General features: G+C 74.0%; 849 protein-coding genes, 11 tRNA genes, 1 other RNA gene, 11 pseudogenes and 1 riboswitch (2 of these 873 cut by a window edge). Of the genes and pseudogenes, 479 read left to right on the forward strand and 393 right to left on the reverse strand.

Annotated elements, in window-relative coordinates; translation table 11 throughout:
• The 6 genes from ACWIX3_RS07125 to ACWIX3_RS07150 form a co-directional block, all read left to right on the forward strand.
• A protein-coding gene (locus tag ACWIX3_RS07125; protein WP_448611379.1) for a sodium-translocating pyrophosphatase crosses the window boundary here: on the forward strand, positions 1-483 show its 3' end. It extends 1,779 nt beyond the left edge of the window; 483 of the gene's 2,262 nt are visible here — the last part of the coding sequence; its start codon lies beyond the left edge, outside the window; the stop codon is at positions 481-483.
• 171 nt (positions 484-654) lie between these two features.
• Positions 655-972: a hypothetical protein gene (locus ACWIX3_RS07130; RefSeq protein ID WP_448611380.1), complete on the forward strand. Its 318-nt coding sequence runs from the start codon at positions 655-657 to the stop codon at positions 970-972.
• Positions 969-2,513, forward strand: coding sequence for an alpha/beta hydrolase (locus ACWIX3_RS07135; protein WP_448611381.1), 1,545 nt, complete (start codon positions 969-971; stop codon positions 2,511-2,513). The genes ACWIX3_RS07130 and ACWIX3_RS07135 overlap by 4 nt, the downstream gene beginning before the upstream one ends.
• Before the next feature lie 194 nt (positions 2,514-2,707).
• Positions 2,708-5,596: a type I DNA topoisomerase gene (topA, locus tag ACWIX3_RS07140; RefSeq protein ID WP_448611382.1), complete on the forward strand. Its 2,889-nt coding sequence runs from the start codon at positions 2,708-2,710 to the stop codon at positions 5,594-5,596.
• An 8-nt stretch (positions 5,597-5,604) separates the two neighbouring features.
• Positions 5,605-6,369 (forward strand): class I SAM-dependent methyltransferase, encoded by a 765-nt coding sequence (locus ACWIX3_RS07145; RefSeq protein ID WP_448611383.1) that lies wholly within the window; start codon positions 5,605-5,607, stop codon positions 6,367-6,369.
• A gap of 161 nt (positions 6,370-6,530) precedes the next feature.
• Positions 6,531-7,289 (forward strand): hypothetical protein, encoded by a 759-nt coding sequence (locus tag ACWIX3_RS07150; protein WP_448611384.1) that lies wholly within the window; start codon positions 6,531-6,533, stop codon positions 7,287-7,289.
• Positions 7,290-7,293: 4 nt separating this feature from the next.
• Here ACWIX3_RS07150 and ACWIX3_RS07155 read toward each other — a convergent pair whose 3' ends face one another.
• Complete coding sequence (locus ACWIX3_RS07155) at positions 7,294-8,082, reverse strand: trans-aconitate 2-methyltransferase (RefSeq protein ID WP_448611385.1); 789 nt, start codon at positions 8,080-8,082, stop codon at positions 7,294-7,296.
• A gap of 94 nt (positions 8,083-8,176) precedes the next feature.
• Between ACWIX3_RS07155 and tmk the strand changes: the two genes are divergently transcribed.
• From tmk to ACWIX3_RS07170, 3 genes are all read left to right on the forward strand, one after another.
• A complete protein-coding gene (tmk, locus tag ACWIX3_RS07160) occupies positions 8,177-8,854 on the forward strand; it encodes a dTMP kinase (RefSeq protein WP_448611386.1) in 678 nt (225 codons plus the stop codon).
• Positions 8,851-10,011 (forward strand): DNA polymerase III subunit delta', encoded by a 1,161-nt coding sequence (locus tag ACWIX3_RS07165; protein ID WP_448611387.1) that lies wholly within the window; start codon positions 8,851-8,853, stop codon positions 10,009-10,011. Before tmk ends, ACWIX3_RS07165 begins: the two co-directional genes overlap by 4 nt.
• A 57-nt stretch (positions 10,012-10,068) precedes the next feature.
• A tRNA-Thr gene (locus tag ACWIX3_RS07170) sits at positions 10,069-10,144 on the forward strand.
• A 59-nt stretch (positions 10,145-10,203) separates the two neighbouring features.
• Here ACWIX3_RS07170 and ACWIX3_RS07175 read toward each other — a convergent pair.
• Positions 10,204-10,647 carry an ArsI/CadI family heavy metal resistance metalloenzyme gene (locus ACWIX3_RS07175; RefSeq protein ID WP_448611388.1) on the reverse strand — a complete coding sequence of 148 codons (444 nt, stop codon included), beginning with the start codon at positions 10,645-10,647 and terminating at the stop codon, positions 10,204-10,206.
• A gap of 98 nt (positions 10,648-10,745) precedes the next feature.
• Between ACWIX3_RS07175 and ACWIX3_RS07180 the strand changes: the two genes are divergently transcribed.
• Together ACWIX3_RS07180 and ACWIX3_RS07185 are read left to right on the forward strand one after the other, a co-directional pair.
• A complete protein-coding gene (locus ACWIX3_RS07180; RefSeq protein ID WP_448611389.1) occupies positions 10,746-11,099 on the forward strand; it encodes an Rv2640c family ArsR-like transcriptional regulator in 354 nt (117 codons plus the stop codon).
• A gap of 46 nt (positions 11,100-11,145) precedes the next feature.
• The gene (locus ACWIX3_RS07185) at positions 11,146-11,556 is read left to right on the forward strand and encodes an arsenate reductase ArsC (RefSeq protein ID WP_448611390.1); all 411 of its coding nucleotides are present in this window, start codon (positions 11,146-11,148) and stop codon (positions 11,554-11,556) included.
• A gap of 177 nt (positions 11,557-11,733) precedes the next feature.
• On the opposite strand, the gene ACWIX3_RS07190 is transcribed toward ACWIX3_RS07185, so the two are convergent.
• Positions 11,734-12,228, reverse strand: coding sequence for an inorganic diphosphatase (locus ACWIX3_RS07190; RefSeq protein WP_448611391.1), 495 nt, complete (start codon positions 12,226-12,228; stop codon positions 11,734-11,736).
• A gap of 55 nt (positions 12,229-12,283) precedes the next feature.
• On the opposite strand from ACWIX3_RS07190, the gene dacB reads away from it, so the two are divergent.
• From dacB to ACWIX3_RS07235, 9 genes are all read left to right on the forward strand, one after another.
• Positions 12,284-13,702: a D-alanyl-D-alanine carboxypeptidase/D-alanyl-D-alanine endopeptidase gene (gene dacB, locus ACWIX3_RS07195; RefSeq protein ID WP_448611392.1), complete on the forward strand. Its 1,419-nt coding sequence runs from the start codon at positions 12,284-12,286 to the stop codon at positions 13,700-13,702.
• A gap of 88 nt (positions 13,703-13,790) precedes the next feature.
• Complete coding sequence (locus tag ACWIX3_RS07200) at positions 13,791-14,876, forward strand: zinc-dependent metalloprotease (protein WP_448611393.1); 1,086 nt, start codon at positions 13,791-13,793, stop codon at positions 14,874-14,876.
• A gap of 19 nt (positions 14,877-14,895) precedes the next feature.
• On the forward strand, positions 14,896-16,521 hold the full coding sequence (hpt, locus tag ACWIX3_RS07205) for a hypoxanthine phosphoribosyltransferase (protein WP_448611394.1): 1,626 nt from the start codon (positions 14,896-14,898) through the stop codon (positions 16,519-16,521).
• A 356-nt stretch (positions 16,522-16,877) separates the two neighbouring features.
• A complete protein-coding gene (ftsH, locus tag ACWIX3_RS07210; protein WP_448611395.1) occupies positions 16,878-18,866 on the forward strand; it encodes an ATP-dependent zinc metalloprotease FtsH in 1,989 nt (662 codons plus the stop codon).
• On the forward strand, positions 18,863-19,480 hold the full coding sequence (gene folE / locus ACWIX3_RS07215; RefSeq protein WP_448611396.1) for a GTP cyclohydrolase I FolE: 618 nt from the start codon (positions 18,863-18,865) through the stop codon (positions 19,478-19,480). The genes ftsH and folE overlap by 4 nt, the downstream gene beginning before the upstream one ends.
• Positions 19,477-20,337, forward strand: a complete 861-nt coding sequence (gene folP / locus ACWIX3_RS07220; protein WP_448611397.1) for a dihydropteroate synthase — start codon at positions 19,477-19,479, stop codon at positions 20,335-20,337. The genes folE and folP overlap by 4 nt, the downstream gene beginning before the upstream one ends.
• Entirely contained in the window at positions 20,330-20,704 is a 375-nt protein-coding gene (gene folB / locus ACWIX3_RS07225; RefSeq protein ID WP_448611398.1) for a dihydroneopterin aldolase, read from the forward strand. Before folP ends, folB begins: the two co-directional genes overlap by 8 nt.
• Before the next feature lie 13 nt (positions 20,705-20,717).
• A complete protein-coding gene (gene folK / locus ACWIX3_RS07230; protein WP_448611399.1) occupies positions 20,718-21,224 on the forward strand; it encodes a 2-amino-4-hydroxy-6-hydroxymethyldihydropteridine diphosphokinase in 507 nt (168 codons plus the stop codon).
• Between the two features lie 73 nt (positions 21,225-21,297).
• Positions 21,298-21,804, forward strand: a complete 507-nt coding sequence (locus tag ACWIX3_RS07235; protein WP_448611400.1) for a DUF3180 domain-containing protein — start codon at positions 21,298-21,300, stop codon at positions 21,802-21,804.
• Positions 21,805-21,871: 67 nt separating this feature from the next.
• On the opposite strand, the gene ACWIX3_RS07240 is transcribed toward ACWIX3_RS07235, so the two are convergent.
• Complete coding sequence (locus ACWIX3_RS07240; RefSeq protein WP_448611401.1) at positions 21,872-23,044, reverse strand: ABC transporter ATP-binding protein; 1,173 nt, start codon at positions 23,042-23,044, stop codon at positions 21,872-21,874.
• A gap of 3 nt (positions 23,045-23,047) precedes the next feature.
• On the opposite strand from ACWIX3_RS07240, the gene ACWIX3_RS07245 reads away from it, so the two are divergent.
• The 4 genes from ACWIX3_RS07245 to ACWIX3_RS07260 all read left to right on the forward strand — a co-directional run bounded on the left by ACWIX3_RS07245 (position 23,048) and on the right by ACWIX3_RS07260 (position 27,154).
• Entirely contained in the window at positions 23,048-23,770 is a 723-nt protein-coding gene (locus ACWIX3_RS07245; RefSeq protein WP_448611402.1) for an ABC transporter permease, read from the forward strand.
• Positions 23,771-23,843: 73 nt separating this feature from the next.
• Complete coding sequence (locus ACWIX3_RS07250; protein ID WP_448611403.1) at positions 23,844-24,575, forward strand: ABC transporter permease; 732 nt, start codon at positions 23,844-23,846, stop codon at positions 24,573-24,575.
• Between the two features lie 193 nt (positions 24,576-24,768).
• A complete protein-coding gene (locus tag ACWIX3_RS07255; RefSeq protein WP_448611404.1) occupies positions 24,769-25,776 on the forward strand; it encodes a glycine betaine ABC transporter substrate-binding protein in 1,008 nt (335 codons plus the stop codon).
• 109 nt (positions 25,777-25,885) lie between these two features.
• Positions 25,886-27,154: a hypothetical protein gene (locus ACWIX3_RS07260; protein ID WP_448611405.1), complete on the forward strand. Its 1,269-nt coding sequence runs from the start codon at positions 25,886-25,888 to the stop codon at positions 27,152-27,154.
• Between the two features lie 56 nt (positions 27,155-27,210).
• Here the strand turns inward: ACWIX3_RS07260 and ACWIX3_RS07265 are convergent, their stop codons facing one another.
• Positions 27,211-27,963 (reverse strand): SDR family oxidoreductase, encoded by a 753-nt coding sequence (locus tag ACWIX3_RS07265; protein WP_448611406.1) that lies wholly within the window; start codon positions 27,961-27,963, stop codon positions 27,211-27,213.
• Between the two features lie 363 nt (positions 27,964-28,326).
• Between ACWIX3_RS07265 and ACWIX3_RS07270 the strand changes: the two genes are divergently transcribed.
• From ACWIX3_RS07270 to ACWIX3_RS07320, 11 genes are all read left to right on the forward strand, one after another.
• Positions 28,327-29,286 (forward strand): Rossmann-like and DUF2520 domain-containing protein, encoded by a 960-nt coding sequence (locus tag ACWIX3_RS07270; RefSeq protein WP_448611407.1) that lies wholly within the window; start codon positions 28,327-28,329, stop codon positions 29,284-29,286.
• A 67-nt stretch (positions 29,287-29,353) separates the two neighbouring features.
• The gene (gene panC / locus ACWIX3_RS07275; RefSeq protein WP_448611408.1) at positions 29,354-30,226 is read left to right on the forward strand and encodes a pantoate--beta-alanine ligase; all 873 of its coding nucleotides are present in this window, start codon (positions 29,354-29,356) and stop codon (positions 30,224-30,226) included.
• Positions 30,223-30,648 (forward strand): aspartate 1-decarboxylase, encoded by a 426-nt coding sequence (panD, locus tag ACWIX3_RS07280; protein ID WP_448611409.1) that lies wholly within the window; start codon positions 30,223-30,225, stop codon positions 30,646-30,648. Before panC ends, panD begins: the two co-directional genes overlap by 4 nt.
• Positions 30,649-30,668: 20 nt before the next feature.
• The gene (locus ACWIX3_RS07285) at positions 30,669-32,345 is read left to right on the forward strand and encodes an L-aspartate oxidase (RefSeq protein ID WP_448611410.1); all 1,677 of its coding nucleotides are present in this window, start codon (positions 30,669-30,671) and stop codon (positions 32,343-32,345) included.
• Positions 32,342-33,298 (forward strand): carboxylating nicotinate-nucleotide diphosphorylase, encoded by a 957-nt coding sequence (gene nadC, locus ACWIX3_RS07290; RefSeq protein WP_448611411.1) that lies wholly within the window; start codon positions 32,342-32,344, stop codon positions 33,296-33,298. Before ACWIX3_RS07285 ends, nadC begins: the two co-directional genes overlap by 4 nt.
• A gap of 3 nt (positions 33,299-33,301) precedes the next feature.
• Positions 33,302-34,108, forward strand: coding sequence for a type III pantothenate kinase (locus ACWIX3_RS07295; protein ID WP_448611412.1), 807 nt, complete (start codon positions 33,302-33,304; stop codon positions 34,106-34,108).
• Between the two features lie 11 nt (positions 34,109-34,119).
• Positions 34,120-35,625, forward strand: a complete 1,506-nt coding sequence (gene lysS, locus ACWIX3_RS07300; RefSeq protein WP_448611413.1) for a lysine--tRNA ligase — start codon at positions 34,120-34,122, stop codon at positions 35,623-35,625.
• A gap of 146 nt (positions 35,626-35,771) precedes the next feature.
• Positions 35,772-36,125, forward strand: coding sequence for a histone-like nucleoid-structuring protein Lsr2 (locus ACWIX3_RS07305; protein WP_072917115.1), 354 nt, complete (start codon positions 35,772-35,774; stop codon positions 36,123-36,125).
• Positions 36,126-36,365: 240 nt separating this feature from the next.
• The gene (locus tag ACWIX3_RS07310; protein ID WP_448611414.1) at positions 36,366-36,689 is read left to right on the forward strand and encodes a hypothetical protein; all 324 of its coding nucleotides are present in this window, start codon (positions 36,366-36,368) and stop codon (positions 36,687-36,689) included.
• Positions 36,686-36,967 (forward strand): hypothetical protein, encoded by a 282-nt coding sequence (locus ACWIX3_RS07315; protein WP_448611415.1) that lies wholly within the window; start codon positions 36,686-36,688, stop codon positions 36,965-36,967. Before ACWIX3_RS07310 ends, ACWIX3_RS07315 begins: the two co-directional genes overlap by 4 nt.
• A 314-nt stretch (positions 36,968-37,281) precedes the next feature.
• Positions 37,282-39,810 carry an ATP-dependent Clp protease ATP-binding subunit gene (locus ACWIX3_RS07320; protein ID WP_448611416.1) on the forward strand — a complete coding sequence of 843 codons (2,529 nt, stop codon included), beginning with the start codon at positions 37,282-37,284 and terminating at the stop codon, positions 39,808-39,810.
• 234 nt (positions 39,811-40,044) lie between these two features.
• Here the strand turns inward: ACWIX3_RS07320 and ACWIX3_RS07325 are convergent, their stop codons facing one another.
• Positions 40,045-40,944, reverse strand: a complete 900-nt coding sequence (locus ACWIX3_RS07325; RefSeq protein ID WP_448611417.1) for an A/G-specific adenine glycosylase — start codon at positions 40,942-40,944, stop codon at positions 40,045-40,047.
• Between the two features lie 78 nt (positions 40,945-41,022).
• Here ACWIX3_RS07325 and ACWIX3_RS07330 point away from each other — a divergent pair, with 78 nt between their 5' ends.
• Positions 41,023-41,712, forward strand: a complete 690-nt coding sequence (locus tag ACWIX3_RS07330) for a MucR family transcriptional regulator (protein ID WP_448611418.1) — start codon at positions 41,023-41,025, stop codon at positions 41,710-41,712.
• A gap of 58 nt (positions 41,713-41,770) precedes the next feature.
• On the opposite strand, the gene disA is transcribed toward ACWIX3_RS07330, so the two are convergent.
• The 3 genes from disA to ACWIX3_RS07345 all read right to left on the reverse strand — a co-directional run bounded on the left by disA (position 41,771) and on the right by ACWIX3_RS07345 (position 45,154).
• Entirely contained in the window at positions 41,771-42,856 is a 1,086-nt protein-coding gene (gene disA / locus ACWIX3_RS07335; protein ID WP_448611419.1) for a DNA integrity scanning diadenylate cyclase DisA, read from the reverse strand.
• 113 nt (positions 42,857-42,969) lie between these two features.
• Positions 42,970-44,334 carry a DNA repair protein RadA gene (radA, locus tag ACWIX3_RS07340; protein WP_448611420.1) on the reverse strand — a complete coding sequence of 455 codons (1,365 nt, stop codon included), beginning with the start codon at positions 44,332-44,334 and terminating at the stop codon, positions 42,970-42,972.
• Positions 44,335-44,401: 67 nt separating this feature from the next.
• The gene (locus ACWIX3_RS07345) at positions 44,402-45,154 is read right to left on the reverse strand and encodes a hypothetical protein (protein WP_448611421.1); all 753 of its coding nucleotides are present in this window, start codon (positions 45,152-45,154) and stop codon (positions 44,402-44,404) included.
• A 100-nt stretch (positions 45,155-45,254) separates the two neighbouring features.
• Here ACWIX3_RS07345 and ACWIX3_RS07350 point away from each other — a divergent pair, with 100 nt between their 5' ends.
• Positions 45,255-46,841 (forward strand): cryptochrome/photolyase family protein, encoded by a 1,587-nt coding sequence (locus ACWIX3_RS07350; RefSeq protein WP_448611422.1) that lies wholly within the window; start codon positions 45,255-45,257, stop codon positions 46,839-46,841.
• A 94-nt stretch (positions 46,842-46,935) separates the two neighbouring features.
• Positions 46,936-47,133 (forward strand): hypothetical protein, encoded by a 198-nt coding sequence (locus ACWIX3_RS07355; RefSeq protein WP_448611423.1) that lies wholly within the window; start codon positions 46,936-46,938, stop codon positions 47,131-47,133.
• A 273-nt stretch (positions 47,134-47,406) separates the two neighbouring features.
• Here ACWIX3_RS07355 and ACWIX3_RS07360 read toward each other — a convergent pair whose 3' ends face one another.
• Complete coding sequence (locus tag ACWIX3_RS07360; RefSeq protein WP_448611424.1) at positions 47,407-48,255, reverse strand: UbiA family prenyltransferase; 849 nt, start codon at positions 48,253-48,255, stop codon at positions 47,407-47,409.
• Between the two features lie 131 nt (positions 48,256-48,386).
• On the opposite strand from ACWIX3_RS07360, the gene ACWIX3_RS07365 reads away from it, so the two are divergent.
• The 6 genes from ACWIX3_RS07365 to ACWIX3_RS07390 all read left to right on the forward strand — a co-directional run bounded on the left by ACWIX3_RS07365 (position 48,387) and on the right by ACWIX3_RS07390 (position 53,020).
• Positions 48,387-48,869: a CarD family transcriptional regulator gene (locus ACWIX3_RS07365; RefSeq protein WP_012946870.1), complete on the forward strand. Its 483-nt coding sequence runs from the start codon at positions 48,387-48,389 to the stop codon at positions 48,867-48,869.
• A 42-nt stretch (positions 48,870-48,911) separates the two neighbouring features.
• Positions 48,912-49,574, forward strand: a complete 663-nt coding sequence (gene ispD / locus ACWIX3_RS07370) for a 2-C-methyl-D-erythritol 4-phosphate cytidylyltransferase (RefSeq protein ID WP_448611425.1) — start codon at positions 48,912-48,914, stop codon at positions 49,572-49,574.
• Positions 49,571-50,068 (forward strand): 2-C-methyl-D-erythritol 2,4-cyclodiphosphate synthase, encoded by a 498-nt coding sequence (gene ispF, locus ACWIX3_RS07375; RefSeq protein ID WP_448611426.1) that lies wholly within the window; start codon positions 49,571-49,573, stop codon positions 50,066-50,068. Before ispD ends, ispF begins: the two co-directional genes overlap by 4 nt.
• Before the next feature lie 57 nt (positions 50,069-50,125).
• Positions 50,126-51,529, forward strand: coding sequence for a cysteine--tRNA ligase (gene cysS / locus ACWIX3_RS07380; protein WP_448611427.1), 1,404 nt, complete (start codon positions 50,126-50,128; stop codon positions 51,527-51,529).
• Positions 51,529-52,536, forward strand: coding sequence for a 23S rRNA (guanosine(2251)-2'-O)-methyltransferase RlmB (rlmB, locus tag ACWIX3_RS07385; protein WP_448611428.1), 1,008 nt, complete (start codon positions 51,529-51,531; stop codon positions 52,534-52,536). The genes cysS and rlmB overlap by 1 nt, the downstream gene beginning before the upstream one ends.
• 124 nt (positions 52,537-52,660) lie before the next feature.
• Positions 52,661-53,020 (forward strand): hypothetical protein, encoded by a 360-nt coding sequence (locus tag ACWIX3_RS07390; protein ID WP_448611429.1) that lies wholly within the window; start codon positions 52,661-52,663, stop codon positions 53,018-53,020.
• Positions 53,021-53,071: 51 nt separating this feature from the next.
• Here the strand turns inward: ACWIX3_RS07390 and ACWIX3_RS07395 are convergent, their stop codons facing one another.
• The 4 genes from ACWIX3_RS07395 to ACWIX3_RS07410 all read right to left on the reverse strand — a co-directional run bounded on the left by ACWIX3_RS07395 (position 53,072) and on the right by ACWIX3_RS07410 (position 57,574).
• Positions 53,072-54,352, reverse strand: coding sequence for a DUF445 domain-containing protein (locus tag ACWIX3_RS07395; protein ID WP_448611430.1), 1,281 nt, complete (start codon positions 54,350-54,352; stop codon positions 53,072-53,074).
• A 78-nt stretch (positions 54,353-54,430) separates the two neighbouring features.
• Positions 54,431-55,735: a trypsin-like peptidase domain-containing protein gene (locus ACWIX3_RS07400; RefSeq protein WP_448611431.1), complete on the reverse strand. Its 1,305-nt coding sequence runs from the start codon at positions 55,733-55,735 to the stop codon at positions 54,431-54,433.
• A 106-nt stretch (positions 55,736-55,841) separates the two neighbouring features.
• Positions 55,842-56,618, reverse strand: a complete 777-nt coding sequence (locus ACWIX3_RS07405) for an ABC transporter permease (protein WP_448611432.1) — start codon at positions 56,616-56,618, stop codon at positions 55,842-55,844.
• 50 nt (positions 56,619-56,668) lie between these two features.
• Entirely contained in the window at positions 56,669-57,574 is a 906-nt protein-coding gene (locus tag ACWIX3_RS07410; RefSeq protein ID WP_448612446.1) for a universal stress protein, read from the reverse strand.
• Positions 57,575-57,764: 190 nt separating this feature from the next.
• Here ACWIX3_RS07410 and ACWIX3_RS07415 point away from each other — a divergent pair, with 190 nt between their 5' ends.
• Positions 57,765-58,388 carry a hypothetical protein gene (locus ACWIX3_RS07415; RefSeq protein WP_448611433.1) on the forward strand — a complete coding sequence of 208 codons (624 nt, stop codon included), beginning with the start codon at positions 57,765-57,767 and terminating at the stop codon, positions 58,386-58,388.
• Positions 58,389-58,434: 46 nt separating this feature from the next.
• A pseudogene (locus ACWIX3_RS07420) lies at positions 58,435-58,665 on the forward strand (hypothetical protein); the annotation flags it as partial.
• On the opposite strand, the pseudogene ACWIX3_RS07425 reads toward ACWIX3_RS07420, so the two are convergent.
• Positions 58,640-58,792, reverse strand: a pseudogene (locus ACWIX3_RS07425) (AzlD domain-containing protein); the annotation flags it as partial. The pseudogenes ACWIX3_RS07420 and ACWIX3_RS07425 overlap by 26 nt on opposite strands.
• Before the next feature lie 29 nt (positions 58,793-58,821).
• On the opposite strand from ACWIX3_RS07425, the gene ACWIX3_RS07430 reads away from it, so the two are divergent.
• A tRNA-Thr gene (locus tag ACWIX3_RS07430) sits at positions 58,822-58,894 on the forward strand.
• Between the two features lie 66 nt (positions 58,895-58,960).
• On the opposite strand, the gene ACWIX3_RS07435 is transcribed toward ACWIX3_RS07430, so the two are convergent.
• On the reverse strand, positions 58,961-60,301 hold the full coding sequence (locus tag ACWIX3_RS07435; RefSeq protein WP_448611434.1) for a sensor histidine kinase: 1,341 nt from the start codon (positions 60,299-60,301) through the stop codon (positions 58,961-58,963).
• A 137-nt stretch (positions 60,302-60,438) separates the two neighbouring features.
• Between ACWIX3_RS07435 and ACWIX3_RS07440 the strand changes: the two genes are divergently transcribed.
• Positions 60,439-61,149 (forward strand): response regulator transcription factor, encoded by a 711-nt coding sequence (locus tag ACWIX3_RS07440; protein ID WP_448611435.1) that lies wholly within the window; start codon positions 60,439-60,441, stop codon positions 61,147-61,149.
• Here ACWIX3_RS07440 and ACWIX3_RS07445 read toward each other — a convergent pair.
• Positions 61,113-61,544 carry a hypothetical protein gene (locus ACWIX3_RS07445; protein WP_448611436.1) on the reverse strand — a complete coding sequence of 144 codons (432 nt, stop codon included), beginning with the start codon at positions 61,542-61,544 and terminating at the stop codon, positions 61,113-61,115. The two genes, ACWIX3_RS07440 and ACWIX3_RS07445, sit on opposite strands and share 37 nt — an antisense overlap.
• A gap of 195 nt (positions 61,545-61,739) precedes the next feature.
• Here ACWIX3_RS07445 and ACWIX3_RS07450 point away from each other — a divergent pair, with 195 nt between their 5' ends.
• Positions 61,740-61,949 (forward strand): dodecin, encoded by a 210-nt coding sequence (locus ACWIX3_RS07450; protein ID WP_448611437.1) that lies wholly within the window; start codon positions 61,740-61,742, stop codon positions 61,947-61,949.
• A gap of 108 nt (positions 61,950-62,057) precedes the next feature.
• Here the strand turns inward: ACWIX3_RS07450 and ACWIX3_RS07455 are convergent, their stop codons facing one another.
• A complete protein-coding gene (locus ACWIX3_RS07455; protein ID WP_448611438.1) occupies positions 62,058-62,468 on the reverse strand; it encodes a DUF5313 family protein in 411 nt (136 codons plus the stop codon).
• A gap of 91 nt (positions 62,469-62,559) precedes the next feature.
• Here ACWIX3_RS07455 and ACWIX3_RS07460 point away from each other — a divergent pair, with 91 nt between their 5' ends.
• From ACWIX3_RS07460 to ACWIX3_RS07485, 6 genes are all read left to right on the forward strand, one after another.
• Positions 62,560-62,991 (forward strand): CBS domain-containing protein, encoded by a 432-nt coding sequence (locus ACWIX3_RS07460; protein WP_448611439.1) that lies wholly within the window; start codon positions 62,560-62,562, stop codon positions 62,989-62,991.
• A gap of 59 nt (positions 62,992-63,050) precedes the next feature.
• Complete coding sequence (rarD, locus tag ACWIX3_RS07465) at positions 63,051-63,968, forward strand: EamA family transporter RarD (RefSeq protein ID WP_448611440.1); 918 nt, start codon at positions 63,051-63,053, stop codon at positions 63,966-63,968.
• Between the two features lie 74 nt (positions 63,969-64,042).
• Entirely contained in the window at positions 64,043-64,411 is a 369-nt protein-coding gene (locus tag ACWIX3_RS07470) for a DUF3263 domain-containing protein (RefSeq protein ID WP_448611441.1), read from the forward strand.
• Between the two features lie 695 nt (positions 64,412-65,106).
• Complete coding sequence (locus ACWIX3_RS07475; protein WP_448611442.1) at positions 65,107-66,318, forward strand: LytR C-terminal domain-containing protein; 1,212 nt, start codon at positions 65,107-65,109, stop codon at positions 66,316-66,318.
• Between the two features lie 86 nt (positions 66,319-66,404).
• Positions 66,405-69,293 (forward strand): alpha/beta fold hydrolase, encoded by a 2,889-nt coding sequence (locus ACWIX3_RS07480; RefSeq protein ID WP_448611443.1) that lies wholly within the window; start codon positions 66,405-66,407, stop codon positions 69,291-69,293.
• Positions 69,290-70,165, forward strand: coding sequence for an ABC transporter permease (locus ACWIX3_RS07485; RefSeq protein WP_448611444.1), 876 nt, complete (start codon positions 69,290-69,292; stop codon positions 70,163-70,165). Before ACWIX3_RS07480 ends, ACWIX3_RS07485 begins: the two co-directional genes overlap by 4 nt.
• A gap of 45 nt (positions 70,166-70,210) precedes the next feature.
• Here ACWIX3_RS07485 and ACWIX3_RS07490 read toward each other — a convergent pair whose 3' ends face one another.
• Positions 70,211-70,882 (reverse strand): RibD family protein, encoded by a 672-nt coding sequence (locus tag ACWIX3_RS07490; protein ID WP_448611445.1) that lies wholly within the window; start codon positions 70,880-70,882, stop codon positions 70,211-70,213.
• 12 nt (positions 70,883-70,894) lie between these two features.
• Positions 70,895-71,716 (reverse strand): HAD family hydrolase, encoded by an 822-nt coding sequence (locus ACWIX3_RS07495; RefSeq protein ID WP_448611446.1) that lies wholly within the window; start codon positions 71,714-71,716, stop codon positions 70,895-70,897.
• A gap of 60 nt (positions 71,717-71,776) precedes the next feature.
• Positions 71,777-71,906, forward strand: a riboswitch (SAM riboswitch).
• A gap of 12 nt (positions 71,907-71,918) precedes the next feature.
• Here ACWIX3_RS07495 and thrC point away from each other — a divergent pair.
• The 4 genes from thrC (at position 71,919) to groL (ending at position 76,602) form a co-directional block, all read left to right on the forward strand.
• A complete protein-coding gene (gene thrC, locus ACWIX3_RS07500) occupies positions 71,919-73,220 on the forward strand; it encodes a threonine synthase (RefSeq protein WP_448611447.1) in 1,302 nt (433 codons plus the stop codon).
• Between the two features lie 208 nt (positions 73,221-73,428).
• Positions 73,429-73,629, forward strand: coding sequence for a cold-shock protein (locus ACWIX3_RS07505; protein ID WP_091109274.1), 201 nt, complete (start codon positions 73,429-73,431; stop codon positions 73,627-73,629).
• 235 nt (positions 73,630-73,864) lie between these two features.
• Complete coding sequence (locus ACWIX3_RS07510) at positions 73,865-74,758, forward strand: SDR family NAD(P)-dependent oxidoreductase (RefSeq protein WP_448611448.1); 894 nt, start codon at positions 73,865-73,867, stop codon at positions 74,756-74,758.
• A gap of 215 nt (positions 74,759-74,973) precedes the next feature.
• On the forward strand, positions 74,974-76,602 hold the full coding sequence (gene groL, locus ACWIX3_RS07515) for a chaperonin GroEL (RefSeq protein ID WP_448611449.1): 1,629 nt from the start codon (positions 74,974-74,976) through the stop codon (positions 76,600-76,602).
• A gap of 150 nt (positions 76,603-76,752) precedes the next feature.
• On the opposite strand, the gene ACWIX3_RS07520 is transcribed toward groL, so the two are convergent.
• The 3 genes from ACWIX3_RS07520 to ACWIX3_RS07530 all read right to left on the reverse strand — a co-directional run bounded on the left by ACWIX3_RS07520 (position 76,753) and on the right by ACWIX3_RS07530 (position 80,427).
• Entirely contained in the window at positions 76,753-77,127 is a 375-nt protein-coding gene (locus ACWIX3_RS07520; RefSeq protein ID WP_448611450.1) for a VOC family protein, read from the reverse strand.
• Positions 77,120-78,529 (reverse strand): glucose-6-phosphate dehydrogenase, encoded by a 1,410-nt coding sequence (locus ACWIX3_RS07525; RefSeq protein WP_448611451.1) that lies wholly within the window; start codon positions 78,527-78,529, stop codon positions 77,120-77,122. The genes ACWIX3_RS07520 and ACWIX3_RS07525 overlap by 8 nt, the downstream gene beginning before the upstream one ends.
• A gap of 134 nt (positions 78,530-78,663) precedes the next feature.
• Entirely contained in the window at positions 78,664-80,427 is a 1,764-nt protein-coding gene (locus ACWIX3_RS07530) for a fibronectin type III domain-containing protein (RefSeq protein ID WP_448611452.1), read from the reverse strand.
• A 312-nt stretch (positions 80,428-80,739) separates the two neighbouring features.
• On the opposite strand from ACWIX3_RS07530, the gene ACWIX3_RS07535 reads away from it, so the two are divergent.
• A complete protein-coding gene (locus ACWIX3_RS07535; protein WP_448611453.1) occupies positions 80,740-81,579 on the forward strand; it encodes a DUF72 domain-containing protein in 840 nt (279 codons plus the stop codon).
• 4 nt (positions 81,580-81,583) lie between these two features.
• On the opposite strand, the gene ACWIX3_RS07540 is transcribed toward ACWIX3_RS07535, so the two are convergent.
• Together ACWIX3_RS07540 and ACWIX3_RS07545 are read right to left on the reverse strand one after the other, a co-directional pair.
• Positions 81,584-82,429 carry a hypothetical protein gene (locus tag ACWIX3_RS07540; protein ID WP_448611454.1) on the reverse strand — a complete coding sequence of 282 codons (846 nt, stop codon included), beginning with the start codon at positions 82,427-82,429 and terminating at the stop codon, positions 81,584-81,586.
• Between the two features lie 103 nt (positions 82,430-82,532).
• On the reverse strand, positions 82,533-83,531 hold the full coding sequence (locus tag ACWIX3_RS07545) for a Gfo/Idh/MocA family protein (RefSeq protein ID WP_448611455.1): 999 nt from the start codon (positions 83,529-83,531) through the stop codon (positions 82,533-82,535).
• 35 nt (positions 83,532-83,566) lie between these two features.
• On the opposite strand from ACWIX3_RS07545, the gene ACWIX3_RS07550 reads away from it, so the two are divergent.
• Positions 83,567-83,845 (forward strand): DUF4031 domain-containing protein, encoded by a 279-nt coding sequence (locus tag ACWIX3_RS07550; RefSeq protein WP_448611456.1) that lies wholly within the window; start codon positions 83,567-83,569, stop codon positions 83,843-83,845.
• On the opposite strand, the gene ACWIX3_RS07555 is transcribed toward ACWIX3_RS07550, so the two are convergent.
• On the reverse strand, positions 83,814-84,443 hold the full coding sequence (locus ACWIX3_RS07555) for an HD domain-containing protein (RefSeq protein ID WP_448611457.1): 630 nt from the start codon (positions 84,441-84,443) through the stop codon (positions 83,814-83,816). The genes ACWIX3_RS07550 and ACWIX3_RS07555 overlap by 32 nt on opposite strands.
• Entirely contained in the window at positions 84,440-85,711 is a 1,272-nt protein-coding gene (locus ACWIX3_RS07560; RefSeq protein WP_448611458.1) for an ArgE/DapE family deacylase, read from the reverse strand. The genes ACWIX3_RS07555 and ACWIX3_RS07560 overlap by 4 nt, the downstream gene beginning before the upstream one ends.
• 303 nt (positions 85,712-86,014) lie before the next feature.
• Here ACWIX3_RS07560 and ACWIX3_RS07565 point away from each other — a divergent pair, with 303 nt between their 5' ends.
• From ACWIX3_RS07565 to ACWIX3_RS07575, 3 genes are all read left to right on the forward strand, one after another.
• A complete protein-coding gene (locus ACWIX3_RS07565; RefSeq protein WP_448611459.1) occupies positions 86,015-87,319 on the forward strand; it encodes an MFS transporter in 1,305 nt (434 codons plus the stop codon).
• 120 nt (positions 87,320-87,439) lie between these two features.
• Positions 87,440-87,571 carry a hypothetical protein gene (locus tag ACWIX3_RS07570; RefSeq protein ID WP_448611460.1) on the forward strand — a complete coding sequence of 44 codons (132 nt, stop codon included), beginning with the start codon at positions 87,440-87,442 and terminating at the stop codon, positions 87,569-87,571.
• A 107-nt stretch (positions 87,572-87,678) separates the two neighbouring features.
• Positions 87,679-90,633, forward strand: coding sequence for a helix-turn-helix transcriptional regulator (locus ACWIX3_RS07575; protein WP_448611461.1), 2,955 nt, complete (start codon positions 87,679-87,681; stop codon positions 90,631-90,633).
• A 174-nt stretch (positions 90,634-90,807) separates the two neighbouring features.
• On the opposite strand, the gene ACWIX3_RS07580 is transcribed toward ACWIX3_RS07575, so the two are convergent.
• On the reverse strand, positions 90,808-92,616 hold the full coding sequence (locus ACWIX3_RS07580; protein ID WP_448611462.1) for a DEAD/DEAH box helicase: 1,809 nt from the start codon (positions 92,614-92,616) through the stop codon (positions 90,808-90,810).
• Between the two features lie 367 nt (positions 92,617-92,983).
• On the opposite strand from ACWIX3_RS07580, the gene ACWIX3_RS07585 reads away from it, so the two are divergent.
• Positions 92,984-94,183 carry an aminotransferase-like domain-containing protein gene (locus tag ACWIX3_RS07585; protein ID WP_448611463.1) on the forward strand — a complete coding sequence of 400 codons (1,200 nt, stop codon included), beginning with the start codon at positions 92,984-92,986 and terminating at the stop codon, positions 94,181-94,183.
• Between the two features lie 46 nt (positions 94,184-94,229).
• Here ACWIX3_RS07585 and ACWIX3_RS07590 read toward each other — a convergent pair whose 3' ends face one another.
• Both ACWIX3_RS07590 and ACWIX3_RS07595 read right to left on the reverse strand, forming a co-directional pair.
• Complete coding sequence (locus tag ACWIX3_RS07590) at positions 94,230-95,078, reverse strand: CPBP family intramembrane glutamic endopeptidase (RefSeq protein ID WP_448611464.1); 849 nt, start codon at positions 95,076-95,078, stop codon at positions 94,230-94,232.
• Between the two features lies 1 nt (position 95,079).
• Positions 95,080-95,394 (reverse strand): hypothetical protein, encoded by a 315-nt coding sequence (locus ACWIX3_RS07595; protein WP_448611465.1) that lies wholly within the window; start codon positions 95,392-95,394, stop codon positions 95,080-95,082.
• A gap of 103 nt (positions 95,395-95,497) precedes the next feature.
• On the opposite strand from ACWIX3_RS07595, the gene ACWIX3_RS07600 reads away from it, so the two are divergent.
• The 3 genes from ACWIX3_RS07600 to ACWIX3_RS07610 all read left to right on the forward strand — a co-directional run bounded on the left by ACWIX3_RS07600 (position 95,498) and on the right by ACWIX3_RS07610 (position 98,616).
• Positions 95,498-97,759 (forward strand): ATP-binding protein, encoded by a 2,262-nt coding sequence (locus ACWIX3_RS07600; RefSeq protein WP_448611466.1) that lies wholly within the window; start codon positions 95,498-95,500, stop codon positions 97,757-97,759.
• A 93-nt stretch (positions 97,760-97,852) separates the two neighbouring features.
• Entirely contained in the window at positions 97,853-98,281 is a 429-nt protein-coding gene (locus tag ACWIX3_RS07605; RefSeq protein ID WP_448611467.1) for a hypothetical protein, read from the forward strand.
• The gene (locus ACWIX3_RS07610) at positions 98,278-98,616 is read left to right on the forward strand and encodes a winged helix-turn-helix domain-containing protein (protein ID WP_448611468.1); all 339 of its coding nucleotides are present in this window, start codon (positions 98,278-98,280) and stop codon (positions 98,614-98,616) included. The genes ACWIX3_RS07605 and ACWIX3_RS07610 overlap by 4 nt, the downstream gene beginning before the upstream one ends.
• A 78-nt stretch (positions 98,617-98,694) precedes the next feature.
• Here the strand turns inward: ACWIX3_RS07610 and ACWIX3_RS07615 are convergent, their stop codons facing one another.
• Both ACWIX3_RS07615 and ACWIX3_RS07620 read right to left on the reverse strand, forming a co-directional pair.
• On the reverse strand, positions 98,695-100,380 hold the full coding sequence (locus ACWIX3_RS07615) for a DNA repair helicase XPB (protein WP_448611469.1): 1,686 nt from the start codon (positions 100,378-100,380) through the stop codon (positions 98,695-98,697).
• Positions 100,381-100,473: 93 nt separating this feature from the next.
• Positions 100,474-102,726: a helicase-associated domain-containing protein gene (locus tag ACWIX3_RS07620; RefSeq protein ID WP_448611470.1), complete on the reverse strand. Its 2,253-nt coding sequence runs from the start codon at positions 102,724-102,726 to the stop codon at positions 100,474-100,476.
• Positions 102,727-102,770: 44 nt separating this feature from the next.
• On the opposite strand from ACWIX3_RS07620, the gene ACWIX3_RS07625 reads away from it, so the two are divergent.
• The 3 genes from ACWIX3_RS07625 to ACWIX3_RS07635 all read left to right on the forward strand — a co-directional run bounded on the left by ACWIX3_RS07625 (position 102,771) and on the right by ACWIX3_RS07635 (position 105,297).
• Positions 102,771-103,307, forward strand: coding sequence for a hypothetical protein (locus tag ACWIX3_RS07625; protein WP_448611471.1), 537 nt, complete (start codon positions 102,771-102,773; stop codon positions 103,305-103,307).
• A gap of 116 nt (positions 103,308-103,423) precedes the next feature.
• Positions 103,424-103,639, forward strand: coding sequence for a hypothetical protein (locus tag ACWIX3_RS07630; protein ID WP_448611472.1), 216 nt, complete (start codon positions 103,424-103,426; stop codon positions 103,637-103,639).
• 2 nt (positions 103,640-103,641) lie between these two features.
• Positions 103,642-105,297, forward strand: coding sequence for an AMP-binding protein (locus ACWIX3_RS07635; RefSeq protein ID WP_448611473.1), 1,656 nt, complete (start codon positions 103,642-103,644; stop codon positions 105,295-105,297).
• Positions 105,298-105,351: 54 nt separating this feature from the next.
• Here ACWIX3_RS07635 and ACWIX3_RS07640 read toward each other — a convergent pair whose 3' ends face one another.
• Positions 105,352-106,125 (reverse strand): endonuclease/exonuclease/phosphatase family protein, encoded by a 774-nt coding sequence (locus ACWIX3_RS07640; protein ID WP_448611474.1) that lies wholly within the window; start codon positions 106,123-106,125, stop codon positions 105,352-105,354.
• Positions 106,126-106,201: 76 nt separating this feature from the next.
• Between ACWIX3_RS07640 and ACWIX3_RS07645 the strand changes: the two genes are divergently transcribed.
• Positions 106,202-106,771: a hypothetical protein gene (locus ACWIX3_RS07645; protein ID WP_448611475.1), complete on the forward strand. Its 570-nt coding sequence runs from the start codon at positions 106,202-106,204 to the stop codon at positions 106,769-106,771.
• On the opposite strand, the gene ACWIX3_RS07650 is transcribed toward ACWIX3_RS07645, so the two are convergent.
• Complete coding sequence (locus ACWIX3_RS07650) at positions 106,758-107,153, reverse strand: DUF202 domain-containing protein (protein WP_448611476.1); 396 nt, start codon at positions 107,151-107,153, stop codon at positions 106,758-106,760. The genes ACWIX3_RS07645 and ACWIX3_RS07650 overlap by 14 nt on opposite strands.
• On the reverse strand, positions 107,150-107,509 hold the full coding sequence (locus ACWIX3_RS07655) for a YidH family protein (protein ID WP_448611477.1): 360 nt from the start codon (positions 107,507-107,509) through the stop codon (positions 107,150-107,152). The genes ACWIX3_RS07650 and ACWIX3_RS07655 overlap by 4 nt, the downstream gene beginning before the upstream one ends.
• 150 nt (positions 107,510-107,659) lie before the next feature.
• On the opposite strand from ACWIX3_RS07655, the gene ACWIX3_RS07660 reads away from it, so the two are divergent.
• Positions 107,660-108,055 carry a cold-shock protein gene (locus tag ACWIX3_RS07660; protein WP_448611478.1) on the forward strand — a complete coding sequence of 132 codons (396 nt, stop codon included), beginning with the start codon at positions 107,660-107,662 and terminating at the stop codon, positions 108,053-108,055.
• A 152-nt stretch (positions 108,056-108,207) separates the two neighbouring features.
• On the opposite strand, the gene ACWIX3_RS07665 is transcribed toward ACWIX3_RS07660, so the two are convergent.
• Together ACWIX3_RS07665 and ACWIX3_RS07670 are read right to left on the reverse strand one after the other, a co-directional pair.
• Complete coding sequence (locus ACWIX3_RS07665; RefSeq protein WP_448611479.1) at positions 108,208-108,693, reverse strand: DUF2771 family protein; 486 nt, start codon at positions 108,691-108,693, stop codon at positions 108,208-108,210.
• Positions 108,690-110,270 carry an MFS transporter gene (locus ACWIX3_RS07670; RefSeq protein WP_448611480.1) on the reverse strand — a complete coding sequence of 527 codons (1,581 nt, stop codon included), beginning with the start codon at positions 110,268-110,270 and terminating at the stop codon, positions 108,690-108,692. Before ACWIX3_RS07670 ends, ACWIX3_RS07665 begins: the two co-directional genes overlap by 4 nt.
• 88 nt (positions 110,271-110,358) lie before the next feature.
• Here ACWIX3_RS07670 and ACWIX3_RS07675 point away from each other — a divergent pair, with 88 nt between their 5' ends.
• Positions 110,359-111,156: a DUF3027 domain-containing protein gene (locus ACWIX3_RS07675; RefSeq protein ID WP_448611481.1), complete on the forward strand. Its 798-nt coding sequence runs from the start codon at positions 110,359-110,361 to the stop codon at positions 111,154-111,156.
• A gap of 258 nt (positions 111,157-111,414) precedes the next feature.
• Here ACWIX3_RS07675 and ACWIX3_RS07680 read toward each other — a convergent pair whose 3' ends face one another.
• Positions 111,415-111,636 carry a DUF2530 domain-containing protein gene (locus tag ACWIX3_RS07680; protein WP_448611482.1) on the reverse strand — a complete coding sequence of 74 codons (222 nt, stop codon included), beginning with the start codon at positions 111,634-111,636 and terminating at the stop codon, positions 111,415-111,417.
• A gap of 150 nt (positions 111,637-111,786) precedes the next feature.
• Between ACWIX3_RS07680 and ACWIX3_RS07685 the strand changes: the two genes are divergently transcribed.
• From ACWIX3_RS07685 to thpR, 5 genes are all read left to right on the forward strand, one after another.
• Positions 111,787-113,310, forward strand: a complete 1,524-nt coding sequence (locus ACWIX3_RS07685) for an NCS2 family permease (protein ID WP_448611483.1) — start codon at positions 111,787-111,789, stop codon at positions 113,308-113,310.
• Between the two features lie 86 nt (positions 113,311-113,396).
• Positions 113,397-113,831, forward strand: a complete 435-nt coding sequence (locus ACWIX3_RS07690) for a MarR family winged helix-turn-helix transcriptional regulator (RefSeq protein ID WP_448611484.1) — start codon at positions 113,397-113,399, stop codon at positions 113,829-113,831.
• A complete protein-coding gene (locus ACWIX3_RS07695) occupies positions 113,828-115,183 on the forward strand; it encodes an MFS transporter (protein WP_448611485.1) in 1,356 nt (451 codons plus the stop codon). Before ACWIX3_RS07690 ends, ACWIX3_RS07695 begins: the two co-directional genes overlap by 4 nt.
• Before the next feature lie 58 nt (positions 115,184-115,241).
• The gene (locus tag ACWIX3_RS07700; protein WP_448611486.1) at positions 115,242-115,640 is read left to right on the forward strand and encodes a hypothetical protein; all 399 of its coding nucleotides are present in this window, start codon (positions 115,242-115,244) and stop codon (positions 115,638-115,640) included.
• A gap of 20 nt (positions 115,641-115,660) precedes the next feature.
• Positions 115,661-116,203 carry an RNA 2',3'-cyclic phosphodiesterase gene (gene thpR / locus ACWIX3_RS07705; protein WP_448612447.1) on the forward strand — a complete coding sequence of 181 codons (543 nt, stop codon included), beginning with the start codon at positions 115,661-115,663 and terminating at the stop codon, positions 116,201-116,203.
• 79 nt (positions 116,204-116,282) lie between these two features.
• On the opposite strand, the gene ACWIX3_RS07710 is transcribed toward thpR, so the two are convergent.
• Entirely contained in the window at positions 116,283-118,121 is a 1,839-nt protein-coding gene (locus ACWIX3_RS07710; RefSeq protein ID WP_448611487.1) for a peroxidase family protein, read from the reverse strand.
• Between the two features lie 188 nt (positions 118,122-118,309).
• Positions 118,310-119,278, reverse strand: coding sequence for an aldo/keto reductase (locus ACWIX3_RS07715; protein ID WP_448611488.1), 969 nt, complete (start codon positions 119,276-119,278; stop codon positions 118,310-118,312).
• A gap of 28 nt (positions 119,279-119,306) precedes the next feature.
• On the opposite strand from ACWIX3_RS07715, the gene ACWIX3_RS07720 reads away from it, so the two are divergent.
• The gene (locus ACWIX3_RS07720; RefSeq protein ID WP_448611489.1) at positions 119,307-120,119 is read left to right on the forward strand and encodes a thioesterase family protein; all 813 of its coding nucleotides are present in this window, start codon (positions 119,307-119,309) and stop codon (positions 120,117-120,119) included.
• Positions 120,120-120,188: 69 nt separating this feature from the next.
• Here ACWIX3_RS07720 and ACWIX3_RS07725 read toward each other — a convergent pair whose 3' ends face one another.
• Positions 120,189-121,139 (reverse strand): NAD(P)/FAD-dependent oxidoreductase, encoded by a 951-nt coding sequence (locus ACWIX3_RS07725; protein WP_448611490.1) that lies wholly within the window; start codon positions 121,137-121,139, stop codon positions 120,189-120,191.
• A gap of 65 nt (positions 121,140-121,204) precedes the next feature.
• Here ACWIX3_RS07725 and ACWIX3_RS07730 point away from each other — a divergent pair, with 65 nt between their 5' ends.
• Positions 121,205-122,014, forward strand: coding sequence for a TrmH family RNA methyltransferase (locus ACWIX3_RS07730; protein WP_448611491.1), 810 nt, complete (start codon positions 121,205-121,207; stop codon positions 122,012-122,014).
• Between the two features lie 85 nt (positions 122,015-122,099).
• Here the strand turns inward: ACWIX3_RS07730 and ACWIX3_RS07735 are convergent, their stop codons facing one another.
• From ACWIX3_RS07735 to ACWIX3_RS07755, 5 genes are all read right to left on the reverse strand, one after another.
• Positions 122,100-122,573 carry a general stress protein gene (locus ACWIX3_RS07735; RefSeq protein ID WP_448611492.1) on the reverse strand — a complete coding sequence of 158 codons (474 nt, stop codon included), beginning with the start codon at positions 122,571-122,573 and terminating at the stop codon, positions 122,100-122,102.
• A 130-nt stretch (positions 122,574-122,703) separates the two neighbouring features.
• Positions 122,704-123,642: a septation protein SepH gene (gene sepH, locus ACWIX3_RS07740; RefSeq protein ID WP_448611493.1), complete on the reverse strand. Its 939-nt coding sequence runs from the start codon at positions 123,640-123,642 to the stop codon at positions 122,704-122,706.
• A 229-nt stretch (positions 123,643-123,871) separates the two neighbouring features.
• Positions 123,872-125,323 (reverse strand): family 14 glycosylhydrolase, encoded by a 1,452-nt coding sequence (locus tag ACWIX3_RS07745; protein ID WP_448611494.1) that lies wholly within the window; start codon positions 125,321-125,323, stop codon positions 123,872-123,874.
• A 186-nt stretch (positions 125,324-125,509) separates the two neighbouring features.
• Entirely contained in the window at positions 125,510-126,622 is a 1,113-nt protein-coding gene (gene serC / locus ACWIX3_RS07750; RefSeq protein ID WP_448611495.1) for a phosphoserine transaminase, read from the reverse strand.
• Between the two features lie 93 nt (positions 126,623-126,715).
• On the reverse strand, positions 126,716-127,840 hold the full coding sequence (locus ACWIX3_RS07755; protein WP_448611496.1) for a citrate synthase 2: 1,125 nt from the start codon (positions 127,838-127,840) through the stop codon (positions 126,716-126,718).
• Between the two features lie 217 nt (positions 127,841-128,057).
• Between ACWIX3_RS07755 and pdxH the strand changes: the two genes are divergently transcribed.
• Positions 128,058-128,714: a pyridoxamine 5'-phosphate oxidase gene (gene pdxH / locus ACWIX3_RS07760; RefSeq protein ID WP_448611497.1), complete on the forward strand. Its 657-nt coding sequence runs from the start codon at positions 128,058-128,060 to the stop codon at positions 128,712-128,714.
• On the forward strand, positions 128,711-130,042 hold the full coding sequence (locus ACWIX3_RS07765; RefSeq protein WP_448611498.1) for an MFS transporter: 1,332 nt from the start codon (positions 128,711-128,713) through the stop codon (positions 130,040-130,042). Before pdxH ends, ACWIX3_RS07765 begins: the two co-directional genes overlap by 4 nt.
• A gap of 24 nt (positions 130,043-130,066) precedes the next feature.
• Here the strand turns inward: ACWIX3_RS07765 and ACWIX3_RS07770 are convergent, their stop codons facing one another.
• Complete coding sequence (locus ACWIX3_RS07770) at positions 130,067-130,510, reverse strand: organic hydroperoxide resistance protein (RefSeq protein ID WP_448611499.1); 444 nt, start codon at positions 130,508-130,510, stop codon at positions 130,067-130,069.
• Between the two features lie 99 nt (positions 130,511-130,609).
• Positions 130,610-131,296, reverse strand: a complete 687-nt coding sequence (locus ACWIX3_RS07775) for a UdgX family uracil-DNA binding protein (protein WP_448611500.1) — start codon at positions 131,294-131,296, stop codon at positions 130,610-130,612.
• A 78-nt stretch (positions 131,297-131,374) separates the two neighbouring features.
• Here ACWIX3_RS07775 and ACWIX3_RS07780 point away from each other — a divergent pair, with 78 nt between their 5' ends.
• The 5 genes from ACWIX3_RS07780 to ACWIX3_RS07800 all read left to right on the forward strand — a co-directional run bounded on the left by ACWIX3_RS07780 (position 131,375) and on the right by ACWIX3_RS07800 (position 136,109).
• Positions 131,375-131,500, forward strand: a complete 126-nt coding sequence (locus tag ACWIX3_RS07780; protein WP_448611501.1) for a hypothetical protein — start codon at positions 131,375-131,377, stop codon at positions 131,498-131,500.
• A gap of 68 nt (positions 131,501-131,568) precedes the next feature.
• On the forward strand, positions 131,569-132,480 hold the full coding sequence (locus tag ACWIX3_RS07785) for an ABC transporter ATP-binding protein (protein WP_448611502.1): 912 nt from the start codon (positions 131,569-131,571) through the stop codon (positions 132,478-132,480).
• Complete coding sequence (locus ACWIX3_RS07790) at positions 132,480-133,667, forward strand: ABC transporter permease (protein WP_448611503.1); 1,188 nt, start codon at positions 132,480-132,482, stop codon at positions 133,665-133,667. Before ACWIX3_RS07785 ends, ACWIX3_RS07790 begins: the two co-directional genes overlap by 1 nt.
• Before the next feature lie 443 nt (positions 133,668-134,110).
• Complete coding sequence (locus ACWIX3_RS07795) at positions 134,111-135,091, forward strand: TIGR03557 family F420-dependent LLM class oxidoreductase (protein ID WP_448611504.1); 981 nt, start codon at positions 134,111-134,113, stop codon at positions 135,089-135,091.
• A gap of 160 nt (positions 135,092-135,251) precedes the next feature.
• On the forward strand, positions 135,252-136,109 hold the full coding sequence (locus tag ACWIX3_RS07800) for a tetratricopeptide repeat protein (protein WP_448611505.1): 858 nt from the start codon (positions 135,252-135,254) through the stop codon (positions 136,107-136,109).
• A gap of 97 nt (positions 136,110-136,206) precedes the next feature.
• Here the strand turns inward: ACWIX3_RS07800 and ACWIX3_RS07805 are convergent, their stop codons facing one another.
• Positions 136,207-137,142 carry an SMP-30/gluconolactonase/LRE family protein gene (locus tag ACWIX3_RS07805; RefSeq protein ID WP_448611506.1) on the reverse strand — a complete coding sequence of 312 codons (936 nt, stop codon included), beginning with the start codon at positions 137,140-137,142 and terminating at the stop codon, positions 136,207-136,209.
• A 247-nt stretch (positions 137,143-137,389) separates the two neighbouring features.
• Between ACWIX3_RS07805 and ppc the strand changes: the two genes are divergently transcribed.
• Both ppc and ACWIX3_RS07815 read left to right on the forward strand, forming a co-directional pair.
• The gene (gene ppc, locus ACWIX3_RS07810; RefSeq protein ID WP_448611507.1) at positions 137,390-140,200 is read left to right on the forward strand and encodes a phosphoenolpyruvate carboxylase; all 2,811 of its coding nucleotides are present in this window, start codon (positions 137,390-137,392) and stop codon (positions 140,198-140,200) included.
• Positions 140,193-141,302, forward strand: a complete 1,110-nt coding sequence (locus ACWIX3_RS07815) for an inositol monophosphatase family protein (protein WP_448611508.1) — start codon at positions 140,193-140,195, stop codon at positions 141,300-141,302. Before ppc ends, ACWIX3_RS07815 begins: the two co-directional genes overlap by 8 nt.
• 3 nt (positions 141,303-141,305) lie before the next feature.
• On the opposite strand, the gene ACWIX3_RS07820 is transcribed toward ACWIX3_RS07815, so the two are convergent.
• The 9 genes from ACWIX3_RS07820 to ACWIX3_RS07860 form a co-directional block, all read right to left on the reverse strand.
• The gene (locus ACWIX3_RS07820) at positions 141,306-141,647 is read right to left on the reverse strand and encodes a VOC family protein (protein WP_448611509.1); all 342 of its coding nucleotides are present in this window, start codon (positions 141,645-141,647) and stop codon (positions 141,306-141,308) included.
• Between the two features lie 36 nt (positions 141,648-141,683).
• Positions 141,684-143,093 (reverse strand): FAD-dependent oxidoreductase, encoded by a 1,410-nt coding sequence (locus ACWIX3_RS07825; RefSeq protein ID WP_448611510.1) that lies wholly within the window; start codon positions 143,091-143,093, stop codon positions 141,684-141,686.
• A gap of 275 nt (positions 143,094-143,368) precedes the next feature.
• Positions 143,369-144,193, reverse strand: coding sequence for a hypothetical protein (locus tag ACWIX3_RS07830; protein ID WP_448611511.1), 825 nt, complete (start codon positions 144,191-144,193; stop codon positions 143,369-143,371).
• A gap of 39 nt (positions 144,194-144,232) precedes the next feature.
• The gene (locus ACWIX3_RS07835) at positions 144,233-145,042 is read right to left on the reverse strand and encodes an Fpg/Nei family DNA glycosylase (RefSeq protein WP_448611512.1); all 810 of its coding nucleotides are present in this window, start codon (positions 145,040-145,042) and stop codon (positions 144,233-144,235) included.
• Positions 145,043-145,142: 100 nt separating this feature from the next.
• Positions 145,143-146,507 carry a cryptochrome/photolyase family protein gene (locus ACWIX3_RS07840; protein ID WP_448611513.1) on the reverse strand — a complete coding sequence of 455 codons (1,365 nt, stop codon included), beginning with the start codon at positions 146,505-146,507 and terminating at the stop codon, positions 145,143-145,145.
• Between the two features lie 54 nt (positions 146,508-146,561).
• A complete protein-coding gene (locus tag ACWIX3_RS07845) occupies positions 146,562-146,933 on the reverse strand; it encodes a GNAT family N-acetyltransferase (RefSeq protein WP_448611514.1) in 372 nt (123 codons plus the stop codon).
• A 106-nt stretch (positions 146,934-147,039) separates the two neighbouring features.
• Complete coding sequence (locus ACWIX3_RS07850; RefSeq protein ID WP_448611515.1) at positions 147,040-147,336, reverse strand: hypothetical protein; 297 nt, start codon at positions 147,334-147,336, stop codon at positions 147,040-147,042.
• A gap of 52 nt (positions 147,337-147,388) precedes the next feature.
• Positions 147,389-147,595: a hypothetical protein gene (locus tag ACWIX3_RS07855; protein ID WP_448611516.1), complete on the reverse strand. Its 207-nt coding sequence runs from the start codon at positions 147,593-147,595 to the stop codon at positions 147,389-147,391.
• A complete protein-coding gene (locus ACWIX3_RS07860; protein WP_448611517.1) occupies positions 147,582-148,607 on the reverse strand; it encodes a CGNR zinc finger domain-containing protein in 1,026 nt (341 codons plus the stop codon). The genes ACWIX3_RS07855 and ACWIX3_RS07860 overlap by 14 nt, the downstream gene beginning before the upstream one ends.
• A 461-nt stretch (positions 148,608-149,068) precedes the next feature.
• Here ACWIX3_RS07860 and ACWIX3_RS07865 point away from each other — a divergent pair, with 461 nt between their 5' ends.
• Together ACWIX3_RS07865 and ACWIX3_RS07870 are read left to right on the forward strand one after the other, a co-directional pair.
• Positions 149,069-149,566: a family 43 glycosylhydrolase gene (locus ACWIX3_RS07865; protein ID WP_448611518.1), complete on the forward strand. Its 498-nt coding sequence runs from the start codon at positions 149,069-149,071 to the stop codon at positions 149,564-149,566.
• Positions 149,452-150,024 carry a family 43 glycosylhydrolase gene (locus ACWIX3_RS07870; RefSeq protein ID WP_448611519.1) on the forward strand — a complete coding sequence of 191 codons (573 nt, stop codon included), beginning with the start codon at positions 149,452-149,454 and terminating at the stop codon, positions 150,022-150,024. The genes ACWIX3_RS07865 and ACWIX3_RS07870 overlap by 115 nt, the downstream gene beginning before the upstream one ends.
• A 602-nt stretch (positions 150,025-150,626) precedes the next feature.
• On the opposite strand, the gene ACWIX3_RS07875 is transcribed toward ACWIX3_RS07870, so the two are convergent.
• From ACWIX3_RS07875 to ACWIX3_RS07885, 3 genes are read right to left on the reverse strand one after another with little or no spacing between them, the layout of a single operon-like run.
• A complete protein-coding gene (locus ACWIX3_RS07875; protein ID WP_448611520.1) occupies positions 150,627-151,262 on the reverse strand; it encodes a methyltransferase family protein in 636 nt (211 codons plus the stop codon).
• Entirely contained in the window at positions 151,259-152,035 is a 777-nt protein-coding gene (locus ACWIX3_RS07880) for a cation transporter (protein WP_448611521.1), read from the reverse strand. Before ACWIX3_RS07880 ends, ACWIX3_RS07875 begins: the two co-directional genes overlap by 4 nt.
• Positions 152,035-152,385, reverse strand: coding sequence for an ArsR/SmtB family transcription factor (locus ACWIX3_RS07885; protein WP_448611522.1), 351 nt, complete (start codon positions 152,383-152,385; stop codon positions 152,035-152,037). Before ACWIX3_RS07885 ends, ACWIX3_RS07880 begins: the two co-directional genes overlap by 1 nt.
• A 292-nt stretch (positions 152,386-152,677) precedes the next feature.
• Between ACWIX3_RS07885 and ACWIX3_RS07890 the strand changes: the two genes are divergently transcribed.
• Together ACWIX3_RS07890 and ACWIX3_RS07895 are read left to right on the forward strand one after the other, a co-directional pair.
• Positions 152,678-153,070: a hypothetical protein gene (locus tag ACWIX3_RS07890; protein ID WP_448611523.1), complete on the forward strand. Its 393-nt coding sequence runs from the start codon at positions 152,678-152,680 to the stop codon at positions 153,068-153,070.
• Entirely contained in the window at positions 153,067-153,537 is a 471-nt protein-coding gene (locus tag ACWIX3_RS07895; protein ID WP_448611524.1) for a MerR family transcriptional regulator, read from the forward strand. Before ACWIX3_RS07890 ends, ACWIX3_RS07895 begins: the two co-directional genes overlap by 4 nt.
• Before the next feature lie 1,054 nt (positions 153,538-154,591).
• Here ACWIX3_RS07895 and ACWIX3_RS07900 read toward each other — a convergent pair.
• Together ACWIX3_RS07900 and ACWIX3_RS07905 are read right to left on the reverse strand one after the other, a co-directional pair.
• Positions 154,592-156,022: a M28 family peptidase gene (locus ACWIX3_RS07900; protein ID WP_448611525.1), complete on the reverse strand. Its 1,431-nt coding sequence runs from the start codon at positions 156,020-156,022 to the stop codon at positions 154,592-154,594.
• A 336-nt stretch (positions 156,023-156,358) separates the two neighbouring features.
• Positions 156,359-156,542 (reverse strand): annotated as a pseudogene (locus tag ACWIX3_RS07905) (IS5/IS1182 family transposase); the annotation flags it as partial.
• Positions 156,543-158,650: 2,108 nt separating this feature from the next.
• On the opposite strand from ACWIX3_RS07905, the gene ACWIX3_RS07910 reads away from it, so the two are divergent.
• The 5 genes and pseudogenes from ACWIX3_RS07910 (at position 158,651) to ACWIX3_RS07930 (ending at position 168,564) form a co-directional block, all read left to right on the forward strand.
• Positions 158,651-161,959, forward strand: a complete 3,309-nt coding sequence (locus ACWIX3_RS07910) for an nSTAND1 domain-containing NTPase (RefSeq protein ID WP_448611526.1) — start codon at positions 158,651-158,653, stop codon at positions 161,957-161,959.
• A gap of 130 nt (positions 161,960-162,089) precedes the next feature.
• A pseudogene (locus ACWIX3_RS07915) lies at positions 162,090-162,884 on the forward strand (IS5 family transposase).
• 263 nt (positions 162,885-163,147) lie between these two features.
• Positions 163,148-166,777, forward strand: coding sequence for a MobF family relaxase (gene mobF / locus ACWIX3_RS07920; RefSeq protein ID WP_448612448.1), 3,630 nt, complete (start codon positions 163,148-163,150; stop codon positions 166,775-166,777).
• A 364-nt stretch (positions 166,778-167,141) separates the two neighbouring features.
• Positions 167,142-167,302 (forward strand): annotated as a pseudogene (locus ACWIX3_RS07925) (helix-turn-helix domain-containing protein); the annotation flags it as partial.
• Positions 167,303-167,652: 350 nt separating this feature from the next.
• The gene (locus ACWIX3_RS07930; protein ID WP_448611527.1) at positions 167,653-168,564 is read left to right on the forward strand and encodes a tyrosine-type recombinase/integrase; all 912 of its coding nucleotides are present in this window, start codon (positions 167,653-167,655) and stop codon (positions 168,562-168,564) included.
• 22 nt (positions 168,565-168,586) lie between these two features.
• Here ACWIX3_RS07930 and ACWIX3_RS07935 read toward each other — a convergent pair.
• Positions 168,587-168,659, reverse strand: a tRNA-Arg gene (locus ACWIX3_RS07935).
• Positions 168,660-168,755: 96 nt separating this feature from the next.
• Between ACWIX3_RS07935 and ACWIX3_RS07940 the strand changes: the two genes are divergently transcribed.
• The gene (locus tag ACWIX3_RS07940) at positions 168,756-169,136 is read left to right on the forward strand and encodes a hypothetical protein (RefSeq protein WP_448611528.1); all 381 of its coding nucleotides are present in this window, start codon (positions 168,756-168,758) and stop codon (positions 169,134-169,136) included.
• Here ACWIX3_RS07940 and ACWIX3_RS07945 read toward each other — a convergent pair.
• From ACWIX3_RS07945 to ACWIX3_RS07955, 3 genes are read right to left on the reverse strand one after another with little or no spacing between them, the layout of a single operon-like run.
• Positions 169,025-169,921, reverse strand: coding sequence for an alpha/beta fold hydrolase (locus ACWIX3_RS07945; protein ID WP_448611529.1), 897 nt, complete (start codon positions 169,919-169,921; stop codon positions 169,025-169,027). The two genes, ACWIX3_RS07940 and ACWIX3_RS07945, sit on opposite strands and share 112 nt — an antisense overlap.
• Before the next feature lie 46 nt (positions 169,922-169,967).
• The gene (codB, locus tag ACWIX3_RS07950; RefSeq protein ID WP_448611530.1) at positions 169,968-171,290 is read right to left on the reverse strand and encodes a cytosine permease; all 1,323 of its coding nucleotides are present in this window, start codon (positions 171,288-171,290) and stop codon (positions 169,968-169,970) included.
• Positions 171,287-171,784 carry a nucleoside deaminase gene (locus ACWIX3_RS07955; protein WP_448611531.1) on the reverse strand — a complete coding sequence of 166 codons (498 nt, stop codon included), beginning with the start codon at positions 171,782-171,784 and terminating at the stop codon, positions 171,287-171,289. The genes codB and ACWIX3_RS07955 overlap by 4 nt, the downstream gene beginning before the upstream one ends.
• A gap of 179 nt (positions 171,785-171,963) precedes the next feature.
• Between ACWIX3_RS07955 and ACWIX3_RS07960 the strand changes: the two genes are divergently transcribed.
• The 5 genes from ACWIX3_RS07960 to ACWIX3_RS07980 all read left to right on the forward strand — a co-directional run bounded on the left by ACWIX3_RS07960 (position 171,964) and on the right by ACWIX3_RS07980 (position 175,739).
• Entirely contained in the window at positions 171,964-172,776 is an 813-nt protein-coding gene (locus tag ACWIX3_RS07960) for an alpha/beta fold hydrolase (protein WP_448611532.1), read from the forward strand.
• A gap of 184 nt (positions 172,777-172,960) precedes the next feature.
• The gene (locus ACWIX3_RS07965) at positions 172,961-173,407 is read left to right on the forward strand and encodes an SRPBCC family protein (protein ID WP_448611533.1); all 447 of its coding nucleotides are present in this window, start codon (positions 172,961-172,963) and stop codon (positions 173,405-173,407) included.
• 40 nt (positions 173,408-173,447) lie between these two features.
• Complete coding sequence (locus ACWIX3_RS07970) at positions 173,448-174,338, forward strand: NAD-dependent protein deacetylase (protein WP_448611534.1); 891 nt, start codon at positions 173,448-173,450, stop codon at positions 174,336-174,338.
• Positions 174,335-174,745, forward strand: coding sequence for a biopolymer transporter Tol (locus ACWIX3_RS07975; RefSeq protein ID WP_448611535.1), 411 nt, complete (start codon positions 174,335-174,337; stop codon positions 174,743-174,745). The genes ACWIX3_RS07970 and ACWIX3_RS07975 overlap by 4 nt, the downstream gene beginning before the upstream one ends.
• Positions 174,746-174,776: 31 nt before the next feature.
• Positions 174,777-175,739 carry an MSMEG_6728 family protein gene (locus tag ACWIX3_RS07980; RefSeq protein WP_448611536.1) on the forward strand — a complete coding sequence of 321 codons (963 nt, stop codon included), beginning with the start codon at positions 174,777-174,779 and terminating at the stop codon, positions 175,737-175,739.
• Here the strand turns inward: ACWIX3_RS07980 and ACWIX3_RS07985 are convergent.
• Genes ACWIX3_RS07985 through ACWIX3_RS07995 form a run of 3 tightly spaced genes read right to left on the reverse strand, consistent with a single transcriptional unit; the run spans position 175,709 to position 177,365 of the window.
• Positions 175,709-176,590 carry a phosphotransferase family protein gene (locus ACWIX3_RS07985; protein WP_448611537.1) on the reverse strand — a complete coding sequence of 294 codons (882 nt, stop codon included), beginning with the start codon at positions 176,588-176,590 and terminating at the stop codon, positions 175,709-175,711. The two genes, ACWIX3_RS07980 and ACWIX3_RS07985, sit on opposite strands and share 31 nt — an antisense overlap.
• Positions 176,587-177,006, reverse strand: a complete 420-nt coding sequence (locus ACWIX3_RS07990) for a PaaI family thioesterase (RefSeq protein ID WP_448611538.1) — start codon at positions 177,004-177,006, stop codon at positions 176,587-176,589. The genes ACWIX3_RS07985 and ACWIX3_RS07990 overlap by 4 nt, the downstream gene beginning before the upstream one ends.
• A complete protein-coding gene (locus ACWIX3_RS07995) occupies positions 177,003-177,365 on the reverse strand; it encodes a VOC family protein (protein WP_448611539.1) in 363 nt (120 codons plus the stop codon). The genes ACWIX3_RS07990 and ACWIX3_RS07995 overlap by 4 nt, the downstream gene beginning before the upstream one ends.
• 90 nt (positions 177,366-177,455) lie before the next feature.
• Here ACWIX3_RS07995 and ACWIX3_RS08000 point away from each other — a divergent pair, with 90 nt between their 5' ends.
• On the forward strand, positions 177,456-178,151 hold the full coding sequence (locus ACWIX3_RS08000) for a YbaK/EbsC family protein (protein ID WP_448611540.1): 696 nt from the start codon (positions 177,456-177,458) through the stop codon (positions 178,149-178,151).
• Positions 178,152-178,170: 19 nt separating this feature from the next.
• Here ACWIX3_RS08000 and ACWIX3_RS08005 read toward each other — a convergent pair.
• The 3 genes and pseudogenes from ACWIX3_RS08005 to ACWIX3_RS08015 all read right to left on the reverse strand — a co-directional run.
• A pseudogene (locus ACWIX3_RS08005) lies at positions 178,171-178,350 on the reverse strand (MscL family protein); the annotation flags it as partial.
• A 27-nt stretch (positions 178,351-178,377) separates the two neighbouring features.
• Positions 178,378-179,025, reverse strand: coding sequence for a Flp pilus assembly protein CpaB (cpaB, locus tag ACWIX3_RS08010; protein ID WP_448611541.1), 648 nt, complete (start codon positions 179,023-179,025; stop codon positions 178,378-178,380).
• 82 nt (positions 179,026-179,107) lie between these two features.
• Positions 179,108-179,425 carry an FmdB family zinc ribbon protein gene (locus ACWIX3_RS08015; RefSeq protein ID WP_448611542.1) on the reverse strand — a complete coding sequence of 106 codons (318 nt, stop codon included), beginning with the start codon at positions 179,423-179,425 and terminating at the stop codon, positions 179,108-179,110.
• 395 nt (positions 179,426-179,820) lie between these two features.
• On the opposite strand from ACWIX3_RS08015, the gene ACWIX3_RS08020 reads away from it, so the two are divergent.
• The 5 genes from ACWIX3_RS08020 (at position 179,821) to ACWIX3_RS08040 (ending at position 184,138) form a co-directional block, all read left to right on the forward strand.
• Positions 179,821-181,311 (forward strand): SulP family inorganic anion transporter, encoded by a 1,491-nt coding sequence (locus tag ACWIX3_RS08020; protein WP_448611543.1) that lies wholly within the window; start codon positions 179,821-179,823, stop codon positions 181,309-181,311.
• Positions 181,312-181,316: 5 nt separating this feature from the next.
• On the forward strand, positions 181,317-181,739 hold the full coding sequence (locus ACWIX3_RS08025; RefSeq protein ID WP_448611544.1) for a MerR family transcriptional regulator: 423 nt from the start codon (positions 181,317-181,319) through the stop codon (positions 181,737-181,739).
• Positions 181,740-181,795: 56 nt separating this feature from the next.
• A complete protein-coding gene (locus ACWIX3_RS08030) occupies positions 181,796-182,431 on the forward strand; it encodes a LysE family translocator (protein ID WP_448611545.1) in 636 nt (211 codons plus the stop codon).
• Positions 182,432-182,523: 92 nt separating this feature from the next.
• A complete protein-coding gene (locus ACWIX3_RS08035) occupies positions 182,524-183,096 on the forward strand; it encodes a MarR family winged helix-turn-helix transcriptional regulator (protein ID WP_448611546.1) in 573 nt (190 codons plus the stop codon).
• 37 nt (positions 183,097-183,133) lie between these two features.
• Entirely contained in the window at positions 183,134-184,138 is a 1,005-nt protein-coding gene (locus ACWIX3_RS08040; protein ID WP_448611547.1) for an LLM class flavin-dependent oxidoreductase, read from the forward strand.
• Positions 184,139-184,244: 106 nt separating this feature from the next.
• On the opposite strand, the gene ACWIX3_RS08045 is transcribed toward ACWIX3_RS08040, so the two are convergent.
• The 4 genes from ACWIX3_RS08045 to ACWIX3_RS08060 all read right to left on the reverse strand — a co-directional run bounded on the left by ACWIX3_RS08045 (position 184,245) and on the right by ACWIX3_RS08060 (position 189,033).
• Complete coding sequence (locus ACWIX3_RS08045) at positions 184,245-185,762, reverse strand: carboxyl transferase domain-containing protein (protein WP_448611548.1); 1,518 nt, start codon at positions 185,760-185,762, stop codon at positions 184,245-184,247.
• A complete protein-coding gene (locus ACWIX3_RS08050) occupies positions 185,759-186,940 on the reverse strand; it encodes a CaiB/BaiF CoA transferase family protein (RefSeq protein WP_448611549.1) in 1,182 nt (393 codons plus the stop codon). The genes ACWIX3_RS08045 and ACWIX3_RS08050 overlap by 4 nt, the downstream gene beginning before the upstream one ends.
• 21 nt (positions 186,941-186,961) lie before the next feature.
• Positions 186,962-188,311, reverse strand: a complete 1,350-nt coding sequence (locus ACWIX3_RS08055; RefSeq protein ID WP_448611550.1) for an SLC13 family permease — start codon at positions 188,309-188,311, stop codon at positions 186,962-186,964.
• A gap of 137 nt (positions 188,312-188,448) precedes the next feature.
• A complete protein-coding gene (locus ACWIX3_RS08060) occupies positions 188,449-189,033 on the reverse strand; it encodes a 5-formyltetrahydrofolate cyclo-ligase (protein WP_448611551.1) in 585 nt (194 codons plus the stop codon).
• A gap of 225 nt (positions 189,034-189,258) precedes the next feature.
• Between ACWIX3_RS08060 and galU the strand changes: the two genes are divergently transcribed.
• The 5 genes from galU (at position 189,259) to ACWIX3_RS08085 (ending at position 193,323) form a co-directional block, all read left to right on the forward strand.
• Positions 189,259-190,173 carry a UTP--glucose-1-phosphate uridylyltransferase GalU gene (gene galU / locus ACWIX3_RS08065; protein ID WP_448611552.1) on the forward strand — a complete coding sequence of 305 codons (915 nt, stop codon included), beginning with the start codon at positions 189,259-189,261 and terminating at the stop codon, positions 190,171-190,173.
• A gap of 41 nt (positions 190,174-190,214) precedes the next feature.
• Positions 190,215-191,633 carry a molybdotransferase-like divisome protein Glp gene (glp, locus tag ACWIX3_RS08070; RefSeq protein ID WP_448611553.1) on the forward strand — a complete coding sequence of 473 codons (1,419 nt, stop codon included), beginning with the start codon at positions 190,215-190,217 and terminating at the stop codon, positions 191,631-191,633.
• 8 nt (positions 191,634-191,641) lie between these two features.
• The gene (locus ACWIX3_RS08075) at positions 191,642-192,262 is read left to right on the forward strand and encodes a GNAT family N-acetyltransferase (RefSeq protein ID WP_448611554.1); all 621 of its coding nucleotides are present in this window, start codon (positions 191,642-191,644) and stop codon (positions 192,260-192,262) included.
• A 164-nt stretch (positions 192,263-192,426) separates the two neighbouring features.
• Positions 192,427-193,140, forward strand: coding sequence for a divisome protein SepX/GlpR (sepX, locus tag ACWIX3_RS08080; RefSeq protein ID WP_448611555.1), 714 nt, complete (start codon positions 192,427-192,429; stop codon positions 193,138-193,140).
• 109 nt (positions 193,141-193,249) lie between these two features.
• Positions 193,250-193,323 (forward strand) — tRNA-Ala (locus tag ACWIX3_RS08085).
• A gap of 66 nt (positions 193,324-193,389) precedes the next feature.
• Here the strand turns inward: ACWIX3_RS08085 and ACWIX3_RS08090 are convergent.
• Positions 193,390-194,265: a hypothetical protein gene (locus ACWIX3_RS08090; RefSeq protein WP_448611556.1), complete on the reverse strand. Its 876-nt coding sequence runs from the start codon at positions 194,263-194,265 to the stop codon at positions 193,390-193,392.
• A 318-nt stretch (positions 194,266-194,583) separates the two neighbouring features.
• Between ACWIX3_RS08090 and ACWIX3_RS08095 the strand changes: the two genes are divergently transcribed.
• The 5 genes from ACWIX3_RS08095 to ACWIX3_RS08115 all read left to right on the forward strand — a co-directional run bounded on the left by ACWIX3_RS08095 (position 194,584) and on the right by ACWIX3_RS08115 (position 200,109).
• Positions 194,584-195,198: a hypothetical protein gene (locus ACWIX3_RS08095; RefSeq protein WP_448611557.1), complete on the forward strand. Its 615-nt coding sequence runs from the start codon at positions 194,584-194,586 to the stop codon at positions 195,196-195,198.
• Complete coding sequence (locus ACWIX3_RS08100; protein WP_448611558.1) at positions 195,195-195,914, forward strand: signal peptidase I; 720 nt, start codon at positions 195,195-195,197, stop codon at positions 195,912-195,914. Before ACWIX3_RS08095 ends, ACWIX3_RS08100 begins: the two co-directional genes overlap by 4 nt.
• Positions 195,915-196,016: 102 nt before the next feature.
• Positions 196,017-197,228: a hypothetical protein gene (locus ACWIX3_RS08105; protein ID WP_448611559.1), complete on the forward strand. Its 1,212-nt coding sequence runs from the start codon at positions 196,017-196,019 to the stop codon at positions 197,226-197,228.
• Positions 197,225-198,877, forward strand: coding sequence for a diguanylate cyclase (locus tag ACWIX3_RS08110; RefSeq protein ID WP_448611560.1), 1,653 nt, complete (start codon positions 197,225-197,227; stop codon positions 198,875-198,877). The genes ACWIX3_RS08105 and ACWIX3_RS08110 overlap by 4 nt, the downstream gene beginning before the upstream one ends.
• 167 nt (positions 198,878-199,044) lie before the next feature.
• Complete coding sequence (locus tag ACWIX3_RS08115) at positions 199,045-200,109, forward strand: hypothetical protein (protein ID WP_448611561.1); 1,065 nt, start codon at positions 199,045-199,047, stop codon at positions 200,107-200,109.
• An 18-nt stretch (positions 200,110-200,127) separates the two neighbouring features.
• On the opposite strand, the gene ACWIX3_RS08120 is transcribed toward ACWIX3_RS08115, so the two are convergent.
• Together ACWIX3_RS08120 and ACWIX3_RS08125 are read right to left on the reverse strand one after the other, a co-directional pair.
• Positions 200,128-200,949, reverse strand: coding sequence for an enoyl-CoA hydratase/isomerase family protein (locus ACWIX3_RS08120; protein ID WP_448611562.1), 822 nt, complete (start codon positions 200,947-200,949; stop codon positions 200,128-200,130).
• A 45-nt stretch (positions 200,950-200,994) separates the two neighbouring features.
• The gene (locus ACWIX3_RS08125; protein WP_448611563.1) at positions 200,995-202,518 is read right to left on the reverse strand and encodes a dolichyl-phosphate-mannose--protein mannosyltransferase; all 1,524 of its coding nucleotides are present in this window, start codon (positions 202,516-202,518) and stop codon (positions 200,995-200,997) included.
• 151 nt (positions 202,519-202,669) lie between these two features.
• Between ACWIX3_RS08125 and rsmI the strand changes: the two genes are divergently transcribed.
• Positions 202,670-203,509 (forward strand): 16S rRNA (cytidine(1402)-2'-O)-methyltransferase, encoded by an 840-nt coding sequence (gene rsmI / locus ACWIX3_RS08130; RefSeq protein WP_448611564.1) that lies wholly within the window; start codon positions 202,670-202,672, stop codon positions 203,507-203,509.
• 286 nt (positions 203,510-203,795) lie between these two features.
• Here rsmI and corA read toward each other — a convergent pair whose 3' ends face one another.
• Positions 203,796-204,890, reverse strand: coding sequence for a magnesium/cobalt transporter CorA (gene corA / locus ACWIX3_RS08135; protein ID WP_448611565.1), 1,095 nt, complete (start codon positions 204,888-204,890; stop codon positions 203,796-203,798).
• A 103-nt stretch (positions 204,891-204,993) separates the two neighbouring features.
• Between corA and ACWIX3_RS08140 the strand changes: the two genes are divergently transcribed.
• From ACWIX3_RS08140 to ACWIX3_RS08175, 8 genes are all read left to right on the forward strand, one after another.
• Positions 204,994-206,496, forward strand: coding sequence for an amino acid permease (locus tag ACWIX3_RS08140; protein WP_448611566.1), 1,503 nt, complete (start codon positions 204,994-204,996; stop codon positions 206,494-206,496).
• Between the two features lie 101 nt (positions 206,497-206,597).
• The gene (locus ACWIX3_RS08145) at positions 206,598-207,233 is read left to right on the forward strand and encodes a hypothetical protein (protein ID WP_448611567.1); all 636 of its coding nucleotides are present in this window, start codon (positions 206,598-206,600) and stop codon (positions 207,231-207,233) included.
• A gap of 32 nt (positions 207,234-207,265) precedes the next feature.
• Entirely contained in the window at positions 207,266-209,059 is a 1,794-nt protein-coding gene (gene metG / locus ACWIX3_RS08150) for a methionine--tRNA ligase (RefSeq protein WP_448611568.1), read from the forward strand.
• Positions 209,060-209,099: 40 nt separating this feature from the next.
• Positions 209,100-209,987, forward strand: coding sequence for a TatD family hydrolase (locus ACWIX3_RS08155; protein WP_448611569.1), 888 nt, complete (start codon positions 209,100-209,102; stop codon positions 209,985-209,987).
• A gap of 171 nt (positions 209,988-210,158) precedes the next feature.
• Positions 210,159-210,998 (forward strand): hypothetical protein, encoded by an 840-nt coding sequence (locus tag ACWIX3_RS08160; protein WP_448611570.1) that lies wholly within the window; start codon positions 210,159-210,161, stop codon positions 210,996-210,998.
• A gap of 482 nt (positions 210,999-211,480) precedes the next feature.
• Positions 211,481-212,581 (forward strand): ubiquitin-like domain-containing protein, encoded by a 1,101-nt coding sequence (locus ACWIX3_RS08165; protein WP_448611571.1) that lies wholly within the window; start codon positions 211,481-211,483, stop codon positions 212,579-212,581.
• Positions 212,511-213,455, forward strand: coding sequence for a 16S rRNA (adenine(1518)-N(6)/adenine(1519)-N(6))-dimethyltransferase RsmA (gene rsmA, locus ACWIX3_RS08170; protein ID WP_448611572.1), 945 nt, complete (start codon positions 212,511-212,513; stop codon positions 213,453-213,455). The genes ACWIX3_RS08165 and rsmA overlap by 71 nt, the downstream gene beginning before the upstream one ends.
• The gene (locus ACWIX3_RS08175; RefSeq protein ID WP_448611573.1) at positions 213,452-214,417 is read left to right on the forward strand and encodes a 4-(cytidine 5'-diphospho)-2-C-methyl-D-erythritol kinase; all 966 of its coding nucleotides are present in this window, start codon (positions 213,452-213,454) and stop codon (positions 214,415-214,417) included. The genes rsmA and ACWIX3_RS08175 overlap by 4 nt, the downstream gene beginning before the upstream one ends.
• A 106-nt stretch (positions 214,418-214,523) precedes the next feature.
• Here ACWIX3_RS08175 and ACWIX3_RS08180 read toward each other — a convergent pair whose 3' ends face one another.
• A complete protein-coding gene (locus tag ACWIX3_RS08180) occupies positions 214,524-215,114 on the reverse strand; it encodes a TetR family transcriptional regulator (RefSeq protein WP_448611574.1) in 591 nt (196 codons plus the stop codon).
• Positions 215,115-215,221: 107 nt separating this feature from the next.
• Positions 215,222-216,211 carry an acyl-CoA desaturase gene (locus ACWIX3_RS08185; protein ID WP_448611575.1) on the reverse strand — a complete coding sequence of 330 codons (990 nt, stop codon included), beginning with the start codon at positions 216,209-216,211 and terminating at the stop codon, positions 215,222-215,224.
• A 175-nt stretch (positions 216,212-216,386) separates the two neighbouring features.
• On the opposite strand from ACWIX3_RS08185, the gene ACWIX3_RS08190 reads away from it, so the two are divergent.
• The 13 genes from ACWIX3_RS08190 to ACWIX3_RS08250 all read left to right on the forward strand — a co-directional run bounded on the left by ACWIX3_RS08190 (position 216,387) and on the right by ACWIX3_RS08250 (position 233,784).
• A tRNA-Gln gene (locus ACWIX3_RS08190) sits at positions 216,387-216,459 on the forward strand.
• A 30-nt stretch (positions 216,460-216,489) separates the two neighbouring features.
• Entirely contained in the window at positions 216,490-217,986 is a 1,497-nt protein-coding gene (glmU, locus tag ACWIX3_RS08195) for a bifunctional UDP-N-acetylglucosamine diphosphorylase/glucosamine-1-phosphate N-acetyltransferase GlmU (RefSeq protein WP_448611576.1), read from the forward strand.
• A 48-nt stretch (positions 217,987-218,034) separates the two neighbouring features.
• Positions 218,035-219,015, forward strand: a complete 981-nt coding sequence (locus tag ACWIX3_RS08200; RefSeq protein WP_448611577.1) for a ribose-phosphate diphosphokinase — start codon at positions 218,035-218,037, stop codon at positions 219,013-219,015.
• Between the two features lie 390 nt (positions 219,016-219,405).
• Positions 219,406-220,110, forward strand: a complete 705-nt coding sequence (locus ACWIX3_RS08205) for a 50S ribosomal protein L25/general stress protein Ctc (protein WP_448611578.1) — start codon at positions 219,406-219,408, stop codon at positions 220,108-220,110.
• A 62-nt stretch (positions 220,111-220,172) separates the two neighbouring features.
• Positions 220,173-220,760 carry an aminoacyl-tRNA hydrolase gene (gene pth, locus ACWIX3_RS08210; RefSeq protein WP_448611579.1) on the forward strand — a complete coding sequence of 196 codons (588 nt, stop codon included), beginning with the start codon at positions 220,173-220,175 and terminating at the stop codon, positions 220,758-220,760.
• Between the two features lie 177 nt (positions 220,761-220,937).
• A complete protein-coding gene (locus tag ACWIX3_RS08215; RefSeq protein WP_448611580.1) occupies positions 220,938-222,443 on the forward strand; it encodes a sugar transferase in 1,506 nt (501 codons plus the stop codon).
• Between the two features lie 266 nt (positions 222,444-222,709).
• Complete coding sequence (locus ACWIX3_RS08220) at positions 222,710-223,966, forward strand: DUF1972 domain-containing protein (protein WP_448611581.1); 1,257 nt, start codon at positions 222,710-222,712, stop codon at positions 223,964-223,966.
• A complete protein-coding gene (locus ACWIX3_RS08225) occupies positions 223,963-224,715 on the forward strand; it encodes a CDP-alcohol phosphatidyltransferase family protein (RefSeq protein WP_448611582.1) in 753 nt (250 codons plus the stop codon). The genes ACWIX3_RS08220 and ACWIX3_RS08225 overlap by 4 nt, the downstream gene beginning before the upstream one ends.
• Positions 224,712-225,362: a hypothetical protein gene (locus ACWIX3_RS08230; RefSeq protein WP_448611583.1), complete on the forward strand. Its 651-nt coding sequence runs from the start codon at positions 224,712-224,714 to the stop codon at positions 225,360-225,362. Before ACWIX3_RS08225 ends, ACWIX3_RS08230 begins: the two co-directional genes overlap by 4 nt.
• 237 nt (positions 225,363-225,599) lie before the next feature.
• Positions 225,600-229,829 carry a PKD domain-containing protein gene (locus tag ACWIX3_RS08235; protein WP_448611584.1) on the forward strand — a complete coding sequence of 1,410 codons (4,230 nt, stop codon included), beginning with the start codon at positions 225,600-225,602 and terminating at the stop codon, positions 229,827-229,829.
• Between the two features lie 72 nt (positions 229,830-229,901).
• Positions 229,902-232,025 carry a glycosyltransferase gene (locus tag ACWIX3_RS08240; protein WP_448611585.1) on the forward strand — a complete coding sequence of 708 codons (2,124 nt, stop codon included), beginning with the start codon at positions 229,902-229,904 and terminating at the stop codon, positions 232,023-232,025.
• Positions 232,022-233,041, forward strand: a complete 1,020-nt coding sequence (locus tag ACWIX3_RS08245) for a glycosyltransferase family 2 protein (RefSeq protein WP_448611586.1) — start codon at positions 232,022-232,024, stop codon at positions 233,039-233,041. The genes ACWIX3_RS08240 and ACWIX3_RS08245 overlap by 4 nt, the downstream gene beginning before the upstream one ends.
• A complete protein-coding gene (locus ACWIX3_RS08250) occupies positions 233,038-233,784 on the forward strand; it encodes a polysaccharide deacetylase family protein (protein WP_448611587.1) in 747 nt (248 codons plus the stop codon). The genes ACWIX3_RS08245 and ACWIX3_RS08250 overlap by 4 nt, the downstream gene beginning before the upstream one ends.
• A gap of 128 nt (positions 233,785-233,912) precedes the next feature.
• Here ACWIX3_RS08250 and ACWIX3_RS08255 read toward each other — a convergent pair whose 3' ends face one another.
• Entirely contained in the window at positions 233,913-234,947 is a 1,035-nt protein-coding gene (locus tag ACWIX3_RS08255) for a glycosyltransferase (RefSeq protein WP_448611588.1), read from the reverse strand.
• Between the two features lie 239 nt (positions 234,948-235,186).
• On the opposite strand from ACWIX3_RS08255, the gene ACWIX3_RS08260 reads away from it, so the two are divergent.
• The 9 genes from ACWIX3_RS08260 to mfd all read left to right on the forward strand — a co-directional run bounded on the left by ACWIX3_RS08260 (position 235,187) and on the right by mfd (position 247,040).
• Positions 235,187-236,731, forward strand: a complete 1,545-nt coding sequence (locus tag ACWIX3_RS08260; protein WP_448611589.1) for a lipopolysaccharide biosynthesis protein — start codon at positions 235,187-235,189, stop codon at positions 236,729-236,731.
• Positions 236,732-236,828: 97 nt separating this feature from the next.
• Positions 236,829-238,163, forward strand: a complete 1,335-nt coding sequence (locus ACWIX3_RS08265; protein ID WP_448611590.1) for a hypothetical protein — start codon at positions 236,829-236,831, stop codon at positions 238,161-238,163.
• Positions 238,160-239,638: a polysaccharide biosynthesis tyrosine autokinase gene (locus ACWIX3_RS08270; protein ID WP_448611591.1), complete on the forward strand. Its 1,479-nt coding sequence runs from the start codon at positions 238,160-238,162 to the stop codon at positions 239,636-239,638. The genes ACWIX3_RS08265 and ACWIX3_RS08270 overlap by 4 nt, the downstream gene beginning before the upstream one ends.
• A gap of 31 nt (positions 239,639-239,669) precedes the next feature.
• Positions 239,670-240,230, forward strand: a complete 561-nt coding sequence (locus ACWIX3_RS08275; protein WP_448611592.1) for an arsenate reductase/protein-tyrosine-phosphatase family protein — start codon at positions 239,670-239,672, stop codon at positions 240,228-240,230.
• Positions 240,231-240,351: 121 nt separating this feature from the next.
• Entirely contained in the window at positions 240,352-240,828 is a 477-nt protein-coding gene (locus tag ACWIX3_RS08280; RefSeq protein ID WP_448611593.1) for an adenylyltransferase/cytidyltransferase family protein, read from the forward strand.
• On the forward strand, positions 240,825-241,598 hold the full coding sequence (locus ACWIX3_RS08285) for a polysaccharide deacetylase family protein (protein WP_448611594.1): 774 nt from the start codon (positions 240,825-240,827) through the stop codon (positions 241,596-241,598). The genes ACWIX3_RS08280 and ACWIX3_RS08285 overlap by 4 nt, the downstream gene beginning before the upstream one ends.
• A gap of 5 nt (positions 241,599-241,603) precedes the next feature.
• Entirely contained in the window at positions 241,604-242,512 is a 909-nt protein-coding gene (locus tag ACWIX3_RS08290; RefSeq protein ID WP_448611595.1) for a hypothetical protein, read from the forward strand.
• Positions 242,513-242,615: 103 nt separating this feature from the next.
• A complete protein-coding gene (locus tag ACWIX3_RS08295) occupies positions 242,616-243,374 on the forward strand; it encodes a hypothetical protein (RefSeq protein ID WP_448611596.1) in 759 nt (252 codons plus the stop codon).
• Between the two features lie 123 nt (positions 243,375-243,497).
• Positions 243,498-247,040: a transcription-repair coupling factor gene (gene mfd / locus ACWIX3_RS08300; protein ID WP_448611597.1), complete on the forward strand. Its 3,543-nt coding sequence runs from the start codon at positions 243,498-243,500 to the stop codon at positions 247,038-247,040.
• Between the two features lie 120 nt (positions 247,041-247,160).
• Here the strand turns inward: mfd and ACWIX3_RS08305 are convergent, their stop codons facing one another.
• Positions 247,161-250,082, reverse strand: coding sequence for an acetoacetate--CoA ligase (locus tag ACWIX3_RS08305; RefSeq protein WP_448611598.1), 2,922 nt, complete (start codon positions 250,080-250,082; stop codon positions 247,161-247,163).
• Entirely contained in the window at positions 250,079-250,744 is a 666-nt protein-coding gene (locus tag ACWIX3_RS08310; RefSeq protein ID WP_448611599.1) for a 4'-phosphopantetheinyl transferase family protein, read from the reverse strand. Before ACWIX3_RS08310 ends, ACWIX3_RS08305 begins: the two co-directional genes overlap by 4 nt.
• A gap of 210 nt (positions 250,745-250,954) precedes the next feature.
• On the opposite strand from ACWIX3_RS08310, the gene ACWIX3_RS08315 reads away from it, so the two are divergent.
• The 7 genes from ACWIX3_RS08315 to ACWIX3_RS08345 all read left to right on the forward strand — a co-directional run bounded on the left by ACWIX3_RS08315 (position 250,955) and on the right by ACWIX3_RS08345 (position 257,891).
• Positions 250,955-252,349 (forward strand): phenylacetate--CoA ligase family protein, encoded by a 1,395-nt coding sequence (locus ACWIX3_RS08315; RefSeq protein WP_448611600.1) that lies wholly within the window; start codon positions 250,955-250,957, stop codon positions 252,347-252,349.
• A gap of 68 nt (positions 252,350-252,417) precedes the next feature.
• Positions 252,418-253,410: a peptidyl-prolyl cis-trans isomerase gene (locus tag ACWIX3_RS08320; RefSeq protein ID WP_448611601.1), complete on the forward strand. Its 993-nt coding sequence runs from the start codon at positions 252,418-252,420 to the stop codon at positions 253,408-253,410.
• 4 nt (positions 253,411-253,414) lie between these two features.
• Complete coding sequence (locus ACWIX3_RS08325; protein ID WP_448611602.1) at positions 253,415-254,326, forward strand: MazG family protein; 912 nt, start codon at positions 253,415-253,417, stop codon at positions 254,324-254,326.
• A gap of 33 nt (positions 254,327-254,359) precedes the next feature.
• A complete protein-coding gene (eno, locus tag ACWIX3_RS08330) occupies positions 254,360-255,649 on the forward strand; it encodes a phosphopyruvate hydratase (RefSeq protein WP_448611603.1) in 1,290 nt (429 codons plus the stop codon).
• A gap of 16 nt (positions 255,650-255,665) precedes the next feature.
• Complete coding sequence (locus ACWIX3_RS08335) at positions 255,666-256,250, forward strand: FtsB family cell division protein (protein WP_448611604.1); 585 nt, start codon at positions 255,666-255,668, stop codon at positions 256,248-256,250.
• A gap of 73 nt (positions 256,251-256,323) precedes the next feature.
• Positions 256,324-256,944 carry a DUF501 domain-containing protein gene (locus ACWIX3_RS08340; protein ID WP_448611605.1) on the forward strand — a complete coding sequence of 207 codons (621 nt, stop codon included), beginning with the start codon at positions 256,324-256,326 and terminating at the stop codon, positions 256,942-256,944.
• Positions 256,941-257,891, forward strand: coding sequence for a Ppx/GppA phosphatase family protein (locus ACWIX3_RS08345; RefSeq protein ID WP_448611606.1), 951 nt, complete (start codon positions 256,941-256,943; stop codon positions 257,889-257,891). Before ACWIX3_RS08340 ends, ACWIX3_RS08345 begins: the two co-directional genes overlap by 4 nt.
• Positions 257,892-257,895: 4 nt before the next feature.
• Here the strand turns inward: ACWIX3_RS08345 and ACWIX3_RS08350 are convergent, their stop codons facing one another.
• On the reverse strand, positions 257,896-259,062 hold the full coding sequence (locus ACWIX3_RS08350; protein ID WP_448611607.1) for a GNAT family N-acetyltransferase: 1,167 nt from the start codon (positions 259,060-259,062) through the stop codon (positions 257,896-257,898).
• A 216-nt stretch (positions 259,063-259,278) separates the two neighbouring features.
• Positions 259,279-259,581: a DUF4235 domain-containing protein gene (locus tag ACWIX3_RS08355; RefSeq protein ID WP_448611608.1), complete on the reverse strand. Its 303-nt coding sequence runs from the start codon at positions 259,579-259,581 to the stop codon at positions 259,279-259,281.
• Positions 259,582-259,640: 59 nt separating this feature from the next.
• Between ACWIX3_RS08355 and ACWIX3_RS08360 the strand changes: the two genes are divergently transcribed.
• From ACWIX3_RS08360 to ACWIX3_RS08380, 5 genes are all read left to right on the forward strand, one after another.
• The gene (locus tag ACWIX3_RS08360) at positions 259,641-260,543 is read left to right on the forward strand and encodes a uracil-DNA glycosylase (RefSeq protein WP_448611609.1); all 903 of its coding nucleotides are present in this window, start codon (positions 259,641-259,643) and stop codon (positions 260,541-260,543) included.
• Positions 260,544-260,552: 9 nt separating this feature from the next.
• Complete coding sequence (locus ACWIX3_RS08365; RefSeq protein WP_448611610.1) at positions 260,553-261,935, forward strand: NAD(P)/FAD-dependent oxidoreductase; 1,383 nt, start codon at positions 260,553-260,555, stop codon at positions 261,933-261,935.
• Between the two features lie 23 nt (positions 261,936-261,958).
• Positions 261,959-262,032: transfer RNA gene (locus tag ACWIX3_RS08370), tRNA-Leu, on the forward strand.
• Between the two features lie 120 nt (positions 262,033-262,152).
• A complete protein-coding gene (locus ACWIX3_RS08375) occupies positions 262,153-263,808 on the forward strand; it encodes a M20/M25/M40 family metallo-hydrolase (RefSeq protein WP_448611611.1) in 1,656 nt (551 codons plus the stop codon).
• A 220-nt stretch (positions 263,809-264,028) separates the two neighbouring features.
• Positions 264,029-264,862 carry a Bax inhibitor-1/YccA family protein gene (locus ACWIX3_RS08380; RefSeq protein WP_448611612.1) on the forward strand — a complete coding sequence of 278 codons (834 nt, stop codon included), beginning with the start codon at positions 264,029-264,031 and terminating at the stop codon, positions 264,860-264,862.
• 150 nt (positions 264,863-265,012) lie between these two features.
• Here the strand turns inward: ACWIX3_RS08380 and ACWIX3_RS08385 are convergent, their stop codons facing one another.
• Together ACWIX3_RS08385 and ACWIX3_RS08390 are read right to left on the reverse strand one after the other, a co-directional pair.
• On the reverse strand, positions 265,013-266,233 hold the full coding sequence (locus ACWIX3_RS08385; protein WP_448611613.1) for an acetyl-CoA C-acetyltransferase: 1,221 nt from the start codon (positions 266,231-266,233) through the stop codon (positions 265,013-265,015).
• Positions 266,234-266,320: 87 nt separating this feature from the next.
• Positions 266,321-267,343: an SGNH/GDSL hydrolase family protein gene (locus ACWIX3_RS08390; RefSeq protein WP_448611614.1), complete on the reverse strand. Its 1,023-nt coding sequence runs from the start codon at positions 267,341-267,343 to the stop codon at positions 266,321-266,323.
• A 68-nt stretch (positions 267,344-267,411) separates the two neighbouring features.
• Here ACWIX3_RS08390 and ACWIX3_RS08395 point away from each other — a divergent pair, with 68 nt between their 5' ends.
• Entirely contained in the window at positions 267,412-268,845 is a 1,434-nt protein-coding gene (locus ACWIX3_RS08395; protein WP_448611615.1) for a DUF2252 domain-containing protein, read from the forward strand.
• Here the strand turns inward: ACWIX3_RS08395 and ACWIX3_RS08400 are convergent.
• The 3 genes from ACWIX3_RS08400 to ACWIX3_RS08410 form a co-directional block, all read right to left on the reverse strand.
• Positions 268,832-269,293 (reverse strand): GNAT family N-acetyltransferase, encoded by a 462-nt coding sequence (locus ACWIX3_RS08400; RefSeq protein WP_448611616.1) that lies wholly within the window; start codon positions 269,291-269,293, stop codon positions 268,832-268,834. The genes ACWIX3_RS08395 and ACWIX3_RS08400 overlap by 14 nt on opposite strands.
• A 151-nt stretch (positions 269,294-269,444) precedes the next feature.
• A complete protein-coding gene (locus ACWIX3_RS08405; protein WP_448611617.1) occupies positions 269,445-271,427 on the reverse strand; it encodes a VWA domain-containing protein in 1,983 nt (660 codons plus the stop codon).
• A gap of 81 nt (positions 271,428-271,508) precedes the next feature.
• Positions 271,509-272,963, reverse strand: coding sequence for a sigma 54-interacting transcriptional regulator (locus ACWIX3_RS08410; protein ID WP_448611618.1), 1,455 nt, complete (start codon positions 272,961-272,963; stop codon positions 271,509-271,511).
• Between the two features lie 84 nt (positions 272,964-273,047).
• Here ACWIX3_RS08410 and ilvA point away from each other — a divergent pair, with 84 nt between their 5' ends.
• The 4 genes from ilvA (at position 273,048) to ACWIX3_RS08430 (ending at position 278,321) form a co-directional block, all read left to right on the forward strand.
• A complete protein-coding gene (gene ilvA, locus ACWIX3_RS08415) occupies positions 273,048-274,271 on the forward strand; it encodes a threonine ammonia-lyase (RefSeq protein ID WP_448611619.1) in 1,224 nt (407 codons plus the stop codon).
• A 154-nt stretch (positions 274,272-274,425) separates the two neighbouring features.
• Complete coding sequence (locus ACWIX3_RS08420; RefSeq protein ID WP_448611620.1) at positions 274,426-275,430, forward strand: ATP-binding cassette domain-containing protein; 1,005 nt, start codon at positions 274,426-274,428, stop codon at positions 275,428-275,430.
• Positions 275,427-276,236, forward strand: a complete 810-nt coding sequence (locus tag ACWIX3_RS08425; protein ID WP_448611621.1) for an ABC transporter permease — start codon at positions 275,427-275,429, stop codon at positions 276,234-276,236. The genes ACWIX3_RS08420 and ACWIX3_RS08425 overlap by 4 nt, the downstream gene beginning before the upstream one ends.
• A 27-nt stretch (positions 276,237-276,263) precedes the next feature.
• A complete protein-coding gene (locus tag ACWIX3_RS08430; protein ID WP_448611622.1) occupies positions 276,264-278,321 on the forward strand; it encodes a M3 family metallopeptidase in 2,058 nt (685 codons plus the stop codon).
• A 121-nt stretch (positions 278,322-278,442) separates the two neighbouring features.
• On the opposite strand, the gene ACWIX3_RS08435 is transcribed toward ACWIX3_RS08430, so the two are convergent.
• Positions 278,443-278,772 carry an RNHCP domain-containing protein gene (locus ACWIX3_RS08435; RefSeq protein WP_448611623.1) on the reverse strand — a complete coding sequence of 110 codons (330 nt, stop codon included), beginning with the start codon at positions 278,770-278,772 and terminating at the stop codon, positions 278,443-278,445.
• A gap of 90 nt (positions 278,773-278,862) precedes the next feature.
• The gene (gene greA / locus ACWIX3_RS08440) at positions 278,863-279,366 is read right to left on the reverse strand and encodes a transcription elongation factor GreA (protein ID WP_448611624.1); all 504 of its coding nucleotides are present in this window, start codon (positions 279,364-279,366) and stop codon (positions 278,863-278,865) included.
• Between the two features lie 216 nt (positions 279,367-279,582).
• On the opposite strand from greA, the gene mca reads away from it, so the two are divergent.
• Positions 279,583-280,470 carry a mycothiol conjugate amidase Mca gene (mca, locus tag ACWIX3_RS08445; RefSeq protein ID WP_448611625.1) on the forward strand — a complete coding sequence of 296 codons (888 nt, stop codon included), beginning with the start codon at positions 279,583-279,585 and terminating at the stop codon, positions 280,468-280,470.
• Positions 280,467-280,793 (forward strand): hypothetical protein, encoded by a 327-nt coding sequence (locus tag ACWIX3_RS08450; RefSeq protein ID WP_448611626.1) that lies wholly within the window; start codon positions 280,467-280,469, stop codon positions 280,791-280,793. Before mca ends, ACWIX3_RS08450 begins: the two co-directional genes overlap by 4 nt.
• A 24-nt stretch (positions 280,794-280,817) precedes the next feature.
• Here the strand turns inward: ACWIX3_RS08450 and ACWIX3_RS08455 are convergent, their stop codons facing one another.
• On the reverse strand, positions 280,818-281,381 hold the full coding sequence (locus tag ACWIX3_RS08455) for an AMIN-like domain-containing (lipo)protein (protein ID WP_448611627.1): 564 nt from the start codon (positions 281,379-281,381) through the stop codon (positions 280,818-280,820).
• Positions 281,382-282,109: 728 nt separating this feature from the next.
• Between ACWIX3_RS08455 and ACWIX3_RS08460 the strand changes: the two genes are divergently transcribed.
• The 5 genes from ACWIX3_RS08460 to ACWIX3_RS08480 all read left to right on the forward strand — a co-directional run bounded on the left by ACWIX3_RS08460 (position 282,110) and on the right by ACWIX3_RS08480 (position 290,470).
• Positions 282,110-285,571: a Ser-Thr-rich GPI-anchored membrane family protein gene (locus tag ACWIX3_RS08460; RefSeq protein ID WP_448611628.1), complete on the forward strand. Its 3,462-nt coding sequence runs from the start codon at positions 282,110-282,112 to the stop codon at positions 285,569-285,571.
• A gap of 97 nt (positions 285,572-285,668) precedes the next feature.
• Positions 285,669-287,666 (forward strand): thioredoxin domain-containing protein, encoded by a 1,998-nt coding sequence (locus ACWIX3_RS08465; RefSeq protein WP_448611629.1) that lies wholly within the window; start codon positions 285,669-285,671, stop codon positions 287,664-287,666.
• A 56-nt stretch (positions 287,667-287,722) separates the two neighbouring features.
• Positions 287,723-288,340, forward strand: a complete 618-nt coding sequence (locus ACWIX3_RS08470; RefSeq protein ID WP_448611630.1) for a hypothetical protein — start codon at positions 287,723-287,725, stop codon at positions 288,338-288,340.
• A 119-nt stretch (positions 288,341-288,459) separates the two neighbouring features.
• Positions 288,460-289,125 (forward strand): maleylpyruvate isomerase N-terminal domain-containing protein, encoded by a 666-nt coding sequence (locus tag ACWIX3_RS08475; protein WP_448611631.1) that lies wholly within the window; start codon positions 288,460-288,462, stop codon positions 289,123-289,125.
• 91 nt (positions 289,126-289,216) lie between these two features.
• On the forward strand, positions 289,217-290,470 hold the full coding sequence (locus ACWIX3_RS08480; RefSeq protein ID WP_448611632.1) for a geranylgeranyl reductase family protein: 1,254 nt from the start codon (positions 289,217-289,219) through the stop codon (positions 290,468-290,470).
• A gap of 14 nt (positions 290,471-290,484) precedes the next feature.
• On the opposite strand, the gene trhA is transcribed toward ACWIX3_RS08480, so the two are convergent.
• Positions 290,485-291,300: a PAQR family membrane homeostasis protein TrhA gene (gene trhA / locus ACWIX3_RS08485; protein WP_448611633.1), complete on the reverse strand. Its 816-nt coding sequence runs from the start codon at positions 291,298-291,300 to the stop codon at positions 290,485-290,487.
• A gap of 140 nt (positions 291,301-291,440) precedes the next feature.
• Here trhA and ACWIX3_RS08490 point away from each other — a divergent pair, with 140 nt between their 5' ends.
• The 4 genes from ACWIX3_RS08490 to ACWIX3_RS08505 all read left to right on the forward strand — a co-directional run bounded on the left by ACWIX3_RS08490 (position 291,441) and on the right by ACWIX3_RS08505 (position 295,180).
• Positions 291,441-292,214, forward strand: a complete 774-nt coding sequence (locus tag ACWIX3_RS08490) for an isoprenyl transferase (RefSeq protein ID WP_448612449.1) — start codon at positions 291,441-291,443, stop codon at positions 292,212-292,214.
• Between the two features lie 13 nt (positions 292,215-292,227).
• A complete protein-coding gene (locus ACWIX3_RS08495; protein WP_448611634.1) occupies positions 292,228-293,442 on the forward strand; it encodes a DUF885 domain-containing protein in 1,215 nt (404 codons plus the stop codon).
• A gap of 33 nt (positions 293,443-293,475) precedes the next feature.
• Entirely contained in the window at positions 293,476-293,652 is a 177-nt protein-coding gene (locus ACWIX3_RS08500) for a hypothetical protein (RefSeq protein WP_448611635.1), read from the forward strand.
• A 232-nt stretch (positions 293,653-293,884) separates the two neighbouring features.
• Positions 293,885-295,180: a PhoH family protein gene (locus tag ACWIX3_RS08505; protein WP_448611636.1), complete on the forward strand. Its 1,296-nt coding sequence runs from the start codon at positions 293,885-293,887 to the stop codon at positions 295,178-295,180.
• A 115-nt stretch (positions 295,181-295,295) separates the two neighbouring features.
• Here the strand turns inward: ACWIX3_RS08505 and ACWIX3_RS08510 are convergent, their stop codons facing one another.
• The 32 genes from ACWIX3_RS08510 to ACWIX3_RS08665 all read right to left on the reverse strand — a co-directional run bounded on the left by ACWIX3_RS08510 (position 295,296) and on the right by ACWIX3_RS08665 (position 324,181).
• A complete protein-coding gene (locus ACWIX3_RS08510; RefSeq protein ID WP_448611637.1) occupies positions 295,296-295,520 on the reverse strand; it encodes a hypothetical protein in 225 nt (74 codons plus the stop codon).
• On the reverse strand, positions 295,517-297,796 hold the full coding sequence (locus tag ACWIX3_RS08515) for a hypothetical protein (protein WP_448611638.1): 2,280 nt from the start codon (positions 297,794-297,796) through the stop codon (positions 295,517-295,519). Before ACWIX3_RS08515 ends, ACWIX3_RS08510 begins: the two co-directional genes overlap by 4 nt.
• Entirely contained in the window at positions 297,777-299,819 is a 2,043-nt protein-coding gene (gene flhA / locus ACWIX3_RS08520; RefSeq protein WP_448611639.1) for a flagellar biosynthesis protein FlhA, read from the reverse strand. The genes ACWIX3_RS08515 and flhA overlap by 20 nt, the downstream gene beginning before the upstream one ends.
• A gap of 173 nt (positions 299,820-299,992) precedes the next feature.
• Positions 299,993-301,126, reverse strand: a complete 1,134-nt coding sequence (locus ACWIX3_RS08525) for an EscU/YscU/HrcU family type III secretion system export apparatus switch protein (RefSeq protein WP_448611640.1) — start codon at positions 301,124-301,126, stop codon at positions 299,993-299,995.
• A 107-nt stretch (positions 301,127-301,233) separates the two neighbouring features.
• The gene (fliR, locus tag ACWIX3_RS08530) at positions 301,234-301,998 is read right to left on the reverse strand and encodes a flagellar biosynthetic protein FliR (RefSeq protein ID WP_448611641.1); all 765 of its coding nucleotides are present in this window, start codon (positions 301,996-301,998) and stop codon (positions 301,234-301,236) included.
• 5 nt (positions 301,999-302,003) lie between these two features.
• Entirely contained in the window at positions 302,004-302,279 is a 276-nt protein-coding gene (gene fliQ / locus ACWIX3_RS08535; protein ID WP_448611642.1) for a flagellar biosynthesis protein FliQ, read from the reverse strand.
• Positions 302,280-302,352: 73 nt separating this feature from the next.
• Positions 302,353-303,189 (reverse strand): flagellar type III secretion system pore protein FliP, encoded by an 837-nt coding sequence (fliP, locus tag ACWIX3_RS08540; RefSeq protein ID WP_448611643.1) that lies wholly within the window; start codon positions 303,187-303,189, stop codon positions 302,353-302,355.
• The gene (gene fliO, locus ACWIX3_RS08545) at positions 303,189-303,569 is read right to left on the reverse strand and encodes a flagellar biosynthetic protein FliO (protein WP_448612450.1); all 381 of its coding nucleotides are present in this window, start codon (positions 303,567-303,569) and stop codon (positions 303,189-303,191) included. Before fliO ends, fliP begins: the two co-directional genes overlap by 1 nt.
• Before the next feature lie 88 nt (positions 303,570-303,657).
• Positions 303,658-304,398, reverse strand: a complete 741-nt coding sequence (fliN, locus tag ACWIX3_RS08550; protein WP_448611644.1) for a flagellar motor switch protein FliN — start codon at positions 304,396-304,398, stop codon at positions 303,658-303,660.
• The gene (locus tag ACWIX3_RS08555) at positions 304,395-305,345 is read right to left on the reverse strand and encodes a flagellar motor switch protein FliM (protein WP_448611645.1); all 951 of its coding nucleotides are present in this window, start codon (positions 305,343-305,345) and stop codon (positions 304,395-304,397) included. The genes fliN and ACWIX3_RS08555 overlap by 4 nt, the downstream gene beginning before the upstream one ends.
• Before the next feature lie 120 nt (positions 305,346-305,465).
• Positions 305,466-305,942, reverse strand: a complete 477-nt coding sequence (locus ACWIX3_RS08560) for a flagellar basal body-associated FliL family protein (RefSeq protein WP_448611646.1) — start codon at positions 305,940-305,942, stop codon at positions 305,466-305,468.
• Entirely contained in the window at positions 305,935-306,861 is a 927-nt protein-coding gene (locus ACWIX3_RS08565) for a flagellar motor protein MotB (protein ID WP_448611647.1), read from the reverse strand. The genes ACWIX3_RS08560 and ACWIX3_RS08565 overlap by 8 nt, the downstream gene beginning before the upstream one ends.
• 31 nt (positions 306,862-306,892) lie before the next feature.
• Positions 306,893-307,663: a flagellar motor protein gene (locus tag ACWIX3_RS08570; protein ID WP_448611648.1), complete on the reverse strand. Its 771-nt coding sequence runs from the start codon at positions 307,661-307,663 to the stop codon at positions 306,893-306,895.
• A gap of 3 nt (positions 307,664-307,666) precedes the next feature.
• Positions 307,667-307,942, reverse strand: coding sequence for a flagellar FlbD family protein (locus ACWIX3_RS08575; RefSeq protein WP_448611649.1), 276 nt, complete (start codon positions 307,940-307,942; stop codon positions 307,667-307,669).
• A gap of 317 nt (positions 307,943-308,259) precedes the next feature.
• The gene (locus ACWIX3_RS08580; RefSeq protein WP_448611650.1) at positions 308,260-309,486 is read right to left on the reverse strand and encodes a flagellar hook protein FlgE; all 1,227 of its coding nucleotides are present in this window, start codon (positions 309,484-309,486) and stop codon (positions 308,260-308,262) included.
• A gap of 75 nt (positions 309,487-309,561) precedes the next feature.
• A complete protein-coding gene (locus tag ACWIX3_RS08585; RefSeq protein WP_448611651.1) occupies positions 309,562-309,984 on the reverse strand; it encodes a flagellar hook capping FlgD N-terminal domain-containing protein in 423 nt (140 codons plus the stop codon).
• Between the two features lie 12 nt (positions 309,985-309,996).
• Entirely contained in the window at positions 309,997-311,325 is a 1,329-nt protein-coding gene (locus ACWIX3_RS08590) for a flagellar hook-length control protein FliK (protein ID WP_448611652.1), read from the reverse strand.
• A complete protein-coding gene (locus tag ACWIX3_RS08595; RefSeq protein ID WP_448611653.1) occupies positions 311,322-312,281 on the reverse strand; it encodes a transglycosylase SLT domain-containing protein in 960 nt (319 codons plus the stop codon). The genes ACWIX3_RS08590 and ACWIX3_RS08595 overlap by 4 nt, the downstream gene beginning before the upstream one ends.
• Positions 312,269-312,724, reverse strand: coding sequence for a flagellar export protein FliJ (locus tag ACWIX3_RS08600; protein WP_448611654.1), 456 nt, complete (start codon positions 312,722-312,724; stop codon positions 312,269-312,271). Before ACWIX3_RS08600 ends, ACWIX3_RS08595 begins: the two co-directional genes overlap by 13 nt.
• 13 nt (positions 312,725-312,737) lie before the next feature.
• Positions 312,738-314,045, reverse strand: coding sequence for a FliI/YscN family ATPase (locus tag ACWIX3_RS08605; protein ID WP_448611655.1), 1,308 nt, complete (start codon positions 314,043-314,045; stop codon positions 312,738-312,740).
• Positions 314,042-314,809, reverse strand: a complete 768-nt coding sequence (locus tag ACWIX3_RS08610; RefSeq protein WP_448611656.1) for a FliH/SctL family protein — start codon at positions 314,807-314,809, stop codon at positions 314,042-314,044. The genes ACWIX3_RS08605 and ACWIX3_RS08610 overlap by 4 nt, the downstream gene beginning before the upstream one ends.
• Positions 314,787-315,872 carry a flagellar motor switch protein FliG gene (gene fliG / locus ACWIX3_RS08615; protein ID WP_448611657.1) on the reverse strand — a complete coding sequence of 362 codons (1,086 nt, stop codon included), beginning with the start codon at positions 315,870-315,872 and terminating at the stop codon, positions 314,787-314,789. The genes ACWIX3_RS08610 and fliG overlap by 23 nt, the downstream gene beginning before the upstream one ends.
• A 73-nt stretch (positions 315,873-315,945) precedes the next feature.
• A complete protein-coding gene (gene fliF / locus ACWIX3_RS08620; protein WP_448611658.1) occupies positions 315,946-317,538 on the reverse strand; it encodes a flagellar basal-body MS-ring/collar protein FliF in 1,593 nt (530 codons plus the stop codon).
• Positions 317,538-317,867 (reverse strand): flagellar hook-basal body complex protein FliE, encoded by a 330-nt coding sequence (gene fliE / locus ACWIX3_RS08625; RefSeq protein WP_448611659.1) that lies wholly within the window; start codon positions 317,865-317,867, stop codon positions 317,538-317,540. Before fliE ends, fliF begins: the two co-directional genes overlap by 1 nt.
• 1 nt (position 317,868) lies before the next feature.
• The gene (locus ACWIX3_RS08630) at positions 317,869-318,273 is read right to left on the reverse strand and encodes a flagellar basal body rod protein FlgC (protein WP_448611660.1); all 405 of its coding nucleotides are present in this window, start codon (positions 318,271-318,273) and stop codon (positions 317,869-317,871) included.
• A complete protein-coding gene (flgB, locus tag ACWIX3_RS08635; RefSeq protein ID WP_448611661.1) occupies positions 318,273-318,620 on the reverse strand; it encodes a flagellar basal body rod protein FlgB in 348 nt (115 codons plus the stop codon). The genes ACWIX3_RS08630 and flgB overlap by 1 nt, the downstream gene beginning before the upstream one ends.
• Before the next feature lie 351 nt (positions 318,621-318,971).
• Complete coding sequence (locus tag ACWIX3_RS08640) at positions 318,972-319,319, reverse strand: hypothetical protein (RefSeq protein WP_448611662.1); 348 nt, start codon at positions 319,317-319,319, stop codon at positions 318,972-318,974.
• Positions 319,316-319,702, reverse strand: coding sequence for a flagellar export chaperone FliS (fliS, locus tag ACWIX3_RS08645; RefSeq protein WP_448611663.1), 387 nt, complete (start codon positions 319,700-319,702; stop codon positions 319,316-319,318). The genes ACWIX3_RS08640 and fliS overlap by 4 nt, the downstream gene beginning before the upstream one ends.
• A 53-nt stretch (positions 319,703-319,755) precedes the next feature.
• Complete coding sequence (fliD, locus tag ACWIX3_RS08650; protein ID WP_448612451.1) at positions 319,756-321,108, reverse strand: flagellar filament capping protein FliD; 1,353 nt, start codon at positions 321,106-321,108, stop codon at positions 319,756-319,758.
• A gap of 138 nt (positions 321,109-321,246) precedes the next feature.
• On the reverse strand, positions 321,247-322,089 hold the full coding sequence (locus ACWIX3_RS08655; protein ID WP_448611664.1) for a flagellin N-terminal helical domain-containing protein: 843 nt from the start codon (positions 322,087-322,089) through the stop codon (positions 321,247-321,249).
• A gap of 271 nt (positions 322,090-322,360) precedes the next feature.
• The gene (locus ACWIX3_RS08660; protein WP_448611665.1) at positions 322,361-323,203 is read right to left on the reverse strand and encodes a flagellin N-terminal helical domain-containing protein; all 843 of its coding nucleotides are present in this window, start codon (positions 323,201-323,203) and stop codon (positions 322,361-322,363) included.
• Positions 323,204-323,332: 129 nt separating this feature from the next.
• Entirely contained in the window at positions 323,333-324,181 is an 849-nt protein-coding gene (locus ACWIX3_RS08665; protein WP_448611666.1) for a sigma-70 family RNA polymerase sigma factor, read from the reverse strand.
• A 336-nt stretch (positions 324,182-324,517) separates the two neighbouring features.
• On the opposite strand from ACWIX3_RS08665, the gene ACWIX3_RS08670 reads away from it, so the two are divergent.
• The 9 genes from ACWIX3_RS08670 (at position 324,518) to ACWIX3_RS08710 (ending at position 331,368) form a co-directional block, all read left to right on the forward strand.
• Positions 324,518-325,003 carry a flagellar protein FlgN gene (locus ACWIX3_RS08670; protein WP_448611667.1) on the forward strand — a complete coding sequence of 162 codons (486 nt, stop codon included), beginning with the start codon at positions 324,518-324,520 and terminating at the stop codon, positions 325,001-325,003.
• Between the two features lie 73 nt (positions 325,004-325,076).
• Complete coding sequence (gene flgK, locus ACWIX3_RS08675) at positions 325,077-326,504, forward strand: flagellar hook-associated protein FlgK (protein ID WP_448611668.1); 1,428 nt, start codon at positions 325,077-325,079, stop codon at positions 326,502-326,504.
• Between the two features lie 4 nt (positions 326,505-326,508).
• On the forward strand, positions 326,509-327,414 hold the full coding sequence (gene flgL, locus ACWIX3_RS08680) for a flagellar hook-associated protein FlgL (protein ID WP_448611669.1): 906 nt from the start codon (positions 326,509-326,511) through the stop codon (positions 327,412-327,414).
• The gene (gene fliW, locus ACWIX3_RS08685; protein ID WP_448611670.1) at positions 327,411-327,815 is read left to right on the forward strand and encodes a flagellar assembly protein FliW; all 405 of its coding nucleotides are present in this window, start codon (positions 327,411-327,413) and stop codon (positions 327,813-327,815) included. Before flgL ends, fliW begins: the two co-directional genes overlap by 4 nt.
• A 117-nt stretch (positions 327,816-327,932) precedes the next feature.
• Positions 327,933-328,247 (forward strand): carbon storage regulator CsrA, encoded by a 315-nt coding sequence (csrA, locus tag ACWIX3_RS08690; RefSeq protein WP_448611671.1) that lies wholly within the window; start codon positions 327,933-327,935, stop codon positions 328,245-328,247.
• A 202-nt stretch (positions 328,248-328,449) separates the two neighbouring features.
• Positions 328,450-328,956, forward strand: a complete 507-nt coding sequence (locus tag ACWIX3_RS08695) for a hypothetical protein (protein WP_448611672.1) — start codon at positions 328,450-328,452, stop codon at positions 328,954-328,956.
• 76 nt (positions 328,957-329,032) lie between these two features.
• Positions 329,033-330,133: a flagellar biosynthesis protein FliA gene (locus ACWIX3_RS08700; RefSeq protein WP_448611673.1), complete on the forward strand. Its 1,101-nt coding sequence runs from the start codon at positions 329,033-329,035 to the stop codon at positions 330,131-330,133.
• A gap of 135 nt (positions 330,134-330,268) precedes the next feature.
• On the forward strand, positions 330,269-330,613 hold the full coding sequence (locus tag ACWIX3_RS08705) for a hypothetical protein (protein ID WP_448611674.1): 345 nt from the start codon (positions 330,269-330,271) through the stop codon (positions 330,611-330,613).
• Positions 330,610-331,368 carry a hypothetical protein gene (locus tag ACWIX3_RS08710; protein ID WP_448611675.1) on the forward strand — a complete coding sequence of 253 codons (759 nt, stop codon included), beginning with the start codon at positions 330,610-330,612 and terminating at the stop codon, positions 331,366-331,368. The genes ACWIX3_RS08705 and ACWIX3_RS08710 overlap by 4 nt, the downstream gene beginning before the upstream one ends.
• Before the next feature lie 37 nt (positions 331,369-331,405).
• Here ACWIX3_RS08710 and ACWIX3_RS08715 read toward each other — a convergent pair whose 3' ends face one another.
• The 5 genes from ACWIX3_RS08715 to ACWIX3_RS08735 form a co-directional block, all read right to left on the reverse strand.
• Positions 331,406-332,257 carry an MBL fold metallo-hydrolase gene (locus ACWIX3_RS08715; RefSeq protein WP_448611676.1) on the reverse strand — a complete coding sequence of 284 codons (852 nt, stop codon included), beginning with the start codon at positions 332,255-332,257 and terminating at the stop codon, positions 331,406-331,408.
• Positions 332,258-332,384: 127 nt separating this feature from the next.
• Positions 332,385-334,382 (reverse strand): NlpC/P60 family protein, encoded by a 1,998-nt coding sequence (locus tag ACWIX3_RS08720; protein ID WP_448611677.1) that lies wholly within the window; start codon positions 334,380-334,382, stop codon positions 332,385-332,387.
• Positions 334,383-334,496: 114 nt separating this feature from the next.
• Complete coding sequence (locus ACWIX3_RS08725; RefSeq protein ID WP_448611678.1) at positions 334,497-334,757, reverse strand: hypothetical protein; 261 nt, start codon at positions 334,755-334,757, stop codon at positions 334,497-334,499.
• A gap of 287 nt (positions 334,758-335,044) precedes the next feature.
• Positions 335,045-336,361 carry a citrate synthase gene (locus ACWIX3_RS08730; RefSeq protein ID WP_448609467.1) on the reverse strand — a complete coding sequence of 439 codons (1,317 nt, stop codon included), beginning with the start codon at positions 336,359-336,361 and terminating at the stop codon, positions 335,045-335,047.
• Positions 336,362-336,451: 90 nt separating this feature from the next.
• Complete coding sequence (locus ACWIX3_RS08735; RefSeq protein WP_448611679.1) at positions 336,452-337,870, reverse strand: class II fumarate hydratase; 1,419 nt, start codon at positions 337,868-337,870, stop codon at positions 336,452-336,454.
• A gap of 151 nt (positions 337,871-338,021) precedes the next feature.
• On the opposite strand from ACWIX3_RS08735, the gene ACWIX3_RS08740 reads away from it, so the two are divergent.
• On the forward strand, positions 338,022-338,696 hold the full coding sequence (locus tag ACWIX3_RS08740) for a DUF1707 domain-containing protein (protein WP_448611680.1): 675 nt from the start codon (positions 338,022-338,024) through the stop codon (positions 338,694-338,696).
• 115 nt (positions 338,697-338,811) lie between these two features.
• Here the strand turns inward: ACWIX3_RS08740 and glpX are convergent, their stop codons facing one another.
• Positions 338,812-339,864 (reverse strand): class II fructose-bisphosphatase, encoded by a 1,053-nt coding sequence (gene glpX / locus ACWIX3_RS08745; protein ID WP_448611681.1) that lies wholly within the window; start codon positions 339,862-339,864, stop codon positions 338,812-338,814.
• Positions 339,865-339,936: 72 nt separating this feature from the next.
• Between glpX and ACWIX3_RS08750 the strand changes: the two genes are divergently transcribed.
• On the forward strand, positions 339,937-340,530 hold the full coding sequence (locus tag ACWIX3_RS08750; RefSeq protein ID WP_448611682.1) for a DUF4245 domain-containing protein: 594 nt from the start codon (positions 339,937-339,939) through the stop codon (positions 340,528-340,530).
• Here ACWIX3_RS08750 and ACWIX3_RS08755 read toward each other — a convergent pair.
• From ACWIX3_RS08755 to ACWIX3_RS08765, 3 genes are all read right to left on the reverse strand, one after another.
• The gene (locus ACWIX3_RS08755; RefSeq protein WP_448611683.1) at positions 340,518-340,736 is read right to left on the reverse strand and encodes an exodeoxyribonuclease VII small subunit; all 219 of its coding nucleotides are present in this window, start codon (positions 340,734-340,736) and stop codon (positions 340,518-340,520) included. The two genes, ACWIX3_RS08750 and ACWIX3_RS08755, sit on opposite strands and share 13 nt — an antisense overlap.
• Positions 340,737-340,812: 76 nt before the next feature.
• The gene (gene xseA / locus ACWIX3_RS08760) at positions 340,813-342,033 is read right to left on the reverse strand and encodes an exodeoxyribonuclease VII large subunit (RefSeq protein WP_448611684.1); all 1,221 of its coding nucleotides are present in this window, start codon (positions 342,031-342,033) and stop codon (positions 340,813-340,815) included.
• 94 nt (positions 342,034-342,127) lie between these two features.
• Positions 342,128-343,720 carry a hypothetical protein gene (locus tag ACWIX3_RS08765; protein ID WP_448611685.1) on the reverse strand — a complete coding sequence of 531 codons (1,593 nt, stop codon included), beginning with the start codon at positions 343,718-343,720 and terminating at the stop codon, positions 342,128-342,130.
• 171 nt (positions 343,721-343,891) lie between these two features.
• Between ACWIX3_RS08765 and ACWIX3_RS08770 the strand changes: the two genes are divergently transcribed.
• A complete protein-coding gene (locus ACWIX3_RS08770) occupies positions 343,892-344,866 on the forward strand; it encodes a 4-hydroxy-3-methylbut-2-enyl diphosphate reductase (protein WP_448611686.1) in 975 nt (324 codons plus the stop codon).
• A 69-nt stretch (positions 344,867-344,935) separates the two neighbouring features.
• Here ACWIX3_RS08770 and ACWIX3_RS08775 read toward each other — a convergent pair whose 3' ends face one another.
• The 15 genes from ACWIX3_RS08775 to ACWIX3_RS08845 all read right to left on the reverse strand — a co-directional run bounded on the left by ACWIX3_RS08775 (position 344,936) and on the right by ACWIX3_RS08845 (position 359,814).
• The gene (locus ACWIX3_RS08775; RefSeq protein ID WP_448611687.1) at positions 344,936-345,727 is read right to left on the reverse strand and encodes a DUF6542 domain-containing protein; all 792 of its coding nucleotides are present in this window, start codon (positions 345,725-345,727) and stop codon (positions 344,936-344,938) included.
• 224 nt (positions 345,728-345,951) lie between these two features.
• Positions 345,952-347,067, reverse strand: a complete 1,116-nt coding sequence (locus ACWIX3_RS08780) for a DNA recombination protein RmuC (RefSeq protein WP_448611688.1) — start codon at positions 347,065-347,067, stop codon at positions 345,952-345,954.
• 165 nt (positions 347,068-347,232) lie between these two features.
• Positions 347,233-347,754: a methylated-DNA--[protein]-cysteine S-methyltransferase gene (locus ACWIX3_RS08785; RefSeq protein WP_448611689.1), complete on the reverse strand. Its 522-nt coding sequence runs from the start codon at positions 347,752-347,754 to the stop codon at positions 347,233-347,235.
• Entirely contained in the window at positions 347,751-349,238 is a 1,488-nt protein-coding gene (locus tag ACWIX3_RS08790; RefSeq protein WP_448611690.1) for an AlkA N-terminal domain-containing protein, read from the reverse strand. The genes ACWIX3_RS08785 and ACWIX3_RS08790 overlap by 4 nt, the downstream gene beginning before the upstream one ends.
• 116 nt (positions 349,239-349,354) lie before the next feature.
• Positions 349,355-349,657, reverse strand: coding sequence for a hypothetical protein (locus tag ACWIX3_RS08795; RefSeq protein WP_448611691.1), 303 nt, complete (start codon positions 349,655-349,657; stop codon positions 349,355-349,357).
• A 9-nt stretch (positions 349,658-349,666) separates the two neighbouring features.
• Positions 349,667-350,335: a cysteine hydrolase gene (locus tag ACWIX3_RS08800; protein WP_448611692.1), complete on the reverse strand. Its 669-nt coding sequence runs from the start codon at positions 350,333-350,335 to the stop codon at positions 349,667-349,669.
• 93 nt (positions 350,336-350,428) lie between these two features.
• Positions 350,429-351,142 carry a PIG-L deacetylase family protein gene (locus tag ACWIX3_RS08805; protein WP_448611693.1) on the reverse strand — a complete coding sequence of 238 codons (714 nt, stop codon included), beginning with the start codon at positions 351,140-351,142 and terminating at the stop codon, positions 350,429-350,431.
• 90 nt (positions 351,143-351,232) lie between these two features.
• Positions 351,233-352,441, reverse strand: a complete 1,209-nt coding sequence (locus tag ACWIX3_RS08810; RefSeq protein WP_448611694.1) for a glycosyltransferase family 4 protein — start codon at positions 352,439-352,441, stop codon at positions 351,233-351,235.
• Complete coding sequence (locus ACWIX3_RS08815) at positions 352,438-353,265, reverse strand: sugar phosphate isomerase/epimerase family protein (protein ID WP_448611695.1); 828 nt, start codon at positions 353,263-353,265, stop codon at positions 352,438-352,440. The genes ACWIX3_RS08810 and ACWIX3_RS08815 overlap by 4 nt, the downstream gene beginning before the upstream one ends.
• On the reverse strand, positions 353,262-354,722 hold the full coding sequence (locus ACWIX3_RS08820; RefSeq protein WP_448611696.1) for a YcaO-like family protein: 1,461 nt from the start codon (positions 354,720-354,722) through the stop codon (positions 353,262-353,264). The genes ACWIX3_RS08815 and ACWIX3_RS08820 overlap by 4 nt, the downstream gene beginning before the upstream one ends.
• The gene (locus ACWIX3_RS08825) at positions 354,719-355,603 is read right to left on the reverse strand and encodes an MBL fold metallo-hydrolase (RefSeq protein WP_448611697.1); all 885 of its coding nucleotides are present in this window, start codon (positions 355,601-355,603) and stop codon (positions 354,719-354,721) included. Before ACWIX3_RS08825 ends, ACWIX3_RS08820 begins: the two co-directional genes overlap by 4 nt.
• Positions 355,600-356,592: a Gfo/Idh/MocA family protein gene (locus tag ACWIX3_RS08830; RefSeq protein WP_448611698.1), complete on the reverse strand. Its 993-nt coding sequence runs from the start codon at positions 356,590-356,592 to the stop codon at positions 355,600-355,602. The genes ACWIX3_RS08825 and ACWIX3_RS08830 overlap by 4 nt, the downstream gene beginning before the upstream one ends.
• A gap of 52 nt (positions 356,593-356,644) precedes the next feature.
• A complete protein-coding gene (locus ACWIX3_RS08835) occupies positions 356,645-357,670 on the reverse strand; it encodes a class I SAM-dependent methyltransferase (RefSeq protein WP_448611699.1) in 1,026 nt (341 codons plus the stop codon).
• A gap of 51 nt (positions 357,671-357,721) precedes the next feature.
• Entirely contained in the window at positions 357,722-358,621 is a 900-nt protein-coding gene (locus ACWIX3_RS08840; protein ID WP_448611700.1) for a hypothetical protein, read from the reverse strand.
• Entirely contained in the window at positions 358,618-359,814 is a 1,197-nt protein-coding gene (locus ACWIX3_RS08845) for an inositol-3-phosphate synthase (RefSeq protein WP_448611701.1), read from the reverse strand. The genes ACWIX3_RS08840 and ACWIX3_RS08845 overlap by 4 nt, the downstream gene beginning before the upstream one ends.
• Before the next feature lie 332 nt (positions 359,815-360,146).
• On the opposite strand from ACWIX3_RS08845, the gene ychF reads away from it, so the two are divergent.
• Together ychF and ACWIX3_RS08855 are read left to right on the forward strand one after the other, a co-directional pair.
• Positions 360,147-361,220 (forward strand): redox-regulated ATPase YchF, encoded by a 1,074-nt coding sequence (gene ychF, locus ACWIX3_RS08850; RefSeq protein ID WP_448611702.1) that lies wholly within the window; start codon positions 360,147-360,149, stop codon positions 361,218-361,220.
• Positions 361,221-362,171: 951 nt separating this feature from the next.
• On the forward strand, positions 362,172-362,414 hold the full coding sequence (locus ACWIX3_RS08855; protein WP_448611703.1) for a hypothetical protein: 243 nt from the start codon (positions 362,172-362,174) through the stop codon (positions 362,412-362,414).
• Between the two features lie 283 nt (positions 362,415-362,697).
• Here the strand turns inward: ACWIX3_RS08855 and ACWIX3_RS08860 are convergent, their stop codons facing one another.
• Positions 362,698-363,189 carry a hypothetical protein gene (locus ACWIX3_RS08860; RefSeq protein WP_448611704.1) on the reverse strand — a complete coding sequence of 164 codons (492 nt, stop codon included), beginning with the start codon at positions 363,187-363,189 and terminating at the stop codon, positions 362,698-362,700.
• 428 nt (positions 363,190-363,617) lie between these two features.
• On the opposite strand from ACWIX3_RS08860, the gene ACWIX3_RS08865 reads away from it, so the two are divergent.
• Positions 363,618-364,451, forward strand: coding sequence for an alpha/beta fold hydrolase (locus tag ACWIX3_RS08865; protein WP_448611705.1), 834 nt, complete (start codon positions 363,618-363,620; stop codon positions 364,449-364,451).
• Positions 364,452-364,573: 122 nt separating this feature from the next.
• Positions 364,574-366,091, forward strand: coding sequence for a flavin-containing monooxygenase (locus tag ACWIX3_RS08870; RefSeq protein WP_448611706.1), 1,518 nt, complete (start codon positions 364,574-364,576; stop codon positions 366,089-366,091).
• A 156-nt stretch (positions 366,092-366,247) separates the two neighbouring features.
• Here the strand turns inward: ACWIX3_RS08870 and ACWIX3_RS08875 are convergent, their stop codons facing one another.
• Both ACWIX3_RS08875 and ACWIX3_RS08880 read right to left on the reverse strand, forming a co-directional pair.
• Entirely contained in the window at positions 366,248-367,780 is a 1,533-nt protein-coding gene (locus ACWIX3_RS08875) for a hypothetical protein (RefSeq protein ID WP_448611707.1), read from the reverse strand.
• Positions 367,781-368,069: 289 nt separating this feature from the next.
• Positions 368,070-368,384, reverse strand: a complete 315-nt coding sequence (locus ACWIX3_RS08880; protein WP_448611708.1) for a hypothetical protein — start codon at positions 368,382-368,384, stop codon at positions 368,070-368,072.
• A gap of 158 nt (positions 368,385-368,542) precedes the next feature.
• Here ACWIX3_RS08880 and ACWIX3_RS08885 point away from each other — a divergent pair, with 158 nt between their 5' ends.
• The 3 genes from ACWIX3_RS08885 (at position 368,543) to ACWIX3_RS08895 (ending at position 371,923) form a co-directional block, all read left to right on the forward strand.
• Positions 368,543-369,364: an SRPBCC family protein gene (locus ACWIX3_RS08885; protein ID WP_448611709.1), complete on the forward strand. Its 822-nt coding sequence runs from the start codon at positions 368,543-368,545 to the stop codon at positions 369,362-369,364.
• Positions 369,365-369,469: 105 nt separating this feature from the next.
• The gene (locus ACWIX3_RS08890; RefSeq protein WP_448612452.1) at positions 369,470-370,447 is read left to right on the forward strand and encodes a patatin-like phospholipase family protein; all 978 of its coding nucleotides are present in this window, start codon (positions 369,470-369,472) and stop codon (positions 370,445-370,447) included.
• Between the two features lie 444 nt (positions 370,448-370,891).
• The gene (locus tag ACWIX3_RS08895; RefSeq protein WP_448611710.1) at positions 370,892-371,923 is read left to right on the forward strand and encodes an aldo/keto reductase; all 1,032 of its coding nucleotides are present in this window, start codon (positions 370,892-370,894) and stop codon (positions 371,921-371,923) included.
• A gap of 15 nt (positions 371,924-371,938) precedes the next feature.
• On the opposite strand, the gene ACWIX3_RS08900 is transcribed toward ACWIX3_RS08895, so the two are convergent.
• Positions 371,939-372,571, reverse strand: a complete 633-nt coding sequence (locus tag ACWIX3_RS08900) for a dienelactone hydrolase family protein (protein ID WP_448611711.1) — start codon at positions 372,569-372,571, stop codon at positions 371,939-371,941.
• A gap of 127 nt (positions 372,572-372,698) precedes the next feature.
• Here ACWIX3_RS08900 and ACWIX3_RS08905 point away from each other — a divergent pair, with 127 nt between their 5' ends.
• Together ACWIX3_RS08905 and ACWIX3_RS08910 are read left to right on the forward strand one after the other, a co-directional pair.
• Positions 372,699-373,016 carry a PspC domain-containing protein gene (locus ACWIX3_RS08905; RefSeq protein WP_448611712.1) on the forward strand — a complete coding sequence of 106 codons (318 nt, stop codon included), beginning with the start codon at positions 372,699-372,701 and terminating at the stop codon, positions 373,014-373,016.
• Between the two features lie 86 nt (positions 373,017-373,102).
• Positions 373,103-373,726: a hypothetical protein gene (locus ACWIX3_RS08910; RefSeq protein WP_448611713.1), complete on the forward strand. Its 624-nt coding sequence runs from the start codon at positions 373,103-373,105 to the stop codon at positions 373,724-373,726.
• On the opposite strand, the gene ACWIX3_RS08915 is transcribed toward ACWIX3_RS08910, so the two are convergent.
• Positions 373,647-373,862 (reverse strand): ANTAR domain-containing protein, encoded by a 216-nt coding sequence (locus ACWIX3_RS08915; RefSeq protein WP_448611714.1) that lies wholly within the window; start codon positions 373,860-373,862, stop codon positions 373,647-373,649. The genes ACWIX3_RS08910 and ACWIX3_RS08915 overlap by 80 nt on opposite strands.
• Positions 373,863-374,023: 161 nt before the next feature.
• Between ACWIX3_RS08915 and ACWIX3_RS08920 the strand changes: the two genes are divergently transcribed.
• Complete coding sequence (locus tag ACWIX3_RS08920; protein ID WP_448611715.1) at positions 374,024-376,303, forward strand: putative bifunctional diguanylate cyclase/phosphodiesterase; 2,280 nt, start codon at positions 374,024-374,026, stop codon at positions 376,301-376,303.
• Positions 376,304-376,439: 136 nt separating this feature from the next.
• Complete coding sequence (locus ACWIX3_RS08925; RefSeq protein ID WP_448611716.1) at positions 376,440-377,843, forward strand: M1 family aminopeptidase; 1,404 nt, start codon at positions 376,440-376,442, stop codon at positions 377,841-377,843.
• A gap of 151 nt (positions 377,844-377,994) precedes the next feature.
• Here ACWIX3_RS08925 and ACWIX3_RS08930 read toward each other — a convergent pair whose 3' ends face one another.
• The 3 genes from ACWIX3_RS08930 to ACWIX3_RS08940 are packed head-to-tail and all read right to left on the reverse strand — an operon-like array spanning position 377,995 to position 381,495.
• Positions 377,995-378,834, reverse strand: coding sequence for a succinate dehydrogenase/fumarate reductase iron-sulfur subunit (locus tag ACWIX3_RS08930; RefSeq protein WP_448611717.1), 840 nt, complete (start codon positions 378,832-378,834; stop codon positions 377,995-377,997).
• The gene (locus ACWIX3_RS08935) at positions 378,831-380,777 is read right to left on the reverse strand and encodes a fumarate reductase/succinate dehydrogenase flavoprotein subunit (RefSeq protein WP_448611718.1); all 1,947 of its coding nucleotides are present in this window, start codon (positions 380,775-380,777) and stop codon (positions 378,831-378,833) included. Before ACWIX3_RS08935 ends, ACWIX3_RS08930 begins: the two co-directional genes overlap by 4 nt.
• A 13-nt stretch (positions 380,778-380,790) precedes the next feature.
• Positions 380,791-381,495: a succinate dehydrogenase cytochrome b subunit gene (locus tag ACWIX3_RS08940; protein ID WP_448611719.1), complete on the reverse strand. Its 705-nt coding sequence runs from the start codon at positions 381,493-381,495 to the stop codon at positions 380,791-380,793.
• Positions 381,496-381,671: 176 nt separating this feature from the next.
• On the opposite strand from ACWIX3_RS08940, the gene ACWIX3_RS08945 reads away from it, so the two are divergent.
• The 3 genes from ACWIX3_RS08945 (at position 381,672) to ACWIX3_RS08955 (ending at position 384,431) form a co-directional block, all read left to right on the forward strand.
• A complete protein-coding gene (locus ACWIX3_RS08945) occupies positions 381,672-382,280 on the forward strand; it encodes a sulfite oxidase-like oxidoreductase (RefSeq protein WP_448611720.1) in 609 nt (202 codons plus the stop codon).
• Positions 382,281-382,383: 103 nt separating this feature from the next.
• Positions 382,384-383,034, forward strand: coding sequence for an FAD-binding oxidoreductase (locus ACWIX3_RS08950; RefSeq protein ID WP_448611721.1), 651 nt, complete (start codon positions 382,384-382,386; stop codon positions 383,032-383,034).
• 881 nt (positions 383,035-383,915) lie between these two features.
• Positions 383,916-384,431 carry an N-acetyltransferase family protein gene (locus ACWIX3_RS08955; RefSeq protein WP_448611722.1) on the forward strand — a complete coding sequence of 172 codons (516 nt, stop codon included), beginning with the start codon at positions 383,916-383,918 and terminating at the stop codon, positions 384,429-384,431.
• 3 nt (positions 384,432-384,434) lie between these two features.
• Here ACWIX3_RS08955 and ACWIX3_RS08960 read toward each other — a convergent pair whose 3' ends face one another.
• Complete coding sequence (locus ACWIX3_RS08960) at positions 384,435-385,133, reverse strand: monooxygenase (protein WP_448611723.1); 699 nt, start codon at positions 385,131-385,133, stop codon at positions 384,435-384,437.
• A 120-nt stretch (positions 385,134-385,253) separates the two neighbouring features.
• Here ACWIX3_RS08960 and ACWIX3_RS08965 point away from each other — a divergent pair, with 120 nt between their 5' ends.
• The 4 genes from ACWIX3_RS08965 to ACWIX3_RS08980 all read left to right on the forward strand — a co-directional run bounded on the left by ACWIX3_RS08965 (position 385,254) and on the right by ACWIX3_RS08980 (position 388,342).
• The gene (locus tag ACWIX3_RS08965; protein WP_448611724.1) at positions 385,254-385,733 is read left to right on the forward strand and encodes a hypothetical protein; all 480 of its coding nucleotides are present in this window, start codon (positions 385,254-385,256) and stop codon (positions 385,731-385,733) included.
• Positions 385,734-385,839: 106 nt separating this feature from the next.
• Positions 385,840-386,652 (forward strand): formate/nitrite transporter family protein, encoded by an 813-nt coding sequence (locus ACWIX3_RS08970; protein WP_448611725.1) that lies wholly within the window; start codon positions 385,840-385,842, stop codon positions 386,650-386,652.
• Between the two features lie 59 nt (positions 386,653-386,711).
• Positions 386,712-387,614, forward strand: coding sequence for an ABC transporter ATP-binding protein (locus tag ACWIX3_RS08975; protein WP_448611726.1), 903 nt, complete (start codon positions 386,712-386,714; stop codon positions 387,612-387,614).
• Positions 387,611-388,342: a hypothetical protein gene (locus ACWIX3_RS08980; RefSeq protein WP_448611727.1), complete on the forward strand. Its 732-nt coding sequence runs from the start codon at positions 387,611-387,613 to the stop codon at positions 388,340-388,342. Before ACWIX3_RS08975 ends, ACWIX3_RS08980 begins: the two co-directional genes overlap by 4 nt.
• Positions 388,343-388,348: 6 nt before the next feature.
• On the opposite strand, the gene ACWIX3_RS08985 is transcribed toward ACWIX3_RS08980, so the two are convergent.
• Together ACWIX3_RS08985 and ACWIX3_RS08990 are read right to left on the reverse strand one after the other, a co-directional pair.
• Positions 388,349-388,753 (reverse strand): serine hydrolase, encoded by a 405-nt coding sequence (locus ACWIX3_RS08985; protein ID WP_448611728.1) that lies wholly within the window; start codon positions 388,751-388,753, stop codon positions 388,349-388,351.
• Positions 388,754-388,807: 54 nt separating this feature from the next.
• Entirely contained in the window at positions 388,808-389,356 is a 549-nt protein-coding gene (locus ACWIX3_RS08990; RefSeq protein WP_448611729.1) for a DUF1990 family protein, read from the reverse strand.
• 12 nt (positions 389,357-389,368) lie between these two features.
• On the opposite strand from ACWIX3_RS08990, the gene ACWIX3_RS08995 reads away from it, so the two are divergent.
• The 4 genes from ACWIX3_RS08995 to ACWIX3_RS09010 all read left to right on the forward strand — a co-directional run bounded on the left by ACWIX3_RS08995 (position 389,369) and on the right by ACWIX3_RS09010 (position 393,453).
• Positions 389,369-390,328, forward strand: a complete 960-nt coding sequence (locus ACWIX3_RS08995) for a HipA family kinase (RefSeq protein WP_448611730.1) — start codon at positions 389,369-389,371, stop codon at positions 390,326-390,328.
• Positions 390,325-390,717: a DUF3037 domain-containing protein gene (locus ACWIX3_RS09000; RefSeq protein ID WP_448611731.1), complete on the forward strand. Its 393-nt coding sequence runs from the start codon at positions 390,325-390,327 to the stop codon at positions 390,715-390,717. The genes ACWIX3_RS08995 and ACWIX3_RS09000 overlap by 4 nt, the downstream gene beginning before the upstream one ends.
• A 120-nt stretch (positions 390,718-390,837) precedes the next feature.
• Positions 390,838-391,062 carry a hypothetical protein gene (locus ACWIX3_RS09005; protein ID WP_448611732.1) on the forward strand — a complete coding sequence of 75 codons (225 nt, stop codon included), beginning with the start codon at positions 390,838-390,840 and terminating at the stop codon, positions 391,060-391,062.
• A 156-nt stretch (positions 391,063-391,218) separates the two neighbouring features.
• A complete protein-coding gene (locus tag ACWIX3_RS09010; RefSeq protein ID WP_448611733.1) occupies positions 391,219-393,453 on the forward strand; it encodes a PhoX family protein in 2,235 nt (744 codons plus the stop codon).
• 147 nt (positions 393,454-393,600) lie between these two features.
• On the opposite strand, the gene ACWIX3_RS09015 is transcribed toward ACWIX3_RS09010, so the two are convergent.
• The 6 genes from ACWIX3_RS09015 to ACWIX3_RS09040 all read right to left on the reverse strand — a co-directional run bounded on the left by ACWIX3_RS09015 (position 393,601) and on the right by ACWIX3_RS09040 (position 399,549).
• Positions 393,601-395,022 carry an FAD-dependent oxidoreductase gene (locus ACWIX3_RS09015; protein ID WP_448611734.1) on the reverse strand — a complete coding sequence of 474 codons (1,422 nt, stop codon included), beginning with the start codon at positions 395,020-395,022 and terminating at the stop codon, positions 393,601-393,603.
• 89 nt (positions 395,023-395,111) lie between these two features.
• On the reverse strand, positions 395,112-395,414 hold the full coding sequence (locus ACWIX3_RS09020; RefSeq protein ID WP_448611735.1) for a 4a-hydroxytetrahydrobiopterin dehydratase: 303 nt from the start codon (positions 395,412-395,414) through the stop codon (positions 395,112-395,114).
• Positions 395,415-395,558: 144 nt separating this feature from the next.
• The gene (locus ACWIX3_RS09025; RefSeq protein ID WP_448611736.1) at positions 395,559-396,284 is read right to left on the reverse strand and encodes a phosphoadenylyl-sulfate reductase; all 726 of its coding nucleotides are present in this window, start codon (positions 396,282-396,284) and stop codon (positions 395,559-395,561) included.
• 177 nt (positions 396,285-396,461) lie between these two features.
• Positions 396,462-398,150: a nitrite/sulfite reductase gene (locus ACWIX3_RS09030; RefSeq protein ID WP_448611737.1), complete on the reverse strand. Its 1,689-nt coding sequence runs from the start codon at positions 398,148-398,150 to the stop codon at positions 396,462-396,464.
• Positions 398,151-398,379: 229 nt separating this feature from the next.
• Positions 398,380-399,003, reverse strand: coding sequence for an adenylyl-sulfate kinase (gene cysC, locus ACWIX3_RS09035; RefSeq protein WP_448611738.1), 624 nt, complete (start codon positions 399,001-399,003; stop codon positions 398,380-398,382).
• 48 nt (positions 399,004-399,051) lie between these two features.
• Positions 399,052-399,549 carry an RrF2 family transcriptional regulator gene (locus ACWIX3_RS09040; protein ID WP_448611739.1) on the reverse strand — a complete coding sequence of 166 codons (498 nt, stop codon included), beginning with the start codon at positions 399,547-399,549 and terminating at the stop codon, positions 399,052-399,054.
• Between the two features lie 35 nt (positions 399,550-399,584).
• Here ACWIX3_RS09040 and ACWIX3_RS09045 point away from each other — a divergent pair, with 35 nt between their 5' ends.
• Positions 399,585-400,346 carry an NUDIX domain-containing protein gene (locus tag ACWIX3_RS09045; protein WP_448611740.1) on the forward strand — a complete coding sequence of 254 codons (762 nt, stop codon included), beginning with the start codon at positions 399,585-399,587 and terminating at the stop codon, positions 400,344-400,346.
• Between the two features lie 75 nt (positions 400,347-400,421).
• Here the strand turns inward: ACWIX3_RS09045 and ACWIX3_RS09050 are convergent, their stop codons facing one another.
• Entirely contained in the window at positions 400,422-400,592 is a 171-nt protein-coding gene (locus ACWIX3_RS09050) for a CsbD family protein (protein WP_448611741.1), read from the reverse strand.
• 346 nt (positions 400,593-400,938) lie between these two features.
• Between ACWIX3_RS09050 and ACWIX3_RS09055 the strand changes: the two genes are divergently transcribed.
• The 7 genes from ACWIX3_RS09055 to ACWIX3_RS09085 all read left to right on the forward strand — a co-directional run bounded on the left by ACWIX3_RS09055 (position 400,939) and on the right by ACWIX3_RS09085 (position 408,161).
• Positions 400,939-402,591, forward strand: a complete 1,653-nt coding sequence (locus ACWIX3_RS09055; protein WP_448611742.1) for a peptide ABC transporter substrate-binding protein — start codon at positions 400,939-400,941, stop codon at positions 402,589-402,591.
• A 143-nt stretch (positions 402,592-402,734) separates the two neighbouring features.
• The gene (locus ACWIX3_RS09060; protein ID WP_448611743.1) at positions 402,735-403,658 is read left to right on the forward strand and encodes an ABC transporter permease; all 924 of its coding nucleotides are present in this window, start codon (positions 402,735-402,737) and stop codon (positions 403,656-403,658) included.
• The gene (locus ACWIX3_RS09065; RefSeq protein ID WP_448611744.1) at positions 403,651-404,601 is read left to right on the forward strand and encodes an ABC transporter permease; all 951 of its coding nucleotides are present in this window, start codon (positions 403,651-403,653) and stop codon (positions 404,599-404,601) included. Before ACWIX3_RS09060 ends, ACWIX3_RS09065 begins: the two co-directional genes overlap by 8 nt.
• Positions 404,598-405,647 carry an ABC transporter ATP-binding protein gene (locus ACWIX3_RS09070; RefSeq protein WP_448611745.1) on the forward strand — a complete coding sequence of 350 codons (1,050 nt, stop codon included), beginning with the start codon at positions 404,598-404,600 and terminating at the stop codon, positions 405,645-405,647. The genes ACWIX3_RS09065 and ACWIX3_RS09070 overlap by 4 nt, the downstream gene beginning before the upstream one ends.
• Positions 405,640-406,701, forward strand: a complete 1,062-nt coding sequence (locus ACWIX3_RS09075; RefSeq protein WP_448611746.1) for an ABC transporter ATP-binding protein — start codon at positions 405,640-405,642, stop codon at positions 406,699-406,701. The genes ACWIX3_RS09070 and ACWIX3_RS09075 overlap by 8 nt, the downstream gene beginning before the upstream one ends.
• Positions 406,702-406,857: 156 nt before the next feature.
• The gene (gene mshB, locus ACWIX3_RS09080) at positions 406,858-407,751 is read left to right on the forward strand and encodes an N-acetyl-1-D-myo-inositol-2-amino-2-deoxy-alpha-D-glucopyranoside deacetylase (protein ID WP_448611747.1); all 894 of its coding nucleotides are present in this window, start codon (positions 406,858-406,860) and stop codon (positions 407,749-407,751) included.
• Positions 407,748-408,161, forward strand: coding sequence for a hypothetical protein (locus ACWIX3_RS09085; RefSeq protein ID WP_448611748.1), 414 nt, complete (start codon positions 407,748-407,750; stop codon positions 408,159-408,161). Before mshB ends, ACWIX3_RS09085 begins: the two co-directional genes overlap by 4 nt.
• Here the strand turns inward: ACWIX3_RS09085 and ACWIX3_RS09090 are convergent.
• On the reverse strand, positions 408,118-408,870 hold the full coding sequence (locus ACWIX3_RS09090; RefSeq protein ID WP_448611749.1) for a GNAT family N-acetyltransferase: 753 nt from the start codon (positions 408,868-408,870) through the stop codon (positions 408,118-408,120). The two genes, ACWIX3_RS09085 and ACWIX3_RS09090, sit on opposite strands and share 44 nt — an antisense overlap.
• Positions 408,871-409,041: 171 nt before the next feature.
• On the opposite strand from ACWIX3_RS09090, the gene fdxA reads away from it, so the two are divergent.
• Positions 409,042-409,368, forward strand: a complete 327-nt coding sequence (gene fdxA, locus ACWIX3_RS09095) for a ferredoxin (RefSeq protein ID WP_012947287.1) — start codon at positions 409,042-409,044, stop codon at positions 409,366-409,368.
• Between the two features lie 14 nt (positions 409,369-409,382).
• On the forward strand, positions 409,383-410,501 hold the full coding sequence (gene dapC, locus ACWIX3_RS09100; RefSeq protein WP_448611750.1) for a succinyldiaminopimelate transaminase: 1,119 nt from the start codon (positions 409,383-409,385) through the stop codon (positions 410,499-410,501).
• Positions 410,502-410,512: 11 nt separating this feature from the next.
• On the opposite strand, the gene ACWIX3_RS09105 is transcribed toward dapC, so the two are convergent.
• Both ACWIX3_RS09105 and dapD read right to left on the reverse strand, forming a co-directional pair.
• Entirely contained in the window at positions 410,513-411,445 is a 933-nt protein-coding gene (locus ACWIX3_RS09105; protein ID WP_448611751.1) for a hypothetical protein, read from the reverse strand.
• Positions 411,446-411,582: 137 nt separating this feature from the next.
• Entirely contained in the window at positions 411,583-412,557 is a 975-nt protein-coding gene (dapD, locus tag ACWIX3_RS09110) for a 2,3,4,5-tetrahydropyridine-2,6-dicarboxylate N-succinyltransferase (RefSeq protein WP_448611752.1), read from the reverse strand.
• A 235-nt stretch (positions 412,558-412,792) separates the two neighbouring features.
• Here dapD and dapE point away from each other — a divergent pair, with 235 nt between their 5' ends.
• Genes dapE through ACWIX3_RS09135 form a run of 5 tightly spaced genes read left to right on the forward strand, consistent with a single transcriptional unit; the run spans position 412,793 to position 416,471 of the window.
• Positions 412,793-413,932: a succinyl-diaminopimelate desuccinylase gene (dapE, locus tag ACWIX3_RS09115; RefSeq protein WP_448611753.1), complete on the forward strand. Its 1,140-nt coding sequence runs from the start codon at positions 412,793-412,795 to the stop codon at positions 413,930-413,932.
• Positions 413,929-414,768, forward strand: coding sequence for an LOG family protein (locus ACWIX3_RS09120; protein WP_448611754.1), 840 nt, complete (start codon positions 413,929-413,931; stop codon positions 414,766-414,768). The genes dapE and ACWIX3_RS09120 overlap by 4 nt, the downstream gene beginning before the upstream one ends.
• A gap of 24 nt (positions 414,769-414,792) precedes the next feature.
• Positions 414,793-415,158, forward strand: coding sequence for a DivIVA domain-containing protein (locus ACWIX3_RS09125; RefSeq protein WP_448611755.1), 366 nt, complete (start codon positions 414,793-414,795; stop codon positions 415,156-415,158).
• Positions 415,151-415,612, forward strand: coding sequence for a CoxG family protein (locus ACWIX3_RS09130; RefSeq protein ID WP_448611756.1), 462 nt, complete (start codon positions 415,151-415,153; stop codon positions 415,610-415,612). The genes ACWIX3_RS09125 and ACWIX3_RS09130 overlap by 8 nt, the downstream gene beginning before the upstream one ends.
• A 34-nt stretch (positions 415,613-415,646) precedes the next feature.
• Positions 415,647-416,471, forward strand: coding sequence for a MerR family transcriptional regulator (locus ACWIX3_RS09135; protein ID WP_448611757.1), 825 nt, complete (start codon positions 415,647-415,649; stop codon positions 416,469-416,471).
• Here ACWIX3_RS09135 and ACWIX3_RS09140 read toward each other — a convergent pair.
• From ACWIX3_RS09140 to ACWIX3_RS09150, 3 genes are read right to left on the reverse strand one after another with little or no spacing between them, the layout of a single operon-like run.
• Positions 416,464-416,802, reverse strand: a complete 339-nt coding sequence (locus ACWIX3_RS09140) for a hypothetical protein (RefSeq protein ID WP_448611758.1) — start codon at positions 416,800-416,802, stop codon at positions 416,464-416,466. The two genes, ACWIX3_RS09135 and ACWIX3_RS09140, sit on opposite strands and share 8 nt — an antisense overlap.
• Positions 416,803-416,806: 4 nt before the next feature.
• Entirely contained in the window at positions 416,807-417,547 is a 741-nt protein-coding gene (locus ACWIX3_RS09145; protein WP_448611759.1) for a cytochrome c oxidase assembly protein, read from the reverse strand.
• A complete protein-coding gene (locus ACWIX3_RS09150; protein ID WP_448611760.1) occupies positions 417,544-418,002 on the reverse strand; it encodes a DUF2243 domain-containing protein in 459 nt (152 codons plus the stop codon). The genes ACWIX3_RS09145 and ACWIX3_RS09150 overlap by 4 nt, the downstream gene beginning before the upstream one ends.
• A 97-nt stretch (positions 418,003-418,099) precedes the next feature.
• Between ACWIX3_RS09150 and ACWIX3_RS09155 the strand changes: the two genes are divergently transcribed.
• From ACWIX3_RS09155 to ACWIX3_RS09180, 6 genes are all read left to right on the forward strand, one after another.
• Complete coding sequence (locus tag ACWIX3_RS09155; protein WP_448611761.1) at positions 418,100-419,005, forward strand: DMT family transporter; 906 nt, start codon at positions 418,100-418,102, stop codon at positions 419,003-419,005.
• A 113-nt stretch (positions 419,006-419,118) separates the two neighbouring features.
• Entirely contained in the window at positions 419,119-423,759 is a 4,641-nt protein-coding gene (locus tag ACWIX3_RS09160) for a fibronectin type III domain-containing protein (RefSeq protein WP_448611762.1), read from the forward strand.
• A gap of 36 nt (positions 423,760-423,795) precedes the next feature.
• On the forward strand, positions 423,796-424,365 hold the full coding sequence (locus tag ACWIX3_RS09165; RefSeq protein WP_448611763.1) for a DNA-3-methyladenine glycosylase I: 570 nt from the start codon (positions 423,796-423,798) through the stop codon (positions 424,363-424,365).
• A gap of 186 nt (positions 424,366-424,551) precedes the next feature.
• Positions 424,552-424,719: a DUF3117 domain-containing protein gene (locus tag ACWIX3_RS09170; protein WP_012947303.1), complete on the forward strand. Its 168-nt coding sequence runs from the start codon at positions 424,552-424,554 to the stop codon at positions 424,717-424,719.
• An 89-nt stretch (positions 424,720-424,808) separates the two neighbouring features.
• The gene (locus tag ACWIX3_RS09175) at positions 424,809-426,320 is read left to right on the forward strand and encodes a leucyl aminopeptidase family protein (RefSeq protein ID WP_448611764.1); all 1,512 of its coding nucleotides are present in this window, start codon (positions 424,809-424,811) and stop codon (positions 426,318-426,320) included.
• Positions 426,320-427,750, forward strand: a complete 1,431-nt coding sequence (locus ACWIX3_RS09180; RefSeq protein WP_448611765.1) for a hypothetical protein — start codon at positions 426,320-426,322, stop codon at positions 427,748-427,750. The genes ACWIX3_RS09175 and ACWIX3_RS09180 overlap by 1 nt, the downstream gene beginning before the upstream one ends.
• A gap of 73 nt (positions 427,751-427,823) precedes the next feature.
• On the opposite strand, the gene ACWIX3_RS09185 is transcribed toward ACWIX3_RS09180, so the two are convergent.
• From ACWIX3_RS09185 to glgA, 13 genes are all read right to left on the reverse strand, one after another.
• Positions 427,824-428,201 carry a GntR family transcriptional regulator gene (locus tag ACWIX3_RS09185; protein ID WP_448611766.1) on the reverse strand — a complete coding sequence of 126 codons (378 nt, stop codon included), beginning with the start codon at positions 428,199-428,201 and terminating at the stop codon, positions 427,824-427,826.
• A complete protein-coding gene (locus ACWIX3_RS09190) occupies positions 428,195-429,196 on the reverse strand; it encodes a hypothetical protein (protein WP_448611767.1) in 1,002 nt (333 codons plus the stop codon). The genes ACWIX3_RS09185 and ACWIX3_RS09190 overlap by 7 nt, the downstream gene beginning before the upstream one ends.
• Positions 429,197-429,308: 112 nt before the next feature.
• Positions 429,309-430,823: a phytoene desaturase family protein gene (locus ACWIX3_RS09195; RefSeq protein WP_448611768.1), complete on the reverse strand. Its 1,515-nt coding sequence runs from the start codon at positions 430,821-430,823 to the stop codon at positions 429,309-429,311.
• 216 nt (positions 430,824-431,039) lie between these two features.
• Positions 431,040-432,716, reverse strand: coding sequence for a SpoIIE family protein phosphatase (locus tag ACWIX3_RS09200; protein WP_448611769.1), 1,677 nt, complete (start codon positions 432,714-432,716; stop codon positions 431,040-431,042).
• Positions 432,717-432,816: 100 nt separating this feature from the next.
• Positions 432,817-433,923, reverse strand: coding sequence for a spore photoproduct lyase family protein (locus tag ACWIX3_RS09205; RefSeq protein WP_448611770.1), 1,107 nt, complete (start codon positions 433,921-433,923; stop codon positions 432,817-432,819).
• 60 nt (positions 433,924-433,983) lie between these two features.
• Positions 433,984-434,649 carry a signal peptidase I gene (gene lepB / locus ACWIX3_RS09210; protein ID WP_448611771.1) on the reverse strand — a complete coding sequence of 222 codons (666 nt, stop codon included), beginning with the start codon at positions 434,647-434,649 and terminating at the stop codon, positions 433,984-433,986.
• A complete protein-coding gene (locus ACWIX3_RS09215; RefSeq protein ID WP_448611772.1) occupies positions 434,646-435,305 on the reverse strand; it encodes a hypothetical protein in 660 nt (219 codons plus the stop codon). Before ACWIX3_RS09215 ends, lepB begins: the two co-directional genes overlap by 4 nt.
• A complete protein-coding gene (locus ACWIX3_RS09220) occupies positions 435,302-437,359 on the reverse strand; it encodes a multicopper oxidase domain-containing protein (protein ID WP_448611773.1) in 2,058 nt (685 codons plus the stop codon). The genes ACWIX3_RS09215 and ACWIX3_RS09220 overlap by 4 nt, the downstream gene beginning before the upstream one ends.
• A 135-nt stretch (positions 437,360-437,494) precedes the next feature.
• Positions 437,495-438,832 (reverse strand): sensor histidine kinase, encoded by a 1,338-nt coding sequence (locus ACWIX3_RS09225; RefSeq protein ID WP_448611774.1) that lies wholly within the window; start codon positions 438,830-438,832, stop codon positions 437,495-437,497.
• Complete coding sequence (locus ACWIX3_RS09230) at positions 438,822-439,499, reverse strand: response regulator (RefSeq protein ID WP_448611775.1); 678 nt, start codon at positions 439,497-439,499, stop codon at positions 438,822-438,824. Before ACWIX3_RS09230 ends, ACWIX3_RS09225 begins: the two co-directional genes overlap by 11 nt.
• 237 nt (positions 439,500-439,736) lie before the next feature.
• Entirely contained in the window at positions 439,737-440,147 is a 411-nt protein-coding gene (locus tag ACWIX3_RS09235) for a response regulator (RefSeq protein WP_448611776.1), read from the reverse strand.
• A gap of 194 nt (positions 440,148-440,341) precedes the next feature.
• On the reverse strand, positions 440,342-441,088 hold the full coding sequence (locus tag ACWIX3_RS09240) for an ANTAR domain-containing protein (RefSeq protein ID WP_448611777.1): 747 nt from the start codon (positions 441,086-441,088) through the stop codon (positions 440,342-440,344).
• A gap of 106 nt (positions 441,089-441,194) precedes the next feature.
• Positions 441,195-442,367: a glycogen synthase gene (gene glgA, locus ACWIX3_RS09245; protein ID WP_448611778.1), complete on the reverse strand. Its 1,173-nt coding sequence runs from the start codon at positions 442,365-442,367 to the stop codon at positions 441,195-441,197.
• Between the two features lie 74 nt (positions 442,368-442,441).
• Between glgA and glgC the strand changes: the two genes are divergently transcribed.
• Both glgC and ACWIX3_RS09255 read left to right on the forward strand, forming a co-directional pair.
• Positions 442,442-443,662 (forward strand): glucose-1-phosphate adenylyltransferase, encoded by a 1,221-nt coding sequence (gene glgC, locus ACWIX3_RS09250; RefSeq protein WP_448611779.1) that lies wholly within the window; start codon positions 442,442-442,444, stop codon positions 443,660-443,662.
• Positions 443,663-443,777: 115 nt separating this feature from the next.
• Positions 443,778-444,284 carry a 2'-5' RNA ligase family protein gene (locus ACWIX3_RS09255; protein WP_448611780.1) on the forward strand — a complete coding sequence of 169 codons (507 nt, stop codon included), beginning with the start codon at positions 443,778-443,780 and terminating at the stop codon, positions 444,282-444,284.
• Between the two features lie 60 nt (positions 444,285-444,344).
• Here ACWIX3_RS09255 and ACWIX3_RS09260 read toward each other — a convergent pair whose 3' ends face one another.
• A complete protein-coding gene (locus ACWIX3_RS09260; protein WP_448611781.1) occupies positions 444,345-444,989 on the reverse strand; it encodes an O-methyltransferase in 645 nt (214 codons plus the stop codon).
• 319 nt (positions 444,990-445,308) lie between these two features.
• Here ACWIX3_RS09260 and sigE point away from each other — a divergent pair, with 319 nt between their 5' ends.
• From sigE to ACWIX3_RS09280, 4 genes are all read left to right on the forward strand, one after another.
• Positions 445,309-445,902 (forward strand): RNA polymerase sigma factor SigE, encoded by a 594-nt coding sequence (gene sigE / locus ACWIX3_RS09265; RefSeq protein ID WP_448611782.1) that lies wholly within the window; start codon positions 445,309-445,311, stop codon positions 445,900-445,902.
• The gene (locus ACWIX3_RS09270; RefSeq protein ID WP_448611783.1) at positions 445,899-446,489 is read left to right on the forward strand and encodes an anti-sigma factor family protein; all 591 of its coding nucleotides are present in this window, start codon (positions 445,899-445,901) and stop codon (positions 446,487-446,489) included. Before sigE ends, ACWIX3_RS09270 begins: the two co-directional genes overlap by 4 nt.
• A 224-nt stretch (positions 446,490-446,713) precedes the next feature.
• Positions 446,714-448,090, forward strand: coding sequence for a S1C family serine protease (locus ACWIX3_RS09275; RefSeq protein ID WP_448611784.1), 1,377 nt, complete (start codon positions 446,714-446,716; stop codon positions 448,088-448,090).
• A 198-nt stretch (positions 448,091-448,288) separates the two neighbouring features.
• Positions 448,289-448,654: a twin-arginine translocase TatA/TatE family subunit gene (locus tag ACWIX3_RS09280; RefSeq protein ID WP_448611785.1), complete on the forward strand. Its 366-nt coding sequence runs from the start codon at positions 448,289-448,291 to the stop codon at positions 448,652-448,654.
• A gap of 184 nt (positions 448,655-448,838) precedes the next feature.
• Here ACWIX3_RS09280 and ACWIX3_RS09285 read toward each other — a convergent pair whose 3' ends face one another.
• Complete coding sequence (locus tag ACWIX3_RS09285; protein ID WP_448611786.1) at positions 448,839-449,990, reverse strand: Mrp/NBP35 family ATP-binding protein; 1,152 nt, start codon at positions 449,988-449,990, stop codon at positions 448,839-448,841.
• Positions 449,991-450,122: 132 nt separating this feature from the next.
• On the reverse strand, positions 450,123-451,271 hold the full coding sequence (locus ACWIX3_RS09290) for a diguanylate cyclase (RefSeq protein WP_448611787.1): 1,149 nt from the start codon (positions 451,269-451,271) through the stop codon (positions 450,123-450,125).
• 105 nt (positions 451,272-451,376) lie between these two features.
• On the opposite strand from ACWIX3_RS09290, the gene ACWIX3_RS09295 reads away from it, so the two are divergent.
• Complete coding sequence (locus ACWIX3_RS09295; protein WP_448611788.1) at positions 451,377-452,135, forward strand: AzlC family ABC transporter permease; 759 nt, start codon at positions 451,377-451,379, stop codon at positions 452,133-452,135.
• Positions 452,132-452,449, forward strand: a complete 318-nt coding sequence (locus ACWIX3_RS09300; protein ID WP_448611789.1) for an AzlD domain-containing protein — start codon at positions 452,132-452,134, stop codon at positions 452,447-452,449. The genes ACWIX3_RS09295 and ACWIX3_RS09300 overlap by 4 nt, the downstream gene beginning before the upstream one ends.
• Before the next feature lie 34 nt (positions 452,450-452,483).
• Here the strand turns inward: ACWIX3_RS09300 and ACWIX3_RS09305 are convergent, their stop codons facing one another.
• Both ACWIX3_RS09305 and ACWIX3_RS09310 read right to left on the reverse strand, forming a co-directional pair.
• Positions 452,484-452,972 carry a methylated-DNA--[protein]-cysteine S-methyltransferase gene (locus ACWIX3_RS09305; RefSeq protein ID WP_448611790.1) on the reverse strand — a complete coding sequence of 163 codons (489 nt, stop codon included), beginning with the start codon at positions 452,970-452,972 and terminating at the stop codon, positions 452,484-452,486.
• 162 nt (positions 452,973-453,134) lie between these two features.
• The gene (locus tag ACWIX3_RS09310) at positions 453,135-453,749 is read right to left on the reverse strand and encodes a MerR family transcriptional regulator (RefSeq protein ID WP_448611791.1); all 615 of its coding nucleotides are present in this window, start codon (positions 453,747-453,749) and stop codon (positions 453,135-453,137) included.
• Positions 453,750-453,821: 72 nt separating this feature from the next.
• On the opposite strand from ACWIX3_RS09310, the gene ACWIX3_RS09315 reads away from it, so the two are divergent.
• Positions 453,822-454,292: a DUF4188 domain-containing protein gene (locus tag ACWIX3_RS09315; protein ID WP_448611792.1), complete on the forward strand. Its 471-nt coding sequence runs from the start codon at positions 453,822-453,824 to the stop codon at positions 454,290-454,292.
• A 61-nt stretch (positions 454,293-454,353) separates the two neighbouring features.
• Here ACWIX3_RS09315 and ACWIX3_RS09320 read toward each other — a convergent pair whose 3' ends face one another.
• Positions 454,354-454,884, reverse strand: a complete 531-nt coding sequence (locus ACWIX3_RS09320) for a DUF1003 domain-containing protein (RefSeq protein ID WP_448611793.1) — start codon at positions 454,882-454,884, stop codon at positions 454,354-454,356.
• Complete coding sequence (locus ACWIX3_RS09325; RefSeq protein ID WP_448611794.1) at positions 454,877-456,115, reverse strand: magnesium transporter MgtE N-terminal domain-containing protein; 1,239 nt, start codon at positions 456,113-456,115, stop codon at positions 454,877-454,879. The genes ACWIX3_RS09320 and ACWIX3_RS09325 overlap by 8 nt, the downstream gene beginning before the upstream one ends.
• 100 nt (positions 456,116-456,215) lie before the next feature.
• Between ACWIX3_RS09325 and ACWIX3_RS09330 the strand changes: the two genes are divergently transcribed.
• The 3 genes from ACWIX3_RS09330 (at position 456,216) to ACWIX3_RS09340 (ending at position 459,170) form a co-directional block, all read left to right on the forward strand.
• Positions 456,216-457,118, forward strand: a complete 903-nt coding sequence (locus tag ACWIX3_RS09330) for a PhzF family phenazine biosynthesis protein (protein ID WP_448611795.1) — start codon at positions 456,216-456,218, stop codon at positions 457,116-457,118.
• Between the two features lie 175 nt (positions 457,119-457,293).
• Entirely contained in the window at positions 457,294-458,154 is an 861-nt protein-coding gene (locus tag ACWIX3_RS09335; protein WP_448611796.1) for a DMT family transporter, read from the forward strand.
• A gap of 62 nt (positions 458,155-458,216) precedes the next feature.
• Positions 458,217-459,170: an HpcH/HpaI aldolase/citrate lyase family protein gene (locus ACWIX3_RS09340; protein ID WP_448611797.1), complete on the forward strand. Its 954-nt coding sequence runs from the start codon at positions 458,217-458,219 to the stop codon at positions 459,168-459,170.
• A gap of 90 nt (positions 459,171-459,260) precedes the next feature.
• On the opposite strand, the gene ACWIX3_RS09345 is transcribed toward ACWIX3_RS09340, so the two are convergent.
• Positions 459,261-459,821 carry a DUF4190 domain-containing protein gene (locus ACWIX3_RS09345; RefSeq protein ID WP_448611798.1) on the reverse strand — a complete coding sequence of 187 codons (561 nt, stop codon included), beginning with the start codon at positions 459,819-459,821 and terminating at the stop codon, positions 459,261-459,263.
• A 146-nt stretch (positions 459,822-459,967) separates the two neighbouring features.
• On the opposite strand from ACWIX3_RS09345, the gene ACWIX3_RS09350 reads away from it, so the two are divergent.
• Complete coding sequence (locus tag ACWIX3_RS09350; RefSeq protein WP_448611799.1) at positions 459,968-461,164, forward strand: acyl-CoA dehydrogenase family protein; 1,197 nt, start codon at positions 459,968-459,970, stop codon at positions 461,162-461,164.
• A gap of 160 nt (positions 461,165-461,324) precedes the next feature.
• On the opposite strand, the gene ACWIX3_RS09355 is transcribed toward ACWIX3_RS09350, so the two are convergent.
• On the reverse strand, positions 461,325-462,026 hold the full coding sequence (locus tag ACWIX3_RS09355) for a DUF4230 domain-containing protein (protein ID WP_448611800.1): 702 nt from the start codon (positions 462,024-462,026) through the stop codon (positions 461,325-461,327).
• A gap of 155 nt (positions 462,027-462,181) precedes the next feature.
• Here ACWIX3_RS09355 and ACWIX3_RS09360 point away from each other — a divergent pair, with 155 nt between their 5' ends.
• The 4 genes from ACWIX3_RS09360 (at position 462,182) to ACWIX3_RS09375 (ending at position 465,915) form a co-directional block, all read left to right on the forward strand.
• Positions 462,182-463,120: an NADP-dependent oxidoreductase gene (locus ACWIX3_RS09360; RefSeq protein WP_448611801.1), complete on the forward strand. Its 939-nt coding sequence runs from the start codon at positions 462,182-462,184 to the stop codon at positions 463,118-463,120.
• A gap of 95 nt (positions 463,121-463,215) precedes the next feature.
• Complete coding sequence (locus ACWIX3_RS09365) at positions 463,216-463,536, forward strand: EthD family reductase (RefSeq protein WP_448611802.1); 321 nt, start codon at positions 463,216-463,218, stop codon at positions 463,534-463,536.
• Complete coding sequence (locus ACWIX3_RS09370; RefSeq protein ID WP_448611803.1) at positions 463,533-465,083, forward strand: acetolactate synthase large subunit; 1,551 nt, start codon at positions 463,533-463,535, stop codon at positions 465,081-465,083. The genes ACWIX3_RS09365 and ACWIX3_RS09370 overlap by 4 nt, the downstream gene beginning before the upstream one ends.
• Position 465,084: 1 nt before the next feature.
• Positions 465,085-465,915, forward strand: a complete 831-nt coding sequence (locus ACWIX3_RS09375; RefSeq protein ID WP_448611804.1) for an alpha/beta hydrolase — start codon at positions 465,085-465,087, stop codon at positions 465,913-465,915.
• Positions 465,916-465,936: 21 nt separating this feature from the next.
• On the opposite strand, the gene ACWIX3_RS09380 is transcribed toward ACWIX3_RS09375, so the two are convergent.
• A complete protein-coding gene (locus ACWIX3_RS09380; RefSeq protein ID WP_448611805.1) occupies positions 465,937-466,608 on the reverse strand; it encodes a class I SAM-dependent methyltransferase in 672 nt (223 codons plus the stop codon).
• A 133-nt stretch (positions 466,609-466,741) separates the two neighbouring features.
• On the opposite strand from ACWIX3_RS09380, the gene ACWIX3_RS09385 reads away from it, so the two are divergent.
• Both ACWIX3_RS09385 and ACWIX3_RS09390 read left to right on the forward strand, forming a co-directional pair.
• Positions 466,742-467,650 carry a helix-turn-helix domain-containing protein gene (locus ACWIX3_RS09385; RefSeq protein ID WP_448611806.1) on the forward strand — a complete coding sequence of 303 codons (909 nt, stop codon included), beginning with the start codon at positions 466,742-466,744 and terminating at the stop codon, positions 467,648-467,650.
• A gap of 296 nt (positions 467,651-467,946) precedes the next feature.
• A complete protein-coding gene (locus tag ACWIX3_RS09390) occupies positions 467,947-468,450 on the forward strand; it encodes an OsmC family protein (protein WP_448611807.1) in 504 nt (167 codons plus the stop codon).
• Positions 468,451-468,588: 138 nt separating this feature from the next.
• On the opposite strand, the gene ACWIX3_RS09395 is transcribed toward ACWIX3_RS09390, so the two are convergent.
• Together ACWIX3_RS09395 and ACWIX3_RS09400 are read right to left on the reverse strand one after the other, a co-directional pair.
• The gene (locus ACWIX3_RS09395; RefSeq protein ID WP_448611808.1) at positions 468,589-469,401 is read right to left on the reverse strand and encodes a glycoside hydrolase family 16 protein; all 813 of its coding nucleotides are present in this window, start codon (positions 469,399-469,401) and stop codon (positions 468,589-468,591) included.
• Positions 469,398-469,796 (reverse strand): MmcQ/YjbR family DNA-binding protein, encoded by a 399-nt coding sequence (locus ACWIX3_RS09400; RefSeq protein ID WP_448611809.1) that lies wholly within the window; start codon positions 469,794-469,796, stop codon positions 469,398-469,400. Before ACWIX3_RS09400 ends, ACWIX3_RS09395 begins: the two co-directional genes overlap by 4 nt.
• A 290-nt stretch (positions 469,797-470,086) precedes the next feature.
• On the opposite strand from ACWIX3_RS09400, the gene ACWIX3_RS09405 reads away from it, so the two are divergent.
• Positions 470,087-472,762, forward strand: a complete 2,676-nt coding sequence (locus ACWIX3_RS09405) for a putative bifunctional diguanylate cyclase/phosphodiesterase (RefSeq protein WP_448611810.1) — start codon at positions 470,087-470,089, stop codon at positions 472,760-472,762.
• Positions 472,763-473,024: 262 nt separating this feature from the next.
• On the forward strand, positions 473,025-473,357 hold the full coding sequence (locus tag ACWIX3_RS09410) for a hypothetical protein (RefSeq protein ID WP_448611811.1): 333 nt from the start codon (positions 473,025-473,027) through the stop codon (positions 473,355-473,357).
• On the opposite strand, the gene ACWIX3_RS09415 is transcribed toward ACWIX3_RS09410, so the two are convergent.
• The 3 genes and pseudogenes from ACWIX3_RS09415 to ACWIX3_RS09425 all read right to left on the reverse strand — a co-directional run bounded on the left by ACWIX3_RS09415 (position 473,331) and on the right by ACWIX3_RS09425 (position 474,815).
• The gene (locus tag ACWIX3_RS09415) at positions 473,331-473,861 is read right to left on the reverse strand and encodes a tyrosine-type recombinase/integrase (protein ID WP_448612453.1); all 531 of its coding nucleotides are present in this window, start codon (positions 473,859-473,861) and stop codon (positions 473,331-473,333) included. The genes ACWIX3_RS09410 and ACWIX3_RS09415 overlap by 27 nt on opposite strands.
• Before the next feature lie 258 nt (positions 473,862-474,119).
• The gene (locus ACWIX3_RS09420) at positions 474,120-474,437 is read right to left on the reverse strand and encodes a hypothetical protein (protein ID WP_448611812.1); all 318 of its coding nucleotides are present in this window, start codon (positions 474,435-474,437) and stop codon (positions 474,120-474,122) included.
• A gap of 170 nt (positions 474,438-474,607) precedes the next feature.
• Positions 474,608-474,815, reverse strand: a pseudogene (locus tag ACWIX3_RS09425) (helix-turn-helix transcriptional regulator).
• Between the two features lie 429 nt (positions 474,816-475,244).
• Between ACWIX3_RS09425 and ACWIX3_RS09430 the strand changes: the two are divergent.
• Both ACWIX3_RS09430 and ACWIX3_RS09435 read left to right on the forward strand, forming a co-directional pair.
• A complete protein-coding gene (locus ACWIX3_RS09430; RefSeq protein WP_448611813.1) occupies positions 475,245-479,267 on the forward strand; it encodes an nSTAND1 domain-containing NTPase in 4,023 nt (1,340 codons plus the stop codon).
• A 426-nt stretch (positions 479,268-479,693) separates the two neighbouring features.
• Complete coding sequence (locus ACWIX3_RS09435; RefSeq protein WP_448611814.1) at positions 479,694-480,710, forward strand: hypothetical protein; 1,017 nt, start codon at positions 479,694-479,696, stop codon at positions 480,708-480,710.
• Between the two features lie 1,364 nt (positions 480,711-482,074).
• Here ACWIX3_RS09435 and ACWIX3_RS09440 read toward each other — a convergent pair.
• The 3 genes from ACWIX3_RS09440 to ACWIX3_RS09450 are packed head-to-tail and all read right to left on the reverse strand — an operon-like array spanning position 482,075 to position 483,558.
• Complete coding sequence (locus ACWIX3_RS09440) at positions 482,075-482,740, reverse strand: hypothetical protein (protein ID WP_448611815.1); 666 nt, start codon at positions 482,738-482,740, stop codon at positions 482,075-482,077.
• A gap of 45 nt (positions 482,741-482,785) precedes the next feature.
• On the reverse strand, positions 482,786-483,055 hold the full coding sequence (locus ACWIX3_RS09445; protein ID WP_448611816.1) for a hypothetical protein: 270 nt from the start codon (positions 483,053-483,055) through the stop codon (positions 482,786-482,788).
• The gene (locus ACWIX3_RS09450; protein ID WP_448611817.1) at positions 483,019-483,558 is read right to left on the reverse strand and encodes a hypothetical protein; all 540 of its coding nucleotides are present in this window, start codon (positions 483,556-483,558) and stop codon (positions 483,019-483,021) included. The genes ACWIX3_RS09445 and ACWIX3_RS09450 overlap by 37 nt, the downstream gene beginning before the upstream one ends.
• Positions 483,559-483,645: 87 nt before the next feature.
• On the opposite strand from ACWIX3_RS09450, the gene ACWIX3_RS09455 reads away from it, so the two are divergent.
• Complete coding sequence (locus ACWIX3_RS09455) at positions 483,646-484,287, forward strand: hypothetical protein (protein ID WP_448611818.1); 642 nt, start codon at positions 483,646-483,648, stop codon at positions 484,285-484,287.
• A gap of 116 nt (positions 484,288-484,403) precedes the next feature.
• Here ACWIX3_RS09455 and ACWIX3_RS09460 read toward each other — a convergent pair whose 3' ends face one another.
• The 5 genes from ACWIX3_RS09460 to ACWIX3_RS09480 are packed head-to-tail and all read right to left on the reverse strand — an operon-like array spanning position 484,404 to position 488,597.
• Positions 484,404-485,807, reverse strand: coding sequence for a Dyp-type peroxidase (locus ACWIX3_RS09460; protein WP_448611819.1), 1,404 nt, complete (start codon positions 485,805-485,807; stop codon positions 484,404-484,406).
• Positions 485,808-485,810: 3 nt separating this feature from the next.
• On the reverse strand, positions 485,811-486,359 hold the full coding sequence (locus ACWIX3_RS09465) for a hypothetical protein (RefSeq protein ID WP_448611820.1): 549 nt from the start codon (positions 486,357-486,359) through the stop codon (positions 485,811-485,813).
• Positions 486,356-487,015, reverse strand: coding sequence for a hypothetical protein (locus tag ACWIX3_RS09470; RefSeq protein WP_448611821.1), 660 nt, complete (start codon positions 487,013-487,015; stop codon positions 486,356-486,358). The genes ACWIX3_RS09465 and ACWIX3_RS09470 overlap by 4 nt, the downstream gene beginning before the upstream one ends.
• A 4-nt stretch (positions 487,016-487,019) precedes the next feature.
• Positions 487,020-488,288 (reverse strand): cytochrome P450, encoded by a 1,269-nt coding sequence (locus tag ACWIX3_RS09475; RefSeq protein ID WP_448611822.1) that lies wholly within the window; start codon positions 488,286-488,288, stop codon positions 487,020-487,022.
• 42 nt (positions 488,289-488,330) lie between these two features.
• Positions 488,331-488,597, reverse strand: a complete 267-nt coding sequence (locus tag ACWIX3_RS09480; protein WP_448611823.1) for a hypothetical protein — start codon at positions 488,595-488,597, stop codon at positions 488,331-488,333.
• Between the two features lie 197 nt (positions 488,598-488,794).
• On the opposite strand from ACWIX3_RS09480, the gene ACWIX3_RS09485 reads away from it, so the two are divergent.
• The 6 genes from ACWIX3_RS09485 (at position 488,795) to ACWIX3_RS09510 (ending at position 495,593) form a co-directional block, all read left to right on the forward strand.
• Positions 488,795-491,842: a BTAD domain-containing putative transcriptional regulator gene (locus ACWIX3_RS09485; protein WP_448611824.1), complete on the forward strand. Its 3,048-nt coding sequence runs from the start codon at positions 488,795-488,797 to the stop codon at positions 491,840-491,842.
• 128 nt (positions 491,843-491,970) lie between these two features.
• Positions 491,971-492,561, forward strand: coding sequence for an RNA polymerase sigma factor (locus ACWIX3_RS09490; protein ID WP_448611825.1), 591 nt, complete (start codon positions 491,971-491,973; stop codon positions 492,559-492,561).
• Between the two features lie 370 nt (positions 492,562-492,931).
• A complete protein-coding gene (locus ACWIX3_RS09495; RefSeq protein ID WP_448611826.1) occupies positions 492,932-494,002 on the forward strand; it encodes a patatin-like phospholipase family protein in 1,071 nt (356 codons plus the stop codon).
• A 129-nt stretch (positions 494,003-494,131) separates the two neighbouring features.
• On the forward strand, positions 494,132-494,311 hold the full coding sequence (locus ACWIX3_RS09500) for a GNAT family N-acetyltransferase (RefSeq protein ID WP_448612454.1): 180 nt from the start codon (positions 494,132-494,134) through the stop codon (positions 494,309-494,311).
• A 119-nt stretch (positions 494,312-494,430) separates the two neighbouring features.
• Positions 494,431-495,243: a CpaF family protein gene (locus ACWIX3_RS09505; RefSeq protein ID WP_448611827.1), complete on the forward strand. Its 813-nt coding sequence runs from the start codon at positions 494,431-494,433 to the stop codon at positions 495,241-495,243.
• Entirely contained in the window at positions 495,240-495,593 is a 354-nt protein-coding gene (locus tag ACWIX3_RS09510; protein WP_448611828.1) for a hypothetical protein, read from the forward strand. The genes ACWIX3_RS09505 and ACWIX3_RS09510 overlap by 4 nt, the downstream gene beginning before the upstream one ends.
• 384 nt (positions 495,594-495,977) lie before the next feature.
• Here the strand turns inward: ACWIX3_RS09510 and ACWIX3_RS09515 are convergent, their stop codons facing one another.
• A complete protein-coding gene (locus tag ACWIX3_RS09515; RefSeq protein WP_448611829.1) occupies positions 495,978-496,712 on the reverse strand; it encodes a hypothetical protein in 735 nt (244 codons plus the stop codon).
• 358 nt (positions 496,713-497,070) lie between these two features.
• On the opposite strand from ACWIX3_RS09515, the gene ACWIX3_RS09520 reads away from it, so the two are divergent.
• Positions 497,071-498,063, forward strand: coding sequence for a hypothetical protein (locus ACWIX3_RS09520; RefSeq protein ID WP_448611830.1), 993 nt, complete (start codon positions 497,071-497,073; stop codon positions 498,061-498,063).
• Positions 498,064-499,184: 1,121 nt separating this feature from the next.
• On the opposite strand, the gene ACWIX3_RS09525 is transcribed toward ACWIX3_RS09520, so the two are convergent.
• On the reverse strand, positions 499,185-499,772 hold the full coding sequence (locus ACWIX3_RS09525) for a hypothetical protein (RefSeq protein WP_448611831.1): 588 nt from the start codon (positions 499,770-499,772) through the stop codon (positions 499,185-499,187).
• A gap of 530 nt (positions 499,773-500,302) precedes the next feature.
• Between ACWIX3_RS09525 and ACWIX3_RS09530 the strand changes: the two genes are divergently transcribed.
• The 7 genes from ACWIX3_RS09530 to ACWIX3_RS09560 all read left to right on the forward strand — a co-directional run bounded on the left by ACWIX3_RS09530 (position 500,303) and on the right by ACWIX3_RS09560 (position 509,577).
• Positions 500,303-502,282: a type I restriction-modification system subunit M gene (locus ACWIX3_RS09530; RefSeq protein WP_448611832.1), complete on the forward strand. Its 1,980-nt coding sequence runs from the start codon at positions 500,303-500,305 to the stop codon at positions 502,280-502,282.
• Positions 502,279-503,487, forward strand: a complete 1,209-nt coding sequence (locus tag ACWIX3_RS09535; RefSeq protein WP_448611833.1) for a restriction endonuclease subunit S — start codon at positions 502,279-502,281, stop codon at positions 503,485-503,487. The genes ACWIX3_RS09530 and ACWIX3_RS09535 overlap by 4 nt, the downstream gene beginning before the upstream one ends.
• Positions 503,487-506,552 carry a type I restriction endonuclease subunit R gene (locus tag ACWIX3_RS09540; RefSeq protein ID WP_448611834.1) on the forward strand — a complete coding sequence of 1,022 codons (3,066 nt, stop codon included), beginning with the start codon at positions 503,487-503,489 and terminating at the stop codon, positions 506,550-506,552. Before ACWIX3_RS09535 ends, ACWIX3_RS09540 begins: the two co-directional genes overlap by 1 nt.
• Positions 506,549-507,253: a PD-(D/E)XK nuclease family protein gene (locus ACWIX3_RS09545; protein WP_448611835.1), complete on the forward strand. Its 705-nt coding sequence runs from the start codon at positions 506,549-506,551 to the stop codon at positions 507,251-507,253. Before ACWIX3_RS09540 ends, ACWIX3_RS09545 begins: the two co-directional genes overlap by 4 nt.
• Complete coding sequence (locus ACWIX3_RS09550) at positions 507,250-507,810, forward strand: hypothetical protein (RefSeq protein WP_448611836.1); 561 nt, start codon at positions 507,250-507,252, stop codon at positions 507,808-507,810. The genes ACWIX3_RS09545 and ACWIX3_RS09550 overlap by 4 nt, the downstream gene beginning before the upstream one ends.
• Positions 507,811-507,861: 51 nt before the next feature.
• Positions 507,862-508,773 carry a DUF5655 domain-containing protein gene (locus ACWIX3_RS09555; RefSeq protein WP_448611837.1) on the forward strand — a complete coding sequence of 304 codons (912 nt, stop codon included), beginning with the start codon at positions 507,862-507,864 and terminating at the stop codon, positions 508,771-508,773.
• Positions 508,774-509,013: 240 nt separating this feature from the next.
• Positions 509,014-509,577 carry a hypothetical protein gene (locus ACWIX3_RS09560; protein WP_448611838.1) on the forward strand — a complete coding sequence of 188 codons (564 nt, stop codon included), beginning with the start codon at positions 509,014-509,016 and terminating at the stop codon, positions 509,575-509,577.
• A gap of 293 nt (positions 509,578-509,870) precedes the next feature.
• Here the strand turns inward: ACWIX3_RS09560 and ACWIX3_RS09565 are convergent, their stop codons facing one another.
• The 9 genes from ACWIX3_RS09565 to ACWIX3_RS09605 all read right to left on the reverse strand — a co-directional run bounded on the left by ACWIX3_RS09565 (position 509,871) and on the right by ACWIX3_RS09605 (position 517,887).
• On the reverse strand, positions 509,871-510,893 hold the full coding sequence (locus ACWIX3_RS09565; RefSeq protein ID WP_448611839.1) for a hypothetical protein: 1,023 nt from the start codon (positions 510,891-510,893) through the stop codon (positions 509,871-509,873).
• Complete coding sequence (locus ACWIX3_RS09570) at positions 510,890-511,288, reverse strand: helix-turn-helix domain-containing protein (RefSeq protein WP_448611840.1); 399 nt, start codon at positions 511,286-511,288, stop codon at positions 510,890-510,892. The genes ACWIX3_RS09565 and ACWIX3_RS09570 overlap by 4 nt, the downstream gene beginning before the upstream one ends.
• 283 nt (positions 511,289-511,571) lie before the next feature.
• Entirely contained in the window at positions 511,572-511,943 is a 372-nt protein-coding gene (locus tag ACWIX3_RS09575) for a hypothetical protein (RefSeq protein ID WP_448611841.1), read from the reverse strand.
• Positions 511,944-512,181: 238 nt separating this feature from the next.
• Positions 512,182-512,592 carry a hypothetical protein gene (locus ACWIX3_RS09580; protein ID WP_448611842.1) on the reverse strand — a complete coding sequence of 137 codons (411 nt, stop codon included), beginning with the start codon at positions 512,590-512,592 and terminating at the stop codon, positions 512,182-512,184.
• On the reverse strand, positions 512,589-514,505 hold the full coding sequence (locus tag ACWIX3_RS09585) for an AAA family ATPase (protein ID WP_448611843.1): 1,917 nt from the start codon (positions 514,503-514,505) through the stop codon (positions 512,589-512,591). Before ACWIX3_RS09585 ends, ACWIX3_RS09580 begins: the two co-directional genes overlap by 4 nt.
• 248 nt (positions 514,506-514,753) lie before the next feature.
• On the reverse strand, positions 514,754-515,638 hold the full coding sequence (locus ACWIX3_RS09590) for a hypothetical protein (protein ID WP_448611844.1): 885 nt from the start codon (positions 515,636-515,638) through the stop codon (positions 514,754-514,756).
• On the reverse strand, positions 515,635-515,973 hold the full coding sequence (locus ACWIX3_RS09595; RefSeq protein ID WP_448611845.1) for a hypothetical protein: 339 nt from the start codon (positions 515,971-515,973) through the stop codon (positions 515,635-515,637). Before ACWIX3_RS09595 ends, ACWIX3_RS09590 begins: the two co-directional genes overlap by 4 nt.
• Before the next feature lie 100 nt (positions 515,974-516,073).
• The gene (locus ACWIX3_RS09600; RefSeq protein WP_448611846.1) at positions 516,074-516,415 is read right to left on the reverse strand and encodes a hypothetical protein; all 342 of its coding nucleotides are present in this window, start codon (positions 516,413-516,415) and stop codon (positions 516,074-516,076) included.
• A 101-nt stretch (positions 516,416-516,516) separates the two neighbouring features.
• Positions 516,517-517,887 (reverse strand): recombinase family protein, encoded by a 1,371-nt coding sequence (locus ACWIX3_RS09605; protein WP_448611847.1) that lies wholly within the window; start codon positions 517,885-517,887, stop codon positions 516,517-516,519.
• Positions 517,888-517,940: 53 nt separating this feature from the next.
• Between ACWIX3_RS09605 and ACWIX3_RS09610 the strand changes: the two genes are divergently transcribed.
• From ACWIX3_RS09610 to ACWIX3_RS09650, 9 genes are all read left to right on the forward strand, one after another.
• Positions 517,941-518,450 (forward strand): ATPase, T2SS/T4P/T4SS family, encoded by a 510-nt coding sequence (locus ACWIX3_RS09610; RefSeq protein WP_448611848.1) that lies wholly within the window; start codon positions 517,941-517,943, stop codon positions 518,448-518,450.
• Positions 518,447-519,304, forward strand: coding sequence for a type II secretion system F family protein (locus ACWIX3_RS09615; protein ID WP_448611849.1), 858 nt, complete (start codon positions 518,447-518,449; stop codon positions 519,302-519,304). Before ACWIX3_RS09610 ends, ACWIX3_RS09615 begins: the two co-directional genes overlap by 4 nt.
• Entirely contained in the window at positions 519,301-520,242 is a 942-nt protein-coding gene (locus tag ACWIX3_RS09620; RefSeq protein WP_448611850.1) for a type II secretion system F family protein, read from the forward strand. The genes ACWIX3_RS09615 and ACWIX3_RS09620 overlap by 4 nt, the downstream gene beginning before the upstream one ends.
• 29 nt (positions 520,243-520,271) lie before the next feature.
• The gene (locus tag ACWIX3_RS09625) at positions 520,272-520,478 is read left to right on the forward strand and encodes a hypothetical protein (protein ID WP_448611851.1); all 207 of its coding nucleotides are present in this window, start codon (positions 520,272-520,274) and stop codon (positions 520,476-520,478) included.
• Positions 520,471-520,932, forward strand: a complete 462-nt coding sequence (locus ACWIX3_RS09630; RefSeq protein WP_448611852.1) for a TadE/TadG family type IV pilus assembly protein — start codon at positions 520,471-520,473, stop codon at positions 520,930-520,932. Before ACWIX3_RS09625 ends, ACWIX3_RS09630 begins: the two co-directional genes overlap by 8 nt.
• A complete protein-coding gene (locus ACWIX3_RS09635; protein ID WP_448611853.1) occupies positions 520,929-521,396 on the forward strand; it encodes a hypothetical protein in 468 nt (155 codons plus the stop codon). Before ACWIX3_RS09630 ends, ACWIX3_RS09635 begins: the two co-directional genes overlap by 4 nt.
• Positions 521,397-522,471: 1,075 nt before the next feature.
• Positions 522,472-524,271 (forward strand): glycosyltransferase family 2 protein, encoded by a 1,800-nt coding sequence (locus tag ACWIX3_RS09640; protein WP_448611854.1) that lies wholly within the window; start codon positions 522,472-522,474, stop codon positions 524,269-524,271.
• Positions 524,268-526,262 carry a galactose oxidase-like domain-containing protein gene (locus tag ACWIX3_RS09645; protein WP_448611855.1) on the forward strand — a complete coding sequence of 665 codons (1,995 nt, stop codon included), beginning with the start codon at positions 524,268-524,270 and terminating at the stop codon, positions 526,260-526,262. The genes ACWIX3_RS09640 and ACWIX3_RS09645 overlap by 4 nt, the downstream gene beginning before the upstream one ends.
• The gene (locus ACWIX3_RS09650) at positions 526,259-527,296 is read left to right on the forward strand and encodes a glycoside hydrolase family 6 protein (protein ID WP_448611856.1); all 1,038 of its coding nucleotides are present in this window, start codon (positions 526,259-526,261) and stop codon (positions 527,294-527,296) included. The genes ACWIX3_RS09645 and ACWIX3_RS09650 overlap by 4 nt, the downstream gene beginning before the upstream one ends.
• 99 nt (positions 527,297-527,395) lie before the next feature.
• Here the strand turns inward: ACWIX3_RS09650 and ACWIX3_RS09655 are convergent, their stop codons facing one another.
• Together ACWIX3_RS09655 and ACWIX3_RS09660 are read right to left on the reverse strand one after the other, a co-directional pair.
• Positions 527,396-528,400, reverse strand: a complete 1,005-nt coding sequence (locus ACWIX3_RS09655) for a patatin-like phospholipase family protein (protein ID WP_448611857.1) — start codon at positions 528,398-528,400, stop codon at positions 527,396-527,398.
• A 34-nt stretch (positions 528,401-528,434) separates the two neighbouring features.
• On the reverse strand, positions 528,435-528,671 hold the full coding sequence (locus tag ACWIX3_RS09660; protein ID WP_448611858.1) for a hypothetical protein: 237 nt from the start codon (positions 528,669-528,671) through the stop codon (positions 528,435-528,437).
• Between the two features lie 51 nt (positions 528,672-528,722).
• Between ACWIX3_RS09660 and cutA the strand changes: the two genes are divergently transcribed.
• The gene (gene cutA / locus ACWIX3_RS09665; RefSeq protein ID WP_448611859.1) at positions 528,723-529,082 is read left to right on the forward strand and encodes a divalent-cation tolerance protein CutA; all 360 of its coding nucleotides are present in this window, start codon (positions 528,723-528,725) and stop codon (positions 529,080-529,082) included.
• Positions 529,083-529,150: 68 nt separating this feature from the next.
• Positions 529,151-530,920 (forward strand): putative bifunctional diguanylate cyclase/phosphodiesterase, encoded by a 1,770-nt coding sequence (locus ACWIX3_RS09670; protein WP_448611860.1) that lies wholly within the window; start codon positions 529,151-529,153, stop codon positions 530,918-530,920.
• Between the two features lie 46 nt (positions 530,921-530,966).
• On the opposite strand, the gene ACWIX3_RS09675 is transcribed toward ACWIX3_RS09670, so the two are convergent.
• Positions 530,967-531,275 carry a DUF6343 family protein gene (locus ACWIX3_RS09675; RefSeq protein ID WP_448611861.1) on the reverse strand — a complete coding sequence of 103 codons (309 nt, stop codon included), beginning with the start codon at positions 531,273-531,275 and terminating at the stop codon, positions 530,967-530,969.
• Positions 531,276-531,321: 46 nt separating this feature from the next.
• Between ACWIX3_RS09675 and prfB the strand changes: the two genes are divergently transcribed.
• The 6 genes from prfB to ACWIX3_RS09705 all read left to right on the forward strand — a co-directional run bounded on the left by prfB (position 531,322) and on the right by ACWIX3_RS09705 (position 536,688).
• Complete coding sequence (gene prfB / locus ACWIX3_RS09680) at positions 531,322-532,434, forward strand: peptide chain release factor 2 (protein WP_448611862.1); 1,113 nt, start codon at positions 531,322-531,324, stop codon at positions 532,432-532,434.
• 198 nt (positions 532,435-532,632) lie between these two features.
• Positions 532,633-533,322 (forward strand): cell division ATP-binding protein FtsE, encoded by a 690-nt coding sequence (gene ftsE / locus ACWIX3_RS09685; RefSeq protein WP_448611863.1) that lies wholly within the window; start codon positions 532,633-532,635, stop codon positions 533,320-533,322.
• A gap of 47 nt (positions 533,323-533,369) precedes the next feature.
• Entirely contained in the window at positions 533,370-534,254 is an 885-nt protein-coding gene (gene ftsX, locus ACWIX3_RS09690) for a permease-like cell division protein FtsX (RefSeq protein WP_448611864.1), read from the forward strand.
• Positions 534,255-534,351: 97 nt separating this feature from the next.
• Entirely contained in the window at positions 534,352-534,828 is a 477-nt protein-coding gene (smpB, locus tag ACWIX3_RS09695; protein WP_448611865.1) for an SsrA-binding protein SmpB, read from the forward strand.
• A gap of 14 nt (positions 534,829-534,842) precedes the next feature.
• Complete coding sequence (locus tag ACWIX3_RS09700) at positions 534,843-535,769, forward strand: NADP-dependent oxidoreductase (RefSeq protein ID WP_448611866.1); 927 nt, start codon at positions 534,843-534,845, stop codon at positions 535,767-535,769.
• Between the two features lie 22 nt (positions 535,770-535,791).
• A complete protein-coding gene (locus ACWIX3_RS09705; RefSeq protein WP_448611867.1) occupies positions 535,792-536,688 on the forward strand; it encodes an amidohydrolase family protein in 897 nt (298 codons plus the stop codon).
• A 3-nt stretch (positions 536,689-536,691) separates the two neighbouring features.
• On the opposite strand, the gene ACWIX3_RS09710 is transcribed toward ACWIX3_RS09705, so the two are convergent.
• A complete protein-coding gene (locus ACWIX3_RS09710; protein ID WP_448611868.1) occupies positions 536,692-537,012 on the reverse strand; it encodes a GYD domain-containing protein in 321 nt (106 codons plus the stop codon).
• Between the two features lie 113 nt (positions 537,013-537,125).
• Between ACWIX3_RS09710 and ACWIX3_RS09715 the strand changes: the two genes are divergently transcribed.
• From ACWIX3_RS09715 to ssrA, 5 genes are all read left to right on the forward strand, one after another.
• Entirely contained in the window at positions 537,126-538,109 is a 984-nt protein-coding gene (locus tag ACWIX3_RS09715) for a GNAT family N-acetyltransferase (RefSeq protein WP_448611869.1), read from the forward strand.
• Positions 538,106-539,476 (forward strand): SCO6745 family protein, encoded by a 1,371-nt coding sequence (locus tag ACWIX3_RS09720; RefSeq protein ID WP_448611870.1) that lies wholly within the window; start codon positions 538,106-538,108, stop codon positions 539,474-539,476. Before ACWIX3_RS09715 ends, ACWIX3_RS09720 begins: the two co-directional genes overlap by 4 nt.
• A gap of 172 nt (positions 539,477-539,648) precedes the next feature.
• Entirely contained in the window at positions 539,649-541,262 is a 1,614-nt protein-coding gene (locus ACWIX3_RS09725) for an SLC13 family permease (protein WP_448611871.1), read from the forward strand.
• A gap of 274 nt (positions 541,263-541,536) precedes the next feature.
• Entirely contained in the window at positions 541,537-542,676 is a 1,140-nt protein-coding gene (locus ACWIX3_RS09730) for a magnesium and cobalt transport protein CorA (protein ID WP_448611872.1), read from the forward strand.
• A 127-nt stretch (positions 542,677-542,803) separates the two neighbouring features.
• Positions 542,804-543,180, forward strand: a transfer-messenger RNA (tmRNA) gene (gene ssrA / locus ACWIX3_RS09735).
• Between the two features lie 114 nt (positions 543,181-543,294).
• Here the strand turns inward: ssrA and thrS are convergent.
• From thrS to ACWIX3_RS09755, 4 genes are all read right to left on the reverse strand, one after another.
• Complete coding sequence (gene thrS, locus ACWIX3_RS09740; protein ID WP_448611873.1) at positions 543,295-544,590, reverse strand: threonine--tRNA ligase; 1,296 nt, start codon at positions 544,588-544,590, stop codon at positions 543,295-543,297.
• A gap of 401 nt (positions 544,591-544,991) precedes the next feature.
• On the reverse strand, positions 544,992-545,441 hold the full coding sequence (locus ACWIX3_RS09745) for a MaoC/PaaZ C-terminal domain-containing protein (protein ID WP_448611874.1): 450 nt from the start codon (positions 545,439-545,441) through the stop codon (positions 544,992-544,994).
• Between the two features lie 143 nt (positions 545,442-545,584).
• Positions 545,585-546,547 (reverse strand): NADPH:quinone oxidoreductase family protein, encoded by a 963-nt coding sequence (locus ACWIX3_RS09750; protein WP_448611875.1) that lies wholly within the window; start codon positions 546,545-546,547, stop codon positions 545,585-545,587.
• A 240-nt stretch (positions 546,548-546,787) separates the two neighbouring features.
• A complete protein-coding gene (locus ACWIX3_RS09755) occupies positions 546,788-548,494 on the reverse strand; it encodes an alpha/beta hydrolase (protein WP_448611876.1) in 1,707 nt (568 codons plus the stop codon).
• A 929-nt stretch (positions 548,495-549,423) separates the two neighbouring features.
• Here ACWIX3_RS09755 and ACWIX3_RS09760 point away from each other — a divergent pair.
• The 5 genes from ACWIX3_RS09760 to ACWIX3_RS09780 all read left to right on the forward strand — a co-directional run bounded on the left by ACWIX3_RS09760 (position 549,424) and on the right by ACWIX3_RS09780 (position 555,217).
• Positions 549,424-550,698, forward strand: a complete 1,275-nt coding sequence (locus ACWIX3_RS09760) for an arginine deiminase (RefSeq protein WP_448611877.1) — start codon at positions 549,424-549,426, stop codon at positions 550,696-550,698.
• 125 nt (positions 550,699-550,823) lie between these two features.
• Entirely contained in the window at positions 550,824-552,308 is a 1,485-nt protein-coding gene (gene nhaC, locus ACWIX3_RS09765; protein ID WP_448611878.1) for a Na+/H+ antiporter NhaC, read from the forward strand.
• Positions 552,309-552,313: 5 nt separating this feature from the next.
• Positions 552,314-553,789 (forward strand): basic amino acid/polyamine antiporter, encoded by a 1,476-nt coding sequence (locus ACWIX3_RS09770; RefSeq protein ID WP_448611879.1) that lies wholly within the window; start codon positions 552,314-552,316, stop codon positions 553,787-553,789.
• 54 nt (positions 553,790-553,843) lie between these two features.
• Positions 553,844-554,395: a copper chaperone PCu(A)C gene (locus tag ACWIX3_RS09775; RefSeq protein WP_448611880.1), complete on the forward strand. Its 552-nt coding sequence runs from the start codon at positions 553,844-553,846 to the stop codon at positions 554,393-554,395.
• Positions 554,396-554,575: 180 nt separating this feature from the next.
• A complete protein-coding gene (locus tag ACWIX3_RS09780; protein ID WP_448611881.1) occupies positions 554,576-555,217 on the forward strand; it encodes a universal stress protein in 642 nt (213 codons plus the stop codon).
• 88 nt (positions 555,218-555,305) lie between these two features.
• On the opposite strand, the gene ACWIX3_RS09785 is transcribed toward ACWIX3_RS09780, so the two are convergent.
• Positions 555,306-555,509, reverse strand: coding sequence for a hypothetical protein (locus ACWIX3_RS09785; protein ID WP_448611882.1), 204 nt, complete (start codon positions 555,507-555,509; stop codon positions 555,306-555,308).
• A 566-nt stretch (positions 555,510-556,075) separates the two neighbouring features.
• Between ACWIX3_RS09785 and ACWIX3_RS09790 the strand changes: the two genes are divergently transcribed.
• A complete protein-coding gene (locus ACWIX3_RS09790; protein WP_448611883.1) occupies positions 556,076-558,697 on the forward strand; it encodes a LuxR C-terminal-related transcriptional regulator in 2,622 nt (873 codons plus the stop codon).
• A gap of 270 nt (positions 558,698-558,967) precedes the next feature.
• On the opposite strand, the gene ACWIX3_RS09795 is transcribed toward ACWIX3_RS09790, so the two are convergent.
• Positions 558,968-559,543 carry a dihydrofolate reductase family protein gene (locus ACWIX3_RS09795; protein ID WP_448611884.1) on the reverse strand — a complete coding sequence of 192 codons (576 nt, stop codon included), beginning with the start codon at positions 559,541-559,543 and terminating at the stop codon, positions 558,968-558,970.
• A gap of 148 nt (positions 559,544-559,691) precedes the next feature.
• Between ACWIX3_RS09795 and ACWIX3_RS09800 the strand changes: the two genes are divergently transcribed.
• Positions 559,692-559,937, forward strand: coding sequence for a hypothetical protein (locus tag ACWIX3_RS09800; RefSeq protein WP_448611885.1), 246 nt, complete (start codon positions 559,692-559,694; stop codon positions 559,935-559,937).
• Here the strand turns inward: ACWIX3_RS09800 and ACWIX3_RS09805 are convergent.
• Both ACWIX3_RS09805 and ACWIX3_RS09810 read right to left on the reverse strand, forming a co-directional pair.
• Complete coding sequence (locus ACWIX3_RS09805; RefSeq protein WP_448611886.1) at positions 559,928-560,659, reverse strand: DUF899 family protein; 732 nt, start codon at positions 560,657-560,659, stop codon at positions 559,928-559,930. The two genes, ACWIX3_RS09800 and ACWIX3_RS09805, sit on opposite strands and share 10 nt — an antisense overlap.
• A gap of 155 nt (positions 560,660-560,814) precedes the next feature.
• Entirely contained in the window at positions 560,815-561,045 is a 231-nt protein-coding gene (locus tag ACWIX3_RS09810) for a LytR C-terminal domain-containing protein (protein WP_448612455.1), read from the reverse strand.
• 25 nt (positions 561,046-561,070) lie between these two features.
• Here ACWIX3_RS09810 and ACWIX3_RS09815 point away from each other — a divergent pair, with 25 nt between their 5' ends.
• On the forward strand, positions 561,071-561,820 hold the full coding sequence (locus ACWIX3_RS09815; RefSeq protein WP_448612517.1) for a hypothetical protein: 750 nt from the start codon (positions 561,071-561,073) through the stop codon (positions 561,818-561,820).
• Positions 561,821-561,894: 74 nt separating this feature from the next.
• On the opposite strand, the pseudogene ACWIX3_RS09820 reads toward ACWIX3_RS09815, so the two are convergent.
• Positions 561,895-562,665 (reverse strand): annotated as a pseudogene (locus ACWIX3_RS09820) (lytic murein transglycosylase); the annotation flags it as partial.
• 438 nt (positions 562,666-563,103) lie between these two features.
• Between ACWIX3_RS09820 and ACWIX3_RS09825 the strand changes: the two are divergent.
• Together ACWIX3_RS09825 and ACWIX3_RS09830 are read left to right on the forward strand one after the other, a co-directional pair.
• A complete protein-coding gene (locus tag ACWIX3_RS09825; protein ID WP_170856897.1) occupies positions 563,104-563,268 on the forward strand; it encodes a hypothetical protein in 165 nt (54 codons plus the stop codon).
• Between the two features lie 353 nt (positions 563,269-563,621).
• Positions 563,622-565,787: a DUF222 domain-containing protein gene (locus ACWIX3_RS09830; protein ID WP_448611887.1), complete on the forward strand. Its 2,166-nt coding sequence runs from the start codon at positions 563,622-563,624 to the stop codon at positions 565,785-565,787.
• Between the two features lie 77 nt (positions 565,788-565,864).
• On the opposite strand, the gene ACWIX3_RS09835 is transcribed toward ACWIX3_RS09830, so the two are convergent.
• Together ACWIX3_RS09835 and ACWIX3_RS09840 are read right to left on the reverse strand one after the other, a co-directional pair.
• Positions 565,865-566,917: a potassium channel family protein gene (locus ACWIX3_RS09835; protein ID WP_448611888.1), complete on the reverse strand. Its 1,053-nt coding sequence runs from the start codon at positions 566,915-566,917 to the stop codon at positions 565,865-565,867.
• Between the two features lie 105 nt (positions 566,918-567,022).
• Entirely contained in the window at positions 567,023-568,765 is a 1,743-nt protein-coding gene (locus ACWIX3_RS09840) for a class I adenylate-forming enzyme family protein (RefSeq protein WP_448611889.1), read from the reverse strand.
• 83 nt (positions 568,766-568,848) lie between these two features.
• On the opposite strand from ACWIX3_RS09840, the gene ACWIX3_RS09845 reads away from it, so the two are divergent.
• Together ACWIX3_RS09845 and ACWIX3_RS09850 are read left to right on the forward strand one after the other, a co-directional pair.
• Positions 568,849-569,700, forward strand: a complete 852-nt coding sequence (locus tag ACWIX3_RS09845; RefSeq protein ID WP_448611890.1) for a patatin-like phospholipase family protein — start codon at positions 568,849-568,851, stop codon at positions 569,698-569,700.
• A gap of 166 nt (positions 569,701-569,866) precedes the next feature.
• A complete protein-coding gene (locus tag ACWIX3_RS09850) occupies positions 569,867-570,994 on the forward strand; it encodes a glycerophosphodiester phosphodiesterase (protein ID WP_448611891.1) in 1,128 nt (375 codons plus the stop codon).
• A gap of 7 nt (positions 570,995-571,001) precedes the next feature.
• On the opposite strand, the gene fxsT is transcribed toward ACWIX3_RS09850, so the two are convergent.
• Positions 571,002-573,707: an FxSxx-COOH system tetratricopeptide repeat protein gene (fxsT, locus tag ACWIX3_RS09855; protein ID WP_448611892.1), complete on the reverse strand. Its 2,706-nt coding sequence runs from the start codon at positions 573,705-573,707 to the stop codon at positions 571,002-571,004.
• Between the two features lie 99 nt (positions 573,708-573,806).
• Here fxsT and ACWIX3_RS09860 point away from each other — a divergent pair, with 99 nt between their 5' ends.
• Positions 573,807-574,514 (forward strand): DsbA family oxidoreductase, encoded by a 708-nt coding sequence (locus ACWIX3_RS09860; protein ID WP_448611893.1) that lies wholly within the window; start codon positions 573,807-573,809, stop codon positions 574,512-574,514.
• A 51-nt stretch (positions 574,515-574,565) separates the two neighbouring features.
• Here the strand turns inward: ACWIX3_RS09860 and ACWIX3_RS09865 are convergent, their stop codons facing one another.
• Complete coding sequence (locus ACWIX3_RS09865) at positions 574,566-576,137, reverse strand: long-chain-fatty-acid--CoA ligase (RefSeq protein ID WP_448611894.1); 1,572 nt, start codon at positions 576,135-576,137, stop codon at positions 574,566-574,568.
• A gap of 141 nt (positions 576,138-576,278) precedes the next feature.
• Between ACWIX3_RS09865 and ACWIX3_RS09870 the strand changes: the two genes are divergently transcribed.
• The 3 genes from ACWIX3_RS09870 to ACWIX3_RS09880 are packed head-to-tail and all read left to right on the forward strand — an operon-like array spanning position 576,279 to position 579,387.
• Positions 576,279-577,511: an acyl-CoA dehydrogenase family protein gene (locus tag ACWIX3_RS09870; protein WP_448611895.1), complete on the forward strand. Its 1,233-nt coding sequence runs from the start codon at positions 576,279-576,281 to the stop codon at positions 577,509-577,511.
• Complete coding sequence (locus ACWIX3_RS09875) at positions 577,508-578,500, forward strand: acyl-CoA dehydrogenase family protein (RefSeq protein WP_448611896.1); 993 nt, start codon at positions 577,508-577,510, stop codon at positions 578,498-578,500. Before ACWIX3_RS09870 ends, ACWIX3_RS09875 begins: the two co-directional genes overlap by 4 nt.
• Positions 578,497-579,387 carry an enoyl-CoA hydratase-related protein gene (locus tag ACWIX3_RS09880; RefSeq protein ID WP_448611897.1) on the forward strand — a complete coding sequence of 297 codons (891 nt, stop codon included), beginning with the start codon at positions 578,497-578,499 and terminating at the stop codon, positions 579,385-579,387. Before ACWIX3_RS09875 ends, ACWIX3_RS09880 begins: the two co-directional genes overlap by 4 nt.
• Positions 579,388-579,417: 30 nt before the next feature.
• Here the strand turns inward: ACWIX3_RS09880 and ACWIX3_RS09885 are convergent, their stop codons facing one another.
• Positions 579,418-579,921: a MarR family winged helix-turn-helix transcriptional regulator gene (locus ACWIX3_RS09885; RefSeq protein ID WP_448611898.1), complete on the reverse strand. Its 504-nt coding sequence runs from the start codon at positions 579,919-579,921 to the stop codon at positions 579,418-579,420.
• 88 nt (positions 579,922-580,009) lie between these two features.
• Between ACWIX3_RS09885 and ACWIX3_RS09890 the strand changes: the two genes are divergently transcribed.
• The 7 genes from ACWIX3_RS09890 (at position 580,010) to ACWIX3_RS09920 (ending at position 587,757) form a co-directional block, all read left to right on the forward strand.
• Positions 580,010-580,567, forward strand: coding sequence for a YceI family protein (locus ACWIX3_RS09890; RefSeq protein ID WP_448611899.1), 558 nt, complete (start codon positions 580,010-580,012; stop codon positions 580,565-580,567).
• A 203-nt stretch (positions 580,568-580,770) separates the two neighbouring features.
• Positions 580,771-581,961 carry an FAD-dependent monooxygenase gene (locus ACWIX3_RS09895; protein WP_448611900.1) on the forward strand — a complete coding sequence of 397 codons (1,191 nt, stop codon included), beginning with the start codon at positions 580,771-580,773 and terminating at the stop codon, positions 581,959-581,961.
• A gap of 47 nt (positions 581,962-582,008) precedes the next feature.
• The gene (locus tag ACWIX3_RS09900) at positions 582,009-582,341 is read left to right on the forward strand and encodes a hypothetical protein (RefSeq protein ID WP_448611901.1); all 333 of its coding nucleotides are present in this window, start codon (positions 582,009-582,011) and stop codon (positions 582,339-582,341) included.
• A 224-nt stretch (positions 582,342-582,565) separates the two neighbouring features.
• Entirely contained in the window at positions 582,566-584,455 is a 1,890-nt protein-coding gene (gene typA / locus ACWIX3_RS09905) for a translational GTPase TypA (protein WP_448611902.1), read from the forward strand.
• A 306-nt stretch (positions 584,456-584,761) separates the two neighbouring features.
• Positions 584,762-586,003, forward strand: coding sequence for an aldose epimerase family protein (locus tag ACWIX3_RS09910; RefSeq protein WP_448611903.1), 1,242 nt, complete (start codon positions 584,762-584,764; stop codon positions 586,001-586,003).
• A gap of 189 nt (positions 586,004-586,192) precedes the next feature.
• Complete coding sequence (locus ACWIX3_RS09915) at positions 586,193-586,693, forward strand: DUF5994 family protein (protein ID WP_448611904.1); 501 nt, start codon at positions 586,193-586,195, stop codon at positions 586,691-586,693.
• A gap of 80 nt (positions 586,694-586,773) precedes the next feature.
• Complete coding sequence (locus ACWIX3_RS09920; RefSeq protein ID WP_448611905.1) at positions 586,774-587,757, forward strand: NAD-dependent epimerase/dehydratase family protein; 984 nt, start codon at positions 586,774-586,776, stop codon at positions 587,755-587,757.
• Positions 587,758-587,919: 162 nt separating this feature from the next.
• Here the strand turns inward: ACWIX3_RS09920 and ACWIX3_RS09925 are convergent, their stop codons facing one another.
• Complete coding sequence (locus ACWIX3_RS09925) at positions 587,920-588,921, reverse strand: sulfite exporter TauE/SafE family protein (protein ID WP_448611906.1); 1,002 nt, start codon at positions 588,919-588,921, stop codon at positions 587,920-587,922.
• Between the two features lie 252 nt (positions 588,922-589,173).
• Entirely contained in the window at positions 589,174-589,719 is a 546-nt protein-coding gene (locus tag ACWIX3_RS09930; RefSeq protein WP_448611907.1) for a sigma-70 family RNA polymerase sigma factor, read from the reverse strand.
• Between the two features lie 87 nt (positions 589,720-589,806).
• Between ACWIX3_RS09930 and ACWIX3_RS09935 the strand changes: the two genes are divergently transcribed.
• Genes ACWIX3_RS09935 through ACWIX3_RS09955 form a run of 5 tightly spaced genes read left to right on the forward strand, consistent with a single transcriptional unit; the run spans position 589,807 to position 594,870 of the window.
• Complete coding sequence (locus ACWIX3_RS09935; protein ID WP_448611908.1) at positions 589,807-590,451, forward strand: zf-HC2 domain-containing protein; 645 nt, start codon at positions 589,807-589,809, stop codon at positions 590,449-590,451.
• On the forward strand, positions 590,448-592,313 hold the full coding sequence (locus ACWIX3_RS09940) for a copper resistance CopC/CopD family protein (RefSeq protein WP_448611909.1): 1,866 nt from the start codon (positions 590,448-590,450) through the stop codon (positions 592,311-592,313). Before ACWIX3_RS09935 ends, ACWIX3_RS09940 begins: the two co-directional genes overlap by 4 nt.
• A gap of 39 nt (positions 592,314-592,352) precedes the next feature.
• On the forward strand, positions 592,353-593,111 hold the full coding sequence (locus ACWIX3_RS09945; RefSeq protein ID WP_448611910.1) for a YcnI family protein: 759 nt from the start codon (positions 592,353-592,355) through the stop codon (positions 593,109-593,111).
• Positions 593,108-593,770 carry an SCO family protein gene (locus tag ACWIX3_RS09950; protein WP_448611911.1) on the forward strand — a complete coding sequence of 221 codons (663 nt, stop codon included), beginning with the start codon at positions 593,108-593,110 and terminating at the stop codon, positions 593,768-593,770. Before ACWIX3_RS09945 ends, ACWIX3_RS09950 begins: the two co-directional genes overlap by 4 nt.
• Entirely contained in the window at positions 593,767-594,870 is a 1,104-nt protein-coding gene (locus ACWIX3_RS09955) for a hypothetical protein (RefSeq protein ID WP_448611912.1), read from the forward strand. The genes ACWIX3_RS09950 and ACWIX3_RS09955 overlap by 4 nt, the downstream gene beginning before the upstream one ends.
• Here the strand turns inward: ACWIX3_RS09955 and ACWIX3_RS09960 are convergent.
• From ACWIX3_RS09960 to ACWIX3_RS09975, 4 genes are read right to left on the reverse strand one after another with little or no spacing between them, the layout of a single operon-like run.
• The gene (locus tag ACWIX3_RS09960; RefSeq protein ID WP_448611913.1) at positions 594,851-595,651 is read right to left on the reverse strand and encodes a phosphocholine cytidylyltransferase family protein; all 801 of its coding nucleotides are present in this window, start codon (positions 595,649-595,651) and stop codon (positions 594,851-594,853) included. The genes ACWIX3_RS09955 and ACWIX3_RS09960 overlap by 20 nt on opposite strands.
• Positions 595,641-596,759 carry a CDP-glycerol glycerophosphotransferase family protein gene (locus ACWIX3_RS09965; protein WP_448611914.1) on the reverse strand — a complete coding sequence of 373 codons (1,119 nt, stop codon included), beginning with the start codon at positions 596,757-596,759 and terminating at the stop codon, positions 595,641-595,643. The genes ACWIX3_RS09960 and ACWIX3_RS09965 overlap by 11 nt, the downstream gene beginning before the upstream one ends.
• The gene (locus tag ACWIX3_RS09970) at positions 596,756-597,538 is read right to left on the reverse strand and encodes an HAD family hydrolase (protein WP_448611915.1); all 783 of its coding nucleotides are present in this window, start codon (positions 597,536-597,538) and stop codon (positions 596,756-596,758) included. Before ACWIX3_RS09970 ends, ACWIX3_RS09965 begins: the two co-directional genes overlap by 4 nt.
• A gap of 44 nt (positions 597,539-597,582) precedes the next feature.
• Positions 597,583-599,169, reverse strand: coding sequence for a mannitol dehydrogenase family protein (locus tag ACWIX3_RS09975; protein WP_448611916.1), 1,587 nt, complete (start codon positions 599,167-599,169; stop codon positions 597,583-597,585).
• Between the two features lie 415 nt (positions 599,170-599,584).
• Here ACWIX3_RS09975 and ACWIX3_RS09980 point away from each other — a divergent pair, with 415 nt between their 5' ends.
• The 4 genes from ACWIX3_RS09980 to ACWIX3_RS09995 all read left to right on the forward strand — a co-directional run bounded on the left by ACWIX3_RS09980 (position 599,585) and on the right by ACWIX3_RS09995 (position 601,364).
• Positions 599,585-600,340 carry a M23 family metallopeptidase gene (locus ACWIX3_RS09980; protein WP_448611917.1) on the forward strand — a complete coding sequence of 252 codons (756 nt, stop codon included), beginning with the start codon at positions 599,585-599,587 and terminating at the stop codon, positions 600,338-600,340.
• A gap of 21 nt (positions 600,341-600,361) precedes the next feature.
• On the forward strand, positions 600,362-600,775 hold the full coding sequence (locus tag ACWIX3_RS09985; RefSeq protein WP_448611918.1) for a helix-turn-helix domain-containing protein: 414 nt from the start codon (positions 600,362-600,364) through the stop codon (positions 600,773-600,775).
• 20 nt (positions 600,776-600,795) lie between these two features.
• Positions 600,796-601,209, forward strand: a complete 414-nt coding sequence (locus ACWIX3_RS09990) for a VOC family protein (RefSeq protein WP_448611919.1) — start codon at positions 600,796-600,798, stop codon at positions 601,207-601,209.
• Positions 601,210-601,291: 82 nt separating this feature from the next.
• Positions 601,292-601,364, forward strand: a tRNA-Ala gene (locus tag ACWIX3_RS09995).
• A gap of 199 nt (positions 601,365-601,563) precedes the next feature.
• Here the strand turns inward: ACWIX3_RS09995 and ACWIX3_RS10000 are convergent.
• The 4 genes and pseudogenes from ACWIX3_RS10000 to ACWIX3_RS10015 form a co-directional block, all read right to left on the reverse strand.
• Positions 601,564-602,589, reverse strand: a pseudogene (locus tag ACWIX3_RS10000) (tyrosine-type recombinase/integrase); the annotation flags it as partial.
• Positions 602,590-602,826: 237 nt separating this feature from the next.
• A complete protein-coding gene (locus ACWIX3_RS10005) occupies positions 602,827-603,030 on the reverse strand; it encodes a hypothetical protein (protein WP_448611920.1) in 204 nt (67 codons plus the stop codon).
• Between the two features lie 462 nt (positions 603,031-603,492).
• Positions 603,493-604,119 (reverse strand): 3-oxo-tetronate 4-phosphate decarboxylase, encoded by a 627-nt coding sequence (gene otnC, locus ACWIX3_RS10010; protein ID WP_448611921.1) that lies wholly within the window; start codon positions 604,117-604,119, stop codon positions 603,493-603,495.
• A gap of 23 nt (positions 604,120-604,142) precedes the next feature.
• Positions 604,143-605,015, reverse strand: a complete 873-nt coding sequence (locus ACWIX3_RS10015) for a GntR family transcriptional regulator (RefSeq protein ID WP_448611922.1) — start codon at positions 605,013-605,015, stop codon at positions 604,143-604,145.
• A 161-nt stretch (positions 605,016-605,176) separates the two neighbouring features.
• On the opposite strand from ACWIX3_RS10015, the gene ACWIX3_RS10020 reads away from it, so the two are divergent.
• From ACWIX3_RS10020 to ACWIX3_RS10035, 4 genes are read left to right on the forward strand one after another with little or no spacing between them, the layout of a single operon-like run.
• Positions 605,177-606,199 (forward strand): 2-keto-3-deoxygluconate permease, encoded by a 1,023-nt coding sequence (locus ACWIX3_RS10020; RefSeq protein WP_448611923.1) that lies wholly within the window; start codon positions 605,177-605,179, stop codon positions 606,197-606,199.
• A 38-nt stretch (positions 606,200-606,237) separates the two neighbouring features.
• Positions 606,238-607,500 carry a RuBisCO large subunit C-terminal-like domain-containing protein gene (locus ACWIX3_RS10025; RefSeq protein ID WP_448611924.1) on the forward strand — a complete coding sequence of 421 codons (1,263 nt, stop codon included), beginning with the start codon at positions 606,238-606,240 and terminating at the stop codon, positions 607,498-607,500.
• On the forward strand, positions 607,500-608,786 hold the full coding sequence (locus tag ACWIX3_RS10030) for a four-carbon acid sugar kinase family protein (RefSeq protein ID WP_448611925.1): 1,287 nt from the start codon (positions 607,500-607,502) through the stop codon (positions 608,784-608,786). The genes ACWIX3_RS10025 and ACWIX3_RS10030 overlap by 1 nt, the downstream gene beginning before the upstream one ends.
• Before the next feature lie 39 nt (positions 608,787-608,825).
• On the forward strand, positions 608,826-609,875 hold the full coding sequence (locus ACWIX3_RS10035; protein ID WP_448611926.1) for an alcohol dehydrogenase catalytic domain-containing protein: 1,050 nt from the start codon (positions 608,826-608,828) through the stop codon (positions 609,873-609,875).
• Between the two features lie 929 nt (positions 609,876-610,804).
• Here ACWIX3_RS10035 and ACWIX3_RS10040 read toward each other — a convergent pair.
• The gene (locus ACWIX3_RS10040; RefSeq protein ID WP_448611927.1) at positions 610,805-612,355 is read right to left on the reverse strand and encodes a M6 family metalloprotease domain-containing protein; all 1,551 of its coding nucleotides are present in this window, start codon (positions 612,353-612,355) and stop codon (positions 610,805-610,807) included.
• A gap of 452 nt (positions 612,356-612,807) precedes the next feature.
• Between ACWIX3_RS10040 and ACWIX3_RS10045 the strand changes: the two genes are divergently transcribed.
• The gene (locus ACWIX3_RS10045; RefSeq protein WP_448611928.1) at positions 612,808-613,455 is read left to right on the forward strand and encodes a uridine kinase family protein; all 648 of its coding nucleotides are present in this window, start codon (positions 612,808-612,810) and stop codon (positions 613,453-613,455) included.
• Between the two features lie 39 nt (positions 613,456-613,494).
• Here ACWIX3_RS10045 and ACWIX3_RS10050 read toward each other — a convergent pair whose 3' ends face one another.
• Complete coding sequence (locus ACWIX3_RS10050; RefSeq protein ID WP_448611929.1) at positions 613,495-614,508, reverse strand: class I mannose-6-phosphate isomerase; 1,014 nt, start codon at positions 614,506-614,508, stop codon at positions 613,495-613,497.
• A gap of 313 nt (positions 614,509-614,821) precedes the next feature.
• On the opposite strand from ACWIX3_RS10050, the gene ACWIX3_RS10055 reads away from it, so the two are divergent.
• The 4 genes from ACWIX3_RS10055 (at position 614,822) to ACWIX3_RS10070 (ending at position 619,710) form a co-directional block, all read left to right on the forward strand.
• Entirely contained in the window at positions 614,822-615,787 is a 966-nt protein-coding gene (locus ACWIX3_RS10055; protein WP_448611930.1) for an ABC transporter substrate-binding protein, read from the forward strand.
• 32 nt (positions 615,788-615,819) lie between these two features.
• Complete coding sequence (locus ACWIX3_RS10060) at positions 615,820-617,379, forward strand: sugar ABC transporter ATP-binding protein (RefSeq protein ID WP_448611931.1); 1,560 nt, start codon at positions 615,820-615,822, stop codon at positions 617,377-617,379.
• On the forward strand, positions 617,376-618,374 hold the full coding sequence (locus ACWIX3_RS10065) for an ABC transporter permease subunit (RefSeq protein ID WP_448611932.1): 999 nt from the start codon (positions 617,376-617,378) through the stop codon (positions 618,372-618,374). Before ACWIX3_RS10060 ends, ACWIX3_RS10065 begins: the two co-directional genes overlap by 4 nt.
• A gap of 367 nt (positions 618,375-618,741) precedes the next feature.
• Positions 618,742-619,710, forward strand: coding sequence for a bile acid:sodium symporter family protein (locus tag ACWIX3_RS10070; RefSeq protein ID WP_448611933.1), 969 nt, complete (start codon positions 618,742-618,744; stop codon positions 619,708-619,710).
• Between the two features lie 10 nt (positions 619,711-619,720).
• Here the strand turns inward: ACWIX3_RS10070 and ACWIX3_RS10075 are convergent, their stop codons facing one another.
• On the reverse strand, positions 619,721-620,068 hold the full coding sequence (locus ACWIX3_RS10075) for a hypothetical protein (RefSeq protein WP_448611934.1): 348 nt from the start codon (positions 620,066-620,068) through the stop codon (positions 619,721-619,723).
• 102 nt (positions 620,069-620,170) lie between these two features.
• On the reverse strand, positions 620,171-620,464 hold the full coding sequence (locus ACWIX3_RS10080) for a flagellar FlbD family protein (protein ID WP_448611935.1): 294 nt from the start codon (positions 620,462-620,464) through the stop codon (positions 620,171-620,173).
• A 144-nt stretch (positions 620,465-620,608) separates the two neighbouring features.
• Between ACWIX3_RS10080 and ACWIX3_RS10085 the strand changes: the two genes are divergently transcribed.
• On the forward strand, positions 620,609-621,151 hold the full coding sequence (locus ACWIX3_RS10085; RefSeq protein ID WP_448611936.1) for a class I SAM-dependent methyltransferase: 543 nt from the start codon (positions 620,609-620,611) through the stop codon (positions 621,149-621,151).
• 107 nt (positions 621,152-621,258) lie between these two features.
• Complete coding sequence (locus ACWIX3_RS10090; RefSeq protein ID WP_448611937.1) at positions 621,259-621,957, forward strand: response regulator; 699 nt, start codon at positions 621,259-621,261, stop codon at positions 621,955-621,957.
• Between the two features lie 46 nt (positions 621,958-622,003).
• Here the strand turns inward: ACWIX3_RS10090 and ACWIX3_RS10095 are convergent, their stop codons facing one another.
• The 10 genes from ACWIX3_RS10095 to ACWIX3_RS10140 form a co-directional block, all read right to left on the reverse strand.
• The gene (locus ACWIX3_RS10095; RefSeq protein ID WP_448611938.1) at positions 622,004-622,672 is read right to left on the reverse strand and encodes a hypothetical protein; all 669 of its coding nucleotides are present in this window, start codon (positions 622,670-622,672) and stop codon (positions 622,004-622,006) included.
• A 28-nt stretch (positions 622,673-622,700) separates the two neighbouring features.
• Positions 622,701-623,294 (reverse strand): TasA family protein, encoded by a 594-nt coding sequence (locus ACWIX3_RS10100; RefSeq protein WP_448611939.1) that lies wholly within the window; start codon positions 623,292-623,294, stop codon positions 622,701-622,703.
• Between the two features lie 180 nt (positions 623,295-623,474).
• Entirely contained in the window at positions 623,475-624,137 is a 663-nt protein-coding gene (locus ACWIX3_RS10105; protein ID WP_448611940.1) for a response regulator, read from the reverse strand.
• Positions 624,134-624,736, reverse strand: a complete 603-nt coding sequence (locus ACWIX3_RS10110) for a signal peptidase I (RefSeq protein WP_448611941.1) — start codon at positions 624,734-624,736, stop codon at positions 624,134-624,136. Before ACWIX3_RS10110 ends, ACWIX3_RS10105 begins: the two co-directional genes overlap by 4 nt.
• A gap of 28 nt (positions 624,737-624,764) precedes the next feature.
• Positions 624,765-625,358 carry a TasA family protein gene (locus tag ACWIX3_RS10115; protein WP_448611939.1) on the reverse strand — a complete coding sequence of 198 codons (594 nt, stop codon included), beginning with the start codon at positions 625,356-625,358 and terminating at the stop codon, positions 624,765-624,767.
• Between the two features lie 225 nt (positions 625,359-625,583).
• Entirely contained in the window at positions 625,584-626,810 is a 1,227-nt protein-coding gene (locus tag ACWIX3_RS10120; protein WP_448611942.1) for a sensor histidine kinase, read from the reverse strand.
• A complete protein-coding gene (locus ACWIX3_RS10125) occupies positions 626,807-627,196 on the reverse strand; it encodes a response regulator transcription factor (RefSeq protein ID WP_448611943.1) in 390 nt (129 codons plus the stop codon). Before ACWIX3_RS10125 ends, ACWIX3_RS10120 begins: the two co-directional genes overlap by 4 nt.
• A gap of 246 nt (positions 627,197-627,442) precedes the next feature.
• A complete protein-coding gene (locus tag ACWIX3_RS10130) occupies positions 627,443-628,111 on the reverse strand; it encodes a DUF3618 domain-containing protein (protein ID WP_448611944.1) in 669 nt (222 codons plus the stop codon).
• Positions 628,112-628,148: 37 nt separating this feature from the next.
• Positions 628,149-628,676 (reverse strand): phage holin family protein, encoded by a 528-nt coding sequence (locus tag ACWIX3_RS10135; protein WP_448611945.1) that lies wholly within the window; start codon positions 628,674-628,676, stop codon positions 628,149-628,151.
• Positions 628,677-628,679: 3 nt separating this feature from the next.
• Positions 628,680-629,516 (reverse strand): hypothetical protein, encoded by an 837-nt coding sequence (locus ACWIX3_RS10140; protein WP_448611946.1) that lies wholly within the window; start codon positions 629,514-629,516, stop codon positions 628,680-628,682.
• A gap of 233 nt (positions 629,517-629,749) precedes the next feature.
• On the opposite strand from ACWIX3_RS10140, the gene ACWIX3_RS10145 reads away from it, so the two are divergent.
• Positions 629,750-630,595 (forward strand): siderophore-interacting protein, encoded by an 846-nt coding sequence (locus ACWIX3_RS10145; RefSeq protein WP_448611947.1) that lies wholly within the window; start codon positions 629,750-629,752, stop codon positions 630,593-630,595.
• Positions 630,596-630,638: 43 nt separating this feature from the next.
• Here ACWIX3_RS10145 and ypfJ read toward each other — a convergent pair whose 3' ends face one another.
• Together ypfJ and ACWIX3_RS10155 are read right to left on the reverse strand one after the other, a co-directional pair.
• Positions 630,639-631,565, reverse strand: coding sequence for a KPN_02809 family neutral zinc metallopeptidase (ypfJ, locus tag ACWIX3_RS10150; protein WP_448611948.1), 927 nt, complete (start codon positions 631,563-631,565; stop codon positions 630,639-630,641).
• Positions 631,566-631,641: 76 nt separating this feature from the next.
• Positions 631,642-632,499: a formate/nitrite transporter family protein gene (locus ACWIX3_RS10155; RefSeq protein ID WP_448611949.1), complete on the reverse strand. Its 858-nt coding sequence runs from the start codon at positions 632,497-632,499 to the stop codon at positions 631,642-631,644.
• A 142-nt stretch (positions 632,500-632,641) separates the two neighbouring features.
• Between ACWIX3_RS10155 and ACWIX3_RS10160 the strand changes: the two genes are divergently transcribed.
• From ACWIX3_RS10160 to ACWIX3_RS10180, 5 genes are all read left to right on the forward strand, one after another.
• Positions 632,642-633,073, forward strand: a complete 432-nt coding sequence (locus tag ACWIX3_RS10160; RefSeq protein WP_448611950.1) for a hypothetical protein — start codon at positions 632,642-632,644, stop codon at positions 633,071-633,073.
• Positions 633,074-633,107: 34 nt separating this feature from the next.
• Positions 633,108-634,352: a glutathionylspermidine synthase family protein gene (locus tag ACWIX3_RS10165; protein ID WP_448611951.1), complete on the forward strand. Its 1,245-nt coding sequence runs from the start codon at positions 633,108-633,110 to the stop codon at positions 634,350-634,352.
• A gap of 18 nt (positions 634,353-634,370) precedes the next feature.
• Positions 634,371-634,832 (forward strand): nitroreductase family deazaflavin-dependent oxidoreductase, encoded by a 462-nt coding sequence (locus ACWIX3_RS10170; RefSeq protein ID WP_448611952.1) that lies wholly within the window; start codon positions 634,371-634,373, stop codon positions 634,830-634,832.
• A gap of 60 nt (positions 634,833-634,892) precedes the next feature.
• Positions 634,893-635,852: an ABC transporter substrate-binding protein gene (locus ACWIX3_RS10175; RefSeq protein ID WP_448611953.1), complete on the forward strand. Its 960-nt coding sequence runs from the start codon at positions 634,893-634,895 to the stop codon at positions 635,850-635,852.
• Positions 635,853-635,939: 87 nt separating this feature from the next.
• A complete protein-coding gene (locus tag ACWIX3_RS10180) occupies positions 635,940-636,452 on the forward strand; it encodes a DUF2127 domain-containing protein (RefSeq protein WP_448611954.1) in 513 nt (170 codons plus the stop codon).
• Here ACWIX3_RS10180 and ACWIX3_RS10185 read toward each other — a convergent pair.
• A complete protein-coding gene (locus ACWIX3_RS10185) occupies positions 636,391-637,452 on the reverse strand; it encodes a winged helix DNA-binding domain-containing protein (protein ID WP_448611955.1) in 1,062 nt (353 codons plus the stop codon). The two genes, ACWIX3_RS10180 and ACWIX3_RS10185, sit on opposite strands and share 62 nt — an antisense overlap.
• A gap of 56 nt (positions 637,453-637,508) precedes the next feature.
• On the opposite strand from ACWIX3_RS10185, the gene ACWIX3_RS10190 reads away from it, so the two are divergent.
• From ACWIX3_RS10190 to ACWIX3_RS10200, 3 genes are read left to right on the forward strand one after another with little or no spacing between them, the layout of a single operon-like run.
• A complete protein-coding gene (locus ACWIX3_RS10190; protein WP_448611956.1) occupies positions 637,509-638,138 on the forward strand; it encodes a class I SAM-dependent methyltransferase in 630 nt (209 codons plus the stop codon).
• A 39-nt stretch (positions 638,139-638,177) separates the two neighbouring features.
• Positions 638,178-638,303 (forward strand): hypothetical protein, encoded by a 126-nt coding sequence (locus ACWIX3_RS10195; RefSeq protein WP_448611957.1) that lies wholly within the window; start codon positions 638,178-638,180, stop codon positions 638,301-638,303.
• Positions 638,304-638,333: 30 nt separating this feature from the next.
• Complete coding sequence (locus ACWIX3_RS10200; protein ID WP_448611958.1) at positions 638,334-638,759, forward strand: DUF1801 domain-containing protein; 426 nt, start codon at positions 638,334-638,336, stop codon at positions 638,757-638,759.
• Here ACWIX3_RS10200 and ACWIX3_RS10205 read toward each other — a convergent pair.
• Positions 638,744-640,084, reverse strand: a complete 1,341-nt coding sequence (locus tag ACWIX3_RS10205; RefSeq protein WP_448611959.1) for a phosphoribosyltransferase family protein — start codon at positions 640,082-640,084, stop codon at positions 638,744-638,746. The genes ACWIX3_RS10200 and ACWIX3_RS10205 overlap by 16 nt on opposite strands.
• Positions 640,085-640,264: 180 nt before the next feature.
• Between ACWIX3_RS10205 and ACWIX3_RS10210 the strand changes: the two genes are divergently transcribed.
• From ACWIX3_RS10210 to ACWIX3_RS10220, 3 genes are all read left to right on the forward strand, one after another.
• On the forward strand, positions 640,265-640,459 hold the full coding sequence (locus ACWIX3_RS10210; RefSeq protein WP_448611960.1) for a three-helix bundle dimerization domain-containing protein: 195 nt from the start codon (positions 640,265-640,267) through the stop codon (positions 640,457-640,459).
• A 91-nt stretch (positions 640,460-640,550) separates the two neighbouring features.
• Positions 640,551-642,170, forward strand: a complete 1,620-nt coding sequence (locus ACWIX3_RS10215; RefSeq protein WP_448611961.1) for an ABC-F family ATP-binding cassette domain-containing protein — start codon at positions 640,551-640,553, stop codon at positions 642,168-642,170.
• 52 nt (positions 642,171-642,222) lie between these two features.
• Positions 642,223-642,621: a hypothetical protein gene (locus ACWIX3_RS10220; RefSeq protein ID WP_448611962.1), complete on the forward strand. Its 399-nt coding sequence runs from the start codon at positions 642,223-642,225 to the stop codon at positions 642,619-642,621.
• Between the two features lie 133 nt (positions 642,622-642,754).
• Here the strand turns inward: ACWIX3_RS10220 and ACWIX3_RS10225 are convergent, their stop codons facing one another.
• From ACWIX3_RS10225 to ACWIX3_RS10235, 3 genes are all read right to left on the reverse strand, one after another.
• Complete coding sequence (locus ACWIX3_RS10225) at positions 642,755-643,636, reverse strand: oxidoreductase (RefSeq protein WP_448611963.1); 882 nt, start codon at positions 643,634-643,636, stop codon at positions 642,755-642,757.
• 29 nt (positions 643,637-643,665) lie between these two features.
• The gene (locus ACWIX3_RS10230) at positions 643,666-644,865 is read right to left on the reverse strand and encodes an MFS transporter (RefSeq protein WP_448611964.1); all 1,200 of its coding nucleotides are present in this window, start codon (positions 644,863-644,865) and stop codon (positions 643,666-643,668) included.
• A 221-nt stretch (positions 644,866-645,086) separates the two neighbouring features.
• On the reverse strand, positions 645,087-646,268 hold the full coding sequence (locus ACWIX3_RS10235) for an alcohol dehydrogenase catalytic domain-containing protein (protein WP_448611965.1): 1,182 nt from the start codon (positions 646,266-646,268) through the stop codon (positions 645,087-645,089).
• Positions 646,269-646,559: 291 nt separating this feature from the next.
• Here ACWIX3_RS10235 and ACWIX3_RS10240 point away from each other — a divergent pair, with 291 nt between their 5' ends.
• The 8 genes from ACWIX3_RS10240 (at position 646,560) to serB (ending at position 655,866) form a co-directional block, all read left to right on the forward strand.
• Complete coding sequence (locus ACWIX3_RS10240) at positions 646,560-647,525, forward strand: M23 family metallopeptidase (RefSeq protein WP_448611966.1); 966 nt, start codon at positions 646,560-646,562, stop codon at positions 647,523-647,525.
• Between the two features lie 174 nt (positions 647,526-647,699).
• Complete coding sequence (locus ACWIX3_RS10245; RefSeq protein ID WP_448611967.1) at positions 647,700-648,626, forward strand: cation diffusion facilitator family transporter; 927 nt, start codon at positions 647,700-647,702, stop codon at positions 648,624-648,626.
• 121 nt (positions 648,627-648,747) lie between these two features.
• Positions 648,748-649,707, forward strand: a complete 960-nt coding sequence (locus ACWIX3_RS10250) for a cytochrome c oxidase assembly protein (RefSeq protein ID WP_448611968.1) — start codon at positions 648,748-648,750, stop codon at positions 649,705-649,707.
• Between the two features lie 281 nt (positions 649,708-649,988).
• Positions 649,989-650,507 carry a metallophosphoesterase family protein gene (locus ACWIX3_RS10255; RefSeq protein ID WP_448611969.1) on the forward strand — a complete coding sequence of 173 codons (519 nt, stop codon included), beginning with the start codon at positions 649,989-649,991 and terminating at the stop codon, positions 650,505-650,507.
• The gene (locus ACWIX3_RS10260; protein WP_448611970.1) at positions 650,504-651,727 is read left to right on the forward strand and encodes an MFS transporter; all 1,224 of its coding nucleotides are present in this window, start codon (positions 650,504-650,506) and stop codon (positions 651,725-651,727) included. Before ACWIX3_RS10255 ends, ACWIX3_RS10260 begins: the two co-directional genes overlap by 4 nt.
• Positions 651,724-652,587, forward strand: a complete 864-nt coding sequence (locus ACWIX3_RS10265; protein WP_448611971.1) for a putative RNA methyltransferase — start codon at positions 651,724-651,726, stop codon at positions 652,585-652,587. Before ACWIX3_RS10260 ends, ACWIX3_RS10265 begins: the two co-directional genes overlap by 4 nt.
• 115 nt (positions 652,588-652,702) lie before the next feature.
• Positions 652,703-654,460, forward strand: a complete 1,758-nt coding sequence (gene ctaD / locus ACWIX3_RS10270; RefSeq protein WP_448611972.1) for an aa3-type cytochrome oxidase subunit I — start codon at positions 652,703-652,705, stop codon at positions 654,458-654,460.
• 128 nt (positions 654,461-654,588) lie between these two features.
• Complete coding sequence (gene serB / locus ACWIX3_RS10275) at positions 654,589-655,866, forward strand: phosphoserine phosphatase SerB (RefSeq protein WP_448611973.1); 1,278 nt, start codon at positions 654,589-654,591, stop codon at positions 655,864-655,866.
• Positions 655,867-655,974: 108 nt separating this feature from the next.
• Here the strand turns inward: serB and ACWIX3_RS10280 are convergent, their stop codons facing one another.
• Both ACWIX3_RS10280 and ACWIX3_RS10285 read right to left on the reverse strand, forming a co-directional pair.
• The gene (locus ACWIX3_RS10280; protein WP_448611974.1) at positions 655,975-656,547 is read right to left on the reverse strand and encodes an isochorismatase family protein; all 573 of its coding nucleotides are present in this window, start codon (positions 656,545-656,547) and stop codon (positions 655,975-655,977) included.
• An 11-nt stretch (positions 656,548-656,558) separates the two neighbouring features.
• A complete protein-coding gene (locus tag ACWIX3_RS10285) occupies positions 656,559-657,842 on the reverse strand; it encodes a nicotinate phosphoribosyltransferase (RefSeq protein ID WP_448611975.1) in 1,284 nt (427 codons plus the stop codon).
• A gap of 64 nt (positions 657,843-657,906) precedes the next feature.
• Here ACWIX3_RS10285 and clpS point away from each other — a divergent pair, with 64 nt between their 5' ends.
• Both clpS and ACWIX3_RS10295 read left to right on the forward strand, forming a co-directional pair.
• Positions 657,907-658,203, forward strand: a complete 297-nt coding sequence (gene clpS / locus ACWIX3_RS10290; RefSeq protein WP_448611976.1) for an ATP-dependent Clp protease adapter ClpS — start codon at positions 657,907-657,909, stop codon at positions 658,201-658,203.
• A gap of 73 nt (positions 658,204-658,276) precedes the next feature.
• Entirely contained in the window at positions 658,277-658,774 is a 498-nt protein-coding gene (locus tag ACWIX3_RS10295; protein ID WP_448611977.1) for a DUF2017 family protein, read from the forward strand.
• Here ACWIX3_RS10295 and ACWIX3_RS10300 read toward each other — a convergent pair.
• On the reverse strand, positions 658,713-659,069 hold the full coding sequence (locus ACWIX3_RS10300) for a hypothetical protein (RefSeq protein WP_448611978.1): 357 nt from the start codon (positions 659,067-659,069) through the stop codon (positions 658,713-658,715). The two genes, ACWIX3_RS10295 and ACWIX3_RS10300, sit on opposite strands and share 62 nt — an antisense overlap.
• 136 nt (positions 659,070-659,205) lie before the next feature.
• Here ACWIX3_RS10300 and ACWIX3_RS10305 point away from each other — a divergent pair, with 136 nt between their 5' ends.
• From ACWIX3_RS10305 to ACWIX3_RS10330, 6 genes are all read left to right on the forward strand, one after another.
• Entirely contained in the window at positions 659,206-659,679 is a 474-nt protein-coding gene (locus tag ACWIX3_RS10305; RefSeq protein WP_448611979.1) for a Mov34/MPN/PAD-1 family protein, read from the forward strand.
• 176 nt (positions 659,680-659,855) lie between these two features.
• Positions 659,856-660,134: a ubiquitin-like small modifier protein 1 gene (locus tag ACWIX3_RS10310; RefSeq protein ID WP_100500997.1), complete on the forward strand. Its 279-nt coding sequence runs from the start codon at positions 659,856-659,858 to the stop codon at positions 660,132-660,134.
• A 49-nt stretch (positions 660,135-660,183) separates the two neighbouring features.
• Complete coding sequence (locus ACWIX3_RS10315) at positions 660,184-661,134, forward strand: PLP-dependent cysteine synthase family protein (RefSeq protein ID WP_448611980.1); 951 nt, start codon at positions 660,184-660,186, stop codon at positions 661,132-661,134.
• Positions 661,135-661,279: 145 nt separating this feature from the next.
• Complete coding sequence (locus tag ACWIX3_RS10320) at positions 661,280-662,020, forward strand: MBL fold metallo-hydrolase (protein WP_448611981.1); 741 nt, start codon at positions 661,280-661,282, stop codon at positions 662,018-662,020.
• A gap of 112 nt (positions 662,021-662,132) precedes the next feature.
• Positions 662,133-663,089 carry a DNA polymerase domain-containing protein gene (locus ACWIX3_RS10325; protein WP_448611982.1) on the forward strand — a complete coding sequence of 319 codons (957 nt, stop codon included), beginning with the start codon at positions 662,133-662,135 and terminating at the stop codon, positions 663,087-663,089.
• Between the two features lie 140 nt (positions 663,090-663,229).
• Entirely contained in the window at positions 663,230-663,406 is a 177-nt protein-coding gene (locus tag ACWIX3_RS10330) for a DUF4262 domain-containing protein (RefSeq protein WP_448611983.1), read from the forward strand.
• 7 nt (positions 663,407-663,413) lie between these two features.
• On the opposite strand, the gene bcp is transcribed toward ACWIX3_RS10330, so the two are convergent.
• Together bcp and ACWIX3_RS10340 are read right to left on the reverse strand one after the other, a co-directional pair.
• Positions 663,414-663,902 (reverse strand): thioredoxin-dependent thiol peroxidase, encoded by a 489-nt coding sequence (bcp, locus tag ACWIX3_RS10335; RefSeq protein WP_448611984.1) that lies wholly within the window; start codon positions 663,900-663,902, stop codon positions 663,414-663,416.
• Between the two features lie 136 nt (positions 663,903-664,038).
• Complete coding sequence (locus ACWIX3_RS10340) at positions 664,039-664,443, reverse strand: YjbQ family protein (protein ID WP_448611985.1); 405 nt, start codon at positions 664,441-664,443, stop codon at positions 664,039-664,041.
• A gap of 161 nt (positions 664,444-664,604) precedes the next feature.
• On the opposite strand from ACWIX3_RS10340, the gene rph reads away from it, so the two are divergent.
• From rph to ACWIX3_RS10355, 3 genes are all read left to right on the forward strand, one after another.
• Positions 664,605-665,357 carry a ribonuclease PH gene (gene rph / locus ACWIX3_RS10345; RefSeq protein WP_448611986.1) on the forward strand — a complete coding sequence of 251 codons (753 nt, stop codon included), beginning with the start codon at positions 664,605-664,607 and terminating at the stop codon, positions 665,355-665,357.
• Entirely contained in the window at positions 665,354-665,965 is a 612-nt protein-coding gene (gene rdgB, locus ACWIX3_RS10350; RefSeq protein WP_448611987.1) for an RdgB/HAM1 family non-canonical purine NTP pyrophosphatase, read from the forward strand. Before rph ends, rdgB begins: the two co-directional genes overlap by 4 nt.
• Positions 665,966-666,078: 113 nt before the next feature.
• On the forward strand, positions 666,079-668,076 hold the full coding sequence (locus ACWIX3_RS10355; protein ID WP_448611988.1) for a putative bifunctional diguanylate cyclase/phosphodiesterase: 1,998 nt from the start codon (positions 666,079-666,081) through the stop codon (positions 668,074-668,076).
• Between the two features lie 58 nt (positions 668,077-668,134).
• Here the strand turns inward: ACWIX3_RS10355 and ACWIX3_RS10360 are convergent, their stop codons facing one another.
• Positions 668,135-669,010, reverse strand: coding sequence for a hypothetical protein (locus tag ACWIX3_RS10360; RefSeq protein WP_448611989.1), 876 nt, complete (start codon positions 669,008-669,010; stop codon positions 668,135-668,137).
• A gap of 378 nt (positions 669,011-669,388) precedes the next feature.
• Between ACWIX3_RS10360 and ACWIX3_RS10365 the strand changes: the two genes are divergently transcribed.
• Positions 669,389-670,309 (forward strand): DUF6910 family protein, encoded by a 921-nt coding sequence (locus ACWIX3_RS10365; protein ID WP_448611990.1) that lies wholly within the window; start codon positions 669,389-669,391, stop codon positions 670,307-670,309.
• 4 nt (positions 670,310-670,313) lie between these two features.
• On the opposite strand, the gene ACWIX3_RS10370 is transcribed toward ACWIX3_RS10365, so the two are convergent.
• Positions 670,314-670,394: transfer RNA gene (locus ACWIX3_RS10370), tRNA-Leu, on the reverse strand.
• A 111-nt stretch (positions 670,395-670,505) separates the two neighbouring features.
• On the opposite strand from ACWIX3_RS10370, the gene ACWIX3_RS10375 reads away from it, so the two are divergent.
• Together ACWIX3_RS10375 and ACWIX3_RS10380 are read left to right on the forward strand one after the other, a co-directional pair.
• Positions 670,506-670,736: a DUF3618 domain-containing protein gene (locus tag ACWIX3_RS10375; RefSeq protein WP_448611991.1), complete on the forward strand. Its 231-nt coding sequence runs from the start codon at positions 670,506-670,508 to the stop codon at positions 670,734-670,736.
• A gap of 79 nt (positions 670,737-670,815) precedes the next feature.
• Positions 670,816-671,235, forward strand: a complete 420-nt coding sequence (locus tag ACWIX3_RS10380) for a DUF427 domain-containing protein (protein WP_448611992.1) — start codon at positions 670,816-670,818, stop codon at positions 671,233-671,235.
• Between the two features lies 1 nt (position 671,236).
• Here the strand turns inward: ACWIX3_RS10380 and ACWIX3_RS10385 are convergent, their stop codons facing one another.
• Entirely contained in the window at positions 671,237-671,863 is a 627-nt protein-coding gene (locus ACWIX3_RS10385; RefSeq protein WP_448611993.1) for a TetR/AcrR family transcriptional regulator, read from the reverse strand.
• Between the two features lie 136 nt (positions 671,864-671,999).
• Here ACWIX3_RS10385 and ACWIX3_RS10390 point away from each other — a divergent pair, with 136 nt between their 5' ends.
• A complete protein-coding gene (locus tag ACWIX3_RS10390) occupies positions 672,000-673,085 on the forward strand; it encodes an EAL domain-containing protein (RefSeq protein ID WP_448611994.1) in 1,086 nt (361 codons plus the stop codon).
• On the opposite strand, the gene ACWIX3_RS10395 is transcribed toward ACWIX3_RS10390, so the two are convergent.
• Positions 673,063-673,644, reverse strand: coding sequence for a histidine phosphatase family protein (locus ACWIX3_RS10395; RefSeq protein WP_448611995.1), 582 nt, complete (start codon positions 673,642-673,644; stop codon positions 673,063-673,065). The two genes, ACWIX3_RS10390 and ACWIX3_RS10395, sit on opposite strands and share 23 nt — an antisense overlap.
• A 114-nt stretch (positions 673,645-673,758) precedes the next feature.
• On the opposite strand from ACWIX3_RS10395, the gene ACWIX3_RS10400 reads away from it, so the two are divergent.
• On the forward strand, positions 673,759-674,613 hold the full coding sequence (locus ACWIX3_RS10400; RefSeq protein ID WP_448611996.1) for an aldo/keto reductase: 855 nt from the start codon (positions 673,759-673,761) through the stop codon (positions 674,611-674,613).
• 134 nt (positions 674,614-674,747) lie between these two features.
• Here ACWIX3_RS10400 and ACWIX3_RS10405 read toward each other — a convergent pair whose 3' ends face one another.
• The gene (locus tag ACWIX3_RS10405; protein WP_448611997.1) at positions 674,748-675,227 is read right to left on the reverse strand and encodes an STAS domain-containing protein; all 480 of its coding nucleotides are present in this window, start codon (positions 675,225-675,227) and stop codon (positions 674,748-674,750) included.
• A 166-nt stretch (positions 675,228-675,393) separates the two neighbouring features.
• On the opposite strand from ACWIX3_RS10405, the gene ACWIX3_RS10410 reads away from it, so the two are divergent.
• Entirely contained in the window at positions 675,394-676,548 is a 1,155-nt protein-coding gene (locus ACWIX3_RS10410; RefSeq protein WP_448611998.1) for an acyl-CoA dehydrogenase family protein, read from the forward strand.
• 201 nt (positions 676,549-676,749) lie between these two features.
• Here the strand turns inward: ACWIX3_RS10410 and ACWIX3_RS10415 are convergent, their stop codons facing one another.
• The 5 genes from ACWIX3_RS10415 to ACWIX3_RS10435 form a co-directional block, all read right to left on the reverse strand.
• Entirely contained in the window at positions 676,750-677,868 is a 1,119-nt protein-coding gene (locus ACWIX3_RS10415) for an NAD-dependent epimerase/dehydratase family protein (RefSeq protein ID WP_448611999.1), read from the reverse strand.
• Positions 677,861-679,150: an MFS transporter gene (locus ACWIX3_RS10420; protein WP_448612000.1), complete on the reverse strand. Its 1,290-nt coding sequence runs from the start codon at positions 679,148-679,150 to the stop codon at positions 677,861-677,863. Before ACWIX3_RS10420 ends, ACWIX3_RS10415 begins: the two co-directional genes overlap by 8 nt.
• The gene (locus ACWIX3_RS10425) at positions 679,147-679,731 is read right to left on the reverse strand and encodes a helix-turn-helix domain-containing protein (protein WP_448612001.1); all 585 of its coding nucleotides are present in this window, start codon (positions 679,729-679,731) and stop codon (positions 679,147-679,149) included. Before ACWIX3_RS10425 ends, ACWIX3_RS10420 begins: the two co-directional genes overlap by 4 nt.
• Positions 679,732-679,807: 76 nt before the next feature.
• Positions 679,808-681,145 (reverse strand): MFS transporter, encoded by a 1,338-nt coding sequence (locus ACWIX3_RS10430; RefSeq protein WP_448612002.1) that lies wholly within the window; start codon positions 681,143-681,145, stop codon positions 679,808-679,810.
• Positions 681,146-681,188: 43 nt separating this feature from the next.
• Positions 681,189-681,374, reverse strand: coding sequence for a hypothetical protein (locus ACWIX3_RS10435; RefSeq protein ID WP_448612003.1), 186 nt, complete (start codon positions 681,372-681,374; stop codon positions 681,189-681,191).
• A gap of 88 nt (positions 681,375-681,462) precedes the next feature.
• Between ACWIX3_RS10435 and ACWIX3_RS10440 the strand changes: the two genes are divergently transcribed.
• Complete coding sequence (locus tag ACWIX3_RS10440; RefSeq protein WP_448612004.1) at positions 681,463-681,861, forward strand: nuclear transport factor 2 family protein; 399 nt, start codon at positions 681,463-681,465, stop codon at positions 681,859-681,861.
• Between the two features lie 113 nt (positions 681,862-681,974).
• Here ACWIX3_RS10440 and ACWIX3_RS10445 read toward each other — a convergent pair whose 3' ends face one another.
• From ACWIX3_RS10445 to paaA, 8 genes are all read right to left on the reverse strand, one after another.
• Positions 681,975-683,321 carry an MFS transporter gene (locus ACWIX3_RS10445; protein WP_448612005.1) on the reverse strand — a complete coding sequence of 449 codons (1,347 nt, stop codon included), beginning with the start codon at positions 683,319-683,321 and terminating at the stop codon, positions 681,975-681,977.
• Between the two features lie 337 nt (positions 683,322-683,658).
• Complete coding sequence (locus ACWIX3_RS10450; RefSeq protein WP_448612006.1) at positions 683,659-684,105, reverse strand: thioesterase family protein; 447 nt, start codon at positions 684,103-684,105, stop codon at positions 683,659-683,661.
• Entirely contained in the window at positions 684,102-684,464 is a 363-nt protein-coding gene (locus ACWIX3_RS10455) for an enoyl-CoA hydratase-related protein (protein WP_448612007.1), read from the reverse strand. Before ACWIX3_RS10455 ends, ACWIX3_RS10450 begins: the two co-directional genes overlap by 4 nt.
• A gap of 5 nt (positions 684,465-684,469) precedes the next feature.
• Positions 684,470-685,564 (reverse strand): 1,2-phenylacetyl-CoA epoxidase subunit PaaE, encoded by a 1,095-nt coding sequence (paaE, locus tag ACWIX3_RS10460; protein WP_448612008.1) that lies wholly within the window; start codon positions 685,562-685,564, stop codon positions 684,470-684,472.
• On the reverse strand, positions 685,564-686,088 hold the full coding sequence (paaD, locus tag ACWIX3_RS10465; protein WP_448612009.1) for a 1,2-phenylacetyl-CoA epoxidase subunit PaaD: 525 nt from the start codon (positions 686,086-686,088) through the stop codon (positions 685,564-685,566). The genes paaE and paaD overlap by 1 nt, the downstream gene beginning before the upstream one ends.
• Positions 686,085-686,993, reverse strand: coding sequence for a 1,2-phenylacetyl-CoA epoxidase subunit PaaC (gene paaC, locus ACWIX3_RS10470; RefSeq protein ID WP_448612010.1), 909 nt, complete (start codon positions 686,991-686,993; stop codon positions 686,085-686,087). The genes paaD and paaC overlap by 4 nt, the downstream gene beginning before the upstream one ends.
• A gap of 92 nt (positions 686,994-687,085) precedes the next feature.
• Positions 687,086-687,529: a 1,2-phenylacetyl-CoA epoxidase subunit PaaB gene (gene paaB, locus ACWIX3_RS10475; RefSeq protein ID WP_448612011.1), complete on the reverse strand. Its 444-nt coding sequence runs from the start codon at positions 687,527-687,529 to the stop codon at positions 687,086-687,088.
• Complete coding sequence (gene paaA, locus ACWIX3_RS10480) at positions 687,526-688,491, reverse strand: 1,2-phenylacetyl-CoA epoxidase subunit PaaA (protein WP_448612012.1); 966 nt, start codon at positions 688,489-688,491, stop codon at positions 687,526-687,528. Before paaA ends, paaB begins: the two co-directional genes overlap by 4 nt.
• A 226-nt stretch (positions 688,492-688,717) precedes the next feature.
• Between paaA and paaK the strand changes: the two genes are divergently transcribed.
• From paaK to paaZ, 3 genes are read left to right on the forward strand one after another with little or no spacing between them, the layout of a single operon-like run.
• Positions 688,718-690,058, forward strand: coding sequence for a phenylacetate--CoA ligase PaaK (gene paaK / locus ACWIX3_RS10485; RefSeq protein WP_448612013.1), 1,341 nt, complete (start codon positions 688,718-688,720; stop codon positions 690,056-690,058).
• The gene (locus ACWIX3_RS10490; RefSeq protein ID WP_448612014.1) at positions 690,055-690,684 is read left to right on the forward strand and encodes a TetR/AcrR family transcriptional regulator; all 630 of its coding nucleotides are present in this window, start codon (positions 690,055-690,057) and stop codon (positions 690,682-690,684) included. The genes paaK and ACWIX3_RS10490 overlap by 4 nt, the downstream gene beginning before the upstream one ends.
• A gap of 43 nt (positions 690,685-690,727) precedes the next feature.
• A complete protein-coding gene (gene paaZ, locus ACWIX3_RS10495; protein ID WP_448612015.1) occupies positions 690,728-692,800 on the forward strand; it encodes a phenylacetic acid degradation bifunctional protein PaaZ in 2,073 nt (690 codons plus the stop codon).
• 81 nt (positions 692,801-692,881) lie between these two features.
• On the opposite strand, the gene ACWIX3_RS10500 is transcribed toward paaZ, so the two are convergent.
• From ACWIX3_RS10500 to ACWIX3_RS10510, 3 genes are all read right to left on the reverse strand, one after another.
• Positions 692,882-694,210, reverse strand: coding sequence for a cytochrome P450 (locus ACWIX3_RS10500; protein ID WP_448612016.1), 1,329 nt, complete (start codon positions 694,208-694,210; stop codon positions 692,882-692,884).
• 16 nt (positions 694,211-694,226) lie between these two features.
• Positions 694,227-695,081, reverse strand: coding sequence for a 3-hydroxyacyl-CoA dehydrogenase family protein (locus tag ACWIX3_RS10505; protein WP_448612017.1), 855 nt, complete (start codon positions 695,079-695,081; stop codon positions 694,227-694,229).
• A 471-nt stretch (positions 695,082-695,552) separates the two neighbouring features.
• On the reverse strand, positions 695,553-696,086 hold the full coding sequence (locus ACWIX3_RS10510; protein ID WP_448612018.1) for an Lrp/AsnC family transcriptional regulator: 534 nt from the start codon (positions 696,084-696,086) through the stop codon (positions 695,553-695,555).
• A 170-nt stretch (positions 696,087-696,256) separates the two neighbouring features.
• Here ACWIX3_RS10510 and hppD point away from each other — a divergent pair, with 170 nt between their 5' ends.
• Positions 696,257-697,462 carry a 4-hydroxyphenylpyruvate dioxygenase gene (gene hppD, locus ACWIX3_RS10515; protein WP_448612019.1) on the forward strand — a complete coding sequence of 402 codons (1,206 nt, stop codon included), beginning with the start codon at positions 696,257-696,259 and terminating at the stop codon, positions 697,460-697,462.
• Positions 697,463-697,577: 115 nt separating this feature from the next.
• Here hppD and ACWIX3_RS10520 read toward each other — a convergent pair whose 3' ends face one another.
• The 6 genes from ACWIX3_RS10520 to ACWIX3_RS10545 all read right to left on the reverse strand — a co-directional run bounded on the left by ACWIX3_RS10520 (position 697,578) and on the right by ACWIX3_RS10545 (position 704,376).
• Complete coding sequence (locus tag ACWIX3_RS10520; RefSeq protein WP_448612020.1) at positions 697,578-698,282, reverse strand: IclR family transcriptional regulator; 705 nt, start codon at positions 698,280-698,282, stop codon at positions 697,578-697,580.
• Between the two features lie 99 nt (positions 698,283-698,381).
• On the reverse strand, positions 698,382-699,578 hold the full coding sequence (gene fahA / locus ACWIX3_RS10525) for a fumarylacetoacetase (protein WP_448612021.1): 1,197 nt from the start codon (positions 699,576-699,578) through the stop codon (positions 698,382-698,384).
• Positions 699,575-700,420 carry a hypothetical protein gene (locus tag ACWIX3_RS10530; RefSeq protein WP_448612022.1) on the reverse strand — a complete coding sequence of 282 codons (846 nt, stop codon included), beginning with the start codon at positions 700,418-700,420 and terminating at the stop codon, positions 699,575-699,577. The genes fahA and ACWIX3_RS10530 overlap by 4 nt, the downstream gene beginning before the upstream one ends.
• A complete protein-coding gene (locus tag ACWIX3_RS10535; RefSeq protein ID WP_448612023.1) occupies positions 700,417-701,622 on the reverse strand; it encodes a cupin domain-containing protein in 1,206 nt (401 codons plus the stop codon). The genes ACWIX3_RS10530 and ACWIX3_RS10535 overlap by 4 nt, the downstream gene beginning before the upstream one ends.
• Positions 701,623-701,638: 16 nt before the next feature.
• On the reverse strand, positions 701,639-703,384 hold the full coding sequence (locus tag ACWIX3_RS10540) for an FAD-dependent monooxygenase (protein WP_448612024.1): 1,746 nt from the start codon (positions 703,382-703,384) through the stop codon (positions 701,639-701,641).
• 29 nt (positions 703,385-703,413) lie between these two features.
• Positions 703,414-704,376: an MBL fold metallo-hydrolase gene (locus ACWIX3_RS10545; RefSeq protein ID WP_448612025.1), complete on the reverse strand. Its 963-nt coding sequence runs from the start codon at positions 704,374-704,376 to the stop codon at positions 703,414-703,416.
• 540 nt (positions 704,377-704,916) lie between these two features.
• Here ACWIX3_RS10545 and ACWIX3_RS10550 point away from each other — a divergent pair.
• Positions 704,917-707,157 (forward strand): malate synthase G, encoded by a 2,241-nt coding sequence (locus ACWIX3_RS10550; protein WP_448612026.1) that lies wholly within the window; start codon positions 704,917-704,919, stop codon positions 707,155-707,157.
• A gap of 508 nt (positions 707,158-707,665) precedes the next feature.
• On the opposite strand, the gene ACWIX3_RS10555 is transcribed toward ACWIX3_RS10550, so the two are convergent.
• The 3 genes from ACWIX3_RS10555 to ACWIX3_RS10565 are packed head-to-tail and all read right to left on the reverse strand — an operon-like array spanning position 707,666 to position 709,913.
• Positions 707,666-708,499, reverse strand: a complete 834-nt coding sequence (locus ACWIX3_RS10555; protein WP_448612027.1) for an alpha/beta fold hydrolase — start codon at positions 708,497-708,499, stop codon at positions 707,666-707,668.
• 51 nt (positions 708,500-708,550) lie between these two features.
• Positions 708,551-709,177 (reverse strand): TetR/AcrR family transcriptional regulator, encoded by a 627-nt coding sequence (locus tag ACWIX3_RS10560; protein WP_448612028.1) that lies wholly within the window; start codon positions 709,175-709,177, stop codon positions 708,551-708,553.
• Positions 709,152-709,913, reverse strand: a complete 762-nt coding sequence (locus tag ACWIX3_RS10565; protein ID WP_448612029.1) for a hypothetical protein — start codon at positions 709,911-709,913, stop codon at positions 709,152-709,154. Before ACWIX3_RS10565 ends, ACWIX3_RS10560 begins: the two co-directional genes overlap by 26 nt.
• 162 nt (positions 709,914-710,075) lie before the next feature.
• On the opposite strand from ACWIX3_RS10565, the gene idi reads away from it, so the two are divergent.
• The gene (gene idi / locus ACWIX3_RS10570) at positions 710,076-710,627 is read left to right on the forward strand and encodes an isopentenyl-diphosphate Delta-isomerase (protein ID WP_448612030.1); all 552 of its coding nucleotides are present in this window, start codon (positions 710,076-710,078) and stop codon (positions 710,625-710,627) included.
• Between the two features lie 8 nt (positions 710,628-710,635).
• Here idi and ACWIX3_RS10575 read toward each other — a convergent pair whose 3' ends face one another.
• Positions 710,636-711,250, reverse strand: coding sequence for a maleylpyruvate isomerase family mycothiol-dependent enzyme (locus ACWIX3_RS10575; RefSeq protein ID WP_448612031.1), 615 nt, complete (start codon positions 711,248-711,250; stop codon positions 710,636-710,638).
• Positions 711,251-711,418: 168 nt separating this feature from the next.
• Here ACWIX3_RS10575 and ACWIX3_RS10580 point away from each other — a divergent pair, with 168 nt between their 5' ends.
• The 4 genes from ACWIX3_RS10580 (at position 711,419) to ACWIX3_RS10595 (ending at position 713,903) form a co-directional block, all read left to right on the forward strand.
• Positions 711,419-712,234: a polysaccharide deacetylase family protein gene (locus ACWIX3_RS10580; RefSeq protein WP_448612032.1), complete on the forward strand. Its 816-nt coding sequence runs from the start codon at positions 711,419-711,421 to the stop codon at positions 712,232-712,234.
• 74 nt (positions 712,235-712,308) lie between these two features.
• A complete protein-coding gene (locus tag ACWIX3_RS10585) occupies positions 712,309-713,088 on the forward strand; it encodes an SDR family NAD(P)-dependent oxidoreductase (protein ID WP_448612033.1) in 780 nt (259 codons plus the stop codon).
• 25 nt (positions 713,089-713,113) lie between these two features.
• Positions 713,114-713,398, forward strand: coding sequence for a hypothetical protein (locus tag ACWIX3_RS10590; protein WP_448612034.1), 285 nt, complete (start codon positions 713,114-713,116; stop codon positions 713,396-713,398).
• Positions 713,399-713,495: 97 nt separating this feature from the next.
• Positions 713,496-713,903: a four-helix bundle copper-binding protein gene (locus tag ACWIX3_RS10595; protein ID WP_448612035.1), complete on the forward strand. Its 408-nt coding sequence runs from the start codon at positions 713,496-713,498 to the stop codon at positions 713,901-713,903.
• Between the two features lie 339 nt (positions 713,904-714,242).
• On the opposite strand, the gene ACWIX3_RS10600 is transcribed toward ACWIX3_RS10595, so the two are convergent.
• The gene (locus ACWIX3_RS10600; protein WP_448612036.1) at positions 714,243-714,914 is read right to left on the reverse strand and encodes a hypothetical protein; all 672 of its coding nucleotides are present in this window, start codon (positions 714,912-714,914) and stop codon (positions 714,243-714,245) included.
• Positions 714,915-715,054: 140 nt separating this feature from the next.
• On the opposite strand from ACWIX3_RS10600, the gene ACWIX3_RS10605 reads away from it, so the two are divergent.
• From ACWIX3_RS10605 to ACWIX3_RS10615, 3 genes are all read left to right on the forward strand, one after another.
• Positions 715,055-715,471 (forward strand): MarR family winged helix-turn-helix transcriptional regulator, encoded by a 417-nt coding sequence (locus ACWIX3_RS10605; RefSeq protein WP_448612037.1) that lies wholly within the window; start codon positions 715,055-715,057, stop codon positions 715,469-715,471.
• Positions 715,472-715,544: 73 nt separating this feature from the next.
• On the forward strand, positions 715,545-715,715 hold the full coding sequence (locus tag ACWIX3_RS10610) for a hypothetical protein (RefSeq protein WP_448612518.1): 171 nt from the start codon (positions 715,545-715,547) through the stop codon (positions 715,713-715,715).
• Entirely contained in the window at positions 715,712-716,281 is a 570-nt protein-coding gene (locus ACWIX3_RS10615) for a GNAT family N-acetyltransferase (RefSeq protein ID WP_448612038.1), read from the forward strand. The genes ACWIX3_RS10610 and ACWIX3_RS10615 overlap by 4 nt, the downstream gene beginning before the upstream one ends.
• 264 nt (positions 716,282-716,545) lie before the next feature.
• Here ACWIX3_RS10615 and ACWIX3_RS10620 read toward each other — a convergent pair whose 3' ends face one another.
• The 5 genes from ACWIX3_RS10620 to ACWIX3_RS10640 form a co-directional block, all read right to left on the reverse strand.
• Positions 716,546-717,238, reverse strand: coding sequence for a maleylpyruvate isomerase family mycothiol-dependent enzyme (locus ACWIX3_RS10620; protein WP_448612456.1), 693 nt, complete (start codon positions 717,236-717,238; stop codon positions 716,546-716,548).
• 329 nt (positions 717,239-717,567) lie between these two features.
• On the reverse strand, positions 717,568-718,218 hold the full coding sequence (locus ACWIX3_RS10625; protein ID WP_448612039.1) for a formylglycine-generating enzyme family protein: 651 nt from the start codon (positions 718,216-718,218) through the stop codon (positions 717,568-717,570).
• A gap of 40 nt (positions 718,219-718,258) precedes the next feature.
• Positions 718,259-718,699, reverse strand: a complete 441-nt coding sequence (locus tag ACWIX3_RS10630) for an OsmC family peroxiredoxin (protein ID WP_448612040.1) — start codon at positions 718,697-718,699, stop codon at positions 718,259-718,261.
• A 286-nt stretch (positions 718,700-718,985) separates the two neighbouring features.
• Positions 718,986-719,447, reverse strand: a complete 462-nt coding sequence (locus ACWIX3_RS10635; RefSeq protein WP_448612041.1) for a VOC family protein — start codon at positions 719,445-719,447, stop codon at positions 718,986-718,988.
• Between the two features lie 451 nt (positions 719,448-719,898).
• A complete protein-coding gene (locus ACWIX3_RS10640) occupies positions 719,899-721,242 on the reverse strand; it encodes an amidohydrolase family protein (RefSeq protein WP_448612042.1) in 1,344 nt (447 codons plus the stop codon).
• A gap of 71 nt (positions 721,243-721,313) precedes the next feature.
• Between ACWIX3_RS10640 and ACWIX3_RS10645 the strand changes: the two genes are divergently transcribed.
• On the forward strand, positions 721,314-721,970 hold the full coding sequence (locus ACWIX3_RS10645) for a TetR/AcrR family transcriptional regulator (protein WP_448612043.1): 657 nt from the start codon (positions 721,314-721,316) through the stop codon (positions 721,968-721,970).
• A gap of 391 nt (positions 721,971-722,361) precedes the next feature.
• Positions 722,362-723,552, forward strand: a complete 1,191-nt coding sequence (locus ACWIX3_RS10650; RefSeq protein WP_448612044.1) for an FAD-dependent oxidoreductase — start codon at positions 722,362-722,364, stop codon at positions 723,550-723,552.
• Between the two features lie 300 nt (positions 723,553-723,852).
• Here the strand turns inward: ACWIX3_RS10650 and ACWIX3_RS10655 are convergent, their stop codons facing one another.
• Positions 723,853-724,242 carry a VOC family protein gene (locus ACWIX3_RS10655; RefSeq protein ID WP_448612045.1) on the reverse strand — a complete coding sequence of 130 codons (390 nt, stop codon included), beginning with the start codon at positions 724,240-724,242 and terminating at the stop codon, positions 723,853-723,855.
• A gap of 285 nt (positions 724,243-724,527) precedes the next feature.
• On the opposite strand from ACWIX3_RS10655, the gene ACWIX3_RS10660 reads away from it, so the two are divergent.
• Entirely contained in the window at positions 724,528-724,668 is a 141-nt protein-coding gene (locus ACWIX3_RS10660; protein WP_448612046.1) for a hypothetical protein, read from the forward strand.
• Here the strand turns inward: ACWIX3_RS10660 and ACWIX3_RS10665 are convergent.
• From ACWIX3_RS10665 to ACWIX3_RS10680, 4 genes are all read right to left on the reverse strand, one after another.
• Positions 724,637-725,077, reverse strand: coding sequence for a VOC family protein (locus ACWIX3_RS10665; RefSeq protein WP_448612047.1), 441 nt, complete (start codon positions 725,075-725,077; stop codon positions 724,637-724,639). The genes ACWIX3_RS10660 and ACWIX3_RS10665 overlap by 32 nt on opposite strands.
• 270 nt (positions 725,078-725,347) lie before the next feature.
• The gene (locus ACWIX3_RS10670) at positions 725,348-727,660 is read right to left on the reverse strand and encodes a SpoIIE family protein phosphatase (RefSeq protein ID WP_448612048.1); all 2,313 of its coding nucleotides are present in this window, start codon (positions 727,658-727,660) and stop codon (positions 725,348-725,350) included.
• A gap of 103 nt (positions 727,661-727,763) precedes the next feature.
• Positions 727,764-728,369: a biliverdin-producing heme oxygenase gene (locus ACWIX3_RS10675; RefSeq protein ID WP_448612049.1), complete on the reverse strand. Its 606-nt coding sequence runs from the start codon at positions 728,367-728,369 to the stop codon at positions 727,764-727,766.
• 110 nt (positions 728,370-728,479) lie between these two features.
• A complete protein-coding gene (locus ACWIX3_RS10680) occupies positions 728,480-729,073 on the reverse strand; it encodes a TetR/AcrR family transcriptional regulator (protein WP_448612050.1) in 594 nt (197 codons plus the stop codon).
• A 94-nt stretch (positions 729,074-729,167) separates the two neighbouring features.
• On the opposite strand from ACWIX3_RS10680, the gene ACWIX3_RS10685 reads away from it, so the two are divergent.
• Positions 729,168-729,647: a hypothetical protein gene (locus ACWIX3_RS10685; protein ID WP_448612051.1), complete on the forward strand. Its 480-nt coding sequence runs from the start codon at positions 729,168-729,170 to the stop codon at positions 729,645-729,647.
• A gap of 12 nt (positions 729,648-729,659) precedes the next feature.
• On the opposite strand, the gene ACWIX3_RS10690 is transcribed toward ACWIX3_RS10685, so the two are convergent.
• Entirely contained in the window at positions 729,660-730,781 is a 1,122-nt protein-coding gene (locus ACWIX3_RS10690; RefSeq protein ID WP_448612052.1) for a PucR family transcriptional regulator, read from the reverse strand.
• A 123-nt stretch (positions 730,782-730,904) separates the two neighbouring features.
• Here ACWIX3_RS10690 and ACWIX3_RS10695 point away from each other — a divergent pair, with 123 nt between their 5' ends.
• Positions 730,905-731,840, forward strand: a complete 936-nt coding sequence (locus tag ACWIX3_RS10695; protein WP_448612053.1) for a proline dehydrogenase family protein — start codon at positions 730,905-730,907, stop codon at positions 731,838-731,840.
• Positions 731,841-731,911: 71 nt separating this feature from the next.
• Positions 731,912-733,537 carry an L-glutamate gamma-semialdehyde dehydrogenase gene (gene pruA / locus ACWIX3_RS10700; RefSeq protein WP_448612054.1) on the forward strand — a complete coding sequence of 542 codons (1,626 nt, stop codon included), beginning with the start codon at positions 731,912-731,914 and terminating at the stop codon, positions 733,535-733,537.
• Positions 733,538-733,603: 66 nt separating this feature from the next.
• Here the strand turns inward: pruA and ACWIX3_RS10705 are convergent, their stop codons facing one another.
• Together ACWIX3_RS10705 and ACWIX3_RS10710 are read right to left on the reverse strand one after the other, a co-directional pair.
• Complete coding sequence (locus tag ACWIX3_RS10705; RefSeq protein WP_448612055.1) at positions 733,604-734,131, reverse strand: DUF488 domain-containing protein; 528 nt, start codon at positions 734,129-734,131, stop codon at positions 733,604-733,606.
• Positions 734,119-734,817 carry a class I SAM-dependent methyltransferase gene (locus tag ACWIX3_RS10710; protein ID WP_448612056.1) on the reverse strand — a complete coding sequence of 233 codons (699 nt, stop codon included), beginning with the start codon at positions 734,815-734,817 and terminating at the stop codon, positions 734,119-734,121. The genes ACWIX3_RS10705 and ACWIX3_RS10710 overlap by 13 nt, the downstream gene beginning before the upstream one ends.
• 119 nt (positions 734,818-734,936) lie before the next feature.
• On the opposite strand from ACWIX3_RS10710, the gene ACWIX3_RS10715 reads away from it, so the two are divergent.
• Both ACWIX3_RS10715 and ACWIX3_RS10720 read left to right on the forward strand, forming a co-directional pair.
• Positions 734,937-736,094: an MFS transporter gene (locus tag ACWIX3_RS10715; protein WP_448612057.1), complete on the forward strand. Its 1,158-nt coding sequence runs from the start codon at positions 734,937-734,939 to the stop codon at positions 736,092-736,094.
• 52 nt (positions 736,095-736,146) lie between these two features.
• Positions 736,147-736,584 (forward strand): hypothetical protein, encoded by a 438-nt coding sequence (locus ACWIX3_RS10720; protein ID WP_448612058.1) that lies wholly within the window; start codon positions 736,147-736,149, stop codon positions 736,582-736,584.
• Positions 736,585-736,587: 3 nt separating this feature from the next.
• Here ACWIX3_RS10720 and ACWIX3_RS10725 read toward each other — a convergent pair whose 3' ends face one another.
• From ACWIX3_RS10725 to ACWIX3_RS10740, 4 genes are all read right to left on the reverse strand, one after another.
• A complete protein-coding gene (locus tag ACWIX3_RS10725; RefSeq protein ID WP_448612059.1) occupies positions 736,588-736,935 on the reverse strand; it encodes a hypothetical protein in 348 nt (115 codons plus the stop codon).
• 133 nt (positions 736,936-737,068) lie between these two features.
• Entirely contained in the window at positions 737,069-737,887 is an 819-nt protein-coding gene (locus ACWIX3_RS10730) for an ABC transporter permease subunit (protein WP_448612060.1), read from the reverse strand.
• On the reverse strand, positions 737,884-738,801 hold the full coding sequence (locus ACWIX3_RS10735) for an ABC transporter ATP-binding protein (protein WP_448612061.1): 918 nt from the start codon (positions 738,799-738,801) through the stop codon (positions 737,884-737,886). The genes ACWIX3_RS10730 and ACWIX3_RS10735 overlap by 4 nt, the downstream gene beginning before the upstream one ends.
• A gap of 223 nt (positions 738,802-739,024) precedes the next feature.
• Positions 739,025-740,089 (reverse strand): FAD-dependent oxidoreductase, encoded by a 1,065-nt coding sequence (locus ACWIX3_RS10740; RefSeq protein WP_448612062.1) that lies wholly within the window; start codon positions 740,087-740,089, stop codon positions 739,025-739,027.
• 353 nt (positions 740,090-740,442) lie between these two features.
• Between ACWIX3_RS10740 and ACWIX3_RS10745 the strand changes: the two genes are divergently transcribed.
• The 4 genes from ACWIX3_RS10745 to ACWIX3_RS10760 all read left to right on the forward strand — a co-directional run bounded on the left by ACWIX3_RS10745 (position 740,443) and on the right by ACWIX3_RS10760 (position 744,305).
• A complete protein-coding gene (locus ACWIX3_RS10745; RefSeq protein ID WP_448612063.1) occupies positions 740,443-741,063 on the forward strand; it encodes a hypothetical protein in 621 nt (206 codons plus the stop codon).
• A gap of 306 nt (positions 741,064-741,369) precedes the next feature.
• Positions 741,370-741,993 carry a TetR/AcrR family transcriptional regulator gene (locus ACWIX3_RS10750; RefSeq protein ID WP_448612064.1) on the forward strand — a complete coding sequence of 208 codons (624 nt, stop codon included), beginning with the start codon at positions 741,370-741,372 and terminating at the stop codon, positions 741,991-741,993.
• A 70-nt stretch (positions 741,994-742,063) separates the two neighbouring features.
• Complete coding sequence (locus tag ACWIX3_RS10755) at positions 742,064-742,450, forward strand: DUF6394 family protein (RefSeq protein WP_448612065.1); 387 nt, start codon at positions 742,064-742,066, stop codon at positions 742,448-742,450.
• 13 nt (positions 742,451-742,463) lie between these two features.
• Positions 742,464-744,305, forward strand: a complete 1,842-nt coding sequence (locus ACWIX3_RS10760) for a potassium channel family protein (RefSeq protein WP_448612066.1) — start codon at positions 742,464-742,466, stop codon at positions 744,303-744,305.
• Between the two features lie 36 nt (positions 744,306-744,341).
• Here the strand turns inward: ACWIX3_RS10760 and ACWIX3_RS10765 are convergent, their stop codons facing one another.
• Positions 744,342-745,535: a serine hydrolase domain-containing protein gene (locus ACWIX3_RS10765; protein WP_448612067.1), complete on the reverse strand. Its 1,194-nt coding sequence runs from the start codon at positions 745,533-745,535 to the stop codon at positions 744,342-744,344.
• Between the two features lie 304 nt (positions 745,536-745,839).
• Here ACWIX3_RS10765 and ACWIX3_RS10770 point away from each other — a divergent pair, with 304 nt between their 5' ends.
• On the forward strand, positions 745,840-746,025 hold the full coding sequence (locus tag ACWIX3_RS10770) for a hypothetical protein (protein WP_448612068.1): 186 nt from the start codon (positions 745,840-745,842) through the stop codon (positions 746,023-746,025).
• Positions 746,022-746,738: a hypothetical protein gene (locus tag ACWIX3_RS10775; RefSeq protein ID WP_448612069.1), complete on the forward strand. Its 717-nt coding sequence runs from the start codon at positions 746,022-746,024 to the stop codon at positions 746,736-746,738. Before ACWIX3_RS10770 ends, ACWIX3_RS10775 begins: the two co-directional genes overlap by 4 nt.
• Here the strand turns inward: ACWIX3_RS10775 and ACWIX3_RS10780 are convergent.
• Complete coding sequence (locus tag ACWIX3_RS10780) at positions 746,723-747,139, reverse strand: VOC family protein (protein ID WP_448612070.1); 417 nt, start codon at positions 747,137-747,139, stop codon at positions 746,723-746,725. The two genes, ACWIX3_RS10775 and ACWIX3_RS10780, sit on opposite strands and share 16 nt — an antisense overlap.
• Positions 747,136-747,963 (reverse strand): helix-turn-helix domain-containing protein, encoded by an 828-nt coding sequence (locus tag ACWIX3_RS10785; RefSeq protein ID WP_448612071.1) that lies wholly within the window; start codon positions 747,961-747,963, stop codon positions 747,136-747,138. The genes ACWIX3_RS10780 and ACWIX3_RS10785 overlap by 4 nt, the downstream gene beginning before the upstream one ends.
• 1,007 nt (positions 747,964-748,970) lie before the next feature.
• On the opposite strand from ACWIX3_RS10785, the gene ACWIX3_RS10790 reads away from it, so the two are divergent.
• The 20 genes from ACWIX3_RS10790 (at position 748,971) to ACWIX3_RS10885 (ending at position 775,461) form a co-directional block, all read left to right on the forward strand.
• Positions 748,971-751,043 (forward strand): phage tail sheath family protein, encoded by a 2,073-nt coding sequence (locus ACWIX3_RS10790; protein ID WP_448612072.1) that lies wholly within the window; start codon positions 748,971-748,973, stop codon positions 751,041-751,043.
• 13 nt (positions 751,044-751,056) lie between these two features.
• A complete protein-coding gene (locus ACWIX3_RS10795) occupies positions 751,057-751,584 on the forward strand; it encodes a phage tail protein (RefSeq protein ID WP_448612073.1) in 528 nt (175 codons plus the stop codon).
• A gap of 2 nt (positions 751,585-751,586) precedes the next feature.
• The gene (locus ACWIX3_RS10800; protein WP_448612074.1) at positions 751,587-752,420 is read left to right on the forward strand and encodes a T4 family baseplate hub assembly chaperone; all 834 of its coding nucleotides are present in this window, start codon (positions 751,587-751,589) and stop codon (positions 752,418-752,420) included.
• A gap of 929 nt (positions 752,421-753,349) precedes the next feature.
• Positions 753,350-754,534, forward strand: coding sequence for a DUF4255 domain-containing protein (locus ACWIX3_RS10805; RefSeq protein ID WP_448612075.1), 1,185 nt, complete (start codon positions 753,350-753,352; stop codon positions 754,532-754,534).
• A complete protein-coding gene (locus tag ACWIX3_RS10810) occupies positions 754,531-756,564 on the forward strand; it encodes an AAA family ATPase (protein ID WP_448612076.1) in 2,034 nt (677 codons plus the stop codon). Before ACWIX3_RS10805 ends, ACWIX3_RS10810 begins: the two co-directional genes overlap by 4 nt.
• A gap of 13 nt (positions 756,565-756,577) precedes the next feature.
• Complete coding sequence (locus ACWIX3_RS10815; RefSeq protein WP_448612077.1) at positions 756,578-756,787, forward strand: hypothetical protein; 210 nt, start codon at positions 756,578-756,580, stop codon at positions 756,785-756,787.
• Positions 756,787-758,535: an eCIS core domain-containing protein gene (locus ACWIX3_RS10820; RefSeq protein ID WP_448612078.1), complete on the forward strand. Its 1,749-nt coding sequence runs from the start codon at positions 756,787-756,789 to the stop codon at positions 758,533-758,535. Before ACWIX3_RS10815 ends, ACWIX3_RS10820 begins: the two co-directional genes overlap by 1 nt.
• 557 nt (positions 758,536-759,092) lie before the next feature.
• Positions 759,093-759,269: a hypothetical protein gene (locus tag ACWIX3_RS10825; protein WP_448612079.1), complete on the forward strand. Its 177-nt coding sequence runs from the start codon at positions 759,093-759,095 to the stop codon at positions 759,267-759,269.
• Positions 759,270-759,390: 121 nt separating this feature from the next.
• Positions 759,391-760,074, forward strand: a complete 684-nt coding sequence (locus ACWIX3_RS10830; protein WP_448612080.1) for a hypothetical protein — start codon at positions 759,391-759,393, stop codon at positions 760,072-760,074.
• Between the two features lie 9 nt (positions 760,075-760,083).
• Positions 760,084-760,365, forward strand: a complete 282-nt coding sequence (locus tag ACWIX3_RS10835; RefSeq protein WP_448612081.1) for a LysM domain-containing protein — start codon at positions 760,084-760,086, stop codon at positions 760,363-760,365.
• A 4-nt stretch (positions 760,366-760,369) separates the two neighbouring features.
• Complete coding sequence (locus ACWIX3_RS10840; protein WP_448612082.1) at positions 760,370-761,494, forward strand: phage late control D family protein; 1,125 nt, start codon at positions 760,370-760,372, stop codon at positions 761,492-761,494.
• A gap of 29 nt (positions 761,495-761,523) precedes the next feature.
• The gene (locus ACWIX3_RS10845; RefSeq protein ID WP_448612083.1) at positions 761,524-762,222 is read left to right on the forward strand and encodes a phage baseplate assembly protein V; all 699 of its coding nucleotides are present in this window, start codon (positions 761,524-761,526) and stop codon (positions 762,220-762,222) included.
• Positions 762,223-762,239: 17 nt separating this feature from the next.
• Positions 762,240-762,551 (forward strand): hypothetical protein, encoded by a 312-nt coding sequence (locus ACWIX3_RS10850; RefSeq protein WP_448612084.1) that lies wholly within the window; start codon positions 762,240-762,242, stop codon positions 762,549-762,551.
• Positions 762,548-762,928 carry a GPW/gp25 family protein gene (locus tag ACWIX3_RS10855; protein ID WP_448612085.1) on the forward strand — a complete coding sequence of 127 codons (381 nt, stop codon included), beginning with the start codon at positions 762,548-762,550 and terminating at the stop codon, positions 762,926-762,928. The genes ACWIX3_RS10850 and ACWIX3_RS10855 overlap by 4 nt, the downstream gene beginning before the upstream one ends.
• Positions 762,925-765,438: a hypothetical protein gene (locus ACWIX3_RS10860; RefSeq protein WP_448612086.1), complete on the forward strand. Its 2,514-nt coding sequence runs from the start codon at positions 762,925-762,927 to the stop codon at positions 765,436-765,438. Before ACWIX3_RS10855 ends, ACWIX3_RS10860 begins: the two co-directional genes overlap by 4 nt.
• Positions 765,438-767,996, forward strand: coding sequence for a putative baseplate assembly protein (locus ACWIX3_RS10865; RefSeq protein ID WP_448612087.1), 2,559 nt, complete (start codon positions 765,438-765,440; stop codon positions 767,994-767,996). The genes ACWIX3_RS10860 and ACWIX3_RS10865 overlap by 1 nt, the downstream gene beginning before the upstream one ends.
• Positions 767,993-770,203 carry a hypothetical protein gene (locus tag ACWIX3_RS10870; protein ID WP_448612088.1) on the forward strand — a complete coding sequence of 737 codons (2,211 nt, stop codon included), beginning with the start codon at positions 767,993-767,995 and terminating at the stop codon, positions 770,201-770,203. The genes ACWIX3_RS10865 and ACWIX3_RS10870 overlap by 4 nt, the downstream gene beginning before the upstream one ends.
• 8 nt (positions 770,204-770,211) lie before the next feature.
• Positions 770,212-773,544 carry a DUF6519 domain-containing protein gene (locus ACWIX3_RS10875; protein WP_448612089.1) on the forward strand — a complete coding sequence of 1,111 codons (3,333 nt, stop codon included), beginning with the start codon at positions 770,212-770,214 and terminating at the stop codon, positions 773,542-773,544.
• 5 nt (positions 773,545-773,549) lie between these two features.
• Positions 773,550-774,260 (forward strand): hypothetical protein, encoded by a 711-nt coding sequence (locus ACWIX3_RS10880; RefSeq protein WP_448612090.1) that lies wholly within the window; start codon positions 773,550-773,552, stop codon positions 774,258-774,260.
• 769 nt (positions 774,261-775,029) lie between these two features.
• Positions 775,030-775,461 carry a DJ-1/PfpI family protein gene (locus tag ACWIX3_RS10885; protein ID WP_448612457.1) on the forward strand — a complete coding sequence of 144 codons (432 nt, stop codon included), beginning with the start codon at positions 775,030-775,032 and terminating at the stop codon, positions 775,459-775,461.
• Between the two features lie 192 nt (positions 775,462-775,653).
• On the opposite strand, the gene ACWIX3_RS10890 is transcribed toward ACWIX3_RS10885, so the two are convergent.
• The 5 genes and pseudogenes from ACWIX3_RS10890 to ACWIX3_RS10910 all read right to left on the reverse strand — a co-directional run bounded on the left by ACWIX3_RS10890 (position 775,654) and on the right by ACWIX3_RS10910 (position 780,288).
• Positions 775,654-775,878 carry a hypothetical protein gene (locus ACWIX3_RS10890; protein WP_448612091.1) on the reverse strand — a complete coding sequence of 75 codons (225 nt, stop codon included), beginning with the start codon at positions 775,876-775,878 and terminating at the stop codon, positions 775,654-775,656.
• A 460-nt stretch (positions 775,879-776,338) separates the two neighbouring features.
• Positions 776,339-777,584 (reverse strand): annotated as a pseudogene (locus tag ACWIX3_RS10895) (IS256 family transposase).
• Positions 777,585-778,904: 1,320 nt separating this feature from the next.
• A complete protein-coding gene (locus ACWIX3_RS10900; protein ID WP_448612458.1) occupies positions 778,905-779,801 on the reverse strand; it encodes a type II toxin-antitoxin system VapC family toxin in 897 nt (298 codons plus the stop codon).
• Positions 779,789-780,025, reverse strand: coding sequence for a hypothetical protein (locus ACWIX3_RS10905; protein WP_448612092.1), 237 nt, complete (start codon positions 780,023-780,025; stop codon positions 779,789-779,791). The genes ACWIX3_RS10900 and ACWIX3_RS10905 overlap by 13 nt, the downstream gene beginning before the upstream one ends.
• Before the next feature lie 187 nt (positions 780,026-780,212).
• Positions 780,213-780,288 (reverse strand) — tRNA-Lys (locus ACWIX3_RS10910).
• 178 nt (positions 780,289-780,466) lie between these two features.
• On the opposite strand from ACWIX3_RS10910, the gene ACWIX3_RS10915 reads away from it, so the two are divergent.
• From ACWIX3_RS10915 to ACWIX3_RS10930, 4 genes are all read left to right on the forward strand, one after another.
• Positions 780,467-781,651, forward strand: a complete 1,185-nt coding sequence (locus ACWIX3_RS10915; RefSeq protein ID WP_448612093.1) for a L,D-transpeptidase — start codon at positions 780,467-780,469, stop codon at positions 781,649-781,651.
• A 60-nt stretch (positions 781,652-781,711) separates the two neighbouring features.
• Positions 781,712-782,170 carry a hypothetical protein gene (locus ACWIX3_RS10920; RefSeq protein WP_012947629.1) on the forward strand — a complete coding sequence of 153 codons (459 nt, stop codon included), beginning with the start codon at positions 781,712-781,714 and terminating at the stop codon, positions 782,168-782,170.
• A gap of 69 nt (positions 782,171-782,239) precedes the next feature.
• Positions 782,240-783,319, forward strand: coding sequence for a WD40/YVTN/BNR-like repeat-containing protein (locus ACWIX3_RS10925; protein ID WP_448612094.1), 1,080 nt, complete (start codon positions 782,240-782,242; stop codon positions 783,317-783,319).
• A 2-nt stretch (positions 783,320-783,321) separates the two neighbouring features.
• Positions 783,322-783,603 (forward strand): MoaD/ThiS family protein, encoded by a 282-nt coding sequence (locus ACWIX3_RS10930; protein ID WP_448612095.1) that lies wholly within the window; start codon positions 783,322-783,324, stop codon positions 783,601-783,603.
• Position 783,604: 1 nt separating this feature from the next.
• Here the strand turns inward: ACWIX3_RS10930 and ACWIX3_RS10935 are convergent, their stop codons facing one another.
• Positions 783,605-783,850 carry a hypothetical protein gene (locus tag ACWIX3_RS10935; protein ID WP_448612096.1) on the reverse strand — a complete coding sequence of 82 codons (246 nt, stop codon included), beginning with the start codon at positions 783,848-783,850 and terminating at the stop codon, positions 783,605-783,607.
• 277 nt (positions 783,851-784,127) lie between these two features.
• Here ACWIX3_RS10935 and ACWIX3_RS10940 point away from each other — a divergent pair, with 277 nt between their 5' ends.
• Entirely contained in the window at positions 784,128-785,345 is a 1,218-nt protein-coding gene (locus tag ACWIX3_RS10940; protein WP_448612097.1) for a methyl-accepting chemotaxis protein, read from the forward strand.
• 116 nt (positions 785,346-785,461) lie between these two features.
• Entirely contained in the window at positions 785,462-786,700 is a 1,239-nt protein-coding gene (locus ACWIX3_RS10945) for a globin domain-containing protein (protein WP_448612098.1), read from the forward strand.
• Between the two features lie 30 nt (positions 786,701-786,730).
• On the opposite strand, the gene ACWIX3_RS10950 is transcribed toward ACWIX3_RS10945, so the two are convergent.
• Positions 786,731-787,915 (reverse strand): PP2C family protein-serine/threonine phosphatase, encoded by a 1,185-nt coding sequence (locus ACWIX3_RS10950; protein WP_448612099.1) that lies wholly within the window; start codon positions 787,913-787,915, stop codon positions 786,731-786,733.
• Positions 787,916-788,234: 319 nt separating this feature from the next.
• Here ACWIX3_RS10950 and ACWIX3_RS10955 point away from each other — a divergent pair, with 319 nt between their 5' ends.
• A complete protein-coding gene (locus ACWIX3_RS10955; protein ID WP_448612100.1) occupies positions 788,235-788,603 on the forward strand; it encodes an STAS domain-containing protein in 369 nt (122 codons plus the stop codon).
• Positions 788,604-788,702: 99 nt separating this feature from the next.
• Positions 788,703-789,443, forward strand: a complete 741-nt coding sequence (locus ACWIX3_RS10960; protein ID WP_448612101.1) for a GAF and ANTAR domain-containing protein — start codon at positions 788,703-788,705, stop codon at positions 789,441-789,443.
• Between the two features lie 51 nt (positions 789,444-789,494).
• Here ACWIX3_RS10960 and ACWIX3_RS10965 read toward each other — a convergent pair whose 3' ends face one another.
• The 4 genes from ACWIX3_RS10965 to ACWIX3_RS10980 all read right to left on the reverse strand — a co-directional run bounded on the left by ACWIX3_RS10965 (position 789,495) and on the right by ACWIX3_RS10980 (position 793,077).
• On the reverse strand, positions 789,495-789,683 hold the full coding sequence (locus tag ACWIX3_RS10965) for a hypothetical protein (RefSeq protein ID WP_448612102.1): 189 nt from the start codon (positions 789,681-789,683) through the stop codon (positions 789,495-789,497).
• Between the two features lie 107 nt (positions 789,684-789,790).
• Positions 789,791-790,531, reverse strand: a complete 741-nt coding sequence (locus tag ACWIX3_RS10970) for an ANTAR domain-containing protein (RefSeq protein WP_448612103.1) — start codon at positions 790,529-790,531, stop codon at positions 789,791-789,793.
• A gap of 303 nt (positions 790,532-790,834) precedes the next feature.
• Positions 790,835-791,575, reverse strand: coding sequence for an HAD family hydrolase (locus ACWIX3_RS10975; RefSeq protein WP_448612104.1), 741 nt, complete (start codon positions 791,573-791,575; stop codon positions 790,835-790,837).
• Positions 791,572-793,077, reverse strand: coding sequence for a mannitol dehydrogenase family protein (locus tag ACWIX3_RS10980; RefSeq protein WP_448612105.1), 1,506 nt, complete (start codon positions 793,075-793,077; stop codon positions 791,572-791,574). Before ACWIX3_RS10980 ends, ACWIX3_RS10975 begins: the two co-directional genes overlap by 4 nt.
• Positions 793,078-793,575: 498 nt before the next feature.
• Here ACWIX3_RS10980 and ngg point away from each other — a divergent pair, with 498 nt between their 5' ends.
• Positions 793,576-795,327: an N-acetylglutaminylglutamine synthetase gene (gene ngg, locus ACWIX3_RS10985; protein ID WP_448612106.1), complete on the forward strand. Its 1,752-nt coding sequence runs from the start codon at positions 793,576-793,578 to the stop codon at positions 795,325-795,327.
• 161 nt (positions 795,328-795,488) lie between these two features.
• Here ngg and ACWIX3_RS10990 read toward each other — a convergent pair whose 3' ends face one another.
• Positions 795,489-795,659, reverse strand: a complete 171-nt coding sequence (locus tag ACWIX3_RS10990) for a CsbD family protein (protein WP_448612107.1) — start codon at positions 795,657-795,659, stop codon at positions 795,489-795,491.
• A gap of 149 nt (positions 795,660-795,808) precedes the next feature.
• Here ACWIX3_RS10990 and ACWIX3_RS10995 point away from each other — a divergent pair, with 149 nt between their 5' ends.
• The gene (locus ACWIX3_RS10995; RefSeq protein ID WP_448612108.1) at positions 795,809-796,072 is read left to right on the forward strand and encodes a GlsB/YeaQ/YmgE family stress response membrane protein; all 264 of its coding nucleotides are present in this window, start codon (positions 795,809-795,811) and stop codon (positions 796,070-796,072) included.
• 112 nt (positions 796,073-796,184) lie between these two features.
• On the opposite strand, the gene ACWIX3_RS11000 is transcribed toward ACWIX3_RS10995, so the two are convergent.
• The 4 genes from ACWIX3_RS11000 to ACWIX3_RS11015 form a co-directional block, all read right to left on the reverse strand.
• A complete protein-coding gene (locus tag ACWIX3_RS11000) occupies positions 796,185-797,204 on the reverse strand; it encodes a hemolysin family protein (RefSeq protein WP_448612109.1) in 1,020 nt (339 codons plus the stop codon).
• Positions 797,201-798,637 (reverse strand): hemolysin family protein, encoded by a 1,437-nt coding sequence (locus ACWIX3_RS11005; protein ID WP_448612110.1) that lies wholly within the window; start codon positions 798,635-798,637, stop codon positions 797,201-797,203. The genes ACWIX3_RS11000 and ACWIX3_RS11005 overlap by 4 nt, the downstream gene beginning before the upstream one ends.
• A 176-nt stretch (positions 798,638-798,813) precedes the next feature.
• Positions 798,814-799,476 (reverse strand): response regulator, encoded by a 663-nt coding sequence (locus tag ACWIX3_RS11010; RefSeq protein WP_448612111.1) that lies wholly within the window; start codon positions 799,474-799,476, stop codon positions 798,814-798,816.
• On the reverse strand, positions 799,473-800,474 hold the full coding sequence (locus tag ACWIX3_RS11015; RefSeq protein WP_448612112.1) for a HAMP domain-containing sensor histidine kinase: 1,002 nt from the start codon (positions 800,472-800,474) through the stop codon (positions 799,473-799,475). Before ACWIX3_RS11015 ends, ACWIX3_RS11010 begins: the two co-directional genes overlap by 4 nt.
• Positions 800,475-800,694: 220 nt before the next feature.
• On the opposite strand from ACWIX3_RS11015, the gene ACWIX3_RS11020 reads away from it, so the two are divergent.
• The 3 genes from ACWIX3_RS11020 to secD all read left to right on the forward strand — a co-directional run bounded on the left by ACWIX3_RS11020 (position 800,695) and on the right by secD (position 805,346).
• Complete coding sequence (locus ACWIX3_RS11020) at positions 800,695-802,215, forward strand: cation:proton antiporter domain-containing protein (RefSeq protein ID WP_448612113.1); 1,521 nt, start codon at positions 800,695-800,697, stop codon at positions 802,213-802,215.
• A gap of 128 nt (positions 802,216-802,343) precedes the next feature.
• Positions 802,344-802,796, forward strand: a complete 453-nt coding sequence (locus ACWIX3_RS11025) for a hypothetical protein (protein ID WP_448612114.1) — start codon at positions 802,344-802,346, stop codon at positions 802,794-802,796.
• A gap of 243 nt (positions 802,797-803,039) precedes the next feature.
• The gene (gene secD / locus ACWIX3_RS11030) at positions 803,040-805,346 is read left to right on the forward strand and encodes a protein translocase subunit SecD (RefSeq protein ID WP_448612115.1); all 2,307 of its coding nucleotides are present in this window, start codon (positions 803,040-803,042) and stop codon (positions 805,344-805,346) included.
• Between the two features lie 107 nt (positions 805,347-805,453).
• Here secD and ACWIX3_RS11035 read toward each other — a convergent pair.
• Together ACWIX3_RS11035 and orn are read right to left on the reverse strand one after the other, a co-directional pair.
• A tRNA-His gene (locus tag ACWIX3_RS11035) sits at positions 805,454-805,529 on the reverse strand.
• 67 nt (positions 805,530-805,596) lie between these two features.
• A complete protein-coding gene (orn, locus tag ACWIX3_RS11040; RefSeq protein ID WP_448612116.1) occupies positions 805,597-806,274 on the reverse strand; it encodes an oligoribonuclease in 678 nt (225 codons plus the stop codon).
• A gap of 147 nt (positions 806,275-806,421) precedes the next feature.
• Here orn and ACWIX3_RS11045 point away from each other — a divergent pair, with 147 nt between their 5' ends.
• Together ACWIX3_RS11045 and ACWIX3_RS11050 are read left to right on the forward strand one after the other, a co-directional pair.
• On the forward strand, positions 806,422-807,633 hold the full coding sequence (locus ACWIX3_RS11045) for a hypothetical protein (protein WP_448612117.1): 1,212 nt from the start codon (positions 806,422-806,424) through the stop codon (positions 807,631-807,633).
• Between the two features lie 128 nt (positions 807,634-807,761).
• Positions 807,762-809,615 (forward strand): hypothetical protein, encoded by a 1,854-nt coding sequence (locus ACWIX3_RS11050; RefSeq protein ID WP_448612118.1) that lies wholly within the window; start codon positions 807,762-807,764, stop codon positions 809,613-809,615.
• 114 nt (positions 809,616-809,729) lie between these two features.
• Here the strand turns inward: ACWIX3_RS11050 and ACWIX3_RS11055 are convergent, their stop codons facing one another.
• Positions 809,730-810,323, reverse strand: coding sequence for an SACE_7040 family transcriptional regulator (locus tag ACWIX3_RS11055; protein ID WP_448612119.1), 594 nt, complete (start codon positions 810,321-810,323; stop codon positions 809,730-809,732).
• 56 nt (positions 810,324-810,379) lie between these two features.
• Between ACWIX3_RS11055 and ACWIX3_RS11060 the strand changes: the two genes are divergently transcribed.
• Positions 810,380-811,993 (forward strand): carboxyl transferase domain-containing protein, encoded by a 1,614-nt coding sequence (locus tag ACWIX3_RS11060; protein WP_448612120.1) that lies wholly within the window; start codon positions 810,380-810,382, stop codon positions 811,991-811,993.
• A 19-nt stretch (positions 811,994-812,012) separates the two neighbouring features.
• On the opposite strand, the gene ACWIX3_RS11065 is transcribed toward ACWIX3_RS11060, so the two are convergent.
• Positions 812,013-812,537 (reverse strand): ferritin, encoded by a 525-nt coding sequence (locus tag ACWIX3_RS11065; RefSeq protein WP_448612121.1) that lies wholly within the window; start codon positions 812,535-812,537, stop codon positions 812,013-812,015.
• 98 nt (positions 812,538-812,635) lie between these two features.
• Between ACWIX3_RS11065 and ACWIX3_RS11070 the strand changes: the two genes are divergently transcribed.
• The 4 genes from ACWIX3_RS11070 to ACWIX3_RS11085 all read left to right on the forward strand — a co-directional run bounded on the left by ACWIX3_RS11070 (position 812,636) and on the right by ACWIX3_RS11085 (position 817,082).
• The gene (locus ACWIX3_RS11070; RefSeq protein WP_448612122.1) at positions 812,636-812,821 is read left to right on the forward strand and encodes a hypothetical protein; all 186 of its coding nucleotides are present in this window, start codon (positions 812,636-812,638) and stop codon (positions 812,819-812,821) included.
• Positions 812,822-812,864: 43 nt separating this feature from the next.
• Positions 812,865-814,865 (forward strand): ATP-binding protein, encoded by a 2,001-nt coding sequence (locus tag ACWIX3_RS11075; RefSeq protein ID WP_448612123.1) that lies wholly within the window; start codon positions 812,865-812,867, stop codon positions 814,863-814,865.
• Positions 814,865-816,019 (forward strand): acyl-CoA dehydrogenase family protein, encoded by a 1,155-nt coding sequence (locus ACWIX3_RS11080; RefSeq protein ID WP_448612124.1) that lies wholly within the window; start codon positions 814,865-814,867, stop codon positions 816,017-816,019. The genes ACWIX3_RS11075 and ACWIX3_RS11080 overlap by 1 nt, the downstream gene beginning before the upstream one ends.
• Positions 816,020-816,227: 208 nt before the next feature.
• On the forward strand, positions 816,228-817,082 hold the full coding sequence (locus tag ACWIX3_RS11085; RefSeq protein ID WP_448612125.1) for a cyclase family protein: 855 nt from the start codon (positions 816,228-816,230) through the stop codon (positions 817,080-817,082).
• Positions 817,083-817,128: 46 nt separating this feature from the next.
• Here the strand turns inward: ACWIX3_RS11085 and ACWIX3_RS11090 are convergent, their stop codons facing one another.
• From ACWIX3_RS11090 to ACWIX3_RS11110, 5 genes are all read right to left on the reverse strand, one after another.
• Positions 817,129-818,274: a glycerate kinase gene (locus ACWIX3_RS11090; RefSeq protein WP_448612126.1), complete on the reverse strand. Its 1,146-nt coding sequence runs from the start codon at positions 818,272-818,274 to the stop codon at positions 817,129-817,131.
• Positions 818,275-818,286: 12 nt separating this feature from the next.
• Positions 818,287-819,300: an NADPH:quinone reductase gene (locus ACWIX3_RS11095; RefSeq protein WP_448612127.1), complete on the reverse strand. Its 1,014-nt coding sequence runs from the start codon at positions 819,298-819,300 to the stop codon at positions 818,287-818,289.
• 225 nt (positions 819,301-819,525) lie between these two features.
• Positions 819,526-820,125 (reverse strand): peptidoglycan-binding domain-containing protein, encoded by a 600-nt coding sequence (locus ACWIX3_RS11100; RefSeq protein WP_448612128.1) that lies wholly within the window; start codon positions 820,123-820,125, stop codon positions 819,526-819,528.
• 486 nt (positions 820,126-820,611) lie between these two features.
• Positions 820,612-821,007 (reverse strand): VOC family protein, encoded by a 396-nt coding sequence (locus tag ACWIX3_RS11105; protein ID WP_448612129.1) that lies wholly within the window; start codon positions 821,005-821,007, stop codon positions 820,612-820,614.
• A 36-nt stretch (positions 821,008-821,043) separates the two neighbouring features.
• Positions 821,044-821,622 carry a hypothetical protein gene (locus ACWIX3_RS11110; protein WP_448612130.1) on the reverse strand — a complete coding sequence of 193 codons (579 nt, stop codon included), beginning with the start codon at positions 821,620-821,622 and terminating at the stop codon, positions 821,044-821,046.
• 111 nt (positions 821,623-821,733) lie between these two features.
• Here ACWIX3_RS11110 and ACWIX3_RS11115 point away from each other — a divergent pair, with 111 nt between their 5' ends.
• Entirely contained in the window at positions 821,734-822,579 is an 846-nt protein-coding gene (locus tag ACWIX3_RS11115; protein ID WP_448612131.1) for an ATP-grasp fold amidoligase family protein, read from the forward strand.
• Positions 822,580-822,694: 115 nt separating this feature from the next.
• On the opposite strand, the gene ACWIX3_RS11120 is transcribed toward ACWIX3_RS11115, so the two are convergent.
• Positions 822,695-825,298 (reverse strand): bifunctional FO biosynthesis protein CofGH, encoded by a 2,604-nt coding sequence (locus ACWIX3_RS11120; RefSeq protein ID WP_448612132.1) that lies wholly within the window; start codon positions 825,296-825,298, stop codon positions 822,695-822,697.
• Positions 825,299-825,591: 293 nt separating this feature from the next.
• On the opposite strand from ACWIX3_RS11120, the gene ACWIX3_RS11125 reads away from it, so the two are divergent.
• Positions 825,592-826,374, forward strand: coding sequence for a DUF899 domain-containing protein (locus ACWIX3_RS11125; RefSeq protein ID WP_448612133.1), 783 nt, complete (start codon positions 825,592-825,594; stop codon positions 826,372-826,374).
• A gap of 220 nt (positions 826,375-826,594) precedes the next feature.
• Here the strand turns inward: ACWIX3_RS11125 and ACWIX3_RS11130 are convergent, their stop codons facing one another.
• The 6 genes from ACWIX3_RS11130 to ACWIX3_RS11155 form a co-directional block, all read right to left on the reverse strand.
• On the reverse strand, positions 826,595-827,452 hold the full coding sequence (locus ACWIX3_RS11130) for an ABC transporter permease (protein ID WP_448612134.1): 858 nt from the start codon (positions 827,450-827,452) through the stop codon (positions 826,595-826,597).
• Entirely contained in the window at positions 827,449-828,450 is a 1,002-nt protein-coding gene (locus ACWIX3_RS11135; RefSeq protein ID WP_448612135.1) for an ABC transporter ATP-binding protein, read from the reverse strand. The genes ACWIX3_RS11130 and ACWIX3_RS11135 overlap by 4 nt, the downstream gene beginning before the upstream one ends.
• Positions 828,450-829,523, reverse strand: a complete 1,074-nt coding sequence (locus tag ACWIX3_RS11140; protein WP_448612136.1) for a hypothetical protein — start codon at positions 829,521-829,523, stop codon at positions 828,450-828,452. The genes ACWIX3_RS11135 and ACWIX3_RS11140 overlap by 1 nt, the downstream gene beginning before the upstream one ends.
• Positions 829,507-830,127, reverse strand: a complete 621-nt coding sequence (locus ACWIX3_RS11145) for an RNA polymerase sigma factor (RefSeq protein WP_448612137.1) — start codon at positions 830,125-830,127, stop codon at positions 829,507-829,509. Before ACWIX3_RS11145 ends, ACWIX3_RS11140 begins: the two co-directional genes overlap by 17 nt.
• A 69-nt stretch (positions 830,128-830,196) precedes the next feature.
• Positions 830,197-830,709: a flavin reductase family protein gene (locus ACWIX3_RS11150; RefSeq protein WP_448612138.1), complete on the reverse strand. Its 513-nt coding sequence runs from the start codon at positions 830,707-830,709 to the stop codon at positions 830,197-830,199.
• A 228-nt stretch (positions 830,710-830,937) separates the two neighbouring features.
• A complete protein-coding gene (locus tag ACWIX3_RS11155; RefSeq protein WP_448612139.1) occupies positions 830,938-831,468 on the reverse strand; it encodes an NUDIX domain-containing protein in 531 nt (176 codons plus the stop codon).
• A gap of 142 nt (positions 831,469-831,610) precedes the next feature.
• Here ACWIX3_RS11155 and ACWIX3_RS11160 point away from each other — a divergent pair, with 142 nt between their 5' ends.
• The gene (locus ACWIX3_RS11160) at positions 831,611-832,405 is read left to right on the forward strand and encodes an SGNH/GDSL hydrolase family protein (RefSeq protein WP_448612140.1); all 795 of its coding nucleotides are present in this window, start codon (positions 831,611-831,613) and stop codon (positions 832,403-832,405) included.
• A gap of 25 nt (positions 832,406-832,430) precedes the next feature.
• Here ACWIX3_RS11160 and ACWIX3_RS11165 read toward each other — a convergent pair whose 3' ends face one another.
• Positions 832,431-834,356, reverse strand: coding sequence for a putative bifunctional diguanylate cyclase/phosphodiesterase (locus ACWIX3_RS11165; protein WP_448612141.1), 1,926 nt, complete (start codon positions 834,354-834,356; stop codon positions 832,431-832,433).
• A gap of 216 nt (positions 834,357-834,572) precedes the next feature.
• On the opposite strand from ACWIX3_RS11165, the gene ACWIX3_RS11170 reads away from it, so the two are divergent.
• The 8 genes and pseudogenes from ACWIX3_RS11170 (at position 834,573) to ACWIX3_RS11205 (ending at position 847,990) form a co-directional block, all read left to right on the forward strand.
• Complete coding sequence (locus ACWIX3_RS11170) at positions 834,573-835,610, forward strand: LLM class flavin-dependent oxidoreductase (RefSeq protein WP_448612142.1); 1,038 nt, start codon at positions 834,573-834,575, stop codon at positions 835,608-835,610.
• A 64-nt stretch (positions 835,611-835,674) separates the two neighbouring features.
• Positions 835,675-835,857: a hypothetical protein gene (locus ACWIX3_RS11175; protein ID WP_448612143.1), complete on the forward strand. Its 183-nt coding sequence runs from the start codon at positions 835,675-835,677 to the stop codon at positions 835,855-835,857.
• A 598-nt stretch (positions 835,858-836,455) separates the two neighbouring features.
• A complete protein-coding gene (locus ACWIX3_RS11180) occupies positions 836,456-839,518 on the forward strand; it encodes a BPTD_3080 family restriction endonuclease (RefSeq protein ID WP_448612144.1) in 3,063 nt (1,020 codons plus the stop codon).
• A gap of 11 nt (positions 839,519-839,529) precedes the next feature.
• Positions 839,530-842,202 (forward strand): site-specific DNA-methyltransferase, encoded by a 2,673-nt coding sequence (locus tag ACWIX3_RS11185; protein WP_448612145.1) that lies wholly within the window; start codon positions 839,530-839,532, stop codon positions 842,200-842,202.
• Between the two features lie 81 nt (positions 842,203-842,283).
• Positions 842,284-842,736, forward strand: coding sequence for a hypothetical protein (locus ACWIX3_RS11190; protein ID WP_448612146.1), 453 nt, complete (start codon positions 842,284-842,286; stop codon positions 842,734-842,736).
• A 2,472-nt stretch (positions 842,737-845,208) separates the two neighbouring features.
• Positions 845,209-846,432 (forward strand): DUF262 domain-containing protein, encoded by a 1,224-nt coding sequence (locus tag ACWIX3_RS11195; protein WP_448612147.1) that lies wholly within the window; start codon positions 845,209-845,211, stop codon positions 846,430-846,432.
• Entirely contained in the window at positions 846,429-847,091 is a 663-nt protein-coding gene (locus ACWIX3_RS11200; protein WP_448612148.1) for a hypothetical protein, read from the forward strand. The genes ACWIX3_RS11195 and ACWIX3_RS11200 overlap by 4 nt, the downstream gene beginning before the upstream one ends.
• Positions 847,092-847,167: 76 nt before the next feature.
• Positions 847,168-847,990 (forward strand): annotated as a pseudogene (locus tag ACWIX3_RS11205) (IS5 family transposase).
• Positions 847,991-848,258: 268 nt separating this feature from the next.
• Here ACWIX3_RS11205 and ACWIX3_RS11210 read toward each other — a convergent pair.
• From ACWIX3_RS11210 to ACWIX3_RS11220, 3 genes are all read right to left on the reverse strand, one after another.
• Complete coding sequence (locus ACWIX3_RS11210; RefSeq protein WP_448612459.1) at positions 848,259-849,245, reverse strand: heparin lyase I family protein; 987 nt, start codon at positions 849,243-849,245, stop codon at positions 848,259-848,261.
• A gap of 1,306 nt (positions 849,246-850,551) precedes the next feature.
• A complete protein-coding gene (locus ACWIX3_RS11215) occupies positions 850,552-851,664 on the reverse strand; it encodes a transglutaminase-like domain-containing protein (protein WP_448612149.1) in 1,113 nt (370 codons plus the stop codon).
• 544 nt (positions 851,665-852,208) lie between these two features.
• Complete coding sequence (locus tag ACWIX3_RS11220) at positions 852,209-852,469, reverse strand: hypothetical protein (RefSeq protein WP_448612150.1); 261 nt, start codon at positions 852,467-852,469, stop codon at positions 852,209-852,211.
• 376 nt (positions 852,470-852,845) lie between these two features.
• Between ACWIX3_RS11220 and ACWIX3_RS11225 the strand changes: the two genes are divergently transcribed.
• Complete coding sequence (locus tag ACWIX3_RS11225; RefSeq protein ID WP_448612151.1) at positions 852,846-853,934, forward strand: tyrosine-type recombinase/integrase; 1,089 nt, start codon at positions 852,846-852,848, stop codon at positions 853,932-853,934.
• 68 nt (positions 853,935-854,002) lie between these two features.
• Here the strand turns inward: ACWIX3_RS11225 and ACWIX3_RS11230 are convergent.
• A tRNA-Arg gene (locus ACWIX3_RS11230) sits at positions 854,003-854,075 on the reverse strand.
• A 242-nt stretch (positions 854,076-854,317) separates the two neighbouring features.
• Between ACWIX3_RS11230 and ACWIX3_RS11235 the strand changes: the two genes are divergently transcribed.
• The 3 genes from ACWIX3_RS11235 to ACWIX3_RS11245 all read left to right on the forward strand — a co-directional run bounded on the left by ACWIX3_RS11235 (position 854,318) and on the right by ACWIX3_RS11245 (position 857,262).
• Positions 854,318-854,827, forward strand: coding sequence for a single-stranded DNA-binding protein (locus tag ACWIX3_RS11235; RefSeq protein ID WP_448612152.1), 510 nt, complete (start codon positions 854,318-854,320; stop codon positions 854,825-854,827).
• A 101-nt stretch (positions 854,828-854,928) separates the two neighbouring features.
• Positions 854,929-856,599: an energy-dependent translational throttle protein EttA gene (gene ettA, locus ACWIX3_RS11240; RefSeq protein ID WP_448612153.1), complete on the forward strand. Its 1,671-nt coding sequence runs from the start codon at positions 854,929-854,931 to the stop codon at positions 856,597-856,599.
• Between the two features lie 246 nt (positions 856,600-856,845).
• Positions 856,846-857,262, forward strand: a complete 417-nt coding sequence (locus ACWIX3_RS11245; protein ID WP_448612154.1) for an acyl-CoA thioesterase — start codon at positions 856,846-856,848, stop codon at positions 857,260-857,262.
• 10 nt (positions 857,263-857,272) lie between these two features.
• Here the strand turns inward: ACWIX3_RS11245 and ACWIX3_RS11250 are convergent, their stop codons facing one another.
• From ACWIX3_RS11250 to ACWIX3_RS11275, 6 genes are all read right to left on the reverse strand, one after another.
• Positions 857,273-858,022 carry an MBL fold metallo-hydrolase gene (locus ACWIX3_RS11250; protein ID WP_448612155.1) on the reverse strand — a complete coding sequence of 250 codons (750 nt, stop codon included), beginning with the start codon at positions 858,020-858,022 and terminating at the stop codon, positions 857,273-857,275.
• Positions 858,023-858,106: 84 nt separating this feature from the next.
• Positions 858,107-858,547, reverse strand: a complete 441-nt coding sequence (locus ACWIX3_RS11255; RefSeq protein ID WP_448612156.1) for a YccF domain-containing protein — start codon at positions 858,545-858,547, stop codon at positions 858,107-858,109.
• A gap of 64 nt (positions 858,548-858,611) precedes the next feature.
• Positions 858,612-859,148, reverse strand: coding sequence for an MOSC domain-containing protein (locus ACWIX3_RS11260; protein ID WP_448612157.1), 537 nt, complete (start codon positions 859,146-859,148; stop codon positions 858,612-858,614).
• Positions 859,148-859,789 (reverse strand): energy-coupling factor transporter transmembrane component T family protein, encoded by a 642-nt coding sequence (locus ACWIX3_RS11265; RefSeq protein ID WP_448612158.1) that lies wholly within the window; start codon positions 859,787-859,789, stop codon positions 859,148-859,150. Before ACWIX3_RS11265 ends, ACWIX3_RS11260 begins: the two co-directional genes overlap by 1 nt.
• On the reverse strand, positions 859,786-860,526 hold the full coding sequence (locus ACWIX3_RS11270; RefSeq protein WP_448612159.1) for an energy-coupling factor ABC transporter ATP-binding protein: 741 nt from the start codon (positions 860,524-860,526) through the stop codon (positions 859,786-859,788). Before ACWIX3_RS11270 ends, ACWIX3_RS11265 begins: the two co-directional genes overlap by 4 nt.
• Positions 860,523-861,086: a biotin transporter BioY gene (locus tag ACWIX3_RS11275; RefSeq protein WP_448612160.1), complete on the reverse strand. Its 564-nt coding sequence runs from the start codon at positions 861,084-861,086 to the stop codon at positions 860,523-860,525. The genes ACWIX3_RS11270 and ACWIX3_RS11275 overlap by 4 nt, the downstream gene beginning before the upstream one ends.
• Positions 861,087-861,646: 560 nt before the next feature.
• Here ACWIX3_RS11275 and ACWIX3_RS11280 point away from each other — a divergent pair.
• Positions 861,647-862,015, forward strand: coding sequence for a hypothetical protein (locus ACWIX3_RS11280; RefSeq protein ID WP_448612161.1), 369 nt, complete (start codon positions 861,647-861,649; stop codon positions 862,013-862,015).
• A 165-nt stretch (positions 862,016-862,180) separates the two neighbouring features.
• Here ACWIX3_RS11280 and ACWIX3_RS11285 read toward each other — a convergent pair whose 3' ends face one another.
• The 6 genes from ACWIX3_RS11285 to ACWIX3_RS11310 all read right to left on the reverse strand — a co-directional run bounded on the left by ACWIX3_RS11285 (position 862,181) and on the right by ACWIX3_RS11310 (position 870,536).
• Positions 862,181-863,716: an ATP-binding cassette domain-containing protein gene (locus tag ACWIX3_RS11285; protein ID WP_448612162.1), complete on the reverse strand. Its 1,536-nt coding sequence runs from the start codon at positions 863,714-863,716 to the stop codon at positions 862,181-862,183.
• A 149-nt stretch (positions 863,717-863,865) separates the two neighbouring features.
• Entirely contained in the window at positions 863,866-865,509 is a 1,644-nt protein-coding gene (locus ACWIX3_RS11290) for a glycoside hydrolase family 13 protein (RefSeq protein ID WP_448612163.1), read from the reverse strand.
• A gap of 127 nt (positions 865,510-865,636) precedes the next feature.
• A complete protein-coding gene (locus tag ACWIX3_RS11295; RefSeq protein ID WP_448612164.1) occupies positions 865,637-866,062 on the reverse strand; it encodes a globin in 426 nt (141 codons plus the stop codon).
• Positions 866,059-867,360, reverse strand: a complete 1,302-nt coding sequence (locus tag ACWIX3_RS11300; protein ID WP_448612165.1) for an MFS transporter — start codon at positions 867,358-867,360, stop codon at positions 866,059-866,061. Before ACWIX3_RS11300 ends, ACWIX3_RS11295 begins: the two co-directional genes overlap by 4 nt.
• Complete coding sequence (locus ACWIX3_RS11305; protein WP_448612166.1) at positions 867,357-868,367, reverse strand: mechanosensitive ion channel family protein; 1,011 nt, start codon at positions 868,365-868,367, stop codon at positions 867,357-867,359. The genes ACWIX3_RS11300 and ACWIX3_RS11305 overlap by 4 nt, the downstream gene beginning before the upstream one ends.
• 84 nt (positions 868,368-868,451) lie before the next feature.
• A complete protein-coding gene (locus ACWIX3_RS11310; RefSeq protein WP_448612167.1) occupies positions 868,452-870,536 on the reverse strand; it encodes a prolyl oligopeptidase family serine peptidase in 2,085 nt (694 codons plus the stop codon).
• Positions 870,537-870,751: 215 nt separating this feature from the next.
• On the opposite strand from ACWIX3_RS11310, the gene ACWIX3_RS11315 reads away from it, so the two are divergent.
• The 4 genes from ACWIX3_RS11315 (at position 870,752) to ACWIX3_RS11330 (ending at position 874,387) form a co-directional block, all read left to right on the forward strand.
• Positions 870,752-871,288: an HNH endonuclease gene (locus tag ACWIX3_RS11315; RefSeq protein WP_448612168.1), complete on the forward strand. Its 537-nt coding sequence runs from the start codon at positions 870,752-870,754 to the stop codon at positions 871,286-871,288.
• 112 nt (positions 871,289-871,400) lie between these two features.
• Positions 871,401-872,264, forward strand: a complete 864-nt coding sequence (locus ACWIX3_RS11320) for an SCO6745 family protein (RefSeq protein ID WP_448612169.1) — start codon at positions 871,401-871,403, stop codon at positions 872,262-872,264.
• A gap of 108 nt (positions 872,265-872,372) precedes the next feature.
• Entirely contained in the window at positions 872,373-873,728 is a 1,356-nt protein-coding gene (locus ACWIX3_RS11325; protein ID WP_448612170.1) for a hypothetical protein, read from the forward strand.
• The gene (locus ACWIX3_RS11330) at positions 873,716-874,387 is read left to right on the forward strand and encodes a class F sortase (RefSeq protein ID WP_448612171.1); all 672 of its coding nucleotides are present in this window, start codon (positions 873,716-873,718) and stop codon (positions 874,385-874,387) included. Before ACWIX3_RS11325 ends, ACWIX3_RS11330 begins: the two co-directional genes overlap by 13 nt.
• A 61-nt stretch (positions 874,388-874,448) precedes the next feature.
• Here the strand turns inward: ACWIX3_RS11330 and kynU are convergent, their stop codons facing one another.
• Positions 874,449-875,705 carry a kynureninase gene (kynU, locus tag ACWIX3_RS11335; RefSeq protein ID WP_448612172.1) on the reverse strand — a complete coding sequence of 419 codons (1,257 nt, stop codon included), beginning with the start codon at positions 875,703-875,705 and terminating at the stop codon, positions 874,449-874,451.
• Between the two features lie 33 nt (positions 875,706-875,738).
• Here kynU and ACWIX3_RS11340 point away from each other — a divergent pair, with 33 nt between their 5' ends.
• Genes ACWIX3_RS11340 through ACWIX3_RS11350 form a run of 3 tightly spaced genes read left to right on the forward strand, consistent with a single transcriptional unit; the run spans position 875,739 to position 878,126 of the window.
• Positions 875,739-877,172: an amidase gene (locus tag ACWIX3_RS11340; protein WP_448612173.1), complete on the forward strand. Its 1,434-nt coding sequence runs from the start codon at positions 875,739-875,741 to the stop codon at positions 877,170-877,172.
• Positions 877,173-877,210: 38 nt separating this feature from the next.
• Positions 877,211-877,609 (forward strand): aa3-type cytochrome oxidase subunit CtaJ, encoded by a 399-nt coding sequence (ctaJ, locus tag ACWIX3_RS11345; RefSeq protein ID WP_448612174.1) that lies wholly within the window; start codon positions 877,211-877,213, stop codon positions 877,607-877,609.
• Positions 877,610-877,661: 52 nt separating this feature from the next.
• Entirely contained in the window at positions 877,662-878,126 is a 465-nt protein-coding gene (locus ACWIX3_RS11350) for a DUF5130 family protein (RefSeq protein WP_448612175.1), read from the forward strand.
• A 180-nt stretch (positions 878,127-878,306) separates the two neighbouring features.
• On the opposite strand, the gene pepN is transcribed toward ACWIX3_RS11350, so the two are convergent.
• Positions 878,307-880,856, reverse strand: coding sequence for an aminopeptidase N (gene pepN, locus ACWIX3_RS11355; protein ID WP_448612176.1), 2,550 nt, complete (start codon positions 880,854-880,856; stop codon positions 878,307-878,309).
• Positions 880,857-881,013: 157 nt separating this feature from the next.
• Between pepN and ACWIX3_RS11360 the strand changes: the two genes are divergently transcribed.
• Both ACWIX3_RS11360 and ACWIX3_RS11365 read left to right on the forward strand, forming a co-directional pair.
• Entirely contained in the window at positions 881,014-881,676 is a 663-nt protein-coding gene (locus ACWIX3_RS11360; protein ID WP_448612177.1) for a mycothiol-dependent nitroreductase Rv2466c family protein, read from the forward strand.
• A 104-nt stretch (positions 881,677-881,780) separates the two neighbouring features.
• The gene (locus ACWIX3_RS11365) at positions 881,781-882,536 is read left to right on the forward strand and encodes an SDR family oxidoreductase (protein WP_448612178.1); all 756 of its coding nucleotides are present in this window, start codon (positions 881,781-881,783) and stop codon (positions 882,534-882,536) included.
• Between the two features lie 67 nt (positions 882,537-882,603).
• Here ACWIX3_RS11365 and ACWIX3_RS11370 read toward each other — a convergent pair whose 3' ends face one another.
• Positions 882,604-883,272, reverse strand: coding sequence for a DUF429 domain-containing protein (locus ACWIX3_RS11370; RefSeq protein ID WP_448612179.1), 669 nt, complete (start codon positions 883,270-883,272; stop codon positions 882,604-882,606).
• Between the two features lie 26 nt (positions 883,273-883,298).
• Here ACWIX3_RS11370 and ACWIX3_RS11375 point away from each other — a divergent pair, with 26 nt between their 5' ends.
• Positions 883,299-883,790, forward strand: coding sequence for a ribose-5-phosphate isomerase (locus ACWIX3_RS11375; protein ID WP_448612180.1), 492 nt, complete (start codon positions 883,299-883,301; stop codon positions 883,788-883,790).
• Here ACWIX3_RS11375 and ACWIX3_RS11380 read toward each other — a convergent pair.
• From ACWIX3_RS11380 to ACWIX3_RS11395, 4 genes are read right to left on the reverse strand one after another with little or no spacing between them, the layout of a single operon-like run.
• The gene (locus ACWIX3_RS11380) at positions 883,787-885,028 is read right to left on the reverse strand and encodes a GNAT family N-acetyltransferase (RefSeq protein WP_448612181.1); all 1,242 of its coding nucleotides are present in this window, start codon (positions 885,026-885,028) and stop codon (positions 883,787-883,789) included. The two genes, ACWIX3_RS11375 and ACWIX3_RS11380, sit on opposite strands and share 4 nt — an antisense overlap.
• A 40-nt stretch (positions 885,029-885,068) precedes the next feature.
• The gene (locus ACWIX3_RS11385; protein ID WP_448612182.1) at positions 885,069-885,314 is read right to left on the reverse strand and encodes a hypothetical protein; all 246 of its coding nucleotides are present in this window, start codon (positions 885,312-885,314) and stop codon (positions 885,069-885,071) included.
• Positions 885,315-885,331: 17 nt separating this feature from the next.
• Entirely contained in the window at positions 885,332-885,976 is a 645-nt protein-coding gene (locus ACWIX3_RS11390) for a response regulator (RefSeq protein WP_448612183.1), read from the reverse strand.
• Positions 885,964-887,280 carry a sensor histidine kinase gene (locus ACWIX3_RS11395; protein ID WP_448612184.1) on the reverse strand — a complete coding sequence of 439 codons (1,317 nt, stop codon included), beginning with the start codon at positions 887,278-887,280 and terminating at the stop codon, positions 885,964-885,966. Before ACWIX3_RS11395 ends, ACWIX3_RS11390 begins: the two co-directional genes overlap by 13 nt.
• Before the next feature lie 225 nt (positions 887,281-887,505).
• On the opposite strand from ACWIX3_RS11395, the gene ACWIX3_RS11400 reads away from it, so the two are divergent.
• Together ACWIX3_RS11400 and ACWIX3_RS11405 are read left to right on the forward strand one after the other, a co-directional pair.
• Positions 887,506-889,149, forward strand: a complete 1,644-nt coding sequence (locus tag ACWIX3_RS11400; protein ID WP_448612185.1) for a hypothetical protein — start codon at positions 887,506-887,508, stop codon at positions 889,147-889,149.
• Positions 889,150-889,213: 64 nt separating this feature from the next.
• Entirely contained in the window at positions 889,214-890,188 is a 975-nt protein-coding gene (locus ACWIX3_RS11405; RefSeq protein ID WP_448612186.1) for a sigma-70 family RNA polymerase sigma factor, read from the forward strand.
• Positions 890,189-890,294: 106 nt separating this feature from the next.
• Here the strand turns inward: ACWIX3_RS11405 and larE are convergent, their stop codons facing one another.
• Both larE and larA read right to left on the reverse strand, forming a co-directional pair.
• Entirely contained in the window at positions 890,295-891,146 is an 852-nt protein-coding gene (gene larE / locus ACWIX3_RS11410) for an ATP-dependent sacrificial sulfur transferase LarE (protein ID WP_448612187.1), read from the reverse strand.
• 58 nt (positions 891,147-891,204) lie between these two features.
• On the reverse strand, positions 891,205-892,500 hold the full coding sequence (gene larA / locus ACWIX3_RS11415; protein ID WP_448612188.1) for a nickel-dependent lactate racemase: 1,296 nt from the start codon (positions 892,498-892,500) through the stop codon (positions 891,205-891,207).
• A gap of 150 nt (positions 892,501-892,650) precedes the next feature.
• Here larA and larB point away from each other — a divergent pair, with 150 nt between their 5' ends.
• From larB to ACWIX3_RS11430, 3 genes are all read left to right on the forward strand, one after another.
• Positions 892,651-893,361: a nickel pincer cofactor biosynthesis protein LarB gene (larB, locus tag ACWIX3_RS11420; protein ID WP_448612189.1), complete on the forward strand. Its 711-nt coding sequence runs from the start codon at positions 892,651-892,653 to the stop codon at positions 893,359-893,361.
• Positions 893,358-894,614 (forward strand): nickel pincer cofactor biosynthesis protein LarC, encoded by a 1,257-nt coding sequence (larC, locus tag ACWIX3_RS11425; protein ID WP_448612190.1) that lies wholly within the window; start codon positions 893,358-893,360, stop codon positions 894,612-894,614. Before larB ends, larC begins: the two co-directional genes overlap by 4 nt.
• Positions 894,615-894,807: 193 nt before the next feature.
• Positions 894,808-898,761: a hypothetical protein gene (locus tag ACWIX3_RS11430; protein ID WP_448612191.1), complete on the forward strand. Its 3,954-nt coding sequence runs from the start codon at positions 894,808-894,810 to the stop codon at positions 898,759-898,761.
• A gap of 561 nt (positions 898,762-899,322) precedes the next feature.
• Here the strand turns inward: ACWIX3_RS11430 and ACWIX3_RS11435 are convergent.
• Positions 899,323-899,682, reverse strand: coding sequence for a VOC family protein (locus ACWIX3_RS11435; protein ID WP_448612192.1), 360 nt, complete (start codon positions 899,680-899,682; stop codon positions 899,323-899,325).
• 741 nt (positions 899,683-900,423) lie between these two features.
• On the opposite strand from ACWIX3_RS11435, the gene ACWIX3_RS11440 reads away from it, so the two are divergent.
• The 5 genes from ACWIX3_RS11440 to ACWIX3_RS11460 all read left to right on the forward strand — a co-directional run bounded on the left by ACWIX3_RS11440 (position 900,424) and on the right by ACWIX3_RS11460 (position 904,932).
• Positions 900,424-901,707 carry a sensor histidine kinase gene (locus ACWIX3_RS11440; protein ID WP_448612193.1) on the forward strand — a complete coding sequence of 428 codons (1,284 nt, stop codon included), beginning with the start codon at positions 900,424-900,426 and terminating at the stop codon, positions 901,705-901,707.
• Complete coding sequence (locus ACWIX3_RS11445; RefSeq protein WP_448612194.1) at positions 901,704-902,375, forward strand: response regulator; 672 nt, start codon at positions 901,704-901,706, stop codon at positions 902,373-902,375. Before ACWIX3_RS11440 ends, ACWIX3_RS11445 begins: the two co-directional genes overlap by 4 nt.
• Positions 902,376-902,435: 60 nt before the next feature.
• Positions 902,436-903,335, forward strand: coding sequence for an ABC transporter ATP-binding protein (locus tag ACWIX3_RS11450; RefSeq protein ID WP_448612195.1), 900 nt, complete (start codon positions 902,436-902,438; stop codon positions 903,333-903,335).
• Positions 903,332-904,603 carry an ABC transporter permease gene (locus tag ACWIX3_RS11455; RefSeq protein WP_448612196.1) on the forward strand — a complete coding sequence of 424 codons (1,272 nt, stop codon included), beginning with the start codon at positions 903,332-903,334 and terminating at the stop codon, positions 904,601-904,603. Before ACWIX3_RS11450 ends, ACWIX3_RS11455 begins: the two co-directional genes overlap by 4 nt.
• Before the next feature lie 77 nt (positions 904,604-904,680).
• Entirely contained in the window at positions 904,681-904,932 is a 252-nt protein-coding gene (locus ACWIX3_RS11460; RefSeq protein WP_448612197.1) for a hypothetical protein, read from the forward strand.
• A 292-nt stretch (positions 904,933-905,224) separates the two neighbouring features.
• Here ACWIX3_RS11460 and ACWIX3_RS11465 read toward each other — a convergent pair whose 3' ends face one another.
• The 4 genes from ACWIX3_RS11465 to ACWIX3_RS11480 form a co-directional block, all read right to left on the reverse strand.
• Positions 905,225-905,527: a helix-turn-helix domain-containing protein gene (locus tag ACWIX3_RS11465; protein WP_448612460.1), complete on the reverse strand. Its 303-nt coding sequence runs from the start codon at positions 905,525-905,527 to the stop codon at positions 905,225-905,227.
• Between the two features lie 254 nt (positions 905,528-905,781).
• Positions 905,782-906,807, reverse strand: a complete 1,026-nt coding sequence (locus ACWIX3_RS11470) for an AAA family ATPase (RefSeq protein WP_448612198.1) — start codon at positions 906,805-906,807, stop codon at positions 905,782-905,784.
• 430 nt (positions 906,808-907,237) lie between these two features.
• On the reverse strand, positions 907,238-907,819 hold the full coding sequence (locus ACWIX3_RS11475; RefSeq protein ID WP_448612199.1) for a dihydrofolate reductase family protein: 582 nt from the start codon (positions 907,817-907,819) through the stop codon (positions 907,238-907,240).
• Positions 907,820-908,060: 241 nt separating this feature from the next.
• Positions 908,061-908,092 carry the 3' portion of a VOC family protein gene (locus tag ACWIX3_RS11480; RefSeq protein WP_448612200.1) on the reverse strand. It continues 367 nt past the right edge of the window, so the window shows 32 of its 399 coding nt (coding positions 368-399); its start codon lies off the right edge, out of view; the stop codon is at positions 908,061-908,063.

Below are 908,092 nucleotides of genomic sequence, written 5' to 3' on the forward strand. Positions count from 1 at the left end.
CCCGGCCTGCTGGCCGTCCTCGCGCCGGTCGCCGTGGGCTTCGGTCTCGGTTTCGGGCCGCTCGCCGCCTACCTCGTCGGCGCCATCGCGGCGGGCACGCTGATGGCGGTCTTCCTCGCCAACTCCGGCGGCGCCTGGGACAACGCCAAGAAGATGGTCGAGGACGGCGCCTACGGCGGGAAGGGCAGCGAGGCGCACGCGGCCACGGTCATCGGTGACACCGTCGGCGATCCGTTCAAGGACACCGCCGGCCCGGCCATCAACCCGCTGATCAAGGTGATGAACCTGGTGGCGCTCCTCATCGCCCCGGCGGTGGTCGGGTTGTCGGTGGGCGAGGACCAGAACACGGCGGCGCGCATCGCGATCGCGGTGGTGGCGGCCCTGATCATCGTGGGCGCGGTGGTGGTGTCCAAGCGCCGCTCGGTCGTGGTGGGTGGTGCCTCCACCGACGCCCCGACCTCGCTGACCACCAGCGTCCCCTGACCGCACGCACAGCACCCTCGGGCACGGGCGCGCCGAGCGGCGCGCCCGTGCCCGGGCTGTGGACCGCGACCGGCGCTGTGGACGGACACCCGGGCGGCCCCACCCGGTCGGCCTAGCCTCCCGCCGCACCGGGCCCGCCGTGGGCCCGGACAGACGCCGGGAGGTCCTGACGTGTCCGCAACGATCGCCGCGGAGTTCGACGCCATCGACGGGCTGGCCGCCGAGTTGGCCGGCCTCGCCGCCGCACTCTCCGCGGAGGCACAGCTGTGCCGGTCCACCGCGGCCTCCCTGGGGACGGCGGTGAGCGGGGGAGCCGGGAAGCGCGCCGGCGCCACGGGCTCGGGCTGGGGTACGGCCCTGGAGCTCCTGGGCCGGCAGGCCGGCGCGCTCGCAGCGACTCTGTCCGCGGCCGTCGACTCCTACCGCGCGGCCGACGCCGCGCTGGGCGACCGGGTGCTCGCCCGCCGCCACGTCCCGGCCGCCCGGTGAGCTCCGCCCTCCTCGACGAGGTCGCCGGGTGGGACGTCCCGCTGCTGCGCGGAGCGGTCTGGACCCTGGACTCGATAGCGGGCGGCCTGCCGGCCTGGCGGGCCCGGATGGAGGCCGTCGGCCGATCCCTGGACGACGCGCACTGCTGGTACGGCCCGGCCGCGCAGTCCGCGGGCGCCGCGCTGGTGGAGGTCTCGACGGTCGCCACCGCGGTGACCACGGCCCTCGAGGAGTCCCTCGAGCACGCGCAGCGGCTGCTCGCCGATGCCGAGGCCGCGCAGGAACTCGCCGAACGGGCCCTGGCCGTCGCCGCGTCGGTGCCCGTCGTTCTCGACGGCACCGGGCGGCTCGTGTCACTGCCGGCCGTGCCGGTCGGCGCCGAGTCCGGCCTCGGTGCCGACCAGACCGCCGTCGCGCTGCAGGCGCAGGAGCTGGCCGAGGACGCCCTGGCCGCCGCGGCACGGGCGGACCGTGCTGCAGGTGAGGCCGAGGCCGCACTGGTCGGTCTCGGGATGGCGGGCGGCTCCGCCCCGGCCGCCTTCCCGGACCTCGTCGGGACGGTGCTCGCCGGCACCGGCATGGCGGCGGTCCTCCCGCCGCCCGGCGGACCAGACGAACGGGCCGCGTGGTGGGCCGGTCTGTCCACCGCGCACCGGCTGACCGCCATCTCCGGGATCCCCGGCCGGATCGGCCAGCTGGACGGTGTGCCGGCCTGGGCACGAGACCAGGCGAACAGAGTGCTGCTGGAACGGACGCTGGCCGACCCGTCCCTGCCCGGGCACGCGGTCGCCGTCTCGGTAGCGGCGGAGATCGCCGGCAAGGAGGCGGAGGGCGAGGAGGTGCAACTGCACCGGTTCCAGCCGGCGGAGGGGCTGGTCGCCCTGGCGGTCGGGGACCTGGACACCGCGGACCACGTGGCGTTGCTCGTGCCCGGCACCGGCAACGACCCCGTCGGAGACCTGGACGACCTCGTCGACGACGCGGGTGCCGTCGCGGACGCGGCGACGGGGGCGGCTCCCGCGGCTGCCGTCGCCACCATCGCGTGGATGGGCTACCGGGCACCGTCGAACCTCGCCAAGGCCGCCAGCCCCCAGTACTCCTGGACAGGCGGCCCAGCGCTGGACGCGACCCTGGACGGGCTCGCGTCGGCGCGGGCGGCCACGTCGGGTGCACGTCCGCACACGACCGCGATCGGGCACAGCTACGGCACCCTCGTCATCGACCGAGCGGCCGGTGCACCGGGCCGGCTGGCTGCCGACGACGTGGTGCTGCTCGGCAGTCCGGGGATGGACAACAGGGCAGCCGAGCTTGAGGTCGACGGGGTGTACGAGGCGTCGGCCCCCTTCGACGTCGTGAGTTCCCTCGGTGATCTGGTGAACCCCTCCTGGACCGTGCACGGGTGGCAGACGGACGGTCCGGGATTCGGCGCCGACGAACTGCCGACGGACTGGCGCAACTGGCACACCGGCTACTACGACGAGGACGGTCCGACGGTGGCCGCGATCGGCCGGGTGGTGGCCGGAGTCCGGGAGCCGGCATGACCCGCAGGAGGCCGGGAACACGGCGCGACCCCCGACCATTGGAGCGGGTGACGGCACGCCCACGGTGGGTCGCCAGCGGGCTCCCGGTCGGTCCTGTGGCCTACCGTGGCGTCGCCGAGGGCGCGCGGGGAGCGACCGCGTCGTCCGGCGCCGGACCGCCGGCGCCTGCACCGAGCACCACCGACAGGAGCACCGTGGCACCGACGAAGACCACGAACACCGGCACCTCTGCCGCCGCCTCGACGGCCGGCGGCACACGCACCCCTGCCCGCCGCCGGACCGCAGCGAGCGGCGGAGGGCGGCCGCTGGTCATCGTCGAGTCGCCGACCAAGGCCGGGAAGATCGCCGGTTACCTGGGCAACGGCTACGTCGTCGAGGCCAGCGTCGGGCACATCCGCGACCTGCCGCGCAACGCCGCCGACGTGCCGGCCGAGCACAAGGGCGCGTCGTGGGCGCGGCTCGGTGTCGACGTGGACAACGCCTTCGAGCCGCTCTACGTGGTCAGCCCGGACCGCAAGCAGCAGGTCAGCCGGCTCAAGCAGCTGGTGAAGGACGCCAGCGAGGTCTACCTCGCCACCGATGAGGACCGCGAGGGCGAGGCCATCGCCTGGCACCTGGTCGACACGCTGAAGCCGCGCGTGCCGGTGCGCCGCATGGTCTTCCACGAGATCACCCCCGAGGCGATCGCCCGCGCGGTGGCCAACCCGCGGGAGCTGGACACCGCGCTGGTCGACGCGCAGGAGACCCGGCGCATCCTCGACCGGCTCTACGGCTACGAGGTCAGCCCCGTGCTGTGGAAGAAGGTGCTGCCCAAGCTCTCGGCCGGCCGGGTGCAGTCGGTGGCCACCCGCATCGTCGTCGAGCGGGAGCGGGAGCGGATGGCCTTCCGCTCGGCCGACTACTGGTCGCTGGAGGGCACCTTCGCCGTCCCCGGCCGCCGGGCCGGCGCCGACGAGGGCGAGCCGACGACGCTGCGCGCCCGCCTGGTGAGCGTCGACGACAGCCGGGTCGCGACCGGCCGGGACTTCGACCCCGCGACCGGTCAGGTCACCGGGGAGGTCGTGCACCTCGACGAGGCCGGTGCCCGGGGTCTGGCGGCCCGGCTCGAGGGCCGGCAGGTCACGGTCAGCCGGGTCGACGAGAAGCCCTACCGGCGTCGTCCGTACGCGCCGTTCACCACCTCGACACTGCAGATGGAGGCCGGCCGCAAGCTCGGCTGGTCGTCGGCGCAGGTCATGCGGGTGGCCCAGCGGCTGTACGAGAACGGCCACATCACCTACATGCGGACCGACTCGACCAACCTCTCGACCGAGGCGATCAACGCCGCCCGCACCCAGGCCCGCGAGCTGTACGGCGACGCCTACGTCCCGGCCGAGGCCCGCCGCTACGCGAAGAAGGCCAAGGGCGCGCAGGAGGCGCACGAGGCGATCCGGCCGGCCGGCGACAGCTTCCGCACCCCCGGTCAGCTCGCCGGCCAGCTCGCCCGCGACGAGTTCCGGCTCTACGAGCTGATCTGGCAGCGCACGATCGCCTCGCAGATGGCCGACGCCGTCGGGCAGAGCGTGAGCATCCGGCTGGCCGGGCGCAGCAGCACCGACGAGGCGGTCGAGTTCACCGCCAGCGGCCGCACCATCACCTTCCCCGGCTTCCTCCGTGCGTACGTCGAGTCGCGCGACGAGAGCGGCGCCGGCGACGACGACCACGGCAGCGACGACGCCGAGCGCCGGCTGCCGCGGGTCGAGCGCGGCCAGCAGCTCGACACCCGGGCGCTGGAGGCCAAGGGCCACTCGACGACCCCGCCGTCGCGCTACACCGAGCCGAGCCTGGTCGCGCGGCTGGAGGAGCTGGGCATCGGCCGGCCGTCCACGTACGCGTCGATCATGCAGACCATCCAGGACCGCGGGTACGTGTGGAAGAAGGGCTCGGCGCTGGTGCCGACCTTCGTGGCCTTCGCCGTGGTGAACCTGCTGGAGCAGCACTTCGCCCAGCTCGTCGACTACGACTTCACCGCCTCGCTGGAGAACGAGCTCGACGAGATCGCCGCCGGTGACCTGCGCCGGGTCGACTGGCTCACCGAGTTCTACTTCGGCGGCGAGGGCCGGCACGCCGGCGGGATCGCGGCCTCCGGCGGGCTCAAGTCGGTCATCGGCCAGCAGCTGGAGGAGATCGACGCCCGCGGCGTCAACTCCATCCCCCTGCGCGCGACCGGGCCCGGCGGCGAGCCGGTGGTGGTCCGGGTGGGGCGCTACGGGCCCTACCTGCAGGTCGGCGGGGAGGACGGTCCGCGGGTCAGCCTCCCCGAGGACCTCGCCCCCGACGAGCTGACCCAGGAGAAGGTCGAGGAGCTGCTCGCCGCGCCGTCCGGCGACCGTGAGCTCGGCACCGACCCGGGCTCCGGTCACCCGGTCGTGGTCAAGGCCGGCCGCTACGGGCCCTACGTCACCACGGTCGTGCCCGAGGGCAGCAAGGAGAGCCCGCGGACGGCGAGCCTGTTCTCGTCCATGTCCCCGGAGACGGTGACCCTGGACGACGCCCTCAAGCTGCTGACCCTGCCGCGCTCGGTCGGCACGGCACCGGACGGCGAGGAGATCCAGGCGCTCAACGGCCGGTACGGGCCCTACCTGAAGAAGGGCACCGACTCGCGTTCGCTCGAGTCCGAGGACCGGTTGTTCACCGTCACCCTCGACGAGGCGCTGGCCGTCTTCGCCCAGCCCAAGCAGCGGGGACGCCGGGCCGCCGCCGCGCCGCTGAAGGAGCTGGGCTCCGACCCGGTCACCCAGGGCACGATCACCGTCCGCGAGGGCCGGTTCGGCCCCTACGTGACCGACGGCGAGACCAACGCCAGCCTGCGCAAGGGCGACGACGTCGAGAGCATCACCCTCGAGCGCGCAGCCGAGCTGCTGGCCGACCGGCGCGCCAACCCCAGCACGAAGAAGAAGGCCACCAAGAAGAAGGCCGCCACCAAGAAGACGACGGCCACGAAGACGACGGCCAAGAAGGCGACCACGGCGGCGGGCAAGACGACCGCCCGGAAGGCCGCGAAGAAGGCGCCGGCGGGCAGCGACGCCGTCCCCGCGAGCTGACGGTCCCCGTGCCGGGCGACGAGCTCGACACCGGGACCTGGCGGCAGCGCGGGGCCTCGTTCGGCTCCGTCGCCGCCGGCTACGCAGCGCACCGGCCGGACTACCCGGCCGACGCCGTGGCCTTCCTGGTGGGGGAGCGCCCGCGGCGCGTGCTCGACCTGGGCGCCGGCACCGGGCTGCTCACCGGCGTCCTGCTCGCGGCCGGGCACGAGGTGGTCGCCGTCGACCCCGCCGAGCCGATGCTCGCCGAGCTGCGTGCGCGGTACCCGCAGGTGCCCACGCACGTCGGCGACGCGGAGGCCGTCCCGCTGCCCGACGGCAGCGTCGACGTCGTGGTCGCCGGGCAGGCCGCGCACTGGTTCGACCCGGAACCCGCGGCCGCACAGCTGCGGCGGGTGCTGCGTCCCGGCGGCGTGGTCGGCCTGGTGTGGAACACCCGCGACGAGGACGTGCCCTGGGTGGCCGCGCTCGGCCGGGCGCTGGCGGCCGAGGCGCGCGGCCACGAGGCCGACCAGGGCGTCGTCGACGCCTTCGCCCGTGCACTCGGGGCCCGGGTCGAGCACCACCGCTCCGGCATCGTGCAGCGGCTCACCCCCGAGCAGGTGGTCGCCGGCATCGCCACGCGCAGCTACGTCGCCACGATGGACGACGCCCGGCGGGAGCAGTTCCTGGGCGAGGTCCGCGCGGTGCTCGACACCCACCCCGACACCCGCGGCCGTGACCGCGTCGACCTGCCCTACCGCACCGACGCCTACCGGCTGGACCCCGGCTGACGCCGCCACGGCGGTCGACGACACATCGACTCTGCGGGGTCACCGCCCGTCACGACCGCACGCGGGCCGGCCGGGACGAGACGGTTCCGTCCGCTCGGGCCTTGCGGGCCCGCGGGGCCGCGCACCTAGCCTGCGCCCGTTCTCGACGGAGGGGGCTGGCCATGGCGACGCGCGCAGGCCGACTGTTGACCGCACTGGTGGCCGCCGTGCTCCTCGGCACGGGCACCCCGGCCGCCGCCGACACGGCAGAGCCGGCAGGCTACGCGTCGCAGCCGCAACCGGTGACCGGTGCAGACGGTGTCGCCACCGACGACCTCGACACCGACTACGCCATGGCGCTGGACGCCGTGGACACCTGGTGGCGCACCTCCTGGAACGAGTACTTCCCCGGCCGGTACACCGCGCCGGCGCTCGCCCCGGCCGCCCGCGCCCCCGGGCTCTACGACGCCCCGGCGGAGCAGGTGTACTGCGGCGACCTGCTGCTCCCGGAGGGCAACGCCTTCCACTGCCCGATCGGGGACTTCCTCGCCTTCGAGGTCGACCTGATGCTGATGTCGCAGGAACTGGGCGACGCCTTCGTGTACCTGGTCGTCGCCCACGAGTGGGCGCACTCGATGGTCGCCCACCTCGACCCCGCGCTGGTGTCCGAGGCCTACGAACTGCAGGCCGACTGCCTGGCGGGGGCCGCGCTGCAGGGCGCCGTCGACGACGGGCTGCTGACCCTGGAGTCCGGCGACACGGAGGAGTTCACCGCGTCCCTGACCGCCGTCGGCAGCGAGAACGAGTGGGGGACGGTGTACGTCGACTCGAACGGCCAGCAGCAGACCGAGACCCACGGCAGCGCCCAGGAGCGCATCGACGCCTTCGAACGCGGCGGCGCGAACGGGGTCCGCTCCTGCCTGCCGAACTCCGTCGGCTGACCGGTCAGGCAGCGTGCCCGACGGCGAACACCCGCCGGAAGGGCAGCAACGTGGTCCCGTCCGGGCGCTGCGGGTAGGCCGCCCGCAGCGCCGCGGCGTACTCGGCGGTGAGCTCGGCGGCGTCGTCCTCCTCCAGCTGGCCGAGCACCGGGCGCAGCACGGTCGAGCGCACCCAGGCGAGCACCGGGTCGTCCCCGCGGAGCACGTGCAGGTAGGTCGTCTCCCACGCCTCGACGGCCAACCCCGCCCCGGCGAGGACCTCGAGGTAGCCGGCCGGGTCGAGCACCGCGTCGTCGGCCGGTGCCGCGTTCCCCACGAGCCCGGCCCAGCGCGGCGAGCGGCACAGCCCGGCCAGCAGCGCGTGCGTCGGCGCCCGCCAGTTCCCGGGCACCTGCAGCGCCAGCCAGCCGCCCGGCGCGAGCTGGCCGGCCCACCGGCGCAGCAGGTCGGCGTGGCCGGGCACCCAGTGCAGGACGGCGTTGGTGACCAGGACGTCGACCGGCTCGTCGGGCTGCCACTCCCGGACGTCGCCGAGGGCGAAGGCCACGCGGTCGGGGACGGCGTGCGCGGCGGCCGCGGCGAGCATCTCCGGCGAGGAGTCGACGCCGGTGACCCGCGCGCCCGGCCACCGCTGCGCCAGCGACGCGGTCAGCGCGCCCTCGCCGCAGCCCAGGTCGACGACGGTCCGCGGTCCCCGGGCGCCGACGCGGGCCAGCAGGTCGGTGAACGGCCGGGCCCGCTCGTCGCCGAATCGCAGGTAGCCGGCAGGGTCCCAGGCGGCGGTGCTCGTCACGTCCCGACCCTAGGGCGGCGATCCGGGACCGTCGGCCCCGGCCGGTACCGTGGCTGCCGCCGTGCCGCCACCCATCCACCAGCCCGGGAGCCCCGTGTCCGACGACGGTCCGCCTGCCCTCCCCGTCGAGGCCGCCGGCCGTCCCGGCGGGTTGTTCATCGCGTTCGAGGGCGGCGAGGGCGCGGGGAAGTCCACCCAGGTCCGGCTGCTCTGCGAGTGGCTGACGGCGCGGGGCCGGACCGCGCGGGCCACCTTCGAGCCCGGCGGCACCCCGGCCGGTGCCGCCGTCCGGGCGATCGTGCTCGACCGCGCGCACACCGGCCTGTCCCCGCGCGCCGAGGCACTGCTGTACGCCGCCGACCGCGCCCAGCACGCCCACGCCGTCCTGCGCCCGGCGCTGGCCGCCGGCGAGGTGGTCGTGACCGACCGGTACGTCGACAGCTCGCTGGCCTACCAGGGCGCCGGGCGCACCATCGGCCTGGACGACGTCGCGGCGATCTCCCGCTGGGCCACCCAGGGGCTGCGCCCGGACCTCACCGTGCTGCTCGACCTGCCCCCGGAGACCGGGCTCGCCCGCGCCCGCGGCCGGGCGGCCGCCGACCGGCTGGAGTCGGAGTCGCTGGAGTTCCACCAGCGCGTCCGCGACACCTTCCGCACGCTCGCCGCGGCCGAGCCGGGGCGCTATCTCGTGCTCGACGCCACACGCGGCGTCGACGAGCTCGCTGCCGACGTCCGCGAGCGGGTGGGCGCGCTGCTGGAGGTGCCCGCGTGAGCGGGGTGTGGGAGCAGGTGATCGGCCAGCCGGCGGTCGTCGCCGAGCTGCAGGCCGCGGTGGCCGACCCGGGCGCGATGACCCACGCCTGGTTGTTCACCGGCCCGCCCGGGTCGGGGCGGTCGGTCGCCGCCCGCGCCTTCGCCGCCGCGCTGCAGTGCCCCGACGGCGGCGACGGCACCTGCCACGCCTGCCGCACCGTGCTCGCCGGCACCCACGCCGACGTGCAGACCGTCATCCCGGAGGGGTTGTCCATCGGCGTGGCAGAGGTGCGCGAGCTGGTCCGCATCGCGGGGCGGGCGCCGTCGCAGGGGCGCTGGCAGGTGGTGCTCGTCGAGGACGCCGACCGGATGACCGAGCAGGCGTCGAACACCGTGCTGAAGATGCTGGAGGAGCCGCCGACGCGGACGGTCTTCCTGCTCTGCGCGCCGAGCCTGCACCCCGAGGACGTGCCGGTGACCATCCGCTCCCGGTGCCGCGTGGTCGGCCTGCGCACCCCGCCGATCGACGCGGTCGCCGACGTCCTGGTCCGCAGGGACGGCATCGACCCGGCGCTGGCCGCCTGGTCGGCCGCGGCGGCCGGCGGGCACGTCGGGCGTGCGCGGCACCTGGCCCGCGACGAGAGCGCCCGGCTGGCCCGCAAGGCGGTCCTCGACGTCCCCCTGTCGCTGGTGTCGCTGGCTGCCTGCCTCAACGCCGCCGACGACCTGGTCGGCGCCGCGAAGGAGGAGTCCGACCGGGCGACCGCCGAGCTCGACGGGCCCGAGACCGAGGCGGTCAAGCAGAGCCTCGGCGTCGGCGCCCGCGGTCCCGGCGTGGCCGCCGCGAGCCGTGGGGCCGGGCAGCTCAAGGAGCTGGAGAAGCGGCAGAAGTCGCGGGCCACCCGGCTGGGCCGGGACTCGCTGGACCGGGCGCTGGTCGACCTCGCCGCCCTGTACCGCGACGCCCTGGTGATCGCCACGAGCGGGACGGAGGGCGTCACCCTGGCCCACCCGGACCGTCGCGCCGACGCCGAGGAGCTGGCGCGGCGGATCGGTCCGGAGGGTGCGCTGCGCCGCATCGACGCCGTCCTGGACTGCCGGAGGGCGCTCGAGCAGAACGTGAAGCCGCAGGTCGCCGTGGAGGCGCTGACCGTGGCGCTCCGGCTGCCGGGGTGACCCGCGGGGCCTGCGCCGGGGGAGCCGAGCGGTCACGTAAGCTGGCTGCGCACGTCCGCCGCCTTAGCTCAGTCGGTAGAGCATCTCACTCGTAATGAGAAGGTCGTCGGTTCGATTCCGACAGGCGGCTCCACTCCAGCGACCCCGTCCACCTGGACGGGGCCGCTGTCGTCTCGGCGGAGTCGGCCGCGCTCAGCAGCAGGACGACGCGGCAGCCGGCTCGGCGCCGCAGCAGGCCGGGCCGTCCCCGGGGTCGCCGGCGAAGGTCGGGCTGTCGGCGAGCACCGTGTAGACCTCCCACCGCTCTCCACCGGGGGTGTTCTCCACCCAGAACTTGTCCTGCTTCGCGTAGCAGCAGGTCGTGCCGCGTTCGTCCACCGAGGCCAGGCCCTGGGCCGCGAGGCGGGTCTGCTCGGCGTCGACCTCCTCGACGGAGCCGACCTCGACGCCGAGGTGGTTCAGCGTGCCGCCCTGTCCGGGGTTCTCCAGCAGGACCAGTTTCAGTGGCGGGTCGGCGATGGTGAAGTTGGCGTAGCCGGGCCGGGTCTTGGCCGGCTGGGTGCCGAACAGCGTGGCGTAGAACGCGGTGGCGGACTCGACGTCGTCGACGTTGAGGGCGAGCTGGATGCGGGACACGGGGCTCCTCACAGTTCCTCGACGTTCATCGAACTCCTGTGGCGGAGAGGGTGCCGACGTCTTTGACGTATGTCAACGCCCTTGGGCACGATGGACCCGTGCCCAAGGCCCTACCCGTGATCGACACCCGCGCCCCGATCTGCTGCGCCCCGGTGGCGGCCGCTCCCATGGACGCTGACGTGGCGCTCGAGGTCGCGGTGCGGCTCAAGGCGCTGGCCGATCCGGTCCGGGTGCGGCTGATGTCGCTGCTGCTCGCCACCGTCGAGGTGTGCACCTGCGACCTCGCGCCGGCGGTCGGGCTCACCGAGGCCACCGTCAGCCACCACCTGTCGGTGCTGCGCCGGGCCGGGCTCATCAGCGACGGCGAGCGGCGCGGCATGAACGTCTGGTACCGGGCTCGCCGGGACTCCCTCGGTGCGTTGTGCCGCGTTCTCGATCCGGACTGCTGCTGATGCGTCCGCCCCTGCTCGTCGCCGTCGTCCCGTACGAGGAGGTCCCATGAGTGGCAGGCCGAGCGTCCTGTTCGCCTGCGTCCACAACTCCGGCCGCTCCGTCGCCGCGCAGGTGCTCACCCGGCACCACGGCGGCGACGCCGTCGAGGTCCGCTCGGCCGGGTCCGAGCCGGGCGCCGGGGTCAACCCGGTCGTGGCCCGGGTGCTGGCCGAGCGGGGGCTGCCGGTCACCGACCACGTCCCGACCCGCCTCGACGCCGACCTCGTGGATGCCGCCGACGTGGTGGTCACCATGGGCTGCGGCGAGACGTGCCCGGTCTTCCCCGGCAAGCGCTACGAGGACTGGCCCGTCGAGGACCCGGCCGGTCAGGACCTCGACACGGTGCGGCGCATCGTCGACGACGTCGACGCCCGCGTCCGTGCGCTGCTCGCCGACCTGGTCCCGCCCCGCTCCTAGGTCCGGCGGGACCGTCGGCTGACCCACCGGCAGACGCCGACGGCGGCGCACCCGGTGGGAGTGCGCCGCCGTCGGCGTCCGTCGTGCGCTCGGCGGCCGCTCGGTGAGGGGCCAGGGTGGCCACCCTCCAGGGTCCCGCGCCGAGCGTGCGAGGCGTGGGGGAAGGGTGGTCCTTCTTCAGTGGTGGGGTTCGGCCTCCTCGGCCCGCCGGAGCGAGGCGTTGATCTCCGCCTCGGCATCCTCGCGGCCGACCCACTCGGCGCCCTCGACCGACTTGCCCGGCTCGAGGTCCTTGTAGGTCTCGAAGAAGTGCTGGATCTCCAGCCGGTCGAACTCCGAGACGTCGCCGATGTCCGTGAGGTGTGCCATCCGGGGGTCGGTGGCCGGCACGCACAGGACCTTGTCGTCACCGCCCTTCTCGTCGGTCATGCGGAACATGCCGATGGCCCGACAGGTGATGAGACACCCGGGGAAGGTCGGCTCGTCGAGGATCACCAGGGCGTCGAGCGGGTCGTCGTCCTGGCCGAGGGTGTTCTCGATGTACCCGTAGTCGGCCGGGTACCGGGTTGAGGTGAAGAGCATCCGGTCCAGGCGGATGCGTCCGGTGGTGTGGTCCAGCTCGTACTTGTTCCGCTGGCCCTTCGGGATTTCGATCGTCACGTCGAACTGCACGGGACGTAGTGTGGCGGATCGGACCCCGGAGGACCGCCGGAGGTCGCTTCAGGGGGTGGGCACCATCGCGTCCAGCGGGTCGGCGACCGTCACGCCGAAGTACTCCCGGTTCCGTCGCCGCCTCATCCTCGGGCTGGTCGCGCTGCTGCTCGTGGCGGGCGCCGGCGCCTGGTTCGTCGTCGCTCCGCGGGGGGACGACGACGCCACGGAGGTCGCCGCCGCGGAGGCCCGGTTGCCCGACGTGGAGCCGGCCGCCCCGGTGCTCGCGGCGCTGTCGTCGCAGGCGCCCGCTCCCGACGCCACGGTGCTCGCCGGCGAGCTCGCGCCGCTGCTGGCCGCCCCCGCCCTGGGCGCCGGCGTGGCGGCGCGGGTCGTCGACGTCGCCTCGGGGGAGGTGCTGCTCGACCAGAACGGCGCCGACCCGTCCACGCCGGCCTCGACGGCCAAGCTGCTCACGGCCGTCGCGGCGCTGACCACCCTCGGCCCAGACGCCACGCTGGAGACCACCGTCGTCGCGGGCTCCAGGCCCGACGAGGTGGTGCTCGTCGGCGGCGGCGACCCGACGTTGTCGCGGACCGTGCCCTCGCTGACCTACCCCGGGGCGCCGACCGTCGCCGACCTCGCCGCCCAGGTGCGCGGCAGCCTGCCGCCGGGGACCGCGGTCAGCCGCGTCGTCGTCGACAACTCGCTGTTCGACGGCCCGCTCACCGCCAGCGGCTGGGGACCCGGCGACGCGCCGTCCACCTACGCCGCGCCGGTCACCGCGACCGCCGTCGACGGCGCCCGGGTGAGCCCGACCGAGCTGCAGCGCAGCGGCGCCCCGGGCACCGACGCGGGCACCGCGCTGGCCGTCGCGCTCGACGTGCCCGGCGCGACCGTCGTCCTGGGCGACGCGCCGCAGGGCACGCAGACCCTCGGCACCGTGCGGTCGGCACCCGTGGCCCGGCTGGTCGAGCAGGCGCTGTCCCAGTCGGACAACCTGCTGACCGAGTCGCTGGCCCGCCACGTCGCCCTGGCCGGCGGCCTGCCGGCCACCTTCGAGGGATCGGGCGAAGCGGTCACCCGTGCGGTCGCCGGCGCCGGGTTCGACGTCACCGGTGTCTCGCTGTCCGACGGCAGCGGCCTGTCCGCCACCGACCGGGTCCCGGTCGCGCTGCTCGCCGACCTGCTCACCGGGGCCGCCGACGGCACGCTGGCCCAGGCGTCGCCCGTCCTGTCCGGCCTGCCCGTCGCCGGCTACGACGGCACCCTGGCCGAGCGCGGCGACGAGGACCCGGGGACCGCGCCGGGCTCGGTGCGCGCGAAGACCGGCACGCTGCTGGGCGTGCACGGCCTGGCCGGCACGGTGGTCACCGCCGAGGGCCGGCTGCTGGTCTTCGCCGTCCTCGCCGACGCCGCGCCCGCCAGCGGGCCGGCCGCCGAGGCCGCGCTGGACGACGTCGCCTCGGCGCTGGCCGCCTGCGGCTGCCGCTAGCGGCCCCTGTGACGGCCCTCCTGCAGGGTCCCACCGCGAGCGTGCGAGCGGTGGGGAGCAGGAGGGTCCTTTCTGTACCGTGAGGCCGATGAGCAGCCCCGCACGGATGGTCGACTGGGACCTCGCCGGACGCACCGCCCGCCGCCTGGTCGGCCCCGGGCCGCAGACCACGCGCGAGGAGGCCGCCGCGGTCGTGCGCGAGCTGCACGAGGCCGCCGCCACCGCCGTCGCGCACGTCGAGGGCCTCACCGGCCTGCGCCCCGTCCCGGGCGGCCGGGCGCCCGAGGTCGCCGTCGTCGACCGGCCCGGCTGGGTGGACGCCAACACGCAGGGGATGTCCGCGCTGCTCGACCCGCTGGTCGACGCGCTCGCCGCCCGGCAGGAGCACCGGCCCGGCCCGCTGGCCACCGCCATCGGCTCCCGCGCCACCGGCGTGCAGGCCGGCGGCGTGCTCGCTTTCCTCTCCTCCCGCGTGCTCGGCCAGTACGAGATCTTCGGCACCGGTGGCCGGCTGCTGCTGGTCGCGCCGAACATCGTCGACGCCGAACGCCGGCTGGGCGTCGACCCCAGCGACTTCCGGCTGTGGGTGTGCCTGCACGAGGTGACCCACCAGCTGCAGTTCACCGCCGTCCCGTGGCTCAAGGACCACCTCGAGGCGCAGATGGCCGAGTTCGTCGAGGTCACCGACCTGGACCCCGACGTGCTCCGCGACCGGCTCGGCGACGTGCTGCGCAGCGTCCTCGACGCGGCCCGCGGCGAGGCCGGTGGGGACGACGCCGGGCTGATGGCGCTGGTCCAGGACCCGCGGCAGCGCGCCGTCCTCGACCGGGTCACGGCCGTGATGAGCCTGGTCGAGGGGCACGCCGAGTACGTGATGGACGGCGTCGGCCCGGACGTCGTCCCGTCGGTGCGGACGCTGCGGAAGCGGTTCGCCCAGCGCCGCAAGGGCCGCGGGCCGATCGACCGCGTGCTGCGCCGGCTGCTCGGCCTCGAGCAGAAGATGCGGCAGTACGCCGAGGGCCGGGTTTTCGTCGGCGGGGTCGTCGACCTCGTCGGCATGGAGGGCTTCAACCGGGTGTGGGAGGGGCCGGAGAACCTGCCCCGCATCGAGGAGCTCACCGACCCCGCACGCTGGGTCGAGCGGGTGCACGGCCGCCCGGCCATCCCCGCCTGAGGGCGGACGGGACGGCGGGATGGCGGGTCCGCCGCGGGCCGTCGCGGTCCTGCGGACCGCCGTACGGCCGGGCCTGCGGAGCAGCAGCCGGCCGGTCCTCGCCGCGGTCAGCGGGGGAGCGGACTCCCTCGCCCTGGCCGCGGCCCTGGCCTTCGAGGCCCGCTCCGCCGGCGTCCGCGTCGGCGCGGTGACCGTCGACCACGGCCTGCAGCCGGGCTCCGGGGAGCGGGCCGAGGCGACGGCGGAGCTGCTGCGCGGGCTGGGTCTGGACCCGGTGATCGTCCGCCGCGTGGCGGTCGGGGCGGACGGCGGGCCGGAGGGCGCCGCCCGCGCGGCGCGGTACGGGGCGCTCGCCGCCGCGGCCGCCGACCTCGGCGCCCGCGTCGCGCTCGGCCACACCCTCGACGACCAGGCCGAGACCGTGCTCCTGGGGCTGGGCCGCGGCTCGGGTCCCCGGTCGGTGGCCGGGATGGTCGCCGAACGGACGACGGACGGCGTCCTCTGGTGGCGCCCGCTGCTCGGCGTCCGCCGATCCACCACCCGCCAGGCGTGCGCGGAGCAGGGGCTGCCGGTGTGGGACGACCCGTGGAACGCCGATCCCGCCTACACCCGTGCCCGGCTGCGCGCAGAGGTGCTCCCACTGATGGAGGCGGTGCTCGGCGGTGGCGTCGCGCCCGCGCTGGCCCGCACCGCGGACCTGCTCCGGGACGACCTCGACGCCCTCGACGAGCTGGCCGCGGCGCAGCTGGCCCGCCTCGCCGATGCCGGGCCGTCGCGCGTCCCGTCCCTGCCCGCCCGCGAGCTCGGCGCGCTGCCCGCTGCGCTGCGCCGGCGGGTGCTCCGCGGGTGGCTGCACGGTGGTGGTGTCCCCGACGTCCAGGCGGTCCACCTGCGCGCGGTCGAGACGCTCGTCACGGACTGGCGGGGGCAGGGTCGGATCGACCTACCCGGCGGTGCAGGGGCCCTCCGGACGTCTGGCAGGCTTGAGCTGTCGCCCCCCCGTCGCGCGGGGCCCCCGTCCCGAGGACGCACCCCACACCCGCGAGGAGTCCCGCCCGTGAGCGAGCCCGCCAGCGCTCCAGCAGAGCTCGGCAACGACCACGGCTACGGCCCGGACATCGACCACGTGCTGCTCAGCGAGGAGCAGATCCAGGCCAAGATCACCGAGCTGGCCGACCAGGTCGCCAGCGACTACGCGGGGCGCGAGGTGCTGCTCGTCGGCGTCCTCAAGGGCGCGGTGCTGTTCATGAGCGACTTCGCCCGGGCGCTGCGGCTGCCCACCCAGATGGAGTTCATGGCCGTCTCGTCCTACGGCTCGGCCACCAGCTCCTCCGGCGTCGTGCGCATCCTCAAGGACCTCGACCGCGACATCAGCGACCGGCACGTGCTGGTGATCGAGGACATCATCGACTCCGGGCTGACCCTGTCCTGGCTGCTGAAGAACCTCGGCGGACGGCGGCCGGCCTCGCTCGAGGTCTGCGCCCTGCTGCGCAAGCCCGACGCGGTGAAGGTCGAGGTCCCCGTCCGTTACGTCGGCTTCGACATCCCCAACGAGTTCGTCGTCGGCTACGGCCTGGACTTCGCCGAGCGCTACCGCGACCTGCCCTACATCGGGACGCTCAAGCCCGAGGTCTACTCGAGCTGACCCACTCGTCGAGGCCGCGATGATCAGCTGAGCTGATCATCGCGGGTCCTGGCTCACCGTCGGTCGTGAGCCAGGACCGCAGACGTGAGCTGAGCTGATCATCGGCACAGGGGACGGTGCAGGGCGGCGTACGTCGGGATCGCGGCCAGGCCGCGATGACAGCCCACCCGCCAGGGGGTTGTCAGCCGGGAGGCCGTTGCGGCACAGCTGTCGGACAGGCTCGCCGGTGTACCGTCGATCGCAACGACGCTGCACCGTAGCGCCAGGGTGCCCGCCCGGGCCGCAGGGAGCGTCCCCCGGACGATCAGGAGGGTGGACGGGACAGGCCGGAGCACCCGGCCGCCCGGCATCGGTGTATGGAACGCAAGAAGATCTTCCGCTCCGTGTGGTTCTGGGTCGTCCTCGTCGTCCTCCTGGCGCTGGCGTTCTCCTCGCTGTTCCGCGGCACCGGCGGTTTCCAGGAGGTCAGCACCGCGACCGCGATCGAGCAGATCGAGAACGGCAACGCGCGTCAGGTCACGATCAACGACAAGGAACAGACGCTCGACCTCGAGCTGGCCAACCCGGTCGAGGGCAGCGACCAGATCACCGCCTCCTACCCGCTGGGTGCTGCCGACGACGTCTTCGACCTGGTCTCCGGCCTGGGCGACGGCGAGGGCGTCGACTTCAACACCAACGTCACGCAGGACAGCGTCCTGGTCAGCCTGCTGATCAGCTTCCTGCCGTTCGTGATCCTCCTGCTCCTGCTGTTCTGGCTCTTCAACTCCATGCAGGGCGGCGGCCGCGGGGTCATGGCCTTCGGCAAGTCCAAGGCCAAGCAGGTCACCAAGGACACCCCGAAGACGACGTTCGCCGACGTCGCGGGCGCGGACGAGGCCATCGAGGAACTGCACGAGATCAAGGACTTCCTCGCCAACCCGGTCAAGTTCCAGGCCGTGGGCGCGAAGATCCCCAAGGGCGTGCTGCTGTTCGGCCCGCCCGGCACCGGGAAGACGCTGCTGGCCCGAGCCGTGGCGGGTGAGGCCGGGGTGCCGTTCTTCTCCATCTCCGGGTCCGACTTCGTCGAGATGTTCGTCGGTGTCGGTGCCAGCCGCGTGCGGGACCTGTTCGAGCAGGCCAAGACCAACGCCCCGGCGATCATCTTCGTCGACGAGATCGACGCGGTCGGCCGGCACCGCGGCGCCGGCATGGGCGGTGGGCACGACGAGCGCGAGCAGACGCTCAACCAGATGCTCGTCGAGATGGACGGCTTCGACGTCAAGGGCGGCGTCATCATGATCGCCGCCACCAACCGGCCGGACATCCTCGACCCGGCGCTGCTGCGCCCCGGCCGCTTCGACCGCCAGATCGCCGTGGACCGCCCCGACCTCGAGGGCCGCAAGCGGATCCTCGAGGTGCACGCCAAGGGCAAGCCGCTCGCTCCGGACGTCGACCTGGAGACCGTGGCCCGCCGGACGCCGGGCTTCACCGGCGCCGACCTGGCCAACGTGCTCAACGAGGGTGCGCTGCTCACCGCGCGCAACAACGGCGCGGTCATCACCGACGCGGTGCTCGAGGAGGCGATCGACCGCGTCATCGCCGGCCCCGAGCGCAAGACGCGGGCGATGAGCGAGAAGGAGAAGAAGGTCACCGCCTACCACGAGGGCGGCCACGCCCTGGTGGCGCACGCGCTGCCCAACCTGGACCCGGTGCACAAGGTGACGATCCTGCCGCGCGGCCGCTCGCTCGGTCACACGCTCGTGCTGCCGACCGAGGACAAGTACACCCAGACCCGGTCGGAGATGATCGACACCCTCGCCTACGCCCTGGGTGGCCGGGCGGCCGAGGAGCTCGTCTTCCACGAGCCCACCACCGGCGCCGGCAACGACATCGAGAAGGCCACCGCGATGGCCCGGGCGATGGTGACCCAGTACGGCATGAGCGCCAAGCTGGGCGCGGTGAAGTACGGGAGCGGTGACTCCGAGCCCTTCATGGGGCGGGACATGCACACCAGGCCGGACTACTCCGAGGCCGTGGCCGCCGACATCGACGGTGAGATCCGCGCTCTGATCGAGGCCGCCCACGACGAGGCGTGGGAGATCCTGGTCGAGTACCGGGGCGTCCTCGACCAGCTCGTGCTCGAGCTGATCGAGAAGGAGACCCTCTCCAAGGAGGACATGGCCCGCATCTGCGCGCCGGTCACCAAGCGCCCGTCGCTGGCTCCGTACAACGGCTTCGGCAAGCGCACCCCGTCGGACCAGCCGCCGGTGCTGACCCCCGCCGAGCGGGCGGCGCAGAACGGCAACGGCCACGTCGGCCATGGCAGCACCGCCGTGGGGGACGTCGGCGCCCCCGCGCAGAGATGAGCGAGGTCCCGGCGGAACCGGACGACCTGCTGGACCGGCCGCGGACGGGCGTCGACCACGCCCGGGCCGCGGCCGCCGTCCGGGAGCTGCTGCTGGCCGTCGGCGAGGACCCCGACCGCCCGGGCCTGCAGGGCACCCCGGACCGGGTCGCCCGCGCGTACGCGGAGACCTTCGCGGGTCTGTGGCAGGACCCGGCCGAGGTCCTGGCGACGACCTTCGACGAGGACCACGACGAGATGGTCCTGGTGAAGGACATCCCGATGTACTCGACCTGCGAGCACCACCTGGTGCCCTTCCACGGGGTCGCGCACATCGGCTACATCCCGGGCGACGACGGGCGGGTCACCGGCCTGTCCAAGCTGGCCCGGCTGGTCGAGGTCTACGCGCGTCGCCCGCAGGTGCAGGAGCGGATGACCAGCCAGATCGCCGACGCGCTGGCCGACGTCCTCAAGCCGCGCGGCGTGCTGGTCGTCATCGAGGCCGAGCACCTGTGCATGGCCATGCGCGGCGTCCGCAAGCCCGGCTCGTCCACGGTCACCTCGGCCGTGCGCGGCATCTTCCGGGACAACCCGGCGACCCGAAGCGAGGCGATGAGCCTCGTGCTGGGCCGGTGAACCCGCTCGAGCTGCCGCACCCCGACCACTGCATGGTCATGGGGGTCCTCAACGTCACGCCCGACTCCTTCTCCGACGGCGGCTGCTTCGCCGACGCGGGCGCGGCCATCGCGCACGGCCTGGCGATGCACGCCGGCGGTGCGGATTACGTCGACGTCGGCGGGGAGTCCACCCGCCCCGGGGCCGACCGGGTGGACGCCGCCGAGGAGTGCCGCCGGGTCGTCCCCGTCATCCGCGAGCTGTCCCGCGCCGGGGTGCGCACCAGCGTCGACACCACCCGCGCCGAGGTCGCCGAGGCGGCCCTCGAGGCGGGCGCGGTCCTCGTCAACGACGTCAGCGGGGGACTGGCCGACGAGAACATGGCCGAGCTGGTCGCCGGGGCCGGCGTCCCCTGGGTGCTCATGCACTGGCGCGGGCACAGCCGCGAGATGTACGCCGCCGCCCAGTACGGCGACGTCGTCACCGAGGTCTGCGCCGAGCTCACCGCCCGGGTGGAGGACGTCGTCGCCGCGGGCGTGACCCCCGAGCAGCTCGTCCTCGACCCGGGGCTGGGCTTCGCCAAGCGCGCCGAGCACAACTGGCGGCTGCTCGCCGGCCTCGACCGCATCGTCGGGCTGGGCCTTCCGGTGCTCGTCGGCGCCTCCCGCAAGTCCTTCCTCGGCCGCCTGCTCGCCGACGCCGACGGCACGCTGCGCCCGGCCGAGCAGCGCGACGCCGCGACGCTGGCCACCACGGTGCTGGCCGCGGAGGCCGGGGCCTGGGGGGTGCGCGTGCACGACGCCGCGGCCTCGGCCGACGCCGTCAGAACCGTCGCCGCCGTCCAGGGGGCCCGCCGCGAGGGGAAGCGCCGTGGCTGACGCCCGACCCGACCGCATCGCCGTCCGCGGGCTGACCGCGCACGCCTTCCACGGCGTGTACGAGGCCGAGCGCCGCGTGGGGCAGACCTTCCGCGTCGACGCCGTCCTCGAGCTCGACACCACCGCGGCCGCCGCCGACGACGACCTCGAGCGCACGGTCAACTACGCCGAGCTGGCCCGCGCGCTGCACAGCGTGCTGACGGGGGAGCCGGTCGACCTGCTGGAGACCCTCGCCCAGCGGCTGGCCGACGTCTGCCTGGACGACCCGCTGGTGGACGCCGTCGAGATCGCCGTGCACAAGCCCGAGGCCGACCTCGGCGTCCCCTTCGACGACGTCACGGTCACCATCCGGCGGGAGCGCACGTGAGCGAGGACGACTCGTGACCCGCGCCGTCCTGTCGCTGGGCGCCAACCTTGGGGACCGCGCTGCCGCGCTGCGCACGGCGGTCCGGGCGCTCAAGGACGACGGCGTGCTTGTGGCGCGCTCGACGCTGTACGAGACCCCGCCGTGGGGGCCGGTCGAGCAGTCGCCCTACCTCAACGCGGTGGTCGTCGTCCGCGGCGACCGGGACGCCGCCGGCTGGCTCGCCCGCGCGCACGAGCTGGAGCAGGCCGCTGGGCGCACCCGCGACGTGCGCTGGGGGTCGCGCACCCTCGACGTCGACGTCGTCACGGTCACCGGGGACGACGGGCAGCCGGTCCTCTCCGACGACCCCGCGCTCACGCTGCCCCACCCGCGGGCGCACGAGCGTGCCTTCGTCCTGGTGCCGTGGGCCAGCCTGGACCCCACCGCCGTGCTGCCCGGCCGCGGCCCGGTGCGCGACCTGCTGGCCGCGCTGCCGCCGGAGGACGTCGCGGCCGTCGTCCACTGGGAGCACCTCCGGTGAGCGAGCCCGCGAGCCCACGCCCGGGGGGAGCGACGCCGCGAAGGTGTTCGACGGGCGTCGGCGAGGAGGTCTCGTGACGCCGGTGAACCGGCGCGACCTGCTGGTCCTCGCCGCGGGTCTGGCCGTCGCCGCCTGGCTGGCGGTGGGGGCGGGCTACGGCTCGCTGCCCGCGCTGCGCTGGTGGCTCCCGGTGCCGCTCGGTGTGCTGGCCCTCGCCGAGGCCCTCGGCGCCCGCACGCTGCGCGCCCGGCTGGCCGCCCAGCGGGACCGTCGTCCCCCTGCCGAGCGCGGCGCCGCGCCGGTTCGGCCGGTCGAGCCGATGCTCGTCGCCCGGCTCGCGGTCCTGGCCCAGGCCAGTGCGTACGTCGGCGCCGCGTTCCTCGGCATCTGGGTGGGCGTGCTGCTCTACGTGGGGCCGGCGGTCTCGCGGCTGCAGACCGCCGGGTCCGACGCCGTCACCGGGGTCGTCGGGGTGGCGTGCTCCGCGGCGCTGGTCGTGGCCGCGCTGTGGCTGGAGTCGGTCTGCCGCGTCCCGCCGTCCTCCGACGACGAACGCCCACCGGGAGCGGTCCGCGGTTGAGGACGGCACCGCGGTTGAGGACGGCACCGCGGTCGAGGAGCGACCGGTGCACGCTGTCGGTTGTCGCTCAGGGAGCTGCGCGCCCCACCGACCGGCGAAGCGTGGCGTGCACGGCGGACGGGGTGAGGACGCCGAGGTAGCGGTCGCCGTCGAGGACCGGCACCCACCCGGCATCGGTCTGCAGGATGGCGGCCAACGCCGTCCGCAGCGAGGCCTGCACGGGCACCGCACCGTCCGAGCGGACGAGGGCCGCGGCGACCGTCCCCGCACCCGCGGCGCGCTCGGCGGGCAGCCACCCGGCCGGGCGGCCGCCGGCCAGCACCACCGCCCAGCCGGCGCCGGCGCGGTCCAGCGCGGCTCCTGCCTCCGCGAGACCGTCGGCGAGGCCGACCACCGGTGGGTGCTCCAGGTCGGCGGGCTCGATCGGTGTCACGGCCAGCCGCTTGAGCCCGCGGTCGGCGCCGACGAAGTCGGCCACCGTCCGGTTGGCCGGCCGGCCCAGCAGCTCGGCGGGCGGGGCGAACTGCTCGACGTGCCCGCCGGTGCTCATGACCGCGATGCGGTCGCCGAGCCGCACCGCCTCCTCGATGTCGTGGGTGACGAAGACGATGGTCTTGCGCACCGACTCCTGCAGCCGGAGGAACTCCGACTGCAGTCGCTCGCGGACCACCGGGTCGACGGCGGAGAACGGCTCGTCCATCAGCAGGACGCCGGGGTCGGCGGCCAGCGCGCGGGCCACGCCGGCGCGCTGCCGCTGACCGCCGGAGAGCTGGGCGGGGTAGCGGTCCCCGTGGACGGCGGGGTCGAGCCCCACCAGGGTCAGCAGCTCCTCGACCCGGTCGCGGATCTCACGGCGGTCCCAGCGGAGCAGCCGGGGGACGGTGGCGACGTTGGCCCGCACCGTCTGGTGGGGGAAGAGCCCGACGCTCTGGATGACGTAGCCGATGCGTCGGCGAAGCCGGTCGGCGTCGACCCGGGTGACGTCCTCGCCGCCGAGCAGGATGCGGCCCGTCGTCGGCTCGATGATCCGGTTGACCATCTTCATCGTCGTCGTCTTGCCGCAGCCCGACGGCCCCACCAGCACCGACAGCTCGCCGGCGGCGAAGGTCAGGTCCAGCTCGCCGACGCCCACGGTGCCGTCGGCGTAGACCTTGCTCACCCCCTCGAGCCGGATCTCGGGGGCGTCACCGGCCGCGGGGTCGGCCGTGCGCAGGGGGAGGGGAGCGGCAGTAGCGTCCACGGCGTGGCCTCCCTGGGTGCGCTGAGCGCGGTGAGCGGCCCGGCGGCCCCGGTGCTCGCCGCGGACGAGGCGCCGAACCCCTGGTTCGACCCGTCCTACGTGACCGACAACTGGGACACCATTGTGGGCCACCTCGGCCAGCACGTCAGGCTCACCGTCGGTGCGGTGGTGCTCGGCGCGCTGGTCGCGCTGCCGCTGGCGCTGCTGGCCCGGCGCACCCGGTTCCTGGCCGGCCCGGTCCTCGGCCTGAGCTCGGTCGTCTACACCATCCCGTCGCTGGCGATGTTCGCCTTCCTCGCGCCGTTCACCGGGCCGCTGTCGGCGACGACGGTCCTGATCGGGCTGACCCTCTACACGCTGGTCATCCTGGTGCGGAACTTCCTCGCCGGGCTGCAGGGCGTGCCCGCCGACGTGCGCGAGGCCGCCCGCGGCATGGGCTACGGCTCCGCGCGGCTGTTCCTGCAGGTCGACCTGCCGCTGGCCCTGCCGGCCTTCATGGCGGGCCTGCGGATCGCCACGGTCTCCACCGTCGCCCTGGTCACCGTCGGGGTCATCACCGGCAACGGCGGGCTGGGACAGCTGATCATCGGCGGCCTCAACGCCAACTTCTACCGGGCCGAGATCGTGACCGGCGCCGTCGGCTGCGTGCTGCTCGCACTGGTCGCCGACGTGCTGCTGGCCGGACTCGAGCGGCTGCTCACCCCGTGGACCCGGGCCGCGACGTGAGCGAGCTCGCGGGTCCCCGCACGGGCAGGGCAGCGCCACGAGCGCGGACGACGGTCGCCGGCGAGGAGGACGGGTGAGTGCCTTCGGCGACGCGTTCGTCTACCTCAACGACCCGTTCAACTGGACCCGGACCGGCGGCATCCTCGACCTGCTGGTGCAGCACCTGCGGATCTCCGCGCTGGCCGTGCTGCTCGCCGCCGTCCTCGCCGTCCCCTCCGGGGTGCTGCTCGGCCGCAGCGGCCGGGGCGCCGGGGCGGTCGTCGTCCTCTCCAACGTCAGCCGGGCGGTGCCCACCCTCGCCCTGCTCACCGTCCTGGCGGTGACCCCGCTGGGCTTCAGCGAGGTCGGCACCGTCCTGGCGCTGGCCGCCTTCGCCGTCCCGCCGATGCTGACCAACACCTTCGTGGGCTTCCGCGAGGTCGACCGCGACGTGCGGGAGGCCGCCCGGGCGATGGGCATGAGCCGCGGCCAGATGCTGACCCGGGTCGAGTTCCCGCTCGCCCTGCCGCTGGTCGCGACCGGCGTGCGGACGGCGGCGGTGCAGGTCGTCGCCACCGCGACCCTGGCCGCGCTCGTCGGTGGAGGAGGGCTCGGGCGGATCATCAACCTCGGCTTCGGGCAGCAGGACCACGGCCTGATCCTCGCCGGCGCGGTGCTGGTGGCCGCCCTGGCGCTGCTCACCGAGCTCGTCCTCGTGCTGGCCTCGGCCGCGGTGACGCCCGGCCCCCGCCGCTGGCCGCTCCGCCCCGTGCGGGCGCCGCGCGCCGGCCAGCCGGAGCCGACGTCGTCCGGCGTGCCGCTGTGACGAAGGACCCCTCCGCCCCCGCTCGCAGGCTCGCGGCGGGTGCCTGCAGAGGGGCCTTCCGTAACAACCGGGCAACAGCTGGCCGGTGTGCGTGGCCGGGCGGGGTGGTCAGCGGTTGCATGGCTGCGCGGGACTCCCCCCGCCAGACACGCGCGCGGACCGTGGGCCGCGCGGGACACAGAAGGCGGACCACATGCGCAGCCGTACAAGGATCCTCGTCCCCCTCGCCCTCACCGGCCTGCTGCTCACCGCCTGCGGTGAGTCCGGCTCCTCGGGCACCGGCGGCGCCCAGGCCAGCGGCGGCAGCGCGTCCGGCGACGCCTGCGCCCCCGTGGCCGGCGACCAGCTGGTGGTGCTGGAGGACGACAAGCAGCTGCAGAACGCCGACAACGTCGTCCCGGCGGTCAACATGGCCACCGCGATGGCCAACCCCGCTCTGCTGCCCGCGCTCGACGCGGTGTCGGCGGCGCTGACCACCGAGGAGCTGATTGAGCTCAACGCCGCCGTCGACCTCGAGCGGCAGAGCGCCGAGGACGTCGCCGCCGCCTGGGTCGAGGAGAACATCGACACCGCCGCCCTCGAGCAGGGCAGCGGGCCGGTCGTGGTCGGCGGCTCGAACTTCACCGAGTCGACCATCCTGGCCAACGTCTACGCCGACGTGCTCGGCGCCGCCGGCTTCGACGCCTCGGTGCGCGAGGTCGGCAACCGCGAGCTCTACCTGCCCGCGCTCATCTCCGGCTCGGAGATCCAGGTCTTCCCGGAGTACCTCGCGACCGTGACCGACGAGCTCAACGAGCTCACCAACGGCCCCACGGACGACGGCCCGGCCACCGGTGACGTGCAGGAGACGCGGACCTCGCTGCAGCCGCTGGCAGAGCAGGCCGGCCTGGTCTTCGGCGAGCCGTCCGAGGCCGCCGACCAGAACGCCTTCGCCGTCACCCAGGCCTTCGCCGAGGAGCTGGGCGTCTCCACGCTCTCCGAGCTCGCCGACGCCTGCGGCGACGGCTCGCTGGTCCTCGGCGGTCCCACGGAGTGCCCGGAGCGGCCGCAGTGCCGGCCGGGTCTGGAGGAGACCTACGGCCTGCAGTTCGCCGACTTCCGGGAGCTCGACGCCGGCGGCCCGCTGACGAAGGCGGCGCTGCAGCAGGGTGAGGTCTCCATCGGTCTGGTCCTCAGTTCCGACGGGGCGCTGGCCCAGTAGGGGAACGACCCCGGCCTCCCCGGGGTGCACGGGAGGAGGCGGGCGGGTGCGCCGCATCTCGGCCATCCGTTCCGTTATCAAGGGGCTCCGCACCGTTACCCTGATCGCCATGCGGGGGGACCGGGAGGACGCGTCGGCGCGCCCGCCCCGGGCGGCGGGTCCGGCCTCCCCGCGACCGCCGACGCTGGGCCTGGTCGCGGGCGCTGTCCTGGCGGTCGTGGCCACCGTCGTCGTCTTCCTGACCGACGACCCGCGGGTGCTGCGGCTGGCCGTCGTCGCCGCCGCCTGGGCCTTCGTGCTGGCCGCGCTCGTCGCCTCCCGGCGCTCCGCCGGGGTCGCTCCGGCGGACGGCGCGGGGCGGGCCGCCGTCGAGCGGGCCGGGGTCGAGCGGGCCGGGGTCGAGCGCGCTGCCGCCGAGCGCGAGGCCGAGCTGCGGCTGGCCTACGAGCTGGAGCTCGAGCGGGAGGTCGCAGCCCGCCGGGAGCACGAGCTGCGGGTGGAGAACGACCTGCGTCGCACCGCCGAGCAGTCGATGCGCGCCGAACTGGAGGCGCTGCGCGCGGAGCTGGCCCCGGTCAGCGAGCTGCGGCGGGAGATGGCCCAGCTGACCGAGCTGCGGCGGGAGATGGCCCAGCTGACCGAGCTGCGCCGCGAGGTCGCCGAGGTCGCCGGGCTGCGCCGGGACCTGACCGGCCTCGCCGAGCTCCGCACCGCCCTCGCCGGCCTCGACCTCACCGCCCTGGCCGACGTGCGCGCCGACGTCGGCCGGCTGCGCACCGAGCTGACCGAGCAGCTCTCCGCCGAGATGCTCGTCGAGCGGGTTCTGCTGCGCACCCAGTCCACCCGGACGACCCCTGCCGCACCCGGGCCCTCGGCTCCCCGGACGGTCGAGGCCGACAGCTGGACCGCTCCCGCGCCGGAGCTGACCGCCGCCTGGCCGGCCGTGCGGGCCGACGAGCCGGCTCCCGGCACCCGCCAGGTGGACGAGCTCCACGTCGAGCCGCGCCGGGCGCCCGCACCGCCACCCCCGCTGGACTGGCTGGCCAGCCGGTCGCTGCTGACTCCACCGTCGTCGGGCGAGCCCGAGCCGCGCCGGCGCCGCACCGACACCCCCGGGTCCACGGCGACGCCCGCGCCGGACGAGCGGCTCACCACCGAACGGCCGGTCGCCCAGCGGCAGCAGCCGCCGGTCCCCGGGCCGGCCGCGGTCGCGCCGACGGCCGAGGCGCCCGACCCCGCAGAGGAGGCCTCCGGGCGGCGACTGGCGGAACTGGTGGCCGAGAGCGGCCTCACCCCGCCGTCCGGCGGTCGCCGCCGGCGCCGCTACCGGGAGGACGACGAGAGCGACGACGTCCTGGCGCGGGTGCTCGGCCGCTGACGCGCTCCCCTGCAGGGTCCCGACGCGAGCCTGCGAGTGGCGGGGCAGGGGTCCTCTCAGGCGGGGCCGCGGGACAGCGCGCCGCCGTCGAGCACCAGCGTCTGGCCGGTGACCCAGCCCGCGCCGTCGCCGAGCAGGTAGGCCGCGGCCTCGCCGACGTCCTCGGGCACGCCCAGCCGGCCCACCGGGTACTGCGCCGCGACCTCGGCCTCCCGGCCCTCGTACAGCGCCCCGGCGAAGCGGGTCTTCACCACTGCCGGCGCCACCGCGTTGACCCGCACCGTCGGGCCGAGCTCGACGGCGAGCTGGGTGACCAGGTTGACCAGTGCCGCCTTGCTCACCCCGTAGCCGCCGATCATCGGTGAGGCCTTCAGCCCGGCCACCGAGGCGACGACCAGCACCGAGCCGCCGTGCTCGCCCATCCAGGCCCGCCACGCCTCCTGCACCAGGCCGAGGGTGCCGACGACATTGGTGTCGAGGATCTTGCGGAAGCCCTCCAGCGGGAGGTCGACCAGCGGGCCGTAGACCGGGTTGATGCCGACGTTGCCGACGAGCATCTCCAGGCTGCCGAAGGTGTCGACGGCGGTGCGCACGGCCTCGGCCCGGTGCTCGGCGTCCCCCGCGTTGCCGGCGACGCCCACCGCCACCTCCGGGCCGCCCAGCGCGGACACCGCCTCGGCCAGCGCGTCCGGCTTGCGGCCGGTCACGACGACCCGCGCCCCGCGCGCCACCAGGCTCTGCGCGATCGCCAGGCCGATGCCCCGGCTCCCGCCGGTGACCAGCGCCGTCCGTCCCTCGAGGTCGCCCACCCGTGTCCTCCCGCCGTGCTCGTCCGCTGCTGTCGGACACCGTAGGCGGCGGCTGGAGTGGCGAGAGGCGGCGGCTGGAGTGGGCGAGCTCGCGAGCCCACCGACGAGCACGGCACCTGGGCAAACGGAACGGCCGAGCGCCGGCGAGGCCGTGCAGTGACCCACCCCACACGGGCGAGGCGTTGCACGCACTGCGAACCGGTCACACACTCGCCTTCGGCGTGACACCCGCGTGACACCTCCGGTCGCAGCGGGCCCAGCGCCGGCACCACCGCAGGACCGCAACACGCGACGGGCTCCAACGGTGGAGTCCGCGACCACCGAGTCCGGTACCCGCGAGGGACTGGAACGAGAGGTGCACCGATGCCTGCTGCCCGCAGGATGCTCCGCGCTGCCGGTCTCAGCCCGGCGGACACCGCTCCCGCCCGTCTCCGCGTCGGCATCGTCGGCGCCGGGCGCGTCGGCGCCGTCCTCGGCGCCGCCCTCACCGCCGCCGGTCACGACGTGGTCGCCGCCGCCGGCCTCTCCACCGCCTCCGCCGAGCGCGCCGCCCGGCTGCTGCCCGGCGTGCCGCTGCTGCCCACCGACGAGGTCGTGGCCGCGGCCGACCTCGTGGTGCTCGCCGTCCCCGACGACAGCCTGGCCGGCCTCGTCTCCGGCCTGGCCGAGACCGGCGTCTGGCGCGCCGGCCAGCTGGCCTTCCACACCTCGGGGGCGCACGGCCTGGCCGTCCTCGCCCCCGCCGCGCGGGCCGGCGTCCTGCCCCTGGCGCTGCACCCGGCCATGACCTTCACCGGCGCACCCGAGGACGCCGACCGGCTCGCCGGCGTCCCCTTCGGCGTCACCAGCGCACCGGAGCACCGGCCGGTGGCCGAGACGCTGGTCCTGGAGATGGGCGGCGAGCCGTTCTTCGTCGCCGAGGCCGACCGCGGGCTCTACCACGCCGCGCTGGTCACCGGCGCCAACCACCTGGTCACGCTGGTCGCCGAGGCCGCGGACCTGCTGCGCACCGCGGGCGTCGCCGAGCCCGGCCGCGTGCTCGCCCCGCTGCTCACCGCCGCTCTGGACAACGGCCTGCGCCGCGGCGACCGAGGGCTCACCGGACCGGTCAGCCGCGGGGACGTCGGCACCGTGCGCCAGCACCTGGACACCCTCGCCGAGCGGGCTCCGGGGTCGGTCGCGGCCTACGTCGCGCTGGCCCGCCGCACCACCGAGCGCGCGCTGGCCACCGGCCGGCTCAAGCGGCACGAGGGCGGTCCCCTGGTCGACCTGCTCGACGGCCACGTCGCGGGTTCCCTCGCGAGCGAGCGAGCGGAGGGCTGAACGTGGTCCTCCCACCGGCCGGCTCCCGGTGAGCCGCTCGCGGCCCGTGGTGGCGGCTCGACCGGAGGTGGCCGAGACGGTCGCCGAGCTGCGCGGGCTGATCGCCGAGCTGCCCGGCCCGATCGCGCTGGTGCCCACGATGGGCGCCCTGCACGAGGGCCACCGCACCCTCGTCCGGACCGCCCGGGAGCGGGCCGGCAGCGTCGTCGTCTCCGTCTTCGTCAACCCGACCCAGTTCGGGCCCGGTGAGGACTTCGACCGCTACCCGCGCACCTGGGACGCCGACCTCGCCGCGCTGGCGGAGGAGGGCGCCGACGTCGTCTTCCACCCGCCGGTGCACGAGGTCTACCCGCCCGGTGCGGTCGGCGTGACGGTCCACCCCGGCCCACTGGGCGACGTCCTCGAGGGCGCCGTCCGCCCCGGCCACTTCGCCGGCGTCCTCACCGTCGTCGCCAAGCTCCTCGGCCTGGTCCGCCCCGACCTCGCCCTCTTCGGCGAGAAGGACTACCAGCAGCTCACGCTCATCCGGGCGATGGCCCGCGAGCTGGCGCTGGGCGTCGAGGTCGTCGGCGTGCCCACGGTCCGGGAGGACGACGGGATGGCGCTGTCCTCCCGCAACCGCTACCTCTCGCCGGAGCAGCGGAGCACCGTCGCCGCGATCTCCCGGGCGCTGCGCGCGGGCGCCGCGGCCGGTCCGCAGGGTGCCGAGGCCGTCCTGGCCGCCGCCCGCGCCGTCCTCGCCGAGGCGCCCGGCCTGGTCCAGGACTACCTGGAACTGACCGATCCGGACCTGGGGCCCCCGCCGGCAGCCGGCCCGGCCCGGCTCCTCGTCGCCGCCCGCGCCGGCAGCACCCGGCTCATCGACAACACCGCTGTGCTCCTCACCCGCCCGGCCCAGCCCTCCGCACGCCCAGCCCGTCCCTCGGGAGGACCGCGATGATGCGCACGATGCTCAAGTCCAAGATCCACCGTGCGACGGTCACCCAGGCCGACCTGCACTACGTGGGCTCGGTGACGATCGACGAGGACCTCCTCGACGCGGCCGACCTGATCCCGGGCGAGCAGGTCGCGATCGTCGACGTCACCAACGGCGCCCGGCTGGAGACCTACGTCATCCCCGGCGAGCGGGGCAGCGGCGTCATCGGCATCAACGGCGCCGCGGCCCACCTGGTGCACCCCGGCGACCTGGTCATCCTGATCAGCTACGGCCTCATGGACGAGACCGAGGCGAAGTCCTCCGTCCCGAGGATCGTGCACGTCGACGCCGCCAACCGCGTCGTCGAGCTGGGCGGCGACCCCTCGGCCCCGGTCCCCGGCGCCCCCGACCAGCAGCGCAGCGACCTGGGCGTACCGGTCAGGTGACCGAGCTGGCGAGGTCACCCGTGAGCACGCTGGCGGCCGGGCGCGTCACCGGGCTCCCGCGGCGCCTCGCCGCGCCGGCGCCCGGCTGGGAGCTCACCGCCGACGTCTGCGTCGTCGGCTCAGGCGTCGCCGGGCTGTGCGTGGCGCTGCACGCCCGGGCGGCCGGGCTGTCGGTCGCCGTCGTCACCAAGGTGCGGGTGGACGACGGGTCGACCCGCTGGGCGCAGGGCGGCATCGCCGCCGTGCTCGACCCCGCCGACACCCCCGAGGCGCACGCCCGCGACACCGAGGTGGCCGGGGTGGGGCTGTGCGAGCCCGACGCGGTCTCCGTGCTCGTGCACGAGGGCCCCGAGCGGCTGCGCCAGCTGATCGGCTGGGGCGCCGCCTTCGACCGCGACCCCGCCGGCCGGCTGCTGCTGACCCGCGAGGGCGGGCACTCCGCCGACCGGATCGTGCACGCCGGCGGCGACGCCACCGGCTCGGAGGTGCAGCGCGCGCTGCAGGACGCCGTCCGCGCCGACCCGGGGGTCACCCTGGTCGAGCACGCGATGGTGCTCGACCTGCTCACCGACGCCACCGGCCGCGCCGCGGGGGTCACCCTCCACGTGCTGGGCGAGGGCAGCGCGGACGGCGTCGGCGCGGTGCGCGCCCGCGCGGTCGTGCTGGCCACCGGCGGCATGGGCCAGGTCTACGCCGCGACCACCAACCCGCCGGTCTCCACCGGGGACGGCGTCGCCCTCGGCCTGCGCGCCGGCGCGGTCGCCACCGACCTGGAGTTCGTCCAGTTCCACCCCACCGCCCTGTACCTGGGCCCGGACGCGCGCGGTCAGCAGCCGCTGGTCAGCGAGGCACTGCGGGGCGAGGGAGCGGTGCTGCGCGACGGGGCGGGGAAGCGGTTCATGGTCGGCGTCCACCCGCTGGCCGAGCTCGCGCCCCGGGACGTGGTCGCCAAGGCGATCACCCGCGTGCAGCTGCGCGACGGCGTCGACCACGTGGAGCTCGACGCGCGCGAGGTGCCGGGCCTGGCCGCGCGGTTCCCGACGATCGTGGCCAGCTGCCGCGCGGCCGGCGTCGACCCGGTCACCGACCTGGTGCCGGTCACCCCGGCTGCGCACTACGCCTCGGGCGGTCTGGTCACCGACCTGGCCGGCCGGACGACGGTGCCCGGGCTGTACGCCTGTGGCGAGGTGGCCTGCACCGGCGTGCACGGGGCCAACCGGCTGGCCTCCAACTCGCTGCTCGAGGGGCTGGTCTTCGCCGCTCGCATTGGCGCGGAGCTCGCCGGGGCCCTGCCGCCGTCCGCTCCCGCCGTGGCGCGCGAGGCCGCGCCGTCCGGACTGCTCGACCCCGCCGGCCGCCGGGTGGTGACCGAGACGATGTCGGCGCGTGTCGGCGCGCTGCGCAGCGGCACCGGACTGGCCGAGGCGACCGGGCGGCTGGCCGGCCTGGCGGCGGAGCTCGGCCCGGACGTCGCCCCCGGCGTGGCCGGCTGGGAGGCCACCGAGCTGCTGACCGTCGCGAGCGCGCTGGCGACCGCGGCCGCGGCCCGCGAGGAGACCCGCGGCTGCCACTGGCGCGAGGACCACCCCGGGACCGAGGAGGACTGGCGGGTGCACCTGGACGTACGGCTCGACCACGACGGCGCCCTGCGGGTGACCCGCCGCCCCGTGGGGACCCCCGTGGTGGGGGAGTGGTGAGCGAGCGGGCGAGCTCACCGCTGGGCGGGCGGGGGCGGGGAGCGGTGACCGGCGACCCGCGCTCGCTGGAGGGGACCGGCCTGTCCGAGGCGTGGGTGGCCGAGCTGGTCGAGCGCACCCTTGCCGAGGACCTCACCGGCGGTCCGCCCCTGCCCGGCGCCCCGGACCTGGCCGTCGCGCACGACGTCACCAGCGCCGCCACGGTGCCGGCGGGGCAGCTGGGCACCGCGGACCTGGTCGCCCGCGCCGACGGGGTCGTGGCCGGCCTGCCGGTCGCCGCCCGCGTCTTCACCCGGCTCGCCCCCGGCGCCACGCTCACCGCGGGCGCCACCGACGGCGACCGGGTGGCCCGGGGCGACGTGCTGCTGACCGTCCGCGGGCCGGTGCGCGCGCTGCTGGCCGCCGAGCGCAGCGCCCTGAACATCGCCGGCCGGGCCAGCGGCATCGCCACCCTCACCCGCCGCTGGGTGGACGCGGTCGAGGGCACCGGCGCCGTCGTGCTCGACACCCGCAAGACCACACCCGGGCTGCGGCCGCTGGAGAAGTACGCCGTCCGCTGCGGCGGCGGGTCGAACAAGCGCATGGGGCTCTACGACGTCGCCATGGTCAAGGACAACCACGTCGCCGCCGCGGGCTCGGTGGCCGCCGCCGTCGCCGCGGTGCGGGAGCGGGCGCCTCGGGTGGCGGTGCAGGTCGAGGTCGACGTGCCCGCCCAGGCGGTCGAGGCGGTGGAGGCCGGTGCGGACTTCCTGCTCTGCGACAACATGCCGCCCGACACCCTGCGCGAGGTCGTGGCCCTGGTCGGCGGCCGGGCCGAGCTCGAGGCCACCGGCGGGCTGACCCTCGAGGTGGCCCGTGCGGTCGCCGAGACCGGCGTCGACTACCTCTCGGTCGGCGGGCTCACCCACTCCGCGCCGATCCTCGACCTCGCCCTCGACCTGCGGGCGGGCTGAGCGGTGCTGCTCACCGTCGACGTCGGCAACAGCCAGACCGTCCTGGCCACCTTCGACGGTGCGCGCCGGGTCGGCTGTTGGCGGGTCACGACGGCGCCGCGGGCCACCAGCGACGAGCTGCGGATGCTCTGGCGCGGGCTGCTGCGCGACACCGAGGTCACCGGGGTGTCGGCCTGCTCGACGGTGCCCGCGCTGCTGCCGGTGCTGCGCACGCTGCTGGACTCCCTGGACGTGCCCGTCGTCCTCATCGGGCCGGGCGTGCGCACCGGCGTCCCCCTGCACGTCGACAACCCGCGCGAGGTCGGCGCCGACCGCGTGGTCACCGCGCTGGCCGCGCACGAGCTGTACGGACGGCAGCCCGACGGCGGCGGTCGCCCGGTCGTCGTCGTCGACTTCGGCACCTCCACCAACGTCGACGCCGTCGGTCCGCAGGGGCAGTTCCTCGGGGGCGCGCTCGCCCCCGGCGTGGAGGTCAGCCTGGAGGCGCTGGCCGCCCGCGCGGCGCAGCTGCGGTCGGTGGAGCTGAGCGTGCCCGCGCACGCGATCGGCAAGAACACCGTCGCGGCGCTGCAGTCGGGTCTGGTGCTCGGCTTCGCCGGGCTGGTGGACGGGCTGGTGTCGCGGATCGCCGCCGAGCTGGTCGCCCAGTTCGGCGTCGCGCCGGTCGTCGTCGCCACCGGTGGGCTGGCGCCGCTGGTCGCCGACAGCTGCCGCTCGATCGGCGAGCGGGAGCCCGACCTGACGGTGCACGGGCTGCGGCTGGCCTTCGAACGGCAGGAGGCGACCGGGCGGCGCGCGGCCTCCCCGTAGGCTCGCGTCCCGTGACCGAGGTACCGCCTGGCTCTCCGGACGACGAACTCCCCGAACAGCTCCGGGTGCGCCGGGCGAAGCTGGACCGGATGCGCGAGGCCGGCGTCGACCCCTATCCCGTCGCCGTCCCCCGGACGACCACCCTGGCGGAGGTCCGCGAGAAGCACCCCGACCTCGAGCCTGACACGATGACCGGCGAGCGGGTCGGCGTCACCGGCCGGGTCATCTTCGTCCGCAACACCGGCAAGCTGTGCTTCGCGACGCTGCGCGAGGGCGACGCCGAGCTGCAGGTGATGCTGTCCCTCGACCGGGTGGGCGAGCAGTCGCTGGCCGCCTGGAAGTCCGACGTCGACCTCGGCGACCACGTGTTCGTCGAGGGCGAGGTCGGGACGTCGCGGCGTGGCGAGCTCTCCGTGTTCGCCGACTCCTGGCAGCTGACCGCCAAGGCGCTGCGGCCGCTGCCGGTGGCGCACAAGCCGATGAGCGAGGAACTGCGGGTGCGTCGTCGGTACGTCGACCTCATCGTGCGCGACGAGGCGCGCCGCACCGTCCGGCAGCGGGCCACCGTGATGTCGACGCTGCGCCAGGAACTGGGCACGCGCGGCTATCTCGAGGTCGAGACGCCGATGTTGCAGACCGTGCACGGCGGTGCCGCCGCACGGCCGTTCCGCACCCACATGAACGCATTCGACCTCGACCTGTACCTGCGCATCGCACCGGAGCTGTTCCTCAAGCGGTGCATCGTCGGTGGGCTGGACCGGGTCTTCGAGATCAACCGCAACTTCCGCAACGAGGGTGCCGACAGCACCCACTCGCCGGAGTTCGCGATGCTCGAGGCGTACCAGGCCCATGCCGACTACCAGGTGATGGCCACGCTCACCCGCGAATTGACGCAGCGGTGCTGCGAGGCGCTGTTCGGCGACCACGTCGCGCGGCACAACGACGGCACCGAGATCGACCTGTCGGGGGAGTGGCGGCAGGTGCCGCTCCACACGCTGGTCTCCGACGCCGTCGGCGAGGAGGTCACCCCCGAGACGCCGCTGGAGACGCTGCGCGGCCTCGCCGAGCGGCACGAGGTCGGCGTCGACCCCGCCTGGGTCCCCGGCAAGGTGGTCGAGGAGCTGTTCGAGGCGCTGGTCCAGGACGCGCTGCAGGAGCCGACCTTCGTCGTCGACTACCCGCTGGACACCTCGCCCCTGACCCGGGCGCACCGGTCCCGGCCCGGGCTGGCCGAGAAGTGGGACCTGTACATCGCCGGAGTGGAGCGGGCGACGGCCTACTCCGAGCTGGTCGACCCGGTGGCGCAGCGCGAGCGCCTGGTCGCCCAGTCCGTGCTCGCCGCGAAGGGCGATCCCGAGGCCATGGCATTCGACGAGGACTTCCTCGAGGCGCTCGAGTACGGGATGCCGCCGACCGGTGGCATGGGGATGGGCATGGACCGGCTGATGATGACGCTCACCGGATTGGGCATCCGGGAGACCATCCTCTTCCCGTTGGTGCGGCCGCTCTCCTCCTGAACGAGGGGGTGCCTTTTCTCACCCCATTGTGCGGCGTCTGTTTCTCTGCGGCGCTAATGGTCTATGGTCTGCACCGGCAGAGAGAACGGATCCGGCCGGGGTGCAAAGGCCCTGACCGCTCAGAGACGTGGGAGTGGAGAAGGCGAATGGCGCGTAAGGTGCAGGTCATCCTCAGTGACGACCTCGACGAGAACGTGCCCGCGGACGAGACGGTGAGTTTCTCGCTCGACGGCACGAACTACGAGATCGACCTGTCGGAGAAGAACGCTCAGGAGTTGCGAGACGCGTTCTCCCGTTATGTGCAGGCCGCGCGCAAGGTCGGTCGTGGCAGCGGTCGCGCCTCCGGCGGCGGGCGGTCGCGCGCCACGGGCGGCGGCGGCCGCATGGACCGCGAGCAGGCCGGCGCCATCCGCGACTGGGCCCGCAAGAACGGCCACGCGGTCAGCGACCGCGGGCGCATCCCGGCCAGCGTCGTCGAGGCCTACGAGGCCGCGCACTGATGTGAGGACCCCCTTGCAGGGTCCCACCGCTCGCACGCTCGCGGCGGGACCCTGCAAGGGGGCCGGTGGTGCCCTGGACGGGGCCACGGTGCAGCTGACGAACGGCCCGGCACCCTCGGCGAGGGTGCCGGGCCGTTCGTCGTCCGTACCGCGGTCGGACGCTCACTGTTGGTCACCGGCGGCCCGCGGTAGGGACGTTGGACCCTGGGGCATTCCGGACTGTGTCGTAACGGTTGTGGCATGAGCCAGGACGCGGCCGAGACCACCGTTCCGCGCGGCCCGGGGGAGCTGGTCGACCGGGGGCCGGTGGATCTCTCGCCCCAGGCCCCGAGCTTCACCGCCAGCCTCGACCAGCACCAGGGCGTCGTCCGCGCACGCGGACACCTCGACGCCTTCGCCGCGGACCTGCTCTGCGGCAGCATCGTCGCCCTCCAGCGCCGGGGGCACCGGCAGGTCACCGTCCGCCTCGAGCCCCTGGCCACCGCCGACGACGCCGCCCGCGAGCTGCTCGCCCGGCTCGCCGACAGGCTGGCCGCCGAGGACGTCCGGCTGGTGGTCGAGTGAGCACCGTCGAGGGCCCCTGGTCGGCCGCCGGACGCCGTCCCGCCGCCGTCCCGGGCCAGGACCGCTGGACCGTCGGCGTGGACGTGGCGGCCCCGCGCTCGCCCTGGGGCGAGACGGCCCCCAGCCGGCTGCACGCGGTCGGGGACGCCGGACTGGTCGCCGGGCGGGCCCTCTGCCTGGCCCCGGTCACCCTCCTCGACCCGGCCCTGTGGGTCTGGCCGGACGACGGCGACGAGGAGTGGCCGCTCTGCTGGGTCTGCCTCGCCCTGACCTGCTGAGAGAGGACCTCCGCGCGGCCGTCGGCGCCGCGCCGTCCGCTCCGGGCGGGGACGGCCCGGACCACCGTCCCGGGTGAGACGAGGCGGTCGGCGACGCGCCGTCCGCTCTGGGCGTAACCGGTTCGGAACACGGCTCCGCCACCATCGGTTGGACCGGGCAGCTCCTCTCCTCCGCACGGGTCGTTGCGCCGACGGAGGGTCGGAGTCCGCGACTACAGTGGAAAGACCGGTGCCCCGCGCGCCGACGGACGTCGGGTGCTCCTCCCCACCGGGGAGGGCAGCGCCGGACCAGCCGGTCAGAGGAGAAGCAGCAGATGTTCGAACGGTTCACCGACCGAGCCCGCCGCGTGGTCGTCCTGGCCCAGGAAGAGGCCCGGATGCTCAACCACAACTACATCGGTACCGAGCACATCCTCCTGGGGCTGATCCACGAGGGTGAGGGTGTCGCCGCCAAGGCTCTCGAGTCCCTGGGCATCTCGCTGGAGGGTGTCCGCCAGCAGGTGGAGGAGATCATCGGCCAGGGCCAGCAGGCCCCGTCCGGGCACATCCCCTTCACCCCGCGGGCCAAGAAGGTGCTCGAGCTGTCCCTGCGCGAGGCGCTGCAGCTCGGCCACAACTACATCGGCACCGAGCACATCCTGCTCGGCCTGATCCGCGAGGGCGAGGGCGTCGCCGCCCAGGTGCTCGTGAAGCTGGGCGCCGACCTCAACCGTGTCCGCCAGCAGGTCATCCAGCTGCTCTCGGGCTACCAGGGCAAGGAGCCGGCCGCGGCCGGTGGCCCGGCCGAGGGCACGCCGTCGACCTCGCTGGTGCTCGACCAGTTCGGCCGCAACCTGACCCAGGCCGCGCGCGACTCCAAGCTCGACCCGGTCATCGGGCGGGCCAAGGAGATCGAGCGGGTCATGCAGGTCCTCTCGCGGCGGACCAAGAACAACCCCGTCCTCATCGGCGAGCCCGGCGTCGGCAAGACCGCCGTCGTCGAGGGCCTGGCCCAGGCGATCGTCAAGGGCGAGGTCCCGGAGACGCTGAAGGACAAGCAGCTCTACACGCTGGACCTCGGTGCGCTCGTCGCCGGTTCGCGTTACCGCGGTGACTTCGAGGAGCGGCTCAAGAAGGTCCTCAAGGAGATCCGCACCCGCGGCGACATCATCCTGTTCATCGACGAGATCCACACCCTCGTCGGGGCCGGTGCCGCGGAGGGCGCGATCGACGCCGCCAGCATCCTCAAGCCGATGCTGGCCCGTGGTGAGCTGCAGACCATCGGCGCCACCACGCTCGACGAGTACCGCAAGCACCTGGAGAAGGACGCCGCCCTCGAGCGCCGCTTCCAGCCGATCCAGGTGGGCGAGCCGACGCTCACCCACACGATCGAGATCCTCAAGGGGCTGCGCGACCGGTACGAGGCGCACCACCGGATCAGCATCACCGACGGCGCCCTCGTCGCCGCCGCGACGCTGGCCGACCGGTACATCTCCGACCGCTTCCTGCCGGACAAGGCGATCGACCTGATCGACGAGGCCGGCGCCCGGATGCGGATCAAGCGGATGACCGCTCCGCCGGACCTGCGCGAGTTCGACGACCGCATCGCGGCCATCCGCCGCGAGAAGGAGTCCGCGATCGACGCGCAGGACTTCGAGAAGGCCGCGTCGCTGCGCGACAAGGAGAAGACCCTCCTGGGCGAGAAGGCCGAGCGCGAGAAGCAGTGGAAGGCCGGCGACATGGACGTCGTCGCCGAGGTCGACGACGAGCAGATCGCCGAGGTGCTGGCCAACTGGACCGGCATCCCCGTCTTCAAGCTCACGGAGGAGGAGACCACCCGCCTCCTGCGCATGGAGGAGGAGCTCCACAAGCGGATCATCGGCCAGGAAGAGGCCATCAAGAGCGTCAGCCAGGCGATCCGGCGGACCCGGGCCGGCCTCAAGGACCCGCGTCGTCCCGGTGGCTCGTTCATCTTCGCCGGCCCCTCGGGTGTCGGTAAGACCGAGCTGGCCAAGGCGCTGGCCCAGTTCCTGTTCGGTGAGGACGACGCCCTCATCCAGATCGACATGGGTGAGTTCCACGACCGCTTCACCGTCTCGCGACTCGTCGGTGCCCCTCCCGGCTACGTCGGCTACGACGAGGGCGGCCAGCTGACCGAGAAGGTGCGGCGCAAGCCGTTCTCGGTGGTCCTCTTCGACGAGATCGAGAAGGCGCACGCGGACGTGTTCAACACGCTCCTGCAGGTGCTGGAGGACGGCCGGCTCACCGACGGTCAGGGTCGGATCGTGGACTTCAAGAACACGATCCTGATCCTCACGACCAACCTCGGTACGCGGGACATCTCCAAGGCCGTGGGTCTGGGCTTCCAGGTCGGCAACGACACCCAGTCGAACTACGAGCGGATGAAGCTCAAGGTCAACGAGGAGCTCAAGCAGCACTTCCGGCCGGAGTTCCTCAACCGCATCGACGACATCGTCGTGTTCCACCAGCTGACCGAGGACGAGATCATCGAGATCGTCGACCTCATGGTCGCCCGCGTGGAGAGCCAGCTGGCGAACAAGGACATGTCCCTGGAGATCACGCAGGACGCCAAGAAGCTGCTGGCGCACCGCGGGTTCGACCCGGTGCTGGGTGCCCGGCCGCTGCGCCGGACCATCCAGCGCGAGATCGAGGACGCGCTGTCGGAGAAGATCCTCTACGGCGAGCTGGCCGCCGGTCAGATCATCGTGGTGGACGTCGAGGGCGAGGGCGCGGACCAGCGGTTCGTGTTCCGCGGCGAGGCCAAGCCGATCGACCTCCCCGACACCCCGCCGGTCGCCCTCTCGGGTGGCGACGAGGAGGGCCCGGCCGCCCAGGCCGAGTGATCCTCGGGTAGTCCGTACGAAGGGGCCGTCCCCGCTCATCGCGAGCGGGGACGGCCCCTTCGTCGTCCTGTGTCGTCTGTCGTCGGCCCTGTCGCCCTGCCGCTCCTCCTCTCCTCGCCGCCACCGGGTCGTTGATCATGGGGTTGTTGCAGGCGGCACGCCGCGACGCGCCGCAGCAGCGTGCGGCAGTCCCATGATCAACTCGAGCAGAGGTGGCCGGGCGGGGAGGGGCGATCAGGCGGGGAGGCGGAAGCGGCCGTCGGCGGTCTGCTCGACCAACCCGTCGGCGAGCAGCGAGTCCAGGCAGCGGGAGCGCTGGGCGGCGTCGTTCCACGCGGCGTCCAGCAGGGGTGCCGCCACAGGCCCCTCAGCGGCCCGCAGGACGTCGAGCAGCCGCCCGCGCACCTGCCGGTCCGTGCCGGCGAACTTCTGCGCTCTGCGGGGGGGACCGTCGGACGCCGGGCAGCCCGCCAGGCGCCAGGCGCAGTCGCCGCGCACCGGGCAGACCGCACACCGCGGCGTCCGGGCCGTGCACACCAGCGCGCCCAGCTCCATGACCGCGACCGAGAAGCGCACCGCCCGCTCGGGGTCGGCGGGGGCGAGCGCCGCGACGTCTTCCAGGTCGGCGGCGCGCGCCGGCGCGGCCTCCGCCCGGCCGTGCACCAGCCGGGCGACCACCCGCCGCACGTTGGTGTCGACCACCGGCTGCGGCTGCCCGTGCCCGAAGCAGGCGACGGCGCGGGCGGTGTACGTGCCGATCCCCGGCAGTGCCTCCAGTGCCGCCACGTCGGCGGGGACGACGCCGCCGTGTCGCTCGGTGAGGGCGACGGCCGTCTCCCGCAGCCGCAGCGCCCGCCGCGGGTAGCCGAGCTTGCCCCAGGCGCGGATCACCTCGGCCGGCGACGCCGCGGCCAGCGCCGCCGGGGTGGGCCAGCGAGCCATCCACTCCCGCCACACCGGCTCGACGCGGGCGACCGGCGTCTGCTGCAGCATCACCTCGCTGACCAGGACGGCCCACGGGTCGGTGTCCGGCCGGCGCCACGGCAGGTCGCGCGCGGCCCCGGCGAACCAGTCGACGAGGACGTCGCCGACCGGGTCGGACGACGGGGCGAGGGCGCGGGCCGGGCTGTCCACGGGGTCCCAGTGTGCCGCCCCCTGGGGGCGGCGTGCCGCCGCAGGTCGGTGGGCCCGCCGCGCACTACCGTTCTCGGCGTGCTGCACCCGGTCGGCCCCCTGCCCGCGGCCGTCTACTGGCGGCGGCGGCTGCTCGTCCTGACCCTGCTGCTGGCGGTGATCGGCGGCGGTGGCTGGTTGCTCGTCGCCGCGCTGACCGGCGGCGGGAGCGACGGGACGTCGACCGCGGCGGCCGCGACGTCCCGGGCGGCCGAGCCGGCCGCCGAGCCCCCCGCGCTCGAACGGGTGGTGCCCTCGCTGGCCAGCGTGCAGACGCCGACGCCGGCACCCGAACCGTCCGCCGAGCCCGCCGAGCCCGCCGAGCCGGTTCCCACCCCCGGCGGCCCCTGCAGCGACGACATGATCCGACTGCAGGTGCGCGGCCCCGGCAGCGCGCCGGTCGGCGGCAAGCCCACCTTCGAGCTCGTGGTCACCAACGTGTCGTCGGTGCCGTGCGTCCGGGTGCTCGACGCCGGCCTCCAGGAGGTGCTGCTGCTCGACGGGGCCGGCAACCGGGTGTGGGGGAGCAACGACTGCTTCCCGGAGACCAGCAGCGACACCCGCAGCCTGGCTCCGGGGGAGTCGGTGGCCTTCCCGCTCGTCTGGGGCGGCCTGACCAGCGAGCCGTCCTGCACGGCCGAGCGCACGACGCCGGCGCCGGGCCGGTACGCGCTGCGCGGCCGGCTGGACACCAAGGTCAGCGCGGAGGTGCCCTTCACCGTCGGCTGAGGAAGGACCCCCTTCTCCCCACGCCTCGCCGGCTCGGGGCGGGACCCGGGAGGGGCCGCTAGCTGTAGCGGTCGAGGATCGAGGTCTCGGCGAGCCGGGAGAGCCCTTCGCGAATGCCCCGGGCGCGGGCCTCGCCGACGCCCTCGACGGCCAGCAGGTCCTCGATGGTGGCCGCGAGCAGCTTCTGCAGCCCGCCGAAGTGGTCCACCAGGCGGTCGATGATCCCGGCCGGCAGTCGCGGGACCCGGGCCAGCAGGCGGTAACCCCGGGGGCTCACGGGGGAGTCCAGCGCATCGGCGGAGGTCGGCAGCCCGTAGCAGCGGGCCACCGCGGAGAGGTCGAGCAGCTCGGTGGCCGAGAGCGCGCGCAGGTCGGCCAGCACCTCGTCGATGCCCTTCGGGCGGCGCAGCCCGGAGGGCAGGTAGTCGCGCACCAGCAGCGCGCGGTCCTCCTCGACGCCGGCGAGCATCTCGTCGAGCTGCAGCGCGAGCAGCCGCCCGTCGGTGCCCAGCTCGACGACGAAGCCCTCGATCTCGTCGGCGATCCGGCGGACCATCTCCAGCCGCTGGCTGACGCTCATCGCGTCGCGGACGGTGACGAGGTCCTCGATCTCCAGCGCCGAGAGGGTGCTGGCCACCTCGTCGAGACGCAGCTTGTAGCGCTCGAGGGCTGCCAGCGCCTGGTTGGCCCGGGCCAGGATCGTCGTCGGGTGCTCCAGCGTGTACCGCCGTCCGGCGACGTAGACGCTGATGATGTGCATCGACTGGCTCACCGAGATCACCGGGAAGCCGGTCTGGATGGCGACCCGCTCGGCGGTGCGGTGCCGGGTGCCCGACTCCTCGGTGGGGACGGTCGGGTCGGGCATCAGGTGGACGCCGGCCCGGACGATCCGGCTGCCGTCGTAGGAGACGATCACCGCGCCGTCCATCTTGGCCAGCTCGCGCAGCCGGGTGGCCGAGAGGGCGACGTCGAGGGCGAAACCGCCGGTGCAGATGGACTCGACGACGCGGTCGTAGCCGAGCACGATGAGCGCGCCGGTCCGGCCGGCCAGGATGCGCTCGAGGCCGTCACGCAGCGCCGTGCCCGGTGCGATGCGGCCGAGCAGTTCGCGGAGCGCGACCTCGGAGTCCACAGCGGGGGGCACGAGCGCTCCTGACGTTCGACGTGGTGGCGGCTGAGTCTACGTGGACACCACGGTACTGGCGGACGCCGGTGAGCCACCGCGGTGACGCGGGAGCCCCGTGGGCCCCGCCCGCCTCAGAACAGGCGGGCGAAGGCGGACCCGAGGTCGGGGACCTCGACCAGCCGCATGCCCTTGGGCGCACTGCCGGCGTCCTCGGGGACGAGCGCGACCTTGTACCCCTGGCGGGCCGCCTCGGCCAGCCGTCGGCCGGTGCCGCCGACCCGCCTGATCTCCCCGGACAACCCCACCTCGCCCACCGCGACCAGACCGCGGGGCAGCGGGACGTCCTTGGCCGCCGACGCGATCGCCAGCGCCAGCGCGAGGTCGGCCGCGGGCTCGGCGATGCGCACCCCGCCGACGGAGGCGGCGAAGACGTCGGCGTCGGCGAGCTTGACCCCGCCCCGCCGCTCGACGACCGCGTTGACCATGGCGACCCGCTGGGAGTCCAGCCCGCTGACCGCCCGCCGGGGGGAACCGCCGCCGCTGCTGGAGGCGACCAGCGCCTGGACCTCGGCCAGCAGCGGTCGGCTGCCCTCCATGGTCACCGTGACGCAACTGCCCGGCACCGGGGCGGCGCGGCGGGAGACGAACAGGTGGGAGGGGTCGGGGACGCCGACCACGCCGTCGTCGCCGATCTCGAAGCAGCCGATCTCGTCGGCGGGGCCGAAGCGGTTCTTCATCGCCCGGATCAGGCGCAGCGTCGAGTGCCGCTCGCCGTCGAAGGAGACGACGACGTCGACGAGGTGCTCGAGGGTGCGGGGCCCGGCGATCGCGCCGTCCTTGGTGACGTGGCCGACCAGGATGGTCGTCATCCCGCGGCTCTTCGAGACGGCGGTGAGCGCACTGGCGACGGCGCGGACCTGCGTGGAGCCCCCGTCGGTGCCCTCGACGGCGGGGGAGCGCACGGTCTGCACGCTGTCGAGGACCAGCAGCGAGGGGGCGACCTCCTCGACGTGCGCGAGGACGGCCGACAGTTCGGACTCGGCGGCCAGGTAGAGCCGGTCGTGCAGCGCGCCGATGCGCTCGGCCCGCAGCCGCACCTGGGCCGCGGACTCCTCGCCCGACACGACGAGGGCCGGGCCGTTCGTGGCGGCCACCCGGTGGGCGACCTCGAGCAGCAGCGTCGACTTGCCCACGCCCGGCTCGCCGGCCACCAGCAGCACCGCCCCGGGTACCAGCCCGCCGCCGAGGACGCGGTCGAACTCCTCGATGCCGGTGGGGACCGCGCGGGCGGCGGCGAGCTCGACCTGGGCGATGGGCACCGCCGGTGCGGTCACCGGGCCGGCCGCCACGGCACGCAGCGGGGAGGCGGGGGTGCCGACCTCCTGGATGGTCCCCCAGGACTGGCACTCGGGGCACCGGCCGACCCACTTGGCGGAGGTGTAACCGCACTCGGTGCAGCGGTGGGCGGGGCGGGACTTCACTCCGGCAGGTGGCACACCCTGACGCTAACCGCCGGGTACGACAGGACCGGGTGAGGACGCGGCCCCCTGCAGGGGCCCTTGCTCACTCGGTCTCGGTGTCCTGCTCCTGGTCGCGGCTCTCGGAGCCGCCCTCCTCGTGGTGGAAGTCGAAGGGCTCGCCGCGGGGCAGCACGCGCCCCGGCGTGGCGACCAGCGCGTCGACGGTGACCTCACCGGCGCGCTGGAACGTCAGGGTGAGCTCGATGCTCTGGCCCGCGGTGAGCTCCTCGGAGAGGTCGGCGAGCTCGACCGTCGCGCCGCCGGCGCCGCCGAGGAACACCGTGGAGCCGGCGGGGACGGGGATCTGGACCTGCGAGCTCGCGGTCGGCGTGGACGGCGCGGCGGGCACGCTCGGCGTCGGCACCGTGCCGGGGGTGGGGGTCGACCCGGGGGCCGGCGGCTGCGGCTCGGTGCCCGGGGTGGTCGGCGTCGCCGGGGTGGTGGTCGCCGGGGCCGCCGACGGGGAGCTCGGGACGGCGGGGGAGGCGGTGGCCTGCCCGGACACGAGCACGCCGTCGAAGGCCTCGCCCTCGATGCCGACGAGCGTGTCGGCCTCGGTGCCGCCGTTGACGATCGCCAACTGCAGCTCGGCGGAGTCACCCCTCTCGTACAGCCCGTTCTGCGGGTAGGCGAGGGTGATCTGGCGGAGCGTGATGTCGCCGACCGCCGCCTCGGGGCCGACCTTGTCCCGGTTCTGGGTGGCCGTCTGGGCGACCTGGCCGGCGCTGCACGCGGTGAGCGCGACCGGGCTGAGGAGCAGGACACCCACCGTGGCGGCGCGCAGTGCGCGGTTCACAGCCGTCGACCTCCAGGGACGTGCCGGCCACCGCAGGTCGATGGCCCGAGTCGCGCCGAGCCTAACGCCCACCCCACGATGGTCGCCGGGAGGTGAGGCCGTGCCGCAGGACCCGGCGGTGGGCCACGTGGTGCCCGGCATGCCGCGACGGGCCGCGGGCGACCCGGCGCTGGCCGCGTTCCCCGCCCGCGCACCGGACACCCGGCGCTGGTGCTTCGCCGACCAGCTCGGTCCGCACTTCCTCGACCGCCCGGACCAGCCGGTCCTGCTGATCGAGTCGAAGGCGGTCTTCGCGCGCCGCCGGTTCCACCGCCAGAAGGCCCACCTGGTGCTGTCGGCGCTGCGTCACCGCGCTGCGGAGCTGGGGAAGCAGGCGGAGCTCCACCGGGTGCACACCTACGCCGAGGCGCTGGACCGGGTGCGCGAGCCGCTGAGCGTGTGCGCGCCGACCACCTGGAGCAGCCGCGACTACGTCCTGCGCCGTCCGGACCTCGCCGTCCTGGCCGCCCGGGGGTTCGTCGCCACCCAGGAGGAGTTCGCCGGCTGGGCGGAGGGTCGGGGTCGCCGGCGGCTGCTCATGGAGGACTTCTACCGGGACAACCGGCGGCGCCACGACGTCCTCATGGACGGCGCCGAACCGGTGGGCGGGCGCTGGAACCTCGACCACGACAACCGGGAGCCCCCGCCGTCCGGCGGGCGGCTCGCCGTCCCCGAGCCGTGGTGGCCGGAGGAGGACGAGATCGACGAGCAGGTGCGGGCCGACCTCGACCGCTGGGAGGCCGACGGGGACGTCGCCTTCGTGGGGGACGACGGCCCGAGGCTGTTCCCGGTGACCCGGCAGGAGGCGCTGCACCGGCTGCGGGATTTCCTCGACACCCGGCTCGGCGCGTTCGGCCCGCACGAGGACGCGATGCTCGCCGGCGACCGCTGGATGGCGCACTCGCTGCTGTCCCCGGCGCTCAACCTGGGCCTGCTCGACCCGGTCGAGGTGGTCCAGGGCGCCGAGCAGCGCTACCGCGACTCGCTGGCCGAGGGAGACCCGCTGCCGCTCAACAGCGTCGAGGGTTTCGTCCGCCAGGTGATGGGCTGGCGCGATTACATCTGGCACACCTACTGGCACTTCGGACGGGACTTCCGGCACGCCAACGCCCTGGCCGCGCGCGAGCCGGTGCCGGACTGGCTGGCCGACCTCGACGACGGTGCTGTCGACGCCGCCTGCCTGTCCGACGTCCTCCGCGACCTGCGCCGCGACGGCTGGGTGCACCACATCCCGCGGCTGATGGTGCTCGGCAACTACGCGCTGCAGCGCGGTATCGACCCGCTGGCGATGACCGACTGGTTCCACCGCAGCTTCCTCGACGGCTACGACTGGGTGATGGTCGCCAACGTCGTCGGCATGAGCCAGCACGCCGACGGCGGACTGCTGGCCACCAAGCCGTACGCCGCCGGCGGCGCCTACATCGACCGGATGAGCGACTACTGCGGCGGCTGCCGCTACGACCCGCGCAAGCGGCTGGGCGAGGACGCCTGCCCGTACACCGCGGGCTACTGGGCCTTCCTCGAGCGCAACCGGGAGCGGCTGGCGCCCAACCAGCGGATGCGCCGCGCGCTGCAGGGTCTGGACCGGCTGAAGGGCCTGGAGGAGGTCGTCGACCAGGAGCGGCTGCGCGGCACCGAGGCCATCTGAGGAAGGACCTCCCCGCCCCCAGCGCTCGCAGGCTCACGCTGGGGGCGGGGAGGCCGGAGTGCACTCGCCGACCTCGGCTGCCGATCAGGAGGGCATGCCGATCGGGTCGTCCTTCGACGACGTCCTCGCAGCGGCCCAGACGGGCGCCGCGTGGGCCTTCGACGTGCTCTACCGGGACCTCCCCCCGGCGGTCACGGGGCACCTGCGGCTGCACGGTGCCCTGGACCCGGACGACCTGGCGAGCGAGACCTTCCTCGCCGTCTTCCGCGGCCTCGCCGGCTTCTCGGGGTGACGAGGACGGCCTGCGCTCGTGGGGGTGCACCACCGCCCACCGCCGGCTGGTCGACGACCGGCGCCGGCGCAGCCGCCGTCCGCAGCTGGCCGACGAGGCCGGCGACCTGCTGCCCGAGACGCCCGCCGGCGACGTGGAGGACGACGTCCTGACCCGGCTGGCACCGCCTGTGCGGGGGCCTGCCCGGCGACCAGCGCTCGGTCCTGTGCTGCGGGTACCCCCCTGCAGGACCCGCCGCGAGCGTGCGGGTGGTGGGGTGCAGGGGGCCCTTCCTCAGGTGACCGCGGCCCCGCCGGCGAGCAGCAGCACCACGTCGAGGACGGTCAGCAGCATGACCGCGGGGAACGCCAACCGGCGGAACCGTGGGGTGCCGGCCAGCGCCGCGACGACCACGGCGGGCACCGCCAGCGCCAGCCCGGCCCACCCGGCCCGGGTCGGCGGCCCGTCCGGCCCGAGCACCAGCACCAGCGAGGCCGCGCCCAGGACGACGGCCCCCGTGACGGCGGAGGCCCGGGCGCCCAGCCGGTGCGGCAGCCCGCGGACGCCGGTGGCGAGGTCGTCCTCCAGGTCCGGGGCGACGTTGGCCAGGTGCGCCGCGGTGCCCAGCGCGGCTCCGGCAGCGACCAGCCACCACGGCGCCTGCGGAGCCCCCGGCGCCGCCGCGACCACCCCGGCCGGGAGCGCGCCGAAGCCGGTGACGTAGGGCAGCACCGAGACGGCGGTGCGCTTGAGCCCGGCGTTGTAGGCCCAGCCGCTGGCGACCAGCACCAGCAGCAGCAGCCCCGGGACGGGGCCGAGCAGCAGCGACAGGACGACGGCCGCGGCGGCCGAGCCGATGGCGAGCGTGCGCAGCAGCGCGGGCGCGACGACGCCCTGCACGACCGGCTTGTCTGCCCGCGCGACAGCCCGGTCACGGTCGGCGTCGAGCCAGTCGTTGCTCCACCCGATGGAGGCCTGACCTGCGAGGACGGCGGCCGTCAGGAGCGCCGCACGGCCCGCCGGCACCCCCGCGGCCAGGGCCAGGAGACCGGCCACGACGGTGACCGCGACCGCCGGCCCCGGGTGCGTGGCGAGGGCCAGCGCGCGGGGGGTGACCCCTGGTTGCGCCCCTCTGGCACGCACACCCACCATGCTCCTGTCAACCCCTCCCCGGCACTCGGTCTCGCCGCTGACCTGCGGATTTACGAAATCAGGCGCTGCCCTTCGTCAGTTTGCCGTGGTAATCTGTGGACAGCGAAAGGGGTCACACACACATGGGCTTCACTGTCGGCGAGACCGTTGTCTACCCGCACCACGGGGCAGCGCTGATCGAGGCGATCGAGACGCGGGTCATCAAGGGCGAAGAGAGGGCCTACCTCGTGCTGAAGGTCGCCCAGGGCGACCTGACCGTTCGGGTACCGGCCGACAACGCAGAGATCGTCGGCGTCCGTGACGTCGTCGGTCAGGACGGACTGAACCGGGTCTTCGAGGTGCTGCGCGCCCCGCACACCGAGGAGCCGACCAACTGGTCGCGTCGCTACAAGGCCAACCTCGAGAAGCTCGCCTCCGGTGACGTCAACAAGGTCGCCGAGGTCGTGCGCGACCTGTGGCGCCGCGACAAGGACCGTGGCCTCTCCGCCGGCGAGAAGCGCATGCTCTCCAAGGCGCGCCAGATCCTGGTGAGCGAGCTCGCGCTCGCCGAGGGCACCAACGAGGACAAGGCCGAGGTGCTCCTCGACGAGGTCCTCGCCAGCTGAGCTCGTACGCCCGAGCTCTCCCCGCACCTCCAGACCACTCCCGTGCACGCTGTCGGCATCGTCGCAGCGGCCGGGAGTGGTCTGCGTCTGGGGGCCGACCGCCCCAAGGCGCTGGTCCCGCTCGGCGGCCGGGCCCTGGTCTGCTGGGCGGTCGACGCGCTCGTCGACGCCGGGGTGCGCGACGTCGTGGTGGCGGTGCCGGCCGACGAGCACGCCGCGTTCGCGACCGCGCTGCCCATGGACGTCCGGCTGGTCGCCGGCGGCGCCACCCGCACCGCGTCGGTGCGCGCCGCGCTGGCCGCGGTCGGCCCGGGTGCGGACGCCGTCCTGGTGCACGACGCCGCCCGCCCGCTGACCCCGCCGGACCTGGTGACCCGGGTCCTCGACGCGCTGGCCGCCGGGGCGCGGGCCGTGGTCCCGGTGCTGCCGGTCGTGGACACCACCATCGTGGTGGACGACGACGGCGTGGTCGTCGACACCGTCGACCGCGGGGTGCTGCGCCGGGTCCAGACCCCCCAGGGCTTCGCCCGGGACGCCCTCGTCGACGCCTACGCCTGGCTGGCACCCGAGGCCGAGCTCACCGACGACGCCGCGGTGGTGCGGGCCGCCGGCGTCGCGGTGCGGACGGTCGCCGGCGACGAGCGGGCGGCGAAGGTGACCGTCGCGCACGACCTGGCGCTGGCCGAGCTCCAGGTGGCGCGGTGACACTGCCGCGGGTCGGCATCGGGGTCGACGTCCACCCGGTCGAGGCCGGCCGCGACTGCTGGCTCGCCGGGCTGGAGTGGCCGGACGCCGACGGCTGCGCGGGGCACTCCGACGGCGACGTCGTGGCGCACGCGCTCACCGACGCGGTCCTCTCCGCCGCGGGGCTGGGCGACATCGGCCGCCTGCTCGGCACCGACGACCCGCGCTGGGCCGGCGCGCGTGGCGCGGCCGTGCTCGCCCACGTGCGGGAGGTCCTCGAGGCAGCGGGGTGGCGGGTCGGCAACGCGGCCGTGCAACTGGTCGGCAACACCCCGAAGGTCGGCCCGCGCCGCGCGGAGGCCGAGCGGGTGCTCGGCGAGGCGCTGGGCGCCCCGGTGAGCGTCACGGCCACCACGACCGACGGCCTGGGGCTCACCGGGCGGGGTGAGGGCCGGGCGGCCATGGCGACGGCCCTGGTGGTCCGGACGACGTCCGTGGACTCCCCACCCGGCTGATGCTGCGCTCCGTACGCTTCGCGCCGAGCTGCTGCTGCGCTCCGTAGACTCCGCGCAGTGAGCCTCCGCCTGTACGACACGGCCGCACGCGCGGTCCGCGACTTCACGCCCCTGCGTGCCGGGCAGGCCTCCGTCTACGTCTGCGGGCTCACCGTGCAGGGGCCGCCGCACGTCGGGCACGTCCGCGCCGCGCTCTCCTTCGACGTGCTGCGCCGCTGGCTGACCGCGTCCGGCCTCGAGGTCACCTACGTCCGGAACGTCACCGACATCGACGACAAGATCCTCGCCAAGGCCGGCGAGCGCGGCGTCCCGTGGTGGGCGTGGGCCTACACCAACGAGCTGGCCTGCACCCGCGCCTACGACGCCCTCGGCGTGCTGCCGCCGACCTACGAGCCGCGCGCGACCGGGCACGTACCCGACATGGTGACGCTCATGGAGCGGCTCGTCGAGCGCGGGCACGCCTACGCGGTCGACGGCGACGTCTACTTCGACGTCCGCTCCTTCCCGGAGTACGGCGCGCTGACGCGCCAGAAGGTGGAGGACCTCGAGCCGGCCGCGGACACCGACAGCGACGAGCGCAAGCGCGACCCCCGCGACTTCGCGCTGTGGAAGGCGCACAAGCCCGGCGAGCCGGAGACCGCGTCGTGGGCCACCCCGTGGGGCCGGGGCCGGCCGGGCTGGCACCTGGAGTGCTCGGCGATGGCCGAGCGGTACCTCGGGCCGGAGTTCGACATCCACGGCGGCGGGCTGGACCTGCGCTTCCCGCACCACGAGAACGAGCAGGCGCAGTCGCGCGCAGCCGGCGACGGGTTCGCGCAGTACTGGCTGCACAACGGCTGGGTCACCCTCGGCGGCGAGAAGATGAGCAAGTCGCTGGGCAACACCGCGCTGGTCGACGAGGTGGTGCGGCGGGTGCGGCCGGTCGAACTGCGCTACTACCTGGTCGCGCCGCACTACCGGTCGACGATCGAGTTCACCGACGCCGCGCTCGCCGAGGCCGGTGCCGCCTACCGGCGGCTGGAGTCCTTCGTGCGGCGGGCGGCCGAGCGCGTCGGACCGGACGCGGGCAAGCCCGACCTGGCGCCGGAGTTCGCCGCCGCCCTGGACGACGACCTGGGCACCCCGGCCGCCGTCGCGGCCGTGCACGAGGTGGTGCGGCAGGGCAACACCGCGCTGGCCGAGGGCGACGACGAGGCGGTCGCCGGCGCGCTGGGCTCGGTGCGGGCGATGCTCGGCGTCCTCGGCCTGGACCCGCTCGACCCGCACTGGGCGGCAGGCGGTGGGGACGACCAGCTCGCTCGGGTCACCGACGGCCTCGTCGCGCTGGCCCTCGGGCAGCGCCAGGCCGCCCGCGCACGCAAGGACTACGCAACAGCGGACGCGATCCGCGACCAGCTCGCCGCACTCGGTGTCCAGGTCGAGGACACCCCGCAGGGACCGCGATGGGAGCTGAGCCGCTGATGGCCGGTAACAGCCAGCGCCGGGGACGGACGACCGGCGCACACAAGAAGGGCGCCGCCGGGGGCACCGGCGGCAAGGGCCGCCGGGCGCTGGCCGGCCGTGGCGCGACCCCACCGGCGGAGATGCGCCCCGGGCACCCCGCCCAGCGCCGCGCCGCGGCCGACGCCCGCCGGCGGGCCGAGCGCGACCGCAGCCGTCAGCGCGCCGAGGAGGCGCCCGAGCTGCTGCTCGGCCGCAACCCGGTGGTGGAGGCGCTGCGTGCGCAGATCCCGGCGACCGCGCTGTACGTGGTCACCGGCGAGGGTCGGGTGGGTGGCTCACAGCCGACCGACGAGCGGATCACCGAGGCGCTGCACCTGGCCAACGACCGGGGGCTGCCGCTGCTCGAGGTGGGCAAGGCGGAGTTCGACCGGATGTCCGGGGGCGCGCTGCACCAGGGCATCGGTCTGCAGGTGCCGCCGTACCAGTACGCCCACCCCGACGACCTGCTCGACCTCGCCCGCGACTCGGGCCGCCCGCCGCTGGTGGTCGCGATGGACGGCGTCACCGACCCGCGCAACCTCGGCGCCGTCGTCCGCTCGGCCGCGGCGTTCGACGCGCACGGCGTCGTCGTGCCGCAGCGGCGCTCGGTCGGCATGACCGCGTCGGCCTGGCGGACCAGCGCCGGCGCCGCGGCGCGACTCCCGGTGGCCCGGGCGGTCAACCTGGCCCGCGCGCTGGGCTCATACCAGGACGCCGGGCTGATGACCGTCGGCCTGGCCGGGGACGGCGACGTCGACGTGCACGACTTCGACGGCTTCGCCGACCCCTTGGCACTGGTGGTCGGTGCCGAGGGGGCCGGGCTGTCCCGGCTGGTGCGGGAGCGCTGCGACGTCGTCCTGCGCATCCCGATCGCGCGGGACACCGAGTCGCTCAACGTCAGCGTCGCCGCCGGCATCGCCCTGTACGCCGCCGCCAGCGCGCGGCGGTCCTCGGGACCGCACCGCGGCCAGGAGTCCTCCCCCTGAGGCGCTGAGCACGACCGCCGCCTCCTCGCGGACCCTCCGCGCCCACTCCTCGACGGCCCTCGCAGGGCGGCGTCCCGTTCGGTGACCGATGGCCGCCGTCCGATCGGGCTGGTTGGTTGGGGGCATGCCCTCGCTGACGTCCGTCCTCGGAGCCGCCACGGCCACCTTCTCGGCCGCGCTGGTCGTCGCGCCCCGGGTCCTCATCGGGCCCAGCGGGATGCCCGACACCGTGCAGACGCGGGCGCTGGTCCGCGCCCTCGGCGCCCGCGACACCGTGATCGGCGTGGCGATGGTCGCCGCACCGGCGGGCGGGATCCGGGACCTGGCCGCCGCGGCTCGGGTGCTCAGCGACTGCGCAGACGCAGCCGTCCTGCCCGCGGCGGTGCCGGACCGCGGCAGGGCGGCCGTGGTGCGCGCCTCCGCCGCCGTCTGGGGTGGGCTCGCTCTGGCAGCTGCCGTGCTCGACAGGCGCGCCGACCGCTGAACGGCCCCGTCCGGGACCTCCTCGAGTGGGCCAGGAGGACGGGGTCCTCCCTCAGCCGAGGAGCTGGGCGACCGTGTAGATGACCAGACCGGCCAGCCCGCCGACCACGGTGCCGTTGATCCGGATGAACTGCAGGTCCCGGCCGACCTGGAGCTCGATCCGGCGGCTGGTCTCCTCGGTGTCCCAGCGGGCGACGGTGCTGCCCACCAGGTCCGCCAGGTCCCCGGAGAAGCGCTCCACCAGGGAGCCGGCGATGCCGTGCGCGTGCCGCTGCACCAGCTCGCGCACCCGCGGGTCGGTCTGCAACAGTCCGGCGGCCTCGCGGATGAGGCCGGCCACCCGGGCCCGCAACGCGGAGTCGGGGTCGGCGGCCGCGGCCAGGGCGGCGTCCTTGAGGTTGGTCCAGAGCGACCCCGACCAGGTCCGGACGGCGGGGTGCTCGAGCAGCTCCTTCTTCAGGTCCTCCACCCGGGCGGCCGTCGCGGGATCGGTGCGCAGCGCGTGCACGTACCGGCGCAGCCGGGCGTCGTAGACCCGCCGCAGCTCGTGGCGCGGGTCCTCGCCGACCTCCTCGAGGAACTCCTGGACGCCGGTGAACGCGCGGTCGAAGACCCGGTCGTCCACCCAGTCGGGCACCCAGGCGGGAGAGGCGTCGCCCAGCCGGGCGCGGAAGACCACCCGGTTGTCCTCCAGGAACCGGGCCAGGCCGCGCAGCCCCGCGGAGAGGACCTCCTGGTGCCGGTCGCCGTCCACCACCAGCTCGAGGGCCCGGGCCACCGCCGGTGCCGCCGGAGTGGCGTGCAGCTTGCGGTCGACCAGGCTCGCGACGGCCGGCCGCAGCTCGTCGTCGTTCAACAGGCCGGCGACCGAGTGCAGCACCGCGCCGGCGTCCCCGGCGAGGCGCTCGGCGCGCCCTGGCGCGGCGAGGAAGGCGCCCAGCCGGCCGGGCACGTCGATGGTGGTGAGCTTGTCCTCGACCACGGAGCGGGTCAGGAAGTTCTGCTGGACGAAGCTGCCCAGGCTCGCGCCGATCTGGTCCTTCTTGCGCGGGATGATCGCCGTGTGCGGGATCGGCAGCCGCAGCGGGTGCCGGAACAGCGCGGTGACGGCGAACCAGTCGGCCAGCGCGCCGACCATCGAGGCCTCGGCGGTGGCCCGCACGTACCCGACCCAGGCGCCGGTCTCCTCACCGAGCAGCACGCAGGTCAGGAAGACGGCGGCGGCCAGCAGGAACAGGCCGGTCGCCAGCCGCTTCATGCGGGCCAGGTCGCGGGCCCGCTCGGGGTCGTCGAGGGAGGCGGCCAGCGGAGCGCTCGTTGGACTCGACGACACCTCTCCCAGCTTAAGAGGGCGGCCTCGTCCGGAGGCTCACCCCGAGCCTGCGAGGGGTGAGGGGGACGAGGTCCTTCATCAGCCCTCGCTGGCGCCCAGGGTGACCTCGACCTGCTGCGTGTCCTGCCCGCGGCGCACGGTGAGGGTCACCTGGTCGCCCGGGGCGGCGCTGCGGACGGCGGCGGTCAGCTCGGTCGAGGTGGTCACGACCCGGTCGCCGACCGCGGTGATCACGTCGCCGGCCTGCAGCCCCGCGTCGGAGGCCGGGGTGCCCGGCTGCACCTGCACCAGCTGCGCGCCGGTGCCGACCTCGGACTGCTGCGGGTCGGCGGCGGTCTGGGCGCTCACCCCCAGGTAGGTGATCTCGGCCGACCCGTCGGCGATCAGCTCCTGGGCGATCCGCCCGGCGGTGTTGCCCGGGATGGCGAAGCCGACGCCGATGCTGCCGCTCTCGGTCGACTGGCCGGGCGCCCCGGAGGCGACCGTGGCGATCGCGGTGTTGATGCCGACCACCTCGCCGGCGCCGTTGACCAGCGCGCCGCCGGAGTTGCCCGGGTTGATCGCCGCGTCGGTCTGCAGCGCGTCGATCACGGTGGCGTCGCCCTCGGCGGAGCCGGTGGCCACGGCCCGGCCCCTGGCGCTGATGATGCCGTCGGTCACCGTGTCCGACAGGCCCAGTGGGGCGCCGATGGCCACGGCCAGGTCGCCGACCTGCACGTCGTCGGAGTCGGCGAAGGTCGCCGGGGTCAGGCCGGAGGCGCCGTCCAGCTTCAGCACCGCCAGGTCGTAGACCGGCTGGGTGCCGACGACGGTCGCGTCGTACAGGGTGCCGTCCGAGGTGCGCACCGAGACGACGCGCGAGCCGGCGCCGTCCAGACCCACCACGTGGTTGTTGGTGAGCACGTAGCCGTCGTCGCTGAGGACGACGCCCGAGCCGCTGCCCGAGCCGGACGCGCCGGTGACGTAGACGGTGACCACGCTGGGCGCCGCCTTGGCCGCGGCGGCGGTCACCGTGGTCGCCGTCTCGGGGTTGGTGATGGTGACGTTCTGCGCTGCGACCGCACCGCCACCGCTGCTGTCGCCGTCGGGGCCGTCGGCGAGCAGGGCCACGCCGGCACCGGCGCCACCGCCGATCAGTGCTCCGGCGAGCAGTCCGGCGACGCCGATCCGCCACCGGCCGGCCCGGCGGGGCGGCTCGGGTGCCGGCGCGACCGGGCCCGGCTGCTCGACCAGCGGCTGCTGGCCGGGGAGGGTGCCGTGTCCGGGTCCGGGCGACCCCGCCGCCTGCTGACCCGGCGCCGCATGCCCCTGGGCGGGCTGCTGCGGCCAGGTCGGCGGTGCCCAGGTGCCCGGCGCCGAGTGGGGGGTGCCGTAGGGGTCCACGTGTCCTCGTCCTCCTCGTGGGCGGCTGTCCACCGCCCTGCGACGACCACTGTCGTCCGTGCCGCTGGTCCGGTGCTGGTGGTCTGCTGTGAGGTCCCTGGACGTGTCAGCGGGGGACGTCGGGGAGCAGCCGGCCGCGGGCCACCAGCTCCACCACTGTCCACACGGCCGCGACCTGCGCCGCCAGCAGGCCGATGAGCACCAGCAACTGGGCCGCACCGGCCTCCAGCGGGCTGCCGCCACCGAGGAGTACCCCGACGAAGGCGCCGGGCAGCGTGACGAGCCCGACGGTGCGGGTCTGGTCCAGCGGGGGCACCAGCGCGGTGGCCGCGGCCGGCCGCAGCACCTCGCGGACGGCGTCGGGCTGCACCAACCCGAGCGCGAGGGCGGCCTCGACCTCGCCGCGCCGGGCGGCCAGCTCCTCCCGCAGCCGCCGGCCGGCCAGGGACGTCGCGGTCATCGCCCCGCCCACCAGGATCCCGGCGATCGGGACGACCGCCTCGCCGCGCAGCGGCACGGTGCCGCTGGCGAGCACCAGGGCCGCCACCGGGGCCGCGCCGGCCAGCACGGGCACGGCGGCGGTCCCCACCCGGCGGCCCGTGCCCGTGCTGCGCAGCGTCAGCCCGGTGGCCCGCCCGGCCGCGGTGACCGCCGCGACACCGACCATCAGCAGCACGAACAGCGCCGAGAGGGCCAGCGAGCGCACGACGACCAGCAGCACGGCCGACACCGCGGCCAGCTGGACCGTCGCGCGCAGCGCGGCGACGACCACGGGCCGGTCCTGGCCGAGGCCGGAGAGCCGGCCGGCCACCGCGGCGAGCGCGGTGAGCGCGACCAGCACCACCGCGAGCCGCGGGCCGAGGTCGACGACGGAGGAACCCACGGGCGGTGATCATGCCCGGCCCCTGCACCGCAGCGGTGGCGGCTCCCGGCCTAGCCGACGGCGATGATCTCCTCACGCGGCTCGGCCCCGGTCACCCGGTGCACCGGTGGCACGAAGGCCATCGGCGAGGTGCAGTGCCGCAGCAGCCAGCGGTGCAGCCCGTCGAGCGGCCGGTGCAGCAGCCCGCCGTGGCCGGCGCTCATCGCCAGCAGCGGGGTCGGGCAGGCGGCGGCGAGCACCCGGCCGCCGGTCGGGCCGGGCACCGGGGCGTGGGTCGCGCGCAGGTCGGGCCAGCGCTCGGCCCACCGGGAGGAGTCCGCGGCCCACTCGCCCCCGTCGTCCGGCCGCGTGTGCAGCACGAGCAGCGGCCGGCGGGCCCGCAGCGCCTGCTCGGCGGCGAAGACGGCCACCGGGTCGTCGTCCTCCCGCTCGCCGAGGCCGAGCACCGCCACGTGCGGCCGCGACCCGGTGCCGCCCGACCGGGACCGCGGGACGACGACCACGGGGCGCGGCGACCGGGCGGCCACCTTCTGGGCGACCGAGGCGAGCACCATCTCGTCGGCCGCGCCCGTCGTGCTGATGCCGAGGACGACGAGCTGGGCGTCCTCGGCCGAGCGCAGCAGCGCGGCCACCGGCTCGCCGGGGACCACCTCGGTGGAGACCGGGACCGACGGCGCGGTGTGCCGGGCGACGGTGTAGGCCTGCGCGGTGGCGCCACGCGCGCGGGGCAGCTCGGCGGGGGAGCCGGCCACGCCCCGGCGTCCCAGCTGCGGGTTGGCGTGCACGATCCGCAGCGGTGCGTTGCGCCGGACGGCTTCCTCGGCGGCCCAGCGGACCGCACGGAGCCCGCACTCGCTGCCGTCGGCGCCCACCACCAGGGGCGGCGGCTGCGGGTCGTCGTCCGCCGGGCCGGGCGCGGGCAGCGTCCCGGCAGGGGTGGGGGTCGTCGTGGACACGGGCACCTCCGGATGACGGTCGTCCCCCCGTGGGTGTCGTCGAGGTTCCTCGTCCGGGGCACGGGTGGGAAGACGGTTCCGCCACGGAGGGTGCAAGTCGGGTGCAGGATGGGTAGGGGCCCGGCCCGGGCCGCCGCTCGTCGGTGGCCGCCCGGTCCCTCGTGTCCGGCCCCGCCCTGGAGGGTGCCCCGTGTCCACCCGCGGTCCGCTTCCCCGCCTCCTGTTCTGGACCGGTGCCGTCGTCGGCGCCGGGCTGGCCGTCGTGGGTGGACTTGCCCTGCGACCGCCGGGTCTCGTAGCGGTGGGTCTGGCCGCGCTGGTGTCGGCCTGCCTGGCCGCAGGGGTGGTCCGGGAGTCCCGGCCCGGACGGCAAGCCGTCGTCGACGCGGCCTGGAGGGCCGGGGTGGCGACCGTCGTGGTGCTGCTGGTCCTGTCCGGCACGGCCGTCCTCGGCGGAGCCGTGCTCACCCTCCTGGTCGCCGGGGTCGCCGCGGGCACGTGGACCGTCGTCTGGCTGGTCCGCAGCCCCCGGTCGGCGTCCGCGTCCGCCGTCGCCGCTCGGCCCGCCATCCCGCTGCCGCCGGTGTCCTCGCTGTCGACCGAGGCCCTGGGGCGGGAGTGGGTCCGGACGACGACGGCGCTGTCCGGCCCGCTCGACGCCCGCACCCGCGAGGCGATCGTCGTGCGGCGGCAGCAGACCCTCGACGAGCTCGAGCGGCGCGACCCCGACGGCTTCGCCCGGTGGCTCTCCGGCGTCCCGCTGCCCGGCAGCGACCCGAGCGGCGACCTCAGGCACGGCGACGCCGCCGCCTGATCGCAGCCCGCGTCCCCCCGACGACCCGAGGGGGACGCTCGGTCCGGAGGGGCTGGAGCGCCTGGTCCGGGGCGAGCCGCTGTGGCGCGTGCACGAGTGCGTGCCCGCCGTCCTCGCCCTGGGGTCCGAGCCGGTCGACCCGCGGCTGTGCCCCGGGAGTTGCCGCCCCGCCGGGCGACACCGGTCCGGTCAGCCGCCGGTGTCCGGCGTCCTGCTCGGGCGCCGGCCAGCACGGTGGCCAGCGCGACGTGGACGGCGGTCCCGGCGAGGATGCTGATCAGGGCATTGCGCCGCCACACGTGCAGGCCGACGGTGACCGTGGCGGCGACGAGGAACGGCAGCGCAGGGGAGGGGTGGCTCGCCGTCGGACGGCGCCCGCCGAGTCGTCCCTCCGATGTCCCTATCCTTGTACCGGGACCCGTCCCCGCGTCCCGCCGGCGTGGCGCAACTGGTAGCGCACCCGACTTGTAATCGGGCGGTTGGGGGTTCGAGTCCCCCCGTCGGCTCACACCTCGCGTCCGCTCCCGGCGTCCCCGGGCCGGCCCACGACCACCCGCGGTCGGGTGGAGACCTCAGCCGCCGGACTGCCGGGCCGGGACGGCCTCGTCCTCACGTGCCGCCGTCGGCAGGAGCAGGGTGAACACCGGCGGCGACACCCGCGTCAGGGTCAGCCTGCCCTGCTCGGCCTCCGCCAGCCGGCGGGCCAGGGCCAGGCCGATGCCGTGCCCATCCCGGCGGTCGGCCTGGCGGGAGAACAGCACGCCCTCCGGGTCCTGGACCCCGGGGCCCTCGTCGGAGACGTCGACCGCCACGGCGCCGGCGGCCTCCCGCACGGTGATGGTGACCGTTCCGCGGCCGTGCGTGGTGGCGTTGTCGACCAGCACCCCCAGCACCTGGCGCACCGCCGCGCTCGACGCCCGCGCGCCCGGGGCGTCGGGGTCGACGCGCACCTCCAGGTCGCGGCCGTGCAGCGCCAGGCGTGCGCCCCACTCCGGCGACAGCTCTCCGAGGAGGGCGTCCAGGTCCACCGGTCCCACCGGCCCGCCCGACGGACCCTGCCCGGCACGGGCCAGGGCCAGCAGCTCGTCGATGATCGCCTCGAGGCGGTCGGCGTCGACCAGGGTCGCGGCGATCGCGGGCCGGGGGTCCACGTCGGGGCGCTCGAGCGCGGCCTCCAGGCGCAGCCGCATGCCCGACAGCGGGGTCCGGAGCTGGTGGGAGGCGTCGGCGGAGAAGGCGCGCTCGCGGGCGAGCAGCTCGTCCAGACGGATCGCGGTCGCGTCGAGCGCGGCGCCCACCGCGTCGATCTCGTCGATCCCGCCCCGGTGGGTGCGGACGCTGAAGTCGCCGTCGCCCAGTCGCCGGGCGCTGGCCTCCAGGTCCTCCAGCGGCCGGGCCAGCCGGCGGGCCTGCCGCCGCCCGACCAGCCAGGCGATCGCCACCGCGGCGGCCGCCAACCCTGCCATCAGCGCCCACAGGAGGCCCACCTGCCACAGCACGGTGCTACGCGGGGTGGTGACGAGCACGGCGCCGACCACGTCGTCGGAGTGCGTGACGGGAAAGGCGGCGACCAACTGGTCCCCCTCCGTGCGCGACCTCACCTCCCCGTCGAGGGCGCGGGAGAGCAGCCGGGGGTGGTCGTCCGGGACGGTGCCGGCCACGCGGTCGCCGTCCTCGTCGTAGACGGCGACCGCGTAGTCGTCGTCGCTGACCTGGAGGTCCTCGGGATCCACGGGGTCGTCGTCGAAGACGTCCCCGGACACGTCGATGGCCACGTCGCCCGCGGCGCGCACGAGGTCCCCGCGCTCGTGCTGCACGGTGTAGTCGAGCACCGCCACGGCCAGCGGGACGGCGAACAGGCAGATGGCGAGCACGGAGGTCAGCACGGCGAGGGCGACGATCCGGGTGCGCACGGGCGGGTCCTCCCTCCGGCGGTCGGCGGGCACGGGCCTCGGGACCGTCAGCGTGCTCCGCGCGCCGGGCGCTGTCACCGCATCCCGCCGCGATCGGACGGCTCCCGGAGCGAGGGAGGCGGTGGGAGCATGCCCGCATGGCCGGTCGGGTCCTGCTGGTCGAGGACGACACGTCGATCGGCGAGGCGCTCGTGTCGAGCCTGCGCAGCCACGCCTACGACGTCTCCTGGGAGCGGACCGGTTCCGGGGGCCTGGCCTGGGCCGCGGCCGGCCCGGTCGACCTCGTCCTGCTCGACCTGGGCCTGCCCGACCTCGACGGGGTGGAGGTGTGCCGGCAGCTGCGGGCCTCCCAGCCGGGGTGCGTGCTGGTGATGCTGACGGCGCGCTCGGCGGAGATGGACGTCGTCGTCGGGCTCGAGGCGGGCGCCGACGACTACCTGGTCAAGCCGATCCGGCTGGCCGAGCTGCACGCCCGCATCCGCGCCCATCTGCGCCGCGGCGGCAACGTGACGACGGGGCCCGCCGTCCGCACAGTGGGTGACCTGGTGGTCGACGTCGCCCGGCACCGGGTCACGGTCGCCGGTGGCGAGCTGCACCTGCGGCCCAAGGAGTTCGACCTGCTCGCGCGGCTGGTCGCCCAGCCCGAGGTGGCGCACAGCCGGGAACAGCTGATGGCCGACGTCTGGGACGAGAACTGGTTCGGCTCGACGAAGACCCTCGACGTCCACGTCGCGGCGCTGCGGCGCAAGCTGCAGGAGGGCACCCTCCCCGGGTGCCGGGTCCCGCAGATCGTCACCGTGCGCGGGCACGGCTACCGGCTGGAGCTGGCGGCCCCCGGAGACCGATAGCCGGCGGCCGGCAGCCCGAGGACGCCCGCCGCGGCCGGTGTCAGTGCCCAGGTGACGGACCGGGAGACGGTCCCGTCACCGATGTCCGGCACCTCCGCGTCGGTCAGGCGCTCGGCGCTGACCGGCCCGCTGGTCAGGACGGCGTGCACCGTGCTGATCACCGTGTCGAGGTAGCGGTGCGGGTGCGGGGTGTCCCGGGTCACGGAGACCTCGACGGTGAACAGCTCGCTCCCGGCCGGGGCGCCGGGGCGATCGTCGGCCGCCCAGCTCGGGACCAGCGCGGACGCCGCCGGCGCCTCCGCCCACTGCGACGCGGCGGCGTGGTTCAGCAGCAGGCCCACCAGCAGCGGGTCGCGGGTGAGGAGACCACCGACCACGAGGTGCAGATCCGTCATCGCCGTCCTACCGCGGGTGTCCGAGGGCGGGAAGGAGCGCTCCCGACGTTAGACGGTGGCCGGCCAGCGCGGGACCAGGCCCAGGTAAGGAGTCGGTAAAGCCCGTCCCGTGGTGGGGCGGGCGGCACGCCACTAGCGTGAGCGCCCGGCCGGCGGCGAGACGACGGCGCCGGGACCCAGCCCAGGAGGCGGCCCGTGTCCGACCACGTGTACCGGTTGAGCGAGATCGTCGGCAGCAGCCACACCAGCGTCGACGACGCCATCCGCACCGCGATCCGCAAGGCCGCGCAGACCGTGCGGCACATCGAGTGGTTCGAGACCAGGGAGATCCGCGGCCAGGTGGTCGACGGCGACGTCAGCTACTTCCAGGTCCGCCTGTCCATCGGCTTCCGCGTCGAGGACTGAGAGAGGACCCCCTGCAGGACCCCGCCGCGAGCCGGGTGGCCTGCTGGAACGGCCACCCTCCAGGGGCTCCGCGCCGAGCCCGCGAGACGCGGGGAGAGGGTGGTCCTCTCAGTCGAAGCTGCCCGCGCCGTCCCGCCGGTAGGGGGAGTTGCGTTCGAGCTGCTGCCGTTCGCTGCGCTCGGCCCGCAGCCGCGCCGCGGTGCCCGGCGGGTAGCCGGCCTTGGCGACCCGGTGCTCGGTGGTCTCCACCATGAACGCCAGCGAGAAGATCAGGCCCATGAGCAGCCCGCCGGCGGCGGCGGAGAGCCGGTAGACCAGTGGCACGGGGACGACGGCGACGCACAGCACCAGGACCGGCAGCAGCTGCACCACCGCCCGCGTCAGGTGTCGGCGCACCCAGCCGGGTTCGGTCGTGTCGGCCAGCACCCACGGTGAGAGCTCCCGCGGCAGCCGGCCGCCCAGCGCGTAGCGCACCCACTGCAGCGGCGTGGGCCGGCTCGTGTCGGTACGGGTTCGCACGGAGACGACGGTAGGCCGGTCCGGGCGTTGCCGGGGGCCTGTGAGCCGGAGCACACTCACCCCGCGCGTCCCCACGGCGAGGAGGTCCGGCATGCACATCAGTCAGCTGCTCCGCCGCAAGGGAGCCGACGTCGCCACCGTCGACGCGACCGCCAGCGTCCGCACCGCCCTGGCGCTGCTCGCCGAGCACGGCGTCGGTGCCCTGGTGGTCTCCGCCGACGGGCGCCGCGTCGACGGGATCGTCTCCGAGCGGGACGTCGTCCGGGCGCTGCACCAGCGCGGTGCGGAGCTGCTGGCCGACCCCGTCTCCAGCGTGATGACCGCGCAGGTGCACACCTGCGTGCCGGCCTCCGGCGTCGAGGAGCTGGCCCGCACGATGACCGAGCACCGGGTGCGGCACGTGCCCGTCGTCGAGCACGGCGCGCTGGTCGGCATCGTGTCCATCGGCGACGTCGTCAAGGCCCGGCTCGACGAGCTGGAGGAGGAGCGCGCCCAGCTGGTCGACTACATCCAGACCGGCTGAGAGGGGACCCCGCACAGGCCGGGGACGCCGAGGAGGGAGCCAGGCGTAGCGTGCCGTGGGTGGAGGAGCGGCGCGCCGGGATCGCCTCCGGACTGGCCGCCTACGGCCTCTGGGGGCTGTTCCCGCTGTACTTCCCCCTGCTGGAGCCGGCCGGGGGGCTGGAGATCGTGGCACACCGGGTCATCTGGTCGCTGCTCTTCGTCGCCGTCCTGCTGACCGCCGTGCGCGGCTGGCCGCAGGTGCGCACGACCCTGACCGACCGCCGCTCACTGGTGGTGCTGTCCGGTGCCGCGGTCCTCATCGCCGCCAACTGGCTGGTCTTCGTCTACGCCGTCAACTCCGGGCACGTGGTCGAGACCTCGCTCGGCTACTTCATCAACCCGCTGGTCAGCGTGCTGCTCGGCGTCGTGGTGTTCGCGGAGCGGCTGCGCCGGCTGCAGTGGGTGGCCGTCGGCATCGCCGCCGTCGCGGTGGGCGTGCTGACCGTCGACTACGGCCGCCCGCCGTGGATCGCCTTGACGCTGGCCGGCAGCTTCGCCCTCTACGGGCTGATGAAGAAGCTGGTGCGCGTCGCGGCGGCCCCGGGGCTGTTCGTGGAGACGGCGCTGGTCGTCGTCCCGGCGGTGGTGGTGCTCGCCGTGTTGCACGCGCAGGGGGAGGGGACGGCGGGCAACGGCGGGACCGGCCACCTGCTGCTGCTGCTCAGCTCGGGTGTGGCGACGGCGGTCCCGCTGCTGCTGTTCGCCGGCGCGACCCGGCGCATCCCGTTGTCCACGGTGGGCCTGCTCCAGTACGTCACGCCGCTGATGCAGCTGGCGATCGGCGTCTTCGTCTACCACGAGCCCATGCCGCCGGCCCGGCTGGCCGGCTTCGTCATCGTGTGGGTCGCCCTGGCCGTCTTCACCGCCGACAGCCTGCGCAGCGCCCGTGCCGGGGCCCGCCGGCGGACGGCGGAGGCCGCGCCCGCACCGGTCTGAGTCGGCGGGGTCCGGCGGCCCCGGGATGTCGGTGGGCGGGACTACCGTCGGAGGCGTTCCGAAGGAGGATCCCCGTGTCTGCCGAACCAGCTCCCGCGGTCTCCCCGCCGGGGGGCGAGGTGCCTCTTCCCCCGGCGGCCGACCCGACTCCTGCACCCGTCCCCGACACACCCGTCCGGCCCGGCGGCCTGACTCCCCGCGAGCACGACATGCTCGCGTTCGAGCGGCAGTGGTGGCGCCGTCCCGGTGCCAAGGAGACGGCTATCCGTGACCGCTTCGGCCTGGCCCCGACCCGCTACTACCAGGTGCTGAACGCCCTGGTCGACCGGCCGGCGGCACTGGAGGCCGACCCGCTGCTGGTGCGGCGGCTGCGCCGGCTGCGCGCCGCGCGCGGACAGCGGCGATCGTCTCAGTTCCTGGGCAACGGGAGCCGCAGCATCTAGATTTGGTCACCGTGGGCAGGCACGCCGCGTCAGGCGGTGACGAAACTGACCGGGGGAGTACCCCCGTCCCGCACGGACGTCGCCGCACCGACGGCCCGCACGGCGCGCCTCCGGTCGTGCGTGAGCTGAGCGACCAACCGACGGCCCCCAACCGCAGCCGCGCCGACCGCAGGCGTGACGGGCTGTTGGACGCGGGGGAGGACCCAGGCCGCCGCCGTCCACCGCAGGGCCGTCCGGTGCCGCCGGCCGCTGTCCCGCCCCGGGCTGCCGCACCTGTCCGCCCCGCCGTCCCGGCCTCACCGCGCGGCAGCACCGCCGCCCGGCCCGGCAGCCCGACCGCCGGGCCTGCTCGCGTCGCCTCGCCTTCTCCGGGGGCTGCTCGCGCCGCCACCCCGTCCGCGGGGGCCGTCCGCGCTGCGGCCGCTCCCGTCCGGCCGGTGCCCGTCCCGGTCGCCGGTGCGGTCCGCTCCGCACCGTCGGCCGATCGCGCCGCGCCCGCCACCGGGCGCCCTGCTCCGTCCGCGGGGCGCGCTGCTCCGTCCGCGGGGCGCGCTGCTCCGTCCGCGGGGCGCGCTGCTCCGTCCGCGGGGCGCGCTGCTCCGTCCGCGGGGCGCGCTGCTCCCTCCACCGGCCGTCGCCCCCGCCCGACCCCGGCGGGCGACCGGCGCCCCGCGGAGCCCGCACCGCAGACCCGCATGCGCCTGCCGGTGCCGGCGTCCGCCGCCGCCGCGCCGGCTGCACCCGCCGCGCCGGCCGCCCTCCGCACCACCGTCGCCCCGTTCCAGGCGGTGCCCACCCCCGACGCCGGTGACGAGCCGGCACCGGCTCCCGCTGACCGGCCCGCCGAGACGCCGCGCCGCCGCGCCGCGGACCGGGTGCGCCCGTGGGCGGCCGACGCCGCCCCGGCCGGCACGGCGTCGCCGACCGGCCGCCCGGTCGCGGCAGAGCCCGACGACCAGCCCGCCTGGTCCTCCGGCCCCCCTCCGGCCGCCGCGCCGTCCTCCGGCGCTGCCCGTGGCTACCGCGACTGGACCAGCCCCTCCCGGACCCGCGACGAGTTCCCATCCGCGCCGCCGGCCACCGAGGCGATCCCCGACCGCACGCCCGCCGGCTCCTCCCGCGCGGCCGCGCCGGCGACCGAGGCGATCCCCGACCGCACGCCCGCCCACGACGACGACCACGACGACCGGTACGCGGGGAACGACCGGTACGACGACGAGGGCGGGTACGAGGACGAGGACCGGTACGAGGACGGGGACCGTCGCGGGCCGGAGACCGGCAGCTCCACCGGCGTCGTCGGGGGCCGCGCCGCCTTCCGCGCGGAGCGCCAGGCCGCCGAGGCCGAACGGTTGCGCGCCATCCGCGCGGCCCGCCAGGAGGAGGGCAGCTCCGGCGTGCGCCGCGTCGCGGTGGGCCTGCTGGCCGTCGCCGTGATCGCCCTCGTGGTGCTCGGCGTCTACTCCTTCACCTCGTCGGAGGCGCAGGAGGCCGCGCGGACCACGGGCCCCGAGCCCAGCCCGACGGCGCCGGCCCCGGCCGCGCCGAGCTCGGCCCTCCCGCCGCTGGACGTGCAGCCGCTGCCGCCGGTCGACGCCGCGCCCGCCGCGCAGGTCCGCGCGCCCGTGACGGTGCTCAATGCCACGGGCGTCTCCGGGCTGGCGGCAGACGTCGCCGCCGAGCTGACCTCCGGGGGCTGGGAGTCCGCGGGCGTCGCCGAGTACGACGGCGCCGACGTCGCGACGACGACCGTCTACTACACCGACGGCGACGAGGCGCAGTACGACGCCGCCATCCAGCTCGTCCAGCAGTTCCCGCAGATCAGTGGTCCCGCGCTGCGCTTCTTCGAGGTCCCGGACGTCGAGGCGCCCGGGCTCGTGGTCGTGACCACCGGCGAGTGGCTGCCCTGACCGCAGGCCGCCCCGCGCCGCGCCGTTCCCGGAACCAGTGGGGGCGGCCGTCCGTTGGCGGCTCCGTGCGTCCCGTTCGCGGGCCCGTGCGTCCCCGCCCGCGCCCCGGCGCCCGCGCGACGTCGGCCGCCCTGCTCCTGCTCCTCACCCTGGCGGTGGCCGGCCTGCTGCCCGCCGCCCCGGCCGCGGCGGCCGAGGACGTCGCCACCGAGGAGGCGCGGGTCCCCGTCGGCGCCGGTCCCGACGCCGCCGAGCTCGACACCACGCTGTACCTGCCCGCCTCGGCGACCGCCGACGACCCGGCGCCGGCGGTCGTGCTCGCCCACGGCTTCGGCGGTAGCAAGGAGTCGGTTGCCGACGACGCCCGCGACCTGGCCGGCCGCGGCTACGTCGTCCAGACCTACTCGGCCCGCGGCTTCGGGTCGAGCACCGGCCGGATCGGGCTCAACGACCCGCGCTCCGAGGTGGCCGACCTCTCCGCGCTGCTGGATCGGCTCGCCGCGCGCGACGACGTCCTGCTCGACGGCGACGGCGACCCGCGCGTCGGCGTCGCCGGGGCGTCCTACGGTGGGGCGCTGGCCCTGCTCGGCGCCGGCTACGACGACCGCATCGACGCGATCGCCCCGCAGATCACCTGGAACTCCCTGACCGCCGCGCTCTTCCCCTCGCAGGTGGGCCAGCCGGCTCCCGACACCGTCGCGGCCACCCCTCAGGCGCAGGAGGCGGGCGTCTACAAGCGGCTGTGGTCGGGACTGTTCTTCGGTGTCGGGTCGGCCCCCGCCGGCGGCCTGCTGGGCGCGCTCGGCGGCGGGGACGGCGACGGTGACGGGGCCGCCGCGGCCGACGGCCGGCCCGCGGGCCTGCCCGCCGACCTCGGTGCGATCGACCCGGCGTCGGTGGACCCGCAAGCGGTCGAGCAGCTGCTGACCTGCGGCCGCTTCACCGCCGAGGTGTGTGCGGCCTACCAGTCCGCTGCGTCCACCGGCACGCTCACCCCCGGGATCGCCGCCGTGCTCGACCGCGGCAGCCCGGCCACGGTGCTCGACCGGATCGACGCGCCCACCCTGCTGGTGCAGGGCACCCAGGACTCGCTGTTCGGCCTCGGCCAGGCCGACGCCAACGCCCGCGGGATCGCCGCCGACGGCACCCCGGTGAAGGTCGTCTGGTACGCCGGGGGTCACGACTCCCAGGCCTCCGAGCGCACCACCGAGGAGCTGCGCGAGCAGGTCGCCGGCTGGTTCGACTGGCACCTGCGGGACGGGGGCGAGGACCCGGGCACCGGCTTCGAGTTCCCCGCCCCGACCGGCGTGGCCGCGACCGTCGGCACCGTGCAGGGCGGCAACCGCACCGTGACCGCACCGGCGTACCCGGGCCTGGCCGGCACCGAGCCCGCGCAGCGCGAGGCGATCGCGGTCGACGGTCCGCTGCAGCCGGTCGTCACGCCCGCCGGGGGGACGCCGGCCGCGATCACCGTCGTCCCGGGGCTGGGCTCGCTGGCCTCGGCGCTGTCCGGGACGTCGTTCGAGATCCCCGGCCAGTTCGCCGCCTTCGAGAGCGAGCCGCTGAACGGGGCGGTGGAGGTGGTCGGGGCCTCGACGATCGACCTCGCCGTCGCGGCGCCCGGTGGCTCGGCCACCCTCTTCGCCAAGCTCTACGACGTCGCCCCCGACGGGACGGCGACCCTGCCGGCGGGCCTGGTCGCGCCGCTGTCGCTCAGCGGCCTGTCCGCCGACCCGACCGCGCCGACCCGGGTGAGCGTGACGCTGCCGGGGATCGTGCACCGCTTCGAGGCCGGGCACACGATGCGGGTGGTGGTCTCCTCGACCGACCAGGCCTTCGCGCTGCCGACCGAGGCGGCCGTCTACTCCGTCGCGCTGGCCGAGGGCGGGGACGCCGCCGCGCTCGCCGTCCCGGAGGTCGACGGGCGCACCGAGGCCGCAGGTGGCAGCTCCCGCTGGTGGGTGCTGCTCGGGGTGCTGGTGGCGCTGGGCCTGCTCGGCTGGCTCGCCGCGCTCCTCTGGGGACGACGGCGCCGCCGGCGGGTCTCGGTGGTCGAGCCCGACGGCGAGCAGGTGCCGCTCCGCTTCACCGGCGTCTCCAAGGCCTACAAGGACGGCTTCGTCGCCGTCCGGGACCTCTCCTTCGAGGTGCGCCGCGGCCAGGTCCTCGGCCTGCTCGGCCCCAACGGGGCGGGCAAGACGACGTCGCTGCGCATGCTGATGGGGCTGATCCGACCGACCGACGGGCGGATCACCGTCTTCGGCCACGAGATCCGCCCGGGCGCGCCGGTGCTGTCGCGGCTGGGGTCGTTCGTCGAGGGCACCGGTCTGCAGCCGCACCTGTCCGGCCGGGACAACCTGCGGCTGTACTGGGCCGCCACGGGCCGCCCCGCCCAGGACGCGCACATGGAGGAGGCGATCGAGGTCGCCGGTCTCGGTGCCGCCATCGACCGGCCGGTGCGCCGCTACAGCCAGGGCATGCGCCAGCGGGTCGCGATCGCCCAGGCGATGCTCGGCCTGCCCGACCTGCTCGTCCTCGACGAACCGACCAACGGGCTCGACCCGCCCCAGATCCACGCGATGCGCGAGGTGCTGCGCTCCTACGCCGCGACCGGCCGGACGGTGATCGTCTCCAGCCACCTGCTCAGCGAGATCGAGCAGACCTGCAGCCACGTCGTCGTCATGGCCAAGGGGCAGAAGATCGCCCAGGGCACGGTGGAGGAGCTTGTCGGGACCGGCGGGTCGGTGCTGGTCGGGCTGGCCGACGACGCCGACGCCGACCGGGCGGCCGCCGTCCTCACCGGGCTGCCCGGGGTCACGGTGGAGCGCACCGACGAGGGGCTGGTGGCCGACCTCGACGGCACCGGTCGCGTCCGGGCGCTGCAGGTGCTGGTGGCCGCCGGCATCGCGGTGGACGCGTTCACGCCGCGCCGCCGACTGGAGGACGCGTTCCTGGCACTGGTGGGGGAGTCATGAGTTCCGCGACCCAGCACGTGCAGCCGACCGGGGCGGTCGCCGGCTACCGGCCCGAGCGCACCCTGCGGTTGTCGGTCGAGCTGCGGCGGCAGTTCAAGCGCCGGCGCACCCTCGGCGTCCTGGTGCTCATGGTCGCGCTGCCGCTCATCCTCATCGCCGCGCTGCAGCTGGGCGGCACCGAGGAGGCCGAGGAGAACAGCCGCATCAACCTCGTCGACGTCGCCACGTCCAGCGGGCTGAACTTCACGCTGTTCGTGCTGTTCGCGACGACCAGCTTCTTCCTGGTCGTCGTCTACGCCCTGTTCTTCGGCGACACGGTGGCCAGCGAGGCCCAGTGGGGGTCGCTGCGCTACACGCTGGCCACCCCGGTGCCTCGGATGCGGCTGCTCCGGCAGAAGTGGCTGGCTGCCCTGGTGCTGGCGGTGGGCGCGCTGCTCACCCTCGTGCTCACCGCGCTGCTCGCCGGCGGCATCGCGTTCGGCTTCGACGACGTTCAGACGCCGGTCGGCGTCACCCTGGGCCAGGGGGAGGGGATGCTCCGGCTGGCCGGGATGGTCGGCTACCTCGCCGTCCACCTGCTCGTCGTCGGCACGCTGGCGTTCTGGCTGTCCACCGTGACCGACGCGCCGCTGGCCGCGGTGGGCGGGGCGGTCTTCACGATGTTCGTCTTCGCGATCCTCGACCAGGTCGAGCAGCTGGGATCGATCCGCGACTACTTCCCGACCGCGGAGGAGTTCGCCTGGACCGACCTGCTGCAGACCCCCGTCGACTCCGGCGACCTGTTCCGCGGCGTCATCCAGTCCCTGGTCTACGCGGCGGTGTTCACCGCGCTGGGGTTCCGCCACTTCTCCCGACGTGACGTCACCAGCTGAGGTGCCGGAGTGCCACGGCGCCGGGAACGGGTCCGTAGCGCTCCGCTACCGGCGCTCGTAGCGGAGCCAGACGTGGCCGTCGCGCAGCTGCTCGACCGAGGTCAGCCGCATCAGGGTCGCTTCCCGGTCGGTGGCGGCCGCGACGGGCCGGGCGCTGCCGTCGCCGCTGCCGGCCACGACCGGCGCGACGATCGTGCTGACGCGGTCGACGAGACCAGCCGCCAACAGGGCCCCGTTCAGCGATCCCCCGGCGTCGACACGGACGTCGGCGACCCCGTAGCGGTCGGCCAGGACCGTGAGTGCGACCGCGAGGTCGACCCGTGCCGCCCCCAGCACCAGGTGCTCCACCCCCGCCCGCTGCAGTCGCTCCAGGTGGCCTGCGGGGGTCGTCTCCGAGCACAGGACCAGGACGTCGCGCCAGAAGGATCGGCGGCGCAGCCAGTCGAGGCGGGAGACCCGGCCGGCGCTGTCCACGATGACCAGCCAGGGCAGCGACGCATCGGTCGGCGGTGAACCGGTCCCGCGTGCTCCGTCGACTCCTGAGAGGTCGATGCCCTCCGCGGCGGCGGCCGCCAGCAGGGTGCCGCTGCCGGTGAGCACGGCCTGTTGCGGCAGCCGGGCCGCGGTCTCGTAGTAGAGCCCCACGTCAGGAGCGAAGCCGTCGAGGCGGCCGTCGAGGCTGGTCAGGTTGTGCAACGTGACCCGGGGACGTGGCACGGCGACCGCCACCTACAGCGACGCGCGGACGGCCTGGGCCCAGCCCTCACCCATGGGAGCGTCGGTCACCCTCACGTTGGGGACGGCGGCCAGCAAGTCGGCCATGCCGTCGACGGTGGCCCCGTTCGCGGTGATCCACAGCCGGTCGACCGCGGGCGCCATCTCCAGGTCGCTGACGCTGTCGCCGATCGCCACCGCGTCCGCCGGGGTCAGCCCGCGCCGCTCGAGGTCCCAGGCGATGGCCGCGCCCTTGGAGATGCCGCGCGGCATCAGGTGGTAGACCCGCGGCGGCAGGGCCTCGGGCGCCAGCGTCATCCGCGACGTCGCCGGGATCGCGCCGTTGTCCTTGAGCGTCAACCAGCCCGCGCCCCGCTCGGCCAACTCGGCGTCCACGGCCAGCGGGTCGACGCGGCCGCGCAGCAGCGCGTCGGTGAGGTGCGTGGCGTGCCAGGGCGCGTGCCACTCGAGCCGACCGGGGTGGCGGGCCAGCAGGTCCTCGACGACGCCCAGCTCGGCCATGACCTCCATCGGCGTCCGGCCGGCGTACTCGTCGGGCAGCGCGCCGGTCAGCCGGTGCACGCCGCGGCCGCCGTCCCAGCTGACCACCGAGCCCAGCTCGGCGATGGCGCCGTCGGCGGCGAAGATGCGCGCGGCCTCCACCACCTGCTCGAAGGTGCGCCCGCTGACCAGCACCAGGGCCACGCCGGCGCGGTGCAGGTCGTGCAGCGCGGCGGCCGGGTCGGCGGTCAGGTCGCGGCCCTCGGTGTGCCAGAACGAGCCGCGGGGGCCGACCATCGTGCCGTCGAGGTCGGTGTAGACGACGCGCGTGCTCACCGGTCCATCCTGGCCCGGCCCACTGCGACGCCCGCGACGTGGGTAGAGTCCTGGGCGTTCCACTCATCCAGAGGGGCAGAGGGACACGGCCCGACGAAGCCCCGGCAACCGCCGCCCGCGCGTCCGCGCAGCGGAAGGGTGCCAATTCCGTCCCGCGCGGCTCGACGGCCCGACGCGGGGAAGATGAGGAGGTAGTCGTCGCATGACCCTGACCGCTCCCGGTTCTCTGCAGGCCGACTCCAGCGCGGGCGGCCCCGTCCCGCCGTCCCCGGCCCGCGGGCTCGTCTGCCGCAACTGCGGCGCCACCTTCGGCCTGGTCGCCGAGCACGCCTGTGCCGAGTGCTTCGGCCCGCTGGAGGTCGACTACGACCCCGAGCTGATGCGGGCGGTCACCCGCGAGCAGATCGAGTCCGGGCCGCAGAACATCTGGCGCTACGCCGCGCTGCTGCCGGTGGGCCAGGACCCGGCCGACCGCGTCTCGCTCGACCCGGGCCTGACCCCGCTGGTGCGCGCCGACCGGCTCGCGGCCGATCTCGGGATCACCGGTGGGCTGTGGGTCAAGGACGACTCGGCCAACCCCACGCACTCCTTCAAGGACCGGGTCGTCAGCCTCGCCGCCACCGCGGCCAAGGGGCTGGGCTACCGCAAGATCGCGGCGGCCTCCACCGGCAACCTGGCCAACTCCGTGGCCGCGCACGCCGCGCGCGTGGGCATCCGGTCGTTCGTGTTCATCCCCAGCGACCTGGAGCCGGGCAAGGTCGTGCAGTCCGCGGTCTACGGCCAGACGCTGGTGGCCGTCGACGGCTCCTACGACGACGTCAACCGGCTGACCAGCGAGCTCGCCGAGACCGACGAGTTCGAGGACACCGCCTTCGTCAACCAGAACGTCCGGCCCTACTACGCCGAGGGCTCCAAGACGATGGGCTACGAGATCGCCGAGCAGCTGGGCTGGCGGATCCCGGCCCAGGTCGTCATCCCGATGGCGTCGGGCTCGCTGCTCACCAAGGTCGACAAGGCCTTCCGCGAGCTCACCGCCGCCGGCATCGTCGAGGCCACCGAGTGGACGATCTTCGGAGCCCAGTCGGCCGGCTGCGACCCGATCGCCACCGCCTTCGACAACGGCTGGGACGTCGTCAAGCCGGTCAAGCCCACCGGCATCGCCAAGTCGCTGAACATCGGCAACCCCGCCGACGGCCCCTACGCCCTCGACGCCATCCGGCGCACCGGCGGCGCCGTCGGCCGGGTGGACGACGCCCAGATCGTGCAGGGCATCCGCGACCTGGCCCGCACCACCGGCGTCTTCGCCGAGACCGCGGGCGGCGTCACCACCGCGGTGCTGCGCCAGCTGGTCGAGGACGGCCGGCTGGACCCGGCGAGGGAGACCGTCATCCTCAACACCGGCGAGGGGCTGAAGACCCTCGACCCGCTGGAGCCGGTCGTGGGGCCCACCCACCGGGTGTCGCCGTCGCTGTCCTCGGCCCGGGCGGCCGGCCTCATCGGGTGATCGGCGGGGTGGGCGCGATCCCGGGTTCGGGGGGCGCCGTCCCCCGAACCGGTGCGGCACGTGCGTGAGCCTGGTCTCACCTGGCGTTTTGTGCTGTACGTTCTCCGGCGGTTCGGTTCCACGTTCGTGATCGACGGGCGGAAGAGCTCGACCCGGTCTCCCCGGTCGGTGGGGAGGCCGTCCGCACGCACGAAACGTGGGAGCACACGTGGCACAGGGCACCGTGAAGTGGTTCAACGCCGAGAAGGGCTTCGGCTTCATCGCCGTCGACGGCGGCCAGGACGTCTTCGTCCACTACTCGGCCATCCAGATGGACGGCTACAAGAGCCTCGACGAGGGCCAGCGGGTCACCTTCGAGGTCGTCCAGGGCGAGAAGGGCCCCCAGGCCGACGCCGTGCGCACCGCCTGACCCGAGCTCGCCGGAGGCCCGGTCCCCTCGTGGGGCCGGGCCTCCGTCGTGTCCGGGGACGGCCGGGTGACGCCTCGTCGCGCCCGGTGACCGGGCGGCTCGCCACGCCGCCGACCGGCCCGTGGCTGCTGGTGCCGACGAGCGCGCGGGGCGGGAGGACGTGGCCCTCGCGCCGGGTGCGCGGGAGGCTCCCCTGCGAGGCGCCCGGCAGCAGTGGGCGGGACGAGGAGGGGCCATGTCGCGTGTCGCGATCGTCACCGGTGGCGCGTCCGGGATCGGACGGGCGCTCGGGACGGCGCTGGTGCGGCGCGGTGACCTGGTCGTCCTCGCCGACGTGGACGGCGAGGCGGCGGCCGAGGTCGCGGCGGGCCTGGGCGCGGAGGGACCGGGCGCGGCCACGGCGGTCGCCGTCGACGTGCGCGACGCCGAGGCCGTCACCGCCCTGGTCGGCCAGGCCGCGGAGCGGCACGGCCGGCTTGACCTGCTGTTCAACAACGCCGGCCTCGGCATGGGCGGGGCGGCGGAGGAACTCGCGCCGGCGCACTGGGACCGGGCCATCGACGTCAACCTGCGCGGTGTGGTGCACGGCGTGCAGGCCGCCTACCCCCTGATGCTGCGGCAGGGGCACGGCCACATCGTCAACACCGCGTCGCTGGCCGGCCTGCTCCCGGCACCCGGGTCCGCCCCCTACGCGACGACGAAGTGGGGGGTGGTCGGGCTGTCCCTGAGCCTCCGTGCGGAGGGCGCTGCGCGGGGGGTCCGGGTCAGCGTGGTCTGCCCCGGCGGTGTCGACACCCCGATCCTCGACAAGGGGCTGCCGGCCGACCTGCCGCGGGTGCCCAGCGTCGAGGGGATCGACGCCCGGGCGGTGGTCACCCGCTTCAGCGGTGGGCGGCTGTACAGCGCCGAGGCCCTGGCTGCCGACGTCCTCCGCGGGGTGGACCGCAACCGGGCGCTCATCGTGGCGCCGCGGCAGGCGCGGGTGATGTGGCGGCTCATGCGCCTGTCCCCGTCGCTCGTCCTGCGCGCCACGGCCGCCATGGTCGGGCGCGAGGCGCAGCGGGCCGGGGTCGGCGGCCCGTCGGTGACGCCGACCGCCGAGGTGTCGCCGGAACGCCGAGCCCGCTGACCTCCCCGGAACACCCGGGCGCCCGGCCCCCGTTCTTGCACTCGGCAGGGGCGAGTGCCAGACTCGGGTTGGCACTCGACAGTGCCGAGTGCCAATCAGGTCGGAACGGTGAGGCACTGGTGTGCGGGCCGACGGAGCGCCCGCGCCGCCGGTGTCGTCCGTCGCGGGCGCCGGTCCCGGCCGTGCAGCGATCCATGCATGGAGGACATCACCACATGGCCAAGATGATCGCCTTCGAGGAAGAGGCGCGCCGCGGCCTCGAGCGGGGCATGAACACCCTCGCCGACGCCGTCAAGGTGACCCTCGGTCCGAAGGGCCGCAACGTCGTCCTCGAGAAGAAGTGGGGCGCTCCCACCATCACCAACGATGGTGTGAGCATCGCCAAGGAGATCGAGCTCGAGGACCCGTGGGAGAAGATCGGCGCCGAGCTCGTCAAGGAGGTCGCGAAGAAGACCGACGACGTCGCTGGTGACGGCACCACCACCGCCACCGTGCTGGCCCAGGCGCTCGTCCGCGAGGGTCTGCGCAACGTCGCCGCCGGCGCCAACCCGATGGCCCTGAAGAAGGGCATCGAGAAGGCCGTCGAGTCGGTCACCGAGTACCTCCTCTCGACCGCCAAGGACGTCGAGACCAAGGAGCAGATCGCCGCCACCGCGTCGATCTCCGCCGCCGACACCGCCATCGGTGAGCTCATCGCCGAGGCGATGGACAAGGTCGGCAAGGAAGGCGTCATCACCGTCGAGGAGAGCAACACCTTCGGCCTCGAGCTCGAGCTCACCGAGGGCATGCGCTTCGACAAGGGCTACATCTCGCCCTACTTCGTCACCGACGCCGAGCGCATGGAGGCCGTCCTCGACGACCCGTACGTGCTCGTCGTGAACAGCAAGATCAGCTCGGTGAAGGACCTGCTCCCGCTGCTGGAGAAGGTCATGCAGTCGGGCAAGCCGCTGGCGATCATCGCCGAGGACGTCGAGGGCGAGGCCCTGGCGACCCTGGTGGTCAACAAGATCCGCGGCACCTTCAAGTCGGTCGCGGTCAAGGCCCCCGGCTTCGGTGACCGCCGCAAGGCCATGCTCGCCGACATCGCCATCCTCACCGGTGGCCAGGTCATCAGCGAGGAGGTCGGCCTCAAGCTCGACACCGCCGACGTCTCCCTGCTGGGCCGTGCCCGCAAGGTCGTCGTCACCAAGGACGAGACGACGATCGTCGAGGGCGCCGGGGACAGCGACCAGATCGCCGGCCGGGTGAACCAGATCCGCGCCGAGATCGAGAAGTCGGACTCCGACTACGACCGCGAGAAGCTGCAGGAGCGCCTGGCCAAGCTGGCCGGTGGCGTCGCCGTCATCAAGGCCGGCGCCGCGACCGAGGTCGAGCTCAAGGAGCGCAAGCACCGCATCGAGGACGCGGTGCGCAACGCCAAGGCCGCCGTCGAGGAGGGCATCGTCGCCGGCGGTGGCGTCGCCCTGGCGCAGGCCACCACCGTCGCGTTCGAGAAGCTCGAGCTCGAGGGCGACGAGGCGACCGGTGCCAACATCGTGCGCGTCGCGCTCGAGGCGCCGCTGAAGCAGATCGCCATCAACGCCGGCCTCGAGGGCGGCGTCGTGGCGGAGAAGGTCCGCAACTCGGAGACCGGTCAGGGCCTCAACGCCGCGACCGGCGAGTACGTGGACCTGGTGGCCAGCGGGATCATCGACCCCGCCAAGGTGACCCGCTCGGCGCTGCAGAACGCCGCCTCCATCGCGGCGCTCTTCCTCACCACCGAGGCCGTCATCGCCGACAAGCCCGAGAAGGCCGCCCCGGCCATGCCGGGCGCCGACGGCGGCATGGGCGGCATGGACTTCTGAGTCCAGCTCCCTCGCACCACCAGCACTGCCCGGCAGGGGCGGTCCCGCACTCGCGGGGCCGCCCCTGTCGGCGTTCCCGGGCACCGCCGGACGGCGAGATCGCCGATCTCGCGGGGACACGGGTCCGCCGGCGATCTCGACGGAGGGACCTCACTCCTCCGGCGCGAAGCAGCAGAACTCGTTGCCCTCCGGGTCGGCCAGCACGTCCCAGCCGATCTCGGCGTCGCGGGCGCGCAGCAGCGTCGCACCGGCCGCCTGCAGCGCCGTGGAGTCGCCGACGACGTCCAGGTGCACCCGGTTCTTCACCGTCTTCGGCTCGACCACCGGGTTGACCCAGATCAGCGGGCCGGCGCCGGTCGGGTCCTCGATCGGCACCGGCCACCCGGGCTCCCGCGGCTCGGCCGAGGGACGGCGGACGTAGCCGAGGGCGGCGCACCACCAGTCGGCCATCGCCTGGTGGTCGCGGGCGTCGAGGCAGAGGTCCTTGAAGCGGGCGGCGCCCGGACGGGCGCCTTCCTCAGTCACGGCGTCCGTCGCCCAGCAGCCAGCCGCACGGCTCGGCCAGCGCCTCGGCCTCCTCCGGGCCCCAGGAGCCCGGCGCGTAGCGGTGCACCTGCGGCGGCCGCTCCTGCAGCGGCGCGAACGCCCGCCACGCGTGCGCCAGGCCCTCGCTGCTGGTGAACAGCGAGCGGTCGCCGACGAGCACGTCGTGCAGCAGGGACACGTAGGGCGGCAGCGGCGTCCCCCCGGGGACGTCGGCCAGCTGCAGCGAGGCCGTCGCGGTGGCGAGGGAGAGGTCGGGGCCCGGCTCCTTGGCGACCACCTGCAGGTCCACCGCGCCGGACCCGGACAACGACAGGGACAGCACGTTGCCGTGGCCGGGGACGTCGGTGACCGGCCCGTCGGGACGGCGCAGCAGCAGGCTGACCCGCTCCTCGCTGGCGGCCATCCGCTTGCCGGTCCGCAGCACGAACGGGACGCCGTGCCAGCGGTCGGTGTCCACCCAGAGCCGGGCGGCGACGTAGGTGTCGGTCCGCGAGTCGTCGGCCACGCCCTCGATGTCGAGGTAGCCGTCGAACTGGCCCAGCACGACCTCGTCGGGGTCCAGCGGCCGGAAGGCGGCGAGCACGCTCTCCCGGGCGTCCTGCAGGTCGGCGGCCGAGAAGTCGGCCGGCGGCTCCATCGCCACCTCGGCGGCCACCTGGAACAGGTGGGTGACCAGCATGTCGAGGGCGGCGCCGGTGGCGTCGTAGAACTCCGCGCGTTGGGCGACGTCGAGGTCCTCCGGGACGTCGATCTGCACCTGCGCCACGTGGTCGCGGTGCCACACGTGCTCGAACAGGCCGTTCGCGAAGCGCAGCACGTGCAGGTCCTGGGTGCCCTCCTTGCCCAGGAAGTGGTCGATCCGGAAGACCTGCTCCTCGTCGAGCACGGAGAGCACCAGGTCGTCGAGTTCGCGGAAGCTCTCCGGGGAGGTCCCGTAGGGCTTCTCGTAGACCACCCGGGCGCCCTCGGTCAGCCCGTGCTGCGGCAGCGCCCGGGTCAGCTTCTCGAAGGCCGACGGGGGGACGGCGAGGTAGTGCACCAGCTGCGGGTCGCCGCCGAGCTCCTCGCGCGCCTCGCCGAGGACGTCGAGCATGCTGCCGGGGTCGGACTCGTCGAAGCCGCCGCCGGCGAAGCGCAGCCGCGCGGCGAACTCGTCCCACGGACCCTGGTCGGGGTGCGGCCCGAACTCGGTGAGCGCGTCGCGCACCCGCTCGGCGAAGTCCTCGTGGGACACGTCGCCGCGGCCGTTGCCGACCAGCCGCCAGTCGTCGGGCAGCAGGCCCTCCTGTGCGAGCTGGAAGAACGCCGGCAGCACCATGCGACGGGCCAGGTCGCCCGTGGCGCCGAAGAGGACGAAGAGGGTCGGGGGGAGGTCGGTCACGCGGGTCCTGTGCCCGCGCGGCGGCAGGGTCACGCGTGCACACCGAGGGCCCGCCCCCGCGAGACGGGAACGGGCCCTCGGTGTTCAGGGTGTGTCAGGGCCCGGGTGCTGCCCCGACGGGTGTGCCGGCCGGATCAGCGCGTCCGCGTCATCGCGGCGACCGTGCTGGCGCCCGAGTCCGAGGTCACGTTGAAGCGGTTGTTGGTCGGCAGCACCGGACCGGTCCGGAGGTCGACCGACCAGGTGCCGTCGGCCAGGACCGGGACGTTGAGCTGGACGACCGCACCGGAGCCCGCGACGTCGCCGATCCGGACGTGCACCCGGTTGGCGGTGGTGTCCTGGGCGGTGCCCGAGATGCGGTACTCCCGCTTGTCGGCGCGGTACTGGGCCCGGCTGACGGTCACGACGTCGCCCGGCTTGACGACCGCGTTGACGCCCGTGGCCGTGGTGCTGCCGGTGCGCTGGGTCCCGGCGAGGGCGAACACCGAGACGGTGTAGTCGACGCCGTTGGCCAGGCCGGTGACCGTGCCCGAGGTGGCCGTGGCCGGGGCCTGCGCCGTCACCGGGGTGGCGGTGCTGCCGGCCGCCGGCGTGGCCACGATCTCGTAGCCGGTGACCGGGCTGGTGGCGTTGCCCGGCTGGGCCGCCGTCCACTCGGCCGTGACCGACTCGTGGCCGCCCAGGACGCGGGTGAGGGACGGAGCCGTCGGGGGCGCCGCGACCGGTTCGGTCGGGGTCTCGCCGGTGCCGCCCCCGCCGGTGCCGCCGCCCGTGCCGCCACCGGTGGTGTCGGGGTTGGTCGGGTCGGTCGCCGGGGTGATGCTGCCGTCGGCGTTGAGCGTGCCGAGTGCCACGACGGGGCTCCACTGGCCGTTGTTGGCCTCGAGGATGAGCCCGTAGGCCTGCCCCTCGACCAGACCGTGGATGGTCGCGGAGTTCGTGCCCTCGTTGGCGCCCTGGCGGACGGCGATCTCCTGGCCGGTGATCCCGTCGACGACGGCCACCCGGTACTGGGTGATCGGGTTGGCGTCCGCCGGCTGGGCCGGGGTGGTCCAGGACAGCGTGACGTCCGTGCCGCTCCGGCCGGCGTCGACGCTCGTGGGCGGCACCGGGGCCTGCGAGGCCGGGCCGGCCGGGCAGCCACCGAAGCCGGGGCCGTCGGTCTCGCCGAACTCGTACAGGGAGTTGCCGAGGGCCAGCTCGCCCGCGTCCTGCATCCAGGAGGTGACCACGTGCTCGCCGTCGAGCACGCGCTCGGCGTCGGCGGCGGAGTACATGCCGAAGGTGACCGAGAAGGCGCCGTTCTCGGCGCTGCCCGTGACCTCGTAGCCGGGGCCGCCGTTGGGCTCGGCCGGGTCGGCCACCGGGGTCCAGCCGATGGCCCGCTCACCGATGAGGGTGGGCGGCGTGCTGGGGTCGGGACGGCGCATCTCCGGGTTGACGACCTCGACGACGAAGCGCGAGAGGTCGAACCGCGTGCCGAAGTCGTCGCCGTAGGTGCCGCTGATGGTCACCGTGCCCTCGACGTCGCCCTCCGCCGCCGTCGCGGCGAAGTCGCTGTGCTCGACCTTCGTGATCCTGGCCGAGCTGACGTACGCGCCGTCGGTGAAGGCGGTCTCGCTGAACCGCACCTCGACGAGGTCGCCGCCCTGGATGTTCGGCGTCACGCCGGTCCAGCAGGAGCCGCCCGGGTGGTTGAACTCCAGGAAGCCGGTCGCGTCGACGACGCCCTCGCCGATGCCGATCTGCTGCCCGTTGCGCGAGACGGTGACGGTCGCCGTCTCACCCGCCTGGTCGGTGTAGCCCTCGAGGGCCACCATGTCGCGCTTGGGGAAGATCTCGATGTTGCCCGGGCCCAGCGGCGGGTTGCCCGCCTGGGCGATCCCCCCGAGGGTCACCGCAGCGCCGGTCACCGTGATGGCGGCAAGGCCGCCGGCGATCAGCCGCTTGGGGGATCGGGACGCTCGCGACGCGGGGGGGACCACAGCCCTGTGCCCACCCCCGCGACCGCCGTGCTGGGTCGGTCGTGTCCTGGTCATCGCCTACTCCGCGGTCGCGCCGGGCCCACACCACCGTGGGCCGGTCTCGTGGGGGTCACAGTCGTCGTGCCGCGGCGCGCCCGGCAGCCGAGCGGAGGGGGAGTGGCTCCCCCCAATCCGGGGGCGCGGCGGGGTCGCGTCGGCAGGCGCCGGGCGGGGTAGGCCGCTGCCGTGGCGGTGGTCATCGGGACGTCGGGCTGGCAGTACCGCGACTGGCGCGGCCGCTTCTACCCGCAGCGGCTGCCGCAGCGGCTGTGGCTGGAGCACCACGCGGAGCACTTCGCCACCGTCGAGAGCAACAACGCCTTCTACCGGCTCCCCGAGCGGACCACCTTCCAGGCGTGGCGGGAGCGCACGCCCGCCGACTACCGCTGGGCGGTCAAGGCCAGCCGGTTCCTCACCCACGTCAAGCGGCTGCGCGACCCCGAGGAGCCGGTCGCCCGGCTGGTGGAGCGGGTGGCGGGTCTCGGCGACCGGCTCGACGCAGTCCTGCTGCAACTGCCCCCCACGTTGAAGGCCGACGCCGGTCTGCTGCGCGAGTGCCTCGCGCAGTTCCCGGCCGGCATCCGCGTCGCGGTGGAGCCGCGGCACGACTCCTGGTGGACCGACGAGGTCCGTGCGCTGCTCGAGCGCTACGGCGCGGCGCTGTGCTGGGCCGACCGGGCCGAGCAGCCGGTCGCGCCGCTGTGGCGCACCGCCGACTGGGGCTACCTGCGCCTGCACACCGGGGACGAGGGCTGGCCCTACCGGCCGGAGACGCTGCAGGCATGGGCCGAGCGGCTGTCGGAGACCTACGGCGACTCCGACGTCCTCGTCTACTTCAACAACGACCCCGGCGGCGCGGCCGTCACCGACGCCGTGGTCTTCGCCGAGGCGGTCCGCCGCACGGGCCGGACGCCGACCCGCGTGCCCACCCCCGACCAGGCCGCCGGACGGGCCTGGGCGCCCCCGGAGACGCCGCAGGCCGGGACGCCGCTCGCGGGAGCGGGCCCCGGCCTGCCGGAGGGGTGAGGGGTCAGTCGTCGTCCGAGCCGCGGCCCCGGTCGTCGGAGCTGCGCTCGGCCTCGCGCTCGGCTGCCTCGCGGGCCCGCTCCTCGGCCTCCTCGGCGGCCTCGCGAGCCTCCTTCTCGGCCTGCTCGGCGGCCTCGCGAGCCTCCTTCTCGGCCTGCTCGGCGGCCTTGCGCGCCTCCTTCTCGGCCTGCTCGGCGGCCTTGCGCGCCTCCTTCTCGGCCTGCTCGGCGGCCTTGCGCTCCTCGCGCTCGGTCTCCCGGGCCTGCTTCTCGGTCTCCCGGGCCTGCTTCTCGGCCGCACGGGCCTGCTCGTCGGACGCGCGCTGGGCCTCGCGGGCCTCCTTGTCGGCGTCGTGGGCGGCCTCGCGGGCGTCCTTCTCGGCCTCGCGGGCGGCCTCGCGGGCCTCCCGCGCCGGGGTCTCGGAGTCGTCGGTCCCGGCCGCGTCGTCGGCGCCGTCCGCGGAGTCGGTGCCCGAGTCGTCGGCCCCCGCGGCGTCGTCCAGGGAGTCGGTGCCGGAGTCGTCGATCCCGTCGGCCCCGCCGGTGTCGCCGGTGCCGGCGTCGTCGGGGGAGCCGGCGCCCGGGTCGTCGGTGCCAGGGACGTCGCCCGGACCGCCGGTACCGGACCCGCCGGTGTCGACGGTGTCGTCGGCCGAGTCCGGCAGGTCGAACGGGGAGACGGTCTGCACGGCGCCGGCGACGACGTCCTGCACCGGCGCCGGCAGGGCGCCGGCGGCTCCGGCACCGGTCACGCCGGCGACGGCGATGCCCAGGCCGGCCACGGCCTGGCTGACGGTGGAGGCGGCAGCCACCTTGGCAGTGAGCGCGGTGAGGGCTTCGACGAGGAACACGCGGGACTCCGGGCACGTCGGGGATGACCGGCCGGGCAGCCGGTCGACGTGACCATCGGCACACCGGGCGGCGCCTTGAGGCAATCCACCCGGATGGGTGCAGTCACCCCAGGACGTGCGGGTCCTCGCGGAACGCCACACCGAGCTGGTCGGCGGCCCGGCCGAGCACCGACTGGACGGCGAGGGTGTCGGCCGGCGGCATCACGGCACTCTCGGTCCGCCCGGCCCGCAGGCACTCGGTCACCTCGGCGAGCTCGTGGCTGTAGCCGGTGCCCGACGGCTCCAGCGTGATCTCCTCGGGATCGGCGCCGGCGCGGTGCAGCACGATGGTGCGCGGGTGGTGGAAGCGGGGCAGGACGTCGATCCAGCCGGTGGTGCCGAACACCCGGGCCTGCCCGGGCGTGGGGTACCGCAGCGAGGTCGTCAGGGTGGCCGACCGGCCGTCGGCGTACCCCAGCAGCAGCGCGGCCTCGGCGTCGACACCCGTGGGGAACAGCGAGCCGGTCGCGGTGACGGTGTCCGGGTCGCCGAGGACCATCTGCGCGAACGAGACGACGTAGACGCCGAGGTCGAGCAGCGCACCGCCGCCGAGGTCGTGTGCGAAGAGCCGGTCGGCCGGGTCGTACTCGCGCGCGACGCCCAGGTCGGCCTGCACCGACCGGACCTCGCCGATCGCGCCCTCGGCCACCAGCTCCCGCAGCCGCACGACCGCCGGCTGGAAGCGGGTCCACATCGCCTCCATGACGAAGACGCCGCGTTCCCGGGCCCGCTCGACCACCTCGCGCGCGCCCGCGGTGGTGGCGGTGAAGGCCTTCTCGACCAGCAGCGCCTTGCCCGAGTCGATCGCGGCGAGGGCGAGCGCGTGGTGCTGGGCGTGCGGCGTGGCCAGGTAGAGGACGTCGACGTCCGGGTCGGCCAGCAGGTCGGCGTAGGAGCCGTGCGCCCGCTCGAGCCCGTGCCGTTCGGCGAAGGCGGCCGCCCGCTGCGCCGACCGGGAGCCGACCGCGACCGGCCGGGCGCCGGGCACGTGCGCGAAGTCGGCGATCACGTTCTCGGCGATGCGGCCCGGCCCGACGATGCCCCAGCGGATGTCCTCGCTCACCGGCAGGACGCTAGTGGGACCGGCAGACTGTCGCCGTGGCGGTGCTGATCGACCCCCCGGTGTGGCCCTGGCGCGGGCGGCGCTGGTCGCACCTGGTCAGCGACGTCTCCTACGACGAGCTGCACGCCTTCGTCGCCACGGAGCTCGGCATCCCGCGGCGGGCGTTCCAGGGTGACCACTACGACGTCCCCGACCAGCTCTACGAGGTGGCGGTGGCCGCCGGCGCCGTGCCGGTCGGCGGGCGGGAGCTGCTCGCCCGGCTGATGGGCGCGGGCCTGCGGCTCAAGAAGAGGCGCGCCCCCTCAGCAGGCTGAGCTCGGCGGCGAGGTTCGCCCGCGCCCGCGGCGTCCACTCGCCGGCGACGGCCGGCAGCCGGTACAGCGCCGGCAACGCCAGCAGGTGCTCCAGGACGGCGGTGCGCCCGGCGGTGAACTCGGCGTCGGAGAGGTGGCCGTACTCCTCCCGGACGGCCGAGGCGTAGGCGGCGTAGGCCTCGGGCGGTCCGGCGAGCACCGCGAGGTCGGCGTCGCAGAGCACGGCGCCGTCCGCGTCGTCCGGCGCCGGGTCGTGCCCGGCGGTGAGCAGCACCAGCCGGGCCACCTCCTCCACCCGCTCCGGCGGCACCAGCCCGCGCAGGCCCGCCCGCGCCCGCTCGGCGCTGACCTGCTCGTTGTCGTCGCGACGGGGGTCGTAGACGACGTCGTGGTACCAGGCGGCCAGCCGCACCGCGTCGGGATCGTCAGCGGCGGCGGCCAGCTCCCCGACCAGCCCCAGGACGGCGGCCAGGTGCCGGAGGTCGTGGTAGCGGCGGTGCGGCTCGCCCCACGCGGCGACGACGGCGGCCCACTCGGTGCGGGAGGTGGGGGAGTCGCCGGCCAGCTCCGCCCACGCCTCGAAGCCGACGAGGGTCATGCCACTCCGCAGGTGCGCAGGATCAGCAGCGCGAGCGCGCGGGCCGCGGTGACCAGTTCGTCGATGGGCACCCGCTCCAGCGGCCCGTGGGCCAGGTGCAGGTCGCCGGGGCCGTAGTGCAGCGTGGGCACTCCCGCCGCTGCGTAGAGGCGCAGGTCGCTGCCGGCCGGGATGGCCCGCTCGGGCGGGACCCCGGCGCCGGTGTCGGCGACCGCGCGCTGGACCGCGGGCAGCAGCGGGTGCCCGGCGGGCAGCGAGCCGCTGGCGAAGGCGCCGCCGGTCCAGGTCAGGCGCACCGGGTGCTCGGCCAGCCACGGGTCGGCGGCACAGATCCCGGCCAGCCGCTGCTCGAGCGACGTCCTCGCGGCGGCGACGTCCTCGCCGAGCCGCACTCCGTAGCGGCCGTCGGCGACCAGCCGGTCGGGCACCGAGCTGGCCCAGTCCCCGGCCTGCACCCGCCCGATGTTGATGCCGTGGGGGAAGGGGGTGCCGCCGAAGCGCGGGTCGGCGCCCTGCTGGCGCTCGGCCTCGAACGCGTGCAGTCCGGCGTGCACCCGCTCGAACAGCTCGACCGCGCTGACCCCTCGGTCGCGGTGGGCGGCGTGCGCAGCGCGGCCGGTCACCTCCAGGCGGAAGGTGAGCGCGCCGGCGTTGGCGGTGACCACCGCGCCGGCGGTCGGCTCGGGGATGACGCACACGTCGCCACGGTGTCCGCGCCGCAGGGTCGCCCACGCGCCGAGGCCGCCGTCCTCCTCGCCGACGACGGCGTGCACCGCGACCGGCCGGGCCAGCCGCACCCCCGCCGTCCGGACCGCGGCCAGCGCGGCGAGGGCGGCCACCACCCCGCCCTTCATGTCGCAGGACCCGCGGCCGTGCACCGCGCCGTCGGCGACGCGCGGGTCGAACGGGTGGCCCGGCCACAGGGCGCGGTCCCCGGGCGGGACGACGTCGGTGTGGCCGGAGAGGACGAGCGCCGGTGTCCCCTCCCCGGCTGCCGGGGCGGTTCCGACGACGCCCCAGGCCTCGGTGCGCTCGACCTCCTGGCCGGGCGCGTCCGGCGCCGTGGCCGCCTCGGCGAGGTCGATCGGCCAGCGGTCGACGGCGCAGCCGAGCTCCTCCAGCCAGTCGCCGACCAGGTGCTGGACCTCGGACTCCGCGGCCGTGCCGCCGACCGAGGGCACGGCCACCAGGTCGCGCAGCCGGGAGACCGCCCAGGCCTCGTCGACGGCGGACAGCACGCGCGCCTCGACGGCGGTCAGATCGGCCACGGGCGGAGTCTGGCACGGCCTCCGGAGGGGCCGAAGTCACCCGCCCCGGCCCGTGTGACCGGGCACCGGCGGGGGTAGCGTCGGAGGTGTCCGGGCCGGGTGCATCGTGCCCCCGGGTGCCATTTGGTTACGCCTTCACGGACTACCGCCCCGACTCCGGTCGGGGGCCTGGAGCCGCGTTGTGCATCTCGCCGCGAGGCGGCCGTCGCCCGGTCCGGACCCCGTACAGCTTCGGCGTGCCGTCGTGCCGCCACCCCCTTACGGTCGATGCCGTCCAGCAAACCGGCGATCGGTGGGGTTCCCATGGCAGGCGCAGTGCGGCAGGGTCCCGGCACGACGACCGAGGAGCGGCACCGGCTGCCGGTGCGGACGCTGGTCTCGGCGAGCATCGGGAACGCGGTCGAGTGGTTCGACTGGACGGTCTACGCGACCTTCGTCGTCTTCTTCGCCGGCCAGTTCTTCCCGGCCGAGAACGAGGCGCTGGCCCTGATCGGCGCGACGTCGACCTACGCGCTGGCCTTCTTCTTCCGGCCTCTGGGCGGCATCCTGCTCGGCCGCTTCGCCGACCTGCGCGGCCGCAAGGCCGGGATGCTGCTCACCATCCTGCTGATGGCCGGCGGCTCGATGGTCATCGCGATCCTGCCCACGTACGAGCAGGTGGGCTGGCTGGCGCCGGTCCTCCTGCTGCTGGCCCGGGTCGCCCAGGGGATGTCGCTGGGCGGTGAGGTCTCCAACGCCTCGGCCTACCTCGGCGAGATCGCCCCGCCGGCACACCGCGGGCGGTACTCGGCGTTCTTCTACATCTCCACCGGTTCGGCGCTGCTGGCGGCGTCCCTGCTGGGGGTGCTGCTGACGAGCACGCTCAGCCAGGACCAGCTGGAGTCCTGGGGCTGGCGGATCGCCTTCTTCATCGGCGGCGTCCTGGGCCTGGTCGGCATGTGGCTGCGCCGGTCGCTGGTCGAGACCGAGCAGTTCGAGGAGAACGCGGAGAAGGCCCGCGCGACGAAGCACCCGCTGCTGCAGACGATCAAGCACCACCCCAAGGCCGTGGTGCAGCTGTGCGCGTTCACGCTGCTGTCGACGCTGTCGTACTACACGTTCTTCAGTGCGTTGACGCCGTTCGCGATCAAGTTCCGGGCCGCGGACAGCACGGACGTGTTCATCGCCCTGTCGATCGGCACCGCGCTGTTCGTGGCGCTCTGCTACCCGTTCGGCAAGCTCTCGGACCACATCGGGCGCAAGCCGCAGCTGCTGATCTGGTCGGGGGCGATGGCGGTGCTGATCGTGCCGCTGTCCTTCCTGGTCCGCGACAACCTGTTCTCGCTGATCGTCGTCTTCTGCACCGGCCTCGGGCTCTACGCGCTGATGGCGTCGATCGCCCCGGCGATCATGAGCGAGCTGTTCCCCACCGAGCTTCGGGCCATCGGGATCGGGTCCTGGTACAACCTCACGGTCGCCATCTTCGGCGGCACGGCACCGCTGGTGATCACCTGGCTGTCGAACAACGACCGGCCACTGTGGTTCTTCTGGTACGTGGCGGTCGCCGCGGCGATCGCGTTCGCCGTGATCCTGACCCTGCGGGAGACCAAGGGCACCGAGCTGCGCTGAGGCCCGGCTGAGGGGTCTCAGCACAGCTCGGCCACCGCCAGGTCTGCCCGACCGACCGATGCCGGGGGCCTGCCCTCAGCACGACCGTCGTCGTCATCGATCCGATGACAGGAGACGGCCGTGCACACCTACCCCAACCCCGGACTCGAGGCCGAGCTGGCCTACCGCCGTGAGGTGCTGCAGCAGCTCGGCCGGGGCACCCGCACGCGGCGCTCCCGGTGGACCTCCCGCTGGACCCGGCGGGCGAGCTGAGGAAGGACCCCCCAGCCCCCACCGCTCCCAGCGGCCCTCCTGCAGGGTCCCGCGGCGAGCCTGCGAGTGGTGGGGGGCAGGAGGGTCCTTCTGCCACGATCGGCGCCGTGCCGCAGTGGGACGACGACCGACCGCTGGTGGGCCGGGACGCGGAGCTCGCCCGCCTGCTGGCCACGGTCGGCCGCGCCCTCGAGGGCCGCGCCGGCGCGGTGCTGCTGGCCGGCGACGCCGGCGTCGGCAAGACCCGGCTGCTCGACGAGCTCGCCGCGCGCGCCGCCGAGCGGGGCCTGCGGGTGCTCACCGGGCACTGCGTCGACCTCGGCGACGTCGGGTTGCCCTACCTGCCGTTCGTGGACCTGCTGCGCCCGGTGGCGGCGGCGTCCGGGCAGCCGGGGCTCCCGGAGCTGCTGTCGGGCCGGGGCGTTCCCGCGGTCCCCGAGCTGCCGGCAGGGGAGGCCGCCGACCTCGGCCGCCCGCTGGTCCGGCGTCCCGTCGCGGACGGTGGACGGCTGCAGCTGTTCGAGTCCGTGGCGGCGCTGCTGGGCGAGCTGGCCGCGGCGACGCCGCTGCTGGTCGTCATCGAGGACCTGCACTGGGCCGACCGCTCCAGCCGCGACCTGCTGCGCTACCTGCTCGCCCGGCTGGCCGACGAGCCGATCGCGCTCGTCGCCTCCTACCGCTCCGACGACCTGCACCGCCGCCACCCGCTGCGCCCGCTGCTGGCCGAGCTGGTGCGGCTGCCCGGAGTCGAACGGCTGGAGCTGGCGCCGCTCCCGGACGCCGCCGTCGGCGAGCTGGTGCGCGGTCTGGCCTCGGGCGTGCCCGAGCAGACGGTGGAGGACGTCGTCGCCCGCGCCGAGGGCAACGCCTTCTACGCCGAGGAACTGCTGGCCGCCGGGCTGGCCGGCGAGACGCTGCCGCTGGGGCTGACCGACGTGCTGCTGGCGCGGGTGGAGCAGCTCGGCGAGGCGGCCCAGCAGGTGCTGCGGGTGGCCGCGGTCGCCGGCCGGCGGGTGCGCCACGACCTGGTGGCCGCCGTCAGCGGGCTGCCTCCGGCCGACCTGGAGGCCGCCCTCGGCGAGGCGGTGCACCACCACCTGCTCGTGGTCTCCGACGACGGCCGCTACCGCTTCCGGCACGCCCTGCTGCGCGAGGCGGTCCTGGCCGACCTGCTGCCCGGCGAGCGGGTCCGGCTGCACGCCACGACGGCCGCCTACCTCGCCGCGCACCCCGGCGCCGGTACCGCCGCGGAGCTGGCCCACCACGCCCGCGGCAGCAACGACCTCGCCGGCGCGTTCTCCGCGTCGCTGGAGGCAGCGGCCGAGGCCTGCCGGGCGGGGGCTCCCGCCGAGCAGCTCCAGCACCTGGAGGCGGCGCTCGGCCTGTGGCCGGCGGTGCCCGATGCCGCCGACCGCGCCGGCCGCGACCAGCCGACCCTGCTGCTCGACAGCGCGGCCGCCGCCCACACCGCCGGGGAGCCGCAGCGCGCGGTGGCGCTGATCCGCGCCGCGCTGGACCTGCTCGGCCCGGACGGCGACCCGGTCGAGCGGGCGCGGGCGCACTACCGGCTGGCCCAGGCGCTGGGCCGGGTCGAGGACCAGGCGGCGGCCTACCGGGAGAGCGGCCGCGCTATGGCGCTGGCGCCGGTCGACCCGCCGTCCGCGGTGCGGACCTGGGCCGCGGCCACCCATGCGCGCACGAGCTGGTCGATGGGCCGGCGGGCGGAGGCCGACGCGGCGGCCGACGAGGCGCTGGCCGCGGCCGATGCGCTCGGCCTGGACAGCGCCTGGGCCGACACCGCGGTCTCGCTGGCCCGGATGCGCGGCGGCAGCGACCTGACCGGGCGGCTCGAGGAGGCGCTGGTGCGGGCCCGGCGGTCGGGTGACACCGACGTCGAGCTCCGGGTGCTGTTCAACCTCGCCGTCGTCCCGTACGAGGCGGGGGACGTCGCCGCCGCCCTGCGCTGGGTCGACGAGGCGCTGGAGCGCGCCGCCGAGCTCGGCGTCGAGTGGTCGTTCTACGGCGCCGAGCTGCGGCACCTGGGCGTGTCCGCCCGCTACGTGTCGGGTGACTGGGACGGGAGCCTGGCGCTGGCCGACCGGCTGGCGCGCGTGCCGGAGATGGCCGCGCACGTGCGCGCCGCCGGGTTGCTGGTGCAGGTCGGCCGCGGGGACCCGTCGGCCGCCGAACGGGTGGTCTGGGCCCGCGGGCTGGCCGAGCGGCTGGACGCGCACGTCCTGCTGCTGCTGGCGACGGCCGGGGCGGAGATCGACCTGGCCGCCTGGGCCGGCGACGCCGGGACCGCCGTGGCGCGGGCGGGCGATGCGGTGCGGCAGGTGCGGGCGCAGTGGGACGTCGACCGGCTCACCGTGCTGCGGCTGGTCGCGACCGCGCTGGCCCCGGTCGGGGACGCCGCGTCGGCTGCCCGGCTGCAGGGCGACGAGGCGGTGGCACGGCGCTGGGTCGAGGCGGGGGAGGAGCTGGTCGCCGAGGCACGCGCGGCGGTCGAGGACCACCTGCGCGACGTCGGGCCGTTCGGCGTGGAGGCGGTCGCCTGGCAGGCCCGCGTGGAGGCGGAGGCGGCCCGGCTGACCGACCGGGCGGATCCGGCGCTGTGGCGGGCCGCGGTCGACGCCTTCGGGTACGGGCACGTCTACGAGCAGGCCCGGTCGCGGTGGCGGCTGGCCGAGGCACTGCTGGCCGCCGATGACCGGGCGGGCGCCGCCGACGAGCTGCGGGCGGCCGCCGAGGTCGCCACCCGGCTCGGTGCCGCGCCACTGCGGTCGGCGGTCACGGCCCTGGCCCGGCGGGGTCGGCTGGACCTGCCCGGGGCGGGGCGGGTGCCGGACGCCGCGGCGGTGTTCACCCCGCGGGAGGCCGAGGTGCTGCGGCTGCTCGCCCAGGGCCGCACCAACCGGCAGATCGGCGCGGAGCTCTACATGAGCGAGAAGACCGCGAGCGTGCACGTCAGCCGGATCCTGGCCAAGCTCGGCGCGGGCGGGCGCACCGAGGCGGTGGCCCTCGCCGCCGCCCGCGGGCTGCTCACCTCCGCTCCGGGCTGACCGACGACGCCAGCATCGGCGCCGACGCGACCGTCGTCCGGGACGTGCCGCCGGGCGCGGTCATGCCCGCCCCGGCCGCCGTGGCCCGGTAGGAGCAGGTCCTCTGCCGGCTCTCCTCGTGGCTTGCCGGTGTTGCAGGACCGGCAATCCACCAGTGGAGCCGGCGATGCGTTCTCACAGCATGGTGCGGAGGCGCTCCCGGCGGGCGCGGAGCACGTCGACCGACGCCGAGGCCGACGGCGGCCCCGGGACGGCCTTGCGCAGGTCCGTGTGCACCACTCCGTGCGGCGTGGAGGTCTTGGCCGCGACCCGGGCGACGAGCCGGTTGACCTCGCGGCGCAGCTCGGCGGCGTCGCGCCAGGAGCGGCCGGCGTCGTCCTCGTCGGGGTGGTCCTCGACGATCGGCAGCTCGCCGGTGTCGTCGTCGTGCGCCCGCTGGGCGATGCGCAGCCGCAGCTCCTCGTCCCGCTGGGCCAGCAGGGACGCCGTCTGCTCCGGGGTGAGCAGGCCGGGGATGCCGAGGAAGTCCTCCTCCTCGACGGCCAGCGGCCCCGCCCCGCCGCCGCCCGACCCACCCGAGCCCTCGCCGGTGTGCGCGGTGCCGCTGTGCAGCACGTGGGCGAAGCGGGCGTCGGCCTCCAGCGCCTCGAACTGCTTTCCGGTGACCGGCTCGCGCTCCTTGGGCGGGAGCGGCTCGAGGTCGAGCTCGTCGCCCTGCACCGTCTTGGGCGGGGGCATGACGTGGTTGCGCTGCTCCTCCATCGACGCGGCGAGGCTCAGCAGCGGCCGGACGGCGGGGAGGAAGACGGTCGCCGACTCGTGCGACGCGCGGGCGCGGACGACGCGGCCGACCGCCTGGGCGAAGAACAGCGGCGTCCGGTAGGAGGTCATCCACGCCAGGACGGCGGCCCGCGGGACGTCGACGCCCTCGGAGATCATCCGCACGCAGACGGCGATCCGGGCCGAGCCGGTGGCGAAGCGCTCGATCTTCTTCGACGCCTTGGGGTCGTCGGAGAGGATCAGCTCGGGCGCCTTGCCGGTGACCCGGCGGACGATCTTGGCGTAGGCGCGGGCGTCGTCCTGGTCGCTGGCGAGGATCAGCCCGGCGGCGTCGGGCATGCCGCCCTCCTCGCGCAGGTGGGTGATCCGGTCGTCCATGGCCGCGATGACGTGCGGCACCCACTGGCCCTTGGGGTCGAGCGCCGTGCGCCAGGCCTGCATCTCCACCGAGCGGGTGCCGGCCTCGGACAGCGAGGCGGCCACCACCTCGCCGGCGGAGTTCCGCCAGCGCGACGTCCCGGTGTAGGCGGCGAAGACGACCGGGCGGACGACGTTGTCGGCCAGCGCCTCCTTGTAGCCGTAGGTGTAGTCGGCGCGGCTGACCAGGCCCATGCCGCCCTCGCCGTCGTCGCCCTCGAAGCCGTCCTCCTCGTACCGGACGAAGGGGATGCGCTCGTCGGGCTTGGTGCGGAACGGCGTCCCGGTGAGGCACAGCCGGCGCGCGGCGAAGCCGTAGGCCTCCTCGACCGCCTCCCCCCAGGAGAGGCCGTCACCGGCGTGGTGCACCTCGTCGAGGATGACCAGCGTCTTGACCGCGGTCGAGCGGGCGGCGTGCAGCATCGGCTTGCCCGCGACCTGCGCGTAGGTGGTCACGTAGCCCTGGGTGCCGGCGCGCACGGGGCCGACGGCGTTGGTCAGCCCCGGGTCCAGGACGATGCCCATCCGGTCGGCGGCGTCGGCCCACTGCAGGCGCAGGTGGTCGGTGGGGCACACGACGACCACGCGGGCGACCTCGCGCCGCTGCAGCAGCCGCGCGGCCAGGGTGAGGGCGAAGGTCGTCTTGCCCGCGCCCGGGGTCGCGGTGACGAGGAAGTCCTTCGGGGACCCCTGCTCGTACTTCTCCAACGCGGCCTGCTGCCAGACCCGGAGCGGTCGGCTGGTCCTCTGCGGGGCGACCGCCTCCGCGCGTGCTGCACTCGCCATGTCGAGGGTCATCCTGCCTGCGGACGAGGCAACACGCCCAACCGGTCACCTCCCGCGCGCGCCGCCCGCGAAGACGTATGGCCGCGGTCCACGGCTTGCTGACCTGCGCGGATGCGGAACGGGGCGGCGGGGTGTGGGGATCGTCATGCGTGGGAGGGACCGGGCCGTCGGTCACGAGGGCCCCGGCCGGCCCACCAGGCCCCAGCCGTCCCCGGCCGGCGTCGCTCGGGGCGTCCCGGCGGCAGCGGTCGTACGCTGGGGTCGGCTTCTCGACCAGGAGGCCCTCCCGGCCCGGCGGGCAGCGGCACACCACCCGCAACCCGGCGCCGTCTCCCCACCTCACCGTGCAGTCCCTCCTGGAGCTCCCGTGTCGTCTGCCGTCGTCTCCCGTCCTGCCCCCGCCCTCGCCGAGCGCCTGGCCGGTGTGGCCAGCTCGCCGGTCCGCGAGCTGCTGGCCCTCCTCGACCGGCCGGAGGTCATCTCCTTCGCCGGTGGCCTGCCCGCGCCGGAGCTGTTCGACCTCGACGGCGTCCGCGCCGCCTACGAGCAGGTGCTCTGGGGCCCCTCCGCCCGCCGGGCCCTGCAGTACGCGCCCACCGAGGGCGACCGGGAGCTGCGGGCGCGGGTCGCCGCCCGGATGACCGCCCGCGGCCTGCTCACCACCATCGACGACCTGCTGGTCACCTCCGGCTCGCAGCAGGCGCTGACCCTCGTCGCGACGGCGCTGCTCGACCCGGGGTCGGTGGTGCTGGTGGAGGACCCGACCTACCTGGCGGCGCTGCAGTGCTTCCAGTTGGCCGGCGCCCGGGTGGTCCCCGTGCGCACCGACGAGCACGGCATCGACCCGGAGGCGCTGGCCGACCTCCTCGGGCGGGAGCGGCCGGCGCTGCTCTACCTGGTCCCGACGTTCGCCAACCCGACCGGGCGCACGATGCCGGCGGACCGGCGGGCCGAGGTCGTCGAGCTCACCGCCCGGCACGGGGTCTGGGTGGTCGAGGACGACCCCTACGGCGACCTGCGCTACCGGGGCGCCCCGGTGCTCCCGCTGGCCGCGCAGCCGGGGGCCGACGACCACGTGCTGCACCTCGGCAGCTTCTCCAAGATCGCCGCGCCGGGGCTGCGGCTGGGCTGGCTGCGGGCGCCGTCGCGGCTGCTCCCTGCGCTGACCGTGGCCAAGCAGGCAGCGGACCTGCACACCTCCACGGTGGACCAGGCGGCAGCGGCGGCGTGGTTCGCCGCCACCGACGTGGACGCGCACGTGATGACGCTGTGCTCGGCCTACCGCGCGCGCCGGGACGCCCTCGTCGAGGCCCTGCCGCGGGCGCTGCCGCAGGGGAGCACCTGGACCGACCCCGAGGGCGGGATGTTCGTGTGGGTGCGCCTGCCCGGGACGCGCGACACCGCCGACCTGCTGCACCGTGCGCTGATCCACGACGTCGCCTTCGTGCCGGGCGCCGCGTTCTACGCCGGGACCCCGGACCGCGCCACGCTGCGGCTGTCCTTCACCACGAACACGCCGGGGCGGATCGCCGAGGGCGTGTCCCGGCTCGGGGCCGCCCTCGCGTGAGCGGGGTGGCCCGGGCGCGGACCGCGCCCGGGCCACCCCCCCGGCGTCAGCGCCGGTCCCGCACCGCCAGCAGGACGCCGGCGGTGAACAACACCGCCGCGACGACCGCGTACAGCGAGGGCTGCCCGCCGCCGAGCAGGTCGTCGACCAGGTTCCCCTCGTTGTTCGAGGCGTTGAACGACGCGTGCACGATCCCGGCGGCCAGCAGGCTGCCGGCCGCGCCGCGCACGGTGGCGCCCACCAGGAGGCGCATCACCACACCGAGCACGAACAGCGCGCCGACGGCGAGCGCGACGCGGCCCGGCGTCAGGTCGCCGGTGAACGCCAGCGGCAGGTGCACCGCCGCGAACGGGACGGCGGTGAGCGCGGCGGCCGGGAGGAAGCCGTGCCGCTGCTCCAGGCGGCCCTGGAAGAAGCCGGCCCACACCGTCTCCTCCCACAGGTGCACGAGCAGCACCGCGGTCCCCACCGAGAAGGCGCCGGACGCGAGCGTGGCGAGCAGGTCCCCGGTCTGCACCCCCTGCCCCGAGGCCACCCCGACGGCGAGGGTGAGCACCGGCAGGGCCAGCAGCACCGCGGCCCACCAGCCGGCGCCGAACCGCCACTGGACGGCGCGGCGGAGCAGGGTGCGGACGGCGGGGCGCCCGTCGGCGACCGCGGTGACCCACAGCGCGGCGGGCAGCATCACGAGGAGCGTGGTCCCGAGGGCGAACGGCTCCTGGGGGAGCGGCCCGCCGGGGAGGACCCCGTGCGTGGTCAGCGCCGGCACGGACATGAGCGGCCACCCGACAGCGGCGACCAGGACGAGGAAGGCGGTCAGCGGGCGCCGGGCGACCCGGCTGCGCAGGCCGCCGGCCCGGGCGCGGACGGGGCGGCGGGCGTCGGTGGTGGACATGTCAGGACCTGCTTCCGGTTCGGGGGAGGGGAGGCCCGCCCAGCGCCCGGGCCGGGGCGACGGACGCGGTGGGCAGGGCGGCCAGGTCGCGGGCGAGGACGACGTCGGCCTCCCGTGCCGCCTGCACGAGGCACAGGCACCGGCACTCGTCGGGGAGCAGCCAGGCACCGCACCAGCGGATCGCCGTCCCGGCCGCACCGAGGCGGGTGACCGCCCGGTGGAGGGCGTGGTGCATCCCCACCGCGTCACCCACCGACGGTGGGCAGCTCCGGAACTGCACGAGGAAGAGCCCCGCGTCCCGGTGCCGCTCGTCCATGCGGTCACGCTCCCGCGGGCCCGGCGGCACGCGCAGCGGGCATCCCCCGGAGAGCGGTACGGGTCCTCCCGCCGACCCGTACCCGCCGCTACGGTGCCCGGCCATGGGGCAGCGGGCAGTCCCCGCGGCGGGGTCGCGGCTGCCGGCCGAGCGCAGTTCGTTCGTCGGCCGGCGGACCGAGCTGGCGCGGCTGCGCGGGCTGCTGGCGGAGTCCCGGCTGGTGACGCTGGTCGGGCCGGGCGGGGTGGGCAAGACCCGGCTGGCCCTGCGCGCGGCCGACGAGCTGCGCCGATCCTTCCCCGACGGGGTCGCGCTGGCCGACCTGACCGCCGTTCCCGACCCCGCGCTCGCCGCCGCGCAGGTCGCCGCCGCCTTCGACGTCCGGGACAGCACCGGCCGCTGGCTCCCCGCGTCGCTGGCCGACGTCCTCGGCGAGCGGCGGGTGCTGCTCGTGCTCGACAACTGCGAGCACCTGCGCGACGCCTGCGCCGTGCTGCTCGACGCGCTCACCCCCGCCTGCCCCGGCCTGTCGGTCCTCGCCACGAGCCGGACGCCGCTGGACCTGCCGGGGGAGGTGCTCTGCGTGGTGCCGCCGCTGCCGGTCGGCGCGGGATCGGAGGCGGTGTCGCTGCTCCGGGAGCGGGCCCGGGCGGCGGCACCCGACCTCGCGCCGACCCCGGCGGACGACGGCACCCTGGCCGAGCTGTGCCGGAGGCTGGACGGCATCCCCCTGGCGATCGAGCTGGCCGCCGTACGCCTGCGGACGCTCACCCCCGCCGAGCTGCTGGACCGGCTGGACGACCGCTTCGGGCTGCTGCGCCGGCCGGGGCCCGCGGGGCCGGACCGCCACCGCACCCTGCGGGCGACGATGGAGTGGAGCGCCGACCTGCTCGGCGAGCGCGAGCGGCTGCTGTGGGCGCGCGCCGCCGTCTTCACCGGGGGCTTCGACCTGGCGGCCGCCGCGGCGGTGTGCGCGGACGACGGGCTGCTGGAGGAGGACCTGCTCGACGCGATCGGCGGCCTGGTCGACGCCTCGCTGCTGACCGTCGTCCGGAACGGCACCGGGAGCCGGTTCGGGATGCTGGAGACCGTCCGGGCGTTCGGCCGTGAGCTGCTCGTCGCCTCCGGGGAGGCCGCGGCGGTCCGCCGGCGCCATCGGGACTGGTGCGCCCGGCTGGTGGCCGACGCGGCGGCGGAGTTCCTCGGCCCCGGGCAGGTCGCCGCCTTCGACCGGTTGGCCGCCGTCCACGCCGAGCTCGCCGGAGCCGTGGAGCACTGCCTGCGCACGCCCGGGGAGGAGGCGGCCGGCCTCGCGACCGTCGCCGACGCCTGGCTGTACTGGGCGGCCCGCGGCCACCTCGGCGAGGGACGGCGCTGGCTGGACCTGCTGCTGCGCGCGGTGCCGGCACCGGGCCCCGAGCGGGCGCGGGGGCTGGTCGTCGCCGGCTACCTCGCCCTCGTCGCCACCGACCCGGAGACCGCCGTCCCGCTGCTGGAGGAGGGACTGCGGACCGCGCGGGAGCTCGACCGGCCGGCGGTGGCCGCGCTGGCCACCCAGTACCTCGGCCAGGCGGCGCTGTTCCGCGGCGACCTACCGGCGGCCGACCGGCTGCTGCGCGCGGCGGCCGCGGGACACGAGGCGGCCGGAGCGCCGGCCGGGGCGTTCTGCTGGGCCGACGTCGGAGTGGTGGCCCTGCTCGCCGGCGACCTCGCATCCGCCGACGCGGCCTTCGGCACGAGCCTCGCCGCCGCCGCGGACCCCTGGACCCGGTCGCACGCCCTGTGGGGCCAGGGGCTGGTGCGGCTCGCGGGCGGCGACCCCGCGGCGGCCACCCGGCTGGAGGAGCAGGCGCTGCGGCTCATGCGCGCGGTCGACGACCGCAGCGGCGTGGCGCTCTGCGTGGCCGCCCTCGGCTGGACGGCGGCCGCGCGCGGGGACGCCGGGACGGCCGCCCGGCTGGCCGGCGCCGCCGACGCGGTGTGGCGGTCGGTCCCCGCCCGGCTGCCGGAGCCGCTGACCGCTCCCGACGACCACTGGACGGGAGTGGCCCGCCGCGCCCTCGGCGAGCAGCGGTGGGCTGCCCGGTACGCCGAGGGCAGCGCCCTGGAGCGGGCCGCGGCGGTCGCCCTGGCGCTGGGCGAGGAGGCGGCAGCCAGGACGCCGGTGCCTCCGCCGTCCGGCCCGCTGACCCGCCGCCAGCAGGAGGTGGCCGACCTGGTGGCCGAGGGGTTGACCGACCGGGAGATCGCCGCCCGGCTGGTCATCTCACCGCGGACGGCGGAGTCCCACGTCGAGCAGATCCTCACCCGGCTGGGCTTCCGCTCCCGGGCGCAGATCGCCGCGTGGACGGCGACACAGGGCTGAGCGGGCCCCGCAGCCTCAGGGCCACCTGGCTGCAAGTACTTGCAGATCTGGAAAGTAGATGCCATGGTAGCGCCCCCATCACCAGGAGGCCCCATGTCCGAGCCGGAGCCCGGCGCGCTGCTCGCCGCCGACTACCTCGCCACCGACGCACGGATGCAGGCCGCGGTCCGCGCGGCGTCGTTCCGCTACGTCGGCTGGCTGGTCGCCTTCGCCGCGCTCAACGTCGTGTACCTCACGGCGCTGGGTCTGCTGACGGAGGACGGCCCGGTGCTCTGGCTGACCGCCGCCTATCTGCTGTGCACCGCCGGGGTCACCGTGAGCTTCCTGTCCGGCCTCCAGCTCACCCCGTCCGGCTTCTCCCGCCGCTGGGTGTGCGCGCTGCTGTCGTGGGGGGCGGTGTTCGCCGCGGTCCTCGTCCTCGGGCTGCTGTTCTTCCGGGGTCAGCCGCTGTTCTGGTTCCCGGCGTCGCTGGTCAGCGCCGTCCCGCTCGTCCTCGGCGCCCGCGCGGAGGCGCGGGCGTGACCAGCGCTCCCTCCGAGGTCCCGGCCGGTGCTGCGCACCCGCGGCACCGGCTGGACGACGTCATCCACGCGCCGGTGCGGTTCTCCGTGGTGGCGGCGCTGGCCGGTACGACGGAGGCCGAGTTCGGCTGGGTCCGCGACACCGTCGGGGTGACCGACTCGGCCCTGAGCAAACAGGTCGGCACGCTGGAGCAGGCCGGCTACGTGCAGGTGCGCAAGGGGTACGTCGGCAAGCGCCCGCGGACCTGGCTGCGGCTCAGCCCGGAGGGCCGGGAGGTGTACACCCGGCACCTGCAGGCCCTCCGCGAGATCGCGGAGGGCGGGGCGCCGTCCTGACAGCGGTCGGCCCCCTGCGAGGCCCCGTCCCGGGCCCCGCCCTGAGCCCGCGAAGGGCGGGCAGGACGGGGTCCTCTCTCAGTCCGCCGGCTCGTCCACCCAGCCGGGGCCGTTGACCTCGCCCGGCCCGGCCAGGTCGGCGGCGTCGACGATCGTGTACGCGTAGCCCTGCTCGGCGAGGAAGCGCTGCCGGTGGGCGGCGTACTCGGCGTCGAGGGTGTCGCGGCTGACCACCGTGTAGAAGTGCGCCTGCCGGCCGTCGGCCTTGGGACGCAGCACCCGACCGAGCCGCTGGGCCTCCTCCTGCCGCGACCCGAAGGTGCCCGACACCTGGACGGCGACCGCGGCCTCGGGCAGGTCGATGGAGAAGTTGGCGACCTTGGACACCACCAGGGTCCTGATCTCCCCGGCGCGGAAGGCGTCGAAGAGCTTCTCCCGCTCCCGGTTGGTCGTCGACCCCTGGATGACCGGGGCGTCCAGCGCCCGGCCGAGCTCGTCGAGCTGGTCGAGGTAGGCGCCGATGACCAGCTTCTGCTCGTCGGGGTGCCGGTCGAGCACCCGGCGGATCACCGGCAGCTTCGAGGTCGCGGTCGCCGCGATCCGGTAGCGCTCCTCGGGCTCGGCGACCGCGTAGGTCATCCGCTCCTCGTCGTCGAGCGACACCCGCACCTCGATGCACTCGGCCGGCGCGATGTAGCCCTGCGACTCGATGTCCTTCCACGGGGCGTCGTAGCGCTTGGGGCCGATCAGCGAGAAGACGTCGTCCTCCCGGCCGTCCTCGCGCACCAGCGTGGCGGTCAGGCCCAGCCGGCGGCGGGACTGCAGGTCGGCGGTGAGCCGGAAGATCGGCGCGGGCAGCAGGTGCACCTCGTCGTAGACGATCAGTCCCCAGTCCTGCGCGTCGAAGAGGTCCAGGTGCCGGTACTCGCCCTTCCGGCGGGTGGTGATCACCTGGTAGGTCGCGATGGTGACCGGGCGGATCTCCTTGCGCTCGCCGGAGTACTCGCCGATCTCGTCCTCGGTCAGCGAGGTGCGGGCCAGCAGCTCGCGCTTCCACTGCCGCCCGGAGACGGTGTTGGTCACCAGGATCAGCGTGGTCGCCTTGGCCTCGGCCATCGCCGCGGCGCCGACCAGCGTCTTGCCCGCGCCACACGGGAGGACGACGACGCCCGAGCCACCCGCCCAGAAGCCCTCGACCGCCTCCTGCTGGTAGTCGCGCAGGTGCCAGCCGTCCTGCGCCAGCTCGATGGGGTGCGCCTGGCCGTCGACGTAGCCGGCGAGGTCCTCGGCCGGCCAGCCGACCTTGAGCAGCGCCTGCTTGAGCCGGCCGCGCTCCGAGGGGTGGACCACGACGGTGTCGTCGTCGATCCGCGTGCCCAGCATCGGCGCGACCCGCTTGGAGCGGACGACCTCCTCGAGCACCGCTCGGTCGGAGCTGGCCAGCACCAGCCCGTGCACCGGGTTGTTGACCAGGGTCAGCCGGCCGTAGCGGTCCATCGTGTCGGCGATGTCGACCAGCAGCGCGTGCGGCACCGGGTAGCGCGAGTAGCGGACCAGCGCGTCGACGACCTGCTCGGCGTCGTGCCCGGCGGCGCGCGCGTTCCACAGCGCCAGCGGCGTCACACGGTAGGTGTGGACGTGCTCGGGCGAACGCTCCAGCTCGGCGAACGGCGCGATCGCCGCGCGGCAGTCGCGGGCGGCGGGGTGGTCGACCTCGAGCAGCAGCGTCTTGTCCGACTGGACGATCAGGGGGCCGTCAGACACGCGGGACCTCTCGGTGAGGGGGGAGGGGATGGTGGCCGCGCGGGCCTCCGACACGGTAACGACGGGGGACGACAGGTCCTTCCCGCCGACCGCTCAGCCGACGCGGTCCTCGTCCTCCACCAGCGCGACCGAGGTGATCCGGTGGACGGCGAAGGTGCGGCTCTCCCTGCGGCGCTCGTCGTACCCCTGCAGGAAGCCGCCGGCCAGGGACACCGGCTGGATGACGCGCTGGCTGCCGCTGCCCTGGGCGTCGACGTAGCCCAGCCACACCGGCACGCCCTCGCGGACCGCCCGCGACAGCAGCTCCAGCGTGCCGGCCGTGGTGACCCCGGGGACCTGCCGCACCGCCTCGCCGCGGCGGGCGGCCAGGGCGGCGTCCCCGGCCCGGATCTCCCGCACCGTGGCGGCCACCTCGTCGCCGGTGAGCGGCCGCGGCGCCTGCGGAGCCGACCCGCCGGGACGGCGGCCCGCGGCGCGCGGCCGGGCCGGCGGGCGGGTCAGCACGGCACCGCCGGGCGACTCGCCGGCCGGGGCGTAGCCCGCCTCGCGCAGCACCCCGAGCACCTCGTCGGCGCCCAGCCCGCTGACCAGCACACCGGGAGCGAGCCGGCGCAGCTCCGCGGCGGCCGTGCGCCGGTCGTTGAGCACCTGGGAGAGCAGCCCGTGGTCGTCGGAGCGCACGTAGCTCTCGATGGCGCCCACCCGCAGCCGGCCGTGCTGGCGGGCGACGTCGTCCACCAGGTAGTCGAGGGCCTGGGGTACCGGGGTCCGCGAGGCGCGGGCGAAGAACTCGTGCAGGTCGGTGGCCGACCAGCCGGAGTCGAGGGCGCGGCGCACGCTGGCCTCCGACACCCGGAAGACCGTCGCCCCGCCGGAGGACTCGACGTCGGCGACGACGGCGAGGGTGTCGGCGAGCTCGGCGATCAGCGGGCCGGGGGCGATCAGTGACAGGTCGGGCTGGGCCAGCACGTGGTCGACCGGGTCGGGCAGCAGCCCGCGCATCCCGTCGGCCGCGCCGTCCTCACCGGTGGCCAGCAGCCCGCGTCCGCCGCTGGACAGCACCCCGCCGACGACGACGCCCAGCCGCGCCGCCTCGGCCAGCAGGTCGGGCACCGGGGCCAGCCGGTCGGCCCGCCGCGGGGTGCGCCAGCGCAGCAGCGCGACCAGCTCGTCGGCGGCCACGCCCCGGCCCGGCGGGCACTCCGCCAGCGCGACGAGCGCCGAGCGCCGGATCGCCGGCGCGGTGTGCCGCACCAGGTCGGGGGACAGCGCGTTGGCCGCCTTGCCGGAGACGTCGCGCTGTCCGGCGAGGGAGGGCAGCCGGACGGCGGCCAGCCAGCCCGCGGCCAGCGTCGCCCACCGGTCGGGCAGCTCCTGCTCCCGCCACAGGTCGAAGGCCCGCGTCGGCAGCCACTCGTCGCGGTGCGGCCCCCCGACGTCGAGCAGGCCGGCCGCGTGTGCCAGTTCCAGCAGCCAGCCGGCCTCGGGCTCGGGGACGTGCAGCGCCCGGGCCAGCCGCTTCTGGTCGCGGACGCCGACGCCTCCGCTGCGCAGCAGCCCGGCCGGTTCCTCCTCGAGCAGCGTCAGCAGCTCGCCGACCCGCCCGATCGCCTCCATCGCGGCACCGGCGGCCTGCCGGTCGACCACGGCCGGGTCCCGCTGGACGACGGCCGGGTCCGGGCGCAGCCGGGGCGGGCCGTAGGGCCGGCTGCCGCGCAGCTGCAGCCCGATCTCGCGGGGGAGCTCCACGTTGAGCGCGTCGATGCGGGCCAGCAGCCCGCGCTGCAGCAGCCGACGGGCGGGGGAGGCGGCACCGCCGTCGGTGTCGGGCAGGTGGCCCACCGGCCGGTCGCCGGCCAGCCGCTCCAGCACGTCGCGTTCCTCGGCCGGCAGCTCGGCCAGCGCCTGGGGCAGGTCGGCCGGCAGCGTCAGCCGCAGGTCGGGCGCCCGCCGTCCCAGGCCGGCCGGGTAGCGGACGGCGCGGCGCACCGGTTCGGGGGCGTGCAGCACGTCGTCCCCCCACAGCAGCGCCCGCGTGGTGAGCCGGTCGACGGCGGCCTCGAGCACGTCGTCGGGGACCGCGGGCAGCGCGGCGGGCAGGTCGGCGGCGGCGACCCCGTCGGTGTCGGCGAGCAGCACCACGTCGAGCACCTGCAGGGTGGCGGCGTCCAGCTCGTCGAGGGCGCGGTCGACCGACACGGGCACGGCCAGCCGGCTGGCGAGGGCGACGACGTCGGACGGCGCGGGACGGGCCACGTCGGGCCGGGCGGCCAGCAGCGCGCCGAGCTGCTCGTCACTGCGGGTCCGCAGCCAGGCGGCGAGCGTCGAGGGGGCTGGCGAGGACATCCGGTCCACGTTACGTCGCCGTCCCGGCCGACGCCCCTGCCAGCATGGGAGGCGTGATCCCGGCCGCCGACGACCCGCAGACCCGCGCCGCGCTGACCGGCTACCAGGCCGGGGCGCTGCGCTGGCTGGCGGGCGGGGTGATCGCCGTCGTCCTCGGGGTGCTGCTGGCCGCCGCCGCGGTCACCATCGCCCGGGACTCCGGGCAGCGGCTGCCCCTGGCCGGCCTCGTCGTCCTCGCGCTGGTGATGGTCGGCACGGTCGCCGCGGTCGCCGGGGCGGGCGCGCTGGCCCGCCACGCCCGCTGGCGGCGGGCGTTGGAGACCGTGCCGTGGCAGACCGGCGTGCTGCGGATCGCGGGCCCCGCGGTGCTGTCCTTCGAGCCGGAGGGCTACGACGAGCTCGACCCCACGGCCGACCCGGTGCGCCTGCGGCTGACGAGCACCGCGGTCTGGCGCACCCGCGCCGTCCAGCAGTTGCACGACGCGGTGGTGCGCGCCGCGCCCGTCGGGCCGCGGGAGTGGGTGCTCACCGCCGACGGCCTGCCGACGGTCTACGGGGCCCGGGCGGTGCGGCGCCACTGACCCGGCGCAGGGGGCGTACCGCGTGCATCCGGGGTATCCCATCCGCCAAGATGCACGACGGACGCGGGCACCGGGCGGTGCCCGCGGGAACCCAGCACAACGGAGGGCACGGCGACATGGCGAAGCGGAACCCCAAGCACGAGCACCTGGTCGAGCCCACCTGGGGGCAGAACGACGAGGGCGGTGCGCCCGTGACGGAGTTCCTCGCGGAGTCGGCCGGCCCGCTGTCGCCCTTCGGCGAGGACCACGACTTCCCGCTGCCGCCCAGCCGCCTCCGGTACGCCCACCCGACCGACAAGCCCAACCGGGCCGGCGTCCAGGCGGGCGAGTAGCCATGACGACGCCCGCACTGCCGTCCTACAGCAGTGGCACCTCGACCGTGCCCCTCCTCGGGGACACGATCGGGGCCGACCTCGATCGGACGGCGGCGCGGGTGGGCGACCACGAGGCGCTCGTCGAGTGCGCCACCGGTCGCCGCTTCAGCTATCCGGAGTTCGTCGCCGAGGTCGACGCCGTGGCCCTGGGGCTCGACGCCCTGGGGGTCGCGAAGGGTGACCGGGTCGGCATCTGGGCGCCGAACTGCGCCGAGTGGGCCTTCGTGCAGTACGCGACGGCGAAGCTCGGCGCGATCATGGTGAACATCAACCCGGCCTACCGCACGCACGAGCTGGCCTACGTGCTCGAGCAGGCCGGCATCTCGGTGCTGGTGAGCGCACCGGACTTCAGGACCAGCGACTACCGCGCGATGGTCGAGGAGGTCCGCGACCGCTGCCCCGACCTGCGCGAGGTGGTCTTCCTCGGCTCCCCCGAGTGGGAGCAGCTGGTGGCCACCGGCCGGGCCGGCGACCGCGCGCTGCTGGCCGAGCGCGAGACCCAGCTGTCGGCCGACGACCCGATCAACATCCAGTACACCTCGGGCACGACCGGCTTCCCCAAGGGTGCCACGCTCACCCACCACAACCTGCTCAACAACGGGTTCTTCGTCGGCGAGGGCTGCGGCTACACCGAGGCCGACCGGATCTGCATCCCGGTGCCCTACTACCACTGCTTCGGCATGGGCATGGGCAACCTCGCGGCCACCTCGCACGGCGCGACCATGGTGATCCCCGCGCCCGGCTTCGACCCGGCCGCGACGCTGCAGGCGGTGCAGGACGAGCGGTGCACCTCGCTGTACGGCGTCCCGACGATGTTCATCGCCGAGCTCGCGCTGCCGGACTTCGCCACCTACGACCTCTCCAGCCTGCGCACCGGCATCATGGCCGGCTCGCCGTGCCCGGTGGAGGTCATGAAGCGGGTCGTCGCCGAGATGGGGATGACCGAGGTGACCATCTGCTACGGGATGACCGAGACCTCACCGGTCTCCACCCAGACCGGGGCCGACGACGACCTGGACCGGCGCACCTCGACGGTCGGGCGGGTGCACCCCCACCTGGAGGTCAAGGTCATCGACCCCGAGACCGGGCTGACCGTGCCGCGCGGGACGCCGGGGGAGTTCTGCACCCGCGGCTACTCGGTGATGCTCGGGTACTGGGACGAGCCGGAGAAGACCGCCGAGGTCATCGACGCCGCCCGCTGGATGCACACCGGCGACCTCGCGGTCATGGACGCCGAGGGCTACCTCAACATCGTCGGCCGGATCAAGGACATGGTCATCCGCGGCGGGGAGAACGTGTACCCGCGCGAGGTCGAGGAGTTCCTCTACACCCACCCCGACATCGTCGACGCCCAGGTCATCGGGGTGCCCGACGAGCGCTTCGGCGAGGAGCTCATGGCCTGGGTGCGGCTGCGGGAGGGCGCCGAGCCGCTCACGCCCGAGGCGCTGCGCGAGTTCTGCGCCGGCAAGCTGGCCCACTACAAGATCCCGCGCTACGTCAAGATCGTCGACGGCTTCCCCATGACGGTCACCGGCAAGGTGCGCAAGGTCGAGATGCGCGAGACGTCGGTCCGGGAACTCGGCCTCGAGGACGCCGCCGCCGTCCGCAACGCCTGAGAGAGGACCCGGGCCCCGCGACGGGGCCGGCGGTGCCCTGGAGGGAGCCCTCGCTCAGGGAGTCGTGCAGGGCACCACGAGGGCCCGGTGGTCCGACAGCGACAGCCGGAGCGCCTCGGCCGGGCCGGTCGCGGCGATGGGCCCGCGGGCCAGCACGTGGTCCAGCTGCCGGATCGGCTCGTCGACCGGGAAGGTCGGCGTCGTGGCCGGTGCGAGCGGGTGCAGCCCGCTGACCCGCACCGCCTGGCCCGCCTGCATGTTGAGGTCCCCCATGAGGACCAGCGGCTCGCGGGTGCCGGTCAGCGAGCGCACCAGCTTCGACAGCTGCAGCGCGCTCCACCCCGGCACGAACGACAGGTGGGTGTTGCAGACGGTGAAGTGCCCTGAGGGCCCCTCGAGGACGGCGGCGACGGCCACCCGCGGCTCGTCGCCGACGAGCTTCGGGCGCGGGGCACCGCGGAACCAGACCGGCACCCGGCTGCGCAGCGCCGGCAACCGGACCACCCGCCAGGACACCACCGGGTAGCGGGACAGCAGCGCGATGCCGTAGCTCGCCGACCCGGGCTGCTCCTCGCCGGTGGCAGCCATCCAGGTGCCGCCCGGGGTGCCGGAGAGGGCCGCGACGAACTGCGAGTCGACCGCGCCCATCGCCTCGGCGGCGACGGCGGTCAGGTCGGCGTTCATCGACCGCGGCTGGTCCCGGTCGACCTCCTGCAGCCCCAGCACGTCGGCGTCCAGGGCCTTCACCGCGGCGGCGAGGCGCTCGACGTCGACGCGGTCGTCGACCGGCGAGCGCCCGTGGAGGATGTTGAAGGTCGCGATCCGCACGAGGGCTCCTGTGCCCCGGGCGACGCCGTCCACACCGCCGTGTTCCGGCGGGCGCACCCCGGGTAGCAGGCGGTGTGTGCAGCCCTCGGACCGCGAAGAGATCCGTGACCTCCTCAAGCGCGTCGCCGTCGCGCTCAAACAGGGCGACGTCCCCTTCGCGCTGTGCGGCGGCTACGCCGCCTGGGTGCGCGGGGCGCCCGAGCCCGACCACGACGCGGACTTCCTGGTGCCGGCGGCGGAGGCCGAGCGGGCCGCCAAGGTGCTGGCCGAGGCCGGGCTGGAGGTCGTCGACCCGGCCGAGGACTGGCTGACCAAGGTCGTCCAGGGCAACTCGTTCATCGACGTCCTGTGGCGCACCTGCGGCATCCCGGTGGAGCAGGACCTCATCGACCGGGCCGAGGACATGCCGGTGCTCTCGGTGCACATGCCGGTGCTGCAGGCCACCGACATCGTCGTCACCAAGCTCATGGCCCTCGACGAGCACTACTGCGACTACGGGCGGCTGCTGCCGGTGGCCCGGGCGCTGCGCGAGCAGGTCGACTGGGGCCGCGTGCGCACGCAGGTGCAGGACAACGACTTCGCCGCGGTCTTCCTCGTGCTGCTCGACCGGCTCGGCATCGTCGAGCAGCCGGTCAGCGGGGGCTGAGCACCGCGACCAGCGCGGCGCCGGCCACGGTGACGACGACGGCGGTGACCACCAGCGCCAGCCGCGGGACCGCCACCCCGGTCCCGCGGCCGAGCGCCCGCACCACGGCCCGGGCCCGCAGCGGCGCCAGCCCGCCCAGCACGGCGAGGCCCATCAGTGCCACGCCGCCGGCCACGGCCAGCCGCACCGGGGCGCCGCCGGTCACCGCCGCGCGGGCGAGCAGGCCGGCGACGGCGACCACTCCGAGGCCGGTGCGCTGCCAGGACAGGACGGTGCGCTCCGGCTGGGTCTCGCGGGCGGTCGGTGCCGTCGGTTCGCTCCCGCGGAGCGCTCCGCTCCTCGCTCGTTCCTCGCTGACGGGCTTCCGCCCCTGTCCGCTCACCGGCGCAGCACCTCGACCCCGACGAGGACGGCCACGACGACGAGGACGGCGGCCACCGCGGCCACCAGCGCCGGCAGCACGCGGCCGGGCGGCAGGGGCCGGTCGGCCGCGATCGCCTGCTCGTTGCGCCGCCAGCGCACGTACCCGCCGACCGCTGCGCCCAGCCCGGTCAGCACCAGGGCGACCGCGACCGCGGTGCTGCCCCACCGGGTGCCGAGGTCGGGCGCGAACTCGGCGACCGCGACGCCCCCGGCGACGAGCGCCAGACCGGTGCGCAGCCAGGCCAGCAGCGTCCGCTCGTTGGCCAGCGTGAACCGGTAGTCGGGGTGGCCGGGCGGCTGGTCCGGGGATGCCACCGCGTCAGGCTAGGCGCGCACCGGAACGGCAGGCGGAATGGGAGTGGGACGACGCGGCACGACGACTAGCCTGGGCGCAGCGGCCGCCCGTGCCGCGACCGTCCTCCCGGCCCGGTGCCGGGGCCGCCAGCGACCGACTGAGGGATCAACGTGCCCACCGGCAGAGTCAAGTGGTTCAACCCGGAGAAGGGGTTCGGCTTCCTCTCCCGTGAGGACGGCCCGGACGTCTTCGTGCACAAGGACGCCCTCCCGGCCGGCACCGGCGAACTCAAGCCCGGTCAGCGGGTGGAGTTCGGCATCGTCGCCGGCCGCCGGGGCGACCAGGCGCTGCAGGTGCGGGTCCTCGACCCGCTGCCGTCGGTCACGGCCGCGCACGCCGAGCGGACCCGCAAGAAGCCCGACGACCTGGTCCCGATCATCGAGGACCTGATCAAGCTGCTCGACGACGTGTCCAACGGGCTGCGGCACGGCCGGCACCCCGACCGGCCGGTGGCCCGCAAGGTCGCCTCCGTGCTGCGTGCCGTCGCCACCGACCTGGAGCACTGAAAGCGGACCACCCTTTCCCCCACGCCTCGCAGGCTGGGCGCGGGCCCCTGGAGGGTGGCCGTTCCGGTACGAGAGGGACCCCGTCCTCCTCACCGCTCGCACGCTCGCGGCGAGCCCCTGGACGGGGCCACCGGGGGCAGGGCGGTCCGCCCTCAGCCCTGGGGTGCGGGCGGCGTCGACTCCGTCGCCGTCCCGCCCTGGGCGCCGCCGGCGCGCACGAACCCGACCGGCCAGGCCCCGCTGAAGCCCTCGCACTCCTCGACGGCGTCCTCGACGACGACGAGGTAGAACGCGGGCGGGGCGACGTCCGAGGTGTTGATCTTCTCCAGCACGGCCTGACCGGGGTCGACCGGCACCTCGCCCAGCAGTCCCTCGAGCTTCTCGTCGAACACCTGCACGCTCCAGCCGCGCTCGGCGACCGCGTCGGGCACGGTGAGTCTGATGGTGGTGTCGGGGGAGACCTCGATGATCGGCGGCGAGGTGTCGTAGCGCTGGCCCTCACCGTCCGCGCAGTACTGGGTGGGTGCGGCCTCGATCCGCTGCGGCCCGGCCTCCACGACGACGTCCTGCGGCCCCGACGGCCCGGAGCCGCAGCCGGCCAGCAGCAGGACGACGGCCGGGACGGCGACCCGCCTCACGGGACGCGGCCCAGCGGGTCGGTGACGGCGTCCGCAGCGGGCATCGGCGCCGTCGGCGCCGGGGTGCGACGGCGCGGACCCCAGAGCACCAGCCCGACGGCGAGCACGAGCAGGGCAGCGGCCACGGTGAAGCCGAGCCAGCCGGTCGGGGGGAGGGCGATGCCCAGCGCGCCGCCGACGACCCAGGACAGCTGCAGCATCGTCTCCGAGCGGGCGAAGGCCGAGGCCCGCAGGCTCTCCGGCACCTCGCGCTGGATGATCGCGTCGAGGGCGACCTTGCCCAGCGCGTTGGCGACGGCGGCCACGCCGGCGACGAGGGCGGCCGTCGCGAGGCTGTAGAAGACCGCCGCGACGACGGTGATCGCCGCCGCGGTGCCCGCCGACCAGAGCACCACGCGGTCGGGGTCGACCCGGTGCAGCCGGGAGCCGACGCCGGTGCCGAGCACGCTGCCCACGCCGGCCGCCCCGGCGACGGCGCCGAGCGCCAGCGTGCCCTGCCACCCGCCCTCGACCGTGGCCTGCACGAGGAACGCGGAGAAGATCGTCAGGAAGCCGCCGAGCCCGCGCAGCGCCGCGTTGGCCCGCAGCGCGACGACCACGCGCGGGTTCACCGGGCGACGGCGGCGCCCGGTGGTCACCGGCTGGGGCGCGGTGGAGAGGACGTCCGCGGGGAGCTCCCCGGTGGGGACGTCGACGTGGCGGGGCAGCCGCACCGCCAGCACCGCGCCGCAGGCGAACACCGCGGCGGTGGCCCCCAGCAGCCACGGGAAGCCCAGCGCCCAGGCCAGGCCGGCACCGATCCCGCCGAAGACGCCGGCGGTGACCAGGCCGAACACCGACGTGCGCGCGTTGGCCGAGGTCAGCGACATCGCACCGGGCAGCACCCGCGGGACCACCGCCGCGCGCAGCACGTTGTGCGCCTTGGACAGCACCAGCACGCCGAGGGCCGCGGGGTAGAGCCAGAGGTCGTCGAAGTGGGCGGCCATGACCACCGCCAGCACCCCCCGGCCCAGCTGGCTGACGGCCAGCGCCCAGCGGCGGCCGCGCCGCAGCCGGTCGAGCAGCGGCCCGATCACCGGGGCGACGACCGCGAAGGGCGCCATCGTCACCAGCAGGTAGAGCGCCACGTTGCTGCGCTGCACGTCGGTGGTGGCGGCGAAGAAGAGGGTGCCGGCCAGCGAGACGGCGATCATCGCGTCGCCGGCCATGTGCAGCGCGTTGACCCACAGCAGCTTCGCCAGGCCGCTCTCCGCGGCGCCGTCGGCCCGGCTGGCGTTCTGCACCCGGCGGACGGCGGCCCCGGTCAGCTCACGGGTGCGCGACGCCGCGACCCGCGTGACGGTCAGCTTCCGCGGTGGCGGAGGCGGCGGTGCGGCCGGGGGCAGCGCGGTGGTCGGCGGGGGAGGGCCCGCGCCGTCCCCGCCCCACGGTTCGGCTGCCCCGCCTGCGGTCGGCAGCGGCCGGGTGGCCGGCCGTGCCGTCCCGAGCGGTGCCGTCTCCGCGCCCGGGGCCTCCGGCGGCGACGGGCGCCGGCGCAGGGCACGGCGGGGGGCGCCGGGCGGACGGGACGACGACACGCAGCCCATGGTGCCGCACCGACCTGGGAGGACACGGGCAGTGCCCCCGCACACCGGGGCTGCTCGCGGCGTCAGGGAGAATGGCGCCGTGGCCGAGTTCTCCGACCCCGCTGCCGCGGGGAGCGACGCGCCCAGCACCGCGGTCGAGCAGGCGCGGGCCGCGGCGGTCGACACCGCCGGGTCCCCCGAGCTGGTCGGCGAGCACCTCGGCGTCATCCGCGAGTCGCCGTCCGCGGGTACCGCCGGCGAGGACCTCGGCGAGGTGGTGACCCACTCCTTCGCCAGCCGGCTGTCCGGCTACGTCGGCTGGTACTGGGCGGTCACCCTCGCGGCGGTGCCCGGCGAGGAGCACGTCACCGTCGACGAGGTCGTGCTGCTGCCCGGTGAGGAGGCGCTGCTCGCCCCGGCCTGGGTCCCCTGGCACGAGCGGCTGCGCCCCGGCGACCTCTCGGTGGGTGACGTGCTGCCCTCGACCGAGGACGACCCCCGCCTGGTCCCCAGCTACACGACCGACGACGACTCCGCCGACGACCCCGAGGGGTCCGTGGTCGCCTCCGAGATCGGCCTCGGCCGGGAGCGGGTCCTGTCCAGAGAGGGGCGCGAGGAGGCCGCGGCCCGCTGGAACGCCGGGGAGTTCGGCCCCCGCTCACCCATGGCCCGGCAGGCGCCCGGTCCGTGCGGCACCTGCGGGTTCTTCCTGCCGCTGGCGGGCTCGCTGCGGCTGAGCTTCGGTGCGTGCGGCAACGTGTACGCCCCGGCCGACGGGCGGGTGGTCACCGTCGACTACGGCTGCGGCGCGCACAGCCAGGCCACGCTGGTCGCCGATGACGCCACGGAGGTCGTGCGCTCGGCGCGCTACGACACCGGCTCGTTCGACGTGCTCTGACACGGCGGTCCTCCGGACCGCACCGCGGCCAGGTGCTCTCCGCTGCCGAGCTGAGCGCGTCCCGGTCCTCGTCGCGGAGGCCTCCTGCCCCACTCCGGGCGGTGGGGGACTCGTCTCCGGGAGCCTCACCCCTTGCTCACCGGGAGAAGCAGGGGGAGAGGTTCCAGGAGTGCGTCCTCAGCCCCCCACCGGCAGGGGCGCAGGACGGGGGAGGAGGAGCTCCCGCGGCCAGGGGACGGCGGCCGGGCTGAGCGGGGGTCAGCCGCGGCGGCCGATCTGGCCCTGGAGGCGCATCACGCCCAGGCCGACGCCGGCCAGCGCGATGCCGGCGACACAGGTCCAGATCCACATGCGGTCCACCCGGTCGCCGAGGAGCAGCAGCACGACGAGCGCCACCACCCACAGCGCCGTCCCGGCCAGCACCACCCGCACGGTGTCGACGTGGAGCGGGGGCGGGGCCTGCTTGGCCGGTCTGGGCACGGACCGACCCTAGGACCCGCAGGCCCGGGTGCGTGTCACCTGGTCGGAACACGGGTGTGGCACGCTGTCGCCGCTCATCGCAGTCCCCACCGGTCAGCCGGCGCGCTTCCCCCGCCGCCTGCTCGCCCGGCCGCGCGCCCGGGAGTCGTCATGGCAGAGAAGCCCCGCCCGTCCACGGGCACCACCACGGACGGCGGCACGCCCGCCGACGTCGCCGCCGGAGCCCGGCCGGCGCGCCGCAGCGAGGGCCCCCGCGTCAGGCCGAGCAACGGGCTGGACCGCTACTTCGGCATCAGCGCCCGCCGCTCGACGGTCACCCGCGAGGTGCGCGGCGGTCTCACCACCTTCTTCACGATGGCCTACATCGTGGTCCTCAACCCCATCATCCTGTCGGGGGCCGACGTCACCGGCGCCACGCTGCCCTTCGCCTCGGTCGCGGCGGTCACCGCGCTGGTCGCCGGGGCCATGACGATCCTCATGGGCGTCGTCGGGCGGTACCCCTTCGCCGTGGCGACCGGCCTGGGCATCAACGCCATCGTCGCGGTCTTCGCAGCCACGCAGCTGGCCTGGCCCGAGATCATGGGCCTGATCGTCCTCGAGGGCCTGCTCATCACCGTGCTGGTGCTCACCGGTTTCCGCCGGGCGGTCTTCGAGGCGATCCCGGCGCAACTGAAGACGGCGATCGCCGTCGGCATCGGCTTCTTCCTCACGATCATCGGGCTGGCCGACGCGGGCGTCATCCGGCCCGGGACCCCGCTGATCAGCTTCGGCGTCAACGGCCAGCTGGCGGGCTGGCCGCTGCTGGTCTTCGTCGTCGGTCTGCTGCTCACCAGCGTCCTCGTCGTCCGTCGGGTCAAGGGGGCGCTGCTCATCGGCATCGTCGTCTCGACCGTGTTCGCGATCATCGTGGAGGCCGTGGCGGACGTCGGCCCGCGCACCGGCGCCGACGGCAGCGAGGTCAACCCGCGGGGCTGGGCGCTGCAGGTCCCGACGCTGCCCGACGAGGTCGTCAGCACTCCCGACCTGTCGATCGTCGGCGACTTCTCGCTGTTCGGCGGCTTCGAGCGGATCGGCGTGATCGCGGCGCTGCTCATCGTCTTCTCGATCATGATCGCCGACTTCTTCGACACGGTCGGCTCGGTCACCGCCGTCGGCGCCGAGGGCGACCTGCTCGACGAGAACCGCAACCTGCCCCGGTCGCAGCCGGTGCTGCTGGTCGACTCGGTGGCCGCCGCGGCCGGCGGTGCGGCCGGCATCTCGTCGAACACGACCTACGTCGAGAGCGCCGCCGGGGTCGCCGACGGCGCGCGGACCGGGCTGGCCAGCGTGGCCACCGGAGTCCTCTTCCTGCTGGCGATGTTCTTCACCCCACTGGTGGAGATCGTTCCGTCGGAGGCGGCGGCGCCTGTGCTGGTGATCGTGGGCGCGCTGATGATCAGCCAGATCCGCCACCTGGAGTGGGGGGACATGACGGTGGTGATCCCGGCCTTCCTCACCATCGCGCTCATGCCGTTCACCTACTCGATCACCAACGGCATCGGAGCCGGCGTCGTCAGCTACGTGCTCCTGCACATCGCGGCCGGGCGCCGGCGTGAGATCCACCTGCTGATGTGGCTGATCAGCGTGCTGTTCCTCGTCTACTTCGCCCTGGAGCCGCTGCAGCAGCTGTTCTGAAGAAGGACCCCGTCCTCCTCACCCCTCGCAGGCCCGGGACGGGCCTCGGGACGGGGCCGGCAGTTTCTTAGCTAGGCTGACGACTCGTGAGCCGGACGACGCTGGACACCGCGGCGCTGGCCCACGACCTGCGGCTGTCGGTCATGCGGTTCTCCCGCCGCCTGCGCAACCAGCGGGTCGACCGGTCGGTCACGCTGACCCACCTCGCGGCGCTGTCGACGCTCAAGCGGCACGGCGCGATGAGCCCGGGTGAGCTGGCCGGCCACGAGCGGGTCCAGCCGCCGTCGATGACCCGGGTCGTCGTCGCGCTGGAGGGGATGGGGCTGGTCACCCGCAGCCCGCACCCGACCGACGGGCGGCAGGTGGTCATCGACCTGACGCCGGCCGCGGAGGAACTGCTCAGCGCGGAGGCCCGCGCCCGGGAGGCCTGGCTGACCGGGATGCTGCTGCAGCTCACCGCCGAGGAGCGGGCGGTGCTGCGCGAGGCCGCGGTCATCATGGACAAGCTGGCGAGTGGGTGAGGGGCCGGACGACGGACGGCGGCACGTTCCGGTCGCTGCGGGTGCGCAACTACCGCGTCTACGCGGCGGCCAACCTGGTCAGCCTCACCGGCACCTGGATGCAGCGCATCGGCCAGGACTGGCTGGTCCTGCAGCTCTCCGGTGACGACGGCATCGCCCTCGGCCTGGTCACGGCGCTGCAGTTCGGCCCGACCCTGTTCCTCGGCATGTACGGCGGCGTGCTGGCCGACCGCTACCCCAAGCGCCGGGTGCTGCTGGCCACCCAGGCGCTCATGGGGCTCGTGGCCCTCGTGCTCGGCCTGCTGGTGGCCTCCGACTCCATCGCGCTGTGGCACGTGTTCGTGCTCGCCGCCGCCCTCGGCTCGGTCTCGGCGATCGACGCGCCGGTGCGGCAGGCGTTCGTCTCCGAGATGGTCGGCCCGGACCTGCTGACCAACGCGGTCAGCCTGAACTCGACGATCTTCAACAGCGCCCGGCTGGTCGGCCCCGCCGTCGCCGGGCTGGTCATCGGCGCGGCCTCGGGCGACACCGCGCCGGCCTTCCTCGTCAACGCGGCGAGCTTCGTGTTCACCATCGGGGCGCTGCTGGCGATGCGGCCCGGCGAGCTGCACGCCAGCCCGCGGGTCGCGCGCGCCCGCGGCCAGCTGCGCGAGGGGCTGGCCTACGCGTGGTCCCGGCCGGACCTCCGCCTGGGGTTGGGGCTGGCCCTCGTGCTGGGCACCTTCACCTTCAACTCCCAGGTGACCATCGCGCTCATGGCCCGCGAGGTCTTCGACGTGGGCGCGGAGGGGTTCGGGCTGCTCACCACCTGCTTCGCCGTCGGGTCGCTGTCCGGCGCGCTGCTGTCGACCCGGCGCAGACGCCGCCCGCGGCAGCGTTTCCTCGTGGTCGCTGCGGTGGTGTTCGGGACGGCGTCGATCGTCTGCGGCCTCATGCCCACGTACTGGTCGTTCGCCGCCCTGCTCGTGCCGACCGGGGCGGCGGGCCTGGTGTTCAGCGTGGCCGCCAACAGCTTCGTGCAGCTGGGCGTCGACCCGCAGCTGCGCGGCCGGGTGATGGCGCTCTACTTCACCTGCTTCATGGGTGGGACGCCGATCGGCTCGCCGCTGATCGGCTGGGTGGCCGAGCGGTGGGGGGCGCCGTGGGGCTTCGTCCTCGGTGGCGCGGTCGCGGTGGCCGCGGGCGGGATCGCGGCGGCGTGGCTGGCCCGCGGCAGGCGGGTCCGGCTGGAGGCCCACGTCGTCCCCCTGCGGCTGCAGCTCCACGTCTCGTCGCGGACGGTCCCGCCCGCACCCGTCCGGGCCGCGGCGGAGGCCGCGTCGGCGGAGGCACCGGGCACACAGGCGAGCTGACGCCGCCGGACCGTCGTACCGTGACGGCCACCACTCTCGAGTCGTCTGCGGAGGCGGCATGGGGACCTCGCTGCTGCACCTGGGCGCCATCGTCGGCGGTGTGGTGGGCTCGGTCGCCCTCGCCGGCTGGGTGGCTCGCCTGGTCTTCGGGTCGGCGCGCCTGCCCGAGCCGCTGCGCCGCCGGCGGCAGCAGGTCGCGCCGGTCGGCCGCCCGCTCGAGCAGGTGGCCGCCGACCTGCGCCGGCTGGGTGCCCAGCTCGCCCGTGTGCCGGCCGGGGCGCCGATGGCCCGCCGCCGAGGGCTGCAGGCGGCCTACGACGACGTCCTCGTCGAGGCGGCCCGGCTGCTGGAGGTGACGCACTCGCTGGACACCGCCCCGCCCGGACGGCCCCGCGACGTCGAGCGGCTGCGCCTGCAGACCGCGCTCGCCGAGGCGGGCCTGGCGGTGCCCGACTGACCGCGCCCCGGCCGCGGCGGCTGTTCTTCGCGGTGACCCCGCCGGCCGGCGCGCTGACCGACCTCGACCGCGCCCTGGCGCCGCTGCGCGAGGCGCCCGGTGCTCCCCGCTGGACGCCGCCGGAGCGCTGGCACCTGACGCTGCTGTTCCTCGGCGCGGTGCCGGCCGGCCGTGTCGAGCAGCTGGTCGCCGACGCCGCGCCCGCCGTGGCGGCCACCCCGCCGATGACCCTGCGCCTGGCCGGCGCCGGGCGGTTCGGCACGCGCCGCCGTCCGCAGGTGTTCTGGGCCGGCGTCACGGGTGACGACGTCGCGCTCGGCGCGCTCGCCGCCCGGCTGGCCGCCGTCGCCCGCGGGCTGGGCCTGCCGGTGGAGGACCGGCCGTTCCGCGCCCACCTCACCCTCGGCCGCTGGCGGCCCGGCCGGCCGGGGGACGGCGACCTGCCCGAGCGGCTGGCCGGCCACCGCGGGCCGGCGTGGCCGGTGGCCGAGGTGGAGCTGCTGGAGAGCCACCTCGGTCCCGTGCCGCGCTACGACCGGATCTCGGCCTGGCCGCTCGGCTGAGCCCGCGGCCCCGTCCAGGGGCTCGCCGCGAGCTTGCGAGCGGTGAGGGGGACGGGGTCCTCCTGCAAGGGGGCCGTCCTCACACCACCGGGCCGGGCACCGGGGAGGTCGCCGCGGGGTCGGGGGCCTCGCCGGGCTCGAGCAGCTCGGGCTCCGCGTCGTCCTCCGGCTCCTCGACCTCCGGCTCCTCGTCCTCCGGCTCCTCCTCGTGCGGTGCCTCGTCCTCGGTCTCGTCGCCCTCGTCGACCTCGCCGTCCGCGGGCTCCTCCTCCTCGGGGAGCTCGTCCTCCGGCACCTCGAAGGCCCGCGGGTCGATGGCGTCGGCCCAGAGGAGGAAGGAGCCCATCGAGTAGCCGGGGCCGGGGTCGAAGCCGGGGTTGGCCGTGAAGTACGAGGAGGTGTCGCACGCCATCAGCCCGAGGATCACCTCCGCGACGATGGTGCCGCCGACCGGGCCCAGCCGGTGCCCGCCGAGCAGCTCGGCCTCCTTGAGCACGTAGAACCAGAGCGGCGCCTTGCCCTTCCACCCGGGGTCGGTGAGGCCCAGCTGCTGGTTGGTCAGCGGCTTGAGGCCCATCGCGACGGCGACGTCCTGGCCGGCGGGCAGGCCGAGCCGCTTGCCGCGCAGCAGGTTGCGCTCGGCCAGCGAGGTGATCGCCCCGGCCGTGGGCGCCACCACGGTCGGCGGCAGCGTGGACAGCGGCAGCGACAGCTGGGTGTCGATCTTCCGGGCCGCGTTGCGGTCGTCGGGCGTGCTCATGCCGGGGATCTCGAAGAAGTAGTTCCAGTCGATCCACAGGTCGTCGGGCACCGGCCGGTTGCCGCGCAGGTCCTGGTAGCCCTCGTTGGCGAAGATCGGGACGGTGTGCTGGTCGTGCACCTCGTACTCGGCGCGGATCATGCTGTGCCCGAAGCGGTAGGCCGCGCCGGAGTACTCCACCGGCATGTACGGCCGGCGCGGGTTGCGCGGCTTGTAGAACCGCCCGAGGAACTCGATCGGCCCACCGCGGCGGCGGCGCACCAGCCGGTCGACGACGTCCCGGCCGACGATCCGCGGCAGGTAGTCGTTGACGATCAGCCACTGGTAGTGCCAACGCACCAGCTGCTGCGCCTGCTCGAAGGTCCGGCCCTCGTCGCGCAGCTTGTTGTGCAGGCGCAGGAAGACCGCGTGCAGCTGCGCGACGATCAGGTTCTCGTCGTTGCGCGGGTCACCGAGGTAGGCCGCACCCACGTCGTCGCGGGGGAGGTCGCGCACGCCGTCGTGGTCGTTGCAGAGCAGGTAGCCCGGCCGCGACGGGTCGTAGAGCTCGGGGCTGGCGGCCGGGCCGCGGCCGTAGACGCTGGCCAGGTCGAAGCGGGGGCTGTCGTAGTTGGTCATCGCCCGCGGGTCCTGCTGCTGCTGGGTCAGCGGGGTCTTGTCCAGCGTCATGTCGTGGTCGATGAACTGGCCGAGGTAGATGTAGCCGGCCGGCATGCCCGGGATGTCGAAGGCGACGTCGGAGTCCTTGACGTCGGACAGCGGCGCCTTGCCGTCGTTCATCGATACCGCCAGCGCGGTCAGCAGCGCGTCCGGCGGCGCGAAGGCCGGCAGCTTCTTGAACATCAGCCCGAAGCGGGCCTCGGTGTCCCGGCCGGCGCGCACCGCGATGTCGCTGCCGCGCGGGTTGCCGACGGCGTGCGCGCCGCGGGCGGCCCGCGCCCGGCGGACCGGGGGCCGAGGCGCCGGCGAGGGGGTCGGCGTCGGCGGGCGGCGGGGCGGTGCCGCGTGCGCCGTCCCGCTCATGACCGGCAGCGCGGCCAGGCTCGCCAACCCGGCCAGCACCGTGCGCCGGGAGACCCCGCCGCGCGCCGTCTCGCTGCCCGCTCCGCTGAACGGGCACACCCCGGCCGTCTCGTCCCCGAACCCGTGCACGTGCACCCGCCCCCCGGCGTCGCAGAGCCCGCCCCCACGGCCGCTCTCGATGGGTCCGAGGCTCCGGGGAGGACCGGGGTGCCGGGCACACGCGGCAGAGGGGGCCGCCGTCCCCCAGTCCTGGGGGTCCCGAGGACGGCGCGTCGCGTCGGGTGAGCGGGCCGTGACGGTGCGGCACTACGGACGCCGCGAGATCACCAGGCGTACTCCATTGGCGCCGCGCGGTAACCGGGGAAGATCTCGTCGAGCCGGGCCAGCTGGGCGTCGTCGAGCCGCACGTGGAAGGCCCGGAGCGACCCGTCGAACTGCTCCGCCGTGCGCGGCCCGACGATCGGTGCGGTCACCGCCGGCCGGTGCAGCAGCCAGGCGAGCCCGACGTCGGCCGGGGAGTGCCCCCACTCGCGGCAGGCGTCCTCGTAGGCCTGCAGCGCCGGCCGGTGCCGCTCGATGCGCTCGCGGTTGCGCTCGAGGTGGCGACGGTCGCCCTCCTGGTCGCCCAGCACGCCGGCGAGCAGCCCCTGGGCCAGCGGACTCCACGGGATGATGCCGACGCCGTAGTGCTGCGCGGCGGGCAGCACCTCGAGCTCCACGTGCCGGGTGAGCAGGTTGTAGTGCGACTGCTCGCTGACCAGGCCCGGGAAGTGCCGGCGGGCGGCGGCCTCGTTGGCCGCGGCGATCTGCCAGGCGGCGTGGTTGGACGAACCGACGTAGAGCACCTTGCCCTGGGCGACCAGCGTCTCGCAGGCCTGCCAGACCTCCTCCCACGGCGTGGCCAGGTCGACGTGGTGGAACTGGTACAGGTCGATCCAGTCGGTCCGCAGCCGGCGCAGCGAGGCCTCGCAGGAGCGCACCAGGTTGCGGGCGGACAGGAACGTGTCGTTGGGCCAGTCGCTCATGGAGCCGTAGACCTTGGTGGCCAGCACCGTCTTCTCCCGGCGCTCGCCGCCCTGGGCGAACCAGGTGCCGAGCACCTCCTCGGTGCGGCCCTTGCCGGCGTCGAAGCCGTAGACGTTGGCGGTGTCGAGGAAGTTGACGCCCTCGGTCAGCGCCCGGTCCATGATCGCGTGGGCATCGGCCTCCTCGGTCTTCCAGCCGAAGTTCATCGTGCCCAGGCAGAGGCGGGAGACCGACAGGCCGCTGCGCCCCAGGTGCGTGTACTCCACGGAACCCCACCCTGGCAGGCTCCGGGACGTGCCGCAGACCGATGGGAACCCGTCCGCCTTCGACGCCGCCACGGCCGTCCGCCGCGCCGAGGGCGGGGGACTGGTCGCCGACCTCGACCCCGGGTGGGACGTCGGCGGTGGCGTCCTCAACGGCGGCTACCTGCTGGCGGTCGCCGCCCGCGCCGCCGTCCTGGACAGCCCGCACCCGCACCCGGTCGCGCTCTCGGCCAGCTACCTGCGGGCCACCGCCGCCGGGCCGGCCCACCTCGCCGTCACGCCCGGCCCGGCGGGGCGCACGCTGGCGCACTCCACGGTGCTGCTGACCGGGGGAGCCGGCCCGTCGATCGCCGCCCAGGTGACGACGGCGACGCTCGGCACCGAGCCGGCCGAGTACACCGTCAACGCCGCGCCGCAGGTGCCCGACCCCGACGACTGCGTCCTCGCCCGGACCACCGGCGCCGGGCCGGCCGTCGGCCTGGTCCGGCGGATCGACACCCGGCTCGACCCCGCGACGGCGGGCTGGACGGTCGGCCGGTTCTCCGAGCAGCGGGTGCTGCGGTCCTGGATCCGGCTGGCCGACGGCCGCGACCCCGACCCGCTGGCGCTGCTGCTGTTCGCCGACGCCCTGCCGCCCACCGCCTTCGCCGTCGGCCGGACGGGCTGGGCGCCCACCGTGCAGCTGCAGGTGCTGGTCCGCGCGCTGCCCGCGCCGGGCTGGTGCCTGGTCGAGTCGCGCTCCACCGAGGTGGCCGGCGGCTGGTCGGACGAGGAGTGCCGCATCTGGGACGCCACGGGCCGGCTGGTCGCCCAGGCCCGCCAGCTGGCCCGGGTGGCGCGCTAGGAGAAGGACCCCGCTGCCCCCCATCGCTCGCAGGCTCGCGATGGGGGCAGCGGGGCCAGGCCGATCTCCTCAGTGCGTGGCGAGCAGGGCGCGGCCCAGGGAGGTGCCCGAGGTCCAGGCGGCCTGCACCCGCGACGGCGCCGACCACCCGTCGCCGCAGACACCGACGCCGTCGGCCAGCCCGAAGGGCTCCGGACGGGCCTCGGCCGGTCGCGCGTACGTCCAGCGGTGCACCGTCGTCCAGGCCGGCGGGGCGTCGATGCCCAGCGCCCGGCCGACCGCGGCGGCGACCGGACCGGCGGCGGCGTCCGGGTCCTCGAGGTGGGCGGCCGCCAGCTCGGCGGTGGTGTGCGCGACCAGCACCGGGGCGCCGTCCCCACGCCGGTCGCCGTCGTCGGCCACCCAGGTGACCGCCGGGTCGTCGTGGACGAACGCGCCGTGGAGGTCGGCCGGCCAGCGCCGTTCCGGCCACCCGAGGACGACGGACAGCGACGGCTCCCACGGCCGGTCGTCGAGCAGCCGCCGTGCCGTGTCCGCGTCCAGCAGCCGACGGGCCTGGGGATCGGGCATGGCCAGGACGACGGCCGACGCGTCCTCGCCGTCCACCTGCGGGCCGGGACCGACGGCGGTGACCGTGTACCCGCTCACGACGTCCAGTCCCGTGGCGAGGTCGGCGACCAGCGAGCGCAGCCCGGCCGGCGCGGCGTAGCGGAGCGGGCCGGTGGTGGTGGACCGCAGACCGTCGGGTCCGGCGACGGCGAAGGTGTCGGTCCACGGGCGGGCCAGGCCGCGTGCGACCCAGTCGTCGACCACCGCGGCGAAGGGTGAGCCCTCCTGCGCGGTCAGGTAGGAGGCGCCGAGGTCGACGGTGCGCTCGTGCAGCGTCCGCGAGGACATCCGCCCACCCGGCCGGCGCCCGCGGTCGAGCAGGCGGACGGCGATCCCGGCTCCGGCCAGGACGCGGGCGCAGGTGGTGCCGGCGATGCCGGCGCCGACGACGGTCACGGGGGAGGAGGGCACGCCGACGATCCTGCGGGCCGGACGGCGCGGCCGCCCGCTGGAGGTGGCCTGTCAGGATCGGCGCCGTGCCGCACGACCCCGCGACCATCGCCGACCCGGACGACCCGCGGGTGGCCGACTTCCGCGATCTCAAGGCCGGGGACCGCCGGCCGGGCACCGAGCGCGGCACCGGCCCGGTGATCGTGGAGGGCGTCCCGGCGGTGCAGCGGCTGCTGGCCTCGCCCTACCGGGTGCGCGCGGTGCTGGGCGTGCCCGGGCGGGTGGCGGCGCTGGACCTGCCCGAGGGGGTGGCGGCCTACGAGGCGGACAAGTGGGTGCTCTCGGAGGTGATCGGCTTCCGGTTGACGCGCGGCGTGCTCGCCTCGGCCGACCGCCGTCCCCCCGCCGACCTGGACGCGCTGCTGGCCGGGCCGGACCCGGCCGCGCCCCGGCGGCTGGCCGTGCTGGAGGCGCTCAACGACGCGGAGAACCTGGGCTCGATCGCCCGCTCGGCGGTGGCCCTCGGCGTGGACGGACTGCTGCTCGACCCGCGCTGCGCCGACCCGCTGTACCGCCGGTCGGTGCGGGTCTCGATGGGGCACGTGCTGGCGCTGCCGTTCGCCGTGCTGGCCGACTGGCCCGGCGGGCTGGACCGGCTGCACGACGCCGGCTACCTGACCGTGGCGCTCACCCCTGCCGCCGACGCGGTCGACCTGACCGACGTGGACCCGCGGGCGCACCCGCGCACGGCGGTGCTGCTCGGCGCGGAGGGGCCGGGGCTGACCCCGGAGGCGCAGCGTGCCGTGCGGGTGCGGGCGCGCATCCCGATGCGGGCCGGGGTCGACTCACTGGGCGTGGCGGCCGCGGCGGCGGTGGCCTTCGCGACGCTCCGCTGAGGAAGGACCCCGTCCTCCTCACCGCTCGCAGGCTCGCGGCGAGCCTCTGGACGGGGCCACGGCACGACCCTGCAGGAGCGCAGCCTCAGCCGCGGAGCGAGAAGCGGGCCAGGTGTGCCCGTGCCTCCTCGGCGTGGGCGGGGTTGCACATGACGTCGTAGCGGTTCGCGACCACGGCGCTCGTGCTCGTGAAGTCCCGCCGTCCCCGGCTGGCGGAGTAGCCGATCGCGGCGAACAGCATGCCGAACAGCAGACCGATCAGCAGGCCGGTCAGGAGCGAGCTGATCCAGGCCGAGCCGTCGACGGCGAAGATGCCGAGCAGCAGGCCGACGAACAGACCCCACCAGGCGCCACCGGCCGCGCCGGCGGCGAGCACCCGGCCCCAGGTGAGCCGGCCGGTGACGCGCTCGACCTGGCGCAGGTCCGACCCGATGATCGTGACGTTCTCGACGGCGAACTTCTGGTCGGCGAGGTAGTCGACGGCGGCCTGGGCCTGCTCGTAGCTGTCGTAGGAACCGACCTGCACGCCGCCGAGGGGCATGGACACCGAGGCTGACATGCCCTTCGGGGTACCCGGCGGTTCCGCGTGGACACCTGCCGCGGGGTGGCCGACGTCACCGGTCCGGTGCCCACCGGCCCGCGACGTCCCGGTCCGGCAGCCGCATGGCCGCCACGCCTGAGTCCGCAGGTCAGCGGTGCCGGCGGACCCCGAAGACGATGTCCTCCCACGCCGGGATGCGGGCTCGCGGGTCCTCGTCGTCGTCCCCGTCGCCGCCCGGGCGGCCGAGCACGACGGTGTCGTGCTCGCTGATGTCGTCCTCGTCGGCGGGGACGTCGGTGCGCCGGGTGCTCGGGGGGGACACGTCGGCCGGCAGCACGGGCCGCACGTCGTCGTCCCCGGCCGGGTCGTCGTCCTCGTCGCGGGCGAGCCGGGAGGAGGCGGGCGCGGCGACGTCGTCCTCGTCGGGGACGACGACGACCGGCCGGCCGCGCACCGGAGCGGGCCGCTCCGCCGGCACGTGGGGGACGACGCGCACCAGGCGGGTCCCCTCGGCGAAGTCGGTGGTGGCGGCGTCGACCGGGGTGACGGTGCGCGCCGGGATGTCGTAGGCCCAGCGGGTGACGCCGAACTTGGTGCCGGCCTGCCAGGCGGCGGTCACCTGCCAGACGCCGTCGCCGGCGCGGTGGGCGTCCCAGCGGACGGCGTCGAGGTCGGCGCCCAGCAGTCGCAGCCGCTCGGACATGAACTGCTGCAGCGGGACCGACGGCGTGCCCTCGGACAGCCGCACGCGGGCCTCGCGTGCCTGCTCGGCCACCCGCTCGCGCTCCTGCAGCACGGGGTGGGCGAAGCGCATGATCCGCTCGACCCGGATGCCGGAGGCCTGCGCCACCTGCTCGGGGGTCTCCCCGGCGCGGATGCGGGCCTGGATCACCCGCGGCGGCAGCGTCGTGCCGATCTCCACGTCGATCTGGCCGAGCCGGCGGGCGTCCCCGCGCGCGGCGGCGCGAACCCGCTCGTCGATCGGCAGCTCGAAACGCTCGCCCTCCTCGCCGGACTCGGCGCCGTCGAGGGCGAGCACGAGGCTCCTGCCGTCGTCGGAGAGCGCCACCAGCCGCAGCTGACGCATGGGCGGCCTCCTGGGTCGGTGCTCGGGTCGGGACGGCGGGTGGACCGGCCCCGGGATGGGGATGTCCGCTGCCGAGGCTATCCGCGCGCGCGGGAGCGCGTCAGCAGGCTCGCCCGGCGTGGCGCGGCGGCCCCCTGCAGAAAGAGGACCCCGTCCTCCTCGCCGCTCGCGAGCTCGCGGCGAGCCTCCGGACGGGACCGGCGAGTGGCGGGGGGCAGGCGGTCCCTCCTCAGGCGTCAGGGCTGTACTCCGCGATGAACTCCGCGTACCGGCGCTGCCCGGTGCCCGAGGCGACGTCGCCCATCCGGAGGACGGTCAGGCCCAGGTAGCCCCACGTCGCGAAGGCCTCCTCGATGTTGTCCCAGCCCTCGTCGGACCGGACCCCGCCGGCCAGCGCGTTCTCGCCCTTCAGCTCGACCCCGGCGCGGTGGGCGTGGTCGCCGATCCAGCCGACCAGGGTCTGGGCCAGGGAGTACTGCGGGGTGACGTCCTGGTCGTCCATCTCCAGCGCGGTGAAGTGCAGGACCACCTCGCGCCGGCCGCCGTCGAAGCGGTTCGCCAGCTCGACGATCCGCTGGTAGCCGTGCCCGGTGGCCCACGAGTCGAGGTCCACGCTGGTCTGGACCAGCCCGGTGGTGACCTCGGCGGCCCGCGGGTGGGCGGGGTTCGTCATCGACCAGTGGATGCCCGGCACCTTGTAGCCGACGTCGGCCTCCGGGAAGTCCCCGCCCAGGGTCGCGATGACCGTGCGCAGCACCCGCTCGCCGTGGTCGACCAGCGAGCCGTTGTACCAGTCGACGAAGTCGCGGCCGTACTGCGTGTCCCGGTAGGCCAGCGACGTGAAGAAGGCCTCGGCGTCCGCGGGCGGGCCGATCTCGTCCACCGCCTGCAGGTCGGTCCCCCACGCGCGGTTGACCTCCTCCAGCGAGCCGTACCGGCGCACGACCACGTCCTGGAAGTCGCGGACGGCGAGCGGTGAGTAGGCCTGCAGCGCGCCGCGGGTCGGGTAGCCGGTGCCCTGGTCGTGCTGGTTGTAGGACGGGTAGCGCAGCTCGCCGGACGGGCCGAGCGAGACGTTGACCTCGACGACCTCGTCGGCGTAGCGGTCGCCGTACTGCCGCTCGAAGGCCCGGGTGAAGTCCCGGTACTCGCCCATCACGACGCGGTCGGCCCAGCCCTGCACGCTCTCGGGGCTGGTGTTGCCCTGCTCGCTGCGGTGCTGGAGCCCGATCGGGCCGAGCCGGACGCCGCGGTGGGTGACGCCGGCGTACTTCTCCCACAGCCACGACGGCAGCAGGCTGGTGTAGTCGTCGCCGACGTTCCCGCCGGCCTGGTGGAAGGACAGGATCGGCGCCAGGTCCAGGCCCGTGGCCGTGATGGTCTCGAAGACGCGGTCGTAGTAGCCCCAGTCGAAGCGGTTGTCCGCCGCGCCCTCGACGTCGCCCCACCACACGTCGACGCTCACCGCGTCCACCCCGTAGGCGGCCACGCTCGCGAGGTCGGCCTCGAAGGCAGGCCAGTCGGTCACCTTCAGCGGCGCCATCACGTTGGCGGTGAACCGCGGGTCGTCCAGCGCGACGGGCCCGGGTGGCGCCGGACCGCCAGCAGGGGCGGCCTGGGCGGTGCCGGCGCCGGTGAGCAGCAGCCCGAGGACGGCGAGAGCCGTGGTGACGCGTCTCACCCCGCCGATGCTGTCAGCTCGGCGGCGGAGGTCCACCACCGATACCGGAACCGATCGGTCCGGCCGGGCGTGTCGTCGTCGACACGCGGCTCACGGCGGTCCCGTCCCGCGGCCCCCGGGCATCAGAAGGCCCCGTCCGGAGGCTCGCCGCGAGCTAGCGAGCGGTGAGGAGGACGGGGTCCTCCCTCACAGCTCGCCGACGACGAAGTCGATGCAGGCGGTCAGCGCGCTGACGTCGTCCGGCTCGACGGCGGGGAACATGCCCACCCGCAGCTGGTTGCGGCCCAGCTTGCGGTAGGGCTCGACGTCGACGACGCCGTTGGCGCGGAGCACCCTGGCGACCTCGGCGGCGTCCACCGACTCGTCGAAGTCGACGGTGCCGACGACGTAGGAGCGCTGGTCGCGGTCGGCCACGAACGGCGTCGCGAACTGCGACTGCTCGGCCCAGCCGTAGAGCCGGCTCGAGGAGTCCTGCGTCCGCGCCACCGCGCCGGAGAGCCCGCCGAGGGAGAGCAGCCAGCGGATCTGGTCGGCCAGCAGGAACAGCGTGGCGACGGCCGGGGTGTTGTAGGTCTGGTCCTTGGCCGAGTTGTCGACGGCGATGGACAGGTCGAGGAATCCGGGGACCCAGCGGCCCGAGGCCTTGATCTCGGCGATGCGGTCGAGGGCGTCACGCGACATGAGCGCCACCCACAGCCCGCCGTCGCCGCCGAAGTTCTTCTGCGGGGCGAAGTAGTAGACGTCGGTCTGCGTGACGTCGACGGGCAGTCCGCCGGCGGCGCTGGTGGCGTCGACGAGCACGAGCGCGTCGTCGGTGCCGGGCGGCCGCTGCACCGGGGCCATGACGCCGGTGGAGGTCTCGTTGTGCGCCCACGCGTAGACGTCGACACCGTCGGCGGCGGTGGGCAGGGCCAGCGAGCCGGGCGCCGCCTTGGCGATCACCGGGTCGGCGAGGAAGGGCGCCTCGGCCACGCCGGTCGCGAACTTCGACGAGAACTCGCCGTAGCTGCCGTGCGCGCTGCGCTCGCGGATCAACCCGATGATCGCGGCGTCCCAGAACGCCGTCGTCCCACCGTTGCCGAGGACGACCTCGTAGCCGTCCGGCAGGTCGAACAGCTGGGTCAGGCCCTCCCGCACCTGGCGGACCAGGCCCTTGACCGGCGCCTGGCGGTGGGAGGTCCCCATCAGGCCGGCGCCGCTGTTGGCCAGCGCCTCGAGGGCCTCGGGACGCACCTTCGACGGGCCGCAGCCGAAGCGGCCGTCGGAGGGCAGGAGGTCGGCGGGGATGGTGATGCTCATCCGGGAGGACTGCCTCTCAGGGTCTGCGGACGGGTGGCCCCGTCCCGGGTCCCGCCCCCAGCGTGCGAGGGGTGGGGAGGACGGGGCCCTCGCTCAGGCCGGCTGGTCGATGGGCTTGGTCTTGATGGTGTCGAAGCCCTCGACCTCCTGGGGCTTGCGCGGGCCGGGGCCGATGTAGCGCGCGGACGGGCGCACGAGGCGGCCGGTGTTCTTCTGCTCCAGGATGTGCGCACACCAGCCGGCGGTGCGGGCACAGGTGAACATCGAGGTGAACATGTGGCTGGGCACCTCGGCGAAGTCCAGGACGATCGCCGCCCAGAACTCCACGTTGGTCTCGATCGGCCGGTCGGGACGCCGCTCGCGCAGCTCCTTGAGCGCGGCCTGCTCGAGGGCCAGTGCGGCCTCGAAGCGCGGGGCGCCGAGTTCCTTGGCGGCCTTGCGCAGCGTCCGGGCGCGCGGGTCCTCGGCGCGGTAGACCCGGTGGCCGAAACCCATGAGCCGCTCGTGTCGGTCGAGGAGGTCCTTGACGTACTTCTCCGCGTCCCCGGCCTGCTCGACGCCGTCCAGCATGTGCAGCACCCGGGAGGGGGCGCCGCCGTGCAGCGGGCCGGACATCGCGCCGATGGCGCCCGAGAGCGAGGCGGCGACGTCGGCGCCCGTTGAGGCGATCACGCGGGCGGTGAAGGTGGAGGCGTTCATGCCGTGCTCGGCGGCCGACGTCCAGTAGGCGTCGACGGCGGCGACGTGGCGGGGGTCGGGCTCGCCGCGCCAGCGGACCATGAAGCGCTCGACGATGGTGGAGGCCTCGTCGATGCGTGACTGCGGCACCGCCGGGACGCCGATGCCGCGGGCGGACTGCGCGACGTAGGACAGCGCCATGACCGCGGCGCGGGCCAGCTGGTCGCGGGCGGTCTCGGAGTCGATGTCCAGCAGGGGGCGGTAGCCCCAGAACGGGGCCAGCATGGCCAGCGCGGCCTGGACGTCGACGCGCACGTCACCGCTGTGCACCGGGATGGGGAACGGCTCGGCCGGCGGGAGGCCCGGGCCGAACTTGCCGTCGACCAGCAGGGCCCAGACGTTGCCGAAGGTGACCTTGCCGACGAGGTCCTCGATGTCGACGCCGCGATACCGGAGGGAGCCGCCGTCCTTGTCCGGTTCGGCGATCTCCGTCTCGAAGGCGATGACGCCCTCCAGGCCGGGTACGAAGTCGTCGGCCATCTCGCATGCTCCTCTGCGCGCGGGACTCGTGCGCGCATGGGAGCGGCACGACTGCGGTTGCGACCCTAGGCCGTGTCGACGCGCCCGGGACACCCGGGGCGGGCGGAGGACAGCGCCCTGATCCACGTGCCCGGCTGTCAGCACGGGGCACGTGCCCGGCTGTCAGCACGGGGCACGTGCCCGGCTGTCAGCACGGGGCACGTGCCCGGCTGTCAGCATGGAGGTCGTGCCCGACCTCTCCCGCATGCGCAGGGACTACGAGACCCGGGGCCTCCGCGAGGAGGACCTCGCTCCCACCTGGGCCGAGCAGTTCGACCGCTGGTTCGCCGACGCCGTCGCCGCGGAGCTGCCCGAGCCCAACGCCGTCGTGGTCGCCACCGCCGACGCCGACGGTGCGCCCGACGCGCGGATCGTGCTGCTGAAGGGCTACGACGAGGCCGGCTTCGTCTTCGTCACCAGCTACGCCTCGGCGAAGGGCGCCCAGCTGGCTGTCAACCCACGCGCGGCCCTGGTCTTCCCCTGGCACGCGCTGCAGCGGCAGGTACGGGTGACCGGCCGGGTCGAGCGGGTCGGGGACGCCGCCAGCGACGACCTGTGGGACCCCCGCCCCCGCGGCGCACAGCTGGCGGCCGCCGCCTCCCTCCAGTCGACGCCGGTCGACTCGCGCGAGGAGCTGGTCGAGCGGCTGCGCCGGCTGGACGCCCAGACCGGGGGCGAGAAGCTGCCTCGGCCCGAGATCTGGGGTGGCTACCGGGTCGTGCCCGACGCCGTCGAGTTCTGGCAGGGCGGGGCCGACCGGCTGCACGACCGGCTGCGCTTCGTCCGCGACGACGAGGAGGGCGGGGGCTGGGTCGTCCAGCGGCTCGCACCGTGACGAGCCCGATCGACCCGGTCGAGGGCGGCGGTCCGGTCGAGGAGCCGGTGCCCCTGCCCCCGCAGCTGCGCCGCGCCTGGGCGATGGACACCACCCCGCTGCGCAACCCGCACTACCGGCGGCTGTTCTGGGGCGTGGCGGCCACGATGCTCGGCCAGCAGATGACGCTGGTCGCCGTCCCGTACCAGGTCTACGCGCTCACCGGCTCCTCCCTGCTCGTCGGCGCCACCTCGGTGGTGGCGCTGGTGCCGCTGGTGGTCTTCGGCCTCCTCGGCGGCGCGATCGCCGACTCGATGGACCGCCGGCGGCTCATGCTGGTCACCGGCGTCGGCTCGGCGGCGACCAGCGCGCTGCTCGCGGTGCAGGCGCTGCTGCCCGGCGGCGGCAACCTGGCGCTGCTGTGGGCGCTCACCGCCTGCGTCTCGGGGTTCACCGCGGTCAACCAGCCCACCCGCAGCGCCGTCATCCCCGCGCTCGTCGGGGCCGAGGGCGTGCCCGCGGCGAACGCGCTGGCGATGACCGTGCGCCAGGTCGGGGTCATCGCCGGCCCGCTGCTGGCCGGCCTGCTCATCGCCGTCGGCAGCCTGCCGGTCGCCTACGCCGTCGACGCGCTCGGCTTCCTGGTCGCCGTCCTGCTGCTGCGCGGGCTGCCGCCACTGCCCCCGGGGCGGGACGCCGGGCCGCTGCGGCTGGGTGCCGCCGTGCGCGGGGTGGCCGAGGGCTTCGCCTTCCTCCGCACCCAGCCGGTGCTGCTGATGACCTTCGTCGTCGACGTCATCGCGATGCTCTTCGCCTGGCCGCAGGCGGTCTTCCCCGAGCTGTCGGAGGGCCGCTACGCCGACTCGCCGAACAGCCTCGGTTGGCTGTTCGCCGGCGTCTCGATCGGCGCGCTGCTCATGGGCCTGACGTCGGGATGGGTGTCGCGGGTGGACCGGCAGGGCGCGGTCGTCCTCGGGGCCATCGTCGTGTGGGGCGTGGCGATCATCGGTTTCGGGTTCGCGCCGACGCTGTGGCTGGCCGTCCTCTGCCTCGCGGTCGCCGGCGCCGGGGACATGGTGAGCGCGGTGCTGCGCTCGTCGATGCTGCAGCTGGCCGCGCCGGAGGGGATGCGCGGTCGCATGCAGGGCGTCTTCCTCGTCGTCGTCGCCGGCGGTCCGCGCCTGGGGGACCTGCGGGCCGGTGCTCTCGCGAGCGCCGCGGGCGTCACCACGGCGATGGTCTCCGGAGGTGTGGTGGTCGTCGTCGCGATGGTCGTCGTGGCGCTGGTGGTGCCCTCGTTCTGGACGTTCCGCGCCTCCCGCTCGGCGCAACCCTCCGCCCGCGGCTGAGCTGGCCGCCGCAGGGGGCCTCCCTCAGCCGGCCGGGGCCGCCGGGACGACGTGCAGCCCGACCTCGACGTTGCCCGCCGTGGCGCGCGAGTACGGGCAGATGGTGTGCGTCTTCTCCATGAGCTGCCGGGCCTGCTCGTCGTCCAGGTGCGGCAACCGCGCCCGGAGGTCGACGGCGAGTCCGAAGTCGCCGGGCGCCCCGCGCAGGAAGTGCACCTCGGCGGTGACCGAGGAGCCGTCGAGTGCCTGCGGGGTCAGCCCGAGGTCCCGGAGCGCGAAGCGCATGGCGCTGTGGAAGCAGGCGGCGTAGCCGGCGGCGAACAGCTGCTCGGGGTTGGTGCCCGGGCCGCCGTCCCCACCCATCTCCGCCGGGCGGGAGAGGTCCGCGGTCAGCCGGCCGTCGGAGGACCGCACCTCCCCGGTGCGCGCTCCGGACGCGGTTGCCTCGGCCGTGTAGACGCGGTCCATGGCCCGGTCCTACCCGGGAGGCGGCGTCCGTACAGCTCGGTGGCCCCGTCCGGAGGCCCGCCGCGAGCGTGCGAGCGGTGAGGAGGACGGGGTCTTCCCTCAGGCCAGGGCGTGCGCGACCACCCGCAGGTCGGCCACGAGCGCGTCGTAGGCGGCCTCCCGGGCCTCGTCCGGCGTGCGCAGGATCGCCGAGGGGTGGGTGGTGGCGAGCATCCAGGTCTGGTGCGGCGCGTCCTCGTCGTCGTCGGCGGGGGAGCCGTCGCCGGCCTCGGCGCGGGCCACGCCCGGCGGGGTCCAGGGGATCAGCTGCCCGCGCTCCTTGGTGATCCGGAACGACGGCGAGATCAGCGCCTTGGCCGCCGTGGCCCCCAGGCAGACGACCACCTCCGGCTGCAGGACGGCGAACTCCGCCTCCAGCCACGGACGGCAGGCCCGCAGGTGCTCGGGCCCGGGCGTCTGGTGGATCCGCCGCTTGCCCTTCTGCGTGAACCTGAAGTGCTTCACCGCGTTGGTGATGTAGGCGTCCCGACGGTCGATGCCGGCGTCGCCGAGCGCCCTGTCCAGCAGCCGGCCCGCCGGGCCGACGAACGGCTCGCCCTTGCGGTCCTCCTGGTCACCGGGCTGCTCGCCCACGAAGACGATGCGGGCAGTCTCCGGACCCTCGCCGAACACGGTCTGGGTCGTGCCCTGCCACAGCTCACACGCCGTGCACCCGGCGGCGGCCGTGCGCAGCCCGTCCAGCCCGACACCGGTCGGCGGCTGCGCCGGCACGTTCTCCTGGCTCATGGCCCCGATGAGACCGCAGATGCGGCCGCACCGCAGGGCAGACCGTCGCGGCTCGTCCCATCGGTTCCGGGAGGCCCGTTGCGCACCGTCCACCTGTCCGGCGGGGGCTGGGACCCGTCGGCGCCCGGCGCCGTCCGCGTCTGCCCGGAGGGCGCCGCCGAGGACCGCCCGGCCGCCGACCGCCACGGCGCTGCGCGTCGGTGATCACCTGCCCTGACCGCGCCCGATAGCGTCCGGACCGGTTTCTCGACACAGGTCCGGGGGGAGCGCGCGTGCTGGAGTTCGAGGGTCTCCACAAGAGCTACGGGGCCAACCGGGTGCTCGACGGGGTCTCGTTCGCCGTCGCCCCCGGTTCGATGTTCGGCTTCTGCGGATCCAACGGAGCCGGCAAGACGACGACGATGCGGATCGCGATGGGGCTGGTCCGCGCCGATGCCGGGGAGGTGCGCTGGCAGGGCCGGCCGCTGGACCAGGCGCTGCGCCGCCGGATCGGCTACATGCCCGAGGAGCGCGGTCTCTACCCGAAGATGCGGGTCGGCGAGCAGCTGGCGTACTTCGCCCGGCTGCACGGCCTGGACGCCGCGGCGGCCACCCGCGCCGCCGAGCACTGGGCCGACCGGCTGGGCCTCGGGGAGCGCCGTCGCTCCCGGGTGGAGGAGCTGTCGCTGGGCAACCAGCAGCGGGTGCAGCTGGCCGCGGCCCTGGTCAGCGGGCCGGAGGTGCTCATCCTCGACGAGCCGTTCTCCGGCCTGGACCCGGTGGGCGTCGACGCGCTGGCCGAGGCTCTGCTGGAGCAGGTGCGCGGCGGTGTCCCGGTCGTCTTCTCCAGCCACCAGCTCGACCTGGTCGAGCGGCTCTGCGACGCCGTCGGGATCCTCGCCCGCGGGTCGATGGTCGCCGTCGGGCCGGTCGCCGAGCTGCGCCGCCGCGAGGCCGGCCGGCTGCTGCGGGTCGACGTCCCGGACGCGCCGCCGGGCTGGGCGGCCGGGTTGCCCGGCGTGCGGCTGGTGTCCGAGCGAGCCGGGGACACCCTGCTGGAGCTCGCTCCCGCCACCGACGACCAGGTGGTGCTCGCCGCGGCGCTGCGCACCGGCCGGGTCGCGCACTTCGCCTGGCGCGAGCCGACCCTGGTCGAGCTGTTCCGCGAGGCGGTCGCCGAGCCGGCCGGGGAGGTCGCCGCGTGATGTCGCCGGGACCCCGCACCCCGGGCAGCGCCGCGCTGGTCCGGATGGTCGCGGCGCGGGAGGTCTCCAGCCGCATCCGCGACAAGAACTTCCTCATCAGCTCGGTGGTCATCCTGGTGCTCCTGCTGGGCGTGATGGCCTTCCAGGTGGTCGTCAGCAGCGGGGAGGGGACCAGCCGGCTCGCCGTCGTCGCCGACGACGGCCGGCTCGGGCCCGCACTCGAGGCGCAGGGCGAGGCGGTCGGTGTGGACGTCGAGGTCGTCGACGTCCCCGATGAGGCCGCGGCGCGCGGCGCCGTCGAGGCCGAGGAGGTCGACGCGGCTCTGGTGGATGGGACCGGGCCGGCCCCGAGGCTGGTGCTCGTCGACCGGGACCCCGCGCTGGAGGCGGTGGTCGGCGGCGCGGTCAGCGGCCTGGCCGTCTCCGACCGGCTGCTCGAGGCCGGCGTCGACCTGCAGTCCCTGCCCGAGGTGGCGGTCACCCCGGTCGGCGACCAGGAGGACGACGGCCAGCGGGTGGTCGTGGCGATCATCGGCGTCGTCGTCCTCTACAGCCTGCTGATCCTGTTCGCGCAGTTCGTCGCGCAGGGCGTGGTGGAGGAGAAGTCCAGCCGGGTGGTGGAGCTGCTGCTCGCAACCATGCGGCCGTGGCAGCTGCTCGCGGGCAAGATCATCGGCCTGGGCCTGCTGGGGCTCGGGCAGATCCTCGTCATCGGCGTCGTGGGGGTGACCGGTGCGCTCGTGTTCGACCTGGTCGACGTCCCCGGGGAGCTGATCGGCACGGTGGCCACCGTCGTGGCCTGGTTCGTGCTCGGCTACGCGTTCTACGCCTGCGTCTTCGCCGTGGCGGCCTCGCTGGTCAGCCGGCAGGAGGACCTCGGCAGCGTGCTCACCCCGGCCTCGATGCTGCTCGTCGGGGGCTTCTTCGTGGCGGTCCAGGCGGCCGGCGACCCCGCCGGCACGCTGGCCACGGTCACCTCCTTCGTGCCCGGCCTCTCGCCGCTGGTCATGCCGGTGCGCCAGGCGGCCGGAGAGGCGGCGGGCTGGGAGGTGGCGCTGGCCGTCGTCCTCATGCTGGTCGCCATCGGCCTGGCGGTCCGCCTCGGCGGGCGGGTCTACGCCGGTGCCCTGCTGCGCACCAGCGGCCGGACGAAGGTGCGCGAGGCGCTGCGCGCCGAGCGGACCTGAGAAAGGACCCCCTGCCCCCCACCACTCGCACGCTCGCGGCGGGGCCCTGCAGGGGGCCGCCCCTGCCCCCCACCACTCGCACGCTCGCGGCGGGGCCCTGCAGGGGGCCGCCCCTGCCCCCCACCACTCGCACGCTCGCGGCGGGGCCCTGCAGGGGGCCGCCCCTGCCCCCCACCACTCGCACGCTCGCGGCGGGGCCCTGCAGGGGGCCGCCCCTGCCCCCCACCACTCGCACGCTCGCGGCGGGGCCCTGCAGGGGGCCGCCCCTGCCCCCCACCACTCGCACGCTCGCGGCGGGGCCCTGCAGGGGGCCGCCGTCCTCCCCACCCCTCGCGAGCTCGGGGCGGGCCCCTGGACGGGGCCCGGCGGGATCGCCGAACTCGGCGCTCGCGACCGGTTCGCGCGGCCGGTTGTCCCCCGCCCACCCGGGGTAGCGCGGCGGCATGGGCATGCAGCTGGGCTACACGATGATGACCGAGCAGGCCGGTCCCAAGGACCTGGTCAGTCACGTGGTCGGCGCCGAGGAGGCCGGCTTCGACTTCGCCGTCAGCAGCGACCACTTCTTCCCGTGGCTGGACGAGATGGGCCACTCGCCCAACGCCTGGGTCACCCTCGGCGCGGCGGCGCAGGCCACCAGCCGCATCGACCTGATGACCTACGTGACCTGCCCGATCCTGCGGTACCGCCCGGCCGTGGTGGCCCAGCAGGCGGCCACCCTGCAGCTGCTCTCCGACGGCCGGTTCACCCTCGGCCTGGGCGCGGGTGAGAACCTCAACGAGCACGTCATCGGTGAGGGCTGGCCGCCGGTCGCCGTCCGCCACGAGATGTTCGCGGAGGCGGTGCAGATCATCCGCGAGCTGCTCTCGACCGACGGCTACACGACCTTCCACGGCGAGTACTACTCCGTCGACGGCGGCCGGATCTGGGACCGGCCCGAGGGCGGGGTGCCGATCGGCATCGCGGCGTCGGGGGAGAAGTCGGTGCGGCTGGCCGGTGAGTACGCCGACGTGCTGATGGCCACGGACCCGGAGTCCGAGCTGGTCCAGGGTTTCGACGCCGCGGGAGGCGCCGGCAAGCCGCGGGTCGGCCAGATGCCCATCTGCTACGACACCGACCGCGACGCCGCCGTGAAACGCGCGCACGAGATGTTCCGCTGGTTCGGGCTGGGCTGGAAGGTCAACGCCGACCTGCCGGGGACGGCTGGGTTCGCGGCGGCCAGCCAGTTCGTCCGCGAGGAGGACGTCGCGGGGAGCATCCCCTGCGGGGACGACGTCGACGCGGTGATCGAGGCGGCCAGGGCCTACGCCGACGCCGGCTTCACGCACCTGGCCCTGGTGCAGATCGGCGGGGACCGCCAGCGGCCCTACCTGGAGTGGACGCAGGAGACCCTGCTACCCGCCTGGCGCGAGGCGTTCGGCGGCTGACCACCGGGCCGGGTGGGCCCCGCGACGGGGGGCGGCTCACCGGTGTGGGACCGGCCCGTCGGCACGGCTGAATCCCCCCGGGTGACCTGCACCGCCTCCGACGGGTGAGACCGCCCGGCCGGGGGAGGACGGCGCGGCGGGACCCCACGATGATCGCCGCATGCGGGAGGACCTCGACGGGCGCCTCCGGAGGCTGCGCGCCTGCCGGGACGCCGACGCCGTCATCGAGCTGGGCTGCGACCTGGCCGATGCCGGGCGTCCCCGGGACGCCGAGCGCTGCTTCCGCCGGGCCGCCGAGCTGGGGGACGCGCTCGGCTGGTTCAACCTGGGCAACTCGCTGGCCGCGCGCGGCCAGGTCGAGGAGGCCGTCGACGCCTACGAGCGGGCGCTGGCCGGCGGCGAGCGCGACGCCTGGGTGAACCTCGGCCTGGTGCTCGAGGAGCTCGGCGACCTGGCCGGCGCGATGAACGCCTACCGGGGCGCCGGCGCCGCCGGGGACACCCAGGGCGGGCTGCAGCTGGCGTTCCTGCTGCACGAGCAGGGCGAGCACGAGCAGGCCATCGCCGTGGCGGCCGAGCTCGCCGCCACGGGGGACGACGTCGCCGCCGCGGTGCTCGCCTGCTGGCGGTGGGCCGCATCGCACGACACCTCGCTGGAGGACGAGCTGCGCACGGGGGCCGACCGCTTCCCCGGCGCGCGGGTGGCGCTGGCCGCGCTGCTGCGCAGCACCGACCGGGTGGCGGAGGCCCGCTTCACGCTCGAGCGCGGCGCCAAGCTCGGCGAGGTCCAGGCGTGGCTGCCGCTGGGCAACTTCTACGCCGAGGACCTGGCCGACGTGGAGGCGGCCGAGGAGGCCTACCGCGCGGGCATCGCCGCCGGCGACAGCTACTGCCACCACAACCTGGCCGTGCTGCTCGCCGACCGCGGGGACCTCGACGGCGCGGTGGAGCACTTCCGGCTCGGCGCCGCGGACGGCGACGACCTCGCCGCCCGGGCGCTGCGCGAGCTCGGCGGCTGAAGGGGAAGGAGGACCCCGTCCTCCTCGCCGCTCGCCGGCTCGCGGCGAGCCTCTGGACGGGGCCGACCCCGGGAGGCCGTGTCGCTGCCGCCGGAGGTCAGGTCGACTGGCGCAGGCCCTCCAGCGGGCCGCGGTAGACCCCCGCGGGCGGACCGGTCACTCCCGGCCGGGCGGTGAACAGCCGGCCGGCGTCGGGCTGCGCGGCCCGCGCCGCGTCATCGAGCCCCTCCGCCGAGGTGCTCACCACCAGCAGGTCGTGCGCGGGGCCGGCGAACGCGCAGCTCGACGTCTGGGCCACACCGGGCACCTCGACGACGGCGAGCAGGTCGCCCTCCGGTGACCAGCGGCGCACCTGCCCGCCGCCCCACAGCGCCGTCCAGAGGCAGCCCTCGTCGTCGACGGTGAGCCCGTCGGCCACGCCGTCGTCCCCGCTGAACTCCAGGAGCACCCGGCCGTCGGAGAACGCGCCGGTGGCGGGGTCGTACCCGAACGCGTGCACCACGCCGGGGCCGGAGTCGGCGAGGTAGGCGGTGCGGCCGTCCGGCGACCAGTCGATGCCGTTGGAGACGGTCAGCCCGTCGAGCACGCGGGTGACGGTGCCGTCGACGTCGAGCCGGTACAGGGTGCCGGCGCCGGACCGTTGGTCGAAGGCCATGGTGCCGGCGTAGAACCGGCCGGCCGGGTCGCAGGCCGCGTCGTTCATGCGGGTGCCGCCGTCGGCCTCGGTGCCGCCCTCGCCGGCCAGGTCGAGCAGGACGCGGGCGGTGCCGTCGGGCGCGAGGTGGGTGAAGCCGCCGTCCGCGGCCAGCAGCCACCCGCCGTCCGCCGCCGGGACGACGGCCCCCACCGTGTTCCCCCCGCGGTGCACCCCGGTCTCGGACAGCGTGCCGCCGGTGTCGACCGCGGCCCGGCGGACCAGGCCGCCCGTGATGTCCACCCACAGCAGCTCGGCGCGGTCGTCGTCCCAGGTCGGGCCCTCACCGTGCTGGGCGGGGGTCAGGCCGGGGACGGGCGTGGCGGTCAGTCGCTGCACCCCTGCATCGTCCCGGCGCGGTCCACCGGCCGCGCGCCGAGCGGCCGTCCGCTCGCCGCCGGCCCCTCCCGAGACGATCATCGGCTGCTGGCCGCCGGACACGCCGTCGGCGACGCGTCCGCCTGCGACGGCCCCATGGTCATCGGAGACAGGAGTCGGATGCAGCAGGCGGGAGCAGGGGACGGCACGGGGCGCGGCGGTGTCCCCACGACACCCAGCCGTCACACGGGCGGTCGATACTCGTCCGGTGTCCGAAGCCACCGTCGACGTCGCCGACCTGCGTCACCACGGGGGAGTCGAGGGCGACGTCGCCGACGCCCCGCTGCGCGAGGACATCCGGCTGCTCGGCCGGGTCCTCGGTGAGGTGGTCGGCGAGCAGTCGGGGGACGACGTCCTCGCGCTCGTCGAGTCCACCCGGGTGGAGGCTTTCCGGCTGCGCCGCTCGGAGGTCGACCGCGCCGACGTGGCCGCCCGGCTCGGCGCCCTCGACGTCCGCTCGGCCAACCACGTCATCCGCGCGTTCAGCCACTTCTCGCTGCTGGCCAACCTCGCCGAGGACCTGCACCACGAGCGCCGCCGCCGTTTCCACCGCATCGAGGGCTCGCCGCCGCAGAAGGGCAGCCTGGCGGCCACCTTCGAGCTGCTGGACGCCGCGCACCTCGACGCCGACGTCGTCGCCCGTGAGCTGGCGGGGGCCCTGGTCTCCCCGGTCGTCACCGCGCACCCGACCGAGGTCCGGCGCCGCACGATCACCCGCGTCCAGCGGCAGATCACCGAGCTGATCCGCCGCCGCGACCGCTCCGCCCCCGACGAGGCCGACGACCCGGCGTGGTCGGCGGAGCTGCACCGCGCGGTGCTCACGCTCTGGCAGACGGCGCTGCTGCGGCTGTCGCGGCTGCGGCTGGTCGACGAGATCGACGAGGCGCTGCGCTACTACGAGATGTCGCTGTTCGAGGTGGTGCCCGCGATCAACGCCGAGCTGCGCCGGGCGCTGCACGAGCGCTGGCCCTCGGTCGTGCTGCACCGGCCGGTGCTGCTGCCCGGATCGTGGATCGGCGGCGACCGCGACGGCAACCCCTTCGTCACCGCCGACGCCGTCCGCCGGGCCAGCACCCGGCAGGCGGAGACCGCGCTGGGCCACCACCTCGCCGAGCTGCTGGCGCTGCACGACGAGCTGTCGATGTCCGACCGGCTCATCACGCCGACACCGGAGCTGGCGCGGCTGGCCGACGCCTCCGGCGACGACTCGCCGTTCCGCGCCGACGAGCCCTACCGCCGCGCCCTGTACGGGGTGCACGCCCGGCTGGCCGCGACCGCGCAGCGGGTGCTCGGGTCGGTGCCCGGCCCGCCGCCGCACGCCGTCCTCGAGCCCTACGCGACCCCCGAGGAGGTGCTGGCCGACCTCGCCACGATCGACGCGTCGCTGCGCACCCACGGCGCCGGTGCGCTGGCCGAGGACCGGCTGGCCCGGCTGCGCGAGGCCGTGGAGGTGTTCGGCTTCCACCTCGCCGGGCTGGACATGCGGCAGAACTCGGCCGTCCACGAGGAGGTGCTGGCCGAGCTGCTCGCCTGGGCCGGGGTCTGCCCGGACTACGCCGCGCTCGATGAGCAGCAGCGGGTGGAGCTGCTGGTCGGCGAGCTGCGGATGCGCCGCCCGCTGGTGCGCCCGGACGCCGAGCTGTCCGACCTCGCCCGCGGCGAGCTCGACGTGCTGCTCGCCGCGGCCGGCCAGGTCCGCGCGCTCGGCCCGCAGGCGGTCCCGAACTACGTGATCAGCATGTGCGAGTCGGTCAGCGACGTCCTCGAGGTCGCCGTCCTGCTCAAGGAGGTCGGCCTGCTCGACCCCGACGGCGAGGGCGGGCCCCGCTGCCCGGTCGGCATCTCGCCGCTGTTCGAGACGATCGGCGACCTGCAGCGCGCCGCCGAGACGATGACCGCCGTGCTCGGCCAGCCCCTCTACCGCTCGCTGCTGCGCAACCGCGGCGACGTGCAGGAGGTCATGCTCGGCTACTCCGACAGCAACAAGGACGGCGGCTACCTGGCGGCCAACTGGGCGCTGTACCGGGCCGAGCTGGCGCTGGTCGAGGTCGCCCGGCGCGAGGGCGTGCGACTGCGGCTGTTCCACGGCCGCGGCGGCACGGTCGGTCGCGGCGGCGGCCCCAGCTACGACGCGATCCGGGCCCAGCCGCCCGGCGCGGTGGCCGGCGCGCTGCGGATCACCGAGCAGGGCGAGGTCATCGCCGCCAAGTACGCCGAGCCCGACCGCGCCCGGCGCAACCTGGAGGCGATGGTGGCGGCCACGCTGGAGGCCACCCTGCTCGACACCGAGGGCCTCGGGGACGACCCCGAGGAGGTCTACGCGCTGCTCGACGACCTCGCCGACCGCGCCCAGCAGGCCTACCGGGCGCTGGTGCACGAGACGCCGGGCTTCGTCGACTGGTTCCGCGCGGCCACGCCGATCACCGAGCTGGCCGAGCTGAACATCGGCAGCCGGCCGCCGTCGCGCAAGGCCGGAGACTCGATCGCCGACCTGCGTGCCATCCCCTGGGTGTTCAGCTGGTCGCAGGCGCGGATCATGCTGCCCGGCTGGTACGGCACCGGCAGCGCGCTGGAGTCGTGGGTCGACGGCGACCCCGCCCGGCTGGCCCGGCTCCAGGAGCTGCACAGGCGCTGGCCGTGGTTGCGCACGATGCTGTCCAACATGGGCATGGTGCTGGCCAAGACCGATCTCGACCTGGCCGCCCGCTACGCCGAGCTGGTGCCCGACGAGCAGCTCCGGCACCGGGTGTTCGACCAGCTCACCGCCGAGCACGGGCGCAGCTGCCGGATGCTGCTGGCGGTCACCGGCGACGACGGGCTGCTGGCCGACAACCCCTCGCTCGCACGGTCGATCCGCAACCGCTTCCCCTACCTGGAGCCGCTGCACCACCTGCAGGTGGAGATGCTGCGCCGGCGCCGCGGGCACGACGGGCAGGACGGGGACGACGACGAGCTGGTCCGCCGCAACATCCAGCTGACCATCAACGGCATCGCCACGGCGTTGCGCAACAGTGGCTGAGCCGCAGCTGGAGGAGCCCGCCGACCCGGAGCCGCTCGACCTCCGGGTGGCCACCGGGTCTCGCGAGGTGCAGGCCGCGGCCCGGGCCCTCGGCGTGGCCCCCGCCGCCCTCGCGACCGCGCTTCCCGACCCCGGTCTGCGGCTGCTCGTGGACGACCTGGGTGCCGTCGCGCTGCTGCGCCGCCAGTGGGGTGCCGACGGGCACGCCGAGGCGGTGCTCCTCCGCCGGCACGGCGCCTGGATCGACCAGCCCGCCGTCCTCGCCGCCGCGTCGGCGTGGGGCTGCGAGCGGGTCCGCGACGGCCGGGGGGACGACGTGCTGGCCGTGCCGGCGCCGCCGGACGACGCCGCGCCTGCGGAGCGCTTCCTCCACCTGGCCGCCCTGGCCGCCACCCGCGTGGAGGTCGCCGTCGCGCTGGCCCGGGACGCCGGTCACGAGTCGACCAAGGCCGACGGCAGCCCGTCGCTGGGCGCCGACGAGGCCGCGCACCTGGCCGCCGCGCACGCGCTGCGCCCGCTCGGGGTGACCGTGCTCAGCGAGGAGCGCTCCGACCGGCCGGTCCCGGGCGACGAGCCGTGGGTGGTGCTCGACCCGCTCGACGGCACCGGGAACTTCCGCGCCGGGCTGGCGCCCTGGGCCTTCTCCGCGGCCCTGGTCCAGGACGGCCGGCCGGTCGCGGGCCTGGTCGCCGACCTGTCGTCGGGCCGCCGCTGGTCGGGGGCGGTCGGTGCGGGGGCGCGGCGCGACGGGGTGCCGGTCCGGCCGCGTGACGCCGGGACGGTCGTCGCGCCCACCGCGCCGTCGGGGTCGGCCGTGGTCGTGCCGGCCAGCGCCCGCCGGGTCCGGGTGACCGGCTGCACCGCGGTCGACGTCTGCCTGGTCGCCGACGGCGCCGCCGGGGCCTGGCAGAACCTCGACCGCAGCGGCACCCACGTGCACGACGTCGCCGGCGGGCTGGCGCTGCTCGCCGCCGCCGGCGGGGTGGCGCTGGGCTCCGACGGCGCGCCGCTGCGGCTGCGGCCTGACACCGAGACGCTCATCCGCTTCGTCGCCGCCGGCACCGAGGAGCGGGCGCGGGCGCTGCTGCGCGAGCTGACCTGAGGCCTACGTCGCCCGGCCGAGCAGGACGGTGTTCCCGGCCGGGTCGGTGCTCGAGGCGAGGCGGAACTGCCCGTCCGGCGTGGTGAACAGCTGCGCCTCGATGCCGCGGTCGACGAGCTGGGCGGCGCGGGCGTCGACGTCGTCCACGCCGAGCACGACGGTGCTCCCGCCGGCGCCGGCCGGGTTCCCGAACACCTGGACGGCGCCGCTGTCGGCCAGCTGCCACTCCGCGCAGGTCGCCATCGGGCGGCGGTCGGGGCCGCGGCCGAAGAACCGCTCGTACCACGCGGCGGCGGTGGGGAAGTCGTCGACCATCAGCACGGCGAGGACGTCGGTGAACTCCATGCAGCACCGACCTGCCGGCGGCGGTGAACTGAGCGGTCAGCGGGCCCGGGCGGCCGCCTCCTTCACGGCGGCCAGCAGGCTCTCCCACTCGTGCAGCGTCGTCCGCGCCCGGCCGCGGGTGGCGCCGAGCGCGACCTCGGCGGCGTCGATGGCCCGCCAGTCCTCGAGCAGCACCGGGTCGGCGCCGTTGGCGCGCAGGGTCGCCACCAGGTCGTCGTCCCCGGTGCCGCCGGGACGGACCACGCCGGCCGCGACGTCGGCCAGCAGCGTGGCCACCGTCTCGCGGGCGTCGTGCTTGTTGGTGCCCACGACCCCGGTCGGTCCGCGCTTGATCCACCCCGCCACGTACTCCCCGGGGGAGGGGTCCCCGCCGCGCAGCACCCGGCCCAGGTCGTTGGGGACGGTGCCGCGACGCGGGTCGAGCGGCAGCTCGGGCAGCTCGCCGCCGCGGTAGCCGACCGAGCGGACCACCAGGTCGGCGGGCAGCACGGTCGTCTCGCCGGTGCCGGAGGCGCGGCCGTCGGCGTCGACGACGGTGCGCTCGACCTCGACGCCGGTCACCCGGTCCTCCCCGAGCAGGCGCACCGGGCGGGAGTAGAAGCGCAGGGTCACCGTCGTCCGGCCCGGCCGGGCCGTGTGGGCGGCCCACTCGCGCAGCACCGCCATGTTCCGCGAGGCCACCCGGTCGGCCGCCACGCGCTCCTCGGCAGCGGCGTCCAGTTCCAGGTGGGCCGGGTCCACCAGCACGTCGGCCTCGGCCAGCTCCCCGAGCTCGCGCAGCTCCTGGGTGGTGAAGGTGGCCTGTGCCGGGCCGCGGCGGCCGAGCACGGTGACCCGCTCGACCGGCGCGGCGGCGAGGGCGTCGAGGACGTGCTGCGGCATGTCCGTGGACTCGAGCTCGGCCGGGGTGCGGGCCAGCACGCGCGCCACGTCGAGCGCGACGTTGCCGACCCCCACGACGACGACCGAGCGGGCACGCGTCAGCGCCGCCTCGACCGTCGCCCGGTCGGCGTCGGGGTGGCCGGTGTACCAGGCGACCAGCGCCGTGGCGGCGAGGCTGCCGGGCAGCTCCTCGCCGGGGATGCCCAGCTGCCGGTCCAGCGCGGCGCCGTAGGTGTAGACGACGGCGTCCACCGCGGAGTGCAGGTCGCGGCACGACAGGTCCCGGCCGATCTCGACGTTGCCGACGAAGCGCACCGCCGGGTGGTCGAGCGCCCGGTGCAGCGTGTCGCGGATGGCGCGCATCTTGGGGTGGTCCGGGGCGATGCCGTGGCGCACCAGGCCGAACGGGGTGGGCAGCCGGTCGATCAGGTCGACGGCGACCGGGACCTCCTGCTGCCGGGTGAGCGCCTCGGCGGCGTAGATGCCCGCCGGGCCGGCGCCGACGACGGCCACCCGCAGCCGCGGGGGAGGGGACGGGGCACCGGGGTCATCGTCGGCCGACACGACATGCATCCTGTCCCGCCCGGGTGGGCGAGCACCAGGCTCCGGGAACCGAGTGCAGGAGGCAGCCCGTGTCCGTCGTCGTCGCCACCGTCACCCGCAGCCAGAGCACGCCCGGGCGGTGCGGGAGGCCGTGCTGACCGCCGTCCCGCAGGAGGGGAAGCTCACCGCCGGCCTCCTGCAGGGTCCCGCCGCCGGCTCCGTCCAGGGCACCGCCCCGAGCGGAGCGAGGGATGGGGAGGACGGGGTCCTTCCACGGTGGTGGGCCGGGGGTCCTCCTAGACGCAGCTGTGGTCGTGGTCCAGCCCGTTGGCCACGTACTGGGTGAGGACCACGTCACCGCCGCGGACCAGGGGAGCGCGCCGGCACGCGGCGTGGGCGCCGGCGAGGGAGGTCGAGCCGGCCAGCCAGCTGTCGAGGTCGTGCAGCGGGCTGTCCTCGGGCACCACGCCGGTGATCCGCCGCCACTGGTAGCCGGTGGAGTAGAGGCCGACCTCGGCGCCGGTGGCGGAGAGGCGGGCGGCCATGCCCTCGAGCGCCGCGCGGTTGCGGGCACGGGCGGGTGCCGACCCGGTCTGCCAGGTGTTCGTGGTCTCGACGTCGAGCCACCACGTGTGGTCGCCCGGGTCGGGGTCGACGTCGGCGGCCTCGGCGGCGGGGACGAAGAACTCCTCGACCGTCACGGCGGCCCGCTCCCACCCGTACTGCCACGAGCAGGCGCGGCTGTTGTCGCCCTCGCACCGGCCGTAGGGCGTGCGGCCGCGTGCCGGCCAGGTGGTCACCTGCTCGCGGACCTGCCCGGGGTTGGCGGTGTTGACGTAGAGCTGCAGCCGCGGCTGCGCCTCCACCTCGCCGGTTGCCTCCGCCGCCGCCCAGGCCAGCTGCTCGGCCAGGCAGGGGTTGGGCCGGGTGGCCAGCCCGCCGTTCACCCCGACGACGACGAACGCCGGCCGGTCGGGGAGCTCGCCGCCGCACTGCGGATAGGAGACGTCGTAGCCGATCGCACCGTCGTCGCCCGGGTCGGCCGCGACGGCCGGCACGCCCAGGGCCAGGGTCGCCGCGGCGATCGCGGCCACCCCGAGAGCACGCCCCCCGCCGGCCATGGCCCCACGATAGGTCCGCGAGTGCGCCCGGTCACCGGGTCAAACGGCCTGACACACCGGGCACCAGTAGAGGTTCCGGCCGACCATCACCTCGGTCCGCACCGGCGTCCCGCAGATCCGGCAGGGCAGCCCGGTGCGCCGGTACACGTAGTGCGAGTCCTCCCGCCGGACGGCGCCGCTGCGGCGGCCGCGGTGCTCCGGGCGGGTGGTGACGATCCGGCCCAGCCGGACACCGGAGCGCATGAGCACCACCAGGTCGGCCCACATCGCCGCCCACGTGTCGGCGTCGACGTCCCGACCCGGTCGGAACGGCGAGACGCCGTGCCGGAAGAGGATCTCGGCGCGGTAGACGTTGCCGACCCCGGCGAGCACCGACTGGTCCATGAGCAGCGCGCCGATCGCGGTGCGGCTGCCGGCGATCCTCCGGTGGGCCACCGTGCCGTCGCTGCGCGGCCGCAGCGGGTCGGGCCCGAGGCGGTCGAGGATGCGGTCGACCTCCGGCGCGGTGAGCACCTCGCAGGCGGTGGCGCCGCGCAGGTCGGTCCACACGCCCAGGCCGTCGGGGCCCTCGCCCTCCCAGCGCATCCGCAGCGCGCCGCGCGGTGCCGGCGGGCTCCCGGTGCCGGCGGTGTAGCTGCCGTAGAGGCCCAGGTGCACGTGGAGGGTGTCGGCACCGAAGCCGGCGAACAGGTGCTTGCCGTAGGAGGTCACCTCGTCGAGCACCCGGCCGTCGAGCAGTGCCGCGCCGGCGGCGAAACGGCCCTGCGGGCTGGTGACGCGCACGGGGCGGCCGGCGAAGGCCCGCGTCTGGTCCCGGGCCAGCCGGTTGAGCGTGTGTCCCTCAGGCACGGGCGGCTCGGCAGGTCATGCTCCCAGCTTCACCCCTGACCAGCAGGTCCGCCACGACGGCACGGTGACCCGGGCGACACCGCAGCGCGCCCCGAGCCGGTCAGCGGTCGCGCACCTGCTCGTAGCGCTCCAGCGCCACCCGGCGCTCCTCGGCGTGGTCGACGACCGGCAGCGGATAGCCGTCGGGGACGCCGTCCGGGGCGAGCCAGGGCTCGTGCACGTACCGCGGGGGGACGTCGCGCAGCTCGGGCACCCAGCGGCGCACGTAGTCGCCGTCCGGGTCGAACTCCCTGCCCTGCCGGGTGGGGTTGAAGACCCGGTAGTACGGCGAGGCGTCGGTGCCGGTGCCGGCGACCCACTGCCAGCCGTGGTTGTTGCTGGCCAGGTCCCCGTCGACGAGGTGCTGCATGAAGTACCGGGCGCCGCGCCGCCAGTCGACGTGCAGGTCCTTGACCAGGAACGACGCGACGATCATCCGGACGCGGTTGTGCACGTAGGCCTCGCCGAGCAGCTGCCGCATCCCGGCGTCGACGATCGGGTAGCCGGTGCGGCCCCGTGCCCAGGCGTCGAACCGCGCGTCGGCGTCCGGACCGGTGTCGTAGGTCATCGCGCGCATCCGCTCGTCCAGCGGCTCGCGGGCGGACCCGGGGCGGTGCCACAGGACGTCGGCGTAGAAGTCCCGCCAGGCCAGCTCGTTGCGGAAGCTCTCGGCGGAGTCGGAGTCGAGGCCCTCGAGGTCGGCCAGCAGCGTGCGCGGGTGCACGCAGCCGTACTTCAGGTAGGCCGACAGCCGGCTGGTGCCGTCGGTGCCCGGGGTGTTGCGGGTGCTCCGATAGCCCTCCAGGCGCTCGGCGCGGAAGCGCTGCCAGGCGTCGCGGGCGGCGGCCTCGCCGGCCGGGGGCAGCCGGACGCCGTCCAGGCCGTGCACCTCCGGCGGGTCCTCCGGGTCGACGCCGGTGCTCCAGCGGACCGGGCCCGGCCGCGCCGCCGGTGCGCGCCAGCCGTGCTCGCGCCAGGCGCGGGCGAAGGGGGAGAAGACGCGGAACGGCGTCCCGTCGGACTTGGTGACCCGGCCCGGCGTCACCGCGTACGGCGAGCCGGTGCGCACCAACGGGACGTCGCCGAGGGCCCGCTCGACCGCCGCGTCCCGCTGCCGGCCGTAGACGCCGGTGTCGGCCGAGACGTGCACGCTGACCGCGCCGACCTCGCGGACCAGGTCGGGCACGACCCGGACCGGGTCGCCGGAACGCAGCACCAGGGCGCCGTCCACCTGCCCGCCGAGGTCGGCGAGGCAGTCGAGGAGGAACTGCCGCCGCGGTAGTCCGGAGGGCCCCCACAGCCGGGGATCGAAGACGAACAGCGGCAGGACCGCGCCGTCGGGCCCGGCCGCCTCGAGGGCGTCGAGCAGGGCCGGGTGGTCGGCCAGCCGCAGGTCGCGGCGGAACCAGAGCAACGCGGTGGGCACCCCGGCGAGCGTAGGCAGCTCCCGGGGGCCGCGCAGGTCAGCCGGTCGAGCGGGTCAGCGGTCGGCGGTGGCCAGGCCGAAGTGCGGCCGGTCGTCCTCGGCGACGAGGTCGACCTCCTCGGGGTGCTGCTGGATGTAGTGACGCACGAACGAGCAGTAGGGCAGCACGGTCAGCCCGCGCTCCCGGGCGGCGGCGAGCACGCCGGCGACGAGCGCCGAGCCGATCCCGCGGCCGCCGACGGAGGGGTCGACCTCGGTGTGCGGCAGCGCCATGGTGCCGTTCTCGACGTGGTAGCTGGCCAGGCCGACGACACGGTCACCGAGCCGGACCTCGAAGCGCCCCCGATCCGGGACGTCGACCACGCTCGTCTCCATGCTGGGTGTCCCCCTCCGCTCGTCCCCGGCGCCGTTGCCGGAACTCGACATGCGTTCAGAGACGGTAACGCGTTGCAGTACCGGAGGGTGCCGCCTCGCCGGGGTCGTGTCGCCCCTGTGGGGGACACGGCCCCGGCCGGGAGGACCCGTGCGCGCCTCAGGGGCGGGGGTGGGTGCGCGTCCAGCCGCGCTCGTCCCGCCGTCCGCCCAGCCCGGCCCGGCAGCGGCGGCACACCTCCTGCACCTCCTCCGCGTGGCGGCCGGACTCCGGCTGCACGTCGGCCCAGCTGACGTGCGGGAAGCGGCCCAGGCGCGACCTGCTCAGCGACAGGCCGCAGACGGTCTCGTTGCGGCCGCGCTCCCACGCGTGGACCTCGCCGGAGGGGTAGCGGATGCCGTCGTCGGGGTCGACCCACTGGCCGGCGGCCGCGACCGCCGCGTTGCGGAGTGCCATGGACGTGCCGGTACCCGCGGATCTGCGCGCCGCAGCAGCCGGTCGGAGGAACTCAGGTCCACGTACGCGCCTCGGCGGTCCAGCGGTCGGCCGACGACGGGACGGCGGTCCCCGGCGCGAACCGGGCCAACTCGTCGGCGCTCGGTCGGCAGCCGCCGGGACAGTCGACCGCGACCGGGACGCCGTGGCGCCACCCGACGGCCGCGCACCGCCCGCAGCGGGGGCAGGTCTCCCAGGTGAGGCGCTCACCGGTGCTCATGCCGGTCACCTCCGGGGGCCGCGGACGTCCGCGAACGAGGGGAGGGACCGCGGTCCGGGCGCGGACCCGTGGTCCCCTGGCACCTGCGTCGGTACCCACCTCGGCTGCGTGCAACCGGAACGGGCGCGGCGGGTCCGGGCCCGCCGCGCACCGGACTCCCAGGCCTCCTCGAGGGCGACGCGGTGATCGATGCCCACGTCACTGGCCAGCGTCCAGGTGGCCCTGTCGCAGGGCCTGGTCCAGCGTCCGGAGAGCACGGGCACCGTCGGGTCGCGGTGTACCGCGGCGTCCCCCTCGACTCGGTGACCAGCACCTCCGCGCGCGTGTCCTGGCAGTCGCGGTCGTCGTCGCTCCAGTGCGAGGAGCACGCCCGGTCGTGGTCGCCGACCAGGACTCGGCGGCCACCGCCACCGTTCCTACCCACGCTCGATCGACATGTCCTGCGCGGCCCGTGTCGGGCGCGGTAGCTGGCGGCGTGGGCGCGGCTGCCACAGATCTCCGGCTCGCAGTAGCGGCGGCGACCGCCACGGCTGGTGTCGACGAACATCCCGTTGCAGTCGGGTAGGGAGCAGCCGCGGAGCCGCCCAGGGCCGAGGATGCGCATCACGGCGAGGAGTCCGGCCGCGGTGGGCAGAGCCAGTTCGTCGGCGGGCCCGGCCTCGGGACCGGAGGCGACGTACCACTGCCACTGCCCGCTGTCGTCGCGTTCCAGCGTCAGGTCCACGCCGGCTCGCGCTGCGAGCGCTCCGGCACCCGCGACGAGTCGGCTCTCGTCCGGGGCCTCGATCAGCCCGCGCAGGATGCGGCGTAGCTGGTGCACGTCGGCAAGGCCGGCGGCAGTGGGCGAAGCGGTGACGCCATCGGGCCACACGCCGTGCTCGACGAGGAACCGGGACAGCGCGTCGGGGTCGGCCAGACCGTCGCCGGTGCTGACCATGACCTCCGGCGCGGTGTTGATCAGGTCCGTGGCGACCTGCGCTTCCGACCGGTAGTCGTCCAGGCGGACGTGCACGTCCTACGCCTCCGTCGTGTCATGGGTGAAACACATCTCCACCCCTGACGCCGGATGGGGAACCCTCAGGTGATGGTGGCCACACGGCGTAGGCGTGCCGGTGATGCGCCGGGTGGTGCCACTGGGTCTACTGGCCCTTCCGCCCGACCTGCGGGCGGCGCCGGCGGGCTGCCCATCGCTGCTGGGGACCGTGCGCGACGAGCTCAGGACCTCGGCGAGCGCGTCGGGCCGGTGCGGTCCGGCGCGGTGCTGGTGATGGCGGCCGGCTCGTCCGCCGGCTCTGCGCTCGGCGGCCGGCTCGGCCTCGAGCGCGCTGGGCGTCGCGGTCGGTGCCGCCGCGGCCGTCGTCGTCCTGCTGTCGGCCACTGGCGCGGTCGCCACCGCGATGGTCGGCATCGGCGACCCGCCTGCCTCCCCTGGCAACTCATCACCGAGCGCAACGAGGAACAGGAGGAATGGTCGTGAACTCGAACGAGCCCTCGATGACGTCCGCCGGCGGGCGCGTGTCGCACGAACAGAGGGTCCTGGTCGGGAATCCGATCGTCACGGAGGCCTACACCTCGGATCCCGCCGTGCTGGTCCAGGACGAGACGGTCTATCTGTACACCGGCCACGACGAGGCGCCGCCGGATGGGCAGACCTACGAGATGAACGACTGGCTGGGCTTCTCCTCCGACGACCTGCTCACCTGGCGTTCGCACGGTCCGCTGCTGGCTGTCGACAGCTTCGAGTGGGCGACGGGCGGCGCCAAGGCCGGCACGGTCACCGAGCGCGACGGCCGCTTCTTCTGGTACGTCGCGGTCGACCACTCGACCACTCGACCATCGACGGCGGCGCCATCGGCGTGGCCGTCGCCGACAGCCCCACCGGCCCGTTCGTCGACGCCCTCGGCTCGGCACTCATCACCAACGACGTGCCGTTCGAGACCGACTTCGACCACACGATCGATCCGTCCGTGATCGTGCACGACGGCCAGGCGTACCTGTTCTGGGGCAAGGAACGCTGCTTCTCGGTCCGACTCGACGACTCGATGACCGCGCTCGCCGGGCCGATCTCCGAGATCGACGTGCCCGAGTTCAAGGAGGGTGCCCACCTCCATGAGAGCAACGGGTGGTTCTACCTCTCCTACGGCTATCAGTACCCGCAGCGCGTCGCCTACGCGCGCAGCCGCAGCCTCGACGGCCCTTGGGCATTCGAGGGAATCCTCAACGAGGTGCCGGGCAATTGTGCGACGAACCGCCCGGGAATCGTCGAGTTCGCCGGCGATTGGTACTTCTTCTACCACAACGGCGTGCTGCCCGGCGGCGGCAGCCATCGGCGATCCGTCTGCGTCGACCGCCTGACCTACGACGACGACGGCCGCATGAACCGAGTGCGCATGACGACCGAGGGCCTCCGCGCAGCAGGTCGGCAGTGAAGGAGGGCGGTGAGATGCGTCTGGTTCTCGAGCTGGTGGCCGCACTCCCCAGCTGCCCGACCTGGACCTGGCGGATCTCACTGGAGCACGAGCACGGATGAGCGCCGGCCTGCGGGAAGGGCGAGCGGTACCGGCTGCGCCTCACTGATCCGTCCGGTCGCGAGGTCACCAAGGCCTCCGACCGCAAGGTCGACGCGCAGCGGTGGCTCGACGAGCAGACCGTGGCGCTCGTGCGGACTGGTTGCGGATCAACACTCGTCCGGCGCCTCACCTGAGGCGCCGGACAGAGCCCGACCCGCGTGGACGCCAGTGGGGTGCTGACCGTCGCGCGGACCAGCAGCGCAGCGCCCGGTGGCGCCGACTTCTCACGCGTCCACGGCGGACTTCTTGCACGCCCGATGGCCGCGTGACCGGGACGGCGGCGCTGCTCCCGGCCGGCACGCGCGGGCGGCGCGCGCCGCTGGTCGCGACGGGGGTGCCGCATCCGCAGGACGGCGACGCCCGGGCCGCGCTGTGGCCGGGGCCCGGCAGGACCGATGCCGCGGCTCTCCGCTGCCGCGGCGGATGCACGCCCGCAAGCGGCAGCTTCCGGGCCCGGCTCGTCAGACGATGGTGCCCTCCGGCGCGCTGCTGGCCGCGCCGGAGGGCAGCCGGCCGATGCCGGGCACGAACCGGCCGGTGCGTGCGGCGTAGGCCGCGTAGGCGTCACCGTGGGCCGCCAGGAGGTACGGCTCCTCGGCGGTACGCACCTGCAGCTGCACCGCGGCGATCAGCGCGACCAGCGCGGTGGCGCTGATCCACGTCGGGACCAAGAGGACGGCGCCGGCCTGGGCGGTGACCATCGCGGTGAAGATCGGGTTCCGCACGTGGGCGAAGACCCCGGTGGTGACGAGGTCGGTGCGCTCGGCGCGGTCGACGCCGATCCGCCACGAGGCGCCCATGCCGGTCTGTCCGGCCAGCGTCGCGGCGAACCCGGCCAGCGCCACCACCAGCCCGGCCACCTGCAGCGCGGCCGGCGGATCGACGGGGGTGACGCCGAGGACGGCCAGCAGCGGCCCGGCCAGGCCCGCGGCCATCGCCACGACGAACAGCACTCCGCCCCACCACTCCGGCTCGGCCGGGGTGCCGGAGATGCCGCGGAACCCGGTCGACCCGGTGCGGCGGTACTGCAGCAGCGAGCGCACGCCGAACAGCACGACGAGCGCGACGACGTACAGGACGAGGGCGGCGGAGATCATCGGAGTTGCTCCCGGGGCGCGACGGTCAGGGCCTGCGGTGCCGGCGGATCGTGCGCGCAGCACGCGTCGGTGCACCCGTCGCCGCAGCCGCACGTCGCTCCCTCGGCCTCCTCGTGGGCGTGGCCGCCCGTGCGGGTGGGAGCGCAGCAGCCCTTCCCGCGCCAGGCCTGCACCGCCTCCCGGGCGGCGACCCCGGCCACGACCAGCGCCGCGACCGGGTCCGCCCAGCTCCAGCCCAGTGTCGCGTTGAGGAGCAGCCCGCCGGCGACCGCTGCGCTCAACCAGGCGCACAGCCCGGTCTGCATGCCGTCGGCGAGCACGGCCGCCGAGCCCAGTGCCCGTCCGGTGCGGCGCTGGGCCAGCGACAGCAGCGGCATGATCAGCAGCGAGGCGACGGTCAGCGCGATGCCGACCGGGGAGGCGTCGGGCTCCACCCCGATGACCAGCGCCCGCACCGACTCCACGCCGACCACGAGTGCCAGCGCGGCGAACGCGACAGCCATCGCCCGCTGCGCCACCCGCTCCCGGGTCTCGGGCAGCCGGTGGGAGAACTGCCACAGGATGATCAGCCCGCTGGACACCTCGACCACGCTGTCGGCGCCGAAGCCGACCAACGCCACCGACCCGGCGACCAGCCCCGCGGCGATCGCGACCACGGCCTCGGCCACGTTGTAGCCGACGCTCATGCCGGCCAGCAGCCGCGCGCGGCGGCCCAGCCGGACGCGCTCGGTGTCTCGGCGTTCGGCGTGCGCATGGGCGTGGGTGGCGTTCATCAGGGCGCCGCCGCACCGGCCACGGCCGCCAGCAACCGCTCCCCGACGCCGGTGAGCCGGTACATCACCAGCTTGCCCTGCCGTCGTGAGTCGGCGAGGCCAGCCGTGCGCAGCACCCGGCAGTGGTGACTGACCAGGTTCTGCGGCAGCTCGGTGATCCAGGCCAGGTCACACACGCACAGCTCCTCGCCCAGCTGGAGCGCCGCGGCGATGCGCAGCCGCGTGGGGTCACCCAGCGCCTTCGCCTGCGCGGCCTGCGCCCGGGCGTCCTCCTCCCCGGCCAGCCGGGCACGGACGGCCTCGGCGCGTGGCAGATCCAGGCACAGCAGGTCACAGCGGTCGTCGCTCATCGGCCCTCCCTCTCTGCGGCATCGCTCATCCCAACGCATCAACACACGTTGCAATGATGTCAGCCCGGGCTTGCCGATCGCATCCTCGCCGCCGTCCGGCCCGACGTCGGCCCGGCCCGACGTCGGCTCGGTCGCCACCGCTCGGCTGCACCAGCTGCGCACCGCCGGCGCGACCCGGCCGCGCCGCCGCCACCACCTGAGCCGGCCCGACCCGCAGGTCGGCCCCGGCAGCCGTTCGGGCCGGCCGCGCAGGCTTGCACCCCGTACCTGGGTACGGGCTTACCGTCTGCGCATGGACCTGCCGCTGGCCGCTCCCCGCCCCGGCCCTGCTCCCGCCGACTGGGTGCCGGTCGACGCCTGCACCCTGCCCCCCACCGAGCAGCCGCTGCGGATGGCCGAGTTCGACGACCTGTTCGCCGCGTTCCTGACCGCGGTGGAACGCTCACCGGACATGGCCACCCGGGCGCGGCTGCTGCTGACCGGTGACGGAGAGCTGCGCGAGCGCGTTCAGCGCCTGGCCGACGCCGAAGCCTCCTGCTGCTCGTTCTTCACCTTCACCGTCACCCCGCTGCCCGGCGGTGACGGAGCCACCGTGGCGCTCGACGTCGAGGTGCCGGCCGCCCACGTCGACGTCCTCGCCGCCCTGGTGACCCGCGCCGAGCAGTCCCACGGGGGCGGCGCATGAGTGCCGCGCCCGGCGGTGGGCTGCGCAGTGGCCAGGTCGCCGCGGCCGCCGGGGTGAACGTGGAGACGCTGCGCTACTACGAGCGCCGCGGTCTGATCGCCGACCCCGACCGCAGTCCCGGCGGGCACCGGCTCTACCCGGAGCAGACGGTCACCGTGCTGCGGGTGATCAAGGCCGCGCAGCGGCTGGGGTTCACCCTCGAGGAGGTCGCCGACCTGCTCGAGGTCGGCCGCCACCGCCACCGGCGCGGCCGGGCCGATGCCGGGCTGCAGGCCCGCGCGCAGGCCAAGCTCGCCGAGGTCGAGGAGCGCATCGCCGACCTGGTCACCATCCGGGACGACCTGCGCGCCGCGGTCGATGCCGGCTGCGCCGACCTCATCGAGTGCGCCGGCAACGACTGCTGCCCCATCCCGTTCGCCACCATGACCGTCCGGCCCGGCGCCGGCGCCGTGGGGGTCCGGCCGTGAGCGGCCCGCCGGCGCCGCGCCGGGCCGGGCGCGTGGGCAGCTGGCCGGCGCGGCGACCGCGCCGTGCGCGGTCTGCTGCGCCGCACCGGTCGCCGCGCTGCTCGGCATCGGCCTGACCGGCGCGGCGGCGACCGCGTTCGCACTCGCCGGCGTCGTGTTCGCCCTGGTCGTCGCCGGCGCCACCGGCGCCGCGGTGGTGCTGCGCCGCAGGCGCGCTCGGCGAACCGACTGCGCTCCGGTCGGTGCGGTTGGGCCGGTGCCGGTCGAGCGGGGCACCCGGCCCGATGCGCCCTGAGCCCGACCGCCGCCGTCCCGCCCGCCGCCGTGTCACCGGCGGCCGCGGCCCGCATCCGGCGCAGGTTGTCTCGCGCCAGCGCCAGCGCCAGCGCCCGGGCGCGGTCGGGGTCGGCGACCACGCGGCCGGCGACCGCGAGCCAACAGCAGGGAGCGCACCTGGTCGCGGGTCAGCTGGCCGCCAGTGCCCCCGGCAGGACTCGAACCTGCGACACACGGTTGAGGAAACCGATCCAGGCGTGGTCCTGACCTGGGCTCCGGTCGCTCATTGCGGCTTTGACCTGCGGTGTTGTGCCGAGCTGATGAGTGCTGTCGACGGCCCTTGACGAACATTCTGCTGACAGAGTGCTGACCAGATGTCCGCAAGCACGAGCAGCCGTGCGTCAGACCCTTCCGCCCTGGGACGCCGTGCCGATGCTGGAGGTGCCGCTTCCCACCCGGTGGCAGTCTTCCGCCTGTCTCGGTCGCCGGAAGGGCGCTCCGCATCCCTGCGGGATGGGCCTCCGGCCCACCCTTCCCCCGCCCCGCGACAGCCGGAGGGACGCCGGTTGTCGGGAAGAGCAGGCAGAGGTGTGGCCGCGCCCAACCGTCGAGACTTAGGACGCGGCCACTGACGCATTCCTACGCACAGTCGGTCGCGGCCCAAGAGCATCGTCCACGCGTGGACAGACGCGGCCGCCCGGCCTGCTCGTAACCGTTGGATCCTGTGCGGGCCTCGGTCCCCGCGGTGGGGCCGGGCATCGGCCCCAGCGTGACCGCCTCAGCGCGGCTGTCTCGCCTCGGCGGCGTTGCTCGGGCCGTGTCCCTGGTCGACGGTGGCGGCGGGTACGGGCGCCACGGCGGCGAGTAGCCGCCGGCCCTCCTCCTCGAGGTCCAGGGGGGAGTTGGCGAAGCGCAGGGTCACGGCGGAGGCCGCGCCGGTCATCTCGTCCAGCGTCCGGTGGTCGATGTTGCTGAGGTCGTCGCACGACGCGTGGTAGCAGAAGTCGTAGCCGATGCCGGCCCGGCCGCCGAACAGCGCGGCCTGTTCCACGGTCTTGATCCCCTCGGCGCCGGTGAAGAGCCCGCCGGAGGCAATGCCCTCGGCGATGAACGGCCCGTAGTCGCTGCGGCCGCTGAACTCGGTCTCGCCCGAGGCCAGGCCCAGGGAGCCGAAGTGCTCGTGGAAGGCCGCCTCGATCGCGGCCGAGCCGGCCGGGGCGGGCACCGAGCCGTCGTCCGGGCCGAACGCCGAGGCGTCGCCGTCGTAGACGAAGCGGCCGTGGTTCGGGGAGCCGATCATGTCGAAGTTCAGGTACAGCGCGACGTTCCCCAGCGTCGCGGGATCGTTGGTCTTGAGGTCCGCGACGTAGTGGCGGGACCCGAGCAGGCCGAACTCCTCCGCGCCCCACCAGGCGAAGCGCACGGCGTTGGCGGTCTCCGTGCCCGCGAGCATCTCGGCGATGGCGAGGATCCCCGCGGAGCCGGAGGCGTTGTCGTTGATCCCGGGGCCCTGCGGGACGCTGTCCAGGTGCGCGCCGACCATGACCGTGCGCTCCGGGTCACCCGAGCGGGTCTCGGCGAGGACGTTGAAGGTCTCCCGGCTCTCGGAGACGGTCCGCGTGCTGACCGTCACCTCGCCCCCGCCCAGGAGGGCGACCCCGGCGGCGTAGCTCAGGCCGACCACGGGGACGGTCGTCACCCCCGGTTCGCCCAGGGTGCCGGCGACCGCCCCCTCCGCCCCGGGCAGTCCCGTGTTGAAGATCAGCACGGCGGACGCCCCGGCGGCCGCCGCGTTGGCGGCCTTCACCCCGAAGGCGCACGTGCCCCGCTGGAGCAGTGCGATGTTCCCCGGCACAAAGTCGGCGAAGTCCCCGGCCTCGCACCCGCTGGTGCTCGCGCCCCTCTCGCCGGTCGTTCCCACGGCCTGCACCGGTGCCGTCACGGTCCCGGAGCCGGAATAGGTCATGACCGCGACGTCCGCGGCGGCGAGCTGCCTGCCGCCCGCGCTGACCGTGGCCGGGCTGACCTCCTGGAAGAAGGGAAAGGAGAAATTCTGGACCCGCGGGGCGTAGCCGGCGGCCCTCAACTTGCCGACCACGTAGTCGACGCTGCCCCGGTAGCCGGACGTGCCCGAGGCCCGGTTGCCGTTGTTGGCGTTGGCGATGGCCTGGAACACCTCGAGGTGCTCCAGCACCTTCCCGGGAGGCACGCCCGCCGCGGTCACAGCGACCACTCCGGCGCGCTCGGCTTCGCAGCGGCGGGCCCATCGGCAGAGATGATCAGAGACCAGCGGTCCGCTGCTGACTTGAACGCGGCTTGCTGACCGGGATTTAGTCCGCCAACAACGCCTACCTCGATGTTGTAGCCGTGACCTTCGTTTGCCACCGTCATTCCTCCCTTGGTAATAGCACGGTCTCTGCTGTATCCATGCGGTGAGCGGTAGGAGGCCATCCTCGTCCCCCGTGCCCGGTCTGCGTCGTGATACAAAGCCTCCCGGGCGTGCGTCACCGGCACGTCACCGACTCGCCATCGCTTAAAGCTTGTCTCACGTGGAGAGCTTCTTGTAGCAGGTGAGCGTTGCGGCCAGGGTGAGGAATGCGGTGAACAGCCGGGCGCAGGGTCAGTCGGCGGTAGCCGGTCAGCCAGGCCAGAGAGCGCTCGATGACCCAGCGGTGCCGGCCCAGCCGATCGCTGGTCTCGATGCCGCGGCGGGCGATCCGTGGCGTGATCCCCGACATGATTGTGGCCGTGACGCTGACCTGCGCCGACCTACCTCAGCTGGCCTCTGATCAGCGAGTATAGCGCTGAGTGTGATTGACGGTTGACGGGCGGAAGTGGGCGTTCTGCGGACTATCTGCGGACTCGGGGCGGACTCAGGGCGGACTATCGACGGATCCGAAGGACCGCAGTCAGGAGCGAGGCCGCCCCCGCAGCCGGCCGAGGTTGCCGGCTGCAGCGGGTCGCCGGAAGGGCGCTGCGCGTCCCTACGGGATGGGCCTACGGCCCACCCTTCCCTCGGCCCGCTGCAGCCGAATTGAAGCCGGTTATGGGAAGCGGCCAGCAGTGTGTGGATGGGCTTCGAAGGCCAACGTCTGCGCGAGACGGAGTGTGTTGGGCTCTGACTCATCGACGGACCGTAGCGGCCGTATCTCGACCCGGCGCAGCGCGACCTTCACCGTCCAGGGGATGGTGTAGCAGGCCGGCGATGTTGGTGCGCAGACCGTGCACGGTCGCACTTCGCCTCGGCGGAGGGAGCCGTGCACACCGGCCCGGCGATCCAGAGGTGCGCGGTGTGCCGGTCCGACGCCCGGCTCACGCCGATAATCGAGACAGTGCGGATCGTTCGGCCGGTGTCCGGCATTTTCCGGGCTAGCGGAGACGTCCCCGATCTACTGGACCTGTCCGGCGCATGACGGGTTCTTCGACTCTACGGTGACCTTGGAAACGGGACCGTAGCCGGGTCCTGTCAAGGATTAACGGCGGTGAGCCGGGGCGGCTCCACGACATACGGCTCCGCAAGGCCCTCCATGTCGAGCAGCGTCAGAAGTTGGTCGGCGTCCCCCTCTGTCACGACTGCCTCCACCTCGGTCGGTGACGCATCGGTGACGCATCGGTGACGATGCATGGATACCTTGCCTCTCGTCGTGCCGAACGATGAGAACCGTGCCTGATGTCCGCCAGGAGCGATGATGGCCCGTCAGTGGCCGCGACCGCGTATTCAACGCTGGGTCAATATTGAAGGCCTACGTCACAGTTCGCGTCCACTTCTTCAGTGGAGCGCACAGGACTGCACCCGTCGTTCACCGCCTCCCCATCCACCCGCATTCATAGGAATGCATCATGTTGTCTGGGCGAGGCACCATCTTCTGCCACTGCTGTCCGTATCGAGCTGATGATGGCCGTTAGATTGATGGCGTCAGGCAGTCGGGAGTCGATCGTTGAACTCAGAGCTAGGCTGACCTGAAAAGTTATGCCCGACCGAAGGGAAGGGTGAGCATAAGATGTGCCGCTCCGGTGCGCTGAGCGCGTAGTGGCCTCGGGGAGCGCACTTCAATGCCGCAGCACTGCGTAGTAGCGACAGTAGCACACACTCTGCAATAGTCCCCAGAGTAGGTGAGCAGCATGATGACACAAAAATCATCGACCACGGGCCGCTCTCTCAAAATTTGCCTGACTCTCCTGGCCCTAGTTGTCGCCTTGAATGCCGTCGCCGTGGAGTCGGCTCTTGCAAGACACAACGAAGGATCACCGATCTCTATTGTTGCGACGGACCGATTCGGGATCGACGCCACAACGGTCCCGGACCAATTCAGGTGTCGGTATGAGGCGGCGCCGGTCCATGACTACAGGTGCTCGGATAACGGCACCTTTAGTCAAACCCTGGCGGAGCGCGGCGATTCACCCGGTCTACTCGTCGCAAACGAGGATATCCCAGACGGTAAGACCGTGCGAATTCGAGAGCTGCGCAGCTTCTGGTGTAGTTTCACAGGAGGCCCGGACAGGGTGCCGGGCGCATACAGTTGCAATTACTGGGACAACGCGTCTCAGAGAAGGGGGTCGTTCAATTTGGGCGACGCCGTCTACGTTCAGACGGACCTGGACGCAAACCCGCAGTACGTCTATGTCGAGCCATGCTACTTGCCTGGTTGCCCTCCGCAGTAAGCGTGCATCCCTTGTCTGCGCTGCGCACTGCCGCGGCGGCGCAATTGCACGTGATCATTCGACGGGGAATCGGTGGCCATGGTCTGTCGACTGGCTCCGCTCGGTCGGCGGCGCCAGCATCGCATCAGATGCCGACGGCATTTCCAGTAAGTAGTGTAAGAACGGCCGGGTAGGCATGACGTCGCTCTTCATTAGTCACAGCAGCCAAGATCGGATCGTCGTGGACCGCATCCGGTTGCGGCTGCAGTCGGATGGTTTTGCGGCTCTCTTCGTCGACTTCGACCCGGTGCTCGGCATTCCAGTAGGACGTGATTGGGAGCGCGAGATATACTCGCAGCTGCGACGCAGTGACGGCGTCATCTTTCTTGGCAGTGCCGCCTCCGTTGCGTCTCCTTGGTGTTTTGCAGAATTGAGCCTCGCGCGCTCACTAGGCAAACCCATCTTCCCGGTTGAACTAGAGTCCGGTGTTCGGCTGCCACTCTTGAATAGCGTTCAATGGCTTGACATGGCCACTGGAGATGGGGCATTCGACGCACTTATCGAAGGGTTGCGGAGAGCAGGCCTGGACCCGAAGGATGCTTTTAGCTGGGACCCGGCTCGTCCCCCCTATCCCGGCCTGGACGCCTTTGCCAGCGAGGACGCTGCCGTATTCTTCGGCCGTAGCCAGGAGATACAGCGGCTCATGGAGCTCCTTCAGCCGACCTTGATGAACGAACGCGGGCGCTTTATTGCGATCGTCGGTCCATCTGGCAGTGGCAAGTCCTCGCTCCTGCGCGCCGGACTGCTGCCTCGCCTAGGGCGCATGGGATCTCGGTGGGTAATTCTTCCTCCGGTGCGGCCCGGGGGACAGCCCGATCGAAACCTTGCGCGCAGTCTGGCCGGCGCCTTTGCTACCTGCGGCAATCCACGCCGATGGGTGGAGGTCGAGGAAACCCTGAAAGGAGGCTCGGACCGGCTGAGGGAGTTGCTCGATGAGCTAGCCGAGCTAGCCTCGCGTGGAAACGCCGATCGACCGCGCATTCTCGCTGTGGTCGACCAGGCCGAGGAGTTGCTAACCCGCAGCGGGCCGCATGAACAACGGAAGTTTCTCGAGCTGCTCACAGGAGGGCTGTCCGAGGACGGCCCCTTATGGGTCGTTGCCACAGTTCGCTCTGAATATCTCAGCCGAGCGCCGGAGCGAGCTGGCCTTGCGGAGGCTGTGGACGATCCGCTGGTGATTGAACCGCTCAGTCGAGTCCGACTGCCGGAGGTTATTGGGCGTCCGGCCGAACGGGCGGGCCTGCAGTTCTCCTCCGGGCTGATTGAGCGCATGGTTGAGGATACGGCGGGTGGTGACGCCCTGCCGTTGTTGGCGTACACCTTGCGCGCGTTGTACCAGCGAGCCGGTCCAGACGGCTTCATCGGCGTCGACGAGTATGAACGACTCGGAGGTGTAATCGGCGCTTTGCAGAAGCGCGCTGATCAGCTGACCGATGAACTGGGGCGGCGCGGACTCGGTGACCTGGTGGTGCCCACATTGCTGAAGCTGGCAACTGTGGAAGGCACTAAGGAGCCGGCGCGGCGCCGTGTTCGTCGCGACACGTTGACCGCCAACGAGCAAACCGTCGTTGATGCGTTCGTTGAGGCGCGCTTGCTCACCAGTGGGCGAACAATGCTTGAGTCCGATTCGGAAAATAGAGACGGCGTCGAGGTCGCGCACGAGGCCCTGCTGCGACAGTGGCCGCTCCTGCGCGATGCGATCGAGGGAGCCCGAACGCAGCTCCGCATGCGTTCCGATCTGGAACGGATCGCTGCCGACTGGGATCGAGGGGGGCGAGACGAGTCATTCCTGCTGCGCGGCGCACGGCTGACTTCCTTCGACCGGTGGGCCGAGAGCTCTGCTGACGAAATCGGTTCAGTGGAACGCCAGTTCCTGGAGGCCAGCCGCGCACTGTTCACTCGGGAGCTGCAAGAGACCCGGCGATCGAACCGACGACTTCGAGCGCTGGTCGGCACGCTGGCCGTCCTCCTGGTCATCTCGCTGGCCGCGACCGGACTGGCGATATGGGCGAACCACCAGACGGAGGTCAAGAACCGGCTCGCCCTGGCCCGACAGCTCAGCGCTCAATCCGATCGTCTGTTCGACAGCCAGCCGAACACTGCGATCCTCGCCGGCCTGCAGAGCATGAGCCTGGCACGCGACGAGCCGGTGCTCGGACCGCCGGCAGGGCTCATCGCCGGCCTCGCGCGGGTCACCCATGCGTCATGGACGCTCACGGGTGACGAGGACCAGGTGCACGAGGACCAGGTACACGATGTGGCGTTTAGTCCTGACGGTCCCCTTCTCGCCTCGGCCAGCGAGGACGGGACCGTGCGACTGTGGGACGTCGCCATGCGCCGGGCGCAGGGCCGGCCCCTGGTCGGGCACGAGGGGCGGGTGTGGGCGGTCGCGTTCAGCCCGGACGGCCGGCTGCTCGCCACTACCGGGGCAGACTCCACCCTGCGGCTGTGGGAGGTGGCCAGCGGTCGGCCGGTGGGCGAACCGCTGACCGGTCACGCGGCGGAGGTCCCAGGTGTGGCGTTCAGTCCGGATGGGCGGCTGGTGGCCACGGGAGGCTGGGACCAGGAGGTGCGCCTGTGGGACGTCGCCACCGGCCAGCCGGTTGGTGAGCCGCTGGTCGGGCACGAGGGGCGGGTGTGGGCGGTCGCGTTCAGCCCGGACGGCCGGCTGCTCGCCACTACCGGGGCAGACTCCACCCTGCGGCTGTGGGAGGTGGCCAGCGGTCGGCCGGTGGGCGAACCGCTGACCGGTCACGCGGCGGAGGTCCAGGGTGTGGCGTTCAGTCCGGATGGGCGGCTGGTGGCCACGGGAGGCTGGGACCAGGAGGTGCGCCTGTGGGACATCGCCACCGGGCAGCCGCAGGGCGAGCCGCTCATTGGTCACCAGGGGCCGGTGAGAGGGGTGGCGTTCAGCCCTGACGGCCGACTATTGGCCAGTACTGACACCGCGCACGTCGTACGTCTGTGGGACACGGCCTCCGGGCGCCCCTGGGACCAGCCCATGGTCGGCCACACCGGTGACGTGGCGGCCGTGGCGTTCAGCCCGGACGGGCAACTGCTGGCCACGGGCAGCTGGGACCGCGAAGTGCGACTGTGGGAGGTCGCCAGCTCCTACTCGATCAGCCAGCCCCTGGCCGGGCACACCGATGACGTGATGGACGTGGCGGTCAGCCCGGACGGCCGACTGCTCGCCTCGGCCAGCGCCGACGGCACGGCGCAACTGTGGGACATGGCCACGGGGCAACCCCATGGCGAGCCGTTGTCGGGGGACACGGTTGTTCGATGGTCAACCGCAACTTGTCTGCAGCAGAATGGGAACAGTTGCTTCCCGGTCTTCCGTACGAGCGAACTTGTCCGGAGCTTCCTCCTGGAACAGGTGCACCACCGGACGCACCCGCTGCCACCTATTAGTCACCCGCTGTCGTCTATTAGTCAAGTAGTATAGGCAAGTGACCCGTTGGTTATTGGATCAAGTTGATCCATGCCGTTAAGCCGCCACTAAGTCTGACTAAGAGCTTGTCTCATGTGGATGAGCGCTGACCTGGCCGACGTTGCCCCCTCTCGTGGGGGAACGGATGGGTCAGACGCTGGTGCCCGACGGGCTGTGGGAGATCGTCGAGCCGCTGCTCCCGCCGCAGGCCGAGCGCCCGCAAGGCGGCGGCCACCCGGCATGTCGACGACCGGTCGGTGTTCACCGCGATCGTCGACGTCCTGATCACCGGCTGCGCCTGGCGGTACCTACCAGCGGAATTCCAGGTCTCCAAGGCCACCGCGCACCGACGGTTCGTGGCCTGGACCGAAGCCGGGCTGTGGCGGCGCCTGCACCGGGCGGTGCTCGACCGGCTCGGTGAGCAGGCCGCCATCGACTGGTCTCGCGATGGGGTCGACGCCGCCAGCGTCTGGGTGAAAGGGGGCCCGCTGACCGGCCCGAACCCGGTCGACCGCGGCAAACCCGGGTCCAAGCTGCACGAGCTCACCGACGCCACCGGCCTGCCGCTGGCCATGGCGACCTCGGCGGCCAACACCCACGACAGCCTCGCGCTGATCCCGCTGGTGCAGGCCATCCCCGCCATCCGCTCCCGGCGCGGCCCGCGCCGCCGCCGACCGGCCAAGCTGCACGCCGACACGGGCTACGACTATCCGCACCTACGGCCTGGCTACCCCGACGCCGCATCACCCCGCGGATTGCCCGCCGCGGCGTGGAGAGCAGCAGCCGGCTGGGCCGGCACCGCTAGGTCGTCGAGCGATCCTTCGCCTGGCTGACCGGCTACCGCCGACTGACCATCCGCTACGAACGCTCCGCCCGGCTGTTCACCGCATTCCTCACTCTAGCCGCCACGCTCACCTGCTACAAGAAGCTCACCACGTGAGACGAGCTCTGAACTCGACGTCATTAACACGTGCGACTAAACAGTCGGCATCCTTCATGCAATCAATAGTCGCCAACTACGACGAACAAGTTGACATTAACGACGACTTGCCGCCCATAACGCTCAACCTTCACCGCTAACCCTCAAGCCTTTACTGAAAAGCGGCACGCATGCTACCAATAGCGGTAGCCCGGGCCCCGCTTCGCGGGGCCCTCTGCCGTTTCTGGAGGTGACGTGTTGGTCATTGTTGGATGGCGTTGAAAATGCGCGGCGAAATAAAGGTTTACGCAGGCGAACCGGCGGCGGCCCGCCACTACGTGGAGGCCGACCGGGGCCGGGCCGATGACTATTACCTGACCGAGGGCGCCGGGATCGCCCGCCGCTACACCGTCGACGGCGGGCGGGTGCAGGAGCTCGCCGCGCTGGCCGGGGATGCCTACGAGACGTGGGTGGGCGGCCTGGACCCCGACACCGGCGAGCTGCGCGGTCGGCTGCGCACCGACGACCGCGCGGTGCGGTTCGTCGAGGTGGTGGTCAACGGGCCGAAGTCCTGGTCGCTGGCCGCCGCCCTGCACCCGGACATCGCAGCCGCCTACGACGCCGCGCAGGACCGCACCGCAGTCCAGATCATCGGCTGGCTGGCCCAACACGCCACCACCCGCGTGGGCCCGCGGGGCGGGCAGGTGCAGGTGCCGGTGGAGCGTTTGGATGCGGTGACGGTGCGGCACTACACCTCCCGGGCGGGGGATCCGCACCGGCACCTGCACCTGCAGGTCAACGCCCGGGTGTTCGCCGCTGGGCGGTGGCGGGGGCTGCACACCGTGGGCGTGCGCGACTTCCTCGGCGCGATCAACGGCATCGGACACGCGGCGGTGGCCACTGATCCGCAGTTCCGGGCCGCGCTGGCCGCGCACGGCTATACCCTGAACGGAACGGGCGATGTACCGGAGCTGGCCAGCTATGCTGCCGCGTTCAGCGCCCGGGCGGCGCAGATCGCCCGCAATGCGGACCGCTACGAGCGTGAGTGGGCGGCCGCGCACCCCGGTGAGGTCCCCGGGCCGGGGCTGCGGCGGGCGTGGGATGCCCGGGCGTGGGCTGAGGGCCGCCCGGACAAGGTCACCCCACGACCGGGCACCGGCCTCACCTCCCGCTGGATTGGGGAGCTGGCCGCCCTGGGTTACCGCGACCCCGAGCGACCCGTCGCCCTGAGCCCCACGCCCATCGGCGCGCTGGACCGGGAGGGGGCGGTCGAGCGTGTGCTGGCCCGGCTCGCGGCCGCCCGCTCGGCGTGGAACGCCGCCGATGTCCGCGGCGAGGTCGAAGAGCTGATCGCCGCCACCGGCATCGTCATCGACGCCGGCGTGCGCATCGAGCTGGCCGAGGACCTCACCGCCCGCGCGATGACGCGGTGTGTGTCGCTGCTGGACCAGGCCGGGGCTCCTGAACACATCCGGGCGTGGACCTCCGAGCCGGTGCTCGACGTCGAGGCCGACCTGACCGACCGGCTGGCCGCCCGGAGCAGGACCGCCGCCGCTGACGTGGACGGGCCGACGCTGCCGGATGCCGTGCGCGGACGGCTGGATGCGGGTCAGGCGGCGGCGGTCACCGCGCTGGCCGGTGACCGCCCCCTGGTCGTCGTCGAGGGCGCGGCCGGCGCGGGCAAGACCACCGCCCTGGCCGCCACCCGACAGCTGCTCGAGGCGGATGGGCGCCACCTGGTGGTCGTCACCCCGACGCTGAAGGCAGCCAAGGTCGCCGCTGCCGAGGTCGGTACCGCCACGGCCTCGGCGGCGTGGCTGGCCTTTCAGTACGGCTGGCGCTGGACCGACGACGGTGCCTGGACCCGGCTGACCCCCGGCCAGACCGACCCGGTCACCGGAGTGCCCTACGCCGGCCCGCAGGAGACGGCACGGCTGACCGCGGGGGACCTGCTCGTCGTCGACGAGGCCGGGATGCTCGACCAGGACGCCGCTCGGGCGCTGTTGACCGTCGCCGACGAGGCCGGAGCCCGGTTGGCGCTGCTGGGTGACCGCCACCAGCTCGCCGCGGTCGGCCGCGGCGGTGTGCTCGATCTCGCCGCCGGTCAGGTCGACCCGACAGCTCACCTGGTGCTCGACGGGGTTCACCGCTTCGTCCGCACCGACCAGACCGGACGGACGGCGCCGGACGCGGAGTACGCCGAGTTGTCCTTGGCCATGCGCACCGGCGAGGACCCGGGCGCGGTCTTCGACGCGCTCATGGCCCGCGGCAACATCCACCTGCACGCCGATTCCACCGAGTTGCAGGCGGCGCTGGCCATGCTCGTCGCCGCCCATCACCGCGACGGCGAGCGCGTGGCCGTGGTGGTCGACACCCGCGAGCAGGCCGCCGAGCTAGGTACGGCCATCCGCGAGCGGCTGGTCGCCGATGGCCGCGTCGACGACCGCACCGTGGTCACCACGAGCGCCGGGCAGCGGATCGGCGTCGGGGACCGGATCGCCACCCGCCGCAACGACCGCGACCTCGGGGTGGCCAACCGCGACACCTGGACCGTCACCGCCGTGCATCGCGACGGGGGGCTGGCCGTCGTCCCGGCCAATGTCACCCCAAGAGGAGCTGTCCCGTCCGGTGTCACCCCGGCGTGGGCCGGGGAGCGGGTGCTGCCCGCCGGCTACGTCACCTCGCACGTGGAGCTTGCCTACGCCTCCACCGCGCACGGCGCGCAGGGCGACACGGTCACCGCAGCGCACCTGGTGGTGGGCGAGCACACCGGCGCGGCGGCCGCCTACGTCGGGATGACCCGCGGCCGCACCGCGAACACCGCCCACCTCGTCGCGGTCGACCTCGCCGACGCACGGGAACAATGGATCGCTGCCTTCGGCCGCGACCGCGCCGACCTCGGCCCCGCCCACGCCGCCCAACAGGCCGCCGCCGAAGCGGCTCGCTACGCCACCCCCCGCCCGCTCGAACAGCTGCTGGCCGACCTGCACGCGGCCTGGACGGTCGAGCAGCGCTGTCTCGACCGGCTGGCCGTCTTGGAGCCGTGGTGCGACGTGCTCCGCCGGGCCGTGGCGCTGGAGGCACCCGGCGCCGGCGAGTTGGCCCGGCTGGAGGACCGGTCCCGGCACGTAGCTCACGCCGCTCAGCGAGCCACGCAGCGGGTGCAGGCCGCCGACACTTTCCTCGCCGAGCAGGCCGACCGCATCCGCGACGGCCTGCTAGCCGCCTGGGACGCCGAGCGCGGCACCGCCCGCGCTGCAGCCCGGGTGGTGCTCGATGGGCCCGGCTGGTGGGGTCTCAAGCGTGCACCCGTCGCCCGGGCCGGTGAGCAGCTGGCCGGTTGGGCCGACCGGTGGCGCCCGCATCTGCCCGGACTGCCCACCGACGTGAAGCAGCTCGCGCGGGTGGCTGACCGGGGCGACTACCGGCCCGCGCTGTGGCGGGCGTTCAACGCCATCGCCCGCCGGGCTACCGAACAGCAGCATCCCGGGCACGCTGGGCTGCATGCCGCCAAGGCCGCCCGGCAAGCCGATGAGCAGGCCCAAGCTGCCTTGGCCGAGGCGCAGCGCCACCGCGCCGAGCGGCTCGACCCACTCGGGCCGCTGGCCTGGGCACCCGACCCGGCCGGGCGGCTGGCTGCCCTCGAGTGCTCAGTCGCCACCACCCGGCACAAGCTGGCTGCCGCCCGGGCCCGCAGCGCCGACCTTCAGGCAGACCCCATGTTCCTGGGTCAGCCGCCCGACCGGCTCACCGCAGCCCGCGACGCCTGGCGCGCCCGTTACGACGCCGACCGCCAGCAGCGCCGAGCCGCCACGCCGGGGCCGACCGGCTACCCCGCACCTGTCCCGCGGCCCGAGTCCGAGCGCCACGGGCCACGGCCCGCGCGGGGTGTCACCCCAAGCCTCAGGCGGTGAGCGAGGTTTCTCCCCGGCCTGCTGCGAGGCCGGGCAAGCAGGCACTGCAGGAGAACTGCAGAACAATTGAAGGATCCGCCGACCTCCGGCAGGTGCCTGCCGGAGGTCGGCCTCCTGCCGGACGCCACCACCGAGCGCCGGCCCCGACGGCGGGCCATCACATCGGCGGCTCCCACCTGCCCAGTCACCGGCCACAGGAGAGGCACCGGAGGAAAACAAGAGGTCGACCGGAGAAGTTGGCTGTGAGTTGTCGCCAATTGCCGTGAAACGGCGCCTTCTACAGGTGGACAGCCCGCCAGGATCCGCACAGCTCTCGGAGACAGACATGCCCGACTAGACCCCCGGCCCCGATCACCCCGCCGAGCTGCTTACCATCGCCGAAGCCGCCCTGCTGCTGCGAGCTCCGGTCGCCACGTTGCGGTACTGGCGCCACCTGGGCACCGGCCCGCACAGCTTCCGCTCGGCCGCCGCGTCCTCTACCGCCGTGACGACCTGCACGCCTGGATCGATGCACGGCGCGAACAGGGCACGGCTGAGCCGATTCCGGCTCCAGAGGCTCAGGTCAACGTCGGTGTCGAGCCGCGGACTCTCGTGCCACGTCCTCGACCGCGCAAGGCTGGGCGTGCTTCTGCGGGGACCGAGGCGTCCTACCGGCGTGCGACCAGACCGAAGGGGTGAGCGATGGCATACAAGCGTGGGGACAAGTGGGTTGGCTTCTATCGCGACGCCGCCGGCAAGTAGCACACGAACGGGAACTTCCACCGCAAGCGGGATGCCGACCTCTGGGAGCAGGAGCAGAAGTCGGCGATCAGGAACGACACCTGGGTCGACCCGGGTCGGTCGAGGATGACGGTGGGGCAGTGGTCCGAGATCTGGTGGCCGGCCGAGTTCACCTCAAGCCCAAGACGTTGTCGTCCTACCGGTCACTGCTGGCCACCCGTGTGCTCCCGACCTGGAGCACGGTCCCGCTGACCAAGATCAGGCATTCCGACGTCGTCGCCTGGGTGGCCGCGATGCGCGTGGAACTGTCGGCGTCCAGGACCCGGCAGGCCTACCACCTGCTGTCCTCGATGCTGGACGACGCGGTGAAGGACAACCGGCTGGCGCGGAACCCGGCCACCGGTGTCGGCCTGCCCCGCCTGCCGAGGTCCGATCGTCGCTACCTCACCCACCAGCAGCTCGCCGACCTCGCCGACGGCTGCGGCCCGCATCGCCTGATGGTCCTGGTGGCCGGTTACACCGGTCTGCGCTGGGGAGAGCTGACCGGCCTGCGCGTGCGCCGCGTGCAGCCGCTCAGAGGGCGCATCGACGTGGTCGAGGCGGTCACCGAGGTCGACGGAGAGATGGTCTTCGGTACACCGAAGACACATCAGCACCGGTCGGTGGTGGTGCCCCGCCTCCTTCGGGAGGAACTCGGCCGCCAGCTCACCGGGAAGGCGCCGACCGACCTAGTCTTCGCCTCCCGGGCCGGCACCCCGCTGCGGGTCCAGAACTTCCGCCGCGACTTGTTCGACCGGGCGGCCGATGACGCCGGCCTCTCGGGTCTCACTCCGCACGAGCTCCGGCACACCGCCGCATCCCTCGCCATCGCCTCCGGCGCGTCGGTGAAGGGCGTGCAGTCGATGCTGGGCCACGCCTCAGCGCAGATGACGCTGGACCGGTACGGCCACCTGTTCCCCGACGAGCTGGACGCGGTCGCCGACCGCTTGGATGCCGCTCGTGCTGACCAGGTGCTGACCGAACCCCAGTCTGACGCCCCGTTGGCCCGCCTCCGGCGCGCGGACTAGCCGCTGACCAGCACCTTTGCGGTGCCCCCGGCAGGATTCGAACCTGCGACACACGGTTTAGGAAACCGATGCTCTATCCCCTGAGCTACGGGGGCTCGTCGGCGCGGGGCCGACCGGGGCGTACTCGTCGAGGTTAGCGGGCGGGGCGGCGGACCCGTCCGCGGCGTCCTGCGGTGACTACCGTCGTCCCCGTGGTCGTCCTGCTCCTCGAGCTGGTGGTGCTGCTGGCGCTCGTCGGCCTGCTGCTCTACGCACTGGGTGTCTGGTCGGCTCGTCCGGCCGTCCCCCCGGGCGCCGGCCGCCAGCGGCTGCCCGGGCGGCACCAGGCCCGGCTCGCCGACGCGGTGGCCTCCGCCCGGTGGGCACCGGCACACGATGAGGTGGACGGACGGACGCGGGTGCTGCTGCGGCGTTCCCGCCCGGGCCCCGACGGGGTGCCGGTCGTGCTGGAGGACCGCGTCTACACGACCTTCTCGGCGGCCGACCCGGCCTGGGAGGCGGTCTTCACCGAGGCGATGGCCGGCGCCCGGTTCCGGTGCTCGGTCCTCAACGCGGAGGAGTCCGCCGGCTGACGGGCATGGCGGGCGGCCTCCTCGACCAGCCGCACGATCGTCCGCGGCCGGTCGGACTGGGGCGCGTGCCCGGCCCACGCCAGCGGGCGGAACCGGGACCCGGGGACCAGCGGCAGGTAGCGCACCGTCTGCCCCGAGGCCACCCAGTCGGCCACGCCCTGGACGAGGGTGACCGGGCAGTCGATGCGGTCCAGGCCCCGCGGGACGTCGAGCAGCAGCCCCCAGAGCAGGGTGCGCCAGTAGTCGCGGGAGTCGGCGAAGCCCTCCCGGGCGCCGATCGCCTCGTCGGGAGAGGTGCTCCACGGGCGCGCCTTGAGCGGTGCCAGCAGCGCCGCCCGGCCGAGCGCCGAGCGGGACAGCGGTCCGACCAGCGGCGCTCCCGTGCGCAGGGCCACCCGTGCCAGCGCCATGCTGCTGCCCTGCACGACCCGCTCGAGCGGCACGTTGAGCCCGGACGGCGCGATCGCCACCACCGACCGCGCACGGCCGCGCACGGCGAGCTCGAGGGCGACCCGGGCACCCAGCGAGTTGCCGAGCACGTGCACCAGGCCGACGCCCTGGTCGTCGAGGGTCTGCTCGACGGCGTCGGTGATCGCGGCGACCGTGGGCCGCTCCTCGAGCGCCGGTGAGCGGCCGACCCCGGGCAGGTCGACGTCCAGGACGTCGTAGCGCTCGGCCAGCGGCTCGACGACGGCGGCGAAGTCGCGGCGCGAGCTGCCCATGCCGTGGAGCAGCAGCAGCGGCTCGCCGGAGCCGGTGCGGGTGAGGGAGAGCGAGCGGGTCACCCTCCCGTGGTACCCGGCGTCGGCTCCGGCCGGTGGGTGAGTCTCCTCACGCCGGCCCGCGCCCGGCGCCGGCCGGGGCGGTGCCCGGGGCACCGACCCGGGAGAGCCCCGCCGACAGCGCGATGGCGACCACGATGCCGATGACCGGCGGGATGCCGACGCCCAGTTCCCCGCTGAGCCAGGCGAGGAGGGCGGCCACCGCGTAGGCGAGGAGGTTCGGCCACCGCACCGCGGGCGGGGTGGTCCCGGCGGGGATGCCGCGCCGCCGCCAGCGGGCGAGGAAGTCGCCGATGATCACGCCGCCCAGCGGGGGGATGAACGTGCCGAGCAGCCCCAGGTACTCGACGAGGTGGTTCTGCACGCCGGTGAGCGCGAGCACGGTGCCGATCACCGCACCGCCGATCACGAACGGGCCCTTGCTGGGACGGTCGAACAGCTCGGCGCCGGCCACGCCGAAGGCGTAGGCGGTGTCGGCGTTGCTCTTCCAGAGGTTCCCGAACAGCAGCACCAGGCCCCAGCCGATCAGCCCGAGCTGGTACAGGACGAGCACGAAGTCGCCCTCGCCGAAGGTCAGCGCCCCGATGGCGCCGAAGAACACCATGAGCCCGTTGCCGACCAGGAAGCCGATGACGCAGGCCCACACCGCGTGCGAACCGCGCCGGGCGAACCGGGTCCAGTTGGGCGCCTGGGTGCCGGCGGACACGAACGTGCCGACGACGGTGGTGATCGCCACGGCGACGGCCATCGACGCCGTCGGCCGGACGCCGGTCAGCCCCTCGAGGCCGCCGACCTCCTGCAGCGACCGGCCGACCACCCAGAACGCCAGGACGAGGATCAGCGGGGTGGAGACCAGCGACACCCAGTACATGCCGCGGTAGCCCCAGTAGGCGGTCGCGCACATCAGCACGCTGGTGACCACCATGACCGCGGCCCGAGCACCGTAGGACCGCCAGTCCAGCGCCTCGGCGGTCAGGTCGCCGATGGTGCCGACGACGACGCCGTACCAGCCGATCTGCGTCCCACCCAGCAGGATGGAGGCCAGCTTGGCGCCCCGCGTGCCCAGCGTGTAGCGGGCCATGACCACGGTGGTGAGGCCGGTCCGCGCGCCGACCCAGCCCATCACGGCCACGTAGGCGCCGAGGATGAGCGAGCCGGTGAGGATGACGAGCACGAGGTCGCCGAAGGCGAACGCCGGTCCCAGCGTGGCGCCGGCCAGCATCGTCGGGGTGAAGACGGTGAAGCCCAGGAGGACGACGGCGATGGAGAAGAAGGACTTCCGCGCGTGCACCGGTACCGGCGTGACCGGGTAGTCCGGGTCGACGACCCCCGCGTCGGGAGCCGCCGAAGCGGGACGCCCGGGCGCGGTCACGACTCCTCCCCGATGTCCTCGAGCCACAGCTCCGGCCGCTCGGCGAGCATCCGCTCCATGAGCGCCAGGCAGTCCGGGTCGTCCAGGACGTCGACCTGCACGCCGCGCGAGCGGAGCAGCTCCTCGGAGACCTGGAAGCTGCGGTTCTCCCCGACGACGATGCGCGGGATGTCGTAGAGCAGCGCCGTCCCCGCGCACATGAGGCAGGGGGAGAGGGTCGTGTAGAGGACGCTGCGGCGGTAGACCGCCGCCGGGAGCCGGCCGGCCCGCTCGATGCAGTCGGTCTCCCCGTGCCGGATGGCGCTGGCCATCTGGACGCGACGGTTGCGGCCCACGGCCAGCACCCGGTCGCCGTCCACCAGCGCGGCACCGATCGGGACGCCGCCCTCCTCCCAACCGATGCGCGCCTGTTCGACGGCCAGGCCGAGGAAGAAGCGGTCCCGCTCCTCCGGGGTCAGGCCGGTCGGGACGGTGGGCGGTGGCGGTGTGGTCACGGCTTCTCCTCGCGGGACGGCGGCGGTGGTGATTGTGCAGGTGGGGCCTGGGTGTCCGGCGGGCGCTTACCTGACTGGTCATCGACGGGCGCCGCGGTGGGGGACACGCTGAGGCGGGCCGGTCGCAGGTGGCCGGCTCCCTCATCGCTCATCGTCTTCCCGCACAGGAGGTACCGGACATGACCGTCTCGGGCGTCGACGTGGTCACCACCCCGACCGGAGTGCGCATCGCCGTGGACGACCTCGGACAGGGCCCTCCCGTGGTGCTGACCCACGGTTGGGTCGTCGGTGGGGAGATGTGGGAGTACGTCGCGCTGCGGCTCGCCGACAGCGGGCTGCGCGCCGTCAGCATCACCCGCCGCGGCTGCGGTCGCTCGGGCCGTCCCGGGAGCGGCTACGACCTGGACACGCTCGCCGACGACCTCACCGGCGTCCTCGAGTCGCTCGACCTGCGCGAGGTCACCCTCGTCGCGCACTCGGCCGGCGGCGCCGAAGCGGTGCGGATGCTGGCCCGGTCCGGCGCCGACCGGGTCGCCCGCCTGGTCCTGGTCGCCAGCACGACGCCGGGGCCGCTCGCCGACGACCACGGGAGCCTCGACGCGCTGCTCACTGCGATGCGCACCGACCGCCCGGGTTACGTCCGCGCCGGCGTACCAGCTTTCTTCGGCGAGTCGATCCCGCAGGACCTGGCCGACTGGGGTGTCGCGCTCACCCTGCGCGCCAGCCTGCCGGCCAGCCTCGGTGTGCTGACCGCCGGCCTCGGGACCGACACAGCCGCGGATCTGGCTGCCTGTCCGGTCCCGGCGCTCGTCATCCACGGGGATCAGGACGCCAGTGCACCGCTGGACCTGTGCGGCCGACCCACCGCCGCCGCACTGCGCGACTCCCGGCTGCAGGTGTACGCGGGTGCGGCGCACGGTCTGCCGCTGACCCACCCGGAACAGCTCGCCACCGACATCCGGGCGTTCGCCACCCAGGGGGCTGGCAGATGAGCACCACGCCAAAAGGGGGCCGACCACCTGCGGGACGGGGTCGACGCCTGGGTCCACCGAGGGACTCCGCTCCCGGTGGGCGGCCCGGGGGTGATCGCAGGCCCGGCACGCGGGACGACGGAGGGTCTGCGCATCCGGCAGCCCTGTCGACGTCGGAGGTGGTGGCGACGGCAGGATGGGGGCCATGGGTCAGGTCGTCGCCACCGCGGAACGGGTCGTCCGAGCGCCGGTGGACCGGGTGCGGTCCGCTCTCGCCGACTACGAGGGGACGCGCCCCCGCGTGCTCCCCGAGCAGTTCAGCGGCTACCGGGTCGAGTCCGGCGGTCAGGGCGCGGGCACCCGCGTCGCGTGGCGCTTCGCGGCAACCTCCAGGCGGGTCCGCGACCAGCTGGTCGAGGTCGGCCAGCCCGACCCCGACATCCTGGTCGAGACCGACACCCGCTCCTCGATGGTGACCACCTGGACGCTGCACCCGGCCGACGCCGGGCTGACCACCGTCCGGGTGCGCACCACCTGGAACGGCGCCGGCGGCATCGGCGGCTTCTTCGAGCGCACCTTCGCGCCCAAGGGGCTGCGCCGGGTGTACGAGGAGCTGCTGGGCCGGCTGGACCGCGAGGTCGCCACCTCCTGAGGTCGCGGCGCGGTTTGCCGGTGAGGGGGACCATGGCGGCGTGACCGCCGTCCCCACCGCCGACCACGTCGCCGTCGACCGGCCCGCCGTCGACGCGGCCGCAGACCCCGGGACGCTCGAGGCCCTCGCCGGGCTGGTGGGGGACGGCGACGTCGTCGTGCTCTCGGGTGCCGGCCTGTCCACCGACTCGGGCATCCCCGACTACCGCGGGGCCAGCGGGTCGCTGCGGCGGCACACGCCGATGACCTACCAGACGTTCCTGCGCGACCCGCGCGGCCGGCACCGCTACTGGGCGCGCAGCTTCGTCGGCTGGCCGCAGATCCGCGAGGCCCGGCCCAACGCCGGGCACGCCGCGGTCGCCGACCTGCAGCGGGCCGGGCTCGTGACCGGGGTGATCACGCAGAACGTCGACGGGCTGCACCAGGCTGCCGGCGCGCGGGACGTCCTCGAGCTGCACGGGGGGTTGGACCGCACGGTCTGCCTGGCCTGCGGGGACGTCGCCGACCGCGGCGAGCTCCACGAGCGGCTGCGGGCGGTCAACCCGCACTTCGGGCCGCACGTCGACGAGGTCAATCCCGACGGCGACGCCGAGCTGCCCGACGAGGTGCTCGACGGGTTCGTCATGGTCGACTGCCTCGCCTGCGGGCACGGCCCGCTCAAGCCAGACGTCGTCTTCTTCGGCGAGACGGTGCCGCGCGACCGGGTGGACACCTGCTTCGCGATGGTCGAGCAGGCCGGCTCCCTGCTGGTGCTTGGCTCCTCGCTGACGGTCATGAGCGGCTACCGGTTCGTGCTGCGCGCCGAGAAGCACGGCATCCCCGTCGGGCTGGTCAACCTGGGCCCGACCCGCGGCGATGCGAAGGTCGACGTCCGGGTGGACGCCCCGCTCGGGACGGTGCTGCCCGACCTGGTCCGCCGCGTGACCGGGTGAGCCACGAGGTCAGCCGTACCGAGGACGGCCGCTGGCTGGTCGTCGACGGCCGGCGCTGGCGGGCGGCCGATCCGGCGCTGCCCGACGACGTCCGTGCCCGGCTGCTGCACCACCTCGGCGCAGCGCGCTCCGCCGTCCGGACGGCGGGCGCCGCCGGGGACGGCGCCGCGCTGGCCGCCGCCCGCGCCCGGGTGCGCCTGGCCAAGACCGGGCTGGGGGAGCGCGGACCGGCCTGGTGGGAGCAGGACGACGCCGAGCGCCGCGCCCGCTGGGAGTCCGCCCTCGTGGCCCTGGACGACGGACTTCCCTCCCCGCCGCCACGGCCCCGTCCAGGGCACCGCCCTGAGCGTGCGAAGGGTGGGGAGGACGGGGTCCTTCCACCTGCAGGGAGGCCACACGGCGGTTGACGCCACGCCGGGACGGGCAGGAAGACCGTCGATGCAGACCTTCCTCCCCGTCGCCGACTTCGAGGAGAGCGCCCGGCTCCTGGACTCGCCACGGCTGGGCAAGCAGCGCGTCGAGACCCTCCAGGTGCTGCGGGCGCTGGAGCTGCCCGACTACGGCTGGACGTCGCACCCGGTGGTCCGGATGTGGCGCGGACGCACCCCGGCGCTGGTCGCCTACGGGCTGGCCATGGTCCGGGTCTGGCGCGAGCGCGGGTTCGCCGACACCACGCACACGCTGATCGCCGAGTTCGCGCCCGACGTGGTCGGCGTCCCGCAGGACGAGCTGGCCCGGGCCGGGATGCTCCCCTCCTGGGTCGGGAAGGAGGCCCTGCACCTGTCCCACCGGTCGAACCTGCTGGCCAAGGAGCCGGACTTCTACCGGCCGCTGTTCCAGCCGATCTTCGGCGCCGAGCCCGAGGACCTGCCCTACCTCTGGCCCGAGCCCGACGACCTGCCGCCCGCAGCGGAGCCCGAGGGGACGCGGGTGTGGGTGGTCCGTCCGCGCGCGCACAACGAGCTCGGTGCCTGCCTGGCCGCCGGCGTGGTCGGGCTGGGCACCCAGTCGGGCATCGACGTCGACGCCACCGGGCTGTCCCCGGCCGAACTGCGTGCGCTGTCCAAGGAGATCTCCGGCCGCCGCCCGGCCAAGGACCTGCGCCAGCTCTCGGCCTTCCTCGACGAGGTCCGCCCCGGCGATCCGGTCGCGCTGCCGATCGAGCACGGCGCCGGGCTGCTGGTGGGCGAGGTGCTCGGCGACTACCTCTTCGAGGGCCGCGAGCTCCTGCCGCACCGCCGTCCGGCCCGCTGGGACCGCGTCGTGCCGAGGGCGGCGGCCCGCCCGCCGGCCACGCTGCAGGACCCGCGCGCGCTGTTCTCCGTCGTCATCGACCCCGACGTCCTGCCGCCGGCGCTGGCCGGCACCACCTACCGCGAGCCGGCGCTGCCGCTGGCGTAACGCGCGCCGAGCGCCGCGGCCAGCCGCTCGCCGGCCGCCGGCCGCCGGTGCGGGTGCCCGGTCGCCGCGACCAGCGTCCACGCGGCGGCGTGCAGGCGGCGCAGCTCCAGCCACGGTGACAGCTCCGCGTCGGAGGGGCCGCCGATCGCGTCCAGGGCGGCCCGGCCGTCGAGCCGGGAGGTGCTGCGCAGGCAGGCGAGGTCCCAGGCGCGCGGACCGGGGCAGGTGTCCTCGAGGTCGGTCCACAGCCAGCCGTCGGGGGTGGCGAGCAGGTTGCCGGGGTGCGCGTCACCGTGCAGCGGCGCCACCTCGCCGTCCAGCTGCGGACCGAGCTCGGCCAGCCGGTCCCGGAGGCGGTCCAGCAGGAGCGGCGGAGCGCCCCACGCCCGACCCAGCGAGGCGAACCGGGCGAGGTCGTCGAGCGGGGTGTCCAGCGGCGCGCCGTCCACCGGCATGTCGGCCAGGGCGCCGTGCAGCTCGACCAGCGCGGCGGAGACCTCCCCGGGCGCCGGGGGGTGCGGGAGCACCTCGACGTGCCGCCAGAAGGAGACCTCGAGCCCGGCGTACCGGTGCGGCCCCGGAGGCAGCAGGTCGCTGGGCGCCACGACCGGCGCGCCCGCTCCGGCGAGGGCGCCGGCGACGGCGACCTCGCGGGCGAAGGAGCGCAGCGGCGCCGGTCGCAGCAACGGCGTCAGGGTGCCCACCCGCGCGACGACCGGCTCCGGGGCCAGGTGGACGACGACGTTGACGCCGTCCTGCAGCACCCGGGGCTCCGCCGACCGGACCCCGTGGCCGGCGGCCACCGCCCGGGCGGCGAGCACTGCCCGCGCCACCCGGACGGGAGCCGTCACGCCCCGGGCCGCCGCACGTTCTGCAGCCGCACCTGACCGCGGGCGACGAGCCTGCCGTCGTCGGTCCGGGTGAGCAGGACCTGCCAGAGCTGCTGGGTGCGGCCCTGCTGCACCGGCTCGGCGACGACGTCGAGCCGCCCCTCGGTCGTCGAGCGGATGAAGTCGGTGTTGTTGTTGACCCCGACGGCGAACTGTCCGGAGTCGGCCACCGCCACGCTGGCGCCGATGCTGGCGGCCGACTCGATGACGGCGCAGTAGAGCCCGCCGTGCACGACGCCCCACGGGGTGTGCTGCTCGGGCCCGACCTGGACCGTCCCGGTCACGCGGGTGCCGCTGACCTCGCCGACCTCGAACCCCGTGGCGGCGACGAACCGGCTGGCCGACGCCAGGTCGACCGCGGGCAGGTCGGGGCTCACGCGGCGTCCCACACGAGGCAGAAGGGGTGGCCCACCGGGTCGGCGTAGACGCGGAAGTCGCCTCCGCCGCCGGGCAGCTTGCGCGCACCGAGGGCGAGGGCCTTCGGCTCCGCCTCCTCGATGTCGGCCACCCGGACGTCGAGGTGGAACTGCTGGGGCCGCTCCGGGGCGGGCCAGTCCGGCGGCCGCAGGTCCGGGGCCTGCTGGAACGCCAGCCGGTACCCCTGACCGGTGACGACGACCCAGTCGTCGCCCGGGGAGCCCTTGGTGACCTCCATCCCCAGCAGGTCGGCGTAGAAGGTCGCGAGCGCGTACGCGTCCGGCGCGTCGATGACGACGGAGTGCAGCTGGCCGATCATGGGCCCATCCTGCGGGCCCGGGGAGCGCCGGACCAGCGGGGGTCCGGCCGCTCACCGCGCCGATCCGGCCACCACGGCAGGATCGTGGGCGTGGACTCCTCGACCGCCCCCCGGCTCGGCTCGCTGACCTGGACCCCCGCCGCCGAGCGGCCCGACCTGCTCGCCGCTCCGGTGACCGCGGCGCTGGGCGCGCTGACCGCGCCGGCCTGGGTCGCCGAGATCGATCCCGACCTCGCCGACACCGTTGCCTTCACCGAGGCCTACGGGGTGCCGCTGGAGGTCTCGGCCAACTGCGTGGTCGTCGCCGCCCGCCGCGCCGGGCAGACCGAGCTGGCCGCCTGCCTGGTCCCGGCGACCACCCGAGCCGACGTCAACGGACTGGTGCGCCGCCACCTCGGCGCCCGCAAGGCCTCCTTCGCGCCGCAGGACGTCGCCGTGGCCGAGAGCGGCATGGCGTACGGGGGCATCACGCCGCTCGGGCTGCCGCCGTCCTGGCCGGTGCTGGTGGACCCCGCCGTCGCGGCCGCCGAGCTGGTCGTCGTCGGGTCGGGCACCCGGGGCAGCAAGCTCGCCGTGCCGGGTGCCGCCCTGGCCGCCCTGCCCGCCGCGGAGGTCCTCGAGGGGCTGGGACGCCCGCTGGCGGACCCGGCACCCCCGGTCCCGGCCGCGCGTGCCGAGCGGGCCCCCGACGACCGGGACGTCGGCTGGGGCGAGCGTCCCGAGGAGGTGTCGGCCGCCGACCGGCGCTACCTCGAGGACCGCCCGCCGCACTGGGGCAGCGACTGAGACAGGGCCCTCCTACTCCTTACCGCTCGGATTCCCGCTCGGAGAAGGACCCCGTGCCCCCGCCACTCACGAGCTGGCCACCGCCGCCGACGGGGTCGACCAGCGGGAGCAGAGACGGCTCGGCGCACCGGTCGACGACGGCGGTGGACGCGGCACCGATGACGACGGCGAGCTCGACGACGTTGCCGCGCAGCACGAAGTCCTCGGAGCCCTCGAGCTCGACGCGTCATCCACCCGCCCTCGCCGCCGCCGATCCGGCACCCTCTGTGGAGCGTCGCGGGAGGCTGAGGGTCAGCGTCGCGGTGGTCGCCGCGGCGGCGAGCCGGGCAGCGGTGTCGGCGTCGACGGCCAGCAGCAGCAGCCCGTCGTCCTCCCGCCCCGGGGTGGCCAGCACCGGCGCCCCGGCGGCGACCACCTCGGCCCGGGCGGCACCCGGCGGCGTGGCCAGGACGTCGACCCGGTCGCCGGGCCGCACCAGCGCGCTGACCGCGAGGTCGGCCGGGCGCACCGGTGCGGCGACCTGCCCGGTGCCGAGCCGGTCGGTCAGGCCGGCCCCGACCAGGCCGGTGTCCGTGAGCGGCACGCCGGACCGGACACCGCCGGCGAGCACCTGGCCCACGACCGCGGCCGGGTCCTCGACCGTGCCGGCGGGGCGCAGGCCGGGTGGGTACTGCGCGACGGCGACGTCCCCGGTGGCGAGGACGGCGCCCGGTGCGAGGTCGGCGGCGGCCACGACGACCGGCACGGTGGTCGGCGGGGGAGCCGGTGCCGGAGCTGGGCGGAGGGCCAGGACGAGAGCCGCGGCGGCGAGCAGAGCAGCGAGGACCTGCCGAGCGGTGTGCAGTGGCCGGCGCGGGCGGCGGAGGCGGACCATGTGTCCACGCTGGCCGCCCGCGGCCGGCGGTGGGGCGGCGGATGCCGGGCTGTGGAGCCGGCGACCGCCTGTGGACCGCGGGTCAGCTGGCCGCGGCGTTGCTCGAGGAGGAGCTCGAGCCGCTCGACGAGGACGAGCTCGTGGACGACGGGGTGGGCGCGGCGGGGGAGGCGTCCTTCTTGCCGTTGGACGCGCCCGACTCGCTGGAGGATGAGCTGGACCGGCTGTCGGTGCGGTAGAAGCCCGAGCCCTTGAAGACCACACCGATCGAGCCGTAGACCTTGCGCACCGGGCTGCTGCACTCGGGGCACTCGCTCACCGGGGCGTCGGTGAAGCTCTGCACCACCTCGAACTGGTGCTTCCCGTCGGGGTTGGTGCAGGCGTACTGGTACGTGGGCACGGTGGTGGTACTCCTCGTCGGACGGGCCAGGTTGGCACTCTCACCCAGCGACTGCCAATGATGCGCGTCGCCACGGCGTCCGTCCACGTGCGGACGGCGAGTGTGACGTCCGGGCCGCACGACGGTGTGATCCCGACGGAGGGCCAGAGCGACCCGCCGTCGAGCGGGTGAGCAAGGACACGGCAACCCTCCGCTCACGTGAGGGTAGGGTGTGGGAGCCCGTGGCGCCTCGCGCACCATGGACAGGGCCGACCGCGCGCCGTCGACGGGACGTGACCGCCGGAGCGGCGATGCCGGCCCGTGCTGGTGCGCCGACGCACCCGCCCCGGCCTCCTGGCACCCACCGCGGTGCCGGCCCGCCGCGCCCCTGGGGCGCCCGACCTCGAAGCGGTGGCATGTCCTCTGCTCTGCCTGCGCCTGCCCGGCCGCGGCTCACCCGTCCCACCTGGCTGTCCCCGGAGGTGGCCCGCACCGAGGTGCTCGCCGGCCTGGTGGTGGCGCTGGCGCTGATCCCCGAGGCCATCAGCTTCTCCATCCTCGCCGGGGTCGACCCTCGGGTCGGCCTCTTCTCGAGCTTCGTCATGGCCGTGGTCATCGCCTTCACCGGCGGCCGCCCGGCGATGATCACCGCAGCCACCGGCGCCATCGCACTGGTGGTGGCCCCGTTGGCGCGTGACCACGGCCTGGAGTACCTGCTGGCCGCGGTGGTCCTCGGCGGGATCTTCCAGGTGCTGCTGTCCGCGGCCGGCGTCGCCCGGCTCATGCGGTTCATCCCGCGCAGCGTCATGGTCGGCTTCGTCAACGCGCTGGCGATCCTGATCTTCACCGCGCAGCTGCCCCACCTGGTCGACGTCCCGTGGCTGGTCTACCCGCTGGTCGCCGCAGGTCTGGCGATCATCTTCCTGCTGCCGCGGCTGACCACCGTCGTCCCGGCGCCGCTGGTGTCGATCATCGTGCTCACCGGCCTGACGGTCGCCGCCGGGTTGACCATCCCGAACGTCGGCGACCAGGGCGAGCTGCCCGGCAGCCTGCCGTTCCTCGCGTTGCCCGACGTCCCGCTGAGCCTCGACACGTTGGGCGTCATCGCCCCGTACGCCCTGGGCATCGCGTTCGTGGGGCTGATGGAGTCGCTGATGACGGCCAAGCTGGTCGACGACCTCACCGACACCCACTCGGACAAGACCCGCGAGTCCTGGGGGCAGGGCGTGGCGAACGTCGCCTCCGGCCTGTTCGGCGGCATGGGCGGCTGCGCCATGATCGGCCAGACCATGATCAACGTGAGGTCCGGCGCCCGCACACGCCTGTCGACGTTCCTGGCCGGGGCGCTCCTCCTGGTGCTCGTGGTCGTCCTCGGGGACGTGGTCGCCGTCATCCCGATGGCGGCCCTGGTCGCGGTGATGGTGTTCGTGTCGATCGCGACGTTCGACTGGCACAGCCTGCGCACCGTCCACCGGATGCCCAGGAGCGAGACGACGGTGATGCTCACGACCGTCGCCGGCACGCTGGTCACCCACAACCTCGCCATCGGCGTCGTCGCCGGCGTGCTCGCCGCCTGCGTGCTGTTCGCCCGCCGGGTGGCGCACCTGGCCGAGGTCACCCGTGTCCCCGACCCCGATGGCGCCACCGCGGTGTACTCGGTGCACGGGGCGCTGTTCTTCGCCTCCAGCAACGACCTCTACACGCAGTTCGACTACGCGAACGACCCCGACCACGTGGTCATCGACCTGTCCGGCGCCTCCGTCTGGGACGCCTCCACCGTCGCCGCCCTCGACGCGATCACGCACAAGTACGAGACCCGCGGCAAGACCGTCGAGATCGTCGGGCTCACCGGGCACTCCGCCGACCGCTACGAGCGGCACACCGGCCGGCTCACAGGGGCACACTGATGCCGATGGCGCGCGCGGGGCTGCTGCAGATCGGCCAGGTGGCCGAGCGCACCGGGCTGAGCCTGCGCACCATCCGCTTCTACGAGGAGAACGGGCTGGTCGTCCCCACCGCCCGCAGCGAGGGCGGGTTCCGGCTCTACAGCGACGACGACATCGCCCGCCTCGAGGTGATCAAACGGATGAAGCCGCTGGGCTTCAGCCTGGAGGAGATGCAGCAGCTGCTCACCCTGCTGTCCGACCTCGCGCACGCCGGGGACGACCGGGAGGCGCTGCTCGACCGGCTGAGGATGTTCCACGAGGCCGCGATCGCCCGGGTGACCGCGCTGCGCGAGCAGCTCGCCGTCGCAGGGGGGTTCGCCGAGACCCTCGCCGCGCACCTGCACGGTGCGGGTCTGCCAGATGCTCCCGCCCGCAGCCCGGACCGCTGAGCGGGCACTGCCCCCGCCTAAGCTCCGACCGTGGCCGCCGCCGCGGGAACCCAGGCGTGAGCGTCCAGGGAGCCGTGCTCGGCTTCGGTCTCGTCGCCCTGCTGCTCACCGTCACACCGGGCCTGGACACCGCCCTGGTCCTGCGCGCCGCCATCACCCGGGGACGCGGTGACGCGCTCGCCACCGCGCTCGGGGTGATCGCCGGTGTCCTGGCGTGGGGCGCCGCCGCCGCGGTCGGGGTGTCCGCCCTGCTCACCGCGTCCACGGTCGCCTACGACGCCCTCCGGCTCGTCGGCGCCGGGTACCTGGTCTGGCTCGGCGGGCGGATCCTGTGGCGACTGGTGTGCCACCGTGCCGAGGCGGTCGCCGGCCCCTTCCCCGTCGCGCCGGGAGGAGCCTGGCGGTCGGCCCGCACCGGTCTGCTGACCAACCTGCTCAACCCGAAGGTCGGCGCCTTCTACGTGTCCGTGCTGCCGCAGTTCCTCCCGCCGGAGGCGCCCGCCCTGGGCATGGGCGTGCTGCTGGCCCTCGTCCACGCGGCGCTGAGCCTCGCGTGGTTCGCCGTCCTCGTCCTCGGTGCGGTGGCCGCCCGCCGGTGGCTGCAGCGCCCGGGGGTCAGCCGGACCGTCGAGGGCGTCACAGGGGTCGCCCTGCTCGGCTTCGGCCTGCGACTCGCCCTGCCCGGCGGCTGACCCGATCACGGAGCGCAACCGCTCACACCGTCTGCGTCGAGTACGGACGCCCGGCGTGGCTCGGCGTGTCGCGCGCAAGTACGGTTCCGGATGTGGCGCAGCAGTGGCTCGACGAGGAGCAGCAGCGGACCTGGCGGACGTGGCTGAGCATCGCCGAGCTGCTCCCGCGGGTGCTCGACGCCCAGCTGCAGCGCGACGCCGGCCTCAGCCACGCCGCCTACGTCGTCCTCGCCATGCTGTCGGAGGCGCCCGAGCGCAGCCGGCGGATGAGCGACCTGGCCCGTCGCGCCAACCAGTCGCAGAGCCGGCTCTCCCACACCGTGGCGCGACTGGAGGAGCGCGGCTGGGTGCGGCGCGAGCGCTCCGCCGAGGACGGCCGGGGCAACCTCGCCGTCCTCACCGACGCCGGGTGGGACGTCGTCCGGTCGGTCGCGCCCGGTCACGTCGAGGCCGTCCGTGCGGCGCTGTTCGACCCGCTCACCGATGAGCAGACCCGCGCCCTCGGCGACGCGCTGCAGGCGGTGCTCGACCGGCTCGACCCCGACCACCGCCTCCGTGAGGCGGCCGGTCTGTCGCCGGCCGACAGCGGCGAGGGCATCGCGGTGGGCGCCGGCGAGCGGGGAGCGGCCCGTGGTGCGGCAGCCGGGAGTGCGGCCGCCGGCTGACCGGAAGCCGCGCGCCGGGCCGGACGTTGCCCGAGGGGTGTCCGAGCCGCTGCCGCTGTCCGTCCTCGAGCTGGCCGTTGTCGGCTCGGGGCAGTCCACCGCCGATGCCCTGGCCGCCACCACCCGTGTGGCGCAGACGGCCGACCGCCTCGGTTACACCCGGCTGTGGGTCGCCGAGCACCACAACATGCCGGCCGTCGCCAGCACCAACCCGCCGGTGCTCATCGCCCACCTGGCCGCGGTCACCGAGCGGATCCGGGTCGGCTCCGGCGGGGTGATGCTGCCCAACCACGCGCCGCTCGTCGTCGCCGAGCAGTTCGCCCTGTTGGAGGCGCTGCACCCCGGCCGGGTCGACCTGGGCATCGGCCGCGCACCGGGCACCGACCCGCAGACGGCGATCGCCCTGCGTCGCGACCCCGCCGCGCTGTCGGCCGAGGACTTCCCGCAGCACCTCGTCGACCTGCTCGGCCTGCTCGGCGATCCCCGCGTCGAGGGTGGGCTGGCCGAGCACTTCCGGGCCACGCCCGCGGCTGCGTCGGCCCCGCGGGTCGTGCTGCTCGGCTCCAGCGGCTTCTCCGCGCAGCTCGCCGGTCAGCTGGGCCTGCCGTTCGCCTTCGCCCACCACTTCGGCGGCCCGCACGTGCAGACCGCCGTCGCGCTCTACCGCGACTCCTTCCGGCCCTCGCCGGCGCTGGAGCGGCCGTACACGATCGTGACGGCGAACGTGCTCGCCGCCGACACCGCCGAGCAGGCCCGCCGGTTGGCGCTGCCCGGACAGCTCATGCGGCTGTCGCTGCGACTCAACCGGCTGCGCCCCGTGCCCAGCCTCGAGGAGGCCGAGCGCGATCCCGAGCGCGCCGCCGCGGAGGCGATGCCGAGCAACGCGATCGTCGGGGACCCGGCCGGTGTCGTCGTCCAGCTGCGGCAGCTGGCCGCCGACACCGGCGCCGACGAGCTGATGCTGTCGGCGTCCACCCACGGCGTCGAGGAACGGCTGCGCAGCCTGGAGCTGGTCGCCGCGGCGTGGGGCCTCGCGGCCTGATCCGGCGGACCCGGCCGACGTCCTGGCTCACCGTCGCGGGTCGTGGCTCAGCACTGGTGGTGAGCCAGGCCCGGCGACGATCAGCTCACCTGATCGTCGCCGGACCTCAGTGGCCGAGGTGGCGGTAGCGGTGCAGCCGGGTGCGGAAGCGCTCGCCGTCGTCCCGCCCGAGCAGGCCGGCGAGCTCCTCGCCGAGCACCCGGCCCAGCCGGCGGCAGAAGTCCACCGGCTCGTCGGCGGCGTCCGGCCGCTCGGGGACGACACGGTCGACGATCCCGGCCCGCCACAGGTCCGTCGCCCGCACCCCCTGGTGGGCGGCCATCTCCCCGGCGCGGTCGACGGTGCGGTGCACGATCGCCGAGGCGCCCTCGGGCGGCAGCGGGCCCAGCCAGCCGCTGGCCGCGGCCAGCACCCGGTCGGCGGGCACGAGCGCGAGTGCGCCGCCGCCGGTGCCCTGGCCGAGCAGCACCGCGAGCGTGGGGGCCCGCAGCATGACGAGGTCCTGCAGGCAGCGGGCGATCTCGGCGGCCAGCCCGCCCTCCTCGGCCTCCTTGGACAGCGCCGCGCCGGGGGTGTCGATCAGGGTGACCAGCGGCAGCCGCAGCTCGGCGGCCAACCGCATCCCGCGCCGGGCCTCGCGCAGTGCGCCCGGCCCGAGCGGCGCCGACAGCGACTGCCCGCGCCGGTCCTGACCCAGGACGACGCACGGCGCTCCGCCGAAGCGGGCCAGGGCGAGCAGCAGCCCGGGGTCCTTCTCGCCGGCGCCGGTGCCGGACAGGCCGACGACGTCGGTCGCCGCGGTGCGCAGCAGCCGCCGCACGCCGGGCCGGTCCTCGCGCCGGGAGGCGGTGACGACCTCCCACGCGCTGCGCCCGTCCTCGGGGTCGTCGGTGTCGGTGCCGTCCTCCGCGGTGGGCCGCACGGCGTCGGCGACGTCCCGGTGCCAGGTCTGCCGCGCGGCCAGCACCCGCAGCGCCCGGTCGGCGACCTCGGCGATCTCCTCGTGCGGGACGACGGCGTCGATGAGCCCGTGCTCGGCGAGGTGCTCGGCGGTCTGCACGCCCTCGGGGAAGGGCTCGCCGTAGAGCGCCTGGTAGACCCGCGGGCCGAGGAACCCGATCGAGGCGCCGGGCTCGGCGATGGTCACGTGGCCGAGCGAGCCCCACGAGGCCAGGACGCCGCCGAACGTGGGGTGCCGCAGGTAGACCAGGTAGGGCAGCCCGGCCTCCTTGTGCCGGGCGATCGCCGCGGTGATCCCGATCATCTGCAGGAAGGCGACGGTGCCCTCCTGCATCCGGGTGCCGCCGGACACCGGCGCGGCCAGCAGCGGCAGGCCCTCCTCGGTGGCCCGCTCCACCGCGGCGATGAGCCGGTCGGCGGCGGCCACGCCGATCGAGCCGGCGAGGAAGCCGAACTCGCCGGCGATCACCGCGACCCGCCGCCCGCGCAGCTGTCCCTCGCCGGTGATGATCGACTCGTCCTGCCGGGTCCGCTCCGCCGCCCGGGCCAGCTCGGCGGCGTAGGGCTCCGGGACGTCCCCGACGGGGATGGGGGAGTCCCAGCTCTTCCAGGAACCGGGGTCGAGGACGAGGTCGCGCAGCGCTCGGGCGTCCAAGGACGTCACTGCGCCAGCCAGGCGCGGATCGCCTCGTTCGACGAGCCCAGCACGGGGGGCGCGGCGTGGTCGCGCCGGGTGGTCTCGGTCTCGCCGTCCGGACCGGGCGCGAAGAAGCGCAGCGGCGGGCCGGGGAGGGTCAGCGAGCCGGCCGTGGCGTGCTCGACGGAGATCTTCAGGCCCTGTGAGGCGAGCTGGTCCCAGGCGTAGACGTCGTCCAGCGTCCGCACCTTGCCCGCCGGCACCCCGGCGGCTGACAGCCGGGCGAGCAGCTCCTCGGCCGGGATGTCGGCGAAGACGCCCTCCAGCAGCTCGATGACCTCCTGCCGGCGGGCGACCCGTTCGCCGTTGGTGGCCAGCCCGGGGGCGTCGGGGTCCAGGTCGAACTCGGCGCACAGCCGCCGCCACAGCCCCTCCGACCCGCAGGACAGCTGCACGCTGCCGCCCCCGGCGCAGTGGAACAGCCCGTAGGGGGCGATCGAGGGGTGGTGGTTGCCCTGCGCCTGGTTGACCTGACCGGCCACGGTGTACGCCGTCCCCTGGTAGGCGTGCACGCCGACGACAGCGGCCAGCAGCGACGTCCGCACCACCTGGCCGCGGCCGGTCCGCTGCCGCTCGAGCAGCGCGGCCAGCACCCCGTAGGCGCCGTACATGCCGGCCAGCAGGTCGCTGATCGGGACACCGACCTTCTGCGGGTCCTCGGGTCCCGGCCCGGTCAGGGACATCAGCCCGCCCTCGCCCTGGGCGATCTGGTCGTAGCCGGCCCGGCCGCCCTCGGGGCCGTCGTGACCGAAGCCGCTGATCGCCAGGGTGACCAGCCGGGGGTTGAGCTCGGCCAGCGCGTCGGTGCCGAAACCGAGCCGGGCCAGCGTGCCGGGGCGGAAGTTCTCCAGCAGCACGTCGGCCCGGCGGACCAGCTCGCGCAGCAGCTCCTTGTCGCCGTCGTCCTTGAGGTCGAGGGTGACCGACTCCTTGTTGCGGTTGGCGGAGAAGAAGTAGGTCGACTCCCGTCCGCCGTCGGGGGTGTCGACGAACGGCGGGCCCCAGCCGCGGCTGTCGTCACCACCGTCTGGTGTCTCCACCTTGATGACGCGGGCGCCGAGATCGCCGAGCATCATCCCGGCGTGCGGGCCGGCGAGGGCGCGGGTGAGGTCGACGACGAGGATGCCGTCCAGCGGTCCGGACACAGGTGCCTCTCCTTCGGGTTTCTACAGCCAGCCGGGGACGACGAAGACCAGCCAGGACAGCAGCGGTCCGACGACCACGACGATCCCGGCGTAGGCGAGGATCTGCTTGTAGAAGCGGTCGCGGTCGACGTCCTGGGCGTTGGCCAGCACCAGGGCGCCGTTGGTCGAGAACGGGCTCACGTCGACGATCGTGGACGCCACGGAGAGCGCGACCACCACGCCGACGGCGCTGATGGCCCCGGCCTCGAGGAACGGCACCGCGAGCAGGATGGCGACGCCGATGATCGCGGTCGAGGAGGCGAACGCCGAGACCACGCCGCCGATGTAGGCCAGCAGCAGCGCGATGAGCAGCGGCACGCCGAGCCCGATGACCGCCTGGCCGACGTAGTCGATCGTCCCGGCCTCCTGGAGCACGAACACGAACGTCAGCACGCCGGCGATGAGCAGCACCGTCGACCAGCTGATCTGGCTCACCGCGCCCTTGTGCCGGGCGGCGGCGAACAGGGCCAGCACCGTGGCGACGGTGATGGCGACGAAGCCGATGTCGAGGTCGAACACCAGCGCCAGGACGGCGACGGCGGCCAGGCCGATCAAGGTCAGGACCTGGTCGAAGGTGACCTTCTGCGGGCGTTCGGGCTCGCCGTCCACCGTGCCGTCCCCAGCGTCGTCGCCGCCCCCGACGGCCGGTCCGGGCGGGGCGCCGTGGCCGCGGACGACGGCACCGGCGGGCTCGGCCGCGGCCGGCGCCGCGGCGCTCACCCGCCGGCCGAGCAGCTCGCGGCCGCCGAGCACGAAGAAGAGCACCAGGGCGATGGCCAGGTTGAAGAAGAGGCTGCCTAGGAAGACGGTGATGGGGCTGCTCGGCAGCCCGGCGTCGTCGACGATCTCGTTGACCGTGACGCCGTAGACGCTGATCGGCGAGAACCCGCCGCCCTGTGCGCCGTGGATGACCATCATGCCCATGAGCAACGGGTTGATCCCGTAGCGGGCGGCGAAGCCGAGCGCGATCGGGGCGACGATGGCGACCGCGGCGGGGGAGAGGGCGCCGATCGCGGTGAGCAGCGCGGTGACGGCGAACATGATCCACGGGATGGCGGCGACGTGACCCCTGACCAGCCGCACCGCCCCGCGGACCAGCAGGTCGACGGTGCCGTTGTTCTGCGCGATCGCGAACAGGTAGGTGACGCCGATCAGCGTCACCACCAGCTCGGCGGGGAAGCCGGCGAGGATGTCGTCGGTGCTCAGCCCGACCGACAGCGTGCCGACGAGGAACGCGGCGACGAAGGCCAGCGCCCCCATGTTGATCGGCAGGAACGTCGCGATCGCGAAGATCGCGACGAGCGCCAGGATCGAGACGATCTCCGGTGACACGGGAGCTCCTACGGCGTCGGAGGGCTGGGACACCCGGTGCGGTGGCTCAGCGACCCAGCCACCGGCGCCGGCCAGGCGCCACGCGGACAGCATGCCGGGAGGGGGGCCGTGTCCGCGCCCGGTGGGTCCACGCCGGATCAGGTCAGGTCGAGCCAACCGCCCGATGGGGTGACCACCGCGGTGACGCGCTGGTCGTGCGGCTCGGCCGGCAGCGCGTCGACCAGTTCGTCGTCGAAGACGAGGGCCACCAGCCGCGCGTCGGGACGGGCGTGCCGCAGCGCGCGGTCGTAGTAGCCGCCGCCGCGGCCCAGGCGCACCCCGGTCCGGTCGACCGCGACCGCGGGGACGACGACGACCTCGGCGGCGCCGATCGCGGTGGGCCCCAGCCGTGGCCCGACCGGCTCGAGCAGGCCGAAGCGGCCCGGGGCCAGCCGCCCGGTGTCGACGGCCCAGGTGAGCTCGCGGCCCTCGGTCGGCACCACCGGGAGGAGCACCCGCGAGCGGAGCTGGGTGAACGCCGCCGGCAGCCGGCCCGCGCCGGGCTCGGTCGGGTCGGGCGCGAAGGCGGCCAGCGTCCGGACGCCGGCCAGGCCGCGCAGCAGGGCGGTGGCGACCGCGGCGCTGGCGGCGGCGCGCTCCTCGGCGGGACGGGCCTGGCGGCGGGCCAGGAACCGGGCGCGGAGCGCGACCTTGGCCTCGGTCACGTCGTCCCCGGGGATCACGGCCGCAGGCTAGCCAGCTCACCTGTGTGTCCCCGTCCGACCGGCTCCCCGTGCGGCGAGTGCGCAGTTGCGGGCGGCGTGGTGGGCGTGTCTGCACGTGTCACCGACCGCCGCCGCCCACTCGGCCGGACGCGTCCCGACGCCGACGGTGCCCGGCCGGGGGGAGGACGTCGCCCCGACGGCACCGCGCGGGGGTGGCCCGGCCAGGTCACTAGGCTCGCGCGCATGCCGACTCCGAGCGCCCGCCCGACGCGGAAGGCCGTCATCCCCGTCGCCGGGATGGGGACCCGATTCCTGCCGGCCACCAAGGCGGTGCCCAAGGAGCTGCTGCCGGTGGTCGACCGCCCCGCGCTCCAGTACATCGTTGAGGAGGCCGCCCGCGCGGGTCTCGGCGAGGTGCTCATGGTGACCGGCCGCAACAAGGCCGCGATCGAGGACTTCTTCGACCGGCACCCCGAGCTCGAGACCGCCCTGGAGAAGAAGGGCGACGCCGCCCGGCTCGCGGCGGTGCACGAGTCCACCGAGGTCGCCCAGGTGCACTTCGTCCGGCAGGGCGAGGCGCGCGGCCTGGGCCACGCGGTGCTGCAGGCCGCGGCCTTCGTCGGCGACGAGCCGTTCGCCGTCCTGCTCGGCGACGACATCATCGACGCCCGCGACCACCTGCTCGAGCAGATGCTGGCGGTGCAGGCCGAGCACGGCGGCTCGGTCGTGGCGCTGCTCGACGTCGGCCGGGAGAACATCGACAAGTACGGCGCGGTCGCCGTCGAGCCGGGCGGCTCCGACGTCGTCGCGATCACCGGGCTGGTGGAGAAGCCGCCGGTCGACGAGGCGCCGAGCAGCCTGGCGATCATCGGCCGCTACGTGCTGGCCCCCGAGGTCTTCGACGTGCTCCGCGGGACCGCGCCCGGCCGCGGCGGGGAGATCCAGCTGACCGACGCCCTGGCCACCCTCGTCGAGCGCAGCGAGCCGGTGCACGGCGTGGTGTTCTCCGGCCGCCGCTACGACACCGGCGACCGGCTGGACTACCTCAAGGCCGTCGTCCAGCTGGCCAGTGAGCGCGAGGACCTCGGCCCCGGCTTCCGCGCCTGGCTGGCCGAGTTCGTGGCCGACCTGCCCGCTGCGGGCGCGTCGGAGGCCTGAGCGGAGGCCGTCAGGGGGCAGCATCGACCCCTGTGGTGGGCATGACCGAGGACGGCAGGGACGGGACGGTCCCGGGGTACCGGGACACCACGGCGCTGGACCTGCGCTCCGGTACCCGGGTGCGCGAGGTGCCGGTTCCGTCGCCCGCCGTCGACGCCGCCGGGGCGCCCGCGCACGAGACGACGGCGATCGACCGCGGGGCCGTGCCGCCGCCCCCCGCGACGGCCGAGCCGGCACCGCCGCGCAGCGTCGAGCAGCACCTCGACGAGATCCTCTCCGCGGTGCCGCAGCCGGACCCGATCGAGCTGGCCGTCCTCGACGCGCAGGGCCTGCTCTGCGCGGAGGAGGTCGTCAGTCAGCGCGCGCTGCCCGGCTTCGACCAGGCCGCGCTCGACGGCTACGCGGCCCGCGCCCTGGACGTCGAGGGCGCCACCCCCGCCGAGCCGGCACACCTGTCGGTGGTGGGGGAGACCGTCGCCGGCCCCAGCGGCCCGGCATCGATCGGCCCCGGGATGGCGCAGAAGGTGGCCGCCGGCGCCATGCTGCCGGCCGGCGCGGACGTCGTCGTCCCGGTGGTGTGGACCGACGGAGGCGTGGCCACCGTCGCCGTGCACGCCGGCCCGCTCGCCGGCACCTACGTGCGCCGCGCGGGGGACGACGTCGCACCGGGCACCGCCGCGGTGCAGATCGGCACCCCGATCGGCCCGGCCCAGATCAGCCTGCTGGCCGCCGTGGGCCGCGACCGGGTGCAGGTGCGGCCCCGGCCGCGGGTCGCCGTCCTCTCCGCCGGCAGCGAGCTCGTCGACATCAGCACGCTGCCCGGCCCCGGCCAGGTCGTCGACGTCAACAGCTACGCGCTGGCCGCCGCGGCGCGCGACGCCGGCGCCGAGGCCTACCGGTGGGGCATCCTCCCGGCCGAGCCGCGCCGGCTCTCCGAGGTGCTCGAGAGCCAGCTGCTGCGCAGCGACCTGGTGCTCGTCGCCGGCACCTTCGCCAGCGAGGGCGACCCGGTGCAGGAGGCGCTCGCCGCGCTGGGCCCCATGCACTTCTCGCAGGTGATGATGCACCCGGGGCCCGTGCAGGCCTTCGGCCGTCTGGGCCGGGACGCCGTCCCGGTCATCTGCGTGCCCGGCGAGCCGGTCGCCGCGCTGGTCGCCTTCGAGGTGTTCGTGCGCCCGGCGATCCGGATGATGCTCGGCAAGCGCCAGCTCTTCCGCCGCACCGTGCAGGCGATCGCGGCCGAGCGGCTGCTCTCACCGCTGGGCTACCGGCAGTACCTGCACGGCCAGGTCATGCGCCACCCCGACGGCGGCTACGTCGTCGAGCCGCTGGGGGACGGCGACGAGGCGATGCTGGCGCGGATGGCACGGGCGAACTGCCTCATCGTCGTCGACGAGGACGTCACCGAGGTGGCCGCCGGCGGGCTGGTCACCGTCATGCCGCTGCTGCTCGGCGGCTGAGCGGCGCCGTGGTCGACCCCTCTCTGCGGCCCGGCTGGCCCGCGCACCTGAGCTGGGGCCCGGTCGAGCTGCACCCGCCGCGCCGACGGGACGCCGAGGAGTGGAGCCGGGTCCGGCTGGCCAACGAGGCGTGGCTGGCGCCGTGGGAGCCGACCGCGGTGGGGCCGTGGGCCGCGCGCCACACGCCCGGGGCCTACCGGGCGATGCGGCGGGCCGTGCTGCGCCGCGCCGCGATGGGCATGTCGCTGCCGTTCGTCGTCCGGGTCGAGGGCCGGCTCGCCGGGCAGGTGACCATCGACAACGTCGTCCGCGGCGCGCTGCGCTCGGGCAACCTCGGCTACTGGATCGACCGGGCCGTGGCCGGGCGAGGGATGGCCTCGCTGGCCGTGGCGCTGGTGTGCGACCACGCCTTCGGGTCCGCGCGGCTGCACCGCCTGCAGGCCGACATCCGTCCCGAGAACGCCCCGAGCCGGGGGCTGGTGCACCGGCTGGGGTTCCGTCACGAGGGCCTGCTCCGCCGGTACCTCGACATCGACGGCGACTGGCGGGACCACGACACCTTCGCGCTCCTGGCCGAGGACGTGCCCGGCGGCGTGGTCGCCCTGTGGCGGTCCCGCCTACCACGCTGACCGCCGGGACGGCGGGGTCGCCGTGTCGACACGCCGCTCCGGGTGCGGCAGCGAGCACTCCAGTCACACGACGCCCAGTGACACGCCGCGCGCCTCCCTCGAACGGAGGAGTCCAGGCCGTAACTTCGCCCGGCAGGTGACGCATGTGACGGGTGGTGTTCAGGATGGGTTCGGGTGTGCTGCTGGCCGCTCTGGTCGTGCTGTGGTTCGTCGTGCTGGTGCCCATGGTGGTGACCCGCGGTGACTCCTCGGCCGTCCGCTCGACGGGGGCCGACGCCGGCCGCACGCTGCAGCGGCGCCGGTCGGTCGACCCCGCGGTGTTCGCGGAGACCGAGCGGGTCTCCATCGACCGCGCCGCGCTGCTGACCTCCGGCGAGCTGCGGGTCGACGTGCACGCCGTCCGTCGCCGCACCCTGGCCGGCCTGGTGGCCCTGACGCTGCTGGCGCTGGTGGGCGCCCTGGTCTGGAGCCCGTGGCTGTGGATCGCGCAGGGCCTGCTCGACCTCGCGGTCGTCGCCTACCTCATGGTGCTGCGGGCCGCCGCGCGCCGGGAGCGGCTGGCCGCACGCCGCGCCGCCCGGGCCGCCGCGCGCTCCACGCGTCGGCCGGCCGCCCGTCCCGCCGCGCGCCCGGTGCCGGCCCCCCGCCCGGCCCCCGTCGAGGAGGAGCCGGCCGCGCAGGTGCACAACACCGTCGGTCTGCCGCACCCGAGCCTGCCGCTGGCGCCGGTGCACCCGCTGCGCCCGGGCCGGGTCGTGGCCGCCCGCGCCGCCGCCCCGGCCGGGTGGCAGAACAGCGCCGTCGTGGGCCTGGACGACGACGACATCGGGTTCGCCGACATCGACGTCTACCAGCCGCGCCGGGTCGCCAACGGCTGAAAGAGGACCCTCCTGCCCCCCACCGCTCGCAGGCTCGCGGCGGGGCCCTGCAGGGGGGCCACCCCGGTCGCGGCGCCGGCGGAGGCGGACGGTACGCTCGTCTCCGTCAGGGGCTGTAGCGCAGTCCGGTAGCGCACCTCGTTCGCATCGAGGGGGTCAGGGGTTCGAATCCCCTCAGCTCCACCCCGACACCCCAGAGAGCCCCGCCCGGTCCGTCCGGTGCGGGGCTCTCCGGCGTCCGGCCGCGGGTCAGCTCCGTGCCCGCGCCACGGCGGTGACCGCGGCCTGCGAGGCCAGAGCGCCCAGATGGCGCAGCTCCTCGGCACCGAGCACCGCCCGGTGTCGCGCCGACTCGGCCGCCGCGAGGACGACCGGGGCGGCCGTGCGGCCCAGGTGGCGGACCTCCTCCCCGGCGCGCACCGCCCCGTGCCGAGCCGACTCGGCCGCGGCCGCCGCCAGAGGACCGGCGGTCCGGCCCAGGCGCCGGGCGCTCTCCCTCGTCCGCGCGGACACGGCGAGCACCTGCCCGGCGACCAGCTCGGCGGGGGACGGCGGCCGCGGCGCCCACGGGCGACGGGCCCACACCCGCTGTGGCCACGACTGCCGGACGACCGGGCGACGGGCGCGGGCCCGGACGATGCCCAACCCCGCCACCGCGGCGAGTGCGCCAGCGGCCACGACCGTCCCGCGGCCGCTGGATCCCGAGGCGACCGCCGGGGTGGCGACCGCCGGGGTGGTGTCGGCCGGCGCGATGCCGGCCGGGGTGTCGGTCCCCTCGGCGCCGGCAGGCAGCAGGGTCTCCGAGGACTCGCTCGACGCCTCGATGCCGTAGTGCCGGTAGAGGTCGGCCTCCTGGGCCGTCGACAGCTCCCGGGCGCCGCCGACCGACGGCGCAGCGGTGACCTGGGCGCGGGTCACCGCGACCGACACCCTGCCCTCCGAGCCATCGGCGTCCAGCGCCGGGACGACGGCGCTGGCGCCCTCGACCTCGACGTACACCCACTCCGGCCGGCCCGTGGACTCGTCGGCGAGGACGGCGGTGCAGGCACCGAGCTCGGTCCCCTCGCGGTCGACGACGATCCAGCCGATCCACTCCCTGGCCTCGTCGCGTGCTGGCAGGCCCATGATCACTCCTCGTGCCGGCGCCGGTCGGGCCGCCGGCGCTGTCTTCGCCGGTCGAGCCCCCTGCGCAGCCTGGCGATCCTCGCGGCCGGGACGCAACCCGGATCGGCGCGAGCCACGAGAGCCGGTCCGTGGCTCCTCAACGGGGATGTGGGAGAGGTCCCCCACCCGATCGGGTGACGGGCCCCGCCGGCGTCCTCAACGGTCCGGCCGCGGTGTCGATGCCCCTGGTGTCGAGGACGCAGGTCGCCGCGTCCCGCCGCTGACGAAGGAGCTGCCGTGCACCACCGCGCCTCCCGGGCTCGTCGCACCGTGCTCTCCGTGGCGGTGCCCGTGGGCCTGGTGATGAGCCTGGCCGTGACCTGGGGTTCGACCCACGCGGCCTTCTCGGCCAGCACCGGCAACACCGGCAACACGTGGGAGACCGGCAGCGTCACCCTCACCGACGGCGCCCGCGGAGCCGCCCTCTTCACCGGCCCCGGTGACAGCACCCTCAGGCCCGGCTCGACCCGGTCGAGCTGCATCCAGATCGACTACACCGGAGACCTGACCGCCGACATCCGCATGTACGCCGGGACGCCGCCCGACGGCGCGACCTCCCTCGACCGCTACCTGGTGATGAGCGTGGAGCGGGGCGTCGACGCTCCCGCGTTGGGCACGGTGACGGCCGATTGCGCCGGGTTCACCTCCAACCCCACGCGGACGTTCCTCTACAACACACTGCAGGCCGACGGGACCCCGGCCGATCCCTCCCTGACGCTGGCCGACCTCAAGACCACCCACCGGGACTTCGGGAGCGGGCTGGTCGTCAGCGCGGGCACCGCGACGGACACGCACCTGACCCTCCGGATCACCTACGTCGTCAAGAACGAGAACGGGGCGCAGGGCACCCAGTCCAGCGCCACCTTCACGTGGGAAGCGCAGAACACCCCGTGACCGCGTCCACGCTCGATGGCGGCGCTCCGCGGAGCCGTGCGCCCGAGGCAGCGACCCCGGAGCGGGGCCTCGGTGCGGCCACCTGGTGCCGCGTGGTCGTCGCGGCGGTGCTGGTGGCCCTGGCCGGCCTGGTGGTCCTCGCCCTCGCTCCGCGACTCGTGGGTTTCCAGGGCCACGTGGTCGTCTCCGGCTCGATGCAGCCGCGGGTCGCGCCCGGCGACGTGGTGCTGACGCGTCCGGTGCTCCCGCAGGACCTCCGGCCGGGACAGGTGCTGCTGTTCCCGGACCCCGAGGGAGCCGACCGGCTGGTGCTCCACCGCCTCGTCTCCTTCGACGAGCGCGGGGACCTGGTCACGCGGGGCGACGCCAACCAGAGCGACGACGCCACGCACGTGCCGGCCTCGAGCGTCGTCGGTGAGGCCGAGCTGCGCGTGCCCTACGTCGGGCTCCCCGCGTACTGGCGGCTCACCGGGCAGTGGGGTCACGTGGGACTGGTCGCCGTCCTCCTCGCGGCGGCCTCCGTCTTCGCCGCCGGCAGGTCCCGCGGCCGGGTCAGGGGGCCCCGGGGCCTCACCAGCGCCGACCGGCTCGCCGTCTCCCCGGCCCCGGACCGCGTCGTCCGCCGCGTGGGGCTGCCCCCGGTGCCCGCGACCCGAGGGCACCGGGCCGACGCCCGCGGCCGGAGGGCACCGGCGGTCGGCCACACGGTCGCGTGACGGCTGCCCTCCTCTCAACATCCGCTGCGCACGGCCGAAGACATGAGCGCGCCGGACCGGTTCCGATGGCCGGACGCGACCTCGACGGGGGAGGGCAGAGGTGTGCGTCCATCGCCGGTCCCCGCGTCCCCGCGTCTGCCGAGGAGCAGCCGAGCTGCCGCCTGGCTCGTCGGCGCCGCCCTGCTCGCGCACCTGGCCGCGGGGTGGGTCCCCCTGCCGGTGGAGCCGGCCGCGGCGAGCACCAGTGCGGTCAGCCTGGTCGACGACCGGGGTGGCGCGGCGCTGTTCACCTCCACGGGCCTGCGCCCGGGGCGCACCCAGACCGCGTGCGTGGCGCTGGCGGTGACCGGGTCCGCCCGGTCCGCCGGTGAGGTGACGCTCAGCGCCGAGGTCAGCGACGCCGACCTCGCGCCCTACCTGTTCCTCACCGTGGAGCACGGCACGCTCGGGGACCCGACGCGATGTACGTCGTTCACCGGTGCACGCGTCTGGAGCGGGACGCTGGCGCAGCTGCCTCGCACGGCCGCCGCGGGGGTCCCGACCGGCTGGTGGCCCCGGGCCTCGACCTCGGCGACCTACCGGGTCAGCGTCACGGTCCTCGACGACCCCCGGGCGCAGGGTCTGCGGGCCGCGGCGACCTTCGTCTGGGCCCTCGACCTGGAACCCGCTCCCGAGCCGCCCCCGGAGCCGACCCCGACCCCGACCCCGCCCCCGGAGCCGACCCCGGAGCCGACCCCGACCCCGGGCCCGGTGGCCCCGTCGCCCGCGCCGGAGCCCACGCCGGGACCCGAGCCCGCGCCGGGACCCGAGCCCGCGCCGGGACCCGAGCCCGCGCCGGAGCCCGTCCCGTCGCCCGCGCCGGGACCCGTCCCTGCGCCGCAGCCCTCACCCGAGCCGACGCCGACCCCCGGTGTCGTCCCGACGCCGGCACCGACCCCGGCCGTCCCGACGCCGGCACCGACCCCGGCTCCCGCCATCCCGACCGAGGTCCCCGACCCGACCCCGACACGGCCGGGGACCGACCCCGGCGGCGACCCCCCGCCGGGCAGTGGCGGCGGTGACGTCGTCCAGGCGCCGCCGTTGCGGACGTCCCCCGCGACGGTCGGCGAGGTGGTCACCGCGGTGGGGGAGACGGCGCTCGCCGTCGTCGAGGACGGACAGTTCCCGCTGGCGCTGGTCGCCGTGGTCGTGGGCTTCCTCGCCGTGCAGGGCCGGCTCGACCGGCGGGACCCGAAGCTGGCGCTGGCCCGAGTCCGCCAGGAACTCAACGACTTCCAGGACTTCCCCGAGTTGCCGAGGACGACGCCCACATGAGCCAGACACCCGCTTCCCCGCAGGGCTCCCTGGACAACCTGCCCCTGGCCGACCGCCTCCGGTGGCTGCTGGCCGTCCGCGTCGGCGTCGTCGTCCTCCTGCCCGTCGCGGCGTGGGTGATCACGCGGACGGCGGAGACACCCCCGGTGTCGGTCCTCGTCCTGCCCGGGGTGCTGCTGCTGGCCGTGGGCCTCGTGCTGCACAAGCTGTCGGCGCTCGGCCGCCGCTGGGCGGTGGCGGCGATCACGGTGCCGGTGATCCTCGACGCGGTGCACCTCGGCTGGGCGCTGCACGTCGCCGGGGGCATCTCCGGCCCGGTGGTGTACGTGATCGTCCTGCACGTCATCTGCGTCACGCTGCTGGGCTCGTTCCGCACCGGTCTGAAGCTCGCCCTGTGGCACTCGCTCGTGGTGATGTCGGTCCTCAAGGCGGTCGACACCGCCCTGCTGCCCGCGCACGACGTCGTCCAGGGCTTCGACTCCCTGTCCTACGGGGTCTTCCTGGTCGCCGTCTGGGTGACCGCGATGATGACCTCGGGCCTGGGCGCGGTCAACGAGCGCGAGCTGCGTCGCCGTCGCTACGACGAGGAGGCGCTGCGCCGGCTGGCGGGCGCCCTGCACGAGGCCGACACCGGCGCCAAGGTCGCCGAGGCGCTGCTCGACTTCACCGTCGACGCCGCCGACTCACCGCTGGCCGCGGTGCACTGCCACGTGCCCGAGGGCAACGCCGTGCCCTCGGTCGACCTGGCCGTCCGCAAGCGCCGGGACCAGGACGCCGAGCCCCTGAGGGGGGTCGGCGCGCCACCACCGGGGTCGCTGCTCGCCGCGGCGATCGAGCGGGGCAGCACGGTCCTGGCGGCCGTGCAGGGCCCCGACCCGTGGGTGGACGAGGTGCTCGAGGGCGCCGGCCGGGTCGTGGCCGTCCCGTTCGGGCTGGACGGCTCCGGTAGCGGTGTCCTGACCTTCGAGGACGACGCCCGCAGCGGCTCGCGCATCGAGCGGCGCCGGGTCGGCGTCACCGAACAGGCGGTGGCGCACGCCGCGACGGCGTTCGCCCGCGTCGCGCTGCTGGAGCACCTGCAGGCCAGCGCGCTCACCGACGGCCTCACCGGGGTGGCCAACCGGCGCGCCTTCGACGCCGCGTTCGAGCGTGAGCTGTCGCTCGCCGCCCGCACCGGTGCGCCGGTGTCGGTCCTGATCGTCGACCTCGACCACTTCAAGCAGCTCAACGACACCTACGGCCACCAGGCTGGCGATGACGTCCTGCGAGGCGTCGGTGCGGCGCTCCGGTCCTGCGTGCGGCCGGGCGACGTCGCGGCGCGCTACGGCGGTGAGGAGTTCGCACTGGTCCTGCCCGGCGCCGCAGCGGACGAGGCCGTCGTGGTCGCGCGCCGACTGCGCGCGGTGCTGCGGGAGGTCGAGGCACCGAGGCCCATCACGGCGAGCCTGGGCATCGCCTGCCAGCACGGCGCCGGCCTGTCGGCCGCGGAACTCCTCGCCGCCGCTGACACGGCCCTGTACGCCGCCAAGGCCGGCGGGCGGGACCAGGCCCGGCTCGCGGGCGTGGAGGGTCCGGTCACCGGGAGCACCGCCGACCTCGTGCCGCCCATCCCGGTGCCGCGGCCCGTCGGGACGCCCGCGACGGCGTGACCCGCGGCGAGGCCGCCTCGGCCCGCGGAGCCGGCGCCGGTCCCCTCCGGGTCCCCCTCGAGGGGTGGTCGTCCCCGGCGCCGGCCCGCGCGGGCTCAACCCGGCTGCCGGCCCTGCCGATGGCAGGGCGAGGACACCCGCGGCGTGCGGGCCGGACGGAGGTGGCGATGGCAGGGGCGGATCGGCCCGTCCGCCGACTGCGCCGTGTGCCGTCGGCCCTGGCAGCCTGCGTGGTCACCCTGCTGGCCCTGGTCGCGCTGCCGCCGGCGCACGCGGTCTTCTCCGACACCACGGGCAACGCCGCGAACCTGCTGGCCGCCGACCGGCTCGCGCCGCCCTCCGGCCTGAGCGTCACGCAGACCTGCTCGGTGCCGCCCGCCGTCGCCTTCCGGAGCGCGACGACGGCCGCCGGCACCGACTCCCTCACCTTGCCGGTCCCCACGGGCACGGTCGCCGGCGACGTCCTGCTCGCCCAGGTGGTGCACCCCTACACCACCACCGCCGCCCTCTCCGCGCCGACCGGATGGGTGCGGGTCCGCAACGACTCCAGCTCGACGGTGCTGACCTCCGCGCTGTACCGGAGGACGGCGGTGACCGGGGAGCCGAGTGCGACGTTCACCTTCCCCGTCGGGAGCGGCATCGCGATGGTCGGCGGAGTGGCCGCCTACAGCGGTGTCAGCACCACGACGCCGATCGACGCCTCGGCAGCCGCAGGGGGCTACGGCACCACGCCGTACACCCCCGCGGTGACGACCACGACCGCGGACACCATGGTGGTGCGCTTCATCGCGAACTCCACGACATCGTTCCCCGAACCGGCCGGGACGACGCTCCGGTGGCGGTTCCCGGAGAGCGGCACGACCGCCACGGGGGTGACCGCATCGGACGAGCTGTTCGTCGGACCCGGCACTGCACCTCAACGGGACTCAGTGGCCCAGAGCACCACGTCGAGCTACGGGGTGGGGCAGACCGTGGCCCTCCGGCGCACCCCGTCGACCCCGTCGGCCGTCCTCTCGTGGACGGCCACCCCCAGCTCCTGGGCCACGGGCTACCGGGGCCAACGGCTCGTGGGTGAGGTGCTCCAGGGGGAGCAGAGCGTGCCCTCCAGGACGACGACGACCGCCACCGACCCCAACCTGGTGAACGGCACGACCTACACCTACCGGATCTGGGCCTACCGCGGCACGTGGACGTCCGACGTGCTGAGCGCCTCGCTCACCACGTCCTGCTGACCGGACGCGCCCGGCCGTTCAGCGCGCGCCGCGGAAGTCCGGCCGCCGCTTCTCGACGAAGGCCCGCACGCCCTCCCGCCCCTCGGGGTCGGCCGCCGACTCGGCTATCAGCCGGGCCTCGTCGTCCAGGTGCTCGTCGAGCGTGCGGACGGCGGCGCCGCGGACGAGCGCGCGGCTGCGCACCATCGCCCGCACCGGCCCGGCCGCCAGCGCGTGCGCGAGCCCGGTCGCGGCCTCGCGCAGCTCGTCGTCGGCCACCACGCGGGCGACCAGGCCGCAGGCGTGCGCGGCCGCGGCGTCGAGCGTGCCGTCGGTCAGCACGAGGTCCAGGGTGCGGGCCGGGCCGAGGGCGTGCGCGAGGGTCCAGGAGGTGCCGCCGTCGGGGGAGAAGCCGATCGCGCCGTAGGCGGGCCGGATCTTCGTCGAGCGGGCGCAGACGACGACGTCGCAGGCGCCCACCAGCCCGACCCCGGCCCCCGCGACCGCGCCGTGCACCCCCGCGACCACCGGCACGGGGGTGCTCAGGAACGCCCGCACGACCTCGTGCCAGTCGGTGGCCAGCCGGCCCACGGAGGCGCCCGGGTCGTCGGCCGACGCGAAGCCGCGCACGTCGCCGCCGACGCAGAAGCGCTCGCCCTCGGCCAGCAGCAGCACCGCCCGGGTCTCCGGCGGCCGGGTGCGCAGCGCCTCGCCGAGCGCCGCGGCCATGGCCGGGTCGACGGCGTTGCCGGTGCCCGGGGAGTCGAGGGTGACCCGCCAGACGTCGCCGTCCACCCCGGTGCGCACCCGCTCCGTCCCGCCCATCGCCGTCCCCTCGTGCTGGGAGGTGTCCGGCGTCACCGTACGGAACGGCGCCTCAGGCGCGGGCGCGCAGCCGGCCCGGGCTCAGAACCACGAGGGGAACCACATCCGGTCGAGCCACTCCGCGCGCGACAGCGGTTCCCCGGTCAGCACGGGGAGGAAGAAGACGAAGGTCGCCGCCACCACGCCGACGTAGAGCGCGACCGCGCCGAGGCCGACCTGCCGGCGCAGCCGCGAGGCGCCGGGCCGGCCGAGCACGTCCTGCAGCACCAGGACGACGGCCAGCACGAAGAACGGCAGGACGGGTGCGGTGTAGAAGACGAACATCGTGCGCTCGGGGTTGAGGAACCAGGTGCCCCAGCCGGCGGCGACCGCGACGGCGACCACCAGCGCGGCCGGGTCCCGGCGGGCGACCAGCCGCCAGGCCCCCCAGACCAGCGCCGGCGCGAAGGCGAACCAGAGGGTCGGCGTCCCGATCATGAGGATGTAGCGGATGACCGGTTCGCCGGCCGCGTCGGTGAGACCCTGCGGATTCCACAGCAGGATCGGCCGGCCGTTGACCAGCCAGCTCCACGGCCCGGACTCCCACGGGTGCGGCGTGGACAGGCCGTTGTGGAAGGCCAGCCACTCGGCGTGCTGGTGCCACAGCGACCGGAGCGCGTCGGGGATCCACGGGAACGCCGTCTCCGGGTTCTGCTGCGCCCACGCCTTGCCCTGCGAGGTCTCCCCGAGGAACCAGCCGGTGAAGCTGGCGAGGTAGGTCAGCACGGGGACGGCGGCCAGCGCCCACAGCGCCCCCGGCAGGCCGCGGCGCGCGGCGGTGCGGGTGGGGCGCGGAACGCCGGCCTCGCGCCAGGCGGCGCGGTCCCAGAACAGGCTCAGCACCGCGAACGCGGCGAGGAAGTACACCCCGCTCCACTTCACCGCGCAGGCGCAGCCGAACAGGAACCCGGCGGCCAGCCGCCAGCCGCGCGGGCCGATCGGGAGACCGCCGGGGGCCGCCGGGTGCGCCCGGATGCGGGCCCGCACCGTGTCGCGGTCGACGACCAGGCAGGCCACCGCGGAGACGACGAAGACCTGCAGGAACACGTCGAGCAGGCCGATGCGCGACAGGGTGAAGGCCAGGCCGTCGAGGGCGAGCAGCAGGCCGGCGACCAGGCCGAGCAGCGTGGAGCCGGTCAGCCGACGGGTCAGCCGGGTGAGGACGACGACGGCGATCGTCCCGGCGACCGCGGAGGGGATCCGCCAGCCGGAGGAGTCGTAGCCGAACAGCCCGATGCCACCGGCTATCAGCCACTTGCCCAGCGGCGGGTGGACGATGAACGTGTAGCCGCGGTTGTACTCGTGGCCCCACTCGAGCAGCTCGCGCGCCTCCGGCGGGTAGTACGCCTCGTCGAAGAGCAGGTCGCCGGGATAGCCGATCTCCCACAGCCGGATCGCGAGGGTGCCCAGCCCCAGCAGCGCGGTGAGCCCCCACGCGAGGGCCTTGTCGGAGGGCAGCGGCGGGGTGGTGTCGCGGCGCGGCCGGGGGAGCGGACGGCGGCGCGACCGGGCCGGGCGGAGCTCGCCGGGCTCCCGGTCCGTGCGATCGGGAGCCAGCACCGCCATGCGGCCAGGGTAGTGAAAGGACGCGCCTGCCCCCCGGCACTCGCAGGGGGACCCCGTCCTCCCACCCTTCGCGGGGTCAGGGCGGTGCCCTGGGCGGGCCGGCGGGCCCCTGCAGGCGGGCCTCCGGCGGTGGTCGTGACAGGCTCGTGGCATGGGAGGACGGCTCGTGCTCGGTGGGGCACCGCTGGGACAGCCCGGGGACGTCGGTCCGCGGCTGCGCACCGCGATGGCGACCGCCGACGTGCTCGCCGTCGAGGACACCCGCCGCCTGCACCGCCTGGCCGCCGACCTGGAGGTGCAGCTGTCGGGCCGGGTGGTGACCTTCCACGAGTCGGTCGAGCGGTCCCGGCTACCCGGGCTGCTGGCCGCGCTGGCCGAGGGCCGGACCGTCCTGCTGCTCACCGACGCCGGGATGCCGTCGGTCTCCGATCCCGGGTACACGCTGGTGCGCGCCGCGATCGACGCGGGCGTCGAGGTGACCTCGGTGCCCGGTCCGTCGGCGGTGACGACGGCGCTGGCGGTGTCGGGCCTGCCGGTCGACCGGTTCTGCTTCGAGGGCTTCCTGCCGCGCAAGGCAGGGGAGCGGCGGTCGCGGCTGGCCGGGCTGGCCGACGAGCGCCGCACGATGGTCTTCTTCGAGTCGCCGCACCGGCTGGCCGACGCCCTGACCGATGCCGCGGCGGCGATGGGCGAGGGCCGCCCGGCCGCCGTCTGCCGGGAGCTGACCAAGACGCACGAGGAGGTCCGCCGCGGGACGCTCTCCGAGCTGGCGGCGTGGGCTGCCGACGGCGTGCGTGGGGAGATCACCCTGGTCGTGGGCGGCGCACCGGTGGCCCCGGCGTCGCTCTCGCCGTCCGAACTGGCGGTGGAGGTCGCCGCGGAGGAGGCCGCGGGCGCCACCCGCAAGGACGCCATCCGCGCCGTCGTCGTCCGCACCGGGCTGCCCCGCCGGACCGTCTACGACGCCGTCGTCGCCGCGAAGGGCGACTGACCGGCGCTGTGCACGGATGGTGGTCTCGCGCCAGCCGGAGACCACGGACCGGCGCGTCGCCGTGGGGTACGACGGCGTCCGGCACGCCGAACCGGGCCAGTTCGCGAGGGACAGGCAGCGGCTCAACCGGCTGCAGGCGGCCGGCTGGCGGGTGGTGCTCGTGACGGCTGCCGATCTGCACCGACCCGGCGATCTGGTGGCCCGCATCGCCGCGGCCCTGATCCCTGTGCGCTGGGTGTGGTCTCCGACCGGGGCGAGACCACACCCGGCGCACGACGGCGCGGACCTAGAGCCAGCCGTTGCGCTTGAAGCCGCGGTACAGGAGCACGCAGGCGGTCACGATCACCAGCAGGACCAGCGGGTAGCCGTAGCGCCAGCGCAGCTCCGGCATGAACTCGAAGTTCATCCCGTAGATGCCGGCGATCGCCGTGGGGACGGCGATGATGCCGGCCCACGCGGAGATCTTCCGCATGTCCTCGTTGTCGGCCTGCGAGGTGCGGGCCAGGGACGCCTGCAGGATCGAGGTCAACAGCTCGTCGAGGGCGGAGACCTGGTCGCGCACCCGGATGGCGTGGTCCTCGACGTCGCGGAAGTAGGACCGCATCGCCTCCGGGACGACGTCGATCTGCCGCTCGGCCAGCTTCTCCAGCGGCACCTCCAGCGGCGAGACCGCCCGGCGCAGCGACAGCAGCTCGCGCTTGAGCTGGTACAGCCGGCCGATGTCGTCGGTGCGCTCCGGGCTGAACACCGAGGCCTCGAGCTCCTCGACGTCGTCCTCGACCGCGGTCGCGACGTCGACGAAGGCGTCGACCACGCTGTCGGCGACCGCGTAGAGCACCGACGAGGGGCCCAGGCACAGCAGGTCCGGCTGCTCCTCCAGGCCCCGGCGCAGGTCGGCCAGGCCGCCGTGCTCGCCGTGCCGCACGGTGATGACGTAGTTCGACCCGACGAAGACCATGACCTCGCCGGTGTCCACGACCTCGCTCGTGGCGGTCAGCCGGTCGTGCTCCACGTACCGGGCGGTGGTCAGCACCATGAACAGGACGTCGTCGTAGCGCTCCAGCTTGGGTCGCTGGTGGGCGTAGACGGCGTCCTCGACGGCCAGCGGGTGCAGACCGTAGTGCTCGGCGATGGCGCCCAGCTCGTCCTCGGTCGGGGCGTAGAGCCCGAGCCAGACGAAGCCACCCCTGTCGACGGCTGCCTGCAGCGCCTCCTGCGGCTCGACCGGGGGTTCGCGGCGTCCGTCGACGTAGACGGCGCAGTCGACGACCGGACCGACGTCGTCGGGCCGGGACGGCGTCGTGCGCGGCCGGCCATCCGGCCGCGGGCGCGTCGACGGGAGCTCGCGGGGTGCTCCGCGGGGGGCCTCCGTGCCAGGCATCGGCACTCCTCTCGAGCAGGTCGACGGCACAGCGTAGGCATGCGGGCCGGCGGCACTCGTGCCACGCTCGCGGGGTCCGGATCTGACGAGAGGACGGGGCGTCGTGGCCGTCAACACGCGCCGGGTGAAGTCCGTCGAGGACTCCATCCGCGACACCGACGAGCCGGAGCACCGGCTCAAGAAGAACCTGTCGGGCCTGGACCTCACGGTCTTCGGCGTCGGCGTCATCATCGGCACCGGCATCTTCGTGCTCACCGGCATCGTCGCCCGGGACCAGGCCGGCCCCGCCGTGGCGATCTCGTTCGTCATCGCCGGCATCGTGTGCGGGCTGGCGGCGATCTGCTACGCCGAGTTCGCCTCCACCGTGCCGGTCGCCGGGTCGGCGTACACGTTCTCCTACGCCACCTTCGGCGAGTTCATCGCCTGGATCATCGGCTGGGACCTCGTCCTCGAACTCGCGCTGGGCGCGGCGACGGTGTCCGTCGGCTGGTCGGGCTACCTCAACCAGCTGCTCGACGACATCGGCACGCCCCTGCCGTCGTCGATCGCCGGCGAGACGGCGACGGTCAACATCCCCGCGATCCTGATCACGCTGCTGATGACCGGCGTCCTGATCCTCGGGATCAAGCTCTCCTCGCGGGTCACCGCGATCATCGTGGCCATCAAGCTGGCCGTCGTCCTGCTGGTGATCGCGGTCGGGTTCTTCTACACCAAGGCCGAGAACTACACGCCGTTCGTCCCGCCGGCCGAGCCCGCGGCCGCGGGGGAGGAGGGCTGGCTGCACACACCACTGATCTCGCTGCTCACCGGGTTCAGCCCCGGCACGTACGGCTGGGGCGGCGTGCTCGCCGGCGCCGCGATCGTGTTCTTCGCGTTCATCGGTTTCGACATCGTGGCCACCGCAGCAGAGGAGACCCGCGACCCCAAGCGGGACATGCCGCGCGGGATCCTCGGCTCGCTGGCGATCTGCACCCTCCTCTACGTGATGGTCTCGCTGGTGGTCGTGGGGATGCAGAACTACACCGAGCTGAGCGCGACCGCACCGCTGGCGGGCGCGTTCTCCGCCAACGGGATGCCGGTCTTCTCGAGCATCATCTCGCTCGGCGCACTGGCCGGGCTCACCTCCGTGGTGATGATCCTGATGCTCGGTCAGTCCCGCGTGCTGTTCGCGATGAGCCGCGACCACCTGCTCCCACCCGGCCTGGCGAAGGTCCACCCCCGGTACGGCACCCCGTACCGCATCACGATCGCCACCGGGATCGTGGTCGCGCTGCTCGCCGGGTTCGTCCCGCTGACCGCACTCGCGGAGCTGGTGAACATCGGCACGCTCTTCGCCTTCTTCCTCGTGTCGATCGGCGTCTGGGTGCTGCGGCGGACCCGCCCGGACCTGCACCGTTCCTTCCGGGTGCCGTGGGTCCCGGTCCTGCCGATCGTCTCGGCACTCGCCTCCCTGTGGCTCATGTCCAACCTGCCCACCGACACGTGGCTGCGTTTCATCGTCTGGATGGCGCTCGGCGTCGGCATGTACTTCGTCTACGGCCGCCGTCGCAGCCGGATGGCCACCGGAGAACGGATGTCGGCTGCCGACAACATCGCCCGCCGCTGACCCCTCGGAGGGGTGAGGCCGCCCGCCCAGGCCCTCCAGCCGCCCGCTCCGGGGGCCGACCCGACCGGTGACCGACGTCCCCGGCCAGGGAGAGCACCCCCGTGGCGAGCACCGTCCTCGACGCCCGCGAGATCCCGCGCGCGCCGTCGCCCACCGACCGGCGCCGGCCACCGGTCACCGTGCTGGCGGCCGCCGCCGTCGGCGTGGTGGAGGCGGTCGCGCTGCTGGCGGGTGGGCTGACGGGGCTGGACGGGCTGCTGCTGTCCCCGCTGCGGCCGGCGGGGCCGGTCGTGGCCGTCGTGCTGCTCCTCCTCGCCGGGTGGGTGGTGTCGTGCGCCGGCGGCGGGATGCTGCTGCTCGACCGGTCGGGACGGCGGGTCTACGCCGCCGTCGCCACGGCCGAGATCGCGCTGGTCGGGGCGCTGTTGGCGCTCGCGCTGACCACCCCGCTGTTCGATCCGCTGCCGATGGGCCTGCCGCTGCCGGCGCTGGCGCTGCTGGTCCTCGGCCTGCCGGTGGGCAAGCTGCTGCTGGCCGGCGCGCCCTCGCTCGTGGCCTGGGTCGCGGAGGGGCCGCGCGTCCCGGCCCGCCGTCCCGAGCCGGCCGCCGCCGGCCCGCGGACCCGGGCGGCCACGCTCGCCGTCATCGGCCTGGCCCTGGTCGCCGTGGCGCTCAGCACGCCGGTGCCGGCCCCGGCGACCGAGGCCCCGGCGACCGCGGGCACCGGCCAGCACTGAACCGGGTGGACGTCGCCGCCTAGGCTCGTGCCGTGAGTGATCGGCACATCCTGACCGCCGTGGCCTGGCCCTACGCCAACGGCCCGCGGCACATCGGCCACGTCTCCGGCTTCGGCGTCCCCTCCGACGTCTTCAGCCGCTACCACCGGATGGCGGGGAACCGGGTGCTGATGGTCAGCGGCACCGACGAGCACGGGACGCCGATCACCGTGGCCGCCGACGCGGAGGGCGTGACCCCGCGGGAGATCGCCGACCGCAACAACCGGATCATCGTCGGCGACCTGCAGTCGCTCGGGCTGTCCTACGACCTGTTCACGCGGACGACGACGGCCAACCACGCGGCGATCAGCCAGGAGATCTTCCTGGGCCTGCTGCAGAACGGTTACGTCTTCCCGAAGACGACGCTCGGCGCCATCAGCCCGTCGACCGGGCGCACCCTGCCCGACCGCTACATCGAGGGCACCTGCCCGATCTGCGGCTACGACGGCGCCCGTGGCGACCAGTGCGACAACTGCGGCAACCAGCTCGACCCGGTCGACCTGATCAACCCGAGGAGCCGGATCAACGGCGAGACGCCGAAGTTCGTCGAGGAGGAGCACTACTTCCTCGACCTGCCGGCCTTCACCCGCTCCCTGGGGAGCTGGCTGGACAGCCGCAAGGGATGGCGCCCCAACGTCCTGAACTTCGCGAAGAACCTGCTGACCGACCTCAAGCCGCGCAGCTACACCCGGGACATCGACTGGGGCGTCCCGGTGCCGCTGGAGGGCTGGCGCAACCGCCCCGACAAGCGGATCTACGTGTGGTTCGACGCCGTCGTCGGCTACCTGTCGGCCTCGATCGAGTGGGCCCGCCGCTCCGGGGACGACGACGCCTGGCGCCAGTGGTGGCAGACCCCGGACTCCGACGCCTACTACTTCATGGGCAAGGACAACATCGTCTTCCACGCCGAGATCTGGCCCGCCCAGCTGCTCGGCTACGACGGCGAGGGCGACAAGGGCGGCACGCCGGGGTCGCTGGGCCGGCTCAACCTGCCGACCGAGGTGGTCTCCAGCGAGTTCCTGACCATGGAGGGGCGCAAGTTCTCGTCGTCCCGCCAGGTGGTCATCTACGTGCGCGACTTCCTGGCCCGCTACGACGCCGACGCGCTGCGCTACTTCATCGCCGCGGCCGGGCCGGAGAGCCAGGACACCGACTTCACCTGGGCGGAGTTCCTGCGCCGCAACAACGACGAGCTGGTCGCCGGTTGGGGCAACCTGGTCAACCGCACTGTGTCGATGGCGGCGAAGAACGTGGGCGCCGTCCCGACGCCGGGCGAACTGACCGACGCCGACCGGGCGCTGCTGGGCACCACCTCGGGCGCGTTCGGGCCGGTCGGGGAGCTGCTGTCGCGCAACCGGCAGAAGGCCGCCGCCGCGGAGGCCATGCGGGTGGTCGGCGAGGCCAACAAGTACCTGTCCGACCAGGCGCCGTGGAAGCTCAAGGAGGACCCGGCCCGCCGGGACACGGTGCTGCACACGGCCCTGCAGGCGGTCAGCGACTGCAACTCCCTGCTCACCCCGTTCCTCCCGCACTCGGCGCAGAAGGTGCACGAGCTCCTCGGTGGCAGCGGCGTGTGGTCGCCGGCGCCGCGGATCGAGGAGGTCACCGACCTCGACGACGGCTCGCCGTACCCGATCATCACCGGTAACCACTCCGAGGGGCAGGCGGTCTGGGCCTCCCGCCCGCTGCCTCCGGGGACGCCGCTGTCACCGCCCACCCCGGTGTTCCGGAAGCTCGACGAGTCGATCGTCGAGGAGGAGCTGGCCCGGCTCGAGGGCGGCCGGTGAGGGCCAGCTCCGCGGAGACGGCCGACGCGGGGAACGGGGAGTGAGTCGGTCGGCGGCGTCGCGGGCGAACCGGAGGGGGCAGAAGCCGCCGTCGCCGGAGCCGCTGCCCGCACCGGCGGTCGACAGCCACACCCACCTCGACATCGTGCTCAGCGGGTTCCGTCCCGAGGACGGGGAGCCGCCGGCCCCCGAGGACGTCGACGCCGAGATCGCGGCCGCGGTCGCCGTGGGCGTCCCGCGTCTGGTGCAGGTCGGTGTGGACGTCGAGTCGTCCCGCTGGTCGGCCGAGCTCGCCGCCCGGCACCCGAACGTGCTGGCCGCCGTGGCCCTGCACCCCAACGAGGCGGGCGAGGGAGCGGCGACCGACGACGCGCTGGCCGAGATCGACCGGCTGGCGGCGCTGCCACAGGTGCGGGCGGTGGGGGAGACCGGCCTGGACCGCTACCGCACCGGGCCCGACGGGTGGGCGGCTCAGGAGGCGTCCTTCCGGGCGCACATCCGGATCGCCAAGGAGCGCGGGGTCGCGCTGGTCATCCACGACCGCGACGCCCACCAGGAGATCCTGCGGGTGCTCGAGGACGAGGGCGCTCCCGCGCACACCGTCTTCCACTGCTTCTCCGGCGACGCGTCCTTCGCCCGGGCCTGCGTCGAGCGGGGCTTCGTGCTGTCCTTCGCGGGCACGCTGACGTTCGCCAACGCCGGCTACCTGCGCGAGGCCGCCGCGCTGGCGCCGGTCGAGCAGGTGCTGGTGGAGACCGACTCGCCGTTCCTCACCCCGGTGCCCTTCCGCGGGCGGCCCAACGCCTCCCGGCTGGTGCCGCACACGGTCCGCGCGCTTGCCGAGGTCACCGGCGTCGAGCTCGAGGAGCTCTGCGCCCACCTCACCACCAACGCCGAGCGCGTCTTCGGTGGCTGGTCGGGGCTGTGATCGGTCGGCCCACCGGCCGACACCGTCACCAGGTCCCGTTCCTGCCCGGTCGGGACCTCGCGGTCCTCGTGACCGGTCCCCTCGACCCTGCCGTCCCCCGATCTCCCGCGCCTCGCGCCAGGTCGTGACCGCACTCCGTCACGGAATCCGGTTCAGGGGGACACTGGCCCCGTGGGCCGCCTCATCGCCGTCGTGCTCTTCATCGCCGTGCTGGTCCCGGGTGTCCTGCTCGCCCGAGCCTGGGCCCTGGCCGCCGGCCGCCGGGCCGTCGCCGCCGCGGCGGTCGGGTTCACCACGCCCACGCCGGAGGGGCTCGCCACCCTGGCGCGCCAGGCGCAGCACGGACGCCGGGTCCGCCGACTGGGCTTCCTGCTCGGGCTGGCCGGCATCGGCGTCAGCATCGCGCTGTTCGGCGAGGCCTCGGTGTTCCTGTGGCTGCCCGCCCTCGTCCTGGGGCTGTTGCTGGGCGTCGTCCTCGCCGAGGCGACCCGCCCCCGGCCGCGCTGGCGGGCCGGCTCCCCGCCTCACCGGCCGCGTCAGTCCGAGCTGATCTCGATGGTGCTGCTCTGGTCGATGCGCGCGGTCGTCGTCGCCGAGCTGGCCGCGGCCGTCCTCATGTGGCGGCGCGGCGCGCTGCCCGACAGCGTCGGCTGGGTCGCCGTCGCCGTCCCGCTCATCGCCTGGGTGCTCGCCGAGGTGGCGCTGCTCCGGACGCACGTCCGCCCGCTGCCGGCCGAGGGCGCCGACGTGCCGCTCGACGAGGCGCTCCGGACCTGGACGGCGCACCTGGTCACCGCGGCCGTGAGCGTGCTGGCGCTGCTGCCGCTGGGGGCGCTGCTGCTGGCGGCGGGCATCGACCTCGGCGACCGCGTCACGCAGCGCATCGACCTGCTGCCGGTCGCGCTCGTCGCCGGTGGCTTCGCCGCGCTGGCCGCGGGCATCGCGCTCGCCGTCTTCCTGGTCACCTGGCTCAGGCCGGTGCGCGTCGACGACCGCGCGTTGACCATGTGATCGATGGCTCCGCGGTCCTCCGGACCGCGGAGCACCTCCTCGGGTTCCGGCCGACACGGCCGTGCCTCGCGGTCCCCCGGACCGCACCGCGGCCACGTGCCGTGCCCCGGCCGCCGTCCCGGATCGGGCCCACACCGCGACCAGCAGCCGTCCCCGGCACCGTGGCCTTGCTCACGCCGTCGACCTCACGCTGCGCAGCCGTCACACCCGTCTCATCCGGCGCGTCCCTCACGCCTCGTGTCGGCGCGTCCACGAGTCGACACATCGCCCCGCTGGTTCACTCATCGCGCACCGTTGTCAGACGCACCGTGTCCGTTATCGTGTCGTGACCAGCCGGGGTGGGGATCGTCCCGGAGGGCACCACGACCGGGAGCTCCGTCTCCCGGTCGTCTGCCGTCCGGGCCGGGACGCGCTCGGTACCCGCCTGCCGGCGTGGTACCCGTGCGCACCTCCACCCGGGTCTCCCGAGCCCTGGAAGAGTCGTGCCCCGATCGCTGAAGTCCGTCCTCCTCGCCCTGGTCCTCCTGGGACTCGTGGGTGGCTCCGTGGCCTACTTCGCCGCGCAGAAGTCCCTGACGCTCACGGTCGACGGGCAGGCGCGCGAGGTCCGCACCTACGCCGGCACCGTCGGTGAGGTGCTGGAGGACGAGGGGCTGCAGACGCAGTCGCACGACGTCGTCCTGCCCGACGCCGCCTCGGCCGTCGCCGACGGCGACACGGTGGTGGTCAACCGCGCCCGCCCGCTCACCCTCACCGTGGACGGCGTGGAGAGCGAGGTCTACGTGACCGCGCTGTCGGTCGACGAGGCGCTGGCCCAGCTCGGCTACCGCGCCGAGGACCTCGTCGTCTCCGCCAGCCGCAGCGAGCGCCTCCCGCTCGACGGCATGACGCTGTCGATCACCACGCCCAAGGCCGTCACCCTCGTCGTCGACGGCCAGGAGCGCGTGGTCACCACCACCGCGGCCACCGCCGGTGACCTGCTCGCCGAGCAGGGCGTCGTGCTGGGCGCGACCGACCGCACGAGCATGTACCCGGAGCAGGCGCTGCTGGCGCACATGCGGCTGCAGGTCTTCCGCGTGCAGGTCGGCGAGATCGCCGTCCCCACGCCGATCGACCACCCGACCGTGAAGACCGAGGACCCCAACGCCTTCGAGGGCGACGAGACCGTGACCCAGGAGGGCGTCGCGGGCGAGCAGGTGACCACCTACCGGGTCACCGTCACCGACGGCGTCGAGACCGCACGCGAGCAGCTGGCCACCACGGTCACCCGCGAGCCGGTCGAGGAGCGGGTCACCGTCGGCACCAAGGAGCGCCCGGCCTCCAGCGGCAACAAGCCCAGCGCCGACGGCCTGAACTGGGCCGCCCTGGCGAAGTGCGAGTCCGGTGGTCGCCCGAGCGCGGTCAGCGGCACCGGCAAGTACCGGGGCATGTACCAGTTCTCGCAGGCGACGTGGAACGCTGTCGGCGGCAGCGGCGACCCGGCCGCCGCCTCGGCCGACGAGCAGACCTACCGTGCGCAGCTGCTCTACCAGCGCTCCGGCGCCGGCCAGTGGCCGCACTGCGGCCCGCGCCTCTTCAACTGATCGGATCCTGCTGAGCACGCCACCCGAGCCTTCCTGCGGGCTGCTGGGCCCGGCCGCCATCCGCGACCTGGCCCAGCAGCTGCAGCTGCGTCCGACCAAGACCCTCGGGCAGAACTTCCTGCACGACGCGAACACCATCCGGCGGATCGTGCGCACCGCCGAGCTCACCCCGGACGACGTCGTCCTCGAGGTCGGCCCGGGACTCGGCTCGCTGACCCTCGGGCTGCTCCCCGCGGCCGCGCACGTCACCGCCGTCGAGATCGACCCCCGGCTGGCCGCGCTGCTGCCCCGCACCGTCGCCGAGCGCGCCCCGTCGCTGGCCGACCGGCTGGCCGTCGTCGAGGCCGATGCACTGCGCATCCGCGAGGTCCCGGGCCCTGCTCCGACGGCGCTGGTCGCCAACCTGCCGTACAACGTGGCGGTGCCCGTCCTGCTGCACCTGCTCGAGCTCCTGCCCACCCTGCGGCGCGCGCTCGTGCTCGTCCAGGCCGAGGTCGCCGAGCGGCTCGCCGCGGCACCTGGCTCGCCGGCCTACGGCGTGCCGTCGGCGAAGGCCGCCTGGTACGGCGAGGCCCGGCGGGCCGGCAACGTCGGACGTCGGGTCTTCTGGCCCGAGCCCAACGTCGACTCCGGCCTGGTCGCCCTGGACCGCCGTCCGCCGCCGCCCGGGGACCGCGCCGCCACCTTCGCCGTCGTCGACGCCGCCTTCGCCACCCGCCGCAAGGGGCTGCGGGCGGCGCTGGCCCGCTGGGCCGGCAGCCCGGCGGCCGCCGAGGCCCGGCTGCGCGCCGCCGGCATCGACCCGACCACCCGCGGCGAGCAGCTGTCGATCGCGGACTTCGCCCTGTTGGCCTCCACGGAGGCCCCGGCATGAGCTGGTCCTCACCCGGCGGGCCCGGTCGGCTGGCCGGCGGCGGCACCGTCGTCGCCCGGGCACCCGCCAAGGTCAACGTGCACCTCGGGGTCGGGCCGCTGCGCTCCGACGGCTTCCACGAGCTGCGCACCGTCTACCTGGCCGTCTCGCTGTTCGACACGGTGACCGTGCGGCCCGGCGACGGGCTGTCCCTGACCGTGACCGGCGAGGGGACGACGGGCGCCGGGGCCGGCGCCGTCCCGACCGACCGCCGCAACCTCGTGTGGCGGGCCGCCGAGCTGCTGGCCGAGCACGCCGGGGTGCCCGCCGACGCCGCCATCACCATCGACAAGTCGATCCCCGCCGCCGCGGGGCTGGCCGGGGGCAGCGCGGACGCCGCCGCGGCCCTGGTCGCCCTCGACGCGCTCTGGGGCACGCACGCAACCCGGGGCGAGCTGACCGCGCTCGCCGCACGGCTCGGCAGCGACGTCCCGTTCAGCCTGGTCGGCGGGGTGGCCCTGGGCTCCGGCCGGGGGGAGCAGCTGTCGCCGGTGCTGGCCCGCCGCCGCTGGGACTGGGTGCTCGGCATCGCCGGCGACGGCCTGTCCACGCCTGCGGTCTACGCCGAGCTGGACCGGCTGCGAGCCGAGGGCCGGGTGCCCGGCGGCGAGGAGCTGTCCTCGCCGGACCCGGTCATCGCGGCGCTGCGCAGCGGGCCGATCACGGCGCTGGCCGCCGCGCTCGGCAACGACCTGCAGCCACCGGCGCTCTCGCTGCGGCCGAACCTGCGGCGGGCGCTGCGGGCGGCGACCTCGGCCGGCGCGGCGGGGGCACTGGTCAGCGGCTCCGGCCCGACGGTGGCCGCGCTCGCCGAGGACGAGGACTCCGCCGTGCGGCTCACCGCGGCGCTGGCCGGCGAGGGCGTCTACCGCACGGTCCGGGCGGTCCACGGCCCGGTCCCGGGCGCGCGGCTGGTCGGCTGAAGGAGGACCCCGTCCCCTCACCCCTCGCGAGCTCAGGGCGGTGCCCCGGGACGGGGCCGTGGCGAGCCGCTGGACGGGCCTGCCCGCGGCGGGCCCCTGCGCAGGCTCAGGGCACGCCGGGAGGGGGCCTCAGGTGGGCCAGGCCGTTGTAGGCGAGGTCGACCAGGTGCGCGACGACCTCCTCCTTGCTGGGCGAGCGGCGCTCCAGCCACCACTGACCCACCAGGGCCACCATCCCGACCAGCGCCTGGCTGTAGAGCTCGGCCAGCGCAGGGTCGTGGCCGCGGGCGCCGAACTGCGCGCCGAGGATGTGCTCGACCTTGCGGGCCACCTCGCCGATCAGCGACGCGTAGCCGTCGGGCGTGCCGGCGACGGGGGAGTCGCGGGAGAGGACCCGGAAGCCGTCGGTGTCCTCCTCGATGTAGTCGAGCAGCACGAGCGCGGCGCGCTCCAGCAGCCGGCGCGGCGAGCCGCCGGCGGCGAGTGCGGAGGTGAAGCGGTCCAGCAGCCGCTGCATCTCCCGGTCGACGACGACGGCGTAGAACCCCTCCTTGCCGCCGAAGTGCTCGTAGACCACCGGCTTGCTGACGTCGGCGCGCGCGGCGAGCTCCTCGATGGAGGTGCCGTCGTAGCCGCGCTGGGCGAAGACCTCGCGGCCGACGTCGAGCAGCTGCTGGCGCCGCTGGGCTCCGGTCATGCGCACCCGCGGTCGCGCCGCGCCGCTGGGCACGGCGCCCGTGCTCCGCGCGGGCGACCGGCGGGTCGCCGTCCGCCCGCGCGGGGGAGGGGGGCCGGTGGAATCGCTCAGGACGCGGCCGGCGCGGCTGCGCGGCGCTTGGCGGCGAGCCGGACCGGGTCGGGCCACTTGACGCCGTGCGCCCAGCCGAGCTTCTCGAACACCCAGATCACGCGGGCGCTGATGTCGATCTGCCCGCGCAGCACGCCGTGCCGGGCGCAGGTCGGGTCGGCGTGGTGCAGGTTGTGCCAGGACTCCCCGGCGCTGAGGATCGCTAGCGGCCAGAAGTTCGTGGCGCGGTCCCGCGAGACGAACGGCCGGTCGCCGACCACGTGGCAGACCGAGTTGATCGACCAGGTCACGTGGTGCAGCAGGGCCACCCGCACCAGCCCGGCCCAGAAGAACGCCGTCCAGGCGCCGGTCCAGCTCGCCGTCACCAGGCCGCCGATGACGGCCGGCAGCGCCAGGCTGAGGAACGCCCACACGACGAACAGCCGGCTGGCGCGGCGCAGGCCGGTGTCCTTGAGCAGGTCGGGGGCGTAGCGCTCGGCGCTGGTCTGCCGGCGGTCGAACAGCCAGCCCAGGTGCGCGTGCCACATGCCCTTGAGCAGGGCGCGGGCGTCGGTGCCGTAGCGCCACGGCGAGTGCGGGTCGCCCTCGCGGTCGGAGAAGGCGTGGTGGCGGCGGTGGTCGGCCACCCACTGCACGACCGGCCCCTGGATCGCCATGCAGCCGACGACGGCCAGCGCGATGCGCAGCGGCCGGGCGGCCTTGAACGAGCCGTGGGTGAAGTGCCGGTGGTAGCCGACGGTGATGCCCAGCAGGGTGAGGGAGTAGAAGCCGACGGCCAGGCCCACGTCGAGCCAGGACAGCCCCCAGCCCCACACGGCGGGGACGACGGCGGCGAGGGCGAGGAACGGCACGATGACGAAGACGTAGAGGGTGATCTGCTCGAGTGCCCCCTTCTCCTTGCCGAGGGCGTTCGCCGGGAGCCCGGCGTCGGGGGCGGCCGGCCGGAGGACCGGGGCCGTGGGCCGGGTGCTGGCAGGAGCGGACAAGCGGCCTCCAGGTCGCGTCGTGCGGTCCGGCGAGGCCGCCGTACCGGTACTGGACCGTAAGCTACGTCACCGTAGGGAGCCCCGCCTGCCGGGACCGGGCGCGGGAGCGGGTGCCCGGTGGAGCGGACGCCTAGGCTCTCCTCGGACGCCGGTCCGGCGTCCGCGCCGCCCACGATGGGGGATGGGGTAATCGGCAGCCCGCCGGCCTTTGGAGCCGGGAAGTCTCGGTTCGAGTCCGAGTCCCCCAGCAGACGTCGACGTCGAGGCCGAGGAGATCCGTGTCCGTTCCACAGCCGTCCGGCGCCGCCCACGAGGGCGGGATCGCCGCCGTCGTCGTCCTCGCCGCCGGGCAGGGCACCCGCATGAGGTCCTCGACGCCGAAGGTGCTGCACCCCCTCGGCGGGCGCAGCATGCTCGGCCACGTCCTGGCCGCGACCGCGCCGCTGGCCGCGCGGCACACCCTCGTGGTCGTCGGCGCCGGCCGGGAGGCCGTGGAGGAGCACCTGGCGCAGGTCGCCCCCGGCGCCCGGCCGGTGCTGCAGGAGGAGCAGCGCGGGTCCGGGCACGCGGCGGCGGTCGCGCTGGCCGCCGTCCCCACCCTCGAGGGACCGGTGCTGCTGGTCAACGGCGACGCCCCGCTGCTGCGGCCCGAGACGGTGACGGCGCTGGTCGACGCCCACCGCGGCGCGGGCAACGTGCTCACCGTGCTCACCGCCGAGGTCGACGACCCGACCGGCCTGGGCCGGATCGTGCGCGACGGCGACGGCGCGGTGCGGGCCATCGTGGAGCAGCGCGACGCCACACCCGAGCAGCGCGCCATCCGCGAGGTCAACGCCGGGGTCTACGTCGGCGAGGCCGCCGCGCTCCGCCGGGCGCTGGGCTCGTTGCGCGAGGACAACGACCAGGGCGAGCAGTACCTGACCGACGTCCTCGGCCTGCTCGTCGCCGAGGGCGCCCCGGTCGGCGGCGTCCCCGCCGAGGACCCGGTGGACGTGCTCGGCTGCAACGACCGCCGGGAGCTCGCCGCCCGCCGCCGCACCCTCAACGACCGCGTGCTCGACGAGCTGATGCGCGCCGGCGTCACCGTCGTCGACCCCGCCACGACCTGGGTCGACGTCACCGTGACCGTCGCGGCGGACGCCCTGCTCGAGCCCGGCGTCCAGCTGCGGGGGACGACGTCGGTCGCGACCGGGGCCGTCGTCGGCCCGGACACCACCCTCGTCGACACCACCGTCGAGGAGGGCGCGAGCGTGGTGCGCTCGCACGTCCTCGATGCCGTCGTCGGCCCGCGCGCCACCGTCGGCCCGTTCAGCTACCTGCGCCCGGGCACCCGGCTAGCGGCCGGGTCGAAGGTCGGCGCCTTCGTCGAGACCAAGAACGTCCAGGTCGGCGAGGACTCCAAGGTGCCGCACCTGTCCTACGTCGGTGACGCCACGATCGGGCGCGGCTCGAACGTCGGCGCGGCGACGGTCTTCGTCAACTACGACGGTGTCGCCAAGCACCACACGCAGGTCGGCGACCACGTGCGCATCGGCTCGGACACCATGCTGGTGGCGCCGGTCACCGTGGGGGACGGCGCCTACACCGCGGCCGGCTCGGTGATCACCAACGACGTCCCCCCGGGGGCGATGGGCGTCGCTCGGGCCCGCCAGCGCAATGTGGCAGGCTGGGTGAGGCGGCGCCGTCCCGGGACGGCCGCCGCGAAGGCCGCCGAGGCGGCCGGGGATGCAGGGGCCGAGGCGGCGGCCGACACTCGCGCGGAGGCGTCCGAGTAGGTCCGCAGGTCGCCCGACAGACGCGACGAGTCAGGGGTGCACGAGCCGATGAGCGCGATCCGGCAGACAACCAGCAAGAGCCTGATGCTCTTCTCCGGCCGGGCCTACCCCGAGCTGACCGACGAGATCGCCGGACACCTCGGCGTGACGCCGACACCCACCGCGTCCTACGAGTTCGCCAACGGCGAGCTGTTCGTCCGGTTCGAGGAGTCGGTGCGCGGCTCGGACGCCTTCATCGTCCAGAGCCACACCGCGCCGATCAACACCTGGCTCATGGAGCAGCTGCTCATGGTCGACGCCGCCAAGCGCGCGTCGGCCAAGCGGATCACCGTCGTCGTGCCGTTCTTCCCCTACGCCCGGCAGGACAAGAAGCACCGCGGCCGCGAGCCCATCTCCGCCCGCCTGGTCGCCGACATGTTCAAGACCGCCGGCGCCGACCGGCTGATGACCGTCGACCTGCACACGGCGCAGATCCAGGGCTTCTTCGACGGCCCGGTCGACCACCTCTTCGCCCTCGACCTGCTCGTCGGGCACGTCTGCGAGCGCTGGGGCGACCGCGACATCACCGTCGTGTCGCCGGACTCCGGCCGGGTGCGCGTCTCCGAGCGGTGGAGCGACAAGCTCGGCGGCACCCCGCTGGCCTTCATCCACAAGACCCGCGACCCCATGAAGCCCAACGAGGTCGTCGCCAACCGCGTCGTCGGCGCGGTGGAGGGCCGGGTCTGCATCCTCGTCGACGACATGATCGACACCGGCGGCACGATCGTGAAGGCCGCGGAGACGCTGTTCGACGCCGGTGCCGCTGACGTCATCGTCTGCGCCACCCACGGCGTCCTGTCCGGCCCGGCCGTGGACCGGCTCAAGAACAGCCGCGTCAGCGAGGTCATCGTGACCAACACGCTGCCCATCGAGCCGTCCCGCCAGTTCGACAAGCTCACCGTCCTCTCGATCGCCCCGTTGCTCGCGCGCGCGATCAAGGAGGTCTTCGAGGACGGCTCGGTGACCAGCCTCTTCGGCGGCGCGAGCTGATCCGTCGCCCTACCGGACGACGACCGCGGCCAGGTGCCGCCCCTGCCGAGGTGAGCCTCCACCGTGTCCCGGTCCGGAGGTCCGCTGGACCCCCTCGACGGGGGCACTCCGGCTCGGGTGCCGCGCGCGACTGCCCGGAAGTCGTCGTCCGGTGGGGACGACGGGCAGCGTGTTCTCCGCAACCGTTGGGGCCGGGCGTCCTCCCGGTGCCCGCGGCCGCGTCGTACCGGGGCTGAGGTACCCTCGAACAGTTGCCCGGCGAGGGAGACGGCCCGTCCGTACTCCGTGATCGACGTGCCACGCTCCTGGTGGGGTCGAGCCCCTCGACGGGCGTGCCGCGCCGTGTGCCGGCCACCGACCCGGATCCACCTCCCCGAGGAGCACACCACCGTGGCTGACTTCCGCCTCGTCGCCGAGGCCCGCACCGAGTTCGGCAAGGGCAGCGCCCGCCGCACCCGCCGGGCCGGCCGCGTCCCCGCCGTCCTCTACGGGCACGGCCAGGACGTCGTGCACCTGTCCCTGCCGGCCCGCGAGTTCGCCGCAGCCCTGCGCAACGGCGGCTCCAACGCCCTGCTCACCGTCGTCCTCGACGGCACGGAGCAGCTGGCGCTCACCAAGGCCGTGCAGCGCGACCCGCTGACCCGCCAGCACGAGCACGTCGACCTCCTGCTCGTCCGCCGCGGCGAGCGGACCACCGTCGACGTCCCGATCGTCATCGTCGGGGAGCCCGGGGTCGACGCGATCACCAACCACCAGCTGAACACCGTCTCCCTCGAGGCGGACGCCACGAACCTGCCCGAGACGATCGAGGTCGACGTCACCGGTCACACCGCCGGGCAGAACATCAACGCGGGCGACCTGGTGCTGCCCGCCGGCGTGACCCTGGTCACCGACCCCGAGGCGCTCGTCATCGGCTTCCTCGGCGCGCCCAGCGCCGAGGCCCTCGAGGCCGAGCTCGCCGAGGCCGAGGCCGAGGCCGGCATCGAGCGCGAGGAGTCCGCGCCCGCCGAGGAGGGTGTCGGCCAGGGCGACGTCGTCCCCGAGCCCGTGGACCAGGGCAGTGGCGAGTCCATGGAGTCGGCCGAGAAGGGCTGAGGTCGACCCTGAGCGAGAACACCCCCCGCAGGGGCGCCGGCGACGCCGGCGCCCCTGCGCTCGTGTCCGAGGGGCCCTTCCTCGTCGTCGGGCTGGGCAACCCCGGACCCTCCTACGCCGGCAACCGGCACAACGTGGGCGCGATGGTGCTCGACGAGCTGGCCGCCCGCGCCGGGGTGAAGCTGTCGCCCGGCAAGGGAAAGCGGGCGCGCACGCTGATCGGCGAGGGGCGGCTGGCCGGCCGCCGCGTCGTGCTGGCCCGGCCCACGACGTACATGAACGAGTCCGGGGGCCCCGTCCGTGGTCTGCTCGACTACCACTCCATCCCGGCCACCGACCTCGTGGCGGTGCACGACGAGCTCGACATCCCCTTCGCCAGCGTGCGGCTCAAGCGCGGCGGTGGCGAGGGCGGCCACAACGGCCTGCGGTCGATCTCCCGCGCCACCGGGACGAAGGACTACCTCCGGGTGCGCGTCGGCATCGGCCGCCCGCCCGGCCGCCAGGACCCGGCCGACTTCGTGCTCAAGGACTTCTCCGCGACCGAGCGCAGGGAGCTCGACCTCCTGGTCGCGGAGGCGGCCGACGCCACCGAGGAGCTCCTGACCCTGGGCCTCGAGGCCGCGCAGAACGTCGTCCACCCCCGCACCTGATCGCGCCCCTGGGTGGGTGAGTCGCCGTCCCCAACGGGTGAACGGGGCCGCCTCGCATTGACCCGCCCGTGACTCGCTGTGATGGTCATGGCGATGTCGGGCGCCGTGCCCGGGCGAATTCCCTGGTGAAATTGGGTCCTTGCCCTCGCGCGGGTGACGCCGACTACGCATCGTCACGTGTCTCCGGGGGGAACCGTGCTGCTGGACTCTTCCACCGTCCGACTCGGGTCGGCGGCCCGCGGGCTCGCGGGACCGTTGTCGACGCCGGGCCGTCCCCGGTTGCGGCGGGGCGGGGCCGCCTGGGCCGGCCGGTACTCGCGCGCCCTCACCGCCTTCGAGGTCGTCGCCGCCGCGGTGGCGGCCACCGCCGTCCTCGGCACCCACCCGGAGGCCTCGCCGACGACCTCGCTGTTCTGGGTCAGCCTCGGCCTCGTCGTCGTCTGGCCGGTGCTGCTGCACGCCACCGGCGCGCACGCCGAGCGGGTCTTCGGCACCGGCAGCGACGAGTACCGCGCCGTCGGCACGGCCGGCTTCGTGCTGCTGGCCGTCGCCGGCTTCGTCTCCTACGCCGCCGCCCTCGACCTCAGCCGGGCCCTGGTCGTCGGCGCCGTCCCCGCGCTGGCCGTGGGCACCCTGCTCGGCCGGTTCGCCGCCCGCTGCACGCTGCGCGGCCTGCGGGCGCGGGGGCGCTGCACCAAGCGGGTCGTCGTCGTGGGTCGCGGCACCGCCGCGCTCGAGCTGGTCGACCGGCTGCGCCGCGAGCAGTTCGCCGGGCTGGAGGTCGTCGCCGCCTGCGTCACCCCCGACGACCGCGATCGGGTGGCCCGCCTGGCCGGCGTCCCCGTCGGCGGGCTGGACGACGTCCTGACGCTCGCCGGGCGCCTCGGGGCGGACACCATCGCCGTCACCTCCGCCAGCGAGACCGCCGCGCAGTACCTGCGGTCGCTGTCCTGGCAGCTCGAGGGCACCGGCATCGAGCTGCTCGTCGCACCGGGCCTCATCGAGGTGGCCGGTCCCCGGCTGCACATCCGCCCGTTCGAGGGGCTGCCGCTGCTCTCGGTGGAGCAACCGCGCTTCGAGGGCTGGCAGCGGGTGGTGAAGGGCGGCCTGGACCGCGCCGTCGCCGCCCTGGCGCTGGTGGTGCTGGCTCCGGTGCTGCTGGCGATCGCCGTCGCCGTCAAGGTGACCAGTCCCGGCCCGGTGCTCTACCGCCAGGAGCGGGTGGGCGTGAACGGGCAGGCCTTCACGATGTTGAAGTTCCGCAGCATGGTCGTCGACGCCGACCGCCAGGTCGACGCGCTGCGGGCGCAGAGCATCTCCGACGGCCTGCTGTTCAAGATGCGCGTGGACCCGCGGGTCACCCCCGTCGGCCGGGTGCTGCGCCGGCTGTCGCTGGACGAGCTCCCGCAGTTGCTCAACGTCCTCGGCGGCTCGATGTCGCTCGTCGGCCCCCGCCCGCCGCTGCCCGGCGAGGTCGCCCGCTACGACACCTCGGTCAGCCGCCGGCTGCTGGTCAAGCCCGGGCTCACCGGTCTGTGGCAGATCTCCGGCCGTTCGGACCTGCCGTGGGAGGAGTCCGTGCGACTCGACCTGCGGTACGTCGAGAACTGGTCGCTGGCGATGGACCTGCTGATCCTCGTGAAGACCGTGCGCGCCGTCGTCAGCAGCTCCGGGGCCTACTGACAGCGGACCCTCTAGCCCCTCGTAGGACGACCCCGTCCTCCCGCCCTTCGCATGCTCGGGGCGGCGCACGGGACGGAGCCTTCGGTGTCCTGGAGGGGACCTGCTGGGTGTCCTTGCCCGCTCGGGAGGTGCCCCGTGCGGGTGAGGGCACCCCCGGCAGACCTCCCCGTCGGCGCGGTGTCCGTCGATGCTCACCCAGGGCGACGGGAGCCGTGCGTTCCGCACGAGACGTGGTCCGAGGTGCTCGGACGGAGACGGAGGCCCAGGTGGACCGCTTGAGCATCGCCATGGTCGGCACGCGCGGCGTGCCGGCCCGGTACGGCGGCTTCGAGACCGCCGTGGAGGAGATCGGCCGCCGGCTGGCCGACGGCGGGCACCGGGTGGTCGTCTACTGCCGCACCGTCCCGGGGGCGCAGGAGCCGCCGCCGGCCGAGCACCTGGGCATGGAGCTGGTGCACCTGCCGGCCGCCCGCCGCCGCTCTCTGGAGACCCTCAGCCACACCGCCCTGTCGGTCCGGCACCTGCTGGCCCACCGCACCGACGCGGCCATCGTGTTCAACGCGGCGAACGCGCCGCTGCTGCCGGCGCTGCGGGCCGCCCGCATCCCGGTCGCCACGCACGTGGACGGCCTGGAGTGGAAGCGCGCCAAGTGGGGCGGCACGGGACGCCGCTACTACCGGGCCGCCGAGGCGCTCGCCGTGCGCTGGTCCGACGCGCTCATCGCCGACGCGCAGGGCATCGCGGACTACTACCGCGACGCCTTCGCCGCCCCCACCACGCTGCTGGCCTACGGCGCGCCGCTCATCGAGCCCGGTGCCCACCGGCTGGCCGAGCTCGGCCTCGAGCGCCGCGGCTACCACCTGGTGGTCGCCCGGTTCGAGCCGGAGAACCACGTCGACGTCATCGTCGAGGGCTACGCCGCGAGCGCGGCCACCAAGCCGCTGGTCGTCGTCGGCTCGGCGCCCTACGCCGACGAGTACACCGCCCGGGTGCACGGACTGGCCGACGGCCGGGTCCGCTTCCTCGGCGGCGTCTGGGACCAGGAGCTGCTCGACCAGCTGTACGCGAACTGCGCCACCTACCTGCACGGGCACTCCGTCGGCGGCACCAACCCCTCGCTGCTCCGGGCGATCGGCGCGGGCGCGGCCGTGACGGCCTTCGACGTCGACTTCAACCGCGAGGTCGTCGCTGACGCGGGAAGGTACTTCCGCACACCGGCCGACGTGGCCCGCGAGGTCGTCGCGGTCGAGGCCGACCCGGAGTGGGTCGCGAGCTCCGGGCGGCGCGCCCGCGAGCTGGCCGGCGGCTACGACTGGGACCAGGTCGCCGCCGGGTACGAGGAGCTCGCCCGCGCGCTGGCCGCGCGCCGCTTCCCGGCGCGCCGTCCCTCCGGCCGCCGCCGGCCGACCGCGGCCGACGGCCCGCCGGCCCGGCGCCCGGTGCAGCGGCCGGCGGACGTCGTGCCCCTGCCCGTGCCCGCCGCCGCCCCGGCGGTCGAGGACCTCCCCGTGGTGCGACCGTGACCGCCGTCGTCGATGCCCGCCCCGCCGGTGACCTGCGGACGACGCTGCGCCGGCTGGCCGCCGCGCAGAAGGGCGCGACCGGCGCCCCGGCCTACTCCCGCTTCGTCAACCGGCCGCTGGGCCGGCTGTTCGCCGCGCTCGCCTTCCACGCCGGGCTCACGCCGAACGCGGTCACCGCGGTCAGCGCCGTCTCCACCGCCACCGGGATCGCGCTGCTCGCACTGGTCCAGCCGTCCTGGCCGACCGGTGCGGCCGTCACGGCCTGCCTGCTCATCGGGTACGCGCTCGACTCCGCGGACGGGCAGCTCGCCCGGCTGCGCGGCGGGGGCACCGCGGCGGGGGAGTGGCTCGATCACATGGTGGACGCGGTCAAGCTGCTCAGCCTGCACCTCGCCGTCCTGGTCTGCCTCTTCCGGTCCGAGGCCGTCGGCACGGGTGCGCTGCTGCTCATCCCGGTCGGCTACTGCATCGCCGACGGCGCGCTCTTCTTCGCCATGATGCTCAACGAGGCGCTGCGCGCCCAGCACGGTGTCACCACCCGGGCCCAGGCGTCCGGCCCGACCCCCGGGCTCAGGCGGTCGCTGGTCAACCTGCCGACCGACTACGGGCTGCTCTGCCTGCTGTTCCTGGTGCTGGGCGCGCCGACGGTGTTCCTGGCCGGCTACGGCGTGCTCCTCCTCGCGACGGCAGCACACCTGGGGCTCGGATCGGTCAAGTGGTATCGAGAGATGGGCAGGTTGCCTCGATGAACGTCCCTCCCCCCGCGGCACCCACGCGTCGTCGCGAGGCCGTCGTCGGCGCCGCCATCGCGGTCGTCGTCGCCGTGCTCGTCGCGGTCGTGGGACTGGTCGGCGGCTCCGACGACGGCGACCGGTCGGCCGGCGCGGCCGCGCCCACCCCCACGACCCCGGCGGCCGGTCCGGAGGAGGGAGGTTCCCCCTCCGTCCCCACCGCACCCGAGGCCACCGGGCCCACCGGTCCGGCCGACGTGCTGCCGGTCGCCCTGCCGGCGGTCGCGCTCGACGAGCAGGCGTCGGGGGACGACGGCATCAGCGCGCGGGTGGTCTCCCTGGAAGCCATCGACGGGACCGCCCAGGGCCCCGGCAACATCGCCGGCCCGGCCCTTCGCGCCACGGTCCGCCTGGTCAACGGCACGCCGGAACCGGTGGCGCTGGACCTGGTGGTCGTCAACCTGACGCACGGCGCGGACGCCACGCCGGCGTCGCCGCTGCAGGACGCCTCGCGCGTGCCGTTCAGCGGCTCGCTGGCGCCGGGGGACTCCGCCGAGGGCGTGTACGTCTTCACCGTGCCCGAGACGGGGCGCGACGTCGTGACCCTCACGGTCGGCTACCGGGCCGGCGCCCCCTTCCTGGTCTTCACGGGACCGGCCGACTGACCTCCCCGCTCCTCCAGCTGCCTCCTGCAGGGCCCCGGCGGACGCCGGGGCCCTGCAGGCGTTTCGCCAGCGGGCTACACCTCACCCAGAGTGATGAATGACGGAGAGCAATCGTCTCCGACCTGGGCTTCGTCACCGGATCAGGGGATGCCGACTCATTCCTCGTCACGCTTAGTGTTCGCCCGCTGGTCCGTGGAGACCGGCGATCGTCGTGCTGCACGAGCGGGGGAACATCGCATGTCTTCACTGTTGGCCGCCTGGGGGAAGTCCCTCCTGAGCGGCCTGCTCAGCCTCCTGGTGGGGGTGGGGGTCGTCATGCCGGCGCCGGCGGAGGCCGACTCGGCGCCGCTGGACCCGGCCAACCCGGCCACCCCGGCGACCGTGACCGCCGACGCGCTGCCCACCGTGCAGATCAACGGCGTCGCGTGGTCGCAGGTCGTCGTCGGCAACACCGTCTACGTCGCGGGCAGCTTCAGCACCGCCCGCCCGGCGGGTGCCGCGCCCGGCACGCGGGAGGTGGCCCGGAACAACCTGCTCGCCTACGACATCCGCACCGGCGCGCTCGTCGACTCGTTCGCGCCGAGCCTCAACGCCCAGGCGCTGGCGGTGACCGCCTCTCCCGACGGGTCGCGCATCTACGTCGGTGGCGACTTCACCGCGGCCGACGGCCAGGCCCGCTCCAACATCGCCGCCTACGACACGGCGACCGGGCAGCTGGTCAGCGACTTCAAGCCGGCGTTCAACAGCCAGGTGACGGCCCTCGCCGCCACCAACGACCGGGTGTTCGCCGGGGGCTGGTTCACCGCCGTCGGTGCGAACGTGCGCCGGAACCTGGCCGCGGTCGCTGCCAACGGCACCCTGCTGCCGTGGGCGCCGGTGCCCGGGCCCGGCACCACCACGGAGCCCGCCACGTCCGTCATGGCCCTCGTCGTGACCGGCAACGGCACCCAGGTGGTGGCCGGCGGGCGCTTCGGCACCCTGAACGGCACCGCGGCGGTGGGCGTCGGCGCGCTGGACGCCACCACCGGCGCCACCCGACCGTTCGCGGTGAACCAGGTCGTCACCAATCAGGGCCGGAACTCGGCCATCTACAGCCTGTCCACGGACGGCGCCTCCGTCTACGGGACGGCCTACAACTTCGGCGGCCCCGGCAACCTCGAGGGGTCGTTCAAGGCCACGGCGAACGGCGGGCAGGTCCAGTGGATCAACGACTGCCGCGGTGACACGTACTCCAGCTTCCCGGCGAACGGGGTGCTGTACCACGCCACGCACGCCCACGACTGCGCTCCGATCGGCGGCTTCCCCGAGCAGAACCCCCGGGTCAACCAGTTCGGCACCGCGGTGAGCCTGGCCGCGACCGGGACGGTCGGGAACCGGGTGGCCAGCCTGGCCGGCAAGCCGGCGCCGTCGCTGCTGCCCTGGTACCCGACCTTCTACTCCGGCACGTACACCGGTCAGTTCCAGGCCGGCTGGTCGGTGACGGGCAACAGCCAGTACGTCGTCTACGGCGGTGAGTTCCCGGGCGTCAACGGCAGCGAGCAGCAGGGCCTGGTCCGCTTCGCCGTCCCGGCCCTCGCGCCGAACGAGATCGGTCCTCGGACGAGCACGACGTGGACGCCGTCCACCGCGATGGTCACCGGTGGTGTGCGCGTCTCGTGGCCGGCAGTCGCCGACCGGGACAACGAGCACCTGGCGTACCGGGTGTACCGGGACAGCGACACCGCCGCGCCGGTCTGCGAGGTGGTCCGCCCCTCGACGTGGTGGCAGCTGCCGACCTACTCCTGCACGGACACCGGGGCCTCCGCGGGGACGCACCGCTACCTCGTGGTCGCGAGCGACCCGGCGGGCAACCGGCTGTCCTCCGGCTGGGTCACGGCCACGGTGGGCGCCGCCAACAGCAGCCCCTCCGGGCCCTACAGCGCCCTCGTCTCGGCCGACGGCGCAGGTGCGTACTGGTCGCTGGGGGAGACGTCCGGCTCGCTGGCCCACGACCGGGTCGGCACCATGGACGTGACCGTCAACTCAGGGGTCACCCGCAACCAGGCAGGTGCCATCGCCGGTGACGGCGGGAAGGCGTTCGCCTTCAACGGGACCTCGACGGGCTACCTGGCCACCCGGACGGCGATCCCCGGTCCGCAGACCTTCACCCTCGAGGCGTGGTTCCGGACGACCTCGACCGCAGGTGGGAAGATGGTCGGCTTCGGCAACGCCAGCAGCGGGAACAGCACCAAGGCCGACCGGCAGATCCACATCAACACCCAGGGCCAGGTCCTCTTCGGGGTCTACCCGGGCTCGGGACGGACGGTGGGCACGGCGCGCGCCTACAACGACGGTGCCTGGCACCACGTCGTCGCGTCCCTGAGCTCGAGCGGCATGGCGCTCTACCTCGACGGCCAGCTCGCCGCGTCGCGTGCCGACACCACGTCGGCGCAGGTCTACAACGGCTACTGGCGCATCGGTGGCGACACCCCGTGGAGCGGGACCGGGTCGGGCTACCTGAACGGGCGCGTCGACGAGGTCGCGGTCTACCCGGTCGCGCTCACCGCGGCCCAGGTGCGGGGTCACTACGACCTCGGCACGGGTGTGAACGCGGCGCCGACGGCGGCGTTCACCTCGAGCGCGGCCGGCCTGGTGGTGTCGGTGGACGGCTCGGGTTCGGCCGATGCCGATGGCCGGGTGGCCTCCCACGCGTGGGACTTCGGCGACGGCGGCACCGGCACCGGTGCCACCGCCACGCACACCTACGCGGCGGCGGGCACCTACCAGGTGAAGCTGACGGTGACCGACGACAAGGGCGCGACCGGCACGGTGACCCGCGCGGTCACGGTGACCGCGCCGCAGCCGCCGGCCGAGGAGCCGCCGGCGCAGGGTGCGCCGTTCGCGGTGGACTCCTTCGGGCGTGCGGTGGCCTCCGGCTGGGGCACCGCCGAGGTCGGCGGGGCGTGGACCATCGGGGGCAGCACGGCCAGCCCGCAGGTGGTCGACGGGGCCGGTCAGCTCTCCGGCGCCGCCGGCCGCAGCACCCGGGCGACCCTGGCCAGGGTCTCCGCGCAGGACGTGGCCGTCCAGGCCGAGGTCGTGCTGCCGCAGGCGCCCACCGGCTCGGGGACGTACGTCAGCCTCGCCGGCCGCCGGGTGGGCACCAGCGACTACCGCGCCACGCTGCGGTTCCAGGCCTCCGGGCTGGTGGACCTGCGGCTGGACCGGATCGTCGAGGGTGTGGAGACCGTGCTCGGCACGGTCCGGCTGCCGGGCACCTACACGGCCGGCACCGCGCTGACCGTGCGCCTGGAGCTGACCGGCAGCGGCACCACGACGCTGGCGGCCAAGGCGTGGGCCCAGGGTGCCGCCGAGCCGGCGGACTGGGCGCTGACCCGCACCGACGGCACCGCCGCCCTGCAGGTCCCCGGTGGGCTGTACCTGGAGACCTACACCGCGGCCAACGCCACGCGGACCCAGGTCTTCCGGATCGACGACCTGTGGGCCGGCGCACCGGGCACGGTGCAGACGCCCGAGGCGCCGGAGCCTCCGGCGAACGTGGCGCCGACGGCGGGGTTCACCTCGAGCGCGGCCGGCCTGGTGGTGTCGGTGGACGGCTCGGGTTCGGCCGATGCCGATGGCCGGGTGGCCTCCCACGCGTGGGACTTCGGCGACGGCGGCACCGGCACCGGTGCCACCGCCACGCACACCTACGCGGCGGCGGGCACCTACCAGGTGAAGCTGATGGTGACCGACGACAAGGGCGCGACCGGCACGGTGACCCGCGCGGTCACGGTGACCGCGCCGCAGCCGCCGGCCGAGGAGCCGCCGGCGCAGGGTGCGCCGTTCGCGGCGGACTCCTTCGGGCGTGCGGTGACCTCCGGCTGGGGCACCGCCGAGGTCGGCGGCGCCTGGACGATCGGTGGCAGCACGGCCAGCCCGCAGGTGGCCGACGGCGCCGGGCAGATCTCCAGCGGCGCCGGGCGGGAGTCGCGGGCCTCGCTGGCGGGGGTCTCGCAGCAGGAGGTGGCGGTCCAGGCCGACATCACCCTGCCGCAGGCGGCCACCGGTGGCGGGTCCTACATCAGCCTCGCCGGGCGGCGGATCGGCACCAGCGACTACCGGGCCACGCTGCGGTTCCAGGCCTCCGGGCTGGTGGACCTGCGGCTGGACCGGATGGTCGACGGGACCGAGACCGTGCTGCGCACCGTGCGGCTGCCGGGAACCTACACGGCCGGCACCGCGCTGAGCGTCCGGCTGGAGCTGACCGGGAACGGGACGACCACGCTGAAGGGCAAGGCGTGGACGGCCGGCACCGCCGAGCCGGCGGACTGGACGGTCACCACGACCGACAGCACCGCCGCCCTGCAGGCCCCCGGTGGGCTGTACCTGGAGACCTACACCGCGGCCAACGCCACGCGGACCCAGGTCTTCCGGATCGACGACCTGCGGGCCGGTCCCGCCGGGACCGCGCCGCAGGTCGACTGATCACCCCCAACTCGGGTGAGCGGCGCCGGCACAGCCGTGCCGGCGCCGCACCCGGGCCGTGATCATTCCAGGGTGACCGTGGAATCACCTGTCGTGGCCGAGGCCGCAGTGGCCCCGTCCGCCGCCTCGCGGTGGGCGGGGCCGCTGGCTGTCGTGGTCGTCAACTACGGGTCCTCGGCGCTGCTGCGCCGCAACCTCGTCCCGCTCGGCCGTACCGGCCTGCCGGTGGTCGTGGTGGACAACCTCTCCACCTCCGTGGAGCGGCAGGCGGTCACCGAGCTGGCTCGGCACGAGGGCTGGGAGCTGGTCCTCCGTCCGGACAACGGCGGATTCGGAGCTGGGGTCAACGCCGGCGTGGCCGCAGCCCGTGCCCGCGGGTGCACCACCTTCCTGTTCCTCAACCCCGACGCCGTCGTGCCGCGCGCCGTGGTGGACCGGCTGACCGAGCGCAGCCTCGCCGACCCGCTCGCGATGCTGAGCCCGCGCATCGTCGACTCCGACGGCCGGGTCTGGTTCGCCGGTTCCCGGCTGCGGCTGCGGGACGGGCGCACCGGTCGGCGGGTCACCGACCCTTCCGCTCCGGACTCCGTGCGGGAGTGGCTGACGGGCGCCTGCCTGGTCGTGCACAGCGAGCTCTTCGACCGGCTCGGCGGGTTCGACGACGCCTACTTCCTCTACTGGGAGGACGTCGACCTCAGCTACCGCGCGCAGTTGGTGGGCGGCCGCACCGTGCTGTGCGAGGACCTGGTCGCGGTCCACGACGAGGGCGGCACGCAGCACCGACGCGGCGAGGCGAAGTCCGACCTCTACTACTACTGGAACTGCCGGAACCGGCTCGCCTTCGCCGCCCGTCACCTCGGGCGGCGGGCGATGCTCGGCTGGCTGCTGCGCACTCCCGCGGTCAGCCGCGAGATCCTGCTCCAAGGCGGCCGGCGCCAGCTGCTGCGCTCCAGCCGGCCCCTGTGGGCCGCGGTGCGCGGTTCGCTCCACGGCGCCCGGCTGGTGCTGCGCGCGGCGTTCCGGCGGACCGCGCCGGGCGGCCGGCCACCCGTGCTCGTCGTCCATCCCGGTGCCGACCTCTACGGCGCGGACCGGATGCTGCTCGAGTCGGTGGACGCGCTGCGCACCCCCTTCGAGGTCACCGTGGCCCTGCCCGGTCCGGGGCCGCTGGTGGCGGAACTGCAGGCCCTCGGGGTGCGCGTCGTCCACTGCCCCATGCCGGTGCTGCGCAACGCCGCCCTGCGCCCGCGCGGCGCGGTGCTCCTGGTCGGGGACGCGGTCCGGGGGGTGGTCCCCGCCCTCCGCCTGATCCGGCGTTCCGGCGCGGCCGGCGTCTACGTCAACACGGTCACCCTGCCCTCCTGGCCGCTGCTGGCCCGCCTGGCCCGGCGGCCCTGCGTCGTCCACGTCCACGAGGCCGAGAGGTCCCTGCCCCTCCTGCTGCGCCGCGCCCTGGCGCTCGCCCCGGCCCTGGCCACGCGCGTGGTGGTCAACAGCGCCTTCACCCGGGACGTGCTGGCCGAGGCCGCCCCCGGGGTCGTCGACCGCAGCACCCTGGTGCACAACGCCGTCCGTGGGCCGGCCGAACCGGCAGCAGCGCGGCCGGCGGTGACCGATCCGGTGCGGCTGCTGTTCGTCGGCCGGCTCTCGCCGCGCAAGGGACCCCAGGTCGCCGTGGCCGCCCTCGGCGAGCTGGTCGCGCGCGGGGTCGACGCCCGGCTGGACCTGGTCGGGTCGGTGTTCCCCGGCTACGAGTGGTTCGAGGCCGAACTGCGCCAGCAGGTGACCGCCACCGGGCTGTCGGGCCGGGTCCGCTTCCACGGCTTCCGGTCCGACGTCGGGTCCGCCCTCGCCGCGGCCGACGTCGTGCTCGTGCCCTCCGTGGCCGAGGAGTCGTTCGGCAACACCACCGTCGAGGCGGTGCTGGCCGCTCGGCCGGTGCTGGTGAGCGACTCGAGCGGGCTGCGCGAGGCGGTCGCGGGCTACCGCAGTCCCCGGGTCGTCGAGCCCGGCCTGCCCCAGGCCTGGGCCGACGCCGTCGAGGCGGTGCTGACCGACTGGCCGCGGGTCCGCGCGCTCGCGTTCGCCGACGCGGCGGACGCCCGACGGCGGCACGCGCCGCAGCGCTACCGCGACGGCCTGGTCGGGGTCGTCACCAGCCTCACCGGGCCGTCCGAGGAGAGGCGGACCGCGTGACGTTGTCCGAGGAGACCCAGGTCGGGATCGCGGCGGGGACGGTGCGGGTCACCGTGGCGGTACCGACGTTCCGTCGCACGGACCGCCTGCACGTCCTGCTGCCCCTGCTCCGCGCGCAGGCGGAGGAGGTGACCACGGCATCCTGTGGGCGGTACGTGGTCGACGTCCTCGTCGTGGACAACGACCCCGGCGCGAGCGCCGCGCGCGTGGTCGGCACCGCCGCAGGCCCGGGGATCCGCTACGCCGTGGAGCCGCGCCCCGGCATCGCTGCCGTCCGCAACCGGGCGATGGACGAGGCCTCCGCCAGCCGGCTCCTGGCCTTCATCGACGACGACGAGCGGCCCGACGACCGCTGGCTGGCCGCGCTGCTCGACACCTGGGCGGCCACCGGCGCCGCTGCGGTCTCGGGCCGGGTGCTCGTCGAGTTCGCCCGCGAGCCCAGTCCGTGGCTCCGGGCGGGCGCGTTCTGGGTCCGGCCCGACCACCCGAGCGGTACCGCGATCGACACCGCCGCCACCGGCAACCTTCTGCTCGACCTCGATCAGGTGCGCGCGCTGGGTGCGCGCTTCGAGTCGGCCCTCGGCCTGGGCGGAGGGGAGGACACGCTCTTCAGCCGCTCGCTGGTCCGCGCCGGCGGGCGCATCGTGTGGTGCGCCGAGTCCGCGGTGGTCGACCAGGTACCCGTCGAGCGGCTGACCCGTCGCTGGCTCCTCACCCGCGCCTGGAGCCACGGCAACGCGACGGTGCTCGTGGAGCTGCGGCTCACGGACGGGGTCCTGCCGCGGCTGACCGTGCGCGCCCGCCGCGTCGTCGGGGGGCTGCTCCGGTTGACCGGCGGGGCGGCGCGGTGGGCGCTCGGTCTCGTCACCGGCTCCCTCCGGCACCAGGCCCGCGGGCTGCGCGCGGTGAGCCGCGGCGCGGGCATGGTCTGCGGCGCTGTCGGGGTCGTCTACGAGGAGTACGCCCGCAGCGGGCGCCGCTGGCGGCTGGCCGGCCGGACGGGGTCGCCGGCGTGAGCGTGCTGGGCAGCGGCATGGCGCGCGGACGGCGCGTCGGGGTGCGGGCCGTCCGCCGGGCCGCAGCCCCGCTGGCGGGCTCGGTCGTCGCCGTCCGCACCTCGGCGCCGCAGGTCGCCCTGACCTTCGACGACGGCCCGGAGCCCGGCGGCACCGATCGGGTCCTGGTCGCGCTGGCCGATGCCGGCGCGACCGCCACCTTCTTCGTGCTTCTCACCCGGGTCCGCCGCCACCGGGGCCTGCTGGACGAGGTGGTCGCCGCCGGGCACGAGGTCGCCCTGCACGGGGCGGACCACCGCCCGTTGCCCGCGCTCCCCGTCGCGGAGGTCGAGCGGCTGACCCGGTCGGCGCGGGCCGAGCTCGAGGACGCCGTCGGCCAGCCGGTCTGGTGGCACCGCCCGCCCTACGGCCGGCAGACCCTGGGCACCTGGCGGGCGGTCACCCGGGCCGGGCTCCAGCCGGTTCTCTGGGGGCCGTCGACGTGGGACTGGAAGGACGTGCCGTGGGAGCAGCGGCTGGCCCGGTCCCGCCTCGGGCTGCAGCGGGGGGCCATCGTGCTGGCGCACGACGGCTTCCCCGGACCGGGTGACCTCGTGGACGACGGCCCGGCGCCGGTGCTCGACCGCGGCGCGCTGATCGCGGAGGTGCTCGACGGTTACGCCGAGCGCGGCCTCGCGGCCCGCTCGCTGCGCGATGTGGTGGCCGGCGGGCGGCTGGTGCGGGAGGCCCTGCTCACCGGGTGAGGTCGGCTCGACGGGAGATCCCGCGGGGGTCGTGCGGCACCGGCCGCCAGCGCAGCCGGTGCGCAGCACGGAGGATCGTGACCGGATTCAGCCGGCGGTCCCACCTGCCGCCGGCCACCCGACACCCCTCAGCCGCGGAGGATCCGCAGCGCCCGCCGGTAGGCGGCCGCGTGCGCGTCGCCCACCCGGTCCCAGTCGCGCCGGCTCAGGTCCGGCGGCGTCGTGGGCGGTGCCGCCCGCAGCGCGGCCACCGCGTCCAGCAGGTGGTCGGCGGTGAGCTCGCCGGAGTACCGGTGCACCCATCCGGGGCCGACCTCCTCGGCCAGCCGTTCGTTGACCGGGTTGTCGGGGACGAGCACGGGTCGCTCGAGGGAGAGCGCGGCGAGGGTCGCTCCGGAATTGTGCATCTCGCGGTAGGGGAGGACGACCAGCTCGGCCGAGGTCAGCTCGGTCACCAGGTCGGCGTCGGCCAGGAAGCCCAGCGCCACCGAGACCCGGGGGTCGGCGGTCGCGGCGGCGGTCAGCTCGGCACCCAGCTCCGGGGTGGAGGGACTCCCGGCCACGCGCAGCTCCAGTCCGTCCGGCGTCCGTCCGGCCGTCCCGCCGAAGGCGGCGACCAGCCGGTCGACGCCCTTGTACCGGCGCAGCAGCCCGACGAAGGCCAGCCGCCCCGGCCGCGCGGCGGCGCGGGGATGGGCGGCGAACCAGTCGCGGTAGTGCCCGTGGACGACGGTCTCGGCCGGCGTGCCGGCGGGCACCGGCGTCTGCTCGTTGAGCCGGATGCGCAGCGTCGTCCACCGCTCGGCCCAGCGCAGGAGCGCCACCTCCCGGCGGGAGATGCCGCTGGGCAGCTCCAGGTTGTGCGCCGTGCGCACCAGCGGCGTGCGGGTCGCCCGCAGGCGCAGCAGCAGGGCCACGAACAGCAGCTGGCGCACCACCTTCTTCAGCGGACCGTTCCCGGACACCAGGATCTCCGGCCAGTGCGCGTGGAAGACGGAGTAGCCGCCCCGCAGTGCTCGCCGCCAGGAGAAGGTCAGGACCCTGACGTCGGGCAGCTCGGCGAGGCTGCGGCCGAGCATGACCAGGTACGGGTTGGTCGTCGGCCGTGGGCGCGGGAACGACTGCAGCACCACGAGTTCCCCGTTCCGCCGTCGTGAGCGCACGCAGCGACCTCCTGGGTCGTCGGGCCGGTCCTCCTGGTGGGCGCCGGCGACGGGACCACTCTGCCCGGCGGGCGGCGGCGGGGCCTCGCCCATCCTGGTGATGTCCGCCGGTGACCGGAGCCGGCGGACGGCGGCTCCGTGGTCTGATCCCCGGGCCCCGTGGTCCGGGGGCCCTCCGACCGAGAGAGTCCGATGCCAGGTCACGTCCGTTCCCGTCCGGGTCGACCGGGACCGGGCCGGTGAGCGCCGGGACGGCCGTCCCCGCGCCCCCCAGCGACGGCGCGGCCGACGGTCAGGCGCTCGGGCGTCGCGCGGCCCGGGGCGTCCTCGTCGCGCTCGCGGGACAGGGACTGCGGATCGGCGTGCAGGTCCTCTCCGTCGTCCTGCTCTCCCGGCTGCTCGGGCCGACCGACTACGGCCTGCTGGCGATGGTGATGGCGGTCATCGGGGTCGCCGACGTGTTCCGGGACCTGGGCCTGTCGACGGCAGCCGTGCAGGCGCGGAGCCTCTCCGCGCAGCAGCGCAGCAACCTCTTCTGGGTCAACACCGGGACCGGGCTCCTGCTGAGCGTGCTCGCCGTCGCCGCCGCCCCGCTGGTCCAGGCCGTCTACGGCCGGCCCGAGCTCGGCGCCATGACGCAGGCGCTGGCCGCGGTCTTCCTGCTGAACGGCGTCGCCACCCAGTACCGCGCCGACCTCACCCGGCGGCTGCGCTTCGGCCGCCTCGCCGTCGTCGACGTGTCGTCCCCGGCGGCCGGGCTGCTCGCCGGGCTGGGTCTGGCATCCATGGGCGCCGGGTACTGGGCGCTGGTCGGCCAGCAGCTGACGCAGTACCTCGTCATGACCGTCATGGTCGTCGCCGCGGGGCGCTGGGTGCCCCGGCGGCCGGACCGGCGCACGCCGATGGACGGCCTGCTGCGCTTCGGCTGGCACATGGTGGGCATCGAGCTGCTCGGCTACGCCAGCCGCAACGCCGACTCGCTGCTCATCGGCACCCGGTCGGGAGCCGCCGCGCTGGGTCTGTACAACCGGGCGTACCAGCTGCTCATGGTCCCGCTGGGGCAGGTGCGCGCGCCCATGACCCAGGTCGCCCTGCCGGTGCTGTCGCGGGTGCAGGACGACGAGCAGCGGTGGGCGGCCTACGTGCGGCGCGGCCAGCAGGTCCTCGGCTACTCCGTGGTCGCCGGCCTGGGACTGGTCGTGGGGGCGGCGGAGCCGATCACGGCCGTGTTCCTCGGGGACCAGTGGCAGGGGGTGGCGCCGGTCCTGCGCCTCATGGCCGTCGGGGGCGCCTGCCAGATGCTGGCCTTCGTCGGCTACTGGGTCTACCTCTCCCGCGGGCTGACCCGGTCGCTGATCCGCTACTCGTTGTTCGAGACCGCCGTCCGGCTGGTCTGCATCGTGGTCGGCAGCGGGTACGGGGTGGTGGGCGTGGCGGCCGGGTTCGCGCTCGCCCCGGCCCTGACCTGGCCGGTGTCGCTGTGGTGGCTCTCCCGCCTGGCACCCCTCCCGCTGCGCCAGCTGGTCACCGGAGCCCTGCGCGTCCTCGGGCTCGCATCCGTCGTCGGCGCGTCCGGGTACGCGGCGGCCCGGGCGGTCGGGGACTCGGCCCCGTTGCTCGCCCTGGTCGCCGCCGTGGCCGCGGCGGCGCTCGGCTACCTGCTGCTCGCCGCGGTCGTCCGCCCCGTCCGGCGGGACGTCGTGGACGTCGTCCGAGCGGTGCGCGCCGGCGTCCGGCGCCCGGGCGTCACCGAGGACCGGCCGCCGGCTCACCCCGCGGGGTGACCGTGGCCGGACGCGCCGTGCCCCCGGGTGCCGCCCAGGGGAGAGTGGGCCGGCCCGCCGTGCCCGTGGGCCGGTCCACGAGGAGGAGGGCTTCGACGTGCCGGGTCAGCTGATCGACACACTCGTCGTCCTCGCAGCCGCCGCGGCCGGCGGGATGCTCTGCCTGGTGGTGGCTCGCCGGGCGCCACGGCTGGCCCTCGCCGCGTGGCTCGTCACGGTCTGCGCCGTCCCGGTGTGGCTGGGCTCGGGGGCAGGTGTCCCCCTGGAGCCGCAGGTCGTCGTCGGCCTCGGGGTGCTCGCCGCGTTCCTGCCGCTGCGCGGTGGGGTCCCGGTCCGGCTCACGGTCGCCGATCTGGTCGTCGCCGCCCTCCTCGTCTCCGCGCTGGTGCCGGCGGTGCTCGGCCGCTCGACCCTCTCGAACGTCGTCGTCCTCGGCGCCCAGTGGATCGGGGCGTATCTCCTCGGCCGGCTCGTTCCCCACCGGGTGCCCCTGCGGTGGGTCTACGGGGCGGTGACGGTCGCCTTCACCTGCGTGGCGGTCCTGGCGCTCCTCGAGTGGGCCACCGGCTGGAACCCCTTCCTCTCGGTACCCGGCTCGGGCGGGCTGTACGACTCCTGGGCCACGATCCAGGAGCGTGGCGGCCAGGCCCGGGCCGAGGGGGCCTTCGGGCACTCCATCGCCCTCGGCGGGAGCCTCGCGCTGGCCCTGCCGCTCACGCTGGTGGCCCCGTTCCGGCCGCCGGTGAGGGTGGCCACGGCCACTGTCGTCCTCCTGGCCTGCGCGGTGACCCTGAGCCGGATCGGTGTGGGGACGGCGGTCCTCGGCCTGGTGCTCGCCCTGCTGCTGTTGCCCGGTGTGGACCTCCCGGCCCGGCTGCGCTGGTGGTTGACCGGCGGCCTGGTCGTCACCGCAGCGGTGGTGGCGCCGGTGGTGTCCCGCGTGTTCGCCGCCGCCGGGGACGAGGCGTCGGCCAGCGCGGCCTACCGCGGTGACCTGCTCGCCCTGCTCGACGACGTGCAGCTGCTGGGGCTGGCGCCGAGCTACCACGTGACCCCCAGCGGGCGTGCCTTCTTCGGCGAGTTCCGGTCGATCGACAGTGCGCTGGTGCTCCTCGCGCTCAACCACGGCTGGATGTCCCTGCTGTGCGTCCTGGTGGGGGTGGTCCTGGCGGTCGGCGCGCTGCTGCGCGGCCGCGCCACGGCCCCGACGGTGGCGCTCGTGGCCCAGCTGCCGGCCGTGGCGACCGTCGCGCTGATCACCCAGTACTCGGGGTGGCTGTGGTTCGTGGCCGGTCTGGCCGTCGCCAGCCAGGCCCTGGAGCGTCGCTCCGCCGCGACGCCGCCCGGGGGAGCGTGGCCGTCCGTCACCCCCACGGGTGAGAACCCCCTGGTCAGCGCGGGGATGGCGGCTACGTTCAAGAACAGTTCGTGACCGCCGTGGTCACCATGGGGGGAGGCTCGATCGTGGGCGTTCGTGGCGTGCTGGAGGTCCTTCGCAGGCACGTGGTCGCGATGGTCGTCGCCGTCCTGGTGTGCGGCACGGGCGCGCTGACCGCGAGCCTGCTGGCCACGCCGGGCTACACCGCGACCGCCGGTCTGTTCTTCTCGATGCAGAACGCCAGCTCGGCCGGTGACCTCGTGGAGGGCGGCAACTTCACCCGGGACCAGATGGCGTCCTTCGCCACCCTGGTCACGACCCCCGCGGTCCTCGAGCCGGTGATCGACGAGCTCGACCTGAGGATCGACGTCCCGGACCTGGCCGGCCGAGTCGAGGCCGTGACCCCCAACGGGACGGTGTTCCTGGAGGTGACGGTCACCGACCGGTCCCCGGAGCTGGCAGCCGACGTCGCCAACGCCGTCGCCGCGCAGCTGATCGAGGTGGTCGACGACGTCGCACCGGCCGACACCGAGGGCCGGGCCACGGTGCGCGCGACGACGGTGACCCCGGCTGCCGCGCCGGAGTCGGCGTCCTCGCCCGACACCCGGGTGAACCTGGCGGCCGGCCTCCTCGCGGGGCTGGCGCTCGGGGTGCTGTACGCGCTCGCACGCGAGGCGCTCGACACCCGCGTGCGCGACGTCCACCGGGTCGAGGCGCTGACCGATGCGCCGGTGCTGGGTCGCCTCGCCTCAGCAGGCGCGAGGGTTCCCGACCTGGTCGTGGCCGACGCCCCCCACAGCCCGCAGGCGGAGTTGTTCCGGCAGCTCCGGACGAACCTCGACTTCTCCCGCGCCGAGGGCGAGCCGTTCAGCGTGGCCGTCACCTCGGCGCTGCCGGGGGAGGGCAAGTCGACGGTGGCGGTCAACCTGGCACTGGCCTGGTCCGAGGTGTGCGACCGCGTCCTCCTCGTCGACGCCGACCTCCGCAGGCCCGCCGTCGCGGAGCGGCTGGGTCTGGAGGGCGCGGCCGGCCTGTCGACCGTGCTCGTGGGGCGGGCCGACGTCGAGGACGTCGTCCAGCCGTGGGGGGACAGCGGCCTGACGGTCCTCACCTCCGGTGCGGTGCCGCCCAACCCCGCGCAGCTGCTGGACTCGCCGCGCATGCGCGAGCTCATGGCCGACCTCGAAGGCCGCTACGACGTCGTCGTGGTCGACTCCGCCCCGGTGCTGCCCGTGACCGACGCGCTGCTGCTGTCCAGGTGCACCCGCGGCACGGTGGTCGTCGTCGACAGCCGGCGCGTGCGGCGGCACCAGCTCGTCGAGGCCCTGCGCCAGCTGGCCGCGGTGCAGACACGGCTGCTCGGTGTCGTGGTCAACCGGCTCGTCGCGGGCAAGCAGGTGTACGGCTACGGGAGCTACGGCTCGGCGGCCCCCGCCGCTGACGTCCGCGGACGCAGGACGGCGCCGGCCGTCGACAGGGGCCACCCGGTCCCCGGCGAGCGGGCCGTCGCGGGTGCCCGCGGCCGGTGACGGCCGCCCGGCTGCCGAGCGGCCTCCGCCCGTGAGCGGGCTGCTGGTCGTGTGCCGGGGCAACGTGTGCCGCTCCCCGGCCGCCGAGCACCTGCTGCGCGCCGGGCTGGCCGGGACGGGCGTTCCGGTCAGCAGCGCCGGGACCCACGCCCTGGTGGGTGAGCCGATCGACCCCCTGGTGGCTGCCGCGCTGCGGGAGCGCGGTGTCGACGTACGACCCACGCGCGCCCGGCAGCTCGACCGCGCCGCGCTGCGGGGAGCCGACCTGGTCGTGGTGATGAGCGCGGCTCAGCGCTCCGCGGTCGTCGCGGTGGATCCGGCGGCGGTCCGGCGCACCTTCCTGCTCCGGCAGCTGGCCCGGCTGCTCGCGACCTCGGGGACGGCCGTGCCCGGTGCCGGCGCCGCGGATCGGCTGCGCGCCCTGCCTCCGTTCCTGGCCGCCCGCCGCGCCGCGCGGCCCCCGGTCGGCGGCGAGGACGTCGAGGACCCCTACGGCCGCGACGCGGCCGTGGCCGGCCGGGTGGTGGACCAGATCGGCGAGGCCGTGCGCGGCCTCCTCGGCGCCCTGCTGGAGCCCACCCACGCACCGTGACGCCGGCACCCGGCCGGGGGACGTCGGATGGGGTGAACGGCCCCTCGGGGTGATGACGCACCGTCATCGCCGCCGGTCAACTGGGCGAACCGCATCGCAGCACCACACCGGGGGAATCCACATGACCGTCGTCGGCTACGCGCCGGGCGCGTACGACCTGTTCCACATCGGCCACCTCAACCTGCTCCGGCACGCCGCCGAGCAGTGCGACCACCTCATCGCCGGAGTGGTCTCCGACGAGGTGCTCGTGCTGACCAAGGGCCGGGCGCCGGTGATCCCGCTGGCCGAGCGGATGGAGATCGTGCGCAGCCTGCGCGTGGTCGACGAGGTCCACGCCGAGGTGGTCCCGGACAAGATCGACACCTGGCGCGAGGTCGGCTTCGACGTGATCTTCAAGGGCGACGACTGGCGCGGCACGGAGAAGGGCCTGCGCCTGGAGCGGGACTTCGCCGCCGTCGGCGTCGAGGTCCGCTACTTCCCCTACACGGTGCACACGTCGAGCACGGCGCTGCGCCGGGCGCTGGTCGCGCTCGAGGGCGGCGCGGCCCGCGAGACCCGCCTGCCACGCCCGGCGCTGACCGGGGACGGCCACCGGTGAGCGTCCCGGCGGGGACGGCCGAGGAGCTCGACGCCGCCGGCCGTCGGCCGGTGCGGATCCCGCCCGTGCTCATGTACCACTCGGTGAGCCCGTCGGCGCAGCCCGACCCGCACCGGGTCCGGGTGTTCCCGGAGCGGCTGGACCGCCACCTGCGCCTGCTGCGCAGGCTCGGGCTGCGGGGCGTCTCGCTGGCCGAACTGCTCGCCGCCCGGGAGCGGGGCACCGCGGCCGGTCTGGTGGGGCTCACCTTCGACGACGGCTACGCCGACTTCGTCGAGCACGCGCTCCCCGTCCTCGCACGGCACGGGATGACCGCCTCGCTGTACGTCGTCGCCGGGCTGCTGGGCGGCCGGAACGACTGGGACGACGGCCCGCGGCTGGACCTGCTGGACGCGGACGGGGTGCGGGCCGTGGCCGCGGCCGGACACGAGGTGGGCAGCCACACCCTCACCCACGCCGACCTGCGCGGCGCCGATCCCGCGACCCTGGCGCACGAGGTGGGGGAGAGCCGCCGGGTGCTCGAGGACGTCCTGCAGGCCGACGTGCCCGGCTTCTGCTACCCGTGGGGGCGGTTCGACGCCGCCGCGGCCGACGCGGTCCGCGCAGCCGGCTACGACCACGCCTGCGTCACCGGTGACCACCTGCCCGGCGACCGCTTCACCCTGCCCCGCGCCTACGTCGCCCCGGGCGACGGCGCACCGCACCTGCTGGCGAAGCTCGGCCGGTACCGCTGGCGGATGCGCGCCGTGGACCCCGGCCCGGCCCGGTGACCCGGGTGGTCGGGCGTCCGCGCCGGGCCGGCCGCTCGACGCGGTGGTCGGCCGGCGGCTGCGCCGCGCTCGTGGTGGTGCTGGCCGCCTGTGCGGGACCGGCAGGAGGCCCGGCCGGCACAGCGCCGGTGGCCGGCGCGCCCTCCACCACCGCCCCGACCTCCACCACCGCCCCGACCGCCACGACCACCCTGCCCTCCCCGCTGCCCGACCTCGGCCCGGGGACCCACGAGGTCTCGGTCGCGGGCGAGGCCGCGGTGGTCCGCCTGCCGGAGCAGCCCAACGGCCGGGTGGTCGTCTACGCGCACGGCCTCGAGGCCCGGGCCACGGCGGTGCTCAACGACGAGGCCTTCGGCGCGCTCGCCGACGGGCTCGTCGCAACGGGGTACGCGGTGGCCGCCAGTGACGCCGCCGGGGACGCCTGGGGCGACGCGGCCAGCGTGGACGCCCACGCGGCCCTGGCCGCCGCCGTCACCGACCTGGTCGGTGCGACCGACGTCTACCTGGTGTCCGAGTCGATGGGCGGGCTGGCCGGCGCCCGCCTGGTGAGCGGGCGGCGCATCGCGGGGCTGCGTGCCTACGCCGGCATCTCCCCGCTGTGCGACCTGAGCTCGGTCCACGACGACTACGCGGACTCGATCGAGGCGGCCTACGGGTCCACCGTGGACGACGCCCTCGCGGAGCTCTCCCCGGTCCGTCTCGACGCCGCGGTGCCCGTGCGGTTCTGGGCGTCCGCGGATGACACGACGGTGGACCGCGACCGCAACGCCGACGTCTGCGCGGCCCAGGTCGTCGCCGACGGCGGCAGCGCGGTCGTCGTCCCGGCCGCGGGGGAGCACGGTGACCCCAGCACGTACGACCTGCCCGGTCTGCTGACCTTCCTCGAGTCCACGGCCGGCCGACCCGCCGGCTGACCCCTTGGGGGCAGCGCGGCCGCCGGACCGTTGAGGGACCGCCGGTCTGCCGGTGGACTGGTCGGGACCGGATCCCACCGCGGGGCCGGCCAGGAGGGGTGCCATGACCACGGACACGACGACCCGGCCGACGGTGCGCGCGCGCATCGCGTCGATGGGCCCGGTCCCGTTGCTGGGGGTGCTCGTTGCGGTCGACCTGGCGCTCGTCGTCGCCTCCGTCGTCCGCCTCGTCACGGCCGGCCCGAGCTCCACCGACCCGTGGTTGCTGGAGACCGACGGCGGCTGGGCCGAGTACGTCGGCTACGTCCAGCAGGGCGCCCTGGCGGTCCTCCTCCTGGCACTGTGCTGGGCCACCCGGCACCTGGTGTGGGCCGCCTACGCCGTCCTCTTCCTCAGCGCCCTCGCCGACGACTTCCTGCGGCTGCACGAGAACCAGGGGGCGTGGCTCGCCGACCGGCTGGCCGCGCGGCTCTGGTTCCCCCCGGACGGGTTCCTGGGCCTGCGCGCCAGCGACCTGGGCGAGCTGCTCGTGTGGGGCCTGCTCGCCGCCGTCCCCGTGGCCGCGGCCGTGCTGCTGCACCGGCGCGGCGACGCCTGGAACCGCCGGGCGAGCCTCGGCATGGCCGGCCTGATCGCGGCCTACGTGTTCTTCGGTGCCGTCCTGGACCAGGCGCACGTGCTGTTCCTCGACAGCTGGTTCGGCGACGTCCTCGGCACCCTGGAGGACGGCGGCGAGCTGCTGGTCCTGAGCACGTCGGTCGTGTACGTCGTGGGCCTGCTCCCCACCCGACGACGGGTCCGGACGGGGGAGGGCGACCGGCCCGCGCCGCTGGAGGCCGCCGCGCCGTCCCCGGTCCCCTGAGCCACGGGGTCCCGGCCCCCGCGCGGCGGCGCGGTCCCGGACGGCGGGGCTAACCTGGGGGAACGGCCCCCCGCGCACCCGGCGCGACGTGCGTGGCCACCGGACTCCAGGAGCGATCTACCCGTGACCCTCCGCGGCGTGCTCGACGTCGTCCTCACCGACCCCGGCATGGCCCGCGTCGTGGCCGCGGCCGGGAACGCCGAGCTGGCGGTCACCGCACCGCCGTCCGTGCAGCCGCTGGTGGCCGCCGCCCTCGCTGCCCGGCAGGGTGGTGCCGGCGTGCCCGTCCTCGTCGTGACCGCGGGGGAGCGGGACGCCGACGCCGTGGCCGACCAGCTCCGCTGCTTCCTGCCCGACCGGCGCACCGAGGTCTTCCCGGCCTGGGAGACGCTGCCGCACGAGCGGCTCTCCCCGCGCGCGGACACCGTCGGCCGTCGGCTGGCCGTGCTGCGCGACCTCACCCACCCCGGTGCCAACGGGGCGATCGACGTCCTGGTGGCGCCCGTGCGCAGCGTGCTGCAGCCGCTCGCGCCCGGCCTGGGCGACCTCGTCCCGGTCGAGCTGCGCCCGGGGGACACCGCCGAGCTGGACGACGTCGCCCGCGCTCTCGCCGACGCCGCCTACACCCGCGTGGAGCTGGTCGAGAAGCGCGGCGAGTTCGCCGTCCGCGGTGGCCTGCTCGACGTCTTCCCGCCGACCGAGCCGCACCCGGTGCGCGTGGAGTTCTGGGGCGACGAGGTCGACGAGCTGCGCTACTTCTCCGCCGCCGACCAGCGCTCGCTCGACGAGCGCCCGGAGCGGCTGTGGGCCCCGCCGTGCCGCGAGCTGCTGCTGACCGACGAGGTGCGCGCCCGCGCAGCAGCCCTCGCCGTCGAGCACCCCGGGCTGCTGGAGATCCTCGGCAAGCTCGCCGAGGGCATCGCCGTCGAGGGGATGGAGTCGCTGACCCCGGCGCTCATCGAGGGGGACCTCCAGCTCCTCACCGACCTCGTGCCCGCGGGCACCCACGTGCTGGTCTGCGAACCCGAGCGGGTGCGCAGCCGCGCCGCGGACCTGGTGCGCACCGCCGAGGAGTTCCTCGCCGCGTCCTGGGCGACGGCCGCGGAGGCCGGCGAGGCGCCGCTGGACCTCGGTGCGTCGTCCTTCCGCGACCTCGCCGACGTCAAGTCCGCCGCCCGCGGCCGCGGCCTGCCCTGGTGGAGCACCGGCGCCTTCACGCTGCGGAGCGAGGACGACGACAGCCACGTCACCCTCGACGCGACGACCGTCGAGCGCTTCGCCGGCGACGTCCCGCGCGCGGTCGAGCAGCTGCGCGCCTGGTCCCGCGACGGCTGGCGGATCGTGGTCACCTTCGCCGGTCCCGGCCCCGCCCAGCGGGCGGCCGACCAGTTCACCGAGGCCGACCTCGGCGCGCGGCTGGTGCCCGACGTCGCCACCGCACCCGAGCCGCGGCTGACCCACGTCACCCAGGGCAGCCTGGAGGCCGGTTTCGCCCTGCCGGGCGTGGGCCTGGCGCTGCTCACCGAGCACGACCTCACCGGGCAGCGCGGCACCTCGATGCGCGACGCGGTGAAGATGCCCGCGCGCCGGCGCAACGCCGTCGACCTGGTGCAGCTGCAGCCCGGGGACCTCGTCGTCCACGAGCACCACGGCATCGGCCGCTACGTCGAGATGGTCAGCCGCACCGTCAACGGCGGGCAGCGCGACTACCTGATCGTCGAGTACGCGCCGTCCAAGCGGAACCAGCCGCCGGACCGGCTGTTCGTGCCCACCGACGCCCTCGACCAGCTGACCCGGTACGTCGGCGGCGAGTCCCCGGCGCTGTCCAAGCTCGGCGGCGCCGACTGGCAGAAGACCAAGGGCCAGGCGCGCAAGGCGGTCAAGCAGATCGCCGCCGAGCTGATCCGGCTGTACTCGGCGCGGATGGCGACCAAGGGCCACGCCTACGGCCCGGACACCGTCTGGCAGCGCGAGCTCGAGGACGCCTTCCCGTTCCAGGAGACCCCCGACCAGCTCGCCGCGATCGACGAGGTCAAGGTGGACATGCAGAACCCGGTGCCGATGGACCGGATCATCTGCGGCGACGTCGGCTACGGGAAGACCGAGATCGCCGTCCGGGCGGCGTTCAAGGCGGTGCAGGACGGCAAGCAGGTCGCCGTCCTGGTGCCGACGACGCTGCTGGCCAACCAGCACTACAAGACCTTCTCCGAGCGGTTCGCCCAGTTCCCGGTGACGGTCGAGGTGCTCTCCCGCTTCCAGTCCGACGCCGAGAGCGCCGAGACGCTGCGCCGGCTGGCCGCCGGGGAGGTCGACGTCCTGGTGGGCACCCACCGGCTGCTGCAGCCGACCACCCGGTTCAAGGACCTCGGCCTGGTGATCGTCGACGAGGAGCAGCGCTTCGGCGTCGAGCACAAGGAGTACCTGAAGACCATGCGGACGGCGGTCGACGTCCTGTCGATGTCGGCCACCCCGATCCCGCGCACCCTGGAGATGTCGCTGACCGGCATCCGCGAGATGTCGACGATCCTCACCCCGCCGGAGGAGCGGCACCCGGTGCTGACCTACGTCGGCGCGTGGGACGACAAGCAGATGGCCGCCGCGATCCGCCGCGAGCTGCTGCGCGACGGGCAGGTGTTCGTCATCCACAACCGGGTGCAGTCGATCGACAAGGCCGCCGCGAAGATCCGCGAGCTGGTGCCCGAGGCCCGGGTGGCAGTCGGCCACGGGCAGATGAAGGAGCACCAGCTCGAGAAGATCATGGTCGGCTTCTGGGAGAAGGAGTACGACGTCCTGGTCGCCACCACGATCGTCGAGTCCGGCCTGGACATCCCGAACGCCAACACCCTGATCGTCGACCGGGCCGACACCTTCGGCCTCTCCCAGCTGCACCAGATCCGCGGCCGGGTCGGCCGCGGCCGGGAGCGGGCGTACGCGTACTTCACCTACGACCCGAGCCGGCCGCTGACCGAGACCTCGGTCGACCGGCTGACCACCATCGCGCACAACACCGACCTCGGCGCCGGCATGGCGGTGGCGATGAAGGACCTGGAGATCCGCGGCTCGGGCAACCTGCTCGGCGGCGAGCAGTCCGGGCACATCGCCGGCGTCGGCTTCGACCTGTACGTGCGGCTGGTCGGGGAGGCGGTCACCGACTACCGGGCGCAGCTGGCCGGCGAGGAGCCCCCGGCCGAGCCGGCCGACGTCCGGGTGGACCTGCCGGTCGACGCGCACCTGCCGCACGACTACGTGCCCGGCGAGCGGCTGCGGATGGAGGCCTACCGCAAGGTGGCCTCGGTGCAGTCCGACGAGCAGGCGCAGGCGGTGCTCGACGAGCTCACCGACCGCTACGGCGCCCCGCCGGCGCCGGTGCTCAACCTGCTGGCCGTGGCGCGCTTCCGGGCCGCCGTCCGGCAGTGGGGCATCACCGAGGTGTCGATGCAGGGCCGGGCGATCCGGATCAGCCCGGTGCCGCTGCCGGAGTCCAAGCAGATGCGGCTGGCCCGCCTCGCCGACGGCGCCACCTACAAGGCCGCCGCCGACACCGTCTCGCTGAAGGTGCCGGTCGGCCCGGACCGGCGGACGCCGCTGCGGGACGTCGCGCTGCTGGACCACCTGCAGTCGCTGCTGACCGCCCTCCTCCAGCAGCCGGTCGCCGCGGCTTCGTGAGAAGGGACCCCTCCTGGGTCCCCTCGCAGGCTCGGGGACGCCCGGGAAGGGGGCGAGATGCGGCTCAGTGCGAGCCGGGGACGACCGCTCGCCGCGGAGTCGGCCGGTGGGCCGACGGTGTCACCGCAGGGCGGCCGAGACCCGGGCGGCCAGCGTGCCCACGTGCTGCTCGCTGAGCATGCCCACGCGGTCGTCGTCGACGTCGCCGTGGTAACCGGGGACGACGACCACGGCGAGGTCCGGGGCCATCCGCCGCCACGAGGACAGCGTGCCGCGCACGACGGGCCGGGAGCCCTCGGCCAGGAAGAAGGTCACCGCAGCGGCGACCGGTCCCGGCCGGAAGGCCTCGCCGACCGCCTCGGACCGCCGGAAGAACGCCAGCTCCGGGTCCGCGACCGCGGCCGGTGACGGCGCCGGGCCGGTGGGCGAGGGGCGCAGCCGATCCCGCAGCGCCGTCACGGCCCGGCCGGACCGCAGGGTGCGCAGTCGCGCCCACCAGCGTCGGGCGGCGAGCTCGCGGGGGCTCAGCGCCGCCTCGGGCGGGCGGACGTCGAGCAGGCCCAGCCAGGCGACCTGCTGCCCGTCCGCCTCCAGGGACGTCGTCATCGCGGCGGCCACCAGGCCACCGAAGGAGTACCCGACGAGGCTGTAGGGCCCCTCCGGCTGCACCGCGCGCAGCTCGGCCAGCGCGCGGGCGGCGACCTCCTCGATCGACGAGTGCTCCCCGCCCGGACCGGTCAGCCGCGGCTGCAGTCCCAGCACCGGCCGGTCGGTGGCCAGCCGGCGGACCAGCCCGGCGTAGAGGTTGAGCTGTCCCCAGGCATCGGCCACGAGGACGACCGGCCGGCCCGTCCCGGCGCGCAGCACCGCCACGCCGCCGTCCTCGGTGGACCCGGCGGCGGCCACCGCACGGGCCAGGCCCCGCGGCGTGGGCTCCTGCGCGAAGACCTGCAGCGGCACGTCGGCGCCCAGGTCCAGCCGGACCCGCCGCAGCAGGCTCAGCACCTGGCGGGAGGTCCCGCCCAGGTCGGCGAAGTCGTCGTCGGGCCCGATGCCGCCGGTCCGCAGCACCTCGTCCCACAGCGCGGTGACCGCCTGCAGCAGCGGGTCGCCGTCCTCCGCCGCCGCGGTGTCCTGCACGGGACCGGCGGCCACCGCCGCCCGGATGGCCTCGAGGCAGCCGGGCGAGCGCAGCGCGCCGGCGTTGACCACCGGGTCGCCGTTCACCGCGTCGCGGGCGGCCCGCTCGGAGCGCTTGCCGTTGTGGGTCAGCGGCAGCTCCGGGACGGCGACGACGAGCGCCGGCACGTGCGCGGCCGAGGCCTCCTCCCGCAGCCGGCGGCGGATCGTCCGGTCCAGCCCGCCGGACAGCGCCGTCCCCTCCCGCAGCACGACGAGCAGCACCATCCGGGTCGCGCCGGGGCGGTCGGGGTCGCGCTGCTCGACGGCCATCGCGTCCGCGACCTCGGGAACGCCGCGCAGCACGGTGTAGATCTCGCTCGGCCCGATGCGGACGCCGTCGATGTTGAGGACGCCGTCGGAGCGCCCGTGCAGCCGGGCCGACCCGTCGGGGTCGAACTCGACGAGGTCGCCGTGGGTCCACATCCCGGGGTGCTCGGCGAAGTAGGACGCGGAGAAGCGGGCACCGTCGGGGTCGCGGAGGAAGCCCACCGGGCGGGACGGGAACGGGTTGCGGCACACCAGCTCGCCGATGGCGCCGACGACCTCGGTGCCGTCCTCGTCGACCGCGGCCACGTCCAGCCCGAGGCTCCGGGCCTGGCTGCGGCCCCGGCGCACCGGCTCCTCGGGGCTGCCCAGCACGAAGCAGCCGATGATGTCGGTGCCCCCGGAGATCGACTGCAGCGGCACCGGGCCGACGTGCTCGGCCACCCAGTCGAACTGCCAGTCGTGCAGCACCGCGCCGGTCGACAGCACCGCGCGCACGCGGGACAGGTCGACCCGCGCGGCGGGGGAGTACCCGGCGTCCTGGCACAGCTGCAGGTACGCCGGGCTGGTGCCGAAGACGGTCACGCCCTGCGCGGCGACCAGCTCCCACAGCGTCTCCGGGCCGGTGACCGGGCCGTCGTAGGTGACGACGTGCGCGCCCACCGCCAGGGCCGACAGCTGCCAGTTCCACATCATCCAGGCGGTGGTGGTGTGGAAGTACAGCGTGTCGGCCGGCGTCAGGTCGCCGTGCAGCCGGTGCTCCTTGACGTGCTCGAGCAGGGTGCCGCCCGCGCCGTGGACCATCGCCTTGGGCGGCCCGGTGGTCCCCGAGGAGAACATGACGAACAGCGGGTGGTCGAAGGGCCGCCGCTCCCACGCCGGTGCCGGGCCGGCCCCTGCGACGAGGTCGGCCAGCCGGTCGGCGGGCAGGGTCCCCGGGGGCAGCGGCAGGTCGTCGAGGACGACGAGACCGCGCGCGGTGGGCAGGCCCGCGACCAGTGCGCCCGCCGTCCCCTCCCCCATGGCGGCGCGGTCGAGGACGAGCAGCGCCGGCTCCACCTGCTCGAAGCGGCCGAGCAGGGCAGGGGCGCCCATGTCCGGCGTCGCGGTGGACACCGCCGCGCCCAGTCCGGCCGCGGCCAGGGCCACGACCACCGTCCCGGCGGCGTGCGGGGCGACCAGCACCAGCCGGTCGCCGGACCGCAGTCCCGCCGCGGCGAGGGCCGCCGCCGTGGCCCCGACCTGCTCGCGCAGCTGCCCGCGGCTCAGGGTGTCGGCGGGCCGGCCGGCGTGCACGGCGGTCACCGCGGGGGCGTCGTCCGGGACGCCGGGCAGCGGCCGCAGCAGGGCCTCGGCGTAGTTCAGCCGGACGTCGGGGAAGAACCGCGCGCGCTCGACGTCCCCGTCGGTGAGGACGACGTCCGCCGAGCCCGACCACGGCAGCTCCGTCCAGTCCAGGAGCGTGCGCCAGAAGAGCTCGGGCCGGGCCACCGAGAAGGCGTGCAGGGCGCCGGGCGCGTCCAGCGCGGTGCCGGCTGCCTCCTCGCAGCGGGCGCGGAACAGCGCGACCTGGGGGGCGGCGGGGGCGAGCGTCATCGGCGGGTCTCCTCGTCGGGGGCGACCGCGAGGCTGGCCACCCATCCGTTGGGCACGGGCACGTCGCGGACCGTCCAGCCGGCCACCGTGCCCTGGGCGCGCCCGATCTCGGTGACCGTGGCGGCCGGGTCGTCCCGCAGGCCGGTCCCGCGGGCCTTCAGGACCGCCTCCTTCTGGGTCCAGGCCCGGGCCACGGCGAGCGGGCGGGTGCGCTCCGGGAGGGCGGTGAGCGCCCGCTGCTCGGCGCGGTCCAACCAGCCCTCGTCCAGGACGTCGGGCGTCCACGGCACCACCCGCTCCAGGTCGACGCCCACCCGGCAGCCGCGGCCCACCGCGACGACACCGAGCGGGCCGCTGGCCGAGCAGCCGGCGTCCAGACCGGTGGCCGCGGGCAGCTGCGGGCGGCCGGTGGCGGTGGCCGTGAGCGGCACGTCGGCCGGGCCGGTGCCCAGCTCGGCGGCGAGGGCGGTGCGCAGGCCGGCACGCAGCAGCACCCGGCGCCGGTGGACGGCGGGGGTGCCGCGCCGCGCGCGGGCCAGCTCGGCCGGGCTCAGCACCGCCTCGGCGCGGGCCAGCGCGTCGTCGCCGACGGCCAGGTCGACGAGCCGGACGACGACGTCCGCCCGTGGCGCGCACGACGGCGGGGGGACGGACGGCGGCATGCGGCGATGCTGGCAGCCGGGGCTCCGGGGCGGATCCCTCGTCGGGGGGAGGCGCCCGGGCGGGCACCCGCCCGGGCGACCGGGGCCGTCGCACCCCCCGCGGGGCCTCACCCTCCCGGGGTGGACGGTGTACCGGTCCCGGGCGATCGTCCGGGAGCGTGGGGGCACGCGCTCGTCCGGAGCGTCGTCGTCGCCCAGGGAGAGACCACCGTGCGCACTGGCCGAGACCGCGAGGGAGCGCCCCGGCGCGCCTCGCTCGCCGAGCTGGCATTCCAGGTGAAGGCCGCCACGGTCCGCCGCCGCAGCGGTGCCTTCTCCCGGGAGCTGCTGCAGCAGCAGACCCTGGCGCCCGAGGCACTGCGCGACCTGCAGTGGGAGCGCGCGACCCGGCTCCTCCGGTGGGCCACGGAGGCCACGGCCTTCTATCCGGAGCACTACGCCCGGCACGGCGTCGACGTCGGCGCGATCCGGGGGTGGGAGGACTGGACGGCTCTCCCGATCATCGACCGGACCGTCGTCAAGGAGCACTCCGCCGGCTTCGTCTCCACGGAGGCCGGTCCCGGGACGACCCGCGAGGCCAGGACCGGGGGCAGCACCGGACAGCCGCTGCGGACCATGCAGGACGCCCGCGTGCCGTCGCTGGCGCTGGCCTGGCGGATGTACTCCTGGTGGGGCGTCCAGCCCTGGGACGACCTGGCCCGGGTCGGGCGGTGGGGCTTCGGCCGGGTGGACGCGCTGAGGAACGGCCTCCAGTGGTGGCCCACCCGGCAGAGCTACCTGGACGCCGGGCTCCTGAGCCCCGACTCCATGCGGACCTTCCACCGGCGGATCAGCGCGTCCCCTCCGGCGCTCCTCGAGGGCTACGTCGGGTCGATGCTGGAGTTCGCCGACTTCCTCGAGGCCGAGGGCCTGGAGGTGCCGCCGCTCACCGCGGTCGCGACCACCGCGGCGCCGCTCACCTCGTCGGTCCGCCGGCGGCTGGAGGCCTCCCTCGGCGCCCCCGTGTACGACGAGTACCGCTGCTCGGAGTTCGGCTGGATGGCCGGTGAGTGCCGCGAACGCAACGGGCTGCACCTGTTCGCCGACGTCCGCCTCGTCGAGGTGGTCGACGAGCACGGCCGCCCCGTGCCGCCGGGCGAGGTCGGCGACCTCGTCGTCACGGACCTGACAAACCGCGTCTTCCCCCTGATCCGCTACCGGATCGGCGACCGCGGCGCCCTGGCCGGCACGTCCTGCCCGTGCGGCGTCACGCTGCCGCTGATGCGCCAGCCGGAGGGCCGGTCCACCGACGTCCTGCGGCTCCCGAGCGGCCGGTCCATCGGGCACCGGCTCATGGCGATGTTCAGCGGGCACCCGGACAGCGTCCGGCTGTTCCAGATCCACCAGCGCGCCGACCACTCGATCGTCGTCCGTGTCGTGCCCGGCGCGGGCCCGGACGGCGAGGTGCACGTCGAGGCCGCCGTCGAGGAGCTCCGCCGGCGCATCGGCTACGAGGTCCCGGTCACCACGGAGTACGTCGACCAGCTGCCGTTCACGGGCGGGAAGGTCAAGTACGTCGTCTCCGACCTCGCGCCGACGCCCACCCCGGGCGCGCCGGTTCCCTGACCGCGGGCGTGCCACGCGCACGCCTCCGGCTGCGTGGTGGGTCACAGCCGGTGTGGCACGCTCCGGTCGTGGACACGCGTCGCCTCACCGCATCGCTGGCCGTGGGTCTGGTCGCGCTGGCCGGGGTGGCCGGCTGCCGCACGGACCCGAGCGTGGCCGCCTACGTCGGCGAGGAGCAGGTGACCGTCGACGAGCTGCAGACGGCGGTCGACACCCGCCTGGAGGACCCGGCCCTCGCCCAGGCGGCGGTGGGCCGGGAGGACGAGTTCACCCGCCTGGTCCTCACCCGGCTGGTCACCACGGACCTCTACGAGCGGGTCGCGCAGCGCTACGGCGTCACGGTGGACGACGGCGACGTGCGGGCCCGCCTGGACGAGCTGCTCGCCGGCGAGGACCTGGAGGCGGTGTACGCGCAGGCCGCCGCCCAGGGGGTCGCGCGGGCCGACGTGTTCGAGACCGTCCGCCAGCAGCTGATCCGCCAGCGGGTCGCGGAGTCCCAGGGCCTGGCCGGCGGGCTGAGCGAGGAGGAGCTGAGGGCGGCGTACGAGGAGCAGGCGGCGTCACTCGCGCAGGTCCGGCTCGGCTACGTCAACGTCCCCGACCAGGCCGCCGCCGACGCCGCGGTCGCCGCGCTGCAGGCCGATCCGGCCGCCTACCCCGCGATCGCCGCGCAGCACCCCGGCCAGACGACCCTGCCCGAGGTGACGACACGCGCGCCCGCGGACGTGCCGGCCCCGCTCGCCGACGTGGTGGGCAACGCCGCGCCGAACTCGGCGACCTCGCTCACCCTGCCGGACCTGCCCGGCGTCCTCGTGGTCTTCGTCGGCGAACCCGTGGTGCCGTCCTTCGAGGAGGTCCGCCCGCAGCTCGAGGAGACGGCCCAGGTCGACGCCGACGCCGCCGCCCAGGAGCTGGTAGAGCAGGTACGCGCGGGTGTCGACGTCACCGTCAACCCCCGCTTCGGCGTCATCGAGGACGGGGCGATCGTCCCGTCCGACGGCGGGGTCGTCGACCTCCTGGAGGAGGCGGGCGGCACCGCGCCGGCGGCTGCCGGAGACTGACCGGGTGCCCGTCGCGCTCGCCGTCGTCGTCCACCCCGCCCTCCCGGGCCTGCTCGGCCCCGCGGCCTGGCGGGCGGTGTCGAGCGGCCGGCCGGTCGTCGCGCTGCCCGGCGCCGCCGCGACCGCCGCCGCGCTGCGCGACGGGGGCTGGCCGGTGGACGACGTCCCCGACGCCGCGGCGGCCGCCGGCCGCCCCGACAGCGTGGTCGCCCTGGTGCCCACCGGCGTCGAGGTGGACGCCGGGGAGGTCGTCGACGCCCCGACGCCGCCCGGTGCCCGGCTGCTCGACGTCGTCCGGGTGATGGACGTGCTGCGCTCGCCAGGCGGCTGCCCGTGGGACGCCGAGCAGACGCACTCCTCGCTGCGGGGTTACCTGCTCGAGGAGGCGCACGAGGCCTACGACGCGATCGTCGACGACGACCCGGCCGCGATGCGCGAGGAGTTCGGCGACGTGCTGCTGCAGGTGGTCTTCCACGCGCGGGTCGCCGCGGAGGCGGCCCCCGGCCGGCGCTTCGACGTCGACGACGTCGCCGGTGACCTGGTCGACAAGCTGGTCCGGCGGCACCCGCACGTGTTCGGCGACGCGGGCCCGCGCGACGTGGCGCAGGTCGAGGCGGGCTGGGAGGAGATCAAGAAGGCCGAGAAGCAGCGGCGCTCACCGACCGAGGGCGTCTCCCGGTCGCAGCCCGCGGCGTCGTGGGGGGCGGCGCTGGTGCGCCGCGCGGCCCGCGTCGGCCTGAGCACGCCCGAGCCCGCGGAGCTGGCCTCGGCCAGCCCCGAGGAGCTGGGGGAGCGCCTGCTGGCCGTCGTCGCCGCCGCCGAGGAGCGCGGCTGGGACGTCGAGGACGCGCTGCGCGAGGCGGTCCGCCGCTACGCCGGGGAGCTGGACGCCGAGGCGGAGGCGCGCGGCAGGTGAGTGGCCCGCCCGGGCGTCGCTAGGCTGCTCCTCGTGCCCAGCATCGACGCCGTAGGCGCGCGGGAGATCCTCGACTCGCGCGGAAACCCCACCGTGGAGGTCGAGGTCGCCCTCGACGACGGGACGATCACGCGGGCCGCCGTGCCCAGCGGCGCCTCCACCGGCGCCTTCGAGGCGGTGGAGCTGCGCGACGGCGGCGAGCGCTACGCCGGCAAGGGCGTGACCAAGGCCGTCGACAACGTGCTCGACGTCATCGGTCCCGAACTGGTCGGCTACGACGCCGCCGAGCAGCGCCTGGTCGACCAGCGGCTGCTCGACCTCGACGGGACCCCGAACAAGGAGCGCCTGGGCGCCAACGCCATCCTCGGCGTGAGCCTCGCGGTGGCCAAGGCCGCCGCCGAGTCCAGCGGGCTGCCGCTGTTCCGCTACGTCGGCGGGCCCTCGGCACACCTGCTGCCGGTGCCGATGATGAACATCCTCAACGGCGGCGCCCACGCCGACAGCAACGTCGACGTGCAGGAGTTCATGATCGCCCCGATCGGCGCGCCGACCTTCGCCGAGGCGCTGGCCATGGGCACCGAGACCTACCACGCGCTCAAGTCGGTGCTGAAGGGCCGTGGGCTGGCCACCGGGCTCGGCGACGAGGGCGGCTTCGCCCCCTCGCTGCCGAGCAACCGCGACGCGCTCGACCTCATCGCCGAGGCCGTCGAGAAGGCCGGCTACAGCCTGGGCCGGGACATCGCCTTCGCCCTCGACGTCGCCGCGACCGAGTTCCACGCCGACGGCGGCTACGACTTCGAGGGCCAGACCCGGTCGGCGGAGTACCTCACCGACTACTACCGCGGCCTGGTCGACGCCTACCCGATCGTCTCGATCGAGGACCCGCTGTCGGAGGAGGACTGGGACGGCTGGATCGCGCTGACCGCCGCCGTCGGCGACCGGGTGCAGATCGTCGGCGACGACCTCTTCGTCACCAACCCCACCCGGCTGGCCGACGGCATCGCGCGGAACGCCGCGAATGCGCTGCTGGTGAAGGTCAACCAGATCGGCACGCTCACCGAGACGCTGGACGCGGTGAACCTGGCGCACCGCAACGGCTACCGCTGCATGATGAGCCACCGCTCCGGCGAGACCGAGGACACCACGATCGCCGACCTCGCCGTCGCGACCGACTGCGGGCAGATCAAGACCGGTGCGCCGGCGCGCAGCGAGCGCGTCGCCAAGTACAACCAGCTGCTGCGCATCGAGGAGGAGCTGGACGACGCCGCCCGCTACGCCGGTGCGGCGGCCTTCCCTCGGCTGGGCGCGGCGGCCGGCGAGTGACCGGTCGCGCCCGCCCGTGAGCGCGGCGCGCGGCCGCCGCGGCGGGTCGGGCGCGGCGCCGTCCGGACGACGACGCTCCACCGGGCGGCCGCTGTCGGGTGCGGCGTCCCGCCCCGTGCCGGCCGGCTCCCGCTCGGGGGCGGGCAGTCGCCCGGAGCCGAAGCGGGCCGTCCGCCGCACGCCGCGGACGGGGCCGGCCTCCGGCGCGCCGCGGCGTCCGCTGGTCACCGGCCGCGCAGTGCTGCTGGCCGGGCTGGTCCTGGTGCTGCTCCTCACCCTGGCCGGCCCGGTGCGCCAGTTCCTGGCCGGCCGCGCCGAGCTGACCCGACTGGCCGCGGAGGGCACCGCCCTCGACGAGCGGGTCGAGCAGCTGGAGCAGCAGCTGGAGCGGCAGGCCGACACCGACTACCAGATACGGCAGGCCCGCGAGCGGCTGGCCTACGTCCTGCCCGGTGACCGGCTGGTGGTCGTGGTGGACGGCGAGGCCGTCGAGGGGGACGCCGGCACCGTGCCGGAGCCCGCGGACGGCGACCTGGCCTGGTACGAGGCGCTGCTGCAGTCGGTCGCAGTGGCCGACGGGGACGAGGAGCCCGACGAGTGAGCGAGCTCGCGAGCTCACCGATGTGTCCAGCACCGACGGGAACGCGGCCGACGAGCGCCAGCGAGGAGATCGCGTGACCGAACCGATCACGCCGGAGGAGCGGGAGATCGTGGCCCGCCAGCTCGGGCGGCCGCCGCGTGCCCTGCGCGCGGTCGCCCACCGCTGCCCGTGCGGCCAGCCCGACGTCGTGCAGACCTCCCCGCGGCTCGAGGACGGCACCCCGTTCCCGACGCTGTACTACCTGACCTGCCCGCGGGCGAGCGCCGCGGCCAGCCGGCTGGAGTCCACCGGCCGGATGCGGGAGTGGCAGGCGGCCCTGGGCACCGACCCGGAGCTGGCCGCGGCCTACCGTGCCGCCCACGAGGCCTACCTCGCCGAGCGCGACGCCCTCGGCGAGCTGCCCACCCGCAACACCGCCGGTGGCATGCCCGACCGGGTGAAGTGCCTGCACGCCCTGGCCGCGCACGCGCTGGCCGCCGGCCCGGGGGTCAACCCGGTCGGCGACCGCGCGGTGACCGAGATGGGGGAGTGGTGGGCGAACGGCCCGTGCGCCCGGACTGCCGAAGACGACGGCCGAGCGAGGAGCGGAGCGACCACGGAGGCGACCACGGAGGCGACCGCGGAGGCGACCGACGGCGTGCCCCGAGCAGCGGAACGAGGCCGGGGTCGAGCCGGGGACGAGGACCGTCCATGACCCGCGTCGCCGCCATCGACTGCGGCACCAACTCCATCCGCCTGCTGGTGGCCGACGTCCCGCCGGAGGGTCCGCACACCGACCTGCTGCGCCGGATGGAGGTCGTCCGGCTCGGCCAGGGCGTCGACGCCACCGGCCGGCTCGCGCCCGAGGCCATCGAGCGCACCCGCGTGGTCCTGGGGCAGTACGCCGCGCAGGCCCGCGAGCTCGGCGCCGGTGCGGTGCGCATGGTCGCCACCAGCGCCAGCCGGGACGCGGCCAACCGGGCCGACTTCGAGGGCATGGTCCTGGCCACCCTGGGCCAGCTGCCCGACGTCGTCCCCGGCGACGAGGAGGCCCGGCTGTCCTTCCTCGGTGCCACCGCCTCGCTGGACGCCGCCGTCGCCGCGCACGGCCAGGCGCGGCCCCGCCCGCCGTACCTGGTCGTCGACATCGGCGGCGGCTCCACCGAGTTCGTGCTCGGCGACGCGTCTGGGGTGCGGGCGGCTCGATCGGTCGACGTCGGCTGCGTGCGGCTGACCGAGCGACACCTGCACGGCGACCCGCCCTCGGCCGACGAGATCCAGCGCGCCGAGGCCGACATCCGCACGGCGCTGGCCGACGTCGCCGCCGCCGTCCCGGTGGGAGAGGCCGCCACGCTGGTGGGCCTGGCCGGCTCGGTGACCACCGTCGCGGCGCTCGCCCTCGACCTGCCGGCCTACGACCCGGCGGCCATCCACGGCTCGCGGATCCCGGTGTCCGCCGTCCGCGCGGTGACCGCCGGGCTGCTCACCGCCACCCGCGAGCGGCGCGCCGCGCACCCGGTCATGCACCCGGGCCGGGTCGACGTCATCGGCGCCGGCTCGCTGGTGCTGCGGGTGCTCATGGACGCCTTCGCGCTCGACGACGTCGTGGTCAGCGAGCACGACATCCTCGACGGCATCGCGCTGCAGCTGGCCCGCGCCTGACGGGCTACGTGCGCGCCCGCAGGGTGCGCACGGCCTGCATGACCGTGCGGGCGAGGTCGCGCGCCGGGCCGCGCAGCACGCGCCGGGCGAGGGCCAGGGTGGCCTGGCCGACGGCGGCGGCCGGGAAGTACCCCGCGGAGCCGAGCAGCCCCGGGCGGGCCAGCATGATCCGCGTGGCCTCCACCTCGTCCGGACGCCAGCGGAGCTTGTAGTCCTCGAGGCCGCGGAGGAACGAGTACTCCTCCTTCCCGAGCCGGGTCGCGCGCTCGAGAGCCCCGTTGACCAGGAGGACGGCGGTGTCGACGTGCTGCCGCAGCGACGGGGAGATGCCCGCGAGGTAGTAGGACAGCTGTCGGTGCCCGACCAGGTCGATCTCGCTGGCCACCAGCTCGCCGTCCAGGCGGTACTCCACGAACACCGCCTGGCCGCGCTCGATCATCGGCGCGAGCGCCTCGACCAGGTGCCTCCGGAACCGGGCGGTGAGGTGCTCGGGGTTGCCGCGGCGGCCGGCCCACTGGGCCTCGTGGAGTCCGATCAGCTCGGGAACGGCCCGGGAGAGGGAGCCTGGCGCCACCTCCGTCCGCTGCACGCCGAGCTGCTCGATCTTGCGGAGCTTGCGGCGGAGGGTCCCGGCCGTCCGACCCGGCACCCGGGCGAGGACGTCCGTCATCGGGAGCGCGGGCAGCTGGAGGTTCACCGATGCCGCGGCGCGCCGGACAGGACCGGGCCAGGCCTGTGCCCAGTCCTGCGCGGCGGCACCGGGGAGCACCTCGGGGAGGTCGAGCACCCGCCACCCGGGTACCTGCAGCAGTGCCTGGACCAGGCGAGGTCCGGCGTCCGGCACCCGTGGGTCGAGCAGGACGTCGGTGTGGTCGGAGAGGTCCCCGCCCAGCGGGACGAGCAGGCCGATCGGCCCACGGCGGACCCGGTGCAGGGCCGCGGCGGCGACGAGGAGGTCGCCGTCCCACACGGTGACCACCGCGAGCTGCCCGGCGGCGACGTAGGCCCGGGCCCAGGCGCTCGTCCACGCGTGGGTCTGGAACGGGGTGGCGGACGTTGAGCGTGCCCAGAGGGCGTCCCAGGGGACGGCCAGGGCATCGAACTCGGCGTGCTCCCGGATGGTGGTGGAACCCGCACCACCCGGCAGGGGTCGACCAGGGGCTGGGTCCACCCCGGTCGATGCACCTCCGCCGGGGCCGCGCTCGGACACAGGCGCCGTTCCGTACAACGTCCACACTCCTCACCCGCGGCGCGCCGAGCCCGTCGTCCGCCGCGGTCGCTGACTGGGTGTGACGCTAGAGGCGGGCCAGGGTGCTGACGAACCCCGAAAGGGGGATTCGCCGGCAGTTCCTGCTCGCCGGAGCAGCGGGGAGTCGTGGACGTCCGGTCAGGGAGAGCTCTCGTTGAGGCCGGGCGGCAGCTTGCCGGTCAGCGACTGGTAGGCCGCCGCCGCGCCGCGGGCGGCGACCAGCCGGCCGGCCGCCACGGCGACGCCCGACACCGCGGCCCACGCCAGGGCCTCGCCCCAGCCGACGCCCGGCGCGGCCGGGTTCTTGGGCGGCTGGGTGCCGCGCACGGCGTACCACGCGGCGTCGGTGAGCTTGCGGACGGCGATCCCCGCGGGGACCGCCGTACCGGTGCCCAGGAGCTTCCAGGTCAGCGGTGCCTTCTGCTTCTTCGTCCGGGCCACCCTGCGATCATGCCGCCCCGCAGGGGATCCGCGCTCGGCCGGGTGGTCTGCTGGTGGCCATGAAGGACCCCGCTGCCCTCCGTGGAGGACCCCCCTGCCCCCCGCCACTCGCGGGCTCGCGGCGGGACCCTGCAGAGGGCCCGATCGAGGCCCGCGGCGGGCCCCTGCAGCGGGGCCGCCCTGGCGACGCCGACGGCTTCCCCGTCACCCGCAGCCCCGCCGGGGTCGTCCGCTCGGCACGCAGCGCCCGCGATCTCGCCGCCCTCGACGCCCGCATCTCCGGCTGCCGCGCCTGCCCCCGCCTGGTGACCTGGCGGGAGGAGGTCGCCCGGGTGAAGCGGGCCTCCTTCCGCGACGAGGACTACTGGGGCCGGCCGGTGCCGGGGCTCGGCCCGGCCGACGCCCGCATCGCCGTCGTGGGGCTGGCGCCGGCCGCGCACGGCGGCAACCGCACCGGGCGGGTGTTCACCGGCGACCGCAGCGGGGACTGGATCTTCGCCGCGTTGTGGCGGGCCGGCCTGGCCAACCAGCCGACGTCCACCCACGTCGGCGACGGGCTGGAGCTCACCGACGTGCGGGTCGCCGCCGCCGTCCGCTGCGCGCCGCCGGCCAACGCGCCGACACCGGAGGAGCGGGACACCTGCTCGCCGTGGCTGGCGCGCGAGCTGGCGCTGCTGCCGCGGCTGCGCGTCGCCGTCGTCCTCGGCGGGTTCGGCTGGACGGCGCTGTGGCCGGTGCTGGCGGAGGCCGGCTACGCGCTGCCCCGGCCGCGGCCGGCGTTCGGGCACGGCGTCGAGGTGTCGCTGGAGGGGCCGCGCGGGCCGTTGACCCTGCTGGGCAGCTACCACGTCAGCCAGCAGAACACCTTCACCGGCAAGCTCACCGAGCCGATGCTCGACGCCGTCGTCTCCCGTGCGACGGAGCTGGCCGCGACCGTGCCGGAAGCGGCTCCCCGGCCCTAGGCTCGGCACATGGCACAGCGACCCGTGGTCCTGGTCGTCGGCGGCGGCTACGTCGGCCTCTACACCGCCCTGCGGCTGCAGAAACGGCTCTCCCGAGGGCGTGCGGAGGTCGTCGTCGTCGACCCGCAGCCGCACATGACCTACCAGCCCTTCCTCCCCGAGGCGGCGGCCGGCTCGGTGGAGCCGCGTCACGTGGTGGTCCCGCTGCGGCGCACGCTGCCGCGCTGCCGGGTGGTCACCGGAGCGGTGACCGGGCTGAGCCACGCCGAGAAGCGGGCGCGGATCGCACCGATCGAGGGCGAGCCGTACGAGCTCTCCTACGACGTGCTGGTCATGGCCGCGGGCTCGGTGGCCCGCACGCTGCCCATCCCGGGGTTGGCCGAGCACGGCATCGGCTTCAAGAACGTCGGCGAGGCCATCTACCTGCGCAACCACGTGCTGGCCCGGCTGGACGCGGCCAGCTCGACCGACGACCCGGAGGTCCGTCGCCGCGCGCTGACCTTCACCTTCGTCGGGGGCGGCTACGCGGGGGTGGAGGCGTTCGCCGAGCTCGAGGACATGGCCCGCTACGCGATCACCCACTACTACCCGCGGCTCTCGACGGCCGACATGCGCTGGGTGCTGGTCGAGGCGATGGGCCGGATCCTGCCCGAGGTCGACCTGGACATGGCCGCGTGGACGGTCAAGCAGCTCACGGCGCGCGGGATGGACGTCCGGCTCAACACCCGGCTGGAGTCGATCGCCGACGGGTGCGTGGTGAAGCTGTCGGACGGCGACGAGTTCGCCAGCGACACCCTGGTGTGGACGGCGGGCACCAAGCCCAACCCGATGCTGACCGAGACCGACCTGCCCGTGGACGAGCGCGGGCGGGTGGTCTGCGAGCCCACCCTCCAGGTGCGCGGGGTGCCTGACGCGTGGTCGGCGGGGGACCTCGCCGCCGTCCCGGACCTCACCAAGGAGAGCCCCGGCGCCACCACCGCGCCCAACGCACAGCACGCCGTCCGGCAGGCCAAGCGGCTGGCCGACAACATCGTGGCGACGCTCGAGGGGCGCGAGCCCGAGCCCTACCAGCACGCCTACGCCGGCTCGGTGGCCAGCCTGGGCCTGCACAAGGGCGTCGCGCAGGTCTACGGCGTGAAGCTCAAGGGCTGGCCTGCCTGGTTCATGCACCGCACCTACCACGTCAGCCGCGTGCCCACCTTCAACCGCAAGGCGCGGGTGGTCGCCGACTGGACCCTGGCCGCGGTGTTCCGCCGCGAGGTCATCTCGCTGGGCCAGCTGCAGGACCCGCGCCGCGAGTTCGTCCAGGCCGCGAACACCGGCCGGACCGGCTCGCTGCCGCCGCCCTCGGCGGAGGACAAGGCCCAGTCGGGCTCCCTACGGGCGAGCTGACCGCCGGGCTGGCGTGCTCGGCGGCCCCCGTAGCCCAACTGGCAGAGGCAGGCCCCTTAAAAGGGTCCCAGTGTCGGTTCGAACCCGACCGGGGGCACTACCACGTCGCTGCTGGCAGAAAGGCTTGACGGGCTCCGGTCTCATCACCAAGGGTCACAGGTGTTCACAGGGGGTGCGCTCAGCGTCGAGGCGCCCGCGAGCAGAGGGGGATCCCTGCATGATCCGAACCACCTCGCACCGAGCGCGTGCGGTGGCGCTCGGCGCCGCCGGCGCGATGGTGCTGGCGGGCACCGTCGCCCTGGCCGGTCCGGCCGTGGCCACACCGGGCGGTGCCACCGCCTGTGAGAAGCGGACCAACAACACCGTCGCGAAGCTGACCGACTGCGTGACCCTGGACGGGGTCATGGAGCACCTGGAGGCGTTCCAGCAGATCGCCACCGACAACGGCGGCAACCGCGCCTCGGGGACGCCGGGCTACGACGCCTCCGCCGACTACGTCCAGCAGCGGCTCGAGAAGGCCGGCTGGGAGGTCTCCCGGCAGCAGTTCGAGTTCCCGTTCTTCCAGCTGAACAGCAGCGCCTTCTCGCAGGTCGCCCCGGACGCGGCCACCTACGCCGAGGGCACCGACTACGCCGTGATGACGTACTCGGCGTCCGGTGACGTCACCGCGACCGTCCAGGCGGTCGACGTCGTGCTCCCGCCGCCGGCGACGGCCAACGGCAACACCAGCGGCTGTGAGGCCGCCGACTTCGCCGGCTTCACCGCCGGCAACATCGCACTCGTCCAGCGCGGCACGTGCAACTTCGGTCAGAAGGTCGCCAACGCCCAGGCCGCCGGGGCCTCGGCGGTCGTGGTGTTCAACGAGGGCCAGGAGGGCCGCACGGATGTGGTGCAGGGCACGCTCGGCGCGCCCGGGGCCACCATCCCGGCGATCGGGGTGACGTACGCCCTCGGGTCGACCCTCGGCGGTGACACCCTGCGGGTGGCCGTCCAGGCCGTGAGCGAGTTCCGGAACACCGAGAACGTCACCGCCGAGCTGCCCGGCCGTACGTCGGACAACGTCGTCATGGCCGGTGCGCACCTCGACTCGGTGCCGGCGGGGGCGGGGATCAACGACAACGGTTCGGGCAGCGCGGCGCTCATCGAGGTGGCGGAGAACCTCACGAAGTCCGAGCTGCCCAACACGGTGCGCTTCGCCTGGTGGGGCGCCGAGGAGCTCGGCCTGCTGGGCTCGAAGCACTACGTGTCCCAGCTGGACCAGGCGCAGCGCGAGGACCTCGCGCTGTACCTGAACTTCGACATGGTCGGCTCGCCGAACTTCGCCCGCTTCATCTACGACGGCGACCAGTCCGCCTTCACCGTCCCGCCGCCGACCGAGCAGAACCCGTTCTTCGTGCCCGAGGGCTCGGCGCAGATCGAGTACGTGTTCGAGGACTTCTACGAGGAGCAGGAGCTCTTCTACGAGGGCACCGAGTTCAGCGGCCGCAGCGACTACCAGGCGTTCGCGATCGCCGGCATCCCGTCGGGCGGCCTGTTCACCGGCGCCGAGGGCGTCAAGCAGGCCTACCAGGCGGAGGCGTACGGCGGCACGGCCGGGGTCGCGTACGACCCGAACTACCACCAGGTCGGGGACGACATCGCCAATCTCGACCCCGAGGCGCTGGAGCAGAACTCCGACGCCATCGCCTACGCCGTGCTGACGCTGGGCTACGACACCCAGCGGGTCAACGGCGTGGCCGGCAGGCCGGTCCCCGGCGGCACCTTCGAGGGCGACCCGGAGAACCGTCAATACCGGATCTCGGCCGCGCAGGCCAACGGTGGAGGCGGCCTGCACGCCGGGCACGACCACGACCACGGGAGTGACACCGCCTGAGGGACGGGGCCGGGGGCTGTCCCGGCCTGGTGACACGCTCGACGACCGGGTCCGCGGGGCCGGTGGCCGCCAGCCACCGGCCCCGCGGCGTCCCCGCACCCCTCGTCCGGGTGTCCGGTCGGCATCCAGGAACGCGCAGGGCCCTTTGGGCGTTGACCTGGACGAGTGGGGTGCAGGACCGTGGGCCCCACGACAGCCAGGTCACCTCGAGGAGATGACGATGCCCAGCTCCAACCCGGTCTTCGGCCGGGGGCTCCAGAACACGGGCCCCGGCTACGGCCAGCAGTCCGGCCCGTGGGGCGCCGCCCAGTACGGGGCTCCGCAGTACGGGACGCAGGACCCGTACGCCGCGTCGCCTTACGCGCAGTCGCCGTACGCGCCGCCTACCACCCGCTACATGACGATGGACGACGTCGTCCAGAAGACGGGCCTGTCCTTCCTGGTCACCGTCCTCTCGGCCGCCGTCACCTGGGCGCTGCTCCCGCAGGAGCTGGCGTTCGGGCTGGCCCTGCCCGCGATCCTCGTGGCCTTCGTGCTCGGCCTGGTCATCGCGTTCAAGCAGATCGCCAACCCGGTGGCCACGCTGTCCTACGGCGCTCTCTACGGCGTCGCGCTCGGTGCCATCAGCGAGGCGTTCAACCAGCTGTGGCCCGGCATCGTGATGCAGGCGCTGGTCGGCACCTTCGGTGTCTTCGCCGGCATGCTGGTCGTCTACAAGACCGGCGCCATCCGGGTCACCCCCAAGCTGACCCGCTGGATCGTCGGCGCGATGTTCGGTGTGCTGGCCCTGGTCCTGGTCAACCTGGTGGTCGGGTTCTTCGTCCCCGGCGGCCTGGGCCTGCGTGACGGCGGCCCCCTGGCGATCGTCTTCAGCCTGGTCGTGATTGGTGTCGCGGCGTTCTCGCTGCTGCTCGACTTCGACATGGCCGACGAGGCGATCCGCCGCGGTGCCCCGGCCAAGTTCGCCTGGTACATCGCCTTCGGCCTGCTCGTCACGGTCGTCTGGCTGTACCTGGAGATCCTGCGGCTGCTGTCCTACCTGCAGAACGACTGAGAAAGGACCCCGCTGCCCCCACGCCTCGCTCGCTCGGCGCGGGCCCCGCAGCGGGGCCATCACCCGACAAGTGGCCCGGTCCCCGCGAGGGGGCCGGGCCACTGGCCGTTCGTGGGGCCTACCGGCGGCGGGGGACCGCGGGGTCCTCCGTCAGGAGAGGCGCTCCAGGACCATCGCCATCCCCATGCCGCCGCCCACGCACATCGTCTCCAGACCGAAGGTCTTGTCCTTGGTCTGCAGGCCGTTGATCAGCGTGCCGGTGATGCGGGCGCCGGTCATGCCGAAGGGGTGGCCGACGGCGATGGCCCCGCCGTGCACGTTGAGCCGGTCGATGTCGATCCCGAGGTCGCGGTAGCTCGGGATGACCTGCGCGGCGAAGGCCTCGTTGATCTCGACCAGGTCGATGTCGCCGATGCTCATCCCGGCCCGCTGCAGCGCGAGCTTGGTGGCGTCGACCGGGCCGTAGCCCATGATCTCCGGCGAGAGGCCGGTGACCGCGGTGGAGACGATGCGGGCCAGCGGGGTCAGGCCGAGGTCGCGGGCCCTGGTGTCGCTCATGACGACGACCGCGGCGGCGCCGTCGTTGAGCGGGCAGGCGTTGCCGGCGGTGACCCGGCCGTCGGGGCGGAAGACGGGCTTGAGGCCGGTGATGCCCTCCAGCGTCGTCCCCTGACGTGGGCTGTCGTCCTTGGCGACCACGGAGCCGTCGGGCGTGGTGACCGGGGTGATCTCCCGCTCCCAGAAGCCGTCGGCGAGGGCCTGCTCGGCCAGGTTCTGGCTGCGGACGGCGAACTCGTCCATCTCCTGCCGGGAGACGTCCTTGAGCAGCGCCAGGTTCTCGGCGGTCTGCCCCATCGCGATGTAGATGTCCGGGACCTCGCCGTTCTCGCGCGGGTCGGTCCACGCGTCCGCGCCGCTCTCGGCGGTCTTGGCCACGCGGGCCTGCGCGTCGGCGAACGCCGGGTTCTGCGTGTCGGGCAGCGAGTCGCTGTTGCCCTTCACGAAGCGGGAGACCATCTCCACGCCGGCGGAGATGAAGACGTCGCCCTCGCCGGCCTTGATCGCGTGCATGGCCATGCGGGTGCTCTGCAGCGACGAGGAGCAGTAACGGGTGATCGTCGTCCCCGGCAGGTGGTCCATGCCGAGCAGGACGCTGACGACGCGGCCCATGTTGTGGCCCTGCTCGCCGCCGGGGAGGCCGCAGCCGAGGATCAGGTCGTCGATGTCGGTGGGGTCCAGCGCGGGCACCTTGTCCAGGGCCGCGCGCACGATGGTGGCGGTGAGGTCGTCGGGCCGCAGGTCCTTGAGCGAGCCCTTGAACGCGCGGCCGATGGGCGAACGCGCGGTCGCGACGATGACGGCTTCGGGCATGGGTCCTCCACGATGAGGGGCTCCGACGACGGGTCGCCGGACGTCGGTCACCCCCGAAACTACTCCCCGGTAGGGCCCGCCCCGTGCTCAGCCGAGCGGCGTGCCCTCCGCGGCGCGCTCGGCCTGCTCCGGCGTGGGCAGGTCCGGCGGGCGGCGCCGCCGCAGCCGGGCCCACGGACCCTGCGGTCCGGTGTCCGAGCCGCGGACCGCGGTCGCCTGGACCTCGGTGCCGGTCCGGCCGGCGGCCCGGGCGGCGGCCCGGGCGACCGGGCGGACGGTGTCGCGGCGCAGGTTGCGCAGCCCCCGGTCGGCCGCGGCCGGCCAGACGCCGAGGGCGTCGGCGATCGAGGGCAGCAGGACGGCGGCCGCCGCGGCGTAGCCGGCCGCGCTCGGGTGGAACTCGTCGATGCTGAACAGGCCCTCGTCCTCGGCGAAGGACGGCCCGAGCACCGAGCCCAGCGACACGGTGCGCCCACCGGCCTCGACGACGGCGATGGTCTGCGCGGCGGCCAGCTGCCGGCTCCACCGGCGGGCCAGCCAGCGCAGCGGCCGGCCGATCGGGCGCACGGTGCCCAGGTCCGGGCAGGTGCCGACGACGACCTGGGTGCCGGCCTCGGTGAGCCGGCGGACGGCGTCGCGCAGGTGCCGGACGGAGATCGCCGGCGCGGTGCGGCTGGTGACGTCGTTCGCCCCGACCATGATGAGGGCGACGTCGGGGTGCTCGAGGAGGGCCTTGTCGACCTGCTCGTCGAGCTGCCAGGACCTCGCGCCGGAGACCGCGAGCCGCACCAGCCGGACGGGGCGTTCGGCCAGCTCGGCCAGCGCCGCGGCGAGCAGCACGCCGGGGGTCTGGGCGGCGCGCTCGACGCCGAGGCCGGCCGCTGTGGAGTCACCGAGAACGGCGAGGACGATCGGCCGGCCGCGCCCACGGCCGTACACCCCGTCCCCCGGGGGCGGGGCGGACCTGACGGTGCGCGACTCGACGTGGCGCCGGGCCGACCGGGCCTGCTGACGGAGCAGGGCGAGCACCCCGGCCCCGGCCAGGCCCAGCCCCCCGCCGCCGTAGGCGGCACCCGTGGCCAGCCGCCATGCCGTGGTCGCTCGTGTCACCGCCGCCCCGTCCCTCGGATGGAGAAGACCCCTGTCATTGCAGGCTAACCGCCCCCTACGGTCCCCCCGTGGTCGAATCCCTCGCACGGGTCACCAACGGTGACCGCGCTCAGCAGATCGTCGACGTGCTCGTCGACGCCTTCTCCGAGCTGATGACCGCCGACGCGGACGCCTTCCGCACCAAGTTCCGCAAGATGGCGGCCGACCCGTTCGCCTTCTACCGGGGCACCGCCTGCCTCTTCTACGCCGACATGGCGCAGCTGGAGGACCGCTGGTGCGACGAGCGCACCAGCCGGGTGTGGATCCAGGGCGACCTGCACGCGGAGAACTTCGGCACCTACATGGACGGCGCGGGACGGATCGTCTTCGACGTCAACGACTTCGACGAGGCCTACCTCGGGCACGTCAGCTGGGAACTGCGCCGGTTCGCGGCCAGCTTCGCGCTGCTGTCCTGGCGCAAGGCCTTCGGCGACGAGGTGATCTCCGACCTGCTGCGCCGCTACCTGGAGGCCTATCTCGACCAGGTGGCGGCCTTCACCCGGCTCGACGACGACCGCTCGTTCGCGCTGGTCCGCGACACCACCGAGGGCGCGGTGCGCGACGCGATCCTGCGGACCACGGCGCACACCCGCCAGGGGCTGCTGGACCGGATGACCGTCGTCGAGAACTACGAGCGGCGCTTCGCCGACAGTCCCCGCAACCGCAGGCTGGACGAGCGCGAGGAGGTGCTCGCCGCCCTCGACCGCTGGCGGGGGACGGTGCACCCGCCACGCCGGCGCCGCGACGTCGCCTACGACGTCAAGGACGTGATCGGTACCGGCGGCTTCGGCATCGGCAGCGCCGGGTTGCCCGCCTACAACGTGCTGATCGAGGGCTACGACCAGGCGCTGGAAAACGACGTCGTCCTCTCGCTCAAGCAGGGCAACGTGCCGGCACCCAGCCGCGTCGTCCGCGACCCGGAGATCCGGGCGGCGTTCGAGCACGAGGGGCACCGGACGGCGGTGTCGCAGCGGGCACTGCAGGCCAACGCCTCCCAGTTCCTCGGCCACACCGAGATCCGCGGCGTCGGTTTCGTCGTCCAGGAGTTGTCGCCCTACGAGGTCGACCTGGACTGGGAGGACCTGACCGAGCCGGAGGAGATCGCCCCCGTGATGGCCCAGCTGGGCCGGGCGACGGCGAAGGTGCACTGCGTCGGGGACGTCGACAGCGAGCACACGCTCGTGTCGTTCCAGACCGAGGAGGCGATCACCGGGATGGTCGGCGACCGGCGCGAGGAACTCGTCGCCGACCTGATCGACTTCGCGCACGCCTACGCCCGCCGCACGCAGGAGGACTTCCGGCTGTTCGTCGACGCGTTCCGCGCCGGACGGATCCCGGGGATCAGCTCGAGCGGGTCGCACCCGGTGTCTCAGGCCTCGTCCGGAGGCTCGCTGGCCCCCTCCCGGGTCCCGCCCCGAGCGGAGCGAGGGGCGGGGGGAAGGGGGTCCTTCAACGAGCGGTGAGGGGGACGAGCTCCTTGACCATGCCGACGTGCGGGCCGACGCCCGGCTTGTCGTACTCGCCGGTGACCACGGTCAGGCCCATCCGCTCGTAGAACCCGGCGGCGGTCACCCGCGCGTCGCACCACAGCAGGTCGCCGCCGCGCTGCGCGACCACCGCCAGGCACCCGTCGAGCAGGACCCGGCCCACGCCCGTGCCGCGCGCGTCCGGGGCGGTCGCCATGCCGCGCAGCTGCCACGGCGACCGAGCGGCACGCCAGGGGCAGGGGGCGGGGGACAGGCGGGCGACCCCGATCACCTCGCCCTCCGGGCTCCGGGCGGCGAGGTGGACCGTCGCGGGGTCGTCGTCCCCGGGCATGCCGGCCGGGCCGCCGCCGCGCAGGACCGCGGCGCGCAGCGGCAGGACGACGTCGACCGGCACCTCCTCCACGGTGCCGACGGTGCAGCTCACGCGGCCCAGTCTCCCCGATGTGCTCCCGGCAGCGGCTGGAGGCGGCCCCGTCCAGGCGACCGCAGGCCCTCTGCAGGGTCCCGCCGCGAGCTCGTGGGTCGCGGGGGGCAGGGGGTTCCCTCCCCGAGGGGCGGAGGGACGGGCTGCTCCCTCAGCGTGCCCGCCGTCCCCTCCTCGTGCGCAGGTAGTCGGCGACGACGTACTCGCCGAGCCGCTCGCTGTCGGGGGTGAACACCCGCCCGCCGGCCCGCTGGGTGATGTCGTGGACGAAGTGCACCAGCCCGGGTTCCGGGTCGAGGGCGAAGACGTTCATCGTCGCCCCGGAGCGGGCGACCCGCTCCACCTCCGCGACGGTGCGGGCGATCGTCTCCGGCATCGGCGGCCAGCAGAAGAACGGCGTCCCGTCGTCCTCCAGGTGTGCGGTCGGCTCGCCGTCGGTGACCACCAGCACCACCGGCTCGGCGTCCCGGTGCCGGGCGAGGAAGCGCCGCGCCAGGATCAGCCCGTGCTGCAGGTTGGTGCCCTGCAGCGTGTCCACGGACAGCTCGGCGAGGGTCTCCGGCCGCAGCACCTGGGCGGTGGAGGAGAAGCCGATGATCTGGATGGCGTCCTGCGGGAAGCGGGTGGTCACCAGCGAGTGCAGCGCCATGGCCGTCGACTTGGCCGCGCCCCACGTGCCGCGCAGCGCCATCGAGTAGGAGAGGTCGACCAGCAGCGCGACCGCCGCGCCGGTGCGCCGCTCGGTCTCGACGACCTCGAAGTCCTCGACGGCGATGCGCACACGGCGGTCGTCGTCCGCACGAGGCTCGTGCGCGGTCCGCAGGACGGCGTTGCGCACCGTCCGGACGACGTCCAGCGGCTGCTCGTCCCCGAACCGCCACTCCCGCGAGCCGCCGGTCAGCTCCCCGGCCGCGCCCGCGTCGGCGACGTCGTGCTCGCCGCGGCCGGTGGCGTCGAGCTGGGCGAACACCCGGCGCAGCGCGGTCGCGCCCAGCCGGCGCACCGCCTTGGGCGAGAGCTCGAGCCGGCCGTCGGAGCGGTTGAGGTAGCCCTGCCGCTCCAGCTCGCGCTCCAGCTGGCGCAGCGCGCCGAGGTCGTCGACGGCGGGCCGGCCCAGCGCCCGCTCCAGCAGCTCCTCGTCGACGTCGGCCAGTGTGGCCCCGGCGTAGCCCTGGGACAGCTGGTTGGACAGCGCCTCAAGGTCGGCCAGCTCGGCGACGGCGCTGGTGGCGTCGCCCATGCCGAGGGACTGCTCGCCGTCGGGCACCTGCCCGCGCTGTCCCCACGGCAGGTCCGGCCGGGCCTGGCGGAGGGCGTCCTGCAGGTGCGCCATCTCGCTGGCCAGACCCATGTCCTGCATCGTCTGGGCCATCAGGTCGGCGAGCTCGGCCCGTTGCTCGGGCGAGAGGCCGGCCATCATCCGCTCCTGCGCGGCCGCCCGGCGGGCCAGCTGGTCGATCAGCTCCTCGACCGACTGCGGGTCGTCGGGGAAGAACTGCCCGTGCTTGTCCATGAACTGCTGGAACTGCTCGTCGGTGTCCTCGCCGCGGTTGTGCGCGTCGATGAGCTGGGACAGGTCGGCGACCATGTCCTTGACCGCCTGGACGTCGCCCTCGGTGGCGTTCTCCAGCGCCTGCTTCATCGAGGCGAAGGAGCTGTCGAGCACCTCGCGGCGCAGCAGGTCCTGGATCTGCTCGTAGGCCTGGCGGGCCTCGGCCGAGCGCCAGTCGTACTCCTTGAGCGCCCGCACCGCGCCCGCGGTGTCCTCGGGCAGCCCGTCGAGCTCGGCCTCCTTGAGCCGCGCCATGTCGTCGGGGTCGGGGAACAGCTCCCGCCGCTCGGCCTCCACGGCGCGGTCGAGGAGCTCGCGGACCTCCTGCAGGGTGCCGTCCATCCGCCCCGCGTTGCGCGCCTGCCGCAGCCGCTCGCGGACCGACCGGCGCAGCTCGTCCAGCCCGCGCCGCCCGTCCATCCCGCGGCGCAGCAGCTCGCGCAGCGCCTCCCGGACGCCGCTGCCGCCGAGCACCGAGTCGCCGATCTCGTCGACCGCGCTGCCCAGGTCGTAGGGCGGGGCGAGCGGGTCGGGGCCGCCCCGCCAGCGCCCGTACCGGTAGCCCTTCCCGGGCCGCCTCACCACTGCTCCTCCTCGCTAGCGCTCGTCGGGGCAGTGGTGCAGCACGCTGTGCTCGTGCGTGAGCTCGCACGCTCGCCCACGTCAGGCCCCGTAGACCGTGCGCGGGCCGTCGGTGTCCTTGGCCAGCCGGCGGGTCAGGTAGAGGCCCTCGAGTGCGAACTCGACCGCGGCGGCGGCCTGCTCGGCCGACTGCTCGCCCTCCGGCACGCCCAGGCGCCCCAGCAGCTCGGCGAGCTTCGGGATGGTGCCGAGCTGACCGAGCAGGGCCGCGGCCGGCACCAGCTCACCGGACTCGACGGTCTCCCCGCCCGTGAAGTGCTCCTGCAGGCCGGTGAGGTCCAGCCCGGCGCAGCGGGCCCGGAAGGTCTGCGCGGTCGCCTGGCGCAGCAGGTGCTCGAGGACCTCCAGCTCGCGTTCGTCGTCCGGGTCGGAGCCGGAGTCGGCGAACTCCACCTTGCCCCGGCTGGCCGGGACGACGCTCGGCAGGTCGACGACGCGGGCGACCGGCCGGGTCTCCCCGGCGACGGCGGCCCGGCGGACGGCGGAGGCGGCCACCGTCTCCAGACCCGCGATGGCGAAGCGGGCGCTGACGCCGGAGCGCTGGTCGACGTGGTTGGAGTCGCGGACCAGCCGGGTGAAGCGCGCGACGATCTCCGCCAGGTGCTCGGGGACGAGCGGCGCCTCCAGCTGGCTGCCGCCCAGCCAGCTGGTGTGCGCCTCCTGGTGCAGGAGGCGCACCTCGTCGGCCAGCTCGATCGGGTAGTGGGTGCGCACCTCGGCGCCGAAGCGGTCCTTGAGCGGGGTGATGATCCGGCCCCGGTTGGTGTAGTCCTCGGGGTTGGCGCTGGCGACCAGCAGCAGGTCCAGCGGCAGCCGCACCCGGTAGCCGCGGATCTGGATGTCGCGCTCCTCGAGCACGTTGAGCAGCGCGACCTGGATGCGCTCGGCCAGGTCGGGCAGCTCGTTGACGCTGAAGATGCCGCGGTTGGTGCGCGGCACCAGGCCGTAGTGCACCGTCTCGGGGTCGCCCAGCGTGCGGCCCTCGGCCACCTTGATGGGGTCGACGTCGCCGATGAGGTCGCCGACGCTGGTGTCGGGGGTGGCCAGCTTCTCGCCGAAGCGGTCGCTGCGGTGCAGCCAGCCGACGGGGGTGGCGTCCCCGTGCTCGGCGATCTGGCGGTGCGCCCACACGCTGATCGGGGCCAGCGGGTGCTCGTTGAGCTCGCTGCCGGTGAGCACCGGCGTCCACTCGTCGAGCAGGCCGACCAGCGTGCGGATCAGGCGGGTCTTGCCCTGGCCACGCTCGCCGAGGAGGACCAGGTCGTGGCCGGCGATGAGGGCGCGCTCGACCTCGGGGACGACGGTGTCCTCGAAGCCGACGATGCCCGGCAGGGACGGCTCGCCGGCGGCCAGACGGGCGAGCAGGTTGGCGCGGATCTCGGCCTTCACCGGCCGGAAGGTGGCCCCGCTGTCGCGGAGCTCGCCCAAGGTCGTGGGGGCGGGGGGAGCGGAGGCGGGGGTGCCAGGGTCCGTCACCCCCGCCACGGTACGACGCGAGCGGCGACGCGGGCACCCGTCGGTCCCTCCCGACCTGCAGTTCGTCCTGCGATGATCATTGCCATGACATCCCTCGACGTCCCCTTGGTCGGCGGGGCGGACGTCGACGCCGCCGCAGCGCTGCTGGAGGGGGTCGTCCGGCGCACGCCGCTGGAGCACTCCCGGGCGCTGGCCGAGCGGGTCGGCGGCCCCGTCTGGCTCAAGTGCGAGAACCTGCAGCGCACCGGCTCGTTCAAGATCCGCGGCGCCTACACCCGGCTGGCCCGGCTCTCGCCCGAGGAGCGCGCCCGGGGCGTCGTCGCGGCCAGCGCCGGCAACCACGCGCAGGGCGTCGCCCTGGCCGCGCAACTGCTGGGCGTCCGGGCCACGGTCTACATGCCGGAGAGCGCGCCGCTGCCCAAGGTGGCGGCCACTCGCGGCTACGGCGCCGAGGCCCGGCTGGGCGGCGCGTCGCTGACCGAGGCGCTGGCGGCGGCGGCCGAGCACGCCCAGCGCACCGGCGCGGTGTTCATCCACCCGTTCGAGCACCCCGACGTGATCGCCGGGCAGGGCACGGTCGGCCTGGAGGTCCTCGACCAGTGCCCCGACGTCGCCACCGTGGTCGTCTGCACCGGGGGCGGGGGCCTGGTCTCCGGTGTCGCGGCCGCGGTGCGGTCCCGTCGTCCCGACGTCCGGGTCGTCGGCGTGCAGGCAGCCGCGGCCGCCGCCTTCCCGGGCTCGCTGGCCGCGGGCCGGCCGGTGGCGCTGTCGGGGATGACGACGATGGCCGACGGCATCGCCGTCGGCTCGCCGGGGGAGCTGACGTTCGCGCACGTCCGCGCACTGGTCGACGAGGTGCGCACCGTCAGCGAGGAGGACCTCTCGCAGGCGCTGCTGTTCTGCCTGGAGCGGGCCAAGCTCGTCGTCGAACCGGCCGGTGTCGCCGCGGTCGCCGCCGTGCTCGCCGACCCGGCCGCCTTCCCGCCGCCGGTGGTCGCGGTCGTCTCCGGCGGCAACATCGACCCGGTGCTGCTGCTCAAGGTCGTGCAGCACGGCATGGCCGCGGCCGGGCGCTACCAGTCGCTGCGGCTGCGCGTGCCCGACCGGCCGGGGTCGCTGGCGGCGGTGCTCGGCGAGCTGGCGGAGGTCGGCGCCAACGTGCTGGAGGTCGAGCACGAGCGGACGGCGACCAGGCTGGGGCTGGGCGAGGTGGAGGTGTTCGTCGTCCTGGAGACGCGCGGGCCCGAGCACGCGGAGGAGGTGCTGACCCGGCTCGACCGGGCCGGCTACACGGTCACCACCGGCTGAGAGAGGACCCTCCTGCCCCCACCGTGGGAGACCCCGTCCTCCTCACCCCTCGCACGCTCGGGGCGAGCCCCTGGACGGGGCCGGCGGCGGGCCCCTGCAGGAGGGCCGGATGAGCGGTCGGGAAGTGTCGGCCGCGGAACGTAGTTTGCCGGTCATGAGCGACGCGATAGTCGTCGAGGGGCTGGTGAAGCGCTTCGGCGCGACCACGGCCCTCGACGGGGTGGACCTGACCGTGGCCGAGAGCTCCGTCCTGGGGCTGCTCGGTCCGAACGGCGCGGGGAAGACGACGGTGGTGCGGATCCTCACCACCCTGCTGCGGGCCGACGCCGGGCGGGTCCGGGTGGCCGGGCTCGACGTGGTGGACGACGCCGACGCGGTACGCGCCTCCATCGGGCTGACCGGTCAGTACGCCGCTGTCGACGAGTACCTCACCGGCCTGGAGAACCTGGAGATGGTGGGGCGGCTCTACCGGCTGGGGAAGCGGGAGGCGCGGGTGCGGGCCGGTGAGCTGCTCGAGCGCTTCGACCTCACGGGAGCGGCCGACCGGCCGGCCAAGACCTACTCCGGCGGCATGCGACGGCGGCTGGACATCGCCGCCTCGCTGATCGCCCGTCCGCGCATCCTCTTCCTCGACGAGCCGACGACGGGCCTCGACCCGCGCAGCCGGCTGGGCATGTGGGAGTTCATCGCCGACCTCGCCGACGGCGGGACGACGATCCTGCTGACCACGCAGTACCTGGAGGAGGCCGACCGGCTGGCCGACCGGATGGTCGTCATCGACCGGGGGCGGGTCATCGCCCGCGGCACGGCCGACGAGCTCAAGGACCAGGTGGGCGGCCAGCGACTGGAGCTCACCGTCCGCGACGCGGCCGACCTCGGCGAGGTGGGCCGCCGGCTGCGGCCGCTCGGGATCGACGAGCCCCGGCTCGACGCGTCGACGCGTCGGCTCTCGCTGCCGGTCAGCGGCGGTACCGATGCCCTCGCCGAGGCGCTGCGGGTGCTGGCCGGCGCCGGCGTGGAGGTGCTCGACGTGGGGCTGCGCCGTCCCGACCTCGACGACGTCTTCCTCACGCTCACCGGCCACGCCGCCGAGGACGACGAGTCCGCGGCGCAGGCCGGCGAGCGGACGCCGGTGGGCGCAGGGGAGGGGGCGGCGTGACCGCGTTCGGGGCGGCGGTGGCCGACGGGCTGACGATCACCCGCCGGAACCTCATCAAGATCAAGCGGGTGCCCGACCTGATCGTCTTCGCGACGCTGTCGCCGATCATGTTCGTGCTGCTGTTCCGCTACGTGTTCGGTGGCGCGATCGGCGGGCTGCCGCCGGGCGTCTCGTACGCGGAGTTCCTGCTGCCGGGCATCTTCGCGCAGACGGTGGTCTTCGGGTCGACCACGACCGGCGCCAGCATCGCCGAGGACCTGCAGAAGGGGCTCATCGACCGGTTCCGCTCGCTGCCGATGGCCCGCTCCGCCGTGCTGGTGGGGCGCACCGTCGCCGACCTCGGGCTCAACGCCATCTCGATCGCGGTCATGGCGCTGACCGGCCTGGTCGTCGGGTGGCGGGTCAACTCGTCGCTCGGTGAGGCGATCGGCGGCTTCCTCGTCCTGCTCGTCTTCGCCTACGCCATCTCGTGGCTGATGGCGGTGGTCGGGCTGCTGGTCCGGACGCCGGAGGTGGTCAACAACGCCAGCTTCATCGTGATCTTCCCGCTGACGTTCGTGGCCAACACCTTCGTGCCGTTGGAGACCTTCCCGTCGGTGCTGAGGGTCTTCGCCGAGTGGAACCCCGTCTCGACGGTCACCCTGGCGTCGCGGGAGCTGTTCGGCAACATGCCTCCCGGCACCCCGGTGCCGGATGCCTGGTCGCTGCAGAACCCGGTGCTCTACACGCTGATCTGGACGGCGCTCATCCTCGTCGTCTTCGTGCCCCTGTCGGTCCGGCTCTACGAGCGCACCTCGACGAGATGACGAGAGGGGCGGTGGAGGATGGGCTCCGTGCCTGCCTCCGCCGCCCCGTCCACCGGCAACCCGTTGCTCGAGCCCTCCCCGCTGCCGCTCCAGCTGCCGCCCTTCGCCGACGTCAGCCTCGAGCACTGCCGCGAGGCGATGCTGGCCGGGATGGCCGAGCAGCGCGCCGAGGTGGCCGCCATCGTCGGGTCCACCGGGCCGCCGACGTTCGAGAACACCGTCGTCGCGCTGGAGCGGTCGGGTCGGCTGTACCGCCGCGCGGGCGCGGTGTTCCACAACCTCGCCTCGTCGGTCGCGACCGACCGGCTGCGCGAGATCGAGCGCGAGCTGGCCCCGCTGGAGTCGGCGCACGCCGACGCCCTGCGCCTGGACCCCGGTCTCTTCGCCCGCATCGACGCCGTCCACGCGCAGCGGCACGACTCCGGCCTCGACGCCGAGGCGGTCCGCCTGGTGGAGCGCTACCACCTCGACTTCGTGCTCGCCGGCGCGCGGCTCGACGAGTCCGGCCGGGCGCGGCTGACCGAGCTCAACCGCGAGCTGTCGGAGCTGTCGACGGCGTTCAGCCAGAACCTGCAGCTGGCCACCGAGGCCGCCGCCGTCGTGGTGACCGACGCCGCGGAGCTCGACGGCCTGGGGCAGGAGGAGGTCGCCGCCGCGGCCCGTGCCGCCACCGACCGCGGCGTCGCGGGGTACCTCATCCCGCTGCTGCTGCCCACCGGCCAGCCGGCGCTGGCCAAGCTGCGCGACCGCGAGCTGCGCCGCCGGGTGTTCGAGGCGTCGGTGACCCGGGCCTCGGGCGGAGCGCACGACAACGGCCCCGTCGCGGTCCGGATCGCCCGGGTACGCGCCGAGCGGGCCCGGCTGCTGGGCTTCGCCACCCACGCCGACCTGGTGCTCGCCGACCAGACCGCGGGCAGCACCGCGGCGGTCGACGCGATGCTCGGCCGCATGGTCGGCCCGTCGCTGGCCAACGCGCGGGCGGAGGCCGCCGCGCTGGCCGAGGTCGCCGCGCGCGACGGGGTGACCGAACTGGCGCCCTGGGACTGGGCCTTCTACAGCGAGCGGGTGCGCGCCGAGCGGTACTCGGTCGACACCACGGCGCTGCGGCCCTGGTTCGAGCTCGACCGGGTGCTCGTCGACGGCGTCTTCGCCGCGGCCGAGCGGCTCTACGGCTACCGGTTCACGCCCCGGCCGGACCTCGCCGGGTACCACCCCGACGTCCGGGTCTGGGAGGTCACCGACGAGGCGGGGGAGACCGTCGGCCTCTACCTCGGCGACTTCCACGCCCGGGAGGGGAAGCGCGGCGGCGCCTGGATGAGCTCGTTCGTCACCCAGTCGCGGCTGCTGGACACCAAGCCGGTCGTCGTGAACAACCTCAACGTCACGCGCGCGGCCGACGGGCGACCCACGCTGCTCACCCTCGACGAGGTCAACACGCTCTTCCACGAGTTCGGCCACACGCTGCACGGCCTGAGCTCCGCCGTCACCTACCCGCGGTTCGCCGGCACCAGCGTGCCCCGGGACTTCGTCGAGTTCCCGAGCCAGGTCAACGAGATGTGGGCCCTGTGGCCCGAGGTCCTGGCCGGTTACGCCCGGCACGTCGAGACCGGCGAGCCCCTGCCGGCGAGCGTCGTCGAGGCGATCGAGGCCGCCCAGCTGTGGGGTGAAGGCTTCGGGACCCTGGAGTACCTGGCGGCCACGCTGCTCGACCAGGCCTGGCACCGCATCACGCCCGAGACCGAGGTCGGCGACCCGCAGGAGTTCGAGCGGGCCGCACTCGAGGCGGCCGGCGTCGCCTACGACCTGGTGCCGCCGCGCTACCGGACGACGTACTTCCAGCACGTCTTCGCCGGGGGCTACGCGGCCGGCTACTACTCCTACATCTGGTCGGAGGTGCTCGACGCCGACACCGTGGAGTGGTTCAAGGAGAACGGCGGCCTGCGACGGGAGAACGGCGAGGTCTTCCGGTCGCTGCTGCTGTCCGTCGGCGGCTCGGTGGACCCGCTGGCGGCCTTCCGTGCCGTCCGGGGCAGGGACGCCGACCCGACGCCCCTGCTCCGCCGCCGCGGGTTGCTGCCGGCCTGAGGGCCGACACCTCCTGTCGTGACGGGTGGGGACCCGGAGGGTCCCCCGAGGGGCGACGGGAGGGGCTCAGCGGGTCAGGGGGACGGCACCTGGCCGCGGTGCGATCCGGCGGATCGCGGTGTCACAGCCAGGGGAGGCCGAGGACGACGTCGAGGTCGTCGGGGCCGTCGCCCTCGCGGACGAGCCGGTTGGGCTGGCGGTGGCCGCACGCCGTACAGCGGTGGACCACCTGCCAGCCCTTGCCCGACTTCTCCACCAGGCCGATCGGTTCCATCGGCGCTCGGCAGGTGCTGGCCCGGTCGCCGGGGAGGTCGTCGACGTGCAGGGACCACAGGCAGACCGGGCAGTGGTTGCGGTAGTGCCCGTCGGTGTTCGCCGGTACCGCCGATCCGCAGTGGACGCAGGCGAACCCGGTGTTCTCGGCTCGCCGGGAGCGGGCGGACCGGGTCACGTGGCCTCCTCGCTGGCGCTCGTCGGCCCGGTGCCCCTGGGTGCTGCACTCCTGCGTGACCTCGCGAGCTCGGTCACCCGGGGACCCCGGTCAGGGGACGAAGGGCTCGACGGCGACGACGTCGACGGTGATGTCGCGGCCGTTGGGCGCCTGGTAGGTCACCGTCGTCCCGGGCTTCGCGCCGAGGATCGCCGAGCCGAGCGCCGACTCGGGGGAGTAGACCTGCAGCCCCGTCGTCCCGGCGATCTCGCGCGAGCCGAGGAGGAACTTCTCGGTCTCGTCGTCGCCCTGGAAACGGATGGTGATCACCGTGCCGGTGGCGGCGTGCGTCGCCGTCGTAGGCGCGTTGCCGACGCGGGCCTTCCGCAGCAGGTCCTCCAGCTGGCGGATGCGCGCCTCCTGCTTGCCCTGCTCGTCCTTGGCGGCGTGGTAACCGCCGTTCTCGCGGAGGTCGCCCTCCTCGCGGCGGGCGTTGATCTCGGCGGCCATGGCCGGGCGGCCCGCCACCAGCTGGTCGAGCTCGGCCTTCAGCCGGTCGTGGGCCTCCTGGGTCAGCCAGACGCCCTGGTCCTGCTCGTCAGTGGGGGTGGACACGGCAGTGCTCCTGAAAATGTCGGTGGCCGCTCCCCGTCCGGGGAGCGGCCGCGTTCAGAACGGCCAACGTAACACCGTCGGCCGGGTCGGTGTTCCGCTCGCCCCCACCTCGGGGATGCGGAACGTCAGCGTATCGAACAGTGACGAGCGCCACGAACACCCGATCGGGGGCCTGGGCGGCGGCGGGACGTCGTACGGGCGGGGGATGATGTGCCGGTGACCGAAGCAGACCCGTTGCGCCTGCTCGCCGTGCACGCCCACCCCGACGACGAGTCGAGCAAGGGCGCCGCGACCATGGCGAAGTACGTCGCGGAAGGCGTCCGCGTCATGGTGGCGACCTGCACCGGGGGTGAGCGCGGTTCGGTGCTCAACCCGGCCCTGGACCGCCCCGACGTCTGGGAGCGCCTGCCGGAGATCCGCCGGGACGAGATGGCCCGGGCACGGGAGATCCTCGGCATCGAGCAGGAGTTCCTCGGCTTCGTGGACTCCGGCCTGCCCGAGGGCGACCCGCTGCCGCCGCTGCCCGAGGGCTGCTTCGCGCTGGTGCCCACCGAGGAGGCGGCCGCGCCGCTGGTCGAGCTGATCCGCCGGTTCAAGCCGCACGTGATCACGACCTACGACGAGCGCGGCGGCTACCCGCACCCGGACCACATCAAGACCCACGAGGTCTCGGTGCACGCCTTCGACGCCGCCGGTGACCCCGATCGCTACCCCGGGTTGGGCGAGCCGTGGCAGCCGCTCAAGCTCTATTACCACATGGGTTTCACGCTGCCGCGGACGCGGGCGCTGCACGAGGCCATCCTCGCCTCCGGCCAGGAGTCCCCCTACGCCGAGTGGTTGGAGAACTGGGACCCCGAGCGGGACCTGTCCCACCGGGTGACCACGAAGGTGCCCTGCGCCGAGTACTTCGCCGTCCGGGACGCCGCGCTCATCGCGCACGCCACCCAGATCGACCCGAACGGCCGCTGGTTCGCCTGCCCGCTGGAGGTCCAGCAGCGGATCTGGCCGACCGAGGACTACGAGCTGGCCCGGTCGGTCGTCGACTCGACGGTCCCCGAGGACGACCTGTTCGCCGGGGTGCGCAGTGAGGTGGTCGTCCGATGACCGGGTTCGTGCTCCTGGCGGCCGACCAGCAGCTCCCCGAGGACGTCGGCAAGGCCGGTCCCATCGGTGCGCTGCTGACCGTCCTGCTCTTCATCGCCATCCTGCTGCTGGTCAAGTCGATGACCACCCACCTCAAGCGGGTGCCGCGCAGCTTCGACCCCGAGGACGACGGGCCACGGTTCGTCGTCCCCGACACCCCGGCCGACCTGATCGATCCGCGCCCCGAGCCGGGGCAGGACCTGCTGGACACGCTGCGGCGGGCGCCCCGGGCGATCGAGGGGCCGCGCGAGGACGACGGCCGGCCGGGTCCTGCTGCGGGCTGACCGGCCGGCCGCCGTCGGTGAGGGCTACCAGCGGTGGGCGACGTCGATGACCAGCCGCGGGGTGTCGTCGGAGTCGGGCGTCCCGGCGACGCTGAAGACGCGGAACGGCAGCCGGGCACGGACACCGAGGGCCAGCGTGGTCGAGCCCTCGAAGGAGCCGGCCCAGGCCACCTGCCGGAAGGTGGTGTAGCCGCCGACGTCCACGACCTCCCGCCGGTCGGCCGGCTCGAACGTCGGCCGTCCCTGCTCGTCGTACGCCGGTGCGTGCACGACGATCTCGAGGTCCGCGGCGCCGCGGACGGGCACCGGCTCCCCGGAGCCGTCCTGCCGCACGACCGGCACGTACCGCACCGAGTACGAGCCGAAGGTGGTGTCCTCCCCGCCCACGTCGAGGACGAGCCGGTCGAAGCAGGCGTGCCGTCCCGCGCGGACGTCGTACAGCCGCTCCCGGTCGCCGGCGTCCGCGGTCTTCGCCTGCGAGCCCCAGGTGATCCCGCAGTAGGGACTCGCACTCGCCGGAGCGGGCGCGACCACCCCCAGCGTGGCGAGGGCGGAGACGGCGAGGACGAGGAACCGGGAGCGGTTCATGGCGGGCCTCCTCAGGACGGTGCCGACGGCAGGATCCGCCCACCGTGCGCCGCGGCACCACGGGAGTCGACATGTCGACTCGACGAACCGCCGCTCGTCCTCGGGCAAGAGGTGCCAGAGGTCCTGGGCGTGTCGCTGAGGTGATCCCGGCAGCTCGTGCTAAGGGCCCGTCCGGGTGACCCAGCGTCCACGGACGGTGGTCACGCGCCCTACGGCGGACAAGGATGCGGGGAGCGGGAGCCCGACGAGGGCGAGGGCGGCGCCCCCGGGCCGGCGCCGGAGCCTGCCGCGCGAGCGCGCGGGTAGCCGGACGGCGTGCCGCCGGGACGTGCCCGTGCTGCTCGCTGCCTGGGACGCCGGCTGAGCAGCTCCTGACGCGATCCGCACCACCGTCGGGATCCGAGCGCCGACGTCCTCATCGCGAGGGAGCTCTCCACCGAGGTGGCTCCTCCGGCCGGCGGCTCGGTGTCCTCGGGACGGGCCACCCCGTCCTGTCCAGCCCCAACCGTGCGCGCGCAGGCCGTCGACGGCGTCCCCGGTGGGTGGCGGGACTCCACCCCACCCCTTCGAGCGAGGACCGCCAGCAGTCGCTCCGACGACCTCTGGCTCGTGCCGACGCCTTCAGGGACGCCCGCCGAGGACGGCGGGCCTGCCGAAGGGGCACCATGAATTCATCCGCCACGCGCCGTCCGCGCCGTCTCGCGTTCACGGCCGCCGCCCTCGCCGTCGTGGTGTCAGGCGGATACCTGCTGACGTCCACCGTTCCGCCGACCGCGACCCCGGAGGTGACCGGGGCCGGTCCCACCACCGGCGCACAGTCCGGTGGCGCGCGGAGCGTCGAGTCCACCGGCTCCGATCCCGGCTCCTCGGCGCAGCCGGACGCCGCTGCCCTCCGGGAGGCGGGCGTCATCACCCCGACCGCCGCCACCGACGAGGTCGAGGGCGGTGAGCGGGGCGTGGCCCGTTCCCGCACGGTCGCCGTCGACACCGCGGCGCTCCCGCGCACGGCCGCCGAGGCGGCGCAGACGATCGAGCTGCCCCTGTTCGACGACACCACGGTCGTGGCCGACCTGGGCGTCCCGGAGTTCCGCACGGAGGGCGGCTACCGGACGTGGAGCGGCACGATCGCCGGCGACGAGAGCAGCACCGTCGTGTTCGTCGAGCAGGACGGTGTGCTGTCGGGGATGGTGACCAGCAAGGACGCCACGTTCCGCCTGCGCCCCCTACCGGACGGCGGCACCGCGGTCGAGCAGCTCGACGAGTCGCAGTTCCCGCCCGCCCACGACGACGCCGTCGTCCCGCCGGCCCACGACGACGCCGTCGTCCCGCCGGCCCACGACGACGCCGTCGTCCCGCCGGCGGAGGTCGGCGCCGACGCCGGCGGCCGCACCGACGCCCCTCCCGCCGCAGGCGACGCGACCGGTCCGGCCGGCGACGCCCAGGTGGCCGCCGAGCCGACCGCTGAGGCCCCCGTCGTCGACGTCCTCGTGGCCTACTCCTCGGCCGCGAAGGCCCGCAAGGGCGGCCAGGTCGGGATGGACGCCGACATCGCGCTGATGATCGAGCAGACCAACAGCGCGTTCTCGACCTCCGGGATCAACGCGGCCGTCCGCCTGACGCACACCGCGGAGGTCGCGACCAACGCCGCCGTGGACGGCACCACGCTCGGCAAGGTCGCCAACCGCAGCGACGGGGTCTACGACGAGCTGCACGTCCTGCGCGACCAGTACGGCGCCGACCTGGTGGCCCTCATCGTCGACAACCCGACCGGCTCGGCCTGCGGGATCGCGTACCTGATGAACCCCATCGGCCCGTCCTTCGCGTCGCTCGGCATGAGCGTCACCGACGCCGGGTGCGCCACCGGCAACATGAGCTTCACCCACGAGCTGGGCCACAACTTCGGTGCCGCGCACGACCGCGGGGCGTGGGCGGGCACCCCGGCCGTCCCGTACGGCTACGACTGGGTCAACGCGCAGCAGGGCTGGCGGACCGTGATGGCGTACACCAACGCCTGCCAGTACTGCGGCCGGCTGCTGCGGTTCTCCAACCCCGACCAGATCCACAACGGCGCCCCGCTGGGCGCCCCGGCCGGAGCCGCGAACGCCGCCGACAACCGGGCGCTGCTCAACACCACCGCCAGCACGGTCGCCGGCTTCCGCGGAGCGCCGGCGCCGGTGTCGCTGACCGTCACCTCGCCCACCAGCGGGCAGTCCGTCCCGGCGTCGGGCAAGGTGGTCGCGACCTGGTCCACCAGCGGCTACCTGGGGTCCGACGCCAAGGTGGAGCTGCTGCGCGGCAGCACCGTGGTGTCCGTCCTGAGCCCGAAGGTGGCGCTGGGCACGGGCCGCTCGGAGCACGTGGTGCCGCCGACGACGGCCCGCGGCGCCGACTACCGCGTCAGGGTCACCCCGCTGCTCGCCCCGCAGCACGCGGCGACGAGCGACGCGTTCACGGTGACCGACCCGGTCCTCACCCCCTCGTACACGCTGGCCTCGGCCACTCCGGGCGGTAGGGCCCGGGTGGCGTGGACCCACACCGGTGCGCCCGGCGGCACCGTCAAGGTCGAGCTGCTCAAGGACGGCAGGGTCCTCACCACCCTCGCGGCTTCCGCTGCGCTGGGCACCGGCGGTGCGGGTGGCGTGGACGTCACGCTGCCCGCCGCGCTGAACGACGGCGGGGGCTACCAGTTCCGCACGACCTGGTCGGTTCCCAAGGTCGCGGTCCTGACCGACGCCTTCTCCGTGGCCAGCAGCCGCCGGCTGGTGGTCACGAGCCCGACGGACGGCGTCACGCACACGGCCGGGCAACCGATGACGGTCACCTGGACCGCCTCGGGCGACGTCGGCACCTCGGTCAAGGCCGAGGTGGTCAAGGGAGACGTGGTGGTGGCCGCCAGCGCGGCGGTCGCCCCCGGCGCCGGCAGGCTGACCTTCACGCCGCCGGCCGGCCTGCCGACGGGCGCGGACTACCGGGTCCGGCTGCTGTCGGTCTCCTTCCCGACCGTGGTGGCGGCCAGCGACGGCCGGTTCGCCGTGGACGGCAGCTCGCTGACCGTGACGTCGCAGGCGGATCCGACCTCGGTCACGGCAGGCCGACCGCTGACGATCACCTGGACCACGACCGGGGTCCCCGGCACGGCGGTGAAGCTCGAGGCCGTGGCGCCGGGCCGGACCACGGTCGGAATCGCCCCGAGCGCGCCGCTGAAGGCGGGCGCCCACACCTGGACGGTGCCGCTCAACGTGCCGGAGGGGGACTGGACCGTCCGTGCGACGGTGGTGGGCAACACCCTCGTGGCCGACACCTCGGCGTCCCCGGTCACGGTCGCGTGGCCCGAGGTCTCCGTGTCCGCGCCGGCGGCCGCGGTCGCCGGCGCACCGGTCACGGTGTCGTGGGCCTTCACCGACGACGCGGTCGCCCCGGTGAACGTCCGCCTGCTCCAGGGCACCAAGGCCGTCCTCACCCTGGCCACGAACGCCAGGACCGGGACGGACGGGAGCGGCTCGCTCACCGCCACGCTGCCGGTCGGCCTGGCGGCCGGGAGCTACCGGATCGAGGTGACGGCGGCAGTCAACGCCCTGGTCACCGGCACCCCGGCGGACCCGGTCGCGGTGACGCTGCCGACGCTGTCGACGAGCGCCACGCCCGTCGACGTGGCGGGTGACCTGGTGACCGTGTCCTGGCGGTACAGCGACGGCGTCGTCGCCCCGGTCATCGTCCGGCTGGTGCCGGGCACCGGCGCGGCCACCACCCTGGCGTCCGGCGTCAGGACCGCGGCGGACGGGACCGGGTCGGGGTCCTACCGCCTGCCGATCACCCTGGCGCCGGGCACCTACTCCGTCGAGGTGTCGGCGGTGGGTGGTCCGGGGATCGTCGGCAGGGGCACCGCCGCTGCGGTGGCCCGACCCACGCTGACCGCCTCGGGCGCGTCCTCGGTGGCACGGGGCCAGGCGGCCACGATCTCGTGGTCGTTCTCCGGCGGGGCCTCGACGCCGGTCACCATCACCCTGGTGCAGGGCACCAAGGTGGTCGCGGTCAAGAGCGGAGTGGCAACCGGGGCCAACGGGTCCGGGTCGCTGGTCTGGACGGCTCCGACGACGCTGGCTCCGGGCAGCTACACGCTGCGGATCCGGCCGGCGCAGCTGGCGTCGAGCGCCACGATCGAGGGGACGCGGGCCTTCACGGTCTCCTGACCCCGACACCCGTGGGGTGGCGTGCTCTGCGAGCGCGCCACCCCACGGGCACGTCGTCCCCCGTTCGGGCACGGACCGGCGGGGGAACGGAAGGGGCATGCTTAACCGTCTCGCCGGCGCGACCAGCCCCTACCTGCTGCAGCACGCCGAGAACCCGGTCGAGTGGTGGGAGTGGGGCGAGGCGGCCTTCGCCGAGGCGCGCCGCCGCGACGTGCCCGTCCTGCTCAGCGTCGGCTACGCCGCCTGCCACTGGTGCCACGTGATGGCGCACGAGTCCTTCGAGGACGAGGCGACGGCAGCGCAGATGAACGCCGACTTCGTGTGCGTCAAGGTCGACCGCGAGGAGCGGCCGGACGTCGACAGCGTCTACATGGCCGCCACCCAGGCGCTGACCGGCCACGGCGGCTGGCCGATGACCGTCTTCACCACGCCCGACGGCCGGCCGTTCTACTGCGGCACCTACTTCCCGCCCCGGCCTGCGCACGGCATGCCGTCGTTCCGGCAGCTGCTCTCCGCCGTCTCCGACGCCTGGCGGACGCGGCGCGAGGACCTGGAGACGGCCGGTACGCGCATCGCCGAGGGCATCGCCTCCCGGCTGGACCTCGGGACGCCGACCCCGGTGACGGGCGAGGTGCTCGACCGCGCCGTCGCCGCGCTGGCCGAGGAGTACGACGAGCGCTGGGGCGGCTTCGGCGGTGCCCCGAAGTTCCCGCCGTCCATGCTGCTGGAGTTCCTGCTGCGGCACTCCGCCCGCACCGGCGACGCCGTGGCGCTGCGCATGGCGCGCGGCACGCTCGAGGCGATGGCCCGCGGAGGTGTCCACGACCAGCTCGCCGGTGGCTTCGCCCGCTACTCCGTCGACGCCCAGTGGGTCGTGCCGCACTTCGAGAAGATGCTCTACGACAACGCCCTGCTGCTGCGGGTCTACCTGCACCTGTGGCGGGCCACCGGCGACGAGTGGGCCCGCCGGGTCGCCGACGCGACGGCGGCCTTCCTGGTCCGCGACCTCGGCACACCCGAGGGCGGCTTCGCCTCCGCGCTGGACGCCGACACCGAGGGCGTCGAGGGGCTCACCTACGTCTGGACGCCGGCGCAGCTGATCGAGGTCCTGGGGGAGGACGACGGCCGGTGGGCCGCCGAGGTGTTCGAGGTGACCGACGCCGGCACCTTCGAGCACGGCACCTCGACGCTGCAGCTGCTCCGCGACCCCGGCGACCCGGAGCGGCTGGCCTCGGTGCGCGAGCGGTTGAGCGCGGCCCGGGCACGGCGCCCGCAGCCGGGGCGGGACGACAAGGTGGTGACCGCCTGGAACGGGTTGGCGATCGCCGCGCTGGCCGAGCACGGCGTCCTGGCCGGGGCGCCGTCCTCGGTCCGGGCCGCCCGCCGGGCGGCCGAGCTGCTCGCCGACGTGCACTGGGTCGACGGGCGGCTGCGCCGGGCCTCGCGGAACGGCGTCGCCGGAGCCCCGGCCGGGGTGCTCGAGGACCACGGCGACCTCGCCGAGGGGCTGCTCGCCCTGCACCAGGCCACCGGCGAGGGACGCTGGCTGGAGTTCGCCGGCGACCTGCTCGACGTCGTCGCCGACCAGTTCGTGGACGCCGACGGCTGGCACGACACCGCCGCGGACGCCGAGGCGCTCGTGCACCGGCCCTTCGACCCCACCGACGGCCCGACGCCGTCGGGGCTCGCCGCGGTGGCCGGAGCCGCCGTCACCTACGCCGCGCTCGCCGGCGCGCCGCGGCACCGGGAACTCGGCGAGGCGGCCGTCGGCTCGCTGGCCCGGCTGGCCGAGCGCGCGCCGCAGGCGGTCGGCTGGGCGATGGCGGTCGGGGAGGCGCTGCTGGCCGGGCCGCTCGAGGTCGCGGTCAGCGGGCCCGCCGGACCGGAGCGCGACGCCCTGGCGGCCGCCGCCCGCGCCTCGACCAGCCCGGGCGCGGTGGTGGTGGTCGGCGAGCCGGACGCACCCGGGGTCCCGCTGCTGGCCGGCCGGCCGCCGGTGGACGGGCGGCCGGCCGCCTACGTGTGCCGGGGGTTCGTCTGCTCCGCGCCGGTCGCGGACGTGTCCGCTCTCGGCGCAGCGCTCGCCCCTTCCTGAGGTGAGGGCTGGGGCTTACCGTGTAAGTGTGTAATCACCTCACATGGGAGGCCGTCGTGCACGGACACCACCACCGTTTCTCCTCCGACAACCCCTTCGCCGGCATGCGGGGCGGGTTCCGCGGTCCGCGCGGCCGTGGCGCCGGCGGCCGTGGCCGGGGCCCGGACGCGCCGCCCCCGGTCGAGCGCGCCGAGGTCGCCGGCTGGTTCGCCGGGCGGCTGCCCGACGACTGGTTCACCGGGCCGGTCGAGCTGACCGTGGACCGCGACGAGATCACCGTCGTCGGCACCCTGGCCGAGCCGGAGGCCGGCGAGGGCGACGCCGCGGCCGCGCGGGCCGGGCGGATCGCCCGCTTCCGCGAGGAGACCCGCGAGCAGCGCATGGCCGTCGCCGACGCCGCGCAGGCCCGCTACGGCCGCTCGGTCGCCTGGGGTGCGGCCTGCGGGGACGTCCGGGAGGTCTTCACCAACCTCTCGGTGCCGGTGATGACCCGGCTGCGGCAGCCCGAGCGGCTGGTGCTCGACACGCTCGTGGACGCCGGGGTCGCCCGGTCCCGGTCCGAGGCGCTGGCCTGGGCGGTCCGGCTGGTCGCCCAGCACACCGACGAGTGGCTGGGCGAGCTGCGCGCGGCGATGGCCTCGGTCGAGGAGGTCCGGGCCCGCGGCCCCCAGTAGGAGGACCCTCCTGCCCCCACCCTTCGGCCCCCTTGCAGGGTTCCGCCGCGAGCTTGCGAGTGGCGAGGGGCAAGGGGATCCTTCCACTGCACGAGGGCCGGCTCTGCCAGGCTGCCCGGGTGCCTCCGTCGTCCGCCGAGCTGCTGCAGGCCACCTACCGGTCCCTGTCCGCGCTGGTCACGGACCTGCGGCCGGAGGAGACCTGGCAGCCGACCGGGTGCGCCGGGTGGGCGGTCCTGGACCTGACCCAGCACCTGGTCGACGACGCCCGCCGGGGTCTGGTCGCGCTGGCCACCCCGGCGGAGCCGCCGGCCACGAGCGACGCCGTCGCCTACTGGCGGGCCTGGCAGCCGACGGCCGGGCAGGACGCCGACGTCGCCTGGCGCACCCGGGTGCGGGCCAGCGTGGCCGGCGGGCCGCCCGAGCTCGCGGCCGTGCACGCCGAGCTCGTGACGGCGGTGGGTGTGGTCGCCGGCCGGACCGCGCCCGAGGCCCTGGTACGCACCCAGGGGTACGTGCTGCGTGCCGACGACCTGCTGTCCACGCTGGCCGTGGAGGCCGCGGTGCACCACCTGGACCTGGTCGCCTCCCTCGATCGTCCCGGCCCGTCGTCGGACGCGCTGACCGAGGTGCGCCGGGTGCTCGAGGGTCTGCTGGGCGGCCCGCTGCCGGACGGGTGGGACGACGCGACGGCGGCCCGGCGCGGCACCGGCCGGGAACCGCTGACCGACGCCGACCGCGCCGTCCTGGGGGCGTCGGCGGAGCGGTTCCCGCTGTTCGGCTGAGAGAGGACCCCTCTGCCCCCCGCCACTCGCAGGCTCGCGGCGGGACCCTGCGGGGGCCACCCCTGCGTCACGGGTCAGGGACACTCGAGGCGTGCCAGCCAGCGCCGCCGTCCCGACCGACACCGACGTCCTCGTGGTGGGGGCCGGCCCGGCAGGCGCGGCGGCCGCCGCCTGGGCCGCCCGGGCCGGGCACGACGTCGTCCTCGCCGACGCGGCCGTCTTCCCCCGTGACAAGGCCTGCGGCGACGGGCTGACCCCGCGGGCGATCGCCGAGCTGGACCTCCTGGGCCTGGGGGACTGGGCCCGCTCGCGGGCGCGCAACCGCGGCCTGCGCGCGGCCGGCTTCGGCCGGACGTGGGAGCTGCCCTGGCCCGGCGGTGCGTTCCCGGACCACGGCAGCGCGGTGCCGCGCACCGAGCTCGACGCCCGGATCCGCGGGGTGGCGCTCGCCGCCGGCGCCGTCCCGGTGGAGGGGGCGCGCGCCGTCGACGTCGAGCGGGACGGCGACCGGGTGACCGGCGTGGTCTTCGAGACGGCGGAGGAGGAGACGCTCACCGTCGGCTGCCGGCGACTGGTCGTGGCCGACGGCGTCCGCTCCCCGCTGGGCCGGGTGCTCGGCCGCGCGTGGCACCGGGACACCGCCTACGGCGTCGCCGCGCGCGGCTACGTGCGCTCCGGCCGGGCCGACGACGAGTGGATCTCCTCGCACCTGGAGCTGCGCGGCGGCGAGGGTGAGCTGCTCTCCGGCTACGGCTGGGTGTTCCCGCTGGGCGCGGAGTCCGGGCAGGTGAACCTCGGCGTCGGCACGCTGGCCACCGCGCGCCGTCCGGCCGGGGTCCAGCTCAAGGCGCTGATGGAGGTCTACGCCGACGCCCGCCGCGAGGACTGGCGGCTCGACGGGCCGGTGGAGGCGCCGGCGTCGGCGCTCCTGCCGATGGGCGGGGCGGTCTCCGGCGTGGCCGGGCGCAACTGGGCGCTGGTCGGCGACGCCGCCGGGTGCGTCAACCCGCTGAACGGCGAAGGCATCGACTACGGCCTGGAGACCGGCCGCAGCGTGGTGGGCCTCCTCGGCGAGGAGGACTGGACCGCCGCCTGGCCGGCGGAGCTGCGGCGGCACTACGGCGAGGCGTTCTCCATCGCCCGGCGGCTGGCCGGCCTGCTCACCGTTCCCCGCTTCCTGCCCGCGGCCGGCCCGGTCGGCATGCGCTCGCGGGCACTGATGACCGTCGCGCTGCGGGTGATGGGCAACCTGGTCACCGACGCCGACCGCGACCTCGTCGCCCGCGCCTGGCGCACCGCCGGCCGGCTGTCGACGAGGATCGACGACCGCCCACCGTTCGGCTGAGCGACGGTCTCCGCTCAGCCGACGAACGGCGAGTTGTACATCGCGAAGTAGACGGCGATGTAGTGGCAGATCGCGGCCACGACGGTCATCGCGTGGAAGACCTCGTGGTAGCCGAAGACGCCGGGCCAGGGGTTGGGCTTCTTGATCGCGTAGGCCACCCCGCCGAGCGTGTAGAGCACGCCGCCGACGGCCAGCAGCACCAGCGAGGTCACACCGGCGATGTGCAGGATGTCGGTGAGGATGAAGACGGCGACCCAGCCCAGCCCGATGTAGAGGGGCACGCCGACCCACCGCGGCGCGGTCGGCCAGGTGAGCTTGAGGAAGACGCCGGCCAGCGCACCGGCCCAGACTCCGGCGAGCACCCAGTAGCCGGTCGGCTGGTCGACCGCCAGCAGGGCGAACGGTGTGTACGTCCCCGCGATGAACAGGAAGATCATCGAGTGGTCGAGCCGTTTCATGATCTTCCAGCCGCGCGGTGACCAGCGCCGCCGGTGGTAGAGCGCGCTGATCCCGAACAGGCCGCAGATCGTCACGCAGTACACGGCGACGGAGAAGCCGGCGCGGGCGCCGAGCACCGAGCCCAGCGGGATGAGCACGGCCCCGGCGACGATCGCGCCGAAGAAGGAGAACAGGTGCAGCCAGCCGCGCATCCGCGGCCGGGTGTCGGGGTGGTCCCAGTCGCGGTCGCCGAAGTCCTCGGCGGTCCAGGTCCGCTCGACCTGCTCGCCCTCCTGGAGGACGGTGGCCACCGCCGGGCCGGGAGGCGCTTCGAGCTGGGCGCCGTCGGCCTCGACGCGGACGGTCTCGCCCTCGCTGTGGGGGACGCTCATGCGGCGAGGTTACGCACCCGTAGGGAGCGCGGCGACGGGACCGGGATGTGAGCTCCCCGGCACTCCTGCGGACCTTCGCGCAGGTCAGGCACGGGTGCGCGCGACCTCGCGGAGTGGGCCTACTGTGACCCACCGTGGGGATGCGGCAGTGGGCTCGCGACGTCCTCACCCAGGTCTACGAACGCCGGCTGGCCCGGGCGCTCGAGGGAGCGGCGATCCCGCGGCACGTCGGGGTGATCGTCGACGGCAACCGGCGGTGGGCGCGGGCGATCGGTCTGGAGGACCCCAACGCCGGCCACCGCCACGGCGCGGACAAGATCGCCGGCTTCCTCGGCTGGTGCGACGAGGCCGGCGTCGAGGTGGTCACCCTGTTCCTGCTCTCCACCGACAACCTGTCCCGCCCCGAGCCCGAGCTGGTGCCGCTGCTGCGGATCATCGAGGGCGTCGCCGAGGACCTCGCCGCGCCGCACCGGCGCTGGCAGCTGCGCCCGGTGGGTGCCCTGGAGCTGCTCCCCGCCGAGACGGTCGCCGTCCTCAAGCAGGCCGCCGAGGACACGCGCGACCGGCCGGGCGCGACGGTCAACCTCGCCGTCGGGTACGGCGGACGGCGGGAGATCGCCGACGCCGTCCGCTCGCTGCTGGCCGAGCACGCAGAGCGGGGGACGACGCTGGACGAGCTGGTGGGCGTCCTCGACGTCGAGCACATCGCCGAGCACCTCTACACCCGCGGCCAGCCCGACCCCGACCTCGTCATCCGCACCAGCGGGGAGCAGCGGCTCTCGGGCTTCCTGCTCTGGCAGACCGCCCACTCGGAGTTCCACTTCACCGACGTCTACTGGCCCGACTTCCGCCGCGTCGACTTCCTGCGGGCGCTGCGCGCCTACGCCGCCCGGCACCGGCGCTTCGGCGGCTGAGAAACTGCTGGCCATGGCCCGCGCGCTGGACGTCCCCCTGGAGTACGTGCGGCTCGGGCTGCGCTTCGACCGGCTCGAATCCGGCTTCGTCGACGCCTACACCGGCGACGGGCGGCTCCGCGCCGCGGTGGAGGACGAGCCGGCGCCCACACCGCAGGGGCTGCGCGACCAGGCCCGCGCGCTGGTGGCCGAGCTGGCGTCGGCCGACCTGCCGGCCGACCGCGCCGCGTTCCTCCGCGGGCAGCTCACCGGCCTGGAGTGCACCGCCCGGAAGATGGCCGGCGAGCCGGTGTCCTTCCTCGACGAGGTGCGCAGCTACTTCCAGGTCGACCTCACCCTCGGCGACCCGGCCGCCTATGCCGCCGCGCACGCCGAGCTCGACACCCTGCTGCCCGGCAGCGGCCCGCTGGCCGACCGCTACGCCGCGCACCGGCGCCGGGAGGAGTGCCCGCCCGAGCGGCTCGCCGAGGCGGTGCACGCCCTGTCCAGCGCGCTGCGCGACCGGGTGCGCGCCGAGTACGGGCTGCCCGAGGTGGAGACGGTGCGCTACGAGGTCGTGACCGACAAGCCGTGGTCGGGCTTCAACTACTACGAGGGGGACTACCGCTCCCGCGTCGCGATCAACGCCGACCTCCCGCACCGGCTGGGTCAGCTGCCCCACCTGGTGGCCCACGAGTCCTATCCCGGGCACCACACCGAGCACTGCCGCAAGGAGCTGGGCCTGGTGGAGCGCGGCGCCCGGCTCGAGCACACCGTCTTCCTGGTCAACACCCCCGAGTGCCTCATGGCCGAGGGGCTCGCCGACCTCGGCGTGCAGGCCGCCATCGGGAACGGCTGGGGTCCGTGGGCGGCGGAGGTGCTCGCCGATCTCGGGCTGCACTTCGACGGGCACCTGGCCGAGCGCATCTCCGCGGCTGCCGCGCCGCTGAACCGGGTGCGCCAGGACGCCGCCGTCCTGCTGCACGACCGCGGCGCCTCCGCCGACGAGGCGGCCGCCTACATCCAGCGCTGGTCGCTGGTCAGCGGCGACCGTGCCCGCCAGCAGCTGCGCTTCCTCACCCACCCGCTGTGGCGGGCCTACACCACCACCTACGTCGAGGGCTTCGACCTGCTGTCGCGGTGGCTGGACGCCCGCCCCGCCGACCAGCCGGTCGCCGACCGCTTCGTCCGGCTGCTCGACGAGCCCCTCACCCCGGCCGCCGTCGCCGGCGAGCTGCGGGCCGGCTGAGCAGACGGGTGGGGATGACGGGCGGGGGGTGACATGGCGCGGCGCAGTCCGGAGGAGGCCCGGGACCTGGGCCTGTGGACGGCGGGGTGGCTGGCCGTGCTGCTGGTCGGGGGGCTGTGGTGGCTGGGTGACCTGAGGCTGCAGTGGCCGGTCCTGCTGGTGCCGCTGGTGTGGGTGCTGGTCGCCGTCCGGCCGCGCGGTCGTCGCTGAGACGGCTGGTGCCAGAGGTGCCCCGAAGGGGGGACACGCCCCCTCCTCGACATGTTCCTGTCACCTCCCGGGCCTAACGTCCGCTGTGGAGGGCGGGCTCACCTCGCCGTCCACGGGAGGCCCGGTTGGTGCTGACGAACTCGTCGACCAGGGGGGCCGGTACCCGGCCCCTCGGCCGGGGCCCGGCCACCTTCGAGCCGGGGCGCGTCCCGCGCCCCAACGGGAGTCGACCGTGACCACTCGCCGCACGTACGTCCTCGACACCTCCGTCCTGCTCTCCGACCCCGGTGCGCTGCTGCGCATGGGCGCCCACGACGTGGTCCTCCCGCTCGTCGTGATCGGGGAGCTGGAGGACAAGCGCAACCACCCGGAGCTGGGCTGGTTCGCCCGGCAGGCGCTGCGGCTGCTCGACGACCTGCGGGTGCAGCACGGCCGGCTCGACGCCCCGGTCCCCGTCGGTGACGAGGGCGGCACGCTGCACGTCGAGCTCAACCACAGCGACCCGTCGGTGCTGCCGGCCGGCTTCCGCAACGACAGCAACGACAGCCGGATCATGGTCGTGGCGCTGAACCTGCGCGCCGAGGGCGCCGACGTCTGCCTGATCACGAAGGACGTGCCGCTGCGGGTCAAGGCCGCGGCGGTGGGCCTGGACACCGACGAGTACCGGGCGCTGGACGCCGTCGACGCCGGCTGGACCGGGATGGCCGAGGTCTCGATCGACGACGCCGAGCTGGCCGCCCTCTACGACGACGGCGAGGTGTACGCACCGGCCGCCGCGGAGCTGCCCGCGCACACCGGGCTGGTGCTGCTGTCCTCGCGCGGGTCGGCGCTGGGCCGCGTGACGCCGGACAAGCAGGTGCGGCTGGTGCGCGGTGACCGCGAGGCCTTCGGGCTGCACGGCCGCTCCGCGGAGCAGCGGATCGCGCTGGACCTGCTGCTGGACCCGGAGATCGGCATCGTCTCGCTGGGCGGGCGGGCCGGAACGGGCAAGTCGGCGCTGGCCCTGTGCGCGGGCCTGGAGTCGGTGATGGAGAGGCGGGCGCACTCGAAGGTCGTCGTCTTCCGCCCGCTGTACGCCGTCGGGGGCCAGGAGCTCGGATACCTGCCCGGTAGCGAGGGCGAGAAGATGTCGCCCTGGGCGCAGGCGGTCTACGACACCCTGGGCGCGCTGGTCTCCAAGGACGTGCTCGACGAGATCGCCTCCCGCGACCTCATCGAGGTGCTGCCGCTGACCCACATCCGCGGGCGGTCGCTGCACGACTCCTTCGTGATCGTCGACGAGGCCCAGTCGCTCGAGCGCGGGGTGCTGCTGACCGTGCTGTCGCGGCTGGGCTCGGGCTCGCGGGTGGTGCTCACCCACGACGTCGCCCAGCGCGACAACCTGCGGGTCGGCCGGCACGACGGCATCGCCGCGGTGGTCGAGCAGCTCAAGGGACACCCGCTGTTCGCGCACGTGACGCTGACCCGGTCCGAGCGCTCGCCGATCGCCGCGCTGGTCACCGAGATGCTGGAGGACCTCCCGCGCTGACCCGTCCCGCGTCCCTTGCCGGGGTTCCTCGTGCATCGCGGGTCCTGCAGGACCGGCAGTGCACGGGGAACCCCGGCGATGGGTGGCGGCGCAGTGAGGCGACCAGCGCCGGGGGTCAGGGAGCGGCGGGGTCGGGGTCCTCGTCGTCGGGGGAGGAGGCCGACGGGAAGAGGGTGGTGGTCCAGCGCAGCAGCGCCACCACACCCCAGCCCGCCGCCAGGCACCACGGCAGCCGGGTGACGACGTCGTGCGTGCCCAGGTCGCCGCGCAGACCGAGGGCGAGCACCGGCAGAGCCAGGAGGAAGGACACGGCCAGCACGTCCCAGCGCAGCGGGCTCATGCCCCCGAGCTCTCCAGTCGCTCGCAGAGCAGCGAGGCCCAGCGGTGCGCGGTCGCCCGCGCACCGTCGAGGAGGGCCACGGGCGTGGAGGTACGGCTGAGCACCGCGGCCGGGTCGGCGGTCAGGTCGGTGTCCTGGACCATGAGCGCGTCCACGCGAGGGAGTGCGTCCAGCCACGGGCCGACGTCCTCGGGCTTGCGGGTGGCCTCGACGACCGCCCACACGCCGACCGGCGCGAACACCGCGACCATCTGCTCCAGCCAGGCGCCCCCACCGGTGCGCAGCGGGACGTCGACGGCGACGATCGTCAGCGCGCTGGACCGGTCCGCCTCCTGCTTGCGCTCGAGGGCGGTGTCGATGCTGGTGATCCGGTTGCCGCGCGGGGCGAGGGCGGCCAGGTCGCCGCGGGAGGCCCACTGCAGCTGCTCGGCATCCAGCCGCAGCGAGGCGGCCAGCGCGCGGGCGGCGGCGAGGGTCTCGACGCCCGGACCGACGACCAGCAGCACCTCGCCCGCCCCGGAGGGCAGCTCGGGAGCGGCCGGCAGGCCGGCGACCAGTGCTCGGGTCAGCGCGGCGTAGGCGCCGAGCCGGGCGACCTGCACGGCGAAGTCCTCGCCGAGCAGCCGCTCCGGCACGCCGAGCTCGAGGAGCCGGACGATCAGGGCGTCCTCGGCCGCACCGGGCCGCGGGCCGCTGTTCCCGCCGGACGTCGACCGCCCGCGGACCGACGGCACCACCATCGGCGCGGACCGGCGCCAGGCGGCAGCGCGCTTGTCCACCGGCAGGCGGGTCACGGTGGCCAGGCGCGCCTCCGTGCTCGGCGGCGCCACCCGGGCGACCGACTGCCCCGGGGCGCGGCCGATGGCCGGCGGCACCGGCGGGCGGGAGAGCAGCGGCGGAACGGCCAGTGCGGTACCGGGCGCCGGCGGCGGCAGCAGGGACAGCGGCGGCAGGATCGTGGTGGCGTCGGCGGGCAGGGGCAGCGGAGCCGGGTCGCTGGCGGTCGGCGCGAGGACCGCGGCCTCCACCTCCCACTCGTCGGCCTCGGCGGTCGCGTCGACCCACACCGGGATCTCGGCGGTGTGGGCCTCGGGGAAGGCGTCGCCCCATGCGTCGTCGGCGGCGGCCTCGTGCTCGGCCGGCGAGGGGCCGGCCAGCACGCCGCGCAGCAGCTGGGTCAGCGCCGCGTCGGACGTGTCGTGCGCCAGCGCCGCGCGCAGCACCTCGGCGATCGCCTCCTCGCGGGAGGTGATCGGCCCGGTGCTGAAGTCGGGTTCGTGCACCCACTCGGGCACGGCGACCGGCTCGGGCTGCGGCGCCGCGGCCGGCACCGGCGGGACGGCGACAGCGACCGGCTGCGGAGCGGGGGCGGGCCGCGGGGTCGGGGCCGGCGGGACGGGGGCCGGCGCAGCAGCAGGGGCGGGCGTGGGAGCCGAGCCCCAGAGGATGTCGAGCCCCGCGTCGTGGTCCTCGTGGTCGTCGCGGTCCTCGTGGTCGTCGTGGTCCTCGTGGTGGTCGTGGTCCTCGGACCGGACGGCCACCGCGGGCGCTGGGGCAGCGGCGGGCGCCGGCGGGACCACGCGCGCCGGCGCGGGAGCGGGCGCCGGCGCAGCAGCCGCGGGGGCGGGAGACGGAGCCGCAGCGGCGACGGGCGCGGGGGCCGGCGCGGCACGTCGGGCGGGCGGGGGAGCCGGTGCGGCGGCCGGGGCGGGTGCGGCGGCCGCGACGGCGGCGACCGCCTCGTCCACGGCCCCGCGCACGTCGACGTCCCGGGCCACCATCTGCGCCAGCGCCGCGGTGAACGGCGAGGGCGGCAGCGCGGCGTCGTCCACCACGGGAGCAGCCGGGGCCGGGGTCGGCGCCGGCGCCGGCGGAGCACCGGGAGCCGGAGCCGGGGTCTTGCGGAAGCCCTTCGCCGCAGCCGGACGGGCGGCGCGCGGCGCGGAGGTCCGCGAGTACAGCCCCACGGAGGGCTGGCCGGCGCCGCCGAGCAGGTCGGCGACCTCGTCGACCGGGTCGGGCAGCACCGGGTCGCGGCGCAGCGCGGCCTCGATGCGGGCCATCGACTCGGCCTTCGACGCGGGCCGGCGCTCGACGACGGGCGGCGGGGCGGCCTCCTCCACCTCGGCGACGAAGCGCTCGGTGGTGAAGAAGCCCATCACCCCACCGGTGCGGACGCGGCGGATGCCGACGATCCGGACGGACGAGCCGTACTTCTCCCGCGCGGCGGCGATAGCGCCCTCGCGGGAGGCGGCCTCAACGGACGGCAACGGCACCGTTCACCACTCCCAGTGACTCGATCTGGGCCGTGCGGGAGACCTCCGTGTAGGAGATCACCGGCAGGCGGGGAAGGACCTGACGCATCAGCCGGGACAGCGCGGCCCGGACCTGGGGCGAGCACACGAGCACCGGGGCCAGCCCGAGCCCCTCGGCGTCGGTCAGCAGGCCGGAGCAGCCGTTGACCAGCGCGTCGACCGTGCCGGCGTCCAGGGCCAGGACCTGACCGCCCTCGCTCTGCCGCACGGCCTCGAGCAGGCGCTGCTCGAACGCCGGGTCGAGGGTCATGACGTGCAGCCGCTCGTCGGCCGTGACGTAGGGGTGGCTGATCGCCGACCCGAGCGCCGCCCGGGCGGCCTCTACCAGGCCGTCGACGTCGGTGGAGACCTTCGCCCGGACCGAGAGCGCCTCGAAGATGCGCACCAGGTCGCGGATGGAGACGTTCTCCTCGAGCAGCCCGTGCAGCACCCGCTGGATCTCGCCCAGCGTGAGCAGCGTCGGGGTGAGCTCCTCGACGACGATCGGGTGGGTCCGCTTGACCATCTCGACCAGCAGCCGCACGTCCTCCCGGCCGAGCAGGTCGGCGGCGTTCTGCCGGACGACCTCGGCCAGGTGGGTGGTGATGACCGAGGAGCGGTCGACGACGGTGGCACCGGCCATCTCGGCCTGCCGCTGCAGCTCGACGGGCACCCACTTCGCGGGCAGTCCGAACACCGGCTCGCGGGTGGCCCGGCCGGGCAGACCGTCGAGCATGTCGCCGATCGCCAGGACCGTGCCGGCGGGCGAGGTGCCCTTGGCCGCCGGCACGCCGTTGAGCCAGATGACGTACTGCGAGGCGGGCAGGTCCAGGTTGTCCCGGGTGCGCACCAGCGGGATGACCAGCCCGGTCTCCATGGCGACCTTCCGGCGCAGCGCCTTCACCCGGTCGAGCAGGTCGCCGCCGCGGGAGGCGTCCACCAGGTCGACCAGGTCGAAGGCCACCTCGAGCTCCAGCGGGTCCACCCGCATCTTCTCGGCGATCGCCTCGGGGGAGTCCGGCTTCGGCTCGTCGTCCACGGCGGCCTGCGGGTCGGCGTCCTCGTCGACGTCCACGGTGTCCTGCATGCGAGCGGCCATCAGCAGGAACAGCCCGCCGATGAGCAGGAACGGGAGCTTCGGGAGGCCGGGGATCAGGCACAGCGCCAGGGACGCGCCGCCGGCGATCCGCACCGGCTGCCGGAAGCGGCCCAGCTGGGCGAGCAGGTCCGAGCCCATGTCCCCGTCGGAGGCCGAGCGGGTGACGATGATGCCGGTCGCGGTGGACAGCAGCAGCGCCGGGATCTGGGAGACCAGGCCGTCGCCGACGGTCAGCAGCGAGTAGGTCGAGACGGCGTCGGCCGGGGCCATGCCCAGCTGCACGACGCCGATGGCCATCCCGCCGATCAGGTTGATCAGCGTGATGATGATGGCGGCGATGGCGTCGCCCTTGACGAACTTCGATGCACCGTCCATCGAGCCGTAGAAGTCGGCCTCGGCGGTGACCTCGGTGCGCCGCCTGCGGGCCTGCTTCTCGTTGATCAGCCCCGCGTTGAGGTCGGCGTCGATCGCCATCTGCTTGCCGGGCATGGCGTCGAGGGTGAAGCGGGCGCCGACCTCGGCGACGCGGCCGGCACCGTTGGTGATGACGACGAACTGGATGATCGTCAGGATCACGAAGATCACCAGGCCGACGATCAGCGAGCCGCCGATCACGAAGTGCCCGAAGGCCTCGATGACCTTGCCGGCGTAGCCGTCGGTCAGCACCAGCCGCGTCGAGGAGACGTTGAGCGCCAGCCGGAACAGCGTCGCGATGAGGATCAGCGACGGGAAGACGGCGAAGTCCAGGGGCCGCTTGATCTGCATGGAGACCAGCAGGATCAGCAGCGAGGCGGTGATGTTCAGGCCCAGCAGCAGGTCCAGCACCGCGGCGGGCAGCGGCACGACCAGCATGAGGACGATGGCCACCACGCCGATCGGGACGGCGGCCTTCGTCAGTTTCTGCACGGACCCCTCATCGGCAGAGCGCCCACCCCGGGGCACCGCCGTCCGTCCCAGCCGTCACGCCCGTCCCGGCCGCCCCGCCGGCCCTCCTGGAGTGGAAGGACCCTCTTGCCCCCGCCACGCGCAAGCTCGCGGCGGGACCCTGCAAGAGGGTGCGGGGGCAGGAGGGTCCGCTGTCAGCGGCGGGCGCCTGCCCGGGGGAGTCCCTCCACGTCCGGCGCGGCGAAGCCGGGCCGGTGGAAGCCGCCGCGCACGCCGCGGGCCGACAGCTGCATGACGAACGCCAGCACCCGCGCGACCGCGGTGAACAGCTGCGCGGGCACCTCCTGGCCGAGCTCGCACGAGGCGTGCAGCGCGCGGGCCAGCGGGACGTCCTGCACCAGCGGCACCCGCGCCTCCGCAGCCCGCTCGCGCAGCTTGGCGGCGACCTCGTCGGCGCCCTTGGCCACCACCCGCGGGGCGCCGCGGTCGGCCTCGTACCTGAGCGCGACGGCGACGTGGGTGGGGTTGACCAGCAGGACGTCGGCGGTGGCGACCTCGGCCATCATCCGGTTGCGCGACATCGCCATCTGCGTGGCCCGGCGCTGGGCCCTGACGTGCGGGTCGCCCTCGGAGTTCTTGTGCTCCTGCTGGATCTCGTACTTGGTCATCTTGAGCTTCTGCATCGTCTGCCGGCGGACGACGACGTAGTCGGCGACGGCGATCACCAGGCCGGTGACCGCCACGACGCGGATCATGAGGACGGCGGAGTCGGTGAAGGTCGCGGTGATCGCCGAGAGCGGCAGCGCCCCTGCCGACGACACCAGTTCCTGGGCCCTGTCGCTGGTGACCACCACGACGGTGCCCAGGGCCGCGGTCTTGATGACCGCCTTGGTCGCCTCCCAGAGCCCGTGGGTGCCGAACATCCGCTTGATCCCCGGGAAGGGGTTGAGCTTCTTCAGCGTCGGCTTCATCGGCTTGCCGGTGACGTGCACACCGCCCTGGACGGCGGACGCGGCGACGCCGACGACCATGAGGGCGACCGCCATCGGCAGGACGACGGTGACGAAGGTGCTCAGCGCCTGGCCGAACAGGGCCGTGACCTTCTCGATCCCCGGGTCGTCCACGACCACGCCGACCTGCACGAACATGCGGCCGACCTCGTCGAAGGCGTTGCGCACCAGCATCGGCAGCAGGAAGCTCGCCGCCGCGGCGCCGACCCACGTGCCCAGCTCCTGGGTCCGCGGGATCTGCCCTTCCTTGCGCGCCTTCTTGAGGCGCTGGGGAGTGGGGGCCTCCGTCTTCTCCCCACCCGGTCCGTCCTTGGCCACAGCTCACCTCCTCCCGGGACGGGCGGGACCGGCGGTCCCGCACGCGGGGGAGGGCGCAGCCGTGCGGGCTCGCCGGGGGGACGGCGGCGTTCGACACCCGTCCACCGTCACCCGCTCCGGAGGGAGACCATCGCCCGGGCCGCGTGCTCGAGCAGCGAGTCCAGGGCCGGGGGCAGCAGGGGGAAGGTCAGACCCAGCAGGGTCATCGTCAGCAGGATCTTCACCGGGAAGCCGAAGGAGAAGATGTTCAGCGCGGGTGCGGCGCGGGACAGCAGCGCGAGCGCGACGTCGGCGAGCAGCAGCACCGCCACCATCGGCCCGGCGATCTGCAGCGCGGCCAGGAACATCATCGACAGCGCGGTGATGAGCACCTGCGCCAGTTGCTCGGTGGGCACCGACCCGCCGACCGGCATCCCCTCGTAGGAGGTGGCGAAGCCGCGCACGATCAGCAGGTGGCCGCCGCTGGTGAACAGCAGGGTCGTCGCCAGCAGGTAGTGCAGCCGGCCGACCGAGGAGCTGGTCGTCATCGACAGCGGGTCGTACGCCGGCTGCAGGGAGAAGCCGCCGGTGAGGTCGATGAGGTCGCCGGCGTACTGGACGGCGGCGAACAGCACGTGGACGACGAAGCCCAGTGCCGCGCCGATGGCGACCTCGGTGATCGCACCGACCACGAGGAAACCCGTGGTCGGCTCGGGCAGCCCCGGGGCGATGCGGGTCATCAGCGCGACCGACAGGGCCAGCGCCAGTGCCCCCTTCACCGGGGCCGGGATGCTCTTGGAGTTGAACGGCGGGGCCAGCAGCACGAAGCCGGCGGCGCGGGCGGTGCCGAGCAGCAGCGCCGCCATGGTGCCCGCCGGGACCTCGAGGTCCACGGTCGCTACGTCCGGTCGAGCAGCCGGGGCAGCGAGTCGAACAGGCCCTGGGTGAAGGTCACCAGCTCGGAGAGCACCCAGTTGCCCGTGACCAGCAGCGCGATCGCCACCGCGATCATCTTCGGCACGAAGGAGAGCGTCGGTTCCTGGATCTGCGTCGCGGCCTGGAACAGCGAGATGAGGAAACCCACCAGCAGCGCGGTCAGCAGCACCGGGGCGGCGACCTTGGCAGCGACCAGCATCGTCTGGACGGCGATCTCGGTGACGTCGGCGTCGCTCACGACGACTCCTCGCCGGCGCTCGTCGCCGCCGCCCGCGGCGCTGCTGTGCTCGTCGACGAGCTCGCGAGCTCGCTCATCCGTAGCTCCCCACCAGCGCCGTCGTGATCAGCGCCCAGCCGTCGACCACCACGAAGAGCAGCAGCTTGAAGGGCAGGGAGACGATCACCGGCGGCACCATCATCATGCCCATCGACATGAGCGCGGCGCTGACCAGCATGTCCAGCACCAGGAACGGGATGAAGACGACCAGCCCGATGATGAACGCGCTCTTGAGCTCGGAGAGCACGAACGCCGGGACCAGCGTCGTCATGCTCACCGCGGCGGCGTCGGTCGGGGCCTCCTCGCCGGAGAGCCCGACCATCAGAGCCAGCTCGTCCTCGCGGGTGTTGTCGAGGAGGAATCCCCTCAGCGGGACGACACCGACGTCGTAGGCCTGCGACACCGTCATGGCGCCGTTCAGGTACGGCTGGACGGCGGACTCGTTGATGTCGGACAGCACCGGGCCCATGACGAACAGCGTCAGGAACAGCGCGATGCCGGTGAGCACGGTGTTGGGCGGTGACATCTGCATGCCCAGCGCGTTCCGGGTCAGGGAGAGCACCACGATGATCTTGGTGAACGACGTGGCCAGCAGCAGCACCGCCGGCGCGACCGACAGCACGGTGATCGCGAGGATCAGCGTGATCGAGGTGCTGGGGCTGCCGCCGCCGATGGAGATGTCCACGCCGCCGTCGACCGTGGGGACGACGGGAGCGGTCGGGGCCGTCGGCTCGACCGGCGCGGTCGGGGCGGCGGACGCCGGGCCGGCCAGCAGCGCGAGCACGACGCCGAGCAGCGCCGCGAGCAGCAGCACCAGCCCCACGCGCCGGGCGACCGGGACGCCCCGGACGGGAGCGGGGGAGGAGGTCATCAGCGGCGGACCGTCCGCTCCCGCAGCTGGGAGACGAACGTCGTCCACCCGTTGCGGTCGAACACCGAGCCGGCGAGCGCGCCGGGGGCGCCGGCCCCGGCCGGCTGCGCGACGGCGAGCCGTCGCTCGGCGATCGCCTCGTCGACGACGTCCCCGTCCACCTCGGCGAGCAGGGTGACCTGCTCCTCGGTGGAGCCGACGACCAGCACGCGGCCGGCGATGCGGACGACGCTGACGCTGCTGGCCCGTCCCATGCGCTGCCGGGCGACCACCTCGATGAGGCCGTTGCCCTGGCCGAGGCCGCGCTTCTGCGCGACCCGCGCGGCGAACCAGAGGACGAAGCCGATGAAGGCCAGTGAGAGCACCAGCCGGATGACCATCCACGTCACGGTGACTCCTCGCCGGCGCTCGTCGCCCCCGTGCGGAGGCGTGCGGTGTCTGCCCATGACCTCGCGAGGTCGGTCATGCCTACTGGGCTCCGATCTCGGAGGCGGCGTCGGTGACGATCTCGCTGATCCGCAGGCCGAAGTCCTCGTCGACGACGACGACCTCGCCGCGGGCGATCAGGGTGCCGTTGACCAGGAGGTCCGCCGGGGCGCTGGCGGCGCGGTCGAGCTCGACCACCTCGCCGGGGTGCAGCGAGAGCAGCTCGCCGACGGTCATCCGGGTGCGGCCGATCTCGACGGTGACCTCCATGGCCACGTGCCGCAGCAGGTCCAGGCTGCCGCGCTGGGCGCGTGCCTGCGGCAGCGTCACCTGCAGCGCGAAGACCGCCTCGACGGTGCCGTCCCCGGCCAGCAGCGGGACGGCGACGAACATGCCCTTGTCGCGCAGCCCGTCCATCGCGGTGTCCGGGTCCTCGGTGCGCTCGGCGTCGACGCGCACCCGGCCCAGCGTGGCCGCGGCGGCCTCGAGCGCCGGGCGCAGCGCGGTCGCGACGTCCATCGGGCCCACGGGGGAGTTGGCGAGGGCGTCGACGACCTCGGCGGAGAGGACGAGGACGACGTCCCCGCTGACCTCGCCGGACAGCCGCGCGGCGACCGCGGCGGCGGCCGTGGCCGGCGCGAGGACGGCGTCGGGGTCGCTGACCGGCGCCCCGGGGACGAGCTCGGCCGTCGCCGGCACCAGCGCGGCCGCGGCCCGGGCGGCGGAGGCCACGACGGCGATCACGGTCTCGGATGCCTGCGAGTGGTCCACGGTGGCGGTCATGCGGTGTCCTTCTGGGCTGGGGTCTGGGAAGCCGGGATGGGGACGATGGCGGCGGCCAGCCGGCGGCGGTGGTTGCTGGCGATCGCGTACGCGAAGGTCACGTCGTTGGTGGTGACCTCGAGCGGGGCGTCCTGCGGGTGGCGCAGCAGCAGCACGTCACCGACCGCGAGGGAGAGCAGGTCCTCGGAGGAGACCTCGAGCGGCGTGAACCGCACACCGACGTCCACCGGCACCTGGGTGAGCCGCTCGTTGAGGGCCTCGAAGGCGCGGCGCCGCTTGGCCTGGGCCGACTCCGACAGCTGTGGCGAGGCGGCGTTGTTCAGCGGCACCTGGAAAGAGGAGAAGGGCAGCACCAGGGTGGCCTCGCCGGTGCGGCTGCCGATCCCCATGGTGTAGGAGGCCACCATCACGGTGTCGGAGCCGGCGGCGGCCTGCGCCAGCTGGGGGTTGTACTCGATCTCGCTGAGCTCGGGCTGCAGCTCGATGATGTGGGAGAAGGAGGCGGCGAACTCCTGCAGCAGCCGGCCGAGCAGGTGGTTGGTGATCGCCGTCTCCATGACCGTCATCGGCCGGTCGGGCTGGTCGGCCGACCCCGAGCCGCCGAGCATGTGGTCGACGGCGGCCATCGCGATGTGGAGCGGGTAGGCCAGCACGCCCTTGCCGGCCAGCGGCTCGATCGTGAAGGTCGCGAGGAAGCAGGGGTCCGGCAACGAGGCGACGTAGTCGTCGTAGGAGTGCTGCTCGATGCTCAGCAGCTCCAGTCGCGCGCCGGCCCGGAGCATGGTCGTGAGGACCGTCGTCGTCTGCCGGGCGAACGCCTCCTGGGCGATCTGCAGCACCCGCACGTGCTCCCGGGAGAGCTTCGTGGGGCGGCGGAAGTCGTAGGTGCGGGGTTCGCCGCGGCGGCTGCGCCCGGTGCGGGCGGGTCCGTTCTCGGGGCGGGTCACGCACTGGTTCATCGGCGGGGAACGAGTCCGCCCTGACCGGCGGCGCGGGACGCTGCCGGTCAGGGCGGACGGGTGTGACAGGTGGGGCGAGAGAGGCTCACCGAGGGTGTGCCCCCGTGGTCACTGGGTGACGTACTCCGTGAGGTAGACGTGCATGACCATCGGGACGCCGTCCTCGGTGTAGGCCTCGACGATCTTGTGCTCGAGGGCCTCCTTCAGCGCGTCGCGGGCGCCCACGACGTCGGCGGGCTGGGCCTGCGAGTAGGTCGAGATCAGCAGGTCGAGGGCCTTGGACCCGTCGACGCCGCCGCTGCCGTGCCCACCGCTGGCGGCGGCCGCGGTGTACTCCAGGGTGATGCCGATCTTGAGGTAGCCGCCACCGGCGAGGTTGACCGCGACCGGCTCCAGCGCGGTGTAGCCGCCGTGCTCGGGCTCCGCGGCCGCCTCGGCCTCCCCGCTGCCGGCGAACAGGAAGAAGTACGCGGCGCCGGCGACCGCGAGCAATGCGACCAGGCCGATGAGGAGGAGCTTCTTCTTGCCGCCGCCCTTGGCCTCGTCGTCCTCGGGGGTCTCGTCCTTCTTCTTCTTGTCAGCCATGGGTCTCCTCCTGAGGGGTGCCGGCGTCAGGTGTCCCGGCGTCGAGTCCGGGGAGCAGTTCCTTGGCCTCGGCGGAGGCGTCGGACAGGACCACCACGTCGACGCGGCGGTTGACGGAGATGGAGTTCGGGTCCGTCGGCGGGACGAGCGGCCGGGTGTCGGAGTAGCCGTTGGCGACCATCCGGGCGCCCGGGACGCCGTCGGTCGTCAGGTACCGGACGACGGTGGTCGCGCGGTAGGCCGACAGCTCCCAGTTCGACGGCCACGGCCCGCCGGGGGTGACCGGCAGGTGGTTGGCGTGGCCCTCGACGCCGAGGGAGTTGGGCAGGTCGCGCAGCGTGGGGGCGATGGCGTCGAGGATCTGCCGGCCCTCGGGCCGCAGCACCGCCTGCTCGGCGTCGAACAGGACCTGGTCGGCCACGATGTGCACGACCAGCCCCCGCTCGTCGATCTCGAAGCGGGCCGCGCCGGCGTGGCCGGCGGCGGCCAGTGCGGCCTCGATCTGCTCCCGCACCTCGGAGAGCTCCTGGTACTCGGCCCGGGCCTCGGCGGCGACCTGCTGGGCCTCGGCGAGCGCGGCCTGCGCGGCAGCGGCGTCGACCTCCGCCTGCGCGACGGTCTCCTCCGGGGCGATGGCCGAGGCGATGTCGATCGCCCCGGGCAGGCCGTCGAGCACCGAGCCCTCCGGCGTCGCGCCCGGCTGCACGGTGATCGGGCCGCCGAAGCTCGCCGCCAGGCCCTTGGCCAGCGCCGCGAACTTCTGCTGGTCGACCTGGCTCATCGCGTAGAGGACCACGAACAGCACGAGGAGCAGCGTCATCATGTCCGCGTAGGACACCAGCCACCGCTCGTGGTTCTCGTGCTCCTCCTCCTCGTGCTTCTTGCCGCGCCGGCGGCCACCGTGGCCGCCCGAACTCACAGCGCCTCCCCGGGTGGGCTCGCGAGCTCGCTCACGCGGCCTCCCTGGCCAGCTCGCTCGGCGGGATGAGGGAGTTGAGCTTGAGGCGGACCGCGCGCGGGCTGGTGCCGGCCTGGATCTCGGTGATGCCCTCGACGAGGAGCTCCATCTGCGCGGCCTGCAGCTCGCTGACCCGCAGGATCTTGGCGCCCATCGGCAGGAACCAGAAGTTCGCGGCCATGACGCCCCACAGCGTCGCGACGAACGCCGCGGCGATCATCGGGCCCAGCGACTCCGGGTTGCTGAGATTGCCCATCACGTTCATGAGGCCGACGATGCAGCCGACGATGCCGATGGTCGGGGCGTAGCCGCCCATCGCGTTCATGAACTTGGCGGCGACCTTGTCCTCCGCCTTCTTGGCGGAGATCTCGCTCTCCAGGACGGCGCGCAGCTCCTCGGGGTCGGTGCCGTCGATGCCCATCTGCAGGCCGCGCTTGAGGAACGGGTCCTCGATCGCCTTGACCTGCGCCTCCAGCGCGAGCAGGCCCTCCTTGCGGGCCTTCTCGGCGAGGCTCACCAGGGTCTGGATCTGCTCGGTGGCCGGCGGGACCTTGGCCGGCATCACGGCCATCTTGAACCAGGCGGGCAGCTTCTTGAGGTCGTCCATCGTCTGGCTGGACATCGCCGCGCCGAAGGTGGCGACGATGACGAGGATGATCGCGGGGATGAAGAGCAGCGACGTCGGGTCGGCACCCTCCATGATCATGAAGATCAGGAGCGCGACGAGCGAGACGACGAACCCGATCAGGGTGGCCGGATCCACGGGTCAGCGCTCCTCGCGGGCCGGGAAGGGGACGACGGCGGCGTTCCCGTCGACCTCCTCCGTCCGGGACGGCGTGCGGTAGGTGCCACGGTCCATCTCGTAGGCGGTGGCCAGGATGCTGGCGCGGTACTCGCGGATCTCCACGAGCACCTCCTCCACGCTCTCCGTGACGATGTACTTGGTGCCGTCGACCAGGAAGACGACGGTGTCGGGATGGCCCTCGACCCGCTCGACGAGGTCGGGGTTGAGCGCGAACCGCTCTCCGTTCAGGCGCGTCACACGGATCACGGGAGGTCCTCTTGCTCGGTCGGGGAGGGGATGACGGCGACCGCTCGCGGGGTCGCCGGTCTGTCGTTGTCTTCGGCCTGGCGCGGGCCCGCCTTGAGCCGAACAGGCCGCCTCACCCCCGGGGGTGAGGGGTGTGACCTGCGTGGACGCCGGGGCGCCCCGACGACGGCGGCCCGGCCCCCGCAGTGCGGGGACCGGGCCGCGCGGCCTCCCTCCAGGGGCCCGCCGACCCCGTCCAGGGCACCGCCCCGAGCGTGCGAGGGGTGGGGAGGACGGGATCCTTCTACGAGTGGGGAGGAGGGAGGTCCTTACCGCTTGAGGTTGACGAGGTCCTGCAGGACCTCGTCGGAGCTGGTGATGACGCGGCTGTTCGCCTGGAAGCCGCGCTGGGCGACGATCAGCCCGGTGAACTCCTCGGCCAGGTCGACGTTGGACATCTCCAGCGCGCCGGCGATGAGCGTGCCGCGGCCACCGCCCGCGGGCTCGCCGATGGCCGGCTGCCCGGAGTTGTCGCCGACCCGGAAGGAGCTGTTGCCGGCCTTCGCCAGGCCCGCGGGGTTCGCGAAGGTGGCCAGGGCCAGCTTGCCGATCGGCTCGCGCAGGTTGTTGGAGTAGACGCCCATGACGGTGCCGTCGCCGCTGAGCGAGATGGACTGCAGGCTGCCCATCGCGTTGCCGCCCACCCGCGCCGGCGTGAGCCCGGAGGGGCCGCCGAACTGGCGGAGGTCGGCCAGGTCGATGGTGATGGTGCCCGGCCAGCTGCCGGCCATGGAGGCGTCCGGCGTGATCTGGAAGGTCCGCGACGCCGTGGGGAGGGTGCCCTCGACCGGGTCGAACACGAGCGGGTCGGCGGTGCTGGCGAGGACGGTGTCGTTCTCGTCGCGGGCGACGACCTCCCAGGTGTTGTCGCCGGTCTTGGTGAACGACAGGCTGATCTGGTGCGGCGTCCCGAGGGCGTCGTACATCGTCATCTGGGTCTGCACGCCGGTGTTCGGGGCCGCCGCGCTGGACAGGTTGCCGACGACGGCGCCGTTGTCGGTCTCGGTCGGCTGCATGACGTCACCGAACGGGACCCTCAGCGGGCGGATCGGGCCGTTGGTGTTCACGACGCCGTCGTCGGCCATCCAGCCCTGCAGCATCGCGCCGTCCGGGGTGACCAGGTTGCCCGCGGCGTCGTAGCTGAACGACCCGGCGCGGGTGTAGAGCTGCTCGTTGCCTGCCTGGGTGACGAAGAACCCGTCGCCGCTGATCATGAAGTCGGTCGAGCGGCCGGTGTTCTGGGCCGAGCCCTGCTCGAAGTTCGTCGTGATGCCGGCGACCTTCACGCCGAGACCGACCTGGGCGGGGTTGGTGCCACCGGCCTGCGCCGTCGGTGCGGAGCCGTTGCGCATGACCTGGGACAGCGTGTCCTCGAAGACGGTCGTGCTGCTCTTGTAGCCGACGGTGTTGACGTTGGCGATGTTGTTGCCGGTGACGTCGAGCTTGGTCTGGTGGGCGCGCAGACCGGCGATCGCGGAGTTCATGGAACGCAGCATGGGAAGGGGCTCCTCAGGAGGGGGACGGCCGGGAGGGGCGGCGATCTCCGCGGAGATCGCCGGGGGGACTGCGGGTCAGCGGGTGGCGGGCAGCGAGACCTCGGTGAGCCGGCCGAGCGGGACGTCGACGCCGCCGACGACGGCGCTGGGCTCGTCGCCGGTGATCTTCACCGAGCCGACGGTGCCGGTGACCGTGGCGCCGGCACCGTCGGTGTAGCTCACCGTGTGGCCGACGAGGGCACCGGCGGACAGCGAGCGCTGCAGCGCCACCAGTGAGGCGTTCTGCGCGGCGATCTCCTCGAGCTTCTCCACCTGCGTGAAGGTCGCCGTCTGCGACATGAACTCGGTGGTGCTGGCCGGGCTGTTCGGGTCCTGGTAGCGCATCTGGGCGACCAGCAGCTGCAGGAACACGTCCTTGCCCATCTGGTCGGTGCGGGTCACCGTGCTGGTGGCCGGTGCGGTGGCGGCGCCGCCCACCCCGGCAAGGGGACTGGTCATCGGTCGCTCCTCTCAGACCCGGACGTCCAGGCCGGACGACGGGGTGGCGGTGGTCCCGGGGGCGGGGCGGTCCGGGTCGGCCTCGGCGCCGCGCAGCCACGGCCGGCTGCGGCCGTCGGGCTGCCCGTGCTGGCCGGCCCGGTCGCCGGCGGCCTGCTGCTGGGCCGAGGCCCACGACGCTCCGGCGTCCCGGTCGACCGAGGCGTTGGTGCAGGTCAGGCCGGCGCCGGCCAGGTCGCGGCGCAGATCGGGCAGGGCGTCGAGCAGCGCGGCGCGGCCGGCCTCGGTGGCGCTCTTCAGCGTGAGGTCCACCGAGCCCTGGCTCAGGGTCACCTGGACCTCGACCGGCCCGAGGGTCTCGGGGGTGAGCACCACGGTCATGGTGTGCGTGCCGTCCGGGCCGGTGCGCAGGACGGCGACCTGCTGCGCGACCTGACCGGCGACCGGCGGTGCCGGTGCCGGCGGGGTGGCCGGTGCGGCGGTCGCGGCCGGCGTCGCCGTGGGAACGGCCGGGGCTCCCGTCGCGGCCGTCGCGGCGGTCGCGACGGTCGCGGCGGCACCGGGGGCCGGGGGTGGGGGTGGAGCGGGCGGGGCGTCCTGGTCGGGAGCCGAGCCGGTGTCGGTGCCCGCGCCGTCGGCCGGAGCCGGGGCGGCGGCGGGTCGGGGGAGCGGGACGACGCTGTCGGGGGCCGCGAGTTCCGGCGCCGTCGGTGTCACGGGCGTGTCCGCACCGGCGAGCACGACGGTGATCCCCGGGAGCGGGTCGGCGGTGGCGGTCGCCGGGGTCGGCACGGGGGTGCCGGACAGGACGGCGTCGGCTGCCGGGGCGTCCGGGACGGGGACCGCGGCGGCCGGGAGCCCGGTCGTGCCGGGCGCGGGCACTCCGGTGGGCGGCACCGCCGCGGGGACGCCGTCCTGTGGCACGGACGGCGCGGCAACGGGTGCCACGGGCGGTGCGGTCGCGGGACCGGCGGCGGCAGACGCCTCCACGACCGCGGAGCCGGCGGCCGCGTGCCCGACGGCGTCCGCCGGTCCGGTCGCGCCCGGACCGATCCCGGTGAGCAGCGCCCACAGGCTCGGGGGCATGCCGGCGCCGGAGACGGCCGGCTCGATCACGGGCTGCTCGCCGTCCGGGGCGTCCGGGGCCTCGGGAGCCGACCCGGCGGGGGTCTCCTCGCTCGTCGCGGCGCGCTCCTGGCCACGGGGGCCGTCCTGCCCGCGCGACACCGCGTCGTCGAGGGCGGAGGCGAAGCGCTCCGCGCCGCCGGGGGCGTCGGTCGCGGCCGAGCTCGCGGCGGCAGGTGCGGGCGCCGGCGCAGCCGTTCCCAGGGGCGTCGTCATCGGAGGGCCGCTGCCTTGCTCATCACGTTGCGCACGTAGTCCTGGGTCTCGGAGTAGGGCGGGATGCCGCCGTGGCGTCGGACGGTGCCGGGCCCGGCGTTGTAGGCGGCCAGGCCCAGCTCGGTGGACCCGAACTGCTCCGTCAGGTCGGCGAGGTAGCGGGCCGCACCGTCGACGGCCGAGGCCGGGTCGAACGGGTCGACGCCCAGGCCCTCGGCGGTGGCCGGCATGAACTGCATGAGGCCCTGCGCGCCGGCGGGGGAGACCGCCGAGGCGTCGAAGCCGGACTCCTGCTGCGCGACCGCGGCGAGCAGGGCCGGGTCGACGTCGTGCCGGCTGCCGGCCCGGGTGAACAGGTCGGCGTACGGGACGCCGGACAGCGACGCGGCCGACGGCGCACCCGGCGCGGCGGCGGAGGTGGACTGGGCCGGCAGCACCCGGCGGATGACCGACGGGTTCCCGACGTCCTGGACCTTGACGACCTCGCCGGCCTGCGGGGCGGCGATCATCTTGCCGTCGCCGACGTAGATGCCGACGTGGTCGATCCCGGGACGGCCCGAGGAGTGGTCGAAGAACACCAGGTCGCCGGGGCGGGCCTCGGCCAGCGAGGCGACCGCGGTCCCCGCGGTGGCCTGCTGCGAGGAGGTGCGCGGCAGGTCGATGCCGAGGTTGCCGTAGACGAGCTTGGTGAAGCCGGAGCAGTCCAGGCCCTTGGCCGGGTCGGTGCCGCCCCACAGGTACGGGACGCCGAGGTACCTGCGCGCCTCGGTGACGACGGCACTCTCCGAGGCGCTGCTGGCCGTGCCGGTGCTCGTCGCGGAGGTGGCGCTGGTGCCGGTGAGCCCGGCGGCGGTGGCGGCCGCGGTCCAGTCGGCGGAGGCCGCCGGGCGGGGCGCGGTGAGGAAGCGGGCCTGGATCTCGCTGATCCGGGACTGCACCGCGGTCAGTCCGTCCACGCCGCCTCCCCGTCGGTGCGGGTGCGGCGGCCGGAGCGGCCGGTGACGAGGTCGTCCACGGTCCTCTCCTCGGCAGCCTGCTCGGCCAGTCGCACCGCCTGGAGGTGTCGTTCTCGCAGCCGCTCGAGCCCCTTGGTGCGCTGTGCGGCCGATGTCCACGCCGCGCGGACGAGCTCGGCCTGCTCGGCGGACGCGGTCGCCAGCGCCCGGGCCGCGGCAGCGTCCTCGGCGGCCAGCCGGCCGAGCACCATGGCGGCGGCGAAGGCGCCGGGGGTGACCGGGCCCGTGGGCAGCACCGCGGCGACCGCGGCCTCGGCCTCGGTCGCGCGACGGTCGGCGTCGGCGGCGGCGCGAGCGGCCTCGGCCGCGGCCAGCGCGGCTGCGCGCTCCTCCGTGCGCCGCAGCTCGAGGACCGGTTGCAGCCGGAAGGCGGCCCGCTTCACCGGCCGGCCGAGGTCATGCCGACCTCACGATGCGGTTGAGCCACACCCACGACTCGCCGGCGGCGGTGAGCTCGCCGGTGGGCTGCTGCAGGAACGACTCGATGGCCGGCGCCAGCTGGCGGGCGCGGTCGACCAGCGGGTCGGTCCCGGCCTGGTAGGCGCCGATCTCGATGAGCTCCTTGACGTCGCGCAGCGCGCCCAGGAGCCGGCGCACCTCGCGGGCGTCGGCCATCTGCGCCGGCGGGACGACCGCGGTGGCCACGCGGGAGATCGACTCCAGCACGTCGATCGCCGGGAAGTGGCCGGCGGTCGCGAGCTTGCGGGTGAGGACGACGTGCCCGTCGAGGATGGACCGGGCGGTGTCGGCGATGGGCTCGTTGTGGTCGTCGCCGTCCACCAGCACGGTGTAGAGGCCGGTGATCGAGCCGACCGACGCCGTCCCGGCCTTCTCCAGCAGCTTGGGCATCATCGCGAAGACGCTCGGCGGGTAGCCGCGGGTCGCCGGCGGCTCGCCCGCTGACAGGCCGACCTCCCGCTGGGCCATCGCGGTGCGCGTGATCGAGTCCATCATCAGCAGCACGTCGCGGCCCTGGTCGCGGAAGCCCTCGGCGATCCGGGTGGCCACGAACGCCGCCTTCAGCCGCACCAGCGGGGGCTCGTCGGAGGTGGCGACGACGACGACGGTGCGCGCCATGCCCTCCTCGCCGAGGTTCTCCTCGAGGAACTCGCGCACCTCGCGGCCACGCTCGCCGATCAGGCCGATGACCCGGACGTCGGCGTCGGTGCCGCGGGTGATCTGGGCCAGCAGCGTCGACTTGCCGACGCCGGAGCCGGCGAAGATGCCCAGTCGCTGGCCCTTGCCGAGGGGCACCATCGTGTCCAGCACGCGGACGCCGGAGGTCAGCGGCTCCTCGACGCGGGTGCGCGTGAGGGCGTGCGGCGTCTCGCTGGCCAGGTCCACCCACTCCAGCGACCGGGCCAGCGGCGGGCCGCCGTCCACCGGCCGCCCGAGGCCGTCGAGGACCCGGCCGAGCAGCGCCTCGCCGACCGGGACCTGCAGCGGCATGCCCGTGGCGCGCACCCGGGCGCCGGCGTGCACGCCGGAGAGCTCGCCCAGAGGCATGCAGGTCAGCCGCTCCCGGGAGACGGCGACCACCTCGGCGAGCAGGCCGCCGTGCGGCGACGGGTTGATCTCCACGAGGTCGCCGACCGCGGCGACGACGCCCTCGACGGAGAGGGTCAGGCCCATCGCGCCGACGACCGAGCCGGTCACCTGCGGGCGGGCAGCCGCGCGGGCGCGGTCGAGCAGGCCCAGCGTCACGGCGCCAGCACCGCCCGCACGCGCTCCAGCGCGGCCCCCAGCTGGGCGTCGACGCGGGTGGCACCGGTCTCGGCGACGGCGCCTGCGCGCTCGACGGAGAGGTCGCCGACGACCCGGACGGTGTCCGGCAGCTCGGCCAGCGCCTCGGGGGGCAGCTCGGCGAGGTCGTCGGGGTGCAGCCGGACGACGGTGGGCGCGTCGGCCGGGCGCAGCGTCAGCGCCCGGCGGACGGCGTCCACGACGGGGGAGTCGGCCAGCGCGAGCTCGCGGCACAGCACGTCCTCGACGAGGGTCAGCACGATCGTGATGACCGAGTCGCGGACGTCCTCGGCGACCGGCAGGGCGGCCTGCTCGAGCTGGGTGACCGCCGCGCCGAGCGCCGCGGTGGCCGAGACCATCCGACGTTCCCACCGGGCCTGCACCTCGGCCAGGCGCGCCTCGGCGGCGCGCTCGGCCTCGGCGACGACCGCGCCGGCGGCCTTGCTGCCCTCGGCGTGGCCGGCGGCGTAGCCCTCCTGGCGGGCGTGCTCGCGCAGCCGGGCCAGCTCCTCGGCGTAGACGTCGCCGAGCCGGAACGACGTCCGGCCGCCGGGGACCGGCACGTCGGCCGCGCGGCGGACCGTCGTCCGCCGCTCGCCGGTCGGCTGGGGCGGGACCGGCACCGCGCGGGTGTAGGGAGCGCGCGGTGCGGCCTGCGCGGCGGTGCCGCCGCGCAGCAGCGCGGACTCCCGCGCCGACGACTCACGCGACGAAATCGTCCTCACCGCCCCGCGAGATGGTCAGCACGCCCTGCTCCTCGAGGGTGCGGATGACACCGACGACCTTGGCCTGCGCCTCCTCGACCGTGCGGGTGCGGACCGGGCCGAGCAGCTCGATCTCCTCGGCGAGGTTCTCCGCGGCGCGCTCGGAGAGGTTCCGGACCACCTTGTCGCGGACGTCGGGGCGCACGCCCTTCAGCGCGGTCGCCAGGTCGTTGGCCTCGACCTCGCGCAGCACCAGCTGCAGCGAGCGGTCGTCGATGGTGACTATGTCCTCGAAGACGAACATCTGGGCGCGGACCTGCTCGGCCAGCTCCGGGTCGGTGCTGTCGAGCCACTCGAGGATCGAGCGCTCGGTCGGCCGGGGCGAGCGGTTGATGATCTCGACGAGGGTCTCGACGCCGCCGACGGTGCTCATGTCCTGGTGGGCCAGCAGCGAGCCCATCCGGCGGCCGAGCTCCTCCTCGACCAGGCGGACCATCTCCGGGGAGGTGCGGTCCATGGTCGCGATGCGGTGCGCCACCGCGGCCTGCTGCTCCGGGGCGAAGCCGGAGAGCACCTCGGCCGACTGGGCGGCGGTCAGGTGGGCGAGCACCAGGGCGATGACCTGCGGGTGCTCGTCCTTGAGGAAGGTGACCAGCTGGCGGACGTCGGCGTTGCGCAGCGAGGCGAAGGGCACCTCGGTGTAGACGACGTTGAGCCGGGACAGGATGCCGTCGGCCTTGTCCTCACCGAGGCCGGCTGCGAGGATCTCGCGGGCGAACTCGACGCCGCCCCGCCCCACGAACCGCTGGGCGGTCATGAGCTGGTGGAACTCGTCGAGGACGCCGTCGACGTCGTCGGGCTCGACCGAGCCGATCTTCATCAGCTCGCGGGTCACCAGCTCGACCTCCCGCGGGCGGAGCTTCGCCAGCAGCGCGCCGGCCTCCTCCTTGGAGAGCTGGGCGATGAAGACCGCGGCCTTGCGCAGGCCCGGCATGTCCGACCGCTCCCGCACGGCGGGGAGGACGGCGGTCTGCGCGGCGGCAGGGGCCATGCCGACCATCTGCTCGACGGACGCAAGGGTCACGGCTTCTCCTCGCTGACGCTCGTCGGAGCTGCGCCCCGGGGTGCTCTGTCATCTCGTGACCTCGCCAGCGCGGTCACTTCACACCGCTCTCGCTCAACCAGCCGCGCAGCATGGCGGCCACCTCGTCCGGCTTCTCGCTGACCATCGTGGCGATCTCGCCGCGGATCCGGGCCCGCTCGGCGGCCTCCAGCTCCAGGGCGGCGTTGTCGACGACCGGTGTCGCCCGCGTGCTCTCGATGCGGATCCGGTCGAGCTCGGCCATCACGTCGTCGGCGAGCTCCAGGGCCTCGTACTCCTCCTCCTCGTCGTCCTCCTTGCGCCGCGAGCGCAGCCAGACGACGAGCACGAGCAGGGCGACGCCGAGGGCGATGCCGCCGGTCCTGATCAGCGACCACATCTGGGCCTGCCGCTCGGCCTCCTCGGCCGCCGCGAGCTCCTCGGCCGCGGCGTCGGCCGCACTGGTGTCGAAGGCCATGGAGGCAACGGTGATGTCGTCACCGCGGGCGATGTCGAGGCCGACGGCGTTGCCGATCAGGTCCTGCACCTGCGCCTGGTTGAGGTTGCCGGCGACCGCCGCGTCCATGACGACGGAGACGGTGAGCCGGTTGATGGTGCCGGGCGCGGCCTCGACGGTCTCCACGGTCGTGCCGACGGCGTTGTTCGAGGTCGTGGACTCCTTGTTGTACGTGGAGTCGCCGGTCCCGGCCCCCGCGTCGGCCTGGTTCTCCGGGCCGAGGATGCCGCCGACCGCGGCGCCGTTGCCGGCGTACTCCTCGGTCGTCGTGCTCTCCGAGATGGGTGGGGTGCCCTCCTCGAAGGTGTGCGTCTCCGAGGTGGTGCTGCGCTGGGAGAGGTCGAGGTCGGCCCGCACCGAGACCTCGGCGCGGCCCGGCCCGAGCACCCGGGCGAGGATGGCCTCCGCGTTGGCGGCCAGCCGGTCCTCGTAGTCCTGCTCCAGCTGCGAGCGGGCGTCGCCGGCGGCCGCGGTCACGCCCTGGCCGGGGGCCGAGAGCACCGTGCCGGCGGAGTCGGCGACGGTGACCTGCTCGGGGTCCATGCCCTCGATGCTCGAGGAGACGAGGTTGGTGACCGCCTGCACCTGGCCGCTGGCCAGCGAGGCGCCCGGCGCCAGGTCCAGCAGCACCGAGGCGGTGGGCTCGGCCTCGTCGGAGGCGAACACCTCCTCCTCGGGCAGCGCCAGGTGGACGACGGCGGTGCGCACGCCCTCCAGCGACTCCAGGGTCGCCGACAGCTCCTCCTGCAGGGCGCGCTGGTAGGTGACCTGCTGCTGGAACTCGCTGGTGGTGATGCCCTGCTCGTCGAGCAACGCGTAGCCGGTGTCGTTGCCCGCGGGCAGGCCCTTGCCGCTCATCGACAGCCGCAGGTCGTAGACCTGCTCGTTCGGCACCATGATCGTCCCGCCGCCGTCGGCGAGCTCGTAGGCGACGCCGGCCGCGTTGAGCTCGTCGACGATCGCCGACGCGTCGGTCGAGGCCAGGTTCGAGAACAGCGGGGCGTAGGTGGGGGCCGTGATCCACCGGTAGAAGAAGAACCCGCCGAGGACCAGCCCGGCGGCGAGCAGACCGATGACGACCTTCTGGCCGAGGCTGATCGTGGAGAGCGCGGAGCGGATCCGCTCCAGCGGCCCGGCGAGGGCAGCAGGCATCAGACCGGCATCCTCAGGATCTCGTTGAAGGCCTCGACGGCCTTGTTCTTGATGGTCACGACCATGTCGGTGGCGAGCCTGGCCTCGTTCGCGGCGATCATGTAGTCGTGCACGTCACGCAGGTCGCCGGTGGCGGCCTGGACGGCGAGGCCGTCGGAGGTCGCCTGCTTGGCCTGCAGCTCTTCCAGCGAGGACACCAGGACCGACGCGAAGCCGTTGTCGCCGGCCGCGGTGGTCTGCGCGACGTCCGGTGTGGCCGCCGCTCCGGTGACCCCGGACAGGCCGGTGATCGCCGTGGGGAACGAGATGCCGCCGATGGGGGAGGTCATGTCAGCCCTTCCCGAGCTGGAGTGCGGCCTGGTAGGCGTTCGTGGCGCGCTCGACGACGGCGAGGTTCGCCTGGTAGCCGCGCTGGGCCATGATCAGCTGGGTCATCTGGTCGCCCAGGTCGATGTCCGGGTACTTCACGTAGCCGTTGGCATCGGCGAGCGGGTGGTCGGGCTCGTGGACCATCCGGCCCTCCGCGCTGCCGTACTCGGCCCGGGCCACGCGGACCCCGCCCTCGCCGGAGCCGTAGTCGACGGCCTGCGCCACGATCAGGCGCTCCTGGAACGCGTCCTGGTCGGTCGAGGTGACGTCGTTGATGTTGGCGATGTTGTCCGAGACGGCGTCCAGCCACTTGCGGTGGACGAGCAGCCCGGAGCCCGAGATCCCGAGCGAGTCGAACGTGCTCATCAGGTGGTCCGCAGCGCGGTGCGCATGACGTTGTACTTGCCGTCGAGGGCGTTGAGCGCCAGCTGGTAGCGCAGCCCGGTCTCGGTGGCGATGACGGTCTCGGCGTCGAGGTTCACGTTGTTCCCGTCCATCCGGGTCGGCTCCAGGGAGCGGCGGACCGTGCCGGTCGTGGCGGTCGGCGTCTGGCCACCGGCCAGAGCGCCGCGCAGGCCGGTTTCGAAGTCGACGCGGCCGGCCAGGAAGCCGGGGGTCTGCAGGTTCGCGATGTTGTCGGCGGTGACCCGCTGCCGCTGGGCGAGCCCGCTCAGGGCGGAGTGCAGGGCCGACGAGGTGACGTCGCCGATCACCGGGCGGTTCCTCGGGCAGGGCAGCAGGACACGATCGGCCTCCGGGTACGCAGGAGACACTCGCGAGCGAGTGAGTGGTTCGCCGATCCGTGGCGAGAGGTGCGCTTTCCGTGCTCTGCAGTCATCGGCACCGGCCCACCGGCCCCTGACCGCGCGGCCTCCACAGGAGTGGTGCGAGTACGCCGATGGGGTGGACGTGCCGACTGTGACTCGCGGTGCGTCGCGGGGCGGGCGGGTCACGACGACGCCGTCCCGCCCGGGGACGACGAAGCCCCCCGGGGCGCCGGTGGTGGCGCCACGGGGGGCTTCGGGTGCTCGTCCGCGCCGGGCTCAGCGGGACGTGCTGTCGGGCTAGAGCGCCCGGTCGATGTAGGAGGCGACCGGGCGGGGCGGGCCGTAGGACATCCGGGCGGCGACGTCGCGCTGCCGGCGGGACTGGATGATCCGCTCGACGAGCTCCTCGGCGACGGCGAGCTGGTGCTGCAGCAGCCGGGCGGCGCGCTCGCGGAGGTCCTCGGGCACCGGGCCCAGGCCGGACGGCGGGCACCAGTCCTCCGCCCGTCGTCCCCAGGCGGCGATCTCGTCCTCTCGGTCGGACCGGAGCGTGGACTCGGCGGCCAGCACCTCGCCCTCGAGCTCGTCGAGGACGGTGGCCCAGTCCGACGGCCGGTCCCCGCCGGGAGGACGGGGGCCGGTCACGCCGGAGCCGCGGTCAGGCTGGCGGCGGCCTGCCGCCAGGCGTCACGCAGGGGCTCGACCACCTGCAGGCAGGAGGCGACGCGGTTGCGGTCGGCCTTGACGTTGGCCTGCACCAGCTCGCCGAGCAGCCAGCTGTAGAGCGCGGCCAGGCGGGGGCCGCTCTCCCACGCATCGACCTGCAGGCTGCTGCGCAGCTCGAGGACGATGTCCTGGGCGTGCTGCAGCTGGAGGTTGGCCTCGGCCCGGTCGCCGGCGGTGAAGGCTGCCTGGGCGCGCTCGAGGTCCAGGGCCAAGCGGTCGTAGAGCATGACCAGCAGGCGCTGCGGGGATGCGGTGGTGACGGCATCGCCCATGTACCGGGCGCGGAGGGACGCGGCACTCATCGAGCTGACTCCTGGGGGAAGCGGTGGTACAGAGAGGATCGGACGGGCACGCGTCAGCTTGAGCTGGGCAGCGAGTTGAGCTGGCCGGCCAGCCAGGTGGACTGGTTCTTCAGGGAGCTCAGCGCGGTCTCCATGGCCGAGAACTGGCGGGTGAGCACCTCCTTGCGCTTGGCCAGCCGGACGTCCCACGCTGCGATGCGGGTCTCGAGGTCGCGGGCCAGCTTGTCGCGGCTGGTCGCCAGCGCGGTCAGCGTCCCGGTGGCGCTGTCGGAGGCCCGCTTCGTGACGTCGACGAGCCGTTGCGCGACGCCTCCGGCGCCGGACACCAGCTTCTCGGCGAGCGCCGGGTCCTTCGCCAGTGCCGCGGTGAACGCCGCGGGGTCGAAGGTCACCTTGCCGTCCCTGGTCAGCTCCAGCCCGACGACGGCAGGGGAGACGTCATCAGCGGGGGTGCCGGCGGTGCCGGGGATGTCGATGGCGTGCGAGACGCTCTCGAGGAGCTTGGTGGCCAGGCTGCGCAGCTCGGTGTCGCCCTTGAGGACGGCGGTGCTGCCCCCCTTGCTGTTGGAGTAGGTCTTGATGCTGTCGAGGGCGGAGTTCACCGCGTCGACGAGGGTCTTGACCTTCGCCGCGGTCCCCTCGGCGTCCTCGCCGACCTTGACCGTCACCGTGGTGGCGCGGTCGGCCTTCGTGACGGTCACGTTCACGCCGGTGACCAGGTTGGTGAAGGTGTTGCTGGAGGAGTAGGCGGACACGCCGTTGCCGAGGTCGAGCTCCGCGTCCAGTGCCTCCGAGGTCCGGTTGAACGCCGGGCCGCTGTTCGAACTGGTCAGCTGGAACGCCCCGGCGGTGCCACTGGCCTCGCTCCTGATCTGCAGCCGGTACTCGTTCGTCCGGGTCTGGACGACCGTGGCCCGCACCCCGGCGCCGAGGTCGTTGATGGCCTTGGCCGCACCGGCCAGCGTGCCGTCGCCCGCGATCTCGTGCTGGTTGCCGGCCGGGTCGGTGATGGTGATCGGCCAGTCCATCGTCCCGGCGTCGGGCGTGTCCGCTGTCGCGGTGGGGGACGTCCAACTCGCCTGGCTCACCTCGGACTGCGTGGTCGCCAGCTGCGCCACCGCGAAGCTGAGGCTGGTGCCGTTGGCGGCCGCGGCGGTGGCGCTGGCGGTGACCGAGGTGTTGTCGCTCTTCGCCGTCCGGGCGGCGGCCAGGCTGGTGGCGGTGAGGGCCTGGGCGGCGGTGCGGATGGCGTCGAAACGGGTGTTGACCGTCCGGTAGGCCGCCGCGCCGGCGTTCGCGGTGCTCAACTTGGTCTGCAGCTGCGTCCGTGGCGCTGCCTCGGCCTGGACCAGCTGGCTGATCAGGCTGGTGGTGTTCAGCCCGGAGATCAGGCCGTCGACGCTCATGCCTGCCACGGAGTGGCCTCCTGGGGGTCGGTGGATGGGGAGGGGGTCCGGAGAGCCAGTGAGGGGGGAGGTCCGAAGACCTCCCCCCTCACCGGGTGGTGCTGTGCTGCTACGGCGTCAGCTGGTCCCTGGCGGGGATCAGCGGAGCAGCTGCAGGACGCCCTGCGAGGCCTGGTTGGCCTGCGCGAGCATCGCGGTGCCGGCCTGCGACAGGATCTGGCTGCGGGTGAACCCGACCATCTCCAGGGCCATGTCCGCGTCGCGGATGCGGCTCTCGGAGGCCGACAGGTTCTCCATCGCCACGTTGAGCGAGTTGATGGTGCTCTCGAAGCGGTTCTGCGAGGCACCGAGACCCGCACGGGCCGCCGACACGGCGCTGATCTCGGCGTCGATGTCGGTGAGGTCCGTGGCCGTGTCCGGGTCGTACCCGGCCGCGGCCAGGTTGGTGGCGACGGTCGCCACCGCCGTCGCGACGGCCTCGACGTCCGTGAGCTCGACCTCGACGGTCTCGCCCTGGTTCGCACCGGTCTGGAACACCAGCGGAGTGGTGGACGCCGTGTTGGTGAGCAGGTCGGTGCCGTTGAAGTTGGTCCGCGTGGCGATGTTGGTCAGCGCCTCGCTGAGCTGGGTGATCTCATCGGCGATGTAGCCGCGGGCCTCCTCGTTGACCGCACCGGTGTTGCTGGCCTGGACGGTCAGGTCACGGACGCGCTGGAGGATCGAGTGCACCTCGGTGAGGGCACCTTCCGCCGTCTGGACGACGGAGACACCGTCCTGCGCGTTGCGGACGGCGGCCTTGAGGCCACCGACCTGGGCGCGCAGGCCCTCCGAGATGGCCAGGCCGGCGGCGTCGTCCGCGGCCCGGTTGATCCGGAAGCCGGAGGACAGCTTCTCCAGCGACTTGCTCATCTGGCCGTCCGTCACCGACAGGTTCCGGTAGGCGTTCAGAGCAGCGATGTTCTGGTTGATGCGCAGACCCACGGTGTTCCTCCTTGGAATCGGGCCGTTCTTCGTTTCCCGCTGCATCCGTGCTGCGGGTGGTGCATGAGTGGTTACGGCCGGGACGCGATGGGTCTTCAGGCGAACCGGAGAAGTTTTTCCCGCGACCTGGCGGCAGCCGGCCGGGCGGTACCGGATCCCGGAGGCGCCGCCGGTGACGGGCCGGGAGCGCTCGTGAGGGGGAGGTCCGTGGACCTCCCCCTCACGAGGTGGTGCTGTGCCGCTGCTGCGTCAGTCCGTCCCGTGGCCGGGATCAGCGGAGCAGCTGCAGGACGCCCTGCGAGGCCTGGTTGGCCTGCGCGAGCATCGCGGTGCCGGCCTGCGACAGGATCTGGTTCCGGGTGAACTGGACCATCTCCTGGGCCATGTCGGTGTCGCGGATGCGGCTCTCGGAGGCCGACAGGTTCTCCACCGCCACGTTCAGCGAGTTGATGGTGCTCTCCAGGCGGTTCTGCGAGGCCCCGAGGGTGGCGCGGGCGCTCGACACGGAGTTGATCTGGCTGTCGATGCTGGTCAGGTCGGTGGACGAGGCGGCGTACTTGGTCGTGCCGTCGCCCTTCACGCTCGTCGCGACGGCCGTGATGGCGGTGGCGATGGTCGTGACGTTGGTGAGCGACACGCTGACGGCCTCCCCACCGTTGGCGCCGGTCTGGAAGGCCAGGGTGGCGTTGCTGCCGTTGAGCAGCTTGGTGCCGTTGAAGTCCGTCCGGTTGGCGATGTCGGTCAGCGCGCCGGCGAGCTCCTCGATCTCCTTGCCGATGTAGCCGGCGGCGGTCGGGGTGACCACACCGGTGTTGGAGGCCTGGACGGTCAGGTCGCGCACGCGCTGCAGGATGGCGTGCACCTCGGTGAGGGCACCTTCCGCCGTCTGGACGACGGAGACACCGTCCTGCGCGTTGCGGACGGCGGCCTTGAGGCCACCGACCTGGGCGCGCAGGCCCTCGGAGATCGCCAGGCCGGCGGCGTCGTCCGCGGCCCGGTTGATCCGGAAGCCGGAGGACAGCTTCTCCAGCGACTTGCTCATCTGGCCGTCCGTCACCGACAGGTTGCGGTGGGCGTTGAGGGCGGCGATGTTCTGGTTGATGCGCAGACCCACGGTGTTCCTCCTTGGAATCGGGTCTCTCCGGGTGCCGGCTGCAGCCGTGCAGTCGGCGTGGCACGAGCGGCTACGGCCGGAGTGACGCGTTCCTTGAGGACTTCAGCGGGTCTTGGCTCCCGACATCACTCAAGCGGGTCGGGCGGCGCCTCGACTGGCCGCCAGCCAGGGGTTGCGCTGCGGTGGGACCGGGACGGCGCGCGGGGGGACTGCGGCTGGGGGAGCGTTGCGGCCGGCCACCCGGTCGACGTAGGAGCGCTGCTGGTTGCGCGCGCGCACCCCGCCGTCGGCCGGCACCGCCTTGCCCTCCCACACCTCGCTCATCGCCGCGTGCAGCAGGGTCAGCGCGCGGGCGCGCATCTGCGAGACGCGGGAGAGGGTGACGCCGAGGTCGGTGGCGATGTCGGTGAGCGACTCGCCGCCGAAGAAGTTGCGCTCGACGACCTCGTCGAGCCGGTCGGGCAGCTGGCGGATCGCCTCGTGCAGGTACCGGGAGCGCTCGCTGCGCAGCAGCGCCCGCTCCGGTGACTCGCCGGTGTCCGGGAGGTCGAGGGAGGCGCCGTCCGGGCCGGTCTCGGCGTCGATGCTCACCATGACCGCCCGGTGGACGTCGACCTGCAGGGAGTCCAGGTCGCTGGTGGCCATGCCCAGGCTCGCGGCGAGCTCCCCCCGCGTCGGCGGCCGGCCCAGCTGCATCGCGAGGGCGTCGGCGGCGGCGTCGGTGCGCCGGGCGGCGGCCCGCACCGAGCGGCTGGCCCAGTCGCCGGAGCGCAGCTCGTCGAGGACGGCGCCCTGCAGCCGGGCCAGGGCGTAGGTGGCGAAGGAGGCCCCTGCCGACGGGTCGAAGCGCCGGGCCACCTCGACCAGCGCCACGCGCGCGCAGGACAGCAGGTCCTCGCGGCTGACGTGGGCAGGCAGCGAGATGCGCGAGGCGACCGCGTTGACCGCGAACGCGGCCAGCGGCAGGTGCTCGGTCACCAGGGCGTCGACGTCCCGGGGGGAGGTGTCGCGGGACGCGGTGTCCCGGGTCGCGGTGTGCCGGGTCGCGCGTGGCCGGGCGGAGGGGCCGGCGGCCGGAGCGACGGGGAGGCGCGAAGCTGAGGCACTGGACCGCAGGGTCGCCTGTGCACGCGATGGGCTCACGTCCCCCTTCTCGGCAGGCCCGGGCCCGGATGGCACCCCCCGATCGGCGCGGACGTCCCCCGACTTGAGCGCCTCGGCTCAAGGGCCCCCGGATGGTGCCGAAGCTGCTCTCTGAGAACCCGCGGGCAGCACCGACGCCTGCCCCGGGGAGTACGGAGGGACGGTGGGGGCGTGGACTACCAGCACCTGTCGACGTTGCTGTGGCGCGAGCAGGAGCTGCTGGACCTGCTGCTGTTCAAGGCGGAGGAGAAGCAGTACCTGATCGTCACGGGCAAGACCCGCTGGCTGTCGCGGATCGCGCACGAGATCGAGGTCGTGCTCGACCAGCTGCGCACCCTCGAGGTGGAGCGGGCGGCGGCCACCGAGGTGCTCGCCCAGCGGCTCGGCGTGGGGGTGAACCCCTCGCTGCGCAAGCTGGCCGAGGCCGCGCCGGCACCGTGGAACGACCTGTACGCCAAGCACCACGAGACGCTGTTGGTGCTCGTGACGGAACTTCGCGGCCTGTCCGACACCAACCGCGAGCTGATCGAGGGCGGCCTGTCCGCCATCGGCGACGCGCTGCTGTCGGTGAAGGCCCCGTCGGCCGGCACCTATGGGTCGACCGGCCGCAGCGACGAGCGCACGCACCGCGCGGTCACCCTGGACGGTGCCCTGTGACCGAACCGGCGAGGTCGCAGCAGGGAACCAGCGTGCCGCGCACGCGGCCGACGAGCGCCGGCGAGGAGTGCAGGTGAGCTCCACGTTCGGCGGGCTGAACACGGCCCGGACGGCGCTGTGGGCGTCGCAGCGCGGGCTGGACGTCACGGGCCAGAACATCGCCAACGTCAACACCGACGGGTACACGCGCCAGCGGGTGGAGCTGCGGGCCATGGGCGGAACCGCCGTACCGGCGATCCACTCGGTGAGCAGCCCGGTCGGCTCGGGCGTCAGCGCCGACCAGGTCGCCCGCATCCGGGACGTCTTCCTGGAGAGCCGTGGGCAGGTGGAGTCGGCGCGGACCGCCCAGCTCACCGTCGCCAGCGAGGCGCTCGCCCAGGTGGAGGAGGCCCTCCGTGAGCCCGGCAGCACGGGCATCCAGAAGATGCTCGCCGACGTGTGGTCCGCCTTCAGCGCGCTGCACAACAACCCGACCGAGCCAGGGGCGCGCGCCCAGGTGCTCGAACGGCTGGACATCCTGGCCGGCGGCATGCGGGCGACCCGCAACTCCCTGGACCAGCAGTGGTCACAGGCCCACGCCAACCTGCAGTCGCTGGTCACCGAGGTCAACGCGACCGCGACCTCGATCGCCGATCTGAACACCCAGATCGGTCAGGCCACCCGCTCCGGCCTGCCCACCAACGAGCTGTCCGATCGCCGTGACCTCCTGGTGATGCAGCTGGCGGAGAAGGTGGGCGCCACGTCCACGCCGGCGTCCGACGGCATGGTCGACGTCGTCGTCGGCGGCACGACCCTCGTCGCCGGCGGGACCGTGCTGGGCATGCGGGTCGTCGGCGTCGACGACCCCGACGGTGTCGGCGGTGGGAACGACCCGCGGGTCGTGACGGCGCCCGGTGGGACCACGCTGGCGCTCGGCGGCACCGCCGGAGGCCAGGTCACCGTGCTGACCTCCACGGTGCCGCGCTACCGCGCAGCCCTCGACACGCAGGCCCGCGACCTGGTCGCCAACCTCAACGCCGTGCACACCGCGGGGTACGACCCCACCGGGACGGTGGGCGGCGTCCTGATGGACGACGGTGCGGGGGACCCGGCCGCGGTCGACGCCAGGAACATCACCCTCCGCATCGCCGACCCGGCCAAGCTCGCCGCGGCCGCCACCTCCCCGGCCTCGCTGGGTGGGAGGGCGTCGGCGGACGGCGGGAACGCCGACCGGTTCTTCCGGCTCAGCCTCGACCCCACCGGCGTGGACGCCACCTACCGGGCGATGGTCGTGTCGCTCGGTGTCGAGTCCTCCGTCGCCGCCCGGAACCTGACGGTGCAGACGGCGATCACCACCCAGGTGGACGCTGCCCGCGAGTCCGTGTCGGGTGTGAACCTCGACGAGGAGATGACCAACATGCTGTCCTTCCAGCACGCCTACAGCGCCGCCGCCCGCATGGTGACCGCCATCGACGAGGCGCTGGACACCCTGATCAGCCGCACCGGGCTCGTGGGGCGGTGACCTGATGCGCATCACCCACCGGGCCGTCACGCAGACCGCACTGCTGGGGCTCAACAGCAACCTGGCAGCGGTGAACAAGCTGCAGCAGCAGCTCACCTCCGGCAAGCAGATCAGCGCGCCGTCGGACTCGCCGACCGGGACCAACAAGGCCCTGCAGATCCGTCAGGACCAGAGCGCGACGGTCCAGCACGCCGCGAACATCTCCGACGGCCAGAGCTGGCTCGACGCCACCGACAGCGCGCTGACCTCGATGATCGACCAGGTCCAGCGCATCCGGTCGCTGACCGTGACCGGCCTCAACGCCGGCACCATGTCGGCCACCGCGCGCCAGGCGGTCGCCGCCGAGGTCGCCGGGCTCCGGGACGCACTGCTGGGCCTGGCCAACTCGACCGTCAACGGCCGTCCGCTCTTCGGCGGCGCCACGACCGGCAGCACCGCCTACGACACGACGAGCGGCGCCTACGTCGGCGTCGGCGGCGCGGACGGCATCCCGGTCGTGGAGAACGTCCGACGGGTGTCCAACTCCGACGTGGTCCGGGTCGACGTCACCGGTCCCGAGGCCTTCGGCACTCCCGGGGCCGGCGACCTGTTCTCCGTCGTCGCGGACATCGCCGCCGACGTCGTCGACGACCCCGGCTCGCTCGCAGCGGACCTGGGCGCGCTCGACGTCGCCCTCGAGCGGCTGCTCGGTGCGACCGCGACCATCGGCGGCCGAGCGGCCCGGATGGACGCCGCTGCCAGCGTGAACGCCGAGCTGCAGCTGACCCTGTCGAGCCAGCTGGCCGATGTCGAGGACATCGACATGCCCAGGACCATCATGGAGCTGAACCACCAGCAGGTCGGCTACCAGGCCGCGTTGCAGGCCACCGCCAAGGTCATCCAGCCCTCGCTCGTGGACTTCCTGCGATGACGCTCTCGGCGGTCGCGACCCTGCCCCTGCTGGCGATGACCGAGGCACTGCCCGGGTTCCCGGGCCACCGCGACTACGTGCTGGTGACCGCCGACGGCGACGGCCGGCTGTTCTGGCTGCAGTCGATGGCGCCGGAGGGCCCGCGGTTCCTCGCCATCGATCCGGGCATGTACTTCCCGGACTACGCACCGGCCCTGCCCCCGGCCGTGTGCGCGGACCTGGAGCTCGACGACCCCGCACGGGCGCGGCTGTACTGCCTCGTGACGGTGCCGGCCGAGGGCCCGGCCGCGGCCACGGCCAACCTGCGGGCCCCGCTGGTGGTCAACCCGACCAACTGGCGGTCCACGCAGGTCGTGCTGCTCGACGGATCGCATCCCATCCGGCGTCCCCTGCGCCGATAACTGGACAGGCGGACCAGGTCCGCCACCCACGGCCCGCTTCGCGGGCTCGCCACCACCCACGGCCCGCTTCGCGGGCTCGCCACGGACGGCCACCACACACCCATGGAGGGGTTCCACGTGCTCACTCTGACCCGCAGCGTCGGCGAGACCATCCGCATCGGCGACGACATCGAGGTCCACGTCGTCGAGGTCCGCGGCGGCACCGTCCGCCTCGGCTTCAAGGCCCCGCGCGAGGTGACCATCCACCGCGAGGAGGTCTACCGGCAGATCGCCGAGGCCAACCTGCTCGCGGCGCAGGTCACCGCCGACACCCTCGGCGCGCTGGCCGCCTTCGCCCCCGCGACGGCGGCGGCCGACCCGACCGGGCCGATCGCGGGGACCGAGCCGGCGTCCGCCGGTCACGGGCAGGTCACGGAGGACCCCGCGGGCTGACAGAACTGGCCGGGACACGACCCCCGGCTGTTGTGTACTCCTGCCTGCCACCGCACTGTGCGCGGTCGGTGAGCATGCGACACAGGCAAGACCTGCCGAAGAGATGCCCTGACATTGCGTATGGCACAGCGAGAGTTGTGCCGGTCGCCCGGTCGCCGATGCGCGAGAGTTGCCCTCAAGCACGTCACAGGGGGCGATCTCGATGCAACAGAACGCAGTCACTGAGTCCGGCGACCAGGTCGCCGCGGTCGTCGGCTCCGGCGCGGAGTCCGACACCGTCGTCGTGCACGTGCAGCTGCGGCCGCGCCGCGGGTCGACCCGGCGGTGCCTCGCGGCGCTGGCCGAGCTGGCCGGCGCGCACCCCGGGGTGTCCTTCACGCTGACCGGTCTGAGCAAGGACGACCGGGTCGTGCGCGTGACCGTCGGCGTCGAGCTCGGCCCGCGGGCCGCCGTCGCCCGGTTCTCCCCGCAGGCGCAGGCCGCCTACGCGTTCGTCAGCTCGGCGTTCACCACGCTGTACGACCACATGCCGGTCTACACCGTGGAGCCGAGCGAGGCCGAGCGTGCCGCGGCCGCCGACCTCATGGCCCGCCTCGCGGCCGGCCCGGCGACCGAGGCCGTCGTCCCCGCTCCCCGTCAGCCGACTGCGGTCGAGCAGGAGAAGGACCCCGTCCTCCTCACCGCTCGCAAGCTCGCGGCGAGCCTCTGAACGGGGCCGCCCCTCCGTCCGTCGCGGCCACGTCGTCCGCACAGCGCCGTCTTCCCCACAGCGCCGAGGAGTCCCGGTGAACCACCTCCCTGCCACCCCCGACGTCGACACCGCGTCCACCCGCTCCCGCGAGCCGCTGGCCTTCGGTGGCCTCCCCGAGGCCGAGGGCTGGCCTCTCGCGCCCATCACGCCGCGGGACCGGGTGCACTTCCGCACCGACCGCGAGCTGCCGCTCGAGGAGTTCCGCCGCGAGCTGCCCGACGGCGTGACGGTCAGCTACGACCAGGGCGAGGGTCTGTACCGCGTCGACGGCGCCTGCGGCACCGCCTCGGTCCTCGCCGACTGGGTCAAGGCCTGGTGTGCGGGGCACGGGACGGCGACCGTGGGGCTGCGCGCGGAGACCGACGTCCGCCGGCGGGCGCCGCGCGACCTGCCGCCGGCCTTCCTCGACGAGCTCTGCCGGCACTACCTCCCGATCAGCCTCAAGCGCCTGCAGCGCAACTCGAGCACGCTGCGGCTGCACGTGCCCGACCCCGACGACCTCACCCAGCAGGTGAGCGAGTGGATCCTCAAGGCCGTCGAGCAGTTCGACGAGGGCAAGGGCGTGCCCTTCGGGGCCTTCCTGGCCACCCAGCTGTCGAAGTGGGTGCACGACCTGGGCCGCAACGCCCACGGGCGCACCGCCGCCGACACCGAGAACAGGCAGCAGAAGGCGGTCGCCGCCTTCCTCGCCGAGCACCAGCGGCGGCCCAGCGAGAAGGAGCTGGCCGCGTACATGGGGCAGAGCGTGGCCACGCTGCGCCGCAACTCCCAGACCGTGGCCACCCTCAACGGGTTGCGGAACCTGCAGTCCCTCGACGGCGTCGGCCCGGACGGCACCGAGATCATGCTGCCGGACGCGCACGAGGCGCCGGACGAGATCATCGGCGAGGCCGAGCAGACCCTGCTGTCGCACGCGCTGACCGCGGCATGCGCGCCGGACCCCGACGCGCGACCCGACCAGCGGGCCGGCCAGCCCAACGTGCTGGGCTGGGCGACGTGGTACCTGACCACGTGGGGCGGCCGGACGAAGACGCAGCTGTCGGCCGACCTGGGCACCTCGGTGCGCAACATGAACGTGCACGCCGACCGCGTCGAGCGGGCGCTCAAGCTGCGCCTGGCCGAGCTCGCGGACTGAGCCGTCCCTCCACGGAAATCGCGCGGATCCGGGTCGAACGCGGCGCCGGCCTGCCGATATCCCAGGTGTGACAGAGCGCAGGGGAGCCCGCCGCAGCCGCGGTCCGGAGCTGGCCCCGGCCGTGGCAGGCCCGCGGTGAGCGCCCTCGCCGCGGGCGGACCCGCGCCCGACGTCCTCGTTCCGCACTGGCTGACCGCCGGCGAACGCGAGCAGTTGGCCGGCGTCGTCCGCGTCGCCCTGGAGGACGCCGCCGTGCACCCGGTGGCCGCCATCCACCTCTCCGACGTGCTCACCGAGCTGCACGTGGCCGCGGCGCGCGATGCCGTGTGGCCGAGCTCCGCGGCACGCGTGCGCCGGGTGACCGGCTGGGGCGCCGACGTCCTGCCGGTGCGGCTGTCCTCCCGGGAGCTCTCCAGCGTGCTGACCCTGCCCGAGCTCGCGCCGACGCTGCGCACCGCGCTGTGCCAGGACCGCCCGTGAGCGGGGGCCTGTTCGCCGGCTCCGGGCTGCTGCAGCGGCTGCGCTCGGTCCCGGTGACGGTGGCCGACCTGCGGCAGGCGGCCGACGAGGTGCTGCCCGGGCTGGCGACCGACCGGCTGCGCATCACGCTCGCCGACGACCGGGTCGACGGCCCCGTCGTGGTCCTCGAGGAGGACGAGCGCCGGGTGCGCACACCGCTGCGGGACCTGGCCGAGGACATGACCGACGCCCGCGTCGGCTCGACCCCCGAGGAGCTCGCGGCCGCGCTGAGGGCGTGGGTGCGCGACCGGCCGGTCCCCGACGCGGTGGCCGCCGAGGCCGGCGTCGCGGTGCTCGACTGGACCGACCGCACGGAGACCGCCGTCGGCTGGCGGGTCGTCGTCCGCCGGGAGGACCGCGCCCTGCCGTGGACGCCGACGTCGGGTCTGGACCGGTGCGCTGTCGACCGGGTGCGTGGAGCCGCCGCCGAGCGGGCCGCCGCGGTCGGCGGGGAGCTGCGGGTCGAGGGCCCGGTGGCGCTGTGGTCGCACCCCGAGGTGCCGGTGCTCGCCACCGCCGTGCTCATGGCCCCGCAGCTGCTGCTCGACCGGATCGCCGGGGCCGGGCTCGACCTGCACGACCCGCACGTCGTGGTCACGCCGCACTCGCCGCTGGCCTGTGCCGGTGCCGCCGTGGCCGCGCGGCTCGCCGGGGAGACCGGCGAGGCGTGCCAGCGACTGCCGTGGCGGCAGATCGCCCGCCTGCGCTGGGTCTGACCGGGTGTGTCCCATGCCCCGGAGGCGCGACGTCCGGTCATGCCGATGAGGGGTCGTCGGTAGAGGGTGCCTCCGTCGTCGCCGAGCGGAGGCTCACCGGGTGACGGCCGTGAACGCGATGACGCCGGAGCTCATCCGGATCCGCGTCGGGCCTGCTCCAGGTTCGACTGGTGGGGGCCGGAGAGCCAGTCCTGACCCAGACGCGCGTCGACCGGCTCCTCTCCTCGCCGCAGCGCGTCGATGTAGGCATGACCGGCGGCGAGGCGGGCCGCCACCTCGGGACCCTCGGCAACGGCCCCGTGGCCGGGAACCAGGACATCGACGTGCCGGGCAGCCTCACCCAGCCGGTCGAGTGCCGTCTCATAGGCGCCCACCTGATCGGGGGGCGAGGGTCGAGGAGCGGGATCAGGACGTCGGAGAGCATGTCGCCGGCGAGCAGGACGCCACGGTCCGCGAGGAGGACCGCGGCGTGGCCGATGGCGTGCGCCTGGTGCTCGACGATCTCGCCCGGCACGGGTCCCCCGTCCGCGGGCAGCGGGGTGAGGAGCCCGGTCAGCTCGAGAGGGATGCCCGACGCGCTCTCCGCCGCCATCCGCTGCGCCCGCTCCCGGGCTTCACCGGCAGCCTGGGCGCCCGCCGGGGTGGCGTAGCGCGGCCGGTCGCCGAACCGGGGATGCCAGAGCAGGTGGTCCCAGTGCGGATGGGTGGAGAACCCGGCGACCACCGGGATGCCGAGCCGGTCCACGTCATCGGCGAGCTGGTTCGGATCAGAACCGTCGATGCCGGGATCGACCAGGATCAACCCGTCCTCCCCGCGCACCGCGATGGCATTGCTCCAGACCCACTCGCTCTGCCGGACCCAGACGCCGTCGGCCACCTGACTCAGCACCGGTGCACTGTGTCAGGTGTCTCCGCCGGCGAGTCGGGCCCGAGGGATCCGGGCAGGAACCGCCGCTGGCAGCCGGTGCGGGAGGTGCAGAGCATCGCGGCGGTCGCGGCGAACAGGACACACCCCGTCAGGCCAGGTGGTCGAACTCCCAGTGCCACGGTTCCGGCTTCTCGCCGCCCTGCCGCGCCCAGTCGGGCTGGACGAAGCCGAACCGCCCCGCGTTGGCCGCCATCCAGGCCGACTGCGCGGTGCCCGCGACGTTGATGCCGCCGCAGAGATCGACCGCCAGCCCCCACCCGTGGTTCGACGTCCCGGGCACCGCGGCCAGGCCAGGCTTGGCGCGGAAGGCGGTGACCTGCGCGCCGATCGACCGGTACGAGTCGGTGATGCACAGCGGGCTGCCGAAGGCCGCGCGGTAGGCGCCGGCCAGGGCCGCGTAACCGGCGGCGGCGTCGCAGCGCAGGGCGTGGCCGCGGGCGATCGAGCACAGCGCGGTGGCCGGGATCCGGCCGTTCGCCCAGCCACCCCAGGCGGGGCTCACCGGACCGACCGGCGCGGGCGGGGCGCCGCAGGCGCCGCGCTCGGCGGTGCCGGCCGGCAGGGGGGCGTTCGGCTGCGCCGGGGCGGGCAGGGTCACCCGCACGGCGGCGGCGCCGTCGGCGACCGGGCGGACGCCGACCTGGTAGCCGACGGCCGACGCGGCCACGGCCTGACCCTCGCCGAGGTAGATGCCCACGTCGCGGCCGCCGTCGGTGAAGACTAGGTCGCCGACCTGCAGCTGCGGGAGCGGGACGGCGGCGCCGTGGGTCCACTGGTCGCCCGAGGCGGTCGGGATCGCGTACCCGGCGAGCAGCCACGAGGTGGCCGCCAGGCCGCCGCAGTCGTAGGCGTCGGGACCGGTGCCGCCGGCCACGAAGGGCTTGCCCAGCTGGGCCAGCGCGGAGCTGACCGCGGCCACCGTCTCGGCCGGGAGCACGGTGACCGGGCGGTTGCCGGCCACGGCCCAGGCGACGCCCGGGACGGGTTGCCCGGCGGCGTCGAGCGCGGGGGACAGACCCGCGGGCAGCGCGGTCGGGTCGGCGAGGTCGGCCGCGGGCGGCGGCACGATACCGGCGAGCGCCAGCCCGGTGAGGTGGTCCTGCCAGCGGCGCAGCGCCCGCTGGTTGACCTCCTGCTGGGCGGCCGCAGCCTGGCCGGTGCCCAGCGCGGCCAGCTGCGCGGCCACGTCGGTCCGCAGCCCGGCGACCTCGGCACGGACCTCGTCGAGGACGGCGGCGGCCTGCGCCTGCACGGTCGAGAGGGCGGCCTCGGCCACCGCCACGCGGCGGGTGGCGACCGTCAGGTCGACCGCGGCGCGCTCGGCCCGGACGACGTCGCCCTCGAGGTCCTGCGCGGCCCGCTCGGCGATCGCGGTGAGGTGGAGGACGTCGGCAGTGCTGTCGGCGGCGCGCACGTCGAGCGCCACCAGGGGGGTCCGCGCCTCGACCGGCGACCGGTAGAGGGTGGCGGCGCCCGTGCCGACCGTCGTCCGCGCGGCGGCCACCTGCTGCTGCGCGGACCGCTCCGCGGCGCGGGCCGCCGCCAGCTCGGCGTGCCGGGCGGCGAGGGACTGCTCCAGGCCGCGGTAGCGGGTCGCGGCGTCGAGCAGCGTGCCCTGGGCGGCGAGGGCCAGGCCGGTGGCGTCGGTCGGCTCGGCGGCGGTCCCGGGCACCTGGGCGCCCGGGGCCACCAGGCCGGCGAGCACCGGCAGCACGAGGCCGAGGGCGGCGACCGACAGGCGCACCCGCCAGCGGCGGCCGTCGCCAGCGGGCAGCCAGTGCCGGGCGGGCGCCCGGCGGGCCGAGGTCTTCCGCCGCCGCTTCTGGCTCGTGCGGCCGCGGGTGCCGGAGGCCGGACGGCGAGCAGTGGTGGGGCGGCCGGAGGAGGGGGTGCGGCGGGCCGGCACGGCGCCGTCCGGAGCCGCGGCGGCGCGCGCGGCGAGCACGGCCCGCAGCGCCTGCGCCTCCTGCGGGGTGAGCGGCGGGCGGGCGGCGGTGCTGCGGGTCGCGGCGGTGCGGCTCGCGGTGGGACGGGTGCCGGTGCGGGGAGCGGCGGTGCGGGGGACCGACGTGCGTGGTGCGGGCACTGCGGGTCCCCCGGGTGTCTCGTCGTACGTGGCCGGCTCCGCGGGGATCCGCGGTGCGCTCAGACCTCGTATCGACGGGGCGGGGGAGTGGCAGGAGGGAGGGGGGAGGTGGTCTCACCCCTCCGGGTGGGGGTGATCTGCAGGTGGCACCCGATCGGCGTACACGCCCGACGGTGGCGTGGTGCGCTCGGCCGGCGGCCACCAGGCGCCGTGGTGGTGCTCGAGCGGGATGCGCAGCTCCCCGCCGTCCTCGGTGGAGACGACCAGCTCCACCCGGCTCACCCGGCGGCCGGTCCCGCCGACCTGCACCGCCTCGCCGGTCGCCAGCGGCACCGGGGGCAGCACCAGGTCGTCCTCGGGTGGGGACTCGGCCATGGGACTCCCTCCCGGGACGGTCGTTCGGACGCGACGTGGCGGGCCCCATGCTGCCCGAGACGCCGAGGTCCCGTCGTCCGGGGGCGGACGACGGGACCTCGGGCGGGTGGTGAGGTGCTGGAAGGACCCCCTTCCAGAGGCCCGCTGGCCTCGTCCCGGGCACCACCCCGAGCTCGGGCGGCCTGCGTGCAGGGTCCCGCCGCGAGCTCGCGAGTGGGGGGCAAGGGGGTCCTTCGCGGGGAGGACGGGGTCCTTCGACGAAGCGCGGGGTGGACGGGGGTGTTCTGTCAGCGTTGGTCGAGGGGGACGAAGGCGCGTTCGGTGGCGCCGGTGTAGACCTGCCGGGGGCGGCCGATCTTGGTGGCCGGATCGTTGATCATCTCCCGCCACTGGGCGATCCAGCCGGGCAGCCGGCCCAGCGCGAACAGCACGGTGAACATCGGCGTCGGAAAGCCCATCGCCCGATAGATCAACCCGGTGTAGAAGTCCACGTTCGGATAGAGCTTGCGCTCGACGAAGTAGTCATCCGACAGCGCGATCTCCTCCAGCTGCCGAGCCAGGTCCAGCAGCTCGTTGTTGCCACCGAGCTTGGCCAGCACCTGGTCGGCCGTCTTCTTCACGATCGCCGCGCGGGGATCGTAGTTCTTGTACACCCGGTGCCCGAAGCCCATCAGCTTGACCCCGGGCTCCCGGTTCTTCACCCGCGCCACGAACGCGGGAATGTCCCCGCCCTCGCGCTGGATGGACTCCAGCATCTCCAGCACCGACTGGTTGGCCCCGCCGTGCAGCGGACCGAACAGCGCGTTGATCCCGGCCGACACCGAGGCGAACAGATTGGCCTGGCTGGACCCGACCAGGCGCACCGTGGAGGTCGAGCAGTTCTGCTCGTGATCGGCGTGCAGCACGAACAGCATGTCCAGCGCCGCGGCCATGTCGGGATCGACCTCGTAGGGCTCGGCGGGAAACCCGAAGGTCATCCGCAGGAAGTTCTCGGTCAGCCCCAGCGAGTTGTCCGGATACAGAAACGGCTGCCCGGCGGACTTCTTGTACGCGTAGGCCGCGATCGTGGGCAGCTTGGCCAGCAGCCGCAGCGTGGAGATCTCCACCTGCCGGGCGTCGAAGGGATCCAGCGAGTCCTGGTAGAACGTCGACAGCGCGCTCACCGCCGAGGACAGCACCGGCATCGGGTGGGCATCGCGCGGAAACCCCCGGAAGAACTGCTTGAGGTCCTCGTGCAGCAGGGTGTGCCGGCGCAGCCGGGAGTCGAAGTCGGCCAGCTGGTCGGCGGTGGGCAGCTCGCCGTAGATCAGCAGATAGCTGACCTCCACGAAGCTCGCCTGCTCGGCCAGCTGGTCGATCGGATAGCCGCGGTAGCGCAGGATCCCGGCGTCACCGTCGATGTAGGTGATCGCCGAGGTGCACGCCGCGGTGTTGACGAAGCCGATGTCCAGCGCGACCTGTCCGGTCGTGGCCAGCAGCTTGCCGGTGTCCAGGCCATCGGCGCCCTCCGTGGCCGCGACCACGCGCAGGGGCAGTTCTCCACCGGGATAGCGCAGGGACACGTCGGGGTTGCCGACCGCCGCTGCGCTCGCAGTCTCGCTCATCAGAGGCGACGCTACTCAGGTTCCCGGGGGTAGCACCACGCCCCGCCGATCGGCGGGGCGGATCCGTCGGAGGACCCGCCCCGCCGAGCGTCACGGGTGGGTCATCGAGAGGACGTCGAGGGCCTCGTCGAGCTGCTGCTCGGTGAGCTTGCCCTGCTCGACGTAGCCGCGCTCCACCACGACCTGCCGGATCGTCTTCTGCTCGGCCAGCGACTGCTTGGCGACCTTCGCCGCCTCCTCGTAGCCGATGTACTTGTTCAGCGGCGTCACGATGGACGGCGAGGACTCGGCGTACTCCCGGCACTGGTCGACGTTGGCGACGATCCCGTCGACGCAGCGGTCGGCCAGGATCCGGCTCGCGTTGGTCAGAAGCCGGATCGACTCGAGCACGTTGCGCGCCATCAGCGGCAGCGTCACGTTGAGCTCGAAGACGCCGGTGGTGCCGGCGAAGGTGACCGCGGCGTCGTTGCCGATGACCTGGGCGGCCACCTGGATGACCGCCTCCGGGATCACCGGGTTCACCTTGCCGGGCATGATCGAGCTGCCCGGCTGCAGGTCCGGCAGCTGGATCTCACCGAGGCCGGTGCGCGGGCCGGAGCCCATCCAGCGCAGGTCGTTGGCGATCTTCACCAGGCCGACGGCGATGGTCTTGAGCTGCCCGGAGCCCTCCACCAGCGCGTCGCGCGAGCTCTGCGCCTCGAAGTGGTTGCGGGCCTCGGTCAGCGGCAGCTCCAGCTCGCCGGCGAGCCGCTCGATGATGGCAGCGGCGAAGCCGGGCGGGGTGTTGATGCCCGTGCCGACCGCGGTGCCGCCCAGGGGCAGCTCGCCGATCCGCGGCAGCGAGGCCTGCAGCCGCTCGACGCCGTAGCGCACCGCCGCGGCGTACCCGCCGAACTCCTGGCCGAGGGTGACCGGGGTGGCGTCCATCAGGTGGGTGCGCCCGCTCTTCACGACCTCGGCGAACTCCTCGGCCTTGCGCTCGAGGGAGCCGGCCAGGTGCTCCAACGCCGGGACGAGGTCGCGGACGATCGCCTTCGTCGCCGCCACGTGGATCGCCGACGGGAAGACGTCGTTGGACGACTGCGAGGCGTTGACGTGGTCGTTGGGGTGCACCGACGAGCCGAGCTCCTCGGTGGCGAGGGTCGCGATGACCTCGTTGGTGTTCATGTTGCTCGACGTCCCGGAGCCGGTCTGGAAGACGTCGATGGGGAAGTGCTCGTCCCACTCGCCACGGGCCACCGAGGCGGCGGCGGTGCCGATCGCGTCGGCGGTCTCCCCCGGCAGGACGCCGAGGGAGGCGTTGACGGCGGCGGCCGCGCCCTTGATGGCGGCCAGCGCGGCGATCAGCTCGCGCTCGATCGGCGTGCCGGAGATCGGGAAGTTCTCGACGGCGCGCTGGGTCTGCGCCCGCCACTTCGCCCACGCGGGGACCCGGACCTCGCCCATGGAGTCGTGCTCGATGCGGTAGTCGGTGCCGTCCTGCGAGGCGGCCTGGGTCTCAGCGGGCATGGCTGCGGCTCCCGTGTGGTCGTTGGTGACAGTCCTGCGACTACGGACCCTAGATGCCCGTGGGATCGCGCTCCGGACCGCTCCGACGCGTGAGCGGCCCGGACGTGGTCGGACCGCTCGCGGGGAGCGTCCGCTCGGCTACGGTCGGCGCGTGGACCCCGACGCCGTACCCGCCCGGCCCGTCGTCCGTGCCTCGGACGCCGACCGCGAGGCCACCGTGACCCGCCTGCAGCGAGCCGTCGCCGAGGGGCGGATCGACCTCTCCGAGTTCGGTGAGCGGGTCGAGGCCGCCTACGCCGCGAACACGCACGACGACCTGGCTGCCCTCGTCGCCGACCTCCCCCCGGACGCCCCGCCGCCGGTCGAGATCGTGGGCACGCGCGTCCCCGAGGAGCTCAGCAACGTGTTCGGCGACGTGAAGCTCGCCGGCCCGAACGCGCCGCAGCGAGTGAGCGCCGTCTTCGGTGACGTCCGACTGGACCTGCGCGGCCTGCGGACCGACGCCGACCGCATCGAGATCACCCTGGGCACGGTGTTCGGCGACGTCGACGTGGTCGTCGCCGAGGGGGTGGACGCCGAGTTGCGGGGCCGGACGGTCTTCGGCGATCGCAAGACCCAGCTGGCCCCGGTGCCGCGGCTGGCCGGCACGCCACGGATCGTGGTCCACGCGCGGAGCGTCTTCGGGGACCTGCGGCTGCGCAGCCTGACGCCGGGGGAGTCGGCCAGCCGGTGGCGGGCGATGGTCGACCGCCTCGCCGCCCGGCAGCTGGCGCCTCCGCCGACCCCGCCCCTGCCGCCGGTCCCCCCGCCGTTGCCTCCCAGCTGAGGAGCCACCGGTCGTCCCGAGTGGGCCCCGGAGGGGTCCGCGCAGGGACGACTCAGCGGCTCCGCTCGACCGGGGTCGGACCTGGCCGCGGTGCGGTCCGGAGTACCGCAGTGACTCAGTCGTCCGAGCGGTCGAAGCGCACCGCGGAGTAGGCGCGCAGCTTCTCCAGCGAGTGCAGGCTGTCGATGAGCCGGATCGTGCCCGACTTCGAGCGCATGACCAGCGACTGCGTCGTGCAGCCGCCGGCCCGGTACTGGACGCCACGGAGCAGCTCGCCGTCGGTGATGCCGGTGGCCACGAAGAAGACGTCGCCGCGCACCAGGTCGTCGATCTGCAGCACCCGGTCGAGGTCGTGGCCGGCGTCGAGGGCCTTCTGCCGCTCCTCGTCGTCCTTGGGCCACAGCTTGCCCTGCAGCGCACCGCCCATGCACTTGAGCGCGCAGGCGGCGATGATGCCCTCCGGCGTGCCGCCGATGCCCATGAGCAGGTCGACGCCGGTGCCCTCGCGAGCGGCGGCGATCGCGCCGGCCACGTCGCCGTCGGTGATGAACTTGATCCGCGCGCCGGCCTCCCGCACCTCGTGGACCAGCTGGTCGTGGCGGGGGCGGTCCAGGATGCACACGGTGACGTCGCCGGTGGAGCAGTGCTTCGCCTTGGCGACCCGGCGGACGTTCTCGGCGACGGGCGCGGTGATGTCGACGACGTCGGCCGCCGCGGGGCCGACCGCGATCTTCTCCATGTAGAAGACCGCCGACGGGTCGTACATGGCGCCGCGGTCGGCGACGGCCATGACCGCGATGGCGTTGGGCATGCCCTTGGCCATGAGCGTGGTGCCGTCGACCGGGTCGACCGCGACGTCGCACTCCGGGCCGTTGCCGTCACCGACCTGCTCGCCGTTGAAGAGCATCGGGGCCTGGTCCTTCTCGCCCTCGCCGATGACGACGACGCCCTTCATGCTCACCGTGCCGATGAGGGACCGCATGGCGTCGACGGCGGCACCGTCGCCGCCGTTCTTGTCGCCGCGGCCCACCCAGCGGCCGGCGGCCATCGCACCGGCCTCCGTGACCCGGACCAGCTCGAGGGCGAGGTTGCGGTCGGGGGCCGGGCGGTCGGCGCGGAAGCTGCCTCCGCCGTGGATCGGGGGGCCGTCGGGTAGGGGAAGGGACACGCGGACCTCCTGGTTCCGCCACACGGACGCTGGGCGGCGGGGTGGGGCGATGAGTCCTGTCATCCTAGGGGGGTGAGCTCAGCCGGCCCGACCAGTCAGCCCCCCACGCAGGCGTCCCCGCCGGCGATCGAGCGGGCCAACCGGATGAGCGCGGCCAACATGCTCCGCTCGCTGGTCCCGCTGGTGCTGATCTGCCTGGCCCTGGTGGGCTGGATGGCGTTCAAGCAGTCCGACGTCGACACCGTCCGCGAGGTCGACCCGGCCACCACCGTGCAGCTGGCCGCCGCCCGCGCCGGGTACCCGGTGCTCGCCCCTGCCGGCCTGCCCGACGGCTACCGCCCGACCAGCGCCCGCACCGACGCCGGCGGAGCGGACGCCGGCGACCCGATCACCCTGGAGATCGGTTACCTGACGCCGTCCTCGGAGTACGCGGGCTTCGTGGTCAGCGACGACGTCCGGGCCGACGCGGTGGACGGCGTCCTGGCCGGCGCGCAGGAGCAGGGCACCGTCGACCTCGACGGGCAGACCTGGTCCCGGGGGACGACCGAGCGCGGCGAGACCGTGCTGTTCCGCACCGACGGCGACGTCACCGTGCTGGTCACCGGCTCGGCGACCGACGAGGAGCTGGAGAGCGTCGCGCGAGCGGTGCGGCCCTACTCGGGCTGATCACCGGGGGTCGCGGCGGCGAGGCGCTCGCGGGCCCGGTCCAGCCAGTGCTGGCACAGCTGGGCGAGCTGCTCACCGCGCTCCCAGAGGCCGAGCGACTCCTCGAGGGTCAGTCCGCCGGCCTCCAGCCGCCGGACGACGTCGGCGAGCTCCTCGCGGGCCTGCTCGTAGGTGGTCGTCGGCTGGTCGGTCGGCTTCTCGCTCACGGTGTCCACGGTCCGCTCCCGCGGAACGCTCCGCTCCGCGCTCGTTCCTCCCTGACGGGCTTCCGCTCCTGCCCGCTCACGGTCGCCCATCCTCCCTGGCGACCCGCACCGGCAGCCGGCCGCCCGCCACCCGCACCGACAACCGCTCGTCGTCGGCGACCTCGCCGGGCTCCCGGACCAGGGAGCCGTCGGCCCGCTGGACGACGGCGTAGCCGCGCTGCAGCGTCGCGGCGGGGGAGAGCGCGGCGACGCGGGCACGCGCGTGCTCGAGGTCGCGCTCGGCGCCCTCCAGCCGGTGCGCCAGGGTCCGCCGCGCGCGGGTGCGCAGCTGCCCGACGTCGTCGGCGCGGCCGTGCAGCAGCCGCTGCGGGTCGGCCAGCGCCGGGCGGCTGCGGACGCCCTCCAGCCACCGCTCCTGCTGCTCCAGCCGGGCGCCGACCAGGTACCGGGCCCGGGCGCGCAGCCCGTCGACCAGCCGGCGCTGCTCGCCGATCTCCGGCACCACGCGGTGCGCGGCGTCGGTGGGGGTGGCGGCCCGGACGTCGGCGGCGTGGTCGACCAGCGTCGTGTCGGTCTCGTGGCCGACGGCGGTCACCACGGGCGTGCGGCACGCGGCGACGGCGCGGACCAGCCCCTCGTCGGAGAAGGGCAGCAGGTCCTCGACCGAGCCGCCGCCACGGGCGACGACGATGACCTCGACCTCCGGGTCCCGGTCGAGTCGCTGCAGCCCCTCGATGACCGACGCGGCGGCCGAGGGGCCCTGCACCAGGCTGTGGTGGACGGCGAACCGGACGGCGGGCCAGCGGCGCCGCGCGGTGACCAGGACGTCGCGCTCGGCGGCGCTGTCGCGCCCGGTGACCACTCCGACGACGGCGGGGGCGAACGGCAGAGGGCGCTTGCGGACGGCGTCGAACAGGCCCTCCGCGGCCAGCAGCCGGCGGATCCGCTCGATGCGGGCGAGCAGCTCACCGAGGCCGACGGCGCGGATCTCGGTGGCGCGCAGCGAGAAGGACCCGCGGGCGATGTAGTAGTCCGGCCGCGCCCGCACGATGACCCGGGCACCCTCGGTCAGCTCCAGGCCGGGGCGGTCGGCGACGTCCCGGCTGCAGGTGACCGGCACCGACAGGTCGGCGGCCGGGTCCCGCAGGGTGAGGAAGACCGTCGCTCCGCCGCGCCGGGACAGCTGGGCGATCTGCCCCTCGACCCAGACCTCCCCCAGCCGGCCGATCCACTCGGCGACCTTGCGGGCCACCGTGCGGACCGGCCAGGGGGCTTCCGGCGTGGAGGGGGCGGTCACCCCTCGAGCGTGCCAAACGGTGCCGACGCCCCGTGGAGCCGCCCCGGGCGGCCCCGCCCCGAAGCCCGTGCAGGGTCGGGGGCGGGGGCCTGCCTCAGACGCCGCGGGGGGCCAGCGGGCTGTCCTCGACCGCCTGGCGCTCGAGCTTCTCCAGCCGGTTGCGCAGCATCCGCAGGTAGGGCTCGCGGGCCCGGGTGGCCTCCTCGTAGGCGACGAGGTCCGCCACCGTGGAGAGCTGGTAGCCCCGCAGCCGGCCCCGGAGCTGGGCGATGGTGAAGCTGTCATAGCCCTCGATGGGCGCGGAGCCGGCGGCCGCGGCCCCGGTCGTGTCCCCGGCCTCGTCGGCGGTGACCGACTCGTCGACGTCGGTGCGGACGCCGGTCGCCGCCGCCACGTCGGTGCCGCCCTCATCAGTGGCGACCGCCTCGTCGGTGGCGACCGTCTCGTCGGTGGCGACCGCCTCGTCGGTGGCGCTCGTCTCGTCGGTGGCGCTCGTCTCGTCGGTGGTGGCGACCGTCTCGTCGGTGGCGGCGCTCGCCTCGTCCGTCGTGGCCGGTGGGCTCGTGGCCTCGCCGCCGCCGAGGTCGTCATCGACCTGCGCGCCTGCGGCGGTGACGACCTCGTCGCCGCTGCCGGTCGCGTCGTGGTCGTCACCGGCCGGGGTGCCGTCGGTCGAGGGGCGGGTGTCGGCGTCGCTGGCCTCGCTGCCGAACGCCTCGTCGACGCCGGTGTCCTGCCGGTCGGCCTGGGCCGGCGCGCCGGGGGTCTCGTCCGCCGACCCGCTGGGGGTCTCCTCGGCGGGCGCACCGGCGGGCTCCTCGGCGGGTGCCTCGGGCGCGGCAACCCCCTCGTCGGTCACGGTGCCCTCGACGGTCGCGACACCGCCGTCCGGGGTGAGGACGTCGACCTCGGTGGCGACGTCGGGTGCGCCGCCCTCCTCGCCGACGGGGGAGCCGCCCGGGTCGCTCGGCGCCGGCGCCTCGGTGGGCGCCGACGGGTGGACGTCGAACTCGGTGGCCTCGGCGTCCAGCAGGGACGCCGGCGGAGTCGTCGGGCTCTCGGCGATCTCGTCGCTGTCGACGGTGCCGACGTCCCCGGTGCCGCCGTCGACCAGCGCGCTGTCGGGTGCGCCGTCGGCCTCCAGCAGCGCGGTCTCCAGCGCGTCCTCCGTGGTGAGGCCGGACTCGGCGCGGTCGAGGTCGAGGCCCGCGGCGGCCACCTCGTCCGAGATGTCGGCGAGGGCCTCGACGACCTCCTCCGGCGCCGGGTCTGCAGGCAGCCCGGAGACCTCGTCGTCGATCAGCGCGGCGACCTCCTCGGCCACCGCCTCGTCGTCGGCCACCGCCCCGTCGTCGGCCGGCGCCGAGGCGCGGTCGAACGACGTGGGCTGGTCGAAGCCGGGTGCGCGGTCGAAGGCGGAGGTGCGCCCGGGGGTCCGCTCCGGCATGTCCTCGTCGAAGGTCGCCATGCCGGGCTCGGCCTCGCCGCGCAGGCCGGTGAAGACCTCGTCGCCACGGGCGACCAGGCCCGAGTACTGCTGCTGCAGCTTCATCGTGGCCTGCATGGCCAGGCCGATCACGCGGACCGGCAGGCTCGGCAGCGTCCGCGGCAGCTGGAGGGCGTCGTCGAGGACGGTGGCGGCCAGGCCGACCACCGCACGAACGACCTGTGGGATCTCACGCGACATGGCCCCACCCTGCCCCGAAACGACGCGCCCGACACACCCGCGCTGGCGGGGGCCACACGGATGGTGGTACGCGTCTCATCCGCCGTGCGGCCGCGGGCGGCTCCCCTGCAGGGGCCCGGTGTGACCGTGCGAACACCAGGGGGCAGCGGGTCCCTTCTCTACCATGGGGACATGGCTGATCAGCGCGGACGCGTCCTGCTGGCCGATCCCCGGGGCTACTGCGCCGGCGTGGACCGAGCGGTGGTCGCCGTCGAGCGCGCCCTGGAGATCCACGGCGCCCCGGTCTACGTCCGCAAGCAGATCGTCCACAACAAGCACGTGGTGGCGACCCTGGAGCGGCGCGGGGCGGTCTTCGTCGACGAGACCGACGAGGTGCCCGAGGGCTCGGTCGTCGTGTTCAGCGCCCACGGCGTCTCGCCCGCGGTGCACGCCGAGGCCGCCGCCCGGCAGCTGCGGACGATCGACGCGACCTGCCCGCTGGTGACCAAGGTGCACCAGGAGGCCAAGCGGTTCGCCCGCGACGACTACGACATCCTGCTGATCGGCCACCGCGGGCACGAGGAGGTCGAGGGCACCTCCGGCGAGGCGCCCGAGCACATCCAGCTGGTGGACGGCGCCGAGGACGTGGCCGACGTCCAGGTGCGGGACCCGGAGAAGGTCGTCTGGCTGTCGCAGACCACCCTGTCGGTCGACGAGACGCTGGCCACGGTGGACCAGCTCAAGACCCGCTTCCCCGGCCTGCAGTCGCCGCCGAGCGACGACATCTGCTACGCCACGCAGAACCGCCAGCAGGCCGTCAAGCAGATGGCCGGCGAGTGCGACCTGGTCATCGTCGTCGGATCGACCAACTCGTCGAACTCCGTCCGGCTGGTCGAGGTGGCGCTGGAGGCCGGCGCCCGGGCGTCGCACCTGGTCGACTTCGCCTCCGAGATCGACCCGGCCTGGCTCGAGGGCGTCGGCACCGTAGGCGTCACCAGCGGCGCCTCGGTGCCCGAGGTGCTGGTCAGCGAGGTGCTCGACTGGCTGGCCGAGCGCGGTTACCGCGACGTCGAGACGGTGAAGGCCGCCGAGGAGCGTCTGGTGTTCGCGCTGCCGCACGAGCTGCGCCCGAAGCGCACCGAGAGGCCGGCTGCCGACCCGGTCTGACGCTCCTCCGAACGACGGTGGCCCCCTCCCGGTCCCGGGAGGGGGCCACCGCCAGGACGGGGTCCTCGCTCAGCGGCGCGCGGCCCAGCGGACGAGCGCGACGACACCCGCGGCAGCTGTGGCTACCGCCATCGCCGGGAAGCCGCGGATGAGCAGTGTGGCCATCGACGCGAGGTTCAGCGAGGCGGCCGGCGCCAGCGCGGTGTTCAGCACGGCCACGACGATGTAGATCAGCGGCGGGGCGATCACCGGGGTGAGCAGGTCGCGGCGGCGGACCATCACGGCGGCCACGGTGCTGGCCGCGGTCAGCGTCACGACCGTGACCACCCCCAGGCCGCCGCCGATCCAGGACTCGAGGGCCGCACCGGCCAGGGTGACCAGGAAGACGGCGAGGACGGCGACCGCGCCACGCAGCCGACCGCCGCGCTCGGGCGCCTGGGCTGTGGCCCCACGACCACCGGGACGGCGCCCGGCGGGCCGGCGCTCGGGCGAGCGCGGCCCGCGGCTGTCGTCGGCGCCGTCGAGGTCGGGCAGGTCGCGGGAGCGGTCCTCGCGGGCCCGCGGCCGCTCGGCGTCGGGGGAGACGGGTCGGCGACCGGCGTTCCGGGAGGGGCGCGCCGTCCGGTCGGCGGACGGGCGCGGCGGCAGCGCAGCCGGGCGCTCGTCGCGGCTGCGACCGGCGCGCGCCATGTCCTCGGGGAAGGGCGGCAGCTCGGTCGACCGCGTCCGCGCGGGCGGCGGCGGGACCGGTGGGCGGCCGATGCGCGAGACGTAGTCCGCCCCCTCGGGGCGGGCGGCGACGCGCCGGTCGGCACGCCCGCCGGACTCGCGCCAGGTGTCGGCGGTGCTCACCGAGGCCATGGCGGACCTCCCGTCCCCTCGTGGCGGACCTCCCCCCGGAGGCCCCTGTCACGAGCCACGGTAGCGACGGCGCAGGTGGCCACGAGGGAGGACGGCACCGACGCGCGCTGTGCAGAAGTGCCAAAAGTGCAGCCCCAGAGGCACATGAGATGCGGCTCCCGGGACGCCTGTGACGGAACGGTACGAGCGCGACGACGGGGGCATCCCCGGTTGCAGTCCCGGGCTCAGCCGGTGGTGCCGTCGCGCTCCACGGTGCCGGAGTCGTCGCGTGGCGACAGCCCCGCCGGCCGGGGGAGCTCGCCGGGCAGCGGCAGCTCGGTGGGCCGCAACGTGCGGACGGTGGCCTCGACCGGAGGAGGCGTGGGCACCGGCGCTTCGGCGACCCCGAGGTCGTCGAAGCGGCGGGCGGCCACGAGCACCGAACCCTCGTAGGAGCCGACCGTCTCGTTGAAGCGGGTCAGCGTCGAGGACAGCGCCGAGCCCAGCCGGGTGAGGTGACCGGAGAGGGTGGACAGCCGGGCGTGCAGCCGACGGCCGACCTCGAGCACCTGGTCGGCGTCGCGGGCCAGCCGCTCCTGCCGCCACGAGTAGGCGACGGTGCGCAGCAGCGCCAGCAGCGTGCTCGGGGTGGCCAGCACGATGTCGCGACCGAAGCCGTACTCCAGCAGCCCGGGCTCGGCCTCCAGTGCGGTGGTGAGGAACCCGTCGGACGGCACGAACAGGACGGTGAACGGCGCGGCCGGCCGGAACGCCGTGGGGTAGCGCCGGGCGGCGAGGGCGTCGACGTGGGCGCGCAGCTGGCGGGCGTGCGCGGCGATCCGCTCGGCGCGCACCGCGACGTCCTCGGCCTGGACCGCCTCGATGTAGCCGGTGAACGGCACCTTGGCGTCGACCACGACCTGCCGGCCGTCGGAGAGGGTGACCACCAGGTCGGGCCGCACGCCCGCGCCGGCGTCGTTGGTGCCGGAGGGCTGCTCGACGAAGTCGCAGTGCTCGAGCAGGCCGGCCACCTCGACCACCCGGCGCAGCTGCACCTCACCCCACCGCCCGCGGACGTGCGGGGTGCGCAGCGCGGTCACCAGCGCGGCGGTCTCCTGCCGGAGCAGGGCCGACGTCTGCCCGACGGTGCCCATCTGCTCGCGCAGCTCGCCGTGCGCGGTGGCGCGGTCCCGCTCGATGCCGGCCAGCAGCCGGTGCAGGTGGTCGAGCGACTCGTGCACCGGCTCCAGGCCGTCGCCGGCCGGGCGGCGCCGTGCGACCAGCGCGACGACGCCGAGGGTGACCGCGGTGGCCAGGAGCGCCCCCACGAACAGACCGGTGAGCAGCGAGGCGGCGTCCACGCCCCGAGGGTGCCGGACCCGACCGACACTTCCCGGCCGACACACGGCCCGGGCGGCAGCCGTCCAGGGACCCCGGCCCCGTCCGGGGCACCGCCCCGAGCGTGCGAGGGGTGGGGAGGACGGGGTCCTTCAACTGCGAGGCGTGGGGAGGAGGGTGGTCCTCCTTCAGGCGGGGACGGGGGCGTGCGCCGCCTCGTGGTCGAGCAGCCAGCGCTTGACCGGCGTCCCCCAGCGGAAGCCGCCGAGCCCGCCGTCCGAGCCGAGCACCCGGTGGCAGGGGACGAACAGCGCCACGGCGTTGCGGGCGCAGGCGTTGGCCGCAGCGCGGATGGCCGCCGGGCGCCCGCAGCGTGCGGCGAAGGCGGCGTAGGTGTCCGGCTCCCCGGCGGGGACGGTCCGCAGCACCTCCCAGGCGTCCTCGAGGAAGGGGCCGGAGCGCTGCCGCACCGGGACGTCGTCGATCGCGGTCACGTCCCCGGCGACGAAGGCGTCGACCGCGTCGAGCACCGGCAGGTGCTCGGCGGGCTCGACCCAGGCCGGCCGCAGCGCGCGGTGCACCACGGGCAGGAGGTCGGCCACGTCGGCGGTCCAGCCGCTGGCGAGGACGGCGCCGTCGGCGGCCACGACCACGGTGAACGGTCCGGGCGGGGTGTCGACGGTGGCGGAGCGGACGGGAAGCGGGGTCATGAGGCGCTCCGATCGAGGGGGAGGGATCGTGTCGACAGCGCGGGCACGGCGAGTGCCCACAAGTGCATCACTGCGTAGGACCGCCACGGCCGCCAGCGGGTCGCGGCGTCGGCGTCGGAGCTGCCGAGGGCGGCCAGGGAGCGTCGGAGCGCCAGGTCGCCGGGCAACCACACGTCGGGGTCGCCGAGCCCGCGCAGCGCGACCAGCGCGGCGGTCCACGGGCCGATCCCGGGGACGGCGCGCAGCGCCCGGCCGGCCTCCTCGCGGTCGGCGCCCGGGTCGAGGGTCACCGCCCCGGACGCCAGCGCCCCGGCCAGCGCGTGCACGGTGCGTCGGCGCGCGCCGGTCAGGCCGACGGCGGTGAGGTCGGCGTGGGTGAGCGCGGCCGGGCGCGGGAAGGCGTGGGTCAGCGTGCCGACCGGCTCGGGCAGCGGCGTGCCCGCGGCCTGCAGCACCCGGGCGGTAAGCGTGCGGGCGCCGGCGAGGGACACCTGCTGGCCGAGCACGGCGCGCACGGCCAGCTCGTCGGCGTCGGGGGAGGCGGGCACGCGGCGGCCGGGCGCGACGGCGACCAGCCCGGCCAGCGCCGGGTCGGCGCCGAGGACGCCGTCGACCGCGGCCGGGTCGGCGTCGAGGTCGAGCATGCGGCGGCAGCGGGCCACCGCCGTCCCCAGGTCGCGCAGTGCGGGCAGCTCGAGCCGGGCGGTCACCGCAGGGCCGCCGTCCGGGGCGGGGGAGAGGTGCACGACCCCGGGACCGTGCGGCAGGTCGAGCACGCGGGAGAACGTCGTCCCGTCCCACTCCTCCAGGCCGGGGACGGCGTGCACGCCCAGGAACAGCAGCACCTCGGCGGCCTCGTACGGGGCGCGCGCGGCCAGCCGCAGGGTCAGCCGGCCGGGGACGCCCGGCGGGCCGGCCGGCGCGGTCCGCCGCAGCTCGGTCGGGGTGGCGGCGAAGACCTCGCGGACGGTGTCGTTGAACTGCCGGATGCTGGCGAACCCCGCGGCGAAGGCGACGTCGGCCATGGGGAGGTCGGTGGTCTCGATGAGCAGCCGGGCGGTCTGCGCCCGCTGCGCCCGGGCCAGGGCCAGCGGGCCGACGCCGAGCTCGCCGACGAGCAACCGGTGCAGCTGGCGCTCGGAGTAGCCCAGCCGCGCGGCCAGGCCGGGGACGCCGGAGCGCTCGACCTCCCCGTCGGCGACGAGGCGGACGGCGCGGGCGACGACGTCGGCGCGGGCGTCCCACTCCGGCGACCCGGGGACGGCGTCGGGGCGGCAGCGGCGGCAGGCCCGGTATCCCGCGCCCTGCGCGGCAGCCGCGGTGGAGAAGAAGGTGACGTTGTGCGGCAGCGGGGTGCGGGCCGGGCACGAGGGGCGGCAGTAGATGCCCGTGGTGGCGACCGCGGTGAAGAACCAGCCGTCGAACCGGGCGTCCCGGCTGGCGACCGCGCGGTAGCAGCGTTCGGTGTCCAGCGGCGGTGTCACGCGACGAGCATGACAGCGCGCGCGCCGGGGGACTGGCGGTTTCCGGACGCAGCCGTGTGGGGTGACGCCCCAGGTGGCCGCCGTCGCACGCGCGGAGCGCGACCCGGGGCAGCCGGTCAGGAGAGCCGGCCGTCGTCACGGACGATGCGGAGGTGCGGGCCGGTGCGGATGTCAGCGCCGGGATCGTCCACGAGCGGGAGTCCGACCACCCGGCGGACCCGGTTCGGCGGCACGTCCAGGGCTCGGGCGAGGGCCTCGGCCAGCCGGTCGCTGACCGGCCGGCGGTGCCGCCCGCAGGCGATGCGCTCGATGGTCTGCGCGGTGACGGCCCAGCAGGACCGGCGGGCTGCCTCCACGGCATCCCCGCCGAGCTCGAACAGGCGGCGCTGGACCAGGCGCTGCAGGTCGTCGTCGGCCACCCGGGAAGGCTAGGTCGACGCGGGCTCCGATGGCACGCCGGCCGTGCCGAAGGCGTCCACGACCTCCTGGCTGCTGCACCGGTGGGAGAGCAGGCTGTAGTCGAGGCTGGCGAGCGAGCGTTGCGCCGCCGCCGTGTCGACCACCCCGCACGCGTCCTCGACCACCACGGGCAGGAGGCCGAGGTCGGCAGCGTGGCGCGCGGTCGGCTCGATGCCGATCTCCAGCACGGCGCCGACCAGCACGAGGGTGGTCACGCCGCGGTCGCGGAGGACGGCTTCGAGCGGGGTCCCGACCAGGGCTGACATGCCGAGCTTGTCGAACACCGGCTCGCCGTCCACCGGCGCCAGCTCGCCGACGATCTGGGTGTGCGGGGCGTCCGGCGGGAAGGCCGCCGTCACCGCGGCCGCGTCGCGCACCCGCTGCCACGCCATGGCGGTGCGCAGCGCCGTGACCCCCATGTGGGTCGGCGGGAGCGACACGTGCCGGACGTAGAGCACGGGGACCGCGGACTCCCGCGCCGCCCGCAGGACCGCCGAGATCCGCTCGACCAGCCGGTCCCGGTCCTGCACGTGGGCGAGGATGCCTGCCTGCGCGTCGTACACGAGCACTGCCGACGTCGTCGGACGGCACATCTCGCCCACCGTCTCGGGGACCGCCATGCCGAAGGCCTGCTGCATGCGCGGCAGCCTGTCAGTCCCCGGCGGTTTCCCGGCCGGTCGAGCACGCGGTGAGTGTGGACGGCGGCGAGGTCCGGCCGGACCCCGGGCGTCTCAGCCGGCCGGGACGGCAGCGGTCGCGAGCACCTCCCGTGCCCGGTCGCCGGCCAGCAGCACCTCGGGCAGGCCGGCCAGCGCGGTGCGCATCTCCGCCACGCCGCCGAACTGGAAGCCGAGCTGGGTGGGGTAGCAGGCGCAGGCCTCGGCGCGCCGGTCGAGGTCCTGCGGGAGGCGGACCTCGGTCAGCCCGCCCGGCAGCTCCGGGCCGGGGGCGGCGGCCGGGTCGCGCAGCACGTAGGGGCTGTCGCGCCACCAGAGCACCGGCCGGTCCAGCCCCGCCACCGCCCGCAGCACCTGCCGGTGGTCGACGTGCCCGCCGAGGGCCTGCGGAGCCAGCCAGAGGTCGGCGTCGTACCCGTCCAGCGCCGCGGCCAGCGACCGCCACACGTCGTCCCCAGGGTGGACGCCGGCGAACAGGTCGGCCGCGCTGGTGTACCCCCGGTGCGGCGCCTCGGGCAGACCGAGGTACACGGGCTCGGCGCCCAGCCGCGACATCGCGGCGGCGTCCTCGGCGCGTCGCACGGCGAGGTAGTCGACGTCGGCCGGGAGGCCCTTGTCCAGCTGGCAGGCCAGCGCGAAGCCCTCGGGGTCGGGCACGCTCGCCGTGAAGCAGGTGACCACGGTGACGTGGTGGCCCTCCGCGGCGAGTGCCGCGAGGGTGCCGCCGACGGAGAAGGCCGCGTCGTCGAGGTGCGGGCTGACCGCCATGACACGCATCAGGAGGACCTCACAGCGTCCATCGTCCGGCTCCGCACCCGATCCGCTCCTCGGTCGCCGGCGCTCCCTCGGGCGTCGTGCTCACAGGAGGTGCGCCGCGGAGCGGAACCGGCAGGAGAGGTCGACGCCCGAGGGCATCGACCAGTCGGGGGACGGGGTCGTGCCCACCACGGACCGGTGGACGGAGTCGACGGCCCGCGCCAGCACCGGCCAGGAGTAGAGCCGCCGCACCTCCTCGAGCGCCGTCGTCGCCAGCCGCTCCCGCAGCGCGCCGTCCCCGAGCAGGCGGGTCAGCGCGGCCCGCAGCCCGGCGACGTCGCCCGGGGTGTGCAGCAGCCCGTTCTCCTCGTGCCGCAGGCAGTCGACGACGCCGACGCTGTCGGTGCTCACCGTCGGCAGCCCGCTGGCCATCGCCTCCAGCAGCGTGTTGCTGAAGCCCTCGCTGTAGGTCGGGCTGACGAAGACGTCGGCCGAGCGGTAGACCTCCGGCGCCCGCTCGGGCGGGACGTAGCCGAGGAACGTCGTCCGCTCGTCGGCGCGGGCCCGCGCCTCGTCGAGGTCGGGGCCGATGCCGGAGACGACCAGGCGGACGCCGTCGGGCAGCGCCTCGAGCAGGTCCAGCACGCCCTTGCGCCGGTCGACCCGGCCGTGGAAGAGCAGCACCGGCGGCTCGCGCAGCGCGCCCAGCGGCCGCTCGGCCGGCGTGAACCGCCGGGTGTCGGTCGCGCCCGGGACGATCGTGAACCGCGCCGGGTCGCTGCCGAGGTTGCCGACCACCTCGTCGCGGAAGCTGGCGCTGCCGATGAGCACCGCGGAGGAGGCGTCGACGACGGTGCGCATCGCCTCGGCGTGCGTGGTGCAGCAGGTGCCCACCCAGTGGCCGTCGCCGCCCTGGATGCTCACCACCGCCGGCAGCCCGGTCTCGCGGGCGGCGGCCAGCACCGCCAGCCCCGGCGGGTAGCCGTACTGGGCGTGCAGCACGTCGAAGGGCCGCTCGCGGTGCAGGCCGACGACGGTGCGCACGATCTCGGCGATGTCGCCCTCCCAGTCGGCCGGGACGACGGTCTCGCCGCGGCTGGGCAGCGCGACCACCTCGACGCCGGCGGGCACCCGGTCGGGTGGGGGCGGACCGCCGCCGTAGACGCGGGTGCCGGCCTCGTCGTCGCGGTACTGGCTGACCAGCGTGACCTCGGTGCCGAGGGCCACCAGCTCGCGCAGCAGGTTCTCCGCGTAGACGCTCATCCCGCTGACCGCCGGCCAGTAGCGGCGGCTGACGAAGCAGATCCTCACGACTGCTCGGCCTCCCTCAACGTCGCGATCGCGCGCGGCACCATCTCGTGCGCGCGGTGTCCGTCGCGGGAGAGCTCGAGGGTGACCAGCCGCTCGTAGCCCACCTCCCGCAGCGCCCGCAGGACGGCGGGCAGGTCGACGTCCCCCTCGTCGAGGGGCAGGTGGTCGTGCACGCCGCGGCGCATCCCCTCGACGGCGACCGTGCCCAGGTGCGGGGCGAAGGCCGCCACCGCCTGCTGCGGCTCGTACGCCCCGGCGACGACGCAGTGGCCGGTGTCCAGCGCGAGGGTGATCCCGGGGACGTCAGCAGCCAGCCGGGCCCAGCCGTCGCAGTCCTCGACCAGCATCCCGGGCTCGGGCTCGACGGCGAGGGCGTAGGACCGCCCGCCGTGGCTGTCGACCAGCGCGCGCACGCCGTCGACCAGCCAGCCCCACGCCTCGCCGCGGTCCACCCCCGGTCGTGGCACGCCGGCCCAGAAGCTGACCGCCTCCGCGCCGAGCACCTCGGCCAGGTCGCAGGCCAGCCGCAGGTAGGCCAGCCGCCGCGCCCGGCCCTCGGCGTCGGCGGTGACCAGCGTCGGCTCGTGCTTCACCCGAGGGTCGAGCAGGTAGCGGGCACCGGTCTCCACGACGACGCCCAGGCCCAGCTCGTCGCAGCGCGCCCTGGTCTTCTCCGCCTGCGCGAGGGCGTCGGACGCGAACGGGTCGAGGTGGACGACGTCGAGGGTCAGCGCGACGCCCGCGTAGCCGGTGTCGGCGAGGAGGGGCAGGGCGTCGGAGAGCCGGTGCGAGGTCAGCCCGTTGGTGTTGTACGCGTACCTCATCGGGAGAGCACCTCCGCGACCGTGTGCCGGCCGGGCTCGCGGTAGAGCGCGTAGAGGGCGCCCACCCGCCGGTCGGCGCCGGCGCGGTCGAACCAGGCCGGCCCACCGAGGCGCTCCTCGGCCTCGGCGGTCAGGTGCACCCGCGCCCACCCACCGGGGTCGGCCCCGACGGCGACCAGCGGCTCGCCGCGCTCGAGCAGCCGGCGCACCCCGCGCTCGCCGATCCGCCCGTAGGACATCGTCTCGACCTCCAGGCCCGGTACCAGCACCTTGGCCGCGACCGCGTCGCCGACCGAGGGCTGCAGCTCGACCAGCACGTCGTGCCCGGCGGCGTGCAGGGCACCGGTGACGGTCGCGTGCAGGTCGTCCCCGGACCACGTCGGCAGGTCGGCCAGCGCGACGGTCTCCCGGCGGGAGAGGACCGGGTCCCGGAGCAGGTCGACCAGCGCGCCGGTGCCCATCCGGGTCCAGGCGAGCATCGCCTGGAGCGCGCGGTCCTCCTCGACCAGCCGCTCCGGCGGGTGCCCGCCGCGCCAGGCCTCGAGGTAGCCCGGCGGGGTCGCCGGCAGGACGACGTCGAACGCGCCGTGCATGAACGCCTTGCGGCTGCGCGCCGACGCGAACTCGTGCAGCGCCTTGCGGACGGCGGTGTCGCGGTCGGGGTGCGCGGCCTCGCCGCACGCGGTCGCCATGACCGGCACCGGCTCGGACAGGTCCCGCGAGCAGCCGACGGCGTACACGTCGACCACGCCGAACTGCGTCGTCGCCAGCTTGACCACGACGTCGATGCCGGCGGTGTCGAGCCGGCCGAGCAGTGCGAGGGCGTCGGGGTCGCGCAGCCCCGCGAGGTCCACGACGACGCCGCGGTCCATCGCGCGGAAGGAGGTGGCGTTGCCGTCGCGCTGCAGGACCTCCAGCAGCGCGTGCGCGACCGCGCGGTCGGCGTCGAAGCCCGCGCCCTGCCCGTTGGTGACCACCGTGGTCAGCCAGCCGCCGGGGGGCGGGGTGCCGGGCAGGTCGTCGGGCGCGGAGGCGACCAGTTCGGCGGGCACCAGCACCGTCTCGCCGTCCCGCTGCCGGGTCATGGGCAGCCACTGCAGCGGCCGGTCGTCGTCGTAGGCGCTGCCGGCCTCCAGGCAGAGGGTGCGCGGGTCGGCGACCCGGTCGCGGCCGTGCCGGCGGGCCATCTCCGGGTAGGAGCCCTGCTCGCGCTCGACGCCCTGGTGCGCGCGCAGCGACAGCGCCATCTCGGCCATCTCGCCCAACGCACCGGTGCGGGCCTCCTCGCGGGTGGCGCCGTAGCCCAGGCCGCTACCGCCGGGGTGCTCCGGGCTCGGCGGCAGGACGGCGCTGTGCAGCGGCACGTCGAGGACGTCGAGGCCCTCGATGGCGAACTCCTCGACCGGTGTGGGGAAGGAGTCGAGGTACCGCTGCGACGCGGTCAGCGTGCTGGTCACAGCTCCTCCAGCGCGACGGGGGCGGCGTCCGGCGGGCCGGAGAGCAGCCGCTGCACCAGGTGGACGACGTGGTCGGTGGTCACCCCGCGGACCAGCTCGAACGGAGTCGCGACGGCCTCGAAGTCCAGCGCGCCGACCACGGTCAGGTACTCCCGCAGCTCGCCGTGCGAGAGCGGGATCTGGGCGTGGAAGGCCTTGTGCGCGCTCAGCGCGACCGGGGCGCCGGCCTCGTCGAGGTCGACCTTGAGCGAGTCGCCGCAGAAGAGCACGCCACGTCGGCGGTCGTGCAGCACCGAGTGCCCGGGGAAGTGGCCGCCGGTGCGGTGCAGGGTCAGGTCGGGGGCCAGCTCCAGCTCGTCGTCCGCCGGCCAGGTGACCCGGAAGGCCTTGGTCCACTCCAGGTCCCGGACGCCGACGCAGACGACCCGCGGCTCCAGCTCCTGCTGCAGCTGCCACAGCGCCCCGTACCCGTGCACGTGGCTGGAGGCCAGGACGTCGAACCCGCCCGACGCCAGAGCCATCCGCCGCAGCTGGGCGAGCATGTCGGCGGTGTACCAAGGGGCGCACTCGAAGCCCACCAGGCCGGCGTCGCTCTCGATGACCCAGCCGCGGCTGTCCAGGCCGAAGCGCGGGTGCGTCCCGAACTCGGTGACGCCCTCGACGGCGGTCGGGCGGCAGAAGCCCTCGACCGTCTCCTCGACCTGCGCCGGCGTCACGAACTCGAAGCCGTTCGCGGGCAGCGCGTTGCGGACGTCGGCGCAGACCGGGCAGACCAGCGGCCCGGGCGCCGGCCAGCGCTGCCAGTGCCCGCAGTTCGTGCAGGCGTAGGCGGGCAGGTCCGGCAGCAGCCCGCGGTAGGGGTTGGTGTCGACCGGTGTCATCGGGGGCCTCCGGGGTCCTCGAGGGCGGTGAGCAGCAGCCGGTGCAGCGCCAGGTCGCGGGCGGCGTCGTACGGCCAGGGCGCGTGGCCGGCGACCGCGGCGGTGAAGGCGGCGAACTGCGCGGCGAAGGGGGAGTCCCCGGCGAAGGGGACGTCGACCGGGTCGGGCCGGTGCACCGTCAGCGAGCCGCCGGCCGTCTGGCCCATCGTGTCGACGGCGACGGCCATCCCGCGGGTGCCGACGACCTCGAGCCGGCGGCGGGGGAGCGCGTCAGGGGTGTTGAAGGCGACGTGCAGGTCGACCAGCACGCCGCCCGCCGTGCGCCCGGACAGCAGCGCGCCGTCGTCCACCGGGTAGTCCTGCACCCGGCGCTGCAGCAGCGCGCGCAGCTCCACGACGTCCTCGCCGAGGAGTACGCCGGCCAGGTCCAGGCCGTGCGGCGCCAGGTCGATCGCCGCACCGCCACCGGCCCGCGCCCGGTCGACCCGCCAGTTGTCGTGCGGCCGGCCGTCCGGCGTCCAGTCGGTGGGCAGCCAGCAGCAGTAGACGATGCGCACCGCGGTGACCGTGCCGAGCTCGGGCACCAGCTCGCGCAGCCGCACGTGCGCGGGGTGCCAGCGCTGGTCGTACGCCGTCCCGAGGAGGACGCCGACCTCGCGGGCGGCGGTCACCATCGCGCGGGCGTCGGCGACGTCGGCGGCCAGCGGCTTCTCGCAGAGCACCGCCTTGCCGGCCGCGGCAGCCGACTCGACCACCTCGCGGTGCGCGGCGTTCGGGACGGCGACGTAGACCGCGTCCAGTCCCGGGGTCGCGAGGAAGGCGCCGAGGTCGGCGTGTGCCGGGGCGTCGACGGGCAGGCGGGCCACCACGCCGGGGTCGCGGTCGTGCAGCGCGACGACCCGGGCGCCCGGCGTGGCGGCAAGCGCGGGCAACGCGTGGTCGCGGGCCACCCAGCCGCAGCCGGCGACCCCCCACCCGACGGTGCTCACCGCCCCTCCTCCCCGTCGAGATCGCGGATCCTCGCCGGGGGGCGGGCGGCGCTCACCACGCCTCCGGGAGGTCGACGAGCAGCCGTCGGCGGGCGGCGTCGGCGGGCAGCGGGTCGGGCCAGCGGGCCGGCAGGTACGCCGATCGGGGGCCGTACTCGCCGGCGTAGCGCTCGCTGGGCCAGCGCAGCCGCCCGTCGGCGTACAGCGGGTTGGGGCGCAGCGGCGGCAGCGGCTCGCCGAGGTCGACCGGCGCGGGGGACAGCGGGTCGCCGGCGACGAGGGCGACCGCCTCGCTCGCGTGCAGGTCGGCGGCCGGGGCGGGGCGCGGCGCGCGGCCGGCGAGCAGCGCCTCGGTCAACTCGGCGTCGTCGTAGAGCAGGTCGGTGCCGAGCACCGCGGCGTAGCCCTCCGGGGTCAGCGGCTGCCCGTGCGGGTCGGCGACGTGCGCGTGCCCGACGACGACGGTGCCGCCGTCCCCGGCGAGCTCGCGCATCGCTGCCGCGGCGGCGGGCTTGTCGCGCAGGAAGTAGAAGGCGTCGTGGCACAGCACGTAGGCCGGCGTCGGCACGTCGAGGGAGGGCACGCCGGTCACGTCGGCGCAGACGTAGCGCGCGGTCGGGCAGACGAAGCGGCGGGCCAGCCACAGCTTGGCCCAGACGACGTCGACCCCGACCAGGTCGGTGCAGCCGCGGCGGGCCAGCTCGCGCAGGTGCGTGCCGGTGCCGCAGGCGACGTCCACCACCGGCCTGCTCCCCGGCCAGTGCTGCTGCAGCAGCGCCAGGCCCGCCAGGTGCGTGGGGTCGGACCAGCGGTGGGCGAAGTAGTCGGCGACCCGGCCCATGCCCAGCAGGCCCATCGCCTCGCGCAGGGTGCCCGCCGCCGGCACGCGGGCCAGCTGCTCGGGTGGCGGGGCGGGCTCGGTCCACCAGTCGTCGGCGTCGGCCAGCAACGCCACGCGGGCGCGGTCGACGTCGCCGCGCGCGAGCAGGCCGGCCACCTCGGCGCGCAGCTCGTCGCGCCCGGTCCTCGCGTACGGGATGCCGTCGACCACCGGGACGGCGGGTGCCGCCGTGCTCACGGCGTCACCGTTCCCTCCCGCGCGGCGGAGCCGCCAGGTCGACACCGCCGCTCACAGTCCCGCCGCCGCCAGGACGTCGAGGTGGAAGGCCTGCACCGGCCCGGCGTGCACGAGCTCGAGGTCGTCCAGCGCCTGCGACGCGGTGAACGCCGCCGCCCGCGCGTGGTGGTGCACCTGCAGCACCCGGTCGAGGACGTCGGCGGCGTGGAAGGCCTGTGACTCCGGGGCACCGGCGTCCGCGCGCAGCCGCAGCACGCTGCGCAGCCGCTCGGCCAGCGGGCCGGGCAGGGCGGCCAGCTCGCGCTCCTCCAGCGTCGTCATGACCTGGCCGAGCGCCGAGCCGAGCAGCACCTCACCGGCGAACCCGGCGTCGGGCAGCACGACGTTGTGCAGGTGGTGGGCCAGCCCGACGAGGAACGGCGCCACCGGGTCGGCACCGAACACCGGAGCGACGAGCACGCCGTAGACGGCGACGGTCAGGCAGTGGTCGCCGTGGCTCTCCGGCGGCTCGACGACCACCCGCGGCTTCCCCGGGGCGGTGGCCCCGGCGCGCGGCTGGCGGTTGAGCCGCTCGGCGAGCGCGGGCGGCTGCGGTGTCGGGACGGCGAGCGGCAGGGCCTCGCGCAGCCGCGCCCGCAGGCCGTCGTCCAACGGTCCGGCGACCTCGTCGAACCCGCGGCCCAGCACGTCGCGCGCGTCGTCGTCGGCCAGGCCCGCCCTCCGCAGCACCGCACCGTCGATGCCCGCCAGCCGGGCGCGGGCCACGGCCGCCGCCGTCTCCGACAACGCGACCGTGGCCGCGTCCTCACCCGCGGCCAGCCGACCCCAGGCGCGGGCGAAGGCCTGCTCGGCCAGCGACCCGGGGGCGTCGGCGACGCGGATCCGTTTGGCGTCGCCGACCTCGGTCAGCAGCGGGCGGAGCTCGGCGAGGGCGGGGGAGCCGCCCGTCACCGGCCGGCCGGCGCGCCGGCGACCCAGTCCAGCAGCACGCGCTCCTGCCGGTGCAGGGCGTGCTCGGGGGTGCCGCCGTCCGGGGTCATCGGCGCCTTGAAGAACCAGCCGAACTGCGTCTGCACGCCGCCCTGCCCGCGCTGCTGCGCCAGGTCGGTCAGCCGGGCCAGCTCGATCGCCAGCGGCGCGGCCAGGATCGAGTCGCGGCACTGGAAGTCGACCTTGACCTGCATGCGCTGGCCGAGGAAGCCGACGAGGTCGATGGCGTCCCAGGCCTCCTTCTGGTCGCCGCGCGGGCGGTAGTAGTCGATCCGCACGACGTGGTCCTCGACCGGGTAGCCGAGGATCGAGTCCAGGACGCTGCCCTTGGTCTGCAGCTTGCTCGACAGGGAGTCCGGGTCGTCGAGGGCCTGGCCGTCGCGATTGCCCAGGATGTTGGTGGAGTACCAGCCCTCGACGGTGAGCGAGCGGCTGCGGAAGGCCGGCGCGAGCACCGTCTTCAGCATCGTCTGGCCGGTCTTGCCGTCCTTGCCGGCGACCGGGACCCCGCGGTTCTCGGCGAAGGCGACCAGCGCGGGGACGTCGGCGGCCAGCGACGGCGTGAAGTTGACGTAGCCGACGCCCTCGGCGATCGCGGCGTAGGCGTAGACCATCGCCGGGGTGATGGCGCGGTCGCCGGCGTCGAGCCCGGCCTCGAAGGCCTCGACCGTCTGCAGCGCGGGCGCCTCCGGGTCGGGCCAGCGCTCGGTGGAGGCCAGGTTGACCAGCACGAGGCCGTCGAGGTCGTTCTCCTCGCGGAACCTGCGCAGGTCGGCCCGGACGGCGTCGACCTGGGCGCGGCGGCTCTCGGCGAGCACCACGTTGCCCCCGGTCACGTTGCGGCAGAAGTCGGCGTCGCCCGCGGCCGGCCACGGCGTCACCGAGGACAGGTGCGGCCCGGCCTGCTCCAGCTGGTGGGGGTCCAGGACGCCGTGCAGCTCGGCGGCCTTGCGCAGATCCGTGCCGTCGAGGTCCCAGCCCCCGACGACGATGTCGGCGTACCCGGCCATCCCGGTCGCCTCCTCGAGGGGGCGCCCCTCGACCTCCAGCCCCGCCAGCGGCAGCCCGGTCGTGTCGCCCGTGCCGTTGCGGAGCAGTTCCAGCCCCGCCACGGCGGTCGTGGCGACCGCTCCACCGAGGCCGACCACGGCCATTCCGACCCGACGCGGTCCAGCAGACAACTCGATCCCCCTTGCACTCGACACGATGACGCGCGACCCACCGTGGCACGGGTCACAGGTGCCCGCAGCTCGAAAGTGGAGTGAATCCAGTCTTGGAGTTCATTCCAACGTCCTGACCTGCGCGTCGGCGCTCCGAGAAAGTCGTCGGGAGAGCCGCTTCTGGCCGGGCCGCGGTGCACGGCTCGGTCGCCGCTGCGCTCGTCGGCGCACCGGGAGTGGTCGACGCAGCGCCGGGTGGCTCAGCCGGTCTGCCGTCCGCGGACGCGGAGCGGGGGGAGCGTGCGGTCCACGTAGGCTGGACCTCCGTGAGTCTCACCATCGGCATCGTCGGGCTGCCCAACGTCGGCAAGTCCACGCTGTTCAACGCGTTGACCAAGAACGACGTCCTGGCGGCGAACTACCCGTTCGCGACCATCGAGCCGAACGTGGGCGTGGTCGGCGTGCCGGACCCCCGCCTCGGCAGGCTGGCCGAGCTGTTCTCGTCGCAGAAGACGATCCCGGCGACGGTGTCGTTCGTCGACATCGCCGGCATCGTGCGCGGTGCCAGCGAGGGGCAGGGGCTGGGCAACAAGTTCCTGGCCAACATCCGCGAGAGCGACGCGATCTGCCAGGTGATCCGGGTGTTCACCGACCCCGACGTCGTGCACGTCGAGGGCAAGGTCAGCCCGGCCGACGACATCGAGACGATCAACACCGAGCTCGTCCTCGCCGACATGCAGACGCTGGAGAAGGCGATCCCGCGGCTGGAGAAGGAGGCCCGCAAGGACAAGGAGCGGGCCGCGCTCCTGGCCGCTGCCCTGGACGCCCAGAAGGTCCTCGACGAGGGGAAGCCCCTCTTCTCCGCCGGCGTCGACCCCGACCCGCTGCGCGAGCTGACCCTGCTGACGACCAAGCCGTTCCTCTACGTCTTCAACGTCGACGAGGAGGAGCTGGCCAACGAGGGGCTCATCGCCGAGCTTCGGGGGCTCGTGGCGCCGGCCGAGGCGATCCTCATGGACGCCAAGATCGAGGCCGAGCTCGCCGAGCTGCCCGAGGAGGAGGCCGCCGAGCTGCTCGCCGGCATCGGCCAGGAGGAACCCGGCCTGCACCAGCTGGCCCGCATCGGCTTCGCCACCCTCGGCCTGCAGACCTACCTGACCGCCGGCCCCAAGGAGGCCCGCGCCTGGACCATCCCGATCGGCGCGACCGCCCCGCAGGCCGCCGGCGTCATCCACACCGACTTCCAGCGCGGCTTCATCAAGGCCGAGATCGTCTCCTACGACCAGCTGATCGAGGCCGGCTCGATGCAGGAGGCCCGCGCTCGCGGCTGGGTGCGCATGGAGGGCAAGGACTACGTCATGCAGGACGGCGACGTCGTGGAGTTCCGCTTCAACGTCTGATCCAAGGCCGTCTACGCGGGGCAGCGCAGTGCCTCTACCTCCGGAGGCACATCGGGGGCACTCCCCGCCGCGTCGATCGCCGGCGGGTGCGTTCCTCGCTGTCCGGCATCAGGCGGCCGTGGGTCGACAGCACGAGCGAGGCGTTCCCGTGGCCCAGCCGATCGCCGACCACGGCCACGCTCTCGCCCGCGTGCCGCAGATCGGATGCGCAGTGGTGCCGGAGGTCGTACGAGGCCGTCCCCTTCCGGAGTACGGCCTTCTCCACTGACCCGCATCTCGCGAGCGAGGAACCGGAGAGGCCCGCGATGCGCAGGCACGGGCGGCCGAGCTGACCAAACGTGCGTACCACTACGGTCCTGACCGCTGTACTCCTGACCTGGGTGCTCGTTGGGTGCGGGGGACGGGAACACGAGTCGGTCGAGGAGCCGGGCCACGATGTCGTCGAGGACATTGGGCTGGAGTGTCCAGGGTTCACTCAGGTCAACCGAGCGGCTACTCCGCCGGGCACGGCTCGTGTACCGACTCGTCGTTCCCTGACCACGGCTCAGGGCTGGACATCATCGGACCCAACGTGGACCGGGACTGAGAGATCGCCGCGTTCGACGACCTGCCGCTCGACGGGTGCATCGCCTACAGCGACGGCTGGGTCGCGTGACCGCACGGAAGACGCAACGACCCAACTGCCGGATCGTGGCGGACCGCCTGGAGGCCGAGGTCAGGCGGGGGGAGTCGGGTGACCGGCGTTGTGGAGCTGGAGTTGAGCGCGAGGTCTGAGTAGTCGTGCTCAGGTAGCGTGCCGGCCCGCGCTTCTGCTTCAGCCTTCCCACGAGCTGCCGATGGTGCCTTCGTGGCCCGGCTCCTTGTTCGGCGACATCGCGGCCCCCGCTCTTCCGGGTTCAGGAGAACCAGCCTCGAACTCCGCCGCTGACCACGATCAACCGAAGGATCGACATGCACCAGAAGATCAACCGCACCCTGGCGACCATCGCCCTCGTCCTCGGCATCGTGATCATGCTCGCCGTCATCGTGGCCGGGATTTTCGGGCTCTACGCGGCCAACGAGGTGGCCACCACTGTGGGCAACCTGGGCGGGGACACTTCGACCGTCGACCCCGTCGCGCCGGTCCAGCCGGGTGACCCCGGCTACGAGCCCTTCTGCTACGAGACGGAACTGGGCGAGGAGATCTGCGAGTGAGGAGGCGCACCCCCGGCCGAGGGAAGTAGCTGACCCAGCAGTGACTCCTGCCAGGCCGTTGTGCAGCTCCGGGTCGCCTCGACGCTGGCACATCTCGCCGTGTGGGTGCTCCGGAGTCGAGAGCCTGCCCTCCGTCCCCCGGGGCGCATCTGGGGCACAGGAGGTGAGAAGCGCAGGGCATCGTCGGGGACTCTTCCAAGGTCAGGGCGCGGGTAGGGGACGGCCGCGCTGGTCGGCCACCCTCGGGTCGATGTTCCGCTTCGGCGTCCGAGGTGCAGGGCCGTCACCGGCGCAGGTCGGCGACCTCGCCGAGGCGGCCGAGCTCGTACGGGTTCCGCATCGCGTACCTGCGGGTGATCCGGCCGTCCTCGATGACGAAGGCGATCGCCGTGTCGAACCGGCCGCCCTGGTCCATCCGCGCGGCGAACGTGCCGTTGACCAGCGGTGTGGTGATCTGGATGCCGGGCGCCGGCTCCGCGAAGTGGGACAGTGCCGAGGCCACTCGCTCGCCGCCCTCGACCGGACGACGGGCGACGGGGGTCAGACCTCCGCTGCCTGCGACCGCCACGACGCCGGGCGCGAGCACGCCCATCCGGCCCTGCACGTCGCCTGCGGTGAGGGCGGCGAGGAACCGGTCCACGACCCGCTGCTGCTCGATGCGCCTCACCAACGTCCGGGGTCGCCGCGCGGCCACGTGCTCCCGAGCCCGGTGGGCGATCCGCCGCACGGTGGCGCTGGCCTTGTCCACCGCCTCGGCGATCTCGTAGTAGGGCACGTCGAAGACCTCGCCCGATCGCGCCGGCCGCGGCCATGGCCGCGAACGTCGCCAGGTCGCGATCCAGCCGGTTCCACGAGTCGACCTTGCGACCGAAGCCCACCGTGTCCTTGAAGACTGCCGGGTAGTGCCAACAGGACCCCGGCCGCCTCCGGTACCTGGCCGACCATCTCGCGGCTCATCGTCTTCAGCAGCGCCCCACAGATGCCGGTGATCTCGGTCGCGGAAACCCCGGATGCTGCTCGCCATGTCTCCTCCAGGGGTGTGGTGGGTCGACATCGAGACACCGGCCGCACTCCGGGTGTGGCACCTCCGGCGGAGACCCTCCGGGGGAGCCTCGTGCGCCAGCCGCGCCCTTTCGGAACGGCTAGCCCCTGTGGTGTGCTCACCCCCTTCCGCTCCCGCCACGGAACAGCGATGGAGAAGCCGTGACCACACCGACCACGCACCCGCAACGGACCGTCCAGGTCGGCGACATCTCCGTCGCGGTCCAGGAGTACGGCGAGGGCGAGCCGCTGCTGATCGTGAACGGAACGACCCAGTCTCTGGGCTTCTGGGCGGAGAGCGCGCCGGTCCTGGCGAGCCGCCACCGGGTGGTCACCTACGACCTGCGCGGCATGGGAGGGTCCGAACGAGGCTCGGGGGAGATCAGCGTCGCCTCGCTGGCCGCGGACGCCCGCGGGCTGCTCGAGGCGCTCGACATCGAGCGGGCACACGTCCTGGGCTACTCCCTGGGCAGCGCCATCGCGCAGGAGCTCGCGCTGGCCGCTCCGGAGCGGGTGGCCTCGCTCGTCCTCTACTGCACCTGGGCCCGCACCGACGGCTTCCAGCGCGCGGTCATCACGGGGCTCGCGCACCCGTGGCGCACCGGCGACCTCGAGGCCGCGCTCGGAGCCCTCGGCATCGCCTTCTCGCCGCAGCTGCTCGACAGCCCGGAGTTCGGCGAGCTCGTCGAGCAGCTGCTGCCGCTGTTCCCCAGCACCGAGCAGCAGGTCCGGACCACCGTGGAGCAGTGGGACGCCGACCTGGCCCACGACACGCTCGACCGGCTCGGTGGCATCACGGCGCCCACCCTGGTCATCGCGGGCGAGCAGGACCTGCTCACCCCGCCGTGGCACGGCCGGCAGGTGGCCGAGACGATCCCCGGGGCGAAGCTGCACATGTTCACCGGCCCGGGCTCCAGCCACGCCCTCGGTGTCGAGCGCGCCGAGGAGTTCCTGCCCCTCGTGCAGGACTTCCTCGCCGAGCAGCGGCTCTCCTGACCAGCGACGGAGGAGGCCGACAACGCGCCTGACGGGGCGCTGCGGTTCCGGAGACGCTCCTGAGGTGCTCCAGTCAGAGGCTAATGTGACTTAGGTCACTTCCCGGACACTGGAGGTTCCTCATGACGACGACCACCGAAGCGGCAACCGCCCAGGAGCCACTCGGCAACGAGCCGGGGCCCCAGCACGTCGACGTCCTCATCGTCGGCGCCGGGGTCTCCGGGATCGGCGCCGCCCACCACCTCCAGGAACAGTTCCCCGACCGGTCGTTCGTCATCCTGGATGCACAGGACAACCGAGGCGGGACCTGGTGGACCCACCGCTACCCGGGCGTGCGGTCCGACAGCGACCTGTTCACCTACGGCTACCGGTTCAAGCCCTGGCGCGGCCCGTCGATCGCCGCGGGCGAGGAGATCCTCAACTACCTCGACGAGGTCATCGAGGAGGACGGCCTCGATCGGCACATCCGCTACCACCACCGCGCCACCGCGGCCAGCTGGTCGACCGAGGACCGCCGGTGGACCGTGGAGGTCACCCGCGGCGACACCGGGGAGCAGCTGCAGTTCACCACCGACTTCCTGTGGATGTGCCAGGGCTACTACAACCACGAGAAGCCCTACCAGCCGCAGTGGGAGGGCCTGGACCGGTTCCAGGGCCTGGTCATCCACCCGCAGCAGTGGCCCCAGGACCTCGACCTCGCCGGCAAGCGCGTCGTCGTCATCGGGTCCGGGTCCACGGCCGCCACGCTGATCCCGGCCATCGCGCAGGAGGCCGAGCACGTGACGATGCTGCAGCGCTCGCCCTCCTACTTCCTCGCCCCACCCCTGACGCACGAGCTGGCCGTGACGCTGCGCCAGCTGGACATCCCCGAGGACTGGACGCACGAGATCCTCCGCCGTGCCTACGCCGCCCAGTTCAACGAGCTGGCGCGGATGTCGCTCGAGGCGCCCGACGAGCTGCACACCTTCCTCATGGAGTCCCTGAAGCCGCTGCTGCCCGAGGGCTTCGACATCGAGAAGCACTTCACCCCCCGCTACCGCCCGTGGCAGCAGCGCATCGCGATCGTCCCGGAGGGTGACCTGTTCGCGGCACTGCGCGAGGGGAAGGCCTCGATCGTCACCGACACGATCGACACGTTCACCGAGAAGGGGATCCGTGTCGGCTCCGGCGAGGAGCTCGAGGCCGACGTCGTCGTCAGCGCCACCGGGTTCAACCTGTCCGCCTTCGGCGACGTCGCCTTCACCGTGGACGGCGAGCCGGTCGAGTTCCCCGAACGGGTCACCTGGCGCGGCATCATGATCAGCGGCATCCCGAACATGGCCTACGTGTTCGGCTACTTCCGGCACAGCTGGACGCTGCGTGCCGACCTCGTCAGCGACCTGGTCTGCCGGCTGTTCGAGACCATGGAGGCGAAGGGCGCCACCATGGTCGTCCCGACGCTGCGGCCGGAGGACGCCGACATGCAGATCCGGCCGTGGTCGGACCCGGAGAACTTCAACGCCGGGTACGTCATGCGCTCGCAGCACGTCCTGTTCAAGCAGGGCGACCGGGAGCCGTGGACCCACATGGCGGAGCACGCGGAGGAGATGGAGCTCCTGCCCAAGGCCGATCTCGACGACGGGACGCTCGTCTACCGCTGATCCCGGCCACAGGAGGGGCGGGCGGCTGGACGCCGCCCGCCCCTCGCTGTCCCGTCCCCTCCTGCTCCGGCGTCGTGGACCGGGAGCCGGCTCCACGTGCTGACCGACGTGGACGGGCGGTCGAGACCCGCAGTGGCCGGTACGGCTACGCCGGGGTCACGGACGCCCGGTGGGGTCGTCGCCCGACGACTTGGCGGGTGGGATCAGCGGGTCCGGCACAGGACCGCCCGTCCCGCGGGTACCGCCCGTGCCCGATGCCGACGGGGGTGGCGTCACGACGACGTCGACCTCCTCGAGGATGACCGCGTCGACGTCGACCGTGTCGGTGCGCGTGCTCGTGCCCGCCGCAGTGCCCGTCCCGGTCCCCGCCCCAGTGCCCGTTCCGGTGCCCTGGCCGCCGGACGCTCGCCCGGACAGCTTGTCGATGCTGCCCTGCAGCGGAGCCGGAGCGGCGGCCCTGACCTGCTCCAGGGCCTGCTGCACCTGCGGCCGCTCCATGACGCCGGCGGCGGCCTGCCTGATCTGCTCGTACCGGTCCCGCCCGGCGCGCGCGCCGAGCACGTACCCGACCCCGAAGCCGAGTCCCAACGACAACCTGCCCATGACTCTCCTCCAGCTCTTCTCCAGTCGTGCACCGGTCTCGGCGACCACCTCGGGCACCGCCTCGGCTGCCGCGCCCACCGTGAGCACGGCACGTAGACCCGTCCGTCCGGCACGGACGGCACCCGTGGCCATCCGCGGCACCGCTGCCGCGACCGTCAGGGCGACTGCATCGGTGGTCTGCAGGGCCGCGTCCGTCCCGGCTCGGGCAGCCCGCCAGACGGCCTGCCCGGTCGTGGCCAGCAGCGGCGCGAGCTGCGCCGTGGCCGCGTCGGTGTAGGTCCTCGCCGCCGTCGACGCGGCCCGGCTCCGGCGCGCGGCGTCCACGGCCGCCCGACGGACGGACGCCTCCACCACCGGTCCGGCCGCCGCTGCCGCCTGCACGGCTCGGGCGCGGGCGGCGGCTGTGCCGGCCAGGGCGCGCTGTGCGGCCGACCTCGGCGGGGGCGCCCCGCGTCGCAGGAGGCGCGGCAACCCCAGGGTCGAGCCCCGGCGCAGGCGCACCGCTGCGACGACGGCTGCTGCCAGGCCCGCGAGCACGGCCACGGCGGTCGCCACCCCGCGACCGCGCTGCGCGGCGCCACTCGGGACGGGCGGACCGGCGGCGGTGTCCGGTGCGGACCCGACAGGCTCGGCGTCCGCGGGTTCGGCGTAGGCGGGCTCGGCGTCCGTGAACTCGGCCTCGGTCGGTGCGGCCCCCACCGGTGCGGTCTCGGTGGGTGTGGCCTCGGTCGGCTCGGCCTCGGCGGCCGGCAGGAGGCTGTCCGAGGTGGCTGTCGAGTACTCGATCCCGTAGTGCTCGTAGAGCGCCGCCTCCTGGTCCTGGGACAGCTCGCGGGAGGGGCCGAACCGTGGCGCGGCGTCGGCGTCGGCCCGGGTGACCGTGACCTGGACCCGGTCACCGCTCCCGGTCGCGCCGAGGAGCGGGACCACCACGGTCACGTCATCGCGCTCGGCGTACATCCACTCCGGCAGGCCGGTCGCCTCGTCGGCCAGCAGGGCGGCGCACGCCCCGATCTCGGCGCCGTCGCGGTCGACCACCGTCCTGCCGATCCAGTCCCTCGCCGCATCCCGATCGGGCAGTGTCATGGTTGCCCCCTGTCGTGAGCGGCCGGGACGCCGTGTCGACGGCCGTCGCCCGCAGCTACCCAGCAGGTGGCGCGCCAATCCGCAGTCCGTCGGGCACCGGCATCGGCGCGGCCGTCCAGGGCACCAGCGGGACCGCTGACGAGGTCGCGTCACTCGGTGCGGCGGGTGAGGCCAAAGGGCTCGACGGTGTGCGCGGTTGCGCAGTCGGGGCGTCCAGGAACTGCGCATCCGCGCACACCGATGCCGAGGCGCCCGCCGAGGAGGTGGTCCCCGGGGTCGCGGAAACCGTTCAGGCGGCCAGCGGGTGGTGGTGGCAGCGGCCGCCGACGGTGGCGCGGGCGCCGCACGGCGCCCCGGCCTTGGTGCGGCCGCCGCTGTCACCGCAGCGGGCCGGAGCGGCGACGGCCGGCGCCGCCGGCTGCTCGATGGCCGGGCGCGGGAAGGGCAGGACGACGGCGTCGCGCGCCTCGACCGGTGCAGCCGGGGGGAGAGCGGCGGGGGCGGTGGCCGGCGCGGTGTGCGCGGCGCGGCGGTGCAGGACGGTCGCGGCGGTCGAACCGGCGAGGAAGGCGGCGAGGGCGGTGGCGACGTGGCTGGCGCGCATGTCCGCGTCATCGGCAGAACCCGTACCGGGCGGGAACCCGGGCGTCGCACCCGCCTCACGCGCCGCAGCACCCTCAGGGTGGCGTGCATCACCGGTCGCGACGGCGGGTAGCGCGGGTGCTCCGTCGAAAGCGGTTGTCTGCGAGGGAGGACCAGCGAGTGACCACCAAGGTCGAGAAGTCGATCCAGGTCGACGTACCGGTGAACCAGGCCTACAACCAGTGGACGCAGTTCGAGGACTTCCCGCACTTCATGGGCGGGGTGAAGGAGGTCCGGCAGGTCGACGACCGGCACCTGCACTGGGTCGCCGAGATCGCGGGCGTCCGTCGGGAGTGGGACGCCTCCATCCTCGAGCAGGAGCCGGACCGGAAGGTCGCCTGGGCGGCCACCAGCGGCGCGACGAACGCCGGCGCCGTCCGCTTCGAGCCCGCCGGCCCGAGCTCGACGATCGTCTACCTGTCCCTCGAGTACGAGCCCGAGGGCGCGGTGGAGCAGATCGGCGACAAGCTCGGGATCGTGGAGCGGCAGGTCAACGCCGACCTCAGGCGGTTCAAGGAGCTGATCGAGGACGAGGGCTACGCCACCGGCGCCTGGCGGGGCTCGATCAACGAGGACCTCGACGTGGGTACGCCCGGCGTGGGTGACGCCGTCGGCTCGCACGGCGACAGCGGCAAGGCGGGGGTCTCCGGAACGGCCGTCGCCGCCGGCGTCGCGGCCGTGGCCGGTGTCGCCGCGGCGGCAGGAGCGGCCGTGGCCGCGTCGAAGGGGGACGACGAGGCGCCGAGGCCGGAGGGAGGCGCGCGCCAGCCCCAGGAGGTCACCGTCGTCGAGCAGCCACCCCCGGACGCGGTGCGGGACGACGCGCTGACCACGGAATCCGACCCGGCGGGCTACACGGCCCCGTCCTCCACGGAGGGTGTCGAGAAGGGCGTGCGGGAGAGCGGCGACGACCCCATGATCGGCGGCGGCAGCCGCACCTGACTCCCGACGGTCGGTGGAGGCGGGTCCGAGGGGCGCCTCCACCGACCGGTCGCCGTCGACCCATGGCCCCTGGAGGCCGGCCGGCCTGGCAGGCTCGTCCGTGTGATGCGCGTCGGCCTGGTGCTGGGCGGTGGCGGCGTGGTGGGCCAGGCCTACCACTCGGGCGTGCTGGCGGTGCTCGAGCACGACTTCGGCTTCGACCCCCGCACGGTCGACGTGGTCGTCGGGACCTCGGCCGGTTCCATCACCGGCACGCTGCTGCGGTTGGGCGTCTCGGCCGAGGATCTCGCCGCCTGGACGGTGAAGGCCCCGCTGTCGGACGAGGACGACGTCCTCCGTCACGTGGCCGGCACTCCCGTCCCCGAGCTCGCGCCCTTCAACCCGCTGCACGCCCTGCGCCGGCCGCTGCGGCTGCCGGGGCGTCACATGGTGCAGCGTGCACTGACCCGACCGTGGCGGTTCCGCCCGTTGGTGGCCGGCATGGCCCTCATCGCGCCGGGACGGCACGACATCGCCGGACAACTGGCCGCGCTCCGCGAGCTGGAGGGACCGGGGTGGCCGGACCCCGACCTGTGGATCTGTGCCGTTCGCCGGCGTGACGGGCGCCGGGTCGTGTTCGGTCGCCCGGGCGCCCCCGAGGTGCCGCTGCACCAGGCGGTCGCGGCGTCCTGTGCCGTACCCGGGTACTTCGCCCCGGTCGAGATCGGTGGCCACCAGTACGTCGACGGCGGTGTGCACTCACCGACCAACGCGGCGATCCTCCGCGGTCGCGGACTGGACCTGGTCATCGTCGTCTCGCCGATGAGTGGTCCCGCGGGATGGCTCCCCGACGTCTACGCGGCATCCCGTCGGCACTCGGCACGTCTGGTGAGGCACGAGGTCCGGGCGCTGCACCGCACGGGTGTCCGGACGATCGTCTTCACTCCCGGTGCGGCCGAACAGCAGGCCATGGGCAACGACATGATGTCGCGGCACTCCCTCAACGAGGTCATCCAGCGGTCCTTCCTGGCGGCCGGCGCGTACGCCGCCACCCCGGAGGTCTCCGGCCTCATCACAGCGGCGGTGGAGTCGCAGGGTCGCTGACCGGACCGGGGCGAGGTCCCGACGACGGGAACGCCGGTGCTGCAGCAGCACGGCGTCGGGCCCGGCCTCCGCGAGGTCGGCTGCAGCAAGCGTCGGACCATGACAAGGCAAACACTTCGCCAACGCCCCGGCTCGAGCGTCCGCTCGGCGATCGGCCTCCCTAGCGTCCCCGGCCACGAGCGCTGCGGATCTACCAGCACCCAGCGCGCACCTGGTCCGAGGAGCAGTGGTCGGCTGATGTCCGTCTCGACGACAGACCTGATCGTCTTCGGAGCGATCGCCGTCGCGGTCCTGGTCCTGATGCTCGTGATGTGGGTGCTGGCCAGACACCGGTGACGGGCCCGGCCGGATCACCGGGACGGACTCCGGTGCCTGATCTCCGGTGGTGATCACCTCGCCGCTGCGGCAACCTCGCGCGGGACCCCGGACGACAGGAGCACCGTCGTGGAGTACCGCACGCTCGGCCGCAGTGGCTGCTCGGTCTCGGCGCTCGCCCTGGGCACGATGACCTTCGGCGCCGAGACCGACGAGGCGGGCGCGCACGAGCAGCTCGACCTCTTCGTGGAGGCCGGCGGCACGCTGGTCGACCTCGCCGACGTGTACTCGGCCGGCGCCGCCGAGCAGATCACCGGGCGCTGGCTGGCCTCCCGCCCGGCCGGCGTCCGTGACCGCGTCGTCCTCGCCACCAAGGGCCGCTTCCCGATGGGCGCGGATCCCAACGCCCTCGGGACCTCCCGCCGCCACCTGCGCCGTGCGCTCGACGACTCCCTGCGCCGGCTGGGCGTCGACCACGTCGACCTGTACCAGCTGCACGCCTGGGATCCGCTGACCCCGCTCGAGGAGACCCTGCGCTTCCTCGACGACGCCGTCTCCGCCGGCAAGATCGGCTACCCGGGCCTGTCGAACTTCACCGCCTGGCAGGTGCAGCAGGCCGTCGATGTGGCCGAGCACCGGCACCTCGCCGTCCCGGTGACGCTGCAGCCGAGCTACAGCCTGCTCGTACGGGACATCGAGTTCGAGATCGTCCCCGCCTGCCTGCACAACGGCCTGGGCATCCTGCCGTGGGGCCCGCTCGGCGGCGGCTGGCTGTCGGGCAAGTACACCCGCGACCAGCGGCCCGAGGGCGCGACCCGGCTGGGGGAGGACCCCGGCCGCGGCATGGAGGCCTACGACCGGGTCGGCTCCCGGCAGCGCACCTGGGACGTGCTCGAGGCCGTCCAGGACGTCGCCGAGGCCCGCGGCGCCTCCATGCCGCAGGTCGCGCTCGCCTGGCTCGTCGACCGGCCCGCCGTCACCTCCGTCATCCTCGGCGCCCGCACCACGGAGCAGCTGCGGGACGACCTGGGTGTCGTCGACGTGGCGCTCGACCCGGAGGACGTCGCCCGGCTCGACGCCGTCAGCGACCCGGGCCGCGCCGACTACCCGTACGGGGACGTCGGTGCCGAGCAGCGCAGCCGCACCCCGTCCGGAAGCTGACCCGCCCGCAGCGGCTCAGTCCCCGGCCCCGGTCACGCCGAGCTGGGCGACCACGCGGTCCCGCGCCAGCTCGGCGGCGGCCGCGTCGAAGCCGGGGGACCCCCGCTCGGCGAACCAGTGCCGCGACCCCCCGTACCGGTGGACGACGACCTCCGCCCCGGCGCCACGGAAGCCCGACGAGACCTCCGCCAGCTCTTCTTCGGTGAACCAGGGGTCGCCCGGCGCGACGTGCAGCTCCACCCGCAGGGTGCGCACGTCGCCGGCCGGCGGCCGCCCGCCGTAGAAGAGCACCAGCTCGGCGGGTGCCGCGTCGCCCCGGCCGGCCAACGGGCAGGCGAGGAAGGCGCCCAGCGAGAAGCCCATCGCCGCCCACGGGACGCCGTCGGCCGCGAGGGTGTCCGCGCAGCCGGCCACCAGCTCGGCGGTGGTCGGGTCGGCCAGCGCGGCGTCGGCCAGCGTCTCGGCCTCCGCCTCGGTGGCCGGCGTCGCGCCGTCGAACAGGTCGGGCACCAGCACCCGACGCCCGGCGGCGACGAGCTGGTCGACCCACTCACGCACCGCCGGGGTCACGCCCCACCACGGGTGCAGCAGCAGGACGCCGGGCGCCCCGGCCGGGCCGGACGTGAGGACGCGGTCGCTCGTGGGCACCGCTGCACCGTAGTCACCGGCCCCGACACCCGGAGCCCGCACCGGGACCACCCCGAGCCCGCGAACCGGGGAGCGATCCGGGTCTTCCCCGGTGTTCGCGGCGCCCGGTCCGCGCCAGGCTCGTCCCATGACGAACACCCCCCAGGTTCCCGCACCCACCCGCCCCGAACTGCGCCGCAGCGGCACCGACCGCTGGCTCGGCGGCGTCTGCGGCGGCCTCGCCGAGTACAGCGGCATCGACGCCGTGCTCTGGCGGGTCGCCGCCGTCGGCCTCACCGTTACCGGCGGCGCGGGCGTCCTCGTCTACCTGCTCCTGTGGGTGCTGCTGCCGTCGGCACCGCTGCCCGCCGACCGCTCCCCGTCGATCCTGGACGGGCTGGTCGACCGGCTGCACGCCGCCCTCACCGGGACCCGCTCCGGCCCCGCGCCGACCGACCAGGCCTGAGGCCCGGGACCGTCGACCAGCGCAGCCGGCGTCCGATGGGCCACGATGACGCTCCAACACACCTTGACCAGCACGGGAGACCCGACGTGACCGCTCCGCCCGGACCGCAGCAGCCGCCCGCCCCGATGGTGGTGCCGGCCTTCTTCGTCAGGCAGCGGATCACGCTGATGGTCAACCGCTACGAGGTCGTCGGGATGAACCCGGACGGTTCCGAGGGGCCGCTGCTCGCGTTCGCGGAGCAGAAGCGGATGAAGCTCAAGGAGGAGGTGGTCTTCTACGCCGACGCCTCCAAGAGCCGCGCCGTCTTCCGCTTCAAGGCGCGGCAGCGGCTCGACGTCGCGGCCGAGCACGACGTCTTCGACGAGTACGGCACCCCGCTCGGTTACTTCCGCAAGCAGTTCGGCGCCAGCCTGCTGCGCTCGACCTGGGACCTGTCCACCCCGACCGTCAACGCCATCGGCCGGGAGCGCCGGCAGTCGATCGCCGTCCTGCGCCGGGTCTGGGACTTCATCCCCTACATCGGCGACATCTGGGTGCCGTTCGTCTTCCACTTCGACTTCGTCGACACCGCGACCGGTGCGACCGTGATGGTCAGCGAGCGGCAGAAGGCCGTCCGCGACCGCTACACCGTCACGGTGCCCGACCCGCGGCTGGACTTCCGCGTCGCGGCGTCCATGGCCGTCGCCCTCGACGCACTGCAGAGCCGCTAGTCCAGCGACCCCTGTGGATGGCGTCCTCGGCCACCGGGAGCAGCTCCACGTCGCGCTGGTCGCTCACCTGACGCAGGCGCTCGAACGCGGCCTCGTCGGTGAGCCGCCGGGCGACCATGAGGATGCCGATGGCCATGCCGATGCGGCAGGACGTCGCCGGCCGGCCCGGCCGAGCCAGGAGACCCTCGGAGCAGCACCTCCGACGCGCTGTCACCGTTCCTCTCCGCGGGGTGAGGCAGGCCCGGGGCTCGCCCCCGAGCGGTGAAGGCACGCCGCCGGGTGGCCGATGCTGTCCCCGTGGTCCGAGTCCTCGCGCGTGCCCGGCGCGGTCGCGCGCGGCAGCCGGCCGACCACCCGCTGCGGGTCGTCCGCGCCGGCGCGGCCGTCCTCGCGTCGGCCTACGTGCTCTCCGTGGCCGCTCACGGCCTGGGGACCGACGGCGTCCTCGCCGCCCTCGCCGTCGGTGGGAAGTGGGTGTTCCTCGTCGGGCTGACCGCCCTGCTGGTGCTGCGGGCGGTCCCCGTGCGTGAGGACCGGGCGGTCTGGCTGCTGTTCGCCGCGGCCGTCGGGTCCTACACCGTGGGCTCGCTGGGCTACGCGATCGCCGATGCCGGGCCCGATCCGATCGTCCGCCCCGCCTGGTTCGACGTGGCCTTCGTGGGCTTCCACCCGCTGGCCTGCGCCGCGCTGTTCCGCATGCTGCGAACGCGGGTCCGGCGGCTGACGTCGAGCATGTGGCTCGACGCCGTCGTCACCGGTCTGACCGCGGCGGCCTTCGCGGCGGCGTTCGCGTTCGGCGCCTACCTCGACCTCGCGCTGCGCGGCGCCGTGCTCGTCGCCCTCTACCCGGTCGCCGACCTGCTGCTGCTGGTGCTCATCGCCGGCGCCCTCGTCGTGATCGGCCGTGGTGCCGGTGCCGCCTGGTGGTGGCTCACCGCCGGCACGGCGCTGTTCGTGCTCACCGACACCGTCTACGCCTACCAGGTCGCGCACCACACGTACGCCGTCGGCGGGCCGCTGGACGTGGGCTGGGGCCTGGCGTTCGTCTGCTACGGCCTGGCCGCCTGCCAGGCGCCCCGGCTGCGCACCACCGACCCGTTGCCCGGCGTGCGCGCGCTCGTCGTCCCGGGGCTGTGCGCCGTCGGCGCGCTCCTCCTGCTGCTGATCGGCTACGTCCAGAACGGCGACCCGGTGGCCGGCGGGCTGGCCTTCGGCGCCGTGGTGGCCGCACTCGCCCGCGGGACGCTGACCTTCCGCGAGGTGCAGGCGCTGGCCGACAGCCGGCGACAGGCGCGCACCGACGAGCTCACCGGCCTGCCCAACCGCCGCCGCGTCTTCGAGACCCTGCCCGCCGCCGACGCGGGCATGGCGGCCGGGAGTGGCACCGCCGTGCTCGTGCTGGACCTCGACCGGTTCAAGGAGATCAACGACTCCCTGGGCCACGGTGTCGGCGACGCGCTGCTGCGCGAGGTCGGGCCACGGCTGGCCGGCCACCTGCGGTCCGGCGACCTGCTGGCCCGGCTGGGCGGTGACGAGTTCGTCGTCCTGGCCAGCGGGCTGGGTGAGGACGGCGCCCTGGCGCTGGCCCGCCGGGTGTGCGCCACGCTCGGGCGGCCGTTCCAGCTCGCGGGCATGGCGCTGAGCGTGCAGGCCAGCGTGGGCATCGCCCTGGGCCCGCGGCACTCCCGGCACGCCGAGGAGCTGCTGCAGATGGCCGACCTGGCCATGTACGCGGCCAAGGCCGGTCGCAGCGGCCCGATCGTCTACGACGAGCAGCGCCACGGGTCCGGCCGGCACCGCCTCGAGGCCGTCGCGCAGCTGCGGCGGGCCATCGCCGACGGCGAGCTGACGCTGCACTACCAGCCCAAGCTGAGCCTGGCGACCGGCCGGGTCGACGGGGTGGAGGCGCTGGTGCGCTGGCAGCACCCCGAGCGCGGACTGCTGCCGCCCGACGCCTTCATCGAGCTGGCCGAGTCCGCCGGGCTCATGGCGGCCCTGACCAGCCGGGTGCTGGACGCCGCGCTGGCCCAGCGGCGGGCGTGGTCCGACCGCGGTCGCGAGCTGGTCGTCGCGGTCAACGTGAGCCCCTCGAACCTCGTCGACGAGCGCTTCCCCGACGAGGTGGCCGAGCTGCTCGCGCGGCACGGCGTCCCCGCGACCGCGCTGGTCCTCGAGGTGACCGAGAGCCTGCTCGTGGCGGACCGGGAACGCGCCGTCCGCGTGCTCGCCGGTCTGCGGGAGGCCGGCGTCGGCGTCTCCATCGACGACTACGGCACCGGGTACTCCAGCCTCGCCTACCTCGCCACGCTGCCGGTGACCGAGCTGAAGCTCGACCGCACCTTCGTCGGCGCGATGACCGGCAGCGCCCGGGCGGCCTCGATCGTCACCTCGACCGTGCAGCTCGCGCACGCCCTCGGCCTGGTCTTCGTCGCCGAGGGCGCCGAGGACCAGGCGACCGTCGACGCGCTGGCGGCCCTGGGCTGTGACGTCGTCCAGGGGTACCACCTCAGCCGGGCGCTGCCGCCCGCGCAGCTGGAGCAGTGGCTGGAGGTCCGGACCACCACCCCCGTCGGCTGACACCGGCCGGCGCCCGGTCGGGGAGCCGGGGCCTGTTGCGGAACGGAGCGGGATCCCTAGGGTGGCCCCGAGCGGGGCGGCTGGGATCGGACTCGTCGGGCGCGGGACGGGCCGACCTGCCGGGTGGGCCGAGCCGATGCGTCCTGCGACCGTCCGCACCGCCTCGATCTGCGGGGCGCTCGTCGTCCTCGCGGGCTGCACGTCCGCCGGCGGACCTGCGGCGGCGCCCGAGCTCCCCGCCGGTTGCCCGGTGACCGAGCGGGCCGCTCCCGACCCGGACCGGCCGGTCGTCGACCTCGACCTCCGGCTCGCCGACGACCTGCGCACCGTGACCGGCACCGAGACCGTCGCCCTCACCCCGGACCTGGCGGTGGAGGAGCTGTGGTTCCGGCTGGTCCCGAACGCGCCTCAGTCGGCCGGGCACCGGCTCACCGTCGAGGCGGTTCGCGGGGACCTGGTGGCCGGCGGCGGGTACGTCGACGACGGCGCGGCCCGCGGGACGCCGGGCGGCCTCTACCGGGTCGACCTGCGCGAACCCCTACCGGCCGGCCGGACCGTCGTGGTGGAGCTGGACCTCCGGCTGCGGCTCACCGACGAGCGGACGCCGGCCGGCTTCGACCGCCTGGGCGTGGACGACGGCGTGACCTGGTGGGGGAGCGGCGTCCCGCTGCTGACCTGGGAGCCGGGTCACGGCTGGGCGCAGGACCCGATGGTCGAGGTCAGCGGTGAGACGACCGCCTCACCCGCCGCCGACACCAGCCTCCGCGTCTCGGCACCGGGCGACCTCGTCGTCCTCATGTCGGGGGACCAGGCGCCGCCGCGGGAGGAACCGGGCGGGCGCCGGGTCTGGGAGTCGCACGACCCGGTCGCCCGGGACGTGCTCGTCGCGGCGGGGGAGTTCGACACCGCGACCGTCGACGTCGGCGGCACCCGGGTCACCGCCGGGGTGCTGGCCGACGCAGACACCTCCGCCGAGGAGCTGGCCGCGGCCACCGCCGAGGCGGTCCAGGAGCTGGAGGGCCGCTTCGGCCCGTTCCCGTACCCCACCCTGAGCGTGCCGCTGGTGTCCGACGGCGGCGGCGGCGAGGAGTACTCCTCGGCGATCCTGCTGGGGGACGCCGACGAAGGCCTGGTCGTCCACGAGGTGGCGCACATGTGGTTCTACGGCATGGTCGGCAACTCGCAGTTCCGCGACCCGTGGCTGGACGAGGCCTTCGCGACGTATGCCGAGGGGCACGTCCACACCGAGGCCCTGGACCGGCCGGGTGCCGTCGGCGGCTCGATGGCCGACTTCGACGACCAGGACGAGTACGAGGCGCTGGTCTACGGCAAGGGCGCCGCGGCGCTGGCGGTCGCCCGCGAGGCGGCCGGGGAGCAGGCGTTCGACGTGGCGGTGCGCTGCTACGTGGAGAGCCAGGCCTGGACGATCGCCCGACCCGAGGACCTCGCTCGGGCGCTGGAGGGGCTCGAGCCTGCGCTCGACGTCCTGGTCGGGGCCGGCGCGCTGGACCGGCGCGACGTCGAGGCCGCAGGCGACTGACCCCGGTGCGCCGGAGGGCGGGGACCCGGTGCTCGGGTTCCCGCCCTCCGGCGGTAGCCCCGGCCAGAGGCGGGCCCCGCTCAGAGGCTCGCCCCGAGCTTGCCAGGGGTGAGGGGAGCGGGATCCTCCTCGAGGACGCCGGGGTCCTTCTTCAGCTCTTCGGCCGCGCCCCGGCGCGCAGCGCGCCGAGCAGGTCGTGGTTGAGCCGGGAGATGTTCTCCATGGAGATGCCCTTGGGGCAGGCCGCGGAGCACTCGCCGATGTTGGTGCACCCGCCGAAGCCCTCACGGTCCTGCTGCGCCACCATGTTGATCACCCGGTCGTTGCGCTCGGGCTGGCCCTGCGGCATGAGGCCCAGGTGGCTCACCTTGGCCGCGGTGAACAGCATCGAGGAGGCGTTCGGACAGGCCGCCACGCAGGCGCCGCAACCGATGCAGGTGGCCGCGTCGAAGGCCGCGTCGGAGTCCTTCTTCGGCACCAGGATCGAGTGGGCCTCGGGCGCGGTGCCGGTGGGGGCGCTGATGTAACCGCCGGACTGGATGATCCGGTCCAGGGCGCTGCGGTCGACCGACAGGTCCTTGATCACCGGGAACGCGGTCGCGCGCCACGGCTCGATGTCGATCGTGTCGCCGTCCTTGAACTTGCGCATGTGCAGCTGGCAGGTGGTGGTGGGACCGCCCGAGGTGCCCCGGCCGTGCGCCGTCCCGTTGATCATCAGGCCGCAGCTGCCGCAGATGCCCTCGCGGCAGTCGTGGTCGAAGACCACCGGGTCGTCGCCGGCGAGGATCAGCTGCTCGTTCAGGACGTCGAGCATCTCCAGGAACGACATGTCCGGGGAGATGTCCTCGACCTGGTAGGTCACCATGCGGCCCTTGTCGGCCGGGCCCTTCTGCCGCCAGATCCGCAGCGTGAGGGTCATGTCGTGAGGGGCCATGGCCGGGTCGGTCGCCGTGCCGGACGCGAAGCTCGCGCCCTCACGTGTCGCAGTCACTTGTAGCTCCGCTGGGCGAGGTGGACGTACTCGTAGTCGAGGTCTTCGCGGTGCAGGACGGGGGGAGCGCCCTCCGGGGTCCACTCCCACGCGGCGACGTAGGCGAAGTTCTCGTCGTCGCGCAGCGCCTCGCCCTCGGGGGTCTGGCTCTCGGCCCGGAAGTGCCCGCCGCAGCTCTCGGCGCGGTGGAGGGCGTCGACGCACATCAGCTCGGCGAGCTCGATGAAGTCGGCGACCCGGCCGGCGTGCTCCAGGGTCGGGTTGATCGTGTTCTCGTCGCCGGAGACCCTGAGGTTGGTCCAGAACTCCTGGCGGATCTCGGGGATCCGGTCCAGGGCCTTGCGCAGGCTCTCCTCGGAGCGCTCCATGCCGCACAGGTCCCACATCAGCCGGCCGAGCTCGCGGTGGAACGAGGCCGGGGTGCGGTTGCCGTTGATCGACAGCAGCGTCTGCACCCGGCCCTGCACCTCCTGCAGCGCCTCGACGACGGCCGGGTGGCCGTCGTCGACCTTCTGGAACGGGCCGTCGGCGAGGTAGTCGTTGATGGTGTTCGGCAGCACGAAGTAGCCGTCGGCCAGGCCCTGCATCAGCGCGCTGGCGCCCAGGCGGTTCGCACCGTGGTCGGAGAAGTTGGCCTCGCCGATCACGAACATGCCGGGGATGGTCGACTGCAGGTCGTAGTCGACCCACAGCCCGCCCATCGTGTAGTGGACCGCCGGGTAGATCCGCATCGGCGTCTCGTAGGGGTCCTCGCCCGTGATCTGGGCGTACATGTCGAAGAGGTTGCCGTACTTGGCCTCGATGGCCGGCCGGCCCAGCCGCTTCATGGCGTCGCCGAAGTCGAGGTAGACGCCGAGCCCACCCGGGCCCACGCCCCGGCCCTCGTCGCAGACGTTCTTGGCCTGGCGCGAGGCGATGTCGCGGGGCACCAGGTTGCCGAACGACGGGTAGATGCGCTCGAGGTAGTAGTCGCGCTCGGACTCGGGGATGTCCCGCGGGTCGCGGGTGTCGCCGCGCTCCTTGGGCACCCAGACCCGCCCGTCGTTGCGCAGCGACTCGCTCATCAGCGTGAGCTTGGACTGGTAGTCGCCCTTGACCGGGATGCAGGTCGGGTGGATCTGCGTGTAGCAGGGGTTGGCGAAGTACGCGCCCCGCTTGTGCGCCCGCCAGATCGCCGTGGCGTTGGAGCCCTTGGCGTTGGTGGAGAGGTAGAAGACGTTGCTGTACCCACCCGTGGCCAGGACGACGGCGTCGGCGAAGTGGGTGCTGACCTCGCCGGTGATGAGGTTGCGCGCCACGATGCCGCGGGCCCGGCCGTCGACGACGATCAGGTCCAGCATCTCGTGCCGCGCGAACTGCTCGACGGTGCCGGCCGCCATCTGCCGCTCCAGGGCCTGGTAGGCGCCGTAGAGCAGCTGCTGGCCCGTCTGGCCACGCGCGTAGAAGGTCCGCGACACCTGCGCGCCACCGAAGGAGCGGTTGTCGAGCAGGCCGCCGTACTCGCGGGCGAAGGGCACGCCCTGGGCGACGCACTGGTCGATGATGCTGACGCTGACCTCGGCCAGGCGGTGGACGTTGTTCTCCCGCGAGCGGAAGTCGCCGCCCTTCACCGTGTCGTAGAACAGCCGGTGCACGCTGTCGCCGTCGTTGCGGTAGTTCTTGGCGGCGTTGATGCCGCCCTGCGCGGCGACGCTGTGCGCCCGGCGCGGGCTGTCGTGGAACCAGAAGTTCTTGACCTTGTAGCCGGCCTCGCCGAGCGTCGCGGCGGCCGAGCCGCCGGCCAGGCCGGTGCCGACGACGATGACGGTCAGCTTGCGGCGGTTGGCCGGGTTGACCAGGCGCGCGCGGAACCGGCGGGTGCTCCACCGCTCGCCGATCGGCACGTCCGTCGGCGCCTTGGTGTCGGCGATCGGGTCGCCGACGGTGAACAGGTCGAGAGGCATCGCGTTGAGCTCCTTAGCCGACGAGCCCGAAGAGGACGCTGAACGGGACGAGCAGGAAGCCGCCGATCAGCACCACGGAGAAGACCAGGGCGAAGAGGTTGACCGTCCGCTCCCGGCGCTTGTTGCTCTGTCCGAGCGTCTGCGTGGCGCTCCAGATGCCGTGCCGCAGGTGCATGCCGAGCAGGATTAGGGCGATCACGTAGACCGCGGTGATGAGCGGGTTGGAGAACCCGGCGACCAGGCGGTCGTAGGGCGTGGTGCCGGGCCCCTCGGGGTTGGCCACGCCCATCGTGAGGTCGAGGATGTGGTAGACGACGAACAGGCCGACGATCACCCCGCCCCAGCGCATGGTCCGCGAGGCGTAGCTCTGGGCCACCGCCTTCTTGGTGACGTAGCCGTTCGGCCGTGCCCGCTTGGCCTGCCGCCACAGCGAGATCGCCGCCCAGATGTGGGCGATCACGGCGACCAGCAGGACGATGCGGATGATCGTGAGCGTCGTCTGCGCGGGCACGGCCGGCTCACCGATCGTGCGGATCCACTCGGAGTAGCCGTTGAACGACTCGCGGCCCGCGAAGACCTTGAGGTTCCCGATCATGTGGGCGATCAGGTACAGCACCAGGATGATGCCGCTGACCGCCATGATCGCCTTCTTCGCGACCGAGTTGGTCTTGGCGGCCTTGGGGGTCCTGCGCTGTCCCGGCTGCGTCACCGTCACCACGAGGGCAAAGGTAGGCCCCTCGCTCGCTGGCGACCATGTGAACGCGTGGTGACTCAGCTCTCGTAAGGGTGCCCTAACAGGGCTCAGCCGCTAAGGTGCGCCCGCGCACCGGCCGGCGGGCCCGCGCGACGCCTCCCGCGGGGTTGGCGGACGTCCGGGTGGGGGAGGAGCAGGCCATGGCTGGACCCACGCGAGGATTCCTCGGACGGCGCCGCGAGCGCGACCCCCGGCTACCGCCCGGCCAGTACGACGTCGGCCGCGACTGGCCGGTGCTGACCGCCGAGCCGACGCCGCGCATCAGTTCGGAGACCTGGAGCATCACCGTGGACGGCCGGGTGGACAACCCGACGACCTGGACCTGGGACGAGGCCCACCGGCTCCCGCGATCCGAGTACCGCGGGGACATCCACTGCGTCACCACGTGGTCGAAGTTCGACACCTGGTTCGCCGGGGTCAGCGTCGACACCCTGCTGGAGGCGGCCCGTCCGACGGCCGACGCGCATTTCCTCGTCGCCACGTCCAAGACCGGCTACACCACCAACCTGCCGCTCGAGGACGTCACCGGTGGCCGGGCATGGGTGGTGTGGGAGTACGACGGTGGCCCGCTGCCGGTGGAGCACGGCGGCCCCGTGCGGTTGCTCGTCCCGCACCTGTACTTCTGGAAGAGCGCCAAGTGGGTGACCCGGCTGACGCTGCTGCAGCGCGACCAGCCCGGCTTCTGGGAGCAGAACGGCTACCACGACCGGGGCGACCCCTGGCGCGAGCAGCGCTACCAGGGTGACTGAGCAAGGACCCCGTCCTCCTCACCCCTCGCGAGCTCGGGGTGAGCCTCGGGACGGGGCCGGCCGGGCGCCCAGCGGCGGATGGCGCACCGCCACCGTCACCGACGTGCGCCGGCCGGTGCCGCGGGCGGTGGAGCTGCGGCTCGACGTCTCCCACCGGGTGGCGCACCTGGCCGGCCAGCACTACGTCGTCCGGCTGACCGCAGAGGACGGCTACACCGCCCAGCGGTCCTACTCGGTGGCCTCCGCGCCGGGCGACCCGCTGGTGGAGCTGTTCGTCGAGCGCCTCGACGAGGGCGAGGTCTCCAGCTACCTCGCCGACGTCGTCGAGCCCGGGGACCGGCTGGAGGTGCGCGGCCCCATCGGCGGCTGGTTCGTGTGGGAGGGCGAGCGGCCGGCGCTGCTGGTCGGCGGTGGCACCGGCGTCGTCCCCCTGGTGGCCATGCTGCGCACGGCCCGCGACCTCGGCCGCACCGACCTGCTGCGGATCGCCGTCTCCACCCGCACCCTCGCCGAGCTGCCGTACGCCGACGAGCTGCTCGAGGCCGGCGCCCTCGTCGTGACCACCCGCGAGGCGCGCGGCGTGCGACCGGCCGGCCGGCTCACGGCCGCCGACCTGGTACCGCTGTGGGAGCCGGGCCAGACCGCCTACGTGTGCGGGTCGGCCGGGTTCGCCGAGGCGGCCAGCCAGCTGCTCGTCGACCTCGGCATCCCCGCCGCCGACATCCGGGTCGAGCGCTTCGGCGCCAGCGGCTGAGGAGGGACCCCCTTGCCCCCCACCGCTCGCGAGCTCGCGGCGGGACCCTGCAAGCGGGCCGGGAGGCTCCTCGGCCGGGCGGTGCGTTGTCGTGGACGGCGGTGAACCCCGGCTGCGGGGTGGAGACGCCCTCCCGCTCCCGCCACACCCACTCGGCACAGGTCGCGCAGCCCTCGTCCAGCCAGACGCCGACGGCCATCACCGCCAGGTAGGGGGCCATGGGCTCGCGGGCCGCCCACGACCACGTCGTCCGGCCGTCCTCGGTGCGCACGTCCTCCAGCGCCCCGCTCGCGACGCCCTCCAGGCCCTGGGGGCGCCCAGGGACGCGGCGAAGGAGGCGTCGTCCAGCGGGTGCGCGTCGGCCGGGAACTTGTGGGAAGCGACGTCCGGCTGGTCCAGGGCGAGGCGCCGTCGTCGGTGTGGAAGCCCGACGCCCGAGCGGGGGTCCTGGATCGTGATGGGAGCAGGTCACCGTGACCTCGATCCCGTGGTGGTCGCGCAGCGGGCGCTCGGGCGTGACGGTGCGCCCGCCCTCGGCGTGTGCCCAGGCGGCCGGCCGCCCGTCGACGCTGACCGCCGCGACGGTCAGGTCGACGACGTCGAGGTTGAAGGCCGACGAGGACGGTGGCGGTGGCCACCAGTGCAGCGGGTCTGCGGGCCACGGCCCCTCCTCGGTGCGGGCACCGTGTCCCGCGCCGGGGCAGCGGCACGCCTGCACCGCGCGAGCGTGCACGCGGGGATAGCAGGGAGTCACCTCCGGTCGGGGCGCTTCTCCTGATGGGGAGGACCCCGGACCGCAGTTGTGAGGTATCTCACAGTCTGCCCCGGACGGGGGATCGCCCGCATCGGGAGCCGTCCGACGCACCGGGAGAATCCAGCCCGTGGACATCGAGGTACTCCCGGTCGGAGCCGTCGACGAGGAGCTCCGGTCGCAGCTGCTCACCTGCTGGGCGGACGTGACCAACGCCGGGGGGTCGGTGGGCTTCGTGCCCCCGGTGACGGAGTCGGACCTCGCGCCCTACCTCGACGCGGTCGTCGAACGGGTGCACCGCGGGCGCGAGCTGTTCGCCGTGCTGCGCGTGGACGGCGAGTTCGCCGGGTTCGCCCTCCTGTCGCTGCCGGTCAGCCCGCTGCGCCGGCACTGGGCCACGGTGCTGCGCGTGCAGGTGCGCCCCGAACGGCAGGGGCGGGGCCTGGGCCGCGTGCTGTTGAGCGGCGTGCACGCCATCGCCCGCGACCGCGGGCTGGAGTTCCTGCACCTCACCGTGCGCGGCGGCACCGGCCTCGAGGCCTTCTACGCCAGCTTCGGCTACCAGGAGTTCGGCCGGATGCCGGGAGCGATCCGGGTGGCGCCCGGTGACGACCGCGACGAGCTGCACCTGACCTGCCGGCTGTAGGGGTCAGGCCAGCGGGTCGCGCCCGGCCACCGTCCCCTCGGCCGAGAGGAGCGCCAGGCGGGCGAACAGCTCCTCGGCGTACCAGCCCTCCTGCGCGGTGCGGGTGACGACGGCGGCGTGCGGGGCGCGGTCGTAGGCGAAGGAGTTCAGCGCCGACGCGGAGTCCCAGATGCTGAAGGTGCCCTGCAGCCCGAGCGGCGCCTCCCCGATGCCGAGGGCCAGGCGCAACCCCGGGCTCTGGTGCAGGTCGGCCGAGACCGGCGGGACGGCGCGCCAGAACGTGACCGCCTTGCGCGGGGTCAGCCGGGCGCGGGTGACCGCGGCGACCGGCCCGTCCCAGCGCTGCGGCCACGGCTTGCCGAAGGGCTCCTCCCGCGACCACCGGCCCCGCGCGGCGAGCGGCCGCATCCGGGCGCTCCACTGCTCGTCGGCGATCCGCCGCCACCGGGCGACGACGTCCCCGGTCTCGAAGGCGACGGCCGCGCGTTCGTCGTCCCACACCGCCAGCAGTGCCCAGCGGCGGGGGTCGGCGTCGCGCACGGTGAAGCTCCGCCCGCTGCCGGTGCCCAGCAGCTTGGCGAAGCGCAGCCCGGGGCTGCGGCGCAGCGGACGCCGGTCGGCCGCCATCCGCAGCAGCGCGGCGGGCACCGACCGGCCGGGCACGCCCCACACGTGCAGGGTCGCCAGCCGTCGTGTGGTCACGAATCCGATCCTCCCCGTCACGGGCGGGCCGTGCCGCGGCGAGGGCGCCGTCGCCGGTCCCGCGAGGCCGGTACCGCCGCTACCCTGCGTGCTTCCTGTGCTGCAGAGCGGAGGACCGGTATGGCCGACCAGACCGACCGTCGACAGGACCTGCTGAGGCGGGTGAACGCGCGCCGGGCGGGGGTCGAGGCATACCTGCGCCAGCGGCGACCCCGCGCACGGCGGTGGGCCACCGTGACGCTGGTGTTCACGTCCCTGTCGGCGGTCTTCACCGCCGGGCCCGCGCTCGGCGGGACCACGTTCGCCGAGGCGGTCCAGAACGTGCTGGGTCTCAACAGCACCTCGGCGGTGTGGCGGACGCTCTGTTTCCTGGCGCTGCTGGTCTCGGTCGGCGCCACGGTCCTGACCAACATCACCAGGTCGCACGACCCCGTCGCGGAACTCAGCGCGGTCGAAGCGGCCGACGCCGAGCTCGAGGGGCTGGCCACGCTGCTGGAGTTCGGCACGATCTCCGTCGAGGACGGCGTGAAGCTCTACCAGCAGTACGTCACGAAGATCCCGTTCGTGGAGGACGCGCCCGCCGCGACCGCGCAGGGCTGAGCGGCCGCGACGTGTGCAGCTGCGGGGAGCCCGGGTAGCCCCCCACCGGTCGCGCCGGCGCCTCGAACCCCGGGCGGGTCGGTGGGCCGCCGGGAGGAGGCCTGCCGTGGCGCAGTCCGCACGCGAGGAGCTGGGGCGGACCGACGCCCCGGCCGAGGACGAGGTGGTCGAGGCCTTCGACCGGATCGTCGACGAGGGCGCCCAGCGGCTGCACCGCAGCTGGCGGGAGGTGCTGACCACCGGTCTGGCCGGCGGGCTGGAGGTGGCCACCGGCGTGGTCGCGCTGCTGGCGGTGTACGCCGCGACCGGCAGCCACCTGCTGGCCGGGCTCGCGTTCAGCATCGGCTTCATCGCGTTGATGCTGGCCAAGAGCGAGCTGTTCACCGAGGGCTTCCTCGTGCCGGTGACCGCGGTGGTCGCCGGCCGGGCGAGCGCCGGTCAGCTGGGCAAGCTGTGGGCCGGGACGCTGGTCGCCAACCTGGTCGGTGGCTGGCTGGTGATGTGGCTGGTGGTGCACGGGCTGCCCGAGCTCGGCGCGACCGCGGTCGAGTCGGGCCGGACCTTCGTCGAGGCGCCGCTGGACCTGAAGGCGGTCTCGCTGGCGTTGCTGGCGGGCGCCTTCATCACGCTGATGACCCGCATGCAGCACGGCGCGGACTCCGAAGCCGGCAAGCTCGCCGCGTCGGTGGCCGGGGCGTTCCTGCTCGCCGGCCTCGTGCTGTTCCACTCGATCCTGGACTCCCTGATCATCTTCGGGGCCATCCACCACGGCGCCCCGTACGGCTACGGCGACTGGCTGGCCTGGTTCTGGTACACGACGCTGCTCAACGTCGTCGGCGGGCTGGTCGTCGTCACGTTCCTGCGGCTGGTCCGCAGCAAGGAGCTCATCGAGCGCGAGCGGTCCGCCGCCGGCTCCTGAGGACGCCGTCCCGCCGAGCCTCCCGGGCTCGAGGCGTGGCCCTCGCCATGCTGTCGGGCGTGATCGAGCTCGACGGCCTCACCAAGCGCTACGGGGAGCGGACCGCCGTCGACGACCTCACCGTCCGCGTCGAGCCCGGACGGGTGACCGGCTTCCTCGGGCCCAACGGTTCGGGCAAGACGACGACGATGCGCTGCCTGCTCGGGCTGACCCGCCCGACCGCCGGGACGGCGACGGTGCTCGGCGTGCCCTACCGCGCGCTGGACCGCCCGATGCGGCGGGTCGGCGCGCTGGTCGACCCGCGCGCCCGCCACCCCGGACGGACGGCGTACCAGCACCTGCGGGTGCTGGCGCAGAGCAACGCCATCCCACGGCGGCGGGTCGACGACGTGGTCGAGCTCGTCGGCCTGGGCAGCGTGGCGCACGAGCGGGTGCGCGGCTTCTCCCTCGGCATGGGCCAGCGGCTGGGCATCGCCGCCGCCCTGCTCGGCGACCCGGAGGTGCTGCTGCTCGACGAGCCGGTCAACGGCCTGGACCCCGAGGGCATCCGCTGGGTCCGCGAGCTGCTGCGCGAACTGGCCGACGAGGGCCGCACCGTGCTCGTCTCCAGCCACCTGATGAGCGAGATGGAGGACACCGCCGACCACCTCGTCGTCCTCGGCCGGGGCCGGTTGCTGGCAGACGTCTCCATGGCCGCCCTGCTCGGCGCGCACGCCGCCGTCCGGGTGCGCAGCCCGGAGGCGCCGCTGCTGGCGGTGGCGCTGCGGCAGGTGGGCGGACACGTCTCGCTCGAACTCGACGGTGCCCTGCGGGTCGAGGGGCTCGACGCCGAGCAGGTGGGGGACGTCGCCTACGCCGCCCGGGCGCGGGTGCACGAGCTGACCCGGGTGGTCGCCTCCCTGGAGGCCGCCTACCTCGAGCTCACCGGCGGGGACGTCGAGTACCGGGCAGGTGCGGCGTGATCGCGGTGCTGCGCAGCGAGTGGACCAAGCTCGTCTCGGTCCGCTCCACCTGGTGGTGCACCGCCGTCTACCTGCTCCTCGTCGGCGCGGTCGGCTGGCTGGCGGCCGCGACGACCCCGTCCCTGCCGCGCGCCGACCTCGCCGTCGGCGTCACGCTCACCGGCTTCGGCTTCGGCCAGCTGGTGCTCGTCGTCCTCGGCGTCCTCGTGGTGAGCGCGGAGTTCGCCACGGGGTCGGCGCTGCCGTCGCTGACCGCGGTGCCGCGGCGGACCCGGCTGCTGGTCGCCAAGACCGCCGTCGTCACGGCGTGGGCGGTGCTGCTCACCGCGGCCCTGGCCCTGAGCTGCTGGCTGGCCGCGCGGACGCTCACCGCGGTGCCGGGCGGGGTGCCGCTCACCGACCCCGCCGTCCTGCGCGCGCTCGGGCTGCAGGTGGCCGGCGCGGCGCTGGTCACCGGGCTCGCCGTCGGGCTGGGAGCGGTGCTGCGCTCGACGGCCGGGGCGGTCGGCCTCGGCGTCGCGCTGGTGTCCATGGCCCCGCCGGTGCTCGCGCTGGCCGGCGGGGCGGTCGCCTCCCGGCTCTCCCAGGCGCTGCCCGCGCTGCGGGTGGGCGAGGACCCGTTCCTCGCCGTCCCGACGGGGTGGGCCGTGGGGCTGGTCGTGTGCGGGGCGTGGGCGCTCGGCGCCTGGTCGATCGGCGCGGTGCTGCTGGAACGGCGCGACGTCTGAGCCCGCTCACCGCGGCCCGAACGCGGCGGCCCGGAAGTCGGCGAACAGCGGCGGCGGCTCGGGCGGGGACCACATCTGGTTGGTGAGCAGCACCGCCGTGGTCCCGGTGACCGGGTCGGCGAGCACCTGCCGGCCGGCGAGCTCGGGCAGCACGTCGTCCACCGGGTCGTCGAGGCCGAGCCGCCCCTCGTCGACCAGGGTCAGCGCGGCGGCGGCCACCACGGGCTTGGTCGTCGAGGCGATGCGGAAGAGGGTGTCCGGGCGCACCGGGTCGTCCCCGGCCGGTGCGTGCGCCCCGGCCGCTCCGCGGGCCACCTCGCCGTCCCGGCCGACCCACCACGCCGCCCCGGGGACCGCGTCCGCGGCCACGTGCGCGGCCACCACCGCCTCGACGTCCTCCGCCAGTCCCACGCCGCCCTCCTCGGTGGGTCGTCCCCCTGCTCCGACCGGCCGGCGCCACCGGACTCATCGGCCGGCGGCGGCCTCCCGGATCGCGGTCAGGTAGCGGCCGGTGGCCAGCCGCTGCACGGCCGTGCTGACCGGTCCGCCGAGCCGGGCCAGCGGCGAGGCCAGCCGGGCGAACACCCGCAGCGTGAACACGACGTCCCCGCCGGTCCCGAGCCGCACCAGGAACGCCTCCTCGCCGCTCTCCGGGTGGCCGGGCAGCGTGCCGTAGGCGAAGCCGCGCTCGTCGCCGGTCGTCTGCGCCCACACCACCCGGCAGGGGATGTCGTAACCCGGTCGCGGCAGCCCCGCCGTCAGGACGACGACGGTGCCCGGCTCGCCCGCCGGCCCGGTGGCCCGCACCCGCAGCCCGACGCTGCGCTGCATCCGCCAGCCGAACACCGCCGCCGCGGCCCGCTCGAAGGCCGCCCTCCCGGAGCCGACGACGACCGAGCGCTCGACGGTGTCGTAGCCGGCGGGCAGGACCGGCTCCCGCGTCGCGCCCACTTCCGGATAGGTGAACGGGACGTCGGCGAGGTCGGCGGGGTCGAGGACGCGCAGGAGGCCCATCCCCCCAGTGTCGTGGCCGCCGGTCCGCGCGCCGTCCCCGCCGGTAGGGTCGCGGCCACTGTGCTGCCCGCCGTCACCGCCACCCGCTACGTCACCCCGCTGCGCGAGGGTGGCTCGCTGCCGGGGCTCATGGAGGCCGACGACCTGGGCACCTACGTCGTGAAGTGGCGGGGCGCAGGGCAGGGCGTGAAGGTGCTCGTCGCCGAGGTCGTCTGCGGTGAGCTCGCCCGCGCGCTGTCACTGCCGGTACCTGCGCTGGTGACCGTCGACGTGGCCCCGGAGCTGGCGGTGGGGGAGCCCGACGTCGAGGTGCAGGAGCTGCTGCAGCGCTCCGCCGGGGTCAACCTGGGGCTGGACTACCTGCCCGGGGCGCTGGACTTCGAAGCCGGAGTCGGTTCGGTCCAGTCGGAGCTGGCCGGCCGGGTGCTGTGGTTCGACGCGCTCGTGGGCAACGTCGACCGCTCCTGGCGCAACCCCAACATGCTGTTCTGGCACGGTCGGCTGCAGCTGATCGACCACGGGGCCGCGCTGACCTTCCACCACAACTGGCCCGGCGCGGCCGCCGCGGTCGCCCGACCCTACGACGCCGCGCAGCACGCGCTGGTCGAGTGCACGCCCGACGTCCGCGCCGCCGACGCCGCGCTCGGCGGGCGGGTCACCCGGCCGCTGCTCGAGCAGGTGCTGCGCCAGGTGCCCGACGAGTGGCTGGAGGAAGAAGGACCCCGGCCTCCCCACCCCTCGCAGGCTCGGGGTGATGCCCCGGCCGGGGCCGCGCACCGGCCGACCACCCCCGCCGACGTGCGTGCCCGGTACGTGGACCAGCTGCTGGCCCGGCTGGCCGCCCGCGACGCCTGGCTGCCGCCGCTGGTGGCCACCGCGGCCGCAGGCGGATCGCGGCGCAGGGCCCCGCGGGGGGAGAACCGGCCGTCGTGGCTGGGCCCGCCACCGCCGCAGGGGATGAGCCAGCGGTGAGCCGGGAGACCTTCGAGTACGCCGTCCTGCGCGTGGTGCCCCGGGTGGAGCGGGGCGAGTCGCTGAACGCCGGCGTCCTCGTCTACTGCCGGCAGCGCGACTACCTCGGCTCCCGGGTGCACCTGGACACCGACCGGCTGCGGGCCCTGGACCCCACCGCCGACGCCGAGGCGATCCGCGCCGCGCTGCAGGCGGCCGCCGACGTCTGCGCCGCCGAACCCGCGTCGGGCGCCGCCGGGCGCGAGGCTCTGGGCTCCCGGTTCCGCTGGCTGACCGCGCCGCGCAGCACCGTCGTCCAGGCCGGTCCGGTGCACACCGGGCTCACCGACGACCCCGACGCCGAGGCCGACCGACTGCTGCAGCTGCTGGTCCTGCCTGTCTCCGGGTGACCGACCGCGGCCGGCTCCTGACCTGGTCCGCCCACGGCGCGGCCGCGCTGGCGGGGCTGTCGGCCGCGGTGAGCGCCAACTGGCTGACCGGCGGCACGTGGCTGCTCTCGACCGTCGGCGGTGCCGTCGAGCAGCAGGGCCGGCAGGGCGGGGGCCTGGTCACGGCCGGACCGGCCCTGGTCGTGGTCCGTCGGGGCCCTGGCACTGACCGGCGTCCTCGGCGAGCCGGCCGACCCCTCCGCGCTGCGCTGGCACGTCCTCCGCTGGGACCCGTGGTTCCTGCTCCGGGATGTACTGCTCGTCGTCGCCGCGCTCACCCGGCGCCGGTTCGACCGGACCCGCTGACCACCCGCGCCGAGCTGTCCGCCGACCCGGGACGGACCCCGTCGCGGTGAACCGCAGGTGACCAGCGGGTCACGAAGTCCTCGCCTGCGCGCCATGCACGCGTCGTCCCGGCGCATTAGCGTCCGGGCACCGACGTCTCCCAGAGCCGAGGACCCGATGACGGACATCTCCAACTCCCGCCGCCGCCTCTTCCTGCCCCTGCTCGACTCCGTCCGTCACGGGACCCGCAGCCACGCGACCTGCTACTACAAGTGCGGCAACGCCTGCGACGCGGCCGTGCCCAACCGCACCGACAACCCCACGTTCGAGTCCGTCGTCCAGACGGCCCTCAGCCGGCGCGCCCTGCTCAAGGCGGCCGGTGCCGGAGCCCTCGTGGTGGCCGCGGGCCCGTTGTTCCCCGAGCCGGCGGCGGCCGCGCCGGGACGCCGGGGGCCGACCGGGGACGGTGCCCTCACCTTCGAGCCGGTCGAGCAGAACTTCCTCGACGAGCTCGTCGTCCCGGCCGGGTACACCTCCGCCGTCGTGATGCGGTGGGGCGACCCGGTCGAGGAGGGCGCGCCGGACTTCGACGTCGACGCCCAGACCGCCGAGGCGCAGGCCAGGCAGTTCGGCTACAACTGCGACTTCATCGGCTTCCTGCCGCTCGGGCGCCGGCGCGCACTGCTCGTCGTGAACCACGAGTACACCAACGAGCAGCTCATGTTCTCCGGCGTCGCCGAGGAGGAGGCGCCGACCACCGACGAGCAGAAGCGCGTCGCGATGATGGCCCACGGCATCTCCGTGGTGCAGATCCAGCGGCAGGGCGACTCGGGCGTGTGGCTGCCGACCCCCGAGCGCGACCGCAACCGCCGGATCACCGCCTCGACCCCCTTCCGGGTCACCGGGCCCGCCGCGGGATCGGAGTACCTGCGGACGACGGCCGACCCCGAGGGCCGCACCGTCCTGGGCACGCTCAACAACTGCGCCGGCGGCATCACCCCCTGGGGCACGACGCTGCACGGTGAGGAGAACTTCAACCAGTACTTCGGGACGTCCGCGCCGATCACCGAGGACCCGCGCGAACCCCGCCTGGGCCGGTACAGCGTCAGCGCGGAGGACTCGGCCGGTCGTCGGTGGGAGGCCGTCGACCCGCGGTTCGACCTGGCGCAGGAGCCCAACGAGGTCAACCGCTTCGGCTGGGTCGTCGAGGTCGACCCGTACGACCCCACCTCGACCCCGCGCAAGCACACGTCACTCGGGCGCTTCAAGCACGAGACGGCCAACGTCCGCATCGCCGAGGACGGCCGGGTCGTCGCCTACTCCGGGGACGACGAGCGGTTCGACTACATCTACAAGTTCGTGTCGAAGAAGCAGTACCGGGAAGGCGACGACCGCGAGGCGCGCGAGCACAACATGACGCTGCTCGAGGAGGGCGACCTCTACGTCGCCCACTTCAGCGGCGACTCACCGGCCGCGGAGATCGACGGCAGCGGCACGCTGCCCGGCGACGGCGAGTTCGACGGCACCGGCCGGTGGGTCCCGCTGGTGCAGGACGGCCGCTCGATGGTCCCGGGCAAGGACGTCGCCTGGGTGCTGACCTTCACCCGGCTGGCCGCCGACCGCCTCGGCAGGCAGCTCGACGCCAACGGGGACTTCCCCGACCCGGCCAACCCGGTGGTCATCGACCCGGGGCAGGTGCCCACGAAGATGGACCGGCCGGAGGACATCCAGGTCAACCCGGTCAACGGGCGCGTCTACGCGTCCCTGACGAACAACTCGAACCGGACCGGCCAGGACGGCCGGCCGGGGGCGGACGAGGCCAACCCGGTGAGCCGGTCCTTCGCCTTCGACGCCGAGGACGGCCGTTACGAGGAGCGTCCCGGCAACCGCAACGGCCACGTCATCGAGTGGGAGGAGACCGGCTCGATCGCGGGGGACACCTTCAGCTGGCGGGTCTTCATCCTGGCCGGCAACCCGGAGGACCCCGGGACGTACTTCGCCGGCTACGACAAGTCCCAGGTCAGTGCCATGTCCTGCCCGGACAACCTGGAGTTCGACCCGGCCGGCAACCTGTGGATCTCCACCGACGGCACCGTGCTGTCGACCCGCAACCAGGAGGCGGGCACCATCGGAGGCACGAACGACGGGCTCTTCGCCGTCCCGACCGAGGGAGCGGAGCGCGGGCACCTCAAGGCGTTCCTCACCGTGCCGCTCGGTGCCGAGTGCAGCGGCCCGATGATCCCCCGGGACGGACGGTCGGTGTTCGTGTCCGTCCAGCACCCCGGCGAGACCACCGGCTCGACGCGGGACACACCCTCGAGCACCTGGCCCGACCGGCTGCCCGAGCGGCCGTTCCCGCGGCCCAGCGTGGTGGTGGTCGCCCGCGAGGACGGCGGCCGGATCGGCAGCTGAGCACGGACGACGGCGCCGGACCCCGGACGGGTCCGGCGCCGTCGCGCACGCCGGGCCGGACGGGCCCCCGCGGCTGTCGGCGGCGGACGTCCGCACGGGCTCCCGGCCCGGGGACGCGGACTGCGGCCGGGCGCGGACCCGTCCGGCTCAGCCGACCGTGGCCGCGCCGACGAGCTCCAGCAGCCGCTCCCGCGTGGGACCGGCCGGCGGGGTCGGCTCGTGCTCGGCATCCACCCGCAGCACCCGGTCGGCGAAGCCGGGGCGGGCGAACAACTCCGCGGGCAGCGTCAGGCAGTCCACCACCTCCATGAAGGCGCGGTACACCTCGGCGTCGAAGGCCATCGCCCGGGCCAGGGCCGCGCCGAGCGCCGCCGGGCCCTGCGGCTGGGGCCGGGGCCGACCCTCGCGTGCGGCGTCCATGTCCGCCAGCCGCGTGCGGTCGACGGCGACAGTGGCCCGGTACCACGGGGTCAGCCTGGCCTCGGTCTCCGCGTCCCACGCCGCCGCGAACTCCTGCGGGTCCCCGAGGTGCTCCCGGACGATCTCGCGCAGGCTGACCGCGTGCACCAGGCCGAGCGCGATGCCCCGGCCGATCGACGGGTTCCTGCACGCCCAGGCGTCCGCCACGGTGGCGATGCCGGTGACCACCGGGCGTCCGCCGTCGGACAGGCGGCGGTACCGGTCGAGCACTCCCGCCATCGGCATCACCGCGGTCAGCGGCTCCCCGTCGAGCCAGTGCGCCTGCCGCGGACAGGCCGCGACGACCGCCGTCCAGACGGCCTCGTGCCGCAGCTCCTTGAGCGGCCGGTCGTGGGAGGCCGTGTACAGGGTCACCGACCAGGTGCCGGCGTCGGCCGGGAGCGTGAGCACCGAGAAAGAGCCGACGGCGACGTTCAACCGGTCCCGGGGCTCGGGCAGCCTGCCGTCCCGGGACCGGAAGTAGCGGGTGTAGTAGCTGAACCCGCTGTCCACCGACTCCTCCTGCAGCGGGGCGCTGCCGGCCTCGCGCAGCCACCGCGGCAGCGGCGAACGGCGGCCGGTGGCGTCCACGACCAGGTCGGCGGCTCGTTCGCGGCCGGTGGCGTCCACCACGCCGCCGACGTGGGGGATCCCGTCGAGGGTGCGGGTGCGCAGCCCGGCGACGCTCACCCCCCGCTCGACCCGCAGGTTCGGCTGTTCGTCGGCGGCCCGGCCGACGACCTGTTCGAGCACGCAGCGCCGGGCGGTCACCGTGACGTAGCGCTCGTCGCCCGACCGCCGGTCCAGCGGCGGCACCGTGGGTGGGGTCGTGGTCAGGGTGTCGAAGCGGACGGCGCCGGCGACGGCGAGGGCGGCGCTCACGTCCGGGAGCTCGGCGTCGAGCACCTGCCGCACCCGTGGTTGCAGGTAGTGCGGCTGGCGGAACTGCGCGACGCCGCCGCGGTGCCACCGCTCCCACGCCTCCGCGGGCGTGTCCGGCACCGGGTCGGGGTCCTGCTCGAGAACGGTGACCTCGTGCCCGTCCCGGGCCAGCAGCAGCGCCGAGGCGAGACCGCACAACCCTCCGCCCAAGACGATGATGTCGGCCATCGAGGCCTCCTCCTGGTCCAGGCAGCCGACGGCACGCTAGGTGCGACGGGCCCCGGGCCGGAAGGGGCGTTGGGCCCCGGGGCGGGTGCTCAGCGGGGGAGGAGGGCGTCGATCCGCCGAGCCAGCTCCAGGTCCAGCTCGGTGACCCCGCCCGCCGAGTGGGTGACCAGCGTCAGGTGCAGGGTGCGCCAGCGCAGGTCGACGTCGGGGTGGTGGTCCATCTGCTCGGCGATGAACGCGATCCGCACCAGCGCGGCGACGGCGTCGGGGAAGCCGGGCAGCTCGACGCTGCGGCGGATGCCCTCGCCGTCCCCCGACCACAGCGGCAGCCCGGGCAGGGCAGCGGCGAGCTCGTCGGGGGACAGGCGCGGGGGTCGGGGCACGGCGGTCATCCTGCCGCCCCGGAACGGCCTCGTTCCAGGGGCCCGCGGCGCCGGCCTGTCCCGAGGCTCACCCCGAGCTCGCGGAGGGAGAGGAGGGAGAGGAGGCGGGGTCCTTCGATCGTGGGGTGGGACGAGGTCCTCCAGAGAGGTCCTTCAGAGGTGCAGCCCGCACTCGGTCTTGCCGCGGCCGGCCCAGCGGCCGGCGCGCGGGTCCTCGCCCGGGGCCACCGGGCGGGTGCACGGCGCGCAGCCGATCGAGGCGTACCCGATCTCCTGCAGCGGGTTGACCGGCACCTGGTGCTCGGCGGTGTAGGCGTCGACGTGCTCCTGCGTCCAGGCCGCCAGCGGGTTGACCTTCACCATCCCGCGCTTGGCGTCCCAGTCGACCACCTTGGTGCCGGCGCGCGTGGGCGACTCGTCGCGGCGCACGCCCGAACCCCACGCCGAGTACCCGGCGAGGGCCCTGGCCAGCGGCTGCACCTTGCGCAGCGAGCAGCACAGGTCGGGGTCGCGGTCGTGCAACGCCGCGCCGTACTCGGCGTCCTGCTCGGCGACCGTCTGCTCGGGCTGCACGTTGACCAGGGTGATCGGCATGACGCCGCTGACCCAGTCACGGGTGCCGATGGTCTCGGCGAAGTGGTAGCCGGTGTCGAGGAAGACCACGTTGACACCGGGGACCGCACGCGACGCCAGGTGCGCGAGCAGCCCGTCGGCCATGGACGACGTGACCGCGAAGTCGTCGCCGAAGGTCTCCCCGGCCCACCGCAGGACGGCGAGCGCCTGTTCGACGGGGTCGGCGATGCCCTCGAAGCGGGCGTCGGCCGCTGCCGCCAGTTCTGGGGTGGCGAGCTCCGGTGTGGGCCGGACGGCGGTCGTCATGCCTGCTGCACTACTCCTGTCCCGGTGAGCCGGACGGTGAAGGTCCGGAGGCAGGCGGCGCAGTGCCACTCGCCCCCCTCCCCGTGCGGGGTCAGCTCCTCGTCCCCGCAGTACGGGCAGAAGAACACGGGCAGCTGCCGGGATCTTCCGCCGCCGCCGGCGGTGTCCTCGTCCATGTCAGAGCAGCCAGGCTTCCTCGGCCCGCGTCACGTAGGCGGCGAACCGCTCGCCCGGCTCGCGCCGCTCCAGGTAGCCGCGCAGCACCCGCTCGCAGTAGTCGGCGGTCTCCGCCTTGGTCACCTTGTGGCCGCGGAACTTGCGGCCGAAGGCGGCCTCCGTGCCGAGGTGGCCGCCCAGGTGCACCTGGAAGCCCTCGACCATCTCGCCGGTGTCGTCACGCACCATCGAGCCCTTGAAGCCGATGTCGGCGGTCTGGAACCGGGCGCAGCTGTTCGGGCAGCCGTTGACGTTGATGCCGATCGGCTCGTCGAAGTCCGGCAGCCGCTTCTCCAGCTCGGCGTAGAGGTCCTGCGCGTGCTGCTTGGTCTCCACGATGGCGAGCTTGCAGAACTCCAGGCCCGTGCAGGCCATCGTGCCGCGGCGGAAGGCGCTCGGGCGCACGAGCAGGTCGTGCTCGGCGAGCGCCGACACGAGGTCCTCGACCCGCTCGTCGGGCACGTCGAGGATGACCATCTTCTGCTGCGTCGTCGTCCGGGTGCGCCCCTGCCCGTACTCGTCGGCGAGGTCGGCGATCCGGGTGAGCAGGCTGCCGGTGATCCGTCCGGTGCGCAGCGCGAAGCCGACGGCGTTGGTGCCGTCCTTCTGCCGGGCGACGCCGACGTGGTCGCGCTGGTCGTGCTTCGGCGGTGCGGCGGCGGGGCCGTCGGGGAGCTTCCCGTGGAGGTACTCGTCCTCCAGCACCTGGCGGAACTTCTCCGGCCCCCAGTCGGCCACCAGGAACTTGATGCGGGCGCGGTTGCGCTGCCGGCGGTAGCCGTAGTCGCGGAAGATCGAGGTGCAGGCCGCCCAGACGTCGGTCACCTGCTCGGGCCGCACGAAGACGCCGATCCGCTTGGCGAACATCGGGTTGGTCGACAGGCCGCCACCGACCCACAGGTCGTAGCCGGCCTCACCGGCCTCGTTGCGCACGCCGACGAAGGAGACGTCGTCGATCTCCGGCTCGGTGCAGTGGTCGACGCAGCCGGACATCGACGTCTTCCACTTGCGGGGCAGGTTGCTGAACTCCGGGCTGCCGACGTACTTGGCCACCGTCTGCGCCATGACGTCGCTGGCGTCGAGGACCTCGTCCTCCAGGACGCCGGCCAGCGGGCAGTTGAGCATGCCGCGGGGGGTGTCGCCGCAGGCCTCCGTCGTGGTGAGGCCGACCGCCTCCAGCCGGCGCCAGATCTCGGGGACGTCCTCGATCCGGATCCAGTGGTACTGGATGTTCTGCCGGTCGGTGACGTCGGCGACGTCGCGACCGAACTCGGTGCTGATGCCGCCGATCGTCCGCAGCTGGGCACTGGTGAGCGACCCGCCGTCGGTCCGCACCCGCATCATGAAGTACGAGTCCTCGAGCTCCTCGGGCTCCAGCACGGCGGTCTTCCCGCCGGGGATGCCCTGGGCCCGCTGGGTGTAGAGCCCCATCCAGCGCATGCGTCCGCGCAGGTCGCTCGGGTCGATGCCCCCGAAGCCGGTGTGCGCGTAGATGTCGAGGATGCGCTGACGGACCTCGAGCCCGTCGGAGTCCTTCTTCATCCGCTCGTTGGGGTTCAGCGGCTCCCGGTAGCCCAGTGCCCACTGGCCCTGGCCACGCTGTGGTGTGTCACGACGCGGGGGCCTGTTGCTGGTGCGGGGGGTCGTCACGGTGGCACTTCCTTCTGCGCTGCCCGCCGCGGCGCCGGACCGGACGGGGTGGGCGCTGCCAGATCGAGGGGCGCAGCGGGTGCTGCGGGGGACCGGGGCGTCAGCGCGCGGGGCGACAGACGGCGCTGCTGACCAGCGCCAGGTCGATGTGACGGCGCGCGACGAGGAGCAGAGCGCGACCGGTCACGCCCTCCATCGTCCCACACCGGCGAGGGCGGTGACGCGTGACTCAGCCGACGGACGCGGCGGCCTCGTCCTGCGGCCCGCCGGCCCCCTGCAGGCTCCCGCCGCGAGCCCGCGAGCGGTGGGGGGGAGGGGGTCCTTCACCCATGGCGGCGCGGATGCGGGCGACCGACTCGGGCAGCGGGGTGACCGACGTGTCGATGACCACCTCGGCGCGCGCCGGCGGCTCGTACGGGTCGTCGATGCCGGTGAACCCGGTGATCTGCCCGGCGCGGGCCCGGGCGTACAGGCCCTTGACGTCGCGGCCCTCGCAGACCTCCAGCGGGGTGGACAGGTGCACCAGCACGAACCGGCCGTGCCGCTCGACCAACGCGCGGGCATCCTCCCGGGCGGCCTCGTAGGGGGCGATCGCCGCGACGACGACGGTGCCGCCGTGCTTGACCACCTCGCCGGCGACGAAGCCGATGCGGCGGATGTTGAGGTCGCGGTCCTCGCGGGAGAAGGAGAGCTCACTGGACAGGTGGGTGCGGACGACGTCACCGTCGAGCACCGTCACCGGCCGGCCCTCGGCCTCCAGTTCGGCGACCAGCGCGTCGGCGATCGTGGACTTGCCGGCTCCGGAGAGGCCCGTGAGGAACACGGTCACGCCCTGGCGCTGCTCAGCTGGCATGCCGCCAGTCTCGCCCAGCGTCTCCCGGCAGCACCGCACCGGCCCCGGCTACCGGCGCTCGGCGGAGTTGGCGGCGTCCCCGAAGGAGCGCCACGCCTCCTCGACCGCGATGAGCTCGGCGACCTCCGGGGGCAGCTCGCCTGCGACGACGTCGGCGAGGGTGACCCGCTCGAGCACCCGCCGGTAGGCCTCCCGCGCGGCGACCCACACCGGGGCCAGCGGGGCGGCGGTGCCCGAGTACTCGACGTCCTCGGGGCGCTGGCCGTGCACCTCGGCGAGGAAGCCCTGCTCCACGCGCATGACGCGGGCGATGGAGACCTCCGAGGGCGGCAGGGCCAGCCGGTAGCCGCCCTCGCGGCCGCGCTGGCTGGTGACGAGCCGGGCGTGCTGGAGGTCGCCGAGGATCGACTGGAGGAACCGGGAGGGGATGCCCTGGGCCGCGGCGATGCGGTCGCAGGTCAGGGCTCCGGGTGCCGCCGCGGCCAGCTCGACGGCGGCTCGGACGGCGTAGTCGACCCGGGCGGTGATGCGCACGGTGCCCATCATGCGGGCCCTCCGGCCGGGTCTGCGAGGGTGACACCGTGTCCCAGCTGCGTTTCACCACGTTGGTGGAGGCGCCGCTGACCGTGGCCTTCGACGTCGCCCGCGCGCTCGGCCGCCCGTGGCCGGTGCCGCTGGAGGAGGTGGTGTCGGTCCGCCCGGCCCACGACGTGTACGCCGTCGGGCCCGGCCGCGGGTGGCGCTGGCTGATCCACTCACGCCGGTTCACCGCCACCGGTGCCGGCACCGTCGTCGAGGAGCAGGTCGACTGGGCGACCGCGCTGCCGGGCCCGCTCGGGCGGGTGGTGGACCCGCTGCTGCGGCGGCGCGTGCTCCGCGCGATGCGGGCCCATCTCGACGGTTACGCCGCCGCGGCCGCCCGGCGCGCGCGCGACGTCGTCCAGGTGGTCGGCGCCGCGCTGGTGAACGGCGACCGGGTGCTCGTGGCCCAGCGGTCGGGCGGACCCTACGACGGCTGCTGGGAGTTCCCCGGCGGCAAGGTCGAGCCGGGGGAGGAGGAGCTCGCCGCGCTGGTCCGCGAGATCGGCGAGGAGCTCGGCGTGGCCGTCGTCCCCCAGGCGTTCCTGGGCGAGGTGGTGCTCGACGGCGTGGTCGCCGGCGGGCTGCCCGGCGCCTCGACGTTGCGCGTGTGGTGGGCCCGGGTGGCGCCGGGCAGCGAGGTCACCGCGCACGAGCACAGCGAGCTGCGCTGGCTGGCCGCGGAGGAGCTCGAGTCGCTGGACTGGATCCCCGCCGACCGGCCGCTGCTGCCCGCCGTCCGGGCGCTGCTCGGCCGGCTGTGACCGACTCCGGAGGCGCCGACGGACGCCATCCCCGGAGGGATCGGCGTCCGTCGGGTCCGTGCCGTACCGGAAGGCCTACTTGAAGACGTCCTTGACCTTCTCGCCGGCCTGCTTGAGGTTGCCCGAGGCCTGGTCGGCCTTGCCCTCGGCCTGCAGGTCGCGGTCGCCGGTCGCCTCGCCGACGCCCTCCTTGCCCTTGCCCGAGAGCTCCTCGGCCTTGTTCTTCATCTTGTCGATGCCACTCATGTCGACTCCTCTCGTCGGAGTCTCCTGGGGTACCCACGACAGCGGACCTGACACGCAGGGCGGTCGGGCGGTGGAAGACATCCGGCCCAGCTGTCATCCGGCCGGAGATCCTCAGGAACGACGAGCGCCCGGTGTGTGCAAGCGCGATTCCACCCTGTGAGATGGTGGGCCGAGGTCACAAGTCGGTGTCGGTCGTGGACGCTCTTCGCGGCGCGAGCCTAGGGTCGCGGCTCGTACCGGTAGACCCGGTACCTGTCCGCACGACCCCGGCCGCCCGTCCGTGGACGCAGGCTGCCGGCGAACCAGTCCGTTCCCCCCGCAGAGCGGGATGAGGGAGGCATTGCACGTGAGGTTGAGCAAGCGCTCCGCTGCGCTCATCGCGACCGGGCTGTCCGGCGCGATGCTGCTGTCCGCCTGTGGTGGCGGCGACGACGGCGGTGGCTCGGGGGGTGCCGCCGCGGACGGCGGCAGCTTCAGCATCTACATCGGTGAGCCCGAGAACCCGCTGATCCCGAGCAACACGGCGGAGAGCGAGGGCCACCAGGTCATCTCGTCGCTGTGGACCGGCCTGGTCGAGTACGCGGCCGACGGCGAGGTGCAGTACACCGGCGTCGCCGAGTCCATCGACTCCACGGACAACACCACCTGGACCGTGAAGCTGAAGGACGGCTGGACCTTCCACGACGGCACCCCCGTCAACGCCCAGTCCTTCGTCAAGGCCTGGAACTGGGGCGCGTACAGCCCGAACGCTCAGGGTGCGGCCTACTTCTTCTCGAACATCCAGGGCTACGAGGACCTGCAGGCCCCGACCGACGACGCGGGCAACGTCACCGGCGATCCGGCCGCCACCGAGATGAGTGGCCTGCGCGTCGTCGACGACCAGACCTTCGAGGTCACCCTGGCGACGCCGTTCGCGCAGTTCCCCGTCACGGTCGGTTACAGCGCGTTCTACCCGCTGCCCGAGGCGTTCTTCGGCGACCCCGAGGCCTTCGGCACCAAGCCGATCGGCAACGGTCCCTTCCGGGCCGAGGAGGAGTTCGTCCCGGGTCAGGGCTTCACCGTGACCCGCTACGACGAGTACGGCGGCGAGGAGCCCGCGCAGGCCGGGACCGTCGAGTTCCGCGTCTACACGGACCTCAACACCGGCTACACGGACGTGCAGGGCGGGAACCTGGACATCCTCCCCGACATGCCGACCGAGGCTCTCGCCTCGGCGCCGGACGAGTTCGGGGACCGTTTCCTGGAGGCGCCGTCGTCCGGGTTCCAGTACCTGGGGTACCCCACGTACGACCCCCGGTACTCCGACCCGCGCGTCCGCCAGGCGCTCTCCATGGGCATCGACCGCCAGGCCATTGCGGACGCCATCTTCTTCGGTGGCCGGACTCCCGCCGACGCGGTGATCGCGCCGGTGGTCGACGGCTACCGCGAAGGTGCGTGCGAGTACTGCGTGCTCGACGTCGACCGGGCCAACCAGCTCCTCGACGAGGCCGGCTTCGACCGCAGCCAGCCGATCGACCTGTGGTTCAACGCCGGTGCCGGTCACGACGCCTACATCGAGGCGGTCGGCAACCAGCTGCGGGAGAACCTCGGCCTGGAGTACGTGCTGCGGGGCGACCTCGACTTCTCCGAGTACCTGCCCAAGCAGGACGAGAAGGGCATGACCGGTCCGTTCCGGCTGGGCTGGAGCATGGACTACCCGAGCCCGCAGAACTACCTGGAGCCGCTGTTCGGCACCGCGGCCCTGCCGCCGGCCGGCTCGAACTCGACCTTCTACTCGAACCCGGAGTTCGACCGGCTCGTCACCGCGGGCAACTCCGCGGGCAGCAACGAGGAGGCGATCGCGCTGTACCAGCAGGCCGAGGACGTCCTGCTGCAGGACATGCCGATGATCCCGATGTTCTTCGAGCTCGAGCAGGCGGTGCACTCGGAGAACGTCAGCGACGTCGTCATCGACGTCTTCGGTGACATCGACGTCCCGGCGGTCCGCGTCGCCAGCTGACCGGGACCTGCAGCCCGAACCGCCCGCCGGGGGCGCCGTCCTGAAGACGACGGTCGCCCCCGGCGGTGCGTGTGCTCCGCGGGGAGCACGATGGACACCGCGCCGCCGCTCCTGCGCCGGGGCGCGTACACCCGAGGGGGGACATGGGCCGCTACGTAGCGCGCCGGCTGTTGCTCACGATCCCGGTTCTCATCGGTGCGTCGTTCCTGATCTTCGCGATGGTGTACGCCCTGCCGGGTGACCCCATCCGCGCCCTCGGCGGTGACCGCCCGCTGTCCCCGGCCGTGGTGGCGCAACTGCGCGACGAGTTCAACCTCAACGACCCGCTGCTCGTCCAGTACCTGAAGTACGTCGGTGACCTGGTGCAGGGGGACCTCGGCACCGACTTCCGCGGCCGGCCGGTCCTCGACACGATCGAGCAGCGACTCCCGGTCACGATCCGGCTGACCGTCGTCGCCATCGTCCTGGAGGCGGTCATCGGGATCGTCGCCGGTGTGCTCGCCGGCATCCGCCGCAACGGCTTCCTGGACAACCTGGTCCTGGTCTCGACCACCCTGGTGGTCTCCATCCCGATCCTGGTGCTGGCCTTCGTCGCCCAGTTCGTCTTCGGCCTGCAGTTCGGCTGGTTCCCCATCGCCGGCATCAGCGAGGGCTGGTCGAGCTACCTGCTGCCCGGGCTGGTCCTGGCCTCGAGCTCACTGGCCTACGTCGCCCGGCTGACCCGCACCAGCGTGGCGGAGAACATGCGCGGCGACTACGTCCGGACGGCCCGGGCGAAGGGGTTGCCCAACCGGACGGTGATCGTGCGGCACACGTTGCGCAACAGCCTCATCCCGGTGGTCACCTTCATCGGTGCCGACATCGGCACCCTCATGGGCGGGGCCATCGTCACCGAGTCGGTCTTCAACCTGCCGGGCATCGGCCGGGCCGTCTTCGACTCCGTCCGGGCTCAGGAGGGGGCGGTCGTCGTCGGCATCGTGACCCTGCTCGTCTTCTTCTTCATCTTCTTCAACCTGGTCGTCGACGTGCTCTACGCCGTCCTCGACCCGAGGATCCGCTATGACTGACCAGCAGCAGGCCGACCTGCGTCACGACGAGGTGGCGGCCGGGACGACCACCGGGCTGGCCAGCCCGTCGGTCGACGTCACCAGTGCCCGCCAGAACAGCCTGTGGAGCGACGCCTGGAAGGAGCTCCGGCGCAACGCGCTGTTCTGGATCGGCGCCTTCCTCATGCTCGTGTTCGTCCTGATGGCGCTCGTGCCGCAGGTGTTCGCCCGTGGCGCGGACCCCCGGGCCTGCTCCCTGTCGAACAGCAACCAGAAGCCGTCGGCGCAGCACTGGTTCGGCTACGACCAGCAGGGCTGCGACTACCTGGCCAACGTCGTCCACGGTGCGCGCAGCTCCCTGGTCATCGGTCTGCTGGCCGTGCTGGTGATCCTGGTGCTGGGCGTCCTGGTCGGCGCCGTCGCCGGGTTCTACGGCGGGGCGACGGACAGCGTGCTGAGCCGGATCACCGACGTCTTCTACGCACTGCCGCTGATCCTGGGCGCGCTCGTCGTCCTCCGCAGCGGGATCCTGGGTCGAGGGGTCGTCGCCGTGGCGATCGCCCTGGCCGCCTTCGGCTGGATGACGGCGATGCGGCTGGTCCGCTCGCAGGTCATCGCCGTGAAGAGCTCCGACTACGTCGCCGCGGCCCGGGCGATGGGGGCCTCCAACGGCCGCATCCTGCTGCGGCACATCCTCCCGAACGCGGTCGCGCCGGTGCTGGTCTACACCACCATCACCATCGGGGTGATGATCGCTGCGGAGGCGACGCTGACCTACCTGGGTGTGGGTCTCCAGCGCCCGGCGATCTCCTGGGGGCTGCAGCTCGACGCGGGGCAGCCCCTGCTGCGCAGTGCGCCGCACCTGGTGCTGTTCCCCAGCATCGCCCTGACCCTGACCGTGATGGCGTTCATCATGATGGGCGACGCCCTGCGCGACGCCCTCGACCCGAGGCAGCGCGCATGACCCGTTCCGAACCCACCGCGGCGGGCAGCACCGCCATCGGGGGCGCGCCCCTGCTCGAGGTCGACGACCTGCACGTGGAGTTCCGGACCCGCTCCGGCGTCGTCAACGCGGTCAACGGCATCAGCTACAGCCTGGCCGAGGGGGAGACCCTCGCGATCCTGGGCGAGTCCGGCTCGGGCAAGTCGGTCTCGGCGCAGGCGATCATGGGCATCCTCGACACCCCGCCCGCGGTCATCACCGGCGGGGGGATCCACTTCCAGGGCGACGACCTGCTCACCATGTCGCCGGAGGAGCAGCGGAAGGTGCGCGGCCCGGGGATCTCGATGATCTTCCAGGACGCGCTGTCGGCGCTGAACCCGGTCTACAGCGTGGGCTACCAGATCGGCGAGATGTTCCGCGCGCACCGCGGGATGTCGAAGAAGGAAGCCAGGGCGCGCGCCGTCGAGCTCATGGACCGGGTGCGCATCCCGGCCGCCGCCGAGCGGGTCGACGACTATCCCCACCAGTTCTCCGGTGGCATGCGGCAGCGGGTCATGATCGCGATGGCGATCGCCCTGGACCCGCGCATCCTCATCGCCGACGAGCCGACCACCGCGCTCGACGTCACGGTGCAGGCGCAGGTCATGGACCTGCTCAAGGACCTCCAGCGCGAGACCGGGATGGGCCTGATCCTCATCACCCACGACCTGGGCGTGGTCAACGAGGTCGCCGACAACGTGGCGGTCATGTACGCCGGCCGGATCGTCGAGCGCGGCACCGTGGACGACGTCTTCAGCGACCCGGCGCACCCCTACACCGACGGCCTGATGACCTCGGTGCCGCAGGTCGAGGCCAAGGGCGGCCGGCTGCAGCCGATCGTCGGGCAGCCGCCGAACCTGGCGGCCATCCCGAGCGGGTGCCCGTTCCACCCGCGGTGCTCGCGCCGTCGGCTCGGGGCCGAGGCCGCGCCCGGCCGGGAGTGCGCCACCGACATCCCGCCGCTGCGCCTGGTGGTCCCGGGCCGCGAGGCGGCCTGCCACTACAGCGAGGAGGTCCTCGGTGTCTGAGCCCACGACCGGCGCGACCGCCGCGTCCCGCACCGCGTCGGCCCCCGGCGAGACGCTGCTGGAGATCCGCGGCCTGAAGAAGCACTTCCCGCTGACCCAGGGGGTCGTCTTCAAGCGGACCATCGGCCACGTCCGGGCCGTGGACGGCGTCGACCTGACCATGCGCCGCGGTGAGACCCTGGGCCTGGTCGGCGAGTCCGGCTGCGGCAAGTCGACGGTGTCGAAGCTCCTCGTCGCGCTGGAGAAGCCGACCGACGGGCAGATCCTCTACAAGGGCCGCGACGTCGCGAAGATGAACGGCCGCGCGCTCAAGGCCTACCGGCGCGAGGTCCAGATCATCTTCCAGGACCCGTACGCCTCGCTGAACCCGCGGATGACCGTCGGCGACATCGTCTCCGAGGGCTGGGCCGTGCACGCCGACGTCGCCCCGAGGAAGGGCCGGCTGCAGCGCACCCAGGAGCTGCTGGACCGCGTCGGGCTCAACCCCGACTACGTCAACCGCTACCCGCACCAGTTCTCGGGCGGTCAGCGGCAGCGCATCGGCATCGCCCGGGCCCTGGCGCTGCGGCCCGAGGTCATCGTCTGCGACGAGCCGGTGTCGGCCCTCGACGTCTCGGTGCAGGCGCAGGTGGTGAACCTGCTGGAGGACCTGCAGGACGAGTTCGGCCTGTCCTACCTGTTCATCGCGCACGACCTGTCGGTGGTCCGGCACATCTCCGATCGGGTCGCGGTCATGTACCTCGGCAGCGTGGTGGAGGAGGGCACCGACGCGCAGGTCTACGGCTCGCCGTCGCACCCGTACACGCAGGCGCTGCTGTCGTCGGTGCCGCTGCACGAGCCGCACCTGCGCGGGCAGAAGGACCGGATCCTGCTCCAGGGCGACGTGCCCAGCCCGGCCAACCCGCCCTCGGGCTGCCGGTTCCGCACCCGGTGCTGGAAGGCCCAGGACGTCTGCGCCCAGGAGGCCCCGGCGCTGGTCGACCGCGGCCAGGGCCACCCCTCGGCCTGCCACTTCGCGGAGGCCCGCACGGTGGTCCCCGTGGACGCCGAGTGAGGCGGTGACACTGCCGGCCTACCGGCCGGCACCGCGGCCACGTGCCGTCCCCGGCTCGCGCTGAGCCCCCACCGACGCGCCCGTCGCGGGCCCACCCGATCACGGCACCGCGGGTGCGCGTCCCCGGCTCGGGATGCCCGGGGAGAATGCCTCCTCGTGACCGCTGACCGCCGGCTGCTCCTGGTGCACGCCCATCCCGACGACGAGACGATCAACAACGGCGCCACGATGGCCCGCTACGTCGCCGAGGGGGCCTCGGTCACCCTGCTCACCTGCACCCTGGGTGAGGAGGGCGAGGTGCTCGTCCCCGAGCTGGAGCTGCTGGGCCCCGAGCACGCCGACCAGCTGGGCGGGTACCGCATCGCCGAGCTCCGGGCGGCGATGGAGGCGCTCGGCGTTCCCGACTGGCGCTTCCTCGGCGGCCCGGGCCGCTACCGGGACTCCGGGATGATGGGGACGCCGGCCAACGAGAAGCCGCGCGCCTTCTGGAACGCCGACCTCGACGAGGCCGTGGCGCACGCCGTCGCCGTCGTCCGCGAGGTCCGGCCGCAGGTCGTGGTCACCTACGACGAGAACGGCGGCTACGGCCACCCCGACCACATCCAGGCCCACCGGGTCGCGATGCGCGCGGTGGACGCCGCCGCCGACCCCGCGTACCGCCCCGACCTCGGCGAGCCGTGGGACATCGCGAAGGTCTACTGGTGCTGCGTGCCCCGCTCGGTGATGCGGCAGGGCATCGAGGCGATGGCGGCGCTGGGGGAGGCCTCGCCGTTCGAGTCGCTGGGCGAGGTGGACGACGTGCCCTTCGCCGTCCCGGACGAGCTGGTCGCCGCGGCGGTCGACGGGCGTGCGTACGCCGGGCGCAAGGACGCCGCCATGCGTGCGCACGCCACCCAGATCACCGTCGACGGCCCGTTCTTCGCGCTGTCCAACAACCTCGGTCAGGAGGTCCTCGGCACCGAGTACTACCGGCTGGTGCGCGGGGCGCGTGGCCCGGCGGCGACGCCCGAGGGCTGGGAGGACGACCTGTTCGCCGGCCTCCACGCGTGATCCGGGGGCTCGGCGCCGCGCTGCTGGTCACCGTGCTGGCGGCGTGGCTGGCGCTCGTCGAGGTCTTCTGGCTGCCGCTGCGGGTGTTCGGCGTCCCCGTGCCCGTCTCGGTGGTCGCCGCGGTCGTCGGCAACCTGCTGCTGGTCGACCTGGCCGCGCGGCTGAGCGGCTCGCGGCCGGCCGCGGTGCTGCCCGCCGCGGTCTGGCTGGTCATCGCGGTCGGGGCGAGCCTGCGCCGTCCCGAGGGCGACCTGCTGCTCACCGGCGGCGGCGTCCTCGGGTTCTTCTCGCTGGCCTTCCTGCTGGCCGGCGTGGTGGCCGCGGCCTTCGCCGTGGGGAAGGTGCTCGCCGCACCCCGGGACGGCGTCAGGCCGGTGCGTACCGGTAGTGGTACCGGTGGTGCTCGATGAAGCCCGCCTGCCGGTAGAGCGCCCGCGCCGGGGAGTTCGACGCGGTCACCTGCAGGTAGACCCAGCGTGCGCCGCGGTCGGCGCCCCAGCGCTGCAGCGCGGCCATGACGGCGGTCGCCAGCCCCTGCCGGCGGTGGCGTTCCTCGACGGTGACCGCGGCGACGCCGAGCCAGTCGTCGGTGACCACCCCGCGGGCGACGGCGGCCAGCGGGGCCGGCGGCGGGTCGCGGCGCACCGAGGCGAAGACGACGTCCTCCGCGTTGACGAGCACGGCGCGGGCGGAGGGCGGCAGGGACCGGCCGCGGTGCCGGTAGCCGGCCAGCCAGGCGTCGTCCGGCTCGGGGGCGAGGTCGACCGGGACGCCATCGGCCGCCGCCGGCGTCAGCGGCTCGGTCAGCACCAGCACGTCCTCGTCGCGCTCCCACCCGGCCGCGGCGAAGGCCGCGTCGGCGGCGCGGGACTGGCGGCCGGGCAGCATCGCGCACGGTCGGAGCCCGCGGTCGGAGTACCAGCGCGTGACGGCCTCCACCGCGCCGGGCAGCGGGAGACCCGGGTCGCCGACGACCAGCGCGGAGTTGGCCCGGCCGGTGAAGCCGCCGCCGGCGCGCAGCAGCCAGTCGCCCAGCCAGGTCTCCTCCGTGCCGCGCCAGCCGCGCGCGGCCAGCAGCTCCAGGCCTGCGACGTCCAGGGGTGACCGGCTCTGTCCCACGGTCCGATCCTGCGGTGTCCGCGCGGGCGCTCCCCGGCGGGGTCTCACCCGGCCGGGGCCACCGGGCCACCCGTCGCGTTTCCCCGCGTGCCCACGGGCCATACTCAAGGCCGGAACGACCGGCCGTCGCGCCGGCGGAGCAGCTCCGCACGTCCCCGGGAGGGAACCACCGTGACCTACGTCATCACCCAGGCCTGCGTCGACGTCCTCGACAAGGCGTGCATCGACGAGTGCCCGGTGGACTGCATCTACGAGGGCGACCGGATGCTCTACATCCACCCCGACGAGTGCGTCGACTGCGGTGCCTGCGAGCCGGTCTGCCCGGTGGAGGCCATCTACTACGAGGACGACGTCCCGGACAAGTGGAAGGACTTCTACAACGCCAACGTGGAGTTCTTCTCCGACCTGGGCAGCCCCGGTGGTGCCGCCAAGACCGGCAAGATCGGCAAGGACCACCCGCTCGTCGCCGCCCTGCCGCCGCAGGGCGAAGGTCACTGACGGCCCCGACGCCGGTGGAGCCGGTCCCCGGGACAGCGGCCGGCCGACTGCCCGACTTCCCCTGGGACTCGCTCGCCGGTGCCCGGGCCAGGGCGGCGCGGCACCCCGGCGGGGTGGTCGACCTGTCCATCGGGACGCCGGTCGACGACACCCCTGAGCTGCTGGCGACCGCGCTGGCCGGCGCGGGTAACGCGCCGGGCTACCCGACCGCGCTGGGCACCCCCGAGCTGCGGACGGCGGCGGTCGGCTGGCTGCAGCGCCGGCTCGGCGTGCGGCTGGCCGACCCACTGGGCGCCGCTCCCTCGGTGATCCCCACGGTCGGCTCCAAGGAACTCGTCGCGCTGCTGCCCACCCTGCTGGGGCTGCGCGGCGCCGGCACGGTCCTGATCCCCGAGGTCGCCTACCCGACCTACGAGGTGGGCGCGGTGCTGGCCGGGCTCACCGTGCGGCGGACCGACACCCCACCGGACGACGTCGCGGGCGTGGTCCTGGTGTGGCTGAACTCCCCGGGCAACCCGCACGGCCGCGTGCTGAGCGAGGAGGAGTTGCGCGCCTGGGTGGCGTGGGGCCGCACCCACGGCGTGCCCGTCGTCGCCGACGAGTGCTACGCGACCCTCGGCTGGGACGTCACACCGCGGTCGATCCTGCACCCGGAGGTCGCGGGGGACGACCACGCGGGGCTGCTGGCGGTGCACTCGCTGTCCAAGCAGTCGACCGCCGCGGGCTACCGCGCCGGGCTGCTGTCGGGGGACCCGGCGCTGGTCCGCCAGGTGTGGGAGGTGCGCCGGCACCTCGGGCTGCTGGTGCCCACGCCGGTGCAGGCCGCGATGGCCGCCGGGCTGGCCGACGACGCCCACGTCGACGAGCAGCGCGAGCGCTACCGCGCCCGCCGCGACCGGCTGGCCGCCGCCGTCCGGGCCGCCGGCGCGCGCATCGACCACTCCGAGGCCGGGCTGTACCTGTGGGTCACCCGCGACGAGGACTGCTGGACGACGATCGAGTGGCTGGCGGGTCTGGGCATCGTGGCCGCGCCGGGCTCCTTCTACGGCCCCGCGGGCGGGCGGCACGTGCGCATGGCCCTGACCGCCACCGACGAGCGGGTCGACGCCGCCGTCGAGCGCCTGGCCGGCTGACCGCCGCGGCCTCAGCGGGCCAGTTCCAGGCGCACCGCGTCGGGGCCGGCGTCCGAGGGCGCCCACCCACCGGCCGGCGTCCACTCCGACCCGGCGAAGGCGATCGACCGCAGCCCCAGGCGCTCGGCGTGCGCGACCGCCCAGGTGACCGCCGGCCAGCCGGTCGCCGGGTCGACCTCCACCGCGCCGAAGCGCTCGGTGGTGGTCGCGCCGAGCTCCCGCTCCACCACCGCGGCGACGGCAGTGGCCCGCTGGCTGAGCCGCCCGCCGGGGGCCGTGGGCTCGTAGCTGCAGGTCAGCCGGCCCGGCTCGGGGGCGGAGAAGGCCGCGGTCAGCTGCTGGGCCAGCGGCTCGTGCTTCTGGTAGGCCTCGGGGAAGCCGCTGCGCTGCACGCGCTGGGCGGCATCGGTCAGGCGCAGGGTCTCCCAGTTCCGCACCCGCACCAGGCCGTCGTAGAACTCGCCCGCCGCGTAGACCGGGTCGGTCACCTGCTCGGGGGTGCCCCAGCCCTGCGAGGGCCGCTGCTGGAACAACCCGAGGGAGTCGCGGTCGCCGTAGTCCAGGTTGCGCATCGTCGACTCCTGCTGAGCGGTGGCCAGGGCGATCACCACCGCGCGCTCGGGCAGTCCGCGGGCCCGTCCGACCGCCGCGATGGTCGCCGCGGAGGCGGCCTGCTCGGCGGTCAGCGTGAGGTCGGTGCCCGCCACGGTGCAGGAGCCGGTCAGCACCACAGGGTCCGGTCCGGCCGTGTTCCTCACCAGCGTCACCACCCCCAGGACGACGAGCCCGACCAGGCCCAGCGGCAGCCACGAACGCCACGACCGGGTGGACGCGCCCCCGCCCCCGCGCTTGGCGGGCGGCCGCCGGCGGGGGGCCGGGCGGCGCGCCGGCGGGCGGCGGGCGGCCGTCGTCCGCCGTGCCGTCGCGCTCCGCGTGCTGCTCATCGCCCGCGACTGTAGGTGCGGTTCCTGGACGGATCCTGGAGTCGCGGCGAGGTGTCGGCCTCCTGCAGGGTGCCGCCGTGGCCCCGTCCCGGGTCCCACCCTGAGCTTGCGAAGGGTGGGGAGGACGGGGTCCTCTTTCAGTTGCTGTGCAGCGCGGCGTTCAGCTCGCCCCAGGTACCCGTCCGCGGCAGCGCCTCGAGCGCACCGGACACCGAGTTGCGGCGGAACAGCAGCCCGTCCCGCCCGGAGAGCTCGGCGGCCTTCACCACCGAGCCGTCGGGCAGGCTCACCCGCGAACCGGCGGTCACGTAGCAGCCGGCCTCGACGACGCAGTTGTCGCCGAGGGAGATGCCGATGCCGGCATTGGCGCCCAGCAGGCAGCCCGAGCCGATCGAGACGACCTGCTTCCCGCCGCCGGAGAGCGTGCCCATGATCGAGGCGCCGCCGCCGATGTCGCTGTCGGGGCCGACGACGACGCCCGCGCTGATCCGGCCCTCGACCATCGACGGCCCGAGGGTGCCGGCGTTGTAGTTGACGAAGCCCTCGTGCATGACCGTCGTCCCCTCGGCGAGGTGGGCGCCGAGCCGCACGCGGTCGCCGTCGGCGACGCGGACGCCGGAGGGGATCACGTAGTCGACCATCCGCGGGAACTTGTCGACGCCGTAGACGGTGACCTGGCCGTGCGCGGCGCGCAGCCGGTGCGGGTTGAACGACGCCGCCTCGACCGGGCCGACGCTGGTCCAGGCGACGTTGGTGAGCAGGCCGAAGACGCCGTCCATGTTGATGCTGCGCGGGGTCACCAGGCGGTGCGAGAGCAGGTGCAGCCGCAGCCAGACGTCGTGGGTGTCGGCCGGCGCCGCCGCGAGGTCCGCGATGACCGTCCGGACGGCGACCACCTCGACGCCGCGCGACTCGTCGAAGCGCACCAGGCCGCCGTAGTCCGGCCCGAGCTCGCCGGAGATCTCCAACGCGCCCAGCCGGGCGGTGCCGGTCCCGGCACCCTCGGGCGCGCCGAGCCGCGGCTCGGGGTACCAGGTGTCGAGCACCGTCCCGGCGGGGGTGATGGTGGCCAGACCGGCGGCGACGGCGGAGGACGGGGCGGGAGCGGTCACGGGGACGACGCTACCGAGCGCCGGTCGTGCGCCGCCGACTCGGTCGGGGGCTGCGGGGACCGGTCCCGGGCACCCCTCGCCCTGCCTCCGCCGCTGCCCACCGTGCGGGGAGGAGGGGAGGCGCCGGGAGAACGGGTGCCCATTCGGCCGGGTGCGGTGAACGGCAGGCGACGAGCCGGGGGTGTCCGCGCGCTGCGGCGGCCCGGCCCGGACGCCGCCCGTAGGCTCGGGAGTCGTGACCGACCTGCCCCCGCTGGACCCCACCGCCGACGTCCTGACGCTCACCCGCGCGCTGGTCGACGTCCCGTCGGTGTCGGGCAGCGAGGCGCCCCTAGCCGATGCCGTCGAGGCGGCGCTGCGGGCGCTCGGCGGTCTCGAGGTCGAGCGGGTCGGGGACGCGGTGCTCGCCCGGACCGGCCTGGGCCGCCCGACCCGTGTCGTCCTCGCCGGGCACCTGGACACCGTGCCGATCGCCGACAACGTGCCGAGCCGGCTGGACGAGGCGGCCGGCCGGCTCTACGGCTGCGGCACCAGCGACATGAAGGCCGGCGACGCGGTGATGCTGCGGCTGGCCGGGCGCTTCGGCGTCCCCGGTGCCGAGCCGGCGCACGACCTCACGTTCGTCTTCTACGACAACGAGGAGGTCGAGGCGGTGAAGAACGGCCTCGGCCGGGTCGCGCGGGAGCGCCGCGGCTGGCTCTACGGCGACCTCGCGATCCTGCTCGAGCCGACCGACGGCGAGGTGGAGGGCGGCTGCCAGGGCACCCTGCGGGCGGTGCTGGAGGTCCCCGGCCGGCGGGCGCACAGCGCGCGCAGCTGGCTGGGCGTCAACGCCATCCACGGCGCGGCCGGCATCCTCGCCACCCTCGCGGCCTACGAGGCCCGGGAGGTCGACATCGACGGCTGCGTCTACCGCGAGGGGCTCAACGCCGTCGGCATCGAGGGCGGGGTGGCCGGCAACGTCGTCCCCGACGCCTGCACGGTGACGGTCAACTTCCGCTACGCCCCCGACCGGGACGAGGACGCCGCCGAGGCGCACGTCCGCGAGGTCTTCGCCGACGCGGTCGCGGCCGGGGCGACGCTGACCGTCGTCGACAACGCCGGCGGGGCGCTGCCGGGCCTGTCCGAGCCCGCGGCCGCGGCCTTCGTCGCGGCGGTCGGCCGCCCGGCTCGGGCCAAGCTGGGCTGGACCGACGTCGCCCGCTTCGCCGCCTTCGGCATCCCGGCCCTCAACTACGGCCCCGGGGACCCGCAGCTGGCCCACACCCGCGAGGAGCACGTCCTCGTCGACCGGCTGCAGCCGGCGGAGGACGCGCTCGTCGCGTATCTCACCGGAGAGGCCGACCGATCGCCCACCGACCAGGAGCGTGCATGACGACCACCCCCGAGCCCGCCGCGGGCCGCAAGCCGCGGCCCACCCGCCACCGCGGCCCGGTGATGCTGCGCGGCGGGGAGCCCGACCCCCGCCTGCAGGGGACGACGACCGACGCGCGGCTGCTCGACCGCCGCGGCCCCACCGACTGGGTGCACACCGACCCGTGGCGGGTCCTCCGCATCCAGAGCGAGTTCGTCGAGGGCTTCGGGCTGCTGGCGGAACTGCCGCGCGCGGTGAGCGTCTTCGGCAGTGCCCGCACGCCGCAGGACTCCGCGCACTACGCCTCGGGCGTCGAGATCGGGGCGGCGCTGGCGAAGGCCGGGTACGCCGTCATCACCGGCGGCGGACCGGGCGCGATGGAGGCGGCCAACCGCGGCGCCTCGGAGGCCGGCGGGCTGTCGGTGGGCCTGGGCATCGAGCTGCCGTTCGAGCAGGAGCTCAACGAGTGGGTCGACGTCGGCATCGCGTTCCGCTACTTCTTCGTCCGCAAGACGATGTTCGTGAAGTACGCGCAGGCCTTCGTCATCCTCCCCGGCGGCTTCGGCACCCTCGACGAGCTCTTCGAGGCGCTCACCCTGGTGCAGACGCGCAAGGTGACCCGCTTCCCGGTGGTGCTCTTCGGGTCGGACTACTGGTCGGGGCTGGTCGACTGGCTGCGGACGACGATGGTGCCCGCGGCCACCATCAAGGACACCGACCTGGACCTGTTCACGGTCACCGACGACGTCGACGAGGTCGTGCGGATCGTCCAGGAGGCCGGGAAGGCGCGGACGGCCGGCGACAACGGCGGCGGGATGCGGGCGCTGCCGGTCGACGACTCGCCGAGCGACGCCTGATGACGGCCGAGGGGACCGCCTGAGGTGTTCGAGGCGGTCCTGCTCGTCCTCACCGTCGCGGTGGTCGGCGGGCTGCTGTTCCTCGGCGGCTCGGTGCTGCTGGGCCGGGGTGAGACCCAGCCGCCTGCCGACCCGGACCGCTCCCCGCTGGAGCTGCCCGAGGACCGGCCGGTCACGGCGGACGACGTCCGCGGCGTGCGCATGTCGGTGACCGTCCGGGGCTACCGGATGACCGAGGTCGACTGGCTGCTCGAGCAGCTGGCCCAGGCGCTCGAGGAGCGCGACGCGGAGGTCGCGGCGTTGCGCGCCCGCCTCGACGAGGCCGGGCGGCCGGTGCCCGGTGCGGAGGACGCCCCGGCGGGCGGGAACGGAGCGCGGACGGATGCGTGAGCTGGTGGAGACGGTGGTCGTGGACGCGCCGCCGCAGCAGGTGTGGGCGGCGCTCACCGACTGGACCCGCCAGGGGGAGTGGATGCTGCTGACCGACGTCGAGGTCACCGGCGGGGACCCGCACGCGGTCGGCGGCCGGCTGTCGGCACGCACCGGCCTGCCCCTCCGGGGACGGCGGCGCGGCGTGCTCGACACGATGGTCATCACCGAGTGGGACCCCCCGCGGCGCGCCGTCGTCCAGCACACCGGCCGGCTCGTGCGCGGGCCGGGGATCTTCGAGATCACCCCTCAGGGCGCGGGCTCCCGCGTGACCTGGACCGAGCAGCTGTGGCTGCCCTTCGGCCCGCTCGGACAGCTCGGCTGGCCGCTGGTCAAGCCGGCCGCGGTGGCGGGCGTCCGCCTGTCGCTGAAGCGCTTCGCCGACTTCGCGCGCCGCCACACCGGCCGCGCTTGACCCGGCCCCTGGGGCCGGCTCCAGGGTGGGCGGCGTGGACGAGCACCTGCTGCGGGTCGGGGACTTCCTGCGCCGCACCCGTCTGTCGCCCAAGGCGCTGAGGCTCTACGGCGACCGGGGCCTGGTCGCCCCCGCGCGCGTCGACGGGCACTCCGGCTACCGCTGGTACGCCCCGGCCCAGGTGGCCCGGGCCCGCCTCGTGGGGCTGCTGCGCCAGGCCGGCATGCCGCTGGCCCGGGTGCGGGAGGTGGTCGACCTCGAGCCCGCCGACCGGCTGGCCGCGGTCGACCGCTGGTGGCGCGACGTCGAGGAGGACGTCGCGCGCCGGCGGGCGCTCGTCGGCTCCCTGCACCGGCGACTCGCCGGCGACCACGATCACCCGGAGGCCCCCGTGCACGACGTCGCACTGCGCACCACCGACGAGCTCACGCTGCTGACGACCCGGCGGCGGCTGACGGTCGAGGAGCTCGGCACCTTCGTCGCCGACGCCGCCCGGGTCCTCGAGGAGCACCTCACCGCGTCGGGTGCCACCCGCTCCGGTGCGCTGCGCGTCGTCTACCACGGCATGGTCACCGCCGACAGCGACGGCCCGGTCGAGGTCGCCGTCCCGTTCACCGGCACCGTCCGGCCGGCGGGCGAGCTGCGGGTGCGGCGGCAGCCGGCCGGTCGCGAGGCGGTCACCGTGCTGACCCGCGCCGAGGCCGAGTTCCCGCGCCTCCTCGACGCCTACGACGCCGTCGCCCGCTGGTGCGACGCCGCCGGGCTGGCGCGCTCCGGCAGCCCGGTCGAGGTGTACCTCACCGGCCGGGACGTCGGCCCCCGGGAGCCGCACCTCGAGGTCGCCTGGCCGGTCAGCTGACCGCGTCGCGCCGGGAGCGGGCGAAGTCGAGCGCCTCGCGGGCCAGCGGCAGGTCGGTGGCCGGCTCGCCGTCGGCCAGCGCGACCCACTCGCGGTAGGGCCGCCCCCGGCCGCCGAAGGGTCCGCCGCGCCCGTCGGCGAGCAGCGCGGCCACCCGGTCCTCGGGCAGCTTCAGCACCAGCGCACCCCGCACCACCATCGCGAAGGCGGCGCCGTCGACCTTCAGCGCCCGCGACCCGAACCGGCGGGGGGCCGTGGAGTCCGGCGGCGTCACGTCGGGCTCGCCGGCGAGGGTGTCGACGAGGGCGGCGAGGCGGTCGGCGGCGTCCACCCGCTCATGCTGCCCCGGTGGCCGCCGCCGCGGGCGCTCCGGCGGCCCGGACGGCCGCGCGGCCGGTGTACCAGCGCCGCCACAGCACCACGGCGACCACCAGCGTGACGACGGTGCCGCCGTCCCACATCAGCCGCGCGCCCTCCTCGGCGTGCGCCACGCCGGACGGGGGCGCGGCGTAGAGCCACTTCGCCAGGACGTCGTGGGCGGCCGCGCCGGCGGCCAGCGCAGTGGCCCGCACACCGATCCCGCGGCGGTGCGGCGCCGGGTCCACGGCCAGCACCGCGGCGGTCGCGAGGTACCCGCCGACGAGCAGGTGCAGCGCCACGAGCGCGGCCGGGCCCGGACGGTGGACGACGGCCGCGTGCCACCCGGTGCCGTAGAGCAGCCACAGTCCCGCGGCGTTGACCGGGACGGCGACCAGCGGATCGGTCGCCCAGCGCAGCGGCGGGGTCCGCAGCAGGCGGGCCAGCCGCCGGGCCACCCCGACCGGCAGTGCCCGCAGCGCGAGGGTGACCGGGGCGGCCAGCACCAGCAGCAGCGGCGCCGCCATGCCCAGCAGCAGGTGCCCGGCCATGTGCACGCGCAGGTCGCCGTGGGCGGTCGAGAGGACGGCGCCGGTACCGGCCGCGCCCAGGCCGGCCAGCCAGGACGCCGTCCGCCGGAGCGGCCACGGCGCGCGCAGGCCGGCCGCGACGTAGAGCACGCCCGCGGCCAGCAGGACGAGGACGGGGAGCGCGGTCACCGGGCGGCGGGACGCCGGCGGGCGCGCAGCAGCAGCCCCGCGCCGGCGGCGAGGAGGACGACGGCCGAGGCGTTCCAGGCCAGGTCGTAGCCCGTCAGGTCGACGCCGTAGCGGACCTGGTGCACCCGCAGCAGCTTGTGGTCGACCACGCCGTCCCACAGCTGGAAGGCCCCCGCGCCCAGCAGCACCATCGCCCACCACCGGCGGGCGTCGAGGGCGCCGCGGCGGCGGAGGTCGGCCAGCAGCGCCAGCCCGGCGACGACGGCCGAGAGCGTGGCCGCGTGCAGCAACCCGTCGGAGACCAGGCCCACCGTGCCCCCGGCGCGGTCGTAGAAGGAGTGCCAGCCCAGCAGCTGGTGGAAGACGATCTCGTCGACCGAGCCCATGAGGCCGGCACCGAACAGCAGCCCCGAGGCCGCCAGCCGCCGTCCGGGTGGGGGAGGGGCAGCGCGCACCGTCGGGCGGTGCCCGGTGCGAGGGCCGGGAAACGCGGCCCCGGCGGCCCGGGCAGGATGGCGGCGTGCGGGAGTGCGGCGGAGCGCGGGGGCAGCGGTGAGCCGACGGGGCTGGGTGCTGTTCCTGGCGATGTCGCTGATCTGGGGCGTGCCGTACCTGCTCATCAAGGTGGCCGTCGAGGAGTTGCCGCCGGTGGTCGTCGTCTTCGGCCGGTGCGTGCTCGGGGCGGCGCTGCTGCTGCCGTGGACGGTCGCCCGCGGCCAGCTGCGCCCGGCGATGCGGCGCTGGCGGCCGCTGCTGGCCTTCACCGTTCTGGAGATGACCGGCCCGTGGCTGCTGCTGGCGTACGCCGAGCAGACGCTGTCGAGCTCGCTCACCGGCCTGCTCGTCGCCGGGGTGCCGTTCGTCGCCGCGCTGGCCGGCCGGCTGGCCGGCGACGAGGAGCGGCTCACCCGCGTCCGGCTGCTCGGCATGGGCCTGGGCGTGGCCGGCATCGCCGTGCTGCTCGGCCTCGACATCGAGGGGCTCGCGCCCCTGCCGCTGCTCGCGGTCGGGCTGGTCGTCGTCGGGTACGCCACCGCGCCGATGATCGTCAGCCGCGCCCTGCCCGATGTGCCCGGCGTGGCCGCCAGCGCGGTGGCGCTCACGCTCACCTCGCTGGTCTACGCACCGTTCGCCGTCCCCCGGCTGGGCGGGGCCGCCCGGGCGCCTGCCGACGCCCTGCTGGCCGTGCTCGTCCTCGGGGTCGTGTGCACCGCTCTGGCGCTGGCGCTGTTCTTCGCGCTGATCCGCGAGGTCGGGCCGCAGCGCGCGCTGGTCATCACCTTCCTCAACCCGGCCGTCGCCGTGCTGCTCGGCGTGCTGCTGCTCGACGAGCCGTTCACCCTCGGGCTCGCGGTCGGCCTCCCGGTCGTGGTGCTCGGTTGCGTGCTGGCCACCCGCCGCAGTCCGGTGCGCCGCGACCGCGCCGACCTCGGCGACGTCGACGCCGCCGTCCCCTGATCCACCCCTCCGGGGCCGAGCCCGCGACTCGGCTCAAGGACCGCACCCCGGGTGCCGAGGACCGGATCGGCACCCGCCGGTCCGCGGGGCCTCCGGCAGGGGGGACGCGACAGATGCGGGACGTCGGCTCTGCTCGGTGGGCTGCCCCGTGCCCGCGCGGCCGGCTGCTGCGGTCGCTGGCCGTCGTCCTCGCGGTCCTGACGGTCGCGCTGTCCGGGCAGCCGCCGTCCTCGCCGCGGCTGGAGACGGTGAGCACCCAGGACCCCGCCCCGCCGGCGAGCGTCGCGGTGACCGGGATCGACCGCGCCCTGTCCGTCTCCTGGACCGCGTCGGCCGAGACCACCACGAGCGGCTACCAGGTCTTCCTGGACGCCGAGACCACGCCCCGGGTGACGACGGACGCCGCCACGCGGACCGCCACCCTGACGGAGCTGGTGAACGGCCGGGCCCACACGGTCACCGTCCGGACCGTGACGACGGAGGTCGTCCTCCTGCTCCCCACCACGTACGTGGGACAGCCCAGCGCCCCCGTGCAGGGCACCCCGCGGGACGGCGCCGCACCGGCCGCGCCCACCGGGGTGGGGGCCGTGCGCGGTGACGGTCGGGTCACGCTGTCCTGGACGGCGAACAGCACCGACCCCGACGTGGACGGGTACCGCGTGCTCCGTGACGGTGTGGAGGTCGCGACGGTCACCGGCACCACGTATCCCGACACCGGGCTGGTCAACGACCGCACCTACGCCTACACGGTGCAGACCTCCGACACCTCGGGGAACCGGTCGGCCCCCTCGGCACCGGCGGTCAGCGCGACCCCGACCGACCTCACGCCGCCCGCCGCGCCGACCGGCCTCGCCGGTGGCCGGGGGGACGGCCGGGCCGGCCTGTCCTGGACGGCGAACGCCGAGCCCGACCTGGCCTCCTACCGGGTGCTGCGCGACGGCGTGGAGGTCGCGACGGTCACCGGCACCACGTACCTCGAGACCGGGCTGGTCAACGACCGGACGTACACCTACACGCTGGTCGCCGTCGACGGCCACGGCAACCGGTCGGCGGCCTCGACCCCGGTGGGCGTCACGCCCACCGACCTCACCGCGCCGGCCGCTCCCACCGGCCTGACCGCCGTCCGCGGCGACGGGCAGGTCACCCTGACCTGGACCCCGAACGCCGAGCCCGACCTGGCCTCCTACCGGGTGCTGCGCGACGGCGTGGAGGTCGCCACGGTGACCGGCGCGACGACGTATCGCGACACCGCCCTGGTCAACGACACGACCTACCGCTACACGCTGGCCGCGGTGGACACCCACGGCAACCGGTCGGTGTCCTCGGCCGCCGTCACCGCGACGCCGCACGAGCTCAGCGCCCCGGCTCCGCCCACCGGCCTGGTCGCCACCCCGGGCGACCGCCGGGTCGACCTGGCCTGGACGGCGAACACGGAGACCGACCTGGCCTCCTACCGGGTGCTGCGCGAGGGCGCCGTCCTCGCCACTGTCACCGGCGCGACCACGTACACCGACACCGCCGTCGTCAACGACAGCACCTACGGCTACGCGCTCGTCGCCGTCGACACCCACGACAACGCCTCCGCCCCGTCGGAGACGGTGCCCGCGACGCCGGCCGACCGCGTCGCCCCGGCCCGCCCGTCCGGCTTCACCGCCACCCGCGGCGACCGGCGCGTGACCCTCACCTGGACGGCGAACGGTGAGACGGACCTGGCCTCCTACCGGGTGCTGCGCGAGGGCGCCGTCCTCGCCACCGTCACCGGCGCGACCACGTACACCGACACCGCCGTCGTCAACGACACCACCTACGGCTACGCGCTCGTCGCCGTCGACACGTCCGGCAACGCCTCAGGTGCCGCGACGGCGTCGGCCACCCCCACCGACCTCACCGCGCCCTCCGCACCCAGGGGCGTGACCGCGGTCGACGGCGGTGACCGCGTCAGCCTCTCCTGGACGGCGAACCCCGAGCCGGACCTGGCCGGGTACCTCGTGTTCCGGGACGGTGCAGAGATCGCGAGGGTCCCGGGGACGACCCACGTCGACAGCAGCCCCGTCGACGGCGCCGCCCACAGCTACGCGGTGGTCGCGGTCGACACCCACGGCAACCGGTCGGCCCCGTCCACCGCGGCGACGGTGGCCCCCGCGGACCGGAAGGCACCGGCCGCACCCACCGGGCTGGTCGCCACCGCCGGCGACGGGCGGGTCACGCTCGTCTGGTCCGCGAACAGGGAGCCCGACCTGGCCGGGTACGCGGTGCTGCGGGACGGGGTGCAGATCGACACCCTGACCGGCACGACGTTCACCGACACCGGGCTGGTCAACGGCAGCCTCTACAGCTACGAGATCGTTGCCGTCGACACCTCGGCCAACGCCTCGAAGCCCTCGAAGCCCGAGGTGGCGCGGCCCGTCGACTCCACCCCGCCGGCCGTGCCCGCCGGGTTCACCGCGGTCCGCGGCGACGGGCGGGTCGCGCTCTCCTGGACGGCCAACGGCGAGCCCGACCTGGCCGGGTACGTGCTGCTGCGGGACGGGGTGCGGATCGACACCCCGACCGGGACGACGTACACCGACACCGGGCTGGTCAACGACCGCACCTACGCCTACGAGCTGGTCGCCGTGGACGCCCGCGGCAACCGCTCCGACGCCGCGACGGCCAGCGCCACCCCCACCGACCTCACCCCGCCGGCCCGGCCGGCCGGGTTCACCGCCGTCGCCGGCGAGGGGTGGGTCACGCTGACCTGGACGGCGAACGGCGAGCCCGACCTGGCCGGGTACGTGCTGCTGCGGGACGGGGTGCGGATCGACACCCCGACCGGGACGACGTACACCGACACCGGGCTGGTCAACGACCGCACCTACGCCTACGAGCTGGTCGCCGTGGACGCCCGCGGCAACCGCTCCGACCCCGCGACGGTCGACGCCACGCCCGTCGACCTCCCCCCGGCCGTGCCGGAGGGGTTCACCGCGGTCCGCGGCGACGGGCGGGTCGCGCTCTCCTGGACGGCGAACGGCGAGCCCGACCTGGCCGGGTACGTGCTGCTGCGGGACGGGGTGCGGATCGACACCCCGACCGGGACGACGTACACCGACACCGGCCTGGTCAACGACCGCACCTACGCCTACGAGCTGGTCGCCGTGGACGCCCGCGGCAACCGCTCCGACCCCGCGACCGCGAGCGCCACGCCCACCGACCTCACCCCGCCGCCGGCCCCGGCCGGCGTGGCCGCCGTCCCGGGGAACCGGCAGGCCGAGCTGCAGTGGGACGCCGCGGGTGCCGACGTCGTGGAGCACCGGGTGCTGGACGCCGACGGTGGCACCGTCGCCACCGTGCCGGCGCCCGGGACCTCGGCGACGCTGACCGGCCTGACCAACGGCACGACGTACGCCTTCACCGTCGTGGCGGTCGACGCCAAGGGCAACGTCTCGGCGCGCTCCACCGAGGTGTCGGTGACCCCGCTCTACGCCATCGTCCCGGTCGAGGGCGCCGGGGAGAGCGGCGGCGTGGCCGCCAGCAGCGATGGCCGGTTCGTCGTCGTCGGCACCCGCGCCCGCCTCGAGCCGTCGGACACCAACACCGCCTACGAGCTGTACCTCGTCGACCGCACCACCGGCACCCGGACGCGGATCGCCCCGCTGCCGGCGACCGCCACCGGCGCGGGCGACGCGACGAACACCAGCGTCCCGGCGGTCAGCGACGACGGGCGCCACGTCGTCCTGGCCACGACCGCGGCGCTCGACCCACGCGACACCAACCGGCTGGCCGACGTCTACCGCCTCGACGTCGCCGCCCGCAGCTGGACGCTGGTGAGCGTCCCGCAGGGCGGCGCCGCGTCCCCGTCGGTGGCCGGCACGCTCCTGCAGGCCGGGCCCTCGGTGTACGCGACCGCCCCGTCGGTCGCGGTGTCCGCCGACGGCCGGCTGGTGCTCTTCCACTCGGCCCGGGCGGACCTGGTTCCCGGCGACACCAACGGTGCCGTCGACGTCTTCGCCAAGGACATGGGAACCGGCGCGGTCACCCGGGTGTCCACCAGCGCGACCGGCGGCAACCTGCCGCGCACGCCGATCGGCCCCGCGCTGGCGCTGACCCCCGACGGGCGGTACGCGCTCTTCACGGCCACGTCGTCCACCGGTCCGGTGGTGCTCTACCGCAAGACGCTGTCCGGGCCCGACGCCGGTGCGGCCACCGTCGTGTCCGCGGTGACGGTCGGTGGTCGGCGGACCGAGTTCGGCGTCTACCGCGACGCCGGTGACGTCGCGATCAGCGACGACGGGCGCTACGTCGCCCTGGTGACCGCCAACAAGGTGACCACCAGCTCCCCCAACCAGACCTGGTCGACGGGCCTGGCCCACCGCGTCGACACGGTCACCGGCGCCGTCGTCCCCCTGGGGAGCGGACAGACGACGGTGTGGGAGCACCAGGTGGAGCTCGACCCGACCGGCCGGTACGCCTTCTTCGCCACCGCCGCGGCGGCGCTGCCGATCGACCGCAACGGCCACACCGACCACTACCGCCGGGACCTCGACGGTGGCGTCGCCGGGCCGCTCGCGCTGGTCACCGCCGATGCCGCCGGGCGGGCCACGACCGGCCCCGCCGGTACGATCACCCCCGCCGAGTACGGCCGGCTGCTGGCGGTCACCGGCGACCGGGTGCTGGTGACGACCTCGCAGCCGCTGTCCGCGACCGACGTCAACCTGCTGCGCGACCTCTACACCAAGGACCTGCTGACCGGCACCGTGGGCGTGGGCCTGGGCTGACCGCCGTCGTCGGTGCCGGTGGCTAGCGTGCCGGGCGTGGACGAGCACACCCGCCGTGCAGGGCTGGTCAGATGTGCATGGGGCGACAGCGCGCCGGAGTACGTGACCTACCACGACGAGGAGTGGGGGACGCCGCTGCACGGCGACGACGCCCTCTTCGAGCGGCTCTGCCTCGAGGCGTTCCAGTCGGGGCTGTCCTGGATCACCATCCTGCGCAAGCGCCCGGCGTTCCGCGCCGCGTTCGCCGGCTTCTCGATCGACGCGGTGGCCGCGTTCGGTCCGGACGACGAGGCGCGGCTGCTCGCCGACGCCGGCATCGTCCGCAACCGCGCCAAGATCGCCGCCGCCATCTCCAACGCCCGCGCCGCGCAGCGGGTCCCGGAGGGGCTCTCGACGCTGCTGTGGTCCTTCGCGCCGACGGCTCCCCGGCCCCGCCCGGCCACCCTCGCCGACGTCCCGGCCACCAGTCCGGAGTCGACCGCGATGGCCCGCGAGCTCAAGCGCCGCGGCTTCGTCTTCGTCGGCCCCACGACCGCCTACGCCCTCATGCAGGCCACCGGGATGGTCGACGACCACGTGGCCGACTGCTTCCGCGCGACCGCCTGAGCGGCGTCCCGCGGTTAGCCCCGTCCAGGGCACCGCCCCGAGCTTGCGAGCGGTGGGGAGGACGGAGCCCTTCCCCCTCGGGTTGGACCTGCGCCGGGGATACGGGATCATGGGGGGTGGAGCTCACAGCATCGACGACGCCGTGCGCGGTCCACGGGCCGCGCACGGCCGACGAAGGAGGCACGCATGGCGGCCATGAAGCCGCGCACGGGTGAAGGTCCCCTCGAGGTCACCAAGGAGGGGCGCGGCCTGGTCATGCGCGTACCGCTCGAGGGCGGCGGCCGCCTGGTCGTCGAGCTGTCGCCCGACGAGGCCGCGGCCCTCTCCGAGGCACTGAAGGGCGCGACCAGCTGAACACCCCCGCGAGCCTGCCCCCGGGCAGCCCCGCACAGGACGACACGGCCCCGGCCGCCGGCAGCACGCCGGCGACCGGGGCCGCGCCGTTGCCGCGGGTCGAGGTCCTGTCCGCCCTCCCGGCGCTGGGTGAGGACGACGTCCTGGCCGTGCCGGTCGGCAGTGGCGCCGCCCTGCCCGGCTGGCTGACCGCCCCGGACGCGCCGGTCGACGCCGCCCTCCTCGGCGGCGCGCTGGCCGACACCGGCAACACCGGCCGCCCGGGCAACGTCACCAACCTGCCGGTGCCGGGACGCCACCCGCGCAGCGTGGTCGCCGTGGGGATCGGCGATGCGACGCTGCCGGACCTGCGCGGTTACGTGGCCACCGCCGTCCGCCGCGCGCAGACCCTGGCCGAGCACGGCGCGCGCCGGCTGGTGCTGCCGCTGGACGACGCGGCCGCCCCCGCCGGCGCCGAGGAGGTCCGCGCCGCCGTGGAGTCGGCACTGCTGGCCGGCTACCGCTTCCGCGAGACCTCCACGCCGCACCCGCCGCGGCTGCGGACCGTCACGGTCGTCGCCGCCGACGGCACCGACCCCGCGGTGACCGCCGCCGCGCGCGCGGGCGAGGTCACCGGGCACGCGGTCGCCTGGGCCCGCGACCTGGTCAACACCCCCAGCAACACCAAGGACCCCGCCTGGCTGGCCGACCGGGCCGCCGAGCGGCTGGGCGGGCTCCCGCACGTGACGGTCACCGTGCTCGGCCCCGACGAGCTGCGGGCCGGCGGCTTCGGCGGTGTGCTCGCCGTCGGCGGCGGCTCGGCGAGCCCGCCGCGGGTGGTCGTGGCCAGCTCCCGGCCGCCGGGGGCCCGCGCCGGGCACGTCGTGCTGGTGGGCAAGGGCATCACCTTCGACACCGGCGGCATCTCGATCAAACCCAACGCCGGCATGCGCGAGATGAAGACCGACATGGCCGGGGGCGCCGCCGTCCTCGCCGCGGTCGACGCCGCCGCCCGCCTGGGGCTCCCGGTCGCCGTGACCGCCGTCGTCCCGGCCGCGGAGAACGCCGTCTCCGGCTCGTCCTACCGCCCGGCCGACGTCGTGCGGCACGTCGGCGGCCGGACGACGGAGGTGCTCAACACCGACGCCGAGGGCCGCATGGTGCTCGCCGACGGGCTGGCGTGGGGGCGGCTGGAGCTGGGCGCCACGGTGCTCGTCGACGTCGCCACGCTCACCGGGGCGATGAAGGTGGCGCTCGGCACCCGCACCGCGGGGTTGTACGCGACCACCGACGGCCTCGCCGACGCGCTGCGCACCGCCGCCGGGCACGCCGGCGAGGCGGTGTGGCGGATGCCGCTGGCCGAGGAGCACGCCGACCTGCTGGAGAGCACCGTCGCCGACGCCAACAACGCGCCGGGCAACCCGGGCGGCACCACCGCCGCGCTCTTCCTGCGGCCCTTCGCCGGGGACCTGCCGTGGGCCCACCTGGACGTCGCCGGTCCGGCGCGGGCCGGGTCCGACGACGCCGAGGTGGTCAAGGGCGGCACCGGGTTCGGCGCCCGGATCCTGCTGCGCTGGCTGGAGGCCGGCGCCCCGGTCGACGCCCCCGTGGTGGTCGACTGATGGCCGACGAGGGCGTCGTCTTCCCGGCCGGGCCGGACGGGCGGCGCAGCACCGCGGCGCTGGGCCGGGCGGTCGTCGCCGACGCGCTGCGCCCGGTCGACCCGCCCGGTGCCGGTGCGGCCGAGCGGGAGACCAACTGGCGGGCCGGGTACCTGCCGCACTTCCGCCGGCTGGTGGAGGTGGGGCTGCCCTCGCGGGAGGCGGCGCTGACGGTCGCCGACGCCGGCCTGGCCTCGCTGCACCGGCGGATGCGGGTGGCCGGCCCGGACGGCACGGAGACCGGCCTGGAGGAGCTGGCCACCGTGCCCGCGGGCCGGGCTCTCGTCACGGCGGAGGTCACCGGCACCGCCGAGCCGGAGCGGGAGCTGTCGCTGCCCTTCCGCGGCGAGCGGCTGCGCGGCGACGCGCTGCTGCGCCGGCTCGACGCCTGGGTCGAGGGCGGCATCGCGGAGCCCTCGGCGGCGGAGGCGGTGCGCACCGTCGCCGCACACCCGGAGTGGCTGGCGCTGCCGGGCGCCACCGTCGTCGTGCTGGGCGCCGGTGCGGAGATGGGGCCGCTGACCGCGCTGCTGCGCTGGGGTGCGCGGGTGGCGGGGGTCGACCTGCCCCGCCCGGCGCTGTGGGAGCGGGTGCTCGACACCGCCCGCCGCGGTGCCGGCACGCTGCTGTACCCCGACGGCGGTGCGGACCTGGTCACCGAGGTGCCCGCCGTCGCCGACTGGGTGACCGGCCTGCCGGGGCGCGCGGTGCTCGGCAACTACGTCTACGCCGACGGCGCCACCAACGTGCGGGTCTCGGCGGCGGTCGACGCGCTCACCGTGCGGCTGGCCGCGGCCCGGGACGACCTCGCACTGGCCTTCCTCGCCACGCCGACCGACGTCTTCGCCGTCCCGCCGGAGGCCGTGGCGCAGTCGGTGCGCGCCTACGCCGGGCGGTCGCGGGCGGCGAAGCTGCTGGGCCGGCCCCTGCGGACGCTGTCGGCCGGACGGCTGCTGCAGCGGGCGTACCTGCCCGGCAGCGACCCCGGCGTCGTCGACAGCCTGGTCGCCCAGCAGGGGCCGAACTACGCGCTGGCCAAGCGGCTGCAGCGGTGGCGGGCGACGGTGGCCCGGGCCGCCGGGGCGACGGTGTCGATGAACGTCGCCCCGCCGACCCGCACCCGGTCGGTGGTGAAGAACCGCGCTCTGGCAGCGGCCTACGCGGGAGCGCACCGGTTCGGCGTCGAGGTGTTCGAGCCGGCGACGTCCAACGTGCTCATGGCCGCGCTGCTGGTGCACGACCTGCACACCGGCGGTGGTCCGGCGCACGAGCACCCGTGGCAGGACGAGGCGCACGCCGCGGTGCACGGCGGGCTGTGGCGGACGGCCTACGCCCCGCGCAGCGCGCTCGGCCTGGCCGCCCTGCTCGGCTACGGTGCCGCCCGCAGCTGAAGAAGGGCCTCCCCCGCCGCTCGCACGCTCGCAGCGGGGAGGGAGGCCGACGGTCGCGGCAGGGGGTCCTCTCTCAGCCGCGCGGGACGGTCGCGGGCCGGCGCAGCGCCTGTCGCACCGAGTCGAGGACGTCGGCCTCCGCCAGGCCCAGCCGGCGTGCCGCGGCGACCAGCCGGCCGGTGGCCTCGGCCAGCTCCAGCTCGTCCGCCGTCGCCGCCGCGCTGACCACCGCCCCGCGGCCGCGGCGCAGCTCGATCAGGCCCTCGTCGCGCAGCTGCTGGTAGCCGCGCAGCACGGTGTGCACGTTGACGTCGAGCGAGGTGGCGAGCTCGCGGGCGGCCGGCAGCCGGTCACCGGGACCGACCGCTCCCGAGGCGATGTTGCGGCGGACCGCCGCAGCCACCTGGTCGCCCAGCGGGACCGGCGAGGCCGGGTCGATGCCGATCAGCACACGCGGCTCCGCTCGGCGAGGGTGTTGACCAGGGCGGCGGCGGTCGCGGCGTCGTCGACGGTCACGAGGAAGCGGGAACCGTCGGCGAGCTCCAGGTCGAGCGCCTCGCCGCTGCGGAGGACGACCGCCGTCCGCCGGCCGCGCACCCGCAGCCCCCAGCCGCCCAGCTCCCGGGCCCGGACGTCGGACCGCCCGGCGCGGACCACGCGGGCCAACGCCACGTGCACGCGGGGGTGGGGGACCAGGGTCGGACGCGCGCTGACCCCGGTGGAGTCGACGGTGACCCGGACGGAGGTGGTGGCGCCCAGCAGGACCGCCACGACCAGGGCCGGGACCCCCGCGGCCGGGCCGACGACGACGCACAGCGCGAGGCCCAGCCCGGCCGCCACCAGAGCGCCGACCAGCATCGGCGGCGCCACGACCACGCGCGTCCACACGGCCCGGCTCCCCTCGGGCAGCTCGACCCGTGGCGCCTCCCGCGGCGGCGGCTGCCGGGCCTCGGCCGGAGCGGGTCCCCGTGCCAGGGCCCACCCCAGGAGGCCGCCCCCCACCAGTGCCAGGGCCACCATCGGGAGCAGCCACCCGGGCGCGGGCTCGTCCAGGAGGGCGGTGCGGTCGAGGCTGACCACGAGCAGGGCCCCCGGGCCGGCGGCCAGCGGGGCGGCCGACCCGATCGAGGCGGCCGCGAGCACCCGCAGCCCGGCCGGGTTGCCCCGCACGCTGCGTGCCACCAGGCCGTACAGCAGCGTCAGCCCGGCGCCGAGGACGAGTGCGGTCGCGGCGAACGCTCCCGCCGTGGTCACGCCGTCGACGAGTCCGCCGGGACCGATGTGCGTCGCCACCCCGCCGGGGAGCCGGTCCCGCCAGGCCGTCGCGGCCGACGCCACCGCGCCGGTGACCAGCAGAGGGGATCCGACCGCGACCGCGACCGTGCGCTGCACCCTGACCTCCAGTTGTTCGTATTCAACTAGAATAACTCTGGCACATGGCAGCATGATCCACAAGGCCGGAGAGGGACTGCGTCGGTGGCCCACCGTCGAGCGGAGTCCCGGCCCCCTGCAGGATCCCGCCGCGAGCCTGCGAGCGGTGGGGGCAGGGGGTCCTCTCTCAGGCGGGGCCGACGAGACCGGCGACGATCTCCGCCGACAGCGCGACCAGCGGCAGGCCGCCACCGGGGTGCGAGGAGCCGCCGACGAGGTACAGCCCCGGCACGGGGGAGGCGTTGCCCGGCCGCAGGAACGCCGCGCGGGCGCCGTTGCTCGACGTCCCGTAGATCGAGCCGCCGACGCTGCGGGTGTCGCGTTCGAGGTCGGCCGGCGTCCGGACGACGCACCAGCGCACCCGGTCGCGGACGTCCAGGCCGCGGCGGGCCATCACGTCGAGCACCTGCTGCGCGTAGCGGTCGGCCAGGCCGGGGGCGTCCCAGTCCACGCCACCGGCCGGGTCGTGCCCTGCACCATGGCGAGGCGCGTTCACCAGCACGAACCAGGACTCGCTGTCGTCGTCGGGGCGGGTCGCCGGGTCGTCGGGCGCGCTCACGTACACGGTGGGGTCGGCGACCGGCTGCGGTGCGCCGCGGTGCCGGCCGACGCCGAAGACCGCGTCGAACTCGGCGTCGTAGTCGTCGGGGAACAGGACGGTGTGGTGTGCCAGCCCCGGCGTCCGCCCGCGGAGTGCCAGCAGCAGCACGAACCCGGAGAGGGAGGGCGTGGTGCGGGCCAGGTCGCGGCGCACCCGCCGGGTCGCCCGGGAGGCGGGCAGCAGGTCGGCGTAGAGCGCCGCGGCGTCCGCACCGGAGACCACCACGTCGGCCCGCAGCACCTCGCCGCCGGCCAGTCGCACACCGGCGGCCCGGCCGCCCTCGACCAGCACCCGCTCGACGAGGGTCCCGGTGCGGACGACGGCGCCACGCTCCACCGCCCGCGCAGCCACCGCCTCGGCCAGCCGGCGCAGCCCGCCGCGCACGTACCAGGAGCCGAACTGCTGCTCGACGTGGGGCACCGTGGCCAGCACGGCCGGGGCACGCCGCGGGTCGGAGCCGGAGTAGGTGGCGTAGCGGTCCAGCAGCGTGCGCAGCCGCGGGTCGCGCAGGTGCGTCGTCCCCAGGCCGCGCAGCGTGCGCCACGGCGCGACCGTCGCGACGTCGGAGCCGCTGCGGGCCAGCCGGGCCAGCGTGGCCGCGCCGGCCAGCGGAGAGCGCAGGAACGGCTGCTCGGTGACCCGCCACATCTCCGCGGCCCGCGCCATGAGCGCCGCCCACTGGGCCCCGGCCCCGGCTCCCAGTGCGGCGTCCAGGGCGCCCGGGACCGCGGCGGCGTCCCCGGGCACGGACAGCAACGTCCCGTCGGCGAAGCGGTAGGCGACGGCGGGGTCCAGGCGCACCAGGTCCACCGCGTCCTCGAGCGGGCCGCCGGTGGCCGCGAAGAGGTCGCGGTAGAGCTGGGGGAGGGTGACGAGGCTCGGCCCGGTGTCGAAGCCGTGCCCGTCGCGGGCGTACCAGCCCAGCTTGCCGCCGACCTGCGGCGCCTGCTCGAGCACCGTCACCGCATGGCCGAGGGCGGCCAGCCGGGCCGCGGCCATCAGGGCGCCGAGGCCGGCGCCCACCACCGCCACCCGCGCCACGCCGCCACGGTACGGCGAGGCGCCGGCGACCCCGGGGGCGATCCCCGTTCCCCCGCTCGGGGGGCGGCCGTTCGCCCCGCGAGCGGGCCGGGGTGCCACCTCGGCGAGGCCGACCCCGGCGTGGCCCGTCCCGGGTCCCGTCCTGGGCCTGCGAAGGGCGGGGAGGGCGGGGTCCTCCCGCCTGCAGGAGGGCCGGTCCCAGGCCGGCGCGGGGCTTCAGGCCGGGACGGCGAGGGCGAGGACGGCGAGGTCGTCGGCCTCGTAGCGGGAGTCGCGCAGCCGCTCCTCGACCGCGGCGGTGATCGCCTCGACGGTCGCCTCCGCGTCCCGGCAGCCCTGGGCGAGCACGCGCCGCAACCCGTCCTCGCCGAACTGGGCGCCGGCGTCGTCGCGGGCCTCGGTGACCCCGTCGGTGTAGAGCACCAGAGTCGATCCCGCTGGCAGCTCCACCGCGACCACCGGGACGTCGAGGTCCGGTGTGATGCCCAGCGGGCGCCCGGGCACCCCGATCTCCCGCGACCCCTCGGGGCAGACGAGCACCGGCAGCGGGTGCCCGGCCACGCCGACGGTCGCGCAGACGCCGTCCGGGCCGGGGGAGAGCACCAGGCAGCAGGCGGTGACGAAGCGCAGCGGTCCGTCGGTCCGCGCGCGCAGCAACGCCGCGTTCACCGCGCGCAGCACCTCGGCCGGGCCGGCGGTCGTCTCGGCCGCGGGGCTGGCCGCCGCGCGGGCGGTGTGCCGGGTAAGCGCGGTGACCGCGGCGGCCTCCGCGCCGGTACCGCAGACGTCGGCGATGAGCACCATCCAGCGGCCGTCGGGCAGCGGCATGACGTCGTAGGTGTCGCCGCCGACCAGCCCGGCGCCCCCACCGGGGCGGTAGCGCGCGGCCAGCTCCACACCGCGGATGGCGGGCAGGTGCGAGGGGAGCAGGCTGCGCTGGAGGGTGTCGGCGAGCTGGCGGACCTCCGACTCGGCGCGCAGCCGGCCGAGGAACTGGCCGATCTGGCGGCCGGCGTGGGCGAGGACGTCGAGCAGCTCGGCCGGCACCGGGCGCAGCTCCCGGGAGAACAGCTCGCACACCGCGAGCAGCTCGTCGCCGCGCAGCACGGGGAAGGCGACGCCGGTGCGGAGCCCGTCGGCGCGTGCGGCCGCGAGCCGGGTGAGACGGGGCTCGGCCCACAGGTCCTCGATGACGACGGGGACGCGGCGGGACCAGACCAGGCCGGGCAGCGCCTCGCCGCGGCCGATCCGGTGGGTGCGGGAGGCCTCGTGGAGGGCCGGTGCCTCCGACCCGGGGGTGGTCCAGGTGCCGACGTGGTGCAGCGAGCGGCTGGCGCCGTCGGGCTCCCAGAGGGTGGCGGCGTCCCAGTCGAGCTCCGTGCAGAGGGTCGGCAGCAGGTCCCGGAAGGCGACGTCGGCATCGGGCGCCTCGGTGAGCGCGGCGGTGACGCGCAGCGTCGCCGCCAGGTAGCGGCTCACCAACAGCTGGCGCTCGAGCAGGATCGTCGTGCTCGCGTCGCGGAGGACGGCGACCACCCCGGCCTCCTCCGGCCCGGCACCCTCCGGCGGCGGCACCATCGCCAGCGTGACGTCGACGGTGATCTCGTGACCGTCGGCGTGCAGCGCCGGCAGCTGGGTGGTGCGCCCGGCGAGCTCGCCCTGCCCGGTGGCCAGGAAACGCGAGTAGTCGCCGCCGTGGCCGCGGCGGAAGCGCTCGGGCATGAGCACCTCGAGCGGCTGGCCGAGGACAGCGGCGGGCTCGTAGCCCAGCAGCACCCGCACGTGCGGGTTGACGTAGGCGATCCGGCCCGCGGCGTCGGCGACGACCACGGTGTCGGGCAGCGCGGTCAGCAGGGACGGCGCCGTCACCGCGGCCTCGTGGTCGAACGCCATCCCCTCTCCTTCCGTCGGGGTCACCTCCCAGGGTCGCACACGTTGCGTCAGCGACCCAGCACGGGCCGTCGACGGATCGACACGGGAACCGGCCGTTGCGCTAGAACGCGTACCGGATGCGCAGCCACGGCGCGTGCGCGGCGACGAGCTCCTGCACCCGGGTCACGCCGGCGCGCTTGACGTCGTTGCGGTAGCGCACGTTCCAGCTGCCGTTCTGGCTGCGCTTGGGCTGCTGCAGGTCCGGCCGCCAGAGCAGCTCCTCGGCCTTGGGGTGCCAGCCGAGGTTGACCTGGTGCAGGTCCCGGTTGTGGGTCAGCAGGATGACCTCGGCGGCGGCCTGCGCCTTGGCGGTGGGGGACAGCTCGTCGTCCAGCCGGCGCAGCAGCTGCGCCCAGTCGGCCTCCCAGCCCTCGCGCAGCACGACGGGGGAGAGGTTGAGGTGCACCTCGTAGCCGGCCTCGACGAAGTCGTCGACCGCGGCGATCCGCTCGGCCACCCGGCTGGTCCGGATGTCGAGCACCTTGGCGTCGTCCTCGGGCATCACCGAGAAGCGGACGCGGGTGCGGCCGCGCGGGTCGAGCTGGAGCAGCTGCCGGTTGACGTACTTGGTGGCGAAGGAGGCCTTCGCGGTCGGCAGCTCGGCGAAGGTCGCGACCAGGTCGGCGACGTTGTCGCTGACCAGCGCGTCGACCGAGCAGTCGCTGTTCTCGCCGAGGTCGTAGACCCAGGCCTCCGGGTCGCACTGGTCGGGCTCGGTCTTCGGCCCCTGCCGCGCGACGTGCCGGCGCAGGTACCCGGTGATCTGCTCGATGTTGGTGAAGACGGTGATCGGGTTGGCGTAGCCCTTCTGCCTCGGGACGTAGCAGTACGCGCAGGCCATCACGCAGCCATTCGCCGTCGAGGGCGCGATCCAGTTCGCCGAGCGGCCGTTGGGCCGGGCGGTCAGCGACTTCTTGACGCCGAGCACCAGCGTCTCGGACTTGACCCGCACCCAGCGCTCGACGTTGCCCTCGTTGCCGTGCAGCTCGGGGATCTTCCAGTGCGAGGGGACCTCCACCACCTCCGCGCCGGGGAAGCGGGCCAGCACCTGCTGCCCCCGGGGGGAGGCCAGAGCGGCGGGCTCGGCGTAGACCTGGCGCACCTGCAGGAGGCGGGCGAGGTCGGGGGAGGAGGCGGCAGGGGACGGCGAGGTGACGGGGCTTCCCACACCCGGTGCAGCAGTCGGCGCCGGAGCGCTGTTCCCGCAGGTCGGCGCGTCACCGGGGGATCAGCAGCCGGCGGACGGCGAGGGCAGCGCGCCCGGGGCGGGCCACAACCGGGCCGCCACCGTGCCGACGAGCGAGGAGGCCGGCACCGGGCCGAATGCGCGCGAGTCGATCGTCCCGTCCCGGGAGTCGCTGAGCAGGAACAGGTGCCCTTCCGGCACGGGGACCGGACCGAACCAGACTCCGTCGAGCCGGGCGGGGTCGATGGCCGGCTCGCAGACCGCCGCCCCGTCCACCACCAGGACGCCGTCCTCGATGGCCACCTCGTCGCCGCCCACGGCGACCGCCCGCTTGACCAGCATCCCCTCGCCCAGCGGGTCGGTCACGGCGACGACGTCCCCGCGCTGCACCGGCTGCTGCCCGTGCCGCACGAGCAGCAGGTCACCGGGCGAGACGGTCGGCGTCATGCTGTCGGAGTCCACGCGCATCGGCTGCAGCGGCAGCAGGCCGGAGATCGCGGCCACGAGCAGCAGCGCCGTCCCGGTGGCGAGCCACAGGACGGCGCCGCTCAGCCGCCGCCACGGCCGACCGCCGGAGCCGGCGCCGGCTCCGGCGGTCGGCCCGGGGGCCGCCCCGGCACGGGGCGCCCGGTGCCGGGGGGAGCCGCCGCGGTCCCTGGTGCGGGGGTCACCGGGGACCGCGGCGGCAGTTCGGAGGGCGGTCCTCACCCGAGGACGCCGGTGAGCCACAGCACCCACGCCGACCCGCCCAGGAGGAGCAGGCCGTCGAGTGCGCGGCCACGCCAGGACGCCGGCAGGAGGGCGGCGAGCGCCGCCACGGTGAGCAGCTCGGCGGCGACCACCGCCGTGCCGACCGCCTCGGGGCCGTGCCCGCCGGAGGCCGTGGGGAGGCCGTCCATCGCCACGGGTCCGGAGGAGCCCAGCGGCATGCCCTGGGCGAACTCGACGCCGGTCACCGGGTCGACGGCCACGGTCTCCCGGCCGGGGACGTCGTGCAGGTGCCCGGTGGCCGTGGCGTCGTGCACCGCGAACGCGTCGAGCAGCCCGGTGGTGTGCGCGAGGACGTAGAGGGTCAGCAGTCCGACCGTGCCCAGCAGTGCCGTGGCCACGAGCTGCCGGCCGGCGTGGGTGCCGGCCCAGGCGCCGAGGACCAGCCAGGCGGCCAGCCCGGCCTGGGCCAGCGCGGTGAGCAGGAAGAAGCCGACCGCGAGCGAACCTGCGGACAGGTGGTCGACCGCGGCGGCCACGTGCAGCCCCGCGGCGCCGGCCAGGCCCAGCGCCGCGCTCAGCTGCCACCAGGCGGTGTGGCGCCGGGCCCGCAGCACCACCCGGGCGGCTGCCGGGGCCGGCGCGACAGCGGTCACCGCGTGCCCCGCCGGGCCGTGCCGGTCGTCGTCGGCGCCGGGGCCGTCGTGGTGGCGGCGCCGCGGCGGGGCGGAGCCGACGTGGTGGGTGCTGCCGGCGGAACGGACGTCGTCGGCGCGGCCGGGGCCGGGGCCGTCGTCGGGGCGGCGGGGGCCGGGGCCGTCGTCGGGGCGGCCGGAGCGGGAGCCGTCGTGGTGCCGGTGCCCGTCCCGCCGGTCGTCCCCGTGCCGGTCACCGGGGGCGGCGTCTCGGCGAGCTGCTCGGCCGCCTCCTCTGCGGCCTCCTCGGCCGCGTCGGCCGCGTCGTCCAGGGCCTTCTCGTACGCCTTGAGGACCTCGTCCGGGTCGGCCGACTCGAAGTCGTCGGGCGTGCCCCGCGTGGGAGGGCAGGTGTTGATCGAGTCGCAGTCCACGTCGTGGTGACCCACCTGGTACTGGGTCATCATGTCGTGGTCCTCGTGCGAGAGGTTGTGGCAGTGGATCATGTACCGGCCCTCCTCGTGCTCGAAGTGCAGGAGGAGGCGGACGGTCTCGCCCTCGCCGACGTAGACGACGTCCTTGGGGCCCAGCTCCTCCGGCCGCGGCGGGCGGCCGTTGCGGCTGAGCACCTGGAAGTCGACCAGGTGGACGTGCAGCGGGTGGAACCAGCCGCCGGAGGAGTTCTCGACCTCCCAGATCTCGGTGCTGCGCGGCTCGACCGCGGCGAAGACGTGCTCGTACTTGCTCTTCACGACGTCGTCCCAGGTCTCGCCGTTGATGACCCACAGGCCGTTGCTGCGCTCCAGCCGCATCCGGCGGGTTGCCTTCGACGTGGCGGGGTCCAGCGTCATCACCGGGTGGGGGGCACCGAGCGTGCTGGGCACGGTGTTGCCGTCGGTGCTGGTGACGGTCTGGCCGACCTCGAACTGCATGACCTTGCCGGTGTGGTCGTAGTCCCGGGCGTTCTTGACCCCGCCGTTGAGCAGCTGGACCTTGGTGCCCTTGAGGTCGGCGAAGTCGATGACGATCTCGTAGCGCTCGGCCATGCCGATGGTCAGCGTGGTGACCGTCTGCGGCTTGTGCATGAAGCCGCCGTCGGTGGCGATGACCTGGAACGGCTTGCCGTTGCTCAGCCTGAGCGTGTAGCCGCGCGCCAGTGAGCCGTTGAGCACCCGGAAGCGGTACTTGCGCGGCTCCACCTTCATCGTCGGCCACGGCACGCCGTTGACCAGGATGACGTCGCCGTAGAGGCCGGACTCGCCGTCGTCGTCCCACATCAGCTGGCCGTTCCTGGCGAACATGACGTCGCTGATGATGAGCGGGAACTCGTACTGCGGCCGGCCCAGCCGGGCCTTCTCCCGGTCGTACCGGGGGATGCCGAGGTCGCGTTCGAGCTTCTCGTCGACCAGGTGGTACTGGGCGGCCAGGCCCATGTACACGTTCTGGGCGGTGTGGTGCACGCCGTGGTCGTGGTACCAGAGCGTCCGCGGCGAGCAGTTGTTCGGGTACATGTAGTTCTTCCACTCACCCGGGTCGGTGAGGTCGCCGGCGTAGCCGTCGAACTGCGGCTTGGACGGCGAACCGTGCAGGTGGGTGGAGGTCCAGGGGACGTACCCCATGGTCGGGTGCTTGGCCGGCAGGTTGTTGATCTGCTGCATCACGACCCGGCGGCTCTGACCGGTGTTCACGAAGCTGTCCTGGTAGACGCGGATGGTGGGCCCCGGGACCTGCCCGTTGTAGCCCCACATCGTCGTCTTGATGCCCTTGATGAACTCGACCTGGGTCGGCTTCTGCTCGATCTTGTAGTAGTCGGTGCCGGTGTAGGCGGCGCCCACGATCGGGGCGCCGGTGCCCGGGACGGCGCCGTAGCTGTTGCCCGGCTTGTTGTCGGACCGGTACGGCGCCAGCACCGGCGGAGCGGTGAAGGCAGCGACGTAGGGCCGAGGCATCTTCTTCTCGTCGAGCTCCGAGGCGGTCCGCGCCGAGAGGACAGCCTGGTAGGGCAGGGCCATGGCCGCGGTCCCGGCCAGCGACACCTTCAAGACGTCGCGGCGGTTCAGGCTGGGCGTCTGCATCGGGGGGGCTCCTCACTCACCGTTCGTGATCGATGGAGGAACACTCCCGCGTCCGCCCCTCTCGTCACAGCCGGAACGTGGGGGGCGGGGGGCTCCCGCAATTGGGGGGTCCGCGCAGGTCAGCCGCTCGTGGCGTCACTGTCCGTGGTGCAGTGGCACCACAGCGGTCAGCAGCGCGCCACCGCCGATGCGGTCACCGAGGGTCACCGCGCCCCCCAGGTCGACGACCCGGTCGCGGAGCAGCGACAGCCCCAGGTGGCCCTCGGCGCGCTTGTCGGTGGACGCCGGGAAGCCGATGCCGTCGTCGGCGATCTCGAGTCGCACCGCGGGTCCTCCGCGCAGCTCGGTCTCCTCGAGGGTGATCCAGACCCGCTTGGCCTGGGCGTGGTGGGCGACGTTGGCCAGGGCCTCCTTGGCGGTGCGGTAGAGGACCGCCGTCACGTCCGGCGCCGTCTCCGGCAGCGGGGCGGCGTCGATGAGCACCTCGATGCCGGCCGCGCGCAGCGGCTCGGCGCTGTCGGCGATCGCCACGCCCAGCCCCGGTCCGCTGAGGTCGGGCGGGTAGATGTCGATCATGAGCCGGCGCAGCGAGTGGACGGCGTGCCGGACGGCGCCCACCAGCTTGTCGACGGTCGGCTGCCGTTCCTCGGGCAGGCTGCCGCGCAGCGCGGACAAGGCGTAGCTCACGCCGGCGAGGTCCTGCACGGGCCCGTCGTGCACGTCGGCGGCGATGGCCCGCCGCTCACGGTCGGAGGCCTCGATGTTGCGCTGCACGAGCGCGGTCCGCTCGGCCTCCTGGCGGCGGACGCGGCGGGCCAGCGACGTCGCGATCGGCAGCTGGACCAGCTGCAGGACGACGAGCGCCCCGATGGCCATCGGGATGATCTGGCCGCGCAGCCGTGCCGCCTGGCGGTCAATACCGTCGTAGGCGAAGTACGCCTCGAAGACCAGCCGCTCACCGGCGACGGTCAGCGGTGTGTAGACCTCCAGCAGCGTCTGCGGTCCGCCGCCCGGCGTAGTCTCCGGTTGCTGGTCGACCTCCGAGACGGTGTCGCCGCCGATCGCGGCCAGCAGTCCGTCGGAGGGCGGGATCACCCGGCCCTGCTGCCCGGTCTCGGTCGAGTAGACGATCTCGCCGGTCGCACGCCAGACGACCATGCGGATCACCGACCCGTCGCTCATCCGGTTCCGGACGTCCCGGTCGAGCTCCTCCCACCGGCCGGGGACCCCCGCCAGCGCGTCGGCGAGGACGGGCGCCACCAGCAGCTCGCCCAGCCGCTCGGCGGTGCCCTCGGCCTCCTCGAGCGCGTTGTCCCGCGCGATCCGCTCGCTCAGCCAGACCGTGCCGGCCGAGACGGCGAGCAGGACCAGCAGCGCGACCGCGCAGAACACGGCCAGCTCGCGGCCCCAGGCGGTGCGGCGACGGGCGGGAACGGCCCGTGGAGTGGGGGAGGAGCCAGGCTCAGCGCTCATCCGCGGTGCCGAGGAGTCCCAGCTGCTGGGCCTTGACGACCGCCTCCAGCTGCGATCGGACACCGAGCTTGGCGTGCAACGACTTCACGTAACCCCGGCAGGTCTCCAGCGTGATGCCCAGCACCCGGGCGATCGCCTTGACCTGCATCCCGCGGCCGAGGCAGTCGAGGACCTCCTGCTCGCGCCGGGTCAGCTGGGGCACCGAGCCGCCGGTGCCGGCTGACGGGGTGCGCGGCGCGCCGCCGGCGAAGGTCGAGGGTGCGACGAGCATCTGGCCCGGCTGCACCCGGGAGAGGACGTCGATCATCTCGGCCAGGGAGCCGTCCTTCGGGATGAACGCCGAGGCGCCGGCCTGCGCGGCCCGCACGACCCAGTCGGGGTCGCGGTGCGCGGTGACCACGGCGACGACGGCGTCCGGCGCGACCTCGCGGATGCGGCGGGTGGCAGCCAGCCCGTCCTGGCGCGGCATCTCGATGTCCATCACCACGATGTCGGGCTGCAGTTCCTGCGCCATCGCCACGGCCTGCGCCGCCGAGTGGGCGGTGCCGACCGCATCCATACCGGCCGAGGCCAGCGCCCCGGAGAGGAGCTCGGCGAAGGTGCGGTGGTCGTCGACCACCAGGACCCGCGCCAGGTCGGTCGGCCGCTCCAGCTGGGCAAGCGTCATGAGAACCCCCGTTGTCATCCCGTGCCCCGGCCCGCCACTGCAGGGGGAGCATGATCATGGGACCCGACGTACGCCCTTCTCACCAGGGGCGATACCCCGAAATGGGACTTAAGTCCCGGGTGCTCCGTGTCACGTCCGAGCGAGTCACGACTCTACGTGACGGGAACAGCGGTGTTGCGTGTGGGGCGGCTCACCCGGAGGAGTGAGGCGCCAGGGCGGTCCCGGACGGCCGTGGGGTCAGTTGCCGGCGATCGCGGAGGTGGCAGCGGCGCTCCAGGCGGTGCCGCCGGCGGCCACGGTCCGCACGTGGCCGGGCAGCGCCCCGGGGTCGTCGTCCTTGAGCAGGTACCCCACGACGCCGATCTCGCGGGCCTCCCGCACCAACGCCGGGGTCAGGGAGCCGGTGAGGACGACGACGCGCGACTCCGGGCGCTCGTCGAGCAGTTCGCGGGCGGCCTGCAGGCCGGTCACGCGCGGCATCGCCAGGTCCAGCAGGACGACGTCGGGCCGGGTGCGCCGGGCGGCGTCGAGCACCTGCGCGCCGTCCTCGCACTCGGCGACCACGGTGAGGTCACCGCTGGCGCTGAGCAACTCGACCAGGGAGTCGCGGACGAACGCGTGGTCGTCCGCGAGCAGCACCGTGATCACACGTCTCCTCCCCGCTGTCCGCACCGTTGCGGTCGTGTCCCCGCAGCCGGGGCGTCGACTGCGGTGCCGCTCCAGCGGCACGTGGGAAGTGTGCCGATCGGCTCCGGCCCGGCACAGCCCGACCCCGGGGGTGTCCGACCCCCAACCTCGGGGGCTACGGGAACGGGACGACGATCCGGCGTCCGGTCCGCCGCTCACTCGTGCACGGTCGGGGTGTGCTCGTCCGGTTGCGGGAGGTCGTCGGGGTCCACGCGGCCGGCGACGACGTCCCCGGCGAGGTCGTCCACCGTGCGCCCGCCCGCCCGCGCGGCGGCACGCAGCACGTCGAGGGCCGCGGGCTCGGTCAGCTGCCGGGTCAGGACGACGTGGCCGATCGCGGTCCACACCAGGCTGCGGTCCCGTGCCGCCGGGCCGTGCAGCCACGCCGGGCCGCCCTCCGGTGACCACGGCGCCCAGACGGCGGCGTCGCCGAGCGCCGCGCAGGCCAGGTCGCCCACGGCCATGGCCTCGAAGACGTCGAGTTCGGTGACGGTGCTCTCGTCGGTGAAGAACAGATCCATGGCGCCGGGGCCGGCCAGGGTCTCGCCGATCGGCAGGGCCACCACCGCCCGGTAGGGCGTGTGCTGGGCCAGCAGCCGGGCGAACGGCCGCCAGCGGCGCTGCAGGTCGGAGAACGTCGCGAACACCGGCTCCTGGTAGCGCTGGGCGGACTCGCAGGGCCCGTCCCCGGCGGTGAACTGCAGTCGCTCGGCGAGGGAGGCGGTGCCGGAGCTGGCCCCGAGGGGTACCCGGGCCTCCCCGGCGCTGCCCACGCTCAACCCCACGCCCTCCACCCCGAGCGTCCGGGCGCAGGCACGGGCGAGCCGCACGGGGAGCAGTTCGGGGTCGGCGGGCTCGGGGACCCCGTCCAGCGCGACACGGAAGCGCGCGGCTATCGACACACCCCGATCATCCGGCATGCCCGCAACCGGGGGTGCGTGGATCCTGATCCGGATCGGTGCGCCGGCTGCTCCGATGCGCAGGCGCCCCCGGCACCAGCGGCTGCGGTCAGCCCCGGGCCGCGACCACCGCGGTGTACACGTCCACGGTCTGCCGGGCGATCGCCGGCCAGCCGAACTCGGCCAGCACCCGCTCGCGGCCCGCGGCGCCCATCCGGGCGGCCCGCTCCGGGTCGTGCAGCAGCTCGGTGACGCGCGCGGCCAGGCCCGACTCGAAGGCGGCGACGTCGTCGGGGTCGTAGGGCACCAGCAGGCCGGTGCTCCCGTCGGCAACCACCTCGGGGATGCCGCCCACGGCGCTGGCGACGACGGCGGTGCCGCACGCCGCGGCCTCCAGGTTCACGATGCCCAGCGGCTCGTACACCGAGGGGACGACGAACACCGTCGCGCCGGTGATCAACGGCACCAGTCGCTCGCGCGGCAGCATCGCCTCGATCCACACCACGCCGTCCCGCCGGGCCTGCAGCTCGGCCACCGCGTCGGCGACCTGCTGCCGCTCGGCCGGGGTGTCCGCGGCGCCGGCGCACAGCACCAGCCCGGCGTCGGCAGGCAGCTGCTCGGCCGCCCGCAGCAGGTGGACCACGCCCTTCTGGCGGGTGATCCGGCCGACGAACAGCGCGTACGGGCGATCGGGGTCCACCCCCAGCGAGCGGACGACGTCGGCGTCGGGCACCGGCCGGTAGGCCTCGGCGTCCACCCCGTTGCCGACGACGTGCACCCGGGCCGGGTCCAGGTCGGGGTAGGCGTCGAGCACGTCGTCGCGCATGCCGTGGCTGACCGCGATGACGCCGTCGGCGGCGAGGTAGGCGGTGCGCTCCACCCACGAGGACAACCGGTAGCCCCCGCCGAGCTGGTCGGCCTTCCAGGGCCGGCGCGGCTCGAGCGAGTGCGCCGTCACCAGGTGCGGGGTGCCGTGCACGAGCGAGGCGAACAGGCCCGCGCCGTTGGCGTACCAGGTGTGGCTGTGCACCAGGTCCACGCCGGCCAGCGCGCCGGCGATCTCGACGTCCACCCCGAGCGCCTGGAGCGCGCCGTTGGCGCGCTGCAGCCCGGCCGGGACGTCGTGCCCGGTCGCGTCGCCCCGCGGTCCGCCGAAGCAGTGGACGTCGAGGTCGGGACCGTCGGGCAGCGCCCGCAGCGCCGCCGCGAGGTGCTCCACGTGCACGCCTGCGCCGCCGTAGACGTCCGGCGGCCACTCCCGGGTCACCATGCCGATGCGCACGCGGGCCACCCTAGGGGTGAAAGGCGCGCACCGCGGTGGAGCGCCTGCGTCGCTCAGCGGATACGTTGCGACCCATGCGTGGCGGTCCTCGGGTTCTCGGCATCGTCCTGGCCGGTGGTGAGGGCAAGCGGTTGGCCCCCCTGACGCAGGACCGGGCCAAGCCGGCGGTGCCCTTCGGGGGCAACTACCGGCTCATCGACTTCGTCCTGTCCAACCTGGTGAACGCCGAGATCCGGCAGATCGCGGTGCTGACCCAGTACAAGAGCCACAGCCTCGACCGGCACATCACCACGACGTGGCGGCTCTCGCAGATGCTCGGGAACTACATCACCCCGGTGCCTGCACAGCAGCGCCTCGGTCCGCGCTGGTACACCGGCAGCGCGGACGCGATCTTCCAGAGCCTCAACCTGATCTACGACGCGCGGCCGGACATCGTCGTCGTCTTCGGTGCCGACCACGTGTACCGGATGGACCCGGCGCAGATGATCGACCAGCACCTGCGCACCGGTGCCGGTGTCACCATCGCCGGCCTGCGGGTGCCGCGGCACGAGGCCACCGGCTTCGGCGTCATCGACGCCGACGGGGAGGGCCGGGTGCGCGGCTTCCTGGAGAAGCCGGCCGACCCGCCGGGGCTGCCGGACTCGCCCGACGAGAGCTTCGCCTCCATGGGCAACTACGTGTTCACCACCGACGCACTGCTCGAGGCCCTGCGCAAGGACGCCGAGGACGAGCACTCGGTGCACGACATGGGCGGCTCGATCATGCCGATGCTGGCCGAGACCGGGGACGCGTGGGTCTACGACTTCTCCACCAACATCGTCCCCGGCGCCACCGAGCGCGACCACGGCTACTGGCGCGACGTCGGGACGCTCGACTCCTACTTCGACGCGCACATGGACCTGGTGTCGGTCACCCCGATCTTCAACCTCTACAACGACCGCTGGCCGATCCTCACCCTGCCGCCGCAGCAGCCGCCGGCGAAGTTCGTGCTCGGCGGGCGGGCCGAGGAGTCGATGGTCAGTGCCGGCGCGATCATCGGTGGCGGCTCGGTGCACAACTCGGTCGTCTCGCCCGGGGTGCGCGTCGAGCGGGGCGCGCGGGTCGAGGACAGCGTGCTGATGGACGGCGTGTACGTCGGTGAGGGCGCCTACGTCCGGCGGGCCATCCTCGACAAGAACGTCGTCGTCCCGGACTGGACGCGCATCGGCGTCGACCTCGCCGCCGACCGCGAGCGCTACCACGTCAGTACCGGCGGCGTGACGGTCCTCGGCAAGGGTGCCCGGGCCCAGCGCTGAGCGAGGACCACCCTCCTCCCCCCGCCTCGGGGGAGGACGCCCTGCCCGCCGCCCCTCGCGAGCTCGCGGTGGGAGCCTGCCGGGGGCCGGCAGGACCCGGGACGGGGGCGATCCGGTGACGTCGTCCGAGCCCTTGATCGTCACGCTGCTCCTGGACCCCGACGCCCAGGAGCGGCTCGACCGGCTGCGCGCGGCCCACTTCCCGGCCGACCGCAACCACCTCGCCGCGCACGTCACGCTGTTCCACGCGCTGCCCGGCGAGCACGTCGACGCGGTGTCCGCCGACCTCGCCGCCGCGGCCCGGCGGCCGGTCTTCGACGTCGCCGTCGCCGGCCTGCGGCTGCTCGGCCGGGGTGTGGCCTACACGCTGGACGCACCGGAGCTGACCGCACTGCGCGCGGGGCTGGCAGCGGCCTGGGAGCCCTGGCTCACCCCGCAGGACCGGCAGCGGCACACGCCGCACGTCACGGTGCAGAACAAGGTCGAGCCGGCGGTCGCCCGCGCGCTGCGGGACCGGTTGGCCGCGGAGTTCGTGCCCCACCGGGTCGGCGCACGCGGCCTGGGCCTGTGGCGCTACCTCGGCGGGCCGTGGGCGCCGGTCGCCGAGCACCCCTTCCGCTGAGCGGCCCCCTGCAGGGTCCCGCCGCGAGCCTGCGAGCGGCGGGGAGCAGGGGGTCCTTTTTCAGCGGCGGCGGGTGGCGACGAGCAGGCCCGCCCCGATCGGCAGGACGGCGGAGGTCAGGTCCTCGTCCTCCCGGACCGCGCGGGCGACGTCCCGCCAGGTCGCCGTCTGGTCGTCGCGGGCGCGGGGGTCGGCGATGCGGTCCCCGTCCAGCAGCCCGTGGCAGACCACGGTCCCGCCGACCCGGACGAGATCGACCAGCGCGTCGAGGTGCACGGCGTACTGGGTCGGCGCCCCGGCGCAGACGACCATGTCGTAGGCGCCCGGCGACAGGCGGGGGAGGACCTCGCCGGTCGTCCCGAAGATCATCCGGGTGCGGCCGGGCGGGTGGCCGGCCTCGGCGAAGGCCCGGCGGGTGGCGCGCAGGGCCTCGGCGTCGCTGTCGAGGACGGTGAGGACGCCGTCGGGCCGCATGCCCTCGAGCAGCCACAGCCCGGCCACGCCGCCACCGCTGCCGATCGACACGACGGTGCGGGCCGCGGCCCCTGCGGCCAGGACGGCGAGGGTGGCCCCCACCGACGGGGTCACGGGCGGCGCGCCGGCGAGCCCGGCCGCGCGGGACCGGGCCGACACCAGCGCGGGGGTCTCGGCGGCGAAGCGGTCGGCGTACGCCGCGCCGGTCTGCCCGGGTGCCCCGGTGCTCACCGCTCGACCCCGGGCTCGTTCCGCGCCCGCTCCGCGCCTCGCCCGCTGCCGCCCGCTGCGGCGCCCGCTCGCCGTCGACTCCCGGCAGCTCGCTGCGATGCTCGCTCGCTGATCGTCCTCGCGGCGCTCATCACCGGCCGAGGGTAGTGGCCGGGCGCGTCCGGACCCGTCCGGCCGCGCAGCTGTGAGGTCCCTGTGAACGGGAACACCGCCCCGAGCCCGGCCCGTTGGAACCATCGTGCGCCCCGAGAGAGCCAGCCCCGCCCGACCCACCGACGCCGGGGGGTCGACGACGGCTCCGGTCTGCGATCCTGGAACCGTGCCCGACGCCGTCGAGACCACCCCCGCCGCGACCGAGGCCTGGGTCGCGCCGACCTGGGAGCAGGTGGTGCGCGACCACTCCGCCCGGGTGTACCGGCTGGCCTACCGGCTCTCGGGCAACCCGCAGGACGCCGAGGACCTGACCCAGGAGACCTTCGTCCGGGTCTTCCGCTCGCTCGCCGACTTCTCGCCGGGCACCTTCGAGGGCTGGCTCCACCGCATCACCACGAACCTCTTCCTCGACATGGTGCGGCGCCGGCAGCGGATCCGGTTCGACGCACTGCCCGAGGACACCGAGCGGCTGCCCGGGACGGCGCCCAGCCCCGAGCAGGTCTACTCGGACACCCACCTCGACCCGCAGGTGCAGGCCGCGCTCGACGCGCTCTCCCCGGAGTTCCGCGTCGCCGTCGTCCTGTGCGACATCGAGGGACTGACCTACGAGGAGATCGCGGCGACCCTGGGCATCAAGCTCGGCACGGTGCGCAGCCGCATCCACCGCGGCCGCGTCCAGCTGCGCGAGGCGCTCGCGCACCTGGCCCCCCGCCGGCCGGTGAGCAGCCAGGACGCCGTCGCGGAGGGGAGCGCGGGGTGAACATCCAGGAGAGCCACCTGGCCCAGGAGGCCATCGCCGCCCTCGTCGACGGCGAGCTCGGCGGCGGTCCCGCCGCCCGGGCGGCTCGCCACGTGACCGGCTGCGCCCAGTGCCGGATGGCCGTGCAGGCGCAGCGGGAGGCCAAGGAGGCACTGCACGCCTCGTCGGACGTCGCCGTCCCCGGTGACCTGCTGTCCCGGCTGCGCGCCATCCCGTTCACCGCCGACGTGCCCGGCGCCGGCGGCGGGCTGGGTGCGCTGAGCGCCGGCCCCGGCCAGCTCACCGTCAGCGGCAGCACCGGCTCGTGGTCGGTGCCGCTGGACCCGGGCCCGGCTGCCGGCGACCGGCCGGGGCACGCCCGCTGGCTGCGCCGCGGCTTCGTCGGGACGCTCGGCGCCCTCGGCATCGGGGTGACGGCCCTGGCTCTGAACCTCCCGGCCGGCAGCCCCGACGGCCCCCGCCCGTCACCGGACTCGGTGGCCCGCGGCTCGTTCGAGGAGCGCACCGAGATCGTCCCCCCGGTGGTGCGCGCCACGACCGTCGGCACCGGCGTCGCGCCCACCGCGAACCCGGGCGGGACGCCCTGACCAGCCCAGCCGGCACCCCGTCGGGGGAGGACCCCCTGGACCCGCGGACCGCTGACCCGTCGGGCGGCGACGGCCGCCCCGAGCCGACGGCCCCCGACGAGGCCTTCGCCCGGCCCCGGGACGGCGTCGGCGGCTTCGACCCGCCGTCCCGCCCGCAGCCCGCACCGGCGCGGACGCCCGCGCCCAGCCCCGCCCAGCAGGCCGCCTTCGGGCGGCCCGCCGCCGTGCAGGGCGGCTTCGCCGGCGACCGGCCCGTCCCGCCGGCCCGCCCGCTGCCACCGCCGCCGCCCGAGGCGGTGCTGCGCGCCTTCGCCCCGGGATCCGGCCAGCGCGGCCTGCAGGAGCCGCCCGGCGGCAGGCCGGGACGCCGGCGCACCGCCACGGGCCCGTGGTGGAAGTCCGACGCCCGCTCCGACCCCTGGCGCGACCCGCACGCCCCGGCCGGCCTCACCGGCCCGGCCGTGTTCGAGGAGCCCGAGCAGCAGGCCGGCCCCGTCGTCGTGGACGCGAAGGGACGCCGGCGGCTGCGGCTGGCCGACGTGTCGATCCGGCTGGCCGTCCTCGCCATGATCGCGGTTCTCCTCACCGGCCTGGTCGGCGGCGCCGCCGGCTACTGGCTGACCCGCACCGCGGACGAATCGCCCCTGCTGGCCCCGGGCACCCAGCTCAGCGAGACTGACGAGGGGATCGCCCGCGAGCCGGGGTCGGTCTCCGACATCGCCTCACGGATCACCCCGGCCGTCGTCTCGGTCGAGGTCCGCATCGGCGAGGCCGGCGCAACCGGGTCCGGGGTCGTCGTCGACGGCGAGAACGGCTACATCGTCACCAACAACCACGTCATCTCGGGCGCCGACGGTGTCGAGGGCGCCGAGATCCGCGCGGTGTTCTCCGACGGCAGCGGGTCGGCGGCGCGCATCGTCGGTCGCGACCCGGCCAGTGACCTCGCCGTCCTCAAGGTGGAGAAGCCCGGCCTGCTCACCGCCGCGCTGGGCGACTCCGACGACGTCGTCGTCGGCGACCCGGTGGTCGCGATCGGCTCGCCGCTGGGCCTGGCCAGCACGGTCACCAGCGGCATCGTCAGCGCGCTCGACCGGCCGGTCCGGCTGGCGGGCGAGGGCAGCGACACGAACGCGGTGATCAGCGCGGTGCAGACCGACGCCCCGATCAACCCCGGGAACTCCGGCGGCGCGCTGGTCAACGGCGCCGGCGAGGTCATCGGCATCAACACCGCGATCGCCTCGCTCGGCGGCGGCAGCGTCGGCCTCGGGTTCGCCATCCCCGTCGACACCGTCCGCGACATCTCCGAGCAGCTCATCTCGACCGGGCGCGCGGTGCACGCCTCGCTCGGGGTCAGCGCCCGCTCGGTCACCGACGGCACCCGGGACGGCGCGCTGGTGGTCAACGTCGAGCCGGGCAGCGCGGCGGCCGACGCCGGCATCCGCGAGCAGGACGTCGTCATCGCCGTCGACGGCGAGCCGGTGGGCAGCTCCGAGGAGCTGGTCGTGGCGGTCGACTCCCACGACCCCGGCCAGACGATCAGCCTCGAGGTGGTCCGGGGCGGGTCCTCGACGACGGTCGAGGCGACGCTCGACGAGGCCTGAAAGAGGACCCCCTCCTCCCCACCCCTCGCAAGCTCGGGGCGGTGCCCTGGAGGGGGCCACCTTGCCCCTGCCACACGCAGGCTCGCGGTGGGACCGGGACGGGACCCCTCAGATCGGGGCACTGACCGCGGCCACCACGCCGCCTACGCTGGACACGCACGACGACCGGACCGGGCGCACGAGGAGGGGGAGCGGCGGGTGTTCGACTCGATCGGCTGGGGCGAGATCATCGTCCTCGCGCTCGCTGCGCTGTTCATCTTCGGGCCCGACCGGCTCCCGGACCTCGCCAAGGACGCCGCTGCGGGGCTGAAGAAGGTGCGTTCGGCGGTCACCGGTGTCCGCGCCCAGGTCGACGAGTCCCTGGGCGACGACCTGGCCAAGCTGCGCGACCTCGACCTGCGCCAGTACCACCCGCGGACCTTCATCCGGAACCAGCTGCTCGCCGACGACGACGCCCCGCCACGGCGGCCGTCCGGCGCCACGGCCGCGACCACGGTGGCGGCCGCCGCCGCCCGCACGCGGGACGCCTCCGCCCCGCCCCCGTTCGACCCCGACGCGACCTAGCCACGACGACGGTGGCGTCCTCCGGACGACACCGCGGCCACGTGCCGCCCGCTCTGCCGACGTCGTGCGTGCTCTGCCGGTGGGATCGCGCCCGCAGGGTGGGCAGAACGCCGGTGGTGCAGCCCCGGGGACGGCGAGAGGCCCGGCTCCCGATGGGGAGCCGGGCCTCTCGCCGTCCGTCAGCTCAGTGGCGGACCGGGGTGAGCCCCAGCGACATGCCCGACAGGCCGCGCTGGCGGGTGGCCAGGCCGTCGGCGATCCGGGCCAGCGCCTGGGCGGCGGAGGACTCGGGGTCGGCCAGCACGACCGGCGCGCCGGCGTCCCCGGCCTCGCGCACCCGGGTGTCCAGCGGGATCTGGCCGAGCAGCGGCACCCGCGCGCCGAGGGCGCGGGTCAGCGCGTCGGAGACCGCCTCACCGCCGCCGGAGCCGAAGACCTCCATGCGGGAGCCGTCGGGCAGGTCCAGCCACGACATGTTCTCGATGACCCCGACGACCTGCTGGTGGGTCTGGGTGGCGATGGCGCCGGCCCGCTCGGCCACCTCGGCGGCGGCAAGCTGCGGCGTCGTCACCACCAGGATCTCGGCGTTCGGCAGCAGCTGGGCGATGGAGATCGCCACGTCGCCGGTACCGGGCGGCAGGTCCAGCAGCAGGACGTCGAGGTCGCCCCACCACACGTCGGCCAGGAACTGCTGCAGCGCGCGGTGCAGCATCGGCCCGCGCCACACCACGGGGGTGTTGCCCGGGGTGAACATGCCGATCGAGATGACCTTCACGCCGTAGGCCTGCGGCGGCATGATCATGTTGTCGACCTGGGTCGGCTTGTCGTCGACCCCGAGCATCCGCGGCACCGAGTGGCCGTAGATGTCGGCGTCCACCACGCCCACCGACAGGCCGCGCTTGGACAGCGCCGCCGCCAGGTTCACCGTGACCGACGACTTGCCCACGCCGCCCTTGCCCGAGGCGACGGCGTACACACGGGTCAGCGAGCCGGGCTGGGCGAACGGGATGACCGGGTCGGCCGCATCGGTGCCGCGCACCGTGCGGCGCAGCTCGGCGCGCTGCTCGTCGCTCATCACGTCCAGGCCCACCTGCACCGCGGTGACACCCGGGACGGCGGAGACGGCCTGGGTGACCCGGTTGGTGATGGTCTCGCGCATCGGGCACCCGGCGACGGTCAGGTAGACCTCGACCCGGACGGTGCCGTCCTCGGCGATCCGGACGTCCTTGACCATGCCGAGCTCGGGGAGCGGCCGGTTGATCTCCGGGTCCTGGACGGTGGCCAGTGCGGCGTTGACGGCGTCGAGTGCCGGCGCGCCGGTCAGCGGGGCGGACATGGTGTGCGTCTGTCTCCTTCGACGGGGACCCGGTCGGTCCGCCGAGGAACGGCGGTGACCTGCGTTCACGGGCCTCCTGCCACTGTACGGCCGTCGCGCGGCCCGGCCGTCGTCCGGAGGGTGATCTACTGCTCAGCCGCCCACCGGCACCGGGGCCGTCGGCGTCCACGGGCCGGCGCACACGGCGTTGCGGGTCGCCTTGGCGCGGTAGAGGTGCGCGTCGGCCTCGACGGTGAGCCGCTCGGGCACCGCCTCGCGCCCGGAGGCGACCGCCACCCCCAGCGACAGGGTCAGCGAGCCCGGTCCCCTCCCGGACAGGCCCAGCCCGAGCGCGGCGGCGCGCAGCTCCTCGGCCAGCGCGATCGCACGGCCCGGGTCGGTGCCCGGCAGCAGCACGGCGAGCTCGTCCCCGCCGAGGCGGGCGACGACGTCCCCGTCCCGCACCCGGGCAGTCAGGGCGCTCGCGATGAGCCGCAGCGCCTCGTCCCCGCCGGTGTGGCCGTGCCGGTCGTTGACCTGCTTGAAGCGGTCGACGTCGACGAGGACGACGGCCAGCGACGTCCCCGCCCGGCGGGCCGCGGCGCAGGCCTCCGTCAGCTCGGCGTCCCACCGGCGGCGGTTGGCCAGGCCGGTGAGCGGGTCCTCGTGGCTGAGCCGGTCCAGCCGGGCGAGCAGTGCCCGCGTGCGCTCCTGCTCCTCCTCGAGCGCGGTGCGGGCGGCCGACTCCCGGGTGGTCAGCCGGTAGCGCTGGGAGTGGGCGAGCACGCCGACGACGGAGGCGGTGCCGAGGTAGAACCCGGCGGCGAGCACCTCCTGCGCCGGCATGGACGTCGGCGCGGTGAGGACGGCGACCCCGAACGCCGTCCAGGTGACGGCGACGAGCGTGCCGGTCCACACCGGCCGGGCGACCACCAGGCAGCCGCTGGCCATGACACTCAGCGTGAAGCCGAGCAGGTAGACCTCGGTGTGCTCCACCCGGGGGACCATCCAGGCGATCTCCGACTGCACCGACACCAGCACGGCGCAGACGAGCAGCTCGGGTTGCCGGCGGCCGATCGGCAGCCGCCACAGCGCCCAGACGGCCAGCAGCATGGGCAGCAGGCAGACCAGCCGGGCGGTGACCAGGTCCCGGGCGATCTGCGGCTCGAGCGCCAGGTCGAGACCGGACCACAAGGGGGCGACGACCGTCGCGAGACCCGAGGTCCACAGGGCCGACTCCCGTGCCCGGGCCAGCCGGTCCTCGGCGAGGGTCGGCCGGTGCGGCGGCCGGGGAGTGCTCACGCCTCTGCATCGGGACCCGGGGGGTCCTCCTGCAGCCCGGCAACCCGCCCCTGCCCCCTCGGAGGGGTGCCGGGGGAGGGCGGACTCCTGGCTAGCCTCGCTGCCGTGTCCGCCGCACGCACCGCCACCCTCCGCGACGCCGTGGGCCTGGGCCTGGCGGTCGGCCTGTACGGAGTCGCGTTCGGCGCCGCCGCGGACGCCGCCGGCCTCGACGTCTGGCAGGCGCTCGTGCTCTCGGCGGTGATGTTCACCGGCGCCTCCCAGTTCGCGCTGGTCGGCGTCCTCGGCGCCGGGGGCGGCGGGCTCGCCGCGATCGGCAGCGCGCTGCTGCTGGGCACGCGGAACACCGTCTACGGCGTCCGGCTCGCACCGCTGCTCGCCCCGCGCGGCGTGCTCCGCCGGGTCGGCGCCGCGCACTGGGTCATCGACGAGACCACCGCGATGGCCGTCGCCGCCCCCGACCGCGAGCTGGGTCGGCTGGCGTTCTGGGCCACCGGGGCGACGATCTACGTGGGCTGGAACCTGACCACGGTCCTCGGCGCACTCGGTGCCTCGGGGCTCGGCGCGACGGCGCAGGCCGCGCTCGACGCGGTCGTCCCCGCGGCGTTCCTGGCGCTGCTGTGGCCGCGGCTGCGGCGGGGATATCCGGAGGCAGCGGTGCAGCGGCGGGTCGCCCTCGGCGGTGCGGTCGTCGCGCTGCTGCTCACCCCGGTGGTGCCCGCCGGGGTGCAGGTCGTGGCCGCCGTCGTCGCGGTGGCGCTGGCGGGGCGGCCGCGGCCGGAGGTGGGCGAGCTCGCGAGCTCCCCCGACGACGGAGCAGCCCCGCGGACGCGGCCGACGAGCGCCGGCGAGGAGGACTCGTGAGCAGCGGGACGCTGTGGGTGGTGGTCCTCGTCGCCGCCGTGGGGTGCTACCTGCTCAAGCTGGCCGGGCTGTCAGTGCCGGCCGGCTGGGTCGAGCGGCCGTGGGTGACCCGCGTCGTGGAGTTCGTCCCGGCGGCGCTGCTGGCTGCGCTGGTCGCCGTCCAGGCGGCCACGTCTGGTCCGGCGCTGGTCCTCGACGGGCGGCTGGCCGGACTGGTGGTCGCCGCACTCGCGCTGGCGCTGCGGGCACCGTTCATCGTCGTGCTGCTGCTGGCGGGGGTGACCGGCGCGCTGGTGCACGTCCTCGCCGGCTGACCCGGCGCGGCGGCTCGATCGGCTCCGCCGCACGTCAGAACAGCCGGTCCGCGCGCTGCTCCAGGTCGAGCAGGAAGCGCTTGCGAGGTAGCCCCCCGCCGAACCCGACCAGCCTGCCGTCGGCGCCGATCACCCGGTGGCAGGGCACCACGACCGCGATCGGGTTCCTCCCGTTCGCCGCGCCGACGGCCTGGGCGCCGCCCGGCTCGCCGACCGCCGCAGCGACGTACCCGTAGGAGCGCGTCTCGCCGTACGGGATGCGGGTCAGCTGGTCCCACACGGCCAGCTCGAAGGGGCTGCCGACGGGCCGCAAGGGCAGGTGGAAGGCGGTCCGCTCGCCGGCGAAGTACTCGGCGAGCTGGCGTGCGACGTCCTCGAACCCCGCGTCGGCCCGCTCGCCGAGCGCGTCCGCCGCGAGCGCGCCCGGAGGCGACATCGCCAGCCGCACGAGCGCGCCGTCCTCGTCCCGGACGACGGTCAGCGGGCCGATCGGCGACGGCACCACGGTGTGCGTCCTGCTCATCGTCAACGTCCCCAGGCCCGGTAGACGACCGATCGGCGCCGGACGTGAGGTCCTCCTCGGGTGGAGACGGTAGAGCGGGGGACCGACAGCAATCAGCCGCGCTGCCCACCTGGCCGGCCGGCCGGGGCCTGGCCGTCCTCGCGGCGCTGCTCGGCTGACCCCTCAGCAACCGTCCGGGAACCGGCGGCGGGAGGCGTCCTCCTGGGCCAGCCGGCGCAGTGCCAGCAGCACCGGCTCGAGCAGCACCGTGTTGACCACCACGAAGCGGACGGCCTCGGCCACGGAGGCGGTCGGCACCCCGGCGACGTCCTGCTCGCCGATGCGGCCGGCGGCCTCGGCGTAGCGGTCCAGCAGCTCGTCGGTCGGCGAGGCTCCGGCGGCGCGCAGCGCCTCGAGGGCGGCGGCCAGCGCGACGAGGGCGGGGGAGTCGTCGGCCACCCGCCACCCGTGGCGGCGCAGCAGGTCGTGGGCCTGCCCGACGTCGGTCGGCCCCTGGGAGCCGACGCCGGGCAGCGCCCGGTGCGCGGCACCCAGGGCCGCGTGCACCGAGGTGTCCGGGGCGTCGACGGCGGCCAGCACCGCGCGCGCCCGCGCCACCGACAGGCCCCCCGGGCCGAGCAGGGCGCGGACCAGCCGCAGCCGCTCCAGGTGCTCCTCGTCGTAGCGGGCGCGCGTGGCGCCGGTCAGCTCGCCGGGTGGCACGAGCCCCTCGCGCAGGTAGTACTTCACGGTCGCCAGCGGGACGCCGGCTCGACGGGCCAGTTCGGAGATCTGCACGCGCCCCCCTAGACATTGGATAGTGTCACTCTCTAGAGTTGGACACTGGCGCTATCCAATCAGGAGGACGGCATGGCACGCATCGCCCGGGGCCGCTGGACCCACACCCACGAGGGGGACCTCACCGTCTTCCTGATCGGGATGCGCATCAACGCGCTGCACCGCCCCGACGCCTGGCTGCCCACCCTGGCCGCGATGGGCCCCATGCTCGCCGAGCTCGCGCGGGACCCCGACTCGGGCTTCCTCGGCTACCGCATGACGCTGGGCCTGCGGGGGCCGGTGCTGGTCCAGTACTGGCGCAGCGTTGAGGACGTCTACCGCTACGCCACCGACACCGGGGCCCGGCACCGCCCCGCGTGGACCGCGTTCAACCGGCGCGCCCGCCGCATCCCGGGCGCGGTCGGCGTCTGGCACGAGACCTACCAGGTCGCCCGCGCCGAGAGCGTCTACGTCGACCTGCCGGTGCAGGGGCTGGCCGCCGCCACGGGAGCCCGCCAGGTGACCGGCCGGCTGGACCGGGCGGCGGCCCGCCTCGCCGGCTGAGAGGACCCCGCTGCCCCCCACCGCTCGCAGGCTCGCGGCGGGACACTTGCGAGGGGGCCGCTCAGCCGGTCGCTTCGCGGGCCGCGGCCTCCCGCTTCCTCCGGGCCTTGCGCTCCCGCCGCTCGGCCTCCTCGGGGCTCTCCTCGGTCAGCCGGTTGAGCTCGCCGCGGATGAAGTCGCGGGTGGCCAGCTCACCGATGGCCACCCGCAGTGCGGCCAGCTCGCGGGCCAGGTACTCGGTGTCGGCCCGCGTCTGCGCCGCCCGTGCCCGGTCCTCCTCGGCCTGCACCCGGTCGCGGTCGGCCTGCCGGTTCTGCGCCAGCAGGATCAGCGGCGCGGCGTAGGCGGCCTGGGTGGAGAAGGCCAGGTTGAGCAGGATGAACGGGTAGGGATCCCACTGCAGCCGGACGGCGAAGACGTTGAGCAGGATCCACACCACCACGACCACCGTCTGGACGGCGAGGAACCGGCCGGTGCCCAGAAACCGCGCGATCCCCTCGGCGAAGCGGCCGACGGCGTCGGGGTCCAGCCGCAGGAAGTCACCGAAGCCCCGGGCCCCCCTCGGGACGTCGAGCCGGCGCCCCTCAGCCACGGCGGGCCCGCTCCCGCCAGTTCTCGGGGAGCAGGTGGTCGAGGACGTCGTCCACGCTCACCGCGCCGACGAGTCGCCCCTGGGCGTCGACGACCGGGGCGGCGACCAGGTTGTAGGTGGCGAAGTACTGGGTCACCTCGGCCAGCGGGGCCTCCGGCCGCAGCGGCTCCAGGTCATCGAGCACCCCGCTGACCAGGGTGGACGGCGGTTCGCGCAGCAGGCCCTGGATGTGCGCGAGGCCCAGGTACCGGCCGGTGGGGGTGGCCGACGGCGGCCGGCAGACGTACACCTGGCTGGCCAGCGCGGGGCTCAGTGCCGGCTCGCGGACCCGGGCGAGGGCCTCGGCGATCGTGGCGTCCGGGGTGAGGATCACCGGCTCGCTGGTCATGATCCCGCCGGCGGTGTCCTCGGAGTACTTCAGCAGCTGGCGCACCGGCTCGGCCTCGTCGGGCTCCATGAGCTCCAGCAGCCGGTTGCGGTCGACGTTGGACAGCTCGGCCAGCAGGTCCGCGGCGTCGTCGGGGTCCATGACCTCGAGCACGTCGGCCGCCCGCCCCTCGTGGAGCGTGCCCAGGATGGTGATCTGGTCGGCCTCGGGCAGCTCGCCCAGCACGTCGGCCAGCCGTTCGTCGTCCAGCGCCTCGGCGACCTCGTGCCGCCGTTGGATCGGCAGGTCCTGCAGCGCGTGGGCGAGGTCGGCGGCGTTGAGCTCGCGGTAGGTGGCGATCAGCGTCTCGGCGCCCTGCCCGGTCTGCGGCAGCGCCAGCCCGGTCACCTCGTCCCAGTCGAGCTGGTTCAGCTGGCCCCGGCGGCCGAGCCGGCCCGGCTCCTGGACGGCGAGGCGGGAGAGCACCCAGTCGCCGGTGCGGGTCTGCTCGATGCCGGCGTCGACGACGGTGGCCGGCCGGCCGGACTCCGCGATGTGCACCCGGCGGTCGAGCAGCTCGCCGAGCACCAGCGTCTCCCCGCGCCGCTGCTCGAAGCGCTTGAGGTTCAGCGTGCCGGTGGAGAGCACGACCGAGCCCGGGTCCAGCGTGGTCACCCGGCCCATCGGCACGAAGATGCGGCGTCGGGCGACCACCTCGACGACCAGGCCCAGCACGCGCGGCGCCGCCGTCCCCACGCGCAGCGCCACCACCACGTCCCGGACCTTGCCGACGCGGTCGCCATTGGGGTCGAAGACGGGCAGCCCGGCGAGCCGGGAGACGTACGCCCTGGTCGCCGTCGTCACGGGTCCTCCTCGCTGGCGCTCGTCGGCCCCGTGCCGGGGTGCTGTGCCCGTGCGTGACCTCGCCAGCCCGGTCACCGAGCGCTGAGGCTACCGTCGGCCCGTGGCCGTCCCCGGTGAGCTGTACTACGAGGTCGTCGACGTCTTCGCGCCGCGCGCCTTCGCCGGCAACCCGCTGGCCGTGGTGTTCGACGCCGACGAGCTCACCACCGAGCAGTGCCAGGCGCTGGCCGGCGAGTTCCACCTGTCGGAGACGTCGTTCCTCTCGGCACCCACCGGGCCGGGCGCGAACCACCCGGGGTCGGCCGGCGGTCCGAGGGCCGACTACCGGGTGCGCATCTTCACCCCGTACGCGGAGCTGCCCTTCGCCGGGCACCCGAGCGTGGGCGCGGCGTCCGCGCTGGTCCGCGCCGGCCGGCTGCCCGCCGGCACGCTGCGCCAGGAGTGCGGCGCCGGGATCCTCGACGTGGTCGTCGACGACGACGGCGCGACGCTGTCCGGCGGCCGCCCCACCCTCGAGGACGGCCCCGACCCGGCCGCGCTCGCCGCAGCCCTGGGGCTCGCCGGGGCGGACGCCGTGGGGCTGCCCGCGCACGTCGCCGGCTGCGGCCTGCCCTTCGCCTTCCTCGCCGTCCGCCCCGAGGTGGTGGACGACGCGGCGCCGGTCCCCGCGCTGCTCGGCGAGCACGGCGTGGGGGAGGGCGTCTCGGTGCTCTCCTGGGACGGCGCGACCGCGACCGCCCGCGCCCGGGTGTTCGCCGCCGACCTGGCCTGGGGCGAGGACCCGGCGACCGGCTCCGCGGCGCTGGGCACCGGCGTCTGGCTCGTCGCCGCCGGCCTGCTCGCGCCGGAGGGGACGTCGTCCTACGTCGTGCACCAGGGCGAGGCGATGGGCCGGCCGTCGGTGCTGTCCTGCACGGTCACCGCCTCGGGGGGCCGCGCGGTCGCGGCCACGGTCCGCGGCGCGGTCGTGCCGGTTGCCCGCGGCCGCATCCGGGTCCCGTGACGTCGACGGACCCATGAAGGACCCCCCTGCGCCCCACCACTCGGAGGAGGACCCCGTCCTCCCCACCCTTAGCAGGCTCGGGGCGGGACCCGGGACGGGGCCGGGGACCCTGCAGGGGGGCCGCCCGGCCGGCGCCTGGGCGCTGCACCGGCCCGGGGGGCGGGACGTCGGGATCATGGCGGTCGCGGTCGTCGGCGTCTCGCTCTCGGCGCCGCTGACCACGATGCTGGCCGCGCCGATGCTGGCGCTGGCCTTCTGGCGCAACCTCGGCGGCGCGGCGGTCCTGCTGCCGGTGCTGCTGCTGCGCGAGCGGTCGGTGCTGGCCGGGCTGCGGCCGCGCGACCTGACCAGCTCCGTCGTCGCCGGCCTCTTCCTCGCCGCACACTTCGCCGCTTGGCTGCCCAGCCTCTCGATGACGACGGTCGCCGCCGCCACAGCGCTGGTCACCACCACCCCGATCTGGACGGCGCTGGTCGCGCGGGTCAGTGGCGTGCGGCTGCCCTCGGCGACGTGGGCGGGCCTGGTGCTCGCGGTCCTCGGCGTCGCCCTGATCGCGGGGGTCGACGTCACGGTGAGCCCGCGCGCGCTCGCCGGTGACGGGCTGGCGCTGCTCGGCGCCATCTGCGCCGGCGGCTACGTGCTGGCCGGGGCACGCGCCCGGCAGCGGCTCTCCACCTCGGCGTACGCGGTGGTCTGCTACTCGGTCTGCGCGGCGACCATCGCCGTCGCCGCCGTCCTGGTGGGGGACCCGCTCGTCGGCTTCTCCGCGCGGGACTGGGCGCTCATCGCGGCGATCACCGTGTGCGCCCAGCTGCTCGGGCACACGCTGTTCAACCTGGTGCTGTCCTCGGTCGGCCCGACGATGGTCAGCCTGGTGATCCTGCTCGAGGTGCCCGGCGCCCTGCTGTTCGCCCTCGTGCTGCTGCAGCAGGTGCCGCCGCTGCTGGCGCTGCCCGGGGTGGCGCTGGTGGTCGTCGGCGTCGGCCTGGTGGTCCGGGCCAGCCGCCCGGCGGGCCTGGCCGAGCCGGGCACCTGAGCGCGGTAGGAGCCCGTCGCTACCCTCCGGTGGCGAACCGACCCCGATCCAGCGGAGGCACCGTGGCCGAGCTCCGATCCCGCCGTTCCAACCTCGCCGTCCCCGGCAGCAACCCGCGCTTCCTGGAGAAGGCCAAGGGCCTGGGTGCCGACCAGGTGTTCCTCGACCTCGAGGACGCGTGCGCGCCGCTGGCCAAGCCCGGTGCCCGCAAGAACATCGTCGCGGCCCTGAACGAGGGCGGCTGGGGGGAGAAGATCCGCACCGTCCGGGTCAACGACTGGACGACGGAGTGGACCTTCACCGACGTGATCGAGGTCGTCGGCGGCGCCGGCGCGAACCTCGACTGCATCATGCTGCCGAAGGTCCAGGACGCCGCTCAGGTGCAGGCCCTCGACATGCTGCTCACGCAGGTCGAGAAGGCCAACGGCCTGGAGGTCGGCCGGATCGGCATCGAGGCGCAGATCGAGACCGCGCAGGGCCTGATCAACGTCAACCGGATCGCGTTCGCCAGCCCGCGGATCGAGACGATCATCTTCGGCCCGGCCGACTTCATGGCCAGCATCAACATGAAGTCGCTGGTGGTCGGCGCCCTGCACCCGGACTACGCCGGCGACCCGTTCCACTACATCCTCATGCAGATCCTCATGGCCGCCCGCGCCCGCGGCGTGCAGGCCATCGACGGGCCCTTCCTGCAGGTGCGCGACGTCGACGCCTTCCGCGAGGTCGCCAAGCGGTCGGCCGTCCTGGGGTTCGACGGCAAGTGGGTGCTGCACCCCGGCCAGGTCGACGCGGCGAACGAGATCTACTCCCCGTCCCAGGAGGACTACGACCACGCCGAGCTCATCCTCGACGCCTACGACTGGTCCACCTCGGAGGCCGGTGGCAAGAAGGGCTCGGCGATGCTCGGCGACGAGATGATCGACGAGGCCAGCCGCAAGATGGCACTGGTCATCGCCGGCAAGGGCCGCGCCGCCGGCATGCAGCGCACCTCGACCTTCACCCCGCCGGAGGGCTGAGCCCCCGCGTACGGACCCCTGCAGGGGCCCGCCGGCCTCGTCCCGGGGTCCCGCCCCGAGCCTGCGAGGGGCGGGGAGGACGGGGTCCTCTCAGGGGGCGAAGGCGCCCGAGGAGCCGGCCGCGGCCAGCGCGAGGATGAAGAACAGGAAGCCGAGCACGGCCAGCGCGGTGCCGATGCCGCCCACGATGATCCCGGCCAGCGCCAGGCCGTCGCCCTGCTCGCCGGTCTGCCGGATCTGCCGGCGGGCCACGATGCCGAGCACCAGCCCGACCGGGCTGAAGACGAACGCCATCACCAGCGACAGGATCGCCAGCGTGTTGGTCGGCCGCGGGTAGCCGTAGCCCGGCGGCGGCCAGTAGCCGGGCGGGCCGTAGGCGGGCTGGCCGTAGCCGGGCTGGCCGCCGTACCCGGGCGGCGGGCCGTACGCGGGCTGCCCGTAGGCGGGCTGGCCGCCGTACCCGGGCGGTGCGCCGTACCCGGGTCGGGGCCCCGAGCCCTGCTGACCGGCCGCGCCGGTCCCCTGGCCGGCGGCGGTGGAGCCCGGTGCGCCGTAGGAGGGCACCGGCGGGTGACCGGGCTGCCGCGAGGCCCCGCCGCCCGCGGACGGCGAGGGGTCGGGGGCGCCGCGGTGGGCGTCGTCCTGCGTCATCGTCGTCCTCCGGCGGTCGGGATCTGCTGGTGCGAACGCTAGACGCGTACGGCTCCCCTGAGTGAGCAGGCACACGCGGACGGCGTCCCGCGGTGCTCCATACTCACCGGTAACCCGGACACCGGAGTCCCCGGAGGAGCGACGCGATGACCCGTCTGGCGCAGACCGCCGACCTGACCGACGTCCAGCAGGAGATCCTGTCGACCGTCAGGACGTTCGTCGACAAGGAGATCATCCCGCACGCCCAGGAGCTCGAGCACGCCGACGAGTACCCGCAGGAGATCGTCGACGGGCTCAAGGAACTCGGCATCTTCGGGCTGATGATCCCCGAGGAGTACGGCGGGCTCGGGGAGTCGCTGCTGACCTACGCCCTGGTGGTCGAGGAGATCGCCCGCGGCTGGATGAGCGTCTCCGGCGTCATCAACACCCACTTCATCGTCGCCTACATGGTCCTCCAGCACGGCACGCAGGAGCAGAGGGACCGCTTCCTCCCGCGCATGGCCACCGGCGAGGTGCGCGGCGCGTTCTCGATGTCCGAGCCGGGGCTGGGCTCCGACGTCGCCGGCATCCGCACCCGGGCCCGGCGGGACGGGGACGGCTACGTCATCGACGGCCAGAAGATGTGGCTGACCAACGGCGGCAGCTCCACGCTGGTCGCCGCCCTGGTGCGCACCGACGAGGGCGCCGAGAAGGCGCACCAGAACCTGACCACCTTCCTGGTCGAGAAGCCGGCGGGCTTCGGCGAGGTCGTCCCCGGGCTCACCGTCCCCGGCAAGATCGACAAGATGGGCTACAAGGGCGTCGACACCACCGAGCTGGTGTTCGACGGCTTCCGGATCGGCGCGGACGCCGTCCTCGGCGGGGTACCGGGCAAGGGCTTCGCGCAGATGATGGACGGCGTCGAGGTCGGCCGGGTCAACGTCGCCGCGCGGGCCTGCGGCATCTCGATCCGCGCCTTCGAGCTGGCCATCGCCTACGCCCAGCAGCGGGAGACCTTCGGCAAGCCGATCGCCCAGCACCAGGCGATCGCCTTCCAGCTCGCCGAGATGGCGACCAAGGTCGAGGCAGCGCACGCGCTGATGGTCAAGGCCGCGCGGCTCAAGGACGCCGGCAAGCGCAACGACGTGGAGGCCGGCATGGCCAAGCTGCTGGCCAGCGAGTACTGCGCCGAGGTGACCACCCAGTCCTTCCGCATCCACGGCGGCTACGGCTACTCCAAGGAGTACGAGATCGAGCGGCTCATGCGCGAGGCGCCGTTCCTGCTCATCGGCGAGGGCACCAGCGAGATCCAGAAGACGATCATCAGCCGGGGTCTGCTCAAGGAGTACGCCCTCAAGCGCTGAACGAGGACCCCTGACGACCGCGGCCCCGGCGTCCTCGTGGAGAGGACGCCGGGGCCGCGGTGTGTCCGCCGAAGGCCCCCTGCAGGACGGAGGACCCCGTCCTCCCCGCCCTCCGCGAGCTCAGGCGGTGCCCTGGACGGGGCCGGGGCAGGGGTATTCCTCAGCCGGCGCTGTCCGCCGGCTCGTCGAAGGTGACCTCGACCTGCTGGACGCCGAGGGAGCGGGCCAGACCGGTCAGCATGTCGCGGGTGTTGACCTCCGCGCGCTCGCGCAGGTCGCTCGCCACGGCCGCGGTGGCCAGCCGGTCCTCCGCCAGCGCGTACAGCTCGCTGTCGTCGACCGGGTTGTCGCCGAGCGCGTCGCCGACCCGCTCGACCAGCCCGCGGTCGCGGTCGAGGACGCGGCTCTCGGCCGGGTCGATGCGCACCTCGCCCAGCCGCGGGGCGGGCAGCGCGATGCTGGCCGACGTGCCGTCGGGGGAGAGGGTGACCCGGCCGGCGTCCAGGCCCGCGAAGTCGACGTAGGCGTCGGCGGTGCCGGTGGCCAGGAAGCTGACCGACTCGCCGCTGATCACCGACGGCACGTACCGGGTGTCGACCTCCCGCTCCACGACGACCTGGAAGGTGCCGGTCGCGGCGTGGTACTCGGAGAGGTCCTCGAGAGCCAGCAGCAGCGGAGGAGTGCTGGTGTCGACGACGTCCTGACCCAGCGGCTGGTCGGGCAGCCAGTCGGCCACCTGCACGCCGACGGGCACGAGCACGGCCAGGCCGATCCCGGCCGCCACCAGCTTCGGGCGGAGGCGGCGCCGCCGGCGCGGACCCGGGTCGAGGGAGACGGGGCGGGACGACAGCAGCGTGGGCATGCTCGGCCTCTCGGGTCGGGGCGGGCGTGCGGTGCTCAGGTCGTGCGGTGCTCAGGTCGTGCAGCGACCGGCACCCGCCCACCATTCCCGACACGCCGGTCGTGCGGTACCACCCCGCCGGAGCGCGGCCGGCCGGTGTCGGCGAGGCTGCGGGCATGAGAGCCGTCGGGGTGACCGAGTTCGGTGGGCCGGAGGCCCTGCACGTCGTCGACGTCCCGCCCGAGCCGCTGGGGCCGGGTCAGGTGCGGCTGCAGGTGACCGCGGCGGCGGTCAGTCCCACCGACACCCACCTGCGCGAGGGCGCCTACGCCGGGCGCGACCCGGTGCAGGAGTTCCCGTACGTGCCCGGCATGGACGCCGCCGGGGTGCTCGCCGAGATCGGCCCCGACACCGACACCGACCTGCGGGTGGGCGACCGGGTGATGGCGGTCGTCGTCCCCTCCGGCGCACACGGGGCCTACCGGGAGGACCTGGTGCTGCCGGCCGCCTCGGTGACCCGCTCGCCCGAGGGCAGCACGGACGCCGAGGCCTCGACCCTGCCGATGAACGGCCTCACCGCGCGGCTGGCGCTGGACCTCATGGGGCTGCAGCCGGGCCAGGTGCTCGCGGTGACCGGCGCGGCCGGGGCCTTCGGTGGCTACGTCGTCCAGCTGGGGAAGGCCGACGGGCTGACCGTCGTCGCGGACGCCTCCGAGGCCGACGAGCAGCTCGTGCGCGACCTGGGCGCGGACGTCGTCGTCCGGCGGGGGGACGACGTCGCCGCGCGGATCCGCGAGCAGTTCCCGGACGGTGTCCACGGGCTGGCCGACGGCGCGGTGCAGGACGCGCTGGTGCTGCCCGCCGTGCGCGACGGCGGGGCGGTGGCGACCGTGCGCGGCTACCGCGGCACCGGCGAGCGCGGGCTGCGGGTGCACCCGACGCTGGTGCGGCGGGTGGCGCAGGACCGGGCGGCGCTGGACCGGCTGCGCCAGCAGGCCGAGGACGGCGTGCTGACCCTGCGCGTGGCCGGCACGCTGCCCGCCGAGCAGGCCGCCGAGGCCCACCGGCGGCTCGCGCGCGGCGGCGTCCGCGGACGGCTGGTGCTCACCTTCTGAGAGCGCGGTCCCGCGGTGGCGGGAGGTCGTCCTGTCCTGACAGGGTGAGGGCGGTCCCGGGCAGCGGAGCCCGGCCTGGTGCGGAGGTGCGGCAGATGGTGCACAGACTCGTCGTCAGCTACGGGCAGCCCGACGACCCGGCGGCGTTCGACGCCTACTACCGCGACACGCACACCCCGCTCGCCACGAAGATGCCCGGCCTGGTGCGGCTGACCACCGGTTCCCCGCAGGCGCTGGACCCGTCGCAGCCCGCGCCGTACCTGGTGGCGGAGCTGGACTTCGAGTCCGAGCAGGAGATGGGTGCCGCGTTCACGTCCGCGGAGGGGAAGGCGGCCGCCGAGGACGTGGCCAACTTCGCCACCGGCGGCGCGACCATGACGCACTACGAGGTGAACGAGGTGCACGCCGCCCGGTGAACGGCGCACAGGCACTCATCCGGACCCTCGTCGGCGCGGGGGTCGACGTCTGTTTCGCCAACCCCGGCACGTCGGAGATGCACTTCGTCGCGGCGCTCGACGACGTGCCCGAGATGCGCGGCGTCCTGACGCTGTTCGAGGGCGTCGCGACCGGCGCCGCCGACGGCTACGCGCGCATGGCCGGGAAGCCCGCGGCCACGCTGCTGCACCTGGGCCCGGGGCTGGCCAACGGCCTGGCCAACCTGCACAACGCCCGCCGCGGCCGCGCGCCGCTGGTGAACGTGGTCGGCGACCACGCCCGCTCGCACAAGCGGCTGGACGCGCCGCTGGAGTCCGACCTCGACGCCCTGGCCGGCGCGGTGTCGGGCTGGCTGCGCCGCTCGCTGTCGCCGGCCGACGTCGCCGCCGACGCCGCCGAGGCGGTCGCCGAGTCCGCCCGGCGCGGGATCGCCACCCTGGTGCTGCCCGCCGACGTGTCGTGGGAGGACGGCGCCGAGCCGGCTCCGCCGCAGCCGGTCCGCCCGGCTCCGCAGGTGGCGCCGTCGGTGGTGGACGACGTGGCCGCGGTGCTGGCCTCCGGCGAGCCGGCCGTGCTCTTCCTCGGCGGGGACGTCGTCGCCAGCGAGGAGGCCCTGCTGGCCGCCGGGCGGGTCGCCGCCGGCACCGGCGCGCGGCTGATGGCCGAGACGTTCTCGGCGCGGGCGGTGCGCGGCGCCGGCCTGCCCGACCTCCCGAAGCTGCCCTACCCGCCGGAGATGGCGATCGCCGCGCTGGCCGGCACCCGCCACCTGGTCCTGGCCGGCGCCACGTCGCCCGTGCACTTCTTCGGCTACCCGGACGTGCCCGGCACGCCGGTGCCGGCGGACTGCACCGTGCACGTGCTGTCCGCGCCGGGGGAGGACGGCGTCGCGGCGGTGCGGGCGCTGGCCGGGGTCGCCGCACCGGACGCACGCGCGGAGGTGCTGGAGGCCTCCCGGCCCGAGCTGCCGAGCGGCAAGCTGACGCCGCGGGCGATGTCGGCCGTCGTCGGGGCGCTGCTGCCGGAGCGGGCGGTCGTGGTCGACGAGGTGCTGACCTCCGGCGTCGGCCTGGCCGAGCTGACCGCCGGGGCCCCGCGGCACGACTGGCTGGCGCTGACCGGCGGCGCGATCGGCGACGGGCTGCCGATGGCCGTGGGCGCGGCGGTGGCCTGCCCGGACCGGCCGGTGCTCGCCCTGCAGGCCGACGGCAGCGCGATGTACACGATCCAGGCGCTGTGGACGATGGCCCGCGAGCAGCTCGACGTCACCGTCGTCGTCTGCGACAACGGCTCCTACGCGATCCTCGAGCACGAGCTGTCGCGGGTCGGTGCGGCCGAGGACGGCAAGCGCGCCGGCGAGCTGCTGCACCTGGGCGGGCCGTCGCTGGACTTCGTCGCGCTGGCCACCGGCATGGGCGTGCCCGCGACCCGTGCCACGACCGCGGAGGAGCTGGCCGAGCAGCTGCGGGCGGCGCTGGCCGCGCCCGGCCCCCACCTGGTCGACGCGGTGCTGCCCGGCCGCAGGTGAGATGCCCGCACGGGGTCCGGTCCGGCGCCTGGCCCGCACGGTGGCCGTCGTCGCCGTCGTCCTCGCCGTGCTGACCGGTCTCCTGTGGGGGCTGCAGCGGCGCCTGGTCTACCTGCCCGACGACGGCCCGGTCCCCGCGGCGGCCACGGTGCTGCCCGGTGCCCGGGACGTCGTCCTGGAGACCTCCGACGGCCTGCGCCTGGGGGCCTGGTTCGTGCCGGGCCGCGACGCGGCGGCACCCGCCGTGCTGGTGGCCAACGGCAACGGTGGGCACCGCGGGCTGCGGGTGCCGCTGGCCGCGGCGCTGGCCGGGCGGGGGCTGGCGGTGCTGCTGTTCGACTACCGGGGCTACGGCGGCAACCCCGGCAGTCCCAGCGAGGAGGGGCTGGCGCGGGACGTGCGCGCCGCCCGCACCCACCTGCTGGAGGAGGCCGGGGTGCCGCCGGACCGGCTGCTGTACCTCGGCGAGAGCCTGGGAGCCGCGGTCGTCACCGAGCTGGCGACCGAGCACCCGCCGGCCGGGCTGGTGCTGCGCTCGCCGTTCGTCGACCTCGCATCGGTCGGCGCCGAGCACTACCCGTTCCTGCCGGTGCGTGCGCTGCTGCGCGACCGGTACCCGGTGGCGGAGCGGGTGGCGACGATCCGGGTGCCGACCACGGTGGTGCTGGGGGACGCCGACTCGATCGTCCCGCCGGCGCAGAGCCGCACCGTCGCCGCGGCGGCGGTCGGTCTGCACCGGCTGGTGGAGGTTCCCGGCGCCGACCACAACGACCGCGTGCTGCTGGACGGCGACGCGCTCGTCGACGCGGTCGTGGAGCTGGCCGGCCGCTGACCGGGGTGGTCGCCGGTCTGCTCAGGCGGTCCCGCGGTAGAACGCGTACCGGCCGACCCAGCGGTGCACGTCGGACCCGGTCTCCACGACCTCGGCGAGGCCGGCCCGGCGGAGCAGGCCCGGGATGTCGTCGACGAGCAACTCCCGGGGGATCCGGTGGCGGTGCCCCCGGCCGTGGGCCGCGCCGTCCTCCCCGCCGGCGTCCACCAGGTGCAGCGCACCCCCGGGCCGCAGCACCCGGAGCGCCTCGCGCAGGGCCGCCTCGCGCTCGCCGGCCGGCAGGTGGTGGAGCATGAAGGAGGAGAGGACGACGTCCACGCTGTCGTCGGCGTAGGGCAGCTCGTCGGCGTATCCGCGGTCCAGCTGGACGGCCAGTCCGCGGCGGCGGGCCTTGCGATGGGCGCGCGCCAGTGCGGCGAGGTCGGGGTCGAGTCCGACGACGACCGCCTCGGGCTGGGCCCGCTTGGCCGCGAGCAGCAGGTTGCCGGTGCCGCAGCCGATCTCCAGCACGCGCTGGCCGGGCCGGAGGCCGGCCTGGTCGAGCAGTAGCCGATGGATGCGCCCGACACCGGCCAGCCGGGTGAACGGGTCGTAGAGGGGCAGCAGCCACTCCTGCCGCATCCCGGGGAGGAAGCTGCGCTCGCCGCCGGTCACCGCCGTCCGCGTGCCCGTGCTGCTGGTCGTGCCACTCATGCCGATCCCCTCCGTCGTGGACGATCCTCTGGCCGTCAGCGCTACCCTCGACCGCCACACGCGAGACGACAAGGGCGGGACATCGGTCGGGATGGGACCATCTTCCGGACCTCGGCGGCCCGTCGGCCGGCCGATGACCGGGCGCCGGGTCGACGGTGCGCCGGTCTACGGGTACGAGCGGGTCGCGGGACGGCCGCCGGTGACCGTCACCCGGCTCGAGGGGACCCACGGGCCCGTCCCGGACCGGCTGCGCGGGGCGCACGCGCACGACTTCCTCGTGCTGAGCCTGGTCGAGCGCGGCACCGGCCGGCTGTGCCTCGACGGCCGGTGGTGGGAGGTCACGACCGGCGACCTCTTCGTGGTCGCTCCGGGGGAGGTGGTGACCCCGGAGGTGAGCGGGTTCCCCGCCGAGGCGGCGGTGTGGTCGGCCTTCTTCCCGCCGGACGCGGTGGAGCGGCGCAGCCCGGGCTCGTTCGGGTCCTGGCGGGCCCACCCGCTGCTGTTCCCGTTCGTCGGCCACCGGGTCGGTGGTGTCCAGCGGCTGTCGGTGCCCGAGGCGGACCGGCCCGCGTGGTCCCGACGGTTCGCCGAGCTGGACCGCGAGCTGCAGGAGCGGCGAGAGGGCTACGCCGAGGCCGCGCTGGCCCAGCTGACCCTGCTGCTGGTGGAGCTGGCCCGGCTGGCGGCCGACGTCCCGGGACACCTGCGGCTGCGCGACGACCCGCTGCTGGCCGCGGTCTTCGACGTCATCGAGCGGCGGTACGCCGAGGCCATCTCGCTGCGCGAGGTCGCCGACGCGGTGGGGCTGTCGGCCGGGCACCTGACGACGGTGGTCGGCCGGCGCACGGGGCGGACGGTGCAGCAGTGGATCACCGAGCGGCGACTCGCCGAGGCCCGCCGGCTGCTCGCCGAGACCGACCTGACGGTGCAGGCGGTGGCCGGCCGGGTGGGTTACGCCGATGCGGGCTACCTGATCCGGCGGTTCCGCGCCGCGCACGGCGTCCCGCCGCAGGAGTGGCGCCGGGCGGGCCGCTCGCGCTGACGGGCTGCGGGACCGCTGACACCGCCGGTCGGTGGCCGCAGCCGCACAGCGGGGTGCGGAACGCGGGAGTTCCGCGACGGGCGTCGTCCGCCCGTCCGCCGGGTCCTGCCCGGAGGTGTGGCCTCCGCGGCCGACGAGCCGGCGGCGGGCGGGCACGACGCCTCCGGGCACGACGCCTCCGGGCACGACGGCCGCCACGACCGACCTCGCACCGGGGGACCGGGGACCCCGGTCCCCTGGCGGTGCCCGCTGCGCCCGGCGAGCATGGGGCCCTCGACGACACACGGAGGCCCGGGATGGACGCCGCAGCGCTGCGGGACCTGCAGGCACCGCTCAAGCAGCAGTACCGCGACGACCCGGCGTCGGCCTGCGTGAGCATGCACGCCGAGGCCGCCTTCGCCGATCCGGGCGTCACCTGCACCGTGCAGACGTGGGCCGGCCCCGCCCGTGCCGGACTGCACACCTCGACCGGTGGCGACGGCAGCGACGCCTGCTCGGGGGACATGCTGCTGCAGGCGCTGCTGGCGTGCGCGGGGGTGACGATGCGCAGCGTGGCGACGGCGATGGGCGTGGAGATCCGCTCGGCCCGGCTGAGCGCTCGCGGCGAGATGGACGCGCGCGGGACGCTCGGTGTCTCCAAGGAGACGCCGGTCGGGATGGGCACGATCACCGTGGACGCCGAGCTCGACACCGACGCCGACGACGCCACCCTCGACCGGCTGGCGCAGCTGACCGAGCGCTACTGCGTGGTCGCCCGGACCCTGGCGCAGCCGCCGCACCTGACGGTCCGCCGCGCCTGACCCGGCGGCCGTGTGGGTGGGCCGCGCGTCCGCACTCCCCGCCCACCATGCGGGGCAGAGGCGACGGCCGGCGATGAGACGACGTTCCGGTCGGGCGGGCGCAGCCGGCCGGGACGTCCAGGTGGTGGTCCGTCGCCCCTAACGGTCGGAGGCCGGTCGGTACCCACGGACCTGGCCGACCTCGGCGAGCTTCGGATAGGCCGCCGGGTCCCTGCCGGCCCCGGCGGGGAACTCGAACAGGTCGACCATCAGCACCAGCGGGTAGGCGAGGCCCTGCGGGACCACCCGGACGAGCTCGTCGTCGACGTAGAACCGCGTCTCACCGGCGTCCCACGCCACGGCGTAGGAGTGCCAGTCCGTGGCGTCGAGATCGAGGGCGACGTCGGCCATGTCCGTCTCGAGCCGGGGGTCGTGGTGGGCCTTGACGCCCAGGCGCACCGTCGAGCCGCCCGGGCCGACGGCGTGGCCGTACAGCTCGGCGATGCAGATCTCGCCGGCCTGGTCCGGCGCGGCCTCCTCCAGGCCCACGAGCCACACCGCGAGCATGCAGGTCGGGTCGGAGGTGGCCCGCAGCCGCGCCTCGACCAGCCCGCTGCTCGGCGTGTACAGCCGACGGGTGGGGGCGGCGGTCGCGACCCGGAGGTCGGGTCGGTGACGGTGGGTCCCGCGGTCGGACCCCACCCCGCCGGAGAACGACCCGGTCTGGAGGTTCGACACCCGCAGCTCGCCGTCGTCGGAGCGCCACGCGGGCTGGTCGGCGTCGATCCGGAGCCGGAGCACCCCGGGGAGCAGGTCGTACCGGGCCGCCGACCGGTCGGGGGTCGTCCAGTGCGGCAGGTAGCGGGTCATCCACCGGCGCGGGTCGACCTCCGCGCCGGTGAAGTCCTCGGCGAACTCCAGGTCGTACCCGGAGCGGTCCAGCCGACCGGGGCCCGCGGTCGGCGGGGTCACCTGGCCGGCGGGGCGTCGTCGAGCCACGCGCGTGCCAGCCGCCGGGGCGCCCGGGCCAGCCATGCCTCCGTCACCAGCTCCTCGAGCTCGCCGGGGTCGATGCGGTCGAGTCGGGCGAGCACGATCGGGTGGCCGTCGAAGTGCGGCGTCGTCAGGTAGGTGCCGGGGTCGTCGGTCAGGAGCGCCTCCTTCGCGCCGAGGTCGGGCACCCACGCGCCCAGCGGCGGCGCGTCCGGTGCCCGGTCGCCCAGGTGGGCGAGGTCGGCCCTGCGCAGTGGCCGCTCCCAGACGAACAGCCGATCGCGCACCCGCCACTCGGGATGACCACGCGATGTCCGCTCGCCGACCTCGGGGAGGGCGAGGGCGAGGGCGCGGACGTCCTCCCAGCCGGGCACGCCGGCAGGCTAGCCCGACGCGGCCGCCCCGGGGCCCGTCCTCGCCCTCGCCGTCCGCGAGGTTCCCGCTGGGTCCGCTGGTCGCGATCCGGAGCACTCCTCGACGGCGGTGGTGGCCCCCAGCAGGCACACTCGTCGTGGTCCGGCCCGTAGCCAGCGTCGGCCGGAGCCACAGGGGTGCGGCGCCCCGGCTCCCCCACAGGGGTGACCGGGCGAGCAGGGTCGTACAGCGGGAGCCGGCGCTGGTCGATGCGGTCCGCGACAGCATCGACGAGCGAGGCGGTGGCGGGGTGAGCGCAGGGTCGTCCCAGCGGGCAGGCCGGCGCGGACCGGCGTCCGGGGGCCGGCTGGCGCTGGTCGCCGTCGTGCTGACGGCCCACGCCGCCGTGTACGGGACCGGAGCGGCCGACGCCCTCTACCTCGGGGTGATGGCGGCGGCCGCGGGAGCAGCCTCGTGGGGCGCGCTGCGGCAGGGGCGGCGGTCGGCCGCCGCGCTGGTCGCGCTCGGCGTGACCCTCACCACCGTCGGCGACGTGGTGTGGTTCGGCTACAGCTGGACCGGTTCGGTCCCCGACATCTCCGTGGCCGACGTCGCCTACCTGGGTGGCTACCTCGCGCTGGCCCTCGGCCTGTGGCGGATGGCCAACACCCGCGGCCGCTCGCGGGGACAGCAGGTCGACGGCTGGCTCGACGGGGCCGGCGTGTTCGTCGCGATGCTCCTGGTCGTCTGGCAGCTGTCGGTCGCCGGCACGGTCGGCGACGGCTCCCTGCCGGTGCTCACCCGCGTCGTCTGGGCGCTCTACCCGGCGCTGGACGCCGCCTTCATCGGCCTGGTGTTCCGGCTGGTCGTCACCCGCTCCCGCGGCGAGCGTGCGCCGCTCGCGGTCGCCGCCGGCGCCGCCTGTTGGTTCGGCTCCGACCTGGGCTTCCTGCTCGTGGCCGACCCCGAGGTCTCCAGCGTCTGGTTCGACACCGGCTGGCTGCTCGGCGCGCTGCTGCTGGCCGCCGCTGCCGGCCACCGCGGCCGGCCGGAGCGCGCTGCGGCCGAGCCGGTCGACGCCGTCCCCTCGCTGGCCCGGCTGGCGGTCAGCCTCGGCGCCCTGCTCGTGCCCGCCGGGCTCGAGGTCGTCCGCGGGGTGACCGGCACCGGGGGGGCGCCGATGACCGTCTTCGGCGGCACCCTCGTGCTCGCCCTGCTGGTCTTCGTGCGGGTCGCCCGCGTGCTGCGCGCCGAGGCCGCCGCTCGGGCGCTGGTCCGCTCGCAGCAGCGCTACAGCGCCGCCCTGGCACGGCACTCCTCGGACGCGGTCGCGGTCTTCTCCGTGCACGGCCACCTGCTCAGCCACCCGGCCTCGATGCGCAGCGTCCTCGGCGTGGAGGCCGGGGAGGAGTTCACCTCCGGCGACCTCGTGCGGCTGTCCGGCGTCGACCGGGCACAGGCCCGGCGCGTGTTCGGCGAGGCGCTGTCGGCCGGCGGCGCGGTCGTGGACGCCGAGCTCCCGTGCCGGCGCGACGACGGCGTGCAGCGGTGGATCGGCGTGCGGCTGGCCGACCTGAGCACCGACCCGGACGTCGGCGGCGTCGTCGTCCACATCACCGACATCACCGACCGCAAGCGCGCGGAGGAGGCGCTGACCCACCAGGCCTTCCACGACGCCCTCACCGGCCTGGCCAACCGGGCGCTCTTCTCCGACCGCGTCGGCCAGGCCCTGCGCCGCCGTGACCGCGGGGACGCCTCGGCGGCGGTCGTCTTCATCGACCTCGACGGCTTCAAGGCGGTCAACGACACCCTCGGCCACCAGGCCGGCGACGCGTTGCTGCGGGAGGTGGCCGAGCGGCTCCGGTCGGCGGTCCGCACGGGGGACACCGTCGCCCGGCTCGGCGGGGACGAGTTCGCCATCCTGGTCGAGTGCTCCGGCGACGGCGCGGACGCGGCCCGCACGACGGCCCACCGCGTGCTCGACGTCCTCGCTCACCCGGTGGAGCTGGCCGGCCAGCGGGTCACCGTCAGCGGCAGTGTCGGCATCGCCCTGGCGGGGGAGGACGCCACCGGGGAGTCGCTCGTCCAGGAGGCCGACATCGCCATGTACGCGGCGAAGGTCTCCGGCCGGGGCCGCCTGGTGGTCTTCGACCCGGACATGCGCGCAGCTGCCGTCGAGCAGCGCCGGCTCGAGCAGGAGCTGGCCGGCGCGCTCGCCGCTGACCAGTTCCGGTTGGTCTACCAGCCCGTCGTCGACCTGGCCGACCAGCGGGTGCTCGGCTTCGAGGCGCTGCTGCGCTGGCAGTCGCCCACCCTCGGCGCCGTGCCGCCCAACCGCTTCGTCCCCGTCGCCGAGGACCTCGGCCTCATCGGTGAGATCGGCGCCTGGGTGCTGCGCGAGGCCTGCCGGACGGCGGCCACCTGGCGACGCGAACACCCTGCGGCCGCGGACACGACGATGTCGGTCAACGTCTCGGCGGTGCAGCTGGCCTCGCCCGAGCTGTTCGACCACGTCCGGACGGCGCTGGCCGCGAGCGGCCTGCCGGCGTCGGCCCTCGTCCTGGAGGTCACCGAGACCGCACTCGTGAGCGATCCCGAGCGCGCCGCCGAGTCCCTGTCCGCGCTGCGGGCCCTCGGCGTACGGCTCGCGCTCGACGACTTCGGCACCGGCTACTCGTCCTTCGGCTACCTGCGGCAGTTCACGGTCGACGTCCTGAAGATCGACCGGTCCTTCGTCGCCACGATCACCGGCGACGGCGGGCTGCCCCCGATCGTCCGCGGCCTGGTGGACCTCGGTCGAGCCCTGGACCTCGAGGTCGTGGCCGAGGGTGTGGAGTCGGAGGCCCAGCGCGCCCGGCTGCTCGACGGCCGCTGCATCAGCGGGCAGGGTTTCCTCTTCGCCGCGCCGCTGGAGGCCACGGACGCCGAGCTGCTGCTGCTGGGCCAGCGCCCGGGCGCTCCCGCTGCCGAGCTGCCCCGCACCTGATCGGGCGTCGGCCCGCCGAGTTGCGCTGTACTTCCGCGGCGTGTCCTGAACGCGCCCGGAACCGCCGGGTGAGATGGCTCGGGTCGGCGAAGCCGTAGGCGCGGGCGGCGCCGTGATCGATCACCGCCGCTGGCGTCGGGTGACACCCGACCGGGTGGGGCCGCGCGTCCGCTGTCCACAGATCGTGGTGACCGGCGCCCGCGGACTGCCCGGTCCTCCTACTGTCCGTCGTCGTCCTGACCGGGTGAACGACGGGGGTGCCGTGCCGACTGCGACCAGTGCGCTGGAGGACGTCGATGGCGAGGTGCGGGAGCTGATCCGCCGGCGCGGGCTGGACCCGTTCACCGACCCCGGTCCGGTGCGGCTGCTGGTGCGTGACGTGGTGGCCGACTACTCCGAGCGGTCGCTGACCTCGGCGCTGCCGCCGATCGGCGACCCCGACGTGGTCGTGCGCGACGTGCTCGACCGGGTGGCCGGGTTCGGGCCGCTGCAGCGGTGGCTGGACGACCCGGAGGTGGAGGAGACCTGGGTCAACAAGCCCGCGATACGGTTTTCGCAGCTCAAGGACCTACTGCGCGTCCTTGGTCCGCACTGAGTCCGCAGAAGCACCGAAAACGAGATCCGTCAGGCTGGCGGCGCCCGCGCGGGTGCGGTCCTCGGCCGAGGGCCACAGGTGGGAGTAGGTGTCCAGCGTGGTGGACGGCGATCGGTGCCCCAGCGCCCGCTGCACCGTCACAACGTCGCAGCCAGCGGCGATCAGGCCGGAGGCGTAGAAGTGTCGGAGCCCGTGCAGGTGCAGACCCGGCGTCCCCGCAGTCCGGGTGGTGGACTGCCACCACGAGTTGGCGGTGCTGGGCGGGATGGCACGCCCGTCGCTGATGTAGAACAGCCAACCCTCGGCCGCCGCCCCGGTCCGTTCGACGTGTCGGGCGAGCATCTCGACAAGCCGGTTCGGCAGGTAGATCGTTCGCTCGGATCCGTACTTGGGCTGCCGGAGTTCAGCGGGACCACCCCGGCGGCGCTGCACCTGTCGGCGCACGTGCAGTCGGCGCCCGAGGAAGTCGACATCCTCCAGATTGACCGCTGAGGCCTCGCCCAGGCGAAGGCTAGCTTAGGCGCAGACACCCAGGTATGCCTGCATGGTAGGGCGGGAGCCTTCAATCAGCGCTCGGATTTGTGCGGGTGTCGGAATCTCCATGGCGTGCCCGGCGCGTCGTCTAGCAGGAAGCCGAATTCCTGCGGAGGGGTCGATGGCGATGACCCGATCCCGTACTGCGGACTTGAGGGCCGCACGTACGGCGTTAACCCGCGTGGTCACCGTATTCGGCGCGTACCCGTCCGCCACCATCGCCTCAACTCAGGTTTCCAGGTGCGAGGCACGGAGGGCTGCCATGGGCACCGAGTCGAACGTCACCTTGCGCCAGACTAAATCCATCTGCACCTCGGTCATCGGCGCCCACACCTGCCGCTCCGACCAGGCTCGACAGTAAGAGTCGAATGTCGCGCGGCCAGCCTGCGGATCGACGTAGCTGCCGGTGACCACCGAAGCCGTTACTTCGTCTAGCCACCGCTGCGCGTCGGCCTTTCGCTTGAAGTGCCGGGCATGTTCCTTACTGTTCTCATCCCGGTATCGCAGGCGGTACGTGCCGTCAGGCCTTCTTGCGATCGACGCCACCGCTGACCGCCTCCATCTCCTTGTGTCGGACCCCCGGCCGTCACAGTCTGGGCTCCCTCACTGACCGGAACGCTGCCACCGCGCGCACCCGAGTTGGTGCCCGGCTCCCACGCCCCCCTGGCTGGGGCAGGCCATCCCTCCATGTTGGCCGCTTACGGCAATCTCAAGGGTCAGCGGTGGCCGGCCGTCTCGGCGCGCTGGCGGTCGATCCAGCTGCGGAGGTCGTCGCGGCGGTAGAGCACGCAGCGGCCGAGGCGGACGCTGCGTGGGCCGGTCCCAGGTGCCGCCAGTACCGGAGGGTGGCCACGGGGGCGCAGGGGAACTCGCTTCGGTGATGGTGAGTAATTCGGGCTCGCGGCTGGCGGTCTGGTCGGACATGCCTGGCTCCTGGTGTGGCCGGTTGGGTTGAAACCCGTCACCGGAGAAGGCGCCAGATCAGGGCTGGTCCTGACAGCCCACCGCAGGATCCTGCAGAAAATCTCCAGTCGTTTCCTGCAACCGCTCCTGAGGTGACCCCTGTCGGCTGAACATGCCCGCCTGACGGGGGGCACTGCAGGAAGGAATGCGGTGATCAGCCGGGCGCCCACTCGTACCGAAGGCCAGCCGGCGGTAGCCGGTCAGCCAGGCCAGCAAGCGTTCCACGATCCAGCGGTGCCGACCTCGGCCGGACCCGTGGGGATCATCCGGCGGGCGATGTGCGGGGTGATGCCGGGGTGACACCTCGGTGACGGTACGGCTGCAAGCCTCCCTTGGCCGGAGCGGGCACGGTCCCGATGTAACAGATGCGCCAGCAAAGGGGCGGGGTCAATGGCCTCGGTGTTCATCAGCCACAGCAGTCGGGATCGGGCCGTCACCGAACGGGTGATAGAGCGGCTGCGGGCCGCAGGATTCGCCGCGTTGTTCGTTGACTTCGACCCTGAGCAGGGCATTCCCGTCGGTCGTGACTGGGAGCGCGAGCTGTACGCCCAGCTGCGGAAGACCGATGCCCTGGTGTTCCTGGCAAGTGAAGCCTCGGTCGCTTCTCGGTGGTGTTCGATCGAGATCGGCCTGGCGCGCTCGCTGGGGCGGCCGGTGTTTCCGCTGCGGCTGCATTCGAGGGTGGCGTTGCCGCTGCTGACCGACGTGCAGTGGACCGACCTGACCGGCACCGAGCAGGGGATGACCCGGCTGCTAGCCGGGTTGCGTTCGGCCGGGCTGGATCCGGCCGACTCCTTCGCCTGGGACCCGGCCCGCTCGCCGTATCCGGGCCTGGTGCCGTTCGCTGCTGAGGATGCGGCGGTGTTCTTCGGCCGCCAGCCGGAGACACACCGGCTGGTGGAGCTGCTGACCCCCACCCTGCAGCGCGGCCCGGGCCGGATGGTGGCCGTGGTCGGCCCGTCGGGCAGCGGCAAGTCCTCGCTGGTGCACGCCGGGTTGCTCCCGCGGCTGGCCCGGCAGCCGGAGCGGTGGGTGGTGGTGCCGCCGCTGCGGCCCGGGCGGCAGCCCACCGCCGCACTGGCCAGCTGCCTGGCCCGGGCGTTCGCCGCCCGCGGCCGCCCTCGCCCGGCCGAGGAGCTGGCCGTGGCCCTGGATCGGGGGTCGGCGGGGCTCGTCGAGCTGGCGGGTGAGCTGGCCGACCTGGGCGCGAACGGCGCCGGGCGGCCGGGTGTGCTGGTGGTCGTCGATCAGGCCGAGGAGCTGCTCACCCGCACCGGCGCCCACGAACAGCGAGCGTTCCTGCAGCTGCTGGCCGGCGCGCTGCACGAGGACAGCCCGGTGTGGGCGGTGGCCACCCTGCGCTCGGAGTTCCTCAGCACCGCCCCCGACCGTGCCGGGCTGGCCGAGGCCGTCGACGACCCGTTGGTCATCGAGCCACTGAGCCGGGCCCGGCTGGCCGAGGTGATCGCTCGCCCGGCGCAGCGGGCCGGCCTGGACCTGGAGCCCGGGCTGGTCGAGCGGATGGTGGAGGACACCGCCGGCGGGGACGCGCTGCCCCTGCTGGGCTACACCCTGCACCAGCTCTACCAGCGGACCGGACGAGACGGCACCGTCACCGCCGACGACTACGAGGCCGTCGGGGGTGTCGTCGGTGCGTTGCGGCACCGGGCCGACCGGCTGACCGACGAGCTGCACCGGCGTGGCCTGGGCTCCCTGGTGCTGCCCACGCTGATCCGGCTGGCCTCGGTCGTCGGAGACGAGCAGCCGACCCGCCGGCGGGTGCGCTGCGACGCGTTCAGCGCCGAGGAGCGGGTGGTGATCGACGCCTTCGTCGACGCTTCCCTGCTCGTCAGCGACCACGACCAGGCCAACCCTGGCGCAGAGGCGGTCGTCGAGGTCGCGCACGAGGCGCTGCTGCGGCAGTGGCCGCCGCTACGTGACGCGATCGAGGCCGACCGGACCCTGCTGCGGCTGCGCTCGGAGCTGGAGCGACTGGCCGCCGACTGGCAGCACGGCCGGCGCGATGACTCCTATCTGCTGCGCGGGGGGCGGCTGGCCGCGATCGAGGAGTGGGCGGCTCAGCACTCCGGAGAGCTCGGTCGGCTGGAGGAAGAGTTCCTACAGGCCAGCCGATCGCTGGCGACCCGAGAGCTGGAGGCTACCCGCCGCTCCGTCAGACGGCTGCGCGGGCTCGCCTGCGGCTTGGCGGCGCTGTTGGTCGTCGCGCTAGTGGCCGTAGGGCTGGCCATGAGCGCAAGACAGGAGGCTCAGGCGCAGACCCGGCTGGCCCAATCCAGACAGCTCGCCGGAGAGGCGGAGCGACTGGTCGACAGAAACCGGCCGGACATGGCGATCCTGGCCGGCTTGCAGAGCCTCAGCCTGGCCCGCGACCAGTCACCGCGGCCCTCGGTCGGGCTCATGACCGCGCTGGGCCGGGTCACTCACGCATCACGGCTGCTCACCGGCCACACCGACGGGGTGCACGGGGTGGCGTTCAGTCCGGACGGGCGGCTGCTGGCTACCGTCGGCTTGGATCGGACGGTGCGGCTGTGGGACGTGGGCACCGGCGAACCCCACGGCGCCCCGCTGGAAGGCCACACCGACTACGTGTGGAGCGCGGCGTTCAGCCCAAACGGACAACTGCTGGCCACCGCCAGCCTGGATCGGACGGTGCGGCTGTGGGACGTGGCCACCGGCCAACCCCACGGCGCCCCGCTGGAAGGCCACACCGAGGCGGTGACCGGAGTGGCGTTCAGCCCCGATGGTCAACTGCTGGCTACCACCAGTTGGGATCGGACGGTGCGGCTGTGGGACGTGGCCACCGGCCACCCCCGCGGCGCCCCGCTGGAAGGTCACACCGGCGCGGTGATGGACGTGGCGTTCAGTCCGGACGGCGCCCTGCTGGCCACCACCAGCGACGATCAGACGGTGCGGCTGTGGGACGTGGCCACCGGCCAACCCCACGGCGCCCCGCTGGAAGGCCACACCGGCACGGTGAATGGGGTGGCGTTCAGCCCGGACGGCGCCCTGCTGGCCACGACCAGCACCGATCGGATGGTGCGGCTGTGGAACCCCAACACCGGCCAACCCCACGGCGCTCCGCTGGAAGGCCACACCGGCACGGTGAATGGGGTGGCGTTCAGCCCGGACGGCGCCCTGCTGGCCACGACCAGTAACGATGAGACGGTGCGGCTGTGGGACGTGGCCACCGGCCAACCCCACGGCGCTCCGCTGGAAGGCCACACCGGCACGGTGAATGGGGTGGCGTTCAGCCCGGACGGCGCCCTGCTGGCCACGACCAGCACCGATCGGATGGTGCGGCTGTGGGACGTAGCCGAGACATACTCCATCAGCCGACCGCTGACCGGCCACACCGCCGGGGTGTGGAGCGTGGCGTTCAGCCCGGACGGCGCCCTGCTGGCCACCACCAGCGACGATCAGACGGTGCGGCTGTGGGACGTGGCCACCGGCCACCCCCACGGCGCCCCACTGGAAGGCCACACCAACACGGTGCAGGACGTGGCGTTCAGCCCGGACGGCGCCCTGCTGGCCACCACCAGCGACGATCAGACGGTGCGGCTGTGGGACGTAGCCACCGGCCAACCCCACGGCGCCCCACTGGAAGGCCACACCGGCGAGGTGTACCGGGTGGCGTTCAGTCCGAACGGCGCCCTGCTGGCCACCGTCAGCCGGGACAAGACGGTGCGGCTGTGGGACGTGGCCACCGGCCAACCCCACGGCGCCCCACTGGAAGGCCACACCGACTACGTGCGCGGCGTGGCTTTCGGCCCAAGCGGCGCCCTGCTGGCCACCACCAGCGACGATCGGACAGTGCGGCTGTGGGACGTGGCCACCGGCCACCCCCACGGCGCCCCGCTGGAAGGCCACACCGACTACGTGTGGAGCGTGGCTTTCAGCCCAAACGGACAACTGCTGGCTACCACTAGTTGGGATCGGACGGTGCGGTTATGGGACGTGGCCACCGGCCAACCCCACGGCGCCCCGCTGGAAGGCCACACCGACTACGTGTTTGACGTGGCGTTCAGCCCAAACGGCGCCCTGCTGGCCACCACCAGTAACGATGCCACGGTGCGGCTGTGGGACGTGGCCACCGGCCAACCCCACGGCGCCCCACTGACCGGTCACACAAGCTGGGTGCATGGGGTGGCGTTCAGCCCGAACGGACAACTGCTCGCCACTACCAGTGGGGATACCACGACACGACTATGGGATCCGCTATTTACGTCCTGGGTGACGGTCGGCTGCAAGCTAGTCAACCGCAACCTGTCCATGGCCAATTGGAACCAGCTATTGCCAGGGGTTCCATACGAGCGCACCTGTCCCGACCTGCCTTCTGGCCAAGGTGCACCATCCAATGCCCCAGCGGCCCAATACTCAGATAGCTCGTGGTAAGGCTCAACTAGCACAAGCCTTCATGTTGCCGGGGTAACTGACCGCGCCCAAAACAGTAAGCAAGCCCGTCCCGAAGCATATGATGCGTCTGTACCGCTCGGGGAGGATCCCATGTCGATTACTGGTATCGCCTCCAACTATCGGCCAGAAAGGTCGGCAGTCCACAAGGTTCGAGGCGAACTGATTACGCGGTGACGGCGGGATGGCGCCGCGGCCTGCCGTCGGTCCGGCGTTGCGGCTGTTGCTCGAGCGAGGACCCGCTGCACCGTGCCGGCGCTTGCCTCGCTGGAAGGCGATGGTCCTCGACATACAGGATGGCGGCGATCTAACGCTGGATCGGGGTGCACCGGAAAGGAGTTCAACTTGCCCAGGGCGAAAAGGATCTTCGTTAGTGCGGTCGTTGCCGCGACCGCTGCTTTCACAATTATGGGCATCGGCCCGGCGCAGGCTGCGGCGGACGGGGACCACGCCGTTGCCCTCTCCGGCGCGGCGACGGTGGACGACGGCCGCGCCCCGGACCGGATCGCCGGTGCCAAGGCCGTCGAGTGGCCCGCGGCGAGGTCGGCGCTGGCAACCATCCAGGCGCGGATCGCTCGCTACGTCGCCACCCATGACGCCAACTACATGTTCGGCAATTACGTCGATCCGGACACCGGCAGGATCATTCTCAACACGGATGCGCCGGCGGACCTCGTGTCCTCGCTGACCGACCTATCCGGCGCGTCGTTCGACCAGCGGCAGGCGGCGAGCCAGCTGCAGCTGCGCCGCACCACCACGACCGAACAGCTGCGCCGCACCACCACGACCGACGAGGCGAGTCGCCGCGACGACAGCCCGCCGTTCTTTGGCGGCGCTGGCCTCGCGGTCGGGGATACCGTGTGCTCGTCCGGCTTTGCCGTGCAGGACTCCGCCGGGACTAGGTTCATGACCACCGCCGGTCACTGCTTCACCGACGGCGCCACAGTCCTGACCGAGTCCGGCGGACAGACAGTCGGCACCGTCTCTGACCGGCACGAACTCACAGACCCCGGCGCGACCATGGACGTGGAGCTCATCGGCGGCCAGTTTTACGAGGGCCGGGTCTTCACCGGCGGCGTCACCAGCAGCACCAGCGCCCCCGTGGTTGGGGCCGGCACCGTCGACGTCGGCTTCGACAACTACTGCCACAGCGGTCGAACCACCGGCGAGCACTGCGGTCACACGGTGACTGCCACTAACGGGCAGTACTGTGGATCCTCGGGCGGCTGTGCCTCGCCCGTCATCGTCTACACGGGTGGCACCATCTCGGAGCACGGTGACTCGGGCGGCGCCTTCTACTACAAGGACACCTCCGGCGGCATCTGGATCTGCGGTCAGATCATTGGTGGCACCACCACCACGGACTACGTGCAGCCGTGGAGTGTCGTAGCCTCCGCGCTAGGCGTCAGCCTCGTGACCGGCTGAGCCATTGGCCGCAAGCGAACGGCCGGGCGTCGCGCCCACGATCCCGGCCGTTGGCGTGTCAGCGAAGCTCAAGCGACCATGGCCCGCCGAAGCACTCAATGCCCGTTCCGTCATCCGGGATGATTATCACCCGCGCATACAGCTGGTAGGTGCCGGGGGGTACGGAGCCGCCATCGGGGTCGCAGGATGAGAGAGTCGCCTCACCGGACAGGCGCTTGGGCTCTCCCGGAGCGAGATTCCATCGGACTCCGATCCGATTCTGCGCCACCGGAACGGTCGCGATGCGGCCGTTCCGGACAAGGAACACGTCAGCGCGCGGAGCGCTCACCCCCCGGACGGCCTCCCGACTAACAATCTCGACCATGCCCGTAATCGCCCGCTCGTCAGCCGGCGCGATGGCGGGAAACCGCCCGGTCAAGGTCAGCCCGCCGGCGGCTGGCGGCTGGAACGGCCGCCCGCACTCAAGGGGTGTGGGGCTGGTAACGGGTATGGGGGGTTGCGGTCACATGCCTCTCCCGTGACGCTCGGTTTGGTTCAACGTTCGCAGTGGCACCGCCCCCGCAGCCGACGGTAGGGGGACGATGACGAGCAGGAACTTCGCCGTACGACCGGCGCACTTCCGCCGGTCCGACATGCCTCTCCGCTCTCGGTGTCCGAACTGACCTACCTCTTGGACGTAGCGCGCCCACCCGGTTCCGGGGGCGCGAAGTCGTATCTGCTTCCCCACCCATGGAACCGTCGGCCCCGATGAGAGGGACCGGCGTTTGCTGTGGCCACAGGTCGTCCTCATCTCAGGAACAATCTCCATCTGACTCGGGAGGATCCACGTCAGCGGAACTCCGTCCGCCGTCCCTGATTGCAGCCTTCTATCGTCAGTAGGAAGGACAGCCCGAGGGGATTGAGTGATTCGACGTGCATCATCGTCGGAAGCCATCGCCGCGACGGGGCAAGTGCAGGTGTATCCCCTCGCTAGCGCTGGCAGCTGAGTAGTAGAGAAATCGGCCTGCCTCTGTCTGACTGTCCTCCGATCCAGCGCGTACGTGAAGGGGTCTGCGAGCGCGCCGGAATCCTTGAGTGGGCCGCTTGGGGCGAACATTGCCTGCCGCGGTGCCTGACGCGGTGCCTGCTGGCGGCCCGCCGGCTACGGAGGCACTGCCTATCGCCTAAGGCCTGGGGTGGTGGTCCAGCGGTCGACGGTCGGCTTGAGGCGCTCGGGATGCGGGCGAGGATGCCTGAGGTTGAGGCGGTCGGCCGCGAGGGAGGGGTTGCGCGCCGCTGGGCGTCGGCGTCTCGGGCTGCGCGCCGGGCGTGGCGCTCTGCGGCGAGCCGGTCGGCCGGCTGGCCGAGAAGGGCCGGTTCGGTCGTCAGCTGGGCGATGCGCGCCTGTGCCCCGGCCAGTTCGTGCTGGGGGCGGCGATCTGACGGTCGAGGTCGGCCAGCGCCGCCACTGGGTCCGGGGTTTGGCCGAGTGCTCCGTACCGGCCGAGCTGTTGGTCCCGCCGGCGGCCGGCCTCGGCCACGGCCTGCCGCGCCTGCTCGTATGCGTGCTCGGCGGCGCGGGCGGCCGCACGCAGCGTGGCGTGCTCGGGGTGGGCGTCTTCGGCGGCGCGGCGGGCGACGGCGCCCAAGGCCGCCACAAGCGCCGGGCGGTTGTCGGGCCGGCCGGCGTCCTGCGCGAGCCGGCCGGGGTCGGTGGGCAGGTCTGGGAGGTACGGGCGCCACCGGTCGGCCCAGTCGGTGAGCTGGTCGGTGGCACGGGCCACGGCGGGCCGGCGCAGCCCGAACCGGCCCGGGCGGCCCAGCACCACGGTGGCCGCTGCCCGTGCGGCATCGCGCCCGCTGTCCCAGCGAGCGAGCAGCCTGCCCCGGAGCTGGTCGGCCTCGGCGGCGACCATCACCCGGCTGGCGGCGGCCCGCTCGGCCGCCTGCCGCGCGGCGGTCTCGGCCTGCCGGCGAGCGTCGGTGAGGGCGGCCAGCTGATCGGCGGAGTCCTGGTGCAGCGGGATGATCTCCTGCAGGGTCTCGCGCATCGGCTGCAGGACGGCGAGCCGGGTCAGGCAGCGCTGCTCGGCGGTCTACGCCTCGTACTGGTCGGCCAGGACCTGCGTGAGCGGGCGGGATGCGGCGTAGTGGGCGGCGGCGAGCTGGGCGGCGTGGCCGGGGCCGAGGTCGGCCCGGTCGCGGCCAAAGGCGGTGATCCACTGAGCCCGCGCCTCGGCCAGGTCCGCGGCGACGAGGTGGGCGGTGTTGGCGGTGCGGCCGCGGGTCATCCTGACATAGGCCGACGCCGCGCCGGTGTGCTCGCCGATCACCACGTGCGCCGCCAGCACGGTGTCGCCCTGCACTCCGTGCGCCGTGCTGGCATACGCCAGCTCCACATGTGAAATGACGTAGTCGGCGGGCAGCACCCGCTTTCCCGCGTCCGCCGGGGTGACGGCGTTGGGGTGACGTCAGCAGGAGCCGCGTCGGCCGGGGTGACAACGACGTCGCCGTGGCGGCCGACGGCGGTGACGGTCCAGGTGTCGCGGTTGGCCACCCCGAGGTCGCGGTCGTTGCGGCGGGTGACGATCCGGTCCCCGGCGCCGATCCGCTGCCCGACGCGGGTGGTGACCGCGGCGCGGTCGTCGACGCAGCCGTCGGCGACCAGCCGCTCCCGGATAGCGGCGCCCAGCTCGGCGGCCTGCTCGCGAGTGTCCACCACCACCGCCAGGCGCTGGCCGGCGCGGTGATGGGCGGCGGTGAGGGTGGCCAGCGTCTGCTGCAGTGCGGCGGTATCGGGGTGCAGGCGAATCTGGCCGCGGGCGGCCAGCGCGTCGAACACCGCGCCCGGGTCGTCCCCCGTGCGCATGGCCAAGGTCAGCTCGCCCTACCCCGGCTTGATCAGCATCGTCTCGCTGGCGCGATGAGCCCGCGGACGCGACAGGAAGGACGCAGCATGCCGTTGTTCACGGGGGTCCTGGCGGCGCTGGCCGCACTGGCCGACCGCTTGCGCGGGGACGACGCCGAGCGGGGCGACGTGCCCGGCTGGGTGATGATCACGGTGATGACGGCGGCGCTCGTGCTGGCCATCCTCATCCCGTTCCGCGAGGCGAAGTCGCCGCGGTCACCAACGCCCTGGCGTCCGTCACCACCGGTGGCTGAAGAAGGACCCCTTTGCCCCCTGCCGACCTCCCTGCAGGGTCCCGCCGCGAGCTTCCGAGCGGTGAGGGGCAGGGAGGTCCTTCCACCTGCAGAGGGGTCGTCCGCGGAGCGCGGCTCGGCGCTGGTCGAGTTCACGTTCATCGCGATCGTGGTGTTCGTGCCGCTGGTCTACATCGTGGCCGGGCTCTCGGCGGTGCAGCGCGGGGTGTTCGCCTCGACCGCGGCCGCCCGTGAGGCCGGGCGGGCGATGGGCACCGCGCCCGACCCGGTCACCGGGGCGGCCCGCGCGGAGGCCGCGGCCCGGCTGGCGGTGACCGACCAGTCGATCGAGGCCACCGACGTCCGCGTCGCCTACGCCCCGGCCGGTGCCGGCTGCGACGCCGCGGGCGGGTACGCGCCGACGCTGACGCGGGGGAGGAGTTCTCCGTGTGCGTGACCGTGACGGTGCGCATCCCGCTGCTGCCGGAGTTCGTCGACGCCAACACCGCCACCGGCCAGTTCCTCGTCGAACGCGACCGCTACGTCGACCCCTGACCACGCTCCGCCGGGCGACTACCCGAAGGCCCCCTCGGCCAGCTTGCGCAGCGCCCCGATCCCCGGCGCGAACAGGTACTCGCAGCCGCGGGTGACCACGAGGTCGGGCCGCACCTCGACGAACCTCGGACGGCCCTCGGGCATCGGGATGGTCATCTTCTGACTCCCCCCGGCGCCCCCGATGAACCAGTCACGGTCGTCGCCGAGGCCGAAGGTGTCGCCGTCGTTGCACCAGTGCGCCTGCACTGTCTCGAACTGGCGGGCGATGTCGGCGTTGAAGCAGATGAACAGCAGCCCACGGGGGCCGGCGGCGCCGTCGTGCTCCGGGTCGTAGGGGTCCCCGTAGGGCATGCCCCGGCGGATGATCCGGTGCCGGGCCGTCAGCCTGCCGCTCTCGCGGAGTGCACCGCCGAAGTCCAGCGCGTCCCGGGGGTTGACCCGGCGGACGTGGGCGCCGAGTGGGCAGCGGTGGCCGTCGCGGTCGTCCGGCAGGTACCGGAAGTCGTTGGCCGGCTGGTCGGTCGCGACGTCGGTGAGGTCGCCCGGAGGGGTGCGGTAGGGGTGGGTGGCCAGCGGCGTCCCGTCCCGCCAGCGGCCCATGATTTTCGCCGCGAGGAGCTCCGGCGCCAGCCCCGTCCGGCGCGCGGCCTCGGCGAGGAACGCCTGGAAGCCGGGCACGTCCTGCTCGAGCTTGCGGTAGACGACGTAGGTGCCGTTGCGGACCAGGTCCGCGTCGGGCTCGGTGTCGACCTGACCGTCCTCGTCGGGGTGGCCGAGGAGGAACTCGCCGAGCTTCACCGGCTCCCACCCGCCGTCCGGGAGGGGGACGCCGACCCCGCTGTCCCAGGGCGCCCGGTGGTGGCTGGGCCGCTCGACGCCCTCGATGTCGGGCTGGGAGAACCCGTCGGCGTAGCCGAAGTGCTCCCGCCGGTGCGCCAGGTCGTGCGTCTCCTGCTCGACGGCGACCGTCAGACCGGGGATCGCCTCGACCTCCTCGCGCAGCCGCCGCCACTCCGCCGACAGGTCGTCCCGCTCCCGCGCGCAGACGGTCAGCGCCAGGTGCACGTGGCCGGTGCCCAGGTGCTCGTCCCATCCCCCCGGGTCGCTGCGCCCGACGTCGCCCAGCTCGGCGGCCCGGTCGCGGGGCCTCTCGCGGAAGGCCTCCGGGAACCGGGCCAGCAGCGCCGGCGGGAGCCCCAGCCGCGCGAACCCGCTGTGGGTGACCGCGACGTTGAGGGTGGTGCAGGGGCGGTCGTCCGCCGGCCAGCGGACCGCGGTCGTCACCCGGCCCTCGACCTGCCGGAGGCACTGCCGGGCCGCCTCGGCGGTGTCCGCGTGCAGCAGCAGGTGGACGGCGTGACCGAAGCCGTACCCGTTGAGGATGTTGCCCTGGACGTCGTCCAGGGCGAGCACTGCGCCCATGGCTCAGGTCCCGTCGTTCCCGAACTCGGTGAGGAAGGCCTTCTGCAGGTCGAGGTCGTCGACCTCCTGCGCCTGCATCGCGAACCGGGCGTGCCGGCGCCGCAGGTCGAGGGCGTCCCCGACCTCCCGCACCGTGGCCTCGTACGCGGCGAACCACCGGTGGACCGGCAGCCGGTTGTGCAGCAGGTAGCGGCGGAACTCGGCGGGATGGTCGTGTCCGGGATAGCCGACGCAGTGACCCCACACCGCGTCGGCGTCGCTCCCGAGCCCGGTGCGGAGGTCCTCCACGTGCTCCTCGGGCCGGCGGTTGGCGGTGCTGGTGAACAGCAGGTACTGCATCCGCAGCGGCCGGGTCCGGCGGGGCAGACCCCGGTACCGCCAGGGCGCCCCGGCGATCACCACCCAGCGGGCGAAGTGCGTCTCGGCGACCCGGCTGAAGGGACTGTCCGCGGCCTGCGGGAGCCGCGCCAGGGCCTCCCGGAGCGCGCCCTCCCGACCGGGGACCACCGGCGTCAGCACGGTGAGCGGCGTGGCGGGCCAGGTGTGGCTCACAGGTCCCCCTCCCGTCGGGCGAGGAAGCCGCGGTAGAGCACCGCGAACTCCTCGGGGCTGGTGGTCCGGGCGGCCCGGGCGAGGTACCGGTGTTCCTTCGCGACCTCCAGCGCCGAGAGGACGGTGCGGACGGTCGCCTCGCGGTGGGCCGACCACGAGTGGGCGCCGGGGATGCCGAGCTCGCCGATGTAGCCCGCCAGCGCGGTGACCGACCCGGTGCCCGGGAACCCGTACGAGGTGCGCCAGATCTTCCGGACCTTGTCGCCGACCGCGTGCACGAACGTCTCGACGTAGGGCTCCGTCGGTGCGCTGTAGACGGTCTCCCAGAGCAGGAGCCGGTGGGGCAGGCGCTCCCGGACCTGCGGTCGCCCGTTGTACGGCAGCCGGGGGACGACGGTCCACCGGATGAAGTGGACCGACCTCAGCGGGCCGAGACCCGTGAGCGCCGGGATGCGGCGGGTCAGCGCGAACAGCACCCGCAGCCACAGGGCGCCCAGGGGCTCGACCGCCGTCAGCACGGTGATCATCCCCGCCCGGCCGGCGGTGTCGGGCCGCAGTGCGGCCGTCCGGGGCGCCACGGCCACGGCCGGCGGGGCAGCCTGCTGAGCCCGGGCGACGGCGAGCCGGCCCGGAGTCGGGAAGGAGCGGTAGCCCACGGTCTCAGGTCCTCTCGCCGAACTCGACCTCGAGGCGCCCGGGGAACAACCCCTCCCAGCGGGTGCGTCCGGCCCGGCCGGGCGCGCGCCGCAGTCCCTCCGAGCGGAGCAGCGGCGCCAGGAGCGCCGGCAGCTGGACGCCCATCACGTGCTCCCCGGGGCACTGGTGCGGACCGCCCCCGAAGACCCGGTACTGCCCTGCAGCCCGCGTGGCGTCGAAGTCCTCGGGATCGGGCACGGCCGTCTCGTCCCACATCGCCGAGTGGGTGCCCACGAAGACCGTCGTGTCGCGGGGGATCGGCCGGGCCCGCGGGGTGCCGGCGGCCAGCGTCGTCTCCGCGGTGCACCGTCGGGAGATCCGCGGCTGGACCGGCCGGAACCGGTAGACCTCCCACAGCAGGCGGCGCAGCTGCTCCAGGTCGCCGTCCCCCGCGGCCTGCCGGGCCGACTCCAGGGCCGGGGGACGTCCCAGCAGCTCGTCGACGCCGAGCAGGGCCGCCCGGGCACCGTGCCACAGCCAGCCGATGGCCATCCCGATCACGTTGCCGCTGATCCCCGCGTCGTCCAGCGCGGTCCCGGGATCCGACTCCTGCCGCTGCACCAGTCGCCGCAGCAGGGTGTCGGGGCCCTCCGGGGTCCGGCGGACCTCCTCGACCTGCGCGGCCAGGTGCGCCTCCCACCGTCGCCAGGCGACCTCGGCCCGCTCCGCGACCGACCGGATCTCCCCGCGGTTGAGGAAGATGTGCTCGAACAGGTCGCGGCCCCACTGCAGACGGGTCACCGGGTCCGGGCCGGGGCACCCGACGTAGTCGTCGAGGACGACGTCGAACACCGGCTGGACCAGCTCGCCGACGACCTCCATGCGTCCGGTGCGGCGGGCGCGTTCGACCCGTTCCTCCGCCGCGACGCCCACCAGCCGGCGGAGCCGCTCGGCGTCCTCGCAGCGCAGCACGGCGTCGATCTCGGCGCGCTGCCGGGGGTGCTCGGCGGGCCCGGACCCGAGGAGGAACGCCCCGGGCAGGTGGTGCGCGTAGGGGAAGGCGAAGGCCTCGGTGTGGTCGAGCACCTCGTCGACGTCCTCGCGGCGCGTCACCACGACCAGGGACCGGCCCACCCCGGACAGCGGCCGGTGCCGGCGCACGGGCCCGAGGCCGGCCACCCGGTTCCGGCTGAGCACCCTCGCCAGCCCGGACGCGATGCGTCGCCGGACCTCGTCGACGAGGAGCGGGGGTGCGGTGTCGACCCGCTTCCCGGGCACCTGCACGGTGGTCACCGCCCCTCGGTCGCCGTCGATCCGCTTCGGGGAGCGGACAAGCTAGTGGCCGGACTCGCCGGCGGTCGAGGCTCCCGTGACGGACTCCTGGTGTCGGTCGGCGTTGCGCAACGAGACGACCACGTCGAGCCAGCAGAAGGCGGCCCGCCCCGCGGTGACGACGGCCTCCAGGGAAATCCCGGCCGGCTCGTCGTCCTGCGCGGCGGACGTCGGTACCTCGGCACGGTCGTCCTCCTCGTCGTCCTGCGCCCCGGTCAGGAGCGCCACGAGCCGGTCGTCGGCCCACCACCCGCCATCCGTCCCGCTCATGACCGCCTCCCTCCTGACGTCCGGGCGCACACCGGCGGACCGAGGAGCGCCAGGCCGGGTCCCGATGAGGTCGGTTCTGCACACAGAGGCGCGAGCCCCCCGCGCTGATACACCGGCGGGAGGAGATGTCGTCAGCGGCGCGTCAGCGACGCGGAAGCGGGTGTGTTGACACGCGCGTGGTCCCTAGAGTCGGCTCCATGAGCCGGGCGCTCAGGTACATGCCGCCCCTCGCCAGCCGGGACCTGATCGTGCGGCCGCGGCTGCTGGACGTCCTGCGGAGCCGCTTCGAGCGTCCCCTGACCGTGGTGGTCGCACCCGCCGGCTTCGGCAAGACCTCGCTGCTGGGTCAGGCGGTCAGCGAGAACGCGCTCTCGCCGGCGGGGGAGGACCGGTGGCTGACCTGTCAGCCGGACGACACCACGCTGTCCGTCCTCGCCTCCGGCGCCTTCGCCGCGGTCGGGCTCTCCGCTCCGGTGCCCGAGGACCCGCAACAGGCCGCGGTCGCGGTGGCCCAGTCGCTCTGGAGCGCCGCTCCGCGCCAGATCGCCCTCGTCCTCGACGACGTCCACCTGGTGACGCCGGGATCGCCGGCCGGCCGGTTCCTCGGCCACCTGGTCGAGGAGCTGCCGAGGAACGGTCACCTCGTCCTCGCCTCGCGGCCGCCGTTCCCGCTGTCGGTCTCCCGGCTCGTGGCCAACGGGGACGCCGTGGTCCTCCGGGAGGACGAGCTGCAGTTCCGCGAGGACGAGGTCGCCGCGTTCGCCGAGTCCCGCGGCGTCCCGCCCGAGCTGCTCAGCGACGTCGGTGGCTGGCCGGCCCTGGCCGAGCTGACCGCGACGGCTGGCCCGTTCGCCGTCAGCGGGTACGTCTGGGAGGAGCTGCTGGCCCAGCTGACGCCGGAGCGCCGCCACGCGCTGGCGCTGCTCGTCGCCGTCGGCGGCGCGGACGAGGAGATCGCAGCCGCGCTGCTCGGCCGGGACGTGGACCTCCGGTCCCTGCTCGACGGGCTGCCCCTGGTCGTGCACTCCCGCTCGGGGTGGTGGTCGCTGCACGGGCTGTGGGCAGCGGCCCTCCAGCACCACCTCGACTCCGGACAGGTGGCCGAGGCGCGGCGGACCGCGGCCGACGTCCTGCGCGGCCGGGGGCAGTACCAGGAGGCGATGGGCCTGCTGCTCGACGCGAGGGCGTGGGAGGACGTCCGGCGGCTGGTCGTCGAGGTGTGCGAGTGCTGCACCGCGCTCGTGCCGACCGACGTCCTCGAGTCGTGGCTGCGCCGGCTTCCGCACGAGGTGCAGCGGAGCCCGGAGGGGCTGCTGCTCGCCGCCATGGTGGCGGAGCCGACCAGCCCGGGCGCGGCCGAGGAGTTCCTCGCCCAGGCGCTCGCCGGCGGGGAGACGGTCGACGGCGTGCGCTACGCCTGCCTGAACGCACTGGTCCAGCTGGCGTTCTGGCGGAACGACCGGCGCCGGATGGAGGCCCTGCTCCAGGAGCTGCAGGAGCTGGCACGGGACGGGCACCCGGGAGCGTCCGCCATCGTCGCGCTCCTCCAGGGCGTCCTGGCGCACTCCACCGACGAGGTCCGCTCGGCGCTGGCGGTCCCGAGCCTGATGTCCCGGACGCCCCTCAACCCGGTGCAGGAGTGGCTGCACGCTCAGCTCGTGCTCCTGAAGCTCGGCGACGCCCCGGCCGGCGAGGTGCTGGCCCGGCGGTCGCTGTCGCACCCGGCGACGACGATGCACGGCGTCTCGCGGTGCCTGCTCCTCGAGTCCTTCCGGCTGCGCGGACGCCTGGACGAGGCGGAGCGGCTGCTGCCCTACCTGCTCGGCGACATGCAGCCGGACAAGGTGCTCACCTCCCCCGAGCTGGTGACCTGCGCGGTCTCCCTGCTCGACGTCCTGGGGCGGCACGAGGAGGCCGAGCAGCTCCTCGGCACGTCCCGGCCGGTCCTCGCCGCCTCCCCGGTCGCGTGGGCACCCCTCGCGGGGACGCTGGCGGAGGTCTTCCACGCCCTGTCGGTGGGCGCCGAGGAGCAGGCGACGGCCACGCTGCGGTCGATCGCCCCGTCTAACGGCGGGCGCCTCTCCGGCGCGGTGCGGGTCTCCCCGGTCGCGCTGCCGCTGCTCTACGTGCTGGTGCCCGGGATCCGGGAACGGTGGGACGCCGACCCGCCACCCGGCTCCCTCGCCGACCTGCACACCGGGGCGCGAGCGCTGGTCGAGCTGCGCGAGCGCGGGTCGACGGCAGCGGCCGGCGCCGTCCCACCCAGTGCCTGGCCGGTCCTGCGTGCCCTGCTCCCGGTGCCGTGGACGACCGAGCTGGCCCTGGGGATGGTCGCCGCCGGTCAGGACGGCGCCCGAGCGGTCGTCGAGGCCCTCGGGCCCGGCGCCCGGCCGACCCTGCGAGCCCAGGCCGCAACCGCCTCCTCCGCCCCGCTCGCGGCCACCGCGCGCGCCCTGCTGCGCACGATCCCGGCGGTGCCGACCGCCCGGCTGCACCTGCGGGCGCTCGGCCCGCTCGAGCTCCGCCGCGACGGAGTGGTCGTCACGGCTCCGGAGCTGCGCAGGGAGCGGGTGCGTCAGCTCCTCGGCTACCTGCTCGTCCACGACCGGCCGACCCGGACCGCCATCACCTCGGAGCTGTGGCCGGACCTCGACGACGCGGCAGCCGGCAAGAACCTGCGCGTCACCCTCGCCTACCTGCAGAACGTCCTCGAACCCCAGCGCGGCGAGCTCGACCCGCCGTACTTCCTGCGCAGCGCCGGCGCGGTGCTGCACCTGGTGGTCGACGAAGCACTCCAGATCGACGTGCTGGAGTTCGAGCGGGCCCTGGACGAGGCGGCCCGGCTGGAGCGCCAGGGCGCGCCCTCGGCTGCACTCTCGGCCTACCTGCAGGCGGCGGAGCTGTGGGGTGGGGACCTCCTCGCCGACGTGTCCGGCGGGAGCTGGCTGGAGTGGGAGCGGGACCGCCTGCGCAGCAGGTTCGTCTCGAGCGCCGTCCGGGCCGGCAACCTGCTGCTCGCGCGCGGCGACACCCCGACCGCCCGGATCCTCGCCGAGCGGGCCCTGCGGGCCGACGACTGCTCGGAGGACGCGTACCAGCTCCTCGTCGCGGTCCACCTCGCCGAGGGCGACCTCGTCGACGCCCACCGGGCACTCCGTCGCTGCCAGCGGATGCTCCACGAGCTCGGGGTGCCACCCCAGCCGCGGACCCGGGCGCTCGCCCAGCAGCTCGCCGCCCACCGCTGACGACGGCGCCCCGCCGCAGTCCTGCCCCTCTGACCAGCGGCTTCGTCCGGCTGGCGTTCCGCTAGCGCGGCCCCCCGAACCTCTCCCGTGTCGGCGCGGTGCGCCGAGCGGACGAGAGGAACGGGAACATGGAGCCTGCCGAGGTCACCGTGCTGGTCCACCGTGCTGCCGAGGGCGACCCGGTCGCGTGGAACGCGATCGTCGACGAGTACGCCGGACTGCTGTGGTCGGTGGTCCGCGGGTTCCGGCTCAACGACGCGCAGGCCGCGGACGCGGTGCAGACGACGTGGCTGCGGCTGGTCGAGCACGTCGCCGACCTCAGGGAGCCCGAGCACGTGGCGGGGTGGCTGAAGACGACCGCCAGCCGGGTGTGCCTGCAGGTCATCCGGCAGGGGGGCCGTGAACAGCTCGTCGACTGGGACGAGGACCGCGGCCCCGTGGGCGGCGTCCGGCCCGACGGCCCCGAGGAGGACGGGCCCGAGGCCACCGCGCTCCGGCGGGAGCAGCAGGTGCTGGTCCGTCGCGCGCTGGCCGAGCTCCCCGACCGGCACCGGCAGCTGATGGAGTTGCTGGTCGCGTCTCCTCCGATCAGCTACCAGGAGATCAGCGCCCGCCTGGGCATGCCGGTCGGCAGCATCGGTCCGACGCGCGCCCGGATCCTCGCCCACCTCAGGGAGTCGCTGGCGACGGTCGGGCTCCGGGACCTCGTCCTGAGCTGATGGCGCAGGGATCCGACCAGGGTCGCCGTCCTCGACCACTGCCCACCATGCGCGGCGGCGGCGGGGTTCGGGCCGATCCCCACGGGTGGGAGGCACGTCCACCGCCGGGAGGGACATGGTCGGAGCAACCTCCACCGCTGCTTCCAGGAGGAAGCAGCGGTGGAGGTTCCGGGAAGGAACCCCGCGGGCGGCCGCCACGGTCTGCGAGCCCCCCGGTCGCTGACGCGCGTGTGGGGATCGCCCCGGCGTCCTGCCCAGGACCCCGCGAGCAGGAGCGGGCCGGCGGAGCCCGCGGACGCAGGGCTCTGTGCCCATCCGTCATCCGGGCGGATCGTCTGTTCACGCGTCCTTCCGGTGGAGATGGGGAGCGATGACCGAGCTGAAGAAGTGCGACCTCGTGCTCGAGGGCGGTGGCGTCAAGGGCATCGGTCTCGTCGGCGCGGTCTCGGTGCTCGAGGAGGCCGGATACGACGTCCAGCGGGTCGCCGGGACGTCGGCCGGAGCGATCGTCGGGGCGCTGGTCGCCGCGAGGACCCCTGCGGCGCGCCTGGCCGAGATCATGGCCGGTCTGGACTGGCGCCGGTTCCAGGACAGGAGCCTGGTGGATCGCATCCCGTTCCTCGGCCGGGCGCTGTCGATCGCACTCGACAAGGGCGTCTACGAGGGGCGGTACCTCCGCGAGTGGTTGGCCGAGCGGCTGGCCGAGCGCGGGGTGAGGACCTTCAAGGACTTCGAGATCACCCAGGAGCAGGACCCGGGCTCCGCCCTGCCACCGGAGAAGCGCTACCGACTGACGGTGATCGTCTCCGACGTCACCTGCGGCGTGATGCGCGCCTTCCCGGTGGACTACGACCGCTACGGGCTCGTGGCCGGCGACGTCCCCGTCGCGGACGCCGCCCGGGCCTCGGCCTCCATCCCGTTCTTCTTCGAGCCGGTGACGCTCAGGGACGTCCGGGCGAACAGGGACGTCGTCCTGGTGGACGGCGGGATGCTGTCGAACTTCCCGGTCGAGGTCTTCGACCGCCGCGACGGTCGACCACCGCGCTGGCCGACCTTCGGGATCAAGCTCTCCGCCAAGGGCCCGGCCACGCCCCCCGGATTCGAGGTGACCGGCCCGGCGAGCCTGAGCCTGGCGCTGCTGAAGACCCTGATCGGCCACACCGACCGGGCGCACCTGAACGACCCGGACGTCGTCGAGCGGACGATCTTCGTCGACACCGACGGCGTCCAGGCGACCGACTTCGACCTCGACCGCACGACCGCCGACCGCCTGTACCAGAACGGCCGCACCGCGGCGCAGAAGTTCCTCGACAGCTGGGACTGGGACGCCTACCTCGCCCGCCGCACCGCGTGGCTCGCGACCGAGCCGGCGATCCCGCAGCCGGCGCCGGCTCCCGACACGCGAGAGCCGTCCCGCGCGGCTGACACGGCCCGCACGTAGCGAGGGGCAGCGCACCGACCGTTCGGCGTCGCACCGAGGACGACGCCGCCCGGGTGCGGGCCGCCCTGGAGCGGGACCGGGGCTCGGTGCCGGTCGCCCGTCCGCAGGGACGAGTGCGAGCTGGTTCCGCTGGGGACGGCGGTCGAGAGCCGGGGCGTCGGCCAGGCCCTCGTCCGGACCTGCGTCGAGCACGCCCGGGCCGCGGGATGCCGCCGGCCGTGGCTGATCGCCACCGACGACGGCCTGCAGGCGCTGCCTCGCCGAGGCAGCTGCCTGCCCTCTCGCTCCACCGTCGCCGGCGTCGGGTGACACCCGACCGGGTGGGGCCGCGCGCCCGCTGTCCACAGATCGTGGTGACCGGCGCCCGCGGACCGCCCGGTCCTCCTACTGTCCGTCGTCGTCCTGACCGGGTGAACGACGGGGGTGCCGTGCCGACTGCGACCAGTGCGCTGGAGGTCGTCGACGACGAGGTGCGGGAGCTGATCCGCCGGCGCGGGCTGGACCCGTTCACCGACCCCGGTCCGGTGCGGCTGCTGGTGCGTGACGTGGTGGCCGACTACTCCGAGCGGTCGCTGACCTCGGCGCTGCCGCCGATCGGCGACCCCGACGTGGTCGTGCGCGACGTGCTCGACCGGGTGGCCGGGTTCGGACCGCTGCAGCGGTGGCTGGACGACCCGGAGGTCGAGGAGATCTGGGTCAACGAGCCTGGCCGGGTGTTCGTGGCGCGGCGGGGCCGGTCGGAGCTGACGACGACGATCCTGGCGCCGGGTGAGCTCGCCGACCTGGTGGAGAGGATGCTGCGCTCCTCGGGCCGGCGGATCGACATGTCGACGCCCTTCGTGGACGCGATGATGCCCGACGGGTCACGGCTGCACGTGGTCATCCCCGACATCACCCGCCGGCACATGGCGGTCAACATCCGCAAGTTCGTGCTGCAGGCGCACTCCCTCGACGAGCTGGTCGCCCTCGGCACGCTCACCCCGCAGGCGGCGGGCTTCCTCGAGGCGGCGGTCGTCTCCGGGCTCAACGTGCTGGTCGCCGGCGGCACCCAGGCCGGCAAGACCACGCTGCTGAACTGCCTGTGTGCGGCCATCCCCGCGCGCGAACGGGTCATCACCTGCGAGGAGGTGTTCGAGCTTCCGGAGTCAACGCAAGTACACAAGTCAGCTCAAGTGGCGGCCCAGCGCGTGCTGGCGTCTGGCTCAAGGGCAACGAGGCTACGGACGATGAGCAGGGGATGACGCGCTTCGCCCGTGTGGTCTCCGTGCCGCTGGCGGCCCTCGTTATTCTCCTGGCTGGCTGCGAGGCGGGCGAGGCGGACCGCGTGGCCTGTGACGGTGTAGCTGACCTTGATCTCAGTAGCCGCATGGGCGGTCGGAGCGGTCAGCAGGAGGTAGCGAGCCGAATCCTGGGCCAGCTCTCCGGCTATGCACCCGGCGACGACCGGTTGGTCCGCGCCATGGATCAGGCGCGCGAGGATGCGCTAGCTGTTGCCTCTGCCACGCATCCCGTTGAGATCGGCGCGGCATTCGCGGCGCTGAAGGGCAGTCTCTCCGCAGTCCAGAGTGTGTGTGACGACCTAACAGCCTGAAGCCCGGGAATAGCTTCCCGGCTCGCGGTGAAGGTCTACGACCCGGCCCACGCAGCAGGGAAGGTCGCCGGATCGGCGGTGTGCCGCTGGTGCAGGCGCTGCAAGCAGGTGGCCGACCGGACGTCGGTCGACACGTTGGCCCGAGGTGCTGCGCGCCCAGGCTGCCGAGGTCCGGGAGGCCGACAAGCGCCGGCCGCTCGAGGCCGGCGGGCCGCCGCGATGATGGTCGCAAACGTGCGACGCCGCCCTTCCTAGCGCAGGATCGTTGGCGACCTGCCTGGCTAGGGACAAAAAAAGACCCGGCCCACGAGGGGCCGGGTGAGTAAGCACGTTGACTGTAGCCCCAGGGTCTACGTGCTGTCTACCGGTAGACAGTGCGGCGCGTCACCACCCCGCAGGGCGAGTGAAACCTCCAGCGGGGTCGGGAAGCTGGTGGCGGCGGTAGGTCGCTGCCTTCAGCTTCCACCACCAGTGTCCACCGACTCCATCCGTCTTCTTCCCGGTGAGGTCGCCCGCGAAGTAGGTCCCCCTGGGGTTGATCAAGCCAACCGGGACACGATCGCGTGCCGCTCTAATGGGGAAGGCGAGGTCACTGTCGTTGGACACAACAACGACCGCATCGACTGCTTGAGACAGGACATCGAGCAGCAGGTGCGACGCCACGTTGACGTCGCTGCCCTTCTCCTCGAGGTGGAGATACCGGACCATGAACCGGGCGTTCGGCACGTCGGCCGCCGCTGCGTCCTTAACCATGATCGGCCAGGCCGAGTGTGCGATGACGGGCTTCTTCGTCTGCGGGTCATCCGTTGCAAGTAGCCCCGTCTTGGTCCGGGCGACATAGTTCCCGTACTCGATCCAATCGACGCTGCTCGTTGCTCGCAGCGCTTTGAGGTAAACGTCCTGATCTGCGTGAGCCGACGGGTTCGTCACGGCGTCCACCCGTGCTGTGCAGTACACGATGCGATCAACTGTCACATTTGACCAGCTGCCCTGACTGTTGATGGCATCCGTGACGAGCCCTCGGACGTCGATCCACTTCCAGCCGCCCGCACCCCGACCGCAGCAGTGCCGCCCGCCGTAGTACAGATTGTAGCCGTCCACGTACACGCCGACCCTCATCGGCGCAGGGTAGCCGTCACCCGCGCGGCCGAGCTGGCCATGGATGGCCGAGGCCCGAACTGGGCCTCCTCCGTCCGGCCCACCACTGGCCAGGCCTGTCCTGATCCTGATCGTCGTATCAGCTCGCGGTCGGGCGGATGCGGACGAGGGCGGCCGGGACCGGGCGCGGCAGCCCCCCGCCGGGGCGGACCGGCTCCCCGGCGGGGTCTGTCCCCCTCGACAGAGTCCGTTGCTGGCGACTCAACCGCAGGACGAGGGGCGCTCGTGCCCCCCATGGCTCCAGAGAGATGTGCGTCCTGCTCTTCAAAGATCTCAGGCTGCGAGCAACTGTCAGTGGCGCCCTCTATCGTGCGGCGGCATGACGACGACCTTGTGCCGGTGGGAGGGCTGCGACCGCGTCGCACAGACGTCTGGCTATTGCAAGCGGTGCTATCAGCGCGCCCGCCGGCGAGGCGACACCACCGGCCCGATCCGCCGCTACGTCCGCCAGGCCGCCGAGTGCTCCGAGGAAGGATGCGATCGTCCCACCAAGACTCGCGGCTTGTGCCGGATGCACTACCTGCGCTGGTATCGCACGGGCGACCCCGGCGTCGTCCGCATGGAGAAGCGACCCGAGACGTGCACCGTCGAGGGCTGCGCCAACGAACACAAGTCGCGCGGGTACTGCGAGGACCACTACAACCGCTGGAAGCGCCACGGCGACCCGCTTGCTGAGGTCCAGCGCCGACAGCGCAACCTGGGCAAGACCTGCGAAGGTCCGGGCTGCGCTCGCGCGGCCATCTCCGGCGGCCTGTGCGGGACGCACGCCCAGCAGCGGTACTCCGGTCACCCGCTGACCCCTGTTAGGGACTACAAGCCCAAGGGCGTCCCCTGTGAGGTCAAGGACTGCGACGGTCTGTCCCATACCCAGGGGCTCTGCCAGACCCACTACCGACGCCAGTTGGCCGGCAAGCCGGACTGGGACGCCCCGATCAAGCGGCGCGCTCCCAGGGGCGCGGGTCACCTGGACCCCCGCAACGGCTATCGAGTCATCACGGTCAACGGGAAGACCGTGCGGGAGCACCGATACATCGCCGAACAGGTGCTCGGCCGACCGCTGCTACCGACCGAGGACGTGCATCACCGCAACACCAACCGGTCGGACAACACCACGGACGGCCCATTCCAGCTGGTGGACGGCAACCTGGTGTCTGGCAACCTGGTGATCTGGCTGCATAAGAAGGGACAGCCGCGGGGCGGCGAGGCCGGACCTGTGCTTGAGGAGATTCGCCGACGAGCCGCGGCTGGCGAGGCCGATGAGCAGGACCTGGAAATACTGGGACTGTACGAAGACCTGCCGGAGAAGCCCTAGCGTTCCGGCCGGGCGGTGGTCGGGCTCGCCCAGCAGCTCGTGTAATGGAAGCCGGGGCTGGCCAAGGGCGCGCGGGTGCCAACGCCCGGCTTCGGTCAAGGCCGCCAGACGGCGGTTGATCAGGGCAGCGGCGTCACCTGGGGGTCGTTGCTCCGAGGTAGCGATTGAGGCTTCATGGGTGTACCCAGGAAAAGATCCCACCTGGAGTGAGTCAGGCGAGCGTGCGTTCGCGTGTTCCTCCACTAAGATCCCAGAAGCCCGAGCATGGACGCCAACACAGGCATGCCGGAGGGTAGCTCGGCTCCTTTCCCTTCGGTATGGGAAAGGAGAACTCGGATATTCGCGCCAGGGGGTCGCGTGGCCGGTAGACAAGACTAACTTCACGAAGGTCTATGTCGGCAATCATCACCGACGGCCACATCAGGACTGTCTCGCCAACCTGGTGATCACAATCAGATAGGCCACAGGCAGTGCATGTGTCGCCCACGCGGCCAACTTTGGTGGCGTACACCCTTCCCAACAAGTGCTCACATACGTCGAGCGGCTTGCGACAGATGGAGCATAGCCTCGCAGCCGTGAAGCCCATCGACATGCCCATCCGAAAGTGCAATAGCGACAAAGGGCAGTCGTTGATGAGCCTCCGGTCCTTGACGGTCACGGGACACCCGAACAATCCGCTCCGCAGCTCCCCTATGGCGTGGGCAAGGGTGTGGACGCAGTCCTCTTCGGGCTCGTCTTCCAAGAAGTTGTAGGCCGCGACTGCTGCTTTCAGCGCCTCCTCCAACCGTGCGCGAATGCCGGCTAGGGTGGCCGCCTCGGCGGCTGGCAACTCAGCCAGACGTCTGCGCAGGAGTAGCCACTCGGTGCCAACCCGGGTGTAGCCCTCTAGTGTGAGCTCTGACGTCGGCCATCTGTGCGGGGCGTTGTAGGGAGCGCGCGGCAGGATGTCTGGCGACAAACCCTGAAGAGATCTCAATGCGCTACCAAATTCTCGGCGAGCATTACGCAGTGTGCTTGTGCCGTCCCGCCTTAGCATCGCGGTTCGGTTTGGCCCCGCGGCAGGCGGCAATGGGACGCCTGTTCGCACAACCAGTCCAGACCACCGGATGCCCTCGTCGTCGTTAGGCACCAGTCGTGCTCGCGTCGCCGTTGGAGTCGGTATCCAGAATTCCGTTCAATGTCGGAGCGATTCCTTCGACCGGCCCAGAGTAAGACAATCCGCGGAGTCGCACCGCCCCGCCTTCCGTGATGTCCAGTTCATCTATACTCAGCCGCACCTGAGCTTCATCGACGGCCTCGTCGCTGCGGTGTAAGGCATTCATGACCCGCAGGCGAACCAGAGTTGCAATGGTCAGTATTGAGTCATACGTGAAGTTTCCGGCAACGCCAAGCACTATTGACGAGACTATCTCCGCAGCCCCGTACTCGCTGAGGTAGTGTGGTGGATGCGAGATGTTGGCGGCGCGGACATTGTGCCCTTGCGCCTGAAGCGTCTTGACGACTCCTACAGCGTCGTCGTGGAACATGGGACCCGCCGCCTCGTCGATCCGATCTGGCAGCATTACCACGGCGCCTTCGGGCGTGGACGGGTCCACGAACGGCACGAGTTGACCGTTTCCCTCATAAACAATCAATTCCGGAGGTATGGGTTGACCCCTGCCGCCTCCGGCGTCCTGCTTCACCTTGTCCCCCGAGTCCATGTCGGTCATTCTCCAGCACGGCCGCGGCTGCGTCTTGGCCAGGGCCGGTCAATGGCATGAGTAGGAGCACCTAGTCTGGTCACGTAGGTCCGTGACCCCACGGCCGGGCAGCACGACGCGCCAGCGACGCACCTCGACGAGGGACTGTGGCCCAACGGGTCCTCCCGTCTAGCGGGGCTTGATCTTTGAAGCCAGACCCGTGACCCTGACCCACCGGCACCGCCGGACCCCTTCTGACCCCCGGGCAGGTCGAAGACCTCATCCGGCCCGTCCTGACCGGGTCCGTGGCCCTTACCCCGTTGTGCTCGCGGGTGCTGCGGCCGACCGCCCGTTCCGTCCGGCCGCCTGCCGTCACCGCCTTCCCCAGCCGGCTGCCTTCCTGCGCGCCCGCGGGCGGGATTCCCGCCAGTATCACGAGCCCCATGTGTCACAGATTGCGGGATGCTGACTGCGGTGGGTGACCCTGTCAGGTAAGAACCCTCCGGACGGCGTCGATCCGAAACGGTCGGCGAGCAACAGCCGACCGGGAGATCACACGCGTGCAGGGCTTCGAGGGCAAGGTTCAGTTCGTCTGGCAGGTCGCCGATCTTCTGCGAGGTGACTACAAACCGGCCGAGTACCGCGGAGTGATCCTGCCGCTGCTCGTGCTGCGCCGGCTGGACGCCGTCCTGGAGCCCACGAAGCCGGCGGTGCTCGCCCGTGCCGAGCAGTTGAAGGGCCTCACCGACACCCCGGACCTGTTGCTCAAGCAGGCGTCGGGCGTGCCCTTCTACAACACAAGTCCGCTGACCTTCAGGAAGGTGCTCGAGTCACCGAACAGCCTGGCCCAGGAGCTGCGCGCCTACATCGGGGCCTTCTCGCGCAGTGCGGCAGAGGTCTTGGAGAAGTACCGATTCGACGAGCAGATCAGCCGTCTGGACGACGCAGGCCTGCTCTACCTGGTGCTGGGCAAGTTCGCCGAGCTGGACCTGCGCCCGGAGGTCGTGCCGAACCATGCCATGGGCTACGTCTTCGAGGAGCTGCTGCGCCGGTTCTCCGAACTCTCCAACGAAACCGCCGGTGAGCACTTCACCCCGCGCGAGGTCATCCGGCTTATCGTCAATCTGCTCTTCGGCGAGGACTCCGAGGTCCTGACCGGCACCGCCCCCGTGCGCTCGATTTACGACCCGGCCTGCGGCACGGGCGGCATGCTGAACATCGCCGACCAGTATCTGACGCGGCTCAACCCGAAGGCCCGGCTGGAGATGTTCGGCCAGGAGCTCAACCCGGAGACCTGGGCGATCGCTCGATCGGACCTGCTGATCCAGGGCCAGGATCCCGAGCGCATCGTCCTGGGCAACACGCTCACGAACGACGGGCACGGGGACAAGCGGTTTGACTATTTGCTCGCCAATCCACCGTTCGGCGTCGACTGGAGCAAGTCCAAGGCTGTAATCGATGCCGAGGCCAAGCAGCCTGAAGGTCGTTTCAGCGCCGGCCTGCCCCGCGTCTCCGACGGCTCCCTCCTGTTCTTGCAGCAGATGATCGCCCGGATGAAGCCCGTCGAGGACGGAGGCAGCCGGATTGCGATCGTCTTCTCGGGCAGTCCGCTGTTCGCCGGGGCCGCCGAGTCCGGGGAGAGCAACATCCGCCGCTGGATTATCGAGAACGACTGGCTGGAGGGCATTGTCGCCCTGCCTGACCAGCTGTTCTACAACACCGGCATCAGCACCTACGTCTGGATCGTCACCAACCGTAAGAGCCGTGAACGGGCCGGCAAGGTCGCGCTGGTCGACGCCCGTAGCGAGTGGTCGAAGATGCGCAAGTCGCTAGGCGATAAGCGCAAGTACTTCGACGACGACCACATCGCCGCTGTCACCCACCTCTACACCGATGCCCTGCAGCTGGCCGGCGTCGACGACCGGGTCAAGGTCCTCAATAACGACGCCTTCGGATTCCGGCGGATCACCGTGGAGCGGCCGCTGCGCCGCCGCTGGCTCGTGACCGAGGGGACGATCGCAGCCGTCCGCGCCTGCAAGTCGGTGGTCGCGCTCTCCATCGGTCACGACGACGCGCGGCGGATGCACGACGCTTTGATCGGCGCGCTGACCGACCTGGTCGGGACGTCGGAGGAGACCGAGAGCGCCTTCACCAAGCTGCTGTTGAACGCATGCACCGCACGTAAGCAGGTTGGGCTGCCACCCGCGATTAAGAAGGCGGTCCTTGCCGCAGCAGCAGTTGCCGCCCCCGACGCGCCCATCGTGATCGACCGCAAGGGTCAGCCGTTACCTGACCCAGACCTGCGGGACAACGAGAACGTGCCGCTCGCCAAGGACGTCGACGAGCACGTGGAGCGCGAAGTGCTCCCGCATGTTCCAGACGCCTGGGTTGACCACACTAAGACCAAGATCGGCTACGAGATCCCGTTCACTCGACTGTTCTACAAGTACGTGCCCCTACGCCCACTGGTCGCTATCGACGCCGAATTGGAAGCCGTGGAAGCCGAGATCCAGCACGTGCTTGCAGGGCTGAAGCGATGACCTTCAATGAGGTGCCCCTGCGCCGCCTAGCCGAGTGTCTGGATGGAACGCGCGTCCCACTAAATCGGGAACAGCGCGCGGATATGGCCGGCGACGTGCCGTACTGGGGATCCGGCGGGATCGTAGATCACATATCGAAGCACCTGTTCAATGAGACCTTGGTCCTCCTAGGCGAGGACGGAGCCCCCTTCTTCGACAAGACACGACCGGTGTCCTTCGTGATCGACGGTCCCTCGTGGGTAAATAACCACATTCACGTACTGAGGCCACGCGCCATCGATCCGCGATTCTTGCATTATGCACTTAATGCTGTCGACTATGGTCGCTACATCTCGGGCTCGACACGCGACAAGCTCACACAGGAAGAAATGTGGACAATCCGCGTCCCCTACCCCGCCGCGGATGAGCAGCGGCGAATCGCGGACTTCCTTGACGACCAGGCCACCCGTCTCAACAGCGCCGTCGCACTCCAGCTGGGCCAGCAAGCCCGTTCGGCTGACAGACGGCAGTCCTTCATCGCCGAGCGCCTCGGCGTATCGGATCGGCTGCTCGAAGTAGCGGAGGGCTCCGCCACTAGTTGCCACGGGTGGCCGACCCGAAAGCTGTCGCAACTGCTGGCGGAATCTCTGGGCGGTGGAACGCCTTCGACGAGCGACTCGTCGTACTGGACGGACCCGCCTGCCGGAACGCCGTGGATCAGCATCGGCGACATGCAGGAGGGCGGGACAACGTCTCCTCCGCTGAAGCACGTCACGGAGGCAGGCCTTGAGGCGGCTCGCCTCCGACCCGCCCCGGCCGGCACCGTGCTGTTCGCCATGTACGCCAGCGTCGGCAAAACCAGCATCGCGGCGACACGGAGCGTCTGGAACCAGGCCATTCTCGGTCTGGTCCCTGGCCCAGACCTGCGCCCCCGCTACCTCTTGTACTGGCTCGAGCTCATCCGTCGCGTCCTCACCGCAATCGCCCGGTCGTCGACCCAAGACAACCTGAACGGAGAGCAGGTGAGGTCGCTTCATCTGCCGCTGCCGTCGCTGCATGAGCAGGACGACCTGATCCAGGTCATCGCCGCTGAGGACGCCGCCGCGACCGAGCTTGCCAGTCTGAGGGAACGCCAAATCGCCCTGCTCGAGGAGCGCAAGCAAGCCCTAGTTGCCGCCGCTGTGACCGGGCAGCTGGACGTGACCACTGCGCGGAAGGTGGCGTAATGGCCGGGCACACTGAGTCCGACTTCGAGGCTGCAATCGAGGCACACCTTCTCAGCAACGGCTGGCGGCACGGTTCACCGACCGACTACGACGTGGCGTTTGGGTTGGACGGAGTGCAACTGCTCGGATTCGTTCAGGAGACGCAGCCGCAGACCTGGGCTAAGCTGGCCCAGCGGTACGGGTCCGCGGTCGTCGCGAAGGTGACGAAGCGGATCGCCGAGGAGATCGACGCGCACGGTGTGGTTCACGTGCTGCGCCGCGGAGTCAAGGACTCCGGCCAGCGAATCCAGGTGGCCTTCTTTCGTCCCACGCACGGACTGACCCCGGAGCTGGTGGCGAAGTACGAGAAGAACCGGCTGCTGGTTTATCGGCAGCTGCGTCACAGCGAGAGCAACAAGCATCAGTCGCTGGACCTGATGCTGGCTGTTAATGGCATCCCGGTGGCCACCGCGGAGCTGAAGAACCACTTCACGGGCCAGACCGTGGAGCACGCCAAGGCGCAGTACCGGGACCCCAAGCAGCGCAACCCCGCGGACCGGATCTTCGCCCGCCGCTGCCTGGCGCACTTCGCCGTCGACCCCGACCTCGTGTTCATGACCACGAAGCTGGCCGGCGCGGACACCGTCTTCCTTCCGTTCAATCAGGGCTCCGCCGGACCTGGGGGCAATGGGGGGCAGGGCAATCCGGTTAACCCGCACGGGCATCGCACCGCTTATCTGTGGGAGCAGGTATGGGCGCGGGACACCTGGCTGGACCTGTTGCACCGCTACGTGCAGGAGACGGTGCCCAAGCACGGTGCTCACTCGGTGGTTTTCCCCCGCTACCACCAGTGGGACGTCGTCGAGAGGCTGACTGCCCACGCCGCGAAGCATGGCGCTGGGCACAGCTACCTGCTGCAGCACTCCGCCGGCTCGGGCAAGTCCAACTCGATCGCCTGGCTGGCCCACCGACTCGCAGACCTGCACACCCCCAGCGACCCCGCGCTGCTGGCCGCCGACGCCGCGCTCGGACCCGACGAGCTGATCTTCGACAAGGTCGTGGTGATCACCGACCGGCGGGTGTTGGACAAGCAGCTGCAGGACACCATCGCCGGCTTCGAGCACGTCCAAGGCTTGCTGCAGCGCATCGACCAGGACTCCCAGCAACTGCGTGCCGCGCTGCTCGATGCCCGTACGAAAATCATCATCACCACGCTGCAGAAGTTCCCGGTGATCGCCAAGGATGCCGCGGTCGAGGGCAAGCGGGTCGCCGTCATCGTGGACGAAGCGCACTCCTCGCAGACCGGCGACGCCGCGCAGAAGGTCAAGCAGGTGCTCGGTGGTGCCGAGGCGCTGGCCACCGCCGAGACCGAGGCCGTTCGCGCCGAGGCCGCCGCGTCAGACGAGCAGGATGAGCTGTACGCGACGCTCAGCCCAGTCGTCCACTCGGCCGAGGCCCGGGGGCGCAACGGCAACCTGTCGTTCTTCGCGTTCACCGCCACGCCCAAGGGCAAGACGCTGCAGCTGTTCGGCACCCCCCGGGACGAGGCCGGCACCACGGTCTTCGAGCCGTTCCACCTCTACTCGATGCGGCAGGCCATCGAGGAGGGCTTCATCCTCGACGTGCTGGCCCACTACCTGACCTACAAGCGCTACTACCGGCTGGCCAACGGGCTCTCCAGCGACGACCCCGAGGTGGAGAAGGGTCGCGCCGCGGTCGCCCTGGCCCGGTTCGTGGATCTGCACCCGTCCAACCTCGACCAGCGCGCCGAGATCATCATCGAGCACTTCCGCAAGGTCACCGCCGACAAGATCGGCGGCCAAGGCAAGGCCATGGTGGTCACCAAGAGCCGGCTGCACGCCGTCCGCTACGCCGCCGCGATCGACCGCTACCTGAAGAGGAAGCAGCTCACCGGCATCAAGGCGCTGGTCGCCTTCTCCGGCAGCCTGACCGATGAGGACGTCCCCGGCGAGACGTTCACCGAGGCCGGGCTCAACGGCTTTCCCGAGGCCCAGACCAAGCAGCGCTTCCACGACGAGGGTCAACTGCTCATTGTCGCGGAGAAGTACCAGACCGGCTTCGATGAGCCGTTGCTGCACACCATGTACGTGGACAAGAAGCTCGAGGGCGTCAAGGCGGTGCAGACCCTCTCCCGGCTCAACCGCATCCACCCCGGCAAGGAGGACACCTTCGTCCTCGACTTCGTCAACACCGCCGAGGAGATGCGCGAGCAGTTCGCACCGTTCTACGAGACCAGCTGGACCGAGGAGACCGACCCCAACCTCCTCTACAACCTGCAGACCCGGATCGAGAAGCACGCCGTCATAGACCCCGAGCAGCAGCAGAAGGCGGTCGCCGCGCTGCTGGCCGGCAACGCCGCCACCCATGCCACGGTTTCCGCCCACGTCGACCCAGCCGTCGTCCGCGCCGGCAACCTGCCCGAGCACGAACAGACCGACCTGATCGACGCGCTCAAGGCGTTCGTCCGCGCCTACGCCTTCCTCGGCCAGGTCATGAAGTTCACCGACGAGGAGCTGGAAAGCCTCTACCTCTACGGCAAGCTGCTGCTCGCCAAGCTCAAGACCCCCGCCACCGAGACCGGGGCGATCGACCTCGGCGCGACCGAGCTGGCCTTCCTGGGTCACCAGCGCGGCGTCGAGACCAAGGCCAGCAACGCCCCCGGCGAGGTCACCGGCGAGATCCAGACCTTCACCGGCGAGGGCCGCGGCGGCACCGTCGAACAGGCGCTGATGATCAAGCTGTCGGAGCTGATCAAGTCGTTCAACGCCACCTTCGGCTACGACCTGTCCGAACCCGACGGTCTGGAGATCTACGTCGGCCTGCCCAGCCTCCTGTCCGAGAGCGAGGACGTGCAGCAGCGCGCTGCGGACAACACCGAAGAGCAGTTCGCCCTCACCATCAAGCCCGACGACATCGTGGGGGCCCTGTTCGCCCGGCAGGAGGGCTCCCAGCGGCTGCTCAAAGCCATGCTTGAGGACCAGGCCTTCGCCGACGCCGCCCTGCAGGTCATCACCCGTGAGACCTACCGGGCCGCCCGCCGTAAGCACGCTGAGAACGCCGCATGAGCACACCCGCCATCGCCGCGTGGGAACACCGTCTGGCCAACCTCTGGGCCGACTGGGCCACGCTGGATGACCGGCGCGCCCAGGCCGACCGCGCCACGGTCGCCAACTGGACCGCGCGGCTGGACTCCATGGCTGGAGAGATGGCTTCGCTTCGCGAACAGGGCGACTGGCTCGGCGGTCCACGCACGCTGCTGGAGGCCGCAGGCCTGGAACGCAACGAGCTGATTCTGACCGCCGGCCTGGCTTGGGTTCTTGATCCGGAAGGTTTCCATCAGCTCGGCGACCGGGTGCTGGTTGGCTTCCTCGATCGGCTCGGCGTGGAGAGGGCCAGCACGCATCCTGTGCGACTCGTCCGGGAGGAGCAGCGCAACGACACCCGAGCGGACCTTCTAGTACGGGTTCCCGGCGTCACGATCCTCGTCGAGTCGAAGGTGGGGGCTGGGGAGCAGCATGATCAATGCATCCGACTGGCCGCTGAGTGGGCTGATGAGAACCCCGTCCTGGTCTTCCTGACCCGCGACGGACGCCCACCGACAACGGCCGGGGAGGGCTTATCCGACTGGTGGTGCCTGCGCTGGGCTGACATCGCCGCCGTCGTCGAGTCGGCTATCAGTGTCCTGCCCGCCGGGCGTGATGCCGCGCCCGGGGTCCACGACTACCTGACCACTCTGCATCATCACCACGGGGAGAAGCTCGCGTGAGTACCGATGAAAAGACGGCCTTCTATCTCCGCCACCGGGCCGTGATCGAGGAGTGGGCGGCCCTTCGCGATGTCGCCCGCTCCTCGTTCATCACACGGTTGCGGGGGCTCAACGACCAGCTGATCTCCTGGGCTGATTCCCCGGAAGCCGTTCTCGTCGAGGAGGACGGCACATGGTCCAAGGTGGGGCTGACCAAGCCGGCCTGGAACGAGGCCGGCTGGCGGCTGTCCCTGGTCCTCGCGTGGAACAAGGGTCAACTGCTCACCCCGGCCAGAATCGAATGCCCTTACGTCGGCATCCACCTCGCATCCGGCTGCATCGATCGTCGCGCTCGGTCGCAGCTGCTCCGGGAAGAGTGCGCATCGGCGGCGGACGTTCTCGGTTGGAAGGAGCCCTGGGAGGAGGCCTTCCCCCACTGGCGCTGGGTCGATCAGCCTGAGGATTCGACGACGCTCGAGCCGTGGGTCGACCAGTGCATGACGACCTTCCAGGCCGGCTGGTCTTCCCTGCACGGGGTGCTCGACGAGGTCGTGGACAACTACACAACGATCGCCTGATCGCTCCAGCCGCCGCCCAGCACCACGATCTCGACGCCACGGAGGCTGTCCATGGGAGACCTGAAGTTGTTCCAGCTCGACCAGGGCAAGGCAGTCGAGCTAAGCGGTACCGCGATGACGCTCGAGAAGTCGCTGCAGACGCTGATCGAGCACAACATGGAGACGCTGTTCGGCGTCCGATGCCTGGCCAGCGAGTACTCCACCGGCAAGAAGCACGGCGGCCGGATGGACTCGCTCGGCATCGACGAGAACGGCAATCCGGTGATCTTCGAGTACAAGCGGGCGGTGAACGAGAATGTCATCACCCAGGGCTTGTTCTACCTGGACTGGCTCATGGACCACCGCGGGGACTTCGAGCTGCTGGTCCTCAAGCAGTTGGGCTCCACGGTCACTGTCGACTGGTCGAACCCGCGACTGGTCTGCGTGGCCGGTGACTTCACCCGCTACGACGAGCACGCCGTCGGCCAGATGAACCGCAGCATCGAGCTGGTCCGCTACCGCAGCTACAACGACCGGCTGCTGGCTCTGGAATTGGTTGCCTCGACCGCCGCAAAGGCCACCGCGGCCGGCGAGGCCACCATGCAGACCTCCCCGACGGCCAGTGCCACCAAGACAGTCAGTCAGCTGCATGCGGCTGCCTCGGAAAGGTTGAAGGACGTCTACGACGCGCTGGAGCAGTACCTGCTCAACCTTGGCGATGACGTCACCAAAATCGTTAACAAGAATTACTACGCATTCCGTCGGTTAAAGAACTTCGCCTGCGTTGAGGTGCACCCGCAGTCCGGGAAGGTGCTCGTTTACGTCAAGGTCAACCCCGACGAGGTGTCCTTAGTGAAGGACTTCTCCCGGGACGTCCGCTCCATTGGACACTTCGGCACCGGAGATCTTGAACTGACCCTCACCAACACCGAAGACATCACGCGGGCCCAGCGCCTATTGGACCTGAGCTACGCAGCGAGCTAGCACCGCATCTAGCAAGGTTTGCTTAGGGCGGTGCGGGACATTTGTCCGCCCCTATGAGGGGAAGGTTGCGCTCGTCCAAGATCTTCTAGCCTCCCCTTGACCCGAACCTCCGCGGGTGTGCTGGCGCTGAGGTCGCGGTCGCGGAAGTAGCCGCCACCCGCTCAGGCGGGCATCAGGGTTTGGCCTTTCGTCGGGGGATGCGTCTCTCGCCTGCCACTCTCCAGACAGTAGAGTCCCAGCGTGACACCAGCGTGGGTACTCACCATAATCGGCGGCCTCATCGGTGGCTTCTTCGGAATCAGCGGCACACTGTTGGGAGCCTGGATCGCTGGAAGGCGCGCGCGAAGAGAGCGCGAGCAGGAAACACGGCAGGCCATACTGCGAGTTCTGCCCAAGCTGCGTATTGCGCTTACGCATGAGGCTGCAAAACGGGATGCTGACTATGCGGAACTCCAGGCCGCAACTGCTACCGTCGACGAGCTCTCGGGAGAGCTCTTTGCGCTTGTAGGTGGCCTGTCGAAAAAGCTTCGCGATGATGCATTCATCCTCATCGATGCTTTGGACGAACGCTGGTCGCTTGATCTGAGCCCAGACATTGCTGGACGTCGGGTGCTCTACGCACTTAAGGAGATTGTCGCCGCCAAGGAACGTAAACGCGTCCCGGCGTCGTGGGTTTCCCAGGCACTCAGCGAACTTGCCGCTGACGTCGCTGAGATCCGCTCTGACCGCGAAGAGTCATTTCGAGCGCAGGATGAAGAGGAGCGGGCAGAACTGGAGCGTCGCACTGCCGAGGGGCCGAAGTAGGCGTCTGGACCGCTCGGGAAATTTCCCCGTCAGTCGACTCCGCGCGCTGGCTGGGACCCACAGGCCGGAACCTCGTCAACCTGCGTCCAACTCAGCCACGGCAATGGCCAGGTCCGTCAGTGCCTGGCGGGCTGATGCGTTGCCGACCCGTGCAGCGGCCTCTGCCGCTCCGCGTGCTCCGGGCCCGGTGAAGAGGTCCTCCAGCGTCCACTGCCGCGAGATCCTGGCGACGGCTACAAGGCTTTCTGCAGTGAACCGTCGTCGGGCCTCGGCCAGTCCCTTCTCGCCGACCGTCACGACGCCACGGGTCCCATCGTCACGGTCACCCCGCGGGCAATCGCCAGGGGCCGGCGGACGGGATGGGAGGGCTTCGTCCGCGAGTCCTCGATCTGCTCAACCTCAGCGGACTCCTCTGGGGGCAAGCCGGCCAGACGCCGCAGCCGATCCTGCAGCGACGCCTTATTCGCCGCGGCGAGCCGGTCGCGCTCCAAGGCCAGGCGCTGGGTCTCAGCATCGGCGACCTTCGCTAGCTGGTCGGCCAGGGCCTTGTCTCGGGCGGCGGCCTGAGCGGCCTCGCCGGCTGCTTCCAGCCGTCGCCGCGCCTCCTCAAGATCGGCACACACTTGGGCCTCCACTCGCGCCGCGGCCTCTGCGCGCTGGTGCGGTCGGCGCTGCTCGGCCTGGGCCCGCGCCAGGTGCAACTCGGCGACGGCGAGGCGGGCGGCGTCCAACGCCGCCGGTAGCTCAATCTCGATGCGCGGTCGCAGCGCCAGCACGCTGTCGACATCCGCTGCCGCGACCGCGGCTTCCGCGTCACTGAGCACGCTCCTGCGCTCAGCTTCGAGTCGAGCGAGAGTCCGTTCCGCCTCATCGAGCTCGGACTGCCGCTCGAAGACAGTCAGCGCGTGGTCAAGCGCCCGCAGCACGGCGGGGATCTCATTCCGCGCTCGACCGCGGAGCGCGTCCAAGGAAGGGATGAGTTCGGGCCGGCGACCCGTCGAGGTGTTCAGCGCCGCGTAGGCGGCCGCAAGGACCGGCTCGGCGGATCCCGGGCACAGCCGGTCGAGTGCACGTCGAAGCGCCTCGGCCGGCTCGGTCAGATCTGGCCGCTGAGGCAGCCGCTCGATCGCCGTCCGCAGCGCTGTCATGAAGGCGTCGGCGGCCTCCTCGGCGACCGCGTACGGGTCGGGCTCGTCTGCGTTCTCCCGAGTCTTGGACGCTGTCGTCACGTCCATGGGCTTTGCCTTCATGGTCTCTGCCTTCACAGTCTTCGTGTCCGTGGTCGTAGGCGTGGACTTCGTCGTCTGCGTGGTCATGCCGCCGTCTCCCTGTCCTCTCTGGTCGAGCGCGGGGCCAGCCCGGCGACATATCGGTCGACGTCGGCGGTCCGCACCCGGCTGTTGCCGACGCCGACCGTCACCGCCGGCAGTTCACCGCGGGCGATCAACCGCTTCACCGTGGAGATCGACACCGCCAAGACGGCGGCGGTCTGCTCGACCGTCAGCATGCGTGGGGCCACAGGCGCAGCGTCCGCCACGTTGGGGGCTGGGTCGATCGGTGACCCGGGCTGACCCTGATTGACCCATCGCAGTGTCTGGAACAGCTGGTCCAGCTGCGTCAGCGGGGCCGGCGTGCCCGTCACAGCGCAGCGCTTTCGGTAGTCGTGCACGGCGATCGCCAGGTGTCCGGCCAGCCGCGGCGACACCTGCATCAGCAAGAGGCCGACGTCTTGTCCGTGCCCCGGGGCCGGCGGAGTCACCACTGATTCCGCCCTCGGATCGGGATGCCCGTCCACCATCCGACGGTCAGCCCCCTGGCGATGTCCTCGGCGAAGGCGCGCTGCGCCCAGGCCGGCCAGTCGGTGGGGTGCGTGAAGACGACGACCCGTGGATCGAGGCCTTCAAAGCGTGGTCCGACGGCCGGGGACTGGGGACGTGGATCAGCCGCCCGGTCCGGCCCGTCCTCGGATCGCGGCTGGGGAATCCTCCTCGCCATCACGTCGTCCCGCGTCGGGCTTGGTTGTGCGTCCTCCAGCGGGTGCGGGTGGCCCGCTGCTTCGTCGAGTCCTTGATCGACGCGGCCTCCAGCGCGATGCCATCGAGGAGACGTGAGATCGCGGCGACCGTAGCCCGCTCGGCGGCCAGCAGCGGATGAGGTTTGGCCCCGCCCGTGGCGGTCGGCGTGGTCAGGCCCTCCCGCGCCAGCTGCTCACGGATGGCCTCCAGGCGATCCGTGAGGTCGGCAGCCTGGTGCAGCCGCTCGGCCTCGCGGACGTCAGGCTCGAGTTCGTCCCGCGCCAGCTCGGCCAGCACCGCCGCCACCAGCCGCTCGCCGGCAGGGCCGTGCGTGGACCGCTTCGTCGTCATCGTCGTACGGCTCCGATTTCAGGTCGGCCTGCAGTGCAGGGAGAAAAATCCGCGCGCTTGTCGGTGTCCGCGGTAGGCCGGGGGGAGGGGTTCCCCGCCTGGTGACATCTCGCGATAGTCCTGACCTGGCCCCGCATGGGCACAGGCCGAACACCACGAGCAACATCACGGCGTAGAGGCCGAGCACCAGTGGCAGCATCGGGCCGCAGAGCCCGAGCACTACGAGGGAGCACCGCGGTCATGACGCGACCTCGCGATGCATGCAGGTCGGACACAGCCCGAGCAGCACCAGCAGTGCGCCTGACGGGTCGAGCGAGGTCATCCCCGGATGGAGCTGCCCGGCCTCGGCGATGACGCCGCAGCGGTCACACCTGCGGTCCTCGTCGCCGGTGACCGCCAACATGGACAGGCAGGCGGTGCAGACCAGCTGGTCGGGTGCCCACAGCGCGGTGACGACGACCATGCCTGGGCGCAGATGCGGGCAGCCCCTGATGGTTCCGGCCATGATCCTGGCCCGGAGGTGCCCGATCGCGTCTCCGAGCCAGGCAGATGCCTCGTGGTTCGGCTCGAATTCCAGGCCACCGGCGTCGGCGAGCACCTTCAAGCGATCCACCGCGGATGGGGGCCGCAGGCGACGGCGGTTACTCATGCCTGGTCCTCCTCGACGTCAGTTGATGCGAGTACTCGCTCACGCAGGGCGCGGCCCACTTCGGTGATCTCCTCGCGGCTCTTGCCGACGAGGGTTCTTCGCCGGGTCGTCCAGTCGTCCGGCTCGGTGGTCCGGTCCGCACCGTCCGCGGATGACCCGGACGATCCGGACCACTGACCCTGACCTGGGGAAATAGACCGAGTCGTCCGTCCGGGGGTCTCCCCAGTGGTCCGAGTCGTCCGGGTGGTGCGGCTGTCGACGGAGCCGGGCGACCGGCCGGACGACTGCAGGCGGGGAGCGAGTGACCAGTAGGAGCGCCGGTAGGGGACCCCGTTGTCCTGGCCCTTCTCCTCGCGGCTGTGCACCGGGATCTTGCCGGCCGCCGTGGTGATCGCGGTCCGCTTGAATCCGGCCTCCGCGCCGTCGTCGAGCACCTTTTGGCGCAGCGTCTCCCCGCGGGCGGCCAGGTAGTTGCTCAGCCACTCTTGAGCGGTCGGCTGCTTGTCGATCTTGGGGACGAGGGCGGCCCGCGCGATGGCCCGGCCGTCCCCCTCGACCTGGCCGATCCACTCGGCCACGCCGCAGCTGGCCGGCCTGTCGACCAGCTCGCCGGTCCGCCGGTCGACCTCGCTGACGGTGTAGTGCGCCGACCGGATGCGGTAGCGCAGCCCCGGAACATTCAGCGTTCCGGCGTTGGCCTTGTCCAGGGCCACGATGCCCTGCTGTGGCCCGCCCTCCTCGGCGTCGGGGTCGGCGACGATGAGCAGCAGCGAGCGGACGGCGGTGCGGAAGGCGCGGCTGTCCATCATCCGCAGGGCGGTGTCGCCTCCAGCGTTCTTGTTCAGGTGCCAGGGGGCGACCAGGGCGACCCGTTGGGCCTCGGTCCAGGAGCCGATCTCCTTCATCGCCTTGGCGACGTCCTTGTAGCTGATGGTCTTCAGCTCGTCGGGCAGCACCGTGACCAGGGAGTCGACCCACACCAGAGCCGCGTCGACCTGGCGGATGACGTCGGTCAGCAGCGGCAGGTCGCGCGGGAGGATGACGCTGTCCTCGTCCTCGCCTTCCTGGCGGCTGATCACGAAGTGGACCCGGTCGAGATCGGCTCCGGCCTCTCGGAAGCGGGGCTTGACCACGTCCTCGAGGCCGTCCTCGGGGGCCATCACCACCACGTCGCGCGCCTCGCCGTGGAACTCGCCGGACAAGGTTCCCTGGGTGAGGTCGGCCATGATCCGCACACCGACGGTGGTCTTGCCGATGCCCTCCTCGCCGGGCATCAGCGTCGGCGAGCCGATCGGGATGCGCCCGTCCCAGACGTAGGCGACTCGGCGCTCCTGCACCTGGCTGGCCGTGATCACCTTCAGCCGGGGCCCAGCCTTGGCGACGTCGACCGGGACGAAGTCCTCGACCCCGTATCCGGCGAGGACGTGGTCGGTGGCGTCCTTGCCTTGGGCGGCCTTGACCACGGTGACGGTCGCGGGCGGGGTGAGCTGGCGCAGCGAGGCGGCGACCTCGGCGGCGTGGGCCATGCCCGTCTTGTCGTTGTCCGCGACGATCACGACGTCTGCGCCGGCCAGCGGGGTCGGGTCGACCTGGCTCCAGCTGCCTGCACCCATGGGGTTCGTGGTTGCGGTGTGTCCGAGGTCGGCGAGTACATCGGCGTCCTGCTCGCCCTCGACGACGTAGACCGTCCGGCCCTCGGCAACGGCGGCCTTCACCTCGGACAGTCGGTACAGCTCCGGCTGGGCGTCGGTGTTGGCCTGGATGAATCGCTTGTCCGGGGTCCGACCAACGAGGCGGTTGTTGTCGTAGCGGTAGTTCGTGCCGCGCGGGTCGTCGAACAGGTAATCCCGGGGCAGCCCCAAGGCGTCCACAACGGCGGTGTAGTCGCAGCCGGCGTGGCACAGCACCAGCACGCGCTCCCGGACTTGCCGGAAGCTCAGCGAGGGATGCCGGTCGTCATGCGCCGGACAGCGGGCCGACCAGTTCCCAGTCGACCCCGGACCTCGGGGGCGACAGTCCCGCTCCGACAGGGCGTCGAGCACCCGGTCGATCGCCCGGTCATGTCGGAGGGGGTCGCCACTCTTGAGCTTGATCGGCGGGACGGCCAGATCACCAACGGGCGGCGCGCCCCCCGAGGGGGGCGCGCCGTTCGTCGTCGCGGTCATCCGTTCCCGGCCTTCGCCAGGGCGTGGAGCACCTTCTGGAGGTCGTCGACGGCACGCTCGATCTCCCACCGGGCAGCGCCAAGGTTTGGTGCGTTGGCGCGGAAGCGGTCGTCCTGAGTAAGTCGCACCAGGCGAGCGGCGACCTTGTCGAGGTCGTGAGCGGCTCCGCGGGATGCGTCGGTCAGGGGACGACGCCGGCTCTTGGACTCCGGCTCCGTGGTGTAGCTCTTGCCGTCCGCGCCCCTCACCCGACGCACTGACTTGGAAGGCTGAACCTCCACGCCGTGGTCCTCGGAATCATCCGCCGTCACCGGGGCCTCGGCCTCAACGTCCCCGACCTCGACCTCGACCTCGACGTCCTCGGCCTCGTCGGCCTCGGCCTCGATGTCCTCGAACTCGACGTCCTCGACCGCCTCGGCCTCGACGACCTTGGTGGTCGCAGCCTCGGCCTCGGTCGAAACGTTGGACTGCGCGTTGGCTTCGGCCCCGACCAGGTCAGGCTTAGGGCAAGGTGCGCGATTTCGCGCACCTGCTGCCCGGTCCGCACGGACGGTGGACTCGGACACCCCGATCGCGACCGCCGCGGCGCGGTTGGACATGGGCTGGTCGCCACTGGTCAGTTCAGCGACGGCTTCCCGCCGCAGCTCCTTGGACAGCCGCGTCAGGTGGCTGCCGAACTCCTTGGTGCAGTAGGCCTCCCAAGACGCGTACCCGAGAGCGGCCCAGGCTCGGCGCTCGAACGCCTCCTTGATCAGCCTCCAGGACTGTTCCAGCGAGCCTTTGATCTCTCGGGTTAGGCTCAAGGCCGTCTGCTTGTCGCACTGACCCGGGACGGCGACCGCAGTGTCTGCGACCGCGACCTCTACGGCTGCCGCGGTCACCGCTGGCCCCCCATAACCTGCTGGGCGAGCCGGGCCCGCCGCTGAGCGGTCCGCGGCGGCTGGCCGCCGGTGAAGTCGTCGCCTCCGACCTGTCCGGCGGGTGGCCGGTGCAGCAACAAGGCGAGGCGGTCGCGCTGGGCGTCGGTCAGGGCCGGCGCGGCGTCGACGGTCGTCCTTATGTACTCCTCGAGGCGTGCGGCGCGAAGATCCCGGCGGGCGTCGAGGAGGTCAGGGTCGTCGGCTGCACGATCACGGGAGAGCGCGGCGACGCGGGCGCGGTGATGAGTCCACTGCGGCATTTCGTTCCTCAGGCATGCGAGGCGAGCCTCGCTCATCGGGAGGCTCAGAAATGCCGGCGTCGGGGATGACGCTGCACCGGGTCCGTTGCCCGGCACGGCTCACGAGGAGCAACTGCAGGGTAGCTGCCCGGGGCGGCTAGCTCTGGGCGTACCTCCTCAGCGTGTCGAGCTGGATCTCGGTGACGCCGTGGTCCCGCAGGGCGTCCAGCATGCGGAAGAGGGTGTCCGCCCCAAAGGTGTAGCGACCGAACCGGTAGACCTCCCGGTAGCCGGGGATGTCCGGAAGGGGGGTCCTGCTCCACTCGGGTCGGTAGGCCTTGGCGAACGGCTCGTTGCCGATCAGCTTCACGAGGTGGCTCCCGCCCTGCGGCGCGTGCCCGCCGTCGTCCCTGCGGTGGATCGCCGCCTGCTCCTCCGGCGACAGATCGGCCAGTTCCTCGGCCCGCTGGTTCAACAACCGGGACTGAGCCCGGGACATGTGCAGGCGCTCGCTCCACCGACCCCCGACGTGGTGAAACACCGCCTCCACGTGCCGGCCGACCATGATCCGGACGATTGGATGCTCGGACCCGGTATTCGTCACGACGCCTTCCAGTCGATCACGACGGTCTCCGGGCGGAAGGCGCGGGCTCCCCGGCCGGGTGTCAGCAGGGTGACGGCCATGAGCGTGTCGATCACCGCTCGTCGGCGGTCGAGGTCCCCTTCCATCGCCTCCCAGACAGCCTGCACATCGTCGGCGTCCACGAGGTCGGCCAGGACCGACACGCGGCCGGCGTCGGCCAGGCGCTCCTCGACCGACTGCAGCGCGGAGCGAGTGCGCTCGGTGCCGCGGGTCAGCTGGGCGGCCGTAATACCACCGTCGGCGAACAGGTCGGCCAGTTCGTCGAGGCGGCCTCGTAGTGCTGTCGCCTCCTCGCGCAGCGCCGTCAGGTCCGGACCGCCACCGCGGACCATGAGCAGCTCGACGGCGTCCGGCCGCGACAGCCGCTCGATGATGAGGCCGGTCACCAGCTTGTCGATCGGCTCGGCCGCCCGGGACAGGTGACCGCGAGACTGGCCGCACCGGTAGGTCCGCCGCCCGTGCTGGGTCCGACCGGTGGTCACCGCGGCCCCGCAATGACAACGGGCCAACCCAGCCAGCAGATACCGGCGGGCATTCGTCGGCGTGGTTCGGCGCGTGGGATCGTCGAGTAAGGCGACGGCGGCCCTATAGGTCTCCTCCGGCACGATCGGCGGCCACGCGCCGGGACCGACCTCGTCGCCGCGGTAGACGACCAGACCCGCGTTGCGGGGGTTGCGCAACGTGTACCGCACCCCATCGGGTCGCCACCTGCCACCGCGCGCCGTCAGGAAGCCCTCCGCGTTCCACCGGGCGGCGATGCCGCGCAGGCTCGCCCCGGCCAGCAGATCGCGGTAGCCCTGCCGGATCAACTCGGCCTCGGGCTCGATCAGCCTCATGCCGGTCGCGTCGTAGCCGACCGCCCGGACGCCCCCCGCGGGAGGCTTGCCCATGCTCGCGCGCTGCTGGTTGGCGGCCCGCTGGCGGGCGCTCTTGCGCTCCACCTCTGCGCGAGCCACCGCGCCCTTGATTCGGGCGAACAGGCGGCCGTTGTCGGTGGACAGGTCGACGTCCCCGCTGACGGTCGCTAAGGCGAGCTGATGCTTGTCGGCCAGCTCCATGAAGTGCTCCAGCTCGATGGGGCGGCGATGCAGGCGGTCCAGGTCCCAGACGACGACCGCCCCGATCCTCCCGGCGGCGATGTCGGCCAACATGCGGGTGTAGCTGGGGCGGGTTTTCCCGTTCGACGCAGACACGTCGTTGTCGACGTACTCCACCGGCTCCCAGCCGCGGTCGGCGCAGAGCTTCGCGCAGGCCTCGCGCTGCCGTGCTACCGCCAGTCCGGTGCCGTCCCGGTCCATGGACTGGCGCATGTACAGAGCTGCCCTCACCTGTGCAGTATCTACGACACCGGCTCCGGGTCCCGCTGCCCGATGTGGTCGCGATGCAGACCCGCCAGCCCAACCTGGAGGGTGCCGGGGAGATCCCGCTGCGCCGGCTGGTGAAGGAGGCGCTGCGGATGCGGCCCTCCCGCATCGTCGTCGGCGAGGTGCGGCAGGAGGAGTGCCTCGACCTGCTCATCGCCCTGAACTCCGGCCTCCCCGGCATGTGCACGCTGCACGCCAACAGTGCCCGCGAGGCGGTCACGAAGATGTGCACCCTGCCGCTGCTGGCCGGCGAGAACATCGGCCACGCGTTCGTCGTCCCCACGGTGGCCGCCAGCGTCGACCTGGTCGTGCACGTCGGCAGCGACCCCGACGGACGGCGCCGGGTGCGCGAGGTCGTCGCCGTCCCGGGTCGGGCCGAGGACGGCGTCATCGAGCTCGCCGACGTCTTCACCACCCGCGACGGCCGGCTGGTGCGCAGCACCGGCTACCCGCCGCACCCCGAGCGCTTCGCCGCGCACGGCTTCGACCTGCCCGCCCTGCTCGACGACGCGCGGTGGCGCGGGTGACGGGCCCCTTGCTCGGACTGCTGCTCGGCGTCGGCCTGCTGCTGATCTGGCGCAGCGGTCCGCGCGCCCCGCAGCGCCGGGAGCGTGTCCGCAGGCCGTCGCGGCGGCAGCAGCAGCTCGCCGCGGCCGGCCTGACGGGCATCAACGCCGCCCAGCTCGCCGCCCTGCAGGCCGGGCTGGGACTGCTCGCCACGGTCGTCGTGCTGCTCACCACCGGCACGGTCACGGTGAGCCTGCTGTTCGGCGCCTTCGCCGCGGCGCTGCCCGCCGTCCAGGTCCGCCGGCTGGCGGTCAAGCGGCGGGCGGACCTGCGCGAGGTGTGGCCGGAGGTCGTCGACAACCTCGCCTCCGCCGTCCGGGCCGGGCTCTCGCTGCCCGAGGCGCTGTCGGCGCTGTCCACCCGCGGGCCGGAGGTGCTGCGCCCACCCTTCGCCCGGTTCGCCGCCGAGTACCGCTCCAGTGGCCGGTTCGGCGACTGTCTCGACCGGCTCAAGGACGACCTGGCCGACCCGGTCGGCGACCGGATCGTCGAGACGCTGCGGGTGGCCCGCGAGGTCGGCGGCAGCGACCTCGGCCGCGTGCTGCGCACCCTCGCCTCCTTCCTCCGCGAGGACGCCCGCGCCCGCGCCGAGCTGGAGACCCGGCAGGGCTGGGTGGTGCAGGCCGCGCGGCTGGCCGTCGCCGCGCCGTGGGTGGTGCTGCTCCTGCTGGCAACCCAGTCGACGACGCTGGAGGCCTACGACTCACCGCTGGGGACGGCGATCCTGCTCGGCGGCGCCGCGGTCTGCCTCGCCTCGTACCGCCTGATGCTGCGGATCGGCCGGCTGCCGCAGGACGTGCGGGTGCTCCAGTGAGTGCATCTGTGGCGGGGATGCTGCTCGGGCTGGGCGCGGCGGCCGGCGTGCTGCTCGTGGTCACCTTCGCGCCGCCGTTCCGCTCGGTGCGCCTGGTCGACCGGCTGGCGCCCTACGTGCACGACACCCCGCCGCCGTCCCGGCTGCTGGGCACCGCGACCGAGGCCGGGCTGCTCACCGCGGCCCGGCGGTTGTTCGGCCCGGTGGTGGCCGACGGCGCCCGCTTCGTGGACCGGGTGCTCGGCGGCCGGACGGCGGTGCGCCGGCGGCTCGACGCGTTGGGCAGCGACGCAGGTGTCGAGGACTTCCGGGTCGAGCAGGTCGTGTGGGGCGGCTTCGGGCTGCTCGGTGCGGCGCTGCTGGCGACGGTCGGCTCGCTGGTCGCCGGGGACGTCAACGTGCTGTCGGTGGCGCTGCTGTGCGTGGCCGGGTTGGTCGGCGGCGTCCTCGGGCGGGACTGGTGGCTCACCCAGCAGGTGCACCGGCGCGAGGAGCTGCTGCTGGCCGAGTTCCCGGTGGTCGCCGAGCTGCTGGCGCTGGCGGTGACCGCGGGGGAGGGCCCGACGGCGGCGATCGCCCGGGTGACCCGGCTGTCGGGTGGCGAGCTCGCCGCTGAGCTGGGCGCGGCGCTGGGCCGGGCGCGGGCCGGGGTGCCGCTGGCCGACGCGCTCCAGCAGGTCGCCGACCGCACCTCGCTGGACCCGCTGGCCCGCTTCGTCGACGGTCTGCTGGTGGCCCTCGAACGCGGTACACCGCTGGCCGAGGTGCTGCGCGCCCAGGCGGCCGACGTCCGGGAGGCCGGCAAGCGCCGGCTGCTGGAGGCCGGCGGGCGCAAAGAGATCGCGATGATGGTGCCGGTCGTCTTCCTGGTGCTGCCGGTGACCGTCCTCTTCGCGCTCTACCCCGGCTTGATCAGCATCGTCTCGCTGGCGCGATGAGCCCGCGGACGCGACAGGAAGGACGCAGCATGCCGTTGTTCACGGGGGCCCTGGCGGCGCTGGCCGCACTGGCCGACCGCTTGCGCGGGGACGACGCCGAGCGGGGCGACGTGCCCGGCTGGGTGATGATCACGGTGATGACGGCGGCGCTCGTGCTGGCCATCCTCATCCCGTTCCGCGAGGCGATCGTCGCCGCGGTCACCAACGCCCTGGCGTCCGTCACCACCGGTGGCTGAAGGACCTCGCTGCTCCGCACCGCGCGCAGGCTCGCAGCGGGCCCCTGCAGCGAGGCCGTTCCGGCAGCGCGACGGCGAGCGGGGTGCGGCGGTCGTCGAGTTCGTCTTCGTGTCGGTGCTCGTCGTGGTGCTGCTGCTGGCGGTGCTGCAGGTCGCGGTCTACGTGCACGTGCGCAACGTGGTGACGGCGAGCGCGCAGGAGGGCGCGCGATTCGCGGCGAATGCCGACGTGCCCTCGTCGGCCGGTGCCGACCGCACGGTCGCGGTCGTGGCGCGGGCGACCTCGCAGCAGACCGCCGACGGGCTGGTGTGCAGCTCGGCGGAGGAGGTCGACGCCAGCGGCCTGACGCTGGTGGTGGTCCGCTGCTCGGGCGCGGTGCCGCCGCTGCTGGCCGGGCTGGGTTCGCTGCTGCCGGTCGCGGTCACCGGCCGGGCGGTCGAGGAGGCCGGATGAGCCGGCTGCGGGCCCGGCTGGGCATGGTCGCCGGGGAGCGCGGCTCGGCGCTGGTCGAGTTCACGTTCATCGCGATCGTGGTGTTCGTGCCGCTGGTCTACATCGTGGCCGGGTTCTCGGCGGTGCAGCGCGGGGTGTTCGCCTCGACCGCGGCCGCCCGCGAGGCCGGGCGGGCGATGGGCACCGCGCCCGACCCGGTCACCGGGGCGGCCCGCGCGCAGGCCGCGGCCCGGCTGGCGGTGACCGACCAGTCGATCGAGGCCACCGACGTCCGCGTCGCCTACGCGCCGACCGGTGCCGGCTGCGACGCCGCGGGCGGGTACGCGCCGACGCTGACGCGGGGGGAGGAGTTCTCGGTCTGCGTGACCGTGACGGTGCGCATCCCGCTGCTGCCGGAGTTCGTCGACGCCAACACCGCCACCGGCCAGTTCGTCGTCGAACGCGACCGCTACGTCGACGCCTGACGGGATGGTCGCCCTCAGGACGTGAACGGTTCTGTGGCGATCAGTGGAAACGGGTGCGAGCATCGCGACTGCTTCGGCGAGACGAAACCGTTTCGCCACGGGGAAGGCGTGCCTGGGGGAGCGCATGCGACAGCTTCGAGCCACGGTCGTCGCGGTGGTGGGTGCGGCAGCGGTGCTGCTCGCACCTGGGGTCGCCACGGCCGACGACGGACATCAGGACTGCGACCCGCCGTGGTTCTGGTGGATACCGCTCCCCTGCGTGTCCGAGTAGCCCTGACGGGCCGTGCGTGCGTGGGGTGCGGGACGGCCGGGGGCGCGCCGGGATGACCGGACGACGACCACGGCGCGTGACCACGGCCACCGGCTCTCAAAGGCGATGATCGTCACACCGCGCAACGGCGATCGTCGCTCCGTGGTGGCACGCCGGATCCAGTGACCCTGGCCACTCCACGCGAGCACGCCGGGTTTCCTCGGTGGTGCCTCTCTGTCCTCCGGGTGACCACACCGGGTGACTGACATGCGCCGGCGACGTCCCTCGTTCGGGTGCTCCCTCGGATTGGTTGGCGGCGGCCGGACGAGCATGCCTACGGTGCGTGTCGGTGCCCGACGGGTGCCCGCGAACGACGTGGAGTACCGAAGGTCCCACCGACGCCATGCGCAGGTGCACGGGGGGAGAGGGCGGCGACGGTGCCGCGGTCCTGTCCGGTCCCACCCGCCTGGAGAGGGAGTGCCCTTGCCGTGCCTGCCGCGTCCGAGTCCTCGTCCTCACCGGTCCCGTCAGCGCTGACGCCGGCCCCCTCCACCACCGCTCGGCCGTCCACCTGAGCTGAGCGCACGCCGCTGCCGGGCGTGCGAGCACGTCCGTCGTGCTGCGCTCCCCGACCCCGGCAGCACCCGGCCGACCGAACCGGCCCGGCTCCACCCAGGACGCCCGCCCGGGATCTCGGCCTGCCCGCGTGACCTCCCCGTCCCCTCACGAACGGTTGCCCCATGCCCTCACCCGCCCTAGCGCTCCGCCGGCCCGCGTCCCCGACGCCCTCCCGCCCAGGAGGCAGCCTCCCGGTCACGTCCCGGCGTGGCTGAGCGCAGCTACCCCTACGCCGACTTCAGCGAGCTCGCCGGCCCGCTGGAGGAGCCGGCGGAGGACTCCCGCGTCCGGTTCCGGTCGGTCTCCCGCGGCGGAGCGCGCGTCCGGGCCTGGCTGCTGGTGACCGCGGCCCTGCTGTTCGAGGTGCTCTTCCTCGTCTTCCTGCTGCGCCCGGCGCACCACCCCGAGTGGACCGGTGACTGGCGGTCGGTGCTGGTGCTGGTGCTGATCGGCAACATCGCGGTCATCGAGGTCCTGCGCCTGGTGAACGTCTTCACCCTGGCGGTGGCGACGCTCAACGCGCGCGACCCGATCCCGCTGAACCCGCTGACCGGTCAGCGGGTCGCGTTCATCACCACGATCGTGCCGAGCAAGGAGCCGATCGAGATGGTGCGCCGGACGCTGGCGGCCGCCAGCGCCGTCCGGTACGAGGGCACGCTCGACGTCTGGCTGCTCGACGAGGGCGACGACCCGGCGGTGCGCGCCATGTGCGCCGAGCTGGGCGTCCGGCACTTCAGCAGGCGCGGCGTCCCCGAGTGGAACCAGCCCACCGGCCGCCACAAGGCGCGGACCAAGCACGGCAACTACAACGCCTGGCTCGACGCGCACGGCGACGGCTACGACTTCTGGATCTCGGTCGACTCCGACCACGTGCCGCTGCCGAACATGGCCGAGCGGCTCATGGGCTACTTCCGCGACCCGGACGTCGCCTTCGTGGTGGGCCCGCAGGTGTACGGCAACTACGACAGCTTCGTCACCCGCGCCGCCGAGTCGCAGCAGTACCTGTTCCACAGCGTCCTGCAGCGGGCGGCGAACCGGTTCCGCACCGCCATGTTCGTCGGCACCAACAACGCCGTCCGCATCTCGTCGCTGCGCGACATCGGCGGCTTGCAGGACTCCATCACCGAGGACGCCGCGAGCAGCCTGGTCTGGCACGCCACCACCAACCCGCGGACCGGTGCGCGGTGGCGGTCGGTCTACACCCCCGACGTCCTGGCCGTGGGCGAGGGACCGAGCACGTGGCGGGACTACTTCACCCAACAGGGCCGGTGGGCCCGCGGAACCGACGAGATCGTCCTGCGCCGCTTCTGGCGGCTGGCCCGGCGGTTGTCCTTCCCGCAGCGGGTGCACTACGGGCTGCTCATGTCGTACTACCCGGCGACCGCGATCAGCTGGGTCCTCGGCGTCACGAACCTCGCCGCCTACCTGGTCACCGGCGTGGCCGGCCTGCTGGTCTCGGCCCAGCTGTGGCTGATGCTCTACGTCAACGCCGCGGTGCTGCAGGTCGCCGTCTACTTCTGGAACCGCAGGCACAACGTCAGCCCGCACGAGGAGGAGGGCTCCTCGGGCGTCAGCGGGATGGCCATCTCGGTGATGTCCACCCCGCTGTACGTCAGCGCGCTGTGGGCCGCGATCCGCAACCGCGACACCGGCTTCGCCGTCACCCGCAAGGGCGCGGTCGGCGGGAGCAGCCTGGCCGCCTTCGCCCGGCACCTCGCCTGGGCGGCCGTGCTGCTCGCCGCGCTGACGGCCTCGCAGCTGCTCGGCCACACCCACCCGGCGATCCGCGCCTGGGCGCTGCTGGGCCTCGTCATGTGCCTGCTGCCGGTGGCGATCTGGGCCACCAGCATGGCCCGGGAGCGCCTGCGCGCCCCCGAGCGGACGCAGTCCCTGCCCGCCCCGGCCGTCCCGGACGCCGTCACCGCCGTCCGTCCGCGCAGGCCGGCCGTCAGCTTCGCCGGCAACCACGTGGTCGACGTCCCCCAGACCCAGGAGAGCACCCGATGAACCGCCCCAAGCCGAGGCGCAGCCGCCGGCTGCGCAACGCCGCCCTGGTCGCCGCGACGGTGGCCGGGTTGGTCGCGGCCAACGGCCCGGTCGTCACCGCCGTCGCCCAGGAGGCCTACGACGACTTCCAGCGCAACCGGCCGGACTACAAGGCGCAGCACGGCTCGTGGGAGACCATCGAGCTGCCCGAGGAGTACCGCACCCGTGCCGTCCACGCCGCCCTGCTGCACACCGGCAAGGTGCTGCTCGTCGCCGGGTCGGGCAACGACGCCGAGGACTTCGCGGCCGGCAGCTTCCAGACGATCGTCTGGGACCCGGTCACCGGCGACACCGAGGAGGTGCCGACGCCGGAGGACCTCTTCTGCTCCGGGCACGCCTACCTGCCCAACGGCAACCTGCTGATCGCCGGGGGGACCAGCGAGTACGAGGTCCTCGCCGACGACGTCACCAGGGCTGCCGGCGTCCTCACCGTGAAGAACGAGCGCCTCGACGGCCCGGTCACCCTGCCGTCGGGCACCCGCGTCACCGCGCGCGGCAACACGTACGTGTCGGCGGAGGAGGTCACCGTGCCGCCCGCGCACACGATGGCCGACGGGACGCACATGGCCGGCCAGCAGGAGGTGTGGATCGAGGCCGAGGCGGAGGGCGAGCAGTACGTCGTCACCGGCGGCCAGCAGTTCCAGGTCGAGGGCCTCGACGCCGACGAGCGCTCCACTCTCTACGGCGTGGGCGACACCATCACCCTGGACAAGCAGAACTACCGCGGGCTCGACGCCTCCTACGAGTTCGACGTCGCCACCGAGACCTACCGCAGGGCCGACCGGCTGACCGAGTCGCGCTGGTACCCCACGCTGGTCGGACTGGAGGACGGCGGCGTGCTCGCCGTCTCCGGCCTCGACGAGTACGGCCAGGTCGTCGACGGGGACAACGAGGTCTACGACCCGGCCACCCGGACCTGGGAGGACCGGCCCGAGCTGGAGCGCTACTTCCCGACCTACCCGGCCCTGTTCCGCCTGGCCGACGGGCACCGGCTGTTCTACAGCGGCTCCAACACCGGCTACGGCCCGGCCGAGGAGGGGCGTCAGCCCGGCATCTGGGACCTCGAGGACAACAGCTGGCAGGACGTCCCGGGCCTGCGCGACCCGGGGTTCAACGAGACCAGCTCCTCGTTCCTGCTCGCGCCCGCGCAGGACCAGCGGGTGGGCATCGTCGGCGGCGGAGGGGTCGGGGACAGCGAGGAGTCGACGGCGCGCTTCGACGTCGTCGACCTCGGCGGGCCGGAGCCGCGCTACGAGCCGGCCGCCAGCGACTACCCGAGCCCCGCGCGGTACCTCAACGCGGTCACGCTGCCCGACGACACGACCCTGCTCACCGGTGGCTCGGTCGGCTACCGCGGCAACTCGCAGAGCGACCTGCACCTGACGACGAGGTACGACCCGCGCAGCGGCCACCTGCACGAGGCGGCACCGAACGAGGTCGGGCGCAACTACCACGCCACCGCGCTGCTGCTCCCCGACGGCCGGGTCATGACCATGGGCTCGGACCCGCTGTTCTCCGACGAGGAGAACACCATCCCCGGCAGGTTCGAGACCCGGATCGAGATGTACTCCCCGCCGTACCTCTTCGCCGGCGACCGCCCGGAGATCACCGGCGCGCCGGAGGAGGTCGCCCGGGGCAGCTCCTTCCCGGTCACCGTCGACGGCGAGGTCGCCGGGGCCCGGCTGATGCGGCCCAGCGCGGTGACCCACCAGACCGACCCCGAGCAGCGCTCCGTCGCCCTCGACGTCCGACCGGCGTCCTGCCCGGAGGCCGGGGGGGACGACCCCGCAGCCGGACACGCCGGGCACTGCCCGGACGGCTGCTGCGGCAGCGGGTCCTACGAGCTGGGCGTCCCCGAGGAGGAGGGCCTCACGCCGAACGGCTGGTACATGTTGGTCGTGGTCGACGAGAAGGGCGTCCCCTCCCCGGCGCGCTGGGTGCACGTCGGATGAGGACACGCCTGCACGCCCGACGGTCCGTCCGGGTCACGGTGCTGGCCGCGGTCGCCGGCACCGCGGTCGCCTGCGGCGGCGCCGACACCCCGGAGACCCCGGCGCCGGAGTCCAGCCGGCTGGCGGGGGAGGAGCTGTGGCTCAACCCCGAGGGGCACGGCCCCACCGCGGTCCGGCAGGCCCGCGCCGAGGGGCGGACGGCGGACGCCGAGGCGCTGGCCCCGCTGGCCGACCAGCCGACCGCCACCTGGATCGCCACGCCGGACAACCCCTATCCGGCGGTCGAGGAGATCTCCCGGGCCGCGGCCGCCGCGGACGAGCTGCCGGTGCTGGTGGCCTACAACGTGCCCGGGCGGGACTGCGGGTCCTACTCCGCGGGCGGCGCCACCGACGTCGATGCCTACCTGTCCTGGATCGGCAGCTTCGCGGCGGCTCTCGGTGACCGGCCCGCGGTCGTCGTCCTCGAGCCGGACGCCGTCCCCCAGGCCCTCGTCGGGTGCGAGGGCGTCGACCCCGCGGCGCGCTACCAGGTGCTCGCCCAGGCCGTGGACATCCTCGACCGGCAGCCGGAGACCCGGGTCTACGTGGACGCCGGCAACGCCACCTGGGTGGACGACCTCCCCGCGCTCGCCGACGCCCTGCGCCGCAGCGGCGTCGACCGGGCCGACGGGTTCGCCCTCAACGTCTCCAACTACGAGACCACCGAGGTGAGCGCGGACTACGGGCTGGAGCTGTCCCGGGAGCTCGAGCAGGGCGCACCCGAGGGGACACCCACCGCCCACTTCCTCGTCGACACCAGTCGCAACGGCGCCGGTCCGCCGGAGGACGCCGCGGGTGGGGAGGGCCGCTGGTGCAACCCGCCGGACCGGGAGGTCGGCGCCGCGCCGACGACCTCGCCCGACCTCACCCGGGTCGACGCGCTGCTCTGGGTGAAGCAGCCGGGTGACTCCGACGGCACCTGCGCGGGCGGTCCGCCCGCCGGCCAGTGGTGGCCCGAGATGGCCCTGGAGCTGGTGGACGGCGAGGAGGGCTGACGGAGGGCCTCTCCGGCCCCACCGCTCGCGAGCTCGCGGCGTGAGGTCGTCCCGCTCGCGACGGGGTCCTCCGGTGGCCGGTCGCGGTGCGGTGGCCGGTCAGCCCGCGACTCCGCCGCGGCACTCGCGGAGGTAGTCCGCCCAGCTCCAGCCGGCCAGGAACTCCCGGGCTGCCGTCGTCCCCGCGGCGACGAGCCGCGCCCGCTCGGCCGCGCTGACGTCGAACTCGGTGAGCCCGGTGCCGCTGGTGTCGACGGAGAACGCGCGGCGCCGCACGCAGGGCTGGGCGAGGTAGCCGCGGTCCCGCGCGGAGACCGTGGTCGCCACGAGCGAGTCCAGCAGCTTCAACGGCGGCGGCAGCAGTGCGCGGCCGGGGAAGATCGTCGCGTCCTCGTCCGAGAGCGTGTCCCCGACGCCGATGCCGAACGTGGGCCAGCGCGGCGCGGCGGCGTCGGTGCGGTCGAAGGTCTCCACCGGGAAGTTGGACAGCACCCCGCCGTCCACCAGCGTCGAGCGCCGGCCGGTGCGGGGGTCGCGCAGCATCTGCGGGGAGAAGAAGTAGGGGATGGCCAGCGACGCCCGGACGGCGTCGGCCACGGGTTGGGCGTCGGGGTCGAGGCCGTACTCGCGGTAGTCCCAGGGCAGCCGCAGCAGCCGGCCGCGGGTGACGTCGGTCGCGGTCACGACCAGGCGGTAGCGCTGCCACGGCGCCAGCGCCGGGTCGTCGCCGGGGTCGTCGCGGCGCAGGTCGCCGAAGGTGCGGACGCCGAGGTCGGCGAGCTCCCGGCGCACCCACTCGGTGACGTAGCGCCCGGGGTGCAGTCCGGACCGGGTGAGCAGGCCGACGGCGGGGGCCACGAACGGCACCGGCGCCCACGCGTCGGGTACCCGGTCGTACTCCAGCCGGGACGCCCGCTCCAGCACGCCGTCGGCGTCCAGCCCGGTGGCGAGGAACGCGGCGAGCAGGGCGCCGGCCGAGGAGCCGGCGACCCGTTCGAACCGGTAGCCGCGCAGCAGTTCGACGGCGGCGCCGACCAGGGCGACGCCCTTGACCCCACCACCCTCGAGGACCAGGTCGGCCGGGAGCCGGTCGGGAGGGGGCACGCCCGCACCGTAGGCACGGACCCTCCCGGTCCGCTCAGCCGCCGCGCTGCACCTCCGCGGCCACCACGCCGCGCACCGCGAGGACCAGTGCCTGGTCGGAGGAGTCCCCGCGCTCCAGGGCGCTGCGCGCGTCCTCGGGCAGTGTGGCCACGTCGACGTCCTCGAGCCAGGTCGTGTCGCCGCCGACCCGGCGGCCCACCTTCAGGTTGTCGCCCTCGGGGCGGACCAGGTACTCCTCGCTGTCGACCGTGATGGTCATCTCGTCGCTCATGGCCCCGCTCTACCCCGTGGACCTGTCACTCCACCCCTGGAGGATGACCGCGTGGCTGAGGACGTGTGCGAGATCGTCGTCACGGGAAGTGACGCCGAGTGGCTGAACGGGTACACACGGACACTGGTGGAGGAGAGACTGGTGGCGTGCGGCCACCAGCTCGCCGCGATCCGGTCGATCTACCGCTGGGAGGGTGCCGTGCACGACGAACCCGAGGCGCGCGTCGCCCTGCACACCCGCCGGTCGCTGGTGCCGGAGGTCGTCGCACGCACCTCCGAGCTGCACCCGTACGACGTCCCGTGCGTCATCGCCCTGCCGCTCGCCGGGGGGAACCCCGACTACCTGGACTGGGTGGTACGGGAGACGCGCGAGCCGCGGAGCCGGACACCGGTCCCGGGAGGCGGGGCTTGAGCGCCGTCGGCGTGGGCACTGTGACAAGCGAGACCGACGAGGACCGTTCGGACCTGGCAGGAGAACGCGTGGGACGACGACCGGAGGAGCCCGAGCTGCCGCTCGACGTCCGCCGCCGGGCCGACGGGCCGTCCCAGTCCACCGTCGTCGTCGAGGCCGTCCTCGACGCGCTGCCCTCGCCGACGCTGCTGATCGACGCCGGCGGCACGGTCCTGCTGGCCAACACCGCCTGGGAGAAGGCCGCCGACGTCCTCGGCGACGACCGGGTGCGCATCGGGGTGGACGGCGACTACTTCGCCATGGCCCGCCGCCTCAACGGCGACGACACCACCTCGACGCTGATCGAGCAGCTGCGCGCGCTCTCCCGCGGGGAGCGGCCCTCGGTGAAGGCCGACTACGCCCTCGAGCTGGCGGGCGGCACGCACTGGATCCACCTGCAGGCCTCCCGGGTCGACCAGGCCGGCCAGGTCGTGGTCACCCACACCGACGTCACCGGCCGGGTCGCCGCCGAGCGCGCCTCGCACTGGCGGGCCCGCCACGACACCCTCACCGAGCTGCCCAACCGCGCCCACCTGCACGAGCTCATCGACGCCGAGCTGCAGCAGCACGACCGGGGTCCGGTGTCGGTGCTGTTCCTCGACATCGACGGCTTCAAGGACGTCAACGACTCCCTCGGCCACGACGCCGGTGACGACCTGCTGCGCCAGGTGGCCGGGCGGCTGACCGGCTCGACCCGCGCCGGCGACACGGTCGGCCGGCTCGGCGGCGACGAGTTCGTCGTCCTGTGCCGCGACTGCGACACCTCCGGCGCGGAGGCCCTGGCCGACCGCTGCCGGGCCAGCATCGACCGCCCGTTCGACCTCAGCGGCCGGATGGTGCGGCTGGGCGTCAGCATCGGCATCGCCACCGCGCCGGAGTCCGGGTCGGTGCGGGTGCGCTCCACCGACCTGGTCCGCGACGCCGACATCGCCATGTACGCGGCCAAGGCGGCCGGCCGCAACCGGGTCCGGCTGTTCACCGCCGACCTGCGCGCGGCCGCCCAGCACAAGGCCACCGTCGCCTCCGAGCTGCGCGACGCGGTGGACGACGGCCAGCTGGTGCTGCACTACCAGCCGGTGCTGCACCTGGCCTCGAGCCGGTGCACCGGCGTCGAGGCGCTCGTCCGCTGGCGGCACCCGCGCCGCGGTCTGCTCGCCCCGGCAGACTTCCTGCCCACGGCGGTCCAGCACGACCTGATGACGCCGATCGCCCGCTGGGTGCTGCACACCGCGACCCGGCAGACGGCGGCGTGGGCGGCGGCCGGGCTGCCCCTGGTCACCTCGGTGAACATCAGCGCCAGCCACGTCGCCGCCGGCACGCTGGTCGCCGACGTCCACGAGGCGCTCGGGGACTCCGGGCTGCCGCCCGAGCAGCTCGTCGTCGAGCTGGCCGAACGGTCGGTCGCCGAGGACGTCGAGCGCACCGCCGCACAGTTCGCCGAGCTGCGCCGCTCCGGCGTCGAGGTGTCGATCGACGACTTCGGCAGCGGGTTCTCCTCGCTGGGTCAGCTGGTCTCCATGCCCACCGGGCTGCTCAAGATCGACCGCAGCCTGGTCGCCTACCCGGAGGGGCGCCGCAGCCAGGCGGCCGCGGCGATCGCCGCCGTCGTCGCGCTGGCCCGGGCCTGCGGGGTGCGCACCCAGGCCCAGGGCGTGGAGACGGCCGAGCAGCTCGCGCTCGCCACCGAGCTGGGCTGCACCTTCGCGCAGGGCTTCCACCTGGCCCGGCCGATGCCCGCCGAGGACCTCACCGGCTGGCTCGCCGGGTACGCCGGCCCGCCGGCCGCCGCCCTCTTCTGAGGGCGCCCACGTCAGCCCGGCCCGGCCGCGGGCGGCCTCCCCGGGCTCAGCCGGGTTCGCCACGCATCTTGCGACGGGCCACCACGACCAGGTCGACGGCGGCCACCGCCGCGAGCACGAACAGCACGACCGCCGCCCAGACCGGCAGGCCGGCGGCCAGCCACAGGATGCCGCCGCCGATGCAGACGACGAGGCCGAAGGCGGCCAGCACCAGCCGCAGGGTCAGGGCCGACTGCGCCGGCGGCGCGCCGCCGATGCCGGCCGTCGGGTCGTGGTGGTCGGGCAGCCCCTTCGAGTAGTCGACGGGACCACCGCCGTCGTCCTCGCGGGAGCGGGGTCGGTGCGGGTCGCTCATGCCGTGGCTGCCTACCCCCGCCCGAGGCGCACTACCCTCGGTAGACGTGGCCGTTGACTTCTCCGTCGTCCTGGACGAACTCGACACGACCCTGAAGTCGATCGAGGCCGTCCTCGACGTCGACCGTCTGCGCCGGGAGGTGGCCGAGCTCGAGCAGCAGGCCTCCGCGCCCGACCTCTGGAACGACGTCGAGGCCGCGCAGGCGCTGACCTCCAAGCTCTCCTACCTGCAGGGCGACCTGCGCCGGGTCGAGGAGCTGCGCAGCCGGCTGGACGACGTCGGCCTGCTGCACGAGCTCGCGCAGGAGGAGGACGACGCGGCGACCCTGGCCGAGACCGAGCGGGAGCTGGAGAGCCTGCGCCAGGCGATCGACGAGCTCGAGGTGCGCACCCTGCTCTCGGGCGAGTACGACTCCCGCGAGGCGCTGGTGACCATCCGCTCCGAGGCCGGGGGCGTCGACGCCGCCGACTTCGCCGAGATGCTCATGCGGATGTACCTGCGCTGGGCCGAGCGGCACAAGTACCCCGTCGAGCTGTACGACGTCAGCTACGCGGAGGAGGCCGGCATCAAGTCCGCGACCTTCGCGGTCAAGCAGCCCTACGCCTACGGCACGCTCTCGGTCGAGCAGGGCACCCACCGGCTGGTGCGCATCTCGCCGTTCGACAACCAGGGTCGCCGGCAGACCTCGTTCGCCGGCGTGGAGGTGCTGCCGGTCGTCGAGCAGACCGACCACGTGGACATCCCGGAGAACGAGATCCGCATCGACGTCTTCCGGTCCAGCGGCCCGGGCGGGCAGAGCGTGAACACCACCGACTCCGCCGTCCGGATCACCCACCTGCCGACCGGGATCGTCGTCTCCTGCCAGAACGAGAAGTCGCAGATCCAGAACCGGGCGGCCGCGATGCGCGTCCTCCAGGCGCGGCTGCTGGCCAAGCGGCAGGAGGAGCAGCGGGCCGAGATGGACGCGCTGCGCGGAGAGGGCAGCAGCTGGGGCAACCAGATGCGCTCCTACGTCCTGCACCCGTACCAGATGGTCAAGGACCTGCGCACCGAGCAGGAGACCGGCAACACCGCGGCCGTCCTCGACGGCGAGATCGACCCGTTCATCGAGGCCGGCATCCGGTGGCGCCGTCAGCAGGAGGCCGTGCCCTCCAGCTGAGGGGGGACCCGGAGGGGCCGACGGGACCAGGCGTCCCGTTCGTCACACCCGTCGCACGGCCGGACGCCGGATGAGCCACGCTGGGTGACGGGCGTCCTGGGCCCCTGGCGGAACTCCTCACGCTCCGTCGGGACCGGACGGCGGCCGACCGCGCGTGACACTCCAGTCTCCCGGGTTCGAGAGGTACCGTGGCCCCTCGTGATCGAACTGCAACACGTCACCAAGCTCTACCCGGCCAGCTCCCGGCCGGCCCTCGAGGACGTGTCGACGGAGATCGACAAGGGCGAGTTCGTCTTCCTGATCGGGTCCTCCGGCTCGGGCAAGTCGACCTTCCTGCGGCTGTTGCTCAAGGAGGACGACCCCACCAGGGGCAACGTCATCGTCAACGGCAAGACCCTCAACACGATGAGCAAGTGGCAGGTGCCCAGGCTCCGCCGCACCATCGGCTGCGTCTTCCAGGACTTCCGCCTGCTGCGCAACCGCACGGTGGCCCAGAACGTCGCCTTCGCGCTGGAGGTCATCAACAAGCCCCAGCGGACCATCAAGCGCGTCGTCCCCGAGGTGCTGGAGATGGTGGGCCTGGAGGGCAAGGCCGGCCGGCTGCCCAGCGAGCTCTCCGGTGGCGAGCAGCAGCGCGTCGCCATCGCCCGCGCGTTCGTCAACCGGCCGCTGGTGCTGCTGGCCGACGAGCCCACCGGCAACCTCGACCCGGAGACCAGCGAGGGCATCATGCTGCTGCTGGAGCGGATCAACCGGACCGGGACGACGGTCGTGATGGCGACGCACGACTACCACATCGTCGACTCCATGCGCCGCCGCGTCATCGAGCTCAACGGGGGAGTCCTCACCCGCGACCAGTCGCGCGGGGTGTACGGGGTCGGCCGCTGACCGGGCCACCCGCTCCTCCACCTGCCTGACCTCACGACAGGGAATCCATGCGCGTCAACTTCGTGCTCTCCGAGGTGGCCACCGGGCTGCGTCGCAACCTGACCATGACGGTCGCGATGATCCTGACCACGGCCATCTCGCTCGGCCTCATGGGCACCGGCCTGCTGATCGCCGGGATGATCTCCGACATGAAGGAGATCTACTACGACAAGGTGCAGGTCTCCATCTTCCTGGCCGACGACGTCACCGACGAGCAGCGGTCGGCCATCGACCAGCAGCTGTCGGACTCGCCCGAGGTGGCCAGCCACATCTACGAGTCCAAGGAAGAGGCCTACGCCCGCTTCCAGCAGCAGTTCAGCCAGCAGCCGGAGCTCGTGCAGAACACCCCGCCGGACGCGCTGCCCGAGAGCTTCCGCGTCGAGCTGGTGAACCCCGAGCGCTACGAGCTCATCGCGACGGAGTTCCCGAACGGGCAGAACGGCGTCGACCAGGTCCGTGACGAGGGCGACTTCCTCGACCGCCTGTTCAGCCTGCTCAACGGCGCCCGCAACGCGACGATCGCCGTCGCCGTGGTCCAGGCGCTCGCGGCGTTGCTGCTGATCTCCAACACGATCCAGCTGGCCGCCTTCAACCGGCGCAACGAGACCAACATCATGCGGCTGGTCGGCGCCTCCCGCTGGTACACCCAGCTGCCGTTCATCCTCGAGGCCGCGCTGGCCGGGCTGATCGGTGCGCTGCTGGCCATCGGCGGCCTGGTGGTCACCAAGATGCTGTTCGTCGACAAGACGCTGGCCGGGCCGATCCGGGCCGGGATCATCCCGCCGGTCGACTGGGGCGCGATCGCCTTCATCAGCCCGGTGATCGCCGCCGCCGGCGTCGGCCTGGCCGCCGTCGCCGCCTACGTGACGCTGCGCCTGTACGTGCGCATCTAGCACTCCCGTCGAGATCGCCGATCCCGCACGCCCGTGCCTTCCCGGTCGTGCGGGATCGGCGATCTCGCCGTTCGAGGGCGCCCAGTAGCCTGGGGGCATGCCGCGTGAACAGGGGCGGAAGCTCATCGCCCAGAACAAGAAGGCGCGGCACGACTACTCGATCCTCGACACCTACGAGGTGGGCCTGGTGCTCACCGGCACCGAGGTGAAGAGCCTGCGTGCCGGCCGTGCGTCCCTCGTCGACGGCTTCGCCACGGTGGACGACGGCGAGGTCTGGCTGCAGCACGTGCACATCCCCGAGTACGCCGAGGGGACGTGGACCAACCACGCCCCGCGCCGCAAGCGCAAGGTGCTCATGCACCGCGCCGAGATCGACAAGCTGATCGGCAAGACCAAGGAGGGCGGCCTGACCCTGGTGCCGCTCGACCTGTACTTCAAGGACGGCAAGGTCAAGGCGACCCTCGCCCTGGCCAAGGGCAAGAAGTCCTACGACAAGCGTCAGGACCTGGCCGAGCGCGACTCGCGCCGGGAGATCCAGCGGGCGTTCGGGCGGTACGTGAAGGGACGGCGGTAAGTGCGGGTGAGTCGATGAGAGGCGTGGCCTACGACCGGTACGGCGGCCCCGAGGTCCTGACCCTCCGCGACGACCTGCCCGACCCCCCGGTCGGCCCCGACACCGTGCTGGTGCGGGTGCACGCGGCCGGGGTGAACCCCGTCGACATGGCCATCCGCCAGGGTCATCTCTCCGCGTTCTACCCGCACCACTTCCCGATCGTGCCGGGGTGGGACGTCGCCGGGGTCGTCGAGGCGGCGGGTCCGGCGGTCACCGCGTTCGCCGCCGGTGACGAGGTGCTCGGCTACGTCCGCCGGGACGACGTCCAGTGGGGGACGACCGCCGAGCTCGTGCCCGCGCCGCAGCGCTGCCTGGCGCACAAGCCGGAGTCGCTGTCGTTCGCCGAGGCGGCCGGGCTGCCGCTGGCCGGGCTGACCGCCTACCAGGCCCTGACCGAGGCGCTGGAGGTCGGCGAGGGCGACCGGGTGCTCGTGCACCGCGCCGCGGGCGGGGTCGGCTTCAACGCCGTCCAGATCGCCGTCGCGCTCGGCGCGCACGTCATCGGCACCGCCGGCCCGCGCAACCACGGCTTCCTGCGCGACGCCGGGGCGGCCGAGGTGCTCGACTACTCGGCCGGGCCGATCAGCGGGCAGCTGTCCGAGCCGGTCGACGCCGTCCTCGACCTGGTCGGCGGCGACACGCTGGCCGACGCGCCGCAGCAGGTGCGCGACCGCGCCCGCATCGCCTCTGTCGTCGACCCGGTGGTCAACGAGATGGGCGGCCGCTACGTCTTCGTCCGTCCCGAGCACGAGCACCTCGAGGAGCTCGGCCGGATGGCCGACGCCGGACAGCTGCGGGTGCCGATCGCCCGGGCGTTCCCGCTCGAGCAGACCGCCGAGGCGCAGGATCTGGTCGCGGGCGGGCACGTGCGCGGCAAGGTCGTCGTCACGCTGCGCTCGTGACCACGGGCATGGTCACGCTCCGGTGACGGGCCCCGAGCCGCCGGCCGACGACGCCGACGTCCCCCGGTACTGGCGCGAGCTGGGCCTGCCCGGGCTGGTCGACGTGCACGTCCACTTCCTGCCCGAGCGGGTGCAGGCCCGCGTGTGGGAGTACTTCGCGCAGGCCCGGACGCACTACGGCGCGGCCTGGCCGGTGCAGTACCCGCTGCCGGAGGACGAGCGGCTGGCGGTGCTCGACCGGCTCGGCGTCCGGGCCTTCCCGACGCTGCCCTACCCGCACAAGCCGGGCATGGCCGCGTGGCTCAACGACTGGTCGGCGCGGTTCGCCGTCGCGCACCCGCGGGTGCTGCAGTCGGCGACCTTCTACCCCGAGCCGGAGGCGCCCGCCTACGTCGAGGCGGCGCTGGCGGCCGGTGCGCGGGTGTTCAAGGTGCACGTCCAGGTGGGCGCCTTCGACCCGCGCGACCCGCTGCTCGACCCGGTGTGGGCGCGGCTGGAGCTGACCGGCACCCCCGTCGTCATCCACTGCGGCTCCGGCCCGCTGCGCGGCGAGCACACGGGGCCGGCGCCGATGACCGGCCTGCTCGAGCGCCACCCGCGGCTGCAGCTGGTCATCGCGCACCTCGGCATGCCCGAGTACGCGGCCTTCCTCGACCTGGCCGAGCGGTACGAGCGGGTGCACCTGGACACCACGATGTTCGCCACCGACTTCACCGAGCGGCTGATGCCCTTCGACCCGGCCCTGCGGCCCCGGCTGGGCGCACTGCAGGACAAGGTCGTGCTCGGCAGCGACTTCCCGTCCATCCCGTACCCGTACGCCCACCAGCTGGCCGCGCTGCACCGGCTGGAGCTGGGGGAGGAGTGGCTGCGCGCCGTCCTCTGGCACAACGGGGCCCGTCTCTTCGGGCTGGCCGGCTGATCCTCAGCGGGGGCCGGGGGAGTAGTCGGGGTGCAGCTCGGCCGCCCGGTCGACCTGCTCGGGCGTCAGCAGGACGACGGTCCGCACCGTGGCGACGCCGCCCCCGGTGATGGTGAGCGACAGCGCCGCGGCGGCCGCGCTGTCGGGCAGGTCGACGATCGCGTAGACGTCGGCGTCCCCGAGCGCGAAGTCGAAGCTCTCCAGCCGTCCCTCCAGGTCCAGGACGGCGTGTGCGAAGGCGCTGCGCCGGGCCGACCCGCCGGCCGCCATCACCGCCCGCGCGCCCTGCGCCTCGTACCGGGCGATGAGCAGGAAGCGGGGCACGGAGCCCTCCTCTCGGCGGCGTGCGCCGATGCTGACGCCCGCCCGCACCCGGCCGCAAGGGAGCCCCCGGAACCCGGTCGACCGCCGCGGTCGCCGCCCCTACGCTGCGCGGCGTGCGCGACCTGCCCGGCGGCCTCACCGCCCGCCCGCTGACCGCCGACGACCTCCCGGCCGTGGCCGAGCTGCTGGCCGCCGCCGAGCCGGTCGACGACACCGGCGAGCACCTGGACGTCGACGACCTCGCCGAGTGGTGGGTGGGCGACCTGGTGGACCTGTCGCGCGACGGCCGTGCCGTGTGCACCGCCGACGGCACCCTGGTCGCGGTCGCCGTGGTGCTGTCGATCAGCGGCGCGCGGGAGGACCACCGGGTGATGCTCGAGGGTCGGGTGCACCCGGCCTGGCGCGGGCGCGGCATCGGGCGGGCGCTGCTGGACTGGGAGCTGCACCGCGGCGCGGAGGTGCACCGGCGCGACCACCCCGAGCTGCCCGCCCGGCTGACCGTCTCGGTGTACCCGGGCATGGCCCCCCTGGAGTCGCTGGTCCGCCGCGCCGGGTTCACGGCCGAGCGGTGGTACGCCGACATGGCGCGGCCGCTGACCGGGCTGCCCGAGGTCCCGGCGGTGCCCGGCGCCCAGCTGGTGCCCTTCGCCTGGGACCGGGACGACGAGGTGCGGCGGGCGCACAACGCCGCCTTCACCGACCACCACGGCTCCGGCGAGCGCGACGCCACCACGTGGCGGGCCTGGTTCACCGGGTCGCGCGCCTTCCGGCCCGACCTGTCGGTGCTCGCCCTCGTCGACGGTGCGGTGGCCGGCTACGTGCTCACCTACGTGTACGACGCCGACACCCGCGCCACCGGCGTCCAGCAGGCCCACCTCGGGCAGCTGGGCGTGCTGCGCCCCGCCCGCGGGCGCGGCATCGCCTCGGCCGCGATCGTCGCGGCCCTGCAGGCAGCTGCCGCCGCCGGCTGCGACACCGCCGGGCTGCAGGTCGACACCGAGAACCCGACCGGGGCCTTCGGGCTCTACCACCGGCTGGGCTTCGCACCGGTCCGCACCCGCGTCCAGTGGGCCCGCACCCGCCCGCCCGGGACATGAGCTGGGACGACGACGCCGGGCTGGTCGAGCTGCCCGGCGGGGCCCGGGTCCGCGGCCGCCGGCTGGGCGCGCCGGCGTCGCCGGCCGACCACGCCGTCGTCCTCGGCAGCGGCCCCGTGCCGCCGTGGCCCGCGCGCCGGGTCCGCTGGCCGGACTTCTGGGTGCCGCTGGACCGCGCCGACGCGCTCGCCGCGCTGACCGAGGCGCTCGGTCGGGCGCGGGCGGGGGAGCGGGTGGAGGTGGCCTGCCACGGCGGGATCGGCCGCACCGGCACCGCGCTGGCCGCACTCGCGGTGCTCGACGGTCTGCCGCCCGCCGACGCCGTCCGATGGGTCCGCGACCGGTACCACCCGCGTGCGGTGGAGACGCCGTGGCAGCGCCGGTGGCTGCGCGGGCTCGGCCGGGACGCCGGCCCTCCTGGGTCCGACCCCCCTGCACGGTCCCGCAGCGAGCGCGCGAGTGGTGGGGGTCAGGGCGGTCCTCTTAGGGTCCGGCGCATGGTCAACGCCGATCAGCCCACCCCCGACGTGGCCCGTGCCCACCGCGCCGTGGAGCCGCTGCACAACCACGTCTACTTCTCACCCGAGCAGGACGAGTACCTCAGCGCGGTGGGGCTGCGCCCCGGCCGGATGTGCTACTTCGCCGGGCGGGCGGCCGCGATGGGGGCGGTCGGACCGGGCACCGTGACGGCCACCTTCGCCAACTTCGCCCCGACGCTGGTGGCCCGGCACGTGCCGCGCGCCTGGACCCTCGCCACCCCCGAGCAGGTGCTCGCCGCCCGGCTCGACGGCGCCCGCACCTCGCTGACCCGGCTGCTCGGCGGTCCGGAGGCGGCCGCCGCGCCCGAGGTGGCCGAGCTGGCCGGCCTGCTGAGGGAGGCCTGCACCGCGCTGACGCCCGAGGGGCGCCCGCTCTACGCGGCGCACGCCGACCAGCCCTGGCCCGAGGAGCCGGTGCTGTCCCTGTGGCACGGGGCGACGCTGCTGCGCGAGCACCGCGGCGACGGGCACGTCGCCTGTCTGCTCCGCGCCGGGCTGAGCGGGCTCGAGTCGCTGGTCACCCACACGCTGACCGGCCGCGGCTTCACCGAGGCCGCCGCGAAGGCGACCCGCGGCTGGAGCGACGAGGAGTGGTCCGCGGCCGCCGACCGGCTCGCCGCGCGGGGCCTGGTGGCCGACGGCGCGCTCACCGAGGCCGGGGTGGCCCTGCGAGCCGGGGTCGAGGCCGGTACCGACGAGGTCTCCGCGGCGCCGTGGGTGCACCTGGGGACGGAACGGACCGCCCGGGTGGTCGAGCTGGGCCGCGCACTGTCGGCCCGGCTGGTCGCCAACGGCGCGTACCCGACCGGCGTCTTCGCCGCCCGGTGAGCGAGCCCCGTGCGCCGGAGTCGGGGGACGACGGGCCGCCGGTGGCCGAGGGCTGAGCGCCCGGCTCGGCACACGAGGTCGTCGTCCCCGCGGAGGTGTCCGCCGGCGTCCGGGAGCACCGGATCGCCCCTGCGCTCCCTATGGTCTGCGTCACAGTCCCGAGGAGGGCGTCATGACCGCGACCGAACGGCAGCGGGGGTCCGGACCGCGGACCGACGTCGACGCCGCGTTCCGCGGCTCGGCCACCTACCGCAGCCTGGGTGAGCAGCAGCTCAGCCCCGCCGAGGAGCGCTTCGAGAGGGGACGCCGCACGGTCGGGCTCTTCCTGGCCCCGATCGTGACCCTCGTCTTCGCCCTCCTGCCGCTGGATCTGCCGAACCAGCAGCAGCTGCTGGCGGCGATCCTGCTCGGCGTCATCGTCCTGTGGATCACCGAGCCGGTGCCCATCCCGATCGGCGGGCTGATCGGCGTCGGTGCCATCGTCGTCCTCGGGGTGGTGCCCGCCGACGACGCGGTGGCCCCGTTCGGCTCGACGACGGTGTTCACCTTCATCGGCGCCTTCATCCTGGCCGCCGCGATGCTCAAGCACGGTGTCGCGCGGCGCTTCGCGATGACGATCCTGTCGCTCAGGTGGGTCGGCGGCTCGACCGCCCGCGTCATCATCGCGTTCGGGCTGATCACCACGCTGCTGTCGGCGTTCGTCTCCAACACCGCCACCGTCGCGATGCTGCTGCCCACGGCGATCGGCATCCTCTCGGTGATCGCCAAGCTGCTGCAGGACAAGGAGCTGGTGGCGCCGGACTTCGACCCGCTGCGGTTGCGGGTGGGCGTCGCGCTGATGCTGATGCTGGCCTACGGGGCCAGCGTCGGCGGGCTGATCACCCCGGTGGGGACCCCGCCGAACCTGATCGGCCGCGGGCTGATCGAAGAGGCGACGGGGGAGCGGATCGGGTTCCTCAGCTGGATGCTCATGGCGCTGCCGATCTGCGCGCTGATGTTCGTGGCGCTGGCCGCCGTCCTCCTGCTGCTCAACCGGCCGGAGATCAAGCGCATCGAGGGCGTCCACGAGTACGTGCAGCAGGAGCGCGCCGAGCTCGGCCCCGTCACGAGGGCGGAGAGGAACACGCTGGTGGCCTTCGGCGTCACCGTGGCGCTGTGGATCTTCCCCGGCGTCATCGCGCTGACCGCCGGCACCGACTCGGCGCTCTACGAGACGGTCGGCGACCGGGTCAACGAGGGCATCGTCGCCGTCCTCGGGGCCTCGCTGCTGTTCCTGCTGCCCACGGACTGGAAGCGCAGGGAGTTCACCCTCAACTGGTCGGACGCTGCCAAGATCGACTGGGGCACGATCCTGCTGTTCGGCACCGGGATCATCTTCGGCTCGCTGCTGGCCGACACCGGACTGGCCGAGACCATCGGCAACGGCTCGGCCGACCTGCTCGGGCTCACCAATACCCTCGCCATCACCGTCTTCGCGGTGATCCTCGCCATCGTCATCTCCGAGACGACGAGCAACACGGCCTCCGCCGCGGTGGTCGTGCCGATCATCATCCCGGTGGCCGTGGCGTCGGGGATCAACCCGTTCGTGCCGGCACTGGCGGCGACCTTCGCGGCGTCCTTCGGGTTCATGCTGCCGGTGTCGACGCCGCAGAACGCGATCGTCTACGGCTCCGGCGTCGTGCCGATCACCAGGATGATCCGGTCGGGCATCTCCTTCGACGTCCTCGGCGCGCTGCTCATCGTGGTGATGCTGCCGGTGCTCATCGACCTCGTGCTCGACGTCTGACGTCGTGTGACGTTCACCCGGCCGGGGGAGCCGGGTGGACACAGCACGTGTCACGATGGACGACGGCCCGGCGAGCGGGCCGGCCCCACGGACGACGGGAGGTGCTGTGCCATGCCCAGTGAACCGCCCAGTACCGGCACCGGGGGCCGCACCGCCTGCTGACGGACCCCGTCCTCCCCACCCTCCGCACGCTCGGGGTGGGACCCGGGACGGGGCCGCACGGGGGCGGACCTCCGACGAGTCCCCCGCTCCTGCGTCCCCCTGGGAGTCCGCCGTGGTCGACCGCCGTCGCGCGTCCCTCACCGCCCTGTCCACCCTGACCCGCCGGCCGCGGCCCGAGCTGGCCCTCGCGCCCGCCCCGCAGCCCGCGGCTCCGGCCGCGCCGCAGCGGCAGTCGCTGATCGTCGACAACGCCGTCTACTCGTCGGGACGGCGGGTGGCGACGCCGGACAGCGTCGCCGAGAGCCACGAGTGGCTGGTCGAGGACCCCGACCGGTTGGTGTGGCTGGGCCTCTACCGGCCCGAGCCCGCCGAGCTCGGTGAGCTGGCCGAGCAGTACGACCTGCCCGAGCTGGCGGTCGAGGACGCGATCAAGGCCCACCAGCGGCCGAAGTTCGAGCGCTACGGGGACACGCTGTTCGTCGTCCTCAAGGCCGCCCGGTACCTCGACGCGGCCGAGGAGGTGGAGTTCGGCGAGCTGCACCTGTTCCTCGGCCGGAACTTCGCCATCACGGTGCGGCACAGCGAGTCCCCGGACCTCTCCCGGGTGCGCCGGCGGCTGGAGAGCGAGCCGGCGCTGCTGGAGAAGGGCAGCGAGGCGGTGCTGTACGCCATCCTCGACGCCGTCGTCGACGGGTACTCGCCGGTGGTCGCGGGCCTGGCGACCGACATCGACGAGATCGAGACCGAGGTCTTCCGCGGCGACCCCGGCGTCTCGCGGCGCATCTACGAGCTCTCGCAGGAGGTGCTGGAGTTCCAGCGCGCCGCGCAGCCGCTCACCGGCATCCTGGCCGCCATCGCCGCCGGCTTCGACAAGTACGGCGTCGACGAGGACCTGCGCAGCTACCTGCGGGACGTCGAGGACCACGTCGTCCAGGTCAACGAGCGGGTGGAGGGCTTCCGGCTGCAGCTGCGCGACATCCTCACCGTGAACGCGACGCTCGTCGCCCAGCGGCAGAACGAGGAGATCCGCGAGCTCACCGAGGCCTCGATCGCGCAGGGCGAGGAGGTCAAGAAGATCTCCGCGTGGGCGGCCATCCTCTTCGCCCCGACGCTGGTCGGGACGGTCTACGGCATGAACTTCGAGGACATGCCGGAGCTGTCGTGGCACCTGGGTTACCCGTTCGCGCTGGTGCTGATGGTCGGGGTGAGCCTGGCGCTCTACGTCGTCTTCAAGCGCCGCGGCTGGATCTGAGGAAGGACCCCGTCCGCCACCCTTCGCGGGCTCGGGGCGGGACCGGGACAGGGCTGCAGGGGGATCCCGCAGCGGCGCGGGAACACCCCGCCGGCGGGTGCCGTTACGCTGTCCGTACAACTGCACAGGGGGTGAATGGTCTCGACTGCGGTCGGGTGACCAGGGGAAGCGAGCCGAGGAAGCCGACGATGAGCTCGTTAACCACGCGTCGGAAACAACACAAGCGCCGACTCCAGTCGCGCTGACTTCGCCCTCGCTGCCTGATAGCAGCGTAGGCGGGTCTGTCAGCCCGGGTTCGTCATCGGCCCGGATCCTGGCATCAGCTAGATGACTCACCGTGCGTGCCGGTCGCGGGCGCGCGCGGGACACCGAACAGCGACTGGGCCCGTCACATCGACTCGTCCGTGAGATCGATGGGGTCGAGCAGAGACACAGCGGACTGCGCTCGGAGAAGCCCTGGTGATGCGTCGTAGGACGCGGGTTCGATTCCCGCCACCTCCACCCCTGGGTTCTCCCCAGCCTGCGCTCTCCCCGAGCGCAGGCTGGGGAGAACCCGCAGCTCGGCCACGTGGGGCCCGGTCAGCCGACCGGGCCCCACGTGCGTCTTCGCCGTGTGCCTCACGGTCGGCCCGCCGGGTGGTGGTCCCCGTCGAGGGCGGGCCACGCGATGCGGCGGGAGCGGTCGGCATGGGCGCCGCGGACGGTCGCCACGAAGGTGGCCCGCGCAACCGGCCCGGTGAAGTCAGTGGTCGGGTCGGTGACGTGGACCAGACCGGCGCTGGTCTCGGCGGGTCCGGTGACCGCGATGACGCTGTCGCGTCGTCGGCGGCTGGCACGGATGCGAGCGCCCAATGACCCGTCGGTGTCCAGTCGGGCGCGAAGTCCAGCGGCGCGCAGGTCGTCGACCACTGCGTGGGCGTAGTCGTCCTGGGCGGGCCCGACCGGCAGGACGCAGACCTGGACGGGTGCGAGCCACAGCGGCAGCCGGCCCGAGTAGCGCTCGAGGAGCGCGGCGACGATGCGCTCCATCGCGCCGAGGGTGCCTCGGTGGATCATCACGACGCGTTGGCGGGTGCCATCCGCGGCGTCGTAGCCCAGGTCGAACCGTTCGGGCTGGTTGAAGTCCAGCTGGACGGTCGCGATGGTCTCCTCGTGCCCGCGCTGGTCCCGGACCTGCAGATCGAGCTTGGGCCCGTAGAAGGCGGCCTCGCCGACGGCCTCCACCAGTGGGGGGTCGTCCGCGCCGAGCACCTCGGCGGCCGCCGAGCGCAGCGCCTGCTCCGCCTCCTGCCACTGGGCGGCCGAGCCCAGGTAGCTGTCGCTGGCGTCGCGGCGGGACAGCCGGACGTGGTCGACGGGCAGGCCGAGCAGCCGTTGGGCCCGGAGCGCCGAGCGCAGCGCTCGGGCGAGCTCGGTGGCGGCCTGGTCGGGGCGGCAGAACACGTGGGTGTCGTCGAGCGAGATCTGCCGCACTCTGCTCAGGCCGCTCACCACCCCGGAGCGTTCGGCGCGGAACATGGACCCCAGCTCGTTGAGCCGGATGGGTAGCTGCCGGTACGAGCGTGGTTCCGCGGCGTAGATCATCGCGTGGTGCGGGCAGTTGGCCGGGCGCAGCACCAGCTCATCGCCGCCGAGCCGCATCGCGGGGAACATGTCCTCGCTGAACTTCTTCCAGTGCCCGGACCGCTCGTAGAGCGCACGCTTGCCCAGCACGGGCGAGTAGACCGGTAGGCACCCGTCGCGGTGAGCGATCTCCCGCCCGAGCTGCTCCAGTTCCTGCCGGATGACGGCACCCGCGGGCAGCCACAGCGGCAACCCGGCGCCGACCATGGGATGGGTCGCGAAGACGGACAGGTCGGCGTTGAGGTCCCGGTGATCGGGCGCCGGGCGTTCCGGCTCCGGATGACGGGTCACGGTGGCTCCTCCGTGGTCGTGCCACCGGAGCCCGGCCTCGGGACGAGTCAGCCCCGGAGCGGTGCTCCGGGGCTGAGTGGTTGCTTGCGAGGCAGCAGCTAGCGCCGGAGACGATCCGGCGTCGTGGTGAGCTGCTGGTCGGACATGGCGGCACCATAGGGCACAGCCGGCCGGCCGAACAGGTCCAGCGGGGTGAGACCGCAACCGGTCGCTCTGCACGTGCGCTCGACGATCGCCAGGCGCCGCCGTCCGTTCTGCGACGGTCACAGCGACGGCCGACAGCCGCCCTGGGGGGTGGTCACCGCGCCGGCGGACCAGCGGGACCGAGCTCGGGAGCCGGCTCGTCGGCGCGGCAGGAGCGCACAGCCGGCCCGACGCAGGGAGGCGATGCGGCGCAGGGGTCAGCCGCCGGGGCGGAGGCTCACCAGCAGGGGGATCTCTCCTTCCTGGACGTCCTCGTCGCGCTGGTTGAGGAGCGTGAAACGCCGCCGCAGGATGCCCGCGTCCCCCTTGCTGGTCAGCCTGGTGTCCAGGATCTCCACGCGGCAGCGCACCGTGTCCCCGAGCATCAGGGGCCGCGAGAACCGCCAGCCGTCGATGCCCAGGAGCGCGATCGAGCAGGACTCGAACACCCCGAGCCGTGACGCCAGCCCCATCGCGACGGACAGCCCGAGGAGTCCGTGCGCGATCCGTTCCCCGAACCGTCCGTGCCGGGCGGCTTCCGCGTCGGTGTGCACGGGGTTGGTGTCCCAGCTCCAGCCGGCGAAGGTGACGACGTCCGCCTCGGTGATGGTGCGCGCCTGGCTCAGGAACACCTGACCGGGCCGGAAGTCCTCGTAGTGGTGGGTCACCGTTCCTCCTCTCGTTCGCGCGCCGAGGTTGCCTCGTCGGCCTCGGACCGCGCCCCAGGTGTCGGTCGGTCGAACAGGGCGGCCGCCGGGAGCCGTCCGTGATGGCAGGCCGTGGCGACGGCTCGCGCCCGGGATGCCGTCGGCTAGCGGACGCGGACGAGCACCCTCCCCGCCGCCCGGCGCTGGTCGATCTCCCGGATCGCGGTCGCGACCTGGTCCAGGGCGTACACCGAACCGATGGGTGGGTCGATCGCCCCGGACTGCACCAGCGGCACGAGCTCGCGCCACTGCCGGCCGGCGTAATCAGGCTCGACCCGCCAGAACTCGGCCGAGGCCGCCCCCATCACCGTGGTGTTGGCCAGCAGCAGCCGGTTGACCTTGACCGTGGGGATCTCGCGGCCGGTGAAGCCGAGGACGACCAGGCGGCCCTCCCGGGCCAAGGAGCGCAGTGAGTCGGTGAACCGGTCGCCGCCGACCGGGTCGACGACGACGTCCACGCCGCGACCGTCGGTGAGCCGGCGGACCTCGTCGCGGAAGCCGTCGACCGGCACGACCTCGTGCGCCCCGGCGGCCCGGGCGACCTCACCCTTGTCCGGGGTGGACACGACCGCGATCACCCGCGCCCCGTAGGCCGCCGCCAGCTGGCACGCCGCGGTGCCGACGCCGCCTGCCGCGCCGTGCACCAGGACGGTCTCGCCGGTCTCCAGCCGCGCGCGGCGGGTGAGCGCGAAGTGCATGGTCAGGTAGTTCAGCGGCAGCGCCGCTCCCTTGTCGGACGGCACGTCGTCGGGCAGTGGGAAGACCATGCCCGGGTCGACGGCGACCGTCTGGGCCAAGCCGCCGATGACCGGCATCGCCGCCACCCGGTCACCGGCCCGGAAGCCGCAGGCGTCCTCGCGCACCACACCCGCCACCTCCCACCCCGGGGTGAAGGGCAGCTCGGGACGCAGCTGGTACTCCCCGCGGGTCTGCAGCACGTCCGGGAAGACGACGCCCGCGAAGTCCACGTCGACCACCACCTGACCCGGCTGCGGCACGGGGTCGGGAACGTCGCGGACCTCGACGGCGTCCGGACCGGTCAGGGTGGTGATGAGTGCTGCGCGCACGGGTCTCTCCTCCGGTGCCGGGGCGTCGGGACGGCGGGGCGGCACGGAGGCGGGCCCGACCCGACCCCGGGCCGCGGCTCGTCCCCAGCACGTCCGTGGCGCAACTGTGGCAGGACGACGGAGGAGTCGAGGGTCTGCCGGTACGACGGGAGCTCGGTTTCGTCGCACGCAGCGCGCGGTCGGACCGGGCGCTCCACGACGGATCAGCTGTCGAGCGTTCCAGTGGTGCGGGTCCCCGGGTCACGCCCGGATCAGCGTGCGAAGCCGGTCGGCCTCCTCGTCGGTCCAGTCCGGCGGGCGGAGCAGCAGTGCCCAGGCGTCCACCGACTCGCGGGTGTAGCGGTGCCCGTGGCCCTCGGGGACGTCGAGGGAGAAGGGCATGTCGAGGGTGACCTGCCAGAAGGTGACCAGGGGGATCCAGGTCATCTCGGGGAGGACGTCGCGCCCGGGTGGTTCGGCCAGCCAGTCCGGGCGGTCGAAGAGCAGCGACGGGCTCCACCAGGTGACCGGGTCGGAAGGGTGCTGCAGGATCAGCACGCGGGACCCGGTCCAGGGGGCGTCGGCCGGCGGAGCGCCGATGTCGGTGCTGAACCGCACCGTGCGGCCGCCCCGGTACACCGGTTCCACCTCGCGGCTGCCGGGGTCGCGGTTCTCGCGGAACTCGGTGTGCAGTGCGTTGAAGTTGGGTGGGCCCACGAACAACGCGCCGGTCACGCGGTTGCGCAGGTCGTACTCGCCGCTGAACGCCGCCTCGGCCCCGAACGAGCCGAGGCTCTCCCCGAAGACGTACAGCTCGGGCCGCTGGTCCGGCGGCAGCGCGGTCCACCGCTCGTAGACGGCGTCGAACAGCTCCCGTCCGGCTGCCCGGGCCCGGGACTGGTCGATGAGATAGGACAGCCCGGAGGGGACGTAGGAGTACTGCATCGCGACGACCGCGGAGTTCCCGCCGGCGATGTACTCGAACGCGGCCAGCGATCCGGCGTCCAGCCAGCCGCGACCGGTGGTCGTGGCTGCCAACAGCCGGGCACGCTCGAAGCCGCCGGCCCGTTCGAGGTCGTCAACGGCGCGCTGCGCCCGCGTCTCGACGTCGTCCGCGGTCGCCACGCCGGAGTAGATCCGGATGGGCTCGGGCGCCGCCGCGCCGGTGAACGCGCCGATCTCGGCGGCCGACGGGCCACCGGCGACTAACGTCCGTCCTTCCCGGCCCAACGTGTCCCAGCCGATCAGCGAGCCCGGTCCCCCGGAGCGCAGGGCGCTGTCCGGTTGCTCGACGCCCTCGGCCGTCTCCCGGTCCTCCAGCGCGAAGGTCCGGTCGGCGGTGGCCAGCAGTGCGTCGAGGGCCACGCCGCTGACGAGGAACACCGCCAGCGCGGCGACGCACACGCCCCCGAGGGCCCGGGCCGCGGACGGGGCGATCCAGCGGGACAGCAGCCAACCGATCCCGCGGCCAGCGGCGCGCACTCCACGGGACACAGCGACCAGCACGGTGCAGACGACCAGGGCGACGAGCGGCGCGAGCAGCGCGCGCCACAGCGGCTCCGTCGGCATCCCCATGAGCGCGCGGAGGTCACCCTGCCACCGTCGGCCGAGGACGCAGAACACCATGAGCAGCACGGTTGCGCTGACGAGGAACACCCGCCACGCCCAGGGCCGCGGTGGGCGAGGGCCGCGATCGGCGAACGCCCGCCAGGTGACCGCGGCCAGGACGCCGAGCCCGTACCCCATCGCCGCGCTGATCCCGCTGACCACGCCCTGTGCCACGCCGCTGCGTGGCAGCAGCGACGGTGTCAGCGACACGCACACCAGCAGCACCGCGCCCCAGCTGCCCGGCAGCGACAGCCGCAGCCGCCACCCCCCGCTGCCGGCGGTCTCCTGATGCGACTCGCTCCGGTCTGCCGGCGGCGCGGCGGGTGCTGCGTCCGGCTCGACCGTGCCCGGCGCGCTCATGCCTGTGGCCGGGCAGGTGCGGCACCGGTGGCGTCGTCGCGGAACATCGCGGTCTCCCTGACGGATCAGCCCGGTCGGCGAACGCCGCGCGCAGCATGTCCTCCGGCTCCCGGGACGAACCGGAGTGCAGCAGGTCGGCGCGCTGCCCGGTGAACACCTCCTGCACCCGGTCCAGGACGGCGTCGGAGGTCAGGACCAACCCGGCCACGTGCCGGGGGTGACCTCCTCCCTCACGCGCTCGATGGACGTGTCGTCGATCCCGACGCCGGTCAGCCGGCCGGCGGGCGCGCCGACCGCGGCGCCGGTGGCCTCGTCGGCCCCGGGGCGTATCGGAGCGCCACGCGCTGGAAGGGGACATCGGGGCTCCTGTCCCGGGGGTGCGTCTGCCGCAGCATCCTCCGGGCTGCCCGCCCCACGCTGCCTCACCTGCTCGGGGTGAGAGCTGAGCGCCGGGGACCGTGGCAGGGATCGGTGTCGCCGCCTCTCACGAGGAGGGGTGGCCCGACCGGGGACCGCTCGAGCCGGTCGGCGCTGACCCGCCGAGACCACCAGAGACCGTCCCGGCCGCCCTGGCCTCGGCTTGCCCCGCGCGGCGCCTGCCACCGACCGCCTGGCGACGCCGCCCGTCCAGCGCTCCGGCCGGCGTCGCGGCCCCTGCTCCCGACGTCTCTCCCTCACCCAGCACCGGTTCGGTCGTTCCTCCTCGGCGGGCACGAGGCACAGCGCCGGCGGAGCGCCCACCATGCCGGACGCGAGGTTCCCGGGGGACGGCGCACTCCTCAGCACATCTCATCCCCCCCGGACGAGGCCGGTCGGCCGCGCAGGGGAGCAGCTTGCAGCCGCAGAGGAGCTCTCCTCCCGCGAGGGCGCCTCGTCCTGCCCTGGTCCGGTGCCCACCGGTCCTCTCTCGAGCGAGGAGCGTGCGGACGATGACCGACACCACGATCTCCCGGGCGGGCACGGGCGTGCCGGTCGCCACCTACGGCGTGCACTCCGAGGTCGGCGTGCTGCGCAAGGTCCTGGTCTGCGCACCGGGCCTGGCCCACTCCCGGCTCACACCGCGCAACTGCGACGACCTGCTCTTCGACGACGTCCTCTGGGTCGACAACGCCCGCCGGGACCACTTCGACTTCGTCGACAAGCTGCGCGGCCGGGGCGTCGAGGTCGTGGACCTGCACGACCTGCTCGCCGAGACGATGGCGATCCCCGAGGCGAAGGCGTGGCTGCTGGACCGCAAGATCACGGCCAACGAGGTCGGCCTCGGGCTCGTCGACGGGACGCGGGCCTTCCTGGAGTCCCTGGACGACCGCCGGCTGGCCGAGTTCCTCATCGGCGGGCTGGCCACGGTCGACCTGCCCCCCGACTTCCGTTCCGGCTACCTCGCCCTGGCCCGGGAGTCGACCGGCATCCGCGAGTACCTGATGCCGCCGCTCCCCAACACCCTCTACACCCGCGACACCACCTGCTGGGTCTACGGCGGCGTCACCCTGAACCCGCTGTACTGGCCGGCCCGCCACGACGAGACCCTGCTCTACAAGGCGATCTACACCTTCCACCCCGACTTCGCCGGCGCCACGGTCTGGTGGGGCGACCCCGAGCGGGACTGGGGCCTGGCCACCATGGAGGGCGGCGACGTCATGCCGATCGGCAACGGAGCGGTCGCCGTCGGCATGAGCGAGCGCACCTCCCGGCAGGCCATCACGCAGTTCGCCGCCGCGCTGTTCGAGCACGGCGCCGCCACCCGTGTGGTCGTCGCCGGCATGCCGAAGCTGCGGGCGGCGATGCACCTGGACACGGTGTTCACGTTCGCCGACCGCGACGTCGCGACGGCGTACCGCGACATCGTCGACGGGATCCACACCTTCAGCCTGCGGCCCGGCGACAAGGAGCCGGTCGAGGTCACTGAGGAGAAGCGGTCCTTCCCCGACGTCGTCGCCGATGCACTCGGCCTTCGGGAGCTGCGGGTGCTGGAGACCGGCGGGGACGCTTACGCGAACGAGCGCCAGCAGTGGGACAGCGGCAACAACGTGGTCGCCGTGGCACCGGGGGTCGTTTTCGCCTACGACCGCAACACCCACACCAACACCGTGCTGCGCAAGGCAGGCATCGAGGTGATCACGATCGTCGGCGCGGAGCTGGGCCGCGGTCGTGGCGGCGGGCACTGCATGACCTGCCCGATCATCCGCGACCCCGTCGACGTCTGAGCCGATCGCTCGTCGAGCCGGGCACCGTCCGGCTGCGCACCGAGGAGAGCCTCGGTCAGACCGCTGGGTGAGTCCGTCACCGAGCGTGGCGTACGGGCCTCGGCTCCACGATCGAGAGACACGCCATGGCAGAGCGAGATGTCCTGACGGCGCGACGGCCGTCGCTCGTCGATGCCCTGCTGCCCCTCGTCGCCCTGGCGGTCCTGATCGCCAGTTCCCTCGTGCTGTTCGGCCTCGATGCGCTGGACGGGCCCATCCAGGTGGCTCTCGTGGGTTGCGCCGCGATCGCGGCCTTGATCGTGCGCGGGAACGGGCACAGCTGGGAGGAGGTGGGGCACGCCGAGCAGGAGGCGATCGCCTCGGTGACGAGCGCCCTGTTCATCCTGCTGGCCGTCGGCGCTCTGATCGGCACCTGGAACCTGTCCGGCACCATCCCGACCCTCGTCTTCTACGGGATCCAGGTGCTCTCCCCGTCGTGGATCTACGCCGCCACGGCGATCATCTGCGGGATCGTCGCGCTGAGCATCGGCAGCTCCTGGACCACCGCCGGGACGATCGGCGTGGGCCTGGTCGGCATCGCCAGCCTGCTCGACGTCTCGGTAGCGATCACGGCGGGTGCGGTGATCTCGGGGGCGTACCTGGGCGACAAGACCTCGCCGCTGTCGGAGACCACCATCCTGACCGCCCAGATGGTGGGAGTGGACCCGCGCGAGCACATCAAGCGCCAGGTCTGGACCTCCGTGCCGGCCTTCGCAATCGCGCTCGTCGTCTTCCTCGTCCTGGGCTGGGTCACGGGCCCGGACGTGCGGGACGCGGTGCCGACCAGCACGGAGCTGGCCGATCTGGACCAGCTGTTCTGGATCAGCCCGGTGAACCTGCTGCCCCTGGTGCTGCTGGTGGTGCTCTCGTTGCGCAAGGCGCCCGCGTCGCTGGCGCTGCTCGCGTCGGCGCTGTTCGCGGGCGTGCTCGCGGCTTTCACCCAGCCCAAGGTCGTCGCCGACTTCGTCGCCGGGCAGGGCAACGTGGTGGTGGAGTCGATCAGGGCGGGCTGGCAGGCGATGGCCACCGGGCTCACCGTCGACACCGGCGTCGCCGACGTCGACCGGCTCGTCTCCCGCGGCGGCATGTCGAGCATGCTGTTCACGCTCTGGCTGATCTTTGGGGCGGTCACGTTCGGAGTCCTGCTGGAGCGGTTCGGCCTGATCTCGCGGCTGATCGACCCGATGATCGCCGCCGCGAAGAGCACCGGGCGGCTGTTCGCCACGGTGTTCGCCTGCGCCTTCGGCCTGAACGTCGTCGCCGGCGACCAGTACATCGCCTTGGTCCTCCCCGCGCGCATCTTCCGCGTCGAGTTCGCGCGGCGCGGTCTGGCGCCGACCAACCTGTCCCGGTTGACCGCCGACAGCGGCACGGTCACGTCCCCGCTGGTGCCGTGGAACTCGTGCGGGGCGTTCATGGCGGCCACCCTCGGCGTCTCCACGTTCCTCTACCTGCCGTGGGCCATCTTCTGCTACGCGAGTCCCGCGCTGAGCGTCCTGTACGGAGTCACCGGCTTCAAGATCGAGACGGTCGAGCCGGTGGCGCTCGGCCGGTCCCCAGGACAGGAGTGACTGCGATGGTCGACACGGCCCCACGGGCTGCCGGCGCGGTTGCCGACGCCCCGGTCGCGACGCCGGGAAAGATGTCGCTGCCCACTCTCACCGCGATGGTGGTCGGCAGCATGGTCGGCGCGGGCGTCTTCTCGCTGCCGGCGCGCTTCGGCGTGGCGACCGGCATCCTCGGGTCGCTCATCGCCTGGGCGATCGCGGGCACGGGCATGCTGATGCTCGCCTTCGTGTTCCAGAACCTCGCGATCCGCAAGCCCGAGCTGGACTCCGGGGTCTTCATCTACGCCAAGGCCGGCTTCGGCGACTACGTCGGGTTCAACTCCGCGATCGGCTTCTGGGCCAGCGCGGTCTCCGGCAACGCCTTCTACTGGGTGTTCATCACGGCGACCCTCGGCGCGTTCGTCCCCGCGTTCGGTGACGGCGACACGGTCCTCGCGGTGGCGCTCGGCACGGTCGGTGTCTGGTTCTTCCACTACCTGATCGCGCGGGGGGTCCGCGACGCCGCCGTGATCAACCGGATCGTGACGATCTTCAAGATCCTGCCGATCCTCGTGTTCGTCGTCGTGCTGTTCGTGGCGTTCGACGCCGGCGTCTTCTCCGACAACTGGATCGCCACGGGCTACGGCGACCTCGGCTCGCTCGACGAGCAGGTGCGCAACACCATGATCATCACGACGTTCGTCTTCATCGGCATCGAGGGCGCCAGTGTCTACTCGCGCTACGCCAGGAGGCGCGAGGACGTCGGCAGGGCGACCGTCCTGGGCTTCCTCAGCGTGCTGTCGATCTTCGCCCTGGTGACGCTGTCGAGCTACGCGGTGATGCCACAGCCGGAGATCGCCGCGACCCGCCAGCCGTCGATGATCGGCCTGTTCGAGTCCGTCGTCGGCGACTGGGGCCGGTGGTTCATCAGCATCGCCGTCATCGTCTCGGTCCTCGGTGCCTACCTCGCGTGGACGCTGATGGCTGCCGAGGTGATGTACATCCCGGCCCGCAACGAGGACCTCCCGGCGTTCCTCGGCAGGGAGAACGACAGGGCGACACCGATCACGGCACTCGTCGTCACCTCGCTGGCGGTGCAGGGGCTCCTCGCCGCGACGCTCGTCCTGACCGATGCGCTGAACTTCATGCTCGATCTGTCCACCTGCCTGGCGCTGATCCCCTACTTCCTCGCCGCCGCGTACGCGCTGAAGCTCGGCCTCACGGGGGAGGGCTACGAGGACGTGACCGCCAGGACGCGCCGGAAGGAGGCGATCATCGCGGGGATCGCCACCGCCTACACGCTGTTCCTCTTCGAGGCCGCCGGCCTGAAGTTCCTGCTGCTGGCCACGGTGATCCTCGCCCCGGCCACCCTGCTGTACGTCAAGGCGCGCAGCGAGCGGAGCCGCCGGCTGTTCAGTCCCACCGAGATGGCGCTCTGCGCCGTGATCGTGGCCGCCGGCATCACCGGCGTCGTCGGCCTGTGGACCGGCTTCATCGCCATCTGACCCCGCGTCCGTGAGCCAACTGTCCCTGACTCGAGCCCGATCCCTGGAGTCACCATGAACCGCACCGCAGTCGTCGGGGCGATGCTGCTCCTCCTGCTGGCACTCGCCGGCTGCGGCGCAGGGCAGGCAGGCACCCCGAACCTCGACCGGGCCAGGATCGGGCTCGACAGCGTCGACGGGCAGGTGGGCCCGCTCCGGCTGCTCAGCGTGACCATCGCCTCCCCCGGCACGCGCGGCAGCCTGCACATCGCCGGGGACAGCGCCGCGCTCCTCCTGACCATCGCGAACGACAGCGAGGCCGACGACGTGCTCACCGGGGCCGCGGCCGAGGTCGCCGAGGAGGTCGTCCTCCGGGACGGCGACGAGGAGGCGGAACCGCGCCTGGACGTGCCGGTGCCCGCTGGCGGGGTCGCGGTCCTCCGCGAGGTGGGCGGCCTCCACCTGGAGCTGACCGGGTTGCGGGAGGGCCTGCGCAGCGGCTTCAGCGTCCCGGTCACCTTCGAGTTCCGCGACGCCGGCTCGGTGACCCTCTCCGTGCCGATCCGTACCTACACCGACGTCCGGCCGGACAGGTTCCTGGAGCCCGTCGCCGTGACCACTCGCTGACTCGTGCCGAGCCCGGCTGAGCCGTCCCCCCTCGATCGGATCGGCCCCATCTCGCGGACGTCCGGAGGCCTGGCATGCGCGACACCACGTCCGTGGAAGAGGTCGCCATCGTGCGGTGGCAGCTGGGTCCTCGTCATCCTCGGCGAGACCGACCACCAGTGGTCCGGCACGGCGGTGCCGGTGACCAACGCCACGCTGGCCGCGATCTCGACCGGCCGGCTCCCGGCCTTCGACCGCATCGAGCAGCTCCTCCACCAGGCACATGAGCTGTTCCGCGACGTGGCGGACGGCCGAGTCGCCGACTACATCCCCGCTCTCGCGCACGCCGATCCACGGCTCTTCGCCATGACCGTTGCCGAGGTCGACGGGACGGTCCACGATGCCGGCGACGCCTTGCGGTTCGCCGCGGCCGAGGCACGCCTGCGCGGCGGCGAGCTGCACGTCGTCCACGCCTGGATCGACAACCTCTCCGGCTACGGCGGTCCTCCCTGGGCGCGGCCCGCTGCGACGCTGCGGGAGCAGGCCGACACGACACTGCTGGAGAGCCTGCGGGCGGCCTGGCAGAACGGGCCCCCCGAGGTCCGCGCCGAGACCATCGAAGGCGCGGAGTGGGACGTCCTGACGGAGTTGGCCGAGGCGGCCGACCTGCTCGTGGTCGGTTCGCGCGGTCGGACCGGCCGGTCGAGCTCGCTCCTGGGATCGGTGGCCCTGCGCTGCATCACCCAGGCGCCGTGCCCTGTGGCGGTGGTCCGCCCGCTCCGTTCCGCGGCGGGAACCGTCGGACCCAGCGCTTCTCCTCGTCTGCTCGTCCCGACGGGCTGACGGCCCGGCGACGTGGCGGGCGGACCATCGGCCGAGCCGGACAGGGGTTGCTCCACCACTGCGCCAGGTCGGCTGGTGATCGGCGCTGCTAGGGCTGCACCTCGTGCAGGGCCACGACGTGTAGCCCGAGGTCCTGGATCAACGCCAGCACGCCGTGCAGGTGGGCCTCGTCGATGACCTCCCCGTAGATGATCGTCTCCGGTGGAGCCTCCATCAGGACCATGTCGGGAAACGCGCCGCGGGCCCGATCGGACAGGCGCCCGGCCACACGGAACTGGTAGTGCGACGTCACGTCCCCCCTCCCGGTCACTTCGCTGTCACGGTCGCGCGTCCTCCGGCAGGGCGCCTCGTCCGTCGGGGACGGGGTGACCGGCCCGCGATGGCGATGTCGTCGATGCCGCCCGACGGGACGCGGTCACCGCGCCCGGCGATCGGTGCGACGCAACAGGCCCGGACCGGAGGGCTCATCCGCTCCGGAGGAGGCCGGGGCACGGCGGCAGGCCACCGTGCGGTTCCTCCCTCGCCGATGCGCAGGTCCCGCGGGGAGCCCTCAGCGGAGGTGATGAGCCCAGCCATGGAGGAGTCCCGCAGCTCCGTCCAGGTCACCGGCGTGCTCGGGGTGATCACCGCGTGGGCTGTTGCCCGCACCGGCATGCTCGTGCTCGCCTTCGTCCTCCAGCGCCTGGACATGCGCAGACCGGATCCCGACGTCGGGATGCGGGTCTGCGCCAGGCATCCGGCTACTAGGCCGGGGCGTCTCGGCACTGTGCAGATCGTCGCGCTGGTCGTAGCTTGCTCTGTGCCATGGCTGTCGCCGGTCCAGCGGAGGGCTCGAGCCCGGGCGCGAGGCGCCCGGGCGTGCCGAGGGTGAAGACGGCGGTGCCGCGGCTGCCCGAGCGGTACGTGGACCGTCCCCGGCTGATCGCCGCGATGGAGGCCGCGGCCCCGGGGCAGGTCACCCTCGTGTGTGCGCCCGCCGGGTTCGGCAAGACGTTGCTGATGGCCGATTGGGCGTCCCAGCACCCGGACGCGACCGCCTGGATGTCGCTCGACGCCGACGACAACGACGACCACCGCTTCTGGTCGGCGGTGCTGACCGCCCTCGCGTCGTGCCCGGCCGTCCCCGAGGACAGCGCCGTGCGCCGGCTCGTCGTCCCCGCCCGGCCGAGCCGGGACCCGACGTTCCTGGCCGCGGTGGTCGACGCGGTCGACCTCGTGCCCGGTCCGGTCCGTCTCGTGCTCGACGACGTCCACGAGCTCACCGCACGGGACTCGGTGCACGGTCTGGCCTGCCTGGTACGCGACCGACCGCCGGGACTGCACCTCGTGCTCGGAGGGCGGAGTGATCCACCGCTGGCACTGGGCCGGATGCGGCTGAACGGCGAGGTGTGCGAGATCCGAGCCGAGGCACTTCGGTTCTCGGTGCCCGAAGCGGACGAGATGCTGACCGGGACCGACGTCGTGCTCCGCCCTGACCAGCTGCGCCTGCTCGTCGAGCAGACGGAGGGCTGGGCGGCAGGCCTGCGGCTAGCGGCGCTGTCCCTGCGCGAGGCCGACGACCCTGACCGGTTCCTCGCCGACTTCGCCGGCAACAGCCGCGCCATCTCCGACTACCTCGTCGGCGAGATCCTCGCGCGACTGCCGGTGGAGGTGCTGGACCTGCTGCGTGCGGTGAGCGTCTGCGACCCGCTGTCGGCGACGCTCGCGGCGGCGCTGTCCGGCCGCCCGGATGCGGGCGAGGTGCTCGACTCCCTGGAACACGGCACCTCCCTCATCCTCAGCTCCGGACAGGGCCGGACCTGGTACCGGGTGCACCCGCTGCTGCGGTCCCACCTGGTCGCCGACCTCCGGCGACGGAGACCCGACCTGGTGCTGGACCTGCACCGACGAGCCGCCGACTGGTACGCCGCGCGGAGCCAACCCGTCCCGGCGCTCGCGCACGCCCGCCAGGCCGGGGATCCCGACCAGTTGGCCCAGCTCTTGCGCCTGAACTCCGCCTCGCTGATCGCCGACGGAGCGCACCGTGCCCTGCGGGAAGCCCTGGACGGGCTCGGCGGCCGGTACGTGGCCGAGGACCCGTGGCTGTCCCTCGTCGCCGCGCTGGTGGACGTGGAGACCGGGACACTGGCGGCAGCCGACGCCCACCTCGACCGTGCCGACGCCGTGTGGCCGGCGGAGCCGAGCGCCGACCTCGCGGCGCTGCGTGTCCTCGTGCACGCGCGGCGGGTCAGCCTGGCCGGCGACCCGCTCGAAATGGTTCAGGTGACCGAGGGTCTCACCGCGGTGTCCGGAGAACCCCTCGGGCTGGCCGTCATGGGAGACCTGGACCGCGCCCTGGCCCTGCTCACCGTCGACCGCCCCGTCGAGGCACGGGCTGTCGCCGACGCCGCGACGCAGCGGGCGCGCCAGTGGGACCAGGCCTACCTCGTCGCGCGCGGACTGGCGGTGCTGGCGGCGGTCGAGTCCGTGCGCGGGGACTACCGGCGGATGGTCACCCTCGCCGAGGAGGCCGACGAGATCGTGCCCGGCGCCGACTGGCAGGCCACGGCCGGAGCGGTGCTGTCATCGATCCTGCGCGCCTACGGGGCGCTGCTGAGAGCCGAGCCCGCCGCCTGCCTGGACCTGCTCGGCCCGGCGCTCGCCTTCGGCGACCCGCCCCAGAACGGCCCGCTGGGCGCGGTGGACCCGACGACCCGGGGGCTGCGCGGGGCCGCGCTGGTGGACCTCGGACGCGTTGCCGACGGCCTCGACGAACTGCGGCGCGCGCGCACGGAGACGGTGTGCCATCCCCGGATGGCGGCGGTCAGCGCGCTCCTCGCGTCGCTGGAGTACCCGGCAGCGGCGCTCTCCGGGCGCCGGGAGGTCGCTCGCACCGTCCTGGAGTGGGCCGAGCACAGCCTCGGCCCCTCCGGGGAAGCGGTCCTGATGCGGGCGCAGCGGCTGACCGCGATGGGCAGGCACGACGCCGCCGCCGAGGCCCTGCGGCCCCTCCTCGACGGGACATCTCCTGTCCTCGTGCCCTGGGTGGTGCTGGAAGCCCGGGTGCTGGACTGCCGCCTCGCCGTGCTCGCGGAACGCCGGGAGCACGCCCGCGTCTCGCTGAACCGCGCGCTGGAGTCGAGCGAGGTGACCGACGTGCTGCGGCCGCTGGCGTTCGGCCCGGCCGAGGTCGCCGCTCTGCTCACCAGCCTGCTGGGCAGCTTCGGCGCCCGGGAGCCGATCGCGCGCCGGGTCCTGGGCGCCCGGCGTGCTCTCGGCGCCCACGACCGGAGGGTGGGCATGACCGAGCGGGAGCGAGCGGTCCTCGACCTGCTGCCCTCGCAGCGCTCGTTCGGCGAGATCGCGACCGAGCTGGTCGTCTCGCACAGCACCGTGAAGACGCACGTCCGGGCCATCTACGGCAAGCTCGGCGCCAACTCCCGGCGGGAAGCCGTCGACCAGGCCCGCAACCGCGGCCTCCTCTTCCCTGGGACGTCGTGACCTCGACGCGGCCACCTCGGGTCCGCTGTCCGGCCCGGCGCACGCCTCATCTGCTGCGGAGGGACGCCTGGGTGGAACCCCGCTCGCGGAACGCTGCAGTGCAGGCGGCTGCCGGCGGTCGTGGGTTGGCAGTACGTCACTGCCGTCGCGCAGCTCCTCGATGGCGGCACTGCGGCCGGCGCCGGACGGCACGGCTGGTCGTCTCCCGTGGTGCCCGGCGGTCCCCGCAGGGTCCGCGCGAGGGGGACCAGCGCTGAGGACGGCGTTCCCTCAGCGCGGTCGCGAGTAGTACAGGACGGCGTTGCCGCCCGGGAAGCTGCGCAGGTCGTCCAGCTGGAAGGCGGTGGGCGCGAACCGCGTGCCGAAGGCCGTCCGGCCCGCCCCGGCGACGACCGGGTAGAGCTTGACGACCAGGCGGTCGATCTCGTCGAGGAGCTCACCCGCCAGTTGACCACCACCGGCGAGGTAGACGTCGAGCCCGGTGTCCTCCTGCTTGAGCGCGCGGACGGCTCCGACCGGGTCGTCGCGGACGACGGTGACGTCCGGGTCCGGCGACTCGAGCGTGCGGGAGACCACCACCTGGCGGAGGTGGGCGTACGGGCTGGTGATGCCTAGCCGGAGGGCGGGGTCGTAGGTGCGCCGGCCCATGACGACGGTGTCGAAGCGCCGGTTGGGCCCCGCATCGATGCCCAGTTCTCGACGGAGATGCGTGGGCAGCGCGTCGGCGAACTCCGTGGTCATCCACTCCTGGTACGGCTCCGACGTCGGGTAGAAGTCGGTCTCGTCATCGGGCCCGGCGATGAAGCCGTCGAGGGAGACCCCGATGTAGTAGACGAGATCCCGCACGCCGTCCCCTTCCCGGTACTGAGGCCGGCCTGCGGCGCGGTGCGCCCGCTCCGCCGCCGGTCTGCGGAGTGCAGATGCGGTCAGCGTGCCAGCTCTCCGCCCGCGTCGGCCTCGGGTGCGCGGGCCCGTCCCGCGTACGGTGCGCAGGATGAGCGAGGTGGCCTTGGTGATCGAGGTCCTCGCGGTGCTGATCGGTGTACCTGCGGGCTGTGCGTGGCTCGGACGCCGTGCCCGGCGCCGCGGCATCGGGGGCTCGGTGCTGGCCCCGCTCGAGGAGGTCTGGGACCCGGGGGCACACCGGACCAACATCGAGGTGCAGGTACTGGCCGAACGCGCGGCGCCGACGTCGGTGCCCGGCGATCGGCGGGTCCGCGCCCGGCCGCCTCACGTGTAGGCCAGTTGCTCGTCCCAGTCGGTGCCGCGCCCGTCCGGGATGAGGTCGAAGAGGTTCCACAGCGGCTCGATGGTCCCGACGTGCCGCGGGTCCTGTCCGGGTTCCGTGGGCGCGTACAGCAGCTCCGACCCCCAGAAGTGACGGATCTGCTGCTGCTCACGGTGGAAGACGTTGAGCATGGGCCGCTGGTGCCCCTCGGCGGTCTCGCCGAAGTAGTCGCGGTTGTAGGTGGTGCCCAGCGACGAGAGCAGCCGCAGTCGGCGCCAGCCGCGGTCGGCGGCGAAGCCGACCATGTGCTCCAGCGGCGCCTTGCCGACCACGACGAGGTCCACCCGCTGGGCGACGTGACCCGCAGCGCCGTCGAGCTGGTCCAACAGCGCCGTGCAGGACGGGCACGGGCCCTGCAGCAGGGGCAGCAGCGCGGTGCGGCCGCCCGACGGTCCCGGGCGCTCGTCCCCGGGATCGCGGGGGAACATCATGCTGTAGACGACCAGCGAGTTCCTGCCGGGCGCGAACAGCTCCGACAGCCGCACGTCGGCAGGGGCTCCGTCCGCACCGAGTCCCCGGAACACGTAGTCCTGCGGCACCGGTCCGCCCGGCGGCAGCCGCCGCCTCGCTGCGGCCACGTCCTCCATCGTCCGTCGCAGGTCGATCTCCTGCTGCAGCAGCCGGTCTCGCGCGGCGCGGTACTCCGCCGATTCGCCGGGGAACCTGAGGCCCATCGTCGTCCCTCCTGCCGAGTCGGTCCGAGAGGTCTGCGCTTTCCCTGTGAGACGTCGGGAGGCCGTGCGACTCATCGCTGCCGGCGGTTGTCATCCGCCCCGTGGCCCGGTGCGGCGACCCTGCGGTTGGTCCCGCGGCGGGGTCTGGCCCGGGGTCAGGCGCCGCAGGCCAGACGGGCGGCGTCCCCGGCCCCGATGACCACGGTGATCCGCTCGACGTCCCCGGCCCGCGCGGCCCCGGACAGGCCCAGCGCGTCGGCGAGCGCCGTCGCCCTCTCGCCCTGGCCGTCCGGGTACAGGACGGCGGAGGTCGTGTCCTGCGTGGCGCTGACGTCGCCGACCGTGCCGCCCGCCTGCTCGACCCGGGCACCGACCTCGGTGGGCACGGCCGGGTCCGCGGAGCCGTTGCGGATGTCGACCGTGCCGAGCGACGCAACTGCCGGGGTGCTGCACCCAGGCGTCGTCGTCGGCGGAGTCGTCGTGACCGGCGGAGTCGTCGTGACCGGCGCGGTCGTGGTCGGGGGCGTCGTCACCGGCGGCGGCTCCGTGACCGGCGGGGGCGTCGTCGGCGGGGTCGTGACGGTCGGCGGGTTCGTGCTCGGCGTGGTCGACGGTGGCGTGGTCGACGGTGGCGTGGTCGACGGTGGCGTGGTCGACGGTGGCGTGGTCGACGGTGGCGTGGTCGACGGTGGCGTGGTCGACGGTGGCGTGGTCGACGGTGGCGTGGTCGACGGTGGCGTGGTCGACGGTGGCGTGGTCGACGGTGGCGTGGTCGGCGGGGTCGTGACGGTCGGCGGGTTCGTGCTCGGCGTGGTCGACGGGGGCGTGGTCGACGGGGGCGTGGTCGACGGGGGCGTCGTCGAGTGTGGCGTCGTCGAGGGTGGCGTCGTGACTGCCGGGGGAGTCGTCGGCGGCGTGGTGGTCGGCGGGGTCGTGCTCGGCGGCGTCGTGCTCGACGAGGACGGCGTGATCGGTGGGGACGTCGGCCGGGGGCTCGGCGACGGCGCGGCGGAGGACGACGGGCTCGCGGCCGGCTCCACCGCCGGCGGAGGCCCCGGGTTGGCCGGCGGCTCCGACGCCGGCGGCACCGCGTCGGTCGGCACGGTGGGTGGCGGCGTCCCGGCGTACCGGGCGGCGAGCGTCAGGACCGTCGCCACGTAGCTGTCGGAGTGGTTGTACGCGAGGACGGCGCGACGCTGCCCGTCCACGGTGGTGAGGTCTCCACCGGCAGCGCACAGGTACCGGGCGGTCGCACGGGCGGCGTCCTGGATGTCGAAGGGGTCGCTGCTCCCGTCGCCGTCCCCGTCGCTGGCGTAGCGCGCCCAGGTGGACGGGATGAACTGCATCGGGCCGACGGCGCGGTCGTAGACCGCGTCGCCGTCGAGGCGTCCGCCGTCGGTGTCGCGGATCACCGCCGTGCCGTTCCCGTTCAGCTGGATCCCGATGATGCGGGGCGCCGACCGCCCGTCGGTCCGGAGCACCGCCCCGGCGAAGCGGCCGTGGTCGGACTCGACGCGGCCTATGGCGGCGAGCAGCGACCAGCTGATGCCGCAGCCGGCCGGTGCCGCCGCGGCTGCGGAGTCGTAGGCGGCCTTGGCGACCGACGGGATCCCGCCTGCCGCCAGGCCCGACGCGGCAGCCGCCGCGCTCGAGGACGGCGAAGCGGTCGTGGCGGGAGCAGTCGTGGCGGGAGTGGTCGTGCCCGGTGCGGCGTACGGGGAGGACGCGGAGCTGCGGGTCGGGTCGGCGAACGTCTCGACACCGGCCGGTGACGGGTCCTGCCGGGTGCTCGCGGTCGACCGCGCGGCGCTGTCCCCCTGCGCGGTCGCCATGATCGTGGCGGTGGCGACCACCACGGCCGCGCCCTGCCACAGGCCCGGCCCCTGCCGCCGGGACGTGGTCGGCACCCGGGGGACGAGCGAGCGTCGCTGGCGCGGACGTGCACCGCGACCGGCCCCGGACTGCTTCGACATCGATCCGTCCCCCACGACCCGACCCGTACGCATCGCTGCTGTCCCGGTCAGTCTCTCCCGGGGCGGCGACCGCCGCGCCCGCCAATCCGGGGGGTGCGGGTGGCACGGACGGGCGTGCCGCAGCAGGCGGGCCCAGGGGCCCGCACCGCCCGGTCACCGGGCAGGAGCGGCACCAGGTCGCGCCCCCGCGCACTCGGCGTCGACGAGCACCTGGTCGGGTGCGGGGGGCGCGTTCCGGCCGCTCCTGGACCTCCACGGCGTCCGGGCCTGTGGGCGCTGTGATCACTGCTGCACGCGTGACCCCGGCCCGAGCCGCCCAGCGGCGGCCCACCAGGAGGAGGGGCGCGCTGCCCGTCCGCGGTCGCCTGCGGCGGTGTGCCGTCCACCCCCTCGGGGTGACGTTCGCGTTGCACGACTGGACCTCCGTGCCGTCGGTGCCGACCGTCCTGGCAACCGATGGAAGGAGCCGTCATGCGGAACATGGCGTGCAGGGCCGTGGCCCAGGCCTCGCTGGTGGCGACGACGGCCTCGCTGGACGACGAGCAGGCGTGGCCGTTGCTGCTGGTCGCCGGCTGGCTGACCACCGCAGCCGACCTGGTGCAGCAGGCCGATGCCCTGGAGGCCGTCCTCGTCTGAGGCCCGGCTGCGGGGTGCGGCCCGGTGACGACGGGGGCCGTGCACGACCTCCTGGCTCCCGCATCGGGTCCAGAAGCGACGTCCCCGCCGCGGCCCGCTGTCTCGACGCGGGGGCGTGGGGCGCCGGTCCTCGTGCTGCTCGTCGTCGCCGAGCTGCGCGGCCACCATCGCCCCACGCGCCACCATCGCCCCACGCGCCCCGGGTGCTCCGCGCCGACCGACCACCGCAGCTCCTCACGCTGTCAGTGCGCGGTTGCACGCGGCTGACCTGCCGCTTCCTCTTGTGTCGAGACCTACTCGAACATATGATCGAACGCGTGGGCGGTGGGACGCGGACGGGCACGCTGGGTGCTGTGGCGCCTGCTGTGGGCTGGGCGTCCGGCCCGTTGGGGGCGGTGCAGGCCGCGGCACGGGAGATGAGCCGGCAGGCGGCCGTGCGGGTGCGGGCGGTGGCGGCGTTCGCCGCGACCCGCCCGGCGAGCACCGACCGGGCGCAGGGTGAGCGCGGGGCGATGTCGGCCGAGCGGTGGGCGGCGCGGGCCGAGGTGTTGCGGCCGGTGAGCGAGTGGGCCGCCCAGGAGCTGTCCATCGCGTTGAACGTCACCACCCAGGCCGCCGAGGCGGAGCTGGAACGCTCGGTCACGCTGGTGACCCGGCTGCCGCGGGTGCTGGAGGGACTAGAGGCCGGGCTGCTGCACGAGCGGCACCTGTGGTGCCTGCTCGAGCACGTCGCGCCGATCGCCGACGACGCCCGGCGGGCCCGAGTCGAGCACGAGGTGCTGGAGTGGATGGCCGCCCGCAACCAGGTCACCACCTCGGCCGCGCTCGGCGACCGGGTGCGGCGGGTGGTCGCCCGGCTGGGCGCCCGGGACGCGGCGCAGGATCTGGCGCGGGCACTGACGCGGCGGGGGATCTCGCTGCGGGCCGACCGCACGCCGGGGATGTCGGTGCTGACGGTGGTGTGCACCACCCCGGAGGCGCAGGCGTTACACCGGGCGCTGGGTGCCTACGCCGACGCCCTGGAGGCCGAGCCCGGTGACGGGCGCACCCGGGGGCAGCAGCTGGTGGACTGCCTGATGGACCTGGTGCTGCGCCCCGGGCAGGCCGAGCTGCCGCCGGTGCAGGCGCTGCTGACCATCGTCGCCTCGGTGCACACCGTCCTGGGTGGAGACCAGCTCGGTGAGGTCGACGGCAAGCCGGTGCCCGCTGAGATGGCCCGCCAGCTCGCCCGCGCCTTCGCCGGCCTGCACCCGACCCCGCTCGCCGCTGACGGGACCGCCCGGGCCGCCGAGGACACCGGCGCCCGGTCGACCGCCACGGCCGACTCCGCGGCTTGCTCCGCCACCGAGGGCATCGGCGTCGAGTCGGCCGCCCGCGACTCGACCACTCAGGCCGCACGTGCCGACGTCGCGTCTGCTGCCGGCGGCGTTCCGTGGCCGGTCGACGTCGAGGGCGGCCCGATCGAGCGGGCCGCGGCCGAGCTCAGCGACCCCGACTTCGACCGGTGGCTCGATGACCTGGTCCGCCGCGGCTTCGGCGACGACCCCGCCCCTGGTGACCCGGGTTGGGAGCCCGGCGGACCACCCGAGCCGGCCGGGTGGGACGTCGGCCCGTGGGTCGACCCGTGTGAATGGCTCGACGACCTGGCCGACCTCGAGGAGTCGGGCGAGGACCATCCAGCTCCACCGAGGAGCGACTCGGCTGCTCCATCAGGGGATGCGGGGGCCACTTCCCGAGGTGGCTGGTGGGCTGCGGCCGACCGCGCCGTGGCCGACGTCGGCGATGCGGTGCACGCCGCCCGCATCGCGCTGGGGGCCGCGCAGCGGATGGTGCGCACCGCGCAGCGCGCCGACGCTGCTGACGAGGCCGCCTGGCAGGCGGGTGCCGCCGGGCGGGTCAGCACCGCCGAGGACACCCTCGGGGCGCTGGCCACGGCCGCCGACACCCAGCGCGAGGAGCTGGCCGCCCTCCTCGGCGCCACCGCCGGGGGTGGGCTGGCCGACCGGCCGCGGATCGCGGTCACCGACGCGACCACCGGCGCCCTGCTGGCACTGACCGACCTGACCGAGCTGCGCCGCGCCGGCACCTGCGGGCGACCGGCGTGCCGGCGGCGGCCGGAGACCTGCGGTCACGACCTGACCGGCCGGCCCGGCGCCGGTAGCCGCGGCCATCCGCGGCTACCGGCCCGCCGCGCCGCTGGACCGCTTCGCCCGCGCCCGGGACCGGCACTGCCGCTTCCCCGGCTGCCGCCGCCGCATCCCCGCCGCCGGCGAACTCGACCACGTCCGCGCCTGGCCCGACGGCGACACCGCCGCGGCCAACCTCGCCGGCTTCTGCACCGCCCACCACCGCGGCAAGCACCAGGCACCGGGCTGGACCTACGCCATGGCCCCCGACGGCACCCTCACCGTCACCACCCCCACCGGCCTGACCGCCGTCACCGAACCACCCCCGTACTGACCGGACGACACCATCCCGCGGCATCGAGCGCGGTCCCCACGGACACGGCGAGACCCTGACCCGGGGACGGATCGGTCCTCCGCAGCGGCACGCACCCTGGCCGCGCGCCCCGGGATCGGGCCGCGACGAGGGGCAGTCAGCCGACGGCGATCTGGCCGCCCGGCGGGTGCGACCGCACGACGACGAGTACGTCCTCGGGCTCGAGCGTGCCGATCAGCGGGTCGTCGAAGCGCAACGTGCGCCCGCCGCGGGTCACCGACAGCACGATGTCGCGCAGCTGCCGCGGACCCAGGCCCACCTCGCCGGCGCTGACCCGGCGCTGCTGGAGGTCGAGTCCTTGGCCGCCGGTGACGAGGTCCTCGACCGTGGCCACGACCCGCGGGGCGTCCGTGGACAGGCCCAGCAGCCGGCCCGAGGTCGCCGAGGTCGTGATGACCGTGTCGGCACCCGACTGGCGCAGCAGCGCGGCGTTCTCCTCCTCGCGTACCGACGTCGTGATCGGCACGCTGGGGTTCAGCTGGCGCACGGTGAGCGTGATCAGCACCGAGGCGTCGTCCCGGTTGGCGGCGACGATCACGGCGCGGGCGCGCTCGACGTGCGCTCGGCGCAGGACGTCGGTGCGGCCGGCATCGCCGACGATCCCGTGCAGCCCCACCGAGTTGGCCTCTTCGATCGCCCGGGGCTCGGGGTCGACGATGACGATCTGCTCCAGCGGCGTACCGCTGGCCTGCAGGGAGCGGATCGCGCTGCGGCCCTTGGTGCCGTAGCCGCACACGATGACGTGCTGACGCACGCGGGACCTCCAGCGGCGGATGCGGAACTCCTCCCGCGAGCGCGCGGTGAGCGCCTCGAGGGTGGTCCCGATGAGGACGATGAGGAAGAGCACGCGCAGCGGCGTGATGACGAGCAGGTTGATCAGGCGGGCCTGCTCGGTCACCGGCGTGATGTCGCCGTACCCGGTGGTCGAGAGCGTGACCGTCGCGTAGTACGCAGCGTCCAGCAGGGTGATGTCACCCAGGTCGTCGAGGTCCCGGTAGCCCTCCCGGTCGAGGTAGACCAGCAGCACCGTGACCACGAAGACCACGACGGCGAAGACGATCCTCCGGGCGACCTGGCGGATCGGCGAGGGCTCGACGTGCGCGAGTTGCACGCCGGTGTGCTCGGTCCCCGACTGGATCTCGCTCGCCACCCGCCGGACGATAGTGAGCGGACCGCGATGCTGCCTGCACGCCGCACCCGTCCGGGTGAGCGGACGGGCGCGGCGAGTGGGGCGACGGGCGGCTGCTCCCGGAGGTCAGCTTCCGGTGACGGCGGACCGCTCCCGCGCGGCGAGCTCCCGCTTGAGCACCTTGCCCGCGGCCGACACCGGGATCGCGTCGATGAAGACGACGTCGCGCAGCCGCTTGTACGGCGTCACCCTGTCGTTGACCGCGGCCATCACCGACTCGGCCGTCAGCGCGGCGCCGGCGTCGTCGGCCTTGCGGACGACGTAGGCCACCGGCAGCTCGCCGGCCTCGTCGTCGGGCCGGCCCACCACCGCCGCCCCCGCCACCCCGGGCACGCCGAAGAGCAGCTCCTCCAGCTCGCGCGGGAAGACGTTGTAGCCCTTGTAGAGCAGCATGTCCTTGGTGCGGTCGACGATCGCCAGGTAGCCGTCCTCGTCGAGGACGCCGACGTCCCCGGTGTGGAACCAGCCGTCGGGATCGATCGACTCGGCGGTCGCCTCCGGCCGGTGCGCGTACCCCCGCATCACCTGCGGCCCGCGGATGCACACCTCGCCGCGCTCCCCGGGCGGCAGCGGCTCCCCGCCGCCGAGCGGTTGGATGCTGATCTCGGTGTCGAAGATCGGCACGCCCACCGTGCCGGCCTTGCGCGTCCCCGACCGGTACACCGGGTTGCCGGTGGCCTGCATGGTCACCTCGGTCAGCCCGTACCCCTCGCCGATGACGGCGTTGGGCAGCACCGCCTGCAGCCGCTCGATGAGCGTCACCGGCAGCGGCGCGGCACCCGAGGAGACCCCGCGCACGCCGGACCAGTCGGCCTCCAGGAAGCCGGGCACCTGGAGCAGCGCCGCGAACACCGGCGGCGCCCCGCCGATCGAGGTCACCTCGTACCGGAGGGCGTCCTCGACGTAGCGCACCGGGTCGAAGCGCATGTGGATCACCGTCATCGTCCCGGACATCACCATGCCGTTGAGGTAGCCGATCGCCCCCATCGCGTGGAACCACGGCGTGAGGTTGATCAGCCGCGCCTCGCCCAGTGCCGTCGGCTGCTCGTCGCGCCCCAGCACCTGGCGCAGCGTCACGTTCCCGGCCTCGTCGAGCGCCGGCACCGAGCCCGACGACCAGCAGGCCGACTGCAGCACGTTGGTGACGACGGCGCGGTGCGGCAGCTCGACGCCCTTGCTCACGCCCGTGGTGCCGCCCGTGTACGCCAGGTGCGCGAGGTCCGCGGCCGGGTCGACGCCGGCGTCGAGGTGCCGGTCGGTGGGGTCGCCGGCAAGCAGGTCGGCGAGGTCGACGTCCCCGTCCTCCAGCTCCAGGCGCGCGGCGAGGTCCAGGGTGTGCGCCTCCCCGGTGACGACGACGGTCTCGACCGGCGTGGCCGCCAGCGCCGACCGCACGAACGGCAGCACCTGGTCCCAGGTGACCAGCACGCGGGCACCGGCGTCGGTCAGCTGCGCGGCGAGGTCGGCGGCCGGCAGCAGCGGGTTGGTGGGGGAGAAGGTCGCCCCGGCCAGCAGCACCCCGTAGTAGACCGCCGGGTACTGGCGGCAGTTCGGGATGTGCACCGCGACGACGTCCCCGCGCCCGACGCCGGCGTCGGCCAGCCAGTTGGCGACGGCGTGCGCGCGGGCGCCCAGCTCGGTGTAGGTCAGCGGGACGTCGTGGTCGACGAACGCCGTCCGCTCGCCCCAGCGACGCACCGCCGCCCGCAGGATCGAGCCGACCGGGACCTCGGGGTAGTCCAGGGACCGCGGCAGGCCGGGCGGCCAGCTGTGCGCGGTCGGGGTCGGGGCGTCCTGCGTGGCGGTCATCCGGGTCCTTCCTCTCGCGAGGACCACAGCGTGGCGCAGGTCACTACCCGTGTCGAGACCGGACTGTGGGTGAGGATGGCGGGATGAGCGACCAGCGCACGGCCCTCGTCCTCGGCGGCGGCGGCATCACCGGCATCGCATGGGAGATCGGCGTGCTCGCCGGCCTGGCCGAGGCCGGCGTCGACCTCACCGGTGCCGACCTCGTCGTGGGCACCTCCGCCGGCTCGGTGGTCGGTGCGCAGCTCACCAGCGGCGCGGACCTCGAGGCGCTGTTCGCCCGCCAGCTGGAGCCGCCCACCGGCGAGAAGGCCGCCCGGATGACCCGCTCCGCGCTGCTCCGCTACGGCCTGGCGATGCTGCGCAGCCGCAGGGACGACGTCGCATTCCGCCGCCGGATCGGCGCGCTCGCGCTGGCCGCCGAGCAGGCCGGGCTGACCCCGTCCGAGCAGGAGCGCCTCGACGTCATCGGCTCCCGGCTGGTCGGCACGCAGTGGCCCGACCGCGACCTGCGCGTCACCGCCGTCGACGCGGAGACCGGCGAGTTCCGGGTCCTCGACCGCACCTCCGGCGTCCCGCTGCTGCAGGCGGTGGCGGCCAGCTGCGCCGTCCCCGGCGTGTACCCGCCGGTCACCATCGACGGCCGCCGCTACGTCGACGGCGGCATGCGCTCGACGGCCAACGCCGACCTCGCCGAGGGCTGCGACCGGGTCGTCGTCCTCGCGCCCATCCCGCGCGGCCTCGGACCGCTGGCCAGCGTCGACGCGCAGGTCACCGGGATGGTCGCGCGGGTCGCCGTCGTCTCCCCGGACGAGGCCAGCCGCCGCGCGATCGGCCGGAACGTGCTCGACCCCGCCGCCCGTGCGGGCTCCGCGCGCGCCGGCCGCGCGCAGGCCGGCGGCGTGGCCGCGGAGGTCGGCGAGGTCTGGGAGGGCTGAGCCCGCCAGGTGACAGCGGGCCGGCGGTGACCCGTCGACCGGCCGACCGGACCGGCGCGCGGTTCACGGTCCGTTCGCCACAGGTCTCGACAGCGGCCACGTCGGCGGGCTGGGATCGGGCCGGGCCGGCGACGACGGTCGTCGTCCGAGCCCGGGGGAGAGACCCGTGAGAGCTGCCCACCGCCGGACCGCGCTGCTGACCGCCTCCGTGCTCGCCGTCCCGCTGCTGCTGACCGGACCGGCCGCTGCGGCCCCGCCGACGGAGGAGACCGGCCCCGGCGCTGACGAGCTGCTCGTCATCGGGCACCGCGGCGCGTCGGGCTACCGGCCCGAGCACACGCTGGCCGCCTACGAGCTGGCTGCGCGGATGGGCGCGGACTACGTCGAGCCCGACGTCGTCAGCACCTCCGACGGCGTGCTGGTCGCCCGCCACGAGAACGAGATCTCCGGGACGACGGACGTCGCCGAGCGCCTCGAGTTCGCCGACCGGCGCACGACCAGGACCATCGACGGCGAAGAGCTGACCGGCTGGTTCACCGAGGACTTCACGCTGGCCGAGCTGCGCACGCTGCGCGCGGTCGAGCGGCTGCCCGACGTCCGCGAGGAGAACACCCTCTACGACGGCCTGTACGAGGTGCCGACCCTCGACGAGGTGCTCGAGCTGCGCGAGGAGCTGTCCCGCGAGCTGCGCCGCGAGATCGGCGTCTACATCGAGACCAAGCACCCGACCTACTTCGACTCGATCGACCTCTCCCTCGAGGAGCCGCTGGCCGACGACCTCGACGAGGCCGGGCTGGACCGACGCGACGCGCCGGTGTTCCTGCAGTCGTTCGAGACGGCCAACCTGCGCGAGCTCGACGAGGTCGTCGACGTCCCGCTGGTGCAGCTGATGTCGGGCACCGGCGCCCCGGCCGACCTCGTGGCCGCCGGGGACCCGCGCACGTACGCCGACCTGGCCACCGCCGAGGGGTTGGCGGAGATCGGGGAGTACGCCGACGGCGTCGGCCCGGACAAGACCCTGGTCATCCCGCTCGAGGCCGACGGCACCCTCGGCGAGCCGACGTCCTTCGTCGAGGACGCGCACGCCGCGGACCTGCTCGTGCACCCGTACACCTTCCGCAACGAGAACCAGTTCCTCCCGGCCGACCTGCGTGATCCGGGCGAGCAGCCCGACGACTACGGCCGGGCGATCGACGAGCAGCTGGCGTTCTGGGCGACGGGCATCGACGGGCTGTTCACCGACAACCCCGACACCGGCCTGGTCTCCCGGGAGCTGTTCCTCGACGGCGCCTGAGGTCCGTTCACGGCGACTGCCCCGGGTCGCCGGTGCCGGCATCACCATCGACTGCGTGGGAGCCGGTGCCGGCGGCCTGGGTCAGGTACACCGTGACCGGATGATCGGGGCCGAGTCCCCGTCGGCAGCGCGGCAACGTGTCATCGCCCAGGGCGCGGGCCTGCTCCGCCGCACCGAGCCGTACCAGGGCGTGGGTCAGCGCGCTGGCCGTCCACAGGGTGATCAGGTGGTCCGGGCCGAGCAGCCGGCGGCAGCGCTGCAGGGTGTCCTCGCCCAGGGTGCGGGCCGGATCCCCCTCGTTCAGCGCCGCCAGGGCGACGGTCACGGCGGCCGCGGCCGACAGGGTGATGAGGTGGTCCGGGCCGAGCAGCCGGCGGGCGCGCTGCAGGGCGTCCTCGCCCAGGGTGCGGGCCGGATCCCCCGCACCGAACTGGGCCAGCGCCCAGGCCAGGACCGTCGCCGCCCACAGCGTGAGCACGTGATCCGGGCCGAACACCCGGCGGCAGCGCTGCAGGGTGTCCTCGCCCAGGGCGCGGGCCGGATCCGCCTCCCCCTGCTGGGCCAGCGCCGAGGTGAGGGCGGTCCCCGCCGCCAAGGTGGTGGCGTGGTCCGGGCCGAGCACCCGGCGGGCGCGCTGCAAGGTGTCCTCGCCCAGGGCGCGGGCCTGCTCCGCCCTGCCCAGTTGGTCGAGCGCGAGGGTGAGGGCGGTCGCCACCCCCAGGGTGGTGACGGGGTCACGCCCGAGCACCAGGCGGGCGCGCTGCAAGGTGTCCTCGCCCAGGGCGCGGGCCTGCTCCGCCTCGCCCAGCTGGACCAGGGCGAGCGTCAGGGCGGTCGCTGCCTCCAGGGTGGTCGGGTGGTCCGGGCCGAGCCGCCAGCGGCAGCGCCGCAGGGTGTCTTCGCCCAGGGTGCGGCCCGCCTCTGCCTCGCTCAGCCCGAACAGGGCGATGGTGAGAGTGATGGCCCCAGCCAGTGCGTCGGGATGGTCGGCGCCCAGGACCGCTCGCCAGCGGTCCAGCCACTGCTCGCCCACGGACCGGCTGCCGTGGACATCGCCGCGGGCCAGCAGGTAGCGGACGGTGTTCAGGACCAGTTGCCGACCGGCGGGTGAGGAGTCCCCCATCGGGGCGGTGGCCAGCACGTGCGGGGCCAGCGTGGCGTAGTCAGCCCAGCCGGCCGGATCCTCGGGGTCACCAGGGGCGGTGGCGGCCAGCAGCGCCACCACCTGCTCGGCGGTGGCCTGCTGCCGATCAGGGGGCAGCTGGTGGCGGATGACCGCCTGCACCAGCCGGTGGAGCTGGAAGCCGTCGGGGGAGCGGCGGGCCAGCGAGTAGCCGACCAGCGTGCCGACGGTGTCGGCGAGGACGTCGGGGTCGGCGGCGACGCCGCGCAGCGGCTCCTCGAGCAGGTCGGCGTGGCCGCTGAACACGCTGAGGGGGATGGGCTCAGGGGCGAGGAAGGCGGCCAGCTCCAGCAGCCGGACGGCGGCCGGGTCCTCGCCGCGCAACCGCTCCAGCGACAACGCCCAGGTGGTGTCGAGCCGTCCGGAGTAGCCGACCACGTCGCCGCGGGAGAGCAGGGTCGCCCGGCGGGTGCGGAACCGGCGGAGGTAGTCCGCCGCCGACAGGTCGGTCTGCTCCAGGTAGCCGGCTGCCTGCGCCGCCGCCAGTGGCAGGTCGCCCAGCTCGGCTGCGATCTTGTCGGCCAACTCGTCGCTCAGGGTCGGGATCCGGGCGCGCAGGAGTGCGATCGTCTCTGCGCGGGCCAGCACGTCGACCTCCAGCCGCCCGCCCAGCGCCCCCCAGCCGGGGCTGCGGGAGGTGACGATCACGTGCCCGGTGCCGCCGGGCCGGTAGTCGGCGACGTCGGCCGGCCGTTCGGCGTTGTCGAAGACCAGCAGCCAGCGGGCCCGGCCGCGCAGCTCGGCCAGCAGCCGCTCGGCGGTGTCGGTCACCGTCGGCCCGGGACCGAGGTGCAGCCGGGTGGCCAGTGCGGCGAGCTGGTCGGGGATGAGCACCGGCTGCGCGGCATCGATCCACCAGACCAGGTCGTAGTCGGCGGCGAAGCGGTGCGCGTACTCGATCGCCAGCTGGGTCTTGCCCACCCCGCCCAGCCCGTACAGGGCCTGCACCGTCAGCGTGCCCTCACCCGAGTGCAGCCGTCGGCGCAGCTCGGCGAGCATGCCGTCCCGGCCGGTGAACCGCGGATTGCGCGGCGGCACCTTCCACACCCCCGGCAGCGTGCCGGCGAACCCCGGCTTCCCCGCCGGCACCGGCCCGGCTCTCGGGAACGGCGGCGCGCTCGCCGGCCGCCCACCGGCCAGCCGGGCCCGCAGCCGGGTGGCCGCCGTGGCCTCGTCCAGGCCGGTCAGGTCCAGGTGGACCAGGCTGGAGTACAGCGGCGGCAGGGTCACCGGCTCGACGAGCACCGGCACGATCCGCCCCTGCGCCGCTGCGGATGCGGCGAACGCCGCCCGCAGCTCCGCGGCGCCGAACGTCGACGCGAAGTAGGCCTCGGTGCACACCGCCAGCAGCCGGTCCGCCCGCTCCAGCGCCTGCTGCATGCGGGCCACGAAGTCCTCGCCCGGCGCCCAGTCCCACACGTCCAGCTCGACGCGGTAGCCGGCCTGCTGCAGCTGCCAGGCCAGCCACTCGGCCCAGGCGGTGTCCCGGCCGGCGTGGCTGATGAAGAAATCGGTCCCCCGACCGCTCACGCACCAGCCCTACACCCATCACCCGCCGTACGCGATACCCGGCGCCCCCGCCATGATCGCCGGGAAGGGCTGGGCGGTACGCCGGCGTTGGGGCCGGGCGTGAAGGTGGAGATCTGGTCCGACGTCGTCTGTCCCTGGTGCCACATCGGCAAGCGCCGGTTCGAGGCCGCCCTCGAGCGGTTCGCGCACCGGGACGCCGTCGAGGTGGTGTGGAGGGCCTTCGAGCTGGACCCCGGTGCGCCGTCGGCCGCGGCGGGCGACCCTGTCCCACCGACCGAGTACGCCGAGCGGCTGGCGCGCAAGTACGGCACCTCGGTGCCGAGCGCGCAGCAGATGACCGACCACATGACGCAGCAGGCCGCCGCCGAGGGGTTGGACTTCCGGTTCGACCGGGCGGTGCGCGCCAACACCTTCGACGCCCACCAGGTGATCCACCTGGCCGGCGAGCGCGGGGTGCAGGACGCGGTGGAGGAGCGGCTGCTGACCGCCTACTTCAGCGAGGGGGAGGCGGTCGGCGACCGCGAGACCCTCGTCCGGTTGGCCGCCGAGGCGGGGCTGGACGCCGACGAGGTGCGCGCGGCGCTCGAGGACCAGCGCTACGCCGGCGCCGTCCGCGCCGACGAGGCCGAGGCCCAGGCGCTCGGCATCAGCGGCGTGCCGTTCTTCGTCGTCGACCGCAGGTACGGCGTCAACGGGGCCCAGCCCGCCGACGCGCTGCTGCAGGTGCTCGAGCGGGCCTGGGCCGAGCGGACGCCGCGCATCCCGGTCATCACCGGCGGCGAGGCCTGCGGCCCCGACGGCTGCTGAAGGACCCCGTCCCGGATCCCTCGCAGGCGCGGGGATGCCGAGGTGGGGCCGCTAGACGACCGGATCGGCGACCAGCGAGCCGGCCGAGTGCTCCGCCCGCAGCCGGGTCTTGAGCACCTTGCCGCTGGGGTTGCGCGGCAGTGCGCTCACGATCGAGTACTCCCGCGGGTTCTTGTAGCCCGCCAGCCGCTCCCGGCACCAGGCGGTCAGCTCGGCCGGTGTGGGCGGGTCGGCCGCGTCCCGCGGGGCGACGACGGCCAGCGGCGCCTCGCCGTAGCGGGCATCCGGGACGCCGATCAGCGCGACCTCGCCGACCTTCGGGTGCGCGGCCAGCACGTCCTCCACCTCGGCGCAGTACACGTTCTCGCCGCCGGTGATGATCATGTCCTTCTTGCGGTCGACGACGTAGAGGTAACCCTCCTCGTCCTGCCGCACCAGGTCGCCGGAGTGGAACCAGCCGCCGGCGAACGCCTCCGCGGTGGCCTCGGGCTTGCCCCAGTACTCCGCCATCACCATCGGGCTGCGGTACACGATCTCGCCGACCTCCCCCTGCAGGACGTCGGCCATCGCGTCGTCCACCACGCGGACCTCGACGTTGAGCATCGGCGTCCCGATCGAGCCGATCTTGCGCACCGAGTCCTCGCCGCGCAGGAAGCAGGTGACGGGGCTGCACTCGGTCTGCCCGAAGGCGGTGACCACCTCGGCCTGCGGAAAGGCGTCGATCATCGTCCGCAGCAGGGCCGTCGACGCGGGCGCCGCCCCCCAGGAGATGCGCCGCAGCGACGACAGGTCGCGCGAGGCGATGTCGGGGACGGCGACCACGGCCGCCCACATCGCCGGCACCAGGAAGATGCTGCTGACCCGCTCCCGCTCGATGAGGTCCAGGGTCGCGACCGGGTCGAACCCGCCCGAACGCAGGATCACGTGCGTGCCGCCGAGCAGCAGCGACGGCAGGCCTCCGGCCAGCCCGGCGATGTGGAACAGCGGCGCCCCGGGGACGGCCACCCGGTCGGCGGGGTCCCACCCCAGGTGGGTGACCTGGCTGAAGACGTGCATGAGCAGGTTGCGGTGGGTCAGCACGGCGCCCTTGGGTCGACCGGTCGTGCCCGAGGTGTACATGAGGAAGGCGGCGGCGCCCTCGTCCACCTCGACGTCGAGCGGCTCGGTGCCGGCTGCGGCCAGCGCCTCCTCGTAGTCCCCGCCGATGGTGAGCACGGTGCGCACGCCGGGCGCCTGCTCGCGGGCCACGGCCGCCACCTCGGCGAGGGCGGTGTCCACCACGAGGGCCACCGCGCCGCTGTCGGTCAGCACGTAGGCGACCTCGTCGGCGACCAGCCGGAAGTTGACCGGGACGACGATCGCGCCCAGCCGCACGCCGGCGAGGTAGGTCTCCCACACCTCCAGCCCGTTGAGCCCCAGGACGGCGACGCGGTCGCCGGCCCGGACCCCGCGCTCGGCCAGTGCGCGCGCCAGCCGGGTCACCCGCACGTCGAGCTCCGCGTAGCTGCGCCCGGCGCCCTCGAACCGCAGCGCGACGGCGTCCGGCGTCCGCCGCGCCCACCGCGCCAGCTGGTCGCTCGTCGTCATGCCACGGCCCATCAGCCGGGGGATCTCTCCGCTCACCGGTCCTCCTGACCGCCGGACTGGAACGCGCGTCATGCTGGCGGCGGTGGTCGCGCGTGGTCAACAGCCGGTCGCCGTTGACCACTCCGGGTGACGCTGTCACGCTGCGGCCGACCCGCCGGACCGAGGGAGGCGCCACTCGTGGACTTCGACGACACCCCCGAGGAAGCGGAGTACCGGGCCGGTGTCCGCAGGGCGCTCGAGGAGCACGCCGCTGAGCTGCTGCACGTCAGTGCTGGCGAGGAGGCGGTGGACGCCGCCACCGCCGAGGCCGGGCTGCGCCGCACCCAGCGGGTGCTGTACGAGGCCGGCCTGGTGGGGGTCACCTGGCCCCGCGAGCACGGCGGGCAGGGCGGCACGCTGGTGCAGCAGGCCATCGTGCAGCAGGAGCTGGCCCGCGCGAGGGTCCCGACGCTGATCAACCACATCGGCCTGGGCATGTGCGGACCGACGGTCATCGCGCACGGCAGCGACGACCAGCGGTCCCGGTACCTGGCGCGCCTGCTGCGCGCCGACGACGTCTGGTGCCAGCTCTTCAGCGAGCCGGCGTCCGGCTCCGACCTCGCGGCGCTGCGCACCACCGCCGTCCGGGACGGCGACGAGTGGGTCGTCAACGGCCAGAAGGTCTGGACGACGCTGGCGCACGTCGCCGACCGGGGGATCCTGCTCACCCGCACCGACCCGGGGAAGCCCAAGCACGCGGGCCTGACGATGTTCGTCGTCGACATGCACGCCCCGGGGGTGACGGTGCGGCCGCTGCGGCAGATGATCGGCTCCGCCGGGTTCAACGAGGTGTTCTTCGACGACGTCCGGATCCCCGACAGCGAGCGGCTGGGGGAGCCCGGTGAGGGCTGGCGGGTCGCGCTCACCACGTTGATGAACGAGCGGGTGGCCATCGGCGGCGCCGGCAGCGACCTCGGCGTCCCGGTCGAGACGCTCGTCGCGCACGCCCGCCAGCGGCTGCCGCGCCTGGACCCCGAGCGGCAGGTGCTCGCCCGGCAGGCGGTCGGCCGGGCCGTCGTCGCGTCTCTGGCGACCCGCTACACCGGTTACCGCCGCTTCACCGAGCTCAGCCGGGGTGGGCTGCCGGGCCCGGAGGCCAGCGCCGGCAAGCTGGCCGGCACCGCCGCGGCCAAGCTCGTCGCCGACGCCGGCGTCCGGCTGCTCGGGGACGACGCCGTGTACGCCGCCACCGCCGAGGGTGACGAGACCTGGCAGCGCAGCCAGGGCTTCCTGCCCGGCCTGGCCATCGCCGGCGGCACCGACCAGGTGCTGCGCAACATCCTCGGCGAGCGGGTGCTCGGCCTCCCGCCGGAACCGCGCGCCGACAAGGCTGTGCCCTTCTCGAGCCGGCCCGCCGGGGGTGCGCGGTGAACTTCGACCTCGGCCCCGACCAGCGCGACGCCGCCGCCGGCGCGCGCGACTTCTACCGCGGCTCCACCTCCCCGTCCGCCGCCCGGGCGGCGCTCGAGGGCGGCGCCGTCGCGCCGGGCCGCAAGGCGCTGGCCGACATCGGCTTCCTCGGCATCACCGTGCCCGAGTCCGTCGGCGGCGCGGGTGGGTCGCTGCTCGACCTCGCCGTCGTCGCCGAGCAGGGCGGGGCCGTGCTGGCCGGCCCTTCCCTGGTGACCGCCGCCCGCGCCGCGGTGCTGCTGGCCGGGGCTCCCGACCTGGCCGCGCAGCTGGCCGACGGGTCGGCGGCGTTCGCGGTCGTCGACGGGCCGCTCACCGGCTCGTCCCCGGCGATCGACGCCGCCGGGGCGACCTCCTTCCTCGGTCTGGACGACGAAGGCGCGCTCGTCGTCGGCGAGGGCGAGGCCACCGCCGGGGCGCCGCTGGACGCCACCCGGGGGCTGGCCTCGGTGCGGCTGACCTCGCGGCGGGTGCTCGTGGGGGACGCCGCGCAGCTGTGGTCCCGCGCGCGGCAGGTGGCCGCCGTCGTGCTCGCCGCCGAGGACCTCGGTGCCGCCGACGCCGCCGTGCGGATGGCCGTCGGCTACGCGCAGCAGCGCGAGGCGTTCGGCCGGCGGATCGGCTCCTACCAGGCGGTCAAGCACATGCTCGTCGACGCGTGGGTCGGCGTGGACCAGCTGCGCTCGCTGGTGTGGTGGGCCGCCTGGGCCGCCGACGCCGCGCCGGACGAGCTGCCCCTGGCCGCGTCGGCCGCCAAGGCGCACGCCGCCGAGGTGCTGGAGCGGGCCGCCGAGACCTGCATCCAGGTGCACGGCGGCATCGGCTTCACCTGGGAGCACGACGCGCACCTCTACTGGCGGCGGGCGAAGGTCGACCGGCTGCTCCTCGGCGACGCCGCCGAGCACCTCGACGCCGTCGCCCGGCTGGCCGTCGCGGGCGCGCTGGGGTGACCCCCACCCAGCTGCGCTACGCGGTCGCCGACCGCGTGGCGACCATCACCCTGCACCGGCCCGAGCGGCGCAACGCGTTCACGGCCACGATGGCCGACGAGCTCGCCCGCGCCTGCGCGGTCGCCGACGCCGACGAGGCGGTGCGGGTCGTGCTGGTCACCGGGGCGGGGGCGGACTTCTGCGTCGGAGCCGACCTCAGCGGCGGCCGCGACACCTTCGCCGGCGCCCGCACCGACGACCGCCCCGAGGGCCCGCTGACCGAGTCGATCGGCGGCGTCCCGCGCGACCGCGGCGGCGTGGTCTCCTTGGCCTTCGCCGCGCTGCGCAAGCCGGTGATCGCCGCGGTCAACGGCACCGCGGTCGGCATCGGCGCGACGATGACCCTGCCGATGGACGTCCGCATCGCCGCCGAGTCGGCCCGCTTCGGCTTCCCGTTCACCCGCCGCGGGATCGTGCCGGAGGCGGCGTCGGGCTGGTTCCTGCCGCGGGTGGTCGGGATCAGCCAGGCCATGGAGTGGGTGGCGACCGGCCGGGTCTTCGACGCCGCGGAGGCACTGCGCGGCGGCCTGGTCTCCCGCGTCGTCCCCGACGGCGAGCTGCTCCCCGCGGCGCGGGCCCTGGCCGCCGAGATCGTGGAGAACACCTCGGCCGTCGCCGTCGCCGCGGCCCGCGAGCTGCTGTGGTCGATGCTCGGGGCGTCGTCCCCCTGGGACGCGCACCGCCTCGAGTCGCGGGCGCTCACCGAGCTCGGCCCGGGTCCCGACGCCGCCGAGGGCGTGCTGTCGTTCCTGGAGAAGCGGCCGCCCGCCTTCGGCACCCCGCTCGGGGACGGGCCGGCGGTGGGGGGCGTGCCCCGCTGGCCGGCCCCGCCCGACGACGTCACCTGACGCGGCGGGCCGGACGGTCCGGCGGGCCGATCAGCGCGGGCCGAGGTGGCGCAGCAGCGTCTCGCCGATGTCGCGCATCGCCGCCACCTGCTCGGGGGAGAGCTGGTCGAACAGGTGGGTGCGCACGCCCTCGACGTGGACCGGGGCAGCGGCCTCGAGCGCCGCGAACCCGTCGTCGGTGAGGACGGCGAGCTGGCCGCGGCCGTCGTCCGGGCAGACCTGCCGGCGCACCCAGCCGCGTTCCTCCAGCCGCGACACGGCGTGCGACAGCCGGCTGCGCGAGGACAGGCAGCGGTCGGCGAGCTCGCTCATCCGCATCCTCCGGCCCTCGGCCTCCGACAGGGCGACGAGGATCTCGTAGTAGGCGTGCGAGATCCCCGTCGCGTGGGTGAGCTCGCGGTCGAGGCGGTCCTGCAGCAGCTGGCTGCTGTAGAGCCAGGCCCGCCAGGCCTGCTGCTCCTCGGCGTCGAGCCAGCGGGTCCCCCCGGTGTCGGAGCCGGGGTCCCGGGGGGCGAGCGACACGTCGGCGGTCATACCCACGAGGGTACTGGCGGAATAGATGAGCGCTCAACTACAGTTGCCCCCAGCAGCTAGTCCAACGCTCAACCACTTGGAGGCACGCATGACCACCGCCACCCAGATCCCCGGGTACGTCGTCGGCACCTGGGACATCGACGCCAGCCACTCGACGGTCGGCTTCTCCGTCCGTCACATGATGGTCAGCAAGGTCCGCGGCTACTTCACGAAGTTCTCCGGTGAGATCGTCACCGCCGAGGACCCGGCGCGGTCGACCGTGACCGCCACCGTCGACATGGACTCGATCGACACGCGGCAGGAGCAGCGCGACGCGCACATCCGCTCCGCCGACTTCTTCGACGTGGGCAACCACACCCACTTGACCTTCCGCTCGACCGAGGTCCGCACCGACGGCGCCGACTGGACCGTCATCGGTGACCTGACCATCAAGGGCATCACCAAGCCGGTCGAGCTGGCCCTCGAGGTCAACGGCTTCGGCCCCGACGCCTACGGCGGCACCCGCGCCGGCTTCAGCGCCAGGACCGAGATCTCCCGCAAGGAGTACGGCGTCGACATCGACATGCCGATGGACGGCGGCGGCGTCGTCGTCGGCGACAAGATCAGCATCGAGCTCGAGATCGAGGCCGTGCTCCGCACCGCCTGAGCGAGGACCCGCCCTCCTCGCGCTTCGCACGCTGGGGGTGAGGGCGGGAGCCGGTGCGAGGGCCCCGGGCGATCCGCCCGGGGCCCTCGCCGCGTCCAGGGGCCGGGACCGGTCGCGGGAACCCCGGTGCCGTCTCCGGCGTCTGGCAGTTCACACCGTGCGGCGCGGCGGCCGGTCCGGCGTCCCGTGCGGCGGGAGGGGGCATGGCCGTGCGGGTCCTCGTCGTCGGAGCCGGCATCGCCGGGCTGTCGGCCGCCCTGCGGCTGCGCCAGCTGGGCGGGTCCCCGACCGTGGTGGAGGCCGCGCCCGGTCCCCGGGGCGGCGGCTACATGATCGACTTCTTCGGTCCCGGGCTCGACGCGGCCGAGCGGCTGGGGCTGCGGCCCGCGCTGGAGCGCATCCACGCCCCGATCGAGCGCCTGGTGTTCGTCGACGAGTCCGGTCGGTCACGGGTCGCCATCGGCTACCCGGCGCTGCGCCGCCGCGTGTTCGGCGGCCGGCACCACAACTTCCTGCGCGGCGACCTGGAGGCCGAGCTGTACGCCGCGGCACGGGACGCCGGGGTCCGGCCGTCGCACGGTCGCAAGGTGGTCGGCGTCCAGCCGGCCGCGGCGGCGGGGGACCCGGTCGTCGTGCGCTACGCCGACGGCGCCGAGGAGGAGTGGGACGTCGTCCTCGGCGCCGACGGGGTCCACTCGCGCGTGCGCGACGCCCTGCTGCGGCCGGACGAGTGGAGCAGCCGCGACCTCGGTCACGCCGTGTGGACCTGGATCCTGGACCGCAGCCTGCCCGGAGTGCGCCGCGAGGACTTCGTCACGCTCACGACACCGGGACGCATGGTGGCGGCCTACCCCGTGGTCGAGGGCCGCACTGCCGCCTTCTTCGTGCACCGGTCACCCGACGGCGGGGGCGAGCCCGATGCGGAGCTCCCCGCGACGCTGCACCGCCGCTTCGGAGACCTCGGCTGGCTCGTCCCCGAACTGCTCGCGGCCCTCCCGTCAGCCGTGGACCGCTACACCGACCGGACCGTGCAGGTCCGCGCACGGGTGTGGCATCGCGGCCGGGTCGCGCTGCTCGGCGACGCCTGCTGGTGCGTGTCCCTGCTCGCCGGCCAGGGGGCGTCGCTCGCCCTGGCCGGTGGCGCGACGGTGGCCGAGGAACTGGCGACGGCGTCGGTCGTCGCCGACGTCCCCGCCGCACTGGACCGGGCCCACGATCGACTGGGGCCCCTCGTGACGCGGCTCGCCGACACGGGCGCCCGCACGGCGTCCTGGTTCGTGCCCGAGGAGCGGTGGCGGATGACCGTGCGGGACACGTCGCTGCGCGCATCGGCGTGGCCGGTCGTCGGCCCGCTGCTCGGCCGACGGTTCGGCCTCGTCCGCCCGGCCGCATAGCCCTGTGCCTGATCCGGCCGGACCCGGCCGGGGGGAGACTGGACGGCATGACCAGCTCGACCCTGACCCGTGCACGCACCCGCACCCCCTCCGCCCTCCTGGTCGCCGTCGGCCTCGCGGCCGGCTTCGGCGTCGCGCAGGGCACCGGGATCCGCGCCCTCGGCGGCGTGGTCTTCGCCCTCGGCGGGCTCGGCGCGGCCTGGCTGTGGGTGAAGCACCGCGGCTGGGCGGTCGCACTGGGTCTGGGTGCCCTCTACATCGGCGCCTTCGTGCTCGCGCACGTGCTGGCACTCGGCGTCGGGATGGCGTCCTGGCTGGCGGTGGCCCTGGTGACCCTCGTCGCCGCCGGGGTCACCTACGCGGTGGCCGACCGGGCCTGAGCGACGGTCGGCCCCCTGCAGGGCCCCACCGGCCCCGTCCGGAGGCCCACCCCGAGCCTGCGAGGGGTGGAGGGACGGGGTCCTTCGACGAGCGGAGGGGGCCGGGGGTCCTTCCACTAACATGGGAAGGTCGCCGGGCCGGCGGCTGTTGACCCTGGTGTCTGGGCGCTCCGCAGCAGAGACGGATGCGCCGACCCCCTGATCTCCCCGAGGTGCCCTTCCGCATGCCCACCCGCGACGACCTGCGCAACGTGGCGATCATCGCCCACGTCGACCACGGCAAGACGACCCTGGTCGATGCACTCCTCCGCCAGGCGGGCGCCCTCGGGCGCGCCAAGGGGGAGGGGACGGACAACGACTCCACGCAGGACCGCGTCATGGACTCGATGGACCTCGAGCGTGAGCGCGGCATCACCATCCTCGCCAAGAACACCGCCATCCGGCTGGCCGACGAGAACGGCAACCCGGTGACGGTGAACATCGTCGACACCCCCGGCCACGCCGACTTCGGCGGCGAGGTCGAGCGCGGCCTCTCGATGGTGGACGGCGTGGTGCTGCTCGTCGACGCCTCCGAGGGCCCGCTGCCGCAGACCCGCTTCGTGCTGCGCAAGGCGCTGGGCAAGGGGATGCCGGTCATCCTCGTGGTCAACAAGACCGACCGGTCCGACGCCCGCATCGCCGAGGTCGTCGACGAGACCTACGAGCTGTTCATGGAGCTGCTCGAGGACAACGGCATGGACCCCGAGGCCCTCGAGTTCCCGATCGTCTACAGCAACGGCAAGACCGGGCAGGCCTCGCTCACGCGGCCCGCCGACGGCACCAGCCCCGACAGCCCCGACCTCGGCCCGCTGGTCAAGACGCTGCTGGACACCATCCCGGCGCCGACCTACGACGCCGAGGAGCCGCTGCGCGCGCAGGTCACCAACCTCGACGCCTCGCCCTACCTCGGCCGGCTGGCCCTGCTGCGCATCCACTCCGGCACGATGAAGAACGGCCAGCAGGTCGCCTGGTGCAAGACCGACGGCACCATCCAGCGGGTCAAGATCACCGAGCTGCTGGTGACCGAGGGCCTCACCCGGACCCCGGCCGAGAGCGCCGGCCCGGGCGACCTGGTCGCCATCGCCGGCATCGAGGACGTCATGATCGGCGACACCCTCGCCGACCCGAACGACCCGCGCCCGCTGCCGCCGCTGACCGTCGACGAGCCCTCGATCTCGATCACCATCGGGATCAACACCGCGCCGCTGTCCGGCCGGTCGGGCAAGAAGCTCACCGCGCGGCTGATCAAGAACCGCCTCGACCAGGAGCTGGTCGGCAACGTCTCGGTGCGGATGCTGCCCACCGAGCGCCCCGACACCTGGGAGATGCAGGGCCGCGGCGAGCTGGCGCTGGCCATCCTCGTCGAGCAGCTGCGCCGCGAGGAGTTCGAGCTGACCGTCGGCCGCCCGCAGGTGGTCACCAAGGAGATCGACGGCAAGCTGCACGAGCCGGTCGAGCGGGTCACCATCGACACCCCGGGCGAGTACGTCGGCACGCTGACCCAGGCGCTGGCCACCCGGCGGGGGCGGATGGAGAACCTCGTCCACCACGACACCGGCTGGGCGCGGATGGAGTACATCGTCCCCTCCCGCGGCCTGATCGGGTTCCGCACCGAGTTCCTCACCGAGACCCGCGGCACCGGTGTCCTCAACCACAACCTCGAGGGCTACGAGCCGTGGCTGGGCGACATGCGCGCCCGCCCGACCGGCTCGCTGGTCGCCGACCGGCAGGGCGTGGCGACGTCGTACGCGATGTTCTCGCTGCAGGAGCGCGGCTCGATGATGGTCGCCCCGGGCACCGAGGTGTACGAGGGCATGATCGTCGGCGAGAACTCCCGGCCCGACGACATGGACGTCAACATCACCAAGGAGAAGAAGCTCACCAACATGCGGTCCTCGACCGCTGAGGAGCTCGAGCGGCTGGTCCCGCCGCGGATCCTGAACCTGGAGCAGGCGCTGGAGTTCTGCGCCGAGGACGAGTGCGTGGAGGTCACGCCGGCCGCCGTCCGGGTGCGCAAGGTGATCCTCGACCAGAACGAGCGGGGCAAGGCGAAGAACCGCAAGCCCAAGGCCTGACGACAGCCGCGGAAGCACCGCAGCGAGCTCTGCGAGCGAGGAGCGGACTGCGGCGCGGAGCCGGGCCCGTGAGCAAGGCCTGGAAGAGGACCCCGTCCGGTGACCCCGGGCGGGGCCTCTCGCGTTTCGGCAGGTGGGAGGCGCGGGTCCGTTGACACCCCTTCCGGGGCCTCCCTAGCGTCGGGCGGCGTTCAGGGGCCACGCCACGGGGGAGCCGGGCGCACGCCGTCCCACGGGCGGGCTCGGCAGTGGTCCTGCCACCGAGCGACGACGCCGGTGGCCCACCCACGGACACCCGGAGTACCCATGCCCGGACAACCACAGCCCACTCCGCTCCCTCCCTCCGGCCGGCGCGCGCGCCGCCGCGCGCTGGTCGCCGTCCTCGGGGCGGGCCTCCTGGCCGGTGGCCTCGCCTCCCCGGCGGGCGCGACCGAGGATGACACCGGGGACGACGGTGGCGGTCCGAGCACGAGCGTCGAGCCCTTCGGCACCACGCCCGACGGCACCGCGGTCGAGCGCTGGACGCTCGCCAACGGCGACACGACGATGCGGGTGCTGACCTTCGGCGGCGTCATCCAGACCCTGGAGGTGCCCGACGCCGCCGGCGAGGTCGAGAACGTCGTCCTCGGCTTCGCCGATCTGGAGGGGTACTACACCGAGGGCGACCCGTACTTCGGCTCGCTCATCGGCCGCTACGGCAACCGCATCGCCGAGGGCCGGTTCACCCTGGACGGCGAGACGTACCAGTTGCCGCTCAACGACGGGCCCAACACCCTGCACGGCGGGCCCGGCGGCTTCTCCGAGCGGGTCTGGACCGCCACCGACGTCAGCGACGGCGAGGTGGCCGCCCTGCAGCTGGAGCTGGTCAGCGAGGACGGCGACCAGGGCTTCCCCGGCACGCTGACCACGACGGTCACCTACCGCCTGGACGCCGAGTCGCGGCTGACCGTGCACTACGAGGCCACGACCGACGCCCCGACCGTCGTCAACCTGACCCAGCACACCTACTGGAACCTGGCCGGCGAGGGCTCCGGGGACGTCTACGACCACGAGCTCCAGCTCGACGCCAGCGGCTTCACACCGGTCGACGAGACGCTCATCCCGACCGGGGAGATCGCCCCGGTCGAGGGCACGCCGTTCGACTTCCGCGAGCCCACCCCGATCGGGGCGCGCATCCGTGTGGCCGACCAGCAGCTGCTCTACGGGCAGGGTTACGACCACAACTGGGCGCTGGACCGTGAGGACGACGGCGCTCGGGAGGGCTCCGACAGCGAGGACGCACTCGAGCAGGCCGCGGTGCTGCACGACCCGGCCAGCGGCCGGACGCTGACGATCTCCACCACCGAGCCGGGCATCCAGTTCTACTCGGGCAACTTCCTCGACGGCACGCTCGTGGGCACCGGCGGCGGGGTCTACCGGCAGGGCGACGGGCTGGCGCTGGAGACGCAGCACTTCCCGGACTCGCCGAACCAGCCGGACTTCCCCTCCACGGTGCTGCGCCCGGGTGAGGTCTACGACAGCACGACGGTCTTCGAGCTCACCTCCTGAGCTCCCGGCACCCCCGCGGACGCGTAGGTCCGCGGGGGTGCCGTGACCGTTCCATGACCGGACGTGACGGCGAGCCGGGGGACGCCGACCCGCCCACGACACGCTCACCCGGACCGGTCGGCTCGGCTGCCTACGTTCTCCTCGGCGCCGTGTAGGCGGGGCACGGGGATCGACGAGGAGGCGACGCTGATGGGGACCACCCGGCACACGCTGGCGGCCGAGGGGCACCGCGGCGGGATCGACGTCCGGGTGAGCCTGCGCAGCGACGCGGGGTCCGGCGAACAGGCCTTCGACGGCGCCTGGTTCCCGCGCAGCCGCGACCTGGCCGTCGAGCTGCCCGAGCTGGTGGCCGCACTCGACAAGCGGGGCCTGCACATCGAGCGCTTCACCTACCCCCTCGACGCCTGGTCGCCGGCGCCGCGCAAGGTCGTCGTCGGCGGACGGGTGGTCCGCACCGGCGGTTTCCGCAGCATGGACGCCGGTGTGGTCTGCCTGACCTGGGCCGGCGGCATCCGGCGCGCCGACCTGCTCGTCGTCCCGCCGGAGACCGACGTCATCACCGGCGCCCGGGCGCTGCGGTTGTGCACCCGCCGCGGCCTGCCGCGCTCCCCGCAGATGGTGCTGGCCGCCGCCCGCTCCACCCCGCTGCCGCAGGTGCCGGTCGGGTCGCCGTACACCCGGGCCGTCTAGGAGGAGGCCCGACAACGGGCCTGCTGCGCCGAGAGTGAACCGGCTGGACGGCGAGGAGCGGCTGGGCTGGGCTGACGGGCATGCGACTGCTCGTCCTCGGCGGCACCTCCTTCCTCGGCCGGCACGTGGCGACGGCGGCCCTCGACCGCGGCCACGAGGTGGCGACGTTCACCCGCGGCGTCTCCGGTGTCCCACCGGCCGGCGCCCGCGCGCTGCACGGCGACCGTGACGACCCCGCCGCGCTGCCGGCCGCCCTCGACGGCTGGGCGCCCGAGCTCGTCGTCGACACCTCCTGCCAGACCCGTGCGGGCGCGCGCAACGCCGCGGCCGCGCTGGGCGGCGTCCGCGGGTACGCCTTCGTCAGCAGCCTCAACGCCTACGCGACCTGGCCGCCCGGCCCGATCGGTCCCGAGGACGGCGAGCCGACCTGGCAGACCGACGAGGACGAGTACGGCCCGGTCAAGGCGTTCGCCGAGCGGGAGATCGGCGCCGCGGTGCCTGGCCGGTTCCTCACCGCCCGGGCCGGGCTGATCGCCGGCCCGGACGACCGGGTGGACCGGCTGGGCTGGTGGCTCCGGAGGATCGCGCGCGGCGGCCGGGTCGTCGTCCCGGCCGAGGGGTGGGACCAGCCGATCGCCGCCGTCGACGTCCGCGACCTCGCCGGCTGGCTGGTGGAGATGGCCGAGCAGGGGGTCCCCGGCGCGGTCAACGCCACCGGGCCGAGGGGCATGACCACGCTCGGCGGGCTGCTCGAGCTCTGCCGCGAGGCGACCGGCGGCGACGCGGAGTGGGTCCGGGTGCCGGAGGCCGAGCTGCTGACGGCCGGCGTCGAGCCGTGGCTGCACCTGCCGCTCTGGCTGCCGGCCGAGACGGCCCGGACGGCGTGGGACGTCGACACCACCCGGGCGCGCGAGCTCGGCCTGCCCAGCCGGCCGCTGGCGCAGACCGTCGCCGACACCTGGGCCTGGCTGCAGACGGTGGATGAGCTACCGCCCCCGCCGCACGGCCTGCCCCGACCGGGCCTGCCGCCCGAGCTCGAGGCCGCGCTGCTGGCCGGACGCTGAGACGGCGAGGGGCCCGCCCGGCAGCAGCCGGACGGGCCCCTCGTGCGTGCAGCTGTGGCCCCCTGCAGGGCCCGCCGCGAGCCTGGTGACGTCCTGGAACGGCCACCCTCCAGGGGCCCGCGCCGAGCATGCGAGGCGGGGGGAGAGAAGGGTGGTCCTCCTTCAGTCGCGCGGGTCGCTGGGCCGGCCCGCCGTGACGTCGCGCCGCAGGTCCGCGGCGTCGGCTGCGTCGGCCGGGAGCTCGATCTCGTCGTGCGCCCGGGCCGCCTCGGCGGACAGGGCGTCCGCGGACTCCAGCGCGCGGTCCTTGCGGTACTCGCGGAAGGAGTGCACCACTGCCGCCACCCAGATCGCGCAGATGACGGCGTAGACCGCGTACCGGACCGGGTCGGAGGCGTCGATCCAGTCGCTGCGCAGCAGCGTCCGGGTGTTGGTCAGCACGATCATGCCGCCGACCAGCGAGCCGAGCATCCGCGGCGGGACGTGCCGCACCAACCAGGCAGCGAGCGGCGCGGCGACCAGCCCGCCGGCGAGCAGCCCGAGCGCCCACGTGGCGTCGACGCCCTGGGAGCCCAGCGCGACGAGGAAACCCAGACTCGCGGCCACGGCGATGAGGAACTCGGAGGTGTCGATCGAGCCGATGACCTTGCGCGGTTCCATCCGCCCGCTGGCCAGCAGTGCCGGCGTCCCGACCGGACCCCAGCCGCCACCGCCGGTGGCGTCGACGAAGCCGGCCACCAGGCCCAGCGGGCCGAGGAAGCGCTTGCGCACCGGCTTGCCGAGGTGCCGGCGGTCGATGCCGCGGAGGGTGAAGCGCACGAGCAGGTAGGCGCCGAGCGCCAGCAGGATCAGCGACATCACCGGGGCGGCGACCTCGGTCGAGAGGCTGGAGAGGACGTTCGCGCCGATGAAGGCGCCGACCGCACCGGGGACGCCGACCTTGGCGACGACCTTCCAGTCGACGTTGCCGAACTTCCAGTGGGCGAGGCCGGACATCAGGCTGGTGCCGATCTCGGCGAAGTGCACAGTGGCCGACGCTGCGGCCGGGTTGGTGCCGATGGCGAGCAGCAGGGTGGTCGACGTCACGCCATAGGCCATGCCGAGGCTGCCGTCCACGAGCTGCGCACCGAGGCCCACGAGGGCGAGGAGGACGAGGGTCTTCACGGGCTGGTTCTCCGGATCCGGGGAGGTCCGCGGGCGCGCCCAGAGGCGCAGCGCAGCGCGGGAGGAAGAGCGAGAGGGTGCGCGGGGCGCAGGAGGTCAGCAGCCCGGACAGCAGGCGGTGCAGACACGCAGCAGGTCGACGTGGATCCGCCCCACGAGGAGCACCGTCGTCGCCGCCACGGACGCAATGTCTACCAGATCGATGGGTTTATGCCCAAAGCGCGTCCCGGCTGATGGGACGGGCGCTGCGGATCAGGCCCGCGCGGTCGCCGCCTCGTCACCGAGGGCCTCGACCAGGTCGGCCCGGGCCCGCGCCACCCGCGACCGGATGGTGCCCACGGGGCAGCCGGCGACCTCCGCGGCCTCGGCGTAGGGCAGACCCAGCAGCTGGGTGAGCACGAAGGCCTCGCGCCGGTCGGCGGAGAGCCGGGTCAGCAGGTCGGCGACCGCGGCGCCCTCGCCCACCCGGTCGGCGTCGTCCCCGGGGGTGAGGGCCTCGAGCTCGGCGCCCTCGCGGACGAGGGTGAGCCGACGGCGCCGGCGGGACCGGACGGCGTCGGCGCACACGCGCCGGGCGATCGACAGCAGCCAGGTGCGCAGCGACGAGCGCCCCTCGAACCGGTGCAGGGAACCGAAGGCGCGCAGGTAGGTCTCCTGCGTCAGGTCGTCGGCGGACTGCCGGTCGCCGAGCGCCGCGCACAGCCGCCAGACGTCGGACTGGGTGGCGCGCACCAGGGCCGCCGCGGCGAGGGGGTCGCCGTCGACGGCGGCAGCCGCCAGCCGCTCCAGCTCGTCCACGCGTCCCATCCTCCCCGGTGAACCGTCCTCCGGGCTCCACCCGAAAGGAGGGGGAACCAACCGACCCCGGGAGACGACAACCCCATCATGCAGTGCACCCCGTACCGCGAGGCGGTCTCGGCCCGGCTCGACGGCGAGTCGCCCGGCCTGCCCGCCGACGAGCTCGACGCGCACCTGGACGCGTGTCCCGCCTGCGCGGCCTGGGCCCGGCAGGTCGAGCTGGTCACCCGCCGCGCCCGGCTGGCCCCCGCCCCGGCCGTGCCCGACCTCACGGCCACGGTGCTGGCCGCACTGCCCCGCGAGCTGCCGGGCACCGTCGCGGCCGCCCGCGCCCGGCTGGCCACCGCCGCGCTCCGCCTGGCCCTGCTGGCCGTCGGCGTCGCGCAGATGGCCTTCGCCTGGCCCTCCGTCGTCGCCGGCACCGCCGCCATGAGCGCGCCGGCGCACATGGCGCACGAGACCGGTGCCTGGAACCTCGGCATCGCCGCGGCCTTCCTCGCCGTGGCCGCCGCCCCGCGGCTGGCCGCCGGTGCGCTGCCCTTCCTCGGCACGTTCGCCGGGCTGCTGGCCGTGCTCACCGTCGCCGACCTGCGGGCCGGGCACGTGCACGCCGAGCGCGCGGTCACCCACCTGGTGCTGCTCGCCGGCGTGGCGCTGGTCGGCGCCGTCGCCTGGCGCGGACGCCGCCGCCGGACGGTGCCCGCCGTCGGCCGCGAGCGGGTGCCCGCATGACCGAGCTCGCGAGGTCACGAGAGGGCGCAGCACCCGTGGGGAGCGTGGACGACGAGCGCCGGCGAGAAGGACACGCGACCCGCCGCGCGCCCGGGGCGCTCCTGCTCCTGCTGGCCCTGCTCGGGCTGTGGTCCCTGGCCGGGGTGGCGACCGCGCCGCCCGCCGCGGCGCACGCCGAGCTGGTCTCCACCGACCCGGCCGAGGGCGCCCGGCTCCCCGAGGCCCCGGCCCGGGTCACGCTGACCTTCACCGAGGGCGTCTCCCTCGGCGCCGGCTACGCCCGCGTGCTCGACGCCTCCGGCGAGCGGGTCGACGCCGGGGACGCCAGGGTCGAGGGCGACGTCGTGGTCGTCCCGCTGCGGGCGGACCTGCCCGACGACGGCTACCTCGTCACCTACCGCGTGGTCTCGGCCGACTCGCACCCCATCTCCGGCGCCTTCTCCTTCGTGGTGGGCGACGGCGAGCTGGTGTCCGCGGACGCCGTCGCCGGCACGGGGGGCACCGACCCGGTCGTCGCCGCGGCGCTGCCGGCAGCGCGCTGGCTGGGCTTCGCCGGGCTGTCCCTCGCGATCGGCGTACCCGTCCTGCTGCTGGTGGCGTGGCCGGCCGGCTGGGCCTCGGCGCGGCTGCGGCGCATGACCACCGTCGGGCTGGTCGCCGTCGCCGCGGGCGCTGCGCTGTCCCTCCTCCTGCAGGGCCCCTACGCCGCGGGCAGCGGGCTGTCCTCGGTCGCCGACCCGGCCCTGCTGGGCGCCACCGCCGCGTCGGGCAACGGTGCGGCGCACGTGGTGCGGATCGTCCTGGTGGCCGCGCTGGCGGTCGTCCTGCGCACGGTGTGGCGGCGGGGCAGCCCCTCCCTGCCGGACGTGGTCGCCGGGAGCGTCCTCGCCGTCGCGCTCGTCGGCACGGTCGCCGCCGTCGGCCACCCCGTCGCCGGGCCGCTGCCGGGCCTGGCGGTCGCCTCCGCGGCGGTGCACGTCGCGGCGATGGCCGTCTGGCTGGGCGGGCTGGCCGGGCTGCTGGGCGGTGTGCTGCGGGGGGAGGCCCCCGCGGACGACGTCGCCCGGGCGCTGCCGCCGTTCTCCCGGCTGGCCGCCGGCTCGGTCACCGCGCTGGTGGTCACCGGCGTCGTCCAGTCGGTGCGGGAGGTCGGCTCGCCGGCCGCCCTGGTGACGACGACCTACGGCTGGGTGCTGCTGGCCAAGCTGGCCCTGGTCCTCCTGCTGCTCGCCGCGGCCGGCGTCTCCCGGGTGTGGGTGCAGCAGCACCTCGGCGTCCGGCGGCCCCGGTCCGCCCCGCGCCGCCGGGTCACCGCGCACGCCTTCTCCGCGTCCGAGGAGACCGAGCCCGACCCGGTGGTCGCCTCGGCCGCCGGTGCGCGTGCCGAGGTGCTGGCCGCCGCGGCCGCCGCCGAGCGGCCCGCACTGCGCCGCTCGGTGCTCGTCGAGCTCGCGGTCGGCCTCGTCGTGCTGGCGCTGTCGGCCGTGCTCGTCGGCACGCCGCCGGCGCGGGCGGAGGTCGCCCAGCCGGTGGACGTGACCCTGCCGGTGCAGACCGCGGCGGGGGAGGACGGCAGCGTGCAGGTGTCGGTCGACCCGGCCGCCGCCGGGCCGAACACGCTGCACGTGTACCTGCTCGACGAGCGGGGGCAGCTGAGCCAGCCCGTCGACATCCGGGTGACCCTCACCGAGCCGGCGCAGGAGATCGGCCCGATCGACGTCGCCCTCGAGCCCGCCGGTCCCGGCCACTACGTCGGCGACGGCATGACGGTCCCCGGCGCCGGCACCTGGACCCTGGCCGTCACCGTCCGGCTCGACGAGTTCACCGCCGGCACCGCCACCACCACCTTCCCGGTGCGCTGACCCCGGATCCCTGCTCCACCCCGTCCCGACAGGAGAACCGTGTCCTCATCCCTGCCCCGACCCCTCGCGCGGCTCGGCGTCGTCGTCGTGGCCCTGCTGACGGCGCTGGCCGCCGCCCTCGCCGGAGCGGGTGCCGCCTCCGCGCACGTCGGCGTCTCCTCGACCGACGCCACGGCCGGCGGGTTCGGCAAGCTCACCTTCCGGGTGCCGAACGAGAGCGACACCGCCAGCACCGTCGCACTGCGCATCGCCATCCCGGAGGAGTCCGCGATGGCCTCCCTGCGGGCGCAGCCGGTGCCCGGCTGGACGGTCGGCATGACGACCTCGGACCTGCAGACGCCGCTGGAGAGCCACGGCGAGCAGGTGACCAGCTACGTGTCGGTCGTGGAGTTCCGCGCGGTGGACGGCGGCGGCATCCGCCCCGGCGAGTTCCAGGAGTTCGCCCTCTCCGGCGGGCCGTTCCCCGAGGCCGACCGGCTGTCCTTCCCGACGGTGCAGACCTACGGCGACGGCACCGAGTCGGCGTGGATCGAGCCGACCGTCGAGGGCCAGGCCGAGCCGGAGCACCCCGCGCCGGTGCTGACGCTGAGCGGGGCGGCGACGGACACCGCCACGACCGCCGACGCCGCCGGTCACGACGGAACCGAGACGGCGACCGACACCGCGGCGGCGAGCACCGGCCACGTCGACGCCGGCCCCGGTGCGCTGGCGCTGTTCGTGTCGATCGTGGCGCTTCTCACGGGTGTGGCCGGCGTCGTCCTGGGGTGGCGGGCGGGTCGTCGTACCGTGTCCTCGTGACTCCGTTCCCCCGCAACCGGCTCGCCGCCCTGACCGTCGCGGCCGGGCTCCTGCTGGCCGGCTGCGGGGGCGCCGCCACCGACGGGAGCGCGTCCGCCGAGGGCCACGACCACGGCGGCGCACCCGCGGTCGTCGAGGGCCCCGAGGACCGCTACGCCGGGCTGGACCTGCCCGATCCCTACCAGCGGCCGTCGTTCACCCTCACCGGCCCGGACGGGCAGCCCTACGACTTCGGCGCCCGGACCGCCGGGGCACCGACGCTGCTGTTCTTCGGGTACACCAACTGCCCCGACATCTGCCCGACGACGATGGCCGACGTCGCCGTCGCGCTGCGCGGGGTCGACCCTGCGCTGGCCGAGCAGGTGCAGGTGGTCTTCGTCACCACCGACCCGGCGTTCGACACCCCCGAGGTGCTGGCCGAGTACCTTGGCCGCTTCGACGCCGACCTGCCGACCCGCTTCGTCGGGCTGACCGGGGACCAGGCCGCGGTCGACCGCGCGCAGCTGGCCGCGGGCGTGCCGCTGGCCGAGGACACCGGCCGGCTGCACTCCTCGCTGCTGCTGCTGTACGGCGCCGACGACCTCGCCCACGTCGCCTTCGACGCGGGCAACACCAGCCGCGACATCGCCGGCGACCTCGGCCTGGTGGCCGGGGCGTGACGCGCGCAGCGGCCCGCCTGCTGGTCGTCGTCCTCGGCGCGCTGGCCGCGCTGCTGCTGGCCGGTCCGGCACAGGCGCACGTCGGTGGCGGGGCGGCGGGCAGCGACTACGACGGCCGGGTCCTGTCGGTGGACCCGGCGCTGCCCGATGTGGCGGTGCGGGTGCTCTCCTTCGGGGACGAGTTCGAGGTGGTCAACCCCACCGCGACCGAGGTCGAGGTGCCCGGCTACTCCGACGAGCCGTACCTGCGGATCGGGCCGGACGGCGTGTGGCGCAACGCCAACAGCCCGGCGACCTACATCAACCTCGACCGGTTCGGCCGGGTCTCCCTGCCCGAGAACGCCGACCCCACCGCCGAGCCGGACTGGGTGCAGGTGTCGACCGAGCCCGGCTACGTCTGGCACGACCACCGCACCCACTGGATGAGCGAGGACCTGCTGCCGCCCCAGGTGGCCGCCGATCCGACCCGCGAGCACCTGGTGTCGTCCTGGGTCGTGCCGATGACCTACGGCGGCACCCAGGTGCAGGTGCGCGGCGAGCTGACCTGGAGCCCGCCGCCGCCGGCCTGGGTGGTGTGGCCGCTCTATGCCGTCCTGGGACTGGCCCCGCTCGCCGCGGCGCTCGTCGGCCGCGGTCCCCGGCCGCTGGGCGTGCTGCTGGTGGTCGGTGGGAGCGCCGCGGTCTACCACGCGGCGACCACACCCGAGCCTGCGGCGAGCGTCTCCTCGCACGCCGGCGCGCTGGTGTCGGCGCTGCTGCCCGGGCTGGTGGCGCTCGCCGTCGCCGTCGGTGGCCTCGTCGCCGCCACCCGGGGCCGCGGGGGGCTGACCGCGCTGCTGGCCGTCTTCCTGGGCTGGCTGCTGCTGGTGCAGGGCCTGCCCGACGTCGACGTGCTGTGGACGGCGAACGTGCTGGCCGACGGGCCGGTGCTGCTGACGCGCGCGGCGGTGGCGGTGCTGGTCGCCCTGGGCGCCGGGTGCGTGGTCGGCGGCCTGGCGGCGACCCGCCGCTTCCGGGACGGCCGCCGTCCGGCCGACGAGTCCCTGCCCCTGGGCTGGGACCCGCCGGCCGGACCAGGGCTCAGGAGGGGTCGCCGGTGACCGGCTGCAGGTGGCTCCGCTCGGCGAACATCGCGTTGGCCCGCTCGAGGTCGGCCTCGAAGTCCACCTCGACGGCAGCGTGCTGCGAGATGTCGAGCGGCCGGACGCGCAGCCCCGCGGAGGCGATCGCGGTCTCGATGCCGCGCTCGAAGTAGTCCTGCTCCGCGCAGGTGGCCAGGTGCTCGATCAGCACCGACTTGTGGGCGGACGACACGTGGTTGATGCCGACCGCCTCGCCGAGGCCGCCGACCACGGTCTTGGACAGCTGGTCGATCCAGCCCTCGGCGTCGACGGTGTACTTGACCTCCTCGTCGGCGACGGTGGAGGTGTCGACGCACACGAAGCTCTCGTCGGCCCGCAGCGCCGGCAGGGCGGTCTCGAGCACCGCCGGGTCGAAGACCACGTCGCCGTTGAGCCACAGCACGCCGCCGTCACGGGTGTTCCGCAGGGCACGCAGCAGGCTCTGCGAGGTGTTGGTGACCCGGTAGTCGGGGTTGTAGGCGAAGCGCACGTCGGGGACCGCCCGCATGACGCGCTCGGCCTCGAAGCCGACGACCACCGTGATGTCGACCGAGGAGCCGAGCACCGAGCGCAGCCCGTCGAGCTGGCGCTGCAGGATGCTGCGCCCGTCGTGCAGCGGGGTCAGCGGCTTGGGCCAGGGCCGGCCCAGCCGGGTACCCATCCCGGCGGCCAGAATGACGACCTGGACGGGAACGTCCAGGGCCGGGGCGGCAGGGGCCGACCCGGTCAATTCGGCGGTGGTGGCGCGGTCAGCGAGCACGGTCGTCCCCTCCTCGGGTGGTGGTCCCGGCGGCCGGTGCCGGCGGGAAGAGCAGGTCGAGGACGCGCTCGGTGGCGTGCCCGTCCTCCAGGTGGCAGAAGGTCTGCTGGAACTCGGCGTAGCGGGCGGCGTAGCGCTCCCGCACCCCGTCGAGGTCGGCGATGGCGTCGATCAGCTCCTTGCTGGTGGACAGCATCGGCCCGGGGGCGACGTCCTCCAGGTCGAAGTAGAACCCGCGCAGTTCGTCGCGGAAGTAGGCGAGGTCGTAGGTGAAGAACAGCATCGGCCGGCCGGTGATGGCGAAGTCGAACATCGTCGAGGAGTAGTCGGTGACCATGGCGTCGGCGGCCAGGTACAGGTCCCGGATGTCGGGGTGGCTGCAGACGTCGTGCACCGGCGAGCCGGCGACGACCTCCAGCCGGTCCATGACCATGTTGTGCAGCCGCAGCAGCAGCACGTGGTCCTTCCCCAGCCGGGCGGTGAACTCCTCGAGGTCGACGGGGAACTCGAAGTCCTGCGGACCGGTCTTGTTGAACACCAGGTCGTCACGCCAGGTGGGCGTGTAGAGGACGACGGTCTGGTCGTCGGAGATGCCGAGGTCGGCGCGGACGGCGGCCCGGACGGCGTCCCGCTGGGGGCTGCTGAGCAGGTCGTTGCGCGGGTAGCCGGTCTCGTGGATCTCCCCGCGGTAGCCGAAGGCGTTGCGCAGCCGGGGGGTGCTCGCCGCGTTCGGGGAGAGCAGCAGGTCCCACTTCGCGATGTCGTGCTCCAGGTAGGCCAGCCGGCCCTCCGGCGCCCAGCGGACGTCGTTGTGGATCCGCTTGAGCGGCGTGCCGTGCCAGGTCTGCAGGTAGCGGGCGCCGGCCTTCTTCTCCCAGTCCAGCGGGATGTGGTCGTTCGAGACGACCAGGTCCGCACTCTCGAGCGCCGTGATCGACTCCGGGCTGCCGAAGGTCACCGTGGCGATGTCGTCGGGGAAGGTCGCCTGGGTGTGCGGGGCCGAGAGCCACGTGTGGCTGGCCTCGACGCCGCGCTCGAGCAGTCCTTCGTAGAGCGCGCGGGGGCTGTCGGAGAAGTGGCCGCGGAAGGCCACGTAGACGATGTTCACTCAGCTCCTCCCGTGGGGGTCAGGTCGCCGGCGGCCCGGCGGGTGAGCACCGGGAGCAGCAGATCGGCCAGCTGCTGCCAGGAGTCGACCACGGTGAGCACGCCCGCGTCGAACAGCGCCGCTGCGCGGGCCGCGCGCTCGGCCTCCGGGACGAAGAGCAGGTTGCCGACGGTGGGGCAGCCGGCCCGCACCGCTGACAGGGCGCCGGGGACGGAGTCCTCGACGGCCAGCCCGGCCTCCGGCGCGATGCCCAGCTGCTCGCAGGCGTACAGGTAGACGGCGGGGTCGGGCTTGCTCGTCGGCACGGGCAGGGAGTCCTCCGCGCTGAACCGCACGGTGGGTGGGATGAGCTCGTCCAGGCCGGTGGCGGTGAAGCAGGCGGCCAGCCGGGTCAGCGCGCTGGAGCTCACGGCGGCCGGGCGCAGGTGCGCCGACAGGGCGGTGAGCGCGGACGTCGTCTGCTCGTGCGGGGTGAGGGTGGCGCCCAGGTGTGCGGTCACGGCCCGCTTCTCCTCGGCCACCCACGGCTCGACGTCGAGGTCGGGCTGCCCGGCCTCGGCGGCCAGCCTTCGCGACGTCGTCCGGAAGTTCATCCCCGTCGTGGCCAGCCGCAGTTCCTCCGGTGTGAACCGGCGGTCCACGCCGAGGTCGGCGAGGAGGCGGTTGGTGACGTCCGCCGAGGCGACGAAGGCCGGTTCCTCGGAGGGGAACAGGTTGCCGTCGGCGTCGCAGAGCAGCGCCTCGAGCCGCGCGACGAGCGGCTCGGGGAGGGCGGGCATAGGGGCGGTACCTCCGGGAGGGGCTGTGGTCATGGGGCTCCTGGTCATCGGGGCAGGCGCAGGGTCGGGACGGCGAGGGCGGCGGCGACCCCGGCACGGGCACCGAGCCGGTCGAGGCGCTCGAGCGTGGCGCTCAGGTCGGCGACGAAGGCCGGGTCGTCGCCGAGGTCGCCGAACACGGCGCGGACGCCGAGCAGCGGCCGAGGGTCGTCGCCGCCGGCCAGTGCCAGGGCCCGGAGCCCGTCGGCGCGCGGGTCCTCGAGCGGGAGCCGGCGGCCGGCGTCGTCGGTGCCGCGCAGGTACCGGCACCAGCCGGCCACGGCCAGGGTGAGCAGGGGAGCCGGGCGGCCCGCGGCGCGGGACTGGCGCAGCGAGGGCAGCAGGTGCTGCGGGAGCTTGGCCGAGCCCCGCCGGCACAGCCGGGACAGCGTGTCGGCGATGGCCGGGTTGGCGAAGCGCTGCAGCAGCGTCCTCTTGTAGTCCGCGAGGTCGACCCCGTCGGGCTGGTGGAGCAGTGGGGTGACCTCGTCGTCCATGAGCCGCTGGACGTACTCGGTGAACACCGGGTCACCCATCAGCTCGTCCATGCGGGTGTACCCGGCCAGCGAGCCGAGGTGGCCCAGTGCCGAGTGGCTCGCGTTGAGCAGCCGGGTCTTCATCAGCTCGTAGTCGCCCACGTCCGGGACGAAGCGGACCCCGACCTCGTCCAGCGGCGGGCGGCCGTGGCTGAACCTGTCCTCTATGAACCACTGCGAGAACGGCTCGGTGACCACCGGCCAGCGGTCGTCGACCCCGTACCGGGCGGCGAGGGCGGCGCGCTCCTCGGGCGGGGTCTGCGGCGTGATCCGGTCGACCATGCTGCTGGGGAAGGCGACCCGGTCGTCGATCCAGCGGGCGAGGACCTCGTCGCGCAGCCGGGCCAGGCCGACGACGGAGGCGCGGGCGGCCTCGCCGTTGCGGTGCAGGTTGTCGCAGGAGACGACGGTGAACGGCGCCAGGCCCGCGCGCCGCCGTCGGTCGAGGGCCTCGACCAGGTAGCCGAAGACGGTGGCCGGGGCGTGCGGCTCGGCCAGTTCGCGACGGACGTCGGGGTCGTCCGCGGCGAAGGCACGGGTGTGCGGGTCGAGCAGGTAACCGCCCGGGGTGATCGTGAGGGTGACGAGGCGGGTGCGCGGGTCGCTGAGCCGGTCGAGGACGGCCGCGGGGGCGTCGGGCGCGTAGAGGTAGTCGACCATCACGCCGACGACGCGGGCGCGCTCACCGTCGGGGCTGCGCTCGACGACGGTGTAGAGGTGGTCCTGTGGCGCGAGGGCGTCCTGCAGGTGCCGCTGCCGCAGGCCGACGCCGACGACGCCCCATCCGGTGGAGATGCGCCGCTCGGCGAGCTCGTCGAAGTAGATGAGCTGGTGGGCCCGGGAGAAACCGCCCACGCTGAGGTGGACGACGGCCGGGGTGAGCGCGCTGCGGTCGTACGTGGGGACGGCCAGCCGCGCGTCGTGGGTGTGCAACGTCGCCTGGGTCAGCGGGCGGACCTGCAGCGCCCCCGGTCCGGGGACCGTCGGGAGGAGCGCGGCGGCGACCTGGCTGTGGGCCGGCGCCTGGGGTCCCGTCATGGGCTCTGCCGTGGTCATGCGGCGTCGGTCCTCCTTCGTGCAGGTCGTGCGGTGACGTCCCCCTCGGGGCGGTCCTCGAGCGGCCCCGGTGACACGTGGGACCGCGCACGGTGCGGCGATGATCATGACTACACGTGACAACTAGGGTCCGGCCAGTCCCGGGCCGTCCCTCGGTGGCGTGAGCCGCGATGGGCGCAGGGCGTCGAGGCGCGGTGTTTTCACGCCGGAGCGCGAACCTAGCCGCACCGGGGCCTCTCCAAACAGACTCGCCGTCACTCGCCCTGTGACATGGCGGACGTGTGCGACATCACTGGCGGCGTGTTCCGAAGGACACGCCGAGCAGCCGGTCACGGATCCATCACGGAGTGTTTGGATCGGCGGCAATCCCCTCGAGCCCGGCAACGGGCCGTTCTTCCCACGAACGGGTAGGTGCATGGCCGGTCGGCGTCGCGCTCAGCGCCCCGGGGACCCCCGGGTCCCCGCTCCCTCGCGGGCCCGGCGGCCGGCAGCGGGCCCGCGCCGCGGCCCGCTGCTGCTGACCGCACTGGTCGTGGGCGGGCTGGTCGCGGGGATGACCGGGGTCTCGAACGCCTCCGACGTCCCGACCGGGTCGACCTCGGTGCTCACCGCGCAGATGGAACTAGCCGACGTGGCGGAGGACGTCGAGGCGCTGCCCATGGCCTCCATCACCGAGGCCGAGGCGCAGGCCCGGCTGGCGGAGGTCGCGGCCTCGCGTGCCGAGCGCGCCGCGGCCGAGGCCGCCGCCGCCGAGGCGGCCCGCGAGGCCGCGCGGCCCAAGGCGGTGCTGCCCGTCGACGGCGCCCGCTTCACCAGCGGTTACGGGGGCCGGTGGGGCACCTTCCACTACGGGATCGACCTGGCGGCTCCCATGCGGACGCCGGAGTACGCGGCCATGGACGGCGTCATCCTCCGGGCGGGGTCGGCCAGCGGCTTCGGCCTGGCCGTCTACGTCCTCCACGAGAACGGTGACGTGACCGTCTACGGCCACATGGACCAGATCCTCGTCGAACCCGGCCAGTACGTGGAGGCCGGCGAGACGATCGCCCTGCTGGGCAACCGCGGCCAGTCGACCGGCCCGCACCTGCACTTCGAGGTGCACCAGGGCGGCATGAACGGCAAGCGCATCGACCCCGTCCCGTGGCTGGCGGAGCGCGGCGTCGAGGTCTGACCGCGTGGTGGGATCGCGTCCGTGAGCCGTGGGGTCGAGGACGCGAACCGGCGGATGCTGCGTGCGCGCGACGCGATGGACCGCGCCTACGCCGAGCCCCTCGACGTCCCGACCCTGGCCGGCATCGCCCATGTCTCGGAGGCGCACTTCATCCGGACGTTCCGTGCCACCTTCGGTGAGACGCCCAACCGGTACCTGCAGCGCCGCCGGGTGGAGCGGGCCATGTTCCTGCTCCGCTCCACCGACCGCAGCGTGACCGACGTCTGCATGGCCGTCGGCTTCAGCAGCCTGGGCACGTTCAGCCGGGTGTTCCGGGACGTCGTGGGGGAGTCGCCGTCGGCCTACCGGCGTCGCGGCCCGCTCCCGCCGGTGCCGACGTGCTTCGCGATGGCCTGGGCCAGACCGAGCAGTTTCGGAGAAGCACCCCAGGTGTGATCTTCCCTAGCGTCTCTCCCATGCTGACCGCCATCACCATCACCCAGATCTACGTGCCCGACCAGGACCAGGCACTCGACTTCTACGTCGGGAAGCTGGGGTTCGAGGTCCAGGCCGACATGCACTTCGGCCCCATGCGGTGGCTGACCGTCAACCTGCCCGGTCAGCCCGACCGCGCCGTCCTGCTGGAGAAGCCGGGCCCGCCGTCCCTCAGCGACGAGACCGCCGCGCAGGTGCGGGAACTGATCTCCAAGGGTGCCGCCGGCGGGCACCTGTTCTTCGCCTGCGACGACGCCCACGAGACCCACGCGGAGCTCAAGGCCAAGGGCGTGGAGATCACCGAGGAGCCGGTCGACCAGCCGTACGGCATCGACTTCGGCCTCCGCGATCCCTTCGGCAACCACATCCGCATCGCCCAGATGAAACAGGCCTGACCCGCCCTGCCCCCCTGCGTCGGCGTGCCCGCGCGGCCCTGTACATTGGTCCACGGCTCGGAGACCAGACCGGGCTGTACGCGGGGCTGTGGCGCAGCTGGTAGCGCACCACACTGGCAGTGTGGGGGTCAGGGGTTCGAGTCCCCTCAGCTCCACCCCGATGACCAGGCCGTTCCCCTCCGGGGAGCGGCCTGAGTCGTCTCTGGTTGCAGTTGTGGTTGCAGTTTGCCCACCCTCACCCGGCAGCGGCAGGGTGCCCATGCGGTCGGCCGCCTCGCGGGCGAGCGCGGGCATGACGTGGCTGTAGATGTCCATGGTCGTGCGCATCTGGCTGTGGCCGAGCAGCTCCATGACGACCCGCGGGTGCACGTTCTCGCTCAGCAGCAGGGTGGCCGCGGTGTGCCGGCCGTCGTGCAGCCGGACGTGCTGGACGCCGGCTCTTTGCAGCAGGCGGGTCCAGTCGTCGTAGTCGGTCTTCTTGTCGATCGGCCGGCCGTTGGGCTGGGCGAAGACAAGGTCCTCGTCGCGCCACTCGGAGCCGGCGAGCATCCGCTCGCCGAGCTGGGCGGCCTTGTGTTCCCGCAGTGCGTCGAGCAGGGGCAGCGGCAACGCCAGCGTGCGCGGGCTGCGGCGGGTCTTGGGCTCCTCGTAGACGAGCCCGCCGCCGCGGACACGGTGGATGCTGCGCCGCGCGGTGAGGGTGCCGGCCAGCGGGTCGACGTCCTTCCACTGCAGCGCCAGCGCCTCGGACTGGCGCAGGCCGAGGGCGAGCGCGACGGTCCAGCGGGCAGAGTTGCGGACGCCGACCGCGGCGTGCAGCACGGCGCGGGCCTCGCCCAGGTCTAGGGCGGTGGCCAGGTCGCTCGGCCGCTGCGCCGGTGGGTCGACGAGCGCGGCGACGTTGCGGGGGACGTGGCCGCGCTGGACCGCGACCGTGAGGGCCCGGGACAGGATGCGGTGGTGCCGGAGCACTGACGCGGGGGAGTAGCCGGCGTCGAGCAGGGCGGTGTAGCGCTGGTCGAGGTGCTCCGGACGCAGTCGGTCGAGGCGGTGCCGTCCGATGCCTGGGATGAGGTGCTTGCGGACGGCGGATTCGTAGCTCTCCAGCGTCCGCTGTCGCACCCGGCGCGGAGCGATGGTGGTCAGCCAGTGCTCGAGCCACCAGGCGACAGCCGGGGTCGATGTCTCGCCGACCGTCCCGGAGTCGCGTTTGCGTTCGAGCTCTCGGACCTTTGCGACCACGACGCCGCGGCTCTTGCTGCTGACGTGCCGGCGCTCGAGCTTGCCGTCGAGCGTGAAGCCGACAGAGACGCACCCGTGCCAGCGCCCGTCGGCGCCCTTGTAGATCGTCGACTCGCCGTTCGATGCGCGTGTCGCCATCGGTCACCCCTGGGTGGTGGCTGGAGGTTCAGTTGGGCTGCGCGCTCGGACGCGGACAGGCGCCCTGTGGACCCACGCGGCATCGGGCGACGGCGGGCCGAACTTGACGAGTCCCCGCTGGTCCGTGTCGGTCCGGGTCCGTCGCGGCGCCCGAGGAGTGGTGCGGGGGGCTTCCAGGCCCGGACTCGGCAGGTCGTGAGGGAGCCCCGGGTCAGGAGCGGAAAGGCGCAGGCGTGCTCACCGGGACCTCTGCTGGCCCCGGGCGAGGAGGGCGAGGCCGCCCACGACGACCACGATGGGCACCCACGACGGCAGCCCGAGCGGTCCGAGCAGCAGGCCCACGACAGAGAGCACGAGCTGGAAGCCGAGGAAGAGGCCCAGCGCTACCAGTACCCAGAAGATGACGGGCTGCTCGGCCTGCAGTCGGCGCAGGTGGTTCATGGCGTCTCCTCGGTCGTGTCAGTTGGCGCGGGTCCACGACGCAGCCTCTCCGTGGACGGCCGGCTTGAGCCACCGGGGCACATCGCGGAGGCGGGACTCAGGTCGACTGTGCACCGGAGAACGTCCCTCGGTGAAGACGGCGTTCCCACCCCTGTTCGCGCCAGGGGCCTGGTCGAGCGCCTTTGCGTGGTGCCACGGTGGTGGCCGCACCGTGCCGTTCACGGTCGCCCGCAGGGATTCCCTGACAGCCACACCCGGCGCTGACCTGCAGCAATGAACAACGGCGGACGTCCGCGGACCCCCACCAGCCGCTCTGGCAGTGCCGCCCGACCACAGGCGGGCGCCGGTTTCGGGACTGCCACACGGGGCGAGCAGATCGTCGGCTGTCGTCAGTCCGGCGTCCGCGAGGCCGTTCCGCTCCACGGCCAGCAGGAGTGCGGGGACGGGCGCTGACCCGCTGCCTCAGGTCCGCCGGAGCGCCGCGACCTGCTCGGGCGTCAGCGGCCGCGTCCGCCGCCCGTGCAGCAGCAGGTGGATGCGGGCGGTCTCTTCGAGTTCCTCGACTGCATCGGCGGCCGACGCGAGATCGGCAGCAGAGACGACCGGCCCGTGGTTGGCCAGCAGCATGGCGTGCGACGCGCGGGCCGTCCGTTCCGCCAGCTCCTCGAGCGAGCGGTCGCCCGGAGCGTGGTACGGCAACAGCGGCAGCCGTCCCACCCGCATGACGTAGTAGGCCGTCAGGGGCGGCAGCACGTCGTGCGGGTCCAGGTCGGCCAGGCAGGACACGGCGGCCGCGTGGGTGCTGTGCGTGTGCACCACCGCGGAGTCCTGCGGCCGGGCCCGGTAGACGGCTGCGTGCAGGAACGCCTCCTTGGAGGGCCGTGGCCCGTCGAGGTGGCAGCCCCGCAGGTCGACGAGGCTGAGCTGGTCGGTCGACAGCTGCCCGAGGCTCGCCCCGGTCGGGGTCACCAGGAAGCCCCTGGGTACGCGCACGCTCAGGTTCCCGGTACGACCGGCGGTCAAGCCGCGGGTGAACAGCGACGCGCCCAGCGCGACCACCTGCCCGCGCAGCTCCGGGTGGTCCGTCACGTCCCCGTCCCCCCGCCGTCCGCTCAAGCCCGCGGGGACTGCGTACCGAGCAGCAGCGCCAGCTCCTGCACCAGTTCGCGTACCCGTCCGAGCTCCTCGCCCCCGCCCGCCCCGGGCGGACGGGGCCCGACGTGCGCGTCCACGTCGAACACCGTGTCCGGCCGGTGCCAGGCGGTGAACCACTCGAGCCCGCGCCCGTACTGGTCCCGGGTCACCCCCTGCAGCAGCAGGACCGGCACGCCGACACGCAGGTCCAGGTGGGCAGCCACGGCCTCGTCGGCGGGCACCGCCTGCAACTGGCGCGGGCCGCCCTGCGGCGCGACACCCCGCGCCCGCATCCAGTCGTGCAGGGAGCCGCCGTCGAGGTCCTCGGCCGACAGGTGCGGGAAGAGCTCCCTCGGCAACCACGTGCGCATGAACACCAGCGGCTCGTCCTCCACCCGCCGGATCCGCTCCAACCGCCAGGTGTCGGTCACCCCGAGCGCGGCGGCGGCAGTGGACGGCGCCTGGTCGAGCGCCAGCCCGACGATCTCGGTGCGGAGGTGGTGGCCACCGGCCTCGATCTGCTGGCGGAGGCCGCCGGCCTGGTCCGCGCGCCGCCGGTGCTCGAGACGTGGTGCCACGACGCTGCCGCGGCCGCGCTGACGGACGATCAGTCCGAGGTCGGCGAGGTCGCCCAGCGCCTGCCGGACCACACTCCGCGAGACGCCGTAGCGCGCCTGCAGCGCCTCCTCGGTCGGCAGCGGTGCTCCGGGCGGCAGGGAGTGGCTGTCGATCTGCTGCCGGAGCGCATCGCGGATCTGCGCGTACAGGGGCACACCGGCGGCGCGGCCGAGCTCCAGCGGCGGCGGAACGTCGTCCGTGGCCTCGGACGCCATGGACCCCTCGACGGACATCCCGCACTCCTCTCCCGCTGAGCGCCGCGGCGACGCAGCGGCTGCCACCCGTCCCAGCATCGTGCCTTGTCTGGCGCAGGGGGTTGACGACGTGGCGCACGTCACCTTACTTTCGTACGGACAAATTGTACGGACACATTGTCCGGTCGATGGAGGTCACCGTGAGCGATGTCCTGCGGACGAGCCCGTCCAAGTTCCCCATGTTCGAGGCGATGCGCCGGGTCCCGGGCGGCCTGATGCTCATCCCGCTGACGCTCGGCGTTCTCATGAACACCTTCGCGCCGGACGCACTCGGGATCGGGAGCTTCACCACCGCCCTGTTCAAGGAGGGCGCCCTCGCCCTCATCGCCTTGCTGGTCCTGGCCACCGGGGCGTCGATCACCGGCACGCACAACGGCAAGGGCGCCGCGGGGACGACGCTGGTCGTCCTCCTCGCCAAGACCCTCATCCCCATCACGCTGTGCGTGGTCCTCGGACTCACGGTCGGCGTCGACGGGATCGTCGGCGTCTCGATCCTCGGGCTGATCGCCATCTTCGGGAACAGCAACGGCGCCATGTGGCTCGCCTTCGCCGGCGAGTACGGGGACGAGCGGGACCGCGGCGCCTACGTCGCCAGCGCCTTCGACGACGGCCCCTTCCTCGCGCTCGTGTTCCTGGGCGCCTCGGGCCTGGCCGACATCCCCCTCCTGGCGCTGGTCGCCGCGCTGGTGCCCTTCCTCATCGGGCTGTTCATCGGCGCGGTGGACCGCGAGTGGACCAAGGTCCTGGACGCCGTGCCGAACGTCGTCATCCCGTTCATGTCCTTCGCGGTGGGCACCGGCATCGACCTGCGGACCGTCCTCACCGGGGGTGCCGCCGGTGCCGTCCTGGGTGTCGGCGTCGTCGTCCTCACCGGCGGGCTCACCTACCTCGGCTACCGGTTCCTGCTCCGCCGGGGCCGCGAGAGCGGCATCGGCTTCGCGGCCGGCACCACGGCCGGCAACGCGGTGGCCGTTCCTGCCGCCGTCGCCGCCGCGGACCCCAACTTCGCGCCCTTCGTCGCCTCCGCGTCCGCCCAGGCCGCCACGGCCGTCCTCGTCACGGCCCTGCTGGCCCCCACCGTCGCGGCCTGGGTCATGAAGCGGGCGGGAGCTCTCGAGCCCGTCCCCCTGCCCGTGGTCCCACCGAAACCCCACCACGCGTGACCGCGCCATCCCGCCCGCACCGATCGGAGGACCCCGACATGCGTGACCCCCGCCGTATCCGCTGCACCTACTACATCGAGGCCGTCGACGTCGCACGCGCCGCGGCCGCTCTCGCCGGCGAGCAGTCGAGCGGGACCTTCATCGCCGTCCCCGGAGAATCCGACCGGATCCGCGAGCGCCATGCGGCCGAGGTCGTGGAGATCCGCGAGCTCGGCGAGTGCGCGCCCTCCCTGCCGTCGAGGCGCCGGCCGGAGCGGGTGACCGCGGCCGAGGTCGTCGTCGAGTTCCCGATGGTGAACATCGGTACCGACATCGCGACCCTGCTCACCGCGGTCGCCGGCAACCTCTTCGAGCTCGTCGAGCTGTACGCCTGCCGGCTGCAGTCGATCGAGCTGCCCGACGAGTTCGTCGCGGCCCACCCCGGCCCCGCCTTCGGCGTGGCGGGCACCCGCAAGCGCATGGGCGTGCCGGACGGCGTGCTGATCGGCACGATCGTCAAGCCGAACGTCGGCCTGCTGGAGGACGAGTTCCGCGGCGTGGTGCGCGAGCTGGCCCGCGCCTCGATCGACCTCATCAAGGACGACGAGCTGATGACCGATCCGGCGTACCTCCCCCTGGAGACCCGCGTCCGCGTCGCGCTGGAGGAGATCGGGGACGCCGAGCAGGTCACCGGGCACCGGACGATGTACGCCTTCAACATCACCGGGGACCTCGCCGGCCTCCAGCGCCGTCACGACCTGGTGGTCGAGGCGGGCGGGAACTGCGTGATGCTCAACGTCCCGGTCATGGGCCTGCCGGCGCTCGCGTGGCTGCGCGGCTTCGCCCAGGTGCCCATCCATGGCCACCGGGCCGGACTGGCCGCCTCGATGCGCTCCCCCGCCCTGGGGGTGGACTTCACGGTCTGGCAGCAGCTGGCCCGCCTGGCCGGTGCCGACCACGTCCACGCCAGCGGGCTGGGCAGCAAGTTCTACGAGCGGGACGAGCAGGTCGCGGCGAACATCCGCAGCCTGCAGGCGCCGCTGGGGACCACGATCGCCCCGCTCCCGACGCTGTCGTCCGGGCAGAACGTGCACACGCCGGGTCCGACGTTCGCGGCGGTGGGGTCGACCGATGTGCTCATGCTGGCCGGCGGCGGGATCGCCGGCCACCCGGACGGGCCGGCCGCCGGTGTCCGCAGCCTCCGCCAGGCGTGGACCGCGGCGGTGAGCGGGAACCCGTTGGCGGACGCGGCCGCGGCGCACGCGGCTCGTGGCGACTCCGCCCTCGCACACGCGCTGCAGACCTTCCCGGCAGGTGCCTGATGGCCGACATCGGGTTTCTCGCCGACGACCTGACGGGCGCCAGCGACGTCCTCGCGCAGGCGCACGCCCACGGGCTCGACGCCATGCTGGTCCTCGACCCCGGACGGTCGACGCCGGACGACGCCGACGTCGTGGGCATCGCCGGACCGGCCCGCTCGCTGGCCGGCGACGCGCTCGACGAGGCGGTGCGGTCCGGCCTCGCCCCGCTGGCGTCCCTGGATCTGTCCGTGCTGCTCTACAAGGTCTGCTCCACGTTCGACTCCTCGCCTACCGTCGGCAGCATCGGGCGGGGGATCGAGCTCCTGCACGAGCGGTTCCCCGGACACGGACCGGTGCCCGTCGTCCCCGCGCAGCCCGGCTTCGGTCGCTACACCGCCTTCAGCCAGCACTTCGGCGCCTACGCGGGCGAGGTGTACCGGCTCGACCGGCACCCCGTGATGGCCCGCCACCCGTCCACGCCGATGCGCGAGGCCGACCTGCGGCTGGTTCTGGCCGAACAGCTCGCGAGCCGGCGTCCCGTCCCCGGCCTGCAGCTGCCGGCCCACGCCGACGGAACCTTCGACGACCGGTGGGCGCAACTGCGTGAGGCGGCCGGCACCGAGGCCTTCGTCGTGGACGCCGTCGACGAGGCGCAGATGGACACCGTCGCCAAGGTCCTGCTCCGGGACGCTCGTCCCGCCGAACCGGCGCTCGTCGTCGGTTCCGGGGGCATCATGGCCGCGCTGGCCCGCCTCCGTGGCGGCGCCCCCCGTAGACCACCGGCTCCCACCGCCTCCCGTGGCCCGACGCTCGTCGTGTCGGCGTCCGCGTCCACCACGACCGCCGGCCAGATCGCCGACGCCGTCCGGCACGGCTGGGTCGACGTCCCGATCCCGGCCGGGGACTTCGCCGGCGACGTCACCGGAAAGCCGTGGTCGGCCGCCGTCGAGGCGGCACTCCGGGCCGGCCGGGACGTCGTCGCCCACACCACGCAGGGTCCCGACGACCCCCGGCTGAGCGCCGGCTCGGTCACCGCCGCCGAGGTGGGCGGGACCATCGGCCGGCTCGCCGGCGACCTGGCCCGCCGGGGACTGACCCGGGATGTCGTCGTCTGCGGCGGCGACACCTCCAGCCACGCCCTGCTGGCCATGGGGGTCGGCGAGCTGCGGGTCAGCGAGCAGTTCGTCACCGCCGGACCCATCTGCACCACCGATGACGCGGCGGCCGTCGCCGGCTGCCGCGTGCTGCTCAAGGGCGGTCAGGTCGGACCCCCCGACCTGTTCCGCCGCTTCGCCGGCCTCGTCTGAGCCGCGCGGGACACCCCACCGATCGATCAGGAGGACACCATGAAGGCCGTCGTCAAGCACGCAGCCGAGCGCGGCATCCAGGTCCGCGAGGACTGGGCCGAGCCCGTGGCCGGCGCCGGGCAGGTGCTGCTCGAGGTGGCCGCCGCCTCGCTGTGCGGCACCGACCGCGAGCTCTACGAGTGGACGCCCTCGGCACAGGCGTTCGACCTCACCCCGCCGGTGGTCCTCGGCCACGAGGGCTCCGGGACGGTGCTCGCCGTGGGCGCGGGCGTCGAGAACGTCACCCCCGGCGACCGGGTCGCGCTGGAGAGCCACCTCATCTGTGGCCGGTGCTACCCGTGCCGGACCGGCAGCGCGCACACCTGCGAGCGGACCGGCATCCTCGGCATGCACATCGACGGCGTCTTCGCCGAACGCGTCGCCGTCCCCGCGGGCATCTGCGTGCCGCTGCCCGAGTCGGTGTCGCTCGAGACCGGCGCCCTGCTGGAGTCGGCCGGGGTGGCCATGCACGCCGTCCAGAGGTCCGGCTACGCCGTGGCCGGGCAGTACGTCCTGGTCAACGGCTGCGGGCCCGTGGGTCTGGTCATCGCACAGATCGCCCTCGCCCTGGGAGCCGCGGCCGTCGTCGCCGTGGAACCCAACCCGTTCCGCCGGAAGCAGGCGGAGTCGATCGGCGCCCGGGTGCTCGACCCGTCGGACGACGTCGTCGGCGTGTGCCGCGACCTGGCCGGCCGGCGCGGCGGCTTCGATGTCGCGTTCGAGGTCTCCGGCGTGCGCGGAGTGCTGCCGCCGCTGCTGGAGGCGCTGCGGCGGGAGGCCACGCTGGTGACGGTCGGACACCCGAGCGAGCCGGCCGCGATCGACATCGCGGCGTTCGTGAACAAGAAGGGCATCACCCTGCGCGGCATCTTCGGCCGCCGGCTCTGGGACACCTGGGAGCAGTTGCTGGTCCTGCTGCAGTCGGGTCGCATCGACCTCGACTGGCTGATCACCCACCGCCTGTCCCTCGACGAGGCCGAGGCCGCGGTCGAACTGCTCACTGGTGATGCCGGGAAGGTGCTGCTCGTCCCGAGCACGAACCGACGGTGATCCAGCGGGGTCGGGCCAGCACCCCGCCGGCCCGACCCCGTCCGCGCTGACGGACCAGCTCGTGGTGGTTGCAGTTCTGGTTGCAGTTGCCAGGGATCCACGGCTGTTCACCTCCGTCCGCTGCCGTCCCGGACCCCTGTGAATCTGCTGCTGAGGGCGTCGTTGCGAACGTCGGCGGATGTCTGCGAACGCGATCACGACGGCCTGGCAGTGTGGGGGTCAGGGGTTCAAGTCCCCTCAGCTCCACCCCGATGACCAGGCCGTCCCCCGTTCCGGGGGGCGGCCTGAGTCGTCTCTGGTGCCGGCGTGGTGGCCACTGGCGCGGATGCGGTGCCAGGTCGGTCCAGAGCGCGCTTCCCATGCGGTCTGCCGCGTCGCGGCCGAGGGCGGCATCACACGTGGCTGCAGGTGTCCGTCGTCGTCTGCATCTGTGCTCGATCGGCCGACCGTTGGGCTGGGCGAAGACCGAGTCGTGGTCCTGCCACAACGGGCCGGCGGCGATGCGCTCCTCGAGTCGGGCTGCCCGGTGAGCCCGGAGCGCCTCGACGAGTGGGGCGGGCAGGGCCACGGTCCGGCGGCTGCGGTCCGCCTTCGGCTCCTCGTAGACGAGGCCCTGCCCGCCGACGCGGTGCAGGCCGAGACGAACGCTCAGCGCGCCCTTCTCCGGGTCGACGTCCGCCCATCGCAGGCCGAGGGCCTCCGACTGCCGCAGTCCCACGGCCAGCGCGACGGTCCGTCGGGCGGAGTTGCGGTGGGTCTGAGCGGCCGCGATCACCTGTCGGGCTTTCGTAGCGCTGAGGGGGACGCAGGTGCAGCCGGATCGTGCTCCGGTAGCTCTCCAGCGTCCGTGCCCGGACCTTCCGTGCGGCGATGTTCCCCAGCGGTGGTCGGCGCGGACCCGCTGCACCCGGGTCCGCGCCGACGACCGCTCACGTCCCCACGGTGTCAGCCACGTCGGAGACCGCCTGCCTCGGCAGCACGGCGCCCTTCGTCCGCACGGTCATGCTCGCGGCGGGGGCGGAGATCGCCTCGATCTCCAGACCCGAGGCTGTCCCGTCCCACCACCTGCTGCTGGGTGTCGTCCCGCTGCCGAAGGTCGGGGCGGTCGGTCCGCCGTGGAGGTCTCCGCTGTCCCCGGCGTTGACTCCGCGCTCCAGGTCGAAGCGGCCATCCGCCTGCTCGAGCGAGAGCTCGTAGTGCTTTGCCGGTGTCATCTGCTCGTTGCTGTTCTTTCCGTTCTCGTCCACGTGCCAGATGGCTAGTCCGGCGTCCGGCAGATGAGCGTCGCGGCCCGACTGCTGCCGGTTCTCGAGGATGAAGTACTCGGTCGCGTTGCGACTGTGGATGAGGAAGTGGTTGGTGCCGGCCGCGACGGTGACCATGGATCCTGGGGTGAGCTTCGTGAGCTTGCTGGTCCAGGCCGCCTCGTTCTTCAGGTAGGCGTCCACCTGCACCGGGTTGGTGTCGGATCCGCCGTAGCACATGAGGCTGTAGTGGCCGACCCCGTGGCTCTCCCCGCCGTAGTCGTAGAGGTCCGGGAAGTCGCAGACCATGTGCCCGTTCTCGTGGCAGAAGGTCCGCAGCGTCAGCTGGGAGCCCATGTCGGTGATCTGGTAGTCGCTGAACTTCTTGCCGGGAGCGACCTGGTACGGGCTGCTCAGGGACGACTGGTGCGGCCACAGTCCCTCGCCCCAGTTGTTCACCCTCGGGCCCGCGTAGAAGATGTTGAGCGCGTAGATGAAGCCCGAGCTGTCGCTCGTGAGCTTGGAGAAGTCGTAGCCGCCGGACTTCAGGGCGGTCAGCGCCTCGACGATGAGTTCCCGCGCACGGACGCCGAACGGCACCGTCCGGTCGGTGTAGTAGCTGCGATTTCGAGCGGTGGTGTAGTAGGCGGTGACCTGGTTGGTGTAGCGGAGCCTCCCATCCGACACCTGCCGGAAGTAGTCGTGGACCGATCCGTTGTTCCCGAAGCCGGTGTAGCCGGGCTGGTTGCAGAAGTCGGTCACCTGCTGGCGGGTGATGGTGCCGGGGACGTCCCGGAACTGCACGAGGATGCACAGGCCGACGTAGTCACCGACGGGCGCGGCCGCCTCGGCGTCCGATTCGGCCTCGGACGTGTCCTGGGACTGCCTGCGTTCCCGCCGCTGGGCCCGGCGCACCTCCCACCGCCGCTGCGGCTCCTCGTCGAGAGCCGCCTCGGCCCGCCTGCGACCGGTCGTGCCAGGTTCGCGCAGGTGCTGGGGCAGCCCCGCCGTCTGTGGGTCCCCTTCTCCCACGCGGGTGCCGGACGGGAGCAACTCGCTCCCGTCCTCGGACAGGACGGCGTAGTGGTAGTAGCCGCTCTGGGGGTCCTCGACCACGGTGTAGCCGTCGAGCGTCTCGAAGACGGCCTGGAACTGGTTGCCCCAGCCGCGGACGGTGAACTCCGTGCCGTCCGGGTTCGTGAAGCGGAACTCCTGGCCGTCGAAGGGGAGTGGCATGACGCCTCCTGTGCGTGGTGAGGGATGCAGATGTCGAGGCGGACCGCGTGATCGCCGTCCGTCACCCGGCAGAGAGGGCGGTGTGACCGCCCGGGGCGAACTCTCTCGGCGGAACGTCACGGCACCATCACGGGCGGATCACCGGTCCTACAGCGCCGGCACCGCACGAGGACCCGCAACCCACGTCGACGACACGGGTGACTCGGCGGGGACGCCGCGCACTGTGGCGCTGCTCGACGCGGAGCCAGGCTCAGGAAGCGGTGGGCGTCGATCATCACGCTCTACCCGGGTGGACACCGAACAGGGGGCGAGCACGTGGAGCGGTGGACCCGCTCGCCCCGTCCGTCGACCGTGGGGGCGACGGGTCGTGGGCGAACTGGCGCGCGCAGGCATCTCCGAGGTTGGGCAGGATCGACACAGGCGGGGAAGCTGACCACGTGACGACGGAGTCCATGGCACTGGAGCAGGGCGAGCCTCCAGCGGGCCCGTGGCGGGTCGTGCCGCTGAGCGCTCTGGCCGAGCAGCTCATATCAGCGGCTGGTTCGCCCGGAGGCCGGCCCCGCATCATCGCGATCGACGGCCGCGGTGGAGCCGGGAAGACGAGACTCGCTGAGCAACTCCTGGCCCGTGTTCCGCGATCGGCCGTCGTGCACACGGATGACCTGGCCTGGCACCAGTCGTTCTTCGGCTGGGCCGGGATGTTGGCCGATCACCTGCTGGAGCCGCTGCGTGCAGGAGCGTCCGTCGACTACCGCCCGCCCGCCTGGGCCGAGAGGGACCGCCCCGGATCGATAGCCGTGCCCGCTGGACTGGACGTGGTGTGGGTCGAGGGGTCCGGTGTGCTTCGCCGGGAGCTGGCGCCGCTGCTGGACGCGTCGGTGTGGATGCAGGTCGATCGCCGCGAAGCGGAACGCCGGCTCCTCGCTCGGGATGGTGACTCGCCGGCTCAGCTCCAGCTCATCGAGGACTGGGCGCGCGAAGAACACCCGCTCATGCTCGAAGAGCAACCCTGGAAGCACGCCACTGTCGTGGTTGCCGCGGGGTCGGCCCTGGTCGACACGCCGCCCGCGCACGTGGCCATCGCAGCGCCGGTGCTCTGAACGCGGTGAGCAGCTGGGTCGTTGACGCGACTCCCCGTGTCATCCGGTGTGCGCTGGCCGTGCCTGCGGCGGCCGGCACCACAGCGCTTCGAGGTCGCCGTCGATCACCAGGGAACCGGCCTGGTACGGGACGAGCACCGTGTGCCCGGCGCGGACCGGCAGGTCACGGCCTTCGTCCGCCTGGCGCAGGTCCCCCTGGCCGCGGGTGATCACGAGTACGGCGAAGCCGGCGTCGAGGACGGCGCCGGCCGCGACTCGGTCGACCCGGAAGAAGTCCGCCGCCCGCTCCGGCAGGACGGGACCGGTGCCCACCCGGCGCGACACCAGGTCCTCGATCTGCTGGGCGGAGTAGTCGGTGAGGTCGGTCGCCCCCAGTGCCAGGTCGAAGCCGAGGCCCAGGTGCCCGTCACGCTCACCGTCGATGGCGAAGCCTCGCCACTCCAGGAGTATCGACAGGTCCTCGGGCTCCTGGACCTCCACCAGGAAGTTGCCGGCGCCGATCGCATGCGGCATCCCGGCCGGGACCAGGACGGCGTCACCGGTGGAGACCTCGAACTGGTGCATGGCCGCCAACAGGTTCCCGACGTCCTGCTCGTGCACGAGTCGCCTGAGGTCGTCCGGCGACAGGCGGTCCTTGAAGCCCAGGTGCATGGTGCCCCCTCGGAGCACCACCCAGGCCTCGGTCTTGCCGTGTGCGCGGTGCAGGTGATCGGCGGCGAACGTCGCGTCGGGGTGGATGTGCACGGGGAGTCGCTGACCGGCATCGAGCAGCTTCGTCAGCAGCTTGGTGTCGGCGCCGAACCGAGCGGTGTGCCGGGGCCCCAGCCACGCCGACGGGTCGTCGGCGATCGCGTCCCGCAGGAACCGTCCGTCGGGCAGCACGGACAGGCCCAGCGAGGGCTCGCCGAAGAGCGTCGTGGTGGCCCCCACCCAGTCCTCGGGGATGTTGCCGCCGTGCCAGGGCAGTTCGCGGAAGGCGGCGATCTGCTCGCCCCCGGCATAGAAGCGGTCCGGGGGCTGGTTGGCCGCGAGGACGATCGGGGTGAAGGCCATGGGACTCCCTCGGTCCAGGTGTCGGGCGGACGGTCTCCGATCCCGTCAGCAGGGTCTCCGATCCCGTCAGCAGGGAGGACGTCCACCCCGATGCGAGCGGGGCGGGTGTTCGAGCTCCGGCGGGTCGGGGACGGACGCGACCACGCGGGCCGGCGCGACGTGCTCGCCGGAGGCCGTGGCAGCCGGATGACTCCGGTCGCGGGGTTCCGGTGTCGTCAGCTGCCTGCCGCCCCTACCCTGATCGCCGCATGGGGACTCCGACGCCGGGCGTCCGAGTTCACGACTGAGTCGACGTTCGCAACGGAGGAAGACGATGCTGTCCACCTCGCGGCCACGGGTGATGCCCGCAGCTCTCATCATGACGGGTGCGCTGGCGCTGACCAGCTGCACCAGCGGAGACGCCCCTGCGGCCGGCGGGGGCGGCGGCGGGGGCGAGATCGAGATGGTGGGCCTGATGCTCCAGGACATCTCGAACCCCTTCTTCGCCGTGATGCAGGACAGCATGCAGCAGGCTGCAGAGCAGGACGGCTTCCAGGTGAACGTGCAGGACGGGCGTCAGGACCTCGGCCAGCAGAACGACCAGGTCGACGCGCTCATCCAGCAGGGTGCCGACCTGATCCTGCTCAACGCGGTGGACAGCGCCGGCATCGCCTCGGCCGTCGCGCGCGCTCAGGCGGCCGGCATCCCCGTCGTCGCCGTGGACGTGGACGCCCAGGGCGCGGACGCCGCCGTGACCACGGACAACGTGGAGGCCGGCCGGCAGTCCTGCCAGGCCCTCGTCGACGAGATCGGCGGCAGCGGCAACATCCTCATCATCGAGGGCACTCCCACCTCGGCCCCCCAGGACCGCGTGAAGGGGTGCGAGGAGGTCCTCGCCGCCAACCCCGGGGTCCAGGTCGTGGGTCGTCAGGCCGGCAAGAACGATCGCGACAGCGGCCTGCAGCTGGCCACGGACATGCTGACGGCCAACCAGGACGTGCGAGGCATCTTCGCGATCAACGACCCGGAGGCGCTCGGCGCCGATCTCGCGGTGCAGCAGGCGGGCCGCAGCGGGATCGTGATCACCGGCGTCGACGGTTCTCCGGAGGCCGTCAAGGCGCTGCAGGACCCGAACTCGAACTTCTACGCCACCCCGGCGCAGGACCCGGGCGGCATGGTGCTGGAGGCGCTGGAGGTCGGGCGCGGGCTCGTGGCCGGCAACCCGCCGGCCGAGCGGATCACGCTGCTGGCGCCGGAGCTGGTCACCCGCGACACCGTGGGGTCCTACGAGGGCTGGTGAGTCGCCGTACCGACCGGCAGGAGGAGGTACTGGTGAGCGAGACGAGCCCGGCGGACCCGCTGCTCGAGGTCCGCGGCATCAGCAAGCGGTTCGGTGCGACCCTCGCCCTCTCGGACGTCAGCTTCGACGTACGACCGGGCGAGGTCCACGCCCTCATGGGTGAGAACGGCGCCGGCAAGTCGACGTTGATGAAGATCATCTCGGGGATCTACCACCCGGACGCAGGCCGGATCATGATCAACGGGGCTCCCGTCACCATGACGTCGCCCCGCGATGCCATCGCCGCAGGCGTGGCGATCATCCACCAAGAGCTCAACACCATCCCCGAGATGACCGTGGCCGAGAACCTGGCCATCGGGCACGAGCCACTGAAGTTCGGGGTGCTCGACCGCGCGGCGATGAACGAGCAGGCACGGGAGAAGCTGGCCCGGGTCGGCGCCGACATCGACCCCAGGCGCCCGATCGGGCGGCTCAGCGTCGGCATGCAGCAGATGGTCGAGATCGCCCGGGCCGTGGCCGAGGACGCCAAGGTCCTCGTGCTGGACGAACCGACGGCGGCGCTGTCCCGTACGGAGTCCGACCAGTTGTTCGCACTCATCCGCGCCATGCGCGCCCGAGGGATGGGCCTGATCTACATCAGCCATCGCATGGAGGAGGTGTGGGAGCTCGCCGACCGCGTCACCGTCTTCCGCGACGGCCACCTCATCGGGACCCGGGACATGCGGGGCGCGGGGCCGGACAAGGTGACCCCTGGTGACATCGTCCGGATGATGGTCGGTCGGGAGATCAACGACCTGTACGTGCACACCGACCGCCGTGCCGGCGACGTGCGGCTGGCCGTGCGCGACCTGACGGGACCCGGCGGGATAGGTCCCGTCTCCTTCGACGTGCGAGCCGGCGAGGTCGTCGGGATGGTCGGCCTGATCGGGGCCGGCCGCACCGAGGTGGCCCGGCTGATCTACGGCGCCGATCGCAGGACCGGGGGCACGGTCACGCTCGACGGCGAGGCGCTGCAGGTGGCGAACCCGATCGATGGGCTCCAGGCCGGAGTGGGCCTGCTGCCCGAGAGCCGCAAGGACCAGGCGCTGTTCCTGGACCTGACGGTCAAGGACAACATCAGCATGTCCACGCTGGGTGGGTTCAGCAGCGCCGGCGTGATCCGGGGTGGCGCCCTGACCAAGGCCGTCCGCGGTGTCATGGAGCAGCTGAAGGTCCGCGCGAACGCGCTGGGCCTGGAGTCACGGGCCCTGTCGGGCGGGAACCAGCAGAAGCTGGTGCTCGGCCGGCTGCTGCTGCAGAAGCCCAAGGTCCTGATCCTGGACGAGCCCACACGGGGGGTCGACATCGGCGCCAAGAGCGAGATCTACCGGATCATCAACGACATCGCCGGAACGGGCGCGGCAGTGCTGGTCATCTCCTCGGACCTCCCCGAGGCGCTGGGCATCAGCGACCGCCTCCTGGTCATGCGGCGCGGCCAGCTGGTGGCCGAGCTCGACGCGGGGACCGCCACCGAGGAGTCCGTCATGGAACACGCGACAGGTGTCTACGCAGAGGGCACCCCGTCGGTCCACGCAGCGGGGACGACAGCATGAGCGCCACTGCCACCGCCGACGTCGCTGTCGGCGCCAAGCCTCCCGGCAGGGGAGCCGCGTTCGGCTACTGGTGGGATCGCGTGGGCATCGCCCTCGTGCTCCTGCTGCTCATCGTGCTGATGGCCGTCCTGGCGCCGAACTTCCTGACCGTGGACAACGCGCTCAACGTCGCCCGCGCGGTGTCCATCAACGCGATCCTCGCCGCCGGACTGACGTTGATCATCCTGACCGGGGGGATCGACCTCTCCGTCGGTTCCATCGTCGCGGTCTCGGGGGTCGGCGGGGTGCTGCTGTGGAGCAGCGGCACCCCGACGCCGCTGGCCGTGCTCGGTGGGGTGGCGATCGGCGCCTTGGCGGGCATGGTCAACGGGGCCTTGGTGGCGTGGCTGGCCCTTCCTGCGTTCATCGTGACCCTCGGGTCCCTGACGGCCCTTCGAGGACTGGCGTACTCGATGCTCAACGGCCAACCCCTGGTGGCCAGCGAGCTGGGTTACCGGGGACTGGGCAACGGCAGCGTCGCCGGCATCCCGCAGCCGGTCGTCATCATGGTGGTCGTCTACGCCGTCATCTGGTTTCTGCTGGAGCGCACCAGGTTCGGCCGCCACGTGTACGCCGTGGGCGGGAACATGGAGGCCGCCCGACTGGCCGGCATCAACGTCAAGCGCATCCTGCTGACCGTCTACATGCTGGGGGGCGCGACCGCCGGCGTGGCCGGGGTGATCTTCTCCGCCCGGGTGCTCTCCGCCCAACCCACCGCGGGCACCGGGTACGAGTTGGACGCCATCGCCGCCGTCGTCCTCGGAGGGACGGCTCTGGCCGGCGGCCGCGGGCGCATCCTCGGCACGTTGGTCGGCGCCGTCATCATCGGCGTGCTGTCCAACGGCCTGGTCCTCATGAACGTGCCGTTCTTCTACCAGCTGATCATCAAGGGCCTCGTGATCATCATCGCCATCGCCCTCGACAGCCTGAAGCGGTTCGGTCGCGGAGGCACCTGATCTGCGGTCGCTGCCGGTCCCCGGGGCCATGCAGCCGACTCGGGCCGCTCTCCCGTTCGGGAGGGCGGCCCGAGTCGTCCCGGAGGCGGCAGGGCCGAGCTCGATGCGGGTGGGAGTGCATGACCTGGTGTGGCTGGGCGGCGGACGGGTGGCCCGCTCCGGGGGCGCGCCGGTGAGCGGCTGGGCGTCGGTCACCACGACGAACGTGCGTGCCGGATGGACGGCGAGCACCCCTCGCGCCGACGTGGGCGTCTCGGTCCACTTTGATCAGCTCGCCGCGACGGAGCCGACGGCCGGGTGGTGGTGGCGCCACCAGTACCGAGGCTGCCGTTGTCCGCTCGGCGGCCTGCTGTGAGAGTGGAGTCCCGTGGACGGCATCGCGGCACTCAGTGCGTTCGTCGGGCGTTGGTTCGCCCTGATCGTCGTCGTCGCCGGCGGCATCGCGCTGGCGACGCCGGACACCTTCGCCGGGGGCGCCGGGCTGGTGCCGTACCTGCTCATGGTGATCATGCTGGGGATGGGCATGACCCTGCGCGGGTCGGACTTCGCCGTCGTGGCGCGGCGGCCGTGGGCCCTGCTGCTCGGCGTCGCCGCGCAGTACGTCGTCATGCCGGGCGTGGCCTGGCTGCTGACCCAGGTGCTGGACCTGCCCCCGGCGGTCGCCGCCGGGGTGATCCTGGTCGGGGCCGCCCCGGGCGGGACGGCGTCCAACGTGATGGTCTACCTGGCGAAGGGGGACACGGCCCTCTCCGTGGCGATGACGTCGGTGTCGACCCTGCTGGCGCCCCTGTTCACGCCGCTGCTCGTCCTGTGGCTCGCGGGGGAGTACCTGCCGGTCGACGCCGGGGGCCTGTTCACCTCCATCGTGCAGATCGTGCTGGTGCCGGTGGTCCTCGGCCTGGTCCTGCGGCTCGTCGTCCCCCGGCTGGTCGCGCGCGTGCTCCCGGCCCTGCCGCTGGTCTCGGTGGTCGGCATCGCCGCGGTCGTGGTCGTCGTCGTGGCCGGCAGCGCGGACACCATCACGTCGGTCGGCTTCGTCGTCGTCCTCGCCGTCGTGCTGCACAACGGCATCGGCCTGGCACTCGGCTACGGCATCGCCCGGGGGTTCGGCATGGACGTCTCGGCGCGGCGCGCCGTCAGCATCGAGGTCGGCATGCAGAACTCCGGGCTGGCCGCCGGTCTGGCCACCGTGCACTTCAGTCCCGCGGCCGCGCTGCCGGCGGCCGTCTTCTCGGTCTGGCACAACGTCTCCGGCTCCCTGCTGGCCGGCTGGTGGGCCCGGCGGGACCCCGCCGGCCTGCCCGGCCGCGAGGAGGCGCTGCTGCGGGAACGGTGACGCGGGCGGGTCAGCCCACCTGCGCGCGGCGCTGCTCGCTGCGGTGCGTGCGGTGGTGCACCCACAGCACCAGGCAGCGCAGCGCGGCGTAGCCCTCGGCGGAGGCGTAGCCCTGCTCGAACCGGGCGGCCTCGACCAGTTCGTCGCTGTCGACGCTCCCGCCGGCGGCGAAGCGGTCCAACACGTCGCCGGACAGCGACGTGCTGCGGAACAGCCGCGCGATGCCCAGCGCCACCGAGTCGGACACGGTGAGGCTGAACGGCGGGTGCTTCATCGCCGCGCGGCGGTCGAGCAGCTGGACGACCTCGCTGTACACCTGCGCGTCCGTGGCCGGCAGCCCGCGGGCGGTGATCTTCAACGGCGTCTCCTCGCTGGTGCGGTGCCCGCTCGGAACATCGACCGCGCCGCGAGCGGTGTCGACCCCGGACGGGATGAGCCCCTCCCTTCGAGGGGGGCGTCGTCAGGGCAGCCGGATCGGCACCACGGGAGCGGGTGCGTGCGCCTGCGGCGGGACGTCGGAGCCTCGGCGGTCCATCGGGTCGGCGTCCTCACCGCGGTCGAGCACGTAGCAGGCGGCGATCACGCCGGCGCGGTCCTCGACGATCCGGCCGATGACCTGGTCGAGGCTCTCGCGGACGCAGTAGGAGCTGCCGTCGGTCGTGATCACCACGGTGTCCGCGCCGGCCTCGACCCGCTCGATGTGGTCGGGGTCCAGGCGGCAGTACTCGCCGGTGTGGCGGGTGAGGCCGATCATCGCGGTCCTCCGGCTGGGCGGGGCATCGGGCCCCGGCGGCTCCCTCAGGAGTGAGGTGCCGGTTGCTTCGACCCCGCGGCGCCCGGGGTTGAGCCCGCGCCGCACGGTCCGCCCCGTCGGGGTGAGAGCCCTACGGTGGGCGCCGTGGCCGCGTCGGCGCGACAGACCTGGGCCGCCGGCGTCGTCGCGCCGCAGCCGGGGGAGCGGGTGCTCGAGGTGGGCTGCGGACACGGTGTCCTCGCGGCCCTGCTGGCCGAGCGGGGCGGCGAGGTGCTCGCCGTCGACCGCTCGCCGACGATGGCCGCCGCGGCCGGTCGCCGGAACCGCGCGGCGGTCGAGGCCGGCCGGGTGCGGCTGCAGGCGGCCGCGCTGTCCGACGCCGACCTCGGGTCCGCCCCGTTCGACGTCGTCGTCGCCTTCGACGTCCGGGCCTTCTCCGACCCCGGGCAGGAGGCGACGTGGGACGTCGTCGACCGGGTGCTGGCACCCGCCGGCCGGGTCGTCGTGGCCTTCTCGGTGATGACGCCGGGCGCGGAGGACGACGTCGTCGCGACGGTCACCCGGCTCACCGGCGCCCGCGGGCTGGTCCTCGCCGCCGTGCACCGCCGGGCAGGGGCGGCGGGCATCGGCTCGGCCGCCGTCGAGCTGCGTCGTCGCGCCGCAGCCGCACCTCCTCCCTCCGGGTGACGCCGGCGCACCGCGCTCAAGGCGGCTCGGGCCACCGCCGATCACCCGGTCAGGTGACGCCCGCCTGCCGGTCGGCGTCGGTCGCCCATGCACGAGGAGGAGACGTCGTGTCCGAGCAGTCCGTGCTCGTCGTCGAGGACACCGAGGAGATCAGGGAGCTGGTCTGCACGGTCCTGCGCCGGGCGGGGATGGACGTCCGCGCGGTCGCGTCCGGCGCCGAGGCGCTGGCCGAGGTCCGGCGCGCGGCGCCCGACGTCGTCGTCCTCGACCTGGGCCTCCCGGACGCAGACGGCACCGAGGTGTGCCGGCAGATCCGCGCCGAGAGCGAGTGCTACGTCCTCATGCTCACCGCGCGGGCCGAGGAGGTCGACCTGCTCATCGGGCTGGCCGTCGGCGCCGACGGGTACATGGCCAAGCCGTTCTCACCGCGCGAGCTGGTCGCGCGGGTCCAGGCGATGCTGCGCCGTCCGCGCGTGCCCGCCCCGCGTCCCGCGCCGGTCGAGGAGTCGGTGCTCCGCCTCGCCGAGCTCGAGGTCGACGAGGACAGCCGCGAGGTCCGGGTGGACGGCGTGGTCGTCGACCTGACCCGAACGGAGTTCGACCTGCTCGCCGCGCTCGCCTCGCGCCCCGGCCGGGTGCTGCAGCGCGAGACGCTGCTGCGCGAGGTCTGGCAGACCGACTGGGAGGGCAGCGTCCGCCTGGTCGAGGCGCACATGTCCAACCTCCGCCGCAAGCTGCAGGCCGCAGGCCTGTCCTCGCCGTCGATCCGCACCGTGCGGGGGGTCGGCTACCGGCTCGTCGCCTGAGGGAGCACCGGCCCCTCGCAGGGCCCGGCCGCGGCCGTCGGTGCGGTCAGCAGCTGACGACGACGGTGGCCGAGGTGGCCGTCCAGCCGTAGTCGGTCAGCGTGTCGATCGAGACCCTGGGCCGGTACTGCAGGACGTCGGCGTCGTACTGACGGGTCATCGACGTCGCGATCGGACCGGGGTCGCCGATGGGGACGGCCCCGATGCTGGTGTGCGCGGTCATCCGGTACCCGGTCACGCGGGCCGACGTGCTGAGGTCCCAGCGCGCCGTCGCGTAGAGCTCGGTGTCCTTGGTGACGGTCGTGACCGTGACCTCGTCCGGTCCCGGGCCGTTCGTGGTCGTCTGCGTGGTGCCCCCCTCGTCGCCCCGGGCCGTCGACGTGGTCGTGACCGGCGTGGAGGAGGAGACGAGGGTCCGGTTGCCGAGGGAGTCGACGCGGTAGACGCGGCGCACCTCCGTCGCGGTCGTCTCGCAGCGGGCGTCCACCCGGACCTTCATGGCCGGCGCGACCGTGCCGGTGCCCACGCTCACCGACCGCAGCGCGGCGGAGTCGGAGAAGCCGGCCTTCGCGGCGGTGGTCCCGGTGCCGAGGACGGTGACGGCGAGCACGGCGAGCACGACCAGGGCCCGGGTGCCCCAGCGGCCGCGGTGAGCGGCCGCCGGCGGCAGCGTGTGGGCTGCCGCCGGGGCGCGGAGCGGGAGGACGGCGGTCATGGCGGTCTCCGGTCGGTGGTGGGGGTGGTCAGCGGGTGGTGGCGGCGCGCTGGACGCCGGAGAAGGTGAGGCTCAGGGTGCTGGTCTTGCCCTGGAAGTCGTTGCCGGCGGTGGTGGGCAGCGCGATGGTGACGGCCAGGTGGTCGACGCCGCCGGGGGTGAGGCTGGCCGCGCCGGGAACGGGGCGGTCGCCGATCGCAGAGCCGGAGTGCACGAGGGTCTCGGTGCCGCTGCAGGTGGTGGCCGCGCCGTTCTGGGTCCAGGGCACCGTGCAGGACTTGAGCGCCAGCTGCAGGCCGTTGGTCCTGTCGGTGGTGAGCACGGTGGGGGTGGTGGTGGTGACGCCCAGGTTGACCGAGGACAGCGGGCTGTTGCCGTCGTTGGTGAGGGTGACCGGGCGGGTCAGCGAGTCCCCGGGCAGGAAGCCGGCGGTGGTGGCCGGGATGGCGACCGGCTCGGAGAGGTTGATCGAGACCGTGCCGGAGGTGACCTGGGCCGAGATCGGGGTGGTGGAGTCGGTGAAGGTGCCGAAGGTGCCCAGGCCGGCGACCGCGGCGGCGGTGCCGATGACGGCCAGGGAGCCCAGGACCTTGCGGGTGGTGGCGGCGCGGTCGGTGCTCATCGGGAAACTCCTGCGTTCGGGGCCGGGATCGGGGTGATCCGGCGACAGGAACGACCCTGACCGCCCGACCGCAGGACACCCGCCCGCCGACCGCAAGGCATCCGCAAGATCGAGGACCGCCGTGCCCCCACCGGTGGCGGGCCCGCGCCAGGCCCCCCACCGACGGACCGGAGTCCTCTCTCAGCCGCCCGCGACGGTGCGCAGCTCGACGACGAGCTCGTGGGCGAGGACCCCGCGGCGGGCGTCCTGCGCGATGGCCCGGCAGACCGCGGCGACCTCGGGGTGGCCCAGCTGGGCGCTGGTGCCGGCGAGCGTGGCCGAGGCCCGGGCGAGTGCCGGGGCGTCCCCGGTCCGGGCGCCGTCGGCGATGGCGGTCAGCCGGTCGGGCAGCGCGGCGGCGTAGACCTCCTGCAGCCGGTCCATGAGCTCGGCGTCGGCGTCGGCTCCGGACACGTCCCCGGTGGCGGCTCGCTGGGGGCCCGGCGCCCGGCGGGCGAGCAGGCCCACCAGCAGGTGGGCGTCCACCGGCCTGGGCAGGCAGGCCAGGGCGCCGGCCTCGAGGGCGGCGGCCCGCACCGGGGCGCCGGCGTCGGCGGTCACGGCGAGCAGGTGGGCCCGGCTGCCGACCAGCCGCAGCCGGCGCAGCAGGGCCGGTGCCTCGCCGGCCGGGCCGTCCAGGTCGACGACCACCAGGTCCAGCTCCGCGCGGCGGGCCAGGCCGAGCGCCTCACGGGTGCCGGCGGCCTCCCGCACGTCCCACCCGGTCAGCTGCAGGAGGCCGGCGACCGGTGCCCGGCCGGCGGCGTCGGCGCCGACGACGAGAGCGGTCGGGACGGCGCTCACGACGCGTCGTCCTCGCGCGGCCGCCAGATGCTCAGCAGCAGCCAGCCGGCGAGCAGCGCGGGAGCGCCGTAGACGAGGGCGTGGTTGACCGCGGGGGTGCGGAGGGCGGTGATGAGGTGGCCGATCTCGGGGATGACGGCGCGGACCTGGTAGGCGGTGTCGCCCTGCAGGACGGCGCTCCACGGGTCGACGTGGTCGTTGGCGTCGCCCTTGGTCTGCACGGTGACGCTGCCGTCGGGGCCGTGCTCGACCGCGGTGACGCGGTGCGTGACGACCCGGTGGTCGTCGATGGGGATGTGGTAGCTGATGACCATGCCCGCGGTGACGTCGGTGACGGCCAGGGGGGTCGTGACGACGACGTCGCCGGGGTCGATACCCGGGGACATGCTGGCGGTGAGCATGGTCATGGTGCGGTAGCCCAGCAGGTGCGGGCCGACGGCCAGGACGGCGAAGGCAGCGACCGCCGCGGCCACCAGCAGCCGCACCGACCAGCGACCCACGAACGCCGCGGTGGAGCGCAGGACGCGCAGGGCGGCCGGGGCCGCCGGCGGCAGCGTGTGGGCTGCCGCCGGGGCGCGGAGCGGGAGGACGGCGGTCATGGCGGTCTCCGGTCGGTGGTGGGGGTGGTCAGCGGGTGGTGGCGGCGCGCTGGACGCCGGAGAAGGTGAGGCTCAGGGTGCTGGTCTTGCCCTGGAAGTCGTTGCCGGCGGTGGTGGGCAGCGCGATGGTGACGGCCAGGTGGTCGACGCCGCCGGGGGTGAGGCTGGCCGCGCCGGGAACGGGGCGGTCGCCGATCGCGGAGCCGGAGTGCACGAGGGTCTCGGTGCCGCTGCAGGTGGTGGCCGCGCCGTTCTGGGTCCAGGGCACCGTGCAGGACTTGAGCGCCAGCTGCAGGCCGTTGGTCCTGTCGGTGGTGAGCACGGTGGGGGTGGTGGTGGTGACGCCCAGGTTGACCGAGGACAGCGGGCTGTTGCCGTCGTTGGTGAGGGTGACCGGGCGGGTCAGCGAGTCCCCGGGCAGGAAGCCGGCGGTGGTGGCCGGGATGGCGACCGGCTCGGAGAGGTTGATCGAGACCGTGCCGGAGGTGACCTGGGCCGAGATCGGGGTGGTGGAGTCGGTGAAGGTGCCGAAGGTGCCCAGGCCGGCGACCGCGGCGGCGGTGCCGATGACGGCCAGGGAGCCCAGGACCTTGCGGGTGGTGGCGGCGCGGTCGGTGCTCATCGGGAAACTCCTGCGTTCGGGGCCGGGATCGGGGTGATCCGGCGACAGGAACGACCCTGACCGCCCGACCGCAGGACACCCGCCCGCCGACCGCAAGGCATCCGCAAGATCGAGGACCGCCGTGCCCCCACCGGTGGCGGGCCCGCGCCAGGCCCCCCACCGACGGACCGGGTCCTCCCACGGTGAGGAGGACGGGTTCTCGTACCTGCGAGGGAGCCGCGGGCCTCAGCGAGGGATCGTCAGCGTGAAGGTGGTGCCCCGACCCTCGACGCTGGCGACCTCGAGGGTGCCGTCGTGCGCGGCGGCGATGGCCCGCGTGATGGCCAGGCCCAGCCCGACCCCGGGCACCGCGTGCCGTCGGGCGGTCGAGGCGCGGAAGAAGCGGGAGAAGAGCTGCCCCTGCTCGCCGGCGGGGATCCCGATGCCGGTGTCGCTGACCGCCAGCCGGGCCACGGGCACCGCGTCGTCCTCGGGGGCGTCGACCACCGCGCCGTCGGCCGTCCTCCAGGCCGAGCGCAGCGCCAGGGTGACCCGGCCGCCGGACGGGGTGAACTTGACGGCGTTGGAGACCAGGTTGTCGCAGGCCTGGCCCAGGCGGACGGCGTCGCCGTGCACCGTCGGTCCGCCGTCGGGCACGTCGACGACGACCTCGACGCCGGTGGCCGCGGCGGTCACCCGGACGGTCTCCTCGGCGGCCCGGACGACGGTCGCCAGGTCGACGACCTCGGGCTGCAGGCTGAACCGGCCCGCGTCCACCTGTGCGGTGAACAGCAGGTCGCCGACCAGGCGCAGCAGCCGGTGGGCGTTGCGCTCCACCGTGCCCAGGTGCGCCCGCGGCTCCTCGCCCAGCGACGGGTCGTCGAGGACGAGTTCCAGGTAGCCGAGGATCGAGGTCAGCGGCGTGCGCAGCTCGTGGCTGATCAGGCTCACGAACTGGTCCTTCATCCGTTCGGTCGCCCGGGCCTCGGTCATGTCGGTGCCGACGAAGTTCCAGCCGGCGTGCACACCGCGGTCGTCGGTGCGCGGGGTGACCGCCACGGAGACGGTCAGCTCGGCGCCGTCCGCGGCGACGTACGTCCAGTCCCGGACGTCGCTGCCCTGCTCCTGCGCGTTGCGCACGAGGGCGGCCAGCCCGCCACCGGCCTCATCGAGTTCCTCGGGCAGGTGGAACTCGGTGATCGACCGGCGGCGGACGACGTCGGCGCGGGGGAGGCCGAGCATCCGTTCCGCGCCGGGGTTCCACACCCGGATCACGCCGTCCACGTCGGTGCCGATGATCGACTGCTCGGTGACCGCGTCGAGGACGCTGGTCATCGTCCGGGCGCGGGCCTGCAGCATCCGCGTGGCGACCTCGAGCTCGTCGTCGCGGTGCTGCATCTGCGCCCTCAGCGCGGCGTTCTCCGCGCGCAACCGGGCCACCTCCCCGTCCAGCGCGCGTCCCAGGACGGTCACGCGGTCGCTCCGCAGGTCAGCTCGTGCACCCGGGCGACGAGTGCGGCGACGGAGAAGGGCTTGGCCAGGTAGGCGTCGGCGCCGGCAGCCAGGCCGCGGGCGACGTCGTCGGAGGAGGCGCCGGCCGACAGCAGCAGCACCGGCACGCCGGCGGTGGCCGGGTCGGCGCGCAGCGCCGCGCAGACCTCCAGCCCGGTCGCGCCGGGCATGGAGACGTCGAGCACGGCGAGGTCGGGGGGATCGGTGCGGGCGGCGGCCAGGGCCTGCGTCCCGTCGGGGACCTCGGTGGCGACGGAGCAGCCGGCGCGGTGGACGGCGAGGCCCACCAGTGCCCGGATGTCGTCCTCGTCGTCGGCGACCAGGACGCGCGGCGCTGCGGTCGGCACGGTCGGGGCTCCCTCGCTCGGGCGGTGTCGTCGCGGTCGACGTCGGCACCCGCGGCAGCGCACTGCAGCCCGCCCGCGGCGGCCTCACCCCAACAGGGGACCCGGCCGCGAACGGCAGCGCGCCCCGCCGGGAGGACCCGGCGGGGCGCGCTGGTGGAACCGAGCGGCCTCCCTGCTGGGGTTGGCCGCGGCCCCGTCCCGGGTCCCACCCCCAGCTGGCGAAGGGGGGGAGGACGGGGTCCTCTCTCAGCTGCCCGACTGGCTCTGCACCGTCTGGCGGGACTGCTGGGCCTGGCCCTGGACGTCCTGCGCGGCGGACTGGCCCTCCTGCTTGACGGTCTGGGCGGCGTCCTGCGCGGTGGACTTGACCTCCTGGACCGCCTGCTGGGCGGCCGGCTGGAGCTCCTCGCGGATCTCCTGCGCGGCCTCCTTGGCCGGCTGCAGCAGCGTGTCCTTGTGCTCGCGCACCGCGGACTCGGCCTGCTGGGCCAGCTGGCGCTCCCGCTCCGAGGCCGGCAGGAGGCTGGAGACCAGCCAGCCGACGCCGAAGGCGATGAGGCCCGCGGCCAGCGGGTTGCCCTGGGCCTGCCGGACGATGGTGTCCGGGGCCTGCTGCACCGCGTGCGCGGCCTGCTGCGCGGCACCCTGCACGGTCTCGGCGGCACCCTGCGCCCTGTCCTGCACCGTGCCCGCGGCGTCCTGCGCCCGGTACTGGGCCGAGGCCCGGGTGTCCTGGGCGCTGCCCATGACCCGGTCCCTGACGCGGGAGACGCGGCTCTTGGCCGCGCTGACCCGACGGTCCATGACGCGGGAGGGGTTCACCTTCTCGTTGAGGGCGTCGACGTCGTAGCTCAGCTCGCGCTGGGTCTGCTCGATCTGGCGCCGGATGGCTTCGGGGTCGTTGCTCGTGGTCATCTCTACTCCGATGTCTGAGAGGGCCGCAGGGCCGTGGTCAGTTGGGCTTCAGAGCGCTGGGGACCTCTGAGAGCGTGTCCACGGTGCGCTCGGGCTTGGGGTTCACCTGCTGCAGCTTCTTCTTGCCCATGGAGAAGGCGACGGCACCGACGATGGCCCACAGGACGGCCACGATGAGCGCGGCCAGACCGGCGTCCATCACGTTCTCCAGCGCCCACCACAGGGCGTTCGAGAGGAAGAGCACCGTCAGGAACCCGGCGAGCGCCGCGGCGGCCATCATGCCGGCGCCCTTGCCCGCCTTCTTGGCCTCGGCCTGGACCTCGGCCTTGGCCAGGGCCACCTCCTGCCGCATCAGCGTGGAGAGGTCCTTGGCCAGCTCGCCGAACAGCTGCCCGACCGAGGTGCCCTCGACGTCCGGACGGCCCTCGGCGGTCGTGGGCGTGCTCATGGAGCCGCTGTGCTCGCCGTAGGCCTGGTCGGGGGAGACGGCGTAGTTGCCCTGGGCGTACGGGTCCTGGCCCGAGGGCGAACCGACCGGCGTCGCGCCGGAGTAGGGAGAGCTCATCGGTCAGACCCCCTGGCCGGGACGGCGGGTCGGGTCGTCCCAGCCGGCCGGGGTGGTCGGCGGGACGGCGGCACCCGCGGGCGGGACCGTGCCGTACGGCGGCGGCGGGACCGGCGTGCCGGTGGCGGCCGTCTCGCCGTAGCCGGTTGTCGTCTCGTAGGACGTCGTCTCCGCGTAGCCGGAGTAGGCCGGCGCCGGGTCGACGTAGTTCGTCTGCGCGTAGCCGGAGCGGTACTGCTGCGAGCTGGTGCCCGAGGAACCGTCGCTGTGCGCGGCCTTCACACCGCTGGTGAGGCGGCCGGCGAGGACGCCGGCGAGCGCGGCCCCGAGCAGGAAGGCACCGGGCCTGCGCCGGGCGAAGGCGCGGACGTCATCGAGCAGGTCGGCCGGCTCGCGGTTCTGCAGCCGGTCGGCGAACTGCTCGACGTAGCCCGAGGCCTGCTGGAGCAGGTCGCGCGCCGGGCCGGGCGCGCCCTGGCTGCTGCCGTCGGCCAGGCCGCGCAGCTCCTGGGCCAGCGAGGTCAGGCCACTGGCGGCCTTCTGCTGCTGGGCCACCGTCTGCTGGCGCAGCTGCTGACGGCCCTGGTGCAGCAGGTCCTGCGCCTGTCGCTGGGTCTCGTGGGCGACCTCCCTGGCCTGGTCGGCGGCGGTCGAGGCGACCTGGCTGCCGGCCTGCGCGGCGGTCTGACCCACGTTGCGGGCCTCGTCCTTGGCCACGTCACTGGTGGACGGGGAGCCCGTCGACTGGGTGGTGGTCGACTGGGTGGTGGTCGCCCCGCTGGTCGCGCCCGAGCCGGGGGAGGGCGGGGGCGGGAACGGGGTGTCGATCGAGTGAGTCATCGTTCCTCCTCGGCAAACGTCGTGGTCAGCCGAGGCGATACCCGTCAAACGATCACCCACACATGCCGGGTGTCCGTGGCCGTCGCGATCCCGTCTGCGGGGACGCCGGTGCACCGGGGTCCTGCGGCCCGGGTGGCCCCCGGTGGCTCGCCGCGGGGAGCGTGACCTGCGCTCTCGGACGACGACTAAGGTGAGCCTTGCCTATCAGCGCTCGACCCCGAGGGAGCCCCGCCATGGCCGACAGAGCCCCGCGCCGCCCGCGCACCCCCCGGCTGGCCACCGTGCTGCGCACCTCGCGCCCGACCCCCCACCTGGTCCGCGTGGTGCTCGGCGGGGAGGGCCTCGCCGGATTCGCGCCCGAGTACACCGACGCCTACGTCAAGCTGGTGCTGCCGCCGGCCGGCGCGCCGTACGCCGCGCCGTTCGACATGGACGCCGTGCAGAGCGAGCACCCGCGCGAGCTGTGGCCGTGCCTGCGCACCTACACGGTGCGCGCCTGGGACCCGGTCGTCCGCGAGCTCGTCCTCGACGTCGTCGTCCACGGTGACGAGGGGCTGGCCGGGCCGTGGGCCACGGCCGCGCAGCCGGGCGACCGGGTGCAGCTGCTCGGCCCCGGCGGTGCCTACGCGCCCAGCGGGGACGTCGACTGGCACCTGCTGGCCGGTGACGAGACCGCGCTGCCGGCGATCGCCGCCTCGCTGGAGCGGCTGCCCGCGGGAGCCACGGCACGGGTGTTCGTCGAGGTCGCCGACGCAGCGGAGGAGCAGCCACTGCCGCTGCCGGCGGGAGCGCAGCTGACCTGGGTCCACCGCGCCGGGCTCCCGGGGGAGGCGCTCGCCGGCGCCGTCCGCGGGGCGGCGCTGCCCACCGGCTCCGTGCACGCCTTCGTGCACGGCGAGGCCGGGTTCGTCCGCGAGCTGCGCCGCTTCCTGCGGGTCGAGCGTGCGGTGCCCCGGGAGCGGCTCTCCGCGTCGGGCTACTGGCGGCTGGGCCGCACTGACGAGGGCTGGCGGGCCGAGAAGGCGGAGTGGAACGCCGCCGTGGAGGCCGACGAGCAGGCCGTTCCGCACGTGGCCTGAGGCAGTCCTTCCGCAGGTGGGAGGACCGCCTCCTCGGGTCCTGCTACAGGTCGTCGGTGGCGAAGGTGTCGCACTGCGCCGGGTCGCCGGTCTCGTAGCCGGTGGTGAACCAGCGCTGCCGCTGCTCGGACGAGCCGTGCGTGAACGCGTCCTGGTCGACGGTGCCGCCGCCCAGGTTCTGCTGGATGAAGTCGTCGCCGATGCGGGCCGCGGCGTCCAGCGCCCGGTCGATGTCGTCCTGGGTGATCTCCGCGATCAGCGGCTGGCCGGACTCGTCCGGGACGTTCTCGGCGTGGTTGGCCCACGTGCCGGCGTAGCAGTCGGCCTGCAGCTCCAGGCGCACGGTGCCGCTGGTCGGGCCGGTCTCGCCCGGCGTCACCTGCTGGTTGGTGCCGAGCAGGTTCTGCACGTGGTGGCCGTACTCGTGGGCGATGACGTAGGCGTTGACGAACAGGCCGCCCTCCGCGCCGAACTGCTGCTGCAGCGTGTCGAAGAAGGACAGGTCGATGTAGACCTGCTGGTCGCCGGGGCAGTAGAAGGGCCCCGAGCCGCTGGTCGCCCCGCCGCAGTCGGTCTGGACCCCGCCGTTGAAGAAGACGGTGTCGGTCGGGCGGTAGTCCGGGCCGAGCACGCCGGACCAGTAGTCCTGGATCGACTCGATGTCAGCCACGACGGCGCAGTCGACCGACTCGTTGGCGTCGGCGCCCGTCCGGCACTGCTGCTCGAGCTGGGTGTTGTCGGCGGTCCGCCCCTCGCCGAGGCCGCCGAGCTGACCGCCGAGCTGGCCCAGCGCCGCGCCGGTCCCGCCGCCCTCGCCGCCGCCGAGCAGCTGGAAGAGCACGAGGACGACGACGCCGACCAGGCCCAGCCCGCCGCCGCCGACCGCGAGCCCGCGCCCGCCGCCGAGGCCGCCACCCCGGCGGTCCTGCACGCCCGACGGATCGAGGTCTGCTCCCTCGCTGTACCTCATGGCTGGGCACCCTCCCGGTCGTGTGGCACGCCGAGCCGGTGCCATCCGCAGCGGCGGTGCCCCCGCGAGGAGCGGGTCATGCGCGCTCGGCGGCCTCCCCGCCGGTCGGCGCCCGGCTGGGCTGCTCGGCCGGCTGGTCGCGCAGGAACAGGTACCAGTAGGACGTCGAGACGAAGACCACCGCGCCGACCAGGTTGCCCGCACCCGCCATCAGCCAGTTGAGCAGCACGTCGCCCCAGCCGAGCTCCGGGACGCCGGCGAAGATCGCGGCGGGCAGGAAGAACATGTTCGCGACGACGTGGTCGAAGCCCATCGCCACGAACGCCATGATCGGGAAGAAGATGGCGAGGACCTTGCCGGACACCGACTGGGCGGCCAGCGACATCCACACCGCCAGGCAGACCAGCCAGTTGCAGCCCACGCCGCGCAGGAAGACCTGCCACGGCGACTCGTGCAATCCCTTGGCTTCAGCGATCGAGGCCAGCCGGTCGTGCGTGAGGGCAGCGCTGCCCGTGGCCCCCGGCGCACCGATGACCCCGGTCTGCACGGCCAGGAAGTAGGCCACGAAGAGGGCGCCGATCAGGTTGCCCACCAGGACGAGGGTGAGGTTCTTGGCCACGTCGCCCATGCTGATCCGGCCCTGCATCGCGCCGAGCGGCACCAGCATCATGTTGCCGGTCGCCAGGTCGGACCCGGCGATGAGCACCAGGACCAGGCCCAGGGTGAACGCGGCGCCCATGAACAGCGTCGGCAGGGTGCCCCAGGTGGCGGGGTCCAGACCGGAGGAGACCGTGATGGCGACGAGCGCGCCGAAGGAGATGTAGGCCCCGGCGAGGAAGGCGCTGACCAGCACGCGGTCCCAGGTGCGGTGGACCTTCTTGGCGCCGGTCTCACTGGCGACCTGGGCCATCTCGGGTGGTTGCCGGTCGGACACCGTCGCCTCCACAGACCCGCGCGGATTCTGGCTCCTGGACCGTACGACCTCGATCCGGATCCGGCACCCGGGTGCGGCGCTGACCGCCGGCGACCGCGGCGATCTAGGGTCGGCCGACACACCACGGACACCGGGAGAGCACATGGCAGTCTCCAACCGCGTCCGCAGCGCCCTGACGACGACGGTGCTGGCGACCGCGGCCACCGGTTTCCTCGCCGGCTGCGGCACGGACGAGGAGGAGCAGGCGCAGGAGCAGGAGCAGGTCGCCTACTGCACCGACGAGGACGGCGAGATCGTCGACGACGACTACTGCGACGACGACTACCGCGGTCCTGGCGCAGGGCTGTTCTTCCTGTACCTCGGCGGCTTCCGCCCCGGGCTCCCGGTCGGCACCGTGCTGCCCCGCGGGGGCACCCGCATCAACCCCACCGACACGGCGGCCCGCCAGCGCGCCGGCCTGCCCTCCACCGGGCGGGTCGCCGCGGGCACGCGGGTCACCGGCGGCATCGGCTCCGGGGTGGGCGGCAGCGACTCGGGCACCCGGTCGCGCACCGGCACCGGCGCGGGCAGCTGAGGCCGCACCTGCGGCCGGGGGGAGGAGCGACGGGGTGAGGCGCGTCGAGGCAGGGGTGGTCCGCCCGGGCTGGGAGGCCGAGGTCGAGGCCCAGGGGCTGGTCTACAACCGGACGACGACCCCCGGCGGCGAGGTGCGCAGCTACTGGCGCGAGGGGCCGTTCTACGACTTCACGATGGCGGAGGTCGAGCGGCTGGAGGGCTGGGTCGCCCAGCTGTTCGAGATGTGCGTGGCCGCCGGGGACCACGTCGTCGAGCACGACCTGTTCGACCGCATGGGCATCCCGCCGATCGCCCGCCCGGAGATCCGGCGCACCTGGGAGACCGAGCCGCCGAGCATCTACGGCCGCTTCGACCTGCGCTACGACGGGCAGGGCCCGCCCAAGCTGCTGGAGTTCAACGCCGACACCCCGACCGGCCTGGTCGAGTCCGCCGTCACCCAGTGGAACTGGCACCTGTTCACCGGGCAGGGCCGCGACCAGTGGAACGCCCTGCACGACAAGCTCGTCGCCGCCTGGCAACGCAATCTCCTGCGCTGGGAGCGGCGGACCGGCGTCCGCCCACAGGTGCACCTGGCCTGGACGTCGGAGGAGCGCTCCGGCGAGGACCGGATGACCGTCGCCTACCTCATGGACACCGTCGTCCAGGCCGGCTACCAGGCGATCGAGCTGCTGGTCGAGGACATCGCGCTGGACTCCGGGGACGGCCGCTTCTACGACCCGCAGGGCCGCCACCTCGACGTCGTCTTCAAGCTCTACCCCTGGGAGTGGCTCCTCGAGGACGAGTTCGGCCCCGCCGTCCTCGCCGACGCCGCCCGCCCGGGCGGCACCACGTGGGTGGAGCCGGCCTACAAGATGCTGTGGAGCACCAAGGCGCTCCTGCCGGTGCTGTGGCAGCTGTTCGGCAGCGACCCGGCGCTCTCCCCGCTGCTGCTGCCGGCCTACTTCGCCGACGAGATGCCGTCGTCCTGGCAGACGTTCGTGCGCAAGCCGCTGTGGGGCCGGGAGGGCGCGAACGTGCAGATCGTCCGCGACGGGCAGGTGGCCGTGGAGCTGCCCGGCCGGTACGGCACCGAGGGCTGGGTCGTGCAGGAGTTCGCGCCGCTGCCGGACTTCACCGGGGTCGACGGCCCGCACCACCCGGTGCTCGGGGCCTGGGTGGTCGACGGCGAGCCGGCCGGGCTCGGCATCCGGGAGAGCGACGGGCTGGTCACCGACAACCTGAGCTTCTTCGTGCCGCACACCATCGACTTCTCGGCTCCGCAGGCCGGCCGCCGCTAGCCGACCTACGGTCGGGGCATGCCGCTGGAGGGTGAGTACGAGCCGAGTCCCGAGGCCTGGGTGCGCGAGCAGGTCGAGCGCTACGAGGCCACGGGTGGCCGGGAGGCCAACACGCTGCGCGACACGGGGATCCCGGTCGCCATCTTCTGGACCCGTGGTGCGAGAACCGGGAAGGTGCGCAAGAACGGTCTGATGCGGGTCGAGCACGCGGGCGCCTACGCCATGGTCGGCTCGCAGGGCGGCGCGCCGAAGGACCCGGCGTGGGTGGCCAACCTGCGTGCCCACCCCGACCAGGTCACCGTCCAGGACGGGCCCGAGCCGTGGGACGGCGTGGCGCGCGAGGTGACCGGCGAGGAGAAGCGGCAGTGGTGGGAGCGGGCCGTCGCGGTCTATCCCGAGTACGAGCGGTACCAGGAGCGCACCGACCGGGAGATCCCGGTCTTCGTCGTCGAGCGGGCCGACCCGGTCAACCCGGAGTAGGCAAGGCTGTCCTAAGTTCCTCGTGTCGCCGGAGGGGCCGGCGACACGAGGAGGACGGCTGTGCGGACGAGGTGGGCGACGCTGGCGGTGGCGTCAGGACTGGTGCTGGCCGGCTGCGGCTCGGCGGGCGAGGGGGCGACGGCATCGGCCCCGTCCACGTCGGCCGAGGAGGTCCGCACGGTCGGGCACGCCATGGGCACCGCGGAGATCACCGGCACCCCGGAGCGCGTCGTCGTCCTCGACACCGGTGAGCTCGACGCCGTCCTCGCGCTCGGCGTCACCCCCGTCGGGGCGGTACGCACGTCGGTCAGCGACGAGCTCCCGGGCTTCGTGGCCGAGGCCGGCGTGGACCCGGCCGGCATCGAGAACGTCGGCACGATCGAGGAGCCCGACCTGGAGGCCATCGCCGCCCTGCAGCCGGACCTCATCCTCTCCAACGTCGTCCGGCACGAGGCCCTCCACGACCAGCTGGAGCAGATCGCGCCGACGGTCATGGCCGAGAACGTCGCCGTGACGTGGAAGGACAACCTGCGGCTGGCCGGCGAGGCCCTCGACCGGGGCGACGAGGCCGGGCGGCTGCTCGACGACCACGAGGCCCGGGCCGACGAGGTGGGTGCTCTCTTCGGCGACCCGGCGGCCACCGAGGTGAGCGTCGCGCGGTTCATCGACGGCTCCTCGGTGCGGCTCTACGGCGAGGGGTCCTTCATCGGGACCGTCCTGGCCGACGCCGGCTTCGCCCGGCCGCCGGTGCAGCGGGTCGACGACTTCTTCGTCGAGGTGTCCCAGGAGGAGGTCGGCCAGGCCGGCGGGGACCTCCTCTTCTACGGCGCGTACGGCGAGGACGGGCAGAACGCCCTCGAGCGGGTCACCGGCGCGGGCCTCTGGCAGGGCCTCCCGGCGGTGCAGGGGGGCCGATCGTTCGAGGTCGACGACGACCGCTGGTTCCTCGGCCTCGGACCGCTGGGCGCCGGCCTGGTGCTCGACGACCTGGAGCGCTTCGCCCAGCAGCTCGAGAGCTGAGCCGGGTCAGCCGGGGAGCCGCCGCGCCGGGGACGCCACCCGGGCGCGGCTCCGCGGGCCTGGACGCTGCGGGTCCTCCCGAGGAGCATGCCCGGCACGACCACCGACCGGCTGCTGCGCGCCGCCCTGCTCCTCAAGGGACTGGACGGCGCGGTCGAGCTGCTCGCGGGCGTCGCCCTCGCTTCGGTGGGCCCACGGGAACTGGGAGAGCTGACCCGGCGGGTGGTCGCGCACCACCTGCTGGGCAGCCCGCGCGGCGCCCTGGCCGAGCGGTTCACGGCCGGGGAGGCCGCGCTGGGCGGTGGCGACCGGACGTTCGCCGTCGTCTACCTGACCCTCCACGGCCTGGTGAAGCTCGGCCTGGTCGTGGCCCTGCTGCGCGAGCTGCGCCCCGCGTACCCGGTGGCGATCGCCGTCCTCACGGTCTTCATCGGCTACGAGGCGTACCGGGCGGCGCGGACCGGGTCGTCGGTGCTCTGGGCCGCTGCCGCGCTCGACCTCGCGATCGCCGTGCTCGTGGTGCGCGAGTACCGGCGCCTCACGGGAGGGCGGCCGCCACCGCGGGGATCGCGGCGGCGACCTCGTCGGGGAACGTCGTGAACGGTGTCGCGGTGACCGTGCGCCTCGGCCCCCGGCCCTGCCAGGCCCACGTGCCCAGCACCCGCCCCCGGTGGACGACGGTCGGCCGGAAGACGCCGTTGCGGCCGGGCACGATCCGGTCGGCGAACTCGGGCGGGACGGCGCAGCTGCGGTCGGCGTAGCCGAGGACGAACTCGTCGAAGCCGGGCAGCAGGAGCAGCCCGGCGGCCTCGGCCCGGTGCGCGGTCAGCAGGTCGGCGGTCTCGGGGGCCAGCAGGAGCTCGCGGCCGTCGACCTCGACGGCGGCCAGCCGGTCCCGGACGGCGGCCACCCCGGCCCGGACGTCGGTGAGCGGCAGCCCGGCCCAGCGCGCGAGGTCGGCGACGGTCGCCGGGCCGTGGCCGCGGAAGTAGCGCAGCGCCAGCTCGGCCAGGCCGGCGTCCCGGTCCAGCCGCCGCGGCGCGGTCACCCACTCGTCGAGCAGCACGAAGGCCTGCTCGCCGCCGGCCATGGGCCCGAGGCAGAGGGTGCCGGTCTGCGCCAGGTACCAGAGCAGGTGGTAGCCGCGCTGCCCCGTGAGGGCGACGCCGCCGTCGGCCACCGCGGCGAGCAGCTCCTTCCGCCCGCAGCGCCGTCCGCCGGTGAGCGCCGCGGTGACCAGCTCGCGCGCCCGCTCGGTGTCGGCCTCGGTCAGCCCGAGGGCGGCCCGCCGCTGGGCGGCGCCGGCCAGCACCCGGGGGCCGAGCAGGTCGAGCATCCAGGGCAGGTCCTCGGCGGGCAGCAGGTGCAGCGTGCCGCGCATCGGCCAGGAGCGGACCACCTCGCCGGCGTCGAGCGCCGCCTCCACCCCCGCCCGCGTGCGCTCCGCCGTGCGCAGGGCCACGGAGGTCAGCGCACCGGGCAGGTCCTGACCCTGCACGCAGGTGAGCAGGCGGACCGCCTCGGCCGCCGTGGCCGGGTGGGGCCCGGCGACCCGCTGGGCCACCAGCCGGAGCAACGCCAGGTCGCGGGCCGTCGTCATGTCCGGGGAGCCTGCCAGCGGGGGGCGACGGGACGGGCGGCTGAGACACTCCGCGCGTGCAGGCAGCGGACTGGGACGCGCGCTACGCCGCGCAGCAGCAGTGGTCGGCCGAGCCCAACGCGCTGGTGGCCGAGCTGCTGGCCGACCTGCCGCCGGGCGCGGCGGTGGACCTCGCTGCGGGGGAGGGGCGGCACGCGCTGTGGCTGGCCGGGCGCGGCTGGCGGGTGACGGCGGTCGACTTCTCCGCCACCGGGCTGGCCCGGGGCCGCGGCCGGCCGGGCGCCGACCGCGTCACGTGGGTGACCGCGGACGTCCGGGAGTGGGAGGCGCCGACCGGGTCGCTGGACCTCGTGCTCGTCGCCTACCTGCACCTGCCCGAGCCCGGGACGACGGCGTTGCTGCGCCGCACGGTGGGGTGGCTGCGGCCGGGCGGGCGGCTGCTGGTCCTGGGCCACGACGCCGACAACGTCCGGTACGGCGTCGGGGGCCCGCAGGACCCGGCGATCCTGTACGGCGTCCGGCGGCTGGCCCCGGTGGCCGAGCTGCTCGACGTCGACCGGCTGGAGCAGGTGCGCCGGGACACGCCCGCGGGCGCCGCGCTGGACACCCTGCTGTGGGGGCGGCGCCCCCGTGCCCGTACCGGGTCGGCCCCGTCCGGAGGCTCGCCGCGAGCGTGCGAGCGGTGAGGAGGACGGGGTCCTCCCACCGGCGGTAGCGTGCCGCCCGTGATGGGGATGGGCGGGGCCGGCGGCCCGGAGGCGGAGCGGCGACGGCGGCTGGTCGCCGCGGTCGTGGTGCTCGCGCTGCTCGTGACCGCGGCGGCGACGGTGCTGTCCATCGCGCTGGGCTGAGTCGACCGCGCTGGGCTGAGGAGGCAGGTCGTGGACGCCGGGATCGAGGACTGGTTCGCCACGGCGGGCCCGCGCGAGGCCGAGCTGCGGGCCGCCGACGCGCTCGTCGTGGCCGCCGCGCCGGGCATCGACCGGCAGCTGGTGCCGGTCGGGTCGGGGCAGATGCTCGGCTACGGGCTCATGCCGTACCGGCCGCGCTCGGCGCGGGAGTCGACGACGTGGCCGCTGATCGCCCTCGCGGCGCAGAAGCGGCACCTGTCGCTCTACGTCTGCGCCGTCGTCGACGGGGCCTACCTGGCCGAGGCGCGCGCCGACCGGCTGGGCCGGGTCTCCTGCGGGAAGAGCTGCATCCGCTTCACCTCGCTCGACCGGGTCGACCACGCCGAGCTGACCGCGCTGCTGCAGGACGCCGTCGCCGCGACGGAGTCCGGCGCCAACGCCTACTCCTCGAGCTGATCGCCCCGCCGCCGGGCCGGGGTCCCGGCGGGTGCCCCGCCGGCGAGGTGCGTGGCGAACCAGTCGCGGGCGAGCTCGGCGGCCGCGCGCAGCGTCCCCGGCTCCTCGAACAGGTGCGAGGCCCCGGGCACGACGGCCAGCCGGTTGGTGCACCGCAGCCGGGCCTGCGCCTCCCGGTTGAGCTCGAGCACCTGCTGGTCGTGACCGCCCACCACGAGCAGCGTCGGCGCCCGCACGTCGGCCAGCGCCGGGCCGGCCAGATCGGGCCGGCCGCCGCGGCTGACCACCGCCCGCACCGCGTCGTCCCCCGCCGCCGCGACCAGGGCGGCGGCGGCACCGGTGCTGGCGCCGAGGTACCCCAGCGGCAGGCCCGCGCACGAGGGCTCGGCGGATGCCCAGCGGGCCACCCCGGTCAGCCGCCCCGCCAGCAGCTCGACGTCGAACACCGGGCCGCGCGCGGTCTCCTCGGCCGGGCTGAGCAGGTCGACCAGCAGCGTCGCCATCCCCGCGGACCGGAGCACCTCCGCGACGGCGCGGTTGCGGGGGCTGTGCCGGCCGCTGCCGGTCCCGTGGGCGAACACGACCAGCCCTCCGGCGTGCTCGGGGACGGTCAGGTGCCCGGGCAGTCCCTCGGGCCCGGCGTCGGCCACCACGTCGTCGTCCCGCGGGGTGGGGGTGCTTCCGGCGAGCGCCGGGGCCGGCCGGCGCAGCAGCGCGAGGACCTCCTCGTCGTCGGTCGCCCGGAAGTCGGCGTACGCCTGTCCGACCGCGGCGAAGCGCTGCGGCCTCTCCAGGCACACCACCTCGTCGACCGTGGGGGCGATCTCGTCCAGGGCGCGCGGCGAGCCGACCGGGACGGCCAGCACCACGCGGGCCGCGCCGTGCGCCCGGACCACCGCGCAGGCGGCCCGGGCGGTGGCGCCGGTCGCGATGCCGTCGTCCACCACCACGGCCGTCCGGCCCTCGAGCGGGAGCCGGGCCCGGTCGCCGCGCAGCTGCCGGGCCCGCCGCTCGAGCTCGGCGCGCTCGCGCCGCTCGGCGTCGGCGAAGGTCGCCTCGTCGACCCGGCCGGCCTGCACCACGTCGTCGTTGACGACGACCACGCCGTCCTCACCGACCGCGCCCATCGCCAGCTCCGGGCGCCGCGGCAGGCCGAGCTTGCGCACCAGGACGACGTCGAGCGGGGCGCCCAGAGCCCGGGCCACCTCGGCGGCCACCGGCACCCCACCGCGCGGCAGCCCGAGCACGACGACGTCCCGGCCGGCGAGCGGCGCCATCCGGCGCCCCAGCTGCCGGCCTGCGTCCGTGCGGTCCTGGAACGGCACCCGAGCCTCCTCGCGTCGGCCCCATGCTCACCCTCGTCCGGTCCGCCCGGGATACGCAACCACGGGTTGCGGGCATGACTTAGGTCCCTGGTGTGGCCGGCCCTCACCGGTCACCGTTGGACGCCGGCGCCGGAGGGCGCCAGGCCGGACCTGATCCCGCGCGCACGGAGGCGCCCCCGCATGACGCTGACCGACGACCCCGCCGTCGAGCAGGCCGTGGCCCGACTCGCCGACGAGTTCCGGACGCGGTTGCGCCCACAGGTCATCGGCACCGTGGTCCGAACCTGTCGTCAGGACCTCAGCGGGGTGCCCGCCACGGCGCTGCCCGAGCTGGTGGAGCGGCTGGCCCGGGAGCGGCTGCAGTCCGTCGGCTGACGAAGGACCCCTGCCCCCACTGCTCGCGAGCTCGCGGCGGGACCCTGCAGGGGGCCGCGAATCCGCTTGGCACGATCGGCACGATGTCGGTGTGGGCTTCGTCGACGTGACCGGGGTGCGGCACACCCTCCCCGACGGCCGGGTACTGCTCGACGGCGTCTCCTTCCGGGTCGGTGAGGGCGCCCGTGCCGCGCTGGTCGGTGAGAACGGGGCCGGCAAGACGACGCTGCTGCGGATCGTCGCCGGCGACCTGGTCCCCGAGGCAGGGGCGGTGGCCCGGAGTGGTGGCCTCGGCGTGATGCGCCAGTTCATCGGCTCGGTGCGCGACGACACGATCGTGCAGCGCTTCCTCGTCGACCTCGCGGCACCGGCGGTCCGCGCCGCGTTCGAGGCGGTGGAGGCCGCGGAGCTGACCCTCATGGAGACCGACGACGACACCGCGCAGCTGGCCTACGCCGACGCGCTCGCGCAGTGGGGTGATGCCGGCGGCTACGACGCCGAGGTCACCTGGGACACCGTGACCGTCGCCGCGCTCGGCCTCCCGTACGACCGGTGCAAGTACCGCGAGCTGTCGACCCTCTCCGGCGGGGAGCAGAAGCGGCTGGCGCTGGAGGCGCTGCTGCGCGGTCCCGACCAGGTGCTGCTGCTCGACGAGCCGGACAACTACCTCGACGTCCCCGGCAAGCGCTGGCTCGAGGAGCGGTTGCTGGAGACCCGCAAGACGGTGCTGTTCGTCAGCCACGACCGGGAGCTGCTGGCGCGCGTCGCCGACCGGGTGGTCACCGTCGAGGGCGGGACGGCGTGGGTGCACGGGGGCGGGTTCGGCGACTACGCGCAGGCGCGGACGGCCCGGCACGAGCGGATGGCCGAGCTGCGCCGGCGCTGGGACGAGGAGCACGCCCGGCTGGTCGAGCTGGTGCGCACGCTGCAGCAGCAGGCGGCCAACTCGCCGGACATGGCCTCCCGGTACCGGGCCGCGCAGACCCGGCTGGCGAGGTTCGAGGCGGAGGGGCCGCCGCCCGATCGACCCCCGGAGCAGCAGGTGGCGATGCGGCTGCGCGGCGGGCGCACCGGCGTGCGCGCGGTCATGGCCGAGCAGTTGGAGCTCAGCGGCCTGATGCGGCCGTTCGACCTGGAGGTCTGGTACGGCGACCGGGTCGCCGTCCTGGGCGCCAACGGCGCGGGCAAGTCGCACTTCCTGCGGTTGCTGACCGGCCAGGACGTCGCGCACACCGGCTCGTGGCGGCTGGGTGCCCGCGTCGTCCCGGGGTTCTTCGCGCAGACCCACGCGCACCCGGAGTGGCTCGACCGGACCCTGGTCGACCTGCTGTGGCACGGGGAGCCGGGTCGGCCGGGCGTCGACCGTGGCCGGGCGATGGCCGCGCTGCGCCGCTACGGGCTGGCCGGGTCCGGCGACCAGACCTTCGGCACGCTCTCGGGCGGTCAGCAGGCGCGCTTCCAGGTACTGCTGCTGGAGCTCTCCGGCGCCACGCTGCTGCTGCTGGACGAGCCGACCGACAACCTCGACGTGCTCTCGGCGGAGTCGCTGGAGGAGGCGCTCGCCGCGTTCGAGGGCACGGTGCTCGCCGTCACCCACGACCGCTGGTTCGCCCGCTCGTTCGACCGCTTCCTGGTCTTCGGCGCCGACGGCCGGGTCTACGAGTCCGCCGAACCGGTGTTCGAGGAGACGCGGGTGCAGCGCGCCCGCTGAACGTCGCGTCAGGCCGTCTTGACAGTCAGGCTGGCCTGACGGATGCTCGGGTATGGCCGACATCGACGCCCTCGACCGGGAGCACACGCTCGCCACCGCCGTCCAGCGCTTCGACGAGCTGCGCGGCCGGGACTCGCTGGCCGACCCCGACGACCCGGACGGTCCCCGCCCCCTGGGCCGGGCCGAGGCGCTGGAGCTGTTGGCCCTCGGCGAGGTGATCGCCCGCAAGGCCGGCCAGGGGCGCCAGCTGACGGTGCGGACAGCTCGGGGGACCGGGGCCTCGTGGGCGGAGATCGGGCAGTCCCTCGGGACCACCCGCCAGTCGGCGTGGGAGGCGCACCGCCGCTGGATCGACGGGCAGGTCGCCCAGCGCGGGGCGATCGGGGCCATCGGCTTCGACGCGGACGACGCCGCGGCCGCCCGGACCCTGGCCGGCGACCGACCGCGCTGACCTCGCGGTCCCCTCCGTCGCGCCCCTGTCCGCCGCCGGGTCGATCACCGGGTTCTCGCCGCCTCCGCCGGCGTGCCCGCTCGTGTCGCCGGCAACGACCCCGTGATCGAGCCGGGGGGCGGAGGGGACGCGCTCACGGAGCCGGGGTGCCGCCGATGTCGTCGAGATCCTCCAGCTCCCGGGGGCCGAGCACCAGCATCCCGGCGGTCAGGTTCTCCTCCAGGTGGGCCACCGACGAGGTGCCCGGGATGAGCAGCAGGTTGGGGCTGCGCGCCAGCAGCCAGGCCAGCGCGACCTGCATGGGGGAGGCCTCCAGCCGCCGGGCCACCGTCTCCAGCGCCGCGGACTGCAGCGGCGTGAACCCGCCCAGGGGGAAGAACGGCACGTAGGGGATCCCCTCGCGGGCCAGCGCGTCGATCATCGGGTCGTCGTCCCGGTGCACCACGTTGTAGTGGTTCTGCACGCACGCGACGGGGGCGATCGACCGCGCCTCGGCCAGTTGCTGCGTCGTCACGTTGCTGACCCCGAGGTGCCGGACCAGACCTTCCTGCTGCATGGCGGCGAGCGCCTCGAACGGCTCGGCCAGCGACCGCTCGACCGGCTCGGAGAAGCCGGGCATGCGCAGGTTCACGACGTCCACCACGTCCACGCCGAGGTTGCGCAGGTTGTCCTCGACCGCCCGGCGCAGCTGATCGGGGGTCAGCGCCTCGGGCCACTCGCCGGCCGGGGTCCGCTCGGCCCCGACCTTCGTGACGATGGTCAGGTCCTCGGGGTAGGGGTGCAGCGCCTCGCGGATGATCTCGTTGGTCACGTGCGGGCCGTAGTAGTCGCTGGTGTCGATGTGGTCGACGCCGAGCTCCACCGCCCGGCGCAGGACGGCGACGGCGGCGGCGCGGTCGGCCGGCGGACCCATGACGTGCGGGCCGGCCAGCTGCATCGCGCCGTAGCCGAGCCGGTTGACCGGCCGGTCGCCGAGGGTGAACTGGCCGGAGCGTTCCGCGGTGGGGGTCGTCATGACCGGGCCCTACCCCGGTCGTCGGCCGGTCAGGCGGCGGCGCGGTACTCGGCGGGGACGGCGTCTGGTGCGGCCGCGGGCACCCGGTCGCGCCGCCCGGCGGCGCGCACGACGGCGGCGATGCCGGCGCCGACCAGCGCCAGCACCGCGCCCACCCAGATCGGCGCGGTGTAGCCCAGACCCCCCGACAGGACCGCCGCGCCGAGGGCGGCCCCGAGGGCGTTGGCCACGTTGAACGCGCCCTGGTTGGCAGCGGAGACCAGGCTGCCGCCGGGCACCCGCGCGGCCTCGATGACGCCGTTCTGCACCACCGGGCCGAGACCGAAGGCCAGCGTGCCGAACAGCACGAGCAGCACGACCGCGCCGACCGGGGTGCGGGCCAGGACGGCGAACGCGGCCAGGACCACGGCGGTGGCCAGCAGGCCGACCGCGACGAAGGAGAAGCCGTAGCGGTCGCCGAGCCGGCCACCGACGAGGGTCCCCACGGTGGTGCCGACGCCGAACAGCGCCAGCACCGGCGTCACCCACTCCACCGGGATGCCGCCCAGCTCGGTGAGGATGGGGCTGACGTAGCTGTAGACGGCGAACAGCGCGGAGAAGCCGACCATCGTCAGGCCGAGCACGAGCCACACCCGGCCGCGGCGGAAGGCGGCCAGCTCGGTGCGCAGGTCGGCCGGCTCGCCCAGCTCGCGTGGCATCCAGGCCACCAACCCGGCGATCGTGACCAGGCCGATGACGGCGATCGCGGCGAGCACCAGCCGCCAGCTGGTCTGCTGCGCGACGAACGTGCCGAGGGGGACGCCGACGACGTTGGCCACGGTCAGCCCGGTGATCATCAGCGAGATCGCGCTCGTGGCCCGTCCGGGCGCGACCAGCCGGCGGGCGGCCACCGCGCCGACACCGAAGAAGGAGCCGTGCGCCAGGGCGGTGAGCACCCGGGCGGCGGCCAGCGTCTCGTAGGTGGGCGCCACCGCCGACAGCGCGTTGCCGACCACGAACAGCACCATGAGGGCGACGAGGGTCCGCCGCGGCGGGAAGCGCACGCCGAGCGCGGTGAGGGTCGGTGCCCCCACGACGACGCCGACGGCGTAGGCCGAGATCAGCAGGCCCACCGACGGCACGGAGACGCCGAGGCCGCCGGCGATCTCGGGCAGCATGCCCATCACGACGAACTCGGTGGTGCCGATGCCGAAGGCGCCGATGGCGAGGGCGAGCAGGGCGCGGGGCACGGGGCGGCTCCAGGACGGTGCGGTTCCGGGTGGGGCTCGGACTGCGTCGTCCTGCCGCGGGGTTCCCTCCCGACCCTGCCAGGGTCCTTGGTCCCGCGCTCCCGGCAGAACGGGTGCGACCGGTCACACGCCGACCGGGCGGCCACCGGTCCGGAGCCGGCGGATCGCCTCCCGGCACGCCGCGGGGGCCGACCGTGGCGGCCGGCCCCCGCGGCGTCCGGTCAGGGCCTGAGCAGGACCTTGACCGATCCGTCCTTCTTCTCGCGGAAGTCCGCGTAGGCCTGCGGCGCCTGCTCGAGCGGCACGTGGTGGGTGGCGAAGTCGTCGACGCCCAGCGGGTCGCCCTCGGTGAGGATCGGGAGGATGTCGGGCACCCAGCGCCACACGTTGGCCTGTCCCATGCGCAGCTGGATCTGCTTGTCGAACATCCGCATGAGCGGCAGCGGGTCGGTCGCCCCGCCGTAGACGCCGGAGAGCGAGATCGTCCCACCGCGGCGCACGGAGTCGATGGCGGTGTTCAGCGCGGCCAGCCGGTCGACGCCGGCCACCTGCATGACCCTCTCCATGATCGCGTCGGGGACGACCGCCGTGGCCTTCTGCGCGATGCTGGCCAGCGGCGAGCCGTGCGCCTCCATGCCGACGGCGTCGATCACGGCGTCGGCACCGCGGCCGGCGGTCGCGTCCTGGATGGCCTGCACGACGTCGTCCTTCCTGGTGGAGCGGATGACGTCCGTGCCGCGGGCGGTGGCCCGGGCGATCCGCTCCGGGACGACGTCCGAGGCGTACACGTTCTCGATGCCCAGGTGGTGGGCGATCCGGGTGCACATGTCGCCGATCGGCCCCAGGCCCAGCACGAGCAGCGTGCCCCCGGGCGGCGTCGCCGCGTACTGGACGGCCTGCCAGGCGGTCGGCAGCACGTCGGAGAGGTAGACGAACCGGTCGTCGGGCAGGCCGTCGGGGACCTTGATCGGCAGCGTGTTGCCGAAGGGCACCCGCAGGTACTCCGCCTGGCCGCCGGGCACCTGGCCGTAGAGCTTGGTGTAGCCGAACAGGGAGGCGCCGAAGCCCTGGTCGCGGTTCTGCGTCGTCTCGCACTGGGACTGCAGGCCCTGCGAACACATCCAGCAGGTGCCGCAGGAGATGTTGAAGGGCACGACCACCCGGTCGCCGGGCTTGACCGCGGTGACCTCACGGCCGACCTCGCGCACCACCCCCATCGGCTCGTGGCCCATGACGTCGCCCACGGTCATGAACGGCGCCATCACCTCGATCAGGTGCAGGTCGGATCCGCAGATGCCGCTCGAGGTGACCTCGACGACGACGTCGGTGGGGTCCTGGATCGTGGGGTCCGGGACCGTGTCCACCCGGACGTCGGCTCGGCCGTGCCAGGTCACTGCGCGCATGGAAGTTGGGCTCCTCTGGGGGTCGTCGACGGGCTCGGACAAGGGACTTGTGCCCCGACGTGACGTCCATCGCGCCTCGCTGCGCCTCTCGGCGGCGTGTTGATCACCGTTGGTCAGGTGGGATCGACGCACGGTCGACGGTCAACCGTGCGATCCCGTGATCCCGGTCACCGATCCGGACCCTATTCCCCTTGGGAAAGGTCACGAAATGGTCACGACGTGTTTACATGGCTTCCGTCCGCTTCCCCCGGACCCCGCACGACGACCCTGTTCCCTCCGGAAGCCAGGTGCATGAGCCAGCTCCACAACGACCGTCTCGTCGACGAGCACGAGGCGGCCCCATACCCCGTCCCGACGCAGCGCACCGGGGATGCGCGACCGTCGGACACCACTCCCGAGGAGCCGCGGCTCACCGAGGTCACCGACCTCGCCGGCCTCACCCAGCAGGCCGAGGCCACCGCCCGCGCCGGCATCGAGGGCGTCAGCCCGGCCTCCGCCGTCCCGGCCATGACCGACGGACGGCGGAGCCGCCGCAGCCGCGGGATCCCGGCGCCGGCCCGCCGTCCGGCCCGCTACCTCGCCGCGGCCCTCGTCGGGGCCGGTGGCCTCGGGCTGCTCCCGGTCGGCGACCGCGCCCAGACGGAGGGGACCGGCGTCGTCGAGAGCTCCTCGGTGGGTGTCGCCGAGGAGCTGGGGATCGACGTGGGGTCGCAGCCCGCGGTCCCCGAGGCCGACGCCGCCGCCCGGCTCGGTGAGCTGACCGCGAGCCGCACCGCGCGGGAGGCCGAGCAGGCCGCCGCCGCGCAGGCGCAGTCGCAGGCCGACCGGCTCGCTGCCGAGGCGATCGCGGAGGCGGCCCGCCCCGACGCGGTGCCGCCCGTCGACGGCGCCCGGTTGACCAGCGGCTTCGGGTCCCGGTGGGGCACGGCGCACGCCGGCATCGACCTCGCCGCCCCGATGCGCACGCCCGAGAAGGCCGCGATGGACGGCGTCGTGCTGGAGGCCGGCCCGGCCAGCGGCTACGGCCTCGCCGTGTACGTCCAGCACCAGAACGGCGACGTCACCGTGTACGGCCACATGGACGAGATCCTCGTGTCGGCCGGCCAGGTCGTCCGGGCCGGCGACACCATCGCGCTGCTCGGCAACCGCGGCCAGTCCACCGGCCCGCACCTGCACTTCGAGGTGCGCCTCGGCGGCCTCGGCGGCGAGAAGGTCGACCCGGTGCCCTACCTGCGGGAGCGCGGCGTCCCGCTCTGACGAAGGACCCCCTGCCCCCGCCACTCGCAGGAGAAGGACCCCGTCCTCCCCGACCCTCGCACGCTCGGGCCGGGACCCGGGACGGGGCCAGGGTCCCTGCGGGCAGCCGTTCCGGTCCGCCACCAGGGCGGTGCGGGACACTCGGACCGTGCGCGACGCGACGGCGGGGGAGCGGTGAGGGGGCACGGGCACGACCACGGTGCCCCGGCGGCGACCGCGTCGGCCGCGCACCGCCGCCGGCTGGCCGTCGTCCTCGGGCTCACCGTCGCGGTGGTGGTCGCGGAGATCGCCGGCGCAGTGGTCTCCGGGTCGCTGGCACTGCTCGCCGACGCCGCACACATGGCCACCGACGCGCTCGGCATCGGCCTGGCGCTCGGCGCGGTCTCCCTCGCCCAGCGCCCCGCCCGCGGACGACGGACCTTCGGCTGGCAGCGCGCGGAGATCCTCGCCGCCGTCGCCAACGGTCTGCTGCTGGTCACCGTCGCCGGCTACGTCGTCGTGGAGGCGGTCCGCCGCATCGGGGACCCGCCCGAGATCGACTCCGGCGTGGTGCTCGCCGTCGCCGCCGTGGGCCTGGCCGTCAACCTCGCCGGGCTGGCGCTGCTGCACTCCGGCCGCTCAGCGTCCCTCGCCGTCCGCGGCGCCCACCTCGAGGTGCTGGGCGACGCGCTGGGCTCGGTCGCCGTCCTCGTCGCCGCCGTCGTCGGCGCGACCACCGGCTGGACCCCGGCCGACACGGTGGCCTCCCTGCTGATCGCGGCGCTGGTGCTGCCGCGGGCCTGGTCGCTGCTGCGCGAGGCGGTCGACGTGCTGCTCGAGGCGGCCCCGCGCGGCGTGGACCTCGACGAGGTGCGCGCGCACGTCCTCGGGGTGGACGGCGTCGTCGGCGTCCACGACCTGCACGCCTGGACGATCACCTCCGGCCTGCCGGTGCTGTCCGCGCACGTCGTCGTCAGCGACGAGGCGCTGGCCGACGGCCACGGCGGGCGGGTGCTCGACGCCCTCTGCGCCTGCCTGGGCGACCACTTCGACGTCGAGCACTGCACCTTCCAGCTGGAGGCCGAGGCGCACGCCGGCCACGAGGCGCCGGTGCACGAGTAGAAGGACCCCCTCGCCCCCACGCCTCGCTCCGCTCGGCGCGGGGCCCTGCGAGGGGGCCGTTCCATCACGTCACCTGGTGGGACAGTGGGGGCGCAGGCGCACGGCAGGGCAGGAGGCAGCGGTGGACCACGGTCATCACTCGGGCATGTGGGTGCCCGTGGAGCCGCCGACCTGGGGGCGGATGTTCCTGCCGCACCTGGACGGCTGGTCGTGGCTGGCGGTGCTGGGCCTGGTCGGCCTCGTCGGGTACCTGGTCGCGGTCGTGGTGCTGCGCCGCACCGGCGTGGCCTGGCCGTGGTGGCGGACGGCGTCCTGGGCATCCGGCTGCGTCTCGCTGTTCGCGGTGACCGGCACCTGGTTCAACGGCTACAGCATGGTGCTGTTCAGCCTGCACATGGCCCAGCACATGGTGCTGTCGATGGTGGCGCCGATCCTGCTGCTGCTCGGCGCCCCCGTGACCCTGGCGCTGCGGACCCTGCCGCGCGGCAAGCGGCTGGCCGGCGTCCCACGGGCGCTGCTGCTCGACGCGCTGCACAGCCGGGTGGCCCGGGCGTTCTCGCACCCGGCGTTCACGCTGCCGCTGTTCCTGGCCAGCCTCTACGCCGTCTACTTCACGCCCCTGTTCGACGCGCTGATGGCCAACCCGGTCGGCCACCAGTTCATGCTGGCCCACTTCACGGTGACCGGGCTGCTGTTCTTCGGGCCGATCCTGGCCCAGGACCCCTGGCCCCGGACGGCGGGCCACGGCGGCCGCATGCTCGAGCTGCTCATCCCGATGCCGTTCCACGCCTTCTTCGGCGTCGCGATCCTGATGGCCGGCTCGCTGGTCGTGGAGACCTTCGCCAACCCGCCGGCGGGCTGGGGCGTCGACCCGCTCGCGGACCAGAAGACCGCCGGGAGCATCGCCTGGTCCTTCGGCGAGATCCCGACGGTCTTCGTCCTGGCGCTGGTGCTCTTCGCCTGGATGGGGTCGGAGCAGCGGAAGGCCCGCAGGCTCGAACGGGTCGCCGACCGCACCGGGGACGCCGAGCTCGTCGCCTACAACGAACGCCTCCGGGCCATGGCGGCGCGGGGCAGGTGAGGGCGGGCCGTCCTGGCCCACCGTCGCGGCTCCGGGCTCACCTCTGGTGGCCAACCCGGAACCGCGGTGATCAGCTCAGCTGATCACCGGGTCACCCGGCGTGGACCGGGGTGCCCTCGGCGGGACGTCGTCCCTGGTCGCCCGGATCAGCACCGCGGGGACCGGCGCGCCCCGGACGCGCGGGCCGGCGAGGGGTCCGTCCTGGAGGTCCTCGGGGGTGGTGCCGGAGCAGAGGCCACAGCGGGGCCCGGGGGGAGGTGGCCGCCTGCAACCATGTCCACGTGCCGGTATCGCTGGTGTTCACCGCGGACACGCACGTCCCGAAGCGGGCGCGCGACGTACCTCGTGCGTTGTGGGCCGCGATCGACGAGGCGGACGTCGTCGTGCACGCCGGCGACTGGGTGGACGTCGCGCTCCTGGACCGCTTCGAGGAACGCGCCCGCCGGCTGGTCGCCGTCCACGGCAACAACGACCACGGCGCGCTGCGCGAGCGGTTGCCCGAGGTGGCCCGCGCCGAGGTCGGCGGCATCCGGCTGGCCGTCGTCCACGAGACCGGCGACAGACGAGGCCGCGAGGCCCGCTGTGCCGCCCGCTTCCCCGACACCGACCTGCTGGTGTTCGGGCACAGCCACATCCCCTGGGACACGGTGACACCGAGCGCGGGCGCGCCATCCGGCCTGCGGCTGGTCAACCCCGGTTCGCCCACGGACCGGCGCCGGCAGCCGCACTGCACCTTCGTGACCGCGGTGGCCGACGACGGCGTGCTGCGCGACGTGACCTTCCACCCGGTGGGGAGGTGAGGGCGGCCGACGCCCGCTGGCGCCACCTCGGGATCAGCCTGGTCGGACTGGTCGCCGCGTGCGCGGTCCAGAACGGGCTGCCCTTCCTCACCGTGGCCCTGCGCGAGGAGGGGCTCCCGCTGGCCGCGATCGGCCTGCTGGTCAGCGCTCCCACGGCCGGCCTGGTGCTCAGCCTGCTGGCCTGGGGCGCGGCGGCCGACCGGTACGGCGAGCGGATCGTGCTCGGCGCCGGGCTCGGCGTCGCCGCGGCCGCCCTGACCGGCGCCGCGCTGGCCGGCACGCCGGTGGCGACCGGGCTGTGGCTGCTGCTCGCGGGTGCGGGCAGCGCCTCGGTGCACGCGGCCAGCGGGCGGCTGGTGCTGGGCTGGTTCCCGGCCGAGCAGCGCGGCCTGGCCATGGGGGTGCGCCAGGCGGGGCAGCCGATCGGCGTCGGGGTGGCCGCGTTCGCGCTGCCGCGGCTGGCCGAGAACGGCCCGGGGACGGCGTTCGCCGCGCTCGCCGCCGGGTGCGCGGTCGCCGCCGTCCTCGTCGGGGCGCTGGTGCGCGACCCGGCGCGGCCCGAACGGTCCCCGGGCGCGCCCCGGGCGGCCTCGCCCTACCGCTCGCCGGTGCTGTGGCGGGTGCACGCGGCCAGCACGCTGCTCGTCGTCCCGCAGTTCGTGGTCGCGGCCTTCAGCTTCGACTTCCTGGTGCGGGAGGCCGGGTGGTCGACCGCCGGGGCCGGCACGCTGCTGGCGGTCACCCAGTTCGGCGGGGCGGCCGCGCGGCTCGGTGCGGGCGCGTGGTCGGACCGCGCGGGCAGCCGGGTGGGCCCGTTGCGGCTGGTCGCGGTCGCGGTGGCCGCCGTCGTCGGAGCGCTGGCCGTCGTCGCCGTCCTCACCCCGGACGTGCTCGCCCCGGCCGCCGTCGCCGCGGCCGTCGTCCTCTCCGCGATCGTCACGGTGAGCCCCAACGGGATCGCCTTCACCTCGGTGGCCGAGCAGGCCGGCAGCGCCTGGGCCGGACGGGCGCTCGGCGCGCACAACACCGTGCAGAACCTCTCCGCCTCCCTGACCGTGCCCCTGGCCGCGCTGCTCGTCGACAGCGGGCCCGGCTACCCGGCGGCGTTCGCGGCCGGCGCCGTGGCGGCGGCCCTGGCGGTCGGCGTCGTGCCGGGCCGGGCGGTCGAGGCGTCCTCCCGCGGGGCGCCGCGGGCCGCCGACCCCGCTGCGAGCCGGTGAGTCCGCGCCGCCCGTGGCCCGCCGGGGCGGTCGAGCTGCTCGCCTGCCCGGTCTGCGCGGCGCCCCTGGCCGCGCGGGACGAGGCCGGGCTGGTCTGCCCGGCCGGGCACTCCTTCGACCGGGCCCGGCAGGGGCACGTCACGCTGCTGCCGCCCGGGCACGTGCCGCCGTCCGGCGACTCCGCGGCGATGGTCGCCGACCGGGTCGCCTTCCTCGCCTCCGGCCACTACGCCGGCGTGACGCGCGCGCTGGCCGACGCCGTCGTCGCGGGGGACGACGCCCCGCCCGGCAGCCTGCTCGACGTCGGCGGCGGAACCGGTCAGCACCTGGCCGGCGTCCTCGACCGGCTGCCCGGCGCGGTCGGGGTGGTCCTCGACTCCTCCCGGTACGCCGCCCGCCGCGCGGCCGGTGTCCACCCGCGGGCCCTGGCGGTGGTGGGCGACGCCTGGGCCAGGCTGCCGGTCCGCGACGCCGCCCTCGACCGGGTGCTGGTCGTCTTCGCTCCGCGCAACGGTCCGGAGACCGCGCGGGTGCTGCGGCCGGGTGGCCGGCTGGTCGTCGTCACCCCGGCTGCCGACCACCTCGCCGAGCTCGTCGGCCCGCTCGGGCTGCTGCGGGTCGACCCGGACAAGGCCCGCCGGCTGTCGGCCACCCTCGAGCCGCACCTGCGCCCGGTCGCCGCGACCGGGCACTGCGAGCGGCTGGAGCTGGACCGGGCGACGGTGACGACGCTGGTCGGCATGGGGCCGCACGCCCGCCACCTGAGCCCCGAGGCGCTGACCGCGGCGGTGGCGGGGCTGCCCGACCGGACGCCGGTCACCGTGTCGGTCGACGTCACGACCTGGACCCGGAACGGCTGACCGGAGCCCGCCAGGTCACGATTCGGACAAGGGACCGGCACAGCCGAGCGGCGGGGACCGGCGCGCCTCAGGCGTCGGCAGGAAGGGCGTCGCGGGAACCGTCTAAGCTGCGGCCGTGACGATCGCACCGGCGCCGATCGTGAGCCGGCCGAGCCCGGTTCACCAGGCGGAGAAGGGCTCGCGGCTCTCGAACCTGCTGCGGACCACCGACCACAAGACCATCGGCCTGATGTACCTGGCCACCTCCTTCGTCTGGTTCGCCGTCGGCGGGCTGATGGCGTTGCTGATGCGCGGGGAGCTGGCTCGGCCGGGGCTGCAGTTCCTGTCGCCGGAGCAGTACAACCAGCTGGTCACCATGCACGGCACGGTGATGCTGCTGTTCTTCGCGACGCCGCTGTTCTTCGCGTTCTCGAACCTGATCATGCCGCTGCAGATCGGCGCACCCGACGTCGCCTTCCCGCGGCTGAACTCCTTCTCCTACTGGCTGTTCCTCTTCGGCTCCACCCTCGCGGTGTCGGGCTTCTTCACGCCGGGTGGTGCGGCCGACTTCGGCTGGTACGCCTACACCCCGCTGTCCGACGCGACCAACAGCCCCGGCGCCGGCGCCGACCTGTGGATCGCCGGCCTGGCGGTGTCCGGCCTGGGCACGATCCTCGGTGCGGTCAACTTCATCACCACGATCGCCTGCCTGCGGGCGCCGGGCATGACGCTGTTCCGGATGCCGATCTTCACCTGGAACACCCTGGTCACCAGCCTGCTGGTGCTCTTCGCCTTCCCGATCCTCACCGCCGCCCTGTTCGGCCTCCTGGCCGACCGGCAGCTGGGTGCCCTGGTGTACTCGGAGGAGAACGGTGGGCCGATGCTGTGGCAGCACCTGTTCTGGTTCTTCGGGCACCCCGAGGTCTACATCATCGCGCTGCCGTTCTTCGGGATCATCACCGAGGTCATCCCGGTGTTCAGCCGCAAGCCGCTGTTCGGCTACAAGGGCATGGTCCTCGCGACCCTCGCCATCGGTGGTCTCTCGCTGACGGTGTGGGCGCACCACATGTACGCGACCGGTGCGGTGCTGCTGCCGTTCTTCGCGTTCCTGACCTACCTGATCGCCGTGCCGACCGGCATCAAGTTCTTCAACTGGATCGGCACCATGTGGCGCGGCCAGCTGACCTTCGAGACGCCGATGTTGTTCTCGATCGGCTTCCTGGTCACCTTCCTCCTGGGTGGCTTGACCGGCGTCCTGCTGGCCAGCCCGCCGCTGGACTGGCACCTGAACGACAGCTACTTCGTCGTGGCCCACTTCCACTACGTGGTCTTCGGGACCGTCGTGTTCGCCGCCTACGCCGGCGTCTACTACTGGTTCCCGAAGCTGTGCGGCCGGATGATGGACGAGCGGCTGGGCAAGCTGCACTTCTGGCTGACCTTCATCGGCTTCCACGGCACGTTCCTGGTGCAGCACTGGCTCGGCGGCGAGGGCATGCCGCGCCGGTACGCCAACTACCTGGTCAGCGACCAGTTCACCACGCTGAACACGGTGTCGACGATCTTCTCCTTCATCCTCGGCGCCTCGACGATCCCGTTCTTCTACAACGTGGCGAAGTCGTGGCGGTACGGCCGGCTGGCGCTGCGGGACGACCCCTGGGGCCACGGCAACTCGCTGGAGTGGGCGACGTCGTCCCCGCCGCCGCGGCACAACTTCACCGAGATCCCGAAGATCCGCTCCGAGCGGCCGGCGTTCGAGGCGCACTACCCGCACCTCCTGGAGCGCCTGCAGCGCGAGGCGCACGCGGGCAAGCGGCACGAGCCCTACGCCGGTGTCAGCGAGCTCGGTGGCACCGCCGGTCCCCGGCAGGGGCCGAACGACCCCGACCCCACGTAGTCGACGCTCCACCCCGCCACGCCCCGTCGGCCTCGGCCGGCGGGGCGTCGCCGCGTCCGGGGGCGGCTCGGCCGCCCGCCTCCGACCGGTGGCAGGTCGCCCGACGGCGGTGCGGGAGGATGACCGCCGTGCCGCTCGACCCCGCCCCCCGCACGTCGCCGACCGCCGTCTCCACCCCGCGGGCGCTGCTGACCGTCTCCGGAGGCGACCGGCGAGGGGTCACCGCGCGGCTGTTCGCCGCCCTGGCCGCGCCCGCAGGGGAGCACCCGCCGGTCGAGGTGGTCGACGTCGAGCAGGTCGTCGTCCACGGGCAGCTGGTGCTCGGCGTCGTGGTCGGGGCGCTGCCCGCGGAGGGCGGGCCCGTGGAGGAGAGCCGGTTCCTCGCCGCGCTCGAACGGCTGGCCGCCGACGTCGCGGAGGCGACCGGCCTGCGGGTCCAGGTGGAGTCGGCCGCCGATGCCGGGCTCGACGCCGCCCCCGAGGGCCGCCCGCACCACGTCATCCTGCTCGGCCGCCCGGTGCCTCCGGAGGCCGTGGCCGGCGCCGCATCGGCCATCGCCGGCATCGGCGGCAACATCGAGGCGATCCGCCGGCTGTCGGACTACCCGGTGACCAGCTTCGAGCTGACCGTCTCCGGTGCCGAGGCCACCGAGCTGCGCACCGCGCTGGCCGCGGTCGCCTCCACGACGGGCGCCGACATCGCCGTGGAGCAGGTCGGCCTGGCCCGCCGCAGCAAGCGGCTCATCGTGCTCGACGTCGACTCCACGCTCGTCCGCGGCGAGGTCATCGACGAGCTCGCCGCGCGGGCCGGGCGAGCGGCAGAGGTCGCCCGGATCACCGCCGCCGCGATGAACGGGGAGCTGGACTTCGCCCAGTCGCTGCGGGCGCGCGTGGCCGCGCTCGAGGGGCTGCCCGTCGAGGTGCTCGACGAGGTCCGCGAGGCCCTGGTCCTCACGCCGGGCGCGCGCACGCTGATCCGCACGCTCAAGCGGCTCGGCTTCCGCTGCGGCATCGTCAGCGGCGGCTTCACCCAGATCACCGATCCGCTGGCCGAGCAGCTCGGGCTGGACTTCGCCGCCGCGAACACCCTCGAGGTCGCCGACGGGCGGCTCACCGGGGGGCTGGTGGGGGAGATCGTCGACCGCGCCGGCAAGGCCCGCGCGCTCGCCCGCTTCGCCGACGAGTACGACATCCCGCTGGACCAGACCGTGGCCGTCGGCGACGGCGCCAACGACCTCGACATGCTGAACGCCGCCGGGCTGGGCATCGCCTTCAACGCCAAGCCCTACGTGCGGGAGCAGGCACACACAGCGCTCAACCAGCCCTACCTCGACGCCGTGCTGCAGGTCCTCGGCTTCACGCGCGACGAGGTCCTCGACGCGCTGCCCACGTCATCCCCTGGATGAGACCGCGGGCAGGTGCCGTCCCCGGGCAGCCCGTCCCGTCGGCGCGACCGCGGGGAGGTGCTGCCCGGGCGGTCGACCGGGCCTGAGTCGGCCGGAGTCGTCCGTGGGTCAGGCTCGGTGGACGGTGCCCTCCAGCTGGACGCCGGCCGTGCGCAGCCGCTCCAGCGCAGCATCGGTGGTCGCCTCGCTGACGCCCGCGGTGAGCGGCAGCAGCACCCGGGTCGCGAAGCCCTCGGCGACGGCGTCCAGCGCGGTCGCCCGCACGCAGTGGTCGGTGGCGATGCCGACGACGTCCACGGCGTCCACCCCGTGTGCCCGCAGCCAGTCGGCCAGGGGGACGCCGTCCGAGCGCCCCTCGAAGCCGGAGTAGGCGGCGGCGTGCTCGCCCTTGTCGAACACCGCCTCGATGGGCTTCCGCTCCAGTCGAGGGTGCAGCTCGACGCCGTCCGTGCCCACCACGCAGTGCGCCGGCCAGGTGTCCACGTAGTCCGGCTGCTCGGCGAAGTGGCCGCCGGGGTCGACGTGGTGGTCGCGGGTGGCCACCACGTGCGCGTAGTCGGCGGCGTGCGCGCGGACGTGCGCACTGATCGCGGCCGCGACGTCCGCGCCACCGGCGACGGCGAGGCTGCCGCCCTCGCAGAAGTCGTTCTGCACGTCCACGACCACCAGGGCGCGGGTCATCGCCGTCCTCCTCAAGCCGTCACGGTCTCGATGGCGCAGTCCCCGCGGGACAGCGCGAACGCCTCCGCCGGCATCGCCGCACGCGCCTGCTGGTGGTGCGCGCGGGCGGCGGTCAGCGCCTCCCGCGGCGCGGCCGGCACGCAGAGCTCCCCGCCGCGGACCAGCTCCACGATCAGCGACCGGTCACCCTCCCGGGCGAGCACCGGCTCGCTGGTCACCACCTCGGCCGTCGCCGTCCCGGAGCCGTCGTGCCGGCGGACGGCGTACTTGCGGCCACCGACGGAGTTCTTGCCCTCCGAGCGCTTGGCCACCGGGACGCCGTCCCGCTCGACCAGCTTGTAGACCATCCCGGCGGTCGGCGCGCCGGAGCCGGTGACCAGCGACGTGCCGACGCCGTAGCCGTCGACCGGCGCGGCCATCAGCCCGGAGATGGCGAACTCGTCGAGGTCGCTGGTCACGATGATCCGCGTGCCGGTCGCGCCCAGGGAGTCGAGCAGCTCGCGGGCGTGCGTGGCCAGCGTGGGGAGGTCCCCGGAGTCCAACCGGATCGCGCCGAGCCCGGGGCCGGCCACCTCGATCGCCGTCCGGATGCCCTGGTCGACGTCGTAGGTGTCGACGAGCAGCGTGGTGCCGACCCCCAGGGCGGCGACCTGGGCGCGGAAGGCGGCGGCCTCGTCGTCGTGCAGCAGGGTGAAGGCGTGCGCGCTGGTGCCCGTCGTCGGCACCCCGTAGCGGCGACCGGCCTCGAGGTTGGAGGTCGAGGCGAAGCCCACCAGGTGGGCGGCCCGGGCGGAGGCGACGGCGGCCTCCTCGTGCGTCCGCCGGGAGCCCATCTCGATGCACGGGCGTTCGCAGGCCGCGGCCACCATCCGTGCCGCTGCCGACGCGATCGCGCTGTCGTGGTTGAGCACCGAGAGCACCAGAGTCTCCAGCAGCACCCCCTCCGCGAACGGCGCCCGGACCGTGAGCACGGGGGAGCCGGGGAAGAACAGCTCACCCTCGGCGTAGCCGTCGACGTCCCCGCTGAACCGGAAGCCGTCGAGCCAGTCCAGCAGCCGCGGGTCGGTGAGCCCCTGTTCCTGCAGGGCGGCGAGGTCCTGGTCGGTGAACCGGAACGAGGGCAGCGCCTCCAGCAGCCGGCCGGTGCCGGCGACCACGCCGTAACGACGGCCGTGCGGCAACCGCCGGGCGAAGACCTCGAAGACGCAGTCGCGCTCGGCGGTGCCGTCGGCCAGGGCCGCGGCGACCATGGTGAGCTCGTACCGGTCGGTGAGCAGGGCGGGACCCGTCGGCATGGCTGAGGAGCCTAGGCGGGGCCGACGTGGCTCACCGCCCGAGCGGGTCTCCTAGAGTGGAGCCGTGGCCGGACCACTCGCGCCGACACGGACGCCGGAGGAGACCGTCGAGGAGCACGGCGACCTCGACCGCCCCTGGGTCACCATCGTCTGGAACGACCCGGTCAACCTCATGACGTACGTGACCTACGTGTTGCAGGAGCTGTTCGGCTACGACGAGCCGACGGCGACCACGCTGATGCTGCAGGTGCACGAGGAGGGCAGGGCGATCGTGAGTTCCGGGCCGCGGGAACGGATGGAGCACGACACCAGCCGGCTGCACGCCTACGGCCTGTGGGCCAGCTACCAGCGCGACACGTGAGCGAGCTCGCGATCCCACCGATGGGCCCAGCCGGCCGGCGAACGCGTCCCACGAGCGCCGACGAGGAGGTCGCGTGAAGCCGTTCCGCCGCAGGGGGGACGAGCTGGTGGCGCGGCTCGATCCGGCCGAGGCCCGCGTCGTCGCGCTGCTGCTCGACCAGCTCGAGCAGCTGCTCACCGCCGAGGCCGAGGACGTCGCCGGCGACCCGGTGATCGCCCGGCTGCTGCCCCCGGGGCACCGCAGCGATCCGGAGCTGGCCGCCGACTACCGCGAGCTGACCGAGTCCACGCTGCGCGCGGGCAAGGCCGACGACCTGGCCATGGTCCGCGCCAGCCTGCCACCGGACGGCGGGACCGTCCGGCTGGACCCCGAGCAGGCGACCGCGTGGCTGCGCACCAGCAACGACCTGCGCCTCGCGCTGGGCACCCGGCTCGACGTGCAGGAGGACACCGAGCCGCCGGAGGACCTCGCCAGCGAGGACGGGCAGCAGCTGGCCGTCTACTACTGGCTCACCGGGCTGCAGGGGTCGCTCGTCGACGCACTCGCCGCCGGTCGCGCCGGCCGAAGGTGAGCACGACCAGCGCCGCGAGCAGCAGGTCGAGCACGAAGAACACCGACACCAGGCCGGGCATCTCCAGGTCCCGCACGATCGCCCCGACGGCGCACACCAGGACGACGAGCGAGAGCACCGAGACCAGCAGCAGGGCGAGCAGCTGGATGGCGACGACCAGCACGAGCGCCACCCGGTCGGTGCCGACGGCACGGCCGTAGTGCCTGCTGCGGCGGCGCAGCCCCTGGGCGCCGCGCACCAGCGCGGGCACGGCGACGGCCAGCACACCGGCGACCATGAGCAGCTCGAGGACCACGAACGGGCACCGTATCGGGCGGCCCCCTGCAGCGGCCCACGCCGGCCCCGTCCCGAGGCCCGCCCCGGGCGTGCGAGTGGTGAGGAGGACGGGGTCCTTCCCGGTGCGGTGCAGGGGTCCTCCTAGACTGAGGGGCGTGCTGCGCATCGACCGCGCGACCTACGACGCCATCGTGGCCCACGCCCGGGAGGACCACCCGGACGAGGCCTGTGGCGTCGTCGCCGGCCCGGAGGGCAGCGACCGCCCGGAGCGCTTCATCCCGATGCTCAACGCCGCGCGGTCGCCCACGTTCTACGAGTTCGACTCCGGTGACCTGCTGCGGCTGTACCGGGAGATGGACGACCGGGGCGAGGAACCGGTGGTCGTCTACCACTCGCACACCGCCACCGAGGCGTACCCGTCGCGGACCGACATCAGCTACGCCTCGGAGCCGAACGCGCACTACGTCCTGGTCTCCACCCGTCACCACGGCGACCAGACCGGCCTGTCCGGCGACGAGGTCGAGTTCCGCAGCTTCCGCATCGTCGACGGCGTCGTCACCGAGGAGGACGTCGAGGTCGTCGAGTCCTACCTGTTCGGCCACTCGCCGACCACCGTCGTCTACGACTGAGAGAGGACCCTCCTGCCCCCGCCGCTCGCGAGCTCGCGGCGGGACCCTGCAGGAGGGCCACCGGGGACCACTTCCCGGAATGCCCCACGTCGAGCGGGCGTTGCCCGTCGGAGACGCACGTCCCGCTGCGCGGTCGCGCAGCAGCACACCCGAGTCCCGAGGAGAACAGACACGCCATGGCCATCGAGGTCCGGATCCCGACCATCCTGCGCACCCACACCGGCGGCAACAAGACCGTCGAGGGCAACGGGGACACCCTGGCCGCGCTCGTCGACGACCTCGACGCCAAGCACCCGGGGCTGAAGAACCGCCTCGTCACCGAGGAGGGCAAGCTGCACCGCTTCGTGAACGTGTACGTCAACGACGAGGACGTCCGTTTCACCGGTGCGCTGGACACCCAGGTGAAGGACGGCGACTCGGTCACCATCCTCCCGGCGGTCGCCGGCGGCTGCTGAGCGCCCGACGCTCGCAGCACCCCCGTCCGTCTCCCCGGAAGAGCTCCCCATGGCCCGCTTCGCCTCCCTCGTCGACTCGCTCGGCAACACCCCGCTCGTGGGGCTGCCGAGCCTGTCGCCGACCCCCGACGTCCGGCTGTGGGCCAAGCTGGAGGACCACAACCCCACCGGGTCGATCAAGGACCGGGCCGCCATCTCGATGATCGAGGCGGCGGAGAAGGAGGGGAAGCTCAAGCCGGGCGACACCATCCTCGAGCCCACCAGCGGGAACACCGGGATCTCGCTGGCCATGGTGGCCCGGCAGCGGGGCTACCGGCTGATCTGCGTCATGCCGGAGAACACCTCGGTCGAGCGGCGCCAGCTGCTGGAGATGTACGGCGCGCAGATCATCAGCTCCCCGGCGGCCGGCGGCTCCAACCAGGCCGTCGCCGTCGCCAAGGGGCTGGCCGCCGAGCACGACGACTGGGTGATGCTCTACCAGTACGGCAACCCGGCCAACGCCGAGGCGCACTACACCGGCACCGGTCCGGAAATCCTGGCCGACCTGCCCTCGATCACCCACTTCGTCGCGGGGCTGGGTACCACCGGCACGCTGATGGGCGTCTCCCGCTACCTGCGCGAGAAGAAGCCCGACGTGCGGGTCATCGCAGCCGAGCCGCGTTACGGCGAGCTGGTCTACGGGCTGCGCAACATCGACGAGGGGTTCGTCCCCGAGCTCTACGACCCGGCGCTGCTGGACTCCCGGTTCAGCGTCGGCCCGCAGGACGCCGTCCGCCGCACCCGGCAGCTCGTCGAGCAGGAGGGCATCTTCGCCGGGATCTCGACCGGCGCGATCCTGCACGCGGCGCTGGGGATCGCCGACAAGGAGGTCGCGGCCGGCCGGAGGGCCGACATCGTCTTCATCGTCTGCGACGGCGGCTGGAAGTACCTGTCCACCGGCGCCTACGCGGGCACGCTGGAGGAGGCGACCTCCGCGCTGGAGGGCCAGCTCTGGGCGTGAGCGAGCTCGCGAGCTCACGGGTGGGCCGCGCAGCCTGGGCGGACGTCTCCGGCGGGCGCCGGCGAGGAGTGGGCGTGAGCCCGGTCTCCCGGACCCTGCGGTTAGCCTGACCTGCGTCGTTGTCGTCGCAGCAGGGGGCGGTCGAGTGAGGCTCACGGTGGTCGGCTGCTCGGGCAGCGGCCCGGGGCCGGCGTCCCCGGCGTCGTGCTACCTGGTGGAGCACGACGGCTTCCGCGTGCTGCTCGACCTGGGCAACGGATCCTTCGGCGCCCTGCAGGCGCTCGCCGACCCCGACACCGTCGACGCGGTCTACCTCTCCCACCTGCACGCCGACCACTGCCTGGACATCGCGCCGTTCGTCGTCTGGCACCGCTACTCCGGGCGGGCCACCAAGCCGCTGGTGCCGCTGTTCGCCCCGGTCGGCGCCGAACGCCGGCTGGCCCTGGCCTACGACCCGGACGGCGACGGTCTCACCGACGTCTTCGACTTCGTCCTGGTGGGCGCCGGGCGGCTCGAGCTGGGGCCGTTCGCCGCGGAGCTGGTCCGCACCGCGCACCCGGTCGAGTGCTACGCCATCCGGCTCACCGCCGGGGGCCGGTCGCTGGTCTACACCGGCGACACGGGTGCCAGCGCCGCCGTCGTCGAGCTGGCCCGCGGCGCCGACGTCCTGCTGGCCGAGGCCGCGCACCCCGACGTCCCCGGGCTGCCGCGGGACCTGCACCTCACCGGCCGGGAGGCCGGCGAGCACGCCGCCGCGGCCGGCGTCGGCCGGTTGCTGCTCACCCACGTGCCCGCCTGGGTGGACGCCGCCGGTCAGCTCGCGGACGCTCGGGCGGTCTTCCCGGCCGCCGAGCTGGTCGCGCCGGGCGTCAGCTACGACATCTGAGGAAGGACCCCGTCCTCCCCACCCCTCGCGACTTCAGGGCGATGCCCTGGACGGAGCCGCTCCCGGGTCACCTCCGCTTGCTCCGCTGCCGGCCGGCGGGCACGGTGGGCCGGTGGTCGACGACGAACGGGACGGCGTCCGGCTGACCAGCCTCGACGCCCCGCTGGGCGACGGGCTGGAGGTCACCAAGGGCGAGCTGGTCGACCACCTGGACGCGTTCGCCGACCGGCTGGTGCCGCAGCTGGCCGGCCGGCCGCTGTCGGTGAAGCGCGTGCGGCCGGGCCAGGAGCCGTTCATGCAGCGCAACGTCCCCAAGGGCGCCCCGGACTGGGTGCGCACCGTCCCGGTCTGGTCGTACGGCGCGCACCGCGAGGTGCACCAGGTGCTCTGCGACGACCGCCGCACGCTGCTGTGGCTGGCCAACCAGCGGGCGGTCGAGTTCCACGTCCCCTTCTTCCGCGCCGGTGAGGAGACCGAGCCGACCGGCATCGTGCTCGACCTCGACCCGCCCGAGGGCGCCGACTTCACCGTGGTGGTGCAGGCCGCCGAGCTGGTGCGTCGCGCGCTCGCCGATCGCGGGCTGGCCGGGGCGGTGAAGACCAGCGGGTCCAAGGGCGTGCACGTCGTCGTCCCGGTGCGGGGGGTCGGGCCCGAGGACGCCGCCGCCGCGACCCGCGCGCTGGCCGCCCGCGCCGCCGCGCTCGACCCGGACCTGGCCACCACCGCCTACATCCGCGAGGACCGGCACGGCCGGGTGTTCCTCGACTCCACCCGCTCGGGCTCCTCGACGATCGTGGCCGCCTACAGCCCGCGCATCCGACCGGGGCTGCCGGTGTCGGCCCCGGTGGCGTGGGAGGACCTGCCCTCGGTGCGCCCCGGGAACGTGACGGTCCGGACGGCACCCGAACAGCTGGGGGACGGCGACCCGTGGACGGCGCTGCTGCCCGACCGGCAGGAGCTGCCCGCCGACCTGGTCGCCGAGGGCCACACCATCCCGGTCGCCCGCGTGCAGGCCATGCACGAGGGCCGCCGCCGCGCCCGAGCCCGGCGGGCGGAGGCGGAGGACTGACGGTCCGCGGCTCCCTCCACAGCGGCCGCGCCGTCCACAGCCCGCCGGCAGGGCGGCCCTCCACCCGGGCACCCTCCGCGCATGCCGCTCGCCCGCAGACGACGGCCTGGCTCGACCAGGAGGACGCGCACCTCGCCCGGGTGATCCGCCGGCACCGCTGGGGGGTGCAGTACGTCGGCTCCGGCGAGGAGGACGACGAGCCCTGCTTCGGCTACACCATCGGCCTGTTCGGGCTCGGCCACCCCGAGCTGCTGCTCGTCGGGCTGAGCGCGGACACCACCCACGGCCAGCCGCGCCCCGGCACCTGGCGGGCCTGAACCGTGCTCACTCCAGGCCGAGGTCGCGGCGCAGCTTGGCGACGTGCCCGGTCGCCTTGACGTTGTAGGCGGCCTTCTCGATGCGGCCCTCGGCGTCGACGACGAAGGTCGACCGGATCACGCCGACGACCTCCTTGCCGTACAGCTTCTTGGTCCCGTACGCGCCGTAGGCGGCGAGCACCTGCTTCTCCGGGTCGGAGAGGAGGGTGATCTGCAGCCCCTCCTCCTCGCGGAAGCGCAGCAGCTTCTCGGTCGGGTCGGGGGAGATGCCGATGATGTCCAGGCCGGCCTCGGCGAGGTCGCCCGCCGCGGCGGTGAAGTCGACGGCCTGCGTGGTGCAGCCCGGAGTCAAGGCCGCGGGGTAGCAGTAGACGATCACCCGGCGGCCGCGGTAGCCGGCGAGCGACACCGGGTTGCCCTCGGCGTCGGGCAGCGTGAACTCCGGCGCCGGGTCACCGGGGGCCAGGCGGACGGGGGCGACGTCGGTATCGGTCACGCCCGTCATCCTGCCGTGCCGAGGGCGCGGGGATCCACGGGGCGCACCCGACGGGGTCGGCCGGGCATGACCCCGGCCGGCTGCCGCGCCCCGGTCCGCTCCTCGCTCGTCCCTCGCTGCGCTGCTCCCGGGGCTGTCAGCCGGTGACGAACGACAGCCGGACGTGCCGCTGCGGGTTGTCGGTGTTCGTGTCGACCAGGCAGATCCGCTGCCAGGTGCCCAGCTGCATCCGGCCCTCCAGCACCGGGACGCTCGCGTGCGGCGGGACGAACGCCGGCAGGACGTGGTCGCGGCCGTGTCCCTTGCTGCCGTGCCGGTGACGCCAGCGCTCGTCCCGGGGGAGGAGGACGTCGAGCTGGGCCAGCAGGTCGTCGTCGCTGCCGGAGCCGGTCTCGATGATCGCCACGCCCGCGGTCGCGTGCGGCACGAACACGTGCAGGAGGCCGTCGCCCTCGGCGCGCACGAACTCCGCGCACTCGTCGGTGAGGTCGACCACCGTGGGCACGCCACCGGTCCGGACCGTCCGCAGCTCAGATCGCATGGCGCGATTACACCGCGACCCTCCGGGTCGCACCGCGACCAGGAGCCGTCCCCGGCTGAGCTGAGCCGCTGCCGGCGTCCCGGGCGGGAGACCCTGCAGGCCCGCGCCGGTCCACCCCGCGGCACGACCGGCCCCGCGAGGGCGCACTACTGTCGGCGTACGTGACCGCAGCAGCCGCGAGACCGCGCCCCGACGGCCGGGCGGCCGACCAGCTCCGTCCCGTGAGGATCAGCCGCAACTGGCTCGACCACGCCGAGGGCTCGGTGCTCGTCGAGTTCGGCCGCACCCGTGTGCTCTGCGCGGCCAGCGTCACCGAGGGGGTGCCGCGCTGGCGCAAGGGCTCGGGCCTGGGCTGGGTCACCGCCGAGTACGCGATGCTCCCGCGGGCCACGCACACCCGCGGTGACCGCGAGTCGGTCAAGGGCCGCATCGGCGGGCGCACCCACGAGATCAGCCGGCTCATCGGTCGCTCGCTGCGCGCCGCGATCGACCTGGGCGCGCTCGGCGAGAACAGCGTCGCCATCGACTGCGACGTCCTGCAGGCAGACGGTGGCACCCGGACCGCGGCCATCACCGGTGCCTACGTCGCCCTGGCCGATGCGGTCTTGTGGCTCGGTGAGCGGAAGAAGCTGGCCAGGAAGAACGCGATCGTGCAGTCGGTCGCGGCGGTCAGCGTCGGCGTCGTCGACGGTCAGCCGCGGCTGGACCTGGCCTACGAGGAGGACGTCCGCGCGGGCACCGACATGAACGTCGTCTGCACCGGCGACGGCAGCTTCGTCGAGGTCCAGGGCACCGCGGAGAACGGCGTCTTCGACCGCGCCACACTCGATGCGCTGCTCGACCTGGCGGTCGGTGGTTGCGCCGAGCTGACCCGCATCCAGACCGACGCGCTGCAGCGGGCCGGCGTCCGATGAGCGACCGGCTGCTCCTGGCCACCCGCAACCCCGGCAAGCTCGCCGAGCTGCAGCGGCTGCTGGAGAGCGCCGTCCCCGGGGTCGCCGTGGTCGGCCTGCGCGACGTCCCGGAGTACCCGGAGGCGCCGGAGACCGGCGCGACGTTCGCGGAGAACGCGCTGCTCAAGGCCCGTGAGGCCGTTCGGTACACCGGGCTGCCGGCGGTCGCCGACGACTCGGGCCTGACGGTGGACGCGCTCAACGGGATGCCCGGCGTCCTGTCGGCGCGCTGGTCGGGTCGGCACGGGGACGACGCGGCGAACACCGCGCTGCTGCTCGGGCAGTTGGCCGACGTCCCTGACGAGCGTCGCGGCGGGGCGTTCGTGTGCGCGGCCGCGGTCGTCACGCCGGACGGTGCCGAGCGGGTGCTCGAGCGGTCCTGGCGCGGCCAGGTGGTCCGCGAGCCGCGGGGTTCCAACGGCTTCGGCTACGACCCGGTGTTCCTGCCGGACGGGCTGGAGCGCACCGCGGCGGAGCTGACGGCGGCCGAGAAGGACGCGCGCAGCCACCGCGGCCAGGCCTTCGCCGCGCTGGTCCCGCTGGTCGCGGAGCTGCTCGGCCGGTCCTGACCGCGCTCACCCGTTCGGGGGACGAGCGCGGCTGTCGCGTACACCCGTCCCTCGCGGCACCCGATCCCGGTCCTGTCACCCGCACTCGGCGGGTGCGGCGACGACGAGGGACCATGCCCCCCAGCTCCTGGCTCACCCGCACCGGCTCCCGCGGCCTGCCCACGCCCCGGGCACGGCGCGGCGGGCGGCTGCGGCTGTCGACCCACGCCGCCACCGCCGGCCTCGTCGCCGTCCTGCTGGTGCTCACCGCCTTCTCGGTGACCGCCGCGGTGGCCAACGCCTGGGCTGCGGCGGAGGCGCAGGAGAGCGCCGCGGTGTCGGAGTGGTCCGGGGAGGCCGAGCGCGGCCTCATGCTGCAGGAGTCGCTGGTGGACCAGCTCGCGCTGGACCCGGACGCCGAACTGCTCGCCGAGTACGAGGAGACCAGCGCGGCCATCCGCACGGCGATCGAGCAGATGGGTGCCCTCGCGGCGGGGGACGAGGAACACCGGGTCGACGAGTGGTTGCAGCTGCACGCCCGCTACGAGACCGCGGTCGACCAGCTCCTGGACGCCACCGCTCGGAACCCGGCCATCGCCGAGCAGTTCGAGGAGATGTACCTCGACCCGCCCTTCGATCGGCTCGAGGACCAGATCCGGGCCGCGGCCGAGCAGCACTGGGAGGACGCCGGGGAGTCGATGGCCTTCATGGGCACCGTGCAGCAGGTGCTGCTGGTCGCCACGCCGGTGCTGTTCGGCGTCGGGCTGGCCCTCGTCGCCTGGTTCACCCTGGTGCTCACCCGCAGCCGGCGCGAGACCGTCGCGCAGGCCGAGCGGAACCGGCAGCAGGCGCTGCACGACGCGCTGACCGGCCTGCCCAACCGCACCCTGCTGCGCCAGCGTGCCGACGCCGCGCTGGCCGGCCCCGGCGCCGGCGCGGTCGGGCTGATGCTCATCGACCTGGACCGGTTCAAGGAGATCAACGACACCCTCGGCCACGCCTACGGCGACGTCGTCCTGCAGGCGGTGGCCGACCGGCTGCAGGCCACGGTCCGCGGCAGCGACACGGTGGCCCGGCTCGGCGGCGACGAGTTCGCCATCCTGCTGGCCAGTGTCGAGGACGAGGAGTCCGCGCGGCAGCTGGCCGGCCGGGCGCTGATCGCGATGGAGGCGCCCATCGAGGTGGAGGGCGTCTCGCTCGACGTGGACGCCAGCATCGGCATCGCGCTGTCCGGTGCCCACGGGAACGGCGTCGAGTCGCTGCTGCAGAACGCCGACATCGCGATGTACTCCGCCAAGGACCGCGGTCTGGGCGTGTGCGTCTACGACGTCTCGCTCAACGACCACAGCCCCGAGCGGCTGGGTCTGCTCGGCCAGCTCCGCCGGGCGATCGACAACGGCGAACTGGTCCTGCACTTCCAGCCCAAGGTCGCGCTGCCCGGTGCGGACGTGTGCGGTGTCGAGGCGCTGGTGCGCTGGCAGCACCCGCAGCGCGGTCTGATCCCGCCGGGTGACTTCATCCCGCTCGCCGAGCACACGCCGCTCATCCGGCCGCTGACCCGGTTCGTGGTGAACGCCGCGCTCGAGCAGTGCGCCCGGTGGCGGGACGCCGGCCGGATGCTCACCGTGGCGGTCAACATCTCCGCGCGCAACCTGCTGGACGAGCACTTCGTCGAGGAGGTGCAGGAGCTGCTGGCGCACTGGCAGGTGCCGGCGTCCTGCCTGGAGCTCGAGGTCACCGAGAGCGCGATCATGGCCGACCCGGACCGGGCCCGGCGGATCCTCACCCGGCTGGCCGGCTGCGGCGTCACCCTCTCCATCGACGACTTCGGCGCGGGCTACACCTCGCTGGCCCAGCTGAAGGACCTGCCGGTGCACCAGCTGAAGATCGACCGCTCGTTCGTCGCGCCCATGGCGGCCGACCCGAGCAACGCGCTCATCGTGCGGTCGGTCGTCGAGCTCGGGCACAACCTGGGGCTGACCACCGTCGCCGAGGGCGTCGAGGACGCGGCGACCTGCGACAGCCTGGGTGCGATGGGCTGCGACGTGGCCCAGGGCTACTACGTGTGCCGCCCGATGGCGGCCGATCAGCTGGAGGCCTGGTTCGACGCGACGGTCGCCGTCCGCACCTGAACACACGGACGCCCGCGACCCCGGTGCGCACCGGGGCCGCGGGCGTCTCCGCGTCGCGTCAGGAGGTCGGCTCGGCCTCGGCGGCCGGCGGCGCGTCGTCCTGGGACGACGGGTCCTGCGAGGTGCCGTTCTCCGACGAGTCCTGCGAGCTGCCGTCGTCCGACGAGCCCGTCGGCTCGCTGTCGGTGGTGGGCTCGGCCTGCGAGGACCGGGTCGGCCTCGCCGACCCGGTCTCGTCGCCGTCGGACTCCTCGGCCTCGTCCTCGTCCGACGTCGAGCGCTCGCCGGCACCGGTGGTCGGCGAGCTGGTCCCGGTGGCCGGCGCGGTCGTGGTGGGGGACGACGGCGACGACGGGTCCTCGTCCTGCTGCTGCTCGGAGGACGACGACGCGTTGGTGAGTGCGCTGAGCGTCGTCGTCCGGGACGTCTCGGTGCCGCCGACGAGCGCCGACACCGGCTGCTGCCCGATGAGCTCGATGCCGGTGACGACGCCCATGGCCATGACGAACACGGCGGCGGCGTAGACGGCCACCCTGGTCCACCGGGGCCGGGTCCGCCGGGCCGGAGCGCGACGCGGGTCGAGGTGGGCGGGCAGGACCTGGGTCGCGGGAGGCGCAGGTGCGGCCGGCGCGACCCTGGTCTGCTCGACCGGCGCCTGGCGGCCGGTGACCTGGCCGCGGGCGCGGCGCAGCTTCTCGTTCGTCTTTTGCAGGGAGTTGCTGTAGAGGGCGGCGCTGACGGTGCTGATCACGCTGGCCAGCGCGGCGCCGATCAGGGTGCCGGCGAGGCCGAAGAAGGAGGCCACCACAGCCGAGGACACCGCGGCCAGGGCACCGGCGGTCACCTGCGTGGCACTCAGCTGGACGCCCTGCTGCTTGTCCTTGTCCTCGATCTGCTCGGTTCGGTCAGTCGTCTCGGGGCGCGGGGAGGTCATGAGCTCCGACGGGGGTCGTTGACGTGCAGGGAAGGAGCGGCCTGGCCGGGCAGCACTGCGCGACGGGCCTGTCCGACCAGGCTACGGGCTCCTGTCGCTGGGCGTCCAAGGTCGCTCACGCTCAGCAAGCCGCTGAACTGCACGGATGCGCGGCTGTGATTCCGCTCTCGGAACGACGCGCCCTCACGCGGTGCGCTGGCCCGGGAACGGTGGTGGATCGTCGTCCCGCGGCGACGGCGCCCGGTCGGCCACCGTCGCGCCGAGGCCGGACCCGCTCCCGAACACGTCCCGTGCCGGGCGGGGTACGCCAGCTCCGCGCGGCCGACCAGGACGAACGGCACGGTCGCGGGCAACAGCTCGCGGAGGCACAGTGGCGGTGTGCTCATCTCGGTGGACGGCGTCCGTGCGCTGCACTTCGACGACGGGACGCCGGTCACCGCGGCCTCCGCCGTCGCGCCGCTCGGCGAGGGTTGGCTGATCGCCCAGGACGACTCGACGTCCGGCGCGTGGTGGCGGTCCGGCTCGGTCGGCCCGGTCCGTCTCGTGCCGCCCGTGGAGGGGCACGACCGGTTCAGCGAGGCGGCCGGGACCAAGCGCCTCAAGCCCGACCTCGAGGTGGCCTGCCCCGCGGAGGTGGACGGCGAGGCGGCGGTCCTCCTGCTGGGCTCCGGTTCCACGGACCGGCGCATGCGCGGCGTGCTGGTGCGCCTGGACGACGGGCAGCCGGTCGCACGGGCGGGGGAGCTCGCGCCGCTCTACGCGGAGGTGGCGCGGTGCCTGGGGCTCACGGCGGACCAGCTCAACCTGGAGGGGGCCGCCCGGTGCGGCGGCACCGTGCGCTGGTTCAACCGCGGAAACCTGGCGGCGGGGGTGCGCACGGGCAGCGTCGACGTCCCGCTGGCCGGTCTGGTCGACGCCGTCCTCGGCCGGGTGGGCGCCGCGTCGGTCCCGGTCGACCGGCCGCGGTTCCACGAGCTCGGCGAGGTGGCCGGCGTCGGGCTCGCGGTCACCGACGCGATCGCGCTACCCGACGGACGGATGTTGCTCAGTGCCGCTGCGGAGGACTCGCCCAACGCCGTCAACGACGGGCCCGTGGTGGCCTCGGCCCTGGTGCTGGTCGACGGGGACGCCGTGCTGGACGTCAGCCGGATGCCCGAGGTGGACGGGCGCGTGGCCAAGGTGGAGGGGCTGGCCCTGCGCGCCGTCCGCGACGGTGCGGCGCACCTGCTGGCCGTGGTGGACGACGACGACCCCAGCCGGCCGTCCACGGCGCTGGAGCTCCGGGTCGCACTCGGCTGAGTCGTGCGGGAGGGGGGAGTCGAACCCCCACGCCCGAAGGCACCAGATCCTAAGTCTGGCGTGGCTGCCGTTACACCACTCCCGCGTGACCCCCGAGCATAGGGAGCGCGGCGACCGGGTTCCGCGAGCCGCCCGTGCGGGTGGCCTCCGGTCGACGAACGCGCCCCGGACGGCGCCGTCTGGCAGGCTGTCGGCCGTGCCTCGCGACCCTCGACAGATCCAGCTGGAGATCGACGCCGCCCGTGAGTCGCTCGCGGCGACCCTGGACCAGCTGGTCCACCGGAGCAGCCCCCAGCGACTGAAGTCGAAGGGGCAGGCCGCCGTCCAGCAGTTCCTGCAGACGCCGGCCGGCATTGCCGCCGTCGGGGCGCTGGGTCTGCTGGTCACCCTGGTCATGGTCCAGAAGGTCCGGCACCGCAACGACTGACGTGCGGCACCCACGCCCCCACCCGGCCGGCCCGGGTCAGGAGTCGGTCTGGGACTACCCGCGCCCGCCCTCGGCCGAGGTGACCGGGCGTCGGGTCGTGGTCGAGCTCGGCGGCCGGGTGGTCGCGAGTACCGACCGCGCGGTGCGCGTCTGCGAGACCAGCCACCCGCCGGTGTACTACGTCCCGCGGGAGGACGTCGCCGAGGGCGTCCTGCAGCGCGCGGCCGGCAGCTCGTGGTGCGAGTGGAAGGGGGCGGCGACCTACTGGGACGCCGTCGTCGACGGGCGGCGGTACCCGGGCGTGGCCTGGTCCTACGAGGACCCGGTGGAGCGCTACGCCCACCTGCGCGGTGCGGTCGCCTTCTACCCGAGCCGGGTGGACCGCGCCCTGGTCGACGGCGAGACCGTGCGCGCGCAGGCCGGCGACTTCTACGGCGGCTGGATCACCGACGAGGTCGTCGGCCCCTTCAAGGGCGAGCCGGGAACGCTCGGCTGGTGAGTCAGCCGGCCGCCGGGCGCGCGTTGCGCAGCAGCGGCAGGACGACGGTCTCGAACACCTCGTCGACGTAGGCGCTGTCCAGCGGCTCGCCGGTCAGCAGCCAGCGCTGGACCAGCAACGCGCTGATGGCCTCCGCCGTCACCGAACGGTCCATGCCGGCGTGCACCTCGCCGCGCTCCTCGGCCCGGGCCCACATCGCGGAGAACGCACCGCGCCAGACGGCCAGCGGGCCGTTGCGGAAGGCCTCGACCAGGGCCGGCTGGTACTGCATCGCCGGCAGCAGCGAGCGGATCGCCGCACCCGCCGGGCTCTGCACGGTCGTGACGACCAGGTCCATGAGCGCCCGCACGTCGGTCTCCACCGACCCGGTGTCCGGCGGGACCGCGATCGCCCGGTTGATGTCGGACAGGGTGTCCACCACGAGGTCGTGCTTGGTGCGCCAGCGGCGGTAGATGGTCGCCTTGCCGACCCCGGCCTCGGCGGCCACCGCGTCCATCGTCAGCGCGCCGTACCCGACCTCGGCCAGGAGGCGCAGGATGGCCGCCCGGATCACGCCGTCCCGGCTCGGGTCACGGGGGCGTCCACCGCGCGAGGAGCGCACCGGCCCGGCTTCCTGCACAACCACCATGAGTTGACCTTAGACATTCAAGTGAGCGGCGACGACGGTTCGGGGCTGCGCCACGACACTCCCCGTTGCTCCCACGCCATCATGGCCGACAGCGCGCCTGTCGACCGCGCTGGCGCGCCTCGGTCATCCTCGTGCGGTGGCGAGCACCGACGGACGACTCCGGCGCCGGGAGTACTGGCACCTCCCCGCGCGAGCCACCCGGGTCCTGCTGGCGACCCCCGACGCGCACCTGCTGTCCGAGGTGGCGCGGATGGCGCGGGTCCTCGGGCTGGCGGTGTCGGCGTCCCCGGACCTGCTCGACCTCGACGACGAGGACGGCGGCCGCGGCGTCGACCGGCTGTTCCACCGGCTGGCCCGCGAGCTGACGACGGCGGAGGCCGAGGACCTGCGGGTGGCCACGGATCCGCCGGACGGGAGAGCGGCCCTGGCCGCGCGGCTGCTCACCGCCCCCACGCTCGCCGTGGAGCTGGCCCGCCGCGGCGTCACCGCGGACATCGGCCTGCTGGCAGAGGCGGAGCTGTGGTCGGTGTACCAGCCGATCGTCCGGCTGGCCGACGGGGCCGTGGTCGCGCAGGAGGCGCTGCTCCGCGGGACGGTCGACGGCCGGGAGGTCGGCGGGGAGGACCTCTTCTTCGTCGCGGAGTCCGCCGGCTGGCTGCCCCGGCTGGACCGCATCGGCCGCGAGTCGGCGATCACCGGCGCGGTGCCCTGGCTCGGGGACGCCGATCTCTTCGTCAACTCCGACCCGGCGTCGGTGCACCGGCCGCGGGTGGACCTGGCCGGCACCGCGCAGGCCCTGGAGGACGCCGGCATCGACCCGTCCCGGCTGGTCGTCGAGGTGGGCGAGGTCTCGGCGGTCAGGGACCGCGGGCACCTGCTGTCGGTGCTCGAGCACCACCGCTCGCGGGGCTGGCGGGTCGCGCTGGACGACGTCGCGGCGGGCTGGTCGAGCCGTTCGCTGATGGCCACGGTCCGGCCCGACGTCGTCAAGCTGGGCCGGGCGCTGGTGCAGTCGCTGCCCGATGACGGTGCGCGCACGATGGTCCGCTCGGTCGTCGACCTCGCGCACGCCCTCGGCGCCCAGGTCGTGGCCGAGGGCGTGGAGACGGAGCGGATCGCCGACGAGGTCACCCGGCTCGGCGCCGACCTCGGTCAGGGTTGGCTGTTCGGCCGGCCCGTCCCGCCGCCGGCCGCGCGGGTCAGTGCAGGCCCCAACCGGTGAGTGCCGGCCGGGCGTGCTCGTGCCCGAGGATGCCGTAGGAGCCGGCCGGTAGTGCGAAGAGGGCCCCCGCACCGGGCTCGAGCCGCAGCCAGCGGGCGGTGAGGATGCGCAGCACGTGCCCGTGCGCGACCAGCGCGACGTCGCCGTCCTCGAGCAGCGGCCGCGCGCGGTCGAGCACCCGGTCCACCCGCACGCCGACGTCCTGCAGGGTCTCGCCGGGCGTCTCCCCGGGGACGGTGCCGTCGACCCACACCGACCAGGTGCGGCCCATCTCCTCGCTGATCTCGGCCGTCGTCCGGCCCTCGTAGCCGCCGTAGTCGAGCTCCACGAGGTCCTCGTCGGTACCGGTGGGGACGAGCCCCGCCAGCTCGGCGGTCCGCCGGGCCCGCAGCCGGGGGCTCACCCAGACCGCGGCGAACCGGCGGTCCCCGAACGTGCCGCGCAGCCGGCGGGCCTGGTCCTCGCCCTCGGGGAGCAGCGGCAGGTCCGTGACGCTGGTGTGCTGGCCGCTGAGGCTCCACTCGGTCTGCCCGTGCCGCAGCACGACGATCTCGCCCATGGCCCCTCCTCGCTGTGTCGGCGGTCACATCCTGGAAGAGCAACGCCCGCTGCGGGTGCTGCCGCGGACGGCAGACCCCGTGGCACCGGCCGCGGGCCGACCCCTGGAGGCAGCATGACCGCCGTCGCGCCCAGCGACACCTTCTCGATCGGCGGGGACCTGCCCGTCCACCGCCTCGGCTACGGGGCCATGCAGCTGCCCGGCCCCGGCGTGTGGGGCGAGCCGGCCGACCCGGAGAACGCCCGCCGGGTGCTCCGCGCCGCCGTCGAGCAGGGCGTGGACTTCATCGACACCGCCGACTCCTACGGCCCGGTGGTCAGCGAGCGGCTGATCGCCGAGGCGCTGCACCCGTACCCGGAGGGCCTGGTCATCGCGACCAAGGCCGGCCTGACCCGGCAGGGCCCCGGCATCTGGACGCCGGTCGGCCGCCCGGCCTACCTCAAGCAGCAGGTGGAGCTGTCGCTGCGCACCCTGAGGCTGGAGCGCATCGACCTGATCCAGCTGCACCGCATCGACGCCGAGGTGCCGCTGGCCGACCAGCTCGGCGCCTTCAAGGAGCTGCAGGACGAGGGCAAGGTCCGCCACATCGGCATCTCCGAGGTCTCCGTGGCCGAGCTGGAGCAGGCCCGCTCGATCGTCGAGATCGTCAGCGTCCAGAACCTCTACAACCTGACCAACCGGCAGTCGCAGGACGTCCTGGACCACGCCACCGAGCACGGCATCGCCTTCATCCCGTGGTTCCCGATCGCCACCGGTGACCTGGCCGCGCCGGACAGTCCGGTCGCCGACATCGCCCGGGAGCTCGACGCGACGCCGTCCCAGGTGGCGCTGGCCTGGCTGCTGCACGAGTCGCCGGTCGTGCTGCCGATCCCCGGGACCAAGTCCGTCGAGCACCTCACGGAGAACCTGGGCGCGGCCCGGCTGCGCCTCTCGGACGAGGACATGGCCCGGCTCGACGCGCTGGCCTAGAGGGGGATCCGCCGGAGTGGCCCCGTCCCGGGTCCCGCCCTGAGCTCTGGTGGCGGCCCACGTGCAGGTCCCGCCGCGAGCTCGCGGGTGGCGGGGGGCAAGGGGGTCCTCCAAGGGGAGGACGGGGTCCTTCTTCAGCGCCAGCGGCGCAGCGTCCCCGGGCGCACCCGTCGCCGGAGCGGCCGCTCCTCGGCGCGCCGCGCGGGCCGTCCCTGGTACGGCGGAGCCGCGCGGCGCGCCGGGGACGGCGTCCGCGGCCCGGGCAGCGGGGCGGTGGGGCGCGGGTCGACCTCGTCCACGGGCCCGTCGAGCTCCAGCCGGTCGCCGAGACCGGCCGAGCGGACCAGCCGTCGGGTGGCCGCGGGCGCGCCCACCACCCGGCAGCTCCGGCCGACGGGGATCAGTGCGTCGGAGAACAGGGCCAGGAGGCGCAGGCCGGAGGAGTCGCGGAACCGGGCGCCGGCGACGTCCACGACGACGGCTCCGCGCCCGGCCACGGCGGCCTCCTGCAGAGCCCGGTCGAGCCGTCCGGCGGCGGGGGCGTCGACGTCACCGGTCAGCCGGACGACGACCTGGTCCGGCCCGCGGACCACGGCGATCTGCAGGTGCGGCACGGGTACTCCGACAGGTGGTGCGCACCGCCGCGGTCTCGGGCGGTACACCGACGCTAACGCCCCGACGACGGTGACGACAAACGGTGCTCGGCTGATTGCGCAGTGCGCTGGGCGTGTCGCCGGGACCCGCCGCGCAGCCGGACGGGGAGCGCGGCACCATGGCGGCGTGGACGCCGAGGACTTCCGCCAGGTCAGGGACGCCGTCCGGCAGCTCGTGCGGGAGGTCGTCGTCCCGCTCGAGGAACGGATCGAGGACGAGGACGGCATCCCCGACGAGCTGCGCGCCCGGGCCGCCGAGATGGGCCTGTTCGGGTACGCGCTGCCCGAGGAGCACGGTGGCCTGGGCGTCACGATGGCCGAGGACGTCGAGCTGGCCTTCGAGTTCGGCTACACCACCCCCGCGTTCCGCTCGCTGTTCGGCACCAACAACGGCATCGCCGGCCAGGTGATCGCGAAGTTCGGCAGCGACGAGCAGAGGAAGGCGCACCTGCCGCGGCTGGCCTCCGGGGAGCTGATCGGCTCGTTCGCGCTCACCGAGGCCGAGGCCGGCTCCGATCCCGCGGGGCTGCGCACCACCGCCCGCCGCGACGGCGACGGCTGGGTGCTCAACGGGGCCAAGCGCTACATCACCAACGCGCCCATCGCCGACCTGTTCGTCGTCTTCGCCCGCAGCGACCCCGAGGAGAAGGGCGGGCGCGGCATCTCCAGCTTCGTCGTCGACGCCACCACGCCCGGGGTCACCGTCGGGCCCAAGGACAGGAAGATGGGCCAGGCCGGCGCCTGGACCGCCGAGGTCTTCCTCGACGACGTCCGGGTGCCCGCCGACGCGCTCATCGGCGAGGAGGGACGCGGCTACGCCAAGGCGCTGACCGTGCTCTCCCGCGGGCGGCTGCACATCGCCGCGCTCTGCGTCGGCATGGCGCAGCGGGTGCTCGACGAGTCGGTGGCCTACGCCGCGACCGCCAAACAGGGCGGCGCCCCCATCGGCCGGTTCCAACTGGTGCAGGCGCAGGTGGCCGACATGCACGCCGAGCTGCTGGCCGGGCGCGCGATGGTCCGCGACGTCGCGGCCCGCTACGACACCGGTGAGGACACCTCGATCGGGCCGTCGTCGGCGAAGCTCTTCTGCACGGAGATGGTCGGCCGGGCCGTCGACCGCGCGGTGCAGGTGCACGGCGGCCTGGGTTACCTGCGGACGACGCCGGTCGAGCGCTTCTACCGCGACGCCCGGCTCTACCGGCTCTACGAGGGCACCAGCGAGGTGCAGCGGGTGATCATCGGCGGCGGGCTGCTGCGCGACGCCGGCATGCCGCGTGGCTGAGCGAGGACCCTCCCGCCCTCGTGGCGCCCCGTCCGGAGGCTCGCCCCGAGCAGCCTGCGAGGGGTGAGGGGGACGGGGTCCTCCCACTGGTCGACGTCGCCGTCCGCACCGAGGTGCCGGCCGAGGAGCTGGGTGTTCGCGTCGGTGGACCGCTCGGTCGGCGCCTGGACGGCCCGCTGGCCGGCCCGGCGTCGGAGGCCCTCAGGAAGGGCGTGGTCCGGGCACGTTGGCCGGATCGCCGCCGGGGTCGCGCTCGGGCCCGCCGGCCGGCTGCAGCAGCGGGCCGGGCGCGCCCTCGCCGCGGCCGAGGGCGGCGACGAACTGCCGCAGCACCTCGTCCCCCGGGTGGGCCGGCGCCCAGTCCAGCAACCGGCGGGCGCGGGAGCTGTCCAGCGCCGGCGCCCGCAGGGCGAGGTCGAGCCAGCCGGGCTCGGTCGGGACGACGCGGGCGTGGAAGGCGGCTGACAGCGCCGTCCGCAGCGCGATCGCCGGCACCGGTACCCGCACCGTGCCCAGGGCGCGGGCGAGGGAGTCGGCGTCGAAGGTCGGCCCGGCGGCGAGGTTGAACGGTCCGGCAGCACGGCGGTCGAGCATCGCGACCAGGGCGTCGGCGACGTCGTCGGCGTGCACGAACTGCACCCGCAGCGACGGCAGGGGCAGCGGCAGCAGCCTGGCCACCTCGCCGGGCAGCAGGCGGGCGGCACCGAACAGCAGCGGCCCGAGGAAGTAGCGGCCGATCTCGCTGCTGGCCTCCGGCTGCAGCACCAGCGTCGGGCGCACCACGGTCAGCGTCGTCCCCTCGCGGGAACCGAACTGCTCACGGACGACCAGCTCGGCCTGGGACTTGTCGCGGCTGTACTGGGAGCTGGGGATGCCGGTGGCCGGCCAGTCCTCGGCGACCTCCCTGTCGCCGCCGCCGGCGGCGTAGGCGCCCAGCGAGGACAGGTGCACGAAGTGCTCGACGCCCGCGCCGGCGGCGGCGCGGGCCAGCCGGCGGGTGCCGTCGACGTTGACCCGGTGCAGCCGCTCGGGCTGCCGGCCCGGCTGGAGCGCCCAGGCCAGGTGGACGACGGCGTCGACGCCGTCGAGGAAGCGGGTGAGCTCGTGCTCGCTGCGGGTCTCGCCGAGGTCGGCCAGGTACCACCGGACGCCGTCGTAGGGCGCGAGCGAGGGCGGCTCCCGCCGGACCAGCCCGCGCACCTCGGCCACGCCGCTGCCGGGTGCGGTGAGCCGACGCAGCAGTGCCGTCCCCACGTTGCCGCTGGCGCCGGTGACGGCGACCTTCAGGCCCTGCAGGAGGTTCCGGGTGGGTTCAGCCATGTCCCGCCGCTACCCCCGGCGCGGCCGGTGTACCCGGGACCGGCGCCGCGGAGTGCCGCGGGCGCAGCCCGAGGGACACCAGCGCGACGAGCAGCAGCGCCCCGGCGGCGGCGAGGAAGCCGGCACCGGTACCCGCCGCCTCGGCCAGCCGCGTCAACCCCAGCGTGCCGCCGAGCGCGCCCACCTGGAGCGCCAGCGAGGACGCCGACAGAGCCGTGGCCCGCTGTCCGGCGCCCACCTGCCCGTGCAGCACCTGCTTCCACAGCGGCCAGGCCGCCGCGTTGGCCACGTGGAAGACGGCGAACAGGCTGCCCAGGGCGAGCGGCCCGGCGAGCGCCACCGCCGCGACGGCGAGCGCACCGAGCACGGCCAGGCCCGTGGTCGCGCCCGCCACCGAGCCGCGGGCCAGCCGTCGGACGGCCGGCGCCAGCAGGGCACCCAGCCCCGCCGCGGCGTACGAGACGGCCATGACGACACCGAAGACCGCGGCGCCCTCGGTGCGGCTGCCGGTGAGGTCGGCGACGTGCAGGGGGCCGAGCAGCTCCAGCGTGGTCAGCACGGCCCCGACCAGCAGCGAGACGGCAAGCACCCGCCGCAGCAGGCGGTCGCGCGCGACCAGCCGCGCGGTGTCGCGGACGACGGCGGGCACGGCGCGCATGCCGGCGCGCAGCGCAGCGGGGCCCGAGCCGCGGCGCGTGCCCAGGGGGACGACGAGGACCGCGACGGCCGCGACCGAGACGAGGGCGAGCGCCGCGGCCACCAGCACCGGCAGGACGAGCACCGCGTCGCCCGTGCCGTCGGCGAGCAGTGGCAGCAGCCCGCCGAGCGCGGCGCCCAGGCACAGGCCTGCTCCGTCGGCGGCGCCCGCCCGGGCCAGACCCGGGGTCACGTCGGCCGCGGCGTCCGCGGCGCGGACCGCGTCGACGTACCAGGCCTCCAGCGGCCCGGAGTCCAGCGCCCGCCCGACACCCTTGAGCGCCCAGGCCAGGGCGAAGGCCGCGGTGCTGTCGGCGACGGCCAGGAGGAGCAGCCCGGTGGTGGTGAGCAGGCCGGCGAGCACCAGCACCGGCCGGTGGCCGAGGGCGTCGGCCAGGCCGCCCGTGGGGAGCTCGAGGACCAGGACCACGGCGGAGTAGACGGCGAAGACGACCCCGATGTCGGCGGGGGACAACCCCCGGGCGGAGGCCAGCAGCACGGTCACCGGTGCGCTGAGCCCGACCGGCAGCCAGTGCAGCGCGGTGAGCCCGACGTAGCGGCGGGTGGCGGCGCGGACGCCGATCACGACGGGTACTCCGCGAGCCGGAAGACGTCGACCAGCACGTGCACCAGCGGCCGGCCGGGCTCCTCCCGCTCGGCGCGCCACCGCTCCACGACGCCGTTGAGCTCGTCGACCAGCGCCCGGGCCGCGGCGGGGGAGAGGTGCAGCGCCCAGTCGTTGAGCGAGGTCGTGTCCCGCCAGGCGTCGTCGAGCTGCTCGCGCTGCCCGGCGTGGGCGGCCAGCAGCCGGCGCTGGGTGGCCAGGTTCTGGTGGGTCAGCTCCTCGACCACCTCGCGCCCGCCGGGTTGGCCGACGACGTCCTCGGTGTTCCAGCGGGTGCTGCGGTGCAGGGCCCGCCACCACCGCTCGCGGCCGGTGCCCTCGCCGGGCACCTCCTCGACCAGGCCGAAACCGGCCAGCTGGCGCAGGTGGTAGCTGGTGCTGCCGCTGCTCTCGCCGAGCCGCTGACCGAGCCGGGAGGCGGTCGAGGGGCCCTCCGCGCGCAGCAGCGCCAGCAGCGTCGCGCGCAGCGGGTGGGCCAGTGCGCGCAGCGTGCGGGCGTCGCGGACGTCGACGGCCGGGGTCGGCGGGGTCTGCTCGGTCACGCCCTCGAGGCTAGGGTGCAAAGGAACCTTTGCAAAAGAACTTCTGCCTCCGAGGGCGGGTGGGGGAGCGGGCGGGTCAGGCGACAGGGGCCTCGAGCGACTCGCCGCGGCGCTCGGGCAGCGCCCAGCCGGCCAGCGCGGCGAGCACGAAGAAGGCGGCGAAGGTGCCGAACACCAGGCCGTTGCCGCCGGCGGACAGCAGCGGCGGCACGCACAGCGGTGCGGCGATCGAGGCGATCCGGCCGAAGCCGGCAGCGGCGCCGGCGCCGGTGGCGCGCAGTGCGGTCGGGTAGACCTCCGGCGTCACTGCGTAGACCGCACCCCAGGCGCCCAGGTTGAAGAACGACAGCACCATGCCGGTGACCAGGACGGCTGTGTCGCCGTCGGCCAGCGCGAACAGCCCGGCGCCGACCGCGGAGCCCACCAGGAACACCACGAGCGTCGGCCGTCGGCCCCAGCGCTCGATGAACAGCGCCGCGGCGGCGTAACCGGGCAGCTGGGCCAGCGTGATGAGCAGCGTGAAGCCGAAGGAGCGCACCAGCGAGAAGCCCGAGGCCACCAGCAGCGTGGGCAACCAGATGAAGGCGCCGTAGTAGGCGAAGTTGATGCCGAACCAGACGGTCCACAACGCCGCCGTCCGGCGCCGGGAGCCCGCCGCCCACAGCGCGCCCGGCCCCGGCGCCGGCACCGGGCGGGCCGGGGCCGACGGCACGGGCGGCACGCCGGCCGCCGACTCGAAGCGGCGCACCGCGGCCTCGGCCTCGTCGGTCCGGCCGCGCAGCTCCAGGAAGCGGACCGACTCGGGCAGCCCGCGGCGCACGACCACCGCGTACACCGCCGGGACGGCGCCCAGCGCGAGCGCCCACCGCCAGCCGGCGTCGCTGCCCGGGACGACGAGGTAGCCGATCAGCGCCGCCAGCAGCCAGCCGACCGCCCAGAACGCCTCCAGCGCCACCACCACGCGGCCGCGCACCCGGGCCGGGGCGTACTCGCTGACCAGCGTCGAGGCGACCGGCAGCTCGGCGCCCAGGCCCAGCCCGATGAGGAACCGGAACACCAGCAGCGAGGCCACCGACCACGCCAGCGCGGCGGCCCCGGTGGCCAGGCCGAACACCAGAAGGGTGAGCGCGAAGACCTGCCGCCGGCCGATCCGGTCGGCCAGCAGCCCGCCGAGCGTGGCGCCCAGCGCCATCCCGACGAAGCCGATCGAGCCGATCCAGGACAGCTCGGTCGGGGTCAGCGACCACTGGACGGCGAGCGCGGCCATCACGAAGGAGATGAGGCCGACGTCCATCGCGTCCAGCGCCCAGCCCAGGCCGGAGCCCACGACGAGCCGGCCGTGCTCGCGGGTGAACGGCAGCCGGTCGAGCCGCTGCGCGCGGCTCGCCGAGGTGGTGGTCGCGTCGGTGCTCACGGGCGGGCGCCTACCCCGGGCCGACGGCGGTCACGCGGTGCGGTCAGCCGTCCCCGTCCTGGTCGCCGCCCTCGACCTCCTCCTCGACCTCGTTGCCGGCGTCCTCGACCTCCTGCTCGACCCCGTCGTCCACGGTGTCGGAGCCGCACGCGGCGGTGGTGAACGAGGTCGCGGCGATGGCGACCCCGGCGGCGGCGAGGCGCCAGCGGCGGGTGCGGGTGGTCGTCACGGGGTCCTCCTGGAGGTCGTTCGCGGATGTGTCCCCGATGTGCCCGCGGGAGGCCCGCTCCATGCGAGCAGGGGCTACGGTCGCCGTCGTGATCGGACAGCTCGGGGTCGTCGAGGCCTGGCTGGACGCGGTGGACCGCGCCGACGCCGCGGCCGCCATGGCGCTGTGCGCGCCGGACGTCGAGGTGGTCGGGCCACGGGGCAGCGTGCGGGGCCGCGAGGTGCTGGGCCCGTGGATGGCCCGGGCGGGGTTCACCGCCCGCTCGCTGCGCTGGTTCTGCGGGGCCGGGGGCGCCGTCGTCGTCGAACAGGACGCCACCTGGGCCGACCCGGCGACGGGCGCCGGGCGGGGGCGGGCGGTCGTCGCGTCGCGGTTCCTCGTGGCCGACGGCGTCATCAGCCGCTTCCAGCGCCACGACGAGGGTCTGCCCGCCGCGCTCGCCGCTGCCGGGCTGGGGGACGCCGACGAGGTCACCGCGCGGGCCTGACCGGGGTCCCCGGGTCGTACCGGGCCGGCGCCATGACGGGTGGGTCGTCCGCGACCCGTGCGCCCGCGGACACGTCACCCGGCGAGGCCGCCGTGGTCCGGGGAGGGCGGCAGTCAGGGCCGCTGCCCCAGCTCCCCGGCCGCGTCCGGGTGCTCGCGCAGGTACTGCTCGTGGGCCTCGGCGACCCGCAGGTCGTTCCCCCTCGTCTCCCCGGCGACGGTCACCGCCACGAAGGAGACGACGCAGAGAGCCATGATGTAGATGCCGACCGACCCCGACCACCCGGTCGACTGCAGGAGGAGTTGAGCGATCATCGGGGCGAAGGCGCCCCCCAGGATCGCCCCGAGCGCGTAGCCGATGGACACGCCGGAGTAGCGGACCGCGACGGGGAACATCTCCGCGTACATGGCCGACATCGGCCCGTAGGAGAGCCCGAGACCGACGGTCAGCAGGAAGAGCGCCACCCCGTACAGCCAGATGTTCCGGGTGTCGATGAGCAGGAACATGGGGATCATCCAGAGGAACACCAGGGCGTAGCCGATCTGGAAGGTGCGCACGCGGCCGATCCGGTCGGACAGCGCGCCGCCGTACATGGTGAAGACCAGCCAGCCGAACGAGGCCAGCGTGGTCGCCAGGAGCACCGACTCCCGCGGCATCTCCAGGGCCCCGGTGGCGTAGGCGATGAAGAACGCGATGAGCAGGTAACCGGCCGCGTTGTTCGCCACGAAGATGAGCGCGGTGAGGACGACCTCCCTGGTGTTGCGCCGGAAGAGGTCGCGCAGCGGAGCTGCCGACTCCTTCTTGCGCAGCCGCATCTCCTTGAAGACGGGGCTCTCCTCGACGGCACGCCGGATGAGGTAGCCGATGACGATGAGGACGACCGACAGCAGGAACGGGATCCGCCAGCCCCACGACTGGAACTGTTCCGGTGTCGTCACGGTGCTCAGGACCCACAGCACGCCCGTCGCGAGGATCATCCCGATCGGCACGCCGATCTGCGGGTACGCGCCGAAGAACCCGCGACGGCCGACCGGTGCGTGCTCGACGGACATCAGCGCCGCGCCGCCCCACTCCCCGCCCGCCGAGAAGCCCTGCAGGACCCGCAGGAGGACGAGCAGCGCCGGCGCGGCGATGCCGATCTGCCCGTAGGTCGGGAGCAGGCCGATCAGGGCGGTCGCGGCACCCATCAGCACGAGGGTGAACACGAGCATCCTCTTGCGGCCCAGCCGGTCGCCGAAGCGCCCGGCGACGATGGCGCCCAGGGGGCGGAACAGGAAGCTGATCCCGATGGTCGCGAGTGAGATGACCGTGGCGAGCCCGGGCGAGTCCTCGCTCACGGGCGCCAGGAAGAGCGGCGCCAGGACCAGGCCGGCCGCCTGGGCGTAGATGAAGAAGTCGTACCACTCGATGGTGGTGCCGGCGAGGGTGCCCGCGAGGACCTTGCGTTCCTCGGAGCTCATCCGCTGACGGGTGGGCGGTGCGGTGGCCGTTCGAGCCGACATCGGGACCCCAGGAGTGCGACCGGGCTGTTGCTGACCGAAAGGTCAGTAATCGGACGGCGCCAAGGTATCGGGGTGTGGCGGTGGGCACAACGGCCCCCGGTGACGGTCCGTGTGGCGGCGTCCGCTCGACGCGCGTGCCGCGATCACACCCCTACGGCGTGGTCACCCGTGCCGACCTCCGACCAGGAGATCGCCGTGGCCGTCCCCCGGAGCCTCGCGCGACCGACAGCCCCGAGCTGCCCGTCCGCCGCTCGGGGAACGCCCGGTCGTCCCCCGACGCCCGACCGTGGCCGGGTCAGCCCGCGGCGCGCGAGGGGTCGCCCGGTCCGGCTCGGCCGAGGCGTTCGCGCGCCTCCCGCCCGATCCGCGCCTCCAGCGTCTCCAGCGGGAGCACGGCCTGGACGGTGGTTCCGCGTCCCAGTTCTCGGCCGTCGACGCCACTGGCGCTGCACTCGCAGATGAGCCGGTTCCCCCGCACCTCCACGCAGCGGGCCGTCACCCGGAGGGCGTCACCGACCCAGCTGGGACCGAGGTGCTCGACCGACACCGACCGCCCGATGCCGGCCTCACCCGGTTCGAGGTACTGGAGCAGCAGCTTCCGTCCGGCCTCCTCGAAGTGCTTGGCCATCGAGTAGGTCGCGTACACCGGGTGGACGGGACCCAGCTCGTCGAAGCGGACGGTCATGTCCGGCGCCACCACCACGTCGAGGACCGCCGACTCGCCGACGGGGACGGGTCTCATGCGGGCACCCAGGGGGCGGGCCGCTTCTCGCGGGAGGCGGTGATGCCCTCCTGGCCCTCCTCCCCGGCGAAGAAGCGCGCCGACGAGGTCAGCAGCTCCGGGAACTCCTCGGCCAGGGGTCCGGTGCGCACTGCGCGCAGCAGCCGTTCGGTCCCGGCCAGGTCCATCCCCGAGCAGAACGCCCGCCCGGTGCGGTCGAGCACGACGACCCGCACGGGGTCGTCGGTGATCGCCTCGGTCGGCGCCGAGCGCAGCTGGGCGCGCACCGCCCGCGGGAGCGCGTTGCGGTTGGCGGCGGAGTCGAGCGTCAGCGTGGCGACCCCGCGCCGACGCTCCACCTGCAGGACCCGGTCGCTCATCGACGTCAGGCGTCGAAGTCGACGGTGACGGCGTCGGAGAGGGGCACCGTCTGGCAGGTCAGCACGTAGCCGGCCTCGACCTCCTTGGGCTCGAGGGCGTAGTTGCGCCGCATCTCGACCTCCCCGTCGGTGACCCGCGCCCGGCAGGTGCCGCACACCCCGCCCTTGCAGGCGAACGGCAGATCCGAGCGCACCCGCTGGGCGGAGTCGAGCACGCTCTCGTCCTTGGGGAGGGCCAGCGTGGTGGAGCGGCCGTCGAGGACGACGGTGACCTGGCTGCTGGGACCGGTGACGGTCTGATCGTCGCCGCGGACCGGCTGCGGCGGGACGTCGTCGACGTAGAACAGCTCCTGGTGCACCTTCTCCGCAGGCACCCCGAGCTCGGCGAGGAGGTCCCGGGCGTCGCTGACCATGCCGTGCGGACCGCACAGCCACCAGTGGTCGACGCGCTCGGCCTCGACCAGGTTCTCGACCAGGGCGCGCAGGCGGGCGCCGTCGAGCCGCCCGCTGGTCAGTTCCGCGTCGCGCGGCTCGCGGGAGAGCACGTGCACCAGCTGCAGGCGGGTGCCGTAGGCGTCCTTCAGGTCGGCGAGCTCGTCGGCGAACATCACCGTGCTGGTGCGCCGGTTGCCGTAGAAGACGGTCACGGTGGACTCGCCGTCGCGCAGCACGCTGGCCGCCAGCGACAGCGCGGGGGTGATGCCCGAGCCGGCGACGACGAAGACGTGGTCGGCCGGCGTCGACAGGTCGGCGGTGAAGGTGCCCGACGGTGGCAGCACCTCGATCGCGTCGCCGGGCTTCACCTCGTGCACCAGGTAGGAGGAGAAGAAGCCCCCGGGGACCTCGCGGACGCCGACCCGTGGCGCGGCTCCCACCGGCGCGCAGATGGAGTAGGAGCGGCGCTCGTCCCGGTCCCCGTCGATCCGGCGCAACGTGAGCGCCTGGCCGGGCTTGAAGCGGTAGTCCTCGGCCAGCTCGTCGGGGACGTCGAAGGTGACCGCGACCGCGTCGTCGGTGAGCCGCTCGACCTCGGCCACCGTGAGCCGGTGGAACTGCGGTCGCCGCCGGGGACGGGCGGGGGCCTCGGCGGGCGCGGTCATCAGATCTCCTTGAAGTGCTCGAACGGCTCGCCGCAGCTGCGGCAGCGGCGCAGGGCCTTGCAGGCGGTGGCGCTGAACTCGCTCTGCTCCACGGTGTCGGGGGAGCCGCACTGCGGGCAGGCGGCGGTGCGGCGGGTGGGTCCGAGCTGCAGCGGGACGGGGCCGGGGGAGTGGACCGGTGCGGTCCCGGGCGGGGCGATGCCGCCGGCGGCGAGCTTGCGGCGGCCGTCCTCGCTGATCCAGTCGCTGGTCCACGCCGGGGAGAGCACCGTGCGGACGTCGACGTCGGGGAAGCCCGCCGTGTGCAGGGCGTGCAGCAGGTCCGCGCGCATGACGCCCATGGCCGGGCAACCGGAGTAGGTGGGCGTGATCTCGACGACGACGGTGCCGTCGTCCTCCGTGCGGACGTCGCGCAGCACGCCGAGGTCGGCGAGGGTCAGCATCGGCAGTTCGGGGTCGGTGACCGTCTCGGCCACGGCCCGGGCACCGGTCCGGGTGGCCCGCTGCAGGGTCACGGCGGTCACCAGGTCGCCGCCGGGTGCTGCCGGGCCAGCCCCTGCAGGGTGTCGAGCAGCTCGGTCAACTCCGGTCCGTGCTCCCCGAGACGGCCCCGGGGCGCGGTGTCGGCGGGCCACCCCGGCACGGAGAGCGTGGCCCGTTCGAGCACCTGGGTCAGCACGTCGCGCACCTCGTCACGGACGCCGGCCGGGTCGACGGCGACACCGGCCGCGGCCAGTCGGGTCTCGACCTCGGTCGCCGTGAACAGGTCGGCCAGCAGCGGCCACACCGCCTCGACGCCGTCCTGGGCGCGGCGGTGGGACTCCTCCGTGCCGTCGCCCAGGCGCACCACCCAGCGTGCCGCGTGGTCACGGTGGTAGGTCAGCTCCTTGACGCCCTTGGCGGCTATCGCGGCGAGCACCGGGTCGCGGGAGTCGCGCAGCCGGGCGAAGACCGCGAGCCGGACCGAGGCCGCCACGAGCAGCCTGCTCATCGTCCGGGCGAAGTCGCCGTTCGGCGCCGCGACGAGCGCGGTGCTGCGGAACTCGTCGGCGTCGCGGAAGTAGGCGAGTGCGTCCTCGTCCGGGATCGAGTCGGTGGCCAGGCCGCGGGAGCGGCCGAGCACTCCGACGGAGCCGGCGCGGGCGAGCAGCAGCCGGGCCTGGCCGAGCAGGTCGAGGCCGATGTTGCCGATCGCGACCTCCTCCTCCAGCTCCGGCGCGTTGGTGATCCACTGCGTCAGCCGCTGCGCGAGCACGAGCGCGTCGTCGCCGAGCATCAGGCAGTAGGTGCCCAGGTCGTCGGGGTCGATGCCGTCGGGGACGGTGGTGTCCACCCCGGCCAGGGGCTCGTCGAAGCCGGTGCCGAAGGCCCAGTGCCCCTCGTCGCCGTGGGCGTTGGACAGGGCCTCGTAGACGGTCTCCTCGTGCACTCGAGAACGCTCCTTGCGTCTGGAACGGTGGACGGTGGCCCGCCTCCAGGGGCCCGCCGCGAGGAACGAGTGGCGGGGAGGAGGCGGGTCCTTCACATGTGCGGGACGTTCTCGGGGATCTCGTAGAAGGTCGGGTGGCGGTAGACCTTGTCGCCGCTGGGGGCGAACAGCGGGTCCTTCTCGTCGGGGCTCGACGCGGTGATGTCGGCGGCCTTGACCACCCAGATGCTCACGCCCTCGTTGCGCCGGGTGTAGAGGTCCCGTGCGGCGTCGATGGCCATCTCGTCGTCCGGGGCGTGCAGCGAGCCGACGTGCACGTGGTTGAGCCCGCGCTTGCCGCGGACGAACACCTCGTACAGCGGCCAGTCGCGCCTCACGGCCCGGCGGCGGGGCTCCACCGGCACTTCGGGGCCGGTCGGGATCGCGCCGTGCCCGCCCTCGGCGGTGACGGTGCCCGTCGGCTCGACCCCGCCCTCGTCCCGCTCCTCGGTCGCCGGCGCTCCCTGGGTCGTCGCCCTCGCGTCGGGGGAGCTCACGCGACGGCTCCCTCGTGCTTGCGGGCGTAGGCCGTGGCCGCCTCGGTCACCCAGGCGTTGTCGTCGCGGGCCGCGCGCCGGCGGGCGAGGCGGATGGCGTTCATCGGGCCCTGGCCGCCGACGACCCGCTTGAACTCCTCCCAGTCGAGCTTGCCGAACCGGTAGTGGCCGGTCTCGGGGTCGAACTCGAGCTCCGGGTCGGGGAACGTGACGCCGAGGACCTCGGCCTGCGGGACGGACATGTCGACGAACTTCTGCCGCAGCTCGTCGTTGGTGTGCCGCTTGATGCCCCAGGCCATCGACTGCGCGGTGTTGGGGCTGTGCTCGTCAGGGGGGCCGAACATCATCAGCGTCGGCCACCACCAGCGGTCGACGGCGTCCTGCACCATCGCCCGCTGCTCGTCGGTGCCGCGCATCATCGTCATCAGCAGCTCGTAGCCCTGCCGCTGGTGGAAGGACTCCTCCTTGCAGATGCGGATCATCGCCCGGGCGTAGGGCCCGTAGCTCGAACGGCACAGCGGCACCTGGTTGCAGATCGCCGCGCCGTCGACCAGCCAGCCGATGACGCCGACGTCGGCGTAGCTGAGCGTCGGGTAGTTGAAGATCGAGCTGTACTTCTGCTTCTGCTCGATGAGCTTGTCGGTCAGGTCGGCTCGGTCGGCGCCGAGGGTCTCCGCGGCCGAGTACAGGTACAGGCCGTGGCCGGCCTCGTCCTGCACCTTGGCCAGCAGCACCGACTTGCGCCGCAGGCTGGGGGCGGCCAGCAGCCAGTCACCCTCCGGCTGCATCCCGATGATCTCCGAGTGGGCGTGCTGCGCCACCTGCCGGACCAAGGTCTTGCGGTAGCCCTCCGGCATCCAGTCCCGCGGCTCGATCCGGTGGTCGGCGGCGATCGTGGCGTCGAACTGCTCCTGCAGCGCGGCCTCGTCGGGCGCGGGCCGTTCCAGGGTGGGCGCGGACATCTCGTCCCCTCGGTGGTGTGACGGCGACCGGTCATTTACTGACCGGATGGTCGGTAATCAGTGTGCACGACACCACCCCACCGCACAAGTCCCTTCCGGGAGGTTCCTGCAGGGCTTGACAGAGCGACCGGGGAGGGGTTGATTACCTGACCATCTGGTCGGTATTTGGGGCTTGTCCCGTCCGCCGACCGTCCGGCCACGACGCTGCACCACGGAGGCACCGGCCATGACGGCTGCGACGAGCGGGACCACGCGGCGCCTGGGGGCGCCGCCTGACGAGGCGCTCCTCGACCCGGTGGAGCGCATGTCCGTCGACGAGCTGCGCGCCCTCCAGCTGGAGCGGCTGCAGTGGACGTTGCGGCACGCCTACGAGAACGTGCCGCACTACCGGCAGGCCTTCGACGCCGCGGGCGTGCACCCCGCCGACTGCCGGGAGCTGTCGGACCTCGCGCGGTTCCCCACCACGAGCAAGGCCGACCTGCGGGACAACTACCCGTTCGGCATGTTCGCCGTCCCCCAGGAGCAGGTCCGGCGGGTGCACGCGTCCTCGGGCACGACCGGCCGGCCCACGGTGGTCGGCTACACCGAACGCGACCTCGACACCTGGGCCACCGTCATGGCCCGCTCCATCCGGGCGGCCGGCGGGCGGCCCGGCGACAAGGTGCACAACGCCTACGGGTACGGCCTGTTCACCGGCGGACTGGGTGCGCACTACGGCGCCGAGAAGCTGGGCTGCACCGTCATCCCGATCTCCGGCGGCATGACGCCGAGGCAGGTGCAGCTGATCACCGACTTCGAGCCGAGGGTGATCATGGTGACGCCGTCGTACATGCTCACCGTCATCGACGAGTTCGAGAAGCACGGCCTCGACCCCAGGGCCAGCTCCCTCGAGATCGGCATCTTCGGCGCCGAGCCGTGGACCGAGCAGATGCGCCGCGAGATGGAGGACCGGCTCGACATCCAGGCCGTCGACATCTACGGCCTCTCCGAGGTCATGGGCCCGGGCGTCGCGCAGGAGTGCGTGGAGACCAAGGACGGCCTGCACGTCTGGGAGGACCACTTCTACCCCGAGGTCATCGACCCGCTCACCGGCGAGGTGCTGCCCGAGGGAGAGCAGGGGGAGCTGGTCTTCACCTCGCTCACCAAGGAGGCCATGCCGGTCATCCGCTACCGCACCCGCGATCTCACCCGGCTCCTCCCGGGCACCGCCCGGCCCGGCATGCGGCGGATGGAGAAGATCACCGGCCGCACCGACGACATGATCATCCTGCGCGGGGTGAACCTCTTCCCCACGCAGATCGAGGAGATCGTCCTCCGGACCCCCGGTCTCTCCCCGCACTTCGCCCTGGAGCTGACCACGCGCGGCCGGATGGACCACCTCACCTGCCGGATCGAGGCGCGTCCCGACTGCCCGGCCGAGCGCCGGGCCGGCGCCGCGGCCGAGGTGGCCAAGGCGGTCAAGGACACGATCGGCACCAGCATCGAGGTGCTCGTCGTGGACCCGGAGACCCTGGCCCGGTCGATGGGCAAGCTCAAGCGGCTCTACGACAACCGGGACCGCGCGTGACGTCCACCGCCGACCCCGCCCGGACCCGGCGCGGCCGCCCGGGGCACTCGCTGGACTCGCTGCTGGACATCGCGGTCGCGGTGTTCAACGAGCGCGGCTACGACGCCACCAGCATGGACGAGCTGGCCACGCGGCTCGGCGTCACCAAGTCGGCGATCTACCACCACGTGTCCAGCAAGGTCGAGCTCCTGCGGCTGGCCCTCGACCGCGCGCTGGACGCCCTGTTCGCCGTCACCGAGGAACCAGGCGCCACCACCGGCCCCGCGATCGACCGGCTCGAGCACGTCGTCCGCGGGTCCGTGGGGGTGCTCGCGGCCGAGCTCCCGTTCGTCACGCTGCTCCTCCGGGTCCGGGGCAACTCACCGGTCGAACAGGAGGCCCTCCGGCGACGTCGTCAGTTCGACCGCGTCGTCACCGACCTGGTCCGGGCGGCGGAGGAGCAGGGAGACGTCCGCCCCGACGTCGACCCCGCCGTCACCAGCCGCCTGCTGTTCGGCACCGTCAACTCGCTGACCGAGTGGTACCGCCCGGACGGCGGCCTGTCCGCCGACGACCTCGCCGACGCGCTCGTCGCCACGACCTTCCAGGGCCTGCGCGCTCGGCCCGCATCGGCGCCACGGCCCTGACCCGATCCGCCCCTCCGCGGAGGGGCACCAGAGGAGTCCCCCGATGACGACCGCACCTCTTCTCGAGAGCCACGTCGCCGGGCGCTGGTACGCCGCACCCGACGACGGCACCCCCATCGCCGACGCCGTGACCGGGGAGGCCGTCGCCCGCATCAGCAGCACCGGCCTCGACGTGCCCGCCATGCTGCAGCACGCCCGCACCGTCGGTGGCCCGGCGCTGCGCGAGCTGACCTTCCACCAGCGGGCTGGCCTGCTCAAGCAGCTGGGCCTGAAGCTGATGGCCGACAAGGACGCCTTCTACGCGCTGTCCCGCCGCACCGGCGCCACCGATCGCGACAGCGCGGTCGACATCGACGGCGGCTTCGGGACCGTGCTCTCCTACGCCAGCAAGGGCCGCCGCGAGCTGCCCGACGACACCGTCGTCCTCGACGGCGGCGTCGAGCCGCTCGGCAAGGGCGGCACCTTCGTCGGCCAGCACCTCTACACGCCCCTGCGCGGCGTCGCCGTGCAGATCAACGCCTTCAACTTCCCCGTCTGGGGGTTCCTGGAGAAGCTCGCGCCGGCCTTCCTCGCCGGCGTGCCGACGATCGTCAAGCCGGCCAGCCAGACCGCCTACCTCACCGAGGCGGTCGTCCGGAGGATCGTCGAGTCCGGCCTGCTGCCGGAGGGATCGCTCCAGCTGCTGGCCGGCAGCCCGACCGGTCTCCTCGACGGGCTGGCCGGCCAGGACCTCGTCTTCTTCACCGGTTCGGCGGTCACCGCCCGAAAGCTGCGCAGCCACCCGGCGGTGGTGGCCAACTCCGTGCGCTTCAACGCCGAGGCCGACTCGCTGAACTGCTCCGTGCTCGGCCCGGACGCCACCCCGGACACCCCCGAGTTCGACCTGTTCGTCGAGCAGCTGGTCACCGAGATGACGGTGAAGGCCGGGCAGAAGTGCACGGCGATCCGCCGCGCCCTCGTGCCGCGCGACCTGATCGACGACGTCATCGAGGCGACCCGGGACCGGCTGGCGGAGGTCGTCGTCGGGGCACCGGATGCCGAGGGCGTCCGGATGGGCGCGCTGGCCAGCCTCGACCAGCGCGAGGAGGTGCTGCGCTCGCTGAAGGCGCTGCGCGGCGTCGCCGAGCTGGTGGTCGGCGACCCCGAGCACTTCGAGGTGGTGGGCGCCGACCGTGACCGTGGCGCGTTCCTCCCTCCCATGCTGCTGCGCTGCGACGACCTGACGGCCGCCGAGCCGCACGACGTCGAGGCGTTCGGGCCGGTCAGCACGGTCCTGCCCTACGACGGCGTCGCCCAGGCCGTGGAGCTCGCCGCCCGCGGTCAGGGCAGCCTGGTCGGCTCCGTGGTGACCCACGATCGGCAGTTCGCCCGGGAGTTCGTCCTCGGCGCCGCCCACGCGCACGGCCGGATCCTGGTGCTCGACCGCGACGACGCCGAGGAGAACACCGGGCACGGTTCGCCGCTGCCGGTGCTGGTGCACGGCGGCCCGGGCCGCGCGGGCGGTGGCGAGGAGCTCGGCGGCATCCGCGGTGTGCTGCACCACATGCAGCGCACCGCCGTGCAGGCCTCGCCCGACCAGCTCACCGCGATCGGCGGACGCTGGGTCGCCGGGGCCGAGCGCAACGACGACGGCGTCCACCCGTTCCGCAAGTCGCTGGCCGAGCTGCGCATCGGCGACTCCATCACCGCCGGCCCGCGGACGGTGACGCTCGAGGACATCGAGCACTTCGCCGAGTTCACCGGCGACACCTTCTACGCCCACATGGACGAGGAGGCCGCCGCGGCCAACCCGCTCTTCGGCGGCCGGGTGGCGCACGGCTACCTGCTCGTCTCGTTCGCCGCCGGCCTGTTCGTCGACCCGGCCCCGGGGCCGGTGCTGGCCAACTACGGCGTGGACGACCTGCGCTTCCTCACCCCCGTCAAGCCGGGCGAAGAGCTGACCGTCACGCTCACCGCCAAGCAGATCAGCCCGCGCGGAGGCGCCGACCACGGCGAGGTCCGCTGGGACGCCGTCCTGGTCAACGCCGAGGGCAAGCCGGTGGCCACCTACGACGTCCTGACGATGGTGGCCAAGACCTGGCCGCCGGCGGCCCAGGGCGCGGCCACCACGAGCTGATCGGACGTCGCGGCCCGGGGGATCGCCGAACCGGCGATCTCCCGGGCCGCGACGTCGTCCGGGGAGGGGCGATGGGACGCGTCAGCCGGCGGCGACCCAGCGCACCGGCAGCCGCTTGACCCCGCGCTGGAAGGTCGACCGCAGCAGCGCCGGCGGCCCGTCGAGCTCGAGGCTCTCGGTTCGACGCAGCAGTTCGCCGAAGAGCGCACGCATCTGCGCCCGGGCCAGCTGCCCGCCGAGGCAGAAGTGCGGCCCGTGCCCGAAGGACAGGTGCGGGTTGGGGGATCGGTGGACGTCGAAGCGGTCGGGATCGGGGAACACGGACTGATCGCGGTTGGCGGACGTGAAGGACACGACGACCTTGTCACCGGCCCCGATCCGGACGCCGGCGAGCTCGACGTCGCGGGTCGCGGTGCGTCGGAAGACCATGACCGGCGTCCACCAGCGCAGCATCTCCTCGACCGCGCCCGGCAGCAGGGACGGGTCGCTGCGCAGCACGGCCAGCTGCTCGGGGTGCTGCAGCAGGGCGATGAGGCCGCCGGGCAGGCCGTTGCGCAGGGTCTCGTTCCCGGCGACGGCGAACAGCCAGAACAGGTTCTCGAACTCGGCGTCGCTCACCTGCCCGCCGTCCTCGTCGACCTGGGCGAGCAGGACGGACATGACGTCGTTCCCGGGCGCCCGCCGCTTCTCCTCGGCCAGCAGCCGGGCGTAGGCGTAGAGGTCGGGCATGCCGGCCCGGGTCCGCGGATCGGGCATGCGCCCGTCGGCGTCGGGGACCGGCCGCAGCGCCAGCGCCTCCTGTGCCATCGCCGTTCCACCGGTGCCGTCGAAGGCGGCCGACGTGGCGTAGTCGGGGTCCTGCCAGCCGATCACCCGGTTCGACCAGTCGAACATCAGCCAGCGGTCCTCGGCGGGCACGCCGAGCACGTCGGCGAGGGTGAGCAGCGGCAGGTCGGCAGCGACGTCCTTCGCGAAGTCGGACCGGCCCTCGCGCGCGCCGGCGGTCATCCGGTCGACCAGCCGTGCCGCCGTCGCCTGGATCGCCTCCGTCAGCGCTGCGACGGCCCGGGGCGTGAAGGAGCGGGACAGCAGGCGCCGCAGCCGGCTGTGGTCCGGCGGGTCCATGTTGAGCATCATCCGGCGCACCCAGTCGAGGTCGGCGGCGTCGCGGACCTGGGTCGCGCCGAGCCACGAGGAGAACGTCGCCGCGTCGCGCAGCACCCGCTCGACGTCGGTGTGCCGCAGGACGAGCCAGAACCCCGGCCCGGCCGGCTGACCGTGCAGGGCGGGCTCGTCGACCCACGCGACCGGCCGGTCCGCCCGCAGCCGGCGCAGCAGGTCGAACGGCGGGCCGGCCTCGTAGGTGACCGGGTCGACGAGGCATGCGGTGTCCGCTGGTCCGGCCGTCATCGCGCCTGCCTCCGGCTCAGTCGTAGGTGTGGAACCCGCGCCCGGTCTTGCGGCCGAGCTCACCGGCGGCGACCTTGTCGCGGAGCAGCTGCGGCGGGGCGAACCGCTCACCGAGGGTCCGGTGCAGGTACTCGGCGATCGCCAGCCGCACGTCCAGGCCGACCAGGTCGGTGGACCGCAGCGGGCCCATCGGGTGGCGGTAGCCCAGCTCCATGGCGGTGTCGATGGCCTCGGCGTCCGCGACGCCCTCCTCGAGCATCCGGATGGCCTCCAGGCCCAGCAGCACGCCCAGCCGCGAGGAGGCGAAACCGGGCGAGTCCCGCACGACGATGCCGGTCTTGCCGAGGGCGCCCACCCAGCCGCGGGCGGCGTCGACCAGCACCGGGTCGGTCTCCGGCGCGACGACGAGTTCGACCAGCTTCGACGCCGGCACCGGGTTGAAGAAGTGCATCCCGAGGAAGCGCGAGGGGCGCTCCAGTGCCGCGGCGAGCTCCGTCACCGACAGCGAGCTGGTGTTGGTGGCCAGGACGGCGGCGGGACCAGCGGCGGCCGCCGCCGCGCCCAGCACCTCGGCCTTCAGGTCGGCCCGCTCGGGGACGGCTTCGATCACCAGGTCGGTGTCCCGACCGAGGTCGGCGGGGGTCGCGAGGAGCGTCAGCCGGCCGAGGACCTCGTCGGGGTCCCCGGCCAGCCTTCCCCGCCTGGCCGCCTCCTCCAGCCCCTCCGCGACCCGCCCGCGGGCGGCCTCGGCGGCCTCGTCGCCGGCCTCCACGACGGCGACGTGCGCGCCCGCGGCGAGGAAGACCTGCGCGATGCCGGCGCCCATGCGGCCGCCACCGATGACGCCCACCCGGGTGGGGACCCCGCTCACACCTTCGGTGGACCCCCGGGGCATCGGCACTCCTCGGACGTGTCGGGGCGCCTCGGCAGGAGGCGTCGACACAACTTCCCGACCGAGCGTTCAGTAATTGCGTGGCCAGTTTGGCGGACGGTCGGCGGCCGGTGCAAGCCTCGCCCGCGTCTGCAGGCGGGGAACTGCAGGCGCCGCCAGGACGCATCCTGCCGGTTGCCGACCGGGCCGTTCGGGACCCGCGGGTGGGAACCCCGGCGCGACGGGTCCGGAAGGTGGCGCGAGCTCCGGGCGCCGACCTCCGTCCCGCCGCAGGCCGCGCCCTGGTGACCGGACGGCGTCCGGGGTGGCGGTCGTCGAGGCCTGCGAGCACATGTCGTCGAGGCCTACGAGGACATGCAGGGCGGCGAGGACGTCCGCGGAGTCGTCCTCGACCGAGGACCACGCAGGGCGGGCCCCGACCGCACGCGACGGTCGGGGCCCGCCGTCGTCTCAGGAGCTCGTGGGCTCGGTCCCGCCCGGCCGCCGCATGCCGGAGCGGCCGGCGCCCGGTGCGGCTCCGGACTCGAGGAGGGATCGCGTCCGCCATGGGACGAGCTGGGAGAGCGCCACGACGCTCGTCGAGCGCATCACCGCCGAGGAGCGGTTGAGGTCGACGAGGACCTGCTGCAGGGCCTCGTGCGAGCGGGCGGCCACCCGGCACAGCACGTCACCGCTCCCGGTGGTGGCGTGGGCCTCCAGGACGCCCGGGATGGACTCCAGGTCGTGCCGCATCTCGTCGATCGCGCCCTGGGCGATCTCCAGGGTCACGAAGGCCTGGACCCCGAAGCCGGCCGCGCGGACGTCGACGTCCGGCCCGTACCCGGTGACGACGCCGGCGGCCTCCATGCGCTGCAGGCGCGCGGTCACGGTGCCCCGGGCCACCCCGGTGATCCGGGACAGCTCGAGGTCGCCCGCGCGGGGGTGGTCCTCCAGTGCGGCCAGCAGGGCCACGTCGAGGGCGTCGAGGCCCCGGTCGTCGGTCATCCCGCGCGCCCTCCTGCTCCGGCATCGGCTGTGCAGTCCGGTGAGTTTAAGTGCCCGGCTGCTGTGCTCGATGAGCAGCCAGCCCAGGTGTCACCGAACTCATTGCGCAGCGCCCTCACCGGGTGTGTGGTGCAGACGACACCGACCGGCGTCCGGAGGAGGAGCCCGGCATGAGCCTCGAGCAGACCCTCAACGACGACGAGCGCCTCGCGCGGCTCGACCTCGACCAGCTCCGGCAGTTGGTCGGACTCGTCGAGTACGACGCCTCGGGCGACCCGTTCCCCGTCTCCGGCTGGGACGCGCTGGTGTGGGTGGTCGGCAACGCCACGCAGGCGGCGCACTTCTACCAGTCGGCCCTCGGCATGGAGCTGGTCGCCTACTCCGGTCCGGAGACCGGGAACCGCGACCACCTCGCCTACGTGCTGCGGTCGGGCGCGGCCCGCTTCGTCGTCACCGGTGCCTACGACCCGGCCAGCCCGCTGGCCGACCACCACCGCCGGCACGGCGACGGCATCCGCGACATCGCGCTCTCGGTACCGGACGTCGACCGCTGCATCGCGCACGCGTCGGCGCAGGGCGCGACGGTCCTCGAGGAACCGCACGACCTCGGCGACGAGCACGGCACCGTGCGCGTCGCCGCGATCGCCACCTACGGCGACACCCGGCACACCTTGGTCGACCGCTCCCGGTACACCGGCCCGTACCTGCCCGGCTACGTGGCCCGGAGCTCGCCCCACGAGCCGCGACCCGGCCGGCCGAAGCGGTTGTTCCAGGCGATCGACCACGTCGTGGGCAACGTCGAACTCGGCGCCATGGACCGCTGGGTCGACTTCTACAACCGGGTCATGGGCTTCACCAACATGGCCGAGTTCGTCGGCGAGGACATCGCCACCGACTACTCGGCGCTGATGAGCAAGGTCGTCAGCAACGGCAACCACCGGGTCAAGTTCCCGTTGAACGAGCCCGCGACGGGGAAGAAGAAGTCGCAGATCGAGGAGTACCTCGAGTTCTACGGCGGCCCCGGCGCCCAGCACGTGGCGCTGGCGACCAACGACATCCTCGCCGCCGTCGACGCGATGACCGCCGAGGGCGTCGAGTTCCTCCCCACCCCGGGCTCCTACTACGAGGACCCCGAGCTGCGGGCCCGCATCGGCACCGTGCGGGTGCCGGTCGAGGAACTGCAGCGGCGCGGCATCCTCGTCGACCGGGACGAGGACGGCTACCTGCTGCAGATCTTCACCCGGCCGATCGGGGACCGGCCCACGGTCTTCTTCGAGCTGATCGAGCGGCACGGCTCACTCGGCTTCGGCAAGGGCAACTTCAAGGCGCTGTTCGAGGCGATCGAGCGGGAGCAGGCCAGGCGCGGCAACTTCTGACCGTGAGGGCGGTCCCCTGCAGCGTCCCCGGCCTCGTCCCGGATCGGCCCCGAGCCCGCGAGGGGAGTGGGGACGACGGGGTCCTTCTCCCAGTGGCGGGGCAGGTGTTCCTTCTTCAGCGCAGCCCGGCGCCGACCTTCTCCGCGGCGGCGGTCACGGCCTGCCCCACCCGCTGGGCGTCCGCGCTCTCGTCGACGAAGACCACGGCGAGTGCGGCGCGGGCGCCTCCGTCCGGTCCCAGCACCGGTGCGGCGATCGACCGCATCCCGGCGATTACCTCGCCGTGCGAGCTGGCCCAACCGACCCGGCGCGCCTCGCGCAGCGCCTCCCGGTCGTCCGGTGACGGGGCCTCGGGCATCAGCAGGGCCAGGCCGGGCGCCCCGCGGCCGACGGGGTGCCGCGTGCCCGGGCGGTAGACGACGTGCGCGGCCGTGTCCTGCGGCTCGACGCTGGTCACGGTCACGGCCTCGTGGCCCGCACGCACGACCAGGAACGCGGTCATCCCCAGCTCCGCGACCAGGGCGTTGAGCCACGGGAGGGCGGCGGTCTGCAGGTCGGCACGCACGCCGCGCGCCAGTCCGGCGATCCCGAGGCCGAGCCAGTAGTGCCCCGCGGGGTCCCGTTCGACGAGCTGGTGGTCCTCCAGGGTGCGCAGCAAGCGGTAGGTGATCGACCGGTGCAGCCCCAGGGCCTGGCCGATCTCCGCGATCGGCTGCGGTCGGCCCACGGCGGCCAGGTGCTCGAGGACCCGCAGGCCCCGGTCCAGCGTCTGCGACTGCGGCGTGCCCCCGCCTTGGCCCCCGTCGTTGCCCTCGGTCATCGCCGGCCCTCCCGTGGCCTCGTGCCCGCCAGCCTACGGTCGCCACCCCCGGTGCCCGGGCAGGCGTGGGGAGCAGGACGGGGCGTGCAGGCGGCACGCTCACCGGGTCGGCTCGATCCGGCCGGTGACCTCGCCGAAGGCGATGCGCGTCCCGTCCGGACCGGGTGCGGTGGCGCTGATCGTCACGACGTCGCCGTCCTCGAGGAACGTGCGCGTCGACCCGTCCGACAGCGTCAGGGGTTCCGTGCCGCCCCAGGACAGCTCGATGAACGAGCCGCGCTGGTCGCGCTGCGGGCCGGAGACGGTGCCCGACGCGTACAGGTCGCCGGTGCGCAGGCTGGCGCCGTTGACGGTCATGTGGGCCAGCTGCTGGGCCGGGGTCCAGTACAACGAGTCGAACGGCGGGCAACTGATCAGCTCGCCGTTGAGCCGCACCTCCAGCGTGAGGTCCAGGCCCCAGGGGTGACCGGTGTCGTCGAGGTAGGGCAGCAGCGGGACGTCGCGGGCCGGGGCGGCGACGCGAGCGGCCTCCAGTGCGGCCAGCGGCACCACCCACGGGGACACCGAGGTGAGGAAGGACTTGCCGAGGAAGGGGCCCAGTGGCACGTACTCCCAGGACTGGATGTCCCGGGCGGACCAGTCGTTGACCAGGCAGACGCCGAAGACGTGCTCGGGGAAGGCGGCCAGGGGCACCGGGCGGCCGAGCTCGGACGGCGTGCCGACGACGAAGCCGACCTCGGCCTCGATGTCCAGCCGCTGCGACGGCCCGAACGTCGGCGCGTCGTCCGCCGGCGCCTTGCGCTGCCCGTTGGGCCGCACGACCGGGGTGCCGGAGACGGCCACGGTGCCGGCGCGACCGTGGTAACCGATGGGGAGGTGCTTCCAGTTGGGGGTCAGCGGCGGGGAGTCCGGTCTGAACATCCGCCCGAGGTTCTCGGCGTGGTGCTGCGAGCTGTAGAAGTCGACGTAGTCGGCGACCTCGACCGGCAGGTGCAGCATCACCGTGTCACGCGGCAGCAGGTGCGGCTCCACGGCGCCGCGGTGCGCCTCGTCGGTGAGCCAGGCGGTGAGCTGCGCGCGCAGCTGCGCCCACGCCTGCGGCCGGCGGGCCAGGAAGGCGTTGAGCGAGCCGGTCGCGTGCGCCGCGTCCCCGGTGGCCGCCGCCAGGTCCAGGACGGAGTCGCCGATGGCAACGCCGGTGCGGGGCGCGGTGCCCGGGGTGGAGAAGACGCCGTAGGGCAGGTTGTCGAGCCCGAAGCCGGTGCCGGGGGGCAGGTCCAACCAGGTGCGGCTCATGCGGGTGTCCGTTCCACGGAGGGCAGCAGGCCCAGGGCGAGGAGGTCGTCGACCGGCTCGAGCACGCTGCAGGTGCCGAAGGAGGTGAAGACGGCCCGGACGCGGGTGGCGCGGTCGGCCGGCCACGTCCGCAGTGCGGTGACCAACGCAGCGGGATCGGTCTCGGTCAGCCAGGCGGTCGGCGTCGCCTTCTGCGTCATGAGCGCGTCGACCGCCAGCAGGACGTTGAGGAAGCCGTGGTGCGCGAACCCGGTGGCCGGGTCGGTGTGCCGGACGGCGGAGTGCAGGCCGGCGGTGCACTTGAGTGCCACCCCACGCGTGACACAGGCGGCCAGCGTCGCGGCGAACTCCTCCGGGGAGGGGAACAGCGCGGCGCGCAGGCCGCCGGTGCGCAGCTTGGCGCGGTGGCGGGTCCCGGCGAGGACGTCGAGCACCTCGTCCCGGGCGGGGTTGCGGGGCAGCTCGACGGCCGCCGGCACATCGGCGGGCAGGACGTCGTCGAGAACCCGGACCGCCTCGCGGGCCGCCGCCGCGTCGGTGGCGACCGGGACCTCGACGGCGGCCAGGGTCAGCCCCGGCTGACGGGTGACCCGGGCGGCGGCGGCCGGCAGGTCACCGGCCGCCGCGATCGGCGACACGTGGATCGGTCCGCCGTCGCCCGGCTCGGCGATCAGCTCGCCGAGCCGGGCGGCCGGCACGACGAACGGCCCGACCAGGTCCCCCAGCCGCTCCCGCAGCTCCCGGTGCGCCGGGACGGCGGCGGCCATCGGCGCGTCTCCCGGCGGGAACAGCGCCGCGTCGTCGAAGAGGCCGGTGAACAGGTCGCTGGACAGCGCCGTCACGCCGACGGTCCCCGCCCGGACCAGGTCCAGGCGTACTTCCCGTCGTCGACGGCGGTGCCGGCCTCGCCGAGGTCCAGCGGCCGGAAGGTGTCGACCATGACGGCGAGCTCGTCGAAGTACTCCACGCCCAGGGAGCGCTCCACCGCACCCGGCTGCGGGCCGTGACTGTGCCCGCCGGGGTGCACGGAGATCGAGCCCTTGCCGATGCCCGAGCCCTTGCGGGCCTCGTAGTCGCCGTCGACGTAGAACATGATCTCGTCGCTGTCGACGTTGGAGTGGTAGTAGGGCACCGGCACCGCGAGCGGGTGGTAGTCGACCTTCCGGGGCACGAAGTTGCAGATGACGAAGTTGTGGCCTTCGAAGACCTGATGGACGGGCGGCGGCTGGTGCACCCGGCCGGTGATCGGCTCGTAGTCGGCGATGTTGAAGGCGTATGGGTAGAGGTGCCCGTCCCAGCCGACGACGTCGAACGGGTGCTCGGGCAGCACGTGGACCGTGCCGGCCAGCCCGCCGGGGCCGTTGCCGCGGTGCTTGACGTACACCTCGACGTCGGAGCCCTCGGCCAGCAGCGGCTCGGCCGGCCCGCGCAGGTCGCGCTCGCAGTACGGCGCGTGCTCGAGGAACTGCCCGTACTTCGAGAGGTAGCGCTTGGGCGGGGCGATGTGGCTGTTGGCCTCGACGACGTAGGTGCGCAGCGGCTCGCTGCCGGTCGGGATCCAGCGGTGGGTGGTGGCCCGCGGGATGATCACGTAGTCGCCCTGCCCGACCTCGAGCGCGCCGAAGACGGTCTCCACCGTGGCCGCGCCCCGCTCCACGTAGACGCACTCGTCGCCGGTCGCGTTGCGGTAGTAGGGGCTCGGCAGGGAGGAGACGGCGTAGGAGATCCGCACGTCGCCGTTGCCGAGCACCAGCCGCCGGCCGGTCACCGCGTCGACCGCCTTGTGCTCCTCGCCCGGGAACAGGTCGTGCAGCTTCAGGTGCCGGGGCACCAGCGGCGCGTTGGGGGTCAGGCTCTGGTCGGGCAGCTCCCACGGGCGGGCGTCGACGATCGCCGACGGGACGCCGGAGTGGTACAGCAGAGCGGAGTCCGACGAAAAGCCCTCCTCGCCGACCAGCTCCTCGTAGTACAGGCCGCCGTCGGGACGACGGAACTGGGTGTGCCGCTTCGGTGGGACCTCGCCCACCTGCCGGTAGAACGCCATCAGGGATTCCTCTCCTTCAGATCGTGGACACCGGGACCGCAGGGGTCCGCCGCCGGCCCTCCTGCAGGGGCCCGCCACGAGCTTGCGAGTGGTGGGGGGCAGGAGGGTCCTTCTCCGGTGGGGGGCAAGGGGGTCCTTCGAGGGCGAGCAGCCGGGCCACCGCGGGGGCGACCTCGGCGGGATCGGTGAGCACGGCGGCGACGTGCGCGTCGGGACGCAGCACCCAGACCTCGTCGGAACCGGCGCCCAGGGCCTCGCTGAGCAGGCCGCTGGGGTCCAGGTCGCCCATCCGGTGCACGTTCACCGGCAGAGGAGGACCTCCCTGCCCCCCGCCACTCGCGAGCTCGTGGCGGGCCCCTGCACGGAGGCCGGCGGGCAGGGTCGGCAGGGCGGCGTCGTCGCCGAGCAGGACGGTGACGCCCTCGCGGGCGAGCTGGCGCAGCCGGACGACCTCGGGCCGGCCGGGCACGGTGACCGGGCAGTCGGGCACGAGCACGCCGGGGGCGGGCACGGGGACGTCACCGCGCGCCGGGCGGCCCGGGAACGGGCGTGCCGGGTCGGGGGTGGTCAGCGGTGAGTCGACGTACCAGAACGGTTCGGCGAGCCGGCCGGAGTCGACCTCCGCCCGGGCGCGCGGGTCGGTGGCGGCCCGCTCCAGGACGTCGAGACGGCGGCGGGCCTCCTCCTCGCTGCCCGGCACCAGGAAGCGCATGGTCGCGCCGGTGACCTCGATGTTCTCCAGCGCTGCGGCGTGCCGCTCGTCGTGGTAGCTGTCCAGCAGCGACTCCGGGGCCCACCCGCGGAGGACGAAGGCGACCTTCCAGGCGGCGTTCTCGGCGTCGAGCACTCCGGAGTTCAGGCCGCGGGCGCCGAACGGGGAGACGAGGTGCGCCGCGTCGCCCGCGACCAGCACCCGGCCGACCCGCATCCGGTCCACCACCCGGGAGTGGAAGCGGTAGACCGACTTCCACACGACCTCGTAGGGGCGGTTGCCGATGACCTGGCGGATCCGCCGGTCCAGGCCACCGGAGGCCTCCTCGGCGGCCAGGTCGAAATCGGGCGGCACCTGCCAGTCGATGCGGAAGGTGGAGTCCGGGCAGGGGTGGATGAGCACCTGTCGGCCCGGGTTCCACTCCGGGTCGAAGTAGAAGCGACGCTCGGTCTCCCAGCCGGGCAGGTCGGTCCGGATGTCGCAGATGAGGAAGTGGTCGTCGAAGGTCTCGCCCTCGAAGGTCAGCCCGAGGGCCGATCGCACGGCGTCGCTGCGGGGGCCCGCACAGGCGACGGCGTACGACCCGCGGACCGTCTCGCCGTTCGTGCAGGTGACCGTCACTCCCGTGTCGTCCTGCGCGATGCCGGTGACGAGATGACCCCAGCGGACGTCGATCAGGGGCTCGGCGGCGATGCGCTCGTCGAGCAGCCGCTCGGTCTCGCACTGCGAGATGTTGACGAACGGCGGGAACGGGGACCTCCCGCGGTCGGCGAACTGGAAGCTGAACAGCTCGGCGTCGCGGTGGAAGGTGCGGGCGGTGGTCCAGGTGACGCCGCGGCGGGCGATCTCGGCGCCGACGCCGACGGCGTCCCAGACGTCGAGGACGTCGCGCTGCTGGCAGATCGCCTTGCTGCCGATCGCGTCGCGCTCGGGCCGGCCGTCGAGGACGACGACGCGCAGGCCCCAGCGGGCCAGGAGCAGCGCGGTGGTCTGGCCGACCGGGCCGGCACCCAGGATGAGGACCGGCAGCTCGGGGCGGGGAGTGGCCATCGGGGGACTCCTCGTGGTCGGGCGGCCGGTCAGCCCTGCAGCTGGTCCCACACGGCGCGGTCGCGCTCGGCGGTCCAGATGACGGGGCGCTCGGTGCCGGAGAACTCGTCCCACAGCCGGGAGACGTCGAAGGGCAGGCAGTGCTCGAAGATCGGCCAGCGCCCGTACTTCGGGGCGAGCGCGGCGTGGGTGGCCTCGAAGGCCTGCTTGAGGGTGCCGCCGGCGCGGTGCACCTCGCCGACGGTGCGCTGCATGGTGAGCAGGAAGTCGCGGGTCTGCTCGATGGCGGCGTCGACCTCGTCGCGGCCGCGCGCGATCTTCCCGCGGCCGCCGATGAGCTGCTGTGCGCCGAGGGCCTTGACCCGGTCGAGGGTGCCGGCGGCCCAGTCGAAGTGGAACGCGTCGCCGGTGTAGAGCGCGGCCTGGGACTCGACGAGGTCGCCGGCGAAGAGGATCTCCTGCTCGGGCAGCCAGGCGACGATGTCGCCCTCGGTGTGCCCGCGGCCGAGGAACTCCAGGACCAGCTCGCCGCGGTCGCCGCCGAGCTCGACGGTCAGCTTGTCGCGGAAGGTCATGGTCGGCCACGTCAGGCCGGGGATGGACTCCGGCTCCTCGAACAGCCGGGGCATCCGGCCGTACTCGCTCTCCCAGTCCTGCTGGCCGCGCTCCTCGATGAGGTGCTTGGTCTGCTCGCTGCTGACGATCACCTCGGCGTCGAAGGCGCTCGCGCCCAGCACGCGGACGGCGTGGTAGTGGGACAGCACCAGGTAGCGGACCGGCTTGTCGGTGTGCTCGCGCAGCTTGGCCAGCCAGCGGCGGGCGGCCACGGGGGTGGCGAGGGCCTCGAAGCAGACGAGGAAGTCCTCGCCCTCGACAGCGCCCAGGTTGGGGTCGCCCTCCGCGGTCAGGGCGTAGACGCCGTCGGCGAGCACCTCGAGGGTCTGCTCCTTGACGCCCAGGTCGGCGGAGGAGGCGAAGGGCTTGGCTGCCATGGACGGGTCTCCAGAGGCTCGGTGCCCAATAAACGGACAAGCTATTCATTTACCGGTTACACGGTAGGGCGCTGCAGAGGGCGATACAAGGGGGTGGCGGGGAGGTCGGGACCGGCTCGGGCAACAGACGCGGCGCATGGGGAGACGACACACCCTGCACCGGCGCGCGCCGCGCTGGCCGGCGCGGGCCACTGCCGGGTGGAGACCGTCATGGTCGACCACGTGCGGCGCGACCAGACCGGGGTGCCCGCGGGTGGGATGTGCGAAGGCGGCACCCGACGATGCCGCGCCGGCCGGACTGCGGTAGACCCATGGGCGACGCGAGGCCCCACTCGCGGCGCATTGGTCGGAGTGGTGCGGGTGCAGGGGAGGCGCGGCGGTGACGGCGTGCGCCGGAGGTCGCCGCGGCTCGACGCTCGGACCACCGAACCGGGAGTTGCCAGCAGCAGCCGCCGGTATTCGGATGGGGACACCGTCCGCGCCACTCAGACGCAGGACAGTCGGGAACGGGACAGCAGTCCCGGGGAGAGGGAGACGGGCATGGAGAACGTGAACGACGGGACCGGGACCGGTGGGCTGCAGGTGGACCCCGCACTGCGCGACTTCGTGGCCGACGAGCTCGTCGCCGGTCTGGACCTCGAACCAGCACGCTTCTGGGCGATCGTCGCCGAGCTCAACGATCGCTTCGCCGGCCGGGTCGAGGCACTGCTGCGCCGCCGCGACGAGCTGCAGGAGCAGATCGACGGGTGGCACCGCGAGCACGGGGTGGGCGACGTCGAGGAGCTGGAGGCGTTCCTCACCGAGATCGGCTACCTGGTGCCCGTCGAGGAGCCGAGCGTCCGGGTGGACCGCGTGGACCGGGAGATCGCCGAGGTGCCCGGTCCGCAGCTGGTCGTGCCGGCCACCGTCCCGCGGTACGCGCTGAACGCGGCCAACGCCCGCTGGGGCTCGCTCTACGACGCGCTCTACGGCACCGACGCGCTGCCACTGGACCACGAGCTGGAGCGCGGCTACGACGAGCGCCGCGGCGCGCAGGTCATCGCCGAGGCCGACCGCCTGCTGGACCTCTACTTCCCGCTCGCGGACGGCAGCCACGCCGACGCGACCGCCTACCGGGTGCCGTCCGCCGGCGAGCTGGCCGTCGAGACGGCGTCCGGGACGACCGGTCTGGCCGACCCGGCGCAGTTCGCCGGCCACCGGCCCGGCGACGGCGACCGGCCGGGCGCGGTGCTGCTGCGCCGGAACGGGCTGCACCTGGAGCTGACGATCGACCCGTCGACCCGGGTGGGTGGCCAGCACCACGCGGGGGTGTCCGACGCGGTGCTGGAGTCCGCGGTGACCACCATCGTCGACCTGGAGGACTCGGTCGCCACGGTGGACGGCCCGGACAAGGTGGGCGCCTACCGGACCTGGCTCGGGCTGCGGACCGGTGAGCTGACCGCCTCGTTCGGCAAGGGCGGGCGCACCGTGACGCGCGAGGTGAACGGCGACCGCAGCTACGTCGGCACCGACGGGAACGAGCTCACCCTGCCCGGCCGCTCCCTGCTGCTGGTCCGCAACGTGGGGCACCACATGCGCCTGGACGCCGTCCGGACCGCCGACGGTGAGCCGATCCTCGAAGAGGTCCTCGACGCCCTCGTGTCGGCGACGGCCGCGGTGCACGAGCTGCGCGGCCGGGGTCGGTACTCCAACACCCGGACCGGCAGCGTCTACATCGTCAAGCCCAAGATGCACGGCCCCGACGAGGTGTCCCTGTCGGTGGAGCTCCTCACGGCGGTCGAGGAGGCGCTGGGCCTGGAGCCGACGACCCTCAAGATCGGCATCATGGACGAGGAGAAGCGGACCTCGACCAACCTCGAGACCTGCATCGCCCGGGCAGCCGAGCGGGTCATCTTCGTCAACACCGGCTTCCTCGACCGCACCGGCGACGAGATCCACACCGACTTCGAGGCCGGCCCGGTCGTCCGCAAGGACGACCAGCGGTCGCAGACCTGGCTGAAGACCTACGAGGACCGCAACGTCGACGTGGCCCTCCGCGCGGGCTTCGCCGGGCAAGCGCAGATCGGCAAGGGCATGTGGGCCAAGCCCGCGGCGATGCGGGAGATGCTCGACACCAAGGGCGGCCACCCGAGGGCCGGGGCGAACACCGCCTGGGTCCCCTCGCCGACCGCGGCCACGCTGCACGCGCTGCACTACCTCGAGACCGACGTGCTCGCGGTCCAGGAGGAGGTCAAGCAGCGTCCCCTCGCCGACCGGCGCGGCCTGCTCGTGCCCCCGGTCCTGCCCGAGGGGGGCGCCGGGCTGTCCGACGAGGACAAGCGGCACGAGCTGGAGACGAACGCCCAGTCCATCCTCGGTTACGTCGTGCGCTGGGTCGGGCTGGGCATCGGCTGTTCGACCGTGCCCAACCTGGAGGGCGTGGGCCTGATGGAGGACCGCGCGACGCTGCGGATCTCCAGCCAGCAGATCGCGAACTGGCTGCACCACGGGCTGGTCGACGAGACCCAGGTCAGGGAGACCTTCGCCCGGATGGCCGCCGTGGTCGACGAGCAGAACGCCGACGAGCCGGGCTACCAGCCGATGTGCGCCGACCTCGACGCCAGCCCGTCCTTCCAGGCCGCGCTGGATCTGGTCTTCTCCGGACGCCGGGAACCCAACGGCTACACCGAGCGGGCGCTGTCGACGTGGCGGCAGCGCGCCAAGGCGAGCGCCGGCAGGGATGGGGAGCAGCCGACGCGCGAGGCCGTTCTCTCCGACCAGGCACCGAGCCCGGCGCCGTGAGCGGCACGATCGGCAGGCCGCCGGGACCGAGGGGCCGGCCACGGGCCATCGACCTGCAGGGCGGGCCGTGACATCGGACTCCCGTCCGCACGCCGCCTGCGGCTGAGCCGATGACGACGGGGACGGGCCTCGCGGGCACCCAGCGGGCGGGTCGCTCGTCGCGGAAGGCGGCGATGCCCTCCTGGCCCTCCTGGCCCTCCTGGCCCTCCTCGCCGGCGAGCGGACGCGCGGACAGGTCCGGCAGAGGCGGGAACCGCTCGGCCGGTGGCCCGGTCCGTGCTGCGCGCAGCCGCTCGGTCCTGGCCGGGGCCAGCGGCGCACCCTTGCCGAGGGCCTCGACCTGCGCGGCGACGCAGACGTCGAGGTCCTCGGCGGGGACGACGAGGTCCACGAGCCCGCCGGCCAGCGCCTGCGGGGCCTCGAACACCTCTCCGGTGAGCAGCAGCCGGTGCGCCGTTCGGCACCACGCGCGGGAGGACGACGGCGGAGATGACCGCCGGAGCGATCGTCAGCCGTGCGCGCGGACGTGCTCGGCGACCAGCTCGGCGACCCGCTCGGGCGCCAGCTCGGGGATGAAGTGGGTCAGGCCCTCGAGCACCTCGAGCCGGTAGGGGGCGTCGACGAACCGCCGGCTCTGCTCGGTGGCGGTGCGGCCGAGGGCGACGTCGCGGGTGCTCCACAGGTGCAGCGTCGGCACGCGCACCGTGCCGACGGGGTCTCGGGCGTCCAGCGGCAGCGCGCGGTACCAGGCCAGGGCCGCGCTGAGTGCGCCGGGTTCCTGCATGCGCCGCACGTAGTGCTCGGACAGCTCGGGCGACAGGCCGCTGATCAGCAGCATCCGGCGCAGCGCCGCGCCGTCCCCGGCCAGCAGCAGCCGCTCGGGCAGCAGCGGGAGCTGGAACAGCCCCATGTACCACGAGCGCAGTGCCTGGTCGCTGGTGACCATGGCGCGGGCCATCGCCGCCGGGTGCGGCACCGAGATCGCGGTCAGCGTGCGCACCCGCTCCGGGTGCCAGGCGCCCAGCGCCCACGCCACGAGGCCGCCCCAGTCGTGCCCGACGACGTGCGCGCTGCCCAGCTCGGCGGCGTCGAGCAGCGCCAGGACGTCAGCGGTCAGCTCCCGCAGCCGGTAGGCCGCGCGCCCCGACGGCCGGGCGCCGGGGGAGTAGCCGCGCTGGTCGGGGGCCAGGGTGCGCAGACCCGCGCCCTGCAGCCGGTCGGCGATGGCGGTGAAGGCGGTGGCGTCCTGCGGGAAGCCGTGCAGCAGGACGACGGGGGCGCCGTCCGCAGGGCCGCCGTCCCGGACGTCGAAGACCAGACCGTCGCGCGTGAAGCCGTCCACCCCCGGCACGGTGCCCGGCCGGGCCGGCCGGCGCCAGTCGGTCGCCCCTCCTCAGGCCGTCGGCTGGGTTCCGCCGTAGCGCAGCGCGCGGGCGATGAGCAGCTCCGCCGTCGCCAGCTCGGCCGCCCGGTCGCGGTCGGGCTCGGGGTAGCCGCGGGTGTGGAAGCCGTCGGTGAGGGTCAGCACCCACCGGGCCGCGGTGGCCGAGGGCATGCCGGGATCGGCCAGCCCGTCCTCGCGCAGCCGATCGACCAGGTCGGCGATCCCGCGCATCATCCGCCGGTCGCCGTCGGCCACCAGGTCGGCGACCTCGGGGTCGCGGTGCGCCTGCGCGAGGATCTCCACGATGAGCCCGGCGACCAGCGGGTGGGCCGCCTCCGCCGCGAGCCGCTCGACGACGCCCATGAGCGCGGCCCAGGGGTCCTCCTGGGCCCGCGCGGTCGCGAACGCGTCGTCCCACTCCGCCCGGTCGGCCTCGAAGAGGGCCAGGAAGACCGCCCGCTTGGACGGGAAGTAGTGGAACAGCGCTCCGGTGGAGATGCCCGCCGCCCGCGCGATCTCGGCCGTCGTGGTCCGCGCCAGGCCGCGCGTGGCGAACAGCTCCAGCGCCGCCCCGACGATGGCCGTCCGGCGCTCGGAGTACCGCTCGGGGTCAACCGTGCGCGCCAGGCGTCCCACCTCCTGTCCCGCCGTCGACGCGGATGGGGGACTCGCGGCGCTTCTTGCGGACCTCGTGGGCGGCCACGGCGACCGCCACCAGCACCGGCCCCCAGTACTTCGCGGTGTTGAACACGGCCTGCAGCCAGCCGGGGATCGAGAGGTCCGGGAGGTCGACGTCGGGCCAGGGGATCGCGGGCAGGTCGACGTCCGGCCAGGGGATGGACGGCAGGTCGACGCGTGGGAGCAGGCCGGTCAGCCACTCGAGCAGCGGGCGGACGAGCGCCTGGAGGAGGACGGCGAGACCGAGCACCGTGGCTGCCACCTTGCCCACGGCCAGGACGACGTGGCGGGACGCCCACAGCCGCGGGCGCCGTTCCTCCACTTCCCGCAGCCGCGCCGCGAACGTGCCCGGTGCCGGGTCGAACGCGTGGCGCTGCGCATCGGCGAGGTCGGCAACCCGCCGCGCCGGGTCCGGCGGGTCCTCGCCGGCGCTGTCGCCACCGGGGTCCCCCTCCTCGGACGGCCGTGGGACGGGGAGCAGGGCGCGTGCCACCACCCCGGGGGCCGGGGTGAGGACGAGCACGGTCGGCGCCGGCTCCGGAGCCCCGGGCAGGGGCATCAGCACCTTGAGGAGACCGGTCGCCTCTCCGGCGAGCTCACCGTCGCGCAGCAGCGTCACCGTCGTCCGCAGTCCGGTCCGGCGCGCACGGACCTCGAGGACGTCGCCGTCCCGGATGAGTCGTGGCCCCGTCACGGATCCATAATGCGACCGACTGGCCGGTTTATCCGGGCTCCGGCGCGTGGTCACGTCGCGCCGCCACCGGGCGCGCTCGGAGGCTCACTGGGAAGTGCCGCGGAATGGCTCAGCGGCGGTCGGCACGGCTCCCGGCCGCGGTGGGAGTCCGGTAGGACGACAATGGACAGGGTGACGGCCCCGGAGGAGCTCATCGTCCTGCTCGACGACGACGGGACGGCGATCGGCACCATGCCCAAGCCGCTGGTGCACCACGGGGAGACGCCGCTGCACCGGGCCTTCTCCGCGTACCTCTTCGACGAGGCCGGCCGGCTGCTGGTCACCCGTCGCGCGGAGGGCAAGCAGACCTTCCCGGGCATGTGGACCAACACCGTCTGCGGACACCCCGGCCCCGGCGAGGACGACGCCGCCGCGATCGCCCGCCGCGCCGCCTTCGAGCTGGGCCTGCAGGTCGACGAGCTGCGCCCCGCGCTGCCCGGTTACCGGTACCGCGCGGAGTTCCGCGGTGTCGTGGAGAACGAGATCTGCCCGGTCTACCTGGGCCGCTTCGCCGGCACGCCGGCGCCGGACCCGGGCGAGGTCGGCGAGTGGGAGCTGCTGGGCTGGGCGGCCTTCCGCGCGCGCCAGGAGTCCCAGGACGGCGACGCCTGGTCGCCGTGGTGCCGCGAGCAGGCCCGTCTCATCGAGGAGGCGGGCCTGGTCCCGGTCGGCTGACCCGGGTCTCAGAGCACCGAGAAGCCCGCGGGGAGTGCGGCGCGGCCGGTGACGGCGAGGAGGACCCGTCCGGCGAGGCCGTCGGAGACGGCGAGGTCGGCGGCCAGCCGCAGGGCCTGCGCCGCCGCTGCAGCCGGGAGGTCCAGCGGCGCCCCCAGCGCGGTGGCGAGGTCCGCGGTGTGGACCGCCAGCTCGAACGTCCGCGTGGGCAGGTAGTCCGCCAGCCGCATGCCGCCCGCGATCGTCGTCAGGAGCTCCGTGCCGTCCCTGGCCTCGACCAGCGGCAGCACGCGCCCGGCGATCTGCGCCACGGCGGCGGCCGGATCGCTGCCCAGGGCGGCCCCGGCGTCCCGTCCGCGCGCCGCGACAGCCGGGTCGGCGGCCGCCGCTCGCGTCGCCCGGAAGTAGTCGCCGGCCGAGGGGACCTCGACGGCCGTGGCGGGACGGGCCAGGTAGGCCTCGACCGTCAGGAGCGAGCGGCTCGTGTGGCCCACCAGGGCGCGGACGTCCCACTCGCCCAGGGCGGGCCGGGACCACCGGTCGTCGACCAGGGCGGCCGTCCCGACGAACCACCGCGCGGCGTCGGCGAACGCCTGGCGCGAGTCGTCCCACCCGACGTCCATGCGGGCGACGCTAGCCGGACGCGGGCAGGCGTGGACAGTGCCGCCGACGACGCTCACGACGAGCCGCTGGGCACGCCCGGTGACCGTCGAGGCACGGGCGGTGCCAGCCACCCGGGGGCCTCGTGTCGCTGCGCGGACGCGCCGGTGTCCCTCCCTAGCGTCCGCCGCATGGAGCGCCGTCGGTTCCTCCTCTTCCTCGCCGCGGGGGTGGCCGGCACGGCCGTCGGTCGTGGCACGGTCGGCCTCGTCGACCCGGCACGGGCGCCGGTGAGCACCGCCGCGGCCGCCGAGCCGGTGGCGCCGCCACTGCTGCCCGGCGTGCTGCCCGCGCCCGTCGGAGTCGTCGACCAGCTGCCCGGGGACGGCACGTCGCTGGCCCTGACCATCGACGACGGCACCAGTTCGGAGGTCGTCGGGTCGCTGTGCCGGTTCGCCCGGGACAGCGGCGTCCGACTGACCTTCTTCCCCAACGGCCGCTACTCCTCCTGGGAGGAGAACGGCGAGGTGCTGCAGCCGCTCATCGACTCCGGACAGGTCGCCATGGGCAACCACACCTGGTCGCACCTGGACCTGACCACGCTCTCAGACGACCAGGTGGCCGAGGAGATCGGCCGCAACCGGGACTGGATCGAGAGCACCTTCGGCATCCGCACGCCGTTCATGCGCCCGCCGTTCGGGGCGCACGACGAGCGGGTCCTGCGGATCAGCGCCGACCTCGGGCACCCGACGGTGGTCATGTGGAACAGCACGCTGGAGGACAACCGGCTGCTCACACCCGCCGAGCTGGTGGACGCCGCCGACCGGTGGTTCACCGCGCAGGCCGTCGTGGTCGGCCACGCCAACCAACCCACCATCACCCAGGTCTACGACGAGCTGGTGGAGTTGATCGCCGAGCGCGGGCTGCAGACGGTGACCCTGGCCGACGTGTGGGGGACGGGCCTGGGTGGCGTGCGGACGGCGTCCGGGAGCGCCACCACCGTGTGATCGTCCGACCTGCGGCGGGCGGCGGCATCCACCAGGCTGGTCGGCGACAGCACGACCGGCAGACGGAGGAGCGGATGGCCGACAGCAGGGCGTTGCAGGGGCGGGTGGCCCTGGTCACGGGCGGGGCGAGCGGACTGGGCCGGGCCACCTGCGTGGCACTGGCCGAGGCCGGCGCGCACGTGGCCATCGCCGACATCGACGAGGGGGGCGCCAAGGGCACGGCGGAGCTGGTGGCCGACGCCGGTGGGTCCGCGGAGGTCGTCGCGCTCGACGTGACCGACGACGCCAGCCGCCGCGCGGTCGTCGCTGCGCTCTTCGACGCCCACGGCGACGCCTTCGACATCCTGGCCAACGTCGCCGGCATCGACCGTCCCGGCTACGTCACCGACATCGACCTAGCGGACTACCAGCGGGTGCAGGCCGTCAACTGCGAGGGGCCGGTCTTCCTGACCAGCGAGTTCGTGAAGCGGGTGCAGCACCTGCCCGAGGACCGCACCGCCGACGTGGTGCACATCGTGAGCCTCTCGGCGATCACCTCCGGCAGCGGCGCGATCGCCTACAACGGCTCCAAGGCCGGCTTCCTCAACGCGACCAGGTGCATCCAGCGGGAGCTGCGCGAGAAGGCCGTCACGGGCGAGGACGGCGTGGAGCGACCCTTCCCGTGCCGCGTGCAGGCGGTCATCCCCGCGGCCATGGACACGCCGATGATGGAGCAGTGGGGCATCCCGGCCCACCTGATGATGCCGCCGTCGGCGGTCGCGGAGATGGTGCGCTACCTGGTGACGCTGCACCCGGCGGCCTTCGTGCCGGAGATGCAGATCGTGCCGCGTCTCGAACCCAACTTCCCGCGCTGACGGGCACACGCCCGAGGAGGCGACGATGACCAGCCCGGACGACCTCGACCCCGACTCGGCGATGGCCAGCGGGTCGGATGCCGGCGAGCCGGGGGAGCACCTCGGCGCCGGCGACCTGACCGAGGACGAGCGGCGGGTGCTCGAGGAGCTCGAACGCGACGCCCCGACCGGCCGTGAGGACGACGACATCGCCGACGACGCCGTCGTGCGCGCGGCCGAGGACGAGGCGCCGCTGCCCGGGGAGGGTGGGGACCAGGGAGACGGGCTCAGCGCCCGGTTCAGCTCCCCGCCCGGGGAGGGCCAGGCCTGAGGCACGGGTTCCTGGCGACCCGCCGGGAACCCGTGCGCGGGAACGGTGCGGCGTGGGTACCGCTCGGGGCCAGGACGCCCACGACGGAGGACCGACCGTGACCGTTGCCAGCCAGATGCTCGACACCTACCCGGCCGACCTCGGCGGCATCGACAGGCAGAAGCTCGTCGCCTGCATCGAGGCCTGCTACGAGTGCGCGCAGGCGTGCACCGCCTGCGCCGACGCCTGCCTCAGCGAGGAGATGGTCGACCAGCTGCGGACGTGCATCCGCACCAACCTCGACTGCGCCGACGTCTGCGGGACCACCGGCCGGGTGCTCTCCCGGCACACCGGCTACGACGCCAACCTGACCCGGGCGGTCCTCGAGGCCTGCGCCACGGCCTGCCGGGCGTGCGGTGACGAGTGCGACGGCCACGCCTCCATGCACGAGCACTGCCGCGTCTGCGCCGAGGCGTGCCGGCGCTGCGAGAACGCCTGCCGCGAGCTCCTCGGCTCCCTCGGCTGAGGGCGTCCTCGGCCCGGAGGCGCCAGGAGGCCGGACGGCACGCGTCACGGCGCCATCCGGCCTCCTGCTGGCGCCACCGTCGTGGTGCAGCTCCGTCGCACGACGGCGCAGGACTCGTGCTGTCGGGCAGCGGTTCGGCAGCGGTTCGGGCGATCGGCCGAGGTGACCGGGCCATCGAGCAGCACGCCTCCGACCACAGCGGGATCCGCTGCGGAAGGCGACGTCGGGCTCGCCTCCGGCCCGGGACCACGACGGTCGCACGGGTCGGACCCTGATGACCCTCGTGATCCTCGTCCGGATGCACCCGCACGCGAGCGCCGCCCGGACCCGTAGCGCGGGCTACGCAGGCCTGCACAGCAGGGGCAGCGCGATCATGCCGCTGTTGGCGAGGGTGCGTCGGACGTGGCGGTGGAAGCTCGGGCGGCTCAGCTGGTTGAGCATGAAGTGTGCGCTGCTGCCGGGGAGGCGGACGTAGTTGATGAGCGCGTACGGGCTGGCGCCGGTGGGCTGGAGGAGCGTGGAGTTGTCCACGCCGATCTTGGCGGTGTACCAGCCGGCGAGGGTCTCCCAGGTGGTCACCGCGGTGGTGGTGTCGGCGGCGGTGAAGTGGTTGAACAGGAAGGTCGCCGACCGCGTCCGCTCGGTGTCACCGATCCGCCGGGTGTTGCGGGCGGTGATGACGAGGTCGGGTTCCAGCTGCGACCACAGGTCCGCGCGACGCACCTGTGTCAGTACGTCGGGCGTGGTAGCCCGCACGAGCAGCGTGACGTCGAACCGTGGCACGCCGGGTACCGGTGGGACGAGCACCGTCTCGAACACCCTCGCGTCGGCGACTCCCTCGATCCGCTCGACCTCCTCGACCAGGGCGCGACACCGGTCGAGGACTCGATCGCGTCGGGCGCTGCGGCGCACCACCGGGACATGCGCGGGAGGGTCGACGGTCAGCCCGATGTAGAGGTATTCGTGCGGCAGCGGCGAGATGAACTCCGGTCGCGGGTGGGCCATGGTCACGGCTTCCTCCACCGAAGGCACTCAAGGTTGGGATACCCCAACACTTCGGAAAGGCAAATATATGGATCCACGGAGTGAGTGACAAGGACCACGGGGTTCCAGGGGTGCCTCAGCCACGGGACCTGGAGGTGTTGGGGGTCGTGCCGCTGTTGGAGGCGTACTTCCGTCGGGCCCCGAGCGAGATGCCGGACGAGCTCGCGATGCTGTTCGCCGCTCACGGGCTGACGGCCCGCCATGGGGCGGTGCTGGCCCAGCTCTCGGCAGGCCGGTCCATCAGCGTCACCGATCTCGCCCGGCGCTTGAACGTCTCGTTGTCGACGGCGAGTGAACTCGTCGGCGAACTCAGCCGGGCCGGGCTGGTCGAGCGCCAGGAGGACCCGGGCAACCGCCGTCGCACTCTGGTCGATCTCGCCGAGGCCCATCGGGACGTCGTTCGCAGCTTCGTCGCCCAGCGCGCGGTGCCTCTGCTCAAGGTGCTCGACGGGCTCGCTCCCCGTGACCGGGAGGGGTTTGCCCGGGGGCTGGCGGCCTGGGCACGCGAGGTGCGCAACTGGTGAGACGACGTCGAGCCGGCGACCGCACCCGTCCGTTCGAGGAACCTCCCACGGGCCACACGATCACGGACTGGCGATGCCGGCGGCGATCCGGTGCTACGCCTCGGTCGGATTCCGCCCCGTCGGGATCATGCGGCGCTACGAGCGCGACGTCCGGCGCGGGGGCTGGCACGACGGGCTGCTGATGGAACTGCTGGCCGAGGAGCTGCAGCGCGGCACCTCCACCCCCAGCGATGGCACCCGGTGAGCGCCGCCGAGGGCCACGACGGCGGCTGGACCGAGCTGCGTGTCGCGCACACCGCGGACCTGACCCCGGAGGACCTGCTGGCGGTCCGCGTGCTCTTGGACGGGGCGTTCCCCGCGGACGAGGCGTACACCGAGGAGGACCACGAGCACGCGCTGGGCGGCGTGCACGCCCTGCTCTGGGAGGGCCAGGAGCTCATCGGGCACGGGGCGGTCGTGATGCGCCGCCTCCTGCACGACGGGCGGGCCTTGCGCACCGGCTACGTCGAGGCCGTCGCGGTACGCGCTGACCGGCGCCGCCGCGGGCACGGCGACCTCCTGATGGGGACGCTGGAGCGCGTCATCCGCCAGGGGTACGTGCTCGGGGCCCTCAGCACGAGCGGCATGGCCGGCGCCTTCTACGCCGCGCGCGGCTGGAAGGTGTGGACCGGCACCGTCTCGGTGGTCACCCCGCACGGCGTGGAGCGTTCCGAGGACGAAGAGGGCGGCATCTACGTCCTGCCGGGCAGCGCGTCACTGACCGCCGGCGGGGACCTCGCCTGCGACTGGCGCGACGGCGAACCCTGGTGATCCGGAACCTCGACGGAGCTGTCGACCACGAGGCATCCCTGAGCCGTCATCGGCACGGCAGTGTCATGGGCTGTGAGCCGGCCTGCTCGTTCGGCCCGGCGAGCACCAACGCCTTCGTCCGCACGCCGGCCACCCGCGGGTCTGTCGGCTTGGTGGGCCGGGTCGGCGCCTGCGGGGTCTACCGAGGGCACGGCAGTCGGAGTACGGGGATGGGCGGCCGGTCGTGGGCCGAGGGCCTGCGCGGTGATCGGGCCGACGCGTGCATCAAGGCGTCAGCGCACCACGCAGGACTTCCTCGAGGGCCCCTCGGTCGCCGTCAACCGACACGCTGTCAAGGCCGAGCCGGCCCCACAGGAGCAGCAGGACGGTGGCGGCGTCGGCTGCGACGGTGGCGACCGGCTGAGGGTCGCGACTGGCGGACGAAGCGAGCACCCGATGCTGCCCGCCGACCCGCAGACGAACCCAGCGCGACGACTCCTTCACGCGCCGGAGACGCACTTGCCGCGGCAGCATCACGGTGAGCACCTCGTCTATGCCGTCGAGCGCGACCTCGGCGTCGATCAGGGCCGGCCGGCCCAGCGCCTGCTCGAGGTCCCAGCGGTGCACGGCAGTCTCGTGAAGCTGGCGCCGACGCCAGAATCCGACGCTGCGCGGTTCAGCGAGAGTCCAGCAGGATCGGTCCGGGTCGATGGACAGTGCCTCGACGAGTTCGGCAGCGCTCGAGGCGTACCAACGAGCCAGGACTGTGTCGTCAAGGCCCTGCGGTTCTTCCGGGTCCGGCACTCGTCCGTCACGCGGCGTGCGCGTCGCCGCAGCCGCCCAACGGTGAACGGCACCCAGGTGGATGACGAGGTCGTACACGGTCCAGCCCGGGCAGGAGGCGACAGGCGCGGTCAGGTCGGCGTCGCGCACCAGCCGCTCCACCTGGGCCGTCTCCTGGGCGAGCACGCTGAGCATGTCCACGGCTGATTGTGGCGCGAGCCGGTCCGCTCACGGCACACGAACTACGGCACCCCGTCCGCGGACGGCCCGTGCGACGACCGGCTACCGGCACGGCCGGGTGTGCCGTGAGCCGAACCTCGTGCGGGCGTCGTCAGGAGCCTGGGTCATGGGCAGCGGAGGTCGTGAGCCGCCAGTGGGGCCATCGTCGGTGCCTGGTCGGCGTGCCCGGCGGCTCGGTGGTCCTGCGTCGTCGAAGCTCCAGTGCGTGCGGTGCGGCTGCCCCTCCGCGAAGACCCGATCGACGCGGACGCGTCCGCCGCAGAGGGGCGGAGGTCCGCTGCTGGTCAATGGGGAACCGATCGGGCGACGCGGAAGCCGACGTCGTCGATCCGGAAGGTGGGATGACTTCTGCGCCGTACCGAGGCCCGACAGCTCCAGTGCTCGTCGAACCAGCCACCGCCGCGGAGCACTCGGTAGGTGCCGTATGTCTCGGCGTCGTAGACGTCCCAGCACCACTCCCAGACGTTGCCCAGCATGTCGAACAACCCCCAGGCGTTGGGCCGCTTGCCGCCCACCGGGTGCAGTCGTCCCCCCGAGTTGCCGCGGTACCACGCGACGTCGTCGAGCTCCCCATACCGCGCGGCGCCGGTCCCGGCGCGGCAGGCGTGCTCCCACTCGGCCTCAGTAGGAAGCCGGTAGCCATCGGCGGACGCGTCCCATTCGATGCCCTCGCCGTCGGGATCGAGCCGGTAGGCGGGGACCAGCTGCTCCTGTCGGGACAGCGCATGGCAGAACCGCACCGCGTCCCACCACGAAACCCCCTCCACCGGCAGCCGGTCGCCACGCGCGGTGCTCGGCCATTCCCCGGTGACCTGCGCGTACTGCGCCTGGGTCACCGGAAGAGCGGACATCTGGTGCGCCGCGACCTCGACCGCCCAGCTGCGCCGCGACCGTCGGTCCGTCAGCACCACGCTGCCCACCGGGACGGGGACCATCGCGCTTTCCGCACCCGTCCTCATGAGGCGGGGACCTCTCTCAGCTCTCCAGGATGGCGTCGAGGGTGATCTCGTCGACCCCGGCGAGCGCGCGGCTGACCGCGCAACCGGCCTTGGCGGCCAGAGCGGCCTGCTCGAACCCCGCGGCGTCGAGGCCCTCGACCTCGCCATGGACGCTCAGCGCGATCTTCGTGATGGTCGGCGCGCCGTCCTTCTGACCGAGGGTCACGTCGGCGGAGACCTCCAGCGACCGGGGCGTGCCGCCGGCGCTGGCGATCTCGTAGGAGAGCGCCATGGAGAAGCACGACGAGTGGGCCGCCGCGATCAGTTCCTCGGGGCTCGTGGTGCCGCCGGCGTCCTCGGCCGTGCGCCTGGGGAAGGAGACGTCGAACGTGCCGACCTCGGAGCTGCTGAGCTCGACCTGGCCGGACCCCTCCTGCAGGGTGCCGTTCCAGGCGGTACGGGCGGTGCGGATGGCCATGGGGCTCCTCCTCGGCTCGGGGCGGCCGCGTCGATCGGGCGGCCGCGCAGGCATCTCGCGGTCGAACTGTGGGGTGGTCCATCCGCCGCGCTCGAATCCGCTGCTGCGGTCCCCGTCCGGCGCGCCGACCCCCTGCATCACCCCGGCGGCCGAGACGAACGTGGGAGTGGTCAGCTTCATGGCGCGGCTGGCTTCTCGATGGCTCCGCCGTTCGACGGACCGCGCCGATCTCGTCGCCGGTGCTGCGCCCGCTGCAATCGCAGCGGAGAACGGGTCCGCGCCTGGCTCATCGGATCAGGACCTCGTCGGTGCGGGTGACCTGCCACATGTGGCCGTCGGGATCGGCGAACGCGCCGGCGTAGGCATCTGGGCTCTGCGGCTCCGCGTGGTCGTCGCCCACCGAGACGGGGCCCCAAGTCCGGGCTCCGGATGCGAAGACCATCTCGGCGCCGGCTTCCTGTGCGCGACGCATCAGCTCGTCGACCTCGGCATCGGTGGTCAGCCCGATCACGACGAGACACTCATGAGCACTCCGGGGCGATCGTCGCCGGCGACCGATGACCCAGCCGAAGCCGACCGCTGGGATCAGCAGCACACGCAGTCCGACGCTGATGTCGAGCTGCAGGGGCTCGGGAAGGCCGTCGTCACCCGGCTCACCCACTGCCACGAACCCGAGGGCGGTGTAGAAGGCGTGCGATACCGAACGGTCCTCGATGGGCAGGAACACAGTTGCTCGGTCGAGTCTCACGATGCCCTCCTGTCTCACGATGCCCTCCTCAGGACGATCCGGCTTCCTCAGCACCGACCCGACGGGGTCCCAGGATTCATCGCTCGGTCCGCCGTCCTCCTGCGACTGGACCGGCATCCCGCCATCCGCCGTCCTCATGGGCTGGCGTCCGGAGGCCGAACCCGCTACGGCGACGTTCGGAGGGAGCGGGCCGCCAACCGCTGGTGCCCCGTAGGGGATCGGTCAGCGGACGGGACGCGTGCTGGCCCTCACTGCTGCCATGTGACACAACGACCGCATCGACGGCCCTGGAGCGGCGCTCGCCGGCCTACGACCGTCGACCCGCCCAGGACCGCGAGGACGACGCCCGACGTCTCGAGGATCTTCTGCACGTCGAGTCCTCGTCTCTCCGCTCCGGTGCTGGCGCGGATCCGTGCCGGGCGCGTCGCCGGTGGTAGGCGCCCGTCGGCGGTCAACTCGCGGGTTCGGCGCGGTGGTCGGCCACGGTGCGCCCGTCTCTGAGCACGAGCGCGACCCGCCGGATCGCGCTGATGTCGCGGTGAGGGGCGCCGTCCACCACGAGGAGGTCGGCGGCGCGTCCCGGGGCGACGACCCCGACGCGGTCCGTGCGGAGGACGGCGGCGGCTCGCACGGTCGCTGCCTGCAGCGCCTCCTGCGGTGACAGGCCCGCCTCGACCAGCAGCTCCAGCTCGCGGTGCAGACCGCCACCGAACGGCACTCCTGGCATGCCCGCGTCGCTGCCGGCCACGAGCGTGCCTCCTGCGGCCGCGTACTCCGCCGCCCGCTGCCGCAGCGCCCGGTGCGGCTCCTGGGGCAAGGCCACCTCGGTGACCGCCAGGGTGGGGTCCAGAGCGACCCCCCGGTCGATGAGGGCCGTCAAGGATCCGTCCGGCCAGCCGTCGAGCAGCTCGCGGGCCTCGAGGTGCTCCAGCCCGTCGACGCCGGCGGCGAGGACGTCTTCCAGGTCGGCCAGGGAGCCCCAGTGCGCCACCACGGGCAGGCCGTGTGCGTGCGCCTCTTCGACGACGGCCCGCAGCACGGCCGGGGCGAGCGGCGTGAGGGGGCGGTCCTCCGACCCGCGCTCCTGCACCACCTTGATCAGGTCCACCGGTGTCGGTCCCGCGGCGAGCGCGCGCACCATCCGCTGGGCCTCCTCCGTCGACTCGGGGAGCCGGACGGCGTCGGAGCCGGGCTCGGCGCCGAGGGTGGCCACCGGGTGGCCGTTCCGCGTCGTGAACAGCGGCCCGGCAGCGAACAGCCGGGGCCCCTCGAGCTCGCCGTCGCGCAGCATCGAGCGCATCTGGATGACCCACGCGTGGTCGTCGCCGAGACTGCGCACCGAGGTGACGCCGGACTCGAGCAGGGCCCGGCGGGTCCCCGGGACGAAGCGGACCGAGTCCGCGACCAGTTCCGGCCAGCGCCACCATGCCATCTGCTCGTCGGCCGCGAGCTCGGGCGACCCCAGGTGCACGTGGAGGTCGATGAGCCCGGGCAGGACGGTGTGACCGGTCACGTTCACCACGTCGGCGCCGGCCGGCAGCTCGACCTCGGCGTCGGGGCCGACGGCGGTGACCACGCCGTCGGTGATGAGGACGGTGGCGCCCTCGAGTGGCTGCAGGTCGGCGCCGGTCAGCACCGTGCCGCCCCGCAGCGCCAGCGAACCGCGGTGCGCCTCGCCCGCCGGGTACAGCGTGAGCGCGTAGACGGTGACACCACCGCCGACCACCAGCGCCAGCCCCAGCATGCCGGCCAGCAGCCGTCGACCGATCCGCCGGTCCGCGCCCTCCGAGATCATGCCTTAGTCAAGCGTCTAGGATCCTCGTTGTGCAACCAGGAAATGGTGGGGACGGTCCACAGCGGTCCTTCGTGGAGGCGGCGCGCCGGGCGCAGATCGTCGAGGCCGCCATCGCGACGATCGCGGAGGAGGGGTACGCGCGGGCGTCCTTCGTCCGGATCGCGAAGCGGGCGTCGATCAGCCCTGGGCTGATCAGCTACCACTTCTCAGCCAAGGACGAGCTGATCATCGAGGTCCTGCGCACGGTCGAGCAGCGCCTGGACCGTGCGATGGCAGGCTCGGGCGAGGCAGCCAGCTACGTCGAGGCGCTGCACCGGATCGTGTCGGGCTACGTCCGCCACTGCGCGGCGTGCCCGCTCGAGGTGAAGGCACTGCAGGAGGTCCGTGCTGCCGCGGCTTCCCCTGCCGTGCAGCGGCTCGTCGCCGAGCAGCGACGCTCCGGCATCGAGGAGCTCAGGGCCTTCATGGCCGAGGGTCGAGCGGAGGGGGAGTTCCGCGCCGGGGACCCGGCCGTCTTCGCCGATACCCTCTGGGCCGCCATGCACGGCGTCCCCTCCAACCTGCAGGGCCGGACCGGTCCGGAGTGCGAGGAGTACGCCGCCGAGCTGGCCTGGCTCTTCGTGCACGCCGCGGCGGCGCCTGGCACGACCGGCCTGCGACGCCTGCAGCGCACCCGACGGCTCCGGACGTCCGACGCCACCTCGGAGCGGCCGCCCGACCCACCGTGACGCATCGGCAGCGCAGCAGCCGCACCCGAGCCCCAGCCCGACCGGACCCGCCTCGGTGAGGGCCCCTGACGACCGGCCGCCGCCGGTCAGGCCTCTGACTCGTCGCGGGCTCGACGCCACGTGACCGAGGGTCGGTCACGGTCGAGGATGCAGTCACCGCGGACCCCGAGGACGTACAGCTCGTCGATCCCGCAGGACCAACGGTGATCGGGACGGGTCGCACCTCGGGTCAGGGGGCAGGTCAGGCGGGCCCAGAGGGGGTGAACGGTCAGGAAGCGCCGGGACCTCCTGGACGTCCTCCGCTGGGAGACCATGACGGCGGCTGTTGCGACCACCCTGATCAGGACCCTCGCGAAGAGCGCGAGGGCGGCCAGTCCACGACGGAGGGCGCATGGGACACGCTGCGGTTGTCGTCGGGGCCGGTATCGCGGGCCTGGCCTCGGCCATCTCGCTTGCGCGGACCGGGTGGCAGGTCACGGTCCTGGAGCGGTCGCCGGAGCTCGGTGAGGTCGGGGCAGGCCTCGCCATGACCCCCAACGCCGTGGCCGCGTTCCGCGGGCTCGGCTTCGGGGACGAGAACGCCGCTGCGCTCGGGTACCCGACCGTGGCGGGCGGCATCCGGGACCAGGAGGGCCGGCCGATCCTCGCCCTCCCGGACACCCCTGTCATGCGCCAGGCGGTGGGGCTCGTCGGGGTGCACCGCCGCCGTCTGCACGCCGCGCTGCACCACCGGGCCCTGGCCTGCGGCGTCGGGATCGTCAGCGGCATCCCCGTGGCCACCGTGGATCCGGGCGAGCCGGAGGGGGCACCCGCCGTCGTCGAGGGACGGGAGGCGGACATCGTCGTCGGCGCCGACGGCATGCGGAGTGCCGTGCGGGCGGTGCTGTTCCCGGCCAGCCGCCCGGTCTACAGCGGGTACTCGAGCTGGCGCGGCATCGCGCCCGGGGCCCACGGGTGCACGCCGCTGCAGCAGTACTGGGGCCCGCACGCGGAGTTCGGCATCGTGCGCGTCGCCGATGACGAGACGTACTGGTACGGGTACGTCGCCATGCCCGAGCGCACGACGATCGCCGACGAACTCGGTGCGGCCGGGGAGCGGTTCGCGGGCTGGGCGAGCCCGGTGCAGGAGGTGATGGCCGCGACGCCGCCCGAGGCGGTCCTGCGGCACGACGTCCACCACCTCTCCGGTGGGCTGCCGCGCTACACGACCGGCCGGGTCGTCATGGTCGGGGACGCCGCCCACGGCACTCTCCCGACGACGGGGCAGGGAGCCGCGACAGCGCTCGAGGACGGCCTCTGCGTGGGCCTCCTCGTCGGTGCCCCCGTCGCGACAGGCGGGCGGCTGGCCCCCGCCCTGGACGATTTCGACGCCGTCCGCAGGCGTCGATGCCGCACCCTGGCCCGGGCCTCGGTTGCATCGGGCCGCTTGGGATCCCACCTCGGCGGCGGCTGGCGCCAGACCCTGCGGAACAGCGTCATGCGCCTGATACCGGCCGGCGCCATCACGCGCGGGTCCCGTGCCGCGATGGGCTGGACCCCGCCCCAGCCGGCATCACCGGTCCTGGGAACGCCGGCCCCCTGAGGGACCTGCCTCGCCCTCGACTCCCGCGGCGGCTCGCCCCCGCGAATCGGAGGCACCGTCACCGTCAGCGAGGAGACCTTCGGAGTGATCGCCGACGGCCTCGGCTTCTGCGCTGCTCAGCGCCGGCAACGCTGACATCCACCACGACTCCGGCGTCGCCCCGTCTCCCGCGGTCTCATCCACGCGTGCGTCGCCGCGGCCGGGCGGCACGCGGAGGCAGCGACCAGCGTCCCGCAGGACGAACGCGCTACGGCGACGCCACGAGGCTGGGGCAGCCAGCTACTGGTGTCGAGCGGGCCGTCACTCGTGGAACTGCTCGAACATCAGCTCGTAGCCGTCTGGGTCCAGTCCGTAGAAGATCACCGCAAAGCCGACGTCCTCGGGCTCGAGGGTGACTTGCAAGGACTCCCGGCGCCACAGCTCGCGCACCGCAGCGATGTCGGTGGTGGGCACGGCCAGGACGAAGCCGCTGCCCACAGGCCCCGCCTTCGCTGCGCGCTCGCGTTCGGCGTCGTGATAGCCGTGAGAGAAGCGGCTCGACAGGATCAGCCAGGTGTGTCCGAAGGTGAGGTAGCGAAGCTCAGGTTGCTCATCGTTGGGGATCTTCCTGAAGCCGATCTGCTGGTACAGCGAAGCGGAGCGATCCAGGTCATCGACCCGGAGCCCCACCTTCAGCTGCTTGGCGCCCATGACCACGTCCGGTGGCTCCCCACTTCCGCGCCGTGCTGGCGAGTGCAGCGAACACCTCCACGGCTTCCGCCCGCCAGGTGCCCGGTGCCTCATCGCTCGGCGGTGACGATCAGGAGCCGGGGACGAGGCAGTCCAGTACTTGATGGATCGGCCGTCTGCTACGCGGAGGATGTCGAGGTCATGTGGCCAGGTCGCCCGAGCGGCGGTCGTCCCGCAAGCCGAACGGTGAGCGGGACGGTCGAGCACGTCGCAGCACGAGCGGAGGCTCGCTGCGGAGGTGCTCCGATGACGCACGAGCCGTACGCGGGGCTGGCGGTCACGGCCTACGACACGGCCTACGACACGGCCGCCGAGCTGTACGAGCGTGCACGGGCCGGCATCGACGACGTCGGCGTCAGCCGATCCGCTCGGCCAGGGCCACGATGATCCCCTCCGGCCCGCGCACGTAGGCCATGCGCCAGATGTGCTCGTACTCCCCGATGCCGCCGACCAGGCCGTAACCGTCCGTGGCCAGTCGGTCGACGACGGCCTGGAGGTCGTCGACCTCGAAGGCCACGTTGCGGAGCCCCAGTTCGTTGGCCATGGCAGCGGGCGATCCCGGCTCGGAGTCGGGCCGGACGAAGCTCGACAGCTCCAGCCGGGTACCTCCGTCGGGCGGCCGCAGCATGGCGATCTCGGTGCGGGAGTCGGGGATGCCGATGACGGTGTCCAGGAACTCGCCCTCGACGGTCTGCCTGCCCTCGACCTCGAGACCCAGGCCCACGAAGAACGCCATCACCGTGTCGAGGTCCGCGACCGTGATGCCGACATGGTCGAAGCGTCGCATGTGTGACATGGGGTGCATCCTCCGGTGCTCGTCTCGGCGGTCCAGCCCAGGGACGGAACCTACGGCGGATCCTCGACACACGGGAGAGCAGGCTGACCGGGCACCCGGCCGACAGTCCGACACGTGGGAGGCGCGTCCCGCGAGACCGGCCCGGTCACGCTGTCCGCACAGGGGCGTCGACCGGGACGGGTACCGAGCAGTCCTCGTCGGGGAAGTGGGCCCGGCCCCGTCCAGAGGCTCGCCGTGAGCCTGCGAACGGGGAGGAGGATGAGCCCTCCTTCAGTCGCTCAGCCGGACGGCGACCAGCGCTACGTCGTCCTCCGCGCCCTCGGGCAGCATCCGGCCGATCAGCTCGTCACAGGCCGCCTCGAGCGGCCGGTCGCGGACGGCCGCCAGCTCGGTGGCCAGCCGCTGCACGCCCGCGTCGAAGAGCTGGTCGCGCCGCTCGACGAGCCCGTCGGTGTAGAGCAGCAGCGTCGAGCCCGGCTCCAGCAGCGCCTCGGACTCGGTGCGCCGCGCCGCCGGGTCCACGCCGAGCAGCAGCTCGGCGCGTGGGGTGGTCAGCGTCAGCACACCGTCGCCGGGCTCGGCGAGCAGCGGCGGGAGGTGGCCGGCGCTCGACCAGCGCAGCCGGGCGCCGCCGGTCCCGGCATCGGGGGTCAGCCGGCCGACGAGCACGGTGGCCAAGGCGTGCAGCCCGAGGCCCGCGACGGCGGAGTCCAGCCGGCGCAGCACGGCGGCCGGGCCGTCGGCGCTGTCGTACGCGATGCCCCGCAACAGCCCCCGCAGCTGGGCCATGTCGGCCGCGGCCGCGGTGTCGTGCCCCACGACGTCGCCGATCACGACCACCGTGGAGCCGTCCGGCTGCTCGAACACGTCGTACCAGTCGCCACCGACCTGGGCCTCGGTCGTGGCCGGCACGTAACGGACGGCGACGTCGTGGCGGTCCGACTCCGGCGGCTCGGTGAGGTGGCTGCGCTGCAACCGCTCGGCGGCGCGCACCACGCGCCGCGATCGCGCGTACAGCGCCTCCAGCAGGTGGGTGCGCAGCTCACCGACCTCGGCCACTTCCTGCGCCGTCCACGGCTCGGACCGGTCGCGGACGGTCTCCCGCCACCGCTCGAAGCTCTTGCGCGGGCTGAGCCGGACGGAGTCGCCCTCCCGCTCGGCGATCGCCTTGTTGTGCGGGTCGCCGCCCCAGTCGACCGTGCGCGTCGTCTCGGCGCGGTGCCAGAGCACGTACTGCCCCTCCAGCAGCGGCAGCACGAGCACGCCGCACGCGACGTCCGCAGGCACCCGCAGTCCCGGCGCGGACCGGCGCAGCGAGTCGGTGGCGACGACGTCCTCGCTCCGGGCGGCGGCCCATTCGGCGATCGCCTCGGCCGTGCCCTCGGGCAGCGGGGTGCCGCGGCTGCCGCGGTGGCCCTGCAGCTGCACCACCACGCCGCCGGCCGGCAGCAGGTCGAGCAGGTTGGGCGTGCCGAGCAGCGCGTCGGCCAGCGGACGGTCCTCGTCGAGGGTGGCCGCGGTCAGCCAGGCCAGCGTCGAGCGCACCTGCAGCGCGCGGTGCACCTCGTCCTCCTCGGCGCGGTCGACCAGGCGCAGCGACAGCGTGGAGCCGAGGAACTCCGCGGCCGCCCGGGTGGCGTAGGGCGGGGCGTGCGGACCGGAGTAGTGGTGGCAGGCGATGAGGCCCCACAGCCGGTCGTCGCGCAGCAGCGAGATCGACATCGAGGCGCGCACGCCCATGTTCTGCAGGTACTCGACGTGCACCGGCGAGACGCTGCGCAGCGTCGAGAACGTCATGTCCAGCGGTGTCCCGGTCGAGGGCACCAGCACCGGCCGCAGGGGCACCGGCCGGTAGTCGACGTCGGAGATCAGCCGGATCCAGTTCTTCTCGTACAGCGCCCGCGCCTGCGCCGGGATGTCGCTGGCCGGGTAGTGCAGGCCCAGGAAGGAGTTCAGCTCCGCCGCCTTGGCCTCGGCCACGACCTCGCCGTTGTAGTCGGCGTCGTACCGGTAGACCATCACGCGGTCGAACCCGGTCAGCTCGCGCACCGCCTGGGCGGTGATGTCGTGGAGCTCCTGCAGCGAGGTCGCGCGGTTGAGCTCGCCGACGGTGCCGCGCACCGCCTGGTAGGTGTTGGGGAACGAGAAGGGGCGGGGGCCGCGGGCGGGCTCGAGCTCGACGACCAGCAGCGCCGTCGTCGGGGTTGCGGCGTCCCCCGGGCCGACCACCGCGCGGTGCAGCAGCGCGTCGACCGGCACCGGGCTGCCCCCGACGTCCAGGGTGATCTCCACCGGGTTGCGCTCCCGCAGGTCGCCGAAGGCGCTGGCCGAGCGGGCCACCGCCTCGGCCGCGACCACACCGAGGACGTCGGGCAGCCGCCGGCCCAGCGCGTCGGCGGGGTCCACGCCCGCCAGGTCGGCGAGGTTCTCCGAGACCTGCTCGACGACGAGGTCGGGCTCGGTGACCGCCAGCAGCACACCGCGCGGCTGGATGCTGCCGGGGACGTGGATCGGCTCCCGCTCGCAGTTGGAGAGGTCGATCGGCGTCCCCGCCGGCAGCAGGTCGGTCTCGGAGCCGGTCACGGAGCCGCCTCGCCGGGGTTCGTCGCCACCGTGCCCGGAGGTGCTGTGCCCGGAGGTGCTGTGCCCGGAGGTGCTGTGCCCACGCGTGACCTCACGGGCTCGGTCACGCGGATGCCCCGACCGGCGCGCACCAGTCGGCCAGCGCCGTGAAGGTGGCGCGCGCGGAGCCCACCACCCGGCCGGCGTCGCCGCCGGTGGCGACCCGGTCGCGGGTCACCCGGCGGAAGGCGTGCCACATGGCACCGGTCTCGCCGCCGTACGGGGAGAAGGCGCCGAGCCGGACGTCGGGGCCGAGCGTGGGCAGCGTGGCGAGGTGGCGGGAGATGAACGTGCCGCCGAGCGTGGAGCCCTCCAGGACGTAGAGCCGGCCCAGGGCCTGGTCGGTGTCCTCGACGGGCGGCAGCTCGGGGCTCGCGCCGACAGGGGGCTCGGCGCGGAGCGCACGCAGGTCCTCGGCGAACAGGTGGGCGCGACGTCGCCGCGACCAGTCGACGGTCTCGGCGTCCGCGGGGGAGCGGCGGGCCCACGCGTCCAGGCCCGCCTCGGCGGCGGTCCAGAACGCGTGCAGCCGGGTCAGGACCGCGACCAGCCGGTCCCGGCCCAGGTGCGGGTCCATCAGGCCGAGGGTGGACTCCACCTGCTCGTGCTCGACGGCTGTCGCCGTGCGCAGTTCGGTGAGGACGTCGGCGCTTCCCGCATGTCGAGGCAACGCCTCTCCTCCCGCCGCCATACCGATCCCGAGAGTAGGCGACTCCCGCCGCGGTGGCGCGAGCTGAGCGGGACGTGTGAGACCGGTCACGGCGCGGTCGGCGCGGGTGCTCAGCGGCGACCGGGCCGGCCCCCGGACGACGCGGCCGTGGTCCCGGGCGGACGGTCGAGCAGCAGGTCGGCGGCGCGGGCGAGGACCTCCACCCGGGTCCGATCGCCGTGGTCGGCGGCCAGGAAGTGCTCGCCGATCGCCACGCAGAAGGCGAGCAGGCTGCGGGCCTCGACCTCGTCGGGGTCGGGGCAGAAGGTGCCGATCATCTCGCGGAGCAGCGCCATGCGCCGGTTGTCCACCCGTCGCAGGCGCACGGCGACGGCCTCGTCCCGCCGGGCCCAGTCCCGGACCGCCAGGTCGATCGGCAGCAGGCGGTCGTCGGAGAAGGTGAGCACGCCCGCGCGATGGATCTTGGTGCGCGGATCGCCGCCCTCGCGCTCGACGCGGTCGAGCACGTCGTCGGTGCTCTCCCGCTCCCAGGTGTCCAGCATCGCCTCCAGGAGCGCGTCCCGGTCGGCGAAGGACCCGTAGAACCCGCCCTTGGTGACGCCCAGTTCCTTCGCCAGCGCCTCGACGCGGACGGCGTCCGGACCGCCGGCGGCCAGTGCCTGCAACCCCTGCTCGATCCACCGCTCCCGCGGCGTGCGGGTCACGCCCACGACGCGCCCCTCCCATCTCTTGTACGCCACCGTATAGAAGCGCTAGCGTGCTCGTGTACGGCAGCGTATACGAGAGGGAGGCAGGGCGATGAGCGACAGGGTCGTCAGCGGCGCCGTGGAACCGGACGAGGTCCGCGGATCGGTCCGCGGGATCAGTTCCCTGCCCGGGATCGACTACGCCGACCGCTTCACCCTCGCCACCGACGCGGAGGCGACACCGGAGCAGTGGGCCCGGGCGATGTTCGGCGACGTCCCCGGCGTCGCGGGGTGGTTCATCTGGCGCGGTCTGCTCGGTCTCCGGCTCCGCCGCGGGCGCTCGCCGGCCACCGTCGCGGGATGGCAGATCGGTGGACGTGGCGAGGACTGGATCCGGCTGGAAAGCGCCTCCAGCTCCCTGAGGGCCAACCTCGTCGTGCAGACGGCGGAGGGCCGGGTGTCGCTGACGACCTGCCTGCACCAGGGCCGGCGCCGGGACGAGATCGTGTGGCACCCGTTGTCCGCCGTGCACCGCCGGCTGGTGCCCCGGGTGCTCCGCGACGCCGAGAGGAGGATCCGAGCAGCCCGGTGAGAACGCTGCCCGTCACGGGAGCCGGGCCCGGCGCAGCGAGGCGTGCAGCAGCAACCGGGCGTCGCCGTCGGCCAGGTCCAGGCCGGTCAGTGCCTCGATCCGCCCGAGCCGGTGGTACAGCGTCTGGCGGTGCACGTGCAGCGTCGCGGCCGCCCGCGCCGGGCGGCACCCGGCGTCCAGCCAGGTCTCGGCGGTGGCGGTCAGCACGGGGTCGGCCAGCAGGGGGCGGACGGCGGGGTCGGGGCCGGGCAGCGCGGCGGCCAGCCGCCACGCACCCAGCTCGCCCCAGTGCGCCACCGGGGAGAAGCGGGGGACGGCTGCGGCGACCCGCGCGGCGGTGCGCGCCTGCTCCCACCGCTCGGGCAGGGCGTCGGCCCCACCGCCCACGGCGGACAGCCCGGCGGTGCTCCCGGGCGGCAGGCCGGTGAGCGCGGCGGCGGTGACCGCGGCGGCCGGGCGCAGGTCCGCCGGGCCGGGCAGGGGGACGGCGACGGCGACCAGTCCCTCGCCGGCCAGCACCGCGCTGACCGCCCCCGCGGCCGGGGCCCGCCACGGCGAGGGCAGCCCCGCGCCGGCGGGCCGCAGCGCGACCAGCACCACCGGGACCCGCTCGCCCCAGGCCCCGGTGAGCGTCCGGGCCGCCTCGGCCCGCGCCGCCGCTGTGCCGGTGAGCGCGGTGGCCAGCGGGCGGCCCAGGTCGCCGGCGTCGGCCTCCCGCTCCGCCAGCAGCCGCCCGGCCTCGGCGGCCAGCTCCACCGCCGCGGCGAGCCCGGGGTCGTCGGCGGCGGGGTCGGTGCGCCCGCCGTCGAGCAGCCACAGGTAGCCGCGGGTGCGCCCACCGTGCCGGACCGGCAGCACCAGGCGGGTGAGGATCCCGGCCTCGGGGTCGCCCGGCGTGCGCAGCGGGCCCTCGGCGACCGCGATGCCGAAGTCCTCGAACCAGCGGCGGGTCTCCGGCGTGGACCCGCGGCCGAGGATCGAGCGGGTGCGCACGGCGTCCATCACGGGCGTCCGCGCGCCGTCGACCGGGTGGGCGCAGAAGGCCAGCAGGGTGAAGTCGGCGTCCTCCAGGGTCGCCGGGGCGCCGAGCAACCCCGCGACCCGGTCGACCAGCTCCTGCAGCTCGTCGCGCACGCCGTCGTCCTCCTGTACAGGTGTATGACACGAGACGGCGGGAACAGTACGTCTGTCGCTGGTCGCGCGACCCGGGGCTGCCTAGCGTCGGAGGCGTCGGGTCCCCGGTGCCGGAGGTGGCGCGTGCTCTCTCAGAAGACCCTGCTGCTCGGCGCCTCCCGGCGCCCCGAACTGCGCCGGCTGGTCATCGGCACCCCGGCGACCCGGCGGGTCGTCGACCGGTTCGTCGCCGGCGAGACCCTCGACGACGCCCTCGCCGTCGTCCGCCGGCTCACCGCCGAGGGGATCACCGTGACCCTCGACCACCTCGGCGAGGGCGTGACCGACCGCACCGAGGCGGTGCGCTCCCGCGACGCCTACCTGGCGCTGCTCGACGGGCTCGCGCCGCTGCGGCTGGGCCCCGCCGCCGAGGTGTCGGTGAAGCTGTCGGCGTTCGGCCAGGCGCTGCCCGGTGGCGGCACCGACCTGGCGCTGGAGCTGGTCCGGCCGGTCGCCGAGGCGGCCTCGGCGATCGGCACCACGGTCACCCTCGACATGGAGGAGTCGGCCACCGTCGACTCGACCCTCGCCGTCCTCGCCGAGCTGCGCCGCGAGCACCCGGGCACCGGTGCGGTGCTGCAGGCCGCGCTGCACCGCACGGAGGACGACGCCGCCGCGCTCGCCGTCCCCGGCTCCCGGGTGCGGCTGGTCAAGGGCGCCTACGACGAGCCGCCGTCGGTCGCGTACCAGGGCCGCGCCGAGGTCGACGCCGCCTACGCCCGCTGCCTCGGCGTGCTCATGCGCGGGCCCGGCCACCCCATGGTCGGCTCGCACGACCCGCGCATGGTCGACCTCGCGCAGCGGCTGGCCGCCGAGTACGGCCGGACGCCGGACTCGTGGGAGGTGCAGATGCTCTACGGCATCCGCACCGGCGAGCAGCACCGGCTGGCCGCCGAGGGCCTGTGCGTGCGGGCCTACGTCCCCTACGGCGCCGACTGGTACGGCTACTTCATGCGCCGGCTGGCCGAGCGCCCCGCGAACCTGCGCTTCTTCCTGCGCTCCCTCGTCAGCAGCAACTGAGCCTTCCTGCGCTCCCTCGTCAGCAGCAACTGAGCCGGCCCCGCCCCACCACCCCGAACAAGGGAAGTCCCATGGACGCCGTCACCAACGTCCCCTCGCCCCGCAACGAGTCGGTGCTCACCTACGCCCCCGGCTCGCCGGAGCGCGCCGCACTGCAGCAGCGGCTCACCGAGCTGGCCGGCGAGCCGCTCGAGCTGACCATGACGATCGGCGACAAGCAGCGGATGGGCGGGGGCGAGCGCTTCGACGTCGTCCAGCCGCACCGGCACGCCGCCGTCCTCGGCACCGCCGCGAACGCCACGCACGCCGACGCGGAGGAGGCGGTGGCCTGCGCCAAGGCGGCCGCTCCCGCGTGGCAGGACCTGTCGTTCGACGACCGGGCCGCGGTGTTCCTGCGCGCCGCCGAGCTGCTGTCCGGGCCGTGGCGGCAGACGCTCAACGCCGCCACGATGCTCGGCCAGTCGAAGACCGCGTACCAGGCCGAGATCGACTCGGCCTGCGAGCTCATCGACTTCTGGCGCTGGAACGTGCACTTCGCCCGCGAGATCGTGTCCGCGCAGCCGGTGTCCTCGCCCGGCGTGTGGAACCGCAGCGACCACCGGCCGCTCGAGGGGTTCGTCTACGCCGTCACGCCGTTCAACTTCACCGCGATCGCCGGCAACCTGCCCACCGCGCCGGCGCTCATGGGCAACACCGTCGTCTGGAAGCCCGCCCCCACGCAGCAGTTCGCCGCCCACTTCGTCATGCGGCTGCTGGAGGAGGCCGGGCTGCCGCCGGGTGTGATCAACATGCTGCCCGGCGACGGCATCCCGGTGTCCGAGGTGGTGCTCGCCGACCGCGACCTCGCCGGCATCCACTTCACCGGGTCGACGGCGGTGTTCCAGCACCTGTGGCGGACGGTGGGGGAGAACATCGCCTCCTACCGCGGCTACCCGCGGATCGTCGGGGAGACCGGCGGCAAGGACTTCGTCGTCGCCCACCCCTCGGCCGACGTCGACGTGCTCCGCACCGCCCTGGTCCGCGGCGCGTTCGAGTTCCAGGGGCAGAAGTGCTCGGCGGCCTCGCGCGCCTACGTGCCGCGGTCGGTGTGGGCGCGGCTGCGTGACGACCTGGTGGGGGTCACCGAGTCGCTGGAGATGGGCGACGTCACGGACTTCTCCAACTTCATGGGTGCGGTGATCGACCGGAAGTCGTTCTCGAAGCTCTCCGACGTCCTCGACCGCGTCGACGACGACCCGGCGCTGTCGATCGTCGCCGGCGGCCAGGCCGACGACAGCGAGGGCTTCTTCGTCCGCCCGACGGTCATCGAGGGCACCGATCCGGGGCACGAGGTCTTCACCACCGAGTACTTCGGGCCGATCCTCGCGGTGCACGTCTACGACGACGCCGACTACGAGGCCGTGCTGACCCAGATGGAGTCGGCGGCGCCCTACGCCCTCACCGGCGCCGTCATCGCCCAGGACCGCGCGGCGATCGCGCACGCGCAGCGGTTCCTGCGGTTCGCGGCGGGCAACTTCTACGTCAACGACAAGCCCACCGGCGCCGTCGTCGGCCAGCAGCCCTTCGGCGGCGGGCGGGCCTCGGGCACCAACGACAAGGCCGGCGCGGCGCAGAACCTGCAGCGCTGGACCTCGACCCGGTCGATCAAGGAGACCTTCGTGCCGCCGACCGACCACCGGTACCCGCACATGGGATGAGGGCCCTCCCGCCCCCGCCACTCGCGAGCTCGCGGCGGGACCCTGCAGGAGGGCCGTTCCAGCACGTCACCGGGCGGGCCAGTGGACCACGCCGTCGGGGGACACCACCGCGCCCTCGGACGGGCGGTGCTCGGCGAGCCGGCCGTCGGGCATGAGGTGGTGCACCGGCACACGACGGCCGAGGACGGCGACGTCGGCGACGATCCGCCGGTGGCAGCGCCACCACACGCTCTCGCTGCACATCACCGCCACGGTCGCGCTCGCCGCCTCGGCCAGGACCTCGTCGAGCGCCGCGGCGAACTCCGGCGTGCGGCTGTGCGCGGCGTAGGCGGCGAACTGGGCGACGGTCCACCAGCCGTCGGCGACGGGCGCGTCCTGGGGCAGCCGGCGACGACCGCCCAGCCGCGCGTCCCAGCGGTACCCGACGCCGGCGGCGGGCAGCCACTCCTCGAGCGCCTCCCGCCGGACGTCGGGGTTGCTGCGGCTGCCCGGGATCCGGCGGACGTCGACGACGAGCCCGATCCCGGCGCCGGTCAGCCGGGCGCCGAGGCGGGTGCGGTCGTCCGGGCCGTGGCCGACGGTCAGCAGGGGCACCCGCCCTGCCTACCCGCCCGCGGTCGGCCCGGTCGGCGGGCGACGCCGAGCACGTGCGGCGTGGCCGGGAGGGTGAGGCGGGAGTCGGGGAAGCGCAGCCGGCGCAGGGCCGTGACCTCGAACCCGGCCCGCTCGACGAGGCCGACCGGGTCGACGGCGGTGTGGCAGCCCCCGGCCAGCAGTGGCCACAGCGTGGCGTCGGCGAGCCGCTGGACCGCGCGCACCCGCCGGGTCGGCCCGAGGCCGTGCTCGAGGAAGGCCAGGGTCCCCCCGGGGCGCAGCACGCGGGTGATCTCGGCGAGCGCCCGGTCCCGATCCGGCAGCGAGCACAGCACCAGGCACAGCACGGCGGCATCGGCCTCGCCGTCCGGCACCGGCAGCGCCTCGGCGGTGCCGGCGACCACGATGACCGGCACGGGCGCGGTACCGGCCGCCCGCGTCGCCAGGTCCCGGAGGTGCGGTTCCGGCTCGACCGCCGTCACCCGGGTCACCGCCGCCGGGTAGCGCGCGAAGTTGCGGCCGTTGCCGCAGCCGACCTCCACCACCGACCCGGAGAGCGGCGCGAGCAGCTCGGTGCGCAGCGCGGCGAGGCCCTCGGCGTCCATCCCCTCGCTGATCCGCGCGTACACCCGGCTGAACACCGGGCGGGGACGGTCCGTCGACGGAACGGGCTGGCGCGTGGGCACCCCCGGATGGTCCACGGACGCCGACCAGCGCGCAGCCCCCGCGGACCTGGTGGCGCACGGGCACGCCCGGCCGGTCATGCTGGTCGGCCGGGCGACGTGGCCCGGTCGAGGGGAGCGGTGTGGCGCGGCGGACGACGGGAACGCGGGCGTCGCTGTGGCGGCTGCCCGCGGTGCGGGCGCTGGTCGGCGCCACGGCGCTGGGCTTCACCAGCTTCAGCCTGACCCTGGCCTCGCTGCCCGCCTACGCGGTCGCCGGTGGCGCTGCCGCCGACACCGCCGGGGCGGTCACCGCCGTGTTCCTCGCGGTCACCGTCGCCGGGCAGTCGGTCGTGCCGGCGCTGACCGCGCGGTACGGCGCGGGGCCGGTGCTCGCCGTCGGTCTGGTCGCCCTCGGCGCCCCCTCGCCGCTCTACGCGGTGGACGACGGGCTGCTCTGGCTCTCGGCGGTCTCCGCGGTGCGCGGCGTCGGCTTCGCGGTGCTCACCGTCCTCGGGGCGACCCTGGCCGCGCGGGTGGCCCCGCCGGAGCGGCGCGGGGAGTCGATCGGCCTCTACGGACTGGCCATCGCGGTGCCCAACCTGGCCTTCGTCCCCGCCGGGGTGGCCCTCGCGCTGGGCGGGCACGCCGGCTGGCTGGCCTGGCTGGCCGCCGCGCCGGTGCTCGCGCTGCCGCTGGTGCCCGGCGTGGTCCGCGGGGCGCGCGCGGACCCGCCTGCCGGTACGTCGTCCTCCCGGGCCGCGGTGCGCGCCGCGCTCGCGCCGTCCGCCGTGCTGCTCGTGGTCACCCTCGCCGGCGGCGGGCTGGTGACGTTCCTGCCGATCGAGCGGCCCGACGGCGCGCTGGCGACGGCGGCGCTGCTCGTCTTCGGCGTCACCGCGGCGCTGTCCCGGTGGCGGACCGGGGCGCTCGCCGACCGGACGGGCACCCGGCTGCTGCTGCCGCTGGCGCTGCTCCTGTCCGCGACGGGCCTGGCGGCCGTCGCGCTGGGGCTGGGGACAGGCGCCGGGTGGGTGCTGGCCGGGGCCGCCGTCTTCGGCGCGGGCTACGGAACGGTGCAGAACCTGACGCTGCTGGCCGCCTTCGCCCGCGCCGGCGAGGGCGGGGCCACCGCCGCCAGCGCGATGTGGAACGCCTCGTTCGACGCCGGGACCGCCGTCGGCGCGCTGGTGCTCGGCCTGGTGGCGGCCGGGGTCGGACTGCCGTGGACCTACGTCCTCGTCGCCGGGGCGCTGTTGCTCACCCTCCCGCTCGCGCGGGTCGCGACGCGGCCGGCCTGACCGGGGGCGCCGGGCCCTGCCCACGCCGGCCGGCCGGGTGTAGACGTCGGTGGTGAGCGGCTCCGAGGTGCTCGACCTGTTCCGTCGCGCGGTGGCCGACGACGACGCGGTCGCCATGCGGGCGGCTCTGGACCGGGTGCTCGGCACGACCTCGGGAACGGGGCTGTCGGCGGAGGACGAGTACCAGGTCCGGCACCCCGACTACGTGATGGAGGTGCCGCAGTCGGGCGAGCGCATCCGCGGCCGCGAGGCGATGCGGGCGATGCAGGAGGCGTTCCCCACCCCACCGACGCTCACCGTGCGGCGGGTGGTCGGCGCCGGCCACGTGTGGGTGCTCGAGGGCGTCAACGACTACGGCGGGGACGTCTGGCACGTCGCGCTCGTCCTCGAGTTCGACGACGAGGGGCGGATCGTGCGTGACACCCGCTACTACGCGCAGCCCACCGAGCCGCCCGCCTGGCGGGCTCCGTGGGTCGAGCCGCTCGGCTGACCGTCAGCCGGTGACGCGGACGGCGGCCTCGCGCAGCGCGCGGAGGAAGAGGACCTCCTCGGCCGACCGGCGCAGCCAGGTCCGCAGCCCCTCGGGGTCGTGGCGGTGCCTGTCGCGCAGCTGGCCGAGGTTCAGCTGCCGGGTGCTGGCCTGCGCGCGCTGGGCCGGCGGCAGCTGCCGGCCGTCGGCGCGTGCCATCGCGGTCAGGCCGGCGCCGACGAACACGAGGTCGCGGACCTCGGCGATGCCGGCGAGCAGTTCGTCGGCCCCGGCGCTGTCGTCGTCGGTGAGCCGGCGGACCAGCTCGTGGGCGGTCTCCCGGCCGGCGGCCTGGGGGTCTGGTGCAGTCACCCGCACCATTGTCGTCCTCGGGACCGCCGGGTCCCCGCGCCCCCTGCCGTTGATCACGGGGTCGTCGCCGACGGCGCCGGCGTGTCCGGCCGTGTCGCCTGCAACGACCCCATGATCGACGAGGAGCGGGCGGTCACGCGTCGCGGCGGGTGAACACGACCGCGGCGAGTGCCAGGACGGCGGCGACCTCGGCGACGAACACCGCGAAGCCCACCCACGGGTCGAGCAGCAGCGGGTTGAACGACTCGGGCGTCGCGATCGCCGATCCGGCGTTGCCCGGCATCAGCTTGGTCGCCCACTCGCCCCAGGCGCCGGGCAGCACCATCACCAGGTTGCCCAGGACGAAGACCAGGCCCAGCACGATGGCCAGCGCCGCGGCCGTGTGCCGCACCAGCAGGCCGACGCCGGCGGCGAACAACCCGAGGCCGGCCATGTAGAGGCCGCTGCCGAGCAGCGACCGCAGCACGCCGTCGTCGCTCAGCGCCAGGCCGATGCCCTCGCGGTCGAGGAACCAGTTGCCGCCGAGGTAGCCGGCCACCGCGGTCAGGGTGCCGGCGACGAACAGCGTCGAGGCGAGCACCGCCGCCTTGGCCGCCAGCACCGCGCCGCGCCGCGGGGTGGCGGCGAGCGTCGCGCGGATCATCCCGGTCCCGTACTCGCTGGTGACCACGAGCGCCCCGAGGACGACGGCGGTGACCTGGGCGAACACCACGCCCCAGGTCACGAAGGCGCCCACCGGCTCACCGACGTCCCCCCGGGCCAGCGCCTCGGCGCTCAGCGCGCACACCAGCGTGGTCAGCCCGGCACCCAGACCGAACATCGCGGCCAGCGACCAGGGGGTCGAGCGGACGGTCCAGAACTTGACCCACTCCGCCCGCAGCGTGGCACCGGGGCCGGGCGCCGCCGGGGTCTCGGTGCGGGTCCAGGCGTGCGTGCCCACGGTGGCGGTCATCGAGAGGCTCCTGCGGGGGTGGCGGCGTACTCGACGCTGTCGGCGGTGAGGGTCATGAAGGCGTCCTCGAGCGAGGAGCGCACCAGGGTCAGCTCGTGCAGCAGCAGGCCGGAGCGGCCGACCAGCTCGCCGACGGCGGCCGCGTCCAGGCCCCGCACCCGCAGCTCCTCGCCGTGCGCGGCGACGTCGAGGCCCTCGCGGCGCAGCAGGGTGGCGACCTGGTCGTGCTGCGGGCTGCGCACCCGGACGTGGGAGGCGGCGTGCTGGGCGACGAACTCCGCCGTCGAGCAGTCGGCGAGCACCCGGCCGCGACCGATCACGACGAGGTGGTCGGCGGTCAGTGCCATCTCCGACATCAGGTGGCTGGAGACGAACACGGTGCGTCCCTCGGCGGCGAGGTCACGGGCGAGCGTGCGCACCCAGCGGATGCCCTCGGGGTCCAGGCCGTTCACCGGCTCGTCGAGGACGACGACCGGCGGGTCGCCGATCACTGCGGCCGCGATGCCCAGGCGCTGGCCCATGCCCAGGGAGAACCGGCCGACCCGCTGGTCGGCGACCGCGGTGAGACCGACCAGGTCGAGCACCTCGTCGACGCGGGTCCGCGGGATGCCGTTGCTGGCCGCCAGCCAGCGCAGGTGGTCGCGGGCCGAGCGGCCCGGGTGCAGGGCGCGGGCCTCGAGCAGCGCACCCACCTCGCGCAGCGGGGCGGGGTAGTCGGCGTAGCGGCGGCCGTTGACGGTGACGCTGCCCGAGGTCGGGCGGTCCAGGCCGAGGACCATCCGCATCGTCGTGGACTTCCCCGCGCCGTTGGGGCCGAGGAAACCGGTCACCCGGCCGGGCTCGACGGTGAAGCTGATCCCGTCGACGGCGGTGCGGGTGCCGTAGGTCTTGGTGAGGCGGTGCGCGGCGATCACGAGGTCACCGAGCCGTGGGACGTCGGGGAGGTCGGGGAGGTCATGGCGTCGAGGCTCTCGGTCGCCGCTGGACGGCGGTATCAGGGAACGCCCTGGACCGACCCTGATCGCCCCCGGAGCCGTTCCCTCCGCTCCCCGCGTCGCGTGCACGCGATCGCGCACGCTGCGAGCCGCGGATCCGTGCGGGATCCCCTGACCCCGGCGCCGGTCGGGTCGGGGGTCGCTAGGCCGAGCGGGGCAGCGCCGCCGCGGGGTGCAGCAGCCGGCGCAGCGCCACCGCGGCCTCGCGCCCCGCCCGGTTCGCACCCACCGTGCTCGCCGAGGGGCCGTAGCCGACCAGGTGCACCCGCGGCTCCCCGGCCACGTGCGTGCCCTCCATCCGGATCCCGCCGCCGGGCCCGCGCAGGCCCAGCGGTGCCAGGTGGCCCAGCGCCGGGCGGAAGCCGGTGGCCCACAGGACGGCGTCGGCGCGGACGGACCGGCCGTCGTCCCACGCCACGCCGTCGGGGGTGAGCCGGTCGAACACCGGCAGACGGTCGAGGACGCCGCGGGCGCGTGCCTCCCGCACCCACGGCGTGACGACCAGCCCGGTGACGCCGACGACGCTGCCGGGGGACCGGCCCTCGCGGACGGCGTCCTCGACCAGCGCGACCGCCGCCCGCCCCTCCTCGGGGCCGAACGGCTCCTCGCGCCAGACCGGCGGGCGCCGGGTCACCCAGGTGGTGGCGGCGACCTCGGCGATCTCCCCGAGCAGCTGCACCGCCGAGGTACCGCCGCCCACCACGACCACCGACTGCCCGGCGAACTCCTCGGCGCCCCGGTAGTCGACCGGGGTCAGCTGGCGGCCGCGGAACACCTCCTGTCCCGGGTAGCGCGGCACGAACGGCCGGGTCCAGGTGCCGGTGGCGTTCACGACGGCGGAGGCGGTCCAGTCCCCGTCGGTCGTCTCGACGCGGAACCGGTCGTCGGGGGTCCGGCGGACGGCGCGCACCCGCACCGGCCGGTGCACCGGCAGTGCGAAGTGCCGCTCGTAGTCGGCGAAGTAGGCGGGGACCGCGTCGGCCGCCGCGACGTCGTCCCGCGCCGGCGGGAAGGGCAGGCCGGGCAGGTCGTGCACGTGGTGGGTGCGGGCCAGCGTCAGCGACGGCCAGCGGTGCTGCCAGGCGCCCCCGGCGCGTGCCTCGGCGTCGAGGACGACGGAGTCGAGCCCCAGCCGAACGAGGTGGTGCGCCGCGCTCAGCCCGGCCTGGCCGGCCCCGATGACGACCACCTCGACGTCCCTGTCCACGACGGGCTCAACCGCAGGCGGCTCCTGCGGCTTCCGTCGCCGGCCACAGCCGGTCGAGGTCGGCGCCGGTGAGCGTCGCGGTGTCCTGCGGGTCGTACCCGAACCGGACGGTCACCGCGCCCGGCCGTGCCTCGACCAGCCAAGCGGACCGCTCCGCCGCCCACCAGTTCGCCGTCCTCCGCGCGGTGGACCGGCGTCAGTTCCTCGGTCCGGGTCACGTCCCGACCGCAGGGAGGCCCGCAACGCCGTTTTCCGGTTCTTGAGGGTTCCTTGCGGTCGCCCGGCGGGTGCCCTGCGGATGGGCCAGCAGAGTTCTCCCCGTCACCGGGACGACGAACACCGAGGGAGCCACCGTGACCGCCCAGACCACAGGACGGTCCCGCCGCACGCGGGCCCGCATCGCCGCGTCGATCGCCGTCCTGGGGGCCGCCGCCTCCGTCGCCGGCCTCGGCACGTTCGGGACCTTCACCGACAGCACCACCCCGGTGGTCAGCCGGCTCGACACCGGCGTGCTGTCGATCGCGCTCACCGAGGCCGCGCACACCGCCACGGTGTCGCTGTTCGACCACGGCGTGTTCCTGGCCGGCGACGTGGAGAGCTCGCCGATCGACCTGGTCAACGACGGGACCGCGCCGCTGTCGGAGCTGCGCCTGTCCTCCGTGGCCACGGGGTCCAGCGTGCTCGACACCGACCGCGTCCACGGCCTGCAGCTGACGCTGGAGTCCTGCTCGCAGGCCTGGGCCCCCGTCGACGGCGGCTGGGCCTGCGGGGGGACGACGACCCGTCACCACGCCGGCCCGATCGTGACCGACGTCGCCCTGCGGGACGCGACGTCCCTGGCGCCGGGCGGCACCGACCACCTGCTGCTCACCGCGAGCCTCCCGTCGACCACGAGTGCCGACCTGGTCGAGGGCGCCACCAGCTCGCTGGACTTCGTGTTCAGCGCCGGCCAGCGCGAGGGCGTCGCGCGGTGAGACCGGCCCCGACCGGGGCCTGAGGACAGCCGGCGTCTCCATCGCACGGGGGGACGGAGCCGCCGGCGCATCGGCCGGCGGCGTCGTGGGGGACGACGCCGCCGGGCACGGCGACCGGCACGACCGTGGGGGACGGGAGCGCCGGTCGAGGGGGACGCACGGGGCCGACCGCGGGGACCGCGGCCGGCCCCGCGGCGTTGCGGGCAGTTGGCTCCTGGCATGCGTCCGGGTTCGACCGCGGAGAGTTGGGAACAGCGGCGTGTCCTCCGCCCTGCAGCGTTCCGGAATACGCGTTACGTTCATACGGTGACACCGGGTGACGAGACGGCGCCTGCACCCTGCCCGACCCGCACGCGGGCGGGAGGGCGCCGGCTGGACGCGTCGCGCGACGCCGCGATCGCCTCGGCCGTGCTGGAGGTGCTCGGCCGCGCGGGCTACGCCGGCCTGACCATGGACGCCGTCGCGACGGCCGCCGGGGTCGGCAAGGCGACGATCTACCGGCGCTGGTCGAGCAAGGGGGAACTGCTGCTCAGCGTCATGGACGTGGTCGGCGCGCCGGTGCTGGAGGTACCTGACACCGGGAAGCTCCGCGAGGACCTGGTCGCCGTCCTGACCGAGGTCGTGGAGCTCTTCGGCGGCCCCTCGGGCCGGGCGATCCGCAGCCTGCTCGGTGCCGTCATCGACGACCCGGTGCTGCAGGGGGGCTGCCGCCGCCCGCCGCTGGCGAACTGGGACGCCGCCTGGGAGACCGTCGTCGCCCGCGCCGTGGAGCGCGGCGAGGTCTCCGCCGACGGGGGCCATTCGGTCGCGGCGGAGATCGGCCCGGCGGTGCTCGCGCTGCGCTGGCTGGTCACCGGGCGGCCGCTGGACGACACCGTGGTGAGCGACCTGGTCGATCGTGTGATCATGCCGCTGTTGCAGCGTCCGTAGCGCGGGAGGACTCCAGCAGCGATGCTGTGGTCCGACCCCCGGGTGCCGGGGCCGGTGGGCGGAGGACTGCGTGAACCTGGAGAAGGTCGTCTTCGGGTTCTTCGTCCTGCTCGCCGCGACGCTGAACTTCGGCTTCTTCCTCGGCGACATGCGCGATCCCGACCTGCACAACCCCTTCGAGCTGTTCGCCTCGGTCGTGGTCAACCTCATCGCCCTGGTGCTGAAGTTCGGCGACCGCACGCAGATCGGCGCCGTGCACCTCGCGACCAGCCTGGTGGCGAGCCTCCAGCTGGTCGGGGCCGCGCTGATGTACGGCTACGCCGAGTACGTCTCGTCGGCCGGCATGACCGAGGGGTGGACGTCGAGCGTCGTGTCCCTGTCCGGTGGCGCGCTGCTGGCCAACCTCGTCTCCGTCGTCCTGCTGGTGATCGAGACCGTCTCCTTCCACCGCGGGTGAGCCGGGAGGCGCCGTGGGAAATCCGCTGCTGACGTTCTGGGCGCGCCGGAACCGGCGCGAGGAGGAGGAGCGGCGGGCCCGCCGCGCCCGGCTGCTGGCGGCCGCCGCGTCGGCCAACCGGGCCTCGGAGACGATCTTCCTGATCCTGCGGCGCATGCGGGCGCCGCTGATCGTGCTGATCGCCATCTTCTCGATCAGCGTGGTGGGCCTGACCCTCATCCCCGGTCAGGACGACGAGGGCCGGCCCTTCGACATGGGCTTCTTCGACGCCCTCTACGTCATGAGCTACACGGCGACCACGATCGGCTTCGGCGAGATCCCCTACCCGTTCACCTACAACCAGCGGATGTGGGTGACCATCTCGATCTACCTCACGGTGGTCGGCTGGGCCTACGCCATCGGCTCGCTGCTGGCCCTGCTCCAGGACCGGGCCTTCCGCTCGGCCCTGGCGCTGCAGCGCTTCACCCGCAAGGTGGCCCGGCTCGCCGAGCCGTTCGTCCTCATCGCTGGCTACGGCCGCGCCGGCGAGCTGCTCGGGCACTCGATGGACGCGCTGGGCCGCCGGGTCGTCGTCCTCGACCGGGACGACGAGCGGATCGACGGTCTGGAGCTGGAGTCCTACCGCGGCGACGTCCCCGGGCTGGCCGCCGACGCCCGCGACCCCGGGCACCTCGGGGTCGCGGGCCTGGACCACCCCTGCTGCGAGGCGGTGGTGGCCCTCACCGACGACGACGAGGCCAACCTCGCCGTCGTCATGACCACCGCCCTGCTGCGCCCCGACCTCCCGGTGATCGCGCGGGCGACGACGCGGGTCATGGCCGACCGGATGCGGGTGTTCGGCTCGCCCAGCGTGGTCAACCCCTTCGACCTCTTCGGTGACCACGTGCAGCTGGCGCTGCGGGCGCCGGCGTCCTACCAGCTGCTGACCTGGCTGGAGAGCGGGCCCGGGGCCGCGCTGCCCCCGCGGGGCGCACCGCCGCGCGGCGGCCGCTGGGTGGTGTGCGGGTACGGCCGGCTCGGCCGGGAGCTGACCGCGGATCTGCGCGCCGAGGGCATCGAGGTGACCGTCGTCGACCCGAGCCCGCACGACGACGTGGACGACGTCGTGCAGGCGGGCGGGTTCGAGCCCGGCGCGCTGGCGGCGGTGCGACTCGAGGAGGCCGTGGGCTTCGTCGCCGGGACGGACAACGACATCACCAACCTCTCGCTGGTGGAGACGGCCCGGCGGGCCAACCCCGGCCTGTTCCTCGCGGCCCGCCAGAACCGGCCGGCGAGCGCGCCGCTGTTCGCCGCGATGGAGCTCGACGCGCTGCTCGTCCCGACCGAGGAGATCGCGCACGAGGTGTACGCGCAGCTCTCGACGCCGCTGCTCTGGCGCTTCCTGCGCGCGCTGCCGGCCATGGGGGACGACTGGGCCGCCGAGCTGGTCGACCGGCTCACCGACCTGTGCGGGCAGCACCTGCAAGCGCTGTGGAAGGTGCGGCTCACCCAACGGGAGGCCCCGGCCCTGACGTCCTGGCTGGCGTCGGGCGATGCGCGGCTCGGCGACCTGCTGCGCAATCCGGAGGACCGGGACGAGCCCCTCCACGCGGTCCCCCTGCTCCTCCTGCGCGGCCACGACGCCACGCTGGCGCCGGGCCCCGACGTCGTCCTCGCGCCCGACGACGAGCTCCTGCTCGTCGGCTGGCCGGCCGCCCGGCGGGCGCTGGAGGTCACCCTCGTCGTGGACGCGGTCCGCGAGTACGTGGTGACCGGTCGCCGGGTGCCGTCGAGCTGGCTCTGGCGGAAGGTCACCGGCGCCTCCGGGGTCGACGAGGAGGCCGAGCCGCGGCCCACCGTGCCCACGCCGTCCTGACCCGGCCGGTCCAGGGGTCCAGCCGGGCTCCGGGGGTCAGAGCCGGAAGACGTTGTCGGGGCTGATGACCTCGGTGATCGCGGTGCCGAACGCCGACGACGACTGGGTCACGTCCCCGCTGAGCGGCGGTGCGTCCGAGTTGAGCAGCACCACCAGGCTGGTCTCCTGCGTCGGCAGGTGGATGGTGAGGCTCTGGTACCCGGGCAGCGACCCGTTGTGCCCGATCCACCCCTGGACGACGAAGATGCCCAGCCCGTAGCCGACCCCGGGGGAGGCGCCCGGCGGTGCGGCGGTCTCCAGGCGCTGGGCCTGCGTCTCCGGCTCGAGCAGGGCGCCCGTGGCCACGGCAGCCGCCCACGTCTGCAGGTCGTCGAGGGTCGAGGTCATCGCCCCGGCCGCCCACCCCCAGGAGGGGTTGAAGTCGGTTGCCACGACGACCTGGCCGTCGAAGGCGGTGTAGCCCTCGGCGTGCGGTTCCGGGAAGGCGTTGTCGGTCGGGAGGACCGTGTCGTCGAGGGCGAGCGGCTCGAGCACCTCCTGCTCGAGGTACTCGTGCAGGGGCAGCCCGCTGACCTGCTCCACGACCAGCCCGAGCAGGATCGTGTTGGTGTTGCTGTACTCCCAGCCCTCACCCGGCGGGAAGTTCAGCGGGTGGGCGAAGGAGTACTCCAGCAGCTGCTGCGGGGTGAAGCTCCGGTACGGATCGCTGGCGAGGGCCTGGAAGAAGTCCTCGTCGGCGCTGTAGTTGAACAGACCGCTCTGCATCCGCGCGAGCTGGCGCAGCGTGATCCGGTCGCCCTCCGGCACCCCCGCCACGTACTCGCCGATCGGGTCGTCCAGGCCCACCGCGCCGTCGTCGACCAGCTGCAGCAGTGCGGTGACCGTGAAGGTCTTCGTCTCGCTGCCGATGCGGCTGTGGAAGTCCGTGCGCATGGGCTCCCCGGTCGCCGTGTCGGCGACTCCGAACGCCTCCTCGTACCGGCAGTCCGGACCCGACACCCCGACGATCACCCCCGGGACGCCGGTCCGCTCCAGCGTCGCGGTGACGACCGCGTCCAGCTGCGCGGCGACGCTGCTGTCGCACCGGAGCTCCGTGCCGCCCGGGTGCGCCACCGGATCCGCCCGGGCCGCGCCGCCCAGGGGGGCGAGGACCAGGGCGCCGGTGGTGACCCCCGCCGTGAGCCAGCGGCGCCACCGCGGGCGAGGAGGACGACCGGTTGCTGCGACCATGACGGCCTCCACCCTCGTGGCTCGACTGGCGGCGACCTTGGGGCACGCGCTCCCGGGGGGTCAAGGAGGCCCTGGGGTGGGCACGGTCCGCCCCGCGTGTCCCGACGTCCCGTGGGGGGCCGGATCACGACGCGCTCGGTCCGGACCTGCCGGACGCCCGGCCTCCCGCCCGGCGACGGAGGCCTTACCCGGTGGGCCGGCTGGTGCTTCACTGCGGTGTCAGCGGGGCCGGCTCGGCGGGCGCGTCCTGGGCGCGGCGCCGGCGACCGGCCCGAGGCCCAGTGGCACGGGCGAGGAGCCGCAGATGCACACGCTGACCGCACCGCTGACACCCCGGACCGGCCCGGCAGCCGAGCCCTGCGTGGCCGGGGACATCGGCCCCGAGCGCCGGGAGATCGAGTGCGAGCCGCTGGCCGACCCGGCGCCGGCCGCACCGAGCCCTGAACCCGCCCCAGCGGCACCCGCCCCGACGGCACCCGCGCCGGCGTGACCCTCCCGGCCTACCCCGGCTCGGACCCGCCGGCGCTGGTCCCGGGGGAGCTGCGGGGCTATCGGCGCTTCCTCCTGGCCGAGGACGGACTCCGCCCGCCGGTGCACGTCGCCGCCGGGCCCTGGAGCTGGCCGGTCGAGCACGCCCGGTGCGCGGTGGACGACGGGCACGTGCCGCCCGCGCGCGGCTGCGGCTGCGGCCTCTACGGCTGGTACCACCCCAGCCACACCGGCCTGGGGACCGGCTGGGGGGACGTGACGGCGGTGGTCGCCGCGCGCGGCCGCATCGTCCTCGGCGACTCCGGCTTCCGCGCCGCCGCGGCCCGCGTCCAGGCCGTCAGCCTGCCCCGCCGTGCCCGCCTCTCCCGACGCCGTCGCCGCCGGTGCGAACGGGTGCTGGCCGAGCGGTACCCCGGGGTGCTCGTGTACCGGTCGCGGCGGGGGATGCTGCGCCGGCACCCGCCCGAGGACCTGTCGGCCCTGGGCATCGTCGTCCGCCCCAGCCGGGCGCCCCGCTACCGCTGGACCGCGCTGGTCGTGTGGCTCGCGGGCGTCCTGCTGCTGTGCTCGGTCGCCGTGGTCCCGCGCCCGGTGCTCGTGGCGATCCCCCCGGCCGGGTGGCTCGGCGTCCTGGGCTGCTTCGTCCTCTGGCAGGTGGCGCTGGTCTGGCTGGTGTCCCGGGCGTCCCCGCTGCCCGGTCAGGCGCCGCGGTAGGTGCCGACCGTCCAGAGGTTGCCGTCGGCGTCGCGGACGTCGAACTGGTGCGAGCCGTAGTCGGTGTCGTGCAGCTCGCGCAGCACCTCGACGCCGGGCAACCCGCGGACGCGCTCGAAGGCGGCGTCGACGGTGGCCGGTTCGGCGGCGACGACGTAGACGCCCTGCGGTCCGAGGGCGCCCCAGTCGCCGGGCTTGCCGCGGCTGCCGAACATGACGCCCCCGCCGTCGGGCCAGCGCGCCTCGGCGTGCGCGACGGTGCCGTCCTCGTCGCGGTAGCAGGCCGTGACGGTGAAGCCGAGCCCCTCGGTGAGGAAGCGGATGCCGGCGTCGACGTCGGTGAAGCCGACACTCGGCCAGACGGTGGGAGCGGGTACGGTGGTCGTGGTCGCATCGGTCATGCGGGAGAGGGTGCTCCTCCTCCCGGGGCGCCGTCTTGGACGAACGGGAACTCCTCGCGCAGCCACGTGCCGACGCTGCACCCGGCCAGCGCCCGCCACTCCCGAGCCAGGTGCGGCTGGTCGGCGTAGCCGCACCGGGCGGCGACCTCGGCCAGCGGGGGGCGTCGCGGGTCGACCAGCAGCCGGCGGGTGGCCTCGAAGCGGGCGATCCGCGCCGCCTGCTTGGGCGGGACCCCGGTCGCGAGCCGGAACTGCTCGCTCAGGTGCCGCCGGCTCCACCCGACGTGCGCGGCGAGGTCCTCGACCCGGCACCGGCCGGCGCTGCGGTGCACCACGCGCCAGGCCTCCCGCACCTCCGGCGGCACGGGAACGACGCGACCGGAGAGCCGGTCGACCAGCGCCGCGTCGAGCCGGGCGAACCGTTCCGCCCAGCCGGGCGCCGCCACCAGGTCGTCGACGAGCCGGTCCGCCGCCCGGCCGAGGACGTCGGCCAGGTCGACGGTCCGCTCGGCGACCTCGGCCGCGGGGAGGCCGAGGAGGGCGCCGGCCGCCAGCGGGGTGAGGGCGTACTGCAGGCCCTCCTGGGGGCGGGAGGCGTCGATGAGGGCCGGCCGCGTGTGCAGGCCGCCGACGACGGCGTGGGCCGCCACGGCCGGACCGGTGCCGCTGACCCGCAGCGGTGCGGCCAGTTCCACGACGAGCGTGAGGTGCCTGGAGGGCAGCCCGCGGTGCAGGCCCGTCGGCATGGCCGGGGAGCGGTACCCGTGCGCCGCCGCGACGAACGGGCGCAGGGGGGCTGGGACGACGTGCCGGACGAGGGACACGGGTCGGCCCCTCCTCCCGTTCGCCTCCGGTGGTCCCGCCATCCTGCCGCTGACGTGGGCCGACGGGCAGGTGCCCGCGCTCCCCGACGTGGACCCCGAGGCCGTCGCGACCCGCATGTCGTGGGACCGGTCCCGGACGCGAGGACGGCGCGGCCGGCGGCTGCTGAGCGTCCAGCCGGTCATGCGCTCCGGTTGGCTGAGCAGACCGCGCAGATGGGCCGGCACCCGGGCCCGTGGCTCGGCGCGGGAGAACGCGCCGGTGACCGGCCGGTGGATCTCGGTACTAGACGTCACGGCGGCGGTCGAGGTGGCCAGGAGTTGGTCCTAGACGGGCGCGGGCTACGACGTGAGCAGGGCTCGGCCTCACGTTCCGGTGGTGGCCCATTGAACGCCGGGGCCTGGTGGCGCTTGGCCACCCTCGCGGTGGTCTACCGGCCCGCGCGGCGGCGAGCCACGCGCAACCCCCGGCGGACGGCGGCGGCGCTTGCTCAGCGGCGAACCAACACGTGACGCAGCGGTGACGATCCCGTGACGGCGGCAAGCTAGCGTTGATTCCGCCATCCGTCCCCTCCGGAGAGCTGATAGCAGCGAATGACGGATGGTGACCATCCGGGCATGGATTCTGCGCCGAGCGCCCAAGCCTCGATGGGATCCTTCTCGCAGGGGCCCATGAGCCCCGGTGGAAAGGATGAGCGGCAGGCCAGCGAATGGCCTGGGCTTCCGGGCCAAGAAACCGTGCGACAAGCCCCCGGGGACTCCAGGGGAGACCGGCCATCTTTGTCCTGTACGACTGTCAGGCGTGGCTGGCGCGTATGTGACGAGCGTGGGATCCACTTGCTGGGGGTCGCTGGGAACTCAGCCGTGATGCGAAGTGTCAAGACGGCGTTTCAGGAGCCCCCGGTCATGAACTCGCCAAACGTCGAATCGGCCTGATCCGAGAGAGTGCGGATTCTGGTCGTCGGACTCGTATGTACGGCCGCGCAGCGCTGGGCCGGAAGGAGTCAGAGGTGCCGGTGACACCCACCTATCCCGGGGTCTACATCGAGGAGATCCCCAGCGGGGTCCGGACCATCACCGGCGTCGCGACGTCGGTTGCCGCGTTCGTCGGCTATTTCAACCGCGGGCCGCTCGACACTCCCGTCCAGCTGTTCAACATCGGTGACTTCGAGCGCGAGTGCGGTGGCCTTGCGCGCGACGACGAGACCGGCTACGGCATACGCCAGTTCTTCAACAACGGCGGATCGCACGCATACGTGGTCAGGGTGGCGTCCCCTTCCCTCGAGGTTCCGGAAGTTCCCGAGGTTCCGGAGGGCTCCGAGGTTCCCGAGGTCCCCGCGGCTGTGCTTGTTCCCCCCGCGGCGGCGGAGGCCACGCTCGGAGCGGACGTCGAGGGGGCCGCGACGCCGATGCTTCGCGCGTTCGCCGGTCGCCAGGTCCGCGGTCGTTCGGTCGAGGACCCGGGCGTGTGGGGTAACGAGATTCGGATCACCGTCGACTACGTCACCCGCGATCCCGTCGATTCGGCGCTGTTCAACATGAGCACCAGCGAGGTCGCGAGTCAGGACGGGCGGCGGGTGGTGCTGCGCACCGAGTCCTTCCTGAACTGCAGCACCGACCCGGCCAGCAGCGACTACGTGATCGACAAGGTCAATGCCGGATCCCGGATCGTCCAGCTGGCGCCTGTCGTTCCGCCACCCGAGGCGCTGCTGCGGCCTGCGCAGACCGGCACGACCGGAATACCGATACCGGTGAATGACAGCGCCTCCTTCTCGGGGGATTCGAAGCTGAGCGTCACGTCGGGTGGGCAAGACGACATGCAGGAGGTCACCCTCACGGACCTGACCACTGACACGAAATTCGATGACAATCCAACGCTCATTCGGCGGGCGCTCGAACGGGGGATCCGGGCGGCGGGTGTCGCGGCGTCCGACCCGTACCTGTCGGGCGCCACCGTGACCCTCCAGAGCAGGACGTTCCGCATCGTCGCCGGTGGCTTCGACCGTGCAGACCTCGAAGGGCAGCCCGTGCTGACCTTCGCCGACGCCGGTGGCGGCAACGTGGCCACCGATCTCGGACTCCTCGGCGGCGACGTGGTCACCAACGTCCAAGAGTATCGGCTCGGCTTCTCAGCCGCGGGATATCAAACGGGCGGTGTTGCCGGCACCAGTGGCGCACTGCCCGACGCCGCTGCACTCCTGGGAAGCTTCGACGAGAAGACCGGGATGCACGCCCTGCGGGACGTGGATCTGTTCAACATCCTCGTGCTGCCCGGCGCGGTCGCCCCTCACGTGGTGGACCAGGCGCCAGCCGTCTACGCCGAGGCGCTGGCGTTCTGCGAGGCCGAGCGGGCGTTTCTCATCGTCGATCCTCCTGCCGACAGGAACGAGGTCCAGGAGGTCAACGACTGGGTCGACGACGCCGGCATCCGGCACCGCAACGCCGCGGTGTACTTCCCGCGCGTACAGGTGCCCGACCCCCTCAACGACAACCGGCTCCGCAGCATTGGCCCCAGCGGGACCATGGCCGGGGTCTACGCCCGGACCGACGGCGAGCGGGGCGTGTGGAAGGCGCCGGCGGGGCTCGACGCGGTGCTGCGCAATGTCGGGGGCCTCGACGTGCCGCTCACCGATGACGAGAACGGTGTGTTGAACCCGAAGGCCGTCAACGCGCTGCGACAATTTCCGATCCACGGACGGGTCGCTTGGGGCGCGCGCACACTTCAAGGCGCCGACGTCCAGGCGTCGGAATGGAAGTACATACCGGTTCGACGGCTGACGCTGTTCCTGGAGGAGACCCTCCTCCGGGGTCTGCAATGGGCGGTGTTCGAGCCCAACGACGACTCGCTGCACGCGCAGATCCGGCTCAATGTCGGAGCGTTCATGCACAACCTGTTCCGTCAGGGCGCGTTCCAGGGTTCGAGCCCGCGCGACGCCTACTTCGTCAAGTGCGACGCCGAGACCACCACGCAGAACGACGTGGACCTCGGCATCGTCAACGTCGTCGTGGGCTTCGCACCGCTCAAGCCCGCCGAGTTCGTGATCATCAAGATCCAGCAGATGGCCGGGCAGATCCAGACGTAGCAACGGAGCCGACATGGCCCAGTTCACGGTCAACGCGAGCCGGTTCGACCCCTACAAGAACTTCAAGTTCAGGGTGAGGTGGGACGGCAGGTACGTAGCAGGCGTCAGCAAGGTCAGCGCCCTGAGTCGCACGACCGAGGTCGTCGAGCACCGCGAGGGCGGCGACCCCAGTACGAGCCGCAAGTCGCCCGGCCAGACCAAGTACGACGACATCACACTCGAGCGCGGCCTGACTCACGACCCAGAGTTCGCGAGGTTCATGAACAAGGTCTGGAACTTCGGTGCCGGGCTGGGGTCGGAGGTGTCCCTCGCGGATTTCCGCAAGGACATCACCATCGAGCTCTACAACGAGTCCGGCCAATTGGCGGTTGCCTACAACGTGTTCCGGTGCTGGGTCACGGCGGCGACGGCGCTGCCGGATCTCGACGCGGGCGCAAACGCGGTGGCCATCGAGACCATCAAGCTCGCGCATGAGGGCTGGGTGCGCGACCCCGACGTGACCGAGCCGTCCGAGCCCTCCTTCACCGAACCGCCTGCGTAGCCGTGGACGAGATCGTCGAGGTCCGCGTACCCGGCGGCGTCGTTTCTGATGGCGACCGGCTGACGACCGCTGGACTGCGCCGGCTCAACGGCCACGACCAGGAGGCGCTGCTCGGCCTGACCGGCGCATCGTCGGCGCAGGCGGCGCGCCTGCTGCTCGACCGCTGCCTGCGGACCATCGGTGGACGAACGGCACACGCAGGCACGGTCTCCGAGCAGACCATCGGAGACCGGGAGGCGCTCCTGTGGCACCTGCGGTCGATCAGCTTCGGCGACCGCATCGCTGCGGTCGTCGAGTGCGCGCAGTGTCACGAGAAGCTCGACGTCGACCTGAGTGTGGCGGACCTGCTGCAACCTGCCTATCCGCGCTGGACCGGGACCTTCACCGAGAACGTCGCCGGCCATCGAGTCAGGTTCCGGCTACCGACGGTCGCCGACCAGGACGCCGCCGGCGGGGTGGCGCGGACCGATGGCGAGACCGCGGCAGAGCTGCTGCTCCGACGGTGCGTGCTGGCCGTGGACGATCACGCCGCCACCGACGACGAGCTGGCCCTGGTGCGGACGGTGATCGACGACCGGATCGCGGCGCTCGATCCGCAGGCCGAGGCGCTGCTCGACATCCGCTGTCCGCAGTGCGACGCCAGCACGCCACATGTGCTCGACGCCGGCCAGTTCCTCATGGAGGAGCTCGCGAGGACCGGCCGGTACCTGTACTCCGAGGTCCACACGCTCGCGTGGTACTACCACTGGTCCGAAGGCGCGATCCTGGACCTGCCCGTCGACCGGCGCCGGCGCTATCTGGACCTCATCGCCGACACCGTCGGGGCGTCGACATGAGTTACCTCCGGCGCCTGGCGACCCGCGCGGCCGGTGCTGTGCCGGCGCCGGTCCGGCCGGCCATGACGCCGGTGTTCCCCCCGGTGGTCGGGCCGTCCGTCGATCCCGGGATGCAGCACGGTCCGGCGCTCCCGCCGATCGAGCTCGGCGTCCGCCCGGTCGACGCGCCGGCAAGCGCGGCTGGGCGTCTGGTGCAGGAGTCGCCTGCGCCGACCGAGCCGCGGCCGCCGGCGATGCAGGCCCCGGCTCTCCCGGGGCCGTCCCCGCTCGCCGGGCACGCCCCTGCTCGCCCGGAGCCGCACCGACCCCCCAGCACGCCGGACCCGCCGCACGTCGCCGCCCGCCCGTCGACGGACCCGACACCAGCGCTGCCACGTCCCGGACCACCTCCGCCGCCCGACACGACGACGTCTCCACCGGGATCTGCCCCGCGTGAGCGCCCGCACGCGCCTCCTGACCCACCCGACCGTCCCGCGGACCGCGAACGCATGCACGGGAGCGGCGCAGCATCCCCTCCCGAGGCGGTCCGCAGCCGGCCGGACGCGCCCGTCCGGTCAGCGCCGAACGGTGCTCGGCCCGCCCCGGCCGCCGCCGAGCGGTCACCGCAGGGCGACGCCCTGCGGCAGCCCGGTGCGTCGGCGACGGTCAGGCCGGCGGTCGCCGCGCCGTCGGCGAAGTCGACGGTGACGCGCGCGGAGTCACCGGACGAGGACACGCCGCACGTGCGGCTACGGCCGGAGCCCGTCGGCGTGGTCAGCGTCGCTCGGCGGGAGCCGCCGGCCCCCCCGGCGACGGCGCCCGACCGCCCGGTCGAGGTGCACATCGGGACGATCGAGATCACGGCCGCCGCACCACCTCCGCGGCAGGCTCGCGGTCCCGTGGGGTTCGCCGCCCACGAACGGCTCCGCACCTATGCGTGGGACGACTGAATGGCGGATTTTACCGGCATCCAGGCCGTCACGGAGACCGTCCGGCAGCTCCTGCTCGAACGGATGCAGGAGCACGCCGCACTCACGGACGTCACGACGCTCCACCCGGACGACGACGACACGCCCGACGGGCCGTGGGTCAACCTGTTCCTCTACCGCGTCACCGAGAACGCCGCGCTCAAGAACCAGGACCTTCCGGGACGGGGCGGACCGCTGTCGCTGGGCCGCCCGCCGCTGTCGCTGGACCTCCACTACCTGATCACCGCGATGGGGCTCGACAGCGCCGACACCCGCGGTGCACAACGCGTGCTCGGCGACGCCATGGTCACGTTGCACGACCACCCCGTCATCGCCAAGGACGACCCCGTGCTGGATCCGGCTTTGCACCAGGAGGTGGAGCTGCTCAAGGTCACCTTGCAGCCGCTCGCCACGGAGGAGCTGGCCAACCTCTGGACCGCGACGACCTCGCCACTCCGCCTGGCGGTGGTCTATCTCGTGACCGTGGTGCAACTCGAGTCCGCGGTCCCCCGGCAGATCGCGCGACCGGTCGGTGCACCTCCCGGCGCAGGTCCGCGGGTCTACGCCGTCCCGCTGGACCGGCCGCAGATCACGGCCGTCGGCGTCATCCGCACGGCGGACGATCCCGCTGCCGAGGCAGTGGAGTCCATGCCGCACGCCCGCATCGGCGACACCCTGGTCATCGAGGGGGCGCGGCTGTACCCGGGGCGGCGGGTCCTGCTCGGTGACGTCGACGCCAGCGGCGCCATCGCCGAGCCATCGACGGCAGCGCGTGTGCTGGTCCAGGTGCCGGACGAGCCGGCCCTGCAGGCCGGCATCCAACGACTGCAGCTCGTCGGCGACGTCCCGATCGGGGAGCCGCCACGCGACATCGCCGTCATGCGCTCGAACGTGGCGGCCTTCGTGCTGGTCCCGATGGTCCGGTCGACGTTCCCGGCGGCGGGTGACGCGGGAACGACGGTGACCATCACCGGCGAGCGGCTCCTCGCCGACCGCGGACCGACCATCGTCCTCGTCGGTGATCACGCGATCGCGCCCGAACCCGGCGCGACCGCCACGCAGGTGGCCGTGACCGTGCCGGCCATCGCCCCCGGCGTCTACGCGGTTCGCGTCCGCGTGAACGGTGCGGAGGGCATCGACCCCGCGAGCTTCGAGGTGACCCGGTGAGCGCCGGGGCGGACACGACGTGGGACAAGGTCCACGACGCCTATCTCGAGGCGCTGCTGCACCTGGTGCACCTGCGCGCGCAACGTCACCTCCGCCGACAGCACGACACGGGCGGCGATCAGGTGGGTGACCCGGGGGCGACCATCGACGCGCATCGGCAGCGCCTGCAGGACCTCGACGACGAGCTCGATGCCCTCGGGGCGCCTGCCGCGATGACCGCGCTGCGGCGCACGCTCGGTCTCAGCGACATCGAGGTCGAGGCGGTCGTCCTTGCGCTCGCCGTGGAGCTCGACCCGGGCGCCGGCCCACAGTTCGCCGCGGTCCACGACGACCCGCGGTCGGCGTGCGCGACGTCGGGCCTGGTCGGGGCCTTGTTCGGTCACTCCGCCACCGAGGTGGCGGTGCTGCACGCGTCGACTTCACCCGTCCGGCGCTTCCGCATCCTTTCCCCTGGGGACGACGCGACGCCCGCATCGCGCCGGCCGCTGCGGCTCGACCCGCGGGTCGTGGACTACCTGTGTGGACGCAACCGCCTCGACGAGCGCCTCGCCGGGCTGGTCGAGCCGCTCTCGAAGGTGCCACTGGTCGCGGCGCATCGCGCCGTGGCGTTGCGCATAGCGGGCTGGCTGACCGCGCCGGACACCAACGCGCCACCGCGCGTCAACCTCGTCGGGCCACCCGGTCAGGGCCGCGAGGCCGTCGCCGTGGCGCTCGCACAGGAGCTCGGCATGCACCCGGTTCGCCTGCACGTCGAGCGCGCGGCCGGCCGTGCCGAGCGCCGAGACCTGGTTCGGCTCGTCGAACGCGAGGCCGCGCTGCTGCCGGCGCTGCTGTACGTGGACGCCCCCGAGAACGTCGGCGGCGACGCCGCACTGGAGTCCGCCGCGCGGGAGATCATCACCGACCTCGGAGGCGTCCTGGCGATCGGCAGCCGTGACCCCTGGGATCCCGACACCGATGTCATCCCGGTCGACGTGCCGCTGCTCTCGGCGGCCGAGCGGACCGACCTGTGGGCACAAGAGCTCGGCGACGCGGCCGCGCAACTCGATCTCGACGGGCTGGTCGAGCAGTTCCCCCTGGGCCCCGACGGCGTGCGTCGCGCCGTCACTCGCGCGCATGCCGCAGCCGAGGTCGCCGCCGGCACCTCGGGCTCCTTGACCGACCACGACCTCTGGGAAGCGTGCCGGACGCTCATCGGATCCGAGCTCGGGCAGCTCGCCCGGCGGATCCGTCCGACGGCCGGTTGGAGCGATCTCAAGCTGCCCGATGCCGAGGTGACGCTGCTGCGACAGATCGCCGCGCAGGTCGGCCAGCGGGCGCGGGTGTACGGACACTGGGGGTTCGGCGAGCGCCTCTCCAGGGGGCGGGGCATCAGCGCGCTATTCACCGGCCCGCCCGGGACGGGCAAGACGATGGCCGCCGAGATCCTGGCCGCCGACCTAGATCTCGATCTGTACCGCATCGACCTGTCGGCGGTGGTCAACAAGTACATCGGCGAGACCGAGAAGAACCTGCGGCGCATCTTCGACGCCGCTGACCAGGGCGGCGCCCTCCTGCTCTTCGACGAGGCCGACGCGCTGTTCGGCAAGCGGACCGAGGTTCGCGACAGCCACGACCGACATGCCAACGTCGAGATCAACTACCTGCTGCAGCGCATGGAGGACTACGCCGGGCTGGCGATCCTGGCGACCAACCGCAAGAGCGACCTCGACCCCGCCTTCCTTCGGCGCATCCGCTTCCTGGTCGCGTTCCCCTTCCCCAAGCCGCCGTACCGCCGGCGCATCTGGGAGGCGGTGTTCCCTCCGGACACGCCTCGGGTCGATCTGGATCTCGACGCCTTGGCGCGGCTCGAGATCGCCGGCGGCAACATCCGCACCATCGCGGTCAACGCCGCATTCGCCGCCGCCGACGAGGGGCGACCCGTCGACATGCACCACGTCATGCACGCCGCTGCCCACGAGTACCGGAAGCTCGACCGCCTGCCGACGGCCGGTGAGTTCGGCCGCTACGCCGAGGTGCGTCATGTCTGACCGCACTGGCCGCGTGGACACGGTGCGCATCGACCGCCTGGTGCTGCGGGGCGTCGATCTGGACATGCAGGACGCCGCCGCGCTGCCGGCCCGCATCGCCGCCGAGCTGGAGCGCCGGCCATCAACCGAGGCGGTCCCTCCGCCCGCGCCAACCGGCCATGACGTCGCGCGGCACGTCGCTCATCGCATCGCCGCAGAAGTCCGCGGCCGGGGACGCGAGTGATGACGAACGCCTCCGCCGAACGAGCCTCACGGTCGTCGGCGACGCTTCCGGCCAAGTTGAAGGTCGGCGCGACGAATGACCCGTTAGAGCATGAGGCGGATGAAATGGCCAATCGCGTCATGCGTATGCCCGCCCTGGGCCCGTCACTGTTGCAGCGTTGCGCGGGCGGCTGCGTCGGCGACAAGATCGCGTGGCGGCCTGCGCTCCCGGCGGAGCGATTAGGGACCACGGCGGTCAACGGCGGACGCGTTCGCCAGCCGACCGAGCGGGCGACCGGTCGGAACCGCGGTGGCGGAGCGCCGCTACCCGACTCACTGCGTGGCTTCTTCGAGCCACGCTTCGGCGTCGACTTCGGTGACGTGCGTGTGAACACGGGGTCCGGAGATGCCGCGCGCGCACGAGCCCTGAATGCACGCGCGTTCGCGTTGGGTTCAAGCATCTCGTTCGGCGTTGGCCAATACGATCCCTGGTCGGGAACGGGACGTCGCCTTGTCGCCCACGAGTTAGTGCATGTGCTTCAAGATCGCCGTGCGCGGGGAACCGGGTTGGCCGGCAGTGAGACAGTCCGGCGCAACGGCCCCGTCGAGCCCGAGATGGGGGAGACCGGTCAGGATCAGCCTACCGGCGACGAGCTGAACTGGGCCGCGCAGTTCCTTGCGGGAGCGCTGCTTGGAGACTTTTACGAGGACCCCACCTTTTGGTCCACGGTGGGGCAGATTGCCGTGGGCTTCATACCCTATGCCGGCCAGGTCGCAGACGTCAGGGACCTGCTTGCATCGTTGAAAAAGATTGTCTTCGAGGGCGGCTGGAACGATCCATGGGAGTGGTCGAACCTAGTTTTAATCGTCGTGGCGTTTATACCGGGCCTGGGTGACGTAATCAAAGGTGTTGGTAAGGCTGGCATGCGATGGGCGCGAAAGGTCAATCTGATCGATGAGGTTTTCGGTGCAATAGACCGTTGGATTGTGGATCCCACTCTCACCCTTGTGTTGCAGCCTGCAGTCACACTGTTTAAGACCATGCTGCGCGAGGCGCTTGATGTGGTCGGAAAGAGGCTGCCTGATGGTGTCGTTGAGAGGCTGCCTGACGCCATCGTGGAGTGGTTGAGACGAGTACCGCAGAACCCCGAGGTGGCAAAGCGTAGCGACAGATTCCTCAGAGAAAAGATGGCGGACGCTGAGCGGAAAGCTATCCAGACGGGCCACTCGGCTACCAAGGAAGTGACCGACCCGGACCTACGGGCCTGGTTGGATGGCAGTGACATCCTAGGTCAGGGCCGCTCGGAGGAGTTGCTGAAAAAGCGTCGTAGGGAGCTGTCCTTCGAGCCTGGCATTCCGGCGCGCGGAAAGTGGACGAACAACTCGGTGATGGAGGCTCAGGGTGCATTGGAGGCGGAGAGGCTGGGAATTCTACCAGGCCCAGTCCGCCGTGATCCTCACGGGGGTGGCGACTTTATTGACGGCCTCGGGCGCGATTGGGACGTCAAGGGCCACCCTGATCCACACTCGATTGTCGAAGAGCTGACAACAACCAAACCAGCCCCGCTTGTACTGCTCAACGCCACCAGGATGAGTAACGGCGAGGCGGTGGACACGCTCTATGAGGTGCGCGTTCTTCTCCGGCAAATGGGCAGGTTCGATCTCTTGAAGCATGTCACCTCTGTGCCAGACCTCGCGCAGCTTGATCCGGTCGGAGCGGAGCGTGCTATGCGGGTCATCGAGGCAGATCAGCAGAGTGATGAGGAGTGATGACTAAGCTTGAGGTCCGTCTGGTAGAGCACGCTTCATGGCTGCGCAGCCGTTGGACGGCGGAGCGTGAACTCGTGGCACGAGTGAACGACGGGCGTGGAGTGGAGTCGCGCGTGCGTATATCGCCAACGCGACCCTCATCAGTGTTCAGGGTGACGGTGTGGACGTGCGTGAAGCGCAGCTCGACAGCGTGCGGCTGGAGGAAGTCGCCTCGCGAGAGATCCGCCGTGAGGATGCGTCCTCCATCCAAGCAACACTCGTGGCCGCAGACTGCGGCCAGGCGCGTATGGCAGGGGTCGAGCGGGGAGGCGCACGACTGGAATGGTGCAGCTTCCGCGGCGCAATGCTCGAATGGGAGAACCCCACTACGACCCCCGTGCGTGACAGTGGCATACAGGGCGCGGCACTCCCCGGCGCCCGACGCCTTCGGATCGCTGCGTTCAATGGGAGGCTCAAGCGAGCGGGCCTACGGGAAACAGATCCGCGCAGACCGGTGTCGGAGACCAACTGGCGTTATGCGAAGCCAGCGCGGGTTCAGCTCGGAGCCGCGACTGTCAATGGCGAAGATTAATGGTGTGGAAGGACTTGAGGCGACGCTGGGCGACCTGATTTGCCAATACATCGACGTCAGCCGGGCCGGTGGCGTTAGCCGGATTATCCATGGCCATGGCGCTGCTTTCCTTGCTTCTGGTGTGGCTGGTGTCGTCATGATGCGATCTGGAATTGTGTTGTGAACCGGGGTCGAGTCCTGCTGGTTGCTGCGGCGTTCGGCCCACCGCCCCTGTCGCCGCGGCGGAGTTCTGCCACGGCGAGACGTGAAATTAGCCATCACGATGTTCGAGAGGCTGGTTCGGGATGGTGTCTGAGTTCACCGGCCGGCCGAAGCTGCTGAAGGGCGCGCTGGTCGCGTTCCGGTCGCAGCTGATCCCCGGCGTGCCGACGGTCGTGGTGTTCCAGTACAACCCCGAGAACCTCACGCGCACGCTCAAGCAGCGCAGCGCCAGCGGGGGCGAGTCGGCCGGTGGTGGGTCGTCCGCGGCGCAGGAGGTGCTCCAGGTGACGGGGCCACCGGACGAGCAGATCTCGATGACGGCCGTCTTGGACGCGGCTGACCAGTTGGAGCAGCCGGGGCAGAACCCCGACACCGTGCTGACCGGGCTGCACCCGGCGCTGGCCACGCTGGAGCTGCTGCTGTACCCGCCATCGGAGCAGATCCTGGCGAACGCGGTCCGGGCGGCGCTCGGAGCGCGGCAGATCACGACCACCGACGCGCCGCTGACCCTGCTGGTGTGGGGACCGGCGCGGGTCGTGCCGGTGCGACTCACCGGCTTCACCTTCACCGAGAAGGCGTTCGACCAGCTGCTGAACCCGATCCGCGCCGAGGTGCGCATCGACGTGGGCGTGCTGACGTACCGGGATCTCGAGCCGAAGTCCATCGGTCACGGCGTCTCCGTGGTGCACCACGTGTCCAAGGAGGTCCTGTCGGCGGTGCACCAGGTCAAGACCGCGATCGAGATCGTCGGCTCGCTGCCCTTCTAGGAGGTTCCGATGTTCTTCCGAGGCAGTCGCTACGAACAGGTGACGACGGTGGACCACGTGGCGCCCGACGGCCGCATCATCCGGTACAAGGCGATCCGGCCCATCCCGCCGACGTCACCCCTCGGGCGGCACGTCGTCGACGAAGGCGAACGCCTGGACCACATCGCCTTCCAGCACTACCGCGACGCCGAGCGGTTCTGGCGCATCTGCGACGCCAACCTCGCGGTGTGGCCCGACGAGCTGACCGCACGGTCCGGTCGCGTGCTGGACATCCCGGCGTCGGAGGCCTGACCCCGTGGCCGGGATCACCTACACGGTCATGATCGACGACGCCCCGGCGGCCGCCGAGATCATCGACGCGATCGAGCACATCGAGTGCGAGGACGACCTCGGCAAGGCGGCGCTGCTCCGGCTGCATCTCGGCACCGCGCTGAGCGAGGACGGCGAGCAGTGGTTGTTCGCCGACGACGGCACGTTCGCCCGCCTCAGCCGCGTCCAACTGCTGGTCGCGACGGGAACCGGCCTCCCAGCCGTCGTCTTCGACGGCTATGTCGTCCAGACCGAGCTGTCCCTGTCGGAGGACCCCGGGGGATCGGCGTTCACGGTCATCGCCATGGACGCCACCGCACTGATGAACCTCGAGGAGAAGGTGCGGGAGTGGCCGAACATGCCCGACTCGGCCATCGCCACGGCCATCCTCGGTGAGTACACCCTGGCCCCGGTCGTCGACGACACCCAGCCGGTGCGCACCCAGGTCGACACGACGGTGATCCAGCGCGACACCGACATCCAGTTCCTGCGGCACCTCGCCCAGCGCAACGGCTTCGACGTGTACGTGCGCCCCGGCCCGGTACCCGGGGTGGTCGAGGGGCACTTCCACCGTCCCGCGGTGGACGACCCGGCCCAGGGTGTGCTCAGCGTCGCGATGGGGGAGGTCTCCACCCTGCGCACGTTCTCAGCGCGGTACGAGATGCTCCGGCCCGCAGCGGCCACCGCGTCCGGGGTCGACGCGCGCACCGTCACACGGCAGCCGGCCGAGTCGACGGCCGGGAACCTGACCGAGCTCGGCGCGACGACCCTGCTCGACGGGAACCGTCCCCGCACGACGCTGCTGCGGAGCACCGGCGAGTCCCAGGCGGGCGCGCTGCAGACGCTGACGCAGGCGGCCGTCGACCGCTCGACCTGGGCGGTGACGGTCGATGGCGAGCTCGACACGGCCATCTACGGCGACGTGCTGCGCACCGGTGGGCCGGTCCTGCTGCGCGGTGCCGGCTCCACCTACAGCGGGACGTACTACGTCCAGACCGTCCGTCACCGCATCGAGGGGGAGCGCTACACCCAGCACGTCAGCCTGCGCCGGAACGCGGTGACGGCAACCGGGCGCGAGGACTTCCTGCCGAAGCTGGGACTACCGACGTGACGGCAACGACGAACCGAACGGAGCCGACCGTGTCGGCAACACCGGAGAACGCAGGGCCGCGCACGCGGTTCTACGGCAAGTACCGCGGCATGGTCCGGGACAACGAGGACCCGCTGGCTCTTGCCCGCATCCGCGCCGACGTCCCCGCCGTGCTCGGCGACGTTCCCACCGGCTGGGCGCTGCCCTGCCTGCCCTACACCGGCGACGGGAGCGGGTTCCACGTCATCCCACCCGTCGGCAGCGGCGTCTGGGTCGAGTTCGAAGGCGGTGACCCCGACTACCCGATCTGGACCGGCGGGTGGTGGGGGGAGGGCCAGGTACCCACCGAGGCGACCGGCAAGCCGACGCAGCCGGCGCTGAAGGTCCTGCGCAGCGAGCAGGGCCTGATCGTCGCACTCGACGACGACAACGAGGCCATCACGCTCAGTGATGCCGACGGCAGGAACCTCCTGACCATCGCTGTCGGTGAGGGCCGGGTCGTGGTGCAGGCGTCGACCACGGCGACCGTCGAGGCACCGGCGATCGAACTGGTCGAGAACGCCTCCCATCCGGTGGTCTTCGGCGACTCGCTCCTGCAGTACCTCGGCCAGCTGGTGAGCCTGTTCAACGCCCACCTGCACGTCGGCGAGACGGCGGCGGGTGTGCTGCCCGTGACCCCCGCTCCACCCGTCACCCCGTTCCCGCCCCCCGATCCCGGGTTGCTGTCGACCCGGGTCACCGCCGGCTGATCGATCACGGAGGAGCCATGGGCGACACGCTGCGGGCAGGCACCGGCGCACCCGGGGAGCACAGCCTGGCCACCTATCTGGAGGAGGCATTCGACGAGGTGCGCGTCGACCACGGCCTCCCCGCGCTGCCGGAGGCGGGCCATGACGACCGCGTGCTGCTCTTCCTGGGCATCGCCCGCGGCCTCCTCAAGTACCTCGGGGAGCACTCCGAGGCGTTCGTCATCGAGTCGCACCGGACGGCCGACGACGACCAGGACCACCGGCACGACGAGGACCACGACGGCTACGTCCGCATCCGCGTCGACGACGTGTTCCCGAGCCATCCATGACCCGGGATCTGGACTTCCCGTTCCATGTCGATGGTCGCGGACGGCTGGCGGCCACCGATGCCGACGACCACGTGCGGGACATGATCCAGCAGGTGCTGTTCACCGGTCCCGGTGAGCGGGTCAACCGGCCCGACTTCGGCTGCGGCCTGCTGCAGATGGCGTTCATGCCCAACAGCGGGGCACTCGCCATCGCGACGCAGTTCACCGTGCAGAGCGCGTTGCAGCGCTGGTTGGGCGACGTCGTCAGGATCGAGCGCGTCGACGTCGCCGCCGAGGAGGCGGTGCTCCGGGTGAACGTGGCCTACCGCCGGGTGCTCGACGGCGCGCAGGGCACCGCCGAGTTCCAGCACTCGGTGTCCACGGTCGGGCCGACATGACCAGCCTGATCTGTGGGAACCCGGAGCGTCGGCAGCAGCTGCTCCGCTCCGATCTCGACGGCATCGACGCCATCGAGGTCCCGTTCGATGACCAGACGCACATCCGCGTCTACTTCGTCAAGGGCCCGCCACCGGCGGTCGACGCATCGAACGTGCACGTCGAGGGTGGCGTACGGATCCGCGACATCGACGTGCTCGCCGTCTCGACCGCGACCGACGGCAACGGCGAGGACCACCTGGTGGTGACGGTCGACCGGGCCGGTGATTTCTCGCCGTACCTGCTGCGGATCGACGCACCCGGTGTGCTCGATCCCGTCTACGACCACGGGGAGTTCGGCTTCAAGGTCGGCTGCCCGTCGGACTTCGACTGCCTCGACGGTGCGGTGTGTCCACCCGAGCCGGGCGAGACGCCGGTCATCGATTACATGGCCAAGGACTACGCCAGCTTCCGGCAACTGCTGATCGACCTGATCCCCGCCAAGGTGCCCGAGTGGACCGACCGCCACGAGGCCGACCTGGGCATGACGCTGATCGAGCTGCTGGCCTATGAAGGCGACCACATCAGTTACGCCCAGGACGCCGTAGCCCAGGAGATGCACCTGGAGACCGCGCGGCAGCGCGAATCGGTGGCTCGCCACGTGCGGCTGATCGACTACCGGATGCACCACGGCAGCAACGCCAAGGCCTTCGTGCAGCTGACCGTCCAGACGGCCGGGACCGTTCCCGCAGGGTCGCTCCGCTGCCCTGAGCGCACCGTTCGGTTCCTCACCAGGATCGGTGAGCCGATCGATCCGGCGTCGCCGGTGCCGCCGGGATCGGTGATCGCCCATGAACTCGGGGTCCGCGCGCTGGCGGCGACCGACGCAGCCTTCGAGCCCGTGGACACCACGCACGTCGACCCCGTACTGAACGAGGTCCCGATCCACACCTGGGGGAACACCGACTGCTGCCTCCCCGTCGGGACCACCACCGTGGACCTGGTCGGTGAGGTCCCGCTCAGGTGCGGCGATCTCCTCCTGCTCGAGGAGGTACGCGGTGTCCGCACCGGCCTGCCCCAGGACGCCGACCCCACCCATCGCCAGGTCGTCCGGATCAGCGCACTCGGTGAGCCTGGCACCGACACGCCGCTGCAGGACCCGCTGTACACGCTCGACCCGGACGCGGACGGCGGCGTCGGCCCGCGCGAGGCGACGGACGATCCGCTGCCGGTCACCAGGGTGCACTGGGATCCGCAGGACGCCCTGAGGTTCCCGCTGTGCGTGTCGACGACCGACCTCGCCGACAACCCCGTTCCCGTGGTGGCGGTGGCCCGCGGCAACGTGGTGCTGGTCGACCACGGTGTCACCGCGACCGAGCAGCACGTGCCCGACGAGTCGCGCATCCGCTATTCGCGCATCGGCTACCGGTTTCGCCTGGACGGCGCCCCCCTGACGTTCGGGTTCGGCCGGGACTTCGTAGCCGGCGGCCCTGTCGCGGAGCTGCAGGCACTGTCCCCCCGCGCCGCAGCGCCCCAGGTCGTGGTCATCGACGGGAACGGCGCCGGCTTCACCTGGCTGCCTGAACCGGACCTGCTCGGATCCGATCCCTTCTCCCGCAGCTTCGTCGCCGAACCCGATCACGGCGGACGGGCGCTCATCCGCTTCGGCGACGGCACGTTCGGTCGCCAGCCCTCGTTCCCCGAGCTGCCCGAGGACAGCGAGGAGAGCCGCCTGGTCGTGCACTACCGCGTCGGCAACGGGCGCCAGGGCAACGTCGGCCGGGACACCGTCGTGCACCTGCTCGAAGCCGAGCAGCCGAGTGCCGACGCGCCGGTCGTCCGGGCGGTACGCAACCCGCTGCCCGCATCGGGCGGAGAAGACTACGAATCGATCGACCAGGTCAAGCGCCTCGCCCCCGATGCCTACCGTGCCGAGTCGTACCGCGCCGTCACCGCGGACGACTACGCCCGGGCGGCGGAACTGCTGCCGCTCGTCTCGCACGGGCAGGCGAGCTTCCGCTGGACGGGCTCGTGGCACACGGTCTTCACCACCGTGGACCCCGTCGGCACCGACACACTGTCCCCGGCGACCGAGGCCGTGGTGCGCAACCACCTCAGCCGCTACAAGCTCGCCGGCTACGACCTGGAGATCGACCCGCCGCAGTACGTCGCGCTGGAGATCGGTGTGGTCGTGTGCGCCGCGCTCGACCACTTCCGCGCCGACGTCGGGCGCGCGGTCCGCGACGCGCTCTCGGCCGGGACGCGGCCGGACGGCAGCCGCGGGTTCTTCCACCCCGACAACTTCACGTTCGGCCAGCCGTTGCACCTCAGCAGGGTCTACGCCGCGGTCGAGTCCGTACCGGGTGTCGACTCCGCGGAGGTGGTGACCTTCCAGCGGTACGGCGTCCAGCCGTCGGGGGAGCTCGCCGCCGGCCGGATCGCCGCCGGCCGGCTCGAGGTGCTGCGCCTGGACAACGACCCGAACTTCCCCGAGCACGGCGTTCTGCACCTCGACATGCGGGGAGGCAAGTGATGCACGTCGCCGGGTCGTGCGGTTGCTGCCTGCCGCCGGCCACCGTCACGCCCGAGACGCTGGCCAACCGGCCGGCTCTCGACGAGGTCCGCTACCGGGTCGGCAGCTACCCGACGTTCCGCCAGGCGATGATCGAGCTGGTCGGTGTCCTCGGCGGCCGTCTGACCGCCGAGGCAGGGCTGGCCGCTCGGCCCCTGGAGCGCTGGACGGCACGCGACAGCGACGACTACGGCATCGCGGTCCTCGAGATGTGGGCCACCGTCGCCGACATCCTGACCTTCTACCAGGAGCGGTACGCGAACGAGGCCTGGCTGCGGACCGCACGGCAGCGCAGCTCGGTGCGGCGCCTCGCCGGGCTGCTCGGCTACCGCCCCAAGCCGGGTGTGGCCGCGGCGACGCTCCTCGCGGTCACTGTGGAGGAGGGCGCCGCGCTGACTCTCCCCGCGGGTACGCGGGCGCAGAGCGTCCCGGGCGACGGCGAGAAGCCCCAGCAGTTCGAGACGGACGAGGCCCTCCTCGCCACCAGCAGTCTCAACCGGGTACCCGTCTTCGGCGGCATCCTGCCGGTGACGCCGTTGTCGGCCGGACAGCGGATCGCCACGCTGGTCCCGGGCACACCGGTACCGGCGCCTCGCGATCGGGCGCTGCTGTTCACCGACGGAGGCAGCCGGCTGGAGGAGCGGGCGGTCGACGCGGTCGTCGTGGTCGACGAGCGGCCGGTCCTGCGCTGGTCCCGCGGCCCGGAGCACGACCACGAGCGAGCGTTCCTGCGCCGCCGGGCATTCCGGGTCTTCGGTCACACAGCCCCGGCGTCGTGGCTGGCGGCGTCCCCCGCGACCACTGGCGCGTTCCTCGACTGGACCCAGGAGACCACCGACTACGTCGGCACCGGGCGCAGGATCCACCTCGACGGCGCTGTCGACGGCATCGAGGTCGGCAGCCGTGTCCTCGTCGACGCCGGCGGGATCACGCACCTGCGGACCGTCGAGGCATCCGGGCAGCAGACCCGCACCGTGGGACCGCTGACCGGCCCGGCCACCGAGCTCGTGCTCAACGAGAGCACGGAGCACGACGCTCGCACCACCGTCGTCTACGAGCTGCTCGACGAGCTGGAGTTCCAGGACTGGGAGCTGCCGCGCGACCCGATCCCGTCGGGGACGACCACCATCTTTCTGCCCTACCCCGAGGTGGCGGCGCTGGAGGACGGGCGCGCGCTGGTGCTCGACGACGATGCCCAGAAGCCGCTCCGGACGACCGTCGACGGGGACGCGGAGCCGTACAGCCCCGACGACGAGCCCGAGTTCCTCCAGGTGCGGCTCGCCGATGCCACCACCCGTGACCTGGATCACCGCTCGGCCCACCTGCTCGGCAACGTGGTGCCGGCCAGCCACGGTGCGACGATCCCGGCGGAGACGATCGGCGACGGCGACGCGTCCGTCACGCTGCAGACGTTGCCGCTCGCGAAGCACCCTGTGACGCACGTGAGTGACGCCCTCGCACCCGGAGGCGCGCGCAACACGCTCGAGATCCTGGTCGACGGCGTGCGCTGGCTGGAGCGACCAGGGCTGCACGGCGCCGGACCGCATGACCAGGTCTACGTCACCGAGATCGCCGACGACGCGAGCATGACGGTGGGCTTCGGGGACGGTCGCACCGGCGCACGGCTGCCGACCGGTCGCGCGAACGTGGTGGCGACCTATCGGCAGGGCCTGGGCCGCGAGGGCAACGTGCGTGCCGGGCAGATCACCACCGCGCTCCACCGTCCGGCCGGTCTGGCGGGCGTCGTCAACCCCCTGGCGGCCGACGGCGGTGTGGACCCCCAGACGACGGACGAAGCCAGGCTCAACGCGCCCGACGCCGTCCGCACGTTCGACCGAGCCATCTCGCTGTGCGACTTCGCCGACCTGGCGCGGGAGTTCGCCGGTGTCGCCAAGGCCCTGGCCACCTGGGTCTGGGACGGCGAGGAACGCGTGGCTCACGTCACCGTCGGCGGTGAGGACGGTGCGCCGCTCGGGTCGCTTTCCGAGGTGCGCGCCTATCTCGACCTGCGACGCGACCCGAACCGTGCCCTTCGGCTGGGGGAGTACCGACCGGTGCCCTTCGTCGTCGCGGTCACGATCGAGGCCGAGCCCGATCACCGGAACGACGACGTGACGGCCTCGGTCGCCGAGGCCATCACCGCGTACTTCGACTACGACGCGCGGACCTTCGCGCAAGCCGTGCACTCCAGCGACATCTACGCCGTCATCCATGAGGCGACGGGCGTGGTCTCGGCGGTGATCACCGAGCTGCGGTACAAGGACGCGGCGGACGCGGCGTCCCACCCGCCCCCACCGGCGCCCGTCCTGCACCGCCCCCCGCTGGCGGGCGGTGCAACGACGGTCACGATCCCGACGGTGCTCTTCCCGCGGCCGTCCCTCGTCCCGGCACCCTTGGTGCACGCTCCGATCCTGCCCGCCCGCCACGACCCGGAGACGGCTGCGATCGTGCCGGCGGAACTCGCCGTGCTCGACCCCGCTGACCTCACCGTGGACACCAGCGGAGGTCTGACGTCATGACGGCCATCGGCAGCAACCGCCTCTACCAGCTGCTCCCGGCCCTCCACCGGCTACGCGACATCGACGAGGGCCGTCCGCTCCAGACCCTGCTGCAGGTGATCGCCGAGCAGGCCGAGATCGTCCGCCAGAACGTCGACCGGCTGTGGGACGACTTCTTCATCGACACCTGCCAGGACTGGGTCATCCCGTACCTCGGCGACCTGGTCGCCAACAACCTGCTCCACGACGTCGGCTCGCGACGGCGCGTCGACGTCGCCCGGACCATCTACTACCGGCGACGCAAGGGCACGCTGCCGATGCTCGAGGAGCTGGCCCGCGACGTGACCGGCTGGGGCGCCCATGCGGTCGAGTTCTTCGAGCTGCTCGGCTGGACCCAGCACGTCGACCACATCCGCACGGGAGGTGGATGGCCCGACATCCGCGACATCGACCGCATGGACCGGATCGACGGTCCCTTCGACGAGGTCTCCCACTCGGTCGACATCCGCACACCCCGCACGGTCGAGGGCTGGCACAGCATCCGCACCATCGGCTTCTTCCTGTACCGCCTTCAGAGCTTCCCGGTGCAGGGTGTGGTCCTGACCGACGCCGGTGGCACGGAGCACACGCTGCGACCCCAGCCGCGCCGGGCCGGTCCCGGGCATCTGTTCCACTTCAGCTCACTCGGCGCGCCCACCCCCCTGTTCACCAGGTGGCGCCGGGAGGGCGACGAGACAGGCGTGGCAACCGAGCCGTTCGTGCCCGGTCCCATCCGGCCACTGGCGTTGCACCGGGACCTTCAGCTCCTTCCCGAGAGGCCGCCCGGCGAGTCGGTGTACTACGGCGCGGCGGGGCTCGCAGGCGCCGAGCTCGACGAGTGCGTGACCACGTCCCGGGTGGCACGGTCGGGTGGCAGCCTGGCGGTCTTCGTCGAGGGGGCGGAGGTGGCCGCCGAGCGGGTCGTGTGCAAGGACCTCTCGACGTGGCAGGCGCCGGCCGCCGGATCGGACGCCGTCGCGATCGATGTGCGGCTCGGTCGTCTGGCCTTCGCACCCGACGCCGCTCCCTCCGAGGTCACCGTCGAGTACCACTACGGCTCGGCCGGGGCGATCGGCGGCGGTCCGTACGACCGGCGGCGATCCGAGCCCACCCACTCGCGCTACGCCGGCTGGGGCCCCGACACCGTCGCCGACCCGCGCGGTCTGGGACCCGAACCGATCACGGTCGCCGGCGCCGCCGCCGACTACGGGACAGTGGCCGAGGCGGTCGGCGAGTGGCAGGCGAGCGCCGACATCGGACCGCTTCCCCCGGTCGTGATCCAGATCGCCGACGACCGGACCTATGTGGAGAACCTGACGATCGACGTGACGGCCGCGTCGCGGGTGGTCCTGCAGGCCGCCAACGAGCGGCGGCCGACCCTGGTCGGGACCGTGACGATCTCCGGGGGCAGTTCCGACGCCCGTGTCGCGCTCGATGGCCTCGTGATCGAGGGCCATGTCCTGCTGACCGGGAGCGTCGGCGAGCTACGGCTGTCCCACTGCACGCTGGTGCCGGGCAGGTCACTGGACCACGACGGCCGGCCATCCGAGCCGCGGGCCCCCAGCATCGATGCCGCTAGCAGCAACACCGCGCTGCGCCTGGTTCTCGATGCGTGCATCGTCGGGCCGTTGCGGCTCCCGGCCGAGATGTCCGGCGCGATCATCACGCGGACCGTCGTCGACGGGGTCCGCACGGCGGCGATCGCGGCTACCGGCACCGATGACGGCGCGGCGGCGCGGGCGACGCTGCGCGAGGCGACCGTCATCGGGCCGGTGCATCTGCGCACCCTCGATCTGGCGAGCGATGCGATCTTCACCGCCCCGGTCCGGGTCGAGCGCACGCAGGAGGGCTGCATGCGCTTCAGCTACGTCGTGCCCGGCTCGGTCACTCCCCGGCGTCACCGCTGCCAGCCCGACCTCGCGTTGGGGATCGACGGGCTCAGCGCTCAGGACAGGCAGCGGATCCGCGCCGCGCTGCAGCCCGCGTTCACATCCACCCACTATCCCGATCCGGGGTACGCCCAGCTGGGCCTCAGCTGCCCCGCAGAGATCGCCACCGGCGCGGAGTCCGGCGCGGAGATGGGTGTGTGGTCCTGGCTCCGCAACGTGCAGCGCGAGGCCAACCTGCGGCTGCGCCTCGACGAGTACCTCCCGTTCGGGCTCGATCCGGCACTGATCTACGTGACCTAGGGGCGGCAGTGAAAGGCGACTTCACCAGGTTCAGTCACCAGCCGCCCCGGCAGTACGCCGGCGTGCTGATGCAGCAGGGCCGCGTCACGCTGGACGCCGACTGGAACGAACAGTTCGACATCGACGACCACCGGTGGCGGGCCCAGACCATCGACACGATCGGTCGCGCCTGCGCGCCCGTCGACAACGCAGGCTTCGATCTGACGCCCACGCCCGACGGCAGGGATCTCCTCATCGGGCCAGGGCGGATCTACGTCGACGGCATCCTCGTCGAGTTGCCGGAGGGCACGGCGACCGGTGTGGTATCCGTCGACGGCGCCACGCTGGTCCTGCGGCATCTGACGCCGGACGGCCGGCCGTTCGCCGCGGGCCAGTGGGTCGCGGTCCACAGCGGCAGCGCGGGGGAGCCGGAGCTGCGCACGGTGGCGCGCATCGAGACCGTCGTCACCGAGGCCTCGCAGCTGGTGCTGTCGGAGGACGCCGGCGGGCACGCCGACCGGTCGAGCGTGACGGTGCGTCGGCTGACGACCTACCGCACCCAGCCGCACTTCCCCGCGGATGCCGCCGAACCGTTCGGCGAGAGCTTCGATCCGCAGGCCTGGGTCGGATCCACGCACCTGTTCTATCTGGACGTCTGGCGTCGTCACGTCACCGCGATCGAGGATCCGGCGCTGCGGGAGGTGGCACTCGGCGGGCCGGACACGGCGACGCGCGTGCAGACCGTGTGGGCGTTGCGGATCCTGCGGAACGCCGAGGGCGCCCCCGTCGACGCGAGCGGCATCGGGTGCGCCGACCCGCATCCGGCGTGGCGTGCCCTGACCGCGCCGAGCACCGCGCTCATGTCGGCGCGTGCTGAGGCAGCACCCGACCCCGATGACCCGTGCGCCATCCAGCCCGCGGCGGGGTACCGGGGACTGGAGAACCGGCTGTACCGGATCGAGATCCACGAGCCGGGCCCGCTCGGCACGGCCACCTTCAAGTGGTCACGGGACAACGGCTCGATCCTGAGCACCATCGTCGCGTTCGAGAGCAGCAAGAAGATCCGCGTCCACAGCCTCGGCAAGGACGCGGTGCTGCGGTTCGGCGCCGACGACCGCGTCGAGGTGCTGAGCAACGAGTCCGAGCTGAGTGGCCGGACGGGGACGATGGTGTCGGTCGTCGGTCCGCCCGACGAGGACGAGCGGATCATCACGCTCGACAAGGATGTATCGGTCTACGCAGATCACACCGCGCCGAGAGTGCGGCGCTGGGACCACGGCGGCACCGAGTTGGCAACGGACAGCAACTGGACCGGGCTCGAGGACGGCATCCAGGTGCGGTTCGGCGCCGGCCCCTTCCGGACCGGCGATCACTGGGTCATCCCCGCGCGTGTCGCCACCGGGGATGTCGAGGGATTCGTCGACGCGCCGCGGCGCGGGATCGAGCACCACTTCGCGCGCCTCGCGCTGGTGACGTGGGCAGCTGCCCCCCTGAGCGAGGTCGTGGAGTGCCGCTCGACGTTCTCACCGCTGTGCGGCCTGGTGGCGGGCGGCGATGCCTGCTGCACGGTGAGCGTGGGTGAGGACGGCGACGTCGCGACCTTGCAACAGGCGGTCGATGCCGTGGCCGACACCGTCGGATCCGTCCGCATCTGCGTGCTGCCGGGCGTACACATCCTCCCCGCGCCTGTGGTGATCCGGCGTGGCAGCATCACCGTCTCCGGTTGCGGTCAGCAGTCCCGCGTCATCGCCACAGATGGCCCGGCACTCGTCCTTCGCGATGGGGCCGACGTGCGCGTCGAGCACCTGTGGCTGTTCTCGTCGACAGAGCGCGCGACGGTCGAAGCCGGCGAAGTCACGCGGTTCGACGTCGTGGACTGCCTCGCCGCCAACGTCGGGACCGGTCAGCACCTGGCGCGTGTGGGCGTGATGTCCCCCGATCTCGCAGCTCTCGAGGGCACCGGTTCGGCCCTGTCGGTCGCCCGGGCAACCGACGTCCGGATCCTGGGCTGCACATTGATCGGCACTCCGGCTGCGTCGCTCTCAGGTGCCGGGTTGCGGATCCAGCACAACCGCCTGGCGGCCGGCGGCGTGTGGATCCGCGAGGGCAGCACCCGGACCGACGTCGTCTCGAACGTGATCTCGGGCGGTCGTGGCGCGGGGGTGCTGCTGGGCGGCCTGGCCGACGGTGAGAAACCCAGCGGCCTCATCGACGGTGTCACCGCGACCGCGATCACCGGCAACCGCATCGAGGGGATGTCGCGGGAGGGCATCAGCGCACCGCTCGAGGAGGAGCGACTCAGTGGAGAGATCGAGGAACTGCGAATTGCCGGGAACGACATCCGCAAGTGCGGCGGCGCACCGCTCGGCGACGGGATGGCCATCGGGGGCGGTATCTATCTGCGGGACGGCACCGGTATCCGACTGATCGACAATCACGTGGAGGACAACGGACCCCCCCAGGACGCGAACGCGCGGTTCGTGATGGGCTTCGGGATCAGCTTGGTCACCTGCCAGGACGTGGCCATCCGGGGTAACACGGTCGTGCACAACGGGCCCACGAGCACCGTCCAGGACGAACGCGTCGTCCTCAACCTCGGCATCTCGGCATTGGCGGTGACCGGTGTGGGCGGAGGAGGCGGGCCCCTCGCACCCCTGCAGGTCGGCGCCCCCGCCGTGGTGATCCACGACAACGTCGTGGTGACGCCCGGTGGGCCGGCCGTCATCGCCTACGGCGCCGGGCAGATGTCGATCAAGGACAACACCCTCGTCTCCCAGCTGGTCGGGTCCAGCGGGTTCCGGATCGGCCGTACGGTGCTGGTCTGCAACATCAGCGTCTCGCCGGATTTTGCGGTGATGCCGGCGCTCGATGGCCGCGAGTCGCAGTCACGTGCGCTGCACGGCGCGGTCCAGCTCGACGACAACCAGATCACGACGCAGTCCGTCGCATCGGGCCTCGGACCGTCCGATGCGGTCGACCCCGATTCCGTCCCACCGGCGGACCTGATGCTGGGGTCGGCCGTGCTGGCCTTCACCTATGACGCCTTGTCGATCGGGTGCAACCACGTACTCAACGAGGAGTATCCGCCGGGGGTCGCCCAGCAGACGATCCGCTCCAGCATCTGGGCCCTCGGGGGCACCCTGCAGACGACCGACAACCGGGTGACCGAGTTCCGCCGGACGGCGTTGCTCTCGTACTACGGCATCGCCATCGCCCAGGTCGTGACGGGCAACGTGACCACCCACTGCATCCGCGTGGACGATCCGACGGGGGCCAGTGTCGAGCACGGCAACATCGCGGCGTTCTGCGCTCGATCCGACGCCATCACCGTCGGCCGGCACCACACGATCATCGGAAGGTGAGTGCTGTGGCGGACATCATGCTGGTGGACCTGCTCCGCAGGTTCCAGGACGAGGTCACCGCGCACCTCGCCGACGACGACCCGGCGCTCATGCAGACGTTCGGGCGCCTGACCGCCACCCGCGCCAACCGCCTGGCCGCGACGCGGCGCCGCCTCGAGGCCGAGCTCGGCCCCGAGCATCCGCGAGTGCTCGCCCTGGAGGAACGCCGTGCGTACCTCGTACGGCTGGCGGAGGAGGTCGACGAGGTCGCCCGCCGACGCGTGGGCGCACACACTCCACGGCCGCAGGAATGGCTCGTGCAGGGCCGGGTCGTCGATGCGCGCGGCGCAGCCGTACCCGACCTGCGCATCCGCTTCGTGACTCGTGGGAGCGACCTGGAACTCCCGGACCACCCCGTCACCGATCGACGCGGTGAGTTCACCACGACGTACCACATCAGCGACTTCGGGGATCCCGGGAATTCGCAACTGCAGGTCGACATCGTGGTCGCGACCGCCCGGGGACAGGTCCTGTTGACCTCTGACACGCCACTGCACCCAGCGGTCGGGCAGAGCGATGTCGTCGAGATCGTGCTGGCGCACCGCCCGCGAGATGACGGCACGGAGCGGGAGCGCTGCGCGGCGACGACGGCGAAGGGTGACCCCTGCCGCAACCTCGCCGGATCGGGCAGCCGCTTCTGTCGGCTCCATCGCGGAGATCGGGAGCCGCGAGCATGATCCGGTCACGGCGAGGGCGTGACCGGGCCCAGGTCATCCCCTCCGTGACCACGGAGGCCGGCGTCGATCTGCGGTGAACCGCCGCCCGGGCGAAGCGGTCATCGAGTCAACGCCGCCGGTGCACAGGCTCCGTCTGCGCCGGAAGGCAGCCCGGGTGGGCGAAGTCACGAATCAGCCGTCGCGGGACGCTCGGCCAACCGGGCCGCACGATGTGGCCCAACGGGCTGGACGCGGAGTTCCGCGGACTGTTTGCAGACAGCTCGCCGCCTCCCAGCTGAGGTGATCTCGACCTGCAGGGCAGAGCCGCAGGCCAGCCACTTGCTGCGTGGTGCGCCGTCAGGGACTCGAACCCCGAGCCCGCTGATCAAAAGCCGCTATTGAGCGCCATTCCGCCTCCATTGCGGACTGCGCGCCCCTGCTGCTCAGGGGGCTGTTGCGCGCCGCTGACCTGGGGCAACGTCGGCGCCGAGGTGATGACGATAATGTTGATGGTGGTTGGCCGACGTCGGCCGGAGATGGTTGGAAACGGCTCTGCTGCGGACTCCCTGCGGACAGCTGCACTTGTCGGTTCCGCTGGCGGCCGCGATCGGCGGGCGCCGGCGGCGCGCGTCTGCGGCAGCGTCGCCGGGGCCTGACGGTGGCAGCATCGCCCGCCGGCCCCAACGGGCAGTGGCGGTCCCGCTACCGCGACGCGGCGGGCAAGGAGCACGCGCGGCACTTCGAGAAGAAGGCCGACGCGCAGGCGTGGCTGGACTCGGTCACCACCTCGGTGCTCACCGGCGCTTACGTCGACCCCAAGCGGACCCGGGTCACCCGGCCGAGTGGGCCGGCCAGTGGCTGGAGAGCAAGGTCGACCTCAAGCCGACGACCTACCGCTGCTACGAGGTCTCGCTGCGGGTGCACGGCCGGTGCCACCTGGCTCGATCAGGAGATCGTCCGGGACGGGAACCTCACCACCAGTAGAGGGCCCCAGGATATGGCGGCCTTCGTCCCCGCGATGCTGGCTGCCTTCGCCAGGACCGCGCCGGAGCCGTCCCCGACAGCGCCGGGGCAGGCATCCGATCCGCAGCGCACCGCACCCCCCGGCATGGCCGTCGCCGCGCTGCGATGGTCGCCCAAGCCGTCGGTCACGGCCGTGGTGGGCGGCGGCTTGGTCGCTGCCGCGTGGCGAGCTCTGCGTGACCCGGCTGCGCCGAGCTGAAGGCTTGGCCGCTGACCGTCACCGCTGACGTCGTCAGCGGTGACGGTGGCTGTGTGCGGTGGCGAAGGCAGCATCGCCAGTGCACGTTGTCAAAGCCCCCGACTCCCACACTGTCGGCCCCGACGGGTAGGTCAGCACCACTGTTACTGGGGGCCGAGCGTGGCCGCTACTGCCGCGACCGCGAAACCCCATCTATATCGATGAGTCCGTCTGCATCGGACCGTGGAGCCGGTAACCGACGACCTCGCTGGCGAGAATCACGGCGTTCTCGCCGAGCGTGAGGTGCTTGAAGCCGATGGCATCGGGGGACGCCCAGGCCTCGTGTAGGGCGTTCGCGAACATGTGGTCCTGGCCGTCCTCCAGCACTAGGTCAATGGTGTGCCCACTGCGGACGAAGACTTCGACGCGGGACGTCATCGCAAGAGCGTAGGACTCAGCGTGGGGCTTGGAGGAACAGATAGAGCTGAGCCACGACCGTTCGGGTGCGGCGCCCCGCAGCCCGCGGCGACCGACGGGTCACGCTCGCTGCTCCGCGGCAGTGTGTGGCTCAGTGGTCGACCGGCCAGCGCTGGGCAACCCGCCGCCTCGCTGTGACGCGGTGAGAGCAGCCGGCGCCGCGCCCATCTACGCGGAGCAGCCCCGTACTTCCGCAAGCGGGACCGGGACGGCGATGGGGTCCCTTTCGAGTAGCGCTCGCGAGCTCTGGCTCAGCCCCTGGCGCGGGGGTGCCCGCGTCTCCGCTCGCGCGTCAGCCTGCCGTGGCCTGTTCAGTCGACGGGGCCAGCGTCTCGCGTGTTCACCTCGGCTTGGTACTCCCACCACACGGTCAAGTCCGCTGGCGTGGTGTGTGGCGGCTACCGCGTGATCTTCGGTCTGGTCAGGCGCTGAGCGCCGGAATGGTCACCTCCTCGGTGGTCTTGTCGGTGTCGTCGACCGGCCGCAGTCGGCAGCGGGCGAGGACGTCGAGGCCGAGGTAGCGGCGGCCTTCGGTCCATTCGTCGTGCTGCTCGGCGAGCACCGCGTCGACCAGGCGGATGAGCGCGTCGCGGTCGGGAAAGATGCCGACGACGTCGGTGCGCCGGCGGATCTCCCGGTTGAGCCGCTCGTTGGGGTTGTTGGACCAAGATCTGCCGCCAGACCTCCTTCGGGAAGCCGGTGAAGGCCATCACGTCGGCCCGGGCGGCCTCCAGATACTCGGCCACCTTCGGGAGCTTGTCGGTCAGGGCAGCCATGACGTGGTCGAACTGGGCGTGCACGGAGGCGGCGTCGGGCTGCTCGTAGACCGAGTGCGGCAGCGCCCGCACCCAGGTCCAGGCGTTCTTCGGGGTCACCGCCATCAAGTTCGCGGCGTAGTGGGTGCGGCAGCGCTGCCAGGCCGCACCCGGCAGGGTGGCGCCGATGGCGTCGACCAGCCCGCGGTGGGCGTCGCTGGTGACCAGCTGGACTCCGGTCAGGCCGCGGGCGGTCAGGCCTCGGAAGAAGGCCAGCCAGCCGGCGCCGTCCTCGGCGGAGGTGACCTGCAGGCCGAGGATCTCTCGGTGCCCGTCGGCGTTCACGCCGGTCGCGACCAGGGCATGCACATTCACCACCCGGCCGCCCTCGCGGACCTTGAGGACCAGGGCGTCGGCGGCCACGAACGTGTACGACCCGGCGTCCAGCGGTCGGTGCCGGAACGCCGCCACCTGCTCCTCGAGGTCGCGGGCCATCTCGCTGACCTGCGACTTGCTCAGCCGGGTGATCCCGAGGGACTCCACGAGCTTCTCCATCCGCCGGGTGCTCACCCCGAGCAGGTAGCAGGTCGCGACCACCGTGGTCAGCGCCCGTTCTGCCCGGCGGCGGCGCTCGAGCAGCCAGTCGGGGAAGTAGGAGCCGGTGCGCAGCTTGGGAATCGCGACATCGAGGGTGCCGGCGCGGGTGTCGAACTCCCGGGACCGGTAGCCGCTGCGGACGTTGATGCGCTCGGCGGAGCGGGCGCCGTACTCGGCGCCGCCGACCGCGTCGGCCTCGGCCGACATGAGCGTGTCGATGAACGTGGTCAGCATCTGCCGGAGCAGCTCCGGGCTGGCCTGGGCCAGCTGCTCGTGCAGGAAGTGGGCAGGGTCGATACTGCTCGGTGCGGTCATCGCGTCGAACTCCTGAAGGACTGTGAGAGGTCTCCAGAAGATCACGCGGTGGCCGCCTCGACATTCAGGGCCGGCTACTCACCGGGCCGTCGCACACCACCCTGGTGGACGCCACTCACCACACCCAGCCGGTGGCGTCGGTAACCTCCGCCCGCCGAGGGGCCGCAGCTTGGCCCAGTCCGGCAGCTCGCCGGTGCCCAGTTGGAGCTGCAGCTGCGCGCAAAGTCCCGCCATCGCCTGCTCCGGGTGCGGGTACGGCAGCGCGCTGGTGGCCGTGTACGTCCGGAACACGACGGTGATCGTCCTCGCCACCTGCTGGCCTGATCGGTCAGCGGACACAGGTGTCACCCAGCGGGATGACCGCGGTGGCGCGCTACTCGCAGACGGGGAGGCCGTCCGGGCCCCAGTCTTCCGGAGGAGCAGTTCACTTGGCACCCGGCGGCCTGGTGCGTCCGGCCGACAACATATTCAGGGAGAGCCGACCGGTGGTGCAGCCGCTGGCGGCTGACAAAGGCTCAGTCACCGATAGAGCACCTTGCCCCCGCAGTGGGAGCAGTACCCGGATGAGGCAGTTGCTATTTGGCTCCCGCAACTACAGCAGTAGGGTTCTGTGTTGTCCTGAGCATTTCCTGAGCGTGCCACGCCGCACACGGAGCAGTACTTGGACGTTACGGTCGAATATTCTTCGCCGCAGTCGGGGCAGTAACCGGGTCGAAGCGCAGTCGAGGTATACGGACGATCGGTTCCGGGCTTGCCACATTGAGGACAGAATCTTGTGAAGCCTGATTTGTTTCCGCACTGGTCACAGTATGTGTGCCGTATCTCTCCCATGATGCATGGTAGCTGGACCGTCAAGAATCAGGACCCGTGGTGGTTCCTCCCCGTCAGAGCACGCTGGCGGTTTGTGCTCTGTGACATCCATTTTTCGCCAGGCCTGCGATGGAAGCACTTTCGTGCGGCGTTTTACTCCAAGATGTCAGGCCACCGTCGGCCACGCCGACCTGCGCACGACTACCCCGCTCTCTCGTGATCTTGCTGAGGTCGGTCATTGAGCGGGTCGTGACCGCCGCGGCGGTGATTTGGGTTCGGGTGGGACAGATCGCCCCGTAGCGTCGGGGTCCAGTAGGGTCCGCGATGCGGCTCCAGCCGGACCACGGTCAGGACACAGCCAGCCCCGTCCGCGTCGTCGACGCATGCCGTGTCGGACCGCGTCATCGGCCCGTAGGCGCACCCTTTGCCGGCGTCCGCGTCATTCGCTCAGCCGGCGCGGTGGGGCTGGCGCGCCTTGGTTGACAACCGGGGAGGGCGACGGCATTGCATTCAGGATTCCCCGCCCATCTCCGCATCGTCCAATTCCTGCTGCCGATGCCGGTCCTCCTCGATGTCGGCGCGCTCCTCCGACCTCTTGGCGAGGGCCTCCTCCGAGGTCCGCTTCGTCGCGGCCTGATGCTCGGTCCAGGCGTCGGGGTGTTGCTGCTCAGTGCTCATGGTGGGGTGCCCTTTCGGAAAAGGGGGGCATCCTCCGAGACAGGGATCCGTCGGGGCCCTATTGCTGGGGCCGGTGAGGACGGCGACTCTCGACGGGCCGACGATCCGACTTTGCCCTGTTCGGGTCAAGAAGACTGACAGGTCAGCTCGGATCGTGAGGCGCGGCTGCGTGGGAACATAAGCATGAACGACGGTGACCTTGCGAGTGTGACTGGAGTAGGGGTCGCACGAGGCCAGCAGGTCGAGCGCCGATGCGCCTAGCTGCATATCTGCGCCTGGCCCTGAGGACATTGGCGTCACAGCTGGAAGTCGCTGAGTGCGGTCAGCCTGCGCCACGCGTGTGCCGGGGCGGACGACGGAGAAGTCCCGGTGGTCGAGCGTGGCAACTTCGTGCAGCCCGAGCCGTTCGGTGAGCGCGACGACCGAGGCGTCCACCGTGCCCAGCGGCAGGTCGGCGTAGCGCTCGACCAGCTCGGCGATGCGGTCGAGGTCCGGCTCGAGGTCGTCCACCAGCCGGAAGCGGCCGGCCCGGACGTCGGCGAGGAAGGCCAGTCTCGCCTGCGTGCCGCGCCGTCGTTCCAGCAACAGGCACACCTCGGTGACGACCGTGGCGGGGAGCAGCAGGGGACCAGGATGGGTCTCCAGGAAGTCCCGGCAGCGCTCATGGTGGTCGTCGCGGTCGTCGACCAGCGCGACCGGACCGGTGTCGACGACGATCAGGCGCTGGATGCGTCGCGCCCGCCGACGGCGTCAGGGTCGCCGTCGCTGCGCAGGACGTCCTCCGACCGCTCGGCCAGGTCGTGCTCGGCCGACAGGGTGCCGGTGCTGGCGAAGCGACGCCGCTCCGTCGGGTCGGTGTCCGCGAGGCCGGCCCGGAGCAGCTGTTCGACCGCCGGCAGGCGCGCCGCGGGCAGTGCGTCCACCAAGCGGTGGATGTCCTCGCGGCTGGTCATGAGGCCGAGTGTGGCGGAGCCGGCGGCCTCCACCGCCGCGCCGTGGGTCCGGATCGGCGTGGCCGCGCAGGTCGTTCCAACACCGCTGATCGCGCACTTCTGCGGACTGTTTGCGGACAGCTGGCCGGCCCGACGCCTCGATGATCTTGCGGTGGTAGGCGAACCCGCTGGTCAGCGGCTTGCCGTGTGGTGCGCCATCAGGGACTCGAACCCCGAACCCGCTGATTAAGAGTCAGCTGCTCTGCCAATTGAGCTAATGGCGCGTGTCCTCCGGCTGCGCCGGGCGACAGAAGGGAACGATACCAGCGCCCCGGAGCGCGCCGACGGGGTGGTCCCGCAGCGCAACGGACGAAACCGTTCCGACTCGGCAGTGGACACTGGTTGGTCGGTGCAAGCTGTCGTTCCCGGGGAGCGACTGTCCAGGACGCGGAGGGGATCGCGATGCGGAGGACGTCTGCGCTGGTCACGGCGACGGCGTTGGTCCTGCTCGCCGGCTGCCAGGGTGGCGGCGGCGACAGCGCGGCCGCGGCGGCGGTGGCGCCGACCACCGCCGAGGCGCGCCCGGTCGTGGTCGAGGTCTCGCCTGCCGATGGCGCGGTCGACGTCTCGCCCACGGTCCCGCTGGAGATCTCCGTCACCGACGGCGAGCTGACCGGCGTGCGCGTCGTCGACGGCGCCGGGGCCGAGGTCCCGGGCTCGGTGGCCGACTCGCCCGGGGACGCGGCCGTCGACGTCTGGACGCCGGAGACCCCGCTCGACTACGGCACCGAGTACACGCTGACCGCCGCCGCAGCGGGGGAGGGCACCGAGCCCGCCGAGGCCGCGACCACCTTCACCACGGTCACCCCGCGGACGCAGCTGACGCCGTCCATCGGCCCGCTCGACGGCCAGACGGTCGGCGTGGGCATGCCGATCCGCGTCTACTTCGACCAGCCGGTCACCGACAAGGCGGCCGTCGAGCGCGGTCTGGAGGTGACCAGCTCGACCCCGACCGACGGCGCCTGGAACTGGTTCAGCGACACCGAGGTGCACTACCGCCCGTCGCAGTACTGGCCGGCCGACACCGACGTCACCCTCGACGCCGACCTCTACGGCGTGGACTTCGGCAACGGCGTCTGGGGCGAGACCGACCGCACGGTCTCCTTCTCGATCGGCGCGCGGCACGTGTCGATCGCCGACGCGGACACCCACCAGATGGAGGTCTACGACGGCGACCAGCTGGTGAAGACCTTCCCGATCAGCGCCGGCAGCCCCGACAACCCGAGCTACAACGGCGCGCACGTGGTCACCGAGCTGAACCGGGACCGGGTCATGGACTCCAGCACCTACGGCGTCCCGGTCGACAGCCCCGACGGCTACCGCACGCCGGTCGAGTACGCCGTCCGCATCTCCGACAGCGGCGAGTTCGTGCACGCCGCGCCGTGGTCGGTGGCCCAGCAGGGCCGGGAGAACGTCTCCCACGGCTGCATCAACCTCTCCACCGAGAACGCCCGCTGGTTCTTCCAGTTCTCCCAGCCTGGCGACATCGTGGAGATCCGGGGCTCCGACGCCGGCACGCTGCGCTCGGACGTCTACGACTGGACCATCCCCTGGGCCGAGTGGCAGGCCGGCAGCGCGCTCACCTGAGCGTTTCCCCGCGTCACGCCCGGGGAATGATCACCCGGTCCCCGAGTCGAGGAGAGTGCCGTGGACACCTGGGTGATCGTGCTGATCGTCGTGGTCGTGGTGGCGTTGCTGGCCGTGCTCGCCCTGACGATGGCCAAGCGCAACCGCATCAACGGGGCCCGCAAGCGGGAGCAGGCCCGCGACCACCTGCGCGAGGCGGAGCTCCGCGCGGCACAGGCGGAGAAGGAGCAGGCGGCCGCCGAGGAGCAGGCAGCCCGCGCCCGGCGGGAGCGCGCCGAGGTCGAGGAGCGCACCCGGCTGGCCGAGCAGGAGGCGCAGGAGCGCGCGAGCCGGGCGGGTGAGCACGCCTCGGCAGCCGAGCAGCTGCGCGCCAAGGCCGAGAAGCTGGCCCCGGGCCTGGCCGACCAGCACGGCCGGCACTCCGACGGCCGCGCGCCGCAAGCCGCCGACGACCGGACGCAGACGTACCAGCAGGCCACCGACCCGGACCAGCCGAGCGGCGGCGCCACCCGCCGCTGAGTTCCGGCCCCTCGGACGGTCTGACGTCCGAGGGGCCGACCGAGGCCCCGCCGATCCCGGGGGGGCGCCATGACCGACCTGCTCGCCATCGGCACGCGCAAGGGTCTGTGGCTGGCCCGCAGCGACGACGGCCGCCGCACCTGGACGCTGGGGGAACCGCACCTGCTCGCGCAGGAGGTCGCCGCGGTCTCCATCGACACCCGCGGCCCGGCGCCACGGGTGCTCGCGGGCATCCAGTACGGCCACTGGGGCCCGACGGTCATGTGGTCCGACGACCTCGGCGCGAGCTGGCAGGAGACCGGGACCGGCGCCATCCGCTTCCCGGAGGACACCGGCGCGGCGCTCGCCCGCGTCTGGCAGCTCCGCCCCGACGGCGCCGACCGGCCCGACGTCGTCTGGGCCGGCTGCGAACCGCACTCGCTGTGGCGCAGCACCGACGGCGGCCGCAGCTTCGACCTGGTCCGCGGGCTGTGGGACCACCCGCACCGGCCGACCTGGGAACCCGGGGGCGGGGGAGCAGCGGTGCACACCGTGCTGCCCGACCCCGCCTCGGACCGGGTGACCGTCGCGATGAGCACCGGCGGCGTCTACGTCAGCGAGGACCGCGGCTCGAGGTGGGAGCCGCGCAACTCCGGCATCAGCGCCGTCTTCCTGCCCGAGCCCGCGCCCGAGTACGGCCAGTGCGTGCACAAGGTCGCCGTCGACGCGGCCGGTCCGGACCGCATGTACGCGCAGAACCACTTCGGCGTCTTCCGCACCGACGACGCGGGCAGGTCCTGGACGTCGATCGCCGCGGGCCTGCCCGCCGACTTCGGGTTTCCGGTCGTCGCCTCGCCGTCCACCCCCGGCACCGCGTGGGTGGTGCCGCTGGTCGCCGACGTGCAGCGGGTGCCGCCCGAGGGCCGGCTGCAGGTGCACCGCACCCGCGACGCGGGCGGGACGTGGACCGCGCTGACCACCGGCCTGCCCGGTGCCTGTTGGGCAGCCGTGGTGCGCGACGCATTCTGCGCCGACGAGGCCGAACCGACGGGGCTCTACCTGGGCACCCGCGACGGCTGCGTCTACGTCAGCGCCGACGAGGGGGACACCTTCACCATGGTCGCCGACCACCTGCCCGACGTGCTCGTCGTCTGCGCCGCGCGGATCTGACCGTGGGCGTCGAGGTGGTGCTGCCCGGTGTCCTGGCCGATCTCGCCGGCGGCACGAGGCACCTGCAGGTCGAGCCCGGGGGCGGCACGCTCGCCGACCTGCTGGACACGCTGGCCGTCGTCCACCCCGCGCTGGCCCGCCGGATCCGGGACGAGGCCGGTGCGCTGCGGCGCTTCGTGAACGTCTACGTGGACGGCGACGACGTGCGGTACACCGGCGGGCTGAGCGCGCCGGTGACCGACGGCACCGTCGTCCAGGTGCTGCCGTCGGTGGCCGGCGGGTGACTCAGAGGACGGCGAGCTCGGCGCACTCCGCGCACAGCTGCGCGCTCTCGTAGTCCGCCGGCGGCCACACGGTCTGCTCGTCCACCGCCACGTAGGCGCCGCACAGCGCCTTGCGGCTGCGGCCGTTGACCTTGCCGATGGTCGCGTGCGCCGGCCCGATCTGCCGCGGGACGAGGCCCTCCGCGCTGCCCACCGAGCCGACCATCACGACGGCGTGAGCGGTCCCGTAGGAGTAGGCGAGAGTCATGGCCCCAGGGTCACCAGCGGGAGCCGGACCGGGCCAGCACCCCGGCAGCGCGTGTCCGGTGCACCCGTCACACGCGTCGCTGCTGTCGCAGGAGTGCGGCTGGTGGGAAGCGACGAGGGTTCGGACTCAACCACCCCGGACCAGCAGCCGAAGAGGTGGCGTGACCACGGATCCCGTGCGCTCTGCGCACCCAGACGATGACGTCCGGAGCGGGTTCTGGGCAGCCTTCCCCCGAGGCGCCCGGCTCGACGCCCGCAGCTTCGCAGCCCGCCACCGGGTGACCACGGGGATGCTGGTCGCCCACGTGCCCGTCCTGGCGCTGATCGGCGTGGTCCGCGGGGTGGGCGGGTGGCTGCTGTGGGGGCAGCTCGCCGTCATCGCGGTGACCGTGGCGCTCGCCTTCGCCCTGCGCGGCCAGGTCGCTCGCGCGAGCGCCGTGGGCCTCGGCCTGATGGTCGGTGCCGACGTGCTGGTGCACGTCGGCGGAGGGCTCACCGACCTGCACATCTGGTTCTACGTGCTGCTCCCGCTGGTGGCGCTGTACCAGATGTGGACGCCGTTCCTGCTGGCCGTCGGCTTCGTCGCCGTGCACCACGCCGTGGCCGGCATCTGGGCGCCCGAGTCGGTGTTCTCCCCGCACGCGCACCACGCCCCGATGGCCTTCGTCGCCCTGCACGCCGTCTTCGTGCTGCTCGAGGCGACCTTCCTGGCCTACGGCTGGAAGTTCGCCGAGCGGCTGGACCGCGAGCGCCGCGCGCAGCAGCGGCTGGCGGAGGAGCAGCAGGTCGCCCAGGCCCGCGCGGAGCTCGAGCTCGCCGAGGAGCGCGCCCGCGCCGCCGACGAGGCCGCCCGGCGGGCGCGGGCGCGGGAGGAGCGCGCGGCGCGGCTCGGTGAGGGGATCGACGGCCTGGTGGACGCCGGACGCCGGCTGGACGGCAACGTCGCCACCGCCACCGAGGTGATGGAGGGGCTGCGCTCGGCGATCGCCGAGATCGCCGCCGCGGCCAGCGGCGCGAGCACCACCGCCCGCGAGGCGAGCGCGCAGTCGCGCACCGGGGCGCAGACCGTCGAGCGGCTGGCCGGGACCATGGCCGAGATCGACCAGATCGCCGGCAGCATCTCCGCGATCGCCGACCAGACCAACCTGCTGGCCCTCAACGCCACCATCGAGTCGGCCCGTGCCGGCGAGGCGGGCAAGGGCTTCGCCGTCGTCGCCGGGGAGGTCAAGGACCTCGCGCTGGAGACCGCCCGGGCGACCGAGCGGATCCGCACCGTCGTCGACGCCGTCCGGCACGAGGTCGACACGGCCGGGACCGCCCTGGGGGGCGTCCAGGACGTCATCCGTGGCGTCGTGGACGCGCAGGCCACCATCGCCGCCGCCGTCGAGGAGCAGAGCGCCGCGACCGCGCAGGCGCAGGAGGCCATCGCCGGTGCCTCGCGCGAGGCCGCCTGCATGGCAGCGGACCTGCAGCGCATCGTCGCCGGAGAACGCTGACCCGCGGGACGCTCGACCCCGGCACCCGCCGGGCGGGGCCCCGGGGACGGACGCAGGATGGGCGGCGGGGCGGCCGAGCAGAGGTCGCCCCGGTGCGACACCAGGGGGAGTGCCACGTGCTGTCCCACCGAGCCCGCCCGGTGGTGGAGGCGACGCTGCCGCCGGTCGCCGAGAACATCGGTGAGATCGCCCAGCGTTTCTACGCCCACATGTTCACCGCCCGCCCCGACCTGCTGGACGGGCTGTTCAACCGCGGCAACCAGGCCGAGGGCACCCAGCAGGTGGCGCTCGCCGGCTCGGTGGCGGCCTTCGCCAGCGCCCTGGTGAAGACGCCGGAGCAGCTGCCCGAGCAGCTGCTGAACCGGATCGCGCACAAGCACGCCTCCCTCGGGCTGCGCCCCGACCAGTACCAGGTCGTGCACGAGCACCTGTTCTGGGCGATCGCCGACGTGCTCGGCGACGCGGTCACGCCGGAGGTGGCCGCCGCGTGGGACGAGGTCTACTGGCTGATGGCCTACGCCCTGATCAACCAGGAGCGCGGCCTGTACAGCGCGCGCGGGGTGCGCCCGGAGACCGTGTGGCGCGACTGGCAGGTGGAGGAGAAGACCGCGGAGACCGACGACGTGGTGACCTTCCGGGTGCGGCGGGTCGACGACCGGCTGGTCAAGACCTCGCTGCCGGGCCAGTACGTGTCGGTCAAGGTCCGCATGCCCGACGGGGTGCACCAGCCGCGGCAGTACAGCCTGACCGCCGCCGACGATGGCGAGCACCGCCAGTTCTCGGTCAAGCGGGTCCGCGGCGACGGCAAGCCCGCCGGCGAGGTGTCCAACCACCTGTGCGACACCGTGCAGGTCGGCGACGTCCTGACCCTGTCGCTGCCCTTCGGTGACGTCGTGCTCGACGACTGGCGGCCGGCGGTCTTCGCCAGCGCGGGCATCGGCGTCACCCCGATGGCGGGCATGCTCTCCCACCTGCGGCACGCCGGCTCCGGGCTGCCGATCACACTGCTGCACGCCGACACCGACGAGGCGTGCTTCGCCCTGCGCCGCCAGGTGGTCGACGACGTCCGCGCGCTGCCGAACGCCGCGGTGCACGTCTGGTACGAGTCCGGCGCCGACAGCGCGCTGCCGGTCGACGGCGTGCACGCCGGCACGATGGACGTCGGCGCGGTCGACCTGCCCGAGGGCGCGGCATACTACCTGTGCGGTCCGCTGCCGTTCATGCAGGCCGTGCGCAGCGCCCTCATCGACCGCGGTGTGGCGCCCCGGGACATCCAGTACGAGGTCTTCGGGCCGGACCTGTGGCAGGCCGACTTCCGCACCGAGCCTGCGCCTGGCAGCCGCGCGGGGGCGTGAGCGACCCACCGCCGGGAGTGCGGCTCACGGCTACGGCAGCAGCTGGGCCTCGTCGCCGGTCTGCCACTCCAGGACCACGATGCTGGCGTCGTCCTGGAGCTGGTCGGCCTGGTGGGTGAGGACGTGGCGCATCAGCTGCCGGACGGTCTCGGGCGCGGGTTCGCCGGCGGCGACGGCGGTGGCGATGAAGTCGGCCAGCCGCTGCTCACCGAAGAACTCCCCGCTCGGGGAGCGGGCCTCGGTGATGCCGTCGGTGTAGAGCAGCAGCCGGTCACCGGGCTCCAGGCGGGTGTCGCAGCAGGTCGGCTTGGTCTCCTGCAGGCCCAGCGGCCGGCTGGGTGGACAGCGTGGCGGCTGCACGAGCGAGGAGCCGCGCAGGATGAGCGGTTCGGGGTGCCCGGCGTTGATCCACCGCAGGCGTCCGGTGGCGATGTCGAGGCGGGCGAGCACGGCGGTGGCGAACTGGCTGGCGCCGAACTGGCCGGCGACGGCGGCGTTGATCTCGGTGGCGATGTCGGGCAGGTCGAGTGCGTTGCGGCGAGCGTGCCGGTAGGCGCCGATGGCGACGCTGGCCAGCACCGTGGCCGGCAGCCCGTGCCCGACGGCGTCGATGACCATGAGGTCGGCGGTGCTGCCGTTGACGGCGTAGTCGAAGGAGTCGCCGCCGATGTCGTAGGCCGGCTCCAGGCCGCCGGTGATGACCAGCCGTTCGGTGCCGAAGCTCATCGGCGGCAGCAGCTCCCACTGCACCTCGGCGGCCAGGCTGAGGGTCTTGCGCCGGCGCAGCCGGGAGAAGACGTCGCCGTAGGCGTCGTGGGTCACGATGAGCTCGGCGACCAGGGTGACGAGGTCCCCCAGGTCCTGCCTGAGCTCCTCGGTCGGCACGGCCGGCAGCTCCAGCTCGGCGACGCCCAGCCGCTCCACCCCGTCCAGCAGCGGGAGCCACAGCCGGTGGGTGCCCGGCGTGGCCGTGCTGTCGACCACCTCGACCCGCCGGAACGCCCGTCCGGCCATCGTGCCCTCGATCGGCAGCTCCTGGCGCTCCGGCACTCCGGCACCGGGCAGCGGGAGCAGCGTGGCCTGCTCGTAGTCGGCCAGGTAAAGCACCGTCTCCCGGACACCGATCCGCCGGGCGGCCGCGGCCGCCGCGGCCGCCAGGTCGTCCGGTGCGAGCAGGTGCGACGCCCGCAGCAGCGCACCCAGGGCGTCGGTCACCGAGCGGGCATCGTCTGTCGCGCGATCACGCCCGCAGACGCTAGCGCCCGCCTCCACGTGCGTGTCCGTCCCGGTCACGGCGACGTCGATGGCACGCGGAGCTCGTCGACCCCCTGGTGTCGACCGCTCCGCCTGGCGCCCGTGGCACCAGTCAGGGCGGGCGCGGTTGCGCCGGCCACCGGCTGCGCCCCGATGGCCGTCCTGTGCACGGGTGGATAGCGTCGCGACAGGTCCAACACGCGGCCACCTCCCGCAGTGCTGCGGGCGCCGGTTCTCTCTCCATCGCCGGCGATCATGTTCGTCCGCCGAGGTGATCGTGGTGGCCCTGCACCCCGTCGTCCCGACCGGGCCGCGGCCCGGCGACGTCCCGGAGCTCTCCGCCCACCTGGACCTCGTCACCGGTCGCGTCGAGCTGGTCGGGCGGCTGGACCGGGTGACCGCGCACCTGCTCCACGACGCCGTCTCCGCACTGTTGCTGACCAGCTGCCCGCAGTGGACCGTCGACGTCACCGGCGCGACCGTGGGTGACCACCACGGTCTGCGGGCTCTCGCAGCTGCGTACCGACGGGCCGGCCGGCACCACCGGCAGCTGGTCCTGCTCGGGTCGTCCCCCACCGTCCACCGTGCCGCGCTGCAGCTCGGCGGCAGCGAGCACGCGGTCGCTGCCGGCCAGGTCCGCCCGAACTGACGGCTCCTCACCGCGGGCAGGAGCCGGCGGTCCGGCGCGTGCCTCCGTCCCCACCGCGCGCCGGGCCCGCCGCCTCGCGGTGCCGAGTAGCTTGCGCGCATGGCGGCAACGCAGGACGACCCCGCAGGGGGCGCCGGCGCCAGGCACGACCTGGCGGACGTGATGAGCCGCACGGCACGGCGACTCCGGGGGGAGCACGGCGACGTCGAGGGCACGATGCGCGCCATCACCACCACGGCGGTCAAGGTCGTGCCGAATGCGGAGGAGTGCAGCATCATCTACGTGATCGGCCGCAGGAAGATCGAGCCCCGTGCGTCGACCAGCGACCTCGCCCGGGACCTGGACGCCCTGCAGGAGCGGCTCGGGCAGGGACCGTGCCTGGACGCGGTCTGGGAGCACCAGGTGGTCCGGGTCGACGACGTCGGCGTCGACGACCGGTGGCCGGAGTTCGCCCGGCAGGCATCCGAGCTGGGTGTCGGCAGCATGCTGTGCTTCCAGCTCTACGTCGAGGGCGACCAGCTCGGGGGTCTGAACCTGTACGCGGGCAGGCCGGGCGCCTTCGACGACGAGAGCCAGGACATCGGGCAGATGTTCGCCGCGCACGCGGCGGTCGCGGTGGCCGGCGCGGAGCACGAGGAGAACCTGCGCAACGCGGTGAGCAGCCGGGATGTCATCGGGCAGGCGAAGGGGATCCTGATGGAGCGGCACAAGCTGACCGCCGACCAGGCCTTCGGTGTGCTTGCCCGGGTCTCGCAGGAGCTGAACCGCAAGCTGGCCGACGTCGCCCGCGAGGTCAGCGACACCGGAGCCGTTCCCGGCGCCGGCCGCCGCCGGGACTGAGCTCCGCGTCGGCCAGCTGCGGCTCCGTGGACCTGGTGCCCCCAGGAACCCCTACTCGCGGACCACCCACACCTCGGCCGGCCCCTCCGCGGTGTTCTGCACCTGCACGGGCTCGAACCGCTCGTAGACGCCGAACCAGCGGGGCCCGTCGTAGACGAGGATCGCGGACGCCAGCAGCTCGGGCGGCACGTCGTCGACCTCGCCGTGCCGTGGACCACCCCAGTGGAAGATCAGCGGCATGCCGGGGACGGTAGTGGAGTCGGCGCGGACGCGGCGGGCCCGGGGGTGCCGGCCCGGTGTGCCCGTCTGAGCCGCCGCGGGGACCCGCCGATCGTGCCGGCCGGTGGTCAGTGCTCGCTGCCGGCGTCCTCGCCCAGCTGCCGGGCGGTGAGCCGACCGGCGAGGAGGTCGGCGGCGAGGGCGTCGACGGTCCGGTCGGAGCCGTAGGCGCGGCTGCGCAGCACGGCCAGCGCGTCGGCCGTCTCGAGCCGCAGCGCGAGGCTGACCATGCCGGTGGCCATCCAGACCCGAGCCCGTTGCCGCGCGGGCTCGCTGTTGGTCCAGGGCGGACCCTCCGTCTCGGTCCACTCCGTCCACGCCGCGGCGTGGCTCAGGTGGGCGGACACCAGTTCGGCCACGCAGCGCGCCTCCACCGCGTCGAAGGCCAGGATGCCGACGGGGTGGGTCAGGAAGAGGTCCATGCCGCCGGCGCCGCGGAGGTCGCCGGGCAGGGAGAGGGCCACCACGCTGCGGAACGGTGTGTGGGTCACCAGCAGGTCGTGGAACGGCGGCCAGCGGGTCCGCAGGTGGTCCTCGGGGGCGAAGACCGGCCAGCCGGAGCGCGCGGCGAACGTGCACGGGCCCGAGCCCGCGGTGAACTGCAGTCGCTCGGCCGTGGTGGCTGCCTCGTCGCTGGCTCCCAGCGGCGTGCTGTGCCCGGCGGTGTCGTGGATGCTGAGGCCGACCCCGTCGACGCCGAGCGCCGTGGCGGCCGCCCGGGCCAGTTGCACCGGCAGCAACTCCGGCTGGTCCCCGTCCCGGGCCCACTCGCCGGCCAGTGCGTTCCCGAACTCCTGCTGGATGTCCACGATCACCCTCCCGAGCCGTCCAGCGGAACGCGCGGTCGGCGGGGTGCCGATCGCCACGTCCAACCGCGAGCCGGGTGAGGGTCGCGGTGACCGGTCACTGCACGGCTCGGCCGGCCGACTGGGTGGTGGTCCGACAGGTACCCGAGCGAGCCGCGCCAAACGTCATCCACCGCACGGGCCACCTCGGAGGGCCGCCACCGACGGTCGTCGCCGACGCCGGCGGGCCCCGCGGCCGCGGTACCCGGCCGACGCCGGGCAGTCGCCGAGCAGGTCCCGACGGGACGGTCTACGCCGCCTCCGGGGTCAGCGCAGCAGTCGCTCCGCGTCGGCCCACGACTCGACGACCGCGGCCACCCCGACCTCGTGGAGTGCCTCGGCCCGGTCCCGCCGGTCGGCTGCGGGGACGAACTGCAGGATCCCGACGGTCGGGTACCCGGCGGCCACAGCCGACAGGGCGCCGTTCACCGAGTCCTCGACGGCGACCGCGCCGGCCGGGGCCACCCCGAGGGTGCGGCCGGCGTGCACGTACACGGCCGGGTCCGGCTTGCTGGTGGGTTCGGCCAGCGAGTCCTCGGCGCTGAACCTGCGGTCGGCGTCGAACAGCGCGGCGAGGCCGGTCACCTCGAGACAGGCGGCCAGCCGGGAGCTGGCGCTGGAGGTGACCGCCGCGAGCGCGAACCGGCCGGACAGGCGCTCCAGCGGCCCGCGCACCGCCGCGTCGGGGCGCAGCACGGTGCGCAGGTGGGCGGTGACGACGTCCTTCTCCTCGGCCACCCAGTGCTCGAGGTCGGCGCGGGTCAGCTCGCGCCGGTAGCCGGTGGCGAGCTCCGAAGCCGCGGCCCGGAAGTTCTTGCCGTTGGTCATCCGCTGCAGCTCCTCCGGGGCGAAGGCCCGCTCCGCCCCCAGCCCGGCGAGGAACCGGTTGGTGACGTCGGCCGACGCGGCGTACGCCGGCTCCTCGGAGGGGAAGAGCGTGCCGTCGGCGTCGCAGAGCAGGGTGGTCACCGCGGCCGGGTCCAGGGAGGGGGACCGCTCGCCGGTCACGCGGCCGCACCCGTGGCGAGGAACTCCTCGATGACCTCGCGCGGCCCCTGCCGGTCGAGCGCGGAGAGGGCCCGCTGGACGCACTCGGCGAAGCGCGGGTCCTGGCCGATGTGGTCGAAGACCGACCGCTCCGACAGCAGCGGCGTGGCGTCGCCGCCCGCCTCCTGCGCGATCGGCACGAGGTCGGGGCGCGGGCCCTGGATCGGGACCTCCTCGCCGGCGTAGTCCGCGCCGCGCAGGAAGCGCAGCCAGCCGGCCACCGCCAGGCACAGCAGCTGGTGCGGGCGGCCCTCCTCCATCGCCGCCCGCACGGACGGCAGGACGTAGTTGGGGATCTTGCTCGAGCCGCGCCGGGAGAGCCGCGCGAGCTGGTCGGCCATCCGGGGGTTGGCCAGCCGGTCGAGCAGCGTGGCCTGGTACTCGGCCAGGTCGACGCCCGGGACCTCCGGCAGGTGCGGGGCGATCTCCTCGGCCATCAGCCGGGTGAGGTACGTGCGGAAGACCGGGTCGGCCATCACGTCGGAGGTGGTCCGGTAGCCGGCGAGGTAGCCCAGGTAGGCGATGGCGCTGTGGCCGGCGTTGAGCAGGCGGGTCTTCACCGTCTCGTAGGGCGACACGTCGTCGACGAACCGGACGCCGACCTCCTCCAGCGGCGGCCGGCCGTTGCAGAAGGAGTCCTCGACCACCCACTGGCGGAACGGCTCGGTGATCACCGGCCACCGGTCGTCGACGCCGGTCGCGGCGGCGATGGCGTCCCGGTCCTCGGGGGTGGTGTTGGGGGTGATCCGGTCGACCATGCTGCTGGGGAAGGCGACGTGCTGGTCGATCCACCCGGCGAGGTCGTCGTCGCGGAGCCGGGCGAAGGACACCACCGCAGTACGCGCCGCGGAGCCGTTGCACTGCATGTTGTCGCAGGAGAGCACGGTGAACGGTGGCAGGCCCGCCTGCCGCCGCCGGTGCAGCGCCTCGACGAGGTAGCCGAAGACCGTCTCGGGGGTGCCGGGGTCCTCGAGGTCGCGGGCGATGTGCGGGTCGTCGGCGTCGAACTCCCCGGTGTGTGGGTCGACGCGGTAGCCGGTGCCGGTGATCGTCAGAGTCACCACGCGGGTGCGCTCGTCGGCCAACGCGGTGAGCACCGCCTCCGGGTCGTCCGGGGCGTACAGGTACCCGGTGAGTACACCCACGACGGTGGCGCGGTCACCGTCGGCCGCACGCTCGACCACGGTGTAGAGCCGGTCCTGGTCGGCGAGGACCTCACCGATCGCGCGGCTGTGCAGGCCGACGCCGGTGACGCCCCAGTCGGTCGATCCCCGGCGGGCCAGTTCGTCGAGGTAGACGGCCTGGTGGGCGCGGTGGAAGCCACCGACGCCGATGTGCACGATGCCGGGACGCAGCGCGGCGCGGTCGTAGGTCGGCGTCGAGACCTCCGGCGGGAGGTCGGGGAGGGTCCGGTCGGACAGGGGGACGGCGGAAGCCGTCGTCGAGGTCGTGGCAGACGTCATCAGGAGCTTTCGGGAGGAGGGGCGGGCCGGGGTGGCTGTTCACCCGTGCCCGCCTCCGCACCATGCCCAGCGGTCCGCCGTGCGAACCGGCGCGGCGCGGATGTGGTGCATCCCTCGGTCGGTGGGGAGGGGTCGCGGCCTCGAGCTCACGGGGACGTCCCAGCTTCGGAGCCACCGTGCCCGTTCTGCCTCCCCCCGGCAGGCCCGCCGCACGGCGGGTCCGGACGGACCTGTCCGGCGCGGGCGTCCGGGTCCACGCCCGGACGTGGCCGGCCCGGCTAGTCCCCGTGGCGGGGGTCGCGTGCTGGTCGTCGCCGCCCGGTTGTTACGGAAGTGTTTCGTCCGCAGCGGAGCGGGGCATGGTCTCCCGACTCGGCCGGGGTGCAGCACACCGCCCACGGGCCGGGCACGACTCCGGGTGGCGGCACATCGTGTGGACCAGTACGCCTCGGTCGACCTCCTGCCCACGAGGGACGCAGCACGGCGGGGAGGTGGCCCGTGGTCGCGCGGCCTGAGCTGCGCCGGCGACCGCTGGGGGCCGTCCCGACGATCACCGGCACCCCCTGGCACCCGCCGTCGGAGCACCAGCTGCGCGGCATGGACACCGAGGCCGCGCTGGACCTCGGCTGGGGCCGGCTCGTGTTCGGCCAGACGTTCGCCGATCCGCAGCGGCTGGTCGAGGCGCTGCGCGGGGAGGCCGAGGGCCACCGCGACATCTGCATCTACCCGCGCGACCCGCAGGTGCTGCTGGGCCTGGCGCCCGGCGAGCTGTTCCTGGACCCCTCGCTCACCTTCCGGCTGGACCTGCACCGGTACCGCCCGCGCCGCGAGCTGGTCGAGAACGTCTTCGTGCGCACGGTGACCTGCCCGGACGACGTCGCCGAGATGGACCGCATCCTCACGCGCACCGGCATGGTCCCCGGGGACCTCGCCACCGTGTGGCACAACCACTCCACCCGCACGGTCCGGTACCTCGTCGCGGAGGACCGGCGCACCGGCCGGGTCGTCGGCACGGTCACGGGGGTCGACCACGTCCGCGCGTTCGGCGACCCCGAGGGCGGCAGCAGCCTGTGGTGCCTGGCCGCCGACCCGGGCGAGGCCCCGCCGGGCACGGGCGAGGCGCTGGTGCGCGTGCTCGCCGAGCGGTACCTCGCCCGGGGACGCGGCTACCTCGACCTCTCGGTGCTGCACGACAACGCCGCCGCGATCGCGCTCTACCGCAAGCTCGGTTTCCGCCAGGTGCCCGCCCTGGTGGTCAAGCGCCGCAATGCGGTGAACGCGCCGCTGTTCGTCCCCGGCCCGGCCGGGCTCGACCTGCTCAACCCCTACGCCCGGATCCTCGCCGACGAAGCGCTGCGCCGGGGCATCCGGGTCGAGGTGACCGACGCCGCCCACGGCGAGATGCGGTTCACCCTCGGCGCACGCGGCGTGCTGACCCGCGAGTCGCTCTCGGAGCTGACCACGGCCGTGGCCATGAGCCGCTGCGACGACAAGCGGGTCACCCGCCGGATCATGGCTGGTGCCGGGGTCCGCGTCCCCGTCGGCGCCGAGGTGGCCGGCGACGACCTCGGACCGGCCCTGGCGCTGTTGGAGCGGTTCGGCGAGGTGGTGGTGAAGCCGGCCCGCGGGGAGCAGGGCAAGGGCATCACCGTCGGGGTGCGCGACGAGGCGGGCCTGCGGTCGGCGGTCGCGCTGGCGCGGCAGCACTGCCCGGACGTGCTGGTCGAGGAACTGGTGGCGGGGGAGGACCTGCGGGTGGTCGTCATCGACTCCGAGGTGGTCGCCGCCGCGGTGCGCCGGCCGGCCACCGTGGTCGGCGACGGCGTCTCCGACGTCACCGCGCTGATCCGCCGGACCAGCCGGCGCCGGGAGCGGGCGACCGGCGGGGAGTCGCGGATCCCGCTGGACGACACGACGGCCGCCGTCGTCGCCGAGGCGGGCTGGGCGATGGACGACGTCCCGCCGGCCGGTGAGCGGATCCGCGTCCGGCGGACGGCGAACCTGCACACCGGCGGGACCATCGAGGACGTCACCGGCCGGCTGCACCCCGAGATCGCCGCGGCCGCCGTCCGGGCCACCCGCGCCATCGGCATCCCGGTGACCGGCCTGGACTTCCTCGTTCCCGACCTCGACGGGCCGGAGCACGTCTTCGTCGAGGCCAACGAGCGGCCGGGGCTGGCCAACCACGAACCCCAGCCGACCGCCGCCCGCTTCGTCGACCTGCTGTTCCCGGAGACCCGCCGCCGCTGACCCCGCCGGAACCACCGGCACCCGGCAGTCGATGGACAGCCACGTCGGGCTGACCGCCGACGGCCCGAACCCGCGACCCCGGACGGCAACGCCTGTGCGGGAGGGGCCGCGCGGCCGTCGCGGCGGCCGGATCGCGAGGACCCAGCAGCCCGGTGTCGGTCCTACTTGAAGGCGTCCTTGACCTTCTCGCCGGCCTGCTTGAGGTTGCTCTTGGCCTGGTCGCGCTTCCCCTCGGCCTCGAGGTCGGGGTCGCCGGTGGCGCGACCGACGGCCTCCTTGCCCTTGCCGGCCAGCTCGTCGATCTTGTTGCTGATCTTGTCCTCACTGCTCATGCTAGTGTCGCTACCCGGCCGCCATCGAGGGCATGCCGCCCGGTGCCGCCGTCGATCCGACAGCGCGTAGGTGCCTGTCGCGCGCGTTGTGACGTCACGGACACGCATCGAGCCGTTTCCCGCGGCTGGGGAGCAGGTACAGATCGATCATGATCGGTTTTCTCGTCGCGGGCCTCCTCATCGGTGCTCTTGCTCGGCTGATCAAGCCCGGCAAGCAGCACCTGAGCATCATCGCGACCCTGCTGCTGGGTCTGGTCGGGTCGGTGATCGGCGGCACCGTCGCCAACCTCCTGGGGACCGGCGACGTCTTCGAGCTGAACGTGCTCGGCTTCGTCGTCGCGGTGATCGCCTCGGTGCTGCTCATCGGTGTCGCTGAAGGCATCGCCGGCTCGCGTCACCACTCGGTGCGCTGACCACTCGGTGCGCTGACCACTCGATGCGCTGACCACTCGGTGCGCTGACCACTCGGTGCGCTGACGACCCAGGTACGGCCGGGACCCGAGCGGGACCCGGCCGTACCGCTGTTCAGGCCGCGGTGGTCGCCCGCTGCGGGAACAGCCTGCGCAGCACGTCCGACAGCGTGATGACGCCGAGGACCGCGCCGGCGTCGGTGACGACGGCCAGGTGGTTGCGCGTCTCGCGCATCGCCTTGAGCGCGGCGTGCACGGTGGTGTCGGCCTCGAGGCAGAACACCGGCCGGCCGAAGGGTCCCGCGGGCGCGTGCTCGTCCGCGGTGAGGGTGTCGCGGACGTGGACCACGCCGGTCAGCCGCGCCTCGGTCCCGAGCAGGATGCGCAGGTGCGCGGTGCGCCGGGTGAGCTCGCGGACGGCGCCGACGGTGGCGTCGGCGGGCACCGCGGCCAGCGGCGCGCCGGCGGTGACCAGTTCGCGGACGGTCATCCGCTCGAGTTCCAGCGCGCCGGAGATCTGGGTGGAGAAGCTGGCGTCCAGTGCGCCGACGTTGGCCGAGTGCTCCACCAGGTGGCGAAGCGCATCGGGACTGTGCCCGACGGCCAACTCGTCGGAGGGCTCGACCCCGACCCTGCGGACCAGCCGGTTGGCCGCGACGTTCAGCAGCCGCAGCAGCGGCCGGAACACCGCCATGAACGCCCGCATGGGTGCGGCCAGCAGGGTGGCCGAGCGCTCCGGGTGCGCGATCGCCCACGACTTCGGGGCCATCTCGCCGACGACGAGGTGGATGAACGTCACGATCAGCAGCGCGAGGACGAAGCCGGCGACGTCGGCGGCGACCAGCGGCAGCCCCCAGGTCTCGAACAGCGGGGTGAGCCAGTGGTGCACCGCCGGCTTGCTGATCGCACCGAGGGCCAGGGTAGCCGCGGTGATGCCCAGCTGGGAGCCGGCCAGCAGCAGGGTCAGCTCCGAGGAGTTGCGCAGCGCGGCCCGGGCCGAGCGGCTGGTCGGCGCGGCCTCCTCCAGCCGGTGCCGCTTGGCAGCCAGCGCGGCGAACTCCACCGCCACGAAGAACGCGCTCAGCGCGACGATGACGACGGTCGCGGCGACGACCACCCAGGGGTTGTCGCTCATCGGGAGGTCTCCTCGGCGGTGGCGGCCGTGCGGACTGCATCGGCGGTGTCGGTGCGGGTGGCGTCGGTCGTGCCGGCCGGCACGCGGTCGGGCAATTCCAGGCGGACCCGGGCCGGCACGTGCCGCTCCACCGCGAGGACCTCCACAGACAGGTGTCGGCAGGCGGGGTCGTCGGCGTGGACCAGGTCGCCGGGGTCCGGGGGCAGCTCGACGGTCAGCGTGGCGCCGGGCTCGGGCAGGGTGCCGGCGGCGGCGATGACCAGGCCGGCGATCGTCTCGTAGTGCCCGCGCGGCAGGTCGACGCCCAGGGCGCGCTCGACCTCGTCGACGTGCACGTCACCGGCCATCTCCCACACGCCGTCGCCCTCGACCGGCACGTACTCCGGGTGCTCGGCGTCGTGCTCGTCGGTGATCTCCCCGACCAGCTCCTCGGCGAGGTCCTCCAGCGTGATGACGCCGGCGAACCCGCCGTACTCGTCGATGACGCAGGCCATCTGGTTGCTGCTGTCGGCGAGCTGGCGCAACGCGTCGGGCAGCGAGGTGAAGGTGGACACGACCAGGCACTCGCGGGCGATGGCGGTCACCGGTGCGGTGTCGGGCTCGGGAGTGGTGAGCAGGTCGGCCAGGTGCACCACGCCGACCACGTCGCCGGTCTCGGCGTCGAGCACCGGATAGCGGGAGTGGCCCGACGCCATCAGCGCACGCAGGTGGCCCAGGGTGTCGGTGTCCTCGACGGTGCCCACCCGCGGCCGGGGGATCATCGCGTGCTCGACGTCGCGGTTGGGGAAGTCGAGGATCCGGTCGACCAGCATCGACAGCTCCGCCGGCAGGTTCCCGCTCTCCCGGGACTCCTCGACGATGTGCTCCAGGTCGCGGGCGGTGGCAGCGTGCTCGACGTCGTGCACCGGCTCGATGCGCAGCGCCCGCAGCAGCAGGTTCGACGCCTGGTCGAACACCCAGATCAGCCACCCGAATGCCTTCAGGTACAAGGTGGTGGAGGCGCCCAGCCAGCGGGCGACCGGTTCGGGCCGGGCGATGGCGAGGTTCTTCGGGAACAGCTCACCGAACAGCATCTGCACGAGCGTGGAGAACAGCAGCGCCAGCACCGCACCGATGCCGACGCTGACGGCGGTGGGGATGCCGACGCCGCCGAGCAGCGCGCCCAGGGACTCCCCGATCAGCGGCTCGGCGACGTAGCCGACCAGCAGACCGGTGACGGTGATGCCCAGCTGGGCACCCGAGAGCATGAACGAGGTCCGGCGGGTGACCGCCAGCGCCCGTTCGGCGGCGGCGTCACCGGCCTCGGCGCGGGCGGCCAACACGGAGCGGTCGACCGCCATGTAGGCGAACTCCTGCGCCACGAAGTACCCGGTGACCGCGGTGATCGCCAGGACGACCAGCACACCGAGCGACAGGGAGAGCACTTCGGTCACCGGCCACGCACCCCCTCACCGAGGTCGGGATGCGCGGCCTGGGGACTGTGACAGGGGCTCATGGCTCTCTTCGACGGAGGTGGCGGGGGCGGACAGGAGGCCCCCGCACGTCAACGCGGCGGGGACGGTCGACGTTCCGGTCGGTGGGCCGCGCCACGTCGTCGGCACGGACGCGGTCAGGGTTCGATCAGGCCTGTGCGGATCGCGTACCGGGTGAGCTGGGTGCGGTCCCGCATCTCCAGCTTGGCGAGGACGTTGGCCCGGTGCCGCTCGACGGTCTTCACGCTGATCACGAGCAGGTCCGCGATGTCCTGCGAGGAACGGCCCTCGGCGATGAGCTTGACGACCTCTTCCTCGCGGGCGGACAGGATGCTGCCGGGCAGGCGTTCGCCACGGGCAGCCCGCTGCAGGTACTCGCGCATCAGCGCGGTCAGCGCATCGGGGTAGATGAACGGTTCCTCGCGCATGACCGCGCGGCAGGCCTCGACCAGGTCCCGGTCGGCGACCGACTTGAGGACGTACCCGGAGGCGCCTGCGCGGAGGGCCTCGAAGAAGTACTGGTCGTTGTCGTACATCGACAGCAGCAGGATGCGCGTGGCCGGGAAGCGGCGGGACAGCTCCCGGGCGGCCTGCAGGCCGGTGAGCCGGGGCATCGCGACGTCGAGGACGGCGAGGTCGATGGCGTGCACGCGGGCCAGCGCCAGCGCCTCCGCACCGTCGCCCGCCTCGGCGACGACGGTCAGGTCCGGCTCGTTGTCCAGGATCAGCCGGACGCCGCGGCGGACGAGGGCGTGGTCGTCGGCGAGCAGGATCCGGATGGGGTTCGCGGGGCGGGTCACCGGCCGTCCCCCGGCTGGGGCACCGGGACCAGGAGCCGCAGTTCGGTGCCGCCCTCCTGGTGGCGGCCGACGCTGAGCGTGGCGGCGACGAGCATGGCCCGCTCCCGCATGCCCCGCAGCCCGGCACCCTCGCAGCTGTCGCCGAGGCCGCGGCCGTCGTCGGCGACCCGCAGCTGCACGACGTCGCCGGCGAAGGAGGGCGTCAGGTCGACGCAGACCCGCCGGGCGTCGGCGTGCCGGGCGACGTTGGTCAGCGCCTCCTGCGCCACCCGGTAGACGACGAGCTCGGCGTCGGGGCCGAGAGGCGGCAGGTCGGCGGCGAACCGGCGGCACACCTCGGCGCCGGTGAGCCGGGCGTGCTCGGTCACCAGCGACGTCAGGGCACTGACCAGGCCCAGGTCGTCGAGCACTCCGGGGCGCAACCGCCGGACCACCTGCCGGACCTCGTCGAGGCTGGCCCGCGCGGCCTCTTGCACGAGCAGCACCTCATCCTGCAGCTCCGCCGGTGCCCGGTCGGCCACCCGCCGCAGGCCGAGCAGGACCGCGGTCAGGCTCTGCCCGACCTCGTCGTGCAGCTCCTGGGCCACCCGGCGGCGTTCGGCCTCCTGGGCGGCCAGCGCCTGTCCGCTGGAGGCGGCCCGCTCGGCCTCGAGCCGGGCGAGCATGGCGTTGAAGCTGCCGATCACGTCGGCGACCGGCCCCCGGCCCTGCTCCGGTAGGCGCTGGCCGGGGCGGAGCAGGTCGACGTCCTCCATCAGGCGCTGCAGCCGGTCCAGGGGCGCCAGCATCGCGCGGAGCAGCAGCCCGTTGGCGACGAGCATCACGGTCAGGCCCACGGCGAGGATCAGCGCCTCCCGGGCCAGCACCGGCGTCGAGACGGTCGCCGGCGACGCCGCCAGCACCGCGGTGCCGACCGCGAAGACGGCGCCGTTGACCAGGCACACCCGCCAGAACAGCGGCAGACCACGACCGGTCGCCAGCCGTGCCTCCTGCGCCATCCGCCCCACCGCCCCGCTGCCGTGATCGACGACGTCGAGCCTCGGGCATGTCAGGCCGTCGGCCAAGAACCCGCGCGGAAGATGGGGCCCAGCACCCATGACCTCCGGCAGGCACCCGAAATGGGTGGTGCCACGGATTCCGCCCCAGCCACCCGTGCGGTGAGGATCGTGCGCCGGCCGACGGTCGGCGGGCGGAGGAGGACGTCCCCGAGGAGGCTGGGTGCACCACGTCGCCGAGGCACTCCTCGCCCTCGGCGGCGCCTTCCTCGTCTGCGGCCTGGTCGCCCGGGCCGGTGTCCCGATCGGGTTGCCGACCATCCCGCTGTTCATGCTCGCCGGCGTGCTGCTGGGGCCGCACACCCCCGGCTTCGTCCTGGTCGGCGACCCGGCCGACCTCGAGCTGGTCGCCCGCCTCGGCCTGGTCTTCCTCCTCTTCTACCTGGGGCTGGAGTTCTCCGTCGCCCAGCTCGTGTCCGGCGGGCGGCGACTGGCGGCAGCCGCCGGCGTCTACCTGTGCCTGAACATCGGCGGCGGCCTGGCGCTGGGCTTCGCGCTCGGCTGGGGGACGTCGGAGGCGTTCGTGATCGCCGGCATCGTCGGCATCTCCTCCTCCGCCATCGTCACCAAGCTGCTGATCGAGACCCGGCGGCTGGGGAACCCCGAGACCCGCGTCATCCTGGGGATCATCGTCATCGAGGACCTGTTCCTCGCGCTCTACCTGGCCCTCCTGCAGCCGGTGCTGGGCGGCGCCTCCGGCGTGGCCGAGGCCGCCACCGGCATCGGCATCGCCTTCGCCTTCCTGCTGGTGCTCTCCGTGGTGGCGCGGCACGGCACGCGGTGGGTCAGCGCGCTCATGAGGACGAAGGACGAGGAGATCGTCGTCGTCCTCGCCCTGGGGCTGGCGATCACCACCGCCGGCGCCGGAGAGCACCTGGGCGTCTCCGACGCCATCGGCGCGTTCATGATCGGCCTCATCCTGGCCGCCACGCCGACGGCCCGCCGCCTGCGGCAGCTGACCCATCCGCTGCGGGACGGCTTCGGCGCGATCTTCTTCTTCCACTTCGGCCTGACCATCGACATCGGCGACGTCCTCGCCGTGCTCGCGCAGATCCTCCTCGCCGCCGGGACGACCGTCGTGCTCGCGGTCGTCGCGGGCATCGTCGCCGCCCGCCTGCACGGCCTCGGTCGCCTGGGAGCGGCCAACATCGGCCTGACCGTGCTCACCCGCGGCGAGTTCTCGCTGGTCCTCGCCTCGCTGGCGATGGCCGCCGGGCTCGACTCCCGACTCGGTTCGTTCACCGCCGGCTACGTCCTCGTCCTCGCCGTCCTCGGCCCCATGGCGGTCTACTCCTCCCCACGCCTGGCCCGCGGGATCCCGCGGCGGCTCCTGCCCGGGGTCCCGGAGCCGGCCGGGGGATCGAACGGCGTGCCCCTGGACATGGACGTCGGCACCTCGTCCCTGCACGAACTGGGCGCCGACCTCCTGCAGGTCCGGGTCCTGCCCGGCTCCCGCCTGCACGGCGTCTACATCAACGAGCTCCGGCTGCCGGAGGGCGCGACCCCCGGCCTGCTCTCGCGCGACGGCGCCACCTCCGCGGTCGCTCCGCACACCCGGCTGCGCACCGGCGACGTCCTCCTCGTCTTCACCCAGCCCGACCTGCGCCACGACACCGAACGCCGCATCCTCGCCGTGCACCGCAGCGGCAAGCTGGCCCACTGGCTCGGTGACACCGGATCGTGAGCGCAACCCCACACCCCGGTCCGGCATCCTGCGCACCCGGTGTGCGGGAACATGAACACCGCGTGAGGTCCGTGCGGGTGGAGCCGACGAACAGGCCGGGCCGGCGAACCGGCCGGGGAGGGGCACGCGTGCACCGACCGAGCGCCCGCTGTCAGGTGCTGCTGGCTCCGGTCCTCGGTGTCCTGCTGGTGCTCGCCGGTCTCGCCACCTCGGAGGGCGGGGGCCCCGGTGCCTCCCCGGTCCCGGGCCTCCGGGTGTCCAGCGCCGTGGCACCGGCGGTGGCGTCGTCCTCCTCCGGTCCCGGCGTCCGCACCACCGGACGGCCGGCGACCGGGCGGCCGGTGATCGACACCGGCCCCCACCCGGCAGTTCCCGTGGCCGGCCGCATCACCCCGCTCGTCGAGCGAGCGGCGCCGGAGCAGCACGGGACGCCCCCGGGGCTGGGAGACCTCACGATCGGGCCGGCCGCCGGTGTCCAGGCGGTCCCCACAGCGGCTCCGGCGTTCCCGGAGGACATCGCCGCGACACCGCCGAGTGCACCCTCCACCGCGATCGGCGCGCGGGCGCCACCCGTCTCCTGATCGATCCTGCGCGCCCCCTGCGTCAGCCGCAACGGCTGCTCGTCGGCTGGCCCCCAGCCGACGATCGGCGCCCGCCTCCGTCCGCGCCCCCGTGTCGCTCCCACGTCGACGAGACCGCCGCGCTGTGCGGAGCCGCGCCGCACCCCCATCCCTGCGGGCACCGCCGCGTCCGCGGCTGCCCGCGTCCTGCCCTCCTGGAGACATCCCGTGAGATCCCCGTCCCGGCGCGCCGAGAGGCCGCCGATGGCGCGCCCCCTCCTGGCACGCGTGATCCTGTCGCTGGCCCTGTTGGTGGCGGCCACCGCCGCCGTGCTCACCTCGGCACCCACCCTCGGGCTCGACCTGCGCGGCGGCACGCAGATCGTGCTGGAGGCGCAGGACGCGCCGACGGCGACCGCCGACGCCGCGGCCACCGACCGGGCGCTGGGGGTCCTGCGGCGGCGCGTCGACGCCCTCGGCGTCGCCGAGCCCACCCTGGTCCGCTCCGCAGAGGACCGCATCGTCGTCGAGCTGCCCGGGCTGACCGAGCCGCGGGAGGCGGTCGAGGTGATCGGCCGGACCGCCCAGCTCGCCTTCCACCCGGTCCTCGGCACGGCTCCCCCGGGTGAGGAGGCAGCCGACGCGGAGGGGGTGGTGCCCGGCGAGCCGACGGTGCTGCGCGACGAGGGCGGCGCCCCGCTGCGGCTCGGGCCCGCCGCGCTGACCGGCGAGGCCGTGGACGGAGCCGCCGCCGGCGTCGACGTGCAGACCTCCGGCGCCTGGTTCGTCACCGTGGACTTCACCGGCCCCGGCCAACGGGCCTGGGAGGTGCTCACCGGGCAGGCGGCCTGCGCGGCACCCGGGGACCCGACCCGCCGGGTGGCGATCGTGCTGGACGGCGAGGTCATCTCCTCGCCGTCGGTCGGTGCGCAGGTGCCCTGCGGCGTGGGCATCACCGGCGGCACCACCCAGATCACCAGCCGGTTCACCCAGGACGAGGCGCAGGACCTGGCCGCGCTGGTCCAGGGCGGGGCCCTGCCGGTGCCGGTCGAGGTGATCGAGCAGCGCACCGTCGGCCCGACGCTCGGCGCGGCCGCCATCGACGCCAGCGTGCAGGCGGTGCTCCTCGGCGTCGCCGCCACCGCGGCGTTCATCGTGGCGGTCTACCGCCTCATGGGCCTGCTCGCGGTGGTGGCGCTGCTCTGCTACGCGGTGATCTCCTACGCGGCCCTGCTGACGCTGGGCGCCACCATCACCCTGCCCGGCCTCGCCGGGTTCGTCCTCGCGGTCGGCATGGCCGTCGACGCCAACGTCCTGGTCTACGAGCGGACGCGGGAGGAGTACGTCCAGCGGGGGCGATCCCTGCGCAGCGCGCTCACCACGGGGTTTCGGCGGGCGTTGTCGGCCATCGCCGACTCCAACATCACCACCCTGCTCGCCGCCGGGCTGCTGTTCTTCCTCGCCTCCGGCCCGGTCCGCGGCTTCGGGGTCACCCTGGCCGTCGGTGTGCTCGCCTCGATGGTCTCCGCGCTGGTGATCACCCGGGCGCTGGCGGAGCTGGCCGCCACCCGCCGGGTGCTCACCCGCCGGCCGCAGCTGACCGGTGTGCACACCCTCGGGCGGGTGCGGACGTGGCTGGTCGGACGGGACCGGCGGCTCTACACCCAGCCCCGCCGCTGGCTGGCCGCCTCACTGCTCGTCGTGCTGCTCGCCGCCGCGGGGACCACCGTGCGCGGTCTGCAGCTCGGGGTGGAGTTCACCGGCGGGCGCAGCATCCAGTACGCGACCAGCGCGCCGCTGGACCCGGAGACAGCCCGCCAGGCCGTCAGCGCCGCGGGCTTCCCCGACGCGGTGGTGCAGGAGGCCGGCGACGGGGACGTCGGGGTCCGCACGGGGCCGATCGGTGACGCCGAGCAGGAGTCGATCCGCGACGCCCTCGCTGCCGAGGCCGGGGGCGCCGAGGTGGTCAGCGACGAGCTCGTCGGCCCGACGCTGGGCTCCGAGCTGCGGCGCAACGCGCTCATCGCGCTCGGCGTGGCGCTGGCCGCGCAGCTGGCCTACCTGGCGGTCCGGTTCCGCTGGACCTACAGCGCCGGGGCCGTCGCCGCGCTGGCGGCCAACGTGGTCGTCGTGGTCGGCGCGTTCGCCTGGACCGGCCGGGCCGCCGACGGGGTGATCCTCGCCGCCGTGCTCACCGTCATCGGGTACACGGTCAACGACTCCGTCGTCGTCTTCGACCGGATCCGGGAGACCCGGTCGGCCGCTCCGAGGGGACGCCCGTTCCCGGCTCTCGCCGGCGAGGCGGTCCTGCAGACCCTGCCGCGGACGGTCAACACCGGTGCCTCGACGCTGCTGGTACTGACCGCGCTGCTCGTGCTCGGCGGCGAGTCGCTGACCGGTTTCGCCTTCGCCCTGATCCTGGGCATCGTCGCGGGCACGGTCTCCACGGTGTCGGTCGCCGTGCCGCTCACCGTGGCGCTGGACCGGCGCTGGCCGCCGCGGCCAGCGGCACCCATCCCCGCCGCACGGCGGGCCCCCGGTGCCCGGAGGAAGGACGCTGCGGTGGTCTGAGGCCGGCCGGTCGACCAGGACATCGCGGATCGACACGCGGGGTCCCGGTCGACGGCGCCGGAACGGACGGAGGCCCTGGTCAGTCGCCTGACCAGGGCCTCCACCGCTGGGGTGAGTGACGGGGCTCGAACCCGCGACACCCAGGATCACAACCTGGTGCTCTACCAGCTGAGCTACACCCACCACGTCTCCGGGGCGGCCGCTGGACAGCGGGTCGTCCGGGGAACGGACCCAACGATACCGGAGACCCTCAGGCGTCCGACGCGGCCGGGGGTTCCTCCCCCGGAGTGCCTGCGTCCTCGGCCGCGAACAGGCCGGCGAAGGACGCCGTGACCCGCGAGGCGGCCGCCTGCGCCTGGGACGTCGAGGGCCCGGGGCCGTCGACGAACAGCGTCTGCCGGTAGTAGGTGAGCTCGCGCACCGACTCGATGATGTCGGCCAGCGCGCGGTGGGCCAGCCCCTTCTGCGGCTGGGCGAAGTAGACCCGGGGGAACCAGCGGCGGGCCAGCTCCTTGACCGAGGAGACGTCGATCATCCGGTAGTGCAGGTGGTCGTCGAGCTCGGGCATGTCGCGGGCCAGGAAGCCGCGGTCGGTGCCGATCGAGTTGCCGCACAGCGGCGCGGTCCGTCGTTCGGGGACGAACCGCTTCACGTAGGCCAGCAGCTTCTGCTCGGCCTCGGCGACGGTGAGCGTCGAGGCCCGCACCGCCTCGGTCAGCCCGGACTTGGCGTGCATCTCGGTCACGACCTCGACCATGCCCTCGAGCGCGGCGTCGTCGGCCGAGATGACCAGGTCCAGGCCGGGGTCCAGGACGTTGAGGTCGGAGTCGGTGACCAGCACCGCGACCTCGATCAGCTTGTCCCGGGTGAGGTCCAGCCCGGTCATCTCGCAGTCGATCCAGACCAGGTGCCCCGCGCTGTCCGCCACGAGCGCCGACCCTACGTCCCACCCGTCCCGGTCGCCCGCACGGTAGGCCCTTACCGCACCCGCCACTCCGGTGCCACTCGGGGAGCCGGGATCGGGGCCCGCGCGCCGCTAGGCTCCGCGGACCGCCCCGAGTCCAGGAGTACCGCCGTGCCCCACGCCGCCCCCGTCGCCGACCGAGCGGCCCCACCGGCCCCTGGCTCGGCGAGGACCGCGTTCCGCCACCCGGTCGCGACCCTCCGGTGGCTGTGGCCGGCGTACGTCACGCGGGGACGCCCCGGCCGCCCGACCACCCAGCAGGAGCTGCGCTGGATCTACACGGCCTGGTCGGGCGCCTTCCTGCTGAAGATGCTCGGCTCGACGTGGGACGTCTCCTGGCACTTCAGGTGGCTGCGCGACGACCTCGCCCCGCCGCACCTGCTCAACTCCGCCGGCACCGTCGTGGTCGTCGCGCTGGTCCTCTTCTCCAGCTACACCGGCTACGGCGTCGACCGCCGCGCCCTGCGGCTGATGCAGGTGGGCACCGCGCTCTTCCTGGTCGCCGTCCCGGTCGACATCGTCAACCACCGGGTCAACGGGCTCGACATCACCAGCTGGAGCCCCAGCCACGCGCTGCTCTACCTCGGGACGGCGGTGATGCTGGCCGGGGCGCTGCGCGGCTGGTGGCTGTACGCCGCGCCGGGCCGGGTGCGGGACGGCGTCGCGCTGGGCCTGTGGCTGCTCTTCGCGGAGAACGTCCTGTTCCCCAACCAGCACCAGGAGTACGGGGTCCTCTCGCTGCGCGCCTACGAGGCCGGCCGGACGACGGCCGAGCCCCAGCTGCTGGACTTCGCCGTCGCCCAGGCGCAGAGCCCGACGTCGTTCATGCTGCCGGTGCCGGCGTGGGTGCACCCGGCCTGGCTCCTGTGTGCCGGGCTGACCACCCTGGTCGTCGCCCGGCGCGTCACCGGCCTGCGCTGGGCCGCCACGACCGTCGCGGCCGCCTACCTGGCCTACCGCGCGGTGATGTGGCTGGGCCTGGTGGCGATCGGCTTCCCGCCCTCGGTGCTGCCGCTGGCGCTGCTCGCCGGCGCGGTCGCCGTCGACCTCGCCGGAACCCGCCGGCTGCCCGGCTGGCTGGCCGGTCCGCTGGTCGCCGGGGTCACGTACCTGGCCGGCGCCGGGCTCGACGCGGCCGGCGCCCTGCCGCCGTGGGACTGGCGGCCGGAGGTCGTCCTGGCCACCGCACTGGCGTCCACGCTCCTGTGGACGTTGCTCGACGCGGTCGCCCGGAGCCGGTGGCTGGCCGCCTGGTGCGTGCCGCTCGACGAGCACGGGCGCCCGCCCGCCGTCCCCGCGACGGACGGCGCGCCGACCCGCTGAGTGTTCCGGACCGGCCCGTCACATGCCGTAGCGTCGGGTGCAGCCCCTCCCGGTGACCGCGCCGCGACCCGGCGCTCCGCGGCGCCACGCCGTACCACCGCCCCTGCTCCCCGCCCCGGAGGACCGACGTGCTGGCCCTGACCCCCAGGCCGCTGCAGACGGCGGGGGAGCGTGCGCTCTTCGCCGAACTGGCCCGCTGGGACACCGGCGGGGCGGTCCGGGGTGCGGTCGTCGCCTCCCTCCCGGTCGTCGACGGGCCGATGGGCCGCCGGCTTTCCGACGCGGTGCTCTTCGTGCCGGAGGGGCTGGCCGTCGTCCGCATCGCCGAGGTCGTCCGCCAGCGCGGCGTGGTGACCGCGCTGCCCGAGGGCTCGTGGACGATCGGCCCCGAGGCCGGCCGTCCGGGGGAGGTGCTGCAGCTCGCCGGCGGCGGCTCCACCCCGCTCGACGGGCTGATGCGCGCCGGCATGGACACGGCCGTACGACTGCGCCGCGCGGGCCTGGAGCCCGGCCGGATCGGCCGCCTCACCGTGCTGGTCGGCGACCTCACCGGCCTGGTGCCCGCGGACGGCGACCTCGGAGAGGGCGACCAGGTGGCGCTGCTCGAGCCCCGCTCGCTGCTGCTCGGCATCGCCCGCTCGTCCCGCTACACCGGCGTCGCGAACCCGCGACTGTGGACGACGGCCGACGTGCGCGCTGCACTGGACGCCCTCGAGCTCGACGGCCGGGCGCCGACCACCCAGGAGCTCAACGGCGAGGGCTTCCCGTACTCGCCCTACGTGCTCCGCACGCCCGAGCTGCTCGCCCCGGCCGCGATGGCGGCGGCCGTGTCGGAGATGGACGACGCCGTGCCGCCGCCGCACCACCCGGCACCGCACGCCGCCGCGCCGGAGCCCGTGCGCCCGCTGGTCGACCCCGCCGCGGCTGCGGCCGTGGCCGCCGCCGCTGTCCGCGCGGACGAGCAGGCTGCGCGCGCCGCCGCCCCCGCCCAGGACCTCGCCGTGGCGCCGGTGGTCGTGCCCTCGCCCGCCGCCGCGCCCGTGGTCCCGTCGCCCGTCCCTGCCGGGCGGGACACCCTCGTCGGGCCCACGGTCGGCGTCCGCGAGGAGGGGACCGGCGGCCTCGGCGGGCTGTTCGCCGACGCCGAGCCGGTGCCCGCTCAGCGGGTGCCCGCCCAGCCGGGCCCCGCCCAGCCGGGCCCCGCCCAGGCGGTCGCCGTCGCGCCGGTCGCTCCCCGGCCGGCCGCCGCGGCGCCGCCGGCCTCCGTCGAGCCCCCGGCCGCCCCGCCCGCCCTCTCCGCTGCCCGGGCCGCCGGCGTCCCGCTCGTGGGACCGCGCCGGCGCGAGCGCTCGGTGCAGCGGACCGCGCTGCTGGTCGCGGCGGGCCTGCTGCTCGTCGTCCTCCTCGTGGCGGGCGTGACCGCGCTGTCCGGCGGGGACGACGAGGCCACCGCCGGCGCCCCGCCGTCCACCGCCGGGCAGGCCGCGGCGCCCGCCGAGGCCGTCGCCGGGCCGGAGCCGGGGCAGATCGAGACGGTGGACGGCCGCACCTTCGTCGTCCAGCGGGTGCAGACCGACCCCACCTGCGTCGGCAACAGCTACGGCTCGGTGGCCGACTTCTTCGCCGCCACCGACTGCGCGGGCCTGGCGCGGGCGCTGTACTCCACCGAGGTCGGCGGCCGGCCGGTCGTCGTCTCGGTGTCGGTGGCCGACATGGGCGACGCCGACGGTGCCCGGGCCCTGCGTGCGCTCACCGACCGGAACGGCAGCGGCAACGTGAGCGACCTGCTGCGCGAGGGCGTCCGCTACCCGGGCGGCCCCAAGAAGCTCTCCGGCGCGCAGTACGCCAGCGCCGTCTCCGGCAGCGCGGTGACGATCGTCGAGACCGCGTGGGCCGGCAGCGGGTCGACCGGCTCGAGCACGGACCTCGACGTCGTCGCCTCGACCGCGCTGGTGCTGCCGATGCCGCAGCCCGCCCCCTGACCGGCGTCGCTCTCGCGACGATCAGCCGAGCTGACCGTCCGGCCTCCTGGCTCAGCCCCGGTCGTGAGCCAGGACCGGTGACGACCAGCTCACCTGATCATCGAGGAGCGTGCCTCAGGCGGTCGCGGCGGCCTCGGCCATCGCGGCGAGCAGCGCGGCCGTCCGCCGGCGGGGCAGCCGGCCGGCGCTGTGCGGGGTGGAGTTGACCAGCCCGAAGACGGCGTGCGCGCGGGCCCGGTTGGTCGAAGCGTCCGAGGCCGGGTGCACCCGGCCCAGGACGTCGACCCACACCTCGACGTAGCGGCGCTGCAGTCGGCGCACCTGGGCGGCGTCGTCGTCGGCCAGCGAGCCGAGGTCGCGGTCGTGCACGGTGATCAGCGCGGGGTTGTCCAGCGCGAAGTCGACCTGGAAGGCGATCAGCGTGCGCAGTTGCGCCATCGGGTCGTCCCCGGCGGCGGCCACGCGGGAGGTGCCGCCCTCCAGCAGCCGCTCGCTGATGCGCAGCAGCATCTCGGCGAGCATCGCGTCCTTGCTGGCGAAGTGCCGGTAGATCGCCGGCCCGGTCACGCCGACCGCAGCGCCGACGTCGTCCACCCCCACGGCCCGCGAGCCGCGCTCGGCGAACAGCTGCGCGGCCGCCCGCAGGATCTGCTCGCGGCGCGACGGGCGAGCCGCGTCCGTGTGCAGCGCGGTGTTGGTGTCCGTCACGGCCGGGATGTTAACGGTCGTTGACCCAATTCGTGAACCCCGGTTAACATCCCGCCGTGGACGCCCCCGTGCTGGCCGGCAGGCCGACGACCGACGGCGCGGCCGCCGCGCGGAACGCCGAGGCGCACGCCGCGCTCGTCGCCGACCTGGCCGCGCAGCTGCGGCGGGTCGCCGAGGGCGGCGGGGAGCGGGCCCGCGAGCGGCACACCGCGCGGGGCAAGCTGCTGCCGCGCGAGCGGGTCGACGCCCTGCTCGACCCGGGCAGCCCGTTCCTCGAGCTCTCCCCGCTCGCCGCGCACGGCATGTACGGCGGCGAGGCGCCGGCCGCCGGGATCATCACCGGCATCGGCCGGGTCGCCGGGCGCGAGGTCGTCGTCGTGGCCAACGACGCCACCGTCAAGGGCGGCACCTACTACCCGATGACGGTGAAGAAGCACCTGCGGGCGCAGGAGGTGGCCCTGCACAACCGGCTGCCCTGCGTCTACCTGGTCGACTCCGGCGGGGCCTTCCTGCCGATGCAGGACGAGGTCTTCCCCGACCGGGAGCACTTCGGCCGGATCTTCTTCAACCAGGCCACGATGTCGGAGGCCGGCATCCCGCAGATCGCCGCCGTCCTCGGCTCGTGCACCGCCGGTGGGGCGTACGTGCCGGCGATGAGCGACGAGGCGGTCATCGTCCGCGAGCAGGGCACCATCTTCCTGGGCGGTCCGCCGCTGGTGAAGGCCGCGACCGGTGAGGTGGTCACCGCCGAGGAGCTCGGCGGGGGAGACCTGCACAGCCGGGTCAGCGGGGTCACCGACCACCTGGCGGAGGACGACGCGCACGCCCTCCAGCTGGTGCGCCAGATCGTCGGCACGCTCGGCCCGCGGGCGCCCCGGCCGTGGGACGTCGAACCGGTCGAGGAACCGCTGCACCCGCCGGAGTCGGTCTACGACGTGGTGCCGCCGGACCCGCGCACGCCCTACGACGTCCGCGAGGTCATCGCCCGGCTGGTCGACGGCAGCCGGTTCGCCGAGTTCAAGCCGCTCTACGGGCAGACGCTGGTCACCGGCTTCGCCCGGCTGCACGGCCACCCGGTCGGCATCGTCGCCAACAACGGCGTGCTGTTCGCCGAGTCGGCGCTCAAGGGTGCGCACTTCATCGAGCTGTGCGACCGCCGGTCGATCCCGCTGCTGTTCCTGCAGAACATCTCCGGGTTCATGGTCGGCCGCGACTACGAGGCCGGCGGCATCGCCAAGCACGGCGCGAAGATGGTCACCGCCGTCGCCTGCGCGCGGGTGCCCAAGCTGACCGTCGTCATCGGCGGCTCGTTCGGCGCCGGGAACTACTCGATGTGCGGCCGCGCCTACTCGCCCCGGTTCCTGTTCACCTGGCCCAACTCCCGGATCTCGGTCATGGGCGGGGAGCAGGCGGCCTCGGTGCTCGCCCAGGTGCGCCGCGACGGCCTCGAGGCCCGCGGCGAGGAGTGGCCGGCCGACGAGGAGGAGGCGTTCAAGAAGCCGATCCGCGACCAGTACGAGACCCAGGGGCACCCGTACTACGCCACCGCCCGGCTGTGGGACGACGGCGTCATCGACCCCGCCAAGACCCGCACCGTGCTCGGCCTGGCGCTGTCCGCCTGTGCCAACGCCCCGTTGGAGGAGGTCGGTTATGGCGTCTTCCGGATGTGAACGGCGGGTAGAGGCCGGCTCAGGCCCCCGCGACCGGGGGCGCGGTGGGGTCGGCGGCCTCAGCAGTGACCTCCCGGAGCACGTAGTCCTCGATCGTCTCCAGGTCGTGGGTGGAGCGCTTCACGATCGTGAGCAGGTCGCTCATCTTGCTGACCTCCTCGATCTGCTCCTTGATGAACCACTGCATGAACTGGTCGGAGGCGAAGTCGTTCTCCCGCCGGGCGACGCCGATCAGGGCGTTGATCTGCTCGGTGACGCGCTTCTCCTGCTCCAGGGCGAGGGCGACCGGCGCGACGACGTCGGCGAACTCGTTCACCGGGGCCGGGATGCCGGGGATGCGGACGGGCGCGTCGGAGTCGAGCAGGTAGCGCACCATCATCATGGCGTGCTCGCGCTCCTCGAGCGCCTGGTCGAAGAACAGCTGCGCCGTCCGGGGCATCGTCAGTTCGTCGAAGTAGACGGCGCACGCGACGTACTGCTGGTGGGCGGCGAACTCGTTGCCGATCTGCGTGTTGAGCAGCTCGACGAAGGCGGGGGCGGCCATCGGGTCTCCCGGGCGTGTGGGGTGGCGTCCACCGCACGTTATCCGGTGACACGCCGGTGCCCGTGGAGCGCCTGGGAAGGGAAGGCTAGCCTCATCGTGTGGCCAAGTCCGGGCGCATGCCCAAGAAGAAGTGCTGCCAGGACAAGCCGCGCTGCAAGCGCTGCCCCTTGCGCGCGCTCGCCGAGGGGACGCTCCCCCCGGGGTACACCGTCAAGAAGCGCCGCCTGGTCAAGTCGGACAAGGCCGACGAGGTCCTCGCCAAGCGCGCCCGCAAGGCGGCCTGACCCGTCCCGCTCGGGTCGCACCCCGGCCGGGGGGTGCTGAGCCGTGTTCGACACCGTCCTGGTGGCCAACCGTGGCGAGATCGCCGTCCGGGTCATCCGCACGCTGCGGGCCATGGGCATCCGCTCGGTCGCCGTGTACAGCGAGGCGGACGCCGGTGCGCGGCACGTCCGCGAGGCCGACGTCGCCGTCCCGATCGGCCCGGCGCCCGCGGCGCGGAGCTACCTGTCGATCGAGCGCGTGCTCGACGCCGCCGCCCGCACCGGCGCCCAGGCGGTGCACCCGGGCTACGGCTTCCTGTCGGAGAACGTCGAGTTCGCCCGGGCCTGCGAGAAGGCCGGCGTCGTCTTCATCGGCCCGCCGGTCGCCGCCATCGAGGCGATGGGCGACAAGATCCGGGCCAAGCAGACCGTGATGGCCGCCGGCGTCCCCGTCGTGCCGGGGCGGACCGAGCCGGGCATGTCGGACGAGGAGGTCGCGGCGGCCGCGGTCGAGGTCGGCTTCCCGGTGCTGCTCAAGCCCAGCGCCGGCGGCGGCGGCAAGGGCATGCGGGTGGTGCAGGCGGAGGCCGAGCTGGACGACGCGATCGCCGCCGCCCGGCGCGAGGCCCGCGGTTCCTTCGGCGACGACACCTTGCTGGTCGAGCGCTACGTCGGGTCGGCGCGGCACGTCGAGGTGCAGGTGCTCGGCGACAGCCACGGCACCGTCGTCCACCTGGGCGAGCGGGAGTGCAGCCTGCAGCGCCGGCACCAGAAGGTGGTCGAGGAGGCGCCGTCCCCGCTGCTGGACGCCGCCCAGCGCGCGGCCATGGGCGCCGCCGCCGTCGAGGCGGCCCGCGCGGTCGGCTACACCGGCGCCGGGACCGTCGAGTTCATCGTCGACGCCGACCGGCCGGGCGACTTCTTCTTCCTCGAGATGAACACCCGGCTGCAGGTCGAGCACCCGGTCACCGAGATGGTCACCGGGCTGGACCTCGTCGAGCTGCAGGTGCGGGTCGCCGCGGGGGAGCCGCTGCCGCTGGCCCAGCACGACGTCGTGCTCGACGGGCACGCCATCGAGGCCCGGCTCTACGCCGAGGACCCGGCCCGCGGCTTCCTCCCGCAGACCGGCACCGTGCTCGGCCTGCGCGAGCCGGCCGGACCGGGCGTGCGCCTGGACAGCTCGCTGGCCGTCGGCTCGGTCGTCGGCACCGACTACGACCCGATGCTCGCCAAGGTGGTCGCCTGGGGCCCCGACCGGGAGACCGCCCGCGCGCGGCTGGTCGGCGCGCTGGGCCGCACCGCCGTCCTCGGGGTGCCGACCAACACCGCGTTCCTGCGGGCACTGCTCGCCGACCCCGACGTCGTCGCGGGGCGGCTGGACACCGGCCTCATCGAGCGCCGCGGCGGGTCGCTGACCGCCACCGAGCCGCCGTCCCCGGCCGTCTACGCGGCGGCCGCGCTGGCGCTGCTGGTCGAGGACGAGCCGGCCGGGCCGGTCGTCGACCGCTGGGACGTCCCCGACGGGTGGCGGCTGGGCGAGCCGGCCTGGACGGTGCGCCGGCTGCAGGCCGCCGGCGGCGAGCCGGTGACCGTGCGGGTGCGCGGCCGGTCGTCGGCGGCGGAGGTGCGCGTCGGGGACGCCGACCCCGTGCCTGCGAGCGCGCGGCGGGACGGCGGTGAGCTCACCGTGACCCTCGACGGCGTCACCTCCCGCCACGCCGTCGTCCACTCCGGCGGGCAGGTCTGGCTGGCCGCCGACGGCCGGGTGACCGGGCTGCGCGAGCACGAGCGGCTGCACGCGGCCGCCGAGGGCGCGGCCGGGGACGGCGCCGTCACCGCACCCATGCCCGGGACGGTGACGCTGGTGCGGGCAGCGGTCGGCGACCGGGTCGAGGCCGGTGCCCCGCTGCTCGTCGTCGAGGCGATGAAGATGGAGCACGTGCTGACCGCACCCCTCGCGGGGACGGTCACCGAGCTCGGTGTGACGGCCGGCCAACAGGTCCGGCTCGACGAGCGGGTGGCCGTGGTGACCCCACCGGCCACCTCCCCTGAGCAGGAGACGTGATGCTGGACTACCGGCTCGACGAGGAGACCGAGGCCCTGCGCAAGGTCGTGCGCGAGTTCGCGCAGGACGTGATCGCCCCGCAGATCGGCGCGTTCTACGAGGCCGACGAGTTCCCCACCGCGATCGTGCGGCAGATGGGTGAGCTGGGCCTGTTCGGCCTGCCCTTCCCCGAGGAGTACGGCGGCTCGGGCGGCACCTACTTCACGCTGTGCGTGGCGCTCGAGGAGCTGGCGCGGGTCGACTCGTCGGTGGCGATCACCCTCGAGGCCGGCGTCTCGCTGGGCGCGATGCCGATCTACCGCTTCGGCACCGAGGAGCAGAAGCAGCAGTGGCTGCCCCGGCTGTGCAGCGGCGAGGCGCTGGCCGCGTTCGGCCTCACCGAGCCCGGCGGTGGCTCGGACGCCGGCGCCACCCGCACCACCGCGCGCCTGGAGGACGGCCACTGGGTGGTCAACGGGTCCAAGGCGTTCATCACCAACTCGGGCACCGACCTGACCGAGCTGGTCACCGTCACCGCCGTCACCGGCACCCGGCCGGACGGCGGCAAGGAGATCTCGGCGATCGCCATCCCGTCGGGGACGCCGGGCTTCACCGTCGGCAAGCGGTACTCGAAGGTCGGCTGGAACGCCTCGGACACCCGCGAGCTGTCGTTCAGCGACTGCCGGGTGCCGGCGGAGAACCTGGTGGGGGAGCGCGGCCGCGGCTACGCGCAGTTCCTCTCCATCCTCGGCGAGGGGCGGATCGCGATCTCCGCGCTGGCCGTGGGGCTGGCCCAGGGCTGCGTCGACGAGTCGGTGAAGTACGCGGCGCAGCGGGAGGCGTTCGGTCAGCCGATCGGCCGCAACCAGGCGATCCAGTTCATGATCGCCGACATGGAGGTGCGTGCCTCCACCGCACGGCTGGCCTACTACCGGGCCGCCGAGAAGATGCTCCGCGGTGAGCCGTACGCGCGGGAGGCCTCGATCGCCAAGCTGTACAGCTCCGAGGTGGCGATGGACAACGCCCGCTACGCCACCCAGGTGCACGGCGGCTACGGCTTCATGAACGAGTTCCCGGTGGGCCGCTTCTACCGCGACGCGAAGATCCTCGAGATCGGCGAAGGCACCAGCGAGGTGCAGCGGATGCTCATCGCCCGCGACCTCGGCGTGGGATAGGCGTCGTCCTTCCGGCGACATCGCCGATCTCGCACGCCTCGGACCCTGTCTCCGTGCGGGACCGGCGATCTCGCCGAGTCAGGTCGTCCCCCCGCACGGCGGTAGGCACCGCGCAGCAACCTGCCGTCCCGCAGCCGGACCTGGGGCTATGGTCGCGGACGCCCGAGCCCAGGGCAGCCCGATCACACGGGGACGACGGAGAGCGCGCATGTGCACAGAGCACACCGGCAGGGTGGCGCAGCGGTGCGGCGACGGGACGGGGGCCGGCTTCTCCCGGCGGGCCGCGCTGGTGGGCGGGGCGGCCGCGGCCGTGACCGCCGCGCTGACCGGTACCGCTCGGGCCGAGGACCGGGCACCGCGAGCCCCCAGCTGGGGCCGACGCGGCCTGTGCGACCTCACGCACCCGTTGACCACGGGCCTGCCGATGTTCGTGCCGACCGAGGCGCCCTCGCGCCGCACCGTCGTGACGATCGAGCAGAACGGCTACTACCTGCAGGAGTGGCGCGTCTTCGAGCACACCGGCACCCACGTCGACGCGCCGGGACACTTCACGCCGGGCGGTCGCCTGGCACCGGAGCTGCGGATCGACGAGCTGATCGCGCCTGTCGTCGTCGTCGACATCAGCACCCGTGCGGCGGACGAGCCGGACACCGTCGTGACGATCGACGACGTCCGCGCGCACGAGCGGCGCCACGGCCGCATCCCGGACGGCGCCGCCGTCCTCATGAACTCCGGCTGGGGCACCAGGATCGGCGATCCGGAGGCCTACCGCGGCGCGGACGCGGCGGGGACGCTGCACTTCCCCGGCTTCGGTGCGGACACCTGCGAGTGGCTGCTGGAACGCCGACGCATCCGCAGCCTCGGCGTCGACACGCTCAGCATCGACCCAGGCGTGTCCACGACCTTCGACACCCACCTCCTGCTCACCGGAGCCGACCGCTACGGGCTGGAGAACCTCGCCCACCTCGACCGCATCCCACCCACGGGCGCGACGATCGTGGTCGGCCTCATCCCGTTCGAGGAGGGTTCGGGCGGTCCCGCGCGCGTCTTCGCCTCCTGGTGAACCCGCGGGCGCGGCCTCGGCGCGGCAGCACGTCCCGAGCCTCCCGTCAGGGAGAGGCCGCACCCGGGGTCGACAGGTGCTCGGCGGCGATCCGCTGCGCCAGCCGCTCCAGCAGTGGGCCGGCCTCGGCCATGCAGCGCTCGGGGTCCGGCTCGAGGTCGGTGAGCGCGGCGGCGGCGTCGATGCCGGCCTCCTGCAGGGTCGCGTCGTCCAGGTCGCGGCGCCCGCAGACAGCGACCACCGATCGCACGCCGGCCGCCCGGGCCCGCCGGGCGACGCCGACCGGCGCCTTGCCGCGCAGGCTCTGCTCGTCCAGCGACCCCTCACCGACGACGACCAGGTCGGCGTCGGCCACCAGCCGGTCGAAGCCGAGCAGGTCCAGCAGCAGGTCGATGCCCGGCCGCAGCTGTGCCCCGAGGACGGCGAGCGCCGCGAACCCGACCCCACCGGCTGCGCCCGCGCCAGGCTCGTCGCGCAGGTCCCGGCCGGTGGCCTCGGCGACCGCGTCGGCCAGCCCGGCCAGGCAGCGGTCGAGGTGGGCGACGTCGTCGGGGTCGGCGCCCTTCTGCGGGCCGTAGACCGCCGCGGCGCCCGAGGGGCCGGTGAGCGGGTTGTCCACGTCGCAGGCGACGACGACCTCGGCCCCCTGCAGCGCGGCGGCGACCCCGCTGACGTCCACCCGCGCCAGCCGTTCCAGTCCCGCGCCGCCGGGCGGGACCGGTGCGCCGTCCGCGTCGAGCAGCCGCGCGCCGAGGGCCTGCAGCAGCCCGGCGCCGCCGTCGGTGGTCGCGCTCCCGCCGATGCCCAGGACGACCCGGCGGGCGCCGGCGGCCAGTGCCGCGGCGACGACCTCGCCGGTGCCCCGGCTGGTGGCGGTGCGGGGCGCGAACCGGCCTCCGGGCAGCCGACCGAGCCCCGAGACGTCGGCCATCTCGACGACGGCGACGTCGCCGAGCCGGGCGTAGGCCGTCCCCACCGCCTCGCCGGTGGGGCCGGACGCGGTGACCGGGACCGCCTCGTACCCCGCGGCCAGCGCGGCGGCGAGCGTGCCGTCACCGCCGTCGGCGACGGGCAGCCGGTTCACGTCGACGTCCGGCCGTCCGGCGGTGAGACCGCGCGCGACCGCGTCGGCCACCTCGGTTGCGGTCAGCGATCCCTTGAACTTGTCCGGGGCGACGAGGACGCGAGGCACGCCGCGATCCTGTCAGGCCGTCACGTCGACCAGCACCTTGCCGACGGCGCCGTCCTCCACCGCGCGGTGCGCCTGCGCGGTCTCCGCCAGCGGGAAGACGTGCAGCGGCAGGCCGGCGTCCTCGCCGACCCGCACCGCGCCGTCCAGGACCGCGGCGTTGACGTCCTCCACGGCGATCGCCTTGGCGCGCTCGGGCTCGGTGTAGACGAGGACGAACTGCCAGCGCGCGTTGGGGACCATCTGCGCGCGGACCGGCACGGTGACCTCCGCGCCGCCGTCGTCGGCGTACATCGCGACCGCCCCGTGCAGGCCGATCACCTGCGCGTCGACGGCGGCGTTGGTCGCGGCGGACACCTCGACGATGGCGTCCACGCCCTTCGGGGCGACCTTGCGGACCTCGCGGACGACGTCCTGCTCGCGGTAGTCGACGACGTGGGAGGCCCCGGCCGCGGCGGCCAGCTGGGCCTTGCGCGGGCTGCTGACCGTGGCGATCACCGTGGCGTCGGCCCAGCGGGCCAGCTGGATCGCGGCGTTGCCCACCGCGCCGGCGCCGCCCTGCACGAGGACGGTGCGGCCGGTCAGCGCCCCGGGGCCGAGCCGGTCGGGCAGGGACTCGGCGACGGTCAGGCAGCGGTGCGCGGTGAGGAACGGGATGCCCAGCGCCGCGCCGAGCTCGAAGGACGGCTCGGCGCCGAGCAGCACGACCTGCCGCGCCGGGACGACGGTGTACTCGGCCGCCGTCCCGTGCGGGCGCTGCCAGGCGGCCTCCCACACCCACACCCGCTCGCCGACCAGCACCGGGTCGACGCCCTCGCCGACGGCGTCGACGGTGCCGGAGCCGTCCTGGTCGGGCACCTGGCCGTCGGCGCCGGGCGGGTTCGTGCGCCGGGACTTCCAGTCGGTCGGGTTGACGCCGGAGAAGGCCAGCCGCACCCGCACCTCGCCCGGGCCGGGTTCGAGGTCGGGGCGCTCGACCAGCTGCAGGACGTCGGGGTCGCCGTTCTCGGTGTAGACGATGGCTCGCACGGTTCCGTCCTACCCGGTACCGCCGCGGCATGCGCGGACGGTCTGGTGCTGCAACGGCCTGGTACCGAAACTACCTGGCACCGTAACGGCCTGGTCCTGCAACGGCCCTGCAGAGCGTCGATCCTCTGAGGTGCGGGAACGGCGTGCGCCGTCCGAGTCCACAACGGCCCCCTGAGCCCTGAGCTGCTGTCGTCGCGCCGGCCACTGGCACGCGTCGTGGCGGTATTAGAACCCCAGGGCCCGCCAGGTGGCAGGCTCGACGACGCCGTCGGCCACCAGCCCGGCACGCCCCTGGAGATACCGCACCCGAGCGTCCGTCCTCGGACCGAAGTCACCGTCGACGGCCAGTGCCGGGAGGCTCGGGTACCAGCGATCCAGTGCCTCCTGGAGGCTCCTCACCGCATCCCCGCTGCTCCCCAGCCGCAGCACCGGCATGGGGGGCGGAGCTGGGGGCGGAGGTGTGCCGCCCTGCATGACCTCGTTGAGCCGGTCCACGGTCAGCCCACCGTTCGCGGCCCACCACATCAACTCGACGTGCCCGTGATCGGTGTGCGGTGAGGACCCGGAGTACGGACGCCAGTCCGGGGCGATCGACGACCAGATGCGCCGGTCGTGGATGACGCACTGGAGACCGAGCTCCTGGGAGTTGAGGCGGAAGGTGTCCATCACCCCCCAGGACCAGGTGTTCCCGACCGGTGTCCCCAGGTCGGCGGCCCGGCCCTCCGCATGGAGGCTGAGCACAGCTCCGCCACTCACCGGACGACAGTTGTAGATGCCGAGGTTCGTCGCGCCGCGGTTCCCGTAGGCGCCGAGCCACCAGGACATCAGGTTCCGTGCGCCCTGCGTGGGACCTCCGGTGCAACTCCGTGCACCCTGGTATCCCCCGATCTGGATGGTCACCGACCGGCGTCTCCCGGTGCGGGCACCGCATGTGACGCCGGCTCGACGTAGTCCGGGTCCTCCGGGTCATCGATGGGTCCAGAGACGGGTTCGGCACCTCCATCATCGGCTCCGAGGGCCATCTGCGGGTCGACCTCGAGCTCGTTCGGTAGACCGGGGTCACGGTCCGACACGAGGCACCTCCTTGCTCTCGTCGGGAACACGGTCCCCTGCGGGTGACCTCGTCAGGGCCCACCCGGGTGACCGGGCAGTTCAGCATCCGCGCTGCGCACTCTGCCCGCGTCGGCCGGTGGTTGACCACGGCTGGTCGCCGCCTTCCCGGCTCGGCGAGCCGGCCCTCGGGCCGGCCATCACGAGGAGGTCCGCACGGCGCTACCCGACGTGCAGGCGAGGACGTGCTCGGTTGCAGTACTAGGGCAGGTTGAGCTGCCAGGAGACCCCGAAGCGGTCGTTGACCCAGCCGAACCGGCGGCTGAAGCCGTGGTCGCCGAGCTCCATCAGGACGGCGCCGCCCTCGGACAGGCCCGCGAACAGCCGCTCGAGCTCCTCCTCCGACCTCGTCTCGACGAAGATCGAGAAGGACGGCGTGAAGGTGAAGTCGTGGACCGGCGGGCTGTCGAAGCAGCGGAACACCTGGCCCGCGATGGAGAAGGTGGCGCCCTGCACCGTGCCCTCGGCACCGGGGCCGTCCGCTCCCCACCGGGTGAGGTCCACGACGCGCGCGTCGTCGAACAGCGACGTGTAGAGGTCGAGCGCCGGCCCCGCGTCGCCCTGGAACATGAGGAAGGGGATCACCTGCTGCGGCATGCCGGTCACCGTAGGGGGAGCCACTGACGGGAGCGCTCAGCCCAGCCGGTCGGCGACCGCCGCCAGGTGGTCGTCGATGACCGGCCCGACGTCGTCGCCGCCCTCCGCGGTGAGGACGACGAGCACGACCACCTCCTCGGAGTGCACCAGCCGGGTCTCGCCGACTGCCGGGTCCGGTCCGCGGACCTCGCTGCGGATCCTGACGCCGGTCCACCCCGACCCCGTCCAGTCGTCCACCGACCGGGCGGTCCAGGCACCCGGGTCGGCGTCCGTGGACGGCGGCGCCGACGCGCAGTCCGGTGCCTCCATCCCGGCCTGGTCGAGGATCGCCTCCGCCACCATCGGAGCCGACGTGGCCCAGGCGTAGGCGTGCAGGGTCATCCCCTCAGCGGCGTGGCCGACGGCCACCGGCTCCCCGAGCCCTGGGTCCAGGCGGGGTGCCCGGGTGCCCGGCACCGTCGTGCAGAGCTGCCAGGGTGGCGGGGGCGGGTCGACCGGCCGCAGACCGGGGACCGGCACCGACAGCGCGGCCTCGAGATCGGGCGGCCCGCCGGGGGAGGCGGTTCCCTCCACGGTCACCGTGCAGGCAGTCAACCCGAGGGCGACCGCCGCCACGACCCAGCCTCCGGTCGCCGTCCGCACCGTCGTCCGGTACCCCGCGACCAGGGGGCACGCGGACCGCGGCGTGCGGTTGCCGGTCGCCGTCCCGGCTGTTGGGGTTGGGAGGTGCTCGTCCCGCGCTCCGGCGCCCTGCCCGCGCCGGTGCGCCGGACCCTGCTCTACCGGCAGGCGACCGGGCACCTGCCGCCGCTGCTGCGGCCGCGCACCTTCACCGAGAAGCTGAACTGGCGGATCACGTTCGACCGGCGCGACCTGCTCGCGCCCACCTGCGACAAGTTGGCGATGAAGGAGCACGCCGGCACGGTCGCACCGGGCCTGGTGCGCGTCCCGGAGACCCTCTGGGCCGGCACCGACGTCGGCGAGCTGGCGGACGTCGACCTGCCCGGCCACTGGGTGCTCAAGCCCAACCACTCCTGCATCCGGCGGCTGTTCGGCCGCGGGCCCGCCGACGTGGCCGAGCTGCGCCGGCGCACCGCGGGCTGGGTGGGGGAGCGGTACTGGCGCAAGAGCGAGGAGTGGGCCTACCGGCGGGCGCGGCCGTGCCTGCTGGTCGAGGAGTTCGTCGGCGTCCCGGGCGTGGTGCCGGCCGACCTCAAGGTGCTCGTCGTCGGCGGGGAACCCCGGCTGGTCGAGCTGCACACCGGCCGGGGCGACGACCACCGGATCCGGCTCTACGCGCCGGAGTGGGAGCCGCTGCCCTGGACGATCGGCTTCCGGCCCGGTCCCGATGCCGACCCTCCCGAGCGGCTCGACGACCTGCTCAAGGCGGCGACCGCGCTCGCCGACGGCTTCGACATGCTGCGCGTCGACTTCTACGAGGTGGACGGCGAGCTGTGGTTCGGCGAGCTCACCCCGTACCCGGGCGCGGGTCTCTCACCGGTGGAACCCGACCTCGACGCCCGGCTGGGCGCGGCCTGGACCCTGCCGCCGCTCCGGTACGCCCGAGGCTGACCCGGCCCCCTCCAGGGGTCCGCCCTGGGCCTGTGGAGGGTGGAACGCGGACCCCCTCGCCCCCACCGCTCGCGAGCTCGCGGTGGGACCCTGCAAGGGAGCCAGGGGTCCCTCCTCAGACCGGGGTGATCGACAGGTCGAGCGCGCGACGGCCCTCCTCGGACCGGGCGGTCGCCAGGCGCTCCGCCGACGGGGTGCCGTACTCCGTCGTCCGCTGCCGGGCCGGGCGGCCGATCGCGGCGGCCACGGCCTCCAGCTCGGCGATGGTCTTCAGCGAGCCGTTCTGGCTGCCGGCCATCCGGCTGATCGTCTCCTCCATCAGCGTGCCGCCGAGGTCGTTGGCCCCGCCTTGCAGCACCGCCTGCGTGCCGACGTCCCCGAGCTTGACCCACGACGTCTGGACGTTCGGGATCCGGCCGTGCAGCAGCAGCCGGGCGACGGCGTGCACCGCCCGGTTCTCCCGCACCGTCGGCCCCGGGCGGGCGACACCGGCGAGGTAGATCGGCGAGCTGTGGTGCACGAAGGGCAGCAGCACGAACTCGGTGAAGCCACCGGTCTCGTCCTGCACCCGCGCCAGCGTGCGCAGGTGCGCCACCCAGTGGGCGGGGGTGTCGACGTGGCCGTACATCATCGTCGACGTCGTCGGGATCCCCACCCGGTGCGCCGTCGTGATGATCTCCAGCCAGGTCGCCGTCGGCAGCTTGCCCTTGGTCAGCACCCAGCGGACGTCGTCGTCGAGGATCTCCGCCGCCGTCCCCGGGACGGAGTCGAGGCCGGCCTCCTTCGCGGCGGTCAGGAAGTCGGCGAACGACAGCCCGGTGCGGGCCGCGCCGTTGACGATCTCCATGGGGGAGAAGGCGTGCAGGTGGATGCCCGGCTGCCGCTGCTTCACCTCCCGGGCCAGGTCGAGGTACGCCGTGCCGGGCAGGTCGGGGTGGATGCCGCCCTGCATGCAGATCTCGGTCGCCCCGGCGGCCCACGCCCGGTCCACGCGCGTGCCGACCTCCTCGAGGGAGAGCGTGTACGCGTCGGCGTCGGTGCGCCGTTGGGCGAACGCGCAGAACCGGCAGCCGGTGTAGCAGACGTTGGTGAAGTTGATGTTCCGGTTCACGACGTAGGTGACGTCGTCCCCGTTGACGTCCCGGCGGACGGCGTCGGCCAGCTCGCACAGCGCACCGAGGTCCGGGCCGTCCGCGCCGAGCAGCGCCAGGTACTCGGCGTCCGAGAGCCCGGCCGGGTCGGTCTCGGCGTGCCGCAGCGCGGCGTGCACCGCCGGATCCCCGGCGGCCAGCGCGGTCGAGTGTCCGTCGCGGGCGCTCTCGGTGCGGGAACGCAGCTCGGCCCAGTCGCCGTAGACGGCGTCGAAGTCGCTGCGCCGGTCGCCGGTGCGCCCCGTGGTGTCGACCTCCACGTGCAGGTCGGTGCGCCCGGACGACGTCCACGCCTCGTCGGGCTCCTGCCACGGCAGCCCGGCCGGCTCGCGGCCCTCCACCGCCAGTCCGTCGGGGCCGGCCAGCGCCGCGACGTGCGGTCGCACCCGCGGGTCCAGCCACGGCTCGGGGGAGAGCACGTACGGCGGTTGCGCGGCCAGCCGCTCGCGCAGCTCGTACCCGGCCTCGGCCGACAGCGCGGCCAGCTTGTCGGTGTTGGGCCACGGTCGTTCGGGGTTGACGTGGTCGGGCGTCAGCGGCGAGACGCCGCCCCAGTCGTCGACGCCGGCGCGCAGCAGCAGGCCGAGCTCGGTGGAGTCCGACAGGTTCGGCGGCGCCTGCACCCGCGCCCTGGGGCCGAGCAGCAGCCGGGTGACGGCGACCGCGGCGACGTACTCCTGCAGCGCCAGGTCGTCGTGCGCGGCCATCGCCGTGCGGGGCTTGGCCCGGAAGTTCTGGACGATGACCTCCTGCACGTGCCCGTGCCGCCCTGCTGAGGCCCGGATCCGCAGGACGGCGTCCACCCGCTCGGCGGAGTTCTCGCCGATGCCCAGCAGCACGCCGGTGGTGAAGGGGACGGCGGAGCGGCCGGCGTCCTCGAGCACGCGCAGCCGGACGGCGGGCTCCTTGTCCGGGGAGCCGAAGTGCGGGCCGCCGGGCTCCGACCACAGCCGGGTGGCGGTGGTCTCGAGCATCATCCCCATCGAGGCGGAGACGGGCTTGAGCCGCTGGATCTCCTCCCAGCTCAGCACCCCGGGGTTGAGGTGCGGCAGCAGCCCGGTCTCCTCCAGCACCCGGATCGCCATCGCGCGCAGATAGGCCAGGGTGGAGTCGAAGCCGTGCGCCTCCAGCCACTCGGCCGCGACCGGCCAGCGGTCCTCCGGGCGGTCGCCGAGGGTGAACAGCGCCTCCTTGCAGCCCAGCGCGGCGCCGGCCCGGGCGATGTCGAGCACCTCGTCGGGGGAGAGGTACGGCGCCTTGCCGTCCTTCCGCAACTGCCCGGGCGTGGTCACGAACGTGCAGTAGTGGCAGCGGTCGCGGCACAGGTGGGTGAGCGGGATGAACACCTTGCGGCTGTAGGTGACGACGCCGGGCCGCCCGGCCGAGGCCAGGCCCGCGTCGCGGACCCGGCCGGCCGCGGTGAGCAGCCGGTCCAGCGGCTCGCCCTGGCCGAGTCCGCGGGCGTGCAGCAGCGTCTCGGCCTCGACGGCGTCCAGGGTCACCCCGCGCTCGGCACGGGTCAGTGCACGGCGGACGGCGGACTCCGACGGGTTCAGCGGCTCGGTCATCGCACCCGACGCTAGTTGACGGACCCCCTCACCCCCACTGCTCGCACCCCCGCGGCGGGACCCGGCACAGGGGCCGGTCGGGACGGGGCCGCGGCGGGACCGTGCAGGGGCGTGGGGAGGACGGGGTCCTCTGGGAGCGCGTCCGTGGACTCGTCGGCCCGACGTGGTCCGTGCCCGCCCGGCCGAGGGCGCCCCCTGCCGCGATGAGTTCCGGCCGGGTCGCGGGTCTGTCCTGGTGACCGTCGCAGGACGTCGTACGACGCCGCCCGGCACGAGACGCCACGGAGGACGCCATGACGACCACGCCGAGTACCCCGACCACCGCGCTGCCCGGCCGCCCGCCCGTCGTCGACCTGGCCACCTGGCAGGCCGCCCGGAACGAGCTCCTGGTCCGCGAGAAGGCCCACACCCGCGAGGGTGACGCCCTCGCCGCGGCCCGCCGCCGGCTGCCGATGGTGGAGCTCGACGGGACGGTCGAGGTCGTCGGACCCGACGGCCCGGTCCCGTTCCTGGCCTTGTTCCAGGGCCGCGACGAGCTCGTGGTCTACAAGCACATGTGGTACGACGGCGCGCCGCACCAGGGGCAGTGCGAAGGCTGCACCACCACGGCCTGGCACCTGAAGGACGCCGTCTACCTCAACGCCCGCGGCGTCTCCTTCGCCATCCTGACCACGGGCCGGTGGGACGAGGTGGCCTCCTACGTCGAGTTCATGGGCTACACCCAGCCCTGGTACTCGGTGCGCGACGTGGACGCGCCGGTCGGCGACAGCATGGGTTCCATCACCTGCTTCCTGCGCGACGGCGACCGCGTGTTCCTCACCTACTCCACGACGGGACGTGGCAACGAGCCGGTCAACGGGTCCTTCGGCCTGCTCGACATGACGCCCTACGGCCGCGGCGAGGCGTGGGAGGACGACCCCGAGGGCTGGCCCGAGGGGCGCCAGGCTTGCTGGTACTGGCGCTCGGACGCCGACGGGAACGCCACCTGGGGCCCGACCAGCCGCCCGGTGCCGCAGTGGACCCGCCCCGGCGCGACCCCCGTGGACACCCTCGGCCGGCACGGCCACCACCACTGACTCGCCTTCGTCGACGGCATCGGCGGAGGTGCCAGGTGCCGGGCGGACCTCCGGACGATGCGGGGTCCGCCCGTGCGCTCGGTCGGCGGGTGTCCGCCCGAGGTGTTCTCGGGACCTGGCCGTGGCGATCGTCGAGCGCCCCGACGGGGCCATGACCCGGCCCGCCGCGACCTGGCAGCTCAGCAACCGCCTCACCCGCCGGTCAGTTCACGGACCTCTCTCAGAGGTCGCGGCGCGAGAAGGCGAGCGCGGCCAACCCCCAGACCATCGCCACCCACACGACCGACCACGCCAGGTACGCCGCGGTGAGCGGGGCCTCGCTGAGGAAGGGGAACCCCTCCATCTCGACGCCGAACTGGGTGAGCGCGGACGGGTCCTGGAGCGAGTGCATCGCCCCGCGCCAGAGCCCGTCGGTGGGCAGCAGGATGCGCGACACCGTGCCGACCCGGGCGACGCCGTCGTTGCCGAGCGCCTGCCCGATGCCGCCGACGACGCCGGCGATCCAGGTCGCGCCGAACAGCCCGACGGCCACCACCCCGGACGCCATCGGGGACACGACGGTCGACAGCAGCAGGCCCAGGGTCAGCAGCACCGTGGTCTGCCCGGCCAGCAACGCGAGCGCGCCCACGATGTCCGGCGGCCAGTAGCCGACGGTCAGCTCGACGACGAGGCACTGCGCCAGGCCGGCGAGGACGACGAAGCCGCTGCCGAAGGCCACCAGCCCCAGCCACTTGCCGAGCAGCACCGTGGAGCGGCGCACCGGCCGGGCGAGCATCGTGAGGGAGATGCCGCTCTCCACCTCGCCGGAGAGGGTGGGGCCCGCGAGGAACGCCGTCCCCAGTGCCGCGATCAGGCTCATCCCGAACATGACGAGGTTGAGCAGCTGCGAGGCCACCAGCCGCGCCTGGCCGCTGGTCATCGTCCCGAACTCGGTCTCGACCCCCGCCAGCCGCGAGAAGCCCCAGCCACTCAGGGACAGCAGCGCGACGGTCAGGGCGGCGAGCGCCCACAGCACCCGCCGCCGGGAGGCCTCGCGCAGGGTGAGCCCCGCGATGGTGAGGACGGTCCGCGCGGTCACGACCGGTCCTCGGCCCCGGCCCGCAGGATGCCGAGCAGCCGCTCCTCCAGGCTGATCCGCGCCGGCTCCACCGCGTGCACCCGCACGCCGAGCGCCACCAGGTCGCCCACCAGGTCCGGCACGGTGACTCCGTCCTCCTCGGCCGGCAGCCCGACGGTGAACCACTCGCCCTCGCGCTCCACCGGCCCGGCGGCGGCCAGGCGCGCCTGTCCGTCGGGACCGACCCCGGTCAGGTGCAGCCGCACCTCGCGCCGGCCCAGCAGCTCGGCCAGCGTGCCGGAAGCGGCGACCCTGCCCCGGTCCAGGACGACCACGCGGTCGCACACCCGCTCCACCTCGCCGATGAGGTGCGAGTTCAGCAGCACCGCCACGCCGCGCTCCCGGAGCGAGAGGACCACGTCGCGCACGTCGGCCCGGCCGAGCGGGTCGAGGGCGCTGGTCGGCTCGTCGAGCACCACGAGCTCGGGGCGGGCCACCAGCGCCACGGCCAGGCCCAGCCGCTGCTGCATGCCCTTGGAGAAGCTCCCGACCCGGTCACCGGCGCGGCTGCCCAGCCCGACGAGCTCCAGGCAGCCGTGCCGCTCGTCCCGTGGGACGTCGGCACCGGCCAGCCGGACGTGCAGCTCGAGCACCTCCGCCGCGGTCAGCCAGGGCTGGTAGCGGAACAGCTCGGGCAGGTAGCCCACCCGGGCACGGGCGGCCGGGTCGCTGCCGGGCCGGCCGAGCACCATCACCTCGCCGGCGTCGGGACGGACCAGCCCCAGCAGCATCTTGATGACCGTGGTCTTGCCTGCCCCGTTCGGTCCGAGCAGGCCGACCACCTCACCGCGGCCCACCGCGAGCGAGACGCCGTCCACCGCCGTGCGCCGTCCGTACCGCTTGCGCAGGCCGTCGCACCACAGGGCCGGGGCCGGCGGCAGGTCGCGGACCAGCTGCGCCGCGGCCCGGACGGCGGCGTCGCCGGGTCCGGCGACCGCGGGCGCGTCGGCCGTGCTCATCACAGGTCCCCGGCCACGTCCAGCACCTCGTCGGCGCCGAGTGCGCCACCGACGAGGGTGACGACGCCCTCGTCGACCCAGACCACGGCGGCCAGGGCCTGATCGCGGGACTCGAGCACGGTGGCGGGCACACCGCCGACCTCCGCCGTGGAGGTCTCCACCAGGTCGGCCGGCACCGGGATCGGCAGGGTCGACCCGTCGGCGGTGAAGGTGCGCAGCTGGGCCGCCAGGTCGTCGGGCAGGCCCGGCAGCGACAGCAGGAAGTCGCGGACGGTCTCGAAGGGGACGCCGGACGAGGACGCCGACGGCGCGACCGCACGGCCGACGACCAGGGTGGGCATCCCGGAGGCCTGCGACCACACCGCCGCGACTCCCGGACCGGCGGTGAGCCGCACCCGGCTGCCGTCGAGGCCCGCGGGCACGGGCGGCAGGGGCTCCCCCGATGCCGCCGCGGCCTCGGCCGCCTTGGCGGCGGAGAACGTGAAGACGCCGCTCAGCTCGCCGACCGCCTGGTACGTGGGTTCGCCCTCCACGCCCACCGGCAGGGCGTCCACCTCGGGGACGTCCAGGCCGGTCTCGGCGCGGGCGGCCGCGGCGTCGGGAACGGCGTGCGGACCGTCGTCGCCGGTCAGCTCGACGTCGCCGTAGGCGGTGAGGTCGGGCAGCGCGACGAGGTCGGCGGTGCTGACCTCGAGCGGGGCGACCTGCTCGGTGCGGAAGATGGGCAGCCAGTCGTTCGCCGCGGCGACACCGGCGCCGGAGAGGACGACGACGAAGGCGAGCGCCGCGGCCACCGGGCGGTGCAGCAGTCCGCTGCGCCGCCGGGGAGCCGGCGCCGGTGTCGCGGCCCGGGCGGGCAGCGCGGAGGACAGGCGCGCCCAAGCGGTCGCGGGGTCGGTGTGCCCGGCGCCCTCGGAGCGCAGCGCGGCCCCCACGGCAGCGGCGTCCTCGCGGGCGGCGGCCAGGCCGACGAGGCACACGGGGCAGTCGGCGACGTGCTGCCGGTCGGCGTCGGAGACCCCGGCCGGTTCGTCGACGAGGCGGCGCAGCACGCCCTCAGTCGGATGACGCATGGCGATCCAGCTCCTTCCGCAGCGCGGACTCGGCGCGCCGCACGGTCGTGCCGACGCTCCCGGGGGACAGGTCGAGGGCCGCCGCGACGTCGGCGTAGCCCATGCCGCTGTGCCGCAGCACGAGGGCCACGGCCTGTCTGCGGGGCAGCCGGGCGAGCGCGGCCCGCACCCGGCGGCGTTCCTCGAGGGTCACGACGGCGTCGGCCACGTCGGGCGCCACGACGTCGTCCGCCGCGGCGGCGGTCTCCTCCCGGGAGGCACGGCGGCGTCCCGAGCGGAGCAGGTTCAGCGCGGTGTGGGCCGCGGCGACCGAGAGCCAGCCGCGGGCCTCGCCGGCCGGCACCGACGAGCGGGCGAAGGACAGGAACACGTCCTGCGCGACGTCCTCGGCGGAGTCCCGCGACCCCAGCACCCGGGCGGCCACGCCGACCACCCGCGGGTACTCCTGGCGGAACACCTCGCCGAGGTCGGCGCGCACGGCCACGGGAACCGCCCGCGGAGCCGCCACGCCGTCGGTCCCCCCGATCCCGCCCGTCGCGCTGCGCTGCCCCGCACCCGGGAGGGCCAGGGCGGCCTCGGGTCGCGGGTGTCGAACGAGCTCCATGTCCCTACAGCACCGCCCGGGGCCCAGATGTGACATCCGTGGCCGCAGTGTGCCGGAGGGAGCGGGGGATCAAGCGCGTCCGGCGGGCTCACCGGTCGCGTCGACGTAGCGGCCGCGCAGTCGCAGCAGCGGGGCGCCACCTCCGGCGAGCACGGGGACGCCGGTGACCTCCAGCAGCGCGAGCACGTGGTCGCCGGCCTCGACCAGCCGCTCCAGCCGGCAGTCCAGCGCGGCCAGCCCGCCCTCCAGCACGATCCCCCCGCTGTCCTCCGCCCGCCGCCACGGGACCGACTCCAGCAGGTGCCGCGCGCTGGGCCGGCCGGCGGAGGAGAACCGGCTCGCCACGATCGCGTGCTCGGCGGCCAGCACGGTCACCGCGCACCGCCCCACCTCCTCGAGCACCTCGGCCGGGTAGCCGCCCGCGGAGAGGCCGACGGCGACCAGCGGCGGCTGGGCGGACACGCTCATGACCGAGGAGACCGTGGTGCCGACGTCGTCGATGTCGTCGCGGACGGTCAGCAGGCACACCCCGGCGGCGTACTGGCGCAGGGCCTCGGCGAACGAGGCGGGGTCGACCGGCATGGCGGCCAGTCGACCACACCGCGACCGGCCAGACGGGGGAGCACGGGCGCGTGGAGTCCGCGGCGCGACGCCCGATCGCCCGGATCGGGCTGGTCCTGCACCCCCGGCGGACGCCGGCCGCCGCGGTCGCCCGCGTCGCCGCCTGGACCGCCGGCCACGATGCGAGCTGGTCGAGCTGCTGCCCGACGACGTCCGCCGCCGCCGCGACGCGGCCGAGGACCCGCGGGGTCAGGAGGACCGGTCGAGCAGCAGCAGCCCGTAGGCGGCCATGCTCGGCCCGTCGGTGAACCGGCCGTCGCGGACCATCGCCCGCAGCTCGGCCTCGCTGACGAAGGCCGACCGCATGTCGGCCTCGGTCGCCTCCCGCGCGGTGGGTCCCTGGGTCAGCTCGGTGGCCAGCCAGACGTCGAACTCCTGGGTGGACAGCCCCGGCGCGAGGTCGAGGTGGCCGAGGTGCCGCAGCGACCCGGCGCGCAGGCCGGTCTCCTCGGCCAGCTCCGCGCGGGCCAGCTCCTCGGCCGATCCCTCCGACCCCGACGTCCAGGTGCCCTGCGGGAACTCCCAGGCCCGCCGGCCGACCGGGTGGCGGAACTGCTCGACCAGCCAGAAGCCGTCGCGCTCGGAGGGCAGCACCAGGGCGAAGTGCGGCTTCTCGACCACGCCGTAGATCCCGGTGCTGCCGTCGGCGCGTTCCACCACGTCCTCCCGCACCCGGATCCACGGGTTGCGGTAGACCTCCCTGCTGCCCGTCGTCCGCACGCGCCCATCCTGCAGGTAACAGGGCCCCGTCCTCCCCACCCCTCGCGGGCTCGGCGCGGTGCCCTGGACGGGGCCGGTCGGCGAGGTGGTCCTCTCCCGGGGCGGGCGGCTGTGTGCCCGGTCACCGTGCTGGAGTGGAGGCGTGCAGCTCGGACCCTCCCGCACCTCCTGGCGCCGCTACGTCGCCCTCGGCGACTCCTTCACCGAAGGGCTGGCCGACCCCGATCCGCAGCGCCCCGGCGAGTTCCGCGGCTGGGCCGACCGGCTGGCCGAGCACCTGGCGGCCGCGGCCGCCGGGGACGTGGAGTACGCCAACCTGGCCATCCGCGGCCGGCTGCTCGGCCAGGTGCTCGGCGAGCAGGTGCCGGTCGCGCTGGCCGCCGAGCCGGACCTGGTGAGCCTGGTGGCCGGCGGCAACGACCTGCTGCGCCCCGGCGCCGACCCCGACCGGCTGGCCGCGGACCTGGAGGACGCCGTCGCCCGCTTCCGCGCCGCGGGCGCCGACGTGCTGCTGGCGACCGGCGTGGACCCGCGGCAGACGCCGATCCTCCGGCGCACCCGCGGGCGGGTCGCGGTCTTCAACACCTCGCTGTGGTCGATGGCGGCCCGGCACGGCGCCGTCGTGCTCGACCAGTGGGGTGCCGGGTGGGTGCAGGACTGGCGGATGTGGGACAGCGACCGCATCCACCTCACGGCCGAGGGCCACCGGCGGACGGCGCTGGCCGCGGCGACCGCGCTGGGGCTGCGGGTGGCCGACGACTGGCGCACGCCGCTGCCGCCGCAGCCACCCCGCGCGCTGCGGACGGCGCTGGCCGAGGAGGCCGCGTGGGTGCGCGGCTTCGTCGCGCCGTGGATCGGCCGGCGGCTGCGCGGCCGGTCCTCGGGGGACGGCCGCGCCGCCAAGCGGCCGGTGCCGCTGGCGCTGCCGCGCGGCTGAACCACTCCGCGTCGGGAGCGCGCCCCTAGTCCGCGTCGAGCCGGCGGTCCTCGGTGGGCAGGCCCTCGGCGGTCAGCTCGTCGACCGTCATCGCCCGGGTGGTCGGCGGCTCGGGAGCGGGCACCGGCGGCAGCCCGGAGGTGACCAGGACCTCGCCGTCGAGCACGTCCTGCACGGTGACCTCGCCGGGCGGCAGGGTGCCGGTCAGGTCGACGTCCCCGGTGCTCGGCACGGTGGCGGGTAGCGGCGCCGGCCGGCCGAAGGCGTAGCCCTGGGCCATCTCGCAGCCGTGCTCGCGCAGCCAGTCGGCCTGGTCGAGGTCCTCGATGCCCTCGGCGATGACCTGCAGGCCCATGCCGATGCCCAGCTGGACCAGGCCCTGCACCAGCGCCGCGGTCGAGGGCTCGGTGACCACGTCGGCGACGAAGGACCGGTCGATCTTCACGGTGTGGATGGGCAGCCGGTGCAGCGCGGTGATCGCCGAGTAGCCGGTGCCGAAGTCGTCCAGCGCCAGGGTGACGCCGGCGTCGGTCACCTCGGAGACCGCCTGCAGCGTGGCATCTGCGGCGAACAGCGCCGTCGACTCGGTGATCTCCAGCTCCAGCCGCTCCGGCGGTAGGCCGGACTCGGCCAGCGCGTCGGTGACCAGCTCGGGGAAGCCGGGCTCGGCGAGGTGGCGGGCGGAGATGTTGACGTGCACACGCAGGCCGGCCGGCCAGCCGGCGGCGTCGAAGCAGGCCTGGCGGAGCACCCAGGCGCCCAGCCGGGAGGTGAGCCGGTTGTCCTCGGCCGCGGTGAGGAAGGCCCCCGGCGGCAGCAGCCCGCGGGTGGGGTGCTGCCAGCGGATGAGCGCCTCGTAGCCCAGCAGCGTCTCGTCGGCCAGCGACACGATCGGCTGGTAGAAGAGCCGCAGCTCGTCGGACTCCAGGGCGTTGCGCAGGTCGGCCTCCAGCTGCAGCTGGTCGACCTCGCTGTCGGACAGGCCGCCGTCGTGCACCTCGATGCGGGCGCGGCTGCCGTCGGCCTTCGCGCGGGTGAGCGCGGCGTGGGCCTGGCGCAACAGGTCGTCGGGGGCGACGTCGGTACCCAGGGTCAGGCCCACGCTGGCCGACAGCACGATCTCGCGCTTGCCGATGAGGAAGGGGTCGTCGAGCACGCCGAGCAGCCGGTCGGCCATGGTGCGCAGCCCGTCGAGGTCCTCGACGTCCTCGGCGAGGATGAGGAACTCGTCGCCGCCCAGCCGCACCGCGGTGTCCTCGGCGCGCGTGCTCCAGCGCAGCCGGTCGGCGACCTGGATGAGCAGCTGGTCGCCGGCCTCGTTGCCGAGGACGTCGTTGACCGCCTGGAACCGGTCGAGGTTCAGGTGCACCAGCCCGACCTGCAGCCCGCGGCGCCGGGAGAGGGCCAGGGCGTGGTTGAGCCGGTCGTTCAGTGCCCGCCGGTTGGGCAGGCCGGTCAGCGGGTCGGTGAAGGCCCGCCGGACCAGGTCCTCCTCGGCGCGGCGGCGGTCGGTGACGTCGACCAGCGAGAGGACGACGAACTGCGGCGCCCCGGCGCTGGTGTGGATCACCTCGTGCGACTGGGTGGCCCACAGCTCCGTGCCGTCGGCGCGGCGCAGCCGACGCTCGCCGTCCACGCGCAGCCACGGGTCCAGCGGACCGTCGGCGCTGTCGGGCACCGGGGCCTCGTCCGGGTGGGCGAGCAGGTCGACGTGCCGGCCGACCATGTCCTCGGGCGTGCGGCCGGTCATGGCGCACAGCGCGTCGTTGACCACGAGCAGGTGGCCGTCGAGGTCGACGAGGGCCTTGGGGATGGGGGCGGCGACGAACAGGGCGCGGAAGAGCTGCCCGCGGTCGGCCAGCAGGGTGTCGATCGCGCGGAGCCTCGAGCCGGCGGCGGCGCCGGCGGTCCCCTCCTGGGGACGCGACACGTCGGGGGCGCTCAGGTTCACCCGGACAGCGTGCGGGACCGGATCCCCCGAGGCCGGGAACCCGGGGACGGAGAGTCGTGGTCGATCGGTCACACATCGTGACATTCTGTGCACGGGGAGGCAGGGGAGGCGGCTGGGGCTGCTGAGGTCGCCGTCCGGGGGAGCGCCGACCGCCCTCGGGAACACGCGCGGGACTCCCGGTGCTCGACGACAGCAGAGCGACGAGGGGTGAGGGTGATGGAGAAGCGGATCGGGTTCCTGTCCTTCGGGCACTGGCAGCCGATCCCGGGCTCGCAGGTGCGGACCGGGAGGGACGCGCTCGTGCAGAGCGTGGAGCTGGCGGTCGCGGCCGAGGAGGTCGGGCTCGACGGCGCCTACGTGCGGGTGCACCACTTCGCCCGGCAGCTGGCCTCGCCGTTCCCCCTGCTGGCCGCCATGGCCGCACGCACCCGGCGGATCGAGATCGGCACCGGCGTGATCGACATGCGCTACGAGAACCCGCTGTACATGGCCGAGGAGGCGGCGGCGACCGACCTGCTCAGCGACGGCCGGCTGCAGCTGGGCGTCAGCCGGGGGTCGCCCGAGACGGCGCTGCGCGGCTCCGAGGCCTTCGGCTACGTCCCGCCGGAGGGTTCGACCGACGCCGACCTGGCCCGGCAGAAGACCGCGCTGTTCCTGGCGGCGGTCCGGGGCGAGCCGCTGGTGGACGCCGACCCGCGGATGACCGGCGGCATGCCCGGGAGACTGCCGGTCCAGCCCTTGTCGCCGGGCCTGGCCGAGCGCATCTGGTGGGGTGCGGGCACCCGGGCGACGGGGGAGTGGGCCGCCCGGCAGGGGATGAACCTGATGAGCTCCACGCTGCTCAGCGAGGACACCGGCGTCCCCTTCGACGAGCTGCAGGCCGACCAGATCGCCCGCTACCGCGCCGCCTGGGAGGAGGCCGGCTGGGAGCGGACGCCGCGGGTGTCGGTGAGCCGCAGCGTTCTGCCGGTCACCAGCGACCTCGACCGGCAGTACTTCGGCGAGCGCTCGGGCGAGGACCAGGTCGGCCTGCTCGAGGGCGTGCGGGCCCGCTTCGGCAAGAGCTACGTCGGTGAGCCCGACCAGCTGGCCGAGGAGCTGGCCAAGGACGCCGCCGTTCGCGAGGCCGACACCCTGCTGCTCACCGTGCCCAACATGCTCGGCGTCGAGTACAACGCCCGGCTGCTGGAGACGCTCGCCCGCCACGTCGCCCCGGCGATCGGCTGGGTCCCGCCGGAGCAGCGGAGCCGCTGATCCGCGGGCGTCACCCGGGCGGGTGGCGCGCGGACGGCTAGAGGCGCTGCGGCCCCGTCCGTGGGTGCTGCGGCCGGCGTCCGACGACCAGCCGGTGCCGCCCGACGCCGGTGCCCGCTGGGCCGAGGCGGAGCGACTGCTCTCCGGCACGCCGGACGCGGCTGCCGAGCGGCGGCTGCGCCGGACGCGCCGGCGGCAGGTGCTCGCGGTGCTCGGTGCCTGCCTCGGTGCGAGCGTCCTGGCGTGATCGGTCTTCCTGCTCGTGGACGACGGTGGCGGGGGCGTTGCGCCCGACACCTCCCTGGGGCAGGCGGTCACCGGGTTCGCGCTGGCCACGGTCGGGCTTCTCGGCCGCCCGTCCCGCCGACGACGCCTGACTCGTCCCGCGCGGGACGTCAGGCTCTCGTAGGCGCGCCCGGCAGGGATCGAACCTGCGACCGACCGCTTAGCTGTCCCGCTCTTGCTCCGTGGTCACGCGGAGTCCCGTGGGGCCACCTGACCAGGCCCTTCAGCGACGGCTGAACTCCTGGAGGTTCACTCGCCGTACCGCCGCTTCCTGGGCTGATGGGTAACAGAGCCGGTAACGAATCGGCGTCCTCAACAGGGCCTCAAGGCGACCTGGCTTCGGCGACGCGAGTCTGAGCCCCGGGCTGGGTCTGTCCCTGAGTCCCCTCGCGGACAGACCCAGCTGCTCCGCTCCGCTACGGCCCAGCCCCGGCCAGACCGGGCGGGCCCGTCAGTTGGAGACTGACGCATAGGTTCGTGGGTGTTGTGAAACCGGGCGCGCTCGAAGCTGACGTAGGGTTCCACCTCGGTCGCGTTGTGCAACAAGGGGGCGTGCTCGCATGGCAAGCGAACTGGCCAACCCAGTTCTGAACGGTCCCTACGACCCGCCTCAGCGCCACTTCGAAGTAGGTCCTGATGGTCCGACTGGTGAGGTACTTCCTGGGCGTAGGGGCAGCGAGTCGTGGGTCCCCATCCCCGCGACGCGCAAGGGCAAGAACACGGTGGCCGTTCAGGAGGTTCTTGACTTCGACGTCACGGGCGAGCGGCGCGAGCCGAACAGCCTGATCAACGACATACGCACCGCCGTCGACAAGTGGCGCAACACGTACGACGGCGTCACCCCGATCACCCGCAAGCTGTTGGAGCACTGGTCGGATCCTTCCCGCGGCGAAGAGCGCGTCCTGTTCTGTCAGCGCGAAGCAGTCGAGACGGCGATCTTCCTCGCGGAGGTCGCGGGACGAGGCCGCTGGTCAGGCTCAGACTGGCGGCGTCGAGTGGACGAGGCGAACGCGGTGCACAACGCGGGCCTACCTCGGACGGCCCTCAAGATGGCGACCGGCTCCGGCAAGACGGTTGTCATGGCAATGCTCATCGCTTGGCAAACCCTCAACCGCGCTCACAATCGGCGGGATGCGCGCTTCACCAACCGATTTCTTGTGGTGACACCGGGCATCACCATCCGGGACCGGCTGCGCGTGCTCTTGCCCAGCGATGACGACAACTACTACAGGCTCCGTGACCTGGTCCCCGCCGACCTTTGGGGGGCGCTACACAACGCGCATGTGGTCATCACCAACTATCACGCCTTCCTGCCGCGGGACCGGCGCGAAATCCGAGGCGTCGCCCCAAAGACGCGTCAGATTCTTAACCAGGGCAGGACGGTCGACCCGTTCAAGGAAACCGCTGAGGACGTCGTTTCCCGGGTTCTTCGCGACTTCGGCACAGGCGCCGGTTCAGGGAAGGGCGGCGCCAAGGTCCTGGTCCTCAACGATGAGGCGCACCACTGCTACCAGGACAAGCCGCTTGTAATAGAGGACACGGCCAGCCGGAAGGACGCCGAGGCTGAGGAGCGCAACGCCGCAGCCAGGGTCTGGTTCGCGGGCTTGCGAGCCATCAAGTCGAAGGTCGGACTGAAGGGCATCTACGACCTGAGTGCAACGCCCTATTATCTGTCGGGCTCGGGCTACAACGAAGGCTTCATCTTCCCCTGGACGGTCAGCGATTTCTCGCTGATGGACGCCATCGAGTCGGGCATCGTTAAGGTCCCGCGACTGCCGGTCGATGACGATGCGCCCGGGCAAGAGGTGACCTATCTCCGGCTGTGGGACAGCGTCGGTAAGGAGTTGCCCAAGCGCCGGGCGAAGCAGGCCGTGGTTGGCGGAAGTTGGACGATGCCGGCCACCCTGCAAGGAGCGATGGAAAGCCTCTACCGCTCCTATCAGCGGGCCTGGGACCACTACGAACGCGAGCTGGCGTCGCTCGGCGAGCCACCCCCCGTGTTCATCGTCGTCTGCCCAAACACCGTCGTGTCCAAATTGGTCTACGACTGGATCGCCGGCGAAGAGATCAAGACCTCAGGCGACTCCACTGTGCTGCGTGCGGGCAATCTGCCCCTGTTCTCCAACGTCGTAGACGGCACCTGGGCCAGACGACCACGCACACTGCTCATTGACTCGGCGCACTTGGAGTCCGGGGAAGCACTCACCGAGGACTTTAAGAAGGCCGCGCACGCGGAGATCGACGCCTTCAAGGCTGAGTACCGGCGGCGCTTTCCTGGGGCGGACGTCGACAAGCTTACCGACGAAGACCTACTCCGCGAAGTGATGAACACCGTCGGCAAGCCCGGCCGGCTCGGAGGCGACGTGCGCTGCGTCGTTTCCGTCTCCATGCTGACTGAGGGCTGGGACGCCAACACGGTCACCCATGTCTTGGGCGTGCGCGCCTTCGGCAGCCAACTGCTCTGCGAGCAGGTCGTCGGACGTGGACTTCGCCGCCGTAGTTACACGCTCAATGAGGACGGCAAGCTCGAAGCTGAGTACGCCAATGTCTATGGCGTGCCCTTCTCCTTCGTGGGCGGTGCACCTGGTCCAGATCCGAAACCGAAGCCGCCGGCCACTGAAATTCACTCGGTTCCGGGGCGCGAGCACCTGCGGATCAACTTTCCGAAAGTCGACGGCTATCGGCTTGAGATACCTGACGACGAGCTGGTCTTCGACACCCGCGACGCGGAGCGGTTACCAGTGCGTCGCGAACAGGTAGCCACGTGGACGCGGACTGCTGGTATCGCAGGTGCCGAGGAAGACGTAGACCTCTCGCACTTCACCCAGATCCGACCGCAGCAGGTTGCTTATGACGTCGCGACGGTAGTCGTCGAGTCACACCTTCGGATCGGTGAAGATCGTCGGCCGTGGCTGTTTCCCCGAGTCGCCGAGTTCACCCGTCAGTGGTTGGCGACCCATGTTGACCCGGAAGACGGCCTATCAGTCGGCTTTGTGTCGCTCGCTGAGTACCGAGCACTTGCGGCGGAAGCAGTTGCTCGATCGATCTCCAGCATTGATGGCTCGCGTCGGGCACGCCTGGTTCCACTGTTGCGCCGCTTCGATCCTCAAGGTTCAACGGCGAATGTGTCCTTCCCGAGCCGGAAGAAGCACATCCCGACCGAGAAGTCAGAAGTAAGTCACGTCGTTCTCGACGGAGTAGGCGGCAACACGTGGGAGCAAGTGATCGCCACAGAGTGTGAGCTGCACCGCGACGTTGCCTCCTACGTCAAGAACGACCACGTCGGCCTAACCATCCCCTACGTGCACAAAGGAGTCACGCACTCCTACGTCCCGGACTTCCTAGTGCGGCTGCGTCGGCGCCCAGGTGACCCCATCGATCACGTCCTCGTGGTCGAAGTATCCGGTGGCCAGAAGAGCCCAGGCCCGACCACGGTTAAGGCCCGCACAGCGCGCGACATGTGGTGCGCCTCGGTCAACAACCACGGTGGCTTCGGTCGCTGGGGCTACGTGGAGATTACCGATATGCCAAGCGCCCGCGAACGACTCGCAGAGGCTATCGAAGCACTTTACGCAGACGCGCCCATCGTGGGCGACCCCGACCTGCTCGACATCAAGGCCTGAGGAGCACTCGCGTGCCACGCCGTCAGAACGCTTCCCTGGGCGCTACCCCGGTCGAAGCAATCCAGCACGCCGATAAGCGTGTCAACCTGCCGACCGCCGACGCCCAGGACTTCATCGACCCGGAGGTCGAAGAGATCAAGCACCTCCGTTGGGACCGGGATCCCAGCCTTGACCCTCAACTCGTCTGGCGAGGCAAGGACGACGTTGCAGAGGAGCTCCTTGCGGATGCGCCGCCCATCTACATCCAAGAGAAGATCGACCCCCGGGTGCTCGTGGAGAACCTTCGCCAGACAGCGGCAGAGGGACAGGAGGAGCCTGAGGCGACTCTCTTCGACACCTTCGACGGCCTAGACGAACTCGACCTCGTCGACTTCTACCGCCACCCCGCCAATTGGTCGAACCGGATGGTGCTGGGCGATTCGCTGCCAGTGATGGCGAGCCTGGCCGAACGGGAATCGATGCGCGGCAAAGTGCAGATGGTTTACATCGATCCGCCCTATGGGATCAAGTTCGGATCGAACTGGCAAGTATCGACTCGGCGGCGGGACGTGAAGGACGGCAAGCTGGAGGACGTAGCGCGTGAGGCGGAGCAAATCAAAGCCTTTCGCGACACCTGGGAGTTGGGGATCGGGTCCTATCTCAGCTACCTGCGCGACCGGCTGGTCGTTGTGCGCGACCTCCTGACTGAGAGCGGCAGCGTTTTCGTCCAGATTGGCGACGAGAACGTGCATCTAGTCAGAAGCTTGCTTGACGAGGTTTTCGGTTCCGAGAACTTCGTCAGCCTTATCACCTTCACCACTACGGGCACCACGACCGGACGCTACTTGTCCGGGACGGCTAGCTACATCGTTTGGTATGCCCGCGACCTCGACTCCTTGAAGTTTCGTCAGCTCTACCAAGACAAGGCGCTGGGCGGGGCGGGGGCCGCAAAGTACGACCAAGTCGATGGCGCGGGACGCCCTTACCGCCTGGACAACCTGACGTCGCCTCGCATCAGGGCAGGTCGTACAGGCTTCTACCCGGTAACAGTCGACGGGCGAACCTTCACTCCGCTTTCTGGGGAGTGGAAGACGCACCCCCAAGGCATGGCCCGTCTTGTCGCGGCCGGGCGCGTGCGTCCGACGCGGAACTCACTCGCCTACGTCCGCTATCTCGATGACTTTCCCGCCTTCCCGCTGAACGACGTCTGGCCTGATGTTGGCGGCATCCAAAGCCGTGCGGACCCGAAGATCTACGTAGTGCAGACGTCTACGACGATCATCAGTCGGTGCATGTTGATGTGCACGGATCCCGGCGATCTCGTCTTGGATCCCACCTGTGGCTCGGGCGCGACCGCGTACGTCGCCGAGCAATGGGGCCGTCGTTGGATTACGATCGACACCTCTCGGGTGGCTCTGGCTCTTGCGCGCCAGCGGCTGATGGGCGCGCGCTTCCCCTACTACATCCTTGCGGACTCCGAGTCGGGACGCCGCAAGCTTGCCGAGCTGACGGCGACGGCAACGGCAACGGCGCAGGGTATCGAGGGCAACGATACCCGGCAAGGCTTTGTTTATGAACGCGTGCCGCATGTGACGTTGAAGTCGATAGCCAATAACCCCGATATCCAGGAGGGGATGGGACGGTCCGAGATCGACGCCGCGATCGCGCGATATGCCGATGTTGAGTTGCTTTACGACAAGCCGTACGAGGACAAAAAGACTGTTCGCGTAAGCGGTCCGTTCACTGTAGAAAGCCTGTCGCCACACAGGTCGCTGTCGTTTTCTTCTCAGGCCGCAGGGGAGAGCGGGGGAGAGACGAGAAGCGAGCAGAACGCGGCACTCGATGCAGGGGCCACGACTTTCGAGCAGACGATCCTGGACAACCTGGTCCGCGCTGGCGTTCAGAACGGCCGCCGGGCAGAGCGAATTGAGTTCGCCAGTCTTCAGGCTTACGCGGGTGCCTACATCCAAGCCGTGGGCGAGCGGCGAGAGAACGAGGCGGATGACGTTGAAGGAGCGTCGCCCTTCCGAGTGGCGGTTGCAGTCGGACCCCAGTACGGCACAGTCAGCCCAGCGTTCATCAAGGCTGCAGCCCGCGAGGCAATCAACATGGAAGACGTCGACCTGCTGTGCGTACTTGGCTTCGCCTTCGATCCCACCGCGCTGAATGCCACTGAGGCAGATGGCGTGACCGTGGAGGCCAGTGAAGAGGGTTTCGCGAACGTCGCAGGCGTCCGACGGATGGGGCGGATCCCAGTGCTCTTCGTGCGCATGAACGCGGATCTGCTGATGGGTGAGGATCTCAAGAAGACAGGCGCCGGCAACCTCTTCACTGTGTTCGGCGAGCCCGACATCGAGGTCCGAAGCACGGACGATGGCCGTCTCGTCGTGGAGTTGCTTGGCGTTGACGTTTACGACCCGACAACGGGTCAAGTGCGAAGCGGCGGGACGAATCAGGTTGCCTTGTGGATGGTCGACACCAAGTACAACGAGGAGTCGTTCTTCGTTCGCCACTGCTACTTCACCGGCGGCAACGATCCACTCAAGCGGCTGAAGGGTGCGCTCAAGTCGGAAATCGACGTAGACGCCTGGGCAAGCTTGTACGACACAGTCTCGCGAGCGTTCGACAAGCCAGAGACTGGGAAGATTGCAGTAAAGGTCATAAACGACTACGGCGACGAAGTCATGAAGGTCTTCACGCTATGACGAGAGGACGTGGTGCTCAACTAGGTGATCTCTGCCGTGGGGCACGGCCGTCGGCGGCTTCGCCGATAGGGGAGTGACGGCATGCCCGGGCGAAAGATTCTGGACGAGCAGGAGGTCATCCGCTGGTTCCGCGAGGGGCTGACCTACGAAGAGATGAGCCGTCGCTATAGGGAGAAGTACGGGATCGAAACCGTACCCTCGCTATGGAGTAATTTCAGGCGTCGCCGCGGCCTGCCACGACGGACTGTGCGCGACGACCACCTCATCCCATGGGCGATTCAGCCTCAGCATCGTGGCGCGCACGCTTTGCAGATGCTGCGTCTTGAAGCGCGCGCTCGGGCCGGCGAGCCGGTCCGTGAGATTGACGCGGCCAGGCATCAGAACTTCATGCGTCGACTGGCTGACAAGGGCCTAGTCGTCGCCTACGAGCCCGACACCGCTGAGGGCTTCCGGTTGGTTCCCCGTCTGCCGGACGACACGGACGTCGTCCGGCGCCCCCAGGTCGGGTTGACGGTCAAGCGCCGAGCCGACTGACCTACTCGGACACCTGGCGGGCGGGGAAGCAGCCGCGGCTGTCAGCCAGGTCACAGTGGTTGGTCTGACCGAGGTGTGTATTGTCTTGCGTGACGGAGCGATCACGCTGGGTGCCGCTCAACCCATCACCTGAAGGGCCGTAGGCTGATCATGACCGCAGGCAGTACCAGTACGAACCGGCTAGTGCGCGAGGCAGGGCCCATCGAGTCGCTTGACGGTAGCCGCGCGTTCCTGCGCCGCGAGGCCGCCGCGCGCTTCCTCGGGCTGGCACCTGGCACCTTGGCCAACTGGGCCAGCGCAGGTAAAGGCCCGGGGTTCCATCGAGTCGGGCGTATCCCCCTGTACGAGGTAGGGGAGTTGCGCCGCTATGTCGAAGCGCGGCGGGTGATGACGACGGAGGCGGCATGATCAGCTGGCAGTGTGTAATCGCTTGCGCCGTCACGTTGCCCGAGGCCTCCGGCATCGGTCGAGGGACGGACCGAGTTGCGAGTACTCGCTGAGTGGGCGCCCGTATCGACTTCGGTCATGGCGTTCCTTGGGCGGCTGTCTCGCAGATCGAGTACCGGCGCATGGCCCAGGACAACAGGCATCAGCTGGCGTACCGGGTCTATTTCGCTGCGTTGGGATGGGCCAATCGGATCGGCCATGCTCAGTTCGGGGAGGGCGCGCTTGGTCGCATCCTCTCCGACGAGAGTGGCAACCCCCTAGCCGCGCCAAGCGTCAGCAATGCGATTGACCGCGCGAAGAAGAGGGGGCTGATCGGATCTGAGTCGGGCACACGCTGTCTGGTCCTCGGAAGTTGGCAGTTCCAGAAGGCCGGACTCGGCTCAGGGAGTTGCCTCACCCACGGACTTCGAACGACATGATCGCGAACCTTCATGGCCAGCATGAAGTAGCTTCACGCTTGACGTTAGGAGTAAGCCCGGGATACTGCGGAAATCTGGGCAACCCTCTCTTTCTATTTAGCAGCGGCATGAAGGAAGGATGACACACGAGACAGGTCTAGTTCTTACGGTTATGGCCCCGACTCCGTCGGGGCACCAGTCGCAACGCCAGGGTAGTTGGACGCTACGCCAATGGGGAGGGCGAAGCCCGACCCCAACGGTAAAGCGGTCAGGCGCTACGGCTATGGCCCCGACTCCGTCGGGGCACCAGTCGCAACGCCAAGGTAGTTAGACGCTACGCCAATGGGGAGGGCGAAGCCCGACCCCAACGGTAAAGCGGTCAGGCGCTACGGCTATGGCCCCGACTCCGTCGGGGCACCAGTCGCAACCCTAAACGCTTTAGGGCTATCGGTTGTGCGTTCATTGTTCCGTCGCCGCCAGACTCTATAAAACAACACCTGTCAGTAGGCAGGTCTATTCAGCATGCCCAAGACAGGGCAGGCTCCCCAAACAGCACCCGGGCGTCGTCTCCCAGACGCCGAATAGTGGCACAAGCCGTAAGGCCCGACCACCGAAACCTCTTGCCGTCGCAAAGGCGACGCCAACCCAGAGGCGAGAACTCATGACAACCACCCCGACCTCCGCCGAGCTGTTCCGGCTGGCGCTGGCGGACGCCGAGGCCATGCGCGCCGAGGCCCAGACCCTGACCGACGACCGACGACCGTCGAACCGCCGCCGAAGAACTGCGGACGTTACCTGCCCAGCGGGCAGGCCAAGCTCTCTGAGCTGAACATCTACGCCGACCAGTGGAGTCGCACCTTCGCCTCTGAGCAGGTCGCTGACTGGCTGGCCGAGTGAACGCAGAGGCGGAACTACCTGCGCAGTCCAGCGACCTACCTCGGGCCAGCGTGCGGAGGTCTTCCTGTCTGGCGACCTTAACGGGCGTCGTGCGTACGCCGAGACGGTTAGTCACCGCAACGTCACCCAAGGGACGGTCGATGACGGATACGTCCCCTTGGCGGTCGAGACGGTCCACGAGGTCAGCCCCGACGCCCTGTTGGCGGGTCAGCCGACCGCGGAGATGCTGCGAGGCGCTGTCCGCAAGCAGGCCACCAGCCTGTCCCACTGGTCGGTCCATCCGACCGCATGTGCCCACTCCCTTACTTCGTCCGCCGTCGAGTGCGAAATCTTGCTCGTCATAGCCGGGACTCTAGGCACATGCAAAAATGGCTGTCCACAACGATGCATTCCTTTTTACGATACCCCGCCTGACATGCGCGTTCGGACCGGAAATGTCCGGCGTTCGACACATTCCTTTTGCTATACTTGATTTCGAGATTCCCCAAGCCTGTGGAAACCTGTGGACCGTCGGCCTTGGAACCGTGGCAGGATCCTGGCTGCTAAGAACTGGCGATGGCCGATCGGGCGGCGCGGGGGTCAGACCCCCGGGGTCTGCTGATTGGGTCCCGTCTCAGACTGCCGTGTCGCCATGCAGCAAGACATTGCTCCCTGCCCCTGCTCGAGCCTTCAGCACTCCGTGTCAGTCGCCCGATAGTCTCGGGGCCACCGAGGCGATGGGAGACATTGCGTGTCTGAACTTACGGTTGAAGCTTCTGTCCCAGTCGATGACCGAGGCGGCGAGGGCGAGGACGACGTCATCAACCGGCTGGGGGCGCAGCGAGCGAACGTCACCTCGGCCGACTGGACGATCGAAACGATCGTGACGCAGCTCGTGAAGGGGCGCATAGACCTCGATCCTGCGTTTCAGCGTCGCTCGGCATGGACGCCAGCCCTCAAGAGCAAGTTCATTGAGTCCTGCATTCTGAATTACCCCATCCCTCAGATTGTTCTGGCTGAAAAGGCGGATCGCCCGGGACACTTCTACGTCATCGACGGAAAGCAGCGACTGCTATCGCTCAGGCAGTTCTATGCGGGCCTCGACGAGTACAACAACGGAACCTTCGACTCTTTCCGCTTGTCGACGGTCACCGTGTTGGGTGATATCAAGAACTACGGAATCGAACGGCTGGGTCGGGAGCGGCCCGACTTCTTCGACCAGTTCGAGACGCACACGATCAGGACAGTTGTCATTCGTAATTGGGGCTCCGAAGACTTCCTCTATGCCCTCTTCCTTCGCCTCAACACGGGTAGCGTTCCGCTGTCCCCTCAGGAGCTTCGACAGGCTCTAGTCCCCGGGCCCTTTGTCCGATACATAGACGAGGCGTCAGGTATTAGCCCGGGCCTACGAAGCCTGCTGGGGAACAAGGGTCCGGATCGTCGAATGGTCGACGCGGAATTGCTCGTTCGCTTGATTGGACTTTTCGCCGGTGCAATCCAGTATCGGGGTAACCTCAAAGACTTCCTCGACAAGACCTGCGGGCATTACAACGAAGCCTGGGACACTTCTGAAGTCGAGATTGTTGAACTAGCGGGTCAGATGGAGGCGGCCATCACCACTGCCGAGTCCATCTTCGGCGAGTCGAACGCCTGTCGCAAGTGGACGGGGGGAAAGTACGAGCGCGCCTTCAACCGCGCTCTTTTCGACGTTCAGATCGGGTCCCTCCTGAGTCCGCAGGCGCGTGAGGCTGCGGTGAAGGCGGCGGACGAACTGCGCGCCGCCTACAAGTCACTCTCGGAATCAGACGTCGACTTCGGTCGAGCGATCTCGTCTACTACGAAGACTGTCGACGCCTTCACTACGCGATTCGAGGCGTGGTATGGGGCGTTCGAGCGGGCGACCGGCGTTGCACCCCCGTGGCCATCAAGCCTTGAAGACCCCAGGGAGGCAATGACTCAAGGGTCGCCCGCGTGACCTCCCCTGACTGGGCTGCGACACTCCGTGAGGACATTGGGGCGCTCGCCGACATCCTCTTAGCGGATGAATCGGCGCACGCTTCAGAGCAAGACGACGATCCGACCTCCGGTGTACCTGACCAAGCAGGGAGCTTACGGATTAGAGCGTTCCTGATTCTCTCGCACGCAGCCATTGAGGAGCTCTTCGAGCAGCAAATTTATGAGACGGTCAAGGGTTGCGTTGAGTGCTTCGACCAAGCCCCGCCCGCCGTTGCGCTTGCCCTCGCGACCAAGTACTCAGGCGAGATAATTGGTCAAAACTCGGGCAAGGTTCCCTCTGCGATCGAGATTGCGCGAAAGCTATCAGGGCTATACTTCAGTAAGGTGATCAAACCAAACAATGGTATCCGCCGAAGTGCGATCGACGGGATGTGCAAGCCTCTGGGGGTTAGTGTTGGGGATCTCGGGACGGATGTTGAAGCAGGGCTCGCGCAACTTGACACCCTTGGCGCCAAGAGAGGGTCTGCCGCGCATACATTGAGAGGCACGACCGAGGAAGTGATTCTTGAGTCAGATGCGCGCACTTGGGTCAATGAGGCAATGGACGCAGTGGAGATCGTCATACCCCGGATACTCGAAGCTATCGGCCAGAGAGAGTTGAGTCAGGAAACGCCTTAGAAGGCGTTACGGAAGTAGGTCCTCGGGCTCTGCCCGCCGGTGCAGCGTCGGCGCAGGCTGCGCGCCATGTCGTCGCCTGGCGTCTTTCCGGCCGCCGTGGCTGATCAGTGACGAGCTGTGGGGGCTGGTCGAGCCGCTGATCCCACCGCAAGCCGGCCGTGCACGGCCGCACCGGACGGCCCCGCACCTCCGACCTGGATGTGCTCGAGGGCATCGCCTTCGTGCCGTCCACCGGCATCGGCTGGACCAAGCTGCCCCGCGAGCTGGGCTACGGCTCAGGCGGGACCTGCTGGCGCGGGATGCACGAGTGGGTCAACGCCGGTGTCCTCGACCGCCCGCACCACGCCGTGCTGGACCGACTGGGTGAGCAAGGCCAGCTGGACTGGTCGTGGGCCAGCCTGGATTCGGTTAGCGTCCGGGCGAAATGGGGGGTGCGCTGACCGGCCCGAACCCCACCGCCCGGGGCAAGGCACGCAGCAAGTACCAGCACCTGCACATCGAGACCCACGGGCTCCCAGTGAACGTGCTGGTCTCGGTCGCGAACCGGCACGACAGGATGCTCGTCAAGCCGATGCTGAACTTCATGCCCGGGGATCAGGAGCGGCGACCGCGGCCACCCCCACCGCCGACCGGCGAAGCTGCACGGCGACAAGGGCTACGACAACCCGCGGGTACGCCGCTACCTGCGCCGCCGCGGCATCACCGCCCGCATCGCCCGGATCGGCATCAAGTCCAGCCAGCGACTGGGCCGACACCGCTGGGTCGCCGAGCGCACGCTGGGCTGGCTGTTGTCCTACAAACGCCTGGCCCTGCGCTACGACCGCACCGCACTGACCATCACCGCGCTGGCCCACCTGGCCGTCGCCCTGATCTGCGCCGGGCGCCTTCCGGGGAACTAATGCAACGTCCCACTAGTATGCCGGGGCACGAGCGCAGGCAGCGAATGCCCAGCCCCCGAAGACCGCCATTCGTACGACGGGCCTAGCCGACCCATTAATCGCCCCGTACCCCTTAGCGGCTTACTACGCGACAAATCGCCACGCGCGTTAAGAGCGCTGCCACGACTCAGACGAACAGTCGCACTTGACCATCCTCCGCCCGCACAGAATCTTAGAGATCAGGAAGTTGCTTTCCGAGCCAAACGCGCGATGATTCGCGGAGGCGTGGCTACGGCGACCGCAGCACGCGCCTAGGCCAGCGAAGCCTTGGCAACCGGAGATGCATGGGGATAAGGGGCATTCGGATGGTGCGAAGGGTGTAGCGCGCGATCTCGTCGTGGTACAGCCGAAAGGGTCCAGCCGGTTCGGTGGTGTCAGCCCGCCGGTAAAGCCCCACCTTGAGGTACATCAGAGGGGGATTGAGGGGCGGAGGCGCATTAGGGGGACGCTTCTTGTGCGGGTAGAGGGTTCCCAGGTTAGTCAAGGTGTCTGTTGGAGCCGTGGGATAGTCAGGCTCACCTGGACTATCGGGCGTCTGGGGATTAAAAATGACGGGGCTGCCGTTGTGCCAGACCTTGATGGATCCGTCCGTAAGATGCCACTTGATCTCGGCAGCGAAGTCGTGCCAGGTTCCCCGTGCCATCGGGGCTATTGGCCACCTCCCGACATGGATGGACGTCGTCTCGTCGTTGGGATCGTGGCGATGCACAGTCAGTCTGATGTACCCATCCCAGATAATGAAGCCTATGGACGGAGAGCCGCCGACGTCGTCCCCTGACTGGTGCCATTGGAAAATGACCTGCCAGATGCGTCTACGGTGGTCTGCGTGCTTGGGATGATTGGGGTCGGGGTAATGAACGCGGGGATCCGTGGGGTAGCCTGGGTCGAGCATCGTCGACCACTCGTAGCGAATAGGAGTGTCACCTTGGAACTCCAGATACGGCCCTTGCGCCGGCTGTGACGCTTCGGCGCGCCAGCCCCCTGATATCGGGGTGCGTGTGTCTGGGTTCCAGGCGATATCGCCATGGAGAACCTCCACCCGCATAGCGTTGCCTCGTTTAGCGGGCTGCACTGCAGCGCTCTGCAAGCGATCGATCGTGTCCTTCGGAATCTCGAACTTGCGGAATTCCTTGCCTCGAGTCGTCACGTCGTCACACGGAGCATGCCATGTTTGCTGCCAAAAACTAAGGCTCCCAGCTCGTCGTATTCGCAACATTATTCCTCCAGTCACGCCTGGATGGTAATCCCTGAGCGGTGGCGCACCCTAGACATATGGCGACCCAGGCGACATTTGTTCGCAGATAGTTGGAGCTCCCAACGTCGCCGTTCCTGCTGGTTCTGTAGAACTTCACTCTACTCGGCGACAAGGTCGTGTGCAATAGACAAGGTCGTGTGCAATAGGGCCAGAGCGTAAATTCAACCCAGCGCCAAGCTTAGCCAAATCGTTCGACATCGGGCGGGACGTCCATGACCGAGAGGTCGGTGCCATAGGGCGGCCAGGTCCGGGTTTCGACCGTCCCGGTCCATCCAGTAGCGGAGGCAATGTCGAGGTCCGGAGATATTTCGGCGGTAGCTGACCGGACATGCCGTCCTGGAGTCGACTCGAATGCGCGTTGCGCAAACAAGGCGTGCACCGTATCCACAATAGCCGGTTATCGCGGATGAGCGTGACGATCAGTCGAACCACAGGCGTTGATGGCTAGCGAGTCAGCCAGGCTCGACCGCGTTATTGGCGTGCAGCCTCAAAGCCATTTTAATCACCTAGCCAGCCCTTGATGCCTGGCTGCAGCCACGCAGGCAGCGTCAACGACTCCGGACGAGGGCGGCCGGCTCCGACCGCAACACCGCTCACGCGTAGGCGTACCCTCCGCCCGAATACTCTGAATAGCCGTCGGCTTGCGCCACCTTGTCGCTTTGACAAGCTGCACAAACTACTGTCCGACCTCCGTCCCTGCCTCGTATGGTAAGCCAGGCGCCGTCTCTACCCGCGAGAACATCCCTCACTTCAGGTCGTGTGTGGATTCCAGCGTCGACCGCCGTCTTGACGAAGTCAAGCACGGTCAGATTCCGCTTACAAGACGGGCATGCCTTGTCCACCACCCGAAGAGGGCGTTGCAACTCATCGGGCGCAGCACCGAGATAAGAGGTCAGTTCAAGGACCTCGTCTTCGGTCATCTCGCGTAGTGGAGGTTGACCTTCTTCTCGCGGCAACTGGGTGAGCCAGGCTCGTTGCACGCGGTAAGTATGCGTCTCGGCCGGTCGATCAGCCAGCATTCTCCGAAGGTCCTCGAGGCTCTCAATCTCACGCACAATCTTCTCCCCTCCGCGCAGCGCGCCAGGCGGTCTTGCCATGCTGCGCATGCAGCTAGTGTTCGTACGCCAGGGTCAGGGTGTTTCACAAGCGAATCTAGGCCGACAACTGCCCTACAATCTTGATGCTTGAGTTTCCGGCGCTACTCCCTTCGCTGACCATCACAATTTGAGGACCGCATCCCCCGGGTCCGCTTCAGGCGCATGGGGCATCAATAGCTGTATCCGGCACGAGCATTTCCCGGGTAAGACGGGTTGATGAGAAAGTCCACGTAGGGATGGAACTTCTGGTCGCCGAGGATGTCCGGGAGTCCCCATGCATCACCGCTGTACCGAGAGTCGAGGGGATAACTTGCGTCCATCACCGTCACCTGCGTCATTCCTGCGTTTCGGTACCTGGCCCGGTAGTCAAAAGCTCCCCAGAGCGCGTCCATATGCCGCCAAGTCGGACTTGTTGGCGACCCATCATCGAGCCACTCGACCACGCCATGAGCCTCCGCTTTGCTCGTACCTGGATTGAGCCATACGAGCCACTTGATCACGGCAGGGATGCCTAGGGCTCGGAGCATGGTTACCTGAACAACAGCCCATTCATCGCAGATGCCGCTCCAGTTGTTCTGGCGGATGGCAAGGTTGTCCGACCATGTGAACTCACTGATCCCAAAGATGGCGCCATTATACGTCATGACTTGCCCGATGCTCGCGAAGATCTCGAAAGCACGATCAAATGTTGAGGTCGCCGGCCCCACGATCTGTAGTGCCGTGTCTCGCCATTCTAATAGGTGGTGGCACTCGTTGGACTCAAGCCAGTCGGGACCCGCGGCGCCAATGGGTCGCTCCGTGCTCCTTAATGTCGAGGCTTGTCTCACTCCGACACTCTTGACCGCCTGAGACGAGTCGACATGGAATGTTTCAATGTTTCCCTCCCTCTCTATCTCTACCACCCAGAAGACAGCACCTCGGTCTGCACTGAAGTCGACCATCGGCCTTGCCGAGTGAACTTTCGCGTCTGCCGCACCAAGCTCGCGCCGTGTGGCCGCGATTGCCCCAGTAGGACCTAAGCCTTGTGCTACGAGATCGAATGCGACCGAATCAGACACGGTGCTTTCGAATGTTCGCAGATCCCGGTTCAGCGATCGGTGGAGTCGAGCGGCAAAAGCGTGCAAGCCATCGAGCGATTGCACTACGACTGTCGCATCGCCCTCGTCCGACGCCTTCGTTTCATGCCAGACTTGTGCGCCATTGGCGCTGAACCAGGACAGGAAGTTGTCGTCGCTTGCCAGCGCAGGGTAGCGCCCTCGAAGATGCGTAGAGTGTGAGAACATGAGATTTTCTCCGTCTTGTGATCGGGATCCGTGACATAGTCCTGCAGACGCCGACGTCCTGAGCGAGAGCGCACCCAGCGTGCGGGGCCAGCGTCACGAAAGCGTCACCGGAGTGTCACGGGCATCGCGTCGCTACTAGTCGTTGATGTCCGTTGCACTCCTCGTTGCTTCCTAAGCTGACGCCCCACTTTGTCCCCGGCTGGCCTCGCCGCGTCGCTGCAGGATGTAGGACCGCGTGTTACAGCTGAAGCTGATCAGCGACCAATTAGGGGAGCTGGTCGGGGCGCTAATCTCGCCCCATCCTCCGGCGGTTGCTCCGGCGCACCGGGATTCCCCGCACCCCGATCGGAACGTCTTTGCGGGCATCGCGTGCGCGGTCTCGTCCGGGAACGGCTGAGTTAAGAGCTCGTTCAAGATGACCGCGGTTGGCGATAGAAGACGAGGACGTCGGCCAGTGCGGCAACTCAAGGTGAAAATTGACGCGGTGCCCATAGCGAGTCGGCAGCCGCTTCAAGAAGACGCTGCGGAGGTAAGGCTTCAGGTTTTATTCCGTCCTGACGGGGGCAGCAGCTGTGATGGGGCGGGCCAGCCGCAGCTGGGTGTAGGCGGCGAGGATGAGCCAGGTCCAGCGGTCGGCCTGCTCGGGGGTGCGGATCCGCGGGGTGGTCCAGCCCAGAGCCTGCTTGCAGAAGCGGAAGGTGTGCTTGAGGTCGAAGCGGCCAATGTAGGCCCGCCAGGAGAAGTTGAGGTCCGGCGTGCCGGCGCCAGCCCCTCCATAGGCACAGCGTCTTGACCGCCCGTCCACGTCGGCCGGGCAGGTGCTTGACCTGCACCCCGGATCACCGTCCGGCCACGATCGGCGGCGGCTCACAGTTGGTCCAGCGGCCGCGGCCGGCCAGCCTGCGATGCAGCCCTGTCCGGCCCCTCACCTGCACCCGGCCGTACTGCTCATCGTCGACCTGCAGGGTCCTGAGAGGGTGATAGGGCGTCCGCCGTCGACGAGTTGTGGCAGCGTGTGTAATCCCTTGCGCGTGGGTCGACGTGGGCTTGAGCTTGGCGAGCGGGGCCAGATCGACGTCTCGCCTCAGCGCAGGGACGATCAAGGCAAGTGGAAGCGGGCGCCGTCTGGCCGCAGTGCCGAGCGGTGGCGGGCGCGGTGCTACTTCCGTCGGTTCGACGGGGTGAACGACGAGCGGTCGAGAGTCGCGCCGTCGAAGGGTGAAGCAGTTGCGGCGGTGGAGGCTGCCGTCACGGAGGCCCTGAACGCCGTGGGGGATGTGCCCATGACGGCAGGCATGCCGTTCGTGGCTGCCGGCGAGCTGTGGTTGGTGGGGATCCGGCGTACCGACTCCGGGCTGAGTCCCCGGACTGTGGACGACTATGGGCGGACGTTCGTCAGGTACATCGACAAGCCGGGGTCGTCGGTGCGCGGGCTCACCTTGGCCGAGGCGAACAACACTCAGCGCCTCCGAGCCTTCCTGCAGACCGTGGCCGACACGCACGGCACCGGGGCCGCAAAGATCACCCGCTCCGTTCTCCTGGGGATCCTGAACTTGGCCGTGGACAACGGCACGCTGACCGCGAACGCGCTGCGCCAAGTCCGGGCGGTGAAGGCGCAGACGGTCAAGCCGACTCCGGAGGGCCGCGAGCCCCGCGACACCACGCGAGCTTTCACCCGGGAGGAGCGAACGGCGCTGGTCGAGTACGCGGACAAGCTCGCCGCTGCTGAGAACGTCCTCCCGCAAACCACCCGAAAGCGGCAGGCGGTGGCCGATCTCGCTGCCTTCATGGCCTTTACGGGCGTGCGCATCACCGAGGCTCGGTCGCTGCGATGGGACGACGTCCAGTTGCCTCCGGTCAATGCCGACGTGGCGGCAGGTGTGCTGATCCGCGGCACCAAGTCGAAGACCTCACGTCGTCGGCTGCCTCTGCCTAACACCCTCGCCTCCCGTCTGCTCCGACGAGCGGAGCGGACGGGAGCGACCGGCTTTGTGTTCGCCTCGCCGCACCTGAACGACACCGAACGGGTCTGGGACCAATCCAACTGTGCGAAGGCCCTCGCCGACCTGTTCGCCGACGCCGGGGTGTCCTGGGCGACCCCGCACACCTTTCGCCGGACGGTTGCCTCCCTACTGCACGAGGCTGGCGTCCCCCTAGTGCAGATCGCCGACCAGCTCGGGCACGCGGACCCAGCGATGACCGCTCGGGTCTATCTGGGGCGCGACCTCATGGGAGACCGTCAAGCGGTCGCTGACGTCCTTGATGGGTAACAATTTCGGTATCGACCTCAGGTCGCGCTGACTCAGCCTGCCATCACCCCAGGCCAACGCTAGCTATGCGCGCCCGGCAGGGATCGAACCTGCGACCGACCGCTTAGAAGGCGGCTGCTCTATCCGCTGAGCTACGGGCGCTCGGGCTCCGATCATCGCACCCCGGCGGGGGCGGGCAGGTCGGCGTGTGGGGACGGGCGTCGTCATGCGCGGCAGTCGAGCCGCAGGTCCGGACGATCCCGCCCTGCCCGTCCACAGCCGCCGACCCCGTCCACAGATGGCGGCGGGCGGTCCCGCCGAGTCCGGCCGCGCCGCAGGGTCCTCGGTGCGCCGGCACCGCGCCGGTCCCCGCCGGATGAGGCGGACAGCCCTTGAGGAGCACCGTGAACGACACCCACGTCACCGTCGTCGGCAACGTCGTCGACTCGCCCCGCCGCGTCAGCCTGGAGAACGGCGCGGTCACCAACTTCCGCTTGGCCTCGACCGCACGGCGCTTCGACGCCCAGACCCAGCAGTTCATCGACGCCGGCACCTTCTGGGTCGACGTCGAGTGCTGGAACGAGCTGTCCGGCAACGTGTCGGGCAGCGTGAGCAAGGGCGACCCGGTCATCGTCCAGGGCACGCTCACGACGCACAGCTGGGAGGGCGAGAACGGGCGGCGCAGCACGCCGCGCATCCGGGCCGCCGCCGTCGGCCACAACCTCGCCCGCGGTCTCGGCGTCTTCAAGCGCAGCCGGCCGGTCCGCGCGGCCGAGCCGGTGCCGTCGGCTCCCGTCGGCGACTTCCCCGGCGTAGCCGAGGAGTTGGTGCGCGGCCGGGACTACGAGGACGGTCCCGAGACGTTGCACTCGGTGGACACCGCCGACCTCACCACGGAGCCCGCGCACAACTGAGCGCCCGGGCTGGGAGGATCGGAGGGGAGAACGCACGGGGGCGGGCCGGCACCGGCCGGCCCGCCCGCCACTCGCGAACCGACGGAAGGCCTCGAAGCCCAGTGGCTCAGTACATCTACACGATGGTGCGTGCGCGCAAGGCGCACGGCGACAAGGTGATCCTGGACGACGTCACCCTGTCGTTCCTGCCCGGCGCCAAGATCGGCGTCGTCGGCCCGAACGGGGCCGGCAAGTCGACCGTCCTCCAGATCATGGCCGGCATGCAGCAGCCCTCGAACGGCGACGTGATGCTGGCACCGGATGCCACGGTCGGCATCCTGCTGCAGGAGCCCCCGCTCAACGAGGAGCTCGACGTCCGCGGCAACGTGGAGGAGGCGGTCAAGCCCCTGCGCGATGCGCTGACCCGCTTCGAGGAGGTCAGCGCGGCGATGGGGGAGCCCGACGCCGACTTCGACGCGCTGCTCGCCGAGCAGGGCGAGCTCATGGAGATCATCGAGAACGCCGACGGCTGGGAGCTCGACGCGCGCATCGAGCAGGCCATGGACGCGCTGCGCTGCCCGCCCGGCGACGCCGACGTCACCGTTCTCTCCGGTGGTGAGCGCCGCCGCGTCGCGCTGTGCAAGCTGCTGCTCGAGGCGCCGGACCTGCTGCTGCTCGACGAGCCGACCAACCACCTCGACGCCGAGAGCGTCGCCTGGTTGGAGCAGCACCTGGAGAAGTACGCCGGCACCGTCGTGGCCGTCACCCACGACCGGTACTTCCTCGACAACGTCGCCCAGTGGATTCTCGAGCTCGACCGCGGCCGGGCCTACCCCTACGAGGGCAACTACTCCACCTACCTCGAGACCAAGGCCACCCGGCTCAAGGTCGAGGGCGCCAAGGACGCCAAGCGGCAGAAGCGCCTCAAGGAGGAGCTGGAGTGGGTCCGCTCCGGCGCCAAGGCCCGGCAGGCCAAGAGCAAGGCCCGTCTGCAGCGCTACGAGGAGATGGCCGCCGAGGCGGACAAGTACCGCAAGCTGGACTTCGAGGAGATTCAGATCCCGCCGGGCCCGCGGCTGGGCAGCGTGGTCGTCGAGACGAACGACCTCACCAAGGGCTTCGGCGAGCGGCTGCTGATCGACGACCTGTCGTTCACCCTGCCTCGCAACGGCATCGTCGGGGTCGTCGGCCCCAACGGCGCCGGCAAGACCACGCTGTTCAAGATGCTGGTCGGCGAGGAGAAGCCGGACGACGGCGAGATCAAGGTCGGCGAGACCGTCAAGGTCTCCTACGTCGAGCAGAACCGCGCCGGGATCGACCCCAAGAAGACCCTCTGGGAGGTCGTCTCCGACGGGCTGGACCACATCCAGGTGGGCAACGTCGAGATGCCCTCGCGGGCCTACGTCGCCGCGTTCGGGTTCAAGGGCCCGGACCAGCAGAAGCCGGCCGGCGTGCTGTCCGGTGGTGAGCGCAACCGCCTCAACCTCGCGTTGACCCTCAAGCAGGGCGGCAACCTGCTGCTGCTCGACGAGCCGACGAACGACCTGGACGTCGAGACGCTGAGCAGCCTGGAGAACGCGCTGCTGGAGTTCCCGGGCTGCGCCGTCGTGGTCAGCCACGACCGCTGGTTCCTCGACCGCGTGGCGACGCACATCCTCGCCTACGAGGGCGACTCCAAGTGGTTCTGGTTCGAGGGGAACTTCGCCGACTACGAGAAGAACAAGGTCGAGCGGCTCGGCGCCGAGGCGGCCCGTCCGCACCGGGCGACCTACCGGAAGCTCGCCCGCGACTGACGGACGACCACCCTTCCCCCCACGCCTCGCACGCTCGGCGGGGCCCTGAAGGGTGGCCGTCCTCCGCACCCCCAGCGAGCTCGGGGTGGGACCCGGGGACGGGGCGCTGCGGCGCCCTGCAGCGGGGCCCTTCCGGCACCTCACCGGCGGCCGGCCGGAGCACCCGCTCCGGCCGGCCGTCGTCGTCCGCGCCACAGCCCTCGGGCGGCGGGCCGCCGTCCGAGGGCATGCGGCAGGGTGTCGGTCGTGAGGCACACCGTGCAGGTCCCCATGCGCTGGTCGGACATGGACGCCTACGGCCACGTCAACAACGTGGTCTTCCTGGCCTACTTCGAGATGGCCCGAGTCGACCTGTTCTTCGACCGCGCCTCGCTGGAGGAGCAGACCGGCCTCCGGCAGGGCACCGTCGTCGCCGCGCACGACGTCCAGTACAAGCTGCCCGTCGTCTACTCGCGCGACCCGCTCGACGTGCAGATCTGGGTGTCGGGCATCCGGGCCGCGGCCTTCACCTGCCACTACGAGCTGTTCGACCACGGGCGCCGGGCGGTCACCGGCAGCACCCTGCTGGTGCCCTTCGACTTCGCCATCGACCGGCCCCGCCGGCTCACCCCCAGCGAGAAGACCTTCCTCGCCCGCTACACCGACGAGCAGCCCGCAGCCTGAGCCCGACCCCTCACCCGCCGCCCGGGGCGACCGGACCGTGGAGGCGTGCCCCCTCGGTGGCCAACCGCTGGTCGTAGGCGTTCCCGAGGTCGGCCAGGGCCTGCGCGCAGTCCCCGGCGAACGCCGGGCCGTGCATCAGCCCGAGCGTCGCCGGCCGCAGCTCGGCCAGCGCCCGGATCGTCGGCCCCGTCGCCGGTGTCAGGCAGGTCGCCCGGAACAGGTCCTCGGCCTGCAGCGCCGGGCCGGTGATCTCCTGTTCGGTGATCGCCGGGCCGGCGCCCACGGCCGTGAACAGGTCACCGCACAAGAGGGTGCCCGTGGTCTCCTCGTACACCAGCCCGGCGTCCCAGCCGTGCGGGACGTGCGGTGTCTCGATGCGCCGGATCCTGCGCCCGCCGAGGTCGATCACCTCGCCGTCCTGGAGCGGACGCGGCGGCCGGTCCGCCAGGTCGGCGACGGACACCGCGCACCCCAGTGCGCCGTGCGCCACCTCGGCCCGCGGCGCAGCCGCCAGCCACAGGTTCATGGCGCCGCACTCGTCGGCCTCGACGTGGCCGAACGTGATCCAGCGCAGGCTCGCCACGGGGACGACGCGCGCGACCGCCGCTGACACCAGGGGGAACAACGCCCGGGGCCCGCTGTGGAACAACAAGGGCTCGTCGGCGGCGACGAGGAACTGGTTGAAGACGATGCCCGCATCGGCGACGTAGGTCGACAACCGGTAGACGTCAGGGGCGATCTCGGTGACCTGAGTCTCCATGGAGGGCTCCTCGAGGATGGTCCGGAGCCGGGGAGTGTCCTCCCGTGCGAGTCGACCGGACCACACCTCCGCGCGTCGGTCGGCTCAGCGGACCGGCGCGCCGTGCGCCACGGCACCGCCGGCGTGCATCCAGTCCCGCGGCGGGGCGGTCTCCACGACGCGCTTGCCCAGCGGGAACAGGCCCACCGCGGCCAGCTTGAACGAGGCCACCCCGAACGGGATGCCGATGACCGTCAGGCAGAAGCCGATGCCGGCCACGACGTGGACCAGCGCCAACCACCACCCGGCGACGAGGAACCACACCAGGTTGCCCACCGCCGAGGCCACGCCGGCACCCGGCGCGCGCACCGTCGTCCGGCCGAAGGGCCACACGACGAAGCCGGCCAGGCGGAAGGCGGCGATCCCGAAGGGGATGGTGACCACCAGCAGGCAGGCGATCAGCCCGGCCAGCGCGTAGGCGATGGCCAGCATCCAGCCGTGCAACACCAGCCACACCAGGTTGAGCAGCGTCCGCAGTCCGTCCACATCCGTTCGACGGACCTGGGAACGCCTCGGTTCCCCGACGCTCGTGCGGATCCCCGGCAGGTGGTCAGCCGTCGACGATCCGCGGCACCGGGCGGCCGGCCCCGGTGGGCGCGCCCCGTCGCGCGGCCTCCTCCTCGGACACCGGCCGCACCGCGGACCCCTCCGCGATCGTCGCCGCGGAGAAGACCGCCGCGTTGATGCCACCGCGGTGCACCATCGCCTTGACCAGCCGGGCGCCGGTCAGCCGCTCCAGGTGCGTGCACGGCGGGCAGCGCTTCACCCCGAACAGCAGCGCGTCCCCGACGGCGAACCAGCGGCCCACCAGCGAGGGCAGGTCGATGCCCGTGGTCACCAGGTTCCGGCGGGTGTCGCCCGGCGTCAGCGGCACGCCCACCTCGGCGGCGACCGCGGCGACGTCCGCGGCGTCGATGAGCGTCAGCTGCTTCTCCAGGTCGGGGTACTGCGCCCACGTGCCGCCGCCCAGCGCGTAGCGGTCGCCCTCGAGCCCGCGCCCTGCCAGCAGCCGTGCCGAGGGGACCCGCCGCATCGGCGCGGCCGCCTCGGACGTCAGCCAGATCCCGGTCACCACGCCGCCGTCCATCACGCCCTCCTCGGCCGGCGCGCCGGCACGTCGTCCGCCCCCCGCGCGTCCAGCGCCTCGCTGACGTCGTGGGCCATCTGCAGCAGCTGCACCAGCAGCGGGGCGACCGTCGTCCGCAGCGCCCGCACCCCCCGGGGCGCGCCGCCGCGGGCCGCCTGCGCGGCGCGGATCCGGTCGGCCCGCTCGATCAGCACCGGGATGAACCGCAGCGCCATCGCGATCAGCAGGCCCACCCGCTCCGGCCGCCCGCCCACCAGGCGCAACGGCGCGCAGAGCCGCTCGACCACCGCCACCATCTCGGTCACCCGCGTCGTCGCCGTCACCACGGCCGCGGCCAGCACCAGGGTGACCAGCCGGAGCACGGTGTGCGCACCGGTGGTCACGCCGGTGGTCAGCGCGTGCACGACGAAGAGGGCGAGCAGGATCCACCGCAGCGCCCACACCTGCCGGGTCAGCACGGCGATCGGCAGCCGGGCCACGCCCAGCCCCACGAGCAGCGTGCCGGCCAGGGCGGCGCCGGCCACCGTGAGCGTCGGCCGGGCGAACAGCAGGACGGCGAGCGCGGCCAGGCACAGCAGCTTCACCCCCGCCGGTAGCCGGTGCACCGGGCTGGTCACCGGTACGTACAGCGCGAGGGTCACCGGTGCTCCATGAGGGCGCGGTAGGCGGCCACGGCCGGACCGGGGGGGGCGTCCTCGACGACCCGGCCGCCGTCGACCACCAGCACCCGGTCGAAGCCGTCGAGCAGGTCCAGCTGGTGGGTGACCACGACGACCTGCTGCTCCAGCCCGGCGATCAGCTCCGCGACACGGCGGGCGTTCACCAGGTCCAGCAGGGTCGTCGGCTCGTCGAAGACGATCCGGGCCGGCCGCATGACCAGCACCCCGGCGATGGCGAGCAGCTGCTTCTGGCCGCCGGAGAGCAGGTGCGCGGGGTGGTCGGCGTGCCCGGTCAGCCCGTACCGGTCCAGCACCTCGGCGACCCGGGCCGCCCGCTCGTCGGGGGGCACACCCTGGTTCTCCAGCCCGTAGGCGACGTCCTCGGCGACCGTCGGGTGCACGATCTGCGCGTCGGGGTCCTGGAAGACGAACCCGACCCGGCGGCGCACCGCGCGCACCTGCGTGCGGGTGTCCAGCCCGTCGACCAGCACCTGCCCGTCGGTGGGCACCACCAGGCCGTTGAGCAGCCGTGCGAAGGTGCTCTTGCCCGACCCGTTGGCGCCCACGACGCCGACGCGCTGCTCGGTCAACCGCAGGTCGATGCCCCCGAGCACCACCCGGTCGCCGTACCGGTGCCCGACCCCGCGGAGCTCGATGCCACGGCCGGGGTCGGCGACGTCGGCGTCCGCGGTCGCGGCAGCGGAACGGCGGAACCTCACCGGGTGCCGGCGGTCCGGCGGGGACGCTCGATGACCGGGTAGCTGCGCCGCACGACGTCGGCGATCGCCGCGGCGATGACGGCCTTGACCAGGTCGCCGGGGAGGAACGGGACGGCACCGCCCGCGAGCGCCTGGCCCCAGGTCAGCCCGCCGACGGCCTTGAGCACCGGCACGCCGACGGCGTAGATGACGACGATGCCGCCCACGACGTTGATCAGCGTGCCGCGCAGGACGTTGTAGCGGTCCCAGGCCCGCTCGGTCAGCCAGCCGATGACGAACGCCGCCACCGGCCAGCTGTAGAGGTAGCCGGCCGAGGTCCCGACGAAGGGCGCCAGGCCGCCGGCACCACTGGCCAGCAGCGGCAGCCCCAGGGCCACCAGGACGAGGAACAGCAGGACGGCGAGGAAGCCGCGGCGCGCCCCCAGGACGGCGCCGGCCAGCATCACGCCGAGCGTCTGGGCGGTGATCGGCACCGGGCCGACGGGGATGGCAGGGATCGCCCCGAGCACGGCGATGACCGCCGCGAAGAGGGCGACGTAGGCGAGGTCCCTGGTCTTCACGGCAGTCTCCTCCCGGGCGCGACGGGCCGCGCAGCTCCCGGCGGAAGGTACCCGAGGACGACGGGCCACCGGGCGGCGCGGGTGGGGGAGCGGCTCCCGGAGGTCCCCCCTCTCCGGTGGCCGTCGGTGCCTGCGCGCTCACCTGCAGAGACGCCTGCCGGTTTGCCGGGCCTACCGGGGACGTGTTGTCTGGAGTTCCTGAGCCCCTCGGCGAAGGCGGAACCAGAGGCATGGCAACCGGGTGGTGGGCGTCGCTGTGGTCGTGGGGACGCCCCGCGGCCCACGAGCTCCCCGCGGAGCGTCCGCAGGACCCGGACCGGGAGCCCGACACGGGGCATCACCGGCCCGTGCGGACGGTGCCGCCCGAAGCGCCTCCCGTCGTCGACGGGACGGCTGCGCACCGCGCTCCGGCCGGTGCGACGCGCGCCTCGGCGGCACCGCCGCCCGGGGACACCGCGCACCCCCAGGCGTCCGGTCCGTCCGGTCGATCCGGGTCGCACCCCGACCCGGACCGCAGCACCCCGCTGCGTCTTCCCCTCGAGAGGACAGGAGTCCCATCCGTGGCCCAGCTCGACAACGTCATCGCCGACCTGCTCGCGATCGACGGCGCCAACGGCGCCGCGATCGTCGACATCGACAGCGGGATGGCCCTCGCGGCCGGCGGCACCCCCGGGTTCGACCTCAACGTCGCGGCCGCCGGGAACTCGAACGTGGTGCGCGCGAAGCTGCGCACCATCCAGGACCTCGAGCTGAAGGACGAGATCGAGGACGTCCTCATCACGCTGCGGAACCAGTACCACCTGATCAACGTGCTCAAGGGTCAGGGGAACGCGGGCCTGTTCATCTACCTGGTGCTCAACCGCGTGACCGCCAACCTGGCGCTGGCCCGCCACAAGCTCCGGGCCGTCGCGGCCACCGTCGCCGTCTGAGAGAGGACCCACCTGCCCCCGCCGTGGAAGGACCCCGTCCTCCTCACCCCCTCGCATGCCCGGGGTGAGCCTCGGGACGGGGCCAGCGGCGGGACCCTGCAGGAGGGCCGAGGACGGCGCCCGGCCCGGACGGGGCCGGGCGCCGTCCCGCCAGGTCGGTCTCCCTCAGGCCGCGGTGGCGGCCTCGACGATCCGGTCGCGCACCGCGTCCACGGCCAGCTCGCGGGTGTCGATCCAGCGGGCCACGCGGCCGCCGGCCACGATGCCCACCCGGTCGCAGCACTCGGCCAGCTCGTCGGGGTCCACCGAGACCACGACGACCGACGTCCCGTGCGCCGTGGCCTCGTCGAGCAGCCGGCGCACCTGCTGGCGGGCCCGGACGTCGAGCCCGCGGGTGGGCTCGTGCAGCACGACGACGTCCTGCGCCGACGCCATCCAGCGGGCCAGTGCGAGCTTGTGCTGGTCGCCGCCGGACAGGGCGCCGAAGACGGTGCGGATGCTCAGCGTCTTGACGTCGAGCCGGTGCACGGTCTCGATGACGCCGCGCAGCGAGGCGATCTCACTGCGGACGTCGGTCAGCGCGCCCCACGGCTCCCGGGTGAGCGTCCGGGCGATCGTCTCGCCCGGGTCGACCCCGTAGGCGTCGTCATCCGGGCGGTACGCGGGCAGCCGCAGCGCCGCCCCGTCCGCCGACGCGCGCAGTGACCGCGGCTCGCCGTGGAGCACCAGCTCGTCGCTGAGCGCTGGCAGCTCCCCGGTCAGGGCGCCGGCGATCTCCTGCACCCCTGAGGAGCGGTGCCCGGTCAGCCCGACCACCTCGCCCTGGCGCAGCAGCAGGTCGACCCCCTCGACCCGGCCGGGCACCCGCAGGTTGCGCACGCGCAGCGCCACGTCCTCACCGGAGGAGGCCGGCCACGTCGAGGCCCGCGCCGGGACGTCGTCCTGCCCGGACCGCGCCGAGGCGGAGGCCACCCGGGGCGCCGGCAGCGACACCGGCTCGCCCACGGTCTCCGCGGCCAGCCGCACCGGGTCCAGGGCCTCCGCCGGGCTGTCCAGGGCGATCACGCCGTCGCGCAGCACCAGCACGCGGTCGACCAGCTCGAGCATCTCGGGCAGCCGGTGGCTGATGTAGAGGACGCCGCGGCCCTGCCGGCTCAGGCGGCCGGCGACTGCGTGCAGCCGGGTGACCTCCACGGGCAGCAGCGCCGCCGACACCTCGTCGAGCACGACGAGCCGGGTGTCCTCGGCGAGCACCCGCGCGGTCTCCACCAGGCCGTACACGAAGTGCGGCAGGTCGCCGACGAGGGCGTCCGGGTCGACGTCCAGGGTGACCTCGGAGAGCAGCGCCCGCGCCGGCTCGCGCAGCTCCGCCTGCGGGCGTCCGGCCTGCGCCGTGCCGCGGAAGACCGCCTGCGCGACGGTGAGCTTGGGGTCGATCCGGACGAGCTGCTCGACCACCCCGACGCCGAGGTGGCGGGCGTCGTCCGCCGACAGCGGCGCGTACGGGTGGCCCTGCAGGGTCATCACCCCCGCGTCGGCCGCGGTGATGCCGGCGATGACGTCACCCAGGGTCGACTTGCCGGCGCCGTTGCTGCCGACGAGCCCGACGATCTCGCCCTCGGCGACGCCGAAGGAGACGTCGCGCAGGACGCGCCGGGCTCCGAAGGACTTCCTCAGCCCCTCGACCTCCAGCAGCGCCATGGGCGGGCGGGCCTCCCCCGAACAGAGCCCCGACCCCGGGTCGGAGAGCGAGCCGTCAGCGTCCCCTGCGACGCTGTGTCACCACGTGGATGCTACCCGCCTCGGGGGTCGGCGCCTGTCGGAGACGGCGACCCCCGAGGGGTACCCCGTCACGGGTGCAACCACACCGCGGCGTCGTCCGGCACCACGCCGCCGCCGGTGTCCACGCTGGCCAGGAGCACACGGCCCTCCGGCAGCGGGACCGGGGCGCCGGAGAGGTTGAGCAGGCACACCAGACCGCCGGGACGGCGGAACGCGAGACAACCCTCGGGTGCCGGTACCCAGTCGAGGCCCTCACCGGCGAAGGCGGGCGAGGTCCGGCGCAGGGCGAGCGCACGTCGGTACAGCGACAGCACCGAAGCGGGGTCGTCCTCCTGGGCCGCGGCGGTCAGCGGCCCCCAGCCCTCGGGCATCGGAAGCCAGGTCCCGGCGCGCGAGGAGAAGCCGTACGACGGCTCGGTGCCCGACCACGGCACCGGGATGCGGCAGGCGTCGCGCCCGCGCTCGGTGTGTCCGGACCGTTCCCAGATCGGGTCCTGCAGCGCCTCGTCGGGCAGGTCGACGTCGGGCATGCCCAGCTCGTCGCCGTTGTAGAGGTACGCCGCACCGGGCAGGGCCAGCTGGAGCAGCGCCGCCGCCCGCGCCCGCCGGGTGCCCGGCTCGCCTCCGCCGTAGCGGGTGACGTGCCGGGGCCGGTCGTGGTTGGACAGCACCCAGCAGGCCGGCGCCGGGGTTCCGGCCACGGTGGCCAGCGAGTGGACGACGGCGTCGCGCAGCTCGTCGACCTGCCAGTCGGCGGTCAGCAGCTTGAAGTTGAACACCAGCTGGAGCTCGTCCTCGCGCAGGTACAGCGCCAGCCGGTCGTCGTCCCTCACCCACACCTCGCCGACGGCCATGGTGCCGGGGTACTCGTCGAGGACGCTGCGGATCCGGCGGTGCACGTCGTGCACGGCGTCGTCGTCGAACCGGTGGTCGCCGGCGCCGTGGTCGTCGAGCAGGCCGGTGTCCTCCATCGGCTGCATGTCCGGCATCCCCTCGGGCTTGGCCATGCCGTGGGCGACGTCGATGCGGAAGCCGTCGACGCCGCGGTCGAGCCAGAACCGCATCGTCGTCTCGAGGTCGGCGACCACCTCGGGGTTGGTGAAGTCCAGGTCGGGCTGCTCGGGCGCGAAGATGTGCAGGTACCACTGGCCGTCGTCGACCCGGGTCCACGCCGGACCGCCGAAGACCGAGGGCCAGTTGTTCGGCGGCTCGGCGCCGTCCGGGCCGCGGCCGTCGCGGAACACGTAGCGGGCCCGCTCGGGCGACCCGGGGCCGGCGACCAGTGCCGCCTGGAACCAGGCGTGCCGGTCGGAGGTGTGGTTGGGCACCAGGTCGACGGTCACCCGGATGCCGAGCGCGTGGGCCTCGGCCAGCAGCGCGTCGAACTCGGCGAGGTCGCCGAAGACCGGCTCGACGTCGCGGGGGTCGGCCACGTCGTAGCCGTGGTCGGCCATGGGCGAGGGGTAGAACGGCGTGATCCACAGCGCGTCGACGCCCAGCTCGGACAGGTGCGGCAGGCGGGCGCGGATGCCGGCCAGGTCACCGACACCGTCGCCGTTCCCGTCGGCGAAGCTGCGGATGTAGACCTGGTAGAACACCGCGTCGCGCCACCAGTCGGCGCCGGTGCGGCGGAACGGGCCGGCGGCCCCCTGCAGGGGCCCGCCGCGAGCTCGCGAGTGGCGGGGGGCAGGGGGTCCTTGTACCGGGCTCACCGGGCTCCTCGGGGTGGGGTGTGCGGGTGGTGCGGTGGCGGCCCCCGGAGGACCCCTCCGTCCCCACCGCTCGCAAGCTCGCGGCGGTGCCCGGGAGGGGGCCGGACGTGGGGGACGGGGTCCTCGGTCAGACGGTGGAGAGGCCGCCGGGCGCGTCCTCGGGCCAGCGGTTCTGCATGCTGCGCGCGGCCATCTCCATGTACCCCCACAGGGTCGCGTCCTGCTCCGGGGTCAGCTGCAGGGAGTCGACGGCGTCCCGCATGTGGCGCAGCCAGGCGTCGCGCTCGGCGGGGCCGATGGCGAACGGCGCGTGGCGCATCCGCAGCCGGGGGTGGCCGCGCTCCTCGGAGTAGGTGGTCGGGCCGCCCCAGTACTGCTCGAGGAAACCGCGCAGCCGGGTCTCCGCGCCCTCCCAGTCCTCCTGCGGGTACAGCGGCGCGAGCACCGGATCGGTGCGCACCCCGGCGTAGAAGCGTGCCACGAGCCGACGGAAGGTCGGGGCGCCGCCGACCTCCTCGTAGAAGGTCCGCGCCGACGGCAGTGATCGGCTCATGAGTCCGATGGTCCCGCAGCCGATGGGGCCGCTGCCACGTGACCCTGGGTACGCACGTAGCCCAGCAGCGGCGGGGCGACGGCCAGCAGGCCGAGCCCCCCGACCAGCGCGACCACTCCGCCGGGGGCCAGCCCCTCGGCGGCGGCACCGGCGGCGAGCACCCCGATGCCCTGGACGCCGTAGAGCCCGCTGACCGCGACACCGAAGGCGCGGCCGCGGTAGGCCGCCGGCACCGCCTGCACGAAGGCGACGTTGAGCGGGATGCTCCAGGCACCGCCCAGCCCGGCGACGAACATCAGCGCGACCACGGCGGCGTAGGCGCCGGCGCCGGGCGCGCCCCACTCGGTCACCAGACCGGCCAGCAGGACGGGCGCGAGCGAGAGCGCCACCAGCGGTGGCACCAGCCGCTCGCGGCGCTCCTGGGTGAGGCCGCGGGCGATGAGCAGCCCGCCGACGGTGATCCCCGCGGGGTTGGCCGCGAGCAGCACGCCGACCTGTGCGGGGCCCTGACCCAACTGCTCGACCAGTGGCGCGGCGATGCCTTCCGGTGCGTTGCCGAACAGCGACCCCACCCAGGTGACGGCGATGATCATCAGCAACCGCGGCGTCCGGCCGATCAGCCGCAGTCCCTCCGCGGCGTCCCGCCACATCGACCGCGGTCCCTCGGCACCGCCGCCGTCGTCCGGGGCCGGACGGCGTTGCAGCCGCGCCCACAGCCACACCGCCGAGACGGCGAAGGTGGCCGCGTCGAGCAGCAGCGCGGCCGACGGGTCGAGGACGGCGACGAGCGTGCCGCCCAGGACGAACCCGAGGACCTGCGCCACCTGCGACCCGACGTTGGTCAGGGACGTCGCCAGTGCGTACCGGTCGCCGTCGAGGACGTCGGCCATCAGCGCCGAGCGGGCCGACTCGAACGGTGGCCCGCACACCGCGACGACGAGCAGCAGGCCCAGCAGCAACGGCAGCGGCGTGCCCGGGACGGCCATCCCGGCGACCAGCAGGGCGCGCGCGGCGTCGGTGGCGATGAGGACGCGGTGCCGCGGGAACCGGTCGGCCAGGGTCGACAGCAGCGGTCCGCCGAGCAGCCACGGCAGGTAGCTGATCGCGAAGGTGACCGCCGACAGCAGCGGCGACTCGGTGCGCTGGTAGACGAGCACGGTCAGCGCGACGCGGGCCAGCTCGTCGCCGGTCGTCGACAGCAGGTAGGTGCCGAACAGCGGGCGGAACTCGCGGACGGCGAAGAGACCGCGGAAGGTCGCCGGGCGGTGGGACGCGCCGGCCGGCGCGCTGCCGCTCATGGGGCCCCCGCCGGGGAACCGGCCGCGGACAGCAGCGGCAGCGGCGTGCGGATGCCCTCGACGGCGAAGCGCTCCTTGAGCCGCAGGCGCAGCTCGCGGCCGACCCGCCACTGGTCGGCGTTGGTGGTGCGGATCTGCAGGCGCATGACGACGCCCTCGGTCGTGATCAGCTCGACGCCGAGGGACTCGGGCTCGGACAGCAGCACCTCGGCCCACTCCTCCTCGGCGTACATCGCGTCGGCGACCTCCTGCATGACCGTCCGGCAGCGCTCCAGGTCGGTGTCGTGGGCGACCGGCATGTCGATGACGACCTGGGCGTAGCCCTGGCTCTTGTTGCCGACCCGCAGGATCTCGCCGTTGCGTGCGTACCAGACCACGCCGTTGACGTCGCGCAGCCGGGTGATCCGCAGGCCGACGGCCTCGACGGTGCCGGTCGCCTCCCCGAGGTCGACGACGTCACCGACGCCGTACTGGTCCTCGAGGATGATCCCGATCCCGGCGATGAAGTCCTTGACCAGGTTCTGCGCGCCGAAGCCCAGGGCGACACCGACCACCCCGGCGCTGGCCAGGATGGGGGCGAGGTTGATGCCCAGCTCGCCGAGCACGAGCACCACCGCGATGGCCAGCACCACGATCGAGGCGCAGCTGCGCAGCACCGACCCGATGGCCTCGGCCCGCTGGGTGCGCCGGGCGGTCACCTGCTCCGCGCCGTCCCCCAGGGCGGTGGCGCGCAGCCGGCGGGCCCGCAGGATCGACGGCAGCGGTCCCACGGTGGTCGAGTCGGTCAGCCGGCGGATCGCCCGGTGCGCCAGGTACCGCACCAGGACGGCGACGACGACGATGAGCAGGATCCGGGCCGGTGTGGCGATCAGCGCCCGGGCGTTCTCCGCGAGCAACTCGGCGCCCGACCACTCGTAGACCTGCTGGCAGAGCCAGTAGTCGGCGCAGTCCGGCATGGAGGCGGTCTCGTCGTCGGCAGCAGTGATCACGGACGGTGAAGCGGTCATCACGGCGATACTCTCAGGTGCAGGAGGAGCAACCCAGCGTTGCTGTCGTCGCGGGACGGCGTGGCGCCGCGCACAGCCCGGGGATCAACCGGTCAGGCCGGTGTGCGCGGCGAGGAAGGCCAGCTGGTCGGCGGCCAGCCCCACGGTCCGGCTGACCGCCCGGGCGCCGTGGCCGACCGAGGTCTCCCGCCGCAGCAGGACGGGCGCGTCCGACGACGTCGCGTGCTGCAGCGCCGCGGCCAGCTTGCGGGCGTGCAGCGGGTCGACCCGCGTGTCGGACTCGAAGGTCGTGAACAGCACGGCCGGGTAGGCCGTCCCCTCCACCACCCGGTGGTACGGGGAGTAGCCCAGCAGCCAGCCCAGCTCGGTGGGGTCCTCGGCGGTGCCGTACTCGTCGTTCCAGGTGCGGCCCAGGCCGAAGCGCTCGTAGCGGACCATGTCCAGCAGCGGCGCGCTGCAGACGACGGCGGCCGCGAGGTCCGGACGCTGGGTGAGGGTCGCGCCGACCAGCAGGCCACCGTTCGAGCCGCCCATCACCGCCAGCTGCGCGTGCGTCGTCCACCCCGCGGCGACCAGGTGCTCGCCCGCGGCGGCGAAGTCGTCGAAGACGTTCTGCTTGCGCTCCCGCATGCCGGCGCGGTGCCACTCCTCGCCGTGCTCGGAGCCGCCGCGCAGGTTGGCCACCGCCCACACTCCGCCGGCCTCGACCCAGGCCAGGGCCTGCGCCGAGTACCCGGGGGTGAGGGCGACGTTGAAGCCGCCGTAGCCGTAGAGCACGGTGGGGCGCGGGGTGTCCGGGGCCCCGGCCCGCGAGATCACGAACAGGTGCACCGGCGTCCCGTCCGCGGAGGTCGCGTGCGTCTCCACGACGCGGACGTCGGGGACGTCGCCGGCGACCGGCGCCTGCTCCCAGACCTCCAGCCGGGCGGGGTCGGCGGCGTCCCAGCGCAGCACCGACGGCGGGGTCGAGTGGTCGGTGAACCCGACCCACGCGGTGCCGCCGCCCTCCGGGGGCGCGCTCACGCCGGACACGCTGCCGGCGCGCAGGGCGCTCACCTCGGCCCGCCGGCCGGAGCCGTCGGCGGCCCACACCGAGAGGCGGTCGGTGGCGTCCACCGAGTGCACGGCGAGCACCTGCAGCCCGCCGTCGGGGCCGTCGACGAGGGCGACGTCGGTCAGCACGCCGTCCTCCTGCTGCGGGACGACGTCCTGCCACGAGCCGGGGGCCCACGTGGCCGGGTCCGCCGGGTCGGCGACGGCCAGCCGCCAGCGGGGCGTGCCGCGGTCGCTCATGAGCCACAGCCGGCCGTCGCGGGCCACCCACGCCGCGGTCTGCGCGTCGACGCCGACCTGCAGCTCCCGCAGGTGCGCCGGCCCGCCCTCCGGTGACATGGCGAGGTCGGCCAGCCAGACGTCGTCCCGCGGTGCGGTCCCCACCGAGGCGGAGACGACCAGCCAGCGGCCGTCGCGGCTGGTGCGGGCGCCGAAGTAGGTCGCCGGGTCGCTGCCCTCGCCGTGCACGAGGACGTCGCCGTCGGCGTCGGCGCCCACCCGGTGGCGCCAGACCCGCCGGTGGAACTGCTCCTCGCCGGCCGGCACCAGGCCGGGCGCGAGGCGGCGGACGTAGAAGAGCTCCTCCCCGCCGGGCAGCCAGGCCACGGGGGAGTAGCGGCAGCGGTCGATCGGCCCGTCCAGCTGCTCCCCGGTCGCGACGTCGAGCACGTGCAGCCGCGACTCCTCGTCGCCGCCGGTGGAGAGCTGGTAGGCAAGCCGGTCGCCCTCCCAGGACGGCGACCAGGCGTCGAGGGTCGTGGTGCCCGAGGGGTCGACCGCCATCGGGTCGACGAGCACCCGCTCGCTGCCGTCGGGCTCGCGCACCCGCAGCACCGCGTGCTCCTGGCCGGGGTCGCGCCGGGTGGAGAAGGCCCGGCCGGCCCGCCAGACCGGGACGCCGACGGCGCCGGCGTGCACCAGCTCGGCCAGCCGCGCGGCGAAGCGGTCGCGCAGCGGCAGGGTGGCCAGCGCCCCGGCGGTCAGCTCGTCCTGGGCGGCGGTCCAGGACGCCGTCCGGGGGTCGGCGGGGTCCTCGAGCCAGCGGTAGGGGTCGGCGACGGCGTGTCCGTGCAGGTGCTCGACGAGGTCGAGCCGGGGGGCCTCGGGGTAGCGCACGCGGCCCACGGTAGTGACGGCCGGGACGCCGCTCCGGCCCGCAGGACGGATCCCGGGAGCGCGGGAGCGCCTCCCCAGGTCAGAATGGGGGCGCCCACGGGTCGCACTGCACCCGGCGCGCGGCCCCGGGCGCCCGGAGGTGCCCCGTGCCGCGTACCGCGTCCGGGTCGTCCGCAGGCCATCCAGGTCCGCGGCGCGACCACCACTCCCATCCGATGAGCCCTGTCCCGGCGCGGGCCACCGCCGCCGCGACGCTGCTGCTCAACGCCACCTACGAACCGCTGTGCGTCGTCTCCAGCCGCCGCGCCATCGTGCTGGTGCTCGCCGAGAAGGCGGTCTCGGTGCACAGCGCGCCCGAGGAGGTGCACGCCGAGACGGTGGTCCTGCCCGTTCCGGTGGTGGCGCGCCTGACCCGCTACGTGCGGGTGCCGTATCCGGCGCAGGTGCCGCTGTCGCGGCGCGCGGTGTTCCACCGCGACGCCTCGACCTGCGTCTACTGCGGTGGGTCGGCCACGAGCATCGACCACGTCGTCCCGCGCAGCCGCGGGGGCACGCACACCTGGGACAACGTCGTCGCGGCCTGCCGGCGCTGCAACCACACCAAGGCCGACCGGTCGCTGGCCGAGCTCGGCTGGAAGCTGCCGCACCCGCCGCGGACCCCGAGCGGCGCGGCCTGGCGGCTGCTCGGTGCGCGCAGCGTCGACCCGCGCTGGCGGGAGTGGCTCGGCATGCCGGAGAGCGTGTCGGCGTGAGGAAGGACCACCCTCCCCCCCACGCCTCGCGCGCTCGGCGCGGGACCCTGCAGGGTGGCCGTTCCAGCACGTCACCGGGCTCGCGGCGGGGCCCCGCAGCGGGGCCGTTCCGGTGAGCTCACCGGCGACGGCGCGGCGGCTGTGGGCGCTGGGGGAGCCGTACCACGCGCTCACTTACTTCGCCGACGAGTGCCGGTCGGCGGCCGAGGCGACCGGGCTGCGCGGCTTCTGGAGCACCTACTTCGCCATGCGCGCCGCGCCGCTGGGCCCCGTGGGGGCCGAGGTGGTGACCGCGACCTTCTACAACTTCGCGCCGGACTTCGTGGCTCGCCGCGTGCCCGGGGTGTGGCAGGTGGCCGACCCGGCCTCGGTGCTGGACGCGCGGCTGGCCGGGATCGACGCCGCGGTGCGCCGGGTGCTGGGGGAGGAGTGGCCGGTCTCGGCCGCGGCGGCGGAGACCGCCGGGCTGCTCACCGCGGCAGCGGCAGAGGTGGACACGCCCGGCCGGCCACTGGCGGCGGCCAACGCCGGGCTGCCCGTGCCGGCGGAGCCGCACCTGGCCGTCTGGCAGTCGCTGACCACGTTGCGGGAGCACCGCGGCGACGGGCACGACGCCGCACTGCTGCAACGGGGGATCTCCGGCGTCGGCGCGCACGTGCTGGCCGCCGCGGCCGGCCGGACGACGCGGGAGTGGCTGATGCGCGCCCGCGGGTGGGACGACGTCGCGTGGCACGTCGCGGCCGACGAGCTCGCCGCCCGCGGCTGGCTGGCCGGCGGGGAGCTCACCGTGGAGGGAGCCGCGATCGTCGCCGCGGTGGAGGCCGACACCGACCGGCTGGCGCTGGGGCCGTGGCAGGCGCTCGGCGACGTGCGCTGCGACCGGCTGGCGGAGCTGCTGACACCGGTCCGCCGGGCCGTCGTCGCCGCGGGCACCTGGCCCGAGCGCAACCCGATCGGTGCCCCCGACCCGACCTGAGCCCCGTCCGGTTCCCGCGTGTCGCAAGGTCCGGTGTCCTCCCGATCGCTCAGGGTTACCGACGACGGCGCAGCCGAGGCGCCCCGCCGAGAGAGGCACTCCGCCGCGATGCCCCCGTTCCAGAACTCCCGCGTCCGTCCTGTCCGCGGCACCGTGGTCGCCGCTGCGGCGGGAGCGCTCCTGCTGACGGGTGCGCCGGCCGCGATCGCGGCTCCGATCGCGGCTCCGGTCCTGACCGTGCCCCTCGACCCGCCGGACGTCATGGTCCTCCTCCTGCCGACCGAGAACCTCGAGGGCCTGGAGGAGGCGCCGGCCGAGGACTGGGTGCCGTCGGCGGTGACGGTGCAGTGGGAGGGGTCGGTGACGGTCGAGCTGCCCGAGCCGCTCGACGCCGGGACCGCTCCGCTGGTCACGCTGGAGATCGGGCACGAGGAGGACCCCGCGCCGCTGGTCACGTACTCCAGCGACCCGGCGACCACCGACCCGGCGGCTCCCGACCCGCTGGCCGTGACGCCGCTCGGCGACGGCGCGTACGACATCGCCATGCCCGCGGACGACGGTGCCGGTGGGGAGGTCGCCGTCCTCACCGTGGAGGACGTCGTGGCAGAGGAGGCCACCGGCATCGAGGTCCTGCCGGTCTCCTACCTCCTCCGACTCGACGCCGACGCCGACGCGAGCCGCACCCTCGCCCCGCAGGTGCTCGCCCTGTCCTCCCCGTCCTGCCCGCTGAACACCGCCGACGACTGCAGCGGGTACGAGGTGACCGCGGGCGACACCCTGGAACTGACCGTGCCGGAGCGGTCCCGGCTGCGCGCCCTGGGCCTCGGCACGCTGACCGGCCTCCAGGCGGGGCTGGAGTCGATCGACGAGGAGAGCTGGAGCGACGAGCCGGCCGACACCGACGAGAGCACCGCGGTGCTGGCCGCGGCGGCGGCGTACACCGAGGTCCCGGAGCTCGCCGGCCTCGCGGCCGGGAGCGCGCCGACCGGCGCGGCTCCCGCCTTCACCGCCTCGGCCGTCCCCGCCCCGGTGGGGGCAGCGGAGCCGCTCGGAGGCGTGCTCGAGCCGACCGAGGTCCGGAGCCTGCCGGTCGACTCGGCGGAGCCGTACCGGGCGACGGTCACCGTGCCCGCCGACACGGCGGCGGGCTCCTACGTGCTGGGTCTCACCGAGGTGGACCCGGACACCGGCAGCGCCTCGGTCACGGTGCTGGTCCTGGAGGTCGCCGCGGCGCCCGTCGCTCCGCCGCCTGCCCCCGAGGCGGTGGCTCCGGTGACCGCGGCTCCGGTCCTGAACCCCGGGCTGCGCTCCAACACCGGCGTGGTGGCGGCCCCTGCGGTCGGGACGTCATCCGGCGGCTCGGGAACGGTCGCCGTCGGCGCGGGGCTGCTGCTCCTCTCGGGCGTGGGCGGCGTCGCCGTCGCCCGCAGCCGCCGCCGTCCGGCAGCCGGGTGCGGATCCTGACCCGGCCCGGGCGGCGCGCCGCCGTCGCGGCGGTCGTCGCCCTCGGCTGCGCCGGGGGCGCGGTGCTCGTGGTCGGCCTGGCCGGCGGCGAGCAGTCGGCCGTGCGGACGGCGTCGGCCGACCCGGTGCCCGCGGCCACCGCGGCCCCGCCCCTCGCCGAGGAACCGCAGCCCACGCTGCCGGCCGTGGCGGCGCTGCCCACGCCCTCCTCGGCCGTGCACGTCTCGGTCCCCGCGCTGGACCTGGACCTGCCGGTGCTGCCGCTGACCCCGCGCGACGGGACGATCAACCCGCCGACGCTCACCGCCGCCTACTGGATCGAGCCCTACGGCGACCCGGTGGGCTCTGCCGAGGAGGCGGACAACACGCTGTACCTGGCCGCCCACTCGACGGGCACCGGCGAGTACGGCTTCGACCCGCTGATGGGGTCCGACGGCGGGGGCAGCACCCTCGAGGCCGGTGACGTCATCGAGGTGAGCACCCCGCGGGGCACGGTCGGCTACACCGTCGAGCGCACCCGGCGGTACGCGAAGGGCGAGCTGCCCGGCGCGACCGAGGTGTGGGAGGCCTCGCCCGGACGGCTGGTGCTCATCACCTGCTCCCAGCGCGGCGGGAACCGCGCCCCGACCGAGAACCTGGTCGTCTTCGCGGAGTCCTGACGAAGGACCCCGTCCTCCCCCCCTCGCAGGCTCGGGGCGGGCTCCGGGACGGGGCGGCGCCCTAGGTGACCCGGGCGCGCACGGTGGGGTACCGCTCGTGTGCCCTGCTCACCAGCACCTCGCGGACGCAGTCCAGCGCGTCCCAGACGTCGACGAAGCGGGTGTAGAGCGGCGCCGGGCCGAGGCGGATCCGGTCCGGTGTCCGGAAGTCGGGGACCACGCCGCGGTCGACCAGCGCCTGGGTGAGCCGCCAGGCGTCGGGATGGGCGAGGGTCACGTGCGAGCCGCGGCGGGCCGGGTCGCGGGGGGAGGCCAGCACCACCCCGTGCGGCGCCAGCCAGGCGTCGGCGAGGGCGACGACGAGCTCGCCGAGCGCCCGTCCCTTCGCCGCCAGCCGGTCGACGCCTGCCTCGGCCACCAGCCGGGCGCCGACCTCCACCGCCGCCGTGGCGAGCACCGGCGGCGTCCCGACGCCGAAGCGCTCGATCCCCGGGACGGGGTCGTAGGCCGGGCCCATGGCGAACTGGTCGCGCTGGCCGAACCAGCCCCAGATCGGCTGCCGCAGCTGCTCCTGGAGCTCCCGGCGCACGTAGAGGAAGGCCGGCGCGTCCGGACCACCGTTCAGGTACTTGTACGTGCACCCGACGGCCAGGTCGGCCCCGTTCGCCGCGAGGTCCACCGGCACCGCGCCCGCGGCGTGCGAGAGGTCCCACAGCACGAGCGCCCCGGTCTCCCGCGCCGTCCGCGTGACGGCGGCGACGTCGGCGAGCGCCCCGGAGCGGTAGGCGACCGCCGACAGCACGACGACGGCGACCCGCTCGTCCAGCGCCGCGGCCAGCACCGCCGGGTCCAGGCCCTCGTCGACGTCGGCCGGTACCTCGCGCACCGTCATCCCGCGGGCCCGTGCCACCCCCGCGACCACGTAGCGGTCGGTGGGGAAGTCGTCGGCGCAGCAGACCAGCACGTCGCGGCCCGGCCGGGCGTCGGCGGCGGCCACCAGCAGCTTGTAGAGGTCGACCGTCGTCGAGTCGCCGACCAGGACCTCCCCGGGCCGCGCACCGAGCACGCCGTCGGCGAGCAGGTCGCCGACCCGGGTGGCGGCGCCGATCCACGAGGACCAGGAGCGCACCAGCCCCCGCGCCCACTCCTCCTCCACCACCCGCGCGAGCGCCGCCGGCGTCTCCACCGGCATCCGGCCCAGCGAGTTGCCGTCCAGGTAGAGCAGCCCGTCCTCCCCGGCGCCGGCGAACCGCGCGCGGAAGCCGGCCAGGGGGTCGGCGGCATCGAGGGCCTCGGCGGCGGCCCGGGTCAGGTCCACGCTGCTGTGTCTACCCGGCTACGGTCGCCAGCCGTGACCCCGGGGACGCACCTCCACGACCTGACCGCGCTCGAGCAGGCCGCCGCCGTCCGGGCCGGGGAGGTCCGCCCGGTCGAGCTGGTGGAGCACGCGCTGCGCCGGGTGGAGGCCCTCGACGCCGGCCTCGGCGCCTTCATCACCCTGACCCCCGAGCGCGCCCTGGCCGCGGCCCGCCGCGCCGAGCGGCGGGTCCGCGCAGGGGGCGAGCTGCCGCCGCTGCTCGGCGTCCCGACGGCGATCAAGGACCTCAACAACACCGCCGGCGTCCGGACGACGTTCGGCAGCACGGTGCTCGCCGACAACGTGCCCACCGTCGACGACGCGGTGGTGACCCGGCTGGCCGACGCCGGGACGATCAGCCTCGGCAAGACCAACACCCCCGAGTTCGGCTTCCCCTGCTACACCGACAACCTCCTGGTCGGCCCGGCCCGCTGCCCGTGGGATCCCACCCGGCTGGCCGGCGGCTCCAGCGGGGGAGCGGCGGTCGCGGTCGCCGCCGGGATGCTGCCGTTCGCGCAGGGCAGTGACGGCGGCGGGTCGATCCGCATCCCGGCGAGCATCAACGGCCTGGTCGGGCTCAAGCCCAGCCGGGGCCGGGTGAGCAACGCGCCCTTCGGCGGTGACGTCACCGGGCTGGGCACCAACGGCCCGCTGGCGCGCACCGTCCGCGACGCCGCGGCGATGCTCGACGCGATGGCCGGGCCGGTGACCGGCGATCCGGCCTGGGCGCCTCCGCTGCCGCCGGGGGAGACCTTCCTCGGCGCGGCCGACCGTCCGCCGGGCAGGCTGCGGATCGGCCGGTACCTGGAGTCCCCCATGGCCGACGCCGGTCTGGAGCCCGAGGTGCAGACGGCGTTCGACGACGCCGCCCGCCTGCTCGAGGAGCTCGGCCACGAGGTGGAGGACGTGCCACCCGGGCTGCTCGGTCCCGACGTCCTGGCCGCCTTCGAGCGGGTGTGGAGCCTGTCGGGGACGCTGCTGCCGGTGCCGCCGGAGCGGGAGGGCGAGCTGCGGCCGCTCACCCGGGAGCTGCGGGGCCGCGGCCTGGCGCTGTCGGCGCAGCAGGCCATGGAGGCGCTCACCGCGCTGCGGCTGTTCGCCCGCCGCTTCGCCACCGCGACCGATCGCTACGACGTGCTGCTCGCGCCGGTCACCACGATGACGCCGCGGCCGCTGGGCTGGTTCGACGCCGACGGGGACGGCGCCGCGGACTTCGAGCGGCAGAAGCGCTACGCCGCCTTCACCGCCGTCTTCAACGTCACCGGACAGCCCGCGGTCAGCGTGCCGCTGCACTGGACCGACGACGGGCTGCCGGTCGGGACGATGCTCGTCGGGCGCCCGGCCGACGAGGTCACGCTGCTCGCGCTGGCCGCCCAGCTGGAAGCCGCCCGCCCCTGGGCGCACCGCCACCCGCCGGGCTGGGACTGATCAGGAGGACGGGGGCGACTGCCGGTAGGTTGAGGGGCGTGACCGTCGTCGAGACCATCCTCGTCTACGCGGGGATCCCGCTGGCCGTGGTGGCCGTCCTGGCCCTCCTCACCCTCGTCCCCGGGCGGCGCAAGAAGGCGCGCTACAAGCCCGGTCAGCCGTGGGAGCACGAGCCGGTCTGGTACGAGCCGCACCCGGTCGGCGGCGGGGGCCACGGCCCCACCGAGGCGCACGGCCCGGCCGGAGTCCCCGGTGACGGGACGACCGCGCTCGGCTCCTCCATGTACCCGGAGCAGCACGGCCCGGGTGCTCCCGGTCAGTCCGGCGCCCACGGCGGGGGCGACTCGCACGGCGCCACCGGCGTGCGCGCCCTGGCCGCCGGACCTTCCGCCGCGGCCGCCGCACGGCCCTTCGGCGGCGCGCGCGGCACCTGGTGACCGGCGTGAGCGTCCACCGCAGCACCCCTGAGACCCCCCACGGAGGCCGGAGATGACCCGCGTTCTCGAAGGGACGTCGCACGACACCGCGACGTCCGCCGGCACCATGGCGACGCGCACCGACGAGGCCGAGGCGCCCGACTCGGTCTTCAGCTACCGCGAGCTGCTGCGCATCGACGAGGCGCTGACCATGTCCTCCCGGGAGACCGGCCTGCGCTTCACCCTCTACATCGGTGACCTCGGGCAGCAGACCCGGGCCCGCGCCGAGGAGCTCTTCGAGCACTCCGGGCGCGACCTGCCGGAGTCGGTGCTGCTCGCCATCTCGCCCGGCCAGCGGGTCGTCGAGGTCGTCACCGGCGCCGCGGCGGCGCGCCGGCTGCCCGACCGTGCCTGCGCGCTGGCCGTGCTGTCGATGACCAACGCCTTCGCCTCCGGCGACCTCGTGGGCGGCATCGTCAACGGCCTGCGCCAGCTGTCCGACCAGGCGGGCCACCCGCGCGGGTTGCGCACGCACTGAGGAAGGCCCCCGCCCTCCGCCAGGGAAGGACCCCGTCCTCCTGACGCCTCGCGAGCTCGGCGCGAGCCTCGGGACGGGGCCGGCGGCGGGACCCTGCAGGGGGCCCGTGGCCCGACGTGAGAGGCCCAGGACCCGTAGGGGTCCTGGGCCTCTCACGTCGGCCGGTGGGCCGGCAGGGCTTCAGCGTTCGGCGGCGTCCCGCTCCCGGGCCCGCAGCGACCGCGCGATCCCGTCCCGGCCCTCCGCGATGAGCCGGCGCAGGGGCGCGGGGTGCTCGTCCCCGGCCAGCCACTCGTCGGCAGCCCGGACCGTGCGCAGCTCGACCACCGGCGGGAACAGGTACTGCACCGCGTTCTTGGCGATCTCGCCGGGACGGCGGTCCCACAGCGGGCGGATGTCGGCGAAGTACCGGTCGACGTAGCCGGCCGTGAGCTCGCGCTGGGCCGGGTGCCAGAAGCCCTGCAGCATCGCCTCGTGCACCGCGTTGGGGATGGTGTCGTCGGTGAAGGCCCGGGTCCAGGTCTCCTCCTTGGCCTCCGGCGTCGGCCGGAGCGCCCGCGCGGTCGCGGCCCGCCGCTGCCCGGTCGCCGTGGCGTCGCGCGCCTCCTCGGCGGCGATCTCGGCGTCCCCGGCCGCGCCGATCGCGACCAGCCCGTGCAGGAAGGCCCACCGGGCATCGGCGTCCACCGGCAGCCCCTCGACGACGCGCGAGCCGTCGAGCAGACCGCGCAGCACGGCGGCGTGCTCCTCGGTGCGGGCGGCGCCGGCGAAGGTGCGCGACCACTGCAGCTGGGTGTCGCTGCCGGGCGCCGCGGCCTCCAGGGCAGCCAGCGCCTTGTCGGCCAGCGCCTGCCAGCCGGTCTCGGCCCAGCGCGGGTCGGCGTAGTTGGCCAGCGCCGACTGCACCCGGGCCAGCAGTGACTGGACGACGCTGATCTCGGTCTCGGCGTCCACCCCGGCCAGCACCAGCGCGACCCAGTCGCGGGCCGGCAGCTCGGCGTCCCGGGTCATGTCCCAGGCCGCCGACCAGCACAGCGCGCGCGGCAGCGGGTCGGGGATGGTGCCGATCGCCTCCTGCAGGGTGGTCAGCGACCGTTCGTCGAGCCGCAGCTTGGCGTAGGTCAGGTCGTCGTCGTTGACGAGCACCAGGTCCGCCACGGGGTGGCCGGCGAGCTCGGCCACCTCGGTCAGCTCGCCCTCGACGTCCAGCTCGACCCGGGTGCGCCGGGTCAGCCCCTCGGGACCCCTGTCGTAGAGGCCCACGGCCAGCCGGTGCCGGCGCAGCACCGGGTGCTCGGGCACCGCCGTCTGCTGGATCGCGACGCGGGCGTACCGGCCGTCGTCGCTCAGCTCGAGGACCGGCCGCAACGTGTTGACCTGGCTGGTCTCCAGCCACTGCCGGGACCACTCCGACAGGTCGCGGCCGGTGGCCTCCGACAGCGGGTCGAGCAGGTCGGCCAGGGTGGTGTTGCCGAAGGCGTGCTTGCGGAAGTAGCGGCGGATGCCGGCCAGGAACTCGTCGCGGCCGACGTAGGCCACCAGCTGCTTGAGCACCGAGGCGCCCTTGGCGTAGGTGATGCCGTCGAAGTTCACCTCGACCGCGGCGACGTCGACCATGTCGGCGGCGATCGGGTGGGTCGAGGGCAGCTGGTCCTGCGCGTAGGCCCACGCCTTCTCGGTGTTGGCGAACGTCGTCCACGCGGTCGTGTACTCGGTGGCCTCGGCCTGGCACAGCGTGGAGATGTAGGTGGCGAAGGACTCGTTGAGCCACAGGTCGTCCCACCAGCGCATGGTCACCAGGTCGCCGAACCACATGTGCGCCAGCTCGTGCAGCAGCGTCTCGGCGCGCCGCTCGTAGCGGGCCCGGGTGGCCCTGGACCGGAAGACGTAGTCCTCCAGGATCGTCACGGCGCCGGCGTTCTCCATCGCGCCGGCGTTGAACTCCGGCACGAACAGCTGGTCGTACTTGTCGAACGGGTACGGGTAGTCGAAGACCCGGTGGTAGAAGTCGAAGCCCTGCTTGGTGACCCGGAACAGCTCCTCGGGGTCGAGGTACTGGGCCAGCGAGGCGCGGCAGTACAGCCCCAGCGGGATGCCCCCGTGGGAGTCGGTCACCCTCGCGTAGGGGCCGGCGATCAGCGCGAGCAGGTAGGTCGACAGCCGCTCCGTCGGCGCGAAGTGCACCAGCTGGGAGCCCGCGGGACCGGCCTCGACGGTGCGCTCGCCGGTGTTGGAGACGACCTGCCAGTCGAACGGCGCGGTCACGTGCACCGTGTAGGTGGCCTTCAGGTCCGGCTGGTCGAAGCAGGTGAAGACCCGCTTGGCCTCGGCCGGCTCGAAGTGCGTGTAGAGGTAGACCTGCCCGTCCTCGGGGTCGACGAAGCGGTGCAGGCCCTCGCCGGAGTTGGAGTACCGGCAGTCGGCCTCGACGACGAGGGTGTTCTGCGCGGCCAGGCCGGGCAGTGGCAGGCCGCCCTCCTCGGTGTAGGTGGAGACGTCGAGCGGCTCGCCGTTCAGCGTGGCCGACCGGACGGTCTCGGCCACCAGGTCGACGAAGGTGCCGGCGCCGGGCTCGCGGCAGGAGAACCGCACGGTCGTCGTCGACCCGAAGGTGTGCTCGCCGGCGTGCCCGGCGCCGTCGGTCAGGTCGAACTGGACGTCGTAGCTGTCGACCGACAGCAGTCGGGCGCGGGCGGCGGCGTCATCGCGGGTCAGGTTGGGTACGGCCACGCAGGGGAGCTTCCCACGGCCCCCCGACACGCCCCGGCCTGACCGGGACCCCGCCCGGGCGGGCACGGGAACAACGGCCACCCGCGCCGGCTTGGCACGGCAGAGACGACCCCGGCGTGCCCGTCACCGGGCAGCGACGACGCGAGGAGCAGAACGCATGACCGAGGCAGTGCAGAGCGCGCCGGTGAAGGCCCGCGTGGACTTCTGGTTCGACCCGCTGTGCCCGTGGGCGTGGCTGACCAGCCGCTGGGTGCTGGAGGCGGCGAAGGTCCGTGACATCGACCTGCACTGGCACGTCATGTCCCTGGCGGTGCTCAACCGCGGGCGGGACCTGCCGGAGGAGTACCAGGAGATGATGGAGAAGGCGATCGGCCCGGTCCGGGTCGCGATCGCCGCGGCGCAGCAGCACGGCGACGAGGTCCTCGGCGACCTCTACACGGCCATGGGGACGCTCCGCCACCACGAGGACGTCGAGCTCGACGAGCTGATCGCCCCCGCGCTGGAGCGGGTCGGCCTGCCCGCATCGCTGGCCGAGGCCGCCACCTCCACCGAGTACGACGAGGCCCTCGAGAAGAGCCACCACGCGGGCATGGACCCGGTCGGCGACGACGTCGGCACCCCGGTCGTGCACATCGACGGCGTGGCGTTCTTCGGCCCGGTCATCAGCAAGGTGCCCACCGGTGAGGACGCCGGCAAGGCCTTCGACGGCGCCGTCCTGCTGGCCAACCTGCCCGAGTTCTGGGAGCTGAAGCGGACCCGGCTCTCCGGCCCCGACATGGTCTCCGTGCCGGCCGACGCGCTGGAGATCACCCGCCGCTGAAGAAGGACCCCGTCCTCCTCACGCCTCGCGAGCTCGGCCTGAGCCTCGGGACGTGGCCGGGGGCGGGCCCCTGCAGCGGGGCCGGGGTGCGGCATCCTCAGCGGGTGCCGCACCCCCTCCGCCAGCGCATCCTGGTCTCCGGGGCCAGCTCCGGCCTCGGCGAGGGCATGGCCCGCCGCTTCGCCGCGATGGGCCGCGACCTCGCGCTCGCCGCCCGCCGCGCCGACCGCCTCGAGGCCCTGCAGCAGGAGCTGGGCGCCGCGCACCCCGGCATCCGGGTCGAGGTCGCGGCGATGGACGTCGACGACGCGGCGTCGGTCGCCACCGTGGTGCCGCAGCTGGCCGAGCGGCTCGGCGGCCTCGACCGCGTGGTCGTCAACGCCGGCATCGGCAGGGGCGGGTCGGTCGGCACCGGGCACGCGGCCGCCAACCGCGCCGTCCTGCACACCAACGTCCTCGGCTCGCACGCGCAGTGCGAGGCCGCGATGGAGCTCTTCCGCGCCCAGGGCGCCGGGCACCTGGTGCTCATCTCGTCGGTCGCCTCGATCCGCGGGATGCGCGGCACCCGCACCGCGTACGGCGCCAGCAAGGCCGCGCTCAACTCCCTCGCCGAGGGCATCCGCTCCGACGTGTATGGCACGCCGATCGCGGTCTCGACGATCCTGCCCGGCTACATCGCCACCGACATCAACGTCGGCCGCCGCGGCCCGTTCACCGTCGACCTCGACACCGGCGTCGACGCGCTGACCGCGGCGATCGAGCGGGAGCCGGTGCGCGCCCACGTGCCGGCCTGGCCGTGGCGCCCGATCGCCGGGCTGCTGCGGGTGCTGCCACTGCCCGTCGTCCGCCGGGTCACCTGAAGGACCACCCTTCCCCCCACGCTCGCACGCTCGGCACGGGGCCCTGAAGCGTGGCCGTCGCAGCACCTCACCAGCAGATCCGCATCGGCCGGCCGCGGGCGTCGATCGCGCCGTCCCCCACGCACTCGGCGGTGCCGTCGGCGATCCGACGTGCCGACCAGGCGGCGGCGCACGCGTCGAGCGCGTCGACCGCCGGCACCCGCGGTGGGGCCCCGGCGAGCGCGTCGAGGACGTCCATCACCGACTCCAGTGCGCGGATCCGCTGTCCCTGCCCGCGCGCGCTCGACTTGGGGTCGCACACCCGCTCGTCCAGCGCGCGGAACGCCAGTTCGGGGTGCACCTCGACGACCGGCCCGGCGGGTGAGCCGTCCAGCGCGTCGTCGAGGGCGCGGATCGCCGCGACCAGCTGGAAGGACTGCGCCGACAGGGAACGGCCGCCCGTCGCGCGGACTGACAGCTGCCGCGCCTCGGCGTAGTCGCGTGCGCGGAGGACGGCCCGCACCGGCGCCGGGAAGACCGAGCTGCCCGCGCGGCCCAGTCGCCTCCGCGCCTCCACGTCACAGGCCCGCACGCCGTCGTCCGACAGCCCGATGGGCATGTCGATGCCCACCACCTCGACGTCCGGCACCGCCAGGACGGCGGCGGCGTCGGGGAGGGCCAGCAGCTCGACGGTCCGCCCGTCCAGCCGGGCACCGACCCAGGCGCCGCGCCAGCCGTCGACACCCAGCACCGCCACTGCGGCAGCCTGACAGACTCCCCGCCATGCGCGTCTTCGTCGGGACCGACCACGCCGGCCTGGAGTTCAAGGAGCACCTCAAGCAGGCGCTGGCCGACGCCGGCCACGAGCCCGTCGACTGCGGGGCGTTCGAGTACGACGCCGAGGACGACTACCCGCCGTTCTGCTTCGAGGTCGGCGAGCGGACCGTGACCGAGCCGGGCAGCCTCGGCGTGGTCATCGGCGGCTCCGGCAACGGCGAGCAGATCGCGGCCAACAAGGTGCCCGGGGTGCGCGCCGCGCTGGTCTGGAACCGCTCGACCGCCGAGCTCGCCCGGCAGCACAACGACGCCAACGTCGTCTCGATCGGTGCCCGCCAGCACAGCGTCGAGGAGGCCACCGAGCTGGTGCTGCACTTCCTGGCCACGCCCTTCAGCGGCGACGAGCGGCACGCGCGCCGGATCGGCCTCGTCACCGACTACGAACGCGACCGGCGCCGCCCGGCGGGCGGGCTCCCCACCCGCGAGGAGTCGGTCTAGAACTCGTCCGGGCACCACGGGGGAACCGGCCAGCGGAACGCCGTCCCGGCCTGGGTGACCGCGCCCGGGCTGACCTCGGTGACCCGGCCGGCTGCCTGCAGCGTCGCCAGCGAGACGCCGCCGAGATAGGCCGCGCCCAGTGCCTCGACGTCGACCACGAGGTCGGGGTCGGCGTCGGTCTCCGAGCAGAAGGCGCCGGCCGGGTGGCCGACCAGGGCCCAGCGGCCGTCGTTCCACGGGCAGAAGCGGTCGCGCACCTCGAGCACGAGGTTGACCGGCGCCGGGTAGCGGCGGGCGGCCAGTGCGCGGCCGACGTCGACCAGGCGCACCCACAGCCCGTCGTAGGGCTGGGCGCGCAGTGCCCGCGGCTCGGCCAGCAGGTGGCGCAGCGGGTCGTCCGGCGACGCGCTCGGCGCCCGCATCGTGCGCACGAGGTCCAGCGACAGCAGGAACCGCCACAGCGCCGCGTAGGCAGGCGTGGTCAGGGCGCGCACCTCCTCGACGACGACGGTGCCGTCGGACTGGCCGTCGTCGGTCCACGCCGGCCGGACGCGGTAGGCGGCGTAGCCGGTTCCTGCGCCGTCGGGCTCGACGTGCCGCACGAAGCGCCGTTCGGACGCGCCGTGGCGCTGGGCGGGGTCGTCGAGCAGGCCGCGGTCCCACCAGCGGACGTCGCGGGCGAGGTTGCCGGGCACGAACCGGCGCACCCGGTCGTGCAGGCCCACGGCGGCCGCCCGGTACTCCTCGACCCCGACCTGCTCGACCGTCCCCTCGCCGAGGTCGACGTCCGGCCGCAGCACCAGCCGGGCGACGTCCCCGGAGAGGTTGCCGCGCTCGGTGGCCGGTGCGTAGCCGAAGCGGCCGTAGATCGAGGACTCCGAGGCCCACAGGGCCGCGACCGGCTCGCGGCCCTGCTCGTGCAGGTCGGTGAGCTGGCGGCGCATCAGGGCGGTCAGCACGCCGCGGCGGCGGTGGCTGGGCGCGACGCTCACCCACGTCACCCCCGCGCAGGGGACGACGCCGCCCGGCACGGTGAGCTCCCGGCTGTAGACGCCGGACGTCGCGACCACGCGGTCGCCCTCCCACAGCCCGAGCGAGCGGTCCAGCTCGGCGTGCGCGGGGACCGCGTCGACGAAGGACGCCGGCGGCTCCTCGGCGAAGACGGTGAAGAAGGCACGGCTGAACGACGGCCACTCCTCGGGCGTGGCGGGGCGCAGCCGGTCGGCGATGTCGGTCACCGGAGCTGTCTACCGGGAGCTGCCGACATCGTGCGAGCCGTCAGCGGACCACCGTGGCACCGGCGGTCAGCGTCCCGGGCGCCACCTCGGTGCGGCCGGCGTCCCGGATGACGACGTCCATCGCGGCCACCTCGTCCGGCCGGCCGCCGAGGACGACGACCCGCCCGTGCGGGATGCCGAAGGCGGCCAGGGCGGCGTGCACGGCCTGCGCCGCGGCCTTGTGCCTCGACATGGACACGTTGGTGTTGAGCAGGACGCGGACCTCGGGCTCGTCGTCGGGTTCCACGGTGGGTGACCTCCCGGTCAGCTGCGCAGGTAGGCGAGGGTGGCCATCACCCGGCGGTGCTGGTCCTCGTCCCGGGTCAGCCCGAGCTTGGCGAAGATCCGCTGGGTGTGCTTCTCGACCGCGCCCTCGGTCACCACCAGCCGGCGGGCGATCGCGCCGTTGGAGTGGCCCTCGGCGATCAGCCCCAGCACCTCCCGCTCGCGCGGGGTCAGCCGCCGCACCGGGTCGCCGGCCCGGCGGCGGGCGAACAGCTGGGCGACCACCTGGGGGTCGAGCACGGTCCCGCCGCCGGCGACACCGCTCAGTGCGGCGAGGAAGGCGTCGAGGTCGGTGACCCGGTCCTTGAGCAGGTACCCGACCCCGCCGCGGCCGTCGGCCAGCAGCTCGTCGGCGTAGGCCACCTCGACGTACTGGGAGAGCACGAGCACCGCCGTGCCGGGGACGGCGGCCCGGGCCTGCACCGCGGCCCGCAGCCCCTCGTCGGTGTGCGTCGGCGGCATCCGGACGTCGACCACGGCGACGTCCGGCCGGTGCTCGGTCACCGCCCGGACCAGCGAGGGGCCGTCGCCGACGGCGGCGAGCACCTCGCCGCCCTCCTCCTCGACCAGCCGCACCAGGCCCTCGCGGAGCAGCACCGAGTCGTCGGCGATCACGATCCGCACGGCAGCTCCGCGACCAGCCGGGTCGGACCTCCGGGCGGGCTGTCGACGGTGAGGGCGCCGTCCACCGCGCGCAGCCGGTCGGCGAGCCCGGCCAGGCCGTGCCCCGGCACCACCACCGCGCCGCCGGGACCGTCGTCCTCGACGGTGACCCGCAGGGCCGGGCCGGCGGCGACCACGACGACCTGGCAGGTCGTCGCGCCGCTGTGCTTGGCCACGTTCGCCAGCGCCTCGCTGACCACGAAGTAGGCGGTGTTCTCCACCGCGGGGGCCAGCCGTTCCCGCGGCAGGTCGACGGCCAGCTCGACGGGCACCGGGGAGCGTGCCGCGACCGCGGCCAGCGCGGCGGCCAGGCCGCGGTCGGCAAGCACCGGCGGTGCGATGCCGCGGGAGAGCGCACGGAGCTCCTCCAGGGCCTCGCGCGCCAGCCCGGCAGCCTCGCCCAGCGTCACGCGGGCAGCGGTGGGGTCGCGGTCGAGCTGGCGCTGGGCGCGGGAGAGGTCCATCCCGAGGCGCACCAGGCGCTGCTGCGGCCCGTCGTGGATGTCGCGTTCCAGCCGGCGCAGCGCCACCGCCTCGGCCGCCACCGCGGCGTCGCGCCCCTCGGCCAGCCGGCCGAGCTCGGCCTGCGTGGCGGCGCGGGAGGTCAGCAGCACCCTCCCCAGCTGCGCCTGCAGCAGCGCCGCCCCGCGGACGACGAACGGCAGCAGGACGGCGAGGACGACGCCGATGAGCGTGTAGAAGGCGACCCGCGACCACGAGGACGACTCGAACCCGAGCAGCTCGAGCAGGTCGGTGTTCCCCGGGTCGGTGGAGGCGTCGGGCAGCGCCCAGTCCCACAGGCCGTAGGTCAGCCCGCCGAGCGCGCCGGCCCAGGCGGTGACCGTGACGACGAACGACAGGATCGCGAACGGGAACCGCAGGACGGCGTGCAGTGCGTCCAGCCAGCACTGGGGGTCCCGCAGCGGCGTGGTCAGCCGGCGGAGCGCGCGGCCCTCCGCCCTCCGGTAGGCCGGGTGGGGCACCGGGGTCCCGAGGACGGCGGGCAGCCAGGTCCGCTCGACGCCGGCGAAGCCCCGGGCGGCCAGCAGGGTCCCGGCCAGGACGGCGACGCCCACCCACACGACGAGCAGTCCGGTGCCGGCCGCCAGACCGGCGACCACGACGGCGAAGCCGACGACGGCCAGGGGGAAGGCGAGCAGCGAGTAGCGGGTGTCGGTCCCGAGCTGCCGCAGCCACCCGCGGGAGCCGGGCGGGGCGGCCGGGGTGGGGGACGCGGTCGGCAGCACGGCGGTGTCGGTGGTCATGCCGTCGAGCCTGGTCGCGGGCGGGGACCGGACCCATCCCGCCAGCCGGTCGATCGGGTGTCGGGCTGGCCCGACAGCGCGGGGCTGCTCATCTCGGTCCCGATGCTCCCGAGGCGGACGGCGCACTGTCCAGGGCCGTTGCCTCGTTAGGGTCGCCCGGGGACCGGGCGCGGCCTCCGCCGTCGCGCTCCCGCGCGACCGTGCGCCCGGCAGGGGGAGGGAGCCGTGCGCTCTCCGACGGTGCCGATCGCCGTGACCGCGGCGTTGCTGGTCAGCGGCTGCGGCGCGGCCTCGGGCGAGGACGCCGAGCAGGCCGGGGTCGCGACCTCCGCGCCCGACGCCCGCCTCACCCTCGTGGCCGACGAGGACGCCGTCGCCTCCGCCGCGTCCGCCAGCCGGGCCCTGTTCGACAGCGCCGAGGTCGTGGTCGTGGCCCGCGACGGCGACGCGGCCGGCACGCTGCTGGGCGCCTCGGCCGCCACCGGACTCGGCGTCCCGCTGCTGCTCGAGCCGGCCGGCGGTGGCCCCGCCGACGCGCTGAGCAGCGAGCTGGAGCGCCTGGGGACCACGACGGTGCTCGCCGTCGGCGCGGCCGAGGGCGGTGCCGGGAGCGAGGGCGGCCCGGAGGTGGTCGCCGTCCCCGCCGCCCCGGACGCCGTCGCGGAGGTCGCCGGTGTGGAGCTCGGCGAGGCGCAGCAGGTGGACGGCGACGGCGCGGCGGCCGCGGTCGCGGCGCTGGACCCCGGGCGGCCGGCGGCCCTGCAGCCCGCGGACGCCGAGCCGGCCACCGGCGACGCAGGGGACGGCGAGCTGCCCGCCGTCGAGCGCGCCGAGCCGCTCGACGACACGGTCGTCGTGACCACCGGCGCCCCGGAGGCACTGGCCGGCGTGGCCACCGCCCGGGCCGCCGGGGCGCGGGTGCAGCTGACCGGCGGGGGCACCGACCCGCGCGGCTCGGCCGAGCTGGTGGGTCTCCTCGCCGAGCAGCAACCCGGGACGGTGGTGGCGCTGGGCGCCGGGTTCGGCGCCGAGGAGGGCCTGGACTGGAAGCTCGAGACCGCCGCCACCGGGGAGCAGCTGCCCGGCGGCGGCCAGCTGCTCTTCCCGCGGCACTTCATCGTCGCGCTCTACGGCAGCCCGGGCACCGGGGCGCTCGGCGTCCTCGGCGAGCAGGACCTGCCGGCGTCCATCGAGCGGGCGCAGGCGCACGCGGCCGACTACGAGCCGCTGGTGCAGGACGCCACCGTCGTCCCCGCCTTCGAGGTCATCGCCACCGTCGCCTCCTCGGTGGCCGGCCCGGACGGCAACTACTCGACCGAGCTGCCGGTCGAGGAGCTCCGGCCGTGGGTCGAGGCGGCCGGCGAGGCGGGGATGTACGTCGTCATCGACCTGCAGCCCGGGCGCACCGACTTCCGCACCCAGGCCGAGAAGTACCGCTCGCTGCTCGAGCTGCCGCACGTCGGGCTGGCGCTGGACCCGGAGTGGCGGCTGGGGCCGGGCGAGGTGCACCTGACCCAGATCGGCTCGGTGCCCATCGACGAGGTCAACGAGGTGGTCACCTGGCTGGCCGACCTCACGCGGGCGGGCGACCTGCCCCAGAAGCTGCTCCTGCTGCACCAGTTCCGGGTGGACATGATCCCGGACCGGGACCGGCTGGACACCTCGCGCGACGAGCTGGCGCTGATGGTCCACGCCGACGGCCAGGGCGGTCAGGGCGACAAGCAGGCCACCTGGCGGACGCTGCGGCAGACCGAGCCGGACGAGGTCGCCTGGGGCTGGAAGAACTTCTACGACGAGGACGTCCCGATGCTCAGCCCGGAGGAGACGGTCGCCGTCGAGCCGCGCCCGGACTTGATCAGCTACCAGTAGCGGGAGCACCCGTTGTGTCGGTGTCCTGTGGTGAGCTGTCGCGGCCCACGCCGGAGGAGGACCCGTGACGACAGTGCTGACCGACGAACTCGACCCGCGGCTGCTCGAGCACCGGAGGGAGCTGACCGGTTACTGCTACCGGATGCTCGGGTCGGCCTTCGACGCCGACGACGCGGTGCAGGAGACGATGGTCCGCGCCTGGCGCGGCCTGGCCGACTTCGAGGGCCGCTCGGCGCTGCGCTCCTGGCTGTACCGGATCGCCACCAACGTCTGCCTCGACCAGCTCTCCGGCCGGCAGCGGCGGGCGCTGCCCATGGACCTCTCCGGCTCGCCGTGGCAGCCGGTCGAGGCCTCGCTGGCCTCCCGCCGTCCGGGGACGGCGTGGGTCGAGCCGGTGCTCGACCGGCAGGTCGTCGCCGAGGACGCCGACCCCGCCGAGCAGGCCGTGCAGCGGGAGTCGATCCGGCTGGCCTTCGTCTCCGCGCTGCAGCACCTGCCACCGCGCCAGCGGGCCGTGCTGCTGCTGCGCGAGGTGCTCCGCTGGCGGGCCGACGAGGTCGCCCAGCTGCTCGACACCACCGTCGCCTCGGTCAACAGCGCGCTGCAGCGGGCCCGCGCGACGATGGCCGAGGTCGGCGGCGAGGCCGAGACCGAGCCGCTGGACGACACCCACCGGGCCCTGCTCGAGCGCTACGTCGACGCCTTCGAGCGCTACGACGTCGAGGGCCTCGTCGCGCTGCTGCACGAGGACGCCACCCAGCACATGCCGCCGTTCGAGATGTGGCTGCGCGGCCGAGCCGACATCGGCACCTGGATGCTCGGGCCGGGTTCGGAGTGCCGCGGTTCCAAGGTGCTGCCGACCCTCGCCAACGGGGCGCCGGCGTTCGCGCAGTACCGGCCCCGCGCAGGCGGCGGGCACGAGCCGTGGGCGCTGCACGTGCTGGAGGTCCGCGACGGCCGCGTCGCGCACATCTCCAGCTTCCTCGACCTCGACAACGACCTGTTCCGCCGGCTCGGCCTGCCCGTCGAGCCGGCCTGAAAGAGGACCCCGTCCCACTCACCCCTCGCAGGCTCGGGGCGAGCCTCCGGACGGGGCCGACCCGGGACGGGGCCGCGGCGGGACCTGCAGGGACCACCCCGCCGGCTCAGCCCTCCCGGACGCCCACCAGCGGCAGGGTGAAGGCGCCGGACTGGATGCCGGCCAGGTCCAGGGCGAGGAACCGGAAGCCGGCCGCACGCACCACCCGGACCGCCTGCTCCCGCAGCGGCTCGGCCACGAGCGCCGGCAGGTCCTCGACCGCGACCTCGAGGCGCGCGACGTCCCCGTGGTGGCGGACCCGCAGGTCCCCGAGCCCGAGCCGCCGCAGCCCGGCCTCGGCCTCCTCCACCTGGGCGAGCTTCTCGGGTGAGACCTCGCTGTAGTGCGGGATCCGCGAGGCCAGGCACGGTGCCGCGGGCTTGTCCGCGCAGAGCAGGTCCAGCGCGCGGGCGATCCGGCGCACCGCGGCCTTGTCCAGGCCGGCGTCGGCCAGCGGGCGGAGGACGGCGTGCGCGGTGGCCGCGCGGGACCCGGGGCGGTCCGGTCGCCGCGCGTCGTCGGCGTTCTCCCCGTAGGCGACCGCGGTCAGGCCGTACCGGGACACGACGTCCTGGGAGATCCGCTCGAAGAGCTCGTCCTTGCAGTGGAAGCAGCGGTCCGGGCCGTTGCGCCGGTAGTCGGCCCGGTCGCCCTCGAAGGTGGGGACCTCCACCACGGGCACCCCCACGTGCGCGGCCACCCGGTGGGCCGCCTCGCGCTCGTCGGACGCCAGGCTGGGCGAGACGCCGAGGAGCGCGAGCACCCGGTCCGGGCCGAGGGCGTCCACGGCGAGGGCGAGGAGCACCGAGGAGTCGACGCCCCCGGAGAACGCCACCCCCAGCCTCGCCGTGCCGGCCAGCCCCTCCCGCAGGCCGTCGACCGCCCGGCGGTCCTCCGGCCGGAGGTCTGTCAGGGACACGTGCTCACCCGTTTCTCGTCCGTACCGACCGTGCCCGCAGTGCTGGGCGCCGTCGGACTCAGCTGATGTCGGCCAGGAGCTCCGTGCTCACGTACGGGATGGTCTGCGGCCCCTCGGGCAGGACGCACACCCGGGCGTCGGGCCCCGCCGCGTCGAGCAGCTCCCGGACCGTGGCGCCGATGTCGTGGGTCTGCTCCAGGTGCGCCGCCTCGAGGGCGTGGTCGGAGAGGTAGGAGGTGTGCATGATCACCCGAGCCCGGCTCTGGATCTTGGCCTGCACCTGGACCTGCCACTGGTCGGGCACGGTCTTCGGCCGGTTCTCGATGAGGTCGAGGAGCGCCTGCGGGGACTCCGCGGACTCGAGCACCTCCCGGTAGGAGCCGTGGTTCGGGAACCCGTCCCGGCACTCCGCCGCGCAGATGATCGCGCCGCCGTCCTTGACCACCGTGGCCGCCGCGGAGATGCCCTTCACGGCCTGGTACAGGTTCTGGTCCAGGGGGTAGCCGGAGTTGGTCGTGACCACCACGTCGAAGAGCTCCGGCACCGGGGCCATCGCCAGCTCCCGCGCCGCCTCACGGGCGGCGGCGTGCATGGCGAACAGCTCCCCGGCGAACGCGCCCACCACCTGCTGGTCCCGGTTGAGGGTGACGTCGAAGCCGAAGTGCACGCCACCGACCGCCGCGACGACCGCACGGATGTCGTCGTGGACGGGGTTGCCCTCGCAGATGCCCCACACGGCCTGGGGGGAGCCGATGCGCTCGGCGTCGTGCAGGGTGAGCACGGTCTCCAGGCCGGCCAGCCCGGGGACGGCCAGCTTGGGGCCACCGCTGAACCCGGCGAAGAAGTGCGGCTCGACGAACCCCGTGGTGATCCGCACGTCGGCCTCGACCCAGTGGCGGTCGAGCCAGACGGGCACGCCGTTGCCGTGGGTGCCCATCCAGACCAGGGACGCCTCGTCGCGCGCGTCGTGGTTGAGCACGTGGACCCGGTCGACCACGTCGTCGCCCAGCATGCTCCGCAGCTCGGCCTCGGTGTTGCCGCGGTGCGTGCCCGTGGCCACCAGGATCACCACGTCGTCCAGGCCGACGATCCCGTCGAGCTCCTCGAGCACGGCCGGGACCATGAGGTCCCGCGGCTGGGCGCGGGTGCCGTCGCAGACGGAGATGGCGACCTTCTGCCCCGGCCGCACGATCTCGCGCAGCCGTGGCCCGGCGACCGGTGCGCGCAGGGCCGACCGCAGGACCGCCGCAGCGTCCTCGGCACCGGGCACGTAGCGGGGCTCGACGACCGTCGTCCGGTCGTCGGGCAGGTCGACGGTCAGACCCTGCTCGCCGTAGGCCAGTTGGACCCTCATCTGATCACCCGTCCTGCCGTCCGGTCGGTTGAGCCTGCTCGGACCCTAACCGGGAGCGCCGGTCCCGGCGCCGTCGCGGGCCGTACCAGGAGGGGGCCGCCTGGGCGGCCCCGCTGTGGGCGGCCGGCCGCTGCCGTGCAGGATGCCGCTGTGGACGGCGAGGAACGCGACCCGGGGTACGTCGACCTCGGGTTCGCGCGGGTGGACACCGATCGGCTGTCCCGCACCGGGGACCCGGAGGTGGTCTACGCCGCCGGGAAGACGCCGGAGGAGGTCGTCGCCATCGTCGGGACGCTCCGCGAGGCGGCCCCCCACCGGCCGGCCCTCGTCACGCGGGCGGACCCGGCGACGGTGGCAGCGGTGCGGCTGCGGTGGCCCGAGGCCCAGGTGGAGGCGACGACGGTGGTCGTCGGGGACCCGCCGCCGGCCAGGGGTCTCGTCGCGGTCGTCACGGCCGGGACGTCGGACTCGCCGGTGGCGGCGGAGGCCGCGACCACCGTGCGGGTCTTCGGCGCCGACGTCGTCCGGGTGGTCGACGTCGGGGTCGCCGGGCTGCACCGCGTGCTCGACGCCCGCCCGGTGCTCCAGGACGCCGACATCGTCATCGTGGTGGCGGGGATGGAGGGCGCGCTGCCCAGCGTGATCGGCGGGCTCGTCGGGACGCCGGTGGTGGCCGTGCCGACCAGCGTCGGCTACGGGGCCAGCTTCGGCGGTCTGTCCGCGCTGCTGGGGATGCTGAACTCCTGCGCCGCGGGCGTGGTCGTCTGCAACATCGACAACGGGTTCGGTGCGGGGGTGTTCGCCGCGCGGATCGCGCGCAGCATCCACGCCGGTGGCTCCGGCGTCGTGGAGCCGCGGTGACCCGGGTCGGGTGGCTGGACCTGGGCAACGGCGTGGCCGGCGACATGCTGCTGGGTGCGGTCGTGGGAGCGGGCGTGCCGCTCGACGACATCGCCGCGGCGCTGGACCCCCTGCAGCTGCCCATCACGCTGCGCGCCGAGGACGTGCAGCGCGGGGGACTGCGGGCGGTCCGGATCGTGGTGACGGCCCCGGAGGCCGGCCAGCCCGCGCGCCGCTGGTCCGACGTCCGCCGGCTGCTCGACCGGCTCCCCGATCCGTTGCGCTCGTCGGCGGTCGAGGTGTTCGGCGCGCTGGCGCGAGCCGAGGCGGCGGTGCACGGCGTGCCCGAGGAGGACGTGCACTTCCACGAGGTGGGCGCGCTGGACGCGATCGCCGACGTCGTCGGGGTCTGTGCCGGGATGGCCGCCCTGCGCCTGGACCGGTTGGTGGCCTCGCCCATCGCACTCGGGGGAGGGCGGGCGAGGACGGCGCACGGGACGATCCCGGTCCCCGGGCCGGCCGTGCTGGCCCTCCTCGAGGCAGCGGGGGCACCCGGGCGGGGCGGCCCCGACGAGGTGGAGCTGGCCACGCCGACCGGGGTCGCGCTCGCCACCACCCTGGCGGACGGGTTCGGTCCGATGCCGGCGCTGCGGCCGATCGCCACCGGCACGGGCGCCGGCACCCGGGACCCCGCCGGCCGGCCCAACGTGGTGCGCCTGGTGGTGGGCGAGGAGACGCCGGGTCCGTCCGGCACCGTCGGGGGTCTCGACACGACGACGGCGGTGGTCCTCGAGGCCAACGTCGACGACCTCGACCCGCGCGTCTGGCCGCTGGTCCTCGTCGCACTGCTGGACGCGGGCGCGCTCGACGCCTGGCTGACCCCCACGCTCATGAAGAAGGGCCGGCCCGCCCACGTCGTCGCGGCCCTCGCCGGCCCGGCCGAGGTGGCCCGGGTGCGGGACGTCCTGCTCCGCGAGACGACGACCCTCGGCGTCCGCGAGACGCCCGTCGTCCGGCACGCCCTCCGGCGCACGTTCGGCACCGTCCACGTCGACGGGCACCCGGTCGCCGTCAAGCTCGGGTGGGGTCCCGACGGCTCGGTGGTCAACGCCATGCCCGAGTGGGAGGACGTCGCCCGGGCAGCCGCCGCGCTCAGCCGACCGGTCAAGCAGGTGCTGGCGCAGGCCGTCGGGCTCGCCGAGGCGCTCGGGTCCGCGGGGGTGACGGCTGGTCGGGTCGGTGGGCAGTTGCCGCGGCGGCCGCCGGGGCGGTAGGTGTGGGCCCGCTGTCGCAGGCACCCGCCTGATGCAGCCGCCCCGCCCGACGACCCGGGAACTGGACCGATCGACTCCACCGGCCCCATCCGTCCTGGCCCCCGAGCTGGGGTGCCCGCCGAGCCGGTGGCGCGTCCGCCGCCCCTGCCGCACCATGGTCATTCGACACGGGCCGTCACCAGGGGATGACTGCATGCCGAAGCCTGCAGAGCCGGAGCAGGAGGCGTCTGCGGCGGGCGCGCCCCGGGTCTTCCACGAGTTGTTGCGGTGGATGGAGCGCACAGCCGTCCCGGCATCCCGACCGGATGCCTCCGCGGCTGACGAGGCTGCGGGACTCGTGATCCTGGATCTGTCCCTCCGACTCGAGCACGTGTCCCGGGTGACGGACAGCCTGCGCGTCATCGACAAGAGCCACGTCCGACGACTGGTCACGCTGGACGTGGACCTCCGCGGCCTGACCGGCGAACAACGTGAGGCGCTGACCGTTCGGCGCGGCCTCACCCCGCCGGACGCCCCCTCCGAGGCGGACGGCGCAACGAATCTGTGGGTGCCGGTCTCACGGCACAGCCGCATGGACCTGAGCCCCGTCGTCGTCCGTGACGCCTCCGACCAGGTGTTGCCACGACTGACCCAGGGGGCGGCGTCCAGGACCCTGGTCGCCGGGCTCAGCCGGCTGCTCAAGTTGATCCGGGCGTCGAAAGCCGAGCGACTGTCGCCACGAGCGATGTGGTTGATCCTTCGAGCGCTCGAGTCGCTGATCGAAGAGGGACCGCTCGGCCTCGGCCCGCGCAGCACGCCGACGTCGGCAGGCACCTCCGGGACAGAACCCGCCACGGACTACCACACGGAGGCCGAGGACTTCCTGAGCGCACTGCACCCGGATCTCCAGCAGTCCCTGGACCGGCTCATCGAAGTCGCCTACACCGAGTACGTGCTGGTGGTGATGCTCCCGGCCAGGACGTCGCAGGGGCACCTGCAGTTCGAGGCGCCACTGATCCCCGCCGCGCTCCAGTCGACGCCGTGGCCGGGGCGGGTGACACCCGGCAGGGAGTACACCATCGACTACCGCACCGAGATCGCTCGATCCCTCGGCTCCTACCACGTGACGGTCGAGGTCGCGGAGGAGATATACGTACGCCGGTACATCTTGTGCAGCGATGCGGACAAGGCTGCAGTAGCGGAACTCGGCCGTGAGATGACGATCCTATCCGCCGCGCTCGCGGAGTACGAGTCGTCGCAGCCGGCGGTCGACGCGTCACGTCGGCGTGACACCGTGACTTCCCCAGGAGCCGGCGCCACCGCTGGTGAGAGCGGCGGACCGGAGGCGGCCGAGCACGAGGCGCTGTGGTTGGAGCTCGAGTCAGTCGTCTCCAAGCTCGTACAGCTGGGGCGCCGGCGCAACCTCGAGTACCGGCGGTACCGCGCGTACATCGAGAGCCAAGAACTGGGCACCGCGTTCATGGAACCCGCGGGCGTCGAGGTCTCCGCGGACGAAGACTCCCTGCTCGCTGACCTGGCCGAGGGCGAGACCAGTCTGGCCGCACTGGACCGGCTGGCCGACGTCTTCTCGATACGCCCCTTCCGCGATCGGCTCGAGGATGCGGGCCTGCGGCCGAGTGACTTCGTGGAGGGTCTGCCGAGGATCGCCCAGTGGCTGAGCGACGCCAGGCTCGGCGATGATGTGGTCGTAGAGAACGACCCTCGGGAGAACGGGGCGCACGCGCAGTGGCGTCACCGGCCACTCGGTTTCGGGACCCCCAGTCTCGAGCCCATCCGGGCGCGGGTCTTCCTCACCCTGGCCGACGAGAAGCCGGCCCTGGCCGACAGCGTCCGGCACATGCTCTGGGGCTTGACCGGTGTCGTCGCCGGCCTCGGTCTCCTCCTGCAGTGCAGCGGGACTGCCCCGAGCAAAATTCAGGCCGACGCATTGGTCGCCGTGCTGCTGCTCGTTCCGGGCATCCTGCTGTCCCGTCTCGACATCCCGAACACCAACTCGGTCCTGGGGCAGCTCAGGGTCGTGCCGCGCAATGTCGCCTATCTCTCGGTGATCCTCACATCCGGTCTGGCGGTGGCCGTCGCCACGGGATGGACGCCGCCACGCCGCCTGGTGCCGTACGGGCAGGACCACCTGCAGCCGTACGTGTGGGTCTCGGCGGCTCTCCTCATGTGCCTGCTGTTCAGCTTGGGGGAGAAGCTCCAACGGCGCCGTCGGAGGAACCGTGCCATCCCGGACTCGGCGGACGTGCCCTGGTGGTTGCGGCACCCCTGCGCCGGCCCACGAGAGGCCACCCAGGAGGAGAAGCGATCCGCCGACGTGGTCTTCGACGCCATCAGCCGTCCGCCGTCGCGCGGTGTCCGGCCGGACCGGTTCGCGACCCCAGCGCAGGAAGGGGGCCGGCACAGCGGGGAGATCGCAGTCCTCGAGCACCAGGCATTCCCGCTCTGGAGCAGTCCAGCAGTGGGCGACACGTCGGGGCAGGCGGACGAGCGGACCTCGACGGGCAGACGGTCACTGCGCGGCGCAGAGCTGGCACGTACCGCCGCTCGTGCCGTGACTGCCGGCAGGTCGGGTGTCGAGCTGCTCGTCGAGCACATGCCCGCCGAGCAGCACGACGCACATCCCCGCCTGACGCAGGGCGCGGGCTACGTCAGGTCCACCAGGGCGGAGCCCTTCGACGAGCGGTCGGCGGACCGACTTCTGGCGTCGGGTGTCGGGACGACGTCCGCCCCAGCACGACCGCCGTCGGAGGCCGAGCCAACCGAGACCCTGATGAGCCGCGCGGGTCGGTTCACAGTCCGCGTCCAGGCCCGTCCGCTCACCGGCGCCGCTGCCGACGGTCCACGGATGACCAGCGCGGCCCCCAGCGCCGGTGGGGGCCGCTACGTCGTGGCAGCGCCTCTCGGACCCGGCGCCTTCGCCGAGCCCCTCAGCACCTTCGACTTCCTCATCGAGCTGCCGGATGAGAGGACGGGAGCGGAGCTGCTCGAGCGCCTCCTGACCGACGAGTCCGGCACGCCCCGGTCGACCGAGGTGACGATCAGAGAGGTGCAGTTCCCCGGAGCGCCCAGGATGGCCGGCACGGAGGTGGCGCTCGCTGAGTGCCGGGACGAAGAGGCTCACGTCCTGCGTCTGTCCGTCGCCCTGCCGGACAGCGCGGTCGTCGCAGGAAGTGAGGCGGCGTCTCGGGAGAGGAGCGACCTGCCGACCACGGATGACCCCGGGCGACGTGCGGCAACCGAGCGAGCACGCGGGAGGCAGGTGGGCCGCCTGGCTCTGACCCGGTACCTGGCGAGGCTGTGCGCCGGAGAGAATGCGCGTCTCTACATCCCGGACACGTCGACCAGCACAGGGCCCCACTGGCGGCCGACCGTACAGGGCTCAGGGCCCACGAACCGTTCGACGGGCGTCTCCGGGTGTCGAGCCGGGAGTGCCGCGACCGAGAACGGGAAGGGCCGTCATGGCGAGGTGGCACTCGTGACGCTCGTGGGTTCCGCGAATGGCTACGACGCGAAAGCCGCCGTCAGCATGTGCAGCTTGGTCAAGAAGACCGGAGTGAGCGTTCTTGCCGTATCGGTGACGCGGTTGCAGGATCAACCGTTGATCTCTTTGGTCATCAGCAGATGCAGGGAAACGTCGCCATCGCCGAGTGCGTCGACCCCCGACGCGGGGTCCCGAGCGGCGGTCGCATCGCTCGCGGGATTCCTCGACATCAGCCAGTCGGACGACGATCTCCTGTGCGCTGTCGAAGGTCGCGCCCTGATGGTCACTCGACTGGACGTCGCGGAGGGGCCGCTCGGCGCAGGAAGAACCCCCGTGCCGCCGGAAGAGACGCTCTGGTTGCAGTGGAGCTGGCCGGGCGGGCACCCCGATCCCGCGGCACTCGACCCGGCCCAGCTGGTGCTGGACGCGCTGGGAAACGCCGTCGCGGGGGCTCACCTGGTGCATCACCGTTCCCGCCGGGACCGCGACGGCCGCGTCAAGGGACACGCTCGGCTGCTGGTCCGAGGGCCGAGCGGGGACGAGCTCGGAAAGCTGGCCTACGCCGTCGAGCGCACCGTGCAGCAGACACTTGCCAGGACCCACCGCAGCCCGCACGAGGTCCGGCTACGCGTGGTCAGGGACGAGGGTTGGCTGCCGCGAAGATGACGGACCCCTACGCCTTCGGGTGAGCGCGCGGACCAGAGCACCGAGTCACGCCGGACCCGCGACGCACGGCAGTGGATGGAGCGGCCCATCACGATCGGCGGAGGCTGCCGTTCCACGAGCTGCCGACCGGTGTGGATGCCGCGGGGGCGTGCACACCTCTTGCTCATCATGGGGAAACCAGCGTGGCGCCCCGAGCAGACCGAGGTGATCCGGCGCATCGAGGTCTTCCGACCTGAGTTCCGCGTTCGATGGCGGTCAGCACGAGTGCGGCGTCGGCAATCGCCCTCCCGATTCGGATCGACTCCGCGGATCGAGGTCCGCGCCCGCCGGAGGGTGACCTCCGGTGGACGTGGAGGCATCGGACGTGCGCCGGTCCGTACCGGCGACGGTGCCGAATTCCTTCTGCGCGGCCACCCCTGCCCGCGAGCGGGTGGTCACCCGCAGAGAGGTCTTCGAGCCGCGTCGTCGCCTGCCGTACCTCGTCACGCGGCCCTACCCGTCCGCGTCACTCCGCTCCATCCCGGGCGCCGCATCGGCATGGGCGCCAGGGGGCCGCCGCCGTCACGGCGCCTCCCAGAACACCTCGACCTCGGTGCCGTCGGGATCCCAGCATCGGAAGGTCACGTACGCCTCGCTGGGTCGGAAGTCCTCGAGCTCGGTGGTGCGCACGGCGGCCGCGGCCAGCGCACGGTGCAGGTCGGAGACCGCATCCGCGTCGCGCAGCCCGAACCCGATGTGGAAGCCGTCGGGGAGCGGCTGGTGCGCCGCCGCCGGGACCAGCGCGAGCAGGAACCCGTCGTCGTTGCGGACGAAGTACCCGCCGTCCGCCTCGAACGCCGGACGGAAGCCGAAGTGCCGCTGGTAGAAGTCGCGGCAGGCTGCGGCGTCCCGCACCCTGAGGTTCAGGTGGTTCAGGTCCATGCGCGTGCAGGGTGCCAGCCTGCCCGCCGCACCCGCATCCACACGACCTCGGCCCCTCGTGCTGCGCGGCGCCGTGTGTGCGGCAGCGCGACGCGCAACGGCCCACCGTGCAGCACCTCCGGCTTCGCGGCCCGCGTGTTCCCTGCCTGACGTCCGCGGTGCGGCGGCCCTGGGTCACGCCGACGCCGGCCTGGTACAGGGGCGCCAGCTCGGCGGACACCCCGACTGGGTGACCGGCTCAGTGCTGCGTGATCCGCCGCAGCGTCCAGCGCCGGCCGAAGGCCACCGCCCAGAATCCCTCGGACAGCGCCAGGGAGCGGGCGAGCCCCACATCTTGTCGGTCAGCAGCACCGCCGTCCCAGCCGAACGACCCGGCGTGCCGGCCGCCCGGCTCGTCGGCGAGGCGATGGCGCCACCACTCACCGCTGGCAAGCAGTCACGAGGGCTCCCTGAGCCACGTATGACCCGCAACCGTGTCCCGCATGGCGAACCCGCTCCGGCCACGTCGGCGCGGTTCCCGTCCCCGTGGCGCCAGCGTCCGCTCCAGCCGGGCCGAGCATGACGACGTTCGGTCACACGCCCTTGCAAGGGGCTGCACAGCCGAGTGGCGCGGACCCCAGGTCGGCCGTCTGCGGGTCCAGGGTGCGTTTGCCGACTGGGCTCCGGCTGCGGTGGGGCCGCCAGGGTGGTGACGGTCCGGAGGCGCGGGACCCACCAGTGGGGTCCGTTAGCGTGGCGCTCGTGACGGACCTGCCGGAGCGTCCTGACGACGGCTGGGGGCGCCCCGGGCCCACGCGCGCGCAGCGGCGTACCGACGTACGCGTCGGCCTCGCCCTTGCTGCGGCGACCGTGGCGAGCTTCGAGCTCACACGCAGCGCCGGGCCGGTGCTGCCGACATCGCCCGGGCTGGTCGAGCAGGTGGCGTGGGCGCTTGCAGTGTCGCTGCCGCTGTGCCTGCGCCGGGTGCAGCCCCTCGCCGTCCTCGTCGTGGTCGCGGCGGCGTTCATCGCGCTGCAGGCGCGGGGTGTGCTCGAGGCCTTCATGACGTCGGTGTGCCTCTTCACGGCCCTCTACACGGCCGGGGCCTGGGCGCGGGACCGCCGCGCGGCGAACGCGGTGCGGCTCGTCGTCGTGGTCTCGATGTTCGCCTGGTTGGTGATCTCGCTGACCGCGACGCCGCTGCAGGAGCTGCTGCCCGACGACGGCGAGCGCTCGGGCTCCATCGACCCCCTGGCCGCACGCCTGCTCTACGGCGTGGGGCTCAACGTCTTCTTCTTCGTCGGCGCCTGGCGCTTCGGGGACGCGGCCCGGCGCGACGCGCGCAGCCGCGCCGAGCTCGAGCAGCGCAACGAGGAGCTGCGGCGCGAGCGGGAGGAGCGGGCCCGCCGTGCGGTGCTCGACGAGCGGGTCCGCATCGCACGGGAGATGCATGACGTCGTCGCCCACCACGTCAGCACGATGGGCGTGCAGGCCGGCGCGGCGCGGCGCGTCCTGGACGTCGACCCGGCGGCCGCGCGCCGGGCGATCGGCGCGGTCGAGGGCAGCAGCCGCACGGCCGTGGAGGAGATGCGCCGGCTGGTCGGCGTCCTCCGCGAGGGGGACGGCGCCGTGGAGCCGCCGCCCGACCTCGGCCGCCTCGACGAGCTGGTCCGCGCCGAGCGGCCGGGCCTGGAGGTGGATGCCCGCGTGCTCGGCGAGCCCCGCCCGCTGCCGCCATCGGCGTCGGTGAGCGCGTACCGGGTGGTGCAGGAGGCGCTGACCAACGCCGTCCGGCACTCCGGCGCGCGCCGCGCGTCGGTGCGGCTGCGCTGGCTCGACGACGCCCTGGAGGTCGAGGTCGTCGACGACGGCCGCGGCGGCGCGGGCGACGGCGGCGGCCACGGGGGTGGCCTCGGTCTTGTCGGCATGCGGGAGCGCGTCGACCTGCACGGCGGCCAGCTGGACGTCGGTCCGCGACCGGAGGGCGGGTGGCGCGTACGGGCGCGGTTCCCGTTCAACGCGGTGGGGGCCGGGGTGGCGTCGTGACGGTGCGGGTGCTGCTCGTCGACGACCAGGACCTCGTGCGCGCCGGGTTCCGCATGATCCTCGGGATCGAGCCCGACCTCGAGGTCGTCGGCGAGGCGGCCGACGGCGAGGCCGCCGTCCGCGCGGCGCGCGAGCTCGCGCCGGACGTCGTCCTCATGGACGTGCAGATGCCCGGCACCGACGGCCTCACCGCTACGCGTGAGGTCGTGGCGACGACGGACTCTGCGGTCGTCGTCCTCACCACCTTCGACCGCGACGACTACCTGTTCGCGGCGCTGGAGGCCGGCGCGTCGGGCTTCCTCCTGAAGAACGCCGTCCCGGAGGACCTGGTCGCGGCGGTCCGGCTCGTCGCCGCCGGGGAGGCCCTGCTCGCCCCTTCGGTGACGCGGCGGGTCATCGAGCGGTTCGCGCAGCGGCCTGGCCGGGCCGCGCGGCCCGACCTGCTCGCCGGGCTCACCACGCGCGAGCGCGAGGTGCTCGCCCTGGCGGCGCGCGGGTGGTCCAACGCCGAGATCGCCGAACGGCTCGTGCTGGGCGAGGCGACGGTGAAGACCCACGTGTCCCGGGTGCTCGCGAAGCTCGGGCTCCGCGACCGGGTGCAGGCTGTCGTCCACGCCTACGAGACCGGCCTGGTGCAGCCGGGTGAGCTTCCTCCGCCGCGAGGCTGACCCCGCGGATCCACCTCGCGGTGGACGCGTGGGGGTGTGTGCCGCCCCTAGCGTCGAGCCGTGCTGGAGCTCAGGGGAGTGACGAAGCGCTACGGGGAGAAGGCGGCGCTGGACGACGTGTCGTTCGCCGTCCGGCCGGGGCGCATGACGGGGTTCGTGGGCGCCAACGGCGCCGGCAAGACGACCGCGATGCGCGTCGTCCTCGGCGTCGTCCCCGAGGACGACGGTGAGGTGCTGTGGCGGGGGAGCCCGCTCGACCTCACGGCACGGAGCGGCTTCGGCTACATGCCGGAGGAGCGCGGGCTCTACCCGAAGATGCCGCTGCTGGAGCAGCTCGGCTTCTTCGCCCGCCTGCATGGCCTCGGCCCGGAGGAGGGGCGGCGCCGGGGGCGGGAGCTGCTCGAGGAGCTGGGCCTCGGCGACCGGGCGGGCGACCGGCTGGAGTCGCTGTCGCTCGGCAATCAGCAGCGCGTGCAGGTCGCGGCGGCGCTCGTGCACGAGCCGGAGCTGCTCGTGCTCGACGAGCCCTTCAGCGGACTGGACCCCCTCGCGGTCGACGCGATGGCCGCGATGCTCCGTCGACGTGCGGCTGCCGGTGTGCCCGTGCTCTTCTCCAGCCACCAGCTCGACCTCGTCGAGCGTCTCTGCGACGACCTCGTCGTCCTCCACCACGGTCGCGTGGTGGCAGCCGGACCGGCCGACGACGTCCGCCGCGACCGCACGCCCCTGCGCTACCGCGTGGTCGTCGAGCCCGACGCCGGCTTCCTCCGCGAGGAGGGGCTGCGGGTCCTCGACGTCGACGGGGCCCGGGCGCTCGTCGAGCTCGAGCCCGAAGCGGCCGGCGACCTGGTGGCGGCCGAGCAGCGCCTCCTCGCCCGGCTCACCCGCGCCGGTGCCGTCCGCGAGTTCCGGCCCGTCGTCCCCACGCTGTCCGAGATCTTCCGGGAGGTCGTCCGATGACCACCACCACGCCGGCGCGGTCCGCGACAGCGGCCCCGGACAGGCCGTCGCGCGAGAAGCCGCGCCGCGCGCTCGGTCTCGCCGCGGCGGCGCGGGTGATCGCCGGCCGGGAGGTCGCGGTCACGCTGAGGGACCGCGGCTTCATCATCTCGACGCTCGTGACGCTGGTGATCGTCGCCGGTGCCACCGCGCTGCCCGCGATCCTCTCCGGCGGCACGGAGACGAGGACCGTCGCGGTCGTGGACGACGCCGGCGCCGCCCTCGTCCAGGCCGCCGACCAGCTCGCGGCCGCAGACGCGCCGCTGGGCGAGGAGCCCGCGGTGAGCCTCGAGGTCCTGGAGACCGGCGGGGTCGGGGCCGCGGAGGAAGCCTTGCGCGAGGACGAGGCCGACCTCGCCGTGCTGCCCGGGAGCGAGGACGTCGAGCTCGTGGCTCTCGACGGCGTCCCGGGCGACGCCGCGGACATCCTCTCCCGTGCGGCGTCTGCGCAGCGTGCGGCAGCGGTCGCCGACGAGTTGGGCGCCACCGACGCGCAGGTCGCTGCGCTGCAACCGGTCTCGCTGGAGCAGCGACGTCTCGGCGGCGGGCTCGACCCGACCATCGCCTCGGTGGTTGCGACCGCGTTCGGCTTCCTCTTCTTCTTCACCGTCTTCGGCTACGGGATGATGATCGCCCAGCGCGTGACCGAGGAGAAGCAGAGCCGGGTCGTGGAGCTGCTCGTCGCCGCCGTGCCGATGCGGGCGATGCTGGTCGGCAAGGTGATGGGGGTCGGCGCGCTGGCCCTCGGACAGGTCGTGCTGACCGTGGGGATCGCGGCCATCGGCGCATCCGTCTCGGGGCAGGGCCAGCTGCTCCAGCTCCTCGCCCGCAGCAGCGGCTGGTTTCTCGTCTTCTTCCTCTTCGGCTTCGCGCTCCTGGCGTGCCTGTTCGCCGCGGCCGGGGCCATGGCGCCGCGGCAGGAGGACCTGCAGCAGACGGTGAACCCCCTGTCGATGGCGCTGATGCTGCCCTTCTTCGCCTCGGTCTTCATCACCGACCGCGGGCCGCTGCTGACCACGCTGTCGTACGTGCCGCTGACCTCGCCGCTCACCATGCCGCGTCGACTGCTCATCGACGACGCCGCCTGGTGGGAGCCGGTGCTGTCACTCGGCGTGCTCACCGTCAGCGTCGCCGCCCTCGTGGTAGTGGGCGCCCGCCTCTACGAGCGAAGCCTGCTGCGCACCGGCAGCGCCATCACGTGGCGGTCGGCGCTCAAGCGCAACGCCTGACGGCGTCGAGCAGGACGACGAAGTGAGGTACCTCGGCCGCGCCGACGTCGAGGTCGACGACGAGCAGGGGGACGGTCGTGGCTGAGTCGACGAAGTCCACGAGGAAGCGGAGCCACCGGTACTACACGTTCTGGCGGTTCGTCACCGCCGGGCTGCTGCTGTTGATCGCCTGGGACGTGCGCCGTCCCGGGAACGTCGCCTGGGACGACGACGCGTGGTGGCCGCTGTTCGCCGTGATCGGCGTGGTGTACGGGCTGGCCGGCGTGCGGTCTCTGGCGCTGTGGGTGCGGGAGCGCCAGGCCGCCGACACGGGGGAGGGGACGGCGTGAGCACCATCCGCGAGTAGCTGTTGCAGGCGCGCAGCGAATCCGGGGGACGTCTCGCGGGCGTTCGGCGGGCGCCTCGTGGCAGTCGTCCATCCTGAGCATCCGCATCCCGGCGACGATTCCGGTCAAGAGCAATCAGCGAGAGCATCGCCGCAGGTGAGGATCGGCCGGCGGTCGCCCGCTGGCGTTCGACCCGAACCTTGCGCGGTCCACACGGTCACGGACTCAGGATGGCCGGGTCGTCGCTCAGGGGACCTGGCCTGCGGGACAACCCGGCAACCGCCGACAGCGGGAGTCAGCGCCGCGTGCCCGTGCCTCCTGCTGTCGTGCGGCGACCGTCGCCTCCTTGGGCCTGGTCTCGTTGCAGGGCGCGGTGGACCGTGGAGCGGGCGACGCCGAAGAGGTCGGCCAGCTCGGCGGTGCTGTGCTCGCCCTGCCGACAGAGGTCCACCTGGTGGGCTTCCTGGCGAGGATTGAGTTCCGGCTGCATGCCGCGCAGCTCCCCCCTGGCCTTCGCCACCCGCATGCCCTCGCGGGTGCGCAGCCGGATCAGATCGGCCTCGAACCCGGCGACCATCGCCAGCACGTCGAACAGCAGCTGGTCGACCGGCCCCTCGTCGCAAGATCACTCGAGCGGACGACAACTCGAGGCGCCCGAGGTGACTCTCTGCAGGCATCCGCAACCGAGGTCTCGGCGAGGTTCGTGCGTCGCCGCAACGGGTTCCCTTCGCGACGACGAGCGTGGCCGTGTCTCGACTCCTGCGATGGCTGAAGGTCTAGCGCTGTCAACACGCGGCCGGGGGTTCGCCTGAAGCCTGGGTCACAGCCGTGACGTCGCCGACGTCCTGGACGTCACTCGAGCCAGCGTTGCCATCGAGAGGGCCCGGGTTCATGCGCTGGCTCCTGGCCCAGCGCGCGGGCAGCCTCGGCGACGTCGTCCGCGGTGAGCGTCGTTACGTCGGCACGGTCGAGCGCATCCACACTCCGGTCCTTGTCGCGCGTCAGCCGCAGCGCCTGGCGGTTGAGCGCCTGCTCGAACAGCGTGCGGGCGAAGCGCGCGTTGCCGGACTCTTCACCAGGGCGGAGGCCACCGAGGATGCGGCGGAGCGTCTCTTCGGCGCCAGGCTCCAGCGCGTACTCGTGCTGGGCGACGATTTTCGTGAAGATTGCTTCGAGTTCGTCCGTCGAGTAGTCGGGGAACCTGACCTCGCGAGCGAACCGGGAGCGGAGGCCGGGGTTCGAGAGCAGGAACGACTCCATCAGCCGGGGATAGCCGGCCACGATCACCACCAGGCGATGGCGGTGATCCTCCATGCGCTTGAGCAGAACCTCGACTGCCTCGGGTCCGAAGTCCAGCCGGCCGTCGCCCTCCGGGGCCAGCGAGTAGGCCTCGTCGATGAACAGGACGCCGTCGAGTGCCCGGCGGATCACGCGGTCGGTCTTGATCGCGGTCGCACCGACGTACTGCCCGACCAGAGCGGCCCGATCGACCTCCACCAGGTGGCCCTTCTGCAGCAGGCCGACCGCCCGGTACATCTCGGCCAGGAGCCGCGCCACCGTGGTCTTGCCTGTGCCCGGGTTTCCGAGGAATACGAGGTGCTGGGACGTCGCCACCTCGGGCAGGCCGTGTGTCTTGCGGCGCGCCTGCACTTGCAGGAAGGCAACGAGCGCCTGCACCTGCTCTTTCACCGTCTCCAGTCCGACGAGCCCATCGAGCTCCGCCTGCACCGCCGAGAGCGGCCGAGCCGGCCCGGGCCGGCTGCCGAAGAGGTCGCTCACCAGGTCGTCCACGCCCCGCAGACCGGGCCGCGGAAGTTGATCGCCCAGGCGACCGACAGTCTCACGCAGGTCATCGAGTGGCTTGCGGCCGGAGGCCATGCCGGGAGCCTAGGGCCACAGAGGTGGAGACGCCCTCGTGAGAGCCCAGGAGTTGGTCGTCGGTGGGGGTGGATGACCGCCCACCGCAGCCCTGGTTCGGCGAGCTGACCGGTTCGCGTGGCGCGGCGGCAGGCAGCAGGGTCACGCTTGGTGCAGACGCGCGCTGCCCCAGTGGAAGCGCTAGATGTCGGGGTCTTTGAACGCCTCGACAGGCGTGACGCGTCCTGAGGGTGCTACAGCTGCGGCAGCAGGCGTTCCCCGCGCAGCGGATGGTCCGGAGCCTTCCAGTGCGCCCATCACGCGACGGAAGGCGACGCCCGCCGCGAGGGCGTCGCACCGGTGTGTCGCCTGAGAGCGACTGCCGCACTGCCCGGTCGCGGTGGAGGACTGGCGACGCAATCAGGACGGCCGCTGTCCTGCAGACGATCGGTCAACGGCGCACCCGATAGCGCAGGTGAAGCACCCGGTTGCCCTGGATCATCACGTCAGGATCCTCCAACAGGTGCTGCGCGTCGACCGACCCGAAGTAGCGCTTGCCGGACCCGAACACCACGGGTACGACGTCCATGCGCACCTCATCGACCAGACCCGCGGCAAGCACCTGGCCACCGACCTCGCCAGCGGCGACCTCTATCAAGCGGTCACCTGCAAGCTCCTGCGCCTTGGCCACGGCTGCCTCGACGCCGTCGACGAAGTGGAACGGCGCCTCGGGGTCCCAGCCCTCGGGCTGCGGCCGGTGTGTCACGACGACCACGTGGTCGATCCCGCTCGGAGCCTTTCCGTCCCAGCCGTCCGTCATGTCGAAGACGTGGCGGCCGACGATTGTCGCCCCGATCTGGTCCCAGTACGAGCGGGTGTAGTCGTAGGAGGTCTGCGATACCTTCACCTCGCCGCTCTCGTCCAACGGGACGTCACCGCTGGACAGCCAGTCGAACAGTGGTCCGGGCTGGTCGTTCTCGTCCGCTATGAAGCCGTCCACCGACACCGAGCTGTACATGACCACCTTGCCCACAGGGGCTCTCCTTTGCTTCGGGGTGCCTGAAATGATCGTGTCGTGGGTTGTCGCTCTTGTAGGAAATCAATCGGCCGGCCGTCCAGCGCGTGGCCGGGATGTTCGCGCAGGAACTTGCTGCGGCGACGTAAGCGCTGCCCGTGGCCGTCGCGCCGGCGTCCCGAAGGGGATCGAGGGGCGCGGGTGCGGCGAGGTGATCGCGCTGCCGACGCCGTTCATCGCACTGACTCGGAGCGGTGCGTCAAACTTGGGGGATCGACGGCCCGCGTCGCG

The organism is Geodermatophilus sp. URMC 60, assembly GCF_053502585.1.

What these genes read in the sequence shown, in the direction of transcription:
- ACWIX3_RS07150 (WP_448611384.1), top strand. Translation starts at nt 6,531, where the DNA reads ATGGCGACGCGCGCAGGCCGACTGTTGACCGCACTGGTGGCCGCCGTG.
- ACWIX3_RS07185 (WP_448611390.1), top strand. Translation starts at nt 11,146, where the DNA reads ATGAGTGGCAGGCCGAGCGTCCTGTTCGCCTGCGTCCACAACTCCGGC.
- ACWIX3_RS07200 (WP_448611393.1), top strand. Translation starts at nt 13,791, where the DNA reads ATGAGCAGCCCCGCACGGATGGTCGACTGGGACCTCGCCGGACGCACC.
- hpt (WP_448611394.1), top strand. Translation starts at nt 14,896, where the DNA reads ATGGCGGGTCCGCCGCGGGCCGTCGCGGTCCTGCGGACCGCCGTACGG.
- ftsH (WP_448611395.1), top strand. Translation starts at nt 16,878, where the DNA reads ATGGAACGCAAGAAGATCTTCCGCTCCGTGTGGTTCTGGGTCGTCCTC.
- folE (WP_448611396.1), top strand. Translation starts at nt 18,863, where the DNA reads ATGAGCGAGGTCCCGGCGGAACCGGACGACCTGCTGGACCGGCCGCGG.
- ACWIX3_RS07255 (WP_448611404.1), top strand. Translation starts at nt 24,769, where the DNA reads ATGCGCAGCCGTACAAGGATCCTCGTCCCCCTCGCCCTCACCGGCCTG.
- ACWIX3_RS07260 (WP_448611405.1), top strand. Translation starts at nt 25,886, where the DNA reads ATGCGGGGGGACCGGGAGGACGCGTCGGCGCGCCCGCCCCGGGCGGCG.
- ACWIX3_RS07270 (WP_448611407.1), top strand. Translation starts at nt 28,327, where the DNA reads ATGCCTGCTGCCCGCAGGATGCTCCGCGCTGCCGGTCTCAGCCCGGCG.
- panD (WP_448611409.1), top strand. Translation starts at nt 30,223, where the DNA reads ATGATGCGCACGATGCTCAAGTCCAAGATCCACCGTGCGACGGTCACC.
- ACWIX3_RS07305 (WP_072917115.1), top strand. Translation starts at nt 35,772, where the DNA reads ATGGCGCGTAAGGTGCAGGTCATCCTCAGTGACGACCTCGACGAGAAC.
- ACWIX3_RS07310 (WP_448611414.1), top strand. Translation starts at nt 36,366, where the DNA reads ATGAGCCAGGACGCGGCCGAGACCACCGTTCCGCGCGGCCCGGGGGAG.
- ACWIX3_RS07320 (WP_448611416.1), top strand. Translation starts at nt 37,282, where the DNA reads ATGTTCGAACGGTTCACCGACCGAGCCCGCCGCGTGGTCGTCCTGGCC.
- ACWIX3_RS07355 (WP_448611423.1), top strand. Translation starts at nt 46,936, where the DNA reads ATGCCGATCGGGTCGTCCTTCGACGACGTCCTCGCAGCGGCCCAGACG.
- ACWIX3_RS07365 (WP_012946870.1), top strand. Translation starts at nt 48,387, where the DNA reads ATGGGCTTCACTGTCGGCGAGACCGTTGTCTACCCGCACCACGGGGCA.
- rlmB (WP_448611428.1), top strand. Translation starts at nt 51,529, where the DNA reads ATGGCCGGTAACAGCCAGCGCCGGGGACGGACGACCGGCGCACACAAG.
- ACWIX3_RS07390 (WP_448611429.1), top strand. Translation starts at nt 52,661, where the DNA reads ATGCCCTCGCTGACGTCCGTCCTCGGAGCCGCCACGGCCACCTTCTCG.
- ACWIX3_RS07440 (WP_448611435.1), top strand. Translation starts at nt 60,439, where the DNA reads ATGGCCGGTCGGGTCCTGCTGGTCGAGGACGACACGTCGATCGGCGAG.
- ACWIX3_RS07445 (WP_448611436.1), bottom strand. Translation starts at nt 61,544, where the DNA reads ATGACGGATCTGCACCTCGTGGTCGGTGGTCTCCTCACCCGCGACCCG.
- ACWIX3_RS07460 (WP_448611439.1), top strand. Translation starts at nt 62,560, where the DNA reads ATGCACATCAGTCAGCTGCTCCGCCGCAAGGGAGCCGACGTCGCCACC.
- ACWIX3_RS07475 (WP_448611442.1), top strand. Translation starts at nt 65,107, where the DNA reads ATGCGCCTGCCGGTGCCGGCGTCCGCCGCCGCCGCGCCGGCTGCACCC.
- ACWIX3_RS07485 (WP_448611444.1), top strand. Translation starts at nt 69,290, where the DNA reads ATGAGTTCCGCGACCCAGCACGTGCAGCCGACCGGGGCGGTCGCCGGC.
- thrC (WP_448611447.1), top strand. Translation starts at nt 71,919, where the DNA reads ATGACCCTGACCGCTCCCGGTTCTCTGCAGGCCGACTCCAGCGCGGGC.
- ACWIX3_RS07510 (WP_448611448.1), top strand. Translation starts at nt 73,865, where the DNA reads ATGTCGCGTGTCGCGATCGTCACCGGTGGCGCGTCCGGGATCGGACGG.
- groL (WP_448611449.1), top strand. Translation starts at nt 74,974, where the DNA reads ATGGCCAAGATGATCGCCTTCGAGGAAGAGGCGCGCCGCGGCCTCGAG.
- ACWIX3_RS07555 (WP_448611457.1), bottom strand. Translation starts at nt 84,443, where the DNA reads ATGACCCTCGTCGGCTTCGAGGCGTGGGCGGAGCTGGCCGGCGACTCC.
- ACWIX3_RS07565 (WP_448611459.1), top strand. Translation starts at nt 86,015, where the DNA reads ATGGCAGGCGCAGTGCGGCAGGGTCCCGGCACGACGACCGAGGAGCGG.
- ACWIX3_RS07580 (WP_448611462.1), bottom strand. Translation starts at nt 92,616, where the DNA reads ATGGCGAGTGCAGCACGCGCGGAGGCGGTCGCCCCGCAGAGGACCAGC.
- ACWIX3_RS07590 (WP_448611464.1), bottom strand. Translation starts at nt 95,078, where the DNA reads ATGTCCACCACCGACGCCCGCCGCCCCGTCCGCGCCCGGGCCGGCGGC.
- ACWIX3_RS07595 (WP_448611465.1), bottom strand. Translation starts at nt 95,394, where the DNA reads ATGGACGAGCGGCACCGGGACGCGGGGCTCTTCCTCGTGCAGTTCCGG.
- ACWIX3_RS07600 (WP_448611466.1), top strand. Translation starts at nt 95,498, where the DNA reads ATGGGGCAGCGGGCAGTCCCCGCGGCGGGGTCGCGGCTGCCGGCCGAG.
- ACWIX3_RS07605 (WP_448611467.1), top strand. Translation starts at nt 97,853, where the DNA reads ATGTCCGAGCCGGAGCCCGGCGCGCTGCTCGCCGCCGACTACCTCGCC.
- ACWIX3_RS07620 (WP_448611470.1), bottom strand. Translation starts at nt 102,726, where the DNA reads ATGTCCTCGCCAGCCCCCTCGACGCTCGCCGCCTGGCTGCGGACCCGC.
- ACWIX3_RS07625 (WP_448611471.1), top strand. Translation starts at nt 102,771, where the DNA reads ATGGGAGGCGTGATCCCGGCCGCCGACGACCCGCAGACCCGCGCCGCG.
- ACWIX3_RS07630 (WP_448611472.1), top strand. Translation starts at nt 103,424, where the DNA reads ATGGCGAAGCGGAACCCCAAGCACGAGCACCTGGTCGAGCCCACCTGG.
- ACWIX3_RS07635 (WP_448611473.1), top strand. Translation starts at nt 103,642, where the DNA reads ATGACGACGCCCGCACTGCCGTCCTACAGCAGTGGCACCTCGACCGTG.
- ACWIX3_RS07685 (WP_448611483.1), top strand. Translation starts at nt 111,787, where the DNA reads ATGGCAGAGAAGCCCCGCCCGTCCACGGGCACCACCACGGACGGCGGC.
- ACWIX3_RS07700 (WP_448611486.1), top strand. Translation starts at nt 115,242, where the DNA reads ATGGGGACCTCGCTGCTGCACCTGGGCGCCATCGTCGGCGGTGTGGTG.
- ACWIX3_RS07735 (WP_448611492.1), bottom strand. Translation starts at nt 122,573, where the DNA reads ATGTCAGCCTCGGTGTCCATGCCCCTCGGCGGCGTGCAGGTCGGTTCC.
- sepH (WP_448611493.1), bottom strand. Translation starts at nt 123,642, where the DNA reads ATGCGTCAGCTGCGGCTGGTGGCGCTCTCCGACGACGGCAGGAGCCTC.
- serC (WP_448611495.1), bottom strand. Translation starts at nt 126,622, where the DNA reads ATGAGCATCACCATCCCCGCCGACCTCCTGCCCTCCGACGGCCGCTTC.
- ACWIX3_RS07755 (WP_448611496.1), bottom strand. Translation starts at nt 127,840, where the DNA reads ATGGCCGACGACTTCGTACCCGGCCTGGAGGGCGTCATCGCCTTCGAG.
- pdxH (WP_448611497.1), top strand. Translation starts at nt 128,058, where the DNA reads ATGGAGGTCGTGCCCGACCTCTCCCGCATGCGCAGGGACTACGAGACC.
- ACWIX3_RS07770 (WP_448611499.1), bottom strand. Translation starts at nt 130,510, where the DNA reads ATGGACCGCGTCTACACGGCCGAGGCAACCGCGTCCGGAGCGCGCACC.
- ACWIX3_RS07775 (WP_448611500.1), bottom strand. Translation starts at nt 131,296, where the DNA reads ATGAGCCAGGAGAACGTGCCGGCGCAGCCGCCGACCGGTGTCGGGCTG.
- ACWIX3_RS07790 (WP_448611503.1), top strand. Translation starts at nt 132,480, where the DNA reads ATGTCGCCGGGACCCCGCACCCCGGGCAGCGCCGCGCTGGTCCGGATG.
- ACWIX3_RS07795 (WP_448611504.1), top strand. Translation starts at nt 134,111, where the DNA reads ATGGGCATGCAGCTGGGCTACACGATGATGACCGAGCAGGCCGGTCCC.
- ACWIX3_RS07800 (WP_448611505.1), top strand. Translation starts at nt 135,252, where the DNA reads ATGCGGGAGGACCTCGACGGGCGCCTCCGGAGGCTGCGCGCCTGCCGG.
- ACWIX3_RS07820 (WP_448611509.1), bottom strand. Translation starts at nt 141,647, where the DNA reads ATGGAGTTCACCGACGTCCTCGCCGTGCTGATGGTCGACGACTTCCCC.
- ACWIX3_RS07830 (WP_448611511.1), bottom strand. Translation starts at nt 144,193, where the DNA reads ATGGCCGGCGGGGGGCGTGCTCTCGGGGTGGCCGCGATCGCCGCGGCG.
- ACWIX3_RS07845 (WP_448611514.1), bottom strand. Translation starts at nt 146,933, where the DNA reads ATGTCGAGTTCCGGCAACGGCGCCGGGGACGAGCGGAGGGGGACACCC.
- ACWIX3_RS07850 (WP_448611515.1), bottom strand. Translation starts at nt 147,336, where the DNA reads ATGGCACTCCGCAACGCGGCGGTCGCGGCCGCCGGCCAGTGGGTCGAC.
- ACWIX3_RS07855 (WP_448611516.1), bottom strand. Translation starts at nt 147,595, where the DNA reads ATGAGCACCGGTGAGCGCCTCACCTGGGAGACCTGCCCCCGCTGCGGG.
- ACWIX3_RS07875 (WP_448611520.1), bottom strand. Translation starts at nt 151,262, where the DNA reads ATGATCTCCGCCGCCCTCGTCCTGTACGTCGTCGCGCTCGTCGTGCTG.
- ACWIX3_RS07880 (WP_448611521.1), bottom strand. Translation starts at nt 152,035, where the DNA reads ATGAACGCCACCCACGCCCATGCGCACGCCGAACGCCGAGACACCGAG.
- ACWIX3_RS07885 (WP_448611522.1), bottom strand. Translation starts at nt 152,385, where the DNA reads ATGAGCGACGACCGCTGTGACCTGCTGTGCCTGGATCTGCCACGCGCC.
- ACWIX3_RS07890 (WP_448611523.1), top strand. Translation starts at nt 152,678, where the DNA reads ATGGACCTGCCGCTGGCCGCTCCCCGCCCCGGCCCTGCTCCCGCCGAC.
- ACWIX3_RS07895 (WP_448611524.1), top strand. Translation starts at nt 153,067, where the DNA reads ATGAGTGCCGCGCCCGGCGGTGGGCTGCGCAGTGGCCAGGTCGCCGCG.
- ACWIX3_RS07910 (WP_448611526.1), top strand. Translation starts at nt 158,651, where the DNA reads ATGACGTCGCTCTTCATTAGTCACAGCAGCCAAGATCGGATCGTCGTG.
- mobF (WP_448612448.1), top strand. Translation starts at nt 163,148, where the DNA reads ATGCGCGGCGAAATAAAGGTTTACGCAGGCGAACCGGCGGCGGCCCGC.
- ACWIX3_RS07960 (WP_448611532.1), top strand. Translation starts at nt 171,964, where the DNA reads ATGACCGTCTCGGGCGTCGACGTGGTCACCACCCCGACCGGAGTGCGC.
- ACWIX3_RS07965 (WP_448611533.1), top strand. Translation starts at nt 172,961, where the DNA reads ATGGGTCAGGTCGTCGCCACCGCGGAACGGGTCGTCCGAGCGCCGGTG.
- ACWIX3_RS07980 (WP_448611536.1), top strand. Translation starts at nt 174,777, where the DNA reads ATGCAGACCTTCCTCCCCGTCGCCGACTTCGAGGAGAGCGCCCGGCTC.
- ACWIX3_RS07995 (WP_448611539.1), bottom strand. Translation starts at nt 177,365, where the DNA reads ATGATCGGCCAGCTGCACTCCGTCGTCATCGACGCGCCGGACGCGTAC.
- cpaB (WP_448611541.1), bottom strand. Translation starts at nt 179,025, where the DNA reads ATGGTCCGCCTCCGCCGCCCGCGCCGGCCACTGCACACCGCTCGGCAG.
- ACWIX3_RS08020 (WP_448611543.1), top strand. Translation starts at nt 179,821, where the DNA reads ATGTCCTCTGCTCTGCCTGCGCCTGCCCGGCCGCGGCTCACCCGTCCC.
- ACWIX3_RS08025 (WP_448611544.1), top strand. Translation starts at nt 181,317, where the DNA reads ATGGCGCGCGCGGGGCTGCTGCAGATCGGCCAGGTGGCCGAGCGCACC.
- galU (WP_448611552.1), top strand. Translation starts at nt 189,259, where the DNA reads ATGCCGACTCCGAGCGCCCGCCCGACGCGGAAGGCCGTCATCCCCGTC.
- glp (WP_448611553.1), top strand. Translation starts at nt 190,215, where the DNA reads ATGACCGAGGACGGCAGGGACGGGACGGTCCCGGGGTACCGGGACACC.
- sepX (WP_448611555.1), top strand. Translation starts at nt 192,427, where the DNA reads ATGGGTTCGGGTGTGCTGCTGGCCGCTCTGGTCGTGCTGTGGTTCGTC.
- ACWIX3_RS08090 (WP_448611556.1), bottom strand. Translation starts at nt 194,265, where the DNA reads ATGGGCCTGCCAGCACGCGACGAGGCCAGGGAGTGGATCGGCTGGATC.
- ACWIX3_RS08110 (WP_448611560.1), top strand. Translation starts at nt 197,225, where the DNA reads ATGAGCCAGACACCCGCTTCCCCGCAGGGCTCCCTGGACAACCTGCCC.
- ACWIX3_RS08115 (WP_448611561.1), top strand. Translation starts at nt 199,045, where the DNA reads ATGGCAGGGGCGGATCGGCCCGTCCGCCGACTGCGCCGTGTGCCGTCG.
- ACWIX3_RS08125 (WP_448611563.1), bottom strand. Translation starts at nt 202,518, where the DNA reads ATGGCGGTGCTGGCTCCCGATCGCACGGACCGGGAGCCCGGCGAGCTC.
- rsmI (WP_448611564.1), top strand. Translation starts at nt 202,670, where the DNA reads ATGGGAGGACGGCTCGTGCTCGGTGGGGCACCGCTGGGACAGCCCGGG.
- corA (WP_448611565.1), bottom strand. Translation starts at nt 204,890, where the DNA reads ATGCCTGGCACGGAGGCCCCCCGCGGAGCACCCCGCGAGCTCCCGTCG.
- ACWIX3_RS08175 (WP_448611573.1), top strand. Translation starts at nt 213,452, where the DNA reads ATGAGCTGGTCCTCACCCGGCGGGCCCGGTCGGCTGGCCGGCGGCGGC.
- ACWIX3_RS08180 (WP_448611574.1), bottom strand. Translation starts at nt 215,114, where the DNA reads ATGACCGGAGCCCAGCGGCGCCAGCAGCTGCTCGACGTCGGCCGCGAG.
- ACWIX3_RS08200 (WP_448611577.1), top strand. Translation starts at nt 218,035, where the DNA reads ATGAGCGCGATCCGGCAGACAACCAGCAAGAGCCTGATGCTCTTCTCC.
- ACWIX3_RS08230 (WP_448611583.1), top strand. Translation starts at nt 224,712, where the DNA reads ATGAACGTCCCTCCCCCCGCGGCACCCACGCGTCGTCGCGAGGCCGTC.
- ACWIX3_RS08235 (WP_448611584.1), top strand. Translation starts at nt 225,600, where the DNA reads ATGTCTTCACTGTTGGCCGCCTGGGGGAAGTCCCTCCTGAGCGGCCTG.
- ACWIX3_RS08280 (WP_448611593.1), top strand. Translation starts at nt 240,352, where the DNA reads ATGACCGTCGTCGGCTACGCGCCGGGCGCGTACGACCTGTTCCACATC.
- ACWIX3_RS08295 (WP_448611596.1), top strand. Translation starts at nt 242,616, where the DNA reads ATGACCACGGACACGACGACCCGGCCGACGGTGCGCGCGCGCATCGCG.
- ACWIX3_RS08305 (WP_448611598.1), bottom strand. Translation starts at nt 250,082, where the DNA reads ATGACGCTCGCCCCCGCCGCCCCCCAGGTCGCGCTGTTCCGCGCCCGC.
- ACWIX3_RS08310 (WP_448611599.1), bottom strand. Translation starts at nt 250,744, where the DNA reads ATGCCGCCGTCCGTCCCCCCGCCGTCGTGCGCGCCACGGGCGGACGTC.
- ACWIX3_RS08345 (WP_448611606.1), top strand. Translation starts at nt 256,941, where the DNA reads ATGACCCGCGTCGCCGCCATCGACTGCGGCACCAACTCCATCCGCCTG.
- ACWIX3_RS08360 (WP_448611609.1), top strand. Translation starts at nt 259,641, where the DNA reads ATGAAGGACCCCGCTGCCCTCCGTGGAGGACCCCCCTGCCCCCCGCCA.
- ACWIX3_RS08365 (WP_448611610.1), top strand. Translation starts at nt 260,553, where the DNA reads ATGGCACAGCGACCCGTGGTCCTGGTCGTCGGCGGCGGCTACGTCGGC.
- ACWIX3_RS08375 (WP_448611611.1), top strand. Translation starts at nt 262,153, where the DNA reads ATGATCCGAACCACCTCGCACCGAGCGCGTGCGGTGGCGCTCGGCGCC.
- ACWIX3_RS08380 (WP_448611612.1), top strand. Translation starts at nt 264,029, where the DNA reads ATGCCCAGCTCCAACCCGGTCTTCGGCCGGGGGCTCCAGAACACGGGC.
- ACWIX3_RS08385 (WP_448611613.1), bottom strand. Translation starts at nt 266,233, where the DNA reads ATGCCCGAAGCCGTCATCGTCGCGACCGCGCGTTCGCCCATCGGCCGC.
- ilvA (WP_448611619.1), top strand. Translation starts at nt 273,048, where the DNA reads ATGACATCCCTCGACGTCCCCTTGGTCGGCGGGGCGGACGTCGACGCC.
- ACWIX3_RS08420 (WP_448611620.1), top strand. Translation starts at nt 274,426, where the DNA reads ATGAGCGACGCGATAGTCGTCGAGGGGCTGGTGAAGCGCTTCGGCGCG.
- ACWIX3_RS08450 (WP_448611626.1), top strand. Translation starts at nt 280,467, where the DNA reads ATGACCGGGTTCGTGCTCCTGGCGGCCGACCAGCAGCTCCCCGAGGAC.
- ACWIX3_RS08455 (WP_448611627.1), bottom strand. Translation starts at nt 281,381, where the DNA reads ATGAACCGCTCCCGGTTCCTCGTCCTCGCCGTCTCCGCCCTCGCCACG.
- ACWIX3_RS08465 (WP_448611629.1), top strand. Translation starts at nt 285,669, where the DNA reads ATGCTTAACCGTCTCGCCGGCGCGACCAGCCCCTACCTGCTGCAGCAC.
- trhA (WP_448611633.1), bottom strand. Translation starts at nt 291,300, where the DNA reads ATGAGCGTCCCCCACAGCGAGGGCGAGACCGTCCGCGTCGAGGCCGAC.
- ACWIX3_RS08490 (WP_448612449.1), top strand. Translation starts at nt 291,441, where the DNA reads ATGCGGCAGTGGGCTCGCGACGTCCTCACCCAGGTCTACGAACGCCGG.
- ACWIX3_RS08495 (WP_448611634.1), top strand. Translation starts at nt 292,228, where the DNA reads ATGGCCCGCGCGCTGGACGTCCCCCTGGAGTACGTGCGGCTCGGGCTG.
- ACWIX3_RS08500 (WP_448611635.1), top strand. Translation starts at nt 293,476, where the DNA reads ATGGCGCGGCGCAGTCCGGAGGAGGCCCGGGACCTGGGCCTGTGGACG.
- ACWIX3_RS08510 (WP_448611637.1), bottom strand. Translation starts at nt 295,520, where the DNA reads ATGAGCCCGCTGCGCTGGGACGTGCTGGCCGTGTCCTTCCTCCTGGCT.
- fliP (WP_448611643.1), bottom strand. Translation starts at nt 303,189, where the DNA reads ATGACCTCCTCCCCCGCTCCCGTCCGGGGCGTCCCGGTCGCCCGGCGC.
- fliO (WP_448612450.1), bottom strand. Translation starts at nt 303,569, where the DNA reads ATGGTCATCCGGCTGGTGCTCTCACTGGCCTTCATCGGCTTCGTCCTC.
- fliN (WP_448611644.1), bottom strand. Translation starts at nt 304,398, where the DNA reads ATGACCGCCACCGTGGACCACTCGCAGGCATCCGAGACCGTGATCGCC.
- ACWIX3_RS08560 (WP_448611646.1), bottom strand. Translation starts at nt 305,942, where the DNA reads ATGGCTGACAAGAAGAAGAAGGACGAGACCCCCGAGGACGACGAGGCC.
- ACWIX3_RS08580 (WP_448611650.1), bottom strand. Translation starts at nt 309,486, where the DNA reads ATGCTGCGTTCCATGAACTCCGCGATCGCCGGTCTGCGCGCCCACCAG.
- ACWIX3_RS08585 (WP_448611651.1), bottom strand. Translation starts at nt 309,984, where the DNA reads ATGACCAGTCCCCTTGCCGGGGTGGGCGGCGCCGCCACCGCACCGGCC.
- ACWIX3_RS08590 (WP_448611652.1), bottom strand. Translation starts at nt 311,325, where the DNA reads ATGACGACGCCCCTGGGAACGGCTGCGCCGGCGCCCGCACCTGCCGCC.
- fliF (WP_448611658.1), bottom strand. Translation starts at nt 317,538, where the DNA reads ATGCCTGCTGCCCTCGCCGGGCCGCTGGAGCGGATCCGCTCCGCGCTC.
- fliE (WP_448611659.1), bottom strand. Translation starts at nt 317,867, where the DNA reads ATGACCTCCCCCATCGGCGGCATCTCGTTCCCCACGGCGATCACCGGC.
- ACWIX3_RS08630 (WP_448611660.1), bottom strand. Translation starts at nt 318,273, where the DNA reads ATGAGCACGTTCGACTCGCTCGGGATCTCGGGCTCCGGGCTGCTCGTC.
- fliS (WP_448611663.1), bottom strand. Translation starts at nt 319,702, where the DNA reads ATGAGTGCCGCGTCCCTCCGCGCCCGGTACATGGGCGATGCCGTCACC.
- fliD (WP_448612451.1), bottom strand. Translation starts at nt 321,108, where the DNA reads ATGAGCGTCGACGGCCTGATCTCCGGGCTGAACACCACCAGCCTGATC.
- flgL (WP_448611669.1), top strand. Translation starts at nt 326,509, where the DNA reads ATGCGCATCACCCACCGGGCCGTCACGCAGACCGCACTGCTGGGGCTC.
- fliW (WP_448611670.1), top strand. Translation starts at nt 327,411, where the DNA reads ATGACGCTCTCGGCGGTCGCGACCCTGCCCCTGCTGGCGATGACCGAG.
- ACWIX3_RS08695 (WP_448611672.1), top strand. Translation starts at nt 328,450, where the DNA reads ATGCAACAGAACGCAGTCACTGAGTCCGGCGACCAGGTCGCCGCGGTC.
- ACWIX3_RS08725 (WP_448611678.1), bottom strand. Translation starts at nt 334,757, where the DNA reads ATGGCCGAGTCCCCACCCGAGGACGACCTGGTGCTGCCCCCGGTGCCG.
- ACWIX3_RS08730 (WP_448609467.1), bottom strand. Translation starts at nt 336,361, where the DNA reads ATGAGCGAGACTGCGAGCGCAGCGGCGGTCGGCAACCCCGACGTGTCC.
- ACWIX3_RS08735 (WP_448611679.1), bottom strand. Translation starts at nt 337,870, where the DNA reads ATGCCCGCTGAGACCCAGGCCGCCTCGCAGGACGGCACCGACTACCGC.
- ACWIX3_RS08765 (WP_448611685.1), bottom strand. Translation starts at nt 343,720, where the DNA reads ATGTCGCGTGAGATCCCACAGGTCGTTCGTGCGGTGGTCGGCCTGGCC.
- ACWIX3_RS08770 (WP_448611686.1), top strand. Translation starts at nt 343,892, where the DNA reads ATGGCTGATCAGCGCGGACGCGTCCTGCTGGCCGATCCCCGGGGCTAC.
- ACWIX3_RS08775 (WP_448611687.1), bottom strand. Translation starts at nt 345,727, where the DNA reads ATGGCCTCGGTGAGCACCGCCGACACCTGGCGCGAGTCCGGCGGGCGT.
- ACWIX3_RS08785 (WP_448611689.1), bottom strand. Translation starts at nt 347,754, where the DNA reads ATGACCCCGCTTCCCGTCCGCTCCGCCACCGTCGACACCCCGCCCGGA.
- ACWIX3_RS08800 (WP_448611692.1), bottom strand. Translation starts at nt 350,335, where the DNA reads ATGCAGCAGGCCTTCGGCATGGCGGTCCCCGAGACGGTGGGCGAGATG.
- ACWIX3_RS08805 (WP_448611693.1), bottom strand. Translation starts at nt 351,142, where the DNA reads ATGGCGGTCAGCCCGCACCTCGACGACGCGGCCTTCTCCGTCGGCGGC.
- ACWIX3_RS08815 (WP_448611695.1), bottom strand. Translation starts at nt 353,265, where the DNA reads ATGAGGTACGCGTACAACACCAACGGGCTGACCTCGCACCGGCTCTCC.
- ACWIX3_RS08825 (WP_448611697.1), bottom strand. Translation starts at nt 355,603, where the DNA reads ATGACACCGGTCGACACCAACCCCTACCGCGGGCTGCTGCCGGACCTG.
- ACWIX3_RS08845 (WP_448611701.1), bottom strand. Translation starts at nt 359,814, where the DNA reads ATGGCCGTGGTCGGCCTCGGTGGAGCGGTCGCCACGACCGCCGTGGCG.
- ACWIX3_RS08855 (WP_448611703.1), top strand. Translation starts at nt 362,172, where the DNA reads ATGCACCAGAAGATCAACCGCACCCTGGCGACCATCGCCCTCGTCCTC.
- ACWIX3_RS08870 (WP_448611706.1), top strand. Translation starts at nt 364,574, where the DNA reads ATGACGACGACCACCGAAGCGGCAACCGCCCAGGAGCCACTCGGCAAC.
- ACWIX3_RS08875 (WP_448611707.1), bottom strand. Translation starts at nt 367,780, where the DNA reads ATGACACTGCCCGATCGGGATGCGGCGAGGGACTGGATCGGCAGGACG.
- ACWIX3_RS08880 (WP_448611708.1), bottom strand. Translation starts at nt 368,384, where the DNA reads ATGCGCGCCAGCCACGTCGCCACCGCCCTCGCCGCCTTCCTCGCCGGT.
- ACWIX3_RS08890 (WP_448612452.1), top strand. Translation starts at nt 369,470, where the DNA reads ATGCGCGTCGGCCTGGTGCTGGGCGGTGGCGGCGTGGTGGGCCAGGCC.
- ACWIX3_RS08905 (WP_448611712.1), top strand. Translation starts at nt 372,699, where the DNA reads ATGACGAACACCCCCCAGGTTCCCGCACCCACCCGCCCCGAACTGCGC.
- ACWIX3_RS08915 (WP_448611714.1), bottom strand. Translation starts at nt 373,862, where the DNA reads ATGGCCATCGGCATCCTCATGGTCGCCCGGCGGCTCACCGACGAGGCC.
- ACWIX3_RS08925 (WP_448611716.1), top strand. Translation starts at nt 376,440, where the DNA reads ATGCGTCCTGCGACCGTCCGCACCGCCTCGATCTGCGGGGCGCTCGTC.
- ACWIX3_RS08935 (WP_448611718.1), bottom strand. Translation starts at nt 380,777, where the DNA reads ATGCCTCTCGACCTGTTCACCGTCGGCGACCCGATCGCCGACACCAAG.
- ACWIX3_RS08945 (WP_448611720.1), top strand. Translation starts at nt 381,672, where the DNA reads ATGGCTGGACCCACGCGAGGATTCCTCGGACGGCGCCGCGAGCGCGAC.
- ACWIX3_RS08965 (WP_448611724.1), top strand. Translation starts at nt 385,254, where the DNA reads ATGGCCGACCAGACCGACCGTCGACAGGACCTGCTGAGGCGGGTGAAC.
- ACWIX3_RS08990 (WP_448611729.1), bottom strand. Translation starts at nt 389,356, where the DNA reads ATGGGCCTCCTGCGCGTCCTCGACCCCGCCGACCTCGCCGACGTCCCG.
- ACWIX3_RS09010 (WP_448611733.1), top strand. Translation starts at nt 391,219, where the DNA reads ATGACGGACATCTCCAACTCCCGCCGCCGCCTCTTCCTGCCCCTGCTC.
- ACWIX3_RS09015 (WP_448611734.1), bottom strand. Translation starts at nt 395,022, where the DNA reads ATGGCCGACATCATCGTCTTGGGCGGAGGGTTGTGCGGTCTCGCCTCG.
- ACWIX3_RS09020 (WP_448611735.1), bottom strand. Translation starts at nt 395,414, where the DNA reads ATGACCGCCGTGCCCCGACCCCCGCGCCTGTCCCCCGACGAGCTCGCC.
- ACWIX3_RS09025 (WP_448611736.1), bottom strand. Translation starts at nt 396,284, where the DNA reads ATGACGACCGCCGTCCGGCCCACACCGGAGCTCGCCACCCCAGAACTG.
- cysC (WP_448611738.1), bottom strand. Translation starts at nt 399,003, where the DNA reads ATGCCAGCTGAGCAGCGCCAGGGCGTGACCGTGTTCCTCACGGGCCTC.
- ACWIX3_RS09040 (WP_448611739.1), bottom strand. Translation starts at nt 399,549, where the DNA reads ATGATGGGCACCGTGCGCATCACCGCCCGGGTCGACTACGCCGTCCGA.
- ACWIX3_RS09050 (WP_448611741.1), bottom strand. Translation starts at nt 400,592, where the DNA reads ATGAGTGGCATCGACAAGATGAAGAACAAGGCCGAGGAGCTCTCGGGC.
- ACWIX3_RS09060 (WP_448611743.1), top strand. Translation starts at nt 402,735, where the DNA reads ATGGGCCGCTACGTAGCGCGCCGGCTGTTGCTCACGATCCCGGTTCTC.
- ACWIX3_RS09065 (WP_448611744.1), top strand. Translation starts at nt 403,651, where the DNA reads ATGACTGACCAGCAGCAGGCCGACCTGCGTCACGACGAGGTGGCGGCC.
- ACWIX3_RS09070 (WP_448611745.1), top strand. Translation starts at nt 404,598, where the DNA reads ATGACCCGTTCCGAACCCACCGCGGCGGGCAGCACCGCCATCGGGGGC.
- ACWIX3_RS09105 (WP_448611751.1), bottom strand. Translation starts at nt 411,445, where the DNA reads ATGAGCAGCACGCGGAGCGCGACGGCACGGCGGACGACGGCCGCCCGC.
- ACWIX3_RS09120 (WP_448611754.1), top strand. Translation starts at nt 413,929, where the DNA reads ATGACGACCACCCCCGAGCCCGCCGCGGGCCGCAAGCCGCGGCCCACC.
- ACWIX3_RS09130 (WP_448611756.1), top strand. Translation starts at nt 415,151, where the DNA reads ATGCGTGAGCTGGTGGAGACGGTGGTCGTGGACGCGCCGCCGCAGCAG.
- ACWIX3_RS09160 (WP_448611762.1), top strand. Translation starts at nt 419,119, where the DNA reads ATGCGGGACGTCGGCTCTGCTCGGTGGGCTGCCCCGTGCCCGCGCGGC.
- ACWIX3_RS09170 (WP_012947303.1), top strand. Translation starts at nt 424,552, where the DNA reads ATGGCGGCCATGAAGCCGCGCACGGGTGAAGGTCCCCTCGAGGTCACC.
- ACWIX3_RS09180 (WP_448611765.1), top strand. Translation starts at nt 426,320, where the DNA reads ATGGCCGACGAGGGCGTCGTCTTCCCGGCCGGGCCGGACGGGCGGCGC.
- ACWIX3_RS09190 (WP_448611767.1), bottom strand. Translation starts at nt 429,196, where the DNA reads ATGCTGCCATGTGCCAGAGTTATTCTAGTTGAATACGAACAACTGGAG.
- ACWIX3_RS09200 (WP_448611769.1), bottom strand. Translation starts at nt 432,716, where the DNA reads ATGGCGTTCGACCACGAGGCCGCGGTGACGGCGCCGTCCCTGCTGACC.
- ACWIX3_RS09220 (WP_448611773.1), bottom strand. Translation starts at nt 437,359, where the DNA reads ATGCAGACGCCCAGCCTGAACCGCCGCGACGTCTTGAAGGTGTCGCTG.
- ACWIX3_RS09225 (WP_448611774.1), bottom strand. Translation starts at nt 438,832, where the DNA reads ATGAGCGCTGAGCCTGGCTCCTCCCCCACTCCACGGGCCGTTCCCGCC.
- ACWIX3_RS09230 (WP_448611775.1), bottom strand. Translation starts at nt 439,499, where the DNA reads ATGACGCTTGCCCAGCTGGAGCGGCCGACCGACCTGGCGCGGGTCCTG.
- glgC (WP_448611779.1), top strand. Translation starts at nt 442,442, where the DNA reads ATGCGTGGCGGTCCTCGGGTTCTCGGCATCGTCCTGGCCGGTGGTGAG.
- ACWIX3_RS09285 (WP_448611786.1), bottom strand. Translation starts at nt 449,990, where the DNA reads ATGTCCGCCCCGCTGACCGGCGCGCCGGCACTCGACGCCGTCAACGCC.
- ACWIX3_RS09305 (WP_448611790.1), bottom strand. Translation starts at nt 452,972, where the DNA reads ATGAGCAGGACGCACACCGTGGTGCCGTCGCCGATCGGCCCGCTGACC.
- ACWIX3_RS09315 (WP_448611792.1), top strand. Translation starts at nt 453,822, where the DNA reads ATGGCACGCATCGCCCGGGGCCGCTGGACCCACACCCACGAGGGGGAC.
- ACWIX3_RS09335 (WP_448611796.1), top strand. Translation starts at nt 457,294, where the DNA reads ATGGCGGTCGCGGTCGTCGGCGTCTCGCTCTCGGCGCCGCTGACCACG.
- ACWIX3_RS09345 (WP_448611798.1), bottom strand. Translation starts at nt 459,821, where the DNA reads ATGACGCAGGACGACGCCCACCGCGGCGCCCCCGACCCCTCGCCGTCC.
- ACWIX3_RS09350 (WP_448611799.1), top strand. Translation starts at nt 459,968, where the DNA reads ATGACCCGTCTGGCGCAGACCGCCGACCTGACCGACGTCCAGCAGGAG.
- ACWIX3_RS09355 (WP_448611800.1), bottom strand. Translation starts at nt 462,026, where the DNA reads ATGCCCACGCTGCTGTCGTCCCGCCCCGTCTCCCTCGACCCGGGTCCG.
- ACWIX3_RS09360 (WP_448611801.1), top strand. Translation starts at nt 462,182, where the DNA reads ATGAGAGCCGTCGGGGTGACCGAGTTCGGTGGGCCGGAGGCCCTGCAC.
- ACWIX3_RS09365 (WP_448611802.1), top strand. Translation starts at nt 463,216, where the DNA reads ATGGTGCACAGACTCGTCGTCAGCTACGGGCAGCCCGACGACCCGGCG.
- ACWIX3_RS09375 (WP_448611804.1), top strand. Translation starts at nt 465,085, where the DNA reads ATGCCCGCACGGGGTCCGGTCCGGCGCCTGGCCCGCACGGTGGCCGTC.
- ACWIX3_RS09380 (WP_448611805.1), bottom strand. Translation starts at nt 466,608, where the DNA reads ATGAGTGGCACGACCAGCAGCACGGGCACGCGGACGGCGGTGACCGGC.
- ACWIX3_RS09385 (WP_448611806.1), top strand. Translation starts at nt 466,742, where the DNA reads ATGACCGGGCGCCGGGTCGACGGTGCGCCGGTCTACGGGTACGAGCGG.
- ACWIX3_RS09390 (WP_448611807.1), top strand. Translation starts at nt 467,947, where the DNA reads ATGGACGCCGCAGCGCTGCGGGACCTGCAGGCACCGCTCAAGCAGCAG.
- ACWIX3_RS09430 (WP_448611813.1), top strand. Translation starts at nt 475,245, where the DNA reads ATGGCCTCGGTGTTCATCAGCCACAGCAGTCGGGATCGGGCCGTCACC.
- ACWIX3_RS09435 (WP_448611814.1), top strand. Translation starts at nt 479,694, where the DNA reads ATGGGCATCGGCCCGGCGCAGGCTGCGGCGGACGGGGACCACGCCGTT.
- ACWIX3_RS09440 (WP_448611815.1), bottom strand. Translation starts at nt 482,740, where the DNA reads ATGCGCGAGACCCTGCAGGAGATCATCCCGCTGCACCAGGACTCCGCC.
- ACWIX3_RS09450 (WP_448611817.1), bottom strand. Translation starts at nt 483,558, where the DNA reads ATGCGCACGGGGGACGACCCGGGCGCGGTGTTCGACGCGCTGGCCGCC.
- ACWIX3_RS09455 (WP_448611818.1), top strand. Translation starts at nt 483,646, where the DNA reads ATGCCGTTGTTCACGGGGGTCCTGGCGGCGCTGGCCGCACTGGCCGAC.
- ACWIX3_RS09460 (WP_448611819.1), bottom strand. Translation starts at nt 485,807, where the DNA reads ATGGGCGCAGTGCTCGCCCTGGACGACGTCCAGGGCAACATCCTCAAC.
- ACWIX3_RS09480 (WP_448611823.1), bottom strand. Translation starts at nt 488,597, where the DNA reads ATGAGCGGGACGGATGGCGGGTGGTGGGCCGACGACCGGCTCGTGGCG.
- ACWIX3_RS09485 (WP_448611824.1), top strand. Translation starts at nt 488,795, where the DNA reads ATGAGCCGGGCGCTCAGGTACATGCCGCCCCTCGCCAGCCGGGACCTG.
- ACWIX3_RS09490 (WP_448611825.1), top strand. Translation starts at nt 491,971, where the DNA reads ATGGAGCCTGCCGAGGTCACCGTGCTGGTCCACCGTGCTGCCGAGGGC.
- ACWIX3_RS09495 (WP_448611826.1), top strand. Translation starts at nt 492,932, where the DNA reads ATGACCGAGCTGAAGAAGTGCGACCTCGTGCTCGAGGGCGGTGGCGTC.
- ACWIX3_RS09510 (WP_448611828.1), top strand. Translation starts at nt 495,240, where the DNA reads ATGACGCGCTTCGCCCGTGTGGTCTCCGTGCCGCTGGCGGCCCTCGTT.
- ACWIX3_RS09515 (WP_448611829.1), bottom strand. Translation starts at nt 496,712, where the DNA reads ATGAGGGTCGGCGTGTACGTGGACGGCTACAATCTGTACTACGGCGGG.
- ACWIX3_RS09520 (WP_448611830.1), top strand. Translation starts at nt 497,071, where the DNA reads ATGACGACGACCTTGTGCCGGTGGGAGGGCTGCGACCGCGTCGCACAG.
- ACWIX3_RS09525 (WP_448611831.1), bottom strand. Translation starts at nt 499,772, where the DNA reads ATGACCGACATGGACTCGGGGGACAAGGTGAAGCAGGACGCCGGAGGC.
- ACWIX3_RS09535 (WP_448611833.1), top strand. Translation starts at nt 502,279, where the DNA reads ATGACCTTCAATGAGGTGCCCCTGCGCCGCCTAGCCGAGTGTCTGGAT.
- ACWIX3_RS09540 (WP_448611834.1), top strand. Translation starts at nt 503,487, where the DNA reads ATGGCCGGGCACACTGAGTCCGACTTCGAGGCTGCAATCGAGGCACAC.
- ACWIX3_RS09545 (WP_448611835.1), top strand. Translation starts at nt 506,549, where the DNA reads ATGAGCACACCCGCCATCGCCGCGTGGGAACACCGTCTGGCCAACCTC.
- ACWIX3_RS09555 (WP_448611837.1), top strand. Translation starts at nt 507,862, where the DNA reads ATGGGAGACCTGAAGTTGTTCCAGCTCGACCAGGGCAAGGCAGTCGAG.
- ACWIX3_RS09565 (WP_448611839.1), bottom strand. Translation starts at nt 510,893, where the DNA reads ATGACCACGCAGACGACGAAGTCCACGCCTACGACCACGGACACGAAG.
- ACWIX3_RS09570 (WP_448611840.1), bottom strand. Translation starts at nt 511,288, where the DNA reads ATGCAGGTGTCGCCGCGGCTGGCCGGACACCTGGCGATCGCCGTGCAC.
- ACWIX3_RS09575 (WP_448611841.1), bottom strand. Translation starts at nt 511,943, where the DNA reads ATGACGACGAAGCGGTCCACGCACGGCCCTGCCGGCGAGCGGCTGGTG.
- ACWIX3_RS09580 (WP_448611842.1), bottom strand. Translation starts at nt 512,592, where the DNA reads ATGAGTAACCGCCGTCGCCTGCGGCCCCCATCCGCGGTGGATCGCTTG.
- ACWIX3_RS09595 (WP_448611845.1), bottom strand. Translation starts at nt 515,973, where the DNA reads ATGAGCGAGGCTCGCCTCGCATGCCTGAGGAACGAAATGCCGCAGTGG.
- ACWIX3_RS09600 (WP_448611846.1), bottom strand. Translation starts at nt 516,415, where the DNA reads ATGTCCCGGGCTCAGTCCCGGTTGTTGAACCAGCGGGCCGAGGAACTG.
- ACWIX3_RS09610 (WP_448611848.1), top strand. Translation starts at nt 517,941, where the DNA reads ATGCAGACCCGCCAGCCCAACCTGGAGGGTGCCGGGGAGATCCCGCTG.
- ACWIX3_RS09625 (WP_448611851.1), top strand. Translation starts at nt 520,272, where the DNA reads ATGCCGTTGTTCACGGGGGCCCTGGCGGCGCTGGCCGCACTGGCCGAC.
- ACWIX3_RS09635 (WP_448611853.1), top strand. Translation starts at nt 520,929, where the DNA reads ATGAGCCGGCTGCGGGCCCGGCTGGGCATGGTCGCCGGGGAGCGCGGC.
- ACWIX3_RS09645 (WP_448611855.1), top strand. Translation starts at nt 524,268, where the DNA reads ATGAACCGCCCCAAGCCGAGGCGCAGCCGCCGGCTGCGCAACGCCGCC.
- ACWIX3_RS09650 (WP_448611856.1), top strand. Translation starts at nt 526,259, where the DNA reads ATGAGGACACGCCTGCACGCCCGACGGTCCGTCCGGGTCACGGTGCTG.
- ACWIX3_RS09660 (WP_448611858.1), bottom strand. Translation starts at nt 528,671, where the DNA reads ATGAGCGACGAGATGACCATCACGGTCGACAGCGAGGAGTACCTGGTC.
- ACWIX3_RS09675 (WP_448611861.1), bottom strand. Translation starts at nt 531,275, where the DNA reads ATGAGCGACCCGCACCGACCCCGCTCCCGCGAGGACGACGGCGGTGGT.
- ftsX (WP_448611864.1), top strand. Translation starts at nt 533,370, where the DNA reads ATGCGCGTCAACTTCGTGCTCTCCGAGGTGGCCACCGGGCTGCGTCGC.
- smpB (WP_448611865.1), top strand. Translation starts at nt 534,352, where the DNA reads ATGCCGCGTGAACAGGGGCGGAAGCTCATCGCCCAGAACAAGAAGGCG.
- ACWIX3_RS09700 (WP_448611866.1), top strand. Translation starts at nt 534,843, where the DNA reads ATGAGAGGCGTGGCCTACGACCGGTACGGCGGCCCCGAGGTCCTGACC.
- ACWIX3_RS09720 (WP_448611870.1), top strand. Translation starts at nt 538,106, where the DNA reads ATGAGCTGGGACGACGACGCCGGGCTGGTCGAGCTGCCCGGCGGGGCC.
- ACWIX3_RS09725 (WP_448611871.1), top strand. Translation starts at nt 539,649, where the DNA reads ATGACCGCGACCGAACGGCAGCGGGGGTCCGGACCGCGGACCGACGTC.
- ACWIX3_RS09755 (WP_448611876.1), bottom strand. Translation starts at nt 548,494, where the DNA reads ATGAGCGCGCCGGGCACGGTCGAGCCGGACGCAGCACCCGCCGCGCCG.
- ACWIX3_RS09760 (WP_448611877.1), top strand. Translation starts at nt 549,424, where the DNA reads ATGACCGACACCACGATCTCCCGGGCGGGCACGGGCGTGCCGGTCGCC.
- nhaC (WP_448611878.1), top strand. Translation starts at nt 550,824, where the DNA reads ATGGCAGAGCGAGATGTCCTGACGGCGCGACGGCCGTCGCTCGTCGAT.
- ACWIX3_RS09770 (WP_448611879.1), top strand. Translation starts at nt 552,314, where the DNA reads ATGGTCGACACGGCCCCACGGGCTGCCGGCGCGGTTGCCGACGCCCCG.
- ACWIX3_RS09775 (WP_448611880.1), top strand. Translation starts at nt 553,844, where the DNA reads ATGAACCGCACCGCAGTCGTCGGGGCGATGCTGCTCCTCCTGCTGGCA.
- ACWIX3_RS09800 (WP_448611885.1), top strand. Translation starts at nt 559,692, where the DNA reads ATGAGCGAGGTGGCCTTGGTGATCGAGGTCCTCGCGGTGCTGATCGGT.
- ACWIX3_RS09805 (WP_448611886.1), bottom strand. Translation starts at nt 560,659, where the DNA reads ATGGGCCTCAGGTTCCCCGGCGAATCGGCGGAGTACCGCGCCGCGCGA.
- ACWIX3_RS09815 (WP_448612517.1), top strand. Translation starts at nt 561,071, where the DNA reads ATGTCGACCGTGCCGAGCGACGCAACTGCCGGGGTGCTGCACCCAGGC.
- ACWIX3_RS09825 (WP_170856897.1), top strand. Translation starts at nt 563,104, where the DNA reads ATGCGGAACATGGCGTGCAGGGCCGTGGCCCAGGCCTCGCTGGTGGCG.
- ACWIX3_RS09840 (WP_448611889.1), bottom strand. Translation starts at nt 568,765, where the DNA reads ATGACCGCCACGCAGGACGCCCCGACCCCGACCGCGCACAGCTGGCCG.
- ACWIX3_RS09845 (WP_448611890.1), top strand. Translation starts at nt 568,849, where the DNA reads ATGAGCGACCAGCGCACGGCCCTCGTCCTCGGCGGCGGCGGCATCACC.
- ACWIX3_RS09885 (WP_448611898.1), bottom strand. Translation starts at nt 579,921, where the DNA reads ATGACCGCCGACGTGTCGCTCGCCCCCCGGGACCCCGGCTCCGACACC.
- ACWIX3_RS09890 (WP_448611899.1), top strand. Translation starts at nt 580,010, where the DNA reads ATGACCACCGCCACCCAGATCCCCGGGTACGTCGTCGGCACCTGGGAC.
- ACWIX3_RS09895 (WP_448611900.1), top strand. Translation starts at nt 580,771, where the DNA reads ATGGCCGTGCGGGTCCTCGTCGTCGGAGCCGGCATCGCCGGGCTGTCG.
- ACWIX3_RS09900 (WP_448611901.1), top strand. Translation starts at nt 582,009, where the DNA reads ATGACCAGCTCGACCCTGACCCGTGCACGCACCCGCACCCCCTCCGCC.
- typA (WP_448611902.1), top strand. Translation starts at nt 582,566, where the DNA reads ATGCCCACCCGCGACGACCTGCGCAACGTGGCGATCATCGCCCACGTC.
- ACWIX3_RS09910 (WP_448611903.1), top strand. Translation starts at nt 584,762, where the DNA reads ATGCCCGGACAACCACAGCCCACTCCGCTCCCTCCCTCCGGCCGGCGC.
- ACWIX3_RS09915 (WP_448611904.1), top strand. Translation starts at nt 586,193, where the DNA reads ATGGGGACCACCCGGCACACGCTGGCGGCCGAGGGGCACCGCGGCGGG.
- ACWIX3_RS09920 (WP_448611905.1), top strand. Translation starts at nt 586,774, where the DNA reads ATGCGACTGCTCGTCCTCGGCGGCACCTCCTTCCTCGGCCGGCACGTG.
- ACWIX3_RS09935 (WP_448611908.1), top strand. Translation starts at nt 589,807, where the DNA reads ATGCAGTGCACCCCGTACCGCGAGGCGGTCTCGGCCCGGCTCGACGGC.
- ACWIX3_RS09940 (WP_448611909.1), top strand. Translation starts at nt 590,448, where the DNA reads ATGACCGAGCTCGCGAGGTCACGAGAGGGCGCAGCACCCGTGGGGAGC.
- ACWIX3_RS09970 (WP_448611915.1), bottom strand. Translation starts at nt 597,538, where the DNA reads ATGCCCGCCCTCCCCGAGCCGCTCGTCGCGCGGCTCGAGGCGCTGCTC.
- ACWIX3_RS09975 (WP_448611916.1), bottom strand. Translation starts at nt 599,169, where the DNA reads ATGACCACGGCAGAGCCCATGACGGGACCCCAGGCGCCGGCCCACAGC.
- ACWIX3_RS09980 (WP_448611917.1), top strand. Translation starts at nt 599,585, where the DNA reads ATGGCCGGTCGGCGTCGCGCTCAGCGCCCCGGGGACCCCCGGGTCCCC.
- ACWIX3_RS09990 (WP_448611919.1), top strand. Translation starts at nt 600,796, where the DNA reads ATGCTGACCGCCATCACCATCACCCAGATCTACGTGCCCGACCAGGAC.
- ACWIX3_RS10005 (WP_448611920.1), bottom strand. Translation starts at nt 603,030, where the DNA reads ATGAACCACCTGCGCCGACTGCAGGCCGAGCAGCCCGTCATCTTCTGG.
- ACWIX3_RS10015 (WP_448611922.1), bottom strand. Translation starts at nt 605,015, where the DNA reads ATGTCCGTCGAGGGGTCCATGGCGTCCGAGGCCACGGACGACGTTCCG.
- ACWIX3_RS10025 (WP_448611924.1), top strand. Translation starts at nt 606,238, where the DNA reads ATGCGTGACCCCCGCCGTATCCGCTGCACCTACTACATCGAGGCCGTC.
- ACWIX3_RS10030 (WP_448611925.1), top strand. Translation starts at nt 607,500, where the DNA reads ATGGCCGACATCGGGTTTCTCGCCGACGACCTGACGGGCGCCAGCGAC.
- ACWIX3_RS10035 (WP_448611926.1), top strand. Translation starts at nt 608,826, where the DNA reads ATGAAGGCCGTCGTCAAGCACGCAGCCGAGCGCGGCATCCAGGTCCGC.
- ACWIX3_RS10040 (WP_448611927.1), bottom strand. Translation starts at nt 612,355, where the DNA reads ATGCCACTCCCCTTCGACGGCCAGGAGTTCCGCTTCACGAACCCGGAC.
- ACWIX3_RS10045 (WP_448611928.1), top strand. Translation starts at nt 612,808, where the DNA reads ATGGCACTGGAGCAGGGCGAGCCTCCAGCGGGCCCGTGGCGGGTCGTG.
- ACWIX3_RS10050 (WP_448611929.1), bottom strand. Translation starts at nt 614,508, where the DNA reads ATGGCCTTCACCCCGATCGTCCTCGCGGCCAACCAGCCCCCGGACCGC.
- ACWIX3_RS10055 (WP_448611930.1), top strand. Translation starts at nt 614,822, where the DNA reads ATGCTGTCCACCTCGCGGCCACGGGTGATGCCCGCAGCTCTCATCATG.
- ACWIX3_RS10065 (WP_448611932.1), top strand. Translation starts at nt 617,376, where the DNA reads ATGAGCGCCACTGCCACCGCCGACGTCGCTGTCGGCGCCAAGCCTCCC.
- ACWIX3_RS10080 (WP_448611935.1), bottom strand. Translation starts at nt 620,464, where the DNA reads ATGATCGGCCTCACCCGCCACACCGGCGAGTACTGCCGCCTGGACCCC.
- ACWIX3_RS10095 (WP_448611938.1), bottom strand. Translation starts at nt 622,672, where the DNA reads ATGACCGCCGTCCTCCCGCTCCGCGCCCCGGCGGCAGCCCACACGCTG.
- ACWIX3_RS10100 (WP_448611939.1), bottom strand. Translation starts at nt 623,294, where the DNA reads ATGAGCACCGACCGCGCCGCCACCACCCGCAAGGTCCTGGGCTCCCTG.
- ACWIX3_RS10110 (WP_448611941.1), bottom strand. Translation starts at nt 624,736, where the DNA reads ATGACCGCCGTCCTCCCGCTCCGCGCCCCGGCGGCAGCCCACACGCTG.
- ACWIX3_RS10115 (WP_448611939.1), bottom strand. Translation starts at nt 625,358, where the DNA reads ATGAGCACCGACCGCGCCGCCACCACCCGCAAGGTCCTGGGCTCCCTG.
- ACWIX3_RS10130 (WP_448611944.1), bottom strand. Translation starts at nt 628,111, where the DNA reads ATGACCACGAGCAACGACCCCGAAGCCATCCGGCGCCAGATCGAGCAG.
- ACWIX3_RS10135 (WP_448611945.1), bottom strand. Translation starts at nt 628,676, where the DNA reads ATGAGCTCTCCCTACTCCGGCGCGACGCCGGTCGGTTCGCCCTCGGGC.
- ACWIX3_RS10140 (WP_448611946.1), bottom strand. Translation starts at nt 629,516, where the DNA reads ATGACTCACTCGATCGACACCCCGTTCCCGCCCCCGCCCTCCCCCGGC.
- ACWIX3_RS10145 (WP_448611947.1), top strand. Translation starts at nt 629,750, where the DNA reads ATGGCCGACAGAGCCCCGCGCCGCCCGCGCACCCCCCGGCTGGCCACC.
- ypfJ (WP_448611948.1), bottom strand. Translation starts at nt 631,565, where the DNA reads ATGAGGTACAGCGAGGGAGCAGACCTCGATCCGTCGGGCGTGCAGGAC.
- ACWIX3_RS10160 (WP_448611950.1), top strand. Translation starts at nt 632,642, where the DNA reads ATGGCAGTCTCCAACCGCGTCCGCAGCGCCCTGACGACGACGGTGCTG.
- ACWIX3_RS10170 (WP_448611952.1), top strand. Translation starts at nt 634,371, where the DNA reads ATGCCGCTGGAGGGTGAGTACGAGCCGAGTCCCGAGGCCTGGGTGCGC.
- ACWIX3_RS10180 (WP_448611954.1), top strand. Translation starts at nt 635,940, where the DNA reads ATGCCCGGCACGACCACCGACCGGCTGCTGCGCGCCGCCCTGCTCCTC.
- ACWIX3_RS10185 (WP_448611955.1), bottom strand. Translation starts at nt 637,452, where the DNA reads ATGACGACGGCCCGCGACCTGGCGTTGCTCCGGCTGGTGGCCCAGCGG.
- ACWIX3_RS10210 (WP_448611960.1), top strand. Translation starts at nt 640,265, where the DNA reads ATGACGCTGACCGACGACCCCGCCGTCGAGCAGGCCGTGGCCCGACTC.
- ACWIX3_RS10220 (WP_448611962.1), top strand. Translation starts at nt 642,223, where the DNA reads ATGGCCGACATCGACGCCCTCGACCGGGAGCACACGCTCGCCACCGCC.
- ACWIX3_RS10225 (WP_448611963.1), bottom strand. Translation starts at nt 643,636, where the DNA reads ATGACGACCCCCACCGCGGAACGCTCCGGCCAGTTCACCCTCGGCGAC.
- ACWIX3_RS10235 (WP_448611965.1), bottom strand. Translation starts at nt 646,268, where the DNA reads ATGCGCGCAGTGACCTGGCACGGCCGAGCCGACGTCCGGGTGGACACG.
- ACWIX3_RS10240 (WP_448611966.1), top strand. Translation starts at nt 646,560, where the DNA reads ATGAGCCAGCTCCACAACGACCGTCTCGTCGACGAGCACGAGGCGGCC.
- ACWIX3_RS10280 (WP_448611974.1), bottom strand. Translation starts at nt 656,547, where the DNA reads ATGACCCGCGCCCTGGTGGTCGTGGACGTGCAGAACGACTTCTGCGAG.
- ACWIX3_RS10285 (WP_448611975.1), bottom strand. Translation starts at nt 657,842, where the DNA reads ATGCCGACGGGTCCCGCCCTGCTCACCGACCGGTACGAGCTCACCATG.
- ACWIX3_RS10310 (WP_100500997.1), top strand. Translation starts at nt 659,856, where the DNA reads ATGGCCATCGAGGTCCGGATCCCGACCATCCTGCGCACCCACACCGGC.
- ACWIX3_RS10315 (WP_448611980.1), top strand. Translation starts at nt 660,184, where the DNA reads ATGGCCCGCTTCGCCTCCCTCGTCGACTCGCTCGGCAACACCCCGCTC.
- ACWIX3_RS10340 (WP_448611985.1), bottom strand. Translation starts at nt 664,443, where the DNA reads ATGCGATCTGAGCTGCGGACGGTCCGGACCGGTGGCGTGCCCACGGTG.
- rdgB (WP_448611987.1), top strand. Translation starts at nt 665,354, where the DNA reads ATGAGCGACCGGCTGCTCCTGGCCACCCGCAACCCCGGCAAGCTCGCC.
- ACWIX3_RS10355 (WP_448611988.1), top strand. Translation starts at nt 666,079, where the DNA reads ATGCCCCCCAGCTCCTGGCTCACCCGCACCGGCTCCCGCGGCCTGCCC.
- ACWIX3_RS10360 (WP_448611989.1), bottom strand. Translation starts at nt 669,010, where the DNA reads ATGACCTCCCCGCGCCCCGAGACGACTGACCGAACCGAGCAGATCGAG.
- ACWIX3_RS10385 (WP_448611993.1), bottom strand. Translation starts at nt 671,863, where the DNA reads ATGGTGGTTGTGCAGGAAGCCGGGCCGGTGCGCTCCTCGCGCGGTGGA.
- ACWIX3_RS10395 (WP_448611995.1), bottom strand. Translation starts at nt 673,644, where the DNA reads ATGGGCGAGATCGTCGTGCTGCGGCACGGGCAGACCGAGTGGAGCCTC.
- ACWIX3_RS10400 (WP_448611996.1), top strand. Translation starts at nt 673,759, where the DNA reads ATGACCGCCGTCGCGCCCAGCGACACCTTCTCGATCGGCGGGGACCTG.
- ACWIX3_RS10415 (WP_448611999.1), bottom strand. Translation starts at nt 677,868, where the DNA reads ATGGCTGAACCCACCCGGAACCTCCTGCAGGGCCTGAAGGTCGCCGTC.
- ACWIX3_RS10445 (WP_448612005.1), bottom strand. Translation starts at nt 683,321, where the DNA reads ATGAGCTCCGAGGAACGCAAGGTCCTCGCGGGCACCCTCGCCGGCACC.
- ACWIX3_RS10450 (WP_448612006.1), bottom strand. Translation starts at nt 684,105, where the DNA reads ATGAGACCCGTCCCCGTCGGCGAGTCGGCGGTCCTCGACGTGGTGGTG.
- ACWIX3_RS10455 (WP_448612007.1), bottom strand. Translation starts at nt 684,464, where the DNA reads ATGAGCGACCGGGTCCTGCAGGTGGAGCGTCGGCGCGGGGTCGCCACG.
- paaE (WP_448612008.1), bottom strand. Translation starts at nt 685,564, where the DNA reads ATGACCGCGCCCGCCGAGGCCCCCGCCCGTCCCCGGCGGCGACCGCAG.
- paaA (WP_448612012.1), bottom strand. Translation starts at nt 688,491, where the DNA reads ATGTCCGCGCCCACCCTGGAACGGCCCGCGCCCGACGAGGCCGCGCTG.
- paaK (WP_448612013.1), top strand. Translation starts at nt 688,718, where the DNA reads ATGACGGCTGCGACGAGCGGGACCACGCGGCGCCTGGGGGCGCCGCCT.
- paaZ (WP_448612015.1), top strand. Translation starts at nt 690,728, where the DNA reads ATGACGACCGCACCTCTTCTCGAGAGCCACGTCGCCGGGCGCTGGTAC.
- ACWIX3_RS10500 (WP_448612016.1), bottom strand. Translation starts at nt 694,210, where the DNA reads ATGACGGCCGGACCAGCGGACACCGCATGCCTCGTCGACCCGGTCACC.
- ACWIX3_RS10510 (WP_448612018.1), bottom strand. Translation starts at nt 696,086, where the DNA reads ATGACCGACGACCGGGGCCTCGACGCCCTCGACGTGGCCCTGCTGGCC.
- hppD (WP_448612019.1), top strand. Translation starts at nt 696,257, where the DNA reads ATGAGCCTCGAGCAGACCCTCAACGACGACGAGCGCCTCGCGCGGCTC.
- ACWIX3_RS10520 (WP_448612020.1), bottom strand. Translation starts at nt 698,282, where the DNA reads ATGACCGAGGGCAACGACGGGGGCCAAGGCGGGGGCACGCCGCAGTCG.
- fahA (WP_448612021.1), bottom strand. Translation starts at nt 699,578, where the DNA reads ATGAGCCGCACCTGGTTGGACCTGCCCCCCGGCACCGGCTTCGGGCTC.
- ACWIX3_RS10535 (WP_448612023.1), bottom strand. Translation starts at nt 701,622, where the DNA reads ATGGCGTTCTACCGGCAGGTGGGCGAGGTCCCACCGAAGCGGCACACC.
- ACWIX3_RS10540 (WP_448612024.1), bottom strand. Translation starts at nt 703,384, where the DNA reads ATGGCCACTCCCCGCCCCGAGCTGCCGGTCCTCATCCTGGGTGCCGGC.
- ACWIX3_RS10545 (WP_448612025.1), bottom strand. Translation starts at nt 704,376, where the DNA reads ATGGCAGCCAAGCCCTTCGCCTCCTCCGCCGACCTGGGCGTCAAGGAG.
- ACWIX3_RS10550 (WP_448612026.1), top strand. Translation starts at nt 704,917, where the DNA reads ATGGAGAACGTGAACGACGGGACCGGGACCGGTGGGCTGCAGGTGGAC.
- idi (WP_448612030.1), top strand. Translation starts at nt 710,076, where the DNA reads ATGGACAGGGTGACGGCCCCGGAGGAGCTCATCGTCCTGCTCGACGAC.
- ACWIX3_RS10575 (WP_448612031.1), bottom strand. Translation starts at nt 711,250, where the DNA reads ATGGACGTCGGGTGGGACGACTCGCGCCAGGCGTTCGCCGACGCCGCG.
- ACWIX3_RS10580 (WP_448612032.1), top strand. Translation starts at nt 711,419, where the DNA reads ATGGAGCGCCGTCGGTTCCTCCTCTTCCTCGCCGCGGGGGTGGCCGGC.
- ACWIX3_RS10585 (WP_448612033.1), top strand. Translation starts at nt 712,309, where the DNA reads ATGGCCGACAGCAGGGCGTTGCAGGGGCGGGTGGCCCTGGTCACGGGC.
- ACWIX3_RS10590 (WP_448612034.1), top strand. Translation starts at nt 713,114, where the DNA reads ATGACCAGCCCGGACGACCTCGACCCCGACTCGGCGATGGCCAGCGGG.
- ACWIX3_RS10610 (WP_448612518.1), top strand. Translation starts at nt 715,545, where the DNA reads ATGCCGGCGGCGATCCGGTGCTACGCCTCGGTCGGATTCCGCCCCGTC.
- ACWIX3_RS10620 (WP_448612456.1), bottom strand. Translation starts at nt 717,238, where the DNA reads ATGCTCAGCGTGCTCGCCCAGGAGACGGCCCAGGTGGAGCGGCTGGTG.
- ACWIX3_RS10625 (WP_448612039.1), bottom strand. Translation starts at nt 718,218, where the DNA reads ATGGTCCCCGTCCCGGTGGGCAGCGTGGTGCTGACGGACCGACGGTCG.
- ACWIX3_RS10630 (WP_448612040.1), bottom strand. Translation starts at nt 718,699, where the DNA reads ATGGCCATCCGCACCGCCCGTACCGCCTGGAACGGCACCCTGCAGGAG.
- ACWIX3_RS10640 (WP_448612042.1), bottom strand. Translation starts at nt 721,242, where the DNA reads ATGATCTCGGAGGGCGCGGACCGGCGGATCGGTCGACGGCTGCTGGCC.
- ACWIX3_RS10650 (WP_448612044.1), top strand. Translation starts at nt 722,362, where the DNA reads ATGGGACACGCTGCGGTTGTCGTCGGGGCCGGTATCGCGGGCCTGGCC.
- ACWIX3_RS10655 (WP_448612045.1), bottom strand. Translation starts at nt 724,242, where the DNA reads ATGGGCGCCAAGCAGCTGAAGGTGGGGCTCCGGGTCGATGACCTGGAT.
- ACWIX3_RS10660 (WP_448612046.1), top strand. Translation starts at nt 724,528, where the DNA reads ATGACGCACGAGCCGTACGCGGGGCTGGCGGTCACGGCCTACGACACG.
- ACWIX3_RS10665 (WP_448612047.1), bottom strand. Translation starts at nt 725,077, where the DNA reads ATGTCACACATGCGACGCTTCGACCATGTCGGCATCACGGTCGCGGAC.
- ACWIX3_RS10685 (WP_448612051.1), top strand. Translation starts at nt 729,168, where the DNA reads ATGAGCGACAGGGTCGTCAGCGGCGCCGTGGAACCGGACGAGGTCCGC.
- pruA (WP_448612054.1), top strand. Translation starts at nt 731,912, where the DNA reads ATGGACGCCGTCACCAACGTCCCCTCGCCCCGCAACGAGTCGGTGCTC.
- ACWIX3_RS10730 (WP_448612060.1), bottom strand. Translation starts at nt 737,887, where the DNA reads ATGACCGCCACCGTGGGCACGCACGCCTGGACCCGCACCGAGACCCCG.
- ACWIX3_RS10765 (WP_448612067.1), bottom strand. Translation starts at nt 745,535, where the DNA reads ATGGTCGCAGCAACCGGTCGTCCTCCTCGCCCGCGGTGGCGCCGCTGG.
- ACWIX3_RS10770 (WP_448612068.1), top strand. Translation starts at nt 745,840, where the DNA reads ATGCACACGCTGACCGCACCGCTGACACCCCGGACCGGCCCGGCAGCC.
- ACWIX3_RS10780 (WP_448612070.1), bottom strand. Translation starts at nt 747,139, where the DNA reads ATGACCGATGCGACCACGACCACCGTACCCGCTCCCACCGTCTGGCCG.
- ACWIX3_RS10795 (WP_448612073.1), top strand. Translation starts at nt 751,057, where the DNA reads ATGGCCCAGTTCACGGTCAACGCGAGCCGGTTCGACCCCTACAAGAAC.
- ACWIX3_RS10805 (WP_448612075.1), top strand. Translation starts at nt 753,350, where the DNA reads ATGGCGGATTTTACCGGCATCCAGGCCGTCACGGAGACCGTCCGGCAG.
- ACWIX3_RS10820 (WP_448612078.1), top strand. Translation starts at nt 756,787, where the DNA reads ATGACGAACGCCTCCGCCGAACGAGCCTCACGGTCGTCGGCGACGCTT.
- ACWIX3_RS10825 (WP_448612079.1), top strand. Translation starts at nt 759,093, where the DNA reads ATGGCGAAGATTAATGGTGTGGAAGGACTTGAGGCGACGCTGGGCGAC.
- ACWIX3_RS10830 (WP_448612080.1), top strand. Translation starts at nt 759,391, where the DNA reads ATGGTGTCTGAGTTCACCGGCCGGCCGAAGCTGCTGAAGGGCGCGCTG.
- ACWIX3_RS10835 (WP_448612081.1), top strand. Translation starts at nt 760,084, where the DNA reads ATGTTCTTCCGAGGCAGTCGCTACGAACAGGTGACGACGGTGGACCAC.
- ACWIX3_RS10850 (WP_448612084.1), top strand. Translation starts at nt 762,240, where the DNA reads ATGGGCGACACGCTGCGGGCAGGCACCGGCGCACCCGGGGAGCACAGC.
- ACWIX3_RS10855 (WP_448612085.1), top strand. Translation starts at nt 762,548, where the DNA reads ATGACCCGGGATCTGGACTTCCCGTTCCATGTCGATGGTCGCGGACGG.
- ACWIX3_RS10860 (WP_448612086.1), top strand. Translation starts at nt 762,925, where the DNA reads ATGACCAGCCTGATCTGTGGGAACCCGGAGCGTCGGCAGCAGCTGCTC.
- ACWIX3_RS10865 (WP_448612087.1), top strand. Translation starts at nt 765,438, where the DNA reads ATGCACGTCGCCGGGTCGTGCGGTTGCTGCCTGCCGCCGGCCACCGTC.
- ACWIX3_RS10870 (WP_448612088.1), top strand. Translation starts at nt 767,993, where the DNA reads ATGACGGCCATCGGCAGCAACCGCCTCTACCAGCTGCTCCCGGCCCTC.
- ACWIX3_RS10890 (WP_448612091.1), bottom strand. Translation starts at nt 775,878, where the DNA reads ATGACGTCCCGCGTCGAAGTCTTCGTCCGCAGTGGGCACACCATTGAC.
- ACWIX3_RS10905 (WP_448612092.1), bottom strand. Translation starts at nt 780,025, where the DNA reads ATGACCAGCCGCGAGGACATCCACCGCTTGGTGGACGCACTGCCCGCG.
- ACWIX3_RS10915 (WP_448612093.1), top strand. Translation starts at nt 780,467, where the DNA reads ATGCGGAGGACGTCTGCGCTGGTCACGGCGACGGCGTTGGTCCTGCTC.
- ACWIX3_RS10925 (WP_448612094.1), top strand. Translation starts at nt 782,240, where the DNA reads ATGACCGACCTGCTCGCCATCGGCACGCGCAAGGGTCTGTGGCTGGCC.
- ACWIX3_RS10935 (WP_448612096.1), bottom strand. Translation starts at nt 783,850, where the DNA reads ATGACTCTCGCCTACTCCTACGGGACCGCTCACGCCGTCGTGATGGTC.
- ACWIX3_RS10960 (WP_448612101.1), top strand. Translation starts at nt 788,703, where the DNA reads ATGGCGGCAACGCAGGACGACCCCGCAGGGGGCGCCGGCGCCAGGCAC.
- ACWIX3_RS10965 (WP_448612102.1), bottom strand. Translation starts at nt 789,683, where the DNA reads ATGCCGCTGATCTTCCACTGGGGTGGTCCACGGCACGGCGAGGTCGAC.
- ACWIX3_RS10980 (WP_448612105.1), bottom strand. Translation starts at nt 793,077, where the DNA reads ATGACGTCTGCCACGACCTCGACGACGGCTTCCGCCGTCCCCCTGTCC.
- ACWIX3_RS10990 (WP_448612107.1), bottom strand. Translation starts at nt 795,659, where the DNA reads ATGAGCAGTGAGGACAAGATCAGCAACAAGATCGACGAGCTGGCCGGC.
- ACWIX3_RS10995 (WP_448612108.1), top strand. Translation starts at nt 795,809, where the DNA reads ATGATCGGTTTTCTCGTCGCGGGCCTCCTCATCGGTGCTCTTGCTCGG.
- ACWIX3_RS11000 (WP_448612109.1), bottom strand. Translation starts at nt 797,204, where the DNA reads ATGAGCGACAACCCCTGGGTGGTCGTCGCCGCGACCGTCGTCATCGTC.
- ACWIX3_RS11015 (WP_448612112.1), bottom strand. Translation starts at nt 800,474, where the DNA reads ATGGCGCAGGAGGCACGGCTGGCGACCGGTCGTGGTCTGCCGCTGTTC.
- secD (WP_448612115.1), top strand. Translation starts at nt 803,040, where the DNA reads ATGGCGCGCCCCCTCCTGGCACGCGTGATCCTGTCGCTGGCCCTGTTG.
- ACWIX3_RS11065 (WP_448612121.1), bottom strand. Translation starts at nt 812,537, where the DNA reads ATGGCCGCCCCCGCCTTCGTCGAGCTGCTCAACACGCAGATCGGCAAC.
- ACWIX3_RS11080 (WP_448612124.1), top strand. Translation starts at nt 814,865, where the DNA reads ATGCTGGACTACCGGCTCGACGAGGAGACCGAGGCCCTGCGCAAGGTC.
- ACWIX3_RS11085 (WP_448612125.1), top strand. Translation starts at nt 816,228, where the DNA reads ATGTGCACAGAGCACACCGGCAGGGTGGCGCAGCGGTGCGGCGACGGG.
- ACWIX3_RS11100 (WP_448612128.1), bottom strand. Translation starts at nt 820,125, where the DNA reads ATGTCCTGGTGGCTCGGCGCCTACGGGAACCGCGGCGCGACGAACCTC.
- ACWIX3_RS11105 (WP_448612129.1), bottom strand. Translation starts at nt 821,007, where the DNA reads ATGCCGCAGCAGGTGATCCCCTTCCTCATGTTCCAGGGCGACGCGGGG.
- ACWIX3_RS11120 (WP_448612132.1), bottom strand. Translation starts at nt 825,298, where the DNA reads ATGACCGAGCCGCTGAACCCGTCGGAGTCCGCCGTCCGCCGTGCACTG.
- ACWIX3_RS11125 (WP_448612133.1), top strand. Translation starts at nt 825,592, where the DNA reads ATGACGACCACGCCGAGTACCCCGACCACCGCGCTGCCCGGCCGCCCG.
- ACWIX3_RS11135 (WP_448612135.1), bottom strand. Translation starts at nt 828,450, where the DNA reads ATGAGCACGGCCGACGCGCCCGCGGTCGCCGGACCCGGCGACGCCGCC.
- ACWIX3_RS11140 (WP_448612136.1), bottom strand. Translation starts at nt 829,523, where the DNA reads ATGCGTCATCCGACTGAGGGCGTGCTGCGCCGCCTCGTCGACGAACCG.
- ACWIX3_RS11145 (WP_448612137.1), bottom strand. Translation starts at nt 830,127, where the DNA reads ATGGAGCTCGTTCGACACCCGCGACCCGAGGCCGCCCTGGCCCTCCCG.
- ACWIX3_RS11150 (WP_448612138.1), bottom strand. Translation starts at nt 830,709, where the DNA reads ATGCCGGTCGACCCCGCCTCGTTCGCCGAGGCCCTGCGCCAGTACGCC.
- ACWIX3_RS11170 (WP_448612142.1), top strand. Translation starts at nt 834,573, where the DNA reads ATGGAGAAGCGGATCGGGTTCCTGTCCTTCGGGCACTGGCAGCCGATC.
- ACWIX3_RS11180 (WP_448612144.1), top strand. Translation starts at nt 836,456, where the DNA reads ATGGCAAGCGAACTGGCCAACCCAGTTCTGAACGGTCCCTACGACCCG.
- ACWIX3_RS11190 (WP_448612146.1), top strand. Translation starts at nt 842,284, where the DNA reads ATGCCCGGGCGAAAGATTCTGGACGAGCAGGAGGTCATCCGCTGGTTC.
- ACWIX3_RS11210 (WP_448612459.1), bottom strand. Translation starts at nt 849,245, where the DNA reads ATGTTGCGAATACGACGAGCTGGGAGCCTTAGTTTTTGGCAGCAAACA.
- ACWIX3_RS11215 (WP_448612149.1), bottom strand. Translation starts at nt 851,664, where the DNA reads ATGTTCTCACACTCTACGCATCTTCGAGGGCGCTACCCTGCGCTGGCA.
- ACWIX3_RS11250 (WP_448612155.1), bottom strand. Translation starts at nt 858,022, where the DNA reads ATGGAGACTCAGGTCACCGAGATCGCCCCTGACGTCTACCGGTTGTCG.
- ACWIX3_RS11260 (WP_448612157.1), bottom strand. Translation starts at nt 859,148, where the DNA reads ATGGACGGCGGCGTGGTGACCGGGATCTGGCTGACGTCCGAGGCGGCC.
- ACWIX3_RS11285 (WP_448612162.1), bottom strand. Translation starts at nt 863,716, where the DNA reads ATGGCGCTGCTGGAGGTCGAGGGGCTGAGGAAGTCCTTCGGAGCCCGG.
- ACWIX3_RS11295 (WP_448612164.1), bottom strand. Translation starts at nt 866,062, where the DNA reads ATGAGCCGATCACTGCCGTCGGCGCGGACCTTCTACGAGGAGGTCGGC.
- ACWIX3_RS11300 (WP_448612165.1), bottom strand. Translation starts at nt 867,360, where the DNA reads ATGAGCGGCAGCGCGCCGGCCGGCGCGTCCCACCGCCCGGCGACCTTC.
- ACWIX3_RS11305 (WP_448612166.1), bottom strand. Translation starts at nt 868,367, where the DNA reads ATGACCGCTTCACCGTCCGTGATCACTGCTGCCGACGACGAGACCGCC.
- ACWIX3_RS11315 (WP_448612168.1), top strand. Translation starts at nt 870,752, where the DNA reads ATGAGCCCTGTCCCGGCGCGGGCCACCGCCGCCGCGACGCTGCTGCTC.
- ACWIX3_RS11325 (WP_448612170.1), top strand. Translation starts at nt 872,373, where the DNA reads ATGCCCCCGTTCCAGAACTCCCGCGTCCGTCCTGTCCGCGGCACCGTG.
- ACWIX3_RS11350 (WP_448612175.1), top strand. Translation starts at nt 877,662, where the DNA reads ATGACCCGCGTTCTCGAAGGGACGTCGCACGACACCGCGACGTCCGCC.
- ACWIX3_RS11360 (WP_448612177.1), top strand. Translation starts at nt 881,014, where the DNA reads ATGACCGAGGCAGTGCAGAGCGCGCCGGTGAAGGCCCGCGTGGACTTC.
- ACWIX3_RS11375 (WP_448612180.1), top strand. Translation starts at nt 883,299, where the DNA reads ATGCGCGTCTTCGTCGGGACCGACCACGCCGGCCTGGAGTTCAAGGAG.
- ACWIX3_RS11395 (WP_448612184.1), bottom strand. Translation starts at nt 887,280, where the DNA reads ATGACCACCGACACCGCCGTGCTGCCGACCGCGTCCCCCACCCCGGCC.
- larA (WP_448612188.1), bottom strand. Translation starts at nt 892,500, where the DNA reads ATGAGGGTCCAACTGGCCTACGGCGAGCAGGGTCTGACCGTCGACCTG.
- ACWIX3_RS11430 (WP_448612191.1), top strand. Translation starts at nt 894,808, where the DNA reads ATGCCGAAGCCTGCAGAGCCGGAGCAGGAGGCGTCTGCGGCGGGCGCG.
- ACWIX3_RS11435 (WP_448612192.1), bottom strand. Translation starts at nt 899,682, where the DNA reads ATGGACCTGAACCACCTGAACCTCAGGGTGCGGGACGCCGCAGCCTGC.
- ACWIX3_RS11455 (WP_448612196.1), top strand. Translation starts at nt 903,332, where the DNA reads ATGACCACCACCACGCCGGCGCGGTCCGCGACAGCGGCCCCGGACAGG.
- ACWIX3_RS11470 (WP_448612198.1), bottom strand. Translation starts at nt 906,807, where the DNA reads ATGGCCTCCGGCCGCAAGCCACTCGATGACCTGCGTGAGACTGTCGGT.